This is a genomic window from Mycobacterium sp. TY814 (assembly GCF_030755175.1).
In the GTDB taxonomy this organism is placed as follows: Bacteria; Actinomycetota; Actinomycetes; order Mycobacteriales; family Mycobacteriaceae; genus Mycobacterium.
This window is the reverse complement of sequence record NZ_JAUFRY010000003.1, coordinates 55,064-871,310: the sequence shown is the minus strand read 5'-3', so window position 1 is coordinate 871,310 and position 816,247 is coordinate 55,064. Positions and strand designations below refer to the sequence as shown.

Genomic DNA, 816,247 nt, shown 5'->3' with positions numbered 1-816,247 from the left:
GAGTTCGAGTTGGCCGGTGAGCAATGCAAGGGTTGCGTCGTTGACAGTGAAGTTGGCAATCGCATCGCGGTCGGTCACGTCTGCAAGCAGTTCGCGTGCCTCGGCCTGCCGAGCGGCCAGGGAGGGGATGTCGGCCTGCAGAAACGCCAGTTCGGCCGCAGCGTTGACCGCTTGTAGTCGTTGCACAGCGGTTGCGGTGGGTTCGGCGTCGAGCGCCTGCTCGATTCGGCGGCGCCCCTGCTGCAGTTTGCCCAGGCCGGTCCACGGGCGATACAGCCTGGTGGCCATCTGCAGCGCCACCGTCGGCGCGGCGGCCAGTGCGAATTGTAGGGCTTCGCGCAGGTTGGGGATTTCCCAGTGAAGGCGGTGGAACCAGTCGAGTTGGCGTTCGCTGTACCATTCCTCGCCGGCCTGCTCGGCCAGTTGGTGGTACCAGTCGAGGTGGCGGTGGCGTAGTTCGGTGTGTTCGTCGGTGCTGAGTTGGTGGTGGCCGTATTCGCGCAGGGTTGCCAGCTGGCGGAAGCGAAGTGTGTCGTCGGCTGAGGTGCGGATGAGGATGGATTTGTCTTCCAGGGTGCACAGGGTCTCGAGGAGCTTGTCCTCGGACATGTCGGGGGCGCAGATGTGTTGGACGGCTGCGGGTTCGAAGCTGCCGGTGAATACCGACAGCCGCGCCCAGAGTTTGCGTTCGGTTTCGTTGCAGCGTTCGTAGCTCCACGAGATGCAGTAGTTCAGGGTCTGCTGGCGGGTGGGTGCGCCGCGTTTGCCGTGGGCGAGCAGTTTGAAACGGTTGGAGATGCGGGCGGAGATTTGTTCGACGGCCATGGTCCGCAGCAGGGGGGCGGCCAGTTCCAGGGCCAGGGGTAATCCGTCGAGTTGAGTGCAGATCCGCGCCACCGGCAGGGCGTTGCGCTCGGTGAGGTGGAAGCTGCGCTGGGTGGCGCGGGCATGTTTGAGGAATAGGGTCACGGCGTCGCAGCGTGCGAGCTGTTGGTAGTCGGGCAGATGATCGATGTCGGGAACGGGAAGGGGAGGCACCGGCAGCACCGATTCCTCGTCGATGTCGAGTATTTCGCGGCTGGTCGCCAGCACCCGCAGCCGGGGGCAGCCCGCGAGCAGCCGCTGGACGAACCGGCCCGTGGCATCCAGGACGTGCTCGCAGTTGTCGAGCACGAGCAGTGCTTCACGGTCGGCGAGTGCTTCGACCATCACCTCCACCAGTGGCCGGGTGGTCTGATCGCGGATGCCCAAGGCTGCTGCGGCCACCGCGGCCAGCAATTCAGGGTCGCTGAGTTCGCCCAACTCGATCAGCCATACCCCGCCGCGGAAGTCGGCGATGCGCTGGCGGGCGGCCTGTAACGCCAGGGTGGATTTGCCGATCCCGCCGATGCCGGTCAGGGTGACCAGTCGCGAGTGTGAGATCAGCTCTTCGAGTTCGGCGAGCTCGGCCTCGCGTCCGACAAAGCCGGCCAGCGGTGCGGGCAGATTGCCCCGGGTCGGGGCTTTGGCGCCGTGCAGCAGCAATTCGGTGATCATGGTGGTGAAGTCGCGGCTGGCGGCGCGTCCGAGCTTGATCGACCATCCCGCGCCGGAGACCAGACTGTAGAAAGCCTCGGTGAGCCACACCGCAGTCACGTCGGGGCGGAATACTCCTGCCTGCTGGCCTCGCAGGAAGAACTCCTCGATCTCGGTGCTGATCTCGTCCCACCCGGCCCGGGACTGCCGGTACTGAGCGGCCTCGTTTCGGGCGTAGAGCAACGCCACGTAACTCGCCACCGGTTCGCAGGCCTGGACCAATCGCCGTAGGGCATCCGTCGGCTCACCATCGTGCCAGCGCGATGCATCCAGCGCCTCGCGCAGCTGGCTGATCGCCAACCGGTCCAGCGCCTCGAACAGGGCCTCCCGCCCGGCGAAGTGGCGATGCAGCGTGGCACGGCTGACACCGACCGCAACCGCGATCTCATCCTGGGTGGCGTTGGGCCGCCGGCTGACGACTTCGGCCGCCGCACGCAGTAGATGCTCACGATTCATCGAGACATCCTTCCGCGTTCTCGTTCACCGCACAGACGGCTACTTGCTTCGACGATGCGATCGCGCGTTGGTCTCACTGGCATGCACATACTGCCCGCAGCATATTGCCGGCAGAGTAAGTGAATGGTTGTTTCGCGCCGATGGGTGGCAGCAGTGTCGGCAACCACACTTTCGCCGGGTGCTTTCCACGCCGCGGCGAGATGAAACCGGGGGTGCCGATCTCGTCAGCCCTGGACGAGTGAATTCACATGCTCTCATCCAGAACGATGGCGATGGCTTCGTCGAGGGACAGAAATCTGCCTTCATTGGTAGCAGTCCGGTAGTCGCCAGGTGAAAGCTGCTCGCGGATCCGGAGCCCGCACGCTTCATGGAATTGCCCAACATTCGCCGAGACGTTGCTATCGGCGCCCGCGGACCGGCTGATGGCAGCGGCAGCAGCAGTCAGCACCGCAGCGCGCCGTGCTTCGTTCCTGGCCGCTGCGATCCAGGCTGCCGTCTCCACGAAGGTGGCGCAGGCGATGGTGTCTGCGATCAGCCGAGATAGTTGCAGACCTTCCCGGACGGCCTCCTCGGCCAATGCGAGTTGGCCCAGGACCATGCGGCCGAGCGCGAGGGCTGCCAAAAGGTAGGTCCGCAGGACGATGTCGTGGCCCCGGGCTTCGGACAGGGCAAGGCCGTGCTCGGCGTGTCCGACCGCGGCTTGCGCGTCGCCGGTAGCCGCAGCCGACCAGGTCATCACCAGCAGGGCGTAAATCTGCAGACAGAACACGTCCGTGAGGGCGAATGACTCCTGTGCCAAGGACCGCGCGAGTTTCAGTTGACCGGTGAGCAGAGCGAGCGCGGCCTCGTTGGTAGTGAAGTGGGAGACGGTGTTGCTATCGGTGGGGACGCGGGCAAGCAATGCGCGTGCCTCATTCTGCAGAGCGGTTATCGCCGGGATGTCGGCTTGGAGAAACGCCAATTCAGCCACGCCGATCACCGCTTGTAGTCGTAGTCCGGCCGGCGCCGTGGGGCTGGCGTCGAGGGCCTTTTCGATTCGGCGGCGCCCCTGCTGCAGTTTGCCCAGGCCGGTCCACGGGCGATACAGGCTGGTGGCCATCTGCAGCGCGACCGGCGGTGCGTCGGTGTACGCGAATTGAAGCGCTTCGCGCAGGTTGGGGATTTCCCAGTGAAGGCGGTGGAACCAGTCGAGTTGGCGTTCGCTGTACCATTCCTCGCCGGCCTGCTCGGCCAGTTGGTGGTACCAGTCGAGGTGGCGGTGGCGTAGTTCGGTGTGTTCGTCGGTGCTGAGTTGGTGGTGGCCGTATTCGCGCAGGGTTGCCAGCTGGCGGAAACACACGACGTCGTCGGCTGAGGTGCGGAGAAGGATGGATTTGTCTTCCAGGGTGCACAGGGTCTCGAGGAGCTTGTCCTCGGACATGTCGGGGGCGCAGATGTGTTGGACGGCTGCGGGTTCGAAGCTGCCGGTGAATACCGACAGCCGCGCCCAGAGTTTGCGTTCGGTTTCGTTGCAGCGTTCGTAGCTCCACGAGATGCAGTAGTTCAGGGTCTGCTGGCGGGTGGGTGCGCCGCGTTTGCCGTGGGCGAGCAGTTTGAAACGGTTGGAGATGCGGGCGGAGATTTGTTCGACGGCCATGGTCCGCAGCAGGGGGGCGGCCAGTTCCAGGGCCAGGGGTAATCCGTCGAGTTGAGTGCAGATCCGCGCCACCGGCAGGGCGTTGCGCTCGGTGAGGTGGAAGCTGCGCTGGGTGGCGCGGGCATGTTTGAGGAATAGGGTCACGGCGTCGCAGCGTGCGAGCTGTTGGTAGTCGGGCAGATGATCGATGTCGGGAACGGGAAGGGGAGGCACCGGCAGCACCGATTCCTCGTCGATGTCGAGTATTTCGCGGCTGGTCGCCAGCACCCGCAGCCGAGGGCAGCCCGCGAGCAGCCGCTGGACGAACCGGCCCGTGGCATCCAGGACGTGCTCGCAGTTGTCGAGCACGAGCAGTGCTTCACGGTCGGCGAGTGCTTCGACCATCACCTCCACCAGTGGCCGGGTGGTCTGATCGCGGATGCCCAGTGCTGCTGCGGCCACCGCGGCCAGCAATTCAGGGTCGCTGAGTTCGCCCAACTCGATCAGCCATACCCCGCCGCGGAAGTCGGCGATGCGTTGGCGGGCGGCCTGTAACGCCAGGGTGGATTTGCCGATCCCGCCGATGCCGGTCAGGGTGACCAGTCGCGAGTGTGAGATCAACTCTTCGAGTTCGGCGAGCTCGGCCTCGCGTCCGACAAAGCCGGCCAGCGGTGCGGGCAGATTGCCCCGGGTCGGGGCTTTGGCGCCGTGCAGCAGCAATTCGGTGATCATGGTGGTGAAGTCGCGGCTGGCGGCGCGTCCGAGCTTGATCGACCATCCCGCGCCGGAGACCAGACTGTAGAAAGCCTCGGTGAGCCATACCGCAGTCACGTCGGGGCGGAATACTCCTGCCTGCTGGCCTCGCAGGAAGAATTCCTCGATCTCGGTGCTGATCTCGTCCCAGCCGGCCCGGGACTGCCGGTACTGAGCGGCCTCGTTTCGGGCGTAGAGCAACGCCACGTAACTCGCCACCGGTTCGCAGGCCTGGACCAGTCGCCGTAGGGCATCCGTCGGCTCACCTTCATGCCAGCGCGATGCATCCAGCGCCTCGCGCAGCTGGGTGATCGCCAACCGGTCCAGGGCCTCGAGCAGGGCCTCACGCCCGGCGAAGTGGCGATGCAGCGTGGCACGGCTGACACCGACCGCTACCGCGATCTCATCCTGGGTGGCGTTGGGCCGCCGGCTGAGAAAGTCCGCCGCCGCACGCAGTAGATGCTCCCGATTCATCGAGACATCCTTCCGCGTTCTCGTTCACCGCACAGACGGCTACTTCCTTCGACCATGCGATCGCGCGTTGGCCTCACAGGCATGCACATACTGCGGGCAGCATATTTCCGGCAAAGTAAGTGAATGATCGTTTCGCGCCGATGGGTGGCAGCAGTGTCGGCAACCACACTTTTACAGGATGCGTTCCACACTGCGGCGAGATGAAACCGGGGGTGCCGATCTCGTCAGCCCTGGACGGGTGAATCACATGCTCTCATCCAAGACGATGGCGGTGGCTTCAACGAGGGACAGAAATCTGCCTTCATTGGTCGCAGTCCGGTAGTCGCCAGGTGAGAGCTGCTCGCGGATCTGGCGCTCCCAGGAATCGTGGAACTCTCCTACGCTGGCTGAGATGGCGCCGGTGGCGCCGGCTGCGCGACCGATGGCCGCAGCGGCTGCCATGAGAACCGCAGCGCGCCGCGGAGCCTGCCTGGCAGCGGCAATCCAGGACGCTGTCTCCAGGAAGGTGGCGCAGGTGACGCTGTCTTGAATCGACCGAGAGAGTTGCAGACCTTCCCGAACTGCGCGCTCTGCGAGGTCAATATCACCCAGCGCCATGCGGCTGAGCGCGAGGGCCGCCAAAAGGTACGTCCGGAGAATGATGTCGTGGCCACGGGCTTCGGACAGAGCAAGGCCGTGCTCGGCGTGCGCGACCGCGGTTTGCGCGTCACCGGCGGCGGCGGAGGCCCCGATCATCAACAGCAGCGCGTAAATCTGCACCGGGGTGTACGTGGTGCTCTCGAGAGCTTGCTGGGCCAAAGCCCGTGCCGAGTCTGCTTGACCGAGCAGGAGGGCGAGGGCGGCCTCGTTAGCGGTGAAGTGGGCAACGGTCCGCTGCTCAGTGACACTCGAGAGCATTTCACGGGCTTCGGCCTGCCGAGCCGTCAAGGCGGACATATCGACTTGTAAAACGGCCACTTCCGCAACTCCGATGACCGCTTGGAGTCGTTGCGCGGTAGCTTCGGCGGGCGCGGCGTCGAGGGCCTTCTCGATCCAGCGGCGACCTTGCTGCATCATGCCGATAGCGGTCCAGAAGCCGCGCAGGTTGGTGGCCATTTCCAGGGCTGCGGACGGAGCGGCGGCCAGCGCGAATTGTAGGGCGTCGCGCAGGTTGGGGGTTTCGCGTCGGAGGCGGCGGAGCCAGTCGAGTTGGTGTTTGCCATACCACTCGAATCCGGCGTGTTCGGCGGCCAGTTGGTGGTACCAGTCGAGGTGGCGGTGGCGTAGTTCGGTGTGTTCGTCGGTGCTGAGTTGGTGGTGGCCGTATTCGCGCAGGGTTGCCAGCTGGCGGAAACACACGACGTCGTCGGCTGAGGTGCGGAGAAGGATGGATTTGTCTTCCAGGGTGCACAGGGTCTCGAGGAGCTTGTCCTCGGACATGTCGGGGGCGCAGATGTGTTGGACGGCTGCGGGTTCGAAGCTGCCGGTGAATACCGACAGCCGCGCCCAGAGTTTGCGTTCGGTTTCGTTGCAGCGTTCGTAGCTCCACGAGATGCAGTAGTTCAGGGTCTGCTGGCGGGTGGGTGCGCCGCGTTTGCCGTGGGCGAGCAGTTTGAAACGGTTGGAGATGCGGGCGGAGATTTGTTCGACGGCCATGGTCCGCAGCAGGGGGGCGGCCAGTTCCAGGGCCAGGGGTAATCCGTCGAGTTGAGTGCAGATCCGCGCCACCGCCGGGGCGTTGCGCTCGGTGAGGTGGAAGCTGCGCTGGGTGGCGCGGGCATGTTTGAGGAATAGGGTCACGGCGTCGCAGCGTGCGAGCTGTTGGTAGTCGGGCAGATGATCGATGTCGGGAACGGGAAGGGGAGGCACCGGCAGCACCGATTCCTCGTCGATGTCGAGTATTTCGCGGCTGGTCGCCAGCACCCGCAGCCGAGGGCAGCCCGCGAGCAGCCGCTGGACGAACCGGCCCGTGGCATCCAGGACGTGCTCGCAGTTGTCGAGCACGAGCAGTGCTTCACGGTCGGCGAGTGCTTCGACCATCACCTCCACCAGTGGCCGGGTGGTCTGATCGCGGATGCCCAGTGCTGCTGCGGCCACCGCGGCCAGCAATTCAGGGTCGCTGAGTTCGCCCAACTCGATCAGCCATACCCCGCCGCGGAAGTCGGCGATGCGTTGGCGGGCGGCCTGTAACGCCAGGGTGGATTTGCCGATCCCGCCGATGCCGGTCAGGGTGACCAGTCGCGAGTGTGAGATCAACTCTTCGAGTTCGGCGAGCTCGGCCTCGCGTCCGACAAAGCCGGCCAGCGGTGCGGGCAGATTGCCCCGGGTCGGGGCTTTGGCGCCGTGCAGCAGCAATTCGGTGATCATGGTGGTGAAGTCGCGGCTGGCGGCGCGTCCGAGCTTGATCGACCATCCCGCGCCGGAGACCAGACTGTAGAAAGCCTCGGTGAGCCATACCGCAGTCACGTCGGGGCGGAATACTCCTGCCTGCTGGCCTCGCAGGAAGAATTCCTCGATCTCGGTGCTGATCTCGTCCCAGCCGGCCCGGGACTGCCGGTACTGAGCGGCCTCGTTTCGGGCGTAGAGCAACGCCACGTAACTCGCCACCGGTTCGCAGGCCTGGACCAGTCGCCGTAGGGCATCCGTCGGCTCACCTTCATGCCAGCGCGATGCATCCAGCGCCTCGCGCAGCTGGGTGATCGCCAACCGGTCCAGGGCCTCGAGCAGGGCCTCACGCCCGGCGAAGTGGCGATGCAGCGTGGCACGGCTGACACCGACCGCTACCGCGATCTCATCCTGGGTGGCGTTGGGCCGCCGGCTGACGACTTCCGCCGCCGCACGCAGTAGATGCTCACGATTCATCGAGACATCCTTCCGCGTTCTCGTTCACCGCACAGACGGCTACTTCCTTCGACGATGCGATCTTTGCGCGCGCGGGCAGATTGTCTGGGCACAACTCCGTGACCAGCACCCTATGCGGGCTATCGACAACATCAGGATCTGCACACCCCGTCCAGCAGAAGATCAGTGACCATAGGGCTGAAGTCGCGTGGCGCGGCTCGTCCGGTCCGGATGGACCAGCCGGCTCCGGCGACCAGGTTGTAAAAGGCTTCGGTCAGCCAGGTGGAAGTGAGGTCGGGCCGGAATTCACCGTCTCGTTGGCCGCGAAGGAAAAGTCCTTTGATTTGATCGTCGATTTCAGCCCAGCCCTGCTGCAGTTCCTCGTTGCTGAACTCCTGGCTGTGGGTATAGAGGAGCGTGAGGTAGCCGGATACCGGCTCGCACTCAGTAACGAGACGCAGCAACGCCTGCGTGGCCGGCCCTTCCTGCCAACTGGCATTGTCGACTGCCTGGCGAACCTGTTCGAGCGCGAGATGTTGCAGTGCCTCGATCAGCGCGGCTCGTCCCGCGAAGTAGCGATGCAGGGTCGCGCGACTGACGCCGACGGCAGTGGCGATCTCGTCCTGCGTCGCTTCCGGCCGCCGACCCAGGTACGCCGCAGCCGATCGCAACAGGCGCTCGTGATCCACCGGGGCCGACCGATGGTCCTTGATCAGTGACATGAGAGTCCAGGTGCGACCCTTTTCTGTGACGTTCGGGGCGTACGGGAGTTGTTCTCGATGGAAGTCGACCCTTCTTGGAGCGGAGTCCCCCGGGCCCGTACATCGTCATCGTTGTACGAGCCACGGGCTAGGGAATTGCTTGAAAATACAGAAAATTCTTAATTAAGTCGTAGGGAAATCGTTCGCGGAGTTAACGATCTTCGGCGCTTCGCGGGGCGACGCGCCCGAATCTACACCTAGGCCAGGACGGTCCAAAGCAAAAGACCGATCCCGGATCCCCGAGCCTTGAGCCCGTCCGACCAGGCCGGTGGCTCTCCGCGGATGCGCTTTCCAGCGCTGATCCGAAAGAGTCGGCAAAAAGGGGCCTGACAGGTCGGATTCGTTCAGCCGCCGATTAAGGAAGGTCAGGGGATGGCCGGCCTTCCCTTCGGCTTGGTGGCGAATTCAACGACGGGCTCTCCGTTGGCGGCCTCGTGCGCGGGTACATGCACGGCGGCTGGACGGCGGTGAACCGAATGCCGATGCGCTGCAACGTATTGGGGAGAGCTGTGCGGCGGCATGCCATGGGCGCATATCCCGCGCAACAGGAGCTCGGTGATCATGTTGGTGAAGTCGCGGGGCGCGGCTCGTCCGGACCGGATGGACCACCCGGCGCCCGCGACCAGGTTGTAATAAGCCTCGGTCAGCCAGGTAGCGGTGAGGTCGGGCCGGAATTCACCGTCTCGTTGGCCGCGCAGAAACAGTTCCCTGATTTCGGCGTCGATTTCCGCCCAGCCCTGCTTCAGGTCTTCGTTGTCGAATTCCTGGCTGTGGGTGTACAGGAGTGTGAGGTAGCCGGACACCGGTTCGCATGCCGCCACCAATCGCTGCAAGGCCTGCGCTGCCGGCCCTTCCCGCCAGCGGGCATTGTTGAGCGCCTGCCGCACCTGGGCGAGCGCGAGTTGTTCCAATGCCTCGATCAGCGCAGCCCGGCCCGCGAAGTAGCGATGCAGCGTCGCACGGCTGATGCCGAGGGCAGCGGCAATCTCGTCTTGAGTCGCATTCGGTCGCCTGCCCAGGAAGGCCGCAGCACCACGAAGCAGTCGGTCTTGGTCCATTCGATTTCTTCCTCGCGTGTGTTTTCGGCGTCCTGAACGGGGTGATCAGGAGATAAGTGTTGACATGTCAGCGACGATCCTTCGGCCGGCGGTTACGAAAACCAGGACCTGAAGAAGCCCTACCGCACCGACAAGAGCCACGTCGGCCGCCAGGGGATACCCGATTGCGTTGACGAGCCCCATCGGGTCTCCGTTAAGCGCTTGCTGAATTCCTTCCAGGTAGAGGTTTATGTTGTAGGACACCGCGGTCGTGACCACCGCATTCGCGAAATCGGCTGTGGGCAGCAAGGTTTCATAACTCGTCGCGGCTACCTTGGTGATCGTGTTTGCGAGGTTGGTATTGGCGGTTTGTAGCTGGTCGATGAGGCTGTTCAGTGACACCGGCGGTAGGTTCGGACCGCTTCCCGAGAAGGCTGGCATCACATCCGTCGCCGGGCTGGAGAAATCAGACGGATGTGGAAGGTTCAGATGTGCCATCTCGTAGCCGAAGTCGGCAATGCCCTGCTGGGTACCGGCGGCGAGCGACGCCGCAATCGCGGTTGGCTCGGCCTCGGGGAACAAGCCGAACGGAGTGGCGACGTTCGGTGGTGACGTCGAATACCCGTAGCCGGGGTCGCCATACCCCAGGTTGACGATCACCCTGAGGTTCGGTTCCAGCAGGCTGGCCAGCGGTTCCCCCAAAACCGGCACCGCGCGCAGCGGCTCCAACAGGGGGAGGTTTTCGGTGCGGATGACGTAGTACTCCGTCATCGTCGGGCCCACTGTGTTGGTCAGCTGGACGGCCGAATCGAGTTGTGCCGGAGTGAGAGTCAAGTAGTCGCTGTGCACGTAATAGATGCCGGCCAGCGCGTTGAGGGTGGACAGAGCATTGAGCGGATAGCGCGGGAAGTCAGCAACGCCGTCGTATTCGAGTGTGTAGATCTTTGTCGGGTAAAGGTTGTCCGGCGTAGGGCCGGTGGCCGTAACCCCAAGACTGGGAAATGCGATTCCGGGGAATCGCGTGGCGACGCCGCCGTTGGGGTTGTTGGGGTTGCCGGTCAGGGTAAAAGACAGCTGATCTGGGGTAGGCGGATTGACGGACGCTGCAAGGTTGGCCATCGTCAACGACGAGATCGAGGCGCTCTGGGAGTATCCGAACACGGCGACGTTGCTGCCGGCAGCAATCTGGTCCCGGATCGCACTTTCGAGGATGCTCACGCCCTGGGCCACCGATACGTCGAAAGTCAGGTTCTTGACCGCCATCACCGGGTAGAGCCCTTGCGGCGTGAAAAGTGCCTGCGCGAGCACGCCGGGAAAACCGCGGCTGATGTAGAGGTCATTGGCCCGCTGCACATACCCGGGCGACGGGATCGGCAGGCCGCTACCTCCCATAACCAACCCAACAGTCTGTGTCGTAGCCGCGTTTGCAATGACTGCGTTCTCAGCTGTGCGGGCCAGAGCGCTCGTGTTCGGGGGCGATATGCTCCACGCAGCACGTGCGGATCCGAGCGTGCTTTGCAACTGCTCCTGCCAGGGCGCGAGCTGTGCCACCACGGCCGAGGACCCGGCTTGGTAGCAGGCCATCGCTGACACGTCCTGGGCCCACATCTCCTCATAGGAGGACTCAATGGCGGCGATCGTCGGGGTGTTCTGCCCGAAAAGGTTGCCGGCGACCAGCGCGACTACCTGGGCACGATTGACCGCTACCTCTGCTGGATGCACGGATGCGGCCAGCGCCGCTTCGAACTCTGCGGCTGCGGCCCGCGCAAGACCAGCGACGTCCTCGGCTTGGGCGGCCGACATGCTCAACCATTCGAGGTAAGGCGCCGCCGCGCTCATCATCGCGCTCGATGCGGCGCCATGCCACGTCCCACTTGCCAGATTCGCCGTCACAGATCCGAAAGACGTCGCAGCGGTGCTCAACTCTGCGCCTAGTCCGTCCCAGGCAGTCGCCGCCGCCAGGATCGGCGCCGGCCCGGTGCCGCTGAACACTCGCGCCGAATTGACCTCGGGTGGCAGCATCGAAAAATGCGGCGCAGTCAATGCACTGTCCTTTTCTGGAAAGATCACGTATTGGTGCAATCTCTTTCAACGCAAGGGCGGATTGTCGCCGTCGGCTGAGATTGAACGTTGTGAACTAATTTGCGGTTCGGTAAATTATGCAGAGTGGCATCACGACCCCTCTACTTCTGCCAGCCATGAAGCGACGCAGATACAAAGATGAGAGCCAGGACCGTGCCCAGAGCCCGAGGCTTGAACATCATTCGCCAGTGCCTAGGTTCCATGGTCGTCCCTTTCTCTTGAGCGGATCGTGGAGCGCGAAGCACGTCCGAATGCTAACCAGCGCTTGGTATCTGAGATAGATTTTTCTTGACCAACTCCCAAGTCGAGACCTTTCTGTCCTGAGTGTGACGCGGCTGTCTCGCTGCGGACAGCACTGCCTACCAGCCGCAGCTCGAGACCCTGCCGTCACGTGCGCGACGTGACTGTATCGCGCGTGACAATGGCCTTTCGCTTTGCAGAATCGCCTGCGAATCCCGGCGACTCGCCGCTAACATCGCGGCCTGGCAATAGTCCAAATCCGCATACGCCTTGCCTATACGCCAGGGTCGAATCCGGAGAACGCCAGCACGATGTTCAAGACCAAAATCGAATGCAGTGATAGTGGCGGCGTGGCCATTATTTCCCGGCAGCGGGCCGTAGTTCGAAACCCCGTCGCGTTCCGGAGTCGACCGCGCGTTGAGAGAGGTTCAGGCTGTGAATTTTTCTGTGTTGCCACCGGAGGTCAATTCGGCCCTGATTCTTGCCGGCGCGGGATCGCAGCCGATGCTGGCCGCCGCTGACGCCTGGGCGGAGTTGGCGGAAGAACTCAGTTCGGCAGCCGACTCCTTCGGGTCGGTGACGTCCGGACTGGTGGGTGGCGCGTGGCAAGGACCGTCGGCGATGGCGATGGCGACTGCGGCGGCACCGTTCGCGGGCTGGCTTTCGGCGACGGCCGCTCGAGCCGAACTCGCTTCCGCTCAAGCCGAGGCCATGGCGATCGAGTTCGAGGCGGTCCGGTCTGCGGTCGTCGAACCGGTGCTCGTAGCGGCGAACAGGTCCGGCCTGGTGTCACTGATTCTGTCAAACCTGTTCGGCCAGAATGCCCCTGCGATCGCAGCGACAGAAGCCGCCTACGAGGAGATGTGGGCGCTCGACGTGTCGGCCATGACCGCCTACCATGCCGGAGCTTCGGCGATCGCCTCGGCGCTGAGTCCCTTCAGCGCGCCCTTGGCGCAACTCGCCGGCATGCCGGCCCAGGTGGCCGCGGCACTGGGGAGCGCCTCCCCCGCGGCTGCCGAGACACTGGCCGTGAATCTAGGCGTCGGCAACGTCGGCGGCGGCAACGTAGGCAACGCCAACAACGGTCTCGGCAACATCGGCGGTGGCAACTTCGGCAACTCCAATTTCGGCTGGGCAAACTGGGGTGGAAACAACTTCGGTGCCGGGAACGCGGGGTCTGGTAACCAAGGCTTCGGCAACGTCGGCAGCCTTAACACCGGACTTGCCAACATCGGGCTTGGCAACATCGGCTTTGCGAATACCGGTACCGGCAATATCGGAATAGGACTCAGCGGCAATAACCAGATCGGTATCGGCGGGCTGAACTCCGGTATCGGCAACCTTGGCCTATTCAACTCCGGCAACGGCAACATCGGTTTCTTCAATTCCGGTAACGGTAATTTCGGCATCTTCAACTCGGGAGACGCCGGCACGGGCTTCTTCAATTCCGGCCAGGGCAATACCGGTTTCTTCAACTCGGGGTCCTTCAACACCGGCGCGTTCAACGCCGGTAGCGCCAACACGGGCACCCTGAACCCCGGCAGCTACAACATGGGCAACTACAACGTCGGCGGGTCCAATAGCGGTAGCTTCAACACAGGTGCGGCCAACACCGGCTGGTTCAATGGGGGCAGCATCAACACCGGCGCCTTCAACGTCGGGAATATGAATAACGGCCTGTTCAATACTGGGGATATGAACAACGGCGTATTCTATCGCGGCGTTGGTCAAGGAAGTCTGTCGTTCGCTATAACGACACCGGATATCACCTTGCCGCCCCTCAACATACCTGCGACGACGTTCTCCGGGTTCGATCTACCGGCGTTGTCGATTCCTGCCGTTTCGTTTCCGCCTTTGAATATTCCGGCTGGGACCGCTGTGGGTGCGTTTGATTTGCCGGTGTTGTCGGTTCCGTCGTTCACGATTCCGTCGTTCAGTATTCCGGCGGGGACGGCGCTGGGTGCGTTTGATTTGCCGGTGTTGTCGGTGCCGTCGTTGACGATTCCGTCGTTCAGTATTCCGGCGGGGACGGCGCTGGGTGCGTTTGATTTGCCGGTGTTGTCGGTGCCGTCGTTGACGATTCCGTCGTTCAGTATCCCGGCGGGGACGGCTCTGGGTGCCTTTGATCTGCCCACGTTGACGATTCCGTCGTTGAGCATTCCGGCGGGCACGGCGTTGGGTGCGTTTGATCTGCCGACGTTGACGGTGCCGTCGCTGACGATTCCGTCGTTCAGTATCCCGGCGGGCACGGCGTTGGGTGCTTTTGATCTGCCGACGCTGTCGGTGCCGTCGTTGACGATTCCGTCGTTCAGCATTCCGGCGGGGACGGCGTTGGGTGCGTTTGATCTGCCGTCGTTGACGGTGCCGTCGTTGAGCATTCCGGCGGGCACAGCCCTGGGTGCCTTTGATCTGCCGACGTTGACGGTGCCGTCGTTGACGATTCCGTCGTTCAGCATTCCGGCGGGTACGGCGTTGGGTGCCTTTGATCTGCCGTCGTTGACGATTCCGTCGTTGTCGATTCCGGCGGGGACGGCGTTGGGTGCGTTTGATCTGCCGACGTTGACGGTGCCGTCGCTGACGATTCCGTCGTTCAGTATTCCGGCGGGGACGGCGTTGGGTGCCTTCGATCTGCCGACGTTGACGGTGCCGTCGTTGACGATTCCGTCGTTCAGTATTCCGGCGGGTACGGCGTTGGGTGCCTTTGATCTGCCGTCGTTGACGGTGCCGTCGTTGTCGATTCCGGCGGGGACGGCGTTGGGTGCGTTTGATCTGCCGACGTTGACGGTGCCGTCGTTGACGATTCCGTCGTTCAGTATTCCGGCGGGTACGGCGTTGGGTGCCTTTGATCTGCCGTCGTTGACGGTGCCGTCGTTGTCGATTCCGGCGGGGACGGCGTTGGGTGCGTTTGATCTGCCGACGCTGACGGTGCCGTCGTTGACGATTCCGTCGTTCAGTATTCCGGCGGGGACGGCGTTGGGTGCGTTTGATCTGCCGACTCTGTCGGTGCCGTCGTTGACGATTCCGTCGTTGTCGATTCCGGCGGGGACGGCTCTGGGTGCGTTTGATCTGCCGTCGTTGACGGTGCCGTCGTTGTCGATTCCGGCGGGGACGGCGTTGGGTGCGTTTGATCTGCCGACTCTGTCGGTGCCGTCGTTGACGATTCCGTCGTTCAGTATTCCGGCGGGGACGGCTCTGGGTGCTTTTGATCTGCCGTCGTTGACGGTGCCGTCGTTGTCGATTCCGGCGGGCACGGCGTTGGGTGCGTTTGATCTGCCGACTCTGTCGGTGCCGTCGTTGACGATTCCGTCGTTCAGTATTCCGGCGGGGACGGCTCTGGGTGCTTTTGATCTGCCGACGTTGTCGGTGCCGTCGTTGACGATTCCGTCGTTGAGTATTCCGGCGGGGACGGCTCTGGGTGCTTTTGATCTGCCGACGTTGTCGGTGCCGTCGTTGACGATTCCGTCGTTGTCGATTCCGGCGGGGACGGCTCTGGGTGCGTTTGATCTGCCGACGTTGTCGGTGCCGTCGTTGACGATTCCGTCGTTGTCGATTCCGGCGGGGACGGCGTTGGGTGCGTTTGATCTGCCGACGCTGTCGGTGCCGTCGTTGACGATTCCGTCGCTGAACATTCCGCCGGGCACGGTAGTGACCGATTTCCAGCTGCCGCCAGTTGCGGTTCCCCCGGTGACGATCCCGTCGTTCACCATCCCGGCCGGTACCGCGTTGGGTGCGTTTGATCTGCCGACGTTGTCGGTGCCGTCGTTGACGATTCCGTCGTTGAGTATTCCGGCGGGGACGGCGTTGGGTGCTTTTGATCTGCCGACTTTGTCGGTGCCGTCCGTGACGATCCCACCATTGTCGATTCCGGCTGGTACCGCAGTGGGTGGTTTTGATTTGCCGGCCTTGACGGTGCCGTCGTTGACAATCCCTTCGGTTTCCATTCCCGCGGGAACGGCGTTGGGTTCGTTTAATCTGCCGACATTGTCGGTGCCGTCCGTGACGATCCCGTCTTTCGGTATTCCAGCTGGCGCCACTTTCGACACATTCACCCTGCCACCGTTTTCCGTACCGGCATTGACGATTCCTCCGATTACGCTGGCCGCGGGTGGCACCGTAGGTGCATTTAGCCTACCCGGACTGACCACGCAGCCCATTGTTGTTAATCCCATAAACGTCACATCGTTCAGTACTCCGGCAATTGAAGTAGCAGCGGGTAATTCTGGGTATATTCAATTTCCAACCGTAACTCTGCCTAGGGTTGAAATAAGAAATATATGGCTCGTAATACCGAATAACATTACGTTCTTGCAAACCGGTCAAGCATTTATAAATCCCCAAATTGGAAATGGGTTACCCGGTACCCAGGGTGAAGCCTTCGCGATCTTCGGGCCCATCAAGATCGATCCTTTCAGGGTCGATGGCTTCAGCTTCAGACTTCCCCAGTTGACGGTGTCAGGTTTCTCGCTTCCCGCGTTGACCTTGCCCCCGATCACGGTTCCTCCGATTAGCGCCAGCGGGTTCACGCTCCCCGCGATCACCACCCCGGCGATCACCACTCAGCAGATCGACGTAGGTGGGATCTACGTGGTCGGTTCCAGCCTTCCGGGAATCACGACCCCGGCTATCACCACCCCGGCGTTCAGCATCAACCCGATTGGCGTGGGCGCGTTCACGCTGCCGAACATCACCACGCCGGCATTTACCACTCCGCCGCTGGCGATCGATCCGATCGCGGTAGGCGCGCTGACCTTGCCCGCGATCACCACGCCGGCCATCACCACTCCGGCGTTGACGATCAACCCGATCGGTGTGGGCGCGCTGAATCTGCCCGATATCACCACTCCGGTGATTACCACTCCGGCGTTGACGATCAACCCGATCGGTGTGGGCGCGCTGAATCTGCCCGATATCACCACCCCGGTGATTACCACCCCGGCGCTCAACGTGCCCTCGATCTCGGTCGGCGGATTCAGCCTGCCGGGCATTACGACTCCGGCGATTACGACTCCGGCGTTGACGATCAATCCGATTGGTGTGTCGGCGTTCAACTTGCCGGACATCACGACTCCGGCGATTACGACTCCGGCGTTGACGATCAATCCGATTGGTGTGTCGGCGTTCAACTTGCCGGACATCACGACTCCGGCGATTACGACTCCGGCGTTGACGATCAATCCGATTGGTGTGTCGGCGTTCAACTTGCCGGACATCACGACTCCGGCGATTACGACTCCGGCGTTGACGATCAATCCGATTGGTGTGTCGGCGTTCAACCTGCCGGACATCACGACTCCGGCGATTACGACTCCGGCGTTGACGATCAACCCGATTGGCGTTGGGGCGTTTGCGCTGCCGGACCTCACCACGCCAGCCTTGACAATCCCGCCGATCAGTGTGGCCGGCTTTGCATTGCCGGCGATTACCACTCCGGCTATCACGACGCCTCCGTTGACGATCAGTCCGATCGGTGTGGGCGGGTTCACGTTGCCGGACATCACCACTCCGGCGTTGACGATCAACCCGATCGGTGTGGGTGGGTTCACGCTGCCGGACATCACGACTCCGGCGATCACAACTCCGCCGTTGACGATCAGTCCTATCGGCGTCGGCGGATTCGCACTGCCGGCGATCACGACTCCGGCGATCACGACCCCGCCGTTGACGATCAGTCCGATCGGCGTGGGTGGATTCACGTTGCCGGACATCACCACTCCGGCGTTGACGATCAACCCGATCGGCGTGGCTGGGTTCGCGCTGCCGGCGATTACGACTCCGGCGATCACGACGCCGCCGTTGACGATCAGTCCGATTGGTGTGGGTGGCTTTACGTTGCCGGACATCACGACTCCGGCGTTGACGATCAACCCGATCGGTGTGGGTGGGTTCACGTTGCCGGCGATTACGACTCCGGCGATCACGACGCCGCCGTTGACGATCAGTCCGATTGGTGTGGGTGGGTTCACGTTGCCGGACATCACGACTCCGGCGATCACGACGCCGCCGTTGACGATCAGTCCGATCGGTGTGGGTGGGTTCACGTTGCCGGACATCACGACTCCGGCCTTGACGATCAGTCCGATCGGTGTGGCTGGGTTCACGTTGCCGGACATCACGACTCCGGCGATCACGACGCCGCCGTTGACGATCAGTCCGATCGGCGTGGGCGGATTCGCGCTGCCGGCGATCACGACTCCGGCCTTGACGATCAGTCCGATCGGTGTGGGTGGTTTCACGTTGCCGGACATCACGACTCCGGCGATCACGACGCCGCCGTTGACGATCAGTCCGATCGGCGTGGGCGGATTTGCACTGCCGGCGATCACGACTCCGGCGATCACGACGCCGCCGTTGACGATCAGTCCGATCGGTGTGGGTGGGTTCACGTTGCCGGACATCACGACTCCGGCCTTGACGATCAGTCCGATCGGTGTGGGTGGTTTCACGTTGCCGGACATCACGACTCCGGCGATCACGACGCCGCCGCTGACGCTGGGTCCGATCGGTGTGGGTGGGTTCACGTTGCCGGACATCACGACTCCGGCGATCACGACGCCGCCGCTGACGCTGGGTCCGATCGGTGTGGGTGGGTTCACGTTGCCGGACATCACGACTCCGGCGATCACGACGCCGCCGTTGACACTCGGGCCCCTCGGATTGGGTGCGTTCACCCTGCCCGCAATCACCACCCAGGCGTTCACCACCCAGCCGTTCACCATCCCGCCGATCGGCTTGGCGTCATTCGCCACGCCGCCATTGACCATCCCGAGCATTCATCTGCCCAGCACCACCATCGCGGCCATCAACATCCCCGGCGGTCCCGGTTACCTCAACACGAGCGCCACTCCGTCATCGGGCTTCTTCAACAGCGGCGCGGGCGGAAGCTCGGGGTACGGCAACAACGGGTTGGGGCTCTCGGGCTGGTACAACAGCAACCCTGCTGGCGTCTTCGGAGGTTCGGGCTACCAGAACTACGGCAACCTCAACTCCGGCTTCTCGAATCTGGGTAGCGGCGTCTCAGGGATCGCCAACACCGGGGCGCTCGCGGTGACAAGTCTGTTGTCGGTCTTCACCAACATCAGCAACAGCCTCGCCGGATTGTTCAGCACCGCGGCCTGATCGACCTCGCCGAAGAGTCGGCCAATTTCACAGCGAAAGGGAAACAATGGAACCGCTCATGCTGCCACGTGGGTTCGCCGCCGCTCTGGCGGCGCTGGCGAGCGTCCTGCTCCGTGCGCACGACGCGAAGCCTGAGCCGGGGTGCAACAGGCTGGGCCGGTCGACTCTGTCGTCGTAGCGTTACCGGCGGACACCTAACCGTTCGGCTATGCGGTCGCCGCACAGGTACGCCGTCCCAAAGATCGGCAGGACTGGGGGACGGCACATCCTGTAATCGGAGGACAGGGTGATTCAACCCGGTTAGTGGCCGCTCAGCCGACAGACAGCAACGCCGCGCGACGGCAATCTGACTGGCATGTCCTCATTTGTGAACTGCCAGCCCGAACTGCTGAGCGCAGCCGCAGCCAACCTCGGTTCGATCGGCGCTGCGATGGACGCCGGCAACGCCGCCGCCGCTGCCCCTATCACCGGCGTGGTGCCGGCCGCCGCCGACGAGGTGTCGGCCCTGACAGCAGCACAGTTCGCTGCGCACGGCGCCATGTATCAGGCGGTCAGCGCTCAGGCGGCCGCGTTTCACGAGCTGTTCGTGAACACCCTGGCCGGCAACGCCGGCAGCTACGCGGACACCGAAGCCGCCAACGCGGTAGCGGTCGGCTGACACTCCGAAACACAGGCTTCGACTGGGTCTAGGTGTCATGGAATCTGTTGGCGGGCTTACGGTTTTGCCATCATCGGCGGCTTCGGGCCCGGCACTGAGCCATGCCGCCGTAGCGGCGTTGCCGGGCACCATGAGCAGTCTGATCACTACCTCGATCGGCAACCCGCCGACGGCCTGCTGGGCGGGCTTCCGTTGCCGGGCAATGACGGTCGGGCCGGTTCGACCGGCGCCACCACCCCAGACGGCATCGCGCCGCTGCGGGTCTTGCCGAGCCTCATCGGGTAGCTGCGAGTAGGTGACAGTGTCCACCGATCGGCCGGTTCCCCTCCGCCACTCTTGCGTCCGATCGGTGGAGTTATCGAACCGTGATCGTCCCTAACGTTCGGAGAGTGACGACAGCGGTGCCAGGTGCAGCCAACCTCCAGACTCTCGACGAGCCGATCGACTACCGCCGGGCGGTATGTGCCGGCGGCCTGCGGCCAACCCGAAAGGCCCGGGCCGCAAAGGCGTTGCGCAGCGCCCGGCTCCTGCGGCATCAGGTGCATGGGCAGCAAAGCCGCGATCGCTATCCGGCGGTCATCTGGTTGCTGCTGGGCGGCAACTTCGTGGTACGCGGCGCGGGTTTCGCCTACCCGTTCCTGGCCTACCACGTCGCCGGCCGCCACCACACCGCCGACGCGGTGGGTGCGGTGCTGGCCGCCTTCGGTGTGGGCTGGGCGATCGGCCAGTTGCTGTGCGGTTGGCTGGCCGACCGGATCGGGGCCCGCATGACCCTGGTGTCCACCATGTTGGTGGCCGGCACCGCGCTGGTCCTGATGGCGCAGGCGTGCAGCGTGCCCGCTCTCTTCTGCGGGGCGCTGATCACGGGCATCGTGTACGACGCACCGCGGCCGGTGTTGGGTGCTGCAATCACAGACCTGGTCCCCGACCCGGAACGGCGCGCCAAACTGGACGCCTTCCGCTTCGGCTGGGTCGTTAGCATCGGACGGGCCATCACCGGCGGGATCGGCGGCATGCTGGTCGGTGTCGTGGGGGTCCCGGTCCTGTTCTGGATCAACGCCGCCGGCTGCCTGACATTCGCCCTTGTCGCCGGATGCTGTATCCCGGGACGCCGTGGCCGAGGGGTGAAGGCGGCCGCGGGAGCGCGAGACATCAGTTATCGCAAAGCATTCGCCGATCACCGTCTTACATTGTTGTTCATCTCGAGTCTGGCCACGCTGATCGCGGTCCGCGGTCTGTACGCGGCCATTCCCATGCTGATGGCCGACCGCGGTCTGGGCGCCGGTCAATTCGGCTGGGCACAACTGACCAACGCGATGGCGGGCCTTGCACTGACCCCGGTGATCACCCCGTGGATCGGGAAGAAGGTGGCCGCCCGGTTCCAGCCGCGGCTCGACATCCTGGCTCTGGCCGGACTGTGGACCACAGTCAGCATGGGTTGGGCGGCTCTGGCTCACACCACTCTCGACTTCAGTCTGGCTACCGCCCTGTCCACCCCCGGCGAGGTGGCCTGGTTCGTCATCGCGGCCGGTGTCGTGCACCGGATCGCGCCGGCTGCCACCGGTGGCCGCTACCACGGGATCTGGTCGATGTCGGTGGCGGTGGCGTCGGTGATCGCTCCAATCCTCGCTTCCTACAGCCTGATCCATGGTGGTCACCAGCTCGTCGCGATCGTCACGGTGTCAGCCGGAGCGCTGGGCGCCGCCCTGTGCCTGCCGCTGGCCCGCACCCTGAGCGGCTCAACCTCCTGATTTTGTCCCCTGATCGGGGGACAGGCTTTCGTCACTCTTTGGGACCGATCGGAGGTACTGCCGGCACGCCGTTGCCTCTACCTTCAATTTCGTGACGACACCGGCGGCCACCGCAGTCCATGATCGGGTGCCCGACCACGCGCGCGAACAGGGCGTTCCGAGGGTGATCTGGCTGCTGCTGGCGGGAAACCTGGTGGTGCGGTCGGCGGCATTCGCCTACTCGTTCCTCGCGTATCACGTCGCGGGCCGCGGTTATGCCGCGGGCGCGGTGGGCGCCGTGCTGGCGGCGTACGGCATCGGCTGGACGGTGGGCCAACTGGTCACCGGGTGGCTGGTGGACCGCATCGGCGCTCGCGCCACCCTGGTGTCCACCATGTCGGTGGCGGCGACAGTGCTGCTGCTGATGGCCGAAGCGCGCTCCTTGCCGATGCTGCTGTCCGGCGCTCTGATCGCCGGTCTGGTCTGCGACGCCCCACGCCCGGTGCTCGGCGCCGCCATCACCGAACTGGTGACCGATCCGCGGCAGCGGGCTCGACTGGACGGCTGGCGGTTCGGTTGGGCGATCAATGTTGGTGCCGCCATCACCGGTGGAGTGGGCGGGCTGGTGGGGGGCTGGTGCGGTACCCCAGTGCTCTACTGGGTCAACGGCATCGCCTGCGCGGGCTTCGCCGTGTTGGCGGCCTGTTGCATTCCGCGCCGCACGTCGCGGGCCACACCCGGGCTCAACGTCAAAGACCGCTACCGGCAGGCGCTTTCAGACCACCGGTTGATGCTGCTGGTGGGTTCGAGCCTGGCGACCCTGACAGCGTTGATGGGCATTCTCGTCGCCGTGCCGATGCTGATGTCCGATTCCGGATTGGGCTCCGGCGCTTACGGTTTCGTGCAGTTTGTCAATGCCCTGGCGGTGGTGGTGCTGACGCCCGTGCTCACGCCGTGGCTGAGTGCGCGACTGGCGAACGGTCCGAGGCTGGACATCCTCGCGGTCGCCGGCGCGTGGTTGGCGCTGTGCATGGCAGCGGTGACGCTCGCGCACACCACAGCGGTTTTCGCCGTGACCACGGCCGCCTGCTCACCCGCCGAGATCGCCTGGTTCGTCGTCGCCGCCGGCGTCGTGCACCGCATCGCACCCGTCGCCAATAGCGGCCTTTATCAAGGAATCTGGTCGATGACCGCCGCCGCCGCGTCGATCGTCGCACCAATCCTGGTGACATGCGCACTGCCGCATGGCGGGCGTCCGGTGCTGGCGGTCGCCATCGTCGTGGTCGGACTGCTCGGCGCGGCATCCTGCTCACCACTGGCGCGTTCGGTTTCCGGCCCGAACGAGCGCTGAGTAAGGTGTTTCGGTGGCATTCGCCAGCGACGCGGAACTCGACCGGGTGCGCAGCATTCACCAACTGCGCTCCTACCGAGTCGTAGCCGTCCTCCGGGTTGGTGTGCTGGCCTTCGTGGTCGGTGCCATGGTCGTGGCCGCACCCCCGTACGAATGGGGTAGCCATATCGCCTTGATCAGCCTCTACGCTTTCGCCACGGTGTCGGCCCTGATACTGGCGTTCACGCGGTTCGACCGACTCGGTATGGGCCGCTTCGGGATAGGTCGACTGGAACCCTTCGCGTTCACGGTCATCGACGTCATCGTGCTGACGGCCCTGCAGTTCATCTCCAGCGACGGGATCTATCCGCTGCTGATTATGATCCTGCTGCCCGTGCTGGTGGGCGTCGACATGTCGACCCGGCGGGCCGCGGCGATACTGGCCTTCACCGTGGTCGGGTTCGCCCTGGCCAGCGTCCAGGACCACCTGCAGAAGCGGGCGATCGGGTGGTCGGACACCGTGTTCCTGTTCGGGCTCTACGCGTTCATGTGCGTCGCCGCGTTGGTGACGGTGCGCATCGAAGAACGCCATGCCCGTTCGATCGCCGGGCTGAGCGCACTGCGCGAGGAACTGCTGGGGCAGACGATGACCGCCTCGGAGGTGCTGCAGCGCCGGATCTCGGAGTCCATCCACGACGGTCCGCTGCAGGACGTGCTGGTGGCGCGTCAGGAGCTCATCGAGTTGCAACTCGACGACCCCGATGACGACCGGGTCACTCGTGCGCTGACCGGGTTGCAGAGCGCGTCGGAACGCCTGCGGCAGGCCACATTCGAGCTGCATCCGGCTGTGCTCGAGCAGGTCGGGCTGGGGGCGGCGGTCGAGCAGCTGGCCGGATTCACCGCCAAGCGCTCGGGCATCGAGGTGGCCACGGACATCGACTATCCGATTCGCAATGATGTCGACCCGATCGTCTTCGGTGTGGCACGGGAGTTGCTGTCCAACGTGGTGCGCCACTCCCGGGCCTCCCACGCCTGGGTCACGCTGGGCATCACCGACGACATGTGCGTGTTGAACGTGGCCGACGACGGGGTGGGGGTCAACAGTGACACCATGGCGCGCCGCCTGGGGGAAGGACACATCGGCCTGGCGTCGCACCGGACCCGCGTCGAAGCCGCCGGCGGCGCCTTCGTCTTTCTGGAAGCGGCCAGCGGTACCCGCGTCTGCGTGCAGGTGCCGCTGAAGAAATGACTGCGGTGTGCGCCGCCGTGCTCAGTCGAGCAGCTTCTGGCGCATCGCTTCGGCTACCGCCGCGGCGCGGTCACTGACGCCGAGTTTCTCGTACAGGCGCTGCACATGCGTTTTCACCGTCGAGGGCGCCACATACAGTTCGGCAGCGATCGCCGGAATGCTCTGGCCGCGGGCGATGCGGTTGAGCACTTCGCGTTCCCGCGCGCTGAGCACCGGAGCACTGGGGGCCGCGCGCTGACGGATCTCCCCGGCCAGCCCGCCGACCAGCGACGGGGCCACGACATCTCGGCCCTTGGCGCAGTCGAGCACCGCCTTGACGATCTCGGTGCGCGTCGAATCCTTGAGCAGAAAACCGGCGGCTCCCTGCTGCAGCGCCTGGTACACGATCGCCGATTCGTCGTGCGCCGAAATCAACAGGACCCGGGTCGGCAAGTCGCAATTGCGCACCGCGGCCGCCACCTGCGCCCCGTCCATGCCCGGCATGCGGTAATCGAGCAGGGCGACATCGGGTTTGTGCGCCTTGATCAACTCGAGTGCGGCCGAACCGTCGTCGGCCTCGCCGACCACATTCACCGAACCGCTCAGTGAGAGCGCGCGCACCACGCCCTCGCGGAATAACGGGTGATCGTCACCGACCACCACACGGACCTTCTCAGAGGCCGCAGTGCCGACCATGGCGAAAGTGTAGCGGCTGCCCGCAATGATCCGTTTACATTTGTACATTTGGCTACCTCCGCGGCGTGGCAGCCCTTCGGGTGCCGGTGAGTACGGTGTTCCTGTGGCGACCAGTGACGTCGAACTGGACCGGGTGCGCAGAGTGCACCGGTTGCGCTCGTACCGGATCGCCTCGGTGCTGCGCGTCGGGGTCGTCGCGCTGATGATCGCCGCCATGGTCATCGGCACCCGCCGGTCTGAGTGGGCTCAGCAAAGCGTCCTGATCGGCCTCTACGCCGGAATCGCACTGTGCTCGCTGGTGTTGGCTTTCGCGCCCTCGCGTGCCTGGGTCGGCATGGGGCCCCTGGTCGGAATGCGCCGGCTGGAACCTTTCGCTTTCACCGCCATCGACGTGGTGGCGTTGACGGGTTACCAGATGCTGTCCACCGACGGGATTTATCCGCTGCTGATCATGACCTTGTTGCCGGTACTGGTGGGCCTCGATGTGTCGACGCGGCGGGCGGCGGTGGTGCTGGCCTTCACCCTGGTGGGATTCGCCCTGGCTGTCGTCCAGGATCCGGTGATGGTCAGGGCGATCGGCTGGCCCGAAGCCGTCTTCCGGTTCGCCCTGTACGGGTTCCTGTGTGGTACCGCGCTGGTCGTGGTGCGCATCGAGGAACGCCACGCGCACTCGGTCGCCGGCCTGAGCGCGCTGCGCGAGGAGTTGTTGGCGCAGACGATGACCGCCTCTGAAGTGCTGCAGCGCCGCATCTCGGAGTCCATCCACGACGGGCCGCTGCAGGATGTGCTCGCCGCGCGTCAGGAACTCATCGAGCTGGAGCTCGACCACCCCGACGACGACCGGGTGAGCCGGGCGCTGGCGGGTCTGCAGAGCGCGTCAGAACGCTTGCGGCAGGCCACTTTCGAATTGCACCCGGCCGTGCTCGAGGAGGTCGGGCTGGGAGCAGCGGTGGAGCAGCTGGCCGGATTCACCGCCAAGCGCTCGGGCATCAAGGTCACCACCGACATCGACTACCCGATTCGCAACGCGATCGACCCGATCGTATTCGGTGTGGTGCGAGAGCTGTTGTCCAACGTGGTGCATCATTCCCGGGCGGAGAACGCCTCGGTGATGCTCGGTATCACCGACGAGATGTGCGTATTGACCGTCGGCGACGACGGGGTGGGGGTCAACGGCGAGACCATGGCGCGGCGGCTGGGAGAGGGGCACATCGGTCTGGCCTCGCACCGCGCCCGGGTGGACGCCGCGGGCGGCACCTTCGTGTTCCTCGAAGCCCCCACCGGCACGCACGTGTGTGTCGAGGTGCCCCTCAAGCCTTGACAGACTCGCCTTCGCAAAAATTGCGCGCGGCCGCATAACCGGCCCGGTACCCGAAAACCATTGCCGGGCCCAATGTTCCGCCGGCGCCGCCATAGGCCCGGCCGGTTGCCCCGGCCATCGCGTTGCCCGCGGCGAACAGGCCGGGAATGGGTTGGCCGCTCACGTGCAACACCCGGCCGTCGGGGTCGGTCCGCGGACCGCCCTTGGTTCCCATGGACCCCACGCATACAGGTACGGCATAGAACGGGGCGGTGTCGATGGGCCCCAACGTCTTTCCGGCCAGGGTGGTAGCACGGTCATCCCCCCAGTAGCCGTCGTAGGCACTGGAACCACGCCCGAAATCGGGGTCCGCGCCGGCGGCGACGTCACGGTTCCACCGGTCGACGGTGCGGGTCAGCCCGGCCGCGTCGATGCCGGTCTTGGTGGCCAGCTCGGCGAGATCGGCTGATTCGCAGAACCAGTCCGGGACCGCTTGCCCCGGCGCGACACCGAGGAATCCGTAGCTGCGCAGGTGAACCGAGTCGAATACCATCCACGCGCGATCATTCACGTAGCCGCCTCGCGGATCCAGATAGTGGAAGGCGCCGGCCATCGAGTTGTACTCGCCGGCCTCGTTGACGAACCGCAGCCCGGCGCGGTTGACGATGATGCTGCGGGGGCGGGTGCGCTCCAGCCGCACACTGCGGCTGCGCTGCCTGCCGTCGATGGTGTCTCCGGGGATGCGCACGATCGGCACCCACCAGGCCTCGCCCATGTTGGCCAGGTCGGCGCCCAGCGCCATCGCCATCCGCAGCCCGTCGCCGGTGTTGTTCGGCGGTGACACGGCACCGTGCATGGGTCCGCGCAGAAAAGCTTTGACCAGCAACGGATCCCATTCGAAACCGCCGGTGCCGAGGATGACGCCGCAGCGCGCGCCGACGTCCATACTCTGTTCGGGACCGGTGATCCGGACGCCGGTGACGGTTCCGTCGCGCACGATGAGTTCGGTGGCCCGGGAGCTTGCGCACGGTGCCACCCCGACGTCCAACAGACCCTTGAGCAGGCCCGCGATCAGCGCGGTGCCCGCCACACACAGGTCGCCGGAACGCTCGATGTCGGCGTGCAGGCGCGCCCTCGTCTCGGCGTCGAACCCGACGTTGGACCAGTCGGCGGGGAACGCGGTGATGCGGTCGGCCCAGTCGCCGATCCGGCTCAGATCGAACGGGGCCGCGCTCAGCGAACGGCCGCCGCACGGTTGCCCCCCCGGCAGTTCGGGCTGGTAGTCGGGAAAGCCGTCGGCGATCTCGAAGCGCAGGCCGCTGTACTGCTCCACGAAGTCGAGCATCGACGGTCCGGTCCGCACGAACGTCTCGACCAGCGTGTCGTCCATGGACCCGAAGGACTGCGCGCGCAAGTACTGCAACGCGTCATCCACCGTCAATTCTCCTGCTGGACAACGGTTATGCGCCGGAATCCAGGCAATGCCGCCGGACACCGCGGTGGTGCCCCCGATGGTCGCCGACTTCTCGAACACGCCCACCGTGGCTCCCGCGACCGCGGCCGTCAGCGCGGCCGTGAGGCCGGCGCCGCCGCTGCCGAGCACGACGACGTCGTATTCGTGGTCCCAGTTCTCACCCTGCCGCATACCCGAAAGTCCTCTCAGCTCAGCAGCGCGGACAACTGCCCCGCGGCGCTGACGACCGCGTCCTTGCCGCGCATCACCACGTCCTCGCGGTGGGAGATCAGATTGATGCACGTCGGCGGCGCCGGCACCGGACGGCGGACCGGCACCGCAAGCCCGTAGGTGTTCGGCTCGATCTCACCGTGGGTGGTGACCCACCCGCGCTGGCGTGCCTCGGTCACCAGGGCCCGCTCACCCGGCCGCGGCGGCATGCTCGCCAGCAGCGCGATCCCGGCCGCGCCGCGGTCCAGCGGGTAGCGGCTGCCCTCGTGGAACGCGAGCTGATAGGCGACCTGCGTCGGCACGATCACCGCGATTGCCACCTGCTCGTCGCCTTCGGCGACCAACAGCGACACCGTGGTGCCCAGTTTGTCTGCCAGCGAGCGCAGCGTCGGCAGGCAGAGTTGTCGCACGTTGTGGTCGAAAGACGCGCCCAGGGTCGCCAGGCCCGCGGCCGGCCGGAAGCGGCCGTCGTCGCCCTTGGAGACCAGCCGGAACTCCACCAGGGTGGCCAGCAACCGGTAGGCGATGGTGCGGTGCACTCCGACCTGGTCGGCGACTTCCTGCATGGTCAGCCCCGTCGGGGAGGCCGCCACGAGTTGCAGCGCCGTCAGGCCTCTGGCCAGCGTCTGGGAACCCGTCATGGTCTTGACAGACCATCCGGCGAGAGCCAAGCTCTATATATAACGCACATCAATGTGCGATATTAGCACACATAATGTGTCAAAAACGAGAACCGTATTTCCGCCGGAAGGAATCGTGACCGAGTTCGAAAGCGTGTGGAGCGATCTGCAGGGAGTCGCTTTCTCGCAGGGCTACCTGGACGCCGACGGCGTGCGGACCCGCTATCTGCGGGCGGGCGAGCCGGACCGGCCGGTGCTGATCCTGTTGCACGGTTCCGGCGGGCACGCGGAGGCCTACATCCGCAACCTGGCCGCGCACGCCGAGCACTTCTGGACCTGGTCGATCGACATGCTGGGCCACGGGTACACCGACAAGCCGGGACATCCGCTGGAGGTCGGCCACTACGTCGACCACCTGATGGCGGTGGTGCGCACGATCGGGGCCGACCGCATCCATCTGAGCGGCGAGTCTCTGGGCGGCTGGGTGGCCGCCCGCGCGGCCATCGACCACCCGGACGTCATCGACCGGCTGGTGCTCAACACCGCGGGTGGCTCGCAGGCCGACCCGGTGGTAATGAAGCGGATCATCACGCTGTCCATGGCCGCTGCCGAGGACCCGACCTGGGAGACCGTGCAGGCACGGATCAAATGGCTGATGGCGGACAAGTCGAAGGATTACGACGACTTGGTCGCCAGCCGGCAACGCATCTACCGGCAGCCCGGCTTCGTATCGGCGATGCGCGACATCATGGCGCTGCAGGACCCGGAGATCCGGGCCCGAAACCTGTTGGGGCCGACCGACTACGGCGCCATCTCCGCGCCCACGCTGGTGCTGTGGACCAGCGATGATCCCACCGCCGACGTGCCCGAGGGGCGCCGCATGGCGTCGATGATCCCCGGTGCCCGCTTCGAGGTGATGGCGGGTTGCGGTCACTGGCCCCAGTACGAGGACGCCAAGACGTTCAACCGCCTCCACCTCGAATTCCTGCTGGGCCGCTGATGGGCGGGCATGACGGCCAAGGGCCGCAGCAATATGACGTACTCGTCGTCGGTGCCGGACCGGTCGGACTGACGCTGGCGAATATCCTTGGCCTGCAGGGGGTCCGGACGTTGGTGGCCGAGGAACGCTCGAGCCTGATCGACTATCCCCGCGGGGTGGGGCTGGATGACGAGGGCCTGCGCACCTTTCAGTCCATCGGGCTGGTGGACCAGGTCCTGCCGCACACCGTCCCCAACCAGATCCTGCGGTTCTACGACGCCAAGCGCCGGGTGCTCGCCGAGATGGCGCCGCCGGACTCGCGATTCGGCTGGCCCAAGCGCAACGGGTTCGTGCAGCCGCTGGTGGACGCCGAACTGCTGCGCGGGCTGGACCGATTCGACCATGTCGAGGTGCGGTGGAACAGCCCGCTGGTGATCTGCAGCCAAGACGACGACGTGGTGTGCGCCCAACTCGACGGCGAGCATCCGTCGATGGTGCGGGCACGGTACGTCGTCGGCTGCGACGGGGGGCGCAGCATCACCCGCAGCATGATGGGCGTTTCCTTCGACGGAACCACGTCGCCGACCAGGTGGCTGGTGGTCGACATCGCCAACGACCCGCTGGGTCACCCGAACAGCGAGGTCGGCGCCGACCCGGAACGACCGTATGCCTCGATCTCCATTGCACACGGAATTCGCCGCTTCGAGTTCATGATTCACGCCGACGAGACCGACGAGCAGGCCGAAGACCCGGCGTTCCTGCGGCAGATGCTGGCGCGCATGGTGCCCTATCCGGAACGCGTCGAGGTCATCCGCCGCCGCGTCTACACCCACCACTCGCGGATCGCCGGTGCTTTCCGCAATGGCCGGATGATGCTGGCGGGGGACGCGGCACATCTGATGCCGGTCTGGCAGGGGCAGGGCTACAACAGCGGCATCCGCGACGCCGCCAATCTCGGGTGGAAGCTGGCCGCGGTAGTGCGGGGCCGGGCCGCTGATGGGCTGCTGGACACCTACGACATGGAACGGCGCAAGCATGCCCGGGCGATGATCGACCTGTCCACCATGGTGGGCAAGGTCATCTCGCCGACCAACCGCCGGGTCGCCAGAGCACGCGATGCGGTCATCCGTTCAGCCTCAATTGTGCCGTCCCTCAAGCGGTATGTGCTGGAGATGAGGTTCAAGCCGATGCCCCGCTACGAGCACGGCGCGGTGGCTCACCCGGCCGGCGCGGCACCGCGGCCGGGCTCGCCGACCGGCACGCTGTTCATTCAGCCCCGGGTCGACACCCGCACCCGGCGCGACGTGCTGCTCGATGATGTGCTCGGCAGCTGGTTCGCCGTGCTGTGCTGGAACAACAACCCGCGCAAGATCCTCGGCGAGCGCGCCTTTCACGACTGGAAAGCGCTGGGGGCACGTTTCGTTGCGCTGCGCCCGTCGACGCAGTTGAGCTGGACCGGCCAGGACGACCCCGACGTGGTGGTCGTCGGGGACCGCGCCGGCCACCTCAAAGCCTGGTTCGACGATCACGAAGAGTCGGTGGTGTTCCTGCGTCCCGACCGGTGCATCGCCGGGGCGTGCATCGCCCAGCGATCGCCCGAATTGAGCACCGCGCTGATCGACGCCCTGTCCCTGACGCCGGGAGGGGGTGAATCGGACAGTGCCACTGGCTCTTTGCTGTATGTCCCACAGCCCGCTGCTGAATCTACCGGGGCCGCCGCAGGATCTGCTTGACGACGTCGACGCCGCGATCACCAAGGCCCGAGACTTCGTCACCGCCTTCGACCCCGAACTGGTCGTCGTCTTCGCCCCGGACCACTACAACGGCTTCTTCTACAAGGTGATGCCGCCGTTCTGTATCGGATTGCGGGCCGATGCCGTCGGTGACTACGGCACCTACGCGGGCCCGCTGCCCGTCGCGGAGGGCGCCGCAGGCCAGTGCGCGACGGCGGTGCTCGATGCCGGCGTCGACATTGCGGTGTCGGCCGGGATGGATGTCGATCACGGCACCGTCCAGCCGCTGGAGAAGCTCTTCGGTTGTGCCACTGCCCGACCCGTCATTCCGGTCTTCGTCAACGCTGTCGCGGAGCCGCTGGGCCCCCTGCATCGTTGCCGGGCACTGGGTGCCGCCGTCGGCAGTTTCCTGGCCACCCTGGACCAGCGGGTGCTGGTGCTCGGATCGGGCGGGCTGTCCCACAGCCCCCCGGTACCGACTCTGGCGACCGCCGCACCGGCCCAGATGCAACGGATCGTGCACGGCCAACCCATGACCACCGAACAGCGCCAGGCCCGGCAGGCCCAGGTGATCGAGGCGGCCAGGAGCTTCGCCGGCGGTGCCGGAGATCTGCAGCCGCTCAACCCCGCCTGGGACCAGCGTTTCCTCGACATCCTCGACAGCGGGCACCTGGACGAGCTCGATCAGTGGTCGAACGCGTCCGTGACCCGTGAAGGGGGCAGCTCCGCGCATGAAATCCGCACCTGGATAGCGGCTTTCGCGGCCCTGGCGACGGCGGGCCCGTACCGCACCACGGTCCGGTATTACCGACAGGCTCCAGACCTGATCGCCGGCTTCGCCATCCGGACGGCGGTGGCGGCCTGATGACCTCGTTCGAAAACTTCGACAGCGTGGTGGACGTGCTGATCGTCGGTTCCGGGGCAGGCGGCATGACGGCCGCACTGACCGCGGCGTCCTGCGGTCTCGATGCCCTGGTCATCGAGAAGTCGCCCCAGTTCGGTGGTTCCACCGCCCTGTCGGGCGGCGGCATCTGGGTGCCCGGTGCGCCCGCGCAGCGGCGGGCCGGCTACGCGCCGTCACCGGAGGCGACGGTCCGCTATCTGCAACAGATCACCGAGGGCCTGGTGAGCGAGGCACGGATCCGGCAGTACGTCGAATCGGCACCGCAGATGCTCGAGTTCCTGGAAGGACTCAGCCCCTGGCTCGAATTCGTCTGGAAGCCGGGCTATGCCGACTACTACCCGGAACTGCCGGGTGGCTCCGAACTCGGCAGCACCATCAACGTGCCGCCGATCGACCTGAGGGAACTCGGCGACGACGAGCCCACGCTGCTGCAGCCGCTGGCGCTGGCCCCCAAGGGGATATGGCTGGGACCCAAGGAGTTGCGTTCCTTCTACCGGATCAGGCAGTCATGGGCAGGCAAAGCCGTTCTGGTGAAGCTGATTTCGCGGATGGTGCGGGCCCGGGTGTTCGGCGAACGAATCGCTGCCATTGGGCAGTCCCTGGCCGCGCGACTACGGCTGGCGATGACGCAGCGCGATATCCCGCTGTGGCTGGACACGCCGATGTGTGACCTGGTCACCGACGCTGACGGGTCGGTCATCGGCGCGTCGGTGCGCCGCGGCGGCAGCCGGCATCTGATCGGGGCGCGCCGCGGGGTGATCCTGGCCTCCGGCGGCTTCGACCACGACATGGCCTGGCGCAAAGAGCATCAACCGGTGGTGGAGCAGGATTGGAGCTTCGGCAACCCGGCAGCCATGGGTGACGGTATCCGGGCCGGGCGGAAAGTCGGCGCCGCCGCGGACCTGCTCGACGAAGCGTGGTGGTTTCCCGCCATCCAATGGCCGGACGGGCGAATGCAATTCATGCTCAACGAGCGGATGATGCCCGCGCAGTTCATCGTCAACGGCGACGGCAAGCGTTTCATCAACGAAGCGGCGCCGTACATGGACTTCGGTCACGCCATGATCGCGGGCCACAAGTCCGGTGTCACGCACATCCCGTGCTGGCTCATCACCGATCACCGCTCCTTTAACCGTTATGTCGTCGGCGGGCACCTGCCGATACCGAAAATTCCCGGGGCGCCGGTGCCCACCGGACGCAAGGTTCCGAAGGCATGGCTGGAGTCCGGTGTCGTCAAAGCTGGATCCAGCTGGGAGGAACTCGCGGCCAAGATCGAGGTGCCGGCGGCCCAATTGCGGTCCACCGCAGACCGGTTCAACGAACTCGCCCGCGCCGGACACGACGACGACTTCAACCGCGGCGACAGTGTCTACGACAATTACTACGGCGACCCCACCCTGCCCAACCCCAACCTGTATCCGCTGGGCGGCCCGCCGTACTACGCGTTCCGCATCGTGCCCGGCGACCTCGGCACCTCCGGGGGCCTACGCACCGACGAGTTCGCCCGAGTGCTGCGTCCCGACGACACGGTGGTGGCGGGGCTCTACGCGGTAGGCAACACCTCGGCGCCGGTCATGGGCCGCAGCTACGCCGGTGCGGGGGCGACCATCGGGCCCGCCATGACCTTCGGCTTCGTCGCGGCCAAACATCTTGCAGCACAGACCCTTAATTCTCATAGGAGGTAGTCATGAAGATCTCGCTGTTCTACGAGTTCGCCTTGCCGCGGCCCTGGGTTCCCGACGACGAGCGGCAGATGCTGCAGGACTGCCTCGACGAGGTCGAGGCGGCCGATAAGGCCGGCTTTTCCACCGTCTGGCTGACCGAGCATCACTTCCTCGAGGAGTACTGCCACTCCACCGCGCCGGAGATGTTCCTGGCCGCGGCCAGTCAGCGCACCGAGAACATCCGGCTGGGCTTCGGCATCATGCACCTGCCGCCCGCCGTGAACCACCCGGCCCGGGTCGCCGAACGCATCGCCACCCTGGACCTGATCTCCAATGGCCGAGTCGAATTCGGCACCGGTGAGTCCTCCTCCGTCGGTGAACTCGGCGGCTTCAACATCGACCCGGCCGACAAGCGGGCGCAATGGGAGGAAGCCCTGGAGGTCTCGATCCGCTGCATGGTCGAAGAACCGTTCACCGGCTTCAAAGGCCAGCACATCGAGATGCCGGCCCGCAACGTCATCCCCAAGCCGCTGCAGCAGCCGCACCCGCCGGTATGGGTGGCCTGCACGCGACCGGCCAGCGTCCAGATGGCGGCCCAGAAGTGCATCGGCGCACTGAGTTTCGCCTACACCGGCCCCGGCCCGCTCACCGAGCGCGTGAACGGCTACTACAAGGAATTGGAAGAGAACGGCGTCCCGGTGACCCCGCGGATCAATCCGAACATCCTGGCCATCGGTGGTGACCTGTCGATGATGGTGGCCAAAACCGACGAGCTGGCTCTGCAGCGGCTCGGAAAGGGCGGCGGCTTCTTCTCGTTCGGCATCATGCACTACTACATGACCGGTGTGCACACACCGGGCCGTACCGGCGTTTGGGAACGCTATCTCGAAGAGGTCGATAAGGACCCGACACTCGCGTACGGTCCCGGCCGCGGCGCGATCGGCTCACCGTCCACCGTGCGGGAGTTCCTGCGTGGCTACGAGGAGAGCGGCGTCGACGAGATCATCCTGCTGCTCAACCCGCGCAGTCATGAGGGCACCATGGAATCCATTGAGCTGATGGGCAAGGAGGTGCTGCCCGAGTTCATCGAACGTGACGAGAGGGCGGTCGCCGAGAAGGCCGCCAGACTGGCTCCGGTGATCGAGAAAGTGGAGGCGCGCCGGCCCGAGTCGACGATTCCGCCGTTCGACGAAAACTACTCGTTCGGTGGCCTGCCGACCGGGCGCGGCGGTAAATTCACCGCCAGCGAGATCCCCGAGGCCATGGCCGAGATCAACGAGGGCCGGGTCCAGGCAGCGCAGCGGTTGAAGGAGCAACAGGCCAAGTGACACCGAAGGTCGGCTGACCGTTGGCGCGAATCGAGGAGCTGTGGCGCTACGACGGTCGTCGTGCCGTGGTGACCGGGTGCGCGTCGGGCATCGGCGCACAGGTGGCGCGGCAGCTGCGCGAACTCGGTGCGCACGTGACCGGCCTCGACCGCTCACCCGCCCCGGGAGTCAACGACTTTCACGAGGTCGATCTGTCGGATCCGGCATCGATCGACCAGGCCGTGGCCGGCATCGCCGGCCCGGTCGACGCGCTGTTCAACGTGGCAGGTGTGTCCTCGGGGATCGGTGACCCGCTGCTGGTGGTGACGATCAACTTCCTGGGGCTGCGCCACCTCACCGAGGCACTGATTCCGTCGATGCCCGACGGCTCGTCGATTGTGAGCGTGTCCTCGCTGGCGGCGGCGGCCTACCGGGAGCACGGGCAGCAGGTCGCACCGCTGCTGCGTACCGCGACGATGCCCGAGGGCGTGAGCTGGTGTGAAAGCCACCCCGAGACGTTGGGTAAGGGCTACGAGTTGTCCAAGGAAGCGATCATTCTCTACACCATGGGCAGCGCGGTCGAACTGGGCAAGCGTGGCATCCGGATCAACTGCACCGGGCCCGGGGTCACCGAAACCCCCATCCTCGAGCAGCTGCGTGCCGCATACGGTCCGGCGTTGCTGGACGACATCGCCAAGCCGCTGGGGCGGGTCAGCGACCCAGCCGAACAGGCGGCGGTGCTGCTGTTCCTGAACAGCCGTGCCGCCAGCTATATCTCGGGCCAGGTCGTCTGGGTGGACGGCGGCAATGTGGGCGCCACCATCGCCGCCGAATTGCAGGAAGGACAGGCTTGATGGCCGACATGACCGACTTCCGGCGGGTCGCCAAGGATCTGAGCAACTGGGGCAGGTGGGGCCCGGATGACGAACTCGGCACCCTGAACTTCATCACCCCGGAGAAGGTCCGGCAGGCAGCCGGCCTGGTCCGGTACGGCAACGTGTTCCCGCTCGGCGTCGACTTCGGTTCGTCGGGTCCGCAGGGCGCTTTCGGCTTCCGGCACAACCCCATTCACGTGATGACGGTGGACGGCGGTGACGCGAACTCGCTGACACAGTACGGACCCGGGTGGGACAAGAATCCGACCGCCGCGCAACTGAGCAGCTATGTGACCGACAGTCCGTTCCGCTTCAACGACGACATGGTCATCATGCCGTTGCAGGCCGCCACCCAGTGGGACGCCCTGTCCCACGTGTACTACGAGGACCAGCTCTACAACGGCTTCCCGGCGGATTCGGTAACCAGCCTGGGCGCGTTTCACTGCGGCATCGACAAGGTCGACGTCAAGGGCATCACCTCCCGCGGTGTGCTGCTGGACCTGGTGCGCCACCGCGGGGCGGAAGTGTTTCTGGAACACGGAAACCCGATCATGCCGGCGGAACTGGACGACGTGGCCCGCGCGCAGGGCGTGCGGATCGAGAGGGGCGACATCGTCCTGATCCGAACGGGTTGGTGGACAAGGTTTCTGATGACCGGTGACAAGATCGAGCCGTACTCCGGCCTGGACTGGCGTTGTGCCCAGTGGCTACACGACCACGAAGTCGCCGCGGTGGCCGCCGACAACCTTCAGGTGGAGGACCCGGTGTCCGGTGTCGACGGATTGTTCCTGCCGTTCCATCTGCTGTGCCTGCGCGACATGGGGATGATGCTCGGCGAGTATTGGGATCTCACCGCGCTGGCCGAAGACTGTGCTGCCGACGGCGTCTACGAGTTCCAGCTCATCGCACCGCCACTGCGATTCACCGGCGCGGTCGGATCCCCGGTGAACCCGATCGCGATCAAGTGAGGGAGCTACACCGCCGAAGCGTCGAGATCGACGGTCTGGCAACCAGCTACCTCGAGGCCGGCGACGGTGACCCGGTCGTGCTGCTGCACGGCGGTGAATTCGGGGCCAGTGCGGAGCTGGCCTGGGAACGCAACATCGGGCCGCTCGCAGCGCGCTTCCGGGTGCTCGCGCCGGACCAGCTAGGCTTCGGTGAGTCGGCAAAAGTCATCGATTTCGTCAACAGCCGGGCCATACGGATCCGGCACGTGGCACGGTTCTGTGAGGCGCTGGGAGTCCAGTCCGCGCACTTCGCCGGAAACTCCATGGGCGCCATCAATTTGCTCGTCGACGCGACGTCGGAGGCGCCGGTGCTGCCGGTACGCAGCATGGCGATCATCTGCGGCGGTGGGGAGATCCAGCAGAATCACCACTTCGACGCTCTGCAGCACTACGACGCGACGCTGCCCGCGATGCGCAACATCGTCGAAGCCCTGTTCTATGACCCCGCGTACCCGGCCGACGAGGATTACGTCTGGCGCCGCTTCGCGTCGAGTACCGCGCCCGGGGCATGGGAGGCGGTGGCAGCGGCCCGTTTCCGCCGCCCCAACGCCGCCGCGCCCGCGGCACCGTCGAGTACCCGGGCATACGAGCGGATACGGGTGCCGACGCTGGTCGTCGAGGGGCGCGGCGACAAACTGCTGCCGCCCGGGTGGGCGGCACGGATCGCTGAACGGATCGACGGCGCCCGGTCGGTGGTGGTCGACGGCGCCGGGCACTGCCCACAGATCGAGCAGGCGGCGGTCGTCAACGAGCTGCTGCTGGACTTCTTCGGGCGGTAGTGCCCAGCGCGGCGGCCTGAATCAGCCCGCCCCGGTCGGCTCGAGAGCTGCTCTGGCTTCGGCCAATTCGTGCAGCGCCCCGGCGAAGCCGTCGGCGATCTCCCAGATGTCGGGGATGTGGTCACTGCATGTCTGCATGCCGACGGTCATCTCGTCGCCGTAGCTCCAGCCGGTGAAGTTCAGGCCGTAGGGATAGACGATCGGGCCCACCGAGATCAACTTTTCGACGGGGGCCCCGCCGAAATACAGGCGCTTCGTGGGGCCCGGGACATTGGAGGCGATCAGGCTGTAGGTCGGCCGCTTGGTGGTGGCCGCCCCGACAATCGGCAGAGCCCGGCCATAGAACCAGAACAGTGGCCAGTACTCCATCCAGTCACCGAACAGCCACAGGTCTCGCTCGTCGTGCACCGCACGTGCCGCCTTGGTGTTCGCCGAGATAAGCCGAAGGCGCTCGACGGGGTCGGCCTCGTCGGTGGCCAGCGAGGCGTACCAGGTGGTTACCTGATTACCCCAGTCCGTCTCCCCGCCGGGTGGTCTGATCGCCACCGGCACGACGGCGGACAGTGGCTGGCTGGTCAAGGCGCCGCGTCGTTCCAGATAGTACCTGACCGCGCCGCTGCACGCTGCAAGATAGACATCGTTCACCGTGACTCCGAAGGCGCTTCTGATCGCCTTGATCGTGGCGAGATCACAAGTGATGTAGGCGAACTCGCGCCCAGCGGTGAACGGTGCGTTGAATGGAGCCGGCGGCGCGGCGAACGCGGCGGCGAAGCCGGGGCGACCGGCGCGGTGGCGGGCCCGCACCGTCTGCACGGTGCGCGCCGACCGCTTCAGCACGCCGGGAAACCGCGCCGCGGCCTGACCCTGATGCGCCAAAACCGTCCGATACCAAGCGAGTGCGTTGGGCCGTGGTTCGTCGGACGGTATGGCGGTAGTGGTCGGTAGCGGCGCGGCAGGATCGGAGCTGAAGATGCACTCGAGCAGGCGCAGCGCAGCCATGCCGTCGGCCACCGCGTGGTGAAGCTTGAGCACCAAAGCAATTCGGCCGTCGGCCAGGCCGTCGAGGTACCACAGCTGCCACACGGGCCGGCCACGGTCCAGGGCGCCTGCATTGATCTCGTTGATCCGAGCCGACAGCTCCCGGTCGCCGCCGGGCGCCGGCACGCAGGCCCGTTTGACGTGATAGTCAAGATCGACGGGCGGACGCTCGATCCACCAGGGCCGGCCCCAGGTCGGCTTCATCAGCTGCCATCTCAGCGGGGCGATTCGGGCGACCAGCGCCGGGACGGCCGAACGCACCGCTTCGAAGCTCAGCGACTCACCCGCCGGCGCAGGGCCGAGCACCACGGCCTTGATGGTGTGCTGCGGCTGGGTGCGGCGTTCCTGTTTGAGAAATAAGTTGTCGACCCCGGTCAGACGGCGCATCCGGTCACCTCCATTCAGCTGCCGACAGCCAACCCCCTCGACCGGGGTCCGGGCGCCCGCTCTCCCGGAGAGCGGGAGGTGTACACCCACGGAGTCGGCGGCGTCCATACAGTGCGGAGCGTGAATGCCGCCACCGACGACACGAGAGTCGAACTGGCACAGCGTATGTCCGCGGCATTCGGCTCCTTTCGCGGCGGCGGCGCCGATCCCGTCGAGGTGCGGGAGAGCCTGCGGGCCAGCCGTAAGCCACGCCGGCATATTCCGGTCGCGCGGATAACGAACCGGACCATCCCCGGTCCGGACGGTCGCGGCGAGATCCCGGTGCGCATCTACTATCCGACTGACGCCCCCGGAATTCCGCTGATGGTGTATCTGCACGGCGGGGGATTCGTCGTTTGCGACCTGGACTCGCATGACGCGTGTTGTCGCCGGCTCGCCAACGGCGCGGGCGTGATCGTCGTGTCGGTCGGCTACCGCCTGGCCCCCGAGCACCCTTTCCCCGCGGCGCTCGACGACGCGTTCGCCGCAACCCGGTGGGTGGCGGCGCACGGCGGCGAGCTCGGTGGCGACCCGCAGCGCCTGGTGGTCGCTGGTGACAGCGCGGGCGGCAACCTGGCCACCGTGGTGTGCATGCTGGCCCGCGATCGCGGCGGCCCGGCCATCGCATCGCAGCTGTTGATCTACCCGGTCGTCGACCAGCGCCGCAAGCCGTCTGCCGCACAACAGCGGTCGGCGGCGGGTGTGCTGACCCTCGAGCACATGCGCTGGTTCACCGCGCAGTACCTGGGGCTCGGCGGCGACCCGGCCGATGTGCGGGTGTCACCGATTCTCGCCGACCTGGGCGGACTGCCCCCGGCGCATATCGTCACCGGTGAACTCGACCCGCACCGCGACGACAACGACGAGTATGGGCGCCGGTTGCGCGCCGCGGGCGTGGCCGCCACGGTCGAGGTTTACCCGGGCATGTTCCACGGCTTCTTCAACCTGGCAGACGACATCCCGGCCGCGGAGCAAGCCAACGCGGACGCGTGCCTGGCAGTACGCGACATCCTGGACCGCCAGAAGGAGTGCTCATGAGGCTCAACAACACCCGCGCACTGATCACCGGAGCCAGTCGGGGGCTGGGCCGCAGCGTTGCCGAGGTGCTCGCCCGCCGCGGCGCCGACGTGGCGCTGGTGGCTCGCGACGGTGAAGCCTTGACGCTGCTGGCCAAGGAGCTGGGCGGCAGGGCATATCCCACCGACCTCTGCGACCCGGAAGCCGTCGGCGCCCTGGCCGATCGGGTGGAGGCCGACGGCCCGGTGGACGTGCTGGTCAACAATGCCGGCCTGGACTGCGTCCGGCTGCTGCCCGACACGTCGGCGCAGGAGATGCGAGACCTGTTGCAGGTCAACCTGTTAGCGCCGATGGAGCTCTGCCGCCAATTGATGCCGCGGATGGTGGCGCGCGGCCGGGGACACATCGTCAACGTCTCGTCGATGGGCGCGGTGAGCGTCAGCCCCGGCGTCACCGTGTATGCGACATCCAAGGCCGGCCTCAGTCACTTCACCGCCGGTATCAGACAGGAGCTGCGTGGCACACCGGTCGGGACGACACTGGTCCAGATCGGCGCTGTGAAAACGGAGATGCTGGACGGCATCCGGAGATTCGGGCCGGCCCGCCGGGCCATCGAACGATCCCAGCGGCTGCACATGCTGCCCCGCGAGGACCTGGAACCCGAAGTCGTAGCCGTGGCGATCGCCGACGCGATCGAGGGTGGACGGCGGTACGTGACACTGCCGCGGCGCATCGCGGCGTCGGCGTTCCTCACCGAGCTGCCGCGGCGGATGAGTGCGGCCATGCTTGCCGGGATCGACATGAGCGCCGACTGATGGAACCCTTGGTGGATCTCTCAGGCCGGGTCGCGATCATCACCGGCGCCGCACGGGGCCAGGGTGCCGCGGAAGCCCGGCTGTTCGCGATGTTGGGGGCGCGGATCGTTCTCACCGACATTCTCGAAGCCGAGGGCCGCGACCTCGCCGCTTCGATCGGCCCCGCTGCGCGCTTCGTGCGGCACGATGTGGGCAGTGCCGAAAACTGGCACACGGCAGTCGATGTGGCAACGGGGGAGTTCGGCGGGGTCCACGTGCTGGTCAATAACGCGGCCGCCTGTGTCAACCGGCCCATCGCGGACCAGCCTGTCGACGAATTCGAGCGGTTGCTGCGCACCAACCTGGTCGGTCCGTTCCTGGGAATACAGGCGGTCATCGAACCGATGAAGGCGGCTGGGGGCGGATCGATCGTCAATATATCGTCTCAGGCCGCGTTGCAGGGGTTGGCGGGCTACGGTGCCTACGGATCGTCCAAGTGGGGACTGCGCGGGTTGACCAAGGTTGCCGCGATCGAGTTGGGCCCATGCGGAATTCGGGTCAACACGGTCTACCCGGGCATGATCGATACCCCCATGATCGGCCATCTCGACGTGCAGCGCGGACCGGGAGGTCATCCCGGAGCCCCACTGGGCCGCATGGGTGCGCCCGAGGAAGTCGCACGGGTAGCGGCATTTCTCGCTTCCGACGCGTCGTCCTACATCACCGGAGCCGATTTCGCCGTCGACGGCGGCGCCAGCGCAGGCAGAATCCCGACACCCACACCATGAACACACAGGAGAGTTCGCAGATGTCTTCGACCCAGCTGGCCGGCAAGGTCGTCCTCGTCACCGGTGGCGCCCGGGGGCTCGGCGCCGCCTTCGGCAACTGGGTCGTCGCACGGGGTGGACGCGTGGTGATCGCCGATGTGCTCGATGACGAGGGCAGGTCCCTGGCGGACGAACACGGCACCTCAGCGCTTTTCGTCCACCTCGATGTGACCGATCCGGCGCAATGGACCCAAGCGGTGCAGCACGCCACCGACGCTTTCGGCCGCCTCGACGGTTTGGTCAACAATGCCGGAGTGTCGACCGGTCAGTTCATCGAGCATGAACCCGTCGACCACTTCCGGGCGGTGCTGGAGGTCAACCTGGTAGGCGTGTTCAACGGAATCCAGGCCGTGATTCCCGCGATGCGGGCCGCCGGCGGTGGCTCCATTGTCAACATCTCCTCTGCGGCGGGCCTTTTCGGGCTCGCGTTCACCGCCGGCTACGGTGCGTCGAAGTGGGGGGTGCGCGGCCTGACGAAGGTCGCCGCGGTCGAGCTCGCCGGTGACCGCATCCGCGTCAACTCCGTACACCCGGGCATGACCCACACGCCGATGACCGAACCGGTCGGAGTTCGGGTGGGTGAGGGCAACTATCCCAACGTCCCGATGGGCCGCATCGGCGTACCCGATGAAATCGCCGGTGCCGTCTGCTATCTGCTGTCCGACGATGCCGCATACACCACCGGGGCGGAGATCGCGGTCGACGGTGGCTGGACGGCCGGGCCGACCATGAAATACGTCATGGGACAGTAGCTCAGAACACGTAGTCGATCCGCGTCTGCATGCCGGCCTCCTGGTGATAAGTGTTGTGGCAGTGCATGACCCAGGTTCCCGGATTGTCGGCCACCAGAACGGCGCTCAGCTTCTGATTGGGCAGGACGATCACGGTGTCCTTGCGGGCGCCGAGCGTGCCGTCGGGTCTGATCACCTGAAAAGTGTGGCCGTGCAGATGTATCGGGTGCCACATCATGGTGGCGTTGTCGAAGTTGAGGGTCGCGTGCTGGCCCTCCCGCACGTGCAATGGCTTGGTCCTGCTGTACGGCTCACCGTTGATCGTCCAGTCGTACTTGGCCATCGTGCCGCCGAGTACGACAGGCAGGTTCAGGGTCGGATCGGGACGACCCAGATTGGCGGCGGTCACCGCGGTGAACATCTCGACGGTGCCCACCCGGCGGGTGAGTTCGCCGGGGCGGAACTGCGGGTCGGGTGCGCTGCCCTTGCCGGTCACGAGCAACGCCCGGGCCACGGCGTTTTTCCCTTCGGCAGAGGCGACCAGTGGGAAGACTCCGTCGGCGGCGCTCACGATGACGTCATAGCGCTCAGCCATGCCCACCAATAAGGCGTCGACCTGTGTAGGGATCACCGGGAAGCCGTCAGTGTGGGTGACGGTCATCGAATGCCCCGCCAACGCCACGCGAAAGGCGGTGTCCGAGCCGGTGTTGATGATGCGAATCCGGATTCGCTGACCAGGCTTCGCGTTGAACGTGGTTGCTGCTTCGGGAATCCGTCCGTTGATCAGGTAGTAGGGGTAGGCGATGTCCCCGGCGTCGCCGCCGAGCAGGTCGCTCTTACCCACCTCACCCATGCCGGGCATCCCCGGCATGGTGTTGGTCGGGCCGGCAGGGGTCGACGTTGCGGAACTGGACGGTGCAGAAGTGGAAGTGCCGGTGGGGGTTCTGCCGGTCGTCGACGGCGGTGAGGTGGTGGTGGTCGGGGAGGTGGATGCGGGGGTCTCCGGCGCCGGCGGCTTGTTGATCAGGGCGTCGTACAGCTGCTGCGGGGACTTGCCCACGCCGTCCGTCCAATCGTCCAGAACGACAATCCATTCGGTGTCGTAGCGGCCCAGCTCGGTCGGGTCGTCGACGATGAACGGAAGGTAAAGGCCCTTATCGCCGTCCAGTCCGGTATGCGGATGCGCCCAGTAGGTGCCGGAGTACGGCACCGAGAACCGATACGTGAAGTCCTGTCCCGCAGGGATATTCGGGGTGGCCGGTTCGGCGCCGTCCATATCGTTGCGTAGCGCGATGCCGTGCCAATGGACCGACGTCGGGTGGTCGAGCTTGTTGGAGACGGAGACGACGACCTCGTCGCCCACGTTGGCGCGCAGTACCGGCCCCGGAATGGCGTCTCCGTAGGCCAGCGTGTCGACGATCCGGCCGCCGATATCGACCTTCGCGGCTTGCGGTGTCAGGCTGGCGGTCACCGTGTGTCCGCTGTGGGGGCGGGCGGCCTCGGCCGCGTCGATCGCCGCGGTCATCGGCGAACTCGACGACTTCGACTGACTGCATCCGGCCAGTGCGAATCCACCGGCGATTCCGGCGGCGAGGAATCCCCGCCTGCTGAGGCTCACCAGGTCAAATGGCTCACCGCTCATCGGCATTGCCGGCATTGACTGCTCCCTCCCCGGATTCGTCGGACGTTCACCGCCCTCCACCCTGCTCATCACCTGGATGGTTGGCAACCGGTTCCCGTGGGCATCGTGCCAGCGTGAGGTGAACAACACGAATAGCGTCGAACCCGGCTACGACCAGCCTGTGAGTCCGTCCGCGCCGAACAGCAGGCCGCCGGTTCCGCCGGCGCCGCCGTCGCCGTTGGGTGTGCCGATTCCGCCGTTGCCGCCGTTGCCGCCAACGCCGATCAGCACGGCGCTGCCGCCGAGTCCGCCGCTGCCACCGGCCTTGCCGTCGGACTCTCCGCCCGCGCCCGCGTCCCCGCCATTGCCGATGAGCCCGGCCTTGCCGCCGGCGCCACCCGTTCCGCCGGGGAGCGTTGCGCCGCCGTTGGCCCCGCCGGCGCCGCCAGCTCCGCCGGTGCCGATGAGCAGTCCGGCGTTGCCTCCCGCGCCACCCTGCCCACCGATGCCATTGCCGTTGAATCCGCCGGCACCGCCTGCGCCACCGGAACCCGCCAACATCCCGGCGTCTCCGCCCGTCCCGCCCGCTCCCGCGCTGGAGCCGCCACTGCCGGCGCTGCCACCCGCGCCGCCCCCGCCACCGCTGGCACCCACAGCGAGGAGGCCGGCGTTGCTGCCCGTCCCCCCGTGTCCGCCGGTGAGCGAGCCGAACCCGCCGGCCCCGCCGTTGCCGCCGGCACCGAACAGCCCGGCGGCGCCGGCGTTACCGCCCGCCCCGCCGTTGGTGCCGCTGCCCCCGGCTCCGCCCTCGCCTCCGGCACCGAACAGTCCACCGGCCCCACCGGCCCCGCCGGTTCCGCCGGGCCCAGAGAACCCGAAGCCACCGGACCCCCCGGCTCCGCCGGCCACGAACAACCCGCCGGCTCCGCCGGCCCCGCCCGCTCCGCCCAAGGAGCCCGAACCGCCGGCCCCGCCGACTCCCGCGGCACCTCGTAGCAAACCGGCGTTGCCGCCGGGGCCGCCGACGCCTCCGGTCGCTCCGAAGACCAGGGAAGTGGGGCCACCCGCTCCGCCAGTTCCGCCGGCGCCGAGAAAGGCGCCAGCCCCGCCGGCGCCGCCTGCCCCGCCGGTTCCGCCTGCCCCGCCGGCCCCGCCGACCCCGCCGGCGCCGCCAGCGCCGAACAGGATCCCGCCCGCCCCGCCGGCGCCGCCCGCCCCGCCAGGAGAGCCCGCGGTGCCGGACGCGCCATTGCCGCCGTTGCCGAATACCCACCCGCCAGGGCCGCCGGCCGCCCCGGTCCCTGGCGCCCCGTTGGCGCCGTTGCCGATCAGGGGCCGTCCCGTCAGTGCCTGGGTGGGCGCGTTGATCGCGGCGAGGACCTGTTGCTGCAGCGTGTGCAGCGGGGCACCACTGGCCGGCGCGTTGGATCCGTCGGCGCCCAGCAGGATGCCGCTGATGCCCCCGGCGCCGGTGGCGCCCGCGGTCACACCGGTCCCGCCGTTGCCGCCGTTGCCGCCGTTGCCAATAGCCACGGCGTTGCCCCCACTGCCACCCGCCCCGCCGGTGCCCAGAGTCCGTGTGGCTCCGCCGCTGCCGCCGTTACCGCCGTTGCCGATGAGCCCAGCCTTACCGCCACTGCCGCCCGCCCCGCCCACGTTGATGGCGGCGTTCGTGAAGCCGCCGGAGCCTCCGGCGCCACCCGAGCCGGCCAGAGCGCCGGCACCCCCGCCTGCCCCGCCATGCCCGCCGATGTCTCCATTGCCGCCGGCACCTCCGGCGCCGCCGTCGCCGAACAGCGGACCGCCGTTTCCCCCGGCCCCCCCGGCCCCGCCGGTTCCACCGAATCCGCCCGCGCCGCCGGTGCCTCCGGCGGCGAACGCGAACATGCCGGCATGACCACCGGCGCCGCCGTCACCGCCCACAGCGAACAGCGGGCTGTTGCCGCCGCCGCCGCCGTTGCCGCCCGCGCCAAACCACCCGCCCGGCCCTCCGGCTCCGCCGGCTCCGCCGTTTGCGGCGCTGCCGGTCCCTCCTGTGCCGCCAGTCCCGCCGTCGGCGAACAGCCCGCCGGCGCCGCCGGCCCCGCCGGCCCCGCCAACGGCGGCGGCGCCCTGTCCGCCGGCGCCACCGGTCCCGCCGCCGCTGAACAGGCCGCCCATTCCGCCGGCCCCACCGGCGCCGCCCGGTCCGGAGGTCGGGGTGAGGCCACCGGCCCCGCCGGCCCCAGCGGCGCCGAAGAGCAGGCCTGCGTTGCCTCCGGCCCCACCGGCACCGCCGACACCGGCTGAGCCGAATTGGCCGATCCCGCCCGCGCCGCCGGCCCCTCCGGCCCCGAACAACACGGCGTTGCCGCCGGCGCCGCCCGCTCCACTGAGACCAACCGAGGAGGACCCGCCGGCGCCGCCGGCGCCGCCGGAACCGATCAGTCCGGCGACGCCGCCGGCCCCTCCGGCACCGCCGTCTCCCGTGGTCGACGGCGCGCCCGACCCGCCGGCACCACCGTTGCCGTAGAACCACCCGCCGGCCCCGCCCGCAGCTCCAGTTCCCGGGGCCCCGTTGGCGCCGTTGCCGATCAGTGGCCGTCCGGTGGCGGCCTGCACGGGTGTGTTGATCGCGTCGAGCAGGCTCTGCAGTGGTGATGCCGCTGCCGCGTCGGCGGCAGCATATCGGCCCGCAGCCGAATTCATCGCGTGCTCAAACGCCCCCTGAAAAGACGCCGCCTGGGCACTGATCTCTTGGTAGCGCTGTCCATGGTCGGAAAACAGGGCCGCGATCGCCCTCGAAACCTCGTCACCCGCTGCGGCCAGGACCCCCGTCGTCCGAGCCGCGGCCGCGCCGTTAGCCGCGCTCAGCGCCGAGCTGAGACTGGCCAGATCGGTGGCCGCTGTTCCCAACATGTCCGGTACCACGAATGCGAACGACATATTCGACCTCCCGATGGGCCACGACAATTCGGCGGGCAAAGGGTACCGCTCCATTGTGGACTGCTGGGAGCTTTTTGCAGATTGGCTGACCATGGCGCTTCGAATGTCGGTTTACTGGCGGCGGAGACGCGTCAGAATCACTGTGCTGCAATCATTTACGCAAATCAGGGCGATTTAAATTTTATTCGCGGTGCGAAATGAACGTTGACGGACTAGATGCCTATTTGCTGAACATCTTTGGCGTAATCGTTCTGGCCTTTGACATCGCGGGCGCGATGTTCACGCGTCGGTCCTCACGTGCACGGCCCCGCGGTCTGAACCACGCCTCGTGCGCGCCGCGCTGCTCGCGAAGATGCCTTGCTCTGCCGAGGTCGACTGCCGCGCGCGGCGCGTTCGAGTAGCGCGCCGCCGCTCACCGGACCGTCTCGTAGATCAGCCGGGTGTACTTCTGTGTTCGGTCGGACCCTGCCGAGGTCACCTGCCCCATCTTGTTCATCACGTAGGAGAACGTCATCTGGCGATCGGTGTCCATCACCACCATCGAGCCGCCCCAGCCGCCCCAGTAGCAAATCCTGCCGTCCGGGATATCGGGTACCGCTTCGGCTTTCGGGAGAGCGAAGCCGATGCCCCAGCGGGCGGGCATACCGAGTACCAGGTCGATGCCGTTGGCCTGCTCCCGGAATATCAGATCGATGGTGCCGGGCTGCAGCAGTCGGACCCCGCCGGCTTCGCCGCCCAACGAGATCGCCGACAATGCGCGCACCAGTGAGCGGGCGTTGCCGTGACCGTTGGCCGCGCCGATGTCCGCGCGGCGCCACGCAGTGGTCTGTGCCGTCAACGCGGCTTCCGCGTTCGGCGCGAGCATTCCGAACGTCTTGCGCATCGGATGGTCCTCGGGCACCGCGTCCAGGGGCACGTCCAGGGGCGGGGGCGGGATCAGCTCGGCGATGCGGCTGTCGTCCTCCGGTAGCGCACCGATCTGGATGTCGGCGCCCAGCGGACGCGCGATTTCCGCGCGGACGGCCGTCGCCACCATGTCGGGCTGGCACAAGTTGTTTGCTCTCAGCATCCGGGCTTACGTCGCAGCGGACCGTGGCGAGCGCGAGCAGGCCCGGCGCGATGCCCGGCAAGCCCTGTCGATCGCCGCCGACAAAGGGTGCTGTCTGGCGGTGCCTTCGACCTTGGAGCTGCTCGCCCGGCTGGCGGTAGACACCGGAAGCCACACCGACGCGGCCCGGCTGCTCGGAGCGGCCGACGTCATGCGGCACCGAACCGGCGAATTTCGATTCCCGCTCTACCAGGCCGCGTATTCGGCGTTGCTCACCGGTTGCCGGAAAGAATTGGGGAACAACGACTTTGAATCGGCGTGGGCCGAGGGTGCGGCTCTGTCGACCGACGATGTCATCGGTTATGCGCTGCGCGGGCGCGGGGAGCGTAAGCGCCCCGCAACCGGCTGGGCGTCCCTGACTCCCACGGAGCTCGACGTGGCCCGACTGGTGAGTGACGGACTGACGAACAAGGACATCGCGGAGCGGCTGTTCATTTCGCCCCGCACGGTGCAAGCGCACTTGACGCACGTGTACACCAAATTGGGGTTGACGTCGCGGGTGCAGCTCGCTCAGGAGACGGTGCGGCAAACCTAGCTCGTTTGAGTCTCATGTGAGGTCCACCGGCCTGGCCGGGGGTAGGCTAACGTTGACTTAACCCAAGGTTAACGAAAGATGAACACCAATCCGGGGCTCCGGGTAACCGGCGCACCGCATGATGACGAACAACCGAGTTGACGGGGCACGGCCGCTCGCCGCGACTTGACCACGGCAGCAACGGGACTGGGGTGTGCGTGGCCCAGCCGGTGCCCACGCGCGGAGGTGACGGAATGGATTTCGCAGAAGTGCCCCCGGAGGTCAACTCCGCGCGCATGTACGACGGCCCACGCTCCCGCTCGATGCTGGAGGCGGCCGACGCCTGGGAGCGGCTCGCCGACGAGCTCTACGGCACGGTGTCCTCATACCGCACAGCCATCGCGACGCTGAACGCCGATGGCTGGCAGGGCTCGGCGGCGGAGGCGATGACCCTGGCCGTCGCGCCGTATCTGCGCTGGCTCACCCGTACCGCCGCGAAGGCGGACGAGATCGCCGGTCAGGCCAGGGCGGCCGCCGGTGCCTTCGAAGACGCCTTTGCCGCCGTCGTGCCGCCGGCGGCCATCGCGTCCAACCGCACGCGGCGTTCCGCGCTCGCCGCCACCAACCCGACCGGTCACGACACCCCGGAGATTGCCGCCCTGGAAGCCGAGTACGGCGAGATGTGGGCGCAGGACGCCGCGGCGATGTATCGCTACGCGGCGGCCTCGTCGACCGCCGCCGCACTGCCGTCGCTGGGGCCTCCGACGCTCGGCTACAACATGCCGGCGCTGATGGGATCCGGCGACGACGACGAAGCGCCGGAGGTGGCGGCTCCCGCTATGCCGGCGATACCCCAGGCGTTGCGCAGCCTGGCCCGTCCGGTGCGCTCGGCGGCGGCGAATTCGGTGATCGCCCGGTTGCTGCGACAGTGCAAATTCGCCTCCCCCGTGCGGGCGTTCGCCTCGGCCATCAGCTCGCCGCGCAGCATGACCGCGGCCGGCACAGCGCCCACGCTCGCCGAGCCGACTCGAACGGCTGCGGCATTCGGACGGGGCGTGGTGGTCGGCCGACTGGTGGTGCCGCCCGGCTGGGGCGGCGTGGCGATGGGTGCGGTCCGGGCCATCGCCTGAGCGGCGGGTCAGACCGCCGCGCCGCCACCGTCCACGTGCAGGGTCGAGCCGGTGATGAAGCTGGCCCGCGGCGAACTGAGGAACAGCACCGCCTCCGCGATCTCGGCCGCGTAGGCGGTGCGGCCCAGCGGTAGCGCCTTGCCGAGTTCGTCGTTGATCTCACCCCATTCGGCGGCGACGCCGGCGGTGCGGGTGGGGCCGGGCGCCACGCTGTTGACCCGCACCCCACTCGCTCCAAACTCCGCGGCCCAGGTCCGCGTCAGGGATTCCAGCGCGGCCTTGGAGGCGCTGTAGCCGGAGGCGCCCGGGATTCCCTTGAAGGCGGCCATCGTGGTGATGTTGACGACGCTGCCCCGGCCACGCTGCAACATGCCCGGCACCAGGCCGGCGACCAAGAAGTAGGCGCCGCGGACGTTGGTGTCGAACATCGCCGCGAAGGTGTGCGGGTCCTGATCGACCGTCAGCGCCGACGGGAAGCTGGCGGCGTTGTTGACGATGATGTCGACCTGGCCGCACTGCTGCACGAGCGCATTGACCGACTCCGCGTCGGCCATGTCGGCCCGAACAAACCGTGCGTTCCGGCCGATGGCCTCGACCGCCCGCTCACCCCGGGCGCGGTCGCGACCCGAGATGACGACGGTGGCGCCCTCGCTGGCGAGCAGCCGCGCGGATTCCAGCCCAATGCCGGCCGTTCCCCCGGTGACGACCGCCCTCTGGTCGATCAGTTCCATCGACGTGACCCTCAGCGCGCCGGGCTGGTCAGGTGAGCCGGGGCCCACTCGTTGAAGCGGGTCTCGTAGATGGTCAGCTCTTCGCCCTCAACCGGAACGATGCTGCGGTCGTCGAGCTGAGCGCCGAAGTATTCGGCCGACGGGTCGGTGACCACCTCGCGCGAGTCGCCGTGGGCGGCCAGCGCGATCCGGGCCAGGTCGTCCATGCCGAACTTGTCCGGCCCGGCGATGTTGGTGATGCCGTTGAGCGGCTCTGCCACTGCCGCGCGGGTAACCGCCGTGGCGACGTCCCGGGCGGCGATCGGCTGGATGGCCGCCTCGTGCGACAGGCGCACCGTGTTGCCCTCGGTCGCCGAATCGGCAATGCCCAAGGCGAATTCGAAGAACTGGGTCGCCCGCACGATCGAGTACGGCGCCCCGGATTCGGTGATCAGCTTCTCTTGGGCCGCCTTGGCTCGCAGGTAACCACTCGCCGGTACCCGGTCGGTGCCGACGATCGACAGTGCGAGGTGATGCTTGACGCCGGCAGCCTGCTCGGCCTCCAGCAGATTCCGGGTCGAAGTGGTGAAGAAGTTCATCACCTCGTCGTCGGCCCACGAGGGCGCGTTGGACACGTCCACCACGACGTCGGCGCCGGTCATCGCGTCGGCGACGCCTTCGCCGGTCACACTGTTGACCCCCGAGCTCGGCGAGGCAGGCACGGCTTCGTGCCCCAGCTCGGTGAGGTTGGCGACCACCTGCGACCCGATCAGCCCAGTACCGCCGATAACCAAAATCTTCATTGCCCCGCCTTCCAAGATTCCCGATGAACTGGCGTCCTCAGCATGACCCGGCCACCGGGCCGGTCGAGCCCTTGAAAGTCCGTAGTCAGTTACTTGACTGTCCCTAGTCAGTCAGTCCCTGGTCAGTCCATGGCCGTGTTGCGTAGTTGGCGGCGCGACTTGATGCCGAGCTTGGCGAACACCTTTCGCAGGTGCCACTCAACGGTGTGGGTGCTGATGAACAACTGCGCGGCGATCTCGGGGTTGGTCAGCCCCGCACCGGCCAGCTTGGCAATCTGCGACTCCTGCGCAGTGAGCTCACCGGCCGGCGCACTCGAGCGCTTGCTCACCTTCTGTCCGGTGACCAGCAACTCGCGGCGAGCCCGTTCGGCGAAGGCGTGCGCGCCCATCTGGCTGAACATCTCATGGGCGGTGTGCAGCTGGGCGCGGGCATCGACGCGGCGATTGCAGCGGCGCAACCATTCGCCGTAGACGAGATGAGCGCGGGCCAGCTGGACGGCGATCCGGGTGTTGCCCAGGCACTCGATCGCCTGCAGATAAACCTTTCGGCCTTCCTGTCGTCCGCCAGCAAAGCCTGCGATCGGGCCAGAACCCCTGTCGCCCAATCTGTTCGGCTGTTTTGCGCGCGCTCTTCCAGTTGCGCCAGCGCGTCCCGGGCGGCCTGGACGTCCCCGCTTCGCGCACCGGCTTCGACGAGCTCGATCAGGCACCAGCCGAACAGGCCCAGGTCCTCGTCCTCACACGCCTGTCGCGCGGCGGCCAAGGCATCTTCGTAGCGGCCCAGGCCGTTGTAGAGCACGGCGACAGCGAAGTTCGTCAGGCCGACCACCCGCCCCTCGCCCCGGGCGGTGCCGTCGTGACGCGCCGACTCGATCAGGCTCAACGCGTCCGACTCGATGCCGCGCAGGGCCGCCAGCAATACCGAGTGATACTTGACCGGCGCGTAGCCGGTAGCGGTGGTGATCGCGTCGGCTTCCTCGATGAGCGCGGTGGCAGCGGCGAACTCACCCGCCTGGACGTGTACCCCGGCGCGGTAGACCAGCGCCAGCGGCAGAACGGCCAGTGCGCCGGCGTCCCGAGCGAGACGGACCGCGTGGGCGGCAAGCTGGTGCCAGACCTCGTCGTCCCAGACTTCGTGCGCCGCCGACTCCTGCACGATCGGGAAGGCCTGCCAGAACCACCCCATGACGCCCTCGTCACCGGCCGCGGCCGCGGTGCGGATCCGGGCGAGCGCGTCCCGCAGCGTCGACAGGCTCGCGGCGTGACCGGCGGTGGCGCGGATGGCGATCCCGTCCAGCAGCAGGTCGACCGCCCGCGCCGGTTCCGGCCCCGGCGGGGCGGCGCGGGCGGCAGCCGCTGTCATCCGGATGCCGCCGTGCGGGCAGAGCCGTCCGCCGAACAGAGCCGCCCCCACCGCCTCTAAATAGGTCTCCCGCGACTGTGCGACATCGAGTCCGGCGAGCTGGCGCGCGGCATCGAGCAGGCCGACGGCGGAATCGGACACCGTTGGGGCGTCGGCGTCGCCGCTGCGGCTGCGGGCGAACGCGATCTGAGCGCGCAAGCGCGACAGGCAGGCGCGCTGCAGATCGTCCAGCGAGGCGCCCGACTCCGCGATGGTCAGCAGCTCGTCGGCCGCGTCGAACGCGGCTGCGTCCCGCTTGGCCTGGGCCGCCGCGAGCGCCCGGGTCGCGCGGCGGACCGGGTCGTCGGTCAGTTGAGTGGCTCGTTCCAGGAATGCCGCGGCGGCCGCCACCCCGCCTCTGGCCTGCGCGCGTTCGGCGGAGCGTTCCAGTTGAACCGCGATGGCCTCGTCTGGGCCGTTCGCGGCGATCGCCAGGTGCCAGGCGCGACGGTCCGGATCGACTGCACCGTCGGTGGCCTCGGCCAGCGCCCGGTGCGCACGCCGGCGCTCCATCAGGCCCGCCGCCCGGTAGGCGGCAGACCGCACCAGCGGGTGACGGAACCGCACCGTCGTGGCGACGTCGATCAGTCCTGCGGCCTCGGCGGCCGCGGCCGCATCGTGCGGTAGACCCAGCGCATCGGAGGCCCGTCTCAACAGCGCCGCGTCACCGACCGGTTCCGCCGCAGCGACCAGCAGCAATTGCTGAGTGTGGCCGGACAATTGTTCGATCCGCCGCAGGAAGGTGTGCTCGATCTGACCGGCCAGCGGCCGCGGATCCGGTGGCCCGAATCCGCCGGCCAACTCTTCAGTCGTCAAGCCTTTCGGCAGCTCGAGCAGAGCCAGGGGATTGCCGCGGGTCTCCGCGACGATGCGGTCGCGCACCTGGTTGTCCAGCCGGCCCAGGACAGCCGAGTCCAGCAACGCGCGCGCGTCGCTGGAGTTCAGTCCCTGCAACCTGAGTTCGGCGAGGCCGGTCAACTCGTCGTTGCCGAGCCCGTCGCGGATGGCAAAGACCAGGCACACGGGTTCGGCGACCAGGCGGCGGGCGACAAACGCCAACGTCTGGGCCGACACGCGGTCGATCCACTGCGCATCGTCCACCAGGACCAGCAGCGGTCTGGCCTGGCTGGAACTCCCGATCAGGTTCAGCACGGCGAGGCCGATCAGGAAACGGTCCGGAGCGGGACCGGCGCTACGGCCCAGGGCAATGTCGAGTGCCTCGCGCTGCGGCGCCGGCAACTCCTCGAGACAGTCCAGCAACGGCAGGCAGAGCTGGTGCAGCGCGGCGAACGCGAGTTCCATCTCCGATTCCACGCCCGACACGCGGGCGGTCCGGAAACCCTGTGCGCATTCGGCGACGAAGTCCAGCAGCGCTGTCTTGCCGATGCCGGCTTCGCCGCGCAGGACGAGCACCTGGCTCTCGCCGGAGCGGGCATGGGACGTCAGGCGTTCCAGGGCCGTGCATTCCGCGCGCCGCCCCCGTAAACGCAGTGCTTGAACAGTGTTGTTCACCTGAACGTTGACCTTACCGACCTCCAGCGCGAATGGTTTAAATCAACTGCTTGACTAAATGTGGCGGCCCCGATTAACTCGACGAGTGGTCAACGAATTGCTGGGGAAGGTCGCGGTCGTCACCGGAGCGGCGTCGGGCCTCGGCCGTGGGATAGCCCAGCGCTTCGCTGCCGAGGGTGCGCGCGTAGTCATCGCCGACGTCGACGCCGACGGAGGCGAGGCACTGGCTGCCGCCCTGGGGCCGGACGCGTTCTTCGTGCGCACGGACGTCTCCGAACCCGGCGAAGTCGGCGCTCTGGTGGCGGCCACGGTGGCCAAGTTCGGCGGTCTGCACGTCATGGTGAACAACGCCGGAGTATCGGGCACGCTGCGCCGTCTGCTCGACGACGACCTCTCCGACTTCCACCGGGTCATGGGGGTCAACGTCCTGGGAGTGATGGCCGGAACCCGAGATGCCGCGCGGCACATGGCCGTTCATGGCGGCGGCTCCATCGTCAACGTAACTTCGATCGGCGGCATTCAGGCGGGCGGCGGTGTGATGGTGTACCGGGCATCCAAGGCCGCGGTCATCCAGTTCACCAAATCAGCTGCAATCGAGTTGGCCCAGAACGAGATTCGCGTCAACGCGATCGCGCCGGGTAATATCCCGACGCCGATCCTGGCCTCGTCGGCTGGGGATCTCGATCCCGCGGAACTAGAACGCTTCGAGGCCCGGATCCGGCAGGGAATGCGTGACGACCGGCCGCTGAAGCGCGAGGGCACGCCCGACGACGTCGCCGAGGCGGCCCTGTATTTCGCCACCGACCGATCGCGGTACGTCACCGGCACGGTTCTTCCGGTCGACGGCGGAACCGTCGCGGGCAAGGTGAACAGGCCGCGTCGGCAGCCGTCCTGACGTTCACGCCGAACGTGAACTCACGGCGGCGTTTTGGCGGTTTCACCGCCCACACTTCACGCTCGGCGGAGGGCGGTCGCCCGGCTATGGCAATGTAGAGTCTGACGCCGGGGGAGGGATTGATCATTGTCGCTGCTATCGAATCACGTTGTCGCCGACGCGCTGGCGCGGGTGTTCGCCGCCGCCGTGCGCCCGGCTCCGAAGCCCGCCGTGCGTTTCCCGGAAATTGCCGGTCGCACATCGCAAGTCAGCATCCCGACCCGCTACGGCGATGCCCGCGCGGTCCTCTATCACCCGGCTGACGGGGCGACGCGGCCGCCGGTCTACGTCAACGTCCACGGCGGCGGCTTCGTCATCGGCCACCCCGAACAGGACGACCCCTGGTGCCGGTACCTGGCCGCCAACACCGGCGCGGTGGTGGTCAACGTCGACTACGTGCTGGCTCCCGCTCACCGCTTTCCCGCTGCGCCGCAACAGGTCTACGACGTGGTGTGCTGGGCCGCGGACCCCGCGCGGGAGTGGGACGGGACCCGACTGTGCGTGGGCGGCCAGAGTGCCGGCGGCAACCTCAGCGCCGCGGCCGCCCGGTTGGCGCTGGAGAACCACGGCCCCCGCATCGCTCTGCAGGTGCTGCATTACGCACCGCTTGACCTGGTCACCCCGACCGGGGCCAAGCCGTCGACGATCGGTCGGCGGGCGATCATGAAGCCGTGGATGGGCGAGATCTTCGACACCGCCTACATTCCCGAGCCCGCACAGCGGCGCGACCGCCTCGCATCGCCGGCCTGGGGCGGCAACGCCGACGGGATTGCGGACATCGCGCCCGCCCTGGTGATCACGGCCGAACACGACCGGCTTCGCGGCGAAGCCCGCAGATACGCCGACAAGCTGGGTGCCGTCGGAGCGCTGGCCGAGTATCTCGAGGTGCCCGGGGTCGACCACGGCTACAACATCATGGGTAACGCGGCCGACGTCACGCGCGACACGTACGCCCGCATCGCCATGCACGTCGAGCGGGCGACCGGTTGATCGGCGCATCGTATTGATCGGTGCATCGACGTGCGGTGTACTCGATGGTCGGGAGGTCAGCCATGGACGGTTTCGCCGGCAAGGTCGCGGTGGTCACGGGAGCCGGTTCGGGTATCGGCCGGGCGCTGGCGGTGGAACTGGCCCGATCGGGTGCGCGGCTGGCGATCAGTGACGTCGACGTCGAGGGCCTCCAGCAGACCGAGGCACTGATCCGGCGCATCGGAGCGCCGGTGCGGGCGGACCGCCTCGACGTCACCGAACGCGAGTCATTCCTCGCCTACGCCGACACGGTCAGTGCCCACTTCGGCATCGTGCACCAGATCTACAACATCGCGGGCATTGCGTTCCTCGGCGACGTCGAGGTCAGCCAGTTCAAAGACATCGAAAGAGTGATGGACGTCGACTACTGGGGCGTCGTCAACGGAACGAAGGCCTTCCTGCCGCACCTGATCGCATCCGGCGACGGCCATGTCGTCAACATGTCCAGCATGTTCGGCCTGTTCGGCGTCCCCGGTCAGGCCGCCTACAACTCCGCCAAATTCGCGGTGCGCGGTTTCACCGAGTCGCTGCGCCAGGAGATGGCGGTCGCCGGCCACCCGGTCGCGGTCACGGTGGTCCACCCCGGCTACGTCAAGACGGCGATCGCGGCCAACGCCGGGCATGTCGAAGGCCTCGACAAAGAAGCCGGCGTGCGGGTCTTCAACAAGGTCGCGATCACCAGTGCCGAGCGGGCCGCGCGGATCATCCTCAAGGCGGTCCGAAAGAAGAAGGGGCGGGTGGTGGTGGGGCCGGACGCCAAGGCCTACAGCCTGCTGGTGCGGCTGGCCCCGACGGGCTACCAGCGCATCCTCGGTCCGATGACCGCACGATTCCAATCCGGACGCTAGTGAACATTCGGACCGTCGCCCGTCTGGCACTCGGCGGCTTCCTGATTTTTGCCGGAGTCGCTCACCTGAGCTTCGCGCGCACCTCGTTTTATGCCCAGGTGCCGCGGTGGTTGCCGCTGAGCGCCGACTTCGTCGTGATCGCGTCCGGGGTGGTGGAGATCGTTCTCGGGTTGGCCCTGCTGGTGCTGACGCGGTGGCAGGTCACTGGGGGGTGGGTGGTGGGCCTCTTCTTCGTGCTGGTATTTCCCGGCAATATCGCCCAATTCACCTCGCACGCCAACGCTTTCGGCCTCGACTCGGATCTGGCCCGGGGTATCCGGCTGTTGTTCCAGCCGCTGCTGGTGGTCTGGGCGCTCTGGTGCACGGGGGCGTGGGCCGCGTACCGGAGACGGGCCGACCGGCGTCATGTCTTTTAAATCAATCGCTTGACTTAATAGCGATGGGCGCGGTTGACTGGGTGTTATGACCACAGTCGGGCGGGCTGTTCGCGGCGAGCGGGCAAGTGCCACGCAAGAGGCCATCCTGGTCGCCGCCGAGCGACTGTTTGCCGAACACGGAGTGTTTGCGGTGTCCAACCGCCAGGTCAGCGAGGCCGCCGGGCAAGGCAATAACGCCGCCGTCGGCTATCACTTCGGCACCAAGGCCGACCTGGTCCGGGCGATCGAGGAGAAACATCGCGGACCCGTCGAGCAATTGCGCGAGCAGATGGTGGCCGCCCTGCCCGAGTCGGCAGGCATGCGGGACTGGGTGGCCTGCCTCGTCTGCCCGCTGACCGAGCATCTGGAGGTGCTCGGCAATCCGACCTGGTACGCCCGTTTCGCCGCCCAGGCCATGACCGACCCGGCATATCACAACATCGTGGTCAAGGACGCGCTCAGTTCGCCGTCACTGGTTCAGGTGATCGACGGCATCAACAGCTGCCTGCCGGAACTGCCGGTGGCGGTCCGCTTCGAGCGAAACATCATGGCGCGCAACCTGTTGATGCATACCAGCGCCGACTTCGAACGTGCGCTGGCCGAAGGCACCTCGATGCCACGACCGTCCTGGCGAGCCGCCGCGACCGGCCTCATCGACGCCATCGTCGGCCTGTGGCTGGCCCCCGTGACCCTGGCGGATGGCGAGCCGGTCCGATGAAAGTCACTGTCGATCAGGATGTCTGCGCCTCGTCGGGCAACTGCGTGATGAACGCGCCGGAAGTCTTCGACCAGCGCGACGAGGACGGTGTCGTGGTGCTGCTCAACCCGAATCCAGCCGCCGATCAGGCCGAGGCCGCCCGTAAAGCCGCCGCGTTCTGCCCGGCCCTGGCCATCCATATTGAGGAGTGAGGCGTGTCCGAGACGATGGCGAGTACCTCGACCGAAACGCCGGCCGACGTCCCCGAGTATCCGATGCCCCGTGCGGCCGGCTGCCCGTTCGCGCCACCACCGGGAGTGCTGGCGCTGGCCGAAGCCAGACCGCTATCGCGCGTGCGGATCTGGGACGGCAGCACTCCCTGGCTCATCACGGGATATGAGCAGTGCCGCGAGCTGTTCTCCGATTCTCGCGTCAGCGTCGACGACCGGGTCCCCGGCTTCCCGCACTGGAACGCCGGGATGGTGGCGACCGTGCACAAGCGACCCCGATCGGTGTTCACGGCAGACGGCGAGGAGCACACCCGATTTCGGCGAATGTTGTCCAAACCCTTCACGTTCCGGCGGGTAGAGGGACTGCGGCCCGCCATCCAGCAGATCACCGACGAGCACATCGACGCGATGCTGGCCGGGCCCAAACCGGCCGACATCGTCGGCGCTCTCGCGCTGCCGGTGCCCTCGCTGGTGATCAGCCAGCTGCTCGGTGTCCCCTACGAAGATGCCGAAATGTTCCAGCACCACGCCAATGTCGGGCTGGCGCGCTATGCGACGGGCGACGACACCGTCAAAGGCGCGATGAGTCTGAACAAGTACCTGGCCGACCTGGTGCGGGCCAAGATGGAAGCCCCCGCCGAGGATGCCGTGTCCGATCTGGCCGAGCGGGTCAACGCCGGTGAGCTCAGCGTGAAGGAGGCGGCGCAGCTGGCTACCGGACTGCTGATCGCCGGGCACGAGACCACCGCCAACATGCTCGGCCTGGGAGTGCTTGCGCTACTGGAAAACCCGGACCAGTTGCCGGCCATCCGTGACGCCGACGATCCCAAGATCGTGGCCAATGCCGTCGAAGAACTGCTGCGCTACCTCAGCATCATCCAGAACGGCCAGCGTCGCGTTGCCGTCGAGGACATCGCCGTCGCCGGCGAGGTGATCCGCGCCGGCGACGGCATCATCATCGACCTGGCCCCGGCGAACTGGGACGCCCACGCGTTCACCGAACCCGAACGCCTATATCTGCACCGCTCCGGTGCCGACCGCAACGTGGCCTTCGGCTACGGCCGTCATCAGTGCGTCGGCCAGCAATTGGCCCGCGCGGAGATGCAGATCGTCTTCCGCACGCTGTTCCGCCGCATCCCCACCCTGCAACTGGCTGCGGCGCTCGACGACATTCCCCTCAAGCACGACCGCCTCGCCTACGGCGTCTACGAACTGCCGGTCACCTGGTAACGAAAGGTCAACGATGACAAGCACCCTCTACCCGCCCAAAGGCTTTGGCGCACCGAAGGATCGCAAGGGACACGCGATCGGCAGCAATGTGGGACTGCCCGCCGGGACCGAGGTGTTCTCGGCCGACAACCACATCTCACTGGCGGCCGATATCTTCTACGAACGGTTTCCCGAAGACCTGAAGGACAAGGCGCCCCGGATCTGGTACGAGGAAGGCGCATACCAGGTCGGTCGTAAGGGCCAGTCGTTCCTGCCCGGCGACTTCAGCGCCGTGCTGATGCAGTACGACGACCTGCCCGGAGCGGCGAGCACCAACATCGAGGCCAGGATTCAGGAGCTGCGCGAGGACGGCGTCGACAAAGAACTCGCGTTTCCCAATGCGGTCCTGGCGTTGTTCCACTACCCGGACAAAAAGCTTCGCGAGCTCACGTTCCGCATCTACAACGAGTACATCGCCGAGCTGCAGGAGCGGTCCAACGGCCACTTCTATGGCGCCGGCCTGATCAACTGGTGGGACCCGGCAGGCACCCGCACGACCCTCGCCGAGCTGAAATCCCTTGGATTGCGGACATTTCTGATGCCGCTCAACCCCGGCAAGGACGACGACGGCAACCCCATCGACTACTCCTGCACATCCATGAGCGCCGTGTGGGATGAGATCGAGGCCGCAGGTTTGCCGATCACCCACCACATCGGGGAGACCCCGCCGAAGAGTCCGTGCGAGTTCAACAGCGTCGTCGTCGGCATGATGATCAACATCGACGGCTTCCGGGAAACGTTCTCCAAGTACATCTTCGGCGGCATCCTCGACCAGCACCCCGGGCTGCGGATCGGCTGGTTCGAGGGCGGTATCGCCTGGGTGCCCTGGGCCCTGCAGGACGCCGAACATCTGGTCGCGTCTTATCAGCACATGTTCAACCGGCCGCTGGAACACGACGTCCGCTACTACTGGGACACCCACATGAGCGCCTCGTTCATGGTCGACCCGCTGGGCCTGGAGCTGATCGACCGCATCGGAGTCGACAAGGTGATGTGGTCATCGGACTACCCACACAACGAAAGCACCTACGGATACTCCGAGAAGTCGCTGGCGGCCGTCGTCGAGGCCGTCGGCCCGGACAACGCGGCCCGGATCGTCAGCGGCAATATCCGCGAATTCCTCGGGCTATGAGTACTTTCGGGACCATTTTCGCGCAACAGGACAGCGGACTGGCGATACCGGACACGCCCGATCTGTCCCGTATGCGCCGCGAGACCGGGGCGCGGTTGCGCGCGGCGATGACCGAACGCGGTATCGACGCCCTGGTGCTGCTCGGCAACAATGCGGTGGTCTACGCCACCGGCACCAGCTGGCCCCTGGGTGACGCCGGCCTGTCCTATGTGGAGCGGCCGGTGGCGGTGGTGCTTGCCGATGACGAGTGGCCGCACCTGTTCCTGCCGTTCCGCGAGGGTGCGGCGCAGGAGTCCGAGCTGCCGGCCGACCACCTGCACGGCCCGGTGTACCTCGAATTCGACGAGGGGGTCGCCGATTTCGCGCGAGTGCTGGCCGAGCTGGTTCCGCAGGGCGCCACCGTGGCGGCCGACGAACTGACCGGCGCCATGTCACGTGCCCGCACCACGTTGTTCCCCGGCGGGTTTCCCGGCGACGCGGCAGCGGTGATCAGTGCCGCCAAGGTGATCAAGACTCCGGACGAGCTGGCCTGTATTCGCACCGCCGTGCGCATCACCGACGAGGCGATGGTCGAGGTCCACAAGGCGCTGGCCCCCGGGATCCGCCAGATCGACCTGTCGGCACGCTTCGTACGCCGGGCCTTCGAGCTGGGGGCGATGACCAGCATGCTGGAACCGATCTGGCAGGTGATGCCGCGCAGCAGGGCCGAGGGTGTCTGGACCACCCACGGGGATCTCGCCCTGCCGTTGCTGAGCACCGAACGCGAACTGGTCGAGGGCGACGTGCTGTGGACCGACGTCAGCATCACCTACTGTGGCTACTGCTCCGATTTCGGCCGCACGTGGATCGTCGGACAGGATCCGTCCCCGCGCCAGCAGGAACAGTTTCACCGGTGGCGGTCGATCATGGACGCTGTGCTGGGCGTCGCCCGCGCCGGAGCCACCGCCGCGGATCTGGGCCGCGCGGCGATCGCGGCCAACGGCGGAACCCGACCCTGGCTCCCGCACTTCTACCTGGGCCACGGCATCGGCGTCAATGCGGCTGAAATGCCGATGATCGGAACGGATCTCGGCGAGGAGTTCGACGAGAACTTCGTGCTGCGGCCGGGCATGGTGCTGGTGCTGGAACCGGTTGTCTGGGAGGACGGCACCGGTGGTTATCGCAGCGAAGAGGTACTGGTGATCACCGAGGAAGGCTCGATTCGCTTGACCGACTACCCCTATGACCCCTATGTCGACTGAAGTCCTTCCCGACGCGCGGGCGTTGCGCCTGGGACGGCGGGAGCGTGCCCTGGCCCAGATGGCCGCCCACGATCTCGACGTCCTGGTGCTGGGGCGACAGGCCAATGTCCGCTATGTGACTGGAGCACCGCAACTCTGGGTGGCCGGGACACGGCCGTTCGGGCCCACCTGTGTGCTGATGCGCGCGACCGGCGCGGTGCATCTGCTGAGCACCTGGGATGAGGGCATCCCCGAGGACATCCCCCGGGACAACCTGTACGGCATCTCCTGGAATCCGGCGAACACCATCGCCGCGCTGAGCCGGATCGAAGGCGCGGCCACGGCGCGGCGGGTCGGAACCGATGCGCTGTCACCGGTTTTCGCACAGCTGCTGCCGACCGCATTTCCCGGCGCCGAACTGGTGGACGGCGAACTGGCCATGCGCGCGGCCCGGCGGATCAAAACCGACGCGGAGATCGGTGCGTTACGCGAATCCGTGGCGGTCGCCGAATCCGGCTTGGCGGCGGCGGTGGCCGAATTACGGCCCGGTGTGCGCGAACAGGAGCTGTCCGGGGTGTTGTTGGAGGCGGTCGCGGCCGGCGGGGTAAGCACGCCGTCGAATCAGGATGTGGCCTGGGTGACCTCGGGTGAGCATCCCTGGCGGCGCGCCGCGGGGGACGGGCGTGTGCAGTCCGGCGACCTGGTCGCGCTGTCGTCCGGTGTCCTGGCCGGCGGCTACATCGGGGAGGTGGGCCGCACCTGGCCGGTCGGGGACGTGCCCGGTGCCGCCGCGTTGTTCGCACGCTGGGAACGTTTGTGGGACATGTTGATTGCCGTGTGCCGTCCGGGCGCGGGAGCGGGTGAGCTGCTGGCCGCCTACGCCGCCGCGGGCGAGCCGGCGCCACCGATGCCCGTAGCGCGGGGGTTGGGCATGGGCTTCGACCCGCCGGTCATTTCCGCACGTCTGCCCCGCACCGCGGCGCAGGAGCGGCTCGAGCCCGGCATGGTGCTGGCGGTCACCGGCTACGTCTGGGAGCAGGGGGTCGGTGCGGTATTCGGGCGCGAAGCCGTGCTGGTCACCGCAGACGGCCCGGAGGTGCTGACCACCAGCCCATTCTGGCGGGCCTAGGTCATGGCCTCTGATTCCAAGGCCAAGAGGATCATTCGCTACGAGAAGGACGTCAGCACCCGCATCGCGACCATCACGTTCGACCGGCCCGAGTACCTGAACGCGCCGACCATCGCGGCACGGCGACGCTATGCCGACCTGTTGCACCGGGCCGGCATCGACGACGACGTCAAGGTGGTCGTGATCCGCGGAGCCGGTGACGATCTGGGATCCGGCGCGGACCTCGAAGAGTTCATGCGCGCGAAGGACTCCGATGATCCCGCACTCCTGTTGGCCGAATTCGGCTTGGGGACCGGCGACGTCAGCTATCCGCCCCGGGGATCGTTTCGGCACGGCGCCGCCATCGGCCAGTGGTACGCCAACCCGAACTCGGGAATCCGCGGACTGCAGGACTTCAAGAAGATCTCCATCCTCGAGGTCAAGGGCTACTGCTACGGCTGGCACTTCTACCAGGCCGCGGACGCCGACCTGGTAATAGCCTCGGACGACGCCCTTTTCGGGCATCCGTCCTTCCGTTACTACGGTTGGGGTCCGCGGATGTGGTGGTGGGCGCAGACCATGGGCATCCGTAAGTTCCAGGAGATGGTCTTCACCGGGCGGGCGTTCACCGCCGCCGAGATGTACGACTGCAACTTCCTCAACAGTGTGGTGCCCCGCGCCGGGCTGGAGGCCGAGGTGGCGAAGTACGCGCTGGCGTGCGCCCGTAACCGCCCTACCGACACCGTTTTCATGCAGAAGACCTTCTTCGAGATCATGAAACAGTTCCAGGGCGAGTACCTGGGGAGCCTGCTCAGCGGCTTCTTCGAATCCGCCGGTGGGAGCGTGCGCGCCGACGGCGATGACTTCCAGCTCGACGACGCGATCAACCGCGGCCTTGGCGACGCCGTCCGTGCCAACGACGACAAGTTCCCGCCGGAGTGGCGGCTGAGCAAGAAGGCGCGCCGTCATCAGCGGAAGGCCAAGCGGGAGTGACCCAACCACCGCTGTCCGGGTATACCGTCGTCGACGTTTCGTCCGGCATTGCGGGCGCCTATTGCACGAAGCTGCTCGCCGACGGTGGCGCCGACGTCGTCAAAATTGAGTCACCGGAGGGCGATTGGCTGCGGTCGTGGTCGGCGTCGCGGTCTCACCCGGACGGCGATGGTGCGTTGTTCACCTTCCTGGCCGGATCGAAACGCAGCGTGGTCGTTGACCCCGAGGCGGACGCCGAGTTCATGGAGCGGTTGCTGGCCGCGGCCGATGCGGTCGTGTGGTCGGCCGGTTCGGCAGTGGCGGAACGGTTTTCGCCGCGGGAAATTCTTGCTCGTTGTCCGCACCTCGTCGTCGCGTCCATCACACCGTTCGGTCTGGAGGGCCCGTGGCGGGACCGGCCCGCGACCGAGTTCACGCTGCAGGCCTGGTCGGGCGGAATCATCGGCCTCGGGCGGGGGGTGGCCGATCGCGCCCCGGTGTTCGTCGGCGGTCAGGTCGGCGAGTACCTCGCCGGTGCCTACACCAGTGCGGCGACAATAGCCGCGCTTTTCGCCGGTCGCGGTCAGGGCCAGCTCATCGACCTGTCGATGCTGGAGACCCAGATTCTGGGCCTGACGTACTACCCGGTGACGTATTTCGAAATGCTCGGCCGGCCATGGCGGGACGCGCGCCGGCTCACCGTCCCCGGCGTGGCCGCGGCGCAGGACGGCCTGGTGGATCTCGGCTGCGGGACCGCCCAACAGTGGTTCGATCTGTGCGCGATGGTCGGGCACCCGGAGTGGATCGACGAAGATTCTCCGCTGTCGATCACCGAACTGGCCAACGTCTACGCCGACGAGATCTACGAGTGGGTGCACAACCACCCGGCCGACGAGATCCGGGAACTGGCCACCGCCTTCCGGATACCCAACGCCCCGGTCGCCAACGGCGCCACTATCGTTGCGCTGGATCACTTCGTCGAGCGCGGTTCGTTTCATCCCAATCCCCGCGAAGGGTTTCAGCAGCCGGGCCACCCGTACCGGCTGCACCCGGCGCAGTTACGGCAACCCGGGGTGGCGCCCAGGCTTGGTGAACACACCGCGCACTACCGGGCGGCCACCCTGGTTCCGCGAACTGTGTCGGCTGAGCCGTCAAAAGAATTGCCGCTGAGCGGGATTCGAGTGCTGGATATGACCGCGTTCTGGGCCGGGCCGTCCTGCACGCACCTGCTGGCTCTGTTGGGCGCGGAGGTGATTCACATCGAGTCCGCGCGGCGGCCGGACGGCACCCGGCTCATCGCCGGGATCCCGGTCACCGAGGAACAATGGTGGGAGCAGTCGCCGATCTTCGCCGCCCTCAACACCAACAAGAAGGGCCTGACCCTGGACCTGCAGCGACCGCGGGGGCGGGAACTGCTGCTCGAACTCATCGGCACCTGTGACGTGATCGCGGAGAACTTCACTCCTCGGGTACTCGATCACATCGGCCTGGATTTCGCTGCCGTGCAGGCGGTTCGGCCCGAGGCGATTCTGCTGCGCATGCCCGGCTTCGGACTGGACGGACCCTGGCGCGACAATCCGGCGTTCGCTTACGTCATCGAGTCGGCGTCCGGGTTGAGCTGGCTGACCGGCTATCCCGACCGCACCCCCTTCGAGCCGTATTCCGTGGGCGACCCCAACGCCGGTGTGCACGCACTGAACGCGCTACTGCTGGCGCTGGAGCACCGCCGCCGCACCGGAGAGGGCGTCATGGTGGAAGCCGCCATGGTCGATGCCGCCCTCAACATCGCTGCCGAGCAGGTCATCGAATACTCCGCGTACGGCGCCCTGCTGGAGCGGGCCGGCAACCGCGGTCCGGCGGCCGTGCCCCAGAATCTCTATCTGAGCGCTGATGTCGACGAGTTCGGCCGCCTCGACAGCTGGATTGCGATCGCGGTCGCCACCGACGAGCAGTGGTGCCGGCTGTGCCGTGCGCTCGGATCGCCCTCGTGGGCAACCGATCCGGCGCTGAGTACCGTCCAGGGCCGGCGTACCCGCGAGGATCTGATCGACGAACGCCTCACGCAGTGGTGCGCGGGCCGCACGCGGGACGACATCGTGGCGACCCTGTGGGACGCCGGTGTGCCGGTCGCCAAGGTCATGCAGCCGCACCGCCAGACGGAGTTGGAGCAGCTGGCGACCCGGGGCTTCTTCGAAGTCGTCGACCATCCGGTGTGCGGCCCGGCTAGGCTCAGCAGCGTGCCCATGCGATTGTCCGGTGGCCCGTGCCGATTCCACACCCGGCCGGCACCGCTGCTGGGGCAGCACAATCACGAGCTGTTGACCGAGTTGGGTTTGACCGGCGCGGAAATCGCGGAGCTGGAAGCCGACGGTGTGATCGGCCGGAGCCCGGGGTGACACCAGGTGGCGCGAGCAGACGCGAACTCGCACTGCGCGGTCTGGCGGTTTCTAGGAGTCGTTGCAACACTGCTGGTTAGTTGGCCAGTAGTAGATCACGCAGGCGCTCGGCTGGGGTATCCCAGTCGAGTGTTTTGCGTGGGCGTCCGTTGAGTTGCTGGGCGACGTGTTCGAGGTCTTCGGGGCCATAGACACTTAGGTCGGTTCCCTTGGGGAAGTATTGGCGCAAAAGGCCGTTGGTGTTCTCGTTGGTGCCGCGCTGCCAGGGGCTGGCGGGATCGCAGAAGTAGACGGCCATGTCGGTGGCCATGGAGAACTGTTTATGTCCTGCCATTTCCGATCCCTGATCCCAGGTCAGTGAGCCGCGCAGATGAGCTGGCAGCGATGCGATCGTGGCGATCAGGCCATCACGGACGGCTTCGGCGTGGTGGCCGTTGGGTAGAGGCACCAGAAGTGTGTAACGGGTGGCGCGTTCGACCAGGGTGGCGATCGCGGTCTTGTTGGCTTGTCCCATGATCAAGTCGCCTTCCCAGTGCCCAGGTACCGCGCGGTCGGCGATTTCGGCGGGGCGATCACTGATCATGATCATCGGATCGATAAACCGTTGGGTGCGCTGATCAGGGCGGCGACGGGGTTTGCGTATTGTGCGTCCACTGCGAAGTGCCTGTGTGAGTTCACGTTTGAGGCCACCTCGGGCTTGAAAGTACAGGGCCTGGTAGATCGTTTCCGTGCTCACCCGCATGCTTTCATCGTCGGGGAAGTCCTTGACCAGGCGGTAAGAGATCTCTTCGGGAGACCACCGTTGGGACAGCCCCTGCTCCACCGCCTGGCGCAGCTTCTGGTTGATCACCAGTTTGGCTGCTTTAGGCCGGCTCCGAGCGGCGTGGGCGGCCCGATCAGCGTGATAGGGCAGATACACCCCCTGCACACTGCGCGCGGCGACCTCACGCGAGACCGTTGACTTGTGCTTGCCGATCCGGGCGCCGATCGCGGTCAAGGTCCATCCGTTGACCAACCCGTCGGCGATGGCCAACCGATCCGATAACGACAGGTAGCGCTCACTGATCGCCGCCACGGCCACTTTGTCGGTGTTCACCACCTGTGTGTAGCGCCCGGCGGCGCGGTACTGGATGACCGTGCCGTCTCGGCGCACCCGCGTGTCGGCGACCCGCACGATACCGTCGCGCCAATTCCGGGCCGTGCCTACGTGGACCCCGACCTCGCGCGCCGCCCGGCCGACCGACCAGCCCTGCTCAAGCAACTCAAAGAACCGGGCCCGGGCCACCGGCTTACCGAACGGCCGCCGCTGCTGGCTGACCAAGCCAAGCTCCACCAGCATCCGCCGGGCAGTACTGTGCGACACACCGACCGCCTTCGCCGCCGCATTGACTGAACCCGTAGCCTCGAAGACCGCCACGACCCGGCTGATATCCACACCACTAACATCCGGGCGCGGGGAACCCACGGGCCGGCCCAAGGCCGCCAAAATCGCATACCCATGACCCCGCGAGACACCCAACTGGGCGGCGGCCTCCTTCACGGGCACACCGGCATCCACCAACTTTGCTAACAAATCACCAAGCCGAACACAGTCCTTGGAAAACGACACGGTCGCCGCAACCTCTCAAATCGAGAGTGTTGCGACGACCGCGTGAACCCGCCTCTCCGCGCGTGCGATTTCGCGTCTGCTCGCCGGGGGTAGCCGTGGCTGTTGATCCGTCGAACATCCTGCTCACCGGCCGCGTCGCGGTCGTCACCGGCGGGGGAGCCGGCATCGGACGCGGCATCGCTGCGGGCTTCGCGGCCTTCGGTGCGCGGGTGGCCATTTGGGAACGCAACCCCGAATCCTGCGCGCAGGCCGCGAAATCGATTGGTGCACTGGGTATCACCGTCGACGTCCGGGACAGCGGCCAGGTCGATGCGGCCCTGGCGCGGACGGTTGCTGAACTCGGGACGCCGACAATCCTGGTCAACAACGCCGGCGGAGTGTTCTCCTCGCCGCTGCTCGAGACGAGTGAAAACGGCTGGGACGCCTTGTATCGGGCCAACCTGCGGCACGTGCTGCTGTGTACCCAGCGAGTTGCGCGACGGATGGTGGACGAGGGTCTGCCCGGCAGCATCATGGCGGTCACCTCGATCGAGGGGGTGCGGGCCGCGCCCGGCTACGCGGCATACGCGGCCGCCAAGGCCGGCGTCATCAACTACACGAAGACCGCCGCGCTGGAACTGGCGCCGCACGGCATCCGGGTCAACGCGATTGCGCCCGACATCACCCTGACCGAAGGTCTGGCGCAGCTCGGTGGCGAGGACGCCACCGCCACCATGGGCGCGGTCGTGCCCTGGGGACGCCCCGGCCACGTCGACGAAACAGCCAGCGTGGCAGTATTTCTCGCTTCTGATATGGCGGCATATATCACGGGCCAGACGTTGCATGTCGACGGCGGAACGCACGCCGCGGGCGGGTGGTACCACGACCCGCGGACGGGCGCTTACCGCCTGGGGCCGAGTTCCTGACGCTCAGTGGCGCCAGCCCTCGGCGGCCTGTTCGTCGAACGTCCGGTCAATGCGGTCGAACCGGCGCCGGATCGACGCCCGGGACGCCTCGTGCGGAAGGATGTACAAGCGGTTGGCCAAGATCGCGTCAGCCGTCAGGCGGGCGAGTTCGCGGACGCCCAGCGTGTCGTCCTGCTCGGGCAGCGTTCCCAGCGACCCGGTCACGTCCGGTGTGGAAGCCAGACCGTAGTCCGCGCCGCGGATCCGCTCGGAGTTGGACACCAGCTTGGTCTCCACGACCATCGGGCATAGCACGGAGACTCCGATGCCGTTGCCCTTCACCTCGCGGGCCAGCGTCTCGGCCAGGCTGACGACACCGTACTTGGCGACGCCGTAGGCACCGAGACCGGCATTGGGGACCAGGCCGGCGAAGGAGGCGGTGAACGCGATGTGGCCGCCCGTGCCCTGCTCGAGCAGTCGCGGCAGAAACGCTTCGACGGCGTGGATCGATCCCCACAGGTCGATGTCGATCACCCAGCGCCAGTCCTCGTGCGTCATCTCGGCGATCGGTCCGGCCACCACGATGCCCGCGTTGCTGAACACGATGTCGACCTGGCCGAGCAACCGGAAGGCTTTGTCGGCCAGACGCACCACCTCTTCGAGATGCCGGACGTCGCACATCACCCCGTGGGCGTCGAAGCCCTGACCCCGCAGGTGCGTGACCGCCAATTCCAGCCCGGGCTGGTCGACGTCGGCGAGCACCACCCGGGCGCCGCGCTGAGCCAACTCGGTGGCGGTGGCCAGGCCGATACCGCTCGCGCCACCGGTGATGACCGCTCCGCGTCCCTCGAATCCGTCCATGGACGAACCCTATTTGAGGCAGCTCCCCGCATCCACCGGCAGGGTGACACCGGTGATGTACCGAGACTCGTCGGATGCGAAGAACAGCACGGCGTTGCTGATGTCCTGCGGTTCGACCCACGGAATGGGCAGCGTGTGGAACATCTGACAGATCGGTGCCATGTCGTCCGGGCCGGGATTCTCCAGGTCCGGACGGAACATCCTGAAGGTGCCCTCGTTGTGCAGCATCGGCGTGGCGACGTGCGTGGGATGCACCGAGTTGACGCGAATCATGTGCTGCCCCAACTCAACCGCAAACGACCGCATGATGCCCACGACGCCGTGCTTGGCGGCGACGTAACTGCCGCAATGCGGATAGGCTTTGAGCCCCCCGACCGAGCTGGTCAGTACGATGGAACCACCCCGCTTTCCGGCAAGGATATGCGGCACACCGGCTTTGATCGACTTCCAGACGCTGGACAGATTGACGTCGATCATCTCCTGCCAGTCGTATTCACTGGTCTTGTCCAGCGTGTCGCCGCCGTTGCCGATACCGGCGTTGGCCACGATGATGTCCAGCCGGCCCAACTGCTCCACGCCACTGTCCACGGCAGCCTTGAGGGCGTCGAAGTCGCGCACGTCGACTTCGGCCGTGACGATCCGCCGATCCAGGCCCTTGACGAGGTCGGCGGTCTCGGCCAGATCCTCCGGCGTCGACGCCGGAATGGTCGTGTTCTTGACGATCGGCCTGCACACGTCGACGGCGATGATGTCGGCGCCTTCCTCGGCCAACCGCACCGCGTGGCTGCGTCCCTGGCCCCGCGCCGCACCGGTGACAAAGGCAACTTTGCCCGCTACGCGTCCAGTCATGTTTCCCTCCTGCGTGATTCAGCCGAAGACGGCCGGCATGGATTCCCAGCCCCGCACGGTCGACGTCGGGGAAAGCGTGGCGCTGGTAAGGTCGACTTCCCATTCGGGGAAGCGCTTCAGAATCTCCTCGAGCGCGATACGGCCCTCCAGACGGGCCAGCGCCGAGCCGAGACAGTAGTGGGTTCCTACGCTGAACGTCAGGTGCTGGCGCGGTTCGCGGCGGATGTCGAAAACGTCGCCATCCGGCGGAAATTGGCGATGGTCGCGGTTCGCCGCACCGATCAGCATCATCATCACGCTGCCTTCGGGCACCCGCTGGCCGTAATACTCGACGTCCCGGGTGACATAGCGGGCCACGTGCGGTGCCGGCGGCTCGTAGCGCAACAACTCCTCGACAGCAGCGGGTATCAGCGCCGGATTCTCCACCAGTGCGCGACGCTGATCCGGGTGCTCTGCTAGAACCTTTCCCGCCCAACCGATCAGCCGGGTGGTGGTCTCGTTACCGGCGCCGGAGACGACGGTGACGTAGGTAAGCAGTTCATCGCGCCGCATGCGCCGGACGGTTCCGGTCTCGTCCTCGAACTCGGCGTTGAGCAATTCGGTCATGATGTCGTTGGACGGATGATCCGCACGCCAATCGATATACCGGCCGAAAAACTCGCCGCTGAGCATGGATTCGGCCGAGAACTCCATCGGCTTGCCGGCCTCGGTGCGCATCTGGGCGTTGGCGAAATCCCTTGCGGCTTCCTGATCTTCCTCCGGTACACCCAGCAGCATTCCGATCACCCGCATCGGCATCTGCGCGCCGAGGTCGTTGACGAAGTCGAATTTGCCGGTACCGATCAGCGGATCCAGGCTGCGCGCGCAGAACTCCCGGATCTTGGGCTCCAGGTCGCTGATCTTGCGCGGAGTGAACATGCGCGACAACAGCTTACGGTGAATGTCGTGGACGGGCGGGTCCTCGAAGATCAGCACTCCCGGTGGCATATCGATATTGGCCCGGATGAGTTCGAGGATCGCGCCGCGGGCAGAGCTGAAAGTCTGATAGTCGACGATCGCGTTGTCGACATCGGCGAACCGACTGAGCGTATAGAAGTCGTGCTGCTCGTTGTAGTAGAGCGGCGATTCCTCGCGCAGCCGCCGGAACATGGGGTAGGGATCAGCGTTGAGCTGGACATCGTACGGGTCGAAATAGACGTCGCTGGCTGCGCTTACTGTCACGGGTGATTGCCCTCTCGCCGGTTACGCGCCGCCCGTTTGATTCGGGCTGCGCGTTCATGCCGCCTCTAGAACTCTGTCATTACCCACCAACGAGTGTCAACGTGGAATCCGTTTCGGCTATTTGAGGTTCTATTTTTCAGAGAATATGATTCTCGTAGCCGCGAAGTGGTGCGATATTCGCTCGTCGGAAGATCGAAATGACCGGAAACGGCCGAACGCTAGTTGCCTGCGAATCCGCGTGAGCAGAAATCCCAGACCTCGTCGGCGCTGATCGGGTGGACCGTCGCGTCGTCGGAACCGCCGCTGGACTGTGCGATGAACATCACTGTCTGCATAGTCATGGCGGCCATCCGCTTGGGGTTGACGCCGGTCCGCAGCTTTCCGGCGTCGCAAGCGGCTTCCATCAGTTCGGTCAGCAAAGCCAGCAGTGGCGCGTGCGCAACCTTGACCTCGGCCGGGTGTGTGACGAGCAACCGCGGCGCGAAATCGGTGAACAGCGGTCGCCTGGCCGTCGGGTCGGGGCGGGAGGCCTCGTACAGCAGCTCCACGGCGACTTTGAGCCGCTCCAGGGCATCGGTGTGGCTTTCGGTGGCGGCCCGGATCTGGTCGGCGGAGCGGCTCAGCGCATCCTCGAACAAGGCGAGCAACAACTCGTGTTTGCCGTCAAACTGCAGGTAGAAGCTGCGCAACGACTGCCGGGAGCGGTCGACGACCTCCTGCACCGTGAAGTCAGTGCTGCCCTTCTCGATGATGATGGCCTGCGCGGCGTCCAGGAAGCGCTGCACGCGCTGCGCCGCCCGCAGTTTCGCGGTCTTGATGGATCGCTCGACGGCCCGCTGTTTCCAGGCCGGCTCTTCGCCCGGGCTGGTCACGGGCGGCTCGGGAGATTGCCGCGAGGAGAGAACATGGTTGGACTGTACCGGAGAACGTCGGGCCATCGGTGCGCTCGACCTCCTCACGGACGATGTCTTGGAGATTGTAACTTCCTCACGACGAGAATAATATTCTCTTGCACGGGTGTTTGGGAAGCACATTCGTGAGAGTGCACACCCGGTAGCCGGGAGAAGCCGCGAGGAGATTCTGTGCAGCTGACTTTTGATGCCGACGTCGAGGCATTCCGCGCGGAATTCGTCGCCTTTCTCGACGAGCATCTGCCCGATGAGGCGGACGGCGTGCTGCGGCCGCGCTCGTGCTCCCACGTGCCGGAGTGGGCGGCCCGCTGGCAGCGGTTGTTGTTCGACAACGGCTGGCTGCTACCGGGCAACCTGCCCGAATTCGGCGGACGAAACGCGACGCTGCTGCAGCAGTACGTGCATGCCGACGAGATGGCGCGCCGGCGTATCTACCGCAGCTTCAACCCGCAGGGCGTCGGGATCATCGCGGCGTCGTTGTTGTCTTTCGGGACTACCGAGCAGAAGCAGCGTTGGGCGGTGCCGATTCTGCGCGCGGAGATGACGGCGTCGCTCGGGATGAGCGAACCCGGAGCCGGTTCGGACCTGGCGTCTCTGAAGACGCGCGCGGTGCGCGACGGCGACGACTTTGTGGTCAACGGCCAGAAGGTGTGGACGTCGGGGGCCCACGACGCCGATGTGTTGCTGACCTTCGTGCGCACCAATCCGGATGTCCCCAAGCACAAGGGCATCAGCGTGCTGCTGATTCCGACCGATATCCCGGGTGTCGTGCGCCGGCCGTTCGCCTCGGTGTGCGACCACGACGACGTCGAATTCAACGAGGTGTTCTTCACCGACGCGCGGGTGCCCGCCGAGAATCTGGTCGGCGAACTCGACGGTGGCTGGCGGGTGGCGACCGGCGCGCTCGGCCACGAGCGCGCCATGCTGTGGCTCGACTACGCCAATCTATTGGACCAGCAGACAACCGATTTCACGCCGACTGGCGTGCTGGAACGGGACCGCTACGCCACGCTGGTGATGGATGCCTGGGCGATGCGGCTGCTGGGTTCGGTGACCCTGGCCAAGGCGGCGCGCGGTGAAGAGGATGTGCCCGGTCAGTCGGTGCTCAAATTGCTCGGTTCGGAGGCCGTGCAGCGCGCCGCCGAGGACGCCCTGAACGCCAAGGGCGCCGAGGGCCTGATCCATCCCGCGATCACCGCGCCGTTTGCCCCGCTGAACCTCGACGCCCACTATGGCAGCTGGTTCGACCGATACGCCCGAAGCTTCGCCGGGACCATCGCCGGTGGCACGTCGGAAATCCAGCGCAACATCATTGCCGAGCGGGTGCTCGGGATGCCGCGCGGATAGTCGTGCGTGCTCGGAAAAGCCTGCACCACTGTGAATCTGACGACGCCACCCCGGCGTGTCGCGTCGCGACATTCACACTCGGCGCCTAGGGGTGGGCCAACGGCGCTTGAAGCCCAGAGCCTAAAGGTGGACCAGCCGGGGAGCCGAGCCCACGGCGCGGAGGTGGGCTCCCGCTTCGCGGGTCAGTTCCCGCGAGCTGCCGAGCAATCCGTCCAGCACCAGTGCCCGCTTCACATGGCGGTGTAACTGATGCTCGGCGGTGAAGCCGATGCCTCCGAGCACCTGTTGGCAATGCCGCGCCGCCGTCAGTGCTGCCTGGCCGGCCGCGGCCTTGGCCAGCAGACACACGAACTCGTCCGGCTGGTCGGCGGCGGCCTGCAGTGTCGCCTCGGCGCCCTCGATGGCAACCAGCGTCTCGGCGAGCCGGTGGCGCACTGCCTGGAAAGACGCGATAGGCCTGCCGAATTGGATGCGATCCAGGGCGTGACGCCGGGCCAGCGACAGCATGGCCCGGCTGGTGCCGACCAGCCACCAGCCCAGCGCCTGCCGGCCGGCGCCGAGCGGCACAGGATCGCCGGCCGCCACCCGGTGGATCGGAAGTTCGTCGTCCAGTGCGGATGAGACCCGGTCACCGCGCTCCCAGATCACCCAGGAGCCACCGGCATACGGCAGTGGCACCGTACCGCCGCCCGTCCGGCCGGCGGCCCGCAGCACCACGTCGTTGAGCACCGGCGCGTGCGCACCCGTCTCGCCGAGTAGCCGGAATACCAGAGGGATTGCGGTCGAGGGAATTTCGTCGAGCATGTCCAGCCAGCCGAGTTCGGCCAGGGCGGCGTCCAGCACGGCGCCGCCGGCGGCGGTCATCGCCGTCCGCAACGACTCGGCCAGCAACGCCAGCTCCGGGTCCATGTCACTCCTTCCCGAGGTCGAGCAGCCGCCGGGCGATGATGTTGCGCTGGATCTCCGCGGTGCCGCCGTAGATGGTCGCCGCGCGCGAGTAGAGGTACTCCGGACGCCACGCCGTGTCGTCGAGTTCGAGCGCGCCCGGCATCAGGTCGCGGACGGTGTCGTAGAGGCGTTGTTCTGCGCCGGCCAGCAACACCTTGTCGATGGAGGTGTCCGGTCCGAGCCGCGCCCCGTCGGCCAGCCGGTGCTGGGTCGCGCGGGATCGGCAGCGCAGGGTATGCAGCGCGAGATAGGCAGCGCCCAAGGCTGATTCGTCGGGTTCGGTCACTTCGGCGATCAGCGCGTCGAATCGCGAATACAGGTAGGCGATCCGCTGCCAGAAGCAGGTCGACCGTTCGTAGGGCAGCAGATCCATCGCGAGCCGCCAGCCGTCCCCGGGCTTGCCGAGCATGCGGCTGGACGGGATCACCACGTCGTCGTAGTACACCTCGCAGAACTCGTCGACACCGTGCATGGTGCGCAACGGGCGGATCGTGATGCCCGGGGTGTCCAGGTCGACGAAGAACGCGGTGATGCCGTCATGGCCCGGCGCCGTGCGGGTGAGCAGCACACACCGGGTGGAGAACTGCGCGAAACTGGTCCAGACCTTCTGCCCGTTGACGATCCAGTTGTCGCCGTCGGGGACCGCCCGGGTCGACAACGACGCCAGATCGCTGCCGGATCCCGGTTCCGAGAAGCCCTGGCACCACTGCTCGCGGCCGCTGAGCAGCCGCGGCACCATCTCCGCGGCGAGTTCGGTTGGCGCGTAGTCGATCATGGTGGGGGCCAGTACTTCCACCATCGAGTAGGGGCCGGGTTCGGCCAGGCGGCGGCCCACCACTTCCTCGCCGACGATCGCGCGCAGCAGTGCCGGCCCCCCCAGTCCGCCCACCGAGGTGGGCCAGCCGTAGCGCATCCAGCCGGCCTCGTACAACGCTTCGCTGACTCGGGCGAACTGCCGCAGGTGGCCCTGCAGCGAGTGCTCCGGCCCGGGCGTCAGGTCATGCTCGTCGAGCCATGCGCACAAGCCCGCCCGGAACTCGTCGACATTCACGGGGAGGGGCGCCCCACGGCGTGCGGCCGTCCCGAATCATGAACCCCACTGCGCCGGATGAAGGTCATGGCGCGGGTCTTCAGGCGCCAGCCGTCGGCGGTGCGCAGGTACGTGTCGCGGTAGTAACCGATTCGCATGTCGTGCGCCGAGTGCTCGATGAAGCACAGCGGTTGGGTGCCGGTGGCCGAATCACCGTCCAGCTCAACCAGAGAGGTGCCGGTCATGAACAGGCCCTTGGGCGCGGCGGCCACCAGCTCCGGGAACCGGTCGAGTGTGTAGGTGTCGCCGAACGCGCTGTAGGTGCCGTCCGGCGTGAACACACCGACTAGTCCCTCGATGTCGCCCTGGGTGATGGTGACGGCGTACCGGGCGAGCAGTTGCTGGATCTCCACCAAGTCGTCAGTTCTGGTTGGCATACACCTTGCCGCCTTTCATCACGAAGCTGACGTTGCGGGTGACCGTGATGTCCTCCAACGGATTTCCGGGCACCGCGATGATGTCGGCCAGCATGCCCGCGGCCAGACGTCCCAGCTCGGTGGAGTTGATCAGGTCCGCGGCCGTCACGGTCGCCGCACGCAGCACCGCCAGCGGCGGCAGCCCCCACTCCACCAGGGTGACAAGCTCATCGGCGTTACGGCCGTGCGGTATCGCGGGCGCGTCGGTGCCGACCGCGATCTTCACGCCGGCCTCGTAGGCCGCCAGGATGGAGGTTCGCGACTTCGGAAACATCTCGGCGGCCTTGGCCTGAAGTTCGGGCGGCGCGTGCGAGACGTCCATGCCCTCGGCCAGTCGCCGGGTGCTCACCAGGAAAGTGCCGTTCGCGACCATCAGGGCGATCGCCTCGTCGTCGATCAGGAATCCGTGCTCGATGCAGTCGATGCCGGCCGCCACCGCGTGTTTGACCGCGTCGGCGCCGTGCGTGTGTGCTGCCACGCGCAGCCCGCGCCGGTGTGCCTCGTCGACGATGGCGCACAACTCGTCGTCGGAATAGTGTTGGGCGCCAGGTGGTCCGGTCAGCGACATGACCCCACCGGAGCAGCACACCTTGATCAGCTGGGCGCCGTGCTTGATCTGGTAGCGCACGGCCCGTCGGATTTCGTCCACGCCGTTGGCGATGCCCTCTTCGATCGTCAGGTCCAGCACGTGCGGCGCGAAGGCGGCGAACATCGTCGGGTCCAGGTGCCCGCCGGTGGGTGTAATGGCATGTCCGGCAGGCACAATGCGGGGCCCTTCGATCCAGCCCGCGTCGATGGCGTTGCCTAGGGCGACGTCGAGCAGATACCCGCCGGTCTTGACGAACAGTCCCAGGTTTCGCACCGTGGTGAAGCCAGCGCGCAGGGTGCGCCGGGCATTGCCGACGGCGCGCAGCACCCGGGTCGGCGGGTCATCCTGGACCTGGGACAACCCCGGCTTCTCGCCGCGGCCACCCATCAGCAGGTTGACCTCCATGTCCATCAGCCCGGGCATCAGGACCTGGTCGCCCAGGTCGATCAGGTCGCCCTCGGGCTCACCTCCGATGCCGGCGATTCGGTCGCCGTCGACCCGGATGATGCCCGGCGAGACGATCTCGCCGGCGTCGACGTCGAGTAGCCCAGCTGCCTTGAGCGTCAACACCCTTCAGATCACCGGTTCCCTGATGCACTCCACCCATGCCGCGCCGCTGTCGGGAACCCGGGGCTGCTTCCACGCCTCGATCGGGAACGACACCATCACCAGTGACTGCATCAGGTGCATCAGCGACCGCGCGTCCTCGGGTAGATCGTCCAGTGGGTACCTGTCACAGTAGGCGATGACGTCGTTCAGACGCGGGAAGGCAGCGTCGTAGAACTCCTGCATCTGGCCCATCGTCGAGGCCAGGCGCTTGGCGTACCGCTCCGGCTCGGTGGCCAGATCCCAGTCCAGATATGGCTCCAGTTCGGCGAATTCAGACGGTAACTTTGCCATTGTTCTGGCTCTCCTTCGCGAAGTTGGCTACGTAGTCGCCGGTCACCTTGTGCAGATGGCGCAGCAGGATCTCCTGATCGCACAACGGGAAGTCGTTGACCACCTTGGTGCCGATCATGGTCTGCGTCGCTTCCAGGGTGTTGGCATCCTGCAGTGCGTACTCCTTGAACGTCACCGCGGCCAGCTCATGTGCCAGGCGCTCCCGGGCATTTCGGGGCGGGACGAAGTACAGCGTGCACTCGAAGATGTGCTTGTCCACGGCGGTCGGCCAGTAGTGGTACGTGAGGAACCAACCCGGTTCCCAGATCAGCAACATGAAGTTCGGATAGAAGTGCCAGGAGTCGACGCCCCACTGCTTGACCTTCTTCGGGTTCACGCCCGGCGGCAGCGTGTCAAGGTTCGCGATCACTTCCGGCTTGTCCCAGGGGCCGAACAGCCCGCTGCGCAGCACCTGGTCCATCGGCTTGACCATGCTCATGTCCACCGGCGGGGCCTGACCTCCCCAGGTCGAGATCATTCCGTGCGGGCTGGCCAGCTCATAATGCAGCGCCTCGAAGCCGTACTTGATGATCTTGGCGGCTTCTTCCTTCGTGTACTGCCCCTGGTGCAGCACCGGGGCATGGTAGAACTCGGCGAACGCGTCGATGAACAGCTTCCAGTTGCTGCCGACTTCGGCTCGGTAGGAATAGGTTTCGGTCATCTCGTGGAAGGGGTAACCCTCGATGCCCTTGCCCATCGGGCCCATATAGTCGACGAGCGGCTGCGCGTTCTTGTCGAAGTTGATGAAGATGAAACCTTCCCACACCTCGCAGCGCACCGGCACCAGGCCGAAGTCGCCCTTGTCGAGGTCGAAGAACTCGTCCTCCTGTTGGACGAAGGTCAGGTCACCGTCGAGGCTGTATCGCCAGGCGTGGTACTTGCAGGTGAACTGCCGGCAGGTGCCGGATGTCTCCTCGTTCGGAAAGTCGTTCCACACCAGCTTGTTTCCGCGGTGCCGGCAGACGTTATGGAAGGCCTTGACCGATCCGTCCTTGGTCTTGACGACGATCACCGACATGCCTTTACCGGCCGAGGGCAGCTCCTTGGTGAAGTAGCTGCCGGTGCGCGGCAACCGTTCGACGCGGCCCACGTTGAGCCAGGTGCGCTTGAAGATCGCTTCGCGCTCGGCTTCGAAGAACGCGGGATCGATCGAGTCGCTGTAATCGACGGGTGCGGTGCCCAGTTCGGGGTAGTTCTTCGTCCAGCTGCCGGCGGCTGGTTTGGGGAAGTGGGCCACTGTTACCTCTTCTCTTGAAGGTCGGCGTCGTTCTCGAGCGCAACGCCAAATGTGTTGAGCGCCATGGCCAGCATGGTGTAGGAGCCGACCGTGAAGACGTAGTCCATGCGCTGGCGTTCGTCGAGTCGGGTGCCGAGTGCAGCCCAAGTCGCGTCGGACAACTGGGACTTCTCATCGAGCTCGTCGACGCCGGTGATCACCGCCTGCTCGAATTCGTCGAATGCGCCGTCACCCCTTGCCACCGCGTCGATTTCCGCGTCGGTAATGCCCTCCCGCTTGGCGAGATCCACGTGGTGCGTCCATTCGTAGGCGCATTCGCGACGGTGCGCGACGCGCAAAATCGCCAGTTCGCGGATGCGCGGCGGCAAGGTGGAGGAGAACAAGAGGTGGACGTTGAACTTCAGAAACGCTTTGGTCAGGACCGGGTGGTTGACCAACGTCGACAGGACGTTGGAGGCATCGCGAGGATTGCGTCGCTCCGGCGGGAGCATGACGGCCAGCGCCCCGTCGACAGCCTCGTCCCACTGATCTGCGGGCAGCGGGGGTAAACGCATCGGTCCGGTCCTTCTCACGTGCATCCTCTCGCTTAGAGAGAATCATATTCTCATTTCCAACTAATAGACTTGCATGAAACGGGCGACGGGTCAATGCTGGCGCGATGGGCGGCAACCGCGGCCGGCGGATTGCGGCACGAAGCGGGCCGCCGAGCGCCCGGAAGCCTATGCTGGATGTTGATTCTCGCTTGGCGAGAAGATAGTTTTCAACGTATAGGGAGCTCGGCGCAGGTGGGCTCTGCTCTGCGGCTTGAAGCCTGCTCAACACACCCGATCAGGTGGATCAGATGAGAAGGGGATACCCGTGAACAAAGAGGACATGATCCTGATCAGCGTGGACGACCACACCGTCGAGCCACCGAACATGTTCAAGAACCACCTGCCGTCCAAGTACCTGGACGACGCGCCGCGGCTGGTGCACAACGCCGACGGCTCGGACATGTGGAAGTTCCGCGACACGGTCATCCCGAACGTGGCGCTCAACGCGGTCGCCGGCCGGCCGAAGGAAGAGTACGGAATCGAGCCCGCCGGCCTCGACGAGATCCGGCCCGGTTGTTACAACGTCGACGAGCGCGTCAAGGACATGAACGCCGGCGGCATCCTGGCGTCGATCTGTTTCCCCTCCTTCCCCGGCTTCGCCGGACGCCTGTTCGCCACCGACGATCCGGAATTCTCGATCGCGCTGGTGCAGGCCTACAACGACTGGCACATCGAGGAGTGGTGCGGCGCGTATCCGGCGCGGTTCATCCCGATGGCGATACCGGTGATCTGGGATGCCGAGGCGTGCGCGGCCGAGGTGCGCCGGGTTGCCAAGAAGGGCGTGCACGCGCTGACGTTCACCGAGAACCCGGCCGCGATGGGATACCCCAGCTTCCACAACGAATATTGGAATCCGCTGTGGAAAGCCTTGTGCGACACCGACACCGTGATGAACGTGCACATCGGGTCCTCGGGCCGGCTGGCGATCACGGCGCCGGACGCGCCGATGGACGTGATGATCACGCTGCAGCCGATGAACATCGTGCAGGCCGCTGCGGACCTGCTGTGGTCGCGGCCGATCAAGGAGTACCCGGACCTCAAGGTCGCGCTGTCCGAGGGCGGCACCGGGTGGATTCCCTACTTCTTGGAGCGGGCCGACCGCACCTATGAGATGCACTCGACCTGGACGCACCAGAACTTCGGCGGGAAGTTGCCGTCCGAGGTCTTCCGCGAGCACTTCCTCACCTGCTTCATCAGCGACAAGGTGGGCGTCGCGCTGCGCAACATGATCGGGATCGACAACATCTGCTGGGAGGCTGACTACCCGCACAGCGACTCGATGTGGCCGGGCGCGCCCGAGGAGTTGTGGGACGTGTTATCACTGAACGACGTACCTGACGATGAGATCAACAAGATCACCCACCAGAACGCGATGCGCTGGTACTCGTTCGATCCGTTCACCCACATCACGCCCGAGCAGGCTACCGTCGGCGCGCTGCGGAAGGCCGCCGAAGGACATGACGTGTCCATCCGGGCGTCGAGTCACCACAAGGACGTCCGGGCGGGGTCGTCGTTCGCCGACTTCGCGGCCAACGCGAAATCGCTGACCGGCAATACGGACTGACGTTCTACGGCGAGCAGTCGCAAACTCGCACTATCTGACCCGCGATCGTGCGAGTTTGCGACTGCTCGCGCAGGGAAAGGGGCGCGGCAATGGAGTTCGAGCTCACCGAGGATCAGGAGCTGATCCGGCGGTCGGTGGCCGAGTTGGCGGCCAAGTTCGACGACCACTACTGGATGGAAAAAGACCAGGCGCACGAGTTTCCGGCGGAGTTCTATCGCGCCATCGCCGACGGCGGCTGGCTGGGCATGACGATTCCCACCGAGTACGGCGGTCACGGGCTGGGCATCACCGAGGCGACGATTCTGCTCGAAGAGGTCGCCAAATCCGGCGGCGCCATGAACGCGGCGAGTTCGATCCACCTGTCGATCTTCGGCATGCAGCCCGTCGTAGTGCACGGCTCCGACGAACTCAAGGCGCGCACCCTGCCTCCGGTGGCGACCGGAGAAGTCCACGTGTGTTTCGGGGTGACCGAGCCCGGGGCCGGGCTGGACACCTCGCGCATCACCACGTTCGCCAAGCGCAACGGTGATCACTACGTCGTCAACGGCCGAAAAGTGTGGATTTCCAAGGCAATGGAATCCGACAAGATCCTGCTGCTGACACGCACCCAGGCCTACGACGAAGTCGCCAAGAAGACCGACGGCATGACGCTGTTCCTGACTGACCTCGACCGCAGCCGGGTCGACATCCGCCCGATCAACAAGATGGGCCGCAACGCCGTCAGCTCAAACGAGCTGTTCATCGACAACCTCGAAATCCCAGTCGAAGACCGAGTCGGCGAGGAGGGCAAGGGTTTTCAGTACATCCTCGACGGACTCAACCCGGAGCGGATGCTGATCGCGGCCGAAGCGCTGGGCATCGGCCGGGTGGCGCTGGACAGGGCCGTGAAGTACGCCAACGAGCGCGAGGTCTTCGGCCGGCCGATCGGGATGAACCAGGGCATTCAGTTCCCGCTGGCGGATTCGCTGGCCCGCCTCGACGCCGCCGAGCTGATGCTGCGCAAAGCGACGTGGCTGTATGACAACGGCAAACCCTGTGGGCGCGAGGCCAATACAGCGAAGTACCTGTGCGCCGACGCCGGATTTGCCGCCGCCGACCGAGCGCTGCAGACCCACGGGGGCATGGGATATGCCGAGGAGTACCACGTCACGCGCTACTTCCGTGAGGCGCGGCTGATGAAGATCGCGCCGATCAGCCAGGAGATGATCCTGAACTTCCTGGGATCGCATGCGCTGAAGCTGCCCAGAAGCTACTGACGTAGGTTGATCATCGAATGTGAAGTGACGGCGCTTTTCCCGCGTTTTTTCCGCCGTCATTTCACGTTCGGCGATCGAGAGGCGGAGTGAAGCATGCGCGAAACAGTCATTGTCGAGGCGGTGCGTACGGCGGTAGGCAAGCGCAACGGCGGGCTCGCGAGTGTGCACCCCGCCGACCTGTCCGCCGTCGTCCTCAACGAACTGATGGACCGTGCCGGCGTCAGCCCTGAGCTGGTCGACGACGTGGTCTGGGGCTGCGTCAGTCAGGTCGGCGACCAGTCCGCCAACATCGGGCGCTACGCCGTGCTGGCGGCCGGCTGGCCGGAGACCATTCCCGGGACCACCGTCAATCGCGCATGCGGATCCAGCCAGCAGGCCCTCGACTTCGCGGTACAGGCCGTGATGTCGGGTCAGCAGGATGTGGTGGTGGCCGGGGGTGTCGAGGTCATGAGCCGGGTGCCCCTCGGTGCGGCCCGGGCGACCGGCATGCCGTACGGGCCCAAAGTGCTTGCTCGCTATGACGACTTCTCGTTCAATCAGGGCATCAGCGCGGAGCTGATCGCCAAGAAGTGGGGCCTGTCCCGCACCAGGCTCGACGAATACTCCGCCCAGTCCCACGAACGCGCGGCCGCGGCCCAGGACAGCGGCGCGTTCACCGAACAGATCGTTCCGGTGTTCTGCGACGACGGTTCGATCGTGCACCAGGACGAAGGCGTACGGCGCGGGACGACCGTGGACAAACTCGCCGGACTGAAGCCGGCGTTCGCCGACGACGGCGTCATCCACGCGGGCAACTCTTCTCAGATATCCGACGGTGCCGCCGCGCTGCTGGTGACGACGTCGGAGCTGGCCCTGGAAATGGGTCTGACCCCGATCGTGCGTTATCGCGCCGGCGCGGTCGCCGGTGCGGACCCGGTGCTGATGCTGACCGGCCCGATCCCGGCGACCGAGAAGGTGCTGTTGAAGTCCGGCGTCCGGATCGACGAGGTGGGTGTCTTCGAGGTCAATGAAGCCTTCGCGCCCGTGCCGCTGGCCTGGCTCGCCGAAACCGGCGCGGACCCGCAGCGGCTGAACCCGCTGGGCGGCGCGATTTCGCTCGGCCACCCGCTGGGCGCGTCCGGTGCGGTGCTGATGACGCGCATGGTGCATCACATGCGCGACAACGGCATTCGTTTCGGGCTGCAGACCATGTGCGAGGGCGGCGGCACCGCCAACGCGACGCTGGTGGAGTTGGTGGGCTAATCCGGTACCCCGATCCGGCCCCTTGTCTCGTGCCGCAAACCAACCTACTGTGTATTCACTAGGTTGGTTACCCCGACGGTTCGACGAGGAAGTTCGGTGCCCGACGTACGGCCTTACGAGACGCTTCTCGCCAAGGGGGAAGACCGCAAACAGCGGATCCTCGAGGTGGCGCAGCGGCTGCTGTCGCGCAACGGCTGGCGCAACACGACGCTGGCCCAGATCGCCCGCGAGGCGGGGGTGACCCCTGCGGGCCTGCTGCATCACTTCGAATCCAAGGAGCAGCTGCTGCACGCGGTGCTGGATGCGCGCGACGTCGACGACGACACGCACTCCGACCGGGGCGGTGATCTGCTGGGCGAGATCGCCCAGGTCGCCGACCGGTTCAGCCGGCAACCCGAGCTGGTCGGTACCTTCACCGTTCTCCTGGTGGAGAACATCGCGCCCGACGCTCCGTTGCACGACCGCCTGGTGAACCGCCAGCGGGACGCGACCGAGATCGTCGCCGCCGGCATCCGCCGCGGCCAGGCCGCCGGCCGGTATCGCGCCGACATCGACCCTGCCGTCAAGGCCGTAGAGATCCTCGCCTTCATTCACGGAATGGAAATGACATGGCTGCTCGACCCGTCGATACCCCTGACCGAGGTGTTCAAGGAGTACGCGGAAGCACTGGCGCGCGACTTCTCCCCGTCGGGGAGGACGACATGAGGTACCGGCTCGACGTCGTGGCGTCCAGCGTGGTCGACGTGGTGAAGTTCGCCGGCGGCTGGTTGTTCGACCGTTCGATGGCGGGCTGGGATGTCACGGTGCTGCTCACCGACCACCCCGACGACCGTCCGCTGCACATCCTGGGCGCTCGGACGCGCGACCTGGAATCGGTGCTGACCTCGGTGGGATCGCATCCGCGTCCCCAGGCCCTGGCCGCCGCCGCGGACCTGCTCGGCTCGGACCCGCGGGTCCGAGCCGGGGTGCTGCAAGCCCTCGACCACGGCGTCACCGAAGTGACGCTCTGGGGCACCACCTGGCCGGCCGAACTCGACGACAGCGTTGGGCGCGTTCAGCACCGGTTGAGCATGGCCGCACAGACGTTCAAGGCTAAAGCGCTGGCTGCCGCGGCAGTGCCGGTCGAGGCCGTCGGACCCGTCGAGACGTTCCGCAGCGGGGCGATGGCGTGCCCGTCGGTGGCCGCCGATCTGCTACCGGTCTGACCCGCTCCGGGCGGCGTTGCGGTTCAGCACGTCCTGTGGAAATGTAATACTCATAAGTGAGAGGCGCATTCTCGCGAGCCGAGATCCGAACGGAGCACGACATGGTGGATGACTTCACCGAACTGGATTTCTTCCGCGACCGCAGGCTCGTCGAGGATCCCTTCCCGTACTACGAGGCGCTGCGACAGCAGTGCCCGGTCGCCCGCGAACCGCACCACGGTGTTGCCATGGTGACCGGTTGGGACGAGGCCTGTGCCGTGCTGAACGACGCGCAGACCTTCTCCTCGTGCATCTCGGTGACCGGCCCGTTCCCGGGATTCCCGGTGCCGTTGACCGGCCAGACCGACATCACCGAGCTGATCGAGCAGCACCGTGACGAACTGCCCTTCAGCGACCAGCTGCCCACGCTCGATCCGCCGACCCACACCAACCACCGTTCGTTGTTGATGCGGCTGATCACCCCGAAGCGCCTCAAGGAGAACGAGGACGCCATGTGGGTGCTGGCCGATCAGGTGCTCGACGGGTTTCTGGCGCCGGGTGAAGGTGAGTTCATCAAAGGCTTCGCCGGACCGTTCACGTTGCTGGTGATCGCCGACCTGCTCGGCGTGCCGATGGAAGATCGCGACTCCTTCGTCAAAGGCATCCGCCAGCACTCGGGCGGCGGCATCGGAAGCACCGGCAAGGAATCGCTGGCGCACAGCCCGCTGGAATTTCTCTACGGGCTGTTCTCCGACTATGTGCGGGACCGCCGTCGTGAGCCCCGCGACGACGTCCTGACCGGCCTGGCGACGGCCACCTACCCCGACGGTTCGACACCGGCGATCGAAGACGTGGCCCGCGTCGCCAGCAACGTGTTCTCGGCGGGGCAGGAAACCACCGTCCGGTTGCTGGGCGCGGCGCTGCAGATCATGGCCGAGCGGCCCGACATTCAGCAGCAGCTGCGTCGCGATCGCAGCCTGATCCCCAACTTCATCGAGGAGGCGCTGCGCGTCGAAAGTCCGGTCAAAGGCGACTTCCGGCTGAACCGGGTGCCCGTCAACGTCGGCGGCGTGGACCTTCCGGCCGGCACCACCCTGATGATCCTGCAGGCCGCCGCCAACCGCGATCCGCGCCGCTTCGAAGATCCGGCCACCTTCGACCCGGCGCGCAAGAACGCGCGGCAACACCTCTCGTTCGGACGCGGGATTCACAGCTGCCCGGGAGCTCCGCTAGCGCGCGCCGAAACCCGGGTGGCGATCGAGCGCCTGCTCGACCGGACCTCGGACATCCGGCTCAACGAGCGGGAACACGGTCCGGCGAATGACCGCCGCTATCAATATGTTCCGACCTACATCCTGCGCGGGCTGACCGAACTGCACCTGGAGTTCACGTCGGCATGAAAGGTCTGGCATGAGGGTGTGGGTCGACGACGGGAGTTGCCGTGGCCACGGCATGTGTCTGACGCTGTGCCCGGAAGTCTTCAGCCTGACCGACGACGGCTACGCCGAGGCGATAACGGGCGAGGTGCCGGCGGAATTCGAGGCAGCCACCCGCGAGGCCATCGAGTGCTGTCCGGAGCAGGCGATCAAGGAGCGGTGAGCGGCTCGGCGTCGCCGAACGTGAACTCACGGAGAGATTTTCGTCCCGCGATCGCCACCAGCTCACGCTCGGCGCGCGGTCGGGAGCCTAGACGATCGAGATCGCCTGCCGCGGGCACTGCCGCACCGCTTCGCGAACCAGTTCCTCGTTCTCCGGAGTGACCTCCGGCTGCAGGACGGTCAGCATGTCGTCATCGCCCAGCAAGAACACGTCGGGCGCGATGCCCATGCACACCGCGTTGCTCTCGCAGAGGTCCCAGTCAACTTCGATTCTCATCGCAGCACCCTTACCGGTACGTTCTTCCAACCCGCGACATTCTGCATGTGGACGCGGTTGCAGTTCTCCCAGTCCACCTCATAACGGGGCATGAAGTCCAGCAGCTTTTCCAGCGCGATGCAGCTCTCCATGCGCGCCAGGGCCGCGCCGAGGCAGCTGTGTATTCCGTAGCCGAAGCTCAGGTTCAGCGCCTGGTGCCGGTCCCGGTCGATGTCGAATTCGTCGGGATTGGTCCAGGCCGACGGGTCGCGGTTGGCCGCGGCGTTGATCAGGAACACCGGCTTCATCGCCGGAATCGTGACGCCGTGCAGCTCAACATCTTTCAGTGAACAGCGCACCTGATACTGGGACGGCGCCTCATAGCGCAGCAGCTCCTCCACCGCGGCGGGGATTTTGCTGCGGTCCTGCAGCAGCTTCTGCCACTGCTCGGGGAAGCGGGCGAACACCACCGGCGCATTGCCGAGCAGCTTGGTCACCGTCTCTGCACCTGCGCCGCCCAAAAGGGTTGCAAATCCGGCGATCTCGATATCGTCCAGCTTGGTCATCTGGCCGTCTTCGCGCTCGATCTCCGCGTTGATCAGCTTGGTGAACAGGTCGTCCCGCGGTTCGGCGCGACGCTCCTGCAGCAGGCCGTAGTACAGCATCCCGGTCTCGATGTTGGCCTGCATGCCGCGCTCGCCGACCTCGACCTGCCCCGGCTCACGGTGCAGCGATTCGTCGATCAGGTGGCGCACCCGCTGTGCGTGCTCCTCGGGGACACCGAGCATCGTGGTGATCACTTCGACCGGGAACGGCCCCGAAAAGTCCTGCACCACATCGAAGCGGTCCGGATCGACCCTGCTCAGATACTTGTCGATCTTCTCGCCGACCATCTCGCGCTGGGCCTGGATGGCCCGCGGCGTGAAGACCTTGTTGAGCAGGCTGCGCATGTGCCGGTGGTCGGGCGGGTCCATGAAGATGATGGACTTCACGTCCGGCGGTTTGCCTGTCCGCACCATCGACAGGTCGATGCCGTAGGCGGAGGAGTACGTCTGAAAATTCTTCAGACCCGCCGCCACATCGGCATGACGCGTCAGCGCATAGAAGTCGTATTCCTCGCTGTAGTAGACCGGCGCCTCCTCCTGCATGCGCCGGTACGTGTCCCAGGCGCCGTTGAAGAAGTCCTCGGAGAACGGATCGAAGGTGACCTTCGATTTGGTCATGCAACGCTCCTTGCTGCTGAGCTGCGGGCTGGGGCCATTACAGCCGAACGCCTGACTGTAACGCTAACGGTAGCGGCTTCCGGGCGCGGCGGAAAGGAGCACAAGGTCCCCATTCCTCAGTCCTCCGCCGGGCGTGCAGCCGGCTTCACGCTCGAGTCCGACGGTGCGGCCCGCTGCACGCCGGCGGCGTGTGCCGCCGCGCATTCGTCGACGAACGCGAACACGCTGCGGTGGTAGTCGGCGGCGTTGCGGCCGAGGCTGAGGTTGTGGCCCGCGTCAGGATGCCGGTTGCTGGTGAAAGCGGCTGCCCCGGAGAACATCTGGGCGATCTCGGCCAGATTCTCGTCGTCGCCCCGATACACCCGGTCATGCTCGCCGATGGTGAACCGCACCGGCACCCGCACCGCGGGCGCCAACTCGGGAAAGTAGCGGTGCGGCCAGTTGACCGCCACGTCCCGCTCGTAGGCAGGCGACGTCGACGAGTTCGTCACCCCGCGCAGGATGTCGGGCGGGTACAGGCGCATCGGCTCCCACAGCAGCTCGCGGGTACCGGGCGGACGCTCTTTCACGGCCGCCGCCCGCATGATCTCCTTGGCTGCGTCGTGGTAGCGCCTGCCGGTGCCGCCCAGTTCCAGACCCAACAAATCGGCACCCCGGTCGTCGGCGGCCATCCGCGTCGCCAGCTCGCACCCGCCGGAATGGCCCAGCACGAACAACCCGGCGCCGCGTGCCCGCTCACCCAGAATGCGTTCCACGGCACCGTAAGCGAGATCAACGCGCTGCTCAGGGGTCTGCACCGCGTCCGGATAAGGGGCTGAACTGCCGTGCCCCGGCCGGTCCAGCGCGATGACCGTGTAGCCCGACTCCGAACCCAGTCGCAGCAGCGACAACTCGGGGTGTCCCGGGCAGTCGAAGTACACGGCGGTGGTGCCGCCGCCGTGGATCGCCACGATGACGGCCTTGGGCTCGTCGGCCTCGGCGATCACCCCGGACATGGGTACGCCGTCGACGATCACCACTCTCGGGCGGGGATTCATGCGCCGCTCTCCCCCGCAAGCGGGTGGTGCCCCCACCTCATCGCTGCGTCCCCCGCAAGCGGGTGGTGCCCCCACTGCATCGTCGCCGGCGGGGACTCATGCGCCGCTCCGCAGCAGGATCACGCCGCTCGGCGTGAGGCCGCCGCTGCTGACTACTCCGACGCGGGCGTCGGCGACCTGACGCGCGCCGGCCTCGCCGCGCAGCTGTGTGACGGCCTCATGCAGCAGGCCCATCCCATGGGTGCGGCCGTGCGAGAGCTGGCCGCCGTGCGTGTTGACCGGTATGACGCCGTCGCGGGCGATGTTCTTGCCGCCGTCCAGGAATTCACGCGCCTCGCCGATGCCGCAGAATCCGAGCGCCTCGATCCAGGACAGGCAGTTCATGGTGAACCCGTCGTAGAGCTCGGCCACGTCGACGTCGCTGGGGCGCAACGACGTTCGCGTCCACAGATGCGCCGCTTGCCCCAGCACCTGCGGCTCGTGAGTGAGCGTGCTCTGGTCCCAGTCGATGCGCTCGATGATCTGGGTCCCGACCGCCTCGACCAGGACCGGTGGCTTGGCCAGATCGCGGGCGGCGTCGACGGCCGAGACGATGACGGCGATGGCGCCGTCACAGGGGACGTCGCAGTCGTAGAGGCCGAACGGCGTGGTGATCGGCCGCGCGTTCAGGTAGTCCTCCATGGTCATCGGGTCGCGGTAGACGGCGGTGGGGTTGAGTGCGGCGTTGGCACGCTGATTCAGCGCGATCCAGCCCAGCGTCTCCTTGGTGGTGCCGTACCGATGAAAGTGCCGCTGCGCGTTGAGTGCCAGCGTGTGGGCGGCCGACGTGGCGCCGAACGGCCACTGCCAGCTCGCGGTGCGGCCGCCCGAGGGGGTGATCCTGCCCTGCTTCATCAGCTCGTTGAAGGTGGCCTCCCACAACGTCCGGAAACACAGCACGTGACGCGCCAGGCCGGCCGAGACCGCGAGCATGGCGGCGATCACCGAACCGCCCGGGCCGAAAGTCTCCATGCCGCCGTTGTGCCAGACCGGCCGGATGCCCAAGGCCGCTTCCAGGGCGGTGACCCCGCCTTCGCCGAATCCGCCGAAGTTGCCGCCGCCGGGGTAGGTGGACAGGCCGTCGATATCGGCGAAGGTCAGGCCGGCATCGAAGATCGCCGCCTCGCAGGCCTGCACGGTCAGCGCCAACGCGGGCACCATCTGGCGGCGACCGATCGGTGACATCCCGATTCCGGTCAGGGCCACGTTGTCTTCGAACTTCTGGCTGGTCAGCATTGGGCGGACATATTCGCCGAAGCGCTCCGGCGCGATCTCGTCCTCGGGCAGCGGGCCCGGCTCGGCGTCGGGAGCGGGGCGGAACAGCGGCAGCCACACGTCTTCGATGTGTTCGAACACCACCTCGACGGTCTGGCCCAGCTCCAATTCGGCTGGATCGAACTCGATGATGTTGGTGGTCAACCGAACCCGCGGGTCCTCGACGATGGCGACTTGCGCGACCACATACGGCGCCGGCATGCCGGGCAGGCTGAACCGGTGATTCACGGTGAAGCCGGCCAGTGTCGCCCTACCGGAGACGTCGCGCACACCGATGTCGCGGCCGCGGCAATAGCGGCACACCGGTGCGGGCGGGTGGATCAGCGATTGGCAGGTCCGGCACTCCTGGAAGCGTAATACGTTGTCGGCGCCTGCTTTCCAGAAGAATTCGTTCTCGTCCGTGAGCTGGGGGAGCGGCCGCCCCGGTGCCGCCGACGCGCCTGTCACCGGATGAATCCCCACTCCGCTTCGTTGTCCTCGGTCTTGACGTGTGAGGCGGGATCGTCCTCCTCGTGCAGTTCGGGGTGCGGGATGCTCGGCTTGGGCTCACCGATCTCGGTGATGGCGTGCACCGGGCAATCCAGCAGCGCCCGCATGACCTTGTCGTGGTCTTCTTCCGGCACGGTGCCGTCACCGATCAGGCAGGCGTAGCCCCAGTCGTCGAGTGAGAAGTAACCGGGTGCGTGCTTGCCGCACAGGCCGAAGCCGTCGCAGACGGTGCGGTCCAGACGAATCTTCATGATCCCCCAATGGCCTCGTAGGGGCGTTCGGCGCGGTACGCGCCGCGGCTGCAGTCCGGACAGGCGCCCTCGAGATGGCGCGCCACCTCGTCGGGAAACTGGTCGAGCAGGGTGGCGGCGACATTGCATGCGGCGTCCAGAGTTCCGCAGGCGCCGCGCCCGCGCAGCACCACCGACCAGCGCTTCAACCGGTCGAGGTCCTCGGTCGTCGCCACACCGTCGCGCAGGGCACCCGCGGCGGCCGCCATGGCCGCGGTCCCGTTGAAGCACGAACCACACTGCCCGGCGTTCTCGCGGTCGAAATACGCCGCCACCGCGGCCGCCACCGCGACCGGGCATTCGTCGGTGATCAACGAGATTGCGCCGCAACCCAGTCCGCTTCCGATGCCGCGGATCGTCTCATGGTCGAGCGTGGTGTCCAGTACCCGGCGGTTCACCAGGCCGGCGAAATAGCCACCCATCAGCACGCCACGCACGTCGTCCGGCGAAACGCCATGCCGGGCAAGCAGTTCAGTGAAAGGTAGGCCGTGCGGGAGTTCGTAGAGGACGGCTGCTCGGCCCGCGCCGGTGATGGTGGCCAGGAACGTACCGGGGGACTGCGTCGTGCCCTGCGCCCGAAACACCGCCGAGCCGTGGCCGTGGACGTAGGCCAGATTGGCCAGCGTCTCGACGTTGCTCACCAGCGTCGGCCGTCCGTCGACTCCGGATTCGAAGGGGCGCGGCGGCTTGTCGGTCGGCTTGGCCGGTCCGCCGTTGATGGCCTGCACGGCGGCGGTTTCCTCGCCGGCCACATAGCCCGGCTGCACCGAGAACACCTCGACGTCGCGAGAGTCGAGTTCGCTCAACGCCGATTCCACGCTGCGCGCCGAGTCGGGATCGGAGACAAGGACATAGCTGCGGGTGGAACCGACCAGCGCCGCCGCCAACCGCAGTCCGTCGAGCACCAGATGCGGCCGGTTGCGCAGCAACCAGCGGTCTTTGACCGAAGCCGGTTCGCCCTCTTCACCATTGGCCACGACGACGGGTCCGTGGCCGTTGGCGCGCACCGCCCGGATTTTCACCGCAAGCGGGAACGCCGCCCCGCCCCGGCCGAGCAGTCCGCTGGCGTCGACCTCAGCCAGTAGCTCATCGGCGTTGGCAACCAGCCGGTAGCCGCCGCGCTCGCGGTAGGCGGACAGATCTTCTCGGCCGTCCACGAGTAACCGCGGCGGGAAGCCGGGCCAGGCAACGGTACTGATCGCAACGTCCGCGGTGGTCATCGGCCGGCTCCCGTTAGGCTTGGCCGCATGCGGACTGCGGTGGTACGCGTCAACGTCGACCAGACCGGTGCACTGACTCCGGCGCAGTTAGGTGAGGGCATGGCCACGCTCCTCGGTCTCACTCGGGAAATCGGTGCCGACGTCGTCGACAACGACCTCGCGAACCGCCCGCCCCACCGGCGTGAGGTCGAGCTGCTGATCGTCGGTGATGATGTCGAAGCGACCCAGGCGATGGCAATAGACCTGTGCAGCAAGGCTTTCGGCAGCGCTCCGGCGGTTGGCGTGGTCACCTTCATCAGCCGTGGGACTGACGACGACGCCCACGGGGTGCTCTCGGCGTTCGGCCTCGCCGGCGACATCACGCGGCAACCCGGTGACGACGGCTACGACATCGTCTATGTCACGCTGCGCGAAGCCGACCTCGATCGCGTCCCGGAAAGCCGGATCCACACCGCGCTCGAGGCCTCGCTCAACTGCGAGGTCCACATCCGCACCAGCTGAACGCATCAGCGATCCAGGAACTCGAGGATCGCCGGCGCGGCCTGCACCCAGGTGTCGAACATGTTGAAGTGGGAGACGCGGCCCGCCGCGCGATCTTCGGACGCGCGTTCCCACGCGTCCTCCGGCCACGGCGGGTCGATCAGCTCCGATCCCTTGATCAGGCAATGGACTTCCAGCGACGTGCGTTTGGGGTGATCCATGTCGTTCTCGCCGCCGCGGATGATCAGCGTGGGAACCTTGATGCGGTCGAACATCTCGTCTTCGACGCCCGGAATCGTCTGGCCCGGTTTGGAAACGAATGCATTGAGCCAGCGCAGCATCACCTTGAGGAAGTCATCGGAGTCGAAGTCGAGGAACCGCTGCTTGTTGGCCGGGTTCTCCGCGATCCGGTCCCGCCACTCCGACACCTTGATCACGCCGTCCATCCCGGTTCCCCGCACCGCGAGAATGCTCGGGACGATATAGAAGGAGCCCAGCACGAAGGTGCCATAGATGCCGCCGACGATATTCCACACCACCAGTTTGGTGACCATCTCCGGATAGAGCATCGTGGTGAGCATGGAATCCCTTGCGCCACCGGAGCCTCCGGCCAGGATGCATCGCTCGAAGCCCAGGCCCGTCACCAGTTTGTGCAGTGTCTCGGCGCGCATGTGGGATTCACTCTGACCGTAGAACTGCACATCGGAGGCGCCGCAGTTGGGCCGGTCCCACAGCAGTACCCGGTAGCCGCCGTCGACCAGTGCGTCGGCCAGCGGACGTAGTCCCTCGATGTCCTTGCTGAACCGGCCCCCGGGCGTCAGGGCGATGAGATCACCTGATTCGCCGAGGATTTCGTAGACGACGTTGCCGCCGTTGATCTCGATCGAAGACACGCCCGGTTTCATCACGCCTGCACCAGCACATCGTTGTCGATCACGCGGACCGGGTAGGTGCGGATACTCCACTCCGGCTTGACCGCGGTGGTACCGGTCGCCAACTCGAAACCCCATTGATGCCAAGGACAGTAGATGTACTCCAGGTCGCGCACCATGACGGCGTCACCGGCGGCGGTCTCGTCCACGATGGTGCGCCCCCGTGCCCGTCCCGAACACAGCGGGCCACCCTGGTGCGGACAGTAATTGGCGATCGCGTAGAAGGTTCCGTTGACGTTATAGACACCCACCCCGTGGCGGCCGATCGGCACGAGTTTATGGGTGCCGGGCGGAATTTCGTCCACCGTCGCGACAACGTGTTCGCGACCCTGAGCCAGGCGGGGTCGCGGCTTTTCCTCCGGCATTCAGAGCACCCGAACCTGACCCTCGAGGACCGGGACGGTCTCCGGCAGGTGATAGGTCGCGATGCCGTTCTTGTACATCACCGCATCCCGTGCGCCCTTGGGCAGATGCTTGACCAGCCAGCGCGGATCGTCGAAGGTCCAGTGCGGGTAGTCCGAGGAGAACAACAGGATCTTGTCGCACTCCATCCACTCCAGCATGCGGGTGAGTTCGGTCTTGTCCTCGGGATAGTCCAGCGGCTGGGTGGTGAACTTGATGTGTTCCTTGACGTATTCCGACGGCTTGCGCTTGATGTCGACGCGCGACTTGCGGGCCTCGTAGATCGCGTCCATCCGCCACATCAGCGGCAGAATCCAGGTGAAGGCGTGCTCGACGAAGACGATGCGCAGCGTCGGGAACCGGTCGAAGACGCCGTCGAAGATCAGACTCATCACCTGGTTGGCGGCCAGCAGCGAGTACGTGACCATGAAATCGTGGTTGTAGCTGGGGAAGCCGACCGGCGGGGTGGGCAGCATCTCGTAGTTGCTGCGGGACAGGTGGCAACTCACGGTGATGTCGTGCTTGGTGGCCGCTTCCCAGATCGGGTAGTACATGGGGTGGCCCCATGACGGGCGTGGCTCGGCCTTGATCAGGATTTGCGCCATATAGGGGTGGCCGGCCCACTCCTCGATTTCGCGGGCGGCGCCCGCGGGGTCTTCGACGGCCGCGCAGATCGACCCGCGCCAGCGCTGGTGCCAGTTGTTGTGGCTGTCCAGCCAATGGTTGGCCTGCCAGTGGTTCAGTGCGGTCGAGTAGGCCTGGTGCGCCTCGGGAAGCCGCGGGGTGCGCCCGCCCGGCTCCAGGATCGCGATGTCGGAACCGGCCTCCATGATCAGCTGACGGAACGCCATGTCCGGGTCACTGCCCGGGAATTCGCCGTCCGGCGGGAACGTGTCGACCCGCATGGCGAAGGAGTGTGCGTAGTCGGGGGCGTCGTAGTAGATCAACTCGCCCACCTTGTGGTCGAGGAAGAACTTGCTGCGCCACGGCTCGGGGATGTACTGGGTGATCTCCCCGCGTTTGGGAACCGGGTGGACGTCGGAGTCGACGCACCGGACGGCGATGCGCTCGGCGGCGGGAACCCGTTCATGGATGTGAGTCAGCGACATTGCCATCTCCCTGCCATAGGTCTCACTCACTTCTACTGTGCGCCCGAGCCGACGGCGATGTCTATGCCGTAGAGCCCGGCCGCGTTGCGCCAGCACAACTTTTCGTGTTGCTCCGCCGAAAGTGCCTGGGGCAGCGCGGTGACGTCGGCACACTGCCAGTGCGGATAGCTGGACCCGAACATCACCATGTCGTCCTTGCCGGTGAAACGCAGCCAATCACCGGCGAAATCGGCGTCACCGGGGCCGTCCATGGCGCCCTGCACGAAGTGCACGTGGCCGGGCAGGTAGTCACTCGGTATCCGCGGCGCCCAGGGTGTCTGCTCCAGGTGCGGGCGGCCGAAGGTGTCCATCCGCCAGATGAACGGCGTGACGAAATCTCCGGCGCCGTCCGCGAACACGAACTTCAGCGCCGGAAAGCGCTCGAACACACCCTCGGCGATCATGTTCATCAGGTGATACAGGTAGTTCAGCGCCATGAAGCTGACGTACTGCTCGTAGGTGCGGGTGTGCCCGGAGGGGGTCGGCGGGAATCCGATGCCCTCGCCCGACTCGATGTGCACCGCCACCGGAAGGTTCGCGTCGGCCGCCGCTTCCCACAACGGCCAGAACTGGGGTTTGCCGTAGACCTCGCGCGACTGCAGGGGAACGCCGATCTGCACCACCCTCGGATGCCCGCGCCACTTCTCGAGTTCACGCACCGCGCCGGCGATGTCGTCGGGGTTGACCCGGATGGTGCCGCGGAACCGGTCACCGAACTCGGGATGCTCGAGCCAGCGCGACACCATCATCTCGTTGTGGGCGGCGTGCAGTGCGGTGCCCAGATGGCGGTCCGGCATGATGCCCCGCCCCATCGGGTGCAGGATCGCCACGTCCACCCCGCGCTTCGAAAACAGCTCAGCGGCAACGAAATCCGGGTCCGAACCGGGATAGCGGCGACCGCGCTCGGGTCCCTCGGTATCGGGTGCGTATTCGCTGCCGGGAGCGCCGTACCAGTCCATCTCGTAGTCCGGGAAGCCCCGGCTCTTGAATGGCTCACGCAGAAAGTTGCGCAGGTCCTTGTTGGTGGGGAAGAAGATGTGAACGCTGGCGTCGATGACCGGCGTACGCGTCCCGTCAGCGCGTTCGATCACGAGATCCATCCTCCCGCCGTAGCTGCATCTGTCCTGGTAACGGCGCTTTTGCTGTCAAATTGTGAGCATTGTTCTTGAATCCGGATAATAACATTCTCTGCAAGAAATGTAACTCACAGCGGCACCGGTCCCACCCTGACGCCGGCGGCCTCCTCGAACGGTTTGATCACGGAGGTGAAGTCGGAATCCGGTCCCTGGCTTTGTGCCGCCGCTTCCCAGAGCCGTCCCACGGCCTCGGCGATCTCCACCGGGACACCGAGTGCGGCGGCCTCCTCCAGGAAGAGGCGCACATCCTTGACCATCAGTCCGGTGGCGAACCCGTAGTCGAAGGTGCGCGGCAGGATCGCCCGCGGGAACTTGTCGCGGCTCGCGCTGGTCGCGCCGGACCCTGCGTTGAGCACGTCGATCATGACGGCCGGGTCCAGGCCCGCCTTGACCCCCATCACCACGACTTCAGCCGTGGCGACCAGCACATTGGCGGCCAGGATGTTGTTGGCGAGTTTCATGGTCTGAGCGGAACCGGGTTTGGCGCCGACGTAGAGGGGGCGGCCCAGCACATCCAGCACCGGCCTGAGGGCATCGAATTCGGCGCGCGGACCGGACACCATGAGCGCGAGCGTGCCGCGTTCGGCGCCGCCGGCACCGCCACTGACCGGACTGTCCAGCGCGGTGATGTCACGCTCCGCGAGGCGGTCGTGGATCTGGGCCGCCGCGCGGCTGCCGACGGTGGACAGATCGACGTAGCGCTTGACGAGCGAGCCTTCGATCACTCCGGCCGCCCCGGTGGCCACCTCGAGACTGACGGCCGGGGTGGGCAGACTCGCCAGCACGGTCTCGGCACGATCGGCGACGTCGCGCGGCGATGTTGCGGCCGCTGCCCCGAGTCGCGCCACTGCCTCGGCGCGCGTGTCGAACGCGACGACCTCATGGCCCGCCTCGACGAGACGGCGCGCCATGGGCAGGCCCATATTGCCCAGCCCGATGAAGCCGATGGTCACCCTGCTAACCCTCGTCCAGTTCGGCGAAGATTTCACCCGCGGTGCGGAAGCTGTCCACGGCCGCCGGAACCCCGGCGTAGATGGCGACCTGCAGGAAGACCTCGCGGATCTCGTCGCGCGTGACGCCGTTGGTCAGGGCGGCCCGCAGGTGCGTGCGCAGCTCGTGCGGCCGGTTGAGCACCGACGTCATGGCCAGGTTGAGCATGCTGCGAGTCTTGCGTGTCAGGCCGTCCCGCCCCCATACCGCACCCCAGCAATACTCGGTCACCAGATCCTGCAGGGGCCCGGTGAAGTCGTCGGCCTGCGCGATCGCGTTGTCGACGTACTCCTTACCCAGGACTTCCGAGCGGATCTGCCGTCCCCGCTGATAGGTTTCGCTGTCCATTGCCGTGCTCCTTTGCTACGAGTGCGAGTAGCCAGGAGTCTAGGCGGCCGGCGAATTATCTTGCTGGGAAACGGGATTGAGCCGCCAGCTCAGTGGCACGCCCAATTGACGACCCAGCCGCCGCCGAGATTGGCGATCGCGCGCTGTTCGGCCGCCTGCCGGGAGAGACCCACGCCGCCGTGATAGGTCGTGCCGTTGTGGGCGACCGCGCCGCATTGGGTGAAGCTGGCTACGACGGTGCAGGTGTCGACGCCGCAGCGCTGCACTGCGAGTCGCTCCGCCATCGATTTGTTCTTCTGCCGCCACGCTTTGCCGGATGAGCCGTCGTGGCCGTAGGCGATGGCGCCGTAGAAGGTGTGGTACGGCGGCAGATTGCCGGGATGGGTACGGGCGTCGGCCGGATGAATGAGCATGACCGTGGCGGCGGCTGCTAGCAGGCTGGCGAGCACCAGTGCGACGCGACGCCGTTGTCGTGTCGTCATTGTCTTGACCTTTCCCAGGCGTGGCCTGTGTGAGGACAAATTTACGAGGACGAAATATCCAACTTCTACAATACCGGCGACCAGCCCAGAGATCATCCGCCGAAAGGGCTCGCCGGTGCCCCTTCGTCACCTGCCACGACCTCATGTACAGCCAACCGCGCCCCACGGCACAGATCCTGCTGGACCGCTGCCGTATTCATTCAACGTGAAGTACGAAGCGCGGCAATCGTTTCCAGGTCCTCGATGGCGGTGACAGCGCGCCGCAGCCCTGCCAGGGCGATGCCCTCGACCTGCATTCCGCCCATCCCCGCGGTGATCAGCGCCGCCACGTAGGCATACATCGCGCCCTGTCGGTACCGCAGCCAGAGATTGTCGCCGTCCAGCCCGGGGCCGCCGGCGGCGGCCAGTGCGCGGCGGTAGGTGTCGAGCAGTTCACGCTGGGCCGCTCGGCGGTCCGGTTCCGTCAGGCTGGTGACCAGGGTGTAGGCCAGCTCGCGCGAGGGATGCCCGCGGCGAACGGCCTGCCAGTCCAAGAGTCCCGGCCTGCCGTCGCGGAAGTAGACGTTGCCCGGGTGGGCGTCACCGTGCATGACGGTGTGCGGGGGAGCGTCGATCAGAGCGGCGAGGGCGCGATAGTTGTCGGCGATGAATCGGCCTCGCTCGACCGCAATGTCGGTGCGGGCGGCGAGTCGCTTGATCGAGGTATTCATCAGGGCGCCGGTCAGCAGAGAGGTGGCGTCGCCCGATGGCGTGTAGAGCCACCCCAACTTCCCGTGCGCGCCCAGTTTGCCCCAGAAGGCGGCGTGCAGCCTGGCCAGTAGCTCCACGATCAGTCGGGCCTGGTCGATGGACAGCGGGTGCAACGTATCGGGGAACACGCATTCCTCGGCGGGAAGGTCTTCCAAGATCAGCAGGTAGCGCCCGGTCCAGGAGTCGAAAGCGGCACCGTAGGCGAGCGGAACCCCGCTGAGCTCGGGGGCGAGCTGGCTGTAGAAGCGCACCTCGGTGTGCCCGAGCCTGCCGAGTTCGCCCATCAACCGGGTTGCGGCAGTCCGGGCCGCGAGCTTGACGAAGACGGTTTCCGGGACGCCGCCTCCGGTCAGGGCCAGGCGCGCCCGCGACGACGTACCCGCGTCGGTGTCCAGGATGGTGACGGAGGTGACCTCGGTGCCCATCACGTCGGACAGGACGCCGGCATCGATCTGGTCGACGGTGCGTGGCAGGCCGGCCCTACCGCCGAGCATCCCGTCTGTGGCGACCCGGCCGATGCCGCGGCCCAGGTGAGCGGCGAGCTCGATGGCTGAGCGTGCCTGTGCTACTGGGCTTTTCATGCCATTCCTGTTCTTGCCCGCACCGTCCTGGCGATAGTTGGTAGACTGCGCACACTTTACACAAGTGGCCGAGTTTGTCACGCCGCCGGTGAGGGGGATGAGTCCATGGCCGGAGCCAGCACCGACGTCTGGGAGGTGCTGTCGACCGCGCGCACCATCCGGCGCTTCACCGACGAACCGATCGACGACGCCACGTTGACGCGATGCCTGGACGCGGCGAGATGGGCACCGTCGGGGGCCAACGCGCAGGGGTGGCGTTTCATCGTGTTGCGTTCGCCCGAGGCACGCGCGGCGGTGGCCAGGGCCGCCGCGCAGGCTCTGGCGGTCATCGAGCCGGTCTACGGCATGAGCCGGCCCGTTGCCGACGACCAGAGCCGCCAGGCGCGCAACAACCGCGCCACGTACGAACTACACGATCGGGCAGGGGAATTCACCTCTGTGTTGTTCGCGCAAATCCACTATCCGACGGCGTCGGAACTGCTGCTGGGTGGATCGATCTATCCCGCCATGCAGAACTTCCTGCTGGCCGCGCGTGCCCAGGGACTCGGTGCCTGCATGACCAGTTGGGCCTCCTACGGCGGGGAGCCGATACTGCGTGCAGCCGTTGGCGTGCCCGACGATTGGATGTTGGCCGGCCACATCGTGGTCGGCTGGCCCAAGGGCAGGCACGGACCGGTGCGGCGGCGCCCGCTCGCTCAGGCCGTGAACCTCGACCACTGGGACGAGCCCTTCCCGCTCTAGGGACCCAGGGCCGCTCGCGCCCGCCGATGATGCGTCGATGCGAACGTCACCGGGCGGCCTGTGCGACAAACCATTTCGCCGCCTGCTCAATGGACTGTTCGACCGGTTCGGGCGTCCAGCCGAGTTCACGCTCGGCCTTGCTGTGGTCCAGCGGTGACATCAGGTCCGCCATCCGCGCTCCGACGTACGCCATCGGCAGATCGCGGCGCAACAGCCGTGCGGCGGCATCGTTGACCCGGGAGGCCGCGTACATGACAGACATCGGAATCGGGATACGGGGCGGGGGCCTGCCGACGGCCCGGGCCGCGATCTCATCCACCTCCCGGGTACTGAGGTAGCGGTCCGAGATGATGTAGCGCTGTCCGACCCTTCCGTTTTCCGCGGCGAGCAGCATCGCGCGGGCTGCGTCTTCGATGCCGACGACCTCGGACGAGAAGCCCAGGTAGAACGGGAAGCGGCCGGCGGCGACACGGGCGATCAGCGCGCCGTGCGGAGTCGGCGCCCAGTCTCGTGGGCCGTAGGTGGTTGAGATGCACAGGGCCACGGCAGGCAGACCCCGCTCGCGCGCGTAGCGCAGCACCAGATCCTCGGCCGCCACCCGGGATGCGATGTAGGGACCGCCATCGTCCCAGTTGTGCGGATCGTCCTCGGTGACCGGGCGGCTGTCACTGATCGCCAGGGTCCCTGTGCTGCTGGTGAATACGAACTTGCGAAGACCGGACTGCACCGCCGCGTCGAGCACATGGTGCAGTCCCTCGACATTGGTGCGGAACAAGGGTGCCGGGTCGCGCAGCCACATCCGGGCATCGACGACGCAGTAGTAGACGACGTCGCAACCCGCCATGGCATTGCGCAGGGCCGCGTCGTCGAACACGTCGCCATGACAGCGCTGTACGTCGAGGTCGTCGAAGCCCTTGGTAGAGCTGGTCTTTCGCACCATGACCCGGACGTCTTCGCCGGCCTGGACGAGTTGCCGGGTGACATGGGAGCCCAGGAAGCCGCTGGCGCCGATGACGAGCTTCTTCATCGTGCCTGCGCAAGCATGCCGGGGCCGTACTTCCCGCTCATGAACGTCCACGGGTCGGCATAGGGTCCCCGGTGCTCGCGGCGCCGCTGGGCCGCCAGCAGCGCCCGCATCGCCGGGCGTATCACCGGTCCCAGGACGTGCAGCAGCAGCCGGCGATGGCCCATCGACGCGCTCACCCAGGCGACGGTCTGTGGCCAATCGTGCTCTTGATAATCAAGCAGTGCCTGGGATTCCGCGGTGTCGAACCAGCCGGTGAACGCCCAGCCGCGGTCGTCATCCGGATTGCCGGGCAGCCCCGCCGCCCGGCCGAGCCGGCCGACACCGACCGCAGCCATGACATCGTCCTGCAACTCACTCATGGTGAGCAGATTGGTGTCGTTGCCGGCGATCACCAGGATCTTGCCGTCGACGGCCGCCCGGCGCTCCACGGCATTGGCGAATGCCAGCGCCACGTCGCGGGCGTCCACCGCGTGCATACGGTTGTCCACCGGCGTGGCGCGCACGAGCACCAGGTAATCGCTGTCCATCGTGGTCGCGCCGTCGGGCGAGACGATCGCAGCGAGTCGCAGCAGAACATGGGGCAGCCCGCTTTCGGCGATCACCCGCTCGGCCAGGACCTTGTCTTCGCCGTATTGATCGATCGGGTTCACGGGTGTGTCAGCGGTGATCAACTCCGGCTGCCGGTACGGATTGCGGGATCCGTAAACCGCTGCGCTGGAGGCGAATACGAACAACGGGTGGTCGGGCAAGGCCTGTGCCGCCGTCACCAGGTTGCGGGTGCCCCCCACGTTGACCTCGCGGGCCAACCGCGGGTTGCGGTAGGAAGGCGGCGAGACGATCGCGGCCAGGTGCACGATCGCGGCGGGCTGGTGCAGGCGCACAACGGTGCCCACGGCCTCGCTGTCAGTGAGGTCCGCGAATTCCACGATGAGGCTGCCCGGGTGGCCGGCGCCGGCCAGGGCGCCGGCGGCCGCGGCGGAGGCTTCGTTGTCCAGGTCCACCGCGATCACGGTGTGCCCCCGGCGCAGCAGGATCTCTGCGCAGCGCCTGCCGACTTGTCCGAACGCGCCGGTGATCAGTGTGGTTCGGCTCATTTGCCGAACCTGCGGGCCAGCGCGGCGCCGGCGCTACGGAGCCGGGGCGAAACACGCACGGAGATGACCGGATTGAACACGTCCTCACGTAACCGGGTGAGCGTCGAGGACTTGATCAACCAGCGACCGTCGACCTTTTCGTAGGTTTCGTGGTAGTGCCCGCGTCCCTGCAGATTGAGGCCGGGACCGAGCCGGACCACGTCCTCGAGTGCCCACACACCGGTGGCCGTGGTCTCCGACGTCAGCTCGATTTCCGGGGCGTGCACCTGGTGGGCGGTGGGCTGGGACGGCTTGCCCAGCGTGCTACGGACGAAAGACACGAACTCATCTGCCCCGCTGATCACTTTGCCGCCGGAAGCCGATGTGTCGCTGAGGAAGTCGTCGGTGAAGAGGTGCCGCCAGTCATCCCACTGCTTGGTGTCCAGGAAGCGGCAGTACCGGGCTTTGAGCACCTTGATCGCCTCGATGTCCCAGAGCGCGGCTGCGGTATCCGGCATGCGGGCCCCCCGTAGGTCGTAGGCAGATTCTGAGATTACTACTTCCACCAAAGAGAATGATATTCTCACCAGGTAATCGTGACGGGAGGCGGCCCGGATGCTCTTGGAGTTTGATGCTGATCAGCGGTTGTGGCAGGACGCGGTCCGCGACGTCGTGACCAAGCAATGTCCTGCCTCCCTGGTCCGGAGCGTGGCCGAGGACGGCGCTGACGCCGAGCCGCTGTGGAAGCTGTATCGCCAGCTCGGCTGGACCGAACTGCACGATTCCGCCAGCGCGGTCGAGCTCGCGATCGTGCTGGAAGAGCTCGGTCACGCTACCGACCCCACCCCGTTCCTGGCGACCATGAGCCAGTTCGCTCCGCTGGCCGGGGATCGGTTCGATCCGAACCAGTCCGGCACCGCCGTCTATGGCGGGGTGTCGGCGCGCCGCGACGCCGACGGCTGGGTGCTGGACGGTACCGCCCGTCATGTTCTCGACGGCGACCGGGCCGAGCGGGTCGCCGTGGTCACCGAAGCCGGCGTGTTCCTCACCGACGCCACCGGGTTGTCGGCCCGGCGCGAATCGGTGTTCGACCCGGTGCTGCACGTGGCCGATCTGTCCTTTCGCGACGTGCGGGTGCCCGACAGCGACCGGATGACCGTTGACCGCGAACGCGCGCACCACGTCGCCCTGACCGGAATGGCCATCACGATGGTCGGTGCCTGCCAGCGCATCCTGGATCTGGTGCTCGAGCATGTCCGAAGCCGGCACCAGTTCGGCGTCCCCATCGGCTCTTTCCAGGCTGTGCAACACAAGGCGGCCGACATGCACGTCGCGGTGCAACGGGCAAGGGCGCTGGCCTATTTCGCGGCGCTGACCATCTCCGCGGACGATCCGCGCCGCCGGCTGGCGGCCGCGATGGCCAAGGCATCAGCAGGGGAGTGCCAGTCGTTGGTCTTCCGGCACGGGCTGCAGCTGCACGGTGCAATGGGATTCACCTGGGAGAACGACCTGCAATTCGCGCTCAAGCGCGCGAAGGCGGGCGAACTGATGCTTGGTGGCGCTGCCGAGCATCGTGCGCGGATCGCCGAGGAGTACCGTGCAGCTGACTTTTGACAGTGACGTCGAGGAGTTCCGTGCCGAGTTCGCGGCGTTTCTCGACGAAAACCTGCCGGACGCAACCGAAACGGTCGAGCGGCCCCGTTCGGTGTCGCACATGCCAGAGTGGGCGCGCCGGTGGCAGCGGTTGTTGTTCGACAACGGATGGCTGCTGCCCACCCAGCCCCCCGAGTTCGGTGGGCGCAATGCGACGGTGTTGCAGCAGTACGTCTACCTCGAGGAGCTGTGCCGCCGCCGCATCTACCACAGCTTCAATCCGCAAGGCGTGAATATCGTTGCGGCCTCTCTGATCTCGTTCGGCAGCGAGGAGCAGAAACACCGCTGGGCGGTGCCGATCCTGCGCGCCGAGATCACCGCGTCGCTGGGCATGAGCGAACCGAGCGCCGGCTCGGACCTGGCATCGCTGCGCACCCGGGCGGTGCGGGACGGCGACCACTACGTCGTCAACGGCCAGAAGGTGTGGACGTCCGGTGCCCACGACGCCGATGTGCTGTTGACGTTCGTGCGCACCGATCCCGACGCGCCGAAACACAAGGGCATCAGCGTGTTACTGATACCCACCGACATCGAGGGCGTGGTGCGCCGGCCGTTCGCGTCCATCTGCGGCGCCGACGACCTGGACTTCAACGAGGTGTTTTTCACCGACGCGCGGGTGCCGGCCGAGAATCTGGTCGGCGAGCTGAATCAGGGCTGGCGGGTGGCGAACGGCTCCCTGGGCCACGAACGCACCATGATGTGGCTCGGGTTCGCCGACCGGATGGACAACATGCTCGCCGACTTCCGGCCCGCCAGCGAACTCGACCGCGATCGTTACGCGACGACCATCATGGACAAGCAGGCCCTGCGCCTCCTGGGCTCGGTGGCCCTGGCCCGTGCGTCGCGCGGTGAAGACGACACCTCGGCCATCTCGGTGCTCAAACTGCTCGGCTCGGAGGCCGAACTGCGGATCAGCGAGCACGCGCTGGAGGCCGCCGGCGGTGACGGCCTGATTCAGCCCGGGCTCACCGGCCCGTACGCGCCGATGAACCTGGACCACTACTTCGCGAGCTGGTTCGAGCGCTACGCCCGCAGCTTCTCCGGCACCATCGCCGGGGGTACGTCTGAGATTCAGCGCAACATCATCGCCCAACGGATCCTCGGCCTGCCGCGGGGCTGAGTTCTCCCCGCGAGCAGACACAAAATCGCACAAAATCGCTCGCGATTGTGCGATTTTGCGACTGCTCGCGGGCTCAGAGCTGCGCGGACTCCTTGCGCTCGGTGATGGGACGCGCGAGTTCCTGCTCGTCGCAGACGCGTTGCAACTTCTCCAGCGTCTCGTCCAGACCCGCGCCGACGCGGGGGCCGGGAGTGAACGTAGCCGGCAGCTTGCGCATGCCCTGGATCACGCCGATCGTCTCGTAATGCACGGTGCCGTCCGGGTCGCAGCGGTAGTCGGGCATCCGGTCGAGCACCGCGTTGAGCATCGACTTGAACACCGTGCGCGCCACATTCGAACCGATACAACGGTGCACGCCGATGCCGAAGCTGAAGTGCCGGTTGCCTTTCCGGTCCAGCAGCACGTCGTCGGGGTGGTGGAACACCGCTGGGTCGCGGTTGGCCATGGCCCAGGAGATCCACAGCCGCTCGCCCTCTTTGAACCGCGTGCCGTCGAGTTCGATGTCGTCGGAGAAGGTGCGGCCATCTCCGGGCGCCGGCGTGAAATAGCGGAGAAACTCTTCGGTCGCCGAGTCCAGCAGGGTGTCGCGCTCCCGCCGCAACCGCTCCCGCTGCTCGGGATTGTCCGACAGCCATTCCAGCGAATGCGCGGTCAGCGCCGTGGTGGTGTCGAAGCCACCCCCGATGACCAGACCGAGGTTGCCGAGGATCTCCAGATCGGGAGCCGGCTCGCCGTCGATCCGCATCTGCAACAGCGCGTTGACCAGTCCGGGTCGCGGGTTCTCCCGGATCTCGATCATGTTGTTGACCATGTCGAGGCCCATCTGGCGGTGCATCTCGGTGACACGTTCGATGTCGGGGGAGTGCTCGGGCGTGTAGACCGCCGCGTGGACCGGTTCGCTGTAGAGATTCCACTTCTTCAGCGGGATGCCGAGCATGGCCAGAGTCAGCACCGCCGGAACGACATTGGCCAGATCGTCGACGAAGTCGATCCGGCCGGTCTCGATCTTCTCGTCAAGGCAGGCGCGGGTCACGTCGTCGATGAACGGCTCCCAGCGCTTGACCGCTGCCGGCGACAGATACGGGTTGAGCACCGTGCGATAGATGCGGTGCTCGGGATCGTCCATCTCCAGGATGCCGCCACGCACCACGCTCACCCGGCGGGCCGTGGGAATCGAAATGCCTTTGTATCCCTTACGTTCGCCACGGATGTCGTGGTCGTTGGACACCGCGGGACAACGGGCCAACTCGAACACCTCGTGGCTGCCCGCCGCGACCCAGTGCCCGCCGTAGGTGTCGGTCCAGGCCATCGGGCACGTGGCGTGCATCTCCTCGGTGATCGCCTTGAACTGTGAGCGGTAATCCGCGGAGTGGCGGTCGAAGTGGTAACTGTGCTTCCTCCGGCCGTCGGCCGCGACGTCATCGACGCTCAAAGCGTTGTCTCCCTTGGTAATCAGTCGCTGAGGACGATGGCCTGCTCGGGGCATGACTGGGCGGCCTCGCGGACCTGGTCCACCTGATCGGCGGGCACCACCTCGTTGACTGCCGATGAACTGCCGTCGATGTCACTGAGCTGGAACGAATCCGGCGCGATCATGGCGCACAGCGTGTGCCCCTGGCAGCGTTCCGGATCTACCCAGACCTTCACGAGACCTCCATCGCTCAGGTGTTTCGACCGCCGTTGACACCCAATATCTGACCGGTGATGTAACCCGCTTCGTCCGAGGACAGAAATGCACATGCCGCGGCGATGTCCTCGGGCTTGCCGATTCGCCGTACCGGTGTCCGGGCGATGTTCTGCTCGACATCGCCGAGGAACCCCTGGGTCTCGGCGTTGCGCAGCATCGGGGTGTCGATGAAGCCGGGGGGCACGGCATTGACCGTGATGCCGCTGGGTCCGTACTCGAGGGCCAACGACTTGGTCAGCCCGTTGACCGCTGACTTGGCCGCGACATAGTGCGACATGTAGGCCACCCCGGAGTGGGTGCTCGACGACGAGATGTTGACGATTCGTCCCCAGCCCGTGTCCAGCATGTCGGGCAGCACTGCCTGGGTCATGTGGAACACCCCGTGCAGATTGACGTCGATCACTCGCTGCCAGTCCTCGAACGTGATGTTGGTGAATCGCTTGAAGCCGTCCAGGCCGGCCGCGTTGACCAGGATCGTGACCGGCCCCAGGCGCTCGCGAATGGCCGACAGGGCGGCGTCGATCTGGGAGCGGTCGGTGACGTCCGCGGTGTAGCAGAGGTCATCGTCGGAAGGCTTGAGATCGATGGTGGCGACGTTGCGGCCGTCGGCACGCAGACGTTGCGCAACAGCCAACCCGATGCCGGACCCACCACCGGTGACCACCGCCGTCCTGGTGGCTGCCACGTCGCCGATCTCATCCACAAAGAATCTCCCTCGCAATTATGAGAATCGTACTCTCACGGCAAACCCGGGTGCAAGCAAACCGCAAAATAGTCCCGGGCCTGCGGCAAGGCGCGCGGACGGCCACTCGCTGAGCGGTCGCTCAGCCTTTGGCCTGGACAGTCAGCTGGGCTAACCGGCTTGTCTTCTCACCCTTCGAATGTAAGATTCGCCGGAGATGAGAATGAAATTATCGTGACACCGACCACACCGAGCGCGAGGGGCCCATGTCAGTGCAGGACACGGCGGAGACCGACGTCGGCGATCAACCGACACGGGACGGCGCCGAGTCCGGCAGCCGGCCGGCCCGCAGATTGCTGATCGACGGGCAGCTGGTGGCGACGGAGAAGACCTTTGCCACCGTCAATCCCGCGACGGGCGAGGTGCTGGGATATGCGCCCGACGCCGGGGTGCAAGAGGCCGAGCGCGCTGTCGCGGCGGCCCGGCGTGCCTTCGACGACACAACCTGGTCCACCGACGTCGAGTTCCGGGTCCGGTGCCTCGATCAGCTGCACCAGGCGTTGCTCGACCACGCCGAGGAGTTGCGCGAGCTGACCATTGCCGAAGTCGGCGCGACCCGTGCGCTGACTCACGGAGCGCAGCTCGACGAACCCATCGGCATCGTCCGGTACTACGCCGACCTCCTGCGCACCTACGAGTTCTCCGAAGATCTCGGTGAAAAAGAGTCGCGCGGCATGCGTCACCACCGCTGGGTCGAGAAAGAGGCCGCCGGTGTGGTCGCGGCCATCATCGCCTACAACTACCCGAACCAGCTGGCACTGGCCAAGCTGCCTCCTGCGCTCGCCGCCGGCTGCACGGTCGTTCTCAAGGGAGCGCCGGACACCCCGCTGGTCACCCTGGCTCTGGGCGAGCTGATCGCCAACCACACCGACATCCCGGCCGGCGTCGTCAACGTGCTCAGTTCGTCCGACCCCGGGGTGGGCGAAGCGCTGACCACCAGCCCCGACGTCGACGTGGTGACCTTCACCGGATCGACGGCGGTCGGGCGCAAGATCATGGCCGCGGCCAGCAACACCGTCAAACGCGTGTTCCTGGAGTTGGGCGGCAAGTCCGCGGTGATCATGCTCGACGATGCCGATTTCGCCGGCGCGGCCATGTTCGCCGCGTTCAGCATGGTCACCCACGCCGGCCAGGGCTGCGCGCTGACTTCCCGGTTGCTTGTTCCCAAGAAGCACCACGACGAGATCGTCGAACTGATCGCGCAGAATTTCGCCCGGGTCCGGCACGGCGATCCCGCCGACCCGAAAACCTATATGGGACCGCTGATCAACGAGCGCCAGCGCGACAAGGTCGACGGCATGGTGCAGCGGGCCGTGGCCGCGGGCGCCACGCTGGTCACCGGTGGCAAGCGGTTGGATCCCGGCTTCTTCTACGCACCGACGCTGCTCACCAATGTCGATCCGGATGCCGAGATCGCCCAGGACGAGGTGTTCGGGCCGGTGCTCGTGGTGATCGGCTTCGACGATGACGACGACGCGGTGCGCATCGCCAACAACTCGATCTACGGTCTGGCCGGCGCGGTGTTCAGCCGTGACCAGGACCGTGCCCTGGCGGTGGCACGCCGGATTCGCGCCGGCTCGTTCTCGGTCAACGGCGGCAACTACTTCGGCGCCGACAGCCCGTTCGGCGGTTTCAAGCAGTCCGGGTTCGGTCGCGAGATGGGAGTGGCCGGGATGGAGGAGTTCTTGGAGGGCAAGACTTTTGCGGTACCGGTGGCAGGAGCCGGCGCATGAGACCACTCGAAGGAATCCGCATCCTGGAAGTCGCCATGTACGGATTCGTCCCCTCGGCCGGTGCGGTGCTGCGGGAATGGGGTGCCGACGTCATCAAGGTCGAGCACGCAGTGACCGGCGACCCGCAACGCGGACTCCGCCAAACCGGCATGCTGCGCGTCGAGGGCGACCCCAACCCCAATATCGAGCACGCCAATCGCGGCAAGCGCAGCATCGGCTTGGACATGTCGGTACCGGAAGGCAAGGAGGTGCTCTACGAACTCGCCCGCCGCGCCGATGTTTTCCTCACCAGCTTCCTGCCCGACCACCGGCAGAAGTTCGGGATCGACATCGACGACATCCGGGCGGTGAACCCGCAGATCATCTACGCGCGCGGGAGTGCGCTCGGGCCACGCGGCAATGAAGCGACAAAGGGCGGCTACGACATGACCGCCTTCTGGTGTCGAGCCGGAACCGCGGCCACCATCACTCCGATGGGCTATGAGGGCATGATCAACCCGCCCGGGCCGGCCTACGGCGACACCATCTCCGGCACCAACCTCGCCGGCGGTATCGCGGCGGCGTTGCTCAAACGGGAACGCACCGGCGAACCATCGGTCGTCGACGTGTCGTTGCTCGGCAGTGGCCTGTGGGCGCTGGGCCACACGGTGGCACTCACCAAACACCTGGGCCAGCTGATGCAGGCACCGCCGCCCGGCATCCATGGTTCGCCGGTCAATCCGCTGGTGGGCGTCTACCCCACGTCCGACGGACGCTACATCTCGCTGGTGATGATGCAGCCCGGCAAGTTCTGGGCCGACGTGTGCCGCCACATCGACCGTCCGGAGCTGATCGACGATCCGCGTTTCGCGGACGGCGAGACCATCGCAGCCAATACCGCAGATGCGGTGGAGATCTTGACCAAAGTCTTCGCAACCCGCACTCTTTCGGAGTGGAGCGAACGCTTTGCGACGCTCGCAGGACCATGGGCGCCGGTGCAGGACACCCTGCAAGCGGCCGACGACGCGCAGATCCGGGCGAACGAATACGTGCTGCGCGCAGGCGAACTCGAACTGGTCGCCAACCCGGTCCAGTTCGACGTCGCCGCGCCGCAGACCGGGCCGGCTCCGGGATTCGCCGAGCAGACCGACGAGATCCTTTTGGAGTTGGGCCTGGACTGGGATCGGATCATCGAACTCAAGACCGCCGGCGCGGTCACCTAGGGCCTGGGGTGGCAACGACGTGCGTGCAGATAACGGTTGTGCGATTTCGGTTCCCACGGGACGCGGCATGAGTCATAATCGCCGAACGCTTCCAGGGTTGGCGCGCGGGCAGCTGACCTGGTCTGGAAACGGCAGCTCACGCAACCGAATGGAGAAACCAGCGTGAGGTTGATAGCGCGTGTCGAGGGCGCCGGAACGGCGCAGCCAGCGTTGATAATGGCGATTGCCATCCGGATTTCCTTTGCGCACAACACGATCCGGAGAGGATCTCAGTCCTATGGCGACTAAGGGAGCGGAGCGCTGGACCCCGGGCATCGTGCTGGGTCGTGGTTCCAAACCCATGGAGGCCGTCGGCGCGCTGTTCGCGATGTCGGCCGACGCCATCAAATTCGCGTTCCGGCGACCGGTCCAGTGGCGTGAGTTCCTGGAGCAGTCGTGGTTCGTTGCCCGCGTCGCTCTCGCGCCAACGTTGTTGGTAGCCATCCCGTTCACCGTCCTGGTCAGCTTCACCCTGAACATCCTGCTGCGGGAGCTGGGCGCCGCCGACCTCTCGGGTGCGGGTGCGGCATTCGGTGCGGTCACTCAGGTCGGGCCACTGGTGACGGTGCTCATCGTGGCCGGCGCCGGGGCCACGGCGATGTGCGCCGACCTGGGCTCGCGCACGATCCGCGAGGAGATCGACGCGATGGAGGTCCTGGGCATCAACCCGATTCAGCGGTTGGTGACGCCCCGCATGCTGGCCTCCGGCCTGGTGGCATTGCTGTTGAACAGCCTGGTGGTCATCATCGGGATCCTGGGCGGCTACATCTTCTCGGTGTTCGTCCAGGACGTGAACCCCGGCGCATTCGCCGCCGGCATCACCCTGTTGACCGGCGTGCCTGAGGTGATCATTTCCTGCGTCAAGGCAGCGCTTTTCGGGCTGATCGCCGGCCTGGTGGCCTGCTACCGCGGCCTGACGATCACCGGCGGCGGCGCCAAGGCGGTCGGCAACGCCGTCAACGAGACGGTGGTGTACGCGTTCATGTCGCTCTTCGTGGTCAACGTGGTGGTCACCGCCATCGGCATCCGAATGTCGGCGAAGTAGATACCGCAAAGTCGATGGGGCGAGGGAGGTGTAGGCACAGACTGTGGCGCTGAGAGCCGTCTACCCGCGTCTGACGCGGCAATTCCAGAGACCGGTCGGCAGCCTGGGCCGAATCGGCGATCACACCCTGTTCTACGGCAAGGCAATCGGCGGTATCCCGTTCGCCGTCACCCGCTACGGTCGCGAGATCATCCGGCTGATCGCCGAAATCAGCATGGGCGCGGGCACTTTGGCGATGATCGGCGGGACGCTGGTGATCGTGGGCTTCCTGACCCTGGCCGCCGGCGGTACCCTGGCGGTCCAGGGGTACAGCTCGCTGGGCAACATCGGTATCGAGGCCCTGACCGGATTCCTGGCCGCCTTCATCAACGTTCGGATCGCCGCGCCGATCGTCGCCGGTATCGGATTGGCGGCCACGTTCGGTGCCGGGGTGACGGCGCAACTGGGCGCCATGCGGATCAACGAAGAGATCGACGCGCTGGAATCCATGGCGATCCGGCCGGTTTCGTATCTGGTCAGTACCCGGATCGTGGCAGGGATGCTGGCGATCACTCCCCTCTACAGCATCGCGGTGAGCCTGTCGTTCCTGGCCAGTCAGTTCACCACGGTGATCCTGTTCGGCCAGTCGGGTGGTCTGTACCAGCACTACTTCACGACCTTTCTCAACCCGATCGACTTGCTGTGGTCCTTCCTGCAGGCCGTGCTGATGGCGATCACCATTCTGCTGATCCACACGTACTACGGCTTTTTCGCGTCGGGCGGGCCGGCCGGTGTCGGTGTCGCCACCGGTAACGCGGTGCGGACCTCGCTGATCGTGGTGGTCTCGGTGACCCTGCTGATCTCGCTGTCCATCTACGGTTCCAACGGCAACTTCAACCTGTCGGGCTAGGGGAGGTGCGCAGAGTCAGTGACAGCTAACGTGCCGGCGGGCCGCCACGGCCCGAGTCCCAAGGGTCGGTCGCACCATTCCGGGCGGCCCAAGCCGCGCGGCTATGTGCGCCCGCTGATGGGCCTTGCCACCGTCCTCGTGATTCTCGCGATCGTCGCCGTGTCAATCGGGTTGTTCCAGGGGGACTTCACCGAAAGCGTGCCCGTCACCGTCGTTTCGCCGCGCGCCGGCCTGGTGATGAACCCCGAGGCCAAAGTGAAGATGCGCGGGGTCATGGTCGGCAAGGTCGAGTCCATCGAGGAACGCCCCAACGGTCAGGCGGTTCTGCACCTGGCGATGCAGCCGTCGGCAATGCGGCTCATTCCCCGCAATGTGCTTGTCGACATCGCCTCCACGACGGTCTTCGGCGCCAAGTTCGTCGAGCTGATACCGCCCGACCAACCCTCGCAGCAGAGCCTGCAACCGCATCAGGTGCTCGAGGGCAAGTTTGTCACCGTCGAGGTCAACACCGTCTTCCAACAGCTCACCAACCTGTTGTCGAACATCGATCCCGCGAAGCTCAACGAAACGCTCGGCGCCATCGCTTCGGCGATGAACGGCCGCGGCCACAAGATCGGGCAGGCACTGTCCGACCTCGACGCGTTTCTGGCCAAGCAGGATCCGGCGCTGCCCGCACTGAACCACGACCTCTCCGTCCTGCCCGTGGTGAGCAACGCCTACGCCGACGCCGCACCCGACCTGATCGGGTCGGCCGAGAATGCGATCAGGATCAGCAAGTCTGTCGTCGAAGAGCAGCAGAACCTGGACGCCTTCCTGATCAGCTCAATCGGCCTGGCCGACATCGGAAATGAAGTGATCGGCGGGAATCGGCAAGCCCTGACCGACGACCTGCACCTGCTGCTGCCGACCACCAACCTGACCAACGAGTACCACCAGGCGCTGTGGTGCGGACTGTCGGGCTCGCTGGTGAACCTGCACGCGCCCAACCTGCCCGAGCCGATGATCAAGGTGTTGGTGTACCTCGGTTTCGGTGCCGAACGCTATCGCTATCCGAGCAACCTGCCCAAGGTGGCGGCAACCGGCGGTCCCCAGTGTCAGACACTGCCGGTAGTGCCCTACGACGTTGCGCCGCCGTTCGTGGTGGCCGACGTGGGCGCCAACCCGATGGAGTACGGCAACCCGCAGTTGCTGCTGAACTCCGATGCGCTCAAGCAACTGCTGTACGGGCCGATCGACGGGCCACCGCGCAACACGATGCAAATTGGACAACCCGGATGAGCAACTCACGCGGGATGATCATCAAGTTCGGCGCCTTCGCGCTGGTCATGGTGCTGCTGACCATTTCTCTGTTCTTTATCTTCGGCCAGTACCAAACCGGCTCCACCACTGAGTATTCCGCGCTCTTCACCGACGTGTCGCGTCTCAAAGAGGGGCAGACGGTGCGGGTCGCAGGCGTGCGGGTGGGCACGGTGAACAGCGTCGAATTGCGGGCCGACAAAAAGGTCCTGGTGAAATTCGACGCCAACCGCGATGTGGTGCTCACCGGCGGCACCCGCGCGGTGATCCGCTATCTGAACCTGGTCGGTGACCGCTATCTCGAGTTGATGGACGGACCGGGCAACACCAGGCCGCTGCCGGGAGGGTCGGAGATTCCGATCGACCGCACCGCACCGGCTCTCGACCTCGACCTGCTGCTGGGCGGGCTGAAGCCGGTTACCAAGGGCCTCAAGGCCGAAGACGTCAATGCGCTGAGCGCGTCACTGATCGAGGTGTTCCAGGGCGAGGGGGGCACCCTGCAGTCGCTGTTGTCCAAGACCTCGTCGTTCTCGAATACGTTGGCCGACAACAGCGAAACGGTGCAGGCCTTGATCGACAACCTCAACACCGTGGTCGGCACCGTGAATGCGGAGGGCACCAAGTTCTCCGGTGCGATCGACCGGCTGGAGCGTCTGATCAGCGGACTGTCCTCCGACCGCGACACCATCGGCACCGCAATCACCGCTCTGGACAACGGAACCGCCTCGATCGCGGATCTGCTCACCCGTGCCCGTCCGCCGCTGTCGGGCACGATCGACCAACTCAACCGGCTTGCTCCCTTGCTGGACAAGGACAAGAACCTGATCGACATCTCACTGAAGAAGCTGCCGAACAACTACCGCAAGCTGACCAGGCTCGGCGCGTACGGCGCCTGGTTCCCCTACTACCTGTGCGGCCTCGCGCTGCGGGTCTCCGACCTGCAGTACCGAACGGTAGAGGTGGGCGTCACCCACCAGGTCACCGGGAGGTGTGCGGAACCCGATGCTTAAGTACCGCGGAGCGCGCCTCATTCGAGCCGGATTCATCGGCGTCGTGTTGATCATTCTGGTCATCGCCGTCGGTCTGTCACCGGACCAGTTGCTGCAGCGGGCCACCACGGTGCGCTACCAGGCGGTGTTCGCCGACGCCGGCGGGCTGGTGACCGGCAATGACGTGACGGTGTCCGGGATCAAAGTCGGCAGCGTGTCGGGAATGTCGCTGCAGAACGGCGACGTGCTGGTGACCTTCACCGTCAAGGGCGCCGTGCAACTCGGGTCGGCCAGCACCGCCCACATCCGCACCGGTTCGCTGCTGGGCCAGCGCGTGCTCACCGTCGAGTCCACCGGCAGCGGCAACATGCGTCCGATGGCGGTCATCCCGCTGTCGCGTACCTCCTCGCCCTACTCGTTGTCCGAGGCCGTCGGCGACCTGGCCACAGACATCGCCGGAACCAACACCGACACCCTCAACCAGTCCCTGGACACGCTGTCGAACACGCTGAATCAGATTGCGCCGCAACTAGGCCCGACGTTCGACGGGGTGACCCGGTTGTCGTCGACGCTTAACAACCGCAATCAGACCCTCAGTGAGTTACTCAAGGGCGCAGCCGATGTCACACACATTCTGTCCGAGCGCAGCAACCAGCTGAACACGCTGATCCTCAACGCCGACGACCTGCTGTCCATGTTGGTGGAGCGCAGGCAGGCGATCGTGCGGTTGCTCGCCAGCACCTCCGCGGTGGCCAAACAGCTTTCCGGGCTGGTGCACGACAACGAGGCGAAGCTGGCGCCGACGCTGACCAAACTGAACTCCGTCACCGCGATGCTGGAGGACAACCGCGACAACCTCGGTAAAGCCATACCGGGATTGGCCAAATTCGAGCTGACCCAGGGCGAGACGGTGTCCAGCGGGTTCTACTACAACCCGTTCATTCCCAACATCTTCACGATGCAGTTCTTCCAGTGGTTGTTCGACTACGCCTTCGGCTTCCGCGCCTACGGGGCGCCGGGACAACCGCCGGACAACGCCGGCCCACGGGCTCTGTTGCCGTTCCCGTTCAACCAGAACCCGGGAGGGTCGCGATGATGCGGCGCAGGGGTGTCAAGCTCGTACTGGCGATCGTGCTGGCATTGCTGCTCGTCGTCGGCGCGGGCGTCGCGATCCGCAACACGTTCTTCCGGCCCACCACGATCATCGCCTACTTCCACACCGCCACCGCCATCTACCCCGGTGACGATGTGCGGGTGTCGGGACTGAAAGTCGGCACCATCGAGTCGATTAAGCCGGCCGGAACCCAGGCCAAGATAGTCATGCACGTCGATCACGGCATCTCCATCCCGGCGGACGCGAAAGCGGTCATCGTCGCCCAGAACCTGGTGGCGGCGCGGTATGTCCAACTCACCCCCGCCTACCGCTCCGCCGGTCCCACCATGGCCGACGGCGCGGTGATACCGGTCAACCGGACGGCGACTCCCGTCGAATGGGACGAGATCAAAGACCAATTGACGCGATTGGCAACCGATTTCGGGCCCAACAGCAGGGTGTCGACGCCATCGGTGGCGCGGTTCATCGACGCCGCGGCCAACGCCCTGGGCGGCAACGGCGACAAGCTGCGCCAGACGCTGGCCCAACTGTCGGCGGTGGGAAGGATTTTCGCCAACGGCAGCGGCAACCTCGTCGACATCATCAAGAACCTGCAGACCTTCGTCGGTGCCCTGCGGGACAGCAACGTCCAGCTGGTGCAGTTCAACGATCGGCTGGCCACCCTCACCAGCGTGCTCGACGACAACAAGGCCAACCTCGATGCGGCGCTGACGGATTTGTCGAGTGCGGTCGGGGAGGTGCAGCGGTTCATCGCGGGCAGCCGGGACCAGACCGCCGAGCAGATCACCCGGTTGGCCGACCTCACCCAGATCCTCGTCGACAACAAGATGGCCCTGCAGAACGTGCTGCACGTCGCGCCCAACGCGATTGCCAACGCCTACAACGACTATGACCCCGATGTCGGCAACGTCCGCGGCGGCGTCGGCGTGCAGAACCTCAGTAACCCCACAAACGCCTTCTGCTCGCAGATCGGCGCGTTGGAGAACGTGACGTCGGTCGAGACCGGGAAGCTGTGCGGGTTGTATCTCAGTCCCGCGCTGAAGGTGTTCAACCCGCTGACCTACTTCAACTTCAACTACCTTCCGATTCCGGTGAACCCGATCCTGGCGCCGGCGTTCGACCCGAAGAACGTCGTCTACACCGAACAACGCCTGGCACCGGGCGGCGAGGGGCCCAAGCCGACGGCGCCGGAGCTGCCGCCCGCGGTGTCGGCCTACACCGGCTTGCCGGGTGACACCCCGGAGGCGCCGCCACCACCCGGGCCCCCCGCACGGATACCGGGAGCCGCCATGCCCGAGCCGCCGCCGCCGAGCGTGCCGCCCGAACCGGCGCCCGCGCCGCAGAGCGTGCCGGAACTGCTGCTGCCCGCCGAGAGGCCGCAATCATGAGGACGCCCGGCGCCCTGCGGCGCATTCGGATGATCCTGGGCGCCGGCCTGTGCGTCATGCTCACCTCGACCGGGTGCGCATTCAGCGGACTGAACTCGCTGCCGCTACCGGGTGCCGTGGGACGAGGGCCCGGATCCAGCACCTACCACGTCGAGATAGCCAACGTGGGCACGCTGGAAGCGAATTCGCCGGTGATGATCAACGATGTCATCGTCGGCAGCATCCGGAAGCTGACGGTGCGCGGTTGGCACGCCGACGTCGAGGTTTCCGTGCAGCCCGGCGTGGTCATTCCGGCCAATGCGGTCGCCAGTGTCGGTCAGACCAGCTTGCTCGGATCGATGCACCTGCAACTGAATACGCCGCTGGATCAGAAGCCGACCGGGCGGCTGCAACCGGGCGCCACCATCCCGCTCAACCGGTCCTCGACGTATCCGTCGACCGAGCAGACGCTGTCCTCGCTGTCAGTGGTTCTCAATGCCGGGGGGCTGGGACAGATCGGGGACATCATCAACAACTTCAACGCCGCCCTGTCCGGGCGCGCCGGTGACGTCCGTGATCTGCTGAATCGGCTCGACCGCTTCGTCGGAACCTTCGATGCCCAACGTGACAACATCGTCGCGTCGGTCCAGGCGCTGAACCGGCTTTCAGGAACGCTGGCCGGGCAGCGCGATGTGATTACCCAGGCGCTGAACAAGATTCCGCCGGCACTCGACGTGCTGAACCGGGAACGGCCGCGCATCACCACCGCGCTCAACAAACTTGGTACGTTCAGCAACACGGCAACCCGGCTGGTCAACGACGCGGGCGACGACCTGGTGAACAACCTGAAGAATCTCGAACCGACGATCAGCGCGCTGGCCGATGTGGGCCCGGATCTCGATGCGGCCCTTGCGTATGCGCCGACCTTCCCGTTCACTCAGGGCTTCATCGACCGCTATGTCCGCGGCGACTACGTCAACGGCTACTTCATCATCGACCTGACGAATTCCGGTCTGCGCAAGAGCATCCTGCGCGGCACCCACTGGGAACGGATGGGCGCCGAAGGTGTGCCCGCCCCCGGCGATCCGGAGTACCTGCAGTTCCGGTTCGGCGCGCCGGGGGCCCCGGGTTCCTACCTGCCCGGTCCGCCGCCCGCGGCGGCACCCGGTCCGCCGCCCGCGGCCGCGCCGGGACCGCCACCTGCGTCGGCGCCGGCCACCGACCAGAGTGCGACGCTGCCCAACGGGTTGCCGCCCGCTGTCGCACCGGCGGAGGGGAATGGCTGATGCTGACCCGCTTCATCCGTATCCAGTTGGCGATCTTCGCGATCGTCGGAGTCATCGGTCTGTTCGTGATGGTCATCTACTACGTCCAGGCGCCGACGCTCCTCGGTATCGGCAAGATGACCGTCACCCTGGAACTGCGTGAGACCGGAAACCTCTACCGCTTCAGCAATGTCACGTACCGCGGCGTGCAGATCGGAAAGGTCACCGGCGTCGACCTGACCCCTCGCGGAGCGAAAGCCACGATGAGGCTTGACACTTCGCCGAAGATCCCGGCGGATCTGGATGCCGAGGTGCGCAGCATCTCCGCGGTGGGCGAGCAGTACGTGGACCTGCGGCCACGAACCGACTCGGGACCCTACCTGCACGACGGTTCGGTGATTTCCGCCAAGGACACCAAGACCCCGCAACCGATCGGTCCCGTGCTGGACCAGACCAGCGCCCTGCTCAACAGCATCCCGCAAGGCAAGCTCACCCAGCTGCTCGACGAGTCGTTCAAGGCATTCAACGGCGCCAGTTACGATTTCGGCTCGCTCTTCGATTCCTCGGCACAGATCTCCGGTGACCTCAACGGTGTCGCCGACCGGGCGCGCAGCCTGACCGAGGACACCGGGCCGCTGTTGGACAGCCAGGCGCAGACTGCCGGCTCGATCCGGCGGTGGGCTCACAGCCTGGCCGGATTCACCGGACAACTGGCGACCAACGATCCGCAGGTGCGGACGCTGCTCGAGAACGGCCCCGAAGCACTCAACGAGGCCTCACGCCTGCTGGATCAGATCAAGCCGACGCTGCCGGTGCTGTTGGCCAACCTCACCACCATCGGGCAGATCGGTGTGACCTACCATGCGTCACTCGAGCAGGTGCTGGTGTTGTTGCCGCCCTTCACCGCCGCGATCCAGTCATTCCTCGGCACCAAGAGTCCGACCGGATTAGCCACGGGCGCTTTCAATCTCATCATCAGCGACCCGCCCGCCTGTACGGTCGGCTTCCTGCCGCCGAGTCAATGGCGTTCGCCGGCCGACACCACCACCATCGACACGCCCGACGGCCTGTACTGCAAGCTCCCGCAGGACTCCCCGATCGGAGTGCGTGGTGCGCGCAACTACCCCTGCATGGGGCACCCCGGAAAGCGGGCGCCGACCGTCGAAATCTGCGACAGCGACAAGCCTTTCATGCCGCTGGCGATGCGGCAGCACGCCTTCGGCACCTACCCGCTGGACCCGAACCTGCTCGCGCAGGGCATCCCGCCGGACGACCGGGTCAACTGGAACCGGGAACGGATCTTCGGGCCGGTGGACGGAACGCCGCTGCCGCCCGGCGTGGTGCCACCTCCGGCGGGAGCGCCGGTGGCGCCCGGAGTCACCCCGCAGGCACCGATGGGTCAGGTCGCGTCCATCGCGCCGCTTGACACGGCGGGCGGCGCCGCTCCGCCACCGGCGGCCGCGGCGCCCAGCGCAGCACCGTCAGCGGCTCCGAGTGCGTTCGGCCGCAACGGATTACCCACCGGGCCCTCGGTGGCTTTCGCTCAGTACAGCCCGGAGACCGGGAGTTATATGACTCCGGATGGACAGGTTTTCCGTCAGACGGATCTGGTTGCTCCCAAAGCGCCTAAGACGTGGAAGGACATGTTCGCCATCTGAGGCGGTCGGGTCAGCCGATCCGATCCAGCCGGAATGGCTGCTCAATGTAGAGCGGCGCGTTGGTCCCGCAGGCTCCACTGGCGCCCGCTATGTGTTCCCGTCCGGCCAGAACGGCTGAGCCGAGGACATTTTCACCGGTTTCCGGGTTGGCGGGATAGAAGTAGAAGACTTCGTGGCCGGTGAATGTGGTTCCGTCGTCGCATGTCTCCCAGTTCGGGACGTCTCGCTTGACGTACCAGGTCATCCCGTCGTGCATGGTCATCGGTGCGGTCCAGCCCTGATCGCTGACCACCTGACCCGTGCAATCCTGAGCGGTCGAACAGGAAGAGCTGATCGTCCACGTGCTCTGCACCACCGCTTCGTCGTGGTACACGGTTCTGGTCCGGGCCCAGTCGCCGATCAGCGTCGCGGTGAATCTGCCGTTGACGGCCGGGTTGTAGGCCGAGGCTGTCGGAGCCGTGTGAAGCATGACGGTGAACCCACCGACCGCGAGCGCCGCACCGACCGTCGCACCTACTGAACGCATCACCTGCTGCTCCTCGACGCGTCGCATTCCGGAAATTCCCAGTCAAAAGTTCACAGCGAAAGAGGACGCGGGCTCACATGCTCTCGAATTTCTCAATAAGCCACGAACTGTTGACCTTTTTCAACGTTACCCGAAGGCTGCTTGATGTCACCACCGGTTCCGGCTTTTCTTTGCTCGCCGTCTTTTGTTTTACGAAAACCAGGACGACGGCCGAATTCGGATTCAGTTCGGCGACCGCGGCCTTGACGACGGTGGCGCTGGTGGTGACTTGCGCGCGCTGCGTCGACGGGCCGACGATCTGATCGGCGAACTGCTGGTAATAGCGCAGGTAATTCTCGGTGATCCTGGATTTGGCGTTGTCCATATCGCGACCGAGGGTGTCGGGCGAGTAGGACAGCAGCGCCACGGCGCCGTCGCTGGCGGCCTTGACCACCTCGCGGGTGACCGCGCGATCGGTCTGCATGTCCGGCCGGTAGACGAAGTAGAAGTAACCGGCCGCGAACCCGGTCGTCCCGACAACCACAATCGTCAGCACGATTGCCCGCCACCGGGACAGGCCGCGACGCAGCCAGGGCCGATCGGTCCCAGCGCCTGTCACGGGACGAACTCGATCTTGGAGATTTTGAGCTGGCCACCCTCCCGCAGGACGTCGACGACCAGGCGCCACGTCCGCGTCTCCGGCTTCGGCTGGTCGGCCTTGATGATCTCCGACTTCGCCGCCACCAGGACCACCGCGGAATCCTCGGTCATCGATTGCACCCCGACGGCTTGCACTGCGGCTTTGGCGGCGACCTTGGACTGTTCCAACGCCCGGACCATATCTTCGGCGCCCATCAAAACGCCGGCCTTGAATTGACCGGTCGTTTCGTCGGCGAAGCGTTGCATGTCTTCTCTGGCTTTATTCGGGTCGATCGACATCATCAGCATCACGGCCTGGCGGGCAGCGGCGGCGAATTCCGCCGAACGTTGGGTTTGCTGCACGACTTGCCGGTGGTGCCACATCAAATAGCCGCTGCCGGTGAGCGCGGCACCGGAAACCACCAGCGCGACCAGGGCGACCAGAGCCTTTCGGCTCGGGCGATGCAAACGGAGCCGGAATCGGTGCGGGGGTGCCGCCACCGCATCATCGGACGATTCACCGCCGTCGGACGAAGAAGCCGCCTCCGCCTGCCGGCGCAGTTCGCGCGCGCGGGCACGGGCGGCCTCGGCGCGAGCTTCCACTTCGGCGAGATCGTCCGGAGTGGCCGCTGGGGCGTCCGCTTGGTCCGGCACGGCGTCGGCCTCGAGCGCTTCAGCCGGAGTTTCGCGTGGCGGCATGAATCACCTCCTCGCCCCGCAACTATGAGAGAGCACATTATCACCGACACGCGTTGACGCCCGTGTCGATCGGATCGATGCCTGGGCTCTGAGCTCCCTCTCCGAATGAGAGAATTTTCTTACCATCTGTCGCCAACATAATGAATTTTCTTTCCAGCTGTGGCAAATTAAGCAGGTGCGATTCATTGTGGCAGCGATCGCCGCATTGCTCGGCCTCGGTGGGGTGGCGGCGCCGCAGGCGGCCGCCGACCCGGCGATCTGCGATTACCCGGACTGCACGCCCGGTATCACCGGGCACGTCGTGCTGGGTGCGCCGTGTGACAACACCACCTACTACGTGTTCGGCACCGCTGACTACTACGTGTCCTTCGCTACCGAGCCGGGCCGGCTCATGTTCTGCGGCTCGCCGAGGCGGTATGAGCCCCGCTGGTTCCGTTCGCCGCCGATGGCCGGCGTGAAGATCGAAAACTCCTCGTGTGTCGACTATCCCGAGTACTACGTTGCCCAGGCTCCCGACGGCCTCTTCCTGGTGTGCACCGCCCATGACGGCAAGAAGGTCTGGGAGCGCGGCGACACCTAGGCCCGGGACCGATTCACGGCCGATTGTTGGGAATCTCCGGCCAATCCTGGAAGGGACTGGGGCCGAAGTAATCCCGGTTGTGGATCGTGCCGTCCATGTCGCGGTGGTGCGCGTCGTGGCAGGTGGTCGGGTCGAACTGCGGTCCCCAGGCTCCCGCGTTGAAGGGCTGACCGGGGCACCAGTGGTATCCCACCCACGGCCAGGGAAGGTCGTCGTCAGCCGCGGCCGTGGCCGTGCTTGCCAGTCCGAAGCCGCTGGTGACCATGATCGCCACGGCCGCGAGACGTCTGACACTATCCATAGGAAAACGGTATCCGAGCGGGCCGATTATGAAAATGGAACGGCGAGAATCATTTCAGATCAATCCGCATCGAAGAGTCGCCGGGTGATGCGCAACAACTGGCCGCGCAGTGACTCGTCGTCGATGCCGGCCACGAGTGGATGCATGACACCGACGGCGATGGCCCCGGACAGCATCGCCGCCGAAACCCGCGCGTCTTCGGCACTGTCGTCGACCAGTACTCCGAAAAGTCGCTGAATGAAGTGCTGAAAAGGCTCGTGCTGGGCGAGCAGTCGCACGACGACGGGGTCGAACTGCAGGGTGCTCGCCGCACCTCGCCGTTGAACGGCGACATCGATGACCCGCGCCAGCAGTACGTCGCGAGCCTCGGACCGCTGGTCGTGTGCTTCCGCTGCCTCCAGCGCTTCCTCCAGGCCGCCCAATTCCCGCTCGGTGAGCGCGATAACGATCTGCTCTTTGGTGCGAAACTGGTGGTAGACAGCGGCTTTCGTCACCCCGATCGCGTCGGCGATCATCTGCAGTGAGGTCCCGCCGACACCGTGCTCGGCAATCAGTTGCAGCGCGGCATCCAGGATGCGCGTCTGGGCGGCGCTGTGCGTGATGAACCGGAAACGGCTCCGGGGTGTCGCTTCGGCCACACGCGCAGCGTAGCCGATCGGCTATTGACCCGAAGCTAGCCGATCGGCTAGCTTCGGGACCTGGGCCGAGACGCACGGGTGCGCGGGAAGGATTCAGTGATGACGGGCATCGGCACGACCCATGATCCCCGACCGCCGCGAGTGTGGTTGCGGCGTACCGATGGCGAGTTGATTCTGTTGTGGACGTTGCCGGTCACCGTGGTGATCTGGGTCGCCGCCTTCCTGCTGTTTCCCGGCTTCAACCCGCCGATGTCGCCGGCCATGACGGCGGAGCAGGTTGCCGCGTTCTACCGCGATCCAGCGCACCTGCCCGAAATCCGTTACAGCATGATCCTCTTCAACTGGTTCGGTGTCTGTCTCGTCCCGGTTCTGACGCTGATCGTGATGCAGATCCGGCGGATGGCGCATCGCACGCCGATCTTCTCCTACGCGATGCTCGGTTGCGTGGCCGGTGCTCCGACGTTGTTCCTCGTCGCGAACGTCTGCTGGCTGCTGGCCGCGTTCCGCCCGGAGCGAAGTCCGGAACTGACGCAGTTGCTCAACGACTTCGCGTGGATGACCTTCACCGTCCTGGTTCCCTTCCTGATCGGACAGAGCGTGATCCTCGCTGTCGCAATCTATTTCGACGATCAACCGCAACCGGTATTCGGTCGCTGGGTGGCCGGTTTCAATCTGCTCGTCGCCGCGGCCCTGGTGCCGGCAGCCTTCGCCGGCGTGTCCCTGTCCGGCCCGCTGGCGTGGGACGGACTGTTGTCGTTCTGGGTGAAGAACATCGCCATCGGCGTCTGGATCGTGGTGATGGGCGTCGCCCTGGGCCGGGCGGTTTACCGGGAGCGGGCCGAGACTCTCACGCGCCCAGCAGAACTGCGCGGCCCGTGAGCGTGCTGGCGAACCTGCGGCACAACTCGAAGCGCGAGTTGTGGCTGGCGTGGTGGACACTGGTGGTGTTCTACAACATCTTCTTCCCCGTGTTTTTCGTCGTGGCACAGGTGCAGCCCCCGCCACAGCCCACCTGGGACCTCGCGACGCAGGTGCACTGGTTCCACGAACGCCGCCTCGGGATTCCCATCGGCTTCGGCATCATTTTCGCCATCACCGGGATGACCGCGGTCAACAACGCACTCATCGCCTATTCGATGCGCCGCATGTCGGTCAGTCGCATCTTCGGATACTCCTACCTGATCATCTATTCGCTCAGTGCGGTTCCCGGTCTGCTGCTGCTCTGCATCGCGCTGATCGTCGGGACGCTGCGGCCACACCGAGACCCCACGGCGCTCGGCTGGCTCTATGACTTCGCCTTCCTGTCGTTCGACGGAACCATGGGAGTGTTCCTGATCGGCTCGCTGATCTGGATGGTCGCGATTCTGATCGACAAGAACCGCGTGTTCCCGAAGTGGTTCGGTTACCTCAACCTGTGCAATGCGCTCACCGAGGTGGTCGTAGCGCCCTGCTGGATTTTCGGACGCGGTGTGCTGGCCTGGAACGGCCAGATCGCCTGGTGGCTGGACATGGTCGTGTTCGGGGTCTACCAGGTGACGTTCATCGTCATGCTCTATCAGCTGATCCGGCGGGAAGACTTCGGCACCGGGCCACTGCCGGAACTGCCCCGGAAACGAGCTATCGCGTCATGACCGATCACACCGAGAAGGCCGTTCGGCCGAAATCCGTTCCGGGCCAGCCGGACATGTGGGTTTTCGTGCTGTTCGAGACCTTGGTGTTCACCGCGTATTTCGGCTTCTACCTGTTCTACCGGGCCCGCAGCCCCGAGCTGTTCGTGCACTCTCAGGCGCAGCTGGATCTGCGCGTCGGTGTGCTCAACACCCTGGTCCTGCTGTTGAGTTCCTGGTCGGTCGCGCGTTGCGTGCAGTCCTCCCGCTCCGGAGCGCACCGCGTGGCACTTCGGGATCTGATCGTCACTCCCGTATTCGCGGCAGTCTTCCTGCTGTTCAAGGTGTCCGAATGGGCCCGGTTGGTGGCGACGGGAAATGGTCTGGACAGCAACGACTTCTTCACCTACTACTTCTTCCTCACCGGAATCCATTTCGTGCATCTGCTGATCGGCTTTGTCGCACTCGGCATCATCGGATATCGGCTCGGCGCTTCCAGGCGCGGGTCCCCCGAATCCCAGGTGCTCATCGAAACCTGCGCAACCTATTGGCACACAGTCGATTTCCTGTGGGTTCTGATCTTCGCGCTGTTGTACGTGGTGAGGTGAATGGTGCGGACCGACAAGAGATTACTCATCGTCTGGGTGGTGCTGGCGCTGCTGACCGCGAGCTATCTGTGGATCGACCACTCCGCCGACGGGTCGCCGCGATCCAATGTGGTCGTCACATCGAGCGTCATCGTCATCGCACTGATCAAGGTGCGCATCATCTTCCGCGAGTTCATGGAGGTCAGGCAGGCTCCGGCACTGCTCGCCCGGCTGACCGACGCCTGGGTGCTGCTGATCGCCGCCGGGCTGTTCGGCAGCTACTTCGTCGGCCTGGCGGTGCGCTGACGCGGCTACTGCGGTGTGAACGTGAGGTGCAGCTGGTTGAGGCCGCGCAGGATGTACGTCGGCTCGTAGGTGTAACGACGAGCGTCTGCCGGTCCGTGCTCGGCCTCGTCGATCCCGATGTCGGCCATGCGGTCCAGGATCCGTTCGATTGACACCCGGCCCTCCACTCGGGCCAGCGGGCCACCCGGGCAGGAGTGCACGCCGCGCGCGAAAGCCATGTGTTCCCGGACGTTCTTGCGGTCGAGCTGAAACTCGTGTGGGTTGTCGAACCGGCGCGGGTCGCGGTTGGCCGCGCCCGGCAGCACCATCACGACGGTGCCCGCGGGAATGTCGACTCCGCCCACCCGGGTGTTGCGGCGTGCCAGGCGCGAATCGCTCTTGACGGGGCTTTCCATCCGCAGCGACTCCTCGATGAAGCCGGGAATCAGGCTGCGGTCGTCGCGGAGCTGCTGCTGGATGTGCGGCCGATCGCCGATCACCTGAAGCGCCGCGCTGAGCAGCTTGGCCGTGGTCTCCTGACCAGCAGCGAAAAGGAAGGTGGCCGAACGCACTACGTCGATCACCTCGGGCGTGGACCCGTCCGGGTACTTGGCGGTGGCCAGCGCGGTCAGCACGTCGTCGCGCGGATGCGCACGCCGGTCCTCGATGTAGGAGGAGAACTTCTCGTCGAGAAACTCCAGCGGGTTGACGCCTACCGACTCATGGTCGAGCGCTCCGACCCGGCCGGGGCGATCGGCGCCCAGGACGACGCGGAACTCCTTGTGGTCCTCCTCGGGGACACCGAGCAGGTCGGCAATCACCAAGGTGGCGAACGGCTTTGAGTACTCCCCGATGAACTCGCAGGCGCCGTTGACCAGGAACTCGTCGAGCTGACGGTCGGCCAGGCGCCACATGAACTCCTCGTTCTGCTTGAGGCGGCTCGGAGTCAGCAGCCGGCTCAGGATCGAGCGCGCGCGGCTGTGGTCGGGCGGGTCCATCGTGACCATGTGCTCGTACATCGGGAAGCTCTCCCGATGTGCGTCGATCTGGGCGTTGATGTCGTCGCCCTCGGGTGTGAACGGCAGTGGGGGGAACGGGCCGCCCAGCGCAACGCAATTCGAGAAGGAATCGGTGTCCTTGTAGACGGCGGTGGCCTCTTCGTACCCGGTGACGGCGACGACCCCGTAGTGCGGCAGGCGCAGCACCGGGTTCTGGCTGCGCAGGTAATCGAAGTACGGGTACGGATCGGGGACCAGTGACGGATCGGTGAAGAAGTCGATGGTGTCGTAGTTGCTCATGTCCTGCCTCCTGAAGCCGGCCCCACGTGGTGCCAATGCTGAGTCGGCGACGAGAGCTGGCGCCGCCCGAATGAGATGCTCTGCTGAGCACTTGCTTAGCATGGCGGTAATGTCAGGGTCAAGGTCGCGCGGCCGGACCTGCCGGGTCCGGTGACTACGATCGGCCTAACCGCCAGGTGAGTGCACACAGTACGGAGTACAGCGATGACATCGGCCCGCAGGATCGGGGCACCGGACGCGAAGAATCGGGGGTTGCTGCTCGACGCCGCCGAGCGGTTGATGCTCGAAGAGGGCTACGCCGCAGTGACTTCCCGACGGCTGGCCAATGAGGCCGGACTCAAACCCCAACTGGTGCACTACTACTTCCGCACCATGGAAGAGCTGTTCCTGGCGGTTTTCCGCCGCCGTGCCGAGGCGGGCCTGCAAGCGCAGGCCCGGCTGCTGCAATCGCCCCAGCCGCTGTGGGCGCTGTGGAAGTTCGGGTCCGACCCCGGGTTCGCCCGGATCTCCATGGAATTCATGGCTCTGGCAAATCACCGCAAGGACATGCGCGCCGAAATCGCTTACTACGCAGAACGTTTCCGCGACGAACAGCGTCAGGCCGTGGCCGCGGCGTTGCAGCGTTACGCGGTGAACACCGACGATGTGCCGCCGATGGTGTGGACGGTGTTCATGACGAGTCTGTCGCGGTTTCTGGTGCTCGAGCAGGCGCTGGGCATGTCGGATGGTCACGCCGAAACCACGGAGTTCGTCGAGCGTCACCTGCGCCGGTTGGAAGGCGAGCCGATGACGGAGATGTTCGGGGAGCGGAGCGCCTCACCAGGTCCGCAGTGAACAGAGCACGCCCTTGGCGCCGTCCTTGGATACGACGACATTCCCGTCCACCGAGACGGTGCAGTGAAACCCGGGCGTGCCGGGTTGCCGACCGGTGCTGACGCTGACCATCGCCCACGCGTCGGGATTGATCAGCATCACCTGCTGGCTCCAGGGCCTGCCCGGGGCGATGTCGGCCTGAATGTTCGGGGTGAACGTGTAGGGGTTGTGGCTGTAGTCGGAATACTTGCTCGGGTCCTGGTCCTGGTAGTAGATGTCGGCGTAGATCGGGTTCTTGGCCGAGATGGTGTAGACCACCTGATGCATCGGCGGGTCGTCGTCGGCGCTTGCCGGCACGGGGCCGCCCCTTGATGCCGCCAGCAGGACCGCTGCGGTGACGCCCAGCTTCTGGATTGCGGTGATTGTCATATCGCTCCTCCGGCGGCCGGGCGCGGATTGGCTGTGCGCTTCATGACCCGCTCTGCGGCTTGCCAGTGCGCGTCTGCCACCCACAACCGTGCAAACGATGCTATCGCCTCATCAGCGGAAACTCCGCTGATTACCCGCTTTATCTCGGCGGCAGGACGGCGGGCCAATGAGGTGGCCACCGCGCGCCAGCCTTTGTCCGGCGAGTCGAAGGACGCCCGCGGCAGCACCACGTCCACCAGGCCGATGCGTTCGGCATCGGCGGCATCGAGCGCAGTTCCGCTGCCGGCCAACAACAGTGCCCGGCTCCTGCCGACCAGTGCGGCCAGGCGTTCGGCACCGCCCCATGCCGGCATGATTTCCAGCTGCACCTGATTGAAGGCGATTTTGATGTCGTCGGCCGCAACCCGGATATCCGCGGCCACAGCGACTTCCGCGCCGCCGCCGAAGGCGTGGCCGTTGAGCGCGGCGATCACCGGTGCGGGGAATGATGCGATCTGATCGCACACCGCCCGCATCCGTCTCGCCATCGCCGCGGCGTCCGACTCGGTGCGCAGCGCGCTGAGTTCCTTGAGATCACCGCCGGATACGAAGGCACGATCGCCCGCGCCCTTGATGACCAACGCACGGGCGCCGGCGGCCGAATGCAGTGCTTGTTCGAGTTGCCCCATGGTCTCGAGCGCGATCGCGTTACGGGCGTGCGGGCGATCGATGGTGAGCACGGCGACGCCGGTGTCGACCTCGTCGAACTCCAGCTCGACCATGCGCGATCACTCCTCGGGCCGCCAGAACAGCGATATTGGCATTCTCGTTCCCGGAGAATAGCATCATCAGTGCAGGTCCAGAAGTTGACAGAAGTCGTCTATGGGGGTGCCAGGTGCAGAAGCGAACGGTGATGCCGGCAGTTTTCGCGGCGGCCATCCTCAGTGCCGGTAGCGCGAGTGCCTGCAGCGCGCCCTCCCAGGGCCAGCTCGCCAGTACCGCAACCGTGAACATCAATGGCACCGAAGTGCGGCCCGATCTGGTCCGCTGCTATCAGCAGGAGTGGTACCGGACGATCGCTCTGGGTAACGACGAGTCCGGCGCAACGGCGGTGCTGGATCAGCGGCACCATCCGGCGACCACCATCTCCGTGCGTTTTCACAATCTGGGCGGCTTCACCGGCACCACCACGGCCGCGCCGGGCGGTGGTGACGCCGCTGACACGCGCTTCGACGGCGGCAACTTCGTGATCAGTGGCACCGCCAACGGAGCCACCAGCGCCAAGCCGAACGAAGCGGCGACGGTGGATTTCAAGATCAGGGCCACGTGCTGACACCTGTCCCGTAGCCGGGAGCAGCCGGGAGGCGCCTCGCGCCGACCGTCGTTGCGCTGGCCAGCATCAGAGAATAGTATTCTCATAAATCGCGAAGGAGGATTTCATGGGGCAGTTGTCGCATCGGGAGGATGTCCCGTTCCCGCTGTTTGACGCGGATAACCACCTGTACGAGCCGCCGGAGGCGCTGACCAAGTTCCTGCCCAAGCAGTACAAGGACTACGTGCAGTACGTGCAGATCAACGGGCGCACCAAGATCGCATTGCGCGGCGTGATCAGCAACTACATTCCCAACCCGACCTTCGAGGTCGTGGCCCGCCCGGGCGCCTGGGAGGAGTACTTCAAGTACGGCAACCCGGAAGGCAAGAGCAAGCGCGAGTTGTTCGGCGAGCCGATGCGCGCCATCCCGGCGTTCTTCGAACCGGGCCCGCGCCTGGAGAAGATGGACGAGCTGGGCCTGGACCGCACTCTGATGTTCCCGACGCTGGCCAGTCTGATCGAGGAACGGCTGCGCGACGACCCGGTCGCCATCCACGTCTTGATCCACGCATTGAACCAGTGGCTCGACGAGGTCTGGGGCTTCAACTACCAGAACCGCATCTTCACTACCCCGGTCATCACCCTGCCGATCGTGGAGAAGGCGATCGAGGAGCTGGAGTGGGTGGTCAAGCGTGGTGCGCGCTGCATCCTGATCCGCCCGGCTCCGGTCCCCGGCTTCCGCGGCCCCCGGTCGTTCGCTCTGCCCGAGTTCGACCCGTTCTGGGAGCGGGTCGTCGAGTACGACCTGCTGGTGGGTATGCACTCGAGCGACAGCGGCTACTCCCGGTATACCTCCGAGTGGGACGGCGCCGACCAGGAGATGCTGCCGTTCCAGACCAACGCGATGGGCATCCTCAATGAGTGGCGGCCGATCCAGGACGCCGTGGGCTCCTGGGTGATTCACGGCGCGCTCTACCGCCACCCCAAGCTGAAGGTGGCGATCGTCGAGGCCGGTTCGAAATGGATGAACCCACTGCTGGACGGGCTGGCCGAGGTCTTCCGGAAAGCCCCGGAAGCTTTCCCGAGCGACCCGGTCGAGACCGTCAAGAACCGGATCTACGTCAGCCCGTTCTTCGAGGAAGGCATCGACGATCTGATCAACCTCGTCGGGGTGGACCAGGTGCTGTACGGATCGGACTGGCCGCACCCGGAGGGCCTGGCGGAGCCGACCTACTACATCAACGCACTGTCGCATCTGCCCGTCGAGTCGCAGGCGAAGATCATGGGCGGCAACCTCGGTCGGCTCGTCACGGTGTGACGGGCCAGTCACCCTGGCAGACCATCCCCGAGATGGTCTTGAGTGCGGCAGAGCGATTCGGGGATGCCGAAGCGGTAGTGGACGGCCCGCTGCGCTACACCTTCGACCAGATCGTCGACCGAATACGTTGCGCGGCGGGTGCTTTCGCTGAGTTCGGGGTGGGCAGGGGAGATCGGGTGGCCGTCTGGGCACCCAACTCGGCGGAATGGATCGTCGCAGCGTTCGGGCTGCTCACCGCCGGCGGCGTGCTGGTGCCGGTGAACTCCCGGTTCAAGGCCGACGAGGCCGGCGACATCATTGTCCGCAGCGGGGTTCGGGCGGTCCTGGTTCAGCAGGGGTTCCTGGGGCAGGAGTACCGGGCGCCAGCGGGGGTGCCGGTGATCGACCTCAAGTCCGATTTCCTTTCCAGCGGTGCACCTTTCGAGTCCGCGGTCAGTGGCAGTGACATCTCCGACATCATCTTCACCTCGGGGACGACCGGTCGTCCGAAGGGGGCGATGATGAACCATCGTCAGACGCTGCGGATGTACGAGGAATGGGCGACCCTGGCGGACCTGCGTGAAGGTGACCGCTACCTGCAGATCAATCCCTACTTTCACACGTTCGGATTGAAAGCCGGTCTCGTCACGTCTTTTCTGCGCGGCGCGACCATGCTGCCGGTCGCCGCGTTCGACCTCGACACGGTGGTGGATCTCATCGAGCGCGAGCGCGTCACGATGCTGCCCGGTCCACCCACGCTCTATCACTCGTTGTTGACGGTCGGCGACAAAACCCGGTTGTCGACGTTGCGTGCCGGGGTGACGGGGGCTGCGGACATTCCCGTCGAACTGGTCCGTCGCATCCATGGCGAACTCCCGTTCCAGACATTGATGACCGGCTACGGGCTCACCGAAGCCGGCAATGTCACGCTCTCGCGGCCCGGCGACTCCTTCGAGGATGTCGCCACCACGGCGGGGGTGCCCTGTGCGGGCGTCGAGGTTCGCGTCGCCGACGACGGCGAGGTGCTGGTCCGCGGTTACGGCGTCATGCAGGGCTATCTCGACGATCCGGTCGCGACCGCGGAGGCGATCGACGCCCACGGCTATCTGCATACCGGAGACCTGGGGAACTTCGACGAAGCCGGGCGACTGCGCATCGTCGGCCGCAAGAAGGACATGTTCATCGTCGGAGGATTCAACGCCTACCCCGCCGAGATCGAAGGGTTTCTGATCGGGCATCCGGCGGTGGCGCAAGCCGCAGTCATCGGTGTGCCCGACGAGCGGCTCGGTCAAGTCGGCAAGGCCTTCGTGGTACGACAAAGTCCAGTCGACGCAACGGAATTGATCGACTGGTGCCGGGAGCGCATGGCGGGCTTCAAGGTCCCGCGTGCAGTGGAGTTCCTGGAGGCGTTGCCGCTCAACGCGACCGGCAAGGTGGTCAAGGACCTCCTGCGGTGAGAAAGCGGCCGTATGTTTGAATTGAGAACACTATTTCCCCTGCTTGTCAGGTTTTCGCCAGGGTGTTCTGTGCCGCCGCCGGTAGTCTGTGCGGTGGATGGTGATAATCTGCCTCTCCGCGGGCTACCGACGGAAGTGGTCGCAGGCCGCCCGATTGCTCGCCGCCCTTGCCGGTGCCGAGTAGGGTTTGGCCAACGGCGGCGCCGTTCGTGTTCCGGCGGCTACCCGCTGATTTGTCACCGGCAAGCGGTAGAGGAGTTCAGATTGAGCGACGAGCAGCCTCGTTCTCGCGCCGGTGAGTTGAGGTGGGCGGCGCACTCCCCGGTCTTCACGCGAAATTGGTTGCGGTGAAAAAGGGCGACACACCTCAGACTGCCGCGGAGATCCGGTCTCTTGCCGATCAGGCCGAGGCGGAGGCAGCCGAAGCCGAAGCGATCGCTGCCGCTGCACGCGCCCGGGCCCGCGCCATCAGACTGCGTCGCGAGGCGCAGCGTGTCGAGACCAAAAAGCCTGCCGAAGAAGACATCAGCGATGTACCGGCGTCCGAGGACGAACCGGGCGAAGATGAGCCGGCGGAAACCGTTGTTGTCGAAGAAACCTCGGCAGCCGACGCGGGGGATGCCGAGTCCGCAACCGAATCCGGCGAGGCCGAGGCGGGAGACGATTCGCCGGATTCTGACGATGACTCCTCGGACACCGCGGCCTCCGAATCACGCCGACGGTGGCCCGGCCGTCCCAAACTGTCGGCGGTTGCGGCGGTGTTCGCCGTCCTCATATCGCTTGTCGCCGTGGGTGCCAGCGTGGAGATGGCCGTGTTGCACAAGCATGCGCAGCGGGAGCGTCAGCAGGTGGCCGAGTACGCCGCGGCGGCCCGGCAGGGTGTCGTGACGTTGACGTCACTGGACTTTGAGCACGCCAAGGAGGGAGTGCAGCGCATCGTCGAAGTGTCCACCGGAACCTTCAAGGATGACTTCCTGAAGATGGCCGACGACTTCACCAACGTCGTCGAACAGTCGAAGGTGGTGTCGCAGGGCTCCGTTCAGGCCGCCGCGGTGGACCTCGATTCGATGACCGACAACTCGGCGGTGGTACTCGTCGCCAGCACGTCGGAAGTCACCAACGCGGCTGGCGCAAAACAGGATCCGCGGAAATACCGGCTGATCGTGACGATGACCCGGGACGGCGGACAGCTCAAGATGTCGAAAGTCGAGTTTGTCCCGTGAGCCCGAAGAAGTCGACGAGCGTTGTGGACACCGACGAGCCGGATGTCACCGAGAAGCCCGAGGCATCGCGGACCGGGCGGTTCAGCGGCCTCGCCGAACGGGTGAAGAAGCGGTCGTCCAGGACGCCGGACAAGTGGTCGGGAAAGATCGGCGCGGCCGTTCTGACGTTGATTGTCGTGGCTTCGCTTTCGATTTTGGGAGGAGCGTTCTGGTTCTACTACCGGCCGGATCGCGCAGTCGATGCCGCGGCAGCCAAGTCGGCGATCGCGGCCGCCAGCGAGGGAACGATCGCGATCCTCTCGTACTCACCGGACACCCTGGACCGCGACTTCTCCACCGCGAGGTCCCATCTGACGGGTGACTTCCTCTCGTACTACGACCAATTCACCCAGCAGATCGTCGCCCCGGCGGCCAAGCAGAAGGCAGTGAAGACGACCGCCGTGGTGCTGCGGAGCGCGCTCACCGACTTCCATCCCGATTCGGCCACCGTTCTGCTGTTCATCAACCAGAGCACGCAGAGCCGTGATCGGCCGGAGCCGAGCACGACGTCGAGCAGCGTGCTGGTCACGTTGACCAAAGCCGATGGAAAGTGGCTCATTTCGCAGTTCAATCCGGCGTAGGGGGTGCGATGAGCGACGGCGATATTCACTCGATGGTGATCGCGTCGGACTACCGGATACCGGATCCCACCCGGGTGTGGCCGCTACTCGAACGCAACAGAGCAGCTCTCTCCGACATCGGCGCGCACCATGTCCTGGTCTATGTGTCGACGCACGATTACGGTCGCGTCCTGGTCATGATCGGAGTGCACAGCCGCGAGCCGATCGTGGAACTGCTGCGTTCCCGAGTATTTTTCGACTGGTTCGACGAGGCCGGTGTCGAGGACATACCGGCGGTGTTCGCCGGAGAGATCGTCGAACGTTTCATCACTACCGCACCCGCCGTGCCCAAGGCTCCCGGTGTGGTGCTGGCCGCATTCGCCTCGGTCGACGACGTGTCGAACCTGACCGCCCAGGTCAGGCATGCGATGGACAGATTCACCGCCGCCGGTGTGCGGAAGACCTGGGTGTTTCAGGCCTTCGACGATTCCCATGAAGTGTTGATACTGCAGGAGTTCCCCGACGAAGAAAGTGCGCGTCAGTGGATCGATCATCCCGACTCGACCGCTCAGTGGATGGGCGGCGGCGCCGGAGTGGGCGCCTACCCGCCGCTGTTCGTGGGCCGCTATTTCGACATGATGCGGATCGAGTCGGAGTGATCGGATCACTCGATGTTCGTGTGCCTGTGTAACGGCATCACCAGTCAGATGGTGGCTGAGGCCGTTGCGGCCGGAGCGGCAACGACGAATCAGGTGGCGGCCGCCTGCGGTGCGGGTGCCGATTGCGGGCGTTGCCGGCACACCGTCAGGGCCATCATCATGTCTGGTAGCGCGGACCGGTCCGGCGGCGAACCTGCGGCACCGCCATGCCGCCGCGGCCCGGGTGTCTGAGCGGTCTGCCCACGGCTTACGAAACCCTTAGGAATTCTCGCCCCGTCAAATAGTTGACACGATGTGGCGCGTCCGCAATTCTCCTTGTGATGCTCTCGTTATAAATAAGTTATTGGCACGTGATCAAGGAAGATGGGCATGTCATACCTGCTAACAACGCCGGAAGCGCTGGCATTCGCTGCTAATTCTATTTCAGAAATCGGTTCTAATTTAAGTGTCATGAATAACGCGGTGGCGGCGCCCACGGCAAGGATACTGGCGGCTGCTGCCGATGAGGTGTCCGGAGCGATCGCGGGCTTGTTCAACTCCCATGCCCTCGAGTACCAGGTGCTGAGCGGCGAAGCCGCGGCGTTCGGTGCCCGCGTAGCGCAGGGCTTGACGAGCGCCGCCGGGGCGTACGCCAGTACCGAGGCGGACGGTGCGTCCTTGCTGCGGGGCCTGGGCCAACAGGTGGCCGGCGCCGTGAACGCCGCGACCGGCCGTGGTGGCGGTAGTGCCGCCGCGGCCGCGTCGACACCGGCCGAGGCAGCGAAAGCGCAGGTGAGTGCGGGCTCGCCGGCCGCGGGCGCGAGCGTGTCGACACCGCTTTCGTCGAGCGCCGCAACACCGAACGCCGGCACCGCTGGGGCGGCCGGCGCCGCCATATCTGCCGGCACTGCTGCGAGCACGGGAGTGAATGGCGCCGGCACACCGGTTGCCGGGGCGGCGACAGCCGCCACTACGCCATCGGTGGCGACGGCCGGTGCAGCGACGACCGCGGCCGGCGGCGGGGGCCTCACCGCCACGTATGCGACGTCGTCGCAGTGGAATAACGGGTTTGTCGCCAATTACACGATCACCAACACGGGGACTACCCCGATGAGCAACTGGCAGCTCCAATTCAGCCTGCCTGAAAATGAATCCATCACCAATTTGTGGAACGGGCACGTGTCGCAATCGGGCACCCAGTACACGGTGACGCCGGAAACCTATAACGGCACTATTGCCCCCGGAAGTTCTGTGAATGTCGGATTCCAGGTAGGGCACTCGGGGTCGTACTCGCCGCCCACGAATCTCCTGGTGAACGGTCACCCGGTCGGTGACACGGGCACCGGGTCCGGGACGGGCGCAGGCACCGGAACCGGCGCGGGAGCCGGGACAGGGTCCGGAACGGGGACCGGCACGGGGACGGGCACCGGAACTGGAACGGAAACCGGCACGGGGACGGGCACCGGAACTGGAACCGGCATGGGGACCGGGACGGGCACGGGCGCCGGCACCGGTACGGGCACCGGCAGCACGGGTACGAGTACCACCGGCGGAACGACGGGTGGCGGAACCAACTCTGCCGGCACTGGCCTGACCGCGACCTACGCCGCAACCTCGCACTGGGACAACGGTTTCATCGCCGACTACAAGATCACCAATACCGGCACCGCACCGGTGACCAACTGGCAACTGCAATTCGACTTGCCCGCAAATGAATCCATCACCAGCGCCTGGAGCGGTCAACTCGCGCACTCGGGCACGCACTACACCGTGACCCCCGAGTCGTGGACCCAGACGATCGCTCCCGGTGGCTCGGTCACCGTCGGGTTCCAGGCGACCCAGACCGGCTCCTACTCTGCGCCCACCAACCTGCTGCTGAACGGACAGCCGGTCGCCGGCGCAGGGGGCACCGCGACCGGCGGTACGTCGACGGGTGGCACCCCGACCGGTGGGACCTCGACCGGCGGGACCTCGACGGGCGGGACCTCGACCGGCGGGACCTCGACCGGCGGGACGCCGACCGGGGGAACGACCGGCACCGGGGGAACGACCGGCACCGGGGGAACGACCGGCACTGGGGGCACGCCGACCGGGGGAACGACCGGCACCGGCGTGTACTCGCCGTATGTCGACATCACGCTGTGGCCCGGGCCGAACGGCTACGACTTCGCAACCGCTGCGCAGAACGGCGTCACCCACGCGACGCTTGCGTTCATCAATGCCGACCCCTCAGGCCACGCGGCCTGGGGTGGCTACTCCGCATACGACGTCACGGGCGGCTCGCAGAGTGCATTCATCGACAACCAGATCGCGAGCATGCGTAGCGCCGGCATCACCGGAACCCTCTCGTTCGGTGGCGCATTCGGCACCGACCTGTCCGCAGTCAGCGGTCAGACCCCGGCTGCCCTTGCGCAGCAGTACGCGTCGGTGGTGAACACCTATCACATCTACAACCTGGACTTCGACGTCGAAGGCGCCCTGCAGGGCAACACGCAAGCGATGTCGACCCAGTCGAAAGCCATCGCCCTGCTACAGCAGCAGATGGCGGCCAACGGCACACCCGTGTCCGTCTCCTACACCCTCCCGGTGCTGCCGACCGGTTTGGTCCCGGGGCAGGGCGGGGGATTGAACGTGCTGCAGACCGCTACCGCCAACGGCGTGAACATCTCACACGTGAACATCATGGCCATGGACTACGGTCCGGGCTTCGACCAGGCCGGAAATCCGGGCATGGGTCAGTACGCGATCGACGCGGCGACGGCCACCCACGGTCAACTGATGACGCTGTACCCGTCGATGTCGAGCCAGCAGGCCTGGTCGATGCTCGGGGTGACGCCACTGGTGGGAATCAACGACGACCCGCTGGAGATCTTCACCCTGGCCGACGCCCAGAAGCTGACCACCTTCGCAGTGCAGAACCACATCGGCGAACTGTCCATGTGGGAGTTGCCACGCGACGTTTCGGGCACGTTGGGTGCTGTCGATGCAGTCGACGGAAGTGGGATTGTGCAGACGCCGTTCCAGTTCTCGAAGATCTTCGAGCAGATCGAAGGCGCGTCCCGGTTATGAGCGCGGCGCCGGGTGCATGTTTCCCACGAGTTGGCCCAGCAGCGGCGGAATTTCGAGTCGCGGCAGCACCACCTCGACGAACACCATGCGGTCCTGGTGCTCGGCCGCCGCGGTGAGTGCGTCGTCGAGTTCGCCGTAGGTTCGCGCCCGGAACGCGAGGTGGTCGGCCACCCCCAGGGTGGCCGGCACCTGAGTCCAGTTCCAGCCGACAATGTCGTTGTAGGGGGCGGCTTCGCCGTGGATCGCACGTTCGACGGTGTAACCGTCGTTGTTGACCACCACAATGACGGGCGAGAGTCCTTCGCGGGAGAAGGAGCCGAGTTCCTGCACGGTCAACTGCGCCGCGCCGTCGCCGATCAGCAGCACCGTCCTGCGCTCCGGATGCGCCACCGCCGCGCCGAAGGCTGCCGGCAACGTGTAACCGATTGAGCCCCACAGGGGTTGGCCGATAAAGGTGACCCCCTGAGGCAGCACGTGGTCGGCCATCCCGTAGAACGACGTGCCCTGATCGGCCAGCACCACGTTCCCGGGCGTCAGTGCCGCACAGAGCCTGTCCCACAGCATTCGTTGGGTGAGTGGCTCGTCACGCGCGGGCATGGGCGCCGGTGGCGGGTCCGCCGGTGCCGGGACGGCCGGCGACGTGATTCCGCGTTCGGTGAGGATCGCCGTCAGCGCGGTGAGTGCGGCACTCATCTCCAGGGGCGCGAACACTTCGTCGGCCACGCTGCTCTGGTACTGGCCTATGTCGATGGTGCGAGCCGGGTCGATCCGCTGGCTGAAGAAGCCGCTGACCATATCGGTGAACACCACCCCCGCCGTCACCAACACGGGCGCCTCTTCGACGGCCGTGCGGACCCGCTCGGTACTGGCCGTGCCCGCATAGATACCCATGAAGTTGGGCGAGCTTTCGTCGAGCAGGCTCTTGCCCCACATCAGCGTGGCATGCGGCACAACGTCTGCGTCCAAAAGGGATTGGAGTTCGTCGACCGCTTGCAGACGGTGCACCAACAGGTCAGCAAGTACCGTCAGTTGGTGGTCACCGATCAGCTTGGCGGCGGCCTCGGTGAACATCGACAGCGCGCGGGGACTAGTGCCGCCGCAGTTGCTCGGCAACGGGTTGGCCGGCGGTTCGGTGGGGAAGCGCGCCACATCGGTGGACATCAGGATGTAGCCGGGCCGCTTCTGCTCACGTACCTCGCACAGCACCCGGTCGATCTCCCGGCAGGCCGTTGCCGGCATGAGATTGGTTTGCGCACAGGTGATCTCGCGGCTGATCCGGAAGAAGTGCTCGAAGTCGCCGTCACCGAGCGAGTGGTGCAGGGCCCGGCGGGTGGCCTGGGCGTCCTTTGACGGCCCGCCGACGATATGCACCACCGGCACGTGTTCGGCATAGCTGCCCGCGATGGCGTTGGCCAGCGATAACTCACCGACGCCGAAAGTCGTTACCACAGCCGATATTCCGCGCAGCCGCCCATAGCCATCGGCGGCATAGCCGGCGTTGAGCTCGTTGGCGTTGCCGACCCAGCGCAGCTTCGGATGTTCCACGACGTGGTCGAGGAACGCCAGGTTGTAGTCGCCCGGAACGCCGAAGATCTCCGAGATGCCGAGTTCGGCAAGGCGGTCGAGAAGATAATCGCCGACGGTGTAAGCGGGATCAGTCACGAAAACGACGGTACCCCGGCAAAGAGCCTATTCCCGCCGGGCGCTGCCCGCGATATCGTGCGGGCCATGGCAATCAAAGAATCCCGCGAGATCGTCATCGAAGCCAGTCCCGAGGAGATCCTGGATGTCATCGCTGATTTTGAGGCGATGCCCGAGTGGTCCGAGCCGCATCAGAGCGCAGAAGTACTCGAGACGGGCGCCGACGGGCGGCCCAGCAAGGTCAAGATGAAGGTCAAAGTCGCCGGGATCACCGACGAGCAAGTCGTGGCCTACACGTGGAGCGACAACGAGGTGAGCTGGGAACTCGTCAGCTCTGCCCAGCAGAAGGCCCAGGACGGAAAATATGTCCTGGTGCCCAAGGGTGACTCCACGCTGGTGAAGTTCGATCTCCTCGCCGACCCGAACGTGCCGCTGCCCGGGTTCGTCTTGAAGCGGGCGGTGAAGGGCACGATCGATTCGGCCACCAAGGATCTGCGCGAACGCGTGCTGAAGGTGAAGAAGGGCAAGTAGCCGACTGTGGTTGGCGGGGGGCCACTGGCCGGGGTCAAGGTCATTGAGCTCGGCGGCATCGGTCCCGGGCCGCATGCCGGGATGGTGTTGGCCGATCTCGGCGCGGATGTTGTCAGGGTTCGCCGGCCAGGTGGCTTGCAGATGCCGGCCGAAGACCGTGACCTGCTGCACCGCGGAAAGCGGATCGTCGACCTCGACGTCAAGACGCAGCCCGGCGTACTGCTGGAGTTAGCGGCCAAGGCCGACGTGCTGCTGGACTGCTTCCGGCCGGGCACCTGCGAGCGTCTCGGCGTCGGCCCCGAGGAGTGCGGGGCCGTCAATCCCCGGTTGGTCTATGCGCGCATCACCGGCTGGGGGCAGGATGGGCCGCTGGCGATGACGGCGGGCCACGACATTAATTACCTGTCCCAGACCGGCGCGATGTCCGCGCTGGGTTATCGGGACCGGCCGCCGATGCCGCCGCTGAACTTGGTGGCCGATTTCGGCGGCGGTTCGATGCTGGTGCTGCTGGGCATCGTGACCGCGCTGTATGAGCGCGAGCGCTCGGGCCTCGGGCAGGTGATCGACGCTGCGATGGTCGACGGCGTCAGCGTGCTCGCCCAGATGATGTGGACGATGAAGTCGACCGGCGCGCTGCGCGACGAGCGCGAATCGTTCCTGCTCGACGGCGGTGCTCCGTTCTATCGGTGTTACGAGACCGCCGACGGCAAGTACATGGCCGTCGGCGCCATCGAGCCGCAGTTCTTTGCGGCGCTGCTCGCCGGCCTGGGGTTGTCAGCCGACGAGGTGCCCGCGCAACTCGATGCCGGCTCCTTTCCGCGGATGCGGGAGTTGTTCACCGAGAAGTTCGCCAGCCGCACCCGCGACGAGTGGACCGCGGTTTTCGCCGGCACCGATGCCTGCGTGACACCCGTGCTGAACTGGGCCGAAGCCGCTTGCGACGCTCATCTGACGGGTCGGTCGACGGTGATCACTGCGCACGGCGTCGAGCAGGCCGCGCCGGCACCGCGGTTCTCCAGGACGCCGGCCCCGCCAGTGGGGCGGTCGCCGGCGCAGACGACAGCACTCACCGAAATAGGCTGGTAACAAGGTATTTGCCTGAACCGTATCCGGGTTAGCCGCGGCGTTGCTAGCTTGAAGTCGGTGGCTGTAAAAGCGTCGCGAGAATTCGTCATTGATGCGCCCCAGGAAGTGATCATGGAGGCGCTGGCAGACGTCAGCAATCTGACGTCGTGGTCCTCGCTGCACAAAAGCGTGGAAGTGATCGACTACTACCCCGACGGGCGGCCACACCACGTGCGGGCGACGGTCAAGATTCTGGGCCTGGTCGACAAGGAGATTCTCGAATACCACTGGGGTCCGGACTGGGTGTGCTGGGATGCCGACAAGACCTTCCAGCAACACGGTCAACACGTCGAATACAAGCTGACGCCAGAAGGTCTCGACAAGACAAGGGTTCGGTTCGACGTCACTGTGGAACCATCGGGCCCGATCCCCGGATTCATCGTCCGACGGGCGAGTGAGCAGATTCTGGAAGCCGCGGCCAAGGGCTTGCAGAAGCGCGTCATGGGCGACACGTCGGATCAGGACGAAAAGTGACGTTTCTGACCGGCCGATGATTGCTATTTTGAACGACAGTGGCCATTCAAGCATCGACTGAAGTCGTTATCGACGCACCGCCGGACGTCATCATCGACGCGCTGGCCGATATGCAGGCGGTGCCGTCGTGGTCGTCGGTGCACAAGCGGGCCGAAGTCGTGGAGACGTGGCCGGACGGCCGGCCCCGTTACGTGAAGGTCGCCATCAAGGTCGTCGGCATCCTGGACCGCGAACTACTCGAGTACCACTGGGGCCCGGACTGGGTCGTGTGGGATGCCAAGAAAACCAAGCAGCAACACGGTCAGCACGGCGAATACAACCTGAGTCGCGAGGGTGACGAGAAGACGAGGGTGCGATTCACCATCACCGTCGAACCTTCTGCGCCGCTACCCGAATTTCTGGTCAACCGGGCCCGCAAGAAAATCCTCGACGCGGCGACCGAGGGACTGCGGCGCCGGGTGATGGGAAGCGCGGCTAGCCCTCCCGCAACGCGCCGAGGCGGCTGATCGCCTCATCCAGGGTGTCCTCACGTTTACAGAAGGTGAAGCGCACCAAGTGATTCCACAGGTCGGCATGTTTGGCGGCCGGATCGCAGAAGGCCGACATCGGGATCGCCGCCACACCGACCTTCTCCGGCAGCGCCGCGCAGAATGCCGAGCTGTCGTCGTAGCCCAGCGGTCGCGGGTCGGCGCACAGAAAGTAGGTGCCGTAGCTGTCGTGAACGCCGAAACCGATATCGGACAGCCCCGTTGCCAGCCGATCCCGCCGGGCCTGCAGGGAATTGCGCAGGGTCGCCACCCACTCGTCCTCGGTATCGAGCGCCAGCGCCACCGCCGGTTGGAACGGCGCCCCGCCGACATAGCTCAGGTACTGCTTGGCCGCGCGCACACCGGCGATCAGATGTGCCGGACCGCACGCCCAGCCGATCTTCCAACCGGTGCAGTTGAACATCTTGGCCGCGCTCGAAATGGTGACGGTGCGTTGGGCCATGCCGTCGAACCCGGCGAGCGGTATATGGGTGTGGTTGTCGAAGACCAGGTGCTCGTAGACCTCGTCGGTGATCACCAGCAGGTCGGCGGCCACCGCGACTTCGGCGATCGCCTGCAGCTCGGACGCGCTCAGTACCGCCCCGGTGGGATTGTGCGGCGAGTTGACGATCAGGGCCCTGGTGCGGGGTGTGACCGCGCGGCGCAGTGCGTCGGCGTCCAGGGCGAAACCGCGGCCGTCGGCTACCAGCGGCACCGTGACCCGGTGGGCGCCGGCCATCGCCACCACGGGTGAGTAGGAGTCGTAGAACGGCTCGATCAGCAGTACCTCCGACCCGGGTTCCACCAGTCCGAGGACAGCGCCGGCGATAGCCTCCGTCGCGCCGACCGTCACCAGCACCTCGGCGTCGGGGTCGTACTCGATACCGAAACGTCGGCGACGCTGTGCGGCGATGGCCTGTCTCAGGGGCCCGATACCCAATCCGGGCGGATACTGGTTGACCCCCGCGGCGATGGCGTCCTGCGCCGCCTTGAGCATTGCGGGAGGACCGTCCTCGTCGGGAAAGCCCTGGCCGAGGTTCACCGCGCCGATCCGCGCGGCCAGCGCCGACATCTCGGCGAACACCGTGGTCGCGTAGGGCTGCAGCCGCGTGACCGTCATGGTGGTCGAGCTTATTGGGAGCTCGCCGGTCGCCGAGCGTGCGGCCAGCTTCACGTTCGGCGCCGAGCGTGCGGCCAGCTTCACGTTCGGCGCCAAGCGTGCGGCCAGCTTCACGTTCGGGCCAGGTGCGTCGGCGCGTCCAGCACCCTGACCTGCGGACTCCCTCCCAACCAACAGGTTGGCCGAGGCCCCTGTTAGTGTTCCTTTCCTGGACCTACTCTTTAAGACGGATCCAAACCCTCCCTTTTTGGAACAGGAAACCGACATGTCCGAAGAAGCCTTCATCTACGAGGCCATCCGCACGCCGCGCGGCAAGCAACGCAACGGCGCGCTGAACGAAGTCAAGCCACTGAGCCTGGTCGTGGGCCTCATCGAGGAGCTGCGCAAGCGCAACCCTGACCTCGACGAGAACCTGATCAGCGACGTCATCCTGGGTTGTGTCTCACCCGTGGGCGACCAGGGCGGTGACATCGCCCGCGCCGCGGTGCTGGCCTCCGGCATGCCCGTCACCTCGGGCGGCGTCCAGCTCAACCGGTTCTGCGCATCGGGCCTCGAGGCCGTCAACACCGCCGCGCAGAAGGTGCGCTCGGGCTGGGACGACCTGGTGCTGGCCGGTGGTGTGGAGTCCATGAGCCGCGTGCCGATGGGATCCGACGGCGGCGCCATGGGCCTCGACCCCGCCACCAACTACGACGTGATGTTCGTTCCGCAGGGCATCGGCGCCGACCTGATCGCCACCATCGAGGGCTTCACCCGCGACGACGTGGACAACTACGCCCTGCGCAGCCAGGAGAAGGCTGCCCAGGCGTGGTCGGGCGGCTACTTCGCCAAGTCCGTGGTGCCGGTCCGCGACCAGAACGGCCTGCTGATCCTCGACCACGACGAGCACATGCGCCCGGACACCACCAAGGAAGGCCTGGGCAAGCTCAAGCCGGCCTTCGAGGCCCTCGCGGCCATGGGTGGCTTCGACGATGTGGCGCTGCAGAAGTACCACTATGTCGAGAAGATCAACCACGTTCACACCGGTGGCAACAGCTCCGGCATCGTCGACGGCGCCTCGCTCGTCATGATCGGTAACGAGAAGGCCGGGGCGGCCATCAACGCCACCCCGCGCGCCCGCATCGTTGCCACCGCGACCAGCGGTGCCGACCCGGTCATCATGCTGACCGGCCCCACCCCGGCCACCCGCAAGGTGCTCGACCGCGCCGGCCTGACCGTCGACGACATCGACCTGTTCGAGCTGAACGAGGCCTTCGCCTCAGTGGTGCTGAAGTTCCAGAAGGACCTCAACATCCCGGACGAGAAGCTCAACGTCAACGGCGGCGCGATCGCCATGGGTCACCCGCTGGGTGCCACCGGCGCCATGATTCTCGGCACCATGGTCGACGAGCTGGAGCGCCGTAACGCCCGGCGCGCGTTGGTGACGCTGTGTATTGGCGGCGGCATGGGTGTCGCGACGATCATTGAACGAGTCTGAGAGGGTTTAAGTAGAATGTCCGACAACACAATTCAGTGGGACAAGGATGCCGACGGAATCGTCACCCTGACGCTGGACGACCCGTCGGGGTCGGCCAACGTGATGAACGAGGCCTACATCGAGTCGATGGGCAAGGCGGTGGATCGTCTTGTCGCCGAGAAGGATTCGATCACCGGCGTGGTGATCACCAGCGGCAAGAAGACCTTCTTCGCCGGCGGTGACGTCAAGAGCATGATCCAGATCGGCCCGGAGAATGCCGGCGAGGCATTCGATCTGGTTGAGAACGTCAAGAAGCAGTTACGCACGATCGAGACTCTGGGCAAGCCGGTCGTGGCAGCCCTCAACGGCGCCGCGCTCGGCGGCGGCCTGGAGATCGCGCTGGCCTGCCACCACCGGATCGCGGCCGACGTCAAGGGATCGCAGTTCGGCTTCCCCGAAGCGACGCTGGGTCTGTTGCCGGGTGCCGGCGGTGTGACTCGCAGCGTCCGGATGTTCGGCATCCAGAATGCCTTCGTCAACATCCTGTCGCAGGGCACGCGGTTCAAGCCGGCCAAGGCCAAGGAGCTGGGTCTGATCGACGAGCTGCTGCCGACGGTCGAGGAGTTGGTGCCGGCCGCCAAGGCGTGGATCAAGGCCAACCCGGACTCCCACGAACAGCCGTGGGACAAGAAGGGCTACAAGATGCCCGGCGGCACCCCGTCGTCGCCGGCGCTGGCGTCGATCCTGCCGTCGTTCCCCGCCTTGCTGCGTAAGCAGATCAAGGGTGCGCCGATGCCGGCGCCGAAGGCGATCCTGTCGGCCGCGGTCGAGGGCGCCCAGGTGGACTTCGACACGGCCAGCCGCATCGAGAGCCGATACTTCACCACGCTGGTCACCGGCCAGGTATCGAAGAACATGATCCAGGCGTTCTTCTTCGACCTGCAGGCCATCAACGCCGGCAAGTCTCGCCCGGATGGCATCGAGCCGGTCAAGATCAACAAGATCGGCGTGCTCGGCGCAGGCATGATGGGCGCTGGTATCGCCTATGTCTCGGCCAAGGCCGGCTACGACGTGGTTCTCAAGGATGTCAGCATCGAGGCCGCGCAGAAGGGCAAGGGCTACTCCGAGAAGCTGGAAGCCAAGGCGCTCGAGCGGGGCCGCACCACGCAGGAGAAGAGCGACGCGCTGCTGGCGCGCATCACTCCGACCGCCGACCCCGCCGACTTCAAGGGCGTCGACTTCGTGATCGAGGCCGTGTTCGAGAGCCAGGAGCTCAAGCACAAGGTCTTCCAGGAGATCGAGGACATCGTCGAGCCCAACGCGCTGCTGGGTTCGAACACCTCGACGCTGCCGATCACCGGTCTGGCGACCGGCGTCAAGCGGCAGGAGGACTTCATCGGGATCCACTTCTTCTCGCCGGTCGACAAGATGCCCCTGGTCGAGATCATCAAGGGCGAGAAGACTTCTGACGAGGCGCTGGCCCGGGTGTTCGACTACACGCTGGCCATCGGCAAGACCCCGATCGTGGTCAACGACAGCCGCGGCTTCTTCACCTCACGCGTGATCGGCACCTTCGTCAACGAGGCGCTGGCGATGCTGGGCGAGGGTGTCGAGCCGGCCAGCATCGAGCAGGCGGGTTCGCAGGCCGGTTACCCGGCGCCGCCGTTGCAGCTCTCCGACGAGCTCAACCTGGAGCTGATGCACAAGATCGCGGTCGCTACCCGCAAGGGTGTCGAGGACGCCGGCGGCAAGTATGAGCCGCACCCGGCAGAAGCCGTGGTGGAGAAGATGATTGAGGTCGGACGGTCGGGCCGTCTCAAGGGCGCCGGCTTCTACGAGTACCCCGAGGGTAAGCGGTCCGGTTTGTGGCCGGGCCTGCGGGAGACGTTCAAGTCGGGTTCAGTTGAGCTGCCGCTGCAGGACATGATCGACCGGATGCTGTTCGCCGAGGCGCTGGAAACCCAGAAGTGCCTCGACGAGAACGTGCTGATGACCACGGCCGACGCGAACATCGGGTCGATCATGGGCATCGGGTTCCCGCCGTGGACCGGTGGTAGCGCGCAGTACATCGTCGGTTACGAGGGTCCGCTCGGCCGGGGCAAGGAGGCCTTCGTGGCCCGCGCCCGCGAGCTGGCCGAGAAGTACGGCGACCGCTTCCTGCCGCCGGACTCGCTGACCTAGGTTCAGCAGCGAAACCCCCGAAACAACGGCGTTTCGGGGGTTTTCGCGTCTGTCAGGTGCTCGGCTCGCGCGTCGCTACGCCGAGATGGCGGCGGCCAGGCGGCGCCATTGCTCCCGGGGGAACGATTTGGGATCGGTGTCGAGCACCTGAACGCAGACGTGATCTGCACCGGCCGAGTGATGCTCTGCGACCCGGCGCAAGATCGCCTCTTCGTCGCCCCACACGATGATCGCATTGAGTAGCCGATCGCTGATCTGGGTCAGGTCGTCGTCGGAAAACCCGCTGCGGCGCAGGTTGTTCGCGTAGTTCGGCATCGCCAAATAGCCCCGGATCCAATCGGTTCCGATGCGGCGCGCCGTGTCGGCGTCGTCGGTCAGGATTGCGGTCTGCTCTGGCAACAACAGCGGGCCCGGCCCCAATGTGGCGCGCGCCGTGGCAGTGTGTTCGGGCGTGACGAGATAGGGGTGAGCGCCGCGGGCACGCTTGGCCGACAGCTCCAACATTTTGGGCCCGAGCGCGGCCAGCACCCGCACCTCGGCGGGCACGGGTTGCGCTGCCGCGTCGAGTCCGTCCAGGAACGACGCCGTCGCGGCCAGCGGTTTGCGGTAACGGCCCGGGTTTTTGGCATCGATCAGCGGCGCATGGCTGACCCCGATGCCGAGCAGGAACCGGTTCCCGTGTTCGGCGACGAGTCGCGCATAACCGTCGGCGACATCGTCGGACGAGTGCATCCACAGGTTCAGAATTCCTGTCGCGATCACGGTGCTCTTGGTGGCCGCCAGCAGGCTCTCGACGGCCTTGAGCACCGGTCCGCCCACGTCTGGAATCCAGAGCGCCGGAAACCCGAGTTCATCCAATTCCGCTGCAGCATCGGCGGCTTCGGATGCGTCACCGTAGCGCAACTGGCTGCTCCAGATTCCGATACCGGACAGTTCCATTCAGTCCACCCTCTCGTCCGCGGTTATCGTGGCGACCCCTGTCCCATGGTGCCAAACGCGGCCGTCCGGTGATTCGGCGCGTCGAAGGCGATCCACGTCGAGTGCGGCGGCGAGGCCCCGCGGGGTTAGAGTCACGCTATGCGCTTCGGTCTCTTCATTCCGCAAGGCTGGCGGATGGATCTCGTTGGCATCGAACCCGAGCGGCACTGGGCGGTGATGCGCGATCTGGCCACCTACGCCGACGGCGGCGCCTGGGATTCGCTATGGGTCTACGATCACTTCCACACCGTGCCACTGCCCAGCGATGAGGCCACCCACGAGGCGTGGTCGTTGATGTCGGCCTACGCCGCCGTCACCTCGCGGATCAAGCTGGGCCAGATGTGCACCGCGATGAGCTACCGAAACCCGGTCTATCTCGCCAAGGTGGCAGCCACCGCCGACATCATCTCCGGCGGCCGCGTTCAGATGGGCATCGGTGGCGGATGGTACGAACACGAGTGGCGTGCCTATGGTTACGGATTCCCGTCAGCCGGTGTGCGGCTGGCACGCCTCGACGAGGGCGTGCAGATCATGCGCGACGCCTGGCGCGACGGCAAGGTGAGCTTCGAGGGCAAGCACTATCAGGTGGACGGCGCGATCGTTGCGCCGAAGCCGTTGCAAGCCAATGGCATTCCGCTGTGGATCGCCGGCGGGGGCGAGAAGGTGACGTTGCGCATCGCGGCCCAGTATGCGCAGTACACCAACTTCACCCCGGAGCCCGAAGCATTTGCCCACAAGTCGCAGATACTGGCCGAGCACTGCCGCACGCTCGGCACCGACTACGACGCGATCGTGCGGTCGGCCAACTTCACCGCCGTGGTGGGCACCTCGGAAGCCGACGTCAATGACCGCAAGCAGCAGGTTCGCGGCCGCCTGAACGGCTATGTGCCGGACGCGGTGGCGGACTCGATGGTGGGTGGCATGCCGGATTCGGCGATGGGCACTACCGAGCAGGTGATCGAGCGGCTCACCAAGGTCCGCGATCTCGGCTGTGAATACGCGATCTGCTACTTCCCTGAAGCCGCGTACGACCGCTCCGGTATCGAGTTGTTCGAACGTGAGGTCATTCCCGCGCTGAGTTAATCTCCGGTGCGGGTGAAGGTTTGATCGAAGGCCGCGTTGACCCCGCACAGGCCGGTCTGCTCCTGGCGCCCGTGCCCGGTGAGTCGCTCGATGGGATTCTGCGGCGGCTGTGGCAGCGGAAACTCCGCGATGACACTGAAATGCAGTGTGCCTCCCTTCGGGCACGGGTAGTCGGCGTTCGCGGTGAGAGCCCAGGTGCCGTTCTGGTAGACCAGTGGTTGGTCGCCTGCCGCCCCGTGGAAGTAGCTCATGCACCGTTCGCCGGTGCGCAGACAGTCGGTGACGACGGCGGAGTCCGCGGGCTGAGTGGGGATGGGCGCGGAATAGGTTCGCAGCACCTGGTAGCGGCCGTGCAACGCTTCGGCCGGTGACGCCACCCGCGGTGTGACGGTGGCCGGGTCGGCCACCGTGTCGACGTCGAGATCGCCTGTGCGGGTGAGTGTTACCGGCCGCTTGTCCCGGCAGTTGGTGACGCTGGTGCGGGTCATCTCGCCGGAGAGCGTTCCGTCGGGGCCCAATTGCAGGGAGAACGCCAGCCAGAACTCGGATTTGCTCGAAAGGCACTCATCGGTGATCAGCGCCACCGCCAGCCACCGGCCGCCGACCTCGTCGAACACCATCGTCTTGGCCAAATCATTGGGCCGACCCAGAGATTCGGCCGTCGCCACGCATTCGGCGCCCCTGCACGCCGAGCGAAGGCCGTAGCTGACAGTGGCCGGCCCCGCACCGTGGCCGTTGCCGTCGAGATCGGTGGCGGCGCCGAAATCCGCCTTGTAGCGGCCATTCAACGGGCCAGGAGTCAGCGGCGCGGCCGAGGTCGTGGTCGGCGTGCTCGCCGGCGCGGTCGACGTGGTGGCGGAAGTAGTGTGCGTGGAGGCGACGGCGGCCGGCCTGTGCATGAGCTTCACGCCGGTGAAAACACCGCCACCGATAAGCAGCACGACGGCGACCAGCGCGGCGATCAGAGCACGGGGTGATTTCCGCGGCGGCCGTTCGATCGGGGCGGTGACGAGGTGGTCCGGTGCATTGATCCGGGGGGCAGCCTCGGAGTGCCTGCGCAATTGGGCGGCGAACTCACTGCAGGTGGCGAAGCGGTCGGACGGTTGTTTGGCCATCGCGCGCATGAAGACCGGATCCAGCTTGCTCAGCTCATCGTCGGACGATCCCAAGGACGGGGGCGGAGCGTACAGGTGGTGGGTGATGACGACCGCGGCATTGGCGTCCGGGTAGGGTGGCGCACCCGTCAGCAGATGAAAGGCCGTGCACGCCAGCGCATATTGGTCCGCTCGACCGTCGACCGGATCACCCCTGAGTTGTTCGGGCGCGGCATAGGCGACGGTGCCAACCGCCACATTGGTCTCGGTCAGCCCGGCCGAATCGTCGATGCGACGCGCGACGCCGAAGTCGGCCAGATAAACCCTCCGGTCCTGCCCGTCGGCTTCGGCCAGCAGGATATTCGCCGGTTTGACGTCGCGGTGCAGCAACCCGAGTTCGTGCGCGTAATCCAGCGCGGCTGCGACCGCGTCGATGATGGTCAACACCTCATCGGCGGGCATGCCCGAGGGGTACCGGTCCTTCAGCAACCGGGACGCATCGGTACCGGCCACGTAATCCATCGAGATCCAGAACTGGCCGTCGAATTCGCCCCGGTCCTGAACCCCGACGATGTGTGGATGGGACAAGCCCGCGGCCAGGTCCGCCTCGCGGGTGAATCGCGCCCGATACTCCGCATCGTTGGCGAACTCCGCCGGGAGAACCTTGAGAGCATCCTCGCGCGGCAGTCGCGGATGTGTGGCCAGATACACCGTGCCCATGCCGCCCGCGCCCAGTACGCGCAGGATCGTGTATCCGGCGAACACCTGGCCGACATCCAGGGACACGCTGCTAATCGCCTGTCCGAGTGAACGTGTCGTCAAAATCTACGTCGGTCGAGCACGTGCCGGTTTGCGCCCAGTGCCCGCGGCCCGGCAGCGACGGCAGCGGATCCGCCGGTGGTTGCGGCAGCGGGAAAGTGGCGCTGATGCGCAGCGTCGTCGGACTCCCGTCCGGACACTTGCCGCTGCTCACCTCGTCCCATGTCCAGCCGCCGCCTGCGAAAATCAGTGGGACATCGCCCGATCCGGTGTGGAAGTAGCTCATGCACCGATCACCGGTACGCAGGCAATTGGTGACGACCGCCGAATCGCCCTTCTGCTGAGGACCTTGGCCCGGCAACGTAAGGGTCTGCTGATAGTGGCCGCGAAAAGCCTCGGCCATTGACGGCACCCGCGGCGGCAAAGTCGCCGGGTCGGGGAGTCCGCCAGGTGGATCGCCGGTGCGGGTGAAGGTCACGGTACGCCGCTCTTGGCAATTGTTCCGGGCAGTGCGCGTTTGATCGCCGACCAGAGTTCCGTCGGGACGCGCCTCCAGCGTGAAGACCTCCCAGATCTCGACGGTATTGGCCTTGCAGGGCTGCGTCGACAGGACCACCGCCACCCAGCTGCTGCCCAGCTGGTCGAACACCATGGTCGAAGCGAAGGCTCTTTCACCTTTCAGGCGCGAAGCCGTTGCCACGCAGCCGGCGCCTCCACACATCGAGCGCACACCGTAGGTGCCCGTGGTGGGTTGCGCAGTCGGAACTGATTCGCCGTCCAGGAGAGTGGCCGGGCCGAAATCGGCGCGGTATGTCCCGGTGAACGGGCCTTGTGCAGCCGCAGACGTTCCCTGGGGCACCGCCGTCGACGATCCCGGCGGTGCGGCGGTGTGCTTACGGCTGCTGGTGAACCGGCTGAGGGCAAAGACGCTGCCGACAAGCAGCAGCGCGACGGCCACCAGGGCGCCGATCAACACGGCAGGCCGCCGGACCCAGCTTTTCGACTCCGGCTCGTGCGCTGCAAGCATGGGAATTGACGGCTGAGTTTGCCTGGCGTGCAGGTTGATTGGGGTGTCGTAGTCCTGCGTTGCAAGGTGCTTGCTCAGTTCCAGAGCGAAATCGCTGCAGCTGCTGTAACGGCCGTTCGGGTCCTTGGCCATGGCGATGGCGAAGACCGGGTCCAGTGAGGACAACTCGGGCCGGCGTAAGGCGATGGACGGCGGGGGTGCGCTGATGTGTTGGGTGATCACCACCGTGGGGTTGGTGTCGGCGAAGGGCGGAGCGCCGGTCAACAGGTGAAAGGCTGTGCAGGCCAACGCATATTGATCGGTTCGGCCGTCGACCGGATCGCCCTTGAGTTGCTCGGGTGCCGCGTAGGCCACCGTGCCGACCGCCACGTTGGTGGCCGTCAGGCCGGAAGCGTCGTCGATGAGGCGGGCGATACCGAAGTCGGCGAGGTAGATCCGGCGACCCTGGACGTTGTCGGGTTCGGTGAGCAGGATGTTGGCCGGTTTGACGTCGCGGTGCAGCAGGCCGCGGTGATGGGCGTAGTCCAGTGCGGATGCGACGGCGGAGATGATGGCGATCACCTCGTCGACGGGTAGACCGCTCTGATAGCGCTCGTGGAGCAGATGCGAGGCATCGGTACCCGGCACGTAATCCATCGAGATCCACAACTGGCCGTCATTTTCGCCGCGGTCGTAGATCCGCACGATGTGCGGATGCGACAGGCCCGCGGCCACGTCGGCTTCGCGGGCGAAGCGCATTCGGTACTCGGGATCATCGGTGTACTCGGCGGGCAGCACTTTCAGTGCGTCCTCGCGCGGCAGGCGCGGGTGCGTCGCCAGGTAGACCCTGCCCATCCCGCCGGCGCCCAGCACTCGCAGGATGGTGTATCCGGCGAATACCTGGCCAACCTCTAAAGACATGGCCAAATCGTAGTGGGTGTCAATTTCCGACGGCACCGAACGAGTTGTCTTATCCGCCGGGATGAGAATGTGATTTCCACTTTTGCGGAATGCTGTTGTACCTTTGGGTGAGTTCGATTTTTCTCGTGCTCGACGGAGGACCCTCGATGCAGAAGGCATTGGCCCCTGAAATCTCCACCTGGCCCGACGAGAACCCCCAGCTGATCGGTAGTCGCTGCGGCGGTTGCGGTGCCACGACGTTTCCGGTGCAGCAGTTCTGTCCGCGCTGCAGTCGCGGCGAGATGACCGAGGTACTGCTGCCCCGTCGCGGCACGCTGGTTGCGTGGACTACCCAGGGTTTCCCGCCCGGCGCCCCCTATGCCGGGCCGACCGGTAAGGACTTCGTGCCGTTCGGGGTGGGCCTGGTGCAGCTCGGGGACGTGATCCGGGTGGAAGGCAGGCTCACCGAGAACGATCCGGCCAAGCTGCAGTTCGGGCAGGAGGTCGAGCTCACCATGGTGCCGCTGAACCGCGACGACGACGGTGTTGACGTCATGACCTTCGCGTTCCAGCCGGTCGCAACAACAGGAGCATGAGATGACCAACGATGTCGCCATCATCGGCGTGGGCCTGCACCCCTTCGGCAGATTCGACAAGACCGCGATGGAGATGGGTGCACAGGCGATCCAGTCTGCGCTGGCCGATGCCGGCGTCGCGTGGCAGGACATCCAATTCGGGTTCGGCGGCAGTCACGAGGTGTCCAACCCGGACGCGGTGACCCGCTTGGTGGGCCTGACCGGCATCACGTTCACCAACGTCTTCAACGCCTGTGCCACCGCGGCCAGCGCGATTCAACAGACGGCCGACACCATTCGGCTGGGCAAATACGACCTCGGGATCGCGATCGGTTTGGACAAGCACCCGCGCGGTGCGTTCACCGACGATCCCGCGAAACTCGCACTGCCGCAGTGGTATGCGCAGAACGGGCAGTTCGTCACCACGAAGTTCTTCGGCATGAAGGCCAACAAGTACCTGCACGACCACCACATCTCTCAGGCGACGTTGGCGAAGGTCGCCGCCAAGAACTTCCGCAACGGTGCGATCAACCCGAATGCATTCCGCCGCAAGGCTATTCCTGAGGAAGAGATCCTCAACTCGACGGTGCTCAACTATCCGCTGACGCAATACATGTTCTGCGCCCCTGACGAGGGCGCCGCGGCGGTCATCATGTGCCGGGCCGATATGGCGCACAAGTACACCGACAAGCCGGTTTATGTGCGCGCCTGTGAGATTCGCACCCGCCGCTACGGTGCGTACGAGGTGCACGCCACGTTCGCTCCGCTGGACGGCGACGCGTCGCCGACGGTCTATGCGGCCCAGGCCGCCTACGAGGCCGCGGGCATCGGACCCGAGGACGTCGACGTGGCTCAGTTACAGGACACCGATGCCGGCGCTGAAGTGATCCACATGGCCGAGACGGGTCTATGCGCCGACGGGGAACAGGAGAAATTGGTTGCCGACGGCGCCACCGAGATCCACGGCTCGATCCCGGTCAACACAGACGGGGGTCTGATCGCCAACGGTGAGCCCATCGGCGCGTCCGGACTACGGCAGATGCACGAGTTGGTGCGCCAGCTCCGCGGGGAGGCGGGTGAACGTCAAGTGCCGGGCAACCCGCGGGTGGGGCTGGCGCAGGTGTACGGGGCGCCGGGAACCGCGTCGGCAACCATTCTGTCGCTCTAGCCTCCTGTCGAGCAGTCGCAAAATCCCCGTGGAGCACTCGTTCCGAGGGGATTTTGCGACTGCTCGCGGTCCTAAATGGCCGGGCCCAGCAGGTCGTCGGCGTCGCGAATGATGTACCCGTAGCCCTGCTCGGCCAGGAAGCGCTGGCGGTGTGCGGCGTACTCGGCATCCAGGCTGTCGCGTGCCACCACCGAATAGAAGATGGCACCGCCCCCGTCGGCCTTGGGGCGCAGCAATCGGCCGAGCCGCTGTGCTTCCTCCTGCCGTGATCCGAAGGTGCCCGAAACCTGTACTGCGACAGAGGCTTCCGGTAGGTCGATGGAGAAGTTGGCCACCTTGGACACCACCAGGGTCGCGATCTCACCACGCCGGAACTGTTCGAACAGGTCCTCGCGCTCCCGGGTCTTGGTCGACCCCTGGATCACCGGGGCACCCAGTTCGGCACCCAGTTCGTCGAGCTGATCGAGGTAGGCGCCGATCACCAGCGTCTGCTCACCGGAGTGATTCTTCAGAATCGACTTCACCACCGCGATTTTCGTGTGCACCGTCGAACAGATCTTGTAGCGTTCCTCGGGCTCGGCTGTGGCATAGATCATCCGCTCGTTGTCGGTCATGGTGACCCGCACTTCGACGCACTCGGCCGGTGCGATCCAGCCCTGGGCCTCGATGTCTTTCCACGGCGCGTCATACCGCTTGGGCCCGATGAGGGAGAACACGTCGCCTTCGCGGCCGTCTTCGCGGATCAGCGTGGCGGTGAGGCCCAGTCGGCGCTTGGATTGCAGGTCGGCGGTCATCCGGAAAACCGGCGCCGGCAACAGGTGTACTTCGTCGTAGACGATCAGGCCCCAGTCGCGGCTGTCGAACAGCTCCAAGTGCCGGTACTCGCCCTTGGTGCGGCGCGTAATCATCTGATAGGTCGAGATGGTGACGGGCCGAATCTCTTTGCGCTCCCCGGAGTATTCGCCGATCTCGTCCTCGGTCAGCGACGTCCGCGCCACCAGCTCGCGCTTCCACTGCCGGGCCGCCACGATATTGGTGACCAGAATCAGAGTCGTCGCTTGTGCTTTGGCCATCGCGGCCGCCCCGACCAGCGTCTTGCCGGCCCCACAGGGCAGCACCACGACGCCCGAGCCGCCGGCCCAGAAGGAGTCGGCGGCCAACTGCTGGTAGTCACGCAGCTCCCACCCGTCGGGTTCCAGGGTGATCGGGTGTGCCTCACCGTCCACGTAACCGGCGAGGTCCTCTGCGGGCCAGCCGATCTTGAGCAGCATCTGCTTGACGCGGCCGCGCTCGCTGGGGTGTACGGCGACCGTGTCGTCATCGATGCGGGCACCGAGCATGGGCGCGATCTTCTTGTTGCGCAGCACCTCTTCGAGAACCGCACGATCGAAGCTCACCAGCGTCAAGCCGTGCGCGGGATGCTTGACCAACTGGAGGCGGCCGTAGCGTGCCATGGTGTCGACGATGTCGACCAGCAGCGGTTGCGGCACGGCATAACGGGAGAAGCTGACCAGTGCGTCGACCACCTGCTCGGCGTCGTGGCCGGCGGCGCGTGCGTTCCACAGCGCCAGCGGCGTGATGCGGTAGGTGTGGATGTGCTCGGGCGCGCGTTCCAGTTCGGCGAACGGAGCGATGGCGGCGCGCGCCGCGCCGGCCAGCTCATGATCCACCTCGAGCAGCACCGTTTTATCGGACTGCACAATCAAGGGCCCGTCAGTCATCTAGCGTCGCTCCTCTTTCCCGCAAGCGGGTGGTACTCCCACGTCGCTCCCCTCTGCGTCGTCGCCGGCACGCGTCGGGTTCATTATCCGTCGTCCGCCGACATCACCGACGTGATGCGGTGGATGGCGAAGTCACGCATCCGCCCGGACCCCGAATCGAAGGCCACCAGCTGGCCACCCCGGACGACGATCGGGGACACCACCCGCTGCGTGGCCACCCCCGCGGCGTCGAGGTAGCCGATGAGGACGGTGTCCTGTTGTTTGGCGGCCCGCTGCAGCAGCGACATGGAAACCGCAGGGTCGACGCGGATATTCCCGAACGGGGCCGCGGTGACCTTGCGTAGTACCCCCACCACGGCGTTCAGCGTTTCAGGGCTGGGGCGGGGGACCGGCCGGTAGGTACGGCGCTGCGGCGGCGCGGCCACTCGCGCGCCGCGGGTGCGCACGTCGACGATCGCGCCGGTGGAGTCTTCGGCGGCGGGAGCGAATCCCGCCGTGCGCAGTGCGGCGAGCACCTCGGCGATGGTTGCCGGTGACACCGCGACCGTCGGTGCCAGCGCCCGCAGGTGCAGGCCCTCGGTGGCCGGCGCCGCCACCGCCTGCGCCAGCAGTGCCGGGTCCTCGCAGCGCACGAACGACGAGGCCATCCCGATCCGGAGCTGACCGTGCCGGCGGGCCACGTCGTCGATGAGATAGGTGAGTCCTTGCGGCACAGGGTTTTTCGAGTGCTCGGCAAAGAAGGTCTGCATCCAGTCGCGGGTTTTACCGATATCCAGAGCGTGCCTGATCGACTGTTCGCTGACCCGGTAAACCATTGCCGCACCGGCCGATTCGACGGTGGCGACAGTGGCCAGGTCATCAGCCAGGTCGCGTTCCAGCGGACCCGGCACCACGACGGTCAAGTCGGCCTGGACCAGGAAGTGATCGATGGGTTTGGGCAGTGCCCGAGTCATCGCGTCGACGACCACACCCGGATCATCGTGGTCCTGGAGCAGTGCACGCCCCGGCGTGCTGATCGCCCCACGGCCGATCAGCCCCAACGCGTGGCCTTCGTCCAGCAGATCGGCGACCGGCTCGGGCTGCAGCCGCCGGGCCCAGCGTGGCCGCCGCCAGATCAAGGCCGCCGACGCGGACTTCGCATCCACGCCCGCGCCGCCGGGCAGCCCGGCGAGCAGCGTCAGAAGCAATCGGCGGTCCAGCGGAGCGGCAGTGGAGAACAATGAATTCGACAGCGCGCCATACGGTTTGCCATCCGGACCGCGACTGCCGATCAGAGTCGGCCGGCAGGTCAGGTCGAGCCACGTGGTGGCCAGCAGGTACCAGCGATCGGCAGCGGACAGAGTGCTGAACCGGTCGGCTGTCGTCGTCGGCGCCCAGTAGGGTCCTTCGCCGTGTGCCGGTTCCGGATCGGGCATGCCGCTGGCTATCAGCCCTGCCGCGGCGGCGATCTCCAGAATCAGGCCCAGACGGGGTTCCTCGATTCCGGTCACCTTGGCCAGCCGCTTGAGTTCGCGGATACCGAACCCGCCGCTGCGGAGCTCGGAAACCGGCGCGGTACTGAGGTTCTCCAGCAGGACATCGACCTGGCGAAGCAGGTCGATGACGGCGCCCGCGGCTGCCGCGTCGGCGTCGGCCGCCGCGACAGTCGATACCACCGGATCGGGTTCGGTCAGCTGCAACGGCCCGGGAGTCTCGCCGCGCAGGACCTGCGCCACATGGCGGGGCAGGATCACCGTCTCGTCATCGATACGCCGCAGCAGGCCGGTGGCCAGGAGTTGCGGCACGGGGCGGTCCAGCGGCGCGTCGGGGGCCGCGTCGCGGGTGCGTCCCATCGGGGAGCCTTCGAGCAGCTTCTCCAGGACGTCGCGTTGGGCATCGTCGGCCTCGGCGATCAGGGCGGCGATCTGCTCCCCGGTATGGGTGCGGTCCTCGAGCGTGATCTGCCCGGGATGCCACGGCAAGGCGCTTCCGGCGTCGGCGGCCACCCGCACTGCCGTGCCGCCCCACACCAGGGCGCGATTCTTGAGGTCGTCCAGCGCGGCCGTGGCATCGGCCTCCGGAGCGATTTCGCCGATCAGGGTCGTCAACTTGATCACCGGGACCGGTTCGGCGTCGGCGTGCAGCACCAGCAGGGCATCCAGAACTGCCAGGCGGAGAAAGTCCAGTTCGTCGGTGGCGGCCTTGACCGACTGACGCGCCTGCGCGCGTGCGGCCAGCGCCGCGATGCTGCCGGGCGGCGGCTGGGCGAGGTCCGGGCGCAGCTCCAACAGCAGGATCAGCCGCTCGTCGGGCAGGTCGGCCAGCCAGGACCCCAGCGGGATATCCGGGGTGTGTTCGGTCATTGCTGATCAAGCCTAGGCGTGAGGTTCAACCTTCCGCCGCGGATGGTCACGCGACCTGTCAGAATAGAGCGCGTGGCTGACTCGAAGGCGCGCAAAGAGAAGTATGTGGACCCCGGCTGGCCGACCACGGACCCGGACGACCACGCGGTGAGCGAACTCGTGACCGACCGCACGGGTGCACTCTCGCCGTTCGGCGAAGTGGTGTTTCCGGTGCCCGCCGAGGAATTGCCCTATGTCCATCCGGTGACGGTCGCCACCTGGTAGGCCGTCGGGATGTCGGGGTCTGGCGCCTTTGATGAGCGCTCTGAGGCCCCCGGGTCGGCGCTGTCGCACCTGGATGAGCGCGGGGCGGCGCATATGGTCGACGTCACCGAAAAAGGGACGACTCGCCGCACCGCCGTCGCCGCCGGCCTGCTGTGCACGACGGCGGACGTCGTCGAGCTGATATCCGCGGGTGGTCTGCCGAAGGGCGATGCGCTGGCGACCGCGCGGGTGGCCGGAATCCTGGCCGCCAAACGCACCAGCGACCTGATTCCACTGTGTCACCAGCTTGCCCTCACCAAGGTCGATGTTGACTTCACCGTGGGGGAGTCAGATGTTGAGATCAGAGCGACGGTGCGCAGCACCGACCGAACGGGGGTGGAGATGGAAGCTTTGACCGCGGTCAGTGTGGCGGCCCTGACCCTGTACGACATGATCAAGGCGGTCGACCCGGCTGCCCGTGTTGACGGTGTCCGGGTGCTCAGCAAAGAGGGCGGCCGCCGCGGAAGTTGGTCGCAACCGTGAGTCGCACCGCACGGGTGATCATCGCCTCCACCCGCGCCGCCACGGGTGTGTATTCCGACGAATGCGGACCGATCATCGCCGAATGGCTCGAACAGCGCGGGTTCCTGCCTACCGCGCCCCGCGTGGTGGCCGACGGCAACGACGTGGGCGACGCGCTGCACGACGCGCTCGAGGCCGAGGTGGACGTGATCATCACCTCCGGCGGCACCGGCATCGCGCCGACCGACACCACGCCGGAACAGACGGTGGCGGTGCTGGACTACATGATCCCCGGGCTGGCCGACGCGATTCGCCAGTCCGGATTGCCGAAGGTGCCGACGTCCGTGCTGTCGCGCGGTGTGTGCGGCGTTGCAGGCAAGACGCTGATCATCAATCTGCCGGGCTCACCCGGTGGCGTGCGGGACGGTCTCGGGGTGCTCGCAGACGTGCTCATCCACGCTCTCGAACAGCTTGCCGGCGGAGACCACCCGCGATGACGGTGGTCCTGCGTGCCGCAGTGACCGATCAGCCGATCTCTCTTGCCGAGCACGAGGCGTTGGTCAACCACCAGTCCGCCGGTGCCGTGGTGGGCTTTGTCGGCATGATTCGCGACCACGACGGGGGCCGTCAGGTGGTGCGGTTGGAGTATTCCGCGCACCCGTCCGCCCAGGATGTGTTCGCCGAGGTCGTGGCAGAGGTAGCCGATCAGGCCGGCGGCGTGCGGGCCGTGGCGGCCAGCCATCGCATCGGTGTGCTGCACATCGGGGAGGCGGCTCTGGTGGCCGCCGTGGCGGCCGACCATCGCCGAGCGGCGTTCGACACCTGTGCGCGCCTGGTGGACACCATCAAGGAGCGGTTACCGGTGTGGAAGCACCAGTTCTTCGACGACGGGTCGGAAGAATGGGTGGGTTCGGCCTGAGCCTCGCCGGCTCAGGCCTCAACCAACGACGTCAGCTGACGGGACCCGCCACGAGCGCGTCGAGCGCGTCGTTGCCGGCGATGTCCTGACCCACAATGGCCTGCCACAGCTGCTGGTGGTAGCCGACCTCCGCGACCTGGTGGATCTCCACCGGCGGGTTCTCGTCCGCCGGGGCCGGCGGGACGTCTGCCGGAGGGGCGGGCTGGAAGCCGGTGTCGACGACTACGGGCGCCGGCGGAGCCGGCACGTCGCCGGGAGCGGGAGGCAGGTCGGCCGGGGCCGGCGGCAGGTCGGCCGCGGGAGCCGGAGGCAGGTCAGCCGGGGCCGGCGGCAGGTCGGCCGGGGCCGGCGGCAGGTCGGCCGGGGCCGGCGGCAGGTCGGCCGCGGGAGCCGGAGGCAGCTCCGCGGGGGCCGGGGGCAGCTCGACCGGAGCGGGCGCGAGCGCGATGTCGTTGCCGGCCATCTGCACCTCGGGTGCGGGGGCCTCGACCGGCGGGGGTGCGTCCGGGATCTGCTCACCGTTGAGTGCGGGAGCGTCCACCGGCTGGTTCAGCGCGGCGGGCTCCGGGTTACGCGGCGACGGGGCCGACAGCGGGGTCCCGCACACCGGCCAGGCACCACGGCCCTGGGTGGCCAGCACGCGCTCGGCGATGGCGATCTGCTGGTCCTTGGTGGCCAGCTGGGCCGACGGGGCGAACTCGGTGCCGCCGTGCGAGGCCCAGGTGCCGGCCGCGAACTGCACGCCGCCGTAGAACCCGTTACCTGTGTTGATCGCCCAGTTGCCGCCAGATTCGCAACGGGCTACCTGGTCCCATTCGGCGTCGGTGGCAGCCGCGGCCTGGCCGGCCATGGCGATGCCGCCGCCGCCCAGGACCGCACCGGTGAAGGCGATCTTGGCGACGCTGACGCTCGAGGTAGTGGGCTTGCGGTGACGTCCAGTCATACGCTCGGCAATTCCTCTCGGTAACACGCTTGCGAGGTCAGCTGTCGGGTTCGGATGGGAGAGGTCACCCGGCCAGTCGTTCACCGTTGATACGACCTGGCTTCACCCCAAGGAGCCTTGACGGCCCCGGTCCGATCTCGGCGGACCTGGTGGGTCCCCCGCCTCCATCCGCGGGTCGGAATCCCTCGCCTACCGGATGGAGCTCAGCGCGCTGTAGGTGAAGGAGGGCTCATCGCTCGGGTTGGGTTTGACGAGCCTCCCGAGACGGTAGCGGTTTCCGGCGATCCCGTCACGTGTGCAATTGATCGGCGTTTTCGTCACACCAGCGCGCCAAAACGCCAGGAATCACTGGCGTTTGCGCAGCTCATAACACCCGACACCGGAGCGTGGCCGGGTTGTTATCGTTCCGTGACGTGAGATAACTCACACTTTTTACCCGCCGGCGAACGGGGGGAGTACGTCAATCGTGTCGCCGGCGGATAACGCCGAGGCCTCATCTCGGACGGCAATTCCGTCGCGTAGATATGAGCATCGGCTCAGCACCTGTGCCAGCTGTATACCCCGATTGCCCAGGTCTTCAATCAGCTCCGCTACCGTCGTGCCGATCGGCAACATCAGCGTTTCCGATTCGATGCCTGCCGCCGCTCTGGCGGCGGCGAAATAGCGGACGGTCACCGCGATGCCGGTGGCCTGTGGAGAGGCCTCAGCCACCGATCGCGCTCATCGGACGGTCCGGCTGAATGAACCCCGGCTCGTTGATCCCGTGTCCGGCCGGCTTGGCCCACATCGCGGCGCGCCAAGCCGCTTCGATGGCGGCATCGTCGGCGCCGCCGCGAAGAAGCCCGCGCAGGTCGGTTTCCTCGCTGGAGAACAGGCAGCTACGGACCTGGCCATCGGCGGTCAGCCGGGTGCGGTCGCAAGTGGAACAGAACGCATGCGACACCGACGCGATGATGCCGACCTTGCCGCCCGGGGTGTCCGGACCGGGACTCACGAGCCACAGCTGAGCAGGCGCCGAGCCGCGCGGTGCCGGGTCGGGCTCGAGGCGAAAGTGCGGGCGCAGCGCCGCAAGGACGTCGTCGGCACTCAAAGCGGCGCCGGGGCGCCACTGGTGCCCGGCGTCCAGCGGCATCTGCTCGATGACCCGCAGCTGGTAGCCGTGCGCCAGGCAGTAGCGGAGAAGTTCGACGACGTCCTCGCGGCCGGTATGAGGATCCAGCACCGCATTGACCTTCACCGGCTGCAGGCCGGCGGCCTTGGCGGCGGCCAGGCCGGCCAGAACGTCATCGAGGCGATCCCGGCGGGTGATCGCCGCGAAGTGAGCGGCGTTGACGCTGTCCAACGAGACGTTGACCCGGTTCAGGCCCGCCGCCGCCAGCGCCGCTGCACGCCGCGCCAGTCCCACACCGTTCGTGGTCAGCGAGATCTCCGGGCGTGGCGTGAGTTCGGCAGCCGCGGCGATCACTTCTTCGAGGTGCCGGACCAGTAGCGGTTCGCCGCCGGTGAACCGGACGTTGGTGACTCCCAACCTGCCGACAGCGATGCGAAGCAGCCGGGCCAACTCGTCCGGCTGGAGCAACTGGTGGCCGGGCAGCCAGTTCAGACCCTGCTCGGGCATGCAGTAACTGCACCGCAGATTGCAGCGGTCGGTGAGCGAGACCCGCAGGTCGGTGGCGACGCGGCCATAGCTGTCCAGCAGCGGTCCTTCCAGGGGGCCTGGTGAGGCATCCTGCCTGCGCACCCTCGGGACGCCGAGCGCGGTCAGCGTCATGCGGTCACCCGTGCGTCGGCGGGAACGATCTCTTTGCCGAGCGGGACCAGGGACACCGGGATCAGCTTCAGGTTCGCCAATGCCAGGGGAATACCGATGATTGTGGCGGCCATTGCGATTGCGCTCGCCAGGTGGCCGATTGCCAGCCACAGCCCGAACAGCAGGACCCAGATGACGTTGCCGATCAGCGCGCCCGTCCCGGTGCCGGGCTTCTCGACGATTGTTCGCCCGAACGGCCACAGTGCATATGAGGCGATCCGCAGCGCAGCGAAGCCAAAAGGAATCGTGACGATCAGCAGGAAGCAGACCAGCGCCGCCAGTAGATAGCCGAGGGCCAGCCAGAGGCCACCGAAAATCAACCAGATAACGTTCAGGATCAGGCGCATCTTTCCTCCAGCGGTAATGCAAGCCTACCGAGTACCGGTTAAACCGGGATGCTCGGCGGCCAGGCACCCGAGTAGGATCTGTGATCGTCATCGCGTCCTGCGCAGGCGGGACGCGTCTTCTATGTCGCATATCAGTGATCCATCAGACAAGCAGGTGAGAGCAGTGCCGACCGGCAAAGTGAAGTGGTACGACTCCGAGAAGGGGTTCGGCTTCCTGTCGCAGGAGGATGGCGAGGACGTGTACGTCCGCTCCTCGGCGTTGCCCGCGGGTGTCGAGGGGCTCAAGGCGGGCCAGAAGGTCGAGTTCGGCATCGCCTCCGGTAGGCGCGGACCGCAGGCGTTGAGCCTGAAGCTGATCGACCCGCCGCCCAGCCTGGCCCGGTCGGCTGCCCGGCCGCGTCGTGAGGCGCCGGCCGAGCACAAGCACAGTCCCGACGAGCTGCACGGCATGGTCGAAGACATGATCACGCTGCTGGAGAGCACCGTGCAGCCGGAGTTGCGCAAGGGGCGCTACCCGGACCGCAAGACCGCCCGCCAGATCTCCGAGGTGGTCAAGGCCGTCGCGCGGGAGTTCGAGGCGTAACCCTCTGGTACTGCCCGTCGCTCGGCGTATCCGGTCGGGTAGCGGTCTCGAGCCGGCCGCGACGGCACACCCGGCAAAGCGGTTGGGCGAAGGTCACTTTCGTGAGGGCATTTCAGCAACCTGGCCCGTCGGCTCACCAGTGCGTCCGTGCGGCAGGATGGATTAATGGGCTCCTACGTTGCCGGCAAAGGCGAATTCAACCGCGACACCAACTACATCACCACCCGCATCACCGCGGACGGGCGTGACGGCTATCCGGTGGAGCCCGGCCGGTACCGGCTCGTGGTCGCCCGCGCCTGCCCGTGGGCCAACCGCACCATTATCGTGCGCAGGTTGCTGGGATTGGAATCGGTTCTCTCCATTGGCTTTTGCGGACCAACCCATGACGAGCGCAGCTGGACCTTCGACCTGGATCCCGGCGGCGTTGATCCGGTGCTGAAGATCCCACGGTTGCAGGACGCCTACTTCAAGCGTGACCCCGACTATCCCAAGGGCATCACGGTCCCGGCGATCGTCGATATCCCAACCGGTGCCGTCGTCACCAATGACTTCGCGCAGATCACGCTCGACTTCTCGACCGAATGGGCCGCGTACCACCGGGAGGGGGCGCCGCAGCTGTATCCCGAGGAGCTGCGGGACGAGATCGACGAAGTGAGCCAGCGGATCTACACCGAGGTCAACAACGGGGTGTACCGGTGCGGGTTCGCCGGCTCGCAGGAGTCCTACGAAGCCGCATACGACCGGTTGTTCACCGCGCTGGACTGGCTCAGCGACCGATTGGCGCAACAGCGATACCTGATGGGCGACACCATTACCGAGGCCGATGTCCGCTTGTTCACCACGCTGGCCCGCTTCGACCCGGTGTATCACGGCCACTTCAAATGCAACCGGTCCAAGTTGTCAGAACTGCCAGTGTTGTGGGCATATGCGCGAGACCTGTTCCAGACACCCGGTTTCGGCGACACCACGGATTTCGTTCAGATCAAACAGCACTACTACATCGTGCACGCCGACATCAATCCCACCGGCATCGTGCCCAAAGGACCTGATCTGTCGAACTGGCTCACACCGCACGGCCGGGAAGCGTTGGGTGGCAGGCCCTTCGGTGACGGGACTGCGCCCGGAGCGCCGGCCGAGGGGGAGCGGGTGCCGGCCGGTCCCGGGGCGTGAGGCCGGCGCGACTCAAAAGGTCACGCGCACAGACCATTCGGCGTGCGGCGCTTCGCGGAGTTCACCGTCGTCCACTACCAGGGTCAACAGCTGCACCACCACACCGGTCAGCCGCCCCCGGTGCGGATCGACGGTGGGGATGGTGACCGCGAGGCGGGTGTCGGGGCGAAAGAAGGTGGTTGCGGTGTTGGTCGGGTCCTCGTAGATCTGCAACAGCCGCCAGGGGGCCCGGCCGATGGCCTCAGGCACCGAGAGCTGCACCGGGAAGCGTTCGCTCACCTGTAATTCGCCCTGCGACTGCGGAGTCTGGCAGTCGTTGAGGTTCAGCACGTTGCAATAGAGGTACGGCCCCACCCGGACGGTGTGACCGCGTGAGTAGGCGCTGATCTCAGGGAAGTGCGGGCCTCGGTCGCGGCTCAGCAGCCACGCTCCGAGACCGGCTCCGGCGGCCAGCGCCACCACGACGACCGCAACCAGCGCGGCCACTGTGCGCTTCACCGCGGCATCACTCCTGGCGTCGGGGCGCCGGCGCGCCGGCCCTCCTGCTCGACCATGACCGGCCGGTTGCCACCGAGGCCGGGAATCAGCGAGTCACCACGGAAGCTGACGATCGTCTGAGCCAGACCAAGGATGAGCAGCGCGCTGATGACGGTGAAGCCGACCCACAATTCGGTGTACACCAACACCCCGACCGCGCCACCCAGCACCCATGCCAGTTGCAGGGTGGACTCCGACCGTCCGAAGCCCGAGGCGCGCGACTCCTCGGGCAGATCGTCCTGCAGCGAGGCATCCAGCGAAGCCTTGGCGATGGCGCTCGATCCCGACGTGACCAAGGTGGCGACCGCGACCACGATCAGGTTCCCGCCGACTGCGGCAGCGATGGCGAAGGCAGTCACGGCCAGGGTGCACCGCACCACCAAAACGGCCGGCCGGCCCAGTTTCAGGCGCGCGCTGGCGAAGTTGCCGGCGAAGTTACCGATCGCGGCGGCGGCGCCGATCATGCCCAGCATGGCCAGCTGCACCCACCCGTCGGCGTCGTGAGCCTTGGCCACGAAAGCCGGGTACAAGAACAGGAAACCCACCATCACCTTGATGGTGCAGTTGCCCCATAGCGAGGTGATGATGTTGCGGCCCAACGGTTGTCGCAGCTTCCCGCCGACCTTTCCGCTTTCCTCCCGCCAGCTCTGATGCAGGTGGTCGCTGTGCCGGTGGTAGCTCAAGGTGGCCGGGACCTCGCCCGCGGTCACCTCTACCCAGCTCGGAATGCGCATGGATAGCAGGGCACCGACGATCGTGATGCCCACGACGACGAAGAGGGCCCCGGGCAATTTGAACATGTGAGTGCACGCGAACTCGACGCCCGCCGCGATGGCGCCGCCGGCGATGGTTCCGCCGAGCAGCCCGAATACGGTCAGCCGGGAATTGACCCGCACCAGGTCGATGGTCGGTGGCATGACGCGGGGCGTCACCGCGCTGCGCAGCACGCTGAACGACTTGGAGAACACCATCATGGCCAGCGCGCAGGGGTACAACACCCACGGCGGGAAGCTGCCACTGGCGCCGTCGTAGTTCATGATCAGCAACAACGCCAGCGCGGTGCGCAGCGCGAACGACAACGCCAGCGCGACCCGCCGGCCGTGCTGCAGCTTGTCCAGCGCGGGGCCGATCAGCGGCGCGATGACGGCGAACGGCGCGATGGTGATCAGCAGGTACAGCGCGACCTTCGATTTGCTCTCACCGCTGGCGGCCGCGAAGAACAGGGTGTTGGCCAGCGCCACCGCCATGGCGGAGTCGACGGCGAAATTGGCCATCACCGGCCAGGTCAGCGCGGTGAGCCCGGACTTGTCGGCGCCGTCGGCGGTCGCGGCCCGCTGCACCATCCAGTACATCCGGGAACCCATTTCGCGGCTACGCATGGCCGCGGCCCGCGTGACGGTGATGCGCTCGCCGTTGTTGAGACCGCGCGGGGATTCGGGTTCGCTGCTGCGGTTCGGTGGCGGCTCATGGTCCAGCGGTGGCAGATAGCGGTTCGCGCTGGGTGGCGGCTGGGGACGGCGGGACCGGCGATAGTCGTCGTCTTGGGCAGGGTGGTCGGCCGGATAGTTGGCCATGCCCGGATGTTCATTCGCCGATGGGGTCCGGCGGCCCGGGGGTGGGGCCATCCGGCCCGCATGATCACCTCGCCGTCCGGACACGCTTCAATTCTGTCCTATGCCGAGTCGCTGCGGAGTAATCCGGTGTGGCTCGGTCATCGTGTCTTCCGGCAGTATGGGGGCGCACGAAAGATCGGCATGAACAAGGTGACATTAAGGTGACACTGTGACCGGACCCATGGAGGAGTCCTCCGTAGCGACCGTGGCTGAGTGGCCCGAGGTGCTCGCGGGGGTGCTTACGGGTGCGGTTGAGCAGGCCAGGACCGCCGTTGCAGAGTTCAGCGGGGCGGATGCCGTGGGGGATTACCTGGGCGTCAGCTACGAAGACCCGAACGCCGCGACCCACCGCTTCCTGGCCCACGTGCCGGGCTATCAGGGGTGGCAGTGGGCCGTCGTCGTCGCCGGTTACGCCGGTGCCGAGCACGCCACGATCAGCGAGGTGGTGCTGATCCCCGGTCCGACCGCCCTGCTTGCGCCGGAATGGGTGCCCTGGGACCAGCGGGTGCGACCCGGTGACCTCGGCCCCGGGGACCTGTTGGCCCCGGCCAAGGACGATCCGCGGCTGGTCCCGGGATATACGGCCAGTGGGGATCCCTTCGTGGACGAGGTCGCGGTCGAACTCGGCCTGGGCCGGCGCTGGGTGATGAGCGCCTGGGGCCGCGCCGAGGCGGCTGAGCGCTGGCACGAGGGTGACTACGGACCCGACTCCGCGATGTCGCGTGCGACCAAGCGCGTGTGCCGCGACTGCGGCTTCTTCCTGCCGCTCGCCGGATCGCTGGGGGAGATGTTCGGCGTCTGCGGCAATGAGCTGTCCGCCGACGGGCACGTGGTCGACAAGTTCTACGGGTGCGGTGCGCACTCCGATACGCCCGCCCCGGCGGGTACCGGCTCTCCGATGTACGAACCGTTCGACGACGGGGTGCTCGACGTTTCCGAAAAGCCGACGGCCGAGGTTGTCGCACCTGCCGAACCGTCGGAGTCGGAATCGGGCGAGGCTGAAGAGTCGTCGGTGCCGGAGGCGGCTGAGCGTGCCGACGAAGTCGAGCAATCAGAGCCTGCCGAGACCGCTCAGTCGTCGGTGCCGGAGCCGGCCGACGATGCCGGGCAATCCGAGCCTGCCGAATCGTCGGAGCCGGAACCCGCCCAGAACCCGGAAATGGCCGAGCTGCTGGAGCCCGTCGCGCCCGCGGAATCGTCCGAGCCGGCGGAACCATCCGAGCCGGCTGCGACTGTTGACCCGTCCGAGCCGTCGGACTCTGCCGAGCCGCAGGTACCCGACGCACAGCGCGACGGTCCCGAGTTCGGCTGACCGCACGACGGCCGAACGCGTTCCGTACTTTCGACGAAACCTGTTGTGGCTCAGCGGCTATCGCTGAACCCGTGGTTTACTCCGCGATCTCGGTGGCGTTGAAGCTGATGGTGCACAACACATACGACACTTCGCGCTCTGAGAACAACTCTTCAAGAGACATCGGGCAACCCCTTCTGGTGATATTGTCAACCATGATTGACAATATGCCGAGGGGGAATCGCCGTCAAGACAGGGGGCGCTGCCAATGCGGAAGTGCCGAGGTATGTCGGACCTTCGTGCCGGCCGGCCGTCGGAATACTTCAGCGGCACGAATCACGTAGTGCTGCAACGCAAGTGGTCAACCGCCGACCTGCCGTGGTTCCGGCGGATCGCCGGGCCGGGCAGGTCGAACGGCGATGTAAGACCGCCTCAGCCCTTCTCGGCGGCTGCCTTTATTCGTGCCAGCGAGGCGTTCATGCCCTCGACCAATTCCCGCTCGAAGTTCTCGGTCCCGCCGAGCAACGCGTTCACCGTCAGGTTGGACACCGCGCTGGTGCCGTTTTCCGCGTGGCGGCTCTCCGTCACGCGGGTGCCCTCACCATGCGGCTCGAGTTCGTAGCTCCAGATGGTGCGGTTGGTGTCCACCCGGAACGCGAGCTTCTTCTCCGGAATGACTTCGACGACGGTCGAGGTCGTCGGCCAGAACAGCCGGTTGCGCCGGTTGAGGTTCAGCGTGCGGGTGCCGTTGCGCAGCGGGCCGAATTGCCGCATCCACCGGCACTGGGGGCTCCACTGCGGCATGCGGCGAAAATCAGAGATCAGCTCCCACACTTTCGAGGGGGGCGCTCCGATGTCGATCGAAGCCTGCAGTAGCGGGGCGGCCATGCGTCCTCCTTGGGTTATTGGTGATCGAGCAGGGTTTCCAGTCCGGCTTGCGCACCCCGGGCACCACGCCGGGCGGCGGCGAGTTGCCAGACGAAGATGCTGGTCCCCAGCACGCCCACGCCGAGTCCAGCGAGAGCCACCGGGCGCAGCGTCTCCAGGCTTGGCATCAGAAACGCGAGCGCGACCGCCACCAGCCAGGCCAGCGCACCGACCAGGATGATCGGCCACACCGCCAGCAGCGCCGGCGGCAACGGTGGTGGTTCGGGGGCGGGCTGGTCAGTCATTGCGTTTTTCAACATACCGTCGCGCTCATCGTTCGCCGTTTCTGATACCCGTCTCAGTCGTTCCGTTGTAACCTCGCGCTGTGCCCGACAGCGATGCGCGGTTGGCCGCAGACTTGTCGTTGGCGGTTATGCGGCTGGCTCGGCAACTCCGGTTCCGGAACGCTTCCTCACCGGTATCGCTGACTCAGCTCTCGGCGCTGACGACACTGGCCAACGAGGGGGCGATGACCCCCGGCGCGCTTGCCATCAGGGAACGGGTCCGGCCGCCATCGATGACGCGGGTGATCGCATCCCTGGCCGACGAGGGCCTCGTCGATCGCGCCCCGCATCCGGTGGACGGCCGGCAGGTGCTGGTGTCGGTCTCCGAATCCGGTGCGGAACTGGTCAGAGCGGCGCGTCAGGCCCGTCAGGAGTGGCTGGCCGAGCGGCTCGCGACGCTGGACGACGCCCAACGCGACGTCCTGCGCAGTGCGGCCGACCTGATCTCGGCCCTGGTCGACGAAAGCCCGTGACGACGCCGGACATCAATGTCCAGGACGTCACCGATCCCGACGACCCCCGCCTGGACGATTTCCGCGACCTCAACAGCGTCGACCGCCGTCCCGACCTGCCATCCGGCAAAGGCCTGGTGATCGCCGAGGGTGTGCTCGTGGTCCAGCGCATGCTGGCGTCGAGGTTCACCCCGCGTGCGCTGCTCGGAACCGACCGCAGGCTCGCCGAGCTCAGGGACGATCTCACGGGCACCCCGGCGCCGTATTACCGGGCATCGGCCGAGGTGATGGCGCAAGCCGTGGGTTTTCATCTCAATCGAGGGGTGTTGGCCAGCGCCAGCCGGGTGATCGAGCCGAGCGTGGCCCAGGTTGTCGACGGCGCACACACCGTCGCGGTGCTCGAAGGCGTCAACGACCACGAGAACCTGGGATCCATCTTTCGCAACGCCGCCGGCCTGGGGGTGGACGCGGTGGTCTTCGGCAGTGGATGCGCTGACCCGCTCTACCGTCGGGCCGTCCGGGTGTCCATGGGGCACGCGCTGCTGGTGCCGTACGCGCGAGCCACCGACTGGCCGGCCGAGCTGGTAGCGCTGCGCGAGCGCGGCTTCCGGCTGCTGGCGATGACTCCGCATGGCGATGCACTCGCCCTGCGCGATGCGATGGCCGCGGTGCGCGACGAGCGGGTCGCGGTGCTGGTGGGCGCCGAGGGACCCGGCCTGACGACGGCGGCGCTGCGGATCAGCGATATGCGGGTACGGATTCCGATGTCGCGCGGCACCGACTCGCTCAATGTGGCGACGGCGGCCGCGGTGGCGTTCTACGAGCGAGTGTGCTCGGGCTAGGCTCGCGACGTGAACGATGAGTCCGTGCCCTGGGCAACGGGTTTGGCGGTGGCCGGTTTTGTCGCGGCCGTCACCGGCGCTGCGATCGTGGTGCTCAGCCTCGGGCTGATCCGAGTGCACCCGCTGTTGGCCGTGGGCCTCAATGTGGTGGCGGTCGGAGGACTGGCACCGACCTTGTGGGGCTGGCGACGGGCGCTGGTGCTGCGGTGGTTCGTGCTGGGGGCAGCGATCGGGGTGGCCGGAGCGTGGGTGGCGCTACTCGCGGTGATGCTGATGGGCGCCAGCCCCGGCTAGGTCTGGGATTGCGCTCAGCGCTGGCCGCTGGAGCGCACCCCGAGCAGCACGTCCTCCCAGGCGGGGATCGCCGGCTTGCCGCGGCGGCTGCTGGCCGGCTGCTCGGCAGGTGCCTCCGGCGCGCTCGGCGGCGCCGCCGGAGCGGCTGGGGCAGGCTCCGCCGCGGCCTCGAAGGCCAGTCGCGCCACCGGCGCGAGCTGGCGGGGCTTGAAGTCCGGGTCGATCAGCTCGCTGGCGGCATCGTCGATCGCGGTGACGGTGCCCCCGTGCGCCCCCGGCGTGAAACGGAAGTGCGCGACGTTGTCCGAGCGACCAGCCTGCCAGCCGAGCTGAACCGTCCAGCGGCTGTCCTCGTTGCGCCAGGCATCCCAGGTCAGTTTCTCCGGGCTCAGGCCGCGTCCCACCAACGCCGCCGTGACGGTCTCCAAGAGGCTCAACACCGCGGGCCCGTCGGCCAGCACCGGATGCGCGGCGGTTGCCAGCTCGGCGGCGCGGAACCGCTCGAGCAACACCGGATTGGCGAACCGCTGGATCCGCGAGACGTCGGAGCCAGACGCCGCGGCGACCTGCTCGACCGACGCGCCTGCGCGGATTCGGGCCTGGATTTCCTTGGGGCTCAACATGTTCGTGACGACGATATCCAGCGCCGGCTGCTCGGGCGGTACCTGCTTGCCGTCGAGCGCGGCCCGCAGCCGTTCATCGGCGGGTAGTCGGAACTTCTCGGTTGAGCTGGCACCCTCGCAGAGGACGAATTTGCCGTCGGGGTCAAGCCCAACCACTTTGAGTTCCCGCATGGCTTCTCCTCGCAGACTCCGTGCAGGCCAGCAACGGAACCGTTACGTGCGAACTCTAGTGCAGCGAACTCCGGTAACCCGGTACTGACACGCTGGACGGTTGCGACTGCGCTGAACAGGGCTGAATCGGATTGCGCTGCTCCTCCGCGGGCCGGGTCCGGCCCGCATCGTCGCCGCGCTGGGTTTAATTGCGCTGCTCCTCAGCGGGCCGATTCGGCCCGCATCGTCGCCGCGCTGAAGCAGTCTTGCGCTGCTCCTCAGCGGGCCGATTCGGCCCGCATCGTCGCCGCGCTAAAGCCGCTCCACCACCCAGTCGATGCAGTTGGTCAGCGCACTGATGTCGTCGGGGTCCACGGCCGGGAACATCGCGATCCGCAACTGATTGCGGCCGAGCTTGCGGTACGGCTCGGTGTCGACGATGCCGTTGGCTCGCAGCGTCTGGGCCACCGCGGCGGCGTCCACGTCATCGACGAAGTCGATAGTGCCCACCACCTGCGAACGCAGGGCCGGGTCGGTGACGAACGGCGTGGTGTAGGGCCGCTCTTCGGCCCAGGAGTACAGCCGCTGCGACGAGTCCGCCGTGCGCTTGACCGCCCAGTCCAGGCCGCCGTTGCCCAGCAGCCAGTCGAGCTGCTCGGCCAGCAGCACCAGCGTGGCGATCGCCGGGGTGTTGTAGGTCTGGTTCTTGACACTGTTCTCGATGGCGATCGGCAGCGACAGGAAGTCCGGCACCCAGCGACCCGAGGCGGCGATGGCCTCGACGCGGGCCAGGGCGGCCGGGCTCATGACGGCCAGCCAGAGGCCGCCGTCACTGGCGAAGTTCTTCTGCGGCGCGAAGTAGTAGGCGTCGACATCGTTGATATCGACGGGCAGGCCACCGGCGCCCGAGGTGGCGTCGATCAGGACGAGGGCATCCCCCGAATCGGCCGGGCGGCGCACCGGCACCGCGACGCCGGTCGAGGTCTCGTTGTGGGCCCAGCCGATCACGTCGACCGACGGGTCGGACTGCGGTTCCGGAGCGGAACCCGCGTCGGCCTTGACGATGATCGGGTCGCCGACGAACGGGTTCTTGGCGACGCAGGACGCGAACTTCGAGCTGAACTCGCCGTAGGTGAGGTGCAGCGAGCGCTTGTCGATCAAACCGAATGCAGCGGCATCCCAGAACGCCGTCGCGCCCCCGTTGCCCAGGATGACCTCGTATCCGTCGGGCAGGGAGAACAGGTCAGAAAGGCCCGAGCGGACGCGTCCCACCAGGTTCTTCACCGGCGCCTGCCGGTGCGATGTGCCGAAGAGCGCCGCGGCGGTGGTGCTCAGCGCCTGGAGCTGTTCGGGCCGCACCTTCGACGGGCCGCAGCCGAAGCGGCCGTCGCGCGGCTTGAGGTCAGCGGGAATCTCGAGGGAAGTCGTGAGCTGGTCAGCCATGGTGAACAGGGTAGTGAGCGGACGCCGGCCTGAAACCAAGCGGTCGGGATAACGCCTGTTCGCGACACCCACTGTGAGCCAGGACACACTCGATGTGCGATGCGGCGTGGGCCACAGCCCCTACAAGCGGTCTGGAGAATTCCCAGTACCGGCGGTACCGTGTTCTTTATTCGTCCGGATCTCAACCTCGCTGGGGAGGCTTCTGATGGTTGCTACGACTGCCAGGACGCGCATGGTTCGACGTTGGCGCCGCAACATGGAGGTGCGGGACGACGCGGAGTACGTGGAATTGCTCGCCACACTGTCCGAGGGGTCTGTGCGGCGGAACTTCAATCCGTACACCGATATCGATTGGGAGTCACCGGAGTTCGCTGTCACCGACAACGATCCCCGGTGGATCCTCCCGGCGACCGACCCGCTGGGCCGGCATCCCTGGTATCAGGCACAGCCTGACGAGAAGAAGATCAAGATCGGGATGTGGCGGCAGGCCAACGTCGCCAAGGTGGGCTTGCATTTCGAGTCGATCCTGATCCGCGGGTTGATGAACTACACCTTCTGGGTGCCCAACGGATCGCCCGAATACCGGTACTGCCTGCACGAATCGGTCGAAGAGTGCAACCACACCATGATGTTCCAGGAGATGGTGAACCGGGCGGGCGCCGACGTCCCGGGGATGCCGCGCCGGCTGCGCTGGCTTTCGCCGTTGGTTCCGTTGGTGGCGGGCCCGATGCCGGTGGCGTTCTTCATCGGGGTGCTGGCCGGCGAGGAGCCGATCGACCACACCCAGAAGCAGGTGCTGCGGGAAGGCAAGGCGCTGCACCCGGTCATGGAACGGGTAATGGCCATTCACGTGGCAGAGGAAGCCCGCCACATCTCGTTCGCTCACGAGTTTCTGCGCCGGCGGTTGCCGAATTTGAACCGCCGGCAACGCTTCTGGACTTCGCTATTCTTCCCATTGACCATGCGCACCCTGTGCAATGCGATCCTGATCCCACCGAAGGCATTCTGGCAGGAGTTCGACATTCCGCGTTCGGTGAAGAAGGAATTGTTCTTCCGATCACCCGAATCGCGGAAGTGGTTGCGCGACATGTTCGCCGACGTCCGGATGCTGGCCTACGACACCGGTTTGATGGAGAACCGTTCAGCCCGGCTGATGTGGCGGATCTGCAGGATCAACGGCAAGCCGTCGCGCTACCGCAGCGAGCCGCAGCGCCAGCACCTGGCTACTGCGCCGGCTGCCTGATCAGTCTGCGAGTTCCTCTATGCCGCACGTCATCACGCAATCGTGCTGCAATGACGGGTCGTGCGTCTTCGCATGTCCGGTCAATTGCATTCACCCGTCACCCGACGAGCCAGGCTATGCCACAACGGAAATGCTCTACATCGATCCGGTGGCATGTGTCGACTGTGGTGCCTGCGTCAGTGCCTGCCCGGTCGGTGCGATCGTCCCGGACAGCAAGCTGGATGCCGGTCAACTGCCGTTCGTCGAGATAAACGCGTCGTTCTACCCGGAACGGCCCGCCGATGCCAAGCTGCCGCCGACATCGAAGCTGGCGCCGGTGATCCCGGCCGCGCAGGTGCGCCCCCGGCGCCGCCCGCTGACGGTTGCCGTCGTCGGGTCGGGACCCGCGGCGATGTACGCCGCGGACGAACTCCTGGTGCAACAGGGCGTGCGGGTGAACGTCTTCGAAAAGCTGCCCACGCCTTACGGTCTGGTGCGTGCCGGTGTGGCGCCCGATCATCAGCACACCAAGAACGTCACCCGGCTGTTCGATCGGGTGGCCGACGACCGCCGATTTCGGTTCTTTCTCAACGTCGAGGTCGGCCGGCACGTCAGTCACGCCGAATTGCTCGCCCACCACCACGCCGTGCTGTATGCCGTCGGTGCACCCGACGACCGTCGGCTCGATGTCGAAGGGGCCGACCTACCGGGCGTCGGCACCGCTACCGAGCTGGTGGCGTGGATCAACGGTCATCCCGAATATGCCTATCTGTCAGTCGATCTCAGCCACGAACGGGTGGTGGTCATCGGCAATGGCAACGTGGCGCTCGACGTGGCCCGGGTACTCACCGCAGACCCCGACCAGTTGGGCCGCACCGACATCGCCGACCATGCGCTGAAGGCATTCCGAAAGTCGGCCGTTCGCGAGGTGGTGATCGCGGCTCGCCGGGGACCCGCCCACTCGGCATTCACCCTGCCCGAGCTGATCGGGCTCACCGGTGCGTGCGAGGTCGTGCTGAGCCCTGAGGACCAGCGCTGGGTGCATGCCGATCTCGCCACCGCGACGGACCCATTCACCAGGCACAAGCTGCAGATCCTGAGCGGGCTGGGTGATGGCTCGACGCCATCCGCGCGGCCGCGCATCCGGCTGGCCTACGGGCTGACGCCGCAGCGCATCCTCGGTGAAGAGCGCGCCGTCGGGGTCGAGTTCTCGGTGACCGAGACCGGCGCACCCCGCCGGATTGATGCCGGATTGGTGCTCACGTCGATCGGTTACCGCGGCAAGCACATTCGTGACCTGCCGTTCGACAAGTCGAAGGCCGTCGTTCCCAACGACGGCGGACGGGTCGTCGAACCCGTGTCCGGCCGGCCGGTGCCGGGCGCCTATGTCGCGGGCTGGATCAAACGAGGGCCGACCGGCTTCATCGGCACCAACAAGTCCTGCTCCTTCCAGACCGTTCAGGCGTTGGTGGCCGACTTCAACTCCGGCGCATTGACCGACCCGGTGGGCACGCCGGCGTCGCTGGTGGACCTGGTGGCCGAGCGCCAGCCCGATGTCGTCGACTCCGCCGGGTGGCGAGCCATCGACGCGGCCGAAGTGGCGCGTGGTGACGCTGATGGCCGTCCGCGTCGCAAGTTCACCGATGTCGCCGACATGCTCGCTGCTGCGGGCACCGCGCCGCAGGCGCCGCCACGGGGACGGCGCCTGCTGACCCGGTTGCGCGCGCGGGATTAGATGTTGCGAGATCGCCGTCAGGCCTGGGCCGACATCGACTCCTTGATCTCCTCGATGCTGACCTCGCGGACCGGCTGGCCGAGCGCCCAGTTGTGCCCGAACGGATCGGCCACCACACCGTAACGATCGCCCCAAAACTGGTCCTCCAACGGCATCACCACGGTGGCGCCGGCGTCGATTGCCCGCTGGAACTTGGTGTCGACATCGGTGACCGTGAGGTGGATGGTCACGGGTGTGCCTCCCAAGGACTTGGGGGTCATCGACTGGTCGTTACACATTTCCGGGAAGTCGTCGTTGAGCATCACCATTGAGCCGTTGATCTGCACCGCGGCATGGATGAGCCGGCCATCGGGGCCGGGGATGCGGGCCATTTCGACGGCGTCGAACGCCCGCACGTAGAAGTCAATGGCGGCAGCGGCGTCATCGACGACGAGGTGGGGGATCACTGCAGGTTCGACCTTGATGGCCATGGGCACTCCTTCAGGTTGGTGGTATCGCCCGCCCGGGCTCATACGTACTGACCAACCCTGACGGCAATTCTCATCGCGAACCGTAATCGGGACCTCCGACAGCCGACGATCGGAGGACGCTGCGTGCCTCCGATCGGCTGAGGCCGAATTCGTCCGCAAACGTCCGATCGGTGGATTCCGGAACGTCGGGACGATCTCTACGTTGGGTGCATGTCGCCCATCGCACCAGCCTCCGCCGGGACGCGGCCGCTGCCCGCTGATCAACCCAAGCTGTTCCTGGTCATGGATGCGGGGTCGGACTCCGGCTATTTCGCCGCGCGGGCGTTGCTGGCCGCCGGCTACTGCGTAGCGGTGTCGGGGCGGAACGTGAGTCAGTTGACCAGGGTCGTGCACGGCTACAGCGCGTCGCGGGTCTTCGCGGTCGCCGCGGACAGCACCGATCAAGCCCAGGTGATGAAGTTGATCAGCTCGGTGGAACGCCGCTTCGGGCGCGCCATCAGCTCGGTGATCCGGGGCTCCTCCTATAACCACACGACGATCTGACGTCACGGCACGGCAAGCAGCGGGTATTGCCGCGCGCTACTGGTGCTGATACAGTCGTCTCACCTCTGGATGAGACATCTGTATCAGCTTTTGTCTCGAACCTGGCTGAAAAGGACGACCGCGTGGGTCCTACGACTCTGACGATTTACCGCACACTGGACGCGCGCCAGCGCGACGTGCGCGAACGCTTGCTCGCGGCCGCCCGCGAATTGATTCGCGAGCACGGCCACGAGTCCGTGGGTATGGAGCAGATCGCCAGCTCCGCCGGCGTTTCCAGGGCGACGACATACCGCTATTTCGCGTCCAAGGAGCATGTGGTGTGCGAGGCCGCGCTGGCCTGGGGTCATGATGTGGCGCAGCGCATTCCGCAAGCGATCGCGGCAGCGTCTCCGGCCAGCGCAATCGACGTCGCGATTGAGCAGGTCGTCCGGGAGGCTGCGTCGGACCTGCCGATGGTCCGGGCGACCATGGCCTCGGTCCTGGCTCAGGGTCCGGTTGCTGACGCGTTCCGCCTCGGCGTTCGGCAGATGTTCCTGGACCTACTGGGAGGAGCGACGGGAGTACCGCACGACGTGCACGAACTCTCGTCGCTCGACCCGGCCATGACGGTGCTCGGACGGGTGTTCTTCGCCGATCTGGCATTGCTCGGAGTCGGCGACATCACCGTCGAGCAGTGCATCGCCGAACTGGGACTGGCCGCCCGGCGCCTGCTGACCGACACTTCACACGAGTAGGAGCGACACCATGAATAGCACTGCGCTGCAACCAGTCTGGGACTGGATGCTGCATCACCTCGGCGTCGGTTTTTTCGAATTCCCATTGTATTTCTTGCCGGTTGTGGTCGCGGTCGTGCTGCTGACCGGCGTCGTCTATTCGGTCTTCGACGTCGCCGTCTACCACCGGATCTCGGCCCGGGCGGCGACCAAGCTGGGATTGCGGATCATGTCGACCTACGTCGGTGCGGCGGTGGCATTCTTCGTCCTGCACCGCATATTTCATCCATGGGTGGCCGAAGTGCCCACCGCAGCACCGACATTGGTCGCCTTCGTCACCCAGCTCGTGTGCTTCATGGTGATCGGGGAGTTTCTCACCTATTGGTGGCACCGGCTCGAGCACGGCAACCGATTCGTCTTTCAGAAGGTGCATTACCTGCACCATCGGGTGCAATCACCCCTGACCATCTGGACCAACTTCGTGGTGCACCCGGTTGAGGGCCTGATGGTGATGCTGTGCCTGTATGTACCGCCATTGGTGTTCGGGGCGCATCCGATGATCGTGGTCGCCTATGCGGTGGCGAACACCACCGCCATGGTGATCACTCACAGCGGCTACGACATGACCTTCTATCCCCGTTGGTTGCTGCCTGCGGCGTCGGGCCACGAACTACATCACTCCGAAAAGCGGCCCACCAACCTGTCTGTCGTGATGACATACGGCGACAAGCTGTTTGGTACGTACAAAAAGCCGGAAATCGCGGCTTTGCCGGTGGCCTCGTAGCCGTCGCAGATCTCGCCTGAGTCGCCAGTTCGGCAGCCCGAGGGCAGGCACGGTCGGCGTGATTTGAGTAGTCCACTACTGCAGCTCGCACCGTCGACCGCTGACATTCTCGGACTGTCGGAAGTGGCGGAGGTAAGCGGGCATGTCATATGTGAGGGTGTTGCCAGAGGCCATGGAGGCCGCAGCGGCAGAGTTGGACCACATCGCTTCCGCGCTCGATGAAGCCCACAGGTCGGCGGTCCCGTCGATCCTCACGATGGCCCCAGCGGCCGCCGACGAGGTGTCGGCGAGCATAGCGCTCCTGTTTTCGGAGCACGCTCACGACTATCGGGCGGCGGCAGGGGAGGCGGCGAGTTTCCAGCAGCACCTTGTGCACCACCTGAGTGCGAGCGCGGCGTCGTATGCCAGCGCTGAAGATGTGATCGCTTCGTTGTTGCAGGGTGTGAATGAGGAGCTGCGCTACTACACCCGTGCTGGAAACGCATTGACCAACATGATCACCTTGTTGCCTTTGCAGGTAATGGCATTCACGCTCTTTCCCCTCTTCTGGCCGCTTTTGCCCCTCTTCCCCTTCCTGGTTCTCCAACAATTCTTGACGCTGTTCGGCGAGGTGATCGGCGGGCAACCTATTTCTTACCCGTACGTAGACATGCCTTTTCACCCGTACCTGGATTGAGACGATCCCGATCCGCCGGACGGCTGTCTCGATCGTCCCCATCGAACAAGCTCTAGCGAAAACTGCCGTCACCAACGGCACCGCGTGCGCTTGTCGGCGCCGTCAAGCGGCGGAAGACGGCGAAGGTGACGCCCGTCTATGCGTCGGTGAGTACCCGATCCCAGCCCGTGACCGATTCCGGGCTGCGCGGGCCCGGTCCCACGTAGATGGCCGAGGGGCGGACCAGTTTGCCCAGCCGCTTCTGCTCGAGGATGTGGGCGCACCAACCGGCAGTGCGTCCACAGGTGAACATCGCCGGCATCATGTTGGCCGGAACCTCGGCGAAGTCCAAGATGACCGCGGCCCAGAACTCCACATTGGTCTCGATCGCCCGGTCCGGCCGGCGCTCCCGGAGCTCGGCCAGCGCCGCCTGCTCGAGCGCGACGGCCACCTCGTAACGGGGTGCTTTCAGCCGTTCCGCGGTCGCCCGCAGGACTCGCGCCCGCGGGTCCTCGGCCCGATAGACCCGGTGTCCGAAACCCATCAGCTTCTCGCGGCGATCCAGGATGCCCTTGACCAGACCGCGCGCGTCGTCGGTGCGTTCCACCTCTTCGATCATCGGCAACACGCGGGCCGGCGCGCCACCGTGCAAGGGGCCGCTCATCGCTCCGATCGCACCCGACAGCGCTGCGGCGACATCCGCGCCGGTCGAGGCGATCACGCGGGCGGTGAAGGTGGAGGCGTTCAAGCCGTGTTCAGCGGCTGACACCCAGTAGGCGTCGATCGCCTCGACATGCCTGGGATCCGGTTCGCCCTGCCAGCGAGTCATGAAACGTGCTGTGACAGTGGAACATTCGTCGATGACGCGCTGTGGTACGGCCGGCTGGTAGATACCGCGCGCCGACTGTGCGACGTACGACAGCGCCATGACCGAGGCTCGGGCCAGCTGGTCGCGCGCGACCGCTTCTTCGGTGTCCAGCAGCGGCTGGTATCCCCAGATCGGCGCCAGCATCGCCAGGCCGGCCTGCACATCCACCCGCACGTCGCCGGTGTGGATCGGCAGTGGGAACGGTTCGGCGGGCGGCAGTCCGCGGCCGAACTCACCGTCGACCAACAGCGCCCAAACGTCGCCGAAGGTGACCCGCTGGCTCACCAGATCCTGAATGTCGACGCCGCGGTAGCGCAGCGCGCCGCCGTCTTTGTCGGGTTCGGCGATTTCGGTGGTGAAGGCCACAACGCCTTCGAGGCCTGGGACAAAATCCTCCGGAACCACAGTCATGGGGCAAATTCTCGCACCTGTGTCCGCACCGCTTACTACCGGCCGGTAACAGCCGCCGAGTAGCGTTGGGGCGGTGACCGAACCTCATGGGCAGCACCTGGCCGGGATGCGGGTGGAGTACGGATCCGTCGAGAAGGACGGCAGCCCCGACCTCGACGCGGACTGGCTTGCCGACGGCTGGCTTACGTTGTTCCGCAAGTGGATTGATGACGCTCAGCAAGCCGGCATCGCCGAGCCGAACGCCATGGTGGTGGCTACCGTCGCTGACGGCAGGCCCGTCAGCCGCTCGGTGTTGTGCAAGAGCGCCGACGAGGCGGGGATCACCTTCTACACCAATTACGACTCGGCCAAGGGCCTCGACCTGGCGGCAACCCCGTACGCGTCGGCGACCTTCCCCTGGTACCTGCTGGGCCGGCAAATCCACGTCCGGGGCGCGGTGAGCAAAGTCGATCCGCGGGACACCCAGGAGTACTGGTCCAAGCGGCCACGCGGCTCGCAGCTGGGGGCCTGGGCTTCACACCAGTCGCAGCCCATCGCGTCGCGCGCGGCCCTGCTCGACCAACTCGCCGAGGTGACCGCCCGCTTCGCCGACACCGAGCAGATCCCGGTGCCGCCGAACTGGGGCGGATACCTGATCGCTCCCGAAGTGGTCGAATTCTGGCAAGGCCGGGAAAACCGGCTGCACAACCGCATTCGGGTGATCGACGGGCAGATCGAGCGGTTGCAGCCCTAGCTCGTTTGCTCGCCGTCACGTTTATCCGTGACCGCGTCTGGCTACGCTCGCCAACGATGCCCCTCCTTGCGGATACGACGCCGCTGCGCACCGCCGACTTCCGCAGACTCTGGGTGGCCGGCATTCCCACCGTCATCGGCGCGAATCTGACGATCTTCGCCGTCCCGGTTCAGATCTATGCGTTGACGCGAAACTCCGCATACGTCGGGCTGGCCGGACTGTTCGCGTTGGTGCCGCTGGTGGTGTTTGGTCTGCTCGGTGGCGCCTGGTCCGACGCCATGGACCGGCGGCTGCTGCTGATCCTCTCCTCCTGCGGGCTGGCGGCGGGCTCGCTGTTGTTGTGGCTGCAGGCTGCGCTCTCTCTGAACAATGTGTGGGTGGTGCTGTGCCTGCTGGCGGTGCAGCAGGGGTTCTTCGCCGTCAACTCGCCCGCCCGGTCTGCGGCGATCCCCCGGATGCTGCCGGGGGAGCAGTTGCCGGCAGCCAACGCGCTGAACATGACCGTCAGTCAGTTCGGCGCGATCGTCGGCCCGCTGCTGGCGGGGCTGCTGCTGAATTGGGTCGACCTGTCCACGTTGTATCTGGTCGACGCGGTGGCCTGCACGGCGCCGATCTGGGCGACGATCCGGCTGTCGCCGATGCCGGCGCTGGAGCCGCCCGGGACGGCGGGCTGGGGGATCGGTGCGATGCTGGACGGTTTCCGCTATCTGGCCGGCAACACGGTGGTGCTGATGTCGTTCGTCGTCGACCTGATCGCGATGGTCTTCGGGATGCCGCGGGCGTTGTTCCCGCAGATCGCTCACGAAAGCTTCGGCGGTCCGATCGAGGGCGGTTCGGCGATGGCGCTGTTGGCCGCAGCTATCTCTGCCGGCGCAGTGGCCGGCGGCGTGTTCTCCGGCTGGTTGCCCAGAATCCGGCGGCAGGGTCTGACGATTGTCGCGGCGATAGTCGTGTGGGGGCTGGCGATGGTGGGCTTCGGGTTGGTGTGCGGCACGGCGCACGGCCGGGCGGGTCCGATGCTGTGGGCGGCGGTGGCGTTTCTCGCGGTCGGCGGAGCGGCGGACATGGTGTCGGCCGCATTCCGGCAAACGATCCTGCAGGGGGCGGCCTCCGCTGAGCTGGTGGGACGGCTGCAGGGGGTGTTCACCGTGGTGGTCGGCGGTGGGCCCCGGTTGGCCGACACGGTGCACGGCGCAGCGGCGGCAGTCGTTGGCACGACGGCGGCCGCGGCGGGCGGCGGTGCGCTTGTGGTGGCCGGTGTGTTGGTTGCGGCGCTCGTCGCGCCGGCTTTCATGCGGTATCGGGTCCCGATTGGCAGTGGCGGGCGGTGAGTTCGTCGTATGGCTGCGGGTCGTCGAATCGAACGAGCGCCTCATCGAGATCCGTCTCGGCGAACACTTCACATCGGCTGATGCGGTCACCGTCAAAGGCGAGAACGCTGATCTCGCGCCATTCGGCCTCGAGGCCTTCGCGCGACGTCGCGCACACGACATGCGTGACCACGGCACCCAGGTCGCTCAACCTGTGCATCGCCTCGATGTGAATTGCTGCCTCTGGCACCAGGTCCCATGACTGCCCAACTCCTGATGCGTGGTTTGACGTGCTCTGCCGTGCTGCTGCTCGTCGCGTTCGCCCTGGATGGTGGTGTCGGTTCTGGTACAGAGGTTCGCTCGCATCGACGAGGCGGGCTTGAGTAGTCAGCTACCTAAATGAGGGTGCGGGAACGACGCCTCTTCCGCGGGCGCCGGCGACACAAGGTTTGAGTACCCGACTACTGATTTCCATCGCACCGGCCCGGGGCGACGCTTGGTGCGCAGGAAGTTTCCGCCGGGACGGGACCGGGTGATCCACACGAAACGAGGGAGCACCTGCGATGGCTGGCGACGTTCATTGCCGCGGGTATCGGGGCTGTCTTCGGAATTGCCTGACCTCACAGTCGACCGAGGCCGAAAATGCCTGCTACACCCGTGCCGATGTTCAGTAAGCCCGAGCTGTAGCCACTCAATCGGCCGATCGGTTGGCCCGCGATCGCGGCGGTCACGGCGGTGTTGAAGAAGCCGGACATCCGGCCGTCGATGTTTGAGCCACCGGTGGCCAGGTTGGAGATGCCCGAAATTCCGTGGTTCTCGATGCTGCCGCCCTTGGCGGTGTTCAGCAGACCCGACATCTGTGAGCCGGTGTTACCGAAGCCCGACACATTGGTGCCCGTGTTGTTGAAGCCCGAGTTGGTGAGCCCGGTGTTGATAGCCGATCCGATACCAGTGTTGGCGTTACCCGCATTCCACAGGCCGGTGTTCGTGTCGCCTGAATTCCCGTTTCCCGTGTTGTAGTGACCTGCGTTCCAGAAGCCGCTGTTGACGGCGCCGGTATTGCCGATACCGGTGTTATAGCTGCCGGAGTTCCCGAAGCCGGTGTTGACGATGCCCGCGTTTCCGATGCCGGTGTTCAGTGCTCCTGTATTACCGATGCCGAAACTCCCGGCACCGGAGTTTCCGATGCCGAAGTTGTTGTGGACGCCGGGCAATTGTCCGAGGTTGCTGCCCGCGTTGAAAATCCCGACGTTGCCGCTGCCGGAGTTGAAGAGCCCGATGTTGTTGGTACCGGAGTTCCCCAATCCGATGTTGCCGCTGCCTGAGTTCAGCAGTCCCGCCAGGTTGATGCCCACCTGATTGTTGCCGGTGAGCCCGATCCCGATGTTGTTGTTTCCGGAGTTGCCGAAGCCGATGTTGTTGTTGCCGGTGTTCCCGGCCCCGGTGTTGAAATTGCCGGTGTTTCCGCCGCCTCTGTTTCCGTTGCCGCTGTTTCCCAGGCCGATGTTGTCGTTACCGGTGTTGCCCAGCCCAACGTTATGAGTGCCGGCCCCATACAGGTTGGTGCCGACATTTCCGAAGCCGATGTTGTCGTCCCCGACATTTCCGGAGCCGAAATTTCGGCTGCCGGTGTTGCCGCTGCCGAGGTTGGCATTGCCGGTGTTTCCGCCGCCGATGTTCTGATCGCCGATGTTGCCGCTGCCGAAGTTGCTGTTGCCGGTGTTGCCGTTGCCGACGTTGGAGACGCCCTTGTTGCCCAGGCCGAGGTTGGCCAGCAGCTCCTGGACGCTAGCCGCGGGTCCTGGCCGCGCGGAGACGTTGGCTCCGTTGCCGATCAGCGGGCGTCCGGTCAGGGTCACGAAGGGCGCGTTGACGAGGTCGAGCAGGCCCTGCAGGGGCCGGGTGACAGCGGTCTCCGCGCCCGCGTACGAGTCCGCGCCGGCTGCCAGGATGCGCGCGAAGTGATCATTGAACCGCATGGCCTGGGCGCTGAGCGCTTGATATTGCCGGCCATGGGTGGAGAACAGTGCGGCGACCGCGGCCGACACCTCATCGGCCCCCGCGGCGAGTACCGCCGTGGTCCCGGCCGACGCGCCCGTGTTGGCGGTGGTGAGCGCCGACTCGATAGCGGCCAAATCCGTTACGGCCGCGATCATCAAATCCGGTGCTGCCGTCACGTAGGACATGTCGGTCCCCCAACTATTGAGCGTGGCGCACCGGAAGGGACGGGGCGTTCGACCCAGCCTGACGGGTAGCGGCGGCTCAGGATTAGGTAGACGGATACTTAATCGTGCGTGGCGACAGCACCGGATCCTGAACTCACCGGTCCGCCCGATAAACCTGAGAATCGGCGGCGCTTACCCTTACGCTACGCACGTGCGCTTGTCGTGGCCGCTGGTCGGCCGCTTGGAGCAGCTGCGGATTATCAAAGCTGCTCTAGCGGCCTCGGACACCCCCGGCATCGTCGTATGCGGTCCAGCGGGGGTCGGTAAGAGTCGGATCGCTCGTGAGGCGCTGTCCGCCGCCGTGGCCAGGGGTTGGGAGGGCCGGTGGGCCGTCGGCACCTCGGCGGCGCGGGCAATTCCGCTGGGCGCCTTCACAGAGTGGGCTCAACCAGGAGTCAACGACGTCGTGCAGTTGCCGCGCGCAGTCATGCAAGCACTGACGGCGGCGCCCGCGGGCGTTCCGGTGGTGCTGGCCGTCGACGACGTTCAATTGCTCGACGACCTTTCGATTTTCGTGCTCCATCAGGTTGTGCAGCGGGAAGCTGCGAAGGTACTGCTGACCGTCCGCGCAGGCGAGCCCATTCCCCCTGCGGTGCAGGAGGTATGGGGGATTGGTCAATTCGAACGAATCGACCTGGAGCCGTTGTCCCTCGAGGAAGCCGGCTCGCTGCTCTCAGCCACCCTGGGCGGCCCTGTGGATCCGATTGCCACTCAGCGGCTTTGGCGGCTCACCCGCGGCAACCTGCTGTATCTGCGCAATATCGTCGAGCAGGAGGTTGCAGATCGGCGGATCATCTGCCGGGACGGCTACTGGCGCTGGCTCGGCGATCCCGTCATGCCGCCGGGACTGGTCGAGTTGATCGAGTCCCGCATCGGAGCGCTACCCGCGCCGGTCAGCGACGTGGTCGACGTGGTCGCAGTCGGCGAGCCACTCGAGTTGGCTCACCTGAGGCGCATCGCTGACCCGGCGGCGATAGAGGATGCCGACACGCGTGCCCTCATCTCTCTCGAGGCCTCCGACGGCGGTGTCCAGGTCCGCTTGGCGCACCCGCTCTACGGTGAGGTTCGGCGGCGGCGCGCGCCCTCGACACGGTTACGGAGGTTGCGCGGACTCGTTGCCGCTGAACTCGCCACGTCAGAGGGCCGCGATGACATCCAGGTCGTGGTGCGGCGCGCCACGCTGAGTCTGGAGTCCGATCTCACACCCGACCCGGACCTCCTGGTCAGCGCGGCTCATGGCGCCGTCTGGCTGGCGGATCTGCCACTCGCAGATCGGCTTGGCGATGCCGCGCTGCGTGCCGGCGCCGGAGCCGATGCAAGTTTCGTTCGCGCGCACGCACTTTCATGGTTGGGTCGGGGGGCCGAGGCCGACGCGGTGCTCGCCGGTCTCGACACCAGCCAGTTGACCGATATCGAGCGTGCCCGGCTGGCGTTCCTACGGGCCAGCAATGTGCTGTGGGCACTGGGCGACCCCGTGCACGCCAAAGAGATCATCGACGACGCGGTTTCGACCGCGGCACCGCACGTGCGGAGCTATATCGATGCCTTCCTGACGGTCTACTGGTTTGCGACCGACGAACCGGATGCCGCGCTGCACGCGTCGACGAGCTTGGAACTGACCGAGTTACCCGCTGTCGTCGGCGCTGAGATCGCTTGGGTCCTTGCCACGATAAGCGCGGATGCGGGGCGTGCCGGCGAAGCAGCAGCTCTCGCGGAGGCCGGATATGCCAGTGCGGCGCGCTCTTTCGATGCACCGCAGATGGCATTCAACATCGCGGATTCGCACGTGAGCGCGCTGTTGCTGGCGGGCCGGATCACCGAGGCCCTCGACGTCGCCGACTGGGTGAGCCGACGCGCGGCTGACATGCCGGGGGCTGCTCAGTTGCTGGGAGCCGCGATCAGGGGTAGGGCCGCACTCGGAGCGGGGAATGTGCGATCCGCGGTTCCGCTGCTCGAAAGCGCGGTGGCGGGACTGACCGCCACCCACGCGCTGGGCTGGGGATACCGCTACGACATCGCCCGCGTCACTGCCCTGGCGCTCAGCGGATCCATCAAGCAGGCGACCGCCGAACTCGCCGCGCTGGACAGACAGCGTCGCCCTTTCCGGTCGTTGGCCTACGAGCGCGGTTTGGCGCGGGCGTGGGTGGCCGCCGCCCAGGGTGCTGTGTCCGAAGCGATCTCGATCGCGCTGGCGACGGCCCAAAATGCCTCGACCAAAGGCCAATTTGGGGCAGAGGTGCTGTGTCTGCAGACCGCCGCGCAGTTTGGCGATCATTCGGGTACGTCCAGGTTGCGTGAGCTCGAAGCGGTCGTCGAGGGACCACGGGTCGGTGTCGCGGCGCGGTTCTCGGCCGCCCTGCATGCAGGCGACGCCGGCGGACTGGCGGCGGCCTCGGAGGAATTCGAACAGATCGGTGACTACGTTGCTGCCATCGACGCTGCCGCTCATGCCGCCGTCGCATACCGCAACCAGGGCTTACGGGGCTCGGCCTTGGGCAGTGCGGAAAGGGCGGATGCCTTGGCCGAGCAGTGGGGCGGTGTGTCGACTCCGGCGCGTCGACAGGCAAGCGAACCGCTGCCGTTCACCGATCGGGAGCGCGAGATCGTCATGCTGATCGGTGCCGGATTGTCCAACCGAGCGGTAGCCGATCGGCTGACGCTTTCGGTACGCACCGTGGAAAGCCACATCTACCGGGCGATGTCGAAAACCGGCACCACCACCCGCGAGGAACTCGCCGCGCTGGTGTCGCATCGGCAAGTTGAGTAGCGGAATACTGCGTGGGCCCGACGCGGACGCGGACATGCTGACTGCGTGAGCCGCCAATTGAGGCCTGTGAACGCAGCGACCTTCACCGCCCTTACGGGTGTACGTACCGAACATCCGACCGAGAAGGCCATTGCGGCCGGCGGAACGGTGTTCGTGTTCCCCGGCCAGGGTTCCTGGCCGGCTCGCGGCACAATCGCGGCGGTGGAATCCGCGCACGCCTTCAGGGCCCAACTGCGGCTCTGCGACGACGCTTTCGCCGAGTTCGTCGAGTGGTCGCTGCTCGAGACAGTGCTCGGCGGCGCTGGTTGTCCCGTGCCGGATCGCGTCGATGTGGCACCGCCGGTGCTGTTTGGGGTGACGGTGTCGCTTGCTGCGCAGTGGCGTGCGATGGGAATACATCCGGACGCGGTGATAGGTCAGCGCCTGGGTGAAGTCGCGGCGGCATACGTTGCGGGTGGGTTATCGCTGCGCGACGCCGCGCGAGTAGTGACTCTGTGCAGCAATGTGATTGGACCTGCTCCGGACAACGATTGCGTCGATGTGGACACGCTGCGGCAGAGGTTGCGCACGTCCCTTTCCCGAATGCGGCCTCGAAGCGCTGACATCCCGTTCATTTCGTCGGTCACTGGCGCCGGTCTGGACACGGCGATCCTCGACGCCGACTACTGGTTGGCCAACATGGGGCAAGCCCCCCTGTTCAACGAAGCCGTGCGGTGGTCATGTACAAGGGGCTACCGGACTTTCCTGGAATGCAGCCCGCACCCGGCGCTGATTGCCGGCATCGAGCAGTTCTTGGGGGAGCGTGCGGTCTCCACCGTGATTGCTGCCGGGCCTTCAGGTATCTGACCGATGAGCACTCCGGTAATCGGCAGTTCTGGCGGCCATGACATCCGCCCACGCGATATGCCCGTCGAAGCCAAGCGCTTGGGCCATGCTGCGATAGCGATCCAACAGCTTCCGGTAAGCGTCGTCGTCGCCGCACGCACGAGCCATCAGCGCGCGCAACCGCAGCAGCGTGATCTTGCGCATGGCCCAATCCTCTGGCGCACCAATGCTTTCCAAGCGTGTCAACGCTCCCTGCGCTTCGGCCACGTCACCGTCTGCGCCGCGCTCCAGCAGCGTCTCCACCAGAAAGCCGATGCCCAGAAGTTCGAAGAAGGGCCGACCCGCCCGGCGTAACTCGTCGACCGTCTTGCGCATCACCTGGATAGGAGCGTCGAATTCACCCCGGCGAGCCTTGTCCCGGGCGACCCACAACTCAGCGACCGGAACCAGGAAGGGAATGGGTTCGCGCAACCACATCTCGCGGACCTGCAGCATCAGTTCCAGCCCGCGGTCATGCTCGGCTTCGGTGTCACGGTGCAGCAGCGCGATCGCCAGTCCGTACTTGACGATGCTCAGCGCGGCGGCGCTGGACCCCTCGGCGGTCTGCACCGCCGCCTCGAGTTCGTGCATTGCGGAGTCTTCCGGTCGTAACACCCCGTAGGTGATCGGCAGGCCGTGGGTCCAGCCCGCGACCATGGCGTGAGTTGTCGGATCGCTTTGCCGGGCCATGTCGGAGGCGGCCAGCAGATCCTGTTTCCAGCCAGGCAGGCCCACCCACCATCCGGCAACGCCGCGCCACGCCAGCGCTGCCGCAAGGGGTGATCCGAAACCGAACTCGGCACCCTTGACGGGATCGCCGTCAGCCAGTTCGATGACGGTCTGCGACCATCGCACGATTTCACCGAATTCCCCTGCGTCGAACCAGTTGTTGAACGCGATGAACGCCAAACCTATTGTCGGAGAGGGATCATCGATTGACGCGAGCATCGCCATCTGTTCGGATGCCAGCCGCGATCCCTCGCGGGTCTGCCCGCTGTACATCAACTCCGTTTCCAGTCCGGTGATGCCGATGGCCAGTGAGACCTTGTCTCCGGCCGCGGTACACAGCTCCCGCAGCTCCTCGAAAAGTCCGCGAGATTCCTGGATGGCTTGCCAGCTGACGGCACACAGCATCATGCGGGGTGCGATCCGCATCGCCTGCTGATCGGGTTCTTCAGAGGGAAGCAGGTCGGCGATGCGCATCGCCCGTTCCCAATTGACCCGCGCGGCGCGAACGTCGATGGTGGCCGACCGCACTCCGGCGCGCATATGCCAGGCGTACGCCGCGGCCAGATCGCCGGCGGCCTCCCAGTGCTCGGCGATCAGTGCGGCATTCTGGTCGGCCATGATCTTGCTGGTCGACTCGATGGCGGTCGCCAGTCGCCGGTGCCACTCAGCGCGATCGGCCTTCAACTGCGATTCGTAAGCCACCGCGTGGATGAGCGGATGGCGAAAGGCGTACTCGGCGTTGCGGTCGAATCGCACCTGTTCGATGAGTTCCGCATGAAGCAACTCCTCGACCCACGGCTCGATGCCCAGCACCGAAAGCAGTTCGGCCTCAAATCGGGCACCGATCACCGACGCCGCGTTCAATGTCTGCCGTGTAGCCGGGTTCAGCCGGTCGATGCGTGCCGCGATGGCCGCTTGCACGGTGGCCGGCACACTCAGTTCGGCGACACCGGCGGAACAGACGTAGCTGCCGCGCTTACCGGCCAGCGCTCCGCGCTGCACCAACTCGCGCACCATCTCCTCGGTGAAGAACGGGTTTCCCGCGGCTCGGTCGGCGATGATCGGCGCAAGGTCGCCGACCGACGGATGAGAGCCCAGCAACTCGTCCAGCAACGCCGCGGTGTCCGAATCGGCCAGAGGCGCAAGCGAGATGCTCTGCGCGCCGGCAACGCGCGTCAGCATTCCCTCGTACTCGGGGCGATAGGTGATCAGCACCAGCGATGGGGTGCGGGGTATGACGCTCAGAAAGTCGGCCACCATCGACTCGCTGGCCGCGTCGATCCAGTGTGCGTCCTCGATGATGAAAAGCGCTGGCGCAGTGCGCGCAAGCGAGGTCATGTTGACCAGTTCGGTCAATCTGCGCCGCCGCGCATCGGGGTCGATTTGAGGCAGGGCCACATCGGGATCCGCGATGCCCAGCAGATCGTCGAGCAGCAACAGGTCCTGCGGGTTGATGTTCGGCGGCACGGTTGCCCGCAACTGCACCCGGGCGGCCTCGCCGTCGAGGTCGGCGGAGTTACTGGCCGCTCGCAGCAGCCGTGCCACCACGCCGAAGGAGACGTCACCGGCGTGCGACTCGCAAAACGTCCAGAACACCTCGACCCCGCGGTGGGCGGCGCGTGCCGCGACCTCGCGGGCGACCCGGCTCTTGCCTATGCCGGGCGGTCCCACCACCGTCACGACGCCGCCGTATCCTCCGACCGCCCGGTCCACCATGGCGTCCAGGGCCGCCATCTCCCAGCGCCGGCCGACCAGGTTCGCCTCGGCCCGACCTGCGGAAGCATCCCGGCGGGAAATCGCCGACAGTCGACGCGCGGGCAGCGGCTCCTCGGCCCCTTTGACGCGAACCCACTCCGGCTCACCAAGCACAGCGGCGTTTTCGACCAGTCTCGCCGTTGACTCCGACAGCAGAATCCCGCCCGGTGGCGCGGCGGATTCCATCCGCTGCGCCAGCCCGACCGATTCTCCGGTCGCGGCGTATCCCAGCGCGATCTCACCCGCGATGACCCGGCCCGAATTCAGGCCCACTCGCAGTTGCAGGTTCACGCCGTCCCGACGCGCCACCTCGGCCGCCAGCGCGGCAGCCGCGTCCTGGATGGCCAGCGCGGCCAGGCACCCACGCAGGGCGTGATCCTCCAACGCCACCGGTGCCCCGAACAGTGCCATCACGCCGTCGCCGTTGTATTCCACCGTCCCGCCGAAGCGTTGCACTACCGCCGCCGACCGCTGCACCAGCTCGGTCATCACTTCACGCAGGCGCTCGATGTCCAGGGCGGCCGCCAGGTCCATCGAGCGCACCACGTCGGCGAACAGCACCGTGACCTGCTTGTAGTTGGCGGTGTCGCCTGGAAGAGCCGCGGGGGCACCGCACTGGTCGCAGAACCGGGCGCTCGCCCGCAGGTCGTTACCGCATGACCCGCACGCAGTCATTGCCCAAGGATAGGCGCGCTAACCAGCACGTTGACGCAAGTTCTGGTTTCTGCATCGAGCGCCTGGCGTGCAGATCCGACCCCGGGAAGGCACGCCGTCGAGATAACGACTACCTTCACCTATACGCACCTAGTGCACCGATGCCGGACCTAGGGCGGCCAGCCATATCAAAGCCTGAGCGCAAAGGGGTTCTCGTGGGCGACACCGACGACACCGCAACTCTGAAGTACCCGGGGGGCGAGATCGACCTGAAGGTCGTCCATGCAACCGAAGGTGCCGACGGCATTGCGCTGGGTCCGCTGCTGTCGAAGACGGGGCACACCACCTTCGACAACGGCTTCGTCAACACCGCCAGCTGCAAGAGCGCGATCACCTACATCGACGGTGACGCCGGCATCCTGCGCTACCGCGGCTACCCGATCGACCAGCTGGCCGAGAAGTCCACCTTCATCGAGGTCTCGTATCTGCTGATCTACGGCGAGCTGCCAACCACCGACCAGCTGGCCGAGTTCACCCAGCGCATCCAGCTGCACACGATGCTGCACGAGGACCTCAAGCGCTTCTTCGACGGATTCCCGCGCAACGCTCATCCGATGCCGGTGCTGTCCAGCACGGTCAACGCGCTGTCGGCGTACTACCCGGACTCGCTCGACCCGACCGACAACCACCAGGTCGAGCTGTCCACCATCCGGCTGCTGGCTAAGTTGCCGACCATCGCGGCCTACGCCTACAAGAAGTCGGTGGGTCAGCCGTTCCTGTACCCGGACAACTCGCTGACCCTGGTGGAGAACTTCCTGCGGATGACGTTCGGGCTGCCGGCCGAGCCGTATCAGGCTGACCCCGAGGTTGTCCGCGCCCTCGACATGCTGCTGATCCTGCACGCCGACCACGAGCAGAACTGTTCGACGTCGACCGTGCGGCTCGTCGGGTCCTCCCAGGCCAACCTGTTCACGTCGATCTCCGGCGGCATCAACGCCCTGTGGGGCCCGTTGCACGGTGGCGCCAACCAGGCGGTGCTCGAGATGCTCGAGCAGATCCGCGAGAGCGGCGACGACGTGGGCGAGTTCGTCCGCAAGGTGAAGAACCGCGAGGCCGGTGTCAAGCTGATGGGCTTCGGCCACCGCGTCTACAAGAACTACGACCCGCGGGCCCGGATCGTCAAAGAGCAGGCCGACAAGATCCTGGCCAAGCTCGGCGGCGACCCGCTGTTGGACATCGCCAAGCAGCTGGAAGAAGCGGCGCTGACCGACGACTACTTCATCGAGCGCAAGCTCTACCCGAACGTCGACTTCTACACCGGCCTGATTTACCGGGCGCTGGGCTTCCCGGTCCGCATGTTCACCGTGCTGTTCGCGCTGGGCCGCCTGCCGGGCTGGATCGCGCACTGGCGTGAGATGCACGACGAGGGCGACAGCAAGATCGGCCGCCCGCGCCAGATCTACACCGGCTACACCGAGCGTGACTACGTCGGGATCGACGGCCGCTAGTCACGCAGCGCGAGCAAGGGGGACGCCCCCTACAGGAGGTACCCTCACCCGCTCGCGGGGGAACGCCAAGGCGCCCTGGAACATGCGTTCCGGGGCGCTTTTGCTTGTGGTGGCGGGAAGGGGCGGCGCCCGCGGAATGGCCGTCCCATTACAGCGAGGCCAGCACGGCCATGGCGGCGTTGTGCCCGCCGATGCCCGAGACCGCCCCGCCGCGGCGGGCTGCTGAACCGCACAGCATGATTCGATCGTGTGCGGTGGCGACGCCCCACCGCCGGGACGGTGTGTCCAGCGGGTCGTCGTCTTCCGCGAACGGCCACGACAGCGCACCGTGGAAGATATTGCCCGCGGTCATCGCCAGCCGGTCCTCCAGATCCAGTGTGGTGGTTGTTTCCAGACAGGGTCGGCCGTGCGCATCTGGCAGCAGGACATCCTGAATCGGTTCGGCCAGAACGGAATTCAACGAAGTCAGCACCGCCTCAGTGAGCTGCTGGCGCCACCGGCCGGGGTCGGGCGTCCCGGCCGCCGGGGCGTGGAAGCCGAACACTGTCATCGTCTGGACGCCGGGCAGTGCGGGCGAGACGATGCTCGGATCGGTCAGCGAGTGGCAGTAGGCCTCGCATGGCAACGGATCCGGCAGCTGACCCGACGTCGCACGCAGGTAGCCGGCATCGAGTTGGGACCAGGTCTCGTTGACGTGAAACGTGCCGGCGAAAGCATGCTCTGGGCGCACACTGCGGTCGCGAAGGCGCGGCAGTCGGCGGAGCACCATGTTGACCTTGACTTGCGGACCCGGGGCCACCGGTGGCACCGGCTCACCGAGCAAGCGGGCCAGCACCGCCGGTCCGACGCCGGCCAGTATGAAACGACAGCGGACCCGGTGTTCGTCCCCACGGCTGTGAAAGCGCACTTCGCCAGCGGGATCGAGCGCGAAAACCTCAGCGGCAGTTGATATCTCGGCTCCGTACCGAGTGGCGGCGGCGGCCAGTGCCAACGACACCGCGCCCATGCCGCCCACCGGGACATTCCAGTCCCCGGTGCCACCGCCGAGCAGGTGATACAGGAAGCAGATGTTCTGGATCAGTGATTGGTCATCCAGGCGGGCGAAGGTGCCGACCAGCGCGTCGGTGGCGATCACGCCGCGCACCAGGTCGCTGGATACGGCGTCGGCGATGGCGTGCCCGATCGGCTCGTCGACCATCGCACGCCAAGCTGCTGCCGCGTCCGCATCACCGTTGGCCTCGACGAGCCGGCGGGACTGCGCGCGGGTGCGCAACGGTTCGAGCAGGGTGGGCCACAGGCGCCTGGTGACCAGCCCACACCGCTGGTAGAAGGCGGCGAAACCGCGCTCATCGTCCGCCGCTCCGACCGCGCCGAAGCTGCCGGCCGGCCCGACGAGGAGACCCGTGCGTCCAGATGTTGCCGGGTCCGGTGTGTAAGACGAGTACGGCCGCTGGGCCAGTCGCACGCGCGCGCCGAGGTCGTCGAGAATGCGCGATGGCAGCAGACTCACCAGATACGAGTAACGCGACAGCCGGACGTCGACACCCTCGAAGAGCTGGGCAGACACCGTGGCCCCGCCGATTTGTGGCAGCCGCTCGAGAAGTCGGACCCGTAAGCCCGCCCGGGCCAGATAGGCGGCGGCGACCAGGCCGTTGTGGCCGCCACCGACGATGACTACATCGAAATCGGCGTCAGCCATCGGCAGGCGCTAATTGATGTAGCCTTCGACCTCGTCGGCCGGACGCACGGTGGCGTCACGCGGGTCTCCGCCGGTTTCCCGCAGGGCCCGGCGCTGCCGCAGCAAGTCCCAGCACTGATCGAGCTCGACTTCCAGGCGGCGGAGCCGCTCTTGTTCCTCTTCGCTGGAGATCGCGCCCTGCTGCACCTGCGCGCGCAGCGCCTTTTCCTGAGCGACCAGTTCGCGGATATGCGCCAGGGCGTCACTGTCCGTCGATTTGTTTGCGTCGGCCATCGCACCAGTCTGCCCCACGTTCCCCCGGGATCGTATGGGGACTCGGTAGGCTCATATCGCCTGGAAGCGCGAATGACGGCGGTTTAGTGAGGAGCGATGGTGGGTCCAGATGTGGGGGTGGACGAAGCGCCCGCGCCCGCTGGTCACATTGACCAGGCTCAGCGCACCCCGCGGTATCGCCGTCAGCGGCCCGGCCGCCCCTGGTTGATCGGTGTCGCAGTCATCCCGTTTCTGCTGGCGTTGATCGGATTTGGCGCATACGAGCGGCCGATGGGCGTGAACGCGCCGACCGGTGACCTACCGACACTCACCGCTGCGCCTGTCGGTCCGAACAACAACTCGAGCGCCCCCAGCCTGTCGCTGTCGCTGGTCTCGATCAGCCGCAGCGGCAACAGCATCACACTGATCGGCGACTTCCCGGATGACAACGCTAAAGCGGCTCTGATGAAAGCGCTCAAAGCGCTCATGCCGCCCGGCGTCAGTGTCATCGACCAGATTCATATCGACCCCCTGGTGCGCACCCTCGACTTCACCAACGCAGAACCGGTCTTCACCGCGGGCGCGCCGATCCCCGATTTCAGCCTGAAGGTCGAGAAAGACACCGTCACGCTGGGCGGCACCGCATCGCCGGATCAAAAGGACGCCGTGGAACGTGCGGTGGTCAGCGTCTGGCCGGGCGTGAACGTGGCCAACGCGATCGTGGCCAGGGGCCAGATCACCCCGAACGCGCCGCAGGCGACTGCCGTGCCCCCTCCCGGCCCGGGGGCGTGCAACGACCTGCAGGCGGTTCTCAACAAGATGACGGGTGGTCCGCTCTCCTTCGGCAGTGACGGGGTGAGCCTCACTCCGGACGACAACCAGATCCTCATCCGGGTTGCCGACCAGCTGAAGGCATGCCCGGCCGCCCGCATCACGGTCAACGGATACACCGACAACGCCAGCGCCGAAGGCATCAACATTCCGCTGAGTGCTCAGCGGGCCACCGCCGTCGCCGAGTACCTCATCGCCAACGGGGTATCCCGCGATCGCGTGACGGCCAAGGGTCTGGGCTCCTCCAATCCGATAGCCAGTAACGACACGGCCGAGGGGCGCGCGAAGAACCGGCGCGCCGAGCTTGTGGTGAGCTAGGGGAGAATCAAGCATGGGTTTCCTGATCCAGTGGTTGGTCTACCTGGCTGCTTTCGTAGCCGGGTCGGCCGTTGCCTACGGGATCGCCGCCCTGCTGATCAAGTCCGACAAGCCGAAACCGGCGCCCGAGGAGACTGCCCCCGAGCCAGTCGCGGAAGCGGTTCCCGAGGCGGCCGAACCGCAGCCGGCCGTCGAGTCCGTGACCGAGAGCGGGGTGCCGCAACCTCTGCTCACCGGGCCCGTTGTGGCGTCGGCAGAAGAGTCCGAGACGTTTGAGCAGTTGCTCTGGCCTGACTCCGTCCAGCCGGCCACCGAGAATGCCGCGGTACCGGCGTCCGAGCCCTCGCATGCCGAGTCCGAGGTTGCCGAGGCGTCGGAACCTGGGACGGTTGAGGCGGAGCTTGCAGAGCCGGTTGCGGAGGTCGCGGAGCCCGAGTCAGAGCCAGAGCCAGAGCCAGAGCCAGAGCCCGAGCCGGAACCCGAGGCCGAGTCTGAGGCCGCTGAGCTTGAGCCTGCGGTTGCTGCGGTGTCGGAACCTGAGACCGTCGAGCCGGAGATCGCTGAGCCGCCGGAAGAGGTCGCAGGACCGCAATCCGCACCTGAACCCCTCGAGATCGCGGAGGTAGCTGAACCCGAGCACGAGTTGGCGCGGCCGCAGTGGCCCGGCCCCCAGATCGTGGAGCCGGAGAGTGCGGAGCCGGCGGTTGACGTCGCGGAGCCGGAACCCGTGCCCGCGCCACAGCCGGAAGTCGCGCCTGAGACCCGCGAGGTCGCCGAGGTCTATGAACCCGAGCCGGAGCTCGCGCAGCCACAATGGCCAGGCCCCCAGATCGTGGAGCCGGAGATCGTGCAGCCGGTAGCCGAAGTCGCCGACGAACCCGAACCCCAGCCCGAGCCCGAACCCGAACTCCAGCCCGAGCCCGAACCCGAGCCCCAGCCCGAGCCCGAGGTTGCGGAGGTGCCAGCATCCCACCCGGTGCTGCCGCAGCCGCAGTGGCCCGGACCCGCCTCGCAATGGCCCGGTTCGCAGGTCGCGGAGCCGGAGATTGTCCAGTCGGTTGCTGAAGTTGCCGAAGTTGCCGAAGTTGCCGAGGAGCCGGAACCGGAACCCGAGCCAGAGCCGGCACCTGAGCCCGAGGTGGCCGAGGCGTCACAACCCGAGCCCGAACAGTCAGAGCCGCAATGGTCCGGGTCCGCGTCGCAGTGGCCTAGCCCCGACGCGGTCGAGGACGACGAGGCCGAAACACCCGAATCCGAATTGCGGCAGCCACAGTGGCCGGGCCCGCCGTCTCAATGGCCGGGAATCGGAGTGAAGCGGTGATCGCCCACGTGCATTGGTGGCTGGCAGGCGTGTCGTTCGGACTCGGCATGGTATTGACGTTCACTTTGATGGTGCGACCCACCAAAACCCAGGTGCCGGCCTGGGTTCTTGCCGAACCGCGACCGCGCCCCAAGCCTGAGCCGGCGATGAAAACCGCTGCCGTCGAAGCGCCGACGAAGAAGCTGCCCGCCGCCAAACCGGGACCGGCGAAGAAGAAAGCCGTCTCCAAGGCGCCGCCGAGAAAACGAAAGCCAATTTCCGCCGACGCGGCTACAGAACGAATCGCTATCTCCAATGATCCTGCGACGGAACGGATTCCGGTCCCGCGCAAGAGGCCGGCAAAGAAGGTACCCGCCAAGAAGGCGAGGCCAAAAGGTGCTCCGCCCAGGCGCAGGCCGGTGCCGAAAGATGCCGAAACGGAGAAGATTCCCGTCAGCAGTGAGGCGCAGACGGTGGTGCTCCCGCTGATGCCGTACGCGCCCTACGGTCCCGGTTCGATGCGCGCCAACCTCGACGGCAGCGGGCCTGAGGGGTGGACGATCAAGGGACGCATGGATTCTCGGCTCTTCTTTACCCCCGAGGACGAGTGCTACGACGACACGGAAGCCCAAGTCTGGTTCCAGGACGAGGGATTCGCCACCCGCGCGTTTTTCACGCCATGGTGCAGGAGCACGCGAAAAGGCTGACCCGGAGACGTCCCAGGCGCGGGGGGTATGGCGCGAGCCGCTAACTCGGCCCGGGAAGCCGCAACACCAGGCGCGCCCCGCCCAGCGGGCTGCTCTCCAGCGATGCGGTCCCCCCGTGCAGGTCTGCCTGCTGGGCGACCAGAGCCAGCCCGAGACCGGACCCTGAATGCGACGCCGTCGAGCCCCTGGAGAACCGCTCGAACACGACTTGGCGCTCCTGCTCGGGCACCCCACTGCCGTCGTCGTCGATGGCGATCTCGACCCCGGCCCGCGAGCTGACCGCGGACAGCTGGACGTGGGTGGCGCCACCATGCTTGACGGCGTTGGCGATGGCGTTGTCGACTGCCAGCCGCAACCCGGCCGGCATCCCGACGATGATGCAGGTCGGCGAAGGCACGAGGGAGACATCGAGATCGGGATAGATGCGGGTAGCGTCGTGGGCCGCGCGGTCGAGCAGATCGGTGATGTCTACGGGCACATGGTCGTCGGAGGTGGACAGTTCGCCCTGGGCCAACCGTTCGAGCGCGCTCAGCGTCGCCTCGATCCGCGACTGGGTGCGGATCACGTCGCTGAGCACTTCTTTGCGTTGGTCGTCGGGTAGGTCGAGGGTCGCCAGTACCTCGAGGTTGGTCCGCATCGCGGTCAGCGGGGTACGCAGCTCGTGCGAGGAGACCGCGGCGAAGTCGCGGGCCGAGGCCAGCGCCTCCTGCGTCCGGTTCTGCTCGTTCCAGATGCGTTGCAGCATCCCCCGCATGGCTTCGGCGATCTCGACGGCTTCGCTGGCGCCATGCACTTCAACCCTCGGGGCTTCGTCACCCGCATCGATCGACCGAGTCTGTTCGGCGAGTTGTTTGAATGGTCGCACCGCGAAAGCAGCGAGCAGCCAAGCGAATACGGCTGCTGCGCCGATGGCCAAGGTACAGATCAACAGCACGCGCCGATGCAAGTTGTTGGTCTCGGCATAGGTGGCGTCATACGTCGCGGCGACGGCAACCGAGGTGGGTTCCGGGCCCGGAATCTCGACCGTGCGCACCCGGTAACGCACCCCGTGGATGAAGGTATCGGCGTAGTCGGCCTGCAATTTCGGCAGGTTGATGTCGGTGTTCGACTTGATCACGTTGCCACGGCGGACGGTGATCAGCGCGTCCTGGTCGTTGGGGGAGCGCGGTATCTCATCCAGGCCACGGGGCACGAACGGGATGGCGAAGCCCGCGGCCTCATCCAGCCGGCGGTCGAGGCGTTCCTTGCGGTCCTTCGTGATGCCCACCCAGACGACGGCGCCGACAATCAGCACCGGGATGGCAGCGCCGATGACCGTCGCGACCACCACCCGAGTCCGGAGCGACGGCGTGCGGGCGAAGATTCGCGACAGGATATTCACTGCCACCATCAGGCACCTACCGCGCTCATTGCATCCTGAGCACGAAACCGACTCCGCGGACGGTGTGCAGAAGCCGCGGGCCGCCGTTGGCCTCCAGCTTGCGCCGCAGGTATCCGATAAAGACGTCGACGACGTTGGTGTCGGCGGCGAAGTCGTAGCCCCAGACCAGTTCCAGCAGTTGCGCGCGGGACAGTACCGCTGTCTTGTGCTCGGCCAGCACGGCCAGTAAGTCGAACTCCCGCTTCGTGAGGTCGACGTCGACGCCGTTGACCCGGGCGCGACGGCCGGGGATATCCACTTCCAGCGGACCCACCGTGATGGTTTCCGAGGATGAGGTGGCGGTGGCACCGCGCCGGCGCAGCAGAGCGCGCACCCGCGCCACCAACTCGGCCAGTACGAATGGCTTGACCAGGTAGTCGTCGGCGCCGGCTTCCAGCCCGGCCACCCGGTCGTCGACGGAGCTGCGGGCACTCAGCACACACACGGGCACGTCGTTATCCATGGCTCGCAGCGCGGTGACCACGCTGACACCGTCCAGCACGGGCATATTGATGTCGAGAACGATCGCATCCGGCCGGGTCTCGGTGGCGCTGCGCAGGGCTTCGGCGCCGTCGACCGCGGTCGACACCTCGAATCCGGACAGCCGCAGACCACGTTCCAGCGAAGCGAGCACATCGGAGTCGTCGTCGACCACCAAGACCCGAGGTGAGTTCACACCAGTGTCCATGCGCCTATCTTGCCTGATTGTGCGCGACGGCGGTGGGAGGCGCACCTCCCGCCGGCGAGCAGACACAAACTCGCACGAAAAACCCGTTTAAGGTGGGAGTTTGTGTCTGCTCGCGAGGGTTACGCGAGGGTTAGAGGTCGTCCGCGGCGCCGCGGCCCGCGGCCCGGCCGGAGAAGATGCAGCCGCCCAGGAACGTCCCCTCCAGGGCGTTGTATCCGTGCACCCCGCCGCCGCCGAATCCGGCGACCTCGCCAGCCGCGTACAGCCCAGGGATGGGGGTCTGACCGTCGTTGCCCATGGCGCGTGAGCGCAAATCAGTTTGTATGCCGCCCAACGTCTTTCGGGTCAGGATGTGCAATTTAGCGGCGATCAGCGGCCCGGCTTTCGGGTCCAGGATGCGGTGCGGCGCGGCGACCCGGCCCAGTCGATCGCCCAGCGCCCGCCGGGCGTTGCGGATGCCCTGCACCTGAACGTCCTTGCAGAACGGGTTGGCGATCTGCAGGTCGCGGGACTCGAGCTGGGCGCGGATGCCGGCCGGGTCCAGCAGTGGTTCGTCGGTCAGGGCGTTCATCTTCGCGACCAGATCTTCGAGGTTGTCAGCGACCACGAAGTCGGCGCCGTGGGCCTTGAACGCCTCCACCGGACCCGTCGCGTCCTTGTTGAAGAAGCGTTGTTGCAGCACCTTCATCAGGCTCTTCCCGGTGATATCGGGGTTCTGTTCCGAACCGGACAGGGCGAACTCTTTCTTGATGATCTTTTGCGTCAGCACGTACCAGGAGTGGTCGTACTTCGCGATTTCGGGGTTGGTTCGCAGGTACTTCAGCGTGCCCAGGGTGTCGTAGCCGGGCAGGTACGGCGCCGGCAGCCGGCGGCCGAGCGCGTCGAACCACATTGACGACGGCCCCGGGATGATGCGGATGGCGTGCTTGGGCCAGATCGGATCCCAGTTCCTGACGCCCTCGGTGTAGTGCCACATCCGGTCCCGGTTGACGAGGCGGACGCCGCTGTCATGGGCGATGTCCAGCATGCGTCCATCGACGTATTCCGGGACTCCGGTGATCATCGACAACGGTGGGGTGCCCATCCGCTCCGGCCAGTACCGCCGAACCATCTCGTGATTGCCGCCGATGCCACCGGTCGTGATGATCACGGCCTGCGCCGACAGTTCGAATTCGCCAACCACGTCGCGGTTAGACGGTGCGCCCCGCACCGCGTCGTCGGGGGCCAGCACCGCGCCTCTGATGCCGGTGACCGCGCCGTCGGTGAACACCAGCTCGTCCACGCGATGGCGGTGATAGAACGCGACCTGGTTGTCCTGTGCGGCGTCGAGGGCCGAGTTGACAAAGGGCTCAACAACTCCGGTGCCCGTCCCCCAGGCGACGTGGAAACGCGGCACCGAATTTCCGTGTCCGTCGGCACGCAGATCCCCACGCTCGGCCCACCCCACCGTGGGCATGAACCTGATGCCGAGGTCGGTCAGGTACGACCGCTTCTCACCTGCGGCGAACTCGACGTACGCCCGCGCCCACCTGGCCGCCCATACATCCTCGTCGTCGAGGCGATCGAATCCCGCGCTGCCGGACCAGTCGTTCCAGGCCAGCTCGAGGGAGTCCTTGATCCCCAGCACGCGTTGCTCGGGGGTGTCGACCAAGAACAGGCCGCCGAACGACCAGAACGCTTGACCGCCCAGGTTGGCCTCGTTTTCCTGGTCAACCACCGCGACCTTCTTGCCGCGCCGGGTCAGTTCGTGGGTGGCGACCAACCCGGCCAGACCCGCACCGACAACGATGACATCAGCGTCCATGAGACAGCCCTTCCGTGCGCAAAACGCTCACCAACGAACTAGATACACCAATGTATCATATTCAGAGACGCATCGGAAGGATCGTTACCGGTGGTCAATCGCGAGTCAGCACGACATTCATCAGCTGGGTCAGCCAGGCGCGCGCCGCGGCCTGGTCACTGTCCAGTAGTAGCTGAACGCTGACTCCGTCGTAGGCGGCGATGATGGCGCGAGCCGTATCGGTGACGCTGTCGATCGCCTTGTGGAAGCCGATGCCGCTGGCGATCAGCCGTTCCTCGATGACTTTGCGCAGTTGCGCACGATGGACCTCCCAGCGGTGCGCCAGTTCGGGATTGCGCGCCGAATACAGCAGGAAATCGAACTTGATCAGCAGCCAGTCGCGCTCGAGAAGCAGTGTGTCGACGATTCGCTCCACGACTCCTGACAGGTCGACGACCGCGTCGGCGCCTTCCATGGCGGCCCGGACCTGCTCCGCGGTGCGGCCCGCCCACTCGTCGTAGAGGAGGAAGAACAACTCCTCCAAACTCTCAAACTGCGAATAGAACGCGCCGCGGGTGTAGCCGGCGGCCTCGCACACGTCCTCGATCGTGACGTGGCCGTAGCCTTTTTCTGCAAATACCCGGAACGCCGCATCCATGAGCCGGGCGCGGGTCTCGGCCCGGCGTTTGGTGACGCGCGGCGGCTTTGCAGCGGTGGTTGCAGTGGACATAAGTGCACCCCCTGTTCGCTATGTAGCCGATACATTGCCACATCGGATACGTGACGTGCCACATTGGGGGGTGAATGTCACCGACTTGCCGAAACTCCGCGGTTTCAGGACTCGGTTCGGCTGGGTGTCAGCACTACGTTGAGCAGCTGGATGAGCCTGGCGCGGGCGGCGCCGTCGTCGTTCTCCAGGAGTAACTGAGTGGCCAGACCGTCGTAGAGGGCGATGATGGCCTGGGCCGTCTCGCTTGCCGTGCCGATCGACTCGTGCGATCCGATGCCGCGGGCGGTGAGCAGCTCCTCGATGGTCGTCCGCAGCTTGCCGCGGTGGACCGACCAGCGCTGGGCCAGCTCTGGCTTCCGGGCGGCCACCGCCAGCAGGTCGACCTTGATCAATAGCCACTCACGCTCGAGCAGCAGGGTCTCCACGATGGTGGCGACGATTCCGGGCAGATCGTTGACCGGGTCGCCGGCGTGCACGGCGCTGCGCACCTGTTCGGCAATCTGGCTCGTCCACTGGTGATAGATGACGAACAGCAGCTCTTCGAGGCTTTCGAACTGTGAGTAGAACGCGCCGCGCGTGTAGCCGGCGGCGGTGCACACGTCCTTGATGGTCACTTGTCCGTAGCCCTTCTGGGCGAAGACCTCTATTGCCGCGTCGATCAGCCGCCCCCGGGTTTCAGCGCGGCGTTTGGTTACTCGCGTCGCCTTTGCGGTGCTCGCTGATGACATCGGTCCTTCACCTTCCAGTGATCCATGCAGGTATCAGATACACAGTAGCATAAAATGTATTGACGCATCGTATACACAAATGTATGTTTTGGATAGTGATCGATGGAGGTGGGTGGATGTGATGGGTTTCGAGATGCTGGCGCCGGAAGTGAACTCGGCGCGGATGTACGGCGGGGCGGGAGCGGGTCCGTTGTTCTCGGCGGCGGCGGCCTGGGATGGGGTCGCCGCTGAGCTGCAGGCGTCGGCGTCGTCCTTCGATTCGGTGATTGCCGACCTGATCGACGGCTCGTGGGCCGGATCTGCGGCGGCAGCGATGGTCGGCATCGCGTCGGGCTACGTGGGGTGGCTGAGTGCCTCGTCCGGCATCGCCGAGATGGCTGGGATGCAGGCTCGTGCGGCGGCGACGGCGTACGAGGCGGCTCGGTCGGCGACGGTGCATCCAGCGGAGGTAGCGGCCAACCGGATGCAGCAACTGGCACTGATCGCGACCAACTTCCTGGGCCAGAACACGCCGGCGATCGCGGCAACGGACTTCGTGTACGTCGATATGTGGGTTCAGGACGTGCTCGCGATGGTGGGCTACCTTGCCGACGCGGTGTCGGTCGCCGTCGCTTTGACGCCGTTCAGTGCGTTGCCCGCCGACCTCGCGGGCATGGCATCGCAGGCGGTGGCGGTGGCGCAGGCGATCCCGCTGGATGCCGTGTCGCAGGGCGTGCAACTGGTGTCGACCGCGGTCGGCATGGCCATGACGCCGCTTTCCAGTTTTGGCGGCGGTGCAGCGCCGGGCGGTGCCGCACTGGCAGGCGCCTCGGAGTCGTCGGAGGTGCCTCTCATCGCGGCGGCGGAAGCTACCAGGCCGGGGGGTGGAGCCGGGTTTGGTGCGGCAGCGGGTCTGGGTCAGGCGCGCACCGTCGGTGCGTTATCAGTGCCGCAGAGTTGGGTCGGGTCGGTTCCTGAGGCGCGGGGCGTGTCGGCGTTGCCGGGCACCGGCCTGGCCGGTGCCGCAACGCTCGCCGGTGCCGAGGCGGCTGCCGGTGCGGGTGCCGGGATGCCGATGATGCCGATGCCGACTGGGGGCGGTGCTAACGGCGGGATGCCTGGCCGTATCGGAGGTGGCGCCAGCCCGCATGTCGTGCAGCAGCGGCCGAGCGTGATTCCCCGGGTCGGGGTGTGACGGTCACCGGTTGACCAGGCCACTCAGCCGCCACGCCAGTTGCCGCCGTATCGCAGGAACGTGCGCCGCGAGGCGCAGGGCCGAGTTGCGCACCGGACGCAGCGGGCGGGGCATGTTCGACACCTTCGTCAGGCGCCCGGTCAGCCTCAGCACCTGCCGGGCCCGTTCTCGCTGCGTCGCGCTGTAGGCGTCGAGTCGGGACTCGGATCCGTCGGTGAGCGCTTCGGCCAGCGCCGCCGCGTCGTTGATGCCCAGGTTCATGCCCTGGCCGCCGGCGGGGCTGTGCACATGAGCGGCATCCCCGGCCAGTAGCAGCCGGCCCGCCCGATAGGTGTCGGCGACGCGATGCTGTATCCGGAAGCGCGATCCCCAGACCAACTCGGTGACAACGGTGCGTCCGGGTCCGAAGCCGCGGCTGTCCAGCAAACTCTGGGCGAACTCGATCGTCGGTACCCGGGGGGCCTGCGCCGACGGGGCCACGATGCGGTAGATGCCGTCGGGCAGCGGCGCCAGCACCGTCAAGCCCTCGCTGCCGTAGAAGAGGATCACCTCGTCGACCGGCGCGTCGCCGGTGACGCGCACGTCGGCCAGGGCGAAGGACTCGGCGAACTCCCCTCCGGCGAAGCCGATTCCGGCTTGCTGCCGAATGGTGCTGTGCATCCCGTCGGCGCCGACGACGTAGCCGGCGCGGATGGTGTCACCGTCGTCGAAAGTGGCTGTGACGCCAGTCGTGTCCTGCTTGAGGTTGCTCAGCCTCTTGGGCCGAATCACATTGGCGTTCAATTCATTCAGGCGTTCTTCCAGCGCCCGCTCGGTCTCGGCCTGCGAGATCATCAGGCTGTACGGATAACAGGTCGGCAGGTCGCTGAAGTCGACGGGAATCAGTACGCGCGATCCCTGGCGCATGGTGAATCGCGGCGCCGCCAGTCCGGCCTTGACCAGACGCCGGGAAACATCGAGTTCTTCGAGCAGTTCCAGGCTGCGGGCATTGACCACGGCGGCACGGGAGGTGTTGGCGCCGGCGGGCAGTGCGTCGACCACCACCGCATCGACCCCGCGGGTGACCAACGAGCCCGCCAAGGTGAGCCCGGTGGGCCCGGCACCCACTACCAGGACATCGGTGTCGTTCATGGTGACCTCCTCGTCAGCGAAGTCAACAACTGTTGACATGGCCATCATGCGCGCGTCGCGGCACGTATGTCAACACTTGTTGGCCTACAGTTGTTGACATGAGGCGGACGTCGGCGGAAACCAAGGCCGTGATCCTGACCAAGGCGCGCGAACGGTTCGCGACGTCGGGCTTCCAGGCCGCCACGATCCGCGCGATCGCCGCCGACGCCGGCGTTGATCCCGCCATGGTGATGCGGTACTTCGGCAGCAAGGATCAACTGTTCGCGGCGGCGGCCGAATTCGATTTGCAACTACCCGATTTCGCTTCGGCAGATCGCGGCCAACTGGGCCGGTTGCTGGTTGGCCACTTTCTGCGGCGCTGGGAGGGCGGCGACGACGCCCTGGTGATCCTGCTGCGCTGCAGTGCCACCAACGACGAAGCGGCGCAACGGATGCGGGAGATCTTCGGGGTCCAGTTGCAGCCCCTGGTGGCGGGCTGGGCGCCGGCCGGCGAGGCGGCGCGGCGGGCCGGGCTGATCGCCACCCAGATCCTGGGTTTGGCGATGTGCCGCTTTGTCTTACGGCTGCCGCCCGTGGTCGACCTGAGCCGGGACGAGGTGATCGAGTGGCTCGGCCCGACGATCCAGCGCTACCTGGACGGCTGAGCCGGGGGCAACCCGATGCTTCGGTAGCGCCGCAGGCGCGCGGCCAGACGCTGTGGTCCGGGTATTTCGCGCAGCGCGTGGACTTCACCGGCAATGGCCGCGGCCAGCCGGAGAGAGAAGGCGACCGGCTCGTCGGCGGCATCGGGATGCTCGGGAACGATTGCGTCGACGATGCCCGATGCCATCAGGTCGGCCGATCGGATGCCTTGTGCTGCAGCAAGTTCCGCGGCGTGCTCGGTGTCGCGGAAAACGATGGCACTGGCGCCTTCCGGTGGCAGGGGCGCCAACCAACCGTGCAGCGCGGCCAGCACCCGGTCGGCGGGCACCATCGCCAGTGCCGGCCCGCCGCTGCCCTGGCCCAGCAGTACCGACACGGTCGGTGTGTCCAGCGTGACGAGCTCGGCGAGGCACTGAGCGATCTGCCCGGCGAGACCCCCCTGCTCGGCTTCGGCGGACAATGCCGGGCCGGCAGTGTCGATCACCAGCACGAGGGGCAGGCGGAGTTCGGCGGCCAACGCCATGCCACGCCGGGCCTCGCGCAGTGATCCGGGTCCGACGGTGTTGCCGCCGCCCTCGATGCGCTGCTGGCCGAGGACGACGACGGGTTGGGCCGCGAAGCGGGCGAGTGCCAGCAAGGTCGTCGCCGCCTCGCCCTGGCCGGTGCCCGAGAGCAGCACTCGATCGGTGGCGCCGTGGCGCAGCAGGAAGCGCGCGTCGGGGCGGTCGGCGCGACGGGATGCGACCACCGAATCCCAGGCAGGCACATCGGGGATCGGCTCGGGACGCGGACGGGCCGGCGGCGGGCCGGGAACATCCGCGAGGACGGTCAGCGCACGGTGCAGCGTTGCTCGCAGATCAGCAAGGGCCACCACGCCGTCGATGACGCCGTGACGCTGCAGGTTCTCCGCGGTTTGGACGCCGCTGGGGAAGGGCTGGCCGTACAGCAATTCGTACACCCGGGGGCCGAGGAATCCGATCAGCGCTCCCGGCTCGGCCACGGTGACGTGGCCCAGCGAGCCCCAGGACGCGAAGACGCCGCCGGTGGTCGGATTGCGCAGGTAAACCAGGTAGGGCAGATGGGCCTGCCGATGCAGTTTGACGGCCGCGGCGATCTTGACCATCTGCAGGAACGCGACCGTCCCCTCCTGCATGCGGGTGCCGCCGGAGCACGGCGAAGCCAGCAGCGGCAACCGCTCAGCCGTCGCGCGCTCCACCGCGGCGGTGATCCGTTCGGCGGCCGCCACCCCGATCGAGCCGGCGAGGAAGGCGAAGTCGCACACCACCACCGCGACCCGGCGTCCGAACACCCGACCCTCGCCGGTCGACACCGATTCGTCGCGGCCGCTGGCGGTGCGCGCGCCGGCCAACTCGCGCGCATAACCGTCGGACAAAGGCACTGGTACCGGTTCGATGTCCCAGCTGACGAAGGATCCCTCGTCAAGCACCGCATCGCGCAACTGATCGGTCGTGATCCGGCTCACAGGGACGAGGCTATATATCCTGGCCCCCATGATCGGTATCACCCAGACCGAAGCCGTGACGACCATTGAGCTGCAGCGGCCCGACCGACGCAACGCCCTGAACTCCCAGCTCGTCGAGGAGTTGCGAGAGGCTCTCGTGGCAGCCAGCAGCGACGGCCAGGTGCGGGCTGTCGTACTGACCGGGCAGGGCACGGCGTTCTGCGCCGGCGCCGACCTGTCCGGGGACGCCTTCGCCGCCGACTACCCCGACCGACTGGTCGAGTTGCACCGGGTCATGGACGCCGTTCCGGTCCCAATCATCGGCGCCATCAACGGACCCGCCATCGGCGCCGGCCTGCAATTGGCCATGCAGTGCGATCTGCGGGTCGTCGACGAAGATGCCTTCTTCCAGTTCCCGACGTCGAAATACGGTCTGGCTCTGGATAACTGGAGCATCCGTCGACTGTCGTCGCTGGTTGGTCACGGACGGGCCCGGGCCATGTTGCTGACCGCCGAGAAGTTGACCGCCGATGTGGCGCTGCAGACCGGAATGGCCAACCGGATCGGCACACTGGCCGATGCGCAGGAGTGGGCCGCGGAGATCTCTGGTCTCGCGCCGCTGGCTATCCAGCACGCGAAACGGGTACTCAACGACGACGGCTCGATCGAAGAACCGATGCCCGAGCACAAAGATTTGTTCGACAAGGCTTGGGGCAGTCAGGATGTGATCGAGGCGCAGGTCGCTCGGATCGAGAAGCGGCCGCCGAACTTTCAGGGGGCGTAACCGTCATGATGCGCCGGGCGCTGCGACTTGCTGGCGGTACCGTCTCTCTGGCGGCGGGGGGCTGGCTGTTGCGGGCGCTGCACGGCGCACCGGCAGCGCTGGGCGCCGACCCCGCGGCGATCGCGGCCGTGTCCGAAGGATCGCCGAACTATCGCGAGGGTGTGTTCATCAACCTCGACCCTTCATCGCTCTATGTGATGAACCGCGAGGAGATGCGGCAGATTGCGTGGGAGTTGATCGGGAATCGCGGCGCCAGCCTGCCCGCGAAACCGATTCCGCTGGCCTCGCCTTCGATCTACCAGGGCGAGCCCGCCGAGTTGGCGGTGAGCTGGTTCGGGCACTCGACGGCGCTGGTCGAGATCGACGGTTATCGCGTGCTGACGGACCCGGTGTGGAGTGACCGTTGCTCACCGTCGGACATTGTGGGACCGCAGCGGTTGCATCCGCCGCCGGTGCTGCTGGAGGGGTTGCCGGCGGTGGACGCGGTGGTGATCAGCCACGACCACTACGACCACCTCGACATCGACACCGTGCGTGCGCTGGCCCGCACGCAACGGGCGCCGTTCTTCGTGCCGCTGGGGGTGGGAGCGCACCTGCGGGCGTGGGGGATACCCGAGCAGCGGATTGTGGAACTGGACTGGAATCAGAGTGCCCAGGTCGACGAATTGACCATCGTCTGCATGCCGGCCCGGCACTTTTCCGGGCGGTTCTTCAGCCGCAACAACACCCTGTGGGCTTCATGGGCATTCATCGGCCCGCGCCATCGCGCGTATTTCGGCGGCGACACCGGTTACACCAAGAGCTTCGCTCAGATCGGTGCTGACCACGGACCGTTCGATCTGACCCTGATGCCGATCGGCGCGTACAACACCGCCTGGCCCGATATCCACATGAACCCCGAGGAGGCGGTCCGGGGACACCTTGATGTCACGGACTCGGGCTCGGGGCTGTTGGTGCCGATTCACTGGGGCACGTTCCGGTTGGCACCGCACCCGTGGGCGGAGCCGGTCGAGCGGGTGCTCACGGCCGCCGAGCCGGATGGCGTTCAGGTGGCGGTGCCGCTGCCCGGTCAGCGGATCGACACGGTCAGCCCGCTGCGATTCAATCCGTGGTGGCGTCTGTAACCGGGCGCGCATCGTCGCCGGGCTAAAGTTCGCGCATGACGAAACGCGCGGCAGCAGCCGCAGTCGTGCTGATGCTGTCGGGATTGGTCGGCTGTGGTCATGCGCAGCCGGCATCCAGTCCGTCCTCCCCGCCGGCGCAGGTTCCGCCCAACGAGTTCTCGGGAGTGCAGATCCCGGCTGGGCGCATCGACGACGCCGTCGGCAAGGTCGACGGCCTGGTGTCCGAGCTGATGAAGGGCTCTGGTATTCCCGGACTCGCTGTCGCGATCGTCCATGGCGGAAAGGTGATGTACGCCAAAGGTTTCGGCATCAAGGATGTCGGCAAGGCGGACAATCCGGACAACAAGGTCAACGCCGACACGGTCTTTCAGCTCGCGTCGGTATCCAAGTCGGTCGGGGCGACGGTAGTGGCACACGAGGTGACCGAAGGGGCGATCACCTGGGACACGCCCGTGGCCACCAAGCTGCCGGGTTTCACCCTCATCGATCCATACGTCACCGAGCACGTCAGTGTCGCCGACCTCTACTCGCACCGCTCCGGCCTGCCCGATCACGCCGGTGACGCGCTCGAAGATCTGGGTTACGACCGGCAGCAGGTGCTGGAGCGGTTGAAATACCTGCCCCTGGCCCCCTTCCGGATCAGCTACGCCTACACCAACTTCGGCGTGACCGCGGCCGCCGAGGCGGTCGCTGCGGCAGCCGGCAAGTCCTGGGAGGACCTGTCCGACGAGGTGCTGTACCGACCGCTGGGGATGACGTCGACCAGCTCGAAATTCGCCGATTTCCTGGCCAGGCCCAACCACGCCGTCAACCACATCAAGGTGGGTGACAAGTGGGAAGCGCGATTTCAGCGCGACCCGGACCCCCAGACGCCGGCCGGCGGAGTGAGTTCGTCAGTCAACGACATGGCGCGCTGGCTGATGATGGTGATGGCCAACGGCACCTACAACGGTCAGCGGATCACCTCGCCGGAGGCGCTGCTTCCCGCGATCACCCCGCAGGTCATCTCCACTGCCGCCAGAAAACCGGATGCCAGAGCCGGCACCTACGGTCATGGTTTCAACACCTCGGTAACCTCGTCCGGCCGCACGATGTACAGCCACTCCGGAGCGTTCGGCCTCGGCGCTGCAACGAATTTCGCGGTGCTGCCGTCGGAGGACCTCGGCATCATCACCCTGACCAACGCCGCGCCGTACGGGGTACCGGAGGCGCTGAACGCCGAGTTCATGGATCTGGTCCAGTACGGCCAGGTGCGTGAGGACTGGGCGAATCTGTACCGCCAACAACTGGCACCGATGAACAACCCGGAGGGCGCCCTCGTCGGCAAGCAGCCTCCCGTCAGCCCGGCACCGGCCCGACCGGTAAGCGACTACGTCGGCGTCTACAACAACGACTTCTGGGGGCCGGCAGCGGTCACCGACCATGACGGACAATTGCAGCTGTCGTTGGGGCCGAAGAACCAATCCTTTGACTTGACGCATTGGGACGGTGACACTTTCACGTTCCCACTGGCCACCGAGAACGCCTTGCCCGGATCGGTGTCCACGGCAGTGTTCAACGGCAGTGCGCTGAAAATCGAGTATTTCGACGCGAACGGCATGGGGACCTTTACGCGATGACCGTCGTTGGCCTCACCGATGCCGAGGTAGCGCAACGGGTTGCCGAAGGCAAAGCCAACGACGTTCCCGAGCGCGCCACCCGCAGCATCGCTCATATCGTCCGGGCCAACGTCTTCACCCGCATCAACGCGATCCTCGGCGTGCTATTCGGCATCGTGCTGCTGACGGGATCGTTGATCAACGGGCTGTTCGGTATGCTCATCGTCGCCAACAGCGTCATCGGCATGGTCCAGGAAATTCGCGCCAAGCAGACCCTGGACCGGCTGGCGATCGTTGGTCAGGCAAAACCATTGGTGCGCAGACAATCCGGAACCGTCACCCTGGCCCCGGCGCAGGTGGTGCTCGACGACATCATCGAACTGGGCCCGGGTGATCAGATCGTGGTCGACGGCGAGGTCGTCGAGGAGCGCAACCTCGAGATCGACGAATCCTTGCTGACGGGGGAAGCCGATCCGATCGCCAAAGACGTTGGCGACGGGGTGATGTCGGGAAGCTTCGTCGTCGCCGGCAGTGGTGCCTACCGCGCGACGCAGGTGGGCGGCGATGCCTATGCGGCCAAACTGGCCGCCGAGGCAAGCAAGTTCACTCTGGTCAAATCCGAACTGCGCAATGGCATCAACCGCATCCTGCAGTTCATCACCTACCTGCTGATCCCGGTGGGCCTGCTGACCATCTACACCCAGCTGTTCACCACGAACGTGGGCTGGCGCGAGTCGGTGCTTGCCATGGTGGGCGCGCTGGTGCCGATGGTGCCCGAAGGTCTGGTGCTGATGACATCGATCGCGTTCGCCGTCGGGGTGATCCGACTGGGCCGGCGTCAGTGCCTGGTGCAGGAGTTGCCTGCCATCGAGGGGCTGGCCCGAGTCGATGTGGTGTGCGCCGACAAGACGGGAACGCTGACCGAAACCGGTATGCGGGTCTCCGAAGTGCGGGAGCTCGAATCGGCGGCGGAGCGTGTCGGCGACGTGCTCGCCGCGGTGGCCGCTGCCGACCCCCGCCCGAACGCCAGCATGCTCGCGATATCCCAGGCTTATGACACGACTCCCGACTGGACCCCCAGCGCGACAGCGCCTTTCAAGTCGGCGACCAAATGGAGTGGGGTGTCGTTCGGCGATCACGGCAACTGGGTTATCGGCGCACCCGATGTCCTGCTCGACCCGCAGTCCCCGGCGGCCGAGCAGGCCGAGCGGTTTGGCGCGCAAGGGTTGCGGGTGCTGTTGCTGGGTTCGGCCGACCGCCCGGTGGACGCTCCGGATGCCCCGGGTTCTGTGGCCCCGGTGGCGTTGGTGGTGCTGGAGCAGAAGGTGCGCCCCGACGCTCGCGAGACACTGGAATACTTTGCCGCTCAGAATGTGTCGGTGAAGGTGATCTCCGGTGACAACGCGGTGTCGGTCGGGGCGGTGGCCGACCAACTCGGCCTGCACAGTCAGGCGATGGATGCCCGCCGGCTGCCTTCGGATGAAGCGGAACTGGCCGACGCGCTGGACTCGCACAACACATTCGGCCGGGTCCGGCCGGACCAGAAGCGCGCCATCGTGCACGCCCTGCAATCACACGGCCACACCGTGGCGATGACCGGTGACGGCGTCAACGATGTGCTGGCCCTCAAGGACGCCGACATCGGCGTGGCAATGGGCGCGGGCAGCCCCGCATCCCGGGCGGTCGCGCAGATCGTGTTGCTGGACAACAGGTTTGCCACGCTGCCGTACGTCGTGGGTGAAGGCCGCCGGGTGATCGGCAACATTGAGCGGGTCGCCAGCCTCTTTTTGACCAAGACGGTCTACTCCGCATTGCTGGCGCTGTTGGTGGGACTCGAGTGTCTACTGGCCAAGCCGCTGGGGGCCGAGCCGCTGCTCTATCCGTTCCAGCCGATCCACGTCACCATCGCGGCCTGGTTCACCATCGGAATTCCGTCGTTCATTCTGTCGTTGGCGCCGAATAACGAGCGCGCTTACCCGGGTTTCGTGCGGCGGGTGCTGACCTCCGCGCTGCCGGCGGGCCTGATCGTCGGCATCGCGACGTTCGCGACCTACCTGACCGCGTATCACGGACGGCACGCCACGTCGGTGCAGCAGGACCAGGCGTCCACCGCGGCGCTGATCACCTTGCTGGTGACCGCGGTCTGGGTTCTTGCGATTGCGGCACGTCCTTACGAGTGGTGGCGGTTGACGCTGGTGATCGCTTCCGCGCTGGCATACGTGCTTATCTTCAGCCTGCCGTGGACGCAACAGAAGTTCTTCCTGGACCCGTCGAATCCGTGGATCACATCGACCGCGCTCGGCATCGGTGCGCTCGGGGCCGCGGCGATCGAAACCATGTGGTGGATCCGGGGCAGGATGCTCGGAGTAAAACCGCAAGTGTGGCGTGTGGCCAGTGGCTGACTGCTGCGCGGACAGCGGTGTGAGAGCCTGGAACGAAGCCGTCGATCCTGAACCCGTGCAACGGATCTGGCGTGCCCTGGGACTACCCGGCGTCTTCGACGTGCACACCCATTTCATGCCGCGGCGGGTGATGGACAAGGTGTGGGCTTACTTCGACTCGGCGGGCCCCCTGGTCGGGCGGGCTTGGCCGATCGTGTACCGCGCCGATGAACAACGCCGGGTGCAGGCGCTTCGCGACTTCGGTGTCGTCCGATTCAGCTCGCTGGTGTACCCGCATAAGCCGGACATGGCTGCCTGGCTGAATCAATGGGCCCGGTCTTTCGCCGCCGAGACACCCGACTGCCTGCCCACGGCCACCTTCTTCCCCGAGCCGGACGCGGCGCGCTACGTCGTTGACGCCATCGAAGCCGGCACCCGCGTCTTCAAAGCGCACGTCCAGGTTGGCCAGTACGACCCGTCCGACCCGCTGCTCGATCCGGTGTGGGGCGCCATCGCCGACGCCGGGATCCCGGTGGTCCTGCACAGCGGCTCCGGGCCCGTGCCAGGCCGCTACACCGGCCCCGGCCCAGTACGCGCGGTGCTGCGCCGGTTCCCGGGGCTGGCGCTGATCATCGCGCACATGGGCATGCCCGAGTACGCCGAGTTCGCCGACATCTGCGCGACCCACGACAACGTGCGACTCGACACCACGATGGCCTTCACCGCCTTCATCGAGGAGACCATGCCGTTCCCGGCCTCGGAATTGCCGCGCGTGCGCGACCTGGGAGACAAGATCCTGTTCGGCAGCGACTTTCCCAACATCCCGCACAGTTACGCCGAGGCGCTCACCGCGGTCACCGAGATCGACGGCGTGGACGACGACTGGCTGCGGAAAGTGCTCCATGACAACGCACATGCACTTTTCGGACCGCCCGCCTCGACCAAGTAGGGTTTTTTCCAACACCGGGTTCCCGCGCGACGGTGGGGAACCCCCTGGGGAAGGGACAGCGCAGATGGGACTGCTGGACAAGGCCAAGGACCTGTTGTCGCAGAACGCCGACAAGGTCGAGACGGCGATTACCAAGGCCGGTGAGTTCGTCGACGACAAGACGCAGGGCAAGTACACCGACACCATTCACAAGGTGCAGGAGGAAGCCAAGAAGATCGTCGACAACGGCGGCCAGCAGAGCTAACGAACATGGCGAAACTCTCCGGATCCATCGACGTACCGCTGCCGCCGGAACAGGCCTGGACACACGCCTCCGACCTGAACCGGTACCGGGAGTGGCTGACCATCCACAAGGTCTGGCGCAGCAAATTGCCCGACGTGCTCGAGAAGGGCACTGTCATCGAGTCCTACGTCGAGGTCAAGGGCATGCCCAACCGCATCAGGTGGACGATCGTGCGTTACAAACCACCGGAGGGCATGACGCTCAACGGTGACGGCGTAGGCGGCGTCAAGGTGAAATTGATGGCCAAGGTCGCCCCGAAAGAAGAGGGTTCGGTCGTCAGCTTCGACGTGCATCTCGGGGGGCCGGCGCTGTTCGGGCCGATCGGGATGGTGGTCGCGGCCGCGCTGCGCAGCGATATCCGCGAATCTCTGGAGAACTTCGTCAGGGTGTTCGCGCGCCCCGACCCAGGGACCAACGGGGATCGCGTCCTGCATCGCTGACAGGCCGGTGCGATGACTTTCCGGCTCGGGTCGGGTCGATATCGAAGTACTCACCGACCAAGGAGGACCTCGTGCCCACCCGTAACGACGCGCCACTCGGCGCCCCCTGCTGGATCGACCTGACCACATCCGACGTCGAGGTTGCGCAAGACTTCTACGGAACCGTCTTCGGGTGGACGTTCGAGTCCGCCGGACCCGACTACGGCGGTTACGTCAATGCCGCCAAGGACGGTCGCGCCGTAGCCGGGCTGATGGCCAACAATCCCGAGTGGCAGGCTCCGGACAACTGGGCCACGTACCTCCACACCGCCGACATCAATGCGACGGTCTCGGCCATCGACGCTGCCGGCGGCTCAGGTTGCCTGCAGCCCATGGAGATTCCGGGCAAAGGTGTCATGGCGACGGCCACCGACCCGGCCGGCGCCGCCTTCGGCCTGTGGCAGCCCGCGCAGCACCGCGGGTTCGAGGTGACAGGCGAGTCCGGCGCACCCGTCTGGCACCAGTTGACCACGCGTGACTTCCGCGCCGCCGTCGACTTTTACCGTGAGGTCTTCGGCTGGCACACCGAGCAGGCCAGTGACACCGACGAATTCCGTTACACCACGGCATGGTTCGACGATCAGCAGTTGCTCGGTGTGATGGACGGAGCGGGATGCCTGCCGCAGGGTGTGCCGTCGCACTGGAGCGTCTTCTTCGGGGCCGAAGACGTCGACAAGACGTTGCGGGTGATCGCCGACAACCGTGGGGCGGTGCTACGCGACGCCGAAGACACACCGTACGGCCGGCTGGCGGCAGCCACCGATCCGACCGGAGTCGCCTTCAACCTGTCCTCGTTGGAGGGTTGAGGCACGGTCGGGGCGCCGTGCACTAGCCTCGCAACCATGAGTCGCCGTCCGGACCCAGGCTGGTTGGTGGCGCTGTTCGCGACCGCGGTGCTGGGCAGCGCCTGGATGCCGTGGTTGGCGACGAAGGTCAACGGCGGCGGCTGGGCGAATGCGATCGGGGGCACGCACGGCAGCCTCGAACTCCCGCGCGGCTTCGGGGCCGGCCAGCTCATCGTGTTGCTGTCGTCGACGCTGCTGGTGGCCGGCGCAATGGTTGGCCGCGGCCTGTCGGTACGGGCGGCTTCCATTGCTGCGCTGGTCATCTCGCTGCTGATCGGTGGGCTGATGGTGCTGTACTACCAGCGCAACGTCAATGCGCCGGTGTCGGCCGAGTACGGGTTGTATGTCGGGGCGGCCGCCGCAGGGGGCGCCGTGCTGTGTGCGTTGTGGGCGGTGGCTGCCGCGGCGTTCGCCGGACGCCGCTGAGGGTGCCCCGTCAATCGGTAGGAGGCGCGTGCAGATACAGCGACGCCCAGATGATCTGCGCGAGGGAGTCTGCTAGTCGCTCATCGACCCCGTCGCCCCCGTACCGCAGGATCTGGTGACAGGCGCGCTCCAGCATCCAGGTCAGCGACGCGGCCACTTCATGGCTGGGTAGGGACTGCCGGATGATGCCTTTGGCTTTGCCGGTTTCGATGACGAGTTGTTCGACGTTTGCCGTCGTGCGGTCCATGAGTGCCCGGTAGCTGTCACCGAACTCCGGGTCATACGTGGCTGTTTCCATCACGGCGGTCAGCAGCGCCTGGTGGCGCCGGTAGCTGGCCAGTATCCCGCGGATGGCGCGTTGCAGGTCGGCATACTCGTGCCGGTCGGCCGACTCCCACCATTGGCGGGCAGCGGCTTCTTGCTCGACGAACACCTGCAACGTGAGTTGGCGCAAGAGTTGCGTTTTATCCCGGAAATACACGTAGAACGTGCGGCGTGACATGCCGGCCTCACTGGCAAGCCGGTCGACGCTCAGTTCGGTGAAGGTGGCCCCTTCAGCCATCAGCCGTTCGGTGGCCTCCAGGAGACGCTGCTCAATCACGGCCTGTCGGTGCCCGCGTTCGGGTCGATTGGCCGTCGACCGGCGGGTCACAGATGGCATCGAAACCTCCTCGAGCGGTTACCGTAGCAAGGCCCCTGTTATTGCACAGTATGTGCTGCACACTATGTGTTGACAGGCTGGCGAGAGAGCCATACGCTCAGACGCACACCCCAGTACCGATTGCAGGAGCCAGTCATGGCCAAACTCGACATCACGACCCAGATTCGCGGGATCGACGACTTTCTCGCCACCCTGGATAACCCGAGGCACCGCCAGATCATCGAAAACTATCGCCGGCACGCGATTTTCGAGATCACCGGGAACAAGGACAAGATCTTCACACCTGACATGACTGTCGAAGAGCCGGTCTACTACGTCAATGGGAACTCAATAAGCCTGACGCTCAACGGATTCGATGAGGTCTACGCGTTCTACACCTCGCTGCAGGAACAGGAATCGACCGTGATGGTCGTCGAGAACGAGAAGCTCGCGGTCGCCGATTGGGGTTTCGCGTCGGAAGCGATCTTCAATCGATTCATGCCCGGATCGATGGTGCCGGACTTCGTCGACAGCAGCGCCGACCCCGGCAAGTTCTATATTCATCGTCAGTTGATCGCGATGATCTGGCCATACGACGAGCGTGGCCGGTTGGCCGGTGAGCATGTCTACGAGCACGCCCACAGTTCGCAGCTCATCGAGATCCCGGCCGACGAGTACATCACGATCGAGGAGGCCCGCGAAAAGCTGCTGCCGCTACAGCGCGCATTGCCGGTCTTCGAACCGGCGTGCTGAGGTTCGGTTGACATGAGTCGCGCATTGGGTGCGGCCCGCCAGAACGGCATGATCGTGGCGGATCTCGACAGGGCGATCGACCACTTCGTCGAAACACTCGGCGCCGGGCCCTTTTTCGTCATCCGCCATGTACCTCTGGAATATTTCACGTACCACGGTCGGCCGAGTGAACCCGATATCAGCATCGCATTGGGAAACATGGGTGAGCTTCAGCTGGAGTTGATCGAGCAGCACAACGAGGCCCCGTCACCGTATCGCCACTTCGCGGAAATTAAAAAGGCCGGTTTGCACCATATTTCGGCGTGGACGGACCGTTTCGACGGTGTCATGGGTGAGTTGAGGCAGCGAGAGCGGATGCCCGACTGCGAAGGCGCCATCCTCGGTGGAGCCCGGTTCGCCTACTTCGGTTGTGACGCCGTGGATGGATCAGCCTTCGAGATCTCGGATTTGGGCGCGCAGAACGAGTTCGGAGCCATCCACGACCTTGTCCGCGAGGCGGCGCTGAATTGGGACGGTGCCGAGCCGCTCCGTCAGCTCGGCTGAGGACACGCAGCCGTCCTGCCGCTAGTTCGACGGAAACTCGTGTGTGCCCGACGCCGAACTACCGTCCGGCTCGTTCACGCCGTAGACGAAGGGCGCGAAGACCACCTCGCGGCCATCGGGATCCTGATAGGTGACCGCGCCCATCGCCGCCCAGTACGGATGTTGCTCGACGCGTGGACACTGGGCCGCTTCCAGGCGTGCGATCGCCGCCTGCTGGGCCTGCTGATCCGGGAAGTACAGGCACAACTGTTCGTGCGGGTCCACCGCAACGGGTTCGACGGACTCCACGATCTCCATCGTCAGGTTCCAGCTGGGCAGTCCGAAGATGGCGCCGTTGCTGCCGTAGCTGTCACCGAACGTCTCGTGCAACGGCAGCCCCACCAATTCGCGGTAGAACCGCACCGTTTCCGTGAAATGAGAAGAACGACGGGCGAATCGGATGGAGCCGATCGGCGCCAACGACAGTGGCCAGTGAGTAGTGCGGTGCTTGCCCATGTGACTAGAGCCCGACCGCACCTGCGGCCGTCTCGGCGTGATTCCACCGGCGCAATTCCCCGCCGGGCACCCAGGTCGAATGCGTCCCGCTGCAAATCCGTTCCGGCAGCGCCAATTTGCACACCGGACCGTCGCCGACCCGGGCCGCGTCGAACACCAGGCAGTACGATGCGTCGGCGTTCATGTCGGTGGTCAGGGTCACCAGGTAGCCGTCATCCTCAGCGCCGCTGGCGCCCGCGCGGGGAGCCATCGCCGTCTCGCTGCCGTAGACGCCGTCGCCCAACGAGTAGCGCTCCTCGCGGCCGGTGAGCAGATCGTGCTTGACCAGACCGTCGAACAGGAACCAGCCCGGCTTGCCCGAAGCGGCATAGACGTACCGGTACGGGGAAGTCGCGTAGTCAGCGTTGATCATGCCGAATTCGGTGATGCACTCTGACAGTGACTCTTCCTTCACCGCGCCGGTGACTAGGTTGAACCGCCACCGGTGCAGCCTGGCCTGCATCCGATCCAACGCCAGGAACCGAAACAGCTTCTCCCACTTCCCAGCCGGCCCGGCGCCACTCTCCTGAGGTTGGGGTGAGCCTTCGAAGAAGCCGTCGAGCACGATCTCGTCGCCGTCCTCATAGGCGTTGGTGAAGTGCAGCACGAACGTCGGGTCCGCCTCAAACCACCGGATCTCCCTGCTCGAGCCGCGCCGCGGAATCACCGCGAAGCGTGACGGCATCTCCGGGTAGAAGCGCGGCAGATGAACCTTGTGCTCCAGCAGTCCGGGATCCCAGAAGAGCGGGAAATCGTTGAGGATGGCGTAGTTTTCGGTGAACGCCATGTCGTGTGGCAGCCGGGGACCCGGCAGCGGTATGTCCACATAGTGGGCAAGATCGTTGTTCTCGTCGACTACGCCGTAGCGCATGTACGGGTCCTGCTTGCTGTAATTGAAGAACAACAACTCGCCGGTCTTGTTGTCCACCTTGGGATGCGCCGAGACGCCCCAGTCCGCCGGGAATCCGCCGTTCCAGCTCTCCTTGCCCAGCGTGTCACCCGTATACGGGTCTACCCGGTACAGGTCGCCGCACTGGTAGAAGCTGGTGAGGGCGACGCCGCGGTGCACGATGACATCCGTGCTCGACGCGTCCTTCATCAACTCGCGTGCGCCCCAGCCTTTTTCGCGTTTGGCAAACTGCACCGGCTCGGCCAGGCCCGGCCACAGGGGTTCCCCCGCCTCGTTTTCCGCCAGAAAACCGTCGGTCTGTACGAATCGGTTGCGGTAGAACGCCTTTCCATCGCGAAATCCCACCACGTGCACCATGCCGTCGCCGTCGAAAGGATGGTAGGTCTTGAACGCCGGGTGTAGTGGGTTCTCGGTGTTACGCAGATAGATGCCGTCCAGATCGGCCGGAATCTCACCCTCCACCACGGTCAGGTTGTCGGCGTCCCACTCCGTGGTCTGCGGTCGCCACGGGCCGGTGCGGTAAGGGTGGTCGTCATCCTCGGGCAGTGTCGACAGGTACTTGCCAATCACCTCGACGTCCATGTCACATTCCTCGCGTAGTGCTGACAACGAAACTGACCGTGGTGGCGGTACTGCCGCCGAAGTTCAACGTGCCGAAGGTCTTCGCGCCGTCGATCTGATAGTCGCCGGCCGCGCCGCTGACCTGCTTGGCCGCGTCGAGCAACATCCGCACCCCCGATGCCCCGACCGGATGCCCACCGCCGATCAGGCCGCCGCTGGGGTTGATCGGAAGTCGCCCGCCGATCTCGATCTCGCCGTTCTCGATGGCCTTCCACGACTCGCCGGGTCCGGTGAGCCCGATGTGATCGATGGCCAGGTACTCGCTCGGGGTGAAGCAGTCGTGCACCTCGAAACCGTCGACGTCGTCCAGCGTGACTTCGGCGCGGCGCAATGCGTCCAGTACCGCGGCTCGCACATGGGGGAGCACGTAAGGATCGTCGGCCGCGCGGTCGAGTTTCTGGCGCAACCCCAGCCCGACAGTGCGATGGCCCCAGCCGTCGATGCGACCCACCGGCCGCGCGTCGGGGTGATCCCGCAGATAGGCGTCGCTGACCAGGACCACGCCCGCGCCGCCGTCGGTCATCTGACTGCAGTCCAGCCGCCGCAACCGCCCCTCGGTGATCGGGTTGGTCTCGTCGTCGTCGGTGATCGGATCCGGAACCGTCCAGCCCCGCGTCTGCGCATTCGGGTTGCGGCGCGCGTTGGCGTAGTTGACCGCAGCGATGGCCCTCAGATGGGTGTCGTCCAGTCCGTAGCGCCGGTCGTACTCCTCGGCGACCTCCGCGAACATCGACGGCCACAGGTACCGAGCGTCGGCGCCCTCGTGTCCGGTCCAGGCCGCTGCTCCCAGATACTGAGCGGCGGTGTCACCGGGCACGGTCTTCTCCAACTCGAGTCCGACGACCAGTGCGCTGTCATACGCCCCGGATCGCAGGTCGGCCATCGCCGCCAGGGCCGCTACGCTGCCCGACGCGCACGCCGCCTCGTGTCGCGACGCGGGCGTGTCCCAGAGGTCGCCACACACCGTGGCGGGCATCGCGCCCAGATGTCCTTGTGTGGCGAACATCTCACCGAAGGCATTGCCGACATGGACCACTCCGACCGTCGCGGCGTCCACACGCGCCTGCTCGAGTATGCCGTCCACGACCTCACTGGTCAGCGCGGCGAAGTCGCGCCCCTCCCGGGTGAGATTGCGAGCGAAGTCACTTTGATAGCCACCCAGAATCCATATGCCAGCAGATGAGCCACCCATACGCGGCACGGTACTCCCAGGTCGGACCACGCATCCACGGCATAGGCGGGCGAGTGGGAAAAGGCCGAAATAAAGCGGTCCCGTCGGCTCTCGGGCTGAACCGACGGGACCTGGGTGGGCATATAGGCCGGCCGATACGCCCACCTCCGTTTCATCATTGCCATCTCTGGCGAAAGACAAACATCTCTTCTTGACAACGTCTGCTCCGCTGCGCCGAAGTAGACGCCGAACTGTAGAAACGCGAAGAACATTGGGGCGGAGCAACTGTTGACAAAAGTTTTCACACCGCGACTGTGATTTATTGCGGACGGTTGCCCATCGGGCCCGGGCCGGCGGGCGGCTGCTGGATCACCACGACGGTGGGCTTGCGCTTGGGCTGCCCGTCTTCTTCGGTCTGAACCTCAGGGCTCGCCGGACCCGGACCCGTGCCGCCACGGCCGGCCATCCCCGCCAGAGCCATGCCGCCCAGCAGGGCCGCCGGCGCCGCTCCCAGGTTCACCGGCGCGGGGCCTACGGCGGCCCCGGCGCCGGGCAGTGACTGGACCGCCAGCCGGATCTCCGGAGCGGCCACCGTCCAGCTGTGCGGGACGGTCAGCGCACCCACCAATGCGGCCTGGCCCACGCCGGCGGCCGCCGGCGGCCGTGCCCACGCTGGGTTCGGCGTCGCGCCGGGATCCGAGTGTGCTGCCTTCGGTGGGCTGCACCGCGTCATCGCCGGGTTGTGGCTTGCTCGTGTTGCCATAGCTGTAGATCCACGGTCGGGCGGTGTTGACCGCGGACAGCGACAAGCTGGCCGTGGCGGTGATCGCGATGTAGGCGGCGGCGATGTCCAGGTCCCCGATCGGGGTCGGGATCGCTGCGGCCGACGCCTGGGTCAGCGACGCGGCCGGTGATATCAGCTCGGCAAGTCCTTGCAGCGTCTGGGCCGAGATCGACGACAGCAAGCCCATCGCGGTTTGCTGCGCTGCCGCCGCCGCGGCCGCCGGGCCCGCCGGGTCGGCGGCCTGAGCCGGGGCGGTGAAGGACGGCAACGCCGCCGCCGCCTCCGACGAGGCCGCGTAGGCGAACATCGCGGCCGCATCCTGTGCCCACATCTCGGCGTACTCCGCCTGCAGCGCCTCGATCGCGGGACTGTTCTGGCCCAGCAGGTTGGTCGCGGCCAGCGACATCAACTGTTCGCGGTTGGCGCTGATCAAGGGCGGTGGCACCGTCATCGCGAACGCCGTCTCGTAGGCCGCGGCGGCGGTTCGGGCCTGCGTGGCCGTACGTTCGGTGAGCAAGGCGGCCGTACTCAGCCACCCCGCATACGGTGCGACCGCGGCCGCCATCGAGGCCGACGCCGGACCCAGCCACGATTCGACCGACAGGCCGGCGAGCACGGTGGCGTAGGAGGTCGCGGCTGAATTCAGCACGGCGGCCACCCCGTCCCAGGCGTTTGCCGCGGTCAGCATCGATCCCGCCCCCGGACCTTCGTACATCCGGGCTGAATTAACCTCCGGCGGCAACAGCCCGAAGTCGGTGGCCAACTCGGTTCCTATCGCGCCGAGGTCGCGTTGGCGGCCTCGGTCGTTGCATACGAACCGGCGTCGGCTGCCGGTGCCGCGACGGCCGCGGAGGCGGCCATGTGGTGAGCGGCCGCGGTCGACCCGATCGCCTGCGGGTTGCGTGCAGCCGATGCCGACGTCTCCGGGTGCGTGACCACAAACGACATCCGAGTCTCCTTTGACCGATGGCCGAACCGAAGTGCCTGCGCCGTACGGAAATTGGAAATCACGGGGGTGATGGCCAGTCCCGGACGCCGGCACGTCCTAGCTGCAGGTTACTGCTTTGGTGACCTAACGGCTTCAGGTTTGGCGGCGATCTTGTGAAGAAATCGGTTTGCCGCTGTGCGTCAGGGCAGCGGTGGTGCGGGCGGAGCCGAGAGGGCCGGGGGAGCGTCCAGGGTCGACGGCGGCGTGAGGGTGGTCAGCGGCGTCAGCGTGGTTGTCGGGGTCGCCGTGGTGTCGTTCATCGAGGTCGCCTGCTGGTTGTCCGAGCCGAGGCCCAGGGTTGCCGTCAGCGCTATGGCGGTTGCCGCGAAGGCGCAGTAGATGCCGACGTATTTGATCGTTGGGCCGCTCATGTCAGTTCTCCTCGTTCGGACCGCAATACGAATCTTTTGTATCCGTATTACGGATCACGATAATCCCTGTTCGGGCGCCGGGCAAGCACGAATGAGCTCGTCTAAGCGGTCTGGTCCAGGCCGAGGGCGACGGTCAACTCCAGCACGGTCCGAGGTTCCGCCAGTCGGTCGCCGTACAGGTCGCGCAGTTGGCTCATCCGGTAGCGGACCGTCTGCGGGTGAATGAACAGATCGGCCGCCACTGCGTCGCGGCGGCCCTGGTGCAGCACCCACGAACGCAGCGTTTCGGTAAGGCGTTCGGCGGTGTTCGGGGGCAGCTCGGACAGCGGCGCCAACACCCGGGCGCGAAGGTCACCGGCAGCTTCGAGGTCCGCGCCGAGCACCAGCTCGACCAGATGGTCGTCGGTGTCGATGACGCTGGATTCGCTCGCGCTCAGCAGGTCCCGGGCGCGCAGGGCGCGATAGTAGGACGACCGGACGTCCATCCACGGCCGCGCCGGACCTACCAAAGCCTTCCTGGCACCCAGGGCTGACAGCAACTGGCGCCGTGCCGTGCCCGCGACGTCCGGGACCAACAGGACGGCGAGGGAGTCCGAAGCGTCGACGTCGGGGAGGTCCTCGGCCAGCTGCAATGTGGACTGACCGAATTGTGCTGCCAGCCCGCGTGTTTGCGCCAACGGCACGAGCACCGCGGTGAGCGTGCGCGGCGGCTGCCAGCCCGCCTGTTCGGCGGCCGCCGCCAGCACGGCGGCCGTGCCCCCGGCCAGCAGGTCCTGACTCAGCCGGTCGAGATAGCGCTGCCGGGCCCGGCCCGTAGTGGCCAGTTCGTCGGCGTGGCCGGACACGCTGGACGCCGACAACTCGTCGATGTAGGCGAACACCAACTCGGCGAACCTGGCGATGGTGGACGCGGGAAGGCCCGCCGCGACGGCGATCGCCGACAGCTCCTGCCAGGCCACCTGTGCCCCCACGCGGTAGGCCGCCAGTAGGGCATCGATCGTGCGGCCCTGACGCGCTTCCCCTCGTCCGAGCTCGTAGGCGCCGTCGATGGCCTGGAACAGAGAGGTCCCGGGATCGGTGTCCTTCGGTCGGGTCGCAAGTCGCAGAAACACCCCGAGGGAGGTCTGCACTGCATTCTCGATGATCTGGCCCATCCGGCCGCTGAACGCATCGGCGTAGCTCGGAACGGCCACGGTGATCGCGGTCACTGTCCGCTCCGCCATCGCGGGCAGGATGGATTCCAATGCCGTGACCACGGGTTCGTCGAGCTGTAGTCCGCTGAGTCGAGGTGACGGATCTGGCATTTTTATCCCTTACGAACAAATACGAGCCTTTTTTTTGCACCGACAAGTCAAGACTTTACATCCGGTGACAACGACCATGGAGTCATGACAACCGTTGCCACCCGACCCACCGTCGTCGGTGCATTGCGCGAACGAGTGCTGAAGCTTGCCGAGCGGGTAACGACTCCGTTGGTTCCCAGCGACTACCTGGACATCATCGATCCGCTGCGGTCCGCCACGGACCTGCGTGGACGCATCGTCGCCATCCATCCCGAGACCCGCGACGCCGCGACCGTGGTGATCAAGCCCGGTCGGGGCTGGCGCCCGCATGTCCCCGGCCAGTACGTGCGCATCGGCGTGGACGTGGACGGCGTCCGCCAGTGGCGGGCCTACTCGCTGACCTCGAAGACTCAACGACGGGACGGATGCATCGCGGTCACCGTGAAGGCGATCCCCGACGGCGTGGTCAGCAACTATCTGGTGCGGCGGGCCACTGTCGGGACGCTGATCCAGCTGGATCAGCCCGCAGGTGAATTCACCCTGGGCGACCGGGTTCCCGCCAAGATGCTGTTCTTGACCGCCGGCAGCGGCATCACCCCGGTGATGGGGATGTTGCGCAACATGGCAGGTCTCGGAGGGCCGAACCCGGACATCGTGGTTGTGCACTCCGCGCCCACTGCGGACGACGTCATCTTCGGCTGGGAACTGCGCATGCTCGCCCGAGAGCGCCGAATTCGGCTGGTGGAGAAGCACACTGACACTGACGGGATGCTCGACCTGGCACGCTTGGCCGACCTGGTCCCGGATTTCGCCGATCGGGAAACCTGGGCGTGCGGGCCTGCCGGATTGCTCGACGCGGTCGAACAGCGCTGGGCCGCAGACGGTGTCGCCGACCGCTTGCACATCGAGCGGTTCCGCCCGGCCATCATCACCGCCGGCGAAGGCGGCACCGTGACTTTCGCCAAGAGCGGCAGCGTGGTGGAGGCCGGCGGATCCCAGACCTTACTGGACAGCGGAGAAGTTGCCGGGGTGTTGATGCCGTCGGGTTGCCGGATGGGCGTGTGCTTCGGGTGCGTCGTCCCATTGCGCCGAGGTGCGGTGCGCGACCTGCGTAATGGCGACGTCACCACGGCCAACCCGGGCGACAACGTACAAATCCAGACCTGTGTGTCCGCTGCCGCGGGCGCCTGCGAGCTCGACCTCTGAGGAGCCGAAATGACTGCAATGCAAACGAATCCGACGGCCCACCTGTCCGACGAGGACATCGAGAGCCTGGGTCGCGAACTCGACGCCATCCGCGAGAATGTGTTGGCGGGCCGGGGCGAGCGTGATGCCGCCTACATCCGCAGCGTGATCGACGGCCAGCGGCGCCTGGAACTGGCCAGTCGCGCTGTGCTGCTGTTCTCGATGTTTCCGCCCGCCTGGCTGATCGGCACTGTGGGACTGTCGATCTCGAAGATCGTCGAGAACATGGAGATCGGCCACAACGTGATGCATGGTCAGTGGGACTGGATGCGCGATCCGAAGATCCACTCGACAACCTGGGAATGGGACAACGCCTCGCCGTCGGAGATGTGGAAGCACTCGCACAACGAGGTGCACCACACGTACACCAATGTCCTTGGCAAGGACCACGATCTGGGGTACGGAATCATGCGGGTCGACGAGAATCAGCGGTGGAAGCCATTTTATGTGGCCCAACCGTTGTGGAATTTCATCAATGCTTGCCTTTTCCAGTACGGAATAGCCGCATACGACCTGGAAATCGGCAAGTACCTGCAAGGTCGCAGCGACAAAGAGGAATTTCGGCGGCAGGGTAAGAAGGTGCTGGCCAAGGTGCGCAAGCACGTGCTGCGCGACTACGTGCTGCACCCGGTGCTGTCCGGCCCCTCGGCCGTCACGACCCTGACCGCCAACCTCACCGCCAATCTCGTGCGCAATCTGTGGACCCACTCGGTGATCATGTGTGGACACTTCCCCGAGGGCGTGCAGACCTACGAGAAGACCTCCATCGACGGTGAGACCCGTGGTCAGTGGTACCTGCGGCAAATGCTCGGATCGGCCAACATTTCGGGAAATGCGTTCCTGCACTTCATGACTGGCAACCTGTCCTTCCAGATTGAACACCACCTGTACCCAGATCTGCCCAGCAACCGCTATCAGGAGATCGCGCCGAAGGTGCAGGAGTTGTTCGAGCGTTACGGGCTGACCTACACCACCGGCTCACTGCCGCGCCAAGTCGCGTCGGCATGGAAGAAGGTCTTCCGGCTGTCGCTGCCCAACGACTTCGGGCGTAAGGCGTCGGAAGCCATGCGACCCTCGGTAATCCGCGAGGTGATCTTCGCCAGGCCGCGGCGGGAAGCGCTCGCCGCCTGACCCGGGGCATTCCCGAGTCAATCAATTCAGGCCAAATTCTGATATTCGGAAACAAGCCGTTTACCGAAGGTTTGTCGACCGAAAACGATTAGGTACCAAAGCGTGTGGGTATCTTCCGGAAATGCAGTGGTGGATGGAACCTGCCGATGAAGGCGGGACGCTTCCCCGCTGGGTTGTCCTCGGTTACAGCGCGGTGCTCGCCCTGACGGCGGGTTTCGTCAACGCGGTCGCCATCTTGTTGTTGGCGTTTCCGGTGGCGAACGTGACCGCGGCCACGACCCAGCTGGGAATGAATACGGCGAATCCCTGGCTCTACGAGGGCCATTTGCTCGCTGCCATCATTTTCGGGTTTCTGTTCGGGGCGGCAATCGCGGGAGCGGTGCTGGCCCCGACGCGGGCGCAGGCTGGTCCGCGCCATGCCGCGCTGTTGATCTTCGAGGCCACGCTGCTCGCTCTGGCTGCCGCCGGGCTGGAAGACACTCCGGTCAGGGCGCTGCTGGACACCCTCGGTATGGAGCAACCCATCGTTCAGGCGGTGTGTGCCGCCACCGCCCTCGGTATGCAGAACGGGTTGACGTCCAGCTTCCGCGGCATGGCGGTGCGCACCACCCACTTCACCGGCACCATCACCGATCTCGGCCTGATGATCGGCCGCAGTCGCGAGCACGGGCTGGAGAAGTGGAAGGGCGCGGTGCTGTCCGTGACGTTCGTGCTCTTCCTTACCGGGGGCGTGATCGGACTGCTCGTCGGTGGCCCACTGGGTGGATACGCGCTGATCATTCCCGCAGTAACGTGCGTTGCCGTCGCCGCCGGCTGCCTGCTGCACAGCCGCCGTCGCCGCGAATCCGACGAAGCCGCGGCTGAGTCGGTGAACGCCTGAACGGCGTCATCGTGACCGCGTCGCCGCCGCTTCGCCGCTTCGCCGATTCGCCGATTCGCCGAGCGTGACGTGACGGCGGCCGCGAGCCAAAATTCTCTCCCAGAGTTCACGTTCGGCGAATCGATCGCCGATTCGAGGCCGCCGGTCAGTGTCCGCCTGGTTCGTAGGAGAGCAGGGCCCATTCTCGGAACTGCATGATCGCTGATTCGCCCTGCGCCAGCTTCGGTCGATCGCGGTAGATCTTGTTCTCCCAGATAGGGATGTCCTGCTCGATCTGTTTGCAGAAGTCGCGCGCGAAACCCATCCCCATCTTCGTCATCTCGCCTGTATCGGGCTGCACAGCCACGAAGAACGTGTAACGCGCTTCGACGTGTTCGCCGTCGATGGGGGTGACGGTGAGGATGGTGCACGAACGACCCAGGCCGCGATGCCGCACGACGTCAATGCCCATCCCGAAGAGCTCGGAGTCCACCGCGCCGGACACTGGGCCGCGGGGCGTCTCGAAGTTGACCTCGGCGACCGCGCGGAACAGGTGTCCGTCCTGTTCGACGTCGAGGGCGCCGAACGCCGAGACTCCGTGCACGGTGGCGAAATGGGCTATGTCGACTGTGTTTTCGAAGACCTCTTGCGGGTGCGAGCGAAATCTCCACCGTGCGTGGTCGGGCGCGTAGAAGGTGAAACCCGCATCGTCGGCCTCCGGTATTTTGGGCAACTCCCACTCGGGCTCCCCGCTGCGGGACGAATGCCAGACGAAGATGATGCCGGCCCGCTCGGCGGTGGGCCAGCTGCGGAGTCTGGCAGTCGGGTTGGGCCGTTTGGTGTAGGGGATATCGACGTTGCTCCCGTTGCCGTCGAAGGACCAGCCGTGGAAGGGGCATACGACGCAGTCCTCGCGCACGGTGCCGCCGACTCCGATATCTGCGCCGAGATGTGGGCAGTAGGCGTCGAGGACGTGTGCGGTGCCCGAGTCGCCCCGATAGCAGACGAGCTGCGTGCCGAAGTAGCGCAGCGAGATGACGGCGCCCTCGGTGACCTCGTGGCTGTAGGCGACCTGAAACCATCCCTTGGGATAGTCCGCGAAGGGAAAGCGCTGCGACATGGTGCGACCTTTCCGGCCGGTTGCCCAATTTTCCTATAATAGTAAATTTAGGCGGGCGGGGGATGCGGGGCCGGATGCTGGCGGATCCGCTGATAGCGACTGATATGGCGGCGCGGCGACGCTCAGCTCCCTCATCAGGGGAGTGTCACGAATCAACCGAAACAACTGTCACGCATCAGCCGAAACACTGTCAGGCATCACCCGGAGGCGAAATGTCACGCATCAGCCGAGCTAATACACGGAAAAGAGTGCCCCCGGCAGGATTCGAACCTGCGACACCGGCTTTAGGAGAGCCGTGCTCTATCCCCTGAGCTACGGGGGCGACGGGCTGAGCTTACCGGGCGGGCCGCCGGCCGCCGACGGCTCACTGATCAGCGCAGTTCGGCGATCACATTGGCGAAGTTGTCGATGTGGTTGTCCTGCACCGTGAAGTGGGTGACGCCGTATTTCTCCCGGTGGCCCACCAGTTTCTCCGCCATCTCGCGCGGTGATCCGCTGAGCACCGAGTGCATGGCCAGCAACTCCTCCTCGGGGAGATCCGGTGCGTTGCGGCGGGTCAGGGACAGATTGGGCATGGTCTCACCCTGGCCGGGCACCGCGGTGATCACCAGATTCAGCTCCAGCGCGCTGAACCGGTCACCCGCCGCAGTGCGGACGAACTCGATGCGCTCGGCCAGCGGGTCTTCGACGTCGCGCACCTTGGCGCCGGTGAGTCCGATGATGTCGGCATGCCGGGCGGCCAGTCTCATCACCCGGTCGCCGCTACCGGCGATCATGATCGGGACCCGCGGGTGATGCTCGGTCAGGTATTCCGTCATGTGCTGCAGATAGTCAACGCGCGCACCGGCACTGGGATACGGAAGTTCGGCAGCCTCGAATTCCTCTCGGACGTAACCGGTTCCGAGTCCCACCTCCAGCCGTCCATCGCTGAGAATGTCCAGCGCCCCGATATCGCGGCTCAGCAGCGCCGGCTTGTAGAACGCGGCATTCAGCACGTACATGCTCAGGTGGATGCGCTCGGTGACCATCGCCGCCGCTGTCAGCGTGGGAAACGGTGCGGCCGCACCCAGATGGTCTGGTACGCACAGCACGTCGAATCCCACGTCCTCGGCCCGCTTGGCGATGTCCACCAGCGCCTCCCGCGACCTGAAGTATCGGATGCTCAAACCGAAACGAAAATCCTTGTCCACCAACAACCTCCATCAATCCGTAGCCAACTGCCAGGAACGCGCCGCCGCCGCCAGCCCATGCGCCAAACTGGACGTGACCGGCGACCAGCCGTCCGCTCCCGGGAGAGGGCTGCGCGGGCTCAAACCCCGGACCCGAACCGGCAGTTCCAGCTGTGCGCCCCCGCCCCGGACCCGGTTCACCGGGTTGTCCGGATGCAGGCCTCGCAGGGCCGAAGGGATGGCGTCGAGATCGGTGACGACCTCATAACCCGGCAGCCGTACATGTCCGGCCAGGTGCGCAGCCAGCGAGCGGTTGCGTCCTCCGGCAAGCAGTTGCGTGCTTCGGCCGATCCTGCCGTAGCCGTGCAGCGAGACGACGACGTCGACGTGGTCGAGGAACTCGGCCAGCCGAACCGACTCGGCCGGATCGAACCGTGACGACGGCAGGTGGTGCGGGTAGCGGTCGGGATGGCGCAGCACATACACCGAGGCGCCGGCTTCCTCGGCGGCACGTTCGGCGATCATGTCGGTCATCTGCTCGAGCCCGCCGCCGTGGATGGCGAGAAAGCCGAACCGCGAGCGCAACCGGCTCAGCTCCACCATGCCCGGCTCGCTCAACAACTCCGAAAGAGACTGTGGCCCAGTCCCATCGGAGGACAGGGGCGTCGGCCACCGGGTCGGATCCCAGCGGCGCAGAAAATCGATCCAGCGCTGCGGCAGCCCATGGTGAACAGCGCCGTCGATGATGCGCGAGAGGTAACCCGGCCGCGGCGGCCCGGGTGTCACCCGATGGTCGATGTAGACCCACGCCGGTGACGGCCCCGAGTCGGTGTGCACGTTCATCTGGTCGCGCCGGTAGCGCACCGGTACACCCTCGGCGCTGTCCAGGACGGTCAGATCACGATCGGAGAGCCGCCAGAGCACCCCGTGCACTTCACCTCCCGCACACGGTTCGACCGTGGCCACGCCGCGCTCGTTGATCAGCCAGTCGTGATCGGAGAGGACCGCCGGGCGAGGGTCACCGGCATCGGGACAGCGTGCCGCCATCTGCCGCACGCACAGGTTCGATCCGTATGCGAAATACAGGTGCCGGCGGACCGGCATTCAGCCTGTCACCGTCAGATAGATCAGTGCCACGTTAAGCAGACTAATCATCACCGCGACCACCCATCCAACGGCCGTTGTGGCGGGGTGGTTGGCGTCAGCGCCCATCAGTTTCCGATTGGCGGTGAGACGGACCAGCGGCAACACCGCGAACGGAATCCCGAATGACAGCACCACCTGGGAGAGCACCAACGTGCGGGTGGGGTCCACGTTCAACGCGAGCAGCGCCACCGCGGGACCCAGCGTCACCAGGCGGCGCACCACCATCGGCACCGACCAGTGCAGCAACCCCTGCATGATCATCGCTCCGGCGTAGGCGCCCACCGAGGACGACGCCAGACCCGATGCCAGCAATCCGATGGCGAACAGCACCGCGATGGTCGGCCCCATCGTGTCGCGCACCGCGGCGTACGCGTCGTCGATGGAGGCCACGTCTCCGTGGCCGCGCATGTTGTATGCGGCGACCAGCAGCATCGCCGCGTTCACCCCGCCGGCGATCACCATCGCCACCCCGACGTCCCAGCGCGTGATGCGCAGCAACCGCCGTCGCGGCGTGCCGGCCTCGGGCCGCCCATGCCGGTCGCGGGAGAGTCCGGAATGCAGGTACACCGCATGCGGCATCACGGTGGCGCCCAGAATCGCGGCGGCCAGCAGCACGCTTTCCGTTCCCTGGAAGCGTGGCACCAGCCCGGACATCACCTCGCCCGCCGGTGGGGTGGCGACGAAGAAGCTGGCCGTGAAACCGAGGGCGATCACCAACAGCAATCCGGTGATGACAGCCTCGAACAGACGCTGGCCCCGGCGGTCCTTGATCAGCAACAGCACCAGGGAGATGGCGCCGGTGATCAGCCCGCCGAGCGGTAGCGGCAACCCGAACAGGATGCGCAGCGCGATGGCGCCACCGATCACCTCTGCCACATCGGTCGACATGGCGACAATCTCGGCCTGCGCCCAGTACGCCAGCCGGGCGGGCCGCCCCATTCCACGCCCGATCGCTTCCGGGAGCGAATGCCCGGTGACCAGCCCGAGCTTGGCCGACAGGTACTGCACCAGGCCGGCCATCACGTTCGCGCCGACGATGACCCACAGCAGCAGGTAGCCGAACTTGGAGCCCGAGCTGACGTTGGCGGCGACGTTCCCGGGGTCGACGTAGGCGATCGCGGCGACGAAGGCAGGACCCAGCAGATACCAGCCCGCTCTATCGGTGCTGCCGGTGACCGTGGTGTCCTGCGCCAACTGTGGACCTACCGTTCGAAGTAAAAAGTTAGGTTAGCCGAAACCGGGACGGCCACCGGCATCGGGCAGGTCAGCTCCGGTATTCGGGATTAGCGAAACTCGGCCGGCAGCCGGCGTCCCACTCGGTGCGCTGATTGCCCTCGGCAGGGATGCCGCCGTTGGCCTTCAGCATCCGCGCCACGTGTATCAGGTTGTAGGTCATGAACGTCGTATTGCGGTTGGTGAAGTCGTTCTCCGGGCCGCCTGAGCCGGGATCGAGGTAGGACGGCCCTGGGCCGGCCGGGCCGATCCAGCCCGCGTCGGCCTGCGGCGGGATCGTGTACCCGAGGTGTTGCAGGCTGTAGAGAATGTTCATCGCGCAGTGCTTCACGCCGTCTTCGTTGCCGGTGATCAGGCACCCGCCCACCCGTCCGTAGTAGGCGTACTGCCCCGCGTCGTTGAGCAGGTGCGAGCACGAGTAAAGACGCTCGATGACGCGCTTCATCACCGAACTGTTGTCGCCCAGCCAGATAGGCCCGCACAGCACCAGGATGTCGGCGGCCAACACCCGTTGGTAGAGGGTGGGCCATTCGTCTGTCTCCCAACCATGTTCGGTCATGTCCGGCCATACCCCGGTGGCGATGTCATGGTCGATTGCCCGCAGGCTGTCGACCTCGACGCCCTGCTCGCGCATGATGCCGGCGCTGCGTTCGATCAGGCCGTCGGTGTGGCTGAGTTCCGGGGAGCGTTTCAGGGTCGCGTTGATGAACAGGGCGCGGAGGCTGTTGTCAGAAGTCAAGGTGTGCTTACCTGCCCGTCCGGGTTAGTGGTGGCGTTTTGGCGGTGAGGATACCGGTGTCCGGAACCGCGGCCACCGAGCGCCGGGGGCGGGCAATCAGTCAGCCGGCAGATAGAGACCGCGACCGGGGATCAGCGGCAGATCAAGGGTGGTGCGGATCCCGGAAGGCGCGGCCACCACGGCAGGAATCGCGTTGACCACCCGCATCGCGGTGGCGACCAACCCGGCATGGTTGTGATCGCCGCGCCGGCTGCTCAGGCAGATGTCCATGGCATACGACGGTTCACCGGTGATCTCGACCCGATAGGAACCCCCGGGCTGCGCGGGCTGCGGCCAGTCCGGGCACAGGTCTTCCCGCAACCGCGTGATGTGTTCGAGGACGACCGCCGGGCGGCCGTCCACCATGCCGAGCACCTCGAACCGCAACGCCGCGGCACTGCCTTCGGGGACGTAGCCCGAGGCGATGTCGAAGGCCTCCGGCGCCGGCACCCGTTGATACTTCTCGGTGACCTCGTCGAGCGAAATGCCAAGGCCCGCAGCAAGTTGGCGCACCACCGATCCCCAGGCAAGACTCAGTACCCCGGGTTGCAGCAGGATCGGAGTCTCCTCGAGCGGTTTGCCGAAACCCATCACGTCGAACATGACGACGGCGCTGTCATAGGTCGCGTAGTCGACGATCTCCATGCAACGGATCTGCTCGACGCTCTGACAGGTGCCGGCCAAGGCCATCGGCAGCAGGTCGTTGGCGAAGCCCGGATCGATGCCGCCGACGAAGAGGCTCGAATTGCCTTCGCGTGCAGCGTCTTCGATCGGTTTGATCAGCTCCTCCGGCAAGACCTGCCACGGGTACTGCAGGAAGACCGGGCCGCTGCCGACGATGTTGACGCCGGCCGCCAGAACGCGGCGGTAGTCCTCCAGCGCCTCGGGCAGGCGGTTGTCAGCCATGGCGTTGTAGACGGCGCACTGTGGTTTGGTGGCCAGTACGGCGTCCAGGTCAGTGGTGGCCAGCACTCCCGTTGCCCCGTCGAGGCCCGCGAGTTCGGCGGCGTCCTTGCCCGCCTTGGCATCCGAGGAAACCCAGACGCCGGTGAGCTCGAATTCCGGGTTGGTGATCAGCGCTTTCAGTGAATGGATGCCGACATTGCCGGTGCCAAGCTGGGCGACGCGTATTGCCATGGTCGGCTCCTCACAGATCGGGGACGGGGATGTCGAGGTTGGGGTAGGTGAGGCCGCCGTCGACCTCAAGCGTCTTCCCAGTCAGGAAGCCGCCGGCGGGTGAAGCCAAATAGACTGCAGCAGCGGCGATATCGACCGGATCGCCGAGACGGCGCAGTGGCGTCGCCTTCTCCATCGGTGTCCGGAGCTCGTCATTGCCCGCCACGACGTCGAGCGCCGACGTGAGAATCGATCCCGGTGCGATCGCGTTGACCCTGATGCGCGGGCACAGGTCCAGCGCCGTCAGGCGGGTGTAGTGGGACAGGGCGGCCTTGGCGGTGCCGTAGGCGGCGAAACCCCGTCCGGCCAGCCGGCCGATGGCCGACGTGATGTTGATGATGCTGCCTCCGCCGGAGTGCTCGAGCATCAGCGGCACGGCAGCGACGGTGAGGGCGTGCGCCGTGGCGACGTTGAACGTGAACGCGTCCTTGAGGTCTTTCGTCGACGTGGTCAGCAGCGTGTTGGGCATCGTGCCGCCGACGTTGTTGACGACGATGTCTAGTTTGCCGAACGCCTCGACGGCCTCGCCCGCCAATTTGGCGGTGTCCTCCGGGTGTGCCAGGTCGGCGGTGACGACGTGGGCGCGGCGGCCGGTCGCCCGGACCTGCTCGGCCACTTCGTCGAGCTGGGACTGTGTTCGGGACGAAATGACTACGTCGGCGCCTGCTTCGGCGAAAGCCAGTGCCATGGCCGCACCCAGGCCGCGGCCGCCTCCGGTGATGACGGCGACCTTGTCGTCCAGACGGAACCTGTCGAGGATCACGAGGGCCTCGCTTCAGTTGACGGCCGAAACGGGTGTGTGCCGTCCCGGGAGGATTTCTGTAACAGGTTCTACTTTGTCACACCGCCCGGGAAACGTAACGCAGGAGGCCTCTTGCCGCCGCGGCTAGATGGTGCCGCGCGGCATCACCCACCGGTGCTGGAACGTCAATACCGTCGCGGCCGTCTCGAAACAGTCGTCGTAGTGCACCACGACGACTTTGTGCGCCGACGCCAGCGCGGCAGTCAGCAGGTCGGTGATGTCGACCGCGTCGTGCGCACCGGCTTTCGCCAATGCCCGCTGCGCGCCCAGGGCGGTATGCCAGTGTTCGTCATTGGTCGGCAGATATTCGCGGGTCGTGCGGTGTTCGGCCAACCGCTGCTCGTATTCGTCAAACCCCTCGGCTGCGGACAGCGCTTCCGCGTCCAGTGATGCGGTGGTGGCGACAACCCCGGTGTCGAGCAGCGCGCGCAACCGGCGCGACACCTCCGGGTGGTACATCCTGACGGCGGCACTGGTGTCGATGAGGTAGCGCCCTACCAACGCCACGCGGAGCCGCCTCTCTTGGTGCGCATCATCAATTCCCCTCTGTGAGTGCGTATTTCGACAATGGCGCGTCCCTGCAACTACGGCGCTGCGGGCGAATGTCGGAACGTCGCGGAGATGCCCGCGAGCGGGTTCCCGTCGGTCGTCATTGAGCCGAACGGGTAAGCGTCCAAGTTAGTGGGCATGTCGCGAATAGCGGCGAATGGGAATGGCTTTGTTATTGAAAAGTTATATGACCGGCAGTCATTGTAAACGATATGGACATGACTAATGAGAAATGGTGCGCAGAATTAGGCCGGACACTCCGACTGCTCCGCGCGGTGCTGCACAGATCGTGGACAATAGTGGCGCGGAAGTAATGCTTCCCACGTGGTCCCGCGCTGCTGCGCATCTGCGGCGGCCAACCTCCACTGTCGTAATGATGTACTGAATCGGGACTGGTGCACAGTCTTTTGTCATCTGGAAGGGTGTGCAGCCGCGCTGGGTCGCGCCGTCCCCGCGGAATCGACACCCACGTGACCACGGTGTCACGATTGGAAATCGCGTCCGGTATTCAATTGAAGGCCGGAAATGGATTGGCCCGACGTCGTTTTATCGATCGACAGCGCGAGGGGGAACAACGGGTCCCTCCGGCGAAGGAGAAAGCCACCAATGTTCGGGCGCCGGTGCCAACGGCGCGGCCCGGTGGCTTCAGCTTGCGCACCGCTGGTTGGCCAGATCGGATATCGTGAATCACGTTTGGCCGCAACGTATTCCGCCGACAGTGCCATTCCGGCTGCGTCCTGCCCGGCGAGCCTGCCGTCGCGGGATGGGTGCGGGAGGGTCGCAACGTCGCTTTCGTCGACTCTTTCACCGTACGTTACCGGTTGTTAATGTAGCGGCAAGGGAGTGAGGAAAGGGTCTGGTCGGACAAGCCGTGGCGGAGGGACGGCGGTTAGTATGTTTCATGTCTACCGATAGGAAGTGAATTGAAACTCAACCGATTTGGCGCCGCGCTCAGTGTCCTGGCTTCAGGCGCACTGGTGTTGTCAGCATGCGGTAGCGACAACAACGCTGGTGGGGGAGGTCAAGGCACGTCGGGCGGTTCGTCGGGCAGCGTGAGCTGCGGCGGCAAGAAGACGCTGAAGGCCAGTGGCTCCACCGCTCAGGCCAACGCGATGACCCGGTTCGTCAAAGCGTTCGAATCGGCCTGCCCCGGGCAGACGTTGAACTACACCGGCAACGGGTCCGGTGCCGGAATCAGCGAATTCAACGGCAACCAAACCGATTTCGGTGGCTCCGACTCTCCGCTCAGCAAGGATGAGGCGGCGGCGGCGCAGAAGCGCTGCGGCGACGCGCCGGCGTGGAATCTGCCGGTGGTGTTCGGGCCCATCGCGGTCACCTACAACATCGGTGGCGTCAGTTCGCTGAATCTCGACGGGCCCACGCTGGCCAAGATCTTCAGCGGTGCCATCACCAGCTGGAACGACCCGGCGATCGCGGCCATCAACTCGGGCACGAACCTGCCCGCCACGCCGATTCACGTCGTGTTCCGTAGCGACGAGTCGGGAACCACCGACAACTTCCAGCGCTACCTCGACGCCGCGTCCAACGGCGCATGGGGCAAGGGCGCCGGCAAGGCGTTCAAGGGCGGCGTCGGCGAAGGCGCCAAGGGCAACGACGGCACCTCGGCTGCCATTAAGAACACCGAAGGCTCGATCACCTACAACGAGTGGTCGTTCGCCCAGGGCCAGCGCCTGAACATGGCCAAGATCATCACCTCGGCCGGCCCGGAGCCGGTCGCCATCGGCACCGACTCGGTGGGTAAGACGATAACCGGGGCCACAATTTCCGGTCAGGGCAATGACCTGGTGCTCGACACGCTCTCGTTCTACCGGCCCACCCAGCCCGGTTCGTACCCGATCGTGCTGGCCACCTACGAGATCGTCTGCTCGAAGTACCCGGACGCCCAGGTCGGGACGGCGGTGAAGGCGTTCCTGCAGTCGACCATCGGCGGTGGCCAGAATGGGTTGGGTGACAACGGTTACGTCCCCATCCCGGACTCGTTCAAGTCGAGGCTGTCGACCGCGGTCAACGCGATCTCCTGATCTGAGGTTCACGTGGTCAAAGCCCCGCTAGCAAAGCATGCGCTAGCGGAGGTGGATGCGCGCGCAGCAAGACGGGCGGATCGCCTGTTCAGGTTGGTCGCTTCGGCGGCCGGGTCGACCATCGTGGCAGCAATCCTGCTGATCGCGGTGTTCCTCCTGATCAAGGCGATTCCGTCGCTGCGCGCCAATCAGGCGAACTTCTTCACCAGCGCGAAGTTCGACACCTCCTCCGACAAGCTGGCCTTCGGCATCCGTGACCTGTTCATGGTCACCGTGCTCAGCTCCATCAGCGCGCTGGCGCTGGCGGTGCCGATCGCCGTCGGAATCGCCGTGTTCATCACCCAGTACGCCCCCAAGCGGCTGGCGCGGCCATTCGGCGCCATGGTCGATCTGCTGGCCGCGGTGCCGTCGATCATCTTCGGCTTGTGGGGGATCTTCGTTCTGGCCCCGAAGCTGCTGCCCCTCGCGACGGTGCTGAACGACAACCTGGGATGGCTGTTTCTGTTCAAGAGCGGCAATGTCTCACTGGCCGGAGGCGGCACGATCTTCACGGCGAGCATCGTCCTTGCGGTGATGATCCTGCCGATCGTCACCTCGGTGTCGCGCGAAGTGTTCCGCCAGACCCCGCCCATGCAGATCGAGGCGGCGCAGGCGTTGGGCGCGACGAAGTGGGAGGTGGTGCGGATGACCGTGCTGCCGTTCGGCCGCAGCGGTGTGATCGCCGCGTCCATGCTGGGGCTGGGTCGCGCGCTGGGCGAAACAGTGGCAGTGCTGATCATCCTGCGATCGGCCGCCAAGCCGGGCAACTGGTCGCTGTTCGACGGTGGTTACACGTTCGCCTCCAAAATCGCTTCGGCTGCTTCGGAATTCAGTGCGCCGCTGCCGACCGGTGCGTATATCTCCGCGGGTTTCGCCTTGTTCGTGCTGACGTTCATGGTCAACGCCGCGGCCCGCGCGATCGCCGGGGGGAAGGTCAACGGATGAGCCAGCCCAGTGCCACCGCGCTCGAACAGCCGGTCAAGGTGGTGGTGTTCCGGCCGTTGAGCCTGGCTCGCCGGATCAAGAACAGCGCCGCGACGGTGTTCTTCTTCGCCTCGTTCCTCATCGCGCTGGTGCCATTGATCTGGGTGCTGTGGGTGGTGATCGAACGTGGTTGGCGCGCGGTCGTCCAGGCCGACTGGTGGACGCATTCACTGCGCGGCGTGCTGCCCGAGGAGTTCAGCGGCGGGGTCTATCAGGCGTTGTATGGGACGGTGGCCCAGGCCGGAGTGGCGGCGGTGATCGCGGTGCCGCTGGGGCTGATGACCGCGGTCTATCTGGTCGAATACGGCACCAGCCGAATGGCACGGGTGACGACGTTCATGGTCGACGTGCTGGCCGGGGTGCCCTCCATCGTGGCTGCCTTGTTCATCTTCAGCCTCTGGATCGCGACGCTCGGATTCCAGCAGAGCGCGTTCGCGGTGGCATTGGCCCTGGTCCTGCTGATGTTGCCGGTGGTGGTGCGCTCCACCGAGGAGATGCTGCGGCTGGTGCCCGACGAACTGCGCGAAGCCAGTTATGCGCTGGGCGTTCCGAAGTGGAAGACGATCGTACGGATCGTGGCGCCCATCGCGACGCCGGGCATCATCTCCGGGGTACTGCTGGCGGTCGCCCGGGTGATCGGCGAGACGGCACCGGTGCTGGTGCTGGTGGGCTACAGCCGGTCGATCAACTACGACATCTTCAATGGCAACATGGCCTCGCTGCCGCTGCTGATCTATACCGAGCTCACCAACCCCGAACGCGCGGGTTTCCTGCGCGTCTGGGGGGCGGCGCTGACCCTGATCATCATCGTCGCCGCGATCAACCTCTCGGCCGCGGGCATGCGGTTCCTGGCCACCCGGAAGCGCTGACCCGGCTCAGGAACCGGGCGGTAGTCGCAACACCCGGCCGTTGCCGCGGTCGGCGACGTAGACGTTGCCCTTCTTGTCGACGGCCACCGACAACGGGGTGTTCAGGCCGTTGAACGGCAGCTCCACCGAGGCCGTCGCGCCGGCGGGCAACTTCGCCACCACGTTGTTGTCGTGTTCGGTGACGTAGACGTTGCCCGCGCCGTCGACGGTGATACCCCACGGCGCGCTCATTCCGGTGAACGGCAACTCGGACTGGTTGCTGGTCCCGGCATCGAGCTTCAGCACGCGATTGTTGTCGGTGTCGGTGACGTAGATGTTGCCGTCGCTGTCGACGGCCACCCCGTCGGGATTCTTCAGGCCGTTGAACGGCAACTCGGTCTGGGTGTTGCTGCCCGCCGCCAGCTTGAGCACCCGGTTGTTGCCGCGGTCGGCGACGTAGACGTTGCCCTGCGGGTCCACCGCGACACCCTCGGGGTAGTTGAGCCCGGTGAAGGGCAGCACCACCTGGTTGTTCGACCCGCCGGCCAGTGCCACCACCCGATTGTTGAAGTCGCTGACGTAGATCTTGCCGGCGCCGTCCACGGCGATGCCCTGCGGTTCGTACAACCCGTTGAACGGCTTGACCGTCGGAGAGTTGGATCCGTCCGGCAATGTCACCACGCGGCCGTACATGGTCTGGTTGGTGACATAGACGGTGCCGCTGCCGTCCACCGCGACCCCGCCCGGGGCGAAGCGGAAGTTCAGCCCGTTGAACGGCATCACCTGCTGTCCCTTCGCGTTCTGCGTCGAAGGCCCGCCGCCGTCCGGCCGGGTGAGGAAGAACGCGGTGGCAGCGATCACCACAAGCAGCACGGCTGCGGCGGCGGCGCCGATGATCAGGGCCTTGCGGGACTTGCGCTTCGCGGGTGGCGCCGTCGGGTGCGGCTGGGAAGGCTGCTGATACTGCGGCGGAGCGGCCATCGGTACCGGGCCCGACGGCGCGACGCCGGGATGGCTCGCCCAGCCGGCCGCCGCTACCGGGGCGGCCTGGGTGAACTGGTCGGAGTTGTTGCGGGGTCGCTCGCGCCACCCGCCGGTGTTGGACGGCAAGGGTTGCGCCATGGTCTCGTCGCCGGTGCGGAACGGGGGAACCGGCGCCCGCATGGTCGCCGGGCTGCTGGGGTACGAACCGGAGCCGCCCTGGCTGGACCAGCCACCGGCGCCCGGATCGACCGCCGGCAGCATCAACGTCTCGTTGTCGCCCTGACGCAGGATGGTGGCTTCCTGGCGCTGTTCGGGCGTGCTGAGCGCTTCGTGTGCGGCGATGGCCAGGTCGCCGGCGGTCATGTAGCGCTCGTTCGGGTTCTTCGCCATGCCCTTGGCGATCACCTGGTCCAGTGCGGCGGGAACGCGGCCGGGGCGGATCACGCTGGGCCGCGGGACCGGCTCCATCAGGTGCGAGGCGATCAGTCGTTCGACGCTGTCAGCGCGATAGGGCGGCGCCCCGGTGAGGCACTCACCCAGCACGCACGCCAGTGCATAGATGTCGGCCCGGTAGGTGACGTCGTCACCGGTGAACCGTTCCGGCGCCATGTAGTTGTAGGTACCTACCGCCATCCCGCTCTGCGTCAGGTTCGGGTCGTGCGCGGCGCGGGCGATGCCGAAGTCCACCAGATAGGCGAAGTCGTTCTGGGCGACCAGAATGTTTTCCGGCTTGACGTCGCGGTGGGTGATGCCGCTGGCGTGCGCGGCGTCCAGCGCCGCGGCGACCTGGCGGATGATGGCGACCGTCCGGGCCGGGGCCATTGGCCCGAACTGCGTCAGCAAGGACCGCAGCGATACGCCGTCGATCAGGCGCATCTCGACGAAGAAATGTCCGTCGAGTTCGCCGTAGTCGTGGATCGGCACGATGTGCGGCTCGTTGAGCCGACCGGCGATGTCGGCCTCGCGTTGCATCCGGGACCGGAACACCGGGTTGTTGGAGAACTGCGTGGAGATCAGTTTCAGTGCGACCACCCGGTGCTTGCGGGTGTCCTCGGCCTCGTAGACCTCACCCATGCCGCCGCGGCCGATGAGGCGCACCAACTGGTAGGGCCCGAAGCGTGACCCCACCCGCGATTCCGACCCGGTGTTGGTCACCGTCGATGCTCCCTTCGCCCGGCAGACGCCACCGGCGCCGTCGCGCCGAAACTGATGGTTAACACACGGTAAATCCTCCGAGAGGAGGCACACAACAAAATCCGGCGACTCGGGATGAATTTTGAATCACGAGTGAGTAACGGCCCGCCCCGGGCCACGGCCGCCGCCGCCAGATTATACGCGCTGAAATCCGTTGCTGGCCAATGACAGTCATTGCCTGGGGCTAAACCTGCCGCCCCGCAACGTGTCCCGATGACTCCCGGTCACGCGATGGCGTTGACCACCGGCACCAGCTTGGACTGGAACGAGTTCGGCAGCGGGATGTACCCGTACTCGTCCAAACCGACCTGTCCGTCGCCAATTGTGGCCTGCATGAACGCCTTTACCGCCTGGCCGGTCGGAGTGTCGGGGTACTTCGAGCAGACGATCTCGTAGGTGACCAACACGATCGGGTAGGCGCCCGCCTGAGTCGGCTTGTAGAAGGATGACGTGTCGACGATCAGGTCGTTGGTGTCACTGCCGGCCTTGAAGGTGGCTCCGGCGATCGTCTTGCCCACCGTCTCCGCACTGATCGACACCGCCTGCGGACCGGCCGAGGTGATGATCTGGGCCATGTTCAGCTGGTGGCCCACCGCAAACGACCATTCGTTGTAGGTGATCGACCCGTCGGTTCGTTTCATGGCCTGCGACGTGCCGTCGTTGCCCGCCGCGCCCTCGCCGACGCCGCCGTTGAAGGCCTGTCCCGTGCCTTTGCCCCAGGCGCCGTTGGAGGCGGCGTCGAGATAACGCTGGAAGTTGTCGGTGGTGCCGGACTGGTCGGCACGGAACACGACGTGGATCGGCGTGGGCGGCAGGTTGGTGCTCTGATTGAGCGCCTTGATGGCCGGGTCGTCCCACTTGGTGATCGCGCCGTTGAAGATCTTGGCGATGGTGGGTCCGTCCAGGCTCAGGGAATTGATCCCGTTGATGTTGTAGGTCACCGCGATCGGGCCGAAGACGACGGGAATGTCCCAGGCCGGGGAACCACAGCGCTCGCGCGCCCGGTCCGGCTCGCCCTTGTCGGGGTTCATCGGGGAGTCGGAGCCGGCGAAGTCCGTCTCGTTGCCGAGAAACGCTTTCATCCCCGCGCCCGAGCCGTTGGCGGCGTAGTCCAGGGTGTGGCCGGGACAGGCATGGATGTAGGCGTAGACGAACTGTTCCATCGCGTTCTTCTGCGCGGTCGAGCCGCCGGCGAGGATCTTCTTCTTGCCGCCGCAGTTGACCGGGACTACGGGCGCGGCACTCGATGAGGACGACGCCGATTTGCCGGAGTTGCCGCCACATCCCGACAGCACCAGTGCGCTGACAAGCAGCAGGCCGAGCGCGACGCCAGATCGAGTGAACTTCACGGCAACTCCTCGAGGGGTCGGCAGCACGATGAGCCTACTCCGGGCGCTCATTTGCTGGTGGCTTTGGTGCCGGCCTTCTTGGCCGCAGACTTCTTGGCGGGTGCCTTCTTGGCCGGCGCCTTCTTCGCCGCTGTGGCGGCGGCCTTCTTGGCCGGTTCCTTCTTGGCCGGTTCTTTGTTGGCCGACTCCTTCGCGGCGCCCGAGCGCGCCTTCACGCTGGCCTCCAGTTTGGCGAGCAGATCGGAAACGTCTTCCGTCTCGTCGAGTTCGGTCGGTTGCTCCTCGACCGTAAACGCTTCTTCCCCTTCGAGTTTGGCGTCGACGAGCTCCTGCAACTGCTCCTGGTAGGTGTCGTGGTAGCGGTCCGGGTCGAAGTCATCGGCCATCGACTCCACCACCTGGCCGGCCATCTTCAGCTCGGCCGGCTTGATCTCCACTTCCTTGTCCAGTACCGGGAAGTCCGGGTCGCGGATCTCGTCCGGCCACAGCAGTGTGTGGATGACCATCACGTCGCGCTTGCCGAAATCCTTGACCCGCAAGGCGGCCAGCCGAGTCTTGTTGCGCAGCGAGAAGTGCACGATCGCCATGCGATCGGTCTCGGCGAGCGTCTTGGCCAGCAGCACATAGGATTTCGACGATTTCGAATCGGGCTCCAGGAAGTAGCTGCGGTCGAACAACATCGGGTCGACCTCACTGGCCGGGACGAACTCGAGCACCTCGATCTCGCGGCTGCGCTCCTCGGGCAGGGTGGCGATGTCGTCATCGGTGATGATCACACTCTTGCCGTCGTCGGATTCGAAGGCGCGGGCAATGTGGCTGTATTCGACGACCTCTCCGCACACCTCGCACACGCGTTTGTAGCGGATGCGGCCGTTGTCCTTGTCGTGCACCTGGTGGAACTTGATGTCGTGGTCCTGGGTGGCGCTGTACACCTTGACCGGCACATTCACGAGCCCGAAAGCGATCGAGCCCTTCCAGATGGAGCGCATTTTGTCAGTATGCCCCGTGCGTATCCGGGTAACCCCGTGACACCGCCGGGCCGAACGTGCCCGCCTGCAGCGTGGCGCGGTCCGGGAGGTCGGCACCGGCGCGTGCGACCGTCAGCGCGGACGTCGTCGCCGCGACATCGAGTGCCGACGCGAGTGTGTCGAGCCCGATCCGGCGCAGGTGATCGCGCCGGTCGCCGCCCAGGAGGTCCAATTCCCAGAGTGTGTCGAGCAGACCGACCATGAAGGCGTCGCCGGCACCGACGGTGTCGACCACCTCGACCGGCTTGGCGGGCACCGCGGTGTCACCGGCCGCGCAGAACGCCGACGCCCCCTGACTGCCCTGCGTGACCGCCACTATCGCGGGGCCGCAGGCCAGCCAGCTGCGCGCCGTGTCCAGCGGCGCGCGACCGGACCCCAGCCAGCGCAGGTCCTCGTCGCTGACTTTGACGACGTCGGCGCGGGCAACCAGCTTGTCGATGCGTGCGCGCGCCAGGTCGCGGTCGGCGATCAACGACGGGCGCACATTGGGGTCGAAGGTGATGGTCGCCGACACCCGGTACGCGTCGAGCAGCGCGGCGACGGCCAAGCAGCCCGGCTCGCGCACGGCGGCGATGGATCCGGTGTGCACGAACAGCGGTGGCGCAACGGGCGGAGTGCCCGAGAGGCGCCAGTCCAGGTCGAACTCGTAGCTGGCCGAGCCGTCGGCGGCCACGGTGGCCATGGCGGTCGGTGTCCGCTCGGCGTCGGTGCTGCCCGGAACAAGATGTACGCCAGCAGATTTGAGATAGTCGGCGATCTGGCGGCCGTGGGCGTCGGTGCCAATGTGCGTGAGGAAGTCGACGCTGCGTCCCAGCCTGGCCAGGCCGGCCGCGACGTTCAACGGGCTACCGCCGATGTGCTCGGATCGTCCGCCGACAATATCGATCAGGGCTTCGCCGATAACCAGGCCACGCGCCATGTCCGACACGTTACGTTGAGACCCATGGGTACGGCGTCACGGCAGCAGGTCACGCTGACCAACGCGGAGAAGGTGCTGTATCCCGCGACCGGGACCACCAAGGCCGACATCTTCGACTACTACACCGGTATCGCCGAAGTGATGCTGCCGCATATCGCCGGCCGCCCGGCCACCCGCAAACGCTGGCCCAACGGTGTGGACCACGATTCGTTCTTCGAAAAGCAATTGGCCTCCTCGGCCCCGGACTGGCTGCCGCGCGCAAGTATCAGCCACCGCTCGGGTACCACGACCTACCCGATCATCGACAGCGTGGACGGGCTGGCGTGGATCGCGCAGCAGGCAGCCCTGGAAGTGCACGTGCCGCAGTGGCGATTCGTCGCGGAGTGGACCCGGGCCGGTGAAAGCCTCAAACCGGGCCCGGCGACCCGTTTGGTCTTCGACCTGGATCCGGGCGAAGGCGTAACGATGGCGCAACTGGCCGACGTGGCACGCGACGTGCGGGACCTGATCGCCGGCATCGGGTTGCGGACCTATCCGCTGACCAGCGGCAGCAAGGGCCTGCACCTGTACAGCCCGCTGGACGAGCCGGTGAGCAGCCGCGGCGCGAGTGTGCTGGCCAAACGTGTTGCGCAGCAACTGGAAAAGACGATGCCGAAGCTGGTCACCTCGACCATGGCCAAGAGCCTGCGGGCGGGCAAGGTCTTCGTGGACTGGAGCCAGAACAACGGCGCCAAAACCACCATCGCGCCGTATTCGCTGCGCGGCCGCGAGCACCCCACCGTCGCGGCGCCACGCACGTGGGAGGAACTCGACGACCCGGAGCTGCGTCAGCTCAGCTATACCGAGGTGCTGGACCGGGTGGCCCGCGACGGCGATCTGCTCGCCGATCTCGACGTCGGCGCCCCGGTAGCGGATCGCTTGAGCAAGTACCGCAGCATGCGTGATGCGTCCAAGACTCCCGAGCCGGTGCCGCGGGCGAAACCCGCTACCGGGCAGGGCAATACGTTTGTCATCCAGGAACACCACGCCCGCCGGCTGCACTACGATTTTCGTCTGGAACGTGACGGGGTGCTGGTGTCCTGGGCGATCCCGAAAAACCTGCCCGAGACCACGTCGGTGAACCACCTGGCCGTGCACACCGAAGACCATCCGCTGGAGTACGGCGGCTTCGAGGGGACCATTCCCAAGGGCGAGTACGGCGCCGGCAAGGTGATCATCTGGGATGCCGGCACCTACGAGGCCGAGAAGTTCCGCGACGGTCCGGAAAAGGGCGAGGTGATCGTCACGCTGCACGGCAGCCGAATCTCCGGACGGTACGCACTGATCCAGACCAACGGTGACCAATGGCTGGCGCACCGGATGAAAGACCAGAAGGTCTTCGACTTCAACGGGCTCGCTCCCATGCTCACCACCCACGGATCGGTCGCAGGCCTGAAGAAAGGCCAGTGGGCCTTCGAAGGCAAGTGGGACGGTTATCGGCTACTGGTCGACGCCGACCACGGTACCCTGGCGTTGCGCTCCCGCAGTGGTCGTGACGTCACCCAGGAGTTCCCCCAATTGCGCTCGGTGGCAGCCGATCTCGCCGACCATCATGTGGTGCTCGACGGTGAGGTGGTGGCTCTCGACGAGCATGGCGTGCCCAGCTTCCACCAGATGCAGAACCGGGTCCGTGCCACCCGCGTCGAGTTCTGGGCGTTCGACCTGCTCTACCTGGACGGCCGGTCGCTGTTGCGGGCCAAGTACTCCGACCGGCGGCGGCTGCTGGAAACCCTGGGCGAGGCAGGCAACCTCATCGTTCCCGAACTGTTGCCCGGTGATGGTGACGAGGCGCTGGAGTACTCGGCCAAGCACGGCTGGGAGGGGGTGGTCGCCAAGAAGCGGGACTCGACCTACCAACCCGGGCGGCGCTCCGCGTCCTGGATCAAAGACAAGCACTGGAACACCCAGGAAGTCGTCATCGGCGGCTGGCGGCAGGGGGAGGGCGGCCGCGGCGGCGGGATCGGTGCGCTGGTGGTGGGCATCCCCGGACCGGACGGTTTGCAGTTCGCCGGACGGGTCGGCACCGGGTTCACCGACCGCGACCTGGCGAACCTCAAAAAAACATTAGCGCCGCTGCACACCGACGAATCTCCTTTCAGCACAAAGCTTCCCGCCCGGGACGCCCGCGGAGTCACGTTCGTGCAGCCGACTCTGGTCGGTGAGGTGCGCTATAGCGAGTGGACTCCGGACAACAGGCTTCGCCAGCCCAGCTGGCGTGGGTTACGGCCCGACAAAAATCCGAATGAGGTGGTGCGCGAATGAAGTGGGTTACCTATCGCAGTCCCGAGGGTGAGCGGACCGGGGTGCTCTCTGGTGACGAGATTTACGCTGTCGGGCCGGGAACGACGCTGCTGGAGTTAGTCAGTCAGGGACCTGTCGGACTGCGGACGGCCGGTGAGGCGGCGCTGGCGTCGCCCGCAACGGTGGTCGCGCTCGCGGATGTCTCGCTGGCCGCGCCGATTCCGCGACCGCCGTCGGTCCGGGACAGCCTGTGCTTCCTGGACCATATGCGCAACTGCCAGGAGGCGACCGGCGCAGGCCGCGAGCTGGTTGACACCTGGTATCGCATCCCCGCGTTCTATTTCGCCTGCCCGGCAACCATATTGGGTCCGTACGACGACGCGCCGTCAGCGCCCGGCAGCGCCTGGCAGGACTTTGAACTGGAGATCGCCGCGGTCATCGGCGTGCAGGGCCGCGACTTGACGGTCGAGCAGGCGGAGCAGGCGATCATCGGCTACACGATCTTCAACGACTGGTCGGCGCGGGACCTGCAGATGCTGGAAGGACAGTTGCGGATCGGGCAGGCCAAAGGCAAGGACAGCGGCGTGACGCTGGGCCCGTACCTGGTCACGCCTGACGAGCTGCAGGCCTACTTTCAGGACGGCAAACTCAGCCTCGACGTGCGGGCGCTGGTTAACGACACCGTGATCGGGGCGGGGTCCACCGGGGCGATGGACTGGACTTTCGGCGAAGTCATCTCCTACGCCTCGCGCGGTGTCACCTTGCGGCCCGGCGACGTGATCGGCTCCGGTACCGTGCCCACCTGCACCCTCGTCGAGCACCTGACCAAGCCGGAGGCTTTCCCGGGTTGGCTGCGCGACGGCGACGTGGTGACGCTGCAGGTCGAAGGTCTGGGCGAGACCCGGCAGACCGTGCGCTTCACCCCGGCGCCGGTCCCGCTGGCGCCGCGGCCGCGTCCGTCGGCTGCTGCGGCCCCGCCCCGAGTCAACCCGGCACCGGCCAAGGTCCCGTACACCCGCGGGCTGCACGAGGTCGCCGACCGGGTCTGGGCGTGGACGCTCCCGGACGGTGGATTCGGTTGGAGCAACGCCGGTCTGGTGGCCGGCGATGGCGCATCGCTGTTGGTGGACACGTTGTTCGACCTGCCGCTGACGCGCGAGATGCTGGACGTCATGGTGCCCATCACCAATGGTGCACCGATCACCGACGCGGTGATCACCCACTCCAACGGCGACCATACCCACGGAAACCAGTTACTGGACGCCAACGTCCGGATCATCGCCGCGGCCGACACCGCCGAGGAGATCGCGCACGACGACACTGCCGATCAGCTGATCACCATCCAGGTGGCCGACCTAGGGCCGGTGACGACACGTTTTGTGCGAGACCGGTTCGGCTACTTCGATTTTCGCGGTATATCGGTGCGCAATGCGGACAAGACTTTCGACCGGGAGCTGAGCATCGAGGTCGGAGGCCGGCGAGTCGATGTGCTGAACCTCGGTCCCGCACACACCGCGGCCGATTCGGTGGTCCACGTGCCCGATGCCGGGGTGCTGTTCGGTGGCGACCTGTTGTTCATCGGCTGCACGCCGATCGTGTGGAACGGCCCGATCGCCAACTGGATCGCGGCGTGCGACACGATGATCGCGTTAGACGCGCCCACGGTGGTGCCCGGCCACGGCCCGGTCACCGACCCTGACGGAATCCGCGCCGTACGTGACTATTTCGTCTACATCACCGAGCAGACCGACGCCCTGCACGCCAAGGGCCTGTCGTTCGCCGAGGCCATCGACGCCATCGACCTCGGTGAGTACGCGTCCTGGCTGGACTCCGAGCGGGTGGTCGTCAACATGTACAAGCGCTACTGTGAGCTGGATCCGAATACGCCGGCGCAGGAGGTGCTTGGGTTGGTGGTGATGCAGGCCGAGTGGCTGGCGAAGCGGAGTGGATCATGACCGGCATGCTCGCGCAACCGCAGTGGATGACGGCCGCCGCGGCGGACGTGGCGGGTCTTGGAGCGTCTGTCAGCGAAGCTAACGCGATCGCCGCGAAACTGACCACAGGTGTTCCGGCCGCCGCGGCTGACGAGATATCTGAAGCTACGGCAAGGTTTTTCAATGCAATCGGCGACGAGTGTCAGAGCGTCATGCGGCACGCGGCGGCCTTCCATGCCCACTTCAGCCAGGCATTGGAAGCCGCCGTTGGCAGCTACGTGTCGGCGGAGCTGGCCAACGTCGCATCAGCAGCCGCAATTCCACCGTTCGTCTTTCCGGCCAACTACACGTCGGTGTACATCTCTGGCAGTGGGATACCGGTGCCCAGCGCGTCGTACATGGCCACCGTGTTCGCCAATTTCGTGCTGCCGAATTTCCCGGGCGGCAACGTCGTCAACGCGCTGGCCCTGTTCACCCCCGCAGGCCTGTACCCGCTGACCGGAACCACGGTCCTGACGCTCAACGATTCGATCACCCAGGGCGTTTCAATCCTGGACACCACGCTTTTCGGGACCGGACTGGGTCAGCTGGGCCTCATTCAGCCCGGCGGAAAGCCCGTTGTGGTGCAGGGTATTTCGCAGGGCGCGATCATCGCGTCGCTGGAAATGCAGAACCTGCTGGCGATGCCCACCCCGCCGACCGCCGCGCAGCTCGGCTTCGTGCTGCTCGGTGACCCGATGAATCCCAACGGCGGGCTGCTGGCCCGCTTCCCGAACTTGGCGCTGCCCAGCCTGGGGATGACGTTTTACGGCGCGACACCTGCCGACACACCCTGGCCGACGCACATCTACACGCTGGAATACGACGGCATCGCCGACTGGCCGCAATACCCGCTGAACTTTCTGTCCGATCTGAACGCCTTCGCGGGTCTGTACTACGTGCATCCCACGTATCCGAACCTGAATCCAGCTGCGCTGCCGGCGGGGTACAACATCGTGCAGCTGCCGACGTCTGCGGGATACACGGGCAACACCGCGTACTCGGTGATCACCATTCCGCATCTGCCGCTGCTGGAGCCACTGCGCGCAATGCCGTTGCTGGGCAACCCGATCGCGGACCTGATCGAACCGGACCTGCGAGTACTGGTCAATCTCGGCTACGGCGACGTAGCGCACGGCTACTCCACCGGCCCCGCCGACATCCGCACCCCGTTCGGGCTGTTCCCGCCGGTTGAGCCGCAGACGGTGTTCTCCGCGCTGAGCGCTGGAACCCAGCAGGGGATTAACGCCTTCGCCGGCGACCTGCAGGCGTTGGCGACCCAGCCGTTGCCCCCGTTGTCGCCGGCCACCTTTTTCTCCGACGTGGGTTCGCTGCTGAAGCCCTACACCGACTTCAATACCGCCTTCGCCAAGTTCCAGCCGACCGTGAACCTCGCGACCGGGCTGGTGGCGACCGTCCCGTCCTACGGCTTCGAGCTGTTGATGGACGGAATCGGCCAGGCGACCGGCGGCCAGCCCGTGCAGGGTCTGATCAACGCCATCGGCATGCCGATCGCCGCAACCGTCGGCCTGGGGGTGTTACTCACCGGGTTTGAAGCGCTGGTGCTCACCGGTGCCTGGTATCCGTCAGGCTGACGACGCCCGCACAAACCCGATCGATGCCGCCGGCCCACTGCGAGCCGCGTCCCCCAACGGCGCCAGCCCCGCGGCGCTGAACAGCTCGGCGAGGTCGGAGGTGATCGTGTTCCACCGGTTCGCCCACAGGTGCGCCGCCACGTCGGTGTGCTCGCCGGGGTAGGTCAGGCCGGCGATGTCGAGATCGAGGCCGAGCTCGCGCCACCGGTCGGTCATGAGCTGAGCCTGCTGCTGGTCGGCAGAAGACCGCCCGGCAACCTGCCCGTAGTCGGCCGCCAGCCAGCTGCCGGAATCACTGAGCGCAATGATGCTGTCCAGCAGCCGGACCTCGGCTTCCTGGGGCAGAAAGCCGATCAGCAGGCCTTCGGCGAGCCAGGCCGTAGGTTGTTCGGTGTCGTACCCCGCGGCCAACAGAGCCGCCGGCCATTCGTCCCGCAGATCGATCCCAACAGTGCGGTGGTCCACGTCGGCGCTGGCACCCAGTTTGCGCAGCGTCGAGGTCTTGAACTCGATGACCTCGGGCTGGTCGATCTCGAACACCCTGCTGCGGCCTGGCCAGGGCAACCGGTAGGGGCGGCAATCCAGGCCGGAGGCCAGAATCACGAACTGTTGCACGCCCATGCTGCCGGCTTCGGCGAGATAGTCGTCGAAGAACTTGGCGCGGGCGGCGAACGTGTCGATCATCCGGGGGAAGCCGAGGTTGCCCGCGGCATCGACCGCGTCAAGCTCGCCGGCAGCGAGACGGCTGAACAACTCCACTCCGACGGCCCGCACCAGCGGCTCGGCGAACGGGTCATTGATCACTATCTGATGGCGTCTGCTCGCGGCCGCCCGGGCGGCCGCGACCATGGTGGCGGTGGCCCCCACACTGTTGGCCAGGTCCCAGCTGTCGTCGTCGGCGCGCGCCATGGACCTACCGTAAGCCCGGTACCTGGAAGTCCGCTGAAGTCGCTTACCGTTCGGGTATGGCACCCGAACCCGCAGTCACCCTGGAAACCCTCGAGGACAACATCGCCTGCATCACGCTCAACCGTCCGCGGCTGCTGAACGCCATCGACGGATCGCTGATCAACGGCGTTGACGATGCACTGAACACGCTGGGCCGCGGCGACTTTCGGGTCGCGATCCTGACCGGGGCCGGCCGCGGGTTCTGTGCCGGAGCCGACTTGAGCGGCACCGGCGAGGCGTGGACTGACGTCAAACCGGCTACGCCGCCGTTCAAGGTGAGCTACGACGCCCAGGTGCGGCTGGCCGAGCTGTTCGTCCGGATGTACGAGCTGCCGATCCCGGTGATCGCCGCGGTCAACGGCGTGGCCGTCGGGGGTGGGCTGGCGTTCGCGCTGCACTCCGACATCCGGATCGCCTCCGAGAATGCGCGATTCGGCTCGGTCTTCATCAAGGCGGGCTTCTCGTCGATGGACATGGGGACCAGTTATCTGCTGCCCAAGATCGTCGGCGCCGGTGTCGCACGCGAACTGATGCTGACCGGTCGCATCATCGACGCGGAGGAGGCCTACCGCATCAGGCTCGTCCACGAAGTGGTCTCACCCGACGACCTCATGGCCGCGGCTCTGGCCAAGGCGCGCGAGATCGCGGCGAACAACGCCTTCGGCGTGTGGCAGACCAAGATCGGACTCAACGCCGCGCTGGATGCGCCCAGCCTGCGGCACGCCATCGAGATGGAGAACCGCACCCAGATCCTGACCGGCTTCACGAACAATCCCACCGAGGCCGCGAAGGCGCATCGCGAGAAGCGCGCACCCAGGTGGGATCCGCTGTGACAATTAGACTTTCGACATCACCTTGTCGGCGTACTTCTCCAGGTGCCCGATCTTGACGTCCAGCGGCTCGAGGTCGGGTCCCTTGATGTAGGGCCAGCGAAAGCCCACGATGACATCGGTGACGCCCTTGTCCTCGAGGCGCTTGATGCCGTCGACGGTGTAGGCGTCCGCGGAGATGACGTGAATCTCGAACGGACCGCTCTTGCCCGCCTCTTCCCGAAACTGTTTGACGCGGTCGATAAGTCGGTCCAGCTCTGCCGGGTCGCTGCCCCCGCCGTGCATCCAGCCGTCGAGGCGGGCCGCCCGCCGCAGCGCGGCGTCGGCGTGTCCGCCCACCAGAATCGGGATCGGCTGCGACGGTGCCGGGCTCATCTTGGTCTTGGGGATGTCGTAGAACTCGCCGTGGAATTCGAAGTAGTCGCCGGTGGTCAGACCTTGAACGATCTCGATGCATTCGTCAATCCGCTTGCCCCGCTTGGCAAAAGGCAAACCCATCAGCTCGTAGTCCTCCGGCCACGGGCTGGTGCCGACGCCCAGCCCCACGCGGTTGCCGATCAGCGCGGCCAGCGAGCCGGCTTGCTTGGCCGTCAGTGCCGGGTGCCGCACCGGCAGCTTGAGCACAAAGAAATTGAACCGCAGCGTCGTCGTCACCGCACCCAAAGCCGCTGTCAGGACGAAAGTTTCGATCATCTCCTTGCCGTCGAGGAACTCGCGGTTACCGTCGGGGGTGTACGGGTACTTCGAGTCGGATTCGTAGGGGTAGGCGAGACTGTCGGCGATCGTCATGCTCTGGTAGCCGGCCGCCTCGGCAGCCTTGGCCAGCGGGATGTAGAAGGAGGGGTCGGTCATCGACTCGGCGTAGCTGAACCGCACGTCATGTCTGCTTTCGTCGAAGGGACGCGTCCCCCGACAGTAGAACGTGGGTGCCTAGAGCTGGTTCTCCGGCCCGATCACGGCCCACACCGTCTTGCCCGACGAGGTCGGCGTGCTGCCCCAGGCCCGCGACAACGCCTCGACGATGGCCAGCCCCGAGACGTCGATGCCCTTCGACGGCGAGGACAACCGCAGCGCCGGCGCGCCGCTGGCGTCGGAGACGGCGATCGTCGCGGTCTGGCCTTCGCACTCGATGCGGATCACGGGGTCGCTGCCGGTGTGTTCCAGCACGTTTTCGATGAAGACGTTGACCACAACGAGGGCTACCGGGATCAGGCCAGGCTTGGACCACGTCGTGAGCCACTCGCGGACCAACTGGCGTGACTCCCGGAGACTGGTCAGGTTCGCGGGCAGCTTCGCCTGGGAATGCTGAAGCTTGCGGCGACCGAGTTTGGCGACGCCCTTGATCGCCCCTTTCTCGGTCGGGTAGACGGGCATGAAGCGGGCGACCCCGCTGCGGGTGATCGCCTCGCGGGTTGCGCGGTTCGTCGAGACGAGGACGATCGGCACGTCTGGGCGGGTGTTCAACTGCCAGCGCGCGCTCACAAACGCCGACCAGGCGGCTTCGTCGGGCACCTGGAGCGCGCTGACGTCGACGATGACAGCGGCGGGCACATCGAGGGTGGCCTTGGTGATGGTGTCGCGCAGTTCCGCGGAGTTTCCGGCGTCCAGCACGCCTTCGGCGGTCAGCAACACCACCGAATCCTCGGTTCGCGATGCCAGGGCCAGCGAGCTGGAGGACTTGGCGACGGCACTCATCGGGATGCCAGTCCGATCGTGTTGTCCGGTTCCATGTCCAGCTCCTCGAACCTCTGCCCCGTCGCCCAATGCCGCCAAGAAGCTCCATCTTCGGCCAAGCGCACCATTTTGCGAAAGTGCGGTGCTTCCGGCGCCGCCGCTTTGCCGCCTGCCGCAGCACGCATCACAGGCGGGGGGTACCCACTACACGCGCGCGGTCAACCTCAAATCAGGTCAAGCCTAATGGCACCCAGAGCGGAGCAGATGCAGGAATTTTGTCTGGTCAGCCGTGGCGGGCGTAGGGAGGCGCCCCGACTCCGGCGACCGAATGCGTGCCCCAGGGTGTCCGCTCGACGATGCGGGCGGGCGCGCTGTGCTGTCCCACCGAGAGCGTGCCGACCCGCTCGCGGGAGAGTTCCGCGACGTCGAAGACGGTTCCTTGCCAGTGGTAATTGCCGTCGAGCGGGTCGAGGTGGCCGACCAGCCGCACGTGTACCGGATGGCGGGTGCCGCCGATTTCGAGTGTCGCCTCGCCGTCGTAGGTGTCCTCGTAATCCGGCGCGTGGGATGACAGGTCGAATGCCGACGCCGCTGGTGGCGGCGGAGGGGGCGCGAGTTGGGCGCGTTCGTTGTACACCTGCTGGCTGCTGTGGCGCACCTCGATGCGGCGACTGCCGGTGCGGTGCATCATCGCCACGCATTGCGCGATGTAGCGTGCCTGGACGCCCACGTCGGGGCCGGCCACGAAGAAGTAATTGGGAAAACCGCGCACAGCCACGCCGTAGAACGGCTCCATGCCCTCGGTCCATGCCTGCTGCAGGGTCAGGCCACCGGCGCCGGCCAGCGGCGGGTCGTTTGCGACCGAGAAGCCGGTGCCGTAGATGATGACGTCGACGGGGTGCTCTACGCCGTCAATGGTGCGGATGCCGGTGGCGGTGATCGCTTCGATGGACGGCGCCACCGGGGGCCCGCTACGGGTGTGGCGCAGTAACCGGCGTCTGGCGCGGGTCGGCCAGTGCTCGATCTCGATGGTCACTCGCCGCGGCGCGTGCGGGAAAATGGTTACCGAACTCGCTGATTCGCGGAGGCGACCCAGGTGGTGGCCGGCGAACGAGTCGGTCCCGACGACAGCGATGCGTTTGCCGGCCGGATGGAAGTTGTTGTCCGACTGTGCCGCATGAAACGATTCACCGCGAAAGTCACTGCACCCGGCGATGTTTGGTATCCACGGGGCGACGGGTGCCGGCTGCGCGGCCACCACCACCCGGGTGCGGATGACGTCGTGGTCGGTGTGCAACCCCCAGCTGTCGGTGTCCTCGTCGAACGCCGCACGCCGCACGTCGTCGCGTATCTCGATGCCGGCGATGCCGGACGCCTGCAAGGCGTTCTGCACGCCGCGGGCGCGTGTTCCCGCGCCGACGATGACCACCGGATGCGTCACAGAAACCTGCTGCGCTTCCAGCCCCGGCGGGCAATCCGCCCCATCAGCCCCACTTCGGTGAGAAATGCTGCAAGAGGCGCAAATCCGGCGACCTGGATCTCCCGGCGGTGCTCGCTGGTGCGAGCGGCGCGCCGGGCCCGCATCGGGTCCAGCCCGGTGCGGGCGTAGGGGACCGGGTTGCTGAACAGGTAGTTGAAGAAGTATCCGCCGAGTCCGTTGATGTTGGCCATGAACCAGCGGTTGAGGCGCGGCATCTCGGCGACACGCTTGCGTGCGCCGTCCCGCGCAAACTGGATGTGGCGGGCTTCTTCGGTGACGTGAATTCGCATGAGCCGCTGGATGATCGGCTGCAATTCCGGGTCATCCATCATTTGCCGCTGCAGCGAGTCGAAGATCTCCTCACCGATCAGCGCGGCCACCCACAGCATCGACCCGCGCTGAAACGCCAGCGGCAGGGTGTTGATGACGTAGCGGTGAAAGCGTTTCGGCTGCACGGGTTTTGCGCCGATCCGTTCGATCGCTTTGCCGAACATGACCATGTGCCGGGTTTCGTCGCCGAGTTCGGTCAGCTTGTAGTGCGTCGACCGGCTGGTGGGATCCTCGTGCAGGATGGTGCGCAATAGCGACTGGTTGAGCATGTTCTCGAACCAGATGCCGGCCGAGAGCGTGTTGACCAGCTCCTGGCGGGACAATTCGATCTGCTGCTCGCGAGTCATCTCGTCCCACATCGCGGTGCCGTAGAGCGACACCAGCCGCGGCGGCAGGAAGAATTTGTCCGGGTCCAGGGGGGCGTCCCAGTCGATGTCGACGACGGGTTCGTAGGACTTCTTCACCGAGCCCTTGAGCAGCCGCTCGGAGAACTCTTCACGACTGGGCCCGCTCGGGCGCACCGCAGTGGTCATCGTTGACCGTCCCTTCGCTCGCGTAGCTCCAACGTTAGGCAGATCACACCGCTTAGTCAATACCCTTGGTACCGGGTACCGGTGGTCCCAGGTAGAAATTGCACCGTCTCAATTAGCTTGGGCGCCATGACTCGTCACATCCACGTCATCGGCGTCGGTGCCGGCGATCCCGACTATGTGACCGTCCAGGCGATCAACGCGCTCAACGACACGCAGGTGTTCTTCGCGATGGACAAGGGCGAGGCGAAGAGTGACCTCGTCGCGTTGCGGCAGCAGATCTGTGCGCGGTTCATCCGCGAGCCGGGCTACCGGTTCGTCGAATTGGCCGATCCCCAGCGCGCCGTCGGCGGCGACTACCGGCAGGCGGTTTCCGACTGGCATGCCGCGCGCGCCCGGGTCTGGGCAGACGCGATCGCGGCCGAACTGCCGCCAGCCGGCGTGGGTGCCTTCCTGGCCTGGGGTGATCCGTCGCTCTACGACAGCACGCTGCGGATCCTGGACGCGGTGGCCGCCGAGGTCGACTTCACCTACGACGTCATCCCCGGCATCACCGCGATACAGGCCTTGACCGCCCGCCACCGGATTCCGCTCAACGACATCGGGGCGCCGGTGCTCATCACCACGGGCCGTCGTCTGCGTGCCGGCGGGCTGGCCGGTGCGACCGTGGTGCTGCTCGATGGCGACTGCTCATTTCAGACCTGTGCACCGGAGACCGAGATCTGGTGGGGCGCGTACCTTGGCACCCCCGACGAACTTCTGCTGGCGGGAACCGTCGGGGCCGTGGGGGCCGAGATCGCGGCACTGCGTGGGCAGGCCAGAGCGCGGCACGGCTGGATCATGGACACCTACCTGCTGCGCCCGGGCGGCGGGCCGGATCCGGCGGCATTCTTGGCAAGGCCGGAACCCCCGGCATAACGCTCCAACGTCGGATTCTGGGCGACTTCTCATAAAAGAACGTGCGCTCCGGGTACCGATTCCCGCGCTACGATTCGTTTCCACGTGCTAAACACGTGATAGCTACGTCACAACGCATCGGTCGGGAAGAGGTTGCTGCATGTCCTATGTGTTCGCCACGCCGGAGTGGGTAGCCGCGGCGGCCACGGATTTGGCGAGCATCGGGTCCACGATCAACGCGGCCAGCGCCGCAGCGGCCATGCCCACGTCGGCGGTGATGGCGGCAGGAGCTGACGATGTCTCGGCGCTGATCGCGGCGCTGTTCGGTGCACACGCCCAGGCATACCAGCAGCTCAGCGCACAGGCGGCGATGTTTCACGAGCAGTTCGTCCAGCTGATGACCTCCGGCGCCAATCTGTACGCGGGCGCCGAAGCGGCCAACGCGACGCCGATGCAGAGCGGCGGGACCACCGTATCCAGCGAGCCGGCCGTGATGGCGGCCGCGCAGGCGGCGAGCGCCGGAAACGCCAATCGCGTCAACGCCGCCGTGGCCGCCGCCCGTGGTGGTGCTTCGGTGTTCGGCACCCGCGCTGCCACCGCCCTGGCACCGGCGGCATCGGCAGGACTGTTCGGCGGTGGCGGTAGCGGCGCCGTGGGCGCGCTGGGCGGTCAGCCAGCTGTGGCGCCGGCGTGTGACGTCGCGGCTGCGGACGCCGGCTCCCCGCAAGCGTTCGCCCCGGGCTTCTTCGGCGGGGGCGCCGCCCTCGGTGCTGCCAACGTTCAGGCCGCCGGTCAGCCCGCCAAGGGCGGCAATGACGCGCATCCGGTCGCGCACGTTCATCACAGCGAAGCTGCCGTCGTCGCCGAGAGCGACCGGGTCGGCTGGCTCCATGGCGACGGTGCTCCCCTGTCCGCCCGGCCGCTCGAAAGCGCCGACAGCGTCTTCGCGCCCGTCGCACGTGATGCCGGCCCCGGACTGTTCGGCCACAGCGGCGCCGGCGCCGGCGGCGTGCTGGGTATCGCTGCACCCGCCTAGGCCCGATTTTCGGGCCCCGAGTTCGGGCCCAGAGTTCGGCCGATTCCGGGTCGACCGCCCGCTCACGGCGGTAGCATCCGCTTCCACGTGAAGTTCGGCTGACGTCTGATCGGGAAGAGGCTGCCGCATGTCCTTCGTGTACGCGTCGACGGGATGGGTCGCTGCGGCGGCGACGGATCTGGCAAGCATCGGTTCGTCGATCAACGAGGCAAGTGCTGCCGCGGCGGCGCCGACGTCGGCGGTGCTGGCCGCCGGCGCCGATGAGGTGTCGGCGGCAGTGGCGGCCATGTTCGGCCTGCACGCGCAGGCCTATCAGGCGCTGAGCGCACAGGCCGCGTCGTTTCATCAGCAATTCGTGCAGTTGCTGAACGCGGGCGCCGGCGCATACGCGAGCGCGGAGGCGGCCAACGCGGCACCGATCCAGCAGGCGCTGAACCTCATCAACGCACCGACAGAGGCGATCTTGGGTCGGCCGCTGATCGGCAACGGTGCCGACGGGGTCGACGGAACCGGCGGCAATGGTGGGGCCGGTGGTCTGCTGGTCGGCAACGGCGGCCGGGGCGGTTCCGGCGCGGCCGGTCAGAACGGCGGAAGCGGTGGTGCGGCAGGGCTTTTCGGTAACGGTGGGGCTGGCGGGGCGGGTGGCGCCGGTGTGCCGGGTTCGTCTGTGGCGACCGGCGTCGGTGGTGCGGCCGGCAATGGTGGTGCCGGCGGAGCCGGGGGCTGGCTGTTCGGTGCGGGCGGTGCCGGCGGGGCCGGCGGGGTGGGCGGCGCGGCCGGTTACCTCGGCGATGCGGGCCGGGCCGGCGGCGCGGGTGGTGCGGGCGGTATCGGCGGACATGGCGGCCTTCTCGGCGGACCCGGTGGAGCCGGTGGATTCGGCGGCGATGGCGGAACGGCTACCAGTGGCCAGAGCGCATCCGCCGTCGGCGGCACCGGTGGCGGTGGAGGTGTGGGTGGCCGCGGCGGAGACGCTGGGTTCTTCTTCGGCGACGGTGGGGCCGGCGGCAACAGTGGTTCGGGGGGCGTCGGCACACCTGGCACGACTCCTTCGAACGGTGCCAACGGTGGCGCCAGCGCGTTGGCTGGGGCTGGTGGCAACGCAGGGCTGATCGGGAGTGGCGGTCACGGCGGCGCCGGCGGAGGCGGCGGCGCAGGCGCGTCAGCGCACTTCCGCGGCGGCAACGGTGGCGACGGCGGCATGGGTGGCGGGGGTGGAATCGGCGGATGGCTGCATGGGGCAGGCGGGGCCGGTGGAGCAGGCGGGTCGGCAAGTGGAGGCGGCTCGTCGTCGGGCGCTCCTGGCACGATTGGTGGTAACGGCGGCGCCGGTGGCGCCGGCGGCGTGGGCCAGAGCGGCGGATTCCTGAGCGGTTCTGGCGGCGCCGGGGGCGCCGGAGGTGACGGTGGTGGCGCTGGAACCGGGGCCTTCCAAGGCAAGGGCGGCCCCGGCGGTGAAGGGGGCGCTGGGGGCTCGGCACAGCTGTTCGGCAACGGCGGCGCCGGGGCCAGCGGCGGTACCAACGGACAAAACTTGACCGTCTCGACTAACAACGGCGGGGCCGGCGGCAACGGCGGCCTGTTCTTCGGCAACGGCGGCGCCGGTGGCAACGGCGGCGGTGGTGGCAATGCCAGCAACGGCGGCGCCGGCGGCAACGCGGTCCTGATCGGCAACGGCGGCGACGGCGGTGTCGGGATCGGCACCGGCAAAGGTGGCCCGGGAGGGACCGGCGGGAAGCTGTTCGGCCAGCCCGGAGCGGCCGGCCCGCCCTGAGGGGTTTGATTACGGCTCAATCGGATTACGGCCGAAAGCCACGAAATGTGATCTTGATCGCACTATCGTGGGTGGCTACCGCCCCGGGGGGAACGGCGCGGTGGGCCGAGGGGGTTGGGCAGTGTCGTTCGTTATCGCATCGCCGGAGTTCGTGACCGCAGCCGCGTCGGATCTGGCCAGTCTCGGGTCCACAATCAGTCAGGCGAATCTCGCCGCCGCCTTCCCAACGTCAGCCGTCGTGGCCGCCGGTGGCGACGAGGTGTCAGCCCTGATCGCCGGCCTGTTCGCCGGTCATGCCCAGGCATATCAAGCGCTGAGCGCCCAGGCGGCGCTGTTCCATGAGCAGTTCGTTGCCCTGATGAGCGGGGGCGCCGCGCAGTACGCGGGCGCCGAAGCGTCGAACGCACTGCAGACCGCCGCGCAGCAAGCCCTCGGCGTGATCAACGCACCGACCCAGGCACTGCTCAATCGGCCGCTGATCGGCGACGGCGCGAACGGCGCGACTCCCGGTGCGAGCGGACAGGACGGCGGCCTGCTGTGGGGCAACGGCGGGAACGGCGCGGCGGGGGCTGCCGGCGTGGCCGGCGGTAACGGCGGGTCGGCCGGATTGTTCGGCAACGGCGGTGCCGGCGGGGCCGGCGGGGCCGGAGCCAACGGCGCGGCCGGAGTCGCGGGCCAGGCCGGCGGCAACGGTGGTGTCGGCGGGGCCGGTGGCTGGATCTGGGGCCACGGCGGGGCGGGTGGCACGGGCGGCCTGGGCGGAAGTGCGGGTGTCATTACCAGCGGCACCGGCGCAGCGGGCGCCAACGGCGGCACCGGCGGCAATGGCGGGGCCGGCGGCCGGGGTGGCTTCCTGTTCGGTGACGGCGGCAGCGGCGCGGCCGGTGGCACCGGCGGACAGGCCACGGGGACCACCAGCAACAGCCCGTCGTCGACCCCCGGCACCAGCGGCAGCGGCGGAATCGGCGGCAACGGCGGTCACGCCGGCTGGCTGACAGGCAACGGGGGCGACGGCGGAGACAGCGGGAACGGCGGCGGGATGGTCGGTGGCGGTCCGCAGGTCTTCCTGGGTGCCAACGGCGGATCGGCCGGTCTGACTGCCGGCGCGGGCGGCGACGCCGGACTGTTCGGTAGGGGCGGTGCCGGCGGTAACGGCGGGCTGGGCGGATTCGGCGGCAGTGCCCGGTACTACGACGGCGGCGACGGCGGTGCCGGCGGCTTCGGGGGTGTGGGTGGCCGCGGCGGATATTTCCTCGGCGACGGTGGCGCCGGCGGCTTCGGGGGCGACGGCGGACGGGGCGGGAACATGGGTGTCGCCGCGCTATCCAATGCCGCGGGTGACGGTGGCGCGGCCGGGTCGGGCGGCGCTGGTGGCGCCGCAGGACTGACCGGCAACGGCGGAGCCGGCGGTAACGGCGGCTATGGGGGGCCGGCGGGTCAGGGGACAGGTCTGCCGACCCCGCTGGCCGGCGTCAACGGCAACGGCGGCGCCGGCGGGAACGCCACTCTGTATGGCAACGGCGGCGACGGCGGCGACGGTTTGGTGGCCGGCAGCGGCGGCGCCAAGGGCCTGATCTCCGGAACGCCCGGGACGCCGGGCGCCGCTCTGTAACCGCACGTCCGGCAGACTGGACTCGTGCCCGAACTCCCCGAGATCGAAGCGCTGGCCGACCACCTGCGCCGGCACGCCGTCGGTCTGACGGTCGGCCGTGTCGACGTCGCCGCGCTGTCAGTGCTCAAGACGTTCGATCCGCCACTCACCGCCCTGCACGGGCAGACCGTCCTGGGCGCCGGGCGGTGGGGTAAATACCTCGGTCTGCAGGCGGGCGACCTGTGGCTGATCACGCACCTGTCGCGCGCGGGCTGGTTGCGCTGGTCGGACAAGCTTGCCGCGGCGCCGCTGCGGCCGGGCAAGGGGCCGATCGCGCTGCGCGTGCACCTGGGCACTCCCGGCGAGGCGCCGGGCTTCGACCTCACCGAGGCCGGCACTCAGAAGCGCCTGGCGGTGTGGCTGGTTCGCGACCCGCAACAGGTGCCGCAGATCGCCTCGCTCGGGCCGGACGCCCTGGAACTCGGCCCCGATGACCTGGCCCGGATACTGGCCGGCAACACCGGCCGGATCAAAACCGTCATCACCGACCAGAAGGTCATCGCCGGAATCGGCAACGCCTACAGCGACGAGATCTTGCACGTTGCGCGTCTGTCGCCGTTCGCCACCGCCGCCAAACTGTCCGCCGAACAGCTCACCACCCTGCATGACGCGATGATCTCCGTCCTCACCGACGCCGTGAGCCGATCCGTCGGCCAGGGCGCCGCCATGCTCAAGGGCGAGAAGCGCTCGGGGCTGCGGGTGCATGCCCGCACCGGCCTGCCCTGCCCGGTGTGTGGCGACACGGTGCGTGAAGTGTCTTTCGCGGACAAGTCTTTTCAGTACTGCCCGACATGCCAGACCGGCGGAAAGGTGCTGGCCGACCGGCGCATGTCCCGGCTGCTCAAGTGATCGATATGCTGCCTGAGTGACCCGCCAGAAAATCCTCATCACCGGAGCCAGTTCCGGCCTGGGCGCCGGCATGGCCCGCGCGTTCGCTGCCAAGGGCCGTGACCTGGCACTGTGCGCCCGCCGCACCGACCGCCTGGACGAGCTTAAAGACGAACTGTCGCAACAGTATCCGTCGATCAAGATCGCAGTGGCGCAGCTCGACGTCAACGACCACGAACAGGTGCCGAAAGTGTTCGCCGAGCTGAGCGACGAACTGGGCGGGATCGACCGCATCATCGTCAACGCCGGTATCGGCAAGGGAGCTCGCCTGGGCTCTGGCAAGTTGTGGGCGAACAAGGCGACCCTGGAAACCAATCTGATCGCGGCACTGGTCCAGATCGAAACCGCGCTGGAGATGTTCAATAAGCGCGGTTCGGGCCACCTGGTGCTCATCTCGTCGGTGCTCGGCAACAAGGGTGTCCCCGGCGTCAAAGCCGCCTACGCCGCAAGCAAAGCCGGACTCAGCTCACTTGGTGAATCGCTGCGTGCCGAGTACGCCAAAGGTCCGATCAAAGTCTCCGTGATGGAGCCGGGCTACATCGAGTCGGAGATGACGGCGAAGTCCGGCACCACAATGCTGATGGTGGACAACGAAACCGGCGTCCGCAAGCTCGTCGCCGCCATCGAAAGTGAGCCTGGCCGGGCCGCCGTCCCGTGGTGGCCGTGGGCGCCGCTAGTTCAGCTGATGCGAGTGCTACCGCCGCCGCTGACCAAGCGCTTCGCCTAGATCTCTCCTGCTCGGGTGTGAATTTCACGACGCTCCACCGGCGTGTCGCGTCGTGAAATCCACACTCGCGGTGGGCTTTACTGCGATCGGCCGCGCTCGGCCCGGTAGTGGCGCACCAGCGCATCGGTCGAGCTGTCCGATTGTTTCTCTGGCGCCGCGTCGCTGGTGATCACCGGCAGCAGCGCCTTGGCCTGCGTCTTGCCGAGTTCGACTCCCCACTGGTCGAAGGAGTCGATACCCCACACCACGCCTTCGGTGAACACCTGATGCTCGTAGAGCGCGATCAGCTGGCCCAGCACCGAGGGGGTGAGCCGGGTCGCCAGAATCGAGGTGGAGGGCCGGTTTCCGGGCATCACCTTGTGCGGCACCACGTCGGCCGGGGTGCCCTCGTCGGCGATCTCCTCGGCGGTCTTCCCGAAGGCCAGGACCTGGGTCTGGGCGAAGAAGTTGCTCATCAGCAGGTCGTGCATGCTGCCGGTGCCCTCGGCGGTCGGCAGGTCGTCCAGCGGCTGGCTGAATCCGATGAAGTCGGCGGGGATCAGACGCGTGCCCTGGTGCAGGAGCTGGTAGAACGCGTGCTGGCCGTTCGTTCCCGGCTCGCCCCAATAGATTTCGCCGGTGTCGGTGGTCACCGGCGAGCCGTCGGCACGGGTGGACTTGCCGTTGGATTCCATGGTCAGCTGCTGCAGATATGCCGCGAAGCGGGCCAGGTCGTCGGAGTAGGGCAACACCGCGCGTGATTGCGCGCCGAAGAAATTGGAGTACCACAAACCGATAAGGCCAAGCAGCGCAGGCGCATTCGACTCCAGCGGGGCGGTGCGGAAATGTTCGTCGACGATGTGAAAACCGGATAGGAAGTCGGAGAACGCTTCTCGGCCGATGACGGCCATCACCGACAGTCCGATCGCCGAGTCCACCGAGTAGCGGCCGCCGACCCAGTCCCAGAACCCGAACATGTTGTCGGTGTTGATCCCGAACTCGTCGACGAGCCGCTTGTTGGTGGACACGGCGACGAAGTGCTTGGCCACCGCGGAGTCGCCGAGCGCATCGGTCAGCCAGCGCCGCGCGGCAGTGGCGTTCGTCAGCGTCTCAAGGGTGGAGAACGTCTTCGATGCGACCACGAAAAGCGTTGTGGCCGGCTCCAAGTCGGCGAGCGTGGCGACGAGATCGGCCGGGTCGACGTTGGAGACGAACCGCGCGGAGATGCCCGCGTCGGCGTAGTGGCGCAGCGCCTGGTACACCATCACCGGGCCCAGGTCCGAACCGCCGATCCCGATGTTGACCACGGTCTTGATCCGCTCGCCGGTGGCGCCCTTCCAGTCGCCGCTGCGCAGCCGATCGGTGAAGTCGCCCATGGCGTCGAGGACCTCGTGCACGTCGCGGACGACGTTCTGGCCGTCGACGATCAGCTCGGCGTTGCGGGGCAGCCGTAACGCGGTGTGCAGCACCGCGCGGTCCTCCGAGGTGTTGATGTGGGCGCCGGCGAACATGGCGTCGCGACGTTCTTCCAGGTTCGCCGCGTGGGCGAGGTCGACCAGGAGCCGCACCGTCTCGCGGGTGATGCGATGTTTGCTGTAGTCGATGTAGAGGTCACCGACGGTGAGGGTCAGGTCGCGGCCGCGGTTGGGATCCTCGGCAAAGAGTTCGCGAAGGTGGGTGGCTCCGATCTGATCGTGATGCTTGCGCAGGGCATCCCACGCCGAAGTGCCGGTGATGTCGGGAATGGATTCGGAGGTCATATTTCGACCCTAGTGCGAGCTCCCGCGGCTGCCACCGAGCCGGAGAATCCGGGGACTCAGCGCGGGCCACCGCCGAGCACCCGCTGCAGGTCCGGCAGCATCGCCTGTAGTTGCTCGCCCCGTTAAGACCAGGTGTGGGTTCCGCTGGCCGGGAAGTTGAAGACACCGTTTCGCTCGCCCGTGGCCTGGTATCTGGACTGGAAGACCGTGTTGCTGATGCGCGTGGCGCTTTCCAGCAGGCTGGCGTCCAGCTTGGCGGATAGATCCGAGCCGCGGCCGTTGCCCGTGTACACCCAGATGCGGGGCGGCCGAACCGGACATCGACGCGCCCACCACCGCGTTGCCGGAGGCGCTGATCGTCCCGTTCGCCGCGAGCCAGGCCGGCAACTCCTCGGTGAGGAAGGTTTCCCACTTCTAGCTGAAGGTGCCCTTGCCGCCGACCGCCGGCCGGTACCAGCTTGAGTGTGGATGTCCCAGCCGTTGAAATCGTCGCGGGCCAGCATGCCGTCGAGCAGGTACACCGCACGGGTGCCTCCGCCCTGAAACTCCACCCTGACCTGAGGGTTCATCGACGCCGACGGGACCATCAGGTACTCGATCGGTGTGCCCTGCCCAGACCATGCCGACGCCGTAACCGATTGTCCCGGGACCCTGCCCGGCGCGGCGAGCAACGCTGCGGCTGACAGCGATATCAGCCGGCGTAACCACGAAACAGCAGGTGGCGATGCCGTGCCTATATCCGGCGAAATGTACCCCGGCAAAGCCGGAATTCGCCGAAAGTAATGACGGTAGTAGTCGTTTAGTGGCCGAGTCGTCCCCGGCCCAGACGCAACAGCAGCATCGCGAGGTCTTTACCCTCGGGACCCAGTTCGCTGTAGCGTTCGATGACCTTCATTTCGCGGCTGTGCACCAGCCGGGTGCCGCCGGAGGCCATCCGGACTTTGCCGATCGCCTGGGATACCTCGGCGCGCCGTTTGACCGCGGCCAGGATCTCGGCATCCAGCCGGTCGATCTCTCCGCGCAACTCGTCGATGCTGAGCTGTTCGGCAGCGATGGTCTCGGTGTTCATTTCTGCAATCTCCGCGTTCTCGTGAGGTGGTGGTTCTGGTCTCATCCGGTGTGGGCCTCACATAAGAGACGAGCCCCGAATCCGGAAGCGGACCACGGGGCTCTGCGAAAGCAGCTAGACCACGGGCACCGCTGGCCGGTACCCGTAGAAAAATCGGGGCTGCGTGTTGAGCACGCACCGAGTGTGCCACCAACTGGCTTACGGGTGCAAAAACACGCGTCAGGAAGTGACCTGAAGGGTGGGCCCGGAGCGCGCGCCCGACGTGCGGTCAACCGGACGTCGGGTGTTGTGCGGCAAGCGAACTGAAATCGCGGAAATACCGGAAGCGGCACCGGCATGGTCGTAGGCTCTCTACTCGCCGTGGTTGGGGTCGCTCGGAGGGGCTGTGATGAATTTTTCGGTGTTGCCGCCAGAGATCAACTCGCTGCTGATGTTCACCGGGGCGGGGCCGGGTCCGCTGCTGGAAGCGGCGACGGCCTGGGACGGCCTGGCCGGGGAACTGAGCGCCGCGGCATCGTCGTTCGGTGCGGTCACGGCGGGACTGGTGGGTCAGGCGTGGCAGGGCCCGGCGTCGGCGGCGATGGCGGGCGCGGCGGTGCCCTATGCGAATTGGCTGAACCTGGCGGCCGAGCAGGCCGCCGGTGCGGCGGGCCACGCCCGGACGATCGCCGGCGTGTTCGAGGCCGCGCAGTCGGCAATGATTCAACCAATCGCTGTGGCCGCCAATCGTTCTCAGATCGTGCACCTGGTGCTGTCGAACCTGTTCGGCCAGAATGCCCCCGCGATCGCGGCCACCGAAGCGGTCTACGAGGAGATGTGGGCCCAGGACGTCGCGGCGATGGTCGGATACCTCACCGGGGCGTCAGCGGTGGCGGAGGCGCTGCCGTCGTGGGATCAGCTACTGCCGCGATTGTTCTCCGCCGTCAGCAACATCGGCGCCGGGAACCTGGGCCTGGGCAACATCGGCAACCTCAACCTCGGCAGCGGTAACACCGGCAACGTCAACCTGGGCAGCGGCAACAAGGGCAATCTCAACCTCGGCAGCGGCAACCTCAACGGAATCCTCAACCTCGGCGACGGCAACACCGGCAGTTTCAATCTCGGCAGCGGCAACACCGGGACCCGGAACCTCGGTGGCGGCAACCGGGGCAACGGAAATATCGGCTTCGGCAATTCGCAGGCCACTGCCGGCGGCAATATCGGGAGCGGCAACAGCGGCAGCGGCAATATCGGAAACGGCAACACCGGCAACCTCAATGTCGGCAGCGGAAATGCCGGCACCGGCAACTACGGTTTCGGCAACCGGGGCAATGCGAACCTGGGTAACGGCAACCTCGGCAGCACGAACGTCGGCGTCGGCAACAAGGGCAGCTTCAACATCGGCTTCGGCAACCTCGGCAACAACAACCTGGGCTTCGGGAATCACGGCAACAATAACTTCGGCATCGGGCTCACCGGCGACAATCAGTTCGGCATCAACCTCAACGGTCTCAACGGCGGGGTCGGCAACATCGGCCTGTTCAACTCCGGCAACAACAACGTCGGGTTCTTCAACTCGGGCGACGGTAACTGGGGCATCGGCAATTCCGGCAACGTGAACACGGGGTTCGGCAACACCGGCAACACCAACACCGGCTTCTGGAACTCCGGCAACGTCAACACCGGGTTCTCCAACACGACGAGCACCAATGTGGGGTTCGGCAACTCGGGCAACGGAAACCTGGGCTTCTGGAACGCCGGCAGCAACAACGTGGGCTTCGGCAACGGGGGTGGACAGGCAGTAGGGGCGTTCAACTCCGGTACCACCGGAACCGTCGGCTTCGGCAACTCCGGTGCCAGCAGCGTCGGCTACGGCAACTCGGGAACCGGCAACACCGGGTTGTGGAATTCGGGTAACACCAACACCGGCTTCTGGAACTCGGGAAACATCAACACCGGCGCGGGAAACGCGGGATTCGTCAACACCGGCTTCGGAAGTGCGATCAACACAGGGCTGTCCAGTTCCGGCTTCGGCAACACCGGTACCGGCACGTCGGGATTCAACAACAACGGCAACAACACGTCCGGATTCGAGAATGTCGGCAACAACAGCGAGGGCTACGGCAACGTCGGCAATTTCCAGACCGGATTCCAGAACACGAATACCCGCAACACCGGCTTCTTCAATTCCGGCGTCAACAGCATCGGTATCTCGAATACGGCCAACTTCTCCGTCGGCTACGCCAACGGCGGTGTCACCGGCAACGTCGGGTTCATGAACACCGGCTCGGACAACGCCGGGTATGCCAACTCCGGTACGCGCAACTCGGGCTTCGGAAACTCGGGCACGGACAGTTCGGGATCCAACCACTCCGGCGTCAAGCAATCGGGATTCGGCCAGTAGGCCCAGGCTGGTCGGCACCGCTGTCGCCGGGCGGCGGTAAGTTTGGACCGACATGAGTGTGCACGCGACCCAAGCCAAGTACCCCCGTCCCAGCGCGGTTGATGAACTCCTGGACGGCCTCAACCCGCAGCAGCGCCAGGCGGTGGTGCACCAAGGTTCACCGCTGCTGATCGTCGCCGGCGCCGGTTCCGGTAAGACGGCGGTGCTGACGCGCCGTATCGCCTACCTGATCGCCGAACGCGGCGTCAGCGTGGGTCAGATCCTGGCCATCACCTTCACCAACAAGGCCGCCGCCGAGATGCGGGAGCGGGTGGTGGGTCTGGTCGGCGACCGGGCCCGCTACATGTGGGTGTCGACGTTTCACTCGTCCTGTGTGCGGATCCTGCGCAACCAGGCGTCGCTGATCGAGGGCCTCAACTCCAACTTCTCCATCTACGACGCCGACGATTCGCGCCGGCTGCTGCAGATGATCGGCCGCGACATGGGCCTGGACATCAAGCGGTACTCGCCGCGCCTGCTGGCGAACGCCATCTCGAACCTGAAGAACGAACTGATCGACCCGCATCAGGCGGTGGCCAACCTGACCGACGAGTCCGACGACCTGGCCCGCACGGTCGCATCGGTGTTCGGCGAATACCAGCGCCGGTTGCGTGCGGCGAACGCGCTCGACTTCGACGACCTGATCGGCGAGACCGTCGCCGTGCTGCAGACTTTCCCGGACATCGCGCAGTACTACCGGCGGCGGTTCCGCCATGTGCTGGTCGACGAGTACCAGGACACCAACCACGCGCAGTACATGCTGGTGCGGGAACTGGTGGGGCATGGATCGGTCGATGCCGAGCAGGACGTGCCGCCCGCCGAACTGTGCGTCGTCGGCGACGCCGACCAGTCCATCTACGCCTTCCGCGGCGCGACGATCCGCAACATCGAGGACTTCGAGCGCGACTACCCGGACGCGACAACGATTCTGCTGGAACAGAATTACCGCTCGACGCAGAACATCCTGTCGGCGGCCAACTCGGTGATCGCCCGCAACACAGGGCGCCGCGAGAAGCGGTTGTGGACCGATGCCGGCGAGGGCGAGTTGATCGTCGGGTACGTGGCCGACAACGAGCACGATGAGGCCAGGTTCGTCGCCGACGAGATCGACGCGCTGGCCGACCGGGGCGACATCACCTACAACGACGTCGCCGTCTTCTACCGCACCAACAACTCGTCGCGCTCGCTGGAAGAAGTCTTCATCCGCGCCGGCATCCCGTACAAAGTCGTTGGGGGAGTGCGTTTCTACGAGCGCAAAGAGATTCGCGACATCGTCGCCTACCTGCGGGTGCTGGACAACCCGGGCGACGCGGTGAGCATGCGGCGCATTCTCAACACCCCGCGCCGCGGCATCGGGGATCGGGCCGAGGCGTGCGTCGCGGTGCATGCCGAGAACACCGGCGCCAGTTTCGCCGACGCCCTGCAGGCGGCCGCCGAGGGCAAGGTGCCGATGCTTAACACCCGCGCCGAGAAGGCGATCGCCGGCTTCGTGGAGATGCTCGACGAGCTGCGCGGGCACCTCGACGACGATCTGGGCGAGCTCGTCGAGGCGGTGCTCGAGCGCACCGGGTATCGCCGCGAGCTGGAATCTTCGACCGATCCGCAGGAGCTGGCGCGGCTGGACAATCTCAACGAATTGGTCAGCGTCGCACACGAATTCAGCACCGACCTGGCGAACGCCGCCGCGTTGGCCGATGACGCGCCGGAGGACGAGGACGTCCCCGATACCGGTGTGCTGGCGGCGTTCCTGGAGCGGGTGTCGCTGGTCGCCGATTCCGACGAGATCCCGGAGAACGGCGCCGGCCTGGTCACCCTGATGACGTTGCACACCGCGAAGGGCCTGGAATTTCCGGTGGTGTTCGTGACGGGCTGGGAGGACGGCATGTTCCCGCACATGCGGGCGCTGGACGACCCCATGGAGCTGTCCGAAGAACGGCGCCTGGCCTACGTCGGCATCACCCGGGCCCGGCAACGGCTGTACGTCAGCCGGGCCATCGTCCGGTCCTCCTGGGGCCAGCCGATGCTGAACCCGGAATCGCGCTTCCTGCGCGAGATTCCGCAACAGCTCATCGACTGGCGCCGGGTCGCGCCCAAGGCGTCGTTCAGCGCGCCGGTGAGCGGCGCCGGGCGGTTCGGTACGCCGCGGTCGGCGCCCACCCGGTCCGGCGCGAGCAAGCGGCCGCTGGTGGTGCTGGAGCCCGGCGATCGGGTGACGCACGACAAGTACGGCCTGGGGCGCGTCGAGGAAGTGTCCGGCGTCGGCGAATCGGCGATGTCGCTGATCGACTTCGGCAGTGCCGGCCGGGTCAAGCTGATGCACAACCACGCGCCGATCAGCAAGCTCTAAAACCCGCCGCCGAGCGTGAAGGCACGGCGAAAAAACCGCGAAAAAGCCGCCGCCAGTTCACGTTCGGTGGACCCGGCTATTCGGCCCAGCGCTTGGTGTCCGGCAGCATGGCCAGCACCACGCTGGCGACCGGCAGAAGCGGCAGCAGGTGCACGATCCACCCCACCCGGGCACCCGCGATGAACACCCCGAGGTAGGTCAACAGGGCGACGACCGCGCCCGCCACGATCAGGTACCGCCCGTACGGCCGGCGCAACAGCACCATGATCACGCCGCAAATCGTGGTGAGCGCGAAGACGAGTGCGAGGAATCCGACGGCGATGCAGAACAGCCGGTCGGTCTGCCACCAGCCGGCAATCAGATCGGTGGTGACTACCGAGGTGGCCCACCCACTGACGATGCTCACCGCGCTGGCCGCCACCGCCGTCCCGGCGCTGGGCTCCTGCCGCAGCACTGCGGGCAGCGGCGGAATACCCCCTCGCATGGAGGCATCCAAAGGCATTGCGCTACGGGGGATTTGGGTAGTCGGCTGAGCTGCTATCGGGGGCAGTGGACCGGTCGGCGCCCGCCGGATGATCTTGGTCCGCTGCTCGGGGGGCGGTTCGGCAGGTTCAGTAGGTGCACCGGGCTCGGCGGGTGCAACAGACGCGCCGGGCTCGGCAGGTTCAGCGGGTTGGGGCGGGTTCTCGCTTGCGGACGGAACGTTCGGCCCGGTCACCGGTCAGCCGGCGTAATTGCCGACGGACAATCCACGCTTGGCCAGCCACGGCACGGGGTCGATGCGCTCGGTGCCGCCCAGCAGCACCTCGAAGTGCAGGTGCGGGCCGGTGGAGTTGCCGCGGTTGCCCATGGTGGCGATCTGGTCGCCCGCCATCACGCGCTCACCGACGCTGACCAGTGTGGTGTTGACGTGGCCGTACAGCGTGACGGTGCCGTCAGCGTGCAGCAGCTTGACCCACGCTCCGTAGCCCGCCGTGGGGCCCGCGTCGATGACCACGCCGTCGGAGACCGCGTAGATCGGGGTCCCGATCGCGTTGGCCAGGTCGATGCCGGCATGCAGCACTCCCCAGCGGTAACCGAAGTTCGAGGTGAAGATGCCCTTCGTCGGCATGACGTACAGCGGCTGCTGCAGGCGCGCCTCGCGCTGGGCGCGCTCCTGCGCGAAGGCCACCCCGCGGGCGAGTTCTTCGTTGTGCACCGCCACGTTGGCGGGCTGTGCGGCGATCACCTGGACGCCGCGCGTCGCGGTGGAGCCCGATCCGCCCGATCCGCCCGAGAGGGTCGAGGCGTTGGCCGTCAGCACCGTCTCGATTTTGGTGGTGTCGGACTGGTTGATCGCGGTGTGTGTCGCTGCCGCTGCGGCGCCGGCGGCCATCGCCCCGATCAGCAGACGTCCCTTGGCTGCGCTGGTCGGCTGCTTGCGGTGGCTGCCGCCGCGACGCGGGACGGGTGTGACGTCGATGACGTGGGTGATCGGTTGCGTGATCTCGGCGGAGACGCGGGGCAACACCTCGGTGGACGGGGCGGACAGCCACAACGGCGTCAGATCGTCGGTGTCGTCGAGGTCGTCCAGTTCGGGTGCCTGCAACAGCAGGTCGTCGAACGCGAACTCGGAGTCGCCGAAGTCCAACTCGTCGAGGTCGGCCAGCTCCATGTCATCGAGTTCATCAAACCCGTCTAACGGGATGATCTCGGTGATCTCGTTGCGATGATGGGGCCAGCGTTCCCGGGGTGCGCGCGCCGATAGAGCGGCGGCGGAGCGAGCGAAAAGGTGCTGGGACAACCTGAAATGTCCTTGGATCGTGACCATAACGTTATCTGGACCTTGAGAAGGTATCCGCAAACGTAGGCGGCTGGCAACCTCAGTATCAAATCCGGTCATTTTTGTGACTTGGGTCACGTTTCGTGTCCCGGTTCGATACGTGACGTGTGCCACAGCGGTGGGATGCGGCGGCAGGGCCGATTTTCGGGGTGGATACAGTTCCTCCGTGCGAGTTGCCGAGTACTGGCCTAGTACCGGTAACGCCACCCTAGTTGGCCTAGCAAGTAAGCCGAGCAAAGGCAGTGACGCCCCATGGATCTGTTCGAGTATCAAGCTAAGGAATTGTTCGCCAAGCACGGCGTACCCGGCACGCAGGGCCGGGTCACCGACACCGCTGAAGGCGCGAAGGCCATCGCGGAGGAGATCGGTGCGCCCGTGATGGTCAAGGCCCAGGTCAAGACCGGCGGCCGCGGAAAGGCGGGTGGCGTGAAATACGCCGCGAACGCCGAGGAAGCCTACGAGCACGCCAAGAACATCTTGGGCCTGGACATCAAGGGCCACATCGTGAAGAAGTTGCTGGTTGCCGAAGCCAGTGACATCGCCGAGGAGTACTACCTGTCCTTCCTGCTCGACCGTGCCAACCGCACCTACCTGGCGATGTGCTCGGTGGAGGGCGGCATGGAGATCGAGGAGGTCGCCGCCACCAAGCCCGACCGGCTGGCCAAGGTGCCGGTGAACGCGGTCAAGGGTGTCGACCTGGCCTTCGCGCGATCCATCGCCGAGCAGGGCCACTTGCCGGCCGATGTGCTGGATGCGGCCGCCGTGACGATCGAGAAGTTGTGGGGGGTGTTCGTTGGCGAGGACGCCACCCTGGTGGAGGTCAACCCGCTCGTCCGCACGCCCGACGACAAGATTCTGGCGCTGGACGGCAAGGTCACCCTCGACGCGAACGCCGACTTCCGCCAGCCCGGGCACGCCGAGTTCGAGGACCGCGCCTCCACCGACCCGCTGGAGCTCAAGGCCAAGGAACACGACCTGAACTACGTCAAGCTCAGCGGCGAGGTCGGGATCATCGGCAATGGCGCGGGCCTGGTGATGTCGACGCTGGACGTGGTCGCCTATGCCGGTGAGAAGCACGGCGGGGTGAAGCCGGCCAACTTCCTGGACATCGGCGGCGGCGCCTCGGCCGAGATCATGGCGGCCGGCCTGGACGTGATCCTGGGCGACCCGGAGGTCAAGAGCGTGTTCGTCAACGTCTTCGGCGGCATCACGTCGTGCGACGCGGTGGCGGCCGGGATCGTCAAAGCCCTGGAGATCCTGGGCGACGAGGCCAACAAGCCGTTGGTGGTCCGGTTGGACGGCAACAACGTGGAAGAGGGTCGTCGCATCCTCGCCGAGGCCAACCACCCGCTGGTGATCCAGGCCGAGACCATGGACGCCGGTGCCGACAAAGCCGCTGAGCTGGCGAGCGCCTGAGCCCGAGAGGACCACTGAAATGGCTATCTTCCTGAACAAGGACAACAAGGTCGTCGTCCAGGGCATCACCGGCGCGGAGGCCACCAAGCACACCGCGCGCATGCTGGCGGCCGGCACCCAGATCGTGGGCGGCGTCAACGCCCGCAAGGCGGGCACGACCGTCGCGCACAAGGATGCCGACGGCAACCCGATCGAGTTGCCGGTGTTCGGCAGCGTCGTCGAGGCCATCGAGAAGACCGGCGCCGACGTGTCGATCATCTTCGTGCCGCCGGTGTTCGCCAAGGACGCGATGATCGAGGCCATCGACTCCGAGATCCCGCTGCTGGTGGTCATCACCGAGGGAATCCCGGTGCAGGACAGCGCCTATGCCTGGGCGTACAACGTCGAGAAAGGGCAGAAGACCCGCATCATCGGGCCCAACTGCCCGGGCATCATCAGCCCGGGACAGTCGCTGGTCGGCATCACCCCGGCCAACATCAGCGGTCCCGGTCCGGTCGGGCTGGTGTCCAAGTCCGGCACCCTGACCTACCAGATGATGTACGAGCTGCGCGATTTCGGGTTCACCACCTCGATCGGCATCGGCGGCGACCCGATCATCGGGACCACCCACATCGACGCCATCGAGGCGTTCGAGAAGGACCCCGACACCAAGCTCATCGTGATGATCGGTGAGATCGGCGGTGACGCCGAGGAGCGCGCGGCCGACTTCATCAAGGCCAACGTCACCAAGCCGGTCGTCGGCTACGTCGCGGGTTTCACTGCGCCGGAAGGAAAGACGATGGGTCACGCGGGTGCCATCGTGTCCGGCTCGTCGGGCACCGCCGCCGCGAAGAAGGAAGCGCTGGAGGCTGCCGGTGTTCAGGTCGGCAAGACGCCGTCTGAGACCGCCGCCCTGGCGCGGGAGATCTTGAAGACCCTGTAGCGCCATCAGTCGCAAAAGCCCCTCATTCCCTGTGGAGATGAGGGGCTTTTGCGACTGCCCGCACCCTCAGCCGTGCAGCCCGGGCAGGCCGTTGGCGCCGAACAGCGGGCCGCCCGTCCCGCCGGCGCCGCCGGCGCCGCCGAAGGCCGGCGAGGTGACAAACCCCCCGTTACCCCCGTTGCCGCCGTTGCCGAACAAGCCCGCATCACCTCCGTCGCCGCCAGCGCCACCGCCGGAGTTGAACGGACCAATGACAGAAGACCTTTCGCCGGCCCCGCCAACGCCGCCGGAGCCGATGAGGGCTCCGGCGTGACCGCCGGCACCGCCATTGCCACCACGGAAGTAACCGAATCCGCCTACCGCGCCGTCACCGCCGTCGCCGGCGATCACAGCACCGGAGCCGCCGGCACCGCCGCTCCCCCCGAACCAGCCGAATCCGCCCGTCCCACCGGCGCCACCGGTCCCGTAGACGAACCCTCCACTGCCGCCCATGCCGCCGACGCCACCGGTACCTTGCGGGTCGGCGCCGCCGGTGGCGCTGGCGCCGCCGATTCCCCCGGTGCCGCCGACGCCCAGGAGGGTTCCACCCGCGCCACCCGCTCCGCCGGTGCCGCCCGCGTGTGGCCCGAACCCGCCGGTGCCACCGGCGCCGCCGAATCCGAACAGACCCGCAGCTCCGCCGGTTCCGCCCATGCCGCCCACCCCTTGTGCAGCGGTCGAGAAGGACGAACCGCCGGCACCTCCTGCTCCGCCGGAACCGAAGATCATTCCGCCGGCGCCGCCGGTGCCGCCTTTCCCGGCTGTGCCGTCGGTCGATATTCCGATGGGACCGCCGACGCCGCCGTTGCCGAACAGTCCTGCCGCGCCTCCGTTTCCGGCCGTGAGAGTGCCGGCACCGCCGTTTCCGCCAGTGCCGAAGAGCAGGCCTCCGGTCCCGCCGTTGCCGCCCACCGCGCCGCGTCCGCCGGCGCCGCCGTTGCCGAATAGCCCGGCTGCCCCACCGGCACCGCCGTTCGGGTTGGCCACTCCGCCGGACCCACCCGACCCGCCGCTGCCGAACAGGAGCCCGCCATCGCCGCCCTTGGCGCCGCTGCCCGGAGCGGCGTTGGCGCCGTTGCCGATCAAGGGGCGACCCAGCAGCAGCTGCGTGGGCGTGTTGACCGCTCCCAGTAGTTGCTCCCAGACAGACTGCAACGGCGAGGCGGCCGCAGCCTCGGCAGCGACATACTGCCCCGCACCGGCACTCATCAGTGCCACGAACTGGTCGTGAAAGGCGGCGGCCTGAGCGCTCAGCGCTTGATAGGCCTGCGCGTGTAGCCCGAACAACGCCGCGACGGCCGCCGACACCTCGTCCGCTCCGGCGGCGAGAACTCCCGTCGTCGGGGCGAACGCCGCCGCATTGGCATCGCTGATCACCGCGCCGATGTTGCCCAGATCCGAAGCCGCCGCGGCTAACGAATCAGGTCCCACGATCACGAAAGACATCCGGCACCTCCACGAGAAGAAGTCACGATCGTGATCGCCAGCATCGTTGGGTGGCCGTGGCCCGGATTGAGTACCGGACTACTGCATTTGCGTTTTGTTCGCGCCAGTTAGGGGAGGCCGCGGGCGCCGGGCACGCCGATGACTTGACCGCCGTCGCCGCCTTGGCCGCCGGTCCCGTTGGTCGGCCCGGTGCCCCCGTTACCGCCGGCTCCGCCGAACCCGATCAGGAGTGCGGCTCGTCCGCCGTTGCCGCCGTTTCCGCCGGCGGCGCCGGCACTCGGCGCTCCCGAGCCCCCGGCCCCGCCGTCGCCGAACAGCAGTCCCGCGTCGCCACCTGCTCCGCCGGCACCGCCGGCGTTGGCGCCGCCGAAACCGCCGAGGCCGCCGGCTCCGCCCGAGCCGGACAGCGTGCCGCCCGCCCCACCCGCGCCGCCGGCCCCGCCGGCGGGACCGAATCCGCCCGTGCCGCCCGCGCCGCCGGCCCCGTTGAGGAAGCCGCCGACGCCGCCGACGCCGCCGGTGCCACCGGTACCGACGGTGCCGTCACCGCCCGCCCCGCCAGCCCCGCCGGCGCCGAACACGATCCCGCCGGCGCCGCCCGCGCCGCCCGCTCCGCCGCTGCCGCCTTTGCCCAACCCGGCCGGCGAACCGCCGCCGCGGCCACCGGCGCCGCCCGTGCCGAACAAACCGCCGGCACCACCGGAACCGCCCGTCCCGCCCACGGCGTCCGTCACCGACGTGCCGCCGGCGCCGCCGGTGCCGCCGGTCCCGAACAGCCACCCAGCGGCACCGCCGGTCCCACCGATGCCGCCGATGCCCGACCCGCCGGTGCCCCCGGCTCCGCCGTTGCCGATCAGCAGCCCCCCGGCGCCGCCGTTGCCGCCGGGAGCGCTGTTGGAGTTGACCCTGCCGGGCCCCCCGGCGCCGCCATTGCCGAATAGCCCTGCGGCTCCGCCGTTCCCACCGGCGGGATGAGCCGCGGTGCCCGCGCCGCCGGCGCCGCCATTGCCGATCAACAGCCCGCCGGCCTGGCCGTCAGCGCCCGGAGCCCCATTCGCGCCGTTGCCGATCAGGGGACGTCCCAGTAACAACTGGGTCGGCGCGTTGATCACGTCGAGTATCTGCTGCTCGAGGGTCTGCAGCGGCGTCGCGGCGGCCGCCTCGGCGAGGGCGTACTGCCCTGCAGTCGTGTTGAGGAGTTGAACGAACTGACTGTGAAAAGCGGCCGCCTGCTCGCTCAGCGCTCGGTAACCCAGTCCATATTGGGCGAACAGGGTGGCGACGGCCGCCGAGACCTCGTCGGCGCCGGCAGCCAGGACGTTCGCCGTCGGTGTCAGGGCGGCGATGTTGGCCCGGCTGACGGCCGCTTCGATGGACGCGAGATCTGACGCGGCGGCCGCGACCATTCCGGGCGCCGTGGTGACGAATGACATATGGCCACCTCCCCAACTGCAGGGATGCTCAATCCTACGCGCTCACAGCAAGTCCAGGCCCTGTTCCGGGCAGACGCAAACTCGCATGACACGCGGGGGCGGGTTCACGCGGTCGTCGCAACACTCTCGATTTGAGAGGTTGCGGCGACCGTGTCGTTTTCCAAGGACTGTGTTCGGCTTGGTGATTTGTTAGCAAAGTTGGTGGATGCCGGTGTGCCCGTGAAGGAGGCCGCCGCCCAGTTGGGTGTCTCGCGGGGTCATGGGTATGCGATTTTGGCGGCCTTGGGCCGGCCCGTGGGTTCCCCGCGCCCGGATGTTAGTGGTGTGGATATCAGCCGGGTCGTGGCGGTCTTCGAGGCTACGGGTTCAGTCAATGCGGCGGCGAAGGCGGTCGGTGTGTCGCACAGTACTGCCCGGCGGATGCTGGTGGAGCTTGGCTTGGTCAGCCAGCAGCGGCGGCCGTTCGGTAAGCCGGTGGCCCGGGCCCGGTTCTTTGAGTTGCTTGAGCAGGGCTGGTCGGTCGGCCGGGCGGCGCGCGAGGTCGGGGTCCACGTAGGCACGGCCCGGAATTGGCGCGACGGTATCGTGCGGGTCGCCGACACGCGGGTGCGCCGAGACGGCACGGTCATCCAGTACCGCGCCGCCGGGCGCTACACACAGGTGGTGAACACCGACAAAGTGGCCGTGGCGGCGATCAGTGAGCGCTACCTGTCGTTATCGGATCGGTTGGCCATCGCCGACGGGTTGGTCAACGGATGGACCTTGACCGCGATCGGCGCCCGGATCGGCAAGCACAAGTCAACGGTCTCGCGTGAGGTCGCCGCGCGCAGTGTGCAGGGGGTGTATCTGCCCTATCACGCTGATCGGGCCGCCCACGCCGCTCGGAGCCGGCCTAAAGCAGCCAAACTGGTGATCAACCAGAAGCTGCGCCAGGCGGTGGAGCAGGGGCTGTCCCAACGGTGGTCTCCCGAAGAGATCTCTTACCGCCTGGTCAAGGACTTCCCCGACGATGAAAGCATGCGGGTGAGCACGGAAACGATCTACCAGGCCCTGTACTTTCAAGCCCGAGGTGGCCTCAAACGTGAACTCACACAGGCACTTCGCAGTGGACGCACAATACGCAAACCCCGTCGCCGCCCTGATCAGCGCACCCAACGGTTTATCGATCCGATGATCATGATCAGTGATCGCCCCGCCGAAATCGCCGACCGCGCGGTACCTGGGCACTGGGAAGGCGACTTGATCATGGGACAAGCCAACAAGACCGCGATCGCCACCCTGGTCGAACGCGCCACCCGTTACACACTTCTGGTGCCTCTACCCAACGGCCACCACGCCGAAGCCGTCCGTGATGGCCTGATCGCCACGATCGCATCGCTGCCAGCTCATCTGCGCGGCTCACTGACCTGGGATCAGGGATCGGAAATGGCAGGACATAAACAGTTCTCCATGGCCACCGACATGGCCGTCTACTTCTGCGATCCCGCCAGCCCCTGGCAGCGCGGCACCAACGAGAACACCAACGGCCTTTTGCGCCAATACTTCCCCAAGGGAACCGACCTAAGTGTCTATGGCCCCGAAGACCTCGAACACGTCGCCCAGCAACTCAACGGACGCCCACGCAAAACACTCGACTGGGATACCCCAGCCGAGCGCCTGCGTGATCTACTACTGGCCAACTAACCAGCAGTGTTGCAACGACTCCTAGAAACCGCCGGGCGGAAAGGTGCGATTTTGCGACTGCTCGCGCAACGAGGCTGGGCGCAACGAGGCTGGGCGGCCGCGTTCAGTTCCGGCCGGGCAGGCCGTCGGCGCCGAGGAGCAGCCCTGCCGTGCCGCCCTGTCCGACCACACCGCCGGTGCCACCGGCGTTGCCGCCGTTGCCCCCGTTGCCGATTACCTTGGCCGAACCACCCGTGCCCCCCGCTCCGAAGACACCCGCGGGGGCGGCTTTCCGGCCGCCGGCACCACCGTCGCCGCCGTCGCCGGTGAGGGTGCCGCCGTCACCGCCGTTGCCGCCGGCTCCCCCAAAGGTGGTGCCGAAACCGCCGCCGCCGCCGGCTCCACCCGAGCCGGACAAGAAGGCGCCGGCGCCGCCGTTCCCGCCCGTTCCGCCGGCGTCGCTGATGCCGCCGGCTCCACCGGCGCCGCCCATGCCGATGACGAAACCGCCGCTGCCGCCCGCGCCGCCGTTGCCGGCGCGGAGGCCGGCGCTCGCGATCGGGGTAGAGCCGCCGTCGCCGCCGTGACCCCCGATGCCCAGCAGGGTGCCGCCGTTGCCGCCGTTACCGCCCGCCCCGCCGTTGCCGACGAGGCCGAAGCCACCGGCCCCGCCCGCGCCCCCGAAACCGGTGAGACCGGCATTGCCGCCCGCGCCACCGGCGCCGGCGGGTCCTACGACGACGCCACCGCTTCCGCCGGCGCCTCCGCTGCCACCCGCGCCGAACAACATGCCACCGGCGCCGCCCGCGCCGCCGGTGCCCCCGATGCCTCCGATAGCAACCTGGCCCGTCCCGCCTGTGCCGCCGGCGCCGCCGATGCCGAACAGTCCGGCCGCTCCGCCGGCACCGCCCACGCCGCCGGGCTGACCGCCGAGCGCGGACCCGCCGCCCACGCCGCCGGCACCGCCCGCACCGAAAATCAGCCCACCCGCCCCGCCATTCCCGCCGTTCCCGCCGTCTCCGCCGTTGCCGCCCGCTCCGCCGGTGCCGAACAGCCCGGCGGCGCCGCCGTTCCCGCCGCTGCGCAACGCCGAGCCGCTTCCACCGGCGCCGCCGTTGCCCCACAGCAGGCCGCCGTCGCCGCCGTTGGCCCCGCTCGCCGGTGCCGCGTTGGCGCCGTTGCCGATCAGCGGTCGGCCCAGCAGCGCTTGGGTCGGCGCATTGATCACGCCGAGTATCTGTTGCTCGACGAGTTGCAGCGGCGAGGCGGCTGCCGCCTCGGCCGCGGTGTACTGCGCCGCCCCTGCGCCCATGAGCGCGACGAACTGGTTGTGGAACGCCGCCGCCTGGGCGCTCAGCAACTGGTACGCCTGGGCGTGCACGCCGAACAAGGCGGCGATCGCCGCTGAGACTTCGTCCGCACCGGCGGCCAGCACGGTCGACGTCGGCGTCAGAGCCAGAGCGTTGGCTTCTGTGATGGCCGAGCCGATGTTGGCCAGATCAGCGGCGGCTGCGGTGACGAGGTCCGGCGTCGTGGTGACGAATGACATGAGGTCACCTCCCCGATATGGGGTCAGCGTCCCTGGTAGGGGCGACTTCGGGAGGTGCTCAGCGTATCGCGGTCGCGCTGCGGGCGAGCCTGGTTTCGCAGGACCCGCCGAGCGGGCCGGACGGCAGATCCGGTAGATAGTAAGACTATGAATCTTGATCCGCGAACGCCGGTGGTGGTGGGCGTCGGGCAGGCCGCCGAGCGCATCGACGACCCCGGTTACCGGGCCATGTCACCCGTTGAACTGGCCGCTGCGGCGGCCCAGGCGGCGCTGGACGACTGCGGTGCGACCGCGGTGGCCGCCGAGGTCGACACCATCGCCGCGCTACGGCAGTTCGAGATCTCGGGGCCCACGGCCAATGCGCCGCTCGGGCGGTCCAACAACTACCCGCGCTCGGTCGCCAAGCGCATCGGCGCCGAACCGCGTCGCGCGATCTTGGAGAGTGTCGGCGGGCAGGGGCCCCAGCAGCTGATCACCGAACTGTGCGGAGAAATCGCCGCGGGGCGCTCGGAGGTCGCGCTGGTCTTCGGCTCAGACGCCACGTCGACCCTGCGGTACTTCGCGGGCCGCGACGACAAGCCGGACTTCAGCGAGACCGTCGACGGTGACCTCGAAGACCGCGGACCCGGTATCGAGAAGTACATCTCGCGCTACACGGTGATCCACGGCTTGGTGGATGCGCCGACTCAGTACGCCCTGATGGAGAACGCCCGACGCGCGGCGACCGGCCTCGGGCCGGCCGAGTACCTGCGGCAGATGGCCGAGCTGTTCGCTCCGTTCAGCGTGGTTGCCGCGGGTAACCCCTATTCCGCTGCGCCGGTGGCGCGGACGGTCGACGAACTGGTCACCGTGACCGAGAGCAACCGGATGATCGCCGAGCCTTATCCGCGGTTGCTGGTGGCCCGCGATCAGGTGAACCAGGGCGCCGCCGCCCTGCTGATGTCGGTCGGGGCCGCGCGCCGGTTGGGCGTTCCCGAGGACAAGTGGGTGTTTCTGCGCGGCCACGCCGGCCTGGAGGCGCCAGCGTTCCTGCAACGTCCGGATCTAGGTCACGCCCCATCGGCGGTCGCGGCCGTCCGGGAAGCGCTCGATCTGGCCGGCATCGGTGTCGACGACGTCGCCACTTTCGACCTCTACAGCTGCTTCCCCATCGCGGTGTTCAACATCTGCGACGGGTTGGGTATCGCCCCCGACGACCCGCGCGGCCTGACCCTGACCGGTGGACTGCCGTTCTTCGGCGGCGCGGGCAACAATTACTCGATGCACGGCGTCGCCGAGACAGTTCACCGAATGCGAAGCGCCCCTGGGCAATTCGGGCTGGTCGGGGCAAACGGCGGCATTCAGAGCAAGTACTCGGTGGGGGTGTACTCCACCGCTGCGGCGCCATGGCAACCCGATCGCAGCGCGCAATTGCAGGAGCAGGTCGACAACGGGCCCGCCGTGCCGGTCACCGAGACCCCGGACGGGCCGGCGACCATCGAGACGTACACCGTGCGCCGCGATAACGGCCGCCCGACCGGCATCATCATCGGCCGGCTCACCGCCGACGACAGCCGTTTCCTGGCCACCACCGAGGACGACGAGCTGGTGTCCCTGTTGACCGACGGAGACCCGCTCGGACAACAGGTGCTTGTGCGCTCGTTCGAATACGGGAACCGCTGCACGCTGGCTTGACTCCGAACGGCATGCGCGACACTGCAGCCAGGTACGCGACACGCCGGGGACCGTCGCCCTGGTGTCAGTTTCGGTGCAAGGGCATGGCCAGCCGTACTTGAACGGCCGGGTGCCGCTAAGCGAACGACGCCAGTTTGCCGGCCAGTCGCTCGACGTAGCCGGCCACCTTGTCCTCGTCGCTGTCGGGCAGCCCGAACAGCACCTCGGTGACACCGAGGTCGGCCCAGCGCGCCAGCTTCTCGCCGTCCGGCTTGAAGTCCAGCGCCACGATCTGCGGGGCGCCGTCACGGCCGGCCGCGGCCCAGACGTCCTGCAACAACTTCACCGGCTCGTCGATGTCGAAGTCCCGTGGAGTGGTGATCCAGCCGTCAGCGCTGCGCGCGATCCACTTGAAGTTCTTCTCGTTGCCCGCGGCGCCCACCAGGACGGGAATGTGCGCCTGCACGGGCTTGGGCCACGCCCAGCTCGGGCCGAACTTGACGAACTCGCCGTCGTATTCCGCCTCTTCCTGGGTCCATAGCGCGCGCATCGCCTCGAGGTACTCGCGCAGCATGGTGCGACGACGTCCGGGCGGCACGTTGTGATCGGCCAGTTCGTCTGTGTTCCAGCCGAAACCGACACCCAGACTGACGCGCCCGCCGGACATGTGGTCGAGCGTCGCGATGCTCTTCGCCAGGGTGATCGGGTCGTGCTCGACCGGCAACGCCACCGCCGTGGACAAGCGCACCCGCGACGTCACCGCACACGCCGCCCCGAGGCTCACCCAGGGATCCAGCGTGCGCATGTATCGGTCGTCGGGCAGCGACTCGTCACCGGTGGTGGGGTGCGCCGCCTCCCGCTTGATCGGTATGTGGGTGTGTTCGGGCACGTAGAACGTGTGAAAACCATGTGTGTCGGCGAGTTTCGCGGCGGCCGCCGGGGAAATGCCGCGATCGCTGGTGAACAGAACGAGGCCGTAGTCCATGCCCCAATTTAGAACGTGTTCTACTTTTGGCCGCACGCGGCCCCCTGCGGCGACGGGCATTACTTCGCCGAGGTGCGCTAGCGTGGTTGATCGAATGCGTCGCACGCGGCACCGCGTCGCTCCGCAGTAGAGGGGCCGTGACGGCACCGGAAGCAACAGGAGGACTCATGACCTACCAGCCCGGTAGTCCCGGATATCCATCCGCGCAGCAGCCCGCCGGCTCCTATGGCAGCGGCGCCGCCCCGGCCGCCCCCCAGGCTGAGCCCGGCGAAAGCAAGCTCGGGGTGTACCTGGCCATCGCGGTCTCGGCCTTCGGCCTGCTGGCCTACTTCTTCAGCTTCGGCCCGATGTTCAGCTACACCTCGGACATGGGCGGGTCCGGCATTGACGTCTCCGGTGACACCGGCTTATCGGTCGCCGTCGCCTTGGTTGCAGGGATGCTGGCGGGCCTCGGGCTGTTGCCGAAGGCCAAGAGTTACGTGCCTATTGTCGCGGTGCTTTCGATTTTGGGGGTGCTGCTGATCATCAGCGGGACGTTCAACAAGCCGAGCTCGTTCTCCACCGGCTGGGCGCTGTGGGTCGTGTTGTTCTGCATCGTGTTCCAGGCGGTGGCCGCGGTCGGCGCGTTGCTGCTGGAGTCGGGCGTGATCACCGCGCCGGCGCCGCGTCCCAAGTACGACCCGTTCGGCGGCGGCTACGGACAGTACGGACAGTACGGCCAATACGGGGGCCAGCCGGGCGGGTACTACGGTCAGCCGGGTGCACAGCAGCCCGCGCAGAATCCGGGTCAGTCGTCGGGATACGGCTCGCAGTACGGCGGTGGTTACTCGTCGAACCCCAACCCGCAGTCCGGTGGTTTTCAGGCGCAGCCCACGCAGCAGGTGCCCCAGCAGCAAGGGCAGACACACACCCCGCCCACCGGCTTCCCGAGTTTCAGCCCGCCTCCGCCGGTCAGTGCAGGCACCGGATCGCAGGGTGGTTCTGCCCCGGTCAACTACGGCAACAACGCCGGTGGTGGCCAGCAGTCGTCCTACGGTCAGGGTCAGCAGGCGTCCCCTGGTTCGGCGCCGGTCTAACCGCGCGCCCGCGCGCCTAGTCAGGCTCGTGCGCGAAGAGTGACCCACCAAGAGTGACCCACCAAGAGTGACCCACCAAGAGTGACAAGGGTGTCGGCAAGAAACGGAGAAACGGGCGCCCGCCAAGCGCGCGACCTGGTGAGGGTCGCTTTCGCGCCCGCTGTCGTGGCGCTGGTCGTCATCGCGGCCGTCACGCTGTTGCAGCTGTTGATCGCCAACAGCGACATGACCGGCGCCCTGGGCGCCATCGCCAGCATGTGGCTGGGCGTGCACCAGGTTCCCATCTCGATCGGCGGCCGGGAACTGGGCGTCATGCCACTATTGCCGGTCCTGTTGATGGTGTGGGGCACCGCACGGACGACGGCGCGCGCAACTTCGCCGTACTCCTCGTGGCTGGTGATTCGATGGGTCATCGCGTCGGCGTTGGGCGGTCCGTTGGTGATCGCCGCGATTGCGCTGGCGGTGATTCACGACGCGTCGTCGGTGCTGACCGAGTTGCAGACCCCCAGTGCCTTGCGCGCTTTCACCAGTGTGCTGGTGGTGCATGCCATCGGGGCCGCGATCGGGGTCTGGTCACGAGCGGGGCGACGGGCGCTGGCCGCTTCTGTCCTGCCGAACTGGCTGGGCGACTCGTTACGAGCCGCTGCCGCGGGCGTTCTCGCCCTGCTCGGGCTTTCCGGCATGGTGACGGCCGGGTCGCTGGTCGTGCACTGGTCGACCATGCAGGACCTGTACGGGATCACCGACTCCATCTGGGGACAGTTCAACCTCACCGCGCTGTCGGTGCTCTATGCGCCGAATGTGATCGTCGGTGCCGCGGCCGTGGCGGTGGGTTCCAGCGCCCACATCGGGTTCGCGACATTCAGCTCGTTCACGGTTTTCGGCGGCGACGTGCCGGCCCTGCCGATCCTGGCCGCAGCGCCGACCCCGCCGCTGGGGCCGGTGTGGGTTGCGCTGCTGATCATCGGCGCGGCCGCCGGTGTCGCGGTCGGACAGCAGTGCGCCCGTCGTGCGTTGCCCCTGATCCCCGCGCTGGCCAAACTGCTGGTCGCGGCTCTGGTGGCGGCGCTGACGATGACGCTGCTCGGCTATGGCGGGGGCGGCAAACTGGGCAACTTCGGCGACGTCGGTGTCGACCACGGGGCCATGTTCCTCGGCGTGCTGTTCTGGTTCACCGTGGTGGGGGGCGTCACCGTGGTGATGACGGGAGGCATTCGGCGGCGCCCGCGGCGGCGGCGGGTCAAACCTGCTGTCGCACCGGAGCCGGTCGCCGCAGAAGAGCCGTTGACGGACGCCTTCGACGACGACGAGTTTGAGGACGTCGAGGAGCCCCCGATGCCCGACGAGCAAGCCGAGCAGCCGCGCCACCCGACTGAAGACGACTAGTTCCCGTGCGCGTGCGCGTCGAGGGTGCGGCGAGGGTTGCGATGAGCGCGGCGGAACAGCCGTGGGCGACATCTCGATGCCGGGGGACCGACTAGGCTCTCCGTGTGCAGGAACCGCTCCGTGTACCCCCGAGTGCACCGGCGCGGCTGGTGGTGCTGGCGTCGGGAACCGGATCGCTGCTCAACTCCCTGCTGGACGCGGCCCGGGGCGACTATCCCGCGCGCGTGGTGGCCGTCGGCGTCGATCGCGACTGCCGGGCCACCCAGATCGCCGCTGACGCCCAGATCCCGGCCTTCGCTGTCCGTGTCGGCGAGCACCCCACCCGCGATGACTGGGACGCCGCCATCACCGAGGCCACCGCCGCCCACCACCCCGACCTGGTGGTGTCCGCGGGATTCATGAGAATCCTTGGCCCGCAATTTCTTTCGCGGTTCAACGGCCGCATCCTGAACACCCACCCGGCGCTACTGCCCGCCTTTCCCGGTGCGCACGGCGTTCGCGACGCGCTGGCCTACGGCGTCAAAGTCACCGGCTGTACGGTGCACCTGGTGGACGCCGGCGTGGACACTGGTCCGATACTGGCGCAGCAGCCCGTCGACGTGCGCGACGGCGACAATGAAGAGACCTTGCATGAACGCATCAAGGTCGTGGAACGCCAACTCCTGGTGGATGTGGTGGCCGCGATCGCGACCCGCGGCGTGACGGTCACCGAGCGAAAGGCGACCCTGGGATGAACATCGACAAGAAGCCGATCCGTCGCGCACTGATCAGCGTGTACGACAAGACCGGACTGGTCGAACTCGCGCAGGGCCTGACCGCCGCCGGGGTCGAGATCGTCTCGACCGGTTCGACCGCCAAGACCATTGCGGACAAAGCGATTCCGGTCACCCGCGTCGAGGAGCTCACCGGATTTCCCGAGGTGCTCGACGGGCGCGTCAAGACCCTGCACCCCAAGGTGCACGCCGGTCTGCTCGCCGATCTGCGCAAACCCGAGCACCGCGAGTCGCTCGAGAAGCTCGGCGTCGCCGCCTTCGAACTCGTCGTCGTCAACCTCTACCCGTTCACCCAGACCGTCGAGTCCGGCGCCAGCCCCGACGAGTGTGTCGAGCAGATCGACATCGGCGGGCCGTCGATGGTGCGCGCCGCCGCCAAGAACCATCCCAGCGTCGCCGTCGTCACCGACCCCCGTGGATACGACGGCGTGCTGGCCGCGGTGCGGCACGGCGGATTCACCCTCGCCGAGCGGAAGAAGCTGGCGTCGTTGGCTTTTCAGCACACCGCCGAATACGACATCGCCGTGGCGACCTGGATGCAGTCCACCCTGGCCCCGGAGGAGCCCGCGCAGGAATTCCCGCACTTCTTCGCCAAGAATTGGCGCCGCCAGGCGACTTTGCGCTACGGCGAGAACCCGCATCAGCAGGCCGCCCTCTACCTCGATCCCGGCGCCTGGCCGGGTCTGGCGCAGGCTGAGCAGCTGCACGGAAAAGAGATGTCCTACAACAACTTCACCGATGCGGATGCGGCCTGGCGGGCGGCCTTCGACCACCAGCAGACGTGCGTGGCGATCATCAAGCACGCCAATCCGTGCGGCATCGCGATCTCCGACGTCTCGGTCGCCGACGCGCACCGCAAGGCCCACGACTGCGACCCGCTGAGCGCCTTCGGCGGCGTGATCGCCGCCAACACCGAAGTCAGCGTCGAGATGGCGGAGTATGTCAGCACCATCTTCACCGAGGTCATCGTGGCGCCGGCGTACGAGCCGGGCGCCCTCGAGGTGCTGACACGCAAGAAGAACATCCGGGTACTGCTCGCCTCCGAGCCGCTCGAGGGCGGCCACGAGCTGCGCCCGATCAGCGGCGGCCTGCTGATCCAGCAACGTGACCAGCTCGACGCCGCCGGCGACGACCCGAACAACTGGACGCTGGCCACCGGCGAACCCGCCGACCCCGCCACCCTCACCGACCTGGTGTTCGCCTGGCGGGCCTGCCGCGCGGTGAAGTCCAACGCGATCGTCATCGTCGCGGGTGGCGCCACCATCGGTGTCGGCATGGGGCAGGTCAACCGCGTCGACGCCGCGCGGCTCGCGGTGGAACGCGGCGGCGACCGCGTCAAGGGCGCCGTCGGCGCGTCCGATGCGTTCTTCCCGTTTCCGGACGGACTGGAGACGCTGACGGCCGCGGGCGTCAAAGCCGTCGTGCACCCGGGCGGTTCGGTACGCGACGACGAAGTCACCGCGGCCGCGGCCAAGGCCGGTGTCACGTTATACCTCACTGGTGCACGGCACTTCGCGCACTGAGGCCTCCCAGGTGCAGGTGCGGCTGGTCTGCGGCACCCTCCCGAATCAGGGGAGTCCCGCCAAAACGCTGCTGGGTCCGCTGCGACCGCTCTAATGTGTACGCGTCGGGATCTGCGAACGCCCGGGTTGTTCGCGACGCATTGTGACGGACGCGCGTAGAAGGACTCCCGATGAGCTTTTTGATGTTGCCGCCGGAAATCAACTCGATGTTGATGCACATCGGCGCTGGCTCGGCCCCGATGCTGGGTGCCGCGTCGGCATGGGACGGTTTAGCCGCCGAATTGGGTGCTGCGGCGTCGTCATTCTCGTCGGTGACGTCAGGCTTGACCAGTCAGGCGTGGCAGGGTGCGGCCTCTCAGGTGATGGCGGCGGCGGCGGCCCCGTACGCGTTGTTTCTGAACGCCGCGGCCGAGCATGCCGCGACGGCCGGTCAGCAGGCCCGGGTGATGGCGGGCGTATTCGAGACGGCACAGGCGTCGGTGGTGCATCCCGCAGCCATCGCGGCCAACCGCGATGGCTTTGTGCAGTTGGTCATGTCCAACTTGTTCGGCCAGAATGCGCCCGCGATTGCGGCAACGGAGTCCGTATACGAAGAAATGTGGGCGCGAGATGTCGACGCGATGATCGGCTATCACGCTGGGGCATCCCAAGCCGCGGCGGCATTGCCGGCCGCGGGCAAGTTCACCGGCGGTGCGGCAGTCCTGCGTAACCTCATGACATTGTTCAAGCGCCTTCCCAAGGCCGTCAATCGCCTGAGAAAAGCCGATGAGAAATTGGGCGGCGAGATCAGAAGACGCGAGGATGCCTTGGGTGCGGGGTTTGTTCGCGACGTCCAACACATCGTTGACGAGATCAATAAAGCCGTGAACGCACCCGTGGTCAACGAATTCAAGAGCAACCTCGCGCAGATCGTCCCGAATGGAATACCGATCATTGCGCCCGGGGGAGGCATAGGCATCATCCGCAGGCTCTGATCGTGCTCGCAGATTCTCGCCACCAGGCGATCTGCCCGCCCGCGCTCAGCCGCTTACGCTTGCGCCGAGAGTGAAATCCGCGACCGACACGCCGGGAATGTGGGCCGGGAAAGTCACTCTCGTCGGCACAACGAGAGCTGGCGTCGTAGCTTGGAGAGGTGACTTCACCGAGCAATCTGCCCCGAACCCTTGGCGAGCTGCGGGCCTCCGGTCACCGTGAGCGGGGGGTCAAGCAGGAGATCCGCGAAAATCTGCTGACCGCTTTGGCGGACGGCGACGAGGTATGGCCCGGCATCCTGGGGTTTGACGACACCGTGATCCCGCAACTGGAGCGGGCACTGATCGCCGGCCACGACTTCGTGCTGCTGGGGGAACGCGGCCAGGGTAAGACCCGGCTGCTGCGGGCGCTGACGGGCCTGCTCGACGAGTGGACTCCGGTGATCGACGGATCCGAGCTGGGCGAACATCCGTACACGCCGATCACACCCGAGTGGATCCGCCGCGCGGCCCAGTTGCAGGACGACCTGCCGGTGGCCTGGAAGCACCGCAGCGAGCGCTACACCGAGAAGCTGGCCACTCCCGATACCAGCGTCGCCGACCTGGTCGGTGACATCGACCCGATCAAGGTCGCCGAAGGGCGCAGCCTGGGCGACCCGGAAACCATTGCCTATGGCCTGATTCCGCGCGCACACCGCGGCATCGTCGCCGTCAATGAGCTTCCCGACCTGGCCGAGCGGATCCAGGTCTCGATGCTCAACGTCATGGAGGAGCGCGACATCCAGGTCCGTGGCTACACGCTGCGGCTGCCGCTGGACGTCCTGGTGGTGGCCAGTGCCAACCCCGAGGACTACACCAACCGCGGGCGCATCATCACCCCGCTCAAGGACCGGTTCGGCGCCGAGATCCGCACCCACTACCCGCTGGAGTTGGCGGCCGAAGTCGGCGTCATCGCCCAGGAAGCGCACCTGAGCGCGCAGGTGCCCGACTATCTGCTGCAGGTGATCGCGCGGTTCGCCCGCTACCTGCGTGAGTCGAGCTCCGTCGACCAGCGCTCCGGGGTGTCGGCACGGTTCGCGATCGCGGCGGCCGAGACGGTCGCGGCCGCGGCCCGGCACCGCGGCGCGATCCTCGGGGAGACCGACCCGGTGGCCCGCGTAGTCGACCTGGGCACGATCATCGACGTGCTGCGCGGAAAGCTGGAGTTCGAATCCGGCGAGGAAGGCCGCGAGCAGGCCGTACTCGAGCACCTGCTGCGCCGCGCCACCGCCGACACCGCATCTCGGGTGCTTGGCGGCATCGACGTCGGCACGCTGGTCTCGGCGGTCGAGAGGGGATCCGCGGTCACGACGGGGGAGCGGGTGTCGGCCAAGGATGTGCTGGCCGCGGTGCCCGGTCTGCCGGTGGTGGACAAGATCGCGGCCAAACTGGGTGCCGAGTCCGAAGGGGAGCGCGCGGCGGCACTGGAACTGGCGCTGGAAGCGTTGTATCTGGCCAAGCGGGTCGACAAGGTATCCGGGGAGGGGCAGACGGTTTATGGGTAGGTCTCACTCGCAGCGCTACTCGGCGTACACCGGCGGGCCCGATCCGCTGGCTCCGCCGGTGGATCTGCGTGAGGCGCTCGAACAGATCGGGCAGGACGTCATGGCGGGCACCTCACCGCGGCGGGCCCTGTCGGAGTTGTTGCGCCGCGGCTCCGAGAACATGCGCGGTGCCGACCGGCTGGCCGCCGAGGCCAACCGCAAGCGACGGGATCTGCTGCGCCGCAACAACTTGGACGGCACCCTGCAGGAGATCAAGAAGCTGCTCGACGAGGCGGTGCTGGCCGAGCGCAAGGAACTGGCCCGTGCCCTCGACGACGACGCCCGCTTTTCCGAGCTGCAGCTGGAGTCGTTGCCGCCGTCGCCGGCCAAGGCCGTGCAGGAGTTGTCCGAATATCAGTGGCGCAGCCCCGAGGCCCGGCAGAAGTACGAACAGATCAAGGATCTGCTCGGCCGCGAGATGCTCGACCAGCGGTTCGCGGGTATGAAGCAGGCGTTGGAAGGCGCCACCGACGAGGACCGCCAGCGGGTCAACGAGATGCTCGACGACCTGAACGACCTGCTGGACAAGCACTCTCGCGGTGAAGACACCCAGCAGGACTTTCAGGACTTCATGAACAAGCACGGCGAGTTCTTCCCGGAGAACCCGCGCAACGTCGAGGAGCTGCTGGATTCGCTGGCCAAACGGGCCGCGGCGGCCCAGCGGTTCCGCAACAGCCTGAGCCAGGAGCAGCGCGACGAGCTGGATGCCCTGGCGCAGCAGGCCTTTGGGTCCCCGTCGCTGATGAACGCCCTGAATCGTCTGGACGCGCACCTGCAGGCGGCCCGGCCGGGCGAGGATTGGACCGGGGATCAGCAATTCTCCGGCGACAATCCCATGGGCATGGGCGAGGGTACGCAGGCGCTGGCCGACATCGGGGAGTTGGAGCAGCTGGCCGAGCAGCTGTCGCAGGCATACCCGGGCGCGACCATGGATGACGTCGACCTCGACGCGTTGGCCCGGCAACTCGGTGACGACGCCGCCGTCGATGCCAGGACGCTGGCCGAACTCGAACGGGCGCTGCTCAATCAGGGTTTTCTCGACCGCGGGTCCGACGGTCAGTGGCGACTGTCTCCCAAAGCCATGCGCCGGCTCGGCGAGACGGCATTACGCGATGTCGCACAACAACTTTCGGGACGCCACGGCGAACGTGACCACCGTCGGGCCGGTGCGGCGGGCGAGTTGACTGGCGCGACGAGGCCGTGGCAGTTCGGCGACACCGAGCCCTGGAACATTTCCCGCACCCTCACCAATGCCGTACTGCGGCAATCGGGTACCCGCACGCTGGATGGGCAACTGAGCATCACGGTCGACGACGTGGAGGTCTCCGAGACCGAGATGCGCACGCAGGCTGCGGTCGCGCTGCTGGTGGACACGTCGTTCTCGATGGTGATGGAGAACCGGTGGCTGCCGATGAAACGGACGGCGCTGGCGCTCAACCACCTGGTAAGCACCCGGTTCCGGTCAGATGCCTTGCAGATCATCGCCTTTGGCCGCTACGCGCGCACCGTGTCGGCCGCCGAGCTGACCGGATTGGAGGGCGTCTACGAGCAGGGCACCAACCTGCACCACGCGCTCGCGCTGGCGGGCCGTCACCTGCGCCGGCATCCCAACGCCCAGCCCGTCGTGCTGGTGGTGACCGACGGGGAGCCCACCGCGCATCTGGAGGACTACGGAGACGGCACGTCGGTCTTCTTCGACTACCCGCCGAACCCGCGCACGATTTCCTTCACCGTCAAGGGATTCGACGACATGGCCCGGCTGGGCGCGCAGATCACCATCTTCCGGCTGGGCAGAGACCCCGGCCTGGCCCGGTTCCTCGACAAGATCGCCCGCCGGGTCGAGGGGCGGGTGGTGGTGCCCGATCTCGACGGCCTGGGTGCCGCGGTCGTGGGCGACTACCTGAAGTCGCGCCGCCGCCGCCGCTAGTGCGCGACCACTAGCCGGGTCGCCTGTTCATGCCGGCCACGACAGGCGTGATGAGGTCTTTCGGGAGACCGGCCAGCACAACCGCGAGGTTGTAGGCACTCATCCGGAGGTTCCCGTTGCTGCCCGGCTCGGCGTACTCCGAGTGCCCGTAAGCGCGTTCGTGCAATTGACCGTCGCCGTACCGGCCGTCCATCGCATACCCGGTGTTCGCCGACAGTTCAGTCATCCCGGGCACCTCCTGCGGGGCGGCGCCGAAGGCGCGCAATCCCGGAATCAGTTCGGAGACAATGTCATCCGTCCCGACCATGTAGTACGCATGTCCCCGGGGGACGCCGAGCTGCGAGGCGTCGGTGAGTTCGGCCCCAGGCGAGCCGTACAACACCACGTCGCTGACCGGCGCACCTTGCTGCACAGCCAGACTGGTCGTCACCGACCCGTAGGAGTGCCCGAACGCGGCGATGCCCGGCTCTGCGGTGTTGCCGGCCGCGGCCAGACCGCGGTAGAAGCTGTTCAGGGCGCGGGCGCCGTCGCGCGCAAGCCAGTCGTGTCCCACATCCCGCAGGCTGTCCGGGGCGTCGTAGCCGAGCCAGGCGATCGAGGCCACCGCGTCGGGATGGGCGACGCCGGCGCGGCTCCGCAGCAGTCTCGCCTCGTCGCGCTGAAACCGGGCCTCTCGCACCATCTTCCCGGTGCTCGCGCTCACCCTCGTGGTCAGCCCGTTGACGGTGACCCCGATCCGCTCGGCGTTGTCGACGTCGCCGATCGCGACGGCCGCGAGCACCTTTCCCGGGACGGCTGCGGTATCCAGCAAGAGCAGACCGGCATCCGGATTCTCGGCCAGGCTGTCATGCAGCGCGGTGAGGTCTGCCAATGCGCCGGGGTCGGTGTGCCAGCCGTACGAGTCGATCCAGCCCTGCCGCAACCGGTCGAGCTCTCGTTGCAGCACAGGGATATTGAGCTCGTTGCGGACCGTGGCCGGTATGCCGTCCCGGTTGCGCAGCGCGTCGGGCCAATTCTGCCTGGCCCGGTCTTGTTGCCACGGCGTCAAGGCATGCCACCACGTCGCGACGGCCGCCGGAGCGGCGTCCGGGGCCGGCAGTTGCGGCGGGCTCGGTTGGCGGTGGCTGAGTTGCGACTCGACCCGATCGGCGTGGAGGTCACCTTCGGCGCCGCGGATCGCGGCTGCAAGGTCTTCGTCGGCGCGCTCGGCATCGGCCAACAACCGGCGCAGGCCTTCGGTCAGCCGCACCGCCGCATCGAGGATGGCCTCTTGCTGGGCGGCGGTGAAGGCGAGCAGGTTCGACGGCGGCAGCGCCATCGCGACGGCCTCATCGATCACCAGATGGCTTTGCCGCGCCCCCTCCCGCATCGCCTGCAGCTGCTGTTTGAGCGCGCCGACCTCCTCGGCGGATTGTTCGGCGGCATGCGCGACCGCGGCGCAGGCGTCCGCGTGGTCGTCCAGCACGAGCATGGTCTGACCGGTGGCTGCACGTGCCGCGTCGGCGGCGTCGCCTCCGAATGCCAGCAGCCGCATCAACTCGGTGACCACCGCGGATGTGGTCCGGGTCCCGTGTGCCCGTTTGATCGCCGCGTCGAAGACGGTGGTGATGGCCGCCGGATCCCAGCGTTCGATATCGGCCAGGGTCAACGTCATCGCAGCGTGGCGGCGTTATGGCGCTCCATCGCGCTGAAGCCGGCAGCGGCGACCCGCAGGCTGCCGGCATGCTCACCGAATCGGGCGAGCTGTCCGGCGGTGGCTGCCGCCCATCGGTCCAGCAGTCCCGACAGCGCCACGGCCGACGATCCCACCCAGCCTCGTTGCGCGTCATCCACGTCCCGGTGACAGGACGTCTGTAGATCGAGAAGGATCTGGCCGTGATCGGCCAGTTCGATGCTCGCCCTGAAAAGCGCGTCAGGAATTGCCCGCAAGTTTGGTGCCACTGGAATTCGCCTTCCGCCGATGCGAACGTTGGGCGAAGTGTGGCACCGCAATCGGCGGCCGGCGACTCAGCTTTCCACAGGCGGCGTGGGGCGCGGGTTGGCTACTTGCGAGCCTTCCGCGCCTTGCGCTTGATACCGACGCCACCCCACAGTGAGAAGCCTTTGATCTTTACGGTGGGCGCGCCCCGGGTGCCCTCACCGACGACTTCGTGGTCGAAGTTGCCCATCACGCCGCGGCCGTGGATCTCGACATTGACTTCGGGCGGCAACAGGAACGTCTGCGCGCTCATGATGGAGTAGGCGTGAATCTCGACCTCGGTGGAGGTGAAGTCCGCATAACGCAGGTCGATGACGCCGCTGCCCCAGAACGTGAAGGTGGTCAGCTTCTTCGGGATGTTCCATCGGCCGCGGCGCTCGAAACCGCTCATGATGGCCAGCAGCAGCGTGGAGGGTGCCGGATTGCAGTTGCCGCCGCGCCGGGGGCTGACCGCCGTGCCGGGTAGGTCGGCCCGCAGTTGGTCCAACTCTTGATAGGTGGTGGCGGCGTAAGCCTTGGTTAGTCGGTCTTCGTATTCGTTGAGCTGGAGGCGGCCCTGTTCGGCCGCATAGGCCAGCAACTGCGCAATCTGGATGCGGTCGGTGTCCTCTGCGCGCGACGTCTCGTCACGCGTGGCCTTCACATCACGCTGGGCTGGGTTGGTCATCTCACCCGCGAGCTTACGACTTTCACGGTTTGCTGCAAAAGGAGTTGGCTGAACTGCAACCTTGACAGGTTCCCAGCAGCCCCGTCAGGGCGTGCGGTCGGTGTCGGAGACCCAGCTGGGGGGACGTTTCTGCAGAAAAGCAAGCATGCCTTCGCGTGCTTCTTCGGACACGAAGAGCCGGGCCGATTCCTCGGTGAGCCGCTCTGCGTCGCGATCGAAGCCCTCGAGCACAGCGGCGGTGGTGAGCGCCTTGGATGCGGCCAGGCCCTGCGGTGATCCGCGCCCGACGTCGGCGATTAGTCCGGCCACCGCGGCGTCCACGTCGTCGGCGGCCAGCGTGATCAATCCGATGGCTTCGGCTTCGCTGGCGCCGAATGTCTCGCCGGTGAGGTAATAGCGTGCGGCGGCCCGCGCGGACAGCTTTGGCAGCAATGTCAGCGAGATGATGGCCGGCGCGACGCCGATGCGCGCCTCGGTCAGGGCAAACGTGCTGCGCGGCCCGGCCACCACCATGTCGCACGCCCCGACGAGGCCGAAGCCGCCCGCCCGCACGTGGCCGTCGATGGCGCCGATCACCGGCCGCGGGGAGGAGACGATGGCACGCAGCAGCGCGGTCATCTCCTTCGCCCGGGCCACGGCCAGCTCGAAGGGGTCGCCCCCACCCGCCTCGGAGAGGTCGGCGCCCGCGCAGAAGGTGCCGCCGGTATGCCCGAGCACCACGACCCGCACCGCCGGGTCCGCCGCGGCGGCCCGCAGTCCCTCGTGCAACTGGGTGACCAGCGTGGTCGACAGTGCATTGCGGTTGTGCGGCGAGTTCAGTGTCAGCCGGGCAACCACGCCGTCCCGGGCGTACTCGACGAGGGTGTCCATCAGTACGAGCGGGGCAGGCCCAGTGACGTCTGCGCGACGAAGTTGAGCACCATCTCGCGGCTGATCGGTGCGATCCGCGCCAGCCTCGAAGCGGTCAACATGGCTGCCACGCCGTACTCCTTGGTCAGCCCGTTTCCGCCCATCGACTGCACGGCCTGGTCGACGGCCCGGGTGGAAGCCTCCCCGGCCGCGTACTTGGCCATGTTGGCGGCCTGGGCCGCGCCGCCGTCGTCGCCGGCGTCGTAGAGCGTCGCCGCCTTCTGCATCATCAGCTTGGCCAGCTCGACCTCGATGTGGCACTGCGCCAACGGGTGCGCCAGGCCCTGGTGCGATCCGATCGGAGCGCCCCAGACGTTGCGGGTCTTGACGTAGTCGACGGCCTTGTCGAGCGCGAACCGGCCCATGCCCACGGCACTGGCCGCGCCCATGATGCGCTCGGGGTTCAAGCCCGCGAAAAGCTGTGCGATCGCCGCGTCTTCGGCTCCGACCAGCGCGTCCGACGGCAACCGCACGTCGTCGATGAACACCTGGAATTGGCGCTCGGGGCTGATCAGCTCCATCTCGATCGGCGTGTAGGTGAAGCCGGGGGAGTCGGTGGGCACCACGAACAGCGCCGGCCTGAGCTTGCCGGTCTTGGCCTCCTCGGTGCGGCCGACCACGAGCACCGCCTGGGCCTGGTCGACGCCGGAGATGTAGACCTTCTGGCCCTTGAGGATCCAGTCGCTGCCGTCGCGGCGGGCGGTGGTGGTGATCTTGTGCGAGTTGGAACCGGCGTCGGGTTCGGTGATCGCGAAGGCCATGGTGAGGGTGCCGTCGGCGATGGCAGGAACCCAGCGCTTCTTCTGCTCCTCGGTGCCGAACTTGCTGATGATGGTGCCGTTGATGGCCGGTGAGACCACCATCAGCAGCAGCGCGCTGCCTGCGGCCGCCATCTCCTCCATGACCAGCGCGAGCTCATACATGCCGGCCCCGCCGCCGCCGTACTCCTCCGGCAGGTTCACCCCGAGAAAGCCGAGTTTGCCTGCCTCGGACCATAATTCGGTGGTGTGCTCCTGGGCGCGGGCCTTCTTCAGGTAGTACTCGGCACCGTAGCCGGACGCCCACTCGCGTACCGCCTTGCGCAGCGCCTGGCGGTCTTCGCTTTCGATGAAGCTGGTATCGGTCATGACGGATCCTTACCTTTCTTGCAGGGTGTTCGTTGCCGTCGGCCGTAGGCTTCGAATCGCCCAGGGGCAGCGGGTATGGCTTTCATGTGGTCGCCATCGTTGATGGCCGAAGGAGATTGGCCGCCTGTTGTCCCGCGACGACTCGACCGCTAATTGAGAGATGCGATTTGATCGCTGTGTAAGGACGTGACGGCGTGGTCGTCTGCTGGGTTGGTCGGACCGATAGCGAGCAGGGAGGTGGTTGTGGCACAACCGTTGTGGGCTGGGGTTGATGGTGGGAAATCGGACCACTATTGCGTGGTCATCGATGCCGACGGGAAGCGGCTGCTGTCGCGGCGGGTGGCCAATGACGAATCCGCGCTGCTGGATCTGATCGGCGCGGTCCAGACGCTGGCTGATGGTGGTGAGCTGACCTGGGCGATCGATTTGAATGCCGGTGGGGCGGCATTGCTGATCACCTTGCTGATCGCCGCCGAGCAACGGCTGCTCTATATTCCGGGGCGCACCGTGCACCATGCCTCGGGCGGTTACCGCGGGGAAGGGAAAACCGACGCTAAAGACGCCGCCGTGATCGCCGATCAGGCGCGGATGCGCCGCGACCTGCAACCGCTGCGAGCCGGGGACGACATCGCTGTGGACTTGCGGATCCTCACGGCCAGGCGCACCGATTTGGTGGCCGATCGCACCCGGGCGCTCAACCGGTTGCGCGCCCAGCTGCTCGAATATTTCCCTGCCCTCGAGCGTGCCTTCGACTACAGCGCCAGCAAGGCCGCGCTGACCCTGCTCACTGGGTATCAAACACCCGACGGGCTGCGTCGCGCCGGTGCCGCCCGGCTCGCGCTCTGGCTGCGTAAGCGCAAGGCCCGCAACGCCGATGCCATTGCCGCTGCCGCTATGGAGGCGGCTAACGCCCAACGCACCGTCGTACCCGGACAGCAAGTGGCCGCGGCCTTGGTGGCCCGGCTGGCCGAGGAGGTGATGGCCCTCGACACCGAAATCGGCGACACCGAAGCGATGATCGAGGAGCGATTTCGCCGCCACCGCCACGCCGAAATCATCCTGAGTTTGCCCGGCTTCGGCGTCACCCTTGGTGCCGAGTTCCTGGCCGCCACCGGCGGGGACATGAGCGCTTTTGCTAACCCCGACCGCCTGGCCGGCGTCGCGGGGCTGGCCCCAGTCCCGCGCGACTCCGGACGCATCAGCGGCAACCTCAAACGCCCCCGCCGCTACAACCGACGTCTGCTGCGGGCCTGCTACCTGGCTGCCCACATCGCCATCCGCACCGACCCGGCATCGCGGACTTACTACAACCGCAAACGCGCCGAGGGAAAACGCCACACCCAAGCCGTGCTTGCCCTTGCCCGACGACGCCTCAACGTCCTGTGGGCAATGCTGCGCGACCACAAGCCATATCAACCCACCGCACCTAGCGCTGCGGCGGCTTGACAACTTCATTGAGAATCTCCTTCTGATTCAGGCGCTTCCACTCTGGCCAGTACAGCGCCCACCTCGACTTGCTGGCCCGTTTGCACATTGATCTCGGTGAGCACGCCGTCGTTCGGCGCGGTGATGGTGTGCTCCATCTTCATGGCTTCCAGCCAGATCAGCGGCTGCCCGGCGGTGACGGTGGCGCCGACCTCGGCACCGATCCGAATGACGTTGCCGGGCATGGGCGCAACCAGCGATCCCTGTTCGACGGCCGATCCCGGTTCGGGGAACCGCGGCACGACCGCCAGGTGCACCGGGCCGCGCGCGGAGTCGACGTAGACGTCATCGCCGAACCGGGCGACGGCGAAACTGACGGCCACCCCGTTCTCGGCCAGTACCACTTGCTCAGGTGATGCGGACACAAGCTGCACCGACGTGTCGTGTGGCAACACCAACGAGGTTCGGGTGAAGCGGTATTCGACACGTTGTTCGGTGTCGGTGTCGTCCCGGTAGGTCTTGACCTGATAACCGGAGGACAGATTGCGCCAGCCGGAGGGCAGTGAGCCCAACGCCCCGGCGGTGGCCCGGTTGTGCGCGGCGTCGGCCAGTGCGGCGGCGATCGCCGACATCCGCACCGTTGCCGTGTCGGCCAGCGGCGCCGACAGTTCGGCCAGGCCGTGCGTGTCGAAAAACGCGGTGTCCGTGGCCCCGTCGAGGAAAGCCGGGTGCCGCAGCACGTTGACCAGCAGCTCGCGGTTGGTGCGCAGGCCGTGTACCTGGGCGCGGGCCAGCGCGTCGGCGAGCACCAGCGCAGACTGCCGCCGGGTCGGTGCGTAGGAGATGACCTTGGCCAGCATCGGGTCGTAGAAGATCGACACCACCGAGCCGTCGACGATCCCGGAATCCAGCCGGATCCCGGTCCGGTGCCCCAGCGAGCTGAACTCGGTGCGCACCGACGGCACGTGGATGCTGTGCACCGTCCCGGCCTGGGGCTGCCAGCCGTGCGCGGGATCCTCGGCGTAGAGCCGCACCTCGATCGAATGTCCCTGCGCTGCAGGGGGTTCGGCACCCAGATGGCCACCGGCGGCGACGTCCAGCTGCAGCTCGACCAGGTCCAGACCGGTGGTCTCCTCGGTGACCGGGTGCTCGACCTGCAGGCGGGTGTTCATCTCCAGGAAGAAGAACTCGCCGTCATCATCGGCGAGAAACTCCACCGTTCCGGCGCCGGTGTAACCGATCGCGCCCGCGGCCAGCCGAGCGGCCTCGAACAACCTGTCGCGCATGCCCGGGGTGCGTTCGACCAACGGTGACGGCGCCTCTTCGATCACCTTCTGGTGCCGGCGCTGGATCGAGCATTCCCGCTCGCCCACGGCCCACACGGTCCCGTGCGTGTCGGCCATTACCTGCACCTCGATGTGGTGCCCGGTCGGCAGATAACGCTCGCAGAAGACCGTCGGGTCGCCGAACGCGGACTGCGCTTCGCGTTGCGCCGCCTCGACTTCGCCCGCCAGCGCGGACAATTCGCGCACCACACGCATACCGCGCCCACCGCCGCCGGCGGATGCCTTGACCAGCACCGGCAGCTGAGCCTGCGTCACAGTGTCCGGGTCGAGCTCCTCGAGCACCGGCACCCCGGCTGACGACATCAGCTTCTTGGACTCGATCTTGGACCCCATCGCACGCACCGAGTCCACCGGTGGTCCGACCCAGGTCAGACCGGCTTCCTGCACGGCTGCCGCGAATTCGGCGTTCTCGGAGAGAAATCCGTAGCCGGGGTGCACGGCGTCGGCACCTGCCGCGCGTGCCGCGGCGATGATGGCCTCGGCGTTGAGGTAGTCATTGGTCTGCGCCAACCGCACCCGGGCGTCGGCCTCGGCGACATGCGGGGAGGCGGCGTCGGGTTCGGTGTAGACGGCGACGGTGCCGATACCCAGCCTGCGGCAGGTGGCGAACACCCGCCGGGCGATCTCGCCGCGGTTGGCAACCAGTACTTTCGAGATCCCCATGAAGCTCACATCCGGAAGACGCCGAAGTTCGACGTCCCCTTGATCGGGCCATTGGCTATGGCGGACAGACATATTCCCAGCACGGTGCGGGTGTCGCGCGGGTCGATCACCCCGTCGTCGTAGAGCATTCCGGACAGCACCAACGGCAGCGACTCGGCTTCGATCTGGCCTTCGACGGCGGCCCGCATCGCCGCGTCGGCCGCCTCGTCGACCTGCTGGCCGCGGGCCTCGGCGGCCGCCCGGGCCACGATGGATAGCACCCCGGACAGCTGCGCCCCGCCCATGACGGCGGATTTGGCGCTGGGCCAGGCGAACAGGAACCGCGGATCGTAGGCGCGGCCGCACATGCCGTAGTGGCCCGCGCCGTATGAGGCGCCGATCAGCAGCGAGATGTGCGGCACGGTCGAGTTGGACACGGCGTTGATCATCATGGAGCCGTGCTTGATCATGCCGCCCTCTTCGTAGTCCTTGCCCACCATGTAGCCGGTGGTGTTGTGCAAGAACAACAGTGGCGTGTCGGAGCGGTTGGCCAGCTGGATGAACTGGGTGGCCTTCTGCGATTCCTCGCTGAACAGCACGCCGCGTGCGTTGGCCAGAATGCCGATCGGGTAGCCGTGCAGTTGCGCCCACCCGGTCACCAGCGACGAGCCGTAGAGCGGCTTGAACTCGTCGAAGTCGGAGCCGTCGACGATGCGGGCGATCACCTCACGCGGATCGAACGGGATGCGCAGGTCGGCCGGCACGATGCCGATCAGTTCCTCGGTGTCGAAGAGCGGCTCGGTGACCGGCTTGGGCTTCGGCCCTTGCTTGGCCCAGTTGAGCCGGGCCACGATGCGGCGCCCGATGCGGATCGCGTCCAGCTCGTCGTGCGCAAAGTAGTCGGCCAATCCCGAAATGCGGGCGTGCATTTCGGCCCCGCCCAGGGACTCGTCGTCGGATTCCTCACCGGTGGCCATTTTGACCAGCGGGGGACCGGCCAGGAACACCTTGGAGCGCTCCTTGATCATCACCACGTGGTCGGACATGCCGGGCACGTACGCGCCGCCCGCGGTCGAGTTGCCGAATACCAGTGCGATGGTGGGGATTCCGGCGGCCGATAGCCGGGTCAGGTCGCGGAACATCCGTCCGCCCGGGATGAAGATCTCCTTCTGGGTCGGCAGGTCGGCGCCTCCGGACTCCACCAGAGAGATCACCGGAAGCCGGTTCTCGAAGGCGATCTGGTTGGCTCGCAGGATCTTTTTCAGCGTCCAGGGGTTGCTGGTGCCGCCTTTGACCGTGGGGTCGTTGGCGACGATCATGCACTCGACACCCTCGACGACGCCGATGCCGGTAACCGTGCTGGCCCCGACCTTGAATGCGCTGCCCCAGGCCGCCAGTGGACTCAGTTCCAGAAACGGTGAGTCGGGATCGACCAGCAACTCGATGCGTTCGCGTGCAGTGAGCTTGCCACGAGCATGATGACGCTCAACGTATTTCGGCCCGCCGCCGTCGACGGCATTGGCGAACTCGGCGGCGATCTCGTCGAGCTTGGTGGTCGACGCGGCGGCCGCCTCGGTGAAGGTGGGCCCGTTCGGGTCGAGGGTGGACTTCAGAGCGCTCATGACCAGCTCCGACGATGCAGCGCGGAGCGATGAGGAGGAGGAGGTGTAATCATGACTGGTATCCCAGGAGTTTGGCGGCCAGCGCAGTGAGGATTTCGGTGGTGCCGCCGCCGATTCCCAGGATGCGCATGTCGCGGTACTGGCGCTCGATCTCGGATTCGGCCATATAGCCCATGCCGCCGAATAACTGGACGGCCTGGTTGGCCACCCACTCACCGGCCTCGACGGCGGTGTTCTTGGCGAAGCAGACCTCGGTGATCAGATTGGTGTCACCTTCGATCTGGCGCTCCACCACTCGGCGCGAGTACACCCGCGCGACGTCGATGCGGCGCGCCATCTCGGCGAGCGTGTTCTGCACCGACTGCCGTGAAATCAACGGGCGGCCGAAGGTCTCGCGGTCGCGGCACCACTGCGCGGTGATGTCCAGGCAGCGCTGCGCACTCGAATACGCCTGGGCGGCAAGGGCGATACGCTCGGAAACGAAGGCCTGGGCGATCTGGGCGAAGCCGGTGTTCTCCACCCCGACCAGGTTCTCCACCGGAACCCGCACGTCGGTGTAGGACAGCTCGGCGGTGTCCGAGGAACGCCAGCCCATCTTGTCCAGCTTGCGCGACACCTCGAAGCCCGGCGTGCCCTTGTCCACCACGATCAGCGAAACCCCTGCCGCGCCCGGGCCGCCGGTACGCACCGCGGTCACCACGAAGTCGGCGCGCACCGCGGAGGTGATGTAGGTCTTGGCGCCGTTGATCACATAGTGGTCGCCGTCTTTGACCGCAGAGGTGCGCAGGTGTCCGACGTCGGATCCGCCGCCGGGTTCGGTGATGGCCAGCGAGCCGATCTTCTCGCCGGCCAACGTCGGCCGCACGTAGGTGTCGATCAATCGCTGGTCGCCCGAAGCGATCATGTGCGGCACCGCGATGCCGCAGGTGAACAGCGACGCGAAAACGCCTCCGGGAGCGCCTGATTGGTGCATCTCCTCGCAGATGATCACCGCGTCGGCACCGTCGCCGCCACCGCCACCCACCGACTCCGGAAAGTTCGCGCCCAGCAGGCCCGCCTCGCCGGCGCGCCGGTGCAGGTCCCGCGGCAGGTCGCCGGTGCGTTCCCACTCGTCGATGTTGGGCAGCACCTCGCGTTCGGCGAAGGTGCGCACCGTCTTTCGCAGCTGTTCGCGCTCGGGTGTGGTCCAGATGTTCATAGAAACTTCTCCGGAATGTCGACGTGACGGCTGCGCAACCATTCGCCCAGCCCCTTGGCCTGCGGATCGAAACGGGCCTGGTAGGCCACGCCCTGGCCGAGTATGTCCTCGATCACGAAGTTCACCGCCCGGATGTTGGGCAGCACGTGCCGGGTGACCGGCAGCTCGGCCGCTTCGGGTAGCAGCTTCTTGAGCAGCTCTACGGTCAGCGTGTTGGCCAGCCACCGCCACTGTTCGTCGGTGCGGACCCACACCCCCACGTTGGCCGAGCCGCCTTTGTCGCCGCTGCGGGCGCCGGCGATCAGGCCCAGCGGCGCGCGACGGGTGGGCTCACCGGTCAGCGGTTCGGGCAGCTCAGGGGCGTTGGCCGACTCCAGCACCAAAGTCTCGGTGGCGCAGGGAATGTCGACGCGCGTGCCGTCGGCGTGCACGGCGACGTGCGGCACCAGCCGGGCGTCGACGTAGCCCGGGGTGTAGACGCCGTACACCTGGCCGTCACCCGGCGGGGCGGTGGAGGTGAAGCCCGGGTAGCTGGCGAGCGCCAATTCGACTGCGGCGGCGGAGAATTTGCGTCCCACATTCGCCGGGTCCGGGTCGCGGACCACGCAACTCAGCAACGCGCTGGCGCCCTGCTCGGTGTCGGCGTCGGGGTGGTCGGTGCGGGCCAGCGTCCATTCCAGCTCGGCGGGCTTGACCGTCAGCGTGGCTTCCAGCTGGCGGCGCACCAACTCTGCCTTGGCGTCGATGTCCAGGCCGGTCAGCACGAACGTCATCGAATTGCGGAAGCCGCCGATGCTGTTCAGGGACACCTTGAGCGTCGGCGGTGGCGGTTCACCGACCACGCCGCTGATACGCACCCGGTCGGGACCGTCGGGGGAGAGGTGGATGCTGTCCATCCGGGCTGTCACATCCGGGTTCGCATAGCGGGCGCCGGTGATCTCGTACAGCAGTTGGGCGGTGACGGTGTCGACGCTGACCAGGCCGCCGGTGCCGGGGTGCTTGGTGATCACCGACGATCCGTCCTCGAAGACCTCGGCCAGGGGAAAGCCCGGGTAGGTCAGGTCGGCGATCTCGGTGAAAAACGAGAAGTTGCCGCCGGTCGCCTGGGTGCCGCATTCGATGACGTGTCCGGCGACGACCGCACCGGCGAGTTGGTTGTAGTCGGTGCGTCCCCAGCCGAAGTGTGCGGCGGCCGACCCGACGATCACCGAGGCGTCGGTGACCCGGCCGGTGACCACGACCTCGGCTCCGGAGCTCAGGCAGTCAGCGATCCCCCAACCGCCCAGGTACGCGTTGGCGGTCAGCGGCGAGCCGAGTCCGAGTCCGTCCGCGCGCGCTTGTAGGTCGTCGCCTTCCACGTGGGCCACCCGCGCCGGGATGCCCAGGCGTTCGGCCAACGCGCGCACCGCGGCCGCGAGTCCCGCGGGGTTGAGGCCGCCGGCGTTGGTAACGATGCGCACGCCGCGCTCGTGGGCCAGTCCCAGACACTCTTCGAGCTGGGTGAGGAAGGTCTTGGCGTAGCCGCGTTCGGGATTCTTCATCCGGTCCCGACCCAGGATCAGCATGGTCAATTCGGCCAGATAGTCGCCGGTGATGTAGTCGACTTCGCCGCCGGTGAGCATCTCGCGCATCGCGGACAGCCGGTCGCCGTAGAAACCGGAGCAGTTCGCGATACGCACGGCACCAGAAGGGGCCTCGGAAGACAATGGGCCCGTCCTCCCTCCATTGGGACGATTCGGCGGCCGGATCAACCAACCAACCGGTAGGTTAGCGGGTGCGGGAGGCGCCGCGTCAACCGGCTCAGCGCACCGCTGTCCGAGGCCATTTTGGTGACCAGCGGGTCCACCCACTACCCTTGAGGTCAACCGTCGCCGTCCGGCCGCAATGCCATGGAGCGCGACACGCCCGACCAGAAGCCCCACACGAGGAGTTAGGCCCGACCATGGCCGTACCTAAGCGCAGAATGTCGCGCTCGAATACCCGCAGCCGGCGTTCGCAGTGGAAGGCCACCGCGACCGGGCTGGTCAACGTGAACGTAGCCGGCCAGAAGCACAAGGTGCCGCGTCGCCTGCTCAAGGCTGCCCGTCTCGGTCTGGTGGACCTCGACAAGCGCTGACGTCCCGTCAGTCACAACCGTCGCAGGAGTTTCTGCGCCGGTGGGCATCATGTCGCCCGCCTCAGAGCGACAACTCCGCTGTCCCAGTGAGCCGGGCATCTTTCCCGGTGAGCCGGGCATCCGTCGTTGTGAGCCGGGCACGAAGTGCTTCGGTTCGGCCAGTGAACAGCGTGACGGATGTGACGTGCTTAGCACCCTGAAATGCGCCATCGCGGCGCGCCTCTCAGGCCGCTCTCAGGCCTTCGTACGAAACTAGGCTCCGTGCGAATACTTGTCGTCGACGACGATCGTGCCGTGCGCGAGTCGCTGCGCAGGTCGCTCTCCTTCAACGGCTACTCCGTGGAGTTGGCCCATGACGGGGTTGAGGCGCTCGAACTGATCGCCAGCGACCGGCCCGACGCCGTGGTGCTGGATGTGATGATGCCGCGACTGGACGGCCTCGAGGTGTGCCGGCAGCTGCGCAGCACCGGCGACGACCTGCCCATCCTGGTGCTCACCGCGCGCGACTCGGTCTCCGAGCGGGTTGCCGGCCTGGACGCCGGTGCCGATGACTACCTGCCCAAGCCGTTCGCGCTGGAAGAACTCCTGGCGAGGATGCGCGCCCTGCTGCGTCGCACCAAGCCCGAAGATGCTGCCGAGTCGGTGGCGATGACTTTCTCGGACCTGAGCCTGGACCCGGTAACCCGCGAAGTCATCCGCGGCCAGCGCCGGATCAGCCTCACCCGCACCGAGTTCGCCCTGCTGGAGATGTTGATCGCCAACCCGCGACGGGTGCTGACCCGCAGCCGCATTCTCGAGGAAGTGTGGGGATTTGACTTCCCCACCTCGGGTAATGCGCTGGAGGTGTACGTCGGCTATCTGCGCCGCAAGACCGAGGCCGACGGCGAGCCGCGGCTGATCCACACCGTGCGCGGGGTGGGTTACGTGCTACGCGAAACGCCGCCCTGATGACCTGGTTCCGCCGCCCTGGCCGCCCTGGCCGCGCCGGCCGCGCACCGCTGCGGGCGACCAGTTCGCTGTCGCTGCGCTGGCGGGTGATGCTGCTGGCGATGTCCATGGTGGCGATGGTCGTGGTGCTGATGTCCCTCGCCGTTTACGCGGTGATCTCCGCCGCGCTCTACAGCGACATCGACAACCAGCTGCAGAGTCGTGCGCAACTGCTGATCGCGAGCGGGTCGCTGGCGGCGGATCCCGGCAAGGCGATCGAAGGCACCGCGTACTCCGACGTCAACGCGATGCTGGTGAACCCCGGCAAATCCATCTACACCGCCAACCAACCGGGCCAGACCCTGCCGGTGGGCGCGCCGGAGAAGGCCGTCATCCGCGGCGAGTTGTTCATGTCCCGGCGCACCGCCTCCGATCAGCGGGTGCTGGCCATCCACCTCAACAACGGCAGCTCGCTGCTCATCTCCAAGAGCCTCAAGCCCACTGAGCACGTGATGAGCAAACTGCGTTTCGTCCTGCTGATGGTCGGCGGGGTCGGTGTGGCGATTGCGGCCGTGGCCGGTGGCATGGTGACCCGAGCCGGGTTGCGCCCGGTGGGCCGGCTCACCGAAGCGGCCGAGCGGGTCGCCCGAACCGACGACCTGCGCCCCATCCCGGTATTCGGCAGTGACGAACTGGCCAGGCTCACCGAGGCGTTCAACCTGATGCTGCGGGCGCTGGCCGAATCCCGGGAGCGGCAGGCCCGGCTGGTTACCGACGCCGGCCACGAATTGCGCACCCCGCTGACGTCGCTGCGCACCAATGTCGAGCTGCTGATGGCCTCGATGGCGCCCGGAGCGCCCCGGCTGCCGGAGCAGGAGATGGTCGACCTGCAAGCGGATGTGATCGCGCAGATCGAGGAATTGTCCACGCTGGTAGGCGATTTGGTGGACCTCACGCGCGGGGACGCCGGCCATGCCGTGCACGAGCCGGTGGACATGGCCGAGGTCATCGATCGAAGCCTGGAGCGGGTTCGGCGGCGCCGCAACGATATTCACTTCGATGTCGAGGTGGTCCCCTGGCAGGTGTACGGCGACTCCGCGGGTCTGTCGCGCGCGGCGCTGAACCTGATGGACAACGCGGCCAAGTGGAGTCCACCCGGCGGGCACGTGGGTGTCACGCTGCGCCAGCTCGATCCGTCGCACGCCGAGCTGGTGGTGTCCGATCGGGGGCCGGGAATCCCGCCGCAGGAACGACGGCTGGTGTTTGAACGCTTCTACCGCTCGACGTCGGCACGGGCGATGCCGGGTTCGGGCCTGGGCCTGGCGATCGTCAAGCAGGTGGTGCTCAACCACGGCGGGTCGTTGCGCGTCGAAGACACCGAGCCCGGCGGCCAACCCCCGGGAACGTCGATCTATGTGCTGTTACCCGGGCGTCCGATGCCGGCCGCCGCACACCCGTCGTCCGGCGCCGTGGCGGAGCGCGATGCGGGAACCGACACGCGGGGGACCTCCGTTAGACGTACTGCGGACAGCGCAAAATCACGGGGATCCACGAATGTCATCTCAGTCGATTCTTAGTCCGCGCACGCAAGGTAGTTGGCAGTTAGTGTTGAAATTCAGCGTCATGCAAGCAACGCATGGCCGAGTCGGCTTGAAGTAAGCCCCCAAGGTAGAGGAAGAACGTTTTAGCGACATGACGAATCACCCGAGGTATTCGCCACCGCCGCAGCAGCCGGGATACGGTGCCACGCAGAGTCAGCCGGTGCCGCCCGCCTATGCCCAGGGGCAGCAGAGCTACAACCAGCAGTTCGACTGGCGGTACCAACCCCAGCAGCAGTACCGGTCCTCCTATGACCCGCTCAGCGGCACCGGAGCGGGCCCGATACCCACCGGGTCCGGTCCCATTCCGGGCAACACGGGCGGGGGCCCGATCCCGGGCGGCACCGGTTCCCGGCCGATACCGGGCGCCACCGGTGCCGGTCCGATGCCGACCGGCCCCGGGCCGATCCCCGGAATGATGCCGCCGATGTCCCCGCCGCCCCGGCAGCGGCGGCGCTCGGCCGGGCTGATCTTCGGTGCGCTCGCCATCGCGGTCGTTTCCGCCGGCATCGGCGGCGCGGCCGCGACGGTGGTGGAACTCGGTCACCAGTCCGGCGCCAGCCGCGGCACCACCGCGGCCTCGGGTGGGGCGCCGGGTGTGCCGGCGGCCAACATGCCGCCCGGGTCGGTGGAGCAGGTGGCGTCCAAGGTCGTACCCAGCGTCGTCATGCTGGAGACCGATCTGGGCCGGCAGTCCGAAGAGGGTTCCGGCGTCATTCTGTCGGCTGACGGGCTGATCCTGACCAACAACCACGTCGTCGCCGCGGCCGCCAAGCCGCCGGCCGGAAGTCCGCCGCCGAAGACGACAGTGACCTTCTACGACGGTCGTACCTCGACGTTCACCGTGGTCGGGGCCGACCCGACCAGCGACATCGCCGTGGTCCGGGTGCAGGGCGCCTCCGGTCTCACCCCGATCGCGATCGGGTCCTCGGCGAGCCTGAAGGTCGGTCAGCCCGTGGTGGCCATCGGTTCACCGCTGGGTCTGGCGGGCACGGTCACCACCGGCATCGTCAGCGCGCTCAACCGGCCCGTCTCGACCACCGGTGAGGCCGGCAACCAGAACACCGTGCTGGACGCGGTTCAGACCGACGCGGCGATCAACCCCGGTAACTCCGGTGGTGCGCTGGTCAACATGAACTCGCAACTCGTCGGCATCAACTCGGCCATTGCCACGTTGGGCGCCGACTCCGGGGACGCGCAGAGCGGCTCCATCGGTCTGGGCTTCGCGATCCCGGTCGACCAGGCCAAGCGCATCGCCGACGAACTGATCAGCACCGGCAAGGCGACCCACGCCTCGCTGGGCGTGCAGGTCACCACCGACAAGGGTGTTCCCGGCGCGAAGGTGATGGAGGTCGTGGGCAACGGCGCGGCAGCCAACGCCGGCGTCCCCAAGGGTGTCGTCGTCACCAAGGTCGACGACCGTCCGATCAACAGCGCCGACGCGCTCGTCGCCGCGGTGCGCTCCAAGGCGCCCGGCGACAAGGTGGCGCTGACATATCAGGATCCGGCCGGCGGCAGTCGCACGGTGCAGGTCACGCTCGGGAAGGCGGACAGTTGATGAAGGTCGAAGGGCAGCTCTCCGACCTCGGTTATACGGTTGCACCCATGGAACAGGGTGCGGAGTTGGTAGTCGGGCGGGCACTCGTCGTCGTCGTGGACGACCGGACTGCGCACGGCGACGAGGACCACAGCGGGCCGTTGGTCACCGAGTTGCTCACCGAAGCCGGGTTCGTGGTCGACGGTGTGGTGGCGGTCGAGGCTGACGAGGTCGAGATCCGAAATGCGTTGAACACGGCCGTGATCGGCGGGGTGGACCTGGTGGTGTCGGTCGGCGGTACCGGGGTGACGCCGCGCGACGTCACCCCGGAGGCCACCCGCGACATCCTGGACCGGGAGATCCTGGGCATCGCCGAAGCGATCCGCGCCTCGGGCCTGTCCGCGGGAATCACCGACGCCGGCCTGTCGCGCGGGCTGGCCGGGGTCTCGGGCAGCACGCTGGTGGTCAACCTGGCCGGCTCGCGCTACGCCGTGCGCGACGGCATGGCGACGCTCAACCCGCTGGCCGCGCACATCATCGGCCAGCTGTCGAGCCTGGAGATCTGAGGCGGCTCAGTTCTCGGCGCGCGGTCCGTGTTCCGGGGGTCCTGACAGCGGTACACCTGATGGCGCCCCGCCGTGCCTGCCTGAGGAGCTGCCGTTGGTCTGCGCGAGCAGGTCACGGATCTCTTCGAGGAGGACGACCTGCGCATCGTCGGCCTGCTCGACCTCGCCCTTCTTACGCAGCTTGCTGTAGGGCAGCACGATCAGGAAGTACAGCACCGCCGCGACCAGGATGAAGTTGATCGCCGCCGAGAGCACGTCATTGAGGTTGATGAATTGATTGGTGCCCGGGATCTGTTGTTTGAGGATGCCGTGCTCCTCTTTCTGGTCCATGCCGATCGAGCTCACCAGTGGGTTGACGACGCCATCGGTGAAGCTTTTGACCAACGTGGTGAACGCCGCCCCGATGACCACCGCTATCGAGAGGTCGACGATGTTGCCCCGCGAGAGAAACTCCTTGAACCCTTTGAGCATGGGGATGTCCCTTCTTGATCGGACAGGCTTTGCTGCCGACCACGCGCTCAGCGGTGGCTGAGTACTCAGTGCAGGGTGAGGGTGACCGTCTGACCTAGCGCCGAGCCAGCCACCGTGTTCGCCACGCGAGCCGGCAGCGCAACCAAGACTACGCGGTCTGCTTCGCTGGACCGCAGTTTCTCTTTCGCCGACACGAGCACCACCACGGCGTCGGTGGCGATCACCTTGCTGACCGCCGGTGTGGGTTGCCGGAGTTCGCCGCCCGGGGCGGCCAGCACGTCGACGACGTCTCCGACCCGGATCAGGTCGATCAGCGCGCCGTCGGCCAGGTGCAGGGGCACGATCCGCGCCCCGGGGCCGGCGGTCGACTCGGCCAGCCTGCTGCCCAGCAACCGGACATCGGTGAGCACCTCGCCGCGACGCGTGGGACTGGCCAGCGTCGCACCGGCCACCCGCCCGGGGTCAGTTATCGATCCGTCGGGAACCGTTGTCGGCGAGCGCTTTTCGACGCGAACATCGCCTTCGTTGAGCGCGGTGCCGGGACCGATGTCGCGGGCGGCCACCACGACATCGACGCGGTCGCCCTCCGGGTCGGAGCGCAGCGCCGCGATACCGGACAGCACCACCAGTCCGCCCGCGGCGATTCGCCGGGCCCGGACGGTTCTGGTCCAGTCCGGACGCAATGTTGTCGCGATGCGACTGAGCAGGGTCGGATTCAGCGAAGGTTCCCGCACGCCGTCACGCTAGGCGCGCGGACACACCGGTCATTGCCGGTGCGAACGTCAGTTGTGGATAACTAGCTCGATGCGGCCGCGGTGGACGCGGTGCTGCTGCCGGCCTTCTCGCCGGAGCTCGAGGACTTGCTTTCGCTGGACGTGGAGCTGGACCCCGAGTCGCCCGAGCTGGAACTCGACGACGAGCCGTTGGAGGATCCCTTGTCCTTCTTGCCGGCCTCGCGGCTGTCGGTGCGGTAGAAGCCGCTGCCCTTGAACACGACTCCGACCGAGTTGAAGAGCTTGCGCAGCCGGCCAGAGCACTTCTCGCAGGTGGTCAGCGCGTCCTCGGTGAAGGCCTGCACCTTGTCGAAGCGGTCTCCGCATTCGGTGCACACGTAGCTGTACGTCGGCACAAAAACCTCCGGATGATGTTAAGTCTGAGTTAGCACTCTACCGTTTCAAGTGCTAGAACCGCCACGTGGTGAGGATCATTCCCGGGTGGGGAGCGTCACGAGTCCGCGTCCGGGCGTGAGGGCGTGCGTCATCGGGACGTCGTGCGGCTCTGAGGGCAACTCGTCGACGAGCTCGCTGTCCCGCACGATCGCCACCAGACGCGACTGCGGGTCACGGAAGCCCAGGGAGCGGTCGTAGAAGCCGCTGCCCCGCCCCAACCGCGTGCCGCGGCGGTCGACCGCGAGCGCCGGCAGCAGCACCAATTCCGCCTCGGCCAAAGCGGATTCCGGCAGCCAGGGCTCCGGTGGTTCCTTCAGGCCCCATAGTCCGGTGATGAGTTCACCGGCGCAGTACCGGCCCCACAACAACGGCAGCGGCTCCTCGTCGTGCGTGATGCGGGCCACCGGCAGCAGCACCCGGTCCGCGAACTGCAGCAGTTCATTGAGCATGTCGACGGTGCCCGGCTCCGAACCCACTGGCACGTATGCGCACACGGTGCTACCGGGCGTCACGACCGCCTCGAGGTGGCTGCGCAGCATCCGTGCTTCGGCGCGGTGCTGTTCATCGGTGACGAGGCGCCGCGCCGCGCTGATCCGTCGCCGCCAGGCCGACTTGGTCGCGGTAGCCATGGCGTCAACGATGTCAGACCACCGGGTCAGACCATTGGCGATCCGCGCGTTCTCCCCGCCAGAGGGTTTGTATAAGGCCGATAAGGCTATGGTGTGAATCGATGTCACGACCAGAAGTAGCGATTCCGTTCACGGCGATCGTCCCCGCCGCCGGCTTGGGGACCCGTTTTCTTCCTGCGACGAAGACGGTGCCCAAGGAGTTGCTGCCCGTCGTTGACACCCCCGGCATCGAGCTGGTGGCCGCCGAGGCCGCCGACGCCGGCGCCGAGCGCCTGGTGATCATCACCTCCGAGGGCAAGGACGGGGTCGTCGCGCACTTCGTCGAGGACCTGGTGCTCGAGGGCACCCTGGAGGCCCGCGGCAAAAAAGCCATGCTGGCCAAGGTCCGTCGGGCTCCGGCCCTGATCAAAGTCGAGTCCGTGGTGCAGGCCGAACCGCTCGGGCTGGGGCACGCGATCAGCTGCGTAGAGCCCACCTTGGCGGCCGACGAGGACGCGGTCATGGTGCTGCTGCCCGACGACCTGGTGTTGCCCGCCGGCGTGCTGGAGACGATGGCGCAGGTGCGCGCCGAGCACGGCGGCACGGTGTTGTGCGCCATTGAGGTGTCGCCCGAAGAGATCAGCGCCTACGGCGTCTTTGACGTCGAACCGATTCCCGGCGGCGGCAACCAGGACGTGCTGCGTGTCAAGGGCATGGTCGAAAAGCCCAAGTCGGAGGACGCGCCGTCGCTGTTCGCGGCGGCCGGACGCTACGTGCTGGACCGCGCGATTTTCGACGCGCTGCGCCGCATCGACCGCGGCGCCGGCGGCGAAGTGCAGCTCACCGATGCCATCGCGCTGCTCATCTCCGAGGGCCATCCGGTCCACGTGGTGGTGCACCGCGGATCCCGACACGACTTGGGAAATCCCGGCGGGTACCTCAAGGCTGCGGTTGACTTTGCATTGGATCGTGACGACTACGGCCCGGAACTGCGGCGGTGGTTGGTGGCGCGATTGGGCCTGACCGAACAGTAACCGGCGGCTCAGTTCGCCTGGCTGGACGGCAGGAAGGCGCACTGTGCGTTCTGTGGAGGAGCAACAGGCACGGATATCGGCGGCAGCGGTGGCCCCCAGGCCGATCAAGGTCGCGATTGCCGAAGCCCAGGGGCTGCTGTGCGCCGAAGAGGTCGTGACCGAACGCCCGCTTCCCGGATTCGACCAGGCCGCCATCGACGGTTACGCGGTGCGCAGTGTCGACGTGATGGGGGTCGGTGATTCCGGACCCTTGGAAGCCGTCGGCGACGACGGCGTGGCCGAGGTGCGCGAGGTTGTCACCCTGCCGGTGATGGGCACCATCGAGGCCGGTGCGCGGACGCCGAGCCGGCTGCAGCCGCGCCAGGCCGCCAGGGTGCAGACCGGGGCGCCGCTGCCTACTCTGGCCGACGCCGTGCTACCGCTGCGCTGGACCGACGGCGGCATGAACCGGGTCCGCATTCTGCGCGGGGCGCCTTCGGGCGCGTACGTGCGGCGCGCCGGTGACGACGTGCAGCCCGGCGACGTGGCGGTGCGTTCCGGGACGATCATCGGCCCGGCGCAGGTGGGCCTGCTCGCGGCGGTCGGCCGCGAACGCGTGCTGGTGCATCCGCGCCCGCGGGTATCGGTGATGGCGGTCGGCGGCGAACTGGTCGACATCTCCCGCAGCCCGGGCAACGGGCAGGTCTATGACGTCAACTCCTACGCCCTGGCCGCCGCGGCGCGCGATGCCGGGGCAGAGGTCAACCGCGTCGGGATCGTCAGCAACAACCCGAAGGAACTCGGCGAGATCGTCGAGGGGCAGCTCAACCGGGCTGAGGTGCTGGTGATCGCCGGCGGGGTGGGCGGTGCCGCGGCCGAGGCCGTTCGCTCGGTGCTGTCCGAACTGGGCGACATGGAGGTCGTGCGGGTGGCCATGCACCCGGGATCGGTGCAGGGCTTCGGGCAGCTCGGCCGCGACGGCGTGCCGACGTTTCTGTTGCCGGCGAACCCGGTCAGCGCGCTGGTGGTTTTCGAGGTGATGGTGCGGCCCCTGATCCGGCTGTCCCTGGGCAAGCGCCATCCGATGCGACGTATCGTGCAGGCCCGCACCCTGTCGCCGATCACGTCGGTCAGTGGGCGCAAAGGGTTTCTGCGCGGCCAGTTGATGCGTGATCAGGACAGCGGCGAATACCTGGTGCAGGCGCTGGGGGGAGCGCCGGGGGCGTCGTCGCATCTGCTGGCCACGCTTGCCGAAGCGAACTGTCTGGTCGTGGTGCCCAGCGGCGCCGAGCAGATCCGCACCGGCGAGATCGTCGACGTCGCCTTTCTGGCTCAGCACGGCTGACTGCGGCCCGGCTCGTGAACCTGTTGCGATCCAATTCCCGTCATCCCGGCTGGCCGATGAGTATGGGGCCGTTGCGGGTGGCGGCCGGGGTGATCCGGTTGCGGCCGGTACGGATGCGCGACGGCGCGCCCTGGAGCCGGATTCGGCTGGCCGATCGTGCGCAGCTGGAGCCATGGGAGCCCAGCACCGACGGCGAATGGTCGGTGCGTCATTCGGTGGCCGCGTGGCCGGCGGTGTGCTCGGGACTGCGGGCGGAGGCGCGCAAGGGCCGGATGCTGCCGTACGCAATTGAACTCGACGGGCAGTTCTGCGGTCAGCTGACCATCGGCAACGTCACACACGGGGCTTTGCGGTCGGCATGGATCGGTTACTGGGTGTCCAGCGAGCACACCGGCGGCGGGGTGGCCACCGGGGCGGTGGCCCTGGGGCTCGACCACTGCTTCGGGCCGGTGATGCTGCATCGCGTCGAGGCGACCGTCCGTCCGGAGAACGCCGCCAGCCGAGCCGTGCTGGCCAAGAACGGTTTTCGCGAAGAGGGCCTGCTGCGGCGCTACCTCGAGGTGGACCGCGGGTGGCGCGACCATCTGCTGGTGGCGATCACCGTCGAAGAGGTCTACGGGTCGGTGGCTTCGACGCTGGTGCGTGCCGGGCGCGCCAGCTGGGTGTAGCTCTCCTGGTTCTTCTCCGCCGAGATTGCCGTCACGGTTGTGCTCGGGGCGCTGGTCGCGACCATCACGGCAATCTCGATGACTTCACACGCGGGATCGGTGACCAACCGAAATAAAATTGTGGCTAGCGTGACATATGTGGCGTGTGATGCTTGAAAGAGGCAAATTACAGGTGTGTAATTGCCCTGGTCGCAGCGACCCGGCCACGCAGGCGGATCAGGCCTCGCGGGGATCGCAACCGAAGAGAGCAGGTCATCATGCCAAGCATCCCGCAATCGTTGTTGTGGATTTCGCTCGTGGTCCTGTGGTTGTTCGTGCTGGTGCCGATGCTGATCAGCAAGCGTGACGCCGTTCGGCGCACCAGCGATGTGGCGCTTGCCACCAGAGTGCTCAACGGCGGTGCCAGTTCCCGCCTGCTCAAGCGAACCGGTCCGGCGGCGGGTCACCGCAGCAACCCTGACTGGAAGCCGGAAGAAGACTGGGACACCGAGCCGATCGACGGTGCTTTCGCCGATGCGGACAAGGACCATGCCGCTGACGACGCCGACACCGACGAGCTGATGCGGCCCCGGTCGGTCGTCACCGCGATGGCCCGTGCCGAACAGGTCGCGGAGGTCGCCGAGGTTGCCGAGCCCGACTATCTCGATGTCGACGTGATCGACGAGAACGCGCCCGCCCTGCCGGTGGGTGCCGGCGAGGCGCGGTCCCAGACGGAGGGGCCGGCGCTGGCCGCGGTGGAAGCCGAGGCGGTCGACGCGCACGAGGACGACTCCGACGATGACCTCGCCGATGACGAGTACGAGTATGTCGACGACTCTTCCGGTCTGGAACCCGAGGAGGACGACGAGGGGGACGACGCGCCGCCGGCCTACGCGGTAGGCGTCAACAGGCGGCGCAGGTTCGAGAACAAGACCGCCGCCGCGGTCAGCGCCCGCAAGTACGCGTTCCGCAAGAGGGTGCTGGTGGCGATGGCGGTGGTCCTGGTCGGCTCGGCGATCGCCGCCTTCGAGGTGACGCCGATGGCCTGGTGGCTGTGTGCCGCCGCGACGACGGTCACCCTGATGTACCTGTTCTACCTGCGGCGGCAGACCAAGATCGAGGAGCAGGTACGGCGGCGCCGGATGCAGCGGATGGCCCGCAGCCGACTGGGCGTGGAGAACACTCAGGACCGCGAATACGACCTGGTCCCGTCGCGGTTGCGCCGTCCCGGAGCGGTGGTGTTGGAGATCGACGACGAGGACCCGATCTTCGAGCACCTGGACTACGCGGTGCCGATGCGCAACTACGGCTGGCCCCGCGACCTGCCGCGCGCGGTCGGGCAGTAGTGCGCGGTTCGTACCTTCGCGGTCGCGGCTGGTAGCCTGCTTAGCGATCAGGGGCTATGGCGCAGTTGGTAGCGCGACTCGTTCGCATCGAGTAGGTCGGGAGTTCGAATCTCCCTAGCTCCACCGGTTCGAGGCGTTGTCAATCGCGCAGTACTTCCTTTGCTGGTGCGCCGGCCCCGATGGTGACGGGCTTGGCTCGTGGTGGGCGGCCGCGTCCATGTGCAATCAGCCGATTACGGAATTCTCAATCCGTTAGCATCACGGCATCGCACGGATTACAGGTCGCAGGGCATCTAGGTGCGGGAAGTAGGCGGGGCTTGTCGTGGTAGCCATCCATTTCATCTCGGGTCTGCCGCGCTCGGGTTCGACGTTGCTGGCCGCGTTGCTGCGCCAAAATCCGCGGTTCCAGGCGGGGATGTCGGGTCCGCTGGCCGGCCTGTTCGGCGCGCTGCTCGACGAAATGGGCGGGCGCAACGAATTTTCGGTGTTCATCGACGACGCCAAGCGAGAGCGAATCCTGCGCGGGTTATTCGAAGATTTTTATGCGGACTCCACCGCCGAGGTGATCTTCGATACCAACCGCGGCTGGTGTGCATGGATGCCGGCGATTGCGCGGCTGTTTCCCGAGGCGAAAGTGATTGCCTGCGTGCGTGAACTGCAGTGGGTGGTGGACAGCATCGAGCGATTGATCCAACGCAACGTCTTCAGCCCGTCGTCGATCTTCAACTACAGCGCCGGCGGCACGGTCTTCAGCCGCGCAACGAGTGTGGTGGCGCCCGATGGCATGGTCGGAGGGCCCTACGATGCCCTGCGGCAGGCATGCTACGGCGCGCAACGCGATCGACTTCTGTTGCTGCAGTACGAAACCCTGAGCACCGACCCGGCCAGGGCGATGCAGGCCATCTACTCGTTTCTCGGTGAGCCGGTCTTCGACCACGACTTCGGCCATGTCGAGTACGACGTCACCGAGTTCGACGAGCGCGCCGGGACACCGGGACTGCACACCGTGCGCCCGACCGTCAGGGCCGAACCGCGCGACACGTTATTACCGCCGGATCTGTTCAACCGCTTCATCCACGACGCCTTCTGGCGCGACCCGGAGAGGATTCCCGACGGGCTGAGGGTCGTGTGAGGCTGTCAGGGAACACTATTACGGCACATTCACGCCGGGCGTTCCGGTGACGACCGCTCCCGTCACAACGGCGGGAGGGGGAACTGTCAGGTCGGCGGCGCCACCCCCACCGCCGGTGCTGCCCAGGCCGGTGCCGCTACCGCCGGTGCCGCCGGTGCCGGTACTTGTGGTGATGGTGCCGCCGGCATTGGCGGTGAAGAACGATTGGCCGCCGGTGCCGCCGACGCCGTTGTCGATGCCGGCACCGCCGTCCCCACCGGTCGTGGCGCTGCCAGAAACGGTGCCGCCCCCGGTGGCGTTGATCAGGGCGTTGCTTGCGGCGCCGCCGATGCCGCCGTTGCTGCCAGCCCCTCCGACCCCGCCAGTCGCGGTGCCAGTGGTGACTGAGCTCCCCGCGCCACCGGCCAGGACGGTGGCCCTGCCTCCGTAGCCGCCGCGGCCGTTGGTGGCCGCGCCTCCGTCACCGCCGGCGGCCGTGCCGCCGGTGACGGTGCCGCCGTTGGCGCCTCTGATTCCGCCGTAGTTTCCGTTGCCGCCGTAGCCGCCGGTGCTGCCCGCACCTCCAGCGCCGCCGATGGCGCTACCGCTGGCGTTGCTACCCGCGCCGTAAGCGGTGACAATCGCGAACCCGCCGCCGCCGCCGCGGCCGTTGGTGGTGCCTGCGCCCCCCAGACCGCCGGTGGCCGTGCCTGTGGCGGTGCCGCCGTTATAAGCGCCGATCCGGGAGCCGCCCCCGTAGCCGCCGCGGCCGCCATTGGTGCCCGCGCCCCCGTCGCCGCCGCTGGCGGTGCCGCTACCGGAACTGCCAGCACCGCTGGCGAAGAAGTAGCCGCCACCGCCGCCACCGCCGCGGCCACTGGTGGTGCCCGCGCCCCCGACGCCGCCGATGGCCGTGCCGGTGATGGTGGCGCCCCCGCTCGCGCTCAGGGTGGCGTTGCCTCCGCGGCCACCGCTGGCGTCGTTGGTGCCGCCGGCCCCGCCGACACCGCCGGTGGCGGTACCACTGGCGGAGCTGCCGACGCCGCTGGCGGCGAGGGTTGCGTTGCCTCCGGAGCCGCCAACCCCGCCCGCGGCCACGGTGGTGCCGGCGCCACCGGCGCCACCGTCACCGCCGGTGGCGGTACCGCTGGTGGCGCCGGCGCTGCTGGGTAGCACCCTGGCCCCCCCGCCGCCACCGCCGCCACCGCCGCCGTAGCCTGGCCCTCCGCTGGTGGCTGCGGCGCCCGCGCCGCCGGCCCCGCCGATGCCTGCGGTCGCACCGGTACCGACAGCCCCGCCGCTGCCTCCGTTGCCGCCGTCCCCGCCAGCGCCGTCGGTGCCACCGGCGCCGCCGGAAAGGCCACCCCGGCCGCCGGTGCCGCCGGCCGCGCCGGTGCTCGTGGAAGTCCCGGCTCCGCCCAGACCGCCAGTGCCACCCCTGCCGCCGTCGCCGGCACCGCCGGTGGCGCCGGCGGACCCCAAGAATCCGCCGGAACCGCCGGCCCCGCCGACGCCACCGGTGCCACCGTCACCGCCATGACCGCCGGTACCGGCCGAGGCGAACTGCGTGCCTGAGGCGCCCTGCGCGCCGGTGCCGCCCACGCCGCCGTCCCCGCCGACACCGCCGCCCCCGCCGCTCCCGAACAGCCCGACCGCGTGGCCGCCGACACCACCGACCCCGCCTGGGCCGCCACGGCCGCCAGACGCACCGGGCGCGGCCATCGGGTCGGCGGTCGCGTCATAGCCGTAGCCACCCTGCCCGCCGGCACCACCGGCGCCGGCGGCTCCACAGAGCTGATAGCTGGTGCCGCCGGCCCCGCCGTGACCGCCCATGCCTGCTGCCGCGGTTGCAGAACCGGCCGCACCGAGCCCGCCGACACCACCGGCCCCGCCGCCGCCGAAGATCAGCCCACCGGCGCCACCGTTCCCTCCGGTACCGCCGGCGGCACCGCTGGCTGCATAGGCGGTCCCGCCCGAACCGCCGTGACCGCCTGAGCCGAACAGGAAGGCTGACCCGCCGGCCCCACCACTGCCACCGGTGGGGCTAATGGCCGTACCCGGCGTGCCCGACCCGCCATCACCGCCATTGCCCCATAGCCATCCGCCGGGCCCACCGGCTTGCCCGGTGCCCGGTGCCCCATTGGTGCCGGGCCCAAACAGCGGACGTCCGGTGAGCTGCTGGACCGGAGTATTGATGGCGTCTTCTAACCCCGCGGCCGCAGACGCGGCCGCTTGCAGCGGCGAGGCGCCGGCGGCCTCAGCGGCCGCATACAAGAACCCACCGCTATTCAGCGACTGCACGAACTGGTAATGAAACAGCGACGCCTGCGCGCCGAGCGCCTGGAATTGCTGGGCGTAACTACCGAACAACGTCGCGACCGCCACCGACACTTCGTCCTCAGCGGCCGCGACGATCGACATCGTCGAGCCACCCGCGGCCGCATGGGCCGCCCTGATCGACGATCCCAGGTCGCGAAGGCTGGAAGACGCTGCGGCGAACTCATCGGGCGCGGCGAACACAAAAGATGACATCGTGACCCCCTACTGCGAGCGGGCGGCCCATCTGCGAGAAGAACCCTCAAGACCGTTTTGAGAGGGTAAGCCCGCCCGCTCGAATCACCGCCCGCCTCGCGACGATCCGATGACACACGTCCCGTGGATTAGGGACTTTGGTCACACCTGGTTGCGAGCCAACAGGTCGACCCGCAGCAAACAGGTCATGGATGCATCACCAGGTACGTCTCGTTGTCTAGGCCGGCGGTCAGCTCGTCGACATCAAACGGGCGGTCCAACCGAGCGTGCAGCGCCTTGACGTCGACCAACAGGCTGATCTCCGCGGTCTGGCGGGCGAACAGCCGGCCGATCCACGGATAGATCCGCCGCATCACCGCCCGCTCGCCGGCGGTGCAGCGTGACGCGCAGTACCCGACATGCCCGATTTCATCGGTCAGGATCTCGCTGTAGAGCAGTTCGATACGAGCTGCCACCTCAGGTTCGTCCGCAAACAACTCTGCCCCGGCCCGCCGCAACTCGTCGAACATGACGCAGCCGGCCATCTCCGCGGCTCCGACGAACATGAAGCCGAGCCGTTGAGGGATGAAGACGCCGGTCTTGACGAACTGCCGCATCACGAAAGGCGGTGGCACGACTTGAAACGCCAGATCGAAGACGTCGAGCGCGTAGGCCAGCAGCCGGGTGTGGTAGTGCTCCTCGAGTTCGAGGTAGACGTTCTCCGGCGGCAGGTTCTCGTCGCTGTTGCGCCCGTAGGTTTCACCTAGCCCGACGCCGAAGCGCTCTGCCTGGTTCAGTTTGGCGGTCGCCAGCAGGAACAGCATTTTCCTGTCCAGCCCGGGTTCGGGCCGCCGGCGGCGCAGATTGCGCAGGAATGTCGCGCGATCCGCGGGGTGTACGGACCGGACCGGGTTGGCTTCCAGGTCGTGGAAGAACTGCTCGCGGTTCGCGAGCTTTCGGTTGAGCAGGTCGGCTTCGCCGTCACGCCTGGCCAGGAATTCCCGGTAGCCTTCGATCCCGTTGCGGTTCATCGCTTCTCCATTCCTTTGACAATTGTTGCCACATAACGGCGTAACAGTGCGGCGTCGTGCGCCCCGGTGGCGAGCAGGGCGAAAAGCCCGGTGAGGAAAAAGGTTCCGAGTTCTCCGGGGTCGCCATCCGAACAGACGTCCCCCGCCTGTTGTGCCCGGCTGATTACGGCGGTCAGAAAATCAAGGAGCGGATGCTGGGCCAGATCGTTATCGGCCGGATGGGTCGAGGCGAAGTGCAGGCCCAGCATGTCACGGAAAACAACTGTGCCTAAACGGCTTTCGGCGTCCAACACGCGCTGGACCAGTCGCCTGAGCACCGATTCCAGATCGCCCTCGACCGCGGCGAGTTCGTCGGCGATCCGTGCTTCCTCGTTGCGCTCCAGCTCTACCAGTACGTGCTCCTTGGTGGGGAAATGAAAATAGAACGTGCCACGCACCACCCCCGCCGCAGCGGCGATGGCACTGACATCGGCAGCGGCCAGCCCCCGGCCCGAAATCTCGGCCAGGGCGGCGTCGAACAATCGCGTCCGCGTCTCGAGTCGCCGAGCCTCCCTGGCGGACGGCGGAGCGGAAACCATGCGAAGACGCTACGCCTGTTCACTGACGGCCGTCAATGACACCTGTCAGTGAAGTTTGCGCCGCGGCAGGTCGCTATGGATTAACACAACGCTTGTTGGATAATGATCTCGTCGGTTCCACACGAAGCCGCGGTAGTGGTCTACGTCGAAAGCCCGCGCACATGTTCACTGTCTTGCTCGACACCGCCGACCTCGGCGAAGCCGAGGAGGTCGTCAGCGCCAGCTTCGGGCGTGTCCGGATGGCTGTCGGTGAGCACGGTGTCCCGACCAGGAGCCGCATAGAGCGTGCGATGGTCGGATCGGTGAGTGTCGACGTCGCGGATTTCGACTTCACTTTCAGCTACGCCATGGTCCCCCCGGAGCGGATCCTGCTCGTGCGGGTGCGGTCGGGCGGCATCGACGCGCGGATCGATCGCGGCGCCTTCGAGGGATTCCGGGCCGGTCAGGTCGGGGCGTTCGGCGCCATCGCGGGTGAGTCGCTGATCGGGATGTGTCGCCATGCCAGTACTGACTTGTACTCGGTCGACCGGGCCCTGCTCAGCCATGTGGCTGCGGATTCGCCGGATTCTGAGGACCACGTGCGGCTCACCGGTTCGGTGCCGATATTCCCGGCTGCCGGCGCGCAGTTGGTGGCCGCCCTGGACCACGTGCGCTCAACGGTGGCTACAGACTCTGATGCGGAACGTAATCCGCTCGTCGTGGGGACGGCGCAGCGCTACATCGCGGCCAGCATGCTGGCCACGTTTCCGAACACCGCGGTGCTGGAACCGATCGCTGCGGACCGGCGCGACAGCACTCCCGTCTTATTACGCCGTGCCATCGCCTTCATCGAGGAAAACGCGGACACCGACATCTCGCTCGCCGACATCGCGGGGGCTGTCTATGTCACACCGCGCGCGCTGCAGTACATGTTCCGCAAGCACCGCGACTGCACGCCGATGGAATACGTCCGCCGCGTCCGGCTGCATCAGGCTCATCTCGACCTCGTCACCGGCGACCAGGCGACGGCGACCGTAGGTGGCGTCGCCCGTCGTTGGGGATTCGGCCACCTGGGTCGCTTCGCCGTCTATTATCGGCAGCACTACGGCCAGAGTCCGCACGTCACGCTTCGCGGCTAGGCGGCATCCCCTGCCGATTTGAGAAGACAGCGCAAGGGGTACAAGGGTTGCGATGAGTACCGATCCTGACGTCGGCCGCCCCTGTGGTGACGACGAGACGGTGCGTGCAACCTTCGACGGCCTGCCGGTGATCGCGTGCGCGCTGGCCGGGCCGCAGCTGCGGCTGGTGGCCTGCAACGCCGCGCACCGCGCCTTCTACCCGAACGCGCTATTGGGCGTGGCAGCCGACGATTTCGGGCCCGAGCTGCGTGAGCAAGGCATCCTGGACATGTACGACCGGGTCTATCAGACCGGGGAACCACTGCACGTCGCCGAGGTGCGTGTCCAGGTCGATCTGGACGGCAGCGGGGTCCGGGAGCGGTTCGTCAACATCACCGCGGTCGCCCAACGCGATTCGCGCGGGGAGATCACAGGTGTCGTGATCGTCGGCGCCGACACCACCGAGTCGGTACAGGCTCGGCTGGCGGCGGAAGAACGGGCCCGGGAGATGGCGGGCCGTTACCAGTCGGCGCGTGCTGCCGCCGGCGTCATGCAGCGGGTGTTGCTGTCGCCGAGCGTGCCGGTGTTGCCGGGCGCTGAGATCGCCGCCGCCTACCTGGTGGCGACCCAGGACACAGCGGCCGGCGGCGACTGGTTCGACGCCCTCACCGACCCCGGCGGGCGACTGCTGCTGGTCGTCGGCGACGTGGTCGGGCACGGCGTGCAAGCGGCGGCGGTCATGGCACAGCTGCGTACCGCGGTGCGAATGCAATTCCACAGTGGCGCGGGCATTCTCGATAGCCTCGCGGCAGTGGACCGGTTTGTCGCGGAGATACCGGGGGCAAAGTCGGCCACCCTGTGCGTCGGCCGGTTGGACACGGCGACAGGGGAATTCGAATACTGCACCGCCGGGCATCCGCCGCCGCTCGTCATTCCCGCGCGCGGCAAGGCGCAGTATCTGCAAAGCACCGGATCGGGCCCCCTGGGCGGCGGGCGGGGTTTCGGCACCCGGAAGGCCACCCTGGCGGTCGGCGACCTGGTCATGCTCTACAGCGACGGAATCATCGAACGGCCGGGTCGCGATCTTGCCGCCAGTGCCGCGGAAGTGGCCGAGGTGACGGCGCGCGTCGCGAGCGGGAAGCCGTTTCCGCTCGACCCTGCCGAGACGCCCGTGGACAGACTGTGTTCACACGCGGTCGAGTTGCTGGTGCGAACCACCGGCTACAGCGACGACATCACCCTGCTGGCCGCCCAGCGCCGCACACCGCCGCCGGCATTGCACATCGAAAGCCGGGCCGATGAGACCGCCGAGCGCACCGTCCGGGCCTCGCTGCGTCAGTGGCTGGCGGGGATGGGCGCCGATGCCGGCAACACCCAGTCCCTGGTGCACGCCGTCAGTGAACTGGTCGCCAACGTGGCCGAACACGCCTACGACTCAGCATCGCCGGGTGACTTCTCCATCGATGCGGAACTCGACTTCGGTGGCCGGGTGCGCGTCGTGGTGGCCGATTCCGGCACCTGGAAGGATGCGGAGAGCGGTGCCCACCGGGGCCGTGGTCTGGCGATTGCGCGAGCGGCCGTGCCTGACACGATCGTCACGCACAGCGGTGACGGCACCACCGCCACCGCCACCCACATCCTGACGCGGCAATCGGTCTACACCGAGCTGGCCGTGCCCGCCCCACGGGTCAGCGCGCCCACGACGTTCGACGTCGGCACCTCCGAGGACGGCTACATCGTCGTCGTGGGTGACGTCGACACGCTCGCCGCCCCCGAACTGAGGGAGGTCCTCTCGGTGCGCAGCCGGGCCGGCACCAGATCTATCCAGGTGGATCTGAGTGCGGTCACCCACCTCGGCTCCGCCGCCGTCAGCGTGCTCGCCGACGCGTGCGATCTTGCCGACCGGCAACGCACGACGTGCACCCTGGTAGCGGTTCCGGGTGGTGTCGCACACGACATCCTCGCCATGGTGGGCCTGCCGGCGACGCACGAACCGGCAGACTCGCAGCTACTCTGATTCGAGTGAAAACAATTCTGGCGCAATGGATTTAGTGCGATAGGTGCGCGTGCCCGAGGACACGGTCAGCACGATGCGCGGCGGTGGGTCCTCCGAACCCGCGGCGTTGTTGGCGGCACTGGCGAACCGTTGCGCATGCCGCAACTCGGTGAGGAAGACCGCATTGCCCTGCGGCGGAATCTCGTGGGGGACGTCGGCGCCGGCGATCGGCTTCTCGACCGGCACCAGCGAGGTGCCGTCGGGATCGGTGCGGATGGCCCAGCCCGCGACGTGGAACGGGCTCCTGCCGGCGTTGACCACCTTCACGCCGATGATCAGCGGAACGTCCTCGAGGTGGTCGGCGACAGCGGCCAGCGACTCGCGCACGTCGGAACTCGCGTCGTTGGTCACCAGCCCGTCAGGCGTGAGCCGCCCGATCACCGGCCTGAGCTTCGGGCGGGGTCGCTGATTGCGGTAGCCGATCAGTTGCCAGCCCAGCGACACCACGGCGAGCACGGTGGCGACCACGCCGAGAACGAACCCCGCGACGCTCATTGCGCACTCCAGAAATCGGCCACGGGTCAACGCTACTGGTTAGAGTCGGTGCGTTGGGGGAAGGAGTGGGGCGAGTGAGTAGTTGGATCGTCGCCAATGTTCCATCGTGGCTGCTGCTGATCGTGCTGGTCATCTGCATCGCCGGCGGTGCGGTGCTGGCCCGCAAACTCGTCCGCCGCAAGTACCCGCAGCTCGCCGACGGCGATCACAACGACGCCACGCGGTTCGCGTACGGCGTCGTCGGCTTCGTCTACGCGTTCTTCATCGGGTTCGTCGTCTCCGGCATGTGGAGCCAGATCAATACCGAGGACGGCCAGGCGCGCGACGAGGGCACCGCCGGAATTCAGCTGGCCAGGGACCTTACGGCGTTCGACGGGCCGGACGCCGATCGAATCAGACAAGCGTTGCTGGACTACGAGCGCGCCGCGCTGACCGAGTGGCCATTGGCGGTCCGTGGTTACGAATACCCACCGGCCGACAAGGCGCTACAGCGCGTCTACCTCGCATACCAACAGGTGCAGCCGCACAACGACAACCAGAAATCCTTCCTGGCAACATCTTTCGGAACCCTCGACAAGATGAGTAAGGCGCGCACGGAGCGGGTGATGCAGGCGCAGACCAACACGGGGCCGTCATTCGCGCTATGGACGGTGATCCTGCTGACCAGCGGGCTGGTGCTCAGTTGCGCGATCATCTACGGCGTCGAGCACCCGCGAATCCACAGCGTGATGGTCGCGACCGTGGGTGTGCTGGTGGCCGTGAACCTGTTCCTCGTCCTCGAGCTCTCGCACCCCTTCCTGGGGGAGATGGCGACCTCACCGGACCCGCTGCGCGACGTGATCACCGTCCTGACAGCGTCGAACTAGACTGTGCGGCGCGCCGCCTGATGAAGTTTTACCAAGTACTGGTCCGGTTGTTCGATGTCTGCGAGGCTGCTGCGTCCTAGCGTCAGGCCGGTTTGGTCGCCGTGACGAACTGCAGCGCCCGCTGCGTCTGCTGTTCGACGTCGGTCAAGCCAGCCTCGCTGAACAGATCGACGAAGGCGTCCTTGTCGAACATGGTCAGTCCGATCAGGCGTGCGGTCGTGTTCAGCGCGAGGTTGATCGGCGGCGGCTGGCCGGCGTAACTGGTCAGAATGGCGATGCGACCACCGGGCCGTAGTACCCGGATCATCTCGCGAGCCACCCGGAACGGTTCGGGTATCAGATACAGCGCGCCGAAACAGCACACCGCGTCGAAGGTTTCGTCGCCGAACGGCAAGTCGCGTGCGTCGCCGCGGACATAGCAGGTCCGTGGCCCGTTGTTGTCCTGCACGGCCCGGGTCAGCATCGGTTCGGAGATGTCAAAGCCCACCGCGAGGCTTCCGGTGGACAGCTGAGCGGCCAAAGGTGCGGTGAAATTGCCTGGCCCGCAGGCCACGTCGAGCAGCCGCGTGGCGCTGCGCAGGTGCAGCGCCGAGGCCGCGCGGCGCTCCTCGGCCTGGGTGGTGACGCCGCTGGCCAGGTAGAAGGACGTTGGCCGCCACAGCCCTTCGTAGACCGCCGCGACGAACGGGCTGTTCATGGCGCGCTGCGCAAACGTCGGGACCGGGGCGGCCGTCGACTCGCCCAGCACGTCGAGGTAGCCGTGCCGCAGCGTGGCGGGCCTGCTGAGCAGACTTCGGGTCAGTTCGACCCGGTCCTGGTTATCGATCATTTCTGGTCCATTTCGGGAGGCTCACGTCTTGCCGGCGACCTGCTGCCAGGCTAATGCGAGCGCCTGCGGACTCCTTGCAGGGGCGGTGGCTGACGCCATAACCTGAGGCGGATCGGACCCAAAGCTGGGCCCAAAACGGGTAAGCATGGACGGGATGGCCGAATTGAGCGGCGTGGGGGCCGAAGAACTCGCGGCAATGGACATCTTCAAGGGTTGTCCGGCCGAGGATCTACTACCACTGGCGTCCTGTCTTGCCCCGCTGCAGGCCCCGGCCGGGCAGATGCTGATGCGCCAGGGGGAGCAGGCCGTCTCCTTTCTGCTGATCAACTCCGGCAGCGCCGAGGTGATGCACGTCGGCGACGACGACACGGTGATCGTCGAACAACTGGTGCCCGGCATGATCGTCGGGGAGATCGCGCTGCTCCGCGACATCCCGCGTACCGCGACGGTCACCACGCTGGAACCGGTGACCGGCTGGATCGGCGGCAAAGAGGCGCTGACCCAGATGGTGCATGTCCCCGGGATCATGGACCGGCTGGTCCGCACCGTCCGCCAGCGTCTGGCGGCCTTCATAACACCGATCCCGGTGCAGATGCGCGACGGCAGCCAACTGATGTTGCGTCCCGTTCTCCCCGGTGACAGCGAGCGCACCGTACACGGGCATATTCATTTCTCCAGCGAGACGATCTACCGGCGCTTCATGTCTGCGCGGGTGCCCAGCCTGGCGATGATGCACTACCTGGCCGAGGTCGACTACGTAGACCATTTCGTCTGGGTCATGGTCGACGGCAGCGACCCGGTCGCCGATGCCCGCTTCGTGCGCGACGAGAACGATCCGACGGTCGCCGAAATTGCGTTCACCGTGGCCGACGCGTACCAGGGACGGGGCATCGGAACCTTCCTGATCGGCGCGCTGGCCGTCGCCGCCCGGGTGGACGGTGTCGAAAGATTCTCTGCGCGAATGCTTTCCGACAACCTGCCGATGCGCACCATCATGGACCAGCACGGCGCTGTCTGGCAGCGCGAGGACATCGGGGTCATCACCACCGTCATCGACGTGCCGAGCGAGCTCGGCTTCGGGCACGCCATGGAGGAGCAGATCAAGCAAGTCGCCCGGCAGGTGATCGAGGTGGTGAGTTGATCACCGTGGCAGCCGCCCCGGCGTGATATGAACGGGCATGCGGCCGTTCTGGTTTGGCCCGTTGCCGGTCCTGATGCTGGCGGGCTGCGCGGCCTCGCCCGCGCCCGCTCCGTCGGTGACCTCGCCGACTCCGACCGTGCACGCTGCGGGGATCACGCCCGGCAACATCCGCCGCGTGGGGCGTGAGCTGCCGGCCGGTTACGAGGTGTCCAACATCGCCCGCGCCCCGTCGCCACGCGCCATCTGGGGTCTGGGCGACCACGCGGCGGCCAGCCCTCCGGAGTGCCTCCCGCTGGCCGAACCCGCGGCCGGCCGCGATCAGCCCGCTCAGGGTGTCTCCGGATCGGGGCCGGGCGGAATCGTCGACGCGGTCGTGGTGGCCGCACCGGCGGCACTGCCGCGCGACGTCGTGGCCGCCTGCGGGCACTGGGACCTGACCGCCGGGCGCACCGTGGTGAGTGTGGGGCTCATCGATGCCCCCCAGGTGGAGGGCGCGACAACCCTCGGCATGCTTGCGGACATCCGGGCGGCCGTCGAGTCTGGTAGCGAAATCGATTCACGGGCATACACATTCATCGCCTACCTGGGCGACTACTACGCCTTCACCACGCTCACCACCGATCCCGGATCGATGCTGCCACCGCTGCCGCCGCAGTTCGCGGCCGATCTCCTGGTCAAAACGGTCTCGACGCTGCGCGGCTAAACGGTTGGGTAGATTGGCCACGATGTTGAAGCTGATGCTCGCACTCGGATCGGTGTGCCTGCTCGTCGGCTGCTCCCCGGGAGCCGATCCCGGGCGCTCCACCAAGGGCGACATCGCCAGAATCACCGACCTCAAGTCGAGCTTCGGGCCGGAATTCAAGGTCACCGACATCACCCCGCGCGCGATCGACCCGCAGTTCTTCGCGTCCCGTAAGCTGCCTGACGGGCTCACCTTCGACCCCGCGAACTGCGCCAAGGCGGCCGTCGGCCCCGAAATGCCGGCCGGGGTCGAAGGCAACATGGCCGCCATCTCCGCCGAGGGCAACGGCAACCGCTTCGTGGCTCTCGCCGTCGAGACTTCCAAGCCGCTACCGCTCACCGACCCCGGCAAAGACTGCGCCAAAGTCGGGTTTTCCGGCGCCCAGCTGCGCGGTGCCATCGAGGTCGTCGATGCCCCGAAGATCGACGGCGTCCACACCCAGGCCGTGCACCAGGTGCTGCAGGCGCTGGTCGAGGGGGCGCCGCGCACCGGGGAGCTCTACGACTATTCCGCCCAATTCGGCGACTACCAGGTGATCGTGATCGCCAACCCGCTGGTGGTGCCCGGACAGCCGGTGGCCAAGGTTGATACCCAGCGGGCGCGTGATCTGCTGGTCAAGGCGGTCAGTGCGGTCCGCGGCTAACGCACGTCGCGGGGCCGGAACTGGATGCTGACCCGTGGGCCGGCTGCCCCGGTGGTCTTGGGAACCGCATGCTCCCAGGTGCGTTGGCACGATCCGCCCATCACCAGCAGGTCACCGTGGGCCAGGGGCAATCGCAGAGAGGGGCCGCCGCCGCGTCTGCGCATCGCGAAGGTGCGGGTGGCGCCCAGGCTGACGATCGCCACCATGGTGTCCTGCGAGCTGCTGCGACCGATGGTGTCGCCGTGCCAGGCCACGCTGTCCGACCCATCGCGGTAACAGCACAAACCGACGGTGGTGAAGGGTTCCCCTAACTCGCCGCCGTAGATGTCGTTGAGCCGGCGGCGCAGGCGGGACAGCGCGGGGTGCGGCGGAGCTTCGACCGCTAAGTCATGGAAACTGACCAGCCGGGGTACGTCGACCACCCGGTCGTACATCTGCCGGCGTTCGGCCCGCCAGGGCACCGTGCGCAGCAGCGCCTGCAGCAGCTCGAGCCCGTCAAACGGGCCGTCCCGCAGCCAGTTCGCCCGGATGTCGATGAAGGCGCCGTCACCGAGTTGCCTGCGTTCGTTGTGCTCGAAGAGCGAGCCCTGAGCCGCGATCGCCACGGACCCCAGTCTATCGCACACCAGTTCGATCATCCGGCGTGTGGCGCGCCCGATACGGCCCGCGCGGCTACGGTTTGATCTGTGGGTGTGGAGCTGGGCGTCAATTCCGAGGTGGGCGCGCTGCGGGTTGCCATCCTGCACCGCCCGGGTGCGGAACTGTGCCGGCTCAACCCCAGCAACAACGACCAGTTGTTGTTCGACGGGTTGCCCTGGGTCGCGCGGGCGCAGGACGAGCACGACCAGTTCGCCGAGTTGCTGCGCAGCCGCGGTGTGGAAGTGCTGCTGCTGTCGCAGTTGCTGACCGAGGCGCTGCAGCACAGCGGTGCCGCGCGGATGCAGGGCGTGGCAGCGGCGGTCGATGCCCGACGGCTGGGACCCATTCTGGCGCAACAGCTTTCGGAGTACCTGAGAGGTCTCGAGCCGGCCGCGCTGGCCGACGTGCTCACCGCCGGCATGACCTTCGAGGAACTCCCGCCGAGCACCCGCAGTGGCGTGTCGCTGGTACTGCGGATGCACCACGGCGCGGATTTCGTCATCGAACCGCTGCCGAACCTGGTGTTCACCCGCGACTCGTCGATCTGGATCGGGCCCCGGGTGGTGATCCCGTCGCTGGCGTTGCGGGCGCGCAGGCGCGAGGCTTCGCTGACGGACATCATCTACGCGCACCACCCGCGGTTCACCGGCGTGCGGCGGGCCTACGAGTCGCGCACGGCCCCGGTCGAGGGCGGCGATGTGTTGCTGCTCGCTCCGGGCGTCATTGCGGTAGGCGTAGGGGAGCGGACCACGCCGGCGGGCGCAGAAGCGTTGGCGCGCAGCCTCTTCGACGACGATCTGGCGCACACCGTGCTCGCTGTGCCGATCGCCCAGAAGCGCGCGCAGATGCACCTGGACACCGTCTGCACGATGGTCGACACCGACACGGTGGTGATGTATGCCAACGTCGTCGACACATTGTCGGCGTTCACCCTGCGGCGCACCGCGGCCGGTGTGGTGATCGCGGACGCCGAACCGTTCGCGGAGGCGGCCGCCACCGCGATCGGCATCGAGAAACTTCGGGTGATCGACACCGGCCGCGACCCCGTCGTCGCCGAACGCGAGCAGTGGGACGACGGCAACAACACTCTTGCTCTGGCGCCGGGGGTCGTCGTCGCCTATGAGCGCAACGTCGCGACCAATGCCCGGCTGCGTGACGCCGGCATCGAGGTGCTCACCATCTCGGGCTCGGAACTGGGCACTGGGCGCGGCGGGCCACGGTGCATGTCCTGCCCGGCCGCCCGCGATCCGCTCTAAGTCGTTGTCGCGCCGAGATTGCCGTGAGGGTCGCACCAGCGGTGGGTTTCGCAGCCGCGGCGGCAATCTGGGTGACCCTCGCGCCGTCGTAGCGGGTTATCAACAGCCCGCACCGCTTACTGGCTGGGCGAGCTGAGGTGATTCCCGCACGATCGGCACGTGTCACAGGTCTTTCGCGGCAGCGAAGCGCTCGCCGGCGGCGCGCTCACCCGCGGCCAATTGCGTTGGAACTACCGAAAAATCCATCACGACGTATATCTGCCGAAAGACGCATCCAGGACGCTGTGGGACAACATCTCTGCGGCATGGCTGTGGTCGGGCCGCCGGGGAGTCATCACCGGTCGTGCGGCCGCGGCACTGCACGGAGCGAAGTGGGTTGACGACTTCGCGCCGGTCGAGCTGCTAGGCCCCTTCAATCATCCGCCGCCCGGTGTGATCGTTCGCCGGGAACGGATCATCGCCGAGGAGATCACGGAGCTGGCCGGCGTCCCCGTGACGACGCCGGCGCGAACGGCTTTCGATCTGGGCCGGCACCTCCCGCGCAACCTGGCCGTCAGGCACCTCGACGCACTGTGCGCCGCGACTGGGCTGGTCGAATACGACGTGCAGCCGCTGTTCGGTCGATACCAGGGGGCCAGGGGGACGCGATCATGCCGAAAAGCGTTGTGCCTGATGGACGCTGGCGCTGCGTCCCCGCGGGAAAGCTGGTTGAGGCTGCTGCTCATCGACGGTGGCCTACCGCGACCCGCCACTCAGATCCCAGTGCGGGACGCGACAGGCCACCTGTTGGCGTATCTGGATCTGGGCTGGGAGGGGCCGATGGTCGCGGTCGAGTACGACGGCGACCAGCACCGCACCGAGCGCGGGCAGTACGTGAAAGACATCAGGCGATGGGAGATGGTCGAAGATCTCGGCTGGCGGGTCGTCAGGGTGGTCAAGGAAGACCGGCCCAGCCGCATCCTCGAGCGCGTGCGGGACGCGCTGGCAGCCCGCGGATTCGCGACCTGACGTCCCCGAGATTGCGGCCACGGTCGCGACAAGCGGGCGAGACGCGACCGCTACGGCAATTTCGGCGCGAAAAGGTCACCGCCAGCTGGGCAGCCAGATCTCCATATCCCAGGTCTGCTGCGAGATCGGCAGACCGGTCAGCACCGGGAACAGCCAGGCGAAGTTCGTCACCACGAGCGACACATAGCAACAGACCAGGATCAGCCCGAGCGTGCGTCGCTCCTTGTTCTGTCCCGGCTGGTGCAGGATGTCGCCGAGGATCAGCGCGATGCCCATCACCAGGAACGGACCCATCGTCGCCGCATAGAAGAAGTACATCTGCCGGTCGATATCGGCGAACCACGGCAGCCACCCTGCGCAGTAGCCCACCCACACCACCGCGTAGCGCCAGTCGCGGCGTACCACCATGCGCCATGTGGTGTAGAGCAGCACCGGTACCGCCAGCCACCACAACGCCGGGGTGCCCACCAGCATCACTGCCTTGACGCAGGACTGCGCCCCGCAGCCGGGCACATTGTTCTGGTCGATGGCGTACAGCACCGGCCGCAGCGACATCGGCCAGCTCCACGGCTTGGATTCCCAAGGGTGGTGGTTGCCCGCGGAATTGGTCAGGGTCGCGTGGAAGTGGAAAGCCTTCGCGGTGTAGTACCACAGCGATCGGATGGCGTCGGGCAGCGGCACTTCGCTGTTCGGCCCGATCGTCTGGCCCACCTGATGGCGGTCGATCGCCGTCTCCGAGGCGAACCAGCCCGCATAGCTCGCCAGATAGACGGCGAACGGGATCAGCACCAATGCGTACAGCGACGGGATGAGGTCGCGCCACAGCGTTCCCAGCCAGGGCCGGGGCACCTGGTACTGACGCCGGGCGGCGATGTCGAAGGCCAGCGACATGACGCCGAAGAACGCGATGAAGTACAGGCCGGACCACTTGGTCCCGAAGGCCAGGCCGAGCAGCACCCCGGCGCCGAAGCGCCACCAGCGCACCCCCAGCCGCGGACCCCACACCGTCTCGGCGCAGCGCCCTTCGAGGTAGGCGTTGTGCATCCGCGCGCGAACCTGGTCCCGGTCGACGACGAGCGCGCCGAAGGCCGCCACCACAAAGAACGTGAGGAATCCGTCCAACAGTGCCGTCCGGGCCGTCACGAAGCTGACTCCGTCGCAGATCACCAGCACCCCGGCGATGCCGCCGACCAGACTCGACCGGCTGATGCGCCGCACGATCCGGGTCACCAGCACCACCAGACCCACGCCCAGCAGCGCGCCGGTGAACCGCCAGCCCACTCCGGTGTAACCGAACAGCGCCTCACCGATCGCGATCAGCTGTTTGCCGACCGGCGGATGCACGACCAGCCCGAACCCCGGGTTGTCCTCGATCCAGTGGTTGTGCAGGGTCTGCCAGGCCTGCGGGGCGTAGTGCTTCTCGTCGAATATCGGTGTGCCCGAGTCGGTCGGCGAGCCCAGATTGAGGAAGCGGGTCGCCGTCGCCAGCACGGCGATCACGGCGGTCACGAGCCAGCCGCGCAACCGATCTACCGGCCCGAAGTCGGCGACGGGCACCAGGGGGGCCGGGCTGACCGTGGCTGACGGGCCGGGGTCCGCGCGCCCAACGCCGACCTCCGCGTCAGGGCCGGCCTCGCGGATGGAGGTTTCTTGGGGCGGGGCGGTCATCACGTCGATCGTAGGCTGTCCGTCATGACCACTGGGCGCCTGTTACTGGGTGCGACGCCGTTGGGGCAGCCTGCGGATGCGTCGCCACGCCTGATCGAAGCATTGGCCGAAGCCGATGTGGTAGCCGCCGAGGACACCCGGCGGGTGCGAAACCTGGCCAAGGCCCTCGATGTCACGATCGGGGGCCGGGTACTCAGCCTGTTCGACCGGGTCGAGAGCACCCGGGTGGGGACGCTGGTGGACGCGATCGGTTCCGGTGCCACCGTGCTGGTGGTCAGCGATGCCGGGATGCCGATCATCAGCGATCCCGGCTACCGATTGGTCACCGCCTGCATCGAGGCGGGTCTGCCGGTGCAGTGCCTGCCCGGCCCGTCGGCGGTGACGACCGCGCTGGTGGTGTCCGGGCTGCCGGCCGAGAAGTTCTGCTTCGAGGGCTTCGCGCCCCGCAAAGGATCGGCGCGCCGCACCTGGCTGGCCGGCCTGGCCGACGAACGGCGCACCTGCGTGTTCTTCGAATCCCCGCGCCGGTTGGCAGCGTGTCTGCGCGACGCGGTCGAGCAGCTCGGCGGCGCCCGGCAGGCCGCGATCTGCCGGGAACTGACCAAAGTGCACGAGGAAGTGGTGCGCGGATCACTCGACGAGCTGGCGGCCTGGGCGGCCGACGGCGTGCTCGGCGAGGTCACCGTCGTGCTGGCCGGGGCAACGCCGCGGGCCGATCTGTCGACGCTGGTCGGCGACCTGGTCGCCGAGGTGGAGAATCTGGTGGCCGGTGGCATCCGCATCAAGGACGCGTGCAGCCACGTAGCCGCCGGATACCCGGATGTGCGGTCGCGACAGCTCTACGACGCTGTGCTCAAGTCCCGTCGCGAGACGGAGCCAGAGGCTTAGGAAGAGCCAGGAACAGGCCTCTTGCTCAGAAGCAGGGGCCGCCTGGGATCGGGCACAGCGGCGGGTGCGGAATCGCCGGCAGCGCGGGCAGCGGCGGCGGAGCCGGCAGCGGGGGCAGACCCTGCGGTAGCGGGGGCAGACCCTGGGGCAGCGAGGTGGGGATGCCGGCCGCGGCGGCCATGGCCGGCAGCGCGGCGAGCACCGTGGCCGGGTCCACACCCGGCAGCGCCGGCGCACCGCCGAGCAGTGCGGGCAGCACCGCCGCGAGCGTCGCGGGATTGACCCCCGGGATACCGCCACCGGTCAGGGCCGGCAACGCGGCCGCCAGCGCAGCCGGGTCGATCCCCGGCAGCGGCGGCAGACCCGGGATACCGGCGGCGATCGCCGGCAGGGCGGCAACCAGCGCGGCCGGGTTCACCCCCGGCAGACTCGGCAGACCCGGGATACCGCCGGCGGCGGCCAGCGCCAGCAGGTCCGTCGGCGACACACCCGGCAGGCCGGGCAGGCCGGACGAGGCCAGCGCCATCAGGCTCGCCGGCGAGATGTCGGGCAGGCCCGGCAGGCTGATGCCGGGCAGGCCACCGGCCGCGGCCAGCCCGATCAGACCCGCAGGCGAGATACCCGGCAGGCCGGGGATGCTGAGGGCGGGCAGGCCCGGCAGGCTCAGCGCGGGCAGGGCGGCGGCCGGCAGGGCCGCGGCTGCCGAGGGCAGCAGCATCGAGCTGAGCGAGTTGATCGTGCCCTGCGCCGCGGGCAGGATGCCCGAGGACTGCAGGGCGTTATAGGCCAACACCACGTAGGTGACGGCGAGCGCGCTGGTGGACACCACGCTGGCGACCGTGTTTCCGACGCCGAGGACGCCGTTGACGACGGCGGAGGCCGCGTTCACCCCGTAAGGCACGCCGGCCAGGCCGGCAACCCCGCCGGCATAGCCATAAAGGTCGGGTAGGCCGGGGATGCCCATGCCGGGAACGTCACCGATGCCGGGAAGCGCCGCGGCGTTCGGGTCGAAGCCCGGTGGCAGCGCGCTGGCGGGAGGCGAGGCGGGGGTGACGGTGTTGTCCGAACCGGGCAGCAGCCCCGGTCCGGCGGGCGACGGACCCGGAGGCGTGTAGGCCGCCGGCTCGGCGGGCGGACGGGGCGCTACCGCCGACGATGGTGGCTGCGGCGGCTCAAGGGCCGACGGGGCACCACCGGAGGTTGCGGCGGGGGGCTTGCCGGTTTCGGGCATGAGGACCGATGCCAACTTGTCACACTGCTGACCTGCACTGCAGGTCCCGCCGACCGTCGTCCGGCTCTGGTTGGAGATCGTCAACGGCGCAACCGCCAGCGCACCACCCAACACGGCGGCAGCCGCAGCGCCCGCGATGGCAACTCTCATGACAATCCTCTCCCGACCCTTCGGAACCCCTCGCGTCTGACGCGCGAAAGACACGCGTCGATGGCAGAAGCTTATGCGTACCCGGCGGCCCATGTGGCCGATCGGAAAAATTCGCACCAGTCAACTATGCGTTCGCAGATTTGCTGAGCTAACTCACCCGGCTCGCCGTCGCGGACGTTTGCAGCCCTACCACGGGCGCGGCTTTGTGCAGGCACTCGGCCCACTCGGCGTCCGGGTCGGAGTCTGCTGTGATGCCGCCGCCGACGCCCAGCACGGCATTGTCGAGTGCGTCGAATTCGACGGTGCGGATTGCCACGTTGAGTTCACAGCCCGCCACTGGTGATGCCATTCCGACTGTCCCGCAATATATTCCGCGACGATTGCGTTCCCACTGCGAAATAAGCTGGCGGGCACGTAGTTTGGGGGTTCCGGTGACCGACGCCGGTGGGAAGGTGGCGTCCAGCAGCTGCGCCATCGGGAGCTCGGCGGGCACCTGCGCCGACACCGTCGACACCAAGTGCCACACTCCGGGTGCGCGCCGCACCACCAGCAGTTCGGGAACGGTTACCGTACCGGTAATCGCCACTCGCCCAAGGTCATTGCGGACCAGATCGACGATCATGATGTTCTCGGCGACTTCTTTGGGCGACGCCCGCAGCGCCGACGGCCAGGCATCCAGCGGCAGCGTTCCCTTGATCGGGCTGGACGTCACCACGTCGTCCCTGCGGCGCAGAAACAGTTCCGGCGAAAGTGAGGCGACCGCCCCCCATGGTCCAGCGACGAACGCGGCCCGGGCGGGGGAGGTCCGGGCCACGCCGTCGATGAAGAAGTCCAGCGGCGATCCGCTGACGGTCCCGGTGAACTGAGTGCACACACAAGCCTGGTAAACCTCGCCTGCCGCGATCGCCTCCAGGCACGCCAGCACACCATTGCGGTGTGCTGAGCGGTCCCCGGCCACCCATTCGATCTGGCACGTGGGTGCCGTTCTGGGGGTTGGCGCCAAGGCATCGGCCAACCAGGCCGCCAGAGGCGCACCGGACAGGCTCTCGTACCACCATTGTCCGTCCCGATCCCGGCGCAAGACGCAGTCGGTCCAGCCGCCGGCGGCCTCCGGAATGCGGTGGGGCCGCCCGTCGGCTCCGGCGTCGGGGTAAGACAGGAACCCGATCCAGCCCCCGCCTACCGCACCCAGCTGGGACTCTGTCGTCGGCTCGGTGCCGGCGGAGAACACCTCGCCCGCCGCAACCGGGCGCACCGGCACACTGGGCGCGATCACGGCCAGCGCTCCGAACCACTCACCGGTCAGTGCGGCCGGCGGCGGCAAGCCGAGCCGGCTGGTGGCGCGGCCGATGGCGCGCAGCACCTGCGGCGCGCCACCCAGATCGCCCAGCCGGTCGATTCGCACCGCTCTAGCTTGTCAGAACGGGGGATTCCGGCACGAGCCGAAGGTCAGCGCCGACTGATCTGCCGGGCGTTGCCCAGCGCCACCAACTTGTCGGGGTTGCGCATCGCGTAGAAGTTGGTGATCTTGTCGTCGACGATCTCGACCGTGATGACGCCCTCCATCTGGCCGGCGAGGTACAGCACCACCGCGGGGGCGCTGTTGCAGTTCACCGTCTCGACATGCAGCTGCGCGTGCGTCTTGCGCAGCAGGCCGACGATGGCCCTGGCCACCTTTTCGGCACCTACCACCGGCTTGCGGGCCGCGCTGACCTTGCCGCCTCCGTCGGCCATCCAGACGGCGTCCGGGGCCAGCATGCCGACCAGCGCCTCGACGTCACCGTTGGCCGCCGTGGCCAGGAACTGTGCGGTGATCTCCGCGTTGCGCCGGGAGTCGACCGACCCGAAGCGCTTGCGCCGCGCGTGCACGTGTTCGCGCGCCCGGTGGGCGACCTGTCGCACCGTGGCCGCGGGCTTGCCGACGGATTCGGCGATCTCGGCGTAGTCGAAGCCGAAGACTTCCCGCAGCACGAACACCGCGCGTTCGTCCGGGGTCAGCGTCTCCAGCAGGATCAGCATGGCCATCGACACCGACTCGGCCAGGACGACATCGGCCGAGGCGTCCTGGTCCTCGAGCAGCAGTGGTTCGGGCAGCCAGGGCCCGACGTACTCCTCGCGGCGGCGCGCCTGGGCCCGCAGCGCGTTGAGCGCCTGCCGGGTGACCAGTTGGGCCAGGTAGGACTTGGTGTCCCGAACGGTCGACAGGTCGACGTCGGCCCACCGCAGGTAGCTGTCCTGCAGCACGTCGTCGGCTTCGGTTGCCGACCCCAGAATCTCGTAGGCGATGGTGAACAGCAGCGGGCGCAGCAGGGTGAAGCGTTCCGCGTGCCCGCTGCTGTCCGATGCGTCGGTCACCGCAGTGCGGCCTGCTCGTCCGCGCTCAGCCGCGCGGGCCGGTTGCCACCCTTGAGCCAGCGGTACCAGCCTGGCTTGGCGGCTTCCTTGCGCAGGCCCCACAGCGTGCCCTTGCAGACCAGCTCCTTGATCGACGCCGCTGTGCGCCCACCGATGTACAGGTTCACCGGGGTGTCGTCGGTGCGGGCCAGTTGGATGGTGCCGAAGGTGCGGCCGACGCTGATGCACTGCCCGGTGAATGCCTGGTTGAGCAGCGCCGGAGCGGTTCTGGCGAGGCGGGACAACACGGTGTTGGCGGCTTGGGCGGCCAGCGGAATGGCCGCCTGGCAGCTCATCCGCAGCGGCTGGTTGGAGGGCGCGGCGGCGTCGCCGGCGGCGACGATGCGCTCGTCGCTGATGCTGGTCAATGTTTCGTCGGTGAGCAGCCGGCCCAGCGAGTCGGTGTGCAGCCCGCTGCGTGCGGCCAGGTCGGGGACGCCGAAGCCCGCCGTCCAGACCGTCACTGCGCTGGGAAGCATGGTGCCGTCGCCGAGCGCGACCGAATCCCAGCGCACCTCGGTGACGGTGGCGGATTCCAGGATGTTCACCCCGAGTTTGCGCAACTGCTTGGCGACCGAACGCCGTCCCGGGCCGCTCAGCGACGGCCCCAGGATCCCACCGCAGACCAGGGTCACCGCGCGGCCCTGTTCGGCGAGTTCGCCGGCGGCCTCGATGCCGGTCAGGCCGGCGCCGACGACGGTGACGGGCGCCTGCAATGGCAGGTCCGCGAGTGCGTAGCGCAGCTTCTGCGCGCCCTCCAGCTCGGCCAGGACGTGGGCGTACTCCGTGGCGCCGGGCGCCGCGACGGGTGCGGCGCCGGTGCTGCCGATCGCATAGATCAGATAGTCGTAGTCCAGTACGGCACCCGAGGCGAGCAGAACCCGCCGCGCGGCGGCGTCGATGTGATCGGCGGTGTCGACCACCAGCCGGACACCCGTGCCCAGCAGCGTGCCGTAGTCGGCGGTGGCGGTAGCGGTGCCGGCGGCCAGTTGGTGCAGCCGGATCCGCTCGACGAACTGCGGGCGCGGGTTGACCAGGGTGATGTCGACGTCGGTACGCAGCCGAAGGTGGTTGGCCGCCATCGTCCCGGCGTAGCCGCCGCCGAGTACGACGACGTGCGCCTTCCGGTCGGTGGGATTCGGTCGTTCAGACATCGTTGTCTCCTTCTCGGTGTGCGGTTACACCCTTCAGACACCGTCGGCCGGCTGTCCGTGACAGAAGGAGCGGCAAGTGTGAGCTGTCTCACGTGCGGAGGGCACCCTCAGGCGTCCGCCGGTTCGAAGACGAAGTTGTTGACGTACACGCCGCGCGGCGCCCAGTCGTCCTCGGCGCCGCCGATGTTGGCCGGATCCTGGTGGGCGGCGGCGTCGAACTCCTCGATGGGCCGGCGCTGATCGCCCAGCCAGAAATAGCCGCGGAAACCCAGCCCGCGCAGCAGGTCGGTGATGTCGGCGACGGCGTTGGCGTGGTGACGTTCCTCGGCCTCCACGACGATTTTCGGACGGTTGCGGCGCAGCGTGTTGACGGCGCCGCGAAGCACGGCCAGTTCGTGGCCCTCGACGTCGATCTTCACCAGGCCGACGTTGTCCAGCTTCAGGTCGTCGAGACGTTTGACCGGGACGTCGATGGTCGCGACCGGGCCGCCGACCGCGGTGTCCAGCACGTTCTGCTGGTCGATCGTGCTGCGGCCCGGGTCGGATTCCACCACCCGCATCGCCGTCATGCCGGGCTGGTCGGACAGTGCCACCGCCTCGATGCGCACCGGCGCTCCGACGGCGGTGAACATCAACGCCAGTTCGCGAGCCTGGGCGGGGCGCGGCTCGAAGGCGATCACCGAGCGCGACGAGGGCAGCATCGCGATCGAAAACTCACCGACGTCGGCGCCGATATCGAGCGACACCCGGTCAGGGTCGCAGAGCGAGGCCACCAGCACCACATCCGGACGCGACTCCCCGAGTCGTTGCAGGATCTTGAATTTGCGCTTCCAGAACATATGTGGCGCGACGGTCTTCGCCGCGGGCGCGAGCAACCTTTTGGCCGATCGTGCGACAGACATCTGCCCGACCCTAGCCGAAATCCTGGAATCGGCCGCTCCCGCCCAGGACGATCGTGCAGGTCAGCTGGTTTTCAGCAGGGGGAGCAGACCGCTCGCATGCTAGTCTCTGGTAACCAGAATTCCATCCGTGACCTGCGCCGGTCCGGGGTAATCGGCCACTTCGATGCGCATCGGTGGGCATCGGAAGACGGGCAAAACGGCGGCCGCCAATACGGTCCGCCGACCGGGCCGGTCACCCATAATTGACGCAGTCGTTGAACATGTGCACAACATCGGAGGTCTCGTTGCCGCGCAGCTTGGACCTCGTCGTCACCTCCGTAGCTACTCAGCTCATGGAAGCGACCGCGTCCACCGCGACGCAGGTGAGTGAACGGGTCCTCGCACAGCTGGTGGAGCAGTTCGACGTGGACGCCAGTTTCCTGCGGCACCACGACCACGACATCCGCGCCTCGGTCCTGGTGGCCGAATGGCCCCCGCGCACCAACATCCCGGACCCCGACCCACAGGCAGTCGTGCACTTCACCAGTGCCGACCCGGTGCTCGCCCAGTGCGAGCACGGCCGCAAGCCGGTGGTGATCCGCCCCGATCAGAACAACCGGTCGCTGCGCTGGGTGGGCGGCGCCAAGCAGACGGCATCGCCGTCGGTGGCGGCCGCGCCGCTGGTGTCCGGGGAGATGACCACCGGCGTGCTGGGCTTCGTCAAATTCGGCGCGCGTAAGTGGAAACAGGAAGAGATCAACACCCTCGAGGCGGTCGCTGCGTTGTTCGCGCAGCTGCAGGCCCGGATCGCCGCCGAGGAGAAGCTGCGGTACCTGGCCGAGCACGATGACCTGACCGGGTTGTACAACCGCCGGGCCCTGGTTGCGCACCTGTCCGACCGGCTGGCGGCCGGCAACCCCGGCCCCGTCGCGGTGCTCTACATGGACCTCGACCGGCTCAAATCCATCAACGACTACCTGGGGCACACCGCGGGCGACTGGTTCATCCGCGTCTTCGCCCAACGGCTGCGGGTGTGTGCCGGCAGCCAGAGCATGATCGCCCGGCTGGGCGGCGACGAGTTCGTCGTCATCCCGGACCAGACGATGTCGAGCGCGGCCGCCGAGTCGTTCGCGCGTCGCCTGGGCACGATGCTGCGCGAGCGACTGGCCATCGGTGGCCACCAGATCACCCGGACGGTGAGCATCGGGCTGGCCGTCGGAATGCCCGGCCGCGACAACAGCACCGACCTGTTGCGCCGCGCCGACGAAGCGGTGCTGACGGCCAAGCGTGCCGGGGGTAATCAGGTGGCGCTGTCCACCGACGACATGTCCCTGAAGAGCGCGTTCCGCAACGACATCGAATTGCACCTGCAGGGTGACATCGACAGCGAGGCGTTGCTGCTGCACTACCTGCCGGAGGTCGACCTGTGGACCGGCGCCATCGTGGCCGCCGAGGCGCTGGTGCGGTGGCGACACCCGATCTGGGGCCTGCTGCTCCCGGATTCGTTCATCGGGGTCGCCGAGTCGACCAACCTCGCGGGCGAGCTCGGGCGCTGGGTGATGCGCAGTGCCTGCGCCGAGTTCAGTCGGTGGCGGTCCAACGGCGTGGGGCAGAGCGCGGTCCTGCGCATCAACGTCTCGCCCGTGCAACTGATCACCCGCGGCTTCGTCCGCAGCGTGGCCGACACGATCGAGGAGTTCGGGATCGACGGCGGCTCGGTCTGCCTGGAGATCACCGAGCGCGCGGTGGTGCACGACATCGAAGCCACCCGCAAGACGCTGTCCGAGCTCAAAGAGGTCGGGGTGCAGATCGCCATCGACGACTTCGGCACCGGTTACGCCGTGTTGTCGCACCTGAAGTCCCTTCCGGTCGACATGCTCAAAATCGACACCGGGTTCGTTCGCGACCTCGGTACCAACGCCGGTGACCTGGCGATCGTCCGCGCGATCATCGGCCTGGCCGAGGCGTTCGGCCTGCAATTGGTCGCCGAGGGCGTCGAGACTCCGGCCGCCGCACTGACTTTGATGCAACATGGTTGTCACCGGGCGCAGGGATTTTTGTTGTCCCGCCCCGTTCCGGGCAACGCCATGGAGGCGTTGCTGGCCGCTCGCTGGATGCCGATGCCGTTCCTCGCCGACCGTGAGGCGCTGACGCTCGGCGCAATCTAGCTCACGCAGAGATTGGTTCGAACCATTAGGAAAATCACACTTGTCGCTGTCGCGTGCGTGACTGTCCTCGTTGCCGGTGCGGCACTGATGATCGGCGCCTGCAGCCGCCAGCACACCGACCCGGGCCCGCTGGCGGCGATGGTGAGCCCCGCCATTCCACCTGCTGCCCAGGAGATTTCCAATCCGCTGCGCGGGCAGTACGAGGATCTGCTGGAGCCGCTCTTTCCGCAGGGCGAACCGGCCCAGCAGCGCTACCCGGCCTGGCCGGCGTCCTACGACGCCAGCCTGCGGGTCACCTGGCGGCAGTTGCAGCCCACCGACCCGGCCACGCTGCCCCCGGACGCCCCCGATGACCGCAAGTTCGACTTCAGCGTCATCGACGACGCGCTGAACAAGCTGGCCGAGCGCCGGATGCGGCTGACGCTGCGGGTGCAGTCGTACAACTCGTGCTGCAATGCCAGCTATCCGAACAACACCAACATCGAGATCCCCGACTGGGAACGCGCCAAGCCCGGCACCAGCACCAGCTATCCCGCCGCCGGAAACGGGCCCGTCCAGGTGGTGCCGAACTTCAACGACCCCACCTATCTCGGTGACTTCGGGCAGCTGCTGGCGGCGCTGGGGCGCCGCTATGACAACGACGAGCGGCTCAGTGTGTTCGAGTTTTCCGGATACGGCGATTTCAGCGAGAACCACGTGGCCTATCTGCGTGATTCGCTGAACGCACCCGGTCCGAGTCCCGACCAGAGCGAGGCGGCGCTGGGCTATTACAGCCAGTTCCGCGACCAGAACATCACCAAGGCGTCCATCCAGCAGTTGGTCACCGCCAACGTCAGCGCCTTTCCGCACACCCAGCTGGTGGCCACTCCCAACAATCCCGAGATCATGCGCGAACTGCTGGCCGATGACGTCACCAAGAAGCTGGCCGCCCCGGTCGGCATTCGTTCGGACTGTCTGGGCGTCTACGCGCCCCTGCCCGTCTGGGCCGAGTCCGGACATTACGTCCAGACCTCCGACCCGTTGGTCGGCGCGCTGAAGGATCGCCTCGGCAAGGCGCCCGTGATCACCGAATGGTGCCAGCTGCCCGACGGCACCACGCCACAGTCCTATTACGACAAGGGCCTGCACGACGTGATCCGCTACCACGTCTCGATGACGTCGAGCGTCAACTTCCCGGACCAGGATGCGACCTCGCCGATGGATCCCAAGCTGTACGTGCTGTGGGCACAGGCCAACGCCGTCGCCGGCTACCGCTACTCGGTGGAAGCCCGGGCCGGATCGCAGTCGCTGCAGGACCAGGTGGCGTCCATCTCGGTCACTTGGACCAACTACGGCGCCGCGGCGGCCACCGAGAGGTGGGTAGCGGGCTACCGACTGGTCGACTTCGCCGGGCAGACGGTGCGGACGCTGCCTGCCACCGTCGACCTGAAAGGTCTGGTGCCCGACTCGTCCGGGGACCGCAGCATCGACCAGCCGCCGCCGGCGTCTGCGACCGAGAGCGTCCACATCGACCTCAAAGGCCTGGCACCCGGGCACTACACGGTGCGCGCCGCGGTCGAGTGGCAGCAGCACAAGCCGAACGGCACACACGCGGTGAACTACCCGCCCATGCAACTGGCGCGCGACGGCCGTGACGACTCCGGTTTCTACCCGGTCGCCACGCTCGACGTGCCGCGTGACGTGCTGGCGGGCTCCCCGAAGACGTGACCCCGAGCTTCGGCCCATACCGGTAGACTGTTGTCAGTTTGTTTACCGTACTAAAAGTAGGTAAATTACTCATGGGGGGACAAACGGTGTCCTCTGCACGCTGAGTCGGCCGCACGGTCGAAGGGCGCCCTGGAAGCGCCCAGTGAGGCCCCGGAGAGGCATGAGATGGATTTCCGAACGTTCGTCCGGACCCTGCTGCTGCACTGGAAGCTCTTTCTGGGCGCCGTACTGGCCTGCCTGGCCGGCGCGGCGGCGATCACGGCGTTTCAGACCAAGAGCTACGAATCGTCGGCGACGGTGCTGATTTCGTTCTCCGGTGAGACCGACCTCATGCAGGTCTACCAGGGCACTCAGGCCGCCCAGGAGCGGCTGTCGTCGTATGCGGCGATAGCCGGCGGCCACGCCGTGGCCGAGAAGGCAGTCACCCAGTTCCACCTCCCGGTCAGCGCCGACCAGCTGGCCAACCAGACCAAAGTGGCGTTCACTCCCAAGACCACGCTGTTCACCATCACGGTCACCGACACCGACCCGCAGCGCGCGGCAACCCTGGCCAAAGGGGTGGCTGACGAGTTCACGATCATGGTCGGCTCGCTCGGCGCCACCCCGAAAGCGCCGGCGGCACCCACGACCACACCCACCACCACGCCGTCTGTCGCAGCGGCTCCGGTGTCGGATGGAGAGCAACCGACCAGCCAGCCCAGCGAGACGCCGGTGGCGACGTCCACGCCGACCGACCCGGCGGCTCAGGCACCCGCTTCCGGTACCCAGCCGCCGGTCGCCAGGGCGACGGTCGTCGAGCAACCCGGTGTACCCGACAAGCCCGTCAAGCCGGTCCCGGTGCGCAACATGGCGATGGGCCTGGTGGCGGGGCTGTTGCTGGGCACCGGTGTGGCGCTGACGCGTGAGGCCGCCGACCGCACGGTTCGTGACCGCGCCAAACTGGAAACTCTGTCGGGCCTGCCCACCCTGGCCGAGTTGCCCGGGCACCGGGGCAGTGCTCCGCGATTCGGTACCGACATCTCCTTCGACGATGCGGTGCGCGGTCTGCGCGCCCGGCTGCTGCGGGCCATGGGTCCGGGAGCCAACCGGGTGTTGTTGACGGCGCCATTCGGCGGCGAGGGCACGACGACGACCGCGATCAACCTGTCCCGGGCCTTCGCCGAATTGGGTGAGGACGTGCTGCTGATCGAGGGTGACACCCGCCGGCCGGTGATCGCCGGGTTGCTGAAAGTCGAGTCGGGTGAGGGCTTGTCCAATGCCCTGTCCAATCCCGAGATCGCTACCGAGGCCACCAAACCGACCTCGATTCCCAAGCTGTTCGTCCTGGCGGCGCGTTCGATCCGCAAGGAGACCCTGCCCACCAGTGCCTACGTGCCGGAGGTGCTGGACAAGGTGTTGCGGGACGTGGCAAAGACTTTCGAGCGCACCGTCGTCGACGGGCCGCCGGTGCTGGCCAGTGCCGACTCCGGTCTGCTCGGTGGGGCGGTGGACGCCACGGTGCTGGTGCTGCGGGCCGGGCGGACCACGGAGGACGAACTCGCCGACGCGTTGACCGCGTTGCGTGCCGCCGGTGCCAATGTGGTGGGCACGGTGCTGACCGATGCCCGGATCGCCCGGCACACCAGGGCGTCGACGAAAACGTACCGCGCCAAGATCAGCGGACCGGCATGATCCGCTACCTGCGGAGTCGCCACCGTCTGGTGATGGCCGCAGTTGTGTTGGCGCTCTTCCTGTTCGGGTGCTTCGTTTACGGTGCGCTGTCGGTTCGTAACACCACCCAGGGCATCCTGCTGGTCGGCCTGACGTTCTTTCTGATCGTGTACTGGGCCAAACCGGAACTGATGATCGGGCTGGCGCTGTTCCTGGGATGTGCGGCATTGCCGCAGGGGCTGCATGTCGGCAAAGTGATTGGCCCCGTGTCCATTTACGCGTCACACGTGGTGCTGGTGCTGGCGATCTGTTTCGTGCTGCCCGTGGTGCGGTTGCGCATGTCCGACTACCTGCTTCCGGGCATGTTCGGGCTCTTCGTCATCTACTCTGCGGCAGTTGGCTTTTCGATGGGCCACAGCACCGCGATCGTGGTCCGCGAGACGACGTTCCTGCTGGAGATGCTGGCCGGCTTCGTGCTCGCGCTGGTGGTGGTGTACGGCGACTACGTCATGTTGTCGGTGCACGCCATCGCCTTCACGCTGTGGTTCTCGGCGGGAATGGCCGTCCTGGGTTCTTCCGGTGGCATCCGGCTGGCCGGCCGCACCGAGAGCCTGCAGATGGACACCGGCGACGACGCCAACCGGATCATCACCTCCGCGCTGATACCGGCCATCGCCGTGCTGACCGCGTTGGTCGCCGCGCAGATCCTGGGCCGGGTGAAGCCCGCCACCTACCTGCTACTGGGTCCGCCCGCGCTGGTGGTTGCGGTGCTGGCATTCACCCGCAACACACTGATCTCCATCGGCGTCGCCGCTGTGGTCGCGTTTTTCGCCAGCATGGGCTGGTCGGCGGTGCGACGGGCGGCGCGGCTGGCGATCACCGCGGCCGGGATTCTGGCGGTGACCATCCCGCTGGCACTGTTCCTGCTCGGGGACTCGTCGGCGGGGGTGTGGCTGGCCAATCAGATCACCGGATTCAGTCACCGCGTGCTCGGCAGATCATCCGGCGCCGCGCTCACCCAGGATCCTTCGACGCTGGCGCGATTCGAGGAAGACCGGCATCTCAACGAAGCGATCGCCCAGGCACCGCTGTTCGGGCACGGGCTGGGCTATGCCTACCAATTGCCGTTCGGTGGTGACGATCCCACCGAATTCACCCAGTCACTCGGCACCACCTACGCGCACAACTTCTACCTCTGGTGGTTGGCCAAAGCCGGCGCGGTCGGGATGGCGGGTTTCGCGGTCTTCGCGTTGACGCCCCTAGTGCGGGCGCTGCGCAGCGCGTCGGTGCCGGCCAAGATCAGCGCGGCGGTGAGCACCGGTCTGATGGTGATGTGCATCATCGACCCGCTGCCGGAGGAACCGACGAACGCGATGACCCTCGGCGTCACGCTCGGCGGCGCGCTGGCGTTCGCCATGGCCGGACGCCGCGGCGACGAGAGTGCAGCTGTGGCAGAGGTTTCGGACGAAGTGCTGACGCCCGCCGGGGCGGTGCGATGATGCGGGTTCTGGTGGTGGGCCCGGCGCCCGCGCAGGCGGCCAGCCGTGGCGGCATGGCGACCGTGATCACGCTGATGGCTGCCCATCCGGCGGCGCGCATCATCACGGTTCCGACGTATATCGAAGGGCCGCTGTGGTTTCGGCTCTGGATCGGTGGTTCGGGCATGCTGCGGGCCGCCTGGCTGGTCGCGCGCCGGCGGGTCGACGTGTTGCACGTGCACCTGGCGCACGGCGGCAGCGTGGTGCGCAAGGCGCTGCCGCTGGCCGTCGCCCGGTGGACGCGTGTTCCGACCGTTGTGCACGCCCACAGCTATGACTTCGCCGGCTGGTTCGACGGATTGCGACCGGCCGTGCAGGGATTGGTCAGGCGCGTGCTGGTCGCCGATCGATGGTTGGTGCTCGGGACGCGTCACGTCGGGGAGTACGCCAGTCGACTGCGGCTGCCCGCCGAGCGGATCGCCGTGCTGAACAACGCGGTCGCGATCCCGGAGACGGCGGTCGAACAATCGGATGCGCCGTCGGTGCACGCCGTCTCGCTGGGCCGGCTCGGAGTGCGCAAGGGCAGCTACGACCTGATCAGCGCCGTCGGGGCGCTGGGCGACGACGCGCGTAGCCGACTGCGGGTGACGTTGGCCGGTGACGGGGAAGTGGACGAGGTGCGTGCTGCGGTGGCCGCAGCCGGGCTGGGCGACACTATTCATGTTGCGGACTGGCTGGATCCGGGCGCGCGTGATGAATTATTGCGCACCGCACAGATTTTCGTGCTGCCGAGCTATGACGAGGGTCTGCCCATGGCATTGCTGGAAGCGATGGCGTACGGCCTGGCGCCGGTCACGACGTTGGTGGGCAGCATCTCCGAGGCGATTACCGACCGGGTGAACGGGCTGGTGGTGGCGCCCGGCCGTCCCGAGCAGATCGCCGACGCGCTGCATGAACTACTCAAAGACGCTGATCTGCGGGCAGATCTGGGCACCGCTGCGCGCAGCCGCGCTTGCGACTTCGGCCTGGACCGTTGGTATGAGCAATTGACGCGGCTGTGGACCGATCTCGACGGAAAGGCGGTTCGACGATGAAAGGTGCTCTGCTGCAGAGCGAAGCGGCCAACTGGGCGGCCAGGTATGTGACGGTTCGCAACGTAGGACGGCTGCTGGGCCGCAACGCGATGACGGCCGCGACCGAGGCGCTGTGGCGCCGGCGACTCACCCAGGACCTGGCCATGACGGTGGCCGATCACTTCGCTCCCAGCGGCGCCACCGTCGTCGACGTCGGCGCCAGCTGGGGCCTGTTCACCTACCACCTGGCCCGCCGCGTCGGAAAATCCGGACAGCTCTACAGCTTTGAACCGCATCCCGACAATGCTCCGATGCTGCGCAAGCTCGGCCGGGCACGACCCAACGTCCACTTCAGCCAGGCCGCGGTGTCCGATGAGACCGGCACGGCGCAACTGCTGGTGCCCGAGCACCGCCACCGGCAGGTGACGGCGCAGGGGAGTCTGGCGCACGGGTTCGACGGGCAGGGCGTGGACGTTCGCAAGATCGAGGTGCCCCTGGTGCGACTCGACGACGTGCTCGAAGGTGTCGACGTCGATTTCGTGAAGATCGACGTCGAAGGGCACGAGATGTCCGTGCTGCGCGGCGGTGCCGAGACGTTCCGACGTTGTGGCCCTGCGATTTTGATCGAGATCGAGCAGCGCCATCTTTCGGTGCCGATCGGCGATGTGTTCGGTCAGATCGAGGGCCTGGGCTATCGACTGTTTTATGTCACCGAGTCGGCGCTGCGCCCTGTCGCTGAGTTCGAGGTGCAGCGCGACCAGATGGACTTCCTGTCGGGCTCGGGGTCTGGGGAGTTTCATCCCTTTGCGATGCCGCCGGGTTACGTGCACGACTTCGTAGCGGTCCGGTCACCGGAGCTGGTGGCGGGGTTCTGCGGCTGACGTTGTCGTCCGGTGGTTGTCAGTGCCCCGCAATAGAATTGGGGTATGGGTTGCAGCACGCGGGACGACTGGGCCGAGGCGCTGGGCGCGCTTGGCGAGTCGGTGTCGCGGCTGCTGGACCTCACCGCGGATGGGTTGACCAGCCCCGAGTTGATCACGACGCTGGGCGAGCTGGAAGTGCAGTGCCGACGCATCCCGGTGGCCAGCAACGTGCTGATCAATCAGCTTGCCGCACAAGCCACTGCGGCCGAGTTGGGCGGCACGCTGGGCCAGGCGCTGGCCGATCGACTGCGGATCGTCAAAAACGACGCCGACCGGCGCATCGCCGATGCCGCCGAACTCGGCCCACGCCGCGCCCTGACCGGCGAACCCTTACCGCCGCTGCTGCCGGCCACCGCCGCCGCCCAACGCCGCGGCCTCGTCGGGGCCGGGCATGTCAAGCAGATCCGCACGTTCTTCAAGAAATTGCCGAACACTGTCGATGCCGCTGATCGGGACCAGGCCGAAGCCGACCTCGCCGGCAAAGCCGCCGCCGGATACCGGCCCGACGAATTAGCCGACTACGCCAAGCTTCTGCACAACTACCTGGTGCCCGACGGTGACTTCGCCGACGAGCAACGCGCCCGATCACGCGGCATCACCCTCGGTGCCCAACAACCCGACGGCATGTCGCAGATCCGCGGGCTGATCACCCCCGAACTGCGCGCCACCCTGGAACCCGTCGTCGCCAAACTCGGCGCCCCCGGCATGTGCAACCCCGACGACGAACACCCCGTCACCGACGGCAAAGCGCCCGCCGACGCGGTCGACCGCGACACCCGCACCCACGCCCAACGCACCCACGACGCCCTGCACACCGGACTGCGCACGCTGCTGGAAAGCACAACCTTGGGCCGACACCACGGGCTGCCCACCACCATCGTCGTCACCACCACCCTGGCTGAACTCGAAGCCGGCGCGGGACGAGCCCTGACCGCCGGAGGCACCCTGCTACCCATGTCCGACGTCCTCCGGCTGGCCTCGCCAGCCCATCACTACTTGGCGATCTTCGACAAAGACAAGACCCTGGCCCTCTACCACGGCAAACGCCTGGCCTCCCCCGAACAACGCCTGACCCTGCTGGCCAGAGACCGCGGCTGCACCCGCCCCGGCTGCACCGTGCCCGGCTACTGGACCCAGGTCCACCACCTCGAAGGCTGGATCAACACCCGCCGCACCCACATCGACGAACTAGCACTCGCCTGCCCACCAGACAACCGCCTCGTCGAACTCCACAAATACACCACCCGCCGCAACATCCACGGCATCGCCGAATGGATCCCACCCAAACACTTAGACTTTGGGCGGCCGCGCGTCAATTGTCTGCATCACCCGGGCAAGCATCTGGGGGCCGGGAATGACGGCGAGGGTGGGTAGATGCTGCTGATCACATCCATCAGCCGCGCCGCCGCGTGGTCGGCGGAGAACCTTTGCGCGTAGTGGCGCGCCGCTGCGTCGCCGAGGCGGGCCGCCGCGCCTGGGTCGGCCAGCTCGTCGAAAGTGGCTGCCAGCCCACCGGAATCGTCCACTCCGACGGCGCGGCATTCCGGCGGCTGGTATTCGGGCAGGCCGCCGCGGTCGGACACGATCGGCATCACGCCGAGCTGCATCGACAGGACCTGCACTCCGCTCTGCGAGGCGCGCCGGTAATGCGCCACCGAACCTTTCGCCGCGGCGAGTGTGCCGATCACGTCGGCGTAGCGGTAGCGCCCTGACCGCCATTCAGTATGCGCCGGGAGCCGCGCAGCGTCGATCGACCCGTCGCCGATCAGCACCAGTTTGTCGCCGCGCCAACCGTTTCCGTCGACGTGCTGCTGCCACGCACGCAGTACCACGTCCAGGTTCTTGTAGGGATTCAGGCGGCCGATCATCACGAAATCGCGGCGATTCCCGGGGCCGACCGGTTCGGAGACCACGGCCGGGTCCAGGTCGCTCGTCAGCGGCAGCACGTGCACCGGCGTGCCGGCCACGTCGCGGCGCATGGTGATCCGCGCCGCGACGTAGTCGCTATAGGCGACGGTGGCCGCCGAGCGTGCACCCCAGCGGTCGAATACCGCGAGTTCATAGGACGGCCGCTGTTCGGCGGCGTCGTGCGGACGGTCGTCGTGGATCAACTGAATTCGCGGGACCCGGCCGGCCAGTGCGATCCATCGCGGGTCGCGGACCAACTCGGTGACCACCACGTCCGGACGGTACCGGCGGATGCGTTGCCGCGCGCTGAAGGTCGGCCGCCACGTCGCCGCGGTGCGGAACCGCGGATCGAGCACTAGTTCGTAGTCACGGGGGGCATCGGATTCCGGGTGCTGGTCGGAGGTCACCAGCAGCACGTCAGCACCGTGGCGGCGCAATGCCTCCGCCTGAACTCGCGCCAACGGGCGCAACCACGGCGAAAGCCAGAGAATCCGGGGGCTTTTCACGACCGGCCCTGAGTCACCGACGTGCCGTGGTCCACCCACCACCGGCCGTCGAGCTGCGGGTAGCTGCGCTGTACCTCATCGTAGAGATAGGGCAGCGTCAACAAGACCCGGTCGGGATCGGCGTCGATGAGCTGCTCGGGGGAGATGATCTCGATGTCGGTCCCCGGGATCCGGCGCCCATGCTTATCGGGTGAGGCGTCGGCGATTCCCTTGATCAGCCGCCGATCGATGTTCGCCACGCTGAACAATCCGGGTACGCGTGATCCGGCGCAGTAGGCATACACCGAAAGCCGTTGGTCAGCCTGCGCTTCCAGCCACTGGCGGAGCTGCGTGACGTGAGTGTCCACCGCCTGCTGCATCCGCCGCAGAACGTAGGGCTTAGTCACCCCGAACTGCCCTTCGTGCTTCAGGATCTCTTCGGCGCGCTGGTCTCGTGCCACCCGGCCGTGTACCGCCGCGACCAGATATGTGCCACCGAGCAGATCGAATTCCCATACGGTGGCCACGCTCATCCCCACCGCGCCCAGCAGATTCGTCAGCGCGGTCAGCGAGTGGTAGCCGAAGTGGCTGTGACGCAGCAGATTCCACTGTCCCTGGCCGACCATCGCCATCAGCGAGGGGATTTGTATCAGCAGCACTCCGTCCGGTGCGGTCGCCTTGGCGCGGAGCTCGAAGGCGGCTTGCTGGTCGGCGTCATGCATGAGCCCGAAGGTATCGAGCACCACGTCGGCGATCTCGGCCTCGCGATAGCCGCGTTGGGTGAATAGCGGCAACCACGTTCCACCGTGCGGGCTGCCGAACTCCCGAACCGTGTTCCCGCGCAGCCAGCCGCCTTCTTCGGCCCGGCGCACCGCGTCCGCGGCCTGGTCACGCATCACCTGTGGCTCGACGCTCTGCTGCTCTTCGGTGAGGTCGAGAGGAGCCAGCGGGTCGTAGCCGCCGAGCTGGGCAAGGCCGCAGCAGCCGCACAGCTCCATGGTCAGCGCGTGCATCGTCTCCCGGGGGGTGAGCGGTTCGCCGGCCAGCGGAAAGTGTTCGGCCGCAGGCGCTCTGCCCAGGTCGAGGACCTGGGTCAGCTCAGCGTCGCCGCAGCCCCGGCAGTGGCTCACCCGACGGCGGCACCCTGCGATTTCACGTTCGTCGCCAGGTGCAGGTTCGGGAGGGGGTAGACGATCTGGCCACCCCACTCGGTGACGTAGCTGAGTTGTTCGGTGAGTTCGTTTTCCAGGTTCCAGGGCAGCACGAGAACCACGTCCGGACGGTCCTTGGCGATCATGTCCGGGTCGTGGATCGGGATCCGGGTGCCCGGGGTGAAGTGCCCGTGCTTGTAGGGGTTTCGGTCGACGGTGTATTCCAGCAGATCGGTGCGGATTCCGCAGTAGTTGAGCAACGTGTTGCCCTTGCCCGGCGCCCCGTAGCCGACTACACGCTTGCCCTCGGCGCGGCACTGCAGCAGGAAGCGCAGCAGGTCGTGGCGAATCTCTTCGGTGCGGTGCCGCAGTTGGAGGTAACCCTCGGGACGGTGCAGGCCCGCGGCCTCTTCGATCCGCAGGATCTTGTTCACCCGGTCGGTGGGAGGTCCGGCGACCTCGATCGGCCGGGCCCACACCCGGATCGACCCGCCGTGGGTGGGCAGCAGTTCGACATCGACGACGGCAAGGCCGGCGCTGGCGAGCGCGTTCTGGGCCGAGAACACGGTGTAGTACTGGAAGTGTTCGTGGTAAATCGTGTCGAACTGGCCGAGGCAGACCAGGTTCAGCGCATGGTGCACCTCGATGCTCAGCCATCCGTCGTCGGCGAGCAACCCGCGCAGCGACTGAGTGAAGCCCCGCAGGTCCGGTATGTGCGCGTAGACGTTGTTGGCCACCACCAGGTTCGCTGACCCGTGCTGGGCGCGGACGCGGCGCGCCAGTGCCGGGTTGAGGAACTCGGACACAGTGGGCACGCCCCGTTTGGTGGCTGCGGCGCCGACGTTGATCGAGGGTTCGATGCCCAGGCAGGGTATTCCCCGGGCGACCGCGTGCTGCAGCAGATATCCGTCGTTACTGGCGACTTCGACCATGAACGAGTCGGGTCCCAGCCCGAGGCGTTTGGCCGCCTGATCGACGAAGGTTTCGGCGTGCTGGACCCAGCTGTCGGAATACGAGGAGTAGTAGGCGTATTCGGTGAAGGTTTCCTCGGGTGTGATCAGCGCGGGAATCTGCAGCAACAGGCAGTCTTCGCACAGCCGCAGGTGCAGCGGGTAGGTGGGCTCCGGCAGGTCGAGTTCCTCAGGGGAGAGGATCTTTTCGCAGGGCGGAGTCGCACCCAGGTCCAGGACACTGAGCATGCGGTGCGAGTCGCAGAGGCGGCACTTCATGTACATCTCGATTCGTTAGGTCTGATGAATGTTGGACGGGTCAGGCAGTCGGCTCACATCACCGCGCCGATCGCATCGAGGTAGGCGTCGGTCATCGCCTCCACGGTGTAATGCGTTTGCAAACGCTCGAATCCGCGCCAGCCGACCTCAGGCAGTGACTCGGAATCGGTGAGGATCTCGCCCAGCTGGTCTCGCCACGCGGTCACCGAAACCGGCTCGACGACGAAGCCGGCTTTGCCGAAGTCCAGCATTTCCGGAACCGCGCAGATGCCGGAGGCGGCCACCGGAACCCCGCGCGCCATGGCCTCGAGAATCGCCATGGGGAAGGCCTCCGAGCGGCTCGGGACACACAGCAGGTCGGCGTCGGACAGCGCCGGGCCCGGCCCGGGGGACCAGCCGCGCCACTGGACGCGGTCGCGCAACGACTCCGGCGTGCGGGCTTCGAGCGCCTCCCGGTCCGGGCCGTCACCGAAGATCGAGAGCCGCCAGGACAGGTCCGTCAGGCCACCGAGTGCCTCGATCAGCAGGTGAGGGTTCTTGTGCTCCACGATGCGCGACAGCATCACCAGGTGCGGCGGCTCCCCGGCTGCGCGAACCCGCTCGGCGGGCTCGCCGGAGACCGCCACGCCGTTGGGGGCCACGAAGTGGCGGCCCTTGATCTTGTGGTACGGCGTGAGCATGTCCCAATGGCGTTGAGCGAGAACGATGAAACCGTCGGCTCGATTCATCGCGGCGGTCAGCGGCCGGGAATAGATCGGCCGGTCCGACTCCGGCGGCACGTGCGGGGCGACCAGCCAGCGGCGGCTCGAGGCGGCTCTCCCGGCGGCCTTCCAGAGCGTTGCAAAGCCGGTCTCGGTGTTGGTGTCGCCAGTGATCAACACCGACGGGCCGTCGGGCAGATCGACCATCGGCGCCCACCAGGGTTGGCGCACCACCCGCACACTGTGCGGAATCTCCTTGAGCAGCGGCCCGAACCGCTGCATACAGACGACGGTGACCGGATAGCCGCGGCGATCCAATTCGCTTGCCAACAGTGCTTTTTGACGCTCCGCACCGCCGTACACCAGGCGGTTGGTGGTGATCACGATCGAGGGCTTGTCGGTCCGGCGGGCCGAAATCGCGCGCTTGCGGGCGCCCCGCTTGGACCGCTGAACCCGGTCCAGCACGGAGGTGGCGGCCAGGAACACGTCGGCATGATGAACACTGTCCTGACGCTCCAGCAGCAGAGCGATGTTGGAGCGCAACAGATCCCGGTTGCGGAAGCGTTCCACCGTGGAGACTTCCGCGCCGTGCGTGAAGACGGATTCGCGAGCGACTGTGCCGGCCGCCGGGTTGCCGTGCTCGGCGTTCAGGTCGTCGGCCAGCAGGATGCGCCAGCCCGCGGCGCTGGCCCGCTCCTGCCAGTCGGTCTCCTCGCCGTAGAGGAAGAACTCTTCGTCGAAGCCGCCGATCTCGTTCCACGCGTCGCGGTTGATCGCCAGGCAGATGCCGGCCATGTAGCCGTCGATGCTTTCGGATTCGGCCGGCTGCTCGCGGTAGAGGTGGGAGAACCGGGTGCCGCGCAGCCGGTCGGAATAACCGGCGGCCGCCACGACCGACCGGGTCAGCGTGCGGTGCTTGGTCGCGATGTCCCACAACCGCGGGCCGGGCGCGCCGGGGTCCTGAATCAGCGGCGACACGGCGGCGACACCGGGTTGGCGGAACAGTTCAAGCGTCCGGGTCAGCGGTCCGGTCAGCCGGGTGTCGGCGTTCAGCAGCAGGAAATCCGTGTCGTCGGGCGTGTGCCGCGCCAGTGCGTTGAAGGCCGCCCCGAAGCCGAGATTCACCGGACCGAGCACCCAGTGCACGTCCGGATGGCGCGCGGCCAGCTCCTCACGCCCGGGGTACTCGTCACCGCTGTTCTCGTAGACGTAGACGGGCAGCTGCGGCGCGTATTCGGCGACGCTGGCCAGGCACTGTTCCAACAGGTCGTGGCTCTTGTAGGTCACGATCAGCACCGACAGGGGCCGTTCGGTTCTCATGCGGTCACCTTCTTCTGGAAGAGCGAGGTCAGTGTGGACCAGTTGACGGGACCGGCCACCACGTTGACGGCCAGGTAGGTGGCCGCGGCGGCGGCGAGCGCGAACACCACGTTCTGGTTCGAAAGGAGCAGCGCCACAGCGGCGCTGGCCGAGGTCGGGATCAGCAGCCGGATCAGGAAGCTCATCGGCGTGCGGTAACCGCAGTGGCTGCCCAGCCGCCAGCTCGCGAACGTCAATCCGATCAGCTCGGTGCACACCAGCGAGACGCCGGCACCGACCGCGCCGAACCGGCCGTCCAGGCACAGGTTGAGCGCCACGTTGACCGCCAGCGCGCCGACGGACAGCCGGAAGAAGAATTTCTGTTCGTGGCAGGCGAACAGCCCCTGCCCCAGGGTGCCCGTGACGAACCGCAACGAGGCGGCGATGAGCAGCAGCGCGAGAGTCGGCGCCCCGCGGGTCACGAACTCGGCGTCGCCGAACAGCTTGATCAGCGGACCGGCCAGCAAGGTGCCGACCACGGCCACCGGGAAGGCCAGGAAGCTCATCAATTCCACGCTGCGGCGCAGAAAAGCGTTGTATGCGTTGATGTCGCGCGCATACAGACCGGTAGCCGTCGACAGCGTGGACTTCTGGAAGAAGATGGACAACGCCTCGGTATTGAAGGCGATGGTGTACGCCAGCCCGTAGACGCCCACCTCGGCATGGCTGTTGAGCAGGGACAGGATCACCCCGTCGGCACGCCAGTACAGGATGCCGACGAGCGCGACGCCCATCAGCGGCAGGCTCTCGCGCAGCAGATCGAGGGACTCGCGCGTGGAGAACACCGGGCGCAGCGACACGTGCCGCGCCGCCGCGGAGCCTTGAATTGCCAGCTGCACCAGTGGAGGTATCAGCTGGGCGACCGCGAACCAGATGATGTTGGCCTGCGTCGCGACCAGCCAGCTGACCATCGCCAGCGTTCCGATCCGGCCCGCGACATCCGAGACGGCGACCGCGGAGAACCGCACCATGGACAGGAAGACGGGCTCGAACCGCGTCCGCACCGTCAGCAGCAGCAACTGCCCGGACAACACCACCAGCATCACCCGCACGTCGGCGTCGCGATAGATCAACCACCCGGTGACACCCGCCGTCACCGCCAGCGGGACGCAATACATCAGGGACAGACCACTGTTCACGCGGACCAGGCGCTCCAGCGCGCCGCGACCCGCCGTGACCCGGCGCACGATGACCGTGTTGATGCCGAGGTCGGTTGCGGCGGTCCACATTCCGATGAAGGCGACCGCCACCATCAGTTGTCCGTAGCGGCCGGGTCCCAGATAGCGGGCGGTCATCGACACCGAAACCACCGATGCCAGCATCCCCAGCACCCGGCAGACGAGCTGGATCGAGAACGCGTGCGCGATTCGTGACGGCGGCACATCCGGTGCCGCGGTCGGCTCGTCCGGTGCCGCCGCCGGCTCTTCCGGTGCCGCCGCCGGCTCCTGCGCCGTCGGCTCGATCACGCTGCCGCCCTTCATGTCTAGTACGCTCCGTCGCTGGCCAGAACGGCTTTGAGGGTTCGGGCGATGATCACCAGGTCGCCTGCCATCGACCAGTTGTCGACGTAGGACAGGTCGAGCCGGACCGAGTCCTCCCAGGACAGATCGGATCGCCCGCTCACCTGCCACAGCCCGGTGACGCCGGGCTTCACCAGCAGCCGGCGCTTGACCTCACCGTCGTAGTTCTCTACTTCGCGCCGCAGCGGGGGCCGCGGGCCGACCACGCTCATGTCCTGCTTGAGCACGTTGATGAATTGCGGTAGCTCGTCGATGCTGTAGCGGCGCAACACCTTTCCAACGGGTGTCACGCGCGGGTCCTGGTGGATCTTGAACAGCATCCCGCCGGCGCCCTGATTCAGCGGCAACAACCGGTCGATTTGCTTGTCCGCGCCATCGACCATGGTGCGGAACTTCAGCATGGTGAACGGCTGGCCGTCCAGGCCGATGCGTTCGGCGCGATAGAAGACGGGACCCTTGCTGGTCAACTTGATCGTGACGGCCGCAACGACCAGCAGTGGTGCGGTCACCAGCAACGCCGCCAGCGCGAAACAGAAGTCGAAGGCGCGCTTCTGCAGGCGCTGGGTGCCCTCGTACTGTGGCTTGTCGACGTGCAACAGCGGGTAACCGGCGATGGGCCGCATGGTCAGCCGCGCGCCCGCCACATCCATGACGCCGGGTGACACCACCAGGTCGACGTCCATTGTCTCCAGCCGCCACATCAGGTCGCGGATGCCGTGGACGCCGAAGTGCTCGGTGCGGGTCACCGCGACGGTGTCGGCCCCGCACATGCCGATCGCGGCCACCGCGCGGGTTTCGTCACCAAGGATCGGGATCTCGCGGCCCTGTACCTTCAGCGTCTCGTCGCGCTGCGGCCCGTAGCCCGGGATGCACACGCCGACAACGACATAACCCTCCCGGGGATTACGGATCAGCTCGTGGGCGAGGTGGGTGACGCCGGAGCGGTCACCGATCGCCAGCACCATGGTCTGGTACTGACCGCGGGCGCGCATGCGCCACACGTACTTACGCCACAGGTTGCGGCTGGCGAGCAGGCCCAGCGTGCCGACCGGGAGCGCGACCGCCAGGTAGCCGCGGGCCAGATCGATCTTGGCCAGCAATGTGACCATCGCGATGATCCCGAAGACCGAGAATGACGCGCTGGCCAGCCGCCGGTACTCGTCGATGCCGGCGCCGATGATGCGGGGCGACCGGGTGTGGAACACCGAGATCGAGGTCAGCCACAGCAGTGCGAACAGGCAGGAGAACAGTGTCATCACCGGGCCGGGATAGCCCGACATGTTCGGTGAGTCGCCGAACCGGACGAACTGCGCGAGCATGATTGCCGCGCAGACGATGACCGTGTCGGTGATCCGCAAGCGTGCCGAATACTGTTGCTGCCAGCGGGGAACGGTGCTGACGCCCGAACCCTGCGCCGGCACGGCGACAAGGCGGGAACGGCTGACCCTCGCGTGCAGGGTGGCCGTCATGCTGGCCGATCTCTCGGTCATGCGGACACCGCTTCCGTTGTAGCGCTCGGGGTTTGGTCGTACTCACGGGCGGGTGTGCCGACGTAATGGACACCCGGGTAGCAGATGAGCTGCGCCCGCGCGGCGCGCAGCAGCGCGATCGGTCCCTGCAGCAGGTAGCGCCGCGCGAGGCGGCGTGGCTCGCGGGTCAATCGGTACAGCCACTCGAGCCCCGAGCGCTGCATCCAGCGCGGCGCCCGGCTTGTCATTCCGGCCAGGAAGTCGATGGCGCCGCCGGAGGGCAGGAAAACCCGTGCGCCCGTGGCATGTCCGTAATGGTCCACCCACCGCTCCTGGCGCGGTTTACCCAGGCTGACGACCAGCAGGTCGGTACGAGCCGCCCGAATCGCGGAACACAAAGCCTCCGAACGCGATTCGATGTCTTCGAGGTCGGGTGCCCACATGCCGGAGACCAGCAGGCCAGGGTACTGAGCCTGCAGGTGCCCGGCCAGCAGGTGGTGAGTCTCCCGGCTGCCGCCGAAGAACCCGACCCGGTGGCCGTTCGCTTCGGCCAGCGCCAGGATGGACGGCAGCAGGTCGGCGCCGGTGACGCGGGGCCACGGCCGGGCGGTCAGCAACTTGCCCCGCCAGGCGATCGGCATGCCGTCAGCCAGTAACAGCCATTCCACCAATCCGTTGGGGGCGGTGTCCGCAACGCGGAAGTGGTGCAGATGGTCCAGATTCACCGATCCCACCGCCAAGCCGCGACCCGATTGCGACCGCAGGCGCGAGTCGACGATCGACAGCACCTCGTGGATGTCGCAGCGTTCGACGATGCTGCCGCTGACGACCATTCGCACCGGCGCCTGGGGGAGAGTGTTCTCGGGCATGGTCGAACTACCCTGCGGCCGGACTCAGCACGGCCTTCTCCACCACGAATCCCTCGGCGTAGCGGGCGCGGCTCTGCACGCCGCGCACCCGCATCAAACCGAGGAAAGTCTCGCCGTCGAACCAGTCCCGTCCTGCCTGCGACGGGTAGCACTCCGCGAGAAGCCGTGCCTTCTGCGCCGCGACTTCAGCCGAAATGGGCACGTAGAGAGTGGGATTCGGCAGGTCGGACTCCCACTTGAGGATCTCGTAGCCCAGCACCAGATGGGCCCGGAACTCGGTCGGGATCAGCTCGGCCAGCAGACGGTGATCCTGGTGGTAGTCCTCGCGCTGAGGGCCCAGCACCAGGTCGGGCTCGCAACTGCGCCGGAACGCGGCGAGGTGCCGTTTGACCGCACCCCAGTGCTCGGGCAGGTGCCCGTCGGGCAGGTCGGCCACGGTCAAGCGCACGTCGGCCTGCGGGAAGAAGGCCGAAAAGGCGCTCTTCTCCTCGATCTCGCGCTCGGTGCCGGCGCCGGTCAAGACGAGTGCGTGGATGACGAGGCCGGGATTGCTGCGCTCGAGCTGCATCAGGGTGGCTCCGGCGCCGATGATGATGTCGTCGCAGTGAGCGCCGACCACCGCGACCGAGCCGATGCCCGCCCCGGAGAAAGTCAGCGGGATCATGCCGGCGCTTCCGCCAAAGCCGAGGGTGCCTCCCAGACCGCCCACGGGCGGACACCGCGGTTGTAGTCGGCGTCGAGTTCGGCGCGCTCCTTGAAGGTGTCTGCCGGCTTCCAGAAGCCGTCGTGCTGATAGCCCAGCAACCGCCCGGTGCCGGCAAGCTCCATGCACGCGTCGCCGACGAGGTCCCCGTTCTCGGGGATGAGGTCGATGACGTCCTGGCGGAGCACGAAGTAGCCGCCGTTCACCCAGATCGGGAACTTGGCGATGGGCGCGATCTCCTTGATGTCGCCCTGAGTGCTGACGTCGACGCAATGGAACGACGACTGCGGCGGCACGACAAGCATCGACGCGGCCGCACCGGCGGCGTGGAAACGATCGATCATCGTGTCCAGCGGCGCGTCGGTCAGGACGTCGGCGTAGTTAGCGAGGAAGTACTCGTCGTCACCGAGGTATTTGCGAACGCGGCGCAGCCGCTCGCCGATCGGCGACTCCAGGCCGGTGTCGACGAAGGTGATCGTCCAGTTCGACATGTCGGAGTCGAGCAGCTCGACCTTTCCGCCCCGCATGACGAAATCGTTGGACTCGGTCTCGCGGTAGTTGACGAAGAAGTCCTTCACCATGGACTGGCCGTAGCCGAGGCACAGGATGAACTCGGTGTGACCGTAGTGCGCGTAGTAGCGCATCACGTGCCACAACAGCGGTCGGGGCCCGACCATCTGAAGTGGCTTCGGGATGAGGTCACCGGCGGCGCTGCGCATCCGCATGCCGTAACCGCCACAGAACAGTACGACCTTCATTTGCCTGCCCCCCGCCGCAAACCGCTCACTGCTGTTCTCCTTCGACCGGTCATCGAACTTTCAAACCCAACTACTTACAAACTCCATTATTACATACTATTTGAACGAATAAGCGCTTAAATTATGACTACAAGTACCCCAGGTCAGAACTTCTTGAACTTGTAACTTGTTATGGCGCGTTTTCGAGGATCGCTGGTTCGAGAGCCACCACACGTGCCGTACCAGCGTCAGAGGAGAGCCCCGTACCCGGCGGAGGGCGGCTGGGCCATCACCGTGGCGACCAGTCCGTACCTGGGTCCGGCTGCGGGACCCTGGCTCGCCGCCGCTCGTGGCACCCCGCCCAACAGGCTCGGGGGCACATTGCCGACCGCGCCCGGGGTGGCCCCCGGCAGGGCCGAACTGACGCCGGCGAGGTGTGCCGTGGGGATGACGCTGGTCCAGGCCGGGGGAACCGACAGCGATCCCAGGCTGGCGGCCTGGCCCATGGCTCCCAGTGCAGCACCGCCGGCTGCCTCCGCGCCGATGGTGGCCGCACCGGCGGCGGCCTCGGCAGCCTCCGCCGCCGCCTCGCCCACCTGGGTGGCGGCGGCTGCCATGCCCTGCATGGTCTGGGCGATGCCCAATACGCTGCTGATCGCGAACAGCGGCATCACGGCGATGTTCAGCAGGTTGGCGATGTCACCGGTGGAGGTGGTGCTGATCGGTACGCCCGCGGCGGCCGTGGCCAGCGATGCCGGCATCGCCATGCCTTGCAACGCGGACGGGACCGCGCTCACCAGCGAGGCCAGCGTCGCTTGAGTCGCCGCGGCCTCGCCGGTCGCCGCCGATACCGCAGTGGCCTGCGCTGCGGCTCCGGCAGGGTCGGTGACCTGCGGTGGCGCCTCGAACGGCGTCAGCGTCGACGCGGATGCCGAACTGGCCGCATAGCCATACATGGCGGCCGCGTCCTGCGCCCACATCTCGCTGTAGTGGGCCTCGGTGGCGGCGATCGCGGGCGAGTTCTGGCCGAAGAAATTGGTCGCCACCAGCGCCGCCAGCAGCGTCCGGTTCGCAGCGATCACCGCCGGCGGGACCGTCATCGCGTACGCCGCTTCGTAAGCACTCACCGCGGCACGGGCCTGGGCAGCAGCCTGCTCGGCCTGGGCGGACGTCGCGCCCATCCACACCGCATAGGGCTGGGCCGCAGCCGCCGAGGCGATCGCTGCCGGGCCGAGCCAGGGGCCGCTCGTCAGGCCCGCGATCACCGATGAGTAGGACGATGCCGCCGTCGCCAGCTCGGTGGCCAGCTGATCCCAGGCGACGGAGGCCGCCAGCAGCGGCTCCGGACCTGCGCCGGTGTACATCCGCGCCGAGTTGATCTCCGGTGGCAGTGCGCCGAAGTCCATGTGTCCAGCCCCCGATCGTCAGCGTGCCGCAGCGGCGTTGGCCGCCTCGGTGGCGGCGTAGGAACTTGAACTGGTGCTCAGCGCCTCGACGAACATCTCGTGAATCGCGGCTGCCTGTGCGCTCACCGCCTGGTAGAGCTGGCCGTGTGCGGCGAACTGCACTGCGGTGAGCGCGGACACCTCGTCGGCGGCGGCGGGCACGATGGCCGTGGTCGGAACGGCCGCGGCCGTGCTCGCCGTGCCCACGGCGCTGCCCACGCCCTGCAGCGTGCTGGCCGAGGCCGCCAGTGCTTCTGGCTGCGTGGTGACGAACGACATGCGCCTCTCCTAACGCGAAACGGTTGACGATGCAGCGGCGTGAGGGAGGCAGTCATTGCAAAGAGTCCAAACTCGTAGTTCAGACCCGTTTTCCTGCCCCCCGCAGACCAACAGATCAGGCTTATACCCATTCTACATACTTTTAGAACGTAGTGCAGCCTCAGAACCGACCTTAGGTATTGCCAGCGCGTCGATGCAGTCATGTCGGCGTGTAACCATGCAGGTCATTGCGAACTTGATAACCTCACAGGTGGCAGCCAAAGTGCCGCCTGAGACACACGCCGGTGGGCGGCTCACCATCCGATGGTCTGGCCACCAGGTCGAGGAAGGCATCGCGATGATGAAGGTGATCGCTCCGCTCAACGCTGCTGGCCGATATTCAGCACGCCCGGAAGTGTCCTGCGGCTAGATGTCGACTGAATCGGCCGACGGACGAGCTGACAGCACCCGGCAACAGATTCTGCGGGCGGCCGCACACCAGTTCGCCCGCCGCGCGTACCACGACGTGGGGCTGGACGACATTCTCGCCGAAGCCGAGCTCACCAAGGGCGCGATGTACTTTCACTTCCGCTCCAAACACGCGCTCGCGGTGGCCATCATCGAACAACACACGTCAGGGGGCCGCGCGGCCGTCGAGGACCTGCTGTCCCGGCAGCTCTCCGGCCTGGAAACCCTGATCGATATCTCCTACCTGATCGCGGTGCAGGACATCTCGAAGGATGTGGCCAGGGCCGCTTTGCACCTCATCGAGTCGGTGGGCCGCACCGAAGGGTTGCAGTCCGCGCTGCTCGGAGGCTGGGTCGACGCCCTGGCCAGCGTCGCCGAACGCGCGATCCGGGAGGGGGATATCGCCCAGCGGTGGGAGCCGCGCGACGTCGGCCGCCTGATCGTGTCGATGTACCTGGGGCTGCGCCAAACCAGCGACCTGGACGACCCACGGGGATTTCTGCTCGACCTGGAAAGAAACTGGGTTCTGATCCTGGCCGCAGTCCTGCAGCCCGACCGGGCCGACTACTTCGGCCAATTCCTCCGGCGGCGGACCGCGCTGGCGGTGAAGGCCGCCCCGGCCCAGGTGAGCGCTACATGAGTCGGCACCGGCGGCGATCTGGCACGCGTGATCGAAAACCCTGCGCCGGCGGCTGTTAGGCTTATCCGGCTGACCAGCAAGAACAAGACGCCGAGGTCCGGAGCTGAACCGGATTGACATCACTGGGGAGGCATGGCCAATGGCGCGCCAGGTTCGATCCGAGGTAACCCGGCGGAAGATTCTGGACGCGGCGATCGACGTCTTCAGTGAGGTCGGCTACGCCGCCGCCGGGTGGGGCACCATCATCGAGCGAACCGGCATGACCAAAGGCGCCCTCTACCATCACTTCGATTCCAAAGAGGCGCTGGCGTCGGACATCATCGACGAGGGCGCCGAGGTGCTCCTCGGAGCTTTTCGCAACGTGTGTGGTTCTGCGTCGCCTGCCTTGGAGAACATGATCCACGGCACCTTCGCCATCGCCAACGTGCTGAGCACCGACAAGACGGCACGCGCGGCCGAGCAGCTGATCGCGGCCCTGAGTGGGTTCAATGACGCCGCCGCGCGCTGCTGCGCGGGGTGGGTGGCAGAAATGGCCGCGCAGGCCCGCGAGGCGATCGACGAAGGCGATCTGCGCGAGGACGTCGACCCACAGTCCCTCGCGGAGTCCATCGTCGGCGCCATGTTCGGCACCCGGTTGCTGTCCATCGCGGTGACCCGCAGCCGGCGCAGCGACGGCATGCTCGACGAGCTCAACGGGCAGCTGAGCAAGATCTGGATTTTTCTGCTTCCCGGCGTCGCGGCCGAAGCGTCACTGCCCTACTTCCAGCAGTTCCTGGCCCGTGAGGCACTGCGGCACACGCGGTCCAGCGCGTCGGCAGGTGCCGCGGCCGGAGCTCCGGAGGGTATCTAGCGTCAGGCGCTGACGGCGCGCGCCCGCCGGTCCTTCACGATGCGCGCCGGAACGCCGGCAACGTCGACGTCGTCGGGCACCGGCTTGGTCACGACCGCACCCGCGTAGATGCCGACGCGGCTGCCCACATCGGCGCCGAGCACCATCGCGCCCGGGTAGATGAAGACGTCATCGCCGATGCTGGGGTACTCGCCCGGACGACCCTCGCCGATCGTCACCCCTTGGTGAATGCGGCAGTTGGCTCCGATCTTGGCCCGGTGATGCACGTGTACCCAGCCGACGTGGGCGACGGAGAGGCCGGGTCCGAAGGCGTTGAGCGGAATGCCGAATCCCAGCTTCTCGCCGAGGAACTTCAGCCGCAGGCGAAGATAGCCCGCGACGAGGTGGCCGAACGGCGTCCGCGCGGTATTCGTCCAATATTCCGTCTTGCGCAGCATGCGCTGGAAGTAAGGGGCCCGGTGCATGATCCGGTAGTGATGCCGCCAGCGCTCAAGTCCTTGCGCATGCAAGTCCGCCTCGAGGTAGGACTCCAAGTCGTTGCGAGTCTTGATCACACCTGAAACCATACTACAGGTATCAAGAATGCCCTATCTGGATACCGTAAGTCTAGGTGAATTCATATCTTGCACCGGTCCGGGGCGTGCCCGGGCCGGCCGGCGTCTAGCGCTCCTCTTCCCACAACTGTTCGGTCAGGTCCTGGAAAGCGGCCAGGGCAAATTTGTCGTCAGCGCGCATCACCGCCGACCTGCTCATCAGCGCCCGCACCACCGAGCCGTCCTTGTGTGCCAACTCGACCACCATGTTGGCCAGGGCGTGCAAAAACGAGAGCAGCGAGGACTCCGACTCCGGAGCCTGGTGGAAGATCTCGTGAAACCGCAGTGCCAGCACCTCTTCCGGATCGCAACCCACCATCTGGGCAAATGCGGTGTTGGTGAACAGGATGCTGCCGTCATCCGCGATGGCGAGAACGGGAACCGGGATCCGTTCGAGCACCACCAGCGCAGGCAACTGCTTCAAGGTGGTCATCGGGGATTGGCTGGGCTGCCGATTCCGTCTTCGCTCCACTTGGCGATTATGGCCTATCGCTGCGGCACGTCTCACACCGCTTACCCCGAAAACCTGAACCGCGGTTCGTAATGTGGCCGTCCGGCTTCGTATTTGTTACTTGACGACTGGCCCGGAAACCCACTTGCTGTCACTCCGCCTCGGGTGCTTGATACCGCGGAAACACCCCGGACGGTGCGGGCAGTGCCGTTCCGGGGGCCAGCCGGGCGCCGGCCGCGGCGAACGTCCGTTGCTCGTCGGTCTGGCCGAGCAGGTCGAGTAACTTGCTCGCCGAATCCGGCATCACCGGGCTGACCAGAAGCGCCGCGATGCGGACCACCTCGCAGGTGACGTAAAGGGTGGTCCGGAACCGTACCTGGTCTGCCTCCGCTTCGCTCTTGCGCAGCACCCAGGGTTGTTGCGCGGAGAAGTACCGGTTCGCCTCGCCCAGCATCAGCCAGATCGCCTCGAGCGCCAAATGCATTGCCTGCGAGTCGAAATGGACACGGACGCGATCCAAGAGCCCGTCGGCCGTGGCCAGCAGCTCAGTGTCCGCGGCAACGAACTCACCTGGTTCCGGCACCACCGCGCCCAGATTCTTGGCCACCATGGACAGCGAACGCTGAGCCAGGTTCCCGAGTTCGTTGGCCAGGTCGGTATTGATCCGGGTGATGATCGATTCGTCGCTGTAACTGCCGTCTTGCCCGAAAGGTATCTCGCGCAACAGGAAATAGCGGACCTGGTCCACGCCGAAGGTATCGACGAGCGCCACCGGATCGACGATGTTGCCCACCGACTTACTCATCTTCTCGCCGCGATTGTGCAGGAACCCGTGCGCGAAAACCCTGCGCGGCAGCTCGATTCCGGCCGACATCAGAAAAGCCGGCCAATACACGGCGTGGAATCTGATGATGTCCTTGCCGATCATGTGCAAATCCGCGGGCCAGTAGCGGGCGAACAACTCCGAGTCGGTGTCGGGAAAGCCGGCGCCGGTCAGGTAATTGGTCAGCGCGTCGACCCAGACGTACATGATGTGGTCCGGATGCCCGGGAACCTGTACACCCCAGTCGAACGACGTCCGCGAGATGGACAGGTCGTCCAAACCGCCGGAGACGAAGCTGACGACTTCGTTGCGCCGGGTCTCGGGGGCGATGAAGCCGGGGTTGTCCCGGTAGTGCGCCAGCAGCTTGTCGGCGTAGGCGGACAGCCGGAAGAAGTAGGTCTGCTCCTCGGTCCAGGTCACCGGCGTGCCGGTCTCGACCGCGATCCGGGTGCCGTCTTCGAGCAGGCGGGTTTCCGATTCGACGAAGAACCGCTCGTCGCGCACCGAGTACCAGCCGGCGTAATTGTCCAGATAGATGTCGCCGGCGGCCTCCATGCGCCGCCAGATTTCCTTCGACGACTCGTGATGGTCGGGGTCGGTGGTGCGGATGAACCGGTCGAAGGAGATGTTGAGCTTCTCCTGCATGCGCTGGAAAACGTCGGAGTTGCTGCGCGCCAGTTGCGCGGTCGGCACCCCGGCGGCCGCGGCGGCCTGGGCGACCTTGAGGCCGTGCTCGTCGGTTCCGGTCAGGAAACGCACGTCGAAGCCGTCGAGTCGCTTGAAGCGGGCGATGGCGTCGGTCGCGATGTACTCGTACGCGTGACCCATGTGCGGCGCGCCGTTGGGATAGGCGATCGCGGTGGTGACGTAATACGGCTTCGGCAGGTGTTGGTTCATTGCGGCTCCACCCTAATCGGGTCGCCCGGTGCCCTGCGTGTGCACATATCGTGGGCGGCGTGAGCGCCAGACGAGAAGCACCGCCGCCGCCGGAGCCGCTTTCGCCGTTGATCGACGCGCATACCCATCTGGACGCCTGCGGGGTTTCCGACGCGCCGGGAGTGCGTGCCCTGCTCGACCGCGCGGCGGCCGTCGGCGTCGCCGCGGTGGTCACCATCGCCGACGACCTGGAATCGGCGCGCTGGGTGACGCGCGCGGTGGAGTGGGATCCACGTGCCTACGGCGCGGTCGCCCTGCATCCGACGCGCACGGGCGCGCTGACCCCGGATGCGCGCGCCGAGATCGAGAGATTGGCGAACCACCCCCGCGTGGTGGCGGTTGGCGAGACGGGCATGGACCTGTATTGGCCGGGCCGGCTCGACGGATGCGCGCCGCCGGATGTGCAACGTGAAGCCTTCGCCTGGCATATCGACCTGGCCAAGCGGACCGGCAAGCCGCTGATGATTCACAACCGCGACGCCGACCGGGAGGTGCTTGACGTGCTGCGCGCAGAGGGCGCGCCGGAGACTGTGATCTTTCACTGCTTCTCATCCGGCAGTGAGATGGCTCGCACTTGTTCGGCGGCGGGATGGTTGCTGAGCCTGTCCGGGACGATCAGCTTCCGTAACGCCCGCGACCTGCGCGAAGCCGTTCCGCTGATACCGGTGGACCAGATATTGGTGGAAACCGACGCGCCATTTCTCACCCCGCATCCATATCGGGGCGCAGCGAACGAGTCCTACTGCCTGCCCTACACCGTGCGCGCCCTTGCTGAACTGGTGAATCGCCCGCCCGAGGAATTAGCGGAAATCACCACGAGCAACGCTCGCCGGGCGTACCGGCTGGATGAAGTGGAGGCTTCCTAGCTCCTGAACCGGCACAGAATCTTTCAGTAGGAGTTGCTCAGCACTCGCCGGTTCGTTACCGTCTTGTGATCGAACGGGTGGGCCTATGGGCCCATTTGTTATTTCAGCTGAATATGGTCGGTAGCTCGTCTCGAACTTTTGCTGCGTTGTTGCTGCGTAAGGGTCGTGGTAGGTCGGAACAGACTTGGGATACGTAGAGATTGACTGGGATTGACATTGAATCTGCTTACTAAACTTCATCAAACTGAATCGCCCACATTGCGCCTGCTGGTTGGCGCCCTGCTGTTGGCACTCACATTCGCCGGCGGATACGCCGTGTCCGCATCCAAGACCGTCACGCTGACCATCGACGGCACCTCGATGAAGGTGCAGACGATGAGGTCGCGGGTGATCGACATCGTCCGGGAGAACGGTTTCGCCGTCGAGGAGCGCGACGACCTGTACCCCGCTGCCGACGTCACCGTCGGCGACTCGGCCACGATCGTGCTGCGTCGCAGCCGGCCGTTGGAGATCACGCTGGACGGCCAGAACTCGCGGCAGGTGTGGACCACGGCCTCGACGGTGGACGAGGCGCTGGCGCAGCTAGCCCTGACCGACACCGCGCCCGCCGCGGCGTCGCGCGCCAGCCGTGTCCCGCTGGCGGGGATGGCCCTGCCCGTCGTCAGTGCCAAGACGGTTCAGATCGATGACGGCGGCACCGTCCGCACGGTGCACCTGCCCGCGCCGAACGTGGCCGAACTGCTCAACGCCGCCGGCGCGCCGCTGCAGGACAGCGACCAGGTGATCCCCGCTCCGGCGACACCGATCACCGACGGCATGCAGATCCAGGTCACCCGCAACCGGATCGAGCGCGTCACCGAGCGCGTGCCGCTTCCTCCGCCGGCGCGCCGCATCGAAGACCCCGAGATGAACATGAGCCGTGAGGTCGTCGAAGATCCGGGCGCCCCGGGCATGCAGGACGTCACGTTCTCCGTGGCCCAGGTGAACGGTGTCGAGACCGGTCGCCTGCCGATCGCCAATGTGGTGGTGACCCCGGCCCGCGAAGCCGTGGTGCGGGTCGGCGCCAAGCCCGGTACCGAGGTGCCGCCCGTCAGCGACGGAACCATCTGGGACTCGCTGGCCGGCTGTGAGGCCGGTGGCAACTGGGCCATCAACACCGGAAACGGGTTCTTCGGCGGTGTGCAGTTCGACCAGGGCACCTGGGAGGCCAACGGCGGATTGCGCTACGCCCCGCGCGCTGACATGGCCACCCGCGAGGAGCAGATCGCGATCGCCGAAGTGACCCGGCAGCGCCAGGGCTGGGGCGCCTGGCCCGTGTGCAGTGGACGAGTGGGTGCCCGCTGACGATCCGGCTGCTCGGGCGCACCGAGATCCGGCGGTTGGCCAAGGAGCTTGATTTCCGGCCGCGAAAGTCCTTCGGACAGAACTTCGTGCACGACGCCAACACCGTGCGCCGGATCGTCACGGCATCTGGCATCGGCAAGTCCGACGTCGTCGTGGAAGTGGGCCCGGGACTGGGTTCGCTGACGCTCGCGCTGCTTGATCGCGGCGCGACCGTGGCCGCCGTCGAGATCGATCCGGTGCTGGCCGCCCGGCTGCCCCAGACGGTGGCCGAGCATTCCAACAGCGAAGCCCAGCGGCTCACCGTGCTGCACCATGACGTGCTGACGCTGCGCCGTGGAGACCTCGCTCAGCAGTTGCCCACCGAACCGACCGCGGTGGTGGCCAATCTGCCGTACAACGTCGCGGTTCCGGCGATCCTGCATCTGCTTGCCGAATTTCCCTCCATCCGCACCGTGACGGTGATGGTGCAGGCCGAAGTCGCCGAGCGGTTGGCCGCCGTGCCGGGCGGCAAGGAATACGGTGTGCCCAGCGTCAAGGTGAACTTCTACGGCCGGGTGCGGCGCTGCGGCACGGTGTCGCCGACGGTGTTCTGGCCCATCCCGCGTGTCTACTCCGGCCTGGTGCGCATCGACCGTTACGAGACGTCGCCGTGGCCCACCGACGAAGGATTTCGCAAGCGGGTCTTCGAGCTGATCGACATCGCGTTCGCGCAGCGCCGCAAGACGTCGCGCAATGCGTTCGTAGAGTGGGCCGGATCGGGGAACGAATCGGCGCGCCGATTGCTGGCCGCCAGCATCGACCCCGCCCGCCGCGGCGAGACGCTGTCGATCGAAGACTTCGTCCGGCTGTTGCAGCGATCCGGTGACGGGGACCTCGGGAACGGCGCGGCGCCGGATCCCGTTCCGGCAACCACTGGGTGAGCACACACAGCGGGGGTGCCGCTACGTGTGGTTCGCCGCGGGCAGCGATAGTCTGCTGCGGTGTCAGCATCTGACGGCAACACCGCCGAGCTGTGGGTGCCCACCGGGTCAACCACCGTTCGGGTGCCGGGGAAGGTCAACCTCTACCTGGCCGTAGGCGACCGCCGCGACGACGGCTACCACGAGCTGACGACGGTTTTTCACGCCGTGTCGCTGTTCGACGAGGTGACGGTCCGCAATGCCGATGTGCTCTCGCTGGAGCACGTCGGCGAGGGCGCCGACACGCTGCCCACCGATGAACGCAACCTCGCCTGGCGGGCGGCCGAGCTGATGGCCGATCACGTCGGGCGCGCTCCCGACGTGTCGATCCTGATCGACAAATCGATTCCGCTGGCCGGAGGCATGGCCGGCGGCAGCGCCGATGCGGCCGCCGTGTTGGTGGCGATGAACGCCTTGTGGGAGCTCAACCTGCCCCGCCGCGACCTGCGGCTGATGGCCGCCCAGCTGGGCAGCGACGTCCCGTTCGCGTTGCACGGCGGGACCGCGCTGGGCACCGGGCGTGGTGAGGAGCTGGCCACCGTGTTGTCCCGCAACACCTTTCACTGGGTGCTGGCCTTCGCTGACAGTGGGCTGATGACGCCGGCGGTGTATGCGGAGCTGGACCGGTTGCGCGAGGTCGGGGATCCGCCGCGGCTGGACGAGCCCGGCCCGGTGCTGGCCGCGTTGGCGGCCGGTGACCCCCAGCAACTCGCGCCGCTGCTGGGCAACGAAATGCAGGCCGCGGCGGTGAGCCTGGATCCGGCGCTGCGGCGGGCACTGCGCGCGGGAGTGGAAGCGGGGGCACTGGCCGGCATCGTGTCCGGTTCGGGTCCCACCTGCGCCTTCCTGTGTGAATCGGCGGACTCCGCGGTGGACGTCGGCACCCAGTTGTCCGGGGCGGGCGTGTGCCGCACCGTCCGCGTCGCCACCGGGCCGGTGCCGGGTGCCCGTGTCGTCCCGGCGCCCGCGACGCATGGCGAATGAATCGCAGGGCCGTTAACGCGGCTGTGACATCGCACTCATGTCGCGTTACCGTTTGGCACTTACTTAAGGATTGCTTAAGATAATCCGCGGTGGCGAGTACCGGCAGCCCAACGCAGGGCCGCAGCTCTCTATCAAATCGAGACCTAACCGCTCCTCAACGTGTGCGCGCGCCTGCCTACAAGCGTGATGTGGCAAGTGCAACATGAAAGCTCGGACCTTGGGGACAGCGCTAGTACCGAGGAGGTTTGCGTGAGCAGGTTTACCGAGAAGATGTTCCGCAGTGCCCGAACGGCGACAACGGGCATGGTCACCGGTGAACCCCACGAACCTGTCCGTCACACCTGGGGCGAGGTGCACGAGCGCGCTCGTTGTATCGCAGGCGGCCTGGCCGCCGCGGGCGTCGGACTCGGCGACGCTGTCGGCGTCCTCGCCGGATTCCCTGTGGAGATCGCTCCGACCGCCCAGGGCCTGTGGATGCGCGGGGCGAGCCTGACCATGCTGCACCAGCCCACGCCGCGCACCGACCTGGCCGTGTGGGCGGAAGACACCATGACCGTCATCGGCATGATCGAGGCCAAGGCCGTCATCGTCTCCGAGCCGTTCACGGTGGCCATCCCGGTGCTGCAGGAGAAGGGCATCACGGTTCTCACCGTGGCCGACCTGCTGGCGTCGGAACCGATCGATCCGATCGAGGTCGGCGAGGACGAACTGGCGCTCATGCAGCTGACGTCGGGATCCACCGGTTCCCCGAAGGCGGTGCAGATCACCCACCGCAACATCTACTCGAACGCCGAGGCGATGTTCATCGGCGCCGAGTACGACGTCGACAAGGACGTCATGGTCAGCTGGTTGCCCTGCTTCCACGACATGGGCATGGTCGGATTCCTCACCATCCCGATGTACTTCGGCGCCGAGCTGGTCAAGGTGACGCCGATGGACTTCCTGCGCGACACGCTGCTGTGGGCCAAGCTCATCGACAAGTACAAGGGCACGATGACCGCGGCGCCCAACTTCGCGTACGCCCTGCTGGCCAAGCGGCTGCGCCGCAACGCCAAGCCGGGCGACTTCGACCTCTCGACGCTGCGCTTCGCGCTGTCCGGCGCCGAGCCCGTCGAACCCGCCGACGTCGAGGACCTGCTCGACGCCGGCAAGCCGTTCGGCCTGCGGTCGTCGGCGATCCTGCCGGCCTACGGCATGGCCGAGACCACGCTGGCGGTGTCGTTCTCCAAGTGCAACTCGGGCCTGGTCGTCGACGAGGTCGACGCCGATCTGATGGCCGCGCTGCGCCGGGCCGTTCCCGCCACCAAGGGCAATACCCGCCGGCTGGCTACGCTCGGGCCGCTGCTGAAAGACCTCGAGGCTCGGGTGGTGGACGAGAACGGCAACGTGATGGCGGCCCGCGGCGTCGGGGTCATCGAGTTGCGTGGTGAGTCCCTCACCCCGGGCTACACCACCATGGGTGGCTTCATCCCGGCACAGGACGAGCACGGCTGGTACGACACGGGCGACCTCGGCTATCTCACCGACGAGGGTCATGTTGTGGTGTGCGGCCGCGTCAAGGACGTCATCATCATGGCCGGCCGCAACATCTACCCGACCGACATCGAGCGGGCCGCGGGCCGCGTCGACGGCGTCCGCCCTGGCTGCGCGGTAGCAGTGCGTCTGGACGCCGGGCATTCCCGGGAATCGTTCGCCGTCGCCGTCGAGTCGAACGCCTTCGAGGACCCGGCCGAGGTACGCCGCATCGAACACCAAGTGGCGCACGAAGTCGTCAAGGAGGTCGACGTGCGGCCGCGCAACGTCGTGGTGCTGGGCCCGGGGACCATTCCGAAGACACCGTCGGGCAAGCTGCGCCGGTCGAACTCCGTCACCCTGGTCACCTAGGCAGCGCGCCGAATAGTGCCTCCGGCTCGCGCCGGGTGGCTTCTTCTCTTTCGCTTCGTGGCTGTCGGCTCTTGAGCTCGAGCCACCTCCTGGGCAATTCTCGTAATGCCATCTTTTTGGATGGTCGTTGCCCGTCTCCGAGGGGAGCCACAGGGATGTCGTCGCCAATCCGAGTGTTACTAGCAGTCGTCACTGTCTGGTTTGTCGCTGCGACGGTGGCCGGTTGCCACGACGGCCGCAGCATGGGGCCCACCGGGGAGCCGACCAGCGCCGGCCCCGCCGACGGCTCACGCGGCGTTTCGACCAAGTTCGTCAGCTACACCGCCAACCAGGGATTCGAAGCCACGGTAGCTGCGTTGACGAAGGCGGCCGCCGAGCACGGGATGACGATCGTCGGCGAAGTGAACCAGGACGCTGAATTGGCGGCGAACGGGCTGCGCCTGCCCGGAGCGCACACGTTCTTCGTCGGCAACCCGCAGCTCGGCAAAACGTTTTTCGATGCCACCAAAGCCATCGGCGCGGTTGTCCCGGTCCGTATGCACGTGTGGGTTGACGCAGACGGTCCGGCCCACATCGGCTATTTCGATCCGGCACCGCAGTTCGCGTCCGTCGATCCCGGACTCGGCGACGGCGGACAGCAGATCTCTCAGCAGATCCGAACCATTGCCGAAGCTGCCGCCGGCGGTCCGATGACCACAACCCCGGTCGAAACCCGGTTCGTCACGGTCACGGCCAACGGTGAATACGAGGCGACGATCGGCGCGCTGCACGATGCCGCCGACAAACACGGCATGGTCATCCTCGGTGACTTGAACGAAGAGACAAGGTTGAAGGCGGTGGGGGTGCAATCCCAGCACGCGCACAGTTTCTTCCTCGGTGATCCGCAGATCGGCAAAACGCTGTTCGGCGCTAACCAGGCGATCGGGGTGGTGGTTCCGGTGCGGGTGACGGTGTGGGCGAGCGACCGGGGTGGTCCGGCTTCGATCAGCTACTTCGATCCGGCCCCGGAGTTCACCGCTGTCGATCCGGCCCTCGCCGACGCGGGGAGGAAGATTTCGGACGCGATCCGCGCGACGGTCGACACCGCGGCCGGCAAGCCGTGACGCGCTGGTCTCGGTTGGTCAGCCACTGAGAAGGTTGGCGCTCACACTGGTGGACGTCATCGGCAGTCTCCCGGAAGTCGGGTGGCAGGAAGGTGGCTCGCCACAGTTGCTGCGTCACATGACTTAACTAGTGGCGCAGTTGATTTCGGCACTGATCAGGTTCCGATCAGACGTAACGACGCCCACAGCGCCACTACCGCCGCGACGACCGCGACCGGCGTGGTGAGCAACCCGAGTTTGGTGAATTCGCCCAGCTTGGTGGAGTGCCCGCGCTGGTGCAGGACGCGTCGCCACAGCATGGTCGCCAGTGACCCGGTGTAGGTGAGGTTCGGGCCGATGTTGACCCCCAGGAGAACCGCCAGGACGGCGGCGGGACCGGCGGGCGCCACCAGCGGAACCAGCATCAATACCGCGGGCAGGTTGTTGACGACATTCGCCGCCACCGCGGCAACGGCAGCGATGGCCAGCAATCCGAGCAGTCCATCGGGATGCGGAAGCCGGCTGCGCAGCGCGTTGTCGAGCCCGTTGTCGATGACGGCCCGCACCACCACGCCCAGGGCGAGCACGAAGATGAGAAAGGGGATGTCCGAGGAGCGGGCCATCGCGACAACGCCGGTCTTGCGTGACGCCGTCGCATGCACGGCAAGAACGAGGGCGCCCGCGGCGGCTGCCCATGCGGGATTGACGCCCACGGCAGAGGTGACGACGAAGCCGGCCAGGGTGGCGGCCACGGTGGCGATGGCAAATTTCGGGGGAGTGGGCATCGGCTCGTCGGCAGGCGGCGCTTGCGGCTCGGCGGCCCCCAGGTCTTCGCGAAAGAACCGTCGAAACACCAGATATTCCACGCCGATTGCGGCAACCCAGGGCAGCGCCATCAGGGCAGTGAAGTGGGTGAAGCTCAGACCGGTCGCCGACAACGCCAGCAGATTGGTCAGATTCGACACCGGCAGCAACAGCGAAGCGCTGTTGGAAAGATGGGCGCACGCGTAGAGGTGCGGACGGGCCCGTACCCGCAACTGCGCTGCAGTGGCCGACACCACCGGGGTGAGGAGCACGACCGTCGCATCGAGGCTGAAGACGACCGTCACCAACGAGGCCGCGGCGAATACCGCGAACAACAAACGCCCGGACCCCCCGCCGGCAGCGCGGGCGATCCAGGCGCCGCACCACGTGAAGAGCCCCTCCTCCGCGCACGCCTGCGACAGCACCAGGACGGCGGCCAGAAACCCGACGACCGGCGCCAGCTCGAGCACTTCGCTGCGTGCGTCAGCAAACGAAACCGCTCCGATACCGACCACGACGGCGGCCGCGGGCACTGCGATCACGGCCTCCGGCCAGCCGAATGGCCGGATTACCGCAGCGGTCAAGACCAGCGCCAGCAGCACAGCCGAAATCGACTCGGCTACAACTAGACTCAACCGATTGGCCCCCCGCCTCACACAAGTCGGTCAACGATACCCGAGGATCCGGCACCGTGCATGCGCTGTGGGTCGCGCGCGGACTCCGTCAACGGCGGTGTGACCAATCGCGCGCCGCCGCGACAAATGTGGTGACGAAATCTCTTTGTGCCGAGTCGAATTCGCTGCTGTAGTCCATCGCGTCGTTGACCGCCCGGTGCTCGAAATTCAGCGAACAGCAGTCCGTGAGGTAGCCCTCGATGTACATGCTGGTGGCGCTGAGGGTGACCAGCGCGGTGTCGTCGGTGACCGGTGGGTCGACGAGGTTGTGCGAGCCGGTGCGCAGGATGCGGATCTGGTCATCGACGAAGTGGTCCGCTTCCCGGGTAGCGCTTGCCCGGAGAATGCCGGTAGGACCCAGGTAGTGGCAGTTCAGCATGTCGTGGTCGGCGGTGCCGCGCGCCATCTTCACCTTCCCGCCGACCAGGTGATCGGCGACCCGCACCCCGGCGCATTCGGGAGCGATATCCTGTTGCGGCGCAGCGAAGTCCGTCGGTAACTTGTTGGCCACGATCCGGGCCAGGATGACCAGTTGCTGTTGGGTGACCATCTCGTTGGGTGCGCCCAGCAGGGGCGTCCAGGTGAGCACGAACTGGGTCGAACCATGGTCTACGGCGATCGCCGACTCCGTTTCCGCGCGCACGAAGAACGCTTTGTCGGAATCGACGGTGACGTCCTGGCTGTTCCGGACGCGGCGGCCGCCGATGAGATCGGCGACGTCGGAAACCGGCCCGCCGATCGGAACGCTGAGCACGACACCGCCGAGGTCGTCCTTCGGCCCGTAATGGCACGACGCCATGCCGGCCGCGTGAAACGTCGAAGTGTCCAGCCGCTTGGTCGCCAGAATCTGCGGGGTGAGGCGGTGATAGGTGGTCTGGACATCGGCGATCGGTAGCGCCGCGCACAGATCGGAGATCCGCGATTGCGGCGGGTTCGGCGCCGGCGCACACCCCGTAGTGGCCAGCAGGAAAGCCGTGGCCAGCAGGAGGCATGCGGCCCCGTGTCGCAAGGTGTGCATCCAGGCCGACGTTACGGGACTTCTGTTGGCCGGCCTACCACGCGTGGACACGGTTCTGGGCGGGCTCGAGCCCGAATTCGATGAGCAACTCTGCGGCGTCGGCCGCCTGCTCACAGATGGTGGGGATTTCGGCGCGCTCGGCGGCGTTGAACGGCTCCAGCACGAAGGCTGCCGGATCTTTCCGTCCGGGCGGGCGGCCGATCCCGATCCGGACGCGGTGAAAGTCTTTGCTGCCCAGGGCGGCAGCCACCGAGCGCAACCCGTTGTGGCCTCCTTCGCCACCGCCGAGCTTGAGCCGGATGCGCCCGAAATCGAGATCGAGTTCGTCATGCAGCACGATGATGTCGGCCGGCGGCACCGAGTAGAACTTGGCCAGCGGACCCACCTGGCGGCCCGACTCGTTCATGTAGCAGCGTGGCTTGGCCAGCACCACCGGACGTCCAGCCAACCGGCCGGTGCTTATCTCGGCGCCGGAACGCTTGTGCGCCTTAAACTTCGCACCAAGCCGGGCGGCGAGGACGTCGGCAACCATGAACCCGACATTGTGCCGGGTCCGGGCGTAGTTCTCGCCCGGATTGCCCAGGCCGACCACCAGAAGGGGTTCGGCCACGGTGTGCTACTCGGACTCGGCTTCGGCTGCCTGGGCCTCGCCCGCTTCTTCGCCGGCTTCGCCCTCTGCTGCCGCGGCCTCGCCTTCCTCGCCCGCACCCTCTTCGGCCAGGTCCTCGGCGGTCGGCGCCTGCACCACGTTGACCACGAGCAGTTCCGGGTCGGAAATCAGGGTCACACCGCGGGGGAGCTCGATCTGGCCGGCGGTGAACTGGGTGCCGATTTCGGCGCCCTCGATCGACACCGTCAGCTGCTCGGGGATCGACAGCGCCTCGGCCTCGATCTCGATGGTGTTGGCGTCCTGGGTGACCAGGGTGTCCGGACCCGCCTCGCCCTCGACGACGACGTTGACCTCGACGGTCACCTTCTCGCCGCGCCGTACGACCAGCAGGTCGGCGTGCTGGATGGTGCGGCGGATCGGGTGGATGTCCAGCGCTTTGGTCAGTGCGAACTGTTCCTTACCGGCGATGTTCAGGGTGAGCACCGCGTTGGTGCCCGAGTGCCGCAGCACAGCCGCGAAGTCGTGTGCGTCCAGTTCGAGATGCTGCGGGTCGGCGCCGTGGCCGTAGAGGACGGCGGGAACCTTGCCGCTGCGGCGGGCCCGGCGGGATGCACCCTTGCCGGTCTCGGTACGCACCGTGACGGCGAGTTGGTTGACTGTTGCTTTGGCCATGTGTCGCTCCTGTATGTAAGGCACGGCCAGGGATCGCGACAGAATGCCGGTCTCCGTCGATAACGGTGCTGGTCTGTTGCCCAGCTACCCTCGCCGTGACGCCGGGTCAGGTTATCGCACCGGCGGGCCAGAGCGGAAATCCCCCGAGGGGTCGCCCAGTGGCGCGAGCAGACGTGAACTCGCACTGGAACGCGCGTTCCAGTGCGAGTTCACGTCTGCTCAGCGGGGGGGTCAGAGCGGAAACGAGGTGCCGGTGAGCTGCTCAGAGAGGTCCCACAGCGCGGCGGCGGTCTTCGTATCCCGGGCGGCGCGGCTACGACCGACCGGCTGGGTCCGGCCCATGTAGCCGAATCGGGGCCCGATGAACGAGTCGCCGGGTAAGTCCTGGGAGGCGGCGTACAGCGTCTGGCGGGCGCCGAAGTCGGCGTCGGTGGCGATGACGCGTGTGGCCGCCGACATGATCGCGTCACCGAGCTTGCGCCCGGAGGCGCCCTGCAGATTGGTGTGCGAGTAGCCGGGGTGCGCCGCCAGCGCACGCAGCGACGAACCCGCCCTGTCGAGTCGGCGCTGCAGTTCGCTGGTGAACAGCAGGTTGGCCAGCTTGGACTGTGCGTAGGCCAGCCACGGCGAGTAGCGGCGGTTCTTGTAGTTGAGGTCAGCCAGGTCGATCCGGCCGGGCCAGTGTGCCATCGACGACACCGTCACCACCCGGTCGCTGAGTTTCGGCAGTAGCAGGTTGGTCAGCGCGAAGTGGCCGAGGTGGTTGGTTCCGATCTGACTCTCGAAGCCGTCGACGGTCAGCGAATACGGAACGGCCATGATGCCGGCGTTGTTGATCAGGACGTCGGCGCTCTCGACACCCTCGGCGAATTCCCGCACCGACGACAGGTCCTGCAAGTCGAGTGCCCGAACCTGCACCAGGCCGCGGATGCCGGCTGCCGCTTTCTCGCCTTTGGCCGTATTGCGGACGGCCATGATGACCGTGGCCCCGCGCCCGGCCAACTCCCGGGCCGTCACCTCGCCCAGTCCGCTGTTGGCGCCCGTGATGACGACGGTGCGTCCGGCGAACGAGGGAAGGTCAGCCGCTGTCCAATTGGTCATGGTCTCAGTCTGCGGCGTCGAACTCCAAGGGCACGCTCAGGGGTCCGGTGATGCCGCTCATGGCGCGCCACGGGCCGGAACCGGTGAGGCGTGGGTTGGTCATGCGGGCGGTGATGACGCGAAGGGCTTCGGTGAGCTCGAGACGGGCGAGGTGAGCACCGAGGCAATAGTGGACGCCGCCGCCGAAATTGAGGATCGGCGCCGGGCCTACCCGGGCGATGTCCAGACGTTCGGGATCTGGGTAGGCGTTGCCGTCCCGGTTGGCCGAGGCGGTATTGGCCAGCACCAGGGTGCCCGCGGGGATCCGCACACCGGCCAGCTCGACATCCTCGGCGGCCTGCCGGAGGGTGCCGAAAATGATTGGGCTGTAACGCATCAACTCGTGGACAGCGGCGTCGGCTATCTCCGGGTGACGGGACACCATAGCCCATTCGGCGGGGTGGGCGGCCAAGGTTTGCACCGCGGCGGCGAGTTGATTGCGGGTGGTGTCGGTGCCGGCGCCCAGCAAGGTGGCGCACAGCATCAGCAGTTCAGCATGAGTGAGCCGGTCGCCGTCATCCTCGGCGCGGATGAGGTCGGAGATGAGATCGTCGGTCAACGACTTGCGCCTTGAGGCGATCAGGCCTTCGAGGTAAGAGTCGAGTTCCTGCCAGGCGGTGAGGATCCGCGGAGCGTCCTGCGCGACGGTGGCCTCGAACAGCTTCTTGATGTCGTCGGTCCAGTCCGAGAACAGCTGCCGGTCCGCGGCGGGCGCGCCGAGCAGCGCGCAGATGATCGTCACCGGAAAACCCGCGGCGAGGTCGGTGACGACGTCACAACGGCCAATGTCGACGTGGCGCTCGACCAATCCGGTGATGATGTCGACGGTCAGAGCGCGCAGCCGCTCCGCAGCCCGCGGCGAAAATGCTTTGGACACCAGCCGGCGCAGGCGATGATGCTCGGCGCCGTCCAGGCCGAGGATGTTGCTGACCGCCCTGTCCCACAACGGTCCTGAAGTGATTCCGCGAGCGCCCAGCCCCAGGCCGTGCGCCGTGACAAATCGGTTGTCTCGCAACACCTGGCGAACCAGGTCGTGACTGAGGACCTCGGGTCCGTAGGGGCCGACGGCTATCGGCGCCTGATCGCGGGCTTCGGCGAGGACGCGGTGCGCCGCCGCCGGATCGGTGAGGTGGTCGTAGGCAATGGTGGGCAGACCGGCTTCGAAAACGCTCGGGCAACGGAGGGAGGTGGGGATGCTCATGGCTACCGACTATTCGGCGGACGGCGGTCCAGACCATCCGCCGCAGCGCGCAATTCTGCGCGCTGAACGGCGTACATTGCGCGTGCTCGCTGCCCCGATTTGCGCGGATGCGCGGATGTTGTTTCTGGGTTGCGGGGGCGATGCTGGCTACTATGAGCCAACATGCGGAGATGCCGTCGCTGACCTGGGGTGAGTGGGGTGTGAGCGAGTTGCTGCCGACGGGGACGGTGACGTTGCTGTTGGCTGATGTCGAGGGTTCGACGCGGTTGTGGGAGAGCCAGCCGGAGCAGATGACGGCGGCGGTGGCGCAGTTGAGTCGCGCGGTGGATGAGACGGTCGCGGCGTTTGGTGGGGTGCGTCCGGTGGAGCAGGGCGAGGGGGACAGCTTTGTGGCCGCGTTTGCGCGGGCCTCGGACGCGGTGGGGTGTGCGTTGGCGTTGCAGCGGGCGCCGTTGGCGCCGATCCGGATGCGGATCGGGTTGCATACCGGTGAGATCCAGTTGCGTGATGAGGGCAACTATGCGGGGCCGACGATCAATCGCGCGGCGCGTATCCGGGATTTGGCGCATGGTGGTCAGACGGTGATGTCCGGCGTGACTGAAGCGTTGGTGGTGGATCGGTTGCCGGAGGGCGCATGGTTGACCGAGTTGGGTAGTTATCCGTTGCGGGGGGTGCCGCGTCCGGAGCGGGTGGTGCAGGTGTGCCACCAGGATTTGCGCAATGAGTTTCCGCCGTTGCGGGTACGCAGTGTGGTTGCCGCGCATAATCTTCCGGCTCAACTGACGAGTTTTATCGGACGCCAGGCGGAGATGGCTGCAGTGCGGCACCTGGTGGTCGGCAACCGGTTGGTGACCTTGACCGGCGCGGGAGGGGCCGGCAAGACCCGACTCGCCGTCGAGGCGGCCGCCCAGTTGGGCGCCGAGTTCTCCGACGGGATCTGGTACGTCGATCTGGCGCCCATCACGAATCCGGCGGTGGTGCCCGTTACCACGGCCCGCACACTGGGCCTTCCGGATCAGCCGGGCCTGTCCAACGTGGAGACGCTGGTCAGGTACTTCGGTGAGAAGGAAACCTTACTGCTGCTGGACAATTGCGAGCACCTGCTCGATGCCTGCGGGGCGCTGGTGGTGGAGCTGCTGGCGTCGTGCCCGCGTTTGGCGGTCGTGGCAACCAGTCGCGAGCCGCTGGGGGTCCCCGGCGAGCTGAGTTGGCGGGTCCCCTCCTTGTCGCTTGTCGACGAGGCGGTTGAGTTGTTCGCCGACCGCGCTTGTCGGATCAGGCCGGAATTCGTTGTCACTCAGGACGACTCAGCGCTGGTCCGAGAGATCTGTGAACGACTCGACGGCATGCCGTTGGCCATCGAGCTGGCCGCCGCACGGGTTCGGGCGCTGTCGCTGAAGCAAATTCGAGACAGCTTGCACGACCGCTTCCGGCTACTGACCGGAGGAGCCCGTACGGCGGTGCGCCGTCAGCAGACACTGCGGGCCTCGGTGGATTGGTCGTATGCGCTGCTCACCGAAACCGAACGGGCTTTGCTACGCCGGCTCTCGGTCTTTGCTTCCGGATTTGACCTGGATGCGGCCGGGGCGGTGGGCGCCAGCAACGAGGTCGAAAGCTATCAGCTGATGGATCAACTCGGTCTGCTGGTCGACAAGTCCCTGGTAGTTGCCGACGATGTCCACGGTGGCATGCGTTACCGACTGCTCGAGACGGTGCGCCAATACGCGCAGGAAAAACTTGGCGAATCGGGCGAGGCCGATCAAGTGCGAACCCGCCACCGCGATCACTATGCGAACACCGCCGCCGAGATGTACGCGCAGGGTCAGCCCGCCGAGGACCGGTTGTTGCGCTGGGCACAAATCGAGATTGACAATCTCCGGGCGGCGTTCACCTGGAGCCGCGAGAACTCTGACCTCGATACAGCGCTGCGACTGATCTTGTCACTCGGCGCGTTATGGGTACGCGGTTCGCGCGTCGCGGAAGCATCGGCCGCTTTGGACGCCATCCTTATCGAGAACGGTCAGGCGCATATCTCGCCCGCGGTGTGGGCAGCTGCCGAGAGTTATCGATGCTCTCTGGCCACCTTCGGCGGCTTACCCGTAGACATTGCGCGGGCCCGGGAGGCACTGGCCGTCGCACGCGAACTGGACGACCGGTCACTGATTGTCCGAGCCCTCAACGCCTGCGGGATGAGCAGCATGTTCAGCCCAGAGGTGGCGCAGGCTTACCTGGCTGAAGCGTACGAGCTGGCCGCCGCCGGCGGTGAGCGGTGGGTCCAGTGCCAATTGGCCACCAGCCGGGCGGCAGTCGAGTGTGTGGCCGGCGAGCCCGTCGCGGCGCTGACCGCTGCGGAAGCTGCACTAGAGATCGCCGATAGCTGCGGCGACTGGTTCTACTCCCTCGACATCCGAACATGGTTGGGTCTCGCGTTGATGATGCGGGGGCGTCTCGACGAAGCGGAACGCGTTGCCGGTCGCCTTGCGCCGGAAGCCGAGATGGCGGGGGACTCCATCCATACCCTTTTCGGCCACATAACCCACGGCCTCGTTCTGGTCGCCCAGGGCCGATCGGCCGCGGCCAGGGCGGTCGCGGAATCCGCGGTGGTGATCGCGCAGGGCCTCGGGGGTGTGGGTGCAGACACGGCGTACGGGATCCTCGCTCAGGCCGCTCTGGCCGACGGCGACAGTGCTGGCGCGATGCGGTGGTGTGAGAGCGCTTGGCGCTACACATATCCGCAGCGAGAGGTATTCACCAAAAGTATGGTGCCGATGGCGGAGGCCGCATTGGCGAGCGGTGATCTGGTTACGGCCCGTTCGTGGGCGGATGACGCCGTCGCGGTGGTCCCGGGCTGGCACCAGTTTGTGGCGCTGACGGTGCGAGCTTTCGTCGCGTTGGCACAAGGTGACCGAGAGCGGTCCGAGCGCGACGCCTATGACGCACTAGCGGTGGCCTCGCAGACGGGTGCGTTCCTGCGGGTTCCCGACACGTTCGAATGCGTCGCCCGACTCGCAGCCGACGATGGTGACCACCCGTACGCTGTCCGTCTATTCGGTGCGGCCGACGGCATCCGGCAGCGCATGGGCCATGCTCGCTATCCGATGTATCAGGCCGGCTATCAGCTTGCCACGGAGAATCTGCGAGAAACCCTGGGACAGAATGATTTTGACGCCATGTGGGCCGAAGGTGCCGCTTTGTCTATCGAGGAGGCGATCGCATATGCGCAGCGTGGTCGCGGGGAGCGCAAACGTCCGGCTACCGGCTGGGGTGCGTTGACTCCGATGGAGCAGGACGTGGTGCGTCTGGTCGCCGAAGGCTTGGGTAACAGGGATATCGGTGCGCGGCTGTTCATCTCGCCTCGCACGGTGCAAAGCCACCTCACCCACGTGTACGCCAAGTTGGGTTTGGAGTCGCGGGTGCAGTTGGCGCAGGAGGCCGGGCGCCGCACCTAGCCGGTATTTGCGCGCTTCGGCTGATGTTATTGCCCGATCCGGGGCGCGATGCTGGCTACTATGAGCCAACATGCGGAGATTTCGTCGCTGACCTGGGGTGAGTGGGGTGTGAGCGAGTTGCTGCCGACGGGGACGGTGACGTTGCTGTTGGCTGATGTCGAGGGTTCGACGCGGTTGTGGGAGAGCCAGCCGGGGCAGATGACGGCGGCGGTGGCGCAGTTGAATCGTGCGGTGGATGAGACGGTCGCGGCGTTTGGTGGGGTGCGTCCGGTGGAGCAGGGCGAGGGGGACAGCTTTGTGGCCGCGTTTGCGCGGGCGTCGGACGCGGTGGGGTGTGCGTTGGCGTTGCAGCGGGCGCCGTTGACGCCGATTCGAATCCGAATTGGATTGCATACCGGTGAGATCCAGTTGCGTGATGAGGGCAACTATGCGGGGCCGACGATCAATCGCGCGGCGCGTATCCGGGATTTGGCGCATGGTGGTCAGACGGTGATGTCCGGCGTGACTGAAGCGTTGGTGGTGGATCGGTTGCCGGAGGGCGCATGGTTGACCGAGTTGGGTAGTTATCCGTTGCGGGGGGTGCCGCGTCCGGAGCGGGTGGTGCAGGTGTGCCACCAGGATTTGCGTAATGAGTTCCCGCCGCTGCGGGTGCGTACGATTGCCGCGTCGCACAACCTCCCCGTCCAGTTGACGAGTTTTGTTGGGCGCCAGTCGCAAATGACGGAGTTGCGTCAGCTCGTCAGCGCTAACCGGCTGGTGACGCTGACCGGCGCCGGTGGAGCGGGCAAGACCCGACTGGCCGTGGAACTGGCCGCGCAGCTGGCCGGCGAGTTCGCCGACGGCACTTGGTGCGTCGACCTGGCGCCGATAACCAATCCCGCCGTCGCGCCCGCGACCGTCGCGCGAACCCTGGGACTGGCCGAGCAGCAGGGACTTTCGGCAATGGACACCGTGGTGCGGTTCTTCCAGGAGCGCAAGGTTCTGATGCTGCTGGACAATTGCGAGCATCTGCTCGATGCTTGCGGCGCGATCATCGTTGAGCTGCTGGGGGCATGTCCGCGATTGACGATCCTGGCCACCAGCCGGGAGCCGCTGGCAGTGCCGGGTGAGCTCAGCTGGCGCGTGCCGTCGCTGTCTCTGGATGGTGAGGCGGTTGATCTGTTCATCGACCGAGCCAGGCTCGCTCGCCCCGATTTTGTTGTGACGGAGCCGAATCTGGTCGAGGAGATCTGCGAGCGTCTGGACGGCATGCCGCTGGCGATCGAGCTCGCCGCAGCACGGGTACGGGCACTGTCGCTGCCTCAGATCCTCGACAGCCTGCACGACAGATTCCGCCTGTTGACCGGCGGGGCGCGTACCGCGGTGCGCCGTCAGCAGACGTTGCGCGCCTCGGTCGATTGGTCACATGCGTTACTTACCGAGCCCGAGCGCGTGTTGTTCCGCCGGCTGGCGCCATTCATGGGTGGCTTCGATCTTGACGCCGCCCAGGCTGTGGGTGCTGCCAGTGAACTGGAGCGGTACCAGCTGATCGACCTTTTGAGTCTGTTGGTGGACAAGTCGCTGGTGGTCGCGATCCAGGCCGACGGCGGTACTGGAATGCGCTACCGGTTGCTGGAAACGGTGCGCCAGTACGCGCTGGAGAAGCTCGGCGAGTCCGGCGAAGCCCATGAGGTGCGTACCCGCCATCGCGACCACTTCACTGCCACCGCGCTCCAGCTGGAAGCGACAACCCAACCCTGGGATGAGCGACGATCGACGTGGGCAGAAGCCGAGGTCGCTAACCTGCGCGCCGCCTACGGATGGAGTCGGGAGAATTCGGACCATGAGGCCGCGTTGCGCCTGGTGTCCTGCTTGGCGCAGTTCTGGATAAGACGCGGCCGGGTCCGGGAAGGACTCGCCGGATTCGACGCCATCCTGACCGACGCCGGACAGGCTGAGGTCGCCGCGTCGGTGTGGGCGCGAGCGGTCGCCGAATACTGCGTGCTCGCGGGCTGGGTAGCCAGCCCGGCCAGCCTCGACCGGGCCGCTAAGGCACTGGAGATTGCTCGTGGACTCGGCGACCAGGCGCTGATCATTCGAACCGCGATCGGCTGCGGCATGGCCGCAATATACGAAGGGATCGACGCTAGACGGTACTTCGCTGAGGCCATCGAACTGGCAGCCGCTGCCGAGGACCGGTGGAGTCTGTGCCAGCTTCTCACTTACACGGCCGCGAACAGCCATTTCGCCGGTGACCCGGCCGGGACATATGACGCCGGCACGCGAGGGCTGGCGCTTGCTGATGAGCTGGGCGACCGATTGCTCGCGCAAATGTGCCGAACCTGGGTGGGTCTGGGTTTGTGGACGCTCGGACGGCTGGCCGAAGCTGGGGACGTTCTCAGTCCTTTCGCGGACGAGGGAGCGACATTCAATCCGTCCACCAAAGTTCTCGGTTCAATCGCCTATGGCATGGTGCTCGCCCATCAGGGACGGGCGGCCGAAGCGCGCGCCTTGGCGGAATCTGCCCGCCTGACCGTGGAGACGATGGGCGGTTATTACGGCTGGACCGTCTATGCCACGCTCGCTCACGCGGCTCTGGCGGGCGGCGACGCGCCAACTGCCAGGCGGGCCTGTGCGATGGGTTGGGAGTACATCACGCCGACAACCGAGATGATCACCAGGTCCATCAATCCGGCGGCAGAGGCGGCACTGGCCTGCGGTGATCTGGCCGCAGCCCGCCAATGGGCGGATGACACGGCCGCGATGGTGCCGGGCTGTCACCGAACGGTCGCGCTGACGATTCGCGCGCTGGTGGCCATCGCTCAAGGCGATCCGGAGCAGGCGGAGCGCGATGCTCAGGAAGCGCTGACGATCGCCGCGGATAATCGGGGTTACGTTCGGGTGGCCGACACGCTGGAATGCCTGGCCCGACTCGCTGTGGACAGTGGCAATCATCCTTATGCGGCGCGCCTGTTGGGCGCGGCGGACGCCTTCCGCCAGCATCTGGAACACGTCCGGTACCCGGTATATCAGGCCGATTACGACGCCGCAGTCGAGAAACTGCGAGAAGCATTGGGAACTAACGATTTCAATGCAGCCTGGGCTGAGGGTTCTGCCCTGTCCATCGAAGAGGCGATCGCTTACGCGTCACGTGGTCGCGGCGAACGCAAACGCCCGGCGAGCGGTTGGGGCTCGCTGACTCCCATGGAACTCGACGTGGTACGGCTGGTCGCGGAAGGTCTGGGCAACAAGGACATTGGCGCAAGGTTGTTCATTTCACCGCGCACGGTGCAGAGTCACCTCACCCATGTCTACGCCAAGCTCGGGTTGAGCTCCCGCGTCCAGCTGGTCCAAGAGAGCGGCCGACGGACCTGACCTGCTCCGGCAGGCGGCTAGCGCGACCCGACATCACTGGGCGACACTGGGAAGGTGACGTCCAGGGCCGAGCAAGTGATGTTCAAGTTCCTCAGTCTGCACGACAAGATCTATCAGGCGACGAACGGACGGATCGGGCACCGGGTGCCGGGTATGCCACCTAATTTGCTTCTCCACACCGTCGGTGCGAAGACGGGAAAAGCGCGCACCAACACGCTGACGTATGCCGAGGATGGCGACGACTATCTGGTCGTCGCGTCAAAAGGCGGCTATCCCAAAGCGCCCGGGTGGTATCACAACCTGAAGGCGAATCCCGATGTCGAGATCAACGTCGGCGCAAGGCGTTTCGCCGTCACTGCGCGCGCGGTCCTGCCGGACAGCCTTGACTACGCGCGGCTGTGGAAGCTGGTCAACAAGAACAACGCCAACCGGTATGTCGAGTACCAGAAGAAGACGTCGCGGCCGATTCCCGTGATTGTCCTGACGCCCAGGCCCTGAATCGCTCGCACCCGGCAATTGCGCCTATTGGCGGATGTTGTGGGCGCCAACGGGCGCGATGCTGGTTACCATGAGCCAACACGCAGAGATGCCGGCGCTGACCTGGGGTGAGTTAAGTGTGAGCGAGTTGCTGCCCACGGGGACGGTGACGTTGCTGCTGGCCGACGTCGAAGGCTCGACGGCGTTGTGGGAATCGCAGCCTGAACAGATGACGGCTGCGTTGGGACTGCTGAACCGAACGGTGGACGAGACCGTCGCCGCGTATGACGGCGTGCGTCCGGTCGAGCAGGGTGAGGGTGACAGCTTCGTTGCCGCTTTCGCGCGGGCGTCGGATGCGGTGGCGTGTGCCTCGGCGCTGCAGCGGGCGCCGTTGGCACCGATCCGGATTCGAATAGGGTTGCACACCGGTGAGATTCAGCTGCGCGATGAGGGCAATTACGCGGGGCCGACGATCAACCGAACGGCCCGAATCCGCGATCTGGCCCACGGCGGTCAGACGGTGATGTCCGGGGTGACCGAGTCACTCGTGGTAGACCGGTTGCCCGAGGCGGCGTGGCTGATAGACCTCGGTAGTTATCCGTTGCGGGGTGTGCCGCGACCGGAGCGGGTGGCCCAACTGTGCCATCCGGACCTACGCAACGAGTTTCCGCCACTGCGGGTTCGCACGGAGGTTGCGTCGCACAATCTCCCGGTACAGCTGACCAGTTTCGTCGGGCGCCAGTCGCAAGTGTCGGAAGTGCGGCAGCTGGTCATCGGCGACAGGTTGGTGACGCTGACCGGCGCCGGCGGCGTCGGGAAGACGCGTCTGGCCGTCGAGGTCTCCTCGCTGCTGAGTTCCGAATTCCCGGACGGCATTTGGTATGTGGATCTGGCGCCGATCACGAACGCCGCCGTCGCGCCGTTGACCGTCGCGCGGACCCTGGGGCTGCCCGATCAGCCCGGACGCTCCACGATGGAGCTGCTGGTGCGCTTTGTCGGCGAAAAAACCATGTTGCTGGTGTTGGACAATTGCGAACATCTCCTCGATGCCTGCGGAGACCTGGTGGTGGAATTGCTGGGATCCTGCCCGCGATTGACGATGCTGTCCACCAGCCGGGAGCCGCTCGGTGTGCCCGGTGAACTGACCTGGCGCGTGCCGTCACTCTCGCTCGCCGACGAGGCCGTCGAGTTGTTCGCTGAACGCGCTCGTCAAGCTCGTGCGGAATTTGTTGTCAATGAATCGAATACGGCGCTGGTGCAAGATATTTGCGAGCGGCTTGACGGCATGCCCCTGGCGATCGAACTTGCCGCGGCACGCATCCGGGCATTGTCATTGCAACAGATCGGCAGCTCCTTGCATGACAGGTTCCGGTTGCTGACGGGCGGTGCGCGCACGGCGGTGCGGCGACAGCAGACACTGCGTGCATCGGTGGACTGGTCGCACGCTTTGCTGACCGAGCCCGAGCGGGTCTTGTTTCGGCGCCTTGCCGTTTTCACCGGAGGATTCGATCTCGAGGCGGCTCAAGCGATCGGTGCCTGCAGCGAGATGGAGAGCTACCAACTTCTGGACCAGCTCAGCCTGTTGGTCGACAAATCGCTGGTGGTCGCCTTCGAAACCGGCACCGATACCGACTCAGGCATGCGCTACACATTGCTGGAGACGGTGCGTCAGTACGCGCAGGAAAAACTCGGCGAGTCAGGCGAGGCCGAACAGACGCGCACCCGGCACCGTGACTATTACACAACAACGGCAACGGAATTGGCGTCGCAGGGCCTGGCCGGCGTGGAGCGGTTACTGGCTTGGGCGCGCGCTGAAAGTGACAACCTGCGCGCGGCATTCGCATGGAGCCTGGACAGTTCCGACCGCGAGTCGGCATTGCGTCTGGCGTCGGCATTGCAGGAATTCTGGTTGCGCACAGGAGTTTTCCGAGAGGCACTGGCGGCGTTCGACGCAGTCCTGACCGAGCGGCGGCCCGAGGAGATTGCGCCGAGTGTCTGGGTGCGCGCGATTGCCGACCAGTGCACGATCGCAGGGTGGGCGGGCGCCTACGGCCACACTGACCTCGCCTACGAGGCACTGGAGGTAGCACGCAACGTCGACGACGCGGCGCTGATTGCCCGTGCGCTCGGTGCGTGCGGTATTGCGACCTTTTACAACGCCGAGGTCGCACAGAATTACTTCACCGAAGCGATCGATCTGGCCCGTGCCGCAGGCGAAGAGTGGAGCCTGTTGCCGCTTTTCAGCTACCAGGCCACCGCGGCTGTTGTCGCCGGCGAACCTCTGGCGGCGATCGCGGCGGCCGAAGCGGGACGTGATCTCGCCGACGCCCTGGGCGACGGCTTCTTCTCGCGGAACAATCGGGCCTGGCTGGGATGCGGCTTGTGGTTCCACGGAGACCTGGCCCCGGCCAGCGAGATTCTTCGCTGCGTGGTCGCGGAGGCCGAAGCGGCCGCCGATCCGTCCGCCACAATCTTCGGGCAAGTCTGCCTCAGCGGAACCCTCGCGTTCCGGGGACAGGTGGCCGCCGCACACTCCGCCGCGCAAGTTGCGCTGGCCGCGTCGGACAGTGTGGGTGGGATGACCGAGGACACGGTGAACGGGGCGTTCGCCAACGCCGCCCTTGCCGGTGGTGACGCCAAGGCGGCCATCCTGGCAGCCCGGGAAGCCCTGCGGCACACCGTTCCCGACCGCGAAGCGTTTACCCGCAGCGTCGCACCGCTGGCAGAAGCGCTCCTCGCGTGCGGTGATTTCGTCGCCGCACGGCAGTGGGCCGACGAGTGCGTCGCCATGGTGCCGGGCATTTTCAAGATGACTGCGCTGACCGTGCGCGCGTTCATCGCGCTTGCCCAGAGCGAGCCCGAGCAGGCCGAGCGCGATGCTCACGACGCGTTGACCCTGGCCGCCCGGACGCAGGGATACATGAAGGTGGCCGACATGTTGGAATGCCTGGCCCGACTTGCGGCCGACGAGGGAAATATCGCCTATGCGGCTCGTCTGTTGGGCGCGGCGCACGGCGTCCGGCAACGCAAGGAGCACACTCGTTTTCCGATGTATCAGGCCGGCTACCAAGCTGCGGTCGATACCACCCGTGAGGCGTTGGGCGACAGCGTATTCGAGCAGGTATGGGCCGAAGGTGCCGCGCTGTCCATCGAAGAAGCAATCGCATACGCGCAGCGGGGCCGCGGTGAACGGAAGCGTCCCACAAGTGGCTGGGGAGCGCTGACTCCGATGGAACTCGATGTGGCGCGCTTGGTTGCAGAAGGTCTGGGCAATAAGGACATCGGCGCGCGGTTGTTCATCTCGCCGCGGACGGTGCAGAGCCATCTCAGGCACGCCTACGCCAAGCTCGGCTTATCCTCGCGGGTGGAACTGTCCAGGGAAGTGCTGCGGCACAGCTGAGCTCGCCAACTTGTTGGCGAGCAGTCGCAAAGTCGCCCATTTCCAGGCCCAAATAGGCGATTTCGCGTCTGCTCGCGCTCACTTGCGGGCGACCACGAACCCCCGGATGATCGCCTCGACGTCGTTGCTTTCCGTGACGGCCTGTTCGGCCAGGCTGGTGATGATCAGCTGAACCAAATACCGCTGATTGTTCGGCGCCGGTCCGGTGGGCAACACCACCCTGTTCCAGCTGCGCATCCGCGCGCCCTTGAGTTCATAGGTGCCCTGGACCATCGACGAGGGAAAGCCGTTGAAGTCGGCGGTCGAGGCGTCGAGTTGGTGAAAGCTGTCCGGCAGGTCGGCGTTGGCGTGCTTGATCGCTTCGGTGGGTTTGAATTCGCCACGCAGTTTGAACACCACCAGCATCGCCGCGGGATAGCTGTCGCCCTTGGAGATCATCACCGCTTTCGGGCTGGTCTTGGAGTCGACTGCGCGAGGTTTCCAGCCCGGCGGTGTCGGGATCGAGACGACCATGTCGGTCAGCTCACTCGGCAGCACCGGGTCACCCTGCACCCCTTCGCCTTCCAGATATTTCGACAGCGGTACCGGAGGCTCGGTGGGGGTTGCTGAGGCGCTGGTTGCCGATGACGGCGTTGTCCAGATCGACTGGTAGTCGGCTGTTTTCGGGCCGCACCCGGCCGTCAAGGTCAGTGCGGCCACCCCGGCGGCGGTCGCACACATGCGAATAAGCCGGCGCGTCACAGAATCTCGCGTACCGTGTCGATCGGCCGGGCCAACCGGGTGCCCTTCGGAGTGACCACGAACGGGCGTTCGATCAGGATGGGGTGTTCGGCCATGGCGTCCAGCAATTCGTCGTCACCGGCGTCGGCCAGGTTGAGTTCGGAGTAGAGCGACTCGCGTTTGCGCACGGCCGCTCGCACCTCGATGCCCGCGTCGCGGATCAACCGCACCAGCTCGGCCCGCGACGGCGGCGTCTTCAGGTACTGAATGACCTCAGGCTCGATGCCGTTGTCCCGCAACAAATCCAGCGTCTTGCGCGACGTGCTGCATTTGGGGTTGTGGTAGATGACGGTCTTGCCCCCCTTGCCCGTCATCTAGGCGTCCCCGTCGAACAGTCCTGTGACTGAGCCGTTTTCAAAGACCGCACGGATCGTGCTGGCCAGCAGCGGCGCGATGGACAGCACGGTCAGTTGCGGAAACCGCTTCTCCTCGCCGATGGGCAGGGTGTTGGTCACGATCACCTCGCGGGCGCCGCACGAGGCCAGCCGCTCGGCCGCCGGGTCGGACAGCACGCCGTGGGTCGCCGCGATGATCACGTCCTTGGCTCCGTCGTCATGCAACAGCTTGACCGCGCCGGCGATCGTTCCACCGGTGTCGATCATGTCATCGATCAGCACGCAGGTGCGACCGGCGACCTCGCCGACCACCCGATTGGACACCACCTGATTGGGCACCCGCGGGTCGCGCGTCTTGTGGATGAAGGCCAGCGGTACGCCGCCCAGGGCGTCGGCCCACTTCTCGGCGATGCGCACCCGGCCGGAGTCGGGGGAGACGACGACCATGTTGCCGTCGGGATAGTTGTCCCGGATGTAACCGGTGAGCAGGTTCTGCCCGCGCATGTGGTCCACGGGTCCGTCGAAGAAGCCCTGAATCTGATCGGTGTGCAGGTCGACGGTCACGATCCGGTCGGCCCCGGCCGTCTTGAGCAGGTCGGCGACCAGACGCGCCGAGATCGGTTCGCGGCCGCGGTGCTTCTTGTCCTGGCGGGCGTAGGGGTAGAACGGCATGACCGCGGTGATCCGCTTGGCGCTGCCCCGCTTGAGCGCGTCGATCATGATGAGCTGTTCCATCAGCCACTGGTTCACCGGCATCGGGCAGGACTGCAACACGAACGCGTCGCATCCGCGCACCGACTCCTGGAAGCGCACGAAGATCTCGCCGTTGGCGAAATCCCGGGCCGTCTGAGCGGTGACGTGCACGTCGAGTTCTTTGGCGACCTGCTCCGCCAGCTCCGGGTGGGCCCGGCCGCTGAAGAGCATCAGATTTTTGCGGTTATCGGTCCAGTCGTGGCTCACCGGGCTGCCCTCGCCGTGTCGGGATCGAATGAAAAGGAACGCCCCATCGTAGCCGGGTTACCGAAAAACGAAATCACGGTGTCTCGCCGGTTTCGGAGTTGCGGATGGCCCGATCAGCGGCCTCGGCGGCCGCCGTGCCGGGCCGCTTGCGCTGCACCCAGTGCTCGATGTTGCGCTGCGGACCCGCCGACACCGCCAGCGCACCCGGTGGGACGTCTTCGCGGACGACGGTTCCCGCGCCGGTGTAGGCGCCGTCACCCACGGTTACCGGTGCGACGAACATGGTGTCCGAGCCGGTGCGCACGTGCGAACCGATCGTGGTGCGGCTCTTGCTGGTGCCGTCGTAGTTGACGAACACGCTGGACGCACCGATGTTGCTGTGTTCGCCGATGTCGGCGTCGCCGACGTAGGTCAGGTGCGGCACCTTGGTCCCGGCGCCGATCGTCGCGTTCTTGGTCTCGACGAATGCGCCGAGCTTCCCCTCGGCGCCCAGCACCGTCCCCGGCCGCAGGAACGTGAAGGGACCGACCGTGGCGCCGCCGCCGACGGTCGCGGAACTGCCGTGCGTGCGGCACACGGTGGCCTTGTCGCCGACGCTGACGTCGGCGAGCGTCGTGTCGGGCCCGATGCTGCAGTGGCCGCCGATCTGGGTGCGTCCGAGCAGCTGGGTGCCCGGGTGGATGACGGTGTCGCGGCCGATGGTTACGTCCACGTCGATCCAGGTCGTCGCCGGGTCGATGACGGTGACGCCGGCCAACTGATGGGCGGCCACGATCCGGCGGTTGAGCTCCGCGCCCAGCTCGGCGAGCTGGACCCGGTTGTTGACGCCCGCGACCACGGCGCTGTCGTCGATGTGCTGGGCACTGACGGTGTGACCGTCGCGGCGCAGGATGGCGATGACGTCGGTGAGGTAGAGCTCCTGCTGGGCGTTGTTGGAGCTCAGCCGGCTCAGCGCGGACTTCAGTGCCGCGATGTCGAAGGCGTAGACGCCGGTGTTGACCTCGCGGATCCCGCGCTGGGACGGCGTCGCGTCGGTCTGCTCGACGATCGCCATCACTTCGTTGTCCTGGGTGCGCAGGATGCGGCCGTAGCCGTGCGGGTCGTCCAGCGTGGTGGTGAGCACCGTGACGGCCGCACCGGCCGATCTGTGCGTGGCGATCAGGTCGGCCAGGGTGTCGGCGTCGAGCAACGGGGTGTCACCCGCGGCGACGACGACGATGCCCGCGTAGTCCTGCGGCAGCGCGGACAGGCCGCACAGCACCGCGTGGCCGGTGCCCTGCGGTTTGTCCTGCAGCGCCACGTCGATGGTGCGGCCCAGGCTGTCGGCCAGCTCGGCGACCAGCGGCGAGATGCGCTCATGGTCATGGCCCAGCACGACGACGAGATGCTGCGGCGCGAGCTTGGTCATTGCGTGCAGCGAGTGCGACAGCATGCTGCGTCCGCCCAGCGCGTGCAGCACTTTGGGGGTGTCGGACCGCATCCGGGTGCCGGGCCCGGCCGCCAGGACCAGAACCGCGGTGTCACCTCGAAACGTCATCGACTCTCCTCACGTCTTGCAGTGCCCGCCGTGCCCTCTTGGTGCGCTGACACGCCGTCAAGAGTGACATTCATATGAGGCTCGGGGCAAAAATACGCGCCGGGAAAGCCGGCTGGAAGTGGGTTGGAAGTGGGGGAAGCCCAGTCAGAGCTCCGTCGCCAGGACTCGAACCTGAACTATCTGAACCAAAATCAGAGGTGCTGCCGATTACACCACGACGGATTGCTCCTGAGACTTTAGTCGAGTCTGCGGCTACCGCTCTGAGTGTGCGTCCACTGTCGCCGGATCGCGGCTCGACCACGGTAGACGCACAGGCAAAGCGGCTGGTGCACACTCGGTACCCCGATACCCTGATCGCGTGGCTGAACCACGTACTCCGCGCGCCCGGATGACCGGCAGCGAGCGCAGGCGCCAACTCATCGGCATCGCCCGGTCGCTGTTCGCCGAACGCGGCTACGAGGGCACCTCGATCGAGGAGATCGCCCAGCGGGCCAACGTATCCAAACCGGTCGTATACGAGCATTTCGGCGGCAAGGAAGGCCTCTACGCCGTCGTGGTGGACCGGGAGATGTCGGCCCTGCTGGACGGCATCACCTCGTCGCTGACCAACAACCGGTCCCGGGTCCGGGTCGAGCGGGTGGCGCTGGCGTTGCTCACCTACGTCGAGGAACGCACCGACGGCTTCCGCATCATGATCCGCGACTCCCCGGCCGCGATCAATTCGGGCACCTACTCCAGCCTGCTCAACGACGCCGTCAGCCAGGTCAGCTCCATCCTCGCCGGCGATTTCGCGCGCCGCGGGCTCGACCCCGACCTGGCGCCGCTGTACGCCCAGGCGCTGGTGGGCTCGGTCTCGATGACGGCTCAGTGGTGGCTGGACACCCGCGAACCCAAAAAGGAAGTTGTGGCCGCGCACCTGGTCAATTTGATGTGGAACGGCCTCACCCATCTGGAAGCCGACCCGCAGTTGCAGGACGAGTAGCCCCTGCGCACGCATGCAAGAACTTCGCAAGCGCCTGTTGTTGTGATCGGTAGCAGCCCGAGCCGTGTGCACTTGTGCACCAACCCGAACGAAAGGCTCATCATGCGTTCCCTGTTCCCCGCGCTGTCCAACGGCATCACCGGCCTCGCGATCACACTGCTGGTATCGGTGGGCCTGACGCTGTCGCCCCCCGCTCACGCCGACCAAGGCAACTGCCCGCGGTTGCAGGCCTGCACCACCTGGTGCCCGGGCGACCCCAACCCGGCGGGACGGCCGGTGCCGTGGGACGGCAGCGTCTGCCACGACTACTACTGGGACTCCTACGGAGTGCACGACGTGGGCACCGGAGCCTTCTACTCCTGGGCCACGATGCCCTGGTAGTCACCGGCCGGTACCTCGACGACGACGGCGGGCCGGGGGAAATGCTCGGCCGCACAGCCTTCGTCGAGTGCGTCCTCGATCACAACGGCCAGGTCGCGGGCATCACCGCTGCCGAGGCCGCTGAGGCTCAGTTCGGTGAGGATGACGCTGTGGTGGGCGCGGACGTCGGCCAGTACGGCGATCATCCGCCGGATCGCTTCGCCACACCTGGAGGGGTCGGCGATATGGCAGTGCACGCCGACCAGGTCGAGAGTGCGGTGCGCGAGCACCCACCGCACGGCGTCGGCGGCGTGATCGCCACCGACCGTGAACCCGAACTCCTGGTCGCAGATGCCGGCACTGCGGTTCCCGTGGATGTCGACGTCCGGAATGACCTCGATGAGCACCCGCTGGTGGCGGACCAGACCGGCCAGGTAACCGACCTCCAGCGGGTCGTCGACAACGATGCGGCCCACCCCGGCGGCCACCGCGCCACCTAGCTCGTCCAGGGACATCGCGTTGACGTGCAGGATGACGCGGCCGGGGTCGATTCCGCCGGACAGGGCGACCGCCAGTTCGCCGGACGAGCAGACGTCGACGCCGAGCCCTTCCTCGCGGACCCAGCGGGCCACCGTCGCGGTCGACAGTGACCTGCCCGCATAAACCATCTCGACCCCCCGCAACGCTTTATGGTCGCGGCGGATGCGATGCCGGAAGTCGGCTTCGTCACAAATACCCGTCATCGGCTCGATGGCACGGCCCAGAAGTCGCGGGGCTGCCCGGCCGGCCGAAGGCAGCATGTGCAGCAGAGTCATGCCTCCAAACTGCGCCGATGCCGGCTCGAATGGGTCTTTCCTTACGCTTTCTTGACGCAGCGGGGCGCAATATTGACGAAGTGCCGCGCCCTAGAATGGTGCACATCATGACCGCACCGGGGACTGCAAGCCCAGATACCCCGATCGCGGGGCTCGTCGAATTGGCGCTCACGGCGCCGACATTTCAACAGCTCATCGAGCGCGCCTCCGATCGACCCGAACACCTGCCGCTGGTCGGACCCGCCAGTGCGCGCCTCTTCGTGGCCAGTGCACTGGCCGAGCACGGGGCGTTGCTGGTGGTCACGGCGACCGGCCGGGAAGCCGATGACCTGAGCGCCGAATTACGTGGGGTCTACGGCGACGCGGTCGCGGTCTTCCCGTCCTGGGAAACGCTTCCGCACGAACGGCTCTCGCCCGGCATCGACACCGTCGGCACCCGGATGATGGTGCTGCGCCGGCTGGCCCACCCCGACGATGCCCGTCTGGGCCCACCGCTGCGGGTCGTGGTGACGGCCGTCCGGTCCCTGCTGCAACCCATGGCGCCGCAACTCGGCCGGCTGGAACCGCTGGCCCTAACGGTCGGCGACGAGATTCCGTTCGAGGAGGTCGCGCAACGGCTCGTCGAGCTGGCCTACACCCGAGTCGACATGGTCGGGCGGCGCGGGGAATTCGCGGTGCGGGGCGGCATCATGGACATTTTCGCGCCGACCGCCGAGCACCCGGTGCGGATCGAATTCTGGGGTGACGAGATCACCGAGATGCGGATGTTCTCGGTCGCCGACCAGCGCTCGATCCCCGAGATCGCCGTCGACACGCTGGTCGCGGTCGCGTGTCGCGAGCTGTTGCTGACCGACGATGTCCGGGCCCGCGCGGCCGAGCTGGCCGGGCACCATCCCGCATCGGAAAACACCGTCACCGGCAGCATCATCGACATGCTGGCCAAGCTGGCCGAAGGCATCCCGGTCGACGGCATGGAGGCGTTGCAGTCGGTGTTGCAGCCCTCGGAGGACGGGGCGCACGCCCTGCTGACCGATCAGCTGGCGGCCGGCACTCCGGTGCTGGTCTGCGACCCGGAGAAGGTGCGCACCCGGGCCGCCGACCTGATCAAGACCGGCCGGGAGTTCCTGGAAGCGTCCTGGTCGGTCGCGGCCCTGGGCACCGATGCGCCGGTCGATGTCGAACAACTCGGTGGGTCCGGCTTCGCCGAACTCGACGAGGCTCAGGAGGCGGCCCGCCGCGCCGGACATCCGTGGTGGACGCTGAGCCAGCTTTCCGACGAATCGGCGCTGGAACTGGATATCCGGTCCGCTCCGTCGGCGCGGGGGCACCAGCACGACATCGACGGCATTTTCGCGATGCTGCGCGCGCATGTGTCCACCGGCGGTTACGCCGCGATGGTGGCGCCCGGTACCGGGACCGCGCACCGGATGGTCGAGCGCCTGGCCGAGTCCGATATCGCTGCGGCGATGCTGGAACCCGGCCAGCCGCCCAAGCCCGGAGTCGTCGGTGTCCTGCGGGGGCCGTTGCACGACGGCGTCGTCGTCCCGGGTGCCAACCTGGTCGTCATCACCGAGGCCGATCTGACCGGCAGCCGGGCCACGGCCGGTGAGGGCAAACGGCTGGCGGCCAAGCGGCGCAACACGGTCGACCCGCTGGCGCTGACCGCCGGCGATCTGGTGGTCCACGACCAGCACGGCATCGGTCGCTTCGTGGAGATGGTGGAACGCACGGTCGGCGGTGCGCGCCGCGAGTACCTGGTGCTCGAATACGCCTCGTCCAAGAGGGGCGGGGGCTCGGACAAGCTGTACGTCCCGATGGACTCGCTCGACCAGCTGTCGCGCTACGTCGGCGGACAGGCGCCCGCGCTGAGCAAACTGGGCGGCAGCGACTGGACCAACACCAAGACGAAAGCGCGCCGCGCCGTCCGCGAGATCGCCGGTGAGCTGGTGGCGCTCTACGCGAAACGACAGGCCAGCCCCGGTCACGCGTTCGCCCCGGACACGCCGTGGCAGGCCGAGATGGAGGACGCGTTCGGCTTCACCGAGACCATGGACCAGCTGACCGCGATCACCGAGGTCAAGTCCGACATGGAGAAGCCGGTCCCGATGGACCGGGTGATCTGCGGCGACGTCGGCTACGGCAAGACCGAGATCGCCGTGCGGGCGGCGTTCAAGGCGGTCCAGGACGGCAAGCAGGTCGCCGTGCTGGTGCCCACCACGCTGCTGGCCGACCAGCATCTGCAGACCTTCACCGACCGGATGGCCGGCTTCCCGGTGACGGTCAAGGGGCTGTCCCGGTTCACCGACCCGGCCGAGTCCCGCAAGGTGGTCGAGGGCATGGCCGACGGATCGGTCGACATCGTGATCGGCACCCACCGGCTGCTGCAGACCGGGGTGCGCTGGAAAGACCTCGGTCTGGTGATCGTCGACGAGGAGCAGCGCTTCGGCGTCGAGCACAAGGAACACATCAAGGCGCTGCGCAGCCACGTCGACGTGCTGACGATGAGCGCCACCCCGATCCCGCGCACGCTGGAGATGAGCCTGGCCGGCATCCGCGAGATGTCGACGATCCTGACCCCACCCGAAGAGCGCTACCCGGTGCTGACCTACGTCGGCCCGCACGACGACAAGCAGATCGCCGCGGCCCTGCGGCGGGAGCTGCTGCGCGACGGGCAGGTGTTCTACGTGCACAACCGGGTCAGCTCCATCGACCGGGCCGCTGCCCACGTTCGGGAGCTGGTGCCCGAGGCGCGGGTGGTGGTCGCACACGGGCAGATGCCCGAAGACCTGCTGGAACGCACCGTGCAAGGGTTCTGGAACCGCGAATACGACATCCTGGTGTGCACCACGATCGTGGAGACCGGCCTGGACATCTCCAACGCCAACACCCTGATCGTCGAACGCGCCGACACGTTCGGCCTCTCCCAGCTGCATCAGTTGCGTGGCCGGGTGGGCCGCAGCCGGGAGCGCGGCTACGCCTACTTCCTGTACCCGCCGAATGCGCCGCTGACCGAGACGGCCTACGACCGGTTGGCGACGATCGCCCAGAACAACGAACTGGGCGCCGGCATGGCGGTCGCGCTCAAGGACCTCGAGATCCGGGGGGCGGGCAACGTGCTCGGCGTCGAGCAGTCCGGCCACGTCGCCGGTGTCGGGTTCGACCTGTACGTGCGGCTGGTCGGCGAGGCGGTGGAGGCCTACCGGGCCGCCGCTGACGGGCAGACGGTCACCACGGCCGAGGAGCCCAAGGATGTGCGCATCGACCTGCCGGTCGATGCGCACCTGCCGCCGGACTACATCGCGAGCGACCGGCTCCGGCTGGAGGGTTACCGCCGTCTGGCCTCCGCCACCTGCGACAACGACATCGAAGCTGTCGTTGAAGAGCTGATCGACCGGTATGGCCCGCTGCCCGAGCCCGCCGAACGGCTGGTGGCGGTGGCGCGGCTGCGGTTGCTGTGCAAGGCGTCCGGGATCACCGAGGTCAGCGCCACCTCGGCGACTTCGGCGGCGGTGGTGCGGCTGACACCTATGACATTGCCGGACTCCGCCCAGGTTCGCCTGGCCCGGATGTACCCGGGCGGCCGCTACCGTGCGACGACGTCGACGGTGCAGGTTCCGATCCCGCGCGCGGGCGGGATCGGCGCCGGGCACATCCGCGATGTCGAGCTGGTGCAGATGGTCGCCGATTTGGTGACTGCGCTGGCCGGGAAACCGCAGCAAGATGTTGGTATGACGAACACGCCGGTGAAGGAGCGACGGGCCTGATGATTGTCGTTCTGGTCGACCCGCGCCGTCCGGCGCTGGTACCGGTGGAAGCCATCGAGTTGCTGTCCGGGCCCGTGCAGTACACCGAAGAGATGCCGATCGCGGTGCCCTGGTCGCTGCCCGACGCGCACCCCGCGTACACCGGGGATGACGCGCCGGTGCTGCTGTCGTCGGACCCCAACCATCCGGCGGTCACCGCACGGCTGGCCGCCGGCGCCCGTTTGATCGCCGCCCCCGAACGTCAGCGCGGCGAGCGTCTGATCGACGCGGTCGCGATGATGGACAAGCTGCGCACCGCCGGGCCGTGGGAGAGCGAGCAAACCCACGACTCGCTGCGCAGATATCTGCTGGAAGAGACTTACGAGCTGCTTGACGCGGTGCACAGCGGCAACGTCGACCAGCTCCGCGAGGAACTCGGCGACCTGCTGCTGCAGGTGCTCTTCCATTCGCGCATCGCCGAGGATGCGGCGTTGCTTCCCTTCACCATCGACGACGTTGCCGACACGCTGATGCGCAAACTGGGCAACCGGGTGCCGGGCGTGCTTGCGGGCGAGGAGATTTCGCTGCAGGACCAGCTGGCCCAGTGGGAGGAGGCCAAGGCGTCGGAGCGGTCGAAGAAGTCGCGCAACTCGGTGCTGGACGACGTTCACACCGGGCAGCCGGCATTGGCGCTGGCGCAGAAGGTCATTCAGCGGGTGTGCCAGGCCGGTCTGCCTGAAGAGTTCATTCCCGCTCAGCTCACCACCGTCAGGCTCTCACCCGACGTCGACGCGGAAAACACGCTGCGCGCAGCCGTATTGGATTTCGTGGACGTGGTCCTCGGTGTCGAGAAGGCGATCGCCGCCACCCGCCGCGGCGACAGCATCGCCGAAGAACTCGACATGACACCACTGGGCTTCGTCACCGAGGAGGAATGGCGGGCGCACTGGCCGTCGAGCGAGCCGATCGCGGACCCGGAGCCTGAATCGCCCGCGGTGGAATCGGACTCGGATGTCATCGGCGATCTGCCGGAAACGCCGAAGGAGTCGCGCCCCAAAAAGCGCAAAGGGCGCCGCTGAGGGGTTTTCGGCCAGGTTTGCGACAACTCAGAGAACCTCCACAAACAGCCAGCTCCTGGGTCGATGACCGCTACTGCGTTGTGTGCTATGCGGTTCGGCGAGCCGGGTACCGCCGCGACTCATGGGACGATGATCTAGGCCGAAAAGGGTGAGATGCCCCCAATAGGGAGATCGACAGGGAGAGTTCGTGTCGCCGAGACGCTGGTTGCGCGCGGTCGCCGTGATAGGGGCGACCGCGATGCTGTTGGCGTCCAGTTGCACGTGGCAACTCAGCCTGTTCATCCCCGAGGGCGTGCCGCCGCCGGCGGGGGACCCGGTGCCGCCCGTGGACACCCACGCCGTCGGCCGCCCCGCCGACCAACTGCGGGAGTGGGCGCAGGCGCGGGCTCCGGCCCTGGAGATGCCGGTCGTCGCGCTGGAGGCCTACGCCTACGCGGCGCGCGTCGCCGAAGTGGAGAACCCGAAGTGCCATATCGCCTGGACGACGCTGGCGGGAATCGGGCAGGTGGAGAGCCATAACGGCACCTATCGCGGCGCCACGATAGCGCCCAACGGCGATGTCAGGCCGCCCATCCGGGGTGTCCGGCTCGACGGCAGCGGTGGCAACCTGCGCATTGTGGACAACGACGGTGGCCTGCTCGACGGCGACAACGGCGTGGAGCGCGCGATGGGCCCGATGCAGTTCATCTCGGAGACGTGGCGGCTCTACGGCGTCGACGCAAACAACGACGGCACTGCCAGCCCGGATAACATCGATGACGCCGCACTGTCGGCCGCAGGCTATTTATGTTGGCGCGGAAAGGATCTCGCAACGCCGCGCGGCTGGATCAATGCGTTGCGGGCTTACAACAACTCCGGGGTCTACGCGCGGGCGGTGCGGGACTGGGCGACCGCCTATGCGGCGGGGCATCCGCTGTAGAAAGATGTACCGCCGGGGGCCGCAGCAGGGCCACGAGCGCAAAGGAGAACCCAGTGCCGATTATCGAGCAGGTCGGAGCCCGCGAGATCCTCGATTCCCGCGGTAACCCGACCGTCGAGGTCGAGGTCGCGCTGATCGACGGAACATTCGCGCGTGCGGCGGTGCCTTCGGGCGCGTCGACCGGCGAGCACGAGGCGGTCGAACTGCGCGACGGCGGCGACCGCTACGGCGGCAAAGGCGTGAAGAAGGCCGTTCAGGCGGTACTGGACGAGATCGGACCCGCCGTCATCGGGCTCAACGCCGACGACCAGCGGCTGGTCGATCAGGCGCTGGTGGACCTCGACGGCACCCCCGACAAGTCCCGCCTGGGGGCCAACGCGATCCTGGGTATCTCGCTGGCCGTGGCCAAGGCGGCGGCGGACAGTGCCGCTCTGCCGCTGTTTCGGTACCTGGGCGGACCGAACGCCCACATCCTGCCCGTGCCGATGATGAACATCCTCAACGGCGGCGCGCACGCCGACACCGGGGTCGATGTTCAGGAATTCATGGTGGCGCCCATCGGCGCCCCCAGCTTCAGCGAGTCGCTGCGCTGGGGCACCGAGGTGTACCACGCGCTGAAGTCGGTGCTGAAGAAGGAGGGGCTGTCCACCGGATTGGGCGACGAGGGTGGATTCGCCCCGGATGTGGCGGAAACCACCGCGGCGCTCGACCTGATCAGCCGGGCCATCGAGTCGGCAGGCTTCAAACTCGGAGTCGACGTCGCCCTGGCGCTGGACGTCGCGGCCACCGAGTTCTACACCGACGGCACCGGATACAGCTTCGAGGGTTCGACCCGCACCGCCGACGAGATGACCGAGTTCTACGCCGGACTGCTCAACTCCTATCCGCTGGTGTCCATCGAAGACCCGCTGTCCGAGGACGATTGGGACGGCTGGACCGCCCTGACGGCAGGTATCGGTGACCGGGTGCAGATCGTCGGCGACGACCTGTTCGTCACCAATCCCGAGCGCCTGGAAGAAGGCATCGAGCGCGGTGCGGCAAATGCGTTGCTGGTCAAGGTGAATCAGATCGGCACGCTGACCGAGACGCTCGATGCGGTTGCCCTGGCGCACCACAGCGGATACCGCACGATGATGAGTCATCGCAGCGGCGAGACCGAGGACACCACCATCGCCGACCTGGCGGTGGCGGTCGGCAGCGGCCAGATCAAGACGGGCGCGCCGGCCCGCAGCGAGCGGGTCGCCAAGTACAACCAGCTGCTGCGGATCGAAGAGGCGCTCGGCGACGCGGCCCGCTATGCCGGCGATCTGGCGTTCCCGCGGTACGCAGAGGACCCCAAGTAGCTTGTCTCCCAAGCCCGATCCGAAGCGGCGTGCCCCGGCCTCCCGGCCGGGGAAGCCGGGTGATTCGGCTCGGGCACGTCGTTCGGGCGGTGCCTCGAAGTCCTACGCCAGTCCTGTTTCGCGGCCCGTCTCGAAGCCCGCGCAGACGGCTCCCGACGAAAGCCGTTCCACCGGCTCGTTGCACGAGCACGTCGTGGACCCGATCAAGCGGTCATTTACCGAATCCGTTGAGCAGAGATCGGATCAGCGGCTGGGATTCACGGCGCGGCGGGCCGCGATCCTGGCCGCGGTCGTGTGTGTGCTGACGCTGACCATCGCCGGACCGGTGCGAACGTACTTCTCCCAGCGCACCGAGATGGCGCAACTGTCGGCGACCGAGGCCGCGCTGCGTCGCCAGATCGCGGATCTGGAACAACGCAAGGGCCAGTTGGCAGACCCCGCGTATATCGCGGCGCAGGCGCGCGAGCGCCTCGGGTTCGTCAAGCCCGGAGACATTCCGTTCCAGGTCCAGCTTCCGCCTGGCACGGCGGCAACCCCGCAGCCGGGCGCGGAAGTGGGTGGCGCTCCGAAGAACGAGCCCTGGTACACCTCGCTGTGGCACACCATCGCCGACGCGCCGCACCTGCCGCCGGCGGCCGGGCCGGCTCCCGAGCCGGCACCGCCCAACCCGCCGTCGCCCGGTGGTTGATCCGGCTGACCTGGAGGCGGTAGCCCGCCAGCTGGGTCGCGAGCCTCGTGGTGTGCTGGAGATCGCCTACCGCTGCTCAGACGGTGAGCCGGGGGTGGTGAAGACCGCGCCGAAACTTCCCGACGGCACACCGTTTCCGACGTTGTACTACCTGACGCACCCGGTGCTCACCGCGGCGGCGAGCCGATTGGAGACGACCGGACTGATGCGGGATATGACCGAAAGGCTCTGCCGCAGCCAGGATTTGGCCACCGCATACCGACGCGCGCACGAGTCCTATCTGGCCGAGCGGGACGCGATCGAGTCGTTGGGCACCACCTTCTCCGGTGGCGGTATGCCGGACCGGGTGAAATGCCTGCATGTGCTGATTGCGCACTCACTCGCCAAGGGCCCGGGTCTCAATCCCTTCGGCGACGAGGCGCTGGCGCTGCTGGCCGCGGAGTCCGGTGCGGCGGCCGCATTGATCGGGAGGCAGTGGCTGTGACGAGACTCGCCGGTATCGACTGTGGTACCAACTCGATTCGATTGCTGATCGCCGACGTCGAGGGGGAGCGGCTGCACGACGTGCATCGCGAGATGCGCATCGTGCGGCTCGGTCAGGGCGTCGACGCGACCGGCGAGTTCGCCCCCGAGGCGATTGCCCGGACCCGCGCGGCGCTGGTCGACTATGCCGAATTGCTTCGGACGCATGATGTCTCGCGGGTACGGATGGTCGCGACATCGGCGACTCGGGACGCCGCTAATCGTGACGTCTTCTTCGCAATGACCGCCGACGTGCTGGGCGCCGTGATTCCGGGGTCGATCGCCGAAGTGATCACCGGCGCCGAGGAGGCCGCACTGTCCTTCCGCGGCGCGGTCGGCGACTTGGACCGGGCGGATGCGCCTTTCGTGGTAGTCGACCTGGGTGGGGGGTCGACGGAAATTGTGCTCGGTGAGGCGACCGATGACATCGTGGCCAGCTACTCGGCTGACATCGGTTGTGTCCGGTTGACCGAACGGTGTCTGCATTCCGATCCGCCGGCGCCGGACGAGGTGGCGGCGGCCCGCGAGGTGGTCCGCGAGCGACTCGACGTCGCGCTGCGCGCGGTACCGGTGGCCGGGGCGCGGACGTGGGTCGGGCTGGCCGGGACAATGACCACGCTGTCGGCGCTGGCGCACGGTCTGACGCGCTATGACCCTGCGGTGATTCATCTTTCGCGGGTGCCGTTGGACGATTTGATGGCGGTGTGTGACCGGCTGATCACCATGACCAGGGCGGAGCGGGCCGCGCTGGGACCGATGCATGAGGGCCGCGTCGACGTGATCGGTGGCGGGGCGATCGTGGTTCAGGAATTGGCGCGGGAATTGCGTTCGCAGACCGGTATTTCGGAGCTGGTCGTCAGTGAACACGACATCCTGGACGGAATTGTCCTGTCGATCGCGTAGTCACCGGGCCCGGCCTCACTTCGGGCACCACCGGGCAACCAGGCCGCCGAAACCATTACGTCAAAGATAAGACAGCTCCGTCTTAATGGTGCCGGAACTGATCAAATTAAAACACCGAAGATAATCTTCAGTCGCCGGGTTGTTTGCATGCTGTACGATCGGTCCTCAACATCACCGAGGCATTCTGTTGATCTGGGAAAACATTGTGGACGAGCGCGAACAAAGGCCGTTCGTCATCGCCGACCTAGTTCGATTTATCTACCGTGCTTGTATTCTGCCATTCGCCTCGGGTGAGCTGGCCAAGTGGATACGGAAGACGAGGAGGCGCCAGTGTATGAATTATCTGCTACTCGCTGGCGGGTAGGAAATTCCGGTGTGCAAGAACCGCCCGGTGCCGGGGCCTCACCTGCCGCACCTGGCATCGGGGGGACGCGGTGATCAGACTCTCTGATGCAGGCGCTGCATTGCGGCGCGGGAGCACCCCTGTTCTGCACGATTCGATACTGGACGCGATGCGGCAGCTGCTGCTCACCCGCGATTGGTCCGCTATCACGCTGTCCGATGTCGCGCGCTCGGCGGGGATCAGCCGGCAGACCATCTACAACGAGTTCGGCTCCCGCCAGGGCTTGGCGCAGGGTTATGCGCTGCGACTGGCTGACCAGCTCGTCGACTCCGTAAAGGCCGCTCTGGACGCCAAGAGCGGCAATATCCACGATGCCCTCTTGCATGCCTTCCGGGCATTCTTCACCGAGTCGGCGGCAGACCCTCTGGTGATCTCGCTATTGACCGGCGTTGCCAAACCAGACCTGCTGCAGCTCGTCACCACGGACAGCGCGCCCATCGTCAGCCGGGCGTCGACGCGACTGCTGATCGCGTTCGACCAGACCTGGCCGGTGGGCGCGGACGACGACGCCGGTGTCGTGACCCGGGCGATCGCCAGGCTGTGCCTGAGCTATATCTCCATGCCCCCCGAGCCCGGCCGGGACGTGGCAGCGGATCTTGCCAGGTTGATAGCCCCGCTAGTCGAGCGAAATGGGAGATAGCTCGCGGAAAGGATCGTCCGGCGCCCGTGCGATCTTTGTCGGGCATCTTTCCGGCTAGCCGGAATGGTGTTGTCCTCAGCCGGCGCATCCGTCTTAAAGGTTATCTCAATTTCGAAAGATATACTCCGAGCCCTCAGCACTGATAGAGGTAAAGTCTGGTCAATTATCGACCTCCGGGTTGGTAATCAAGAGGTGTAATCGAATCGTCTCGCATATCCTGCAGACGGGACCGGGCATCGCACAGTAAATTTGACAACCATGGACGATAGTCAATTTCTGACGGGTCAACGTGTCCTCGTCTGTCGCGGCAGCGATGGCGATCGCGACGGGACGATCGTGGAGGATTTCGCCGAAACCGCCGGCTACGCCGTCCGAATCGGTGACGTTCATATCGTCGACGCAAGTCGTCGCTGGGCCGTCCTCCTCGACGACGGGTCGCTGGTGTTCGTTGACACCAAGGACCTCCGAGTGACGGGCGACGCGATCAACGATCGCGAATGCGCCTCGTCCGAGGATTAGCAATCACGATGCGGGATCTCGGAGTGCTCGATGCCATCAGGAAACGAGTTGGATAGAGACTGACGTGGCGGGTGCGACTCAGGCCTCGAAGCGGTAGCCCATCCCCGATTCGGTCAGCAGATGCCGGGGATGCGACGGGTCGGCCTCGAGTTTGCGCCGTAGCTGCGCCAAATAGACTCGTAGATAATGGGTTTCGGTGGCATACCCTGGACCCCACACCTCCTTGAGCAGTTCCTCGCGACCGACGAGCTTCCCTCGATTGCGGACCAGCACCTCCAGCATTCCCCACTCGGTCGGTGTCAGATGCACCTCCGCGCCGTCCTTGGTCACCTTTTTCGCTGCCAGATCGACGGTGAAAGCCGCGGTTTCGATCACCGGCTGGTCGATCTCGGAGGCCGCCGTATTGCGCCGCACCGCTGCCCGCAGCCGGGCCAGAAACTCTTCCATGCCAAAGGGTTTCGTCACATAGTCGTCGGCTCCGGCGTCCAGGGCCTCCACCTTGTCCGCCGAGTCGCTGCGCGCCGACAGCACGATCACCGGGGCGGAAAGCCAGCCGCGCAGGCCGGCCAGCACGTCGATCCCCGAGATGTCCGGCAACCCGAGATCGAGGATCACCACGTCGGGGGGATGCTCGGCAGCCGCGCGCAGCGCCCCGGCGCCGGTGGACGCGGTGGTCACCTCGTATCCGCGGACCGTCAAGTTGATCTTCAGCGCCCGCAGGATGTGTGGCTCGTCATCGATGACCAGTACGCGGGTCATGAGATCTCCTGCGGCGCAGCCAGATCCACCACCACGGTCAGCCCACCGCCGGGCGTGTCGCCGGCGGTGATCGTGCCGCCCATGGCCTCGACGAAGCCACGGGCCACCGACATGCCCAGGCCTACACCGATGGTGTTGTCGTGATCGCCGAGACGCTGGAAGGCCTCGAAGATCTGCTCTTCGGCCCCGTGCGGGATGCCCGGGCCCTCGTCGATGACGTTGATCAGCACCCGCTCGCCCACCCGGCCCGCATTCACCCGCACCACGCAGTCGGGCGCGTAGCGCAGCGCGTTGTCGATCAGATTGGCCAGCACCCGTTCCAGCAGCCCGGCATCGGCCATGGCTACCGCGTCGCCGACGTCGACCTTCACGCGGTCGATCGCCGACCGGAAGAATCCGGTGGCCCCCTTACCGATACTGACCAACGCGCGCTGTACCACTTCCTCCAGATACACCCGGTGCAATTCGGGGCGCACCACCCCGGCGGCCAGCCGCGACGAGTCAAGCAGGTTGCCCACCAGGGCGGTCAACGAGTCGATGGACTCCTCGATGGTGGCGAGCAGCTCAGCGGTGTCCTCGGGAGAGAAGGCGACATCGCCGGACCGCAGGCTGGACACCGCAACCTTGGCCGCCGCCAACGGTGTTCGCAGGTCGTGGCTGACCGCCGACAGCAACGAGCGCCGAAGTTCGTCAGCGCGCACGATCGCTTCGGTGCGGCTGGCTTCGTCGGCAAGTTCTCGTTGCTTGATCAGGCCCGCCGCCTGGGTCGCGACGGCATGCAACACCCGGCGATCCCGGGCAGAAAGCCGCCGGCCACCCAGCAGCATCCAGAACTCGTCGTCCCCGACCTCGATCGCGGTGTCGGCGGAATCGACCGTGGTGCAGGCATCCTTGCCGACCGCGGCGACCACCTGGCTTCGCGCACGGCCTTCGACGGTGTCTTCGCGCAACATGCTGACCGCCCGCTGCGAGTAGGTTTCGCGTACCCGCTCCAGCAAGGTGTCCAAATCGGCACCGCGCAGTACGGATCCGGCGAACAGCGTGAGCAGTTCGGCCTCCTGCGATGCGCGCCTAGCCTCACGCGATCGCTTGGCCGCATTGTCGACGAGTACCGCGACCGCGACTGCGATCACCAGCAGCACCAGCTCGGTGACGGCCGCCGACGGCTCCGCGATGGTGAACGTGTGGCGGGGATCGGTCAGGAAGTAGTTGAGCAGCAGGCTGGACAGCACTCCGGAAAACACCGCCGGCCCCACCCCGCCCAACAAGGCAACAAGTAGCACTCCGACGAAGAACAACGCGCTCTCACCGCTGGTATCCAAGTACCGGTCCAGCCAGACCACCGTCACACCGCAGATCAGCGACGGCACGAGGACTGCCGCTAGCCACGACGCCACCCGACGCTCGCGCCGCGACATCGAGGCAGTGCGAATTCCGCGCTTGGACTCCTCGTGGGTGACCATGTGCACGTCGATCTTGCCGGAGTGCTCGACGATCGCGGGCCCGATACCTTCGTCGAAGATGCGTGCCCACCGGGGCCGGCGGGAGGTGCCGACCACCAGCTGGGTGGCGTTCATCTCGCGTGCGAAATCCAGCAGAGCACTGGGCACGTCGTCGCCGACGACGGTGTGCAGCGAGGCGCCGAGACTGTTCGCCAGCTCGCGGATCTTGGCCATCCGGGCTTCGGACAGGCCGGCGAGGCCGTCGCCGCGCACGACGTGCACCACCATCAGCTCGGCAGTGGACTTCGACGCGATCCGAGAAGCCCTGCGCACCAGTGTCTCTGACTCCGGGCCGCCGGTGACGGCTACCACGACACGCTCGCGGGCCTCCCACATCGCGGTGATCTTGTTCTCCGCGCGGTATTTGGCCAGCGCGGTGTCGACCTGGTCGGCCAGCCACAGCAACGCCAATTCGCGCAGCGCCGTGAGGTTTCCGGGGCGGAAGTAATTGGACAGCGCCGCGTCGACTCGTTCCGGTGCGTAGACATTGCCATGAGAAAGCCTGCGCCGCAGCGCTTCCGGGGTGATATCGATGAGCTCGACCTGGGACGCCTGCCGCACGATCGAGTCCGGAATGGTCTCCTTCTGTTCGATACCGGTGATCTGGGCGACGACGTCGTTCAGGCTCTCCAGGTGCTGGATGTTGACCGTGGAGATCACCGTGATGCCGGCGTCGAGGAGCTCTTCGACATCCTGCCAGCGCTTGGCGTTCTTGCTGCCCGGCGTGTTGGTGTGGGCCAGCTCGTCGACCAGGACCACATGCGGATGGCGCGCGAGCACGGCCGGCACGTCCAGCTCGGGGAAACTGCCGCCGCGATAGTCGATGTAGCGCGGCGGAATGGTCTCGATGCCGCGAATCAGCTCAGCGGTTTTCGCGCGTCCGTGCGTCTCGACGACGGCGGCCACCACATCGGTGCCGCGCTCCAAGCGCCGGTGCGCTTCGCCGAGCATCGCGTAGGTCTTACCGACTCCGGGTGCCGCGCCGAGGTAGATACGCAGCTCTCCGCGCTTGGCGCGGGGCTCGCCGAGGTTGACGTCGGTCACGTCAACCATCATCCCCCCGCGCCTAGCCGGTGACCGGGTATCGCCGGTCGAGTTGCAGGTTGAGTTGCAGGACGTTGACGCTGGGTTCGCCGAAGAAGCCGAGTGCGCGCCCGGTGCGGTACTGGGCCAGCACCTCCCGGACCTGATCCGGGCTGATGTGGCGGGCCCTGGCCACCCGCGGCACCTGAAGGTCGGCGTAGCCGACCGAGATGTCCGGGTCCAGTCCGCTGGCGCTGGTGGTCACTGCATCGGCCGGCACGACGGGGCTGGCGGGCGCGGCGCCGCGGATCGGCACGATCTGGCCGATGGAGTAGTCCTCGCCGGCCTTCGCGCACTCCACCCGCACTCCTTCATAGCTGGCGAGGAACGGTGCCGCGGTTTTCTGGCACGGCTCGTTGACGCTGACCACCCGGGTGGGGTGCAGGACGGCACCGCGGGCGTCGCGCGGACCGATCACCGACAGCACCGCCCCGACACCGTCGCCGGTGCAGAACGGACGCAGCCCGGCGTCCGGCCCCAGACCCTCGGTCCGGGCCACGGCCACGCTGCGTGAGCACACCTGTGTCAGCAGGCTGGGCTTGAAACCGTCTTCGGTAGCGGCGAGGGTGTCCACGATGCTCTCCGGTCCCAGGTTGCTCGCACCGGTCGACAGCGGATCGTAGCCGGCGCCGGCCGCCGACGGACGGCTCTGGAAGTACTGCGGCAGCGGGTTGCCGCGCGAGTCGGTGAACAGCTGACCGATCAGCCGGCTGCCCACCGGCTTGCCGCCGGCACTGACGATCGACCCCTCAGCCTTGTCGTGCAGCCCGGGGAGCTGCGCGACAAGCCAGATGAACAACGGGTAGGCCAGGCCGGTGATCACGGTCAGCACCAGCAGAGCGCGGGCCGCGGCCCAGTGGACGCGCAAAAAAGAGGAGAGCTTCATGTCAGGACATCCCCGGGACGAATTGGACGATCAGGTCAATCAGCTTGATTCCGATGAACGGCGCGATGATGCCCCCGAGTCCGTAGACATAGAGGTTGCGGCTCAACAGTTTTGAGGCGCTGCTCGGGGTGTAGCGCACACCGCGCAACGACAGCGGGATCAGCGCCACGATGATGATCGCGTTGAAGATCACCGCCGACAGGATGGCCGATTCCGGGCTGTGCAGCCGCATCACGTTCAGCAGGTCCAGGCCGGGGAATAGGGTGACGAACATCGCCGGGATGATCGCGAAGTATTTGGCGATGTCGTTGGCGATGGAAAATGTCGTCAATGTGCCTCGGGTGATCAGCAGTTGCTTGCCGATTTCCACGATCTCGATCAGCTTGGTGGGGTCCGAATCGAGATCGACCATGTTGCCGGCCTCCTTGGCGGCCGACGTGCCGGTGTTCATGGCCACCCCCACGTCGGCCTGGGCCAGCGCCGGTGCGTCGTTGGTGCCGTCACCGGTCATCGCGACCAGCTTGCCGCCCTCCTGCTCCCGCTTGATCAACGCGAGCTTGTCTTCCGGCGTCGCTTCGGCGAGGAAGTCGTCGACTCCGGCCTCGTCGGCAATCGCTTTGGCGGTCAACGGATTATCGCCGGTGATCATCACCGTGCGGATGCCCATCCGGCGCATCTCGTCGAAACGCTCGCGCATGCCCTGCTTGACGACGTCTTTGAGATGGATGACACCGAGGACCGATGCTTCGCCGCCACGACACTCGCCGACCACCAACGGTGTGCCCCCGCCGGCCGAGACGCCGTCGACGATGACGCCGAGCTGGCTCGGCACCTTACCGCCCTGTGCGCGTACCCATTCCGCGACCGAGCTGGCCGCGCCCTTGCGCAACTGGTGACCGTCGACGTCGACGCCGGACATGCGCGTCGAGGCGGAGAACGGTACCCACTGGGCGTGCGTGAGTTCACCCGGCGTGCGTGCGCGTAAGCCGAAGCGCTCCTTGGCGAACACGACGACCGAACGGCCCTCGGGTGTTTCGTCCGCGAGGCTGGACAGCTGCGCGGCGTCCGCCAACTCTTCCGGCGAGACTCCGTCGACCGGGATGAAGGCGGCGGCCTGCCGGTTGCCCAGGGTGATGGTGCCGGTCTTGTCCAGCAGCAAGGTGTTGACGTCTCCGGCGGCCTCGACCGCGCGTCCGGACATCGCCAGTACGTTGCGCTGCACCAGCCGGTCCATGCCGGCGATGCCGATGGCGGACAGCAGCGCGCCGATCGTGGTGGGGATCAGGCACACCAGCAGTGACACCATCACGATGCCGGTGACACCACTTCCATTGAGCGCCTGTGTATCTGGCACGCCGGGGTTGTCGGCCTTCGAGTAAATGGCCAGCGGCTGCAGGGTCGCGACGGCGAAGACGAAGATGATCGTCAAGGCGGCCAACAGAATGTTGAGCGCGATCTCGTTCGGGGTCTTCTGCCGGTTGGCGCCCTCCACGAGCGCGATCATGCGGTCGATGAAGCTTTCGCCGGGCTTCTGGGTGATTCTGACGATGATGCGGTCGCTCAGTACGGTGGTGCCGCCGGTGACCGCTGAACGGTCGCCGCCGGACTCCCGGATCACCGGCGCTGACTCACCGGTGATCGCCGATTCATCTACGGAGGCAATGCCTTCCACGACGTCGCCGTCGCCCGGGATCACCTGGCCGGCCTCGACGACCACGATGTCACCCTGCTGCAGCAACGGGGCGGCGACTTCTTCCTCGACAAGCGGCCGGCCGGGTGCCCAGCCGGGTAGGCGCCGCGCCATGGTCTGGGTTTTGGCCTTGCGCAGGGTTTCGGCTTGTGCCTTGCCGCGGCCTTCGGCGACCGCTTCGGCCAGGTTGGCGAACAGCACCGTGAGCCACAGCCATGCCACGATCAACCAGGCGAACCAACTCGGGCCGGTGATCGCCAGAACGGTCGCCCAGACGGCGCCGATCTCGACGATGAACATGACGGGGTTTCGCCACAGCGTGCGCGGGTCGAGTTTGCTCAGCGCCTGCGGTGCCGACTTCCACAGCATCGCAGGGTCAAGCATGCCGCCAGGTAGGCGCTTGGTGGTCGCGGTCATCAGTGGATTCCTTCAGCGAGGGGCCCGAGCGCGAGCATGGGCAGGAACGTGAGCGCCACCAGGATCAACGTGACGCCGGCGACCATTCCGACGAACTGCGGCCGATGGGTGGGCAGCGTGCCCGCCGACTCCGGGGTGGTGCCCTGTTTCGCCAGGGAGCCCGCCAGGGCCAGCACGATGACGATGGGCAGGAACCTGCCGAAGAGCATGGCCAGGCCCAGAGCGGTGTTGTACCAGTCGGTATTGACGCTGAGCCCGGCGAACGCCGACCCGTTGTTGTTGGCCGCCGAGGTGAACGCGTACAGGATCTCGGACAGCCCGTGCGGCCCGCCGTTGAGCATGCCGGCCCGTTCGCCCGGTAGCGCCATCGCTATGGCGGTGCCGGTCAGCACGATCAGCGGTGTCACCAGGAAATAGCTTGCCGCCAGCTTGATTTCGCGCGGATTGATCTTCTTGCCGAGGTACTCCGGGGTGCGGCCCACCATCAGTCCGGCGACGAAGACGGTGATCAGCGCGAGGATGAGCATGCCGTAGAGGCCCGAACCGGTGCCGCCGGGAGCGACCTCCCCGAGCTGCATGTTGAACATGGTCATCATGCCGCCGAGGCTGGTGTAGGAGTCGTGGAACGAATCGACGGCGCCGGTGGAGGTGAGTGTGGTGGCATCGGCGAACACGGCCGAGTCCGCGACGCCGAACCGCTGCTCGACGCCTTCGGTAGCCGCTCCGATCGCGCTGGGTACGGTGCCGTGGTGTTGCAGCTGGAACCACATCATCAGCGACACGCTGATGCCGGCCAGCGTCGTCATTACGGCCGCGATCGCGTAGCCCTGCTTTTTGCTGCCGACCATGCGCCCGAACGTGCGCGGCAGCGAGAAGCTGATCACCAGCAGCAGGAAGATTTCCAGCCAGTTCGTCCACGCGGTGGGGTTCTCGAACGGGTGCGAGGAGTTGGCGTTGTAGAAGCCACCGCCGTTGGTGCCCAGTTCTTTGATGACTTCCTGACTTGCCACCGGGCCACCGGTGATCGTCTGCTGGGCGCCGCCCAGGGTGGTGACCACCTGGTCGTGCAGGTGGAAGTTCTGGATCGCCCCGCCCGCGATGAGCACAATGGCGCCGACCACGGCGATGGGGAGCAGAATCCGCAAGGTGCCGCGCACCAGGTCCACCCAGAAGTTGCCCAGTTCGCCGGTGCGCTTACGGGCGAACCCGCGCACCAGGGCAATCGCCACCGCCATACCGACGGCCGCCGAGACGAAATTCTGTACCGTCAGGCCCGCCATCTGGACCAGGTGACCCTGCGTCGACTCGCCGGAGTAGGCCTGCCAGTTGGTGTTGGTGACGAAACTGACCGCGGTATTCCATGCCAGCCCGGGTGTCATCTTCGTGGCGGGGTCGTGCAGGTGTAGCGGTAAGCCGCCCTGAACCATTTGGAAGGTGAACAGAAAGAGGATGCTGATCGAGGAGAACGCCAGCACGCTGCGCGCGTAGGCGCCCCAGGTCTGCTCCGAGCGGGCATCGACACCGATGAGGCGGTAGATCAGCGACTCGACCCGTGCGTCCTTCTCGGAGGAGTAGACCCGGTACATGTAGTCACCGAACGGTACGTGCACCAGAGCCAGCGCAGCGATCAGCGCGGCGAGGAAGATGATCCCCGCTGTCGTCGTGCTCACTAGAACCTCTCCGGAAACAGCAGCGCGGCAACGAGAAACAGCGCAAGCAGGCCCGCCAGCACCAGGCCGACGATGTTCTGGTAGCTCACAGTCGTTCGACCAACTTCTGCACCATGCCCAGCACGGCGAATACAGCCAGTGTGAGCACGACAAATGCCAGCACGCCCATCATGTCTCCGTTCGGAGCTTGTCCCGTATACGAGATGGTCTCGTCAAGTCAGCCTTCGAGCGGCGCACTCGGAGGCAAGGTCAGGGTGACGCTAACCGGCACTGCCCAGCTAGGGCCTTTGGTTGACGCTTTCCTAACGATCTCGAGGCGCGCCTTTACGGAATATTTACGGCCCCGCATTGACCTCTGTGGCGACGGTCACCGGGAGGGTCTGCCGGTGCCGTTCGACGGCGTCGAGACGGCAAAATTTCGTAAAGTTTTGCCGTTTGCACGTATAGATGCTGTGCGGAATCGAGTGCTCATCGTGTGCCCGGCGTACATCAGAGGGATGCACATCACGCGGCACCTGGTCGCCGAAGAGATTCAGCCACAACCGATCGGCAACATAGCCCCGACATTGCCGGCCGGGGCGCGCTTGCCTGACGGCAGCCGTTCCTGGGGGTCGTTCGACGCGGTCGTCGGCCAGTACGGCGTCCGTCACTATCGCCTGAGGATCTACCCACCCGGGACGGGTGTCGATGATCGATGCGCCGCGCGCCTGTGGCAGTGCTGGCCGATAGGTGGCGCGACGCTCGTTGTGTTGGCGGAGATGCTGCTCGGTGATGTGGTGGCGTCGATTGGTGTCGTGTTCGTATTCGCTGCGGGCATCTACCTGGCCGCTGGTGCGCTTCTGTTCCTTCGGGGCGGCCCGGCCCGCGTTCCGGTCAGATCCATGACAGTCGTTCTGATGCCCAGAACCGCTGACGTGCAAGCGTTGTGCCGCTACACCTACTGGCGGGCGCTTGTCGACATGCTGACCGATGCCGACCACCGGTTGGTGGCCGGCGATATTTCTGCTGTGCGACACGAGGCGATCTGGCGAGAGGCCTACAACCGCCTGGCGGAGTGGTCAAGCTCGCGAAACAGCGGCCTGCGGCCCTAGGAGGTGGTCGCGCGGGGCCTGGTAATCATCGGGATCCGCACGCGAAAGACCGTCTCGCCGTTGGCGGATTCGGCGCAGACCGTGCCGCCGTGCGCCTTAACGATCGAATTGACGATCGCCAGGCCCAGGCCGTGGCCGGCACCGTTGGAGCGGGCTTTGTCGGCCCGGACGAATCGCTCGAACAACCGGGGCAGCACATCGGGATCGATGTCGGGTCCATCGTCGGTGACCGTCAATTCGACGTATGGCGCGCTCGGGCCGTCCGGCCCGGACGAGTAATGGCAGGTGATGCCCGTGGTGACCGTGACGTCCGGGGGAGTGTGTACCCACGCGTTGGTGAGCAAGTTGCTGACCGCCTGGTGGAGACGGGCGTGGTCTCCGTTGACCCACACCGGTTGCTCCGGCAGCTTCTTGACCCACTGATGCGTCGGCGCCGCCACCGCCGCGTCGTTGACCGCGTTCACCACCAGGTTGGTGAAGTCCAGGTCCTCGGTTTGCAGGTCCTGCCCTTCACCGAGGCGGGACAGCAGCAGCAATTCGTCCACCAGCGAGGCCATGCGCCGCGCTTCGGACTCGATGCGCGCCAGGGCGTATTCGGTGGTCGGGGGCAGCGCTGAAGAATCCTGACGGGTCAGTTCGGCATAACCCTGAATCGCCGCCAACGGCGTGCGCAGTTCGTGGCTCGCGTCGGTGATGAATTGGCGCATTCGCAAATCGGATTCGACGCGGTGTGCCAGCGCGCTGTCGACGTTGTCGAGCAGTTTGTTCAGGGTGTGCCCGACGATCCCGACCTCGTTGTCCGGGTCGGTGTCTTCCGGGCGGACCCGCACGCTGATCTTGTGATCCTCGTCGGCGAGCGGCATGGCGGCGACCTCCGCGGCCGTGGCGGCGACCCGGCTCAGCGGGCGCAGGGCGTAGCCGACCACCCAGGCCGTCAGCGCGGCCGTGATCACCAGCGCGGTGGCAACTAGTGCGGTGGTGGTGAGTTGCTTGCGGGCGATGATCTGGTCGGCGAGGCTCAGCGACACCCCGACCACCAGGCGATCGGACCCGGCGGTGCGGCTGTCGACCTGGTGCGGGCCGAGGCTGCCCAGGTTCTCGATGCGGGACGGGCCATCGGTCCAAGACTGCGCTTCGATGGCGCGGACGACATCGGGCGGTGCGGGCCTCGGTTCATACTCCGAAAAGACTGCCGAGGCAACGACTTTCCCATCGCGGACGACCGCGATCAGGTTTCCGGGTGTCTGTCCGGTGAACTCCAGCAGGGCCTGGGAGACCGGCGGTATGCCGCGATGAATCGAGGTGTGCTCGCCGTTGCGGTATCTGGCGTAGGCGTGGGTGAATGCGTGCATCGACTCGGCGACTTCGGCGTCGTTCATCGCGGTGACATAGCCCCTCAGGGTCAGCACCGAGACGGCACCGACGGCGACCAACACGAGCGTCACCACCGTCAGAACGCCCAGCAGCAGCTGCCGTCGCAGGGAACGGGGGAGCCACCGCGGGATGTGGCGGTCCCCCGTCATGCCAGGCTCATTCCGGTGGTCGGAGCATGTATCCAATGCCACGAACGGTGTGGATCATCGGCTCTCTATCGGCGTCGATCTTCTTCCTCAAGTACGAAATGTACAGGTCGACGATGCTGGTGCGCCCGGCGAAGTCGTAGTTCCACACGCGGTCGAGGATCTCGGTGCGACTGAGTGCGCGTCGCGGGTTGCGCATCAGGAACCGCAGCAGTTCGAACTCGGTCGACGACAGCGACATCGGGGTGCCGCCGCGGGTGACCTCCCGGCTGGCCGCGTCCAGTTTGAGGTCGCCCACCTTCAGGGACTCGTCGGCGGGCGGGGCCAGGTGACTCGACCGGCGCAGCAGCCCGCGCAGCCGGGCCACCAACTCCTCGAGGCTGAACGGCTTGGTCATGTAGTCGTCCGCGCCGGCGGTGAGGCCGGTGACCCGGTCCATGACGGAGTCGCGCGCCGTGAGGAACAGGGTGGGGGTGTACGACTCGGATTCGCGGACTCGCTGCAGAATCTGCAGACCGTCCACGTCGGGCAGCATGATGTCGAGAACCAGCACGTCGGGGTTGATCCGGTCGAACTTGGCGATCGCCTCGCGCCCGTTGTGCGCGATCTCGACGTCCCAGCCCTCGTAGTGCAGGGCCATCTTGACCAGATTGGTCAGGGCCGGTTCGTCATCGACCAGCAACACCCGGATCGGCGAGCCGTCAGCCCGGTTAATCCGGGGCAGCTGGCCCAGAATCGCTTGTCGTGGACGTTGGCTGCGCGCATATCCCTGCATTGCGGTCATATTGGACCATACTTTCAACCACACATATGGTTGTCACGGCGTTCATAGACTTCTCAAATGTAATGACATTAGTTGACTGTCCTCTTGCGCCGGTCACATGGGGCGGGCTAACGCCGTGGCCCGTGCCGCGGCATGTGGTGATCTTCCCCAATAACGCTGGCATGCAGAAGCTTTGATTGCCGCGGCGCACGAGGTGAAGTCAAGGGCGGCAATCGCCGGCAAGTAACGGGAGCATCGATCGCCAGCGCGACCGACCTGTGCCGATTGCTGTGCGGGACGTGGTGTCGGCGGCTTCCTCAAACCCGGGTACGCCCGGCGGGTCCGCGAGTTTGGTAATGGGCACCTTGACCCGCGTCCGGCCAAGGGCCGATCGTGATCGGCGATCGCAACGACGCGAGCCGGCAAACTCGGGGCCCAACGGGGAAGCGTCGGGAAAACAACGTGGCCGCACACCGATGGTGTGCGGCCACGCCGTCGATCAGGCGTATGTCAGGCCCAGCTGGACCCGACGGCGCTGTCGGTCTGCGCCATGTTGCTGCCGGCGCTCTGGACCTTCTGGCCGTGAGCGTTGGCCTGCTCGTAGATCACCTGGAAGTTGCGGCCCAACTGGGCGATGAACTCCTGGCAAGCCACCGAACCGGCGCCGCCCCAGAAGTCACCGGCAGCCAGCACATCGCGAACGATGGCCTGGTGCTCGGCCTCCAAGTTGGCGGCCTGGGCGCGGATCAGCGCACCGTGGGCGTCGACGTCGCCGAACTGGTAATTGATCGTCATTTTCCAAAGTCCCTTTCTTGGCTGCTGAAGTCTTAGCTGCTGAGGATCTGCTGCGAGGCCTGCTCTTGCTGCTCGTAGTTGTTCGCGTCGCGAATCAACCCGTCACGAACGCCGTGCAGCATGTTGACGATGTTGCGGAACGCCGTGTTCATCTGGCCCATGGTGTCCAGCGAGGTGGCCGAGGCCAGACCACTCCAGCCCGCACCCGAGATGTTCTGCGAGGACGCCCACATGCGGCGGGCCTCGTCCTCAACGGTCTGGGCGTGGGTCTCGAAACGGCCCGCCATGTCGCGCATCGCGTGCGGGTCGGTCATGAAACGTGTTGTCATATTTCGTCTCCTATCTCGAATGTGATCGTGCGTTAGCTTGCCGTCCAGCGGTAGAGATTACGGCCCGGCGGCAGATTACTGGCCTAAACGAGTGACTTGTCCCCCTTTTTTTCTGGCGTCACACAACGACCTGTTTCGGCATAACGATCGGCTTGAACCCGTACCGCGGGCCCGCGGCCGCGCCGGCGCCCTTGGCGGCCGCCGCCATGCCGGGCATGCCGGCCATCATTCCGGGTGCAGCAGCTTCCTCGGGGACGGTCCACCCGCTGCCCGCCAGCGCCGTTCCAGCAGCTTCGGCTGCCGGGGCGGCACCGGCCCAGCTGGCCGGCACCGACAGGCTGCCCACCAGAGAGGCCTCGCCCAGGCTGGCTGCCGCGCCGGCCGCACCCACCTCGCTCGCCAGTCCCGCCGCGGCGCCCTCGGCCGCGGCTGCCGCCGGAACTGCCGCCTCCGCGGCAGCCGCCGCGATGTTGGCGTCAATGGTGTGAGCGGCGAAGATGCCGTTCGGGATGGCGGCGAACATGAACCACGACGCCGTGACACCGATCTGCTGGATGCCGTTGAAGATGAACGGCGTACCGAGGAAGCCGTCCAGCGCAGTGAGGAACTCCTGAACCGGGACCGGCAAGGCGTTCCACAGGCCGGTCCCGATCGACGAGGTGCCTAGCGCGAGGTTGCTGAGCTCGGACTGCAGGCCGGTGACGATGTCGCCCAGGGACGCAGCGGGGCCGACCGCCTGGGCAGCCGACACGGCGGCGGCCTGGGCGGCCGCACCGCCGGGGTTGGTGCTCGGCGTCGCCGGAGTTATTGGGTCAAGAACCGCCGCTGCCGCTGCGCTGGCCTGGTAGGTGGTCATCGCGACGACGTCCTGGACCCACATCTCCATGTACTGCGCCTCGGTCGCCATGATCGCGGGCGTGTTGATACCCAGGAAGTTTGTGGCGACGAGCGCGGCCAGCAGAGCCCTGTTGGCCGCGATCACCGGCGGGGGCACCGTCGCGGTGAATGCCGCTTCGTAGGCGGCTGCGGACGCGGCGGCCTGGATACCCGCCTGCTCCAAGGCCGTTGCGGTGGTGGTCAACCATTGCACATTCTGCTGAGCGGCAGCGGCCGCTGATGTCGATCCGGCGCCGGTCCACTGCTCGGTGGTGAGTGTCGTAATGATCGACTCGTACTGGGCAGCTGCCGTGCTCACCTCCGCGGCCAGGTTGTTGTAGGCCGCGGCAGCAGCCATCAGCGGTCCGGCTCCCGCGCCGCTGTACATGAGCCCGGAGTTGATCTCGGGGGGAAAACCTGCGTAAGACATTTGCTATCCCGTTTCTGTCGGCTTGTTGGTGGTCGCTGGTGGGTGCGTCGGCTTAGACGGCCGTCAGCTTGGGCATGACGATGGGTTTCACGCCGTAGCGCGGTGCGCCGAAACCTGCACTGTTGCGCGCGGCCGAGGCCAGGCCCGGGACGCCGGGGTAGATGCCGCCGGCCGCGGCCGCGGGAGCAGCCGAGATGCCGGCACTGGACAGCGCGGAAGGTGCGGTGCTGGACACCAGGGTCGCTCCGGCGGCCCAGCTCGGTGGGGCCGACATCGCCCCGACCAGCGTGGAGCTGCCGACGCTGGCAGCGACGGGGCCGACGGCGCCACCAGCGCCCGTCAGGCCGCCCTCGATCGCGGCGCCCTCGATGGCCGCGTCGGCCGCGATGTCCTCGGGGACACCGAAGCCTTCTGGGAACAGGCCACCGCTGGTCAGGCCCAACATGTTCGACGAGGCCGAGGCGAAGTTGCCGATTTCGTAGCTCGCGATGTTGGCCATGTTGCTCGACGGGTTCAGCGGCTGACCGCCGAAGCTGGTAACCGGACCGCCTAGCAGTGTGGCGACCTGGGTGATGAAGTCGTCGACCGGGGAAGAGGCTGCCGGTGCGGCGGCCGCGGCGGACGCGGCGTCAGTCAAGGTAGCCGCGGCCGCGTTCGCCGCCTCGGACGACTCGTAGGTCCCACTGCTCAGCCCCAGCGTCTGCACAAACTGCTCTTGCAAGGCCTGGGCTTCCGCGGCGATCTGCTGGTAGAGCGCGCCATAAGCGGTGAAGATGCCCGATTGCATGATGGAGACCTGGTCAGCGGCGGCGGGAGCTATCGCGGTGGTCGGGGCCGCGGCACCTGCGTTCTGCGCCGCAAGGCTACTGGTGATCGCTCCGAGCTGCGCCGCCGCGGCGGCCAATTCTGCGGGCACTGCTGTCAGAAATGACATCTATTGCTCCTTTGGTGTGAAAGACATGACGACCGTTGAAATCCCCTGGTCGTCCCTGTGTGTTTGCGTACCGGCCCCTGTGCGTTGGCGTAACGCTAACTAGCCCGGGCTCCACAGTTATGGTCGAAAAGCGCAGGGTGACGGACGTTTACGGCTTCTTAACGAGGGCGCTCGCAGTTTTAACAAGCTCTTGGCGGGCGATACGGCCGTGTCATCTTGCCGAGGGGGTCCGGCGGCCTCGGTGGGCGCGCGGCGCGCGATCTTACATAGAAAGGGGTTGTCGCGCACGCTAGCGTTTCGGGGTATGCAGCGTCCCGGATCTGGCCTGCGCACGCTAGATTCGCCGCCGGGCCCCCATAGCCCAATTGGCAGAGGCAGCGGACTTAAAATCCGCCAAGTGTCGGTTCGAGTCCGACTGGGGGCACCGCAAAACGCCTGGTCAAAGGCTATCGTTCCTATGCTGACGATGGCCGAAGTCTGGTTCGCCCCGGCCTCACCCCGGCGTGCGGGCGAGAGCGGCGGCGGGTACTGCCGCTGAGCAAACTTGTGCACCCGCGCGGACACACGGTGCGACTCGCCGAAACTGGGTTGCGCGCGGTCATACGCTGGAGCGATGCCAGCTCATGTTCCTCGCGACCGTGTTCAGCGGTTCGTTTTGCGCGCTAGAAGGGTGCTGGACCATTCGCTAGTGCGCGAACAACTTGACCTTCTGAGCAGTGCCGCACAGGGCGCCGTGAAGGTCCAAGTGGAGTGGAATCATGTCACGGGTGACGTGAAGCACCGGCTTCAGATGACGTTGCCGCCCGAAGAGCAGTTTGAGTCGTTCGCCGTAAGGCTGCGGCCGTTCGTCATGCGCAAGGAATCCGTGTACTGGGCGGTGGTGCTTGACGCGCTCGAACAGCTGCTGAGCAAGGAGACGTTGGCTGAACTTGTCGACATGCAAACTCTCCGCGCTTACTGGACGGAAGTTGTCGAAGGCACGAAAGTAGCGGCGCAGGCCTACTACGTGATGACCGACAACGGCCAACTTTCCGATGTTCAGGTGGCCGACTTGTGGCTGAATTCTGATGCGCTCCACACTCAGCCGATTCAGTCGGCTATCGGCAAGGACATGAGCCTGAATGAGCGATACAAAGCGGCGGTGGGCATCTATTCGCGCATCGGGGCGTGTTTGCAGTACACCTATTCGTTCATCGTCTACTTGGTCCGTGCGGGACTGCTAGAGCTCGACAAGTCGGTGTTCGACCAACAAGTCGTCGCAGACTCCGAAATCGACCAGCCGAGTACGGTCTATTGCCTTCCCGTGGGAGCGGAGCCGATGCCCACCGATATGGCCGAGCTAGACGTCAGTAGGTGGAAGCAGGTCCACGAGGACCCCGAGTTGATGAGATTGATTAAGGGGAAGATGAAGGCCGCCGAAGAAAAGGCCACCGAGGTGTCCTAGCGGTGCCGGGTTTGTCGGGACGTTCGTGTATTTTGGTGGAGCATCATGCCCTAGTAGCTCAATGGACAGAGCACCCCTCTAACTAAGGGAAGCGTGCGGGTTCGAATCCCGCCTAGGCTTGAAGAAGAGGCACGTTGAGCTGCATATTCCCGCGCTCCGTGCCTCTTCTGCTACTTCCCGTGCTTCTTCTTGGGGGTGGCGCTGCTCTTGGCGCGGCGGCCAACTTTGGTCTTGCCTTTGGCGCGGGCCTGCTTGGCGAACCTACTTCGGGCGGCGGCTTGAAACGCCCTGGGTTGGCCGGAGGCTCGGGCTATTGGATTCCGATCAAGGATTGGTCGGTCCGTGGTGCATCGTAGAACGCGGCCTCGCATTCGGTGGGTGGGATGTCGCCGAGGTAGCTATGTAGGCGGCTGGTGTTGTGCCAGTAGGCCCAGCCCAGGGTCGCCAACTCGACGTCCTCGACGGTCTTCCACGGCTCGTTTCGTGCGGGTCCGTAGATCAACTCGGCTTTGTAGTAGCCGTTGACTGTTTCGGCCAACGCGTTGTCGTAACTGTCGCCGATCGACCCGATCGAGGGGACCGCCCCGATCTCAGCGAGTCGCTCACCGTAGCGAATCGAGGTGAACTGCGACCCGGCATCAGAGTGACATGTCAAGCCAGGCAGTATGTTTCCGCGCGACCATCGCGCCATCTCCAGTGCGTCGAGCACCATCGAGGTTCGCATATGCGAAGCTACCCGCCAGCCCACGATCATCCGCGAGTACGCATCGACGATGAAGCACACGTAGGCCACCCCGGCCCAGGTCGGCACGAACGTCAGATCCGTCACCCAGAGCTGGTTGGGCGCGGTCGCGGTGAACTTACGCTGGACCAGGTCCGGGTGCCGCGCCGCCGTCGGGTCGGGTTTGGTCATGCGGACCCGTTTGCCGCGCCGAGCCCCCTCGATGCCGACGGCCCGCATCAGCCGTGCCACCTGATCGCGACCGACGTCATGGCCGGCCCGACGGGCTGTTTTCCACAGCTTGCGGGCCCCGTAGACGCAGTAATTGTCTGTCCAGAGCTGGCGCAACGCCGGACCCAGCACGGCGTCTCGCTGGGCCCGCAAGGACGGCTGCCGCACTTTGGAGTCGTAGTAGGTGCTCGGGGCCACCATCACCCCTGCACTGCGCAGGACGGTGATGATGGGCTCGACCCCGAACTCGCCACGATTGGCGTCGATGAAGGCGACTACTTCTTGTGTTGGCGGTCGAGCTCCGCCCCGAAGAAACTCGCCGCTCGTTTCAGAATCTCGTTGGCACGCTTGAGTTCTCGAATCTCCTGCTCAAGCTCTTTAACTTTCTGCGACTCGGCCGTTGTCACTCCGGGTTCGTACCCGTCGTCGATGTCGGCCTGACGCACCCAGGAGCGCACCGACTCGACCCCGTAGCCGAGCTGGTGAGCGACCCGAGAAACGGTACCCTGCTCGGTGCCGAGTTCAGAGCGCAACGCACGGACCATCCGCACCGCTGCGGCCTTCTCCTCCGAGCTGTAGCGGCGGCTGGTCGGCTTCTTCCCCGATGACGATTCCATGGGCATACCTGCATCCTCGTTTCCAAGGTCAGGAGCCTCCGGGATTTCCAGGGCGTTTCACCCGTCGTACAACCCGTTGCTATCGAACAACTCTCGGAGTGCCGCAGCGCCGTGGGGGTCCGAGTCCAGGGCCGTGATGTTGCCGTACTCGCGCCCGCCATGGCATGACGGTCCCGTTGGAAGTCATGGGTGCTCACGTAGGGGCGATCGGCGTGATCAGCAACGCGGGGATGGAGATGTCAGCCCTGATTGTTCTTGCAGTACCAGTAGCCCTTCATGCAGGTGCTGTAGTCGTCGGCTGGGATGTAGGGGTTGCCCCAGACGTCTTCCTTTCGGTGCATGGCCAGACAGGTGTCTCGCTCCGACTCGCAGGACGAGATCGACTTCGGCTCCAACGGAAGTCCGAATGCCGTCAGCCCTGCAGACTCCACGCAACCCGGCGGCTCGGCCGCCGCGATACCCGATGGGACGGCCATGCCGATCCCGAACGCAATGATCCCGGACACAGCAGCCGCGGCGACCGTGGACTTTGACACGAACTTTGCGGACATGTTCCTCCCTCGATTTGCCGTGCACCGCCCAAGCTAACGATGAGACCCACTCGGCAAATAGGGACATTGGTCGCTATCTGCGGGAAGCCTCAGAGACGGCGAACGTGTGGCCCTTGTCTGCAAGAAGATTGGTATTTGCGACGTCGTCGGCGATGACGTAGCGGACACGAGGGTCGGCGGCTCGATTCCGATGACCAAAACCGTTGCGTTGCAAAGCGAAAGAATGGTGATTAATGCCTCGAGTCGACGATTCGGGGCACCAGCGTCTGCTGCACCCACGGCGGCGCAGCCCCGGCGGATCAGGCGACCGGCCCCATCCGGCCCAGTCGCCGCTGCCGGATTTCAGCCAATTATGCTGTAGCGTAATAACTTTCGGCTGACCGTCACTACCGCCCAGCAAGGCCGGGGATGTAGGTGACGTGGTTGCTGGCCGTGTTGTTACTTCCCGACGTCGGCGCAGGTGTGTTCGTCCGGCAGCAGCGGCCGCATCGCGATCTGCCATAGTCCATTGCCTGAATGCCATGGCGCGCTGCGGCTCGTCCCGGCCGCCGACGCGTCCACGGCGCGAAGGTCGTCGCCGGCCACGACGAGGCACCGGGCCGACGGAGCGGGCCAGTCTGTCGGCGTGCCGACCGTGGCCAGGTCGCCGAGCGGCCACGTCGCCGCAGGCGCGGACGTCGAGGCCGGTGCCGGTCCGAGCACCCACACCGCGACGCCCGCCGGTGTGTAGGTGTGCGGAGCGCCGGCACCGGCGATGCGCTCCGGATGCTCGAGCAGGTCGATGAAGCGCGAAACGCGCTCACGCGCGGCGACGGTGGCGGCGTCGAGATCGGAAACGGGATACCCCAGCGCGCGTACCAGCACGTCGTGGCGCTTGCCGTCGGTGACGGCGAGAATGCGGGTGTTGACGGCATCGAAGATTTTCGGAGCGCCGAAGTCCGGTGAGTCGGCGAGGAGTCCGGCGTTGTTCGCCTCCGTGAGCAGGTTCTGCAGGGTGGCTTCGGGGATTCGACGTTCCTCCAACGTGACGAGCGCCGGGTTGTCGGTCGCTCCGGCGACCTGCCGGAGGTAGTGGCCGTCCCCCGAGATCCACACGCGGGGCAGCGTGTCGCCGACGCGCACGACGGGCAGCACCAGCCCGCCGCCGCGGGAGACTTCGATCACCACTTCGTCGGCGCCACCGGGGTGGGTGAATTGCCGGCTCGTCGTAGTGGCGGGGTGGTCGTTACCGGCATGGGTGCAACTCGCGATCACCACCATGGCAACGGCCAGAATCGCGCCCGCAGCGGGCTGAAGGCGGCGACGACCGCACCCGCCTTGAATGCGAACGAGACGATTTCCCAGCATGGCGAAGATTCCTAGGGTCCGGTGCCGGATGAGACGATCTTGCCGCCGGACACCGACCAGAAGGTCTGGAGCTGCCCGCTGCCCGCAGGGAACGGCGTGTTGTACAGGGCCGCGAATTGCAGCTGGTACTCGTGGTCGCCGACGGCCTTGATGTCGAGCACACGAACGCAGCTGATGTGCTCGGCCATCCCGGCTGCGAACGCCTGCTGGGACCCCCACTCGGACTGGAGCTTGCTGCCGAGAAGGTTCCACGCCGTCGGGTAGTCCTTGCCGTTGATCGCCGTGAAATAGCTGACGAGCGTCTTCTCGTCGGAGGTCGTGGGGCTGAAGGATGCACGCGGCGATCCGCAGCCCGACTCGGCCGGGGGCGTGCCCGTCGTCGAGGTACGACCTTCGACCCGGGTGACGTAGGTGACGAGCTCACCGGACTGGCGGGAGGAACGGGTGAAGTACAGCGTGATCACGGCGGCGAGACCGACGATGAGTATCAGCGCAACCGCGAAGAGAAGCCGGGTTCGGCGCCTGTGCCGACCCGACGCGTCATCGGCGGTCTGCGCGGAGGGCCCTGGGGGCGCGGTTTCTGCGCTGGGCGCAGGGGACGGGGCCCGGGGCTCAGCCGAGGGGGTTTCGCCCAACGCATGCCCGCAGTTCGCGCAGAACTGCGCGTCAGGCTGGTGCGGAGTACCGCAGGAGGAACAGAAACGATCCGTCACACAGGCCGAAGGTAAGCATTGATCAGTCGGGTTAATAGAGACCAAGGTCATCTCAAAGCCCGTGCCCGTCCCCCGGCCGACTGACGCGATCAGCGAGGGTCGGTCACCTGTCCCGTGAACAAGACGGCCCCCGTCTTGTCGACGATGGCGAACAGGAACGGATGATCGATATTCAGAGTGATCGTCTCGGGTGTTGGTCCCATTCCTCCTCCGGTGACCGCCGATGTGGCCGCCGCGACCGTTCCCAGTTCGTCGACCCCCACATAAGCCTTCTGCAGGACCGAGGAGATCGCGAGTTGCTCATCGCTCATGTTCGAGAAGTCCGCCCGTTGGCGGTCGAACGCGGTGGGCATGCCCATGTCGATCAGAGTTTGGTCGAAGATCTCGCTGCCCCAGGTAACCCGGAATTTGGGCATTCGGAAGTCGACGTAAGTATCCGTGCGGGAGCCGAGAACATTGCGCATCCAGATGTCGTCCATGCTGTTGCGAACCGCCGCAAGCCTTCCCTCGGTTGGCAGCACGATCATCATCTCGAGATCGTCGCCGATATACGGCAACGTCGCGGCCTGAAACTCCGGACCGGAGAAGTAGGGCATCGACCGCACCGGGTCATGCATCATCGGCACGGTGACCGGTGACCCTGGCGCGATCCGGAAGGCGCCGTCGGCGGTCAGCTTCGGATCAAAGGACTTTCGCCAGCTTGCTTTGAGGTACGCGGCGTTGACCAGAACCGCGCGAGAGTTGCGGTCGATGAGCGGGGGATCGACTCGCGGGATCAGATCCGTGATCAGGTCCTTGGTCGCCGCACTGACGAATTTGTTGATGTTGAGCCGCTCGCCCTCGGCGTCGGCTTTGAAGTCGGCCGCGTGTACCCCGGCGTTGTACTGCGTCGAGAGGATGTCGAGGAATCGAGGGCGGGTCGAGAGGTCGCGTGCCGTAAAGGTCGCGTCCACCAGCGACAGTTCGATGCTGCGGGGATCACCCTCGAAGATTCCGCCCCGGCTGCGCGAGCGCAGAGCGATCAGCAGCTGATTGACCGCGCGGAAATAGGTGTCGTCGCCGAACGGGTCGCGCAGAACGGATTTCATCTGGGCGGCGGTGTCGCCGGCGGCACCCGCGTAGGCCATCGACATCGCGACGCTGAGGCTCAGCGGGGAAAATACGACATTGCCACCTGCCGTGACTCGTCTGAAGACGTCCAATCCAAAAGCGTTGGCGCCGTTGATGAAACGTTGCTCATCGGCCGCCGACACGTTGGGGTTGTCGTTGTAGGGCAGGTTCGACCGGGTGTGTTGTGGCTGTGCCCCCGTCGTCGTCGCACCTGGACCGTGTTGGCCACCCGTCGTGCAGCCGACCGCGGACAGCGCGACGCACACCGCGACGAGAAGATGAAGTCGACGGCGAAGTGCCTCGTTGATCCGCTTCATCGGCTGGGCACCTACGTGATGGGCGCCCACGTGGCGGTCCACTCAGATATCGGTTCGCGGGTCGGGTCTTCACCCGGATTGGGTTCCGGCTGGGCGGTGAGGCAACTGTTGGTGAACTTCCGCTGGTACGGACCCCAACGCGCCGAAAGGGTTCCATCGGGGCGAAAGACATAGGTGATGGGGCCCGACATTTCGGTGGTGCTGGTGCATTCGGGGCTCTGCGGATCTGGGTTCGTCGCGTACGACCTCGCGGACCCGTTCGCCGTGAACCCGGACACCTTCCCGGTCATCGTGCCCGTGTACGACTGCGTCGGCTTGAGGTTCTTGAGAGTTTCGTTGCAGGTCAACAAATTCGCGTTGATTCGGCAGTCGGAAACCAGATCGCCGTTCCGGATTTCTAAGTGGGCAGGCAAGCTCGCCGGACTGCCATCGGTGGATGAGGATGCTATCGAGATCGAATGTGTGCTGTCTGACGTGGACGGCGTCGATGGTGCGGCCAGGCGGTTGCCACTCGTGCAGCCGGCGAGTTGTAACGCGGTCGCCCCCACCACGGTCACAGCGAAGGCTCTGAATACTGATCCGGACAACGGCAGCCGCCTTTCCGCAACCCCTCGACAACCGCTCACCCTAAGGACGCAGTTTGTGCCACCGATAGGGCTTAAGGACCCTATTTGCGATCGTCAGGGAACTGGCGGGAAGGCAAAGCTGTCCACACCGGTGTCGACCTGTTTTGGGTCACGCCCTTCGGCATCGGTGAAGATTAGGTGTACTTCTGGCGAATTATCAAGGTAGGCAAGGACGTTGCCGGCGCCCCACGCTGGTTCCTGGCCGGCGTAACAAACCCGTCCACCCCGCGGGGTGCTCTGACAAATCGACGTGGTCGGGACTTCGGAAACCGTCGTGCGTGGCACCGACGAACCTTTGTCGAGCACCTGAATCGCCTTCGAAGTAGGGGCATTTCGCCCGACTCGTTGCGCCGTGAAGGCCACCGCACCGGAGTCCAGGATCGTCAAGTCGCGGTAAGACCAACCCTGAGCGGTGAACAGCGGAGTGGGCGCGGCCGGTGTCGCACCGGTTTCGACGGAGGCGGCGACCGAATAGACGCCACCCGTGCGCAGGGTGAAGGGGTTCTTGGGGAACATGATCGAATCCGAGGTGTCCCCGTTGGTGAACAGGATCGTCCGCCCATCCCTGGCGTAGATCACCGAGGAGGCGTTCGTACCGGTGGCGACAGGCGTGGATTCGCCGCCGACCGCCAGGGCGTTGACGTTCGTCGGCCGGACGTCGCTGCGTTCGTCCAACCAGGCGATGTGGCTGCCGTCGGGTGCCCACGCGAAGGCGGGTTCGGCGAACGGCGCCCAGGCGGTGGCGGATTCGGAGGCAGCCTTTGGTCTGGGCGTGATCTCTCCCGTGTTGGCCGCCGCGACGAGCAGGATGCCTCCCTCCACCGCCCCGTCAGTCGGGTTGCCGACGAAGGCCACATGTTGTCCGGTCGGCGACCAACGGGGCCTGGCGACCATCGGGGGGCGGTCGCCACCGGCATGCGGAAGGCCGGCCGGGTCCACCAGGCGCCGGGGTGGCGCGAGAGGTGTGAGTTGCGGTGAAAGGTCGAGCACCCACAGCTCACCGCCGTAGTCGGAGGCTGCTGCTTTCCGGACGAAGGCCACGTGTGCGAGGTCGGGGGAGGGCGCCGGTTGCGCGTCTGCCGGTCCGTCTGTCAATTTGCGGCCGGGGGCGCCAGCGGGTTCGCTGACGTACAGCGCCCCTGCTTTCGTGTAGAACAAGGCGCCCGCGATCTTCGGGGCAGTGGTCGCAGACGTCACTGTGGTGTTCGTTTGCGTGGTGGCCGGGTTGGTCCTGCTCGCCGGCTGACACGCGGTGAGAACCAGCACGGCTAGCAGTGCAGCCCACCGACCACGGTGAGCCGTGTTCATGGCCATCACCGTAACGCCGTGTTGGCTGTGCGCATTCGAAGTCGTGGGAATCAGTACGGCCACTTCGGAGCTGTTCAGCCTGGTCGTCGGAAGCGCCCCCGCCGGTCAAACGGAGGAGCACGTACTCAACGCGCCGCAATGAGTTTTGTCCGCCAGGGCAGTCTGATCTGTATGGGCAAACTCATCTATGGCTTCAACGTGTCGGTGGACGGGTACATCGCTGACGCGCACGGCGGCATCGACTGGTCCGAACCGAGCGAAGAACTGCACCAGTATTGGAACGACTTCGAGCGGGAGACCGCCCTGTCGTTCTACGGACGCCGGATCTACGAACTGATGTCCGCCTATTGGCCGACGGCCGACAAGGCGCCGGATGCCACCCCGCTGATCGTCGATTTCGCCCACATCTGGCGCGACATGCCCAAAGTGGTGTTCTCGCGGACCCTGGAGTCCGTCGACTGGAACTCGCGCCTGGAACGCGGCGACCCGGTCGAGGTGGTGACGAAGCTGAAAGCCGAAACCGACGGCAGGCTTGAGGTGGTTGGCGCGACGCTGGCCGCACCGATCGTGCAGGCCGGACTGGTGGATGAGTATCGCATCGTGATCGCGCCCACCGCGGTGGGCGGCGGCACACCGTTCTTTCCGGCACTGCCGTCATGGATCTCACTGCGACTGCTGGAGAACCGCACCTTCCCAGGCGGCGCGGTACTGCTGCGCTACGAGGCGAAAAACGACTGATCGGGCACCGGGATGGTTTACCGTCCCGGCGGCGCCAACCGGTAGACAGCGCCCGCGTCGTCGTCGCTGATGTACACCGCACCGTCCGGCCCCACCACGGCGGCCACCGGGCGGCCCCATCGGGAACCGTCGTCGGTCTGGAAGCCACCCACCAGGGTCTGCTGGTCGCCGAGGCCGCCGTCGCGCCACGGGAAGAACGACACCTCGGGCGCGCGCGGCGGCTTGCGGTTCCACGACCCGTGAATGCCGACCAGCGCACCGTCCGCATACGGCGGCGGCAACACGCCGGTGGTGAAGGACAAACCCAGTGGCGCCGAGTGAGCGCCCATGCTCTGCTCTACCGGCGGCAGGGCCTGGCAGTCCATCGCGGATCCGTCCTTGTTGGTCGACATGTCGGGCACGAACGGCAGATTCGCCGGCCCCCCGTCGGGATTGCAAAACGGCCAGCCTAGGTCGCGGCCGGACGTCAACCGTGCCAGTGACTCCGGCGGATGGTCGTTGACGTAGCCGACGTCGACGCGGCCCTGCGGGTCAGGCGTGTTGTCGCGGTTGTTGACCGCCGTCCACACCGAGCCGTCCGGGGCGACGGCAAGGCCGGTTCCGTTGCGCACCCCCGTCGCGAACGGCTGCGCCGGCCCGCCGCCGGGCGGAATCCGCATAATCGTCGCCCTGGGCGGGTTCGCGGTACGGTCCTGCGCCGTGATGTTTCCCGTCGAACCGACCGAGAAGTACACCGCGCCGTCGGGCCCGACGGTCACGCTCTTCAGCGCGTGCGCGTAGGCGCCGTGCAGATCGGGGCTGCGTGCATCGGGAAGACCGGCTGCGACGGTCCGGCCGTTGACGGCCCGGCCATCGGCGTAGTCGTAGGCGTCGATCTGATCGCTCTCCGCGACGTAGAGCGTCGAACCCGCGAATGCCATGCCGTGCGGCTGATCAAGACCTTCGAGCAGCGTCGACTGTCGGGGTGCGGCGCCAGGTGTCAACTCGACGATCTGCCCACGGCTCGGCACCGACACGAGCAGCGCGCCGTCGGGCGTCCATGTTTCCAAGCGCGCCTTAGGAATTCGCGCCCAGACGGCGATCGTCCAACCGTCGGGGATCAGCGCCTGGCGGGGCCGGTCCAGCGGTGCCTGCGCGAGATCGGGGGCCACGGCGACGGGAGCGGCCACCAGCCTGCCTGACGCCGGCGCCGGAACCCCGGATGGGGATGCGGACTGTCGCGGATTCGAGCACCCCGCCAGCACAAGGATCGCGATCAGGGAGATGGCCGGCAGTGCACGCGGCGGGACTCGCACGTCAGCAGGGATACCCGGGGCGACCGTCATCAACACGAGCAAGCCGATGTGTGGCAGCCGGGCGCCCGGGTATAAAGGCGGGCATATGACTACATCGCGAACGCAACCGGATCAGCGCGAGCTCGACGGCATCCGGCAGATCGTCGACGCCATCTCGGAGGCGTTCGCCGCAAAGATCGTCGGGCAGCCTGACCTGCGGGAATCGCTGCTGATCGGGCTGCTCGCCGGCGGTCACGTTCTGCTGGAAAGCGTCCCCGGCCTGGCCAAGACCACCGCCGCCAAGGTGCTGGCCGAATCGATTCACGGCCGCTTCCAACGCATCCAATGCACGCCTGACCTGCTGCCCAGCGACATCATCGGCACGCAGATCTATGACTCGTCGACCAACTCGTTCGTCACTCAACTGGGTCCCGTGCACGCCAACATCGTGCTGCTCGACGAGATCAACCGGTCCAGCGCCAAGACCCAGAGCGCCATGCTCGAGGCGATGGAGGAACGGCAGACCACGATCGCCGGTCAGGTGCACACGCTCGCGGACCCGTTCCTGGTGATCGCGACCCAGAACCCAGTCGACCAGGAAGGCACCTACCCGCTGTCCGAGGCGCAGACCGACCGCTTCCTGCTGAAGGAGATCGTGCGCTACCCCTCTCCCGAGGAAGAGGTGGAAGTAATGGCGCGGATCGACGCCGGCGTCTACGACACCCGACGACCCACCGCGCCCGTGGTCAGCCTCGATGACGTGCTGCGCCTGCAGGAAGTCGTACGCCACGTCTACATGGACCGGGCGCTGATGCTCTACGCCAGCCAACTGGTCGACCTGACCCGCCATCCCGGGCGGGCGCTGCCCAAGCAGGTCGCGCGCCTGGTCGAGTACGGCGCCAGCCCCCGCGCCACCATCGCCTTCTGCAGGGCGGCGCGGGCTCAGGCGGTGCTGTCCGGGCGGGCGCACGTATTGCCGGAGGACATCGCCAAACTCGCGCACCGGGTGCTGCGGCACCGGCTCATCCTCGGATTCGAAGCGGCCAGCGCCAACGTCACTCCCGAGACCGTGATCGACGCCGCCCTGCGGGCCGTCCGGGTGCCCTGAGTTCGCCTTGGGCAAGCACCTCAACCGGGCCAAAGCCCACTTCGGCACCGATACCCGCGGACTGCTTGAAGGCGGCCGCTACGCCCTGTCGCACACGCGCAGCATGGAATTCGACGACCTGCGCCCCTATGTTCCCGGCGACGACGTCCGCGACATCGACTGGAAGGCCTCCGCGCGGTCGGGCAGCGTGCTCATCAAACGGTTCATCTCGGAGAAGCACCACAAGATCCTGCTGGTGGCCGACGCCGGTCGCAACATGTCGGCACTGGCCCCCAGCGGGGAGTACAAGCGCGACGTGGCCGCCCACATCATGGGCGCCGTCGGGTTGATCGGCCTGCGGCGCTCGGATCAGATCGGCATGGTTTTCGGCGACAACCGCGGCTCGGTGAACGTTCCCCAGCGCCGCGGCGAAACTCACGTCGAGGGACTGCTGCACCGCTGGTACCAGCACACCATGACCAGCCCCGGCCCCAGCGGCATCGCCGCCCAACTGGATTACGTCGCAACGCATTACCGCCACACCATGCTGATCGTCGTGGTCTCCGACGAACCCGATGTCGACGAGGAACTCAACGGAGTGCTCGCCAGGCTCAGCGGGCGCCACGACATGCTGTGGGCGATGGTGTCCGACATGCCCGCAGTGGGCCCGGACAACACCGACGGGTACGACGTCGCCACCGGCCGATTCGTCCTGAACGGAGCCGACCTGGGTCCGCGCGTCGTCGCCGCCTACCGCCGCGCCGAGCAGGCCCGCCGCGACCGCCTGGCAAAGTTCCTGACCCGTCGCGCGATTCCGCACGCGACAATCGCCGGCAGCGACGACATCCGCCGCGAACTCGTCGGCCTGACCGAGGTGGCCGGCCGTGCCGGATGACCTGCTGCACCACGTCTTCGGTCCGCAGCCCTACTCAACGCAATGGCTGGTGTGGGCCGTGCTCCTGATCGTTGCCGTCATCGGTTGGTACGCAGGCGTTTTCGTGTGGACGCTGCCATCGCACCGGTTGCGCCGCATCCCCGTCATGCGACGGATACACGCCCGGGTGATCCGCGACCGCTTCGCTCGCCGCGTGCGACACCTCGCCGACGAACACCGCGCCGGCCGGATGTCGGCGCCGCAGGCCAGCGCGGGGATCGCCCGGACGGTACGCAGCTTTCTGCACCAAGCAACCGGTGCCCGGGCACAGTACCTCCATGTCGGCGCCCTGACCGATGGGCACCTTGACGCGGCCGCGCCCCTGCTGACTCTGCTCGACGATGCGCAGTTCAACGCCGAGACGAGCGTCGACGTCGGCGACGCGAGTGCCATGGCGCAGGAGTTGATCCGCTCGTGGACCTGAAGTGGTGGCCGGTAGCGGCCGTCGGATCAGGCTGCTTCGTCGTCGCCGTCGTGCTGGCCGCGGTGCTACCGATGACCGCCGCCCGCCGGCGGTTACGTCCGCTGGCCAACATCGCACGACTGACCCGGTTGCCCGAATATGCCCGCGTGGCCCGGCTGCGTTCACTGTCGACCATCGTGACCCTGGTGGTGCTGACGGTCATGTTCGGCGCCGCCATGTGGGCGGCGTCCCGCCCGGCGGCGGCCGGTGAAAACTTCGATGCCGCAACGCCCGAGGACATCATGCTGTGTGTCGGGCAGCCGCTGCCCGATCGCGCAACGGTGGAGATGCTGGACTACTTCGCGCAACAGGCCGGCGCGGCGCCGCAGACCCAACGCATCGGTCTCACATCGGTGAACCGCCGGCTGGTGCCACTGACGCGCGACCATCAGTACGCCGTGTCACGCTTCGGCGAGTTCGCTCGCGCGCCCAGGTTGCAGTCGGCGTCCTTCGCACCGGCGGTGCCGTACACCGACTACGCAACGAGTGTGGAAGATGCTCTGGCGCTGTGCATTTCGGGATTCCCGCACTTCGAGCAGCGGGGGGCGCAACGCCGTTCGGTGATTTATCTGGGGCCGTCGGATCTGCGCATGGCGGGGGAGCCACGCGCCGCACTGTTCACCGGCAGTGCGGTGCGCGACCTGGCCGAGCGTGCCGGGGTCCAGCTCAATGTGGTCGACACGGCACCGTCGCCGAAGAGCGGCTCGTTGCTCGCGCTCACCGAGCAGACCGGCGGACGGTACCTCGTGCCGGGATCGGTGTCCGGAGCCCTAGACGACATCCGGGCGCACAATAACCCGGGACGCCACGGCGCCGTCGCCAAAGCGGACTCCGCGGACCAACCGGTGGTGCCGCTGGCGATCGCGCTGTTCTCGGCGACCGTGCTTTCGGTGGCGCTGATGGGGTTGCGCCGGTGACGTTCCAACCCGTATTGCCCTGGCCGATTCTGGCTGTTGTCGCCGGCGCGCTGGTGCTGGCGCGCGTGGTTGCGCTGCGCCAGGTGCTGCTGTCGGCCGGAGGCAGACGTGTCCGCACGGTGCTGCGCTGGAGCGGGGTGACGCTGGCGGTGCTGCTGGTGATCGCCGCCGCCACCCGCCCCGCGCTCCAAGACGACAAGACCCGCGGCGGCACCACAGCCGCGGCCGGGGAGAACCTCAATGTCTTTCTGATCGTGGATCGATCGGTGGACTCGGACGCGATGACAGGTATGCGCGACGACATCGCGGCCTTCATCAAGCAGTACCCGGCGGCGCGCTACGCGCTCATCGACTTCACATCGCGGGCCACGCTGGATTGGCCACTCTCCGAAGACGTTTGGAGTCTGCGGCCCACCATCGCCGCGCTGAACTCCTACCGCGGCGGTCCGAATGCGGGACTCGACGTCGACGCCGCGGCGGCAAGCAACGTGCTGCGGTATCAGCTCATTCAGGCGGCCCAGCAGTATCCGGGTACGCGAAATGTCGTGCTGTACTTCGGTTCCGGCGCGCCTGGATCGCGTGCTCCGCAGGGCGACTTCAACAGCGGGTCGGTCGACGGCGGAGCGGTGCTGGGATACGGCGGCACCGACGCGATCGACGAAGCCGAACTGCGGAAAGTGGCGGGCCAGCTCGTCGTGCCTTACCAGCACCGGAAGCCCGGTCAGCCCCTGCAGTCGGACCTGCCCGACCGCCCGAGCGCCGCCGGCACCCGCGCTGAGGCCGGCGCCCTGTTCGAGTTGTACTGGCTGCCCGCGTTGCTCGCGGCAGTACTGCTGCTGAGCGAGATCTACCTCTCGGTTCGCGAATTCCGGCGCAACCGTCTCACCCGGAGGGATGCGGCATGACGCTGCGACCGGCACGGCTGCGGCTGCGACGGCGGCTGCTGATCTACTCGGCTCCGCTGGTTCTCTTCGTGGTGCTGGTCGTCGCGAAACTGATATCGGTTGTGGTGGCCGGGGATTCGGCGGCGTCGGCTTTCCAGCGCGGCGACGCGGGTGCCCTCCGGGACGATGCGGGGGTGCTCGGCGTGGCCAACGTCATCGAGCCCGCCAAGGCGCCGTTCGCCGCGGGCGCCGCCGCCGTGCTTGACGGACGGTTGGACGAGGCGGACCGAGATTTCACCGCCGCGCTGGCCCGCACCGCGATCGCGGACTCCTGCCCGGTACGGGTCAACCTCGAACTGGTCCGTGAGACCCAGGGCGACCGCGCCGTGGCGGCGGGTGACCGGTCACGCGCCGACGAACGCTACGCGAGCGCGCTGACCGTCGTCGGTGACTCACCGCAGGCCTGCTTCGCCGACAATAAGGACCCGGACACCCAGCGGCAACGCATCCGACGCGATGCGGCAAAACGGTTGACGGACAAGAGGAATGCGCTGAACGCTCCGCCGGCAGCCGCCCTGCAGCCCCCGCCCCCACCTCCACCACCGGCTCCGGTGGTGCTCCCTCTGCCGGTCGCCGTATCACCCGACGGGCGAGAGATCCCCCCACGCCGGCTCAACCCCACTGAGGGTGATCCGCTGGATAAGCTGCAGCAGGTGCTGCAGGACGCGGCGGGCGCGGCGCCCCCGGGCTAGGCCGCGTCTCTGCGTTGACTCTCGCTAGGGGTCTGACAACAGCTCTGAAGGAATCGCGACCCGCCCTGCCACATCCTTGGGCTGCCGAATGGTTTGAAGCACGGACGTACCCATACCGTAGGTAAAGACCACCGGATCCGGACGGATCCGGATGAAGCACAGGTCACCGCCCTGCGCCACGATGCGTTGCTCGGTGGACAGAATTCTGCGCAGAAACCATGACGAATGGAACGCATCGCGCGCGCCCTCATCGTCACTGCCAACGACGTCTGCCGTGCCTTGGAATTGCACCGCTCGAGGCGGGAACCATGGGGCAACCAAGCGGGCCAGGGGAACGACGAAAGCCACTTCCGGACGCGCCCGGATGTTGCGCACCTTGCGGGTAGTCGTCCGGCTCGTGACGTAGAAGTACAGAGACCGCCCAGACGTCGGCATGGCGTAGATGACCTCGGTGGCGTGCGGGCGGGCCGCATCCCCGCCGACCGTTGCAAGCGTCCCGAACTTCCGGCGCCGTAACGCCCGCTCCAACGTTTTGTAGCTGATCTCGCCGTTGCTCACGGGCCTCCTGCCGAACCGCTGCAACTGAATTGGGACCGAAACCCCGGCACCTCGCTCATGGGTGGCTCAGGACCGGACGAGCCGCGCGATCGCGGCGGAGGCTTCGGCGAGCTTCGCGTCCGCCTCGTCGCCGCCATGGGCGATCGCTGAGCTCACACAGTGATCAAGGTGATCTTCGAGCAGGTTCAGCGCCACGGCCCGCAGGGCACTGCTGACGGCGCTGATCTGGGTGAGGATGTCGATGCAGTACTTGTCGTCTTCGATCATTTTCGCGATGCCGCGGACCTGACCTTCGATTCGGCGCAAACGCTTGGCGTGGCTGTCTTTACCCGCCGCATATCCGCGCGTGGTTGCCATGTGGTCTCCCGGGAATCGTCGTCGGCCGGCAATATTGGCCTGATGCCTCGCGGTGGGCCGGCGCCGATGCCGGATCTGACGATTCTAGCTACCCCAACGGGGACGGGAACCCTTTGCAGAGTCACTCATCAGCGGTGGTGAGCAACCAATTGCTGGCCGGCGGCATGGGTTTCCACCCGCCGATCGATCTTCGACTGTTCGGCCGGAGGCAGCGGGTCGGCACGGTAGCGGCGCAACCGGTTGGCATTGCCGACAACAGACAGCGATGACAGGGCCATGGCCGCGGCCGCGATCATGGGTGATAGCCGCATCCCCAGCAGGGGATAAAGCACACCCGCCGCCAGCGGTATGCCGACGGCGTTGTAGACGAGGGCGAAGAACAGGTTCTGCCGGATGTTGCGCATGGTGGCGCGTGACAGCCGGATCGCGGTGACCACTCCGGCCAGGGAACCGGAGATCAACGTGATGTCGGCGGCCTCGATGGCGACGTCGGTGCCCGTCCCGATCGCGAGGCCGACGTCGGCCTGAGCCAGGGCGGGCGCGTCATTGATGCCGTCTCCGACCATGCCGACACTGCGGCCCTCGGACTGCAGCCGGCGAATCTCGTCAGCTTTGTGTTCGGGCAGGACTTCGGCCAGCACCCGTTCGACCCCCACCTGTCGTGCGATGGCGCCGGCGGTCCGGGTGTTGTCGCCAGTGATCATCACCACCTGCAAACCGAGCTTGCGCAATGCGGTGATGGCCGCCGTGGAATCGTCCTTCACGACGTCGGCCACGGCGATCACCCCGGCGGGACGCCCGTCGACCGCGGCCAGGATCGGGGTTTTGCCCGCCGCGGCGAGATCGGCACTGACCTGCTCGAGTTGTGTTGTCGCAATGTCGTTTTCGGCAAGCAAGGTCGGCGTGCCGACGAGAACGACGCGGTCGGCGACGGTCGCTCGGACTCCCTTGCCGGTAATCGAGATGAATTCGGTTGCGGTGGGGATGGCAAGGCTCAGGGCGCGCGCGCCGGCGACGACCGCGCCGGCGATCGGGTGTTCGCTGTCTGCCTCGGCGGCAGCGACCAGCGCAAGCAGTTCGTTCTCGTCCAGCGTTCCGATCGAGTGGACATCGGTGAGCGCCGGCCTGCCGGCGGTGATGGTGCCGGTCTTGTCCAGCACGACGGTGTCGAGCTTGTGGGCGCTTTCCAGCGCCTCTGCCGAGCGAATGAGAATCCCCGCCCGGGCTCCCTTGCCGGTGCCGACCATGATCGACAGCGGGGTCGCCAGGCCGAGCGCGCATGGGCAGGCAATGATCAGCACGGCCACCGCCGCCACCAGTGCCTGCGTCAAAGCCGGCGGCGGCCCCGCGACGAACCACACCGCGAAAGTGCCAATGGCCGTCGCCATCACGACCGGTACGAAGTAGGCCGAGATCGCGTCCGCCAGTCGCTGGATCGGAGCCCGGGACGCCTGCGCCTGCTGCACCATGCGGATGATCTGGGCAAGCATGGTGTCGGCGCCGACTTTGATGGCGCGCACCCGCAATGACCCGGTGGCGTTGATGGTCGCGCCGATGACCACGTCGCCGGTGTGTTTGGTGACCGGCATCGATTCGCCGGTCACCATGGACTCGTCGACAGCAGACTGCCCGGAGGTCACGGTCGCGTCGACCGGGATTTTTTCACCGGGGCGAATGAGGATCTCGTCGCCGACCACCACCTGATCGAGGGGGATCTCGATCTCGTCGCCGCCGCGGACGACACGGGCGGTGCGGGCCTGCAGGCCCAGTAGGGCGCGGATGGCTTCGCCGGTACCGGCTTTGGCGCGGGCCTCCAGTAGCCGGCCGAGCATGATCAGCGTGAGGATGACTCCCACGGCTTCGAAATACACGTCGCGAACCTCAGGTGGCAGAGCCGTCGAGGCGATGGTGACGAGCAGGCTGTAGCCATAGGCCGCGCCGGTGCCGATTGTGATCAGGCTGTTCATGTCGGCGCTGCGGTGGGCCAGCGCCAGCCAGCCGGTCCGGTGGATCGGCCAGCCGACGTAGAACATCACCGGCGTGATCAACGCCAACTGCACCCAGTGGTTGAGTAGCACCTCGGGCACCCAGCGACCACCTAACGGGTGAGCCATCACCGCGTACAGCACGGGTGCGGTGAGCACCGAACCCATCGCGACCCGCCGCGTCAGATCGGCGATCTCGGCGCGACGCTCCTGCGCCTGGATGGCTGCGGTGTCCGCTGCCGCGGGCTGATCGCCAGCGCCTGGATTCGCGGAAGACGTTGTGGTGCTGCGATTATCCGACTCGTCGATGGGTGCGGCCTGGTCGTTGGGGGTTACCACCAGCGTGCCGTGAATCATGTTCATGCTGCAGGAGAATTCGAACGAGCCTGGCCGCTGTGGAGTGAAGGTTACGGTGGTCGTCTGGTGCGCGGGCAGGGCAGCCGACAGTTGCAGGTCTGGAAATACCACGAGCGAGCTGCAATCCCCGGTCTCTTGGCGATCAAACGAGATCTGTACCGGAATGCCTTGTCGCACTTGGACGACGCTGGGACTGTACCCGCCGCGGATCGTAATCTGGACCCGCTGCACGCCGTCGCTGACCGCAGTGGTGTGTGCGCGGCGCGGCCCAAAGAAGTACCACGCCAGCGCCGCGATCGCGAGCGCTCCGCCGGCCAGTACGGCAACGTCGGTATTCGACATCAGGAACTCCTTTTCGATAGCACGATCGGACGCGGTGAAGAGAAGTCAGGAACCGGACACCAGCGCGCTCATCCGTGCCTGATAGGTGGCGGCGTCGATATGCCCGGACATCCGTTCCCGGGCGATCACCGCCTCCGCGATCAATCCCCAACAGCGGCGGGGCGGACCGTCGGCTTGCTCCGGCATCTGGCCGGGTTGCGAATTGGCTGAGATCAGCGCGACCACCGCGTGCCGCCGTCGCAGCTCACGCCGCCTGCTGGTGACTGCCATCGCGATCAGGATCGCAAGCTCCGTGGCTCCGATAGCGACTGCAACCCAGTGGCCACTGGCTACCTGCCCGTACCCTGTTGCCAACTTGCTCACCTCGCTCACACCCGGCTCCGGCTCCGTGGCCGATGCGCAATCACTGTCCCGCCTTTATACCCCCGAGGGGTAGGGGCCAATGTCACCTGAACTACGGCAAGAGGTCGTTGCTCGTTCAATATGGCCACCGCATGGTGTACCCTCTGGGGGTATGAGCCGAGTCCGGGAGTGGTCGGATATCCGACGATTCGGGGCCGGTACGCCTGCGCGGTTGCTGCTTCTCGCGGCGCTGGCAGTCGCGGTGGCGCTGCTGGCCGTAGTCGGCCACTGTGTTCCGTTGCGGTCCGCCGCTCAGCCGGTACATGTGACGAAGCCGTCCCTGGCGCCGGCGAGCGCGGAGATTGCCACCGGGGCTCATCAGCAAGTGCTCCTGGACGGCAAGTCAGTTTGCAAGTCCTCCAAGCTCTTGGCGATCGCTGCGCTTCCGAAGCCGCCGGCCACCGTTCTCATGCTGCTCGGTGTCTTCTCGGCCGTAGCTGTCGTCAAGGATTGGTTGGCGAGGCTGGTCGTACCCGCCGGACGCGGTCCGCCGAGGACGTCCGTTGTAGCTGTGTCCGGTCAGGACTTGTTGACCCGGTTCTGTTTAGCTCGACGCTGACGTTCAGCCCCCGCCGTGGTGCGACACCACGACGGGTGGCGAATTCTGGCCCACGTCAACGTCCGCGCTCTCGTCGCGGCCCCACGAAGCGGCGATCTCATGAATTGCATCATCGGCACCCTCAACGCCGCTGAGCCTCAATCTCTATGGCGACTCACCCGCCCAACTGCGGGGCAGGCCAAGCCACCGCCACTTACGAATGGCTTACCAACGACCCAGTGGTCGCCGCGGCCTAACGCCTCAACACGACCGCTGGTCTGCGGCACACTCAGAAAAATCTGAAGGGGATACACCCATGGACTTCGGGGCGCTTCCACCGGAGATCAACTCCGCCCGAATGTATTCCGGCCCCGGCTCTGGGCCGATGCTGGCCGCTGTGACCGGCTGGGACGGGCTGGCGGCTGAATTGAGCTCGGCCGCAGCATCTTACGCAGCGACGATGTCGCGGTTGACCGCACTATCCTGGTACGGTCCGGCCTCGATGTCGCTGGCTGCCGCGGTGGCCCCGTACGTGGCATGGATGAACACCACCGCCGCCGGTGCCGAGCAGGCGGCCGATCAGGCCCGTGCTGCCGCGAGCGCCTACGCGGCGGCGTTTGCGGCAACGGTGCCGCCGCCGGTCATCGCCGCCAACCGCAGTTTGTTGATGACGCTCGTCGCGACCAATATCTTCGGGCAGAACGCGCCGGCGATCGCGGCCGTCGAGGGTCAGTATGCGCAGATGTGGGCCCAGGACGCCGTCGCGATGTACGGGTACGCCGGCTCCGCCGCGGCCGCGTCACGGCTGACACCGTTCACCTCACCGGGGCAGATCGCCAATCCAGCAGGATTGGCCGAGCAGAGCGCCGCGGTCGCACAGGCCGTCGGGAATTCCGTTGTGACGGACGCGCAGGCCGCACTCGCTCAACTGACCTCTGCGCTGCCTGCGGCGTTGCAACAGCTGGCCTCGCCGCTCGTGTCGGGTTCGGGGCTGAGCTCGCTCACCCCACTGCTGTCGTTGACGAGCTCCAGCGCGTGGATCGCCAGTGCCGGACTGTCGACGGCAGAAAAGTTGAAAGGCCTGCTTCCGGCCGCCGCCGCCGCATTGGCGCCCGCGATCGCCGAAGGGGTGAGTTCCGGTGCGCTTGGACCAACGGGTTTGGCAGGTAGTGGGGCGGCGGTGTCGGCGAGTGTGGGTCGGGCCGGACTGGTCGGATCGTTATCGGTGCCTCAGGGCTGGACTTCCGCCATACCGGCCAAGGCGGCAACGGCCTTGGCGGGCACCAGTCCCGGCGCCGCACTGGCTGCCACCGACGGTCCGGGAAGCATGCTGGGTGGACTGCCGCTGTCAGGTTCAGGCGGACGCGGTATAGCCGGCGTGGTGCCCGATTCCCGGTTCCTGGAACGCCCTGCGATGGTGCCGCGCTGGCCGGCCATCGGCTGACATGTCCGCCCGCGACCAAACTGCAATCGCCACTGCGTTGTACCGACCCGAGAGAGCGGGTACCCTCTACGGGTATGTGGTACCGAAGGATGACTGGCGAGGGCTCTTGATGGTTCCCTCGCCAGTCAACTATCGAGTGCCCCCGGCCCCCGGTGGGTCGAAGCGCCGCCGAACATGGATCGCCGCGGCGATGGTCGTCGTCTTGCTTAGCCTCCTCGGGCACAACGCGTGGCTGCATGGCGAGACCCGTGCGCCGCACCAACCGCATGCGCTGCTGTCCTCGGTGGGTGGTGAGTTCTCGGTGAATGCCGACCACGCGCACCTGAGCAACGGCTCATTCACGCACCGCGACAACGACGTTGTGGCCGCTATCGTGCCACGCCCGTCGACCGGCCTGGTTCAGGTCGGGGTCGCGGCCGTGGCTGTCGTTATCACTGCGATGCTGGCCGGTTTTGTCGCGCCGGCGGGCAGGGGACCGCCGAGCTTGCTTACGTCCGTGCTCTCCGGGCAAGACATTCTGACGCGGTTCTGTACGGCTCGTCGCTGATCGGTCGGCGACCGCCCGTTGTCCCCTTGGCCACAACGGGCGCTTGACACCTGACCGATATCAAAGGCCGCCCATGGTGGCCCGTATGCGAAAGCGACGATCAATGACCAATCTCTTGTCTGTAGAAAGCTGCGAGCGCTTAGAGCTGTCCAATGATTCCGCCGAGTGCCACCGGTCGCGGCGTCCGAGCACAGGGCGGCGAACCACGTCGCATGTGCATGCGGAAAGGTGGGCCCACACCAGCGACAGATCCCGTCAGACGCGCACTCTCGTCGGCAACACGCCGGTGGTGCGGGTTGGGGCCCCGTTCGGCAACGAGGACCGGGGTTTCTGGGCCAAGCTGGAGGGGTCCAACCCAGGCGGAATAAAGGACCGCCCCGCGCTGCACATGGTCGAACGTGCCCGGGCACGCGGCGACCTGCTGCCGGGGGCGCAGATTATCGAATCAACCAGCGGTACTTTGGGTTTGGGGCTGGCACTGGCGGGGCAGGTGCACGGGCACCCGGTGACCTTGGTCACCGATCCTGGCATGGAGCCGATCATGCTCAGCATGCTTGCCGCATACGGGGTGGGCATTGAGGTGGTGACCAGCCCGCACCCGTCCGGCGGGTGGCAACAGGCTCGCAAGGATCGGGTGGCTGAACTGATGGCCGCTGATCCGTGGGCGTGGAATCCCGATCAGTACAGCAACCCGGATAACGTGGATGCGTACCGGCCGCTGGCCTACGAACTGCACGACCAATTGGGGAAAGTAGACGTGCTGGTTTGCTCAGTGGGTACCGGGGGCCATTCAGCAGGGGTGGCACGGGTATTGCGCAAGTTCAACCCCGACTTGAAGTTGATCGGTGTCGACACTGTCGGCTCGACGATCTTCGGGCAACCGGCGGCTCCGAAGCGGTTGATGCGTGGACTGGGCTCGAGCATCTATCCCCGCAACGTGGACTATCCGGCTTTTGCCGAGGTGCACTGGGTAGCTCCGGCCGAGGCGGTGTGGGCGTGTCGCGCGCTGGCGAGCACCTACTATTCCAGCGGCGGATGGAGTGTTGGCGCGGTGGCGCTGGTCGCTGGTTGGGCAGCCCGCACTCATCCAGCTGACACCAGCATCGCCGCAATCTTTCCCGACGGTCCGCTGCGCTATTTCGACACCATATACAACGACGACTTCTGCCGCCGGCACGGTCTGCTCGATGTGTCGCCGCCGAGTGAACCGGCGGTAATCGCGAAACCGTCCGAACGGGTGGTGCAATCGTGGACGCGGTGCACGGCAGTGATCGATCCAGTCCGGTGATGCGCTAGTGGAGGTGATTGCGCAGTTTCGCAGCTTCGACTGGCCCAGTCGGATACTGATGATCAATCAATTCGGAATCAACGTGGGTTTCTACATGCTGATGCCGTATTTGGCCGACTACCTTGCCGGCCCCCTCGGGATGGCAGCGTGGGCGGTGGGCCTCGTCATGGGGGTGCGCAACTTTTCTCAGCAGGGCATGTTCATCGTCGGCGGCACGCTGGCCGATCGCCTCGGCTACAAGCCACTGATCGTGGCCGGTTGCCTCCTGCGTACCGCAGGGTTTGCTTTGCTGGTGGTGGCCCACTCTCTTCCTGCGGTGCTCATTGCGTCAGTGGCTACCGGTTTCGCCGGTGCGCTGTTCAATCCAGCGGTGCGCGCCAACCTAGCCGCCGAGGCCGGCGAACGCCGAGTCGAAGCGTTTGCACTGTTCAACATCTTCTACCAGGCGGGCATCCTGCTGGGCCCGCTGCTCGGAGTCATGTTGATCGTGATCGACTTTCGGGTCACAGCCGCCGCCGCGGCGGCGGTATTCGCGGTACTCACGGTAGCCCAGCTTTGGGCACTACCTGCGCATGACCCAGATCCCGCTGCCGCCAAAACATCTCTCATCGACGACTGGCGATCGGTGATCACCAACCGGTCTTTCCTGCTGTTCGCCGGGGCCATGATCGGCTCTTACGTACTGTCATTCCAGGTTTATCTGGCACTGCCGCTGCAAGCGTCGATCTTGTCACCGCGACACCGATCTCTTTTGGTGGCAGCGATTTTCGTTTGTTCGGCCCTAGTCACCGTCGCAGGACAGTTGCGCATCACCCATTGGTTCGCCGCACGGTGGGGAGCCGGACGCAGCCTGTCAGTCGGCTTGACCATTCTGGCGGCGGCATTCGTGCCGCTGGCACTGGTACCCGATTCACAGCGGTTCGGGACGGTCGCGGCCGTCGCCGCGCTCCTGGCGTCGGCGATCATGCTCGCCATCGGCTCGGCCGCCGTCTTTCCCTTCGAGATGGACACGGTGATGAGGCTTGCCGGGGGCCGTCTGCTGGCTACTCATTACGGCTTCTACAACACCATCATCGGGGTTGGAATTCTGCTTGGAAATCTGGCTACCGGCGCAATAATGGGCGAGGTCCGGCGCGCCGGCATCGGCGAGATCGTCTGGGCGGGACTGGCACTCGTCGGCATCTTCGCCGCCCTGGGTCTGCACCGCCTCGAGACCGGCCATCATCTGCGACCGCGGAGCACGGCAGGGGTAAGCCGCTAAAGCGAACTCACGATGGCTTGCATGGTATCGATCTCCTGCTGCTGGGTGGCGACGATCGAGCGGGCCAGCGCGATGGCGGGTACAAACTGGCCGGATTTGATCTCGTTCTGAGCCATGACGATTGCGCCCTGATGGTGCCGCACCATCTGGGTGAGGTACAGCCTGCCGGCTTCGGTGCCCTGCGCATTTTGCAGCGACTGAATGTCCTGGTCCGACATCATCCCATCCATTCCGGGCATGCCGCCGTGACCAGACGGCGTAGACGGTGTGGGTGGTTGCCCCCACTGGAGCAGCCAGTTCTGCATCTCCCGAACCTCAGGGCCCTGAGCATCCTTGATACGGGTGGCCAAGTCGGTCACGCGAGCGTCGATGCCCTGTTTACTCAGTACGACGTCACTCATCTTGATGGCTTGCTGGTGGTGAGGAATCATGCTCTGGGCGAATGTCACGTCCTCAGCGTTGTGGGTTTGCGTGGTCAGCGCAGGGCTCGGTGTGCCCGACGACCCGGTCGGAGTGTTGGTGCCGGCCTGATGGCTCGGGCTGCCGCACGAGGTCAACGCCAACAGCGATGCAATTGCGGCAGCGGCGGTCAATGACTTTCCCCTGTTCAATTTGATCTCCTTCCATGCGTCATCAAATATACCGGGTATAGGTATCCACGCGTAACGACTGGCGGCGTCTCTGGTACCGCCGTATCGCACACCTACCCCACCCCAGTGGGTCCAAACCCACTCAACAGGAACATTTCTGGTCACGAAGTCCTTGTTCGGGGACTTCCGCTGTTGTCAGCGGCGCCTTCATGCACTTTCGACGGGCAACTCGACGGCCGCCAAGCGTCTTGCGTTGTTGCGTACACTGAACCGTCCCGCGACGGCGAGATACCTGCGGATGATTCGCATCAATAAAGCCGCTGTTTGCTCTGTTCAGAGGATCGGAAGATGCACCACTAGATCACGCCTGCGGCGCGGCCTGTCGGATCAGGCCGCGCGGATGTGACTTTGGTCCCTACCCCCTAAGGGTATGCAGTAGCAAAATATGTCTCTATGACGCAAACAACCGAGTCCAGCGAGCCGCCCGCCGCGCCCGCGCAACCGTCCTTCTCGGATCAAACTGGTCGACCCAGCCGAGTGGATCAGATCTGGTCCGTGGTGGCGATCACCGCTGGTGTCGTATTCATCGTGACCGTGATCTTTTTCTGGGGGTTCTTCCTGGGCCGAGCCACGGATAGCCACAGCAGCGGGCACCAAGTAGGTGACAGCAGCTGTCCGATGATGGGATCCGGTGGGGGCATGCGGCCCGGGATGATGGGGCCAGGAACCTCGACCGAACCACACCAATCGGGAACGCCGACACCACGCCCCTAGTTTCCCCAGACCTGGTGCGGGCTAGCCGGTTTCGCTTCGGAAAGCAATTCGCACCTCGCCGGAACCGAACCGGCTCCGGCCGCCATACACCTCGGAAGGGGTTAGAGGAATATGAATAAAAAACGCCGGCAGCAGATCGGCTTCACGGTGGCCAGCCTGGGCGCGACAGCCGGCCTGATGATCATGGTGTTCCCGCTGATTCCCCAGGTGAGCGCCAACCTCGACACTGCCGCGGCCAGAGAAATGGGCATGGCAGACGAAATGCCCGTCCCGCATGTCATGCGTTACGGCGCGATCGCCTACTCGCCGAGCAGTGGCGCGTGGGGCACATCGCGGGGTTACCAGGTCAAATCCCAAGCAGAACAAGTAGCGTTGGCGCAGTGCGGTGTAAACGACTGCAGAGTGATCATCAGCTTCAACCTCTGCGGTGCGGTGGCATTTGATGGCGCGAACTACCAAGGCGGAACCGGTTTGTCGCGCCAAGCCGCGGAACAAGACGCAATGAACAGACTTGGTGGCGGGAAAGTCGTGAACTCGGTGTGCAACTGAGGCGCCGGATCGTGCCCGACTGTTTCAGGCCGAACCGGCGGGGCTTGGACATGGCTGGTCCAACACCGTCGCTGTGACGGCCAGATCGAAGGACCGGCGAGACTTCTCGACGCTGCGGTACCCCGCCGGCGGCCACCACGCGTCCCCCCTTGCTTCGCCGGGTGGGCCGGGTTGACTCCGCGCTCACGGTGAGGTTCTGCGAGTGCACACCACCTTGGCCGCAGACTCAAAGCCGTGCGCAGCGAGCGACTGCGCGAGAGCAGAAGTGGGTAATCACGATCCCAGCGCGGGCGTGCCGCGTCGTGAATCCGGCGACTATCAGAAAGGGCATCGAATGGTTCATCAAGAGGGCGGCCGTTGGGATGTCGGTATCGAGAGCAACGCGGTTTACCTGGAGCGCATCTCTGAGAGCGACGATCAACTGTTCGAGGATGCGTTGGAACCTGAAGAAGCTCGCCAACTCGCCGGGTTGTTGACGAAGTACGCGGACAAGCTGGACGAGGCAAGGGAGTCCGGCGATGTCGACGAGGGCAGCGAAGACGACGAAGACGACGATAAGGACGACGAAGAAGACGAAGACGAAGACGAAGACGACGACGATGACGACGATGACGATGACGAAGACGAAGACGACGACGACGATGACGATGAGGATGAGGACGACGACGATGAGGACGACGACGATGAAAAAGACGACAAGTAAGTCTCGTCGCTTATCGTGATCACCGTGTGCCGATGTAGCAACTAACGACCCCTTGACAGGGGCCTTAATGCCCTGGTAGCGACCGGTATTGCGAGGTAATGTCCGACGTACCGCCAGGTCGGGATTTGTGGCAGCCGGACCGGACGGAGACAACCTCGCTAAGGGAGCACAGAGATGTTGAACAGCGTACCGATGCACAAGAACGGGGTCTCTCAGCGGCGCACGCAGGATGCGGAGCTACTCAAGAAGTCTGGCGCGCACAAGCTCGTGGTCGCCGATCGCGACGGCAACTGCTTGGCGTTCCTACTGGCTTGGGACAGCTTCGAGTACGACCCGGAGACCGACACCTATGTGTGCGTCGCAGACAGCGACGGCCGGGAACTCATGACGATGTACACCACCGGCGAAATCAAGGCCGCCCCCGGTGCGAACATGTACGTCGTCACGGCGCCCGACGCAACCACTCGCAGTAGGCCGTTGCAGGCTCTGTAGTTCAGGAGTTCGGGCCCGGGACGCTCCGGGCAATTTTCTTCGCGGCCGGCGTGATGCAACGCGCCGGCTTGCGCTTGCACCGGTTAAGAGGCGGATGTCGTTGGGGGATGTTCACGCGGCGATGGTTATGATAGACCGTTCGTACGGTTAGTCTACGCCAAAGGTCTTAAATGCCCAGATCACCTGGCAGACGTAGTGAGATTCTTGACGCGTTTGTCCGCTACGTCGCCGAACGTGGTTATGAGAGAACGAATATCGGTGATATCGCCGACGAGTTGGGCATGTCGAAGGGCACCATCGTTCACCACTTCGGCACCAAGGCGCAGATGCTGCGGGAGCTGACCGAAGCCCATCTGGCCAGTCAGCTCGATGTGTTGCGGATGGTGTGGGATCGCGTAGGGGCCCCGCACGAGCGCATCGCCGCAATCATTTTCACCTCCGCACTGCTGCAGGTGATGTCCCGCGACGCGACGGTGGCGAGCCAGCGCGAGGTGGTTCAGTTGGCGGACGATCCGGCAATGCAGCAGGTGCGCAAGTTGCGTCATCAACTGCAGGCACTCACCATCGACGAGATTCGCAGCGGAGTGGATTCCGGTGTATTCCGCAGTGTGGACGTCGATCTCGCGGCACTACAGCTGTGGGGATCGCTCGAATGGATGTGGGTGTGGTTCGACCCCAACGACTCCCGGACCCCCGAACGAGTGGGGGCCGCCTTCGTGGACGTGTTCCTCGGCGGACTCTTGCTGGACCGGCTGGGCCTGAGCAAGTGGGCCAGTCCGTCATCCGATGTCGTCTCGGTGGTACGCGAATGCCTCAGCGCGGTCACCGGTAGCTCGAACTGACCGGTTGCAAACCGAATCCTCTGCTCTGCGTGGCGAATTGGCCGCTGGGTCGCGACGCGCCCGATACTGACTGTACGTATAGTCTTCGACCCGCAGCTTAATCCTGACTGAAATCCACGGCTATCGCGAAATTCTACTAAACGTGCTGCTCAGGACCAGTACCTGCGGCAAACTGCCAACCAGGATCGAGATGACCCGATCCCGCAGCGTCACCGACATTTCGCAATCTGTTGACTGCACGTACGGTCTGATGCCATAGTTGCGCGGTGGCGCAATCGCGGGCGGCATGGAGCCGACGGGTGGGGACCGGGACTGCCGGTCAGCCGAAGCACGTGGTCCACCGCCATGACGACGCCACGGCTCACCGCCACGCGGCAGTGACCCGAGAGAAGCTGTCCCACAACCGAACTAAGCGTCGAGAGATCGTTCGCCCAACCGCCTTCGGGAGTCCATGCCGATGACCGCCTCACACACCATGGCCGGCCGGGTGGGCAACAAGATCCGGCCGGGCACCGAAGTGGCCGGTGGGTTCTTCCGAATGTGCGTGCTGACCGCCAAAGCCCTGAAACGACCGTTCGAGTGGCGCGAGTTCATCTGGATCGGCTGGTTCCTGATGCGGGTGTCGCTGCTGCCCACCATCGCGGTGTCGATCCCCGAAACAGTCCTGCTCATCTTCACCCTCAACGTCCTGCTGGCCGAGTTCGGTGCGGCCGACGTTTCCGGGGCCGGTGCGGGCATCGGCGCGGTCACCCAGTTGGGCCCGATCGTGACGGTGCTGGTGGTCGCCGGCGCCGGCGGCACTGCCATCTGCGCCGACCTCGGCGCGCGCACCATCCGCGAGGAGATCGATGCCCTCGAAGTGCTCGGTATCGACCCGATCCACCGTCTGGTGCTGCCCCGGGTCGTCGCCTCGACGATCGTCGCCGTGCTGCTCAACGGCCTGGTGATCGCCGTCGGATTGGGCGGCGGCTACCTGTTCAGCGTGTACCTGCAGAACGTCTCGAGCGGTGCATATCTCTCCACCCTGACCGCCCTCACCGGCCTGCCCGAAGTGGTGATCGCCAACATCAAGGCGGCCACCTTCGGGCTGATCGCCGGTCTCGTCGGTTGTTATCGCGGGTTGATCGTTCGCGGCGGGTCCAAAGGCCTGGGCACGGCCGTCAACGAGACGGTCGTGCTCTGTTTCATCGCCCTGTTCGCGGTCAACGCGGCCCTGACCACGATCGGCGTCAGATTCGGAACGGGGCGCTGACATGGCCACTGCCACAACGCATCTCAGACTGCCCCGAGCTAACCTCGGCCGGTACGGCGAAGCACCGGTCAAGGTGTTGCTCGAGATCGGGCAGATGGTCTGGTTCGCGGTGACCGCGGTCGCCCAGATTCCGTTCGCCCTGCGTCGCTACCCCAAAGAGCTGATACGCATGGTCGCCCAGATGGGGATGGGTACCGGTGCGATGGCCGTCGCCGGTGGCACGGCCGCGATCGTCGGTTTCATCACCCTCTCCGCGGGCTCGTTGGTCGCCATCCAGGGCTACGCGTCGCTGGGGAACATCGGTGTCGAGGCCTTCACCGGCTTTCTGGCCGCCATGGTCAATGTCCGGTTCGTAGCGCCGGTGGCCGCCGGTCAGGCGCTGGCAGCCACGGTTGGCGCCGGCGCCACCGCCGAACTGGGCGCCATGCGAATCAGCGAAGAGATCGACGCGTTGGAAGTGATGAGTGTCAGGTCGATCGCCTTCCTGGCGTCCACCCGGGTGGTGGCGGGTCTCATCGTCATCATCCCGCTCTACGCGTTGGGCATCACCATGGCCTTCGTGTCCACGCAGGTCACCACTGTTTTCTTGTACGGGCAGTCCGCGGGCACGTATAACCACTATTTCCACACGTTCCTGCGCCTCAACGACGTGGGCTGGTCGTTCGCCGAGGTGATCCTCGTCGCGTTGGTGGTGATGACCACCCACTCCTACTACGGCTACACCGCTCACGGCGGGCCGGTCGGGGTCGGCGAGGCGGTCGGCCGGTCGATGCGGCTGTCTTTGATCACGATCGTCGTCGTGGTGGTGCTGACCGCGATGGCCGTCTACGGCAAGAACCCGAACTTCAACCTCACCGTGTAGCCGACATGACCGCCCCAGTCAAAGAGAACCCGCCGCGCATCCCGCCCTACAAGACCGCGGCGGTGGCATTCCTCGTCGTCTTCTCAGTTGTGCTGGGATTCGTGTGGTTTCAGTTCCGGGGCAAGCTGACGCCGAAGACGCCGCTGACCATGGTGGCTCCCCGGGCCGGCCTGGTGATGGACCCGGGATCGAAGGTCACCTACAACGGGGTCGAAATCGGCCGTGTCACCAACATCTCGGAGATCCAGCGCGACGGCGTGCCGGTGGCCAAGTTCTCGATGGAAGTCGATCCGGAGTCCATCAGGCTGATTCCGGCCAATGTGGAGGCCAACATCAAGGCCACCACCGTCTTCGGCAACAAGTACGTCTCCCTCAACTCTCCGAAAAATCCGACGGTGCAGCGTATTTCATCGAAGCAGGAGATCGATGCGAGGTCGGTGACCACCGAGTTCAATACCCTGTTCGAGACCCTCACCGCGATTGCGGAGAAGGTTGACCCGATCAAACTGAACTTGACGTTGTCCGCGGCCGCGCAGGCCCTGGCCGGGCTGGGCGACAAGTTCGGGCAGTCGATCGTCAACGCCAACGCCATCCTCGACGACATCAATCCCCGAATGCCGCAGGTGCGGCACGACATTCAGCAGCTCGCCGCCCTGGCCGACACCTACAACAACGCCGCGCCGGATCTCTTCAACGCCCTGGACCACGCGGTGGTCACCGCGCGCACGCTGCACCGCCAGGAAGCCGAACTGGATTCCGCTCTGCTAGCCGCCGCCGGCCTGGGAGACACCGGTGCAGACATTTTCACCCGGGGTGGGCCCTACCTGCAGCGCGGCATCTCCGATCTGCTTCCCACCGCCCAGCTGTTCGACACCTACAGTCCCGAAATCTTCTGCACCATCCGGAATTACCGCGACGCCGAGCCGGCGGCATACGCGACGACGGGTGGCGGCAACGGCTACGGGCTGAAAACCATGACCGAACTGACGTCGGGGTTGGGCGGCATTCTGACGCTGCCCGGGCTGACCTGCGCGGTGCTCTCGCAGGGACTCCTGGGGGTGGCCGGGCTGGTCGGCGGTTCACCGAATCCCTATACCTATCCGGAGAATCTGCCGCGGGTGAACGCCCGTGGCGGACCGGGCGGCGCCCCAGGCTGTTGGCAGCCGATCAACCATGACTTCTGGCCGGCGCCGAGCCTGGTGGTGGACACCGGCGCCAGCCTCGCACCGTACAACCACGTGGACACCGGTTCGCCATACGCACTCGAGTACGTGTGGGGCCGCCAAGTCGGGGACAACACGATCAACCCATGAAAATCACCGGCAGCGCAATCAAACTCGGCATCGTCTCGCTGGTGCTGACCCTGATAGTCGTATCGATCTTCGTGGTGTTCGCGCAGCTGCGCTTCATCAGCACCAACACCTATTCCGCGGAGTTCGCCAACGGCAGCGGCCTGAAAGACGGTCAGTTCGTGCGCGCCTCCGGAGTGGAGATCGGGAAGGTCAAATCGGTAAACCTGATCGATGGTGGTAACCGGGTGCGGGTCGACTTCGCCATCGACCGCTCGATCCAGCTGTACCAGTCGACCACCGCGCAGATCCGCTATCTCGACCTGCTCGGCAACCGCTTCGTCGAACTCAAGCGGGGGATGGGTGACGGAGCAGACCAGATATTGCCGGCGGGCGGACTGATTCCGCTGTCCCGGACGTCGCCGGCCCTGGACCTCGACGCCCTGATCGGTGGATTCAAGCCGCTGTTCAAGGCCCTGGAACCGGACAAGGTCAACACCATCGCGTCGTCGATCATCACCGTGTTCCAGGGTCAGGGCGGAACCATCAACGACATCCTGGACCAGACCGCGCAGCTCACCTCGCACCTCGCCGAACGCGACGAGGCGATCGGCGAGGTGGTCAAGAACCTGAACATCGTGCTGGACACCACTGTTCGGCACCGCCAGGAGTTCGACGAGACGATCGACAACTTCGAGAGGCTGATCACCGGTCTGGAGAACCACGCCGATCCGCTGGCGGCGGGACTGGCCAACATCAGCAACGCCGCCGGGACGGTGTCGGAACTGCTGGCGGACAACCGTGCGCTGTTGCACAAGGAGATCAACTACCTGCAGGCCTTCCAGCAGCCGCTCATCGATCAACGCGAGCAGCTCAGCGACCTGATCCACAAGACCCCCACCGCGCTGAACCTGATCGGACGCAGCATCGGTCTGTACGGCGACTGGGTGAACTTCTACCTCTGCGACCTCTCCATCCGGTGGAACGGACTGCAGGGCGGCGGCCCGGTTCGCACGGTTCGGATCTGGAAGCAGTCGACGGGCAGGTGCACGGCCCAATGAGGACACTCACGGAATTCAACCGCAACCGCGTCGGTCTGATGGGCATCGGTGTGCTGGTGCTCGTCGTCCTCGTCGGCCAGAGTTTCACTAGCGTCCCGATGATGTTCGCGGCCCCGGTCTTCTACGGGCAGTTCACCGAATCGGGTCAGTTGAACAAAAACGACAAGGTGCGCATCACCGGGGTCAATGTCGGAAAAGTGGAGGGCATCGATGTCGAGGGCGACCACGTCCTGGTGAAATTCTCCATCGGCGCCAACAGAATCGGCACCGAAAGCCGGCTGGCGATCAAGACGGACACCATCCTGGGTAAGAAGGTACTCGAGATCGAGCCGCGGGGAGCCAAGGTCCTGCGGCCCGGAGGTGTGCTGCCGCTGGGCCAGAGCACTACGCCCTATCAGCTCTACGACGCGAACTTCGATATCACCAGGGCCGCCACCGGATGGAATATCGACACCGTCAAGCAATCGCTGAATGTCCTGTCCCAGACCATCGATCAGACCTACCCGCACATCAGTGCGGCCCTCGACGGCGTGGCCAGGTTCTCCGACACCATCGGCAAACGCGATGACGAGATCAAACATCTGCTCGCGCAGGCCAATCAGGTAGCCAGCGTGCTCGGTGACCGCAGCGAGCAGGTCAACCGACTGCTGGTCAACGCCAAGACGCTGCTGGTGGCGTTCAACGAACGCGGACGGGCCATTGACGCTCTGCTGCAGAACATTTCGGGTGTTGCGGCGCAGATAAAGGGGTTCATCAACGACAACCCGAACCTGAACGCGGCGCTGGAGCAGCTGCACACCCTGACCGACGTGCTGGTGCAGCGCAAGGACGATCTGGCTCAAACGCTGACGTTCGTAAGCCAATTCGCCGCGGGGCTGGGCGAGTCGGTCGCGTCGGGGCCGTTCTTCAAGATCGTCCTGTCCAACCTGCTGCCGTTCTGGATGCTGCAGCCGTTCGTCGATGCCGCGTTCAAGAAGCGGGGCCTGGACCCGGAGGAATTCTGGCGCAGCGCCGGCCTTCCCGCGTTCCGCTTCCCCGATCCCAACGGCACCCGGTTCCCCAACGGCGCTCCGCCCCCGGCGCCGCAGGTGCTGGAAGGCACCCCGGAGCACCCCGGGCCGGCCGTCCCACCAGGAACCGCGTGTTCGTATACCCCGGCGGCCGACGCGCTGCCGCGCCCGTGGAATCCGTTGCCCTGCGCGGGCGTTGATGTGGGTCCGTTCGGCGGCAGCTTCCCGGCCCCGCTCGACGTACAGACCTCGCCGCCGAACCCGAACGGCCTACCTCCGACGCCGGGGATCCCGATCGCCGGCCGCCCCGGTGAGCCGCCGCCAGACGTCCCGGGCACGCCGGTGCCGCTGCCGCCCAATGCGCCACCGGGCGCGCGCACCGAAGGAACGACGGGAGGTCAGAGTTGAGCATCAATATCGCGCACCGCAGGATGCGGACCCGCAACCTCATCGCGTCGGTGGTGGTGGTGCTGGGCCTGGTCGCCGCATTCGTCGGCTGGCAGCTGTATCAGAAGGTGAGCAACAACACCGTGGTCGCCTACCTGCCCACGGCGATCGCGCTGTACTCCGGTGACAAAGTTCAAATCATGGGCGTGCGGGTCGGTTCCATCGACTCCATCGAACCGGCTGGCGACAAGATGAAGGTGACGTTCCACTACGCCAACAAATACAAGGTGCCCGCCAACGCGTCCGCAGTGATCGTCAACCCAACTCTGGTGGCATCCCGCAGCATTCAGTTGGAGCCCCCCTATCGGGGTGGTCCGGTGATGACCGACCACGCGGTGATTCCCATCGAGCGCACCCAGGTGCCGACGGAGTGGGATGAACTGCGCGCCAGCGTCGCCAACATCATCGACAAGCTGGGTCCGACACCCGAACAGCCCAAGGGCCCGTTCGGCGACGTGATCGAGTCTTTCGCCGATGGGCTGGCCGGCAAGGGCAAGCAGTTCAACACCACGCTGGACAGCCTGTCGCGAGCGCTGACCGCCCTGAACCAAGGCCGTGGTGACTTCTTCGCGGTGGTGCGCAGTCTGGCGCGATTCGTCAACGCGCTGCACAAGGACGACAAGCAGTTCGTCGCGTTGAACACCAACCTGGCCCAATTCACCGACAAACTGACCAGTTCCGATCGTGCGCTTGCCGATGCCCTGCAGCAGTTCGACGGGCTACTCGCCACGCTGCGTCCGTTCCTGACCCAGAACCGTGAGGTGCTCGCCCAGGACATCGGCAACCTGTCCACCCTGACCACCACGCTGGTCCAACCCGAACCGCTGAACGGGCTGGAAACCGCCCTGCACGTGCTGCCGACTCTGGAGACCAATCTCAGCCAGATCTACCATCCGTCCCACGGCGCGGTCATGTCGATTCCGGCCATCCCCAACTTCGCGAACCCAATGCAGTTCATGTGCAGCATGATTCAGGCCGGTAGCCGGCTGGGCTACCAAGACTCGGCCGAGCTGTGTGCGCAGTATCTGGCGCCCGTTCTCGATGCGATCAAGTTCAACTACCTGCCCTTTGGCTTGAACCTGTTCAGCACGGCCGAGACGCTGCCCAAGGAGGTCGCCTACTCCGAGCCGCGGTTGCAACCGCCGAACGGCTACAAAGACACCACGGTGCCAGGGATCTGGGTACCCGACACCCCCTTGTCGCACCGCAACACCCAGCCCGGCTGGGTGGTCGCGCCAGGCATGCAGGGTGCCCAGGTGGGGCCGATCACGGCGGGCCTGCTGACCCCCGAATCGCTGGCCGAACTGATGGGCGGCACGGACATCGCGCCACCGGAGTCGGGGCTGCAGACCCCGCCCGGTCCACCGAACGCCTACGACGAGTACCCGGTAGTGCCGCCGATCGGCCTGCAGGCGCAGGTGCCCATTCCGCCGCCGCCACCCGGGCCGGGGGTGATCCCGGGCCCGCTCGCGCCGGCCCCGGCGCTGCCCGGACCGCCGTTGCCCGCGGAGGCGGCCGTGGCGGCAGGGGCGGGCTCATGAAAGCCCGCATCCGTCAGGCGCTGGCTCTCTTGGTGTCCACCCTGGCACTCACCTCGTGCGCGAATTGGCGTGGCGTAGCTAATATTCCGATGCCCGGCGGTCCGGGTTCCGGGTCTGGCTCCTACACGGTCTACGTGCAGATGGCCGACACGCTCGCCCTCAACACCAACAGCCGCATCCGGGTCGCCGATGTGTTCGTCGGCACGGTGCGCGCGATCGAATTGAAGAACTGGGTGGCGACCCTGACGCTTCGCCTCGACAAGAACGTCAAACTTCCCAGGAACGCCACGGCCAAGATCGGGCAGACCAGCCTGCTGGGCTCACAACACATCGAGCTGGCCGCGCCACCCGATCCGTCTTCCGAGCGGCTGCGGCCGGGAGACACCATCCCGCTGAAGAACACGTCGACCTATCCGACGACCGAGCAGACGCTGGCGAGTCTGGCCATGATCTTGCGCGGGGGCGGCGTGCCGAATGTGGAAGTGTTGCAGAACGAGGTCTACGACATCGTGCATGGTCGGGCCAACCAGCTCAGGGCATTCCTCGGCAAGCTGGACACGTTCACCGCCCGGCTCGACGAGCAACGCTACGACATCACCCGGGCGATCGACTCCAGCAACCGGTTGCTGAGTTATGTGGGTCGTCGCGCGGATGTTCTCAACCGGGTTCTCACCGATTTCCCGCCGCTGCTCAAGCATTTCGCGGACAAGCAAAATCTGCTGATCAATGCGGTCGACTCGGTGGGGCGACTCGGCGAGGTCGCCAACCAGTACCTGTCGCCCTCGCGTGGCGACCTGCACCAGGACCTGGTGGCACTGCAGTGTCCGTTGCGGGAGTTCGGCCGCGCCGCACCGTATCTGGTCCAGGCGCTGAAGCTGATGCTGGTCCGGCCGTTCGACGTCGACTCCGTGCCCAAGGCGTTCCGCGGCGACTACTTCAACCTGTCGCTCACGCTCGACCTCACCATGAGTGCCGTCGACAACGCTGTCCTCACCGGGACGGGCTTCTCCGGAGCGCTGCGCGCACTCGAGCAATCCTGGGGCCGTGACCCGGAGACGATGATTCCCGACGTCCGCTATACGCCGAACCCCAACGACGCCCCCGGCGGCCCGCTGGTCGAACGGGCGGACAGACAATGCTGACTCGCTTCATCTGGCGCCAGATCTTCCTGTTCACCCTGATCAGTCTGGTCACGGCAATTGCGTTGGGCTGGTACTACTTACGGATTCCCACCGCAGCGGGCATCGGCCAGTACACGTTGCACGCCGCCCTGCCCACCTCCGGCGGTCTGTACAAGACGGCCAACGTCACCTATCGCGGGGAAACCATCGGCACGGTCACTTCCGTCGAGCCGACGGAAAACGGTGTGCTCGCGACGATGAGCATCGCGGACCGCTTCAAAGTCCCAGTCGACGCGTCGGCCAACGTCCGTTCCATGTCGGCGGTCGGTGAGCAGTACCTGGACCTGGTGTCGTCGGGCAACCCGGGTAGGTACTTCTCGCCCGGACAAACCATCAACAAAGGCACCGTGCCCAGTGAAATCGGGCCGGCGCTGGACGCCGCCAACCGCGGCCTGGCCGCGCTGCCCACCGGCAAGATTCCGGCGCTGCTCGACGAAACAGCCCAAGCCGTAGGCGGATTGGGGCCAGCGCTGCAGCGGCTGGTCGATGCGACGCAGGCGATCGCCGGCGACTTCAAAGCCAACATGACCGAAATCGACGACATCATCCAGAACTCCGGGCCGATCATCGACAGCCAGGTCGAGTCTGGTGACGCGATCGGGCGCTGGTCGCACAACCTGGACACCCTCGCCGCGCAGGCCGCGGAGAACGATCCGCACGTACAGAGCATCCTGAACCAGGCGACGCCGACCACCGATCTGGTGAACGCGGTGTTCAACGATGTGCGCGAGTCGCTGCCGCAGACGCTGGCGAACCTGGAGATCGTGCTGGAAATGCTCAAGCGCTATCACAAGGGCGTCGAGCAACTGCTGGTCGCCTATCCGCAGGGCGCGTCGGAAGGCCAGACGGTGACGTCGGCCTTTCCTGGCTTTGCCTCGCTGGGCACGCACCTGACGATCAACCAGCCGCCGCCGTGTCTGACCGGTTTCCTCCCGGCGCCGCAGTGGCGGTCCCCGGCAGACACCAGCCTGCAACCGATGCCGTCGGGCACGTATTGCAAGATCCCGCAGGACACTCCGTCCAATGCCGTGCGCGGAGCGCGCAACCTGCCATGTGTCGATGTGCCGGGTAAACGCGCTGCGACGCCGCGCGAATGCCGCGACTCCAAACCCTATGAGCCACTGGGCACCAACCCCTGGTACGGCGACCCGAACCAGATCCTGACCTGCCCGGCAGCCGCCGCCCGATGCGACCAACCGGTCAAGCCGGGGCAGGTGATCCCCGCTCCGTCGATCAACAACGGCATGAACCCCGCTCCGGCCGACCGGGTACCCGGCACGCCACCACCGGTCAGTGACCCGCTGTCGCGGCCGCATTCCGGCTCGGTGGTGTGCAACGGCCAACAGCCAAATCCCTGCGTCTACACCGGAAATGAGCCTCCGGTAGCCGTCTACAGTCCACAGAGCGGTGAACTGGTCGGACCGGACGGGGTCAGGTACACCGTCGAGAACTCCACGCGCACCGGAGACGACGGATGGCGGGGCATGCTGTCGCCGCACAACTGATTGACACTGACCGGACGTACGGTCATATAATGATCGGGTAGCCGGCGGTGCCGGGTGCGTTCGAGGATCGAGGTGAGATGCCGGAAGTGATTGGCCTGGGCCAACTCCGGAGTGACACCTGCGCGTACCTCGAACGGGTCGCCGCCGGTGAGACACTCGATATCGTCCGCCGCGGCAAGCTGGTTGCGCACATCCAGCCGGTCGGTGACTGGCGGGTGGCTCCGATCCCGGCCCGTTCCGTCAACGCTGCGGAGCGGGGTTGGGTCGGTCTCGACGAACTGCGCACCCGCGCCGGGCGGTGCTTCGACCGGGTGACTGGTGGCGAGTCCCTCTATGTGGTCCGCGGCGGCCGGATTCTGGCCCGCATCGTCGCAGCCGGTGCGGCCGCGGTGCCGGCGGATGCCGGTCAGCGCATCGAACTCGACGAGCTGCGGAATCGCGCGGGCCGCTACATCGATCGGGCCGCGGCGGGCCAGACCATCGAGGTCAGTCGCGGCGGCAAGGTCGTCGCTCGCATCGTGTCCGTCGCCTGATCCCGGCCACGCAATCGAGACAACCCGGTTTCGCTCGCCGGCTTGGCACCGCGGATGTTTACTTTCCGACCGACTCGGGTAAGGGTCATCCCATCGAAAAGGGAAACGCCAGCTCGTAACGTGTGCGGTCGGTGACAATTGGCGATCAATACCCGCCCGAACTCAAGGGGTCTGATTCGAATGAAGCGTGTCACCCGAGCCGCTGGATCGGCGCTGGCCATAACGGCATTATCCGGACTGTTTATGACGGCGCCGCCGGCATCGGCCGACCCGAACACCGTGGTATTCGAGGCGTTGGGCACGGGCACCGCCCTGACGATCGACACCGACCCGGCGGTCGATCGTGTCTACAACGCGCCGCTGCCCTGGAGCCGGACCATCCAGGCGGCTCCGGACGTCACCCTGTTCCAGGTCGTGGTGGTGGGAACCGGTACCACTCCTCCCGGATGTCGCATCACGGTCGGCGGTCAAGTGGTGGCCCAGCAGCCCGTCGGTGGCTCGGCGCACTGCATCTACACGCGCTGAGCAGCGAAAAGCCGCTTAGCGCAGGCGTCTTCGCGGCGCTCATGCTTGACTAAGTCAAGTAAAGTTGCCTGGTGGCCACTGCACGGAAGCGCGATACGCTCGATTCGATCAGCGCGACCATTGCGCGGATCATGCGGCTGAGCGGTAGCCGGGCGATGTTCAAGCGGCAGGCCGCCGCCGCGGCGGTGGAGCTGTCGCAACCGTCCTACGTCCTGCTGCGGGTGCTGGCCGATGAGGGGCCGTTGCCAATGGGCCGGCTGGCGCGCCTGGCACACATGGATCTGGGCATGGCCGCCCGGCGGGTGCAGAGTCTGGAGGGCGACGGGATGGTCGTCAGGCAGTCGGATCTGGAAGATGCCCGCAAGACCCTGGTGGAAGCCACCGCGGCGGGCGAACGGGCTGCGCGCGCCCTGCAGGACGTGCGCCGTGAACATTTGGCGCGGGCACTGGCGCAGTGGTCGGCTGCCGACTTGCGACAGTTCGACCGGCTGCTGTCCCGCTTCCTCGCCGACACCACCGTGACCTCAATCGACTGACGCCGGCCGCTCCCGCAGGTCCCGGATGCAACGTTCCAGCGACTCGTCGTCTGCGCTGGCTGGCGGTGGCAGCACCACACCGTCGGCAATGCGCCCGTACCTGTCCCGGAGCAGCTGGGGGAGTTGGTCATACCGGCCACGAACCACCAGTGCGTCCAGCACGGTGTCGTCGAGGACGGCGGGTAACTCTTCCCAGCGTTGACTGCGGGTCAGCGCGCGCAATCGATCGGGCAACGATGTCCATCCGCGCCTCTTCAGCGCTCCCGCATACGCCGGCGTGGAGAGCAGAAAGGCCAGCATTCGGCGTTGCCGTTCACATTCGCCGTCCACCTCGCCATCGGTGCTGCCGGTAGCGATGGCCGTTGACACGACGAGCAACGGCCTGCCGCGACCGGCCGCCTCGGCGCCGCGCTGCAGGGCCGGATGCACGACGTCGCGCAGATAGTCGGGATCGGAATTCGTCGAATGGGTGACCACGCCATGGGCCATCCGGCCGGCCAGCTCGCACATACCCGAATTGACCGCGCCCAGCCAGATCGGCGGCGGCGTGACATCGCCGGGGCCCGGGTTGAAGTACGGCTGCAACCGGGTCACGCGGTAACTCTGCCCGGCGTAGTGCACCGGCCCGCCGCTGCGGAAGGCGGCGAACAATGCCTGTAACGCCTCGACGTACTCGCGCATCCGGGCCTGCGGTTCCGACCACGGCATCCCGAAGCGGTCTTCGATGTTCTGTTTGATCTGGCTGCCCAGGCCCAATTCGAAACGACCGCCCGACAGTTTCGCCAGATCCCACGCGGCGTAGGCGGTGAGCGTGGGACTGCGCACGAAGGCCAGCGTCACTGCGGTGCGGATGGTCATCCGGGTGGTGTGCTCGGCGGCCAGGGCGGCAACCGTCAATGAATCGTGGATCGTCTCGGCGATGTGGACGCCGTCGAAGCCCAGCCGTTCCATCCGGCGGACGTAACCGCCGACTTCAGACAGCGGCAACTCCGGGGCCATCGCGGCGAACACCTGCATGCCAGCACCCTAGCCGAAAGGTGTATGCCCAGATATTTGACAATGTCAAATATCTGGGCATACGCTCCCGGCTAAAGGTTGTGTGGGTGAGGGAATTTCATGTACGGGTCGCGCTTCTTTTTCGACTGGTCCAATTTCGCCACCATGCTGCGGCTGCTCCGTGACGATCCAGCGACGCCCCGCAAGCGCTACCTGACGTTCATGATCGCCATGCCGATCATCGCGGCGTTTCACGCCGTCTGTTTCGCGCTCGACCCGGTGCTCTTCCCGTCGTTGCGGCGCACCGAGGTTCGGGCACCGACGTTCAGCGTGGGGCACGCCCGCAGTGGCACCACATACCTGCACCGGTTGATGGCAGCCGACCCTCAGTTCAGCTACGCGCTGATGTACGAACTCTTTTTTCCGTCGCTGCTGCAGAAACGATTGCTGCGCCTGATCCTGAGCATCGATGCCAGGTTCGGCGCACCTTTGCGCCGCCGCCTCGACGCCGCGGAAGAGAAGATGTTCGCCGAGACCGACGACATGCACAAGACCGGGTTCTTCGTTCCCGAGGAGGACGACTTCTTCCTGACCTGGTCGCTGAGCTCCGGCTTCTGGATCGTGATGTTCCCCTACATGGGTGAGCTGGATTTCTACCACGTCGATCGATGGCCTGCGCGCAGGCGCCAGCGCCTGATGAGCTTCTACCGCGAATGCGTCCGCCGGCAGCTGGCGCTGAACGGCGGCGGCATCCACCTGAGCAAGAACCCGACCTTCTGCGGCCGGGTGGAGGCACTGATCGAAGCGTTCCCGGATGCGAGATTCATTGTGCCGATGCGTAATCCGTACGAGACCATTCCCAGCCTGCTGAAGATGATGCAGACCGAATGGCGCCTGCGTGGCCGCGACGAACGGCTCATCGAGCAGTCGCTGCGGGTGCTCGCCGACCAGTCCATCCACTCCTACACCCATCCGCTGGAGGTGCTCTCCGAGCATCCAGAAGTGCGGTCCTGCGTGGTGGACTACCGCGACCTGGTGGCGGCACCCACCGCCACCATGCGGCGGGTCTACGACGAGTTGGGGCTGCGTCTGGGACCCGAGGCGGCCGCCGAGTTCGAGGCCGCCGGGCGCCGGAACGGCCACGAGACGGCGCACCGCTACAGCCTCGCTGAGTTCGGTCTGGACCCGGCCGACATCAGGACCCGCCTGGCTTCGTTGTTCGACGAATTCGGTTGGGATGCTGAAGAAAAGGGGAGAGCGAATGTCAACTGAGCACACCCGCGGCGCGCTGCAGGCGGCCTGGGCGGACATGATCGGCGCGATCAACCGGGCCCGCGACCACGTCGACTCGCCGGGGTTGCACGCGCCGCCGCCGACCGAACAGGGGCTGGCCGAGGGACATCGCTACGTGCTCGGCTTCCTGTTCAGCTCGATCGAACGAGCCTGTTTCGAAGACCCCGAATTCCCTTACTTCCGGCGGGCCATTCAGCCGCAGGACAAGGCCACCATCGACAACGCCGACGCGCTGTACCTGTCGGCGCGGATCGACGGGACCCGCAGCTACCGGATCACCGGACGCGTCGCCGACCACCGGCACTGGAGTGGCGCCGCCCGGGCGTCGGGGCCGGTGGCGCCCCAGTACATCGTCTTCGAGGCACACAGCAGGTACGCGGGCGATACCGGCAGCCTGATGGAACTGGCGCCCGGCGGACGGGTGGTGACCGGCCTGCTCGACAGCACCGACCTGGTCGTCGATGCGGACGGACGATTCGAGATCCTCTGCGCGCCCGATCGTCCGGCTTCTCACACCGGCAACTTCATCGCCACCGGCAAGGACGGCACGGACACCGCGCAGTATCTGATCGTGCGGTCGCTGTTCCACGACTGGGCCAACGAGGTGTCACCGGAGCTGCGCATCGTGCCGATCGCCCGAGGCGCGACGCACCCGGCCCCGGCCGGTCCGGACGCCACGGCCGCCGCGCTGCGGCGCGTCGGCGAGCTGGTCGAGCACCAGATGCGGTTCTGGAACGAGTTTTACGACATCGTGCTGGAGTCCAACGGCGACAAAAACGGCGACGGCGTCACCTTCATGCCACACAACGGGCTCAACGAACCCGCGGCGGCCAATCTCGCCTCCGGCGGCGGGCAGAGCACCAACGTCTACTCCGGCGGCGTGTTCGAGCTCGACGAGGACGAGGCCCTGCTGGTGGAGCTCACCGTTCCCGTCGACCCCGCCTACCTGGGCTTCCACCTGTCCAACGTCTGGGGCGAGTCGCTGGACTACGCCAACCACGTCAGCAGCCTCAACGCATTCCAGACCGTGACGGACCCCGACGGGGTCCGGCGCTATGTGATCGCGCACCGCGATCCGGGTGTGCCGAATTGGCTGGACACCGTGGGGCATCGCACCGGATTCCTCACCGTGCGCTGGACCTATCCGAAGCCACCGGAGCAGATGCCGACGACGGCCGTGCACACGATCGCGCTATCCGAGGTCCGGGGCCGGTTGCCGTCTGGTACCCCAACCGTGAGTCCCGAACAGCGCGCCGCGCAGATCGAGCTGCGGCAGGAGCACGTCGCCCGCCGGTATCGGCAGTACTGAGGCGGTTGAACTGCAGGTCAGGAGCCGGAAACCTGGTGTGATGGACGGGCAGCCGCACCCCACCGAATCGGGAAGCCCTCGATGCCGGGTCATGGCAAACGGCAAGCAGGTGGTATCGCAACTGATCCGCTGCCCACGCCGCGGTGCGACGGGCCATACACTGGCCCATCGTGGGCATGCTTTTTGGCTTTGCGCCGTGGATCGTCTACTGGGTCCTGGTCGGTAACGTCCCATTCGACACCGCTGTCTCGATCGCGCTGCTGATGGCCGTCGCGGTGTTCGCCGTCGGGCGCGCCACCGGCAAACCCGGGCGGACACTCGAAATCGGAGCTGTCGCAACCTTTGTGGTGCTGGCGGTGTTGACCTTCGCACTCAGCGAGGAGTTCATGGCGCGCTGGATCCAGCCACTGAGCAACCTGGGGATATTCCTGGTCGCGCTGGTCGGTGTGCTGATCGGCAAACCGTTCGTGCGTGACTTCGCCGCGGCCGAACAACCTCCCGACGTCGTCAACACCGACTTGTTCCGGCGGGTGACAACGGTCTTGACCTGGGTCTGGGTCGCCGCGTTCGGCGGTATGACGCTGTCCTCGGCCATCCCGCCGATCGTGCAGGGGAACGCGACGATCCTGGACACCAAGACGCCGTTGTCGTTCATCTGCTACTGGGTCATCCCATTCTCACTTCTCGGCGCGGCGGCGCTCGCTTCGCGCTCCCTGCCGGAGCGGATGCTGGCCGGAATCGACGACATCGCGCGGGAGACCTCCTTCGTCGCGTACGACGAAGCCACCATCGACGAGCTGTATTACCTGGCTCAGGAACACGCCAACCGGGAAGTCGGACCAGGTAAGGAGGCCTACAACGTGAAGGTGGGCGGCATGGGTACCCCGCTGACCGGCGACGAGTCGCGAAAATCGTGGCCGTCCACCTACAAGGTCAGGGACAAGAAGCATTAGCGACGCTCCGGCCGGCGTATACCGGCACGTCAACTTGGCTTGCTAGGTGTTGCATATGGAACGCACACAAAGAACCTTTGCCGTGCTGGCGACGGTGCTGGTCACGGTCGCGGGTTGCGCACAGAGCGCCAAGCCGTCGTCACCGACTGGCAACGCGGAGATCAGCGCGTCGGCCGGCAAACCGCTCACCATCACCCCGGACCGCATGCTGGCCGCCACCGGCGGTATCACGCCCGTGGCGTTCGGTAAGCCCGCGCACGGCAAGATCAGCTATGGAGCCAAAGGTGCGGTGATTTACACCCCCGACGCCGGCTACAAGGGCAACGACGAACTGCCGGTCACCGTCAGTCGTGCCGTCAAGCTCTATTCCGAGGACCAGTTGCCGCTGGCCACCATGGGCGGAATCGACATCCAGGCCAGCGCCCACGGGTCCGGCATCGCCCTCGTACCCGGCAGTGCCAACGAGATCTACGGGCTCACCGACCGCGGACCCAACGTCGAAGGTCGCACACCCAACGAGATCGTCTTCCCGGTCCCCGAATTTCACCCGCATATCGCCAAGCTCAAACTCGACGACGGCGTGGCCACCGTGGAGCGGACCATCATGCTGCAGGGACCGGACGGTCATCCCCTGGAGGGCCTGCTCGACCCGCATGCCGTTCCCGGTGAGTCGATGGTGGACCTCAATGGCACACCCCTGCCGCCCGCGGACTACGGCATCGATCCCGAGGGCCTGGTCGCGACGCTGGACGGCAACTTCTGGGTGTCCGACGAGTACGGCCCCTACATCGTCCACTTCGACTCCACCGGCAAAGAGCTGGAACGTCTTTCGCCGTACGACGACACCCTGCCCCGGGAGCTTTCGCTGCGCGCTCCCAACCAGGGCCTGGAGGGGCTGACGATCACCCCGGACGGCAACACGCTGGTGGCCGTCATGCAGTCGGCGCTGCAGACCCCGGGCCTGCAGGGCCCGGCCAAGTCCGTCCCGATCGCCCGCATCGTCACCATCAACCTGGTGAACCGGACCATCATGCATGAGTACCTGTATCCGCTGGCCAACCCGCAGGACTCCAAGGTCGGGGTATCGGAGATCAGCGCGCTCAGCGCCACCACCTTCCTCATCGACGAGCGCAACAGCAAGAACCCACCGGACAACAACGCGAAGATCTACATCGCCGATATCGCCGCGGCCACCGATGTCGGGCCGAACTCGACCGTCCCGGGTGCCACCTACGACGCCGCTGCCGGCGGCCTGCTGGTCAACAAGATGCCGATCGAGACCCTGGTCGGCGTCAGTACCGACGCCGAGGCGCTGGCCAAACTCAAGGGCGCCGGAATCACCGCAGCCACAAAGACTCTGCAACTCGATGTGGCGGCGCTGCTGCGCTCGCTCTCGCCCAAGGGGGACTTCTTCGGGCACGACAAGATCGAGGGCATCGCCACCCGCGACGGCGGGAAAACGCTGATGCTGGCCAACGACAGCGACTTCGGACTGGCCGGACTGGCTTCGGACACCCCGCCGTTCCGGCTCAAGCCCAAGACGTTGCCCAACGGAACCCAGGACAGCGGCGAGATCCTGGCGGTCGACACCGACCAGTTGCCGGCCAAAACCGAGAAGATGACCGTCGCCATCAAGGTCGGCTGAACGGGTCTCGGAGGCAAGTTGACGGCGTGAATCCTCATAGTCCAGACGCAATCCAGGCCGAAACCGTCAGCTTCACCGGTCACGGCGGTGACGAGATCGAGGCGTACCGGGCCATGCCACTGGCCGACGGCTCGCGCGGTTCGGTGGTGTGGATTCACCACATGCCCGGATATGACCGGCAGACAAAGGAATTCGTGCGGCGCCTGGCCGTCTCCGGGTATCACACGGTAGCGCCGAACCTGTACTCCCGCGAAGCTCCCGGAGCCGCACCCGACGACGCCGCCGCGGCTTCCCGGGCGGCGGGTGGGGTGCCCGACGAGCGTTTGGTGGGCGACGTGGCCGGGGCGGTCGAGCACCTGCGGTCACTGCCAGGAGCCAACGGGTACAGCTTTTTCTCCGTCGACCGCCCGGCCTACCGGCCCGAGGCCGCGGTGGACGGGTGGCGCCGCATCGACGCGTTCTTCGCCACCCACCTGAAAGGCTAGGTCGGCCATGTGTACGTATCTCACCGAACACGTCGAGATCGAGGGCAGCGGCAAGGGCGCGACGGGATGGTTCGGAGCCAGCCGCGCGACGGTGTACGTCGACCATCCCGTGCATGCGCAGTACGGGCACACGGTCAACATCGACGTCATCAATCCCGATCTGGGGCCGTCCGCGCGGGTGGCGCTGGAACTCACCGAGGAGAGTGCACTGGCACTGGCTGACGCGATCCGTGCGGCCATCGCGCACGCGCCGGCCGGCCTGGCCTCCAGGGAGCAATCATGAGCAACGATTTTCCGCAGATGGCCGCTGCGCGAGGGCGGATCGAGCCCGCACCGCGGCGGGTGCGCGGCTACCTCGGCGCCGAACTGCTATTCGACACCACCGCGGCACGCTACGTGTGGGAGTTCCCTTACTACCCGGCGTATTACATCCCGCTGACTGATGTGCGCACCGAGTTCCTCGACGACGAGAACCATCCGCAGCGGGTCCAGCTCGGGCCGTCGCGGCTGTACTCCCTGGTGGGTGCCGGTCAGAAACACCCCTCTGCTGCAAGGGTTTTCGACGCAGACAGCGACGGTCCGGTCGCCGGCCTGGTGCGATTCGACTGGGATCCGCTGCGCTGGTTCGAGGAGGACGAGCAGATCTACGGACATCCGCGCAATCCGTATGCGCGGGTCGATGCGCTGCGCTCGCACCGGCACGTCCGCGTGGAGCTGGACGGCGTACTGCTCGCCGACACCCGGTCTCCGGTCCTGCTCTTCGAAACAGGTCTGCCCACAAGGTATTACCTCGATCCGACGGATGTCGCGTTCGAGCATCTGGAGCCGACCGCCACGCAGTCGCTGTGCCCCTACAAGGGGGTGACATCCGGTTACTGGTCGGTGCGGGTGGGCGAGACGCTGCATCCGGACCTGGCGTGGACCTACCACTACCCGCTGCCGGCCGTCGCGCCGATCGCCGGACTGGTGGCCTTCTACAACGAAAAACTCGACATCATCGTCGACGGTGTCGCCCTGCCCCGCCCGCGGACCCAGTTCAGCTAGCCCGCCAGCAACGATCGCGCAGCAGGCGCAGGCCGTTGAGGCCGACGAGGACCGTCGAACCTTCGTGCCCCGCCACTCCCAGGGGCAAGGGAAGGTGTCCCAGCAGATCCCAGGTGACCAGGACGACGATGAAGGTCGCGGCGATCACCAGGTTGGCGGCGACCACGCGCCGGGCCCGGCGGGCCAGTGCGACGATGGCCGGTAGCGCGGCCAGGTCGTCGCGGGTGATCACCACGTCGGCCGTTTCCAGGGCAAGGTCGGATCCGGAACGGCCCATGGCGACCGCCGCGTGCGCGGCGGCCATCGCGGGAGCATCGTTGACACCGTCGCCGACGAACAAGACCCTGGCCCCGTGCGCCTCCAGTGCGCGCACCACGCCGACCTTGTCCTCGGGCAGCAGGCCGGCGTGCACGTCGGTGATCCCGACGTCGGCGGCGAGCCGCCCGGCGGCCCGGGCGTTGTCCCCGGTCACCAGTAACGGTGTTGTGCCGGTGAGTGATTCGAGCTCTGCGACGGCGCCTCTCGCGTCCTCGCGAGGGTCGTCGGTGAGCCCGAGCACGCCGGCGTGAGTGCCGTTGACGGCGACGACGACCGCGGTGTGGCCGGTCTGTTCCAACTGCACGACGGCGCCGTGGTGGCCGAGCAGTGCGGGGCTGCCCACCTCGACCGTGTCGTGGCCCACCCGCGCGCGGATGCCACGTCCGGGCGCGGACGTGAACTCCGTCGCCGGCAGGACCGCGGCGCCCGCCTCGCGCGCGGCGGCGACGATGGCCCGGGCCACGGGGTGCTCGGAGTGGTATTCCGCGGAAGCGGCCAGCGACAGCAGGGTGGTGCAGGTATACCCGGCCTCCGGGTGAAGGCTGTTGACCTGCGGCGTTCCCTTGGTCACGGTGCCGGTCTTGTCGAACGCGACATGGCTGACCCCGGCGAGCTTCTCCAGAACCACGGCCGACTTCACCAGCACGCCGTGGCGGCCGGCGGTAGCGATCGACGCCAACAGCGGCGGCATGGTGGACAGCACCAGCGCGCACGGTGAGGCCACGATCATGAACGTCATCGCGCGCAGCAGCGACGAGCGCAGATCGCTGCCCGCCAGCAGGGGAATCACCATTAACGCGACGGTCGCCGCCACCATGAGCACCGAATAGCGCTGCTCTACCCTCTCGATGAACAGTTGAGTGCGAGCCTTGCTCGCGCTGGCTTCGGCGACCATCGCCGCGATGCGGCTGATGACGGAGTCGGCGCTCGGCCGCGTCACCCGGACCAGCAGCGTGCCGGTGCCGTTGACGGTGCCGGCGAAAACTTCGTCACCAGTGGCTTTTTCGACCGGCAGCGGTTCTCCGGTGATGGTGGCCTGATCGACCGCGCTGGCGCCCTCGAGCACCACGCCGTCACCGCCGACGCGCTCGCCGGGGCGGATCAGCAGCACGTCCCCGACCGCCAGCCGCGCGGCGTCCACCACCTCTTCGGCACCGGAATCATCGACACGGGTGGCGGTTTCGGGCGCCAGGCGCAGCAGTCCGCGCACCGAGTCCTCGGTGCGCCGGGTCGCGACGGCCTCCAGGGCGCCGGAGGTGGCGAAAATGACGATCAGCAACGCGCCGTCGAAGATCTGGCCGATCGCGGCGGCGCCGATCGCTGCAAGAACCATCAGCAGGTCGACGTCCAGTACCCGGTTTCGCAGCGCGTCCAGCCCGGCCAGGCCCGGCTGCCATCCGCCGGCGGCGTAGCAGGCCAGATACAGCACCCAGACGAGCCAGCCGGGGACACCGGCGAGCTGGCCGGTGAGCCCGAGCACGAAGAACGCGGTCGCGACCAGGGCCCAGCGAACTTCGGATATCGACGCGACACCGGGCAGCGCCCGATGCGCCGCATCGGCGGTAGGGCGGACCGCGGTTGCAGACACGCGGCCACTATAGCTGCATATGTGTGAAGGTATGCAACTGCGATTCCAGATGGATGCGTAATTGCACAGGTCAGCGGTACGATTGGCCCCGTGCATTCGTCGATCGCCGGCTTCTCCATGCCTTCCGAGGAACGAGTGACCCGTGCCGCAGAGACATTTCGCATGCTCAGTGATCCCACCCGGGTCAAGATTCTCTGGGCGTTACTGCAGGGCGAGACGTCGGTGGCCTGCTTGGCCGATCTTGCTCAGGTGGCGCCCACCGTCGTCAGCCAGCACCTGGCGAAGTTGCGACTGGCCGGGCTGGTGAAGGCCCGTCGCGAAGGGACCTTCATCTACTACTCGCCGGCCGATCAAGACATTCTGCGGGTGCTCAGTCAGGCCCTCGACGGTGCCGACCTGAGCGAAAATCGCCCTGCTCCCGGTTCCTAGCGACCGGCACAATTCTCGGCGACACGCGGCGCCACCGGATGTGATATTCGCCTCGTTGGGCGGTAAATAATAAGAAATTCTTATTTGAAGCTGGCGCCGCGGCGGTCGCATTCGTTCGCTGGGAGATTGATTCTGCACGTCAAAAGGTGCCTTGGCTTTGCTGGAGCGGGTATGCCCGAGCGTCATCGCCGGCCATCCTGAGCGTATACTTAGATGTCCACGTGATGTAGGTAACAGCCGCGAATTTGAATTCTTTTTAGCTGGAATTCGGCGGCTAGAATAGCGGTTAAACGTGTGTTGAAGCAGCACTTTCCGGTGCTGTTATGCGCTTTATCGGATGACCGCTCGTACATAGTCGCGCGATTGCGGTCAGCCGTCCGGAGAGTTCGACCAACAGAGTAGAGGCGGTGCCAGCGTGAGCTTCGAAAGCAAGGTGAACGGCCGGGTTTCAGAGGTCCTCGAGCTCGGGGCTAGCCCGGTTGCCGTCCAGATCCCGGTTTTCAGGGGGCCCATCAGCGGCATTGCGGCCAGCCCGGCCGGCGGCCGCCTGCTGGTGACCAACTACGGCAGCGACAGCGTCTCGGTCATCGACGCCGACAGCTGCCGGGTGGTGGACGCCATCGGAGGCCTGGCCGAACCGTTCGCAATCGCCCTCACCGCGGATCGTGCGTACGTGAGCACCGTATCCCCGGCTTACGACGCGATTCAGGTCATCGACCTGGCCACCAACACTGTCATCGCCTCGCACCGGGTCGCCTTGAGCGTGAGCGACCTCGCCGTGAGTGGCGACGGCAAGCACGTGTACATCAGCCGCAACGGTGCGCGCGGCGCCGACGTCGCAATCCTGGACGTCGAGACCGGGCGGATGCACGTCGTCGACATCGCGCGCACCGCCGGTACCACCACGGAATCCGTCCAGGCGAGTTCTGACGGCGGCCGGTTGTACGTCGGTGTGAACGGTCCGCGCGGGGGCCAAGTGGTCGTCATCGACACCGGGCTGAATCCGGACGAGCCCGCCGGACGTGCCCGTTGGCGTCGCAAGAGCGGGAAGCCCGCGAAGAGCTCCAAGTTGGTGGCCAAGACGTCGGCGCAGGCTGCGAGCCCGTCGGTGATCGCCACCGTCGAGATCGGCCTGCCCGTCCGCGACGTTGCCATCAGCCCCAACGGCGGTCTGGTCTACGTCGCCAGCAGCGGCCCCGAGGCTGCGGTGCTCGACGTCGTCGACACCCGCACCAACAAGATCGCCGGGACCCGCAAGATCGCCGAGGTGACCGGCCTGGTCACCCGGCTCACGCTGAGCGCTGACGGCGAGCGCGCCTACCTGGTGAGCGACGACAGCGTCACCGTGGTGTGCACGCTCACTCAGGACGTCATCGACCGCGTGGACGTCGCGAGCCAGCCGTCCTGTGTGGCCGAAAGTGCCGACGGCACCTCGCTGTATGTCGCCGACTATTCCGGTGCCGTCACCGTGGCACCGGTCGCGGTGAACGCCGAGACGCGGATCGAGCAGGCGGCACTGGAAAGCAGGCGTTCGGTGGACCTGTTCGTGCCCGACTTGCTGCAGTACGACGCCGCCCTCGTCTGACACCGGCCGCGCGTCGGCCCGACGTTCGCGAGCCCGCGCCGCGGCGATAGCATTCGGCCACGGGAACCGACAGGCGGTGCTGCGCCGAGACGCGTGAGGCGGTACATCGATGTACAGCACGATGCAGGAATTTCCGCTGACGATCACCGCGATCATGCGGCACGGCTGCGGAGTCCACGGACTGCGCGAGGTCATTACCGCGACCGGTGACGGCTACCGCAGCATCACCTATCGCGAACTGGGACAGCAGGCTGCCCAACTCGCGAATGCGCTGCGCGGCCTCGGCGTCACCGGCGATCAGCGGGTGGCCACCTTCATGTGGAACAACGCCGAGCACCTGGCGACCTATCTGGCGGTCCCCTCGATGGGCGCGGTGCTGCACACCCTCAACATCCGGTTGTTCCCACACCAGATCGCCTATGTGGCCAATGAAGCCGAGGACCAGGTGGTGCTGGTCGACGTGTCCCTGGCCAAATTGCTCGGGCCGGTGCTGGCCGAACTCGAGACTGTGCACACCGTGGTCGCGGTCGGCGACGGCGACATCACGCCGCTGCAGGACGGCGGCAAGACGGTGGTGCGCTATCACGAGCTGATCGACGGCGAATCAACCGAATTCGACTGGCCGACGATCGAGGAGAACTCCGCGGCCGCCATGTGTTACACCAGCGGCACCACCGGTAACCCGAAAGGCGTTGTCTACAGCCACCGTTCGAGTTTCCTGCATTCCATGGCGGCCTGCACCGTCAACGGTATCGGGGTGGGTTCCAGCGACCGGGTGCTGCCGATCGTGCCGATGTTTCATGCCAACGCCTGGGGCCTGCCGTACGCGGCCTTGATGGCCGGGGCCGACCTGGTGCTGCCCGACCGTCATCTGGACGCCCGGTCGCTGGTCGACATGGTCGAGACGCTGCGTCCCACCAGGGCCGGTGCGGTGCCGACCATCTGGAACGACGTCATGCACTACCTGGACAAGGAGCCCGGGCACGACATGTCGTCGCTGAAGATGGTCGCCTGCGGCGGCTCCGCCGTTCCGGAATCGCTGATGCGCACCTTCGAGGACAAACACGGCGTGCAGATCCGGCAGCTGTGGGGGATGACCGAGACCTCACCGCTGGCCACCATGGCCTGGCCGCCGCCGGGCACCCCGGACGACCAGCACTGGGCATTCCGGGTGACCCAAGGGCAGCCGGTGTGCGGCGTGGAGACCCGGATCGTCGACGACGACGGCAAGGTGCTGCCCAACGACGGTAAGGCCGTCGGCGAGGTGGAGGTGCGGGGTCCGTGGATCACCGGCGCCTACTACCAGGGCTATGACGAGTCCAAGTTCGATTCCGGCTGGTTGCGCACCGGCGACGTGGGGCGCATCGACGAGCAGGGCTTCATCACGCTGACCGATCGTGCCAAGGATGTGATCAAGTCCGGCGGGGAGTGGATCTCATCGGTGGAGTTGGAGAACTGCCTGATCGGTCATCCCGATGTGGTCGAGGCCGCGGTCGTGGGGGTGCCCGACGAGCGCTGGCAGGAACGGCCGCTGGCCGTCGTCGTCACCCGGGAAGGAGCCGACGTGCAAGCGTCGGATCTGCGAAAGTTTCTGGGAGACAAGGTGGTTCGCTGGTGGTTGCCCGAGCGGTGGGCGTTTGCGGACGAGGTTCCGCGCACCAGTGTGGGCAAGTACGACAAGAAGACCATCCGGTCGCGTTACAACGACGGGGACTACGAGGTCGTCGAAGCGCACGACTGAGCGACTGATCGACTGATCGCGAGCAGGCACAAACTCGCACTTCCGAGGCCCGAAACACGCGATTTTGTGTCTGCTCGCGAGGGAGAGGGGACCAGCACCATGAGCCTGCGGGTCGTCCAGTGGGCAACCGGATCGGTCGGAGTGGCCGCGATCAAAGGGATCCTCGAGCATCCCGAACTCGAACTCGTCGGTTGCTGGGTGCATTCAGAAGCCAAGAGCGGCAAAGACGTCGGCGAGATCATCGGCGGGCCGGCGCTGGGCGTCACCGCGACCGCCGACATCGACGACATCCTGAGGCTCGATGCCGACGCGGTGATCTACGCGCCGTTATTGCCCAGCGTCGACGAAGTGGCGGCGCTGCTGCGTTCGGGCAAGAACGTCGTCACCCCACTCGGCTGGTTCTATCCGACCGAAAAAGAAGGCGCTCCACTGGAAGTCGCCGCCCAGGGAGGCAACACCACGCTGCACGGTGCCGGAATCGGACCCGGTGCGGCCACGGAGCTGTTTCCGCTGCTGCTCTCGGTGATGTCCACCGGCGTGACGTTTGTTCGCGCCGAGGAGTTCTCCGATCTGCGTACCTACGGCGCACCGGATGTGCTGCGCTACGTGATGGGATTCGGCGGGACCCCGGACAGCGCGCTGACCGGACCGATGCAGAAGTTGCTGAACGGCGGCTTCTTCCAGTCGGTGCGGCTGTGCGTCGACAAAATCGGCTTCGCCGCCGATCCGGAGATCCGCGCGACGCAAGAGGTGGCCGTCGCGACCGCGCCCATCGACTCACCGATCGGGATGATCGAACCCGGTCAGGTCGCGGGACGCCGCTTCCACTGGGAGGCGCTCGTCGGCGACACCCCAGTCGTCCAGATCACCGTGAACTGGCTGATGGGTGAGGAAAACCTCGATCCGCCATGGTCTTTCGGGCCGGCAGGGGAGCGGTACGAGATCGAGGTGCGGGGTAACCCGGACACCTTCGTCACCATCAAGGGATGGCAGCCGGAGAGCGTGCAGGCCGGGCTGGTCAGCAATCCCGGTGTCGTCGCGACCGCGGCGCACTGCGTCAACGCGGTTCCGGCCACCTGCGCAGCTCCGGCGGGAATCCAGAGCTTTTTCGACCTGCCGCTCATCACCGGCCGGGCCGCGCCCCGGTTGTCACGCCACGAGGGGATCTGATGCCGAAGTCCGTCGTAGTCCAGCAGTCACGCGCCATCCCCATCTCGGTCGAGGACGCGTTCGCCCAGACGCTGCCCATATCGCTGCCGGTCATCTGCGCCCAGTGGTACGGAATCATTCCGCCCATCAAAGAGGTACGGGACCAGGTCGGCGACTGGGATGCGCCCGGCCAGACCCGCACCATCCTCATGGTGGGCGGGGGCCGGGTGAAAGAGCGGCTGACCACCGTCGACCCGCCGCGGTCTTTCGGGTACACCCTGTCGGACATCAGCGGACCGCTGGCCACGCTGGTGAGCTCGGTGGACGGCGTCTGGTCATTCGCGCCCGCCGGCACGGGTACCCGGGTGAGCTGGCAGTGGACGCTGCACCCGAAGTCGTCGGCCTCGGCGCCCCTGCTGCCGGTGTTCGGAAAGATGTGGAAAGGGTATGCGCGGGTGGTGCTGGAAAAGCTCTCCGCGCAACTGGTGATCGACTGACCCATGTGTCGACTCTTCGGCCTACATGCCGGGACGGAAGTCGTGGCCGCGACGTTCTGGTTGCTCGAGGCGCCGGACAGTCTTGCCCGGCAGAGCCGCAAGAACCCCGACGGCACGGGCCTGGGGGTGTTCGACGAGCACGGCCGGCCGCAGTTGTACAAGGAGCCGATAGCGGCCTGGCAGGACGCGACGTTCGCCACCGAAGCGCATCAGCTGGACGGCACCACCTTCATCGCCCACGTTCGCTACGCCACGACGGGATCGCTCGATGTGCGCAACACCCACCCGTTCCTGCAGGACGGCCGGATCTTCGCGCACAACGGGATGATCGAGGGTCTCGACGTCGTCGAAGACCGGCTTCGTGAGCTCGGCACCTTCGATCTGGTACTGGGACAGACCGATTCCGAGCGGGTGTTCGCATTGATCACCGCGGGCATTCGCGCGCACGGCGGCGACGTATCGGCCGGAATCGTGGACGCCGTCAGCTGGCTCGCCGACAACGTGCCCGTCTACGCCGTCAACATCCTGTTGTGCATGGGAACGCAGATGTGGGCATTGCGCTACCCGGACACCCATCAGCTGTTCATGCTGGACCGGCGGGTTGACGGCGTCCCCGATTTCGATATGAGCACCAGCAGGATTCACGCGCAGAGCCCGACACTTACCGAACGCTCCTCGGTGGTGTTCGCGACCGAACCGATGGACGACGACACGCGTTGGTGTCTTCTCGAGCCCGGGGAGTTGATCTACGTCAACGCGGGTCTGAACATCAACCGCACCATGGTGCTTCCCGATCCGCCCCGGCATCTGGTGCGCAGAGACGATCTGAGTCAGCCGGTCTTCCGTGCCCAGCACGCCCTCCCCGGAACGCGGCACCGACCGTGACGGCCCGACGAGCGCTGGTGCTGGCCGGCGGCGGCGTGGCGGGAATCGCCTGGGAGACAGGTATTTTGCGCGGTATCTCCGATGAATCACCGGCGGCGGCGCAACGCCTGGTGGAGTCCAACGTCCTGGTCGGCACCTCCGCGGGTTCGACGGTCGCGGCGCAGATCAGCAGCGGCTGCTCGCTGGAATCGCTGTACGACCGCCAGGTCGCCGAGAATTCGGCCGAGATCGACCCCGGTGTCGACATCGACACGATCACCGAACTGTTCCTGGACGCGCTGCGTGAACCCCGCACCCCTGGCTGGGACCGGACCCGGGGCCGCCTGCAGCGGATCGGTGCTGTGGCGCTGGCCACCGACACCGTGCCGGAATCGGTGCGGCGTGCGGTGATCGAGCAACGCCTGCCCTCGCACGAGTGGCCGGACCGTGCCGTGCGAATCGTCGCAATCGACACGGCGACAGGGGAATTGGTGGTCTTCGATCGGCACTGCGGGGTCGGGTTGGTCGATGCGGTGGCGGCCAGTTGCGCGGTGCCGGGGGCGTGGCCGCCGGTGACGATCGCCGGCCGGCGGTATATGGATGGCGGGGTGAACAGCTCGGTCAACATCGAGGTCGCCGGCGACTGCGACGTTGCCGTGGTGCTGGTCCCTTCCGGCGTCGATACCCCGTCACCTTTCGGCCCCGGTCCCGCCGGTGAGATCGCCGCGTTCGCCGGGGATACGTTCAGCGTCTTCGCCGACGACGCATCACTCGCGGCGTTCGGCGCCAACCCCCTCGATCCGCGCTGCCGGATCGGCTCGGCTCAGGCCGGGCGTGCACAGGGACGCCGGGAAGCAGAGGCCGTCGCGCGTTTTCTCGACGTCTGATCATCGGCGTCTGATCTGTCGGCGTTCGCGCTGTTATCCGGGACTGTCAGCCCTCGATTGCCGGTGCCTCGGCTTCCTCGGTGCCGGCGTTCTCGAATGCGTCCAACGCGCGAGCGGCCAAAGCCCTTCCCACACCGATGACTTCGACCGCGCGGTGGAATTCCAGGCTTCGGCACGTGGTCCGTGGCACCTCGATGAGCAGATCCGGCGGGTAGGCCGCCAGCGTGTGGCGGGCCAGCGCCGACTGGGCGATGTCAATCGTCCGGTTCATCACCTCGAAGCCGCCGAGCTTCGGCACCTCGGGCACCTCGTCGGCGTCGTCCTCGTCATTGTCTGACCAGTCATCGGAATCCGGGATCGAGGCTCCGAATCGGCTCAGCACCGCCCGCGCGGTAGGCCGATCCAGCAGCGACTTGGCCGCACTGGTGTCGAGCAGCGCGGTGGTGCTGCGCAGCATGCGGTTCAGCCACTCGGCGGTCATACCCGGTTCGGCGTCGCGGGTGGCCCCCGGTTCGCTGCCGTTGAGGCTGACCGCGATGGTCAGATCGGCGTTGATGGCCGCGATCGGAGCCATCGGCAGCGGATCGAGGATGCCTCCATCGGCGAGCAGGCGCCCGCCCACCTCATGCGGCGCGATCACACCCGGGATCGCGATCGAGGCGCGGATGGCCTCGTCCACCGGGCCGCGCTGGAACCACACCGACTTGCCGGCCAGCAGGTCGGTGGCCACCGCGGTGTAGGGGACCGCCAGCTCTTCGATCGTGACCGGGCCGAGGATGTCGCGGACCGCGTCCAGGATCTTTTCCGCCCGCAGCACACCGGCCGCGGTGAGTGACGGGTCGAGCAACCGGAGAATTGTGCGCTGCGTGAGCGATTGGGCCCAATCGGCGAGTTCGGTGAGACGTCCGGCCGCCTGGACCCCGCCCACCAGCGCACCCATCGACGATCCGGCGATGCCGACGATTTCGTAGCCCCGCTCCTGCAGCTCCTGGATCACGCCGATGTGGGCGTAGCCGCGGGCACCGCCACTGCCCAGTGCCAACGCGACGCGACTTCCTGAGGACGCGCGGGGGCGCAGGGGTATTGGTCCGGACATCCCATCATTGTGCTTGGTGACGGGGTGCCCCGCCGAACCGGCTGACGGTTTTGCTCAGGCCTGATCCGAATTGCCACACCGGTGGTGGGAACCGTCAGCCGCACTCGCCCCGGCCAGCAGCCTGCGCCGCGACGATCACCGCTGCCTGACGTTCCGGGCCCAGTTCCGCCCAGCGCTTGTTCCAGCTACCCGCAAAGCCGGGGCCGGTCGCCTGCACCATCGCCAGGTACGGCTCGATCTGCGCCTCGCCAGTGCCGCCCTGGGCGTCCATCCACTCCTTGGCGGCATGGCAGGCCTGGAAATATTCTTCCTCGGTGGACTCGGCCGGAGCGTCCACCCGGGTGGTCACGCCGCCGGGGGAGACGCCGATGGCGCCTGCCGGCAGCAAACTGGTCGCGGTCGACGAGCCGGCCGGCGAGGACGTCGTTCTGCCGCCACTCCCGGCGTGCGCGCACCCGGCGACGGCCGTTAGGCACGCGAGCGCGGCGAGCAAGGATCCCCATCGTCGGTGTGCGCGCACAAGTCCCAATCTATGCAACACTGACGACGTGACGGAACGGTTCTCTTGCGAGTGTTGTCGGCCCTGACGCGCCGCCGCTTGCCCTGTTCCTTTCACACACCGGAGTTCTTCGATGACTTCTGCCCTCGCTCGCCCCTACCTCAGGCCGACTATTCCCCACTCGGGACCGACCCGGCTGCGGGTTCCGGATCTGCTGCATGCCACCGACCTGGCTGCCGACGACGTGCTGAGCGGGCGCTGCGACCATCTGCTGCCTGACGGCGGTGTGCCGGAGAACGAGCGCTGGTTCACCCGCATCCACGGCGACGACGAGCTCGACATCTGGTTGATCAGCTGGGTTCCGGGCCACGCCACCGAATTACACGATCACGGTGGATCCCTCGGGGCGCTGACCGTGCTGTCCGGTTCGCTCAACGAATTCCGTTGGGACGGTCTGCGATTGCGCCGTCGCCGACTGGATGCCGGTGACCAGGCGGGGTTTCCGCTGGGGTGGGTGCACGATGTGGTGTGGGCGCCACGCCCTGCTGCAGTGTCCGTCACGAGCCCGGCGCCGGTGCAGCCGACGTTGAGTGTGCACGCCTACTCACCGCCGCTGACCGCGATGTCGTACTACGACGTGACCGAACGCAATACGCTGCGCCGGCAGCGCACCGAACTGACCGATCAACCCGAAGGACCGTGATGAGCAGGATTGACCGGATTCTTCAGGCCGCGCGTGAGCGCTACCAGCGGCTGCCGGCCGAGCAGGTGCCGGAGGCGGTGCGGCGCGGAGCGTTGCTGGTGGACATCAGGCCGGCCGCCCAGCGTGCCCGCGAGGGCGAGGTGCCCGGAGCGCTGGTGATCGAGCGAAACGTGCTGGAATGGCGCTGCGACCCGACCAGTGAGGCCCGGCTGCCACAGGCTGCCGACGACGACGTCGAGTGGGTGATCCTGTGTTCGGAGGGATACACCTCGAGCCTGGCCGCGGCCGCGCTGCTGGATCTCGGGTTGTACCGGGCGACGGACGTGGTGGGGGGATACCACGCGCTGGTCGCCGCGGATGTGCTGGCCGAGACCGCGCGGCTACTGCAGGCCCGTGAGCCCGTCCTGACCTAGCACGAGCCCTCCGGTTCCGGTGGTGGGATCACCAGCGCCGTCAATTCCGCTCAGCTTCTCCCGAGAGCTATCCCGAGGTGCCGGCCGTGGAATCGGCATGCAACAGCGGACGCAGCTTCGCGGTCTTCTCGGACGTCCAGCCTGGCGGCGACAGCACCGCGGCCCACCCGTCCGCGCAATTGGCGACGTAGCGGTGACCGTGTCCGTCGGGCACGTCGACGGCGACTGCCATGTCGGCCGACACCTGCAGGAACGTCACCAACGGAAACCAGCGCATCTCGGGCACCACGTCGTAGCCACGCTTCTCGCGTAGCCAGTCCGGCTTGCTGAACAACAGGTCGGGGGTCCACCAGGCGATCGGGTCGGATGCGTGCTGCAGATAGACCACCCGCGGGTGATTCCAGGCCGCCTGGGGGCGGTCCAGATTCTCCGGTCGGGCCACGAATCGTACGTTGCGGCCGTCGTCGTAGATCGGCAACCACTCCGGCGAACCGCTGTCGCGGTTGGCGGTCAATTGAGTCCAGATGGTGTTGTTGAACGTCGGCCCGCTGAACAGGGCGCCGTCGGTGCGGGCCAGAACGTTGTTGATGCTCATGAACGGCGCCTCACCACCGAACGAACCAAGGCTCTCGCCGAAGACGACGAGCTTGGGCCGCTTGAACTCCGGCATCTGCCGGATCAGCCTGTCGACGGCTTCGAACAGCGCCTGCCCGGCGTGCCGGGCGTTCTCCTTGTCCACCAGGAACGACAGCCAGCTGGGCAGGAAGGAGTACTGCATGCTCACGATCGCGGTGTTGCCGTTGTACATGTACTCCAGCGCCGAGGCTTCCGCTTCGTTGATCCAGCCGGTTCCGGTGGTGGTTGCCACCGCGACCACCGCGCGCTGTAATCCGCCGGTGCGCAACAACTCCCGGGCAGCGAGTTCGGCGGTCGCGTCGATGTCTTCGGCGGATTTCAGGCCGGCGTAGGCCCGGATCGGTTCGACGGCCGGGCTGCCGTTGAACGCGCTCAGTTTGCTGACCGCAGGCCCACCCTCGACGAAGATGCGGCCTTGATGGCCCAGCGACTCCCAGGACACCAGTGATTCCGGTCCGCCCGAGCGCAGTTTGGACTTGGGTGGACTGAAGCCAGGGTCCATTTCGTTGTTGACCGCGGCGAAGCTGCCGTTCATGGAACGCATGGCGAACTTCAGGACGACACCGTTGAGCAAGGTGATCGTCAGCACGATCAGCCCGATCACCACGATGGTCGCCGACACCCGGAAGGGCGCGATCCGATCTACTTGTCGGACAAGAACAATGACCAGCCGACGGATGAGCTGGCCGATCTCGACCAGCGAGAACAGCACGATCACCCCGAGCACCGCGGTGAGCGGATAGTCATACCACTTCAGGTGCTCGACACCCATCATGTCGCGCACGTGGTCCTGCCACACGTGGAAGCGGATCGCCATGACGACGACCCCGATTGCGCCGACCACGATCAGCGGCGGCCAAACCCAGGGCGGCGCAGGGGGACTGGTGTTCTGTGACCGCATGTACCGGACCAGCCACACGGCGAACACACCCAGGCCGTACCCGATGGCACCCGAGCAGCCACTGACCACCCCCTGGAACAGGGGACCGCGGGGCAGCAGTGACGGGGTGAGCGACAACCAGACGAAAATCAAGCCGAACAGGGTCCCGGTGTAGGTGTAGTGGCGGACCCACCAGCGGCCGCGGTACCGGTGCCACCAAGGTGCGTTCTCCGCGGGTTTGGTGGGTTCCGGTACGTCCTCGTCGGTGGTCTCCGCGGCCGGGGAAGTGCTCATCGGTGGGTGAAGTCGGGCGGGCGCTTTTCGATGAAGGCCGTCATGCCCTCGGTCTGGTCGTCGGTGGCGAAGGTCGAGTGGAAGAGCCGGCGCTCGTAGAGAAGTCCTTCGGCAAGTGTCGATTCGAATGCCCGGTTCACGGCCTCCTTGGCCATCTGAGCGGACGGCAGCGACATCTGCGAGATGGTTTTGGCGGCGGCCTTCGCCTCGGTGAGCAGGTCGTCGGCCGGCACCAGCCGCGAAACAAGGCCGCTGCGTTCGGCTTCCGCGGCGTCGATGGTGCGGCCGGTCAGAATGAGGTCCATCGCCTTGGCCTTGCCGATGGCCCGGGTCAGTCGCTGCGAGCCGCCCATCCCAGGAATCACACCGAGTTTGATCTCCGGCTGGCCGAATTTCGCTGTATCAGCGGCGATCAGGAGGTCGCACATCATCGCCAGCTCGCAGCCGCCGCCGAGGGCGTACCCGGCGACCGCCGCGATGGTCGGGGTGCGCACGGCGGCCAACTTGCCCCAGGGAGCGAAGAAATCGGCGCCGAAGGCGTCGGCGAACGTCAGCCCGGCCATCTCCTTGATGTCCGCCCCAGCGGCGAACGCCTTTTCCGAGCCGGTGATGATGATCGCCCCGATGGCTGGATCTTGGTCCAATTCTGTTGCAGCGCTGGTGACTTCGTTCATCACCTGGCTGTTGAGGGCGTTGAGTGCCTTGGGCCGGTTGAGTGTGATGATGCCGACCCGCTCTTCGCGTTCGACGAGAATGGTTTCGTACGCCATGGTTTACCTCTCTAGAACTTCAGGTCGTCGTCGACGGGCGCGAAGTATCCGGCAACGTCGGCCACGGTGACCTCGGCCAGCGATGCCGGTGACCACTTGGGGTTTCGGTCTTTGTCCACCAGCTGTGCCCGGATCCCTTCCACCAGGTCGTGTGAACGTAGCGAAGCGCTTGAGACTCGATAGTCCTGCACCAGAACGTCTTCCAGCGTTTCCAGATCGGCGGCGCGCCGCACCGCCTCGAAGGTCACCGACAAGGCGACGGGGGAGCGGGTGCCGATGAGCTTGGCGGCTGCGTTGGCCGCCTCGGCATCGTGGTTTTGCAATGCCGCCACGATGTCGACCACGCTGTCGGCCGAGTAGCACTCGTCGATCCACTCCCGCTGTGCGGCAAGTTCACTCGGCGGCGGTTCTGTTGCGTGCCGGGCGAGTGCACCTTCGACCCCGTTGGTCGCGACGGCTGCGGTGAACGCGTCGAGTTCGCTGTGGGGTACGTAGTGATCGGCGAATCCCAGCGCGATGGCGTCGGCGCCGTTGAACGGCGCGCCCGTGAGTGCGGCGTGCAAGCCCAGCTTTCCAGGCGCGCGGGACAGCAGGTACGCCCCGCCGACGTCGGGGATGAAGCCGATGCCCACCTCGGGCATCGCGACCTTCGAAGTGTCGGTTACCACGCGGGTGTTGGCGTGTGCGCTGACGCCGACGCCACCGCCCATCACGATTCCGTCCATCACCGCCACGTACGGCTTGGTGAACCGGCCGATCAGACCGTTCATCAAATATTCATCGCGCCAGAACCGGCGGGCGTCGACCCCGTCCTTGCGCGCACTGTGATAGATGGCCACCACGTCGCCGCCGGCGCACAGTCCGCGCTCGCCGGCCCCGGTCAGCACCACCGCACGCACCGCGTCGTCGCGTCCCCACCTGACGAGCACGGTGCTGAGCAGGTCCACCATGGTCTGGTTCAGCGAATTGATTGCCTTGGGCCGGTTGAGGGTCACGTAACCGACGCCGTCGACAACGCGGGTCAGGACTTCGTCGGATTCCCCTGTTACGGCCCCCTCGACGACCCCGGTCATGCGCTTGTCTCCCCTCGCCGCAATCCGCTCCACCACTCGGGCCGACGTGGCCATGAGTTTGACGAGCAATCTAGATCGTTACTCGCTCGCGGATCTCCGCGGGTCTAAGGTTTAGGGTGATCCGGACGAGCTATACGGGTCCCTGACTGAATACGAAACGCCAGCTCCGCCGGGAACTCGGGCGGACCACCACTCGTTGAGCGATTGTTCGCACGTTCGAAGCCACAGAAATTTTAGAGAGGATCCGACGGTGCGGGAGACAAGTAACCCGGTATTTCGTTCGCTGCCGAAGCAGGCGGGCGGATACGCGCAATTCGGCCCCGGCGTGCAGTCGGGCTATCCGGCCGACCCCTACGCTCCCTACCAGCAGGGACGTGAGGCTCGCGTCTCGCGCCCGCTGACCATCGACGACGTCGTCACCAAGACCGGCTTGACGCTGGCCATGCTGTCGACCACGGCGATCGTCTCCTACTTCCTGGTGGCGACCAACCTGAGCCTGGCGATGCCGCTGACCATGGTCGGCGCGTTCGGCGGGTTGGCTCTGGTGCTGATCGCCACGTTCGGCCGCAAGCAGGACAACCCGGCGATCGTGCTGAGCTACGCGGCGCTCGAGGGCCTGTTCCTGGGTGCCATCTCGTTCCTGCTCGCGAACTTCTCGGTGGGTTCGGCCAATGCCGGGATGCTGATCGGCGAGGCGGTACTCGGCACGCTCGGGGTGTTCTTCGGGATGCTGGTCGTCTACAAGACCGGCGCCATTCGGGTGACGCCCAAGTTCACCCGGATGCTGGTCGCCGCGATGTTTGGCGTGCTGGTGCTGATGCTCGGCAACTTCGTCTTGGCGCTGTTCCACGTTGGCGGCGGCGAAGGTCTGGGCCTGCGCAGCGCCGGACCGATCGGGATCATCTTCTCGCTGGTGTGCATCGGTATCGCGGCCTTCAGCTTCCTCATCGACTTTGATGCGGCGGACCAGATGATCCGCGCGGGCGCGCCGGAGAAGGCCGCGTGGGGCATCGCCCTTGGCCTGACCGTGACCCTGGTCTGGCTGTACCTGGAGATCCTGCGTCTGCTGAGTTATCTGCAGAACGACTAATCCCTCGACGGGCAAGCCGGCACACCGTTTCGGTGTGCCGGCTTTTCCTTTTGCGGGGGGCCTGCGCGCTGATGGGTTGGGTCTCGCGGGGCCGGGTTGAGTCCGCGTGCGGTGTTGGTTGGGCGCGTGCGGTGTTGGGTTGAGCCTGCGTTGGGGGTGGTTCTTACTCGCGGTTTGTCGCCGTGAACGCAGAGTCAACGGTGTGGGTGGTGGGCGCTCGGCAGGCGCGTTCGGCGAGCGCTCTTGGCCCGCTCCTTGGCGTTGGGTCTGCGTTGAGGGTGGCGGTCACTCGCGCGTTGTCGCCTTACGCGCAGAGTCGACCTCGCGTTCGGGCGTCCCACGCGCTCTGGACTCGTCGGATCACGTCGCCGGGACGGTGTCTGCTAACTACGCGGACGACTGTCCAGCCAATGCTGGCGATGTACTCCTGCCGATCGACGTCGCGCGCGTACTGCGCTGGATCGGTCCAGTGCTGGTCGCCGTCGTATTCGACAGCCAGCATGACGTCCTCCCAACCCATATCCAGGAAGTAGCGAGGAATACCGTGCTGGTTCATCAGCGGAATCTGTTTCCGAGGCTGGGGAAAACCCGCCCTTATCAACAGCAAGCGCAGCCAAGTCTCCTTGGGCGATTGGGCACCTGCATCGACCAGTTGCAGTGCGGCTTCCAGTTGGCGCAAACCCCGTACGTGTCGATGGCCGGCTGCCAAGTCGCCGACGTCGGGCACCTTGAAATCTGTCGCGGCCGCCAGCGCGTCGAGATTGGCAACGGCGCGGACCAACGGGCCGCGCCGGCCGACGTCGAATGCCGTGCGCTCTGGCGTCGTCACCGAAATACCCTTGATTAGTTGGGTTTCGCCTTCCAACAGAAGCTCGTCTCGGGTGATGACGCGCTGCGGTGCCCTTGCGTTGCGCCAGATCAATTCGATGGCAGCCGCATCATCGACCCACTTGGATCCGTGTATCGCTGATGCGGAGGCGCCGGCAACCACCGCTTGTCGCCCAGACCACAACCACGCCGCCACGGTGCGTTGTATCAACGTCGGCTCGACCCGCTTGTCCAGGTAGACGTTCGGCATGATCGCGCGGTAGTAGGTGCGCAGCTCGTGCCGTGTCAGGATGCCGTTGGCCAGCGCCTCACTGCCAATAAAAGGTTGTTGCGCGCTGTTCATGCCGCCATGGTGGTGCTTGGCACTGACAGCGCGGTTGGGTCTGCGGTGAGGGTGACAAACCTCGAGTGGCCGTCGCCCTGAGCGCAGGGTCAGCGCCGAATACGCCAGCGCCAGAGTTGGTTCTGCGGTGAGGGCGGCATACCTCAAGTGGCCGCCGCCCTCAGCGCAGGGTCAGCGCCAGGGCGCCCGCACCGGAACTGCGTCTGCGGTGAGGGCGACAAACCTCGAGTGGCCGCCGCCCTCAGCGCAGGCCCAATGTGCGAAACGTCAGGAGAGCCGCTCGATCACCATCGCCATACCCTGACCACCACCGACACACATGGTCTCCACGCCAAAGGTCTTGTCGTGCGTGGTCAGGTTGTTGAGCAGCGTGGCGGTGATGCGGGCCCCGGTCATACCGAACGGGTGGCCCAGAGCGATCGCGCCGCCCGAGACATTCAGCTTGTCCTCGTCGATACCCAGCTCGCGCGCCGACCCGAGCACCTGCACCGCGAAGGCCTCGTTGATCTCGAACAGGTCGATGTCGCCCACCGACATGCCGGCCCGGGACAGCGCCTGCTTGGTGGCCTCGATCGGGCCCAGGCCCATGATCTCCGGCGACAGCCCGCTGACGCCGGTGGACACGATGCGCGCCAGCGGCTTCAACCCCAGCTCCTTGGCCTTGACATCGCTGGTGATCACCACCGCCGCGGCGCCGTCGTTCAACGGGCAGGCGTTGCCTGCGGTCACCGTGCCGTTGGGGCGGAACACGGGCTTGAGCTGGCTGATTTTCTCGTACGAGGTGCCCGCCCGCGGCCCGTCATCGGTGCTGACCGTCGTGCCGTCGGGCAGCGTGACCGGCGTGATCTCGCGCTCGAAGAAGCCGCTCTTGATCGCTTCCTCGGCGCGGTTCTGACTGCGAACGCCCCAGTGGTCCTGGTCCTCCCGCGAAATGCCGGTCAGCAGTGCGACATTCTCGGCAGTCTGGCCCATGGCGATGTAGATGTCGGGCAGATTGCCGTCCGCCCGGGGGTCATGCCACTCGTCGGCTCCCGCCGCCGCGGCATTGGTGCGTTCCTGAGCGGCGTCGTACAGCGGGTTCTTGGTGTCCGGCCAGCCGTCGGCATTGCCCTTGCCGAACCGGGACACCGTCTCCACCCCGGCGGAGACGAAGACGTCGCCCTCGCCGGCCTTGATCGCGTGGAAAGCCATCCGGGTGGTCTGCAGCGAGGACGAGCAGTACCGGTTGACGGTGGTGCCGGGCAGGAAGTCGTAGCCGAGTTCCACCGCGACAACGCGCGCGATGTTGAAGCCGGACTCACCGCCGGGCTGGCCGCAACCCATGATCAGATCGTCGATCTGGTGTGGGTTGAGCGCGGGAACCTTGTCCAGCGCGGCGCGGACCATCTGAGCGGCCAGATCGTCGGGCCGGATGCTGATCAGCGACCCTTTCATGGCGCGCCCGATCGGCGAGCGGGCAGTGGAAACGATGACGGCTTCGGGCATGACGGCTCCTCGATTGGCGTGTGCGAAGCCGAGCCTAACGCGCCCTACCCAGTGGCGACCGCGGCGGTCACGCGCACCGGCGATGGGCGGGACCACAACCGCGACACGATGCTCCGCCGGGGTGCCGCGGCCGATACCGCCGCCGGCGGCGCCAATGCGGGAATCTTCTCGCTGAGCGCTTCACACAGCGTCAGCAACAACTGTTCGGCCGCTTCGGCGTAACCGGCCGCCGACGGGTGATAGCGGTCGGAGGAGAACATCAGCTCGGGCATCTCGCGGAACTTCGGGGCGAGCAGATGCGCCAGCGGCACCGGCACCCCGCCGGCCGCCCGGACGGCGGCGGCCTGCGCGCGCGCGAGTTGAAGTCCACGGGTCCGTGCCAGCGAACGCAGCGGCTGCGGGATCGCGGTGATGAGCCCGAAGTCCGGGCAGGTGCCGACCACCACCACCGCGCCCCGATTGCGCAGCCTGCGCACGGACATGCCGAGTCGTTGCGCCGAAGGTCCGATGCCGTTGAGTGCGGTGATGTCGTTGGCGCCGATCATGATGACCGCGACGTCCGGCGGGGGCCCGGCTACGAACATCGCGTCGACCTGGCCCATGACGCCCTTGGACGTGGCGCCGACGATCGCTTTAGTGCTCAGCCTGATTCGTAGTCCGGACAGCTCGGCCAGCCTGCGGGCGATGACCACGCCGGGCACCTCCTCGGCGGTCGCGCACCCGTAACCCGTCGCCGTCGAGTCGCCGAAGATCATGATGTGCAGATCGAAAGGTGTGCCGTACCGCCACTTCTGCACCGGGCCGCCACCGCGGCTGTAGACGCCGTCAGCGCGCGGGGGCGGTTCCCAGGATTTCGGAATCACGGTGCGCACATGCATCGCCTGACCAACCAGCAGGTTGCGTGCGCCCAGATAGGCCGAGCCTGTCGAGGCGAGTGCACCCGCTGTGGCCAAAGCGATCGTCGAACGCCGCGGCACATGCACGCCCACGGGCATTAGTTTAGGACGGTTGTGCTGATTTCGGGGGTAGCTGACAAACAAACCGGTTACGGTGTGAAACAGATGTGGTATCGAAACCGATTACTTGGAAGTTGAGTGGGTAAAGGACTGTCAAGCTAAGTCTGCGAGGTTGGCTGAACGGATAGCTCAGCTTCTTCGTCGCATGCTGTATCGGACTACAACGGCGTAGGAAGTGTTGAGCATGACCGCACCCAGTAAGGTCTCTGGCGCACCTAGAGTCGCCATTCGCCCGCGCGATGCGCTGAAGGCTCGTAGACTCGAAGCACGCAGGTTCGCGATCAGCGACGGGGCTCCCGTAGAAGTTGTCGAGTCCGGCCCGAGCATTGCTGCCCGGTTTGCCACGCTGGCCTCGCGTGTGGCGATCCGGCCGGTTCTGGCGGCCGGCAGCTATGTTCCTCATCTTCCCTGGCCGTGGGGTCTCATTGACCATGCCGCGCGCGTGCTCCTACCTGCCACGAGCACCGTCAGGGCCGAGGTGACCTTGCCGAATGCGTCTGCTCAGCTGGTTCGCGCGACAGGCGTGCTGCCGGCCGACGGCACCCGGCGAGTGGTGCTGTACCTGCACGGCGGGGCATTCCTGACCTGTGGAGCAAACTCCCACGGCCGATTGGTCGAATCGCTCTCGAAGTTCGCTGACGCACCAGTTCTGGTGGTCAACTATCGGTTGATGCCCAAGCATTCAATCGGGATGGCGCTCGACGACTGCCACGACGGTTACCGGTGGCTTCGGCTCCTGGGGTACGACCCGGACCAGATTGTGCTGGGCGGCGACTCAGCCGGCGGGTACCTTGCGCTGTCTCTGGCGCAGCGTCTGCTGCGGGAGGGAGAAGAGCCCGCAGCCCTCGTCGCGATCTCGCCACTGCTGCAGCTGGCAAAGGAAGCGAAGCAGTCTCATCCCAACATCAAAACGGACGCGATGTTCCCCGCGAGAGCCTTCGACGCGCTCGGCGCTTTGGTTGCTAGCTGTGCCGCGAAGAACACCGTGAACGGTCAGCCGGAAGAGATCTACGAGCCGCTGGATCACATCGAGCCGGGCCTGCCGCGGACGCTGATTCACGTGTCCGGGTCGGAGGTGCTCCTGCACGACGCGCAGCTGGCGGCGAGCCGGCTCGCGGCGGTCGGAGTGCCCGCCGAATTGCGCGTGTGGCCGGGTCAGGTGCACGACTTCCAGGTCGCCGGGCCGCTATTGCCGGAAGCCGTGCGCTCACTGCGTCAGATCGGCGAGTACATCCGCGAGGCCACCGGGTAGCACCCGCCCGAGCGGTTGCGCGCCGTGTGACAACGCCTGCGACGATAGGCGCATGCGGATCGCTCAGCACCTCAGTGACCTCATCGGCGGGACGCCCCTGGTTCGGCTGAACTCCGTCGTCCCCGAAGGCGCGGGCATCGTGGCCGCGAAGGTCGAGTACCTCAACCCCGGCGGCAGCTCCAAGGACCGGATCGCCGAGCGGATGATCGACGCCGCCGAAGCCAGCGGGGCGTTGCGGCCCGGGGGCACCATCGTCGAGCCGACGTCGGGCAACACCGGCGTCGGGCTGGCCCTGGTGGCTCAGCGCCGCGGCTACAAGTGCGTGTTCGTCTGCCCGGACAAGGTCGGCGAGGACAAGCGGAATGTGTTGCGCGCCTACGGCGCCGAGGTTGTCGTCTGCCCGACGGCGGTGCCGCCCGAGGACCCGGACAGCTACTACAGCGTGTCCGACCGGTTGGTCCGCGAGATCGACGGCGCCTGGAAGCCGGACCAGTACTCCAACCCGGAGGGGCCGGCCAGCCACTACGCGACCACCGGCCCCGAGATCTGGGCCGACACTGACGGCAAGGTCACCCACTTCGTCGCCGGCATCGGTACCGGCGGCACGATCACCGGCGCCGGCCGCTACCTCAAGGAGGTGTCCGACGGGCGGGTGCGCGTCATCGGCGCCGATCCGGAGGGGTCGGTGTACTCCGGGGGCACCGGTCGGCCCTACCTCGTCGAGGGCGTCGGCGAAGACTTCTGGCCGGCCGCCTACGACCCTTCGGTGCCCGACGAGATCATCGCGGTTTCGGACTCGGACTCCTTCGAGATGACGCGGCGGCTGGCCCGCGAGGAGGCCATGCTGGTCGGCGGCTCGTGCGGGATGGCCGTCGTCGCGGCGCTCAAGGTCGCCGAGCACGCGGGTCCGGACGCACTGATCGTGGTGCTGCTGCCGGACGGCGGTCGCGGCTACATGGCGAAGATCTTCAACGACGCGTGGATGTCGTCCTACGGATTCCTGCGCACCCGATTGGACGGCACGGCCGCGGAGTCGACGGTCGGCGACGTCCTGCGCCGCAAGTCTGGCGCGCTGCCCGACCTGGTGCACACGCACCCCTCGGAGACCGTGCGGGACGCCATCGGGATCTTGCGGGAGTACGGGGTTTCGCAGATGCCGGTGGTGGGAGCGGAACCGCCGGTCATGGCAGGGGAAGTCGCCGGCAGCGTCTCGGAACGCGAACTGCTGTCGGCGGTGTTCGAGGGCCGCGCCAAGCTGGCCGACGCCGTCAAGCAGCACATGAGCCCGCCGCTGCGGCTGATCGGGGCCGGCGAACTGGTCAGCGTGGCGGGAAAGGCGTTGCGCGATCAGGACGCCCTGATGGTGGTCGAGGAAGGCAAGCCGGTCGGCGTGATCACCCGCTACGACCTGCTCGGCTTCCTGTCCGAAGGGACGCGACGCCGCTAGTGGGGCTGTGACGTGGCTCTCGAGCCTGGGGTACTGTATCCGGCTTAGTTCAGCAAAAGTCAGCTCTAGGAAGCCCGGAAGGTTGCCTCATGACCGATCAGCCGCCAGCCGGCGGGTCTTACCCGCCGCCACCGCCGCCTCCTGGCTCGTCCGGCGCTGCACCCTCCGGTGGTCACCTTCCGCCGTCCGCGCCGCCTCCGCCGGGCAGCAGCGGCGACTTCTCGCAGTCCGTCGGCGGCTCCACCCCGCCGCCGCCTCCGCCGCCGCCGCCCGCGGGCGGCTACCCGCCGCCACCCCCGGCCGCCGGAGGATATGCGCCGCCGCCGCCGGGACCCGCTGTCAAGGGTTTGGCGACCGATGCCTACACGCCCTGGCTTACCCGCTTCCTGGCGTTCCTCATCGACTACGCGCCGATCCTCGTCGTCCTGGGCATCGCCCAGGTGGTCGACCTGCTCACGCAAGAGGAGTCGTGCGTCACCAGCGTCAACCAGTACGACGTCGCGCAGTACTGCTACACCCAGGGCTCGATCATCGGGGTGTTGGCGCAGGGCCTGGCGTCGCTGCTGATCCTGGCGTATGTGGTCTGGAACTACGGATATCGGCAGGGCACGACGGGCTCGAGCATCGGCAAGTCGATCCTGAAGTTCAAGGTGGTCAGTGAGGTCACCGGAGAGCCACTCGGGTTCGGTATGTCGCTGGTGCGGCAGCTCGCGCACTTCGTCGACGCGATCATCTGCTACATCGGGTTCCTGTTCCCGCTATGGGACAGCAAGCGTCAGACCCTGGCCGACAAGATCATGACGACGGTGTGCCTGCCGCTCTGATCAGACCCGTGGCGTTGAGTCTGCGTTGACGGCCGAGGCCACTGGCACTTCGTCGCCCTCACCGCAGAGTCAACGGCGCCCCGGTGCCAACTAGGCTGGCGGTCGATGAGCGAGAACCACGCATTCCAAGGACTTGCCACCAAAGCCATCCACTCCGGCTACCGTCCCGATCCGGCGACCGGCGCCGTCAACGCGCCGATCTATGCCAGCAGCACCTTCGCCCAGGACGGCGTGGGCGGCTTGCGCGGCGGGTTCGAATACGCCCGCACCGGCAACCCGACCCGCTCCGCGCTGGAGGCGTCGCTGGCGGCGGTGGAGGACGGCGCCTACGGGCGGGCATTCAGTTCCGGCATGGCGGCCAGCGACTGCGCGCTGCGGGCGCTGCTGCGCCCCGGCGACCACGTCGTCATCCCCGACGACGCCTACGGCGGCACCTTCCGGCTGATCGACAAGGTCTTCACGCAGTGGGGCGTCGCGTACACACCGGTCGCGCTGTCGGACCTGGACGCCGTGCGCGCCGCGACCACGCCGCGGACGCGATTGATCTGGGTCGAGACGCCCACCAACCCGCTGCTGTCGATCGCCGACATCAGCGGAATCGCCCAGATCGGCGCCGATAGCTCCGCAAAAGTATTGGTGGACAACACTTTTGCTTCGCCCGCGCTCCAGCAGCCGTTGACGTTGGGTGCCGATGTGGTGCTGCATTCGACCACCAAGTACATCGGCGGCCACTCCGACGTCGTCGGCGGCGCACTGGTCACCAACGACGAAGAACTGGACCGGGCGTTCGCGTTCCTTCAGAACGGGGCCGGCGCGGTGCCCGGCCCGTTTGACGCCTACCTCACCTTGCGCGGCCTCAAGACGCTGGTGTTGCGGATGCAGCGGCACAGCGAGAACGCGGCGGCCGTCGCGGAATTCCTGGTGGGCCATCCCGCCGTGAGCGCGGTGCTCTATCCGGGTCTGCCCAGCCACCCCGGACATGAGATCGCCGCCCGGCAGATGCGCGGCTTCGGCGGCATGGTCTCGGTGCGAATGCGTGGCGGGCGCGCCGCCGCTGAGAAACTGTGCGCGCAAACCAGCGTCTTCATCCTGGCCGAGTCACTGGGCGGGGTGGAGTCGCTGATCGAGCACCCCAGCGCGATGACGCACGCGTCCACCGCCGGCTCACAGCTGGAAGTTCCCGACGACCTGGTGCGGCTGTCGGTCGGAATCGAGGATGTCGCCGATCTGCTGGCCGACCTGGGCCAGGCCCTGAGCTGACACTTTCGCCGACTGGGAATCTGGCGACGCGACGCGCCGGAAATGCGTCGCAGGCTGCACACTCGGCGGTGCAGCCGCAAGCCTCAGGAGTGGTAGGGCTCCGCGCTGACCAGCGTCACCTCGACGGTGTTGCCGCTGGGCACCTTATAGCTGCGCGTCTCGCCGACCTTGGCATCGATCAATGCACCACCCAGCGGTGAGTTCGGCGAGTAGACCTCGAGCTTGCCGTCGTTGACGCCTTCCTGGCGGGTAGCGATCAAAAAGGTCTCGCTGTCGTCCTTGTCGCCGTTGTAGTAGACCTTCACCACCGAACCCGGCAGCGCGACGCCCGACTGCTTGGGAGCCTCGCCGACCTTGGCGTTGTTGAGCAGATCCTGCAGCTGGCGAATGCGGGCCTCCTGCTGGCCCTGCTCCTCGCGGGCAGCGTGATACCCGCCGTTCTCGCGTAGGTCACCCTCTTCGCGGCGGTCGTTGATCTCGGCGGCGATGACCGGGCGATTGGCGATCAACTGGTCGAGCTCGGCCTTGAGTCGGTCATGTGATTCCTGGGTCAACCAGGTCACCTGAGTGTCCGTCATCTCGTGGCGCTCCTTGTGATTGTTGTTCCGCGCAAAGTGTGGTCCCGATGTTGGGCGTCTGCGGGTCCCCACCCCGGGTGCTGCAACTCCGTGCTTCTCACGGCCTCTAATGCAGCAATACACGGTCCCAAGCAGGACCGTGCATTCACCCATGTTACCACCGCGCAAACACTAAATGACCGACATATCCGCAGTTCGGCGTTTTGCCGCGGTCACGGCGACCGCAGATACGCGGGCACGTCTGCCCCGCAGCCGTAGACGTCCGCCATGGCCGGACGCTTGCTGGATTTCAGCGTGGCGGTCACCTGCACGGTCTGCTGGTCGGCCGGGGGCACCAGCACCTCTCGGCGGCCGGTCTCGCTGCCGTCCTTGGATCGGACGCGCACGATGCAGTCCACCGGACGCGAAGGGTCACGGCGGTAGACGCTGACGGTCACCGACGCCGTCTCGTCGTCGATCAACTGGTAACCCGCCAGGGTGCCTTTGACCGGGGCGGCGCCGATCTGCCGATAGGCCACGCTCGCGATTCCCACCCCGGCAGCCAGGACCAGCACGGTCAGGCCGATGACGATGCGGCGCCGCGATCTGCGGGACAGCCGATCGCGGCCGTAACGTGCCTCGGGCCGGGAGAAAGAATCATCGGTCACGTGCTCAGTCATGCCCTCGGGAGTTGTGGGGTACAGAGAACTGGAAGTATAGGAGGCACTCACAGGGTCGGTGGGCGGCCAACGGACGGACTCGGAATAACAGATACAAGGGAGCTCGTGAGCAAACTGCGATTGATGGCGGTGCATGCCCACCCCGACGATGAATCCAGCAAGGGCGCCGCAACGCTGGCGCGCTACGCCGACGAGGGCCATCGCGTGATGGTGGTGACGCTGACCGGCGGGGAACGCGGCGAGATCCTGAACCCGGCCATGGACCTGCCTGACGTGCACGGCCACATCCACGAGATTCGCCGGGACGAGATGGCCAAAGCCGCGGAGATTCTCGGGGTGGAACACCACTGGCTGGGCTTCATCGACTCCGGCCTGCCCAAGGGCGACCCGCCGCCGCCCCTGCCGGAAGGCTGCTTCGCCCTGGTGCCGCTGGAAGAATCCACCGAAGCGTTGGTGCGCGTGGTCCGGGAGTTCCAGCCGCACGTGATGATCACCTACGACGAGAACGGCGGCTACCCGCACCCCGACCACATCCGCTGCCATGAGGTGTCGGTCAGCGCGTACGAGGCGGCCGGCGATTATCGCCGGTTTCCTGACGCCGGGGAGCCATGGTCGGTGTCCAAGCTCTACTACGTGCACGGTTTCTTGCGGGCGCGGATGCAGCTGCTGCAGGACGAATTCGCCAAGAACGGGCAGGAGGGTCCGTTCGGGAAGTGGCTCGAGCACTGGCTGCCCCAGAACGACCATTTCGAGAAGCGGGTGACTACCCGGGTGGAGTGCTCCGCGTACTTCGGTCAACGCGACGACGCCCTGATCGCGCATGCTACTCAGATCGACCCGAATGCCGAATTTTTCGCCGCGCCGATCGAATGGCAGGAGCGGCTGTGGCCGACGGAGGAGTTCGAGCTGGCCCGCTCGCGGGTACCGGCTCGCCTGCCGGAGACCGATCTGTTCGAGGGGATCGAGGAACGGTGAATCACTTTCTGCTCAGCGTGATTGCTGCCGGACCGAAGAACAACGGCCCGGATTTCGGCAAGGCCAGTCCCCTCGGACTGGTGGTGGTCGTCCTGCTGATCGTCGCCACCGTGTTCCTGGTCCGTTCGATGAACAGGCAGCTGAAGAAGGTGCCGGAGTCGTTCGATCGCCAGCACCCCGAGCCGGATCAGGCCGCCGACGAAGGCACCGACGCGGTAGACACGGCCGAGGACCCCGCCCCCGAGGCCGACCGCAACCGCCCCCCGGGCTCGGCCCATGAGCCCGGCTGAGCAGGCCGGGACCAACACCCTCGGCCAGGCAACCAGCCCCTACCTGCGCCAGCACGCCGATAACCCGGTGCATTGGCGGCAGTGGAGTCCGGAAGCACTCGCCGACGCGGCCGCACGCGACGTGCCGGTTCTGCTGTCTATCGGCTACGCCGCGTGCCACTGGTGCCACGTGATGGCCCACGAATCGTTCGAGGACGACGAGGTGGCCGCCGTCATGAACGCCGGGTTCGTCTGCGTCAAGGTGGACCGCGAAGAGCGCCCGGACATCGACTCGGTCTACATGAACGCCACTGTCGCGCTCACCGGCCAGGGCGGCTGGCCGATGACATGCTTCCTCACTCCCGATGGGCGGCCGTTCTTCTGCGGTACTTACTACCCCAAAGACGCTTTCCTGCAACTGCTTTCAGCCATCTCCGAGACGTGGGCGCAGCGCCGTGGCGAGGTGGAGCAGGCGTCGGACCACATCGCCGGCGAGTTGCGTTCGATGGCGTTGGGTCTGCCCGGTGGCGGACCGGCGATCGCACCGCAGGTGTGCGACGACGCCGTCGCTGCGGTACTGCGCGATCAGGACACCGTGCACGGCGGATTCGGCGGTGCGCCCAAGTTCCCGCCGACGGCCCTGCTCGAGGGTCTGCTGCGCAGCTACGAACGCACCGGGTCATCCGAGGCATTGCAGGCGGTGTCGCGGGCAGGCCACTCGATGGCGCGCGGTGGGATGTACGACCAACTCGCCGGTGGCTTCGCCCGCTACAGCGTCGACAACGCCTGGGTGGTGCCGCACTTCGAGAAGATGCTGTACGACAACGCCCTGTTGCTGCGCTGCTACGCGCACTGGGCCCGCCGGTCCGGGGATCCGCTGGCCCGCCGGGTCACCGCACAGACCGCGCGGTTCCTGCTCGACGACCTGGCCGACGGCGATATGTTCGTCTCCTCCCTTGACGCCGACGCCGACGGCCGCGAGGGCTCGACCTACGTGTGGACCCCGGCGCAATTGACCGACGTCCTGGGCGTCGACGACGGCCGTTGGGCGGCAACGGTTTACGGAGTGACGCGGGTGGGCACCTTCGAGCACGGCGCATCCGTGCTGCAGTTGCGCAGCGACCCTGATGACTCAGCGCGTCTGGACCGGGTACGGGCCGCGTTGCTGGGCGCCCGGTTGACCCGGCCGCAGCCCGGACGCGACGACAAAGTGGTGACATCGTGGAACGGTCTGGCGATCACGGCACTGGCCGAAGCCAGTGTGGCGCTCGACGACCCAGAGCTGGCGCAGGCCGCGCAGCGCTGCGCCACCGCGCTGCTGAATCTGCATGTGGTCGATGGGCGGCTGCGGCGCGCCAGCCTGGGCGGGGTGGTTGGGGACAGCGCCGCCATCCTGGAGGATCACGCCATGCTGGTGACCGGCCTGCTGGCGCTGTACCAGTTGAGCCCCGACGACGGCTGGCTCGCCGCAGCGACCGGCCTGCTGGACACCGCGGTCCGGCATTTCAGCGACCCGGAGCGCCCCGGGCGCTGGTTCGACACCGCCGACGATGCCGAGCAACTCCTACTGCGGCCCGCCGACCCGCTCGACGGGGCGACGCCGTCCGGGGCGTCGGCCATCGCCGAGGCGCTGCTCACCGCCGCGCACCTGGCTGACGGCGACCGGGCCGAGCGGTATCTGCAGGTGGTCGGAGACACCCTGGACGCGCATTCGGTGCTGCTGGCGCGCGCCCCCCGCTCGGCCGGGCATTGGCTGGCGGTTGCCGAGGCCGCGGTGCGCGGTCCGCTGCAAATCGCCGTCGCATGCGCTGGCCCGTCGTCGCCGCTGCTCACCGATGCCCGCCGGCTGGCTCCCGGTGGGGCGATCGTCGTCGGGGGCGCCCGGGATTCGTCGTCGCTGCTGGCCGGACGCGACCTGGTGGCCGGGGCCGACGCGGCCTACGTGTGCCGGGGCCGGCTCTGCGACCTGCCGGTGACCAGCGCAGATCAACTCGCCGCCGCCCTGGGAATTCCCGGGTAGTAGCGTGCGTCACATGCCGAACACCGCTGACAAGACGCAAGCGATCACCGATACGGTCAACCGCTACATCGCCACGGTTACCAGCGGCACCGCCGAAGACCTGGCCGCTTTTTACGCCGACGACGCCACGCTCGAGGATCCAGTTGGCGGCGAGGTGCACATCGGTACCCAGGCCATCAAGGGTTTCTACTCCTCGGTGACGGGCGTCCAGCGCGACTGCGAGTTGGTGACGCTGCGCGTCTCGGGCAATGAGGCGGCATTCCATTTCCGGCTGACGATCACCGCCGGTGACCACAAGATGCGGATCGAACCGATTGAGACGATGGTCTTCGATGCCGACGGCAAGGTCACCGCGATGAAGGCCTACTGGTCACCGGCGGATGTGACGCAACTCTGAGGGTGATCGCACGCCGAACGTGGTGTCACGATCGGCGTCGCGTCCAAGCGTCAGAAAACGACGAACCACATCGCGATGTAGTGGCAGATCGCCGCGACGGCGGTGCACGCGTGGAAGAACTCGTGGTATCCGAAGGTCGACGGCCAAGGGTCCGGCCACTTCAGCGCGTAGAGAATCCCGCCGATGCTGTACAGGGCGCCACCGACGAACAGCAGCACCATGGCCGCGACCCCGGCGTTGTGCAGGATCGAGCCGGTGTACCAGACCGCTACCCAGCCCAGCAGGATGTAGAGCGGCACGCCCACCCAGCGTGGAGCGGTCGGCCACAGCATCTTGAGCGTGACGCCGGCCAGCGCACCGCCCCACACGATCGCCAGCACGACGTGCCCGTCGTGGCCGGGCAGCGCCAGGAGCGCGAACGGCGTGTAACTGCCCGCGATGAAGATGAAGATCATCGAGTGATCCGCCCGCTTCATCCAGATGCGTGCGGTGTCTGATTTCCAGGTCACCCGGTGATAGGTGGCGCTGACGGTGAACATGATGATGGTGGCGAACGTGTAGAGCATCGTCGCCAGGCCGGCCTTGGTGGAATCCAGCGCCCAGGACACGGCGACCAGGGATGCGCCGGCGAACACGGCGGCACCCGCTGAGTACACGTGGATCCAGCCGCGGAAGCGCGGCTTCTTGAGAACCTTGGCGACGCCCTCGGCAATATGGTGGGCCGCGTTGGCCGGCGATGGGCCGTCCGGTTCCGGTTGTGTACTGGTGAGCGTGCTGGTTTGGCTGCTCATCTGTCCCCTTGCCCCGCCTTTGTCGGTCGTTGGTGTCTTCCGTTCAGGGTAACGGGACTGGCTGAGAGAACCCCGTCAGACTTGGCGTGATATTGCCGGAAATGGCAGCCGGAAATTGGTGTCGGTCACAGTAGTGTGGGATTCCGTGGAGATCATCCCGCCGCGGATCAAGGAGCCGTTGTACCGGCTGTACGAGCTGCGACTGCGGCAGGGTCTGGCCGCCTCGCGATCTGAGTTGCCGCGTCACATCGCGGTGTTGTGCGACGGGAACCGCCGCTGGGCGCGCAGCCTGGGATACGACGACGTCAGCGTCGGCTACCGGATGGGTGCGGTCAAGATCGCCGAGATGTTGCGCTGGTGCCAGGAAGCCGGCATCGAGATGACCACCGTCTATCTGCTCTCCACCGAGAACCTGCAGCGTGACCCTGAAGAGCTGGCCGCGCTGATCGAAATCATCACCGACGTTGTCGAGGAAATCTGCGCTCCGGCCAATCACTGGAGCGTCCGCACCGTCGGTGATCTGGAGTTGCTGGGCGAGGCACAGGCCCGCCGGCTGCGTGGTGCCGTGGACTCCACTCCCCAGAACGCGTCGTTCCACGTCAATGTCGCGGTGGGGTACGGCGGTCGTCAGGAAATCGTCGACGCGGTGCGCGCGCTGCTGGGCAAGCGACTGGCCGATGGTGCCACCGCCGAGGAACTCATCGACGCGGTGACCGTCGAAGGGATCTCTGAGAACCTCTACACGTCCGGGCAACCCGACCCCGATTTGGTAATCCGGACCTCGGGGGAGCAGCGGCTGTCCGGGTTTTTGCTGTGGCAGAGCGCCTACTCGGAGATGTGGTTCACCGAGGCGCACTGGCCCGCATTCCGTCGCGTCGACTTTCTGCGCGCCCTGCGCGACTACAGCATGAGGAACCGGCGCTACGGCAAGTAGCGGCACCCGATCGGCGTGGCGACACGTCGGCCTTGGCGTGTCGCCACGCCGATCTTTTGTCACACCCGGTGTGTCATTTCGTTCTGCAAGGCGACCTTTCAGCGTGCCGTAGCAAACTTTTCACTCCTCATTCCTGCGCGCAGAAGCCCCATTGGGTTCAAAGACAACGCATAGGTAGGCAGGAATTGCCGCCGATCGGCATCGGGTTACTCATCGGTAGGCCGTGTCTAATAACGTCCGAAATATTCTGTAGCGCAACTGATTTCGGCTATCGAACGCCCCTTTAGCCGACCTCACCTAAGTGATCATGCGTTTGATAATTTGAATTCAAAATCGGTTGTTAGCTATTCAACATTCGGCTAACGACGTCAAACCATGCGGCCAGCGGACCTCCCAGAAAAATCTGAAAATTGGTGTTGTCAGATCTGGCGTTTCCGTAATCGGCGCAGGTACATTCCCAATCGCGTGTCCATCCATCGGCCTTGAACCACAGGAGTTTCAGCGATGTCGTATTTGACGGCTGCCCCCGACCTGTTCGCTAGCGCGGCGGCGAACCTACAGAGTCTGGGTGCGTCGATCAACGAGGCCAATGGGGTCTGGTCGAGACCTGTAGCTGCGTTGCTGCCGGCTGCCCAGGACGAGGTGTCGGCAGCCGTCGCCGCGCTCTTTGGCTCGCACGCTCAGAGCTATCAAGCCCTGAGCTCTCAGGCGGAGGCCTTCCACCAACAATTTGTGCAAACCCTTACTTCTGCGGGCAACGCGTACTCGACCGCCGAGGCGATGAACGCATCTCCGTTGCAGGGTGTGATGGACCTGATCAACGCGCCGAGCCAGGCACTGTTTCAGCGGCCGCTGATCGGAAACGGCACCGACGGGGCTGCAGGGACCGGCGCGAATGGTGGAGCGGGCGGATTGCTGTGGGGCAACGGTGGCGCGGGCGGATCCGGTGCGGCGGGCCAGGTCGGTGGTAACGGCGGCGCCGCCGGCCTCTTCGGCACCGGCGGCATCGGTGGTACGGGTGGAGCCGGCGCCGCCGGCGGAAACGGCGGCTCCGGCGGCATCTTGTTCGGCAACGGCGGTATCGGCGGAACGGGCGGCGTCGGCGCCGCCGCAGGCCTGACCGGGGGTGCGGGCGGTATCGGTGGAAACGCCGGCTTCTTCGGAGCGGGCGGCGCGGGCGGCGTGGGCGGTGCCGGTGGCGCCGGCGACCCGTTGTCCGGTGCCGCCGGCGGTAACGGCGGTGTCGGCGGCCTCGGCGGTAACGGCGGGGCGATATTCAGCACGGCGGGCGCCGGTGGCGCGGGAGGTGCCGGTGGTACCGGAGGCACCGGCTTCGACGGCGTCGGGGGTGGCGCGACGGGAGGCGTCGGCGGTGCTGGCGGTAATGGTGGTGCCGGCGGCGCTGCCGGCAGCACCGGCATGTTCGGCGCCGGCGGGGTGGGTGGTGCAGGTGGTGCCGCCGGACTCGGGGGCGCGGGCGGTGTCGGCGGCGATGGCGATATCGGAAACATTCACGGTGGTTCCGGTGGCCTGGGCGGTAACCCCGGCATCGGTGGTGTGGGCGGAGCGGGTTCGCTCGGCGCGGCAAACGGCGCCGCGGGTGCCGCGGCCACCAGTGGCGGCAACGGCGGTGCCGGTGGGTTGGGCCTCACTGCCGCCGGTGGGTCGAATGCGGCCGGCGGTAACGGCGGGGCCGGCGGCAATGCGGGGACGGCTGGTCACGGTGGTGTCGGTGGCGCCGGCGGAAACGGTGACGGCAGCGGAGCGGGCGGGAACGGCGGTACCGGTGGCCTCGGCGTGGTCGGTGGTACGGGTGGTGCCGGCGGCGACGGCGGCTTAACGGGCAACGGCGGTAACGGTGGTGCGGGCGGTGCCGGTGTGGTCGGTGCCGCAGGGGCGAACGGCGCTACCCCGGGTGCCGGTGGCGGCGCGGGCGCGGTCGGCGGTACCGGTGGCGTCGGTGGTGTCGGTGGCCGCGGCGGTGCCGTATCGGGCAACGGCGGAAACGGCGGCGCCGGTGGCGTCGGCGGTCTCGGTGGAGCCGGCGGTGCCGGAGCGACCGGGGCCGACGCAACCGTCGCGGGAGCCACCGGCGGAACCGGCGGCCTCGGCGGCAATGGCGGCGCGGGTGGTCACGGCGGTGCCGGCGGGGCCGCCGGTGTCGCGCTGGGCAGCGGGACTGGTGGGGTCACCGGCGTCGGAGGCGCAGGCGGCCAGGGCGGTGCGGCAGGGGTGGGCGGCGACGGCGGGGTCGGCGGCGCCGGCAGCCAGACTGTGCGCAATGGCGGTACTGGCGGCCAGGGCGGAAATCCCGGCGTAGGCGGGGCCGGCGGGGCCGGCGGAGTGAACGGCACCGGAACCAGCGTCTCCGCCTCCGGTGCGGCGGGTGCGGTCCCGCTGACCGGTGGCAACGGCGGCACCGGCGGCGCGGGCTGGAACGCGGTAACCCCGGGCGCCAACGGCGGTAACGGCGGGCGCGGCGGCGCCGGCGGTCTCGTCGGTAACGGTGGCGATGGCGGTGTCGGTGGTAATGGCGCCATCGGCGCCGCCGGCACCGACCCGACCCAGACCGGCGGCAACGGCGGTACCGGCGGCAACGGCGGTCGCGGCGGCGATGGTGGTGTGGCCGGGACAACCGCCGGCTTCGGCGGTAAAGGTGGCGACGGCGGCATCGGCGGGCAAGGCGGTACCGGCGCGACCGGGGCCAACGCAGCGGGACCGGACGAGATCGGCGGCACGGGTGGTAAGGGTGGCAACGGCGGCGTCGGCGGTAACGCCGGTAACGGCGGCAACGCGCCGAATCCCCTCGGAAACTTGGGTGCGGGCGGTAACGGCGGTGCCGGTGGGTCCGCCGGCCTCGGCGGCGACGGCGGCAACGGCGCCGCTGGGACCGCCGCCCTCTTCAACGGCAGCGCGGGTGGCATCGGCGGTAACCCGGGTACTGGCGGGGCCGGCGGACAAGGTGGCGTCGGATCGAGCTTTGGCACCAGCGGTGCGGGCGGTGCCGCGGCCACCAGCGGTGGCAACGGCGGCAACGGCGGCAATGGCTACACCGACCCCACCGCCAGCGGCCTGGCCGGCGGTAACGGTGGCGCCGGCGGCAAGGCTGGCGCGGTCGGTAACGGTGGTGCCGGCGGCATTGGTGGCAATGGTGCCCAGGGCGTCACGGGTGCCGCCGAGTTTGAAACCGGTGGAACCGGCGGCATCGGCGGCCAGGGTGGTGCCGGCGGACAAGGTGGCTCGACATCCGGCAATGGCGGTGCCGGTGGTGCCGGCGGTATCGGCGGGAAAGGCGGAACCGGCGCGGCCGGCATCGACTCGACTGACCCGAATCTTGCTGGTGGCGCAGCCGGCCAAGGTGGTGTTGGTGGTCAGGGTGGTCTCGGCGGCAATGGCGGCGGCGTGACGCTTGGAAAGGGAACTGTCGGCGTGGGTGGCGCCGGAGGTAACGGTGGTGCTGCCGGCATCGGCGGGAGGGGCGGCGACGGCGCCGCCGGCACCGACATGCACATCGACGGCAGTGCAGGTGGTCAGGGTGGTAACCCGGGTACCGGAGGGGTTGGCGGTAACGGCGGCTCCGGCTCTGTCGCCGGTGCCAAGGGAAGCACGGGTACTGCGGCCACCTTCGGTGGTGACGGCGGCACCGGCGGTGCGGGCTTCGACGCTGAAGCGGGCTCCAACGCAACCGGTGGCGTTGGTGGCACCGGTGGTGCCGGCGGTGTGCTGGGTAACGGCGGTACCGGCGGTGTTGGTGGAGCGGGCGATGGCAGCGGTGCTGGTGGCGCCGGCGGTGACGGTGGCGTCAGCGGAGCGCAGGCCGGCAACGGTGGAACCGGTGGCGTAGGTGGCGCTGGCGGGACGACCGGCACCGGCGGCGTCGGTGGGACCGGTGGACTTGGTCAATCGCCCTTGGGTATCGGCGGTGCCGGTGGTCATGGCGGTGCTGGCGGTGCGACATCTGGTGACGGTGGCGCCGGTGGGACCGGTGGTATCGGCCAGGCCGGTGGCGGTACCGGCGGCGACGGTGGCGATGCCGGGAAGAGCGGCAACGGCGGGGCAGGCGGCACCGGTGGCGCCGGTCTGCCGGGCAAGGACGGTACGGCCGGGGTCGGCTCGGGCGGCAACGGCGGCAACGCAGTTGCCGGCGGCTTCGGTGGTCACGGTGGTAACGGCGGTGCCGGTGGCACGGTGTCCGGTAACGGCGGGGCCGGCGGTACGGGTGGCGCTGGTGCAAAGGGCGGAACGGGCGGCAATGCCACCGACTCGACGAACCCGAACACGGCTGGCGGTGCTGGCGGCAAGGGTGGTGCCGGCGGCCAGGGTGGTGCCGGCGGCAACGGTGGTGCCGCCACCGCAGGCATCGTGGGTGCTGCCGGAGACGGCGGCGCCGGTGGTGGTGCCGGCCACGGCGGTGACGGCGGCAAGGGTGCCAACGGCACGGCGGGCGTCATCAACGGCAGCGATGGCGGTCAGGGCGGTGACGCAGGCCTCGTCGGGACCGGTGGCGTGGCGGGCACCGGCTCGACCGCAGGCTCCAACGGCGTTAACGGCGCTGACGCCACCAACAGCGGCCACGGCGGTGCCGGTGGCAACGGCTTCGACAACGCCGCGAACACCACCGGTGCGGCCGGCGGCAGCGGCGGCAAGGGTGGTGCCGGCGGTTCGCACGGTGACGGCGGTAACGGCGGCAGCGGTGGCAACGGCGGGACCGGCGCCACGGGTGGCGCCAGCGCCGTTGGCGGGACCGGCGGCGCGGGCGGAAACGGTGGCGCCGGCGGTGCTGGCGGATCCGTCCTTGGTGACGCGGGTAATGGCGGTAACGCCGGTAACGGCGGTAAGGGCGGCCAGGGTGGTAATGGCGCTGCTGGCTCCAACTCCGGTACTGCCAATGCCACGGCTGGCACCGGCGGTGCAGCCGGCGACGGAGGCAAGGGTGGAGCCGGCGGCAACGGCGGCGCCGCGGGTACGGCCACGGTCGGCAACAACGGCACGGCCGGTAACGCCGGTAACGGCGGCGACGGCGGCAACGCCGGGACGGCCGGCAACGGCGGCAGCGGCACCGGCAACCGCACCAACGGCGGCACCGGCGGTGCTGGTGGCGATGGTGGCGCCGGCGGCGCCGGTGGTACCGGTGGTGCCGGCACAGCGACCACCGACGGTGGCGCTGGTGGCAACGGTGGCAAGGGTGGCATCGGATCCGTCGGGGGTACCGGTGGAACCGCCACCGGTACGACCGGTGGCAACGGTGGCGGCGGTGGTACCGGCGGTGACGGCGGCGCCGGCGGTAACGCGGGTGCCGGTGGCAATGGCCAGAATGGTGGCGCCGCGGGTAGCGCCGGTGACGGTGGCCAGGCCGGCAACGGCGGTAACGGTGCTACGGGCGGTAATGGCCAAACCAGCACCACGGCCGCCAACCGCGATGCCCGCGCCGGTGGCGCCGGTGGCAGCGCCGGTGCGGGTGGCGCCGGTGGCGACGGCGCGTCCGGTGGCACCGCGATCGGCGGCGGCACCAACGGTGTGGCGAGTGCCGGTGGCGACGGTGGTACTGGCGGTATCGGCGGAGCAGGCGGTACCGGTGGCCTTGGCGGCAACGGCAGCGGTACCAACCCCGGCGGCCTGGGCGGCAACGGTGGCCAAAGCGGTAACGGCGGTGCCGGTGGCGCCGGCGGTGCTGGTGGTAATGGCACCACCACCACCGCAGGCGCAGCCGGTGGTAACGGCGGGCAAGCCGGCTCAGGCGGCACCTCGGGTGGCGGCGGCAAAGGCGGCAACGGCAGTGGCACCAACCAAAATGGTGGTGCCGGTGGCGCTGCCGGCGCAGCCGGCTCGGGCGGCATCGGCGGCGTCGGCGGCGAAGGCGGCGACGGCAACGGCGGCGGGACCGGTGGAAACGCCGGGAACTCCGGCAACGGCGGGCAGGGCGGTGCCGGCGGCGGCGGTGGCACCCCGACGGGCACCGGCATCGGTGGAGGGGCTGGCAACGGCGCGAACGGCGGCGCCGGCGGCAACCACGCCAGCGGCGGTACCGGCGGAACCGGCCTGGGCGGCGGGCTTAACGGCGGCAACGGCACCAACGGTAACCCCGGTACGGGCGGCGGCGGCGGTGCGGCGGGCACGCCGGGTACGGGCGGCGCCGCGGGCATTCCGGGCACCAACGGCCCCAACGGCACGTAAGAACTCAACCCGGCCTGCTAGGTACTACTCCACACACGTCGAACAGCGATCGTCTGAAATGTTAGGAAGAGGATTGAGCCGGTGAGTTTCCTGACCTTGCCACCTGAGATCAACTCGCTGAACATGCTGCTCGGCGCGGGATCGGCGCCAATGGCGTCGGTGGCGTCGGCGTGGGACGGCCTGGCGTCCGAGTTGGGTTCGGCCGGGTCGTTCTTCGAGTCGGTGACCTCCGGCTTGATTGACGGCGCCTGGCAGGGCCCGGCCGCGGCGGCGATGGGGGCCGCGGCCTCGCCCTATGCGGCGTGGTTGAGCGCTGCGGGTGCGGCGGCTGAGCAGGCCGCCGCGCAGGCTCGGGTGGTGGTAGCCGCATATGAGTCTGCGCGGTCGATGATCGTGCACCCGGCGCTGATCGCGGGCAATCGCAATGCGCTGGTGCGGCTTGCCATCTCGAATCTGTTCGGGCAGAACTGGCCGGCGATCGCGGCGGCGGAGGCGGCCTACGAGGAGTTCTGGGCTCAGGACATCGTGGCGATGCTGAGCTATCACGGCGGCGCGTCGGCCGCGGCTGCGGCGCTGACACCGTTCACCAAGTTGCCGTTGGGTCAGTTGACCGGCGCGGGGGGCTTCGTCAACGCCGCAGCGACCCAACTTGCCGGCCTTTCTGGCACTTTCAACAAGGGCGGCGGCAGCATCAGGGCCGCACTTGGATCGGGCAATGTGAGGCTGGGCAGCCTGCTGGGCGGCTTCAACCTCAGCGGGGTGCTCGGTGGCCTGCAGCTCGGCACCGGAAACCTCGCCAGCCTGAACCTGGTGACTGCTGGTCTGTCCAACTCCGGAAGCATCAGCGCCGCGCTGAGCAGCGGCAGTCTGAGCAGCTTGCTGAGCCGCCCGGCGGTGAGCAGCCTGGTGGGCAGTCTGAATCTGGGCACCGCCAACCTCAGCGCCGTGCTCAACCAGCTGGGTGTCACCGGCACCACCGGGGCGACGGCGGCCGCGGGTTGGGGTCATCACTGGGGCGGCTCATGGGGCCATGGCTTCGGTGGCTCGGGCCGCGGCCTGAGCTTCCTGACCGGCCTGCTGAATTCCGGCGTCGTGAGCAACGCCATCAGCAGCGGCAGCGTAAGCGCCCTGCTGAGCAGTCCGGCGGTAACGGGTCTGTTGAATAGCTCAGCGGTCAACACCCTGCTCAGCAGCACCACGGTGAGCAGCTTGTTGAGTAGCCCAACGGTGAGCAGCCTGCTCAGCAGCAAGGCGGTGAGCAGCCTGGTCGGCAGTCTGCACTTGAGCGACGGCAGCAGCTTGAGCAACCTGTTGTCGCAGTTGGGTGTGGGTGCCACCGGTTCCGGTGGGGCGAGTGCGGCGGCGGCGTTGTCGACTCCGTGGGGCAATTTCTCGTTGAACCAGATCACTAATTACGTCGATTCTCACGGTGGTCTGCAGGCCGTTTTGACGAACTTGTCGAATTCGTCGGCTTTTAACGCGTGGGTGAATTCGGGTGCGTTGGCCAGCCAGTTGAGCGGTTCGTCGGTGACCACTCTGTTGAGCAGTTCCTCGGTGAGCGCTGTTTTGAGCAGCCCGGCGGTGGGCGCTGTTTTGAGCAGCCCGGCGGTGGGCGCGGTGTTGAGCAGCCCGTTGGTGAGCACCCTGTTGAGCAGTCCGGTGGTGGGCAGCGTGTTGAGCAGTCCGGCGCTGAGTGGGTTGTTGAGCAACCCGACGGTGAGCGGCCTGCTCAGTGGTGTGCACCTGAGCAACGGCAGCAGCCTGGGTAACTTGTTGTCGCAGTTGGGGGTGGGTGGCACGGGCGGGGCGAGTGCGGCGGCGTCGACGTTGTCGACTCCGTGGGGCAATTTCTCGCTGAATCAGATCACCAATTACGTCAACTCCCACGGTGGACTGCAAACCGTGCTGAATACCTTGTCGAGTTCGCCGGCGTTCAACGCCTGGGTGAGCTCTGAAGCGTTCGTCAGCCAGTTCAGCAGCCCTGCTGTGAGCGGCCTGTTGAGCGCCCCGGCGGTGACCACTTTGCTGAGCAGCCCGACGGTGAGCGCTGTGTTGAGTAGCCCGGTGGTCAGCACGCTGCTGAGTAGCCCATCGGTGAGCGGCCTGCTCAGCTCGGAGCATCTTGGCGGCCTGTTGAGCAGCCCGGCGATCAGTAGCGTGCTGAGCGGGACGGGTCTGTCGGCCAAGTTGAACGGTCTGCTGGCGGTGAGTCCTGCTGCTGCGACGGCCGCTGTCGCCGACGCCTTCGGTAACACCGGTACCGGCAATATCGGGTTCGGCAATACCGGGGATAACAACATCGGGTTCGGCAACACCGGTAACGGCAACATCGGCTTCGCCAACTCCGGGGTTGATCTGCGCGGCATTTTCAACGAAGGCGTGGGGAACTCGGGGTTGTTCAATACCGGTAGCTACAACACCGGCATCGGTAACTCCGGGACCGGTAACACAGGTCTGTTCAATCCGGGCAACTTCAACACCGGTATCGGTAACCGCGGCAGCTTCAACACTGGAAGCTTCAATGAGGGCAGCTTCAACAGCGGTGACTTCAACAGCGGCGACACCAATACCGGGTGGTTCAACACCGGCAACCTGAATACCGGCATCGGCAACTCCGGGGACATCAACACCGGCATCGGCAACTCCGGCAACATGAACAATGGGATGTTCGTCCGGGGCGACGCCCAGGGCATGACCGGTGTCTCCTATTCGATCCACATCAACCAGATTCCCGTGGACTACGGCATGCGATTCCCGGTGAACACGACGATATCCGGTAACACATTCGACATCACCGTTCAGCCGTGGACCATCGGGGCGATCGACCTGAGCCCTCTCAGCAGCACGTCCGGCACCGTCGGTCCCATCAATGTTCCGACCATCACGATCAGCGGGCCACGGTTGAACTTCACAGTCGGCGGCCCGGGATACACAACGTATGGCAGCATCTCCGGCACCGTCGGCCCGATCGATATTCCGTTGTTCTCGATCCCGGCGGGCCCGGGCATCGGTAACACGACGGGTGCCCCGTCGTCGGGATTCTTCAACAGCGGCACGGGCAGTTCCTCGGGCTTCTTCAATGTGGGCGCGGGCAGTTCGGGGTGGCAGAACATGGGGCTGGGTGCCTCGGGTATGGGCAACGTGGGCGACTTGGCGTCGGGCATGCGCAACCTGGGCAACAGCATGTCGGGCTGGTTCAACGCGAGTTCGTTGGAGGCGTCGCAGGCGGCGGTCATCTCTGGCTTCGGCAATGTCGGCAGCCAGGTCTCTGGGGTCTTCCACAACGCGGTGACCGACTTCACCACCTTGAGCATCGGCCTGGGCAACCAGGGTGGCCTGAATGTGGGTGGGGGCAACATCGGGCAGTTGAACTTCGGTTTGGGCAACGTGGGCGCCAACAACTTCGGCGGCGGCAACCTGGGCAACCTGAACTTCGGGTTCGGCGATCTGGGCAGCAACAACTTCGGGTTCGGCAACCTGGGCGACGGCAACATCGGCTTCGGCAACTCCGGCAGCGGCAACATCGGGTTCGGCAATACCGGCAGCGGCAACATCGGCTTCGGCAACTTCGGCAACGGCAACATCGGCTTGGCGAACTGGGGTGACAACAACTCCGGTATCGGGTTGCTCGGTAGCGGCAACTCGGGCTTCGGCGGGTTGAATGCGGGCACCGACAACGTCGGCTTGTTCAACTCGGGCACCGGTAACCGCGGCTTCTTCAACTCCGGCACCGGCAACACCGGCATCGGCAACGCCGGTGACTACAACACCGGCATCGGTAACACCAGCGTCGGCAACACCGGTATCGGCAACACCGGCAGCTACAACACCGGCTTCGGCAACACCGGCAGCAACAACACGGGCAGTTTCAACGCCGGCAGCTTCAACACCGGTGATGCCAACCCGGGCGATCGGAACACCGGAAGCTTCAACGGCGGCAGCATCAACACCGGCTTCGCCAACTCAGGCGACCTCAACACCGGTTCCTTCAACACCGGCAGCAGGAACGTCGGTTCCTTCCATCTGGCCGACGGCCAGCAGAGTGCGACGACCATCGCGATCGATTTCCCGGCGATTCCGATCAACCTGGTAGCGGCTACCAACGTGGCGATCCCGATCACCGGTCAGTTCGACCCGATCACCGTCTACCCGATCATTGTCGATGTCCCGGTCAACATCAGCGCTACCGTTCTTATCACTATCAATGTCGCTGGAATCGTCCCGTCCGCAATAGTGGACCCCATCGTCATCAACCCGATCCGCCTGATGGACGTCGTCTTCGGGGCGGACTTTGCGCTGCCCATCGACTTGACGCTCCTCGGCCGACTCAATGTCACGCTGCCGTGGCAGCCCGGTATCGGGAACTCGTCGGTGTCCTCGGGCTACTTCAACGGCGGTTCGGTCGGTTCTTCCGGTTTCTTCAACTCGAGCGATCTGAGTTCGGGGTTCGCCAACGCCAACGGGGCGCTGACGTCGGGTTGGTACAACTCCGGTTCGTTGTTGTCGGGCTGGCAGAACGTGGGCGACGCGATCTCGGGCTTCGCCAACACCAGCACCATCAACGGCGCGGCGTTCATGTCCGGCGTCGGCAACATCGGCAGCCAGGTGTCCGGCTTCTGGAACGGCCAGATGGATGCGTTGCAGCAGACGCTGGCGGACTGGGTGGCCAGCCGATGACGTACTTCCCCGCCCCGGACGGCCGGGCGTTGTTCTGCAGCACCCATTACCCCAGAGAAGCTTTCCTGCTATGTAAGGAAGAGGTCTGAGCCGGTGAGTTTTCTGACTTTGCCACCCGAGATCAATTCGGCGCGGATTCTTGCCGGCGCTGGGTCGGCTCCGTTGCTGGGTGTGGCGGCGGGCTGGTCTGGGTTGGCTTCCGAGTTGGGTTCGGCGTCGTCGTTTTTCGAGTCGGTGACTTCGGGGCTTGTTGACGGATACTGGCAGGGCCCGGCGTCGGTGGCGATGAGGTCGGCGGCGACGCCGTATGCGGCGTGGTTGAGTGCGGCGGGTGCGGCGGCTGAGCAGGCGGCCTCCCAAGCTCGGACTGTGGTGTCGGTGTATGAGGCGGCGCGGTCGATGATTGTGCATCCGGCGGTCATCGCGGGCAACCGGAATTCGTTCGTGTCGTTGGTGTTGTCGAATATCTTCGGGCAGAATGCGCCGGCGATCGCGGCGGCGGAGGCGGTGTACGAGGAGTTCTGGGCTCAGGACGTGGTGGCGATGTTGAGCTATCACGGTGGGGCTGCGGCGGCGGCGGCGGCGCTGACGCCGTTCACGAAGTTGCCGCTGGCCCTGGGCGGCAGTGGCGTGGTCAAGGCGGTAGCCGCGCAGGCGTCGGGGCTGGCGACCGCCGTCGCAGCTGCGGCGCGTGGTGGATCCGGGAACTTGAGCAGTTTGCTGGGCGGTATCAAGGTCGGTGGGGTTGACCTGGGCAGCATTTTGCGCGGTGTGGGCACCGGGGGCCTGGCGAATCTGAACCTGCAGGCCTTCGGTTGGGGCGGCACGGGTAGCGGCGTGCTCGCGGCGGCCGCGTCCTCCGGTCGCGGCTTCGCGTCCTTTGGTGGTTCGTGGGGTCGTCAGCTCAGCGTCGGCGGCTGGGAGAACCTGCTGACTCAGGTAGCCGGCTCGCCGAATGTGACTGGCCTGGTGACCACGGTGCTCAACAGCCCCAGTCTGACCAAGATGGTGACTGGCCTGCTCAGCAATGCCAATTTCACGACGGCGCTGACCAACGTGCTCAGTAGCCAGGCGGTCAGTCAGGCGGTGTACACCGCCGCAAACAGCCCCGTGCTGACCAACGCCGTTAGCGCGGCGCTGTCAAACCCTGGCGCGAACGGCTTGTTGAGCAGCGTGCTGAATTCGACGACCGCGACAGCCGTGGTGAACAGCGGTGGCCTGAACAGCTTGGTCCGCACCGTGCTGAGCTCGAGCAGTGGTCTGCAGCTGAGCGGCCTGTTGCAGAGCCTGAGTGCCGGCTATACGGGTGGCGGTCCGTTGGCGGCCGCGACGGCGGCGGTCACCGACGCCTTCGGCAACACCGGTATCGGCAATATCGGGTTCGGCAATACCGGGAATAACAACATCGGGTTCGGTAACACCGGTAACGGCAATATCGGTTTCGGCAACTCTGGTGTTGATCTGCGCGGCATTTTCAACGAAGGCGTGGGCAACTCGGGGTTGTTCAATACCGGTAGTTACAACACCGGCATCGGTAACTCCGGCACCGCCAACACAGGTCTGTTCAATCCGGGCAACTTCAATACCGGGATCGGTAACCGCGGCAGCTTCAACACCGGAAGCTTCAACGAGGGCAGCTTCAACAGCGGTGACTTCAACAGCGGCGACACCAATACCGGGTGGTTCAACACCGGCAACCTGAATACCGGCATCGGCAACTCCGGGGACATCAACACCGGCCTGTTCAACCCCGGGAACATGAACAACGGGATTTTCGTCCGGGGCGACGCCCAGGGCATGACCGGTTTTTCCTACACGGTCCGCATCGAGCAGATTCCCGTGGACTTCGGCCTGCGAGTCCCGCTTAACTTCACGTTGTCCGGTGGCACATTCCCCATCAGCACTTTGCCGTACACCATCGGGGCGATCAATCTCAGCCCTCTCAGCGCCATCAACAACGGCTCCACCATCGGTCCCATCAATGTTCCGGCCATCGAGATCAGCGGGCCACGGCTGGACTTGGTCGTTGGCGGCCCGGGATACACCCTGTTCGGCGGCATCTCCGGCACCGTCGGCCCGATCGATATTCCGATCTCGATCCCGGCGGGCCCGGGCATCGGCAACACGACGGGTGCCCCGTCGTCGGGATTCTTCAACAGCGGCACGGGCAGTTCCTCGGGCTTCTTCAATGTGGGCGCGGGCAGTTCGGGGTGGCAGAACATGGGGCTGGGTGCCTCGGGTATGGGCAACGTGGGCGACTTGGCGTCAGGCATGCGCAACCTGGGCAACAGCATGTCGGGCTGGTTCAACGTGAGCTCGTTGGAGGCGTCGCAGGCGGCGGTCATCTCTGGCTTCGGCAATGTCGGCAGCCAGGTCTCTGGGGTCTTCCACAACGCGGTGACCGACTTCACCACCTTGAGCATCGGTCTGGGCAACCAGGGTGGCCTGAATGTGGGTGGGGGCAACATCGGCGACCTGAACGTCGGCTTCGGCAGCGTGGGCGGCTTCAACTTCGGCGGCGGCAACCTGGGCAACCTGAACTTCGGGTTCGGCGATCTGGGCAGCAACAACTTCGGGTTCGGCAACCTGGGCGACGGCAACATCGGCTTCGGCAACTCCGGCAGCGGCAACATCGGGTTCGGCAATACCGGCAGCGGCAACATCGGCTTCGGCAACTTCGGCAACGGCAACATCGGCTTGGCGAACTGGGGTGACAACAACTCCGGTATCGGGTTGCTCGGTAGCGGCAACTCGGGCTTCGGCGGGTTGAATGCGGGCACCGACAACGTCGGCTTGTTCAACTCGGGCACCGGTAACCGCGGCTTCTTCAACTCCGGCACCGGCAACACCGGCATCGGCAACGCCGGTGACTACAACACCGGCATCGGTAACACCAGCGTCGGCAACACCGGTATCGGCAACACCGGCAGCTACAACACCGGCTTCGGCAACACCGGCAGCAACAACACGGGCAGTTTCAACGCCGGCAGCTTCAACACCGGTGATGCCAACCCGGGCGATCGGAACACCGGAAGCTTCAACGGCGGCAGCATCAACACCGGCTTCGCCAACTCAGGCGACCTCAACACCGGTTCCTTCAACACCGGCAGCAGGAACGTCGGTTCCTTCCATCTGGCCGACGGCCAGATGGGTACGACCATTGCGATCGATGTCCCGGCGATTCCGATCAACCTGTCGGCGGGTGCCAACGTGGCGATCCCGATCACCGGTCAGATCGACCCGATCACCGTCTTTACCCCTGAGCTCTCGATCCCGGTCAACGTGGTGGCAAGCGCCACGATCATTTTCACTATCAATATCCCTTTCAATGGAACCCTAGTGGTCCCACCGATAGGTCCCATCGTCGTCAACCCGATCGTCCTGAACGACCTCATGGTCGGGGCGAACGTACAGGTACCCCTCCAGTTGGGGGGCCCCAGCCGACTCAACCTCACGTTCCCGCCGCTGGTCGGTATCGGGAACTCGTCGGTGTCCTCGGGCTACTTCAACGGCGGTTCGGTCGGTTCTTCCGGTTTCTTCAACTCGAGCGATCTGAGTTCGGGGTTCGCCAACGCCAACGGGGCGCTGACGTCGGGTTGGTACAACTCCGGTTCGTTGTTGTCGGGCTGGCAGAACGTGGGCGACGCGATCTCGGGCTTCGCCAACACCAGCACCGTCAACGGCGCGGCGTTCATGTCCGGCGTCGGCAACATCGGCAGCCAGGTGTCCGGCTTCTGGAACGGCCAGATGGATGCGTTGCAGCAGACGCTGGCGGACTGGGTGGCCAGCCGATGACGTACTTCCCCGCCCCGGACGGCCGGGCGTTGTTCTGCAGCACCCATTACCCCAGAGAAGCTTTCCTGCTATGTAAGGAAGAGGTCTGAGCCGGTGAGTTTTCTGACTTTGCCACCCGAGATCAATTCGGCGCGGATTCTTGCCGGCGCTGGGTCGGCTCCGTTGCTGGGTGTGGCGGCGGGCTGGTCTGGGTTGGCTTCCGAGTTGGGTTCGGCGTCGTCGTTTTTCGAGTCGGTGACTTCGGGGCTTGTTGACGGATACTGGCAGGGCCCGGCGTCGGTGGCGATGAGGTCGGCGGCGACGCCGTATGCGGCGTGGTTGAGTGCGGCGGGTGCGGCGGCTGAGCAGGCGGCCTCCCAAGCTCGGACTGTGGTGTCGGTGTATGAGGCGGCGCGGTCGATGATTGTGCATCCGGCGGTCATCGCGGGCAACCGGAATTCGTTCGTGTCGTTGGTGTTGTCGAATATCTTCGGGCAGAATGCGCCGGCGATCGCGGCGGCGGAGGCGGTGTACGAGGAGTTCTGGGCTCAGGACGTGGTGGCGATGTTGAGCTATCACGGTGGGGCTGCGGCGGCGGCGGCGGCGCTGACGCCGTTCACTAAGTTGACGTTGGGTCAGTTGGCCGGGGCGGGTGGTCTGATGAATGCGGCGGTCTCGCGGCTGTCCGGCTTGGCCGGGGGCGGCGCGGGCGTCAAGGCCGTCGTCGCAAGCCTGGGTTCGGGGAATCTGGGCGGGCTGAAGCTGGGCAGCCTGCTGGGCGGTTTCAACCTGGGTGGTGTGCTGAGCAGTCTGCGGCTGGGCACCGGAACCTTCGCCAACCTGAACCTGCACAACCTGGGTGGCATCGGCACCGGCGGCGCGGCGGCCGCGGCACAGTGGGGTCGCCACAACTTCGGGTCGTGGGGTCACTTCGGCGGCTCGAACATGCAGTCGCTGGTGACGGGTCTGTCCACCGGTGGTCTCGGTGGCGTCCTGAGCAGCGGGGTCCTCAACAGCGTGATCAGCACTGGCGGCCTGAGCGGCTTGTTGAGCAGTCCGATGGTGAGCAGCCTGCTGAGCAGCCCGGCGGTGAGCAGCTTGGTGAGCGGCAAGAGCCTGAGCAGTCTGTTGAGCAGCAAGTCGGTGAGTAGCCTGCTGAGCAGCCTGCATCTGAGCACCGGCGACGTGAGCAGTGCGCTGAACCAATTGGGTGTGGGCACCGGCGGGCCGAGTGCCGCCGCGCAGACGTTGTCGACTCCGTGGGGCAACTTCTCGCTGAACCAGATCACCAACTACGTCAACTCTCACGGTGGTCTGCAGGCCGTGTTAACGAACTTGTCGAACTCGCCGGCGTTTAACGCCTGGGTGAATTCCGGTGCGTTGGCCAGCCAGCTGAGCAGCCCTGCGGTGACCAATCTGCTGAGCAGTTCCTCGGTGACCAATCTGCTGAGCAGCTCCGCGGTGAGCGCTGTGTTGAGCAGTCCGACGGTGAGCACCCTGTTGAGCAGCCCGACGGTGGGCAGCGTGTTGAGCAGCCCGGCGCTGAGTGGGTTGTTGAGCAATCCGACGGTGAGCAGCCTGCTCAGTGGTGTGCAGCTGACCAACGGCGGCAGCCTGAGCAACTTGTTGTCGCAGTGGGGGGTGGGTGGCACGGGCGGGGCGAGTGCGGCCGCGCAGACATTGTCGACGCCGTGGGGGAACTTCTCGCTGAACCAGATCACCAATTACGTCAACTCCCACGGTGGCCTCGAGGCCGTGGTGACCAACTTGTCGAGTTCGCCGGTGTTCAACGCCTGGGTGTATTCCGAGGCGTTCGTCAGCCAGTTCAGCACCCCGGCGGTGACCAATCTGCTGAGCAGCCCGGCGGTGACCACACTGCTGAGCAGCCCCTCGGTGAGCACCTTGTTGAGCAGCCCGGTGGTCAGCACGCTGCTGAGCAGCCCCTCGGTGAGCGGCCTGCTCAACTCCGGGCACCTTGGCAGCCTGTTGAGCAACCCGGCCATCAGTAGCGTGCTGAGCGGGACGGGTCTGTCGGCCAAATTGAACGGTCTGCTGGCGGTGAGTCCTGCTGCTGCGACGGCCGCTGTCGCCGACGCCTTCGGCAACACCGGTACCGGCAATATCGGGTTCGGCAACACCGGGGATAACAACATCGGATTCGGCAACACCGGTAACGGCAACATCGGTATCGCCAACTCCGGGGTTGATCTGCGCGGCATTTTCAACGAAGGCGTGGGCAACTCGGGGTTGTTCAATACCGGTAGTTACAACACCGGCATCGGTAACTCCGGCACCGCCAACACAGGTCTGTTCAATCCGGGCAACTTCAATACCGGGATCGGTAACCGCGGCAGCTACAACACCGGAAGCTTCAACGAGGGCAGCTTCAACAGCGGTGACTTCAACAGCGGCGACACCAACACCGGGTGGTTCAACACCGGCAACCTGAATACCGGCATCGGCAACTCCGGGGACATCAACACCGGCCTGTTCAACCCCGGGAACATGAACAACGGGATTTTCGTCCGGGGCGACGCCCAGGGCATGACCGGTTTTTCCTACTCGATCCACATCGACCAGATTCCCGTGGACTTCGGCCTGCGAGTCCCGTTGAGCGCGACGATCTCCGGTGGCACATTCGACATCACCACTGTGCCGTTCACCGTTCCCCAGATCGCGATCACCGGTATCAGCAACGTGACCGCCAACTCCACCGTCGGTCCCATCAATGTTCCGACCATCACGATCAGCGGACCACGGCTGAACTTGCTCGTCGGCGGCCCGACATACACACTGTTTGCCGGCATCTCCGGCACCGTCGGCCCGATCGATATTCCGATCTCGATCCCGGCGGGCCCGGGCATCGGTAACACGACGGGTGCCCCGTCGTCGGGATTCTTCAACAGCGGCACGGGCAGTTCCTCGGGCTTCTTCAATGTGGGCGCGGGCAGTTCGGGGTGGCAGAACATGGGGCTGGGTGCCTCGGGTATGGGCAACGTGGGCGACTTGGCGTCGGGCATGCGCAACCTGGGCAACAGCATGTCGGGCTGGTTCAACGCGAGTTCGTTGGAGGCGTCGCAGGCGGCGGTCATCTCTGGCTTCGGCAATGTCGGCAGCCAGGTCTCTGGGGTCTTCCACAACGCGGTGACCGACTTCACCACCTTGAGCATCGGCCTGGGCAACCAGGGTGGCCTGAATGTGGGTGGGGGCAACATCGGGCAGTTGAACTTCGGTTTGGGCAACGTGGGCGCCAACAACTTCGGCGGCGGCAACCTGGGCAACCTGAACTTCGGGTTCGGCGATCTGGGCAGCAACAACTTCGGGTTCGGCAACCTCGGTGATGGCAACATCGGGTTCGGCAACTCCGGCAGCGGCAACATCGGGTTCGGCAATACCGGCAGCGGCAACATCGGCTTCGGCAACTTCGGCAACGGCAACATCGGCTTGGCGAACTGGGGTGACAACAACTCCGGTATCGGGTTGCTCGGTAGCGGCAACTCGGGCTTCGGCGGGTTGAATGCGGGCACCGACAACGTCGGGTTGTTCAACTCGGGCACCGGTAACCGCGGCTTCTTCAACTCCGGCACCGGCAACACCGGCATCGGCAACGCCGGTGACTACAACACCGGCATCGGTAACACCAGCGTCGGCAACACCGGTATCGGCAACACCGGCAGCTACAACACCGGCTTCGGCAACACCGGCAGCAACAACACGGGCAGTTTCAACGCCGGCAGCTTCAACACCGGTGATGCCAACCCGGGCGATCTGAACACCGGAAGCTTCAACGGCGGCAGCATCAACACCGGCTTCGCCAACTCAGGCGACCTCAACACCGGTTCCTTCAACACCGGCAGCACGAACGTCGGTTCCTTCCATCTGGCCGACGGCCAAGGGTTGCAGGGTCCGACCATCGCAATCGATCTCCCGGCGATTCCGATCAACCTGGTGGCGGCTACCAACCTAGCGATCCCGATCACCGGTCAGATCGACCCCATCACCATCCAACCGATCCCTCAGTTCAACATCGCGGTCAACGTGACGGTAACCGCTCCTATTGTCGGGAATATCCCTGTCGCTGGAACCCTCCTGTCCCCATCGATAACCCCCATCCGCGTCAATGCGATCGTCTTCGAAAGTCTCGTGGTCGGCGCGGACATACGGATACCTTTCGACATGACGCTCCTCGGCCGGCTCAACGTGACGCTGCCGGGGCAGATCGGTATCGGGAACTCGTCGGTGTCCTCGGGGTACTTCAACGGAGGTGCCATCGGTTCTTCCGGCTTCTTCAACTCCAGCGATCTGAGTTCGGGCTTCGCCAACGCCAACGGGGCGCTGACGTCGGGCTGGTACAACTCCGGTTCGGTGCTGTCGGGCTTCCAGAACCTCGGCACCGCCATCTCCGGTGTCGCCAACACCAGCACGCTGGCCGCCAACACCTCGGCCCTGATCTCCGGCGTCGGCAACATCGGCAGCCAGGTCTCCGGCTTCTGGAACGGCCAAATGGAGGCGCTGCAGGCGGCGCTGGCGGCTATCTCGCCGATCCAGGGTGGCCTCGTCGTCACCACAACGTAGCGGCGCGTAGGGCGGCAGTGGGTGCAGTCGGTAGGCGCGCCTTGGTTAGGCGTGTGGGCCGCGCACCGGTCGGGTAGCCGCACTCAGAGAGTGGCGAAGAGCGGCGTGACAGACTGGATCCATGGCTGCGCTGTCGGCAGTGGTGTTCACGCTGAGCGGGTGGCTGGGGCTGTACCTGCTGGCCCGCGACCCGCGTAAGCCGGTGCTGGTGCTGGCATCGATCGGGCTCTGCGGGTTCGCGTCGGTGGTGGCCCTGGACGCGGTGCGGACGACCAGCCTCACGCACGCCGAGCTGCTGAGTCGGCTTGAGGTGTACCTGGTCGCGGTCCCCAGCGTCGCCTGGTTTGCGGTGCTGGTCGAACTGGCCCGCCCTGCCGACAGCACCCGGGGCCGAACCGGCGAGGTGCTCCTGATCGGCACCGTTGCGGCGCTGACATTGGTGGCCGCGAACGTGGCCGGCAGTGTCACCGGACCGCTCCGGCTGGGGCACTGGCTGATGTTCGGGGTCATCTCGGTCTCCACGCTGGGAGCGATGGCCGCGAAGGTCCTGCGGCCCGTGCGGCCCGCGCCCGTGACCGGAGCCGTGGTGATCGCGACGCTGTTCTTCGCGCTGGCCAATGCCATCCTGATCATCCCGCTGGGGCTGGTGCCGAGCTGGATTGCGCTGGCGTCCACCGGATTCGACGTGCTGCTGCTCGGGGTGGCGGTGGCCGTGTGGGACGCCTTCGACGAAGGGCAGGCATTGCGCGCCGACATGCTGCGCTCCTTTGTCGGCTGCTCGGCGGTTTCGGTGCTGTTCGGAGGTCAGGCGTTGATCGGGCTCGCCGTCACCCGCGCCGAACCTACGGCCCAGACCGCGATGACGGTGCTGCTGTTCACCAGCCTGGCGGTGGCGATCACCGTCCAGGTGCTGGCTGACCCGCTCGCCGCGGTACTGGACCGGCTGGCGTTCTCTCGCTCACCCGAGCTGCGGGCCGACCGGGCGGTGCTGCGCGACGCAGGGGCGGCACTGCCGTTGCGCTCGAAGGACCCTCTGGTCGAGGTGGACGACGACACGTTCGTCCGGCTCACCCGTCGCGCGTTGGGCCATTACCGCGACCTGACCAAACTGGTCGCGAGCCCGCTCACGGCGTTGCCGGTGATCGACGAGCACCTGGCCGCCCGCGGTGCGCCCGACCATCCGGTGGAGCGGGCCAACGAACTCAAGGCGGTGCTCGCGGACGGCATCGCCAGGCTCAAGCCCCGCGACGCCGGCGACTTCGGCACCACGGAGGAGTGGCGCTACTACAACTCGCTGTATTTCCCTTACGTCGTCGGCGTGCGCGCGTACGCGCAGAACGCGACGGCCGCCGGGCTGGATCCGACGGCGCGACAGGCCTGGCAGTGGCTGGTCACCGAGGTACCGCAGCGCTCATTGCACAATTGGCAGAACGCGGCAGCGCGCTTGATCGCCGCCGACCTACGCGGCCGGGTCACGGTTTCCAGCGACTGATCCCGGCGCAACCCGCCGACACCACGGAGATTTCTGTGCCAGACAAAATGCCGCCCGCCCGCGCTGTCCGAGCAGTCGAGCTGCTCCGCGACCGGCTGGCCCGCCTGCACCGGCGGATGGTGCCGGCCCCGGCTGCGATGATGGAACTGATTCTGAACGCGTGGGTAGCCCAGGCGGTCGCCGCGGCGGCCGAGCTCGGCATTGCGGACGCCCTGGCCGCCGGTCCGTTGACTCCCGACGAACTCGCGGAGGCGGTCGGCGCGAACGCCGATGCGGTCGGTCGCCTGCTTCGGGCGCTGATTGGCCGTGGTGTGTTCCGGCAGCGACGCGACGGCCGCTTCGAGTTGAATCCCTTGGCAGAGGCGTTGCGCACGGACGCCGACGTGTCGTTGGCCGGCATGGCCCGGTTTGTGGGCGCGCCGCAGCAACGTGAGCATTGGAGCGGGTTGGCCGACGCTATTCGCAGCGGACGTTCCGTGGTCTCGGAATTACGAGGTAAGCCATTCTTCGAATACCTGGCCGGCGAGCCCCAACTGTCGGAGATCTTCAACCAGGCCATGACAAGCACCTCTGACCTGTCGATCGCGCCACTGGTCGCGGCATACGACTTCGGCGGCTACTCCACCGTCGTCGACGTCGGGGGAGGGCATGGCCGGCTGCTGGCCGCGATCTTGAACGCGGCTCCGCACGCGCGCGGCATCCTCTTCGACCAACCGCAGGTGGTTGCCGGCGCCCCGGCCGAACTTCGCGAACACCGGGTCGAAGACCGGGTGCGCATCGCGGAGGGATCCTTCTTCGACGACGACCTACCGGGCGGTGGCGACGTCTACGTGCTCAAGAACATCATTCACGACTGGCCTGACGACGAGGCAGTCCGCATTCTCGCCAACGTGCGCAAGGCGGCAGCGCCGGGCAGCCACGTCCTGCTGCTGGAGCAGGTCATTCCCGATCACGACCGCGACATCCCGGCGAAGTGGATCGACTTGGAGATGCTGGTCATGGTCGATGGCCGCGAGCGCACCGAGTCCGAGTACGGCCGCCTCCTGCAACGGGCCGGCTTCCAGATGACGCGAGTGGTGGAAACCGCCTCGCCCTTCGGGATCGTGGAGGCGCGGGCCGTCTGAATGGCCGACCAAAAATTCGGAGAAAACTCCTGGTCATCAGTTTGGTGGCAGTAACTGGCAGCGCCATGCGTCGATCTGGCAGTGGATAACCGGCATCGTCGGACGTGTTCGACCCGTATCAACGCCCCAATGCCGAGGAGATCCGAACATGACCGCAATTTCCGGTGTGCAGCGCCGCCCGCTATCCGACTCCAACGACTCGCTGCTTCGATTCGCGATGCGCGCTGATGCCACCCTGACCGGATTGATGGGGCTGGCCGTCGCCGTCGCCGCCGATCCCGTTTCGCGGCTGACCGGTCTGACGTCCGGCCAGGAATACAGCATGGGCGCCTTTTTCGTTCTGTACGGACTGGCGGTGTTCAGCCTGGCCGCGCTGCCGAACCTGCGGCGCGCTGGACTCGGCGTCGTCGCGGCAAACCTGGTCTACACCGTCGCGGCGGTCGTCGCCGCGGAGCTGGTGCCGATGACGTCGATCGGGGTGGCCGCGACGCTGGCCAGCGGGGTCTACACGCTGGTGTTCGCGGGCCTGCAGTACCTGGGAGTGCGCCGCCTGGCAGCGTGATTCCCCTTCCCGCCGAGCGGGGTTGCCACCGCCTGAGCGTTGCGGTGCGCAGCCCCGCTCGGCCTGTTGAAGCACTTGTGCACAGTGCACGTCGACGCAAATCGGATTTGTGCACTCTGCCCGATGCCACGGCGGTGCCCGCTGGGTCAATCTGTGTCTGCAGTACCGAATTTCTACGGGTTTATTAGTGACCTGTCGAATTCACGACGATGGCGCCGCGAACAGTCCATACTTCGGGTGATTTTCGCGTGCCGGCTCGACGATAGCGATAGGACAAGCGATGTCATTTCTCATTGCCGCCCCAGAATTCGTGGCTCAGGCTGCGTCCGATCTGGCAGGAATCGGTTCTTCGCTCAGCGAGGCCGCTGCGGCGGCGGCCGCACCTACGACGGCGGTCGCCGCTGCCGGCGCGGACGAGGTGTCTGCGGCGCTGGCGGCTTTGTTCTCCGGGCACGCGCAGGCATATCAGATGGTCAACGCCCAGGCGGCGGCATTCCATCAGCAGTTCGTGGCAACCATGACCGGTGCCGGTGGTGCTTATGCCGCCGCCGAGGCGTTGAACGCCGCCGAGAGCTTGCCGACGGACGTGCTCGGTGTCATCAACGCTCCGACAATGGCGCTGTTCAATCGCCCGCTGATCGGGGATGGCGCGAACGGCGGCCCCGGGATGCGTGGTGGTGATGGCGGAATTCTCTACGGCAACGGCGGTGCCGGGGGCACCGGCGGAGCCAACCAGGCCGGCGGCGCCGGCGGGAACGCCGGATTGATCGGCAACGGCGGCGCCGGCGGCAATGGCGGCGTCAACACATCGCCCTCCAAGGGCCAGAACGGTGGCGCCGGCGGCAGCGGTGGCTGGCTCTTCGGCAATGGTGGTAACGGCGGGTTCGGGACCGCCGCATTCTCCGGTGCCAGCACGGGTGGATTCGGTGGTGCCGGTGGGAGCGCGGGGCTGTGGGGTAGCGGCGGGGTAGGCGGCAGCGGCGGCGCAGGTGGCACCGCTGTCGCGTCCGTAGCCGGGGCCGGAGGTGCCGGCGGCAATGGCGGCTGGTTGTACGGCCCCGGTGGTGCCGGCGGTACCGGAGGTGCGGCGGGTGCCGGCGGACTGGGTGGTGTCGGCGGTGCGGGCGGAAATGGCGGCCTGTTCGGCGACGGCGGAGCCGGCGGGTCGGGCGGTGCCAGCAGCTTCGGCACGAACGGTGGCGCCGGTGGCAACGGCGGCAACGGCGGATTGCTTTACGGCAACGGCGGGGCGGGAGGCAGCGGCGTCTCTGCACAGTTGAGCGGCGGTAGCAACGGCGGTGACGGCGGCAATGCCGGTTTGTTCGGTAACGCCGGGGCCGGTGGCGCGGGCGGCAATGGCAACAACCAGGCAGCTGGCAGCGGCGGAAACGGCGGCGTGGCGATCTTCGGCAACGGCGGCGACGGCGGTGCAGGCGGGAGCATGTTCGGCGATATCAACGCCAGCCAGGCCCTGGCCGGGGGTAACGGCGGCAACGGCGGTGTCTCGCGGTTGTGGGGCAACGGCGGTAGCGGTGGCAACGGCGGTACCGGCGAGACGTCCAAGACCGGTGGCGTGGGTGGAAATGGTGGCAACGGTGCGAATGCCGGCCTGCTCTTCGGCAGCGGCGGAACCGGCGGCTTCGGTGGATTGGGTGGTAGCGCGGTCTTCGGCACCGGTATCAGCGTCGGCGCCGGCGGCAACGGCGGCATCGGCGGCGTTGCCGGGCTGTTCTACGGCAATGGCGGCGCCGGTGGCGGCGGCGGGGCCGGTGGGCTCTTTCAGGGTCTGGCCGGGCAGGGCGGTGACGGCGGTGCCGGTGGCGCCGGCGGCAACGCCAGGCTGATCGGCAACGGCGGCGCGGGAGGGGCCGGGGGAGTCGGTGGGCTCGGCACTCCCGTCGGGGATGCGGGCGCAGGCGCGAACGGCGGCATCGCTGGCATTCTGTTCGGCCAACCGGGCGCTCACGGCTGACCCGGCCTACAGCTTGCGCAGCCTCAGCCGGTTGATGGCGTGATCGGCGTCCTTGCGTAGCACCAGGGTGGCCCGGGGCCGCGTCGGAAGGATGTTCTCGACCAGGTTGGGCCGGTTGATCGACCGCCAGATCTCTTTCGCCGCCACGACCGCCTGCGAATCGGACAGCGCCGAGTAGTGGTGGAAGTGCGACTCCGGGTTGGCGAACGAGGTGCTGCGCATCGCCAGGAACCGCGACACGTACCACTGCTCGATGTCCTCGATCCGGGCGTCGACGTACAGCGAGAAGTCGAACAGGTCCGACACCATCAGTGTCGGCCCGGTTTGCAGGACGTTGAGCCCTTCCAGGATCAGGATGTCGGGATGCCGCACCACGTGTTTGGCGCCGGGAATGATGTCGTAGCGCAGGTGTGAATAGACCGGCGCGCAGGCGTAATCCGATCCGGACTTCACCGACGTGACGAATCGCATCAGCGCCCGGCGGTTGTAGCTCTCCGGAAAACCCTTGCGGTGCATCAGGTTTCGTCGTTCCAACTCGGAGTTCGGGTAGAGGAATCCGTCGGTGGTCACCAGGTCCACCCGGGGATGGTGGTCCCAGCGGGCCAGCAGCGCCTGCAGCACGCGCGCCGTGGTGGATTTGCCCACGGCCACGCTGCCCGCGACCCCGATGATGAACGGCACCGGGCGGTCCGGGTTCTGCTGCGGTTCGCCGAGGAATTCCGCGGTGGCCGCGAACAGCCGCTGCCGTGCAGCCACCTGAAGGTGGATCAGACGGGCCAGCGGAAGGTAGACCTCTTCGACTTCCAGCAGGTCGAGTTGTTCGCCGAGGCCGCGCAGCCCGACCAGTTCTTCTTCGGTGAGTGCCAGTGGCGTCGACATCCGGAGCGCGCGCCATTGCCGTCGGTCGAACTCGACATAGGGGCTCGGCTCGCTCGGCCGCGGCATGGTGCCAGTCTCTCAAGTAAGGAAGGCGGCACTGACGGTGGGGCTGGTCAAAACGCGACTCAGCTGGGAAACACGTGTCTCGATAGACTGACTCCGTGACTGCTACTCCTGGCGCCCGTGTCGCTTCGTCCGTTATGTCCGCACCGCTCGCCGAGGTCGACCCCGATATCGCCGAGCTTCTGGGTAAGGAGCTCGGGCGGCAACGCGACACCCTCGAGATGATCGCGTCGGAGAACTTCGTGCCGCGCTCGATCCTGCAGGCGCAGGGCAGCGTGCTCACCAACAAGTACGCCGAGGGCCTGCCCGGCCGGCGCTACTACGGCGGTTGCGAGCACGTCGACGTGGTGGAGAACATCGCCCGCGACCGCGCCAAGGCGCTGTTCGGCGCCGACTTCGCCAACGTGCAGCCCCATTCGGGTGCGCAGGCCAACGCCGCGGTGCTGCACGCGCTGATGTCACCGGGCGAGCGGCTCCTTGGTCTCGACCTGGCCAACGGCGGCCACCTGACCCACGGGATGCGGCTGAACTTCTCCGGCAAGCTGTACGAGAACGCCTTTTACGGTGTCGATCCGACGACGCATCTGGTCGACATGGACGCAGTGCGGTCTCAGGCGCTGGAGTTCCGTCCCAAGGTCCTGATCGCCGGCTGGTCCGCCTATCCCCGGATCCTCGACTTCGCGGCGTTCCGGTCGATCGCCGACGAGGTGGATGCCAAGTTGTGGGTCGATATGGCGCACTTCGCCGGTCTGGTCGCCGCCGGCCTGCACCCCTCGCCGGTGCCGTACGCCGACGTGGTGTCGACCACCATTCACAAGACGCTCGGCGGCGGCCGCTCGGGCATGATCCTGGGCAAGCAGGAGTACGCCAAGGCCATCAACTCGGCGGTGTTCCCCGGCCAGCAGGGCGGGCCGCTGATGCATGTCATCGCCGGCAAGGCCGTGGCGCTGAAGATCGCCGCGACACCTGAGTTCGCCGAGCGTCAGCAGCGCACCCTGTCGGGGGCGCGCATCATCGCCGACCGGCTGATGGCCGATGACGTCGCCAAAGCGGGGGTGTCGGTGGTCAGCGGCGGCACCGACGTGCACCTCGTCCTGGTCGACCTCCGTAACTCCCCGCTGGATGGTCAGGCCGCCGAGGATCTGCTGCACGAGGTCGGGATCACGGTCAACCGCAACGCCGTCCCGAACGACCCGCGGCCGCCGATGGTGACGTCCGGTTTGCGGATCGGGACGCCGGCTTTGACGACCCGCGGTTTCGGGGACGCCGAGTTCTCCGAGGTGGCCGACATCATCGCGACCGCGCTGGCGGCCGGCGGCGCGGCGGACGTCGCCGAACTGGGCGCCCGGGTGGCCCGGCTGGCCAGGGAGTTCCCGCTGTACGAGGGGATCGAGGATTGGGGTCTCGTCGGGCGCTGAGCCTGCCGGGCAGTCCCGCGCAGGCGGGAGTACCACGCGACAAAGTCCCCCTTTTCGTGCGAAAAGGGGGTCTTTGCGTCTGGTCGCGACAGTGAGGCGCGACACGCCCGCGGAAATTTGAAAGAACCTGTGAATGCGGGTTACAGTAACCGCATGGCACAGAAACCTGTCGCTAATGCGCTGACTCTCGAACTCGAGCCCTTGGTGGAGTCCCTCCTGGCCCACCACCTCGCCACCGAAGAGATCTGGTTCGCCCACGACTACGTACCGTTCGACCGCGGCGAGAACTTCGCGTTCCTCGGCGGGCGCGACTGGGACCCGTCCCAGGCCACGCTGCCTCGCCCGATCACGGACGCCTGCGAGATCATGCTGCTGCTCAAGGACAACCTGGCGGCCCACCACCGCGAGTTCGTCGAGGCCTTCATCCTCGAGGACTACTGGGGCCGCTGGATCGGCCGGTGGACCGCCGAGGAGCACCTGCACGCCATCGCGCTGCGGGAGTACCTGGTGGTGACCCGCGAGGTCGACCCGACCGCCAACGAGAACGCCCGCGTCCAGTACGTGATGAAGGGCTACCGCACCGAGAAGTACTCGCAGATCGACACGCTGGTCTACATGACCTTCTCGGAGCGCACCTACGGCACCTTCTGCCGCAACCTCGCCGCTCAAATCGAGGAGCCGATCCTGGCCGGTCTGATCGACCGGATCGCCAGGGACGAAGCGCGGCAAGAGGAATTCTTCGCCAACCTGGTCGCCCACCTGCTGGACTACTCCCGTGACGAGGTGATCGCCGCGATCGCCGCCCGCGCTGCCGACCTCGACGTCCCGGGCGCCGACATCGACGCCTACCAGGACAAGATCAAGGCGGTGGCCGAGGCGGGAATCTTCGACCGCGGTCAGTTGCAGCAGGTGATCTCCGAGCGCATCACCGCGTGGGGCCTGGCCGACGAGCCGGCGCTCAAGCAGTTCGTCACCGACTAGCCCGCCGGCATTTGTTGCGTTTGCGTGTCTCGATAGCGCCTCGGCGCGCCTGCACTGCAGGGGTGTGGCCACCGGAGTAGCGTCGCCGGTGATGGCCAGCGATCTGCTCTGCTGCCAGGGCGGCACCTTCCGTCACACCAACGGCAGGACCGGCCCCGGTCCTGGTGCCGCGGCCCCCGCCGACACGCTCGCGTGGGTCCGCCCGAGCGTCATTCGCTCGAGGAGCGCCCCGTGACCGAAACCCGGACGTACGTGCTCGACACCTCCGTTCTGCTGTCCGACCCGTGGGCCTGCAGCCGGTTCGCCGAGCATGAGGTGGTAGTTCCGCTGGTGGTAATCAGCGAACTCGAAGCCAAGCGCCACCACCACGAACTGGGTTGGTTTGCCCGTCAGGCGTTGCGCCTGTTCGATGATCTGCGGCTGGAACACGGCCGGCTCGACCAGCCCATTCCGGTTGGTGCAGAGGGTGGTTCACTGCACGTCGAACTCAACCACACCGACCCGTCGGTGCTGCCATCGGGCTTCCGGACCGACAGCAACGACTCCCGGATCCTGAGTTGTGCCGCCAACCTCGCCGCCGAAGGCAAGCGAGTGACGTTGGTGAGCAAGGACATTCCGCTGCGGGTCAAGGCCGCCGCGATTGGTCTGCCGGCCGACGAGTATCACGCGCAGGATGTCGTGGTGTCCGGATGGACCGGCATGCGCGAAGTCGAGACCGCTGCCGAGGACATCGCCGCCCTGTTCGCCGACGGGGAGATCGACCTGGCCGAGGCCCGGGACCTGCCGTGCCACACCGGGATTCGCTTGCTGGGCGGCAGCTCGCACGCGCTGGGCCGGGTCACCCCGGCCAAACGCGTACAACTGGTGCGGGGTGACCGCGAGGTCTTCGGCCTGCGCGGCCGCTCCGCCGAACAGCGGGTGGCTCTGGACCTGCTGCTCGACGAATCGGTGGGCATCGTGTCGCTCGGCGGCAAGGCGGGCACCGGGAAGTCCGCTCTGGCGCTGTGTGCCGGATTGGAAGCAGTGCTGGAACGGCGGACCCAGCGCAAGGTGGTCGTCTTCCGCCCGCTGTATGCCGTCGGCGGCCAGGAACTGGGGTACCTGCCCGGCAGCGAGAGCGACAAGATGGGCCCGTGGGCCCAAGCCGTCTTCGACACCCTCGAAGGGCTGGCCAGCCCGGCCGTGCTGGACGAGGTGCTGTCCCGCGGCATGCTCGAGGTCCTGCCGCTGACCCACATCCGCGGCCGGTCGCTGCACGACTCCTTCGTCATCGTCGACGAAGCCCAATCCCTGGAACGCAACGTGCTGCTGACCGTGCTGTCCCGGCTGGGCACCGGATCCCGGGTGGTGCTGACGCACGACATCGCCCAGCGCGACAACCTGCGGGTCGGCCGGCACGACGGGGTGGCCGCGGTGATCGAGAAGCTCAAGGGGCACCCGCTGTTCGCCCACATCACGCTGCTGCGCAGCGAACGGTCGCCGATCGCCGCGCTGGTCACCGAGATGCTCGAGGAAATCGCCGGGCCACACTGATACCTGGGCGTTGACTCTGCGTCCAAGGCGGGAAAACCGCGCGAATCGCACCCAGGACGCAGGCTCAACGCCGTCACGGCACGTTCGTCTTCAGGGTTCGGTGCGAGACGTTCGGTAAACTTCCCTGGTGCCGAAACGACCCGACAATCAGGCCTGGCGCTACTGGCGCATGGTCTTCGGCGTCGTGGTCGCGGCCGGGGTGCTGGTGATCGGTGGTCTCACCGGCCACGTCACGCGCGCTGACGACCAGAGCTGCGCCGCGGTCAAGTGTGTCGCGCTCACCTTCGACGACGGCCCCAGCCCCTACACCGACCGGCTGCTGCAGATCCTGAAGGACAACGACGCCAAAGCGACGTTCTTCGAGATCGGCAACAAGGTGGCGGCGAATCCGGCCGGGGCGAAACGGGTCGTGGACGCCGGCATGGAGCTCGGCAGCCACACGTGGGAACACCCCAACATGACGACGATTCCGCCCGAGGACATCGCCGGCCAGTTCTCCCGCGCCAACGACGCGATCGTCGCCGCGACCGGCCGCAAGCCGTCGCTGTACCGGCCCGCCGGCGGGCTGTCGAACCCGGCTGTCCGGCAGACGGCCGGAACCTTCGGCCTCGCGGAAATCCTCTGGGACGTGATCCCTTTCGACTGGGCTAACGATTCCAACACCCCAGCGACGCGACAGGTGCTGATGGCGCAGATCAAACCGGGCTCGGTGGTGCTGTTCCACGACACCTACTCGAGCACCGTCGATCTGATCTATCAGTTCATCCCGGTACTCAAGGCGAACGGCTACCGGATGGTGACGGTCAGCGAGCTGCTGGGGCCGCGGGCGCCCGGCAGCAGCTACGGCAGCCGGGAGAACGGGCCGCCGGTCAACGAGCTGCACGACATTCCTCCCGGTGACATCCCGCCCCTGCCCAACACCCCCTCGCCCAAGCCGATGCCCAATTTCCCGATCACCGACATTCCCGGGCAGAACTCGGGCGGGCCGAACAACGGTGCCTAGGGCAGCGTCGCCGAAGTCTGCTCTGCGGCTGTCAATCCAATACGCCATCGACCTGGCGCTCGGCTACATCATCGCGGTGGCCGACTCGGCCGCCATCCTGATCCCGATGAGGGGTCACAGCCCTGCGGTGGCCAACGCCGACTTCGCCGAGAAGAACACCGGCCTGGTGGCGGTGTTGATCGTGCTGGGAACCATCTCGGTTGCGGTCATCGGGCCCATGATTCTGGCGCCCACGCTGCGCTGGTACACCGCCGGTCACGAACCGACACCCGCGCAACGCGACGCGGCGATGAAACTCGCGGGGCGGCAGTCGGCCTTGTTGGCGGGGACGTGGGCTGTGTGCGGCGTGATCGTCATCCTGCCGAACACCGATGGCGGAACCGCCGTCATGGTGCCAATCTCGCTCGGCGTGCTGATCGGCGGTGCCGCGGCCGCCGGTACGGGTCTATTACTCGCCCAGCGCACCCTGCGGCCGATCATGAGCGCCGCGACGCGCGGTTGCGAGCCGCGACTGATGGTGCCGGGCGTCTTCGCGCGGCTCGTTCTGCTCTGGTTTCTGTGCAGCGCATTGCCAATCGGGGTGATCGCGGCGTTCGTGGTGATGCGCTCCACCGGCTGGCTGGTCGAGCGGTCCAACTCGTTGGACGTGCCGATCCTGGTGGTGTCGCTGGCGGCGCTCCTGCTGGGAATGCCGACCATGATCCTGACATCGCGGTCGATCTCCGACCCGGTCGCCGAAGTCGCCGACGCGATGGCCGAGGTCGAGCACGGCCACATCGACACCCACGTGGGCGTATACGAGCGGTCCCAGATCGGGCGACTGCAAAGCGGATTCAACCGGATGGTCAGCGGGCTCGAGGAACGCGACCGGCTCCGGGATCTGTTCGGCCGACATGTCGGGCCCGACGTCGCGCGGCGTGCCCTCGAGGAGGGCGCCACCCTGTCCGGCGATGTGGTGGAAGCCGCGGTCCTCTACATCGATCTGGTCGGTTCCACCAAGCTCACCGAAAGCCTTCCGCCGCAACAGGTTGCCCAGTTGCTCAACGACTTCTTCCGCATCGTCGTGGACACCGTGGACGAATTCGGCGGCCTCATCAACAAATTCGAGGGTGACGCCGCACTCGTCATCTTCGGCGCGCCACTGCGCACCAATGAGCCGGCTGCGGCGGCGTTGGGCACCGGGCGTTCCCTGGGCGACAAACTGCGTCTGCTGCCGATGGTGGACTTCGGTATCGGCGTCTCCGCCGGACGGGTCTTCGCCGGCAACATCGGTGCCGAAAACCGCTACGAATACACGGTGATCGGTGACGCGGTCAACGAGGCCGCGCGATTGGCCGACCTCGCCAAGACCTCCGACCGCCGGATCCTGTGCTCAGGTGCGGCGATCGACCGCGCCGGGCAATCCGAGCGCGCACGCTGGGACGAATGCTATTCCACGGTGCTGCGCGGCCGGTCCGAGCCGACGCACGTGTGGACGCCGACTATTTCTTTGAAACCTTCAGTGACGCAATGACTTTGTCGACAATGGCCGCTGAAGCCTTGTCCCCGATCGCAGTCGCGCCCAGGAAGATGGTGACCGGTTTGGTGTCGACGGCGATGATCGTCACGGTGTCGCCCTTCACCCCGCGGGTGGTGTCGGCGATCGAGACGTCGGCATCGACCCGGGCGGCCTTGACCCCGTCGACCGTCATCGACGACGTCTTCTTCGGGCCCAGCGTGGGATTCGACTGCACGTAGCCGGGGCCGTTGGCGACGCAGTCCATCAACTTCGACGCCTGTGCGTTGACGTCCATGCTGGTGACGAAGTTGGTGACGGCGACCTCGACCTGCATCATCCACTGGCTCGCGTTAGGCACCTCCGCGCCCAGGCCGACCGCGTCGATCAAGTTGGGGTTCTGGTCGTCCACGTACGGCTGCCACCCGGGCGCCGCGCTCGTGGGGAACGACAGCTTGCCGGCCGACACCGTGTCGCCGGTGGGCTTGTTGCCGCCGGAGACGTTGGGAGTGCAGTCCGTCGCGGTCTGCATCGACGTATCCGGCCCCGACGTCTGTGCGCTCGTCGTCCCGGACGGGCCGGCCGTCGGCGACTCGTTTCCTTTGCTGCCCAGGGAGACCACCAGGATCACGACCAGCACGATGACGCCCAGTACCGCGATGCCGGCGACGATCAGCCACGGCAGCTTGGAATTCCCGCCCGACGGCGGCGGACCCGGCGGGTAGCCCCCCGGCTGCCAGCCGGGCTGTCCGGGCGGACCGAATTGCTGGGGCGGGTAGCCGCCGGGGACGCCGTACGGGTCGGTGCCCGGCGGGTACTGACCGCCCGGCGGGGGATAGGGGTAGGAGCCAGGCGGGCCCTGCGGCTGCCCGGGGGGTGGGCCCTGCGGCTGTCCGGGTGGCTGGCCCTGCGGCTGACCGCCCCAATACGGTTGTTGCCCATACGGATTCGCGCCGTAGGGGTCCTGACCGTAAGGATCCTGACCGTAGGGACCGCCGGGGGGAACCGTCATTGCTGAATCACCCTTACTCTCACCGGCCGCCTCCACGCTGAGATAGCCACACAACCGCGTCCACCGCAGGGTACCTGCGGCTCGGCAACATCCGGCCTAATCGACCGGTTCGACCTTGGCCATCGCCAACACGTCGAGGCGGCGGTCGAGTTCCTCTTCGGACAGCTTGTCGCCGATCAGGCCGCGATCGATGACGGTCTGGCGGATCGTCTTGCGCTCCTTGAGCGCCTGCTTGGCCACCGCGGCGGCCTCCTCGTACCCGATGGCCGAGTTCAGCGGGGTCACGATCGACGGCGAGGACTCGGCCAGTTCACGCAGGTGCTCGACGTTGGCCACCAGTCCGGTGATGCAGCGGTCGGCGAACAGCGTGGACACGTTGGCCAGCAGCTTGAACGACTCGAGGATGTTGCGGGCCATCATCGGGATGTAGACGTTGAGCTCGAAGGCGCCCGACAAGCCGCCGACCGCGACCGCGGCGTCATTGCCGATCACCTGTGCGGCCACCTGGGTAACCGCTTCGGGCAGAACCGGATTCACCTTGCCCGGCATGATCGAGCTGCCCGGCTGCAGGTCCGGCAGCTGGATTTCGGCAAGGCCGGTCAGTGGTCCCGACCCCATCCACCGGATGTCGTTGGCGATCTTGGTCAGTGACACCGCGATGGTGCGCAGCGCGCCGGACGCCTCGACCAGCCCGTCGCGGGCCGCCTGCGCCTCGAAAGAGTTTGTCGCCGTGCGCAACTCGGACAAGCCCGTCGATTCGACCAGCACCGCCACCACCCGGACGCCGAATCCTTCGGGGGCGTTGAGGCCGGTGCCGACCGCGGTGCCGCCGATCGCCAGCTCACCCAGCCGGGGCAGGGTCGACCGCACCCGCTCGATGCCGGCCTCGATCTGGCGCGCGTACCCGCTGAACTCCTGGCCGAGAGTCACCGGGACGGCATCCATCAGGTGGGTGCGTCCGGACTTGACTACCGTCTGCCACTCGAGTGCCTTGGCCGACAACGCGTTCTGCAGCACCTCGAGGGCGGGGATGAGATGACGCACCGCGGCCTCGGTGGCCGCGATGTGGGTCGCGGTCGGGAACGTGTCGTTGGACGACTGCGACATGTTGACGTCGTCGTTGGGGTGCACCTTCACCCCGTTGGCCGCCGCGATCGACGCGATCACCTCGTTGGTGTTCATGTTCGAGCTGGTGCCCGAACCGGTCTGGAAGACGTCGATGGGGAACTGGTCGTCGTGCTTGCCGTCGGCGATCTCGGCGGCCGCGGCGATGATCGCGTCGGCCTTCTCCGGGTCCAGCAGCCCGAGGTCCTTGTTCACCTGCGCGCAGGCGCCTTTCAGCAGACCCAGCGCGCGGATCTGGGTGCGCTCCAGACCGCGACCCGAGATCGGGAAGTTCTCCACGGCGCGCTGGGTTTGCGCGCGCCACAACGCGTTCACCGGCACCCGGACCTCGCCCATGGTGTCGTGCTCGATGCGGTATTCGCCTTCGGGAGCGCCTGAATCGGCCATAGATCAGATCCTTGCTTTTATAGGTGTCAGGGCAGGGGATAGGCGGCGTTGCTGTCGCCGGTGAAGTCGATCGCCGAGTATTCGTTGAGCTTGGACAGCCGGTGGTAGGCCTCGATCATGCGCACGGTGCCCGACTTGGACCGCATCACGATCGACTGCGTGGTGCACCCGCCCGGGTAGTAGCGGACTCCCTTGAGCAGGTCGCCGTCGGTGACTCCGGTGGCACAGAAGAACACGTTCTCGCCCGACACCAGGTCGGTGGTGGTCAGCACCCGCCCGACGTCGTGGCCGGCGTCGATGGCCTTCTGGCGCTCGGCGTCGTCCTTGGGGGCCAGCTGTGCCTGGATGGCGCCGCCCATGCAGCGGATCGCCGCCGCGGTGATGATGCCCTCCGGGGTTCCGCCGATACCGGCCAGCATGTCGGTGCCCGAACCCGGGCGACAGGCCGAGATGGCTCCGGCGACGTCCCCGTCGGTGATCAGCCGGATCCGGGCGCCGGTGGCGCGGACGTCGGCGATCAACTGGGCGTGCCGGGGGCGGTCCAGGATGCACACAGTCATGTCCCGCACCGACAGTTCCTTGACCCGGGCGACCGCCCGGACGTTCTCGGCGATCGGGGCGGTGATGTCCAGCACGTGGGCGGCATCGGGGCCGACGGCGATCTTGTTCATGTAGAACACCGCCGAGGGGTCGAACATCGCCCCGCGGTCGGCCACGGCCAGCACCGAGATCGCGTTGGGCATGCCTTTGCTCATCAGCGTGGTGCCGTCGATGGGGTCGACGGCGAAGTCGCAGTCGGGGCCGTCGCCGTTGCCGACTTCCTCGCCGTTGTAGAGCATCGGGGCTTCGTCTTTCTCGCCTTCACCGATGACCACCACGCCGCGCATTGAGACCGAGTTGACCAGTTCTCTTATCGCGTCGACGGCCGCGCCGTCGCCGCCCTCCTTGTCGCCGCGGCCCACCCAGCGACCGGCGGCCATGGCGCCGGCCTCGGTGACGCGCACCAACTCGAGAGCCAGGTTTCGGTCGGGGGCTTCGCCACGCGGTCGGGCGTGCGACGGTGTCGCAACGGTCGGCGACGAGCCTGATCCCTGTGCAGTCATGGTTGGCGCCCTTCATTCATGGTTGCAGATTGTCCCAGAAGCGGAACGCTCGACTGGAGCTGGGATACTTGCGGAGTGACCTCGGAGCCCCAGCCTGCCCCCAAGCCGGCCAAGCCGCGGTTGCTGCAGGACGGACGCGACATGTTCTGGTCGCTGCTGCCTCTGGTGATCGGGTGCATCGTGCTCGCAGGGATGGTCGGGATGTGCTCGATCGCCCCGGGTGGGACGAACCGGGGAAGGATCCCGTCCTACGACGCGGCCGCGGCGCTCAAGGCCGACGCCGCCACGCTCGGGTTCCCGATCCGGATGCCGCAACTGCCGCCGGGCTGGCAAGCCAACTCCGGCGGACGCGGCGGCATCGACGCCGGACGTAGCGACGCCTCGGCGGGCCAGCGGCTGCACGCGGCCACCTCGACCGTCGGCTACATCAGCCCGACCGGGATGTACCTGAGCCTGACCCAGAGCAATGCCGACGAGGACAAGCTGGTCGGCTCCATCCATTCCGGCATGTTTCCCAGCGGCACCGTTGACGTGAACGGCACCCGTTGGGTTATCTACCAGGGTGCCGACCAGAACGGCGCTGTCGAGCCGGTGTGGACCACCAGGCTCGCCAGCCCGGCCGGCCCGACCCAGGTGGCGATCACCGGTGCCGGCACACCGGATCAGTTCCGCACACTGGCGGTCGCGACGGAGTCGGCGCAGCCGTTACCGAGCCGTTAGGCCGATAGAAGGGACGTCTCTTGTGACCGCACCCGAAGCAGATCTCTCCGGGTGGTCGGCGGCGCCGTTCACCGGCGCCGGCTTCACCTACGACGTCTACCGCAAAGGATCGGGCCCCGGCGTCGTGCTGATCCCGGAGATGCCGGGTATCCATCCGGGGGTGCTGGGTCTGGGTAACCATCTGGTCGACAACGGGTTCACCGTGGCCATCCCGTCACTGTTCGGGCAGCCCGGCAAGGCGAAAACACCGGGCTACATCGTGGCCGAGATCAGCCGCGGCTGCGTGGCCAAGGAATTCGCCGCGATGGCCACCAACAAGGAGCGGCCGGTCTCGCTGTTTCTGCGCGCCCTGGCCCGCGACCTCAACGAGAAGACTCCCGGCAAGGGTGTCGGAGTGATCGGACAGTGTTTCACCGGCGGCTTCGCCCTGGCTGCCGCCGTCGATGACAGCGTGCTGGCCCCCGTGCTCAGCCAGCCCTCGGTGCCGTTCCCGCTCACCGCCAAGCACCGCCGCGATCCCGGAATGAGCGAGGCGGAGCTCAGGGTGGTGGCCGATCGTTGCGCCAATCACGACCTGTGCGCGCTGGGGCTGCGGTTCAGCGGCGACCGGATGGCTCCCGGCGAGCGCTTCAAGACGCTCAAGCAGCGGCTCGGCGACGCGTTCGAGGTGATCGAGATCGACTCCGGCCCGGGCAACGAGCACGGCTTCGGCCGCATGGCGCATTCGGTGCTCACCGACGAGGTCCGCGAGATCGACGGCCAGCCGGCCTACGAGGCGCGCAAGCGGGTGGTCGAATTCCTCAGGGAGCGGCTGAGTTAGCACTTGCGAAGAAGCGGGTGAGGTTCTGATGGAGAGTCGCTGCTTACCCGAAAATCGGGCGAGAACCGGAACCTTTCGGCAGGCACCCGCTCAGAATTGAGTAGTCGCATACTCAAGCCCCCCTCGTCGATCCGGGCGACACTCGTTTTGGCAACATTTGATCGCCGCACAAGACCGTGATCAGCATTGCGGGTCCATCTGAGCACGTTCCGATGAGCGAAGGGTGAGGACAGACATGTCGCTTGTAATCACCGCGCCAGGAATTATGGCGCAGGCAGCTGCGGACCTGGAGACAATTGGCTCAGCCCTCTACGAGGCGCACACGCTGGCAGCAGATTCAACCGCCGCGGTGCTGCCCGCCGCCGCCGACGAAGTATCGGCGAATATCGCACACGTGTTCTCCGATTACGGTAAAGAGTACCAACAACTGGCTGGGCAGGCCGCGGTGTTTCACGAGCAGTTTGCGCAGCATTTGAACGTGAGTGCGGGGATGTACGCCGGCGCGGAGGCCGTCAATGTAACGTTGTTGCAGCCCTTGGCTTCGATTTTGAACCCGATTATCGGATTTGAAGGCTTGCCGGCACCGCTCTACGATTTGTGGGCACCTCTTTCCTACCAGCTGGGCAAGGCAGTTTTCTTTGATAATCCTTTGGGTCCGTACCTGCTGGCTCCGGTGGGTATAGCTGCTGTTGTTTTCATCGTCGTGTTGGCTGTTTCGCTCCTCGTGTTTTTCTTATACGTCTTGCCGGTATTGTTGGAAGCCATTTCCCCTACCCTGAGGGCATTATCCTTTTCTCCTATTTTTGGTGCGTTAACCGCGATTGCCTGAGTGCTGTCGACTTTCGCGGAAGCCGGCCTCCGTGCACTGAGTGTGGATCCCCCGACGCGTCACCGGCGTGTCGCGTCGTCAGATTCACAGTCAGCGGCCCGGCCACGGCCACTTGCGTCGAGCGGGCTTGTCCTCGGGCACCGGTTTGAGCTCGACACCCTTGTAGACCGCGAGATAGACGTCGATGGTCGTGACGATGACGATCATCAGCACCGGGCCGATGATGATTCCCCACGGGCCGAACATCGAGATCCCGGAGAACACCGACAGCAACATCAGTGCCGAATTCAGCCGGGCATCCCGCGGCACCAGGATCGGCCGCAGGAAGTTGTCGATGTTGGTGACCACCACCAGGTGGAAGAGGACCACGAACAGCCCGCCGCCGATATTGCCGAACAGCATCATGCCCACCCCGAACGGGATGGTGATGATGCCGCCGCCCAGCGGGATGATCGACAACGCGGTCAGCACGATCGCGAAGATGAAGAAACCGTGGTGGAAGCCCGCGATATAGATCGACGCGGCGCCCGCGACACCCTGGCAGAAGGCGATGACGAACTGACCGTTGACGGTGCCGCGCACCATCGACCCCATCTTCTGCAGATACAGGTCGGTCACCTCGTCGCCGAGCGGGTTCAGCTGGCTGATCAATATCCGCATCCGGTCGCGGTGCACCAGCAGAGCGACGAACACGTACAGAAAGATGATGGCCGAGGTGATCATGCCGGCGAGGCTGCCCGCCGTGTTCTGCAGCACTCCCAGCAGCCAGTGGCCGACGTTCTGGGCGGCCGAGACCATCGCCTTGCGCAGCGTCTCCGCGGTGACGGTGACATGCACGAACGGCACCCGGGACAGGAACTCGTTAACCAGGTGCAGGGTCTTGTCGCCGAGGCTGCTCAGATCGGTCGAGCGGACCCATCCCGCCACCGAGTCGATCATCCGGGCGATCTGCACGATGGCCAGCGTCACCAGCAGTCCCACCGGCACGATCACAATGGCTAGTGCCGACAGCAGGGTGGCGGCCGCCGACAGACCAGTGCCCAGGCGCTTGTTGAACCAGTTGAACAGGGGCGTGAACAGATACGCGCCGACCGCGGCCACCACGATGAGGACGAAGTAGTTGCGCAGGAAGTACGCCCCGAACGCCAGGGCGACGAGGGTGAACACTGCCAGGGCGCGTTTCTGGGTGAGCGTGAATTCGGTGTTCATGCCTGGACCGAGACCGCCCTCCGCATCAGTGTTGAGGCAACTTTAGCGGCAGCGGGACCGAATCAGGGGTCAACTCCTTCAAAGCTTTTCAGCAGTTCCGGGTCCGGCAGCTCCATCTGTAGGTAGAGGTCGATGCGGGTGATCTGGCCGGTGTCGTTGAACCGGTAAACCGACAGGGAATTCACCACGCTGGTGAAATCGCCTACGGCACTGTGCTCTTCGAGCTCGAGGAAGATCAAGTCCGCAGCCTCGGTGAGCCGTCGAAAGGAGCACCGCCAGGTCGACGACGTCGCCCAAGTGGTCAGGAAGTCCGTGTACGCCGGCCAGTCCATCACCTCCTTGAACGCGCCCACCCGTTCGAATTCATCGACGGCGACGAGCTCGGCGAGAGCGCCCCAGTTCTGAACCCCGAAGCCGGGGCTTTTGGCTTCGTGCACAAGACGATCGACCGTCATGCAGTATTCGAGCACCGTGCGGGCGTGGCCGGTGTAGTCGCCGATGACGTCGGCTACCTGACGGTCGACCTGCTGGTTCACCGGGATTCCCCGGACTTCGCCAGCCGGAGTTCGAGCAGTTCCACGTATTCGCTGGTGCCCTGGAACGGGCCGTGTACGCCGATCGCGATATCGAGGAATGCGTTGTATTCGTCGTTGACGTGGGTCTCCCAGCGAGTCAGTTCACCCGCGTCATTGGTTTCGATGAAACTGTAGGAGTAGAAGCCCATCTGGACGCCGTCGGTGGTGTGCCCCTCCCACCGGGTTTTCATCACCAGCCCGTTGGCGGCGGGCCAGTATTTGAAGTCGCTGGGCTTCCAGTCCGGAAAGCTCAGCGAGTAGACCTTGGCTTCCAGCGTCGAAGCCCGTGCGGTGTCTTCGGGGAACTCGCTGAACCGGAACACCTGATCACCGGTGAAATACGGCGAGACGTAGACGCCGTCCTCGGCGAACGTCCACGCTTGCGCGAACGCCTCGCCGTTCTGCACCCCCTGGCGCAGGTATGCATCCCGATAGGCCTCGGCCATGCGGCCGTGATGGGCAATGCGCTCTTGCAGATTCATCGCTCTTCCTCCGTACTGCCGGCCATGTACCGGTCGATGACCGAGTGGTAGTGGCCGATGACGATCTCCTCGCGCACCAGGGACATGTGGTTCAGCCGGCTGTTGCGAAGCCCGAGCTGCTGGCGCGGCATCTGCTCGTAATCCTGTTGCAGCGCTTCGAAATACTTGTAACTACCCGGTTCGGTGACATCGGTCAGCTCGACGTGGAATGCGTCGCGGTGCTCGGCCGGCAGGAACATGTAACTGCTGACATGCCACAGGCACCGGTTCGGGTCGCCGTCAGGGTGTGGCACGGCCATGATCACGTGGCATTCGCCGGCGCGGACCGTCATGAAGTAATTCGGGAACAGCACCCAGCCCTGGTTGTCGCTCATCTGGTCGTCGGTCAGGGCGCTGACATCCAGGCCCATCGCGGTCAGCGTGTCACGCGTAGCCTGCTGCAACAACTTTCGCGCCGTGACATCGGCCGGGAAGTCGACGGACCCGTCCGCCCGCCGATACCCGGCGACCAGTTCCTGGAACCGCGGGATCACCGCAGCGGTGGACGGGAACGTCTCGGGCAGGTCCAGGATGCCCTCGACCTGCTTGTCCGCACTGGCGCCCCGAACCTCGAAGGGTGCCACTGCGACACAGTGGTTTTCGAAGAACCGGTAGCGCGTGGTGGCCGGGTCGATCGTCAGCACGCCGAGCAGCTGTGGGTGGATGCCGTTGATGTGATAGCCCTCCTCGAAGGCGTCCATGACGACCTTCCAGTTGCAGTCCAAGGGTTCCCGCACATCCATCACGGCGACCATCTCGTCCAGGTGGTAGGGCGCGAGCAGCTCGACCACCTCCGGCCCCAGGAACTCGCGCAGCGGCTGCGCGTTCGGGTCGGGGTTGATGAAAATGAATCCGGCGAAGGTGTCGACCGGCACCTGCAGCAGCGAGTTCTCGCCCTTGTCGATCGGGCCGGCCAGACTCTCGCGCAGCATGCCCCGCAGTCGCCCGTCCAGGTCGTAGGACCACAGGTGGTACTGACAGAGCAGTCCGCGCTTGGCATTTCCGGTTCGGCCCGTGCACAGCGTGTTGCCGCGATGCCGGCAGGCGTTGACGAATCCACGGAGCGTGCCGTCTTTGCCATGGACGATGAGGAACGACTGGTCGAGTATCCGGTACTGCTTCCAGTCGCCGACCCTGGGAAGCTCGTCGACCCGGCCCGCAATCTGCCAGACCCGCATCCAGATCCGCTCGCGCTCCACCGCCGCGTATTCGGCCGAGGTGTATCGGTCGGTGGAAATCCGCAGGTTGAATGTGTCGCCGCCGATGTCGGCCAGTCCGAGGCCCAGGCCCGAGTGGGGGTCAACCCACCGTCCCGGCCGAAGTGCTTGTGTCAACGCTGCACGCTCCTTGTCTGGAAGCACCGGTGATCCCGAACACTAGAATACATTCGCGTATAATTTATACAAGGCCGTATATGAATGACGCCGATGTATATCGTCGATGTGGAAGGATCGGACCGTGCCGCAGCGGTGGACCCGGGAGCGACGTCTGGAGCACACCCGGAACCTGTTGCTGGACGCGGCGGAGGAAGTTTTCGCGCGCGAGGGACTGGTGGGGTCGGCACTGGAAGACATCGCCGAGGCCGCGGGCTACACGCGAGGAGCGATCTACTCCCACTTCGGGACGAAGGAAGAACTTTTCCTGGCCGTCATCGAGCGCCAGCGCCAGCGATTCCTGGACGGGTTCACCGCGGTCATCGAATCTTTCCACCGGCGCAGCGACATCGATCTGGACGAACTCGCCAACCGGTGGCGGGACATGAGCCAGGGCACCGACCGCGCTGCGCTGGGATACGAATTCACGCTCTTCCTGCTGCGCAATCCGCAGGCGCGGGAGCGACTCGCCGAGCAGAGATGGGAGACGGTGCGGTCGCTGGGAGAGTTCATCAGCACCAACGTGGCACGCCTTGGCGCGACGCTGACCATGCCGGCCGAAACGCTGGCCCGGGTGATTCTGGCCGTCAATGACGGCATCACTCTCGGCAGTCATCTTGACGGGGAAGACCTCTATCGCCCGTACCTCGAGCTGATCGTCTCCAGCATCGGCGGCCGGTGATTAAAGTGGTTTGGACGCTTCAGCCGTGGTCAACGGATGTCTGGGGCGGTGCACGGGAAGAGGAGTTCGAGCGCGATGGCGACCGAGGTAGTCGAAACCGGATATGGCCCGGTCCGGGGTGGCGACGACGGTCGCGTCAAGTTCTGGAAAGGCGTCCGGTACGCGGCACCGCCGCTGGGTGACCTGCGTTTCCGGGCGCCCGAGCCCCCGCAGCGGTGGACCGAGGTCGCCGACGCCACCGAATACGGCCCGGCCTGCCCTCAGCCGGTGGTCCCGAGGATGCCCCTGGATCTGGGGGCGCCGCTGGGTGAGGACTGCCTGCGGCTGAACATCTGGGCACCACGGGATGCACAGCCCGGTGCCGGGAAGCCCGTGATGGTGTGGCTGCACGGCGGCGCGTACGTACTGGGTTCGGGCAGCCAGCCGCTCTACGACGGCCGCGCGCTGGCGGGCACCGGTGACGTCATCGTGGTCACGCTCAACTACCGGATCGGCGCGCTGGGATTCCTGGACCTGTCGTCGTTCACTACCGGGCAGCGACGTTTCGACTCGAACATCGGGCTGCGTGACGTGCTGGCCGCGCTGGTGTGGGTTCGCGACAACATCGCGGCGTTCGGCGGTGACCCGGCCAACGTCACCGTCTTCGGCGAATCCGCGGGCGCCGGCCTGGTCACCACGCTGCTCGCCTGCCCGGCCGCCGAGGGTCTGTTCGTGCGCGCGATCGCGCAGAGTTCCCCGGCCACCTCGGTGTACGACCGGGAGCGGGGGCACCGGGTCGCCCTCACCCTGTTGGAGAAGCTGGATATCGGCGCATCGGAGCTACAGAAGCTGATCGAGGTGCCCACCGAGGCGCTGGTCGCGGCCACGCAGGAAGTGTTCAACGAAGTGCCCGTGCGCAATCCCGGCACGCTGGCCTTCGTCCCGATCGTCGACGGAGACCTGCTGCAGGACTATCCCGTCAAGCTGGCGCAGGAAGGACGGTTGTTGCCCGTCCCGTTGGTGATCGGGACCAACAAGAACGAGGCGGCGCTGTTCAAGTTGATGCGCTCGCCGCTGATGCCGATCACCCCGCGCGCCATCACGTCGATGTTCGACCAGATCGCCGCCGAGCAGCCCGACCTACAGCTGCCGACCGTGGACGAGATCGGGTCGGCATACTCGGGCCGGCACAAGTCCCGGGTGGTGAGCATGGCGACCGACATCGGTTTCCGGTTGCCGACGATGTGGCTGGCTCAGGGGCACAGCGCGGTGGCGCCGGTGTACCTGTACCGGTTCGACTACTCGACACCGCTGTTCAAGCTGCTTCTGGTGCGCGCCGCCCATGCCACCGAATTGCCCTACGTCTGGGGCACTCTCGGCGGCCCCCAGGATGTGACGCTCAAGCTCGGCGGGGCGCGAACCGCGACGGCGGTGTCCACGCGGATGCAGACCCGGTGGATCAATTTCGCCACCGACGGTGAGCCGGCCGGCCCGTCCGGTGAACTGCCGTGGCCGCGCTACGACGAGACTGACCGGGCGTGCCTGGTCATCGACAAGGTCGACACCATCAGGCGCGACGTCGACGCGCGGATCCGGGATGCCTGGGGCGCTGAGATGGTGAGCTTCCGGTAATCGCCCGCTATTTCTTCGCTTTCGCCTCGGCCTTCATCTTGTGGAACAGGTCGACGTAGTACGGCAGGCATTCTTTGAGCGCCTGTTCGGTGGTGAACAGGGGCTCATAGCCCAGGTCGCGGCGGGCCTTATCGATCGAGAAGTAGTTGTTGATGGCCACCCGCTCGATCGCCAACGGCTCGAGAAGTGGTGCGGGAGCACCGAATTGGAAGTGCAGCCGTTGCCATGCCGTCATCGCCAGGCGCACTGGTGGTGCCGGAATCCGTATGGTGGGCCATTTCTCGCCGCACGCCTCCACCACCGGGCGGGCGAACTCGAACATGTTGATCGGTTCGCCGTCGTTGATGAAGTACGCCTGACCGGGCGCGCTGCCGCCCGGCACCAGGTGCTCGCCGGCCAGGATGAAGCCGTGAATCAGATTGTGCACGTACGAGTTGTCCAGCTTCACCGACTTGGGCCCGACCAGGACCTTGGTGTGGCCCTTGATCACGCTTTCGAAGAGCTTGCGGAACATCGTCTGGTCACCGGTGCCCCAGATGCCGCTGGGCCGGATCGAGCAGGTGAGCATCCCGTCGACACCGTTCTGGGACAGCACGTACTTCTCGGCGGCCACCTTGGTCTCGGTGTACAGATCGTTGAACCGCTTGGTGTAGGGCATCGTCTCGTCGCCGTTGGCGATGTTCTGGCCTTCCATCACCACGCTGTTGGAGGCGGTGTAGACGAACCGTTTGACGCCGGCCTTCTGGCCGGCTTCCACCAAGTTCTGAGTGCCGCCGAGGTTGACCGAGAAACTGCGCTGCCGGTATTCCTCGGTCACCGATGCGCCGCCCATCAAGTCGATGATGGCCGCGGTGTGGATGATCGTGTCGATGCCGTCGACCGCCGCTTCGCAGACCGCCTTGTCGGTGATGTCGCCCTGCAGCACTTCCAGTTTCGGGTGCTGCGGCAACGGCGAGGGGGCGCGGTCGAAGGAGCGGACCCGATGGCCCCGCTCCAACAAGGTCTTCACCAGGTTGGCGCCGACGAAGCCGGAGCCTCCGGTGACCAGGACGCTGCCGAGGTCGGTTGTCAGTGATGGATCACCCATGCCGGAGAGAATAACTGAAACGTGTTCCAGTTCGGAACCAAGTTAGCGGACGAGTTTTGCTGACGTCAGCTTTCCGCGGCGTCGCCGGAGGCCAGGGCGTCGGTGATGCGTTGGCGGGCGCCAGCTAAGTGCTCTTCGCACCGTTTGGCTAGTTGCTCGCCCCTTTCCCAGAGCTTCAGCGACGCGTCGAGATCGAGCCCGCCCTGCTCGAGAAGTCGCACCACTTCGATTAGCTCATCTCGGCAATTTTCATAGCCAAGCTGACTAATAGGCGTAATCGGCGACGCCTTCTGCTGGTCGTCAGGAACCATCGGAACGCCCTTCACTCACCGCGGTGACGGCGCCGTCGGCGACCCGCACCCGCAGCCTGGTGCCGGCCGGCGCGTCGTCGACGGAACGCAGGATCTGCCCGTCCTCGTGTGACGGGTCTTCGGACAGGACCTGGACCACGGCATAGCCGCGGGCCAGAGTGGCCGCCGGGCCCAGGGTGGACAGCCGCGCGCTCAGGTGGCCGACCCGCTCGGTCTCCACCGCGACCATGCGGTTGATGTCGCGGCGCAGCGCGGTTCGGGCACGGTGCACCTCGTCGCTGCGGCTGGTGACCATCCGCAGCGGGTCGGCCAGCACCGGACGGCTGCGCAACTGGGCCAGCGACCGCTCCTCCCGGGACACCCAGTTGCGCAGCGCCTGGGCATTGCGCCGGCGCAGGTCGGCAATCAGGCGTTGTTCGGCCGAGGTATCGGGGACCACCTTCTTCGCCGCGTCGGTCGGGGTGGCGGCGCGCAAGTCGGCCACCAGATCGCAGAGCGGATTGTCCGGCTCGTGCCCCACGGCGCTGATCACCGGTGTGCGACAGGCCGAGATTGCCCGGCACAGGGTCTCGTCGGAGAACGGCAGCAGGTCCTCCACGCTGCCGCCGCCACGGGCGATCACGATCACGTCGACCTCGGGGTGCCCGTCGAGTTCGCGCAGCGCCTCGACGACCTGCGCGACGGCGTTCACCCCCTGCACGGCGGCGTGGCGGATCGCGAATCGCACTGCGGGCCAGCGTGCTTCGGCCACCGTCGTGACATCGCGCTCGGCGTGGCTGGCCCGGCTGGTGATCAACCCGATCATGTTGGGCAGGAACGGGATCGGGCGCTTGAGTCGGGGGTCGAACAAACCCTCGGCGTCCAGCAGCCGGCGTAACCGCTCGATGCGGGCCAGCAGCTCACCCACACCGACGGCGCGAATTTCGCTGAGCCGCAACGAGAATGTGCCGCGGCCGGTATAGAAGGACGGCTTACCGCAGACCACCACCTGGGTGCCCTCGGTCAGACGCACCGGCGCGTTGAGCACCAGATCACGCGAACACGTGACGGTGAGGGACATATCGGCCGCCGGGTCGCGCAACACCATGAATACGGTGCCGGAGTTGGGCCGCATGTTGATCTGGGCCAGTTGGCCCTCCACCCAGACCGTGCCCAGCTTGTCGATCCAGCCCGCCACCCGGATGGCGACCGCGCGAACCGGGAACGGATTCTCAGCCGAGTTAGCGACGGCGCCGCTCACTTCGCGGTCGCGCGGGTGATCCTGTTGGCGAGCAGCGTCTGGAACGGTGCGCGGGCCTTGGTGGCCTGCTCGTAAGCCAGCAGGGCTTCGAGGTCGGCGACATCCAGCGACTGCAGGCGGGCGCGCAACTGCGCCAGAGTGAGCTGGGGGTAGTCGAGTTCGTTAGCTACCGCGGGTGCCGGGACGCTAGCCGCCGCGGCCGACTTCTGGCGCGTCGAGACCGGTTGGGTCGGGGCATCCGGGGAGCCGGACTCGGCGGTGTCGGACACCGAGTACAACGCGAACCGGCCCTCGGCGCGGCGTTCCTCGACGCCGTCAACCGGAAGGCTCGAGAACCCGCCGGCGCCGCCGTCGATAACTTCCAGATCCTCGTCGAAGGTGGCCCACTCGGGTTGCTCGTCCTTGGGCGGGAAGATGTTCTCCAGTGTCGTGTCACCCTTGATGACCAGCTCGGCGAGGTTCTGCTGAAAACGCATCACCAGGTGCGCCGCCTGGCTGGCCAGCGTCATCGGGTACATCAGGATGGTTCGCGGGAGCCGCATCGTCTCCTCGACGGCGACTGTTGCCGCGCCGACGAGCAGCCGAACCCCGTACGGTGCAGTAGCCATGCGTCCCAGCCTGCCTCAAGCAGCGGCTAACTCCAAGCTGGCGGCCATGAAATAGCGGATCCGTGTCGGTGGAACGTACCCTGATGGGCATGGCGCCGACTATTGACATGGGGATTCCCGGTGCGGTGAGTTCGGTGGCTTCCGAGGGCACGCCGGATCGCAAGCGGGTGCTGCTGGCCGAGCCACGCGGCTACTGCGCGGGGGTGGACCGGGCCGTGGAGACGGTGGAGCGTGCGCTGGAGAAGCACGGCGCTCCCGTCTACGTGCGGCACGAGATCGTGCACAACCGGCATGTGGTGGACACGCTGGCCAGGGCGGGCGCGGTCTTCGTCGAGGAGACCGACCAGGTCCCGGAGGGCGCCATCGTCGTCTTCTCCGCGCACGGCGTCGCCCCGACGGTCTACGAGGCCGCTGCCGAACGCAACCTGCAGACCATCGACGCCACCTGCCCACTGGTCACCAAGGTGCACAACGAGGCCAAGCGCTTCGCCCGTGCCGACTACGACATCCTGTTGATCGGTCACGAGGGTCACGAGGAGGTCGTCGGCACGGCCGGGGAAGCTCCCGACCATGTGCAGTTGGTCGACGGTGTCGAGGCCGTCGACAAGGTCACCATCCGTGACGAGGACAAGGTGGTGTGGCTCTCCCAGACCACCCTGTCGGTCGACGAGACCATGGAGATCGTCGAGCGGCTGCGGCAGCGTTTCCCCAAAATGCAGGATCCGCCCAGTGACGACATCTGCTACGCGACGCAGAACCGCCAGGTCGCGGTCAAGGCGATGGCGCCCGAATGCGAGCTGGTGATCGTCGTCGGGTCCCGTAACTCGTCGAACTCGGTGCGCCTGGTCGAAGTGGCGCTGAATGCGGGGTCGCGCGCGGCGCACCTGGTGGACTGGGCTGACGACATCGACCCGGCCTGGCTGGACGGCGTCACCACCGTCGGCGTGACGTCCGGGGCGTCGGTACCCGAAGTGCTGGTCAGCGGAGTGCTGGAGCGGTTGGCCGAGTACGGCTACGACATGGTGCAGCCGGTGACGACGGCCAACGAGACGCTGGTGTTCGCGCTGCCCCGGGAAATCCGGCCGGCCCGGCCGCGCGCGTAGCCGACCTACTCCCAGGACTCCGGCTGCGGGCGGCGCGGCGTGCGCGGCCGGCTCCGGCGGTCCGAACGCGGTTCGTCACGGCGTTCGTCGCGCGGTTCGCTGCGCGGAGCCTCGCCGCGGTAGCGAACCTGGGAAATCGGGTGGTGCGTCGGATTGGCGCCGTTAGACCCGTTGGTGCGCCTGCTGCGCGACTCGTACGGCGGCTCATAGGGCGGGTAGGGCTCGTAGCCGCTCCCGCGGCGCTCGTGGCGGCTGCGGCGCTCACCACGTTCGGAGGGCTGGGAGGGCTGGGGCCGTTCGTAGCTTTCGTACGGGTTGAACCGGCTGCTGCGGGGCTCAGGCCGCTCGTAGGACCGCTCAGTCGGCCTTTCGGTCGAGCGCGGCCGCTCATAGGGGCTGCGCCGCGGGTGCGGCTCGCGGCGCATTTCCCGGGGCGGGTGTGCCCCCAGGTCCGAATCGCCGTCCGGGCGCCGGCGACGCGGCCGCGGCGGCACGTCGGACCGGTCGTACTCGGTGGTGTCGGCAGGCGGAACCGTGCTCCTGCGGCTACTGCGGCGCGGACGTTCCCCGCCCGGTTCGTAGGCGTCCTCCGGTCGTGCGTGCCGCGACCGGGTGCGGGCCGGGCGCTGCGCCGAGCGGCTGGTGCTCCGGGTGGTCCGGCTGGTGCGGGCGGCGCGGCCTTTCGAGTGGGCCGGCGCCGCGTCCGCGTCGGGGTCGTCGTAGGAGTCGCCGGCCAACAGTGAGCTCAGTTTGGCGACGAACCCGCTGAGCAAGGGCGGCCGATCCGCCGGGGTGTCTTTCGTCGCCGCATCCGCGCCTTCGACGGCGGTCCGGCTGTTCTTGCCCAGGTACCAGCGGATCAGGCCGATCAGCAGGATGAATCCTGCGGTGCCCAGCATCAGCGGGAAGCGCTCGATGAGCGGATAACCGCAGTTGATCAACAGGTCCTTGAATTTGTCCACCTTGCCGCCGTGGAACAGCCAGTAAGCGCCGGGCACGGTGCAGAACAGGATCAGTGGCGGCTGGATGACCGCGGTGAACACGGCCGCCTGCCGTACCGCCAGGACGGCCGCCACGCAGCCGGCGATGTACAGGCTGGCGAAAGTGTGGGTCAGCTCCTTGTGGCCGGCGTCGAACGCGTACCCCAAAGCCGTTGCTCCAACGGCGATGAGAACCGCCGCCCACCACGGCACACCTGGGATGCTGGGCACGATGGAGCGGTGGCTTGCCTCCACCGCCGCTCTCTCCCGCTGCGCTGACACATAATGACCGTACCGGCTGTCCGGCCAAAGGCCCGTATATCGCTGGACAGCGATCGCTGGCGTGCCCCCTAAACTTGGTTTCCCGTGAGCCTAAGCCTGGGAATCGTGGGTCTGCCCAACGTCGGAAAATCGACCTTGTTCAATGCGCTGACCCGCAACAACGTGTTGGCGGCCAACTATCCGTTCGCAACGATCGAACCCAACGAGGGTGTGGTCTCGCTGCCGGATCCGCGCCTGGACAAGCTGGCAGAGCTTTTCGGATCTGCTCGCGTCGTGCCGGCGCCGGTGACCTTCACCGACATCGCCGGGCTGGTCAAAGGGGCGTCGGAGGGCGCCGGACTGGGCAACAAGTTCCTCGCCCATATCCGCGAATGCGACGCGATCTGTCAGGTGGTGCGGGTGTTCGCCGACGACGATGTGACGCATGTCTCCGGCAAGGTCGACCCCCGCTCCGACATCGAGATCGTGGAGACCGAGCTAATCCTGGCGGACCTGCAAACGCTGGAGCGCGCCCTGCCCAGGCTGGAGAAGGAAGCGCGCACCAACAAGGAGCGCAAACCGGTGCACGAGGCCGCCGTCGCGGCACAGCAGATCCTCGACAGCGGCAAGACGCTGTTTGCTGCGCAGGTGGACACATCTTTGCTGCGCGAGCTGAACCTGCTGACCACCAAGCCGTTTCTGTACGTGTTCAACGCCGACGAGTCGGTGTTGACCGATGCCGCACGCATCGCCGAGTTACGCGAGCTCGTCGCACCCGCGGATGCCGTGTTCCTGGATGCCGCAATCGAATCCGAGCTCATCGAACTCGACGACGAGTCCGCGGCGGAACTGCTGGAGTCCATCGGCCAGACCGAGCGCGGCCTGGATGCGTTGGCGCGCGCCGGATTTCATACGTTGAAGCTGCAGACCTACCTGACCGCGGGCCCGAAGGAGGCGCGCGCCTGGACGATTCACCAGGGCGACACCGCGCCCAAGGCGGCCGGCGTGATCCACACGGACTTCGAGAAGGGCTTCATCAAGGCCGAGATCGTCTCCTACGACGACCTCATCGCGGCCGGGTCGATGGCGGCGGCCAAGGCGGCCGGCAAGGTCCGGATGGAAGGCAAGGACTACGTGATGGCCGACGGGGACGTGGTGGAATTCCGGTTCAACGTTTAAACATGCAGGTTAACGCTGGTCTAACCGCTATCGGTCCGCGCTGGGTCCGCAGCGGTTGCCAGCGCATCGGCGAACATCGCCGCCGCAGCCTTCCGGGTCCGGTCCTCTGCGTTCGGCCAGCGGTGCGCGTAAGTCGCGAGGGTGACGGTAGGGGATTTGTGGCCCATTGCCCGCTGGACCGTCACCACGTCGCACCCCTCGGCGATCAGGCCCGACGCGAAAAAATGCCGAAGATCATGAAGCCGGTAATCCACTCCTGCCGACGCCTTCGCCTTACGCCACAGGTACCCAACGGAATTCTGGTGTAGCGGGTGTTCACCCTCGCCGGGGAATAGCCAGCGGTTTGGATCGTCGCCGGGTACCTGGACCCGGACATGTTCGCTGAGAAGTTGAATCAGCCCTTCGGGTGCGTACACGGTCCGGTTGCTGCCGTACTTGGGTGGCCGGATCTCCACTTGCTTTCCGTTGACGCGCTGGACTTGCCGGTCCACGCGGATTTCCTTGCGAATGAAGTCGATATCGGAGACCTTGAGTGCCGCAGCCTCACCTAAGCGAAGGCCCGCGAAGGCGCACAGGCCGATGAACGCTGTGAACTTTTCGGGGGATTTCCGGAGTAGTGCGCCGACCTCGCCAGCGTCGGGGATCATTAGCCCATCGTCGTCGGTACCCTCCGGCCGATTGAGGCGGGGGAGTCGAACGTTCAGTGTCACGTCGAACGGGATGGCCCGATCAGCCACCGCCGCACGAATCACTGACCGTACGTTGCCGAAGCGGGTGCGGATCGTGCTCGGCTCTAATTCCCTTTCCTGCATAGCTTTTATCCATGATTGGATATGCGAGGGGCGTAGCCGCTCTAGTTCGATGTTGCCGAAGGTGACCGTTCCGGCAGCTAGGTTCATGGCTTTGACGGTGCCCGCCGTCCATGGCTGATCAGGGGACCACTGGTCGTAGAATTCGCTGAATGTGATGCGGCCGTTGCGGTTTGCGTATTCGCCCCGGGCAACCGACTTGAGGTGTTGCTTGGCGGCACGCTCACTAGCGAAGCTGGCCGAACACTCCCGCCCATCGTCGTTCACCCAGCGGGCCCGGTACTGCTTGCCGGTTCCCCGGCGGGGTTTGGGGTTGCCGTCGCGGTCGTGCCAGCGGTCCTCGACGTAGCCAATGGCGGAGGGTAGGCGTTTGCTGGTCATGCTGAAATCGTAGGTTGTACGTCAATCCCTACCCGTCGCCCCGGACTGTGGCGGCGCGTTGGTCCCGTACCCACTGGTCCACGTCGTCGCGGGAGTAGACCACCCGCCGACCCAACCGGAAAGATTTCGGTCCTTTGTTCTGGTGACGCCACCACCGGAGAGTTGGCACGGGTGTCCCTAAGTAATCGGACAGTTGTTGCGTATCGAAATGTTCCACGCTCACCGAATCTAGCCCGACACTACCGGCAGCAGGGTGCAGGCACGCCAAGCAAGAAAAACTGTGCGCTATTACGAAACTTAGAGCAACTTAGTATTACATTTTAGGCTGCACACGAACATGCGAATGCACTCGTTGGGGAACTCGGTAGACTCCAAGAGCGCTGGAACAGAAACTTAGAAGCCTCTTTGTCCTTTTCGGGTCCTCGTTTTTCTCAATCATTGGCACATCAGTTGTCGATCATAATGCCAGATCAAGTAGGGTAAACCATCGCTAGGTATAGGGATAGGTAAAGGGATAGGTGAAGGTTAAGGGAGGGGGAAGGAATTAGAGCAATTCCCCAACTAAGGGGCCGGGACACGACCATCGCCCTGTCGCACACACGTTCGATCCGCATGCTATGCTCAAAGCAGTAGCGTTTGATTTTTCACGGAGCTCATAAAGCCTTGACCCGCATCAACACCAACCGGGTGAATACCGATTTCAACTTCACCGATGTCGCCGCCGACGAGCGCGTCCGCAATCTCCCCGGCATTGATTCACCCGCCGCCCTGTATTTCCTGTTGCAGATGTACGCGATGAGGTTAACCGCCACTACCGGCAGCGAGTTCGTGGACGGCGAGTTTCCGCGCGCCGAGGCCCTGGCCCGCGTCCCCGGCCTCACCGAGGAAACCCTGACTGTCTTGGAGTCGGCCGGGCTGGTTTGGCCGGTCGGGGTGATCCAAATGGATCAACCTGTTACAGCTGTAAGACCTGGCGGTGACAGGTGGTGTGTCGAGTTCTCCACGCCCCAGACCACGCATGAATTCTTGCAGGCCAGCGCAGGCAGGAGCGCGAACGCGAATGCGGCCAAGAAAGCCAAGAGGATCAGATCCGCTGAGTTGGCGGCGAAGGCTGAGGAGAAGCGTGCCAGGCACGCTGAGTCCCAACGCCGTTACGTGGAGCGCAAGAACGCCACCGTGGACGATCCACCCGACCCATTCGATGGACCCCCGGAGTTCGAGGTGTCCGAAGACGACCGTCGTTTGCTGCGTGAGCAGCAGAGTGGGTCGCGGCCCTACCCGCTGTGCGCCAATTGCAGTAAGCCCTACCGGGGCGACGGATGCCAGAACTGTGGGCAGCAGTATGACGCCAAGGGATCACCCGGTATGCCGTGTCGCTGCGGCAACTTCATTGCCTTCGCAGCTCCACGCGACAGGCTGACCGAGATTTGCCCGAATTGCACCAAGGAGCCGGTTAGTGCAGACACTGCATTCTGACGAACCCCGCTTCAACACCGATCCCGCGCTGGCTGAGCGCCGCAGACTGTTCATCAGGCACACGGAGGTCCTGGCGCACCGTCTGCTACTGGCATTCCTCGAAGATGATCCGGCCGAGCGCGCCTTGCAGGTTCTGGCGGTGGCGAACGATTCCGGCATCCGCGCCGAGCGGTGGGAGTTGTCGTGTCAGACCGCGATGGCCGCTGCAAATTTCTGGCGGCAAACCGATGCGGAGTTGGGCCGGAGGTTGATCCTGGCGCGACTGCTTGAGCTTACGGAGATCGACGCCGCTTGAACGAATCGGACAGGTGCCCAGATTGCGGCCGGTATCTCCCCCGTGGACTAACGGCCCGGCTTCTCTGCGTCACGTGCCGTAACGCCGAATGGGTTGCAATGCAGAGGGAATGGATCAATGACAACGGATAGACCAACCCTGCTGCAGCCCGACCCGAAGACCCTTGTGGTGTCCTACCATCCCTATCGGGACGGTGACGCGGTGTCGCTCCAGTTCAGCGATCCCGAGCGCGGCCGGTACGTCCTGGCGTTTTCCCCGGAGATGACCAACTACCTTGCGACCCTGTTCGCCACGGCGGTCAAGTCACCACGGATAGGCGCTATAGCCGATCAGATCAGGGCTGCGCAACGGGAGAACGGGGCGTGAGTGCCACGCCGAGACACGTTCCGGCCCCGCCGCATACATTTTCATGCGGCACCTGATTTCGGCCCGCAGAACGCAAATCAGGGCCGAAGCAGTTGAGCAATCTCGGCTACCGATTCTGGAACGTCGGGGACGATGGCAGACTGCTCTCCCCGTTCGCGGGCAACCCGCTGCCCGACGACGGTATGGCCGTCGCACATTGTCCACGCCACCCAGCACCCGGCCTAGCGTGCCAGTGCGGCATCTCGTACTACTCCACGTCAGACGACATCAGACGGGCAATTACGGCGTTCCCGATCATGCCCGAAGGCGCGGTCACCATCGGTGAGATCGGCTGGCCGGTCATGCCAAACAACAGACCACAGCTGTATTTCGACTCTCTCGACATACCGATGGTCGGACCACCGGCTATGCGTGCACGCACATACACCCTGCGGGCTATCTACACCGAGCGGAACATGCCCAACATCTACACCGTGCCGATGGTCCGCGCGCTGGACGATCTAAAGACAGTGATCCAGTGAATATCACCGGCGAAACGGTTTCGATCTACCGAGGTACCCGCGACAAGTTCGGCGACAAGACCGAAACTCTGGTCGGCACTATCTCCAACGCTCTCTACCAACCAGCCACCGGGCCGACCATCCGGTACGACTCAATCGGAGAATTCGGCGAAGCGTCGAAATCGGAAGCCGGGTGGTGGCTCCCGCGGTCCAGCGCGGTAAAAGCCCACGACAAAGATCGAATCGTCAGCGGCACAAGAACATACCGGGCAATTGGCGACCGCCAATGGGATATGGACCATCCAATCAACCTTTCCAATCTCGGATACTATTTCATCACAACGGAATTGGTGATGTAATGCTCAAGCCGTGCCTGACCTGCGGTGAGCTATCAGGCGAATCCCGCTGTCCCACACATAGATCGAACAAACCATCACCCACCGAACGCGGATACGGTTGGCACTGGGACAAATTGAGCCGTGCCGCCCGCCGGCTCCAGCCGTGGTGTTCGGAGTGCTTTTCCACCAACGACTTACAGCTACACCATACGGAATCTGGTTGGCAGCTTATTGCAGACGGTAAACGCCCAACCCTCAAACACGTCGCGGCGGGCCTATTCGTCCCCCTATGCGGTGAATGCAACCGCAGCAAACCCCCCGTACGGCCACCGAAACAGTGGGCTTGACAAACCCGGCGCAATGCTATCTCGGCGGTACACAGGAAACACAAATCCAGCAAACCACCATGAGTGCCGCGCACACCACCCGCAACCTGCGGGTATGTCAAATGTGTTGCATAGCAATAAGCTCATGTCAGCAAAAACGTTGCAACACAACAACACTGAATCGCGCTGAATCACATTGCACAACAACGCATCTCACCCACCCGCCACCCATCCTGTCCAACACCCCCGGGGGGTACCCAGCAAACGCGACCACAACTCGACCCGTCCCGGTCGCCGTCCACAATTAATTACCTTACCTAATTACCTTATTCGTATTGCGAATTAGCCATTCTTTCCAGCAAATACGCCATTCTTCACCCGGGAAATGCGAGTGTTGAATTCGCGAATCATTAAGTAGCGCATACCTTTTCGATAGAGCTTGAGAAATTAGAGCAGGACCCAAGGCGCGCGTTGACCCATCGCCAATTCCCTTTATTCCCAACGGTTTACCGTCAGAACAGTTCGACCAGTTCTGCCGTGAGTTCCTAGTGGTCACAAAGGGTTTCGGTGCGCATCAGGCTTTCCGGTTGCGTTCGTGGCAAAGTGATTTAGTGGCATCGGTGCTGGACCGGCCGATACGTCCCCGTACTGCGGGCTTCATGTTGCCGCGCGGCAATGGAAAATCCAGTTTGCTTGCTGCACTTGCTATCTGGGAGCTGTTCTGCGGTGGAGATTCGGCGAGGGTGGTTATCGTCGCGTTCTCAAAAGACCAGGCGCACCACATTTTTGACACCGCCCGCCGCATGGTCCAGCTCTCGCCAGAGTTGTTGTCGCGCTGCCAAGTTGGTAAGGATCGGCTGTTCATCCCGGCTCGTGATGCCACGTTAGAGACTTTACCGGCGGAACCGGCCGCGCTAGAAGGGTTGGATTACACGCTGGCGTTGCTGGACGAGGCGGGCCGGGTGGCACGCGAGACGTACGAGGTTCTGACCCTGGCGCAGGGGAAACGGCCGGTGTCGAGCCTGATTGCCATTGGCACGCCGCCACCGGACCCGACTGATTCGGTGTTGACCGACCTGCGGGATATGCACGCCGAGCTTGGTGACGAGTACGTGGTGTGGAGAGAGTTCTCCGCCAACGCTTTTCAGCACCACCCGCCTGACTGCGAACATTGCATTAGGCTGGCGAATCCCGCGCTAGGTGACTTCCTGGCTGAGGATTCGGTGCGGTTCGTAAAGACCGCCCGCGAGAACACATTTCGGCGTGCCCGCTTGTGCCAACTGGTTAACGACACCATCGGAGAATTTCTCCCCGATGGCGTATGGGCTTCCCGGTCCACCGGCAAGAAGATCCCAGCCGGTTCGCGAGTCTGCATAGCTCTGGACGGTTCGCACTCCGATGACTCCACCGCGCTGGTCATCGGCACCGTCGCCGAGGAACCCCATTTCGACGTGTTGGAAATGTGGGAGAAACCCACCGGAGACGAGACGTTTAAGGTTCCCATAGCTGACGTAGAGGAATGTATTCGGCAGGCCCGCAACAGGTTCCTTGTGGTTGAACTGGTGGCCGACCCGTGGGGCTATTCCCGCACATTACAGCTACTCGAATCCGAAGGGTTGACGGTGGCGGAGTTCCCATGGTCGCCCACACGTCTGGTCGCGGCCACCACCGACCTGTACAACGCGGCGGTGAACGGCAACCTCACACATTCCGGCGACCCCCGGCTAGCCGCGCACGTGGGTAACGCTGTGGCGGTGCGGGATTCACGGGGCTGTCGCATCTCCAAAGCTTCCCGCCGGGGCAGGAAAGTCGACGCCGCCGCTGCCCTTGTCATGTGCCATTCACGGTGTACGTGGTACGGCACCCGTAAACCCAAGACTTACAGAGTGATTACTTCCCGATGACTTCCGATATTCTCGCCGAGCTTCTCGCCGAGCTTGATTCCCGACAGGGCATGTATGCCGAACTTGAGCGGTACGCCACCGGCACCCAACCCTTAACCCTGCTGACCGCAGAGCAGCGCAAGGCTCTCGACAACCGGCTATGCCGTATGGCGATCAATATTCCGGCCCTTGCCGTGTCCTCACTGGTGGAGCGGCTAAGGGTTTCTGGTTTCAGCGACCCTCGGGCATGGAAGCTATTTCTTGACGCCGAGCTTGACCAGCTTGCACCCGACGCCATGACCGACGCACTGACCTACGGCATCGGATTCGTCCTGTGCTGGACTAGGGCCGGGCGGCCGGTGGCCTCTGTGGAGTCCCCCCGCGAAGTCGCGGTACTACGTGACCCGGCCGACCGAACGGTGGTCGCAGCGGTCAAGCGTTACAGCACCAAGGACACCACCGAGGCATATGTCTATCTGCCTGACCGGGTGGAGCACTGGCGCGCACCCACTACCGGGTCGGCGGTGTCGGGGTTCGTCGCGGTGGACACCATCGAACACAACCTCGGTGTCGTGCCGATGGTCCCCGTTGACAACGGCCGAAGCGAGATCGAAGACCTCCGCTCCATTGTCGACTCCCTGACCAAGGTCACGCTGGACATGGTGCTGGCGAGCCACGCGGCCGGGTTCGGCCGGCGGTGGGTCTCCGGTATCACTCTGGCCGAGAAACCCCGCCTAGACGACCAGGGGAACCCGGTGTTGGACGGGGATGGGGAACCCGTCATTGACACGGTGAGCCCGTTCGATGAACAGGCCACGATTCCGTGGGCTATCGCTGAGCAGCCGGAAACCAAGTTCGGCAGCTTCGATGAACCCACCCTCGGCGGTTTCGAGACGGTGGTTCGTGTCCTGACCTCCAAAATCATGGCCATCAGTGCGCTTCCAAGTCACTATCTCGGGGTCCTGGCGGCGCAACCCACATCGGCCGACGCACTCAGAGCGTCAGAGGCTTCTCTGACCGCCCGCGCCGAATCCAAGCAACTCCGATTCGGCCGAGCGTTTGAACAGGTGGGTCGACTGCTGATCGCACTGGACACCGGGTTGCTCCCCGAGTCGATCCCGCTGCGTGTCCATTGGTCCGATGCCGCCACCCGTTCGGCAGCGCAAGAGGCCGATGCCGCCGTGAAGCTGCACGCGGCCGGGATTATCAGCCGCGCTACCACCCTGCGGCGATTGGGCATGACCGACGACGAGATTGCCGCCGAGATGGCCCAGATCGACGCCGAAGGCAATCCAACCAACCCACCCCGAAACGTGCCTCAGAATCGCTCTGAGGCCGAGAAATGATGACACGTGAACGACGCTGAGATTCCCGCCACCGATTTACCTGACACCGACGCTGATACAGCCCACACCATTGACCCGGCCGACGTAGAGAGCGACCCGGCCGAGGACACCCTGGCGAAGGTGCGCCGCGAAGCCAGAAACCTCCGTGACCGCCTCAAGACGGCAGAGGCCCGCGCCGACGAACTAGCGCACCGGCTGCACACCGAGCTTGCCCGCGCCAACGGCAAGCTGGCCGACCCCCACGATTTCCCGTTCAACCCCGACTTGCTGGACGACACCGAAGCAATGAACGCGGCCATAGATGCTCTGCTCACCCACAAACCGCACCTGCGTTCCCGCGCACCCAAGGGCGACATCGGGCAGGGCGCGCGCGGCAATAGGTCTATCCCGCTGGACTTTTCGGCATTCCTGCGCCAACCATAAGTTATACTTAGGGTAGCTAAACGCCCCGGCGGCGACAGCTTCGGGCCAGGTGCCCACCCCTCTACACCCTGGCGGTGACCCCTAATCAAACCGTCTATCTATCAAGGCATTTCATTCAATGGCAGTACTGAACTCCAATCTCGCCGCCGCGTGGACACCCGAGGACTACGGCAAACTCATTGATCTGGTGATCGCAGAGAAGTCGATTGCATTCCAAGCGGGAACCGTCATCTCCACCGGCAGCGAAACCATCCGCTTCCCGATGCTGACCGCCGACCCTTCCGTGGGTTGGTACGCGGAGAACACCCAAATCTCACTAGCCGACCCATCGAACAACGAACTGGTCATCACACCAAAGAAAGTCGCCGGACTCACCCAAACCAGCAACGAGGCCGCAGAGGACACCAACCCGGCAGTAGCCGAAGTCATCGGCCGCAGCCTTGCCCGTTCCATCGCCAAGAAGATCGACGCGGCATTCTTCGCCAACACGACCAGCAATGGACCGTCCGGCCTGTTGTCGCTGTCGGCGTCGTACAACGTGGTGGACACCGGCACAATCACGTGGGATTCACTCGACCCGATCCACCAGGCCAAGCACGACGCTTTGGCGGACGGTGCCGAACTGTCGCACATCATCCTTGCCCCTGACGTGGCGTTGACGTTGGCGAAGGCCAAGGAAACCGAGGACTCCTTTAAGGGCTTGCTCGACAACGTTGCCGATGGCGTTTCGCTGGCTGGCCTCAAGTTGCTGGTGTCCACCGACGTGGCATCGGGCAACGCTTGGGCGGTGGACGCGTCACAGGTCATTGTGGCTCAGCGGACCGGAACCAAGATCGTGAAGGCTGAACAGGCCGCATTCGACTACGACGGAATCCAGATCCGTGCTACCGCCCGTGTGTCGTGGGGCTTCGCGAACCCCGCTGGCGTGGTCCGCTTGTACGACGCTGAGTAATGGCTGCGCCAATGGTGACCGACGTGGTTACCTTGTTGGGTACCAACCCACCCGATGCCCAAGTCGCACAGGCGTTGTCGGTCATCACCAATATCGCGCACGCCTACACCCGTGGGGTCGGGTTCACCGATGGTGACCCGAACGGCGAAATCGCTTCGGTGATCGTCACGGCCACCGCAAGGTTGCTCCGCAACCCATCCGGTCTGCCGGTGCGCGAACAGATGGGACAGATCGTCGTGGACTATCGCGGAGGTTGGGTCGGGTGGTCCATCGGTGAACGGGAAACGTTGAACCGTTACCGCGTGATGGCTCTCTAACAACTGAATTGACTTCCCGGTGTCAGGCCGGGAAGAAAGCCCCGACCCCTGTGTCGGGGGCACCCTGATAAGAAGCCCTTACCTAGTTCGTGGGGGGTTCGATTCGCAAGCATCTAGCCTCGGTGGTGATCCCACCGGGGCTAGATGTGTTTACGCACCGTACTGTTCGTCCAGTCCCACCACATCGGCCAGCCGGTCATGCAGAGCTTGCACGTCTTGTTGGGTTGGTTGTCTGCCGTTGAGCACGGCGCGGGGAATCCACGCCATATCGGGGTCCAGGTGGTCGGCGAGGTAGGCCAGCGCAGCTAGTTCCATACGCGCATCATCGGCCTGCCGGGTACGGGTGTCAACTACTTGATTGTGCGCTATTATACAGAGCTGCAACAAGTTTCGTTACTTCACCGCGCGAAGTGGTGAACTATGAACGCTATCAACCCAAGGATGCCCGCACCGCCCAGCGTGGCAATAAGGCCGCCTACGATTTGGACGCCCAAGGGCTGATTGGTGATCAGGTGCCAACGACCGGGACGGGGAGCGGGGAGTGTTGAGCTATGCGGGGCGATGGCGGAGTATGAAGTCTGTGCAGCATTATCTTGCTGCACGGGCCCGGCATTCCAGCCATGGGCATCTTGCCGAGCAACCTCAGCGCTAATTCGGTTAAATGTCTGCTCGATAAAGCCGGAGCCAGCCGCGCCCTCAGGGGCAGCTATCGCGAGATTCGCGGATATGTGCTCCGTACCGTAGCGGTCACTGAGATGCAGCGTGAACCAGTATCCGTCATCACCGACGTTCTTTGGCTTGTAGTACCACGAGGCACGCTCGATGGAAGCATTTGGCAAGTGTGCCTGTACATCCTCGATCCGGGTCTGCTGCACGATCAGGTGACAGTTTCGGTCACGCGGCCTGACTGGCCGGTGTGGTCATGATTGCTTCGAATTCGATCGGGGTCAACCGCCCGAGGCCGGACTGGCGGCGGCGCCGGTGGTAGGTGCGCTCGATCCAGGTGACGATCGCGATGCGGAGTTGTTCTCGGGTGTCCCAGCGGCGGCGGTCGAGCACGTTCTTCTGCAGCAGGCTAAAGAAGCTCTCGATGGCGGCGTTGTCGCCGGCGGCTCCGACACGGCCCATAGAGCCGACCATCTCGTGTTGATTCAAGGCGTGTACGAATTTCCTTGACCGGAACTGAGATCCGCGATCCGAGTGCAGAATGCACCCCGCGACATCTCCGCGTCGGGCTACCGCGCTGTGTAGTGCCCGGATGGCCAGTTGTGACTTCATTCGGGAGTCGATGCTGTAGCCGACGATCCGGTTGGAGAACACGTCCTTAATCGCACAGAGGTAGAGCTTGCCCTCACCGGTGCGGTGCTCAGTGATGTCACTGAGCCACAACTGATTTGGCCCTTCAGCGGTGAAGTCACGCTCGACAAGATCGTCGTGCACCGGCGGCCCGACTTTGCCGTTCTTGCCGCGTTTCTTACCAAACACGCTCCACAGTCGATTCTGCGAGCAGATCCGCCATGCGGTGCGCTCGGCCATCGGCTCGCCGGCATCGCGCGCCTCCTCCACGAGGTAGCGGTAGCCGAACTCCGGATCGTCTGCGTGCGCGTCGAACAGCGCATTGGCGCGGTAGGCCTCGATGAGTTCGGCCTCGGTGATGGGGTCGGCCAGCCAGCGGTAATACGGTTGGCGGGAGAGCTTGAGTACCCGGCACGTCACCGCGACGGGGATCCCGTCGGCGGCGAGCTCTTTCACGAGCGGGTAGACCCTTTTCCCGGCAGATTGGCCTGCGATAAATACGCTGCGGCCCGGCGCAGCACCTCGTTCTCTTGCTCTAGCAGTTTGATCCGCCGTCGGGCTTCGCGCAGCTCACCGGACTCGCTGGCGCTCTTGCCGGGCTTGGTGCCTTCGTCGATGTCGGCCTGACGGAGCCATTTCTGCAGCGTCATCGGGTGCACTCCGAAATCGGTGGCGATCTGCTCGATCGTTACACCGTCATCGCGGTTGCGAGCGACCCGGACGACGTCGTCGCGGAACTCGCGGGGGTAGGGCCTTGCCATGGGGACATCCTTCCAGCCCGCCCATGCTGGGCAAGCCAACTCAGATGTCACCTATTCGTGCAGCAGACCCTCCGGCCTCTACCTTCAACCTTGTCGGTGGCGGTTTCTACAGAATATTCCGAAGTCATTTTGGACTCGGGAGTCATAGAGTTGGCACTTGCAAGGATCACAGCCTCTAGCCGCTGAGCCACCTTGATGTAGTCGGAGGACTCGACTTGCCACTTCCGCTCGCGCCGCACGCGCCCGAGGTTACGCCACGGCCTGTTGTGACACTCGCAAGGACACGAGGCCCTTTGGGTGCGCGGGAACCGGTCTCGCTGGTCCGCAGCCGGTCCGCAGTTGGTTCCGTTGGGAAAGAATGGGCATACGCGGATAAGCGCTGGTAGGAGCTTGTTTGTCCACGATTTCACGGATTAGCCAATACCAGCAAACGCACAGTTGGACGTTCCGGTTCAACGTCTGAGCCGGCTGGTGAAGATGTGACGTGGACCGGCTTGTCGGGGTGTGTAACTAGCGTTCAGCTCATTGAGCCCATCCGCCGGTTATCCGGTGGCGTCCGTGAGTAGAGGTCCCATGAGATTGGTTTCGATCCGCGTCATCACTGCCGATGTGAAACGAATGGTCGCCTTCTATGAGATGGTCACCGGCGTCACCGCCATCTGGGGCAACGAACTCTTCGCGGAAATTCCGACACCCGTCGCAGCGCTGGCTATCGGTAGTGACAAGACCGTTCCCTTATTCGGGCAGGGATCTGCCGAGCCGGCGGCCAACCGGAGCGCGATCGTCGAGTTCATCGTCGACGACGTCGACGCCGAGTACGAGCGGCTTCGCGGGCAGATCTCCGAGTTGGTCACCGAACCGACGACGATGCCGTGGGGAAACCGTGCGCTGTTGTTCAGGGATCCCGACGGAAATCTCGTCAACCTTTTCACCCCGGTGACTGATGCGGCGCGCGCCAAGTTCGGGATGTGACACCGAACGTTGCCAGCGGTCCGCTGGTGGCATGAAGCGGTGAATACGTTGTCCAGCTTGGTAATTGGCGACGGCCGCGATTCGGCGGCGGGCTGTTTGTCGTACCCCGCTGGGAGGATGGGGTTATGTCGGTGACTGCCTTGGCGGGCTCTTTTCAGAGGCCTGCGGTGAAGCGTGTGGATGTGTTGTTTGAGGAGTTGGCGGAGTTGGCGGGGCAGCGCAACGCGATTGATGGGCGGATTGTGGAGATCGTCGCGGAGTTGGATCGTGACGGGTTGTGTGGGATGACGGGGGCGCGGTCGGTGGCGGCGGTGGTGGCGTGGAAGCTGGGGTGCTCGCCGGCGAACGCGCAGACGGTGACGGCGGTGGCGCATCGGGTGGCGGAGTTTCCGCGGTGTGTGGCGGGTTTGCGGGAGGGGCGGTTGTCGCTGGATCAGGTGGGGGTGATCGCGGCGCGGGCCGGGGACGGCTCGGATGCTCATTATGAGCAGTTGGCTAGGCATGCCTCGGTCAATCAGCTGCGGACCGCGATCAAGTGTGAGCCGCGCCCTAAGCCTGATCCGCGCCGGCAGCCGGCGATCGTCAAGACCGCCACCGAGGAGTCCACGTGCTGGCGGATCACGTTGCCGCCCACCGAGGCGGCGACGTTTGAGGCGGCGCTGGGCGCGCATCGGGAGGCCTTGGTCGCCGAATGGAAGAGTGACCGCGCCGAAAGCGGTGAGTCGGAGTCGGCGCCGCCGATGCCGGACACGCTGGATGCGTTCTTGCGGCTGGTGGAGGCGGGTTGGGATGCCGAGGCTGCCGCGCGTCCGCACGCCGCGCACACCACGGTGGTGGTGCACGTCGATGTCGACAAGCCCGTGGGCGCGCTGCACCTGGGCCCGTTGTTGAGTGAGGGCCAGCGCCAGTACCTGAGTTGTGATGCCACCTGTGAGGTGTGGTTCGAGCGCGAGGGCCGGCCGATCGGGGCCGGGCGGACGACTCGCACGGTCAACCGGCGGTTGCGCCGTGCGCTGGAGCACCGCGACCGCTGTTGCGCGGTGCCCGGTTGTGGGGCGACCCGCGGCCTGCACGCTCATCACATCCGGCACTGGGAGAACGGCGGCCCCACCGAGCTGTTCAATCTGATCTTGGTCTGCCCGTATCACCACCGGTTGCATCACCGCGGGGAGATCACGATCTCCGGTGACGCCGAGCATCTGACCGTGACCGACCGCGACGGCGACGTCCTGCGCCCCGGGTCCCTGGCCCGCCCACCCACCAGCGCCCCACCCCAGGTCCCGCCCTACCGCGGGCCCAGTGGCGAACGCGCCCAATGGAAGTGGTACACCCCCTTCGAACCCAAACCGCCGCCCACCAATAGCTAGGGTGAATTCTGGTGCGCGCCAGGGCGGCCAACTGTGCCGGCCGGTGGGTGATCTCTCGCTGGTAAGTGCATGCAGCCGTTGGCGTCACGAAGTGCTGTCGGGCCCCAGCCTGCTCAGACGAAAGCAAGACGACGACGCCCGCCGGGTGTCTCGGCGGAGGGCCACCTGGCCGCTATGCGATCGTCGCCGAGAACCCTCGCCCTCTGAATCAGGTTCGGAGGCAGCGAGATTGACGCGCCTACGCGCTCTGAACGGGAGACGTCGACGGTGCCGGCGGAGCCGTGCTGGGGGCGGTGGGAACCTTGCTGGGCACACTGGGCGGGGTGAGGGAGCCGTACTGCGGGCAGTAGGCCTGAATCGCGGCACCGGTGAAGTAGGCGGCGTTGAGAGCCGGCCAGTTCGTTGCGTTGGTGACCTTGGTGGTCAGCTCTGCGTTGGTGGTGCTGGGGTTGTCCTTGAGCGAGCCGCAGACCACCGTTTTTGCCACCTGGATGGCCTTGTCGGGAGCTCCGAAATTCATGCCGGAGGTGTTGAGGTTCATGATGAACGCGTCGTCGGTGGAGTCCGCGGAGGCCGGTGCGGCGAACCCGACGGAAAGGACTAACAACGCGATGGCTCTCGCCAGCATGGCGTGCCCCTCCCTGGTTGACTCCGTACGCCCGACGACCCGCAGGCGCAACACGATTTCCTGGGATTTTACCGGAGCACGGCCCTGCCGGCAGATCCATCGCTTTTGTCCCGCGGCGCTTCAGATCAGCGGTGGTCTACGGGGACCGCGCCGACGCTTCGGGCGGGCTTGGTCGGTGCGCTACTGAGGAAAGCGATTGCAAGGCGGAACAAGCGGAGCCCGAGCAGGTTGCTGCCGAGCTAAACGACGCCGAAATCCGACGTGCGCTTGGGTGAAACCCGTTGCTGCAGCGACGTAGTCCCGCAACTGCGCCCCGCCCGCGCCGCGAACGAGCCACCGGCGATTGACTGCGGTGGATACTATGGGCCAATGCAACAGACCGCCGAGTGCTGGCTAACGCCGGCGCCGACGGCTTTACGGGGCGCACAACCATACCGCTTGACCGGTTATCGCAGATGAGCTCCGTGGTGGTCGACACAAGCGACCTCGGTGAAGTCGAACACGCGGTAACTGCCAGCTATTCGCATGTGCGACTGGTACGTCCCGCCGATGAGACCAACGTGCATGCCCGGATCACGCGTTCTCAGCTGTGTTCGACGCTCGTGGACGATGTCAACTTCGGCCTCGACGTGACCTACCAGATGGAGCCGTTGGACACGATCCTGCTCGGACGGGTCTACTCCGGGGCAATGTCGGTGGATCAACCGGGCCTCGAGCCCAGGTTGTTCGGTCCCGGCGAGGTGGCCGCGGCCGGCGCCCTCGAGGCACTGCCGATGTTCGGCACGGTCTCGTACTGCCACTACGTTCTGGTGTCCATCGCCCGGAGTGCGCTCGGAGAAGTTGCTTCCAACATCGCCTCCCACGATGGCGCACCCGTTCGACTCACCGCGAATGCCGCGGTGACGCCTGAGGCCAACCGGTTTCTCGTCCATGCCGTCGACCATGTCTGCAATGACGTCGCCGCGGACTCGCACGTCGCGCAGAGCCTGCTGATCGTCGGTGCGGTGCGGCGATTTCTCGCGGCGAGCATGTTGGCGACGTTTCCGCACACCGCGGTGCTCGAGCCGACAATCGAAGACCGCCACGACTCGACGCCGGTCCTGCTGCGGCGCGCGATCACGTTCATCGACGACAACGCACACAACGACATTTCGCTGGTCGACATCGCGCGTGCCGCCTGCATCACGCCCCGGGCGCTGCAGTACATGTTCCGCAAGCACCGTGACTGCACACCAACGGAGTACCTGCGCCGGGTCCGCCTGCATCATGCACACCTCGAGCTTCTTGAAGCCAGCAGTGAAACGTGCACCGTGAGCGCGGTCGCCGCCCGGTGGGGCTTCGCCCATCTCGGTCGCTTCGCTGCCTCCTACCGCCGCGAGTACGGGGAGAGCCCGCAAGTCACGCTTCGTCGCTAGCGACCACGCCGCGCGATCCCCGGGTTCACTACAGTGAAAGGCACAGGTTTCATCGGGGGAACGATGCGAGGAATGGGTTCGGACGCGATATGCCAACGCGCGCAGCGACATTGGTGGCTCGCATGACGACCCTCCCGGCGGCCCACCGAGAGCCGCCCGGTCGGGAGGAGAGAATGCATGCGGTCAAAGCGCATCACGCCCAATCTTCGGGTCGCTGACATCGAGGCGACGAAGAGCTTTTACACGGACTATCTCGGGCTCAGCGACGAGGAGTTCAACATGGGTTGGGTCGCCCGCTACACCGACCCCGACTCCGGAGCGAACGTGCAGTTGGTGACCGGGGACGCAACCGCCGCAGAGGATTCGGTCGCTTCGATTCACACCGACGACGTCGAGGGTGCCTACGAGGAGGCCCGGCAACGGGGCTACGACATCGTTCATCCGCTGACGACCGAACCGTGGGGCGTGCGCCGGTTCTTTGTTCGGGCGCCCGACGGCAACGTCCTCAACATCGTCTCCCATCGCGACTGATGGAGGAGTTTCGGCGCGGAGACCTCGTTTTCGACGTGGTTGACCGCGGTCCCGCCGAGGGGCCGGTGGTCGTGTTACTGCACGGCCACCCGCAGACGAATGCCGCATGGGACGAGCTCATTCCGCGGCTCCACGTGCGTGGTTACCGCTGCCTGGCCCCGAACCAGCGTGGCTACTCCCCGCGGGCGCGCCCAACGCGCCGTCGGGACTACCGGATGCCGGAACTCGTAGACGACGTCGGCGCCCTGATCGATGCCAGCGGCGCCAAGGACGTTCACCTGGTCGGCCATGACTGGGGTGCGCTGGTGGCATGGGCCGTCGCGGCGGAACTTCCGGATCGGGTCCGCACACTGTGCGCCCTGTCCGGGCCTCACCCGACCGCGCTGCAGACGGCGATGGTCACCGGCCGCCAGGGCCTAGCGTCCTGGTACGCCTACGCGTTCTTGCTGCCGCGCCTGCCCGAGCGGTTCTACCTGGGAAAGAATGGCAAAGGCGCGAGGTTGTCACGCATGTTGCAGGCCGGTGGCCAGCGTGCTGAGCTCGCCGAACGCGACGTGCGGGCCATGACGGAACCTGGGGCCTACACGGCCGCCCTGAACTGGTATCGGGCCGCGCCGCTGTCCGGCCGGACCGGCCGGGTGACTGTTCCGACCATGTTCGTCTGGAGCGATCGCGACAAGTACATCCTGGAAGCTGCCGCTCGCCGATCTGGCCGCTACGTCACCGGGCACTACCGGTTCGAGGTGCTCGCCGGTGCGTCCCACTGGATGCCGGACCAGCGGCCCGACGCGGTCGCCGAGCTCCTGCTCGATTGGTGGGCCCGGCACCCGTAGCGCCCGGCGGCTCGAATTTGTGGCCTGGGCCACGTCTGAGACCGGAATGTAACCGGGGTGGCAGTGATTATCGGACGTTCCTATGCATTGAATGTGGAATGTGGAGATTGCTGTGCCATTGTCAACCAGATCATCGTAGCTGCTCAGCGGGTCAGAGTCGTTGGTAGCGTAATTTGCCATTGAATAGCTTCATTCACAGTAATCACTTCTGTTCCACTTTCTAGATTATCGTGTGACATAGACGCGGTATATGCAGGTCAATGGGCTTATTCGAATTCGCGTGATTAGTGCCACAAATTTTGATTTCCTATGCATATGGTCGGTAGGTTTCTGGCCATGATTGCTCTAGCAACGCTGTTGGCACTCGTTAATCAGGTCTCCGGCACCCCGTACATTCCGGGTGGCGATTCTCCTGCCGGGACCGACTGTTCAGGGCTCGCGTCGTGGGTCGCAAATGCGGCAGCCGATCGACCGGTTTTCGGAAGCCGGTTCAATACTGGCAATGAGGAGGCTGCGCTGGCGGCCCGCGGCTTCCAGCACGGCACCGCTCCCAACGCAGTGGTGATCGGTTGGAACGGCGGCCACACCGCCGTGACCCTGCCCGACGGAACTCCCGTCTCCAGTGGTGAGGGCGGTGGTGTCCGGATCGGTGGCGGCGGTGCCTACCAGCCACAATTCACTCACCACATGTTCCTGTCGGTCGAGGACCTCGACCTTCCTGAGGGTCTGCCGGCTCCGGACGCGCCGGTGCAACTGGTCGATGCCGTCGCTCCCGACCCGGCACCGGAAATGCTTCCCCCGGCGCCTGACGCCGCGCCGCCGGCGCCCGAGCAGGCTCCCGAGCCCGCTCCGCCCGCCGATCCGGCAATGGCAGATTCGTAAATCGGTCCTGCGACCCAGATCACACATTTACTGAAAAACCGCAGCCACATCCGGCGCGCGCATTTGTGGATCAGATCACAATGCGCGACGGGTGTGGCTTGCGTCATTCAATTCAGCAAACTCCCGGGTCGGGAATTATTCGATCTGAATACCACTTTCCGGCCGGAAGTATGCGTCGCAATTAGATGTTCGGTTCAGGGCGAGCCGGACCGTCGATCGCCGCGCCGCGGCACGGTAGCTTTGCGGCGACGGGAAGGACTGCTGCTGTGACGACTTCGGTTACCCATCTGGGCGACATCATCGAGGCCACCGCGAATGCGGTCGGTGCGGACTCCACCAAGGCGCGCGCCGTCTTCGAGGCGACGGCTGTCGCCCACGACGCTGTCGCCAGCACCGTCACGCTCGGCCGGTATCACGTCGAGGTGGACGAGCCGCCGCCGCTGGGCGGGGAAGCCAAAGCGCCCAACCCGGTGGAGTACTACCTCGCCTCGCTGCTGTCCTGCCAGATCGTGACGTGGCGGTTCTGGGCGGAAAAGCTGGGCATCGCGGTGGACTCGATCACCGCCCGCGCCGAAGGCGACCTCGACGTGCGTGGCTTCTTCGGCTTGGGGGACGCCGCCGAGACTGTTCGGGCCGGTTTCCAGGAAGTCCGGGTGGTGGTACGGGTGAGCGGACCGGACACCGCCGAGCGCTACCGCGAGCTGCAGGACGCGGTGGACGCGCACTGTCCGGTGCTGGATCTGACCCGCAACCCGACTCCGGTGGTGACCCGAGTCGAAATCGGCTGAGCTCAGGGGGCGATTACCGCGATCTCCTTGCCCAGTTCATAGCCCGGCGCCAACGGCAGCGTGTCACCACTCCAGAACTTTCCGGGGTCGAACCAGTTGGTGTCCTTGTCCGTGCGCAGCAGCCCCATCTCCTCGTAGGTGATGGCCACCGTCTCCGCGCAATACGCCGTCGCCAGGCCCATTTTGCGCCGCTCCGTCCTGCGGCGCTCGGTGTGCTCTCGAACCTTGTTCTCTACCAACGGTATTCCGCGAAACCAGTCGTTGATGGTGGGTAACCGGCCGCGCAGCCAACGGCCAGTCAGCTTGGCGGTGGTCGGGAAGGCGGTGCCGTCCATCCGCGCAATCACCCGCAGCAGTTCGTTCTCCTGCTTGTGGTTGGCGTGCGGCGCCAGCTGCCGTAGCCAGCAGCGCTGTTGGTAGCGCCCGGTCCACTGCAGAAAGACATCCCGGGCGTCGTTGAGCTGGACACCGCGGTGGTTGGTGCCCGTCCACATGTCCACGAGCTTGTCGCCCAGCTCGGCATGCCAGATCAACGGCGGCAGGTCGTCGATGGCCACCGTCATACCGACGTGATTCACCGGTGCGTTCGTCAGTGTCTGGATCGCGCGGTCGGGTCCCGAACCGCCGCGAAACAGCCACAGGTCGCCGGTCCGGGTTTCTTCGAGCGCTTGATCCAGGGTGAGCGTGCTGGAGTTCACGCAAGCACTCTAGAGGGGGATAGCCTGTGCCGATGCGCAACGTTTGGAAGTGGATCGGACTGGCCGGAGTGGCGGGCGTCGTCGCCGGTGGTGCGCTGGTGGTGCGCGACCAACGGAAACGGCGTGCCTACACGCCCGACGAGATCCGGGCGCGGTTGCACCAGCGGCTGGCCGATTCCGACGCGGAGGGTTACGGCTCCCGCTCGGCGTCGGGTTCGGCTTCCACCGCGTACAAGCGGTAACTGCCGGAGAATCCCTTCAGTTCCACCTCGCGTCCGTCGTCGAAACTCATGCCCTCGCAGTCACGGACGGCATCCCGCACGGGCTCACTCACCAGAATCTGACCGCCGACGGCCTGGCCGGCCACGCGGGCGGCCATGGCGACGTTGCGGCCGAACAGGTCATCGCCACGACGCACCGATCGGCCCATGTGAATGCCGATGCGGACGCGAATTTCCGGATGCCGCTTACGTTTTGCTTCCTTACGCAGCGCCTTCTGCAGATCCATGCTGCAACGCACCGCCTGCTCGGCGCGCGCGAAGGCGACCATGAATCCGTCGCCCTGGCTCTTGACGACATGGCCGGACTGGCGCTGCACGAGCTGGTGCATCAGTTTGTCGTGGGCGCCGATGAGTTTCACCCAGGCGCGGTCGCCGATCTTCTCGTTGAGCGCGGTGGACTCCTCGATGTCGGAGAACAGAATCACCACCCTGCCGTCCGGAGTGACCCTGGCCAGGTCGGGCCGTTCCACCTCGGCCCAGTCGGCCAGGTCTTCGATCGAGCTGCGCACGGCGGCGCCGAATCCCTCCTTGCGCATCAGGTTCGCGGTGTTCCAGACCGTTTTGACGGCCTCGCGGCCACCGGTCCACAGCCGGTTGCGGACGTCGGCGCGCTGCTGCAGTTCCTCGACTTCCCGTCGGCTGCGCTCGAGTAGTTGCCACAGCGCGATCAGGCCCCCCGCCTCGATCACCGCGATGCCGGCCAGCACGTAGACCGCCACATGCAGCGCATCACCCATACCCCCATCCTGACAGGCCGCAGTTCAGCAGCCTTGTCCGGCCAATAACGCAGTGTTTAGGGTTGAGTTCGCCCATCGCGGGGAAGCACCACCTCAAGTAACCGGACCATCAAGGACTTGAAGGAGACGCAACAAGATGCAACTCGGGATGATCGGTCTCGGTCGGATGGGTGCCAATATCGTGCGCCGTGTGGTCACCGGTGGGCACGAATGTGTGGTCTACGACCACAGCGCCGAGGCCGTCGAGGCGATGGCGGGTGAGGACGGCATCACCGGGGTTTCCTCGCTCGCGGAGTTGCGCGACAAGCTCACCGCGCCACGGGTGGTCTGGGTGATGGTGCCCGCAGGCACGATCACGACCGGGGTGATCGAGGAACTGGCCGATACGCTGGAGGCCGGCGACATCGTCATAGACGGTGGCAACTCCTACTACCGCGACGATATGAAGCACGCAAAGTCGTTGGCGAAGAACAATATTCGGTTACTCGACTGCGGTACCAGCGGCGGCGTGTGGGGGCGGGAGCGCGGCTACTGCCTGATGATCGGTGGCGATCCGGATGCCTTCGAGCACGCCGAACCCATCTTCGCCACCGTCGCGCCCGGCGTGGACGCCGCGCCGCGCACGCCGGGTCGTGACGGTGAGGTGGCCCAGCCGGAGAAGGGTTATCTCTATTGCGGCCAGGCGGGGGCGGGGCACTTCGTCAAGATGGTGCACAACGGAATTGAGTACGGGATGATGGCCTCGCTTGCCGAAGGCCTGAACATCCTGCGCAACGCCGACATCGGCACTCGCATCCAGGAGGGTGACGCCGAGACCGCTCCGCTGTCCAATCCCGAGTGCTACCAATACGATTTCGACATCCCGGATATCGCCGAGGTGTGGCGCCGCGGCAGCGTGATCGGTTCGTGGCTGCTGGATCTCACCGCGATCGCGCTGCACGATTCGGCCGACCTCGCCGAGTTCTCCGGTCGGGTCTCCGATTCGGGCGAAGGCCGCTGGACGGCCATCGCGGCCATCGACGAGGGGGTGCCGTCGCCGGTGCTGACCACCGCTCTGCAGTCCCGTTTCGCGTCGCGCGACCTCGACGACTTCGCCAATAAAGCGCTGTCGGCCATGCGCAAGCAGTTCGGCGGCCATGCGGAGAAACCGGCCAACTGAGTCCCTCTTCTCCGCCGCCGAGCGTGAAATACGCGACGCTGCAACCGGCGTGTCGCGTCGTGAGGTTCACAGTCGGCGCGAACGTGAGGTGGCGGGTGAGGGGGACGGGGCCGGCGCTCCGGGCCTAGGCCCGTTCGACGAAGGCCACCACCGCGTCGCTGAACGCGTCGTTGTCGTCACCCGCGGCGGTGTGCCCCGCGTTGGACAGCTCGACGAACTCCGCACGCGGTACCTGGGACAGGAAATGCTCAACGCCTTCCAGGCTGACGACGTCGGACAGCTTTCCGCGGATCAACAGCACCGGGATGGCCAGGTTGGCGGCGGCTTCCTCGAAACCCTCGGTGCGCAACTCGGGATCGTCGCCGGGCTTGGTCATGAACGCGGGATCCCAGTGCCAGTACCAGCGTCCGTCGCGTTGCCGCAGGTTCTTCTTCAGGCCCTCGGGGCTGCGCGGCTTGGTGCGGTGCGGCAGGTAGGCGGCGACCGCCTCGGCGGCGTCCTCCAGCGACTCGAAGCCGTCGATGTTGGTCATCATGAACTCGCGGATGCGGGCGCTGCCGTTCTTCTCGAACCGGGGCACCACGTCGACGAGCACCAGCTTCGTCACCCGCTGCGCCCCGGCCCGGTCGGCGACCAGGATCCCGGTCAGTCCGCCCATGCTGGCGCCGATGATCACCACCGGTCGCCCGATCGCCTCCAGTACGTGCATGACGTCGGCGGTCAGCGTCTCCACGTCGTAGTCGGCGTCCGGTGCGCGGTCGCTGTCGCCGTGGCCGCGGGTGTCGAGGGCGATGACGTGGTAGCCGTCGTCGGCCAGCACCTGCCCGGTGTTCTTCCAGGAGAACCGGTTCTGGCCGCCGCCGTGCAGCATCAAGATGGTGGGCCGACCATCAGCGGCACCGCGGTTCCATTCGTCGGCGACCAGCGTGATCCCGTCCACCCCGGCGAATTCCACTGTCTCGGGGCTGCCTGTCATGGTCATGAATCCTTACCTTTCTTGCAGGGTGTTCGTTGCCGTCGGCCGTAGGCTTCGAATCGCCCAGGGGCAGCGGGTATGGCTTTCATGTGGTCGCCATCGTTGATGGCCGAAGGAGATTGGCCGCCTGTTGTCCCGCGACGACTCGACCGCTAATTGAGAGATGCGATTTGATCGCTGTGTAAGGACGTGACGGCGTGGTCGTCTGCTGGGTTGGTCGGACCGATAGCGAGCAGGGAGGTGGTTGTGGCACAACCGTTGTGGGCTGGGGTTGATGGTGGGAAATCGGACCACTATTGCGTGGTCATCGATGCCGACGGGAAGCGGCTGCTGTCGCGGCGGGTGGCCAATGACGAATCCGCGCTGCTGGATCTGATCGGCGCGGTCCAGACGCTGGCTGATGGTGGTGAGCTGACCTGGGCGATCGATTTGAATGCCGGTGGGGCGGCATTGCTGATCACCTTGCTGATCGCCGCCGAGCAACGGCTGCTCTATATTCCGGGGCGCACCGTGCACCATGCCTCGGGCGGTTACCGCGGGGAAGGGAAAACCGACGCTAAAGACGCCGCCGTGATCGCCGATCAGGCGCGGATGCGCCGCGACCTGCAACCGCTGCGAGCCGGGGACGACATCGCTGTGGACTTGCGGATCCTCACGGCCAGGCGCACCGATTTGGTGGCCGATCGCACCCGGGCGCTCAACCGGTTGCGCGCCCAGCTGCTCGAATATTTCCCTGCCCTCGAGCGTGCCTTCGACTACAGCGCCAGCAAGGCCGCGCTGACCCTGCTCACTGGGTATCAAACACCCGACGGGCTGCGTCGCGCCGGTGCCGCCCGGCTCGCGCTCTGGCTGCGTAAGCGCAAGGCCCGCAACGCCGATGCCATTGCCGCTGCCGCTATGGAGGCGGCTAACGCCCAACGCACCGTCGTACCCGGACAGCAAGTGGCCGCGGCCTTGGTGGCCCGGCTGGCCGAGGAGGTGATGGCCCTCGACACCGAAATCGGCGACACCGAAGCGATGATCGAGGAGCGATTTCGCCGCCACCGCCACGCCGAAATCATCCTGAGTTTGCCCGGCTTCGGCGTCACCCTTGGTGCCGAGTTCCTGGCCGCCACCGGCGGGGACATGAGCGCTTTTGCTAACCCCGACCGCCTGGCCGGCGTCGCGGGGCTGGCCCCAGTCCCGCGCGACTCCGGACGCATCAGCGGCAACCTCAAACGCCCCCGCCGCTACAACCGACGTCTGCTGCGGGCCTGCTACCTGGCTGCCCACATCGCCATCCGCACCGACCCGGCATCGCGGACTTACTACAACCGCAAACGCGCCGAGGGAAAACGCCACACCCAAGCCGTGCTTGCCCTTGCCCGACGACGCCTCAACGTCCTGTGGGCAATGCTGCGCGACCACAAGCCATATCAACCCACCGCACCTAGCGCTGCGGCGGCTTGACAACTTCATTGAGAATCTCCTTGGGTTGAGGCCAGGTACGCGGTGATGACTTCGGCGAGCATCGCTCGATCCCGGGTGCTGTCCAACGGCCTGGGCCACGTCAGCTGCACGGCCACCAGCCCGCGGATGGTGGCCCAGATCAGATTGCCCAGCCGGGTCGCCTGGGCCGGGGCGATCCCGCTGCCCAGATGTTCGCCGATCTCGGTCATCCGGGCTGTCATGGCGGCGAGGTGGGCGTTGGCCTTGTCGGTACGCGCACTGCGGGTGGCGATCAGGATCTCCAGCGCCGCCATCGAGGTCGGGCTTGAGAACGCCCGCCACACCGCGTCGACGACGAAAGCCGGGCGGTCCTGTGGCGAGACCTGCGCGGCCTGAGCGGGCAGCTGGTCGAGAGTCTCCAAAAGGTCGGCAAAACCCTTGTCCAGCACCGCCATCAGAATCCCGTTGAGATCGCCGAAGTGGTATTGCACGACGCCCCAGGTCAATCCGGCGCGTTCGGTGATCTGGCGCACGCTGGGCGGGGCGAAGCCCTCCTTGAGGATGTAACGGACGGCTTCGTCGATGACGGCCTGGCGGCTGCGTTCGGCGCGGGCCTGTCCACCGCTGGCGGGTCGGCGCGGGGCTGTCAACGCATCACGCCGCGGAGGTGGTCGAGTGGCCGCAGATCGTGGGCGGCCAAAATGCCGCTGGGAGCGGCACACACCGCATGGATCAGGTTGACCACGCGCGCGGCGGTGGCGATCACGCCGCCCTCGTTGTGGTCGATCTCGCCGCCCAGGTGGGTGTTGATCTCCACACCCGGACTGCCGGTCACCATCACCCTGTGCACGCCGGCGCGGCCGTCGGGGGGATAGGCCCAGTCCGGTGCGGTGTCCGGGCCCAGGCGGTTGACGTGCTCCATGGTGATGACGACCTCGCCGCCGCGCAGGCCTTCGACGCCGAACCGCACCGCGGCGACCTGTCCCGGATCGACATGCATCATCGTGCAGTCGATCGGTACGGGCGTCACCCATTTTTCGCACCGCTCCCGTACCTCGTCGAGTTCGACTCCCAGGTCTTGCGCCAGGCTGCGCACCTGCACACCCCACATCGACGTCAGCACGCCGGGCAGGAACATGACCGGCGTGTGATCCGGGTCGGTGCCGAAACCGAAACTGACACCAGTGAATTCGGCATCGTCGTAGCTGGCGTAGTCGCAGATCTCCTGCACCGTGACACTGGTGGCGCGTTCGGTCAGACTCAACGCCGTGTAGGCCAGCGTGTCACCGGAATAGCCCGGGTCGACGCCGTTGATGTAGAGCGTCGCGTCGCCGTCTGCGCAGGCCTGTTGCAGCGGATCGCGCAGCCAGTCGCCGGCCTGCTCGGGGGCCACCATCCACACGAACGACGAGCCGACCACGTTGGTGCCGGCGCGCAGGAAGCGGCTGATCTCCTTGATGGCCTCTTTGGGCCGGGTCTCGGCCTGCGAGGTGTAGACCACGCAGTCGGCGTTCAGTGCCAGCAGGTCATCGATGTCGTCGGTGGCCGTGACGCCTGATGGCGTTGTCAGCCCGCACAGTTCGGCGGCGTCGCGTCCCACCTTGTCCGGGCTGCGGGCGTGCACACCCACCAGTTCGAAGTCGGGCCGCTCGATGAGCATGCGCAGGGCGTGCCGGCCGACGTTTCCGGTCGAGTACTGGATGACGCGAGTCATGACAGCACCTGGGGAACCGGCCACAGCGGTGCGCTCATCTCGGACCAGGACCGGTAGTGACCGGGCTGCCAGTCCTCCCGGAACGCGTCGAAATCGGCACGGTCATATGTCACGGGATGCTCCTCACATCAGGTCGGTGATCGTCTTCAGGCCCGCGTCATAGAGCACTCCCGGCAGCATGCCGCCGTCGATCTCGATGGTGGTGCCGTTGATGAAATCGACTGTGCCCGAGGCTAAGAAGACAACGGTGCGACCCACTTCAGCGGGCTCACCGCCGCGCTTCATCGGGACCTTCGCGAAATATTCGGTGCCGGTCGGGTCGTCCTTGGGCAGCACGAAGGCGCGGAAGTTCTCGGTGATGGTCGGTCCCAGCGCCACACAGTTGACCCGCACCTTCGGGCCCCATTCCTGAGCCAGCGAACGTGTCAGATGGTTGAGCCCGGACTTGGCCTCGCCGTAGGACACCAGCGTGGGCGCGCCAGCTGGGTGCCCGGCGCCGCTGGAGATGTTGACGATGCACCCCGTGCCGTCCTGTGTCTTCATCTGCCGGTAGACGCGGATGGCGAACCACAACGGGCTGATCAGGTTCATCTGAACCGCGAAGGCGTGGAACAACGCGGTGCGTTCGAAATCGTCGGTGCTGCGCGGCGCGCCCTGCAGACGCTGCACCAGTTCGGGAATGTCTTCGACGTGCGGGGCGGGTACCGTGCCCCCGGCGTTGTTGACCAGGATGTCGATGCGGCCGTAGTGGTCCACGACTTGGCTGACGAAAGCGTCGATGGCGCGGTAATCGCCTTGATCGCAGACCATTTGGGCGCAGCGCCGGGCCCAATCCGGCTCCGCGTCGGGGCCGCTGAGGCCGGGCAACTGGTCCAGTGGCGATCGGGAGCACCCGACGACGGTGGCCCCTGCCCGCAGCAACTCATGTGCGATGCCCACGCCCACGCCACGACTGGTCCCGGTGACGACGGCGACTTTGCCGTCCAGCAACCCCACCACCAGATAATTACATCCGTAATCTTTCTGGGCAAGTGCGGTGAGTTCACCGTCCGCGGGTGGTCTATCCCTGCACAGACCCCGACAGCTAGGAGACGTTCATGCCGGCGATCACGCCCTCACTGTGGTTCGACAACAACCTCGAGGAGGCGGCCGAGTTCTACACCTCGGTGTTCCCCAACTCGAAGGTCGAGCAGATCAACCGCTGCACCGACGCCGGACCCTACGAACCGGGGACGGCGCTGAGCGGCACCTTCGTCCTGGACGGGATCCGGTTCATCGGCATCAACGGGGGGCCGGCGTTCACCTTCAGCGAGGCGGTGTCCTTCACCGTCCACTGCAAGGACCAGGACGAGGTCGACTACTACTGGCAGCGGCTGACCGACGGCGGCGAGGAATCGCAATGTGGCTGGCTCAAGGACCGTTTCGGGCTGAGCTGGCAGATCATTCCGGACCGGCTCTATGAGTTGGTGTCCGATCCCGACCCGGCCCGCGCCACCGCGGCCACCAAGGCCATGCACGGGATGCGAAAGATCGTCGTCGCCGAGCTGGAGCAGGCCGCCGCGGCCGTGTGAGCTCACTCGGTGATCTGGTCGATCCATTCGATCGTGGCGTCGATGATCGGCGGCACCTCGGTCGGGTCGTCGCAGCCGATGACCATCAGCGTCGACTCGGCGACCGTCGCGATCAGGACGCGGACCATCAGCTGCTGACGCGGTGAGGTGTCCATGTCGAGCGCTTCCATCCAGTTGTGCAGGACCGATGCCAGGCGCTTGCGACGGGTTACCTCGAAGCCCGGGGGAGTATCTCCAGACGACAGCACCCGGGCCGCGTGGCGGTTTTCCCACATCCCGGCCAGGTAGGCCCGCACGTGCAGCTGAAAAAGGCGGCGCCGGTCCTGGGTGGCTGAGCCGGGTCCGTTCAATGCGGCCCGGATACGTCGGTCGACGGTATCGGCCATCTGCTCGAAGATCGCCATGAACAGTTCGCTCTTGCCGCCGAAATGGTGGTAGATGCTGCCGATGCTGGCTCCCGAGCCGGAAACCACTTCGGCGATCGTCGCGGCGGTGAAGCCCTTGTTGGCGAATACCTGGGTCGCCGCGTCAAGTATCCGGCGCTGGGTCTCGTCGGTCTTGGCCCAGCGGCGGGCCCGTGCTGACGAAGTCATGTCTGCCATCAGCCAACCGCCTCCGGGAGGATTCGCAGGGTGGGGAGTTCGACCCGGGATTCGGATGTCGTCATCGTCCGGCCGGGGATCTGTGTCAGCGGCAACCCGCCCAGCAGGCCTTCCGGGCGGACGCTGTCCAGGGCACGGACCGTGGCACCGGCGGGGCTGCCCTGCAGCGCGGTGGCCCCGGAGAGCACCGGTGCCGCCGGCGTCCAGGCGCGCGGTACGGACAGCGCCCCGACGCCGGCCGCCTTGCCCAGGCCGGCCGACACCGCACCGGGCAGGGATGCCGAACTCGCGGTGAGGGCCGGCGCCACCGACGAGGCGATCTGGCCGCCGATGGCGGCTGCCGCGGGGGCCAGGCCCTTCAGGGTGGACATCATCGACATCCCCAGGCCCGCCAGGGAGGTCGTGGCGAAAAACGGTGTGCCGAAAATACTCATCACCGTCTGCAGGTCGCTCACCCAATCGGGCAGCCCGCTCCACCCGATGCCGCCCAGCACGGTGGGGATAGCCTCGATCAGCTGCGACAACGCGTTCATGATCTCGGCCGTCACCGAGGTCGCGCCGGCCTGCGCGACCGTCTGCGCAGCCGGAGCGGCCGGATTGGCCGGCCGCGGCGGTGCGGTCAAGGGTGCGAGCCTGCCGGCGGCCGTCGAGGCGGCGGCGTAGATGTACATCGCTGTGGAGTCCTGCGCCCACATCTCGCCGTACTGGGCTTCGGTGGCGGCGATGGCCGGGGTGTTCTGGCCGATGAAATTCGTGGCGGTCAGCGCCGCGAGCTGAGCGCGGTTGGCGGCGACCAGCGCCGGTGGGACGGTCATCGCGTAGGCCGCCTCGTAGGCCGCGACGGCCGCCTTGGCCTGGCCGGCGGTGTGAGCGGCCTGCCCGGCGGTGGCGGTGAGCCATCCGAGGTACGGCACCGCGGCGGCGGCCATGGTCGTCGCGGCGGCGCCCAGCCACGGGCCAGCGATCAAGTCGGTGATCACCGCGTCGAATGAGGCTGCGGTCGATTCGAGCTCGGCGGCCAGCTGCTCCCAGGCCGCCGCGGCGGCGAGCATCGAGCCGGGACCCGGCCCGGTGTACATACGAACGGAGTTGATCTCCGGTGGTAAGGCGGCGAACATCATCGTTGCTGCTCCTCCCTCTGCGCCCTTGCACTAAGGCTCCCGTGACGAGGGGCTGCAGTCTGTCGGCCGAGCGGCTACACCGGGGGAGGAAATTCGTGTCCCCCGATCGACGGGCTTCTTGTCCCCCGTGCGGCCGGTTACGTTGGACGGTGCGGGCTGTACACGGCGAACAGGAGTCGAGTTGTCTGAACCACGGTGGATCGACGTGAAGGGCCCCAACGGTGACCTCAAAGCTCTGACCTGGGGCCCCGCCGACGGCCCGATTGCGTTGTGCCTGCACGGTTTTCCCGATACCGCGTACGGATGGCGCAAGTTCGCGCCCCGACTGGCCGAGGCCGGCTGGCGGGTGGTGGCGCCATTCATGCGGGGGTACGCGCCCTCGTCCATTCCGGTGGACGGGAGCTACCACGTGGGCGCCCTGATGCACGACGCGCTACGGGTCCGGACGGCCGCCGGCGGCTCCGAGCGCGATGTGGTGATCGGTCACGACTGGGGAGCGATCGCCGCCACCGGGCTGGCCGCGATGCCGGACAGCCCGTTCGCCAAAGCGGTGATCATGTCGGTGCCGCCGTCGGGCGCGTTCCGGCCGCTGGGCCGGCTCGACGACCGTGGCCGGCTGGCCGCTGAACTCTCCCGCCAGCTGCTGCGCAGCTGGTACATCAGTTACTTCCAGCTGCCGTTGCTGCCGGAACGATCCGCCTCATGGGTGGTGCCGCTGCTGTGGCGCCGGTGGTCACCCGGTTACCACGCCGAGGAGGACCTGCGTCATGTCGACGCCGCGATCGGAACGCCGGAGAGCTGGCGCGCGGCGCTGGGTTATTACCGCGCCACGATCCGCAATACGCGGCCGCCGGCGCAGTACGCCGAATTGCACCGGTATTGGACCCAGCCGCCGAAGCTGCCGACCCTATATCTGCACGGGCGCGACGACGGCTGCATGACCGCGGCGTTCGCGCACTGGGTCGAACCCATCCTGCCGCCCGGCAGCGAGGTGTCCATCGTCGCGCACGCCGGTCACTTCCTGCAGCTCGAGCAGCCCGACCAGGTCGCGGAGTCGGTCCTGTCCTTCATCGGCTCACCCGGCGCTGCAAAGCCCTAGTGGCCGCCGGGCAGCGGATGGCCGCCGTCGACGCGCAGTTCTACTGGATGTCGGCCAAGATCCCCAACGACGAGTTTCTGCTCTATGCCTACGGCGGCGAACCCGCCGACCTCGACGCCGCGGTGTCGCAGGTGGTGCGCCGGGCCCGCGCCTGCCCGGAGTTGGGGCTGGTGGCCGAGGAAGGTGGCCCGCTGACGTATCCGCGGTGGGTGCGGGCGCCGGTCGACGCCGGGCGGGTGACCCGGCACGAATTACCCGACAACGGCTGGGCGGGCTGCCTGGACGCTGTCGCCGGGTTGGCGGGCCACCAACTGGACATCCGCGAAAAACCCCGGCAATTACATGTTTTCACATCCGTAAGCGGGATCCCGGGGGTTCAGGGCAGGGGCATCGTTGCCGTGTTGCAGGCCGCGCATGCGCTGGCCGACGGCGCTCGGGCGTCGGCCATGGCGGCGTGGTTGTTCGGCCGGCAGGATCCGGTGCCGGCCGTGCGGACGCGGGCGGGCTTCCTGCCGTGGCGGGGCGTGCTCGCGGCCCGGGCGCACCGCCGGTTCGTCCGTGACACCGCCGGCGGATCTCTGGCGCCGGGACTGGGATCGCGGCCGTTGCTGGCCACCAATTCCGCACCGGGCGGCACCCGGATGATGCGCACGGTGGTGCGCCGCCGCGGGCAACTCAACGGCCCGACGGTCACGGTTGCGGCGCTGTCCGCCATATCCACGGCGCTGTCCGACGTGTTGGGGGAGTCGGCGGCGTCGCTGGCTGCGGAGGTACCCATGGCCAAGCCGGGTGTGCCGTTGGGCTTCAACCACTTCGGGAACATCGTAGTGGGGCTGTACCCGGCGCTCGGGCACGACGAAAGAGTGCAGCGCATCGCCGCCGACCTGGCCAATGGCCGGCGCCGCTTCGAGCATCCGGCGACGCGCGCCTCCGACGCGGCGTTCGCCGCCGTGCCGGCAGTGCTGTTGCGTTGGGGTGTCAGCCAATTCGATGTCGAGGCGCGCCCCGAGCAGGTATCGGGGAACACGGTGGTGTCCAGCGTGCACCGCGGCGCCGCCGATCTCAGCTTCGGCGATGTGCCGGTGGTGTTGACGGCGGGCTATCCGGCCCTTTCGCCGGTGATGGGTCTGACCCACGGCGTGCACGGCATCGGTGACACCATCGCGATCAGTGTGCATGCGGCGGAGTCGGCGATGCCGGACATCGACGGGTATCTGCGGCGGCTGGAGGCTGCGCTGTGAGTTACTGCGCGTCGCCCGATCGGGCCGCCTGTTCGCGGGTCAGACCGGCGGCCAGGATCAGCTCTTCATGCAGCTCGAACCACACGGTGTGGTAGGAGTCGATGAGTGGCCCTGTCAGCCAAGCGATTTCGCCGTTCGTCACCCTTGTCAGCGCGGCGGCAAGTTTTACCGGGTAGCCGCGCAGGCGGGGCAGCTGCGCGGCGACCGCCGCGATGATCGGCGTCACCCGCTGGTGCACGTCGTCGAGGCGGGCCAGCACCGCGGCGTCGTAGTCGGCGTCCCGGTGATCGTTGGGCTGGCCGTCGCGGAGTTGCCAGTCGGTGACCAGAGCTTTGAAATCCGTGTTGACCGAGCGGAATTCGTGGTAGGCGGCGTCGATCGTCGCGGACTCGACGTCCTGCCGCTCAGCGGCCAGCAACTCGGCGAGGCGGGCGCGCCCGTCGGGGCTGATCCGCACGGTGGGGCCCGCGATCAGCAGGCCCGCGTCGACCAGCCGGCGCACCGCAGCCTCGGTGTCAGCGTCATCGGCATCCAGGGTCCGGGCCAGGTCGGCGGGGCTGACCCGGCCTTTCAGGCGGACAGCTTGCAGCACGGGCAGATCCGTCATGAGCCGGCCCGCAACCGTATCGCGTTGAGCATGGTGATCAGCGGCGTTGCCGAGACGACGTCGAGGTGTCCGGCGGCCATGGCAGTCTGCAAGGCCTCGTCGGAATAGTCGTCGAGGCGCGGATGGTCGCCGCTCGCGTGCGCACGCAGCGGGCTGACGCGCAGGGCGATCCCGGCCAGCTCACGCAACTCCGGCGTGTCGTCTTCCGACCATGCCGTCAGCCTCAGAATCCCTTCTCGCACTTCGCCTTCGTACCCGTCGACAGTGATCTGCCGGCCGGCCAGCGAAGCGGCGACACCCTGGCCGCAACCCACCACCGCGACGCGGCCGAGTTCGCGGCTGACGACGGCTGCGTGGCTGGCCGGCCCGCCCACTTCGGTGACGATGCCCTGTGCGGCCAGCATGCCCTGCACGTCTTCGGGCCGGGTGTGATCGCGGACCAGGATGACCGGCTCGCCCCGGTCGGCGGCGTCGAGAGCTTCGTCGACGTCGGTGTAGGCGGTGCCGGTCACCACGCCGGGACAGGCGGGCAGACCCCGGGCCAGAAGTGGTGCGCTGAGCCGGGTTTCGGGTTGCAGTGACGGTTGCAGCACAGCTTGGACGTGGGCCGGGGTCACCCGCCGCAGCGTCTCGACGTCATCGATCAGCCCCTCATGGCGGAGTTGCAGCGCCAGCCGCGCGGCAGCGTGCGCCGAACGTTCGGCGCCCCGGGTCTGCAGCAGCCACAGTTTGCCGTCTTCGACGGTGAACTCGATCTCCTGGACGTCGGCATTGAGTCGCTCGAGGGTGCGGGCGGCGTCCATCAGCTCGTCGAAAACGGCGGGTTGTTCGTCGCGCAGCGCGGTGATCGGTTCGACGTCGACCAGGCCGGACACCACGTCGTCACCCTGGCCGCCGGGCAGCCATTCGCCGAAGGGCTCGTTGGCTCCGGTGATCGGGTTGCGCGAGGACAGCACGCCGGCGCCCGACTTGGCCGCCTGGTTGCCGAACACCATCGCCTGCACCACCACCGCGGTGCCCTGACGTTCGTCGAGGCTGTAGTGATCGCGGTAGGCCAGCGCCCGCGGAGAGTTCCAGGAGGCGAATACGGCCTCGATGCCGGTGCGCAGCTGGGTGTACGGGTCGTCGGACGGGTCCGAGTCGGCGCCGACGATGCGCCGGTACATCGCGGTGAACCGGCGGCGGGTGTCGCGGGCGAACTCGACGGTGCCCTGTTCGGCCAGTGCACCTTCGACGTCGTCGTTCATGCCGAGGTCCAGAATCGTGTCCATCATGCCCGGCATTGACTGGGTGGCCCCGGAGCGCACGCTGACCAGGAGTGGACGCGGTCCTCGTCCGAAGGTGCGCGAGGTTTGCTCTTCCAGCCAGCTCATCCGGTCGAGCACGTCCGCCCAGATCGCATCGATGGTGGGCCCGGGGTCGGTCAGATAGCGCAGGCCCACCTCGGTGGTGATGCAGAATGCGGGGGGCACCGGCAGGTTGTGACGGCGCATGGTGTCGATTCCGTGGCCCTTTTTGCCGAGGATTTCCCGCGGATGGCTCGATCGGCCGTCCAGCGCGACGACAGCGTTCGTCAGCGTGCGCGCGGGGGAGTGCCGGCCGTGCGCCACACCAGCCAAGATTCACCCCCTCGTCGTTGCCGGAACGCCGCAATGGTCCCATACCGATCACCGGGCTCGGCTGCTCGCCGCTGTTGCTTACCCGTTAGTTTTGACGGTATGACTCCCTATGACGTCGCGTTGCTGATCCTGCGGCTGGTGCTGGGTCTGACCATGGCCGCGCACGGGTTGAACAAATTCTTCGGTGGTGGGCGGATACCGGGTACCGCGCGCTGGTTCGAAAGCATCGGGATGAAGCCCGGCAAGTTCCACGCCACCGTCGCCGCCACCACCGAGACGGCGGCCGGGCTGGGGCTGGCGGCGGGGTTGCTGACACCGATTCCCGCGGCCGGATTCGTCTCGCTGATGCTGGTGGCGGCGTGGACGGTGCACCGGGCCAACGGGTTCTTCATCGTCAAGGAGGGCTGGGAGTACAACCTGGTGCTGGCGGTGACCGCGGTGGTCGTCGCCACCCTGGGTGCCGGGAAGCTCAGCCTGGATCACCTGATCTTCGGCAAGAACTGGTTCGACGGCTGGCAGGGTCTGGCTATCTCGGTGGGCCTGGGTTTGGCCGGGGCTGTCGGCCAGTTGCTGATCTTCTACCGGCCGCCGGCCAAACAAGCCGGGTAGCCCGCAGGGTCAGGCCGTCTGAATATTGCCATCCCGGCCGAGCAGCAAGCCGGCCTTGCCGCCGGTGCCGGGTTTGCCGGGAGGCGTGCCCGTGCCGCCGTTGCCGCCGTTGCCCCCCTCGCCGATCAGGACCGCGTTGCCGCCGTTTCCGCCGGCCCCTCCCGCGCCGCCGTGACCGTCCGCACCGGCACCGCCGTCGCCGCCGTCACCGATCAGCCCGGCCTTGCCGCCGGTTCCGCCGGCCCCGCCGCTGGTGAGGGCGCTCAGCCCGGCCGCGCCGCCCGCCCCGCCGGTGCCTCCGGACCCGTTGAGGATTCCGCCGCTACCGCCGCTGCCGCCGGCGCCACCGCGGCACGCGGCGTCGCGACCGGATTCGGAAACCTGTTCCTGACCGGCCTGGTGGCCAACCAGGACATGGAGACGATGCTGATCAACATCACCCCGACGGGCACCATCGCTGACCTGTTGCCGATTCTCGCCATCCCGGGCCAGATGGCGCAAAACGTCACCGACCTGCTCCCCGCCGGGTCGATTCCCGCCCAGATCTCGCAGCATCTCACCAATGTGATCACCACGGTCACCGACACCTCGCAGACCTTGGATTTGGTCACCGGCGACCTGCAGGTGGGCCTGCCACTGGTCCTGGGCCTGGAAGCGATCGGTCCGGTCGTCACCACGTTCAACGCGGTCGGCTCCAGCGCGAACGCCGTACTCGGCGCGCTGCAGACCGGCGACGTCCTGGGCGCGGGCGCCGCGCTGTTCGACGCACCCGCGACGGTGCTGAACGGCTTTCTAAACGGCCAGGCCACTCTGCCGCTTTCGGTCTCACTCGGAGAACTGACCACGACCACCAACGTGCCCCTTGGCGGGATACTCACTCCCGCTCAAACCGCGTCGCTGACAGTGCAGATCTTCGGGATGACCGGACCGATCCCGCTTTTCGGTACGAGCTTCGGTGGCATCGTGCCGGGCCTGTTGACCTTCCTGCCCGAACAGCTTGCGGCGGCGATCGGCGGCGGGGCGGGACTGCCTTGAGACGGCCTGGGATGTTGCTGAAAGTCAGCTGAATCCATGACCGTGCGAGGCGACAAGTGGCGACAGTAGTGAGATACCGGTCGCGGGGGTTGGGGTTGTGATGATTTTGGACTTTGCGTGGTTGCCGCCGGAGATCAACTCGGCGCGGATTTTCGCCGGAGCCGGGTCGGGTCCGCTGCATGCGGCGGCGGCGGCCTGGGAGACTCTGGCGGCGGACTTGTCGGCTTCGGCGTCGTCGTTCAATGCGGTGATCGTGGGTTTGACCGGTGGGCCGTGGGCCGGTCCGGCGTCGGCGTCGATGGCCGCTGCGGCGTTGCCGTATGTGGACTGGCTGGGTACCGCGGGTGCTCAGGCTGGCGCGGCGGCGGGTCAGGCGCGGGCGGCGGCGACGGCTTTCGAGGGTGCGCTGACGTCGACAGTGCACCCGGCGGTGGTGCAGGCCAACCGGATGTCGTTGACGACGTTGGTCGCCACGAACTTCCTGGGGTTGAACACGCCGGCCATCTTCGCCAACGAGTTTGATTACGTGGAGATGTGGGCGCAGGATGTGGCCGCCATGGTGGGCTACCACGGCGGTGCGACGGCGGTGGCCGCGAGCCTGACTCCGTTTGCTATTCCGCCGGTGGACCTGGCCGGGTTGGCCGTCAACGTCGGCGCCGAGTTCACTGGCCTCGCCACGTCGGCCTCGGCCGCGGTCAGCCCGGCGGTGCAAGGCGTGGTGTCGGCAGCTCCGGGGCTGGTTGCCGGCGTGCAATCGGCGGCGTCGGCGCTGCCGATCCAGTCCTTGGTGTCGGTCGCTCAGGCTGGAATGTATCCGGCGAGCATGCTGATGTCGCCGATGATGCAGCTGGCGAATTCGGCGAATGCCGCCGGCACCGCTGGATTGGCCGGTGCCACAACGGGTGTGGTCGACGCGACCAAGTTCGTGGGGGACACCGCTCCGGCAGTGAAGGGGCTTGGCGGAGGCGCCGGCCCGGGGGCGGGCATGTCGGGGAGCCTGGGTCACGCGCGGATGGTGGGGGCCCTATCGGTGCCGCCGACCTGGGCGGGGGCGGCGCCGAAGGGCATAGCCAGTTCAGCGATGCACGGCGTGGCAGCGACGCCCAACCCGGCCGAGATGGCGTCGGGAATCCAGTCCCGCGGCGGGATGCCGATGATGCCGATGCCGATGGGCGCCGGCGCCGGTGGTGCGGGTGCCGGAATGCCCGGCGGGATGACGGGCCGCGGCGGCGCGAGTCCGCACGTGACGCAGAACCGGCCCAGCGTGATTCCGCGTACCGGGGTCGGCTAGGTCTGCGCCGCAACCACTTCGGCCGCGGCGCGCTCACCGGAGCGGATCGCGCCGTCGATCCACCCGCACATGACGGCTGAGCTTTCGGTGCCGGCCCAGTGCACCCGCCCGCAGGGCACGCGCAGCGCGTGCCCGTATTCGGTGAGCACGCCGGTGGGGGTGTGGCTGATCATCCCGCCGCCGGAATAGTGCTCGAGAGACCAGTTCTGCTCGTGGTATTCCACTGGCGTACGCGCTTTTTCGCCGAACCGCTCGACGAGTTCGCCGATGATGGCGGCTCTGCGGTCGGAGTCGCTGAGGTCGGAGAGGCGGCGCGCGGCGGGCCCCTCGGTGATGGCGCACAGGATCCCTGGATTGCCGGTATCGGTGCATGCGTCGATGGTCAGTGTGGCCGGTGTTCCCGGCGCGGCGGTCTGGCCCGACAACCCGTCGGTACGCCAGAACGGTTCGTCGTAGATGACGGAGGTCTTGATGACGGCGCCGCTGGGCATGCGCTGATTCAGAAAGGCGCGGTCCGCAGGAAGTGCCGGTTCATAGACAATCGAACTGGCGATGGCCATCGGGATAGCGACGATGGCGCGGTATGCGCGCACGGAAAATCCGTCGGATTGGACGGTGACGCCGTCGGTGTCCTGAATGATGGTCCGCACCGGCCGCGACAGGTGGAGTGCGTCGCCAAGTTCCGCCACCATCGGGCGGTAGATGGCGCCCATCCCGCCGACGGGTCGGGCATCCTGCGAGCCGCCCTTGCCGGAGATGACGAAGGTCGGTCCACCCGCCGAAGACATCTGCAACAACATCCACAGCAACGAGACTTCGGAAGCCATCGAGGTGTACGTACCGCCCAGCACCATGTCCAACATCTCGCGGGCCGGCCGGGAAAGTACGTTGCGCTCCAGCCAGTCACCGATGCTCATCCGGTCCCACTCGGCGGCCTCCTCGGCCTCCCACGGTGCTTCGCGCGGAATCGACTTGCACATCTGCTCGATGCTCATCAGGCCGATGCCCAGGTTGGCGACCGCCCACGGACTCATCGTCCACGGCAGCTTCCCGCCGTAGCGGCGCTTCTTGCCGTCGACGATCATCATGGCGTCACCGTCGTTGTGCTGCTTGTATTCCCGCACGCCGAATTCCTGCATCAGCGCGTAGATGCGGTCCTGGCCCGGTCCGATCCAGGCACCCCCGCGATCGATCCATACCCCGTCGTCGCGGGTCACAGTAAAGGTACGGCCGCCGACTCGGTCGCGGGCCTCCAGCAGTGCCACCGAGTGACCCGCCTGCTTCAGGCGCAGCGCGGCCGTCAGTCCCGCGAAGCCGGCTCCGACAACGCAATAGTCGACATCTGTCATGCTGGCTCCTCGTTGACGCCGTGCCGCCCCAGCAGCAAGCTACACCGATCCCGGCACCGCCGAAACGATTCCGCGATATTGACGCTTCTGTCAGCGGGTTTGCCTGTCGCCGAATGAAACTCAGCCGACGGAGGTCTGACCGGTGGTCACCGGTGGATAGGGGAGGTCGGTGCTGACGTGCGGGTCGACATGCACCGGAGTGCCCAGATAGGGGAAGGCCCGTTGCGAGCAGGCGGGGCGGTCGCAGATCTTGCAACCCGCGCCGATCGGAACCGTCGCCTCGGCGTCGGCCAGATCGATTCCCACTGAATAGATTAGCTTTTCGGCGTGGGCCACGTCGCAGCCGAGCCCGACGGCGAAACTCCGGTCAGGACCCAGGTACCGACTTGGTTCGGTGGTGGTGGTTCGGGCCACCCAGAAATAGGTGCGCCCGTCCGGCATCTCAGCGACCTGCGTCAGGAACTGACCGGGCCGGGCGAACGCATGGTGAACCACCCACAACGGACAGTTTCCGCCCACGCGTGAAAAATGAAAAGCAGTGGCCGACTGTCGCTTTGAAATATTACCGGCGATGTCGGCACGGACGAAGATGAACGGCACACCGCGCGCACTGGGGCGTTGCAAGGTGGACAGCCGATGACAGATGGTCTCGAATCCCACCTCGAATCGGCGTGCCAGTTGGTCGATGTCGTAGCGCACGCACTCGGCTGCCTCGAGAAACCGTTGGTACGGCAACAACAGCGCCCCGGCGAAATAGTTGGCCAGGCCGATGCGGGCCACGCCGCGTGCGTCGTCGCTGAGTTGATCGTCGGCGGCGATGATCCCGCTGATCAACGAATTCTGGGTCAGCAAGGCGATCTGGGTTGCCAGCTGGAAGGCGCGCTGTCCGGGATGCAGCCAACGCGCTACATGCAGCCTCCCGGACTCCGGGCGAAAGTGCCGCTTGGCGTTGGGGCTCAGCATCTCTCCGTCGTCGATGACGACGGTCACGCCCAGCTCTGCGGAGAGCAGTGAGGCCAGCTGAACGTCGAGTCCGCCGACGCGCAAACGGTTTTCGTCGAACATTCGCTCGGCCGCGACGTCCAGTTCGGCGATGTAGTTCTTGCGGTCGTAGAAGAAGTCGCGGACTTCCTCGAAGGGCATCGGTTGTTGTGCTGTCGTCGACGAATCGACGTTGGCCCGACCGTGCAGAGCCTCCAGATCGCTGGTGGCGTCGTGCAGTCGTCGGTGCAGATTGACCAGCGTCTGACCGACCGCCGGCATTCGCGCGACGAGTTCCTCGATCTGCGCGGCCGTGGCAGGTCCCTCGGCCAGCACCTCGCTCAGGTCGGCGATCAGCCGGGCGTCCGTATCGGGCGCGAAGTAGGTGTTGGGCAGGTTGAACCGATCTGTCAGCGTCAGCAGCACCGGCACGGTGATCGGGCGCTGGTCGTTCTCCATCTGGTTGACGTAGCTGGTCGACAACCCCAGCGCACGCGCCAGTGCCACCTGGGTCAACCCGTGGTCTTCGCGTAGCCGCCGCAAACGAGCGCCGGCGAAGGTCTTCGCCACGGTGGACACAGTACGCCAGCCATCGTTCACAACATTCGCAAACCTCGAAGTTCAAGGACGCAAAATTACGCTCTTACAGTGGATTTACCGCGGCTGGGTGGCTGCGTACTGTGCGTGTTATGCGCATTCACGACGTCAGGGCGCGGCGCAGCGCCGACGACTTCCCCCGCCGCGAACACCTGGCCGCCAAGATCGCCGACGTCGCGGCCGACCCGGTCGCCGTACCCCCGGACACCGAAGCCATGGTGATCAACCGCATCATCGACAACGCCGCCGTCTCGGCGGCCTCGGTGATCAGGCGGCCGGTCGCCACCGCACGGGCCCAAGCGCTCGCGCATCCCGTTGCGGTCAACGGCGCCAGAGTCTTCGGCGTCGAGGGCAGCTACTCCCCGGAGTGGGCCGCCTGGGCCAACGGCGTGGCGGTGCGCGAATTGGACTTCCACGACACGTTTCTGGCCGCCGACTACTCCCACCCGGGTGACAACATCCCGCCCCTGGTGGCGGTCGCCCAGCACCTCGGTATGGGTGGCGCCGACCTGATCCGCGGCCTGGCCACCGCCTACGAGATCCAGATCGACCTGGTCAAGGGAATCTGCCTGCACGAGCACAAGATCGACCACGTCGCGCACCTCGGCCCGTCGGTGGCCGCCGGCCTGGGGACGATGCTGCGGCTGGACCAGGAGACTATCTATCAGGCCATCGGCCAGGCCCTGCACCTGACGACGTCCACCCGCCAGTCTCGCAAGGGCCTGATCTCCAGCTGGAAAGCGTTCGCTCCCGCCTGGGCAGGCAAGGTGGCGATCGAGGCCGTCGACCGCGCCATGCGCGGGGAAGGCGCCCCGGCACCCATCTGGGAGGGCGAGGACGGCGTGATCGCCTGGCTGCTCTCGGGTCCCGAGCACACCTACCGGGTGCCGCTGCCCGAGCCGGGGGAGCCCAAGCGCGCCATCCTGGACAGCTACACCAAGGAGCACTCGGCCGAGTACCAGAGCCAGGCGCTGATCGACCTGGCCCGCCGCTTGCGGGAGCGGATCGGGGACCTCGAGCAGGTCGCGACGATCGTGCTGCACACCAGCCACCACACCCACTACGTCATCGGTACCGGCGCAAGAGATCCGCAGAAGATGGATCCCGATGCGTCCCGCGAGACCCTGGATCACTCCGTGATGTATATCTTCGCGGTGGCGTTGCAGGACGGCGCCTGGCATCACGAACGGTCCTACGTCCCGGAGCGGTCGCACCGGCCGGACACCGTCGAGCTGTGGCACAAGATCTCGACGCGCGAAGATCCCGAATGGACCCGCCGCTACCACTCGGACGACCCCGCGGTGAAAGCGTTCGGCGCCCGCGCGGAGGTCACGCTGCGCAGCGGCGAGGTGATCGTCGACGAGATCGGCGTTGCCGATGGACACCCGTTGGGCGCCAGGCCTTTCGGGCGTGAGCAGTACGTGGCAAAGTTCACCGAGCTGGCCGGGGGTGTGATCGACGACGATGAGCGGCAACGGTTTCTGTCCGTGGTCGAAGGCTTGCCCGAACTGCAGGCCGGCGGACTCGGCGCGTTGAACTTGATCGCCAATCCTGACGTGCTGAACAGGGCGCCGATAGTCCCGCCGGGGATCTTCGATTCCGGCGTCAACACATTCACCCGGCAAGGAGTCACGCCATGAGCACGATCGAAGAGCGGCCGCGAATCTTCAAGGGCCTTGCCGGAGTCGTCGTGGACACCACCGCCATCTCCAAAGTGGTGCCGGAGACGAACTCGCTGACCTACCGCGGTTACCCGGTCCAGGATCTCGCTTCCCGCTGCAGCTTCGAGGAGGTGGCGTATCTGTTGTGGCACGGTGAGCTGCCCGACGAGGAACAGCGGGCCCTGTTCATCCAGCGAGAACGCGCCAACCGCCGGCTGGATCGCTCGCTGCTGTCACTGATCGTCAAGCAGCCGGACACCTGTCATCCGATGGACGTGGTGCGCACGGTGATCAGCTACCTCGGCGCCGAGGACGCGCAGGAGGACGACAGCAGCGCGGAGGCGAACTACGCGAAGGCCGTGCGAATGTACGCGGTGCTCCCGACCATCGTCGCAGCCGACATGCGACGCCGGCGCGGCCTGGAACCCATTGCCCCGCACAGCCACATGAACTACGCGCAGAACTTCCTGCACATGTGCTTCGGGGATGTGCCCGAGAAGGTGATCGTCGATGCCTTCGAGCAGTCCATGGTGCTCTATGCCGAGCACAGCTTCAACGCCTCCACGTTTGCCGCACGCGTGGTCACCTCCACCGGGTCCGACATCTACAGCGCCGTCACGGCCGCCATCGGCGCGCTCAAGGGTCCGTTGCACGGTGGCGCCAACGAGGCCGTGATGCACGACATGCTGCAGATCGGCACCGCGGACCAAGCGGCGGACTGGCTGCAGGACAGGATCTCCCGCAAAGAGAAGATCATGGGCTTTGGCCACCGGGTGTACCGCAACGGCGACTCGCGGGTGCCGACCATGAAGAAGGCGCTGGAGCGGGTGGCTGCGGCGCGTGACGGCCGGCGCTGGCTCGACATCTACCACGTTCTCGAACAAGGCATGGCGGCCGCCACCGGCATCAAGCCGAATCTCGACTTCCCGACCGGTCCGGCGTACTTCCTGATGGGCTTCGACATCGCCTGTTTCACAACGATTTTCGTGATGAGCCGGATCACCGGCTGGACCGCCCACATCATGGAGCAGACCGCGTCGAACGCGTTGATCCGCCCGCTCAGCGAGTATGTGGGACCGCCTCAGCGCTCCCTGAGGTGATTGCCAGAGTCCGACAGGGGCGTTGATCCCGGGCGGTGAGACCATAGCGGGCGGTGAGCACAACAACGATTTCCCGAGGGGCCACCCGGTGCCGGGTCTGCTGATAGCGGGCACGACCAGCGACGCCGGCAAGACCACTGTCACGGCCGGGCTGTGCCGCGCGCTGGCTCGGCGCGGGGTGCGGGTCGCGCCCTTCAAGGCGCAGAACATGTCCAACAACTCGATGGTCTGCGCGGGGCCGGACGGCGCGGGCGTGGAGATCGGCCGGGCGCAATGGGTGCAGGCTCTTGCGGCCGGAGTCCCACCCGAACCCGCCATGAATCCGGTCCTGCTCAAACCGTCCGCCGATCAGCGCAGCCACGTCGTGCTGATGGGCAGACCGTGGGGCGAGGTCGTGTCATCGGACTGGCTGGACGGTCGGCGGGCACTGGGCGAGGCGGCACACCGCGCCTTTGACGACCTCGCCACCCGGTACGACGTCGTCGTCGCCGAGGGTGCCGGCAGCCCGGCCGAAATCAACTTGCGCGCAGGCGATTACGTCAACATGGGCCTCGCGCGGCACGCGGAGCTGCCGACCGTCGTGGTCGGTGACATCGACCGCGGCGGGGTGTTCGCGGCATTTCTGGGCACCGTCGCCCTGTTGTCTGCCGAGGACCAGGCGCTGGTTGCGGGGTTCGTGGTCAACAAGTTCCGTGGCGATCTCGCACTGCTGACGCCGGGTCTGCGCGACCTGGAACGGGTCACCGGGCGACGGGTATACGGCACGCTGCCGTGGCATCCCGACCTGTGGCTGGACTCCGAGGACGCCCTGGATCTGGAAGGCAGACGAACGGCCGCCACCGGTGCCCGCCGGGTGGCCGTCGTGCGGCTGCCCCGGGTCAGCAACTTCACCGACGTCGACGCGCTGGGCCTGGAACCCGACCTCGATGTGGTGTTCGTCTCCGACCCTCGCGCGTTGGGCGATGCCGACCTGATCGTGTTGCCGGGCACGCGTGCCACGATCGCCGACCTCGCCTGGCTGAGGGCCAGGGGACTGGACCGTGCGGTGCTCGCACACGCCGCCGCGGGGAAGCCACTGCTCGGCATTTGTGGCGGATTTCAGATGCTGGGCCGCACGATTCGCGACCCGCACGGTGTCGAAGGGGCGGTGGCCGAGGTCGACGGCCTGGGATTGCTCGACGTGGAGACGGTGTTCGGCGCCGACAAGGTGCTGCGGCTACCGCAGGGTGAGGGACTCGGCGTGGTGGCGTCGGGATACGAGATCCATCACGGCAGGATCGCCCGGGGCCACGCGGGGGAGGAGTTTCTCGGCGGCGTCCGCGACGGCCAGGTGTTCGGCACCATGTGGCACGGCTCGCTGGAAGGCGACGCACTGCGCCGGGCGTTCCTGTGCGAGACGCTCGGGCTCACACCGTCGGCCGTGAGCTTCCCGGTCGCCCGCCAGCGGCGCTTGGATCTGCTCGGCGACCTGATCGAACGTCACCTCGACGTCGACGCGGTGCTCGAACTGGCGCGCAGTGGTTGCCCGCCGGCCCTGCCGTTCCTGGCGCCCGGCGCACCGTGAGGATCGTCTAGCCAGGACCGCCGTATTGCCACACCAGGCTGTGGCTGCCCGTCATGGTCGGGTTGCACCACATCGTCTTGCCGTCGGCGTCCTGGGTGGTGGCGTGCAGCACCGTGCACGCATCACCCGGGGACGGCGCTTGCGCCTGCGCGGGGGCGCTGCCGAGGACGAATGCGATTGGTATGGCGGCCCCGGCGACCGCCCTTTTCAGGCATCGGGCTGCACGCATGCTCCCCACTCCCTTCGACACCTTCACCTGACGTTATCGCTCGTGGCAGCCGCTGACCACGGATTCGGAGCGGCGGGCTGGGCAGATAGCTAGAACACGTTCTAATCTGTGAAACCATGGGATTTCTCAAGCCCCAATTGCCCGAGGTCGACATCGCCGAGTGGAGCAAGGGCACCCGCAGCGAGAAGATCCGCCCGATGGCCCGGCACTGGGCCGAGGTGGGCTTCGGCACGCCAGTGGTGATGCACCTGTTCTACGTCGTCAAGATTCTGCTATACATCCTGGTTGCCTGGCTGATCGTCTTGACCACCAAAGGGATTGACGGGTTCACCAATGTTCGGGCCTGGTACGCCGAGCCGATCGTCTTCGAGAAGGTCGTGCTCTACACGATGCTGTTCGAGGTGGTCGGGCTGGGTTGCGGCTTCGGACCGCTGAACAACCGGTTCTTCCCGCCGATGGGCTCGATTCTCTACTGGCTGCGGTTCGGCACCATCCGGCTGCCACCCTGGCCGGATCGCGTCCCGCTGACCTTCGGCACCAAGCGCAAGCCGGTGGACGTCGCGCTTTATGCCTTGCTGCTGTTGCTGCTGACGACCGCGCTGTTCACCGACGGCACCGGGCCGATCCCGGCGCTCGGCACTCAGGTCGGGCTGCTGCCGACGTGGCAGATCGTGGCCATCCTGCTGGTGCTGGCCGCTGCCGGGCTGCGCGACAAGGTGATCTTCCTGGCCGCCCGCGGCGAGGTGTACGGGTCGCTGACCGTCACGTTCCTGTTCGGCGCCTGGAACGCCATCGACATGATCGTCGCGGCCAAACTGGTATTCCTGGTGATCTGGATGGGCGCGGCGACGTCCAAACTCAACAAGCACTTTCCGTTCGTGATCTCCACGATGATGTCGAACAACCCCTTGTTCCGGCCGCGGTTCATCAAGCGCATGTTCTTCGAGAAGTTCCCCGACGATCTACGGCCCGGGCTCTTGTCGCGGCTGTTCGCTCACGTCAGCACCTTCATCGAGATGTTCGTGCCGCTCGCCCTGTTCTTCTCGCACGGCGGGTGGCCGACCACCGTCGCTGCGATTGTGATGGTGTGCTTCCACCTGGGCATCCTGACCGCGATTCCGATGGGAGTGCCGCTGGAATGGAACGTGTTCATGATCTTCGGCGTCTTCGCGCTGTTTGTCGGCCACGCGAAGTTGGGCATCAGCGACGTGCAAAACCTCGCACCGGTTGCCATTCTGTTCACCGTGCTGGTGGGCACGGTGATCCTGGGCAACATGTTCCCGCGCAAGATCTCCTTCCTGCCCGGCATGCGCTACTACGCCGGCAACTGGGACACGACGCTGTGGTGCATCAAGCCGTCGGCGAGTGAGAAGATCGCCCGCGGCATCGTCGCGATCGCCAGCATGCCCCAGGCTCAGCTGGAGCGGTTCTACGGCAAGGATCGCGCGCAGATCCCGATGTATCTGGGATATGCGTTCCGCGCCATGAACACTCACGGCCGCGCGTTGTTCACGCTGGCGCACCGCGCGATGGCCGGACAGAACGAGGACGACTATGTCATCACCGACGGTGAACGCATCTGCAGCACCGCCATCGGCTGGAACTTCGGTGACGGCCATATGCACAACGAGCAACTGATCGCCGCGATGCAACGGCGCTGCCGATTCGAGCCGGGGGAGGTGCGCGTCGTGCTGCTGGACGCGCAACCGATCCACCGCCAGATCCAGCGGTACCGGTTGGTCGACGCTGCCACAGGCGAATTCGAGCACGGCTACGTCCGGGTGGCCGACATGGTGACGCGGCAGCCCTGGGCCGACGACATCCCCGTCGTGGTGGAGTCCAGTTAGGGCGCGAGCAGTCCAGTTAGGGCGCGAGCGGTCCAGTTAGGGCGCGAGCAGGCGCAAAATCGCACGTTCCGGCGCGCCGGAACGCGACTTTGCGTCTGCTCGCCGGGGAGCCGCAGCGGTGGAGTCTATTCGCAGTTGTACGCGTTGAATGTGGCTTGCGGCATCGCATACGCCGCCTCGTCCTCGGAGAACAGAACTTCGTGAGTCATAGCTGAAATTTTCCTTGATCCGCATAGTGAATCTGATAGATTCGTATAGCGGAGATTACCACGTTCGACAGTCGAGCGGTAGCCTGCCGCAGGTTGATGTCCGTCAAGGGGACCGACGTGGAGAAACAGCCTTGGCTATTTGCGTTTCCGCCATGCGACGCGCTGCTGGCGCTCTACCGGCAGCAAGGCCCCGTTATCCATGTCCGCCGACGCAATACGGTGATCCTGCTCGGCGCCGAGGCCAACGAGTTCGTGTTCACCCATTCCGATGCCTTCAGTTGGAAGGAAGCGTTCGAAGCGCTGATCCCGGTTGACGGCCCGACGGCGTTGATCGTCAGCGACGGCGCCGACCACCGCCGGCGGCGAAGCTTCGCGATCCCGGCGCTGCAACACCGGCGGGTCGGGGATTACGTGCACACCATCGTGGACAACACGGACGCGGTCATCGACACCTGGCGGCCCGGGGCGCGGGTCGAAATCTACGAGCAATTGCGTTCGGTGGTCCGGCGCAATACCGCCGAGTGTCTGTTCGGCCCGCGCATCGCTGACCATGCCGACTTCCTCGGTGAACAACTTCAGCCTCTGATCGACCTGACCAATCTGGACCCGAGGAAGCGGCGACTACACCGCCTGCTCGGGTCGCCCTTGTCGCGACGGGCGATGGCCGCGCGCGAACGGATCGACCAACTCGTCGACGCCGCAATCGCCGATTGCCGCCTGCGGCCCAGAGTCGACGACGGCATGCTGACGACGATGGTCAACGGCCGCGATGGTCGTTGTGAATCGCTGAGCGACAGAGAGATTCGTGACATGATTGTCTCCCTGATCGCGGATGGCTACGACGTCACCAGCGGCGCGATCGCGTGGGCGATCTACGCGTTGCTGACCATCCCAGGCGCCTGGGACACCGCCGCCGCGGAGGTGCGCCGCGTACTGGCCGGGGGCCCACCGAGCCCGGCCGCCCTTCGGGAGCTGACCTACATCAACGGCGTCGTGCACGAGACGGTGCGGCTATGCACGACGAACTCCGCACGAAAAGTCAAGCGTGACTTGTGGTTCGACGGGCACCCCATTCGAGCGGGGCAGCGCCTGGTGTTCAGCGCCTACGTCACCCACCGGCTTCCCGAGTTGTGGCCCGACCCATGGCAATTCCGTCCTCAACGCTGGGACTCCAGCGCACCCGATTACCGAAAACCGACGCCCTACGAATTCATCCCGTTCGGCCGTGGTGTGCATCGTTGCATCGGCTCGGCGATGGCGATCACCCAGATGACCGCAATGATCGCCCGACTCGTCGCAAGAACGACGCTCCGACTACCCGCACAACGCATCGAGGCTCGCAACATCGCGGCGCTGCGGCCCTGGCCCGGTTTGTTTGTCGACATCGCCGCATGCACCGATTTGCGCAGCCGGAGCTAGCCACGGGCGGGGGCACGCCTCCACTCAAGCGGCGTGCCCCCAAGCCCGCCCTACTCCGCGCGCACCTGCTGCGCAGCGGCCACCATGTTCCGCAGCGATGCGGTCACCTCCCCGACATTCCGGGTCTTCAGGCCACAGTCCGGGTTAACCCAAATACGTTCCGCCGGAACCGCTTTAACCGCAGACCGCAAGGACGCCGCCATCTCGTCGGTGCTCGGCACCCGCGGCGAGTGAATGTCGTAGACGCCCGGGCCCACGCTGTTGGAGAAGCCGATGGCGTTCAGGTCGTCGAGCACCTCCATGTGCGAGCGCGCCGCCTCGATGGACGTGACGTCGGCGTCCAGATCGGCAATCGCGCCGATCACCTCACCAAACTCCGAGTAGCACAGGTGAGTGTGGATCTGGGTCGAATCGGCGACACCGGAGGTGGCCAACCGGAAAGAGCCTACGGCCCAACGCAAATACTCGTCCTGATCGGCCCGGCGCAGCGGCAGCAGCTCCCGCAGCGCCGGCTCGTCCACCTGGATCACGGCGATGCCCGCGGACTGCAGGTCGACCGTCTCGTCCCGGATCGCCAGCGCCACTTGGTTGGCGGTGTCGGCCAGCGGCTGGTCGTCGCGGACGAACGACCACGCCAGGATGGTGACCGGTCCGGTCAGCATGCCCTTCACCGGCTTGTCGGTCAGCGACTGCGCGTAGGTGATCCAGTCGACCGTCATCGGGTGGGTGCGTACCACGTCGCCGAACAGGATCGGCGGACGCACACAGCGGCTGCCGTAGGACTGCACCCAGCCGTTGTCGGTGGCGAAAAAGCCTTCCAGCTGCTCGGCGAAGTACTGCACCATGTCGTTGCGCTCGGGCTCGCCGTGCACCAGCACGTCGATGCCCAGTTGCTCCTGCAGTGCGATCACGTCGGCGATCTCCTGCTTCATCCGGCGCTCGTACTCGGCCTGGTCGATCTCTCCGGAGCGCAGGGCGGCCCGGGCGATGCGGATCGCCGAAGTCTGCGGGTAAGAGCCGATGGTCGTGGTCGGCAGCACGGGCAGCTTCAGGCGGGCTTCCTGGCTGGCGCGACGCTCGGCGGGATCACCGCGGTGGACGCCGGAGGCGACGATCGATCGGATGCGGGACCGGAGTTCGTCATTGTGCAGGCGTGGGTCTTTCCGGCGCGAGGCCACGGCCGCGTTGGAGGCCGCGATCTCGTCGGCCACCGCCTCGCGGCCGTCCCGCAGCGCCCGGGCCAGCACCACCACCTCGCGCACCTTCTCGGCCCCGAATGCCAGCCAACTGCGCAGGTTGTCATCCAGACCGGTCTCAGCTTCCAGCGAATACGGGACATGCAGCGTTGAGCACGACGTTGAAACCGCCACGGCTGCAGCCGAATTCCGCAACGTCGCCAGCCTGCCCAGGGCCGCGTCCAGATCGGTGCGCCAGATGTTGCGGCCGTCGACGATCCCGGCCACCAGCGTCTTGTCTGCCAACTCCGGTACTGCCGCCAGCGCGGTGTCAGGACCGTAGACGAGGTCGACGCCGATCGCCTCGACCGGTGTGCGGGCCAGCCCCGCCAGCGCGGCACCCGGGTCGCCGAAGTACGTCGCGACGTAGATGGCCGGGCGATTGGCCACCGCACCCAGCGCGTTGTAGACGGCCTCGGCCAGCGCGGGTGCGTCCGGGGAGATGTCGGTGACCAGCGCCGGCTCGTCGAACTGCACCCACCGAGCGCCGTTGCCGGCGAGCAGCGAGAGCAGTTCGGAGTAGATCGGCACCAGCTCCTGCAGCCGCTCGACCGGTGGGCTTCCGCCGTCCACCGCCTTGCTCAGCAGCAGGAAGGTGACCGGCCCGATGATCACCGGACGCGCCGGAATGCCTTGCTCTTGAGCTTCTTTCAGCTCGGAGAGCACCTTGTCGGGGTGCAGCGAGAATCGGGTCGCGGGACCGATTTCGGGAACGAGATAGTGGTAGTTCGTGTCGAACCACTTGGTCATCTCCAGTGGGGCGACGTCGTCATTGCCCCGCGCGGCGGCGAAGTAGCGGTCCAGATCGTCGGAGATCCCGGCGACCCGGGCCGGCAGGGCTCCCAGCAGCACCGAGGTGTCCAGCATCTGGTCGTAATAGGAGAAGGTGTTGATCGGCACCGAGTCGAGGCCGGCGGCGGCCAGGTCGGCCCAGGTGTCGCGGCGCAGCGTGGCAGCGACGGATTCCAGGTCGGAGCGGCTGGTTCGGCCGGCCCAGTATCCCTCGGTCGCGCGCTTGAGTTCGCGGCGCGGGCCGATCCGGGGGGTTCCGGTGATGGTTGCGGTGAATTTCGGAAAACTAGCTGGAGCGGTCACGAGCGGTCCTTCATTCGACGGTATGGACACCGCCCGCGGACGCGCAGCCAACAGTCGGGGCGATGCGCATGTGCTCTCCAGAGCCCGCGTACCACCACAGCTGGCCGGCCAAACGCCCATTCCACGAGGCGATGTGCCGCCAGGCGCGGCGCGCCCGGCACAGCTGGCAGGTCTTCGGACTCACAGGCGCGCACCGCAAAGGTGCCCCTACTGGCCGTCGCTTCCCAGTCCGATTGGACCAGTGCCGATGACGGCGGTCGTTCCTGCATACCGCTGCGGGACAGTCCCGGATTCTCACCGGGTTCCCTCTCACAAGGCGCGTGTGCCTTGCTCGATGCCGACGCCACGGGGGCGCCTGCAGACCAGTTGCGAGGCCCAGGCTACCCCGTGCGGCGCGTCTGTTACCGCGCGGTCGCCACCGCGACGGCGATCGGTACGTCCCCGTTGTTGAAGTCGATCGTGTGGCGGATCGTCGCGTCCTCAGCTAGCGCGGCCGCGACGACGGCCGCCACATCCTCCCGCGACACCTCGCCTTTGGCCTTGCCCACCGCGATGTGTCCGGTGCCCGGGTCCAGGGTGAGTCGTCCCGGCCCGAGCACGGTCCAATCGAGGTCGCTGGCGCGCAGGTGGGTATCGGCGGCGGCCTTGGCCTCGGCGTAGGGGAAGAACGAATTCTCCGGCGAGACGCCATGTCCGGGGCCCGCGCCGAAATAGGACACCATCACGAATCGCCTGACGCCGGCCCGGCCGGCGGCGTCGATCACCCGGATGGCGGCGTCGCGGTCCACCGCGTATGTCCGTGCCGGGTCACCACCGCCCGCGCCGGCGGTGAAGACGACCGCGTCGTGCCCGCTCAGCAGGTCTGCCAGGGCGTCGGTGTCGAGGTGCTCGATATCGGCGGTGATCGGCGTGGCTCCGGTGGCCGCGACCTCGTCGGCGTGGTCGGGGTTGCGGAATACCGAGCTGACCTGATCGCCGCGCCCAGTCAGGATCCGGGCCAGATGCAGGGCGACCTTGCCGTGGCCGCCGATGACAATGATGTGCGCCATAATTCGACGCTACCCCGCTACGGCTTGGCGCGGATCGCTACTCCGCGCAGGACAGTGTCACGAGCCAGGATGAGCGACGAGCGGGTGCCTATCGCGCGCAGGATGTTCTCCGGTATCCACTGCATGCCGATGATGCTGCGGGCCAGCATCGTGATGCCGGGCGCGTCGACCCGGATTTCCGATGACCGAATACCCTCGGAGAGAAGCGATTTCATTTGACGCAGCCGAGTCGTGTACAACCAGCCGGGGTTGGCGGTGTTCGGGGGTGACTGGCGCATCCAGGCGAGCTGGATCCGGAACTCGTCGGAGAACTGGTCGAGCGCATTGACATTGACCCAACTCAGCGCGTCCAGCTTCTCGATCGGGGTGGACGGGGAGCGCAGCACGTCCACCCAGCCCGCTTCCACCTTCTGGCCGAAGGAACGCATGATCGACGCCAGGAGTTCGTCCTTGGACCCGATTACGCGGTATACGGTGCCCGTTCCCAGGCCCGCGGCCGATGCGATGTCCCGGATCGTGGTGACTTCATATCCCTTGCGGCCGAACTCTGTTCGTGCCACCGCCCGCAGGTGTGCCGCTTTGTCGCGTGGGTCGGCTTCGCTGTCGTCGGCCCAGGAGGCGATGACGGAGCCCGCGGCGGCGAACGCTTTCGAGCGGTCCAGTGCCCCGTCGGTAGGGGGCCGGGACGCCAACCCCTGCAGGATGATCCGGCACATCAGGGCGGCTACCTGGTCGGCGGAGGAGTTGTGCCGAATGACGTCGAGTCCCACTTGGAGCATGGTCTGGCAGATCCGGTCGGCCAGCGTCGGGAGGTCGATGTCGGCTTTGATGTAGCCACTCCAGCGCGCCGCACGCAGCGTCTGCAGCATCGCCTCCTGGATGGCGACGGGCCGCTGCTGCGTCAGCTTCATTAGTTCGGGATCGGCGCTCGGGCCCTCGTAGAAGGACATCTGCAGCGCGGCCCGATGCCGCACCGCACAGTTGGCGATCGCCGATCCCAGCTCGATGATCTTCTCGGCCGGGGAGCGCGAGTCCGGTTCGTCCAGCTTGGCCTGGGCGCGCTCGCCGATCCGGGCGAGGTCGGCCTGGTAGCGGCGGATGAGTTCGACAAGGATCGCTTCCTTGGACTCGAAGTGGTGGTACAGGCTGCCGGGGAGAATGCCTGCCGCGTCGGCAATCTCCTGCAGCGAGGTGCGCAGACCCGACGAGGCGATCAACGACGCCGCGGTCTCGAGTATCTCCGTTCGGCGCGTTCCGGTTTCGGTTGCGCTGTCGGTCATGGCCGGTCGGCAGCGAAGGACAGCGGTGCCGGCAACGTGCGCAAGTCGTCCTCCTGCTGAACCAAATCTTTGGTAGAGGCTATCAGACCTGACGCGGCAAACGCGCTGCTGAGGAAGCCGACGGGGCTGTGGGCCACATCCTAGAGCGCTCCATGCTCAGACGCCGACGTCGACGCCCCGGTGACGATCGCGACTTGTCCCGCCAAGTCGAGGGAAGCGGTCACCGCTGTGCCGTCTTGGCGAGCCGCGCACCGACTTCGGTGAGATACCGGTCCGGTCCGCCGTGCAACGAGCTCCAGCTCAGGAGACGCTTGAGATAGAGGTGGGCGTCGTGCTCCCAGGTGTAGCCGATACCCCCGAAAACCTGGATTGCGGTGTCGCCGACGGTGGCCAGCCGTCCGGCGAAGGCCTTCGCCCGGATGGCGGCCAGCTGACGTTCGCCGGGTGAGTTCTCCGCCGCCCATAGAGCGTGGATCACGCCGCTGCGGGCCAGTTCCACCGTCTCGAACATGTCGACGCACAGGTGCTGGACCGCCTGAAACGAACCGATGGGTGCTCCGAACTGGCTGCGCGTCTTGGCATATTCGATCGCCATGTGCATGACGGCACTGGCGGCACCCAGGGCGTCGGCGGCCGCGGCGATCAGCACATCCTCGGTGACCGCCTGGACGTCGTCGGGGGACAGGGCGCCCAGTCGCTGGGCGCCGGCATCGGCGAACGCGACGCGAAAGTGCTTGCGAGTCGGGTCGATACCGGGCTCGGCGGTCACCGAGACACCGGTGTCGTCGGCCCTGACGGCGAAGAGCGCAGTGCCGTCGAAAACCAGGAGCAGATCCGCAGCCGCCGCATCCGGCGTGGCCACCGGTGCCGAGTAGACACTGAAGGCGCCGTTTCGTGCCGAAACGCGGGGCCTTTCTGTCTGCTCGGCCAACCCGGCGACAGCGACTGTGCAGGTGCCGTCGGCGATTGCGGTGAGGACGTCGGCGCCCGCCTGGCCACCGGTGGCGGTCAACAGCCGGGTCGCCGCCACCGCGGTGGACAACCAAGGCCCGGGATGCAGGGCGGCGCCGAGTTCTTCGGCGACGATGCCCGCGTCGACCATCGTCATGCCGGCGCCGCCGAGTTCGGCCGGCACCAGTACCCCGGTCGCTCCGAGATCGGCGAGGCCGCTCCACACCGCATCGGTGGTGCCGGTGGGATCGTCGAGCATCGGGCGCACATGGCCCGCAATCGATGCCCGCTCGGTAAGAAAGCGTCGTACCGTGTCCCGCAGCGCGATTCGCTCGCCGTCCAGTTCGAGGTTCATTTGCGCGGCAACCCCAGGACCCGCTGAGCGGTGATGTTCTTGGTGATCTGGGTGGTGCCGCCGGCGATGGTCAGCGATCGCGACGTCAGCCGGTAGTCACTCCACCTGCCGTGCACCCCGCGGGTGCCGAGCACGTCGAACGCCAGCGCGGCAAGCTCCTGGCCGATCTCGCCCCACACCGTCTTGGCCAGGCTCGCCGACCCGAACGCGGTGATTTCCGGACCTCCGTGCAGCGCCGCCGAAATGGACCGCTGGCACAGGACTTCGAGATACTTGATGCGGACCGCGATCTCACCCAATCGTCTCAGCACCACCGGATCTGTCAGGGCATCGCCGACATCGGCGAAGTCGGCCACCAATTCGTCCAGCCGCAGTTCCAACTCCGCGTAGAGGCGGGCCGCTCCGGCGCGCTCATGGCTCAAGGTGGTGGTCGCCACCTGCCAGCCGCCATTGAGCGGGCCGAGCAGCGCATCGACGGGCACCCGCACATCGTGGAAGAAGACCTCGGCGAAATCGGCGTCGCCATTGAGGGTTACCAGTGGACGGGCCTCGATGCCGGGCAGCGTCATGTCGACGATCAGGCAGGAGATGCCTTTGTGCTTGGGCGCGTCGGGATCGGTGCGGACATACAGCTGACACCACTTGGCCTTGTGTCCCAGCGAAGTCCAGATCTTCTGCCCGGTGACGACGAAGTCGTCGCCATCGCGCACCGCCCGGGTGCGCAGGGCGGCCAGGTCCGATCCGGCCTCGGGTTCCGACATGCCCTGACACCAGATGTCGTCGGCCCGCATCATCCGGCGCAGCAGCGTGGTCTTCTGTGCTTCGGTGCCGTACTGCATGATCGCCGGTGCGATGTTGTTCATGCCGATCACGTTGAGCGGCAACGGCGCTCGGGCCCGCGTCGTCTCCTCGGTGTAGACGAGCTGTTCGAGCACCGTCGCACCGCGGCCGCCGTACTCGACGGGCCAGGAGACCGCCGCCCAGCCCGCGTCGGCCATGGTCGCATTCCAGGCGCGCAGCTTGTCGAACGCCGCTTCGTCGCGGCCGGAGGGTCGCCGCGCCGCGATCAGATCGTCGGTCAGGTTGGCCGACAACCACACACGCAGCTCAGCACGGAACCGCTCGACCTCGGCCGGATAGGAGAAATCCACGTTTGCGTTCGAACCCCGTCTGCGCGTGATTGACTGCAGCCAAGCCGAACTCTACGTTGGAACAGATATTTGGTCAATCCGGCCGGTCGTTCGGAGGTGGGCGCGTGGACGACCCGCAGGCTCACCGGCAGCAGGCGCTGGGCATGTTGGCTTCCGCATGGGCAGGCAGGCCCGTCGCCGTGGCACACACCCAGCCGGGCGCACCCGCCTGGACCGACGGCCAGACGATCTTCGTGGACGGTACTGCGGGACAGCGGGCAGGGCTCGAGGCGGTCGCGGTGCAGGCCTCGCTGATTGCCGCGGGCAGCCTGGACAGCCACGTGATGCGGTCCCTGGCGCGGCACCGTCGGCTGGCCAGGCGCTATCTGGCGATCGAGGGCCACCGTGCCCTGGTCGCCAATGCCGCTCTGCTGCCGGGCATCCTGACGGACCTGGGCGATGCCGAGGTCGCCGGCCACACCGACTGCCCGCAACGGTCGCTGCGCATCGCCGGCGGATCCGCGGCGATCGACGAGGTGGCGGGTTTCGGTGTGATCCGCCCGTCGAAGGTGCTGGCTCTCCGTGACCGGCAGTCCGCCCAACAGGATTCGTCGAGTCCGCAACACACGCCCCGACGAGGTGGCAGGCGGCAGCTCGACGAGCTCGATGACGGCGAGACCGAGGACTTCGACGATCCGTTTACCAGCCCGGTCGGTGGCGGAGGTTTCATCGGTACCTGGCTGAAGAAGATGCTTTCCTCCGCGCGCAAGACCGGTAGCGGTGGCGGACCGCCCGGCGCGGACAGCCCGACGCACCGGACCAACTCCGGCAGGCGTGGATCGCACGCCGTCTGGTCACTGGCCGCGACCCGGAGCAAGGAGGTCGACGACCGCCCTGCCGCGCCGGACGGTGTCCGGTACCCGGAGTGGGACGTCACCCGCCGGCGCTACCGCCCCGCCTGGTGCACCGTGCGAGAGACCGAACCGACCATCGACGCGACGGCAAACCAGGCAATCGACGATGCAATCGCCGTGCGGCGGCCATTGTCGCGGCTGGGTATGGGATTGCACCGCCGTCACCGTCAGGCGCAGGGCGACGACATCGATATCGACGCCGCGGTCGAAGAGCGGGTGGGGATGCTGGCCGGCTCGGTCCCCGGCGAGGCGGTCTACCTCGACAGCCTGCGACGCCGGCGCGACCTGTCGGTGTTGCTGCTGCTCGATGTGTCGGGGTCGGCGGCCGAGCCGGGAACGCTGGGCCGGACGGTGCACGAACAGCAGCGCGCGGTCGTCGCCAATCTGACTGTGGCACTGCATGATCTGGGTGATCGGGTGGCGGTCTACGCCTACTGTTCGCAGGGCCGGGCAGCGGTGAGCATGCTTGCTGTCAAGCGCTTCGACGACCGTCTGGACGCCCGGGTGATCAGGAGGCTGAACAGCCTGCAGCCCGGCGCGTATTCGCGTCTGGGCGCGGCTGTCCGGCACGGCTCGGCGGTGCTGGAATCACGGGGCGGTACTTCGCGGCGGTTGTTGGTGGTGGTCTCCGACGGGCTCGCCTTCGACCATGGCTACGAGCGCCCCTACGGTGCAGCGGACGCGCGCCGCGCGCTGACCGAAACCCGGCGTCGCGGAACCGGTTGCGTGTGCCTGACCGTCGGAACCGACGGGCCGTCCCTGCGCCGGGTGTTCGGCGACACCGCGCACGCGATCGTCGCGCGCCCGGATCAACTTGCCGGTGTGATCGGGCCGCTGTTCCGGTCCGCACTGCGCTCCGCAGAGGCCCGCCGGAAGTCGTTCGCCGGTGCGCCAGAGTTGTAAACAAACATCTGTTCCGGTTAGTCTCCGGGCAACGGCAGAAGGGAAGTCATGGCCCACGAGACCGCGCTCGTTCACCACGCCCAGCCCGGGGCGGACCGGGCGCGGCCGTACTACCGGGCGGTCGGTAACGAAGAGGCCGTCTTCAAGGCCGCCTACCGGCAGAACCTGACCCTGCTTCTCAAAGGGCCGACGGGTTGCGGCAAGACCCGGTTTGTCGAGGCGATGGCTCACGACGTCGGCCGGCCGCTGATCACCGTTGCGTGCCATGACGATCTGACCACCGCGGACCTGGTCGGTCGCTATCTGCTGCAGGGCGGGGAAACGGTGTGGGTGGACGGTCCGCTCACCAGAGCGGTGCGCGAGGGTGCGATCTGCTACCTGGACGAAGTGGTGGAGGCCCGGCAGGACACCACCGTGGTGCTGCACCCGCTCGCCGACCACCGGCGTCAGCTGCCCATCGAGCGCCTCGGCGTCACCCTGGATGCGGCGCCGGGATTCGGCCTCGTGGTGTCGTACAACCCCGGCTACCAGAGTGTCCTCAAGGATCTCAAGGACTCCACCCGCCAGCGCATGGTGGCTCTCGAATTCGGTTTTCCGCCAGCCGATATCGAACAGGGCATCGTGGCGCACGAAGCCGGTGTGGACCATGGGACCGCGGCTGAGCTGGTGCGCCTGGGCCAGGCCGTTCGTCGTCTGGAAACCGGCGGTCTGCGTGAGGTTGCCTCGACCCGCGTGTTGATCGCCGCGGGCCGGCTGATCGCGGAAGGGCTGAGCCGGTCCGAGGCGGCCCGTGCCGCCATCGCCGGGCCGCTGACCGACGACCCGGCGGTGAGCAGGGCGCTCAACGAGATGATCGAGCTCTACCTGGGCGAGGATGGCCGATGATTGACGCTACCGAGGACCACCGCTAGCGTCGGAACAAATATTAGGTTTTACACCCTCCGGGGAGTCGGTGAGCTGGGGAGGCCGGATGTCCTACGAGAGCAGTGCAGAGCCGATCAAGGTCGGCTACCTGATGGACTTCACGCTGCCGCCCGGCTTTCCCGAGGAGATGCTGGCGGACTTCACCCGCTGCTTCGACCTGGTCTTCGAAGAGGCCCTGGCCAACGGTCAGCTGGACCGCCCGGTGCAGATGATCTACCGCGAAGTCGAGGGCCTGCCCAAGGGATCGGTCAAGGCGGTGATCGACGCGTTCGGCGACCTCGTCGACGAAGGATGCCTGGTGGTGTTCGGCCCGCACATCACCGACAATTGCGTCCCCACCCGGGAGGCGATCGAGGAGCGGTTCAAGGTTCCGGCGATCAGTGTGACGGGCACCGACGACTGGCTGGGTGAGTGGACATTCGCGTTCCCGCAGGGCTCGATGACCGACGAGCCGATCTTCCTTGCGGACCTGGTGGCGAAACGCGGGTTCACCCAGATCGGAGTTCTGGTCGAGCAGAACCTGATCGGTGAGAGCTATCTGAGAAATCTCCGGAACGCTTTGCGGCGCAAAGGTATTCGGATCGTCGCCGAGGCGCCGATCGCGCAGACCGCCCAGGACATCAACGACGCCGTGCGCACCCTGCACGACGCGAAGGCTGAAGCGATCGTTCATCTCGGGTTCGGATTCGGGATCGTCTTCATCAACCCGGCATTGCAGGCCGTCGATTGGGATCCCCCGAGATTCACCACCACCGCCTTCCAGAACGCCTGGGTGAACCCGATCATGTGGAACGCGTTCATGGGCTGGATCGGCGTGGATCAGTATGACGAGGCGAATCAGGTCGGGCAGGAATTCCTGGACCGCTACGCCAATAGATACGACGGACGCCGTCCCGAATACTGTGTGCCGCCGGTCAATCGCGACGTGGCCGAGACGTTGGTGCGCGCGTTCGCCGACGCCCACCCCCTCAGTCCACGCGGCGTCAAAGAGGCGCTCGAGCGGGTGAAGATGATGCCGGCCGCGGCCGGGGCGCCCGGCACGCGGGTGTCGTTCGGCAAGTGGACCCGCCGGGCCTGGATGGGGGCGGGCTATCTGGTCGCGCGGACGCTGGATGCTGACGGGGTCAACTCGCACCTGGTCGATCGCTTCGGAGAGGACGGATGACGACATGGCCGCACCGGTGAAGACCGCCGAGCCCGACCTGCGGCGCCGGAACATTAACTGGGGCAGCTGGATTGCCGCGGTTGCGTTGGCCGCATTTGCGCTGTTTTTCCTCGCGAACTGCCGCACGGCGCTCGATCCGCGAGTGGCGAATCCGAATGTGCAGGGGCGGCCGCGCCCCGTGCGCTTCGTCTTCGGCCTGGACTACATCACCTTCCTCGAGATCTCCACCATCGCGATGCTGATCGTCCTGCTCGTGGTCTTCATCAGGGGATGGCGGCGCAACCCGGGCAGTCCGGTCATGCTGATGTTCCTGTGCACCACGCTGATCGTGTGGCAGGACCCGATCATGAACTGGGCGCCGTTCGCGGTCTACAACCCCGACCTCACGCACTGGCCGGAGTCCTGGCCGCTGGTGTCGCTGTCGCCGACCGTGGAACCCTTCGTGGTGTTCGGTTACGTCACGTTCTATTTCGGCCCGTACTTCCCGGCCGTCTGGATCCTGCGCAGGTGGCAGGCCAGCAAGGGGCCGCAGCATTTCGTGTCGCGCCACCCGTTGCTCAGCCTGGGTCTGCTGACGTGCGCGATCGGCTTCGTCTTCGACGCGTTCCTGGAAATTCAGCTCGTCCACATGGGCATGTACATCTACTCGCAGGTGATTCCCTGGGGCTCGGTGTTCACTGGGACCACCTTTCAGTTCCCGCTGATCTGGGAATCGTTCTCGGTGACGTTCGTGATGGTTCCCGCCGCAATCCTGTGCTACCGCGACGACACCGGCAAATCGGTGGCCGAGAAGCTCGCCGCGAAGGCCAGGCTGTTTCCCAGCCGCCCGGTGCTCGGAACGTTCGTGGTCATGTTCGCCATCATCAACGTGTCCTATTTCGCCTACGGCGCGTGGTTCGCCGTCATCAAGGCCACCAAGGCGGCCACCTCCGTCGCCTGCCCATGGCCCTATCCGGAAGCCAAAGTCTATGACCCACAGGGATTTTACGAGCGCGCAGGGGCGCCGGGCCCTTACTCGGTCGGCATCTGGTCGACCTGGATGAGCGGAATGCCCGACGGCCGGCCGCACGTCGACCCGCCGCCGGCGGGCGAAGGCCCTTGCGCGGCCAAGCATGACTGAGCCCCGCACCGTCGTCATCACCGGTGCATCGCGCGGGCTGGGTTTCGCTTCGGCAGTGCGCCTGCACCGCGAGGGGTGGCGGGTGGTCGCGGCCATGCGCGACCCGGACCGCGCACTCCCGTTGCTACAGCAGGCAACCGGCGCGGCCCAAGACGTGGACCGGCTGGACCGGCTGGTCCCGGTGCAGCTGGACCTCACCGACCCCGCGTCGATCACGGCCGCCGCCAAGGCCATCGAAGAGACCGTCGGGACACCCTACGCATTGGTGCACAATGCGGGCATCTCGGCGGCGGGAGTGGTCGAGGAGACAGATAGGGCGTTGTGGCAGAGGATGTTCGCCACCAGCGTCCTCGGCCCCGTCCTGCTGACCCAGGCGCTGCTGCCGTCGATGCGGGCAGCGGGTGTGGGTCGCATCGTGCTGGTATCCAGCGCTGCCGGGGTTCGGGGCCAACCGGCTACCGCCCCGTACTCGGCGGCGAAGGGGGCCCTTGAGCGCTGGGGCGAGTCGATGGCATGCGAGATCGCTCCATTCGGTCTGGGCGTCACGGTGTTGGTGGCCGGCACCTACGACACGGAGATCATCACCGATGCCGGCACCACCGACAACCGCGATCTCGGCGGACCGTACGCCCGCGTGCACCAGACCATGAACACCCGTGGGCGGCTAGCGATGAAACTGGCCAGACCACCCGAACGGTTCACCGACGGGCTGCTCACGGCGCTCGGCGACACTAAGCCGTTCCGTCGCCGCGGGGTGGGCCTGGATGCCTCAATGTTGTTGGCGCTGAACAGGATCCTGCCCGCCGCCGGCATGCACCATGCCTCCCGGCTGGTGTTGGGCATACCAAAGCAGGGTTCGATGCGGGGCGGAGCATATCCGTTGACGACTGCGCAACGGGCGATGGTATTCACCGCACGCGTGGTGCCGCAGCCGCTACTGCAGCGGGTGGCGTCGTTGGTGGCGAAGCGTAACAAGGGGAGTGAAAGGCAGTAATGGAACAGCTATTCGACGATCTGGAAGACTTCGGCGCCTTCGACGACGCCATCTCCGGTGACGTCCGCGACCCGTACACGGAGCTGGCCCGGTTGCGCCGCGAGGAACCCGTGCAGCGCCTCGAGACCTCCGGGGCGCTTCCGCACGAGGAGTCGCTGCCGATGTTCATCGTGTATCGCCACGAGGACGTCCAGCAGATGCTGCGCGACAACGAGACGTTCTCCTCGGCCGCCGTCATTGCCGCATTCGGCCCGGTGCTCGGCGAACACGTGATGCTCGGAATGGACGAGCCGGTGCACGGCCGACTGCGGTCACTGGTGTCAAAAGCCTTCTCGCAGAAATCATTGGCGCGGTACCAGGACGAACTGGTGGCCCGGGTGGCGAACAGCCTGATCGACAACTTCGCGCCCAACGGCCGAGCCGACCTGGTCAAGGAGTTCACCTTCGACTACCCGAGTCAGATCATCGCCGGCCTGTTGGGCCTGCCCGAGCAGGACTACCCCCAGTTCCAGCGGTGGTCGATCTCGCTACTGAGTTGGTTGATGAACCCGGAACGTGGGCTCGCGGCCGCGGCGGCGTTGTGCGAATACTTCGCACCCATCCTCGAAGCCCGGCGCGCCGAACCGAATGACGATCTGATCAGTGCCCTGGCCGCGGCCGAGATTGACGGACAAAAGCTGGCGGACGAAGAGATCTTTTCGTTCCTGCGGCTGCTGCTGCCCGCCGGAGTGGAGACGACGTACCGCGCGCTGGGCAGTCTGCTACTGGCGCTGCTGTCCGATCCCGCGCAACTGGACGCGATCCGCGCGGATCGGTCGCTGTTGCCGCAGGCCATCGAAGAGGGTGTGCGCTGGGAGCCGCCGCTGCTCACCATCACCCGGGTGGCGACCCGCGACACCGAACTCGGCGGGGTGGCGATCCCGGCCGGCGCCACGGTGATGCCGATGCTGGGTTCGGCGAACCGTCAGGAAGATCGTTATCCCGACCCGGACACCTTCGACATCCACCGGCAGGCGCGGGCGCACCTGGGCTGGGGTCACGGCGTACACGTGTGCCTGGGCATGCACCTGGCCCGGCTGGAGATGCGCACCGCGATCAACCTGTTGCTGGACCGGCTGCCGAACCTGCGGCTGGATCCCGACGCCGACAACCCCCACATTCGCGGACAGGTCTTCCGGTCGCCCACCTCGGTACCGGTGCTGTTCGATCCGCAGTAGACCAACCGGGTGCTTTCCGGTAAGGCTCACCGTAGAGTTAGTGTCTAGCGGGTGGCCGTTTACGTCCCGGCGCTCTCACCAGCGCCTTGTCAAAAGAGAGCTGAACAAATATGGCTGACACTGTAAAGGTCCGGTTCGAGCCGAAGATGATGATCGACGGCAAGCTCGTCGACGGCCAGGCGGGCACGTTCACCAACATCAACCCGGCCACCGAGGAGTCGCTCGGTGAGGTCGCCGACGCTTCGAAGGAGGACATGCACCGGGCCATCGACGCCGCGCGGCGCGCCTTCGACGAGACCGACTGGTCGACCAACCGGGAGCTGCGCAAGCGCTGCCTGCTGCAGCTGCACGACGCGATCGAAGAGGAGAAGGAGGAGCTGCGCGAGGAACTCATCCTCGAGGTCGGTTCGCCGCGCGCCATCACCTTCGGCCCGCAGCTGGACGCCCCGCTCCAAGACGGGCTGAAGTACCCGGCCCGGCTCATCGACGAGTACGCCTGGGAGACCGACCTCGGCGACCGGGTCATCAGCCTGACCGGCGCGAACACGTCCATCAAGGTGTGGCGGGAGCCGGTGGGCGTGGTCGGCGCGATCGTGCCGTGGAACTTCCCGTTTGAGGTGACTCTGAACAAGCTCGGCCAAGCGCTGGGCACCGGCAACACGGTCGTGCTCAAGCCGGCGCCCAACACCCCGTTCAACGCCACCCGACTGGGCCGGCTGATCGCCGAGAAGACCGACATCCCCGCCGGGGTGGTCAACGTCGTCACCGCGTCCGATCACTTTGTCGGAGAGGAGCTTACGCTCTCTCCGAAGGTCGACCTGATCTCGTTCACCGGCTCCACGGTGGTGGGCAAACGGATCATGGAAAAAGGCGCCGCGACGATGAAGCGGCTGTTCCTCGAACTTGGCGGCAAGTCGGCCACCATCGTGCTCGAGGACGCCGATTTCGGCTTGGCCTGCGCGATCGGCATCGCACCGTGCATGCACGCCGGCCAGGGTTGCGCCAACCCGACCCGGATGCTGCTGCCGCGCTCGCGCTACGACGAGGGCGTGGCGATTCTGAAGAGCATCTACGAGAACGTCACCTGCGGTGATCCCCAGGACCCCGGAACCCTGTGCGGCCCGGTGATCTCCGAGCGTCAGCGCGACCGCGTCATGGGCTACATCCGCAAGGGCGTCGAGGAAGGTGCCACCGCCCTGGTCGGCGGACCGGACGCGCCCACCGGCTTCGACAAGGGATTCTTCGTCCGCCCAACGCTTTTCGTCGACGTCGACAATTCCATGACCATCGCCCAGGAGGAGATCTTCGGCCCGGTGCTCTCCGTCATCCCGTTCGACGACGAGGAGGACGCGATCCGCATCGCCAACGACAGCGTGTACGGCCTGGCGGGCAATGTGATGTCGGGTTCGCTGGAGCACTCGCTGGCGGTGGCGCGACGCATCAAGGCCGGCTTCATCGGCGTCAACGGCGGTGCCCCCTACGGCGCGGACACGCCGTTCGGCGGCTACAAGCAGAGCGGCGTCGGACGGCAGAACGGCATCGCCGGATTCGACCAGTACACCGAGATCAAATCGGTGGGCTACCCGGTCGGATAATTTCCGGGCCAGGTGTCCTTTTCGGTACCGCGGCAATCGTCCTGTTGGTGAGATCGGGAAATGCCCGCATCATGATCGGTACAGGAGGACACCATGCCGCAATACGCCGCGCTCACCTACACCAGGGACGTCGACTGGTCGGCCCCTGAACAGGCCGCCGACATGGCCGAATACATGAAATTCGGCCAAGACCACGGGGCCGCAATCCGGGGCGGAGCCGCCCTGTATCCCACCGGTACCGCGACCACGGTGCGCGTCAGCGGCGCGCGTGGTGGCGACGTCGTCACCAGCGACGGGCCCTATGCCGAAACCAAAGAAGCGCTGACCGGGTTCTACCTGATCGAGGCGGCGGACCTGGACGAGGCCCTGCGCATCGCCGCCGACATCCCGGCCGCCTGGGACGGGGCCGTCGAGGTGCGTCCAGTCATCGAATTCGGCGGCTGATGCTCCCGGTCGGTTGATGGATACCGACGCTGCACTCGCCGAAACCGTCCGGATGGAGGGCACGCGCATCCTGGCGACCCTCATCCGGACGGTGGGATCGCTACAGCTCGCCGAGGACGCGGTGCAGGAGGCCGCGCTGCGGGCAATGCGCGACTGGCCCCGCACCGGGGTGCCTGCCGAACCGCGCGCCTGGTTGACGGTGACCGCGCGCCGGGTCGCCATCGACCTGCTGCGCCGGGAAGGCGCCCGGGCGCAGAAGGAGCGTGCCAGCGTGGAACTGTCGGTTCCCGACCTGCCGCCGGACAGCGTGGTGGCCGACGACCGGCTGCGGCTGATCTTCACCTGCTGTCACCCGGCACTCGCGTTGGAGGCGCAGGTGACCCTCGCGCTGCGCACCCTGTGCGGCCTGTCGCCGGCGCAGATCGCAGCGGTGTTGCTGACCAGTGAGGCGGCCGTTGCCAAGCGCCTCACCCGGACCCGCAAAAAGATTGCTGCGGCGGCGATTCCGTATCGGGTGCCGGCAGACGACGAGTTGCCGGCGCGCCTGGCGGCGGTGTGCGCGGTGCTGCACACCTCCTACACGATCGCCCACACCGCGGCCGGCGGTGACCGGCTGACCGACGTCGACGGAACCCGGGAGGCGCTGCGACTGGCGCGCCTGGTGCACGAGTTGATGCCTGACGAGCCCGCGCCGATGGCCGTGCTGGCACTGCAACTGCTGACCGACGCGCGCCGGGCCGCGCGCCTGGACGAGGCCGGCGAGCCGATTCCGCTGTCTGACCAGGACCGCACACGGTGGGATACCGCCGCGATTACCGAAGCGCTCGGGCTGCTCAACGACTCGTTGCGGCGCACCGGGGGAGTCGCCGACCCCTATCAGCTGCAGGCCGCGATCGCCGCGGAGCACGCCCGGGCCGCGTCCTATCACGCCACCGACTGGGCCGAGATCGTCCGGCTCTACGACCTGCTGCTGTCGGTGCGGCCGAGTGCTCCCGTCGCCCTGGCCCGAGCCGTCGCGATCGCCGAACGAGACGGGCCCGCAGCGGGATTGCAGGCACTGGCGCCCCTGGAACCGGACCAGCGCTGGCATGCCGTACGCGGCGAATTGCTCTCCCGGGAAGGAAGATTCGCCGAAGCGGTGGAGGCGACGCGCGCGTCACTCACCGAGGCGGTCGCCGAGCCCGAGCGCCGGTACCGCGAGCGGCGGATCGCCGAGTGGCAGGCAAATATCTGAGTCTCACACGGTCGCTACGGTGCCGCCGTCGACCACGATGTCGGCACCGACCACCGCGGCCGCGGCATCGGAGATGAGAAAGCCCACGACCGCGGCTATCTCCTCGGGGCGTGCGGGCCGACCGAGGGGAATGCCGCCGAGCGCGTTCATCATCGAGTGCAGGGCGGCGTCGCGGTCACCATCGCCGGCGGCGGCGATCCGGGTGATGAGATCCTCGGCGGCGTTGGTCTGGATGAACCCCGGCGACACCGTATTGACGCGAATACCCTTGGGCGCCAGCTCGTTCGCCAGACCCTTGCTGTACGCGCGCAGCGCGGCCTTGGCCGCGGCGTACCCCAGGGTGCCGTCGAAAAGCGGCATTCTGCTCTGAATCGAGCCGACGTGCACGACGGACCCCGCGCCCGCTTCGATCATCGTGGGCAGCAACGCACGGTCCAGGCGGACCGCTGCCAGCAGATTCAGGTTGAGCTCGTCGGTCCAGTGCCGATCGTCGAGTGCGGCGAAGCCGCCCGAGGGTGCACCGGATCCGCCCGCCACATGCACCAGGATGTCGAGTCCGCCGCGTTCACGGATCCGAGCGGCCACCTGCTCTACTCCGGCCGGCGACGAAAGGTCGCCGGCGATGAAATCGTCAGTGCCCGAGCTGTGTTGACGAGCCACCGTGGTGACGCGCACTCCCCGCGAACGCAGCCAGGCGGTGACCGCGGCGCCGGTCCCCTTAGTGCCCCCGGTGACGACCGCACGCCGGCCCTGCAGCGTGGTCATGCGTCAGCCCGAAACACCGGCCAGCACAGCGAGGTCAACCAGTCCGCGGAATCGTCAGTGTCCCAGGCGAACCGGTCGTAGTACTCGCGCAGCGGGCCTTCGACGCTGATCTCGTGGCGGGTCGCGTACTCGCCCAGCACGCTGTAGTGGACGTCGACGTCGTCGTGCGGACCGCGGTGTGAGATGACCACCAATTCGGCTGCCGGAATGGTCATCGGCGTCACTCGCCCGACCGCTCGCACCGCCCCGGCGACCGGGATGAACACGGTCGTACCGCCCCGGTCACCGGCGAAGATGTCGAAGTCGAACAAGGCCCCGGGCACCCCGGTCGGAGCGAGCAGACGGTCAGCCTGCACCGTCGCCCGCAATTCGCCCACCGCACCTTGCCACCAGGGCAGCAGATCGTCGCGATCGACGGTCGCGGTGATCGCGGCGGCGGGGGTCTCGGCGACGGTGCGGTGTTCAATCCGCGAATCGCGAGCCGGGGCATCGAGAATCGCCCGCAGCGATTCCACGGCGCTCCGCGTTGCGGCGAGCTGGTCTTCGAGGCGTGCCAGGTGAGCGCTGATGAGTGCGTTCCGGTCGGCCGGTGCGGAGACGAGGACGGCGCGAACGTCGGCCAACGGCATCCCGAGGTCGCGTAGCCGTCGGATTACCTGGGCGGTCGGCGCCTGGTCGGTGCTGTAGTACCGGTAGCCGGTGGCCGGATCGACACGATGCGGTTCGAGCAAACCGACTTCGTGGTAGTGGCGCAGCGTCTTGACCGGCAACTGCGTCATCCGGGAGAAGTCGCCAATCGATATGCCGGTGGTCATGGGCTCATTGTGAAGTCTCCCGTTGCGGGAGAGTCAAGGCCGCCAAACCGCCTTGACTCTCCCGCGGCGTCGGCGCCCACGGTTGGTGCATGACTACTCACACGCACTCCGTCGCTCAACGTTACGTCGCAGCTGTCAACGCTTTCAGCATCGACGCCGTCATGCGGACGTTCGCCCCCGATGCGGTCGTCAACGACAACCAGCGCGAATTCGCCACCGCGGCTGCCATCGAAGGCTGGGTGGCCGCGGAGATCGTCGGTGACCGCGTGACCATGGAGGTGTTGGACACCGATGACCGCTCCGGGCTGACCGTACTTCGGGCCCGCTACGACGGTGACTTCGACAAGACGGGCCTACCCGACGAACTGGTCCTGACCAACTACATCGTCGCTCGAGACGATTTGATCACCGGCCTGTTCATCGTCGTCAATCGCGGCTGAACGCGCCTCCGTCCGGTGCGGTTGCTCGAAGAGTTCGACAAGGACGGGCCGCCGGCGCTGCGACCGGGCCGGATGCATAGGTTCTATAGCTAAATGACACCCCGCCCCGCGCCCTCCCAACCGGATGGTTGACAATCTAAGGAATTACTTATTGTCAAAGGAGACATCTCATGGCTGAAGCCGTCATCGTCGAGGCAGTGCGTTCCCCCATCGGAAAGCGCAACGGAGGACTGTCCGGGGTGCACCCGGCCGAGCTGTCCGCGCAGGTCCTCAACGGTTTGGTCACCAAAGCCGGCATCGACCCCGAGCTCGTCGACGACGTCATCTGGGGCTGTGTGATGCAGGCCGGCGAGCAGGCCCTCGACATCGGCCGGACGGCGCTGCTGACCGCCGGCTGGCCGGAATCGGTGCCCGGGGTGACCGTGGACCGCCAGTGCGGCTCGAGCCAGCAGTCGGTGCACTTCGCCGCGGCCGGTGTGGTGGCCGGCCACTACGACGTGGTGGTCGCCGGTGGTGTGGAGTCGATGTCGCGGACCCCGATGGGCGCTTCGCTGGCCAACGGTGGCCGCCCCTACCCGGAGAACTTCCTGAGCCGCTACGAGGGCAAGATCCCCAACCAGGGCATCGGCGCCGAGATGATCGCCGAGCAGTGGGGCTTCTCCCGCCTCGACCTCGACCAGTTCTCCCTGGACTCGCACGAAAAGGCCGCTGCCGCACAGGATGCCGGTGCTTTCGACGACCAGATCGTGGGCATCAAGGACGGCGACGGGAACGTGGTTCTGAAGGACGAGGGCATCCGCCGCGGCACCCCGATGGAGAAGATGGCCTCGCTGAAGCCCGCCTTCAAGGAGGACGGCGTGATCCACGCGGGCAACTCCTCGCAGATCTCCGACGGCTCGGCGGCGCTGCTGTTCATGTCTGCGGAGAAGGCCAAGGAACTGGGCATGAAGCCGATCGCCAAGGTGCACACCGCGACGCTGGCCGGGGCGGACCCGGTGATCATGCTGACCGCGCCCATCCCGGCCACTCAGAAGGTGCTCAAGCGCTCCGGCCTGTCCATCGGCGACATCGGCGCCTACGAGGTCAACGAGGCGTTCGCGCCGGTTCCGCTGGCCTGGCTCAAGGACATCGGTGCCGACGAGACCAAGCTGAACCCCAACGGCGGGGCGATCGCCCTCGGCCACCCCCTCGGCGGCTCGGGTGCCCGCATCATGACCACACTGCTCTACCACATGCGGGACAAGGGAATTCGTTACGGCTTGCAGACCATGTGCGAGGGCGGCGGGCAGGCCAACGCCACCATTTTAGAGCTCCTGTGACCCACGTTCCCAACGATGCGCCCGGCGCTCTGGTCGAGCGCCGCGGCAACGTCATGATCATCACCATCAACCGGCCGGAGGCCCGCAACGCGGTCAACGGCGCGGTGAGCATCGGGGTCGGTAATGCGCTGGAGGAAGCCCAGCAGGATCCCGAGGTGCGGGCGGTCGTGATCACCGGCGCAGGCGACAAGTCGTTCTGCGCCGGTGCCGACCTCAAGGCGATCTCGCGCCGGGAGAACATCTACCACCCGGATCGTCCGGAGTGGGGATTCGCCGGTTACGTGCACCACTTCATCGACAAGCCCACCATCGCCGCGGTCAACGGGACGGCACTGGGCGGCGGCACCGAGCTGGCGCTGGCCAGTGACCTGGTGGTGGCCGACGAGCGTGCCCAGTTCGGTTTGCCCGAGGTGAAACGCGGCTTGATCGCCGCTGCCGGTGGCGTGTTCCGGATCATGGACCAGTTGCCGCACAAGGTCGCGATGGAGCTGCTGTTGACCGGCGAGCCACTGACGGCGTCGGACGCCTACGAGTGGGGCCTGATCAACCAGGTGGTCAAGGAGGGCACGGTCTTGGATGCCGCCCTGACCCTGGCCGCCCGGGTGACCGTCAATGCGCCGCTGTCGGTGCAGGCCAGTAAGCGCATCGCCTACGGCGTTGACGAGGGCGTGATCACCGCCGAGGAAGTGGGCTGGGACCGCACGATGCGCGAAATGCGTTCGCTGATCAGGTCTGAGGACGCCCGGGAAGGGCCGCTGGCGTTCGCCGAAAAGCGCGATCCGGTGTGGAAGGCGCGCTAGGAGGCGAGCACGTTGACGCCCCACTGGAACAGGGGCGGCATCGCCGTGCAGGCCGGCACCAGCGCCCGGCGCACCACGCGGGGGGTGCTGGCCAGTACCAGACCCCGGGTGAGTAGCCGATAATCGCGGGTCACCCGGTGCCAGGCACGCTCGTAGGCCTGTGGGGCGTCGTCGACGAGGGCGCCGACGGCCGCGGCGGCCTGCTTGACCGCGAGGCTGATGCCCTCACCGGTCAACGCATCCTCGTACCCGGCGGCGTCGCCGACCAGCAGCACCCGGCCGGCCACGCGCCGGGACACCACCTGCCGCAACGGCCCGCAGCCGCGCGCCGGCGTGCGGTCGGCCCCGTCCAAATGCGCTGCCAGCCAAGGGAACCAGTCGAGCTCCGGACGCTGGCGGGACAAGATCGCCACGCCTACCAGATCCGGTTCCACCGGCGTCACGTACGCCTCGCCCCAGCGCGACCAATGCACTTCGACGAACTCCGACCAGGCCGGCACCCGGTAGTGCCAGCGCAGTCCGTGGCGACGCGGGGTGCCGCGCGTCGCGGCGATCCCGACGGCGCGGCGCACCGCCGAATGCAACCCGTCGGCGCCCACCAGCCACCGGGTCCGCACGCCCGCCGCCGACACACCGGAAGAGTCCTGCGCGACGGTGCTCACCTTCGTCCGGATCCACTCCGTGTCAACCTCTTTGGCGCGTGCCGCCAGTGCCGCGTGCAACGTGGTGCGCCGTACCCCGCGGCCCGGGCCGGTGCGGAACAACGCTTCGGCCCGGCGATGCTGGTTGGCATACGCGATTCCGCGAAAGGGCATGCCGACCGGGTCGACGCCGAGTGAGGTGAGCTCGGCGAGGCCGCCGGGCATCAGTCCTTCCCCGCACGCCTTGTCGATGGGGCCCTCCCGGGGTTCGGCCACGATCACCGAAAGCCCCTGTGCGCGTGCGTGTAGCGCGGTGGCCAGGCCGCCGGGGCCGCCCCCGACCACCAGCAGGTCTGCGTCGTAGTCCGTCATGCGTAACCCAGCACCGAGTTCTCCACGCGCAACCTGACCGTCAGCAGCGCGGCGTTGGCCAGCGTGAAGATGATCGCGGTCAGCCATGCGGTGTGCACCATCGGCAGGGCGATGCCTTCGGCCACCACCGCAACATAATTCGGGTGGTGCAGGAATCGGTAGGGGCCCTTCTTCACCAGCGGTTCGTGCGGCAGCACGATCACCCTGGTGTTCCACCTCTTGCCCAGCGACGTGATGCACCACCAGCGCAGCCCCTGGCAGAGTGCCAGTACCACCACCATCGACCAGCCGAGCCACGGGATGAACGGGCGGTGCAATGCCCACGGTTCCACCAGGCAGCCGACCAGCAGGGCGGTGTGCAGGATGACCATGACGACGTAGTGCGGCCGACCGAACTCCTTGCCGCCCTGGGCAAATGACCATTTCGCGTTTCGGCGGGACACCGCAAGCTCGGCCAGCCGTTCCAGCACGACCGCCAGGATCAGGAGGTAATAAGGACCTACCATCGGAGCAGTACCAATTCCGAGCAGAATGCCGGCCCCATCGCGATCATCAGTCCGATCGACCCGGCCGGCGGGGGATCGGCCATATTGGCGGCGAGCACGTCCAGTACCGACACCGACGACAGGTTTCCGTTGCTGCGCAATGACTTCCGAGTGTAATCCAGGGCATCGCCGGGCAGTCCCAATCCCTTCTCCACCGCTTCGATCACCCGGGGCCCGCCCGGGTGGCAGACCCACGTCGAAACGTCCTCCGGGGTCAGCCCGTGGTCGGCGAGGAATGTCCGCACGTCGTCGCCCAGGTACTTCTCGGCGACCGTCGCCACATCGGCCGACAGCACGATCCGGAAGCCGTCACTGCCGATCTTCCAGCCCATCACCTCTTCGGTGTCGGGATAGATGCGGCTGCGGGTGGCCAGGACCTGTGGGCCATGAGCGGCCCGACATGTCGCACGGCGGGCACCGGTGGCCACTACGGCGGCCGCGCCGTCACCGAACAGGCTGGATGCGACAAGATTAGCCACGGAGCTATCTTCGCGCTGAATCGTCAGAGAACATAACTCGACCGCCAGTAGCACGCCGACCTGGTCCGGAAATGCCCGCAGATAGTCGTGCATCCGGGCCACGCCGGCCGCGCCCGCGACGCATCCCAGGCCGAACAGCGGGACACGTTTGACGTCTTGGCGCAGTCCCACTCGTTTGGCCAGACGCGCCTCCAGGGTCGGCACCGCGAGTCCGGTGACGGTCGTCGAGAAGACGATGTCGACGTCGCACGGGCGCACCCCGGCCGTGTCCAGCGCCCGGAGCAGCGCCTGTTCGGCCAGATCAAGTGCCACCCCGATGAAGGTGTCGTTGGCTTCGCTGAACCCGCTGAGGTCGGCGTAGCGCGAGAGCGGCAGAGCCGTGTGCCGAGCTTGCACGCCGCTGCTCAGGGCGAAACGCCGGAACTCCGGCCCGGCGAAGTCGGTGAGTGCCGCGATGGTGTCCTCTTGGCTGTTGAGGTGGTGCGGGAACTGCACGGCAACCCCCGCGACTGATGGCGTGTTCTCGGCAACGGAAAGCTGTGTGACGGGACGTGCCGAATCTCCCCCTGAGGTAATGCTCATGTAGCCAGTCACGGTGCCGCTGTCGTCGCGGTTCACCGACCCGTTGACCTGCACCGATTTGCCGAGGCCCGGGTTGGGGTACCTGACTGGGGACAGTTGCCCTGCAACGCGGGGCTTTCGGCCCTTACAACGACCCCGAACGCGACAGTTAGGTTGGGAATATGCGGATTCTGGTGACAGGCGCCACCGGGTATGTGGGTTCACGTCTGGTCACAGCACTGCTGGACGTTGGTCACGAGGTAGTGGCCGCCAGCCGAAACCCGAGCAGCCTCAAGCGCTTTGGCTGGTCAGACGACGTGACGGCGGTCCAGCTGGACGCGGCGGATGCGGCGTCGGCGCGGGCCGCTTTCGACGCGGCCGGCCCCGTCGAGGTGGTCTATTACCTGGTGCACGGGATCGGTCAGGCGAACTTCCGCGAAGCCGACAACGCGGCGGCCACCAACGTCGCCACCGCGGCCCGCGACGCCGGGGTGCGCCGCATCGTCTACCTGGGCGGGTTCGTACCCGACGACGAAGCGCTGTCGGAACATCTGACCAGCCGTGCCGAGGTGGCCGAGTCCCTTTCCGTCGACAACGGCCCGGAGCTGGTGTGGCTGGGCGCGGCACTGATCATCGGAGCGGGGTCGACGTCGTTCGAGATCCTGCGTTACGTCGGTGACCGGTTTCCCGTCATGCCGATGCCGAGCTGGATGCACAACCCGCTCGATCCGATCTCGATCCGCGACGTCCTGCACTACCTGGTGGCTGCGGCCGACCCGGACAAGGTCCCGGCCGGCGCCTACGACATCAGCGGCCCCGAAACAACCTCCTACCGCGACCTGCTCAAGCGATACGCGCACATTTCCGGCCGATGGCATGCCGCATGCCGTGTCCCTGGCATCGACACCTCGATCGCGTCGCTGTTCGCGGCGATAGCGCTGCCGGTGCCCAGGGGCCTGGCCGGGGACCTGGTGGAGTCGCTCGACCATCCGATGCGCGCGTCGGGCAGCGGTCTGCAGAACAAGGTGCCCGACCCGCCGGGCGGCCTGCTGGGCATCGATGAGGCGATTTCGCTGGCGTTGTCGGGCCACACCGATCACCCGCCCCGGCCGGTCAGCGCGCTGGCCGACCCGCACCATCTCGCCGACAGCGACCCGATATGGGCGGGCGGGGACGCCTTACGCATCCGCCGGCTCGCCCGGACCGTCACGCCGCCCATCGTGCGGCCCACCCTCCGACTGGTTAACATCGTCCCCGGCCCCCTTGCCGGTGCGTTGCGTACCAGCCTGGACATCCTGCTAACGCTCACCCCGAGGATCCGCACGGCATGACCCAAACTGCTACCCCCAACCGCACCAGCGCCTTCCAGGAGATCCGCCGCGCGATGGTCAAAGTCGCGGTGCCGCATCATGAACCGCCCGGCGTCGTGCTTCGCCGCCGCATCGTCGTCGCGATCACGCTGGTGCTCGGGGCCGCGATACTGGGCATCTCGCTGCGGACCCGGCCGGGCGAGGCCAGCTTCTACTGGCTGACGCTGGCGCTGGCCGCCGTGTGGTTGCTCGGCGCGTTCGCCTCCGGACCCCTGCACCTGGGCGGCATCTGCTGGCGTGGCCGCAATCAGCGTCCCGTCATCACCGGCACCACGATCGGTCTGATCCTCGGCGGCATCTTCGTGGTGGGCGGCCTGATCGTCCGGGAGATCCAGCCGATCGACACGTGGATCACCCGCGTGCTGCAGTACGCACACCAGGGGCCGTTCCTGCTGATCGTGCTGATCACCGTGGTCAACGGGGTGACCGAGGAGGTGTTCTTCCGCGGCGCCCTCTACACGGCGCTGGGCCGGCACCATCCGGTGGTTATCTCGACGGTGTTGTACGTCGCCGCGACCATGGCCAGCGGAAACCCGATGCTCGGGTTCGCCGGGGTGATCCTGGGCACCGTGAACGCGTTGTCCCGGCGTGCCACCGGCGGCGTGCTGGCGCCCATGCTGACCCACTTCGTCTGGGGCCTGATCATGGTGCTGGCGCTGCCGCCGATGTTCGGCGTTTTGTAGCTACTGGCCGGCGACGACGTCGCGCGCCAGTTTGCGGAGTTCAGCCATGTGCAGCGGCCGGAACAGGAACCAGTACAACCGGCCGGGGATGCCGCGCGGGTAGAAGATTGCCCGCTGCGTGTACCTGCCCGGCGCGGTGGTGATCTCCAGCCAGGCTTGTCCCGGTGCGCGCACTTCCGCCCGCAGCCGCAGCTTCTCGCCCGGTTCGCTCGCCGCGACGCTCCACCGGGTGGCCGAGTAGCGCCGTCGCGGCGCCAGCGGAAACGAATACCACCGGCCGCGGTTGGCGGCGTTTTCCGCGGCCTTCCACAGTTCATCGGGCCCGGCTGAGGTCGCAGCTGACTGCACGTCGTCGAAGATGATCTCGCCGGCCCAATCCGGGTCGCTGGGCAACAGCTCGGCCGGCTCGGAGTCCAGCGAGTCCCAGGTCGGATCGGGCAGGCCGGCGAACGCGCGATTGAGGGCCACCGCGACGGCGCGCCGGTATCCCGTCAGCCCGCCCGGGGGTCGCTCGATGATCGAGTCGATGTCGCAGTTGTGCATGACCGCGTCGCACTCCAGCGACTCGATCAGCGGGCGTGCCAAACCGGGCGGAATCGGTGTCACGGTGCCCACCCACAGACTGGCGATCGTCGGCGTCAGGAACGGCAACACGATGAGGTAGCGCTTGTGCAGGCGCGCCACCTCGGCGTAGATCCGCATCATGTCGCCGTACTCCAGTACGTCGGGACAGCCGATGTCCCAGGTGCGCGAGGACGGCACCGGCGCCGTTGCGGCCGCGACGAGGTAGTACAGCACGTCGCGCACCGCGATCGGCTGGATCTTGTTGTGCACCCACTTCGGGGTGGTCATCACCGGCAGCCGGTCGGTCAGGTGCCGGATCATCTCGAACGACGCCGAACCCGCCCCGACGACCACACCGGCCTGCAGCACCACGGTTTCGATTCCAGAGTCGATCAGGTGATCGCCCACCGCCTTGCGGGACCGCAGGTGCGGAGACAGCTCTTTGTCCTCGGGGTGCAGACCGCTCAGATAGACGATCCGGCGCACCCCGGCCCGGCGGGCGGCCGTCACCACGTTGCGTACCGCGCGTTCTTCCTCGGCGGCAAAGTCTTTCGCTCCACCGCCCATGGAATGCACCAGGTAGTAGACGACGTCGATCCCGTCGAATGCCTTGATGAGGGAGTCGACGTCGCCGAGGTCGCCGCGCGCCACCTCGACGTCGGATCGCCACGGCACGTCGTCGAGCTTGCCGGGGTTGCGTGCCAGCGCGCGCACGCGATGGCCCTCGTCAAGCAGGCGCGGCACCAGCCGCGCGCCGATGTAACCGGTCGCTCCGGTCACCAAGCAATGAATCGGTTCAGCCGCCACAGGACCCCGTTCGCTCACAGTCACCAATTATTCGGAGTAGACGCCAGAACGGATTGGTAATCCTGCAACTCAGGAGTCCGTGAAATTGGGGGAGCGGCGCTCCTGGAATGCCCGGGTGCCCTCCTTGAAGTCGGGTGCCTGCAACAAGCCTCGTTGACCGTCGAACTCCCGGTCCAGGGTGGGGCTGAGTTCGGTCAGTGTGGCCGCATTGATCGCGGCTTTGGTCTTGGCGAACGCCACCGCGGGGCCAGTCAGCAGGCGGGTGACCACCTTGGCCACCTCGGCGTCGAAGTCGTCGGCGGGGTAGACCGCGCTCACCAGACCCCACGACAGCGCCTCGGTCGCCGTGAGCCGCTCGGGCAGCAACGCCATCCGCAACGCCCTGATCCGGCCGACCGCGGCAGCGACCAAAGCCGAGGCCCCACCGTCGGGCATCAACCCGATCTTGGTGAACGCAAGCATGAAAAACGCTTTTTCAGAAGCCAATACGACATCACAGGCAAGTGCGATGGAGACGCCGACGCCGGCCGCAGGTCCCTGTACGACGGCAACCACGGGGTGCGGCAGTGCGGTGATGGCCCGGATCAGCCGGTTGATCTCGAGGATGATCTCGTCCGGCGGGACGCCGCCGCCGCTGGACATGTCGTCGGCGCTGATGCCGGCCCCGGAGCTGAAGCCGCGACCGGCGCCGCCGAGTCGCACCACCCGCACCGCGGGGTCGGTGGCGGCGGCCTCCATTGCGTCGGCCAGGCCGGTGATCACCGGAATGATCAGCGAGTTGAGGCTGTCGGGCCGGTTGATCGTCAACGACAGCACGCCGTCGGTCAGGTCGACGTCGAGGCCCGCGACAGGGGCGAGAGCGGCAATTCCAGATTCGGACATGCGATTCACAGTAAGCGACCCGGGCTGCACGGTCGCCCGAGGCGGCTGCGAAGATGCAATCAACCGGTTGTTAGGGCGTCAGAGCAGACGAAAGGTCGGTGCACCCATGGCGGGACCGCTGAGTGGATTACGTGTTGTCGAACTGGCGGGGATCGGGCCCGGCCCGCACGCCGCGATGATCCTGGGCGACCTCGGCGCCGACGTGGTGCGGGTCGACCGGCCCGGTCCCAGTGGCCCGGTCAAGGATTCGATGAGCCGCAACCGGCGCATAGTCACCGCCGACCTCAAATCCGCCGAAGGCCGCGAATTGGTGCTCAAGCTGGTCGCGAAGGCTGACGTGCTGATCGAGGGCTACCGCCCAGGAGTTACCGAGCGGCTGGGCCTGGGGCCTGAGGACTGCGCCAAGGTCAACGAACGGCTGGTCTACGGGCGGATGACCGGTTGGGGGCAGACCGGCCCGCGCAGCCAGCAGGCCGGTCACGACATCAACTACATCTCGCTGAACGGCATCCTGCATTCGATCGGACGGGCCGGTGAGCGGCCGGTGCCGCCGCTGAACCTGGTCGGCGACTTCGGTGGCGGCTCGATGTTCCTGCTGCTCGGCATCCTGTCGGCGCTGTGGGAGCGGCAGACCTCGGGCAAGGGGCAGGTGGTCGACGCCGCGATGGTCGACGGTTCCAGTGTGCTCATCCAGATGATGTGGCAGATGCGGGCTTCGGGCATGTGGACCGACGCGCGCGGCACCAACATGCTCGACGGTGGTGCGCCCTACTACGACACCTACGAATGCGCCGACGGGCGTTATGTCGCTGTCGGCGCCATCGAACCGCAGTTCTACGCCGCCATGCTCGAGGGCTTGGGGCTGGACCCGGCCACCCTGCCACCGCAGAACGACGTCGCGCGCTGGCCCGAGTTGCGGGCGCGCCTGGTCGAAGCTTTCGGTAGCCGCGACCGCGACCACTGGGCCAAGGTGTTCGCCGACTCCGACGCGTGCGTGACGCCGGTGCTGGCGTTCGGCGAAGCGCACACCGAACCCCACATCACCGAGCGCAACACGTTCTACGAGGTCAATGGTCATCTGCAGCCGATGCCCGCCCCGCGCTTCTCCCGCACCCCGGCCGAGACACCGCACCCGGCCGAAGCGGTGGGGGACATCGAAGCGGTTCTCTCCGACTGGGTATAGTCCCAACCAACCAGTAGGTTGGGACAATGGAAGGGGTTTTGGCGTGGAGATCAGGGACGCCGTCGCAGTCGTCACCGGGGGAGCCTCAGGCCTGGGATTGGCCACCACGAAGCGGCTGCTCGACGCCGGCGCGCAAGTCGTGGTGCTGGATCTGCGGGGTGAGGAGGCGGTGGCCGAGCTGGGCGACCGCGCGCACTTCGCCCAGACCGATGTCACCGACGAGGACGGGGTTGCCAAGGCGCTCGATTTGGCCGAGTCCCTGGGCCCGGTGCGCATCAACGTCAACTGTGCCGGCATCGGCAACGCCATCAAGACGCTGTCCAAGGACGGACCTTTCCCGCTCAAGGGCTTCAAGAAGGTGGTCGAGGTCAACCTGATCGGCACGTTCAACGTGCTGCGCCTCGCCGCGGAGCGGATCGCCAAGACGGAGCCGGTGGGAGAAGAGCGGGGCGTCATCATCAACACCGCCTCGGTCGCCGCCTTTGACGGCCAGATCGGCCAGGCCGCCTACTCGGCGTCCAAGGGCGGAGTGGTGGGCATGACGCTGCCGATCGCGCGGGACCTCTCGCGCGAACTCATTCGCGTGGTGACCATCGCGCCGGGACTGTTCAAGACCCCGCTGCTGGGCTCGCTTCCCGAGGAAGCGCAGAAGTCGCTGGGCAAGCAGGTTCCGCACCCCGCGCGGTTGGGCGACCCGGACGAGTACGGTGCGCTGGCCGTGCACATCATCGAGAACCCGATGCTCAACGGCGAGGTGATTCGGCTCGACGGTGCCATCCGGATGGCGCCGCGCTGAGCCTCGGGGCCAAGACAGCCACCCGTGGCTTGTCGAGAACGTGCCCCAGAAACCGAAGAAGCCCCCCGCGGTCGCGGGGGGCTTACATCGGAACCACTAGGTGGCTATCGACGAAACCATCGGGAAACGGTGGGTTCGGCCATCAACAATCGTGCAATTACGCCCATGGTGTTACCTCAGCTCGCTGTAGGAAGCGGTTGCCATTCTTCGAACTGCTCTGAACACTCACCCTCGACGAGCATGTCGCCGTGGTAGAGAGCCTCGAAGTCAGCCTTGATGACATCGGCATTGGTGTCGTCGATCCACATGACACTGAGCGTAAGAGCCAGCATTAAGGAATCAGTGAGTCACGATTCGGAAATTGGTGGCAATTCTTACCGGTGGGTAGGGTGCCGCCGAGCTGCGCGAGATTACCCATTTCGCGCCCCGTTGAACCATCGCCTACCTGCGGCCGTGTCACTGCAGGGGTCTTGTTTGACACTTGTAAGTTAGCGTTGCTAAGTTAGCGCCGATAGTGTGCGGTTGCCCGGGACGGCGCGCGCTGGCCGGCCGGAGGGACACGACATGCTGCAGGGGATCGCTCGACTGGCCATCGCGGCACCGCGACGCATCATCGGCATCGCCCTTCTGGTCTTCATCGCCGCCGCGGTCTTCGGCATCCCGGTCGCCAACAGCTTGTCACCGGGCGGGTTTCAGGATCCCAACTCCGAGTCGGCACGTGCCATCACTCAGCTGACCGCCAAGTTCGGCCAGAGTGGCCAGCAGATGCTGATCCTGGTCACTGCGCCCGGCGGAGCCCGTGGCGATCAGGCCCGTACCGCAGGCACCGATCTGGTCGAACAGCTCGCGAAGTCGCCTCTGGTCTACAACGCGACCTCGCCCTGGACCGCGCCACCGGAAGCCGCCGCCGATCTGATCAGCAAGGACGGGAAGTCCGGGTTGATCGTCGTCAACCTCAAGGGCGGTGAAAACGACGCGCAGAAGAACGCCCAGACCCTGGCCGACCAGTTCGTTCACGACCACGACGGCGTCACCGTTCAGGCGGGCGGATCGGCGATGGAATACGCGCAGATCAACAAACAGAACCAGGCCGACCTGCTCGTGATGGAGATGATCGCCATCCCGTTCAGTTTCCTGGTGCTGGTATGGGTGTTCGGCGGGCTGCTGACGGCGGCGCTCCCCATGGCGCTGGGTGCGCTGGCCGTGGTCGGGTCGATGTCGGTGTTGCGGTTGGTCACCTTCACCACCGAGGTTTCGATATTCGCCCTCAACCTGAGTACCGCCCTGGGACTGGCGCTGGCCATCGACTACACGTTGCTGATCATCAGCCGCTATCGCGACGAGCTGGCCGAAGGTTGCGACCGGGAACAGGCGCTGATCCGCACCATGGCCACCTCCGGTCGCACGGTGCTGTTCTCGGCGGTCACGGTGGCGTTGTCCATGGCAGCGACGGTCGCCTTCCCGATGTACTTCTTGAAGTCATTCGCGTACGCCGGTGTGGCGACGGTAGCTTTCGTGGCAACCGCGTCCATCGTGATCACTCCGGCCGCGATCGTGCTGATGGGTCCGCGGATCGATGCATTCGACGTGCGGCGCCTGCTGCGCCGGGTTTTCCGGCGCCCCGAGCCGGTGCACAAGCCGGTAGAGCAGCTGTTCTGGTACCGCTCGAGCAAGTTCGTGATGCGGTACTGGCTGCCGATCGGTTCGGCCGTCGTGGCGCTGTTGCTGCTCCTGGGGCTGCCGTTCCTCTCGGTGAAATGGGGATTCCCGGACGACCGGGTGCTGCCCAGCTCGGCCTCGTCGCACCAGGTGGGCAACCAGCTGCGTGACAACTTCGCGCGCGACTCGGCGACGGCTGTGCCGGTCGTTGTTCCCGACGCCCGCGGCCTGACGCCGGACGATCTGAGCCAGTACGCCGCTGGGCTGTCCCTGGTGCCCGACGTGTCGGCGGTGTCGGCGCCGACCGGCACGTTCATCAACGGCAAGCCATCCGGCCCGCCGGTCGGGGCTACCGGGATGGCTGACGGCAGCGCCCTGCTGACCGTGAGCAGCACCGCGCCGCTGTTTTCACAAGCCTCGGACAACCAGCTCAAGCGGCTGCATCAGGTGGCCGGGCCGGGCGGGCGCAGCGTGGAGATGGCCGGCGTCGCGCAGGTCAACCGGGACAGCGTCGACGCGGTGACCGATCGCCTGCCCCTGGTCCTGGGGCTGATGGCCGTGGTGACCTTCGTCCTGCTGTTCTTGCTGACCGGCAGCGTGGTCCTGCCGTTGAAGGCTCTGATCCTTAACATGCTCTCGCTGAGCGCTGCGTTCGGCGCCTTGGTGTGGATCTTCCAGGATGGCCACCTCGGCGCCCTGGGGACCACGCCGAGCGGCACGCTCGTCGCGAATATGCCCGTGCTGCTGTTCTGCATCGCCTTCGGGCTGTCGATGGACTACGAGGTGTTCCTGGTTTCCAGGATCAGGGAGTACTGGCTGGCGTCCGGGGCCGCCCGGCCCGCCACACCGAGCCCGGCACAGGCGCACGCCGCCAACGACGAGAGCGTGGCGCTCGGCGTGGCTCGTACTGGCCGGGTGATCACCGCTGCGGCGTTGGTCATGTCCATGTCGTTTGCGGCGCTGATCGCGGCGCACGTGTCCTTTATGCGGATGTTCGGACTGGGCCTGACTCTTGCGGTATTCGCCGACGCCACCCTGGTTCGGATGGTCCTGGTCCCGGCCTTCATGCACGTAATGGGCAGGTGGAACTGGTGGGCGCCCAAGCCGCTGGCGTGGGTCCACGAGCGGTTCGGCATCAGCGAGGGCGGCCACTTCGAGGAGCCCGCCGAGCCTGCCGGCCACCGGGTGCCGAGCGAGGCGGACACCGCCAAGATGCCGTCCCAGCGCAACGGGCGCGACGTGCACGCCTCGGTGACGCGCCGTGGTTGACGTGTCCGTGCACGGGCTGCGCCGCCAGCGCGCCCCGCGCGGGTCGGGCGACCGGCTTCGGCACGAAATCCTGGATGCGGCAACGGAATTGCTGCTGGAGACCGGGCAAGCGCGGGCGGTGTCGATTCGATCGGTCGCACAACGCGTCGGGGTCACGTCGCCGTCGATCTACCTGCATTTCCAGGACAAGAACGCGTTACTGGATGCGGTGTGCGCGCGCTATCTGGCACGCCTCGACGAGGCGATGGAGCGGGCGGCGGTAGGGCGCGCGTGCACCGTCGAGGTTCTGCGCGCCCAGGGCATGGCATACGTGCGGTTCGCGCTGCAGACCCCGGAGCTCTACCGGCTCGCCACCATGGGCGAATGGCGCCCCGGAAGCAATGTCGATATGGCACTGGACAGTTCGGCGTTCAAGCACATGCGTGTGTCGGTGCAGTCGCTGATGGACGAGGGTGTCTACCGCGCCGAAGACCCAACCATGATCGCCCTGGAACTGTGGACCGCCGCGCACGGCGTGGCCGCGATTCTGATCGCCAAGCCGCACTTGCCCTTCGGTGACGTCGATGCGTTCGCTCAGCGGGTTCTGGGCGCGGTACTGTGCGGTCATATGGTTGCCGGGCTCGTCGGCGCCGACGCGACGTCCCGGCAGTTGGTGGACTGGGTGCTCGAGCAGCGCCCCGCAGGGGAGGCGCAAACATGACGCCGAGTGTCGACAATCCTTTTTTCGCTCGGGTGTGGCCGGTCTTCGCCGCCCACGAAGCGGAATCGGTCCGGGTGCTGCGCCGGGAGAATCTGGCCGGCCTGGCGGGTCGGGTGCTCGAAATCGGTGCCGGCAGCGGGACCAACTTCGCCTACTACCCGGATGCCGTCACACACGTCCTGGCCGTGGAGCCCGAGAGGCGACTGGTGGACATCGCCAGACAAGCGGCGGCCGAGGCGCCGATCCCGGTGGAGGTGACCCACGAGACCGCCGAGCAGCTCGGCGACGTGGAGCCGTTCGACGCCGTGGTCTGTTCGCTGGTGTTGTGCTCGGTGCACGACCAGCTGGGCGTGCTGCGACGGCTGCACTCGCTGCTGCGGCCGGGCGGCGAGTTGCGGTACCTGGAGCACGTCGCCAGCGCCGGTGCCCGCGGCCGATTTCAGCAGTTTGCCGATGCGACGTTCTGGCCCAGGATGTTCGGCAACTGCCACACACATCGCGAGACCGAGCGGGCGATCGTCGACGCTGGATTCGAAGTGCACCGGGCCCGGCGGGAGTGGACGTTGCCGGCGTGGGCGCCACTGCCGGTGTCGGAATTGGCGCTGGGCCGGGCGCACCGCCCGTAGCGCCCCCGGGTCAATCGCCGAGCGGGAATTCTCCGACGCGACACGCCGCAGTGGCGTCGTCCGCCTCACCTTCGCGGCCGACACGGCGTGCGGCACCTAGTTGAACAGCGCGGGCAGTCGCTCCAACAGCCCGGGCAACGCCTGGCTGGCCGGCTCCCGCACGCAGAGCGTGGCGTATTGCGACAGCGGAGTGGCTTCGGGGTTGACCTCGATCACCGCGGTGCCGCGGGCCAGCGCCATCTCCGGTAACCCGGCCGCCGGATAGACGATCGACGACGTGCCGACCACCACCACCACGTCGGCGTTCTCGGTCGCGTCGAGCGCACTCTGCCACGGTCCCTGCGGCAGCGCTTCGCCGAACCAGACGATGTCGGGCCGGATCAGGCCGCCGCAGCGGCACACCGGTGGCTCCACCTCGATAGCGGCCTCCGTCATCACCGGGAGCGGGTCGGTGTATGCCATTCCGCAACGCGCGCAACGGAATTCAAACAAGCTGCCATGGAGGTGGTGTACCGGGGTGCTGCCGGCCCGCTCATGCAGGTCGTCGACATTCTGGGTGACGACGGTGACGGAAGTGACGTCAGGATGTTGCTGCCAGTCCGCGATGGCCCGGTGCCCCGCGTTGGGTTGCACGTCGGCCACCAGGTAGTGGCGCCACAGATACCAGCCCCACACGCGCTCGGGATTACGTTCCCAGCCTTGGACGCTGGAGAGCTCGTACGGGTCGAAGCGGGCCCACAATCCGTTCTTGTCGTCACGGAACGTCGGGACGCCGCTCTCCGCCGAGATACCCGCGCCGCTCAGCACCGTCACTCGCATCCCACAAAGATAGCCGCGTGTGGGCAATACTGGTTATGTGGAGTTGCGCGATTTATTGAAGGTCGACGTGAAGGCGGGCAAGCCGATATTCGACCAGCTCAGAACCGGAGTCATCGACGGGGTCCGGACCGGTTCGTTGCCGCCGGGCACCCGGCTGCCGACGGTGCGCGACTTGGCGGGCCAGCTGGGGGTGGCCGCCAACACGGTCGCCCGCGCCTACCGTGAGCTGGAATCTGCGGCGATCGTCGAAACTCGCGGGCGTTTCGGCACTTTCATCTCCCGCTTCGACCCCACCGATGCGGCGATGGCGGCGGCGGCCAAGGAATACGTGGAAGTTGCTCGGGCGCTGGGGCTCACGAAGTCCGACGCCATGCGCTACCTGACCAACGTGCCGGACGACTAGAACTCCGGCGTCGTCCTAAAATTCCAGCAGCGTCAGGTTCGGGCGCAGCGGATCGAGCAGCGCAACGTGATACACCGCCGACAGCGCGGTGTTGAAGATCAGCCCGCGCCCCTTCGGCAGCCGCACATCGTGGACCGCGGTGACGCCCGGCACCGTCGCGGCGAGATCGGCCGCCTCGGCGGGCGACAGACTGAACGGCATCGCCGGCACCTTGTAACGCAGTGAGGTGCGGATGCCCAGCCGGCTGAACACACTGAACCAGCGCGGCGGCAGGTCGAAGAGCATCTGGCCGCCGGGGAATCGCTTCGCGCACTCCGCTATCAGCCCCAGCGACTGCTCGGGTTGCAGGTACATCAGCAGTCCTTCGGCGGTGATGAACACCCCGTTCGAGGAGTCGACGGAGTCCATCCAGCTGTAATCCAGCGCCGACTGGGCGAGCACCGATATCCGCGGTGACGACGGCAGCAGCCGCTTGCGGATGTCGATGACCGGAGGCAAATCAACTGTCAGCCAACGGAACTGACCCTGGGGGAGGGCGGCATCCAGGCGCCAGAAGCTGGTCTGCAGGCCTTCGGCCAGCGCCACCACGGTGGCCGCCGGGTGAGCACTCAGGTAAGCCTTCGCGGCGCGGTCGAAGGCTTGCGCCCGGATTGCGATGTCCTGACGGGTGGGGCCGAACTTGGCGAAGTCGAAATCGATGGAGTCGACCAGCTGCACCGCCATCGGGTCGTCGATGAGCCGGTCGTCGCCGCGGCGCGCTTCGGTCGCGCGGGCGTTGAGGGTCAGGAGCGCGGTTTCCGAGACGCCGGTCAGAGCGACCTTATGCGACCCGGACGGGGAGTCGCTCATGCGAGCACCTTGGCCAGGGTGCGCAGATTGCGCGACGTGGTCGAGGACTTGTAGCGCTTCTTTCCCATCGTTTTGCCGATGCCGCTGTCCAGGGTGCTGCCCTTGGGGACCTGCCAGTAGATGACGCCCTCGCCGCGCTGGATCTTCTCGTCAGGGCCTGGGCTCAGTCGCGCCAGTTCGTCGAGAATGTCCGCGTCGGTGACGAAGGTGACGTAGGACTGCAAGCCCTCGACCTCGCGCTCGAAGGGATAGCCGTCGTCGATCGCACGCACGGTGTCCAGGTCGTAGGCCAGCACCCACGCGTCGTAGCCGAATTTCTCGCGCAGCGCGGCTTCGGCCTTTGTGCGCACTGTGGCGACCTTGGCCGATGACTCCATGAGCACGTTGCCGCTGGCCAGGATGGTGCGGACGTTGGTGAATCCGGCGTCGGTCAGTGCGTCGGCCACCTCGGCCATCTTCAGGTTGACGCCCCCCACGTTGACACCGCGCAGGAATGCCGCGTACTTGGTCATGAGTCGATTCCAGCAGGCCCTCAAACAACGATGCAACGCGACGTAGGCTTTCGGCATGGGACGCCACGTCTTCGACGACAAGCTATTGGCCGTGATCAGTTGCAACTCGATCGGAGTATTGGCCACCATCAAGCGCGACGGCCGGCCGCAGCTGTCGAACGTGCAGTACTACTTCGACGCCCGCGGTCTGGTGTTGCAGGTGTCGATCACCGAGCCGCGCGCCAAGACCCGCAATCTGCGGCGTGACCCGCGTGCATCGTTGTTGGTCGATGCCGATGACGGGTGGTCGTATGCGGTCGCGGAAGGGACTGCGGAACTGACTCCGCCGGCCATGGCGCCCGGCGACGACACCGTTGAGGCCCTGATTGCCTTGTACCGCAACATCGCTGGTGAGCACCCGGATTGGGACGAATACCGCGAAGCCATGGTCACCGATCGGCGGGTGCTGCTGACCATGCCGATCTCGCATGTGTACGGGATGCCACCGGGCCGGCGGTGATATTGCGTACCGGCTTGCCGCCTCACCCATTAGGCTGCCGGTATGGCCGAAACGAACGCCCCGGAATCGTCTGAACAGCCAGAGGACGAGAACAAGCGCAAGTTCCGCGAAGCCCTCGAACGCAAGCTGGCGAAGTCGTCCGGCGGCTCCGACCACAAGGACAGCGGCGGCAAGCAGTCGCGGGCGCACGGCGCAGCCGGTAACCGCCGGGAGTTCCGCCGCAAGAGCGGCTAGCCGACTCGAATAGCGCTGTCGGCGAACCGAATTCGAGCTGTCGGCGAACCGGGTCCAAGTGCCCGGCGACGCTCCGAAGGCCCGCCCGCCACGCCGATCTAAACTGGCTGCGTGGCGAAACTGCAGCTTGTTCAAGACCCGGCCGCCGACGCGCTGCTGGAATCCAATCCCTTTGCGTTGCTGGTGGGGATGCTGCTTGACCAGCAGGTTCCCATGGAAACGGCATTCGCCGGCCCCAAGAAGATCGCCGATCGGATGGGGGGATTCGACGCCGCCGAGATCGCCGATCACGACCCGGACAAGTTTGCGGCGCTCTGCTCGGAAAAGCCTGCCATTCACCGCTTTCCGGGGTCAATGGCCAAGCGCATCCAGACGCTTGCGCAGATTATCGTCGACCGCTACGACGGGGACACCGCGGCGCTGTGGACGGCCGGAGACCCGGACGGCAAGGAGTTGCTGAGGCGGCTGAAGGCACTGCCCGGCTTCGGCGAGCAGAAGGCGCAGATCTTCCTCGCGCTGCTCGGCAAGCAATACGGCGTGACGCCCACCGGTTGGCGCGCCGCCGCGGGGGCGTACGGCAAGGCGGGCACGCACATGTCGATTGCCGATATCGTCGATGCCGAGTCGCTGAGTCAGGTGCGGTCGTATAAGAAGCAGATGAAGGCTGCTGCCTCGGGGAAAGCCTCGGGGAAAGCCTCTGGGAAGGGAAAGGCGGCAACGTGAAGACACACATAACGTGTCCGTGCGGCGAAGCCATCGTCGGCAAGGATGAGGACGAGTTGGTGGAGCTGACTCAGGCCCACCTCGCCAGCGTGCACCCGGGTCTGGACTACGACCGGGACGCGATCCTGTTCATGGCGTACTGACGCCGCGCGCCGCGAGCGTGCGCATTTGTACAACGACACGCCCTGGCCGATGTACATCCGCGCACGCTCGCGGGCCGGTGCGGCAGCGCAATGCCTTTAAGGCACCACCGTCGAGCCGATGGTGGGCATGAACTGGCACTGACGGTCTTTGGTGGTGACCTGCCCGAAGATCGTCGACATGATGCTGCCCGAGCCGGTGTCCACGATCGCGGTCAGCGTCGTGGGGCCCTCACCGTTGATATCGGTGCGCGGCTTGAGCGTGGCGCTGCCTGACTTCCCGGTGGTGAGGTTGACCCACGTGACATTCAGCGGCAGACGCTGCACGTCCGCGGGCCCAGGGGTACCGACCGCGGTGAACACGTAAGCGGTCTGGCCGGGACCTGGTCCCGGTGTCGGGATCGGAGCCGGTCCCGCCACCGAAAGCGCTGTTGCCAGGGCGTTGGTGCCGTCTCCAAGGCAGTTCGTCCCGATCGAGGGGTACATGAAGTCCTGGGTGGGCGGCGCGTCAGGACCGAAAGCCGGAGCTGCGGCCGCGGGCGCCGCACCGGGCGCAGGTGCCGGTGCGGGGGCGGCGGCTGGTGTGGGTGCTGGTGCCGGGGCGGCGGCCGGAGCAGTAGCCGGTGCGGGGGCGGCGGCTGGTGCGGGTGCTGGGGCGGGGGCAGCGGCCGGAGCCGGTGCCGGCGCGGCGGCCGGAGCAGCAGCAGGAGCGGGGGCAGCGGCCGGAGCAGGTGCGGGTAACGCCGCCGGCGCGGCAGCGGGCGCGGGCACCGCGCGGGGCGCCGGTTCCGGGCCGGGAGGGGGCGGATCGACCGGCCGGGGATTGACCACGGAGGGAACGTCGCCCTCGGGTGCGGGACCCGCCGCGTGATGCGGGTCGACGCCCGTCGGCAGATGCGGAAGCGAGCCGGGCTCGACGCCGGGCGGCGGGACATGCGGCACCGGCGCGCCCTCGGGCGGAGTGCCGCCGGGCGGCACCTGGGTGCTCAAGTGCGGGCTACCGCCCGGGTCGGCGACGAACTGGTTGACCGACGCGGCGACGTTCTTGGCCTCGCTGGGAGCGGTCGGATTGTGGGTGAAAGCCTGCGCCGCGGCCATGAGCAGCTGCGTCGCCTGCGCCGGATTACCGGCTGCCTGCTGGATTATCGGACTCAACTCGGTCAACGCCGGCAGCCCCGGTAGCTGTTGAGCGGGGTTGGGCGGCGTCGGCGCCGGGTCGGCTGCCGCGCTCGGGGTGAGCATGAGCGCGGCAGCCGAAGTGACGACGACTGCGGCCAAACCTTTGGACAGACTCCAAGTGCTTGCCACGGTGTTTTCTCCCGGTTGTTGGTAGTAGGTCAGCCGTCGGTGATTACCGGACTCAGGGCAGTGCGGCGAGCAGGGTCTGCGGACCGCTCGCGCCGGGAGCACCGGCACCCGCGAGACCCGGAATACCTGAGGTGATAGCCGGCAACGCGGCTTGGGCGAGCCCCGGAATCGCGGTCGCCAAACCAGGCAACGACGAGGCAGGCGTCGCGGGCACAGCGGGCGCGGCAGGAGCGGCAGGAGCCGTGACACCCGGGATCGGGGTGGTGACTCCCGGGATCGGAAGCGACGCGGGAGCGGGTGCCGCCGGAGCTGCCGGCGCGGTCAGACCCGGCAGCGGTGCGTTCACGCCGGGGATCGACGGAACCGACGCCGGGGCGGCGGGTGCGGCCGGAGCGGCCGGTGCGGCCAGGCTGGGCAGCGGTGCGTTCACGCCGGGGATCGACGGAACCGACGCCGGCGCAGCCGGGGCGGCCGGGGCGGCGGGAGCGGTGAGGCCGGGAAGCGGGGCGTTCACGCCGGGGATGGACGGCGTGGCCGCGGGGGCGGCCGCCGGAGCCGGAGCGGTTGCACCGGGCAGGACGGAAGGCAGGTTCAACCCACCCGGAGCGGCAGGCGCCGGGTCAGGTGAACGAAGCACCCCCTGAGGCGCCGGCGGGGTGGCACCCAGCGCGGTCGCCAGATTCTGCAGAATCTGCGGAGCGTTGGCCGCTGAGGCGATCAGCTGCTGAGGAATGTTGGTCTCGGCCGGAGCGGGCGCGGGGTCGGCGTGGGCGATGCCGCCGGTCAGCAGCGCGGCGGATGAGCCGACCAGGACGGCGGCGGCTCGGACGTAAGTCCACATGGTTGGCATGACTCTCCCTGAGTTGATCGATGACTGGTCCCAGAGCCGAAGCTAGCCTGGTACAGAAGTGACTCAAGTGACACGTGTGGCATTTATGCGATCGTTACCGATACGAGTGAGGGCGGTGACCGGCGACCTGGGAATCGTGTTCGCGCCGTTACAAAAGGCTCGGCGCGCTGCCGGGTCGGTAAAGTCGGGCCGATAGACACGACTTCGGCCGCCGATGCGGCAGTAACTCCCCGGCGCCGTCGCAGCTTGCTGCAGACGTTGGCGCTGCCACTTTTGGTTCTCAGCATCGCCGCACGGTTCGCGTGGACTTATCTGGCGCCGAATGGGGCCAACTTCGTCGACCTGCACGTTTACGTTGGCGGTGCCGCGGCACTGGATCATCCCGGCACCCTGTACAGCTATGTCTACGCCGACCAGACCCCGGATTTCCCGCTGCCGTTCACCTATCCGCCGTTTGCTGCGGTGCTCCTCTACCCGCTTCACTTCGTGCCGTTCGGGGTGCTGGCGTTCCTCTGGCACGTCGCGATCGTGGCGGCGCTGTACGGCGTGGTGCGAGTCAGTCAACGCTTGATCGGCACCGCCGCGGACCGCCCGGCCGCGATGTTGTGGACCGCGGTTGGCATCTGGATCGAACCGCTGCGCAGCAACTTCGACTACGGGCAGATCAACGTGTTCCTGGTGCTCGCGGTGCTGTGGGCGGTGTACACGACGCGATGGTGGCTGTCCGGGGCGTTGGTGGGTCTGGCCGCCGCGGTCAAGCTGACCCCGGCTGTCGCGGGCATCTATCTGCTTGGCGCGCGCCGCTGGTCGGCAGCGCTGTTCTCGCTGGCGGTGTTCCTGCTCACGATCGGGGTGTCGCTGTTCGTGGTCGGCGATCAGGCCCGCTACTACTTCACCGACCTGCTCGGCGACGCGCACCGGGTGGGGCCGATCGCCACCTCGTTCAACCAGTCCTGGCGGGGCGCGATTTCGCGCATTGTCGGCTACGACGCCGGATACGGACCGCTGGTGCTGGCCGCGCTCGTCGTCACGGCCGTCGTTGCCGTGCTGGCATGGCGTGCGCTGGACAGCTCTGATGCTCTGGGCAGGCTGCTGGTAGTCGAACTGTTCGGCCTGCTGCTCTCACCCATTTCCTGGACGCACCACTGGGTGTGGTTGGTCCCGCTGATGGTGTGGCTGATTCACGGACCGCTGCGCGAGCGTCTGGCAGCGCGAGTGCTCGGTTGGGGCTGGCTGGTGCTCACCGTGATCGGCGTGCCCTGGCTGCTGAGCTTCGAGCAGCCGACCATCTGGGTGATCAGCCGCCCGTGGTACCTGGCCTGGGCCGGATCGGTGTATGTGGTCGCGGCGCTGGCGACGCTGGGTTGGGTAGCTACGACGCGAACGGCTCGGGGTTCACGCCGGCGTGAGGGTGTCGCCGAGCCCCGTTGATTTACCCCGCGGCAACGATCCCGTTGATCTCACCCGCCATATCGAGGTCCTTCTGCGTGATCCCACCCTCGGAATGCGTGACCAACACGAAAGTCACGGTCCGCCAACGGATATCGATGTCAGGATGGTGATCCTGCTCTTCAGCGTGCTCGCCCACCCGGCGCACGGCGTCGATGCCGGCCAAGAATGCCGGGAATTTGACTGAGCGGCGCAACGCGCCATCGGCGCGCTCCCAACCGTCCGGTAGTGCGGCGTCAACTTGCTCATCGGTGAGAACAGCCATAACTCCGAAGGTATACCGTCAGTGGCCATGCCGACCCAGATCGTCGTCGCCGGTGCCATCATCAGCGGTGGCGCGGTCCTGGTGGCGCAACGCATCCGGCCCCCGGAGTTGGCCGGCTGCTGGGAACTTCCGGGCGGAAAGGTGGCCGAGGGTGAAACCGAGCCCGCTGCGCTGGCCCGCGAGCTGGCTGAAGAACTCGGAATCGACACCACCGTTGGGGAGCGCCTCGGCGGTGACGTTCTTCTGGGTGAGGCCATCACCCTGCGGGCCTATCGGGTCCGCCTGGTGAGCGGCGAACCGCACCCGCGCGATCACCAGGCCTTGCGCTGGGTGACGGCCGCCGAGCTCGATGACGTCGACTGGGTACCGGCCGATCGCGCGTGGCTCCCCGATCTGGCGGCTGCGCTCTGACGAGCCGTCGTCGAGCACCTCGCAGTTGCAGACCCGTGGCCTGGCCGATTCGATTGGATGACAACGCTTTTAGGCTACCGCGAAATCCTGGCCATTGGGCCGGCAGCCGCGGCGGGTGTGCGCTGCTCGATCGGGTCGGGGCATTGCCGACCATGCGATGCGGGGGCCGAACGCCACGGCGGTAACGAGACCGCCGATCGAAGACGCACACAGCAACTTTGATGCCTACTCACAGCCGCATTTCGGTGAACGCACAGCGTCTCGGAAGGTACGCGTCGTCAACTGGGGATTGAAGGACCCTGACCTACCCCTGGTTTGGAATTGCCGGCCGCCCCGGCCGGTTCACACCCGGCGGCGCGCCGCGAGTGAGTAGGAGGCCTGAATCTCTTGACTGCCACGCCACATATCGGTGGGCACCTCGAGGAAATCCTGGAGCGCAGCGGGCGATTCTTCACACCCGGGGAGTTCTCCGCGGACCTGCGCACCGTCACCCGCCGCGGGGGGCGCGAAGGCGATGTGTTCTACCGCGATCGATGGAGCCACGACAAGGTCGTCCGGTCCACCCACGGGGTCAACTGCACCGGGTCATGTTCTTGGAAGATCTACGTCAAGGACGGGATCATCACCTGGGAAACGCAGCAGACCGACTATCCGTCGGTGGGCCCGGACCGTCCCGAATACGAGCCGCGCGGATGTCCCCGGGGTGCGTCCTTTTCCTGGTACAGCTATTCGCCGACGCGGGTGCGCTATCCGTATGCCCGCGCCGTGCTGGTGGAGATGTTCCGGGAGGCCAAGGCACGGCTCGGTGACCCTGTGCTGGCGTGGGCAGACATTCAGGCCGACTCCGAGCGGCGCCGTCGCTACCAAAAAGCCAGGGGCAAAGGCGGTTTGATCCGGGTGAGCTGGGCTGAGGCGACGGAGATGATCGCCGCCGCGCACGTTCACACGATCAAGACCTACGGCCCGGACCGAATCGCGGGATTCTCACCGATACCTGCCATGTCCATGGTCAGCCATGCCGCCGGATCGCGGTTCATCGAGCTGATCGGCGGCGTGATGACCTCGTTCTACGATTGGTACGCCGACCTTCCGGTGGCATCTCCGCAGGTCTTCGGCGACCAGACCGACGTGCCGGAGTCCGGAGACTGGTGGGACGCCTCGTATTTGGTGATGTGGGGTTCCAACGTGCCGATCACCCGCACTCCCGACGCGCACTGGATGGCCGAGGTGCGTTATCGCGGGACCAAGGTGGTGGTGGTCAGCCCCGACTACGCCGACAACACCAAGTTCGCCGACGAGTGGATACGCTGCGCCGCCGGTACCGACGCGGCACTGGCCATGGCGATGGGACACGTCATTCTCACCGAATGCTTTGTCACGAAGCAGGTTCCGTTCTTCACCGACTACGTGCGGCGCTTCACCGATCTGCCGTTTCTGATCAAGCTCGAGCAGCGGGACGACACGTTTGTGCCCGGGAAGTTCCTCACCGCTGCCGACATCGGCCGGGAAGTCGAGAACGCGGTCTTCAAGCCGGCGCTGCTCGACGAGGTCACCGGACGCGTGGTGATACCGCACGGGTCGCTGGGTTTCCGCTTCGGCGAGGATTGCGTCGGGAAGTGGAACCTGGACCTGGGCGCGGTGATACCGGCGCTGAGCGTCGACGGTGGCGACGGGGCCGTCCTGGTGGACCTGCCCAGTTTCGACACCGTCGACGGTCACGGTGAGACGGTGTCGCGAGGGGTGCCGGTGCGCCGTGTCGGCACGCATCTGGTGTGCACCGTGTTCGACTTGATGCTGGCCCACTATGGCGTCTCCCGCGGGGGCCTTCCCGGCGACTGGCCGACCGGCTTCGACGATCCCGCCCGGCCGAACACCCCCGCCTGGCAGGAGGCCATCACCGGGGTTCCGGCCGTGCAGGCCGTCCGCGTCGCCCGGGAATTCGCCCGCAACGCAGCGGAATCCGGCGGGCGATCGATGGTGATCATGGGCGGAGGGATCTGTCACTGGTTCCACAGCGACGTGATGTACCGCGCGGTGCTGGCGCTTTTGATGCTGACCGGATCGATGGGGCGCAACGGTGGCGGCTGGGCCCACTACGTCGGCCAGGAGAAGGTCCGGCCACTGACGGGGTGGCAGACCATGGCCAACGCCGGTGACTGGGTGCGGCCGCCGCGGCAGGTTCCCGGCGCCTCGTACTGGTACGCCCACACCGACCAGTGGCGCTACGACGAGTACTCGGCCGACAAGTTGGCCAGTCCGGTGGGACGCGGGCGCTTCGACGGCAGGCACACCATGGATCTGCTCAAATCGGCGGCGGCGATGGGATGGAGCCCGTTCTACCCGCAATTCGATCGGTCCAGTCTCGACGTCGCCGATGAGGCGAAGGCGGACGGCCGCGATATCGCTGAGTTCGTCGCCGAACAACTGAGCGGGGGGACCCTGAACCTGGCGGCCGGCGATCCGGACAACCCCGCCAACTGGCCGCGGGTGCTCACCGTGTGGCGCGCGAACCTGATCGGCTCGTCGGGCAAGGGTGGGGAGTACTTCCTGCGGCATCTGCTGGGCACCGACTCCAACGTGCAGGCCGAGGCGCCCGGTGCCGGCGTGCCCGAGGGCAAGCTGGATCTGATGATGTCGATCGACTTCCGGATGACGTCGACGACGCTGGTGTCCGACGTGGTGCTGCCCGCGGCGACCTGGTACGAGAAGCATGACCTGTCCAGCACGGATATGCACCCGTATGTGCACGCGTTCAGTCCGGCGATCGACCCACCGTGGGAAACCCGTTCGGACTACGACGCATTCGCAGCGATTGCACGCGCCTTCAGTGTGCTGGCCACACAACATCTGGGTACGCGCACCGATGTGGTGATGACCGCTCTGCAACACGACAGTCCGGACGCGATGGCGTATCCGGAAGGCGCGCAGCGTGATTGGCTGAGTACCGGCGAGGTTCCGGTGCCGGGCAGCACCATGGGCAGGCTCACCGTGGTGGAGCGTGACTATGGGGCCACCTACGACAAATGGGTGACGTTGGGGCCGCTGATCGAGACGTTCGGCACGACGGTCAAGGGCAGTACGGTCTACCCGGTCCGTGAGTGCAGCGAGCTGGCCGCCAAGTTCGGGGTGATGAATTCCGGTGTCGCAGCTGGGCGCCCGGCGCTGACCAGCGCCCACCGGATGGCAGACGCCATTCTCGCTCTGTCGGGAACGTGCAACGGCCGACTCGCGGTGGAAGGTTTCCTGGAACTGGAAAAGCGCACCGGGCAACGGCTGGCGCAACTGGCTGAGGGCAGCGAGGACAAACGCATCAGCTACGCGGACACCCAAGCCCGTCCGGTGCCGGTGATCACCAGCCCGGAATGGTCCGGCAGCGAGACCGGTGGACGTCGCTACGCGCCGTTCACGATCAACATCGAACACCTCAAGCCGTTCCATACGCTGACCGGGCGAATGCATTTCTACCTCGCCCACGACTGGGTGGAGGAACTCGGCGAGCAGTTGCCCGTCTACCGGCCGCCGCTCGATATGGCGCGGTTGTTCAATCAGCCTCAGCTCGGGGGTGACGGGATCGGGCTTACCGTGCGCTATCTGACGCCCCATTCGAAGTGGTCGTTTCACTCCACATATCAGGACAACCTGTACATGCTTTCCCTGTCCCGGGGCGGTCCAACCATGTGGATTAGTCCCGGTGATGCCGCGAAAATAGAAGTGCGCGACAACGATTGGGTCGAGGCGGTCAACGCCAACGGCATCTTCGTGTGCCGCGCGATCGTGTCCCACCGGATGCCAGACGGTGTGGTGTTCGTCTACCACGTGCAGGAGCGCACCGTCGATACGCCACGAACCGAGACCAACAACAAGCGTGGTGGCAACCACAACGCGCTGACCCGGGTGCGGATCAAGCCCAGCCACCTGGCCGGTGGTTATGGCCAGCACACGTTCGGGTTCAACTATCTGGGGCCCACCGGCAATCAGCGTGACGAGGTGACGATGGTGCGCCGCCGCAGCCAGGAGGTGACCTACTAGATGAGAGTCATGGCGCAGCTGGCGATGGTGATGAACCTCGACAAATGCATTGGCTGCCATACCTGTTCTGTGACGTGCAAGCAGGCCTGGACCAACCGTCCGGGCACCGAGTACGTGTGGTTCAACAACGTGGAAACCCGCCCGGGAGTGGGTTATCCGCGCACCTACGAAGACCAGGACCGCTGGCGTGGTGGGTGGCTGCGTGACAGCAAGGGGCGGCTGAGATTGCGCGACGGCGGCCGATTCCAGAAACTGCTGCGCATCTTCGCCAACCCCACCCTGCCCACCATCACCGACTACTACGAGCCCTGGACCTACGACTACGAGAATTTGACCCGGGCGCCGGCGGGGGACACCTTTCCCACCGCCGCCCCGCGCAGCGCGCTCACCGGTCAGCCTTTGAAGGTCTCCTGGGGTTCGAACTGGGACGACAACCTGGCCGGCTCAACGGAGATCGTGCCGGACGACCCCATCCTGAAAAAGGTCAACCAAGAGGTCAAACTCAAGCTCGAAGAGACCTTCATGTTCTACCTGCCGCGGATCTGCGAGCACTGTCTGAACCCGTCATGCGTGGCGTCCTGTCCGTCCGGTGCGATGTACAAGCGGACCGAGGACGGCATCGTCCTGGTCGACCAGGACCGCTGCCGAGGCTGGCGCATGTGTGTGTCCGGATGTCCCTACAAGAAGGTGTATTTCAATCACCAGACGGGCAAGGCCGAGAAGTGCACGCTGTGCTACCCGCGCATCGAGGTCGGATTGCCGACGGTGTGCTCGGAAACGTGTGTGGGCCGGTTGCGCTACCTCGGTCTGGTGTTCTACGACGCCGACCGGGTGCTCGAGGCGGCGTCGGTGCGAAGCGACACCGACCTCTATGAAGCGCAGCGCCGCATCATCCTGGACCCCGGCGATCCCGAGGTTGTCGCCGGTGCCCGAGCGCAGGGCATCTCGCAGGAGTGGATCGAGGCCGCGCAGCGCTCGCCGGTGTACGCGCTGATCAACACCTTCAAAGTCGCGCTCCCCCTTCACCCGGAATACCGGACGATGCCGATGGTGTGGTACATCCCGCCGCTGTCCCCGGTGGTCGACGCGGTCAGCCACGACGGTCACGATGGCGAGGATCTGGGCAACTTGTTCGGTGCCCTGGACGCACTGCGCATCCCCATTGAGTACCTGGCGGAGCTGTTCACCGCCGGTGACACGCAGGTGGTCGCCGGCGTGTTGCGGCGGCTGGCGGCGATGCGCTCATACATGCGTGACGTCAATCTGGGCCGTCAGACCCAGCCGCATATCGCCCATGCGGTAGGGATGACAGAAGAGCAGATCTACGACATGTACCGCCTGCTCGCCATCGCGAAATACGAAGAGCGGTATGTGATTCCGACGGCATACGCGCCAGATCTGCACCCGGGCGCCGCATCCGATGAGATGGGATGTTCGCTGTCGTTCGACGGCGGACCGGGAATGTATGAGTCAGGTCCGTTCGGCGAGGGCAGCGGCCACCCTGTCCCGGTCGCCGTGGAGACCTTCCACGCGCTGCGGCGGCGACAGACAAACCTGCTGAACTGGGACGGCAGAGGCAGGCCCGAGAGCTTGTTCCCGGAAGCCGGGCCGGTCCACCGATGAAGCTGCTGTCCCGTGCCCGCGCGTCCGCCGACACCATGCGAGACCGCCTGGTGTGGCAGGGGGCCTCCCTGCTGCTGGCCTATCCCGATGACCCAGCGCGGCTGGAGATGGTCGACGAGCTGCTGAGTCATCTCAGCGGCACCGCGGCGGCGCTGCTGGGCCGGACAGCCGCTGCGTTGCGTTCCCGCTCGACAATGGCCGCCGCGGCGCATTACGTCGAAACGTTCGACATGGGGCGGCGGGCCACCATGTACCTCACCTACTGGACAGCGGGGGACACCCGCAACCGCGGCCGCGAGATGCTGGCATTTGCAACGGCATACCGGCAGGCCGGCGTCGAGCCGCCACGTTCGGAGGCGCCGGATTTCCTGCCCGTGGTGCTGGAGTTCGCGGCCACCGTCGATGCCGAAACCGGCCGCCGCCTGCTGCACGAGCACCGTGTCCCGATCGAGGTGCTCCGCGGCGCGCTGGCCGACGCCGGATCGCCTTATGCGGACACCGTGGCGGCGGTGTGCGGGACGCTGCCGGCCGGCACCGAAGCGGAGTCGAGCCGGGCGCGGCGGCTTGCCGCCGCCGGACCGCCCGTCGAATCCGTTGGACTGCAACCGTTTACGTTGACCGTGCCGCCCCGGCGCGCCGAGGGAGGCTGACGTCGGGTGCACCTGAAATTGCTGGAGATCTTCTGGGACGACATTCCCTATGTGGTGCTCTCCATCGCGGTGGTGGGCACCTGGTGGCGGTACCGCTACGACAAGTTCGGCTGGACCACCCGTTCGTCGCAGCTTTACGAGTCGCGGTTGTTGTCGATCGCCAACCCGTTGTTCCACTTCGGCAGCCTCGCGGTGATCATGGGCCACGTGATGGGGCTGTTCATTCCCGAGTCCTGGACCAGGGCGGTCGGGATGAGTGATCACCTCTATCACATGCAAGCGGTGCTGCTCGGCGTGCCGGCCGGCGTCGCCACCCTGCTGGGCATCGGGCTGCTGATCTATCGGCGGCGCACCCGCGCGGCGGTGTCCCTGGCCACCACCCGCAACGACAAACTGATGTACCTCGTACTGGTGTGCGCACTGGTGGCGGGTTTGAGCTGCACGCTGATGGGCCTCACACACTTCGGTGAACTGCACGACTACCGGCAGCGGGTGTCCATATGGTTCCGGTCGATCTGGCTACTCGACCCGCGCGGAGATCTGATGGTGCAGGCGGCCGCGTACTACCAGATCCACGTGCTCATCGCGCTGCTGCTGTTCGCGCTGTGGCCGTTCACCCGGCTGGTGCACGCGTTCAGCGCGCCGATCGGCTATCTGTTCCGGCCCTACATCGTCTACCGCAGCCGAGACACGGCGGAGAAACACCAATTGGTCGGTGCGGCACCGCGCCGACGGGGCTGGTGAGCACGCCGGCCGGGCCGGTGGTGACCTGCCCGGTTCGCTATTAACCGGCCCCGCTGCCACAATCACCGACGTGCCATTCCGCAATGTCGCCATCGTCGCCCACGTCGACCACGGCAAAACAACCCTGGTCGACGCGATGCTGCGGCAGTCCGGTGCGCTGACCCACCGTGGTGACGACACCCAGGAACGCATCATGGACAGCGGTGACCTGGAGAAGGAAAAAGGAATCACCATTCTGGCCAAGAACACGGCCGTGCACCGTCACAACGCGGACGGCACGCTCACCGTGATCAACGTCATCGACACCCCCGGCCACGCCGACTTCGGCGGCGAAGTGGAACGCGGTCTGTCCATGGTCGACGGGGTGCTGTTGCTGGTCGACGCGTCCGAGGGCCCGTTGCCGCAGACCCGGTTCGTGCTGCGCAAGGCGCTGCAGGCGCATCTGCCGGTGATCCTCGTCGTCAACAAGACCGACCGGCCCGACGCCCGGATCGGCGAGGTGGTCGACGCCAGTCACGACCTGCTGCTCGACGTCGCCTCCGACCTCGACCCCGAAGCGGCTGCGGCGGCGGAGCACGCGCTGGGCCTCCCGACGCTGTATGCCTCCGGGCGCGCCGGCATCGCCAGCACCGAGCAGCCCGCCGACGGTGAGGCCCCGGCCGGCGACAACCTCGATCCGCTCTTCGAGGTGCTGATGGAGCACATCCCGGCCCCCTCAGGTGACCAGGAGGCGCCGTTGCAGGCGCTGGTCACCAACCTCGACGCATCGGCCTTCCTCGGCCGACTCGCCCTGATCCGCATCTATAACGGCAAGCTGCGCAAGGGCCAGCAGGTGGCGTGGATGCGCGAGGTGGACGGAGTGCCCGTCATCACCAATGCCAAGATCACCGAGTTGCTGGCCACCGAAGGTGTCGAGCGCAGCCCCACCGACGAGGCCGTGGCAGGCGATATCGTGGCCGTCGCCGGGCTGCCCGAGATCATGATCGGCGACACCCTGGCCGACCCAGACCATGCCCACGCCCTGCCGCGGATCCACGTCGACGAACCAGCCATCTCGGTCACCATCGGCACCAATACCTCCCCGCTGGCCGGCAAGGTCTCCGGGCACAAGCTGACCGCACGCATGGTCCGCAACCGGCTGGACGCCGAACTGGTCGGCAACGTGTCGATCCGGGTCGTCGACATCGGCCGGCCCGACGCCTGGGAGGTGCAGGGTCGCGGCGAGCTGGCGCTGGCCGTGCTGGTCGAGACGATGCGTCGCGAAGGATTCGAGCTGACGGTCGGCAAGCCGCAGGTGGTCACCCGGACCATCGACGGCAAGCTGCACGAGCCGTACGAGGCGATGACCATCGACTGCCCCGAGGAGTTCGTCGGCGCGATCACTCAGCTGATGGCCGCCCGCAAGGGGCGCATGGAGGAGATGACCAACCACGCCGCCGGTTGGGTCCGGATGGACTTCATCGTGCCCAGCCGTGGCCTGATCGGCTTCCGCACCGACTTCCTCACCCTGACGCGCGGCACCGGCATCGCCAACGCGGTGTTTGACGGCTACCGCCCGTGGGCCGGTGAGATCCGGGCCCGTCACACCGGCTCACTGGTGTCCGACCGCGCCGGCGTCATCACCCCCTTCGCACTGATTCAGCTCGCCGACCGTGGCCAGTTCTTCGTCGAACCGGGCCAGGACACCTATGAGGGCATGGTCGTCGGAATCAATCCACGGGCCGAAGATCTCGACATCAATGTCACCCGGGAGAAGAAGCTCACCAATATGAGGTCGTCGACGGCCGACGTCATCGAGACCCTGGCCAAGCCGCTCGAGCTCGACCTCGAGCAGGCCATGGAGTTCTGCGCGCAGGATGAGTGCGTCGAGGTGACCCCGGAGATCGTCCGGGTGCGCAAGGTCGAGCTGGACGCCACCTCCCGCGCCCGCAGCCGCTCGCGCGCCAAGGCACGCGGGTAGGCCACGTGCGCGTCGATACCCTGATTGGCGTGCTGCATCGAGCCCGCCACGTCCTGGTGGCTATCGGCGTGCTGGTCGCGGCCATCGGGCTGGTGTTGTCGGGGTGCACGGTCAGCCCGCCGCCGGCGCCGCAGAGCACGGACACGCCCCACAACACGCCGCCGCCGCCGCAGCATCCCAGCCAGATCATCATGGGTATCGACTCGATCGGGGCCGGTTTCAACCCCCACCTGTTGTCGGACCTGTCGCCGGTGAACGCGGCGATCAGCGCCCTGGTGCTGCCCAGCGCGTTCCGTCCGGTGCCCGACCCCAATTCGTCGACGGGTTCGCGCTGGGAGATGGACCCCACCTTGCTGGTGTCCGCGGACGTGACGAGCGAGAACCCGTTCACGGTCACCTACAAGATCCGGCCCGAGGCGCAGTGGACCGACAACGCCCCGATCGCGGCGGACGACTTCTGGTATCTGTGGCGGCAGATGGTCAGTCAGCCCGGGGTGGTGGACCCGGCCGGCTATGACCTCATTACCAATGTCCAGTCGCTCGAGGGTGGCAAGCAAGCCGTTGTCACGTTCGCGCAGCCGTACCCGGCGTGGCGGGAACTGTTCAACAATCTGTTGCCGGCACACATCGTCAAGGACGTGCCGGGCGGGTTCTCCTCGGGGTTGGCGCGTGCCCTGCCGGTTACCGGAGGGCAGTTCCGGGTGGAGAACATCGATCCGCAGCGCGACGAGATCCTGATCGCCCGCAACGATCGTTACTGGGGGCCGCCCGCCAAGCCGGCGCTCATCCAGTTCCGGCGGGCCGGCGCTCCAGCAGCGCTGGCCGACTCGGTGCGCAACGGCGACACCCAGGTGGCTCAGGTGCACGGGGGTTCGGCCGCGTTCGCTCAGCTGTCGGCGATCCCCGATGTGCGGACCGCCCGCATCGTGACGCCCCGCGTGATGCAGTTGACGCTGCGGGCGAACGAGCCGAAACTGGCCGACTCGCAGGTCCGCAAGGCGATCCTGGGGTTGGTCGACGTCGACCTGCTCGCCGCGGTAGGGGCCGGTAGCGACAACACCGTCACCCTGGCCCAGGCGCAGATCCGCTCGCCCAGTGACCCCGGCTATGTGCCCACCGCGCCGCCCGCCATGAGCACCACCGCCGCCATGGGCCTGCTTGAGGCCGCCGGCTTCCAGATCGAAAGCAGCACATCGGTTTCCCCGGCACCCAATTCCACGACCGCGCCGGTGAGCACCGGACCGCCGGAAGTGATCCGGGGCCGAATCAGCAAGGACGGCAAACAGTTATCGCTGGTGATCGGTGTGGCGGTCAACGACCCGACGTCGGTGGCCGTGGCCAATACCGCCGCAGACCAGCTTCGCAACGTCGGTATCGCCGCGAGCGTGCTGGCGCTGGATCCGGTGACGCTCTACCGCGACGCGCTGAACAACCACCAGGTGGACGCGTTGGTGGGTTGGCACCAGGCCGGCGGAAACCTGGCCACCTCCTTGGCTTCTCGGTTCGGATGCCCGGCACTGCAGGCGACCGAGGTACCGGCACCGACGGCTCCTACCGTTACTACGTCCCCGACATCCGCAGCCGCCACGACGCAGGCGGCACCGGACACCACGTCTGTGCCGACGACGCCCAGCCGCCAGCCCGAACCCGGTGCACTGGTCAAAGCACCGTCGAACCTCACCGGGATCTGCGACCGCAGCGTCGAATCGAACATCGACGCCGCCCTCAACGGGTCGAAGAACATCAACGACGTGATCACCGCGGTGGAGCCGCGCCTGTGGAATATGTCGACCGTGCTGCCGATCCTGCAGGACACCACGATCGTGGGAGCGGGACCCAGCGTGCAGAACGTCAGCCTGACCGGAGCGGTGCCGGTCGGCATCGTCGGCGATGCCGGTCAGTGGGTGAAGACCGGGCAATAACCCCGAAATCCATGCCATACAGATCATTTCGGCACGATCTGGAAACTGCTCGCATGGTGCTCGCCTTAGTGGAGACCGGCCAATCGGGCGCGCAACAAATTGTTACAAAAATCTACGTTTGAAAATCGCATGCTCCGGTCAACCCCCGCGATACGCTTCGGTCGGGGGTAGAGGGCACCTGATCGGGCCGGGGTAAGCCAGCAATCTTGCGGTGAGGGGTCGGTCCATGTCATTCGTTTTTGTCGAGCCACAAATAATGTCGGCGTTCGGCGCAGATCTGTCCGGTATCGGTTCGGCGCTCGGCGCCGCCAATGCGACAGCAGCTGCGTCGACAACGGGCGTGCTATCCGCGGCTGCCGACGAGGTGTCGGTGCAGATCGCCGCACTGTTCTCAGAGAACGCAGCCGGGTATCAACAGGTCAGCGCGCAGGTCGCGGCCTCGTATGAACGTTTCGTGCAAGCCGTGACCGCGGGTGCCGGCGCTTATGCTGCGGCAGAAGCGAATACGGTGCAGGCATTGGTCAACGGGCTGGCCGCCCCGAGCGTGTCGTTTGAGGGGCTGGGCCAGGCCTGGGCCGGTTTCACCGCCAACATCGTCAATGCCCAGGTGTCCTTCAATCAGTCGCTGGTGGGTACCGAGGTGGCGCTGCGGCAGGCTCTCTTCGGCGGCGGGAACGCGGTGTCCAATGCTGTCGACACCGGCTTGAACTTTGCGAACTCGTTCGTGGGTGGCGGTCAGCAGGCCGTCAATTTGCTTCTCGGAGCACAGGTTCCGGCCAACTTCAATACCAGTCTGGTCATCAACAGTGCCCTTGACGCCAATGTCGGGCCCGGACTGTTCTCCGGCGCTTTCAGCGGCGCGCTGTCCGGCCTGGGCGCTCAGCTCAACGCTGCCCTGTCGGGCAGCCTCAGTGGCGGGTTGCCTGATTTCAGCACTCTGGGTAATGCCTTCGCGGCCAACGTGAATGCCGGTCTCACCAGTCTCGCCCAGACTGGCGGGATGCTGGCGACCAGCCTGAGTTCTGGCCTGGCCGGCCTGGCCCAGACCGGCGGCACGTTGGCAGCCAACCTCAGTGCCGCGCTGACCGGGCTGCCGAGCTTCGACATCACCCTGCCCGCTCTGACCGGCGGTTTCACCGCGAATCTGCCTGCGCTGGTTGCCGATATCACCGGCGGCTTCTCCGGGTTGGGCACACAGCTCAGCGCCGCGCTCAACGGGGCTCTGTCGGGCAACTTCGTGCTGCCGAACTTCAACTTCGCGCTGCCGAACTTCAACTTCGCGTTGCCGAACTTCGCGTTGCCGGACTTCAACTTCGCCCTGCCGAACTTCGCGTTGCCGAACTTCAACTTCGCATTGCCGAACTTCAACTTCGCGTTGCCGGACTTCAACTTCGCGGTGCCGAACTTCGCCGCCTTGACGCAAGCCGGCGCCACGCTGGCCGGCAACATCAGTACCGGTCTGGCCAACCTGAATCTCAGCCTGCCCGCGCTCGGTGGGCAGGTCAGTGCCGCGCTGAGCGGAGCTTTCAACGGCGACACCACCGGCGTCACCGCCCTGGTGAATGCTGTGGCGGCGCTTCCGACGACGGGCCTGGCCGGCTTCGAGCAGCTGCAGAGCGGCATGCTGGGCGGGCTGGTCAGCAACGAAATCGCCTTCAACGAAGCGCTTGTCGCCAACGAGGTCGCGCTGTTCGGGGCACCGGCGCTGGCCGGGCCACTGGGATATGCCGTCAATGCGGGCAACCTATTGGTGGGCACCGGTGAGCAGCTGGTCAATGCGGTCATCGGTGCGCCGGCGGCGGGCCTGACCAGTAGCTTGATCGTCAACGGCGCGCTGGAGGCGCCTGACTTCCCGATCGGTGGTGGTCTGACCGGCGTTGCCCACCAGCTGCTTTCGCTGAACACGGCGGTGGGCGGTGTGCCGGGGCTCGACACGTCATTGCTGGCGCAGCTGAACCTCACCCCCGCCAGCCTGCAGGGACTGGTGGACAGCCAGCTGGCGTTCAACGCCAACCTGGTGGCCAATGAGCAGTTGTTCCAGACAATGGTGTTCGGGACGGGCGGTGCTCTCAACGGGGCGGTGAACAACGCTTTCAACGGCCTGAACCTGCTCCTGGTCGGTACACCGCAGGGAGTCGTCAATGCCCTGCTGGGCGCCCCGGCCGTGGACCTGACAGGCAGCTTGCTGGTCACCGCTCCGGGCGACGTCTTCGGCGGCGTCACCGCAGGCGGCCTGCTCGGCGCGTTCGAGCAGAAGTGGTTGTTCGACGCGGCGGTGCTGAGCAGTCTCTTCTCCCCGATCCAGGTGACGCTCACCGGCGGTCTGCCCAGCCTGCTCGCCAACATCAACGCCACACTGACGGGCGTCCTCACCGGCACCGGTACCATCGGCGGCACGGTCGGCGGCACCATCGGTGGAGATATCGACACGAACCTATAGCAGCTGCGCTGAGTACATCCCCTGATCGGCCCGTCACCTGTGGTGGCGGGCCGATCGGTGTTGAAAGGTGCGTAATGCGAATAAATGTCCGCGCCACGAATTGTTAGGCGCGGCAACCGCTCTATTCATAGTAAACGCTTAAGCACTGAATCCTGATCTGCTTACGATCGGCACATCCTGGCGATTCAGGCGGCCGAACGGGGAAGGCCGTCGCGCAGGAACGGGGAGGTGTTCGATGTCCTTTTTGACCATCATGCCGGAGTATCTGGCATCTGCGGCAAACGATCTGGCCGGCATCGGTTCGTCGATCGGCGCGGCCGGATCGTCCGCGGCCGCGGCGACGACATCGGTGCTGCCGGCCGGCGCCGACGAGATATCCGCAGCCATATCAGCACTTTTCGGCGCACATGGCCAGGCTTTCCAGACTCTCAACGCCCAGGCCGCGCGGTTCCACGAACAGTTCGTACAGACCATGCGATCGGCAGGGGCTGCCTTCGCCGGCGCCGAAGCCGCCAATGTGTCACCGCTGCAGGCGATTGCCGCGGCGACGTCTCCGATGCAGCAGCTGGAGCAGGCGCAGATAGCGTTCAATTCGAACCTGGTGGCCAACGAACTGTCGTTCAACAACGCGTTGGTGGCCAACGAACTCGCCTTGGAAAGAAGCATTTTCGGCAGCGACACCGCGCTCAATGGCGTGATCAATCGTGGCTTCAACGCCGGGAATCTGTTAGTGGGCACCGGGGAGCAGGCATTCAATGCGCTTGTGGGCGCTCAAGTTCCGGCCAGTTTCACGTCGAGCCTGTTGACCGGCAGTGCCGCACAGGTTTTCAACAGTGGCGCCATCGGTGGCCCGCTGGGCGCATTCGATCAAACCCTGGCGGCCGGTGCGAACTTCGCCGGATTGTTCGTGGGAGGTCCGCCCGGGCAGGCGCTGCTGAGCGTGCTTCCCGCGCCCGCGCAGTCGCTATTGGGTTCGCCGGCCAGCTTCCTGCATCAGATCGAAACGGCCCAGATCAACTTCAACACCAATCTGGTGAACGGCGAGACCACCTTCAACCAGAATCTGGTGACCAACGAGGTCGCCTGGGAGCAGCAGGTTTTCCACACCGACAGCGCGTTGAACGGCTTCCTCAACCGCAGCTTCAATGTCGGGAACATGTTGCTGGGTGCCGGTCAGCAGGCGTTCAACCTGTTCTCCGGGGCGCAGGTGCCGGTGAACTTCAACTCGGGGTTGTTGCTCGGTACCGCGGCTCAGCCGTTCAACGGTGGCCAGATCGGAGGCCTGCTGGGTGCTTTCGATCAGAGCATGGCGGCCGGCCTGGACCTGGCCGGTCTGATCACCGGTACCTAGGACGCCTGACTCGGCAGCGCATGTCAATTCACACGCGTTGCAGAGGCTTTCGGGGGTATCACGGTATCGACGATGAGTGCCAGTTCGCGGCGGGTCGGCGGCGTTCCGGTCAGCATGAAGTGCTGGTTGATCAGGGCCGACCCGATCCGCGCGGTCAGTGGGGTAATCGTCGCCGCATCGATGTCACCGTCGTGAACCGCGGTCTGCAGAATCGACTCGACGATCTTCACGCGCGGGACCACCACCGCATCGACAAAGATCGCGCGCAGTTCGGGCTCGTGAATCAGCTGACTGATGATCTCGAGACCGGGGAAATCCGTCTTGCCCGCCAACACATCACGATGGGCGGTGAAAACCGCCAGCAGGTTCTCCCGGGTCGACCGGCTGGGGCGTGGCTCCGGTAGTGGCGGCACGTTGTGTGTCATGGCGGCCTGCACGAGGTCATGCTTGCTGGCCCAGCGCCGGTACAGGGCTGCTTTGCCCGTGTGTGCGCGTGCCGCAATGCCCTCCATGGTCAGACCGCCGTACCCGACCGCGGCCAGCTCGGCCAAAGTCGCCGAGTAGAGCGCCCGTTCGAGCACTTCGCCGCGCCGCCGGCTGCGGCCGGCGCCGGGTGTGGTCTTGGTCCCCTGCGGCATTGGTCGATAGTAGCCGTAAGCGTTCCTATCGGCTGCCGAAGGCGGTTTTTCGGCTTGACGACCAGTCGGCGGTAGGGTTCGTCCATGCCTGAGACGCCGCGGCTGCTGTTCGTTCATGCACATCCTGACGACGAAAGCCTGGCCAACGGCGCCACCATCGCGCATTACACCGCGCGCGGAGCGCAGGTGCACGTAGTGACCTGCACCCTGGGTGAGGAGGGTGAGGTGGTCGGGGACCGGTGGGCGCAACTCGCCGTCGACCATGCCGACCAACTCGGTGGCTACCGCATCAGCGAACTCAGCCGCGCGCTGCACGCGCTGGGCGTCCGTGGCCCTGTGTATCTCGGTGGTGCGGGACGGTGGCGCGATTCCGGCATGGCCGGCACCGAGCCGCGCAGCCCGCGCCGATTCGTCGACGCCGACGAGCGGGAAGCCGTCGGCGCCCTGGTCGCGCTGATCCGTGAGCTGCGCCCGCACGTGGTGGTGACGTACGACCCCAACGGCGGCTACGGCCATCCGGACCACATCCGCACTCACGCGATCACCACCTCGGCCGTGGCCGCGGCCGGCCACGCGGAGGACTTCCCCGGCGACCCGTGGCCGGTGCCGAAGTTCTACTGGACGGTCCTGGCCCGTAACGCGATTGCCGCCGGCCTGCGGGCACTCGTCCCCGAAGACCTGCGACCCGAGTGGACACTGCCGCCCGAGGACATTCCCTTCACCTTCCCCGACGAGGACATCAACGCCGTGGTGGAGGCCGGTGCGGACGCGCACGCAGCCAAGGTCGCCGCGCTCGCCGCGCACGCCACCCAGCTCACTGTCGGCGCAACCGGGCGGGCCTGCGCACTGTCGAATAACCTTGCCCTGCCTATCCTCTCGCACGAGCACTACATTCTCGTCGCGGGTGCGGCGGGGGAGCGCGACGAACGCGGGTGGGAAACGGATTTGCTTGCCGGTCTGGGCATCACCGGGTCTGACAACTAGGCTTTAGCTCAGGCCGCCTCGAAAAGGAAGAGGAAGGAACGCGCATGGACCCCGATCTGGACCCTAACTTGCAGCACTGGCAGGACCGACTCGACAGCCTGCAGTGGGTACTCGGTTCCATCGCCTCGCAGATCGACAGCGTCCCAACCTGACCGACACCCAGCCACGCGCCGTCTTGAGTGAGGAGACCGGCGCGACAGATCCGGCGATACGTTTTGTTGTCCTGGCGCTGCTGGCCGTCGATGGGGTGCTCTCCGCGCTGGCCGGGGCGTTGCTCCTGCCCTCCTATATCGGCTCAGTTCCCTTCCCGATCAGCGCGTTGATCAGTGGACTGGTCAACGCCGCCCTGGTGTGGGCCGCGAGCCGATGGACCACCTCACCGAGAATGGCCGCGCTCCCGCTGTGGACCTGGCTGCTCACCGTGGCCGTAGCGAGCCTGGGTGGTCCCGGCGGCGACATCATCCTGGGGGGCCAGGGTGTGATGGCCTACGCGGCCCTGGTGCTGATCGTGCTCGGCGTGGTGCCCCCGGTGTGGGTGCTGTGGCGCCGCCGGGCCCATCCGTGAGCCGGAGTTACGGCAGCGGCGGGAACGGTGGCAGCGGCGGGAAGAAGCTGAGGAACCAGTAGATCTCGGTATTGATGAACTGGTTGATCGACGCCGACGTGACCGACCAGAAGTTGGCCAGGCCCTGGCTGAAGCTGATCGTTCCACTCAGCCAATCCAGCGAGTTGAACAGGGCGGCCTGGACCATCGGCTCGAAGAGGTAGTAGAAGAAATTGATCTGCGGCGCCAGAATCCCCACGTACGGCAACCAGCCGACCAGGTAGGAGGCCAGGTTGAAGCCGTACGCCACGTACGGCTCGACGAAGTTGTAGAAGTTCTCGATGGCCGTAGCCCACGACACGGGTATCACCGCCGCCGGTGCCGCCTGCGCGGCCATCGGACCCAGCAGCGCGCTGGTGGCGGCCACGCTGCCGATACCGCCGGTCGGGGTCAGGCCCAGCGCGCCCAGCAGGTTGCCGGCCCCGACGCCCTGCAACACGCCCTGCACCTGCGTCGCCGCCCGGGCGGCCGCCGCGGCCAGACTCGGCGCTGCCGGCCCGGTCAACGGGTGTCCCAGCAGTTGCTGAGCCGGGGCATTGACCGCATTGGCCAGGGTCTGTGCCGCGCTGCTCTCGGCGTTGGCGTAGGACGCGGCGCTGGTGCCCAGGGCCTGGACGAACTTCTCGTGGAACGCCGAAATCTGCGAGCTGAGCTGCTGGTATCCCTGTGCGTGCGACGAGAAGAGCGCCGCGACCTGGGCGGACACCTGATCCGCGGCGGCGGCCACCACGCCGGTGGTGGGCAGTGACGCCGCCGCGTTGGCCGAGCTGATCTCGGAGCCGATGCCGGCAATGCTGGAGGCGGCCGCCTTCAGCGCCTCCGGATCCGCGTGCATGAAGGACATCCCACTCACCTCCTATTCGATACCGGGTCGACGATGCCCAGCCATGGTCAGGCTGGGCGGACAGGTACCGATTTTATCCCGATCGCCGCCGGTAGTTGCGCTACTTGGTCAAATGGCCCCCGGGGCCCCGCCCCCGTTAGTCAGTCGCGTGCCGGCCGCCGCCTGCCGCTACTGTTGCGGGGGACCGGGGATACAGAGGATTCTCGCGGCATGGAACGGTCTCACAGGGTGGGACGTGCGGATGAAATCGGAGAGCGGGGAAGTTACACCAACGTGCCAGTAATACCGGGGCCACCGGAGCCGACGGTTTTGCCCAGTCCCGTCGTGCCACCCAAAGTCAGTAGCTCGGCGTTGCGCCGCGTGTTGCGCCGGGCCCGGGACGGGGTCGTGCTGAACCTCGACGAGGCTGCCGTCGCGATGTCGGCACGCGGCGACGACCTGACCGACCTGTGTGCCAGTGCGGCGCGGGTCCGGGACGCCGGCCTGGAATCGGCGGGGCGTCGCGGGCCCAACGGCCGGTTGCCGATCAGCTACTCGCGCAAGGTATTCCTCCCGGTGACTCACCTGTGCCGGGACACCTGCCACTACTGCACGTTCGTCACCGTCCCGGGCAAGCTGCGCGCCCAGGGCATCGGCATGTATATGGAACCGGACGAGATTCTCGATGTCGCCCGCCGCGGTGCCGAGCTCGGCTGCAAGGAAGCGTTGTTCACCCTCGGTGACCGTCCCGAGGACCGCTGGCCGCAGGCCCGCGAATGGCTCGACGAGCGGGGCTACGACTCGACCCTGTCCTACGTGCGGGCGATGGCGATCAGGGTGCTCGAAGAGACCGGATTACTGCCGCACCTGAACCCCGGCGTCATGACCTGGTCGGAGATGTCTCGTCTCAAGCCGGTGGCACCGTCGATGGGAATGATGCTGGAGACGACGTCACGGCGATTGTTCGAGACCAAGGGTCTGGCCCATTACGGCAGTCCCGATAAAGACCCGGCGGTGCGGTTGCGCGCGTTGACCGACGCCGGCCGGTTGTCCATTCCGTTTACCACGGGGCTGCTGGTGGGAATCGGCGAGACGCTGGCCGAGCGGGCCGATACGCTGCACGCGATTCGCAAGTCGCACAAGGAATTCGGCCACATTCAGGAAGTGATCGTGCAGAACTTCCGGGCCAAGGAACACACCGCGATGGCGGACGTGCCCGACGCCGGCATCGAGGACTACCTGGCGACCGTCGCGGTGGCCCGGCTGGTGCTGGGACCCGCAATGCGCATCCAGGCGCCGCCGAACCTGGTGTCCGGCGACGAATGTCTGGCACTGGTCGCGGCCGGTGTCGACGACTGGGGTGGCGTCTCGCCGCTGACACCCGATCACGTCAACCCCGAACGGCCCTGGCCGGCCCTGGACGACCTGGCCGCCGTCACCGAGCAGGCCGGGTACGACCTGGTGCAGCGACTGACCGCGCAGCCCAGGTATGTGCAGGCGGGTGCGGCGTGGATCGATCCGCGCGTACGCGGACATGTTGTGGCACTTGCCGATCCGGCTACCGGGCTGGCCCGCGATGTTAATCCTCAGGGTCTGCCGTGGCAGGAACCCGACGAGGTCGCGTCGTCGGGCCGGGTGGACCTCGGCGCCGCTATCGACACCGAAGGCCGCAACACCGAGGCCCGCAGCGACCTCGACAGTGCCTTCGGAGACTGGGAGTCCATCCGGTCGCGTGTCCACGAACTGGCCTCCCGGGCACCGGAACGGATCGACACCGATGTCCTGGCGGCGCTGCGATCGGCCGAGCGCGACCCGGGCGGCTGTACCGACGACGAGTACCTCGCCCTGGCCACCGCTGACGGCCCCGCGCTGGAAGCCGCTGCCGCACTGGCTGACTCGCTGCGCCGCGAGGTGGTCGGCGACGACGTGACCTACGTGGTGAACCGCAACATCAACTTCACCAACATCTGCTACACCGGCTGCCGGTTCTGCGCGTTCGCTCAGCGCAAGGGGGACGCCGACGCGTATTCCCTGTCGGCGCAGGAGGTGGCCGACCGGGCCTGGGAGGCCCATGTCGCGGGGGCCACCGAGATCTGTATGCAGGGCGGTATCGACCCCGAGTTGCCGGTCACCGGTTACGCGGATCTGGTGCGGGCGGTCAAGGCGCGGGTGCCCTCGATGCACGTGCACGCGTTCTCCCCGATGGAGATCGCCAACGGCGTGACCAAGAGCGGGCTGAGCATCCGCGATTGGCTGACCGGACTTCGCGAGGCGGGCTTGGACACCATTCCGGGCACCGCCGCGGAGATCCTGGACGACGAGGTGCGGTGGGTACTCACGAAGGGAAAGCTGCCGACGTCGCTGTGGGTGGAGATCGTGACCACCGCACATGAAGTGGGTCTGCGGTCGTCGTCGACGATGATGTACGGCCACGTCGACACTCCGAAGCACTGGGTCGGGCACCTCAACGTGCTACGCGGCATTCAGGACCGCACGGGCGGTTTCACCGAGTTCGTGCCGCTGCCGTTCGTGCACCAGAATTCGCCGCTCTACCTGGCCGGGGCCGCGCGGCCGGGACCGACTCACCGCGACAACCGCGCGGTGCACGCGTTGGCCAGAATCATGCTGCACGGGCGCATCTCGCACATTCAGACCAGCTGGGTCAAGCTCGGCGTGCAGCGCACCCAGGTCATGCTCAACGGCGGTGCCAACGACTTGGGCGGCACGCTGATGGAGGAGACCATTTCGCGGATGGCCGGCTCTGAACACGGATCGGCGAAATCGGCGGCCGAGCTGGCCGCGATCGCGGAGGGCATCGGCCGCCCGGCGCGTCAGCGCACGACGACGTACGCCACGTTGGTCGCCTAGCCGGCGCGTCAGCGAATACTCCGGCAGCGACCGTGCCGCGCCGGCGGTTGATGCTCTGAGGTTGGCCCACGGGACCCGTCGCGGAGCTTGCGGTCGAGTCGGTCCGCAGACTGTGCGCCGGACGCGCCGCTCGCTGAGCGGCTACCGATCAGGCGCCAAAAAAACCGCGAGCGTAACGCAGGCGCCACCCCCGCAGGAGTAGCGCCGCGGCGTTACGCTCGCGGGTCGATCTCAGTAGTTGTTGCAGACTCCGGCGACTTCACCGACAACGCCGATGTACTGCGCAGCCCCAGGCATAGCCTGCAGCTGGGCTGCCATCTGCGCCCGAGCGGGCGGCGGCGAAGCCAGGAACCGCTGCAGGTAGCTCTGCGCGATCGGCGACGAGTTGAACTGCGCCGCGGCACCCGGGTTGGTTGCGTTCAGCGCGGCGATCACCTGCGGGTACGTGCAGGTAGTGTTGACGACTCCGTCGAACGGGTCTGCCGAGGCGACGCCGGCTCCCAAACCCAAAGACATGGCGGCGGCGCCAGCGGCGACACCCATTCCGATAAACGACAGCCTCATTGTGTGGACACCTTCCCCAAACTTTTTGCACCGCTAGCTTCAACGGCGACGACATCTGCCCAGCGGTTGCCGTCTGCGGTCAAGGCTACCAGGCCCCCTGGACTTGCTCCTACGCAAATTGATATCGCACGGCTTTGTGCGGATGTAACTATTCCCAGGTCAGAACCGTGTAAACCGCCGTTTCGCGGTGAGCGAAATCGGGTCCCCGGGCACCGGTCACAGCCGGGCCGCCAGTTCGGTGCCCTGCCGGATGGCGCGCTTGGCATCCAATTCTGCGGCCACCGCGGCGCCGCCGATGACGTGCGCCGGCACGCCGGCCCGGGTCAATTCGCCTTCCAGGTCGCGCACCGACTCCTGGCCCGCGCACAGCACCACGTTGTCCACCGGCAGCAACCGGGTCCGGTTCGCGCAGACGCTGACGTGCAGGCCGTCGTCGCTGATGCGCTCGTAGCGCACCCCGGAAAGTTGGCGGACGCCCTTTGCTTTGAGCGACGCCCGGTGTACCCACCCACTGGTCTTGCCCAGTCGTCTGCCCTGCGGCCCGGCCGTGCGCTGCAGCAGGTACACCTCGCGAACCGGGGGCGCCGGCACGGCTGTGGTGATCCCCCCGCGCGCGGAGGGGGCTTCGCCCGGGTCGAGCACGCCCCACTCGGCTCGCCAGTCCTCGAGGTTGAGCGTCGGCGACTGATCGGTGACCAACAGCTCGCTGACGTCGAACCCGATGCCCCCCGCGCCGATCACCGCGACCGATCGGCCGACCGCCCGGATACCGGTGATCGCCTCGGCATACGTCAGTACCTTCGGGTGGTCGATGCCCGGGATGCTCGGCCGGCGCGGCGCGACGCCGGTGGCCAGCACGATCACGTCGTATCCGGGTCCGCATCCGGTGAGATCGGCGGCCGTGACCCGGGTACCGAGCCGGACGTCGACCCGGTGTTTGCCGAGCATGGTCGAGAAGTACCGGATGGTCTCGCTGAACTCTTCCTTGCCGGGGATACGGCGGGCCAGGTCGAACTGGCCGCCGATGAAATCGTTGGCGTCGAACAGGGTGACCTGGTGTCCTCGTTGCGCGGCGCCGACCGCGGCGGCGAGCCCGGCCGGTCCGGCGCCCACAACAGCCACCGTGCGGGCGCGCCGTGTCGGCGACAGCACCAGCTTTGTCTCGTGTCCCGCGCGCGGATTGAGCAGACACGACACCGCCTTCTTCGCGAAGGCGTGGTCCAGGCAGGCCTGGTTGCAGGCGATGCAGGTGTTGATCTCGTTCTCCCGCTCAGACTGCGCCTTGAGCATCCAGTCCGGGTCGCTCAGCAACGGCCGTGCCATCGAGATCAACTGCACGTGGGTCTCGGCCAAGATCCGCTCGGCGGCCTGCGGCATGTTGATGCGGTTGGAGGCCATGACCGGAACGCCGACCTGTTCGGCCAGGGTGCTGCTGATGTCGGCGAAGCCACTGTTGGGCACCGAGGTGACGATCGTCGGGATTCGCGCTTCATGCCAACCGAACCCGGAGTTGATGAGGGTGGCGCCGGCGGCCTCCACTTCCTGTGCCAGCGCCACGATTTCGTCCCAGCTCTGCCCATTGTCGACGTAGTCGGCCATCGACAGCCGGTAGCAGATGATGAAGTCAGGCCCGACTGCGGCGCGGGTGCGGCGCACGATCTCCACCGCGAACCGGCGCCGGTTGGCCGGCGAATCGCCCCAGGAATCGGTCCGATTGTTGGTGCGCGGGGCCAGGAACTGATTGATCAGATATCCCTCGCTGCCCATGATCTCGACGCCGTCGTATCCGGCCTCGCGGGCCAGTCGAGCGCACCGCACGAAGTCTGCGATGGTCGATTCGACGCCGCGTGCGCTCAGCGCCCGCGGGCGAAAGGGGTTGATAGGCGCCTTGATTGACGATGCGCTCACCGACAGCGGGTGGTAGGCGTAGCGGCCGGCGTGCAGGATCTGCAACAGAATCTTGGCGCCCTCGTCGTGCACTGCCCTGGTGATACGCCGATGGCGCCGCGCTTCGGCCGGGGAAACCAGCTGCGCGGCAAACGGCAGCAGCCATCCGGTGCGGTTGGGCGCGTAGCCGCCCGTGATGATGAGGCCGACACCGCCGCGGGCCCGTTCGGCGAAGTACGCGGCGAGCCGGTCGGTGTGGGCGGCCCGGTCTTCCAGCCCGGTGTGCATCGAACCCATCGTGATCCGGTTGCGCAGGGTGGTGAAGCCGAGATCCAACGGGGCGGACAAGTGCGGGTACTGCGTCATGGCCCGGCGCGCTCCGCCCGCGCTGCGTCGACCCCGATGGTGGGACCGGAGGCGGTGGCGATCGAGCGGTAGGGAAGACTGGCCAGTCCGGAGCCCGAACCGGCGTGTTCGCTGAGCGAAACCAGGATTGCGCGGGGCAGCGCCACCCGCGAACCTTAAGGGCGGCGGACGCGGGGACGCAACGTCGTTCTCCGCGGTGTGGGGGCGACGGGCGTGCCAATTGCCGGAGTTGTATGTGCGACGTTTAGTATCAGTAACCGAACGCTCACCCTCGAAGCCCCTGGGGTGACGCGACCCGCAGCCCGTTCATGGAGGACACGTTGAGGAGACGTCCGTGACGTACGTGATTTCCCAGCCTTGCGTCGATATCAAGGACAAGGCGTGCATCGAAGAGTGCCCGGTCGACTGTATCTACGAGGGCGCCCGGATGCTGTTCATCCACCCCGACGAATGCGTCGACTGTGGAGCATGTGAACCGGTCTGCCCTGTCGAAGCGATCTATTACGAAGACGACGTGCCGGACCAGTGGAGCCAGTACACCCAGATCAACGCCGACTTCTTTGCCGAGTTGGGCTCGCCGGGTGGCGCAGCGAAGGTCGGCATGACCGAGAACGACCCGCAAGTGGTCAAGGACCTGCCGCCGCAGGGCGAGGACGACTGAGCGCGCGACAGCACGTGTCGGCGTCGCTGCCGGAGTTCCCCTGGGACACTCTGGCCGCGGCGAAGGCCACTGCCGCGGCCCATCCGGACGGCATCGTTGACCTGTCGGTCGGCACCCCGGTAGACCCGGTCGCGCCACTGATCCGTGAGGCGTTGGCCGCGGCCAGCGCGGCGCCGGGCTATCCCGCCACCGCCGGTACCGCGCAGTTGCGGGAGTCGGCCGTGGCGGCACTGTCCCGCCGGTTCGGTATCACCGGCGTGCCGGAGTCCGCGGTGCTGCCCGTCATCGGTACCAAGGAACTGATCGCCTGGTTGCCGAGCCTGCTGGGGCTGGGCGGCGCTGACGTGGTCGTCGTGCCGGAACTGGCGTATCCCACCTATGACGTGGGTGCGCGACTGGCCGGGGCGCAGGTGATCCGGGCCGATTCGCTGACCCAACTCGGGCCGCAGTCCCCGGCGCTGATCTACCTGAACTCGCCGAGCAATCCCACGGGGCGGGTGCTCGGAATCGACCACCTGCGCAAGGTCGTGGGGTGGGCCCGGGAACGCGGCGTGCTGGTGGCCTCGGACGAGTGCTACCTGGGGTTGGCCTGGGAGGCCGAACCGCTCTCGGTGCTGCACCCCTCGGTGTGCGACGGCGACCATACCGGGCTGCTCGCGGTGCATTCGCTGTCGAAGAGTTCGTCATTGGCCGGTTACCGGGCCGGCTTCGTGACCGGAGACGGGGATGTGGTCGCCGAACTGCTGGCGGTGCGCAAGCATGCCGGGATGATCGTGCCGACGCCGGTGCAGGCCGCGATGGTGGCCGCCCTGGACGACGACGACCACGAGAAGGTGCAGCGCGAGCGGTATGCACGGCGTCGTGCCGTACTGCTGCCGGCGCTGCGGGCCGCGGGTTTCTCCGTCGACCACTCGGAGGCTGGTTTGTATCTGTGGGCCAGCCGTGGCCAGGACTGCCGGGACACCGTCGAGTGGCTCGCCGAACGCGGCATCCTGGTGGCGCCCGGCGATTTCTACGGTCCCGCCGGCGCGCGGCACGTCCGCGTCGCGCTGACTGCCACCGACGAGCGAATCAACGCCGCCGCCGCCCGCCTGGGCTAGCCTTTCTAGCGCGAGCAGACACAAAATCACCTTTTATCGGCGGTCTTTGGGCGCTTTTGTGTCTGCTCGGCGAGCAACGAGGCAGGGGGTGTGGACTTGGCCAGTCCGGCGGGCAAGTCGGTGAGCAGGTTGCGTATCCCGCTGACCGTCGGCGACGTCCTCAAGCGAGTGTTTCTGGGCAAGCCGCTGATCACCGAGCAGCTGGCCGGTGAGCGGTTATCGAACGGAGTGGCGCTGGGTGCGCTGTCGCCGGATGCGATCTCCTCGACCGCCTACGGCCCGGAACAGATCCTGATCGAGTTGCTGCCCAACGCCGGACTGGCCGCGTTCGCGCTCCTGCTGCCGGTCACCGGCGTCATCCTGCTGATCCTCATGTTGGTCGCGGCGTCCTACCGCCAGGTGGTGATGGCCTACACCCGGGCGGGTGGCTCCTACATCGTGGCGCGGGACAACTTCGGTCCGCGAGTGGCGCAGATCGCGGCCGCGGCGCTGCTGATCGACTACGTGGTTACCGTGGCGGTGCAATCGGCGGCCGGAACGGTCGCTGTCGTCTCGGCGCTTCCCACCCTGGGACCGTACAGCCTGGAGATCACCGTCGGTGTTGTCATCCTCATCTGCTATCTGAACCTGCGCGGAATGCGGGAAGCGGGAACGCCTTTCGCCGCCGCAACCTATTTCTTCATCGTCATGGTCGCCGGCACCATCGTGGTCGGCGTGGTCCGCCAGCTGTTCTGGGGATTGCCGGTCTACGACCCCGGACGACTGCCCGGCACGGTCCCGGTTCACCAGGGCAACGGGCTGGTGATGGGCGCGACGATCCTGGTGCTGTTGCGTGCTTTCGCCAACGGCGGGTCGTCGCTGACGGGCGTGGAGGCGATCTCCAACACGATCGACCTGTTCCAGAAACCGCAGGGCCGCAACGCGCGTCGGGTGCTGACCGCGATGGCGTGCATTCTCGGGTTCCTGTTGGCCGGCGTGGCCTATCTCGCCTACGCCACCCACGCCACGCCGTATCTCACCGAGTACCCCTCGGTGCTGTCCCAGATCGGGCGAGCGGTCTTCGGTAACGGCATGATCGGGAACGTCTTCTTTATTCTGGTGCAGGCGTCTACCGCGGCGATTCTGTTCACCGGCGCCAACACCAGCTTCAACGGCTTCCCGGCGCTGGCCAGTTTTGTCGCCGAAGACCGTTTTCTGCCAAGGCAATTGATGAAGCGCGGGCACCGCCTGGTGTTCTCCAACGGCATCATCGCGCTCACCGCGCTCTCGGTGGTGCTGCTGGTGACCACCGGCGGTTCGGTCAACGCTCTGGTGCCGTTCTATGCGATCGGCGTGTTCACCGGTTTCTCGATGGCCGGCTACGGGATGACCAAACATCACTTGACCCACCGGGAACCCGGCTGGCGACACCGGCTGGCGATCAACCTCTCGGCGGGCATTCTGTCGACGATCGTGGTCGGCATCTTCGCGGTCGCCAAATTCACCGAAGGCGCGTGGCTGGTGGTCGTGGTGTTCCCGCTGCTGGTCTTCATGCTGATCCGGCTCAACCGCGAATACCGCGCCGAGGCAGCCATTCTCGAGATGTTCCGCACCGATAGACCGGAAATGGTGAAGTACGCCCGGCACCGGGTGTACATCCTGGTGAACTCGGTCGACCTCGCCGTGATCGAAGGACTGCGATATGGCAAAGGATTACGGGCCGACGAGCTGATCGCGGTGCACTTCATGGTCGACGCGGCCCATGCCGCACACCTTCGCAAGCGCTGGGATGACTTCGGTCTCGATACCCGGCTGCGCATCGTGGACTGCCCGGACCGGCGGATCAACCGCGCCGCGCAGATCCTGGTGGCGAAAACGAGCAAGGAGCATCCCGACACCAATGTGACGGTGCTGCTGCCGCGCCGGACCTATGCGCCGCTGCTCGGGCGGCTGCTGCACGACCGCACCGCCGACAAGATCGCCCGCGCGGTGAGTCTCATCCCCGATGCGGCGGCGACGATCGTGCCCTACGACGTGGAATCCCGGATCAAGGAGGCCTATCCCGACCGTTTCGAGCAGCGGCTCGCCCGTCGGCTGGACAAGATCGAAGCGTGGGTTTCCCAGGGCGAGGACCGAAACGTCGAGGCATACGAACACCCGCAGCGGCCCGACTCGGTGATCACGGTCGCCGGGCTGGTACCGGGGCAACGCGCCACGATCGAAGGCCGGGTGCGCGAGGTCGAGGACGTCAGCGAGCGGCGGCACACGCTGCGGCGGATCGTGATCGGAGACGATACCGGCGACCTTGCCGTCACGTTCCGCCCCGGCCACGGCGGCGGCGACATTCAGCCCGGCCAGGTGCTGCGGATCACCGGCAAGGCCCGGCAGACCGGGAACCGGCCGATCACCATGGTCGACCCCGCCTATCAGGTGCTGCAGCAGCCGCCGGAGACACACGACGCCGGCGGCGCCGGCGAGGCGGGGGAAACCGGTTAAAGGTGCCTTAAGCCGGGCAGTTAGGTTAGTTAAAGAAGCATCGGGCGGGTGATGCCCGAGGTCGACGGGGAGGACAAGTCGATGAAGCGGATAGCGGCGATATTGGTATCTCTGGCTGGGCTGTTGTTCGCCGTCAACGGCTACCGACCGGTGAGCAAGCGCGGCTACCTGGCAGGGCATGCGTTCGGCTACGGCCTGTTCGCAACCGAGCTCCCGGTGCCGGCGCTCGCTGCACAGTTTGCCGCGCTCGCGGCGGTAACTCCTCAGGTGCCGCGCCGCACACGCCTGGTCAGCTGGTTGCTGGCGACCGTGTCCGGGCTCGGGCTCCTCGGGCTGCACCGCAGCGGCCGGTCCGCCGACGAGGTGCTGACCGCTGCGCTGGACGAGGGCCTGGGACCAGACCGGCGCACCGGGGCCGGCGATCTGTGGAAGCGGCCGGCGCCCGACGGCGCCACCGCCAAGAAGCCCGGCCCGGCGCGGATGCTGCGCATCTGGCGCGATTACGCCCACGACGTCGACATCAGTTACGGAGAATTCGGGTCGCGCAATCATCTCGACATCTGGCGGCGGCCTGACCTCGACCGCGACGAGCCCGCACCGGTGCTGCTGCAGGTGCACGGCGGTGCCTGGATGGTGGGCAACAAGCGGGGACAGGCCCACCCCCTGATGAGCCACCTCGCCGAACTCGGCTGGATCTGCGTGTCGGTCAACTACCGGCTGAGCCCGCGCTCGACCTGGCCCGACCAGATCGTCGACGTGAAGCGGGCGATCGCCTGGACGAAGGAGAACATCGCCGAGTACGGCGGCGATCCGGATTGGATTGCGATCACCGGTGGGTCAGCCGGGGGACATCTGTCTTCCCTTGCGGCGCTTACCCCTAACGAGCCGCGGTTCCAGGTCGGTTTCGAGGAGGCGGACACCCGGGTACAGGCCGCGATCCCGTTCTACGGGTTCTACGACTTCACCCGCGACGACGCGGTGCATCCGATGATGCCGGCCATGATGGCCAAACGGGTTTTCAAGCTGGGCCGCAACGAGATTGCCGAGCCGTTCCGGCTCGCCTCGCCGATCACCCACGTCTCCGAGGATGCGCCGCCATTCTTCGTGCTGCACGGCACCAACGACTCGCTGATCCCGGTCGAGCAGGCGCGCGCCTTCACCGCACGGCTGCGTGAGGTGAGCCGCAATCCGGTGGTATACGCCGAGATGCCGTGGGCGCAGCACGCTTTCGACATCTTCGGCTCGGCCCGCGCGGCGCACACGGCGGTCGCCGTCGAACAGTTCCTGGCGGAGGTCTACGCGCGCGACCGGGTCACCGTGTCGCGTGACGGACGGCGCGTCGGTTAGCGGAATCGGGCGCCGGCCGGTTCAGTCGTCGATGTGCGTCGGCGGGTCGCCGAAGGCGACATCGCCTGGGTTCTGGCCGGGACCCATCACGTCGCAGCGCTTGTCCGGCACCAGATACGAACTGGCGCCGTTGGGAACCAGCCGGGTCACCGCCACGCACCGTTGCCACGTGCCGTCAGGCTGGATCGGTCCGTCGCATTTACTGAGGAAGCCGCCGCCGTACTGGCAGCCGGCGCTGGCCGGCGGCGCCGCGGCGATCAGTTCCCCGGCCATCAGCACAGCGGCCAGCCCTGCGACGATGCGGTGCCTCATGGTTTCTCCCGTCGGCGGACCGGTTGGTTACCACCGACGTTACCGCTGAACCGGAGTTTTTGGGGAACTGTTACCGGGGCGGCCGGGGGCTGACCTCGTCGAGCAGGCTGATGACCTGCGCGGCGAGTTCGTCGATGTCGGCGTTGGTGGTGTCCAGCACCAGGTCGGGGCTCTCCGGCGGCTCATAGGGCGCGTCGACTCCGGTCAGGCCTTTGAGTTCACCGCTGCGGGCCCGCGCGTAAAGCCCCTTGGGATCCCGCTTTTCGCACTCCGCGAGCGACGTGGCCACGTGGACTTCCAGGAACGGCAGCTTGGCGGCCTCGCTGAGGGCGCGAGCGGTTTCCCGGTCCGACTTGAGCGGCGATACCAGGGACGCCAGCGCCACCACACCCGCGTCGGCCAGCAGACGGGTCAAATGCCCGACCCGCCTGATGTTTTCGGCACGGTCACCGGGGGAGAAGCCGAGGTCGTCGGACAGGCCGTGGCGCAGGTTGTCGCCGTCGAGCAGGTAGGCCACCCGGCCCGATTCGACGAGTGCGCGTTCGACGGCTACCGCGACGGTGGACTTCCCGGACGCCGGCAGGCCGGTGAACCAGATCGTCGCGCCTGGTTGGCCGGTAGCGGTCCAGCGGTGCTTGCGATCCAGAGCCGATGGGTGCCAACGGATGTCAGTGCGCTGGTGGCTCCCGGGCTTGACCTCCCTGGCCTCGACGATGGTGCCGGCTCCGACGGTGTCGTTGGTCGTCTCGTCGATGAGGATGAAGGCGCCGCTGTCCCGGTTCTCGTCGTAGGGGTCGGCCAGGACCACCGAGCTGGTGCGCAGCGTGACTGTGCCGATGTCGTTCAGTACCAATTCAACCGGACCGTCGAGCTCGTCCAGGGTCTCCGGGTCCAGGCGGGAGTGCAGCTCCTGCACGGTTGCCCGCACACTCTTGGTGGTCTGCTTGAGGGCGAGCCGATCACCGGCCCGCAGCGGGGAATCGACGAACCAGCACACGATGGCGTCGAGTTCACGGGCCAGCACCGGCGGCACCGCGTCCTCGGCGCCGCTGATGAACACGTCGCCCCGGCCCACGTCGATGTCATCGGCGAGTTCGATCGAAACCGAAAGCGGGGCAACAGCTGTCGTCCGTTCGTCGTCGAGGGTATCCAGCGCCGTCACCGTGGAGCGGGTGCCGGCGGGCAGCGAGATCACCGGATCGCCGACGCTGAGCGTCCCGGCCGCGAGACGGCCGGTGTAGCGGCGGCGCACCTCGGCGGTGGGCCGCGAGACCCACTGGACGGGCAGGCGTAGGCGCGACGCCTCGGCCTGTGGGGCTACCAGTTCCACGGTCTCCAGATATTCGAGCAGGGTGGGCCCGCTGTACCACGGCGTGTTGTCGGAACGGTGCACGACATTGTCACCCAGCTTGGCGGCCAGTGGGATCACCGTCAGGTCCACTTCGCCGAGCCGCGCGGCGACGTGGCCCAGTTCCTTCTCGACTTCGGCGAAGCCGTCCTGGTCGAAGTCGATCAGGTCGATCTTGTTGACTGCGGCAACGAAGTGCTTGATACCCAACAGTTTTGCGATCCGCGCGTGTCTGCGGGTCTGGCGCAGCACGCCGGCCCGCGCATCGACGAGCAGGATCGCCACGTGCGCGTTGGAGGCACCGGTGAACATGTTGCGGGTATAGCGCTCGTGCCCGGGGGTGTCGGCCAGGATGTAGCTGCGGTTCTCGGTGGAGAAGAAGCGGTAGGCGACGTCGATGGTGATGCCCTGCTCGCGCTCGGCCCGCAGCCCGTCGGACAGGGCCGCGAGGTCGGCGACGCCCTCCTCGTCGGTCACCGCCTCCAGGTGGTCCAGCGGCAAGCTGTCGGTGTCGTGCAGCAAGCGCCCGATCAGGGTGCTCTTGCCGTCGTCCACTGAGCCGGCGGTGGCGATGCGCAGCAGCTGCCGCGTCAAACCCCGGCCCGGGGAGGCTTTTCCGGCCTCTTCGGTGGTGGTCATCAGAAGTACCCCTCTCGCTTACGGTCTTCCATCGCAGCGGCCGACGTGCGGTCATCGGCGCGGGTCTCACCGCGCTCGGACACCGTCGCCGCCGAGATCTCGCTGATGACCCGGGTGATGTCGGTGGCCTCTGAGCGCACCGCCCCGGTGATGGTCAGGTCGCCGACGGTGCGGTAGCGCACCCATTCCACCGCGGCTCGTTCACCGTCGATCGGGCTGGTGTACTCCGAGACCGCCAGCAGGATGCCGTCGCGCTCGAACACCTCCCGTTCGTGTGCGTAGTAAATCGACGGTATTTCAAGGTTTTCCAGCTCGATATAACGCCAGACGTCGATCTCGGTCCAGTTGCTCAGCGGGAACACCCGGACCTGCTCGCCCTTCTTGATCCGGCCGTTGTAGAGACTCCACGGCTCCGGGCGCTGCGCCCGCGGATCCCACTGGCCGAACTCGTCACGGAAGCTCAGGATGCGTTCTTTGGCGCGGGCGCGTTCCTCGTCACGACGGGCGCCGCCGAATGCCGCATCGAAGCCGCCCTCCTCGAGAGCATCGAGCAGCGTGCGGGTCTGGGCACGGTTGCGGGAAGCGCTGGGCCCGGGGTCCGGCACGCGCCCCTTGTCGATGGACTCCTGAACGGAGGCCACGATGAGTTTGTGCCCCTGGCCGGTCACCCTGCGGTCGCGGAACTCGATCACCTCGGGGAAGTTGTGTCCGGTGTCGACGTGCATCACCGGGAAGGGTAGCGGCAGCGGACGAAAAGCCTTCTCCGCCAACCGAAGGAGAACGATGGAATCCTTTCCTGCCGAGAACAGCAGCACCGGTCGCTCCAGCTCGGCGACGACCTCACGGATGATGTGCACCGCCTCGGCTTCCAGCAGGCGCAGCTCGTCGACGTGAGTTGTATCCGTGAGCGTCACGTTGGTAGCCCCTCTCTTTCGGCGTCCGCCCGGTAGCGGTCCACCCACTCGTCGGAACGTTGGTCGGCCTGCCTTTGCAGCACCGGTTCGGGTGCCAGTCGCCGGTCTAGGCCCAGTTCTTCGAGGATGTTGCCGACCACCTCAGTCAGGTTGCGCCACAACACCGGATAGGAAATCTCGATCGGCTTGACGTTCTCCTCGGCAAACCAGTTCCGCCAGCCCTCCTCCTGCGCCTGCAGCATCCGCACGACGTGAGCGATCGCGCCGGCGTGATAGGTGGCGCGCGCGTCGCGAACCGGGTCCGGCCTGCCCCGCCACACGCGGGTCTGTACGGCCCGCCAGAACGACACGGCCTGGGATACGACGTCGGGGCGGTGGATGTGGATCAGCAGCGGATCTTCACCCACCACGTCGCGGATGGCGGCCAGCAAGCCATCGCCCGACCGTTCCTTGAGGCCGGCCACGCGGTCCAGCAGCAACGGCGTCTGGTTCCACATGAGTTTCCCGCCCCACACCCCGTTGGGCGTGCGGCCCACCGTGCGGATGTAGTCGCGCCAGATCTCGGGCGGTGCCAGGTCGGGCTTGCCCTCGTCCAACGGATCCAGCAGCTTCAGGATCGACTCGTCCTCGACCCCGGCGAACCACTCGCGTGGTTGCGGGGATTGGCTGGTGGTAGGCAGGTATTGGAAGAACTCCTGAGGCTCACCGGCCACACCCGTCGCGCGCAGGGATTCGACCAGTAAGGTGCTGCCGCTGCGCTGGGATGCCAGCACCAGGTACGACGACGGATGATCGGCCACCAACGAAGCCTAACCGCACGGAAATCCGGTGCAACACTTGCGGTTACCTTCACCGTGAGAATAACTATTGCGCCGGCGCGGGCCGCCGCGTGGGCCTCAGTGGCAGGACATGAGATCGACCGGCGCGGACCACTGTTCGACCACAGCGGGCTGGGAACTGTAATCGTATTCTTCGCGTGCGTGGCGGTTGACGGTTCCGATGATGAGTGCCATTAACAGGCCCACGAATGTGAGCGCGCTGATCACGACTCCGGCGATCGCCAGTCCGCGGCCCCCTTCGCCGGACCGTCTGATCTGGACCAGGCCGACCACGCCGAAGATCAGGCCCAGAATGTTCCCGATGCCGCAGGTGAAGAACCCCGCCAACGAGGTCACCAGCGATGCGATGGCCAGCGCGTTGGTCCTGGGCGCCGAGTAGACCGGTGGCGGATAGCCGTAGCCGTAGCCACCGGGTGCCGGTGGTGGATAGTTCGGTGGCGGATACCCGTAACCGCCGGGGTTCGGCGGTGGGTACTCCGGCGGCGGCCAATTCGGCGGTTGTTCCGTCACGGTGACCTCCACACGGCTTGCGCACCTTCTCTCGCTGAGCGTCCCAAACTCTACCCCGCGCGGGCAGGGTTGCGGCGAACCTTGTGGGTAGTGGCCTAGGCCGGCCGCCCGGTAGCCCGGATGCCCAGCGAAAACAGCAGTCGCACATCGGGATTCGCCAGCGACGTGCCCAACAACTGCTCGATACGGCGCACCCGGTAGCGGATTGTGTTGGGGTGCACCTGCAGCCAGCTCGCCGCTGCGCCGATGTCGCCGAAGCAGTCCAGGTAGGCCCGCAGTGTCTCGGTCAGCACCGGGTCGCGTGCGTGAAGCTCGCGTACCCGGGGGTCGACGAGTCGCTCGTCGGCGCCGACCAGCGTGACGATTTCGTCGAGCAACACCGTGGTGCGCGCCTCGGCCAGCGATGTCACCCGGCCGAATGAGTCGGGGTGGCGTGCGGCGCTGTCCAGCACCCGGTCCACCTCGGAGCGAGCTGCCGCCACGGCGGCCAGGCCGTTGACCGGTGCCGCGATGACCGCCCGCATTTCGACGTTCAATTCCGTTCGCAGCGCGCTGATCGTGCCGCGCACCCAGGAGGAGACCGACCGGGTCTTCGAGATCTGCGGAATCAGCGCATAGATGCGCGAACCGTTCGACGCTACCTGTGCATCGGGCCGAAAGGCACTGGCGCTCAACGCCACAACCTCGGCGAGCCGGGACTGCCGGTCGGTGTCGCCGATGGTGTCCCAGCCGATCAACGCGCCGGCCCCGTCGGCTGGCAGCCCCAGCTCGCGTGCGACGGCGGACAGATCACCGGGCTCGCCCTGACCGAGTCCGAGGAGTTGCTGCATCTGCTGAGCGTGCGGTGACGGCCGTGCCGCCAGCCGGGCCATGATCCGGGCGGCCAGGACCGCGGCACCCCGCAAGACCTCCTCGGCGTCGTCGGCCAGTGGCTGCGAACCCTGCTGCACCCAGATGGTGCCCGCGAACGTCGGCGGCTCCGACCGATGGATCCCGATCGCAAGTCTGGGGCGAAGTCCCAACTCGGGACGCTCGGCGACGCGTACCACGTCGCCGCCGGCCCGCAGAGCGTCGAAGATGCCCCACTGCCCGATCCACTGCAGGTGCTCGGGCGGGCCGGCACGGCCCAGGATGGAGAGCCGGCGCAACTCGTCTGCTTCGTCGCTGGAGGCCGAGTAGGCCAGCACGTGTGATTGGGCGTCTTCGATGCTGACCATGCCGTGAATGCGGTCGGCGAGCGACTGCGCCAGGCCGAACAGGTCGGTACCCGAATCTTCGTGCGGGCCGGCCCGGTCGCCGTGGTGCTCCAGGACGTGGTTCACCAATCGGTAGACGCGCTCCCAACGCGCCTGGGGCTCCACGGCCACCACAGCCGCGCCGGCCCGCACGGCCGCGGTCACCAGCGCCTCCGACGGCTCTTTGACGAAGACCGCCACCGGGCTGTTGACCTGGCTGCCGATACAGCGTGCCGCTTCGTCACCGGTCACCCCGACGAAGAAGAACACGTCGGCCGAGCCGGCGGCCCGCGCCAGCCCGAGGCGCACATCGTCGGAGTCGATCAGGGCTGCCGAGGACACCGGCAGATCCAGACCGCGGGGTGCTCGCACCAGCGTGACCATCGTCGCGTCCAGCGCGAGCAACAGTTGCCCCAGGCCGATACCCATATTGTCGGATCTTACTAGCGATATGGCCGAAGCTTGGCTGATCGGCCAATCAAAGGGCAGCCCGCGCCGGGCATCCTGGCGGAATGGACGCAATCACACAGGTGCCGTTGCCGGCCAACGAGCCGGTCCACGACTACGCCCCGAATTCGCCCGAACGTGCGCGACTGCGTGCCGAACTGGCGGCGCTGGCCGACCACCCGATCGACCTGCCGCACGTGATCGCCGGCAGACACCGGATGGGCGATGGCGAGCGGATCGAGGTCGTGCAGCCGCACCGACATGCCGCGGCCCTGGGGACGCTGACGAATGCCGTGCACGCGGACGCGTGCGCCGCCATCGAAGCGGCCACCGCCGCCAAGGCCGACTGGGCGGCCACGCCGTTCGACGAACGCGCCGCGGTGTTCCTGCGGGCGGCGGACCTGCTGGCCGGGCCCTGGCGGGAGAAGATCGCGGCCGCCACCATGCTGGGTCAATCGAAGTCGGTGTACCAGGCCGAGATCGACGCGCCGTGCGAGCAGATCGACTTCTGGCGGTTCAACGTCGCCTTCGCCCGGCAGATCCTGGCGCAGCAGCCGATCAGCGGGCCGGGTGAGTGGAACCGCAGCGACTATCGTCCGCTGGACGGCTTCGTCTATGCCATAACTCCTTTCAACTTCACGTCCATCGCCGCCAACCTGCCGACCGCTCCGGCGCTGATGGGCAACACCGTCATCTGGAAGCCGTCCATCACCCAGACGCTGTCGGCCTACCTCACCATGCAACTGTTGGAGGCGGCCGGGTTGCCGCCCGGCGTGATCAACCTCCTGACCGGGGACGGCCTGGCCGTATCGGATGTGGCACTGCGCGATCCACGGTTGGCCGGCATCCACTTCACCGGGTCGACGGCGACATTCCAGCACCTGTGGCAACAGGTCGGCGCGAATATCGGCGGTTATCAAAGCTACCCGCGTCTGGTGGGAGAGACGGGCGGAAAGGACTTCGTGCTCGCTCACGCGTCGGCGCGTCCGGATGTGTTGACTACGGCGCTGATTCGTGGTGCCTTCGACTATCAGGGTCAGAAGTGCTCGGCCGCATCGCGCGCATTTATCGCCCATTCGGTGTGGCAGCAGATGGGCGACGATTTCCTGGGCACCGTAGGTTCGTTGCGCTACGGCGACATCACCGACCTGTCGAACTTCGGCGGCGCCCTGATCGACCGGCGAGCCTTCACCAAGAACGTTGACGCCATCGAGCGGGCCAAGGGTGCCGCCGGCGTGACAATCGCGGTAGGTGGCGAATACGACGACAGTGAAGGCTATTTCGTGCGACCTACCGTGCTGCTGTCCGACGATCCCACCGATGAGGCGTTCGCCACCGAATACTTCGGCCCACTGCTGGCGGTGCACGTGTATCCCGATGACCAGTACGAGCGGATCATCGATGTGATCGACAACGGATCGCGCTATGCGTTGACCGGAGCGGTGATCGCCGACGATCGCCGCGCCGTCCTGACCGCCCAGCACCGGTTGCGTTTCGCCGCAGGCAATTTCTACGTCAACGACAAACCGACCGGCGCCGTCGTGGGCCGGCAGCCGTTCGGTGGATCACGAGGGTCCGGCACCAACGACAAAGCCGGCTCGCCGCTGAACCTGATGCGCTGGACGTCGGCACGCACGGTGAAGGAGACCTTCGTCCCGGCCACCGACCACGCCTACCCGCACATGGCGGCAGAGTAATGGCCGGGGTATTCGCGCACACGCTGCGCCCGGCGATGCTGGCGGCAGGCCGCGCCGACGGGTTGCGCCGCGCCGTGGAACGCTCGCCGCTCACCCGCCGGGTGGTGCGCAGGTTCGTTCCGGGGGACACGTTGGGCGGTGTGCTGGACGTGGTTGCCGCGCTGAGGGATTCCGAACGTTGCATCAGCATCGACTACCTGGGCGAGAACGTCACCGACGTCGACGACGCGGCGGCCACTGTGCAGGCCTACCTTGATCTGCTCGATGCGCTGGGGCGCCGGGGTGACTGCGTTTCCGAGGGGGTGCGGCCGCTGGAAGTCTCGGTCAAGCTCTCGGCGCTGGGGCAGTCGCTGGAACGTGACGGGCAGAAGGTCGCACTGGACAACGCCCGCACCATCTGCGAGCGGGCCGAAGCGATCGGCGCCTGGGTGACGGTGGATGCCGAGGACCACACCACCACCGATTCGACCTTGTCGATCTCGGGTGATCTGCGGGTCGATTTCCCCTGGCTCGGCACGGTTCTCCAGGCGTACCTCCGTCGCACCGAGGGTGACTGTGCGGAGCTGGCCGCTGTGGGAGCGCGCGTCCGGCTCTGCAAGGGTGCCTACGACGAACCGGCTTCGGTGGCCTACCGGGCCGCTGCCGATGTCAGCGAGTCCTATCTGCGCTGCCTGCGGGTGCTGATGGCCGGTCGCGGGTATCCGATGGTGGCCTCACATGACCCGGCGATCATCGCGGCGGTACCGGCCCTGGCCCGCGAATTCGGCTGTAATACAGACGGTTTCGAGTATCAGATGCTGTACGGAATCCGCGACGACGAGCAGTTGCGACTGGCTGCAGCGGGCAACCGGGTGCGGGTGTACGTGCCGTTCGGCACCGAGTGGTACGGCTACTTCATGCGGCGGTTGGCGGAGCGGCCGGCCAATCTCGGCTTCTTCCTGCGGGCCCTGGCCGAACGAGGTCACTGAGCTCAACGCGCATCGATGTCCACGCCGCTCGCGAGGTCCGAACACTCCACCCGCACCAGATCGGGGTGAGCCTCGAGGAACGGCCCCGCGCCGACATCACCGGACAGCTCGTCGAGCAGCGCGTGCCAGTGCGCTCTCCCGACGACGACGGGGTGGCCGGGGCGTCCCCGATACACCGCGCGCGTCAGCCCGGCGGCGTTTGACCTCAGCACCCGCTCGATGACGGCGGATCCCACGTCGGGAGTGTCGACCGTGTGCAGCAGCACCGCCTCGACACCGGGTTTGGATTGCGCCGCATGGATCGCGGCGGCGACTGTCGCAGACAGGCCGTCGGCCCAATCGGGAACCCATAACGGCGTCGCCGGGCGGGGGACGGGCACGTCGGCCGCGCCGAGCGCGACCAGCACCTCGCCGACACCACCGGCAGCCAGCGCCGAGACGGCGCGTTGCAGCCAGTTCTCGGCGAGGGCTTTTGGCGAGCCGTAACGGCTGCCGGCGCCTGCCGCCAGGACCACCCCCAGCGTCATGACAGGCATCGCGTCATCCGGTGCGGGCTGCCGCGCGGTGAAGTGCCCGCATCACACTGTGCTTGGCCAGATCCACTTTGAAGCCGTTCTGGCTCAGCGGGACTGCACCTTCGAGCGCAAGCTCGGCGGCCGCCAGGAAGTGCTCCGCAACGGGCGCCTTCCCCGTCAGGGCCGCCTCGGCTTCCGTTACGCGCCAAGGCATGGCGGCCACCCCGCCCAGGGCGATCGATACGGATTCGACCGTCTCGTCGACGACGGCGAGTCCGACAGCGACCGATACCAGGGCGAACGCGTAACTGTGTCGATCACGCACCTTGAGATACCAGTAGTTCTGCGCGTAGGGGGAGGGAGGAAGCTCGATCCCGGTGATCAGTTCGCCCGGCCGTGTCGAATTGTCGTGCTGCGGGTCATCGTGCGGCAGCCGGAAGAATTCTCCGATCGGGATGACGCGGGTCTCCGCGGGCGACTCGACATGCACGACTGCGTCCAGAATCGCCAACGCGACGGCCATGTCGGACGGGTGCACGGCGGCGCATGTGTCGCCGGCACCGAACAGCGCGTGTTCACGGTTGAAGCCGGTGAGTGCCGCGCACCCTGAGCCGGGCTGCCGCTTGTTGCAGGCAGGGAACGCCGGGTCCATGAAGTAGGCGCAGCGGGTCCGTTGCATGAGATTGCCGCCGGCGGTGGCCATGTTCCGCAGCTGGGTGGTGGCGCCGGACAGGATCGCCTGGGACAGAACGGGATAGTGGCTGCGGATCAGGTGATGATTGGCGATGGCGCTGTTGGTGGTGCCGGCGCCGATCAGCACGCCGCCGCGCTCAGTTGTGGTGATGTGGCGCAGATCCAGCCTGCCGATGTCGACCAGGGATGCGGGTTCTTCTACTCCCCGTTTCATCAGATCGAGGAGATTCGTCCCGCCCGCGTAGTACGTTGCGCCGGTCGCGGCGCGGGCGATGGCGTCCTGTGTCGAAGCGGCACGGTAGAACTCGAACGTTCTCATCGATCGCGGCCGTCCAGGCAGGAGGCAATCGCGGCGACGATATTGGGATACGCGCCGCAGCGGCAGATATTGCCCGCCATACGTTCCCGAATCTCGTTGTGCGTCAGCCGCTCCGGGCCCTCGGCGATGTCGGCCGGAGTTTCGTCGAAGGAGGCCACCGACAGGTCGCCGCGGGCATGTTCGCGCAGCAGTGCGTGCGCGGAGCTGATCTGCCCGGATGTGCAGTATCCGCACTGGAATCCATCGTGCTCGATGAACGCTTCCTGCAGCGGGTGCAACCGGTCGCCATCGGCGAGGCCCTCGATGGTCGTGACGTCGGCTCCGTCGATCGTTGCCGCCAGTGTCAGGCAGCTCAGTACGCGTTCGCCGTTGATCGCTACCGTGCAGGCCCCGCAGAGCCCGTGGTCGCAGCCCTTCTTGGTGCCGGTGAGGTGCAGGTGTTCCCGAAGCAGGTCGAGCAGGGTGGACCGGATGTCGGCGGCGACGGTGTGCGGGGTGTCATTGACGGTCAACTCGATGGGGTGCGGGTGAGCGGCAGGAGTCATCGGCGGACCTCTTCGACCTCGGAGGTGAACGGGGACATCAGGTTTTCCAGGGTGATCGGCAGGTCGCGCAGCCGTCGGCCGGTGGCATGGAAGATGGCGTTGACTACCGCCGCGGGCACGCCGCATATGCCGATCTCGCCGATGCCCCGCGCCCCGAACGCATCGAGCTGGCGATCGGCGCTGTCGATGAAAGAGATGTCGAAATCAGGGACGTCCGCGTGGGTCGGGACGTAATACTCGCCCAATGCGTGATTCGTGTCCGGGTCGTACGGCACGTGTTCCATGAGCGCCATGCCGAGTCCGAAGGTGATTCCCCCGATCACCTGGCTACGAGCCAGTTTCGGGTTGATGACCGTGCCGCAGTCCATCACCCCGACCCATCGTGTGACCGTCGCGCGGCCGATCTGTTCGTCGACTTCGACCTCGCAGAAGTGAGCACCGAAAGACTGCGGGACGGGCCCGTCCGTGGGACCTCCATCGCTGACCCGCACGAAGTCCAAACCCGCCAGCAGCTCAGGCGACGCGGTGGCCAGTAGCGCGGTGACTTGCATGGGACGCATCGCCGCGTCCGAACTGACCACCGCTCCCGCTCTGACGTCGAGAGTGCCCGGATTGCAGTCGAAGTAGGGAGACTGCGGATCCGTCACGGCCAGCGAGAGCAGGCGTTGCTTCCACTCTTGCGCGGCCTCGTAGACCGCGGAACCGACGGTCGCGGTGGTTTGCGATGCGCCGCTGTACGGCGCTTCCGGGAAAGAGGAGTCTCCGGATACAAAAGACACCTGGTCCAGCGGCATGCCCGAGGCATCCGCGGCGAGCTGGCACATGACCGTTCGCACGCCATTGCCCACCTCGTGGGTGGCCGAAGCGAAGATCAGATGACCATCGCGGTCGGTGGTGACGCGGCAGCCCGCCGGCATCCTGCGCCCGGGATAGGTGGCGGTGGACATACCCCACCCGACCTGAATTCCATTGCGGTGCAGTGAACGAGGCGACACGGGTCGTGACGGCCAGCCGAACCGTTCGGCGCCCTGGCGATAGCAGTCCAGTAGATGGCGCTGAGACCACGACCTGCCGGTTGCCTGGTCTTGGGGTGCGTCGTTGAGCAACCGCAAGTGCACCGGGTCCGTCCCGAGCGCGTAGGCGAGCTCGTCCATCGCCACCTCGAGCGCGAACAGACCGGGAGCCTCGCCCGGCCCTCGCATGAAACATGGTGTCGGAGTGTGAGTTCTGCCGACGGTGTGGGAGACCACCAGCCGCGGCGACTGATACAGGAAGCGGGTGGACAGTCCCGCCGGTTCGCAGAAGTGCGCGACGGTCGAGGTGGTGGTCAGGGTGTGGTGCTCGATGCTGACCAACCGGCCGCTGTCGTCAGCGACCAGTCGCAAATCCTGTTCGGTGGGCGGACGATGCCCGGTCGAGGTGAACATCTGGTCGCGGCTCAGTACCAGCTTGACCGGGCTGCGTGCCATTCTCGCGGCCAGCGCGCACAGCACCACATGCATCCACAGGAAGCTCTTCGATCCGAATGCGCCGCCCACTACCGGCGAGATGATCCGGATCTGGTCGGTGGAGATTCCGAGATGCGCTGCCAGGACCCGACGTTCGCCGGCTATCCAGCGCGTGCTGTCGTGGATCGTCAGCCGATCGCCCTCCCAGGATGCGATGCAGGACGCGAGTTCGATCGGATAGTGTGCGTTCTCGGGTGTCGTGAACCGCGCGCTGATCCGGGTCCCGGTGTTCGGCTCGTCTGCAGGGCCGCGGCGGTCCTGAAGCTTTTCCTCCGGCAGTTTCACAAAATGGTCGGGCCGATACCAGCCGGTGCGGATCATGGCGTCACCGCCGCCGCGTGCGGGTTCCGGGTTATCGAGCACCACCTGCTGCGCCGTGAGTGTTGCTGGAAGTTCGCGGTATTCCAGTTGCATCGAGGACGCGGCGAGTGTGGCATTCTCCCATGTGTCGGCAACCACCAGAGCCATGTGTTGGCCGTAGTGCTGAACCGTGAGATCTGCCAGCGGCGGGCGACGCTCCACCGGCAGATCCCAGCTGATATCACCTGGAACGGCTTGTAATGCAGGGCAATTCAGCGGCGTCAGGACACAGGCCACGCCGGGCGCGGCACTGGCGGCGGCGACCGCGGACTCCAGCGACTCTCGAGTGACCCGGCCATGCGAGATGCCCGCCTGCACGAGCACGCCGTACCGCAGCCCAGTTACGTCCGTGTCGGCAGCATATCGGGCCGCCCCGGTCACCTTGTCGACGCCGTCCACCCTGTCGACGGGGCGACCGATCGCCGTTTCTGACACGCTGCTCACCCCTCCCGTGCTGCAGCCGGTTCTGGATCAGCCGTCCCGCATCCGCCACGTTGCCAAGGATCCTGCCGAACGTGTCCCAACAGGGTACGACGGGGTGTCAGGGTGTGCGACTGCACGAGAAGCTTGCAGGCGGGTCAATGGCCTTCGGTGACCCGGCGCGGCCGGGGGCGATCGCCGGCGAAGCCACGTACCGCGAAGGCGCTGACGAACGCGGCCACCACGCCGGGATCGTCCATATCCCGAATCGGCGACGCGGTGCTGAACAGCGAGAACAGGATGCGCGCGAACCATTCCCCGGCTGCCTCGATGTCGAGGTCCTTGCGTACCTCGCCGGTGAGTTTGGCGGCCGAGAGGTACGGCGCGAAGAAGTCGACGCATTCGCGCAGCAGCAGGGCGGCGTCCTTGGTCAGCAGCAGGCTGATCGCGTCTTCGTCGAAGTACTCCTCGGAGGCGATGGCGCGGCGCGCTTGGGTGACGAATACCGCTGCGTTGGAGAGCTTTTCCTCCAGTGAAGCGCCCCGGGCCATGGCCCGCGACATCTCGCGGTAGAACTGCTCGGAGGCGTGCTCGGCGCAGGCTTCCAGGATGGCACCCTTGTCGCGGAAGTACTCGTAGATGGTGCTGCGGGAGACGGTGGCCTCCCTCGCGATGTCGACGATCGTCGTTTTGAGCAGGCCCTGCTTGCGGAAACAGGCGTACGCGGCGTCGAGGATGACCTCCCGGGTATCGGTTCCCGCAGCTGAAGTGGACGCCTGGGTCATGACCGCACCTAATCGGCCCCGGCGAGGATCAGGCCGCTGGTGGGCACACCGGTACCCGAGGTGACCAGAACGTGTTCGACGTTCTGCACCTGGTTGTAGGACGTGCCGCGCACCTGGCGGACGCCTTCGGTGATGCCGTTCATGCCGTGGATGTACGCCTCGCCGAGTAGCCCGCCGTTGGTGTTGATCGGGAAATCGCCGCCCAGCGACAGCCTTTCGATGGTGGCGAAGTCCTTGGCCTCGCCGCGTCCGCAGAAGCCCAGCTCCTCGAGTTGGGTGAACACGAACGGGGTGAAATGGTCGTAGATGAACGCGGTTTGGATGTCGGCCGGTTTGAGGCCCGAATCACGCCACAACCGCTCGGCGACGACGCCCATTTCGGGCAGCCCGGTGATGTCGTCGCGGTAGTAACTCGTCATCATTTCGCCGTCGGCGGCCGCACCCTGGGCCGCCGCGGTGATGATGGCCGGCGGCTGACGCAGGTCCCGCGCGCGTTCGGCGCTGGTGATCACCATCGCGACGCCGCCGTCGCTCTCCTGACAGCAGTCCAGCAGGCGCAGCACCGGTTCGATGATCCAGCGCGAATTCTGGTGATCCTCCAGGGTGATGGGGCGTTCATAGAACCACGCGTCGGGGTTGCGGGCGGCGTGCGCCCGGTCGACGACGGCGATGCGGCCGAAATCCTCGTTGGTGACCCCGTAGGTCGACATGTACCGCTGCGCGTGCATCGCCACCCACGCCGCCGGCGTGAGCAATCCGAACGGCGCGTAGTGCGCCATGAACAGCGGCGTCCCCAGGTCGGTGCGACCGCTGCCGCCGAAACGATAGCCGGAGCGTTCGTTGAAGGCACGCCAGCACACCACGACGTCGGCAACGCCGGTGGCGACCGCCATCGCCGCGTGTACGACCGTGCCCGCAGCCGCGCCACCACCGTGATGCACCCGGCTGAAGAAGCTCAGGTCGCCGATGCCGACGTTGCGGGCGATCTCGATCTCGTCGCTGGAGTCCATGGTGAACGTGACCATGCCGTCGACGTCGCCGGGCGCCAGCCCGGCGTCATCGAGCGCCGCGCTGACCGCTTCGCACGCCAATTGCAGTTCGCTGCGCCCGGATTCCTTCGAGAACTCCGTCTGGCCGATCCCGACGATGGCCGCCGCGCCGGGCAGGGCACTGCTCATCAGGCGGCTCCGTCCAGCAGGCTGAGCATCGCGGTGCCGGAGACGTGGTTGCCGAGACTGTTGGCGGCCTGGAACGTCACTTCGACGAAGTTCTCGCCCCCAGTACCTTCGGTCTTGCCCGTCACCGTCCCGGTGAAGCGCAACGGGTCGTCCGGAAAGCACGGCACGCCAAGGCGAATCGACAACTTCGTGACCATCGCCTCGGGTCCGGCCCAGTCGGTGAGGAACCGCACGCAGTAGCCGTTGCTGGTCAGGATGTTCATGAACAGGTTCGGCGACCCCTGCTTGTTGGCGTAGTCGCGGTCGTGATGCACGGGCATGAAGTCCCGCGAGGCGATCGCGCCCGCGACGATCATCGTCGTGGTGATCGGGATGTCCATGGGTGTGACCTCGTCACCCTCGGAGATGTCCTGCCAGCGCAGGGTTGTGGTGCGGGTGTGGGTGGCGGTCATGCGGGTCCTTCCGGATAGGTCGCGCCATACGTCGCGCCCAGGTGGGCAAGCTGTTGGGACGCCGGGCCGAGGGTCAGTTCGTTGTGCTTGGCCCACAGGAAATAACGGTGCAGGGGATAGGTGGTGTCGATCCCGATGCCGCCGTGCACGTGCTGGGCGGTGGCGGCCACCCGGGCGCCTGCCTCGGCTGCCCAGAACTTGGCGATGCGGGCGGCGCGGTCGGCCGGGCGGCCGTTGGCGAGCAGCCACGCCGCGTGCCAGGTGGTCCACCGGATCGCTTCGACGTCGATGAAGGCGTCGGCCATGCGCTGTTGCACGGCCTGGAAGCTGCCTATCGGCCGGCCGAACTGTTCACGCTCACTGGTATAGCCGGCCGCGATGTGCAGAGCCCGGTCGACGACGCCGAGCTGGATGGCGCACAGGGCGACCAGGGCGCGGGTGTGCAGCGACTCGATGTCGCCGTCGAGCCGGTCCTGCCCGGAAACCACTGCGCCGTCGAGGAATACATCGGCATGCGGTTCGCCGCTGGTGGTCGGCACGGGACGGACGTCGACACCGGGACTGTCGGTGGCCAGCAGGAAGAGCGCCGTATCGCCGTCCGGGGTCACAGCCGGGATCAGCATGGTGTCGGCCAGTTGCGCGGCGGGTACCAGCTCTTTCACACCGTCCAGGCGCCAACTCGTCCCATCGCGCCGGGCGGTGGTGGCCGGAAACCTCGGATCGGAGCGTCCCGGTTCGGCCAGAGCCGCCGTCAGGATACGGTCGCCGGCCACGACACCGGGCAGGTGGCGGCGCTGCTGCTCCGGATTTCCCTGGCGTGCAATGGGATCGGCGCCCAGAACCAAGGTCGCATAGGCGGGCACCGCGGCCACGCCCCACCCGACCTCGGCCAGCAGCACCCCGAGTTCCACGAAGCCGCCGCCGTTGCCGCCCACTGATTCCGGCAGAGCGGTGCCGAGTAGGTCGGCGGCCGCCAGTTCCTTCCAGAGCGCCTGGTCGAAGCGCACTCCGGCCTCCAGTTCGGTCAGCCGCTCGGGGGTGGCGCGGCGCTCGAACAGTTCGCGGGCGAGCTTGGCTACGGTGTCCTGCTCTTCGGTGAAGGTGAAGTCCATGACTAGCCGCTCGGCCGGAACTGGTGCAACACCAGGTCTTCACTGGCCCCGTCGAAACTCCGGAAGTACACCTCGACAGGCATACCGACAGTGACCTCGGCGGGCTCAACGTCGGTCAGGTTCGACACCACCCGGATGCCCTCCTCGAGTTCCACCAGGGCGACCACGTAGGGGTATTCGAAGAACGGGAATCGGGGCTCGTGCGGCATCACATAGCTGTAGACGGTGCCGCGGCCCGACGACTCGACCGCCTCCCATTCCAGCGAGCGGCAGTGCGGACACATCGGCCGGGGCGGATGGCGCAGGGTGCCGCAGCCGCTGCAGCGCTGGATCAGCAGCTTGTTGTCCCGCAACCCGTTCCAGTAGAACTCGGAGTCCGGGCTGACCGTTGGCGGCAGTCGGGTGGCCATCAGTTGGCCGGCTTGAATCGCAGGACCCGGAATCGCTGCCGGCCCAGCACTTCACCGTGCTGGTCGGTATAGGTGGTCAGCCAGGTGAGGAAGAAGCCGGTGCCCAGCGCGGTCGTCTTCTCCTCCGACACCGACTCGTACACCGCCGTGGAGCTGATGACGTCGCCCAACCGCGGGTAACGCTCGATCTCGAACTCGGAGTTGGTGGCCACGGTGCTGGTGTATCCGGCCTCATCCAGAAACGCCGTCGGGTTCGCGGCGATCTCGACCGGGGCGCCGCCGCGCTCGCCGATCCCCTCCAGCTTCGGCGACGGCATGATCCAGGTCTGCAGCATCACCGGTGGCGACACGATGCCGCCGAACCGTGACGTCGCCGCGAAATCCGGGTCGAGGTACACCGGATTGAAGTCGGCAAGCGCGTGCGCCCAGTGCCGGATCATCGGTTGATTGACCGGATCGGGCGCCAGCTGGGGCTTTCCGGTGCCTCCAGTGGGTTGGCCGACCAGGGCCCGCACCTTGGCTTGTAGCTCAGCGTCGGTCACTGAGTTCCTCCTGACTTCTCGGTTGCTCGAAGATCACGCGGGGCCCGCGGCATGCCGAGGCCGGCCATGGCGATGATGTCACGCTGAATTTCGTTGGCACCGCCACCGAACGTGTTGATCACCGCCTGCCGGTACGCCGATTCCAGCGCGCCCCGCAGTGGCGCCTGCTTGCCGCGACGTATCCCGTTGCCGTCCAACACCTCCAGCAGCTGCCGGGCGACCTGCTGGGTGAGCTCGGTGCCGAACACCTTGGCCGCCGACGCTTCGCCCATATTCAGAATGCCCTTCGTCATGGCCGCGTTCACCCGCAGGTTGACCAGCTTGTAGGCGGCGACCTGAGCTTCCACCCGGGCCAGCGCGAGCTGAACCCAGGGCTGGTCGATGACCCGCCCCCCGTCGAGTTCGGTCTCGCGGGCCCACTGCAGCGTCTTCTCCCACAGCGGCTCCAGTGCCCCGAGGTTGCCCAGCGCGGCGCGCTCGAAGTTGAGCTGGGTGGTGATCAGCTGCCAGCCCTGGTTCTCCTCACCGACCAGTGCGCTCACCGGCACCCGGACGTTGTCGTAGAACGTGTAGAACGTGGAGATGCCGGGCATGGTGTGCAGCGGCTGCCACGAGAACCCGGGCGACGAGGTCGGCACGATAAGAATCGAAATGCCCTTGTGCTTCTTGACATTCGGGTCGGTGCGGACCGCGAGCCAGACGTAGTCGGCATAGGCGGCGCCGCTGGTGAACATCTTCTGGCCGTTGATCACGTACTCGTCACCGTCGCGGACGGCGGTGGTGCGTATCGACGCGAGATCACTGCCGGCTCCGGGTTCGGAATAGCCGATCGCGAATTCGACGCTGCCGTCCAGGATCGCGGGCAGAAACCGCTGCTTCTGCTCCTCGGTACCCTGCTGCATCAGCGTCGGGCCCACGGTGTTGAGTGTCACCAGCGGGATCGGCGCGCCGACCCGGCGGGCCTCCTCGGAGAAGATGAACTGCTCAATCGCCGAGAAGCCGCGTCCGCCATATTCTTTCGGCCAGCCGACGCCCAGCAGGCCGGCCTGCGCCAGTGCACGCACGGTGTCGCGCACCGCCGGTCCGCCCTCGATGTTCTCGCCGATCGCCGCCAGTCGCTCGGGCGTCATCACCTGTTCCAGCGTGGCCCGTATCTCCGCACACAGCTGCTCCTGCTCGGGCGTGTATTCCAGGTGCACCGGCTCAGGCCCCCAGCCGAACGGGCATCCGCTTCACCCCGGGCACCATGGTGGCTTTCATCCGGTCGACGTCACCCGCCAGCTCGAGCCGGGGATAGCGGCGCAGCAACTCCTGGAAGAAGACCGTCGCTTCCAGCCGTGCCAATTGCGCTCCGATGCAGGAGTGTTCGCCGCATCCGAACGCGATGTGGGGGTTGGGGTGACGCGTCACCCTGAATTCCTCTGAGTCAGCGCCGAAGACATCCTCGTCGCGGTTGGCGGACCCGTACAACATGGCGACCACCTCACCCTCGCGGATCAGCCGGCCGCGAATCTCGGTGTCGGCGCTCGCCACCCGCGACATGCTGACAACCGGGCTGGTCCAGCGCAACATCTCCTCCACCGCACCGGGAATCAGCGTCGGGTCCTCGATCAGCAGGCGGCACTGGTCGGGGTGCTCGATCAACGCGAGGGTGCCCAGCGCGATCAAGTTGCGGGTGGTCTCATTTCCCGCAACCAGCAACAGGAACGAGAAGTTCAGCAGGTCCTCGTCGGTCAGGCGGTGCTCGTCGATCTGGGCATCGGCCAGCACTGACAGCAGGTCGTCGCGCGGTTCGACGCGCCGTGCCGCGATGAGCTTCTGGAAGTATTCGAAGAGCTGGCCGATGGCCACGAAGGCGTCGAGTTCGATTTCGGGATCAGCCGTGCCGGTGGCGGCGTCCGACCAGGCCCGGAACTGCTCCCAATCCTCGGCGGGGGCGCCGATGAGCTCGGCGATCATCCGGGTGGGCAGTGGGGCGGCGATCTGTTCGGCGAACTCGTACACCGAGCCCGGTTCGATCCGATCGAGGATGCCGCCCACGATTTCGCGGATCTTCGGTTCGAGGACCGCGACGCGCCGCCGGGTGAAACCGGAATTGATCAGCTTGCGCATCTGCCGGTGCCGCGGCGGGTCGGTGAAGATGAGGTTGCCCTCCTGCACCGGGTTCGGCACGTTCGGATCCGGTATCGAGATGCCTTTGGTCGAGGTGAACAGCGCGGGGTTGCCGGAGACGTAGCGAATGTCCTCGTACTTCAACAACGCCCAGAATCCGGTGTCGTTGTTCCAGTGCACGGGCGAGGTCGCGCGCAGCTCCCGGTAGGCCGGGTAGGGGTCGCCGGCGTAGAAATCGGGGGAGTGCAGGGGAACATCGGTGAGCACAGCGCCTCCCTGCAATCCGACACATTGCCACAAAGTGTCCTGTGGGTCGTGTCTACTCTGGGTCACGCTGCGCTGTCAACAGCAAGACAACGCATTGAAATCGCCTGCAATTCATCATGGGGATCATTGACCACGGGTCCCGGCGGGTGTACACCAGGTTGATAGATGACCGACGTTGGGGTGAGGAAGCAGATGGCCGAACTACCGCCCAGTGGACTGATCGACACCTATCAGCTGTACATCGACGGCACCTGGGTGGAACCCGAAGACGGCCGCTACGACGACATCTCGCCGGCCACCGAACAGGTCATCGCCACCGCACCGGACGCGAGCGTCGGTCAGGTCAGTGACGCTGTCGGTGCCGCGCGCCGGGCGTTCGACGAGGGGCCGTGGGCCACCATGAGTGCGCAGGAGCGCGCGAACTGTCTCAGCCAACTGGGCGACGCGCTGCTCAAATATGCCGACGACTTCTTCGCGCTGTCCCAGGTGGAGTGGGGCTGCACAGCCAACGAACGGATGATGCAGATCGACGGTGCCGCGTTCATGTCCATGCATGCCGCGCAACTCGCCACCCAGCTCGCCGATGAGACCGTCACCGGGATCGGCGCCGGGAAGACGGTGCTGCGCCACGTGCCACTCGGCGTCGTCTCGGTCCTGACGCCCTGGAACTTCCCGCACCTGCTCAACGTCATGAAGCTCAACCATGCGCTGACTGCGGGCAACACCGTTGTCCTCAAGCCGTCACCGCTCACCCCGCTGGCCGGGCTCGCCCTCGCGCGACTCATCGACGAGCACACCGACTTTCCGCCGGGTGTGGTCAATGTGGTCACCCCGTCGGGACTAGAGGCGGCCCAGCTGCTCACCACCGATCCGCGGATCGACATGGTCAGTTTCACCGGCAGCACCGTCGTCGGCCGCCAGGTGATGTCCGCCGCCGGGGACTCGTTGAAGCGGCTGCTGCTGGAGCTCGGTGGCAAGTCGGCGTGCATCGTCCTCGACGACGCCGACGTCACCGACGACATGCTGCAGAAGATGCTGTTCGACTGTTGCTCAATGCATTCCGGCCAGGCTTGCATTCTGCAGAGCCGGCTGTTGCTGCCCGATTCCCTGCACGACGAGGTCGTCGAGCGGCTGGTGGGACTGGCCCGGGACGTCAAGGTCGGGGATCCCGCCGATCTCGATGTGCAGATGGGTCCGTTGATCAGTGACGCCCAGCGCGGCCGGGTGGAGGCGCACGTCGCCGGAGCGCTGCGCGAGGGCGCCGAGCTGGCCACCGGTGGCGGACGGCCGGCCGGCCTGGACACCGGCTTCTACTTCGAGCCGACGGTCCTCACCGGCGTCAAGCCCGATTCCGCGATCGCCCAGGAGGAAGTGTTCGGGCCGGTGTTGAGCGTGCTGCGCTACCGCGACGACGACGATGCGGTCGCCATCGCCAACAACTCTCGTTACGGCCTGTCCGGTTCGGTGTGGGGCGGCGACCTGGACCGCGCGGTCAGCGTGGCCCGCCGCATCCGCACGGGGCAGGTTGCGGTCAACGGCTGCGGCCCCGGTGCCGCACCCTTCGGCGGTTTCAAGCTCAGCGGCCTGGGCCGGGAGGGCGGCGGAATCGGCGGGGTGTATCAGTACATGGAACAGATGGCTATCGGAGTGCCCGCGTGAGTGGTCCCCTCACGGGGCTGCACGTCGTCGAAATCGCGACCGGAATCTCCGGTCCCTACGCCGCAAAGCTTTTGGCCGACCTCGGTGCTGAGGTCATCAAAATCGAACCGCCCGAGGGTGATTCACTACGGCTCTGGGGGCCGTTCCCCGAGCCCGCCGCCGGCCGCCACGGCGGTCTGTTCGAGTATCTCAACGCCGGCAAACGCGGTGCCACTTTCGATCTCGCCACGCCCGATGGGCAGGCGGACGCCCGCGAACTCGTCGCGGGGGCGCATGTCCTGATCGAGAACCTGCCGCCCGGAGGGCTGCAGAAGTTCGGGCTGGAGCCTTCAGAAGCGTTGCAGGTCAGCATTTCTCATTTCGGTCGGACCGGGCCGTGGCGTGATCGGGCCGCGACCCCGCTGACCATGCAGGCGGTGTCCGGGTGGATCAGCGCCCGCGACCCGGACCGCCCGCCGGTGCAGGCCGGTGCCCGGATCTCCGAGTACGTTGCCGGGGCCTACGCCGCGCTGGGGGCCTTGACGGCGTTGCGGCTTGACGGCCGCGTGGTCGACGTATCGGAGTTCGAAGCGCTGCTCTCGACGTTGCCCTACCCGATGCTGATGTCCGACCGCATGCGCAGTCTGGGGCTGCCCCCGAATCAGCGGTCCGCGCCGATGCTGGGCGTGGTGCGGGCGGCCGACGGCTGGGTGGGAATCAACTGCCTGACCGGGCAGCACTGGCTCGACGTGTGCGCGATGCTCGGGCTACCGGAGTACGGCGAACACCAGATCGCGATCATGCTCGGCGGTCCCGAACGCGCCGAGTTCTTCGCCGCGGCAGAGCCATTGCTGATACAGCGCACCGTCGCCGAAACCGTCGACCTGTGTCAGGCGATGCGCATACCGGCCGCACCGGTCCACGACGGCGCCACCGTGCTGGACTGCCCGCAGTACGCCAAGCGCGGCTTCTTCATCGAGACCGCCGGCTTCCGGCGTCCCGGTGCGCCGTTCCGGATGTCCAAAACCCCTGTGGCGCAACCCGAACCGGCACCGCGGCCGGGTGGCCGGGCGCGGTGGTCGGGCAGCGGCCGATCCTGGCCGCCCGCAACGGGTTCCATGCCGTTTGCCGGACTGCGAGTGCTCGACCTGAGCACCTTCTGGGCCGGCGCCTATCTGACCTGCTATCTGGGCGCCTTCGGAGCCGACATCATCAAGGTCGAGTCGATTCAGCGTCCCGATGGGCACCGCTACTCGGGCGCCTACCCCTTCGAAGGTGAGGACTGGTACGAGCGCAGCGCCCTGTGGCAGGCGACCAATCTCAACAAGAAAGACATCACCCTCGACCTCACCGCACAGGGCGGACGCGACATCGCTCACCGGTTGGCCGCCGACGCCGACGTCGTCGTCGAGAACTTCTCGCCGCGCGTGGTGGAACAGTTCGGGCTGGACTACGAGTCCCTGATCGCGATCAAGCCGGACGTGATCGCGGTACGGATGCCCGGCTTCGGGTTGGAAGGGCCCTGGCGCGACTACGTCGGGTGGGCACTCAACATCGAACAGACATCCGGGATGACAGCAGCCACCGGCTACGCCGAGGGGCCGCCGTGCAACCTGCAGGGTCCGGCCGACCCCGTCGTCGGTGTGCACGCCGGGGTGGCACTACTGGCCGCGCTGGAGCACCGGCGCCGGACCGGCGAGGGGCAGCTGATCGAGATCGCCCAGATCGAGGTCGCCGCGTGCGTGACCGCCGAACCGGTGATCGAGTATTCGATGAACGGTGTCGTGCTGCCGCGCCCCGGCAACCGGCTGCGCGGCTACCTGCAGGGCGTGTACCCGACGATCGACGGGGACGTGTGGGTCGCGGTGTCGCTGCCCGACGAGGGCCTGCTCGACCACGACATGTTCGACGACCTCGTCGCCGGGTGGACGCGTACCCGAAACTCCGCCGACATCGTCGAATCGCTTCGCGCACAGGGTATCCCGGCCGAAGAGCTGGCCACCGGGGACCGGATGTACGACTTCGCCCAGCTCGACGCGCGGCGGTTCTACCAGGAGTTCACCCACCCGGTTACCGGACCGCGGCGCTATCCGGGGTGGCCGTTTCGCATCACGCCCGGGCCGCCGAGCCACCACCGCGCCGGTGCGCCGACCCTGGGCCAGCACAACGACGAGATCCTGCGCGGGCTGGGCCTGTCCGACGACGAGCTCACGGCCCTGCGCGCGCAACGGGTCATCGGGGAGCGGCTGCCCGGCGACTGACACTCGGCCTGCCGTTCGCGCTGCCGGGCGTGAAGCCAGCTTCACGGTCGGCGCGGTTTGCCATGACGGCGCCATCTACCGTGACGGAGTGACGTGGAAGAGGTGCGAGGGCAGGGCGGTCGCGGACAGCGCCCTCGGTGAAGACGCGCGGGACGCTCAGCTCGAGGACTACATCCGCATGCAGAACCCGCAGCTGACGGACATCAGGCTGGCGTCGGCCACCCCGCTGGACGAGGCGGACACCGGCGGGCACCCGCCCCGGCAGTGGTACCGCGTCGTCTACCTGGCCAACGACTGAAACCCTCTGAGCTGCACAAATCCGCGATCTGATGCGAGAGTGTATCGGATATCACGTTCCGAAACCGCTCGAAAGGGGTGCATCGCGCCCCATCCGCATGACAAGCTGCACGGCATGGTTGTCGCGATCGCCCGTCCCAAGATCGAAGGAAGCATCGCCGTCGGGGAAGACCGGCAGATCGGCTTCGCCGAGTTCGGCGCGCCGCAGGGACGCGCCGTTTTCTGGCTGCACGGCACACCCGGCGCCCGCCGGCAGATCCCGACCGAGGCCCGGGTCTACGCCGACCACCACAACATCCGCCTGATCGGCGTCGACCGGCCCGGCATCGGCTCGTCGACGCCCTACCAGTACGAGGCCGTTTCGGCCTTCGCCGACGACCTGCGCGCCATCGCCGACACCCTGGGCATCGACAAGATGGCCGTCGTCGGGCTGTCCGGCGGGGGGCCGTACGCCCTCGCGTGCGCCGCCGGGCTGGCCGACCGGGTGGTGGCCGCCGGTGTGCTCGGCGGGGTGGCGCCGACCCAGGGGCCGGACGCGATCAGCGGCGGCCTGATGAACCTGGGGCTGCGGGTCGCGCCGTTGCTGCGGCTGGGCGGTAACCCGTTGCGGCTCGGCGCGAGCCTGATGATCCGCGCCGCTCGCCCCATCGCCTCCCCGGCGCTGGACGTCTATGCGCTGCTCTCGCCCGAAGCCGACCGCCATCTGCTCACCCGGCCGGAATTCAAGGCGATGTTCCTCGACGATCTGCTCAACGGCAGCCGCAAGCAGCTCGCCGCGCCGTTCAACGACGTCATCGTCTTCGCCCGCGACTGGGGCTTCCGGCTCGAGGAGGTGACGGTCCCGGTCCGCTGGTGGCACGGCGACCACGACCACATCATCCCGTTCTCCCACGGCGAGCACGTCGTGTCCCGCCTGCCCAACGCCGAGCTGTTCCACCTGCCCGGCGAGAGTCACCTCGCCGGACTCGGCCGCGGCGAGGAGATTCTGGCCACGCTGATGAAGGTGTGGGACGAGGAGGCTTGATCATGCTGACCGAAGCCGCCGACCCGGGCGTCGACCGTCCCGCCTGGTCGGGTCACGCCACCGCCGAAGCCCCCGGGCTGGGACTCTGGCTCACCGACATCCCGCGCGCCGTCGTGGAATACGGCCAGTTGGTCGCCGCCCTGCCGTTACGGCGCAAGCTACCGACCGGCGACGGACATCCCGTTTTGGTCTTGCCCGGACTGCTTGCCGGCGACGGCACCACCTGGACATTGCGGCGCCTGCTCACTCGCCTCGGCTATCAGGCACACGGCTGGGGGCTGGGCGTCAACGTCGGGCCGACCACCAAGGTGGTGGCCGGTATGTCCGCGCTGCTCGACGAGTTGCACCAACGGCACGACACTCCGGTCAGCCTGATCGGCTGGAGCCTGGGCGGCATCTTCGCGCGCAGGCTGGCCCGCCGCAATCCCGCGGCGGTGCGGCAGGTCATCACGCTCGGCAGCCCGTACCGCATGCAGCACGAAGGCCAGTCCCGCGCCGCCCGCCACTTCAACCTGTTCGCGCGTCTGCACGCGGAGCGGCACGAATTGCCGCTGTCCATGGAAAACGAGCCTCTGTTGGTGCCGGCCACCTCGATCTATTCGCGCTACGACGGCATGGTCGCCTGGCAGACGTGTGTCGACGCCACCTCCGACCGCGCCGAGAACATCGCGGTGCTCAGCAGCCACATCGGCTACGGCCACCACCCGGCCACCATCTGGGCCATCGCGGACCGGCTCGCACAGCCGGCCGGCAGCTGGGCCCCCTTCCGGCCGCCGGCGGCACTGCGCCCGTTGTTCCCCGAGCCGCACAGGTAACGTCCCAGACGTGTTGCTGACGTCGCTGAACCCCTCGGCCGTTGCCGCCACCGACATCCCCGACGCGGTCAGGATCGACGGGTTCACCCTGAGTCGCAGCGACCTGGTCGGTGCCGCGACGTCGGTGGCCGAACGGGTGGCCGGCGCGCACCGGGTGGCGGTGCTGGCCGCGCCGACCGCATCGACGGTGCTGGCGATCACCGGATGCCTGATCGCGGGTGTGCCCGTGGTGCCGGTGCCGGCCGACGTGGGGGTGGCTGAACGCCGCCACATGCTCACCGACTCCGGCGCCCAGGCGTGGCTCGGGCCGACGCCCGACGATCCGGAGGGTCTGCCGCACATACCGGTGCGGCTGCACGCGCGGTCCTGGCACCGGTATGCCGAGCCGTCACCGGATTCGGTGGCGATGGTCGTGTACACCTCGGGTACCACCGGGCTGCCCAAGGGCGTGCAGGTCAGCCGGCGGGCGATCGCCGCCGACCTCGACGCGCTCGCCGAAGCCTGGCAGTGGACACCGGACGACGTGCTGGTGCACGGGTTGCCGCTCTATCACATCCACGGCCTGGTGCTGGGGTTGCTGGGATCGCTGCGGGTGGGAAACCGCTTCGTGCACACCGGAAAACCGACACCGGACGGCTACGCCGCGGCCAGAGGCACGCTGTATTTCGGGGTGCCGACGGTGTGGTCGCGGGTGGTCGCCGACGGTGCGGCCGCCGAGGCGCTGCGCCCGGCGCGCCTACTGGTTTCCGGCAGCGCCGCGCTGCCCGTGCCGGTCTTCGAGCGCCTCGAGCAGCTGACCGGGCACCGGCCCATCGAACGCTACGGTGCCTCGGAGTCACTGATCACTTTGTCGACGCGCGCCGACGGGGAACGGCGTCCGGGCTGGGTGGGCCTGCCGTTGCGGGGCGTGCAGACCCGGTTGATCGACGACTACGGCGAACCGGTTCCGCACGACGCAGAGACGGTGGGCAAGCTGCTGGTTCGGGGTCCGACGCTGTTCAACGGCTATCTCAACCGTCCGGAGGCCACCGCCGAGGCGTTCGACCCGCACGGCTGGTACCGCACCGGCGACGTGGCGGTCGTCGACGGCGGCGGCATGCACCGCATCGTCGGTCGCGAGTCCGTCGACCTGATCAAGTCCGGCGGATTCCGGATCGGCGCGGGGGAGATCGAGACCGTGTTGCTCGGTCATCCCGGTGTGGAGGAAGTCGCGGTGGTCGGCCCGCCGGACGAGGATCTGGGGCAGCGGATCGTCGCGTACGTCGTCGGCTCCGCCGCTGCCGATGATCTGATCAACTATGTCGCGCAACAGCTTTCGGTGCACAAGCGACCACGTGAGGTACGTTTCGTCGAGTCGCTGCCGCGTAACGCGCTGGGCAAGGTGCTCAAGAAGCAACTGCTGGCCGAAGGCTGATGCCCGCCGGCCGCCGGGGGTGCGCACAGCTACCGCGAAACGGTTTGTCGGCGGTGTGTGTGCGGCCCCGGCGACGCACGAGCGCGTGGTTACGGAACCATCGCCCAGAAGGGATGAGTGACCGACCAGACCGGGTGAGTCAGATCGTCGGTGTAGTGGTAGATCGGGTGTGTCGGCGGCGGGGTGGGCCGCATCGGACCCACCGGGGAGTGGATCGGGCCCACATTGGGCTGTCCCGGGGCGGCGGTCGCCACAGCCGGTCCTGCCAGAGCAGCCGCCAGGGACAGGCCGGCGGCACACAACAGCCCGGCCGACATGACGCGGATCTTCAACATCTCATGCTCCTTTCGTAATCGTCAACCATGGTTGACAGTTACGACTATAAGAGGGGGTCCGGTACCTTGTCAATGGTGGTTGACGAGCAAAGTCCGCGATCGCCTCAGACCGAGCTTGGCCAGGGCATGCGGATGGCCTGGTGGAGCTATGTCACTCGGATCGACAAGGACATGGAAGAAGCGGGCTTTCCGGAGCGGCGCTTCGCGATGAACTACGTGTTCGCCCTCTATGCGCAGCCGGGGCCGATGACGATATCGGAGATGGGGCGGCAGTTCGACGTCTCACGGCAGGCGGCCAGCAAGGTGGTGGGAGAGTTGCGCCGCGACGGCTATGTGGAGACCGAGGTGTCGGCCACAGACCAGCGCGAGAAGGTGGTCGTACTGACGCCGAAGGCAATCGAGTACGTCACCGCGCGGCGGCGCGCCGCGGCCGACCTCGACAACGCCATCGCCGAACGTATCGGCGACACCGGCCTGGCCGAGTTGGAGCGGCTACTGCATGCGGTCGGCGACGTGTCCACGGCCGGCATCGACTACGACCCCAGCAACGTCTACCGGTCGCCCAAGCTCTGGGGATAGCCGGGATCTATCCCGAAGAACCAGCATCTTCGCAGCTTTTTCACGGCGGTAGAGGGGATTTGACGCCCTAGTCTCAGACGCTGTGCGTCCATCAGTTGTTGACCCCTGCGTTTCGCCCATGAGACGGGTTGCCCTGGCCTGTCTGGTGGGCTCGGCGGTCGAGTATTACGACTTCTTCATCTACGGCACGGCCGCGGCACTGGTGTTCCCCACCGTGTTCTATCCGCATCTGAGCCCGGCCATGGCCACCGTCGCGTCGATGGGGACATTCGCTACCGCCTTCCTGTCCCGGCCGCTGGGCGCGGCCGTGTTCGGGCATTTCGGAGACCGGTTGGGGCGAAAGAGAACTCTGGTTGCGACCCTGTTGATCATGGCGTTGTCCACCGTGACGGTCGGCCTGGTGCCCGGAAGCGCGACGGTGGGCGCAGCCGCTCCGCTGATCCTGATCACCCTGCGACTGCTGCAAGGTTTCGCGGTCGGCGGTGAGTGGGCGGGGTCGGCACTGCTGAGCGCAGAGACGGCCCCTGCCGGCCGGCGCGGCCGCTACGGCATGTTCACGGTGATCGGTGGCGGAATCGCGCTGGTGCTGACAAGTCTGACCTTCCTCGGCGTGAATTTCACCATCGGAGAAGGCAGTTCGGCGTTCATGACCTGGGGATGGCGCATCCCGTTTCTGTTCAGCGGGGTACTGATCGCCATCGCGCTCTACGTGCGCCTGAACATCGGGGAGACTCCGGTATTCGCCCAGCAGACGCCCCGGAATGCAGCTGGCGCAACGCCATTCGCGGAGGTGCTACGCCTGCAGCGCCGTGAGATCGTGCTGGCCGCCGGTTGCGTGCTGGGCTGCTTCGGCCTGGTCTATCTGGCCAGCACCTACCTGACCGCTTATGCCGTCACGCATCTGGGCTACTCGCGCAATGTCACTCTGCTGGTGGGCGCACTCGGTGGGCTCACCTGCATTGCGGCCGCAGCGCTCACCTCGGTGCTGTGCGATCGTTTCGGGCGCCGCCGAGTCATTCTGGTGGGCTGGGCGGTGGGTGTGCCGTGGGCGTTGCTGGTGATGCCGCTCATCGACTCGCGCAATGTCACCCTGTACGCGGTGGCGATCGCCGGGTTGTTCGCCGTCGACGGCGCCGTTTTCGGTCCCGTTACCTCGTTCGTCCCGGAGCTGTTCGCGACCCGGTATCGCTACACGGGCACCGCGCTCTCGATCAACCTCGCCGGCATCCTGGGCGGTGCGGTGCCCCCGCTGCTCGCCGGGCCCCTGCTTTCCGATTACGGCAGCTGGGCGATCGGGTTGATGATGGCGACGCTGGCGCTGGTCAGCCTGGCCGCGACGTACCTGCTGCCGGAAACCAGCGGGACGGTCCTGGCGGAGCCGGCTCAGTTGGCGTGCAGCTCCGCGTTGAGCGCGATGCCCTGACCGTCGCGGGACACCACCTCGACCGCGCCGGTCAGCGAATTACGGCGGAACAGCAGGTTATTGCCGCCGGACAGTTCCCGGGCCTTGACCGTCTTCCCGTCGGGCGTGGTGACTTTGGTGCCTGCGGTGATGTAGAGCCCGGCCTCCACCACGCAGTCGTCGCCCAGTGAGATGCCCAGTCCGGCATTGGCGCCCAGCAGGCAGCGCTTGCCGATGGAGATGACTTCTTCGCCGCCGCCGGACAACGTGCCCATGATCGAGGCGCCGCCGCCGACGTCGGAGCCGTCGCCCACCACGACACCCGCCGAGATGCGGCCCTCCACCATGGACGCGCCCAAGGTCCCGGCATTGAAGTTGACGAAGCCCTCGTGCATCACGGTGGTGCCCGGGGCCAGGTGCGCGCCGAGCCGCACGCGGTCGGCGTCCGCGATGCGCACGCCGGAAGGCAGCACGTAGTCGACCATCCGGGGGAACTTGTCGACGCCGTAGACGGTCACCGGTCCGAGCCGGCGCAGCCGCGCCCGCACCGCTTCGAAGCCCTCGACCGCGCAGGGGCCCCGGTTGGTCCACACCACATTGGTCAATACCCCGAACAAGCCGCCGGCGTTCAGCCCGTGCGGCGCCACCAGGCGGTGCGACAACAGGTGCAGCCGCAGGTAGGCGTCGTAGGCGTCGGCGGCCGGTTCGTCCAGCGAGCTGATGGTCGTGCGGATCGCGATCGTCTCGGTCTGACGGTCGTCGTCGCGGCCGACGAGCGCGCCCAGCACCGCGGGCAGATCCGACAATGCCAGCCGCGCGGTGGCGGTGGTCTCCGACTCGATCAGCTCGGGTTCGGGAAACCACGCGTCCAGGACGGATCCGTCGGAAGCGAGGGTCGCCAGGCCGATGCCTGCAGCTCCAGTCACGACCGCTAAGGGTACTGGGACTGGCGAGCAGACGCGGAATCGCATCCTCGAGCTCGCTCGAGTGCGATTCCGCGTCTGCTCGCCATTGGGAGGTCCCCCCAGCTCGCCGGACTAGGCTGAACCCGTGCTGGATTTGCGCGGAGACCCTGTTGAGCTGACCGCGGCGCTGGTGGATATCCCCAGCGAGTCGCGCGACGAGGCGCGCATCGCCGACGAGGTCGAGGCTGCGCTGCGCGCCCAGACATCCGGGTTCGAGATCATTCGCAACGGCAACGCGGTGCTGGCGCGCACGGCATCCGGCAAGCCGTCGCGGGTGCTGCTGGCCGGACATCTGGACACCGTCCCGGTGGCCGACAACCTGCCCAGCCGCATCGAGAACGGCGAACTGCACGGGTGCGGCACCTCGGACATGAAGGCGGGTGACGCCGTCTTCCTGCACCTGGCCGCCACGGTCGCGCAACCGGCGCACGACCTCACACTGGTGTTCTACGACTGCGAGGAAATCGAGTCGGCGGCAAACGGTTTGGGCCGACTGGAGCGCGAGCTGCCGGACTGGCTGGCAGCCGACGTCGCCATTTTGGGCGAACCCACCGGCGGCTTCATCGAGGCGGGCTGCCAGGGCACGCTGCGGGTGGTCGTCAGTGCCGCCGGTAGCCGCGCGCATTCGGCGCGATCCTGGTTGGGGGACAACGCCATTCACAAGCTGGGTGCGGTGCTGGACCGGCTGGCCGCCTATCGGCCGCGCAGTGTTGACATCGATGGTTGCGTCTATCGCGAGGGCCTTTCGGCCGTCCGGATCGACGGGGGAGTGGCAGGCAACGTGATTCCCGATGCCGCCTCGGTGACGATCAATTTTCGCTTCGCGCCGGACCGCTCGCCGGAGGCCGCGTTGCAGCACGTGCACGAGGTGCTCGACGGACTGACCGTGTCGATCGAACTGACCGACTCCGCGGCCGGTGCCTTGCCGGGTCTGTCGGCGCCGGCGGCGAAGTCTCTGGTCGAAGCCGCCGGCGGGCAGGTCCGGGCGAAGTACGGCTGGACGGACGTCTCCCGGTTTGCCGCGCGGGGCATTCCGGCGCTGAACTACGGACCGGGCGACCCGAACCTGGCACACAAGCGTGACGAACGGGTGCCGGTCGCGGCGATCACCGCGGCCGTGGACATGCTCCGGGGGTATCTGACCGGCTAGCGACTGAACTGCCTGGCCTGCGCCGCCGCATCCGCGGCCGCGCCACCCATCCCGATCGCGGCCAGTTCGTCAGCCGCCGCCGTCAAAGCGTCCGAGTCGCCGGCAACCAGGGCGCTGGCGTGCCTGGACACGAGATGCCCTACCGGGCAATCGATTTCAGTGACCAGCCGGGTGACGGGTTCCGCTGCACGCCGGTCACCCAGTCGCACGGCGCAATGCCAGGCGAGCAGTGCCACAGCCGACTGTCCGGCCCGTTCGGCCGCACGGGCCGCCTCGCGTGCCGCCGTGACCGCGCCGGTCTGGTCGCGTGCCGTCGCGCGGGTCCAGGCGCGCGCCATCCCGAGTTCGGGGGTGAACAGAGCCGACTTCGTCCCGTGCCGGGATTCCGCACGCCGCAACGCTTTTGCCGAGCCCGGGATGTCGCCCTGGCGGGCGATCGCTATCGTCAGGAGCATCAGCGACAACGGGCCCCACGAATAGCCGGTACGTTCCAACGCGGCTGCCGCAGGCTCCAAAAGCGTTGCTGCGGTTTCATATTCGCCCTTGGCCAACAGCACATAGGACAACAGCACTTCACCGATAGCCCGGCCCGGTTGTTGCAGTTCGGCGAAGTCGGTGAACTGCTGCGCCAGTGTTTGCGCTTGGGCCACCTCGCCCGCCATCAGCAGCGAGGTGACCTGGCTCAAACCCATGGTGAACCGCAACAGGCCGGGATGTTCGGCGGCCGCAGCCTGTCCCGCCAGTCGCTCGACGTCACCGAAGCGGCCCATCCGGGCTGAGGACAATGCGGCCGCGCTCGCCGCCCAGGACACCGCCATGTCGCTCGCCGAGGATCCGGACAGCACTTCGTTAGCCAAAGTCATTGCGCGCTGCAGATTTCCGGCATTCATCGCGAACGTGGCACTCAACCCGTCCAGTACGGTGCGGGCCGCCGGGTCGGTGAGCCGGCTGCGGGTGGTCTGCAGAAAAGCTGTAGCCTTCTCGGGCTCGCCGAGCATGAAGAATTGGTTGGCGGCCCGCGGCACCGCCCACGCCATCAACTCCGACTCCGACAGCGCGGCCGGATCCACTGCCGCCAGTACCGCGCCCGCATCTCGGCCGCGTCCCTGCCACGCAAGTGCCTGACCCAGCACGAGATGCGCATCTACTGCGCTGGATTGATTCACGGCAGCACGGGCCAACCGTTCGGCCAGCAGTAGATCGCCGAGACGCAGCGCCTGTTGCGCGGCCTCGGTCACCTCCGCCACCGGTTGGGGTGCGTCGCAATCCAGCGCCAACGACGCCAACCGGAGCCGGTCGCTGAGGTGCTCGGCCGGATGCTGCGCCAGCAGCCTGACCAATTCGGTGCGCCGGCGTCGTATTCCGTCGGCGCCCAGGGCCGCCCGCGCGCGCACGGCGAACAGCGGGTGCGCGGTGTAGACCACAGGACGCTGATCGTCGTGGTTGCGCACCCGGGTCTCGGCCGCTCCCAACTCCTCGGCCCGGCTGACCGCACCGTCGCCGGCCAGGACGTTGAGATCGTCGAGGGTCAGTGGTTCCAAGATGGACAGGAATTCCACCACCGACCGTGCCGGCCTCGGCAACTCCGCGAGGAACTCGTCGACCTCGGCCGGCGTCGTTACCCCACCGGGGGGCTCCAGGTCGATGCGCTCGAGCAGACCGTCAGTCCACAACGCCGCGATCGCCGGAGGGGCCGCGTCGGTGCGGGCGGTGACGATCATCCGTGCTGCCCGGGTGAGGGCCAGTTGGTAGACCAGGGTGGCCGACAGGATGTCGAGGTCGTGGGCCTCGTCAACGATCAGGAGCAGATCGCCCTGCTGTGCGGCGCGGGTCAGCGAGGTGCGGGCGGCGCGCAACAACGCGGCCGGTTTGCCGATGTCGGCGATCCCGATGAGATGCCCGAAGGCGCCGAACGGAACGACGCGCTCGGCCGGGGTGCCGATGACCCAGCGGGTTGTCGTGCCCGGGTGCTGCGCACAGAACTCCTCAGCGGCCAAGCGTGCCAAGGTTGACTTGCCGACGCCGTCGGGGCCAAGAACGACGGCGCCACCTTGTTCGGCCAATGCGGCGGTGAGCCGCTGTAAAGCGGCCGTGTGCTGGGGGACGTTCCAACGAATCGGCACCGTTGCGAGTCTATGGCCCGCGTTCGGTACGCAGTCTCTGCAGGGTTGGTCTACGTTTCGGATATGCCTTCCGCAACCAGCGGCCGGTGGACGGTCGCGGTGTACTGCGCCGCCTCGCCGACGCACCCGGAGTTGATGGAGCTCGCGGCGTCGCTCGGAGCCGCCATAGCCGAGCGGGGCTGGACGCTGGTGTGGGGCGGCGGCCACGTCTCGGCGATGGGTGCGGTGGCGTCGGCGGCCCGGGCCCACGGTGGCTGGACCGTCGGGGTGATACCCACCATGTTGCTGGAACGTGAACTGGCCGACCATGATTCGGATGAGTTGATCGTCACGGACACGCTGCGAGAGCGCAAGCAGGTGATGGAGGAGCGTGCCGACGCGTTCATCGCCTTGCCGGGCGGCGTCGGCACCCTGGACGAATTGCTGAGCGCATGGACCGAGGGGTATCTCGGCGTGCACGACAAGCCCATCGTGCTGCTGGACCCGTGGGGACACTACGACGGTGTGCGCGCCTGGGTTTACGGACTGATCGATAGCGGCTACATCTCACAGGCCGCCGTCGACCGGCTGATGGTGGTCGATAAAGTCGGCGATGCGCTTAACGCGTGCGCGCCCGGCTGACGGGCGAAGTGGGTTTTTAACGAAGCCAGGGATAGCGAGGGATCACGTGTCCGATCAAGGCGCACGCGCACGAGTCAAGCTCACCGACATCGCCCTGCAGGTGCCCGGCCTCATCGCCGACGCGCCGTCGATCGCGCGTGGGGTCAGCGGCCTGCTGGCCCGGCCCAGTTCCAAGACGTCGATCGCCTCGGTGTTCCAGGACCGCGCCGCTCGGTACGCCGACCGGGTCTTCCTCCGGTTCGGGGATCAACAGCTGACCTACCGTGAGGCCAACGCCACCGCGAACCGGTATGCCGCCGTGCTGGCCGCGCGCGGGGTGGGGCCGGGCGACGTCGTCGGCGTCATGCTGCGCAACTCCCCGAACGCGGTGCTGACGATGCTGGCCGTGGTCAAGTGCGGTGCGGTCGCCGGGATGCTGAACTACCACCAGCGCGGTGACGTGCTGGCGCACAGCCTGGGTCTGCTGGATGCCAAGGTGCTGATCGCCGAGTCCGACTTGGTGAGTGCCGTCAGCGAATCCGGCGGTTCGGTCGGTGACGTGCTGACCGTGGAAGACCTGGCGCGGTTCGCCACCACCGCCCCGGCCACCAACCCGGCGACGTCGACTGCGGTGCGGGCCAAGGACACTGCGTTCTACATCTTCACTTCCGGCACCACGGGTTATCCGAAGGCCAGCGTCATGACGCACTATCGCTGGCTCAAGGCGCTCGGCGCCTTCGGCGGACTCGGGCTGCGGTTGAAGAGTTCGGACACGCTGTACAGCTGTCTGCCGCTCTATCACAACAACGCTCTGACGGTCGCGGTGTCGTCGGTGATCAACTCCGGGGCGACGCTGGCGCTGGGTAAGTCCTTCTCCGCGTCGCGGTTCTGGGACGAGGTGATCGAACACCGCGCGACGGCGTTCATCTACATCGGCGAGGTCTGCCGCTACCTGCTCAACCAGCCGGCCAAGCCGACCGACCGCAAGCACAAGATCCGCGTCATCGCCGGCAACGGCCTGCGTCCGGATATCTGGGAGGAGTTCACCAAACGCTTTGGCATCGCCCGGGTTTGCGAGTTCTACGCCGCGAGCGAGGGCACCACGGCGTTCATCAACGTCTTCAACGTTGCTCGCAGCACCGGAATTTCGCCGATGCCGCTGGCCTATGTCGAGTACGACCCGGACACCGGTGAACCCGTCCGCGACGAGAACGGGCGGGTGCGCCGCGTGCCCGCCGGCGAACCCGGACTGTTGTTGAGCCCGGTCAACCGGTTGCAGCCGTTCGACGGCTACACCGACAAGTCGGCGACCGAGAAGAAGTTGGTGCGCAACGCTTTCAAAGAAGGCGACTGCTGGTTCAACACGGGCGACGTGATGAGCCCGCAGGGTATGTTCCACGCCGCCTTCGTCGACCGGCTGGGCGACACCTTCCGCTGGAAGGGTGAGAACGTGGCGACGACGCAGGTCGAGGCCGCGGTCGCGACCGATCCCAATGTCGAGGAGTGCACCGTTTTCGGCGTGGAGGTGCCCGACACCGGCGGCCGTGCCGGCATGGCCGCGATCAAGCTGCGCGAGGGTGCCGAATTCGACGGTCATTCGCTGGCCCGCGCGGTGTACGACAAGCTGCCGGCGTACGCGCTGCCGTTGTTCGTGCGGTTGGTGGAGTCGCTCGAGCACACCACGACGTTCAAGAGCCGCAAGGTGGAGCTGCGCAAGCAGGCGTACGGCTCAGACGTGGACGACCCGCTGTATGTCTTGGCGGGCCGCAAAGACGGTTTCGTGCCGTTCTACGACGAATACCCCGCCGAGGTCGCCGCCGGTAAGCGACCGCAGGGCTGACAGCGCTGGGGGAGCGCGCCGGCGAGTGTGCTCTGGCCGCATCGAGTGTGCGGCTGCAGCGCTGAAATCGCGATTTCGCCGCGGTGAGCGCACCCGCGATGCAGCCACCGCACACTCGACGCCGGCAACCGGAATTGAGCAGGCACTATGGAAGCGTGCGTTCGACGTCGCCGGCGTCAGCCGGCCAGCAGACCCTGTGCGGTCGCCCGGTCGCGGGTGATCGCGCCCTGATCATGGCGATCATCAACCGCACCCCTGATTCGTTCTTCGACAAGGGCGCGACATTCGCCGACGACGCAGCGCGCGAGGCCGTGCACCGTGCCGTCGATGAGGGCGCGGACGTCATCGACATCGGCGGGGTCAAGGCGGGTCCCGGCGAGACGGTCGATCCCGGCACCGAGATCGAGCGGTTGGTGCCGTTCGTCGAATGGCTGCGTGGCGCCTATCCCGACCAACTGATCAGCGTCGACACCTGGCGGTCGGAGGTGGGCCGGCTGGCCTGCGCGGCAGGCGCGGACATCATCAATGACACCTGGGGCGGCGTGGACCCTCAGCTGCAGGAGGTGGCCGCCGAGTTCGGCGCGGGCCTGGTGTGCGCGCACACCGGGGGAGCGCTACCGCGCACCCGACCGTTCCGGGTGAGTTACGGTACGACTACCCGCGGCTTGGTGGACGACGTGATTCGCCAGGTCACCACCGCCGCCGAGCGGGCCGTCGCGGCCGGAGTAGCCCGCGACCGGGTACTGATCGACCCGGCCCACGACTTCGGCAAGAACACCTTCCACGGTCTGCTCCTGTTGCGGCACGTGGCCGATCTTGTTAAGACCGGGTGGCCGGTGCTCATGGCTTTGAGTAATAAGGACTTCGTCGGGGAGACTCTGGGCGTGGACGTGACCGAACGGCTCGAAGGGACGCTGGCCGCGACGGCTCTGGCCGCCGCCGCCGGAGCCCGCATGTTCCGCGTCCACCAGGTGGCGGCGACCAGGAGGGTGCTGGAGATGGTGGCCTCGATTCAGGGGACCCGCCCGCCGGCGCGCACGGTGAGGGGACTGGCATGACGGCATCCGAGCTGGTCGGGGCTGATCTCGTCGGCGACCTCGCCGACCGGAGCTGGAATCGGCCGTGCTGGACCGTCAGCGAACTGGTCGCGGCCAAGGCCGACCGGACGATCTCGGTCGTGCTGCCGGCTCTCAACGAGGAAGAGACCGTCGGCTCCGTCATCGACAGCATCTCGCCGCTGGTCGACGGGCTGGTCGACGAGTTGATCGTGCTGGACTCCGGGTCCACCGACGACACCGAGATCCGGGCTATCGCGGCGGGAGCGCGCGTCGTCAGTCGCGAGCAGGCGGTGCCGGAGCTGCCGCCCCGGCCCGGCAAGGGCGAGGCCTTGTGGCGTTCACTGGCGGCCACCAGCGGGGACATCGTCGTGTTCATCGACTCCGACCTGATCGACCCGGATCCGATGTTCGTGCCGAACCTGGTCGGGCCGCTGCTCACCGGTGAGGGCATTCACCTGGTCAAGGGGTTCTACCGGCGGCCGCTGAAGATCGGCGACGCGAGCGGAGACGCGGGCTCCACCGGGGGCGGCCGGGTCACCGAGCTGGTGGCGCGGCCCCTGCTGGCAGCGCTGCGTCCGGAGTTGGGGTGGGTGCTGCAGCCGCTGGGTGGGGAGTATGCGGCCAGCCGGGAGCTGCTGACGTCGCTGCCGTTCGCGCCGGGCTACGGCGTGGAGATCGGGCTGCTGGTGGACACCTTCGACCGGCTCGGACTCGACGCGATCGCCCAGGTCAATCTGGGCGTACGGGCACACCGCAACCGGCCGCTGGAGGAGCTGGGCGTGATGAGCCGGCAGGTGATCGCGACGTTGCTGTCGCGTTGTGGCATTCCCGACTCGGGTGTCGGTTTGACCCAGTTCTTCCCGGTCGGTGACGGCTATACCCCGCACACCCTGCCGGTTTCGCTGGAAGATCGCCCGCCGATGAGCGTGCTCAGACCCTGCTGATCGCCGCCCTGTCAGTGCTTTAGGGCAAGATCGAGTCTCGTGGCGTTGGTATTGCTCTACCTGGTGGTTCTGATCCTCGTGGCCGTCGTGTTGTTCGGCATCGCCAGCCTGCTTTTCGGTCGCGGCGAGCAATTGCCGCCCCTGCCGCGGGCGACGACGGCGACGGTGCTGCCGGCGTACGGCGTCACGGCTGCGGACGTGGAGGCCGTCAAGTTCACCCAGGTGCTGCGCGGATACAAGACCAGCGAGGTCGATTGGGTGCTGGACCGGCTGGCCCGCGAGTTGGAGGCGCTGCGCGGCCAGGTGGCCGCTCTGCAAGCCTCCGGAACCGAGGCGCCACCGGCCGACGACGTGGACGCCTCCGACGTCGACGTCGTCGCGGTAGACCGCTCCGGGCCGACATGAGCGAGGACGGCCTGGTCCGCTGCGGTTGGGCCGTCGTGCGGCCGGGGCCCGATGCCGACCTCTACCGCGACTATCACGACCAGGAGTGGGGCCACCGCCTCACCGATGGCACGGCGCTGTTCGAGCGGATGAGCCTGGAGGCGTTCCAGAGCGGGCTGTCCTGGCTGATCATCCTGCGCAAGCGGGAGAACTTCCGGCGCGCGTTTCACGGCTTCGACATCGAGAAGGTCGCCCGCTTCACCGACGCCGACGTGCAGCGGCTGCTCGAAGACGACGGCATCGTGCGCAACCGGGCAAAGATCGAGTCGACGATTGTTAACGCGCGTGCCGCCTTGGATCTGGGATCGCCCCAAGACCTGTCCGACCTGCTGTGGTCGTTCGCGCCGCCGCCCCGCCCCCGGTTTGCCGAGCTGTCCGAAATTCCCTCTACCAGCCCGGAATCCACGGCGATGGCACGGGAGTTGAAGCGTCGCGGCTTCCGATTCGTCGGCCCCACCACCGCGTACGCACTGATGCAGGCGACCGGCATGGTCGACGATCACATCAGCACGTGCTGGGTGCCGGCGGGCGGTTCTGGACAACTCAGGTAGGCCTCAGGTTGGCCTCACAAGCGGGTCTAAGTGCACCTGGTCTCCCCGATAGGGAACAATGGTGGGGTGATTTGGCAGTTCAATGTCGGGTATGGCTGGAAATCCACTGGCGGGGCGTGCTCGGCGCCGACCAGGTCCGCGGGTGCGGGCCAGCTCGAATCTGGAGGGAGCGCTCGATGGCGGCGATGAAGCCCCGGACCGGTGACGGTCCACTTGAAGCAACCAAAGAGGGGCGCGGCATCGTGATGCGGGTACCACTTGAAGGTGGCGGTCGCCTGGTGGTCGAGTTGACGCCGGACGAGGCTGCCGCGCTGGGCGACGAGTTGAAGGGCGTCACCAGCTGACCCGCGGACGGTTCACCCGTCCGCTCAGGCACACACCTTCCGGTAGATGTCCAGCGTCTGCTCGGCGATGTGGGCCCACGAGAATTCCTCGATACAGCGCTGACGACCCGTGTAGCCGTATTGCTGCGCCCGGTCGGGATCGGCGACCAGTGCGTTGACCGCCTCGGCCAGCCGCGCCTCGAACGCCGCCGGGTAGTCGGCGTCGTAATGCACCAATGACCCGGTGACGCCGTCGGCAACCACCTCGGGGATACCGCCCACGTCGGAGGCCACCACCGCCGTCGCGCAGGCCATTGCCTCCAGGTTCACGATGCCCAACGGCTCGTACACTGACGGGCAGACGAAAACTGTTGCCGCCGTGAGTATTTCGCGCAGCTTCGTCTTGTGCAGCATGTCGCGTATCCAGAACACCCCGGTGCGGCTGTGTTCGAGCCTGGCGACCGCCGAGCGCACTTCCTCCGCGATTTCCGGGGTGTCGGGAGCGCCGGCACACAGGACCAACTGAACCTCTGGGCTGAACTGATGCGCCGCCGCCACCAGGTGAGGGACGCCTTTCTGGCGGGTAATGCGCCCGACGAACGCGACAATGGGCCGGTTCGGGTCAACCCCGTGCTCGGCGAGCACCGAGCCGGTGTGGACGGGACCGGCCGGGTGCCAGAACTCGGTGTCGATTCCGTTGCGGATCACGTGCACCGCGTTGGGGTCCATGGTGGGGTACACCCGCAGAATGTCGTCGCGCATGCCCGAGCTGACGGCGATGACCGCGTCGGCGGCCAGTGCGGCCGTGTGCTCGACCCAAGACGACACCTGGTAGCCGCCGCCGAGTTGCTCGGCCTTCCACGGCCGCAGGGGTTCCAGTGAATGAGCGGTCAGCACGTGCGGGACGTCGTACAGGAGCTTGGCCAGATGGCCCGCCATGCCGGTGTACCAGGTGTGGGAGTGCACGACGGTCGCGGCGTTGGCCGCGTTGGCCATCACCAAGTCCGCCGACAGGGTGGACAGGGCCGCGTTGGCACCGCGCAGGCGGGGATCCGGCTGGTGGGCGAAGGCGCCGGGGCGTTCGGCTCCCATGCAGTGCACGTCGACAGCGCACAGCCTGCGCAATTGGGATACCAGTTCGGTGACGTGTACGCCGGCTCCGCCGTAGACCTCCGGAGGGTATTCCCGAGTCATCATCGCCACCCGCATACCCGAACCGTAGTTCGGCGACGATGCAGCCCGCAGGGCGGGCTGCTGACGAGCGCGCCGGAAAGGGCTGGAACTGCGCCAACTTATTTAAATATTCGTTTATCTAGCCAATGGACATTCGGGGACCTACCGGTGGCAGCGGTTCGTGGCTGCCGATAGGTTTGTGCCATGAGGGAAGCGCCGCACGTGCTCGGCATCGTGCTGGCCGGTGGTGAGGGCAAACGGCTTTATCCCTTGACCGCCGACCGCGCCAAGCCCGCGGTTCCCTTCGGCGGGGCCTACCGGCTGATCGACTTCGTGCTATCCAACCTGGTCAACGCCCGCTATCTGCGGATTTGTGTGCTCACGCAGTACAAGTCGCACTCGCTGGACCGCCACATCTCGCAGAACTGGCGTCTGTCGGGTCTGGCCGGGGAGTACATCACTCCGGTTCCCGCCCAACAACGTCTCGGGCCGCGCTGGTATACGGGTTCGGCCGACGCCATCTACCAGTCGCTCAACCTCATCCATGACGAAGACCCGGACTACATCGTGGTCTTCGGAGCCGATCACGTGTATCGGATGGACCCCGAGCAGATGGTGCGGTTCCACATCGACAGTGGGGCCGGCGCAACCGTGGCCGGCATCCGGGTGCCGCGGACCGAGGCGAGCGCTTTCGGCTGCATCGACTCTGACGAGTCGGGCCGGATCCGGAGTTTCATCGAGAAGCCGCTGGATCCGCCCGGCACGCCGGACGACCCGTCGAGCACGTTCGTGTCGATGGGGAATTACATCTTCACCACCAAGGTGCTGATCGACGCGATCCGCGCGGACGCCGACGACGACCACTCCGACCACGACATGGGCGGCGACATCATCCCGCGACTGGTCGAGGACGGGCTGGCCGCTGTCTACGACTTCAGTGACAACGAGGTGCCCGGTGCCACCGACCGCGACCGGGCCTACTGGCGCGATGTGGGAACGCTGGACGCGTTCTACGACGCGCACATGGATCTGGTGTCGGTGCACCCGGTGTTCAACCTGTACAACAAGCGCTGGCCGATCCGCGGGGAGTCGGAGAACCTGGCGCCGGCCAAGTTCGTCAACGGCGGCTCGGCGCAGGAATCCGTGGTGGGTGCCGGCAGCATCATCTCGGCGGCGTCGGTGCGTAACTCCGTGCTGTCGTCGAACGTCGTGGTCGACGATGGCGCGATCGTCGAGGGCAGCGTGATCATGCCGGGGGCCCGTGTCGGCCGCGGCGCGGTGGTGCGCCACGCGATCCTGGACAAGAACGTGGTCGTCGGGCCCGGCGAGATGGTCGGCGTCGACTTGGAGAAGGACCGGGAGCGTTTCGCGATCAGCGCCGGCGGCGTGGTCGCGGTGGGCAAGGGCGTCTGGATCTAGCGGACGCGCGGCACCGGACCCCTCGCTCGCCGGGCAGTGGCGCCGCCTAGGGGATCTCGGGGATCAGAAGGTGCGCGTCATAGCGCGGGCCCCAGCGCAAAGTCACCAGACCGCGCGGCGGATCGGGATAGGCCGCCGGGAACTGGCCGGTGAGCGGGTTGCGCGGGAACAACCAGCGTCCGCCGACCACGAACCGCAGCTGCTCACCGGCGCGGAACAGGGTCGCCGACGGGCCCAGCGCCACGTCCAGTGCGATCACCTCACCCGGACGCACCGGCTGCGCTCGGTCGCAGGCCGGGACCGGCTCCCACGGCGTGGAGAGCTCCGGGTCGATTGCGCGCAACGACACCCGCTGCCAGCCGGTGCTGACCCGATCGCGGCCGAAGCCGTACGAACCTTCGAACCCGACGTAGCGCCCGTCGCGCCACTTCTCCACGCCTACGAAGATGTTGGCGTCGTCGAAGCCGTCCAACTGCACCCACAGCCGCGCCGCCATCGGGCCGCTCAACTCGATGTCCTGTGGCACCGTCCAGTTGAATGATGCTGCACGAGAGTGGGTTTGGAACGTAATGCTGCCCGCAGTGGTGGGCGGCTCGGGGGACAGGGCTCCGGCAGCGGACAGATACAGCCGTCGCCAGCGGGTCCGGGCGAGCGGCCATTCGTTCTCTTCGCGCACCGAGACTATGGTGTCGCGGTCCTCGCGCACTTCCAGCCGCACACTGCGCGACACCGGTGCGCCGTCCAGCGCGGTCCGGAAGAACCGCAGCTGCTCGCTCAGCGCGTGCTCGGAGTAGAACTCCCGCCACTTGCCGCCGCGGTGGGTGTACAACCGCGTGAAGCTGGAACCGGCCTGGGTGAAGGCCCGGATCGACCCGCGGGTGTGCAGATTGTTGTCCGAGAAACTGCCACAGACCAGCATCGGTGCCGTGATGGCCGGCAGATCGGGCGTCAGCGCTCGCCACGTGTCATCGCGCAGCGGATGCTCTTCCTGCAGTTCCTTCAGGCTGTAGGTTTGCCGGGTCCGATTCACCATGAACGACCACAATCTGGTGAAGCCGAACTCTCGGACCCCGCCGGGAAAAGTCAGGTCGCGGTAGGGATCGGTGAGTCCTTCCCACGGACAGATGGCCCGGAGCGCGGGCGGGTTCAGGGCGGCGACGGCGTACTGGCTGATGGCCAGGTACGAGACGCCCAGCATGACGACCCGGCCGTCACTCCACGGCTGGTCCGCGATCCACTGCACCAGGTCGTAGGTGTCCTCGGCCTCTTGATGAGACAGCAGCTTGCCGGTGCCGTCCGAGTGCCCGCATCCGCGCGAATCGGCGTTGACGACCGTGAAGCCCTGCCCGGTCCACCACGCCGGATCGGGGGCTTCCCATCCGGTCAGGGCTGAGAAGGTCAGCGGTCCGGGTTGACGCAGCGCGCGGAACTGCGGAGAGAACGTCCAGCGGTTGCGCCGGCGCCGGGGCAGGTCGTCTTTGCCGTAGGGGTGGATGCTCAGCAGGACGGGCCGTGGCGTTCGCTCACCTTGGTGGAAGACGTTGATCCGCAACGCAGTTCCGTCGCGGGTCGGCACTTCGATGTCGCGGTCGACGACGATGTCCGACGGCGGATCGGTGACGGTGACCGGCGGCCGGGCAATACTGCGAAGCCGTTCCCGCGCATACTTCGCGGCGCCGGGCCGCCGCCAGGGCCGGTCGAGGGCGGGTGCCGGGTCTCTGGCCACGCCGTTACCTTAGACGCGCCGCGGTGCCCCGCGCGAGCAGACGCAAATTCGCGCTGGAACGCCTGTTCCAGCGCGAATTTGCGTCTGCTCGGCCCACCGGGGCGCCCGTCACCAGACGTGGGGGACCAGGCGGTAGCGCACCTGCCGGGTGTATTCGCGGTATCCCGCCAACTCGGTGTTGAGCAGCTTCTCCTCGTCGAGGATCCGCAGCACCAGCACCGCGACACCCGCGAGCACGATCAGCAGCCCCCAGTACGAGCCGAGGGCCAACGGGATGCCCAGCATCATGACAAGCGACCCGCTGTACATCGGGTGCCGGACGATCCCGTACAGGCCGTCGGAGGTCAGGGTCTGCCCCTGCTCGACCGTGATCGTTGCCGCGGCATAACTGTTCTGGATCACCACCAGCAGGGCCACACCCAGTCCGGCGGCGATCATCACGTCGCCGAACACCGACACCCACGCCGGGACGGAGGACCAGCCCATTCGGTGGTCGAACGCGCTGAATGCCATCACCCCCATGGACGCCAGGAACAAACCGGTCACGAGGACCTTCTGCACGGTCCGGCCCTCGGCGCGCGGTCCACCCCGCATGCGTCGCCGCAACGCCGCCGGGTTGGTCACCGCCAGCCAGACGGTGGACACCGTTGTCGCGCCCATCGCGACTGCGACGAACACCCACCCCTGCCAGTAATGCAACGTCCCGGCCGGCACGAACACCAGCACGCTGTAGAGAACCACCCCGTACAGCAGCGACGCGACTATTTTGACGACCGTTTTCATGACCGCAGGTCCCGCCGACGGAAAGCCATGGCGCCCAGCGCAATCAATGCGCCGTCGATGGCCAGCAGCCACAGCAGCGGCACTGCGGTGAAATCCCCGCCCACGCGCGGGGTGTGCGCGAACGGTTCGAGGTCGAGCATCCACTGCGGCGATCCCGAGAGGGAACCGAGGAGGTACAGCGCGACGAATCCGACCAGCACACCCCACGCGCCGGATGTGAATCGCGGTCTCAGGCCGAACAATACGAGTGTCACTGCCGACAGCAGCCACACGGCGGGCAGTTGCACGGCCGCGGTGCCCACCACGGTGGGCAGCTTGCCCATGACGTCGCCGGCGGCCATGCCGTAGGCCAGCCCGCCGGCCGCACCGGCCAGCATGATGGCCAACGTCGACCCGCCCAGTGCCATCAGCAGATGACTTGCCAGCAGGCGGGTGCGCGAAATCGATCCGGAGAGCAGGGTTTCGGCGCGCTGACTGGTCTCCTCCTGGTGCACCCGTAGCGATAACGAGATCGCGAATGCGGCCGCGATCATGCCCAGCATGCCGAACCCGACGGTGATGAATCCCTCTTCCAGCGCGCTGGTTCCACCCAGTCGCGCCAGGATATCCCGTCCGGCCGCGCCGCCCAGCTCGTCACCGATCCCGTGGGTGACGCTGCCGATCAGGAGCCCGTACAACGACAGCCCGACCGTCCACACCACCAGTGCGCCGCGATCGAGGCGCCACGCCAGGCCGAACACTCCCGCGAGCGCCGCTGAGGCGGTACGACGGCCGCTGCGTTCGGCGAACAGTCCGGCACCGACGTCGCGGCTGGCCAGCAGCCGGTACGCGAGGGCGGTGAGCACCGCCGTCGTCGTCAGGTGCAGCAGCAACACCCACCAGCGGTCACCGGCGTACGGACGCACCTGCAGCGACCAGCCCAGCGGAGACAACCACGACAGAGCGCCCGAGCCTGCGTCGCCGACCGCGCGCAGCGTGAATGCCGCGCCGAGCACCGCGAACGCAAAGCCCCGGGCCACCCGGGCGCTGGGCGAGAGCTGCGCGGCGACCGCCGCCACGGCGGTGAAGACCAGCCCGGACGCGGCCAGCGCCGCGCCGAACGCCACCGAACCGCCCGGCGCGACGTCGGTGGCGAGCAGCCCCGCGGCGCCGATCAAACCGGTTGCCACACAGGCGCCGAACGCCAACAACAGCGCGGCGGTGAGGCTGGCGTACCGGCCTACCGCGGTCGAGTCGATCAGTTCGGCGCGACCGGTTTCCTCGTCGGCCCGGGTGTGGCGGATCACGGTGAGGATCACCGCGACCGCGATCAGCGTGTGGAACATCCCGGCTTTCCAGATGCCGACCGCGCCGAGCCCGTCGTTGTAGATCTGGCCGTAGAGCGCGCGCTGCGCGGGACTTGCCATGATCGACGCCGCAAACCCGGCTCGCTCGGCCGCGGTGGAGTAGACCTTTTCGATGCTGCCGATATACACGCTTCCCAACGGGAGCGACAGCAGCAGCACCCACAGGGGCAAGACGACCCGGTCGCGGCGCAGGTAGAGCCGCAACAATCCGAATGTCCCCGCGAGCAGCGAACCACGTTGCGGCACAACGGTTGGCCGGTCTGCAAGCGCGGTGCTCATCGCGCGGCCACCTCCTTCGCGTCGCGGTCGCCGTTGGTGCTGTAGTGGCGCATGAACAGTTCCTCCAGTGAGGGCGGCTGGCTGACGAGGCTGCGCACGCCCGCGTCGCCGAGCACCCGGATCAGTTCGCCGAGACTTTCGCCGTCGACCTGGGCGCGCACCGTGTTGCCTTCGACGCTGACGTCCGCCACGCCCTTGATCCGGGAGAGATCGCCCGGGTCGCCGATCAATTCGGCTTTGATGGACGTCCGGCTCAGGTGGCGCATCGATTCCAGTGACCCGCTCTCGACCGTCCTGCCCGCCTGGATGATGGTCACCCGCTCGCAGAGCGCTTCGGTCTCGGCCAGGATGTGACTGGACAGCAGAACGGTGACGCCCCGGTCGCGTGCTTCGGCGACGCATTGCTGAAAGACGTTTTCCATCAACGGATCCAGCCCGCTGGTCGGCTCGTCGAGCAGCAACAGCCGGGCCCGCGACGAGAACGCGGAGATCAGCGAAACCTTCTGCCGGTTGCCCTTGGAGTAGGTGCGCACCTTCTTGGTGGGGTCGAACTCGAAGCGCTCGATGAGCTCAGCCCGCAACCGCTGGTCGATGCCACCCCGCATCCGTGCGAGGAGATCGATGGTCTCACCGCCGGTCAGCGACGGCCAGAGTGTGACATCCCCGGGCACATAGGCAATCTGGCGGTGCAGCTGGACGGCGTCGGTCCACGGGTCCCCGCCCAGTAGCCGCACCGCGCCGCCGTCGGCCTTGACCACACCGAGCAGGATGCGGATGGTCGTCGACTTGCCGGCGCCGTTGGGTCCCAGGAAGCCGTGCACTTCGCCTTCGTGCACGGTGAGGTCGAGGCCGTCGAGTGCCCGCACACTGCCGAAGTTCTTGGTGAGACCGCGAACATCGATGGGCGCCTGGTGGCTAGTTGTCATGTGACCCTCCTTGGTTCTCCGCTGCGAGAAACGCGTCGTACATGGTGCGGTCGGTCATCAGGCCCTCGGAATACACCTCGAGGGCGGGCAACACCATGTCGTTTGCGTAGTCGCGCAATACTGTGCGTAAATCCGTTGGGGTGGAATGCATCTGGAGGTAGAGCAGAAAGCCGCCACCACCGGTGATGGCCAGGTACTGGGCCCTGGCCTGCGGGTCACGACTCGGCTTGACGGTGCCGGCCCGCACGCCTTCCTCGAGATATGCTTCGACATTGTCGATCATCCGCTGCCACAACATGTTTGCGAGTTCGCCGCCGGACTGCATGCTGCGCACCAGATAGGCCATCAAGGGTGCGTAGGACTCGATCTCGGCCATTTGTCCCAGCCACGTGGCGGGGTCGTTGGACTGGATCGCCTCTGACTTGCTGCTGCGGATCTCTTCGGCGACGTATTCGTCGCAAGCCTTGCGCAGGCCCTCTTTGGAACCGAAGTGGTGAATGACGAGAGCCGCGCTCACGCCCGCTGCCTCGGCAATGCGGCGCACTCCCACGCCGAATCCGTGCTCACCGAACTGTGCGATGGCCGCATCGCGAATCCGGGCCACGGCAGTCAGATCGGCTGAATGCATGTTCAGTACGCTAAACGAGCGTTCAGCCGCGGTCAAGGGGGTAGGCCCGAGCTGGACGTGGACGGACCGGAGATCACGCGAAATGGTCCGCAGCACTCTGCTTTTCGGTACGGTTTGTCCCGGGTCGTGCGGGGGCAGCGGCCGGGGGCGAATAAGTCGGCCCGAAAATTCGTGGGGGCGTGATGAGTTTCTTGATGTTGCCGCCGGAGATCACTTCGGCGCAGATCTTCTCCGGGGCAGGCTCGGGGCCGATGTTGGCAGCGGCAGCGGCCTGGGACGGGCTGGCCGCCGAGTTGGCGTTGGCAGCGGAGTCCTTCAACTCGGTGACGTCGGATGTGGTGCAGGCGTCCTGGCAGGGCGCCGCCTCGAGGGCGATGGCCGCCGCGGCCGCGCCGTATTCGTCATGGTTGAGCACGGCGGCGGCCCACGCCCAAGCGGCGGCCGGTCAGGCCAATGTGGTGGCTGCGGTATTCGAGTCGGCGCGTGCGGCAACGGTGCATCCGCAATTGGTGGCGACAAATCGGACTCAGTTCGTTTCGCTGGTGCGGTCGAACATCTTCGGCTTCAACGCACCGGCGATCGCGGCTGCGGAGGCGCTGTACGAACAGATGTGGGCCCAGGATGTGACCGCGATGTCGGGCTACCACGCCGGGGTGTCCGCCGCCGCCGCGCAGCTGGCACCGTTTCAGCAGCTCGCACAGGGCCTCAACGTGGGCCTCAATCAAGGCCTCAACCTGGGGATCGGCAATATCGGAGACTTCAACGTCGGGGGCGGCAACGTCGGAAGCTTCAACGTCGGCGCGGGCAACAGCGGCCCGGGGAACGGCACCGGCAACTTCGGCCTGGGCAACTACGGCTCGTTCAATATCGGTGCCGGCAACGGGAACGCGACTCTGGGCGCGGCCGGCGCGCCGTATCCCGGTGCGGCTACCTACAACATCGGCCTGGGCAACATCGGTCAGTTCAATGTCGGACTGGGCAACGTCGGCACCGGCAATCTCGGTTTCGGAAACGGGAATTTGGCCGGGGCGGTAACCGGAACGGCTTCTGCCTTCAACGTGGGCCTGAACAACCTCGGGAGCTACAACACCGGCATCGGGAACATCGGCCTCAACAACTTCGGTCTGGGCAATGTCGGTAACAACAACATCGGTATCGGGCTCACCGGCAACAACCAGATGGGCATCGGAGGGCTCAACGCCAATAACGCCGCCTGGAATTTCGGGCTGGGCAACAACGGCAGCTTCAACGTCGGCTTCGCCAATACCGGCGACGGCAATCTGGGGCTGGCCAACACCGGGCACGGCAATATCGGCATCGGGCTGACCGGCGACAACCAGATCGGCTTCGGCGGCCTCAACTCCGGCAGCGCCAACACCGGCCTGTTCAACTCCGGCGCCGGCAACTCCGGATTTTTCAACTCCGGCAGCGCAAACCTGGGCTTCGGCAACACCGGCGTCCATAACGTCGGGCTGCTCAATTCCGGTGCCAATAGCTTCGGCCTCGGAAATTCCGGCAGCACCAACACCGGGTTGTTCAATGCCGGCAGCTTCAACACCGGGTCGTTCAACGCCGGTAGTACGAATATGGGGCTGGCCAACTCCGGCAACGGCAACTTGGGGGCGTTCAACTCCGGCGGTACTTCGCTGTTCGGCCACAACGTGGGCTTGTTCAACGCGGGCAACCACAACGTGGGCTCGTTCAACGCCGGCTTCGGCAACGTCGGTTGGTCCAACACCGGCATCGGCAACACCGGCGGCTTCAACGCCGGGGGCAGCGGTACGGATCCCGTGTTCGGTCAGGGCTTCCTGGGACTGGCCGGCAATACCGGCTTCTTCAATACCGGCTTCACCAATACGGGTCTGTTCAATTCCGGTGACACCAACACCGGTCTGTTCAATTCGGGTGACGTCAATACAGGCTTCGGCGGCACCGGTATTCACACCGGCAGCTCGGGCTTCGGCAACTCGGGCACGGGCAACTCCGGCTTCTTCAACTTCGGCAACTTCAACTCGGGTCTGAACAACACATCCGCCGGTGGCTACGCCTCGGGTTGGGGCAACTCCGGCGGCGGTGAGGACAACGCGGGCTTCTTCAACGCCAGCGACGCCGGTACTGACACCGGATTCTTCAACCGCGGCGCGGGTGGACTGAAGGTGGGCTTCTTCAACGCGGGCAACCACGACATCGGCTTCGGCAATGCCGGCTACTACAACACGGGATTCTTCAACACCGGCCAGCACAGCTCGGGTGTGGGCAATACCGGTCCGGGTGCGGACTCGGGTGCGTTCAACGCGGGCGTCGGGCAGTCCGGCTTCTTCAACCGCGCCTGAATCGCAGGGGACGGGCTCACACTGCCGCCCATCCCCCGTCCACGCTGAGGATGGTGCCGTGGATGTTGGCGGCGTCGTTGCCGCTCAGGAACACCACTGCAGCGGCCACCTCCGCCGGAGTGCTCATCCGGCGCGACGGGATGCGCGCCAGCATCGGCCCGACATTGTCGGCGAATTCGAGCGCGCGTTCAGTGGCGATCGGTCCGGGCGCGACGGCGTTCACCCGCACCCCGGCCGGTCCGTATTCGTCGGCCCACGACTTGGTGAAGGAATGCAGAACCGCTTTGGTGCCGGAGTAGACGGCCGAACCGGCCGACCCGCGCAGGCCGGTGATGGAACCGATGTTGACGATCGCACCCCGGCCCGCCCGGGCCATCTGCGGCGCGATCAGGCCGGTCAGCAGGAAGGGTGCAAACACGTTGACGGCAAACGCATCGGTCAACTCCTGCTCGCTGACATCGGCGGTGGCGGTGGGCATCAGCAGGGTGGCGGCGTTGTTCACCAGCATGTCGAGGTGGTCGTCGGCGGCTTTCATGGCGCGCTTGGCAATGCCCGCGATCGCGTCCGTGCCCGCTCCCAGGTCGCCGTCGACGAAGGTCGCGCGTCCGCCTGACGCGACGATGTCATGGACGACGGCTTCGCCACGGGAAGCGTTGCGCCCGTTGACGATCACATACGCGCCGTGGGCGGCGAGCGCACGGCTGATGGCGGCGCCCAGACCGGCGGTGGCACCGGTGACCAATGCCGTGCGTTCGGATAACTGCGTACTGTTTGGACTCATGAGTCCACAGAGTTCCGTTTTCGAAATGGACTCACAAGTCCAGAAATTGACCGCGAAGGGCCGGGCCACCCGCCAGCGCATCATCGAGGGCGCGGCCGGCGAGATCCGGGCCCACGGCATCGCGATGACCACGCTGGACGACATCATGGCCCGTAGCCACACGTCCAAGAGCCAGCTGTTCCATTACTTCCCGGAAGGCAAGGACCAGCTGCTGCTGGCGGTCGCCGCATACGAGTCGGCGATGGTGATCGAAGACCAGCAACCACACCTGGGAGACCTGACCTCCTGGGCGGCCTGGCAACGATGGCGGGACGCCGTGGTGGACCGCTACCGCCGTCAGGGGCAGAACTGCCCGATCGCGGTGCTGATGTCGGAGATCGGCCGGACCACCCCTGGCGCACAGGCCGTCACCGTCGAGCTGATCTCGCAATGGCACGATGCGATCGCCACCGGAATCCGCTCGATGCAGAACAGCGGCAAGGTGTCCGCACGCGTAGACCCGGACCAGGCCGCGGCGGCACTGCTGGCGGGAATTCAGGGCGGCGTCGGCATCATGCTCGCCACCGGCGACCTGTCGTATCTGGAAGCGGCCCTGGACACCGGGATCGCGGGGCTGCGCGGCTCCTGACGGCGACGGCCAAAACTCCGCCGATTTCCCGACTTTTTTCCGTATCCAGTGCCAAGATGTCGGTCGGGCCGAATTACGCATCGAGGAGTAGCGAAATGTCATTTGTGGTCGCGGCACTGGACATGATCGAAACTGCGTCGGCGGATGCCGCGCAGGTCGGAGCGGCGGTCGGAGCCGGCAATCTGGCCGCGGCGATCCCCACCACCGGACTGGCCGCGGCCGCTGCCGACGAGGTGTCCGTCGCGATCGCGAGCTTGTTCGGAACGCACGCCAACGACTACCGGGCGGCGGCGGCGCAGGCGGCGGTGTACCACCAGGAATTCGTGCGGAACCTCGGCGCCGCCGCGGCCTCCTACGGCGGCGCCGAAGCGGCGATCCTCGCGCAGTTGGAGGCCACACTGCTCGGTGGGGGTGCCGCCTCCGCTCCGCTGGAAGCACTCAACGAAATCACCTCGGGCGCATTCCAGGCCCTTATCTACAAGCCTATTCACCAAGCCGGGCAGACCTGGATCGCGAGCCCGCTCGGCCAGGCGGTCGACCCGATCATCAACGCACCCACTCAGGCGTTGTTAGGGCGCGACCTGATCGGTAACGGCGTCGCCGGAACCGCGCTCAGCCCCAACGGTGGAGCGGGCGGCTTGCTGTTCGGCGACGGCGGGTCCGGCTATTCACCGACCGGGGGTGTGCTGCCGCTGAACGGTGGAATTGGCGGCAATGCCGGTTTGATCGGTACGGGTGGCACCGGCGGGACGGGCTGGGCCGGTGGCGCGGGCGGCGCCGGGGGTGTCGGCGGCCTGCTGATGGGCAATGGCGGCCGGGGCGGGCTGGGCGGTGCGGCGTTGCTCCTGGGCGATCCCGGCGGTGCCGGCGGGGCCGGCGGCCAGGCGTTGCTGTTCGGCGACGGCGGGTACGGCGGCGCCGGCGGGGCCGGCACCCCCACCGGGGCCAGCGGCGCCCGCGGATTCCCGGGTCTGTTCATCGGCTTGGGCGGTTCCACCGTCCCCGTCCTCAACGACCAACTGGTGACCATCGAGTTCGTGCGGCACGGCCAGACGGCCAGCAACGTGGCAGGCATTCTCGATACAGCCGTGCCCGGCCCGCCGCTGGACGCAACGGGCGTGCTGCAAGCGGCCAACGTCGCCAATGTGCTCAACGGCCAGGGCATCTTCGCCGGCATCTTCGACTCGCAGATGATCAGGACCCAGGAAACGGCAGCGGCGCTGGTGGCCTACCTGGGACAGCCGGCCGCGGTCGTACTGCCCGGTCTCAACGAGATCAACGCCGGGTTGTTCGAAGACCTGCCGCAGATTCCGGCGGGATTGCTGTATCTGGGTGGCCCGCTGGTGTGGACCCTCGGCTTGCCGGCGTTCCCGATGCTGGCCCCGCTGTCGACGAACCCGACCGGCCTCAACTTCGCCGCCGGTTTCGACTCTGCAGTGCAAACGATGTACAACGTCGGTGCGTCGGCTCCCAGCCACGCCGTCGTCGCCTATTCCAGCGCCCTGACCATCGAGACCGGGACCATGATGATGGTCGACAACCCCAACCCGCTGTTCCTGCTCACCCGGACCTTGCCGAACACCGGTGTCGTCGTGGTCCAGGGCAGCCCCGCAACAGGTTGGACGATGGTGAGCTACAACGGCGCCGCCGTGGGGCCGGCGGACCTGCCGACCCAGTTGTTCGTCGACGTGCGCAACTTCGTCACGGCACCGCAGTACGCGGGTTACGACGTCGGGGCGGCCCTGCTGACCGGCAACCCGGCGACGATCGTTAACGCGGTTCGCGACGGCGTCCGCGAAGTCGCGACCGCGACCGTCCACTTCCCGTTCGCGGTCGCCGAAACCCTGCTCGGCGCCTGACGCTCAGTCGCGGACGGCGGCCAGCAGGCCGTCACCCAGCGGTATCAGCGCGGGCGTCAGCCGTTCGTCCTCGGCGATCAACCGGGCCGCCTCACGGACGGCTGCCACCTCGGCGTCCCGCGCCTCGGGATCGCCGGCCCGCCCGCCCAGTGCCGCGCGATGCACGACGATGACTCCGCCGGATCGCAACAGACGGACGCCTTCGACGACGTACTCCGGCTGGTCGATCGGATCGGCGTCGATGAACACCAGGTCGTAGGAGTCATCGGCGAGCCGGGTGAGCACTTCCTGAGCGCGCCCGCTGATGAGCCGGGTGCGCGACGGTCCGATGTGCGCCTCGGCGAACGCCTGACGGGCCAGCCGGACATATTCCGGTTCGATATCGATGGTGGTCAGGACGCCGTCGTCGCTCATGCCCGACAGCAACCACAGCCCGCTCACGCCCGCCCCGGTGCCGACCTCGGCAACCGCCTTGCCGCCGCTCAGCTTCGCCAGCAGGCTCAGCAGCGCTCCCACCGCGGGTGTGACCGCGCCGGCGCCGCTGTCGACGGCGCGTTCCCGGGTGCCGGCCAGGATCGCGTCCTCCGATATCGACTCTTCGGCGTGCGCCACAAGCGAATCCGCCCTGCTCCGAGTCGCGTGGCCAGTCTCGTCACTGTTGTTGGACGTGCCCTCCATGTCCGCAGAGTATGCCCAACCGCCGGAGGCGTCGCTCAGGCGCGCCCGTGGGAACCGGCGCCGACACGCCCGGACCCGGCCGGGCGACGCACCTCATAGCAAACTCCATAACCCCTGGACAACCCAGGTAACAGTATGGTTTCTCAGCTAAAGCTCAGACTGCTCATACCTGGCCCACACTCGGGTACGCGACGGTAGGCCGTATGGAACGCGGCGGAGGTTGGAGCGGGAATACGGGATGGGAACTTCGTGTTTCGGCGAGTGAGGAAATGCCGACCCTGGATGGCAGGGGAAAGCCGGAGGAATTGACCATCACTACTTTGAGCCCGACCACCATGTCGCACCCGCAACAGGTTGCCGAGAGCGACTGGGTGGAATCATCTGACGCGTTGCTTGGTACCGCGATTTTCGACGCGACCGGCGACAAGGCCACCATGCCGTCCTGGGACGAACTGGTGCGTCAGCACGCCGACCGCGTCTACCGGCTGGCTTACCGGCTCTCGGGCAACCAGCACGACGCCGAGGACCTGACGCAGGAAACCTTCATCCGGGTGTTCCGGTCCGTGCAGAACTACCAGCCCGGCACTTTCGAAGGCTGGCTGCACCGCATCACCACGAATCTGTTCCTCGACATGGTCCGGCGCCGCGCCCGCATCCGCATGGAGGCGCTGCCCGAGGACTACGACCGGGTGCCGGCCGACGAGCCCAACCCTGAGCAGATCTACCACGACTCGCGGCTCGGTCCGGACTTGCAGGCAGCGCTCGACTCGCTGCCACCGGAGTTCCGCGCCGCGGTGGTGCTGTGCGATATCGAAGGCCTGTCGTACGAGGAGATCGGCGCCACCCTGGGCGTCAAGCTCGGCACCGTGCGCAGCCGGATTCACCGGGGGCGCCAAGCGCTCCGCGACTACCTGGCCGCTCATCCCGAACTCGGCCTGCACGACGACCGCTCGATGCGGTCGGCCAGCTGAGTCACCGGCGCAGGCTGATCATCGTTTCGGCCACTGCACGGTTGCCAACTGATCCCAAATTCCGGGGTTTAAAGGTCCGATCATGGTTATCAAGCAGCACACCGCGCTACATTCGAGATACAAATGGCTCAATAGGGTGCGGAAGGAGCTGGTAATGGCCGACCGGGGAGATGTGTTCCGGCGTGCGTTCTCGTGGCTACCCGCCCAATTCGCCTCCCAGAGCGATGCCCCGGTAGGTGCGCCGCGCCGCTTCGGTTCCACGGAGCACCTCTCCATCGAGGCCATCGCCGCGTTCGTCGACGGCGAGCTGAGGATGAACGCACACCTGCGCGCCGCGCACCATCTCTCGCTCTGCGCCCAGTGCGCGGCCGAGGTGGACGACCACAGCCGCGCGCGGGCTGCGCTGCGCGACTCCCACCCGATCCGCATTCCCAGCTCGTTGCTCGGGTTGCTGTCCGAAATTCCGCACTACCCACACGAGGAAACCCTGCCGCTCTCGGATGACTTTGCCGAGCGCGATGATCACCGGAAGCGCCGCTAGCTTGGGGTTTGGGTGCCTGCGCGGGCCCTCGCGTGGGTTCATGCCGACCGGCGGGGATCCGTGGATACTAGGGTGGACAGCACAACTTCCAGGGCCGTGCGGTTCTTCGCTGCGTATACGGCCGGCCCGGTGCCGGGCCCCGAAACGGATCTAGAAGAGGAACCGTGAGCTCCGACGAAGGCAACAACAGCGGCCAGGAAACCGAACGGCTGGCGCCGCGTCCCATTTACCGGCCGCCGGTGGACCCTGGCTCGCGTCAGACGTTCGGACGTCCGGCCGGGCAGCAGGGTTCCTTCGTCGCCGATCGGGTGCGTCCGCAGAAGTATCGGGACCAGTCCGAGTTCCGGCCGCACGACAAGCCGTCCGACCCGGTGCTCGCCGAGGCCTTCGGTCGTCCGTTCGGCGGCACCGAGACTTTGCAGCGTCATCCGATCGATGCCGCTGCGCTGGCCGGCGAGAAGAATGGTGAGCCCGACGAGCCCGAGGATCCCTGGCGCGATCCGGACGCGGCCGCTGCGCTGGGAACTCCGGCGCTGCCTCCGATCGTCACCCACGGCGAACTGCGCCACAGCGGCAAGCTCGGCGTCCGCGATGTGCTGTTCGGCGGCAAGGTGTCGTATCTCGCGCTGGCCGTGCTGCTCATCATCGCGCTGGCGATCGGTGCGATCGGTGGGGTGATCGGCCGCAAGACCGCCGAAGTGGTCGAGGCGTTCACCACCTCGAAGGTGACGCTGTCCACCGCGGGCAATGCCGAAGAGCCGGCCGGGCGGTTCACCAAGGTCGCGGCCGCCGTCGCCGACTCGGTGGTGACGATCGAGTCCAAGAGCGACCAGGAGGGGATGCAGGGCTCCGGCGTCGTCATCGACGGTCGTGGCTACATCGTCACCAACAACCACGTCATCTCCGAAGCCGCCAACAACCCCAGCCAGTTCAAGACGACCGTGGTCTTCAACGACGGCAAGGAAGTGCCCGCCAGCCTGGTCGGCCGCGACCCCAAGACCGACCTGGCCGTCCTGAAGGTCGACAACGTCGACAACCTGTCCGTGGCGCGGCTCGGCAATTCCGACAAGGTGCGGGTCGGCGACGAGGTGATCGCGGCCGGTGCCCCGTTGGGTCTGCGCAGCACCGTCACGCACGGCATCATCAGCGCGCTGCACCGCCCGGTTCCGTTGTCGGGCGAGGGCTCTGACACCGACACCGTCCTGGACGCCATCCAGACCGACGCCTCGATCAACCACGGCAACTCCGGTGGGCCACTGATCGACATGGACTCCCAGGTGATCGGCATCAACAGTGCGGGCAAATCGTTGTCCGACAGCGCCAGCGGGCTGGGTTTCGCGATCCCGGTCAACGAGATGAAGTTGGTCGCCGAGACGCTGATCAAGGACGGCAAGATCGTGCACCCGACGCTGGGCATCAGCACCCGGTCGGTGAGCAACGCGATCGCCTCGGGCGCGCAGGTGGCCAACGTGAAGGCCGGGGGACCCGCGCAAAAGGGCGGAATCCTGGAGAACGACGTGATCGTCAAGATCGGGGGCCGGAAGGTCGCCGACTCCGACGAAGCCGTCGTCGCCGTGCGGCAGCTGACCATCGGCCAGGACGCGCAGATCGAGGTGGTCCGCGACGGGCGTCATGTGACGCTGACGGTCAAACCCGACCCCGACACCAGCTCGTGATGATCGCAAGCGCGGCGCAGCCGGGCGCTGCGGGTCAGCACCATCCAACCGTGATGATCGCAAGCGCGGCGCAGCCGGGCGCTGCGGGTCAGCACCATCCAACCTGATGTTCGCCAACATCGGCTGGGGGGAGATGCTCGTCCTTGTGGTGGTCGGGCTGGTGGTGCTCGGCCCGGAGCGGCTTCCCGGTGCGATTCGCTGGACGGCCGGCGCCCTGCGGCAGGCGCGTGACTACCTCAGCGGTGTGTCCAACCAGCTTCGCGAGGACATGGGGCCCGAGTTCGACGACATCCGCGGCCAGCTCAGCGAACTGCAGAAGTTGCGCGGGATGACCCCCCGCGCGGCGTTGACCAAGCACTTACTCGACGGTGACGACTCGATCTTCACCGGCAACTTCGACGCACCGGCACCGCAGCCCCCGGCCCAGCAGCCGCCTGCCCAGCCGCCGCAGCCGCCGGCCGCGTCTGCCCCGCCCGAACGCACCCCGTTCGACTCCGACGCCACCTGAGCGTCCGCTCGCGCCACCTAGCGGCGGGTCGGGTCCAAGCCCAGGGACATGCCTGCCAGGCCGCGACGGCGCGACGACAGCACGTCGGCGATGCGGCCCAACTCCTTGCCCACCGCGGAGTCCGGTGTGCTGAGCACCATCGGCACGCCGGTGTCGCCGGCGGCCACCAGCGCGGGGTCCAGCGGGATCTGGCCCAGCAGCGGCACGTCGGCGCCCACCGCACGCGACAGCCGCTCGGCGACCTGCCGGCCGCCACCCTCGCCGAACACCTGCATCGTGGAGCCGTCGGGCAGGGTCAGCCCGGACATGTTCTCCACCACACCGGCGATGCGCTGGCGCGTCTGGATCGCAATGCTGCCCGCCCGCTCGGCCACCTCGGCGGCGGCCAGCTGCGGCGTGGTTACCACCAGGATCTCGGCGTTGGGCAGCAGTTGGGCGAGTGAAATGGCGACGTCGCCGGTGCCGGGCGGCAGATCGAGTAGCAGCACGTCCAGGTCGCCCCAGTACACGTCCGACAAGAACTGCTGCAGCGCCCGGTGCAGCATGGGCCCGCGCCACACCACCGGGGTGTTGTCCTTGGTGAACTGCGCGATCGAGATGACCTTCACTTCGTGGGCGATGGGCGGCAGGATCATCGACTCCACCTGGGTGGGCCGGTCGGTGGTGCCCATCATCCGGGGGATGGAATGGCCGTGGATGTCGGCGTCCAGCAGGCCGACGGACAGGCCTCGTGCGGCCATCGCGGCCGCCAGGTTGACCGTGACGGTCGACTTGCCGACGCCCCCTTTGCCCGACGCGACCGCGTAGACCCGAGTCAGTGAGCTGGGCTGGGCGAACGGGATAACGGGTTCGGCGGCATCCCCGCGCAACTGCTTGCGCAGTTCGGTGCGCTGCTCGTCGTTCATCACGTCCAGGCTCACCCGCACCGTGCCGGTACCCGGAACGTCGGTGACCGCCTGGGTCACCCGCTCGCTGATTTCGCTCTTCTTCGGGCAGGCTGCGGTGGTCAGATAGATCTCGACGTGCACGCTTCCGTCGGCGCCCAGATCGATGCTCTTGACCATCCCCAGTTCGGTGATGGGGCGGCGTAGTTCAGGGTCGATCACCTTGCCCAGCGCTGAGCGGATAGCCGTGGTCAGATCGGTTGCGTCATCTCGGGTTGCGGACATCAACGCCGAGTCTAGGCGGCTCGGCCGCAAGGCTTTCGCCGACGGTCAGCTGACCGGGGCCAGTACCGGTTCTCCGGGTGCCGGCGGGCTGGGCTGAGCCGGGCCGGCGGGCTTGGGCGTCGGTGCGCCGTTGGGTGCCCGGTTCGCCGGTGCCGGCGGGGCGGGTGCGGGGGCCGCTGGTGCGGGTGGCGCCGGCGGCGCGGCCGGAGGCATCGGTGGCGGGGCGAACGGGTCGGGGAACGCCGGCGCGGCCGGGGGAGCCGGGGGTGCGGCGGGAGCGATGACGATCCCGCCGTTGGGGATGGGGCCGGCGCCCGGTGGCAGCGAGTCAGGGGTTTGCGAGCTGATGCAAATCAGGGTGCAGCCCGGAGTGGCCACCGGAGCCGGCTGCGGCACCTGGGCCGGCGGCATCCACGGCCACATCGGCGCCTGCGGGTTCTGGTACAGGTTCGGGTACTGCGCGACGATCTGTGGCTGCCCGAAGTCGATCAGCGGCATGTGCTGGCCCATCGGGTCGCCGACACCCAATCCGGTGACATTCATCGGCAGGTTCGGCCCGAGGCCTTCGGGGTGTTCGAGGTGCGCGTCGCCGATCGGGGGCGGGGGACCGGTGATCGGCGGCAGGTCGACCGGAACCACGCCGGTGGCGTAGGCGGCGGCCCAGCCCAGCACGTTCTGGGCGTAGGACATCGAGTTGTTGTAGCGCAGGATCGCGGCCATCACCTGCTGCGGATCGCGCAGGTTCAGCCCGCCGCTGCACAGGTACCGGGCGGCGGCCAGGGTGGCGTCGAACAGGTTCTGCGGGTCGGGGATGCCGTCGCCATCACCGTCGACGGCATAGCGCGCCCAGGTGCCCGGGAGGAACTGCATGGGACCCATGGCGCGGGCGTAGGTCACCCGGTTGCCCTGGTCCCGCTGCACGATGACCTCGTTGCCGGGCAGCGTGCCGTCCAGTGCCGGACCGTAGATCGGGTTGGTCGCGGTGCCGCGGGCGTCGACGGCGCCGCCACCCGCATGGCCCGACTCGATGCGTCCGATGCCGGCGAGCAGGTTCCAGCTGACTCCGCAGCCAGGTTGCGCGGTCGACATCTTCTGCTCGGCATTGCGGTAGGCCGACAGCGCCATGATCGGAATCCCCAGTGCGCCAGGGGTATTCACGACGGTGGGGGGCGGCGGCGCGGAACTGGTGGCCGCGGCGACGTGGAAGCTGGTCGGCACCCGCTGGATGGAGATGACGGTGGGGCCGGAGAGGTCGGTGTGCGGAGCTGGGCCGACCGCGGCCACCGGTGTGATCGCGGCGCGGTGCGGTTGATTCTTGCCGTGCAGTGACGGCGCTGCGGCACCGACCGCGCTGGCGAAGATCAGCGGCGAGATCATGGCGACGCCGAAAACCGGTGTGCGGGTGACGCGAAGTGCCGTCTGTCGCACCTTCGCGACGGCCGGGTTGTCAGCCCAGCGTCCCCCAATATGCACCTCGACCGTCCTCAAATTCTGTGAGCCGCCGGGAAACTGACCAGTTGTTAGCTTCGTGAACTAGATCACCATACATAACTCTCGTCACGGGAGTAATGCAATGGGCGACTTCATTCTCAGCTGGTTTTCTTAGCACGGCGCCCAGCACCGTCGGACACCGCTGTCTGCACGTCCGCCAACAGGTTTTTCAGGCTTTCCAGTTCGTGACGCAGGTAGTCACGCGTGGGAACTTCGCCGATGGCCAACCGCAGCGCGGCCAGTTCGCGGGCCAGGTATTCGGTGTCGGCCTTGGTCTGCGCCGCGCGGCGACGATCCTCTTCCAGGGCGACCCGGTCGCGGTTCTCCTGCCGGTTCTGGGCGAGCAGGATCAGCGGCGCGGCGTAGGCGGCCTGGGTGGAGAACGCCAGGTTGAGCAGGATGAAGGGGTACGGGTCCCATTGCCACTGGATGGCGATCATGTTGATCGCGATCCACACGATCACCACGATCGTCTGCAGCAGCAGGTAGCGCCCGGTGCCGAAAAACCGTGCGATGGACTCGGTGAACTGTCCCACCGTCTCGGGGTCCAACCGCGGTGTGTAGCGGCGTGAGGTACGCGGGGTGTACAGCCGTCGCGTCGTCTGGGATTTGCTCATACGGCATCTCCGGTCCGTGGCGGCCTGCCGGCGGGATCGAGCTGCTGAACGTCCACGCGCCAGTCATGAGGCAGCAGATGGTCGAGCAGGTCGTCCACCGTCACCGCGCCCAACAGATGGTTCTGGTCGTCGACCACCGGACCGCACACCAGGTTGTAGGCGGCGAAATACCGTGTGACCGCACCCAACTGGGTCTCTGGCGACAGGGTCAGCAGATCGGTGTCGACGATGCCGCCGACCAGTTCGGACGGCGGGTCGCGAAGCAGTCGCTGCAGGTGCACGCAGCCCAGGTAGTGGCCGGTGGGAGTGGCGGTCGGCGGGCGTGCCACGAACACCATCGAGGCCAGCGCGGGGGTCAGGTCAGGATCGCGGAGTCGGGCCAGCGCCTCGGCGACCGAGGTGTCCGGGGTGAGCACGACCGGATCGGACGTCATCAGCCCGCCTGCCGTGTCAGGAGAGTGCTTGAGTAGTCGCCGCACCGGGTCGGAGTCGTCGGGATCCATTCGGGTCAGCAACATCTCGGCGTCGGTCGGGTTGAGCACCCCCAGCACGTCGGCGGCGTCGTCGGGATCCATCTCCTCGAGCACGTCGGCCGCGCGGTCGGTGCCCAGTTGCGCCAGGACCTCGGCCTGATCCAGTTCGGGCAGCTCCTGCAGGATGTCGGCCAGCCGGTTGTCGTCGAGCGCCTTGAACACCTCGTAGCGGCGCTTGGTGGGCAGCCCCCGGATAGCGTCGGCGACGTCGACGGCCCGCCGTCCCTCGAACTGGTCCAGCAACTGCGCCACGCCCTGACCCGGCATGGCCAGGGCCGATGGAGTCAATCCCTGCACGTTCTGCCAGTCCACGACGTGCACTGGGCCGCGACGTCCCAGCCGGCGTTGGGTGCGTACCGCCACCCTGGTCACCACCCAGTCGCGGGTCCGGGTCTGCTCGATACCCAGGTCGGTGACCACGACGTCAACACCGGCCAGGTCGGGTAGGTCAGGGTCGTTGACCCGCACCGGGGTGTCGAGCACCTGTCCCATCGCCAGCACCTCGCCGGGGCGCTGCTCGAAGTGTCGCAGCGACACGTTGCCGGTCCGCAGTGTCACCGCGTCCGGTTCGATCGCCGCGACCCGCAGGATCGGGATGAAGATGCTGCGCCGGGTGGCGAGATCGACGACCAGGCCGAGCACGCGTGGTTGCTGGCGGACGATGCTGATGCTGATCACGACGTCGCGGACGCGCCCGAAGGATTCGCCGAGCGGGCCGAGCACCATCATGCGCGGCAGCCGTGCCACGTACACCCTGTTGACCGACGCCATAGGAGAGAGCGTAGGCAGCGGGTGTGGAGGCGGCAGGTTGGGGCTGCGTGGCGATCGCAAGCCCGGCGGAGCCGGGCGCGGCGGGTCGCCACCATCAGGTTGCGTGGCGATCGCAAGCCCGGCGGAGCCGGGCGCGGCGGGTCGCCACCATCAGGTTGCGTGGCGATCGCAAGCCCGGCGGAGTCGGGCGCGGCGGGTCGCCACCATCAGGTTGCGTGGCGATCGCAAGCCCGGCGGAGCCGGGCGCGGCGGGTCGCCACCATCAGGTTGCGTGGCGATCGCAAGCCCGGCGGAGCCGGGCGCGGCGGGTCGCCACCGGAGGACCGGCCGGCGCCTAACTCAGTGCGAGCCGAGACTGAACATCAGTGCGATGAAATAGACCAGCAGAGTCGCGGCGCTGATCACGATGCCGGCCACCGCGAGGCCGAAGCCGTCTTCGCGAGTCTGCTTGATCTGGTTGATCGCCACCGTGCCGCAGGCAATGCCCGCGATCGAGCCGACACAGCAGAAGACGCCGACGATGCCGCAGACCAGCGCGATGATCGCCATCGTGTTGGTGCCGGTCTGCATGGACCCGTACCCGCCGCCGTAGTAGTCCGGACCCGGGTAGTAACCGGCCGGGGGCGAGCCGTACGGGCCGGGCATCGGCGGGGGCGGCGGCGAGAAGGGCGGGGGATTGCCATAACCCGGGGCCGCGGCGCCGTACGGCGGCGGTGTGTAGCCGGACGGCGGAGTCGGCGGCGGATAGCCGGCCGCCAGGTTGGGCGGGTACCCGGGTGCCGGGTTGGGCGGGTAGCCAGGCGCCGGGTTGGGCGAGTAGCCGGGCGCCGGGCTGGGCTGGTAGTCGGGCGGGTAGCCGGGGAGCGGCGCCTCCTGAGTGGGCGGGTAGTCGACCGCAGGTGGCGGGTACTCCGCTGCCGGAGACGACGACGGCGCGACCCACGGAGCGTCGGATACCGGCTGCTCAGCGGCTTGCGTCTGATCCGACGGGGCGGGCTGCGCGGTGTCGTTGTCCTGGCCGGAGGAGTCGCCGGGAGCTGTCATGGAGATGAACGTAGCGTATGGGCCGGCAGTGGGTACGGCGTCGATGCAGCGCGCAGGCGCCCCGCTCCGGCCAGGTGAAATGTGCGGCCCGCGGGGGTATGGATAGTGCGCCCCGGATGCGTAGGTGGAACGATGGCTTGCGTAAAGGCGGGCAGGAGGAGAATGAGGTACCGATGACTAGCCCATTCCAACCCGGACAACCACCCGCCGGCGGGGCTGCGGGTCGACGCAATGTGCCCGGGCTGCCGACGCCACCCAAAGGCTGGCCGGTGGGTTCCTACCCCACCTACGCCGAGGCGCAGCGTGCCGTCGACTACCTGTCCGATCAGGAGTTTCCCGTCCAGCAGGTGACCATCGTGGGGGTGGACCTGATGCAGGTGGAACGCGTCACGGGCCGGCTGACCTGGGGCAAGGTGCTCGGCGGCGGAGTGCTCAGCGGTGCCTGGCTCGGTTTGTTCATCGGCCTGGTGCTCGGCTTCTTCAGCCCGAACCCGTGGGGCGCGCTGATCACCGGCCTGGTCGCCGGAGTTTTCTTCGGGCTGATCACGTCGGCCGTGCCGTACGCCATGGCCCGGGGCACCAGGGACTTCAGCTCGACCATGCAGTTGGTCGCCGGCCGATATGACGTGCTGTGCGACCCCCAGAACGCCGAGAAAGCGCGAGATCTGCTGGCGCGTCTGGCGATCTGACTGGTGAACCGTCGCGTGCGGCGGTGGGGGGCGGCCGCACTGGCGGCGTTGACCACCGCCTCGGTGCTCTCGGCCTGCGGGTCGGGCGGTCACGGTCTGGTGATCAGCTTCTACACGCCGGCCACCGACGCAGCGACGTTCACCGCCGTCGCCCAACGGTGTTCGGAACAGGCCGCCGGCCGGTACCGCATTGAGCATGTGAGCCTGGCCAGATCGCCCGACCAGCAACGGCTGCAACTTGCCAGGCGACTGACCGGGCACGACGACACCCTGGACGTGATGGCGCTGGACGTGGTGTGGACCGCCGAGTTCGCCGAAGCGGGGTGGGCGCTGCCGCTGTCCGACGATCCGACGGGACTGACCGAGTCCGACGCCACCGCCGATACCCTGCCGGGTCCGCTGAAGACGGCGACCTGGAATCATCGCGTCTACGGTGCCCCCGTCACCACCAACACCCAATTGCTTTGGTACCGAACGGATCTGGTGCGTCAACCGCCGCGCGACTGGGCTGCCATGGTGGCGGAGGCGGGCCGCTTGCAGGCCTCGGGTGAGCCCAGCTGGATCGCCGTGCAGGCCAACGAGGCCGAGGGGCTGGTGGTCTGGTTCAACACCCTGCTGGTCAGCGCGGGCGGGCAGGTGCTCTCCGAAGACGGCAAGCGCGTCACCCTGACCGACACCCCCGAACACCGCGCCGCGACGGTGAGCGCGCTGCAGATCCTGAAGGCGGTGGCCACCGCGCCGGGGGCAGACCCGTCGATCACCCGCAGCGACGAGGGCGCGGCGCGGCTGGCTGTCGAACAGGGCAAGGCGGCGCTGGAGGTCAACTGGCCCTACGTCTTTGCCTCGATGCTGGAGAACGCGGTGAAAGGCGGTGTGGCGTTCCTGCCGCTGAACCGTGACCCCGCCCTGTCCGGCAGCGTCAACGGAGCCGGTACGTTCACGCCGAGCGACGAGCAGTTCAACCTGGCCTACGCGGCCAGTCAGCGGGTGTTCGGTTTCGCGCCCTACCCCGGGGTGGCGGCCGGCCAACCGGCCAAAGTCACGATCGGCGGGCTGAATCTGGCGGTGGCCAGCACCACCGGGCACCGGCGTGAAGCGTTCGAAGCAGTCCGCTGCATACGCAACCTGCAGAACCAGAAGTACATCGCGATCGAAGGCGGACTGCCTCCGGTACGGACCTCGCTGTATTCCGATCCGCAGTTCCAGGCTAAGTACCCGATGTACGGCATCATCCGCCAGCAACTCACCGATGCCGCGGTGCGCCCCGCTACTCCGGTGTACCAAGCGGTGTCGATCCGATTGGCTTCGGTGCTGAGTCCGATCACGGCGATCGACCCGGAACGCACGGCCGACGAACTCGTCGTGCAGGTGCAGAAGGCGATCGACGGCAAAGGGTTGCTGCCGTGAACGGCGACCATGCAGCGCGAAGCGATGAGGAACGGCGCCATGTCGTCTGAACGGCGGCTCGCGTACCTGCTCGTCGCACCCGCGGTGACCCTGATGCTCGCGGTGACCGCCTACCCCATCGGTTATGCGATATGGCTGAGCCTGCAGCGCAACAACCTGGCCACTCCCGAGGACACCGCGTTCGTCGGACTGGGCAATTACCAGACGATCCTGACCGACCGGTACTGGTGGACCGCACTGGCCGTGACGCTGGCGATCACCGTCGTCTCGGTGACGCTGGAATTCGTGCTCGGGCTGTCCCTGGCGCTGGTGATGCATCGCACCCTGATCGGCAGGGGACTGGTACGCACCGCGGTGCTGATCCCGTACGGCATCGTCACGGTCGTCGCGTCCTACAGCTGGTACTACGCCTGGACGCCGGGCACCGGTTACCTCGCCAATCTGCTACCTGGCGGGAGTGCGCCACTGACGCAACAGATTCCGTCGCTCGGTGTGGTGGTGATCGCTGAGGTGTGGAAGACGACCCCGTTCATGGCGCTGCTATTGCTGGCCGGATTGGCGCTGGTGCCCGAGGACCTGTTGAAGGCGGCACAGGTCGACGGCGCGGATGCCTGGCGGCGGCTGACCAGGATCACCCTGCCGATCATCAAGCCCGCGGTGGTGGTGGCGGTGCTGTTCCGGACGCTGGACGCGTTCCGGATCTTCGACAACATCTACGTGCTGACCGCCGGCGCCAACAACACCGGGTCGGTGTCGATCCTGGGCTACGACAATCTGTTCAAGGGCTTCAACCTCGGCCTGGGCTCGGCGATCAGCGTGCTGATCTTCCTGTGCGTGGGCATCATTGCGCTGGTTTTCATCAAGCTGTTCGGCGCATCGGCTCCGGGGAGCGACCTAGATGTCCGGTGACCCCGTCAAGCGCGCGACGTTCTGGGTCGTGATCGACATGCTGGTGGTCGGCTATGCCTTGCTGCCGGTGCTGTGGATCCTTAGCCTGTCGCTCAAGCCGACGTCAATGGTCAAGGACGGCAAGCTGATTCCGTCATCGGTGACGCTGGACAACTATCGCGGCATCTTCCGTGGTGATTTCTTTTCCTCGGCGCTGGTCAATTCGATCGGCATCGGGTTGACCACCACCGTGATCGCGGTGGTGCTGGGCGCGATGGCGGCCTATGCGGTGGCCCGGTTGAGTTTCCCGGGTAAGCGCGCCCTGATCGGAATGACGCTGCTGATCACGATGTTTCCCGCGATCTCGCTGGTGACGCCGCTGTTCGATATCGAACGCGCCGTCGGGTTGTTCGACACCTGGCCCGGGCTGATCCTGCCCTACATCACCTTCGCTTTGCCGCTGGCGATCTATACGCTGTCGGCGTTCTTTCGCGAGATCCCCTGGGACCTGGAGAAAGCGGCCAAGATGGATGGCGCCACGCCTGCCCAGGCGTTCGTCAAGGTGATCGTCCCGCTGGCGGCCCCGGGCTTGGTGACGGCGGCCATCCTGGTGTTCATCTTCGCCTGGAACGACCTGCTGCTCGCCTTGTCGCTCACGGCCACCCGGGCAGCGATTACGGCGCCGGTCGCGATCGCGAACTTCACCGGCAGCTCCCAATTCGAAGAGCCGACCGGGTCGATCGCCGCGGGTGCGATCGTGATCACGATTCCGATCATTGTCTTCGTTCTCATATTCCAACGACGCATTGTTGCCGGGTTGACCTCCGGCGCTGTGAAGGGATAGCGCGATGGCCGAGATTGTGCTGGAACACGTCAACAAGAGTTACGCCGACGGGCATACCGCGGTGCGTGATCTGAGCATCACCATCGCCGACGGCGAGTTCCTGATTCTGGTCGGGCCGTCCGGCTGTGGGAAGACCACCACACTGAACATGATTGCCGGACTGGAAAATATCACCTCGGGTGAGTTGCGCATCGGCGGTGAACGGGTCAACGAGAAAGCGCCCAAGGACCGCGACATCGCCATGGTGTTCCAGTCCTATGCGCTGTATCCGCACATGACGGTCCGGCAGAACATCGCGTTCCCACTGACGCTGGCGAAGATGAAGAAGGCCGATATCGCGCAGAAGGTCGAGGAGACGGCCCGGATCCTGGACCTGACAGACCTGTTGGACCGTCGCCCCTCGCAGTTGTCGGGCGGTCAGCGCCAGCGGGTGGCGATGGGCCGGGCGATTGTGCGCCAGCCCAAGGCTTTTCTGATGGACGAGCCGCTGTCCAACCTGGACGCCAAGCTGCGGGTACAGATGCGCGGCGAGATCGCGCGCCTGCAGAAGAGGCTGGGCACCACCACCGTCTACGTGACCCACGACCAGACCGAGGCCATGACGCTGGGGGATCGGGTGGTGGTGATGCATGGCGGTATCGCACAGCAGATCGGCACGCCCACCGAGCTTTACGAGCGGCCCGCGAATCTGTTCGTGGCCGGCTTCATCGGTTCACCGGCGATGAACTTCTTCCCGGCCACGCTGACGTCGTTCGGATTGAGGCTGTCGTTCGGGGAGGTGACGTTGACGCCGGAGGTGCAGCAGGTGATCGCCGGACACCCCGAACCGGAGAACGTCATCGTGGGATTGCGTCCCGAGCATATCCACGACGCGGCGCTGATCGACGGCTACCAGCGGATCGGCTCGCTGACCTTCGAGGTCACCGTCGACCTGGTCGAGTCGCTGGGCTCCGACAAGTACGTGTACTTCACCACCGCGGGTCCGCAGGTGCATTCGGCCCGGCTGGACGAGGTGGCCGCCGAATCGGAAGTACATGAGAACCGTTTTGTGGCAAGGGTTCCCGCCGAGTCGAAAGCGGCGACCGGGCAACCGATCGAGTTGGCGTTCGATCCCGGCAAACTCGCTGTGTTCGACGCCGACTCCGGTGTGAACCTGACGGTGCCGGCCGCGCAGTGATTCTCGACGACGTCCGCGCCCACCTGCGCGACCACTTCGGCGCCCAGCCCGATTCGGCGAGCGTGACCTTCCTTGGTGCGGAGCCGATCGAGGTGCTGCGTTTCCGGGATCAGCCGGTGGTGCACTATGTTTCGCTGGGCTGCTCGCGCTACCCGATGACCGACCCGACCGAGATGATCACCGACCACCTACGCGGCCCGCGCGCCGAAGTGGTTCTGGCCCTGCGTGACCCCGGTCCGATCAAGGGGCTGGTACGCACCATGGCGATCCTGGCCGCCACGCCGGCGGTGGACGGTCTGGTGCTGGTGCCCGATGCGCTGATCGACCTGGGGGCGCCGTTGTGGCAGCCTGCTCCGTTCACCGCGGTGTTGCTGGGGCACAGCGACGTTCCCGATCTGGCGCTGGAGCCGCCGCGCGAGCCGGTGCAGTTCCTGTCCGCCACACCCATCACGGCCAACGAAGCGGCCTGGGTCCGGCTCAAAGGCGCCGCCGCCATGCGCGAGGCCTGGCGGAATGATGGAGTGGACGTGCTGGACCCGAATCGTCCTGCGGCGCAGCCCAGTTGAGCGGGCGCACCGTCGAGTGTGAATCGCGCGACGCGACATGCCGCCGGAGCGTCGGGTAATTCACGGTCGCGACGGGCGGCGGGACGGGCGAGAGCCGCTAAAGCCAGTCGCGGCGGCGGAAACTGAAGTAGAGGGCCACACAGATCACCACCATGGCGGCGACCACAGTGGGGTAGCCCCACCGTGAGTCGAGTTCGGGCATGAAGTGGAAGTTCATGCCGTAGATCCCAGCGACCATGGTGGGCACGGCGACGATACCGGCCCAGGCCGAGATCTTGCGCATGTCCATGTTCTGCTGCATCCCGACCCGGGCGAGCGCGGCCTGCACCAAGGAGTTGAGCATGTCGTCGTAGCTGGCGATCTGTTCAGCGGCCTGGGTCTGGTGGTCGGCGACGTCGCGCAGGTAGCGGCGCACTTCCTTGTTGATCAGGTCCTTATTCTCGACCTGCATGCGCTGGAAGGCATTCGAGAGCGGCGCCACACACCGGCGCAACTCCACGACTTCGCGCTTGAGCAGGTAGATCGGCTCGACGTCGATCTTCTTGCCCGGCGCAAAGGCGACCACCTCGATGGCGTCCACGTCGTCTTCCATCAGGCTGGTGACGCCCAGGTAGTGGTCCACCACGTAGTCGGCGATCGCGTGCATCACCGCATACGGGCCCAGTCGCAGATGCTCGGGGTTGCAATCCATCCGCTTACGGACCTCGTGCAGGCCGCCATGCTCGCCGTGACGGACGGTCACCACGAAGTCGGCGCCGATGAAGATCATGATCTCCCCGGTTTCGACGATCTCGCGGGCCAGCACCACCGACTCGTGCGGCACATAGTTCACGGTCTTGAGCACCAGGAACAGGGAATCGTCGTAGCGCTCGAGCTTGGGGCGCTGGTGGGCGACCACGGCGTCCTCGACGGCCAACGGGTGCAAACCGTACGCATCGGCCACCTCTTGCATCTGCGCTTGGTCCGGCTCGTGCAGCCCGATCCAGGCGAAAGCCTCCTGACCGTCCTGCTCGAGGTCGCGGACCTTCGCCAGCGCGTCAGCGGGGGTGAACTTTCCGGGCAGCCGGCGTCCGTCGACGTAGACGCCGCAGTCGACCAACGTCTGGGCCGGCGGATTGGGGACCGGATGCACATGCTGCTGGCGAGTTCGCGCGACGGGGCGGAGAGCTTCGGGCAATGCGTCAAACCCTGGGAACACATCCACCTCCAATCACGGCGCCGGTCTGTAGGCGGTGGTCATCGTACGCGCCCGGGCCGAACAAAAAGAGACGTAACGGTGCTGTCAGCAGCTACTTCCCAGCTGCCCGGCGGACCGGCGATTTCGCAGAGGCGGCGGTGCGCTAGTTTCGACCCGAACCAGTCTTACTCAAAGGAGCAGAACCGACGTGAGCGCAAGTCCTCTCAAGGTCGCCGTCACCGGTGCCGCCGGGCAGATCGGCTACAGCCTGTTGTTCCGCCTGGCCAGCGGCTCGCTGCTGGGCCCGGACCGTCCGATCGAGCTGCGGCTGCTGGAGATCGAGCCGGCACTCAAGGCGCTCGAGGGCGTGGTGATGGAACTGGACGACTGCGCGTTCCCGCTGCTGGCCGGCGTGGAGATCGGCGCTGACGCCAACAAGATCTTCGACGGCGTGAACCTCGCTCTGCTGGTCGGCGCGCGGCCGCGTGGCCCGGGCATGGAGCGCGGCGACCTGCTGGAGGCCAACGGCGCGATCTTCACCGCCCAGGGCAAGGCGCTGAACTCGGTGGCCGCCGACGACGTGCGCATCGGCGTCACCGGCAACCCGGCCAACACCAACGCGCTGATCGCGATGACCAACGCCCCCGACATCCCCAACGAGCGGTTCTCCGCGCTGACCCGGCTGGACCACAACCGGGCCATCTCGCAGCTGGCCCGCAAGACCGGGGCCAAGGTCACCGACATCAAGAAGATGACGATCTGGGGCAACCACTCGGCCACCCAGTACCCGGACATCTTCCACGCCGAGGTGGGCGGCAAGAACGCCGCCGAGGTCGTCAACGACCAGGACTGGATCGAGAACGACTTCATCCCGACCGTCGCCAAGCGCGGCGCGGCCATCATCGACGCCCGCGGCGCCTCCTCGGCCGCCTCGGCAGCCTCGGCCACCGTCGACGCGGCCCGCTCGTGGTTGCAGGGCACCCCGGACGGCGACTGGGTGTCGATGGCCGTGATCTCCGACGGCTCCTACGGCGTGCCCGAAGGCCTGATTTCGTCGTTCCCGGTCACCACCAAGGACGGCAACTGGTCGATCGTGCAGGGCCTGGAGATCGACGACTTCTCCCGTGCCCGGATCGATAAGTCCACCGCGGAGCTGGCCGACGAGCGCAGCGCCGTGACGGAGCTGAAGCTGATCTGAGTCCGCGCGGATTGCCGCGAAGAGACGCAAAATCGCCTGGGAGCGCCAGCTCCCAGGCGATTTTGCGTCTGCTCGCGCAGCTAGCTGCCGCGGCCGGAAATGGGATTTCCATGCCCGTTCCGATAGCGATTCTGGATTGATAGCCGGGCTGAGTAGTCTGAGTGCCGTGTCCGAAACCCTCGAGAGCTCCCAAGTCATCGTCACGGACGACGAAATCTTCGTGGCACACGAAGGCGGCAAGCTTTCGGTAGGCCTGACCTCTCCGCTCGACACCCAGCGCGCGCTGTCGATCGCCTATACCCCGGGCGTGGCACAGGTGAGCCGTGCGATCGCCACGGACCGCACCCTGGCTGCGCGCTACACCTGGGCCAACCGGCTGGTCGCCGTGGTGAGCGATGGGACCGCCGTACTCGGCCTCGGTGACATCGGCCCGGAGGCGTCGTTGCCGGTGATGGAAGGCAAGTGCGCGCTGTTCAAGGAGTACGGCGGGCTGAACGCCATCCCGATCGTGCTGGACACCAAGGATCCCGACGAGATCGTCGAAACCCTGGTGCGGCTGCGGCCGACGTTCGGCGCCGTCAACCTGGAGGACATCTCGGCGCCGCGCTGTTTCGAGATCGAGCGGCGGGTCATCGAGGCGCTGGACTGCCCGGTGATGCACGACGACCAGCACGGCACCGCGGTGGTCTCCCTGGCGGCGATGATGGGCGCCACCAAGGTGCTGGGCCGGGACATGACCTCGCTGCGGGTGGTGGTCTCCGGCGCCGGAGCCGCCGGCGTGGCCTGCACCAATCTTCTTCTGGCAAGCGGGGTTTCGGATATCACCGTGCTGGACTCGCGCGGCATCGTGCACAACGGCCGTGACGACATGAACAGCGTCAAGGTGGACCTGGCCCGGCGCACCAACCCGAGCGGTCGCACCGGTGGGATGGTCGAGGCGCTCGACGGCGCCGACGTCTTCCTCGGGGTGTCCGGCGGACTGGTCCCCGAGCAGCTGATCGCGACCATGGCACCCGACGGAATCGTGTTCGCGCTGTCCAACCCGGACCCCGAGATCCATCCCGACGTCGCGGCCAAGTACGCGGCAGTCGTGGCCACCGGGCGCAGCGACTTCCCGAACCAGATCAACAACGTGCTGGCGTTCCCCGGCATCTTCCGCGGCGCGCTGGACGTCGGGGCGCGCCGCATCACCGAGAAGATGATGGTGGCCGCGGCCGAGGCGATCTATTCGGTGGCCAGCGAAGACCTCGCCGTCGACCGGATCGTGCCGAGCCCGCTGGACCGGCGCGTCGGAGAAGCCGTGGCTACCGCCGTGGCGCTGGCCGCAGAAGACTCCCACTGGGTGTGAGCATCGGCAGGCTGGCCGCGCTGCTGCTCGGCCTGGTGCTGATCGTCGCCGGGTGTTCGGGCCAAGACGGCCGCCGGCACCCGGATCTGGCGGTCGGATCCGCTCTGGACGGGGATTCGAAGTTACTTGCCGCACTGTATGTTTCGGCCTTGCGGTCGTACGGGTTTCCGTCGCACGCCGAGGCGGCCGCGGACCCGATGGCCAAACTGGACTCCGGTGCGTTCACGGTCGTTCCCGGCTACACCGGCCGGGTGCTGCGTCAGTTGCAGCCGGGTGCCTCCGAGCTGGCCGACAAGCAGGTGTACCAAGCCATGAACGCCGCGCTGCCCGAAGGCGTGGCCGCCGGTGATTACGCCACCGCTGCCGAGGACAAGCCGACGTTGATCGTGACGCCCGCGACCTCAGCGGCCTGGGGCGGTAGCGATCTGACCCTGCTGCTCACGCACTGCGACGGACTGGCGGTCGGTGCGGTCACCGGACGGCCGGCACCTTCGCCGGTGGGCTCGTGCAAGCTGCCCGCCCCGCGCGAATTCCCGGACGGCACAACGATGTTCGCCGCACTACGGGCCGGCGAACTGACCGTGGCGTGGGCAACCTCGGCCGACCCCGGCATTCCGCCGGACCTGATCGCGTTGGCTGACAGCAGCAAAGATTCATTGGTCCAGGCCGAGAACGTGGTGCCGCTGTACCGGCGCAACGCGTTGAGTACCCGACAGTTGTTGGCAGTCAACGAGATTGCCGGGGTGCTCGACACCGCCGCGCTGGCCGACCTGCGCCGCAAGGTCGCTGCCGGGGCCGACCCGCAGGTGGTGGCCGACGGGTGGTTGGGCGAGCACCCGCTGGGACGCTAGCTGGGGATGATGCGGCCGGTGACCAGTTCGACGATCCGCTGGTAACCCGAGCCGGTCACCCGCACCATCATGTCCAGCGCGACGGCGTCGGGACCGACGAGCACCCGCGCCTTGTTCTTGCGTACCGCGTTGAGGATGATCTTGGCGGCCTTGCGCGGGCTGGTATTGGCCAGCCGCTTGTCGAACAACTGGGCCAGCTCGTCGCGGTCGAGCCCTTCGGCCACGGTGGCGTTGCGGGCGATCGCGGTCTTAATGCCGCCGGGGTGCACGGTGGTGACGCCGACGCGGTGGCCGCTCTGGCGCATCTCCTGGCGCAGTGCCTCGGTGTAGCCGCGGACCGCGAACTTGGCTGCGTTGTAGGCGGAATAGCCGGGTACCGAGAACAGGCCGAACACGCTGGAGATGTTGATGACGTGCCCGTCGCCGGAGGCGATCAGGTGCGGCAGGAACGCCTTGGTGCCGTTCACCACACCCCAGAAGTCGACATCCATCACCCGCTCGATGTCCTTGAACTGCTCGACTTCCACGCTGCCGGTGTGCCCGATGCCGGCGTTGTTGTAGATCTGGTTGACCTTGCCGAAGTGCTCTTTGACCTCGTCGGCATACAGCAGGAAGCTCTCGCGCTCAGTGACGTTGAGCCGGTCGGCCTTGACCTGCACGCCGATCGCCTTGAGCTGCTCCTCGGTGTCGGCCAGTCCCTCGGTGTCGATGTCGCTGATCGCCAGGCTGGCACCGGAGCGGCCCAGTTCGACGGCCAGCGCCTGCCCAATTCCCGACCCCGCGCCGGTTACCACGGCGACCTTGCCCGCGAACCCCTCCATGAGCACCCTCCCTTGTCCGAAGCTCCGCGTCGAGATTAGCCGGTACCGGTGGTCCGAGGTATCAGTGGGTGCCACGAGTCAGAGTTCCGAAAGTCGGACGTAAAGGCTCTAAACCTCGCCCTCCCTTGCCTCGCGCACGCCTGAACCGCCGCAGAGTGCGTCCCTCCGAAGCACGGGTCGCGCGCAGGTCTGCGGTATCGTCGTCGACGATCGCAGGAGCCTGACGAGCACGAATGCAACGGGTGAAGCACTGTGAAAGTAGGCGAGCCGCTGCCGTTCGGGACGGTGACGTGGCTACTGGCCGAGGCGGCGGACTCGACCCGGCTATGGCGCACGGATGCGCAGGCCATGAACTCCGCCGTGGCCCGTCTCGATCACGCCGTGTGCGACGTGATCGACACCTACGGGGACGTGCGGCGTCTGGAGCAGGGCGAGGCCGGACGGTTGATCCTCGCGTTTGCCCGCCCCTCCGACGCCGTGGCCGCCGCGCTCGACTTGCAGCGAGCGCCGCTGAGCCCCATCGAGTTGCGCATCGCGCTGCACACCGCCGAGGTTCGGGCGCGTGGCGGCACCAACGATGCCGGTCTCACGGTGGACAAGACGGCACGTCTGCGTGATCTGGCCCATGGTGGCCAGACGGTGATGTCGGCCGCCACGGAAAGCCTGATCCTCGATCGCCTTCCGGCCGGTGCGTGGTTGACCGACCTGGGAACCCACCGGCTGCGCGACATACCGCGTGCGGAGCGCGTGGTGCAGTTGAGTCATCCGGACGTGCGTGTCGAGTTCCCGCCGCTGCGCAGCTTCGGTGACGCTGTTGCACGCTGGCTTCCTACCCCGTTGACGAGCTTTGTCGGACGCGGCGCGCAGATCGAGCAGATCCGCGGGTTGTTGGCCGGCAACCGGCTGGTGACGCTCACCGGCACCGGCGGCGTCGGCAAGTCGCGGCTCGCGGCGGAGGTGGCGGCGCAGCTGGCTGGAGAGTTCAGCGCTGCCTGGTACGTGGATTTGGCCCCGGTCAGCGAGCCGGAGCTGGCCGCAATCGCGGTTGCGCGGGCACTCGGGCTTCATGACCAGCCGGGCAGTCCCACCTTGGACAGCGCGCTGCGTTACCTCGCCGACAGTGACGCGTTGCTGGTGTTGGACAACTGTGAGCACCTGCTCGATGCGGTTGCCGCAGTGGCGATTGCGTTTCTGGACGGCTGCCCGGAGGTGCGTTTGCTGGCCACCAGCCGTGAGCCGCTGCGGATCGCCGGAGAGGTGAACTGGCGCGTCCCGCCGCTGTCGCTGGCCGATGAAGCGGTCGAATTGTTCAACGACCGGGCACGGCGAGCCCGGCCGGATTTTCGCCTTACCGAGGACGAGGCTGCCACGGTGGCCAGAATCTGCGCGGGCCTGGACGGTGTGCCACTGGCCATCGAGCTGGCGGCGGCACGGGTGCGGGCGCTCACCCTCGACGAGATCGCCGACGGGCTGAGTGACCGGTTCCGGTTGCTGACAGGCAGTGCACGCACCTCGGCTCCCCGGCAACAGACGCTGTGGGCCTCGGTGGACTGGTCCTATCGGCTGCTGACCGGGCCCGAACAGACGCTGTTCCGTCGCATCGGTGTCTTCGTGGGTTGCTTCAGCCTCGACGCTGCGCAGGCGGTGGCGGGGGACTTTCAGCGGCACCAGGTCCTCGACGGGCTGACGCTGCTGGTCGACAAATCGCTGGTCGTGGCCGAAGACAAGGGCGGGCGGACGTGCTTTCGCCTGCTGGAAACGGTCCGTCACTACGCGCTGGAGAAGCTGGCCGAATCCGGCGAGCTGGACCGGGTGCGGCAACGGCACCGGGACTACTACGTGGCGATGGCCGCCTCGTTGGAGGACCCGGCGCAACCGGACTACTCACGTCGCGTCGTCCGGGCGGAGATCGAACTCGGCAACCTGCGGGCGGCTTTCTTGTGGAGCAGCGAGCGTGCCGAGTTCGACGTGGCCCTGACGCTCGCGTCGTCGCTGCTGCCGGTGTGGATCGAGCGCGGCCGCGTCGGGGAGGGACGCGCCTGGTTCGGCAGCGTCTTCGGGTCTCCGCGGTGGACACAGCAGCAGGTCTCCGCCGCCGTGCAAGCCCGGGCGTTGGCCGACAAGGCGCTGCTCGACGTCTTTGTCGACGTGGGGTCGGGCATGGAGCAGGCCGAGCTCGCGCTGCAGATCGCGCGCAAGCTCGGCAACCCGGGTCTGCAGTGCTGGGCGCTCACCGTCCACGGCTTGATCACGATGGTCGTGGTCAGCGCCGAGCAGGCGGCGACGTTCTTCGCCGAGGCGATCGATCTCGCTCGGGGAGTGCGGGATCGCTGGCGGTTGAGTCAGATTCTCACGCTGCAAGCCGTCGACGCGCTCCTGGCGGGTTGCCCCGTTGCTGCCGGGGAAGCGGGGAGCGAGGGGCTCGATCTCGCCGACGAGATCGGGTACCGAACCGCGTCGATGTGGTGTCGCTGGTGCCTGGCGTTCGCGCTGATGATGCGGGGGGAGCTGGCCGTTGCCGTCGAACAATTCACCGCTCTGGTCGACGAAGCAGAGGCATCTCACGAGGTCATGCACCGGGCCAACGGCCTGCAGGGCCTGACCTACGCGCTGGCACACCAAGGGAAGCTCAAAGAAGCGCTCGCCGCCGCAGATGGCGCGCTGGAGGCGGCAAAACTGGGCGGCTACTACGCCGGTATGGGCTATTCGGCGCTGGCGCGGGCGGCGCTGGCGGCCGGAGACGTTGAAACAGCCAAAGCCGCCAGTGAGGAATCGTCCCGGAATCTCGCCTTGGCCGTCCCGCGGACGGCCGCGGCACGGAGTTCCATCCACGCACAGGTTGCCCTGGCCAGCGGTGATCTCGAAACGGCGCGCCGCTGGAGCGACCATGCGGTGCAGGTCACCAGTGGCCGGCACCTGGTGGTCGCGTTGCTCACGCGCGCACGGGTCGCGATGGCTGAAGGCAGGCGTGAACAGGCCGAGCGTGACGCCTACGACGCACTCGCCTCCGCCGAAGACAGCGGGGCGCACCTGGACGTTCCCGAGATCTTCGAATGCCTCGCCATCTTGAGCTGCGATTCCGGTGCTCATGTCCAGGCGGCGCGACTGTTCGGGATGGCAGAGACTGCGCGGCAGCGTCAGGGTTCGGTCAGGTTCGTCATTGACCAGGCCGCCTACGACATCGCCGTCCAGACCGTGCGCGATGCGTTAAGTCAACCGGAGTTCGACGGGGCCTGGGCCGAGGGGGCGTCGATGTCGAGCGAGGACGCGATCGGCTACGGACAGCGCGGGCAGACCGGCCGTAAACGGCCGGCCGCCGGTTGGGACGCACTCACCCCTTCGGAGCGTGACGTCGCGCGGCTGGTTACCGAGGGACTGTCCAACAAAGACGTGGGCACCCGGCTGTTCATCTCGCCGCGGACGGTGCAGACGCACCTGACTCACATCTATGCCAAGCTCGGCATCGCGTCGCGTGTTCAGCTCGTGCAGCAGGCGGTCAACCACGGGGCGTGACGTCCCCGAAAGCGGGCCCCCCCACGCGCCGCTACGCGAACGCGGTGTCGATGATCTCCTGCTGCTCCACAGCATGCACCTTCGATGAGCCCGACGACGGCGCCGACATCGCCCGCCGCGAGATCCGCTTGATCCCGCTGAGCCGCTCCGGCAGCACCTCCGGCAGGGTCAGCCCCAGCGACGGCCAGGCGCCCTGGTTGGCCGGCTCCTCCTGCACCCAGAAGTACTGCTTGACGTTGGGGTACCGGTTCAGCGTCTCGTCGAGCCGGCGTCGCGGCAGTGGGGCGAGCTGCTCGAGACGCACGATCGCCACGTCGTCGCGCTTGTCCTTGGCCTTGCGGGCGGCCAGCTCGTAATAGAGCTTGCCGCTGGTCATCAGGATCCGGCTGACCTTGCTCCGGTCGCCGTCGCCTTCGTCGTAAGTCGGTTCCTCGATCACCGAGCGGAACTTCATCTCGGTGAACTCCTTGATGTCGCTGACCGCGGCCTTGTTGCGCAACATCGACTTCGGCGTGAACACGATCAGCGGCCGCTTGACACCGTCCAGGGCGTGGCGGCGCAGCAGGTGGAAGTAGTTGGCCGGGGTCGACGGCATGGCGATCGTCATCGAACCCTCCGCCCACAACTGCAGGAAGCGTTCGATGCGCCCCGAGGTGTGGTCGGGACCCTGGCCCTCGTGCCCGTGCGGCAGCAGCAGCACCACCGTCGACAACTGGCCCCACTTCGCTTCACCGGAGCTGATGAACTCGTCGATGATGGACTGGGCGCCGTTGACGAAGTCGCCGAACTGCGCCTCCCACAGCACCACGGCGTCCGGGTTGCCCACGGTGTAGCCGTATTCGAAGCCCACCGCGGCGTACTCCGACAGCGGCGAGTCGTAGACCAGGAACTTGCCGCCGGTGGGGGTGCCGTCCTTGTTCACCGCCAGCAGCTGCAGCGGGGTGAACTCCGCGCCGTTGCTGCGATCGATGATCACCGAGTGCCGCTGGGAGAAGGTGCCGCGGCGGGTGTCCTGGCCGGAGAACCGCACCAGCTTGCCCTCGGCCACCAGCGAACCGAGTGCCAGTAGCTCGCCGAAGGCCCAGTCGATCTTGCCCTCGTAGGCCATCTCGCGGCGCTTGTCCAGCACCGGCTGCACCCGCGGATGCGCGGTGAAACCTTCGGGCAGCGCCTTGAACGCGTCGCCGATGCGGGCCAGCAGCGCCTTGTCCACCGAGGTGTCCAGGCCGGCCGGAATCATCTGCAGCGACTCGACCGATTCGCTGGGCTGGGCGCCGTGCTTCTCCAGCTCCTTGACCTCGTTGAACACCCGTTCCAGCTGACCCTGGTAGTCGCGCAGCGCGTCCTCGGCCTCTTTGAGCGAGATGTCGCCACGGCCGATCAGGGCTTCGGTGTAGCTCTTGCGCACGCCGCGCTTGTTGTCGACGACGTCGTACATGTACGGGTTGGTCATCGACGGGTCGTCGCCCTCGTTGTGACCGCGCCGCCGGTAGCAGAGCATGTCGATGATGACGTCCTTGTGGAACCGCTGCCGGAAGTCGACGGCCAGCTGGGCCACCCACACGCACGCCTCCGGGTCGTCGCCGTTGACGTGGAAGATCGGCGCGCCGATCATCTTGGCGACGTCGGTGCAGTACTCGCTGGACCGCGAGTACTCCGGTGCGGTGGTGAATCCGATCTGGTTGTTGACGATGATGTGGATGGTGCCGCCGACCCGGTAGCCGGGCAGGTGCGCCAGGTTCAGCGTCTCGGCCACGACACCCTGGCCGGCGAACGCCGCATCGCCGTGCAGCATCATCGGCACCACCGAGAAGGCCTTCTCGCCCTCGCTGTCGGTGTCGCCGTGGTTGAGCAGGTCCTGCTTGGCGCGCACCAGACCTTCCAGCACCGGGTCGACGGCTTCCAGGTGGGACGGATTGGCCGTCAGCGACACCTGAATGTCGTTGTCGCCGAACATCTGCAGGTACACGCCGGTGGCGCCCAGGTGGTACTTCACGTCACCGGAGCCGTGCGCCTGCGACGGGTTCAGGTTGCCCTCGAACTCGCTGAAGATCTGCGAGTACGGCTTGCCGACGATGTTGGCCAGCACGTTGAGCCGGCCGCGGTGCGGCATCCCGATAACCACCTCGTCCAGGCCGTGCTCGGCGCACTGGTCGATCGCGGCGTCCATCATCGGGATGACGCTTTCGGCGCCTTCGAGCGAGAAGCGCTTCTGGCCCACGTACTTGGTCTGCAGGAACGTCTCGAAGGCCTCGGCGGCGTTGAGCCGGCTCAGGATGTACTTCTGTTGTGCCACAGTCGGTTTGACGTGTTTGGTCTCGACCCGCTCTTCCAGCCAGCGCAGTTGCTCGGGGTCGAGGATGTGGGTGTACTCCACACCGATGTGGCGGCAGTACGCGTCGCGCAGCAGGCCCAGCACGTCGCGCAGTTTCTTGTACTCCGCACCGGCGAACCCGCTGACCTTGAACACCCGGTCGAGGTCCCACAGGGTCAGGCCGTGGGTCAGCACCTCGAGGTCGGGGTGGCTGCGGAACCGGGTCTTGTCCAGCCGCAGCGGGTCGGTGTCGGCCATCAGGTGGCCGCGGTTGCGGTACGCCGCGATCAGGTTCATCACGCGGGCGTTCTTGTCGACGATCGAGTCCGGGTTGTCGGTGCTCCAGCGCACCGGCAGGTACGGGATGCTCAGCTCGTGGAAGATCTCGTCCCAGAAGTCGTCCGAGAGCAGCATCTGGTGGATCGTCCGCAGGAAGTCGCCGGACTCGGCGCCCTGGATGATGCGGTGGTCATAGGTCGAGGTCAGCGTGATCAGCTTGCCGATGCCCAGTTCGGCGATGCGCTCCTCGCTGGCGCCCTGGAACTCGGCGGGGTATTCCATGGCACCGACGCCGATGATCGCGCCCTGGCCGGACATCAACCGCGGCACCGAGTGCACGGTGCCGATGGTGCCGGGGTTGGTCAGCGAAATCGTCACGCCGCCAAAGTCTTCGGCGGTGAGCTTGCCGTCGCGGGCCCGGCGCACGATGTCTTCGTAGGCCGAGACGAACTCGGCGAAGCGCAGTTCTTCGCAGCGCTTGATGCCGGCCACCACCAGGGCACGCTTGCCGTCCTTGCCCTGCAGGTCGATCGCCAGGCCCAGGTTGGTGTGCGCCGGGGTGACGGCGTTCGGCTTACCGTCGACCTCGGTGTAGTGCCGGTTCATGTTCGGGAACTGCTTGACCGCCTGCACCAGCGCATAGCCCAGCAGGTGGGTGAACGAGATCTTGCCGCCGCGGGTCCGCTTGAGCTGGTTGTTGATGACGATCCGGTTGTCGATCAGCAGCTTGGCCGGAATGGCCCGCACGCTGGTCGCCGTCGGCACCTCCAGCGACGCTGACATGTTCTTGACGACGGCCGCGGCCGCGCCGCGCAGCACCTGCACCTCGTCACCTTCGGCGGGCGGGGGAGGTGCGGCCTTCGGGGCTGCCGGGGCCGGCGCGGGTGCGCCGTTTCCGGATGCGCCGGCGGCGGTGGATTTGGCCGGCTTGACCGGCTCCGGGGCGGGCTTCGCCGGTGCTGCCGGCTTGGTTTCCGCGGGTGCGGCGGCCGCCGGCTTGGCCGGAGCTGCTGGCGCCGGCTTGGCGGGGGCGGGCTTGGCCTCGGCGGGCTTGGTCTTGGTGGCCGTGGGACCGTCCTGGCCCGCCTCGCCCGACGGCTCGGGGTTGTAGTCAACCAGGAACTCGTGCCAGCTCTCGTCGACCGAGGAGGGGTCGTCGCGGAACTTGCGGTACATCTCTTCGACCAGCCACTCGTTTTGCCCGAATGGAGAACTTATGTTGGCCACGGCCGCTGTTCGCCTCAATTCTTGTGTCCTGCAAGCGTTTTGGCGAACGCCTGCCACTCCTGGCGCCCCGGGTGGCGGGGCGCCTCACACCCCTCGGTGGTCGGTGAAGGGTACCGACCGTTTCTGACCCATAAAGGCTAGCGCTTTGCCCGCGATCCGCGAGAGAGACCAAGCGCTTTAGCCGGCATCCGGTTCAGCTGGCATCCCGGACGGGCGGCAGCACATGCAGGGTGACGGGCCACCGCTCCGGCGCCGGGCCGAAGGCCGAGCGTGAATTGCGGACCAGCTTCTTGCCCACCATCCGGTTGCCGATGGCGCCGATGATCGCTCCGATGCCGACGGGCAGCAGCTTGCCGAACATCAGGGCGCCCCGCTTGAGCGCGAACCGCTTGACGAAGCGCTTGAGCAGGCTGTTGTTCAGCTTCGATACGGCCGGCAGCGGCAGCGAGGCCATGCTCTCCGACACCCAGCCCCCGCTGGTCCGCCCGCCGCCGATCACCTGTGCCACGGCGGCCTTGCTGTTGTCGCCGACCAGCACGGCCAGCACCAGGGCGCGGCGCCGCTCCCGATGGTCGAGAGGGATGCCGTACACCGTGGCCAGCGCCAGCACCAGCAGCGCGGTGGCTTCCAGGAACACCGCGGTCTCGCCGGCCGCTGCCGACAGCGCGGCGATGGTGCCGATTCCGGGCAACGTCGCGGCGGCACCCACCGCCGCGCCGCTGGCCGTCACCGCGGCCACGAAGCGCTTCTCCAGCTTGGTCACGATCTCGGCCGGGCTGGCGCCCGGGTGCGCGCGGCGCAGACGTGCCACATACGCCTCGGCGGCCGGGCCCTGGATGCGCGAACTGCGTTCGATGATCTGGGCCAATGCCCTGCTGGATGCCTTCGGCCGGCCTCCGGAACCTCCGTTTTCGGCTGCCTGCTGGTCCGGTACCGACTTGTTTCGTCGAGCGCTCATAGTGCCTCTCTTCGGGACGGCGTCTCTTCAGGCTAACGCGCGTCCCGCAAGATGAGTGCCGGGCAGAAAAGCTTCACATAATCCTGCCGTCGGCCCTGCTCCGCCGTGGCCGGAGAGCATGGCGGGTAACGCAGCGGGAATAATGCGGGCTGGACTTCGCGTGACCCGATGCGGGAGCCGAAACGAGGTGCGATTGATGAGCACGGCGACGAGCCGGGTGGCCGGGGACAGCCTTTCCGGAAGCCCCTGGGCGGCGCTGTGGGCGATGATGCTCGGCTTCTTCATGATCATGCTCGACTCGACGATCGTCGCGGTGGCCAATCCGACGATCATGACCGCGCTGCATATCGGATACGCCACGGTGGTCTGGGTGACCAGCGCCTACCTGCTGGGCTACGCGGTGGTGTTGCTGGTCGCCGGCCGACTGGGCGACCGGTACGGCCCCAAGAACCTCTATGTGATCGGCCTGGTGGTCTTCACCTTCGCATCGGTGTGGTGCGGACTTTCCGGCAGTGCGGCGATGTTGATCGCGGCCCGCGTGGTGCAGGGGGTGGGGGCCGGGCTGCTCACCCCGCAGACGCTGTCGATGCTGACCCGGATTTTCCCGGCGAACCACCGCGGCTCCGCGATGAGCATGTGGGGGGCCACGGCCGGTGTCGCCAGCCTGGTCGGCCCGCTGGCCGGGGGGACGCTGGTCGACGGCCTGGGCTGGCAGTGGATCTTCTTCGTCAATGTGCCGGTCGGCGTGGTCGCGCTGGCGCTGGCGATCTGGCTGATTCCGGTCCTGCCCTTCCGCACGCAGCGCTTCGACCTGATCGGCGTCGCGCTGTCCGGCGTGGGGATGTTCCTGCTGGTGTTCGGGCTGCAGGAAGGTGAATCGGCGGACTGGAAGCCGTGGATCTGGGCAGTGCTGGTCGCCGGCGTCGGGTTCATGACGGCATTCATCTACTGGCAGTCGGTCAACCGGCGGGCACCGCTGGTGCCGCTGAACATGTTCGCCGACCGGGACTTCAGCCTGTGCAACATCGGAGTGGCCATCATCTCGTTCGCGACGACCGCGATGATGCTGCCGCTCACCTTCTACGCCCAGTCGGTGTGCGGCTTGTCTCCGACGCGCTCTGCCCTGCTGATCGCGCCGGTGGCGATCAGCAGCGGCCTGCTCGCGCCGCTCGTCGGGCTCATCATCGACAGGGTGCACCCGGTGCCGGTGCTGGGTTTCGGGTTTTCGGCGCTGGCGATCTCGATGACGTGGCTCGCGATGGAGCTGGAGCCGGGCACCCCGGTCTGGCGGCTGGTGTTGCCGTTCGTCGGTATCGGGGTGGGCATGGCGTTCGTCTGGTCACCGCTGGCCGCCACCGCCACCCGAAATCTGCCGATCGAGCAGGCCGGCGCCGGCTCAGGCGTCTACAACGCGACCAGGCAGCTGGGCGCGGTGCTGGGCAGCGCGGGCATGGCCGCGTTCATGACGTGGCGGATCAACGCCGAGATGCCGGGGGGCGCGGGTGTATCGAACGGAGAGGAGGCGGCCCTGCAGCTGCCCTCTTTCGTGCGGGAGCCCTTTTCGGCTGCGATGTCACAGTCGATGCTGTTGCCTGCGTTCATCGCTCTGTTCGGGATCGTCGCGTCGCTGTTCCTGGTCGGCGCGGTGAGTTCGGCTCTGAGCCGGCGCGAAGTGGACGACCTGGCCGGCTACGCGCTGGCCGACGAGTCGGACGACGACCTGGACGACGACGACGGTTACGTCGAATACATCCTTCGCCGGGAGCCGGACTCTGCCTACGACGTCAACACCCAGCCGCTGGTCGCAGTTCCCCGCCGCAACGGCGCTTCCCGGGTTCGTGTGCGCCCGGGGGCCGAGTATTCGCCCCAGTCCGATCCCGACGACCCGGTCGCCGGCCGAGTCTGACCGTCACCGCCCGCCGGTGAGCGCCAGGAACGCGCCCAGGTCCACCAGGCCGGCCGGGGTTGCGGGCAGGTACTGCGTCAGCAACTCCGATCGCACGATCACCGCCGCGTACTGCGCCCGGCTGATCGCCACGTTGAGCCGGTTGCGGTTGAGCAGGAATGAGATGCCGCGCGGTACCTCGTCAATCGAGGACGCCGTCATGGAGATGAAGACGACCGGTGCCTGCCCGCCCTGAAATTTGTCGACGGTGCCGACCCGGACCCCCGGCAGACCGGCCTCCGAGAGCTGGTGACGGATCAGGGTCACCTGGGCGTTGTACGGCGCCAGCACCAGCACATCCGCGGCGGCCAGCGGCCGCGTGCCGTGCTCGTCGGTCCACGGGCGGCCTAGCATGCGCCTTATCTCGGCCACGATGGCGGCCGCCTCCTGCGGGCTGTCGATCGAATTGCCTTGGTGGCGAACAGGAAATACGTGCACGCCGGGCTCGTAGTCGGCCAGGCGTCGCGCGGTGGTGCGTTCGGCGTGCGATCGCAGCCGGCCTTCGTAGGACAACGCCGAGACCGCGGCGCACACATCCGGATGCATGCGGTAGGACAGGTCCAGGAAGTACCCGCGCTCGTCGGGCAGCGTCTGCTGTCCGTCGACGAGCCATTCCAGCGCGGAGATATCCACTTTCTCCGGGTGAGTGCCCTGACTGACCTGCGGCAGTTGCTGCGGATCGCCGAGCAGTAACAGGTTGGTGGCCGACGGCGCGACGGCGATGGTGTTGGCCAGGCAGAACTGGCCCGCCTCGTCGATCACCAGCAGGTCCAGGCAGCCCGGCTCTACCCGCTGCGCATTGGCGAAATCCCATGCGGTGCCGCCGATTACGCAGCCCGCATGGTCGGCGATGAAAGCCGGATACCGGCTGGCGTCGATTTCCTGCCAGCGCGCGGCGGCGTGATCGTTGCTCTTCTTGGCGACCACGGCGGGTTCCAGACCGGCGTCGATCACGCAGTCCAGCACGTTTTCCACCGCCGCGTGTGACTGCGCTACCACGCCGACACGCCAATGGTGTTCGGTGACCAGAGTCTTGATCACCCGGGCGGCGGTGTGTGTCTTGCCGGTACCGGGTGGACCGTGCACCGCCAGGTAGGACGAATCGAGGCTCAGCGTCGCGGCCGTGATGTCGGCGACGGAGTCGCCGCTGCGCGGCAGAGCGCCGGCCCCACGCGTGCGTGGCGGGCGCCGCAGCAGCAGGTCGGTCAGGGCTGTGCGGGGCAGGGTGGGCAGTGCGGTGGCGACGGCGTGCGCGGTCGACGCGATGGACTCGCGCATCGCGGTCGTCTTCACCGGCGGTCCGGGTGTCAGGGCGACGGGAACCTGGTCGAAGGTGTTGCCGTCCTTGCCCGTTCGTTCCAGGATCGTCACTGTGGCGGGCAGGCTGGGGTCGTCCACACCGATGACCTGGGCGCGCCCGGCGCCCCGGCGGTCGGGATCCTCAGCCATGCCGGCCGGAGCCGGCGGTTCGTAGAGCGCGAACATCTCTGGATTCAGATCACCCCGGGCCAGCTCTCCCTGCAGCTGCAGCCGGCGCTGTGGCTTGCGGGCCCGCGGCGGTGTGTGCCAGTCGGCGACCACGGAGGCGGACTCGACGACGAAAACGTCTGTGTTGTTCGACCATTCGTCGAGCGGGTAGTTCAGCCGGTCGAAGTGCGACCACCAGAACGGCTTGTCCTCGCGCTGGTGGTATCCCCGGGCGGCGGCGATCAGGGCGACCGCTGTCTGCTCAGGCGTGCGGTCGTCGGCAGCGGCGTCACCGGTGAACTTCGCCAATGTCACCGCCAGCTGGTCGTGGTCTTTGATGGTGTCCCGCCCGGTGACCGGCTGCACGCCGATCGGGGTGACGCCCGACTCCCAGGCCAGCATCAACAACCAGTCCCGGAGCTTGCGGGTGGACAGGCAGTCGTAGTGGTTGTACTCCTCGATCTCCTTGAGCACCGTCGCCGCCTCGTCCGTACGGCCGCCGGCCACCAGCTCGCAGTACCGTGCATAGCAGGTGATCGAGTCGGTGGCGGTGGTGACATCACCCGAACGCAACTGGGAGCCCATGTAGAGCGGCTCCAGGGCCTTCAGGCTGAGGCTTTCGGCGCCGACCCGAATGCTCTTGCGCACCAGGGGATACAGGTCCACGAGTACCCCGTTGCGCAACAGGTCGTCGACCTCGTCCTCGCCGACACCGTAGCGGCCGGCCAGGCGCAGTAACGCCGTCTTCTCGTAGGCCGCGTAGTGGTAGATGTGCATGTCGGGATAGCGCTTGCGGCGTTTGGCCACCAGCGCCAGGAACTGCTTCAGCGCCGCGCGCTCGTCGATGCGGTTGTGCGCCCACAGCGGACGGAACGTGCCGGCCGGCCCCGCTTCCAGGACGCCGAACAGGTACTCCAACCCCCACTGGTTGCCGTCGGTGGTCCACAGGGGGTCGCCTTCGAAGTCGAAGAAGAGGTCGCCCGGGTTCGGTTCCGGCAACAGTGCCAGCGGCTGCGGGTCGGCCACCTCGAACTGCGCGGTACCGCTATCGCGTTGCCGCATCTGCATTTTGGCCTGAGCGGTCAGCGTGCCGAGAGCTTGCGGGCTCAGGCCCGGGACCGGTCGATCGTGGTCGGCCAGCTCGCCGATGGTGGTGATGCCGGCGTCAATAAGCTTCTCGCGCTGGGTGACTCGCATGCCGGCGACCAGTAGCAGGTCCTCGACGGCGCGCAGCTGTTCGGTGCACAGGGGGCAGCGGAAGCAGGCCTGCACTCCGGAGTCCTCCCAGCGCACCGCGCGACCGGTGGCGTGATGCTCGTCCAGCAGCTGCTGCAGCTGTGCGCGCTGCGTCCGGTAGACCGGAATCAGGTCACTCAGGCGATAGCGGACCACCGTGCCGTCGCCGAGTTCCAGTTCGGCCTCAGGGGCTATCGCGACATCCGCCGCGCTGAGCGCGTCGGCGTATGCCGCCAGCTGCAACAGCGCGGTCACTTTGGGCGACCGGGCCAGCTTGGTGTCGGTGACGCGATACCGCTCGCCGTCGCGGACAAGGAAGTCGGCGAAACCGACGAACCGGCCGTCGAACATGGCTGCCTGATAGACGACCGGGGCGCCGGCGGCGATGGCGCGCCTGGTTGCCTCGGCTGCGGCCGTCAGGCCGGCGTGAGTGTAGGCGGGCCGGCCGATGACGGCGACCTCGTCGCCGAACTGAGCGCGCAGCCGGTCCAGCCGGCGGCGCTCGTGGTCGCCGCCGAGAACCGCCGTGCGGGCCAGCAATTCGTCCTCCACCGCCACGGCGGGGCCGCGGCCGAGTTTGGCGTCGAAATCGCGCAGCAGGGCGTACTCGCACCGCGCCGCGGACGCGAGATCCGATGCGCTGTAGACGATGGTGCCGGCCGAGACGAACACAGGTGCAACGGTAGGCGAGGGGTGTGACAGTGCGACGGCGGCAGGGGCCCGCCAGTCATAGCAACCGGCCGCCCCGCGGTCGAAGCGTTGAGGAATTTCCCGGCGCGTTAATTAATTCATTTTTAATTGAGCGCAAATATCCGCGAAACGAAATTCTCGGTTGGGTGGGCCATTTCGCCGGGGCACTGTCACCGTCGTCCCACACCCGACGGGTGGTGACGGTGGCGCCGCCAGCGGAGGCGGTACCGGCGGAGACGGCAAGATCTTCGCGCTGGGTGACAACACCTCCGCCTCCGGCGCAGCGGCGACCGGCGGTGCCGGCGGCAGTGGCATCAACGTCGGCGGCACTGGCGGCACGGGCGGTCTCGGCCACATCTCGGCGACGCTCCCTGCCGGGACCGCTCCATTCCCGTCAGCGAACAACACCATCGCCACCGGCGGCCACGGCGGCAACGGCACCGGTGTCCTCGGCGGGGCCGGTGGTGCGGCGAACATCGACGCCACCGTCCACCAGAACCTGGATGGAACGATCATCGTTGCTCCGAACGGCGCGAATCTCCCGTAGACCCCGGAATGACCTGCTGGAAAGGCTGGAAGGAGAGAGACGTGAGAGGCCCGCTTCGGCGGGCCTCTCTCGTTGTGCGGTGTCCTGCCGCGGGTCGTCGGACGGCTGGGTCGAGGGTGCTCGTCTGCCGTTGGCCGCTGGCACAAATCGTGTGATGCCCTAGGTGACTATTAACCCTGTTTAACTATTAATTTAAGCAGGCTTAAATATTTGCCGGGCTAATTTTCGGAAGCGTGAATTTCCTGTGCCGCGGAGATGTAACTACATTGCGGCCGAACGGATTTGGCGCTCCAAAATTGATTCAGTCAAGTTTGTATAAATTCGTTGGAAAAGGAAAATGCGGCGCGTAATGTTCCCGAATCTAGTGGGGGATTCGGGGATTCCCCCGTCGGTTACCTAGGGGGCCTCCGATGTCGTCTTTTGTGTTGGTTGTTCCGGCTGAGCTGGCTGCGGCGTCCACGAATTTGGCAGGTTTGGGATCGTCAATCCGCGCAGCCAATGCCGCCGCTGCCGGCGCCACGACCGAGCTGATGGCCGCTGCTGAGGACGAGATCTCCGCGGCGATTGCCGCGTTATTCGGCGGTCATGGCCTGGAATATCAGGCGTTAGGTTCCCAAGTTGCGGCCTACCACGACCAGTTCGTGCGCGCCTTGACCTCGGGCGGGTTGATGTATGGCGCCGCAGATGCCGCTGCCGCTACGCCGCTGCAGACGCTGGAGCAGAACATCCTGGGGCTTATCAATGCACCCACCAATGCTTTTTTGGGTCGGCCTTTGATCGGTGACGGCGCCAACGGCGCGGCTGGGACCGGCCAGGCGGGTGGAGCAGGCGGGATCCTCTGGGGCAATGGGGGTAGCGGCGGGTCCGGGACGGCCGGCGGCGGCGCGGGTGGTGCCGGCGGTGATGCCGGTCTGTTCGGCAATGGCGGTGCGGGCGGGGCCGGCGGGGTAGGTGCCGCGGGTGCGGCCGGTGGCGTCGGTGGTCACGGTGGCGCCGGCGGCTGGTTGGGCGGCCTCGGCGGTGCCGGCGGTGCGGGCGGCGTCGGCGGCGTCGGCGGACCCACATTCGCCGGCGGTGCCGGCGGTACCGGGGGTGTCGGTGGTACCAGCAGAGCGCCGTTCGGTTGGGCGGCAGGACAGGGCGGCGGCGGAGGGACCGGCGGTACCGGTTACACCGGCGCCGATGCGACGCTCGCCGGCGCTACCGGGGAAGCCGGCGGCGCTGGGGGGATTGGCGGTACTGGCGGTGCCGGCGGTAGTAGCTGGGGCCTGATGTCCGCTGCAGGAGCCGGCGGCGCAGGAGGCAGTGGCGGCATGGGCGGCGCCGGCGGTACCGGTGGCGCCGGGATCGGCATGGCCGGCGGTACCGGTGGGCACGCCGGGGCCGGTGGTGACGCAGGTGTCGGCGGAGCAGGGGGGTCTGCGGCCTTCTTCGGAACCGACGGCGCTGCCGGCGGTGCGGGTGTGGGCGGTACCGGCGGCACGGGCGGGGCTGGGGGTGCTGGTCAGCTCGCGGCCTTACCCGGCGGCGGTACCGCTGGTGGTACTGGTGGCACCGGCGGGACGGGTGGTCACGGCATCAATGGCACCGGCGGCGGTGCCGGCGGCACGGGTGGTGTCGGTGGCAGGGGCGGCGCCGGGAACGGTGTCGTCGGCGGCGTCGCGCAGGCAGGTGGCGCGGGCGGCACCGGAGGAATGGGTGGTATCGGAACCGACGGCGGCGCGTTCGGCGCCGGCGGCAAAGGCGGCGCAGGCGGCGACGGCTTCGCCCTCGGGGTCGGTGCGACCGAGGGTGCCGGCGGGACCGGTGGGACAGGAGCTGCGGGCACTGTCACGCAGGCCGGCTACGGCGGCGGTGGTGGCGGCGGAGGCGGCGGCGCCCTCGTCCAGCAAACCAACGGCGGCAGCGTCCTCGGCACGGCACATGGTGGTCAAGGTGGGGTCGGTGGGGCTGGTACCACCGCCGCCGCGGGCGGAGTCGGTGGTACCGGCGGTGCGGGCACGGTATCGGCAGACGGCGCGGGCAGCATCGTGTCCGCCGACAGCGGTGCTCGCGGTGGCGCCGGCGGCGCTGGCGGTGTCAGCGGCGGCACCGGCGGTGCGGGTGGTGACGCCAATATGGTGGCCGACCTGGGTGGGTCGGTGTTGGATGCGACCGCGACTGGTGGTGCCGGTGGTGGCGGGGTCAATGGTGGTGTGGGTGGTCATGGTGGTGCTTCGGAGGTCAGTGCTGGTTTGCAGGGTGGTGCTGGTGGCAGCGCGTCGGGTGAGGGCCTGGGTGGCCAGGGTGGCGATGCCGATGGTGTGGGCAGTGTGGGTGGCAACGGTGGTAGCGGCAATATCCAGGGTGGCTTTGTGCGGCCGGGTATTGGCGGTGATGGTGGGGCGGCCAGCGGGTTTGGCACCGGCGGTGCCGGTGGTGATGCGAGCGGTGGTGGCCATGGCGGTAACGGCGGTATCGGAAGTGTGGTCGCCGGTGGTATCGGTGCGGTGGCCGACGGCAGTGGCTTAGGCGGGGACGGTGGTGCCGGTGTGCTCGGTGGTGTCGGTGGCAACGGCAGTAGCGGTCAGGTAGGTGCCTTCAATGCCGGTGCTTATGCCGGCGGTACGGGTCAAAGTGGCGATGGTGGCACTGGTACCGGTGTGGGCAGTCACGGTGGTAACGGCACGATCGGCAATGTGCAGGCGTTCGGTCAGAACAGTCAGGCCAGTGGGACGGCGACCGGCGGCAATGGTGGTGCGGGGACTTCCGGTGGCACCGGTGGGTCGGGGGGTCAGGGCAGGATCGTGGCCAATGCGACGGGCAGCATCGCCACCGACAGTGTCGCCACTGGGGGTGTCGGTGGTGACTCGAGCAGCGGTGTGGGTGCTTTGGGTGGTCAGGGTTATGTGTTCTCCGGGACGTTCGGTGATGCCGGTAGCGGTGGGGTGATCACCGGCAGTACCGCTACCGGTGGTGATTCCACGTCCGCTGTTTCCGGTGGGACGGGTCAGGTGCTGGCGGTCAATGGCACGGTCCTCGACAGCACTGCTGCCGGCGGTGACGCGGTGGGCGGGCAGATCGGGACGGCGGCGACGGTGAGCGCCACCAACGGGGGCACCATCTCGGCAAGCGGGGCCACCGGTGGGCAGAACAGCACGACCGCGATGGGTGGTAACGCCAGCATCACCGCCGATGGTGTCGGTAGCAGCGTCGCCGGTAGCACGGCTGTGGGCGGCAACGCCGGGCTCGGCACCGGCGGCGGCACCGGAGGCGGTGGCGGCGCCGCCGACGTCGTGGCCGAACAGGGCGGTGTCGTGGCCGGCGGCCATGCGATCGGCGGCGACGGCGGCGCCGGCGACACCGGTGGCACCGGGGGAAGTGGCGGATACGGTGACGTACAGGCCATCGCGCCGGGGAGCAGCGCCAGCGGCACAGGCCACGGCGGAGACGGCGGCAATGCGACTGTCGGCGGCACCGGCGGTGCCGGTGGGGAGGGTGCCATCTACGCGTGGGGTGCCAACGGCCACGCCAGCGGCATAGGTACCGGCGGCGCGGGCGGTGACGGTCTCAACGGCGGCGTCGGTGGCAACGGCGGCATCGGCGATACCAACGCCTACATCGACGGTTACGCCGACGGCCTCGGAAAGGGCGGCGCCGGGGGTACTGGCACCGGCGCCGGCAGCATCGGCGGCAACGGCAGCTCCGGTGAGATCCAGGCCGGGTACACCGGCCAATCCGGTGGTCACGCAACCGGGTCCGCATATGGCGGCGATGGTGGTAACGCCAGCGGCGGCGGCCACGGCGGCAACGGCAACTACGCGGTGGTGCTGTCCACCGGTAGCGGAGTGGCTGACGGCACCGCCTTCGGCGGCGACGGTGGCGCGGCTACCACCGCCGGTGCAACCGGCGGCCGCGGCGGCGGGGGCCAGGTGACCGGTGTGGACAACACGATCGTCAGCGGTACTGCGACTGCCGGTGACGGTGGCATCGGATATGGCGGAAACGGTGGCGACGGTGGTGACGGATGGACGTCGGTCAATGTCGATGCCGCTGACCCCACCGGTCAGGTTGTCAATGGCACCGCGATCGGCGGTGACGGCGGTGACGGTGGCCTCAACAATGGCTTGGCCAGGGGAGGCGACGGTGGCCACGGCGGTTGGGGCAAGGTCTACGCCGACAGCGGTGGCACCTCTACCGACACCACCGCCCAGGGAGGCGACGGCGGTGCCGGCGGCAACGGTGGCACCTATGTCGACACCCTGCACCCCGGCACCGGGGGCATCGGCGGACTCGGCGGCGAGTCCACCCCGACGAACACTCCCGGCGGCGTCTATGTCGCCGACGCGGGCGGGCCCGGAGGGACCGGCGGCGCCGACGGCTCCATCGGGACACCTGGCTCCGACGCCCCCAACATCCCGTAGGTCCTGATGCTCAGCGACCCGACGAGTTGCCGATGATCTCCACTCCACTGCCATTCCAGCGGAACTTCACCGTGGCCGGCAGACCGACCGCGCTGGCGTAGGTCAACGCGACGGTGTCACCGGTGCTCTGCGCCGCGTCAACGCCGTTGAATCCGTAGGTGTCCGGCACGCCTTGCGGGATGAACTTGCCGAGGTGGAACAGCACCGCCCGGGTGGTCGGACTGTCGCCGTTGGTGTTGGCTTTGATGATCACCGCGGACAGCTGCGCGCACTCGTTGTAGTTGCCGCCCAGCGGTTCTGGATTCCAGGGCTGTTGACTGCGCGGGTCGCGGGGCAGCTCCGAGACGACTTTGGCGATCGTGGGCGAGCTGAGATTGACCGCGCACGGATCCGCCGGCGCCTCACTGGTACTGGGTGGGGCTGCCGTGCCGGGCGGCGGGCCGGCGGGCCCTGCCGTCATCGCGGCCGAGGTGGGTTTGGTGGCCTGCGGCGTTTTGGCGACCGTCGAGTCCCCGGAGCCGCACGCGGTCAGCGTCACCGCCGCAACGGCGGCCACGACCGTCAGCGGCCCGGCACGGAAGGGGAGGGTCCACACACCGGGCACCGTACCGTCACCCGGCTCACGGGTGCGGCAGGCATGGCCGCCCGGACCGCACGCTCTAGACTTCATCTCCTGATGGAAAACCCGGAAAACTCCCCCGAAACGCCCGTGACGACGTTCGCCGACCTGCAGATTCACCCCGATGTGGTGCGCGCGATCGCTGCCGTGGGCTACGAATCCCCGACGGGTATCCAGGCGGCGACGATTCCCGCGCTGATGGCCGGGTCCGACGTGGTGGGCCTGGCGCAGACCGGCACCGGCAAGACGGCGGCGTTCGCGCTGCCGATCCTGTCCAAGATCGACACCACCAGCAAGGCGACCCAGGCGTTGGTGCTCGCGCCGACCCGGGAGCTGGCCCTGCAGGTGGCCGAGGCGTTCAGCCGATACGGCGCGCAGCGGCACCTCACCGTGCTGCCGATCTACGGCGGGTCGTCGTACGCGGTGCAGCTGGCCGGGCTCAAGCGCGGCGCCCAGGTTGTGGTCGGCACCCCGGGGCGCGTCATCGACCACCTGGAACGCGGGACGCTGGATCTGTCGCGCGTGGATTACCTGGTGCTCGACGAGGCCGATGAGATGCTCACGATGGGCTTCGCCGAAGAAGTCGACCGCATCCTGTCCGAAACACCGGAATACAAGCAGGTTGCTCTCTTCTCGGCGACCATGCCGCCGGCCATCCGCAAGCTCACCGCCAAGTATCTGCACGACCCGCTGGAAGTCACCGCCAAAGCGAAAACGGCGACTGCCGAGAACATTTCGCAGCGCTACATCCAGGTGGCGGGCCCGCGCAAGATGGACGCGCTGACGCGGGTGCTCGAGGTCGAGCCGTTCGAGGCGATGATCGTCTTCGTGCGCACCAAACAGGCCACCGAGGAGGTGGCCGAAAGGCTGCGCGCGCGTGGCTTTTCCGCCGCGGCCATCAACGGCGACATCCCGCAGGGCCAGCGCGAGAGAACGATCGCGGCGCTCAAGAACGGCAGTGTCGACATCCTGGTCGCCACCGACGTCGCCGCCCGCGGGCTGGACGTGGAGCGCATCTCGCACGTGCTCAACTACGACATCCCGCACGACACCGAGTCCTACGTGCACCGCATCGGGCGCACCGGCCGGGCCGGACGGTCCGGCAGCGCGCTGCTGTTCGTCTCGCCGCGGGAGCGCCACCTGCTCAAGGCGATCGAAAAGGCCACGCGGCAGACGCTGACCGAGGCCGAGTTGCCCACCGTCGAGGACGTCAACGCCCAGCGCGTGGCCAAATTCGCCGACTCGATCACCGACACGCTGGGTAACCCGGGCATCGAATTGTTCCGCCGGCTGGTAGAGGACTACGAACGCGAACACGACGTGCCGATGGCCGATGTCGCGGCGGCGCTGGCGTTGCAGTCCCGCGACGGTGAGGCATTCCTACTGGCGCCGGATCCGCCGCCGGAGCGCCGGGAGCGCCGCAAGGAGCGCGACGAGCCCCGCGACCGGCCGGAAAGATCGAGGCCGACAAAAGCTTTCACCACCTACCGAGTAGACGTGGGCAAGCGGCACCGAATCGGCCCGGGCGCGATCGTCGGCGCCATCGCCAACGAGGGGGGCCTGCACCGCAGCGATTTCGGTCATATCGCCATCGGGCCGGACTTCTCGATGGTCGAACTTCCGGCGAAGCTGCCCCGGGCCACGCTGAAAAAGCTTGAACAGACCCGGATCTCGGGCGTGCTGATCAACCTGCGACCGGACCGGCGCTCCGATAAAGCCCGGACCCCGCGGCAATCCGCCGGCAAAGGAAAGCCGAGCCGGAAGCGCGACGTATGACGGTGTCGGAGGCCGAGGACGCCCAAGGCGGCCTCGAGCAGACCGCGGGCGTCGACCGGGTTGCCTCGCTGACCGGCGTTCGTGCTGTCGCCGCACTGCTGGTGGTCGGCACCCACGCGGCTTACACCACCGGGAAATACACGCACGGATATTGGGGGCTGGTCGGCGCCCGTTTGGAGATCGGCGTGCCGATCTTCTTCGTGCTGTCCGGATATCTGCTGTTTCGCCCGTGGGTCAAATCCGCAGCGACCGGCAGCCCGTGGCCATCGCTGAGGCGCTACGCGCGTAACCGGGTGCGCCGCATCATGCCCGCCTACGTCGTCACCGTGCTGACCGCGTATGTGCTCTACCACTACCGCGAGGCGGGGCCCAATCCCGGGCACACGTGGCTGGGTCTGATCCGAAACCTCACCCTGACACAGATTTACACCGACGGATACCTCGGCAAGTACCTGCACCAGGGCCTGACCCAGATGTGGAGCCTGGCGGTCGAGGCGGCCTTTTACGTGACGCTGCCGCTGCTCGCCTACGTGCTGCTGGTGCTGCTCAGCCGGCGACGGTGGCAGCCGAAGTTGGTGCTCGCCGCGCTCGCGGCGCTGACCCTGGTCAGCCCGGGCTGGCTGGTACTGGTGCACATCGACCGGTTCTTCCCCGACGGCGCACGGTTGTGGCTACCCACTTATCTGGCCTGGTTTTTGGGCGGCATGATGCTGACCGTGCTGCAGCAGATGGAGGCTCGCTGCTATGCGTTCGTAGCCATCCCGCTGGCGGTGATCTGCTACTTCATCGTCTCCACTCCGATTGCGGGCGCGCCCACCACGTCGCCGGCTTCGCTGCCCGAAGCGCTGTGGAAGACGGGGTTCTACGCGGTGATCGCCACGCTGGCGGTGGCGCCGCTGGCCCTAGGTGACCACGGCTGGTACTCGCGTGTGCTGGCCAGCCGGCCGATGGTGTGGCTCGGTGAGATCTCCTACGAAATCTTCCTGATCCACTTCATGACAATGGAATTCGCGATGGTGTACATCGTCCGGGCGCACGTGTACACCGGCCCCATGCTCAACCTGTTCGTCGCCACTGTCGTAGTGACCATCCCGTTCGCCTGGCTGCTACACCGGTTCACCCGGGTTCGATAGGTCTGCCGCAGCGAAATCTTGGCGTTTTCATAGTCATTCGTGTTCCGGCTAAGCCACGTATCAGACACGCGTAGAGTTCTGCAACGATCGTGAGCTGTTGGTGCCGTCGAACGCCAGGGGAGCCCGGATGTCCTTCTACTTGATCGCTGTGCCTGAGGGCTTTGCGGCGGCGTCCGCGGACCTGGCCGGGCTCGGCGCGACGATCAGCCAGGCCAACGCGGCGGCAGCCGCCGCAACCACCCAGGTGTTGCCCGCGGCGGCCGACGAGGTGTCGGAGTCGATAGCGCGGCTGTTCGGCGGTTTCGCCCAAGACTATGAGCTGGTCAGCTCGCAGATGTCGGCATTCCACAACGAATTCGTGCAGACCCTGACCGGTGCGGGCAACGCCTACTGGGCGGCCGAGGCGGCCAGTGTCAACCCACTGCAAACGGTGTTCGACGACATTCTGCTGGTGATCAACGCCCCGACCAGGTTCCTGTTGAACCGCCCGCTGATCGGCGACGGCACCAACGGGGCAGCCGGCACCGGGCAAGCCGGCGGAGCCGGTGGAATCTTGTTCGGCAACGGAGGCAACGGCGGTTCCGGAGCCCCCGGCCAGGCCGGAGGTACCGGCGGCGCGGCTGGAATCTTCTTCGGTAGTGGGGGCGCCGGCGGCGCCGGTGGTACCGGAGCGGCAGGCGGTGACGGGGGCTCGGCCGCCTTCTTGTTCGGCACCGGTGGGACCGGCGGCATCGGGGGCGCCGGCGCGGTCGGGGGCCGGGGCGGTGCGGGTTCGTTCTTCTACGGCGCAGGGGGCACCGGGGGCGTTGGTGGTGCCGGCGCTGCCGGGGGTGTCGGTGGGTCCGCAGGATTCTTCGGCAACGGCGGTGCCGGCGGCGCCGGTGGCGCCGGCGTCACCGGTGCCGGTGGTGCGGGCGGTGCCGGCGGAAACAGCGGGGTGATCTACGGCAGCGGTGGTGCGGGCGGTGCCGGCGGGGCCGGCGCGGCCGGCGGTTTCGACGGCGGGTCCGGCGGTTCGGGTGGAGCGGTTTCCGCACTGATCGGTGGTTCCGCGGGTGACGGCGGAGCCGGCGGCGCGGGTGGCATCGGCGCAACGGGTCCGGGCGGCGCAATCGGAGGTCACGGTGGCACTGGCGGAGCCGGTGGGCTCGGGGGCGCGGTTCAGTCGCTGATCGGGGGAACCGGAGGCGCCGGCGGCGCCGGAGGCCAAGGCGGCCAGGGCGGCACCGGCGGTGTCGGTGTGGGCAACGCGGGTACCGGCGGAACCGGTGGCACCGGCGGAACCGGAGGCATAGCGGGTGCCGGCGGAGCCGGCGGGTTGTTCGGCGCCGCCGGGGCGAGTGGCGCGAGCGGACAGGGTGGCCAGGGCGGCACCGGCGGCGCCGGCGCGCTGGGGCTGACGAGTACGACGGCCGGCCTCAACGGTGGTCTGGGTGGAGACGGTGGCGCGGGTGGCCAGGGTGGTGTCGGGGGCGCCGCCATCGCCGGCGGCGCCAGTGGCAGTGGCGGTGTCGGCGGTACCGGTGGGGCCGGTGGCCAGGGTGGCACCGGGTTTGCTGATGACGGTTTGAACGCCGCCACGGTCGGCGGCACCGGCGGCACTGGTGGTGCCGCGGGTGCCGGCGGCGGTGCGGGTAGCGGCGGCGGTGGTCTCGCCGGCGGTTACGGCACGGGCGGCAGGGGTGGTGCCGGTGGCACCGGCGGCGCCGGCCTGCAGGGTCAGACCAGTACCACGGCGGGCCTCGATGGCGGCACCGGCGGCAACGGGGCAGCCGGTGGTCAGGGCGGTGCGGGCGGCAATTCCGCTGCCGGTGGAACGGCCGGCGCCGGGGGTGTCGGCGGTACCGGTGGGGCCGGTGGCCAGGGCGGTACCGGGTTTGCTGACGACGGGACCAACGCCGCGACCGCCGGTGGTGACGGGGGTACAGGTGGTGCCGCGGGTGCCGGCGGGAAGGCCGGTACTGGTGGCGCGGCGGGTGTGGACGGCGGTTACGGCACGGGCGGTCAGGGTGGCGCCGGTGGTACCGGCGGTGCCGGTCTGCTGGGGCAGACCAGTACGACGCCGGGTCTCGACGGTGGTACCGGCGGGAACGGTGGCGCCGGTGGTCACGGGGGCGCCGGTGGTGGTTCGGGTACCGGTGGCACGGCCGGCGCCGGAGGTGTGGGCGGCACCGGCGGCGCGGGTGGCCAGGGCGGTACCGGGTTTGCTGATGACGGGACCAACGCCGCGACCGCCGGTGGTGACGGGGGTGCTGGTGGTGCCGCGGGTGCCGGCGGGAAGGCCGGTACTGGTGGCGCGGCGGGTGTGGACGGTGGTTACGGCACGGGCGGTAAGGGTGGCGCCGGTGGTACCGGGGGTGCCGGTCTGCTGGGGCAGACCAGCACGACCGCGGGCCTCAGCGGTGGCACCGGTGGCAGTGGTGGTGCCGGCGGTCATGGGGGCGCCGGTGGTGGTTCGGGTACCGGTGGCACGGCTGGCGGCGGCGGTGTGGGCGGCACCGGCGGCGCGGGTGGCCAGGGCGGTACCGGGTTTGCTGACAACGGTGTCGACGCGGCGACGGCCGGTGGGGACGGCGGCCAGGGTGGTGCCGCGGGAGCCGGCGGTAAGGCCGGTAGTGGTGGCGCGGCGGGTGTCGACGGCACCTACGGGACAGGCGGCAAGGGTGGTGGTGGCGGGACCGGCGGCGCCGGCCTGCAGGGTCAGACGAGCACGACGGCCGGCGTCAACGGCGGCACCGGCGGCAATGGTGGTGCCGGTGGTCACGGGGGCGCCGGTGGTGGTTCGGGTACCGGCGGCACGGCCGGCGCCGGGGGAGTCGGCGGTACCGGCGGTGCGGGTGGCCAGGGCGGCACCGGGTTTGCTGATAACGGAGTGAACGCGGCCACGGCGGGCGGCACCGGCGGCGCAGGCGGTGCCGCGGGTGCCGGCGGCAAGGCCGGTACTGGCGGCGCGGCGGGCGTGGACGGCGGTTATGGCACGGGCGGCAAGGGTGGTGCCGGTGGTACCGGCGGCGCCGGCCTGCAGGGGCAGAACAGCACGACCGCAGGCCTGAACGGCGGCACCGGCGGCAACGGCGCGGCCGGTGGTCAGGGCGGGGCCGGCGGAAACTCGGGTGCCGGTGGCACGGCCGGCGCCGGGGGCGTGGGCGGTACCGGCGGCGCCGGCGGTCAGGGCGGCACCGGGTTTGCTGACGACGGGGTCAACGCCCCGACCGCCGGCGGCGCCGGTGGTAACGGCGGTGTGGGTGGTGTCGGCGGCGCGATGGGCAGCGGCGGCACCGCAAGCACCGCGGGCGTCGGCGGCGCCGGCGGTGCCGGTGGTAATGGCGGAGGGGGCGGCGCGTCGGCCACCGCGGGCAAGGCGGGCGGTGCGGGCGGTGCCGGCGGCCAGGGCGGCAACGGCGGGACCGGGGCCGCCGGCGTCGTCGGAGGCGCGGCGGCCGCTGGCGGAGTCGGGGGGCAGGGCGGGGCAGGCGGCACCGGTGGTGGTGCGGTGGGAGGCGCAACGAACGGCGTCGGCGGCGCCGGGGGTGCCGGTGGTCAGGGCGGTGTCGGCGGTGCGGGATTCGCCGATGACGGCAGCAACAATGCGGGCGCGGGCGCAACCGGCGGGACCGGTGGTGCCGGCGGCGTGGGCGGTGCAGCGGGGAGCGGCGGTGCCGGGGGCGGCGCCGGCACCGCGGGCGCAGGAGGCAAGGGCGGCGGAGGCGGCGTGGGTGGTGCGACAACCACCACGGGGCACACCGCTGGTGCCGGTGGCGCCGGCGGGGCCGGCGGTCAGGGCGCGACGGGAGCGACGGGTACGGCCGGCGGCGTCGGGTCTACCGGCGGAGTCGGTGGGCAGGGCGGCACCGGTGGCGCCGGCGGCGGTGCGGTGGCCGGTGCCACGAACGGCAGCGGCGGCGCCGCAGGAGCCGGCGGCCAGGGTGGTTCCGGCGGTGCCGGGTTTGCCGATGACGGCAGCGACAACGCCGGCGCGGGCGGAACCGGTGGAACCGGCGGTGTCGGCGGTGCCGGTGGTGCGGTCGGCAGCGGCGGTTCCGGTGGCACCGTGGGCGCGGCGGGGGCCGGCGGCAAGGGCGGCGTCGGTGGCGTCGGTGGGGCCACGGCGTCCGTCGGACATACCGCCGGTGTCGGTGGGCAGGGTGGTGCCGGTGGCGCCGGAGCCGTGGGTGCAAGCGGTGCTCCGGGCTCGACCGGTGGTGTCGGTGGGCAGGGCGGCGCCGGCGGTTCCGGTGGTACTGCGGTGGCCGGGGCTACCAACGGCAAGGGCGGCGTCGGGGGTACCGGCGGTCAGGGTGGTACCGGTGGTGCCGGTTCAGCTGACGGCGGCACCAACAATGCGGGCTCCGGCGGAACCGGCGGCGCCGGCGGTGCCGGCGGCGTGGGCGGTGTGGCGGGAACCGGCGGCTCCGGCGGTATCGCGGGGGCGGCCGGGGCCGGTGGCCTGGGCGGTAACGGTGGCGTGGGTGGAGCCACGACCACCGCTGGTAACACCTCGGGTGCCGGCGGCGACGGCGGCCAGGGTGGCGCCGGCGGCGTCGGCGCGGTGGGCTCGGCCAGCGGGGCCGGATCTGCAGGCGGTGTCGGCGGGCAGGGCGGCACCGGCGGTACCGGGGGTGGTGCGGTGACCGGCGCCACCCGGGGCAACGGTGGCATCGGCGGCGCCGGCGGTCAGGGTGGTGCCGGTGGGGCCGGCTTCGCTGATGACGGCAGCAACAACGCGGGCGCGGGCGGAACCGGTGGAACCGGGGGCGTCGGCGGTGCCGGTGGCGCGCTGGGCAGCGGCGGCTCCGGTGGCAGCGCGGGCGCGGCGGGGGCCGGCGGCAAGGGCGGGATCGGTGGCGTCGGTGGGGCCACGGCGACCGTCGGGCACACCGCCGGTGTCGGTGGGCAGGGGGGTGCCGGTGGTGCGGGGGCCATGGGCGCGAGCGGTGCTCCGGGCTCGGCCGGTGGTGTCGGTGGGCAGGGCGGCGCCGGCGGTTCCGGTGGTGCCGCGGTGACCGGGGCTACCAACGGCAAAGGCGGCGTCGGGGGTACCGGCGGTCAGGGTGGTTCCGGTGGTGCCGGTTCAGCTGACGGCGGCACCAACAATGCGGGCTCCGGTGGAACCGGCGGCGCCGGCGGGGTCGGCGGCGACGGTGGTGCGGCGGGAACGGGCGGTTCGGGGGGTAGCGCGGGGACGGCAGGGGCCGGCGGCAAGGGCGGCGTCGGCGGCCAGGGTGGCGCGACCACCACGACCGGCAACACCGCGGGCGCAGGCGGTGCCGGTGGCGCCGGAGGTGCCGGTGGAATCGGCGCCGTCGGGGCGACCGGCGGGGCGGGGTCGGCTGGCGGCGTCGGCGGGCAGGGCGGCGCCGGCGGCACCGGGGGTACCGCGGTCGTCGGTGCCACCAACGGCAAGGGCGGAATCGGCGGGGTCGGCGGCCAGGGCGGTGGCGGCGGTGCCGGCTTCGCTGATGACGGCAGCAACAACGCGGGCGCGGGCGGGTCCGGCGGAAACGGTGGCGTCGGTGGCGCAGGCGGCGCCGTGGGCACCGGCGGTTCCGGAGGGACCGCGGGCGTCGGCGGAGCCGGCGGCCAGGGTGGCGGCGGCGGGGTGGGTGGTGCCACGGTCACCGCCGGCCACACCGCCGGCGTCGGCGGCACCGGAGGCCAGGGCGGCGCCGGCGGGGCCGGGGCGGCCGGCGCGGCCAGCGGCGGAGCCGCCGCGAACGCCGGTCACGGCGGTAAGGGCGGTGCCGGCGGTGCGGGCGGAGCGAACACGGCAGGCACCGGCGGTACCGGCGGCCAGGGTGGTACCGGCGGCACCGGTGGTACCGGCGGCAACGGAACCGGTGGCAACCTGGGCGGATTCGGCGGCAACGGCGGCACCGGTGGTACCGGCGGAATCGGCGGAAGCGGTTCCAGTGGTAAATCCGGCGCTGGTGGCGGTGACGGGGTTGCCGGCAAGACCGGCGACGCCCCGACCGGGGTCGGCAACTCCACGGGAGGTTCCGGCGGCGCCGGCGGCTCCGGTGGTTCCGGAGGTGCCGGCTCTGCCTAGACCCCGGTTCGTCTCACCCGGGTTCGATCCGACTGGAATGGTTACCCTAACCTAAGTTGGACGAGATGGTGACGAAGGGTCAGGACAGTTGAGCGAACACAAGACGTCTCGAGGCTTTGCCGGGGCGGTGCTGAAGCTGCTGCGAGCGGGGGACTATCGGCTCACTGTGACTGGTCGGGAAGCAATCAGCGACCACTACCACCGATTGAGCTTCGAGGGGGGCGGGTTGCTCGCCGCCCACGAGGTGCACCCGACGATGTGGATTCGGTTGTGGTTCGCCGACGGCGACAAATCGCACCAGCGCGGCTACACGCTGGTCAATCCGAACCCGGACGCCGACACCTTCGACATCGAGTTCGCGTTGCACGACGGCATCGCATCCCACTGGGCACGGGCCGCCCAGCCCGGCGACACCATCGAGGCGACGGTGATGGGCAGTAAGTTCGCCGTCCCCGAGCCGCGCCCGGCCGGGTACATCATCGTCGGCGACTGCGCCTCACTGCCCGCGATCAACTCGCTGCTCGCGGCGATCGGCGATGCTCCCGCACAAGTGTTCCTGGAGGCCGGCTGCGACGACGACAAGCGCCTGCCGGTGGCGCGCGAGGCCGATGTCACCTGGGTGGACCGCAATGGCGGGGCGCTGCTGGAGGCGGTGCGGTCGGCGGCGTGCGACGGGGGTGAGCATTTCGGGTGGGTGGCCTGCGACAGCAGAACCACGCGCTCGGTCGTCAAGGTGCTGCGGGAGGACTTCGGGATTCCGCGGAAATCCATCAAGTCACAGGCCTACTGGGTGGCCTGACCGGCAAGAGCAGCAGTTGATGCGCCTGCCCAACCGTTGTTCTGCGTTTTGGCGGGGAATGCGGCTGTCTGACTCCAAACTGCGGTCTGCGGGACCGGACATGCACTAGTAGCAGCTGATTGGCGGGACATAGGTCGGGAAGTGCCGTAATTCCCGAACAAAAGACCTTTAAGAGTCCAATAACGCGCCAGATTGTCCCATTTCAAGCGCTACCGCATGCCCTTGGTAATACTCTGTCCCGTTGAAAAGTGGGACGACGGCTACAAGTCGTCCGACGTCATCGGAAGGTGTGGGAGCGCAGATGTCCTTCCTCATTGCTTCGCCTGACGCGTTGTTCGCGGCGTCGTCGAATCTAGCCAGTATCGGGTCGGCAGTGCAGTCGGCGAACGCGACGGCAGCGGGGTCTACCACGCAGGTGGCAGCCGCGGCCGCCGACGAAGTGTCTGCGGCGATCGCGGCGTTGTTCGGAACGCACGGTCAGGAGTTCCAAGCGCTCGGTGCCCGGGCAGCATTGTTTCATCAACAGTTCGTGCAGGCACTGAGCTCTGCCGGCCTCGCCTACACGGCGGCGGAGGCAGCAGCCGCCTCGCCGCTGCAGACGCTGGAGCAGGACATTCTGGCGGTGGTCAACGCGCCTAGCCAGCTCCTGACCGGACGCCCGCTGATCGGCGACGGCGTCAACGGAACCGCGGGCACCGGTCAGAAGGGCGGCGATGGCGGCTGGCTCTGGGGCAACGGGGGCGCAGGCGGGTCCGGCGTGGCCGGCACGGCGGCGAGCACCACCGGCGGCACGGGTGGGGCCGGGGGGTCGGCCGGCCTGATCGGCCGCGGTGGGGCCGGCGGGGTCGGCGGAGCAGGATGGGCCGGCGCGGGTGGCGCAAATGGCGGGACCGGCGGAACTGGCGGCGCAGGAGGCGCCGGCGGATGGCTCTACGGCAGCGGTGGAGCCGGCGGTGCAGGCGGGGCCGGCGGGGCAGGCAGCGTAGGCGTCACCCCCGGCCTAGGGCTGCATGGCGGCGACGGCGGCGGTGGCGGGACCGGCGGCCTTGGCGGCGCCGGGGGAGCCGGACGGGCGTTGTTCGCGGCCGGGGGAGCGGGCGGAGCCGGCGGCGTTGGCGGGTCCGGTGGCACGGGCGGCACCGGTGGCGACGGCGTATCCGGCACGTTTGCCGGCGGCGGCGACGGCATTGGCGGTAACGCCGGTAACGGCGGTAACGGTGGCGCCGCGGGCAATGGTGGGACCGGCGGCGGTGGTGGCACCGGCGGCTGGTTCGGCTCCCTGGGGGCCAACGGTGGCGGCGGAAACGGCGGCACGGGCGGCAGCGCCGGAGTCGGCGGAACTGGCGGTATTGGCGCGACCGGCGACTTCAGCTCTGCCCTCAGTCTTGGTACCGGCGGCCTCGGCGGCAACGGCGGTAACGCCGGCGTCGCCCATGCGACGGGCGGCCTCGGCGGCGCTGCAGGCACAGGTGGCGCGGCCGGCACCGGGACCGCCGGCATGGTTGGCGGCGGTGGTTCTGCCGCCACCAGCGGTGGTGACGGCGGTCGGGGCGGCACGGGCGCCAACGGTGATTTCGCCTCTCCGGTCAGCAGCGGCAACGGCGGCAACGGCGGTAGCGGGGGCAGCGGGGGAGCCCTCGGCAACGGCGGCCAGGGTGGGAACGGCGGTGACGGCGCGGGCGGCTCCTTCGCCTCGCTCGTCAGCAACGGCGACGGTGGCCGTGGAGGTACCGGTGGCGACGGGGGGTCGGGTGTCGTCCGCGGCAGCGGCGGTCTGGGTGGTGCGGGCGGCGGCGGGGCCGTCAGTGGTACCGGCGCGACCGCGGGCGCAGGAGGCACCGGCGGCAGCGGCGGTGAGGGCACCGCCTCCGCATCCGGTCACGGCGGCGGTGGCGGTGGCGGTGGCGGTGGCGCCCGGGTTGAAAGCATCAACGGTGGTGTCGCCAGCGGTACCGCCACCGGCGGTCAGGGCGGCGCCGGTGGCGCAGGAACGACCACCGCGTCCGGCGGTCACGGCGGCACCGGTGGTGCTGCGAGCGTCATCGCCGACGGAGCAGGCAGCACGGTCAGTAATAGCGCCGCCAAGGGTGGGAGCGGTGCCGCCGGCGACGTCGGCGGTGGTGTCGGCGGTGCAGGAGGTGCCGGCACCCTCAACGCGAGTGGCGGTGGCACCGTCGTCGACGCCATCGCCACCGGCGGTGACGGCGGAGCGGGCAGCACCGGCGGTATCGGCGGCGCCGGGGGTGAAGGCAAGGTTTCCGCGACGGCCGCTGCGAGTACGGCCAGCGGCACAGGCACCGGCGGTGAGGGTGGTGCGGGCAGCAACGGGGGAACCGGCGGGGCCGGTGCGCAGGGCGGGGTCTTCGCCCAGCGTGCGGGTAGCACGGCCACGGGCACCGGTATCGGTGGTGCTGGTGGGTCGGCCGACGGTGTCGGCAGCATCGGCGGCAACGGTAGCGGCGGCTGGATCCAGACCGGTTTCTACGCCGGGGGCGCGAACAGCACTGCCAGCGGTCAGGCCCTCGGTGGGGCCGGTGGCGGTGCGACCACCGGCGGCCGTGGTGGTCTGGGCGGTCAGTCCGTTGTCTTGGCGACCGGAGACAACTCGGTGGCCGGTGGCTACACCTACGGCGGCACCGGCGGCGCGGGCTCCAACGGCGGCACCGGCGGCGCGGGCTCACTGGGACAGGTAGTGGCCATGGGCACCGGAACCCAAGCCAGCGGCACTGCTACCGGGGGTGGCGGCGGCGCCGGCACGGGCGCCGGCATCACGGGCGGCAATGGTGGTCGCGGCATCGTGAGTGCGGGACAGTCCTCGGGTGCTGGTGCGAACGGCGTCGCCGAGGGCACCGCGACCGGCGGCACCGGCGGGATCGGCGAGAACGGCGTCAATGGTGGAAATGCGGGTTCGGGCACCATCTCGGTGAAGGGGGCGGGGGACTCCATAACCGGCGGCGTCGTGACCGGTGGTGACGGCATCACAGGAATCAACGGCAACGGTGCGCAGCTCTACACCAGCGGAGGCGCAATTACCGACAGCTCGGCCATCGCCGGCGGCAACACCGCAGCCGCCGTCGGAGGCGGCGCGAACATCAGCGTGACCGGCGGTTCGGGCAGCGCCGTCAGCGGCACCCACGTCACCGGCGGTGACGCCGGTTCTGGCAGGGCCGGTGGTACCGCCTCGGTGACGGACAGCGGCGGGGCAACTGTCTCGAACACCACCGTGACCGGCGGAACCGGCTCAGACAGCGGTGTCGGTGGGAATGCCGCCGTGACCGCTACCGGCACCGGCAGTTCCATCAGCGCCAGCAGCGCAGTTGGCGGTAACGCCGGTGCCGGCGACATCAACGGTGGGATCGGTGGCGCCGGTGGTAACGGGACTCTTAATGCCAGCGGCGGGGGCACCGTCACTGGCGCCAATGCGCACGGGGGCGAGGGCGGCGCGGGTAGCGACGGGGGTATCGGTGGTGCCGGGGGCGAGGGCAAGGTTTCCGCGACGGCCTCCGGCAGCACGGCTACCGGCACCGGCACCGGTGGTGACGGTGGTGCGGGTACAAACGGCGGTACCGGCGGGGCCGGTTCGCAGGGCGGGGTCTTTGCCCAGCGCACGGGTAGCGAGGCCATGGGCACCGGTATCGGTGGTGCCGGTGGGGCGGCCGACGGTGCCGGCAGCATCGGCGGCAACGGTAGCGGTGGCTGGATCCAGACGGGTTACTACGCCGGCGGCGCCAACAGCACTGCCAGCGGCAAGGCCCTCGGTGGGGCCGGTGGCAGTGCGACCACCGGCGGCCGCGGTGGTCTGGGCGGCCAGGCCGTCGTGCTGGCAACCGGAGACAACTCGGTGTCCAGCGGCTACACCTACGGTGGCACCGGCGGCGCGGGCAGCAACGGCGGAACCGGTGGTGCCGGGTCCCTCGGGCAGGTGGTCACGCTGGGTGCCGGATCTCATGCCAGCGGTACTGGTAGCGGCGGCGACGGAGGCAGCGGCAGCGGCGCCGCCGTTACCGGCGGCCTGGGCCGCCCCGGTGTGATCAGTGCGGGAGGGGTCAACAGCATCGCCGAAGGCACCGCTGCGGGCGGCGACGGCGGAATGGGCCAGAACGGCGTCAACGGCGGCAATGCCGGATCGGGCACCATCTCGGCAAAGGGTGCCGGGGACGTCATCACCGGTAGCAGCGCGGTCGGAGGCAACGGCTTCACCGGCGGCCAGGGCAACACCAGTCAGATCGTCACCAATGGCGGTACTGTCACCGACAGCTCCGTGGCATCAGGCAGCAGCACCGCCGGCGCCGCCGGTGGTGGGGCCAGTATCAATGCCACCGGGGGCGGCGCTGTCGCCGATACGCATCTCACCGGCGGGAACGCCGGGGCCGGCAAGGCGGGCGGCGGCGCGACCGTCACCGTCGGCAACGGCGCTCAGGTATCGGGCAGCTCCGCAACCGGCGGGAACGGCTCGGACACCGGCGCCGGTGGCTCGGCGTCTCTGACGGCTACCAGCGCGGGAAGCTACATCAGCGCCAGCAGCGCCACCGGTGGTAACGGCGGGGGAGGTGCGGCCGGTGGCTCCGCCACTATCACTGCCGGCAGTGCAACCAGCATCGGCACCGTGAGCAACAGTTCTGCGACGGGCGGGGCCGGCGGCGCCGGCGGGGCCGGCGCGGGCGCGGGCGGGGTCGGCGGCGCCGGAACCGTCTCAGCAACCTCGAACAGCGGTATCACCGGTAGTAGCGCGACAGGCGGTGCCGGGGGCAACGGCGGCAGCAATGGCACCGGTGGAGCGCTCGGCGGACCTGGTGGTACGGGCGGTGTCGGCCTTGTCGGTGTCAATGACGGCAGCACCTTCACCAACCAGACCTCGATCGGCGGCGCCGGCGGCAACGGCGGCAACGGGAGCGCCCCCGGAGTCGGCGGCAACGGCAACGGCGGCAAGGGCGGTGTTGGCGGGACCGGCGGCAAGCTCAATGTCGGCGGCGGTGCCGGCGGCACCGGCGGCACCGGCGGCAACGGCGGAGTTACCGGGACTCCCGGAACCACCGGGTCCGCCGGCGCCAACAACCCGTGACCTCACCCGCCGGCGCTCGAGCGATACCTCATACAACCTGAACCTCTGCGGGGATGGAGACGGGAGGCCTCAACGACGGGCCGAAACCGGCGCCACCACCGGGAGCACGAACTCCTCGATCATCGCCCGCTCGTCGTCCTCGTCGCGGCCGGGGAACATCAGCATCGAGATGATCACCCGCACCGCCCACCGGGCGCGCCGCTCGACGTCCGAGGCGTCGGCGGGTCCTGGCGAGTGCCCCAGCGAGTTGAGGAATCCGGAGGCCAGGGCGGTGATCACCTGCGACTGTCCAGCCAGTTCTCCGCCGATCGGTAACCGGGTGGACCCGAACCAGGCTGCCAGCGAAGGGTTTTCGCGAACCATGCGCAGGGTGGCGGCAATGCTGGCGACCAGCTTCTCCCGCGGGTCGTCGATACGCTCGATCGAGGCGAGGATCTCCCGGCCGAGCCGATGTGTCTCGCGGTGCACGTAGGCGGTGCGCAACGACTCCCGGCTGTCGAAGTACCGGTACAGGGTGGCGCGGGAACAGCCTGCGGCCCTGGCGATTTCGTTCATGCCGACCGAAGCTGGGTCGTGTTCGGTGAACAGTTGCTCGGCGGCGTCCAGAATTCGGTCCGCCGCGACTTCGGTGCGTCGTTCGCCCAGCCAATCACCTGCCATCAGGCGCGGACCCGGATCGGAACCGACAGCGGGCGCCGCACGTAGTGACCACCGGACCAGACGATGTTGGCCGCGTCCACCTCGAAATCCGGGCATCGGCTGAGCAATTCGCCCAGGGCGATCCGTGATTGCATTCGCGCCGCCGCCGACCCCAGGCAGTGGTGCGCGCCGTGGCTGAAGGTCAGAATGTTGCGCGGCCGGCGCGTGACGTCGAGTTCGGCGGCGTTCTCGCCATACTGGCGCTCGTCGCGATTGGCCGAACCGTACAGCAGCAGCACGCGGCGCCCGGCCGGGATGGTGGTGCCCTCGATCGTGACATCGCGCGTGACGGTGCGCGCCAGGCCCTGCACCGGCGAGGTGAGCCGCAGAAGTTCTTCGACGGCGTCGGGGATCAGGTCGGGCCGGTCGACCAGCAGCTGACGCTGGTCGGGCCGCTCGTGCAGCAAAGGCATTGAGCCGCCGAGCATTCCGGTGACGGTGTCGTTGCCTCCGGTGACCATGGTGAAGGTGAATCCCAGGATCGACAGGATGCCGGCGATGTCGCCGTCCGCACCGACTCCGGCGGCGACCAGATGCGAAATCGTGTCATCCTCGGGCTCGGTCCGCCGTCGCTCGATCAGCGCGGTGAAGTAGGCCATCATCGTCCCCACCGCGTCGCCGACGGTTTCCAGCGCGCCCACGATCCCGCCTTCGGCGGTGTTGGCCGCGACTATGGCCTGGGTCCATCCGTCGAACTGGGCCCAATCCTGTTCCGGCACACCGAGATAATGCGCGACCACCATGGATGGCAACGGCTTGAACAGCTCGGCGACGATATCGCCCGCACCCCGCGCCCGGATCTTCTCGATGCGCTCGACGACAAACTCGCGCACCGTGGGTTCGACGGCCTCGACCTGTCGCGGGGTGAAACCCCGCGACACCAGCTTGCGGAACTGGGTGTGCACCGGCGGATCCTGCATCACCATCGGCGGGTTGTCGCGCAGCCCGATCATGTCCAGGTCGCCGTAGTTGATCGTCAGGCCTTCGGCCGAGGAGAACGTCCCATGGTCACGGGCGGCCGCCCAGACGTCGGCATGCCGGGACAGCACGTAGTAGTCGTGGTCGGGATGCTCCGCCGGCACGACGTGGTGCACCGGGTCGCGGTCGCGCAGCGCCCGGTACATCGGCCACGGGTTGGACCAGCTTTCGGCGGTGGCCAACTGGAACGTCGCCGGGGCCTCGTGAGACATAACCGCAGTCATGTCTTATTGGTACGACACACCGTCAACCGTGTCAACCGCCGACAGTGAATCTGACGACGCGACACGCGGTGGATCCGTCGCAGGATTCACAGTGGGCGCACCGCAGCACACGCGCTAGATGCCCGACCCGGGGTTGAGGATGCCGTCGGGGTCCAGGGCAGCCTTGATACGGCGGTTCAGGTCCATGACGTCGGGCCCCAGGTAGTCGGCCAGCCACGGCCGCTTCAATCGGCCGACCCCGTGTTCGCCGGTGATGGTGCCACCCAGCCCGACGGCGAGGTCCATGATCTCGCCGTAGGCCAGCTGGGCGCGTTCGGCCATGGCCGCGTCGGCCGGGTCGAACACCAGCAGCGGGTGGGTGTTCCCGTCCCCGGCATGGGCGATCACCGAGATCATCAGGTCCCGCTGGTCGGCGATCCGGGCGATGCCGGTCACCAGCGCGCCCAGGGCAGGCAACGGCACCCCGACGTCTTCGAGCAGCAGCGATCCTTTGGCCTCCACCGCCGGTATGCAGAACCGCCGCGCAGCCACGAACGCCTCACCCTCGTCCGGGTCATCGGTCGAAAACACCTCTGTCGCACCATTTTCGGCGAACACCGCGGCCATCACCTCGGCATCCTCGGTGCCGGCCCGGCCACGTTCGTCCGAGCCGGCCACCAGCATGGCCGCCGCCGAACGGTCCAGGTCCATCCGCAAGGTGTCCTCGACGGCGTTGATCGCCACTTGGTCCATGAACTCCAGCATCGACGGCCGCAGTCGCGCGCTGACCCCCAGCACCGCGTCCACCGCCGTCTCGACCGAGGCGAAGCTGGCCACCACGATGCTCGACGCGTTCTGTGCGGGCAGCAGCCGCAGCGTCACCTCCGTGACGATGCCCAACGTGCCTTCGCTGCCGACGAACAGTTTCGTCAGCGACAGTCCCGCAACGTCTTTGAGGCGCGGACCGCCCAGCCGGACGGCCCTGCCGTCGGCCAGCACCACCTGCATGCCCAGCACGTAATCGGTGGTCACGCCGTACTTGACGCAGCACAGACCACCGGCGTTGGTGGCGATGTTGCCGCCGATGCTGCAGATCTCGTAGGACGACGGATCCGGCGGATACCACAATCCGTACGAGGCGGCGGCCTGCTTCACCTCGGCGTTGAACAGCCCCGGCTGGCACACCGCGGTGCGGGTCACCGGGTCGATGGCGATGTCACGCATCTTCTCCGTCGACAGCACGATGCCGTTGTCCACCGCCGTCGCACCGCCGGACAGGCCACTGCCCGCTCCGCGGGTCACCACGGGCACCTTGTGCGCGGCCGCCCACCGGACCACGGTCTGCACCTCTTCGGTGTGCCGTGGCCGGACCACGGCCAGCGGCTTGCCCGCCGAGGGGTCCAGGGCGCGGTCCTGCCGGTAACCCTCGGTGACAGCGGGATCGGTGACCACCATTCCCTCGGGAAGTTCGGCGATCAGCGCCTCCAGCAAACCGGTATTCACCGGATCGATCCTACGGTCGCCGGAACCGGCGGAGCGCGGCAGCTCACAGGCGTAAATTTGAGCGGTGCTGCAGTGCTAGGGATGGGTGCTTCGATTTGTTCGGACAACGCAAGCTCGACAAAGTCGGTGTGCGCGCGTTCGCGGACGTCCTGCAGGCCGAGCAGTCGACCGTCTCGGTCACCGTCGGCAACCCCAACCTGGTGAGCAACACCCAAGTGCGCTGGACACTGCGGCTGCGGGTCACACCCGAGCAGGACCTGTCCTTCGAAGCGACCCTGAAAACGCAGCTGCCACAATCGATGTGGCCGCGGCCGGGCACCCGGGTGGCGGTGCGCTACGACCCGAAGGACCACAACCGCATCGAGCTGAATCACCAGCCGGTCGCCGAGACGGCGATCGACGCCATCACCGCCAACCGCCCCGACCTTGGCGGCGCCTCGGTCATGGGTATGCCGATGGGCGACGTCATCCGGCAGGCCATGGCCGATCCCGGGGGCTTACGCGCCGAAATGATGCGCCGCGCGGCCGAAATGCAGGAGCAGGCGATGCAGGCCATGCACGCGCCCGCCCCGGAGCAGGACGTCCTCGACCGGCTCGAACGGTTGGTGGCGCTCAAAGACCGCGGTGTGCTCACCGACGACGAATTCGAGCAGCAGAAGCGCCGGATTCTCGGGACTTAGACCGACCGTGCTTGGACGGAGGTGGGCACCTGGTCCAGCTCTCGCAACGACGGCAGCCGCACACAGAACATGCCGGTCACCAGGATCGGCAGCGCCAGCGCGAGAAACGCCACCTGCAGCCCCGCGGCATCGGTCAACGGGCCGGCCAACAACAGCCCCAACGGCCCTGCGGCGTAGGCCAGCGACGTCATCACCCCGACGGCGCGGCCGCGCAGATGCGCCGGTGCGCGGGTCTGGATCGTGTAGGCGTAGATCGGCTGAATCGGCCCGTACACCAGACCTACCAGGCCGACCAGCACCAGGATCACCGGCAGCGGCGGCAACAGCGCGATGAACGCGGCCGCCACCCCGAGCGTCAGTACTGCGGTCAGCATGATGGCCCGGCGGGACAACCGCTTCACCAGCCCCACATAGCCCAGCGCACCGATCAGACCGCCCAGCGACAGCGCCATCAGCACCGAGCCCAGCTGACCCGGTTGGTGGCGGTCACTGAAGTACTTGGGAAACAGCACGCTCTCCATCGGCAGATACAGCGCCGTGACGGTCAGGTCGATCAACGCCAGCGTGCGCAGCACCCGCAGACTCCAGACGAACCGCAGCCCCTCGGAGATCCCCGACAGCAGCCCGTCGGGCCGGCTGGTGTGTACCGGCTTGCCCGCGCCGTCCAGGCGCAGCAGCGCGATCGCGACGATCGACAGCGCGAAGGCCCCCGCGGTGATCCACATCGTGTTGACGCCGCCCACCGTGGCGATCATCAACCCGCCGATGCCCGGACCGACCATGAAGGCGAGATTCAGGATCGCCTCGTAGACGCTGTTCACCCGGTCCAGCGACCAGCCCGCCCGGGCGGCCGCCTCCGGCAGCATCGACTGGCGAGCGGTGATCCCGGCCGGGTCGAATGCCGCCGCGCACGCACCCAGCGCCGCCAGCACCGCCACGTTGACCGCCTGCGCGCCGTAGGCCCACGCGATCACCGGAACGGCGGCCACCGCGGCCCCCGACAGGGTGTCGGCCACCATCGACACCCGTCGCCGTCCGAAATAGTCGACCGCGGTGCCCGCCAGCAGCGTGGAGAACAACAGCGGCAGCGTCGTCGCGCCGGCCACGATCGACGCCTGACCCGCGCTGCCCTCGCGCTGCAGCACCAGCCAGGGAAATGCGACGATCGAGATGCCATCACCCGCACACGCCATCAAGGTGGCGAACAGAAGCAGAAACGCCGGGCCGCGGCTCTTATCGGTCATGGGATATCGCGGCTGAATCTAATGCCAATGGCGTAGCAGAAACCACCGAATTTCTCCGGCGTGCAGGATGGTCGTGTGCTCATGCATCCCAATACCGGCCGAAGTTACGCGTCGCCGGTGCCACCCGGATCCGGGTGGCCGGGTGACAAGGCGACGCCGCGGACGCCCGTGGCGGCCGATGCCACCGAGGTCGCCGCGCTGGCGGGCGAGGCCGGGTCGATCGACGAACTCGACGCCGCGATCAGCGTGTGCCGGGCCTGCCCCCGGTTGGTCACCTGGCGTGAGGAGGTCGCCCAGGTCAAACGACGCGCCTTTGCCGATCAGCCGTACTGGGGGCGTCCGGTGCCGGGTTGGGGATCGGAGCGGCCGCGGGTGCTGATCGTGGGGCTGGCCCCCGCCGCGCACGGTGCCAACCGGACCGGCCGGATGTTCACCGGCGACCGCTCCGGCGACCAGCTGTACGCGGCGCTGCACCGGGCCGGGCTGGTGAATCAGCCCACCAGCGTCGACGCCGCGGACGGGTTGCGCACCAAGCACATTCGCATCGCAGCGCCGGTCCGCTGCGCACCACCGGCCAACGCTCCGACCCCCGCGGAGCGGGATACCTGCGCGCCCTGGCTGGATGCTGAGTGGCGGCTGGTGGCCCCGCATGTCCGAGTGGTGGTGGCGCTCGGCGGGTTCGCGTGGCAGATCGCGTTGCGCCTGACGGGCGGGACGCTCAAGCCCAAGTTCGGCCACGGCGTCGTCGCGGAGCTCCCGTCGGGCCTGCGGGTGTTGGGCTGCTACCACCCGAGCCAACAGAACATGTTCACGGGTAGGTTGACTCCGGCAATGCTCGATGAGGTTTTCACAGACGCGAAGAAGCTGGCAGGAATCAAGTAATGGTGGAATCGGTTCTGGTCTCCGGCGCCAGTGTGGCCGGACTCACCGCGGCGTACTGGCTGCAGCGCAACGGCTATGCGGTGACGGTGGTGGAGCGCTACCCCGGGCTGCGTCCGGGCGGTCAGGCGATCGACGTGCGCGGTCCGGCACTGGAGGTGCTCGATCGCATGGGACTGCGGGCCGCCGCCGAGGACTGCAAGACGAATATCCAGGGGTCGTCGGTGGTCGACCGGGACGGCAATGTGCTGTCCGAGGACACCGAGTCGACGCCGACGGGTGGGCCGATCAACAACCCGGACATCGAGTTGTTGCGCGACGATCTGGTCGGATTGCTGTACGACGAAACGAAATTGAAGACGGAGTTCCTGTTCGACGACACCATCGAGACTTTGGAGAACCTCGGTCCGGCCGTCAACGTCACATTCGAGACGGCCGAGCCGCGCAGCTTCGACCTGGTGATCGGGGCGGACGGTTTGCACTCCAACGTGCGCAGGCTGGTTTTCGGGCCGGAAGAGCGATTCATCAAGCGGCTCGGCACTTTTGCCGCGATCTTCACCGTGCCCAATTTCCTGGAGCTGGACTACTGGCAGAAGTGGCATTACGGCGACCACAGTATGGCCGGGATCTACAGTGCGCGCCGCAACTCCGAGGCCCGGGCCATGCTCGGCTTCATGGACCCCGAACTGCGAATTGACTACCGCGACACCGAAGCTCAGTTCGCCGAACTGGAGCGGCGGATGGCCGACGACGGCTGGGTCCGTCCGCAGCTGCTGAAGCTGATGCGTGAGGCCCCGGATTTCTACTTCGACGAGATGTCGCAGATCGTGATGGACCACTGGTCCATCGGCCGGGTTGCTCTGGTGGGTGATGCCGCGCACTGCGCCTCGCCGCTGTCCGGCCAGGGCACCAGTTTGGCGTTGCTGGGTGCGACGGTGCTGGCGGGTGAACTCAAATTGGCCCGCATCGATCACGGGCTCGGATTCGCCAACTATTTCAAGCGCTTTCATCCCTACACGCAGCGCACCCAGTTCCTGGCCAGCGACAACATTCCCGGCGGCGCCCCCATCACCCAGGAACAGTTCGACCTCATCGTCAACTCGTTCACGCTGCTGAACTACTAGCCCGGGAACATCTCCCGGCGAAGACGCGTTGTGCCGACCGTGCGTCTTTCCGTCCTTGACCTGGTCCCGGTACGCAGTGACCAGTCCACCAGCGACGCTCTTGCCGCCACGGTATCCCTGGCGCAGACCGCCGACCGGCTGGGCTTCACGCGATACTGGGTCGCCGAGCACCACAACATGCCCTCGGTGGGCGCCACCAGCCCGCCCGTCCTTCTCGCCTACCTGGCCGCGCAGACCGACCAAGTGCGCCTCGGCTCGGGCGGGGTGATGCTGCCCAACCACGCGCCGCTGGCGGTGGCCGAGCAGTTCGCCCTGCTGGAGGCCGCCGCGCCCGGTCGTATCGACCTCGGCATCGGCCGCGCCCCCGGCTCCGACCCCGTCACGTCCTACGCCCTGCGCGGCGGGCGTGACGATCGCGACATCGAGAATTTCCCGGAGTACCTCGACGACGTGGTGGCTTTGATGAGTCCCCGCGGCGTGCGGGTGCCGCTGCGTTCGGGGGACTACACCCTCAAGGCGACGCCGGCCGCCGCCAGTGAACCCCGGCTGTGGCTGCTCGGGTCGTCGATGTACTCGGCGCGACTGGCCGCCGCCAAGGGGCTGCCGTACGTATTCGCCCATCACTTCTCCGGGCAGGGTACCGAAGAGGCACTGGACTACTACCGCAAGCATTTCCGGCCCGGCGATCTCGCCTCCGAGCCGGTCACCCTCCTGACGGTGAACGCTGTGGTGGCCGAAACATCGCAGGAGGCAAGGGAATTGATGTTGCCCAACCTGCAGATGATGGCCCGGTTGCGTACCGGGCAGCCGTTGGGTCCGGTGCAGCTCGTCGAAGAGGCGCACCAGGCAACGCTCACGCCACAACAGCAGCACATCGTGGACAGCGGGATGAGGCGGGCCGTCGTCGGCTCACCCGCCGAGGCAGCCGATCAGGTGCGTGCCCTGGCCGAGCGGTTCGACGTCGACGAGGTGATGGTGCACCCGGTGGCATCGGCTCGCCGCGGCATTGATCCGACCACGGCGCCGGGCCGGGTGGCCACGCTGGAACTGCTGGCCAAAGAGCTGTTTTAGACAGTGGCCGCGCGGCACTAGTCCTTGACCACGGCCTGCTCGGGTGCCACGTCCGGTGCGTGTTCGGCGATCCATTGCAACAGGTCGCCGGCCGGCATCGGAGGGCTGTGCACAAAGCCCTGGGTGATGGTGCAGCCGTACTGCCGCAGGGCCCGTAACGTCGCCTCGTCTTCGACGCCCTCGGCCACCAGGTCCGCGCCGAGGCTTTCGGCCAGCGCCACTGTCGAGCGCACGATCGCCACCGACCGTGGATCCTGGGCCAGGCGTGCCACGAAGACCCGGTCGAGCTTGAGCTCATCGACCGACACGTCCTGCAGGCGGGCCAGCGACGACCATCCGGTGCCGTAGTCGTCAAGCGAGATCCGGACGCCCAGGCGCTGCAGCGCGGCCACGGTGTTGCGCGACCGCGCGGAGTCGACCAGGGTGCTTTCGGTGATCTCGATGATGAGCTCGTCGGCCGGCAGTCGATGGGTCTGCAGCAGCTGCTCGATGGTGCCGACGAGGTCGAGGTCCAACAGGTTGGTCGTCGACAGGTTGACGGCCACGGTCAGCGCCACGCCCTGTTCGCGCCAGCTCCGGGTCTGCTCGAGGGCCAGGTTGACGGTGCGGTTGGCCACCTTGCGCATCAACCCGGCGCGCTCGGCGGCCGGCAGGAATTCTTCCGGCAACAGCAACCCGCGTTGGGGATGGTGCCAGCGCAGCAGCGCCTCCACACTGTGCACGCTGCCGTCGCCCGCATTGATCTTCGGCTGGTAGTGGCAGGTCAACTGCTCGTTGCCGTCGGCCAGCGCAGCGCGCAACTCCTCGACGATATTGGGGTCGTTGTCGCGATACAGCTCGTACGCCGCGTCGTACACCGCGATCCTGCTCTTGGCGGACCTCGCGTGCGGAAGAACCATCTCGGCGCGGTTGAGCAGTTCTTGCGGATGGTCACAGTGATCGGGAAACAGGGCGATGGCGATCCGGGCATCGACCTGCACGGTCATCGGATCCAGCGTGAACGGTTCGTTCAACGTCTCCAGGAGCCGACCCGCCTGAGCACGTGCGGCGATCAGGTCGGCGCCCTCGGCGAGCAGGATCGCGAACTCGTCGTCACCCGCACGGGCGAGCAGGTCCTCGCGTCGCACGTTCTGGCTCAGGCGATTCGCGACCTGGCTCAGCAGGTCGTCGCTGAAGCGGTGCCCGACGCTGTCGGCGATTTCGTCGAACTCGTGCAGCTGCAACAGCAGGAGCGCTCGGCGAGCCGGGCCCCTGGTGCCCAGCGCGGGCCCGATGGCCGGTGGCGGGGTGAGGGGCACGGCGGTCAGCGTGGTCGCCAGCGAGCGCCGGTTCGGCAGAGTGGTCAGCTGATCGGTCATGGCCTGCTTGTGGGTTTCGGCCATGATGCTGACTTCGCGGAAAGTCACCGAGAAGCGCGCCGCGACCGCGATGAGGCTCAGTGCGGCCAGCACCGGTGCGGTCCGCGACTCGTCGCTCAGGGCGGTGACCGCCAGCGCAACGATGGTGCAGGCCACCGGAGCGACGTAAGACCCGAACGAGCGTCTGGGCATCGGGGGCGTCGACGACCACGCCGTCCAGCTGGCAACCGCGATCAGCAGGAAGGACGCGGGCCAGAACGCGTCGAGCATGGTGCCCACCCGGTACGCCCCGGCGGACGTCTCGAAGAGGTAGGCGGTGTCGGCGGCGGAGAACAGCACGAACCCGATCACCAATAGGCCCCAACGGAATTCGTGGCGCCAGCCGAGGATCGGCAGCATTCCGGCAGCCAGCGCCACCAGTACCAGGTCCAGCCACGGATAGACCAGCCCTACCAGCACGGTGGCCGGCGCTTTGGTGGCGGCCGCGTGGATGGGCCCTGCGGTCAGGGCGGCGGCCACCGAGGCCATCACCAACCCGCACACCACGCAGTCCAGCCGCACCGGCAGCGGCACCCGCTTGAGGCGCGAGCGCATCAACAGCAGCAGGCCGGCATAGATGAATGGGTAGAAGGCGAGATAGGCCGCGTCGGCGATCGACGGTGACTGGCCGTCCGGAACCCACTTGGCGTAGACGACGTCGCCCAGCGCCGAGACCGCGGTACCGAATGCGATCAGGTTCCAGGCAACCCGATCGGCCCGCACCCGGTAGGCGCGATACGCGATCAGTGCGGCCGCAGAGAAATTCAGGATCGGATAGAAGACGTTGGCGAAGAAGGGGGAGTGGTCGGCGCGCGGGTCGGGGAAGCACGACGACGCGAAAACCAGCACACCGATCGTCAACGCCGCCAAACTGATTTGGACAGCGGTCGGGGGCCATTTGACGCTGTGCGGTAGGTCGCGAAGGTCGTCTGACGCCGACTTTGCAGTGGCGGCAAGCGGTTTGATCGCGCGTGCCAGCACCGAAGGGCTGGCGGAGTTGGTGCTTCGATAGAGACGACCGGCGTCGAACCCATGCTCCAGGCTGGTTTTCAGGGCGAGCATCGACTCGTCGTTGAGCTCTGGCAGTGCGTAGGGCAGCGGCAGGTCCGGCACGAAGCTTCGGATACATTGCCCACCTTCGCGTTTGGCGGCATACATCGCCAGATCGGAATGGCGGAGTAGTTCGTCGACGGTGTGTTTGGATTCGGCGGCGGCCACCGTGAAGCCGATGCTGGGCCGGACCGCCAACGGAACGCCGTCGACAACGATTGCGGCATTGAAGGATTCGAGAACACGCTGGGCCGCCGCGTGGGACTCCTCAACCGGGCCTTCGATGAGTACCGCGAATTCGTCACCGCCCAGGCGCGCGACGGTGCCCTGCTCGCCCAGGGTGGTGGTGAGCCGGCCGGCGACGCGAACCAGCAGCTCGTCACCGGCGGGATGGCCGAGCGCGTCGTTGACCGACTTGAAGTTGTCCAGGTCCAGGCACATGACGGCGATCGGTGCGGAGTCCTCGCTGCGCCGGGCGACGGCCTGTTCCAGCTTGTGCAGAAAGTTGGCGCGGTTGGCCAGGCCGGTCAGGCTGTCGCGAAAAGCCTCCTCGGCCACCTCGGTCAACAGGCTCTGGTTCTCCACCAGCACCACGAACTGCCGGGCCAGCACCGCGACGACCAGGATGCCCAGGCCGACCACCAACGGCCCGTGCCGGATGAATCGCACCGCGTTGCCCAAACCGACTGCGGCGGCCAACAATAACGGCAGGTAGGGCAGCCATAACCGGGTGTGCGAATTGATATCCGGACTCGTATTCACCACCGCTGGCTCTTGGACGCTGACCAGGCCGGAGAGTGCCATCAGGCCCAACCCGGCAACACGGCTCACATCGACCACTCCACCGGTGTGATAGCTGCCGACCCCGGTCTGGAACAGCACCAGCATGTCCGCCAGCATGATCGTTGCGACGCCACTGGCGAACAGGTTCACGCTGCGCCGTCTGCCCGGACGATCCCGTGACAACAGCAGAATCGCGGTCGTCATGAGCACGACGTCGGCCGCGACATGGGCCACTGTCACCAAACGTGAACTGCTGTCGGTTCTCAGCAGCTTGTCGAGAACGAACACCCAGGAAGCCACCCACAGCGACATGGAAACAATGACGCCGTCGAGCACCAGTCGCCACAGATTGTGACCACCGGGCGGATTGGACAGCAGCAGCATCGCTGTGAACGCTCCGAGCGGATAGAGGAGCAGCACGACCTCCGCGGCGGCCGGATGGCTGGCGTGCTCGAGTTCGGGCCGCACGTCGTATACCGACCAGATGATCTCCCCGGCAGCCCAGCCGGCCAGCGCCACCACCAGTGCCACCCAGCCACCGCGGCGGCGTCCGGTCGCATGCCGCGCCGCGCGGCCGGCGCAGCCGGCGGCGAAGGCCAGGCACAGCACCGTCACGACCTGTACGGCCGGACGGGTGGCATAGGGGCCTTGCCAGCCCCAGATCGAGGACGCGATGACCAGAGCGGCTGCCAGGCAGTAACCGCCGACGACGGACGAGGTGACTCCCAGGGTCAGCCCGGTGAACGGGCACTGCATCCCCGTCCAGCGCTTCATTCGCCGCTCCAGCTCGCACATGCATTGAGGCAGGCGAAGGACCTAGGAGCTTCACCGCACGCCCACACAGAATAAACTGCGGCGCGCTGTCTGGTCGGCACTACCGGCGCGGGTCCAACACCCGGGTTGCGGCTAGCTGCTCGCCTCGATGCGTGCCAGGGCCTCGCGCAGGATCTGCGCGGTGCCTTCGCGGTCGGGGTCCCGGCGTACCAGCACTCCCTTGGCAACCGAGAACTTGTCGCCGTTGCGTCGGGGAAGTACGTGCAGGTGAATATGGAAAACGGTCTGGAATGCAGCGCGACCGTCGTTGATGCCGATGTTGGTGGCATCGGCCAGTTCGGTCGTCTTGGCCGCCTGGGCGATGCGCTGGCCGAGGGTGATCATTCCGGCCAGGGTCTCCGGCGGGGTGTCGTCCAGGTCGACGCTGTGTTTCTTGGGAATCACCAGGGTGTGGCCTCGGGTGAAGGGCCGGATGTCGAGAATCGCCAGATAGCTGTCGTCTTCGTAGATCCGGATGGCCGGGGATTCGCCGGCGACGATCGCGCAGAATACGCAGGACATCCCGCCACGGTACTGGGCGGCACGTTGCGCCTGACCGCGCTCCCGCGCCGAGCGTGAACTGACGGCGAAAATCCAGCCCGATTTTCGCCGTGGCTTCACGCTCGGCGAGGCAACCACCACCATCAGCACCTCCCGGCCCGCGAGATACGCTGCGGCAGTGGACGCTCGCGATCTCGCGTTCGCCGGAGCGGCCGAGCAGGCGCGAATGCTGGCCGACGGCGACATCGATGCCCCGGTGCTCCTCGAGCTCTATCTGGACCGTATCGAGAGGCTGGATAGCGAGCTGCGCGCCTACCGGGTGGTGCGCTACGACGCTGCGCGCGAGGAAGCCGAGATCGCCCAGCAGCGCCTGGACGCCGGCGAGCGGCGCCCGCTGCTGGGCGTGCCGATAGCGATCAAGGACGACGTCGACGTCGCCGGCGAAGTGACCACCTACGGCACCGGCGCGCACGGGCCGGCCGTCACTGACGACGCCGAAGTGGTGCGCCGGCTGCGCGCGGCCGGCGCGGTCATCATCGGCAAGACCTCGGTCCCGGAGCTGATGATCATGCCCTTCACCGAGTCGCTGACCTTCGGCGCCACCCGCAACCCGTGGAACCCGCGGCGCACACCGGGCGGCAGCAGTGGCGGCAGCGCCGCTGCCGTCGCAGCGGGCCTGGCACCGCTCGCCCTGGGGTCCGACGGCGGCGGTTCGATCCGGATCCCGGCCACCTGGTGCGGCCTGTTCGGGCTGAAGCCGCAGCGTGACCGGGTCTCGCTGGAGCCGCACGACGACGCCTGGCAGGGGCTGAGTGTCAACGGCCCGATCGCGCGGTCGGTCCTGGATGCGGCGCTGCTGCTCGACGCGACCAACACGGTGCCCGGCCCCGAAGGCGAGTTTGCCGCTGCCGCCACTCGACAGCCCGGTCAGCTGCGAATTGCGTTGAGTACCAAGGTCCCGACTCCGATGCCGGTACGGGTCCGCAAAGCGCAGCTGACGGCGGTCGAGCAGGCCGGCGCCTTGCTGCGCGATCTCGGCCACGAGGTGATCGAGCGCGACCCCGTGTATCCGCCTTCGCTGTATGCGAACTACCTGCCGCGGTTCCTGCGCGGCATCAGCGACGACGCCGACGCTCAGGCCCATCCCGAGCGGCTGGAACGGCGCACCCGCGCCATCGCCCGCCTCGGTTCGTTCTTCTCCGATCGGACGATGGCCGCGTTGCGGGCCGCCGAATCGGGTCTCAGCGCCCGGATCCAGGCGATCTTCGACGACGTCGACGTCGTCATCACACCGGGCACGGCGGCCGGACCGTCGCGCATCGGCGCCTATCAGCGGCGCGGCGGCGTGTCGACGCTGCTGCTGGTTGCTCAGCGGGTTCCCTACCAGCAGATCTGGAATCTGACCGGCCAGCCCGCGGCCGTGGTGCCGTGGGATTTCGACGACGACGGGCTGCCGATGTCGGTGCAGCTGGTCGGCCGGCCCTACGACGAGGCGACGCTGCTGTCGTTGTCCGCGCAGATCGAAGCCGCCCGGCCGTGGGCTCACCGGCGACCGCCGGTGTCATGAGCCCGCCTCGATCAGCGTGGCCCAGGCGACGAGTTTGACCGCCCACGGGACGGCATGAGCCGGGCTGGTCGAGGGCAACCGGTGCAGCGTGACGGTCGCCGGGTGCTGAACCAGGCGTGCGAACAGCCGGGCTGCCGCAGCGCCGTTGAAGTACACCCGGTCAAGCCTCGGATACGCGGCGAACAACCGGTCAAAGTCGTTGGCCACCAGAGTTTTCGGATCGATCGAGGCATCTGCGCTGCCCACCCGCCGACAGCTGTGCAACACGTCCCACAGCGCCACCCCGCGGGCCTGCAACGCCGCCAGTCGATCGGAATAGGCTGCTGCGCAGTCGAACTCGAACAGTTGCGCCGCTATCGGCCAGAACGCGTTGCGCGGATTGGCGTAGTACTGGCCGTCGGCGAGCGAGCGGACACTGGGAAACGAGCCCAGGATCAGCACCCGGGCGCGGTCGTCGATCACCGGGCCAAGCCCGTCGAGCAGCGGTTCGGTCATCACCTCACATGATGACGCGGGCCACGCTCTAACGTGGACTCAGTGACCGATCAAGCGGACGACCGCGACCTCGACGACCTGCTGGGTGGGCTGGAAGGTCAAGCACGAGCCGAGCGCGCCGATCTGGTGCGCTGGCTACTCGAACAGGGCGTCACCGCCGAGGAGATCCGCACCACCAATCCACCCCTGTTGCTGGCATCCCGCCACATCATCGGCGACGACGGCACCTACGTCTCGGCGCGGGAGATCAGCGAGACCTACGGCATCGATCCCGAACTGTTGCAACGGGTTCAGCGGGCCATCGGGCTGGCGCGGGTGGACGACCCGGACGCGGTGGTGCACATGCGTGCCGACGGCGAGGCGGCGGCGTTTGCCCAGCGGTTCGTCGACTTGGGGCTCAACCCCGATCAGGTGGTGGCCGTGGTGCGCGTGCTCGCCGAGGGCCTGTCCCATGCGGCCGAGGTCATGAGGTACACCGCACTGGCGGCGATCATCCGGCCGGGTGCCACCGAAGTGGAGATCGCGCAAGGATCCAAGGCGCTGATCAACCAGATCGCGCCGCTGCTCGGCCCGATGATCCACCAGATGCTGTTCCTGCAGTTGCGGCACATGATGGAGTCCGAAGCCGTCAACGCCGGTGAACGCGCCGCCGGTAAGCCGCTGCCGGGCGCCCGGCCCGTCGCGGTCGCCTTCGCCGATCTGGTCGGGTTCACCAAGCTGGGCGAAGTGGTCTCGCCCGAGGAACTGAGTCAGCTCGCCGGCCGGCTGGCCGATCTGGCCCGGGACCTCTCGGCACCGCCGGTGCGCTTCATCAAGACGATCGGCGACGCGGTGATGTTCGTCTGCCCCAACCCGGCGCCGTTGCTCGACACCGTTCTCAAGCTGGTCGACATAGTCGACAACGACGAGGACTTCCCCCGGCTCCGCGCCGGCGTCGCAGCGGGCATGGCGGTGAGCCGCGCGGGTGACTGGTTCGGCAGCCCGGTCAACGCGGCCAGCCGGGTCACCGGGGTCGCGCGCCCGGGAACCGTGCTGGCGACCGACGCGGTGTGCGACGCCGTGGGCGACGAGGCCGGGTTCCAGTGGTCGTTCGCCGGCGCGCGCCGGCTCAAGGGGATCAAGGGCGAAACCAAACTCTTCCGGGTCCGCCGCGCCTCCTAGCCCCGCGAGCTTGGGCACCTTCCGCGAGCAGGCACAAAATCGCACGGCGCCAAGCGCTTTCGTGCGATTTTGTGTCTGCTCGCCACAGGGTTCACCGTAGGGTTCGCCACAGGGCTTGAAATGTCCGGCACATGGGCAGGCCCGGCGTGACTCGTTGGGGCGCTGTCGACTCCGACTAATGCGGGTCTTACGCGGCCGTTTTTCACCCTTCTTCCGGCGCTTGAAATTCGGTCACTTCCGGGCCTGCTTCGCTCCTAAAAATACAACTGCGAATGGCTGATGGCAACGGTTTAAGGCCGTCCGGAGCAAGTGCTCGCCCAAGCTGACCGTTCGCCCGGGGCGAAATCACCGTGCTTTCATGTGCAACGGTGTAATCATGTAATCATGAAACTCCATCATCACCACGGGCGCCGCCAAGGGCGCCCCGGGGGCTGGCAGCAAGCCGAGCAACCCGACGCCAGCGGCGCACCCGAGTGGTTCGCCGGCCGTCTGCCCGAAGCATGGTTCGACGGCGACCCGACGGTCATCGTCGACCGGGAAGAAATCACCGTCGTCGGCACGCTGCCGGCGGTCGCCGACGAGAGCTCCGCGCGCGCCGAAGGACGCGTCTCGCGGTTCCGCGAAGACACCCGGCCGGAGCGGATGGCCATCGCCGAAGAAGCGCAGGAACGCTACGGACGCAAGGTTTCCTGGGGCGTCGAGGTGAATGGCGAACGGATCCTGTTCACCCACATCGCAGTACCGGTCATGACGCGTCTCAAGCAACCCGAACGCCAGGTGCTCGACACGCTGGTGGACGCGGGTGTCGCGCGATCGCGCGCCGACGCGCTGGCCTGGTCGGTCAAGCTGGTCGGCGAGCACACCGAGGAGTGGCTGGCCAAGCTGCGCGAGGCCATGTCGGCGGTCGACGACCTCCGCGCACAGGGGCCTGACCTGCCCGGCTAGCCCGGTCGGGTGGCTACTTCTCCTTGTTGACCTTGGCGACGATCTTGTCGGCGATCTGCGCGCCCTGGTCGGTGATCTGGTAGCCGCAGGCGTTGACGTCGGCGATCACATTGTTGGCCACTTCCATCGCGCGTTGGCATTCCCAGCCGTTGGCACCTTCCTGGGCATCGACCACCGTGATCCTGGGTGAGGATCCCTGCACCTCGGAGAACGTCCACCGGTAGGTCTTGCCTTTGTTGGTGACCGTGACGGTCTTGCCCGCACAGCCTTTCCATTTGCTCAGCGAGGACTGCAGGAAAGACTTGGCTTTGTCGGCGGTCGGGAAGGCGATGGCAGCCTGGTTTACCCAGTGGTCGTAGTTGTCGCCGGGCTCGGACGACACCAGCCCGCTGAGCCCGGTGTATCCGCTGCCCGCGTACACCGGCCCCTGACTGCCGTACATCGCACCCTGGCAGTCGGGATTCGACAGCGTCACCGGCGAGGAGTCCACCGTCGTGATGGGCTTGCCCGGTTGCATCGTCGACGACCCCATCACCGAGTTGATCTCCGACGACGACAACAGCATCGAGCTCAACCGGTCCTCGGCGATCGGTTTCACCTTGGGCGCCGGATCGGGGCGGGTCGCTATCCAGATGACCACCGCACCGACGACCAGGGCAGCCACGATGGCCGCGGCGGCGATGACGGGCCACGGATTGCGTTTGCCCGGCTGCGGCGGCGGCCGATGCCCCTGGTTCCAGGCCGCCGGTATGGGCCCGGAAGCTATCGGGGTGCTGGGCGGTCCGCTGCCCCAGCCGCCACTCTGGTGGTACTGGGGGGACGGGCCTGACACCGGGCCACTGACCGGGTTCCAGGCCGGGTGTCCGGGCTGATTGGGCGGCCGCTGTTGCGGCATGGGACCCGACTGCCCGGGCCCGCCGCCGTATTGCGGCGCCGACGGCCGGGATGCGGGCGGCGGCGTGCTCGGAGGACCCTGGCGCGGCGGCGGAGTCACCGCGGGCATGGTGGGTTTCGACGACGCGGTCGGCGGACCGGGCAGGGTGGCTTCCTGGCTGCGGCGCAGGATGTTCTCGGCGTGGTCCTGGTCGGGCGAGCTGAGCGCCTCATGGGCGGCCAGCGCCAGATCACCGGCGCTGGAGTAGCGGTCTTCGGGCTTCTTGGCCATGCCGCGGGCGATGACCGCGTCGAAGCTCTTCGGGATGCCGGCGCGGGCGGCGCTGACTTGCGGGACGGGGTTCATCAGGTGGGCCGTGACCAGTGAACCGGCGCTGTCGGCGCGGTACGGCGGACCGCCGGTGAGGCATTCGAAGAGCACGCACGCCAGCGAATAGATATCGGCGCGGTAGGTCACCTCTTCGTTGGAAAACCGTTCGGGCGCCATGTATTTCCAGGTGCCGACGGCGGTGCCGAGCTGGGTGAGTTTCTCGTCGGTGGTGGCGCTGGCGATGCCGAAATCGACGAGGTAGGCGAAGTCGTCGCGGGTGACCAGGATGTTGGGCGGTTTGACGTCGCGGTGCATGACGCCCGCGGCGTGGGCGGCATCGAGCGCCGAGGCGATCTGGGTGATGATCGCGACCGCGCGCGGCGGCGTCAACGGTCCGTAGCGCTTGAGGACGCTGTCGAGGTCGGTGCCCTCGATCATGCGCATCTCGAGGTACATCTGGCCGTCGATCTCGCCGTAGTCGTGGATCGGCACGACGTGGGGTTCCTGCAGGCGACCGGCGATGCGGGCCTCGCGCTTCATCCGCTCGCGGAACACCGGGTCCTTGCTGAATTCCGCGGTCATCACCTTGACGGCGACCGTCCACTCCTTGACGGTGTGCTCGGCCTCGTAGACCTCGCCCATCCCGCCGCGGCCCAGCAACCGCTTGAGTTCGTAAGGCCCGAACATCGTTCCCACCCGCGAGCTCTGCGTGTCGCTCATCGCTGATCCTCCCAATCAACCAACGTCGCCGACACTATCAACCACCTCCAGGTAGGGCCGTCAACCGCAAAACGCAGGTTGGGGCGACCACCAGCCTATTCGGTGCGACCCGGCCGTGTTATTTCCTTGCCCGTCGTTGTGGTCCCATACGGCGCAGTCGCACCGTGATGAGCAGCACCAGCAGCAGCGCCTGCGCGGCGCATCCTCCCGCGGCGATCAACCAGCTACTGACGTCGTAATCCCACATCGGATCCTGATCTCCGCCGGCGGTCCGCCGCAGATCGTTGAGGTCGACCGTCGAGGCGGCCATGGCGTAGGCCCAGCGGGAGGGGGAGAGCCAGGAGAGTTGTTCGAGCGGGATGCGGTCTTTGACCGGGAACATGCCGCCGCACAGGATGAGTTCGGCCATCACGACAACGACGAGCAGGGGCATGCCGCGGTCGGCGTTGCTGATCAGCGCCGAGATGAGCAGGCCCAGGATCATCGACACCAGCGTCACGGCCACCACCGCCAGCGCCACTTCGAACCGGGGCCAGGGCACGACCACCGACTGATCCGGTGGGGGCAGGAAGGCGACGCCGAGGAATCCGAGGATCAGTGCCTGGGTGGTGGCGATGGCGCCCAGGACGGCGAGTTTGGAGGCCAGGTAGGCGCCGCTGGAGAGTCCGATGCCGTGTTCGCGCCGGTAGATCGCCTGTTCCTTGACGATTTCCCGGATCGAGCCGGCGCAGCCCATGAGCGCCCCGCCGATGACCAGCAACACCAGCAGTTGACCCGGCTGTGTCGACATCTTCTCGATGGCTTTGGTGAGGGAGAGTCCGGCGTCGCCGGGGACGGCGTAGGTGAACAGGCTGAGGAGTAGGGGCAGGGCGAGTAGGAACAGGGTGTATTGGCGGTCGGCGGCGATGACGGCGAGGTAGCGCCGGCACAGGATGCTGAATTGGGCTGGGGGGCTTTGTTGGGCTTTGGGTTTGGGTTTGCCGGTCGTGGTCGTGGTCGTGGTCGTGGTCGTGGGGGTGGTGGGTGGTTGGGGGGTGGGGGTGAAGGCGGCGTGCAGGGGGGAGTTGGTGTAGCGGGTGGGCCAGTCGGTGGTGGTGTCGTTTTCGAGCAGGATGAATAGGTCGGCGAAGTCGGTGCAGCCGAAGTAGGGCAGGGCTTGTTGGGGTGGGCCGAAGTAGGCCAGGCGTCCGCCGGGGGCCAGCACGAGCAGGCGGTCGCACATGTTGAGGTGGGCGATGTTGTGGGTGACGACGACCACCGAGCGGCCGTCATCGGCCAGGGTGCGCAGGGTTTGCATCACCGATTTCTCGTAGCCGGGGTCCAGTCCGGAGGTGGGTTCGTCCAGGAACAGCAGGGAGGGTTTGGTCAGTAGTTCCAGGGCGACGCTGGTGCGTTTGCGTTGCCCACCGGACAGGGAGTCGATGCGTTGGTCGGCGTGGGCGCTGAGGCCGAGTTCGGTCAGGACTTCCTCGATGCGCTGGCGGCGTTCGGTGGTGGAGACGTCGTGGGGGAAGCGCAGTTGGGCGGCGTAGTTCAGGGCGCGGCGCACGGTCAGGGGGGTGTGCAGGATGTCGTCTTGGGGCACGAATCCGATGCGGTGGCGCAGTTCGGGGTAGTTGTCATAGAGGTCGCGGTCGTCATAGCGCACGGTGCCGGTGGTGGCGGGGCGAAACCCGGTCAGGGCGCCCAGCAGGGTGGATTTGCCGGCCCCGGAGGGGCCGACGACGGCCAGCAGGGAGCGTTGGGGCAGCACGAAGCTGACGTCATCGAGCAGGACCTTGCCTTTGCCTGGGCCGTGGCCGGTTTCGACGTGCAGGTGGGCGGCTTCATAGGAGATGTCGCCGGTGTCGACGTATTCGACGAGGCGGTCGCCGGACAGGTGCAGCAGTTGGTGGCCGATGCCCACGATGTCGTGGGGCCCGATCAGGGCGCGGGTGATGCGGGTGCCGTTGACGTAGGTGCCGTTGGCGGAGTGGTTGTCGATCAGTTCCCAGCCCGTGGTGCTGCGGCGCAGCAGGGCGTGGCGGCGCGAGACCAGCAGGTCGTGCAGGACCACGGTGTTCTGTGGTGCCCGGCCGATGCTCACGGTCTGCTGGTCGATGGCGTGTACGGCGGTCGGGGTGCGCAGGGAGGTGGTCGAACCGGTGGGCGCCCCCAGCCCCAGCTCGTCGTTGGGCAGCGGCGGGACCGCGATCTCAGTGGTCTGCTGCGCGTTGGCCGGGACCGGCGCCAGCGGGGCTACCGTGGTGGTCGCCTCTCCGATCCCCACCGGCCCCGGCTCACCCGCCTGCCCCGGCCCGCCCGGCCCGCCCGGCCCGCCCGGACCGCCCGGCTCACCCGCCTGGCCCGGACCGCCCGCCTCGCCCGCCTCGCCTGGCCCGCCGGGCTCGAAGTGCAGCCGCTCACCCGAACTCAGCGACCCCAGCACCACCGTCACCGGCCGCTCACCCACCACCACCTGCTCGACCCGCTCACCCCCCATATACATGCCGTTGCTACTGCGATTGGACAACACCCACCCCGACTCGGTGGCCTCCAACACCGCATGCACCCGCGAGATCCGCGGATTGTCCAACTGAATATCGGACTCACCCGAACGCCCCACCGTCCACACCCGCCCCGCACCCACCCGCCAACTACCCCCACCCCCACGCACCACCAACCCCGTCACCACGCCCATCCCACGCCTCCGCTCACACCGACTACGCCGCCCCGGCGAGCCCCCGGGCGGGCGAGCGCATCGACTTCAGTTGCAGAGCCAGGTGCCGATCCACCCCGCAGTGCCCAGCCGCCGCATGGCGTCCTGCTCGGCGGCCAACAGGGTGGAACCGTAGCCTCCGGCGTGGTCGCCGGCGTTGTTCTCGGCTACCGCGCCGCATTCCGAGAAGGAGACCAGAACCTTGCAGTCGGACTTGCCGCACGCCCCCATCGCTGCGCTCTCCGCGGCGGCGCGTGACGGGGCGTCCTTGGTCCGGCCGAACAGCTGGCCCGACGGCGAGTACGCGATCGCGCCGTAGTTGCCGTCGGCCTTCGCAGCGGGGGCCAGCGCGATCAGCGTCGCCGTCACCGCCGCGGCGCTGGTCAGTACGACCGCCGCTGCGCCCGGAAACCGCGCCTGAAAAGCGGTCAATCCCATGATGTTTCCTTTCGGCGACTGAAGAAGACGGGGTTTCGGGAAGTGCTAGACCGGCTTGGTTGCGGTGACCTGCTTGCCCCACTCGGACATGGTCATCGACACCGCACCGTTCTCCACCGGGGTGATCTCGATCTTGACCAAGTGGTAGGAGCCGTCCGAGGCGATCCACACAGTGGTCGGAGTGGGTGGCGCGTTCTGCGGGCTCAGCCGCGACCCGGCCAGCGTGGCGACGTCGTCCGTCGACGACGTTCCGGTGATCTTCGTGGTCGCGATGCCGTTGATCTGCTCACTGCCGCCGACCTTGGGGTTCTGCAGATTGGCCAGCAGGTGGGCCAGGCCTTTGTCGGGATCGAGCAGCGTGGAGACCTCGTAGATGGACGCTCCGTTGCCGTAGTCGGTGAATTTGCCGGGCTCGGCGACGTCGGAGTACAGGTGGCCGTCGACGAAGACGAACTTCGAGTCGACGGGACTCTTCCCGACGGTCAACGTCGCGGTGCCGTTGGCCACGGTCTGCGGAGTGTTGGACACGTCGCCGTCGAGCTTGGTCACCTCGAGGTTGGGTACCGCTCCCTGCACCGTGAGGCTGACGTGCATTCCGGTCACTTTGCGCATGGCCTCGGCGGCCTGCTTGACGGTGCTCGCGGCGTCGACGTTAGGTGCGTTGGATCCGCTGCCGGAGCTGTTGTTCTTCGGGCTTCCGCAGCCGGTGAGCACGAGCGCCGTCACCGCGACCGCTGCGGCGGCCCGGGACCAGAGCTTCAGTTTCATAGACATCTCCTTCGTTCGAGGCAACCGGAACGTCGCCACGGGGCAAACACATCTGGAGGACGCACCAAAGCCAGCGAATAGCGTAAGGCTGCCGGTTTCACTTGGCCAGACCTCATTCTGGGGGCCGAAGCAAACTCTCTTGCCTACCGGCGGGCCCTGCGCTGCCGGTTGATACTGCGCAGTCGTGCCGCGAGAAGTATCACCATCGCCACACCCAACGCCGCACACATCCCCAGCCCGGTCAGCCAGTGCGCGCGGTCGTGGGTCCACATCGGATCGGGGTCGGTGAGGCGGATGTAGTTCACCCCGAGCGAGGAGCCCGCCATGGCGTAGGCCCAGCGGGAGGGGGAGAGCCAGGAGAGTTGTTCGAGCGGGACGCGGTCGTTGACGGCGAACATGCCGCCACAGAGGACGAGCTGCGCCATGACCACCAGGACGAGCAGGGGCATGCCGCGGTCGGCGTTGCTGATCAGCGCCGAGATCAGCAGGCCCAGGATCATCGAAACCACGGTCACGGCGACGACGGCGGCCGCGACCTCGGCGGAGCCGATATGGCGGAGCATGTCGGGGCTGCCGGAGTGCACCAGCAGCGAGTCGTCCGGTGGGGGCAGGAAGGCGACGCCGAGGAATCCGAGGATCAGTGCCTGGGTGGTGGCGATGGCGCCCAGGACGGCGAGTTTGGAGGCCAGGTAGGCGCCGCTGGAGAGTCCGATGCCGTGTTCGCGCCGGTAGATCGCCTGTTCCTTGACGATTTCCCGGATCGAGCCGGCGCAGCCCATCAGCGCCCCGCCGATGATGAGCAGCACAAGCAACTGGGTGGGTTGCTTGGATTGCTGGGTGATCGCCTCGGCCAAAGAGAGTCCGGCGTCGCCGGGGACGGCGTAGGTGAACAGGCTGAGGAGTAGGGGCAGGGCGAGTAGGAACAGGGTGTATTGGCGGTCGGCGGCGATGACGGCGAGGTAGCGCCGGCACAGGATGCTGAATTGGGCTGGGGGGCTTTGTTGGGCTTTGGGTTTGGGTTTGCCGGTCGTGGTCGTGGTCGTGGTCGTGGGGGTGGTGGGTGGTTGGGGGGTGGGGGTGAAGGCGGCGTGCAGGGGGGAGTTGGTGTAGCGGGTGGGCCAGTCGGTGGTGGTGTCGTTTTCGAGCAGGATGAATAGGTCGGCGAAGTCGGTGCAGCCGAAGTAGGGCAGGGCTTGTTGGGGTGGGCCGAAGTAGGCCAGGCGTCCGCCGGGGGCCAGCACGAGCAGGCGGTCGCACATGTTGAGGTGGGCGATGTTGTGGGTGACGACGACCACCGAGCGGCCGTCATCGGCCAGGGTGCGCAGGGTTTGCATCACCGATTTCTCGTAGCCGGGGTCCAGTCCGGAGGTGGGTTCGTCCAGGAACAGCAGGGAGGGTTTGGTCAGTAGTTCCAGGGCGACGCTGGTGCGTTTGCGTTGCCCACCGGACAGGGAGTCGATGCGTTGGTCGGCGTGGGCGCTTAGGCCGAGTTCGGTCAGGACTTCCTCGATGCGCTGGCGGCGTTCGGTGGTGGAGACGTCGTGGGGGAAGCGCAGTTGGGCGGCGTAGTTCAGGGCGCGGCGCACGGTCAGGGGGGTGTGCAGGATGTCGTCTTGGGGCACGAATCCGATGCGGTGGCGCAGTTCGGGGTAGTTGTCATAGAGGTCGCGGTCGTCATAGCGCACGGTGCCGGTGGTGGCGGGGCGAAACCCGGTCAGGGCGCCCAGCAGGGTGGATTTGCCGGCCCCGGAGGGGCCGACGACGGCCAGCAGGGAGCGTTGGGGCAGCACGAAGCTGACGTCATCGAGCAGGACCTTGCCTTTGCCTGGGCCGTGGCCGGTTTCGACGTGCAGGTGGGCGGCTTCATAGGAGATGTCGCCGGTGTCGACGTATTCGACGAGGCGGTCGCCGGACAGGTGCAGCAGTTGGTGGCCGATGCCCACGATGTCGTGGGGCCCGATCAGGGCGCGGGTGATGCGGGTGCCGTTGACGTAGGTGCCGTTGGCGGAGTGGTTGTCGATCAGTTCCCAGCCCGTGGTGCTGCGGCGCAGCAGGGCGTGGCGGCGCGAGACCAGCAGGTCGTGCAGGACCACGGTGTTCTGTGGTGCCCGGCCGATGCTCACGGTCTGCTGGTCGATGGCGTGTACGGCGGTCGGGGTGCGCAGGGAGGTGGTCGAACCGGTGGGCGCCCCCAGCCCCAGCTCGTCGTTGGGCAGCGGCGGGACCGCGATCTCAGTGGTCTGCTGCGCGTTGGCCGGGACCGGCGCCAGCGGCGGCAGCGGGGCCACCGTGGTGGTCGCCTCCCCGATCCCCACCGGCCCCGGCTCACCCGCCTGCCCCGGCCCGCCCGGCCCGCCCGGACCGCCCGGACCGCCCGGCTCACCCGCCTGGCCCGGACCGCCCGCCTCGCCCGCCTCGCCTGGCCCGCCGGGCTCGAAGTGCAGCCGCTCACCCGAACTCAGCGACCCCAGCACCACCGTCACCGGCCGCTCACCCACCACCACCTGCTCGACCCGCTCACCCCCCACATACATGCCGTTGCTACTGCGATTGGACAACACCCACCCCGACTCGGTGGCCTCCAACACCGCATGCACCCGCGAGATCCGCGGATTGTCCAACTGAATATCGGACTCACCCGAACGCCCCACCGTCCACACCCGCCCCGCACCCACCCGCCAACTACCCCCACCCCCACGCACCACCAACCCCGTCACCACGCCCATCCCACGCCTCCGTTACTCCCGCGGTCCGTGATGCTACGGCGATCGGCCTATGAGTGCTTGGCCCACCACTTGTAGAGCTGGTCGAGGCTGGGCACCTGCTGCTTCCCACCGACGAGGGCATAGACCAGCGTCTGTTCGTTGCTCCACATCACCTGCGGATCGCTGCCCTTGTAGATACCGCAAGCCATCTGCCCCAGGACCGTTTTCGGATCCTGGGTATGCCACCAATTGCCGGGGGACGCTTTGCCGCCCGGACACTGCTGAAGGCTGAAGGTGCCGGTGAATGCGGTAAAGGCGCTCTTGAGCGACGCCACGTCGGGGAACAGCCCGTAGGCAGAGACTTTCGGGCCGTTCGGGTCGGTGTTCTGCCCGCACGACACCGAGACCAGGGCTCCCGGCATCGTTTTGGTGTCCGGCGTGCAGGCTCCGGCGGGATAGCCCGCCGGGAGCAGACTCATCAACCGGGTCTGCGCCTGCGGCGGTGCCGTAGTGGACGGCGCCGTCGTGGTCCGGGTGCTGGTCGACGTGGTGGCCCGGGTGGTGGTGGTCCGCTTTGCGGAGGTCTGCGGTTTGTCGTCGTCCTTGTTGAGTGCCCAGATGCCGATACCGCCCAGCATGACCACCAGGATGACGGCGGCGACGAGGGCGACAATCGCCCACGGGCTGCGGCCGGGTGGTGGCGCAGGCGGGTTGGTGGGATGCCATGGGCCGGTAGATGCCGGGGCCGGCGCCGGAGGGTTCAGGGGACCTGGTGGACCGGCCAGAAGGGGCGCCGGCGGCCGCACCGGCGCGACCGGGCCGGGAGGCGAAAATCGCTGCGCCGGAGGCGGATTCAGTAGCCCTTCCGGGATGGCGGATTCCTGGCTGCGGCGCACGATGGCGGCGGCGTTTTCCTGGTCGGGGTGACTGAGTGCCTGGTGCGCGGCCCGCGCCAGCTCACCGGCGCTGCCGTAGCGGTCCGCCGGCCGCTTGGCCATGCCGCGTGCGACGACGGCGTCCAGGGACCTGGGGACATCGGGTCCCGCGGCGCTGGGGCGCGGGATGGGGTTGATCATGTGGGCGCTGATCAGTACCCCGGCATTGTCGGACGGGTATGGCGCACTGCCGGTCAAGCACTCGAACAGCACGCAGGCCAGCGCGTAGATATCGGCCCGGTGAGTGATGTCGTCGCTGGAGAATCGTTCGGGCGCCATGTATTTCCACGTGCCCACCGCGGTGCCGAGTTGAGTGATCTTCTCGTCGGTGGTGGCGCTGGCGATGCCGAAGTCCACGAGGTAGGCGAAGTCCTTGCGGGTGACCAGAATGTTCGGCGGTTTGACGTCCCGGTGCATCACCCCGGCGGCGTGGGCGGCGTCGAGCGCGGAGGCGATCTGGGTGATGACGGCGACGGCGCGCGGCGCCGGCAAGGGGCCGTAGCGGGTAAGCAGGCTGTCGAGGTCGGTGCCCTCGATGAGGCGCATCTCGAGGAACATCTGCCCGTCGATCTCGCCGTAGTCGTGGATCGGCACGACGTGCGGTTCCTTCAGTCGCCCCGCGATGCGTGCCTCACGCTTCATCCGTTCGCGGAACACCGGGTCGCTGCTCACGGTTTCGGACATGAGCTTGACCGCGACGGTCCAGCCTTTGACCGAATGCTCGGCCTCGTAGACCTCGCCCATCCCGCCGCGGCCCAGCAACCGCTTGAGGTGGTAGGGCCCGAACGTCGACCCAGCCCGCGAGCCCGGCGCCTCGCTCATCGCGGCCATCCAGTAGCGTTGTGCCGCTTGAACATTGGACGCTTATGCGGCTGATCGGCAGTCTCTCGCGCGGCTTCGGTCAGCCGTACTTGGCCCACCAGTTGTGCAGGTCGTCGATGGTCGCGGGGTCCCCGAAGACGTCACTGAGCATGAGCTTGCCCTCATTACTCCAGATCACGTTCGGGTGGTTCTTGTACGTGCCGCAGGCGATCATCCCGGCCGTGACCGTCGGGTCCCGGTCGTAGTGCCAGCCGTCCGGCGAGGGTCCCTCGCCGGGGCAGTTCGCCAACTGAACCGCCGCGATGTCGTCGTTGAAGGCCTGCTTCAGCGCATCGAGGTTGGGGAACAGCCCGTAGATCGCGCGGCTCGGACCACCCTGGTTGGTGTTCTGCCCGCAGTCGACCATCGCGATGGTGCCGGTCCACACACTGTTCGGCTTCGGTGTGGTCGGTGTGCACGTGCCGGTGGGGTAGCCGGAGGGCAGCATCGAGAGCAGCCTGCTCTGCGGGTCACCACCGGAAGTGGTGGTCGAAGGTGAACTCTTGGTGGTGGTCGGTTTGCCGGAGGTGGCCGTGGCCGACGTGCTCGTGTCGCTCGCCGGTGTGTTGTCGCTCGGCCGGGTGGCCAACCAGATGCCGACCCCCGCGAGAATCAGCACCACGACGACCGCGGCGGCACCGGCCACGATCGGCCAGGGACTGCGTTTGCCGCCCGAGGGCGGACCACCCTGGTTCCAGTTCGGCGGGCCGCCGGGCTGCTGCGGACCGGACGGCGTACCGCCCCAGCCACCGCTCTGCCCGAAATACTGCGGCGCCTGGGTGGGCTGGCCCTGGGCAGGGATCGGGCCGCTCGCCGGAATGGGGCCGCTCGCGGGAGTCCACGACGGCGTATTCGTCGGCGACTGTCGTTGCATCGGCCCCGAGCCGATCGGGTCGCCGTACGCCGGCGGCGGCGAGTACTGCGGAGGCGGCGGCGTGCCCGGCTGCTGACCGCCGGTGGGCACCGACGGCGCCACCGCGGTGCCCGGCAGCGTCGATTCACGGCTGCGGCGCAGGATGTCCTCGGCGTGGTCCTGGTCCGGGTCGCTCAGCGCGTCGTGCGCGGCCCGCGCGAAGTCTCCCGCGCTGGCGTAGCGGTCTTCAGGCCTCTTGGCCATGCCGCGGGCGATGACCGCGTCGAAACCCTTGGGGATGCCCGCACGCGCGGCGCTGACCTGCGGCACCGGGTCCATCAGGTGCGCGGTAACCAGCGTCGTCGCGCTGTCGGCGCGATATGGCGGGCTGCCGGTGAGGCATTCGTAGAGCACGCACGCCAGCGCGTAGATGTCGGCGCGGTAGGTCACCTCGTCGTTGGAAAACCGTTCGGGCGCCATGTATTTCCAGGTGCCGACGGCGGTGCCCAGCTGGGTGAGTTTCTCGTCGGTGGTGGCGCTGGCGATGCCGAAGTCCACGAGGTAGGCGAAGTCGTCGCGGGTGACCAGGATGTTGGGCGGTTTGACGTCGCGGTGCATGACCCCGGCGGCGTGGGCGGCATCGAGTGCCGAGGCGATCTGGGTGATGATCGCGACCGCGCGCGGCGGGGTGAGTGGACCGAAACGCTTGAGGACGCTGTCGAGGTCGGTGCCCTCGATCATGCGCATCTCGAGGTACATCTGGCCGTCGATCTCGCCGTAGTCGTGGATCGGCACGACGTGGGGTTCCTGCAGGCGACCGGCGATGCGGGCTTCGCGCTTCATCCGCTCGCGGAACACCGGGTCCTTGCTGAATTCCGCGGTCATCAGCTTGACGGCGACCGTCCACTCCTTGACGGTGTGCTCGGCCTCGTAGACCTCGCCCATCCCGCCGCGGCCCAGCAACCGCTTGAGGTGGTAGGGCCCGAACATCGAGCCCACCCGCGAGTCTGGTGCCTCGCTCATCGCTGATCCTCCTCAACCAACCCGAATCCCGCCGACACTATCAACAGCCTTCAGGTATCGCATGGAGCGCAACCACCGGCCTCAGCAACCATGACGGTAATCGGGACGGTGGGCGCTTGCCAATAAGACTGCCAACACACCGACCCGAAAAACGGCACATTTTCCTGTGGGGGTGACGGTACCGGTCGGCTCCGACAGGAACGCAATCGCCGTTGACCGCGAAAACGGTTGCGGCGAATGGTAATGCCCCCGCTGATGTGGCCGCTGGTCACTTCGCTGCCGTACCGGCCGGCGCGGGCAGCCGCGACCCGCCTCAATGCGCATCAAAGTGCTTGTGAGCCAGCCACATTCACGTGCCAGCCGGCCACCGGCTCAGGCCTGGGTGTGCGCGGCGATCTGGAAGGTGAACTCGTGGTCGCAGATCCGGATGTGGTCGCCGTCGTGAATGGTGGCCGCGGTGCGGATCCGCTGGTGCCGCACGTGCACACCGTTGGAGGACCGCAGGTCGTTGATGATGTAGTTCGTCCCGGTGTCGACGATGACCGCATGGTGGCGGCTGACGTTCGCGCTGTCCAGAACGATGTCGTTGTCGCTGAGGCGGCCGATCCGGGTCGCCGCCGAACGCAGCGGGTAGTCGCGCCCGGTGGCAACGTCGCGCAGGTACGCTGCCACCTTCTGAGTGGCGGCCATGGTGCGCTTGTCCAGCACGGTGACCGTTCCTACGGCGGTCACCTTGGCGTTCTGCTTCACGTCCAGGGTCTCCTGGCGCAGGATCTTCTCGTTGAGCGCCCGCAGCGTCGGGCCCGGATCGATCCCGAGGTCGTCAGCCAGCGTCGTCTTGACCCGGCGGTAGGCGTTGAGGGCGTCGGATTGGCGGTCGGTGAGGTAGTACGCCGTGATCAGCTGCGCCCACAACGGCTCCCGGTAGGGGTGCTCCACGGTCAGCGCCTCGAGTTCGGTGATCACCGCCGATGCCCGTCCGCAGGCGATCTCGGCTTCCGCCTTGGCGGTGTGCGCGATGATCTTGTCCTCGACCAGGGCGGTGGCGAACGAGTC

General features: G+C 66.9%; 704 protein-coding genes, 5 tRNA genes, 14 pseudogenes, 2 riboswitches and 1 other annotated feature (1 of these 726 only partly in view). Of the genes and pseudogenes, 397 read left to right on the top strand and 326 right to left on the bottom strand.

Features of this window, described 5'->3' with window-relative positions; genetic code table 11:
• From QXH22_RS25210 to QXH22_RS25185, 6 genes and pseudogenes are all read right to left on the bottom strand, one after another.
• On the bottom strand, window positions 1-2,031 hold a 2,031-nt coding region (locus QXH22_RS25210; RefSeq protein WP_306277347.1), incomplete at its 3' end, for a TetR family transcriptional regulator.
• Between the two features lie 244 nt (window positions 2,032-2,275).
• Entirely contained in the window at window positions 2,276-4,873 is a 2,598-nt protein-coding gene (locus QXH22_RS25205) for an NB-ARC domain-containing protein (protein ID WP_306277346.1), read from the bottom strand.
• A gap of 243 nt (window positions 4,874-5,116) precedes the next feature.
• A complete protein-coding gene (locus QXH22_RS25200; RefSeq protein WP_306277345.1) occupies window positions 5,117-7,714 on the bottom strand; it encodes an NB-ARC domain-containing protein in 2,598 nt (865 codons plus the stop codon).
• A 131-nt stretch (window positions 7,715-7,845) separates the two neighbouring features.
• Window positions 7,846-8,415, bottom strand: a complete 570-nt coding sequence (locus QXH22_RS25195) for a TetR/AcrR family transcriptional regulator (RefSeq protein ID WP_306246339.1) — start codon at window positions 8,413-8,415, stop codon at window positions 7,846-7,848.
• Between the two features lie 572 nt (window positions 8,416-8,987).
• Window positions 8,988-9,512: pseudogene (locus QXH22_RS25190) on the bottom strand (TetR/AcrR family transcriptional regulator); the annotation flags it as partial.
• 45 nt (window positions 9,513-9,557) lie between these two features.
• Window positions 9,558-11,513: a PPE family protein gene (locus QXH22_RS25185; RefSeq protein WP_306277380.1), complete on the bottom strand. Its 1,956-nt coding sequence runs from the start codon at window positions 11,511-11,513 to the stop codon at window positions 9,558-9,560.
• Between the two features lie 735 nt (window positions 11,514-12,248).
• Here QXH22_RS25185 and QXH22_RS25180 point away from each other — a divergent pair.
• The 5 genes from QXH22_RS25180 (at window position 12,249) to QXH22_RS25160 (ending at window position 23,896) form a co-directional block, all read left to right on the top strand.
• Window positions 12,249-18,929 (top strand): PPE domain-containing protein, encoded by a 6,681-nt coding sequence (locus tag QXH22_RS25180; protein ID WP_306277344.1) that lies wholly within the window; start codon window positions 12,249-12,251, stop codon window positions 18,927-18,929.
• Window positions 18,930-19,284: 355 nt separating this feature from the next.
• Window positions 19,285-19,587, top strand: a complete 303-nt coding sequence (locus QXH22_RS25175; protein ID WP_306246332.1) for a PE family protein — start codon at window positions 19,285-19,287, stop codon at window positions 19,585-19,587.
• Between the two features lie 509 nt (window positions 19,588-20,096).
• Complete coding sequence (locus QXH22_RS25170; protein ID WP_306277379.1) at window positions 20,097-21,338, top strand: MFS transporter; 1,242 nt, start codon at window positions 20,097-20,099, stop codon at window positions 21,336-21,338.
• A 127-nt stretch (window positions 21,339-21,465) separates the two neighbouring features.
• The gene (locus QXH22_RS25165; protein ID WP_306246508.1) at window positions 21,466-22,668 is read left to right on the top strand and encodes an MFS transporter; all 1,203 of its coding nucleotides are present in this window, start codon (window positions 21,466-21,468) and stop codon (window positions 22,666-22,668) included.
• A gap of 13 nt (window positions 22,669-22,681) precedes the next feature.
• Window positions 22,682-23,896, top strand: a complete 1,215-nt coding sequence (locus QXH22_RS25160; protein WP_306246329.1) for a sensor histidine kinase — start codon at window positions 22,682-22,684, stop codon at window positions 23,894-23,896.
• Window positions 23,897-23,917: 21 nt separating this feature from the next.
• Here the strand turns inward: QXH22_RS25160 and narL are convergent, their stop codons facing one another.
• A complete protein-coding gene (gene narL / locus QXH22_RS25155) occupies window positions 23,918-24,571 on the bottom strand; it encodes a two-component system response regulator NarL (protein WP_306246327.1) in 654 nt (217 codons plus the stop codon).
• Window positions 24,572-24,674: 103 nt separating this feature from the next.
• Here narL and QXH22_RS25150 point away from each other — a divergent pair, with 103 nt between their 5' ends.
• On the top strand, window positions 24,675-25,892 hold the full coding sequence (locus tag QXH22_RS25150; protein ID WP_306246325.1) for a sensor histidine kinase: 1,218 nt from the start codon (window positions 24,675-24,677) through the stop codon (window positions 25,890-25,892).
• Here the strand turns inward: QXH22_RS25150 and QXH22_RS25145 are convergent.
• Complete coding sequence (locus tag QXH22_RS25145) at window positions 25,882-27,516, bottom strand: FAD-dependent oxidoreductase (protein ID WP_306277343.1); 1,635 nt, start codon at window positions 27,514-27,516, stop codon at window positions 25,882-25,884. The two genes, QXH22_RS25150 and QXH22_RS25145, sit on opposite strands and share 11 nt — an antisense overlap.
• Window positions 27,517-27,530: 14 nt before the next feature.
• Window positions 27,531-28,196 (bottom strand): IclR family transcriptional regulator, encoded by a 666-nt coding sequence (locus QXH22_RS25140; RefSeq protein WP_306277342.1) that lies wholly within the window; start codon window positions 28,194-28,196, stop codon window positions 27,531-27,533.
• Between the two features lie 115 nt (window positions 28,197-28,311).
• Here QXH22_RS25140 and QXH22_RS25135 point away from each other — a divergent pair, with 115 nt between their 5' ends.
• Genes QXH22_RS25135 through QXH22_RS25100 form a run of 8 tightly spaced genes read left to right on the top strand, consistent with a single transcriptional unit; the run spans window position 28,312 to window position 37,423 of the window.
• Entirely contained in the window at window positions 28,312-29,175 is an 864-nt protein-coding gene (locus tag QXH22_RS25135) for an alpha/beta fold hydrolase (RefSeq protein ID WP_306246319.1), read from the top strand.
• On the top strand, window positions 29,175-30,887 hold the full coding sequence (locus tag QXH22_RS25130; protein ID WP_306277341.1) for a bifunctional 3-(3-hydroxy-phenyl)propionate/3-hydroxycinnamic acid hydroxylase: 1,713 nt from the start codon (window positions 29,175-29,177) through the stop codon (window positions 30,885-30,887). The genes QXH22_RS25135 and QXH22_RS25130 overlap by 1 nt, the downstream gene beginning before the upstream one ends.
• Window positions 30,835-31,752, top strand: coding sequence for a 3-carboxyethylcatechol 2,3-dioxygenase (locus tag QXH22_RS25125; RefSeq protein WP_306277340.1), 918 nt, complete (start codon window positions 30,835-30,837; stop codon window positions 31,750-31,752). The genes QXH22_RS25130 and QXH22_RS25125 overlap by 53 nt, the downstream gene beginning before the upstream one ends.
• A complete protein-coding gene (locus QXH22_RS25120; protein ID WP_306277339.1) occupies window positions 31,752-33,476 on the top strand; it encodes an FAD-binding protein in 1,725 nt (574 codons plus the stop codon). The genes QXH22_RS25125 and QXH22_RS25120 overlap by 1 nt, the downstream gene beginning before the upstream one ends.
• Window positions 33,477-33,478: 2 nt before the next feature.
• Window positions 33,479-34,783 (top strand): LLM class flavin-dependent oxidoreductase, encoded by a 1,305-nt coding sequence (locus QXH22_RS25115; RefSeq protein ID WP_306246311.1) that lies wholly within the window; start codon window positions 33,479-33,481, stop codon window positions 34,781-34,783.
• A 20-nt stretch (window positions 34,784-34,803) separates the two neighbouring features.
• Window positions 34,804-35,616, top strand: a complete 813-nt coding sequence (locus QXH22_RS25110; protein WP_306277338.1) for a coniferyl-alcohol dehydrogenase — start codon at window positions 34,804-34,806, stop codon at window positions 35,614-35,616.
• Window positions 35,616-36,605, top strand: coding sequence for a cyclase family protein (locus tag QXH22_RS25105; protein ID WP_306277337.1), 990 nt, complete (start codon window positions 35,616-35,618; stop codon window positions 36,603-36,605). The genes QXH22_RS25110 and QXH22_RS25105 overlap by 1 nt, the downstream gene beginning before the upstream one ends.
• A complete protein-coding gene (locus QXH22_RS25100) occupies window positions 36,602-37,423 on the top strand; it encodes an alpha/beta fold hydrolase (RefSeq protein ID WP_306277336.1) in 822 nt (273 codons plus the stop codon). The genes QXH22_RS25105 and QXH22_RS25100 overlap by 4 nt, the downstream gene beginning before the upstream one ends.
• A 21-nt stretch (window positions 37,424-37,444) precedes the next feature.
• On the opposite strand, the gene QXH22_RS25095 is transcribed toward QXH22_RS25100, so the two are convergent.
• A complete protein-coding gene (locus QXH22_RS25095; protein ID WP_306277335.1) occupies window positions 37,445-38,848 on the bottom strand; it encodes a wax ester/triacylglycerol synthase family O-acyltransferase in 1,404 nt (467 codons plus the stop codon).
• Between the two features lie 120 nt (window positions 38,849-38,968).
• Here QXH22_RS25095 and QXH22_RS25090 point away from each other — a divergent pair, with 120 nt between their 5' ends.
• From QXH22_RS25090 to QXH22_RS25075, 4 genes are read left to right on the top strand one after another with little or no spacing between them, the layout of a single operon-like run.
• The gene (locus tag QXH22_RS25090) at window positions 38,969-39,925 is read left to right on the top strand and encodes an alpha/beta hydrolase (protein WP_306246300.1); all 957 of its coding nucleotides are present in this window, start codon (window positions 38,969-38,971) and stop codon (window positions 39,923-39,925) included.
• Window positions 39,922-40,719, top strand: coding sequence for an SDR family oxidoreductase (locus QXH22_RS25085; RefSeq protein ID WP_306246298.1), 798 nt, complete (start codon window positions 39,922-39,924; stop codon window positions 40,717-40,719). The genes QXH22_RS25090 and QXH22_RS25085 overlap by 4 nt, the downstream gene beginning before the upstream one ends.
• Window positions 40,719-41,486, top strand: coding sequence for a glucose 1-dehydrogenase (locus QXH22_RS25080; protein WP_306246296.1), 768 nt, complete (start codon window positions 40,719-40,721; stop codon window positions 41,484-41,486). Before QXH22_RS25085 ends, QXH22_RS25080 begins: the two co-directional genes overlap by 1 nt.
• 20 nt (window positions 41,487-41,506) lie before the next feature.
• Complete coding sequence (locus QXH22_RS25075) at window positions 41,507-42,277, top strand: glucose 1-dehydrogenase (RefSeq protein ID WP_306246294.1); 771 nt, start codon at window positions 41,507-41,509, stop codon at window positions 42,275-42,277.
• Between the two features lies 1 nt (window position 42,278).
• Here QXH22_RS25075 and QXH22_RS25070 read toward each other — a convergent pair whose 3' ends face one another.
• The 3 genes from QXH22_RS25070 to QXH22_RS25060 form a co-directional block, all read right to left on the bottom strand.
• A complete protein-coding gene (locus QXH22_RS25070; RefSeq protein WP_306277334.1) occupies window positions 42,279-43,913 on the bottom strand; it encodes a multicopper oxidase family protein in 1,635 nt (544 codons plus the stop codon).
• Window positions 43,914-44,045: 132 nt separating this feature from the next.
• A complete protein-coding gene (locus QXH22_RS25065) occupies window positions 44,046-46,802 on the bottom strand; it encodes a PE family protein (RefSeq protein ID WP_306277333.1) in 2,757 nt (918 codons plus the stop codon).
• A gap of 412 nt (window positions 46,803-47,214) precedes the next feature.
• On the bottom strand, window positions 47,215-47,838 hold the full coding sequence (locus tag QXH22_RS25060) for a serine hydrolase domain-containing protein (protein ID WP_306246289.1): 624 nt from the start codon (window positions 47,836-47,838) through the stop codon (window positions 47,215-47,217).
• Between QXH22_RS25060 and QXH22_RS25055 the strand changes: the two genes are divergently transcribed.
• Both QXH22_RS25055 and QXH22_RS25050 read left to right on the top strand, forming a co-directional pair.
• On the top strand, window positions 47,837-48,445 hold the full coding sequence (locus QXH22_RS25055; protein ID WP_306277332.1) for a LuxR family transcriptional regulator: 609 nt from the start codon (window positions 47,837-47,839) through the stop codon (window positions 48,443-48,445). The genes QXH22_RS25060 and QXH22_RS25055 overlap by 2 nt on opposite strands.
• A 233-nt stretch (window positions 48,446-48,678) precedes the next feature.
• On the top strand, window positions 48,679-49,554 hold the full coding sequence (locus QXH22_RS25050) for a PPE family protein (RefSeq protein ID WP_306277331.1): 876 nt from the start codon (window positions 48,679-48,681) through the stop codon (window positions 49,552-49,554).
• 8 nt (window positions 49,555-49,562) lie between these two features.
• Here QXH22_RS25050 and QXH22_RS25045 read toward each other — a convergent pair whose 3' ends face one another.
• From QXH22_RS25045 to QXH22_RS25035, 3 genes and pseudogenes are all read right to left on the bottom strand, one after another.
• Window positions 49,563-50,285, bottom strand: coding sequence for an SDR family NAD(P)-dependent oxidoreductase (locus QXH22_RS25045; RefSeq protein ID WP_306277330.1), 723 nt, complete (start codon window positions 50,283-50,285; stop codon window positions 49,563-49,565).
• 11 nt (window positions 50,286-50,296) lie between these two features.
• The gene (locus tag QXH22_RS25040; RefSeq protein ID WP_306277329.1) at window positions 50,297-51,067 is read right to left on the bottom strand and encodes an SDR family oxidoreductase; all 771 of its coding nucleotides are present in this window, start codon (window positions 51,065-51,067) and stop codon (window positions 50,297-50,299) included.
• A 122-nt stretch (window positions 51,068-51,189) separates the two neighbouring features.
• Window positions 51,190-53,924 (bottom strand): annotated as a pseudogene (locus QXH22_RS25035) (LuxR C-terminal-related transcriptional regulator).
• A gap of 142 nt (window positions 53,925-54,066) precedes the next feature.
• On the opposite strand from QXH22_RS25035, the gene QXH22_RS25030 reads away from it, so the two are divergent.
• The 12 genes from QXH22_RS25030 (at window position 54,067) to QXH22_RS24975 (ending at window position 66,232) form a co-directional block, all read left to right on the top strand.
• Window positions 54,067-54,876 carry an SDR family NAD(P)-dependent oxidoreductase gene (locus QXH22_RS25030; RefSeq protein WP_306246278.1) on the top strand — a complete coding sequence of 270 codons (810 nt, stop codon included), beginning with the start codon at window positions 54,067-54,069 and terminating at the stop codon, window positions 54,874-54,876.
• A gap of 210 nt (window positions 54,877-55,086) precedes the next feature.
• Window positions 55,087-55,905: an alpha/beta hydrolase gene (locus QXH22_RS25025; RefSeq protein ID WP_306277378.1), complete on the top strand. Its 819-nt coding sequence runs from the start codon at window positions 55,087-55,089 to the stop codon at window positions 55,903-55,905.
• A 62-nt stretch (window positions 55,906-55,967) separates the two neighbouring features.
• Window positions 55,968-56,792 carry an SDR family oxidoreductase gene (locus QXH22_RS25020; protein ID WP_306246276.1) on the top strand — a complete coding sequence of 275 codons (825 nt, stop codon included), beginning with the start codon at window positions 55,968-55,970 and terminating at the stop codon, window positions 56,790-56,792.
• Between the two features lie 5 nt (window positions 56,793-56,797).
• Window positions 56,798-57,208: a hypothetical protein gene (locus QXH22_RS25015; protein WP_306277377.1), complete on the top strand. Its 411-nt coding sequence runs from the start codon at window positions 56,798-56,800 to the stop codon at window positions 57,206-57,208.
• Window positions 57,209-57,254: 46 nt separating this feature from the next.
• The gene (locus QXH22_RS25010) at window positions 57,255-57,926 is read left to right on the top strand and encodes a TetR/AcrR family transcriptional regulator (protein ID WP_306277328.1); all 672 of its coding nucleotides are present in this window, start codon (window positions 57,255-57,257) and stop codon (window positions 57,924-57,926) included.
• Window positions 57,923-58,117 (top strand): ferredoxin, encoded by a 195-nt coding sequence (locus QXH22_RS25005; RefSeq protein ID WP_306246272.1) that lies wholly within the window; start codon window positions 57,923-57,925, stop codon window positions 58,115-58,117. The genes QXH22_RS25010 and QXH22_RS25005 overlap by 4 nt, the downstream gene beginning before the upstream one ends.
• Before the next feature lie 15 nt (window positions 58,118-58,132).
• Entirely contained in the window at window positions 58,133-59,365 is a 1,233-nt protein-coding gene (locus QXH22_RS25000; RefSeq protein WP_371934315.1) for a cytochrome P450, read from the top strand.
• A gap of 13 nt (window positions 59,366-59,378) precedes the next feature.
• The gene (locus tag QXH22_RS24995; protein ID WP_306277326.1) at window positions 59,379-60,536 is read left to right on the top strand and encodes an amidohydrolase family protein; all 1,158 of its coding nucleotides are present in this window, start codon (window positions 59,379-59,381) and stop codon (window positions 60,534-60,536) included.
• Complete coding sequence (locus QXH22_RS24990; RefSeq protein ID WP_306277324.1) at window positions 60,533-61,777, top strand: Xaa-Pro peptidase family protein; 1,245 nt, start codon at window positions 60,533-60,535, stop codon at window positions 61,775-61,777. The genes QXH22_RS24995 and QXH22_RS24990 overlap by 4 nt, the downstream gene beginning before the upstream one ends.
• Window positions 61,767-62,885, top strand: a complete 1,119-nt coding sequence (locus tag QXH22_RS24985) for a Xaa-Pro peptidase family protein (RefSeq protein WP_306277323.1) — start codon at window positions 61,767-61,769, stop codon at window positions 62,883-62,885. The genes QXH22_RS24990 and QXH22_RS24985 overlap by 11 nt, the downstream gene beginning before the upstream one ends.
• 3 nt (window positions 62,886-62,888) lie before the next feature.
• Window positions 62,889-63,857: an enoyl-CoA hydratase/isomerase family protein gene (locus QXH22_RS24980; protein WP_306246262.1), complete on the top strand. Its 969-nt coding sequence runs from the start codon at window positions 62,889-62,891 to the stop codon at window positions 63,855-63,857.
• Window positions 63,854-66,232 carry a CaiB/BaiF CoA-transferase family protein gene (locus tag QXH22_RS24975; protein ID WP_306277322.1) on the top strand — a complete coding sequence of 793 codons (2,379 nt, stop codon included), beginning with the start codon at window positions 63,854-63,856 and terminating at the stop codon, window positions 66,230-66,232. The genes QXH22_RS24980 and QXH22_RS24975 overlap by 4 nt, the downstream gene beginning before the upstream one ends.
• 76 nt (window positions 66,233-66,308) lie before the next feature.
• On the opposite strand, the gene QXH22_RS24970 is transcribed toward QXH22_RS24975, so the two are convergent.
• Window positions 66,309-67,571: an IS30 family transposase gene (locus QXH22_RS24970; RefSeq protein WP_371934313.1), complete on the bottom strand. Its 1,263-nt coding sequence runs from the start codon at window positions 67,569-67,571 to the stop codon at window positions 66,309-66,311.
• 365 nt (window positions 67,572-67,936) lie between these two features.
• Here QXH22_RS24970 and QXH22_RS24965 point away from each other — a divergent pair, with 365 nt between their 5' ends.
• Window positions 67,937-68,746: an SDR family NAD(P)-dependent oxidoreductase gene (locus tag QXH22_RS24965; RefSeq protein WP_306277320.1), complete on the top strand. Its 810-nt coding sequence runs from the start codon at window positions 67,937-67,939 to the stop codon at window positions 68,744-68,746.
• Between the two features lie 3 nt (window positions 68,747-68,749).
• Here the strand turns inward: QXH22_RS24965 and QXH22_RS24960 are convergent, their stop codons facing one another.
• The 4 genes from QXH22_RS24960 to QXH22_RS24945 form a co-directional block, all read right to left on the bottom strand.
• Window positions 68,750-69,586: an SDR family NAD(P)-dependent oxidoreductase gene (locus tag QXH22_RS24960; RefSeq protein ID WP_306246255.1), complete on the bottom strand. Its 837-nt coding sequence runs from the start codon at window positions 69,584-69,586 to the stop codon at window positions 68,750-68,752.
• A 9-nt stretch (window positions 69,587-69,595) separates the two neighbouring features.
• Window positions 69,596-70,435, bottom strand: coding sequence for a mycofactocin-coupled SDR family oxidoreductase (locus QXH22_RS24955; RefSeq protein ID WP_306246253.1), 840 nt, complete (start codon window positions 70,433-70,435; stop codon window positions 69,596-69,598).
• 18 nt (window positions 70,436-70,453) lie between these two features.
• Complete coding sequence (locus QXH22_RS24950) at window positions 70,454-71,656, bottom strand: cytochrome P450 (protein ID WP_306277319.1); 1,203 nt, start codon at window positions 71,654-71,656, stop codon at window positions 70,454-70,456.
• Window positions 71,657-71,874: 218 nt separating this feature from the next.
• Window positions 71,875-72,528: a TetR/AcrR family transcriptional regulator gene (locus QXH22_RS24945; RefSeq protein ID WP_306246249.1), complete on the bottom strand. Its 654-nt coding sequence runs from the start codon at window positions 72,526-72,528 to the stop codon at window positions 71,875-71,877.
• 210 nt (window positions 72,529-72,738) lie between these two features.
• On the opposite strand from QXH22_RS24945, the gene QXH22_RS24940 reads away from it, so the two are divergent.
• Window positions 72,739-73,914 (top strand): acyl-CoA dehydrogenase family protein, encoded by a 1,176-nt coding sequence (locus QXH22_RS24940; RefSeq protein ID WP_306277318.1) that lies wholly within the window; start codon window positions 72,739-72,741, stop codon window positions 73,912-73,914.
• Between the two features lie 120 nt (window positions 73,915-74,034).
• Here QXH22_RS24940 and QXH22_RS24935 read toward each other — a convergent pair whose 3' ends face one another.
• Genes QXH22_RS24935 through QXH22_RS24905 form a run of 7 tightly spaced genes read right to left on the bottom strand, consistent with a single transcriptional unit; the run spans window position 74,035 to window position 79,687 of the window.
• On the bottom strand, window positions 74,035-74,823 hold the full coding sequence (locus QXH22_RS24935) for an acyl-CoA dehydrogenase family protein (RefSeq protein WP_306246246.1): 789 nt from the start codon (window positions 74,821-74,823) through the stop codon (window positions 74,035-74,037).
• 1 nt (window position 74,824) lies between these two features.
• A complete protein-coding gene (locus tag QXH22_RS24930) occupies window positions 74,825-75,913 on the bottom strand; it encodes an acyl-CoA dehydrogenase family protein (protein ID WP_306246244.1) in 1,089 nt (362 codons plus the stop codon).
• A complete protein-coding gene (locus tag QXH22_RS24925; protein ID WP_306246242.1) occupies window positions 75,910-76,329 on the bottom strand; it encodes a nuclear transport factor 2 family protein in 420 nt (139 codons plus the stop codon). Before QXH22_RS24925 ends, QXH22_RS24930 begins: the two co-directional genes overlap by 4 nt.
• Window positions 76,313-77,527, bottom strand: coding sequence for an amidohydrolase family protein (locus tag QXH22_RS24920; RefSeq protein WP_306277317.1), 1,215 nt, complete (start codon window positions 77,525-77,527; stop codon window positions 76,313-76,315). The genes QXH22_RS24925 and QXH22_RS24920 overlap by 17 nt, the downstream gene beginning before the upstream one ends.
• A gap of 3 nt (window positions 77,528-77,530) precedes the next feature.
• Window positions 77,531-77,857, bottom strand: coding sequence for a hypothetical protein (locus QXH22_RS24915; RefSeq protein WP_306246238.1), 327 nt, complete (start codon window positions 77,855-77,857; stop codon window positions 77,531-77,533).
• Window positions 77,838-79,133 carry an aromatic ring-hydroxylating dioxygenase subunit alpha gene (locus QXH22_RS24910; RefSeq protein ID WP_306246236.1) on the bottom strand — a complete coding sequence of 432 codons (1,296 nt, stop codon included), beginning with the start codon at window positions 79,131-79,133 and terminating at the stop codon, window positions 77,838-77,840. The genes QXH22_RS24915 and QXH22_RS24910 overlap by 20 nt, the downstream gene beginning before the upstream one ends.
• A 2-nt stretch (window positions 79,134-79,135) precedes the next feature.
• Window positions 79,136-79,687: a carboxymuconolactone decarboxylase family protein gene (locus QXH22_RS24905; protein ID WP_306246234.1), complete on the bottom strand. Its 552-nt coding sequence runs from the start codon at window positions 79,685-79,687 to the stop codon at window positions 79,136-79,138.
• A 304-nt stretch (window positions 79,688-79,991) separates the two neighbouring features.
• Here QXH22_RS24905 and QXH22_RS24900 point away from each other — a divergent pair, with 304 nt between their 5' ends.
• The 7 genes from QXH22_RS24900 (at window position 79,992) to QXH22_RS24870 (ending at window position 86,571) form a co-directional block, all read left to right on the top strand.
• A complete protein-coding gene (locus QXH22_RS24900; protein WP_306246232.1) occupies window positions 79,992-81,290 on the top strand; it encodes an amidohydrolase family protein in 1,299 nt (432 codons plus the stop codon).
• A gap of 89 nt (window positions 81,291-81,379) precedes the next feature.
• Window positions 81,380-82,546, top strand: a complete 1,167-nt coding sequence (locus QXH22_RS24895; protein ID WP_306246230.1) for an acyl-CoA dehydrogenase family protein — start codon at window positions 81,380-81,382, stop codon at window positions 82,544-82,546.
• A gap of 93 nt (window positions 82,547-82,639) precedes the next feature.
• On the top strand, window positions 82,640-83,788 hold the full coding sequence (locus QXH22_RS24890; RefSeq protein ID WP_306277315.1) for a thiolase family protein: 1,149 nt from the start codon (window positions 82,640-82,642) through the stop codon (window positions 83,786-83,788).
• Window positions 83,789-83,884: 96 nt separating this feature from the next.
• On the top strand, window positions 83,885-84,493 hold the full coding sequence (locus QXH22_RS24885) for a TetR/AcrR family transcriptional regulator (protein ID WP_306277314.1): 609 nt from the start codon (window positions 83,885-83,887) through the stop codon (window positions 84,491-84,493).
• Complete coding sequence (locus QXH22_RS24880; protein WP_306246224.1) at window positions 84,490-84,993, top strand: hypothetical protein; 504 nt, start codon at window positions 84,490-84,492, stop codon at window positions 84,991-84,993. Before QXH22_RS24885 ends, QXH22_RS24880 begins: the two co-directional genes overlap by 4 nt.
• Before the next feature lie 101 nt (window positions 84,994-85,094).
• Complete coding sequence (locus tag QXH22_RS24875) at window positions 85,095-86,372, top strand: cytochrome P450 (protein ID WP_306277313.1); 1,278 nt, start codon at window positions 85,095-85,097, stop codon at window positions 86,370-86,372.
• A gap of 10 nt (window positions 86,373-86,382) precedes the next feature.
• Window positions 86,383-86,571: a ferredoxin gene (locus QXH22_RS24870; protein WP_306246220.1), complete on the top strand. Its 189-nt coding sequence runs from the start codon at window positions 86,383-86,385 to the stop codon at window positions 86,569-86,571.
• 87 nt (window positions 86,572-86,658) lie between these two features.
• Here QXH22_RS24870 and QXH22_RS24865 read toward each other — a convergent pair whose 3' ends face one another.
• The 7 genes and pseudogenes from QXH22_RS24865 to QXH22_RS24840 form a co-directional block, all read right to left on the bottom strand.
• The gene (locus tag QXH22_RS24865) at window positions 86,659-86,847 is read right to left on the bottom strand and encodes a ferredoxin (protein ID WP_055580544.1); all 189 of its coding nucleotides are present in this window, start codon (window positions 86,845-86,847) and stop codon (window positions 86,659-86,661) included.
• Entirely contained in the window at window positions 86,844-88,049 is a 1,206-nt protein-coding gene (locus QXH22_RS24860) for a cytochrome P450 (protein WP_306246218.1), read from the bottom strand. Before QXH22_RS24860 ends, QXH22_RS24865 begins: the two co-directional genes overlap by 4 nt.
• 116 nt (window positions 88,050-88,165) lie before the next feature.
• Window positions 88,166-89,086: an alpha/beta hydrolase gene (locus QXH22_RS24855; protein WP_306277311.1), complete on the bottom strand. Its 921-nt coding sequence runs from the start codon at window positions 89,084-89,086 to the stop codon at window positions 88,166-88,168.
• Window positions 89,086-89,161, bottom strand: a pseudogene (locus QXH22_RS30585) (hypothetical protein); the annotation flags it as partial. The pseudogene QXH22_RS30585 and the gene QXH22_RS24855, both read right to left, overlap by 1 nt.
• A gap of 21 nt (window positions 89,162-89,182) precedes the next feature.
• Window positions 89,183-90,847 carry an OB-fold domain-containing protein gene (locus QXH22_RS24850; RefSeq protein WP_306277310.1) on the bottom strand — a complete coding sequence of 555 codons (1,665 nt, stop codon included), beginning with the start codon at window positions 90,845-90,847 and terminating at the stop codon, window positions 89,183-89,185.
• A complete protein-coding gene (locus QXH22_RS24845; RefSeq protein WP_306246212.1) occupies window positions 90,844-91,140 on the bottom strand; it encodes a ferredoxin in 297 nt (98 codons plus the stop codon). The genes QXH22_RS24850 and QXH22_RS24845 overlap by 4 nt, the downstream gene beginning before the upstream one ends.
• Window positions 91,137-92,399 carry an NADH-ubiquinone oxidoreductase-F iron-sulfur binding region domain-containing protein gene (locus tag QXH22_RS24840; protein WP_306277308.1) on the bottom strand — a complete coding sequence of 421 codons (1,263 nt, stop codon included), beginning with the start codon at window positions 92,397-92,399 and terminating at the stop codon, window positions 91,137-91,139. Before QXH22_RS24840 ends, QXH22_RS24845 begins: the two co-directional genes overlap by 4 nt.
• 27 nt (window positions 92,400-92,426) lie before the next feature.
• Here QXH22_RS24840 and QXH22_RS24835 point away from each other — a divergent pair, with 27 nt between their 5' ends.
• Window positions 92,427-92,900, top strand: coding sequence for a hypothetical protein (locus tag QXH22_RS24835; RefSeq protein WP_306277307.1), 474 nt, complete (start codon window positions 92,427-92,429; stop codon window positions 92,898-92,900).
• A 5-nt stretch (window positions 92,901-92,905) separates the two neighbouring features.
• Here QXH22_RS24835 and QXH22_RS24830 read toward each other — a convergent pair whose 3' ends face one another.
• The 8 genes from QXH22_RS24830 to QXH22_RS24795 form a co-directional block, all read right to left on the bottom strand.
• Window positions 92,906-93,772, bottom strand: coding sequence for an alpha/beta fold hydrolase (locus QXH22_RS24830; protein WP_306277306.1), 867 nt, complete (start codon window positions 93,770-93,772; stop codon window positions 92,906-92,908).
• 11 nt (window positions 93,773-93,783) lie between these two features.
• Window positions 93,784-94,176, bottom strand: a complete 393-nt coding sequence (locus QXH22_RS24825; protein WP_306246204.1) for a Rieske 2Fe-2S domain-containing protein — start codon at window positions 94,174-94,176, stop codon at window positions 93,784-93,786.
• Entirely contained in the window at window positions 94,177-95,322 is a 1,146-nt protein-coding gene (locus QXH22_RS24820; RefSeq protein ID WP_306246202.1) for an amidohydrolase family protein, read from the bottom strand.
• 32 nt (window positions 95,323-95,354) lie between these two features.
• Window positions 95,355-96,452, bottom strand: a complete 1,098-nt coding sequence (locus QXH22_RS24815; RefSeq protein WP_306246200.1) for an amidohydrolase family protein — start codon at window positions 96,450-96,452, stop codon at window positions 95,355-95,357.
• 113 nt (window positions 96,453-96,565) lie between these two features.
• Window positions 96,566-97,450, bottom strand: a complete 885-nt coding sequence (locus tag QXH22_RS24810) for an NAD(P)-dependent oxidoreductase (RefSeq protein WP_306277303.1) — start codon at window positions 97,448-97,450, stop codon at window positions 96,566-96,568.
• Window positions 97,451-97,454: 4 nt separating this feature from the next.
• A complete protein-coding gene (locus QXH22_RS24805) occupies window positions 97,455-97,835 on the bottom strand; it encodes a carboxymuconolactone decarboxylase family protein (protein ID WP_306277302.1) in 381 nt (126 codons plus the stop codon).
• An 89-nt stretch (window positions 97,836-97,924) separates the two neighbouring features.
• Window positions 97,925-98,317 (bottom strand): DUF4189 domain-containing protein, encoded by a 393-nt coding sequence (locus QXH22_RS24800; RefSeq protein WP_306246194.1) that lies wholly within the window; start codon window positions 98,315-98,317, stop codon window positions 97,925-97,927.
• A 200-nt stretch (window positions 98,318-98,517) separates the two neighbouring features.
• Window positions 98,518-99,648 (bottom strand): phosphotransferase, encoded by a 1,131-nt coding sequence (locus QXH22_RS24795; RefSeq protein WP_306246192.1) that lies wholly within the window; start codon window positions 99,646-99,648, stop codon window positions 98,518-98,520.
• Window positions 99,649-99,753: 105 nt separating this feature from the next.
• Here QXH22_RS24795 and QXH22_RS24790 point away from each other — a divergent pair, with 105 nt between their 5' ends.
• A complete protein-coding gene (locus QXH22_RS24790; RefSeq protein ID WP_306246190.1) occupies window positions 99,754-100,389 on the top strand; it encodes a nitroreductase family protein in 636 nt (211 codons plus the stop codon).
• 46 nt (window positions 100,390-100,435) lie between these two features.
• Here QXH22_RS24790 and QXH22_RS24785 read toward each other — a convergent pair whose 3' ends face one another.
• From QXH22_RS24785 to QXH22_RS24775, 3 genes are read right to left on the bottom strand one after another with little or no spacing between them, the layout of a single operon-like run.
• Window positions 100,436-101,416 (bottom strand): NAD-dependent epimerase/dehydratase family protein, encoded by a 981-nt coding sequence (locus tag QXH22_RS24785; RefSeq protein WP_306277300.1) that lies wholly within the window; start codon window positions 101,414-101,416, stop codon window positions 100,436-100,438.
• A complete protein-coding gene (locus tag QXH22_RS24780; protein ID WP_306246186.1) occupies window positions 101,413-102,510 on the bottom strand; it encodes an NAD(P)-dependent oxidoreductase in 1,098 nt (365 codons plus the stop codon). Before QXH22_RS24780 ends, QXH22_RS24785 begins: the two co-directional genes overlap by 4 nt.
• Entirely contained in the window at window positions 102,507-103,007 is a 501-nt protein-coding gene (locus tag QXH22_RS24775) for a nuclear transport factor 2 family protein (protein ID WP_306246502.1), read from the bottom strand. Before QXH22_RS24775 ends, QXH22_RS24780 begins: the two co-directional genes overlap by 4 nt.
• Window positions 103,008-103,104: 97 nt before the next feature.
• On the opposite strand from QXH22_RS24775, the gene QXH22_RS24770 reads away from it, so the two are divergent.
• Complete coding sequence (locus QXH22_RS24770; RefSeq protein WP_306277299.1) at window positions 103,105-104,103, top strand: acyl-CoA dehydrogenase family protein; 999 nt, start codon at window positions 103,105-103,107, stop codon at window positions 104,101-104,103.
• A complete protein-coding gene (locus QXH22_RS24765; protein ID WP_306246183.1) occupies window positions 104,087-105,262 on the top strand; it encodes an acyl-CoA dehydrogenase family protein in 1,176 nt (391 codons plus the stop codon). The genes QXH22_RS24770 and QXH22_RS24765 overlap by 17 nt, the downstream gene beginning before the upstream one ends.
• A gap of 73 nt (window positions 105,263-105,335) precedes the next feature.
• On the opposite strand, the gene QXH22_RS24760 is transcribed toward QXH22_RS24765, so the two are convergent.
• The 3 genes from QXH22_RS24760 to QXH22_RS24750 are packed head-to-tail and all read right to left on the bottom strand — an operon-like array spanning window position 105,336 to window position 107,643.
• A complete protein-coding gene (locus QXH22_RS24760; RefSeq protein ID WP_306277297.1) occupies window positions 105,336-106,694 on the bottom strand; it encodes a cytochrome P450 in 1,359 nt (452 codons plus the stop codon).
• Window positions 106,695-106,714: 20 nt separating this feature from the next.
• Window positions 106,715-106,909, bottom strand: coding sequence for a ferredoxin (locus QXH22_RS24755; RefSeq protein ID WP_306277295.1), 195 nt, complete (start codon window positions 106,907-106,909; stop codon window positions 106,715-106,717).
• A 14-nt stretch (window positions 106,910-106,923) separates the two neighbouring features.
• Window positions 106,924-107,643 (bottom strand): SDR family NAD(P)-dependent oxidoreductase, encoded by a 720-nt coding sequence (locus QXH22_RS24750; protein ID WP_306277376.1) that lies wholly within the window; start codon window positions 107,641-107,643, stop codon window positions 106,924-106,926.
• Between the two features lie 254 nt (window positions 107,644-107,897).
• On the opposite strand from QXH22_RS24750, the gene QXH22_RS24745 reads away from it, so the two are divergent.
• The 10 genes from QXH22_RS24745 to QXH22_RS24700 all read left to right on the top strand — a co-directional run bounded on the left by QXH22_RS24745 (window position 107,898) and on the right by QXH22_RS24700 (window position 120,288).
• The gene (locus QXH22_RS24745; protein ID WP_306277294.1) at window positions 107,898-109,424 is read left to right on the top strand and encodes an aldehyde dehydrogenase family protein; all 1,527 of its coding nucleotides are present in this window, start codon (window positions 107,898-107,900) and stop codon (window positions 109,422-109,424) included.
• Window positions 109,421-110,626, top strand: a complete 1,206-nt coding sequence (locus tag QXH22_RS24740; protein ID WP_306246175.1) for a CaiB/BaiF CoA-transferase family protein — start codon at window positions 109,421-109,423, stop codon at window positions 110,624-110,626. The genes QXH22_RS24745 and QXH22_RS24740 overlap by 4 nt, the downstream gene beginning before the upstream one ends.
• Window positions 110,627-110,903: 277 nt before the next feature.
• A complete protein-coding gene (locus QXH22_RS24735) occupies window positions 110,904-111,710 on the top strand; it encodes an ABC transporter permease (RefSeq protein WP_306277293.1) in 807 nt (268 codons plus the stop codon).
• 43 nt (window positions 111,711-111,753) lie between these two features.
• Complete coding sequence (locus QXH22_RS24730; RefSeq protein ID WP_306246173.1) at window positions 111,754-112,599, top strand: ABC transporter permease; 846 nt, start codon at window positions 111,754-111,756, stop codon at window positions 112,597-112,599.
• A gap of 18 nt (window positions 112,600-112,617) precedes the next feature.
• The gene (locus QXH22_RS24725; protein ID WP_306277292.1) at window positions 112,618-113,877 is read left to right on the top strand and encodes an MCE family protein; all 1,260 of its coding nucleotides are present in this window, start codon (window positions 112,618-112,620) and stop codon (window positions 113,875-113,877) included.
• Window positions 113,874-114,905: an MCE family protein gene (locus QXH22_RS24720; protein ID WP_306246169.1), complete on the top strand. Its 1,032-nt coding sequence runs from the start codon at window positions 113,874-113,876 to the stop codon at window positions 114,903-114,905. Before QXH22_RS24725 ends, QXH22_RS24720 begins: the two co-directional genes overlap by 4 nt.
• On the top strand, window positions 114,898-115,980 hold the full coding sequence (locus tag QXH22_RS24715; RefSeq protein ID WP_306277291.1) for an MCE family protein: 1,083 nt from the start codon (window positions 114,898-114,900) through the stop codon (window positions 115,978-115,980). Before QXH22_RS24720 ends, QXH22_RS24715 begins: the two co-directional genes overlap by 8 nt.
• A complete protein-coding gene (locus QXH22_RS24710; protein WP_306277290.1) occupies window positions 115,977-117,386 on the top strand; it encodes an MCE family protein in 1,410 nt (469 codons plus the stop codon). Before QXH22_RS24715 ends, QXH22_RS24710 begins: the two co-directional genes overlap by 4 nt.
• The gene (locus QXH22_RS24705; protein WP_306246163.1) at window positions 117,383-118,651 is read left to right on the top strand and encodes an MCE family protein; all 1,269 of its coding nucleotides are present in this window, start codon (window positions 117,383-117,385) and stop codon (window positions 118,649-118,651) included. The genes QXH22_RS24710 and QXH22_RS24705 overlap by 4 nt, the downstream gene beginning before the upstream one ends.
• A complete protein-coding gene (locus QXH22_RS24700) occupies window positions 118,651-120,288 on the top strand; it encodes an MCE family protein (protein WP_306277289.1) in 1,638 nt (545 codons plus the stop codon). Before QXH22_RS24705 ends, QXH22_RS24700 begins: the two co-directional genes overlap by 1 nt.
• Before the next feature lie 10 nt (window positions 120,289-120,298).
• Here QXH22_RS24700 and QXH22_RS24695 read toward each other — a convergent pair whose 3' ends face one another.
• The 3 genes from QXH22_RS24695 to QXH22_RS24685 form a co-directional block, all read right to left on the bottom strand.
• Complete coding sequence (locus QXH22_RS24695; protein WP_306246498.1) at window positions 120,299-120,814, bottom strand: hypothetical protein; 516 nt, start codon at window positions 120,812-120,814, stop codon at window positions 120,299-120,301.
• Window positions 120,815-120,887: 73 nt separating this feature from the next.
• Window positions 120,888-121,277, bottom strand: a complete 390-nt coding sequence (locus QXH22_RS24690; protein WP_306277288.1) for a twin-arginine translocation pathway signal — start codon at window positions 121,275-121,277, stop codon at window positions 120,888-120,890.
• Window positions 121,278-121,408: 131 nt separating this feature from the next.
• Complete coding sequence (locus tag QXH22_RS24685; RefSeq protein WP_306246157.1) at window positions 121,409-122,131, bottom strand: hypothetical protein; 723 nt, start codon at window positions 122,129-122,131, stop codon at window positions 121,409-121,411.
• A gap of 175 nt (window positions 122,132-122,306) precedes the next feature.
• Between QXH22_RS24685 and QXH22_RS24680 the strand changes: the two genes are divergently transcribed.
• A complete protein-coding gene (locus tag QXH22_RS24680; protein ID WP_306277287.1) occupies window positions 122,307-122,711 on the top strand; it encodes a hypothetical protein in 405 nt (134 codons plus the stop codon).
• 13 nt (window positions 122,712-122,724) lie between these two features.
• Here the strand turns inward: QXH22_RS24680 and QXH22_RS24675 are convergent, their stop codons facing one another.
• Both QXH22_RS24675 and QXH22_RS24670 read right to left on the bottom strand, forming a co-directional pair.
• The gene (locus QXH22_RS24675; protein ID WP_371934306.1) at window positions 122,725-123,012 is read right to left on the bottom strand and encodes a hypothetical protein; all 288 of its coding nucleotides are present in this window, start codon (window positions 123,010-123,012) and stop codon (window positions 122,725-122,727) included.
• A gap of 59 nt (window positions 123,013-123,071) precedes the next feature.
• Window positions 123,072-123,584, bottom strand: a complete 513-nt coding sequence (locus QXH22_RS24670) for a TetR/AcrR family transcriptional regulator (protein ID WP_306246494.1) — start codon at window positions 123,582-123,584, stop codon at window positions 123,072-123,074.
• Window positions 123,585-123,749: 165 nt separating this feature from the next.
• Between QXH22_RS24670 and QXH22_RS24665 the strand changes: the two genes are divergently transcribed.
• From QXH22_RS24665 to QXH22_RS24650, 4 genes are read left to right on the top strand one after another with little or no spacing between them, the layout of a single operon-like run.
• Window positions 123,750-124,529 (top strand): hypothetical protein, encoded by a 780-nt coding sequence (locus tag QXH22_RS24665; RefSeq protein ID WP_306246153.1) that lies wholly within the window; start codon window positions 123,750-123,752, stop codon window positions 124,527-124,529.
• Window positions 124,526-125,281, top strand: a complete 756-nt coding sequence (locus QXH22_RS24660) for a hypothetical protein (protein WP_306277286.1) — start codon at window positions 124,526-124,528, stop codon at window positions 125,279-125,281. Before QXH22_RS24665 ends, QXH22_RS24660 begins: the two co-directional genes overlap by 4 nt.
• The gene (locus QXH22_RS24655) at window positions 125,278-125,865 is read left to right on the top strand and encodes a cytochrome c oxidase subunit 3 (protein WP_306277285.1); all 588 of its coding nucleotides are present in this window, start codon (window positions 125,278-125,280) and stop codon (window positions 125,863-125,865) included. The genes QXH22_RS24660 and QXH22_RS24655 overlap by 4 nt, the downstream gene beginning before the upstream one ends.
• Window positions 125,866-126,150 (top strand): cytochrome C oxidase subunit IV family protein, encoded by a 285-nt coding sequence (locus QXH22_RS24650; RefSeq protein WP_306246147.1) that lies wholly within the window; start codon window positions 125,866-125,868, stop codon window positions 126,148-126,150.
• A 5-nt stretch (window positions 126,151-126,155) separates the two neighbouring features.
• On the opposite strand, the gene QXH22_RS24645 is transcribed toward QXH22_RS24650, so the two are convergent.
• Complete coding sequence (locus tag QXH22_RS24645; RefSeq protein WP_306246145.1) at window positions 126,156-127,427, bottom strand: cytochrome P450; 1,272 nt, start codon at window positions 127,425-127,427, stop codon at window positions 126,156-126,158.
• 204 nt (window positions 127,428-127,631) lie between these two features.
• On the opposite strand from QXH22_RS24645, the pseudogene QXH22_RS24640 reads away from it, so the two are divergent.
• Window positions 127,632-128,328: pseudogene (locus QXH22_RS24640) on the top strand (TetR/AcrR family transcriptional regulator).
• Here the strand turns inward: QXH22_RS24640 and QXH22_RS24635 are convergent.
• Together QXH22_RS24635 and QXH22_RS24630 are read right to left on the bottom strand one after the other, a co-directional pair.
• Window positions 128,244-128,567, bottom strand: a complete 324-nt coding sequence (locus QXH22_RS24635; RefSeq protein ID WP_306246491.1) for a hypothetical protein — start codon at window positions 128,565-128,567, stop codon at window positions 128,244-128,246. The pseudogene QXH22_RS24640 and the gene QXH22_RS24635 overlap by 85 nt on opposite strands.
• 98 nt (window positions 128,568-128,665) lie before the next feature.
• Entirely contained in the window at window positions 128,666-129,430 is a 765-nt protein-coding gene (locus tag QXH22_RS24630) for an enoyl-CoA hydratase/isomerase family protein (RefSeq protein WP_306246141.1), read from the bottom strand.
• Window positions 129,431-129,543: 113 nt separating this feature from the next.
• On the opposite strand from QXH22_RS24630, the gene QXH22_RS24625 reads away from it, so the two are divergent.
• From QXH22_RS24625 to QXH22_RS24590, 8 genes are all read left to right on the top strand, one after another.
• Window positions 129,544-129,981 (top strand): lipoprotein LpqH, encoded by a 438-nt coding sequence (locus QXH22_RS24625; protein ID WP_306277284.1) that lies wholly within the window; start codon window positions 129,544-129,546, stop codon window positions 129,979-129,981.
• 106 nt (window positions 129,982-130,087) lie between these two features.
• Window positions 130,088-131,278 carry an amidohydrolase family protein gene (locus QXH22_RS24620; RefSeq protein WP_306246138.1) on the top strand — a complete coding sequence of 397 codons (1,191 nt, stop codon included), beginning with the start codon at window positions 130,088-130,090 and terminating at the stop codon, window positions 131,276-131,278.
• On the top strand, window positions 131,275-132,714 hold the full coding sequence (locus tag QXH22_RS24615) for a FadD3 family acyl-CoA ligase (RefSeq protein ID WP_306246136.1): 1,440 nt from the start codon (window positions 131,275-131,277) through the stop codon (window positions 132,712-132,714). The genes QXH22_RS24620 and QXH22_RS24615 overlap by 4 nt, the downstream gene beginning before the upstream one ends.
• Before the next feature lie 347 nt (window positions 132,715-133,061).
• Entirely contained in the window at window positions 133,062-133,937 is an 876-nt protein-coding gene (locus QXH22_RS24610) for a hypothetical protein (RefSeq protein WP_306277283.1), read from the top strand.
• Window positions 133,934-134,557 carry a twin-arginine translocation pathway signal gene (locus tag QXH22_RS24605; RefSeq protein WP_306246132.1) on the top strand — a complete coding sequence of 208 codons (624 nt, stop codon included), beginning with the start codon at window positions 133,934-133,936 and terminating at the stop codon, window positions 134,555-134,557. The genes QXH22_RS24610 and QXH22_RS24605 overlap by 4 nt, the downstream gene beginning before the upstream one ends.
• 8 nt (window positions 134,558-134,565) lie before the next feature.
• Window positions 134,566-135,195 (top strand): fatty-acid--CoA ligase, encoded by a 630-nt coding sequence (locus tag QXH22_RS24600; protein WP_306277282.1) that lies wholly within the window; start codon window positions 134,566-134,568, stop codon window positions 135,193-135,195.
• Window positions 135,196-135,207: 12 nt separating this feature from the next.
• The gene (locus tag QXH22_RS24595; protein WP_306277281.1) at window positions 135,208-135,426 is read left to right on the top strand and encodes a (2Fe-2S)-binding protein; all 219 of its coding nucleotides are present in this window, start codon (window positions 135,208-135,210) and stop codon (window positions 135,424-135,426) included.
• A 132-nt stretch (window positions 135,427-135,558) separates the two neighbouring features.
• A complete protein-coding gene (locus tag QXH22_RS24590; protein WP_306277280.1) occupies window positions 135,559-138,243 on the top strand; it encodes a cellulose binding domain-containing protein in 2,685 nt (894 codons plus the stop codon).
• Here the strand turns inward: QXH22_RS24590 and QXH22_RS24585 are convergent.
• Window positions 138,238-139,905, bottom strand: coding sequence for an alpha-keto acid decarboxylase family protein (locus tag QXH22_RS24585; RefSeq protein WP_306277279.1), 1,668 nt, complete (start codon window positions 139,903-139,905; stop codon window positions 138,238-138,240). The genes QXH22_RS24590 and QXH22_RS24585 overlap by 6 nt on opposite strands.
• Window positions 139,906-139,971: 66 nt before the next feature.
• Here QXH22_RS24585 and QXH22_RS24580 point away from each other — a divergent pair, with 66 nt between their 5' ends.
• From QXH22_RS24580 to QXH22_RS24565, 4 genes are read left to right on the top strand one after another with little or no spacing between them, the layout of a single operon-like run.
• Window positions 139,972-140,415, top strand: a complete 444-nt coding sequence (locus QXH22_RS24580; protein ID WP_306246122.1) for an SRPBCC family protein — start codon at window positions 139,972-139,974, stop codon at window positions 140,413-140,415.
• Between the two features lie 6 nt (window positions 140,416-140,421).
• Window positions 140,422-141,501: a CaiB/BaiF CoA-transferase family protein gene (locus tag QXH22_RS24575; protein ID WP_306246120.1), complete on the top strand. Its 1,080-nt coding sequence runs from the start codon at window positions 140,422-140,424 to the stop codon at window positions 141,499-141,501.
• A gap of 57 nt (window positions 141,502-141,558) precedes the next feature.
• Window positions 141,559-142,014 carry an SRPBCC family protein gene (locus QXH22_RS24570; RefSeq protein WP_306246118.1) on the top strand — a complete coding sequence of 152 codons (456 nt, stop codon included), beginning with the start codon at window positions 141,559-141,561 and terminating at the stop codon, window positions 142,012-142,014.
• A gap of 38 nt (window positions 142,015-142,052) precedes the next feature.
• Window positions 142,053-142,520, top strand: coding sequence for an SRPBCC family protein (locus tag QXH22_RS24565; protein WP_306246116.1), 468 nt, complete (start codon window positions 142,053-142,055; stop codon window positions 142,518-142,520).
• On the opposite strand, the gene QXH22_RS24560 is transcribed toward QXH22_RS24565, so the two are convergent.
• Window positions 142,489-143,661, bottom strand: coding sequence for a pyridoxal phosphate-dependent aminotransferase (locus QXH22_RS24560; RefSeq protein ID WP_306246113.1), 1,173 nt, complete (start codon window positions 143,659-143,661; stop codon window positions 142,489-142,491). The two genes, QXH22_RS24565 and QXH22_RS24560, sit on opposite strands and share 32 nt — an antisense overlap.
• Between QXH22_RS24560 and QXH22_RS24555 the strand changes: the two genes are divergently transcribed.
• The 3 genes from QXH22_RS24555 (at window position 143,651) to QXH22_RS24545 (ending at window position 147,298) form a co-directional block, all read left to right on the top strand.
• A complete protein-coding gene (locus tag QXH22_RS24555) occupies window positions 143,651-143,812 on the top strand; it encodes a hypothetical protein (protein WP_306277278.1) in 162 nt (53 codons plus the stop codon). The genes QXH22_RS24560 and QXH22_RS24555 overlap by 11 nt on opposite strands.
• 114 nt (window positions 143,813-143,926) lie before the next feature.
• Window positions 143,927-145,138, top strand: coding sequence for an acetyl-CoA C-acetyltransferase (locus tag QXH22_RS24550; protein ID WP_306277277.1), 1,212 nt, complete (start codon window positions 143,927-143,929; stop codon window positions 145,136-145,138).
• Window positions 145,139-145,153: 15 nt separating this feature from the next.
• On the top strand, window positions 145,154-147,298 hold the full coding sequence (locus QXH22_RS24545; RefSeq protein ID WP_306246109.1) for a 3-hydroxyacyl-CoA dehydrogenase NAD-binding domain-containing protein: 2,145 nt from the start codon (window positions 145,154-145,156) through the stop codon (window positions 147,296-147,298).
• A 75-nt stretch (window positions 147,299-147,373) separates the two neighbouring features.
• Here the strand turns inward: QXH22_RS24545 and QXH22_RS24540 are convergent, their stop codons facing one another.
• Window positions 147,374-148,237, bottom strand: coding sequence for an LLM class F420-dependent oxidoreductase (locus QXH22_RS24540; protein WP_306246107.1), 864 nt, complete (start codon window positions 148,235-148,237; stop codon window positions 147,374-147,376).
• Between the two features lie 138 nt (window positions 148,238-148,375).
• Between QXH22_RS24540 and QXH22_RS24535 the strand changes: the two genes are divergently transcribed.
• Window positions 148,376-149,359, top strand: coding sequence for an LLM class F420-dependent oxidoreductase (locus QXH22_RS24535; RefSeq protein ID WP_306277276.1), 984 nt, complete (start codon window positions 148,376-148,378; stop codon window positions 149,357-149,359).
• Here QXH22_RS24535 and QXH22_RS24530 read toward each other — a convergent pair.
• Window positions 149,356-151,239: a serine/threonine-protein kinase gene (locus tag QXH22_RS24530; RefSeq protein ID WP_306277275.1), complete on the bottom strand. Its 1,884-nt coding sequence runs from the start codon at window positions 151,237-151,239 to the stop codon at window positions 149,356-149,358. The two genes, QXH22_RS24535 and QXH22_RS24530, sit on opposite strands and share 4 nt — an antisense overlap.
• A gap of 4 nt (window positions 151,240-151,243) precedes the next feature.
• Window positions 151,244-153,139 (bottom strand): serine/threonine-protein kinase, encoded by a 1,896-nt coding sequence (locus QXH22_RS24525; protein WP_306246101.1) that lies wholly within the window; start codon window positions 153,137-153,139, stop codon window positions 151,244-151,246.
• A 146-nt stretch (window positions 153,140-153,285) separates the two neighbouring features.
• Between QXH22_RS24525 and QXH22_RS24520 the strand changes: the two genes are divergently transcribed.
• Entirely contained in the window at window positions 153,286-153,714 is a 429-nt protein-coding gene (locus QXH22_RS24520; protein WP_306277274.1) for a Zn-ribbon domain-containing OB-fold protein, read from the top strand.
• Window position 153,715: 1 nt separating this feature from the next.
• The gene (locus QXH22_RS24515) at window positions 153,716-154,861 is read left to right on the top strand and encodes a thiolase family protein (protein WP_306246099.1); all 1,146 of its coding nucleotides are present in this window, start codon (window positions 153,716-153,718) and stop codon (window positions 154,859-154,861) included.
• 71 nt (window positions 154,862-154,932) lie between these two features.
• Here the strand turns inward: QXH22_RS24515 and QXH22_RS24510 are convergent, their stop codons facing one another.
• On the bottom strand, window positions 154,933-156,582 hold the full coding sequence (locus QXH22_RS24510) for a DNA repair helicase XPB (RefSeq protein WP_306246098.1): 1,650 nt from the start codon (window positions 156,580-156,582) through the stop codon (window positions 154,933-154,935).
• 83 nt (window positions 156,583-156,665) lie between these two features.
• Complete coding sequence (locus QXH22_RS24505; RefSeq protein ID WP_306277273.1) at window positions 156,666-158,924, bottom strand: helicase-associated domain-containing protein; 2,259 nt, start codon at window positions 158,922-158,924, stop codon at window positions 156,666-156,668.
• Window positions 158,925-158,996: 72 nt separating this feature from the next.
• Between QXH22_RS24505 and QXH22_RS24500 the strand changes: the two genes are divergently transcribed.
• From QXH22_RS24500 to QXH22_RS24485, 4 genes are read left to right on the top strand one after another with little or no spacing between them, the layout of a single operon-like run.
• Complete coding sequence (locus QXH22_RS24500; protein ID WP_371934305.1) at window positions 158,997-159,188, top strand: hypothetical protein; 192 nt, start codon at window positions 158,997-158,999, stop codon at window positions 159,186-159,188.
• 9 nt (window positions 159,189-159,197) lie between these two features.
• Window positions 159,198-159,710: a cyclic pyranopterin monophosphate synthase MoaC gene (moaC, locus tag QXH22_RS24495; protein ID WP_306246094.1), complete on the top strand. Its 513-nt coding sequence runs from the start codon at window positions 159,198-159,200 to the stop codon at window positions 159,708-159,710.
• Window positions 159,695-160,186: a molybdenum cofactor biosynthesis protein B gene (locus QXH22_RS24490; RefSeq protein WP_371934304.1), complete on the top strand. Its 492-nt coding sequence runs from the start codon at window positions 159,695-159,697 to the stop codon at window positions 160,184-160,186. Before moaC ends, QXH22_RS24490 begins: the two co-directional genes overlap by 16 nt.
• Window positions 160,183-160,608, top strand: coding sequence for a molybdenum cofactor biosynthesis protein MoaE (locus QXH22_RS24485; protein WP_306277271.1), 426 nt, complete (start codon window positions 160,183-160,185; stop codon window positions 160,606-160,608). Before QXH22_RS24490 ends, QXH22_RS24485 begins: the two co-directional genes overlap by 4 nt.
• Window positions 160,609-160,639: 31 nt before the next feature.
• Here the strand turns inward: QXH22_RS24485 and QXH22_RS24480 are convergent, their stop codons facing one another.
• The 4 genes from QXH22_RS24480 to QXH22_RS24465 all read right to left on the bottom strand — a co-directional run bounded on the left by QXH22_RS24480 (window position 160,640) and on the right by QXH22_RS24465 (window position 163,708).
• Window positions 160,640-161,551: a transglycosylase family protein gene (locus tag QXH22_RS24480; RefSeq protein ID WP_306277270.1), complete on the bottom strand. Its 912-nt coding sequence runs from the start codon at window positions 161,549-161,551 to the stop codon at window positions 160,640-160,642.
• 9 nt (window positions 161,552-161,560) lie between these two features.
• Window positions 161,561-161,768: riboswitch (cyclic di-AMP (ydaO/yuaA leader) on the bottom strand.
• Window positions 161,769-161,983: 215 nt separating this feature from the next.
• Window positions 161,984-162,262, bottom strand: a complete 279-nt coding sequence (locus QXH22_RS24475; RefSeq protein WP_306246086.1) for a MoaD/ThiS family protein — start codon at window positions 162,260-162,262, stop codon at window positions 161,984-161,986.
• The gene (moaA, locus tag QXH22_RS24470) at window positions 162,255-163,322 is read right to left on the bottom strand and encodes a GTP 3',8-cyclase MoaA (protein ID WP_306246084.1); all 1,068 of its coding nucleotides are present in this window, start codon (window positions 163,320-163,322) and stop codon (window positions 162,255-162,257) included. Before moaA ends, QXH22_RS24475 begins: the two co-directional genes overlap by 8 nt.
• Window positions 163,319-163,708, bottom strand: a complete 390-nt coding sequence (locus tag QXH22_RS24465) for a YccF domain-containing protein (RefSeq protein WP_306246082.1) — start codon at window positions 163,706-163,708, stop codon at window positions 163,319-163,321. The genes moaA and QXH22_RS24465 overlap by 4 nt, the downstream gene beginning before the upstream one ends.
• Before the next feature lie 163 nt (window positions 163,709-163,871).
• On the opposite strand from QXH22_RS24465, the gene QXH22_RS24460 reads away from it, so the two are divergent.
• Together QXH22_RS24460 and QXH22_RS24455 are read left to right on the top strand one after the other, a co-directional pair.
• Complete coding sequence (locus QXH22_RS24460) at window positions 163,872-164,291, top strand: cold-shock protein (protein ID WP_055580606.1); 420 nt, start codon at window positions 163,872-163,874, stop codon at window positions 164,289-164,291.
• A 165-nt stretch (window positions 164,292-164,456) separates the two neighbouring features.
• Window positions 164,457-165,461: a glutathione S-transferase family protein gene (locus tag QXH22_RS24455; protein ID WP_306277269.1), complete on the top strand. Its 1,005-nt coding sequence runs from the start codon at window positions 164,457-164,459 to the stop codon at window positions 165,459-165,461.
• Window positions 165,462-165,473: 12 nt separating this feature from the next.
• On the opposite strand, the gene QXH22_RS24450 is transcribed toward QXH22_RS24455, so the two are convergent.
• A complete protein-coding gene (locus tag QXH22_RS24450; protein WP_306246078.1) occupies window positions 165,474-165,959 on the bottom strand; it encodes a DUF2771 domain-containing protein in 486 nt (161 codons plus the stop codon).
• Complete coding sequence (locus QXH22_RS24445) at window positions 165,956-167,623, bottom strand: MFS transporter (protein WP_306277375.1); 1,668 nt, start codon at window positions 167,621-167,623, stop codon at window positions 165,956-165,958. Before QXH22_RS24445 ends, QXH22_RS24450 begins: the two co-directional genes overlap by 4 nt.
• A gap of 157 nt (window positions 167,624-167,780) precedes the next feature.
• On the opposite strand from QXH22_RS24445, the pseudogene QXH22_RS24440 reads away from it, so the two are divergent.
• Window positions 167,781-168,557, top strand: a pseudogene (locus tag QXH22_RS24440) (DUF3027 domain-containing protein); the annotation flags it as partial.
• A 777-nt stretch (window positions 168,558-169,334) separates the two neighbouring features.
• On the opposite strand, the gene QXH22_RS24435 reads toward QXH22_RS24440, so the two are convergent.
• Both QXH22_RS24435 and QXH22_RS24430 read right to left on the bottom strand, forming a co-directional pair.
• On the bottom strand, window positions 169,335-169,790 hold the full coding sequence (locus QXH22_RS24435; RefSeq protein WP_306246076.1) for an SRPBCC family protein: 456 nt from the start codon (window positions 169,788-169,790) through the stop codon (window positions 169,335-169,337).
• A 14-nt stretch (window positions 169,791-169,804) separates the two neighbouring features.
• On the bottom strand, window positions 169,805-170,074 hold the full coding sequence (locus tag QXH22_RS24430) for a DUF2530 domain-containing protein (protein ID WP_306246074.1): 270 nt from the start codon (window positions 170,072-170,074) through the stop codon (window positions 169,805-169,807).
• 80 nt (window positions 170,075-170,154) lie between these two features.
• Between QXH22_RS24430 and QXH22_RS24425 the strand changes: the two genes are divergently transcribed.
• Genes QXH22_RS24425 through QXH22_RS24415 form a run of 3 tightly spaced genes read left to right on the top strand, consistent with a single transcriptional unit; the run spans window position 170,155 to window position 171,701 of the window.
• Window positions 170,155-170,586 (top strand): MarR family transcriptional regulator, encoded by a 432-nt coding sequence (locus tag QXH22_RS24425; RefSeq protein ID WP_306246073.1) that lies wholly within the window; start codon window positions 170,155-170,157, stop codon window positions 170,584-170,586.
• Entirely contained in the window at window positions 170,583-171,407 is an 825-nt protein-coding gene (locus tag QXH22_RS24420; protein WP_306246071.1) for an RNA methyltransferase, read from the top strand. The genes QXH22_RS24425 and QXH22_RS24420 overlap by 4 nt, the downstream gene beginning before the upstream one ends.
• A 9-nt stretch (window positions 171,408-171,416) precedes the next feature.
• Window positions 171,417-171,701, top strand: a complete 285-nt coding sequence (locus QXH22_RS24415; protein WP_306246068.1) for a DUF2537 domain-containing protein — start codon at window positions 171,417-171,419, stop codon at window positions 171,699-171,701.
• 14 nt (window positions 171,702-171,715) lie between these two features.
• Here the strand turns inward: QXH22_RS24415 and sepH are convergent, their stop codons facing one another.
• Together sepH and serC are read right to left on the bottom strand one after the other, a co-directional pair.
• Window positions 171,716-172,495, bottom strand: a complete 780-nt coding sequence (gene sepH, locus QXH22_RS24410) for a septation protein SepH (RefSeq protein WP_306277268.1) — start codon at window positions 172,493-172,495, stop codon at window positions 171,716-171,718.
• A gap of 291 nt (window positions 172,496-172,786) precedes the next feature.
• The gene (serC, locus tag QXH22_RS24405; RefSeq protein ID WP_306277267.1) at window positions 172,787-173,917 is read right to left on the bottom strand and encodes a phosphoserine transaminase; all 1,131 of its coding nucleotides are present in this window, start codon (window positions 173,915-173,917) and stop codon (window positions 172,787-172,789) included.
• A gap of 205 nt (window positions 173,918-174,122) precedes the next feature.
• Between serC and QXH22_RS24400 the strand changes: the two genes are divergently transcribed.
• Complete coding sequence (locus QXH22_RS24400) at window positions 174,123-175,160, top strand: diiron oxygenase (protein ID WP_306277265.1); 1,038 nt, start codon at window positions 174,123-174,125, stop codon at window positions 175,158-175,160.
• A 19-nt stretch (window positions 175,161-175,179) separates the two neighbouring features.
• Window positions 175,180-176,874: an FAD-dependent oxidoreductase gene (locus tag QXH22_RS24395; RefSeq protein WP_306277263.1), complete on the top strand. Its 1,695-nt coding sequence runs from the start codon at window positions 175,180-175,182 to the stop codon at window positions 176,872-176,874.
• A gap of 17 nt (window positions 176,875-176,891) precedes the next feature.
• Here QXH22_RS24395 and QXH22_RS24390 read toward each other — a convergent pair whose 3' ends face one another.
• A complete protein-coding gene (locus tag QXH22_RS24390; RefSeq protein ID WP_306246059.1) occupies window positions 176,892-177,344 on the bottom strand; it encodes a VOC family protein in 453 nt (150 codons plus the stop codon).
• Window positions 177,345-177,554: 210 nt separating this feature from the next.
• Between QXH22_RS24390 and QXH22_RS24385 the strand changes: the two genes are divergently transcribed.
• The 4 genes from QXH22_RS24385 to QXH22_RS24370 all read left to right on the top strand — a co-directional run bounded on the left by QXH22_RS24385 (window position 177,555) and on the right by QXH22_RS24370 (window position 180,060).
• Window positions 177,555-177,887 carry an SDR family NAD(P)-dependent oxidoreductase gene (locus QXH22_RS24385; protein WP_306246058.1) on the top strand — a complete coding sequence of 111 codons (333 nt, stop codon included), beginning with the start codon at window positions 177,555-177,557 and terminating at the stop codon, window positions 177,885-177,887.
• Between the two features lie 122 nt (window positions 177,888-178,009).
• Window positions 178,010-178,621: a TetR/AcrR family transcriptional regulator gene (locus QXH22_RS24380; RefSeq protein WP_306277261.1), complete on the top strand. Its 612-nt coding sequence runs from the start codon at window positions 178,010-178,012 to the stop codon at window positions 178,619-178,621.
• Window positions 178,622-178,631: 10 nt separating this feature from the next.
• The gene (locus QXH22_RS24375; RefSeq protein ID WP_306246054.1) at window positions 178,632-179,384 is read left to right on the top strand and encodes a sterol desaturase family protein; all 753 of its coding nucleotides are present in this window, start codon (window positions 178,632-178,634) and stop codon (window positions 179,382-179,384) included.
• Window positions 179,385-179,526: 142 nt separating this feature from the next.
• Window positions 179,527-180,060, top strand: coding sequence for a PE family protein (locus QXH22_RS24370; protein WP_306277260.1), 534 nt, complete (start codon window positions 179,527-179,529; stop codon window positions 180,058-180,060).
• Between the two features lie 136 nt (window positions 180,061-180,196).
• On the opposite strand, the gene QXH22_RS24365 is transcribed toward QXH22_RS24370, so the two are convergent.
• Complete coding sequence (locus tag QXH22_RS24365) at window positions 180,197-181,318, bottom strand: citrate synthase 2 (RefSeq protein ID WP_306246052.1); 1,122 nt, start codon at window positions 181,316-181,318, stop codon at window positions 180,197-180,199.
• Between the two features lie 106 nt (window positions 181,319-181,424).
• On the opposite strand from QXH22_RS24365, the gene pdxH reads away from it, so the two are divergent.
• Together pdxH and QXH22_RS24355 are read left to right on the top strand one after the other, a co-directional pair.
• The gene (pdxH, locus tag QXH22_RS24360; RefSeq protein ID WP_306246485.1) at window positions 181,425-182,051 is read left to right on the top strand and encodes a pyridoxamine 5'-phosphate oxidase; all 627 of its coding nucleotides are present in this window, start codon (window positions 181,425-181,427) and stop codon (window positions 182,049-182,051) included.
• A 56-nt stretch (window positions 182,052-182,107) separates the two neighbouring features.
• Window positions 182,108-183,382, top strand: coding sequence for an MFS transporter (locus tag QXH22_RS24355; protein ID WP_306246051.1), 1,275 nt, complete (start codon window positions 182,108-182,110; stop codon window positions 183,380-183,382).
• Here the strand turns inward: QXH22_RS24355 and QXH22_RS24350 are convergent.
• Together QXH22_RS24350 and QXH22_RS24345 are read right to left on the bottom strand one after the other, a co-directional pair.
• Window positions 183,342-183,611 carry a hypothetical protein gene (locus tag QXH22_RS24350; protein WP_306277259.1) on the bottom strand — a complete coding sequence of 90 codons (270 nt, stop codon included), beginning with the start codon at window positions 183,609-183,611 and terminating at the stop codon, window positions 183,342-183,344. The genes QXH22_RS24355 and QXH22_RS24350 overlap by 41 nt on opposite strands.
• Before the next feature lie 370 nt (window positions 183,612-183,981).
• Window positions 183,982-185,547 carry a PE family protein gene (locus QXH22_RS24345; RefSeq protein WP_306246048.1) on the bottom strand — a complete coding sequence of 522 codons (1,566 nt, stop codon included), beginning with the start codon at window positions 185,545-185,547 and terminating at the stop codon, window positions 183,982-183,984.
• Window positions 185,548-185,737: 190 nt separating this feature from the next.
• On the opposite strand from QXH22_RS24345, the gene QXH22_RS24340 reads away from it, so the two are divergent.
• The gene (locus QXH22_RS24340) at window positions 185,738-188,353 is read left to right on the top strand and encodes a LuxR family transcriptional regulator (RefSeq protein ID WP_306277257.1); all 2,616 of its coding nucleotides are present in this window, start codon (window positions 185,738-185,740) and stop codon (window positions 188,351-188,353) included.
• Between the two features lie 66 nt (window positions 188,354-188,419).
• Window positions 188,420-189,199 (top strand): acyltransferase domain-containing protein, encoded by a 780-nt coding sequence (locus QXH22_RS24335; protein WP_306277256.1) that lies wholly within the window; start codon window positions 188,420-188,422, stop codon window positions 189,197-189,199.
• On the opposite strand, the gene QXH22_RS24330 is transcribed toward QXH22_RS24335, so the two are convergent.
• A complete protein-coding gene (locus tag QXH22_RS24330) occupies window positions 189,188-192,376 on the bottom strand; it encodes an AAA family ATPase (protein WP_306277255.1) in 3,189 nt (1,062 codons plus the stop codon). The genes QXH22_RS24335 and QXH22_RS24330 overlap by 12 nt on opposite strands.
• A gap of 194 nt (window positions 192,377-192,570) precedes the next feature.
• On the opposite strand from QXH22_RS24330, the gene QXH22_RS24325 reads away from it, so the two are divergent.
• The gene (locus QXH22_RS24325) at window positions 192,571-193,863 is read left to right on the top strand and encodes a citrate synthase (RefSeq protein WP_306246039.1); all 1,293 of its coding nucleotides are present in this window, start codon (window positions 192,571-192,573) and stop codon (window positions 193,861-193,863) included.
• Window positions 193,864-194,011: 148 nt separating this feature from the next.
• Here QXH22_RS24325 and QXH22_RS24320 read toward each other — a convergent pair whose 3' ends face one another.
• Both QXH22_RS24320 and QXH22_RS24315 read right to left on the bottom strand, forming a co-directional pair.
• On the bottom strand, window positions 194,012-195,562 hold the full coding sequence (locus QXH22_RS24320) for an NAD(P)/FAD-dependent oxidoreductase (protein ID WP_306277254.1): 1,551 nt from the start codon (window positions 195,560-195,562) through the stop codon (window positions 194,012-194,014).
• A gap of 9 nt (window positions 195,563-195,571) precedes the next feature.
• Complete coding sequence (locus QXH22_RS24315) at window positions 195,572-195,835, bottom strand: DUF2630 family protein (RefSeq protein WP_306246035.1); 264 nt, start codon at window positions 195,833-195,835, stop codon at window positions 195,572-195,574.
• Window positions 195,836-195,934: 99 nt separating this feature from the next.
• On the opposite strand from QXH22_RS24315, the gene QXH22_RS24310 reads away from it, so the two are divergent.
• Genes QXH22_RS24310 through QXH22_RS24300 form a run of 3 tightly spaced genes read left to right on the top strand, consistent with a single transcriptional unit; the run spans window position 195,935 to window position 198,970 of the window.
• Window positions 195,935-196,963: an OmpA family protein gene (locus QXH22_RS24310; protein WP_306246033.1), complete on the top strand. Its 1,029-nt coding sequence runs from the start codon at window positions 195,935-195,937 to the stop codon at window positions 196,961-196,963.
• A gap of 13 nt (window positions 196,964-196,976) precedes the next feature.
• Window positions 196,977-198,284, top strand: coding sequence for a hypothetical protein (locus QXH22_RS24305; protein ID WP_306277253.1), 1,308 nt, complete (start codon window positions 196,977-196,979; stop codon window positions 198,282-198,284).
• Window positions 198,284-198,970, top strand: coding sequence for a hypothetical protein (locus tag QXH22_RS24300; protein ID WP_306277374.1), 687 nt, complete (start codon window positions 198,284-198,286; stop codon window positions 198,968-198,970). Before QXH22_RS24305 ends, QXH22_RS24300 begins: the two co-directional genes overlap by 1 nt.
• A gap of 40 nt (window positions 198,971-199,010) precedes the next feature.
• Here QXH22_RS24300 and prrB read toward each other — a convergent pair whose 3' ends face one another.
• The 5 genes from prrB to QXH22_RS24275 form a co-directional block, all read right to left on the bottom strand.
• Window positions 199,011-200,351 carry a two-component system sensor histidine kinase PrrB gene (gene prrB / locus QXH22_RS24295; protein WP_306246482.1) on the bottom strand — a complete coding sequence of 447 codons (1,341 nt, stop codon included), beginning with the start codon at window positions 200,349-200,351 and terminating at the stop codon, window positions 199,011-199,013.
• 25 nt (window positions 200,352-200,376) lie between these two features.
• On the bottom strand, window positions 200,377-201,078 hold the full coding sequence (gene prrA / locus QXH22_RS24290) for a two-component system response regulator PrrA (protein ID WP_036364553.1): 702 nt from the start codon (window positions 201,076-201,078) through the stop codon (window positions 200,377-200,379).
• A gap of 130 nt (window positions 201,079-201,208) precedes the next feature.
• On the bottom strand, window positions 201,209-202,882 hold the full coding sequence (locus QXH22_RS24285) for an FAD-binding dehydrogenase (RefSeq protein ID WP_306277252.1): 1,674 nt from the start codon (window positions 202,880-202,882) through the stop codon (window positions 201,209-201,211).
• A gap of 94 nt (window positions 202,883-202,976) precedes the next feature.
• A complete protein-coding gene (locus QXH22_RS24280) occupies window positions 202,977-203,591 on the bottom strand; it encodes a TetR/AcrR family transcriptional regulator (protein WP_306246027.1) in 615 nt (204 codons plus the stop codon).
• Window positions 203,592-203,695: 104 nt separating this feature from the next.
• The gene (locus QXH22_RS24275) at window positions 203,696-204,319 is read right to left on the bottom strand and encodes a TetR/AcrR family transcriptional regulator (protein WP_306246025.1); all 624 of its coding nucleotides are present in this window, start codon (window positions 204,317-204,319) and stop codon (window positions 203,696-203,698) included.
• Between the two features lie 121 nt (window positions 204,320-204,440).
• On the opposite strand from QXH22_RS24275, the gene QXH22_RS24270 reads away from it, so the two are divergent.
• Window positions 204,441-205,493: a PPE family protein gene (locus QXH22_RS24270; RefSeq protein ID WP_306277251.1), complete on the top strand. Its 1,053-nt coding sequence runs from the start codon at window positions 204,441-204,443 to the stop codon at window positions 205,491-205,493.
• 3 nt (window positions 205,494-205,496) lie between these two features.
• Here QXH22_RS24270 and QXH22_RS24265 read toward each other — a convergent pair whose 3' ends face one another.
• A complete protein-coding gene (locus tag QXH22_RS24265) occupies window positions 205,497-206,624 on the bottom strand; it encodes an NAD(P)/FAD-dependent oxidoreductase (RefSeq protein ID WP_306277250.1) in 1,128 nt (375 codons plus the stop codon).
• Between the two features lie 98 nt (window positions 206,625-206,722).
• On the opposite strand from QXH22_RS24265, the gene QXH22_RS24260 reads away from it, so the two are divergent.
• Window positions 206,723-207,268 carry a TetR family transcriptional regulator gene (locus QXH22_RS24260; protein ID WP_306277249.1) on the top strand — a complete coding sequence of 182 codons (546 nt, stop codon included), beginning with the start codon at window positions 206,723-206,725 and terminating at the stop codon, window positions 207,266-207,268.
• On the opposite strand, the gene QXH22_RS24255 is transcribed toward QXH22_RS24260, so the two are convergent.
• Window positions 207,253-208,749 carry a carboxyl transferase domain-containing protein gene (locus QXH22_RS24255; protein WP_306277248.1) on the bottom strand — a complete coding sequence of 499 codons (1,497 nt, stop codon included), beginning with the start codon at window positions 208,747-208,749 and terminating at the stop codon, window positions 207,253-207,255. The genes QXH22_RS24260 and QXH22_RS24255 overlap by 16 nt on opposite strands.
• 28 nt (window positions 208,750-208,777) lie before the next feature.
• Between QXH22_RS24255 and QXH22_RS24250 the strand changes: the two genes are divergently transcribed.
• The 9 genes from QXH22_RS24250 (at window position 208,778) to QXH22_RS24210 (ending at window position 217,597) form a co-directional block, all read left to right on the top strand.
• Window positions 208,778-209,512 (top strand): enoyl-CoA hydratase, encoded by a 735-nt coding sequence (locus QXH22_RS24250; protein WP_306277247.1) that lies wholly within the window; start codon window positions 208,778-208,780, stop codon window positions 209,510-209,512.
• Window positions 209,513-209,517: 5 nt separating this feature from the next.
• Window positions 209,518-210,636 carry an MBL fold metallo-hydrolase gene (locus tag QXH22_RS24245; RefSeq protein WP_306246012.1) on the top strand — a complete coding sequence of 373 codons (1,119 nt, stop codon included), beginning with the start codon at window positions 209,518-209,520 and terminating at the stop codon, window positions 210,634-210,636.
• A gap of 35 nt (window positions 210,637-210,671) precedes the next feature.
• A complete protein-coding gene (locus QXH22_RS24240) occupies window positions 210,672-212,255 on the top strand; it encodes a serine hydrolase (protein WP_306246010.1) in 1,584 nt (527 codons plus the stop codon).
• Window positions 212,252-214,636, top strand: coding sequence for a cation-translocating P-type ATPase (locus QXH22_RS24235; RefSeq protein ID WP_306277245.1), 2,385 nt, complete (start codon window positions 212,252-212,254; stop codon window positions 214,634-214,636). Before QXH22_RS24240 ends, QXH22_RS24235 begins: the two co-directional genes overlap by 4 nt.
• Window positions 214,637-214,655: 19 nt before the next feature.
• The gene (locus tag QXH22_RS24230) at window positions 214,656-215,564 is read left to right on the top strand and encodes an amidohydrolase family protein (RefSeq protein WP_306277243.1); all 909 of its coding nucleotides are present in this window, start codon (window positions 214,656-214,658) and stop codon (window positions 215,562-215,564) included.
• Between the two features lie 64 nt (window positions 215,565-215,628).
• Complete coding sequence (locus QXH22_RS24225) at window positions 215,629-215,808, top strand: antitoxin (protein ID WP_306246004.1); 180 nt, start codon at window positions 215,629-215,631, stop codon at window positions 215,806-215,808.
• 5 nt (window positions 215,809-215,813) lie between these two features.
• Window positions 215,814-216,287 (top strand): SRPBCC family protein, encoded by a 474-nt coding sequence (locus QXH22_RS24220; protein ID WP_306246002.1) that lies wholly within the window; start codon window positions 215,814-215,816, stop codon window positions 216,285-216,287.
• Window positions 216,288-216,358: 71 nt separating this feature from the next.
• Window positions 216,359-217,132, top strand: a complete 774-nt coding sequence (locus QXH22_RS24215) for a VOC family protein (protein ID WP_306277242.1) — start codon at window positions 216,359-216,361, stop codon at window positions 217,130-217,132.
• A gap of 36 nt (window positions 217,133-217,168) precedes the next feature.
• Window positions 217,169-217,597: a hypothetical protein gene (locus tag QXH22_RS24210; RefSeq protein ID WP_306245998.1), complete on the top strand. Its 429-nt coding sequence runs from the start codon at window positions 217,169-217,171 to the stop codon at window positions 217,595-217,597.
• Between the two features lie 10 nt (window positions 217,598-217,607).
• Here QXH22_RS24210 and QXH22_RS24205 read toward each other — a convergent pair whose 3' ends face one another.
• A complete protein-coding gene (locus QXH22_RS24205; protein ID WP_306245997.1) occupies window positions 217,608-218,258 on the bottom strand; it encodes a TetR/AcrR family transcriptional regulator in 651 nt (216 codons plus the stop codon).
• Between the two features lie 135 nt (window positions 218,259-218,393).
• Between QXH22_RS24205 and QXH22_RS24200 the strand changes: the two genes are divergently transcribed.
• Complete coding sequence (locus QXH22_RS24200) at window positions 218,394-218,990, top strand: hypothetical protein (RefSeq protein ID WP_306245995.1); 597 nt, start codon at window positions 218,394-218,396, stop codon at window positions 218,988-218,990.
• A 12-nt stretch (window positions 218,991-219,002) separates the two neighbouring features.
• On the top strand, window positions 219,003-219,533 hold the full coding sequence (locus tag QXH22_RS24195) for a VOC family protein (RefSeq protein ID WP_306277240.1): 531 nt from the start codon (window positions 219,003-219,005) through the stop codon (window positions 219,531-219,533).
• A 21-nt stretch (window positions 219,534-219,554) separates the two neighbouring features.
• On the opposite strand, the gene QXH22_RS24190 is transcribed toward QXH22_RS24195, so the two are convergent.
• The 8 genes and pseudogenes from QXH22_RS24190 to QXH22_RS24160 form a co-directional block, all read right to left on the bottom strand.
• Window positions 219,555-220,028, bottom strand: coding sequence for a VOC family protein (locus tag QXH22_RS24190; protein WP_306245991.1), 474 nt, complete (start codon window positions 220,026-220,028; stop codon window positions 219,555-219,557).
• A gap of 4 nt (window positions 220,029-220,032) precedes the next feature.
• A complete protein-coding gene (locus QXH22_RS24185) occupies window positions 220,033-221,559 on the bottom strand; it encodes a carotenoid oxygenase family protein (protein ID WP_306277239.1) in 1,527 nt (508 codons plus the stop codon).
• 1 nt (window position 221,560) lies between these two features.
• Entirely contained in the window at window positions 221,561-222,790 is a 1,230-nt protein-coding gene (locus tag QXH22_RS24180) for an acetyl-CoA acetyltransferase (protein ID WP_306277238.1), read from the bottom strand.
• Window positions 222,791-223,088: 298 nt separating this feature from the next.
• Window positions 223,089-223,502, bottom strand: coding sequence for a PE/PPE C-terminal domain-containing protein (locus tag QXH22_RS30580; RefSeq protein ID WP_371934314.1), 414 nt, complete (start codon window positions 223,500-223,502; stop codon window positions 223,089-223,091).
• Window positions 223,503-223,884: 382 nt separating this feature from the next.
• Window positions 223,885-224,241 (bottom strand): annotated as a pseudogene (locus QXH22_RS30575) (PPE family protein); the annotation flags it as partial.
• Window positions 224,242-224,324: 83 nt separating this feature from the next.
• Window positions 224,325-224,501 carry a hypothetical protein gene (locus tag QXH22_RS24170; protein ID WP_306245984.1) on the bottom strand — a complete coding sequence of 59 codons (177 nt, stop codon included), beginning with the start codon at window positions 224,499-224,501 and terminating at the stop codon, window positions 224,325-224,327.
• A gap of 180 nt (window positions 224,502-224,681) precedes the next feature.
• On the bottom strand, window positions 224,682-224,912 hold the full coding sequence (locus QXH22_RS24165; protein WP_306245982.1) for a hypothetical protein: 231 nt from the start codon (window positions 224,910-224,912) through the stop codon (window positions 224,682-224,684).
• A gap of 101 nt (window positions 224,913-225,013) precedes the next feature.
• Window positions 225,014-226,216, bottom strand: a complete 1,203-nt coding sequence (locus QXH22_RS24160) for a CdaR family transcriptional regulator (protein ID WP_306245980.1) — start codon at window positions 226,214-226,216, stop codon at window positions 225,014-225,016.
• 84 nt (window positions 226,217-226,300) lie between these two features.
• Here QXH22_RS24160 and QXH22_RS24155 point away from each other — a divergent pair, with 84 nt between their 5' ends.
• The 3 genes from QXH22_RS24155 to QXH22_RS24145 all read left to right on the top strand — a co-directional run bounded on the left by QXH22_RS24155 (window position 226,301) and on the right by QXH22_RS24145 (window position 229,451).
• A complete protein-coding gene (locus QXH22_RS24155) occupies window positions 226,301-227,401 on the top strand; it encodes a ferredoxin reductase (RefSeq protein ID WP_306277237.1) in 1,101 nt (366 codons plus the stop codon).
• 9 nt (window positions 227,402-227,410) lie between these two features.
• Window positions 227,411-228,571 carry an acyl-CoA desaturase gene (locus tag QXH22_RS24150; protein WP_306245977.1) on the top strand — a complete coding sequence of 387 codons (1,161 nt, stop codon included), beginning with the start codon at window positions 227,411-227,413 and terminating at the stop codon, window positions 228,569-228,571.
• A 121-nt stretch (window positions 228,572-228,692) separates the two neighbouring features.
• Window positions 228,693-229,451: a YoaK family protein gene (locus QXH22_RS24145; protein WP_306245974.1), complete on the top strand. Its 759-nt coding sequence runs from the start codon at window positions 228,693-228,695 to the stop codon at window positions 229,449-229,451.
• A gap of 145 nt (window positions 229,452-229,596) precedes the next feature.
• On the opposite strand, the gene QXH22_RS24140 is transcribed toward QXH22_RS24145, so the two are convergent.
• The 9 genes from QXH22_RS24140 to QXH22_RS24100 all read right to left on the bottom strand — a co-directional run bounded on the left by QXH22_RS24140 (window position 229,597) and on the right by QXH22_RS24100 (window position 237,361).
• A complete protein-coding gene (locus QXH22_RS24140) occupies window positions 229,597-230,550 on the bottom strand; it encodes a Rieske 2Fe-2S domain-containing protein (protein WP_306245972.1) in 954 nt (317 codons plus the stop codon).
• Between the two features lie 249 nt (window positions 230,551-230,799).
• A tRNA-Arg gene (locus QXH22_RS24135) sits at window positions 230,800-230,872 on the bottom strand.
• 49 nt (window positions 230,873-230,921) lie between these two features.
• Window positions 230,922-231,746: an LLM class F420-dependent oxidoreductase gene (locus tag QXH22_RS24130; protein ID WP_306245970.1), complete on the bottom strand. Its 825-nt coding sequence runs from the start codon at window positions 231,744-231,746 to the stop codon at window positions 230,922-230,924.
• A gap of 6 nt (window positions 231,747-231,752) precedes the next feature.
• A complete protein-coding gene (locus tag QXH22_RS24125) occupies window positions 231,753-232,823 on the bottom strand; it encodes a poly-gamma-glutamate hydrolase family protein (protein WP_306245968.1) in 1,071 nt (356 codons plus the stop codon).
• Window positions 232,824-234,059, bottom strand: a complete 1,236-nt coding sequence (locus QXH22_RS24120) for an Nramp family divalent metal transporter (protein ID WP_306245966.1) — start codon at window positions 234,057-234,059, stop codon at window positions 232,824-232,826.
• A 70-nt stretch (window positions 234,060-234,129) separates the two neighbouring features.
• The gene (locus QXH22_RS24115) at window positions 234,130-234,837 is read right to left on the bottom strand and encodes a flavodoxin family protein (protein ID WP_306245964.1); all 708 of its coding nucleotides are present in this window, start codon (window positions 234,835-234,837) and stop codon (window positions 234,130-234,132) included.
• 96 nt (window positions 234,838-234,933) lie between these two features.
• A complete protein-coding gene (locus tag QXH22_RS24110) occupies window positions 234,934-236,013 on the bottom strand; it encodes a diacylglycerol kinase (RefSeq protein WP_306277236.1) in 1,080 nt (359 codons plus the stop codon).
• A gap of 10 nt (window positions 236,014-236,023) precedes the next feature.
• Complete coding sequence (locus QXH22_RS24105) at window positions 236,024-236,815, bottom strand: SDR family oxidoreductase (RefSeq protein WP_306277234.1); 792 nt, start codon at window positions 236,813-236,815, stop codon at window positions 236,024-236,026.
• 123 nt (window positions 236,816-236,938) lie between these two features.
• Entirely contained in the window at window positions 236,939-237,361 is a 423-nt protein-coding gene (locus QXH22_RS24100) for a PIN domain-containing protein (RefSeq protein WP_306245958.1), read from the bottom strand.
• A 965-nt stretch (window positions 237,362-238,326) separates the two neighbouring features.
• Between QXH22_RS24100 and pstS (QXH22_RS24095) the strand changes: the two genes are divergently transcribed.
• The 3 genes from pstS (QXH22_RS24095) to pstA are packed head-to-tail and all read left to right on the top strand — an operon-like array spanning window position 238,327 to window position 241,337.
• Window positions 238,327-239,445, top strand: a complete 1,119-nt coding sequence (gene pstS / locus QXH22_RS24095; RefSeq protein ID WP_306277233.1) for a phosphate ABC transporter substrate-binding protein PstS — start codon at window positions 238,327-238,329, stop codon at window positions 239,443-239,445.
• 12 nt (window positions 239,446-239,457) lie between these two features.
• Complete coding sequence (pstC, locus tag QXH22_RS24090; protein WP_306245952.1) at window positions 239,458-240,429, top strand: phosphate ABC transporter permease subunit PstC; 972 nt, start codon at window positions 239,458-239,460, stop codon at window positions 240,427-240,429.
• Entirely contained in the window at window positions 240,426-241,337 is a 912-nt protein-coding gene (gene pstA, locus QXH22_RS24085) for a phosphate ABC transporter permease PstA (protein WP_306245951.1), read from the top strand. The genes pstC and pstA overlap by 4 nt, the downstream gene beginning before the upstream one ends.
• Before the next feature lie 6 nt (window positions 241,338-241,343).
• Here pstA and QXH22_RS24080 read toward each other — a convergent pair whose 3' ends face one another.
• From QXH22_RS24080 to QXH22_RS24065, 4 genes are all read right to left on the bottom strand, one after another.
• Complete coding sequence (locus QXH22_RS24080; RefSeq protein WP_306245949.1) at window positions 241,344-243,455, bottom strand: serine/threonine-protein kinase PknD; 2,112 nt, start codon at window positions 243,453-243,455, stop codon at window positions 241,344-241,346.
• A 263-nt stretch (window positions 243,456-243,718) separates the two neighbouring features.
• On the bottom strand, window positions 243,719-244,843 hold the full coding sequence (gene pstS / locus QXH22_RS24075; protein ID WP_306245947.1) for a phosphate ABC transporter substrate-binding protein PstS: 1,125 nt from the start codon (window positions 244,841-244,843) through the stop codon (window positions 243,719-243,721).
• Between the two features lie 47 nt (window positions 244,844-244,890).
• The gene (locus QXH22_RS24070) at window positions 244,891-245,832 is read right to left on the bottom strand and encodes a Ku protein (protein WP_306245945.1); all 942 of its coding nucleotides are present in this window, start codon (window positions 245,830-245,832) and stop codon (window positions 244,891-244,893) included.
• Between the two features lie 4 nt (window positions 245,833-245,836).
• Complete coding sequence (locus QXH22_RS24065) at window positions 245,837-246,790, bottom strand: carbohydrate kinase (protein ID WP_306277232.1); 954 nt, start codon at window positions 246,788-246,790, stop codon at window positions 245,837-245,839.
• A 24-nt stretch (window positions 246,791-246,814) separates the two neighbouring features.
• On the opposite strand from QXH22_RS24065, the gene QXH22_RS24060 reads away from it, so the two are divergent.
• The 3 genes from QXH22_RS24060 to QXH22_RS24050 are packed head-to-tail and all read left to right on the top strand — an operon-like array spanning window position 246,815 to window position 252,638.
• Complete coding sequence (locus tag QXH22_RS24060; RefSeq protein WP_306277231.1) at window positions 246,815-249,091, top strand: ATP-dependent DNA ligase; 2,277 nt, start codon at window positions 246,815-246,817, stop codon at window positions 249,089-249,091.
• The gene (locus tag QXH22_RS24055; RefSeq protein WP_306277229.1) at window positions 249,088-251,025 is read left to right on the top strand and encodes a fumarylacetoacetate hydrolase family protein; all 1,938 of its coding nucleotides are present in this window, start codon (window positions 249,088-249,090) and stop codon (window positions 251,023-251,025) included. Before QXH22_RS24060 ends, QXH22_RS24055 begins: the two co-directional genes overlap by 4 nt.
• Window positions 251,022-252,638, top strand: coding sequence for a PE-PPE domain-containing protein (locus tag QXH22_RS24050; protein ID WP_306277227.1), 1,617 nt, complete (start codon window positions 251,022-251,024; stop codon window positions 252,636-252,638). Before QXH22_RS24055 ends, QXH22_RS24050 begins: the two co-directional genes overlap by 4 nt.
• Here QXH22_RS24050 and QXH22_RS24045 read toward each other — a convergent pair.
• Window positions 252,630-253,547, bottom strand: coding sequence for a class I SAM-dependent methyltransferase (locus QXH22_RS24045; RefSeq protein WP_306277226.1), 918 nt, complete (start codon window positions 253,545-253,547; stop codon window positions 252,630-252,632). The genes QXH22_RS24050 and QXH22_RS24045 overlap by 9 nt on opposite strands.
• A gap of 56 nt (window positions 253,548-253,603) precedes the next feature.
• Here QXH22_RS24045 and QXH22_RS24040 point away from each other — a divergent pair, with 56 nt between their 5' ends.
• On the top strand, window positions 253,604-254,419 hold the full coding sequence (locus QXH22_RS24040) for an enoyl-CoA hydratase/isomerase family protein (RefSeq protein WP_306277225.1): 816 nt from the start codon (window positions 253,604-253,606) through the stop codon (window positions 254,417-254,419).
• A gap of 3 nt (window positions 254,420-254,422) precedes the next feature.
• Here QXH22_RS24040 and QXH22_RS24035 read toward each other — a convergent pair whose 3' ends face one another.
• From QXH22_RS24035 to QXH22_RS24020, 4 genes are all read right to left on the bottom strand, one after another.
• Window positions 254,423-255,292 carry a TIGR03619 family F420-dependent LLM class oxidoreductase gene (locus QXH22_RS24035; RefSeq protein WP_306277223.1) on the bottom strand — a complete coding sequence of 290 codons (870 nt, stop codon included), beginning with the start codon at window positions 255,290-255,292 and terminating at the stop codon, window positions 254,423-254,425.
• Window positions 255,293-255,346: 54 nt separating this feature from the next.
• A complete protein-coding gene (locus QXH22_RS24030) occupies window positions 255,347-256,111 on the bottom strand; it encodes an STAS domain-containing protein (protein ID WP_306277222.1) in 765 nt (254 codons plus the stop codon).
• Window positions 256,112-256,373: 262 nt separating this feature from the next.
• The gene (locus QXH22_RS24025) at window positions 256,374-257,315 is read right to left on the bottom strand and encodes a DUF4873 domain-containing protein (RefSeq protein WP_306277373.1); all 942 of its coding nucleotides are present in this window, start codon (window positions 257,313-257,315) and stop codon (window positions 256,374-256,376) included.
• Between the two features lie 212 nt (window positions 257,316-257,527).
• Complete coding sequence (locus QXH22_RS24020) at window positions 257,528-258,433, bottom strand: diiron oxygenase (protein ID WP_306245926.1); 906 nt, start codon at window positions 258,431-258,433, stop codon at window positions 257,528-257,530.
• Between the two features lie 126 nt (window positions 258,434-258,559).
• On the opposite strand from QXH22_RS24020, the gene cobF reads away from it, so the two are divergent.
• From cobF to QXH22_RS23985, 7 genes and pseudogenes are all read left to right on the top strand, one after another.
• Window positions 258,560-259,348: a precorrin-6A synthase (deacetylating) gene (gene cobF / locus QXH22_RS24015; RefSeq protein ID WP_306277220.1), complete on the top strand. Its 789-nt coding sequence runs from the start codon at window positions 258,560-258,562 to the stop codon at window positions 259,346-259,348.
• A 139-nt stretch (window positions 259,349-259,487) separates the two neighbouring features.
• Window positions 259,488-260,363, top strand: a complete 876-nt coding sequence (locus tag QXH22_RS24010) for a PE family protein (protein ID WP_306245923.1) — start codon at window positions 259,488-259,490, stop codon at window positions 260,361-260,363.
• A 127-nt stretch (window positions 260,364-260,490) separates the two neighbouring features.
• On the top strand, window positions 260,491-262,137 hold the full coding sequence (locus QXH22_RS24005; protein WP_306277219.1) for a PE family protein: 1,647 nt from the start codon (window positions 260,491-260,493) through the stop codon (window positions 262,135-262,137).
• Window positions 262,138-262,258: 121 nt separating this feature from the next.
• A complete protein-coding gene (locus QXH22_RS24000) occupies window positions 262,259-263,749 on the top strand; it encodes a PE family protein (RefSeq protein ID WP_306245919.1) in 1,491 nt (496 codons plus the stop codon).
• A gap of 24 nt (window positions 263,750-263,773) precedes the next feature.
• Window positions 263,774-264,016: pseudogene (locus QXH22_RS23995) on the top strand (DNA-formamidopyrimidine glycosylase family protein); the annotation flags it as partial.
• Window positions 264,017-264,169: 153 nt separating this feature from the next.
• Window positions 264,170-264,637 (top strand): zinc finger domain-containing protein, encoded by a 468-nt coding sequence (locus tag QXH22_RS23990; protein WP_306246478.1) that lies wholly within the window; start codon window positions 264,170-264,172, stop codon window positions 264,635-264,637.
• 16 nt (window positions 264,638-264,653) lie between these two features.
• Window positions 264,654-265,403 carry an SDR family oxidoreductase gene (locus QXH22_RS23985; RefSeq protein ID WP_306277218.1) on the top strand — a complete coding sequence of 250 codons (750 nt, stop codon included), beginning with the start codon at window positions 264,654-264,656 and terminating at the stop codon, window positions 265,401-265,403.
• A gap of 77 nt (window positions 265,404-265,480) precedes the next feature.
• On the opposite strand, the gene pgi is transcribed toward QXH22_RS23985, so the two are convergent.
• The 3 genes and pseudogenes from pgi to QXH22_RS23970 form a co-directional block, all read right to left on the bottom strand.
• On the bottom strand, window positions 265,481-267,142 hold the full coding sequence (pgi, locus tag QXH22_RS23980) for a glucose-6-phosphate isomerase (protein WP_306277217.1): 1,662 nt from the start codon (window positions 267,140-267,142) through the stop codon (window positions 265,481-265,483).
• Window positions 267,143-267,264: 122 nt separating this feature from the next.
• A pseudogene (locus tag QXH22_RS23975) lies at window positions 267,265-267,903 on the bottom strand (alpha/beta hydrolase-fold protein).
• A gap of 38 nt (window positions 267,904-267,941) precedes the next feature.
• Window positions 267,942-268,256 (bottom strand): chorismate mutase, encoded by a 315-nt coding sequence (locus QXH22_RS23970; protein ID WP_306245914.1) that lies wholly within the window; start codon window positions 268,254-268,256, stop codon window positions 267,942-267,944.
• A gap of 343 nt (window positions 268,257-268,599) precedes the next feature.
• On the opposite strand from QXH22_RS23970, the gene QXH22_RS23965 reads away from it, so the two are divergent.
• Window positions 268,600-270,594 (top strand): PPE family protein, encoded by a 1,995-nt coding sequence (locus QXH22_RS23965; protein WP_306277215.1) that lies wholly within the window; start codon window positions 268,600-268,602, stop codon window positions 270,592-270,594.
• Window positions 270,595-270,646: 52 nt separating this feature from the next.
• Window positions 270,647-272,980: a DNA helicase PcrA gene (gene pcrA / locus QXH22_RS23960; protein ID WP_306245909.1), complete on the top strand. Its 2,334-nt coding sequence runs from the start codon at window positions 270,647-270,649 to the stop codon at window positions 272,978-272,980.
• A 76-nt stretch (window positions 272,981-273,056) separates the two neighbouring features.
• Here pcrA and QXH22_RS23955 read toward each other — a convergent pair whose 3' ends face one another.
• Together QXH22_RS23955 and QXH22_RS23950 are read right to left on the bottom strand one after the other, a co-directional pair.
• Window positions 273,057-273,698 carry a hypothetical protein gene (locus QXH22_RS23955; RefSeq protein ID WP_371934303.1) on the bottom strand — a complete coding sequence of 214 codons (642 nt, stop codon included), beginning with the start codon at window positions 273,696-273,698 and terminating at the stop codon, window positions 273,057-273,059.
• Window positions 273,699-273,701: 3 nt separating this feature from the next.
• Entirely contained in the window at window positions 273,702-274,763 is a 1,062-nt protein-coding gene (locus tag QXH22_RS23950) for a M23 family metallopeptidase (protein ID WP_306245906.1), read from the bottom strand.
• A gap of 291 nt (window positions 274,764-275,054) precedes the next feature.
• On the opposite strand from QXH22_RS23950, the gene sucC reads away from it, so the two are divergent.
• Both sucC and sucD read left to right on the top strand, forming a co-directional pair.
• Entirely contained in the window at window positions 275,055-276,218 is a 1,164-nt protein-coding gene (gene sucC / locus QXH22_RS23945; protein ID WP_306245904.1) for an ADP-forming succinate--CoA ligase subunit beta, read from the top strand.
• A 19-nt stretch (window positions 276,219-276,237) separates the two neighbouring features.
• Entirely contained in the window at window positions 276,238-277,140 is a 903-nt protein-coding gene (gene sucD / locus QXH22_RS23940; RefSeq protein WP_306245902.1) for a succinate--CoA ligase subunit alpha, read from the top strand.
• A 69-nt stretch (window positions 277,141-277,209) separates the two neighbouring features.
• Here the strand turns inward: sucD and QXH22_RS23935 are convergent.
• Window positions 277,210-278,625 (bottom strand): annotated as a pseudogene (locus QXH22_RS23935) (PE family protein); the annotation flags it as partial.
• A 107-nt stretch (window positions 278,626-278,732) separates the two neighbouring features.
• Window positions 278,733-280,058, bottom strand: coding sequence for a PE family protein (locus QXH22_RS23930; RefSeq protein ID WP_306277213.1), 1,326 nt, complete (start codon window positions 280,056-280,058; stop codon window positions 278,733-278,735).
• A gap of 420 nt (window positions 280,059-280,478) precedes the next feature.
• On the opposite strand from QXH22_RS23930, the gene QXH22_RS23925 reads away from it, so the two are divergent.
• A complete protein-coding gene (locus QXH22_RS23925) occupies window positions 280,479-281,741 on the top strand; it encodes an IS30 family transposase (protein WP_371934313.1) in 1,263 nt (420 codons plus the stop codon).
• 103 nt (window positions 281,742-281,844) lie between these two features.
• Here QXH22_RS23925 and QXH22_RS23920 read toward each other — a convergent pair whose 3' ends face one another.
• Window positions 281,845-283,269 (bottom strand): PE family protein, encoded by a 1,425-nt coding sequence (locus QXH22_RS23920; protein ID WP_306277211.1) that lies wholly within the window; start codon window positions 283,267-283,269, stop codon window positions 281,845-281,847.
• Between the two features lie 147 nt (window positions 283,270-283,416).
• On the opposite strand from QXH22_RS23920, the gene QXH22_RS23915 reads away from it, so the two are divergent.
• On the top strand, window positions 283,417-284,943 hold the full coding sequence (locus QXH22_RS23915) for an acetyl-CoA acetyltransferase (protein WP_306277210.1): 1,527 nt from the start codon (window positions 283,417-283,419) through the stop codon (window positions 284,941-284,943).
• A 115-nt stretch (window positions 284,944-285,058) separates the two neighbouring features.
• Here QXH22_RS23915 and QXH22_RS23910 read toward each other — a convergent pair whose 3' ends face one another.
• On the bottom strand, window positions 285,059-285,907 hold the full coding sequence (locus QXH22_RS23910) for an LLM class F420-dependent oxidoreductase (RefSeq protein WP_306245890.1): 849 nt from the start codon (window positions 285,905-285,907) through the stop codon (window positions 285,059-285,061).
• 167 nt (window positions 285,908-286,074) lie between these two features.
• Between QXH22_RS23910 and QXH22_RS23905 the strand changes: the two genes are divergently transcribed.
• The 7 genes and pseudogenes from QXH22_RS23905 to QXH22_RS23875 all read left to right on the top strand — a co-directional run bounded on the left by QXH22_RS23905 (window position 286,075) and on the right by QXH22_RS23875 (window position 295,146).
• Window positions 286,075-286,983 (top strand): DUF5336 domain-containing protein, encoded by a 909-nt coding sequence (locus QXH22_RS23905; RefSeq protein WP_306245888.1) that lies wholly within the window; start codon window positions 286,075-286,077, stop codon window positions 286,981-286,983.
• A gap of 81 nt (window positions 286,984-287,064) precedes the next feature.
• A complete protein-coding gene (locus tag QXH22_RS23900; protein ID WP_371934302.1) occupies window positions 287,065-288,369 on the top strand; it encodes a DUF6350 family protein in 1,305 nt (434 codons plus the stop codon).
• Window positions 288,370-288,473: 104 nt separating this feature from the next.
• Window positions 288,474-289,103: a phosphoribosylglycinamide formyltransferase gene (purN, locus tag QXH22_RS23895; protein ID WP_306245886.1), complete on the top strand. Its 630-nt coding sequence runs from the start codon at window positions 288,474-288,476 to the stop codon at window positions 289,101-289,103.
• Entirely contained in the window at window positions 289,100-290,665 is a 1,566-nt protein-coding gene (purH, locus tag QXH22_RS23890) for a bifunctional phosphoribosylaminoimidazolecarboxamide formyltransferase/IMP cyclohydrolase (RefSeq protein WP_306277209.1), read from the top strand. Before purN ends, purH begins: the two co-directional genes overlap by 4 nt.
• 170 nt (window positions 290,666-290,835) lie before the next feature.
• Window positions 290,836-291,324 (top strand): annotated as a pseudogene (locus QXH22_RS23885) (PPE family protein); the annotation flags it as partial.
• Window positions 291,325-291,797: 473 nt separating this feature from the next.
• On the top strand, window positions 291,798-293,180 hold the full coding sequence (locus QXH22_RS23880; RefSeq protein WP_306245882.1) for an ATP-binding protein: 1,383 nt from the start codon (window positions 291,798-291,800) through the stop codon (window positions 293,178-293,180).
• Window positions 293,173-295,146, top strand: a complete 1,974-nt coding sequence (locus tag QXH22_RS23875) for a VWA domain-containing protein (RefSeq protein ID WP_306277208.1) — start codon at window positions 293,173-293,175, stop codon at window positions 295,144-295,146. Before QXH22_RS23880 ends, QXH22_RS23875 begins: the two co-directional genes overlap by 8 nt.
• Window positions 295,147-295,156: 10 nt before the next feature.
• Here the strand turns inward: QXH22_RS23875 and QXH22_RS23870 are convergent, their stop codons facing one another.
• The 5 genes from QXH22_RS23870 to QXH22_RS23850 all read right to left on the bottom strand — a co-directional run bounded on the left by QXH22_RS23870 (window position 295,157) and on the right by QXH22_RS23850 (window position 299,827).
• Window positions 295,157-296,800 carry an alpha/beta hydrolase gene (locus tag QXH22_RS23870; protein WP_306277207.1) on the bottom strand — a complete coding sequence of 548 codons (1,644 nt, stop codon included), beginning with the start codon at window positions 296,798-296,800 and terminating at the stop codon, window positions 295,157-295,159.
• Window positions 296,797-297,087, bottom strand: coding sequence for a WXG100 family type VII secretion target (locus QXH22_RS23865; protein WP_306245877.1), 291 nt, complete (start codon window positions 297,085-297,087; stop codon window positions 296,797-296,799). The genes QXH22_RS23870 and QXH22_RS23865 overlap by 4 nt, the downstream gene beginning before the upstream one ends.
• A 101-nt stretch (window positions 297,088-297,188) precedes the next feature.
• Complete coding sequence (locus QXH22_RS23860) at window positions 297,189-297,791, bottom strand: DUF1707 domain-containing protein (protein WP_306245875.1); 603 nt, start codon at window positions 297,789-297,791, stop codon at window positions 297,189-297,191.
• A gap of 84 nt (window positions 297,792-297,875) precedes the next feature.
• Window positions 297,876-298,661: an enoyl-CoA hydratase family protein gene (locus QXH22_RS23855; RefSeq protein ID WP_306277206.1), complete on the bottom strand. Its 786-nt coding sequence runs from the start codon at window positions 298,659-298,661 to the stop codon at window positions 297,876-297,878.
• Window positions 298,661-299,827, bottom strand: coding sequence for an acyl-CoA dehydrogenase family protein (locus QXH22_RS23850; RefSeq protein ID WP_306245871.1), 1,167 nt, complete (start codon window positions 299,825-299,827; stop codon window positions 298,661-298,663). Before QXH22_RS23850 ends, QXH22_RS23855 begins: the two co-directional genes overlap by 1 nt.
• A 237-nt stretch (window positions 299,828-300,064) precedes the next feature.
• On the opposite strand from QXH22_RS23850, the gene QXH22_RS23845 reads away from it, so the two are divergent.
• Complete coding sequence (locus QXH22_RS23845; protein ID WP_371934179.1) at window positions 300,065-301,273, top strand: IS110 family transposase; 1,209 nt, start codon at window positions 300,065-300,067, stop codon at window positions 301,271-301,273.
• A 5-nt stretch (window positions 301,274-301,278) separates the two neighbouring features.
• Here QXH22_RS23845 and QXH22_RS23840 read toward each other — a convergent pair whose 3' ends face one another.
• From QXH22_RS23840 to QXH22_RS23825, 4 genes are read right to left on the bottom strand one after another with little or no spacing between them, the layout of a single operon-like run.
• Window positions 301,279-303,261 (bottom strand): biotin carboxylase N-terminal domain-containing protein, encoded by a 1,983-nt coding sequence (locus QXH22_RS23840; RefSeq protein ID WP_306277205.1) that lies wholly within the window; start codon window positions 303,259-303,261, stop codon window positions 301,279-301,281.
• 5 nt (window positions 303,262-303,266) lie between these two features.
• A complete protein-coding gene (locus QXH22_RS23835) occupies window positions 303,267-304,862 on the bottom strand; it encodes an acyl-CoA carboxylase subunit beta (RefSeq protein ID WP_306245867.1) in 1,596 nt (531 codons plus the stop codon).
• A gap of 49 nt (window positions 304,863-304,911) precedes the next feature.
• Window positions 304,912-306,060, bottom strand: coding sequence for an acyl-CoA dehydrogenase family protein (locus QXH22_RS23830; protein ID WP_306245865.1), 1,149 nt, complete (start codon window positions 306,058-306,060; stop codon window positions 304,912-304,914).
• The gene (locus QXH22_RS23825) at window positions 306,057-307,739 is read right to left on the bottom strand and encodes an acyclic terpene utilization AtuA family protein (RefSeq protein ID WP_306277371.1); all 1,683 of its coding nucleotides are present in this window, start codon (window positions 307,737-307,739) and stop codon (window positions 306,057-306,059) included. The genes QXH22_RS23830 and QXH22_RS23825 overlap by 4 nt, the downstream gene beginning before the upstream one ends.
• A gap of 263 nt (window positions 307,740-308,002) precedes the next feature.
• Between QXH22_RS23825 and rpmF the strand changes: the two genes are divergently transcribed.
• From rpmF to QXH22_RS23800, 5 genes are all read left to right on the top strand, one after another.
• Window positions 308,003-308,176, top strand: coding sequence for a 50S ribosomal protein L32 (gene rpmF, locus QXH22_RS23820; protein ID WP_055576903.1), 174 nt, complete (start codon window positions 308,003-308,005; stop codon window positions 308,174-308,176).
• A gap of 261 nt (window positions 308,177-308,437) precedes the next feature.
• Window positions 308,438-309,124, top strand: coding sequence for a two-component system response regulator MprA (gene mprA / locus QXH22_RS23815; RefSeq protein ID WP_055576902.1), 687 nt, complete (start codon window positions 308,438-308,440; stop codon window positions 309,122-309,124).
• The gene (locus QXH22_RS23810) at window positions 309,124-310,680 is read left to right on the top strand and encodes a HAMP domain-containing sensor histidine kinase (RefSeq protein ID WP_306245862.1); all 1,557 of its coding nucleotides are present in this window, start codon (window positions 309,124-309,126) and stop codon (window positions 310,678-310,680) included. Before mprA ends, QXH22_RS23810 begins: the two co-directional genes overlap by 1 nt.
• Before the next feature lie 115 nt (window positions 310,681-310,795).
• Complete coding sequence (locus QXH22_RS23805; RefSeq protein ID WP_306245860.1) at window positions 310,796-312,259, top strand: S1C family serine protease; 1,464 nt, start codon at window positions 310,796-310,798, stop codon at window positions 312,257-312,259.
• On the top strand, window positions 312,259-312,804 hold the full coding sequence (locus QXH22_RS23800; protein ID WP_065045409.1) for a molybdenum cofactor biosynthesis protein B: 546 nt from the start codon (window positions 312,259-312,261) through the stop codon (window positions 312,802-312,804). The genes QXH22_RS23805 and QXH22_RS23800 overlap by 1 nt, the downstream gene beginning before the upstream one ends.
• Before the next feature lie 6 nt (window positions 312,805-312,810).
• Here QXH22_RS23800 and mscL read toward each other — a convergent pair whose 3' ends face one another.
• From mscL to QXH22_RS23780, 4 genes are all read right to left on the bottom strand, one after another.
• Entirely contained in the window at window positions 312,811-313,275 is a 465-nt protein-coding gene (gene mscL, locus QXH22_RS23795; RefSeq protein ID WP_306245857.1) for a large-conductance mechanosensitive channel protein MscL, read from the bottom strand.
• Between the two features lie 65 nt (window positions 313,276-313,340).
• Window positions 313,341-314,009: an SAF domain-containing protein gene (locus QXH22_RS23790; RefSeq protein ID WP_306277204.1), complete on the bottom strand. Its 669-nt coding sequence runs from the start codon at window positions 314,007-314,009 to the stop codon at window positions 313,341-313,343.
• Between the two features lie 62 nt (window positions 314,010-314,071).
• A complete protein-coding gene (locus tag QXH22_RS23785; RefSeq protein ID WP_306245853.1) occupies window positions 314,072-314,404 on the bottom strand; it encodes an FmdB family zinc ribbon protein in 333 nt (110 codons plus the stop codon).
• 75 nt (window positions 314,405-314,479) lie between these two features.
• Entirely contained in the window at window positions 314,480-315,073 is a 594-nt protein-coding gene (locus QXH22_RS23780; RefSeq protein WP_306277203.1) for a 5-formyltetrahydrofolate cyclo-ligase, read from the bottom strand.
• A 101-nt stretch (window positions 315,074-315,174) separates the two neighbouring features.
• Here QXH22_RS23780 and QXH22_RS23775 point away from each other — a divergent pair, with 101 nt between their 5' ends.
• The 6 genes from QXH22_RS23775 to QXH22_RS23750 all read left to right on the top strand — a co-directional run bounded on the left by QXH22_RS23775 (window position 315,175) and on the right by QXH22_RS23750 (window position 320,535).
• Window positions 315,175-316,086, top strand: a complete 912-nt coding sequence (locus QXH22_RS23775) for a UTP--glucose-1-phosphate uridylyltransferase (protein WP_306245849.1) — start codon at window positions 315,175-315,177, stop codon at window positions 316,084-316,086.
• 43 nt (window positions 316,087-316,129) lie between these two features.
• Window positions 316,130-317,410, top strand: a complete 1,281-nt coding sequence (gene glp / locus QXH22_RS23770) for a gephyrin-like molybdotransferase Glp (RefSeq protein ID WP_306277201.1) — start codon at window positions 316,130-316,132, stop codon at window positions 317,408-317,410.
• Between the two features lie 14 nt (window positions 317,411-317,424).
• Window positions 317,425-318,078, top strand: a complete 654-nt coding sequence (locus QXH22_RS23765; RefSeq protein ID WP_306245845.1) for a GNAT family N-acetyltransferase — start codon at window positions 317,425-317,427, stop codon at window positions 318,076-318,078.
• Window positions 318,079-318,335: 257 nt separating this feature from the next.
• Complete coding sequence (glpR, locus tag QXH22_RS23760) at window positions 318,336-319,403, top strand: gephyrin-like molybdotransferase receptor GlpR (protein ID WP_306245843.1); 1,068 nt, start codon at window positions 318,336-318,338, stop codon at window positions 319,401-319,403.
• A 50-nt stretch (window positions 319,404-319,453) separates the two neighbouring features.
• Window positions 319,454-319,526 (top strand) — tRNA-Ala (locus QXH22_RS23755).
• Between the two features lie 199 nt (window positions 319,527-319,725).
• Window positions 319,726-320,535 (top strand): sulfotransferase, encoded by an 810-nt coding sequence (locus tag QXH22_RS23750; protein ID WP_306245841.1) that lies wholly within the window; start codon window positions 319,726-319,728, stop codon window positions 320,533-320,535.
• Between the two features lie 18 nt (window positions 320,536-320,553).
• Here QXH22_RS23750 and QXH22_RS23745 read toward each other — a convergent pair whose 3' ends face one another.
• The 3 genes from QXH22_RS23745 to QXH22_RS23735 form a co-directional block, all read right to left on the bottom strand.
• On the bottom strand, window positions 320,554-323,046 hold the full coding sequence (locus tag QXH22_RS23745; RefSeq protein ID WP_306277200.1) for a PE family protein: 2,493 nt from the start codon (window positions 323,044-323,046) through the stop codon (window positions 320,554-320,556).
• A gap of 185 nt (window positions 323,047-323,231) precedes the next feature.
• Complete coding sequence (locus tag QXH22_RS23740; RefSeq protein ID WP_306245837.1) at window positions 323,232-324,056, bottom strand: hypothetical protein; 825 nt, start codon at window positions 324,054-324,056, stop codon at window positions 323,232-323,234.
• A complete protein-coding gene (locus QXH22_RS23735; RefSeq protein ID WP_306245835.1) occupies window positions 324,053-324,634 on the bottom strand; it encodes a TetR/AcrR family transcriptional regulator in 582 nt (193 codons plus the stop codon). The genes QXH22_RS23740 and QXH22_RS23735 overlap by 4 nt, the downstream gene beginning before the upstream one ends.
• A 161-nt stretch (window positions 324,635-324,795) precedes the next feature.
• On the opposite strand from QXH22_RS23735, the gene QXH22_RS23730 reads away from it, so the two are divergent.
• A complete protein-coding gene (locus QXH22_RS23730; RefSeq protein ID WP_306277198.1) occupies window positions 324,796-325,752 on the top strand; it encodes a helix-turn-helix transcriptional regulator in 957 nt (318 codons plus the stop codon).
• Window positions 325,753-325,804: 52 nt separating this feature from the next.
• Window positions 325,805-327,748 carry a SpoIIE family protein phosphatase gene (locus QXH22_RS23725; RefSeq protein WP_306277197.1) on the top strand — a complete coding sequence of 648 codons (1,944 nt, stop codon included), beginning with the start codon at window positions 325,805-325,807 and terminating at the stop codon, window positions 327,746-327,748.
• Here the strand turns inward: QXH22_RS23725 and QXH22_RS23720 are convergent.
• The gene (locus QXH22_RS23720) at window positions 327,740-328,282 is read right to left on the bottom strand and encodes a hypothetical protein (protein WP_306277196.1); all 543 of its coding nucleotides are present in this window, start codon (window positions 328,280-328,282) and stop codon (window positions 327,740-327,742) included. The genes QXH22_RS23725 and QXH22_RS23720 overlap by 9 nt on opposite strands.
• A 74-nt stretch (window positions 328,283-328,356) precedes the next feature.
• Between QXH22_RS23720 and QXH22_RS23715 the strand changes: the two genes are divergently transcribed.
• Window positions 328,357-329,148 (top strand): DUF4239 domain-containing protein, encoded by a 792-nt coding sequence (locus QXH22_RS23715; protein ID WP_306245826.1) that lies wholly within the window; start codon window positions 328,357-328,359, stop codon window positions 329,146-329,148.
• A gap of 82 nt (window positions 329,149-329,230) precedes the next feature.
• Here the strand turns inward: QXH22_RS23715 and QXH22_RS23710 are convergent, their stop codons facing one another.
• Window positions 329,231-329,977 (bottom strand): class I SAM-dependent methyltransferase, encoded by a 747-nt coding sequence (locus QXH22_RS23710; RefSeq protein WP_306245824.1) that lies wholly within the window; start codon window positions 329,975-329,977, stop codon window positions 329,231-329,233.
• 145 nt (window positions 329,978-330,122) lie between these two features.
• On the opposite strand from QXH22_RS23710, the gene QXH22_RS23705 reads away from it, so the two are divergent.
• From QXH22_RS23705 to QXH22_RS23695, 3 genes are read left to right on the top strand one after another with little or no spacing between them, the layout of a single operon-like run.
• Window positions 330,123-331,118 (top strand): GNAT family N-acetyltransferase, encoded by a 996-nt coding sequence (locus QXH22_RS23705; RefSeq protein WP_306245822.1) that lies wholly within the window; start codon window positions 330,123-330,125, stop codon window positions 331,116-331,118.
• Window positions 331,119-331,155: 37 nt separating this feature from the next.
• Complete coding sequence (locus QXH22_RS23700) at window positions 331,156-331,821, top strand: DUF5642 family protein (protein ID WP_306245821.1); 666 nt, start codon at window positions 331,156-331,158, stop codon at window positions 331,819-331,821.
• 22 nt (window positions 331,822-331,843) lie between these two features.
• A complete protein-coding gene (locus QXH22_RS23695) occupies window positions 331,844-332,503 on the top strand; it encodes a DUF5642 family protein (protein ID WP_306277195.1) in 660 nt (219 codons plus the stop codon).
• On the opposite strand, the gene QXH22_RS23690 is transcribed toward QXH22_RS23695, so the two are convergent.
• Window positions 332,500-333,108: an alpha-ketoglutarate-dependent dioxygenase AlkB gene (locus tag QXH22_RS23690; protein ID WP_306245817.1), complete on the bottom strand. Its 609-nt coding sequence runs from the start codon at window positions 333,106-333,108 to the stop codon at window positions 332,500-332,502. The two genes, QXH22_RS23695 and QXH22_RS23690, sit on opposite strands and share 4 nt — an antisense overlap.
• A gap of 81 nt (window positions 333,109-333,189) precedes the next feature.
• Between QXH22_RS23690 and arcA the strand changes: the two genes are divergently transcribed.
• Both arcA and QXH22_RS23680 read left to right on the top strand, forming a co-directional pair.
• Window positions 333,190-334,398: an arginine deiminase gene (gene arcA / locus QXH22_RS23685; protein WP_306245815.1), complete on the top strand. Its 1,209-nt coding sequence runs from the start codon at window positions 333,190-333,192 to the stop codon at window positions 334,396-334,398.
• Window positions 334,399-334,557: 159 nt separating this feature from the next.
• Window positions 334,558-335,406 carry a hypothetical protein gene (locus QXH22_RS23680; RefSeq protein ID WP_306277194.1) on the top strand — a complete coding sequence of 283 codons (849 nt, stop codon included), beginning with the start codon at window positions 334,558-334,560 and terminating at the stop codon, window positions 335,404-335,406.
• Between the two features lie 75 nt (window positions 335,407-335,481).
• On the opposite strand, the gene QXH22_RS23675 is transcribed toward QXH22_RS23680, so the two are convergent.
• Complete coding sequence (locus QXH22_RS23675) at window positions 335,482-337,074, bottom strand: dolichyl-phosphate-mannose--protein mannosyltransferase (protein ID WP_306277192.1); 1,593 nt, start codon at window positions 337,072-337,074, stop codon at window positions 335,482-335,484.
• Window positions 337,075-337,098: 24 nt separating this feature from the next.
• Between QXH22_RS23675 and rsmI the strand changes: the two genes are divergently transcribed.
• A complete protein-coding gene (rsmI, locus tag QXH22_RS23670) occupies window positions 337,099-337,962 on the top strand; it encodes a 16S rRNA (cytidine(1402)-2'-O)-methyltransferase (protein WP_306277190.1) in 864 nt (287 codons plus the stop codon).
• A 25-nt stretch (window positions 337,963-337,987) separates the two neighbouring features.
• On the opposite strand, the gene QXH22_RS23665 is transcribed toward rsmI, so the two are convergent.
• The 5 genes from QXH22_RS23665 to QXH22_RS23645 form a co-directional block, all read right to left on the bottom strand.
• Window positions 337,988-339,343 carry a hypothetical protein gene (locus QXH22_RS23665; RefSeq protein WP_306245809.1) on the bottom strand — a complete coding sequence of 452 codons (1,356 nt, stop codon included), beginning with the start codon at window positions 339,341-339,343 and terminating at the stop codon, window positions 337,988-337,990.
• Window positions 339,344-339,491: 148 nt separating this feature from the next.
• Entirely contained in the window at window positions 339,492-340,748 is a 1,257-nt protein-coding gene (locus QXH22_RS23660) for an aminodeoxychorismate synthase component I (protein ID WP_306245807.1), read from the bottom strand.
• 44 nt (window positions 340,749-340,792) lie between these two features.
• Entirely contained in the window at window positions 340,793-341,698 is a 906-nt protein-coding gene (locus QXH22_RS23655) for an RNA polymerase sigma-70 factor (RefSeq protein WP_306245805.1), read from the bottom strand.
• Entirely contained in the window at window positions 341,695-342,891 is a 1,197-nt protein-coding gene (locus tag QXH22_RS23650; protein ID WP_306277187.1) for an NAD(P)/FAD-dependent oxidoreductase, read from the bottom strand. The genes QXH22_RS23655 and QXH22_RS23650 overlap by 4 nt, the downstream gene beginning before the upstream one ends.
• 107 nt (window positions 342,892-342,998) lie before the next feature.
• The gene (locus QXH22_RS23645) at window positions 342,999-343,793 is read right to left on the bottom strand and encodes an FkbM family methyltransferase (protein WP_306277186.1); all 795 of its coding nucleotides are present in this window, start codon (window positions 343,791-343,793) and stop codon (window positions 342,999-343,001) included.
• 284 nt (window positions 343,794-344,077) lie between these two features.
• Here QXH22_RS23645 and QXH22_RS23640 point away from each other — a divergent pair, with 284 nt between their 5' ends.
• From QXH22_RS23640 to QXH22_RS23610, 7 genes are all read left to right on the top strand, one after another.
• Window positions 344,078-345,940, top strand: a complete 1,863-nt coding sequence (locus QXH22_RS23640) for a bifunctional diguanylate cyclase/phosphodiesterase (RefSeq protein WP_306277370.1) — start codon at window positions 344,078-344,080, stop codon at window positions 345,938-345,940.
• Between the two features lie 87 nt (window positions 345,941-346,027).
• Window positions 346,028-347,647, top strand: coding sequence for a hypothetical protein (locus tag QXH22_RS23635; RefSeq protein WP_371934312.1), 1,620 nt, complete (start codon window positions 346,028-346,030; stop codon window positions 347,645-347,647).
• 165 nt (window positions 347,648-347,812) lie between these two features.
• Entirely contained in the window at window positions 347,813-349,318 is a 1,506-nt protein-coding gene (locus QXH22_RS23630) for a polysaccharide biosynthesis tyrosine autokinase (protein WP_306277185.1), read from the top strand.
• A 32-nt stretch (window positions 349,319-349,350) separates the two neighbouring features.
• Window positions 349,351-350,796 carry an O-antigen ligase gene (locus QXH22_RS23625; RefSeq protein WP_306277184.1) on the top strand — a complete coding sequence of 482 codons (1,446 nt, stop codon included), beginning with the start codon at window positions 349,351-349,353 and terminating at the stop codon, window positions 350,794-350,796.
• On the top strand, window positions 350,796-351,869 hold the full coding sequence (locus QXH22_RS23620) for a glycosyltransferase family 4 protein (RefSeq protein ID WP_306277183.1): 1,074 nt from the start codon (window positions 350,796-350,798) through the stop codon (window positions 351,867-351,869). Before QXH22_RS23625 ends, QXH22_RS23620 begins: the two co-directional genes overlap by 1 nt.
• Complete coding sequence (locus QXH22_RS23615) at window positions 351,866-352,729, top strand: FkbM family methyltransferase (protein WP_306277181.1); 864 nt, start codon at window positions 351,866-351,868, stop codon at window positions 352,727-352,729. The genes QXH22_RS23620 and QXH22_RS23615 overlap by 4 nt, the downstream gene beginning before the upstream one ends.
• A 45-nt stretch (window positions 352,730-352,774) precedes the next feature.
• Entirely contained in the window at window positions 352,775-354,145 is a 1,371-nt protein-coding gene (locus QXH22_RS23610; RefSeq protein WP_306277178.1) for an HNH endonuclease signature motif containing protein, read from the top strand.
• Here QXH22_RS23610 and QXH22_RS23605 read toward each other — a convergent pair.
• From QXH22_RS23605 to QXH22_RS23555, 11 genes are all read right to left on the bottom strand, one after another.
• On the bottom strand, window positions 354,097-355,170 hold the full coding sequence (locus tag QXH22_RS23605; RefSeq protein ID WP_306246473.1) for a glycosyltransferase family 4 protein: 1,074 nt from the start codon (window positions 355,168-355,170) through the stop codon (window positions 354,097-354,099). The genes QXH22_RS23610 and QXH22_RS23605 overlap by 49 nt on opposite strands.
• 11 nt (window positions 355,171-355,181) lie before the next feature.
• A complete protein-coding gene (locus QXH22_RS23600) occupies window positions 355,182-356,294 on the bottom strand; it encodes a transferase (RefSeq protein WP_306277176.1) in 1,113 nt (370 codons plus the stop codon).
• Entirely contained in the window at window positions 356,291-357,544 is a 1,254-nt protein-coding gene (locus tag QXH22_RS23595) for a class I SAM-dependent methyltransferase (RefSeq protein ID WP_306277175.1), read from the bottom strand. The genes QXH22_RS23600 and QXH22_RS23595 overlap by 4 nt, the downstream gene beginning before the upstream one ends.
• 53 nt (window positions 357,545-357,597) lie before the next feature.
• Window positions 357,598-359,565 (bottom strand): glycosyltransferase, encoded by a 1,968-nt coding sequence (locus QXH22_RS23590; protein ID WP_306277174.1) that lies wholly within the window; start codon window positions 359,563-359,565, stop codon window positions 357,598-357,600.
• On the bottom strand, window positions 359,562-361,085 hold the full coding sequence (locus QXH22_RS23585; protein WP_306245781.1) for a flippase: 1,524 nt from the start codon (window positions 361,083-361,085) through the stop codon (window positions 359,562-359,564). Before QXH22_RS23585 ends, QXH22_RS23590 begins: the two co-directional genes overlap by 4 nt.
• A gap of 2 nt (window positions 361,086-361,087) precedes the next feature.
• Window positions 361,088-362,593, bottom strand: a complete 1,506-nt coding sequence (locus tag QXH22_RS23580) for a sugar transferase (RefSeq protein ID WP_371934311.1) — start codon at window positions 362,591-362,593, stop codon at window positions 361,088-361,090.
• A gap of 17 nt (window positions 362,594-362,610) precedes the next feature.
• Entirely contained in the window at window positions 362,611-363,462 is an 852-nt protein-coding gene (locus QXH22_RS23575; RefSeq protein WP_306277173.1) for a WecB/TagA/CpsF family glycosyltransferase, read from the bottom strand.
• 7 nt (window positions 363,463-363,469) lie between these two features.
• On the bottom strand, window positions 363,470-364,126 hold the full coding sequence (locus QXH22_RS23570; protein ID WP_306246470.1) for a PIG-L deacetylase family protein: 657 nt from the start codon (window positions 364,124-364,126) through the stop codon (window positions 363,470-363,472).
• A complete protein-coding gene (locus QXH22_RS23565; RefSeq protein ID WP_306245778.1) occupies window positions 364,123-364,923 on the bottom strand; it encodes a glucose-1-phosphate cytidylyltransferase in 801 nt (266 codons plus the stop codon). Before QXH22_RS23565 ends, QXH22_RS23570 begins: the two co-directional genes overlap by 4 nt.
• Before the next feature lie 227 nt (window positions 364,924-365,150).
• Entirely contained in the window at window positions 365,151-366,308 is a 1,158-nt protein-coding gene (locus tag QXH22_RS23560) for a PPE family protein (RefSeq protein ID WP_306277172.1), read from the bottom strand.
• 18 nt (window positions 366,309-366,326) lie between these two features.
• A complete protein-coding gene (locus QXH22_RS23555; protein ID WP_306245776.1) occupies window positions 366,327-366,626 on the bottom strand; it encodes a PE family protein in 300 nt (99 codons plus the stop codon).
• A 409-nt stretch (window positions 366,627-367,035) separates the two neighbouring features.
• On the opposite strand from QXH22_RS23555, the gene QXH22_RS23550 reads away from it, so the two are divergent.
• Together QXH22_RS23550 and QXH22_RS23545 are read left to right on the top strand one after the other, a co-directional pair.
• The gene (locus QXH22_RS23550) at window positions 367,036-367,713 is read left to right on the top strand and encodes a TetR/AcrR family transcriptional regulator (RefSeq protein WP_306245775.1); all 678 of its coding nucleotides are present in this window, start codon (window positions 367,036-367,038) and stop codon (window positions 367,711-367,713) included.
• Between the two features lie 139 nt (window positions 367,714-367,852).
• On the top strand, window positions 367,853-368,563 hold the full coding sequence (locus QXH22_RS23545; RefSeq protein WP_306245774.1) for a TetR/AcrR family transcriptional regulator: 711 nt from the start codon (window positions 367,853-367,855) through the stop codon (window positions 368,561-368,563).
• Window positions 368,564-368,565: 2 nt separating this feature from the next.
• Here QXH22_RS23545 and QXH22_RS23540 read toward each other — a convergent pair whose 3' ends face one another.
• The 3 genes from QXH22_RS23540 to metG form a co-directional block, all read right to left on the bottom strand.
• Window positions 368,566-369,117, bottom strand: a complete 552-nt coding sequence (locus QXH22_RS23540; RefSeq protein ID WP_306245773.1) for a serine acetyltransferase — start codon at window positions 369,115-369,117, stop codon at window positions 368,566-368,568.
• A 106-nt stretch (window positions 369,118-369,223) separates the two neighbouring features.
• On the bottom strand, window positions 369,224-369,589 hold the full coding sequence (locus QXH22_RS23535; RefSeq protein WP_306277171.1) for a PAS domain-containing protein: 366 nt from the start codon (window positions 369,587-369,589) through the stop codon (window positions 369,224-369,226).
• A gap of 169 nt (window positions 369,590-369,758) precedes the next feature.
• Window positions 369,759-371,327 (bottom strand): methionine--tRNA ligase, encoded by a 1,569-nt coding sequence (gene metG / locus QXH22_RS23530; RefSeq protein ID WP_306277170.1) that lies wholly within the window; start codon window positions 371,325-371,327, stop codon window positions 369,759-369,761.
• A gap of 50 nt (window positions 371,328-371,377) precedes the next feature.
• Here metG and QXH22_RS23525 point away from each other — a divergent pair, with 50 nt between their 5' ends.
• The 6 genes from QXH22_RS23525 to QXH22_RS23500 all read left to right on the top strand — a co-directional run bounded on the left by QXH22_RS23525 (window position 371,378) and on the right by QXH22_RS23500 (window position 378,506).
• Complete coding sequence (locus QXH22_RS23525) at window positions 371,378-372,232, top strand: TatD family hydrolase (RefSeq protein ID WP_371934301.1); 855 nt, start codon at window positions 371,378-371,380, stop codon at window positions 372,230-372,232.
• 216 nt (window positions 372,233-372,448) lie between these two features.
• Window positions 372,449-373,576, top strand: coding sequence for a resuscitation-promoting factor (locus QXH22_RS23520; RefSeq protein WP_306245770.1), 1,128 nt, complete (start codon window positions 372,449-372,451; stop codon window positions 373,574-373,576).
• Complete coding sequence (rsmA, locus tag QXH22_RS23515) at window positions 373,540-374,496, top strand: 16S rRNA (adenine(1518)-N(6)/adenine(1519)-N(6))-dimethyltransferase RsmA (protein ID WP_371934310.1); 957 nt, start codon at window positions 373,540-373,542, stop codon at window positions 374,494-374,496. The genes QXH22_RS23520 and rsmA overlap by 37 nt, the downstream gene beginning before the upstream one ends.
• Before the next feature lie 60 nt (window positions 374,497-374,556).
• The gene (locus QXH22_RS23510) at window positions 374,557-375,519 is read left to right on the top strand and encodes a 4-(cytidine 5'-diphospho)-2-C-methyl-D-erythritol kinase (protein ID WP_306245768.1); all 963 of its coding nucleotides are present in this window, start codon (window positions 374,557-374,559) and stop codon (window positions 375,517-375,519) included.
• 249 nt (window positions 375,520-375,768) lie between these two features.
• The gene (locus QXH22_RS23505; RefSeq protein WP_306277169.1) at window positions 375,769-377,403 is read left to right on the top strand and encodes a fatty acyl-AMP ligase; all 1,635 of its coding nucleotides are present in this window, start codon (window positions 375,769-375,771) and stop codon (window positions 377,401-377,403) included.
• Between the two features lie 155 nt (window positions 377,404-377,558).
• Window positions 377,559-378,506 (top strand): DUF302 domain-containing protein, encoded by a 948-nt coding sequence (locus QXH22_RS23500; protein ID WP_306245766.1) that lies wholly within the window; start codon window positions 377,559-377,561, stop codon window positions 378,504-378,506.
• Window positions 378,507-378,661: 155 nt separating this feature from the next.
• Here the strand turns inward: QXH22_RS23500 and QXH22_RS23495 are convergent, their stop codons facing one another.
• The 6 genes from QXH22_RS23495 to QXH22_RS23470 all read right to left on the bottom strand — a co-directional run bounded on the left by QXH22_RS23495 (window position 378,662) and on the right by QXH22_RS23470 (window position 384,604).
• Complete coding sequence (locus QXH22_RS23495) at window positions 378,662-379,924, bottom strand: SLC13 family permease (RefSeq protein ID WP_306245765.1); 1,263 nt, start codon at window positions 379,922-379,924, stop codon at window positions 378,662-378,664.
• Window positions 379,925-380,012: 88 nt separating this feature from the next.
• The gene (locus QXH22_RS23490; protein WP_306277168.1) at window positions 380,013-380,981 is read right to left on the bottom strand and encodes a hypothetical protein; all 969 of its coding nucleotides are present in this window, start codon (window positions 380,979-380,981) and stop codon (window positions 380,013-380,015) included.
• A gap of 34 nt (window positions 380,982-381,015) precedes the next feature.
• Window positions 381,016-381,591, bottom strand: a complete 576-nt coding sequence (pth, locus tag QXH22_RS23485; protein ID WP_306245763.1) for an aminoacyl-tRNA hydrolase — start codon at window positions 381,589-381,591, stop codon at window positions 381,016-381,018.
• A 6-nt stretch (window positions 381,592-381,597) separates the two neighbouring features.
• Entirely contained in the window at window positions 381,598-382,263 is a 666-nt protein-coding gene (locus tag QXH22_RS23480) for a 50S ribosomal protein L25/general stress protein Ctc (protein WP_306277167.1), read from the bottom strand.
• A 231-nt stretch (window positions 382,264-382,494) separates the two neighbouring features.
• Entirely contained in the window at window positions 382,495-383,364 is an 870-nt protein-coding gene (locus QXH22_RS23475) for an oxidoreductase (protein ID WP_306277166.1), read from the bottom strand.
• 4 nt (window positions 383,365-383,368) lie between these two features.
• On the bottom strand, window positions 383,369-384,604 hold the full coding sequence (locus tag QXH22_RS23470) for a cytochrome P450 (protein ID WP_306277165.1): 1,236 nt from the start codon (window positions 384,602-384,604) through the stop codon (window positions 383,369-383,371).
• 152 nt (window positions 384,605-384,756) lie between these two features.
• Here QXH22_RS23470 and QXH22_RS23465 point away from each other — a divergent pair, with 152 nt between their 5' ends.
• The 4 genes from QXH22_RS23465 (at window position 384,757) to QXH22_RS23450 (ending at window position 395,284) form a co-directional block, all read left to right on the top strand.
• A complete protein-coding gene (locus QXH22_RS23465) occupies window positions 384,757-388,053 on the top strand; it encodes a LuxR C-terminal-related transcriptional regulator (protein WP_371934300.1) in 3,297 nt (1,098 codons plus the stop codon).
• Between the two features lie 60 nt (window positions 388,054-388,113).
• Window positions 388,114-391,407 carry a LuxR C-terminal-related transcriptional regulator gene (locus tag QXH22_RS23460; RefSeq protein ID WP_306277163.1) on the top strand — a complete coding sequence of 1,098 codons (3,294 nt, stop codon included), beginning with the start codon at window positions 388,114-388,116 and terminating at the stop codon, window positions 391,405-391,407.
• A 78-nt stretch (window positions 391,408-391,485) separates the two neighbouring features.
• A complete protein-coding gene (locus QXH22_RS23455) occupies window positions 391,486-391,905 on the top strand; it encodes a nitroreductase family deazaflavin-dependent oxidoreductase (RefSeq protein WP_306277369.1) in 420 nt (139 codons plus the stop codon).
• Between the two features lie 58 nt (window positions 391,906-391,963).
• The gene (locus tag QXH22_RS23450) at window positions 391,964-395,284 is read left to right on the top strand and encodes a LuxR family transcriptional regulator (RefSeq protein ID WP_306277162.1); all 3,321 of its coding nucleotides are present in this window, start codon (window positions 391,964-391,966) and stop codon (window positions 395,282-395,284) included.
• A gap of 78 nt (window positions 395,285-395,362) precedes the next feature.
• Here the strand turns inward: QXH22_RS23450 and QXH22_RS23445 are convergent, their stop codons facing one another.
• The 5 genes from QXH22_RS23445 to QXH22_RS23425 all read right to left on the bottom strand — a co-directional run bounded on the left by QXH22_RS23445 (window position 395,363) and on the right by QXH22_RS23425 (window position 399,118).
• Window positions 395,363-396,004 (bottom strand): LpqN/LpqT family lipoprotein, encoded by a 642-nt coding sequence (locus QXH22_RS23445; RefSeq protein WP_306277161.1) that lies wholly within the window; start codon window positions 396,002-396,004, stop codon window positions 395,363-395,365.
• Between the two features lie 17 nt (window positions 396,005-396,021).
• Window positions 396,022-396,378 carry an arsenate reductase (glutaredoxin) gene (gene arsC, locus QXH22_RS23440; RefSeq protein WP_306245754.1) on the bottom strand — a complete coding sequence of 119 codons (357 nt, stop codon included), beginning with the start codon at window positions 396,376-396,378 and terminating at the stop codon, window positions 396,022-396,024.
• Entirely contained in the window at window positions 396,379-397,359 is a 981-nt protein-coding gene (locus QXH22_RS23435) for a ribose-phosphate diphosphokinase (protein WP_306245753.1), read from the bottom strand. It lies immediately after the preceding gene.
• A gap of 73 nt (window positions 397,360-397,432) precedes the next feature.
• Window positions 397,433-398,896, bottom strand: a complete 1,464-nt coding sequence (gene glmU / locus QXH22_RS23430; protein ID WP_306277160.1) for a bifunctional UDP-N-acetylglucosamine diphosphorylase/glucosamine-1-phosphate N-acetyltransferase GlmU — start codon at window positions 398,894-398,896, stop codon at window positions 397,433-397,435.
• A 150-nt stretch (window positions 398,897-399,046) separates the two neighbouring features.
• Window positions 399,047-399,118 (bottom strand) — tRNA-Gln (locus QXH22_RS23425).
• 166 nt (window positions 399,119-399,284) lie between these two features.
• On the opposite strand from QXH22_RS23425, the gene QXH22_RS23420 reads away from it, so the two are divergent.
• Together QXH22_RS23420 and QXH22_RS23415 are read left to right on the top strand one after the other, a co-directional pair.
• Window positions 399,285-399,878 carry a TetR/AcrR family transcriptional regulator gene (locus QXH22_RS23420; RefSeq protein ID WP_306246466.1) on the top strand — a complete coding sequence of 198 codons (594 nt, stop codon included), beginning with the start codon at window positions 399,285-399,287 and terminating at the stop codon, window positions 399,876-399,878.
• A gap of 102 nt (window positions 399,879-399,980) precedes the next feature.
• A complete protein-coding gene (locus QXH22_RS23415; protein WP_306245751.1) occupies window positions 399,981-400,259 on the top strand; it encodes a hypothetical protein in 279 nt (92 codons plus the stop codon).
• Between the two features lie 14 nt (window positions 400,260-400,273).
• On the opposite strand, the pseudogene QXH22_RS23410 reads toward QXH22_RS23415, so the two are convergent.
• Window positions 400,274-401,053, bottom strand: a pseudogene (locus tag QXH22_RS23410) (diaminopimelate decarboxylase); the annotation flags it as partial.
• 107 nt (window positions 401,054-401,160) lie between these two features.
• Here QXH22_RS23410 and mfd point away from each other — a divergent pair.
• From mfd to QXH22_RS23365, 9 genes are all read left to right on the top strand, one after another.
• Window positions 401,161-404,817, top strand: a complete 3,657-nt coding sequence (gene mfd, locus QXH22_RS23405) for a transcription-repair coupling factor (protein ID WP_306277159.1) — start codon at window positions 401,161-401,163, stop codon at window positions 404,815-404,817.
• On the top strand, window positions 404,817-405,875 hold the full coding sequence (locus QXH22_RS23400; RefSeq protein ID WP_306245749.1) for a nucleoside triphosphate pyrophosphohydrolase: 1,059 nt from the start codon (window positions 404,817-404,819) through the stop codon (window positions 405,873-405,875). Before mfd ends, QXH22_RS23400 begins: the two co-directional genes overlap by 1 nt.
• Before the next feature lie 187 nt (window positions 405,876-406,062).
• Window positions 406,063-406,794 carry a lytic transglycosylase domain-containing protein gene (locus QXH22_RS23395; RefSeq protein WP_306245748.1) on the top strand — a complete coding sequence of 244 codons (732 nt, stop codon included), beginning with the start codon at window positions 406,063-406,065 and terminating at the stop codon, window positions 406,792-406,794.
• A gap of 53 nt (window positions 406,795-406,847) precedes the next feature.
• Window positions 406,848-408,137 carry a phosphopyruvate hydratase gene (gene eno, locus QXH22_RS23390; protein WP_306277158.1) on the top strand — a complete coding sequence of 430 codons (1,290 nt, stop codon included), beginning with the start codon at window positions 406,848-406,850 and terminating at the stop codon, window positions 408,135-408,137.
• A gap of 1 nt (window position 408,138) precedes the next feature.
• Window positions 408,139-408,825, top strand: a complete 687-nt coding sequence (locus tag QXH22_RS23385; RefSeq protein ID WP_371934299.1) for a septum formation initiator family protein — start codon at window positions 408,139-408,141, stop codon at window positions 408,823-408,825.
• A complete protein-coding gene (locus QXH22_RS23380; protein WP_306277156.1) occupies window positions 408,818-409,309 on the top strand; it encodes a DUF501 domain-containing protein in 492 nt (163 codons plus the stop codon). Before QXH22_RS23385 ends, QXH22_RS23380 begins: the two co-directional genes overlap by 8 nt.
• Window positions 409,300-410,250, top strand: coding sequence for a Ppx/GppA phosphatase family protein (locus tag QXH22_RS23375; RefSeq protein WP_306277155.1), 951 nt, complete (start codon window positions 409,300-409,302; stop codon window positions 410,248-410,250). The genes QXH22_RS23380 and QXH22_RS23375 overlap by 10 nt, the downstream gene beginning before the upstream one ends.
• A gap of 512 nt (window positions 410,251-410,762) precedes the next feature.
• Window positions 410,763-411,293, top strand: coding sequence for a TetR family transcriptional regulator (locus QXH22_RS23370; RefSeq protein ID WP_306277154.1), 531 nt, complete (start codon window positions 410,763-410,765; stop codon window positions 411,291-411,293).
• Between the two features lie 258 nt (window positions 411,294-411,551).
• Complete coding sequence (locus QXH22_RS23365; protein WP_306246464.1) at window positions 411,552-411,812, top strand: hypothetical protein; 261 nt, start codon at window positions 411,552-411,554, stop codon at window positions 411,810-411,812.
• 78 nt (window positions 411,813-411,890) lie between these two features.
• On the opposite strand, the gene QXH22_RS23360 is transcribed toward QXH22_RS23365, so the two are convergent.
• Genes QXH22_RS23360 through kdpF form a run of 6 tightly spaced genes read right to left on the bottom strand, consistent with a single transcriptional unit; the run spans window position 411,891 to window position 419,908 of the window.
• Window positions 411,891-412,571: a response regulator gene (locus QXH22_RS23360; protein WP_306277153.1), complete on the bottom strand. Its 681-nt coding sequence runs from the start codon at window positions 412,569-412,571 to the stop codon at window positions 411,891-411,893.
• On the bottom strand, window positions 412,568-415,129 hold the full coding sequence (locus tag QXH22_RS23355) for a sensor histidine kinase KdpD (protein WP_306277152.1): 2,562 nt from the start codon (window positions 415,127-415,129) through the stop codon (window positions 412,568-412,570). Before QXH22_RS23355 ends, QXH22_RS23360 begins: the two co-directional genes overlap by 4 nt.
• A gap of 10 nt (window positions 415,130-415,139) precedes the next feature.
• Window positions 415,140-416,042: a potassium-transporting ATPase subunit C gene (locus QXH22_RS23350; protein WP_306277151.1), complete on the bottom strand. Its 903-nt coding sequence runs from the start codon at window positions 416,040-416,042 to the stop codon at window positions 415,140-415,142.
• Window position 416,043: 1 nt separating this feature from the next.
• Entirely contained in the window at window positions 416,044-418,149 is a 2,106-nt protein-coding gene (gene kdpB / locus QXH22_RS23345; RefSeq protein ID WP_306277150.1) for a potassium-transporting ATPase subunit KdpB, read from the bottom strand.
• The gene (gene kdpA / locus QXH22_RS23340; protein WP_306277149.1) at window positions 418,149-419,819 is read right to left on the bottom strand and encodes a potassium-transporting ATPase subunit KdpA; all 1,671 of its coding nucleotides are present in this window, start codon (window positions 419,817-419,819) and stop codon (window positions 418,149-418,151) included. Before kdpA ends, kdpB begins: the two co-directional genes overlap by 1 nt.
• Window positions 419,819-419,908, bottom strand: a complete 90-nt coding sequence (gene kdpF, locus QXH22_RS23335) for a K(+)-transporting ATPase subunit F (RefSeq protein WP_306245737.1) — start codon at window positions 419,906-419,908, stop codon at window positions 419,819-419,821. Before kdpF ends, kdpA begins: the two co-directional genes overlap by 1 nt.
• 297 nt (window positions 419,909-420,205) lie before the next feature.
• Here kdpF and QXH22_RS23330 point away from each other — a divergent pair, with 297 nt between their 5' ends.
• The gene (locus tag QXH22_RS23330) at window positions 420,206-420,910 is read left to right on the top strand and encodes a DUF6611 family protein (RefSeq protein ID WP_306277148.1); all 705 of its coding nucleotides are present in this window, start codon (window positions 420,206-420,208) and stop codon (window positions 420,908-420,910) included.
• Here the strand turns inward: QXH22_RS23330 and QXH22_RS23325 are convergent.
• The 6 genes from QXH22_RS23325 to QXH22_RS23300 form a co-directional block, all read right to left on the bottom strand.
• Window positions 420,907-422,433, bottom strand: a complete 1,527-nt coding sequence (locus QXH22_RS23325; RefSeq protein WP_306277147.1) for a cell wall metabolism sensor histidine kinase WalK — start codon at window positions 422,431-422,433, stop codon at window positions 420,907-420,909. The genes QXH22_RS23330 and QXH22_RS23325 overlap by 4 nt on opposite strands.
• 7 nt (window positions 422,434-422,440) lie before the next feature.
• Window positions 422,441-423,214 (bottom strand): response regulator transcription factor, encoded by a 774-nt coding sequence (locus tag QXH22_RS23320; RefSeq protein WP_055581208.1) that lies wholly within the window; start codon window positions 423,212-423,214, stop codon window positions 422,441-422,443.
• 489 nt (window positions 423,215-423,703) lie between these two features.
• Window positions 423,704-423,988: a WXG100 family type VII secretion target gene (locus QXH22_RS23315; protein ID WP_055579135.1), complete on the bottom strand. Its 285-nt coding sequence runs from the start codon at window positions 423,986-423,988 to the stop codon at window positions 423,704-423,706.
• A gap of 32 nt (window positions 423,989-424,020) precedes the next feature.
• On the bottom strand, window positions 424,021-424,317 hold the full coding sequence (locus tag QXH22_RS23310; protein WP_055581207.1) for a WXG100 family type VII secretion target: 297 nt from the start codon (window positions 424,315-424,317) through the stop codon (window positions 424,021-424,023).
• Between the two features lie 118 nt (window positions 424,318-424,435).
• The gene (locus QXH22_RS23305) at window positions 424,436-425,623 is read right to left on the bottom strand and encodes a PPE family protein (protein ID WP_306277146.1); all 1,188 of its coding nucleotides are present in this window, start codon (window positions 425,621-425,623) and stop codon (window positions 424,436-424,438) included.
• 52 nt (window positions 425,624-425,675) lie between these two features.
• Window positions 425,676-426,557 carry a PE domain-containing protein gene (locus QXH22_RS23300; protein ID WP_306245733.1) on the bottom strand — a complete coding sequence of 294 codons (882 nt, stop codon included), beginning with the start codon at window positions 426,555-426,557 and terminating at the stop codon, window positions 425,676-425,678.
• A 350-nt stretch (window positions 426,558-426,907) separates the two neighbouring features.
• Here QXH22_RS23300 and QXH22_RS23295 point away from each other — a divergent pair.
• The 3 genes from QXH22_RS23295 (at window position 426,908) to QXH22_RS23285 (ending at window position 428,120) form a co-directional block, all read left to right on the top strand.
• Window positions 426,908-426,981, top strand: a tRNA-Leu gene (locus QXH22_RS23295).
• A gap of 264 nt (window positions 426,982-427,245) precedes the next feature.
• Window positions 427,246-428,001: a hypothetical protein gene (locus tag QXH22_RS23290; RefSeq protein ID WP_306277145.1), complete on the top strand. Its 756-nt coding sequence runs from the start codon at window positions 427,246-427,248 to the stop codon at window positions 427,999-428,001.
• Between the two features lie 47 nt (window positions 428,002-428,048).
• Window positions 428,049-428,120, top strand: a tRNA-Val gene (locus QXH22_RS23285).
• Window positions 428,121-428,311: 191 nt separating this feature from the next.
• Here the strand turns inward: QXH22_RS23285 and QXH22_RS23280 are convergent.
• The 8 genes and pseudogenes from QXH22_RS23280 to QXH22_RS23250 all read right to left on the bottom strand — a co-directional run bounded on the left by QXH22_RS23280 (window position 428,312) and on the right by QXH22_RS23250 (window position 435,542).
• Window positions 428,312-429,576, bottom strand: a protein-coding gene (locus QXH22_RS23280) for an IS3 family transposase (protein WP_306277144.1) whose coding sequence is annotated in 2 segments (ribosomal slippage) — window positions 428,312-429,270 and window positions 429,270-429,576 — 1,266 coding nt in all. Because the reading frame shifts where the segments join, the coding sequence is not laid out codon by codon here.
• Window positions 429,143-429,274 (bottom strand) — a sequence feature (AL1L pseudoknot). It overlaps the preceding gene by 132 nt.
• Before the next feature lie 233 nt (window positions 429,577-429,809).
• Window positions 429,810-430,121, bottom strand: coding sequence for a hypothetical protein (locus QXH22_RS23275; RefSeq protein ID WP_306277143.1), 312 nt, complete (start codon window positions 430,119-430,121; stop codon window positions 429,810-429,812).
• A gap of 438 nt (window positions 430,122-430,559) precedes the next feature.
• The gene (locus tag QXH22_RS23270; protein ID WP_306277142.1) at window positions 430,560-431,468 is read right to left on the bottom strand and encodes a hypothetical protein; all 909 of its coding nucleotides are present in this window, start codon (window positions 431,466-431,468) and stop codon (window positions 430,560-430,562) included.
• Window positions 431,469-431,479: 11 nt separating this feature from the next.
• Window positions 431,480-431,932, bottom strand: a complete 453-nt coding sequence (locus tag QXH22_RS23265) for a hypothetical protein (protein ID WP_306277141.1) — start codon at window positions 431,930-431,932, stop codon at window positions 431,480-431,482.
• 174 nt (window positions 431,933-432,106) lie between these two features.
• A pseudogene (locus QXH22_RS30570) lies at window positions 432,107-432,232 on the bottom strand (zinc-ribbon domain-containing protein); the annotation flags it as partial.
• A gap of 38 nt (window positions 432,233-432,270) precedes the next feature.
• Window positions 432,271-433,608, bottom strand: coding sequence for a serpin family protein (locus tag QXH22_RS23260; protein ID WP_306277140.1), 1,338 nt, complete (start codon window positions 433,606-433,608; stop codon window positions 432,271-432,273).
• An 11-nt stretch (window positions 433,609-433,619) separates the two neighbouring features.
• Window positions 433,620-434,165 (bottom strand): hypothetical protein, encoded by a 546-nt coding sequence (locus tag QXH22_RS23255; RefSeq protein WP_306277139.1) that lies wholly within the window; start codon window positions 434,163-434,165, stop codon window positions 433,620-433,622.
• Window positions 434,166-434,288: 123 nt separating this feature from the next.
• Window positions 434,289-435,542, bottom strand: coding sequence for a hypothetical protein (locus QXH22_RS23250; RefSeq protein ID WP_306277138.1), 1,254 nt, complete (start codon window positions 435,540-435,542; stop codon window positions 434,289-434,291).
• Between the two features lie 171 nt (window positions 435,543-435,713).
• Here QXH22_RS23250 and QXH22_RS23245 point away from each other — a divergent pair, with 171 nt between their 5' ends.
• Window positions 435,714-436,280, top strand: a complete 567-nt coding sequence (locus QXH22_RS23245; RefSeq protein ID WP_306246462.1) for a dihydrofolate reductase family protein — start codon at window positions 435,714-435,716, stop codon at window positions 436,278-436,280.
• Between the two features lie 17 nt (window positions 436,281-436,297).
• Here QXH22_RS23245 and QXH22_RS23240 read toward each other — a convergent pair whose 3' ends face one another.
• A complete protein-coding gene (locus QXH22_RS23240) occupies window positions 436,298-437,605 on the bottom strand; it encodes a sorbosone dehydrogenase family protein (protein ID WP_306277137.1) in 1,308 nt (435 codons plus the stop codon).
• 55 nt (window positions 437,606-437,660) lie between these two features.
• Here QXH22_RS23240 and QXH22_RS23235 point away from each other — a divergent pair, with 55 nt between their 5' ends.
• The 6 genes from QXH22_RS23235 to QXH22_RS23210 are packed head-to-tail and all read left to right on the top strand — an operon-like array spanning window position 437,661 to window position 442,591.
• Window positions 437,661-438,662 carry a MoxR family ATPase gene (locus tag QXH22_RS23235; RefSeq protein ID WP_306277136.1) on the top strand — a complete coding sequence of 334 codons (1,002 nt, stop codon included), beginning with the start codon at window positions 437,661-437,663 and terminating at the stop codon, window positions 438,660-438,662.
• Window positions 438,663-438,669: 7 nt separating this feature from the next.
• Window positions 438,670-439,536 carry a DUF58 domain-containing protein gene (locus QXH22_RS23230; protein WP_065045038.1) on the top strand — a complete coding sequence of 289 codons (867 nt, stop codon included), beginning with the start codon at window positions 438,670-438,672 and terminating at the stop codon, window positions 439,534-439,536.
• Complete coding sequence (locus QXH22_RS23225; protein WP_306277135.1) at window positions 439,526-439,999, top strand: hypothetical protein; 474 nt, start codon at window positions 439,526-439,528, stop codon at window positions 439,997-439,999. The genes QXH22_RS23230 and QXH22_RS23225 overlap by 11 nt, the downstream gene beginning before the upstream one ends.
• A complete protein-coding gene (locus QXH22_RS23220; RefSeq protein ID WP_306277134.1) occupies window positions 439,990-440,955 on the top strand; it encodes a hypothetical protein in 966 nt (321 codons plus the stop codon). Before QXH22_RS23225 ends, QXH22_RS23220 begins: the two co-directional genes overlap by 10 nt.
• On the top strand, window positions 440,952-441,860 hold the full coding sequence (locus tag QXH22_RS23215) for a hypothetical protein (protein ID WP_306277133.1): 909 nt from the start codon (window positions 440,952-440,954) through the stop codon (window positions 441,858-441,860). Before QXH22_RS23220 ends, QXH22_RS23215 begins: the two co-directional genes overlap by 4 nt.
• Window positions 441,857-442,591, top strand: a complete 735-nt coding sequence (locus QXH22_RS23210; protein WP_306277132.1) for a hypothetical protein — start codon at window positions 441,857-441,859, stop codon at window positions 442,589-442,591. Before QXH22_RS23215 ends, QXH22_RS23210 begins: the two co-directional genes overlap by 4 nt.
• 24 nt (window positions 442,592-442,615) lie before the next feature.
• On the opposite strand, the gene QXH22_RS23205 is transcribed toward QXH22_RS23210, so the two are convergent.
• The 4 genes from QXH22_RS23205 to QXH22_RS23190 form a co-directional block, all read right to left on the bottom strand.
• Complete coding sequence (locus QXH22_RS23205; RefSeq protein ID WP_306277131.1) at window positions 442,616-443,149, bottom strand: pyridoxamine 5'-phosphate oxidase family protein; 534 nt, start codon at window positions 443,147-443,149, stop codon at window positions 442,616-442,618.
• 66 nt (window positions 443,150-443,215) lie between these two features.
• The gene (locus QXH22_RS23200; RefSeq protein WP_306277130.1) at window positions 443,216-443,506 is read right to left on the bottom strand and encodes a metal-sensitive transcriptional regulator; all 291 of its coding nucleotides are present in this window, start codon (window positions 443,504-443,506) and stop codon (window positions 443,216-443,218) included.
• Between the two features lie 128 nt (window positions 443,507-443,634).
• Window positions 443,635-446,190 carry a heavy metal translocating P-type ATPase gene (locus tag QXH22_RS23195; protein WP_306277129.1) on the bottom strand — a complete coding sequence of 852 codons (2,556 nt, stop codon included), beginning with the start codon at window positions 446,188-446,190 and terminating at the stop codon, window positions 443,635-443,637.
• A gap of 45 nt (window positions 446,191-446,235) precedes the next feature.
• Window positions 446,236-446,562: a hypothetical protein gene (locus tag QXH22_RS23190; RefSeq protein WP_306277128.1), complete on the bottom strand. Its 327-nt coding sequence runs from the start codon at window positions 446,560-446,562 to the stop codon at window positions 446,236-446,238.
• Window positions 446,563-447,446: 884 nt separating this feature from the next.
• On the opposite strand from QXH22_RS23190, the gene QXH22_RS23185 reads away from it, so the two are divergent.
• From QXH22_RS23185 to QXH22_RS23170, 4 genes are all read left to right on the top strand, one after another.
• Complete coding sequence (locus QXH22_RS23185; protein ID WP_306277127.1) at window positions 447,447-448,574, top strand: PPE family protein; 1,128 nt, start codon at window positions 447,447-447,449, stop codon at window positions 448,572-448,574.
• 190 nt (window positions 448,575-448,764) lie between these two features.
• Window positions 448,765-449,121, top strand: a complete 357-nt coding sequence (locus QXH22_RS23180; RefSeq protein ID WP_306277126.1) for a hypothetical protein — start codon at window positions 448,765-448,767, stop codon at window positions 449,119-449,121.
• Window positions 449,122-449,335: 214 nt separating this feature from the next.
• On the top strand, window positions 449,336-450,409 hold the full coding sequence (locus tag QXH22_RS23175) for a PLP-dependent cysteine synthase family protein (RefSeq protein WP_306277125.1): 1,074 nt from the start codon (window positions 449,336-449,338) through the stop codon (window positions 450,407-450,409).
• A gap of 58 nt (window positions 450,410-450,467) precedes the next feature.
• A complete protein-coding gene (locus QXH22_RS23170; protein WP_306277124.1) occupies window positions 450,468-451,670 on the top strand; it encodes an MFS transporter in 1,203 nt (400 codons plus the stop codon).
• Here the strand turns inward: QXH22_RS23170 and QXH22_RS23165 are convergent.
• Window positions 451,667-452,263 (bottom strand): DUF305 domain-containing protein, encoded by a 597-nt coding sequence (locus QXH22_RS23165; RefSeq protein WP_306277123.1) that lies wholly within the window; start codon window positions 452,261-452,263, stop codon window positions 451,667-451,669. The genes QXH22_RS23170 and QXH22_RS23165 overlap by 4 nt on opposite strands.
• Before the next feature lie 882 nt (window positions 452,264-453,145).
• On the opposite strand from QXH22_RS23165, the gene QXH22_RS23160 reads away from it, so the two are divergent.
• The 15 genes from QXH22_RS23160 (at window position 453,146) to QXH22_RS23090 (ending at window position 467,362) form a co-directional block, all read left to right on the top strand.
• A complete protein-coding gene (locus QXH22_RS23160; RefSeq protein ID WP_306277122.1) occupies window positions 453,146-453,583 on the top strand; it encodes a DUF4189 domain-containing protein in 438 nt (145 codons plus the stop codon).
• Window positions 453,584-453,785: 202 nt separating this feature from the next.
• Window positions 453,786-454,286, top strand: coding sequence for a hypothetical protein (locus tag QXH22_RS23155; protein ID WP_306277121.1), 501 nt, complete (start codon window positions 453,786-453,788; stop codon window positions 454,284-454,286).
• 174 nt (window positions 454,287-454,460) lie between these two features.
• Window positions 454,461-454,778 carry a hypothetical protein gene (locus tag QXH22_RS23150; protein ID WP_232004231.1) on the top strand — a complete coding sequence of 106 codons (318 nt, stop codon included), beginning with the start codon at window positions 454,461-454,463 and terminating at the stop codon, window positions 454,776-454,778.
• Between the two features lie 170 nt (window positions 454,779-454,948).
• Window positions 454,949-455,620, top strand: coding sequence for a TetR/AcrR family transcriptional regulator (locus QXH22_RS23145; RefSeq protein WP_065045032.1), 672 nt, complete (start codon window positions 454,949-454,951; stop codon window positions 455,618-455,620).
• 457 nt (window positions 455,621-456,077) lie between these two features.
• The gene (locus tag QXH22_RS23140; protein WP_065045047.1) at window positions 456,078-456,872 is read left to right on the top strand and encodes an ABC transporter permease; all 795 of its coding nucleotides are present in this window, start codon (window positions 456,078-456,080) and stop codon (window positions 456,870-456,872) included.
• 1 nt (window position 456,873) lies between these two features.
• Window positions 456,874-457,734, top strand: coding sequence for an ABC transporter permease (locus QXH22_RS23135; protein ID WP_065045031.1), 861 nt, complete (start codon window positions 456,874-456,876; stop codon window positions 457,732-457,734).
• 5 nt (window positions 457,735-457,739) lie between these two features.
• The gene (locus QXH22_RS23130; protein WP_306277120.1) at window positions 457,740-459,047 is read left to right on the top strand and encodes an MCE family protein; all 1,308 of its coding nucleotides are present in this window, start codon (window positions 457,740-457,742) and stop codon (window positions 459,045-459,047) included.
• On the top strand, window positions 459,044-460,084 hold the full coding sequence (locus tag QXH22_RS23125; RefSeq protein WP_065045029.1) for a virulence factor Mce family protein: 1,041 nt from the start codon (window positions 459,044-459,046) through the stop codon (window positions 460,082-460,084). The genes QXH22_RS23130 and QXH22_RS23125 overlap by 4 nt, the downstream gene beginning before the upstream one ends.
• Window positions 460,081-461,502, top strand: a complete 1,422-nt coding sequence (locus QXH22_RS23120; protein WP_082978015.1) for a virulence factor Mce family protein — start codon at window positions 460,081-460,083, stop codon at window positions 461,500-461,502. Before QXH22_RS23125 ends, QXH22_RS23120 begins: the two co-directional genes overlap by 4 nt.
• Before the next feature lie 23 nt (window positions 461,503-461,525).
• Complete coding sequence (locus QXH22_RS23115) at window positions 461,526-463,082, top strand: virulence factor Mce family protein (protein ID WP_065045028.1); 1,557 nt, start codon at window positions 461,526-461,528, stop codon at window positions 463,080-463,082.
• Entirely contained in the window at window positions 463,079-464,224 is a 1,146-nt protein-coding gene (locus QXH22_RS23110) for a virulence factor Mce family protein (RefSeq protein ID WP_306277119.1), read from the top strand. The genes QXH22_RS23115 and QXH22_RS23110 overlap by 4 nt, the downstream gene beginning before the upstream one ends.
• Complete coding sequence (locus QXH22_RS23105) at window positions 464,218-465,768, top strand: MCE family protein (protein WP_306277118.1); 1,551 nt, start codon at window positions 464,218-464,220, stop codon at window positions 465,766-465,768. Before QXH22_RS23110 ends, QXH22_RS23105 begins: the two co-directional genes overlap by 7 nt.
• 77 nt (window positions 465,769-465,845) lie before the next feature.
• Window positions 465,846-466,301 (top strand): type II toxin-antitoxin system Phd/YefM family antitoxin, encoded by a 456-nt coding sequence (locus QXH22_RS23100; RefSeq protein ID WP_306245707.1) that lies wholly within the window; start codon window positions 465,846-465,848, stop codon window positions 466,299-466,301.
• A gap of 180 nt (window positions 466,302-466,481) precedes the next feature.
• Complete coding sequence (locus QXH22_RS23095; RefSeq protein ID WP_306245706.1) at window positions 466,482-466,826, top strand: MmpS family transport accessory protein; 345 nt, start codon at window positions 466,482-466,484, stop codon at window positions 466,824-466,826.
• Window positions 466,827-466,897: 71 nt separating this feature from the next.
• Window positions 466,898-467,362: a MarR family winged helix-turn-helix transcriptional regulator gene (locus QXH22_RS23090; protein WP_306277117.1), complete on the top strand. Its 465-nt coding sequence runs from the start codon at window positions 466,898-466,900 to the stop codon at window positions 467,360-467,362.
• On the opposite strand, the gene QXH22_RS23085 is transcribed toward QXH22_RS23090, so the two are convergent.
• On the bottom strand, window positions 467,351-468,379 hold the full coding sequence (locus QXH22_RS23085) for a TIGR03617 family F420-dependent LLM class oxidoreductase (protein WP_306277116.1): 1,029 nt from the start codon (window positions 468,377-468,379) through the stop codon (window positions 467,351-467,353). The genes QXH22_RS23090 and QXH22_RS23085 overlap by 12 nt on opposite strands.
• A gap of 99 nt (window positions 468,380-468,478) precedes the next feature.
• Between QXH22_RS23085 and QXH22_RS23080 the strand changes: the two genes are divergently transcribed.
• The 7 genes from QXH22_RS23080 (at window position 468,479) to QXH22_RS23050 (ending at window position 475,087) form a co-directional block, all read left to right on the top strand.
• The gene (locus QXH22_RS23080) at window positions 468,479-469,630 is read left to right on the top strand and encodes a sulfotransferase (protein WP_306277115.1); all 1,152 of its coding nucleotides are present in this window, start codon (window positions 468,479-468,481) and stop codon (window positions 469,628-469,630) included.
• Window positions 469,620-470,960, top strand: coding sequence for a hypothetical protein (locus QXH22_RS23075; protein ID WP_306245702.1), 1,341 nt, complete (start codon window positions 469,620-469,622; stop codon window positions 470,958-470,960). Before QXH22_RS23080 ends, QXH22_RS23075 begins: the two co-directional genes overlap by 11 nt.
• Window positions 470,961-471,130: 170 nt before the next feature.
• Window positions 471,131-471,913, top strand: a complete 783-nt coding sequence (locus QXH22_RS23070) for a hypothetical protein (protein ID WP_306245701.1) — start codon at window positions 471,131-471,133, stop codon at window positions 471,911-471,913.
• A 55-nt stretch (window positions 471,914-471,968) separates the two neighbouring features.
• Entirely contained in the window at window positions 471,969-473,558 is a 1,590-nt protein-coding gene (locus QXH22_RS23065; protein WP_306277114.1) for an esterase-like activity of phytase family protein, read from the top strand.
• 26 nt (window positions 473,559-473,584) lie between these two features.
• The gene (locus QXH22_RS23060; protein ID WP_306245699.1) at window positions 473,585-474,043 is read left to right on the top strand and encodes a dienelactone hydrolase family protein; all 459 of its coding nucleotides are present in this window, start codon (window positions 473,585-473,587) and stop codon (window positions 474,041-474,043) included.
• A 7-nt stretch (window positions 474,044-474,050) separates the two neighbouring features.
• Window positions 474,051-474,326 (top strand): DUF6295 family protein, encoded by a 276-nt coding sequence (locus QXH22_RS23055; protein ID WP_306277113.1) that lies wholly within the window; start codon window positions 474,051-474,053, stop codon window positions 474,324-474,326.
• Window positions 474,323-475,087: a DUF427 domain-containing protein gene (locus QXH22_RS23050; protein ID WP_306277112.1), complete on the top strand. Its 765-nt coding sequence runs from the start codon at window positions 474,323-474,325 to the stop codon at window positions 475,085-475,087. Before QXH22_RS23055 ends, QXH22_RS23050 begins: the two co-directional genes overlap by 4 nt.
• Here QXH22_RS23050 and QXH22_RS23045 read toward each other — a convergent pair.
• Window positions 475,080-476,945 carry a heavy metal translocating P-type ATPase gene (locus QXH22_RS23045; RefSeq protein ID WP_306277368.1) on the bottom strand — a complete coding sequence of 622 codons (1,866 nt, stop codon included), beginning with the start codon at window positions 476,943-476,945 and terminating at the stop codon, window positions 475,080-475,082. The two genes, QXH22_RS23050 and QXH22_RS23045, sit on opposite strands and share 8 nt — an antisense overlap.
• A 138-nt stretch (window positions 476,946-477,083) precedes the next feature.
• Here QXH22_RS23045 and QXH22_RS23040 point away from each other — a divergent pair, with 138 nt between their 5' ends.
• The 7 genes from QXH22_RS23040 to QXH22_RS23010 all read left to right on the top strand — a co-directional run bounded on the left by QXH22_RS23040 (window position 477,084) and on the right by QXH22_RS23010 (window position 484,145).
• Window positions 477,084-477,422 (top strand): helix-turn-helix transcriptional regulator, encoded by a 339-nt coding sequence (locus tag QXH22_RS23040; protein WP_306277111.1) that lies wholly within the window; start codon window positions 477,084-477,086, stop codon window positions 477,420-477,422.
• 415 nt (window positions 477,423-477,837) lie between these two features.
• Window positions 477,838-479,007: a YncE family protein gene (locus QXH22_RS23035; protein WP_306277109.1), complete on the top strand. Its 1,170-nt coding sequence runs from the start codon at window positions 477,838-477,840 to the stop codon at window positions 479,005-479,007.
• Window positions 479,008-479,116: 109 nt separating this feature from the next.
• Window positions 479,117-480,748 (top strand): fatty acid--CoA ligase, encoded by a 1,632-nt coding sequence (locus QXH22_RS23030; protein ID WP_306277108.1) that lies wholly within the window; start codon window positions 479,117-479,119, stop codon window positions 480,746-480,748.
• A gap of 99 nt (window positions 480,749-480,847) precedes the next feature.
• Window positions 480,848-481,918 (top strand): dihydrodipicolinate reductase, encoded by a 1,071-nt coding sequence (locus QXH22_RS23025; protein WP_306245693.1) that lies wholly within the window; start codon window positions 480,848-480,850, stop codon window positions 481,916-481,918.
• Window positions 481,918-482,394, top strand: a complete 477-nt coding sequence (locus QXH22_RS23020) for an SRPBCC family protein (protein WP_306277107.1) — start codon at window positions 481,918-481,920, stop codon at window positions 482,392-482,394. Before QXH22_RS23025 ends, QXH22_RS23020 begins: the two co-directional genes overlap by 1 nt.
• Window positions 482,395-482,397: 3 nt before the next feature.
• Window positions 482,398-483,279 (top strand): class II glutamine amidotransferase, encoded by an 882-nt coding sequence (locus QXH22_RS23015; RefSeq protein ID WP_306245691.1) that lies wholly within the window; start codon window positions 482,398-482,400, stop codon window positions 483,277-483,279.
• Entirely contained in the window at window positions 483,276-484,145 is an 870-nt protein-coding gene (locus tag QXH22_RS23010; RefSeq protein ID WP_306277106.1) for a patatin-like phospholipase family protein, read from the top strand. The genes QXH22_RS23015 and QXH22_RS23010 overlap by 4 nt, the downstream gene beginning before the upstream one ends.
• A gap of 46 nt (window positions 484,146-484,191) precedes the next feature.
• Here QXH22_RS23010 and QXH22_RS23005 read toward each other — a convergent pair whose 3' ends face one another.
• Together QXH22_RS23005 and QXH22_RS23000 are read right to left on the bottom strand one after the other, a co-directional pair.
• Entirely contained in the window at window positions 484,192-485,241 is a 1,050-nt protein-coding gene (locus tag QXH22_RS23005) for a patatin-like phospholipase family protein (protein WP_306277105.1), read from the bottom strand.
• A gap of 94 nt (window positions 485,242-485,335) precedes the next feature.
• Window positions 485,336-485,770 (bottom strand): lipoprotein LpqV, encoded by a 435-nt coding sequence (locus tag QXH22_RS23000; protein ID WP_371934298.1) that lies wholly within the window; start codon window positions 485,768-485,770, stop codon window positions 485,336-485,338.
• A 103-nt stretch (window positions 485,771-485,873) separates the two neighbouring features.
• Here QXH22_RS23000 and QXH22_RS22995 point away from each other — a divergent pair, with 103 nt between their 5' ends.
• Together QXH22_RS22995 and QXH22_RS22990 are read left to right on the top strand one after the other, a co-directional pair.
• On the top strand, window positions 485,874-486,443 hold the full coding sequence (locus tag QXH22_RS22995) for a cysteine dioxygenase family protein (RefSeq protein WP_306277103.1): 570 nt from the start codon (window positions 485,874-485,876) through the stop codon (window positions 486,441-486,443).
• Complete coding sequence (locus tag QXH22_RS22990; protein WP_306245686.1) at window positions 486,443-486,856, top strand: rhodanese-like domain-containing protein; 414 nt, start codon at window positions 486,443-486,445, stop codon at window positions 486,854-486,856. The genes QXH22_RS22995 and QXH22_RS22990 overlap by 1 nt, the downstream gene beginning before the upstream one ends.
• Before the next feature lie 67 nt (window positions 486,857-486,923).
• Here the strand turns inward: QXH22_RS22990 and QXH22_RS22985 are convergent, their stop codons facing one another.
• From QXH22_RS22985 to QXH22_RS22975, 3 genes are read right to left on the bottom strand one after another with little or no spacing between them, the layout of a single operon-like run.
• Window positions 486,924-488,666 (bottom strand): alpha/beta-hydrolase family protein, encoded by a 1,743-nt coding sequence (locus QXH22_RS22985; protein ID WP_306245685.1) that lies wholly within the window; start codon window positions 488,664-488,666, stop codon window positions 486,924-486,926.
• Window positions 488,663-489,436: an enoyl-CoA hydratase gene (locus QXH22_RS22980; RefSeq protein WP_306277102.1), complete on the bottom strand. Its 774-nt coding sequence runs from the start codon at window positions 489,434-489,436 to the stop codon at window positions 488,663-488,665. Before QXH22_RS22980 ends, QXH22_RS22985 begins: the two co-directional genes overlap by 4 nt.
• An 11-nt stretch (window positions 489,437-489,447) precedes the next feature.
• Window positions 489,448-490,509: an enoyl-CoA hydratase/isomerase family protein gene (locus QXH22_RS22975; RefSeq protein ID WP_306245683.1), complete on the bottom strand. Its 1,062-nt coding sequence runs from the start codon at window positions 490,507-490,509 to the stop codon at window positions 489,448-489,450.
• A 250-nt stretch (window positions 490,510-490,759) separates the two neighbouring features.
• Between QXH22_RS22975 and QXH22_RS22970 the strand changes: the two genes are divergently transcribed.
• Entirely contained in the window at window positions 490,760-491,599 is an 840-nt protein-coding gene (locus QXH22_RS22970; RefSeq protein ID WP_306245682.1) for a Bax inhibitor-1/YccA family protein, read from the top strand.
• Between the two features lie 304 nt (window positions 491,600-491,903).
• On the opposite strand, the gene QXH22_RS22965 is transcribed toward QXH22_RS22970, so the two are convergent.
• The 3 genes from QXH22_RS22965 to QXH22_RS22955 form a co-directional block, all read right to left on the bottom strand.
• Entirely contained in the window at window positions 491,904-492,770 is an 867-nt protein-coding gene (locus tag QXH22_RS22965; RefSeq protein ID WP_306245681.1) for an endonuclease domain-containing protein, read from the bottom strand.
• Window positions 492,771-493,037: 267 nt separating this feature from the next.
• The gene (locus QXH22_RS22960) at window positions 493,038-494,255 is read right to left on the bottom strand and encodes an acetyl-CoA C-acetyltransferase (RefSeq protein WP_306277101.1); all 1,218 of its coding nucleotides are present in this window, start codon (window positions 494,253-494,255) and stop codon (window positions 493,038-493,040) included.
• A 44-nt stretch (window positions 494,256-494,299) separates the two neighbouring features.
• Window positions 494,300-495,232 (bottom strand): SGNH/GDSL hydrolase family protein, encoded by a 933-nt coding sequence (locus tag QXH22_RS22955; RefSeq protein ID WP_306246458.1) that lies wholly within the window; start codon window positions 495,230-495,232, stop codon window positions 494,300-494,302.
• 223 nt (window positions 495,233-495,455) lie between these two features.
• On the opposite strand from QXH22_RS22955, the gene QXH22_RS22950 reads away from it, so the two are divergent.
• The 4 genes from QXH22_RS22950 to QXH22_RS22935 all read left to right on the top strand — a co-directional run bounded on the left by QXH22_RS22950 (window position 495,456) and on the right by QXH22_RS22935 (window position 500,054).
• Window positions 495,456-496,523, top strand: coding sequence for an alpha/beta hydrolase (locus QXH22_RS22950; RefSeq protein WP_306277100.1), 1,068 nt, complete (start codon window positions 495,456-495,458; stop codon window positions 496,521-496,523).
• A gap of 52 nt (window positions 496,524-496,575) precedes the next feature.
• The gene (locus QXH22_RS22945) at window positions 496,576-497,970 is read left to right on the top strand and encodes a cystathionine beta-synthase (RefSeq protein ID WP_306245678.1); all 1,395 of its coding nucleotides are present in this window, start codon (window positions 496,576-496,578) and stop codon (window positions 497,968-497,970) included.
• 89 nt (window positions 497,971-498,059) lie between these two features.
• Window positions 498,060-498,794, top strand: coding sequence for an RDD family protein (locus QXH22_RS22940; RefSeq protein ID WP_306245677.1), 735 nt, complete (start codon window positions 498,060-498,062; stop codon window positions 498,792-498,794).
• A 105-nt stretch (window positions 498,795-498,899) separates the two neighbouring features.
• Window positions 498,900-500,054: a cystathionine gamma-synthase gene (locus tag QXH22_RS22935; protein WP_306245676.1), complete on the top strand. Its 1,155-nt coding sequence runs from the start codon at window positions 498,900-498,902 to the stop codon at window positions 500,052-500,054.
• Between the two features lie 83 nt (window positions 500,055-500,137).
• On the opposite strand, the gene greA is transcribed toward QXH22_RS22935, so the two are convergent.
• Both greA and QXH22_RS22925 read right to left on the bottom strand, forming a co-directional pair.
• The gene (gene greA, locus QXH22_RS22930) at window positions 500,138-500,632 is read right to left on the bottom strand and encodes a transcription elongation factor GreA (RefSeq protein ID WP_065137229.1); all 495 of its coding nucleotides are present in this window, start codon (window positions 500,630-500,632) and stop codon (window positions 500,138-500,140) included.
• Window positions 500,633-500,844: 212 nt separating this feature from the next.
• The gene (locus tag QXH22_RS22925) at window positions 500,845-501,291 is read right to left on the bottom strand and encodes a DUF4307 domain-containing protein (RefSeq protein WP_306245675.1); all 447 of its coding nucleotides are present in this window, start codon (window positions 501,289-501,291) and stop codon (window positions 500,845-500,847) included.
• A 105-nt stretch (window positions 501,292-501,396) separates the two neighbouring features.
• Here QXH22_RS22925 and mca point away from each other — a divergent pair, with 105 nt between their 5' ends.
• Genes mca through QXH22_RS22905 form a run of 4 tightly spaced genes read left to right on the top strand, consistent with a single transcriptional unit; the run spans window position 501,397 to window position 504,952 of the window.
• Window positions 501,397-502,266, top strand: a complete 870-nt coding sequence (gene mca / locus QXH22_RS22920) for a mycothiol conjugate amidase Mca (RefSeq protein ID WP_306245674.1) — start codon at window positions 501,397-501,399, stop codon at window positions 502,264-502,266.
• Window positions 502,263-502,556, top strand: coding sequence for a hypothetical protein (locus tag QXH22_RS22915; protein ID WP_306245673.1), 294 nt, complete (start codon window positions 502,263-502,265; stop codon window positions 502,554-502,556). The genes mca and QXH22_RS22915 overlap by 4 nt, the downstream gene beginning before the upstream one ends.
• Window positions 502,543-504,555 carry a thioredoxin domain-containing protein gene (locus QXH22_RS22910; protein WP_306277099.1) on the top strand — a complete coding sequence of 671 codons (2,013 nt, stop codon included), beginning with the start codon at window positions 502,543-502,545 and terminating at the stop codon, window positions 504,553-504,555. Before QXH22_RS22915 ends, QXH22_RS22910 begins: the two co-directional genes overlap by 14 nt.
• A 13-nt stretch (window positions 504,556-504,568) precedes the next feature.
• Window positions 504,569-504,952 (top strand): nuclear transport factor 2 family protein, encoded by a 384-nt coding sequence (locus QXH22_RS22905; RefSeq protein ID WP_306245670.1) that lies wholly within the window; start codon window positions 504,569-504,571, stop codon window positions 504,950-504,952.
• Window positions 504,953-505,002: 50 nt separating this feature from the next.
• On the opposite strand, the gene QXH22_RS22900 is transcribed toward QXH22_RS22905, so the two are convergent.
• Window positions 505,003-505,743: a hemolysin III family protein gene (locus QXH22_RS22900; RefSeq protein WP_306245669.1), complete on the bottom strand. Its 741-nt coding sequence runs from the start codon at window positions 505,741-505,743 to the stop codon at window positions 505,003-505,005.
• A gap of 145 nt (window positions 505,744-505,888) precedes the next feature.
• On the opposite strand from QXH22_RS22900, the gene QXH22_RS22895 reads away from it, so the two are divergent.
• From QXH22_RS22895 to QXH22_RS22855, 9 genes are all read left to right on the top strand, one after another.
• Window positions 505,889-506,677 carry a (2Z,6E)-farnesyl diphosphate synthase gene (locus tag QXH22_RS22895; protein WP_306246456.1) on the top strand — a complete coding sequence of 263 codons (789 nt, stop codon included), beginning with the start codon at window positions 505,889-505,891 and terminating at the stop codon, window positions 506,675-506,677.
• A gap of 504 nt (window positions 506,678-507,181) precedes the next feature.
• Window positions 507,182-512,851: a PE family protein gene (locus tag QXH22_RS22890; protein WP_306277098.1), complete on the top strand. Its 5,670-nt coding sequence runs from the start codon at window positions 507,182-507,184 to the stop codon at window positions 512,849-512,851.
• Window positions 512,852-512,932: 81 nt separating this feature from the next.
• Window positions 512,933-517,528 (top strand): PPE domain-containing protein, encoded by a 4,596-nt coding sequence (locus QXH22_RS22885; protein WP_306277097.1) that lies wholly within the window; start codon window positions 512,933-512,935, stop codon window positions 517,526-517,528.
• A gap of 93 nt (window positions 517,529-517,621) precedes the next feature.
• Complete coding sequence (locus tag QXH22_RS22880) at window positions 517,622-521,323, top strand: PPE family protein (protein WP_306277096.1); 3,702 nt, start codon at window positions 517,622-517,624, stop codon at window positions 521,321-521,323.
• Between the two features lie 93 nt (window positions 521,324-521,416).
• Window positions 521,417-525,877, top strand: a complete 4,461-nt coding sequence (locus tag QXH22_RS22875; protein ID WP_306245665.1) for a PPE family protein — start codon at window positions 521,417-521,419, stop codon at window positions 525,875-525,877.
• 121 nt (window positions 525,878-525,998) lie between these two features.
• Complete coding sequence (locus QXH22_RS22870; RefSeq protein WP_306277095.1) at window positions 525,999-527,369, top strand: hypothetical protein; 1,371 nt, start codon at window positions 525,999-526,001, stop codon at window positions 527,367-527,369.
• Between the two features lie 29 nt (window positions 527,370-527,398).
• Complete coding sequence (locus QXH22_RS22865) at window positions 527,399-528,493, top strand: methyltransferase (RefSeq protein ID WP_306277367.1); 1,095 nt, start codon at window positions 527,399-527,401, stop codon at window positions 528,491-528,493.
• Window positions 528,494-528,641: 148 nt separating this feature from the next.
• Window positions 528,642-529,055 carry a hypothetical protein gene (locus QXH22_RS22860; RefSeq protein ID WP_306277094.1) on the top strand — a complete coding sequence of 138 codons (414 nt, stop codon included), beginning with the start codon at window positions 528,642-528,644 and terminating at the stop codon, window positions 529,053-529,055.
• A gap of 280 nt (window positions 529,056-529,335) precedes the next feature.
• On the top strand, window positions 529,336-531,027 hold the full coding sequence (locus QXH22_RS22855) for a PE family protein (protein ID WP_306277093.1): 1,692 nt from the start codon (window positions 529,336-529,338) through the stop codon (window positions 531,025-531,027).
• Window positions 531,028-531,033: 6 nt separating this feature from the next.
• Here QXH22_RS22855 and coaA read toward each other — a convergent pair whose 3' ends face one another.
• Window positions 531,034-531,972 carry a type I pantothenate kinase gene (gene coaA / locus QXH22_RS22850; protein WP_306245661.1) on the bottom strand — a complete coding sequence of 313 codons (939 nt, stop codon included), beginning with the start codon at window positions 531,970-531,972 and terminating at the stop codon, window positions 531,034-531,036.
• A 134-nt stretch (window positions 531,973-532,106) separates the two neighbouring features.
• On the opposite strand from coaA, the gene glyA reads away from it, so the two are divergent.
• From glyA to QXH22_RS22825, 5 genes are all read left to right on the top strand, one after another.
• Window positions 532,107-533,387 (top strand): serine hydroxymethyltransferase, encoded by a 1,281-nt coding sequence (gene glyA, locus QXH22_RS22845; protein ID WP_306277366.1) that lies wholly within the window; start codon window positions 532,107-532,109, stop codon window positions 533,385-533,387.
• A gap of 153 nt (window positions 533,388-533,540) precedes the next feature.
• On the top strand, window positions 533,541-534,368 hold the full coding sequence (locus QXH22_RS22840) for an acyl-ACP desaturase (protein ID WP_306245660.1): 828 nt from the start codon (window positions 533,541-533,543) through the stop codon (window positions 534,366-534,368).
• Between the two features lie 231 nt (window positions 534,369-534,599).
• Window positions 534,600-535,901, top strand: a complete 1,302-nt coding sequence (locus QXH22_RS22835; RefSeq protein WP_306245659.1) for a PhoH family protein — start codon at window positions 534,600-534,602, stop codon at window positions 535,899-535,901.
• A gap of 127 nt (window positions 535,902-536,028) precedes the next feature.
• Window positions 536,029-536,904: a polysaccharide deacetylase family protein gene (locus tag QXH22_RS22830; RefSeq protein ID WP_306277092.1), complete on the top strand. Its 876-nt coding sequence runs from the start codon at window positions 536,029-536,031 to the stop codon at window positions 536,902-536,904.
• Between the two features lie 52 nt (window positions 536,905-536,956).
• Window positions 536,957-538,417: an adenylate/guanylate cyclase domain-containing protein gene (locus QXH22_RS22825; protein ID WP_306277365.1), complete on the top strand. Its 1,461-nt coding sequence runs from the start codon at window positions 536,957-536,959 to the stop codon at window positions 538,415-538,417.
• On the opposite strand, the gene QXH22_RS22820 is transcribed toward QXH22_RS22825, so the two are convergent.
• From QXH22_RS22820 to glpX, 3 genes are all read right to left on the bottom strand, one after another.
• Entirely contained in the window at window positions 538,386-539,411 is a 1,026-nt protein-coding gene (locus QXH22_RS22820; RefSeq protein WP_306277091.1) for a hypothetical protein, read from the bottom strand. The two genes, QXH22_RS22825 and QXH22_RS22820, sit on opposite strands and share 32 nt — an antisense overlap.
• A 96-nt stretch (window positions 539,412-539,507) precedes the next feature.
• Complete coding sequence (locus QXH22_RS22815) at window positions 539,508-540,923, bottom strand: class II fumarate hydratase (protein WP_306277090.1); 1,416 nt, start codon at window positions 540,921-540,923, stop codon at window positions 539,508-539,510.
• Window positions 540,924-540,949: 26 nt separating this feature from the next.
• Window positions 540,950-542,026: a class II fructose-bisphosphatase gene (gene glpX, locus QXH22_RS22810; RefSeq protein WP_065048844.1), complete on the bottom strand. Its 1,077-nt coding sequence runs from the start codon at window positions 542,024-542,026 to the stop codon at window positions 540,950-540,952.
• Between the two features lie 75 nt (window positions 542,027-542,101).
• Here glpX and QXH22_RS22805 point away from each other — a divergent pair, with 75 nt between their 5' ends.
• The 3 genes from QXH22_RS22805 (at window position 542,102) to QXH22_RS22795 (ending at window position 544,395) form a co-directional block, all read left to right on the top strand.
• Window positions 542,102-542,746, top strand: a complete 645-nt coding sequence (locus QXH22_RS22805) for a DUF4245 domain-containing protein (protein WP_306245654.1) — start codon at window positions 542,102-542,104, stop codon at window positions 542,744-542,746.
• A gap of 22 nt (window positions 542,747-542,768) precedes the next feature.
• Entirely contained in the window at window positions 542,769-543,566 is a 798-nt protein-coding gene (locus QXH22_RS22800; protein WP_306277089.1) for a dienelactone hydrolase family protein, read from the top strand.
• A 235-nt stretch (window positions 543,567-543,801) separates the two neighbouring features.
• Window positions 543,802-544,395, top strand: coding sequence for a PE family protein (locus QXH22_RS22795; protein WP_306277088.1), 594 nt, complete (start codon window positions 543,802-543,804; stop codon window positions 544,393-544,395).
• A gap of 90 nt (window positions 544,396-544,485) precedes the next feature.
• On the opposite strand, the gene QXH22_RS22790 is transcribed toward QXH22_RS22795, so the two are convergent.
• From QXH22_RS22790 to QXH22_RS22775, 4 genes are all read right to left on the bottom strand, one after another.
• Window positions 544,486-545,604 (bottom strand): AI-2E family transporter, encoded by a 1,119-nt coding sequence (locus tag QXH22_RS22790; RefSeq protein WP_306277087.1) that lies wholly within the window; start codon window positions 545,602-545,604, stop codon window positions 544,486-544,488.
• A 62-nt stretch (window positions 545,605-545,666) separates the two neighbouring features.
• A complete protein-coding gene (locus QXH22_RS22785) occupies window positions 545,667-546,140 on the bottom strand; it encodes a hypothetical protein (protein WP_306245650.1) in 474 nt (157 codons plus the stop codon).
• On the bottom strand, window positions 546,137-546,661 hold the full coding sequence (locus QXH22_RS22780; protein ID WP_306245649.1) for a hypothetical protein: 525 nt from the start codon (window positions 546,659-546,661) through the stop codon (window positions 546,137-546,139). Before QXH22_RS22780 ends, QXH22_RS22785 begins: the two co-directional genes overlap by 4 nt.
• The gene (locus QXH22_RS22775) at window positions 546,658-548,034 is read right to left on the bottom strand and encodes an aromatic ring-hydroxylating dioxygenase subunit alpha (RefSeq protein WP_306277086.1); all 1,377 of its coding nucleotides are present in this window, start codon (window positions 548,032-548,034) and stop codon (window positions 546,658-546,660) included. The genes QXH22_RS22780 and QXH22_RS22775 overlap by 4 nt, the downstream gene beginning before the upstream one ends.
• A 124-nt stretch (window positions 548,035-548,158) precedes the next feature.
• On the opposite strand from QXH22_RS22775, the gene QXH22_RS22770 reads away from it, so the two are divergent.
• Both QXH22_RS22770 and QXH22_RS22765 read left to right on the top strand, forming a co-directional pair.
• Window positions 548,159-548,755: a TetR/AcrR family transcriptional regulator gene (locus tag QXH22_RS22770; protein ID WP_306277085.1), complete on the top strand. Its 597-nt coding sequence runs from the start codon at window positions 548,159-548,161 to the stop codon at window positions 548,753-548,755.
• Between the two features lie 75 nt (window positions 548,756-548,830).
• Complete coding sequence (locus QXH22_RS22765) at window positions 548,831-550,366, top strand: carboxylesterase/lipase family protein (protein WP_306277084.1); 1,536 nt, start codon at window positions 548,831-548,833, stop codon at window positions 550,364-550,366.
• 7 nt (window positions 550,367-550,373) lie between these two features.
• Here QXH22_RS22765 and QXH22_RS22760 read toward each other — a convergent pair whose 3' ends face one another.
• The 4 genes from QXH22_RS22760 to QXH22_RS22745 are packed head-to-tail and all read right to left on the bottom strand — an operon-like array spanning window position 550,374 to window position 553,612.
• Window positions 550,374-551,465: an NAD-dependent epimerase/dehydratase family protein gene (locus QXH22_RS22760; RefSeq protein WP_306246448.1), complete on the bottom strand. Its 1,092-nt coding sequence runs from the start codon at window positions 551,463-551,465 to the stop codon at window positions 550,374-550,376.
• A gap of 53 nt (window positions 551,466-551,518) precedes the next feature.
• Window positions 551,519-551,764, bottom strand: a complete 246-nt coding sequence (locus QXH22_RS22755) for an exodeoxyribonuclease VII small subunit (RefSeq protein ID WP_306245645.1) — start codon at window positions 551,762-551,764, stop codon at window positions 551,519-551,521.
• A complete protein-coding gene (xseA, locus tag QXH22_RS22750; protein WP_306245644.1) occupies window positions 551,754-553,004 on the bottom strand; it encodes an exodeoxyribonuclease VII large subunit in 1,251 nt (416 codons plus the stop codon). The genes QXH22_RS22755 and xseA overlap by 11 nt, the downstream gene beginning before the upstream one ends.
• Complete coding sequence (locus QXH22_RS22745) at window positions 553,001-553,612, bottom strand: lipid droplet-associated protein (RefSeq protein ID WP_306277083.1); 612 nt, start codon at window positions 553,610-553,612, stop codon at window positions 553,001-553,003. The genes xseA and QXH22_RS22745 overlap by 4 nt, the downstream gene beginning before the upstream one ends.
• An 89-nt stretch (window positions 553,613-553,701) precedes the next feature.
• Between QXH22_RS22745 and QXH22_RS22740 the strand changes: the two genes are divergently transcribed.
• Entirely contained in the window at window positions 553,702-554,715 is a 1,014-nt protein-coding gene (locus QXH22_RS22740; protein WP_306245642.1) for a 4-hydroxy-3-methylbut-2-enyl diphosphate reductase, read from the top strand.
• Window positions 554,716-554,720: 5 nt separating this feature from the next.
• Here the strand turns inward: QXH22_RS22740 and QXH22_RS22735 are convergent, their stop codons facing one another.
• Window positions 554,721-555,977 carry a DUF6542 domain-containing protein gene (locus tag QXH22_RS22735; RefSeq protein ID WP_306245641.1) on the bottom strand — a complete coding sequence of 419 codons (1,257 nt, stop codon included), beginning with the start codon at window positions 555,975-555,977 and terminating at the stop codon, window positions 554,721-554,723.
• A gap of 84 nt (window positions 555,978-556,061) precedes the next feature.
• Here QXH22_RS22735 and ychF point away from each other — a divergent pair, with 84 nt between their 5' ends.
• The gene (gene ychF / locus QXH22_RS22730; protein WP_306277082.1) at window positions 556,062-557,135 is read left to right on the top strand and encodes a redox-regulated ATPase YchF; all 1,074 of its coding nucleotides are present in this window, start codon (window positions 556,062-556,064) and stop codon (window positions 557,133-557,135) included.
• A gap of 20 nt (window positions 557,136-557,155) precedes the next feature.
• On the opposite strand, the gene QXH22_RS22725 is transcribed toward ychF, so the two are convergent.
• The gene (locus QXH22_RS22725) at window positions 557,156-558,325 is read right to left on the bottom strand and encodes a site-specific integrase (protein WP_306277081.1); all 1,170 of its coding nucleotides are present in this window, start codon (window positions 558,323-558,325) and stop codon (window positions 557,156-557,158) included.
• A 28-nt stretch (window positions 558,326-558,353) separates the two neighbouring features.
• Window positions 558,354-558,542, bottom strand: a complete 189-nt coding sequence (locus QXH22_RS22720) for an AlpA family transcriptional regulator (RefSeq protein ID WP_306277080.1) — start codon at window positions 558,540-558,542, stop codon at window positions 558,354-558,356.
• Window positions 558,543-558,988: 446 nt separating this feature from the next.
• On the opposite strand from QXH22_RS22720, the gene QXH22_RS22715 reads away from it, so the two are divergent.
• From QXH22_RS22715 to QXH22_RS22670, 10 genes are all read left to right on the top strand, one after another.
• Complete coding sequence (locus tag QXH22_RS22715; protein WP_306277079.1) at window positions 558,989-559,801, top strand: hypothetical protein; 813 nt, start codon at window positions 558,989-558,991, stop codon at window positions 559,799-559,801.
• A complete protein-coding gene (locus tag QXH22_RS22710) occupies window positions 559,782-560,096 on the top strand; it encodes a hypothetical protein (RefSeq protein WP_306277078.1) in 315 nt (104 codons plus the stop codon). The genes QXH22_RS22715 and QXH22_RS22710 overlap by 20 nt, the downstream gene beginning before the upstream one ends.
• A 117-nt stretch (window positions 560,097-560,213) precedes the next feature.
• Entirely contained in the window at window positions 560,214-560,462 is a 249-nt protein-coding gene (locus QXH22_RS22705; RefSeq protein ID WP_306277077.1) for a hypothetical protein, read from the top strand.
• A gap of 92 nt (window positions 560,463-560,554) precedes the next feature.
• On the top strand, window positions 560,555-560,983 hold the full coding sequence (locus tag QXH22_RS22700; protein WP_306277076.1) for a hypothetical protein: 429 nt from the start codon (window positions 560,555-560,557) through the stop codon (window positions 560,981-560,983).
• Complete coding sequence (locus tag QXH22_RS22695; RefSeq protein WP_306277075.1) at window positions 560,980-561,321, top strand: hypothetical protein; 342 nt, start codon at window positions 560,980-560,982, stop codon at window positions 561,319-561,321. Before QXH22_RS22700 ends, QXH22_RS22695 begins: the two co-directional genes overlap by 4 nt.
• A 916-nt stretch (window positions 561,322-562,237) precedes the next feature.
• Window positions 562,238-563,530 (top strand): terminase large subunit domain-containing protein, encoded by a 1,293-nt coding sequence (locus QXH22_RS22690; protein ID WP_306277074.1) that lies wholly within the window; start codon window positions 562,238-562,240, stop codon window positions 563,528-563,530.
• Window positions 563,527-564,855: a phage portal protein gene (locus QXH22_RS22685; protein ID WP_306277073.1), complete on the top strand. Its 1,329-nt coding sequence runs from the start codon at window positions 563,527-563,529 to the stop codon at window positions 564,853-564,855. Before QXH22_RS22690 ends, QXH22_RS22685 begins: the two co-directional genes overlap by 4 nt.
• Before the next feature lie 6 nt (window positions 564,856-564,861).
• Entirely contained in the window at window positions 564,862-565,278 is a 417-nt protein-coding gene (locus tag QXH22_RS22680) for a hypothetical protein (RefSeq protein WP_306277072.1), read from the top strand.
• A gap of 118 nt (window positions 565,279-565,396) precedes the next feature.
• On the top strand, window positions 565,397-566,230 hold the full coding sequence (locus QXH22_RS22675; RefSeq protein ID WP_306277071.1) for a phage major capsid protein: 834 nt from the start codon (window positions 565,397-565,399) through the stop codon (window positions 566,228-566,230).
• Between the two features lie 11 nt (window positions 566,231-566,241).
• Window positions 566,242-566,547 (top strand): hypothetical protein, encoded by a 306-nt coding sequence (locus QXH22_RS22670; RefSeq protein ID WP_306277070.1) that lies wholly within the window; start codon window positions 566,242-566,244, stop codon window positions 566,545-566,547.
• A 150-nt stretch (window positions 566,548-566,697) separates the two neighbouring features.
• On the opposite strand, the gene QXH22_RS22665 is transcribed toward QXH22_RS22670, so the two are convergent.
• The 3 genes from QXH22_RS22665 to QXH22_RS22655 form a co-directional block, all read right to left on the bottom strand.
• A complete protein-coding gene (locus tag QXH22_RS22665; RefSeq protein WP_306277069.1) occupies window positions 566,698-566,862 on the bottom strand; it encodes a hypothetical protein in 165 nt (54 codons plus the stop codon).
• Window positions 566,863-566,945: 83 nt separating this feature from the next.
• The gene (locus QXH22_RS22660) at window positions 566,946-567,422 is read right to left on the bottom strand and encodes a hypothetical protein (RefSeq protein WP_306277068.1); all 477 of its coding nucleotides are present in this window, start codon (window positions 567,420-567,422) and stop codon (window positions 566,946-566,948) included.
• 19 nt (window positions 567,423-567,441) lie between these two features.
• A protein-coding gene (locus QXH22_RS22655) for an IS3 family transposase (protein WP_142283724.1) occupies window positions 567,442-568,604 on the bottom strand; the annotation gives its coding sequence in 2 pieces (ribosomal slippage) (window positions 567,442-568,317 and window positions 568,320-568,604; 1,161 coding nt in all).
• 573 nt (window positions 568,605-569,177) lie between these two features.
• On the opposite strand from QXH22_RS22655, the gene QXH22_RS22650 reads away from it, so the two are divergent.
• The gene (locus QXH22_RS22650; protein WP_306245639.1) at window positions 569,178-569,576 is read left to right on the top strand and encodes a VOC family protein; all 399 of its coding nucleotides are present in this window, start codon (window positions 569,178-569,180) and stop codon (window positions 569,574-569,576) included.
• A gap of 125 nt (window positions 569,577-569,701) precedes the next feature.
• On the top strand, window positions 569,702-570,943 hold the full coding sequence (locus QXH22_RS22645; protein ID WP_306277067.1) for an HNH endonuclease signature motif containing protein: 1,242 nt from the start codon (window positions 569,702-569,704) through the stop codon (window positions 570,941-570,943).
• Between the two features lie 238 nt (window positions 570,944-571,181).
• On the opposite strand, the gene QXH22_RS22640 is transcribed toward QXH22_RS22645, so the two are convergent.
• The gene (locus tag QXH22_RS22640) at window positions 571,182-571,571 is read right to left on the bottom strand and encodes a DUF732 domain-containing protein (RefSeq protein WP_306277066.1); all 390 of its coding nucleotides are present in this window, start codon (window positions 571,569-571,571) and stop codon (window positions 571,182-571,184) included.
• A gap of 467 nt (window positions 571,572-572,038) precedes the next feature.
• Here QXH22_RS22640 and QXH22_RS22635 point away from each other — a divergent pair, with 467 nt between their 5' ends.
• The 5 genes and pseudogenes from QXH22_RS22635 to QXH22_RS22615 all read left to right on the top strand — a co-directional run bounded on the left by QXH22_RS22635 (window position 572,039) and on the right by QXH22_RS22615 (window position 576,020).
• Window positions 572,039-572,986: a helix-turn-helix domain-containing protein gene (locus QXH22_RS22635; protein WP_306277065.1), complete on the top strand. Its 948-nt coding sequence runs from the start codon at window positions 572,039-572,041 to the stop codon at window positions 572,984-572,986.
• A 177-nt stretch (window positions 572,987-573,163) separates the two neighbouring features.
• Entirely contained in the window at window positions 573,164-573,517 is a 354-nt protein-coding gene (locus tag QXH22_RS22630) for a VOC family protein (protein ID WP_306245635.1), read from the top strand.
• A complete protein-coding gene (locus QXH22_RS22625) occupies window positions 573,517-574,350 on the top strand; it encodes an alpha/beta fold hydrolase (protein ID WP_306277064.1) in 834 nt (277 codons plus the stop codon). The genes QXH22_RS22630 and QXH22_RS22625 overlap by 1 nt, the downstream gene beginning before the upstream one ends.
• Window positions 574,351-574,630: 280 nt before the next feature.
• A pseudogene (locus QXH22_RS22620) lies at window positions 574,631-575,172 on the top strand (hypothetical protein); the annotation flags it as partial.
• Window positions 575,173-575,498: 326 nt separating this feature from the next.
• Window positions 575,499-576,020 (top strand): OsmC family protein, encoded by a 522-nt coding sequence (locus QXH22_RS22615; RefSeq protein WP_306245633.1) that lies wholly within the window; start codon window positions 575,499-575,501, stop codon window positions 576,018-576,020.
• A gap of 2 nt (window positions 576,021-576,022) precedes the next feature.
• Here QXH22_RS22615 and QXH22_RS22610 read toward each other — a convergent pair whose 3' ends face one another.
• The gene (locus QXH22_RS22610) at window positions 576,023-576,718 is read right to left on the bottom strand and encodes a guanylate cyclase (RefSeq protein ID WP_306245631.1); all 696 of its coding nucleotides are present in this window, start codon (window positions 576,716-576,718) and stop codon (window positions 576,023-576,025) included.
• Window positions 576,719-576,750: 32 nt separating this feature from the next.
• Between QXH22_RS22610 and QXH22_RS22605 the strand changes: the two genes are divergently transcribed.
• A complete protein-coding gene (locus tag QXH22_RS22605; protein WP_306245629.1) occupies window positions 576,751-576,960 on the top strand; it encodes a hypothetical protein in 210 nt (69 codons plus the stop codon).
• On the opposite strand, the gene QXH22_RS22600 is transcribed toward QXH22_RS22605, so the two are convergent.
• Complete coding sequence (locus QXH22_RS22600; RefSeq protein ID WP_306245627.1) at window positions 576,909-577,736, bottom strand: adenylate/guanylate cyclase domain-containing protein; 828 nt, start codon at window positions 577,734-577,736, stop codon at window positions 576,909-576,911. The genes QXH22_RS22605 and QXH22_RS22600 overlap by 52 nt on opposite strands.
• A 136-nt stretch (window positions 577,737-577,872) precedes the next feature.
• Between QXH22_RS22600 and gnd the strand changes: the two genes are divergently transcribed.
• Window positions 577,873-578,895: a phosphogluconate dehydrogenase (NAD(+)-dependent, decarboxylating) gene (gnd, locus tag QXH22_RS22595; protein WP_306245625.1), complete on the top strand. Its 1,023-nt coding sequence runs from the start codon at window positions 577,873-577,875 to the stop codon at window positions 578,893-578,895.
• Between the two features lie 124 nt (window positions 578,896-579,019).
• Here gnd and QXH22_RS22590 read toward each other — a convergent pair whose 3' ends face one another.
• The gene (locus QXH22_RS22590; RefSeq protein ID WP_306245623.1) at window positions 579,020-579,877 is read right to left on the bottom strand and encodes an alpha/beta fold hydrolase; all 858 of its coding nucleotides are present in this window, start codon (window positions 579,875-579,877) and stop codon (window positions 579,020-579,022) included.
• 234 nt (window positions 579,878-580,111) lie between these two features.
• Here QXH22_RS22590 and QXH22_RS22585 point away from each other — a divergent pair, with 234 nt between their 5' ends.
• Window positions 580,112-581,320 carry an IS110 family transposase gene (locus tag QXH22_RS22585; protein ID WP_371934179.1) on the top strand — a complete coding sequence of 403 codons (1,209 nt, stop codon included), beginning with the start codon at window positions 580,112-580,114 and terminating at the stop codon, window positions 581,318-581,320.
• 5 nt (window positions 581,321-581,325) lie between these two features.
• On the opposite strand, the gene QXH22_RS22580 is transcribed toward QXH22_RS22585, so the two are convergent.
• From QXH22_RS22580 to QXH22_RS22570, 3 genes are all read right to left on the bottom strand, one after another.
• On the bottom strand, window positions 581,326-581,949 hold the full coding sequence (locus QXH22_RS22580; RefSeq protein ID WP_306277063.1) for a TetR/AcrR family transcriptional regulator: 624 nt from the start codon (window positions 581,947-581,949) through the stop codon (window positions 581,326-581,328).
• Window positions 581,946-583,013: a dihydrodipicolinate reductase gene (locus QXH22_RS22575; RefSeq protein WP_306245619.1), complete on the bottom strand. Its 1,068-nt coding sequence runs from the start codon at window positions 583,011-583,013 to the stop codon at window positions 581,946-581,948. Before QXH22_RS22575 ends, QXH22_RS22580 begins: the two co-directional genes overlap by 4 nt.
• A 123-nt stretch (window positions 583,014-583,136) precedes the next feature.
• Window positions 583,137-584,009: an SDR family NAD(P)-dependent oxidoreductase gene (locus tag QXH22_RS22570; protein ID WP_306277364.1), complete on the bottom strand. Its 873-nt coding sequence runs from the start codon at window positions 584,007-584,009 to the stop codon at window positions 583,137-583,139.
• A 101-nt stretch (window positions 584,010-584,110) separates the two neighbouring features.
• Between QXH22_RS22570 and QXH22_RS22565 the strand changes: the two genes are divergently transcribed.
• Window positions 584,111-584,584 carry a VOC family protein gene (locus tag QXH22_RS22565; RefSeq protein WP_306245617.1) on the top strand — a complete coding sequence of 158 codons (474 nt, stop codon included), beginning with the start codon at window positions 584,111-584,113 and terminating at the stop codon, window positions 584,582-584,584.
• A 2-nt stretch (window positions 584,585-584,586) separates the two neighbouring features.
• Here QXH22_RS22565 and QXH22_RS22560 read toward each other — a convergent pair whose 3' ends face one another.
• Both QXH22_RS22560 and QXH22_RS22555 read right to left on the bottom strand, forming a co-directional pair.
• Entirely contained in the window at window positions 584,587-585,186 is a 600-nt protein-coding gene (locus tag QXH22_RS22560; RefSeq protein ID WP_306277062.1) for a TetR/AcrR family transcriptional regulator, read from the bottom strand.
• The gene (locus QXH22_RS22555; RefSeq protein ID WP_306277061.1) at window positions 585,186-586,307 is read right to left on the bottom strand and encodes a PPE family protein; all 1,122 of its coding nucleotides are present in this window, start codon (window positions 586,305-586,307) and stop codon (window positions 585,186-585,188) included. The genes QXH22_RS22560 and QXH22_RS22555 overlap by 1 nt, the downstream gene beginning before the upstream one ends.
• 181 nt (window positions 586,308-586,488) lie before the next feature.
• Here QXH22_RS22555 and QXH22_RS22550 point away from each other — a divergent pair, with 181 nt between their 5' ends.
• Entirely contained in the window at window positions 586,489-587,406 is a 918-nt protein-coding gene (locus QXH22_RS22550; RefSeq protein WP_306277060.1) for an alpha/beta fold hydrolase, read from the top strand.
• 17 nt (window positions 587,407-587,423) lie between these two features.
• On the top strand, window positions 587,424-588,647 hold the full coding sequence (locus tag QXH22_RS22545; protein WP_306277363.1) for a WS/DGAT domain-containing protein: 1,224 nt from the start codon (window positions 587,424-587,426) through the stop codon (window positions 588,645-588,647).
• 1 nt (window position 588,648) lies between these two features.
• Here QXH22_RS22545 and QXH22_RS22540 read toward each other — a convergent pair whose 3' ends face one another.
• Together QXH22_RS22540 and QXH22_RS22535 are read right to left on the bottom strand one after the other, a co-directional pair.
• On the bottom strand, window positions 588,649-589,254 hold the full coding sequence (locus QXH22_RS22540; RefSeq protein ID WP_306277059.1) for a MarR family transcriptional regulator: 606 nt from the start codon (window positions 589,252-589,254) through the stop codon (window positions 588,649-588,651).
• Window positions 589,251-590,873: a pyruvate, phosphate dikinase gene (locus QXH22_RS22535; protein ID WP_306277058.1), complete on the bottom strand. Its 1,623-nt coding sequence runs from the start codon at window positions 590,871-590,873 to the stop codon at window positions 589,251-589,253. Before QXH22_RS22535 ends, QXH22_RS22540 begins: the two co-directional genes overlap by 4 nt.
• A gap of 99 nt (window positions 590,874-590,972) precedes the next feature.
• Between QXH22_RS22535 and QXH22_RS22530 the strand changes: the two genes are divergently transcribed.
• Window positions 590,973-591,482: a DoxX family protein gene (locus QXH22_RS22530; protein ID WP_306277057.1), complete on the top strand. Its 510-nt coding sequence runs from the start codon at window positions 590,973-590,975 to the stop codon at window positions 591,480-591,482.
• 9 nt (window positions 591,483-591,491) lie between these two features.
• On the opposite strand, the gene QXH22_RS22525 is transcribed toward QXH22_RS22530, so the two are convergent.
• Window positions 591,492-591,983, bottom strand: coding sequence for a hypothetical protein (locus QXH22_RS22525; protein WP_306277056.1), 492 nt, complete (start codon window positions 591,981-591,983; stop codon window positions 591,492-591,494).
• On the opposite strand from QXH22_RS22525, the gene QXH22_RS22520 reads away from it, so the two are divergent.
• Window positions 591,975-592,517, top strand: coding sequence for a hypothetical protein (locus QXH22_RS22520; RefSeq protein WP_306277055.1), 543 nt, complete (start codon window positions 591,975-591,977; stop codon window positions 592,515-592,517). The genes QXH22_RS22525 and QXH22_RS22520 overlap by 9 nt on opposite strands.
• A gap of 100 nt (window positions 592,518-592,617) precedes the next feature.
• The gene (locus QXH22_RS22515; protein ID WP_306277053.1) at window positions 592,618-593,808 is read left to right on the top strand and encodes a PPE family protein; all 1,191 of its coding nucleotides are present in this window, start codon (window positions 592,618-592,620) and stop codon (window positions 593,806-593,808) included.
• Here the strand turns inward: QXH22_RS22515 and QXH22_RS22510 are convergent.
• Complete coding sequence (locus QXH22_RS22510) at window positions 593,805-595,157, bottom strand: FAD-dependent oxidoreductase (protein ID WP_306277051.1); 1,353 nt, start codon at window positions 595,155-595,157, stop codon at window positions 593,805-593,807. The two genes, QXH22_RS22515 and QXH22_RS22510, sit on opposite strands and share 4 nt — an antisense overlap.
• 120 nt (window positions 595,158-595,277) lie before the next feature.
• Window positions 595,278-596,708 carry a short-chain fatty acyl-CoA regulator family protein gene (locus tag QXH22_RS22505; RefSeq protein WP_371934297.1) on the bottom strand — a complete coding sequence of 477 codons (1,431 nt, stop codon included), beginning with the start codon at window positions 596,706-596,708 and terminating at the stop codon, window positions 595,278-595,280.
• 119 nt (window positions 596,709-596,827) lie between these two features.
• Here QXH22_RS22505 and prpD point away from each other — a divergent pair, with 119 nt between their 5' ends.
• The 3 genes from prpD to QXH22_RS22490 all read left to right on the top strand — a co-directional run bounded on the left by prpD (window position 596,828) and on the right by QXH22_RS22490 (window position 601,060).
• Complete coding sequence (gene prpD / locus QXH22_RS22500; protein ID WP_306277049.1) at window positions 596,828-598,375, top strand: 2-methylcitrate dehydratase PrpD; 1,548 nt, start codon at window positions 596,828-596,830, stop codon at window positions 598,373-598,375.
• The gene (locus tag QXH22_RS22495) at window positions 598,372-599,496 is read left to right on the top strand and encodes a bifunctional 2-methylcitrate synthase/citrate synthase (protein ID WP_306277048.1); all 1,125 of its coding nucleotides are present in this window, start codon (window positions 598,372-598,374) and stop codon (window positions 599,494-599,496) included. The genes prpD and QXH22_RS22495 overlap by 4 nt, the downstream gene beginning before the upstream one ends.
• Before the next feature lie 88 nt (window positions 599,497-599,584).
• On the top strand, window positions 599,585-601,060 hold the full coding sequence (locus tag QXH22_RS22490) for a cobyric acid synthase (RefSeq protein ID WP_306277047.1): 1,476 nt from the start codon (window positions 599,585-599,587) through the stop codon (window positions 601,058-601,060).
• A gap of 7 nt (window positions 601,061-601,067) precedes the next feature.
• Here QXH22_RS22490 and QXH22_RS22485 read toward each other — a convergent pair whose 3' ends face one another.
• On the bottom strand, window positions 601,068-601,289 hold the full coding sequence (locus tag QXH22_RS22485) for a hypothetical protein (RefSeq protein ID WP_306277046.1): 222 nt from the start codon (window positions 601,287-601,289) through the stop codon (window positions 601,068-601,070).
• A gap of 116 nt (window positions 601,290-601,405) precedes the next feature.
• Between QXH22_RS22485 and QXH22_RS22480 the strand changes: the two genes are divergently transcribed.
• A complete protein-coding gene (locus QXH22_RS22480; RefSeq protein ID WP_306277045.1) occupies window positions 601,406-603,136 on the top strand; it encodes a DUF3556 domain-containing protein in 1,731 nt (576 codons plus the stop codon).
• Between the two features lie 305 nt (window positions 603,137-603,441).
• Window positions 603,442-604,764 (top strand): cytochrome P450, encoded by a 1,323-nt coding sequence (locus QXH22_RS22475; RefSeq protein ID WP_306277044.1) that lies wholly within the window; start codon window positions 603,442-603,444, stop codon window positions 604,762-604,764.
• Between the two features lie 50 nt (window positions 604,765-604,814).
• Here the strand turns inward: QXH22_RS22475 and metE are convergent, their stop codons facing one another.
• The 5 genes from metE to QXH22_RS22450 form a co-directional block, all read right to left on the bottom strand.
• A complete protein-coding gene (metE, locus tag QXH22_RS22470; RefSeq protein WP_306277043.1) occupies window positions 604,815-607,094 on the bottom strand; it encodes a 5-methyltetrahydropteroyltriglutamate--homocysteine S-methyltransferase in 2,280 nt (759 codons plus the stop codon).
• A gap of 147 nt (window positions 607,095-607,241) precedes the next feature.
• Window positions 607,242-607,444, bottom strand: a riboswitch (cobalamin riboswitch).
• A gap of 51 nt (window positions 607,445-607,495) precedes the next feature.
• Window positions 607,496-608,143: an SDR family oxidoreductase gene (locus tag QXH22_RS22465; protein ID WP_306245578.1), complete on the bottom strand. Its 648-nt coding sequence runs from the start codon at window positions 608,141-608,143 to the stop codon at window positions 607,496-607,498.
• A gap of 17 nt (window positions 608,144-608,160) precedes the next feature.
• Window positions 608,161-609,423, bottom strand: a complete 1,263-nt coding sequence (locus QXH22_RS22460) for a TetR/AcrR family transcriptional regulator (protein WP_306277042.1) — start codon at window positions 609,421-609,423, stop codon at window positions 608,161-608,163.
• 220 nt (window positions 609,424-609,643) lie between these two features.
• A complete protein-coding gene (locus QXH22_RS22455) occupies window positions 609,644-610,729 on the bottom strand; it encodes an acyl-CoA dehydrogenase family protein (RefSeq protein ID WP_306277041.1) in 1,086 nt (361 codons plus the stop codon).
• On the bottom strand, window positions 610,726-611,880 hold the full coding sequence (locus tag QXH22_RS22450; protein WP_306245573.1) for an acyl-CoA dehydrogenase family protein: 1,155 nt from the start codon (window positions 611,878-611,880) through the stop codon (window positions 610,726-610,728). Before QXH22_RS22450 ends, QXH22_RS22455 begins: the two co-directional genes overlap by 4 nt.
• 143 nt (window positions 611,881-612,023) lie before the next feature.
• Here QXH22_RS22450 and QXH22_RS22445 point away from each other — a divergent pair, with 143 nt between their 5' ends.
• The 9 genes from QXH22_RS22445 to QXH22_RS22405 all read left to right on the top strand — a co-directional run bounded on the left by QXH22_RS22445 (window position 612,024) and on the right by QXH22_RS22405 (window position 622,369).
• Window positions 612,024-613,676, top strand: coding sequence for a nitric oxide reductase activation protein NorD (locus QXH22_RS22445; RefSeq protein WP_306277362.1), 1,653 nt, complete (start codon window positions 612,024-612,026; stop codon window positions 613,674-613,676).
• 48 nt (window positions 613,677-613,724) lie between these two features.
• A complete protein-coding gene (locus QXH22_RS22440) occupies window positions 613,725-614,561 on the top strand; it encodes a CbbQ/NirQ/NorQ/GpvN family protein (RefSeq protein ID WP_306245571.1) in 837 nt (278 codons plus the stop codon).
• A gap of 85 nt (window positions 614,562-614,646) precedes the next feature.
• Window positions 614,647-615,765 carry an ABC transporter substrate-binding protein gene (locus QXH22_RS22435; protein ID WP_306245569.1) on the top strand — a complete coding sequence of 373 codons (1,119 nt, stop codon included), beginning with the start codon at window positions 614,647-614,649 and terminating at the stop codon, window positions 615,763-615,765.
• Entirely contained in the window at window positions 615,743-616,885 is a 1,143-nt protein-coding gene (locus QXH22_RS22430; RefSeq protein ID WP_371934309.1) for a spirocyclase AveC family protein, read from the top strand. Before QXH22_RS22435 ends, QXH22_RS22430 begins: the two co-directional genes overlap by 23 nt.
• Window positions 616,878-617,879, top strand: a complete 1,002-nt coding sequence (locus QXH22_RS22425; RefSeq protein ID WP_306245566.1) for an SDR family oxidoreductase — start codon at window positions 616,878-616,880, stop codon at window positions 617,877-617,879. Before QXH22_RS22430 ends, QXH22_RS22425 begins: the two co-directional genes overlap by 8 nt.
• Window positions 617,879-619,096: a cytochrome P450 gene (locus QXH22_RS22420; protein ID WP_306277040.1), complete on the top strand. Its 1,218-nt coding sequence runs from the start codon at window positions 617,879-617,881 to the stop codon at window positions 619,094-619,096. Before QXH22_RS22425 ends, QXH22_RS22420 begins: the two co-directional genes overlap by 1 nt.
• Window positions 619,097-619,206: 110 nt before the next feature.
• The gene (locus QXH22_RS22415; protein WP_306277039.1) at window positions 619,207-620,691 is read left to right on the top strand and encodes an aldehyde dehydrogenase family protein; all 1,485 of its coding nucleotides are present in this window, start codon (window positions 619,207-619,209) and stop codon (window positions 620,689-620,691) included.
• A 93-nt stretch (window positions 620,692-620,784) separates the two neighbouring features.
• Window positions 620,785-621,135, top strand: a complete 351-nt coding sequence (locus tag QXH22_RS22410) for a YciI family protein (protein ID WP_306245561.1) — start codon at window positions 620,785-620,787, stop codon at window positions 621,133-621,135.
• 16 nt (window positions 621,136-621,151) lie between these two features.
• Window positions 621,152-622,369, top strand: a complete 1,218-nt coding sequence (locus QXH22_RS22405; protein ID WP_306277038.1) for an RNA polymerase sigma factor — start codon at window positions 621,152-621,154, stop codon at window positions 622,367-622,369.
• A 3-nt stretch (window positions 622,370-622,372) separates the two neighbouring features.
• Here the strand turns inward: QXH22_RS22405 and QXH22_RS22400 are convergent, their stop codons facing one another.
• Together QXH22_RS22400 and QXH22_RS22395 are read right to left on the bottom strand one after the other, a co-directional pair.
• On the bottom strand, window positions 622,373-623,134 hold the full coding sequence (locus QXH22_RS22400; protein ID WP_306277037.1) for an SDR family oxidoreductase: 762 nt from the start codon (window positions 623,132-623,134) through the stop codon (window positions 622,373-622,375).
• Complete coding sequence (locus tag QXH22_RS22395) at window positions 623,131-623,949, bottom strand: MerR family transcriptional regulator (protein ID WP_306277036.1); 819 nt, start codon at window positions 623,947-623,949, stop codon at window positions 623,131-623,133. The genes QXH22_RS22400 and QXH22_RS22395 overlap by 4 nt, the downstream gene beginning before the upstream one ends.
• 89 nt (window positions 623,950-624,038) lie before the next feature.
• Between QXH22_RS22395 and QXH22_RS22390 the strand changes: the two genes are divergently transcribed.
• The 3 genes from QXH22_RS22390 (at window position 624,039) to QXH22_RS22380 (ending at window position 626,508) form a co-directional block, all read left to right on the top strand.
• On the top strand, window positions 624,039-624,389 hold the full coding sequence (locus QXH22_RS22390) for a nuclear transport factor 2 family protein (protein WP_306277035.1): 351 nt from the start codon (window positions 624,039-624,041) through the stop codon (window positions 624,387-624,389).
• A gap of 170 nt (window positions 624,390-624,559) precedes the next feature.
• Entirely contained in the window at window positions 624,560-625,708 is a 1,149-nt protein-coding gene (locus QXH22_RS22385; protein WP_306245551.1) for an acetyl-CoA C-acyltransferase, read from the top strand.
• Window positions 625,705-626,508 (top strand): crotonase/enoyl-CoA hydratase family protein, encoded by an 804-nt coding sequence (locus QXH22_RS22380; protein WP_306277034.1) that lies wholly within the window; start codon window positions 625,705-625,707, stop codon window positions 626,506-626,508. Before QXH22_RS22385 ends, QXH22_RS22380 begins: the two co-directional genes overlap by 4 nt.
• Here QXH22_RS22380 and QXH22_RS22375 read toward each other — a convergent pair.
• The 3 genes from QXH22_RS22375 to QXH22_RS22365 are packed head-to-tail and all read right to left on the bottom strand — an operon-like array spanning window position 626,505 to window position 629,163.
• Window positions 626,505-627,521 (bottom strand): NAD(P)/FAD-dependent oxidoreductase, encoded by a 1,017-nt coding sequence (locus QXH22_RS22375; RefSeq protein WP_306277033.1) that lies wholly within the window; start codon window positions 627,519-627,521, stop codon window positions 626,505-626,507. The two genes, QXH22_RS22380 and QXH22_RS22375, sit on opposite strands and share 4 nt — an antisense overlap.
• The gene (locus QXH22_RS22370) at window positions 627,518-628,027 is read right to left on the bottom strand and encodes an isoprenylcysteine carboxyl methyltransferase family protein (RefSeq protein WP_306245547.1); all 510 of its coding nucleotides are present in this window, start codon (window positions 628,025-628,027) and stop codon (window positions 627,518-627,520) included. Before QXH22_RS22370 ends, QXH22_RS22375 begins: the two co-directional genes overlap by 4 nt.
• Entirely contained in the window at window positions 628,021-629,163 is a 1,143-nt protein-coding gene (locus tag QXH22_RS22365) for a type III polyketide synthase (protein ID WP_306277032.1), read from the bottom strand. The genes QXH22_RS22370 and QXH22_RS22365 overlap by 7 nt, the downstream gene beginning before the upstream one ends.
• 125 nt (window positions 629,164-629,288) lie before the next feature.
• Here QXH22_RS22365 and QXH22_RS22360 point away from each other — a divergent pair, with 125 nt between their 5' ends.
• Together QXH22_RS22360 and QXH22_RS22355 are read left to right on the top strand one after the other, a co-directional pair.
• On the top strand, window positions 629,289-630,437 hold the full coding sequence (locus QXH22_RS22360) for an NAD(P)H-binding protein (RefSeq protein WP_306245543.1): 1,149 nt from the start codon (window positions 629,289-629,291) through the stop codon (window positions 630,435-630,437).
• Window positions 630,434-631,159, top strand: coding sequence for a CPBP family intramembrane glutamic endopeptidase (locus QXH22_RS22355; protein ID WP_306245541.1), 726 nt, complete (start codon window positions 630,434-630,436; stop codon window positions 631,157-631,159). Before QXH22_RS22360 ends, QXH22_RS22355 begins: the two co-directional genes overlap by 4 nt.
• On the opposite strand, the gene QXH22_RS22350 is transcribed toward QXH22_RS22355, so the two are convergent.
• Both QXH22_RS22350 and QXH22_RS22345 read right to left on the bottom strand, forming a co-directional pair.
• Window positions 631,160-632,530: a DUF2867 domain-containing protein gene (locus QXH22_RS22350; RefSeq protein ID WP_306277361.1), complete on the bottom strand. Its 1,371-nt coding sequence runs from the start codon at window positions 632,528-632,530 to the stop codon at window positions 631,160-631,162.
• A gap of 69 nt (window positions 632,531-632,599) precedes the next feature.
• Window positions 632,600-633,412 (bottom strand): enoyl-CoA hydratase, encoded by an 813-nt coding sequence (locus QXH22_RS22345; RefSeq protein ID WP_306245538.1) that lies wholly within the window; start codon window positions 633,410-633,412, stop codon window positions 632,600-632,602.
• A gap of 106 nt (window positions 633,413-633,518) precedes the next feature.
• Here QXH22_RS22345 and QXH22_RS22340 point away from each other — a divergent pair, with 106 nt between their 5' ends.
• Together QXH22_RS22340 and QXH22_RS22335 are read left to right on the top strand one after the other, a co-directional pair.
• Window positions 633,519-634,595 (top strand): CaiB/BaiF CoA-transferase family protein, encoded by a 1,077-nt coding sequence (locus tag QXH22_RS22340; protein WP_306245536.1) that lies wholly within the window; start codon window positions 633,519-633,521, stop codon window positions 634,593-634,595.
• Window positions 634,596-634,638: 43 nt separating this feature from the next.
• Window positions 634,639-635,391 (top strand): 3-hydroxyacyl-CoA dehydrogenase, encoded by a 753-nt coding sequence (locus tag QXH22_RS22335; RefSeq protein WP_065050124.1) that lies wholly within the window; start codon window positions 634,639-634,641, stop codon window positions 635,389-635,391.
• A 176-nt stretch (window positions 635,392-635,567) separates the two neighbouring features.
• On the opposite strand, the gene QXH22_RS22330 is transcribed toward QXH22_RS22335, so the two are convergent.
• A complete protein-coding gene (locus QXH22_RS22330; protein ID WP_306246515.1) occupies window positions 635,568-635,699 on the bottom strand; it encodes a hypothetical protein in 132 nt (43 codons plus the stop codon).
• A 256-nt stretch (window positions 635,700-635,955) separates the two neighbouring features.
• Here QXH22_RS22330 and QXH22_RS22325 point away from each other — a divergent pair, with 256 nt between their 5' ends.
• The 3 genes from QXH22_RS22325 to QXH22_RS22315 are packed head-to-tail and all read left to right on the top strand — an operon-like array spanning window position 635,956 to window position 639,645.
• Window positions 635,956-638,319, top strand: coding sequence for an MMPL family transporter (locus tag QXH22_RS22325; protein ID WP_306245534.1), 2,364 nt, complete (start codon window positions 635,956-635,958; stop codon window positions 638,317-638,319).
• A 1-nt stretch (window position 638,320) separates the two neighbouring features.
• The gene (locus QXH22_RS22320; protein ID WP_306246438.1) at window positions 638,321-639,019 is read left to right on the top strand and encodes a TetR/AcrR family transcriptional regulator; all 699 of its coding nucleotides are present in this window, start codon (window positions 638,321-638,323) and stop codon (window positions 639,017-639,019) included.
• Window positions 639,016-639,645 carry a bifunctional 2-polyprenyl-6-hydroxyphenol methylase/3-demethylubiquinol 3-O-methyltransferase UbiG gene (locus QXH22_RS22315; protein ID WP_306245532.1) on the top strand — a complete coding sequence of 210 codons (630 nt, stop codon included), beginning with the start codon at window positions 639,016-639,018 and terminating at the stop codon, window positions 639,643-639,645. Before QXH22_RS22320 ends, QXH22_RS22315 begins: the two co-directional genes overlap by 4 nt.
• A 96-nt stretch (window positions 639,646-639,741) precedes the next feature.
• Here the strand turns inward: QXH22_RS22315 and QXH22_RS22310 are convergent, their stop codons facing one another.
• The gene (locus QXH22_RS22310) at window positions 639,742-640,464 is read right to left on the bottom strand and encodes an NAD-dependent deacylase (RefSeq protein WP_306245531.1); all 723 of its coding nucleotides are present in this window, start codon (window positions 640,462-640,464) and stop codon (window positions 639,742-639,744) included.
• A 37-nt stretch (window positions 640,465-640,501) separates the two neighbouring features.
• Here QXH22_RS22310 and QXH22_RS22305 point away from each other — a divergent pair, with 37 nt between their 5' ends.
• Window positions 640,502-640,867 (top strand): GntR family transcriptional regulator, encoded by a 366-nt coding sequence (locus tag QXH22_RS22305; RefSeq protein ID WP_306246436.1) that lies wholly within the window; start codon window positions 640,502-640,504, stop codon window positions 640,865-640,867.
• A gap of 15 nt (window positions 640,868-640,882) precedes the next feature.
• Here QXH22_RS22305 and QXH22_RS22300 read toward each other — a convergent pair whose 3' ends face one another.
• A complete protein-coding gene (locus QXH22_RS22300) occupies window positions 640,883-641,716 on the bottom strand; it encodes a class I SAM-dependent methyltransferase (protein ID WP_306245528.1) in 834 nt (277 codons plus the stop codon).
• Complete coding sequence (locus QXH22_RS22295; RefSeq protein ID WP_306245526.1) at window positions 641,713-642,228, bottom strand: DUF1697 domain-containing protein; 516 nt, start codon at window positions 642,226-642,228, stop codon at window positions 641,713-641,715. The genes QXH22_RS22300 and QXH22_RS22295 overlap by 4 nt, the downstream gene beginning before the upstream one ends.
• Window positions 642,229-642,283: 55 nt before the next feature.
• Between QXH22_RS22295 and QXH22_RS22290 the strand changes: the two genes are divergently transcribed.
• From QXH22_RS22290 to QXH22_RS22275, 4 genes are all read left to right on the top strand, one after another.
• Window positions 642,284-642,727 carry a PPOX class F420-dependent oxidoreductase gene (locus QXH22_RS22290; RefSeq protein WP_306245524.1) on the top strand — a complete coding sequence of 148 codons (444 nt, stop codon included), beginning with the start codon at window positions 642,284-642,286 and terminating at the stop codon, window positions 642,725-642,727.
• A 42-nt stretch (window positions 642,728-642,769) separates the two neighbouring features.
• Window positions 642,770-642,961, top strand: a complete 192-nt coding sequence (locus tag QXH22_RS22285) for a DUF5302 domain-containing protein (protein WP_306245522.1) — start codon at window positions 642,770-642,772, stop codon at window positions 642,959-642,961.
• A gap of 111 nt (window positions 642,962-643,072) precedes the next feature.
• Window positions 643,073-643,684 carry an HhH-GPD-type base excision DNA repair protein gene (locus QXH22_RS22280; protein ID WP_306245520.1) on the top strand — a complete coding sequence of 204 codons (612 nt, stop codon included), beginning with the start codon at window positions 643,073-643,075 and terminating at the stop codon, window positions 643,682-643,684.
• Complete coding sequence (locus QXH22_RS22275) at window positions 643,681-643,827, top strand: hypothetical protein (RefSeq protein ID WP_063892814.1); 147 nt, start codon at window positions 643,681-643,683, stop codon at window positions 643,825-643,827. The genes QXH22_RS22280 and QXH22_RS22275 overlap by 4 nt, the downstream gene beginning before the upstream one ends.
• A 96-nt stretch (window positions 643,828-643,923) precedes the next feature.
• Here the strand turns inward: QXH22_RS22275 and QXH22_RS22270 are convergent, their stop codons facing one another.
• Together QXH22_RS22270 and QXH22_RS22265 are read right to left on the bottom strand one after the other, a co-directional pair.
• Window positions 643,924-645,132, bottom strand: a complete 1,209-nt coding sequence (locus QXH22_RS22270; RefSeq protein WP_371934296.1) for a hypothetical protein — start codon at window positions 645,130-645,132, stop codon at window positions 643,924-643,926.
• 52 nt (window positions 645,133-645,184) lie between these two features.
• The gene (locus QXH22_RS22265; protein ID WP_306245518.1) at window positions 645,185-645,982 is read right to left on the bottom strand and encodes a hypothetical protein; all 798 of its coding nucleotides are present in this window, start codon (window positions 645,980-645,982) and stop codon (window positions 645,185-645,187) included.
• Window positions 645,983-646,174: 192 nt separating this feature from the next.
• Here QXH22_RS22265 and QXH22_RS22260 point away from each other — a divergent pair, with 192 nt between their 5' ends.
• Window positions 646,175-647,413 (top strand): mannosyltransferase, encoded by a 1,239-nt coding sequence (locus QXH22_RS22260; protein WP_306277359.1) that lies wholly within the window; start codon window positions 646,175-646,177, stop codon window positions 647,411-647,413.
• A 1-nt stretch (window position 647,414) separates the two neighbouring features.
• Here QXH22_RS22260 and QXH22_RS22255 read toward each other — a convergent pair whose 3' ends face one another.
• Window positions 647,415-647,696, bottom strand: coding sequence for a 4a-hydroxytetrahydrobiopterin dehydratase (locus tag QXH22_RS22255; protein WP_306245516.1), 282 nt, complete (start codon window positions 647,694-647,696; stop codon window positions 647,415-647,417).
• Window positions 647,697-647,723: 27 nt separating this feature from the next.
• Here QXH22_RS22255 and QXH22_RS22250 point away from each other — a divergent pair, with 27 nt between their 5' ends.
• The 9 genes from QXH22_RS22250 to QXH22_RS22210 all read left to right on the top strand — a co-directional run bounded on the left by QXH22_RS22250 (window position 647,724) and on the right by QXH22_RS22210 (window position 662,826).
• Window positions 647,724-648,107, top strand: coding sequence for a (deoxy)nucleoside triphosphate pyrophosphohydrolase (locus QXH22_RS22250; RefSeq protein ID WP_306245514.1), 384 nt, complete (start codon window positions 647,724-647,726; stop codon window positions 648,105-648,107).
• Window positions 648,108-648,494: 387 nt separating this feature from the next.
• Window positions 648,495-652,136, top strand: coding sequence for a nitrate reductase subunit alpha (locus tag QXH22_RS22245; protein ID WP_306277031.1), 3,642 nt, complete (start codon window positions 648,495-648,497; stop codon window positions 652,134-652,136).
• Entirely contained in the window at window positions 652,137-653,759 is a 1,623-nt protein-coding gene (narH, locus tag QXH22_RS22240; protein WP_306277030.1) for a nitrate reductase subunit beta, read from the top strand.
• The gene (gene narJ, locus QXH22_RS22235; RefSeq protein WP_306277029.1) at window positions 653,756-654,409 is read left to right on the top strand and encodes a nitrate reductase molybdenum cofactor assembly chaperone; all 654 of its coding nucleotides are present in this window, start codon (window positions 653,756-653,758) and stop codon (window positions 654,407-654,409) included. Before narH ends, narJ begins: the two co-directional genes overlap by 4 nt.
• Window positions 654,410-654,415: 6 nt before the next feature.
• A complete protein-coding gene (narI, locus tag QXH22_RS22230; protein WP_371934295.1) occupies window positions 654,416-655,153 on the top strand; it encodes a respiratory nitrate reductase subunit gamma in 738 nt (245 codons plus the stop codon).
• A gap of 70 nt (window positions 655,154-655,223) precedes the next feature.
• On the top strand, window positions 655,224-657,113 hold the full coding sequence (gene typA / locus QXH22_RS22225; protein WP_306245507.1) for a translational GTPase TypA: 1,890 nt from the start codon (window positions 655,224-655,226) through the stop codon (window positions 657,111-657,113).
• A gap of 23 nt (window positions 657,114-657,136) precedes the next feature.
• On the top strand, window positions 657,137-659,035 hold the full coding sequence (locus tag QXH22_RS22220; RefSeq protein ID WP_306246429.1) for an ABC transporter family substrate-binding protein: 1,899 nt from the start codon (window positions 657,137-657,139) through the stop codon (window positions 659,033-659,035).
• Between the two features lie 226 nt (window positions 659,036-659,261).
• Complete coding sequence (locus QXH22_RS22215; protein WP_306277028.1) at window positions 659,262-661,475, top strand: PE family protein; 2,214 nt, start codon at window positions 659,262-659,264, stop codon at window positions 661,473-661,475.
• Between the two features lie 235 nt (window positions 661,476-661,710).
• Complete coding sequence (locus QXH22_RS22210; RefSeq protein ID WP_306277027.1) at window positions 661,711-662,826, top strand: PE family protein; 1,116 nt, start codon at window positions 661,711-661,713, stop codon at window positions 662,824-662,826.
• A gap of 23 nt (window positions 662,827-662,849) precedes the next feature.
• Here the strand turns inward: QXH22_RS22210 and QXH22_RS22205 are convergent, their stop codons facing one another.
• Window positions 662,850-663,464, bottom strand: coding sequence for a TetR/AcrR family transcriptional regulator (locus QXH22_RS22205; RefSeq protein ID WP_306245502.1), 615 nt, complete (start codon window positions 663,462-663,464; stop codon window positions 662,850-662,852).
• Window positions 663,465-663,548: 84 nt separating this feature from the next.
• Here QXH22_RS22205 and mshB point away from each other — a divergent pair, with 84 nt between their 5' ends.
• Together mshB and QXH22_RS22195 are read left to right on the top strand one after the other, a co-directional pair.
• Window positions 663,549-664,448 carry an N-acetyl-1-D-myo-inositol-2-amino-2-deoxy-alpha-D-glucopyranoside deacetylase gene (gene mshB, locus QXH22_RS22200; protein WP_306245501.1) on the top strand — a complete coding sequence of 300 codons (900 nt, stop codon included), beginning with the start codon at window positions 663,549-663,551 and terminating at the stop codon, window positions 664,446-664,448.
• Window positions 664,449-664,551: 103 nt separating this feature from the next.
• Window positions 664,552-665,013 carry a hypothetical protein gene (locus QXH22_RS22195; RefSeq protein WP_371934294.1) on the top strand — a complete coding sequence of 154 codons (462 nt, stop codon included), beginning with the start codon at window positions 664,552-664,554 and terminating at the stop codon, window positions 665,011-665,013.
• A gap of 7 nt (window positions 665,014-665,020) precedes the next feature.
• Here QXH22_RS22195 and QXH22_RS22190 read toward each other — a convergent pair whose 3' ends face one another.
• Window positions 665,021-665,896, bottom strand: a complete 876-nt coding sequence (locus QXH22_RS22190; protein ID WP_306245499.1) for a PE family protein — start codon at window positions 665,894-665,896, stop codon at window positions 665,021-665,023.
• 210 nt (window positions 665,897-666,106) lie between these two features.
• Here QXH22_RS22190 and QXH22_RS22185 point away from each other — a divergent pair, with 210 nt between their 5' ends.
• Window positions 666,107-668,743 (top strand): bifunctional FO biosynthesis protein CofGH, encoded by a 2,637-nt coding sequence (locus QXH22_RS22185; RefSeq protein ID WP_306277026.1) that lies wholly within the window; start codon window positions 666,107-666,109, stop codon window positions 668,741-668,743.
• Between the two features lie 231 nt (window positions 668,744-668,974).
• On the opposite strand, the gene QXH22_RS22180 is transcribed toward QXH22_RS22185, so the two are convergent.
• The 3 genes from QXH22_RS22180 to QXH22_RS22170 form a co-directional block, all read right to left on the bottom strand.
• On the bottom strand, window positions 668,975-669,307 hold the full coding sequence (locus tag QXH22_RS22180) for a hemophore-related protein (protein ID WP_306245495.1): 333 nt from the start codon (window positions 669,305-669,307) through the stop codon (window positions 668,975-668,977).
• A 216-nt stretch (window positions 669,308-669,523) separates the two neighbouring features.
• Window positions 669,524-671,560 (bottom strand): NADPH-dependent 2,4-dienoyl-CoA reductase, encoded by a 2,037-nt coding sequence (locus tag QXH22_RS22175; protein ID WP_306277025.1) that lies wholly within the window; start codon window positions 671,558-671,560, stop codon window positions 669,524-669,526.
• Entirely contained in the window at window positions 671,557-671,706 is a 150-nt protein-coding gene (locus QXH22_RS22170; RefSeq protein ID WP_306277024.1) for a hypothetical protein, read from the bottom strand. The genes QXH22_RS22175 and QXH22_RS22170 overlap by 4 nt, the downstream gene beginning before the upstream one ends.
• A 188-nt stretch (window positions 671,707-671,894) precedes the next feature.
• Between QXH22_RS22170 and fdxA the strand changes: the two genes are divergently transcribed.
• The 4 genes from fdxA (at window position 671,895) to QXH22_RS22150 (ending at window position 677,143) form a co-directional block, all read left to right on the top strand.
• Entirely contained in the window at window positions 671,895-672,221 is a 327-nt protein-coding gene (gene fdxA / locus QXH22_RS22165) for a ferredoxin (RefSeq protein ID WP_306245490.1), read from the top strand.
• Between the two features lie 14 nt (window positions 672,222-672,235).
• On the top strand, window positions 672,236-673,321 hold the full coding sequence (dapC, locus tag QXH22_RS22160) for a succinyldiaminopimelate transaminase (protein ID WP_306245488.1): 1,086 nt from the start codon (window positions 672,236-672,238) through the stop codon (window positions 673,319-673,321).
• A 90-nt stretch (window positions 673,322-673,411) separates the two neighbouring features.
• Window positions 673,412-675,796, top strand: coding sequence for an APC family permease (locus tag QXH22_RS22155; RefSeq protein WP_306277023.1), 2,385 nt, complete (start codon window positions 673,412-673,414; stop codon window positions 675,794-675,796).
• A gap of 51 nt (window positions 675,797-675,847) precedes the next feature.
• On the top strand, window positions 675,848-677,143 hold the full coding sequence (locus tag QXH22_RS22150) for an alpha/beta hydrolase fold domain-containing protein (RefSeq protein ID WP_371934293.1): 1,296 nt from the start codon (window positions 675,848-675,850) through the stop codon (window positions 677,141-677,143).
• Window positions 677,144-677,164: 21 nt separating this feature from the next.
• Here the strand turns inward: QXH22_RS22150 and QXH22_RS22145 are convergent, their stop codons facing one another.
• The 6 genes from QXH22_RS22145 to QXH22_RS22120 all read right to left on the bottom strand — a co-directional run bounded on the left by QXH22_RS22145 (window position 677,165) and on the right by QXH22_RS22120 (window position 683,369).
• Window positions 677,165-677,455: a hypothetical protein gene (locus QXH22_RS22145; protein WP_306277022.1), complete on the bottom strand. Its 291-nt coding sequence runs from the start codon at window positions 677,453-677,455 to the stop codon at window positions 677,165-677,167.
• Between the two features lie 70 nt (window positions 677,456-677,525).
• Window positions 677,526-679,442: an adenylyl-sulfate kinase gene (gene cysC, locus QXH22_RS22140; protein WP_306277021.1), complete on the bottom strand. Its 1,917-nt coding sequence runs from the start codon at window positions 679,440-679,442 to the stop codon at window positions 677,526-677,528.
• The gene (gene cysD / locus QXH22_RS22135; RefSeq protein WP_306245481.1) at window positions 679,442-680,356 is read right to left on the bottom strand and encodes a sulfate adenylyltransferase subunit CysD; all 915 of its coding nucleotides are present in this window, start codon (window positions 680,354-680,356) and stop codon (window positions 679,442-679,444) included. Before cysD ends, cysC begins: the two co-directional genes overlap by 1 nt.
• Window positions 680,353-681,156, bottom strand: a complete 804-nt coding sequence (locus QXH22_RS22130; protein ID WP_306245479.1) for a Stf0 family sulfotransferase — start codon at window positions 681,154-681,156, stop codon at window positions 680,353-680,355. The genes cysD and QXH22_RS22130 overlap by 4 nt, the downstream gene beginning before the upstream one ends.
• A gap of 96 nt (window positions 681,157-681,252) precedes the next feature.
• Entirely contained in the window at window positions 681,253-681,705 is a 453-nt protein-coding gene (locus QXH22_RS22125) for a DUF4190 domain-containing protein (protein WP_306245477.1), read from the bottom strand.
• 95 nt (window positions 681,706-681,800) lie between these two features.
• Entirely contained in the window at window positions 681,801-683,369 is a 1,569-nt protein-coding gene (locus QXH22_RS22120; RefSeq protein ID WP_306277020.1) for a CdaR family transcriptional regulator, read from the bottom strand.
• 83 nt (window positions 683,370-683,452) lie between these two features.
• Here QXH22_RS22120 and pruA point away from each other — a divergent pair, with 83 nt between their 5' ends.
• The gene (gene pruA, locus QXH22_RS22115; RefSeq protein ID WP_306277019.1) at window positions 683,453-685,084 is read left to right on the top strand and encodes an L-glutamate gamma-semialdehyde dehydrogenase; all 1,632 of its coding nucleotides are present in this window, start codon (window positions 683,453-683,455) and stop codon (window positions 685,082-685,084) included.
• Window positions 685,084-686,052 carry a proline dehydrogenase gene (locus QXH22_RS22110; protein ID WP_306277018.1) on the top strand — a complete coding sequence of 323 codons (969 nt, stop codon included), beginning with the start codon at window positions 685,084-685,086 and terminating at the stop codon, window positions 686,050-686,052. The genes pruA and QXH22_RS22110 overlap by 1 nt, the downstream gene beginning before the upstream one ends.
• Window positions 686,053-686,054: 2 nt before the next feature.
• Here QXH22_RS22110 and QXH22_RS22105 read toward each other — a convergent pair whose 3' ends face one another.
• The 12 genes from QXH22_RS22105 to QXH22_RS22050 form a co-directional block, all read right to left on the bottom strand.
• Window positions 686,055-686,588: an NTP transferase domain-containing protein gene (locus tag QXH22_RS22105; protein WP_306277017.1), complete on the bottom strand. Its 534-nt coding sequence runs from the start codon at window positions 686,586-686,588 to the stop codon at window positions 686,055-686,057.
• Between the two features lie 4 nt (window positions 686,589-686,592).
• Window positions 686,593-687,579 (bottom strand): xanthine dehydrogenase family protein subunit M, encoded by a 987-nt coding sequence (locus QXH22_RS22100; RefSeq protein ID WP_306277016.1) that lies wholly within the window; start codon window positions 687,577-687,579, stop codon window positions 686,593-686,595.
• On the bottom strand, window positions 687,576-688,124 hold the full coding sequence (locus QXH22_RS22095; protein WP_306245467.1) for a (2Fe-2S)-binding protein: 549 nt from the start codon (window positions 688,122-688,124) through the stop codon (window positions 687,576-687,578). The genes QXH22_RS22100 and QXH22_RS22095 overlap by 4 nt, the downstream gene beginning before the upstream one ends.
• Window positions 688,121-690,427 (bottom strand): xanthine dehydrogenase family protein molybdopterin-binding subunit, encoded by a 2,307-nt coding sequence (locus QXH22_RS22090; protein ID WP_306277015.1) that lies wholly within the window; start codon window positions 690,425-690,427, stop codon window positions 688,121-688,123. The genes QXH22_RS22095 and QXH22_RS22090 overlap by 4 nt, the downstream gene beginning before the upstream one ends.
• Window positions 690,428-690,570: 143 nt before the next feature.
• Window positions 690,571-691,197, bottom strand: a complete 627-nt coding sequence (locus QXH22_RS22085) for a TetR/AcrR family transcriptional regulator (RefSeq protein ID WP_306245462.1) — start codon at window positions 691,195-691,197, stop codon at window positions 690,571-690,573.
• A gap of 8 nt (window positions 691,198-691,205) precedes the next feature.
• Window positions 691,206-692,375, bottom strand: coding sequence for a lipid-transfer protein (locus QXH22_RS22080; protein ID WP_306277014.1), 1,170 nt, complete (start codon window positions 692,373-692,375; stop codon window positions 691,206-691,208).
• Complete coding sequence (locus QXH22_RS22075; RefSeq protein ID WP_306245458.1) at window positions 692,375-692,827, bottom strand: MaoC family dehydratase; 453 nt, start codon at window positions 692,825-692,827, stop codon at window positions 692,375-692,377. Before QXH22_RS22075 ends, QXH22_RS22080 begins: the two co-directional genes overlap by 1 nt.
• Window positions 692,824-693,939 carry an acyl-CoA dehydrogenase family protein gene (locus QXH22_RS22070; RefSeq protein WP_306277013.1) on the bottom strand — a complete coding sequence of 372 codons (1,116 nt, stop codon included), beginning with the start codon at window positions 693,937-693,939 and terminating at the stop codon, window positions 692,824-692,826. The genes QXH22_RS22075 and QXH22_RS22070 overlap by 4 nt, the downstream gene beginning before the upstream one ends.
• A gap of 2 nt (window positions 693,940-693,941) precedes the next feature.
• The gene (locus QXH22_RS22065; RefSeq protein WP_306277012.1) at window positions 693,942-694,349 is read right to left on the bottom strand and encodes a Zn-ribbon domain-containing OB-fold protein; all 408 of its coding nucleotides are present in this window, start codon (window positions 694,347-694,349) and stop codon (window positions 693,942-693,944) included.
• Window positions 694,349-694,891 (bottom strand): MaoC family dehydratase N-terminal domain-containing protein, encoded by a 543-nt coding sequence (locus tag QXH22_RS22060; protein WP_306277011.1) that lies wholly within the window; start codon window positions 694,889-694,891, stop codon window positions 694,349-694,351. Before QXH22_RS22060 ends, QXH22_RS22065 begins: the two co-directional genes overlap by 1 nt.
• Window positions 694,888-696,090 carry an acyl-CoA dehydrogenase family protein gene (locus QXH22_RS22055; RefSeq protein WP_306277010.1) on the bottom strand — a complete coding sequence of 401 codons (1,203 nt, stop codon included), beginning with the start codon at window positions 696,088-696,090 and terminating at the stop codon, window positions 694,888-694,890. The genes QXH22_RS22060 and QXH22_RS22055 overlap by 4 nt, the downstream gene beginning before the upstream one ends.
• A gap of 4 nt (window positions 696,091-696,094) precedes the next feature.
• On the bottom strand, window positions 696,095-697,270 hold the full coding sequence (locus QXH22_RS22050; protein ID WP_306277009.1) for a cytochrome P450: 1,176 nt from the start codon (window positions 697,268-697,270) through the stop codon (window positions 696,095-696,097).
• 165 nt (window positions 697,271-697,435) lie between these two features.
• On the opposite strand from QXH22_RS22050, the gene QXH22_RS22045 reads away from it, so the two are divergent.
• The 6 genes from QXH22_RS22045 to QXH22_RS22020 all read left to right on the top strand — a co-directional run bounded on the left by QXH22_RS22045 (window position 697,436) and on the right by QXH22_RS22020 (window position 704,719).
• Window positions 697,436-698,929, top strand: a complete 1,494-nt coding sequence (locus tag QXH22_RS22045) for an aldehyde dehydrogenase family protein (RefSeq protein ID WP_371934292.1) — start codon at window positions 697,436-697,438, stop codon at window positions 698,927-698,929.
• Complete coding sequence (locus QXH22_RS22040; RefSeq protein ID WP_306277008.1) at window positions 698,926-701,169, top strand: CaiB/BaiF CoA-transferase family protein; 2,244 nt, start codon at window positions 698,926-698,928, stop codon at window positions 701,167-701,169. The genes QXH22_RS22045 and QXH22_RS22040 overlap by 4 nt, the downstream gene beginning before the upstream one ends.
• Before the next feature lie 88 nt (window positions 701,170-701,257).
• Entirely contained in the window at window positions 701,258-701,467 is a 210-nt protein-coding gene (locus QXH22_RS22035) for a hypothetical protein (RefSeq protein ID WP_306245445.1), read from the top strand.
• 114 nt (window positions 701,468-701,581) lie between these two features.
• Window positions 701,582-702,490, top strand: coding sequence for an alpha/beta fold hydrolase (locus QXH22_RS22030; RefSeq protein WP_306245444.1), 909 nt, complete (start codon window positions 701,582-701,584; stop codon window positions 702,488-702,490).
• 2 nt (window positions 702,491-702,492) lie between these two features.
• On the top strand, window positions 702,493-703,305 hold the full coding sequence (locus tag QXH22_RS22025; protein ID WP_306245442.1) for a triacylglycerol lipase: 813 nt from the start codon (window positions 702,493-702,495) through the stop codon (window positions 703,303-703,305).
• 10 nt (window positions 703,306-703,315) lie between these two features.
• Window positions 703,316-704,719 carry an acyl-CoA synthetase gene (locus QXH22_RS22020; RefSeq protein ID WP_306245440.1) on the top strand — a complete coding sequence of 468 codons (1,404 nt, stop codon included), beginning with the start codon at window positions 703,316-703,318 and terminating at the stop codon, window positions 704,717-704,719.
• A gap of 89 nt (window positions 704,720-704,808) precedes the next feature.
• On the opposite strand, the gene QXH22_RS22015 is transcribed toward QXH22_RS22020, so the two are convergent.
• On the bottom strand, window positions 704,809-705,054 hold the full coding sequence (locus QXH22_RS22015) for a hypothetical protein (protein WP_306277007.1): 246 nt from the start codon (window positions 705,052-705,054) through the stop codon (window positions 704,809-704,811).
• Window positions 705,055-705,129: 75 nt separating this feature from the next.
• On the opposite strand from QXH22_RS22015, the gene QXH22_RS22010 reads away from it, so the two are divergent.
• Both QXH22_RS22010 and QXH22_RS22005 read left to right on the top strand, forming a co-directional pair.
• Window positions 705,130-705,633 carry a MarR family winged helix-turn-helix transcriptional regulator gene (locus QXH22_RS22010; protein WP_306245437.1) on the top strand — a complete coding sequence of 168 codons (504 nt, stop codon included), beginning with the start codon at window positions 705,130-705,132 and terminating at the stop codon, window positions 705,631-705,633.
• A gap of 118 nt (window positions 705,634-705,751) precedes the next feature.
• The gene (locus QXH22_RS22005) at window positions 705,752-707,056 is read left to right on the top strand and encodes an MFS transporter (RefSeq protein WP_306277006.1); all 1,305 of its coding nucleotides are present in this window, start codon (window positions 705,752-705,754) and stop codon (window positions 707,054-707,056) included.
• On the opposite strand, the gene dapD is transcribed toward QXH22_RS22005, so the two are convergent.
• On the bottom strand, window positions 707,017-708,006 hold the full coding sequence (gene dapD, locus QXH22_RS22000; RefSeq protein ID WP_306245434.1) for a 2,3,4,5-tetrahydropyridine-2,6-dicarboxylate N-succinyltransferase: 990 nt from the start codon (window positions 708,004-708,006) through the stop codon (window positions 707,017-707,019). The two genes, QXH22_RS22005 and dapD, sit on opposite strands and share 40 nt — an antisense overlap.
• Before the next feature lie 79 nt (window positions 708,007-708,085).
• On the opposite strand from dapD, the gene dapE reads away from it, so the two are divergent.
• Window positions 708,086-709,150: a succinyl-diaminopimelate desuccinylase gene (gene dapE / locus QXH22_RS21995; RefSeq protein WP_306277005.1), complete on the top strand. Its 1,065-nt coding sequence runs from the start codon at window positions 708,086-708,088 to the stop codon at window positions 709,148-709,150.
• On the opposite strand, the gene QXH22_RS21990 is transcribed toward dapE, so the two are convergent.
• Complete coding sequence (locus QXH22_RS21990; protein ID WP_306277004.1) at window positions 709,147-711,273, bottom strand: GTPase domain-containing protein; 2,127 nt, start codon at window positions 711,271-711,273, stop codon at window positions 709,147-709,149. The genes dapE and QXH22_RS21990 overlap by 4 nt on opposite strands.
• A gap of 63 nt (window positions 711,274-711,336) precedes the next feature.
• Between QXH22_RS21990 and QXH22_RS21985 the strand changes: the two genes are divergently transcribed.
• The 7 genes from QXH22_RS21985 (at window position 711,337) to QXH22_RS21955 (ending at window position 717,054) form a co-directional block, all read left to right on the top strand.
• Window positions 711,337-711,894 carry a TIGR00730 family Rossman fold protein gene (locus QXH22_RS21985; RefSeq protein WP_306245427.1) on the top strand — a complete coding sequence of 186 codons (558 nt, stop codon included), beginning with the start codon at window positions 711,337-711,339 and terminating at the stop codon, window positions 711,892-711,894.
• Window positions 711,895-711,940: 46 nt separating this feature from the next.
• Window positions 711,941-713,713, top strand: coding sequence for a long-chain-acyl-CoA synthetase FadD6 (gene fadD6, locus QXH22_RS21980; protein WP_306245425.1), 1,773 nt, complete (start codon window positions 711,941-711,943; stop codon window positions 713,711-713,713).
• A 233-nt stretch (window positions 713,714-713,946) separates the two neighbouring features.
• Window positions 713,947-714,771 carry a dihydropteroate synthase gene (gene folP / locus QXH22_RS21975; RefSeq protein ID WP_306277356.1) on the top strand — a complete coding sequence of 275 codons (825 nt, stop codon included), beginning with the start codon at window positions 713,947-713,949 and terminating at the stop codon, window positions 714,769-714,771.
• Window positions 714,768-715,715, top strand: a complete 948-nt coding sequence (locus QXH22_RS21970) for a glucosyl-3-phosphoglycerate synthase (RefSeq protein ID WP_306245423.1) — start codon at window positions 714,768-714,770, stop codon at window positions 715,713-715,715. The genes folP and QXH22_RS21970 overlap by 4 nt, the downstream gene beginning before the upstream one ends.
• A 39-nt stretch (window positions 715,716-715,754) precedes the next feature.
• Window positions 715,755-716,120: a DivIVA domain-containing protein gene (locus QXH22_RS21965; RefSeq protein ID WP_306245421.1), complete on the top strand. Its 366-nt coding sequence runs from the start codon at window positions 715,755-715,757 to the stop codon at window positions 716,118-716,120.
• The gene (locus QXH22_RS21960; protein ID WP_306277003.1) at window positions 716,117-716,710 is read left to right on the top strand and encodes a DNA-3-methyladenine glycosylase I; all 594 of its coding nucleotides are present in this window, start codon (window positions 716,117-716,119) and stop codon (window positions 716,708-716,710) included. The genes QXH22_RS21965 and QXH22_RS21960 overlap by 4 nt, the downstream gene beginning before the upstream one ends.
• A gap of 176 nt (window positions 716,711-716,886) precedes the next feature.
• Complete coding sequence (locus QXH22_RS21955) at window positions 716,887-717,054, top strand: DUF3117 domain-containing protein (protein ID WP_003406247.1); 168 nt, start codon at window positions 716,887-716,889, stop codon at window positions 717,052-717,054.
• Window positions 717,055-717,078: 24 nt separating this feature from the next.
• Here QXH22_RS21955 and glgA read toward each other — a convergent pair whose 3' ends face one another.
• Window positions 717,079-718,242: a glycogen synthase gene (gene glgA / locus QXH22_RS21950; RefSeq protein ID WP_306245416.1), complete on the bottom strand. Its 1,164-nt coding sequence runs from the start codon at window positions 718,240-718,242 to the stop codon at window positions 717,079-717,081.
• 168 nt (window positions 718,243-718,410) lie between these two features.
• Between glgA and glgC the strand changes: the two genes are divergently transcribed.
• Window positions 718,411-719,625, top strand: coding sequence for a glucose-1-phosphate adenylyltransferase (glgC, locus tag QXH22_RS21945; protein WP_306245415.1), 1,215 nt, complete (start codon window positions 718,411-718,413; stop codon window positions 719,623-719,625).
• A gap of 46 nt (window positions 719,626-719,671) precedes the next feature.
• Here the strand turns inward: glgC and QXH22_RS21940 are convergent, their stop codons facing one another.
• The 5 genes from QXH22_RS21940 to QXH22_RS21920 all read right to left on the bottom strand — a co-directional run bounded on the left by QXH22_RS21940 (window position 719,672) and on the right by QXH22_RS21920 (window position 725,313).
• Window positions 719,672-721,351, bottom strand: a complete 1,680-nt coding sequence (locus QXH22_RS21940; protein WP_306277002.1) for a CocE/NonD family hydrolase — start codon at window positions 721,349-721,351, stop codon at window positions 719,672-719,674.
• 108 nt (window positions 721,352-721,459) lie between these two features.
• Window positions 721,460-722,134, bottom strand: coding sequence for an isoprenylcysteine carboxylmethyltransferase family protein (locus QXH22_RS21935; RefSeq protein WP_306277001.1), 675 nt, complete (start codon window positions 722,132-722,134; stop codon window positions 721,460-721,462).
• Window positions 722,131-723,759, bottom strand: a complete 1,629-nt coding sequence (locus tag QXH22_RS21930) for an ABC transporter permease (protein WP_306277000.1) — start codon at window positions 723,757-723,759, stop codon at window positions 722,131-722,133. The genes QXH22_RS21935 and QXH22_RS21930 overlap by 4 nt, the downstream gene beginning before the upstream one ends.
• Window positions 723,756-724,685, bottom strand: a complete 930-nt coding sequence (locus QXH22_RS21925; RefSeq protein ID WP_306245407.1) for an ABC transporter ATP-binding protein — start codon at window positions 724,683-724,685, stop codon at window positions 723,756-723,758. The genes QXH22_RS21930 and QXH22_RS21925 overlap by 4 nt, the downstream gene beginning before the upstream one ends.
• Complete coding sequence (locus QXH22_RS21920) at window positions 724,675-725,313, bottom strand: TetR/AcrR family transcriptional regulator (RefSeq protein ID WP_306276999.1); 639 nt, start codon at window positions 725,311-725,313, stop codon at window positions 724,675-724,677. The genes QXH22_RS21925 and QXH22_RS21920 overlap by 11 nt, the downstream gene beginning before the upstream one ends.
• Before the next feature lie 182 nt (window positions 725,314-725,495).
• Here QXH22_RS21920 and QXH22_RS21915 point away from each other — a divergent pair, with 182 nt between their 5' ends.
• Window positions 725,496-727,646 (top strand): PPE family protein, encoded by a 2,151-nt coding sequence (locus QXH22_RS21915; protein WP_306276998.1) that lies wholly within the window; start codon window positions 725,496-725,498, stop codon window positions 727,644-727,646.
• A gap of 16 nt (window positions 727,647-727,662) precedes the next feature.
• On the opposite strand, the gene QXH22_RS21910 is transcribed toward QXH22_RS21915, so the two are convergent.
• Window positions 727,663-728,427 (bottom strand): SDR family NAD(P)-dependent oxidoreductase, encoded by a 765-nt coding sequence (locus QXH22_RS21910; RefSeq protein WP_306276997.1) that lies wholly within the window; start codon window positions 728,425-728,427, stop codon window positions 727,663-727,665.
• A 25-nt stretch (window positions 728,428-728,452) separates the two neighbouring features.
• Here QXH22_RS21910 and QXH22_RS21905 point away from each other — a divergent pair, with 25 nt between their 5' ends.
• Entirely contained in the window at window positions 728,453-729,055 is a 603-nt protein-coding gene (locus QXH22_RS21905; protein WP_306276996.1) for a TetR/AcrR family transcriptional regulator, read from the top strand.
• 95 nt (window positions 729,056-729,150) lie between these two features.
• Window positions 729,151-730,914 carry a PE domain-containing protein gene (locus QXH22_RS21900; protein ID WP_306276995.1) on the top strand — a complete coding sequence of 588 codons (1,764 nt, stop codon included), beginning with the start codon at window positions 729,151-729,153 and terminating at the stop codon, window positions 730,912-730,914.
• 3 nt (window positions 730,915-730,917) lie between these two features.
• Here QXH22_RS21900 and QXH22_RS21895 read toward each other — a convergent pair whose 3' ends face one another.
• Complete coding sequence (locus QXH22_RS21895) at window positions 730,918-731,592, bottom strand: O-methyltransferase (protein ID WP_306245396.1); 675 nt, start codon at window positions 731,590-731,592, stop codon at window positions 730,918-730,920.
• A 203-nt stretch (window positions 731,593-731,795) separates the two neighbouring features.
• Between QXH22_RS21895 and sigE the strand changes: the two genes are divergently transcribed.
• The 4 genes from sigE to tatB all read left to right on the top strand — a co-directional run bounded on the left by sigE (window position 731,796) and on the right by tatB (window position 735,288).
• Complete coding sequence (gene sigE / locus QXH22_RS21890; protein WP_306245394.1) at window positions 731,796-732,563, top strand: RNA polymerase sigma factor SigE; 768 nt, start codon at window positions 731,796-731,798, stop codon at window positions 732,561-732,563.
• 154 nt (window positions 732,564-732,717) lie between these two features.
• Window positions 732,718-733,104, top strand: a complete 387-nt coding sequence (gene rseA / locus QXH22_RS21885; RefSeq protein ID WP_306245392.1) for an anti-sigma E factor RseA — start codon at window positions 732,718-732,720, stop codon at window positions 733,102-733,104.
• Window positions 733,105-733,268: 164 nt separating this feature from the next.
• Window positions 733,269-734,780: a S1C family serine protease gene (locus QXH22_RS21880; protein ID WP_306245391.1), complete on the top strand. Its 1,512-nt coding sequence runs from the start codon at window positions 733,269-733,271 to the stop codon at window positions 734,778-734,780.
• 106 nt (window positions 734,781-734,886) lie between these two features.
• Window positions 734,887-735,288: a Sec-independent protein translocase protein TatB gene (gene tatB / locus QXH22_RS21875; RefSeq protein ID WP_306245390.1), complete on the top strand. Its 402-nt coding sequence runs from the start codon at window positions 734,887-734,889 to the stop codon at window positions 735,286-735,288.
• Between the two features lie 17 nt (window positions 735,289-735,305).
• Here tatB and QXH22_RS21870 read toward each other — a convergent pair whose 3' ends face one another.
• The 4 genes from QXH22_RS21870 to QXH22_RS21855 form a co-directional block, all read right to left on the bottom strand.
• Window positions 735,306-736,457, bottom strand: coding sequence for an Mrp/NBP35 family ATP-binding protein (locus tag QXH22_RS21870; RefSeq protein WP_306245389.1), 1,152 nt, complete (start codon window positions 736,455-736,457; stop codon window positions 735,306-735,308).
• 45 nt (window positions 736,458-736,502) lie between these two features.
• Window positions 736,503-737,930 carry a lytic transglycosylase domain-containing protein gene (locus tag QXH22_RS21865; protein WP_306245386.1) on the bottom strand — a complete coding sequence of 476 codons (1,428 nt, stop codon included), beginning with the start codon at window positions 737,928-737,930 and terminating at the stop codon, window positions 736,503-736,505.
• 116 nt (window positions 737,931-738,046) lie between these two features.
• Window positions 738,047-738,565: a DUF1003 domain-containing protein gene (locus QXH22_RS21860; RefSeq protein WP_306245385.1), complete on the bottom strand. Its 519-nt coding sequence runs from the start codon at window positions 738,563-738,565 to the stop codon at window positions 738,047-738,049.
• A complete protein-coding gene (locus QXH22_RS21855) occupies window positions 738,562-739,869 on the bottom strand; it encodes a magnesium transporter MgtE N-terminal domain-containing protein (RefSeq protein ID WP_306245383.1) in 1,308 nt (435 codons plus the stop codon). Before QXH22_RS21855 ends, QXH22_RS21860 begins: the two co-directional genes overlap by 4 nt.
• Window positions 739,870-739,883: 14 nt before the next feature.
• Between QXH22_RS21855 and QXH22_RS30565 the strand changes: the two are divergent.
• Window positions 739,884-740,248: pseudogene (locus QXH22_RS30565) on the top strand (hypothetical protein); the annotation flags it as partial.
• Here the strand turns inward: QXH22_RS30565 and QXH22_RS21850 are convergent.
• On the bottom strand, window positions 740,209-740,913 hold the full coding sequence (locus QXH22_RS21850) for a DUF4190 domain-containing protein (protein WP_306245381.1): 705 nt from the start codon (window positions 740,911-740,913) through the stop codon (window positions 740,209-740,211). The pseudogene QXH22_RS30565 and the gene QXH22_RS21850 sit on opposite strands and share 40 nt — an antisense overlap.
• Before the next feature lie 173 nt (window positions 740,914-741,086).
• Here QXH22_RS21850 and QXH22_RS21845 point away from each other — a divergent pair, with 173 nt between their 5' ends.
• The 6 genes from QXH22_RS21845 to QXH22_RS21820 are packed head-to-tail and all read left to right on the top strand — an operon-like array spanning window position 741,087 to window position 746,484.
• Window positions 741,087-741,602 carry a general stress protein gene (locus tag QXH22_RS21845; protein WP_055579665.1) on the top strand — a complete coding sequence of 172 codons (516 nt, stop codon included), beginning with the start codon at window positions 741,087-741,089 and terminating at the stop codon, window positions 741,600-741,602.
• Window positions 741,603-743,009, top strand: a complete 1,407-nt coding sequence (locus QXH22_RS21840) for an extracellular solute-binding protein (RefSeq protein WP_306277355.1) — start codon at window positions 741,603-741,605, stop codon at window positions 743,007-743,009. It abuts the gene before it with no gap.
• Window positions 743,010-743,048: 39 nt separating this feature from the next.
• Complete coding sequence (locus QXH22_RS21835; RefSeq protein ID WP_306245378.1) at window positions 743,049-743,918, top strand: carbohydrate ABC transporter permease; 870 nt, start codon at window positions 743,049-743,051, stop codon at window positions 743,916-743,918.
• Window positions 743,908-744,741: a carbohydrate ABC transporter permease gene (locus QXH22_RS21830; protein WP_306276994.1), complete on the top strand. Its 834-nt coding sequence runs from the start codon at window positions 743,908-743,910 to the stop codon at window positions 744,739-744,741. Before QXH22_RS21835 ends, QXH22_RS21830 begins: the two co-directional genes overlap by 11 nt.
• A 4-nt stretch (window positions 744,742-744,745) precedes the next feature.
• Window positions 744,746-745,918, top strand: coding sequence for an ABC transporter ATP-binding protein (locus QXH22_RS21825; RefSeq protein WP_306245374.1), 1,173 nt, complete (start codon window positions 744,746-744,748; stop codon window positions 745,916-745,918).
• On the top strand, window positions 745,915-746,484 hold the full coding sequence (locus tag QXH22_RS21820) for a suppressor of fused domain protein (RefSeq protein WP_306245372.1): 570 nt from the start codon (window positions 745,915-745,917) through the stop codon (window positions 746,482-746,484). Before QXH22_RS21825 ends, QXH22_RS21820 begins: the two co-directional genes overlap by 4 nt.
• Before the next feature lie 97 nt (window positions 746,485-746,581).
• Here QXH22_RS21820 and corA read toward each other — a convergent pair whose 3' ends face one another.
• A complete protein-coding gene (corA, locus tag QXH22_RS21815) occupies window positions 746,582-747,682 on the bottom strand; it encodes a magnesium/cobalt transporter CorA (protein ID WP_306276993.1) in 1,101 nt (366 codons plus the stop codon).
• A gap of 187 nt (window positions 747,683-747,869) precedes the next feature.
• Between corA and QXH22_RS21810 the strand changes: the two genes are divergently transcribed.
• The 3 genes from QXH22_RS21810 to QXH22_RS21800 all read left to right on the top strand — a co-directional run bounded on the left by QXH22_RS21810 (window position 747,870) and on the right by QXH22_RS21800 (window position 751,058).
• Window positions 747,870-748,859 carry a malate dehydrogenase gene (locus QXH22_RS21810; protein WP_065044179.1) on the top strand — a complete coding sequence of 330 codons (990 nt, stop codon included), beginning with the start codon at window positions 747,870-747,872 and terminating at the stop codon, window positions 748,857-748,859.
• 166 nt (window positions 748,860-749,025) lie between these two features.
• Entirely contained in the window at window positions 749,026-750,207 is a 1,182-nt protein-coding gene (locus QXH22_RS21805) for an NADP-dependent malic enzyme (RefSeq protein WP_371934291.1), read from the top strand.
• Complete coding sequence (locus QXH22_RS21800) at window positions 750,204-751,058, top strand: glycine betaine ABC transporter substrate-binding protein (RefSeq protein WP_306245366.1); 855 nt, start codon at window positions 750,204-750,206, stop codon at window positions 751,056-751,058. The genes QXH22_RS21805 and QXH22_RS21800 overlap by 4 nt, the downstream gene beginning before the upstream one ends.
• On the opposite strand, the gene QXH22_RS21795 is transcribed toward QXH22_RS21800, so the two are convergent.
• Window positions 751,055-751,879, bottom strand: coding sequence for an SDR family oxidoreductase (locus tag QXH22_RS21795; protein ID WP_306245364.1), 825 nt, complete (start codon window positions 751,877-751,879; stop codon window positions 751,055-751,057). The genes QXH22_RS21800 and QXH22_RS21795 overlap by 4 nt on opposite strands.
• A 252-nt stretch (window positions 751,880-752,131) precedes the next feature.
• Between QXH22_RS21795 and QXH22_RS21790 the strand changes: the two genes are divergently transcribed.
• Window positions 752,132-755,392 (top strand): LuxR family transcriptional regulator, encoded by a 3,261-nt coding sequence (locus tag QXH22_RS21790; RefSeq protein WP_306276992.1) that lies wholly within the window; start codon window positions 752,132-752,134, stop codon window positions 755,390-755,392.
• A gap of 31 nt (window positions 755,393-755,423) precedes the next feature.
• Here QXH22_RS21790 and QXH22_RS21785 read toward each other — a convergent pair whose 3' ends face one another.
• Together QXH22_RS21785 and QXH22_RS21780 are read right to left on the bottom strand one after the other, a co-directional pair.
• Entirely contained in the window at window positions 755,424-759,212 is a 3,789-nt protein-coding gene (locus tag QXH22_RS21785) for a multifunctional oxoglutarate decarboxylase/oxoglutarate dehydrogenase thiamine pyrophosphate-binding subunit/dihydrolipoyllysine-residue succinyltransferase subunit (RefSeq protein WP_306276991.1), read from the bottom strand.
• A 193-nt stretch (window positions 759,213-759,405) separates the two neighbouring features.
• Window positions 759,406-760,170 (bottom strand): hypothetical protein, encoded by a 765-nt coding sequence (locus QXH22_RS21780; RefSeq protein ID WP_306245359.1) that lies wholly within the window; start codon window positions 760,168-760,170, stop codon window positions 759,406-759,408.
• Between the two features lie 196 nt (window positions 760,171-760,366).
• On the opposite strand from QXH22_RS21780, the gene QXH22_RS21775 reads away from it, so the two are divergent.
• Complete coding sequence (locus QXH22_RS21775; RefSeq protein WP_306276990.1) at window positions 760,367-762,076, top strand: MFS transporter; 1,710 nt, start codon at window positions 760,367-760,369, stop codon at window positions 762,074-762,076.
• 3 nt (window positions 762,077-762,079) lie between these two features.
• Here the strand turns inward: QXH22_RS21775 and QXH22_RS21770 are convergent, their stop codons facing one another.
• The gene (locus tag QXH22_RS21770; protein WP_306276989.1) at window positions 762,080-765,490 is read right to left on the bottom strand and encodes a TM0106 family RecB-like putative nuclease; all 3,411 of its coding nucleotides are present in this window, start codon (window positions 765,488-765,490) and stop codon (window positions 762,080-762,082) included.
• Window positions 765,491-765,650: 160 nt separating this feature from the next.
• On the opposite strand from QXH22_RS21770, the gene QXH22_RS21765 reads away from it, so the two are divergent.
• Window positions 765,651-766,055, top strand: coding sequence for a hypothetical protein (locus tag QXH22_RS21765; RefSeq protein WP_306245354.1), 405 nt, complete (start codon window positions 765,651-765,653; stop codon window positions 766,053-766,055).
• 410 nt (window positions 766,056-766,465) lie between these two features.
• Window positions 766,466-770,458, top strand: coding sequence for a PE family protein (locus tag QXH22_RS21760; protein ID WP_306276988.1), 3,993 nt, complete (start codon window positions 766,466-766,468; stop codon window positions 770,456-770,458).
• A gap of 10 nt (window positions 770,459-770,468) precedes the next feature.
• Here QXH22_RS21760 and QXH22_RS21755 read toward each other — a convergent pair whose 3' ends face one another.
• Window positions 770,469-771,062 carry an LppP/LprE family lipoprotein gene (locus QXH22_RS21755; RefSeq protein WP_306246416.1) on the bottom strand — a complete coding sequence of 198 codons (594 nt, stop codon included), beginning with the start codon at window positions 771,060-771,062 and terminating at the stop codon, window positions 770,469-770,471.
• A 72-nt stretch (window positions 771,063-771,134) separates the two neighbouring features.
• Between QXH22_RS21755 and QXH22_RS21750 the strand changes: the two genes are divergently transcribed.
• From QXH22_RS21750 to QXH22_RS21730, 5 genes are all read left to right on the top strand, one after another.
• Window positions 771,135-772,853: a DEAD/DEAH box helicase gene (locus QXH22_RS21750; protein ID WP_306276987.1), complete on the top strand. Its 1,719-nt coding sequence runs from the start codon at window positions 771,135-771,137 to the stop codon at window positions 772,851-772,853.
• The gene (locus tag QXH22_RS21745; RefSeq protein ID WP_306276986.1) at window positions 772,850-773,986 is read left to right on the top strand and encodes an acyltransferase; all 1,137 of its coding nucleotides are present in this window, start codon (window positions 772,850-772,852) and stop codon (window positions 773,984-773,986) included. Before QXH22_RS21750 ends, QXH22_RS21745 begins: the two co-directional genes overlap by 4 nt.
• A gap of 127 nt (window positions 773,987-774,113) precedes the next feature.
• A complete protein-coding gene (locus QXH22_RS21740) occupies window positions 774,114-780,032 on the top strand; it encodes a PE family protein (RefSeq protein WP_306276985.1) in 5,919 nt (1,972 codons plus the stop codon).
• 88 nt (window positions 780,033-780,120) lie between these two features.
• Complete coding sequence (locus tag QXH22_RS21735) at window positions 780,121-780,831, top strand: siderophore-interacting protein (protein ID WP_306245345.1); 711 nt, start codon at window positions 780,121-780,123, stop codon at window positions 780,829-780,831.
• Window positions 780,832-781,132: 301 nt separating this feature from the next.
• A complete protein-coding gene (locus QXH22_RS21730; protein WP_306276984.1) occupies window positions 781,133-785,893 on the top strand; it encodes a PE family protein in 4,761 nt (1,586 codons plus the stop codon).
• Window positions 785,894-785,962: 69 nt separating this feature from the next.
• Here the strand turns inward: QXH22_RS21730 and QXH22_RS21725 are convergent, their stop codons facing one another.
• The 3 genes from QXH22_RS21725 to QXH22_RS21715 all read right to left on the bottom strand — a co-directional run bounded on the left by QXH22_RS21725 (window position 785,963) and on the right by QXH22_RS21715 (window position 789,228).
• Window positions 785,963-786,553 carry a TetR/AcrR family transcriptional regulator gene (locus QXH22_RS21725; protein WP_306276983.1) on the bottom strand — a complete coding sequence of 197 codons (591 nt, stop codon included), beginning with the start codon at window positions 786,551-786,553 and terminating at the stop codon, window positions 785,963-785,965.
• Window positions 786,553-787,794: a cytochrome P450 gene (locus QXH22_RS21720; RefSeq protein ID WP_306276982.1), complete on the bottom strand. Its 1,242-nt coding sequence runs from the start codon at window positions 787,792-787,794 to the stop codon at window positions 786,553-786,555. The genes QXH22_RS21725 and QXH22_RS21720 overlap by 1 nt, the downstream gene beginning before the upstream one ends.
• Window positions 787,795-787,908: 114 nt before the next feature.
• The gene (locus QXH22_RS21715; protein WP_371934308.1) at window positions 787,909-789,228 is read right to left on the bottom strand and encodes an FAD-binding oxidoreductase; all 1,320 of its coding nucleotides are present in this window, start codon (window positions 789,226-789,228) and stop codon (window positions 787,909-787,911) included.
• 143 nt (window positions 789,229-789,371) lie between these two features.
• Between QXH22_RS21715 and QXH22_RS21710 the strand changes: the two genes are divergently transcribed.
• Entirely contained in the window at window positions 789,372-789,956 is a 585-nt protein-coding gene (locus QXH22_RS21710; RefSeq protein WP_306276981.1) for an SHOCT domain-containing protein, read from the top strand.
• Here QXH22_RS21710 and QXH22_RS21705 read toward each other — a convergent pair.
• The gene (locus tag QXH22_RS21705) at window positions 789,953-791,200 is read right to left on the bottom strand and encodes an MFS transporter (RefSeq protein ID WP_306245333.1); all 1,248 of its coding nucleotides are present in this window, start codon (window positions 791,198-791,200) and stop codon (window positions 789,953-789,955) included. The two genes, QXH22_RS21710 and QXH22_RS21705, sit on opposite strands and share 4 nt — an antisense overlap.
• A gap of 60 nt (window positions 791,201-791,260) precedes the next feature.
• On the opposite strand from QXH22_RS21705, the gene QXH22_RS21700 reads away from it, so the two are divergent.
• From QXH22_RS21700 to QXH22_RS21690, 3 genes are read left to right on the top strand one after another with little or no spacing between them, the layout of a single operon-like run.
• Window positions 791,261-792,082, top strand: coding sequence for a uracil-DNA glycosylase (locus QXH22_RS21700; protein WP_306276980.1), 822 nt, complete (start codon window positions 791,261-791,263; stop codon window positions 792,080-792,082).
• Between the two features lie 2 nt (window positions 792,083-792,084).
• Window positions 792,085-793,203 carry an FAD-binding protein gene (locus QXH22_RS21695; protein WP_306277354.1) on the top strand — a complete coding sequence of 373 codons (1,119 nt, stop codon included), beginning with the start codon at window positions 792,085-792,087 and terminating at the stop codon, window positions 793,201-793,203.
• A gap of 39 nt (window positions 793,204-793,242) precedes the next feature.
• Window positions 793,243-794,274, top strand: a complete 1,032-nt coding sequence (locus QXH22_RS21690; RefSeq protein WP_306277353.1) for an LLM class flavin-dependent oxidoreductase — start codon at window positions 793,243-793,245, stop codon at window positions 794,272-794,274.
• A gap of 17 nt (window positions 794,275-794,291) precedes the next feature.
• Here the strand turns inward: QXH22_RS21690 and QXH22_RS21685 are convergent, their stop codons facing one another.
• Both QXH22_RS21685 and QXH22_RS21680 read right to left on the bottom strand, forming a co-directional pair.
• A complete protein-coding gene (locus tag QXH22_RS21685; protein ID WP_306277352.1) occupies window positions 794,292-798,260 on the bottom strand; it encodes a diguanylate cyclase domain-containing protein in 3,969 nt (1,322 codons plus the stop codon).
• A 150-nt stretch (window positions 798,261-798,410) separates the two neighbouring features.
• Window positions 798,411-798,839: an HIT family protein gene (locus QXH22_RS21680; RefSeq protein WP_306245327.1), complete on the bottom strand. Its 429-nt coding sequence runs from the start codon at window positions 798,837-798,839 to the stop codon at window positions 798,411-798,413.
• Window positions 798,840-798,996: 157 nt separating this feature from the next.
• Here QXH22_RS21680 and QXH22_RS21675 point away from each other — a divergent pair, with 157 nt between their 5' ends.
• A complete protein-coding gene (locus QXH22_RS21675; protein WP_306276979.1) occupies window positions 798,997-800,385 on the top strand; it encodes an amidase in 1,389 nt (462 codons plus the stop codon).
• On the opposite strand, the gene QXH22_RS21670 is transcribed toward QXH22_RS21675, so the two are convergent.
• Window positions 800,380-800,880: a DNA-deoxyinosine glycosylase gene (locus QXH22_RS21670; RefSeq protein WP_306245325.1), complete on the bottom strand. Its 501-nt coding sequence runs from the start codon at window positions 800,878-800,880 to the stop codon at window positions 800,380-800,382. The genes QXH22_RS21675 and QXH22_RS21670 overlap by 6 nt on opposite strands.
• Before the next feature lie 33 nt (window positions 800,881-800,913).
• On the opposite strand from QXH22_RS21670, the gene QXH22_RS21665 reads away from it, so the two are divergent.
• Window positions 800,914-802,041: an adenylate/guanylate cyclase domain-containing protein gene (locus tag QXH22_RS21665; protein WP_371934290.1), complete on the top strand. Its 1,128-nt coding sequence runs from the start codon at window positions 800,914-800,916 to the stop codon at window positions 802,039-802,041.
• A gap of 384 nt (window positions 802,042-802,425) precedes the next feature.
• Window positions 802,426-802,986: a hypothetical protein gene (locus tag QXH22_RS21660; protein ID WP_306276978.1), complete on the top strand. Its 561-nt coding sequence runs from the start codon at window positions 802,426-802,428 to the stop codon at window positions 802,984-802,986.
• A gap of 13 nt (window positions 802,987-802,999) precedes the next feature.
• On the opposite strand, the gene QXH22_RS21655 is transcribed toward QXH22_RS21660, so the two are convergent.
• From QXH22_RS21655 to embR, 8 genes are all read right to left on the bottom strand, one after another.
• Window positions 803,000-804,910 (bottom strand): sensor domain-containing protein, encoded by a 1,911-nt coding sequence (locus tag QXH22_RS21655; protein WP_306276977.1) that lies wholly within the window; start codon window positions 804,908-804,910, stop codon window positions 803,000-803,002.
• A 118-nt stretch (window positions 804,911-805,028) separates the two neighbouring features.
• Window positions 805,029-807,590: an ATP-binding cassette domain-containing protein gene (locus QXH22_RS21650; RefSeq protein WP_306276976.1), complete on the bottom strand. Its 2,562-nt coding sequence runs from the start codon at window positions 807,588-807,590 to the stop codon at window positions 805,029-805,031.
• Between the two features lie 66 nt (window positions 807,591-807,656).
• On the bottom strand, window positions 807,657-808,046 hold the full coding sequence (locus QXH22_RS21645) for a DUF4189 domain-containing protein (protein ID WP_306245315.1): 390 nt from the start codon (window positions 808,044-808,046) through the stop codon (window positions 807,657-807,659).
• Window positions 808,047-808,091: 45 nt separating this feature from the next.
• On the bottom strand, window positions 808,092-808,814 hold the full coding sequence (locus QXH22_RS21640; RefSeq protein ID WP_306245314.1) for an LppX_LprAFG lipoprotein: 723 nt from the start codon (window positions 808,812-808,814) through the stop codon (window positions 808,092-808,094).
• Window positions 808,815-808,957: 143 nt separating this feature from the next.
• Complete coding sequence (locus QXH22_RS21635) at window positions 808,958-811,540, bottom strand: FHA domain-containing protein (RefSeq protein WP_306276975.1); 2,583 nt, start codon at window positions 811,538-811,540, stop codon at window positions 808,958-808,960.
• Window positions 811,541-811,587: 47 nt separating this feature from the next.
• Window positions 811,588-813,276 (bottom strand): serine/threonine-protein kinase, encoded by a 1,689-nt coding sequence (locus QXH22_RS21630; RefSeq protein WP_306245310.1) that lies wholly within the window; start codon window positions 813,274-813,276, stop codon window positions 811,588-811,590.
• Between the two features lie 79 nt (window positions 813,277-813,355).
• Window positions 813,356-815,191 (bottom strand): serine/threonine-protein kinase, encoded by a 1,836-nt coding sequence (locus tag QXH22_RS21625; RefSeq protein WP_306245309.1) that lies wholly within the window; start codon window positions 815,189-815,191, stop codon window positions 813,356-813,358.
• Window positions 815,192-815,563: 372 nt separating this feature from the next.
• A protein-coding gene (embR, locus tag QXH22_RS21620) for an ATPase/transcriptional regulator EmbR (RefSeq protein ID WP_306245307.1) crosses the window boundary here: on the bottom strand, window positions 815,564-816,247 show its 3' portion. It continues 477 nt past the right edge of the window; the window shows 684 of its 1,161 coding nt (coding positions 478-1,161); the start codon falls outside the window, past its right edge; it ends in the stop codon at window positions 815,564-815,566.

Coding starts and splice junctions, on each gene's coding strand:
- QXH22_RS24010 (WP_306245923.1), top strand. CDS start 259,488: ATGTCCTATGTGTTCGCCACGCCGGAGTGGGTAGCCGCGGCGGCCACG.
- QXH22_RS23720 (WP_306277196.1), bottom strand. CDS start 328,282: ATGAGCGTCGCGGGGTTCGTTCTCGGCGTGGTCGCCACCGTGCTCGCC.
- QXH22_RS22120 (WP_306277020.1), bottom strand. CDS start 683,369: ATGGGTATCGGCCTGGGGCAACTGTTGCTCGCGCTGGACGCGACGATG.
- QXH22_RS23350 (WP_306277151.1), bottom strand. CDS start 416,042: ATGAAGCTCTCCTCTTTTTTGCGCGTCCACTGGGCCGCGGCCCGCGCT.
- QXH22_RS22255 (WP_306245516.1), bottom strand. CDS start 647,696: ATGGCTGTTCTCACCGATGAGCAAGTTGACGCCGCACTACCGGACGGT.
- QXH22_RS21725 (WP_306276983.1), bottom strand. CDS start 786,553: ATGGCAGGTGATTGGCTGGGCGAACGACGCACCGAAGTCGCGGCGGAC.
- QXH22_RS24005 (WP_306277219.1), top strand. CDS start 260,491: ATGTCCTTCGTGTACGCGTCGACGGGATGGGTCGCTGCGGCGGCGACG.
- QXH22_RS23095 (WP_306245706.1), top strand. CDS start 466,482: ATGAAGCGTGTCACCCGAGCCGCTGGATCGGCGCTGGCCATAACGGCA.
- QXH22_RS24210 (WP_306245998.1), top strand. CDS start 217,169: ATGAGTCGCCGTCCGGACCCAGGCTGGTTGGTGGCGCTGTTCGCGACC.
- sucC (WP_306245904.1), top strand. CDS start 275,055: ATGGATCTGTTCGAGTATCAAGCTAAGGAATTGTTCGCCAAGCACGGC.
- QXH22_RS24245 (WP_306246012.1), top strand. CDS start 209,518: ATGATGCGCCGGGCGCTGCGACTTGCTGGCGGTACCGTCTCTCTGGCG.
- QXH22_RS21660 (WP_306276978.1), top strand. CDS start 802,426: ATGAAACTCCATCATCACCACGGGCGCCGCCAAGGGCGCCCCGGGGGC.
- QXH22_RS22460 (WP_306277042.1), bottom strand. CDS start 609,423: ATGACCGACAGCGCAACCGAAACCGGAACGCGCCGAACGGAGATACTC.
- QXH22_RS23620 (WP_306277183.1), top strand. CDS start 350,796: ATGCGGGTTCTGGTGGTGGGCCCGGCGCCCGCGCAGGCGGCCAGCCGT.
- QXH22_RS24180 (WP_306277238.1), bottom strand. CDS start 222,790: ATGGGTGGCTCATCTGCTGGCATATGGATTCTGGGTGGCTATCAAAGT.
- sucD (WP_306245902.1), top strand. CDS start 276,238: ATGGCTATCTTCCTGAACAAGGACAACAAGGTCGTCGTCCAGGGCATC.
- QXH22_RS22205 (WP_306245502.1), bottom strand. CDS start 663,464: ATGCCGCAGGGGACCAAGACCACACCCGGCGCCGGCCGCAGCCGGCGG.
- QXH22_RS23675 (WP_306277192.1), bottom strand. CDS start 337,074: ATGACCGCCCCGCCCCAAGAAACCTCCATCCGCGAGGCCGGCCCTGAC.
- QXH22_RS21915 (WP_306276998.1), top strand. CDS start 725,496: ATGAGTTTCTTGATGTTGCCGCCGGAGATCACTTCGGCGCAGATCTTC.
- QXH22_RS22175 (WP_306277025.1), bottom strand. CDS start 671,560: ATGACGCAGTACCCGCACTTGTCCGCCCCGTTGGATCTCGGCTTCACC.
- QXH22_RS23055 (WP_306277113.1), top strand. CDS start 474,051: ATGTGTACGTATCTCACCGAACACGTCGAGATCGAGGGCAGCGGCAAG.
- QXH22_RS23015 (WP_306245691.1), top strand. CDS start 482,398: ATGTGTCGACTCTTCGGCCTACATGCCGGGACGGAAGTCGTGGCCGCG.
- QXH22_RS24905 (WP_306246234.1), bottom strand. CDS start 79,687: ATGCGTTTACCCCCGCTGCCCGCAGATCAGTGGGACGAGGCTGTCGAC.
- QXH22_RS23915 (WP_306277210.1), top strand. CDS start 283,417: ATGAATCTTGATCCGCGAACGCCGGTGGTGGTGGGCGTCGGGCAGGCC.
- QXH22_RS24435 (WP_306246076.1), bottom strand. CDS start 169,790: ATGGCCGCCCCGCTACTGCAGGCTTCGATCGACATCGGAGCGCCCCCC.
- QXH22_RS21730 (WP_306276984.1), top strand. CDS start 781,133: ATGTCCTTCCTCATTGCTTCGCCTGACGCGTTGTTCGCGGCGTCGTCG.
- QXH22_RS24545 (WP_306246109.1), top strand. CDS start 145,154: ATGTCCGACAACACAATTCAGTGGGACAAGGATGCCGACGGAATCGTC.
- QXH22_RS22950 (WP_306277100.1), top strand. CDS start 495,456: ATGACCGCACCCAGTAAGGTCTCTGGCGCACCTAGAGTCGCCATTCGC.
- QXH22_RS21715 (WP_371934308.1), bottom strand. CDS start 789,228: ATGGTGGTCACCGATCCCGCTGTCACCGAGGGTTACCGGCAGGACCGC.
- metG (WP_306277170.1), bottom strand. CDS start 371,327: ATGAACCAACACCTGCCGAAGCCGTATTACGTCACCACCGCGATCGCC.
- QXH22_RS22705 (WP_306277077.1), top strand. CDS start 560,214: ATGACAACGGATAGACCAACCCTGCTGCAGCCCGACCCGAAGACCCTT.
- QXH22_RS23250 (WP_306277138.1), bottom strand. CDS start 435,542: ATGAACACGGCTCACCGTGGTCGGTGGGCTGCACTGCTAGCCGTGCTG.
- QXH22_RS23130 (WP_306277120.1), top strand. CDS start 457,740: ATGACCGCCCCAGTCAAAGAGAACCCGCCGCGCATCCCGCCCTACAAG.
- QXH22_RS22440 (WP_306245571.1), top strand. CDS start 613,725: ATGGCCCACGAGACCGCGCTCGTTCACCACGCCCAGCCCGGGGCGGAC.
- QXH22_RS23245 (WP_306246462.1), top strand. CDS start 435,714: ATGGGCAAACTCATCTATGGCTTCAACGTGTCGGTGGACGGGTACATC.
- QXH22_RS23135 (WP_065045031.1), top strand. CDS start 456,874: ATGGCCACTGCCACAACGCATCTCAGACTGCCCCGAGCTAACCTCGGC.
- QXH22_RS24990 (WP_306277324.1), top strand. CDS start 60,533: ATGAGTACTTTCGGGACCATTTTCGCGCAACAGGACAGCGGACTGGCG.
- QXH22_RS24775 (WP_306246502.1), bottom strand. CDS start 103,007: ATGCCGGATACCGCAGCCGCGCTCTGGGACATCGAGGCGATCAAGGTG.
- QXH22_RS23635 (WP_371934312.1), top strand. CDS start 346,028: ATGATCGGCGCCTGCAGCCGCCAGCACACCGACCCGGGCCCGCTGGCG.
- QXH22_RS24185 (WP_306277239.1), bottom strand. CDS start 221,559: ATGGACGTCGAGGTGATTGGCAAGTACCTGTCGACACTGCCCGAGGAT.
- QXH22_RS22025 (WP_306245442.1), top strand. CDS start 702,493: ATGCTGACCGAAGCCGCCGACCCGGGCGTCGACCGTCCCGCCTGGTCG.
- QXH22_RS23730 (WP_306277198.1), top strand. CDS start 324,796: ATGTTCACTGTCTTGCTCGACACCGCCGACCTCGGCGAAGCCGAGGAG.
- QXH22_RS24970 (WP_371934313.1), bottom strand. CDS start 67,571: ATGCTGGTGGAGCTTGGCTTGGTCAGCCAGCAGCGGCGGCCGTTCGGT.
- QXH22_RS22555 (WP_306277061.1), bottom strand. CDS start 586,307: ATGATGTTCGCCGCCTTACCACCGGAGATCAACTCCGTTCGTATGTAC.
- QXH22_RS21780 (WP_306245359.1), bottom strand. CDS start 760,170: ATGAGCGCTCGACGAAACAAGTCGGTACCGGACCAGCAGGCAGCCGAA.
- pstA (WP_306245951.1), top strand. CDS start 240,426: ATGAGCCAGCCCAGTGCCACCGCGCTCGAACAGCCGGTCAAGGTGGTG.
- QXH22_RS24535 (WP_306277276.1), top strand. CDS start 148,376: ATGCGCTTCGGTCTCTTCATTCCGCAAGGCTGGCGGATGGATCTCGTT.
- QXH22_RS23910 (WP_306245890.1), bottom strand. CDS start 285,907: ATGGACTACGGCCTCGTTCTGTTCACCAGCGATCGCGGCATTTCCCCG.
- QXH22_RS23585 (WP_306245781.1), bottom strand. CDS start 361,085: ATGAAGGGCGGCAGCGTGATCGAGCCGACGGCGCAGGAGCCGGCGGCG.
- QXH22_RS21860 (WP_306245385.1), bottom strand. CDS start 738,565: ATGAGCAAATCCCAGACGACGCGACGGCTGTACACCCCGCGTACCTCA.
- rseA (WP_306245392.1), top strand. CDS start 732,718: ATGGCCGACCGGGGAGATGTGTTCCGGCGTGCGTTCTCGTGGCTACCC.
- QXH22_RS25130 (WP_306277341.1), top strand. CDS start 29,175: ATGGGCGGGCATGACGGCCAAGGGCCGCAGCAATATGACGTACTCGTC.
- QXH22_RS24690 (WP_306277288.1), bottom strand. CDS start 121,277: ATGCAGACCGATCGCGCGGTCACCCGCGAGGTGGTCAAGGCCGCCAGC.
- QXH22_RS23185 (WP_306277127.1), top strand. CDS start 447,447: ATGGACTTCGGGGCGCTTCCACCGGAGATCAACTCCGCCCGAATGTAT.
- narL (WP_306246327.1), bottom strand. CDS start 24,571: ATGGTCGGCACTGCGGCCTCTGAGAAGGTCCGTGTGGTGGTCGGTGAC.
- QXH22_RS22110 (WP_306277018.1), top strand. CDS start 685,084: ATGGCCGGGGTATTCGCGCACACGCTGCGCCCGGCGATGCTGGCGGCA.
- QXH22_RS24705 (WP_306246163.1), top strand. CDS start 117,383: ATGAGGACGCCCGGCGCCCTGCGGCGCATTCGGATGATCCTGGGCGCC.
- QXH22_RS24320 (WP_306277254.1), bottom strand. CDS start 195,562: ATGGCTGACGCCGATTTCGATGTAGTCATCGTCGGTGGCGGCCACAAC.
- QXH22_RS23365 (WP_306246464.1), top strand. CDS start 411,552: ATGGACGATAGTCAATTTCTGACGGGTCAACGTGTCCTCGTCTGTCGC.
- QXH22_RS23800 (WP_065045409.1), top strand. CDS start 312,259: ATGAAGGTCGAAGGGCAGCTCTCCGACCTCGGTTATACGGTTGCACCC.
- QXH22_RS22745 (WP_306277083.1), bottom strand. CDS start 553,612: ATGGCTACTGCACCGTACGGGGTTCGGCTGCTCGTCGGCGCGGCAACA.
- QXH22_RS23735 (WP_306245835.1), bottom strand. CDS start 324,634: ATGGTTTCCGCTCCGCCGTCCGCCAGGGAGGCTCGGCGACTCGAGACG.
- QXH22_RS22080 (WP_306277014.1), bottom strand. CDS start 692,375: ATGAGCAGTGCCCTGCCCGGCGCGGCGGCCATCGTCGGGATCGGCCAG.
- QXH22_RS22995 (WP_306277103.1), top strand. CDS start 485,874: ATGACTTCTGCCCTCGCTCGCCCCTACCTCAGGCCGACTATTCCCCAC.
- glpR (WP_306245843.1), top strand. CDS start 318,336: ATGCCAAGCATCCCGCAATCGTTGTTGTGGATTTCGCTCGTGGTCCTG.
- QXH22_RS24280 (WP_306246027.1), bottom strand. CDS start 203,591: ATGTCCACTGCAACCACCGCTGCAAAGCCGCCGCGCGTCACCAAACGC.
- QXH22_RS24635 (WP_306246491.1), bottom strand. CDS start 128,567: ATGCATCAGGTGGTCTACACCATCTCGGCCAAGAACCCGATCTACGCC.
- QXH22_RS25010 (WP_306277328.1), top strand. CDS start 57,255: ATGACCACAGTCGGGCGGGCTGTTCGCGGCGAGCGGGCAAGTGCCACG.
- QXH22_RS21655 (WP_306276977.1), bottom strand. CDS start 804,910: ATGAGCGACACGCAGAGCTCGCGGGTGGGAACGATGTTCGGGCCTTAC.
- QXH22_RS24195 (WP_306277240.1), top strand. CDS start 219,003: ATGAGTCGCGCATTGGGTGCGGCCCGCCAGAACGGCATGATCGTGGCG.
- QXH22_RS21920 (WP_306276999.1), bottom strand. CDS start 725,313: ATGCATTCAGCCGATCTGACTGCCGTGGCCCGGATTCGCGATGCGGCC.
- QXH22_RS23970 (WP_306245914.1), bottom strand. CDS start 268,256: ATGAGACCAGAACCACCACCTCACGAGAACGCGGAGATTGCAGAAATG.
- QXH22_RS22485 (WP_306277046.1), bottom strand. CDS start 601,289: ATGCGTGCAGCCCGATGCCTGAAAAGGGCGGTCGCCGGGGCCGCCATA.
- QXH22_RS24200 (WP_306245995.1), top strand. CDS start 218,394: ATGGCCAAACTCGACATCACGACCCAGATTCGCGGGATCGACGACTTT.
- QXH22_RS22605 (WP_306245629.1), top strand. CDS start 576,751: ATGCGCAACGTTTGGAAGTGGATCGGACTGGCCGGAGTGGCGGGCGTC.
- QXH22_RS23925 (WP_371934313.1), top strand. CDS start 280,479: ATGCTGGTGGAGCTTGGCTTGGTCAGCCAGCAGCGGCGGCCGTTCGGT.
- QXH22_RS25200 (WP_306277345.1), bottom strand. CDS start 7,714: ATGAATCGTGAGCATCTACTGCGTGCGGCGGCGGAAGTCGTCAGCCGG.
- QXH22_RS22190 (WP_306245499.1), bottom strand. CDS start 665,896: ATGTCCTTCATGCACGCGGATCCGGAGGCGCTGAAGGCGGCCGCCTCC.
- QXH22_RS23835 (WP_306245867.1), bottom strand. CDS start 304,862: ATGAGCGCTCTGAAGTCCACCCTCGACCCGAACGGGCCCACCTTCACC.
- QXH22_RS21640 (WP_306245314.1), bottom strand. CDS start 808,814: ATGAAACTGAAGCTCTGGTCCCGGGCCGCCGCAGCGGTCGCGGTGACG.
- QXH22_RS25045 (WP_306277330.1), bottom strand. CDS start 50,285: ATGGAACTGATCGACCAGAGGGCGGTCGTCACCGGGGGAACGGCCGGC.
- QXH22_RS22815 (WP_306277090.1), bottom strand. CDS start 540,923: ATGGCCGATTCAGGCGCTCCCGAAGGCGAATACCGCATCGAGCACGAC.
- QXH22_RS23610 (WP_306277178.1), top strand. CDS start 352,775: ATGGGTTGCAGCACGCGGGACGACTGGGCCGAGGCGCTGGGCGCGCTT.
- QXH22_RS22650 (WP_306245639.1), top strand. CDS start 569,178: ATGAGATTGGTTTCGATCCGCGTCATCACTGCCGATGTGAAACGAATG.
- QXH22_RS21985 (WP_306245427.1), top strand. CDS start 711,337: ATGCCTTCCGCAACCAGCGGCCGGTGGACGGTCGCGGTGTACTGCGCC.
- QXH22_RS23100 (WP_306245707.1), top strand. CDS start 465,846: ATGCCGGAAGTGATTGGCCTGGGCCAACTCCGGAGTGACACCTGCGCG.
- QXH22_RS24050 (WP_306277227.1), top strand. CDS start 251,022: ATGACCGGCATGCTCGCGCAACCGCAGTGGATGACGGCCGCCGCGGCG.
- QXH22_RS24840 (WP_306277308.1), bottom strand. CDS start 92,399: ATGACCACCGCGGACGTTGCGATCAGTACCGTTGCCTGGCCCGGCTTC.
- QXH22_RS22670 (WP_306277070.1), top strand. CDS start 566,242: ATGGTGACCGACGTGGTTACCTTGTTGGGTACCAACCCACCCGATGCC.
- narH (WP_306277030.1), top strand. CDS start 652,137: ATGAGAGTCATGGCGCAGCTGGCGATGGTGATGAACCTCGACAAATGC.
- QXH22_RS24070 (WP_306245945.1), bottom strand. CDS start 245,832: ATGCGCTCCATCTGGAAGGGCTCGATCGCTTTCGGGCTCGTGAATGTG.
- QXH22_RS22975 (WP_306245683.1), bottom strand. CDS start 490,509: ATGACCGGGGTCGTCGAGGGGGCCGTAACAGGGGAATCCGACGAAGTC.
- QXH22_RS22480 (WP_306277045.1), top strand. CDS start 601,406: ATGGGATTTCTCAAGCCCCAATTGCCCGAGGTCGACATCGCCGAGTGG.
- QXH22_RS22250 (WP_306245514.1), top strand. CDS start 647,724: ATGCCGACCCAGATCGTCGTCGCCGGTGCCATCATCAGCGGTGGCGCG.
- QXH22_RS25000 (WP_371934315.1), top strand. CDS start 58,133: ATGGCGAGTACCTCGACCGAAACGCCGGCCGACGTCCCCGAGTATCCG.
- QXH22_RS23145 (WP_065045032.1), top strand. CDS start 454,949: ATGCCCAGATCACCTGGCAGACGTAGTGAGATTCTTGACGCGTTTGTC.
- narJ (WP_306277029.1), top strand. CDS start 653,756: ATGAAGCTGCTGTCCCGTGCCCGCGCGTCCGCCGACACCATGCGAGAC.
- QXH22_RS24985 (WP_306277323.1), top strand. CDS start 61,767: ATGTCGACTGAAGTCCTTCCCGACGCGCGGGCGTTGCGCCTGGGACGG.
- QXH22_RS23140 (WP_065045047.1), top strand. CDS start 456,078: ATGACCGCCTCACACACCATGGCCGGCCGGGTGGGCAACAAGATCCGG.
- QXH22_RS22045 (WP_371934292.1), top strand. CDS start 697,436: ATGACCGACGTTGGGGTGAGGAAGCAGATGGCCGAACTACCGCCCAGT.
- serC (WP_306277267.1), bottom strand. CDS start 173,917: ATGGCTGACCAGCTCACGACTTCCCTCGAGATTCCCGCTGACCTCAAG.
- QXH22_RS22100 (WP_306277016.1), bottom strand. CDS start 687,579: ATGAGAACGTTCGAGTTCTACCGTGCCGCTTCGACACAGGACGCCATC.
- greA (WP_065137229.1), bottom strand. CDS start 500,632: ATGACGGACACTCAGGTGACCTGGTTGACCCAGGAATCACATGACCGA.
- QXH22_RS23490 (WP_306277168.1), bottom strand. CDS start 380,981: ATGCACACCTTGCGACACGGGGCCGCATGCCTCCTGCTGGCCACGGCT.
- QXH22_RS23625 (WP_306277184.1), top strand. CDS start 349,351: ATGGCCGCAGTTGTGTTGGCGCTCTTCCTGTTCGGGTGCTTCGTTTAC.
- QXH22_RS24250 (WP_306277247.1), top strand. CDS start 208,778: ATGATCGGTATCACCCAGACCGAAGCCGTGACGACCATTGAGCTGCAG.
- QXH22_RS21685 (WP_306277352.1), bottom strand. CDS start 798,260: ATGCAGTGCCCGTTCACCGGGCTGACCCTGGGAGTCACCTCGTCCGTC.
- QXH22_RS25145 (WP_306277343.1), bottom strand. CDS start 27,516: ATGCGGCAGGGTGAGAACTGGGACCACGAATACGACGTCGTCGTGCTC.
- QXH22_RS23650 (WP_306277187.1), bottom strand. CDS start 342,891: ATGTCTGAACGACCGAATCCCACCGACCGGAAGGCGCACGTCGTCGTA.
- QXH22_RS24785 (WP_306277300.1), bottom strand. CDS start 101,416: ATGAAGAAGCTCGTCATCGGCGCCAGCGGCTTCCTGGGCTCCCATGTC.
- QXH22_RS23195 (WP_306277129.1), bottom strand. CDS start 446,190: ATGTCGAATACCGACGTTGCCGTACTGGCCGGCGGAGCGCTCGCGATC.
- QXH22_RS23580 (WP_371934311.1), bottom strand. CDS start 362,593: ATGACGGCCACCCTGCACGCGAGGGTCAGCCGTTCCCGCCTTGTCGCC.
- QXH22_RS23325 (WP_306277147.1), bottom strand. CDS start 422,433: ATGACGGGGGACCGCCACATCCCGCGGTGGCTCCCCCGTTCCCTGCGA.
- QXH22_RS24220 (WP_306246002.1), top strand. CDS start 215,814: ATGGCGAAACTCTCCGGATCCATCGACGTACCGCTGCCGCCGGAACAG.
- cysC (WP_306277021.1), bottom strand. CDS start 679,442: ATGACCACCACCGAAGAGGCCGGAAAAGCCTCCCCGGGCCGGGGTTTG.
- QXH22_RS24355 (WP_306246051.1), top strand. CDS start 182,108: ATGCCCCTCCTTGCGGATACGACGCCGCTGCGCACCGCCGACTTCCGC.
- pcrA (WP_306245909.1), top strand. CDS start 270,647: ATGAGTGTGCACGCGACCCAAGCCAAGTACCCCCGTCCCAGCGCGGTT.
- QXH22_RS22015 (WP_306277007.1), bottom strand. CDS start 705,054: ATGTTGAAGATCCGCGTCATGTCGGCCGGGCTGTTGTGTGCCGCCGGC.
- QXH22_RS22150 (WP_371934293.1), top strand. CDS start 675,848: ATGCCCGAGGTCGACGGGGAGGACAAGTCGATGAAGCGGATAGCGGCG.
- QXH22_RS22070 (WP_306277013.1), bottom strand. CDS start 693,939: ATGGACTTCACCTTCACCGAAGAGCAGGACACCGTAGCCAAGCTCGCC.
- QXH22_RS21970 (WP_306245423.1), top strand. CDS start 714,768: ATGACGGCATCCGAGCTGGTCGGGGCTGATCTCGTCGGCGACCTCGCC.
- QXH22_RS23870 (WP_306277207.1), bottom strand. CDS start 296,800: ATGACGTTGACCCTGGCCGATATCGAACGCTGGGATCCGGCGGCCATC.
- QXH22_RS22405 (WP_306277038.1), top strand. CDS start 621,152: ATGGATACCGACGCTGCACTCGCCGAAACCGTCCGGATGGAGGGCACG.
- QXH22_RS22095 (WP_306245467.1), bottom strand. CDS start 688,124: ATGACTCCTGCCGCTCACCCGCACCCCATCGAGTTGACCGTCAATGAC.
- QXH22_RS21760 (WP_306276988.1), top strand. CDS start 766,466: ATGTCGTCTTTTGTGTTGGTTGTTCCGGCTGAGCTGGCTGCGGCGTCC.
- QXH22_RS22265 (WP_306245518.1), bottom strand. CDS start 645,982: ATGCCAACCATGTGGACTTACGTCCGAGCCGCCGCCGTCCTGGTCGGC.
- QXH22_RS22960 (WP_306277101.1), bottom strand. CDS start 494,255: ATGCCCGAAGCCGTCATCGTTTCCACTGCCCGCTCGCCGATCGGGCGC.
- QXH22_RS22315 (WP_306245532.1), top strand. CDS start 639,016: ATGACGCCGAGTGTCGACAATCCTTTTTTCGCTCGGGTGTGGCCGGTC.
- QXH22_RS23355 (WP_306277152.1), bottom strand. CDS start 415,129: ATGATGGTTGACGTGACCGACGTCAACCTCGGCGAGCCCCGCGCCAAG.
- glpX (WP_065048844.1), bottom strand. CDS start 542,026: ATGACTGCACAGGGATCAGGCTCGTCGCCGACCGTTGCGACACCGTCG.
- QXH22_RS24745 (WP_306277294.1), top strand. CDS start 107,898: ATGTCAGTGCAGGACACGGCGGAGACCGACGTCGGCGATCAACCGACA.
- QXH22_RS25095 (WP_306277335.1), bottom strand. CDS start 38,848: ATGCGCCGTCTGACCGGGGTCGACAACTTATTTCTCAAACAGGAACGC.
- QXH22_RS22980 (WP_306277102.1), bottom strand. CDS start 489,436: ATGGCGTACGAAACCATTCTCGTCGAACGCGAAGAGCGGGTCGGCATC.
- QXH22_RS23030 (WP_306277108.1), top strand. CDS start 479,117: ATGTACAGCACGATGCAGGAATTTCCGCTGACGATCACCGCGATCATG.
- QXH22_RS24715 (WP_306277291.1), top strand. CDS start 114,898: ATGCTTAAGTACCGCGGAGCGCGCCTCATTCGAGCCGGATTCATCGGC.
- QXH22_RS23500 (WP_306245766.1), top strand. CDS start 377,559: ATGTCGTCGCCAATCCGAGTGTTACTAGCAGTCGTCACTGTCTGGTTT.
- cobF (WP_306277220.1), top strand. CDS start 258,560: ATGACTCGTCACATCCACGTCATCGGCGTCGGTGCCGGCGATCCCGAC.
- QXH22_RS24305 (WP_306277253.1), top strand. CDS start 196,977: ATGGGTTTCCTGATCCAGTGGTTGGTCTACCTGGCTGCTTTCGTAGCC.
- QXH22_RS24650 (WP_306246147.1), top strand. CDS start 125,866: ATGGTGCGGACCGACAAGAGATTACTCATCGTCTGGGTGGTGCTGGCG.
- QXH22_RS22625 (WP_306277064.1), top strand. CDS start 573,517: ATGGAGGAGTTTCGGCGCGGAGACCTCGTTTTCGACGTGGTTGACCGC.
- QXH22_RS24275 (WP_306246025.1), bottom strand. CDS start 204,319: ATGTCATCAGCGAGCACCGCAAAGGCGACGCGAGTAACCAAACGCCGC.
- QXH22_RS24880 (WP_306246224.1), top strand. CDS start 84,490: ATGAGGTACCGGCTCGACGTCGTGGCGTCCAGCGTGGTCGACGTGGTG.
- QXH22_RS24620 (WP_306246138.1), top strand. CDS start 130,088: ATGGGGCAGTTGTCGCATCGGGAGGATGTCCCGTTCCCGCTGTTTGAC.
- QXH22_RS24065 (WP_306277232.1), bottom strand. CDS start 246,790: ATGGCGCGTGGCCTGGTTATCGGCGAAGCCCTGATCGATATTGTCGGC.
- QXH22_RS25120 (WP_306277339.1), top strand. CDS start 31,752: ATGACCTCGTTCGAAAACTTCGACAGCGTGGTGGACGTGCTGATCGTC.
- QXH22_RS24165 (WP_306245982.1), bottom strand. CDS start 224,912: ATGAGCGGCCCAACGATCAAATACGTCGGCATCTACTGCGCCTTCGCG.
- QXH22_RS23920 (WP_306277211.1), bottom strand. CDS start 283,269: ATGTCATTCGTCACCACGACGCCGGACCTCGTCACCGCAGCCGCCGCT.
- QXH22_RS25140 (WP_306277342.1), bottom strand. CDS start 28,196: ATGACGGGTTCCCAGACGCTGGCCAGAGGCCTGACGGCGCTGCAACTC.
- QXH22_RS23860 (WP_306245875.1), bottom strand. CDS start 297,791: ATGACCAACCCAGCCCAGCGTGATGTGAAGGCCACGCGTGACGAGACG.
- QXH22_RS23595 (WP_306277175.1), bottom strand. CDS start 357,544: ATGAAGTGCCGCCTCTGCGACTCGCACCGCATGCTCAGTGTCCTGGAC.
- QXH22_RS23475 (WP_306277166.1), bottom strand. CDS start 383,364: ATGACCAATTGGACAGCGGCTGACCTTCCCTCGTTCGCCGGACGCACC.
- QXH22_RS22465 (WP_306245578.1), bottom strand. CDS start 608,143: ATGGCGCACATCATTGTCATCGGCGGCCACGGCAAGGTCGCCCTGCAT.
- QXH22_RS23180 (WP_306277126.1), top strand. CDS start 448,765: ATGGTCGTCGTCTTGCTTAGCCTCCTCGGGCACAACGCGTGGCTGCAT.
- QXH22_RS22285 (WP_306245522.1), top strand. CDS start 642,770: ATGGCCGAAACGAACGCCCCGGAATCGTCTGAACAGCCAGAGGACGAG.
- QXH22_RS23115 (WP_065045028.1), top strand. CDS start 461,526: ATGCGGACCCGCAACCTCATCGCGTCGGTGGTGGTGGTGCTGGGCCTG.
- QXH22_RS24260 (WP_306277249.1), top strand. CDS start 206,723: ATGAGGCGGACGTCGGCGGAAACCAAGGCCGTGATCCTGACCAAGGCG.
- QXH22_RS23705 (WP_306245822.1), top strand. CDS start 330,123: ATGGACGGGATGGCCGAATTGAGCGGCGTGGGGGCCGAAGAACTCGCG.
- QXH22_RS22415 (WP_306277039.1), top strand. CDS start 619,207: ATGGCTGACACTGTAAAGGTCCGGTTCGAGCCGAAGATGATGATCGAC.
- QXH22_RS23170 (WP_306277124.1), top strand. CDS start 450,468: ATGATCAATCAATTCGGAATCAACGTGGGTTTCTACATGCTGATGCCG.
- QXH22_RS24060 (WP_306277231.1), top strand. CDS start 246,815: ATGGGTACGGCGTCACGGCAGCAGGTCACGCTGACCAACGCGGAGAAG.
- QXH22_RS21960 (WP_306277003.1), top strand. CDS start 716,117: ATGAGCGAGGACGGCCTGGTCCGCTGCGGTTGGGCCGTCGTGCGGCCG.
- QXH22_RS22855 (WP_306277093.1), top strand. CDS start 529,336: ATGTCATTTCTCATTGCCGCCCCAGAATTCGTGGCTCAGGCTGCGTCC.
- QXH22_RS24820 (WP_306246202.1), bottom strand. CDS start 95,322: ATGTCGCTGACTCACATCCATGAACGGGTTCCCGCCGCCGAGCGCATC.
- QXH22_RS24455 (WP_306277269.1), top strand. CDS start 164,457: ATGGGCTCCTACGTTGCCGGCAAAGGCGAATTCAACCGCGACACCAAC.
- QXH22_RS23775 (WP_306245849.1), top strand. CDS start 315,175: ATGTCACGACCAGAAGTAGCGATTCCGTTCACGGCGATCGTCCCCGCC.
- QXH22_RS22475 (WP_306277044.1), top strand. CDS start 603,442: ATGTCCGTCAAGGGGACCGACGTGGAGAAACAGCCTTGGCTATTTGCG.
- QXH22_RS24160 (WP_306245980.1), bottom strand. CDS start 226,216: ATGCCAGATCCGTCACCTCGACTCAGCGGACTACAGCTCGACGAACCC.
- QXH22_RS25070 (WP_306277334.1), bottom strand. CDS start 43,913: ATGCCGGCAATGCCGATGAGCGGTGAGCCATTTGACCTGGTGAGCCTC.
- QXH22_RS22375 (WP_306277033.1), bottom strand. CDS start 627,521: ATGACGGACTACGACGCAGACCTGCTGGTGGTCGGGGGCGGCCCCGGC.
- QXH22_RS23965 (WP_306277215.1), top strand. CDS start 268,600: ATGAATTTTTCGGTGTTGCCGCCAGAGATCAACTCGCTGCTGATGTTC.
- QXH22_RS22740 (WP_306245642.1), top strand. CDS start 553,702: ATGGCGCCGACTATTGACATGGGGATTCCCGGTGCGGTGAGTTCGGTG.
- QXH22_RS30580 (WP_371934314.1), bottom strand. CDS start 223,502: ATGACGCGGTGCAGCCCACCGAAGGCAGCACACTCGGATCCCGGCGCG.
- QXH22_RS21645 (WP_306245315.1), bottom strand. CDS start 808,046: ATGGGATTGACCGCTTTTCAGGCGCGGTTTCCGGGCGCAGCGGCGGTC.
- QXH22_RS23930 (WP_306277213.1), bottom strand. CDS start 280,058: ATGTCATTCGTCACCACGGCGCCCGGAATGGTCGCGGCCGCCGCGTCA.
- glyA (WP_306277366.1), top strand. CDS start 532,107: ATGTCCGCACCGCTCGCCGAGGTCGACCCCGATATCGCCGAGCTTCTG.
- QXH22_RS22390 (WP_306277035.1), top strand. CDS start 624,039: ATGACTACTCACACGCACTCCGTCGCTCAACGTTACGTCGCAGCTGTC.
- QXH22_RS23445 (WP_306277161.1), bottom strand. CDS start 396,004: ATGTGTGCGACCGCCGCCGGGGTGGCCGCACTGACCTTGACGGCCGGG.
- QXH22_RS24505 (WP_306277273.1), bottom strand. CDS start 158,924: ATGACCGAACACACCCCGGATATCCCGCTGGGGTCCTGGCTGGCCGAC.
- QXH22_RS21895 (WP_306245396.1), bottom strand. CDS start 731,592: ATGGAGGGCACGTCCAACAACAGTGACGAGACTGGCCACGCGACTCGG.
- QXH22_RS23570 (WP_306246470.1), bottom strand. CDS start 364,126: ATGATCCCGCTGACTTTCTCCGGGGCGGGCATCGGCTCGGTCGCGGTG.
- QXH22_RS22065 (WP_306277012.1), bottom strand. CDS start 694,349: ATGGCCACCCGACTGCCGCCAACGGTCAGCCCGGACTCCGAGTTCTAC.
- mfd (WP_306277159.1), top strand. CDS start 401,161: ATGACCGCACCGGGGACTGCAAGCCCAGATACCCCGATCGCGGGGCTC.
- QXH22_RS24700 (WP_306277289.1), top strand. CDS start 118,651: ATGCTGACCCGCTTCATCCGTATCCAGTTGGCGATCTTCGCGATCGTC.
- QXH22_RS22900 (WP_306245669.1), bottom strand. CDS start 505,743: ATGAGCAGCCAAACCAGCACGCTCACCAGTACACAACCGGAACCGGAC.
- QXH22_RS22860 (WP_306277094.1), top strand. CDS start 528,642: ATGACCGCAATTTCCGGTGTGCAGCGCCGCCCGCTATCCGACTCCAAC.
- QXH22_RS21680 (WP_306245327.1), bottom strand. CDS start 798,839: ATGTCCTGCGTATTCTGCGCGATCGTCGCCGGCGAATCCCCGGCCATC.
- QXH22_RS24915 (WP_306246238.1), bottom strand. CDS start 77,857: ATGGCAAAGTTACCGTCTGAATTCGCCGAACTGGAGCCATATCTGGAC.
- QXH22_RS23240 (WP_306277137.1), bottom strand. CDS start 437,605: ATGACGGTCGCCCCGGGTATCCCTGCTGACGTGCGAGTCCCGCCGCGT.
- QXH22_RS22905 (WP_306245670.1), top strand. CDS start 504,569: ATGCCGAACACCGCTGACAAGACGCAAGCGATCACCGATACGGTCAAC.
- QXH22_RS23710 (WP_306245824.1), bottom strand. CDS start 329,977: ATGATCGATAACCAGGACCGGGTCGAACTGACCCGAAGTCTGCTCAGC.
- QXH22_RS23555 (WP_306245776.1), bottom strand. CDS start 366,626: ATGTCGTTCGTCACCACGCAGCCAGAAGCACTGGCGGCCTCGGCCAGC.
- QXH22_RS22185 (WP_306277026.1), top strand. CDS start 666,107: ATGGAACGGTCTCACAGGGTGGGACGTGCGGATGAAATCGGAGAGCGG.
- QXH22_RS22215 (WP_306277028.1), top strand. CDS start 659,262: ATGTCATTCGTTTTTGTCGAGCCACAAATAATGTCGGCGTTCGGCGCA.
- QXH22_RS23480 (WP_306277167.1), bottom strand. CDS start 382,263: ATGGCCAAAGCAACAGTCAACCAACTCGCCGTCACGGTGCGTACCGAG.
- mshB (WP_306245501.1), top strand. CDS start 663,549: ATGCCTGAGACGCCGCGGCTGCTGTTCGTTCATGCACATCCTGACGAC.
- rsmI (WP_306277190.1), top strand. CDS start 337,099: ATGACCACTGGGCGCCTGTTACTGGGTGCGACGCCGTTGGGGCAGCCT.
- QXH22_RS23275 (WP_306277143.1), bottom strand. CDS start 430,121: ATGTCCGCAAAGTTCGTGTCAAAGTCCACGGTCGCCGCGGCTGCTGTG.
- QXH22_RS23455 (WP_306277369.1), top strand. CDS start 391,486: ATGTTCAAGTTCCTCAGTCTGCACGACAAGATCTATCAGGCGACGAAC.
- QXH22_RS22945 (WP_306245678.1), top strand. CDS start 496,576: ATGCGGATCGCTCAGCACCTCAGTGACCTCATCGGCGGGACGCCCCTG.
- QXH22_RS24540 (WP_306246107.1), bottom strand. CDS start 148,237: ATGGAACTGTCCGGTATCGGAATCTGGAGCAGCCAGTTGCGCTACGGT.
- QXH22_RS25080 (WP_306246296.1), top strand. CDS start 40,719: ATGGAACCCTTGGTGGATCTCTCAGGCCGGGTCGCGATCATCACCGGC.
- QXH22_RS24860 (WP_306246218.1), bottom strand. CDS start 88,049: ATGACCAAATCGAAGGTCACCTTCGATCCGTTCTCCGAGGACTTCTTC.
- QXH22_RS21910 (WP_306276997.1), bottom strand. CDS start 728,427: ATGAGTCCAAACAGTACGCAGTTATCCGAACGCACGGCATTGGTCACC.
- QXH22_RS24520 (WP_306277274.1), top strand. CDS start 153,286: ATGCAGAAGGCATTGGCCCCTGAAATCTCCACCTGGCCCGACGAGAAC.
- QXH22_RS24925 (WP_306246242.1), bottom strand. CDS start 76,329: ATGCCAACCAGAACTGACGACTTGGTGGAGATCCAGCAACTGCTCGCC.
- QXH22_RS23535 (WP_306277171.1), bottom strand. CDS start 369,589: ATGACCACCTTGAAGCAGTTGCCTGCGCTGGTGGTGCTCGAACGGATC.
- QXH22_RS24735 (WP_306277293.1), top strand. CDS start 110,904: ATGGCGACTAAGGGAGCGGAGCGCTGGACCCCGGGCATCGTGCTGGGT.
- QXH22_RS24685 (WP_306246157.1), bottom strand. CDS start 122,131: ATGCCGCCACGCGAAACTCCGGCTGAAGCGCTCGAGGCCGACGCCGTG.
- QXH22_RS25125 (WP_306277340.1), top strand. CDS start 30,835: ATGTCCCACAGCCCGCTGCTGAATCTACCGGGGCCGCCGCAGGATCTG.
- QXH22_RS23470 (WP_306277165.1), bottom strand. CDS start 384,604: ATGAGCATCCCCACCTCCCTCCGTTGCCCGAGCGTTTTCGAAGCCGGT.
- QXH22_RS24665 (WP_306246153.1), top strand. CDS start 123,750: ATGACGGGCATCGGCACGACCCATGATCCCCGACCGCCGCGAGTGTGG.
- QXH22_RS21750 (WP_306276987.1), top strand. CDS start 771,135: ATGGAAAACCCGGAAAACTCCCCCGAAACGCCCGTGACGACGTTCGCC.
- QXH22_RS23260 (WP_306277140.1), bottom strand. CDS start 433,608: ATGAAGCGGATCAACGAGGCACTTCGCCGTCGACTTCATCTTCTCGTC.
- QXH22_RS22565 (WP_306245617.1), top strand. CDS start 584,111: ATGCCGGCGATCACGCCCTCACTGTGGTTCGACAACAACCTCGAGGAG.
- arsC (WP_306245754.1), bottom strand. CDS start 396,378: ATGACGGGCAAGGGGGGCAAGACCGTCATCTACCACAACCCCAAATGC.
- QXH22_RS23300 (WP_306245733.1), bottom strand. CDS start 426,557: ATGTCATTTCTGACAGCAGTGCCCGCAGAATTGGCCGCCGCGGCGGCG.
- QXH22_RS24795 (WP_306246192.1), bottom strand. CDS start 99,648: ATGAAAAGCCCAGTAGCACAGGCACGCTCAGCCATCGAGCTCGCCGCT.
- QXH22_RS22600 (WP_306245627.1), bottom strand. CDS start 577,736: ATGGGTGATGCGCTGCATGTGGCGGTCTACGTGCTGGCCGGCATCGCG.
- QXH22_RS22780 (WP_306245649.1), bottom strand. CDS start 546,661: ATGAATCTGCAAGAGCGCATTGCCCATCACGGCCGCATGGCCGAGGCC.
- QXH22_RS24205 (WP_306245997.1), bottom strand. CDS start 218,258: ATGCCATCTGTGACCCGCCGGTCGACGGCCAATCGACCCGAACGCGGG.
- QXH22_RS22445 (WP_306277362.1), top strand. CDS start 612,024: ATGTTGGCTTCCGCATGGGCAGGCAGGCCCGTCGCCGTGGCACACACC.
- QXH22_RS23110 (WP_306277119.1), top strand. CDS start 463,079: ATGAAAGCCCGCATCCGTCAGGCGCTGGCTCTCTTGGTGTCCACCCTG.
- QXH22_RS24560 (WP_306246113.1), bottom strand. CDS start 143,661: ATGACGGTCACGCGGCTGCAGCCCTACGCGACCACGGTGTTCGCCGAG.
- QXH22_RS22425 (WP_306245566.1), top strand. CDS start 616,878: ATGACTGAGCCCCGCACCGTCGTCATCACCGGTGCATCGCGCGGGCTG.
- QXH22_RS24580 (WP_306246122.1), top strand. CDS start 139,972: ATGGCAATCAAAGAATCCCGCGAGATCGTCATCGAAGCCAGTCCCGAG.
- QXH22_RS24600 (WP_306277282.1), top strand. CDS start 134,566: ATGAGCGACGGCGATATTCACTCGATGGTGATCGCGTCGGACTACCGG.
- QXH22_RS22005 (WP_306277006.1), top strand. CDS start 705,752: ATGAGACGGGTTGCCCTGGCCTGTCTGGTGGGCTCGGCGGTCGAGTAT.
- QXH22_RS24370 (WP_306277260.1), top strand. CDS start 179,527: ATGTCATATGTGAGGGTGTTGCCAGAGGCCATGGAGGCCGCAGCGGCA.
- QXH22_RS23560 (WP_306277172.1), bottom strand. CDS start 366,308: ATGGACTTCGGCGCACTGCCACCGGAGATCAACTCGGCGCGGATGTAC.
- QXH22_RS23780 (WP_306277203.1), bottom strand. CDS start 315,073: ATGGCTACCGCGACCAAGTCGGCCTGGCGGCGACGGATCAGCGCGGCG.
- QXH22_RS23830 (WP_306245865.1), bottom strand. CDS start 306,060: ATGAACATCTGGACCACACCCGAGCGCGAACAGCTGCGAAAGACGGTG.
- QXH22_RS23105 (WP_306277118.1), top strand. CDS start 464,218: ATGCTGACTCGCTTCATCTGGCGCCAGATCTTCCTGTTCACCCTGATC.
- QXH22_RS24800 (WP_306246194.1), bottom strand. CDS start 98,317: ATGACGACACGACAACGGCGTCGCGTCGCACTGGTGCTCGCCAGCCTG.
- QXH22_RS24675 (WP_371934306.1), bottom strand. CDS start 123,012: ATGGATAGTGTCAGACGTCTCGCGGCCGTGGCGATCATGGTCACCAGC.
- QXH22_RS23805 (WP_306245860.1), top strand. CDS start 310,796: ATGACGAATCACCCGAGGTATTCGCCACCGCCGCAGCAGCCGGGATAC.
- QXH22_RS23310 (WP_055581207.1), bottom strand. CDS start 424,317: ATGACAACACGTTTCATGACCGACCCGCACGCGATGCGCGACATGGCG.
- QXH22_RS21630 (WP_306245310.1), bottom strand. CDS start 813,276: ATGAGCGAGGCGCCGGGCTCGCGGGCTGGGTCGACGTTCGGGCCCTAC.
- QXH22_RS21905 (WP_306276996.1), top strand. CDS start 728,453: ATGGACTCACAAGTCCAGAAATTGACCGCGAAGGGCCGGGCCACCCGC.
- QXH22_RS22685 (WP_306277073.1), top strand. CDS start 563,527: ATGACTTCCGATATTCTCGCCGAGCTTCTCGCCGAGCTTGATTCCCGA.
- QXH22_RS21955 (WP_003406247.1), top strand. CDS start 716,887: ATGGCGGCGATGAAGCCCCGGACCGGTGACGGTCCACTTGAAGCAACC.
- pdxH (WP_306246485.1), top strand. CDS start 181,425: ATGCGGGTGGAGTACGGATCCGTCGAGAAGGACGGCAGCCCCGACCTC.
- moaA (WP_306246084.1), bottom strand. CDS start 163,322: ATGACGCTGACCGCGCTCGGCGTCCCGAGGGTGCGCAGGCAGGATGCC.
- QXH22_RS25115 (WP_306246311.1), top strand. CDS start 33,479: ATGAAGATCTCGCTGTTCTACGAGTTCGCCTTGCCGCGGCCCTGGGTT.
- QXH22_RS23460 (WP_306277163.1), top strand. CDS start 388,114: ATGAGCCAACATGCGGAGATTTCGTCGCTGACCTGGGGTGAGTGGGGT.
- QXH22_RS24430 (WP_306246074.1), bottom strand. CDS start 170,074: ATGACTGACCAGCCCGCCCCCGAACCACCACCGTTGCCGCCGGCGCTG.
- QXH22_RS24140 (WP_306245972.1), bottom strand. CDS start 230,550: ATGTCGCAGCGCTTTCCCTTCGCGGACTATCCCAAGGGATGGTTTCAG.
- QXH22_RS23550 (WP_306245775.1), top strand. CDS start 367,036: ATGTCGACTGAATCGGCCGACGGACGAGCTGACAGCACCCGGCAACAG.
- QXH22_RS22105 (WP_306277017.1), bottom strand. CDS start 686,588: ATGCCTGTCATGACGCTGGGGGTGGTCCTGGCGGCAGGCGCCGGCAGC.
- QXH22_RS22890 (WP_306277098.1), top strand. CDS start 507,182: ATGTCGTATTTGACGGCTGCCCCCGACCTGTTCGCTAGCGCGGCGGCG.
- QXH22_RS23400 (WP_306245749.1), top strand. CDS start 404,817: ATGATTGTCGTTCTGGTCGACCCGCGCCGTCCGGCGCTGGTACCGGTG.
- QXH22_RS21925 (WP_306245407.1), bottom strand. CDS start 724,685: ATGACAACTAGCCACCAGGCGCCCATCGATGTTCGCGGTCTCACCAAG.
- QXH22_RS24125 (WP_306245968.1), bottom strand. CDS start 232,823: ATGCCGGTCCGCCGGCACCTGTATTTCGCATACGGATCGAACCTGTGC.
- QXH22_RS24390 (WP_306246059.1), bottom strand. CDS start 177,344: ATGGCCATCAAGGTCGAACCTGCAGTGATCCCCCACCTCGTCGTCGAT.
- QXH22_RS24400 (WP_306277265.1), top strand. CDS start 174,123: ATGGTTGCTACGACTGCCAGGACGCGCATGGTTCGACGTTGGCGCCGC.
- QXH22_RS25085 (WP_306246298.1), top strand. CDS start 39,922: ATGAGGCTCAACAACACCCGCGCACTGATCACCGGAGCCAGTCGGGGG.
- QXH22_RS22870 (WP_306277095.1), top strand. CDS start 525,999: ATGGCTGCGCTGTCGGCAGTGGTGTTCACGCTGAGCGGGTGGCTGGGG.
- QXH22_RS24865 (WP_055580544.1), bottom strand. CDS start 86,847: ATGAGAATCGAAGTTGACTGGGACCTCTGCGAGAGCAACGCGGTGTGC.
- QXH22_RS23645 (WP_306277186.1), bottom strand. CDS start 343,793: ATGTCTGTCGCACGATCGGCCAAAAGGTTGCTCGCGCCCGCGGCGAAG.
- gnd (WP_306245625.1), top strand. CDS start 577,873: ATGCAACTCGGGATGATCGGTCTCGGTCGGATGGGTGCCAATATCGTG.
- QXH22_RS23905 (WP_306245888.1), top strand. CDS start 286,075: ATGACCTACCAGCCCGGTAGTCCCGGATATCCATCCGCGCAGCAGCCC.
- QXH22_RS24855 (WP_306277311.1), bottom strand. CDS start 89,086: ATGAATCCCCGCCCGAGAGTGGTGATCGTCGACGGCGTACCCATGTCC.
- QXH22_RS21650 (WP_306276976.1), bottom strand. CDS start 807,590: ATGGGCGTGGTGACGGGGTTGGTGGTGCGTGGGGGTGGGGGTAGTTGG.
- QXH22_RS24265 (WP_306277250.1), bottom strand. CDS start 206,624: ATGAACGACACCGATGTCCTGGTAGTGGGTGCCGGGCCCACCGGGCTC.
- QXH22_RS24790 (WP_306246190.1), top strand. CDS start 99,754: ATGGCCGGAGCCAGCACCGACGTCTGGGAGGTGCTGTCGACCGCGCGC.
- QXH22_RS21635 (WP_306276975.1), bottom strand. CDS start 811,540: ATGGGCGTGGTGACGGGGTTGGTGGTGCGTGGGGGTGGGGGTAGTTGG.
- QXH22_RS23370 (WP_306277154.1), top strand. CDS start 410,763: ATGCGGCAGCTGCTGCTCACCCGCGATTGGTCCGCTATCACGCTGTCC.
- QXH22_RS22725 (WP_306277081.1), bottom strand. CDS start 558,325: ATGACCAGCAAACGCCTACCCTCCGCCATTGGCTACGTCGAGGACCGC.
- QXH22_RS24805 (WP_306277302.1), bottom strand. CDS start 97,835: ATGGACAGCGAAACCTATCAGCGGGGACGGCAGATCCGCTCGGAAGTC.
- glmU (WP_306277160.1), bottom strand. CDS start 398,896: ATGACGTTTCGAGGTGACACCGCGGTTCTGGTCCTGGCGGCCGGGCCC.
- QXH22_RS21835 (WP_306245378.1), top strand. CDS start 743,049: ATGTCGTCTGAACGGCGGCTCGCGTACCTGCTCGTCGCACCCGCGGTG.
- coaA (WP_306245661.1), bottom strand. CDS start 531,972: ATGCCGCGGCCGAGCGAGCCGAGCCCCTATGTCGAGTTCGACCGACGG.
- QXH22_RS24150 (WP_306245977.1), top strand. CDS start 227,411: ATGACTGCAATGCAAACGAATCCGACGGCCCACCTGTCCGACGAGGAC.
- QXH22_RS21830 (WP_306276994.1), top strand. CDS start 743,908: ATGTCCGGTGACCCCGTCAAGCGCGCGACGTTCTGGGTCGTGATCGAC.
- glgC (WP_306245415.1), top strand. CDS start 718,411: ATGAGGGAAGCGCCGCACGTGCTCGGCATCGTGCTGGCCGGTGGTGAG.
- QXH22_RS21745 (WP_306276986.1), top strand. CDS start 772,850: ATGACGGTGTCGGAGGCCGAGGACGCCCAAGGCGGCCTCGAGCAGACC.
- QXH22_RS24485 (WP_306277271.1), top strand. CDS start 160,183: ATGACGGTGGTCCTGCGTGCCGCAGTGACCGATCAGCCGATCTCTCTT.
- QXH22_RS23700 (WP_306245821.1), top strand. CDS start 331,156: ATGCGGCCGTTCTGGTTTGGCCCGTTGCCGGTCCTGATGCTGGCGGGC.
- QXH22_RS24935 (WP_306246246.1), bottom strand. CDS start 74,823: ATGGACCCGGAGCTGGCGTTGCTGGCCGAGTCGTTGCGGACGGCGATG.
- QXH22_RS24780 (WP_306246186.1), bottom strand. CDS start 102,510: ATGAGCCGAACCACACTGATCACCGGCGCGTTCGGACAAGTCGGCAGG.
- QXH22_RS23695 (WP_306277195.1), top strand. CDS start 331,844: ATGTTGAAGCTGATGCTCGCACTCGGATCGGTGTGCCTGCTCGTCGGC.
- QXH22_RS23320 (WP_055581208.1), bottom strand. CDS start 423,214: ATGACCGCAATGCAGGGATATGCGCGCAGCCAACGTCCACGACAAGCG.
- QXH22_RS21775 (WP_306276990.1), top strand. CDS start 760,367: ATGAGCACGGCGACGAGCCGGGTGGCCGGGGACAGCCTTTCCGGAAGC.
- QXH22_RS23270 (WP_306277142.1), bottom strand. CDS start 431,468: ATGCTGGGAAATCGTCTCGTTCGCATTCAAGGCGGGTGCGGTCGTCGC.
- QXH22_RS22795 (WP_306277088.1), top strand. CDS start 543,802: ATGTCGCTTGTAATCACCGCGCCAGGAATTATGGCGCAGGCAGCTGCG.
- QXH22_RS23875 (WP_306277208.1), top strand. CDS start 293,173: ATGGGTAGGTCTCACTCGCAGCGCTACTCGGCGTACACCGGCGGGCCC.
- QXH22_RS22910 (WP_306277099.1), top strand. CDS start 502,543: ATGAGCCCGGCTGAGCAGGCCGGGACCAACACCCTCGGCCAGGCAACC.
- QXH22_RS22290 (WP_306245524.1), top strand. CDS start 642,284: ATGGGACGCCACGTCTTCGACGACAAGCTATTGGCCGTGATCAGTTGC.
- QXH22_RS24225 (WP_306246004.1), top strand. CDS start 215,629: ATGGGACTGCTGGACAAGGCCAAGGACCTGTTGTCGCAGAACGCCGAC.
- QXH22_RS24395 (WP_306277263.1), top strand. CDS start 175,180: ATGCCGCACGTCATCACGCAATCGTGCTGCAATGACGGGTCGTGCGTC.
- QXH22_RS25105 (WP_306277337.1), top strand. CDS start 35,616: ATGGCCGACATGACCGACTTCCGGCGGGTCGCCAAGGATCTGAGCAAC.
- QXH22_RS22925 (WP_306245675.1), bottom strand. CDS start 501,291: ATGACTGAGCACGTGACCGATGATTCTTTCTCCCGGCCCGAGGCACGT.
- kdpB (WP_306277150.1), bottom strand. CDS start 418,149: ATGACCGCGACCACCAAGCGCCTACCTGGCGGCATGCTTGACCCTGCG.
- QXH22_RS24770 (WP_306277299.1), top strand. CDS start 103,105: ATGCTCTTGGAGTTTGATGCTGATCAGCGGTTGTGGCAGGACGCGGTC.
- QXH22_RS24835 (WP_306277307.1), top strand. CDS start 92,427: ATGCGGACTGCGGTGGTACGCGTCAACGTCGACCAGACCGGTGCACTG.
- QXH22_RS22820 (WP_306277091.1), bottom strand. CDS start 539,411: ATGACGGTTCCCCCCGGCGGTCCCTACGGTCAGGATCCTTACGGTCAG.
- prrA (WP_036364553.1), bottom strand. CDS start 201,078: ATGGACACTGGTGTGAACTCACCTCGGGTCTTGGTGGTCGACGACGAC.
- QXH22_RS22560 (WP_306277062.1), bottom strand. CDS start 585,186: ATGGCAGACATGACTTCGTCAGCACGGGCCCGCCGCTGGGCCAAGACC.
- QXH22_RS22340 (WP_306245536.1), top strand. CDS start 633,519: ATGGCGGGACCGCTGAGTGGATTACGTGTTGTCGAACTGGCGGGGATC.
- QXH22_RS25020 (WP_306246276.1), top strand. CDS start 55,968: ATGGACGGTTTCGCCGGCAAGGTCGCGGTGGTCACGGGAGCCGGTTCG.
- QXH22_RS23855 (WP_306277206.1), bottom strand. CDS start 298,661: ATGGACACCCTCGTCGAGTACGCCCGGGACGGCGTGGTTGCCCGGCTG.
- QXH22_RS23125 (WP_065045029.1), top strand. CDS start 459,044: ATGAAAATCACCGGCAGCGCAATCAAACTCGGCATCGTCTCGCTGGTG.
- QXH22_RS24895 (WP_306246230.1), top strand. CDS start 81,380: ATGGAGTTCGAGCTCACCGAGGATCAGGAGCTGATCCGGCGGTCGGTG.
- QXH22_RS21935 (WP_306277001.1), bottom strand. CDS start 722,134: ATGAAAACGGTCGTCAAAATAGTCGCGTCGCTGCTGTACGGGGTGGTT.
- QXH22_RS24550 (WP_306277277.1), top strand. CDS start 143,927: ATGTCCGAAGAAGCCTTCATCTACGAGGCCATCCGCACGCCGCGCGGC.
- QXH22_RS24845 (WP_306246212.1), bottom strand. CDS start 91,140: ATGAAGATTCGTCTGGACCGCACCGTCTGCGACGGCTTCGGCCTGTGC.
- QXH22_RS22765 (WP_306277084.1), top strand. CDS start 548,831: ATGGCGACCGAGGTAGTCGAAACCGGATATGGCCCGGTCCGGGGTGGC.
- QXH22_RS24480 (WP_306277270.1), bottom strand. CDS start 161,551: ATGACTGGACGTCACCGCAAGCCCACTACCTCGAGCGTCAGCGTCGCC.
- QXH22_RS23850 (WP_306245871.1), bottom strand. CDS start 299,827: ATGACCGATACCAGCTTCATCGAAAGCGAAGACCGCCAGGCGCTGCGC.
- QXH22_RS23200 (WP_306277130.1), bottom strand. CDS start 443,506: ATGGCAACCACGCGCGGATATGCGGCGGGTAAAGACAGCCACGCCAAG.
- QXH22_RS24330 (WP_306277255.1), bottom strand. CDS start 192,376: ATGACTGCGTGCGGGTCATGCGGTAACGACCTGCGGGCGAGCGCCCGG.
- QXH22_RS23315 (WP_055579135.1), bottom strand. CDS start 423,988: ATGACGATCAATTACCAGTTCGGCGACGTCGACGCCCACGGTGCGCTG.
- QXH22_RS22645 (WP_306277067.1), top strand. CDS start 569,702: ATGTCGGTGACTGCCTTGGCGGGCTCTTTTCAGAGGCCTGCGGTGAAG.
- sigE (WP_306245394.1), top strand. CDS start 731,796: ATGGAACGCGGCGGAGGTTGGAGCGGGAATACGGGATGGGAACTTCGT.
- QXH22_RS23025 (WP_306245693.1), top strand. CDS start 480,848: ATGAGCCTGCGGGTCGTCCAGTGGGCAACCGGATCGGTCGGAGTGGCC.
- QXH22_RS21740 (WP_306276985.1), top strand. CDS start 774,114: ATGTCCTTCTACTTGATCGCTGTGCCTGAGGGCTTTGCGGCGGCGTCC.
- QXH22_RS22385 (WP_306245551.1), top strand. CDS start 624,560: ATGGCTGAAGCCGTCATCGTCGAGGCAGTGCGTTCCCCCATCGGAAAG.
- QXH22_RS23545 (WP_306245774.1), top strand. CDS start 367,853: ATGGCGCGCCAGGTTCGATCCGAGGTAACCCGGCGGAAGATTCTGGAC.
- folP (WP_306277356.1), top strand. CDS start 713,947: ATGGCGATCATCAACCGCACCCCTGATTCGTTCTTCGACAAGGGCGCG.
- QXH22_RS24980 (WP_306246262.1), top strand. CDS start 62,889: ATGGCCTCTGATTCCAAGGCCAAGAGGATCATTCGCTACGAGAAGGAC.
- QXH22_RS24270 (WP_306277251.1), top strand. CDS start 204,441: ATGGGTTTCGAGATGCTGGCGCCGGAAGTGAACTCGGCGCGGATGTAC.
- QXH22_RS25050 (WP_306277331.1), top strand. CDS start 48,679: ATGGATTTCGCAGAAGTGCCCCCGGAGGTCAACTCCGCGCGCATGTAC.
- QXH22_RS24720 (WP_306246169.1), top strand. CDS start 113,874: ATGAGCAACTCACGCGGGATGATCATCAAGTTCGGCGCCTTCGCGCTG.
- QXH22_RS22840 (WP_306245660.1), top strand. CDS start 533,541: ATGGCACAGAAACCTGTCGCTAATGCGCTGACTCTCGAACTCGAGCCC.
- QXH22_RS23120 (WP_082978015.1), top strand. CDS start 460,081: ATGAGGACACTCACGGAATTCAACCGCAACCGCGTCGGTCTGATGGGC.
- QXH22_RS22495 (WP_306277048.1), top strand. CDS start 598,372: ATGAGCACGATCGAAGAGCGGCCGCGAATCTTCAAGGGCCTTGCCGGA.
- QXH22_RS23575 (WP_306277173.1), bottom strand. CDS start 363,462: ATGCCCGAGAACACTCTCCCCCAGGCGCCGGTGCGAATGGTCGTCAGC.
- QXH22_RS24375 (WP_306246054.1), top strand. CDS start 178,632: ATGAATAGCACTGCGCTGCAACCAGTCTGGGACTGGATGCTGCATCAC.
- QXH22_RS23020 (WP_306277107.1), top strand. CDS start 481,918: ATGCCGAAGTCCGTCGTAGTCCAGCAGTCACGCGCCATCCCCATCTCG.
- QXH22_RS22360 (WP_306245543.1), top strand. CDS start 629,289: ATGCGGATTCTGGTGACAGGCGCCACCGGGTATGTGGGTTCACGTCTG.
- QXH22_RS24345 (WP_306246048.1), bottom strand. CDS start 185,547: ATGTCCTACGTGACGGCAGCACCGGATTTGATGATCGCGGCCGTAACG.
- QXH22_RS22520 (WP_306277055.1), top strand. CDS start 591,975: ATGGCGCAAAACGTCACCGACCTGCTCCCCGCCGGGTCGATTCCCGCC.
- QXH22_RS23160 (WP_306277122.1), top strand. CDS start 453,146: ATGAATAAAAAACGCCGGCAGCAGATCGGCTTCACGGTGGCCAGCCTG.
- QXH22_RS22400 (WP_306277037.1), bottom strand. CDS start 623,134: ATGACCACGCTGCAGGGCCGGCGTGCGGTCGTCACCGGGGGCACTAAG.
- QXH22_RS23085 (WP_306277116.1), bottom strand. CDS start 468,379: ATGCAGGTGTTCGCCGCGATGGCCCCGGAGTTGCCGCTGTCTGAAGTC.
- QXH22_RS23565 (WP_306245778.1), bottom strand. CDS start 364,923: ATGAAGGTCGTACTGTTCTGTGGCGGTTACGGCATGCGGATGCGCAGC.
- QXH22_RS23415 (WP_306245751.1), top strand. CDS start 399,981: ATGCGTTCCCTGTTCCCCGCGCTGTCCAACGGCATCACCGGCCTCGCG.
- QXH22_RS24870 (WP_306246220.1), top strand. CDS start 86,383: ATGAGGGTGTGGGTCGACGACGGGAGTTGCCGTGGCCACGGCATGTGT.
- QXH22_RS24240 (WP_306246010.1), top strand. CDS start 210,672: ATGACGAAACGCGCGGCAGCAGCCGCAGTCGTGCTGATGCTGTCGGGA.
- QXH22_RS24055 (WP_306277229.1), top strand. CDS start 249,088: ATGAAGTGGGTTACCTATCGCAGTCCCGAGGGTGAGCGGACCGGGGTG.
- sepH (WP_306277268.1), bottom strand. CDS start 172,495: ATGCGGGAACTCAAAGTGGTTGGGCTTGACCCCGACGGCAAATTCGTC.
- QXH22_RS24365 (WP_306246052.1), bottom strand. CDS start 181,318: ATGACTGTGGTTCCGGAGGATTTTGTCCCAGGCCTCGAAGGCGTTGTG.
- QXH22_RS24695 (WP_306246498.1), bottom strand. CDS start 120,814: ATGCGTTCAGTAGGTGCGACGGTCGGTGCGGCGCTCGCGGTCGGTGGG.
- QXH22_RS24235 (WP_306277245.1), top strand. CDS start 212,252: ATGACCGTCGTTGGCCTCACCGATGCCGAGGTAGCGCAACGGGTTGCC.
- QXH22_RS24595 (WP_306277281.1), top strand. CDS start 135,208: ATGTTCGTGTGCCTGTGTAACGGCATCACCAGTCAGATGGTGGCTGAG.
- QXH22_RS23745 (WP_306277200.1), bottom strand. CDS start 323,046: ATGTCATCTTTTGTGTTCGCCGCGCCCGATGAGTTCGCCGCAGCGTCT.
- QXH22_RS23740 (WP_306245837.1), bottom strand. CDS start 324,056: ATGAACCGCAACGGGATCGAAGGCTACCGGGAATTCCTGGCCAGGCGT.
- QXH22_RS25175 (WP_306246332.1), top strand. CDS start 19,285: ATGTCCTCATTTGTGAACTGCCAGCCCGAACTGCTGAGCGCAGCCGCA.
- QXH22_RS24825 (WP_306246204.1), bottom strand. CDS start 94,176: ATGCCGGAGGAAAAGCCGCGACCCCGCCTGGCTCAGGGTCGCGAACAC.
- QXH22_RS24030 (WP_306277222.1), bottom strand. CDS start 256,111: ATGAGTGCCGTCGCCAAGTCCTCCAGCTCGCTGGCCCTGGCATCGCGA.
- purH (WP_306277209.1), top strand. CDS start 289,100: ATGAACATCGACAAGAAGCCGATCCGTCGCGCACTGATCAGCGTGTAC.
- mscL (WP_306245857.1), bottom strand. CDS start 313,275: ATGCTCAAAGGGTTCAAGGAGTTTCTCTCGCGGGGCAACATCGTCGAC.
- QXH22_RS23080 (WP_306277115.1), top strand. CDS start 468,479: ATGTACGGGTCGCGCTTCTTTTTCGACTGGTCCAATTTCGCCACCATG.
- QXH22_RS21705 (WP_306245333.1), bottom strand. CDS start 791,200: ATGACCGATAAGAGCCGCGGCCCGGCGTTTCTGCTTCTGTTCGCCACC.
- QXH22_RS22030 (WP_306245444.1), top strand. CDS start 701,582: ATGGTTGTCGCGATCGCCCGTCCCAAGATCGAAGGAAGCATCGCCGTC.
- QXH22_RS24020 (WP_306245926.1), bottom strand. CDS start 258,433: ATGACCACTGCGGTGCGCCCGAGCGGGCCCAGTCGTGAAGAGTTCTCC.
- QXH22_RS22180 (WP_306245495.1), bottom strand. CDS start 669,307: ATGAGGCTGTCGTTTATCGGAATGGGTGTCGCCGCTGGCGCCGCCGCC.
- QXH22_RS24890 (WP_306277315.1), top strand. CDS start 82,640: ATGCGCGAAACAGTCATTGTCGAGGCGGTGCGTACGGCGGTAGGCAAG.
- QXH22_RS23840 (WP_306277205.1), bottom strand. CDS start 303,261: ATGGGGATCTCGAAAGTACTGGTTGCCAACCGCGGCGAGATCGCCCGG.
- QXH22_RS24875 (WP_306277313.1), top strand. CDS start 85,095: ATGGTGGATGACTTCACCGAACTGGATTTCTTCCGCGACCGCAGGCTC.
- QXH22_RS22345 (WP_306245538.1), bottom strand. CDS start 633,412: ATGTCCGAATCTGGAATTGCCGCTCTCGCCCCTGTCGCGGGCCTCGAC.
- QXH22_RS21900 (WP_306276995.1), top strand. CDS start 729,151: ATGTCATTTGTGGTCGCGGCACTGGACATGATCGAAACTGCGTCGGCG.
- QXH22_RS23450 (WP_306277162.1), top strand. CDS start 391,964: ATGCTGGTTACCATGAGCCAACACGCAGAGATGCCGGCGCTGACCTGG.
- QXH22_RS22540 (WP_306277059.1), bottom strand. CDS start 589,254: ATGACGGATCTGCCCGTGCTGCAAGCTGTCCGCCTGAAAGGCCGGGTC.
- QXH22_RS24525 (WP_306246101.1), bottom strand. CDS start 153,139: ATGTCTTTAGAGGTTGGCCAGGTATTCGCCGGATACACCATCCTGCGA.
- QXH22_RS22965 (WP_306245681.1), bottom strand. CDS start 492,770: ATGAACAGCGCGCAACAACCTTTTATTGGCAGTGAGGCGCTGGCCAAC.
- prpD (WP_306277049.1), top strand. CDS start 596,828: ATGCGCATTCACGACGTCAGGGCGCGGCGCAGCGCCGACGACTTCCCC.
- QXH22_RS22330 (WP_306246515.1), bottom strand. CDS start 635,699: ATGTGGATCGACGACACCAATGCCGATGTCATCAAGGCTGACTTCGAG.
- QXH22_RS24465 (WP_306246082.1), bottom strand. CDS start 163,708: ATGCGCCTGATCCTGAACGTTATCTGGTTGATTTTCGGTGGCCTCTGG.
- QXH22_RS22940 (WP_306245677.1), top strand. CDS start 498,060: ATGACCGATCAGCCGCCAGCCGGCGGGTCTTACCCGCCGCCACCGCCG.
- QXH22_RS23075 (WP_306245702.1), top strand. CDS start 469,620: ATGTCAACTGAGCACACCCGCGGCGCGCTGCAGGCGGCCTGGGCGGAC.
- QXH22_RS23305 (WP_306277146.1), bottom strand. CDS start 425,623: ATGTCTTACGCAGGTTTTCCCCCCGAGATCAACTCCGGGCTCATGTAC.
- QXH22_RS22310 (WP_306245531.1), bottom strand. CDS start 640,464: ATGCGAGTGACGGTGCTGAGCGGCGCGGGTATCTCGGCGGAGAGCGGC.
- QXH22_RS24645 (WP_306246145.1), bottom strand. CDS start 127,427: ATGAGCAACTACGACACCATCGACTTCTTCACCGATCCGTCACTGGTC.
- QXH22_RS25205 (WP_306277346.1), bottom strand. CDS start 4,873: ATGAATCGGGAGCATCTACTGCGTGCGGCGGCGGACTTTCTCAGCCGG.
- QXH22_RS22985 (WP_306245685.1), bottom strand. CDS start 488,666: ATGAGCACTTCCCCGGCCGCGGAGACCACCGACGAGGACGTACCGGAA.
- QXH22_RS21795 (WP_306245364.1), bottom strand. CDS start 751,879: ATGGAGGGGTTCGCGGGCAAGGTCGCCGTGGTAACCGGCGCGGGGTCG.
- QXH22_RS21870 (WP_306245389.1), bottom strand. CDS start 736,457: ATGTCCGCAACCCGAGATGACGCAACCGATCTGACCACGGCTATCCGC.
- QXH22_RS25060 (WP_306246289.1), bottom strand. CDS start 47,838: ATGGTGGCGACGGCCGTCCGCGCGGAAATCGCGCGTCCGCTGGGCGCC.
- rpmF (WP_055576903.1), top strand. CDS start 308,003: ATGGCCGTACCTAAGCGCAGAATGTCGCGCTCGAATACCCGCAGCCGG.
- QXH22_RS23420 (WP_306246466.1), top strand. CDS start 399,285: ATGACCGGCAGCGAGCGCAGGCGCCAACTCATCGGCATCGCCCGGTCG.
- QXH22_RS23360 (WP_306277153.1), bottom strand. CDS start 412,571: ATGACCCGCGTACTGGTCATCGATGACGAGCCACACATCCTGCGGGCG.
- QXH22_RS21845 (WP_055579665.1), top strand. CDS start 741,087: ATGACTAGCCCATTCCAACCCGGACAACCACCCGCCGGCGGGGCTGCG.
- QXH22_RS22990 (WP_306245686.1), top strand. CDS start 486,443: ATGAGCAGGATTGACCGGATTCTTCAGGCCGCGCGTGAGCGCTACCAG.
- QXH22_RS23210 (WP_306277132.1), top strand. CDS start 441,857: ATGACGCTGCGACCGGCACGGCTGCGGCTGCGACGGCGGCTGCTGATC.
- QXH22_RS22640 (WP_306277066.1), bottom strand. CDS start 571,571: ATGCTGGCGAGAGCCATCGCGTTGTTAGTCCTTTCCGTCGGGTTCGCC.
- QXH22_RS24285 (WP_306277252.1), bottom strand. CDS start 202,882: ATGGACGCTGATGTCATCGTTGTCGGTGCGGGTCTGGCCGGGTTGGTC.
- QXH22_RS24960 (WP_306246255.1), bottom strand. CDS start 69,586: ATGGACGGATTCGAGGGACGCGGAGCGGTCATCACCGGTGGCGCGAGC.
- QXH22_RS22435 (WP_306245569.1), top strand. CDS start 614,647: ATGTCCTACGAGAGCAGTGCAGAGCCGATCAAGGTCGGCTACCTGATG.
- QXH22_RS25185 (WP_306277380.1), bottom strand. CDS start 11,513: ATGCTGCCACCCGAGGTCAATTCGGCGCGAGTGTTCAGCGGCACCGGG.
- QXH22_RS22530 (WP_306277057.1), top strand. CDS start 590,973: ATGACTCCCTATGACGTCGCGTTGCTGATCCTGCGGCTGGTGCTGGGT.
- QXH22_RS22145 (WP_306277022.1), bottom strand. CDS start 677,455: ATGAGGCACCGCATCGTCGCAGGGCTGGCCGCTGTGCTGATGGCCGGG.
- QXH22_RS25065 (WP_306277333.1), bottom strand. CDS start 46,802: ATGTCGTTCGCATTCGTGGTACCGGACATGTTGGGAACAGCGGCCACC.
- QXH22_RS24040 (WP_306277225.1), top strand. CDS start 253,604: ATGGCACCCGAACCCGCAGTCACCCTGGAAACCCTCGAGGACAACATC.
- QXH22_RS25040 (WP_306277329.1), bottom strand. CDS start 51,067: ATGAAGATTTTGGTTATCGGCGGTACTGGGCTGATCGGGTCGCAGGTG.
- QXH22_RS22420 (WP_306277040.1), top strand. CDS start 617,879: ATGGAACAGCTATTCGACGATCTGGAAGACTTCGGCGCCTTCGACGAC.
- QXH22_RS22665 (WP_306277069.1), bottom strand. CDS start 566,862: ATGGAACTAGCTGCGCTGGCCTACCTCGCCGACCACCTGGACCCCGAT.
- QXH22_RS22590 (WP_306245623.1), bottom strand. CDS start 579,877: ATGACCATGACAGGCAGCCCCGAGACAGTGGAATTCGCCGGGGTGGAC.
- QXH22_RS23665 (WP_306245809.1), bottom strand. CDS start 339,343: ATGAGAGTTGCCATCGCGGGCGCTGCGGCTGCCGCCGTGTTGGGTGGT.
- QXH22_RS21855 (WP_306245383.1), bottom strand. CDS start 739,869: ATGGCGTCGGTCAACAGGGTGTACGTGGCACGGCTGCCGCGCATGATG.
- QXH22_RS21825 (WP_306245374.1), top strand. CDS start 744,746: ATGGCCGAGATTGTGCTGGAACACGTCAACAAGAGTTACGCCGACGGG.
- QXH22_RS21625 (WP_306245309.1), bottom strand. CDS start 815,191: ATGAGCGAGGCACCAGACTCGCGGGTGGGCTCGATGTTCGGGCCCTAC.
- pgi (WP_306277217.1), bottom strand. CDS start 267,142: ATGACCTCCGAATCCATTCCCGACATCACCGGCACTTCGGCGTGGGAT.
- QXH22_RS24740 (WP_306246175.1), top strand. CDS start 109,421: ATGAGACCACTCGAAGGAATCCGCATCCTGGAAGTCGCCATGTACGGA.
- QXH22_RS24995 (WP_306277326.1), top strand. CDS start 59,379: ATGACAAGCACCCTCTACCCGCCCAAAGGCTTTGGCGCACCGAAGGAT.
- QXH22_RS24515 (WP_306246099.1), top strand. CDS start 153,716: ATGACCAACGATGTCGCCATCATCGGCGTGGGCCTGCACCCCTTCGGC.
- tatB (WP_306245390.1), top strand. CDS start 734,887: ATGTTCGCCAACATCGGCTGGGGGGAGATGCTCGTCCTTGTGGTGGTC.
- QXH22_RS22370 (WP_306245547.1), bottom strand. CDS start 628,027: ATGGTAGGTCCTTATTACCTCCTGATCCTGGCGGTCGTGCTGGAACGG.
- QXH22_RS21930 (WP_306277000.1), bottom strand. CDS start 723,759: ATGAGCACCGCGCTTGCAGACCGGCCAACCGTTGTGCCGCAACGTGGT.
- QXH22_RS22755 (WP_306245645.1), bottom strand. CDS start 551,764: ATGGTTCCTGACGACCAGCAGAAGGCGTCGCCGATTACGCCTATTAGT.
- QXH22_RS24630 (WP_306246141.1), bottom strand. CDS start 129,430: ATGGTCGAGCTGGAGTTCGACGAGGTCGACACCGGCGTCGCCGTGCTC.
- moaC (WP_306246094.1), top strand. CDS start 159,198: ATGTCGGGGTCTGGCGCCTTTGATGAGCGCTCTGAGGCCCCCGGGTCG.
- QXH22_RS24710 (WP_306277290.1), top strand. CDS start 115,977: ATGATGCGGCGCAGGGGTGTCAAGCTCGTACTGGCGATCGTGCTGGCA.
- QXH22_RS22515 (WP_306277053.1), top strand. CDS start 592,618: ATGATTTTGGACTTTGCGTGGTTGCCGCCGGAGATCAACTCGGCGCGG.
- QXH22_RS23590 (WP_306277174.1), bottom strand. CDS start 359,565: ATGAGAACCGAACGGCCCCTGTCGGTGCTGATCGTGACCTACAAGAGC.
- QXH22_RS22395 (WP_306277036.1), bottom strand. CDS start 623,949: ATGACCACCGGCATATCGATTGGCGACTTCTCCCGGATGACGCAGTTG.
- QXH22_RS21720 (WP_306276982.1), bottom strand. CDS start 787,794: ATGACTGCGGTTATGTCTCACGAGGCCCCGGCGACGTTCCAGTTGGCC.
- QXH22_RS24955 (WP_306246253.1), bottom strand. CDS start 70,435: ATGACTGGACGCGTAGCGGGCAAAGTTGCCTTTGTCACCGGTGCGGCG.
- QXH22_RS24655 (WP_306277285.1), top strand. CDS start 125,278: ATGACCGATCACACCGAGAAGGCCGTTCGGCCGAAATCCGTTCCGGGC.
- dapD (WP_306245434.1), bottom strand. CDS start 708,006: ATGCGATTCCGCGTCTGCTCGCCAGTCCCAGTACCCTTAGCGGTCGTG.
- QXH22_RS22630 (WP_306245635.1), top strand. CDS start 573,164: ATGCGGTCAAAGCGCATCACGCCCAATCTTCGGGTCGCTGACATCGAG.
- QXH22_RS22295 (WP_306245526.1), bottom strand. CDS start 642,228: ATGACCAAGTACGCGGCATTCCTGCGCGGTGTCAACGTGGGGGGCGTC.
- QXH22_RS23615 (WP_306277181.1), top strand. CDS start 351,866: ATGAAAGGTGCTCTGCTGCAGAGCGAAGCGGCCAACTGGGCGGCCAGG.
- QXH22_RS22325 (WP_306245534.1), top strand. CDS start 635,956: ATGCTGCAGGGGATCGCTCGACTGGCCATCGCGGCACCGCGACGCATC.
- QXH22_RS22410 (WP_306245561.1), top strand. CDS start 620,785: ATGCCGCAATACGCCGCGCTCACCTACACCAGGGACGTCGACTGGTCG.
- QXH22_RS23810 (WP_306245862.1), top strand. CDS start 309,124: ATGACCTGGTTCCGCCGCCCTGGCCGCCCTGGCCGCGCCGGCCGCGCA.
- QXH22_RS22675 (WP_306277071.1), top strand. CDS start 565,397: ATGGCAGTACTGAACTCCAATCTCGCCGCCGCGTGGACACCCGAGGAC.
- QXH22_RS24155 (WP_306277237.1), top strand. CDS start 226,301: ATGACAACCGTTGCCACCCGACCCACCGTCGTCGGTGCATTGCGCGAA.
- QXH22_RS24045 (WP_306277226.1), bottom strand. CDS start 253,547: ATGGCGCGCGCCGACGACGACAGCTGGGACCTGGCCAACAGTGTGGGG.
- QXH22_RS24510 (WP_306246098.1), bottom strand. CDS start 156,582: ATGACTGACGGGCCCTTGATTGTGCAGTCCGATAAAACGGTGCTGCTC.
- QXH22_RS21850 (WP_306245381.1), bottom strand. CDS start 740,913: ATGACAGCTCCCGGCGACTCCTCCGGCCAGGACAACGACACCGCGCAG.
- QXH22_RS22075 (WP_306245458.1), bottom strand. CDS start 692,827: ATGACCGCCACCCACACCCGCACCACAACCCTGCGCTGGCAGGACATC.
- QXH22_RS22085 (WP_306245462.1), bottom strand. CDS start 691,197: ATGACCCAGGCGTCCACTTCAGCTGCGGGAACCGATACCCGGGAGGTC.
- QXH22_RS24110 (WP_306277236.1), bottom strand. CDS start 236,013: ATGGCAATACGCGTCGCCCAGCTTGGCACCGGCAATGTCGGCATCCAT.
- QXH22_RS22935 (WP_306245676.1), top strand. CDS start 498,900: ATGAGCGAGAACCACGCATTCCAAGGACTTGCCACCAAAGCCATCCAC.
- QXH22_RS23050 (WP_306277112.1), top strand. CDS start 474,323: ATGAGCAACGATTTTCCGCAGATGGCCGCTGCGCGAGGGCGGATCGAG.
- glgA (WP_306245416.1), bottom strand. CDS start 718,242: ATGCGGGTGGCGATGATGACTCGGGAATACCCTCCGGAGGTCTACGGC.
- QXH22_RS24315 (WP_306246035.1), bottom strand. CDS start 195,835: ATGGCCGACGCAAACAAATCGACGGACAGTGACGCCCTGGCGCATATC.
- QXH22_RS24170 (WP_306245984.1), bottom strand. CDS start 224,501: ATGTCGTTTGTGGTCACGCACCCGGAGACGTCGGCATCGGCTGCACGC.
- QXH22_RS22790 (WP_306277087.1), bottom strand. CDS start 545,604: ATGAACACCGAATTCACGCTCACCCAGAAACGCGCCCTGGCAGTGTTC.
- QXH22_RS23630 (WP_306277185.1), top strand. CDS start 347,813: ATGGATTTCCGAACGTTCGTCCGGACCCTGCTGCTGCACTGGAAGCTC.
- QXH22_RS22575 (WP_306245619.1), bottom strand. CDS start 583,013: ATGACTCGCGTCATCCAGTACTCGACCGGAAACGTCGGCCGGCACGCC.
- QXH22_RS23065 (WP_306277114.1), top strand. CDS start 471,969: ATGGAACGCACACAAAGAACCTTTGCCGTGCTGGCGACGGTGCTGGTC.
- QXH22_RS24190 (WP_306245991.1), bottom strand. CDS start 220,028: ATGGGCAAGCACCGCACTACTCACTGGCCACTGTCGTTGGCGCCGATC.
- QXH22_RS24445 (WP_306277375.1), bottom strand. CDS start 167,623: ATGGCCCCACCCCCGGGCCGCCGGACCCCATCGGCGAATGAACATCCG.
- QXH22_RS24385 (WP_306246058.1), top strand. CDS start 177,555: ATGTCGCCCATCGCACCAGCCTCCGCCGGGACGCGGCCGCTGCCCGCT.
- QXH22_RS24590 (WP_306277280.1), top strand. CDS start 135,559: ATGGGCATGTCATACCTGCTAACAACGCCGGAAGCGCTGGCATTCGCT.
- pruA (WP_306277019.1), top strand. CDS start 683,453: ATGGACGCAATCACACAGGTGCCGTTGCCGGCCAACGAGCCGGTCCAC.
- QXH22_RS22300 (WP_306245528.1), bottom strand. CDS start 641,716: ATGAGCGACTCCCCGTCCGGGTCGCATAAGGTCGCTCTGACCGGCGTC.
- QXH22_RS25055 (WP_306277332.1), top strand. CDS start 47,837: ATGTCGGGCTGGCACAAGTTGTTTGCTCTCAGCATCCGGGCTTACGTC.
- QXH22_RS25195 (WP_306246339.1), bottom strand. CDS start 8,415: ATGTCACTGATCAAGGACCATCGGTCGGCCCCGGTGGATCACGAGCGC.
- QXH22_RS24145 (WP_306245974.1), top strand. CDS start 228,693: ATGCAGTGGTGGATGGAACCTGCCGATGAAGGCGGGACGCTTCCCCGC.
- QXH22_RS23235 (WP_306277136.1), top strand. CDS start 437,661: ATGACTACATCGCGAACGCAACCGGATCAGCGCGAGCTCGACGGCATC.
- QXH22_RS23725 (WP_306277197.1), top strand. CDS start 325,805: ATGAGTACCGATCCTGACGTCGGCCGCCCCTGTGGTGACGACGAGACG.
- QXH22_RS25005 (WP_306246272.1), top strand. CDS start 57,923: ATGAAAGTCACTGTCGATCAGGATGTCTGCGCCTCGTCGGGCAACTGC.
- QXH22_RS23465 (WP_371934300.1), top strand. CDS start 384,757: ATGAGCCAACATGCGGAGATGCCGTCGCTGACCTGGGGTGAGTGGGGT.
- QXH22_RS22510 (WP_306277051.1), bottom strand. CDS start 595,157: ATGACAGATGTCGACTATTGCGTTGTCGGAGCCGGCTTCGCGGGACTG.
- QXH22_RS25075 (WP_306246294.1), top strand. CDS start 41,507: ATGTCTTCGACCCAGCTGGCCGGCAAGGTCGTCCTCGTCACCGGTGGC.
- QXH22_RS22210 (WP_306277027.1), top strand. CDS start 661,711: ATGTCCTTTTTGACCATCATGCCGGAGTATCTGGCATCTGCGGCAAAC.
- QXH22_RS23005 (WP_306277105.1), bottom strand. CDS start 485,241: ATGTCCGGACCAATACCCCTGCGCCCCCGCGCGTCCTCAGGAAGTCGC.
- QXH22_RS22545 (WP_306277363.1), top strand. CDS start 587,424: ATGGCCGCCGTCGACGCGCAGTTCTACTGGATGTCGGCCAAGATCCCC.
- QXH22_RS21670 (WP_306245325.1), bottom strand. CDS start 800,880: ATGACCGAACCGCTGCTCGACGGGCTTGGCCCGGTGATCGACGACCGC.
- QXH22_RS22455 (WP_306277041.1), bottom strand. CDS start 610,729: ATGAACCTCGAACTGGACGGCGAGCGAATCGCGCTGCGGGACACGGTA.
- QXH22_RS23150 (WP_232004231.1), top strand. CDS start 454,461: ATGTTGAACAGCGTACCGATGCACAAGAACGGGGTCTCTCAGCGGCGC.
- QXH22_RS22355 (WP_306245541.1), top strand. CDS start 630,434: ATGACCCAAACTGCTACCCCCAACCGCACCAGCGCCTTCCAGGAGATC.